Annotated in this window: 812 protein-coding genes, 20 tRNA genes, 3 rRNA genes, 1 other RNA gene, 2 pseudogenes and 1 riboswitch (2 of these 839 cut by a window edge); of the genes and pseudogenes, 417 read left to right on the plus strand and 421 right to left on the minus strand. The window is 64.8% G+C overall.

The genetic code is table 11. The features are described from left to right. Positions 1 to 168: the end of an N-acyl-D-amino-acid deacylase family protein gene (locus tag GAU_RS05915; protein WP_012682649.1), read on the plus strand. It extends 1,494 nt beyond the left edge of the window; only the last 168 of its 1,662 coding nucleotides appear in the window; its start codon lies off the left edge, out of view; it ends in the stop codon at positions 166 to 168. Positions 169 to 356: 188 nt separating this feature from the next. Then, a complete protein-coding gene (locus GAU_RS05920) occupies positions 357 to 2,414 on the plus strand; it encodes a S9 family peptidase (protein WP_012682650.1) in 2,058 nt (685 codons plus the stop codon). A gap of 119 nt (positions 2,415 to 2,533) precedes the next feature. Here GAU_RS05920 and GAU_RS05925 read toward each other — a convergent pair whose 3' ends face one another. Beyond that, positions 2,534 to 3,697 carry an FAD-dependent oxidoreductase gene (locus GAU_RS05925; protein WP_012682651.1) on the minus strand — a complete coding sequence of 388 codons (1,164 nt, stop codon included), beginning with the start codon at positions 3,695 to 3,697 and terminating at the stop codon, positions 2,534 to 2,536. A 116-nt stretch (positions 3,698 to 3,813) separates the two neighbouring features. Between GAU_RS05925 and GAU_RS05930 the strand changes: the two genes are divergently transcribed. From GAU_RS05930 to GAU_RS20520, 10 genes are all read left to right on the plus strand, one after another. Further along, positions 3,814 to 4,854: an AraC family transcriptional regulator gene (locus GAU_RS05930; protein WP_012682652.1), complete on the plus strand. Its 1,041-nt coding sequence runs from the start codon at positions 3,814 to 3,816 to the stop codon at positions 4,852 to 4,854. 139 nt (positions 4,855 to 4,993) lie between these two features. Further along, positions 4,994 to 6,550 carry a YifB family Mg chelatase-like AAA ATPase gene (locus GAU_RS05935; RefSeq protein ID WP_012682653.1) on the plus strand — a complete coding sequence of 519 codons (1,557 nt, stop codon included), beginning with the start codon at positions 4,994 to 4,996 and terminating at the stop codon, positions 6,548 to 6,550. 111 nt (positions 6,551 to 6,661) lie between these two features. Then, positions 6,662 to 7,561 carry a hypothetical protein gene (locus tag GAU_RS20515; protein ID WP_012682654.1) on the plus strand — a complete coding sequence of 300 codons (900 nt, stop codon included), beginning with the start codon at positions 6,662 to 6,664 and terminating at the stop codon, positions 7,559 to 7,561. Next, positions 7,558 to 8,931 (plus strand): sigma-54-dependent transcriptional regulator, encoded by a 1,374-nt coding sequence (locus GAU_RS05945; RefSeq protein ID WP_012682655.1) that lies wholly within the window; start codon positions 7,558 to 7,560, stop codon positions 8,929 to 8,931. Before GAU_RS20515 ends, GAU_RS05945 begins: the two co-directional genes overlap by 4 nt. Positions 8,932 to 8,953: 22 nt before the next feature. Next, positions 8,954 to 9,502: a hypothetical protein gene (locus GAU_RS05950; RefSeq protein ID WP_012682656.1), complete on the plus strand. Its 549-nt coding sequence runs from the start codon at positions 8,954 to 8,956 to the stop codon at positions 9,500 to 9,502. A gap of 148 nt (positions 9,503 to 9,650) precedes the next feature. Further along, entirely contained in the window at positions 9,651 to 11,135 is a 1,485-nt protein-coding gene (locus tag GAU_RS05955) for an aldehyde dehydrogenase family protein (RefSeq protein WP_012682657.1), read from the plus strand. Between the two features lie 2 nt (positions 11,136 to 11,137). After that, positions 11,138 to 11,899 (plus strand): signal peptidase I, encoded by a 762-nt coding sequence (gene lepB, locus GAU_RS05960; RefSeq protein WP_197526050.1) that lies wholly within the window; start codon positions 11,138 to 11,140, stop codon positions 11,897 to 11,899. A 229-nt stretch (positions 11,900 to 12,128) separates the two neighbouring features. Beyond that, a complete protein-coding gene (locus GAU_RS05965) occupies positions 12,129 to 12,989 on the plus strand; it encodes a sigma-70 family RNA polymerase sigma factor (protein WP_012682659.1) in 861 nt (286 codons plus the stop codon). Between the two features lie 9 nt (positions 12,990 to 12,998). Then, entirely contained in the window at positions 12,999 to 13,499 is a 501-nt protein-coding gene (locus GAU_RS05970; protein WP_012682660.1) for a YajQ family cyclic di-GMP-binding protein, read from the plus strand. 7 nt (positions 13,500 to 13,506) lie between these two features. Then, a complete protein-coding gene (locus tag GAU_RS20520; RefSeq protein WP_169307604.1) occupies positions 13,507 to 13,899 on the plus strand; it encodes a nuclear transport factor 2 family protein in 393 nt (130 codons plus the stop codon). A gap of 32 nt (positions 13,900 to 13,931) precedes the next feature. On the opposite strand, the gene GAU_RS05980 is transcribed toward GAU_RS20520, so the two are convergent. Next, on the minus strand, positions 13,932 to 14,522 hold the full coding sequence (locus GAU_RS05980; RefSeq protein ID WP_012682662.1) for a hypothetical protein: 591 nt from the start codon (positions 14,520 to 14,522) through the stop codon (positions 13,932 to 13,934). 151 nt (positions 14,523 to 14,673) lie between these two features. On the opposite strand from GAU_RS05980, the gene rimO reads away from it, so the two are divergent. The 8 genes from rimO (at position 14,674) to GAU_RS06020 (ending at position 25,368) form a co-directional block, all read left to right on the plus strand. Next, positions 14,674 to 16,095, plus strand: coding sequence for a 30S ribosomal protein S12 methylthiotransferase RimO (gene rimO / locus GAU_RS05985; RefSeq protein WP_012682663.1), 1,422 nt, complete (start codon positions 14,674 to 14,676; stop codon positions 16,093 to 16,095). 3 nt (positions 16,096 to 16,098) lie between these two features. Continuing rightward, on the plus strand, positions 16,099 to 17,406 hold the full coding sequence (gene hemL / locus GAU_RS05990; RefSeq protein ID WP_012682664.1) for a glutamate-1-semialdehyde 2,1-aminomutase: 1,308 nt from the start codon (positions 16,099 to 16,101) through the stop codon (positions 17,404 to 17,406). A 5-nt stretch (positions 17,407 to 17,411) separates the two neighbouring features. Beyond that, positions 17,412 to 18,782, plus strand: coding sequence for a SpoIID/LytB domain-containing protein (locus tag GAU_RS05995; protein WP_012682665.1), 1,371 nt, complete (start codon positions 17,412 to 17,414; stop codon positions 18,780 to 18,782). 69 nt (positions 18,783 to 18,851) lie between these two features. Further along, positions 18,852 to 19,856, plus strand: coding sequence for a Gfo/Idh/MocA family protein (locus tag GAU_RS06000; RefSeq protein WP_012682666.1), 1,005 nt, complete (start codon positions 18,852 to 18,854; stop codon positions 19,854 to 19,856). Beyond that, positions 19,856 to 21,163: a DUF4105 domain-containing protein gene (locus tag GAU_RS06005; RefSeq protein WP_012682667.1), complete on the plus strand. Its 1,308-nt coding sequence runs from the start codon at positions 19,856 to 19,858 to the stop codon at positions 21,161 to 21,163. The genes GAU_RS06000 and GAU_RS06005 overlap by 1 nt, the downstream gene beginning before the upstream one ends. A 10-nt stretch (positions 21,164 to 21,173) precedes the next feature. Beyond that, the gene (locus tag GAU_RS06010) at positions 21,174 to 23,105 is read left to right on the plus strand and encodes a hydantoinase/oxoprolinase family protein (protein ID WP_012682668.1); all 1,932 of its coding nucleotides are present in this window, start codon (positions 21,174 to 21,176) and stop codon (positions 23,103 to 23,105) included. Continuing rightward, on the plus strand, positions 23,102 to 23,782 hold the full coding sequence (locus tag GAU_RS20525) for a uracil-DNA glycosylase family protein (protein ID WP_012682669.1): 681 nt from the start codon (positions 23,102 to 23,104) through the stop codon (positions 23,780 to 23,782). Before GAU_RS06010 ends, GAU_RS20525 begins: the two co-directional genes overlap by 4 nt. Further along, positions 23,782 to 25,368 carry a hydantoinase B/oxoprolinase family protein gene (locus tag GAU_RS06020; RefSeq protein WP_012682670.1) on the plus strand — a complete coding sequence of 529 codons (1,587 nt, stop codon included), beginning with the start codon at positions 23,782 to 23,784 and terminating at the stop codon, positions 25,366 to 25,368. The genes GAU_RS20525 and GAU_RS06020 overlap by 1 nt, the downstream gene beginning before the upstream one ends. Here the strand turns inward: GAU_RS06020 and GAU_RS06025 are convergent. Both GAU_RS06025 and GAU_RS06030 read right to left on the minus strand, forming a co-directional pair. Further along, positions 25,365 to 26,255 (minus strand): MBL fold metallo-hydrolase, encoded by an 891-nt coding sequence (locus GAU_RS06025; protein WP_012682671.1) that lies wholly within the window; start codon positions 26,253 to 26,255, stop codon positions 25,365 to 25,367. The two genes, GAU_RS06020 and GAU_RS06025, sit on opposite strands and share 4 nt — an antisense overlap. 54 nt (positions 26,256 to 26,309) lie before the next feature. Continuing rightward, complete coding sequence (locus tag GAU_RS06030; RefSeq protein ID WP_041265308.1) at positions 26,310 to 27,014, minus strand: Crp/Fnr family transcriptional regulator; 705 nt, start codon at positions 27,012 to 27,014, stop codon at positions 26,310 to 26,312. Positions 27,015 to 27,191: 177 nt separating this feature from the next. Here GAU_RS06030 and prfA point away from each other — a divergent pair, with 177 nt between their 5' ends. The 6 genes from prfA to GAU_RS06060 all read left to right on the plus strand — a co-directional run bounded on the left by prfA (position 27,192) and on the right by GAU_RS06060 (position 33,815). Further along, complete coding sequence (prfA, locus tag GAU_RS06035) at positions 27,192 to 28,262, plus strand: peptide chain release factor 1 (protein ID WP_012682673.1); 1,071 nt, start codon at positions 27,192 to 27,194, stop codon at positions 28,260 to 28,262. Continuing rightward, positions 28,255 to 29,265, plus strand: a complete 1,011-nt coding sequence (prmC, locus tag GAU_RS06040; protein WP_041265309.1) for a peptide chain release factor N(5)-glutamine methyltransferase — start codon at positions 28,255 to 28,257, stop codon at positions 29,263 to 29,265. Before prfA ends, prmC begins: the two co-directional genes overlap by 8 nt. Before the next feature lie 71 nt (positions 29,266 to 29,336). After that, positions 29,337 to 29,687, plus strand: coding sequence for a YlbF family regulator (locus GAU_RS06045; protein ID WP_012682675.1), 351 nt, complete (start codon positions 29,337 to 29,339; stop codon positions 29,685 to 29,687). 9 nt (positions 29,688 to 29,696) lie between these two features. After that, the gene (gene tmk / locus GAU_RS06050) at positions 29,697 to 30,434 is read left to right on the plus strand and encodes a dTMP kinase (protein WP_052574268.1); all 738 of its coding nucleotides are present in this window, start codon (positions 29,697 to 29,699) and stop codon (positions 30,432 to 30,434) included. Between the two features lie 85 nt (positions 30,435 to 30,519). Next, positions 30,520 to 32,169, plus strand: a complete 1,650-nt coding sequence (locus tag GAU_RS20530) for a S41 family peptidase (protein WP_012682677.1) — start codon at positions 30,520 to 30,522, stop codon at positions 32,167 to 32,169. Between the two features lie 20 nt (positions 32,170 to 32,189). Next, positions 32,190 to 33,815 (plus strand): endonuclease/exonuclease/phosphatase family protein, encoded by a 1,626-nt coding sequence (locus tag GAU_RS06060; protein ID WP_231847959.1) that lies wholly within the window; start codon positions 32,190 to 32,192, stop codon positions 33,813 to 33,815. 81 nt (positions 33,816 to 33,896) lie between these two features. On the opposite strand, the gene GAU_RS20535 is transcribed toward GAU_RS06060, so the two are convergent. From GAU_RS20535 to GAU_RS06095, 7 genes are read right to left on the minus strand one after another with little or no spacing between them, the layout of a single operon-like run. Further along, positions 33,897 to 34,574 (minus strand): LolA family protein, encoded by a 678-nt coding sequence (locus GAU_RS20535; RefSeq protein ID WP_169307606.1) that lies wholly within the window; start codon positions 34,572 to 34,574, stop codon positions 33,897 to 33,899. Positions 34,575 to 34,621: 47 nt separating this feature from the next. Beyond that, complete coding sequence (gene aroF, locus GAU_RS06070; protein WP_012682680.1) at positions 34,622 to 35,650, minus strand: 3-deoxy-7-phosphoheptulonate synthase; 1,029 nt, start codon at positions 35,648 to 35,650, stop codon at positions 34,622 to 34,624. A 9-nt stretch (positions 35,651 to 35,659) separates the two neighbouring features. Beyond that, on the minus strand, positions 35,660 to 36,418 hold the full coding sequence (locus GAU_RS20540; RefSeq protein WP_012682681.1) for an MBL fold metallo-hydrolase: 759 nt from the start codon (positions 36,416 to 36,418) through the stop codon (positions 35,660 to 35,662). A gap of 19 nt (positions 36,419 to 36,437) precedes the next feature. Then, positions 36,438 to 37,502, minus strand: coding sequence for a hypothetical protein (locus GAU_RS22425; protein WP_012682682.1), 1,065 nt, complete (start codon positions 37,500 to 37,502; stop codon positions 36,438 to 36,440). Further along, positions 37,499 to 41,074, minus strand: coding sequence for a chromosome segregation protein SMC (gene smc, locus GAU_RS06085; protein WP_012682683.1), 3,576 nt, complete (start codon positions 41,072 to 41,074; stop codon positions 37,499 to 37,501). The genes GAU_RS22425 and smc overlap by 4 nt, the downstream gene beginning before the upstream one ends. Further along, on the minus strand, positions 41,074 to 42,459 hold the full coding sequence (locus GAU_RS06090) for an SPOR domain-containing protein (RefSeq protein ID WP_012682684.1): 1,386 nt from the start codon (positions 42,457 to 42,459) through the stop codon (positions 41,074 to 41,076). Before GAU_RS06090 ends, smc begins: the two co-directional genes overlap by 1 nt. Next, positions 42,456 to 43,967: an SPOR domain-containing protein gene (locus tag GAU_RS06095; RefSeq protein WP_041265311.1), complete on the minus strand. Its 1,512-nt coding sequence runs from the start codon at positions 43,965 to 43,967 to the stop codon at positions 42,456 to 42,458. The genes GAU_RS06090 and GAU_RS06095 overlap by 4 nt, the downstream gene beginning before the upstream one ends. Positions 43,968 to 44,071: 104 nt before the next feature. Here GAU_RS06095 and GAU_RS06100 point away from each other — a divergent pair, with 104 nt between their 5' ends. From GAU_RS06100 to GAU_RS06110, 3 genes are all read left to right on the plus strand, one after another. Continuing rightward, entirely contained in the window at positions 44,072 to 44,626 is a 555-nt protein-coding gene (locus tag GAU_RS06100) for an ECF-type sigma factor (protein WP_231847960.1), read from the plus strand. A 123-nt stretch (positions 44,627 to 44,749) separates the two neighbouring features. Further along, positions 44,750 to 47,404, plus strand: coding sequence for a serine/threonine-protein kinase (locus tag GAU_RS20545; protein WP_052574270.1), 2,655 nt, complete (start codon positions 44,750 to 44,752; stop codon positions 47,402 to 47,404). A gap of 119 nt (positions 47,405 to 47,523) precedes the next feature. After that, positions 47,524 to 48,351: a PEP-CTERM sorting domain-containing protein gene (locus GAU_RS06110; protein WP_012682688.1), complete on the plus strand. Its 828-nt coding sequence runs from the start codon at positions 47,524 to 47,526 to the stop codon at positions 48,349 to 48,351. A gap of 96 nt (positions 48,352 to 48,447) precedes the next feature. Here the strand turns inward: GAU_RS06110 and GAU_RS06115 are convergent, their stop codons facing one another. The 10 genes from GAU_RS06115 to GAU_RS06170 form a co-directional block, all read right to left on the minus strand. Next, entirely contained in the window at positions 48,448 to 49,050 is a 603-nt protein-coding gene (locus tag GAU_RS06115) for a BamA/TamA family outer membrane protein (protein WP_331429932.1), read from the minus strand. Positions 49,051 to 51,846: 2,796 nt separating this feature from the next. Further along, a complete protein-coding gene (rsfS, locus tag GAU_RS06130) occupies positions 51,847 to 52,230 on the minus strand; it encodes a ribosome silencing factor (protein ID WP_012682691.1) in 384 nt (127 codons plus the stop codon). Between the two features lie 208 nt (positions 52,231 to 52,438). Then, a complete protein-coding gene (gene rplI / locus GAU_RS06135; RefSeq protein ID WP_012682692.1) occupies positions 52,439 to 52,882 on the minus strand; it encodes a 50S ribosomal protein L9 in 444 nt (147 codons plus the stop codon). A gap of 59 nt (positions 52,883 to 52,941) precedes the next feature. Then, entirely contained in the window at positions 52,942 to 54,093 is a 1,152-nt protein-coding gene (locus GAU_RS20550) for a DUF2232 domain-containing protein (RefSeq protein WP_012682693.1), read from the minus strand. A gap of 2 nt (positions 54,094 to 54,095) precedes the next feature. Beyond that, on the minus strand, positions 54,096 to 54,317 hold the full coding sequence (gene rpsR, locus GAU_RS06145; RefSeq protein ID WP_012682694.1) for a 30S ribosomal protein S18: 222 nt from the start codon (positions 54,315 to 54,317) through the stop codon (positions 54,096 to 54,098). 2 nt (positions 54,318 to 54,319) lie between these two features. Then, positions 54,320 to 54,712 (minus strand): 30S ribosomal protein S6, encoded by a 393-nt coding sequence (gene rpsF, locus GAU_RS06150; protein ID WP_012682695.1) that lies wholly within the window; start codon positions 54,710 to 54,712, stop codon positions 54,320 to 54,322. A 190-nt stretch (positions 54,713 to 54,902) separates the two neighbouring features. Further along, positions 54,903 to 55,679: a DUF3108 domain-containing protein gene (locus GAU_RS06155; protein ID WP_083765493.1), complete on the minus strand. Its 777-nt coding sequence runs from the start codon at positions 55,677 to 55,679 to the stop codon at positions 54,903 to 54,905. A gap of 110 nt (positions 55,680 to 55,789) precedes the next feature. Further along, positions 55,790 to 56,890: a redox-regulated ATPase YchF gene (ychF, locus tag GAU_RS06160; protein WP_012682697.1), complete on the minus strand. Its 1,101-nt coding sequence runs from the start codon at positions 56,888 to 56,890 to the stop codon at positions 55,790 to 55,792. 107 nt (positions 56,891 to 56,997) lie between these two features. Further along, positions 56,998 to 58,725, minus strand: a complete 1,728-nt coding sequence (locus tag GAU_RS20555; RefSeq protein WP_012682698.1) for a M28 family peptidase — start codon at positions 58,723 to 58,725, stop codon at positions 56,998 to 57,000. Then, on the minus strand, positions 58,722 to 59,936 hold the full coding sequence (locus tag GAU_RS06170; RefSeq protein ID WP_052574271.1) for a sialidase family protein: 1,215 nt from the start codon (positions 59,934 to 59,936) through the stop codon (positions 58,722 to 58,724). The genes GAU_RS20555 and GAU_RS06170 overlap by 4 nt, the downstream gene beginning before the upstream one ends. 142 nt (positions 59,937 to 60,078) lie before the next feature. On the opposite strand from GAU_RS06170, the gene GAU_RS06175 reads away from it, so the two are divergent. Then, positions 60,079 to 61,737, plus strand: a complete 1,659-nt coding sequence (locus GAU_RS06175) for a M20/M25/M40 family metallo-hydrolase (protein WP_169307607.1) — start codon at positions 60,079 to 60,081, stop codon at positions 61,735 to 61,737. Positions 61,738 to 61,890: 153 nt separating this feature from the next. Continuing rightward, positions 61,891 to 63,288 (plus strand): carboxypeptidase-like regulatory domain-containing protein, encoded by a 1,398-nt coding sequence (locus GAU_RS06180; RefSeq protein ID WP_012682701.1) that lies wholly within the window; start codon positions 61,891 to 61,893, stop codon positions 63,286 to 63,288. Positions 63,289 to 63,316: 28 nt separating this feature from the next. Here GAU_RS06180 and GAU_RS06185 read toward each other — a convergent pair whose 3' ends face one another. The 9 genes from GAU_RS06185 to GAU_RS06225 form a co-directional block, all read right to left on the minus strand. Continuing rightward, positions 63,317 to 64,693, minus strand: coding sequence for a carboxypeptidase-like regulatory domain-containing protein (locus GAU_RS06185; RefSeq protein ID WP_012682702.1), 1,377 nt, complete (start codon positions 64,691 to 64,693; stop codon positions 63,317 to 63,319). A gap of 55 nt (positions 64,694 to 64,748) precedes the next feature. Next, a complete protein-coding gene (locus GAU_RS06190) occupies positions 64,749 to 66,698 on the minus strand; it encodes a sensor histidine kinase (protein WP_012682703.1) in 1,950 nt (649 codons plus the stop codon). Between the two features lie 3 nt (positions 66,699 to 66,701). Further along, the gene (locus GAU_RS06195; RefSeq protein WP_012682704.1) at positions 66,702 to 67,703 is read right to left on the minus strand and encodes an ABC transporter substrate-binding protein; all 1,002 of its coding nucleotides are present in this window, start codon (positions 67,701 to 67,703) and stop codon (positions 66,702 to 66,704) included. Positions 67,704 to 67,837: 134 nt separating this feature from the next. Further along, positions 67,838 to 69,871, minus strand: a complete 2,034-nt coding sequence (locus tag GAU_RS06200) for a sensor histidine kinase (protein WP_083765494.1) — start codon at positions 69,869 to 69,871, stop codon at positions 67,838 to 67,840. A gap of 90 nt (positions 69,872 to 69,961) precedes the next feature. Next, positions 69,962 to 70,585, minus strand: a complete 624-nt coding sequence (pth, locus tag GAU_RS06205; RefSeq protein ID WP_052574272.1) for an aminoacyl-tRNA hydrolase — start codon at positions 70,583 to 70,585, stop codon at positions 69,962 to 69,964. Between the two features lie 54 nt (positions 70,586 to 70,639). Then, positions 70,640 to 71,266 (minus strand): 50S ribosomal protein L25/general stress protein Ctc, encoded by a 627-nt coding sequence (locus tag GAU_RS06210; RefSeq protein WP_012682707.1) that lies wholly within the window; start codon positions 71,264 to 71,266, stop codon positions 70,640 to 70,642. A 147-nt stretch (positions 71,267 to 71,413) separates the two neighbouring features. Beyond that, positions 71,414 to 72,382 carry a ribose-phosphate diphosphokinase gene (locus tag GAU_RS06215; protein ID WP_012682708.1) on the minus strand — a complete coding sequence of 323 codons (969 nt, stop codon included), beginning with the start codon at positions 72,380 to 72,382 and terminating at the stop codon, positions 71,414 to 71,416. 236 nt (positions 72,383 to 72,618) lie between these two features. Beyond that, positions 72,619 to 72,689, minus strand: a tRNA-Gln gene (locus GAU_RS06220). A 57-nt stretch (positions 72,690 to 72,746) separates the two neighbouring features. Continuing rightward, positions 72,747 to 73,661, minus strand: a complete 915-nt coding sequence (locus GAU_RS06225; RefSeq protein WP_012682709.1) for an ROK family protein — start codon at positions 73,659 to 73,661, stop codon at positions 72,747 to 72,749. A 169-nt stretch (positions 73,662 to 73,830) separates the two neighbouring features. On the opposite strand from GAU_RS06225, the gene GAU_RS06230 reads away from it, so the two are divergent. Beyond that, on the plus strand, positions 73,831 to 75,249 hold the full coding sequence (locus GAU_RS06230) for a glycoside hydrolase family 10 protein (RefSeq protein WP_169307608.1): 1,419 nt from the start codon (positions 73,831 to 73,833) through the stop codon (positions 75,247 to 75,249). A gap of 209 nt (positions 75,250 to 75,458) precedes the next feature. On the opposite strand, the gene GAU_RS06235 is transcribed toward GAU_RS06230, so the two are convergent. Beyond that, positions 75,459 to 76,763, minus strand: coding sequence for an MFS transporter (locus tag GAU_RS06235; protein WP_012682711.1), 1,305 nt, complete (start codon positions 76,761 to 76,763; stop codon positions 75,459 to 75,461). Positions 76,764 to 76,780: 17 nt separating this feature from the next. Beyond that, positions 76,781 to 77,665, minus strand: a complete 885-nt coding sequence (locus tag GAU_RS06240) for a hypothetical protein (protein WP_041265318.1) — start codon at positions 77,663 to 77,665, stop codon at positions 76,781 to 76,783. An 80-nt stretch (positions 77,666 to 77,745) separates the two neighbouring features. On the opposite strand from GAU_RS06240, the gene GAU_RS06245 reads away from it, so the two are divergent. Next, positions 77,746 to 78,174 carry an acyl-CoA thioesterase gene (locus tag GAU_RS06245; RefSeq protein ID WP_012682713.1) on the plus strand — a complete coding sequence of 143 codons (429 nt, stop codon included), beginning with the start codon at positions 77,746 to 77,748 and terminating at the stop codon, positions 78,172 to 78,174. A 53-nt stretch (positions 78,175 to 78,227) separates the two neighbouring features. Here GAU_RS06245 and GAU_RS06250 read toward each other — a convergent pair whose 3' ends face one another. The 7 genes from GAU_RS06250 to GAU_RS20560 form a co-directional block, all read right to left on the minus strand. Then, on the minus strand, positions 78,228 to 80,210 hold the full coding sequence (locus GAU_RS06250; RefSeq protein WP_012682714.1) for a TonB-dependent receptor: 1,983 nt from the start codon (positions 80,208 to 80,210) through the stop codon (positions 78,228 to 78,230). 124 nt (positions 80,211 to 80,334) lie between these two features. Next, on the minus strand, positions 80,335 to 81,603 hold the full coding sequence (locus GAU_RS06255) for a pyridoxal phosphate-dependent aminotransferase (RefSeq protein WP_012682715.1): 1,269 nt from the start codon (positions 81,601 to 81,603) through the stop codon (positions 80,335 to 80,337). A 65-nt stretch (positions 81,604 to 81,668) separates the two neighbouring features. After that, positions 81,669 to 82,217 (minus strand): YdeI/OmpD-associated family protein, encoded by a 549-nt coding sequence (locus GAU_RS06260; protein WP_012682716.1) that lies wholly within the window; start codon positions 82,215 to 82,217, stop codon positions 81,669 to 81,671. Positions 82,218 to 82,272: 55 nt separating this feature from the next. Next, the gene (locus GAU_RS06265; RefSeq protein ID WP_012682717.1) at positions 82,273 to 84,987 is read right to left on the minus strand and encodes a S9 family peptidase; all 2,715 of its coding nucleotides are present in this window, start codon (positions 84,985 to 84,987) and stop codon (positions 82,273 to 82,275) included. 90 nt (positions 84,988 to 85,077) lie between these two features. Further along, on the minus strand, positions 85,078 to 86,664 hold the full coding sequence (locus tag GAU_RS06270) for an SDR family NAD(P)-dependent oxidoreductase (RefSeq protein WP_012682718.1): 1,587 nt from the start codon (positions 86,662 to 86,664) through the stop codon (positions 85,078 to 85,080). 267 nt (positions 86,665 to 86,931) lie between these two features. Further along, entirely contained in the window at positions 86,932 to 87,258 is a 327-nt protein-coding gene (locus GAU_RS06275; RefSeq protein WP_012682719.1) for a hypothetical protein, read from the minus strand. Then, positions 87,255 to 87,764: a hypothetical protein gene (locus GAU_RS20560; RefSeq protein WP_012682720.1), complete on the minus strand. Its 510-nt coding sequence runs from the start codon at positions 87,762 to 87,764 to the stop codon at positions 87,255 to 87,257. The genes GAU_RS06275 and GAU_RS20560 overlap by 4 nt, the downstream gene beginning before the upstream one ends. A 72-nt stretch (positions 87,765 to 87,836) precedes the next feature. On the opposite strand from GAU_RS20560, the gene GAU_RS06285 reads away from it, so the two are divergent. Together GAU_RS06285 and GAU_RS06290 are read left to right on the plus strand one after the other, a co-directional pair. Next, the gene (locus GAU_RS06285; RefSeq protein WP_041265319.1) at positions 87,837 to 88,697 is read left to right on the plus strand and encodes an acyl-CoA thioesterase; all 861 of its coding nucleotides are present in this window, start codon (positions 87,837 to 87,839) and stop codon (positions 88,695 to 88,697) included. 23 nt (positions 88,698 to 88,720) lie between these two features. Next, positions 88,721 to 89,335 carry a YdeI/OmpD-associated family protein gene (locus tag GAU_RS06290; protein ID WP_012682722.1) on the plus strand — a complete coding sequence of 205 codons (615 nt, stop codon included), beginning with the start codon at positions 88,721 to 88,723 and terminating at the stop codon, positions 89,333 to 89,335. Between the two features lie 25 nt (positions 89,336 to 89,360). On the opposite strand, the gene GAU_RS06295 is transcribed toward GAU_RS06290, so the two are convergent. The 14 genes from GAU_RS06295 to GAU_RS06360 form a co-directional block, all read right to left on the minus strand. Beyond that, on the minus strand, positions 89,361 to 91,376 hold the full coding sequence (locus tag GAU_RS06295; RefSeq protein WP_012682723.1) for a redoxin domain-containing protein: 2,016 nt from the start codon (positions 91,374 to 91,376) through the stop codon (positions 89,361 to 89,363). Position 91,377: 1 nt separating this feature from the next. Then, positions 91,378 to 93,747 carry a TonB-dependent receptor family protein gene (locus tag GAU_RS06300; RefSeq protein WP_012682724.1) on the minus strand — a complete coding sequence of 790 codons (2,370 nt, stop codon included), beginning with the start codon at positions 93,745 to 93,747 and terminating at the stop codon, positions 91,378 to 91,380. A 192-nt stretch (positions 93,748 to 93,939) separates the two neighbouring features. Next, entirely contained in the window at positions 93,940 to 94,395 is a 456-nt protein-coding gene (locus tag GAU_RS06305; protein WP_012682725.1) for a hypothetical protein, read from the minus strand. Positions 94,396 to 94,528: 133 nt separating this feature from the next. Further along, positions 94,529 to 95,557 (minus strand): alpha/beta hydrolase, encoded by a 1,029-nt coding sequence (locus GAU_RS06310; protein ID WP_012682726.1) that lies wholly within the window; start codon positions 95,555 to 95,557, stop codon positions 94,529 to 94,531. Between the two features lie 3 nt (positions 95,558 to 95,560). Further along, positions 95,561 to 96,973: a TldD/PmbA family protein gene (locus GAU_RS06315; protein WP_012682727.1), complete on the minus strand. Its 1,413-nt coding sequence runs from the start codon at positions 96,971 to 96,973 to the stop codon at positions 95,561 to 95,563. Further along, positions 96,970 to 98,616 (minus strand): TldD/PmbA family protein, encoded by a 1,647-nt coding sequence (locus tag GAU_RS06320; protein ID WP_041265320.1) that lies wholly within the window; start codon positions 98,614 to 98,616, stop codon positions 96,970 to 96,972. Before GAU_RS06320 ends, GAU_RS06315 begins: the two co-directional genes overlap by 4 nt. 6 nt (positions 98,617 to 98,622) lie before the next feature. Continuing rightward, positions 98,623 to 99,492, minus strand: coding sequence for a dienelactone hydrolase family protein (locus GAU_RS06325; protein ID WP_052574274.1), 870 nt, complete (start codon positions 99,490 to 99,492; stop codon positions 98,623 to 98,625). 2 nt (positions 99,493 to 99,494) lie between these two features. Beyond that, positions 99,495 to 100,364: an alpha/beta fold hydrolase gene (locus tag GAU_RS06330; RefSeq protein WP_012682730.1), complete on the minus strand. Its 870-nt coding sequence runs from the start codon at positions 100,362 to 100,364 to the stop codon at positions 99,495 to 99,497. Next, positions 100,364 to 101,356, minus strand: coding sequence for a threonine ammonia-lyase (locus tag GAU_RS06335; protein ID WP_012682731.1), 993 nt, complete (start codon positions 101,354 to 101,356; stop codon positions 100,364 to 100,366). Before GAU_RS06335 ends, GAU_RS06330 begins: the two co-directional genes overlap by 1 nt. Before the next feature lie 75 nt (positions 101,357 to 101,431). After that, the gene (locus tag GAU_RS06340) at positions 101,432 to 102,238 is read right to left on the minus strand and encodes a carboxypeptidase regulatory-like domain-containing protein (protein ID WP_012682732.1); all 807 of its coding nucleotides are present in this window, start codon (positions 102,236 to 102,238) and stop codon (positions 101,432 to 101,434) included. A gap of 56 nt (positions 102,239 to 102,294) precedes the next feature. Next, positions 102,295 to 103,182 (minus strand): 4-(cytidine 5'-diphospho)-2-C-methyl-D-erythritol kinase, encoded by an 888-nt coding sequence (locus tag GAU_RS06345; RefSeq protein ID WP_012682733.1) that lies wholly within the window; start codon positions 103,180 to 103,182, stop codon positions 102,295 to 102,297. Then, positions 103,179 to 104,195, minus strand: coding sequence for a lysylphosphatidylglycerol synthase transmembrane domain-containing protein (locus tag GAU_RS06350; RefSeq protein WP_012682734.1), 1,017 nt, complete (start codon positions 104,193 to 104,195; stop codon positions 103,179 to 103,181). Before GAU_RS06350 ends, GAU_RS06345 begins: the two co-directional genes overlap by 4 nt. A gap of 13 nt (positions 104,196 to 104,208) precedes the next feature. Further along, positions 104,209 to 105,222, minus strand: coding sequence for a hypothetical protein (locus GAU_RS06355; RefSeq protein ID WP_012682735.1), 1,014 nt, complete (start codon positions 105,220 to 105,222; stop codon positions 104,209 to 104,211). Positions 105,223 to 105,274: 52 nt separating this feature from the next. After that, complete coding sequence (locus tag GAU_RS06360; RefSeq protein ID WP_012682736.1) at positions 105,275 to 106,015, minus strand: pyridoxine 5'-phosphate synthase; 741 nt, start codon at positions 106,013 to 106,015, stop codon at positions 105,275 to 105,277. Positions 106,016 to 106,192: 177 nt separating this feature from the next. Here GAU_RS06360 and GAU_RS06365 point away from each other — a divergent pair, with 177 nt between their 5' ends. Beyond that, the gene (locus GAU_RS06365) at positions 106,193 to 106,705 is read left to right on the plus strand and encodes a hypothetical protein (RefSeq protein WP_012682737.1); all 513 of its coding nucleotides are present in this window, start codon (positions 106,193 to 106,195) and stop codon (positions 106,703 to 106,705) included. Between the two features lie 99 nt (positions 106,706 to 106,804). Here the strand turns inward: GAU_RS06365 and mce are convergent, their stop codons facing one another. After that, entirely contained in the window at positions 106,805 to 107,215 is a 411-nt protein-coding gene (mce, locus tag GAU_RS06370; protein WP_012682738.1) for a methylmalonyl-CoA epimerase, read from the minus strand. A gap of 53 nt (positions 107,216 to 107,268) precedes the next feature. Between mce and trxA the strand changes: the two genes are divergently transcribed. The 9 genes from trxA to GAU_RS20565 all read left to right on the plus strand — a co-directional run bounded on the left by trxA (position 107,269) and on the right by GAU_RS20565 (position 120,441). After that, positions 107,269 to 107,592 carry a thioredoxin gene (gene trxA, locus GAU_RS06375; protein ID WP_012682739.1) on the plus strand — a complete coding sequence of 108 codons (324 nt, stop codon included), beginning with the start codon at positions 107,269 to 107,271 and terminating at the stop codon, positions 107,590 to 107,592. 65 nt (positions 107,593 to 107,657) lie between these two features. After that, positions 107,658 to 108,503: a 16S rRNA (cytidine(1402)-2'-O)-methyltransferase gene (gene rsmI / locus GAU_RS06380; protein WP_012682740.1), complete on the plus strand. Its 846-nt coding sequence runs from the start codon at positions 107,658 to 107,660 to the stop codon at positions 108,501 to 108,503. A 17-nt stretch (positions 108,504 to 108,520) separates the two neighbouring features. Then, positions 108,521 to 109,234, plus strand: a complete 714-nt coding sequence (locus GAU_RS06385; RefSeq protein WP_012682741.1) for a DUF4159 domain-containing protein — start codon at positions 108,521 to 108,523, stop codon at positions 109,232 to 109,234. Positions 109,235 to 109,265: 31 nt separating this feature from the next. Then, on the plus strand, positions 109,266 to 112,973 hold the full coding sequence (locus tag GAU_RS06390; protein WP_012682742.1) for a hypothetical protein: 3,708 nt from the start codon (positions 109,266 to 109,268) through the stop codon (positions 112,971 to 112,973). Then, entirely contained in the window at positions 112,954 to 114,774 is a 1,821-nt protein-coding gene (locus GAU_RS06395) for a tetratricopeptide repeat protein (protein ID WP_012682743.1), read from the plus strand. Before GAU_RS06390 ends, GAU_RS06395 begins: the two co-directional genes overlap by 20 nt. After that, a complete protein-coding gene (locus tag GAU_RS06400; protein WP_197526053.1) occupies positions 114,771 to 116,087 on the plus strand; it encodes a hypothetical protein in 1,317 nt (438 codons plus the stop codon). The genes GAU_RS06395 and GAU_RS06400 overlap by 4 nt, the downstream gene beginning before the upstream one ends. A gap of 16 nt (positions 116,088 to 116,103) precedes the next feature. Continuing rightward, positions 116,104 to 118,620 carry a helicase C-terminal domain-containing protein gene (locus tag GAU_RS06405; protein WP_052574275.1) on the plus strand — a complete coding sequence of 839 codons (2,517 nt, stop codon included), beginning with the start codon at positions 116,104 to 116,106 and terminating at the stop codon, positions 118,618 to 118,620. 83 nt (positions 118,621 to 118,703) lie between these two features. Next, positions 118,704 to 119,318, plus strand: coding sequence for a fumarylacetoacetate hydrolase family protein (locus tag GAU_RS06410; protein ID WP_012682746.1), 615 nt, complete (start codon positions 118,704 to 118,706; stop codon positions 119,316 to 119,318). Between the two features lie 67 nt (positions 119,319 to 119,385). Continuing rightward, complete coding sequence (locus GAU_RS20565; protein WP_052574276.1) at positions 119,386 to 120,441, plus strand: hypothetical protein; 1,056 nt, start codon at positions 119,386 to 119,388, stop codon at positions 120,439 to 120,441. Between the two features lie 52 nt (positions 120,442 to 120,493). On the opposite strand, the gene gltX is transcribed toward GAU_RS20565, so the two are convergent. After that, positions 120,494 to 121,954 carry a glutamate--tRNA ligase gene (gltX, locus tag GAU_RS06420; protein WP_041265324.1) on the minus strand — a complete coding sequence of 487 codons (1,461 nt, stop codon included), beginning with the start codon at positions 121,952 to 121,954 and terminating at the stop codon, positions 120,494 to 120,496. A 612-nt stretch (positions 121,955 to 122,566) separates the two neighbouring features. Between gltX and GAU_RS06425 the strand changes: the two genes are divergently transcribed. Continuing rightward, on the plus strand, positions 122,567 to 122,803 hold the full coding sequence (locus tag GAU_RS06425) for a hypothetical protein (RefSeq protein WP_012682749.1): 237 nt from the start codon (positions 122,567 to 122,569) through the stop codon (positions 122,801 to 122,803). Positions 122,804 to 122,858: 55 nt separating this feature from the next. Here GAU_RS06425 and GAU_RS06430 read toward each other — a convergent pair. Next, positions 122,859 to 122,947, minus strand: a tRNA-Ser gene (locus tag GAU_RS06430). Between the two features lie 154 nt (positions 122,948 to 123,101). On the opposite strand from GAU_RS06430, the gene dps reads away from it, so the two are divergent. Further along, a complete protein-coding gene (gene dps, locus GAU_RS06435; RefSeq protein ID WP_012682750.1) occupies positions 123,102 to 123,608 on the plus strand; it encodes a DNA starvation/stationary phase protection protein Dps in 507 nt (168 codons plus the stop codon). A gap of 12 nt (positions 123,609 to 123,620) precedes the next feature. Here the strand turns inward: dps and GAU_RS06440 are convergent, their stop codons facing one another. The 9 genes from GAU_RS06440 to GAU_RS06480 all read right to left on the minus strand — a co-directional run bounded on the left by GAU_RS06440 (position 123,621) and on the right by GAU_RS06480 (position 131,448). Continuing rightward, entirely contained in the window at positions 123,621 to 125,357 is a 1,737-nt protein-coding gene (locus GAU_RS06440) for a M28 family peptidase (RefSeq protein ID WP_012682751.1), read from the minus strand. A 46-nt stretch (positions 125,358 to 125,403) separates the two neighbouring features. After that, positions 125,404 to 126,543, minus strand: a complete 1,140-nt coding sequence (locus GAU_RS06445; protein WP_052574278.1) for a WD40/YVTN/BNR-like repeat-containing protein — start codon at positions 126,541 to 126,543, stop codon at positions 125,404 to 125,406. A 76-nt stretch (positions 126,544 to 126,619) separates the two neighbouring features. Then, complete coding sequence (locus GAU_RS06450; RefSeq protein WP_041265326.1) at positions 126,620 to 128,116, minus strand: hypothetical protein; 1,497 nt, start codon at positions 128,114 to 128,116, stop codon at positions 126,620 to 126,622. Positions 128,117 to 128,274: 158 nt separating this feature from the next. Beyond that, positions 128,275 to 128,361, minus strand: a tRNA-Ser gene (locus tag GAU_RS06455). Positions 128,362 to 128,560: 199 nt separating this feature from the next. Next, positions 128,561 to 128,866: a DUF1330 domain-containing protein gene (locus tag GAU_RS06460; protein ID WP_012682754.1), complete on the minus strand. Its 306-nt coding sequence runs from the start codon at positions 128,864 to 128,866 to the stop codon at positions 128,561 to 128,563. A gap of 88 nt (positions 128,867 to 128,954) precedes the next feature. Then, positions 128,955 to 129,284, minus strand: coding sequence for an SMR family transporter (locus tag GAU_RS06465; protein WP_012682755.1), 330 nt, complete (start codon positions 129,282 to 129,284; stop codon positions 128,955 to 128,957). A gap of 147 nt (positions 129,285 to 129,431) precedes the next feature. Continuing rightward, positions 129,432 to 130,187, minus strand: coding sequence for a metallophosphoesterase family protein (locus GAU_RS06470; protein ID WP_012682756.1), 756 nt, complete (start codon positions 130,185 to 130,187; stop codon positions 129,432 to 129,434). 6 nt (positions 130,188 to 130,193) lie between these two features. Beyond that, positions 130,194 to 131,057 carry an arsenite methyltransferase gene (locus GAU_RS06475; protein WP_012682757.1) on the minus strand — a complete coding sequence of 288 codons (864 nt, stop codon included), beginning with the start codon at positions 131,055 to 131,057 and terminating at the stop codon, positions 130,194 to 130,196. A gap of 67 nt (positions 131,058 to 131,124) precedes the next feature. Then, on the minus strand, positions 131,125 to 131,448 hold the full coding sequence (locus GAU_RS06480; protein ID WP_012682758.1) for an ArsR/SmtB family transcription factor: 324 nt from the start codon (positions 131,446 to 131,448) through the stop codon (positions 131,125 to 131,127). Between the two features lie 230 nt (positions 131,449 to 131,678). On the opposite strand from GAU_RS06480, the gene GAU_RS06485 reads away from it, so the two are divergent. Then, positions 131,679 to 131,936, plus strand: a complete 258-nt coding sequence (locus GAU_RS06485; RefSeq protein ID WP_012682759.1) for a hypothetical protein — start codon at positions 131,679 to 131,681, stop codon at positions 131,934 to 131,936. Positions 131,937 to 132,108: 172 nt separating this feature from the next. Further along, positions 132,109 to 132,312 carry a hypothetical protein gene (locus GAU_RS22175; protein ID WP_012682760.1) on the plus strand — a complete coding sequence of 68 codons (204 nt, stop codon included), beginning with the start codon at positions 132,109 to 132,111 and terminating at the stop codon, positions 132,310 to 132,312. A 13-nt stretch (positions 132,313 to 132,325) separates the two neighbouring features. Here GAU_RS22175 and GAU_RS06490 read toward each other — a convergent pair whose 3' ends face one another. Then, positions 132,326 to 132,739 carry a PaaI family thioesterase gene (locus tag GAU_RS06490; RefSeq protein WP_012682761.1) on the minus strand — a complete coding sequence of 138 codons (414 nt, stop codon included), beginning with the start codon at positions 132,737 to 132,739 and terminating at the stop codon, positions 132,326 to 132,328. A 92-nt stretch (positions 132,740 to 132,831) separates the two neighbouring features. Between GAU_RS06490 and GAU_RS06495 the strand changes: the two genes are divergently transcribed. The 3 genes from GAU_RS06495 to GAU_RS06510 all read left to right on the plus strand — a co-directional run bounded on the left by GAU_RS06495 (position 132,832) and on the right by GAU_RS06510 (position 137,036). Continuing rightward, positions 132,832 to 133,839 (plus strand): DUF1611 domain-containing protein, encoded by a 1,008-nt coding sequence (locus tag GAU_RS06495; RefSeq protein WP_012682762.1) that lies wholly within the window; start codon positions 132,832 to 132,834, stop codon positions 133,837 to 133,839. Positions 133,840 to 133,892: 53 nt separating this feature from the next. Further along, entirely contained in the window at positions 133,893 to 134,645 is a 753-nt protein-coding gene (locus tag GAU_RS06500) for a Bax inhibitor-1/YccA family protein (RefSeq protein ID WP_012682763.1), read from the plus strand. A gap of 195 nt (positions 134,646 to 134,840) precedes the next feature. Beyond that, the gene (locus GAU_RS06510; protein WP_156798923.1) at positions 134,841 to 137,036 is read left to right on the plus strand and encodes a hypothetical protein; all 2,196 of its coding nucleotides are present in this window, start codon (positions 134,841 to 134,843) and stop codon (positions 137,034 to 137,036) included. A 60-nt stretch (positions 137,037 to 137,096) separates the two neighbouring features. On the opposite strand, the gene GAU_RS06515 is transcribed toward GAU_RS06510, so the two are convergent. Together GAU_RS06515 and GAU_RS06520 are read right to left on the minus strand one after the other, a co-directional pair. After that, complete coding sequence (locus GAU_RS06515) at positions 137,097 to 138,314, minus strand: amidohydrolase family protein (protein ID WP_012682765.1); 1,218 nt, start codon at positions 138,312 to 138,314, stop codon at positions 137,097 to 137,099. A gap of 42 nt (positions 138,315 to 138,356) precedes the next feature. Beyond that, positions 138,357 to 140,699 (minus strand): glycosyltransferase family 117 protein, encoded by a 2,343-nt coding sequence (locus GAU_RS06520; protein WP_012682766.1) that lies wholly within the window; start codon positions 140,697 to 140,699, stop codon positions 138,357 to 138,359. A 230-nt stretch (positions 140,700 to 140,929) separates the two neighbouring features. Here GAU_RS06520 and GAU_RS06525 point away from each other — a divergent pair, with 230 nt between their 5' ends. Continuing rightward, complete coding sequence (locus GAU_RS06525) at positions 140,930 to 142,123, plus strand: TolB family protein (RefSeq protein ID WP_041265329.1); 1,194 nt, start codon at positions 140,930 to 140,932, stop codon at positions 142,121 to 142,123. 70 nt (positions 142,124 to 142,193) lie between these two features. On the opposite strand, the gene purH is transcribed toward GAU_RS06525, so the two are convergent. The 6 genes from purH to GAU_RS06555 all read right to left on the minus strand — a co-directional run bounded on the left by purH (position 142,194) and on the right by GAU_RS06555 (position 150,042). After that, the gene (purH, locus tag GAU_RS06530; protein WP_012682768.1) at positions 142,194 to 143,723 is read right to left on the minus strand and encodes a bifunctional phosphoribosylaminoimidazolecarboxamide formyltransferase/IMP cyclohydrolase; all 1,530 of its coding nucleotides are present in this window, start codon (positions 143,721 to 143,723) and stop codon (positions 142,194 to 142,196) included. Between the two features lie 52 nt (positions 143,724 to 143,775). After that, a complete protein-coding gene (gene purN, locus GAU_RS06535; RefSeq protein ID WP_197526054.1) occupies positions 143,776 to 144,555 on the minus strand; it encodes a phosphoribosylglycinamide formyltransferase in 780 nt (259 codons plus the stop codon). A gap of 80 nt (positions 144,556 to 144,635) precedes the next feature. Further along, entirely contained in the window at positions 144,636 to 145,250 is a 615-nt protein-coding gene (locus GAU_RS06540; RefSeq protein WP_012682770.1) for a D-glycero-alpha-D-manno-heptose-1,7-bisphosphate 7-phosphatase, read from the minus strand. A gap of 7 nt (positions 145,251 to 145,257) precedes the next feature. After that, entirely contained in the window at positions 145,258 to 146,613 is a 1,356-nt protein-coding gene (locus tag GAU_RS06545) for an Ig-like domain-containing protein (protein WP_012682771.1), read from the minus strand. Then, the gene (locus GAU_RS06550) at positions 146,610 to 149,357 is read right to left on the minus strand and encodes a valine--tRNA ligase (protein ID WP_012682772.1); all 2,748 of its coding nucleotides are present in this window, start codon (positions 149,355 to 149,357) and stop codon (positions 146,610 to 146,612) included. The genes GAU_RS06545 and GAU_RS06550 overlap by 4 nt, the downstream gene beginning before the upstream one ends. 55 nt (positions 149,358 to 149,412) lie before the next feature. Then, positions 149,413 to 150,042 carry a BON domain-containing protein gene (locus GAU_RS06555; RefSeq protein ID WP_012682773.1) on the minus strand — a complete coding sequence of 210 codons (630 nt, stop codon included), beginning with the start codon at positions 150,040 to 150,042 and terminating at the stop codon, positions 149,413 to 149,415. 175 nt (positions 150,043 to 150,217) lie between these two features. On the opposite strand from GAU_RS06555, the gene thrS reads away from it, so the two are divergent. Both thrS and GAU_RS06565 read left to right on the plus strand, forming a co-directional pair. Further along, the gene (thrS, locus tag GAU_RS06560) at positions 150,218 to 152,224 is read left to right on the plus strand and encodes a threonine--tRNA ligase (RefSeq protein ID WP_052574282.1); all 2,007 of its coding nucleotides are present in this window, start codon (positions 150,218 to 150,220) and stop codon (positions 152,222 to 152,224) included. Further along, entirely contained in the window at positions 152,221 to 153,468 is a 1,248-nt protein-coding gene (locus GAU_RS06565; RefSeq protein ID WP_012682775.1) for a sensor domain-containing diguanylate cyclase, read from the plus strand. Before thrS ends, GAU_RS06565 begins: the two co-directional genes overlap by 4 nt. 78 nt (positions 153,469 to 153,546) lie before the next feature. Here the strand turns inward: GAU_RS06565 and GAU_RS06570 are convergent, their stop codons facing one another. After that, entirely contained in the window at positions 153,547 to 155,070 is a 1,524-nt protein-coding gene (locus GAU_RS06570; protein WP_169307609.1) for a carboxypeptidase-like regulatory domain-containing protein, read from the minus strand. Positions 155,071 to 155,467: 397 nt separating this feature from the next. On the opposite strand from GAU_RS06570, the gene GAU_RS06575 reads away from it, so the two are divergent. The 17 genes from GAU_RS06575 (at position 155,468) to GAU_RS06650 (ending at position 171,346) form a co-directional block, all read left to right on the plus strand. After that, positions 155,468 to 156,283: a creatininase family protein gene (locus GAU_RS06575; RefSeq protein ID WP_169307610.1), complete on the plus strand. Its 816-nt coding sequence runs from the start codon at positions 155,468 to 155,470 to the stop codon at positions 156,281 to 156,283. Positions 156,284 to 156,511: 228 nt separating this feature from the next. After that, entirely contained in the window at positions 156,512 to 157,723 is a 1,212-nt protein-coding gene (locus tag GAU_RS06580) for an acetyl-CoA C-acetyltransferase (protein WP_012682778.1), read from the plus strand. A 7-nt stretch (positions 157,724 to 157,730) separates the two neighbouring features. Next, positions 157,731 to 158,654 (plus strand): CPBP family intramembrane glutamic endopeptidase, encoded by a 924-nt coding sequence (locus GAU_RS20570; protein ID WP_169307611.1) that lies wholly within the window; start codon positions 157,731 to 157,733, stop codon positions 158,652 to 158,654. A 14-nt stretch (positions 158,655 to 158,668) separates the two neighbouring features. Further along, the gene (locus tag GAU_RS06590) at positions 158,669 to 159,547 is read left to right on the plus strand and encodes a 3-hydroxybutyryl-CoA dehydrogenase (protein WP_012682780.1); all 879 of its coding nucleotides are present in this window, start codon (positions 158,669 to 158,671) and stop codon (positions 159,545 to 159,547) included. Between the two features lie 7 nt (positions 159,548 to 159,554). Continuing rightward, on the plus strand, positions 159,555 to 160,739 hold the full coding sequence (locus GAU_RS06595; RefSeq protein ID WP_012682781.1) for an acyl-CoA dehydrogenase: 1,185 nt from the start codon (positions 159,555 to 159,557) through the stop codon (positions 160,737 to 160,739). 19 nt (positions 160,740 to 160,758) lie between these two features. Continuing rightward, positions 160,759 to 161,835, plus strand: a complete 1,077-nt coding sequence (locus GAU_RS06600; RefSeq protein ID WP_012682782.1) for a Glu/Leu/Phe/Val dehydrogenase dimerization domain-containing protein — start codon at positions 160,759 to 160,761, stop codon at positions 161,833 to 161,835. 16 nt (positions 161,836 to 161,851) lie between these two features. Then, on the plus strand, positions 161,852 to 162,343 hold the full coding sequence (gene rpiB, locus GAU_RS06605) for a ribose 5-phosphate isomerase B (protein WP_041265330.1): 492 nt from the start codon (positions 161,852 to 161,854) through the stop codon (positions 162,341 to 162,343). A 38-nt stretch (positions 162,344 to 162,381) separates the two neighbouring features. After that, entirely contained in the window at positions 162,382 to 163,638 is a 1,257-nt protein-coding gene (glyA, locus tag GAU_RS06610; RefSeq protein WP_041266139.1) for a serine hydroxymethyltransferase, read from the plus strand. A 110-nt stretch (positions 163,639 to 163,748) separates the two neighbouring features. Further along, complete coding sequence (locus tag GAU_RS06615) at positions 163,749 to 164,132, plus strand: Minf_1886 family protein (RefSeq protein ID WP_012682785.1); 384 nt, start codon at positions 163,749 to 163,751, stop codon at positions 164,130 to 164,132. Beyond that, positions 164,083 to 165,825 carry an NAD(P)H-hydrate dehydratase gene (locus tag GAU_RS06620; protein WP_169307612.1) on the plus strand — a complete coding sequence of 581 codons (1,743 nt, stop codon included), beginning with the start codon at positions 164,083 to 164,085 and terminating at the stop codon, positions 165,823 to 165,825. Before GAU_RS06615 ends, GAU_RS06620 begins: the two co-directional genes overlap by 50 nt. Positions 165,826 to 165,895: 70 nt before the next feature. Continuing rightward, positions 165,896 to 167,587, plus strand: a complete 1,692-nt coding sequence (locus GAU_RS06625; protein ID WP_041265332.1) for a hypothetical protein — start codon at positions 165,896 to 165,898, stop codon at positions 167,585 to 167,587. Continuing rightward, positions 167,584 to 168,555 (plus strand): thiamine-phosphate kinase, encoded by a 972-nt coding sequence (gene thiL / locus GAU_RS06630; RefSeq protein WP_012682788.1) that lies wholly within the window; start codon positions 167,584 to 167,586, stop codon positions 168,553 to 168,555. The genes GAU_RS06625 and thiL overlap by 4 nt, the downstream gene beginning before the upstream one ends. Before the next feature lie 67 nt (positions 168,556 to 168,622). After that, the gene (locus GAU_RS06635; RefSeq protein WP_052574284.1) at positions 168,623 to 169,417 is read left to right on the plus strand and encodes a lysophospholipid acyltransferase family protein; all 795 of its coding nucleotides are present in this window, start codon (positions 168,623 to 168,625) and stop codon (positions 169,415 to 169,417) included. 12 nt (positions 169,418 to 169,429) lie between these two features. Then, positions 169,430 to 170,710, plus strand: a complete 1,281-nt coding sequence (eno, locus tag GAU_RS06640; protein WP_012682790.1) for a phosphopyruvate hydratase — start codon at positions 169,430 to 169,432, stop codon at positions 170,708 to 170,710. Further along, positions 170,688 to 171,140, plus strand: a complete 453-nt coding sequence (locus GAU_RS21810) for an FtsB family cell division protein (RefSeq protein WP_169307613.1) — start codon at positions 170,688 to 170,690, stop codon at positions 171,138 to 171,140. Before eno ends, GAU_RS21810 begins: the two co-directional genes overlap by 23 nt. Further along, positions 171,118 to 171,191: transfer RNA gene (locus GAU_RS06645), tRNA-Met, on the plus strand. Before GAU_RS21810 ends, GAU_RS06645 begins: the two co-directional genes overlap by 23 nt. A gap of 81 nt (positions 171,192 to 171,272) precedes the next feature. After that, positions 171,273 to 171,346: transfer RNA gene (locus GAU_RS06650), tRNA-Met, on the plus strand. Positions 171,347 to 171,592: 246 nt separating this feature from the next. Here the strand turns inward: GAU_RS06650 and GAU_RS06655 are convergent. After that, a complete protein-coding gene (locus GAU_RS06655) occupies positions 171,593 to 172,309 on the minus strand; it encodes a sigma factor-like helix-turn-helix DNA-binding protein (RefSeq protein WP_012682792.1) in 717 nt (238 codons plus the stop codon). 81 nt (positions 172,310 to 172,390) lie between these two features. Beyond that, positions 172,391 to 173,779, minus strand: coding sequence for a DNA recombination protein RmuC (locus GAU_RS06660; protein ID WP_041265333.1), 1,389 nt, complete (start codon positions 173,777 to 173,779; stop codon positions 172,391 to 172,393). A 317-nt stretch (positions 173,780 to 174,096) separates the two neighbouring features. Here GAU_RS06660 and GAU_RS06665 point away from each other — a divergent pair, with 317 nt between their 5' ends. Both GAU_RS06665 and GAU_RS06670 read left to right on the plus strand, forming a co-directional pair. Beyond that, positions 174,097 to 174,375, plus strand: coding sequence for a winged helix-turn-helix domain-containing protein (locus tag GAU_RS06665; protein ID WP_012682794.1), 279 nt, complete (start codon positions 174,097 to 174,099; stop codon positions 174,373 to 174,375). 77 nt (positions 174,376 to 174,452) lie between these two features. After that, positions 174,453 to 174,995: a hypothetical protein gene (locus tag GAU_RS06670; protein WP_012682795.1), complete on the plus strand. Its 543-nt coding sequence runs from the start codon at positions 174,453 to 174,455 to the stop codon at positions 174,993 to 174,995. Positions 174,996 to 175,132: 137 nt separating this feature from the next. Here GAU_RS06670 and GAU_RS06675 read toward each other — a convergent pair whose 3' ends face one another. The 4 genes from GAU_RS06675 to GAU_RS06695 form a co-directional block, all read right to left on the minus strand. Continuing rightward, positions 175,133 to 177,463 carry a heavy metal translocating P-type ATPase gene (locus GAU_RS06675; RefSeq protein WP_231847962.1) on the minus strand — a complete coding sequence of 777 codons (2,331 nt, stop codon included), beginning with the start codon at positions 177,461 to 177,463 and terminating at the stop codon, positions 175,133 to 175,135. 178 nt (positions 177,464 to 177,641) lie between these two features. Beyond that, complete coding sequence (locus GAU_RS06680; RefSeq protein ID WP_012682797.1) at positions 177,642 to 180,908, minus strand: efflux RND transporter permease subunit; 3,267 nt, start codon at positions 180,906 to 180,908, stop codon at positions 177,642 to 177,644. A 4-nt stretch (positions 180,909 to 180,912) separates the two neighbouring features. Next, positions 180,913 to 182,211, minus strand: coding sequence for an efflux RND transporter periplasmic adaptor subunit (locus GAU_RS06685; protein WP_012682798.1), 1,299 nt, complete (start codon positions 182,209 to 182,211; stop codon positions 180,913 to 180,915). A 3-nt stretch (positions 182,212 to 182,214) separates the two neighbouring features. After that, positions 182,215 to 183,519: a TolC family protein gene (locus tag GAU_RS06695; RefSeq protein WP_169307614.1), complete on the minus strand. Its 1,305-nt coding sequence runs from the start codon at positions 183,517 to 183,519 to the stop codon at positions 182,215 to 182,217. An 846-nt stretch (positions 183,520 to 184,365) separates the two neighbouring features. On the opposite strand from GAU_RS06695, the gene GAU_RS06700 reads away from it, so the two are divergent. Both GAU_RS06700 and GAU_RS06705 read left to right on the plus strand, forming a co-directional pair. Then, positions 184,366 to 184,758, plus strand: a complete 393-nt coding sequence (locus GAU_RS06700) for an ArsR/SmtB family transcription factor (RefSeq protein WP_269446087.1) — start codon at positions 184,366 to 184,368, stop codon at positions 184,756 to 184,758. A 5-nt stretch (positions 184,759 to 184,763) separates the two neighbouring features. Beyond that, positions 184,764 to 185,630, plus strand: coding sequence for a cation transporter (locus GAU_RS06705; RefSeq protein ID WP_041265338.1), 867 nt, complete (start codon positions 184,764 to 184,766; stop codon positions 185,628 to 185,630). Positions 185,631 to 185,914: 284 nt separating this feature from the next. Here the strand turns inward: GAU_RS06705 and GAU_RS06715 are convergent, their stop codons facing one another. The 13 genes from GAU_RS06715 to GAU_RS06775 all read right to left on the minus strand — a co-directional run bounded on the left by GAU_RS06715 (position 185,915) and on the right by GAU_RS06775 (position 202,723). After that, positions 185,915 to 188,446, minus strand: coding sequence for a hypothetical protein (locus tag GAU_RS06715; RefSeq protein WP_012682802.1), 2,532 nt, complete (start codon positions 188,444 to 188,446; stop codon positions 185,915 to 185,917). A gap of 336 nt (positions 188,447 to 188,782) precedes the next feature. Beyond that, positions 188,783 to 192,025 (minus strand): efflux RND transporter permease subunit, encoded by a 3,243-nt coding sequence (locus tag GAU_RS06720; protein WP_012682803.1) that lies wholly within the window; start codon positions 192,023 to 192,025, stop codon positions 188,783 to 188,785. Between the two features lie 10 nt (positions 192,026 to 192,035). After that, entirely contained in the window at positions 192,036 to 193,421 is a 1,386-nt protein-coding gene (locus GAU_RS06725) for an efflux RND transporter periplasmic adaptor subunit (protein WP_083765505.1), read from the minus strand. Beyond that, on the minus strand, positions 193,418 to 194,845 hold the full coding sequence (locus GAU_RS06730; protein ID WP_012682805.1) for a TolC family protein: 1,428 nt from the start codon (positions 194,843 to 194,845) through the stop codon (positions 193,418 to 193,420). The genes GAU_RS06725 and GAU_RS06730 overlap by 4 nt, the downstream gene beginning before the upstream one ends. A 163-nt stretch (positions 194,846 to 195,008) precedes the next feature. After that, positions 195,009 to 195,512: a nuclear transport factor 2 family protein gene (locus GAU_RS06735; protein WP_012682806.1), complete on the minus strand. Its 504-nt coding sequence runs from the start codon at positions 195,510 to 195,512 to the stop codon at positions 195,009 to 195,011. 7 nt (positions 195,513 to 195,519) lie between these two features. Next, on the minus strand, positions 195,520 to 195,894 hold the full coding sequence (gene copC, locus GAU_RS06740; RefSeq protein ID WP_012682807.1) for a copper homeostasis periplasmic binding protein CopC: 375 nt from the start codon (positions 195,892 to 195,894) through the stop codon (positions 195,520 to 195,522). A gap of 104 nt (positions 195,895 to 195,998) precedes the next feature. Continuing rightward, positions 195,999 to 196,874, minus strand: a complete 876-nt coding sequence (locus tag GAU_RS06745; protein ID WP_041265340.1) for a DUF4198 domain-containing protein — start codon at positions 196,872 to 196,874, stop codon at positions 195,999 to 196,001. Then, complete coding sequence (locus tag GAU_RS06750) at positions 196,871 to 197,365, minus strand: YybH family protein (RefSeq protein WP_052574286.1); 495 nt, start codon at positions 197,363 to 197,365, stop codon at positions 196,871 to 196,873. The genes GAU_RS06745 and GAU_RS06750 overlap by 4 nt, the downstream gene beginning before the upstream one ends. 62 nt (positions 197,366 to 197,427) lie before the next feature. Then, positions 197,428 to 198,480: a M56 family metallopeptidase gene (locus GAU_RS20575; RefSeq protein ID WP_012682810.1), complete on the minus strand. Its 1,053-nt coding sequence runs from the start codon at positions 198,478 to 198,480 to the stop codon at positions 197,428 to 197,430. After that, positions 198,473 to 198,919, minus strand: coding sequence for a BlaI/MecI/CopY family transcriptional regulator (locus tag GAU_RS20580; protein ID WP_083765509.1), 447 nt, complete (start codon positions 198,917 to 198,919; stop codon positions 198,473 to 198,475). Before GAU_RS20580 ends, GAU_RS20575 begins: the two co-directional genes overlap by 8 nt. Further along, positions 198,916 to 200,283, minus strand: a complete 1,368-nt coding sequence (locus GAU_RS06765) for a copper oxidase (protein WP_012682812.1) — start codon at positions 200,281 to 200,283, stop codon at positions 198,916 to 198,918. The genes GAU_RS20580 and GAU_RS06765 overlap by 4 nt, the downstream gene beginning before the upstream one ends. A 14-nt stretch (positions 200,284 to 200,297) precedes the next feature. Continuing rightward, positions 200,298 to 201,554 (minus strand): TolC family protein, encoded by a 1,257-nt coding sequence (locus tag GAU_RS06770; protein ID WP_041265341.1) that lies wholly within the window; start codon positions 201,552 to 201,554, stop codon positions 200,298 to 200,300. Between the two features lie 197 nt (positions 201,555 to 201,751). Beyond that, positions 201,752 to 202,723, minus strand: a complete 972-nt coding sequence (locus GAU_RS06775) for a copper resistance D family protein (protein ID WP_012682814.1) — start codon at positions 202,721 to 202,723, stop codon at positions 201,752 to 201,754. Positions 202,724 to 202,872: 149 nt separating this feature from the next. Here GAU_RS06775 and GAU_RS06780 point away from each other — a divergent pair, with 149 nt between their 5' ends. Beyond that, a complete protein-coding gene (locus GAU_RS06780; RefSeq protein ID WP_012682815.1) occupies positions 202,873 to 204,981 on the plus strand; it encodes a heavy metal translocating P-type ATPase in 2,109 nt (702 codons plus the stop codon). A gap of 12 nt (positions 204,982 to 204,993) precedes the next feature. Here the strand turns inward: GAU_RS06780 and GAU_RS06785 are convergent, their stop codons facing one another. Beyond that, the gene (locus GAU_RS06785; RefSeq protein WP_052574288.1) at positions 204,994 to 205,602 is read right to left on the minus strand and encodes a hypothetical protein; all 609 of its coding nucleotides are present in this window, start codon (positions 205,600 to 205,602) and stop codon (positions 204,994 to 204,996) included. A gap of 485 nt (positions 205,603 to 206,087) precedes the next feature. Here GAU_RS06785 and GAU_RS06790 point away from each other — a divergent pair, with 485 nt between their 5' ends. After that, positions 206,088 to 206,501 (plus strand): sigma-70 region 4 domain-containing protein, encoded by a 414-nt coding sequence (locus GAU_RS06790; RefSeq protein WP_012682817.1) that lies wholly within the window; start codon positions 206,088 to 206,090, stop codon positions 206,499 to 206,501. Positions 206,502 to 206,560: 59 nt separating this feature from the next. Here the strand turns inward: GAU_RS06790 and GAU_RS06795 are convergent, their stop codons facing one another. Beyond that, positions 206,561 to 206,845: a hypothetical protein gene (locus tag GAU_RS06795; protein ID WP_012682818.1), complete on the minus strand. Its 285-nt coding sequence runs from the start codon at positions 206,843 to 206,845 to the stop codon at positions 206,561 to 206,563. A gap of 136 nt (positions 206,846 to 206,981) precedes the next feature. Then, the gene (locus GAU_RS06800) at positions 206,982 to 207,431 is read right to left on the minus strand and encodes a hypothetical protein (RefSeq protein ID WP_156798928.1); all 450 of its coding nucleotides are present in this window, start codon (positions 207,429 to 207,431) and stop codon (positions 206,982 to 206,984) included. A 424-nt stretch (positions 207,432 to 207,855) separates the two neighbouring features. On the opposite strand from GAU_RS06800, the gene GAU_RS06805 reads away from it, so the two are divergent. The 4 genes from GAU_RS06805 to GAU_RS06820 all read left to right on the plus strand — a co-directional run bounded on the left by GAU_RS06805 (position 207,856) and on the right by GAU_RS06820 (position 213,203). After that, positions 207,856 to 211,194, plus strand: a complete 3,339-nt coding sequence (locus tag GAU_RS06805; RefSeq protein ID WP_012682819.1) for a class I SAM-dependent DNA methyltransferase — start codon at positions 207,856 to 207,858, stop codon at positions 211,192 to 211,194. Positions 211,195 to 211,389: 195 nt separating this feature from the next. Then, complete coding sequence (locus GAU_RS06810; protein ID WP_012682820.1) at positions 211,390 to 212,118, plus strand: hypothetical protein; 729 nt, start codon at positions 211,390 to 211,392, stop codon at positions 212,116 to 212,118. A 94-nt stretch (positions 212,119 to 212,212) separates the two neighbouring features. Beyond that, positions 212,213 to 212,286, plus strand: a tRNA-Ser gene (locus tag GAU_RS06815). 275 nt (positions 212,287 to 212,561) lie between these two features. Further along, on the plus strand, positions 212,562 to 213,203 hold the full coding sequence (locus tag GAU_RS06820) for a helix-turn-helix domain-containing protein (RefSeq protein WP_012682821.1): 642 nt from the start codon (positions 212,562 to 212,564) through the stop codon (positions 213,201 to 213,203). Positions 213,204 to 213,383: 180 nt separating this feature from the next. On the opposite strand, the gene GAU_RS06825 is transcribed toward GAU_RS06820, so the two are convergent. Then, complete coding sequence (locus tag GAU_RS06825; RefSeq protein WP_052574289.1) at positions 213,384 to 214,931, minus strand: tyrosine-type recombinase/integrase; 1,548 nt, start codon at positions 214,929 to 214,931, stop codon at positions 213,384 to 213,386. An 866-nt stretch (positions 214,932 to 215,797) separates the two neighbouring features. On the opposite strand from GAU_RS06825, the gene GAU_RS06830 reads away from it, so the two are divergent. From GAU_RS06830 to GAU_RS06865, 8 genes are read left to right on the plus strand one after another with little or no spacing between them, the layout of a single operon-like run. Then, the gene (locus tag GAU_RS06830) at positions 215,798 to 216,298 is read left to right on the plus strand and encodes a chemotaxis protein CheW (protein WP_012682823.1); all 501 of its coding nucleotides are present in this window, start codon (positions 215,798 to 215,800) and stop codon (positions 216,296 to 216,298) included. Beyond that, the gene (locus GAU_RS06835) at positions 216,295 to 217,815 is read left to right on the plus strand and encodes a CheR family methyltransferase (protein ID WP_012682824.1); all 1,521 of its coding nucleotides are present in this window, start codon (positions 216,295 to 216,297) and stop codon (positions 217,813 to 217,815) included. The genes GAU_RS06830 and GAU_RS06835 overlap by 4 nt, the downstream gene beginning before the upstream one ends. After that, the gene (locus GAU_RS06840; protein WP_041265347.1) at positions 217,815 to 218,309 is read left to right on the plus strand and encodes a chemotaxis protein CheW; all 495 of its coding nucleotides are present in this window, start codon (positions 217,815 to 217,817) and stop codon (positions 218,307 to 218,309) included. The genes GAU_RS06835 and GAU_RS06840 overlap by 1 nt, the downstream gene beginning before the upstream one ends. Before the next feature lie 11 nt (positions 218,310 to 218,320). Then, positions 218,321 to 219,805: a HAMP domain-containing methyl-accepting chemotaxis protein gene (locus tag GAU_RS20585; RefSeq protein WP_197526056.1), complete on the plus strand. Its 1,485-nt coding sequence runs from the start codon at positions 218,321 to 218,323 to the stop codon at positions 219,803 to 219,805. After that, on the plus strand, positions 219,802 to 222,105 hold the full coding sequence (locus GAU_RS06850; protein WP_012682827.1) for a response regulator: 2,304 nt from the start codon (positions 219,802 to 219,804) through the stop codon (positions 222,103 to 222,105). Before GAU_RS20585 ends, GAU_RS06850 begins: the two co-directional genes overlap by 4 nt. Then, entirely contained in the window at positions 222,102 to 223,205 is a 1,104-nt protein-coding gene (cheB, locus tag GAU_RS06855) for a chemotaxis-specific protein-glutamate methyltransferase CheB (RefSeq protein WP_012682828.1), read from the plus strand. The genes GAU_RS06850 and cheB (GAU_RS06855) overlap by 4 nt, the downstream gene beginning before the upstream one ends. Next, positions 223,202 to 225,790 carry a response regulator gene (locus tag GAU_RS20590; protein WP_012682829.1) on the plus strand — a complete coding sequence of 863 codons (2,589 nt, stop codon included), beginning with the start codon at positions 223,202 to 223,204 and terminating at the stop codon, positions 225,788 to 225,790. The genes cheB (GAU_RS06855) and GAU_RS20590 overlap by 4 nt, the downstream gene beginning before the upstream one ends. 32 nt (positions 225,791 to 225,822) lie before the next feature. Further along, positions 225,823 to 226,272, plus strand: a complete 450-nt coding sequence (locus tag GAU_RS06865; protein ID WP_012682830.1) for a cbb3-type cytochrome c oxidase subunit I — start codon at positions 225,823 to 225,825, stop codon at positions 226,270 to 226,272. On the opposite strand, the gene GAU_RS06870 is transcribed toward GAU_RS06865, so the two are convergent. The 4 genes from GAU_RS06870 to GAU_RS06885 all read right to left on the minus strand — a co-directional run bounded on the left by GAU_RS06870 (position 226,269) and on the right by GAU_RS06885 (position 230,463). Next, a complete protein-coding gene (locus GAU_RS06870; protein ID WP_083765513.1) occupies positions 226,269 to 226,565 on the minus strand; it encodes a hypothetical protein in 297 nt (98 codons plus the stop codon). The two genes, GAU_RS06865 and GAU_RS06870, sit on opposite strands and share 4 nt — an antisense overlap. 317 nt (positions 226,566 to 226,882) lie before the next feature. Continuing rightward, the gene (locus GAU_RS20595) at positions 226,883 to 227,530 is read right to left on the minus strand and encodes a DUF2911 domain-containing protein (RefSeq protein WP_012682832.1); all 648 of its coding nucleotides are present in this window, start codon (positions 227,528 to 227,530) and stop codon (positions 226,883 to 226,885) included. A gap of 32 nt (positions 227,531 to 227,562) precedes the next feature. Next, positions 227,563 to 229,209: a S8 family serine peptidase gene (locus tag GAU_RS06880; RefSeq protein WP_041265348.1), complete on the minus strand. Its 1,647-nt coding sequence runs from the start codon at positions 229,207 to 229,209 to the stop codon at positions 227,563 to 227,565. A 99-nt stretch (positions 229,210 to 229,308) separates the two neighbouring features. Next, positions 229,309 to 230,463, minus strand: coding sequence for a carboxypeptidase-like regulatory domain-containing protein (locus GAU_RS06885; protein WP_169307615.1), 1,155 nt, complete (start codon positions 230,461 to 230,463; stop codon positions 229,309 to 229,311). A gap of 274 nt (positions 230,464 to 230,737) precedes the next feature. Here GAU_RS06885 and GAU_RS06890 point away from each other — a divergent pair, with 274 nt between their 5' ends. The 6 genes from GAU_RS06890 (at position 230,738) to GAU_RS06915 (ending at position 239,279) form a co-directional block, all read left to right on the plus strand. Continuing rightward, a complete protein-coding gene (locus tag GAU_RS06890; RefSeq protein WP_012682835.1) occupies positions 230,738 to 231,427 on the plus strand; it encodes an energy transducer TonB in 690 nt (229 codons plus the stop codon). Between the two features lie 110 nt (positions 231,428 to 231,537). Beyond that, entirely contained in the window at positions 231,538 to 233,373 is a 1,836-nt protein-coding gene (locus tag GAU_RS06895; protein ID WP_052574292.1) for an amidase, read from the plus strand. Positions 233,374 to 233,375: 2 nt separating this feature from the next. Next, on the plus strand, positions 233,376 to 234,035 hold the full coding sequence (locus GAU_RS06900; RefSeq protein WP_012682837.1) for a DUF1707 SHOCT-like domain-containing protein: 660 nt from the start codon (positions 233,376 to 233,378) through the stop codon (positions 234,033 to 234,035). Positions 234,036 to 234,072: 37 nt separating this feature from the next. Continuing rightward, positions 234,073 to 235,782: a dihydroxy-acid dehydratase gene (gene ilvD / locus GAU_RS06905; RefSeq protein ID WP_012682838.1), complete on the plus strand. Its 1,710-nt coding sequence runs from the start codon at positions 234,073 to 234,075 to the stop codon at positions 235,780 to 235,782. Between the two features lie 528 nt (positions 235,783 to 236,310). Next, entirely contained in the window at positions 236,311 to 237,012 is a 702-nt protein-coding gene (locus GAU_RS06910) for a DsbA family protein (RefSeq protein WP_156798929.1), read from the plus strand. Positions 237,013 to 237,638: 626 nt separating this feature from the next. Then, on the plus strand, positions 237,639 to 239,279 hold the full coding sequence (locus tag GAU_RS06915) for a carboxypeptidase-like regulatory domain-containing protein (RefSeq protein ID WP_169307617.1): 1,641 nt from the start codon (positions 237,639 to 237,641) through the stop codon (positions 239,277 to 239,279). A 40-nt stretch (positions 239,280 to 239,319) separates the two neighbouring features. On the opposite strand, the gene GAU_RS06920 is transcribed toward GAU_RS06915, so the two are convergent. Then, entirely contained in the window at positions 239,320 to 240,513 is a 1,194-nt protein-coding gene (locus GAU_RS06920) for an alpha/beta hydrolase (RefSeq protein WP_041265350.1), read from the minus strand. A gap of 280 nt (positions 240,514 to 240,793) precedes the next feature. Here GAU_RS06920 and GAU_RS06925 point away from each other — a divergent pair, with 280 nt between their 5' ends. The 3 genes from GAU_RS06925 to GAU_RS06935 all read left to right on the plus strand — a co-directional run bounded on the left by GAU_RS06925 (position 240,794) and on the right by GAU_RS06935 (position 245,852). Further along, the gene (locus GAU_RS06925) at positions 240,794 to 243,085 is read left to right on the plus strand and encodes a S9 family peptidase (RefSeq protein ID WP_169307620.1); all 2,292 of its coding nucleotides are present in this window, start codon (positions 240,794 to 240,796) and stop codon (positions 243,083 to 243,085) included. A 119-nt stretch (positions 243,086 to 243,204) separates the two neighbouring features. Next, positions 243,205 to 243,939: a carboxypeptidase-like regulatory domain-containing protein gene (locus tag GAU_RS06930; RefSeq protein WP_156798930.1), complete on the plus strand. Its 735-nt coding sequence runs from the start codon at positions 243,205 to 243,207 to the stop codon at positions 243,937 to 243,939. Then, positions 243,936 to 245,852 carry a carboxypeptidase-like regulatory domain-containing protein gene (locus GAU_RS06935; RefSeq protein WP_012682844.1) on the plus strand — a complete coding sequence of 639 codons (1,917 nt, stop codon included), beginning with the start codon at positions 243,936 to 243,938 and terminating at the stop codon, positions 245,850 to 245,852. The genes GAU_RS06930 and GAU_RS06935 overlap by 4 nt, the downstream gene beginning before the upstream one ends. Positions 245,853 to 245,912: 60 nt before the next feature. On the opposite strand, the gene GAU_RS06940 is transcribed toward GAU_RS06935, so the two are convergent. Beyond that, positions 245,913 to 246,326, minus strand: a complete 414-nt coding sequence (locus GAU_RS06940) for a hypothetical protein (protein WP_012682845.1) — start codon at positions 246,324 to 246,326, stop codon at positions 245,913 to 245,915. A 267-nt stretch (positions 246,327 to 246,593) separates the two neighbouring features. Here GAU_RS06940 and GAU_RS06945 point away from each other — a divergent pair, with 267 nt between their 5' ends. Continuing rightward, the gene (locus GAU_RS06945; RefSeq protein ID WP_012682846.1) at positions 246,594 to 247,535 is read left to right on the plus strand and encodes a hypothetical protein; all 942 of its coding nucleotides are present in this window, start codon (positions 246,594 to 246,596) and stop codon (positions 247,533 to 247,535) included. Here GAU_RS06945 and GAU_RS22180 read toward each other — a convergent pair. After that, positions 247,486 to 247,809 carry a hypothetical protein gene (locus GAU_RS22180; RefSeq protein WP_156798931.1) on the minus strand — a complete coding sequence of 108 codons (324 nt, stop codon included), beginning with the start codon at positions 247,807 to 247,809 and terminating at the stop codon, positions 247,486 to 247,488. The genes GAU_RS06945 and GAU_RS22180 overlap by 50 nt on opposite strands. 534 nt (positions 247,810 to 248,343) lie before the next feature. On the opposite strand from GAU_RS22180, the gene GAU_RS06950 reads away from it, so the two are divergent. From GAU_RS06950 to GAU_RS21630, 5 genes are all read left to right on the plus strand, one after another. Continuing rightward, positions 248,344 to 249,297: an ATP-grasp domain-containing protein gene (locus GAU_RS06950; protein WP_012682848.1), complete on the plus strand. Its 954-nt coding sequence runs from the start codon at positions 248,344 to 248,346 to the stop codon at positions 249,295 to 249,297. A 3-nt stretch (positions 249,298 to 249,300) separates the two neighbouring features. After that, positions 249,301 to 250,665, plus strand: coding sequence for a circularly permuted type 2 ATP-grasp protein (locus tag GAU_RS06955; protein ID WP_012682849.1), 1,365 nt, complete (start codon positions 249,301 to 249,303; stop codon positions 250,663 to 250,665). Further along, entirely contained in the window at positions 250,665 to 251,471 is an 807-nt protein-coding gene (locus GAU_RS06960) for a gamma-glutamyl-gamma-aminobutyrate hydrolase family protein (protein ID WP_012682850.1), read from the plus strand. Before GAU_RS06955 ends, GAU_RS06960 begins: the two co-directional genes overlap by 1 nt. After that, positions 251,472 to 252,686: a carboxylate-amine ligase gene (locus tag GAU_RS06965; protein WP_012682851.1), complete on the plus strand. Its 1,215-nt coding sequence runs from the start codon at positions 251,472 to 251,474 to the stop codon at positions 252,684 to 252,686. It begins immediately after the preceding gene. A gap of 159 nt (positions 252,687 to 252,845) precedes the next feature. Continuing rightward, on the plus strand, positions 252,846 to 253,394 hold the full coding sequence (locus GAU_RS21630) for a GxxExxY protein (protein WP_012682852.1): 549 nt from the start codon (positions 252,846 to 252,848) through the stop codon (positions 253,392 to 253,394). Positions 253,395 to 253,480: 86 nt separating this feature from the next. On the opposite strand, the gene GAU_RS06975 is transcribed toward GAU_RS21630, so the two are convergent. The 3 genes from GAU_RS06975 to glgP are packed head-to-tail and all read right to left on the minus strand — an operon-like array spanning position 253,481 to position 259,062. Further along, positions 253,481 to 255,313 (minus strand): DUF3536 domain-containing protein, encoded by a 1,833-nt coding sequence (locus tag GAU_RS06975; protein ID WP_012682853.1) that lies wholly within the window; start codon positions 255,311 to 255,313, stop codon positions 253,481 to 253,483. A gap of 8 nt (positions 255,314 to 255,321) precedes the next feature. Next, complete coding sequence (locus tag GAU_RS06980) at positions 255,322 to 256,848, minus strand: glycogen synthase (RefSeq protein WP_012682854.1); 1,527 nt, start codon at positions 256,846 to 256,848, stop codon at positions 255,322 to 255,324. Between the two features lie 33 nt (positions 256,849 to 256,881). After that, positions 256,882 to 259,062, minus strand: coding sequence for an alpha-glucan family phosphorylase (glgP, locus tag GAU_RS06985; protein WP_012682855.1), 2,181 nt, complete (start codon positions 259,060 to 259,062; stop codon positions 256,882 to 256,884). A 250-nt stretch (positions 259,063 to 259,312) separates the two neighbouring features. Here glgP and thrA point away from each other — a divergent pair, with 250 nt between their 5' ends. Genes thrA through GAU_RS07000 form a run of 3 tightly spaced genes read left to right on the plus strand, consistent with a single transcriptional unit; the run spans position 259,313 to position 263,994 of the window. Then, positions 259,313 to 261,865 (plus strand): bifunctional aspartate kinase/homoserine dehydrogenase I, encoded by a 2,553-nt coding sequence (thrA, locus tag GAU_RS06990; protein WP_012682856.1) that lies wholly within the window; start codon positions 259,313 to 259,315, stop codon positions 261,863 to 261,865. Continuing rightward, a complete protein-coding gene (gene thrC / locus GAU_RS06995; RefSeq protein ID WP_012682857.1) occupies positions 261,862 to 263,199 on the plus strand; it encodes a threonine synthase in 1,338 nt (445 codons plus the stop codon). Before thrA ends, thrC begins: the two co-directional genes overlap by 4 nt. Before the next feature lie 57 nt (positions 263,200 to 263,256). Then, a complete protein-coding gene (locus GAU_RS07000; protein ID WP_012682858.1) occupies positions 263,257 to 263,994 on the plus strand; it encodes an SDR family NAD(P)-dependent oxidoreductase in 738 nt (245 codons plus the stop codon). A gap of 28 nt (positions 263,995 to 264,022) precedes the next feature. Here the strand turns inward: GAU_RS07000 and GAU_RS07005 are convergent, their stop codons facing one another. Then, positions 264,023 to 264,682, minus strand: a complete 660-nt coding sequence (locus tag GAU_RS07005) for a hypothetical protein (protein WP_012682859.1) — start codon at positions 264,680 to 264,682, stop codon at positions 264,023 to 264,025. 27 nt (positions 264,683 to 264,709) lie between these two features. Between GAU_RS07005 and GAU_RS07010 the strand changes: the two genes are divergently transcribed. The 3 genes from GAU_RS07010 to GAU_RS07020 all read left to right on the plus strand — a co-directional run bounded on the left by GAU_RS07010 (position 264,710) and on the right by GAU_RS07020 (position 269,988). Then, entirely contained in the window at positions 264,710 to 266,119 is a 1,410-nt protein-coding gene (locus GAU_RS07010; RefSeq protein WP_012682860.1) for a DUF4403 family protein, read from the plus strand. A 125-nt stretch (positions 266,120 to 266,244) separates the two neighbouring features. After that, positions 266,245 to 267,183 carry a M20/M25/M40 family metallo-hydrolase gene (locus GAU_RS07015; protein WP_169307621.1) on the plus strand — a complete coding sequence of 313 codons (939 nt, stop codon included), beginning with the start codon at positions 266,245 to 266,247 and terminating at the stop codon, positions 267,181 to 267,183. Between the two features lie 546 nt (positions 267,184 to 267,729). Beyond that, the gene (locus tag GAU_RS07020) at positions 267,730 to 269,988 is read left to right on the plus strand and encodes a S9 family peptidase (RefSeq protein ID WP_041265354.1); all 2,259 of its coding nucleotides are present in this window, start codon (positions 267,730 to 267,732) and stop codon (positions 269,986 to 269,988) included. A gap of 74 nt (positions 269,989 to 270,062) precedes the next feature. On the opposite strand, the gene GAU_RS07025 is transcribed toward GAU_RS07020, so the two are convergent. Genes GAU_RS07025 through GAU_RS07040 form a run of 4 tightly spaced genes read right to left on the minus strand, consistent with a single transcriptional unit; the run spans position 270,063 to position 274,721 of the window. Continuing rightward, positions 270,063 to 270,725, minus strand: coding sequence for a hypothetical protein (locus GAU_RS07025; protein ID WP_041265355.1), 663 nt, complete (start codon positions 270,723 to 270,725; stop codon positions 270,063 to 270,065). Positions 270,726 to 270,744: 19 nt separating this feature from the next. After that, entirely contained in the window at positions 270,745 to 273,228 is a 2,484-nt protein-coding gene (locus tag GAU_RS07030) for a penicillin acylase family protein (protein WP_012682864.1), read from the minus strand. Positions 273,229 to 273,249: 21 nt separating this feature from the next. Continuing rightward, positions 273,250 to 274,260 carry an NAD(P)H-dependent flavin oxidoreductase gene (locus tag GAU_RS07035; RefSeq protein WP_197526058.1) on the minus strand — a complete coding sequence of 337 codons (1,011 nt, stop codon included), beginning with the start codon at positions 274,258 to 274,260 and terminating at the stop codon, positions 273,250 to 273,252. Then, positions 274,224 to 274,721: a hotdog fold domain-containing protein gene (locus tag GAU_RS07040; RefSeq protein WP_012682866.1), complete on the minus strand. Its 498-nt coding sequence runs from the start codon at positions 274,719 to 274,721 to the stop codon at positions 274,224 to 274,226. The genes GAU_RS07035 and GAU_RS07040 overlap by 37 nt, the downstream gene beginning before the upstream one ends. Before the next feature lie 96 nt (positions 274,722 to 274,817). Here GAU_RS07040 and GAU_RS07045 point away from each other — a divergent pair, with 96 nt between their 5' ends. Continuing rightward, positions 274,818 to 276,017: a glycosyltransferase gene (locus tag GAU_RS07045; protein WP_012682867.1), complete on the plus strand. Its 1,200-nt coding sequence runs from the start codon at positions 274,818 to 274,820 to the stop codon at positions 276,015 to 276,017. Between the two features lie 44 nt (positions 276,018 to 276,061). Here GAU_RS07045 and GAU_RS07050 read toward each other — a convergent pair whose 3' ends face one another. From GAU_RS07050 to nosZ, 7 genes are all read right to left on the minus strand, one after another. Then, entirely contained in the window at positions 276,062 to 276,544 is a 483-nt protein-coding gene (locus GAU_RS07050) for a plastocyanin/azurin family copper-binding protein (RefSeq protein ID WP_012682868.1), read from the minus strand. Between the two features lie 59 nt (positions 276,545 to 276,603). Continuing rightward, positions 276,604 to 277,407, minus strand: a complete 804-nt coding sequence (locus tag GAU_RS07055; RefSeq protein WP_156798934.1) for an ABC transporter permease — start codon at positions 277,405 to 277,407, stop codon at positions 276,604 to 276,606. Positions 277,408 to 277,457: 50 nt separating this feature from the next. Next, positions 277,458 to 278,219, minus strand: a complete 762-nt coding sequence (locus tag GAU_RS07060; RefSeq protein WP_012682870.1) for an ABC transporter ATP-binding protein — start codon at positions 278,217 to 278,219, stop codon at positions 277,458 to 277,460. After that, entirely contained in the window at positions 278,216 to 279,547 is a 1,332-nt protein-coding gene (locus GAU_RS07065; protein WP_012682871.1) for a nitrous oxide reductase family maturation protein NosD, read from the minus strand. The genes GAU_RS07060 and GAU_RS07065 overlap by 4 nt, the downstream gene beginning before the upstream one ends. Continuing rightward, on the minus strand, positions 279,531 to 280,034 hold the full coding sequence (locus GAU_RS07070; RefSeq protein ID WP_012682872.1) for a nitrous oxide reductase accessory protein NosL: 504 nt from the start codon (positions 280,032 to 280,034) through the stop codon (positions 279,531 to 279,533). Before GAU_RS07070 ends, GAU_RS07065 begins: the two co-directional genes overlap by 17 nt. Continuing rightward, positions 280,031 to 280,642: a hypothetical protein gene (locus GAU_RS07075; RefSeq protein ID WP_052574295.1), complete on the minus strand. Its 612-nt coding sequence runs from the start codon at positions 280,640 to 280,642 to the stop codon at positions 280,031 to 280,033. The genes GAU_RS07070 and GAU_RS07075 overlap by 4 nt, the downstream gene beginning before the upstream one ends. Positions 280,643 to 280,712: 70 nt before the next feature. Then, positions 280,713 to 282,794 (minus strand): Sec-dependent nitrous-oxide reductase, encoded by a 2,082-nt coding sequence (gene nosZ, locus GAU_RS07080; protein WP_156798935.1) that lies wholly within the window; start codon positions 282,792 to 282,794, stop codon positions 280,713 to 280,715. Positions 282,795 to 282,975: 181 nt separating this feature from the next. Between nosZ and GAU_RS07085 the strand changes: the two genes are divergently transcribed. Then, positions 282,976 to 283,434: an RrF2 family transcriptional regulator gene (locus tag GAU_RS07085; protein ID WP_012682875.1), complete on the plus strand. Its 459-nt coding sequence runs from the start codon at positions 282,976 to 282,978 to the stop codon at positions 283,432 to 283,434. Here the strand turns inward: GAU_RS07085 and GAU_RS07090 are convergent. After that, complete coding sequence (locus GAU_RS07090) at positions 283,385 to 284,737, minus strand: hypothetical protein (protein ID WP_041265357.1); 1,353 nt, start codon at positions 284,735 to 284,737, stop codon at positions 283,385 to 283,387. The genes GAU_RS07085 and GAU_RS07090 overlap by 50 nt on opposite strands. 110 nt (positions 284,738 to 284,847) lie before the next feature. Continuing rightward, positions 284,848 to 285,375 carry a type 1 glutamine amidotransferase domain-containing protein gene (locus GAU_RS07095; protein ID WP_012682877.1) on the minus strand — a complete coding sequence of 176 codons (528 nt, stop codon included), beginning with the start codon at positions 285,373 to 285,375 and terminating at the stop codon, positions 284,848 to 284,850. Between the two features lie 194 nt (positions 285,376 to 285,569). Between GAU_RS07095 and GAU_RS07100 the strand changes: the two genes are divergently transcribed. The 45 genes from GAU_RS07100 to GAU_RS07315 all read left to right on the plus strand — a co-directional run bounded on the left by GAU_RS07100 (position 285,570) and on the right by GAU_RS07315 (position 337,973). Then, a complete protein-coding gene (locus GAU_RS07100) occupies positions 285,570 to 285,980 on the plus strand; it encodes a P-II family nitrogen regulator (RefSeq protein ID WP_012682878.1) in 411 nt (136 codons plus the stop codon). Beyond that, a complete protein-coding gene (locus tag GAU_RS07105; protein WP_012682879.1) occupies positions 285,980 to 287,374 on the plus strand; it encodes an ammonium transporter in 1,395 nt (464 codons plus the stop codon). Before GAU_RS07100 ends, GAU_RS07105 begins: the two co-directional genes overlap by 1 nt. Positions 287,375 to 287,912: 538 nt before the next feature. Beyond that, positions 287,913 to 289,319: a tRNA lysidine(34) synthetase TilS gene (gene tilS / locus GAU_RS20600; RefSeq protein ID WP_012682880.1), complete on the plus strand. Its 1,407-nt coding sequence runs from the start codon at positions 287,913 to 287,915 to the stop codon at positions 289,317 to 289,319. Then, positions 289,312 to 289,872 (plus strand): hypoxanthine phosphoribosyltransferase, encoded by a 561-nt coding sequence (hpt, locus tag GAU_RS07115; protein ID WP_197526059.1) that lies wholly within the window; start codon positions 289,312 to 289,314, stop codon positions 289,870 to 289,872. Before tilS ends, hpt begins: the two co-directional genes overlap by 8 nt. A 12-nt stretch (positions 289,873 to 289,884) precedes the next feature. Next, the gene (ftsH, locus tag GAU_RS07120; RefSeq protein ID WP_156798936.1) at positions 289,885 to 291,873 is read left to right on the plus strand and encodes an ATP-dependent zinc metalloprotease FtsH; all 1,989 of its coding nucleotides are present in this window, start codon (positions 289,885 to 289,887) and stop codon (positions 291,871 to 291,873) included. A gap of 30 nt (positions 291,874 to 291,903) precedes the next feature. After that, positions 291,904 to 292,725, plus strand: a complete 822-nt coding sequence (cdaA, locus tag GAU_RS07125) for a diadenylate cyclase CdaA (protein WP_012682883.1) — start codon at positions 291,904 to 291,906, stop codon at positions 292,723 to 292,725. A 38-nt stretch (positions 292,726 to 292,763) separates the two neighbouring features. Then, positions 292,764 to 294,578 (plus strand): protein O-mannosyl-transferase family, encoded by a 1,815-nt coding sequence (locus GAU_RS07130; protein WP_156798937.1) that lies wholly within the window; start codon positions 292,764 to 292,766, stop codon positions 294,576 to 294,578. Between the two features lie 11 nt (positions 294,579 to 294,589). Further along, complete coding sequence (locus tag GAU_RS07135) at positions 294,590 to 295,294, plus strand: YggS family pyridoxal phosphate-dependent enzyme (protein ID WP_083765519.1); 705 nt, start codon at positions 294,590 to 294,592, stop codon at positions 295,292 to 295,294. Between the two features lie 11 nt (positions 295,295 to 295,305). Further along, entirely contained in the window at positions 295,306 to 295,917 is a 612-nt protein-coding gene (locus tag GAU_RS07140; RefSeq protein ID WP_012682886.1) for a DivIVA domain-containing protein, read from the plus strand. Between the two features lie 80 nt (positions 295,918 to 295,997). After that, on the plus strand, positions 295,998 to 296,816 hold the full coding sequence (locus tag GAU_RS07145; RefSeq protein WP_012682887.1) for a purine-nucleoside phosphorylase: 819 nt from the start codon (positions 295,998 to 296,000) through the stop codon (positions 296,814 to 296,816). A gap of 68 nt (positions 296,817 to 296,884) precedes the next feature. Further along, the gene (gene ileS / locus GAU_RS07150) at positions 296,885 to 300,178 is read left to right on the plus strand and encodes an isoleucine--tRNA ligase (protein WP_012682888.1); all 3,294 of its coding nucleotides are present in this window, start codon (positions 296,885 to 296,887) and stop codon (positions 300,176 to 300,178) included. Beyond that, the gene (locus GAU_RS07155) at positions 300,178 to 300,612 is read left to right on the plus strand and encodes a TraR/DksA family transcriptional regulator (RefSeq protein WP_041265360.1); all 435 of its coding nucleotides are present in this window, start codon (positions 300,178 to 300,180) and stop codon (positions 300,610 to 300,612) included. Before ileS ends, GAU_RS07155 begins: the two co-directional genes overlap by 1 nt. 1 nt (position 300,613) lies before the next feature. Continuing rightward, complete coding sequence (gene lspA, locus GAU_RS07160) at positions 300,614 to 301,150, plus strand: signal peptidase II (protein ID WP_052574297.1); 537 nt, start codon at positions 300,614 to 300,616, stop codon at positions 301,148 to 301,150. Between the two features lie 33 nt (positions 301,151 to 301,183). Then, positions 301,184 to 301,741, plus strand: a complete 558-nt coding sequence (lspA, locus tag GAU_RS07165) for a signal peptidase II (protein WP_052574298.1) — start codon at positions 301,184 to 301,186, stop codon at positions 301,739 to 301,741. Continuing rightward, positions 301,738 to 302,727, plus strand: coding sequence for an RluA family pseudouridine synthase (locus GAU_RS07170; protein WP_012682892.1), 990 nt, complete (start codon positions 301,738 to 301,740; stop codon positions 302,725 to 302,727). Before lspA (GAU_RS07165) ends, GAU_RS07170 begins: the two co-directional genes overlap by 4 nt. Next, complete coding sequence (locus tag GAU_RS07175) at positions 302,708 to 303,154, plus strand: chemotaxis protein CheW (RefSeq protein WP_083765522.1); 447 nt, start codon at positions 302,708 to 302,710, stop codon at positions 303,152 to 303,154. Before GAU_RS07170 ends, GAU_RS07175 begins: the two co-directional genes overlap by 20 nt. After that, entirely contained in the window at positions 303,151 to 303,516 is a 366-nt protein-coding gene (locus GAU_RS07180) for a response regulator (protein WP_012682894.1), read from the plus strand. The genes GAU_RS07175 and GAU_RS07180 overlap by 4 nt, the downstream gene beginning before the upstream one ends. Positions 303,517 to 303,550: 34 nt before the next feature. After that, the gene (locus tag GAU_RS07185; protein WP_012682895.1) at positions 303,551 to 305,530 is read left to right on the plus strand and encodes a chemotaxis protein CheA; all 1,980 of its coding nucleotides are present in this window, start codon (positions 303,551 to 303,553) and stop codon (positions 305,528 to 305,530) included. 58 nt (positions 305,531 to 305,588) lie between these two features. Next, on the plus strand, positions 305,589 to 306,209 hold the full coding sequence (locus GAU_RS07190) for a chemotaxis protein CheC (protein ID WP_012682896.1): 621 nt from the start codon (positions 305,589 to 305,591) through the stop codon (positions 306,207 to 306,209). Positions 306,210 to 306,226: 17 nt separating this feature from the next. Then, positions 306,227 to 308,983 (plus strand): tetratricopeptide repeat protein, encoded by a 2,757-nt coding sequence (locus GAU_RS07195; RefSeq protein WP_012682897.1) that lies wholly within the window; start codon positions 306,227 to 306,229, stop codon positions 308,981 to 308,983. A gap of 17 nt (positions 308,984 to 309,000) precedes the next feature. After that, complete coding sequence (locus GAU_RS07200; protein WP_012682898.1) at positions 309,001 to 310,029, plus strand: DUF4388 domain-containing protein; 1,029 nt, start codon at positions 309,001 to 309,003, stop codon at positions 310,027 to 310,029. Between the two features lie 53 nt (positions 310,030 to 310,082). Continuing rightward, a complete protein-coding gene (locus GAU_RS07205) occupies positions 310,083 to 310,772 on the plus strand; it encodes a GTP-binding protein (protein ID WP_012682899.1) in 690 nt (229 codons plus the stop codon). Then, positions 310,769 to 312,547 (plus strand): DnaA/Hda family protein, encoded by a 1,779-nt coding sequence (locus GAU_RS20605; protein ID WP_012682900.1) that lies wholly within the window; start codon positions 310,769 to 310,771, stop codon positions 312,545 to 312,547. Before GAU_RS07205 ends, GAU_RS20605 begins: the two co-directional genes overlap by 4 nt. Positions 312,548 to 312,561: 14 nt before the next feature. Continuing rightward, entirely contained in the window at positions 312,562 to 314,247 is a 1,686-nt protein-coding gene (locus tag GAU_RS07215) for a DUF4388 domain-containing protein (RefSeq protein ID WP_012682901.1), read from the plus strand. A gap of 67 nt (positions 314,248 to 314,314) precedes the next feature. Further along, positions 314,315 to 314,794, plus strand: coding sequence for a chemotaxis protein CheD (locus GAU_RS07220; RefSeq protein WP_052574299.1), 480 nt, complete (start codon positions 314,315 to 314,317; stop codon positions 314,792 to 314,794). Then, positions 314,784 to 315,944, plus strand: coding sequence for a chemotaxis-specific protein-glutamate methyltransferase CheB (gene cheB, locus GAU_RS07225; protein ID WP_197526061.1), 1,161 nt, complete (start codon positions 314,784 to 314,786; stop codon positions 315,942 to 315,944). The genes GAU_RS07220 and cheB (GAU_RS07225) overlap by 11 nt, the downstream gene beginning before the upstream one ends. Further along, on the plus strand, positions 315,941 to 316,447 hold the full coding sequence (locus GAU_RS07230) for a chemotaxis protein CheW (RefSeq protein WP_012682904.1): 507 nt from the start codon (positions 315,941 to 315,943) through the stop codon (positions 316,445 to 316,447). Before cheB (GAU_RS07225) ends, GAU_RS07230 begins: the two co-directional genes overlap by 4 nt. Further along, positions 316,444 to 317,334, plus strand: a complete 891-nt coding sequence (locus tag GAU_RS07235) for a tetratricopeptide repeat protein (protein ID WP_012682905.1) — start codon at positions 316,444 to 316,446, stop codon at positions 317,332 to 317,334. The genes GAU_RS07230 and GAU_RS07235 overlap by 4 nt, the downstream gene beginning before the upstream one ends. Before the next feature lie 29 nt (positions 317,335 to 317,363). Next, positions 317,364 to 318,518, plus strand: a complete 1,155-nt coding sequence (locus GAU_RS07240) for a peptidase MA family metallohydrolase (RefSeq protein WP_012682906.1) — start codon at positions 317,364 to 317,366, stop codon at positions 318,516 to 318,518. Further along, entirely contained in the window at positions 318,515 to 318,685 is a 171-nt protein-coding gene (locus GAU_RS22185) for a hypothetical protein (RefSeq protein WP_012682907.1), read from the plus strand. Before GAU_RS07240 ends, GAU_RS22185 begins: the two co-directional genes overlap by 4 nt. 147 nt (positions 318,686 to 318,832) lie before the next feature. Next, positions 318,833 to 318,906 (plus strand) — tRNA-Val (locus tag GAU_RS07245). 159 nt (positions 318,907 to 319,065) lie between these two features. Next, positions 319,066 to 320,766 (plus strand): tetratricopeptide repeat protein, encoded by a 1,701-nt coding sequence (locus GAU_RS07250; protein WP_041265362.1) that lies wholly within the window; start codon positions 319,066 to 319,068, stop codon positions 320,764 to 320,766. Between the two features lie 252 nt (positions 320,767 to 321,018). Continuing rightward, positions 321,019 to 321,966: a 16S rRNA (cytosine(1402)-N(4))-methyltransferase RsmH gene (gene rsmH, locus GAU_RS07255; protein ID WP_012682909.1), complete on the plus strand. Its 948-nt coding sequence runs from the start codon at positions 321,019 to 321,021 to the stop codon at positions 321,964 to 321,966. A gap of 25 nt (positions 321,967 to 321,991) precedes the next feature. Continuing rightward, entirely contained in the window at positions 321,992 to 322,327 is a 336-nt protein-coding gene (locus GAU_RS07260; RefSeq protein ID WP_156798938.1) for a hypothetical protein, read from the plus strand. After that, positions 322,324 to 324,843, plus strand: coding sequence for a penicillin-binding transpeptidase domain-containing protein (locus tag GAU_RS07265; RefSeq protein WP_012682911.1), 2,520 nt, complete (start codon positions 322,324 to 322,326; stop codon positions 324,841 to 324,843). The genes GAU_RS07260 and GAU_RS07265 overlap by 4 nt, the downstream gene beginning before the upstream one ends. Before the next feature lies 1 nt (position 324,844). Next, positions 324,845 to 326,437, plus strand: coding sequence for a UDP-N-acetylmuramoyl-L-alanyl-D-glutamate--2,6-diaminopimelate ligase (locus GAU_RS07270; protein WP_052574301.1), 1,593 nt, complete (start codon positions 324,845 to 324,847; stop codon positions 326,435 to 326,437). Beyond that, positions 326,434 to 327,858: a UDP-N-acetylmuramoyl-tripeptide--D-alanyl-D-alanine ligase gene (locus GAU_RS07275; protein WP_012682913.1), complete on the plus strand. Its 1,425-nt coding sequence runs from the start codon at positions 326,434 to 326,436 to the stop codon at positions 327,856 to 327,858. Before GAU_RS07270 ends, GAU_RS07275 begins: the two co-directional genes overlap by 4 nt. Next, complete coding sequence (gene mraY, locus GAU_RS07280) at positions 327,858 to 329,000, plus strand: phospho-N-acetylmuramoyl-pentapeptide-transferase (RefSeq protein WP_012682914.1); 1,143 nt, start codon at positions 327,858 to 327,860, stop codon at positions 328,998 to 329,000. Before GAU_RS07275 ends, mraY begins: the two co-directional genes overlap by 1 nt. A 6-nt stretch (positions 329,001 to 329,006) precedes the next feature. Further along, positions 329,007 to 330,491 (plus strand): UDP-N-acetylmuramoyl-L-alanine--D-glutamate ligase, encoded by a 1,485-nt coding sequence (gene murD, locus GAU_RS07285; RefSeq protein ID WP_156798939.1) that lies wholly within the window; start codon positions 329,007 to 329,009, stop codon positions 330,489 to 330,491. Further along, positions 330,488 to 331,684, plus strand: coding sequence for an FtsW/RodA/SpoVE family cell cycle protein (locus GAU_RS07290; RefSeq protein ID WP_012682916.1), 1,197 nt, complete (start codon positions 330,488 to 330,490; stop codon positions 331,682 to 331,684). Before murD ends, GAU_RS07290 begins: the two co-directional genes overlap by 4 nt. After that, the gene (locus GAU_RS07295; protein WP_041265365.1) at positions 331,671 to 332,831 is read left to right on the plus strand and encodes a UDP-N-acetylglucosamine--N-acetylmuramyl-(pentapeptide) pyrophosphoryl-undecaprenol N-acetylglucosamine transferase; all 1,161 of its coding nucleotides are present in this window, start codon (positions 331,671 to 331,673) and stop codon (positions 332,829 to 332,831) included. The genes GAU_RS07290 and GAU_RS07295 overlap by 14 nt, the downstream gene beginning before the upstream one ends. After that, on the plus strand, positions 332,828 to 334,333 hold the full coding sequence (murC, locus tag GAU_RS07300; protein ID WP_012682918.1) for a UDP-N-acetylmuramate--L-alanine ligase: 1,506 nt from the start codon (positions 332,828 to 332,830) through the stop codon (positions 334,331 to 334,333). The genes GAU_RS07295 and murC overlap by 4 nt, the downstream gene beginning before the upstream one ends. Next, the gene (locus GAU_RS07305) at positions 334,333 to 335,115 is read left to right on the plus strand and encodes a cell division protein FtsQ/DivIB (protein WP_012682919.1); all 783 of its coding nucleotides are present in this window, start codon (positions 334,333 to 334,335) and stop codon (positions 335,113 to 335,115) included. Before murC ends, GAU_RS07305 begins: the two co-directional genes overlap by 1 nt. Next, a complete protein-coding gene (gene ftsA, locus GAU_RS07310) occupies positions 335,112 to 336,368 on the plus strand; it encodes a cell division protein FtsA (RefSeq protein ID WP_012682920.1) in 1,257 nt (418 codons plus the stop codon). Before GAU_RS07305 ends, ftsA begins: the two co-directional genes overlap by 4 nt. Positions 336,369 to 336,506: 138 nt before the next feature. Then, a complete protein-coding gene (locus tag GAU_RS07315) occupies positions 336,507 to 337,973 on the plus strand; it encodes an amino acid permease (RefSeq protein WP_012682921.1) in 1,467 nt (488 codons plus the stop codon). Between the two features lie 15 nt (positions 337,974 to 337,988). On the opposite strand, the gene GAU_RS07320 is transcribed toward GAU_RS07315, so the two are convergent. Genes GAU_RS07320 through GAU_RS20610 form a run of 3 tightly spaced genes read right to left on the minus strand, consistent with a single transcriptional unit; the run spans position 337,989 to position 340,500 of the window. Further along, entirely contained in the window at positions 337,989 to 338,441 is a 453-nt protein-coding gene (locus GAU_RS07320; RefSeq protein ID WP_169307622.1) for a hypothetical protein, read from the minus strand. A 59-nt stretch (positions 338,442 to 338,500) separates the two neighbouring features. Beyond that, the gene (locus GAU_RS07325; RefSeq protein ID WP_012682923.1) at positions 338,501 to 339,238 is read right to left on the minus strand and encodes a response regulator transcription factor; all 738 of its coding nucleotides are present in this window, start codon (positions 339,236 to 339,238) and stop codon (positions 338,501 to 338,503) included. Next, the gene (locus GAU_RS20610) at positions 339,238 to 340,500 is read right to left on the minus strand and encodes a sensor histidine kinase (RefSeq protein WP_012682924.1); all 1,263 of its coding nucleotides are present in this window, start codon (positions 340,498 to 340,500) and stop codon (positions 339,238 to 339,240) included. The genes GAU_RS07325 and GAU_RS20610 overlap by 1 nt, the downstream gene beginning before the upstream one ends. 317 nt (positions 340,501 to 340,817) lie before the next feature. Here GAU_RS20610 and GAU_RS07335 point away from each other — a divergent pair, with 317 nt between their 5' ends. Further along, a complete protein-coding gene (locus GAU_RS07335) occupies positions 340,818 to 343,721 on the plus strand; it encodes a M14 family zinc carboxypeptidase (RefSeq protein WP_052574302.1) in 2,904 nt (967 codons plus the stop codon). A 270-nt stretch (positions 343,722 to 343,991) separates the two neighbouring features. Here the strand turns inward: GAU_RS07335 and GAU_RS20615 are convergent, their stop codons facing one another. Continuing rightward, positions 343,992 to 344,741 carry a PEP-CTERM sorting domain-containing protein gene (locus tag GAU_RS20615; protein WP_052574303.1) on the minus strand — a complete coding sequence of 250 codons (750 nt, stop codon included), beginning with the start codon at positions 344,739 to 344,741 and terminating at the stop codon, positions 343,992 to 343,994. Between the two features lie 118 nt (positions 344,742 to 344,859). On the opposite strand from GAU_RS20615, the gene GAU_RS07345 reads away from it, so the two are divergent. The 7 genes from GAU_RS07345 to GAU_RS20625 all read left to right on the plus strand — a co-directional run bounded on the left by GAU_RS07345 (position 344,860) and on the right by GAU_RS20625 (position 357,101). Further along, positions 344,860 to 346,608: a carboxypeptidase-like regulatory domain-containing protein gene (locus tag GAU_RS07345; protein ID WP_041265366.1), complete on the plus strand. Its 1,749-nt coding sequence runs from the start codon at positions 344,860 to 344,862 to the stop codon at positions 346,606 to 346,608. 530 nt (positions 346,609 to 347,138) lie between these two features. Further along, the gene (gene ftsZ, locus GAU_RS07350) at positions 347,139 to 348,389 is read left to right on the plus strand and encodes a cell division protein FtsZ (protein WP_012682928.1); all 1,251 of its coding nucleotides are present in this window, start codon (positions 347,139 to 347,141) and stop codon (positions 348,387 to 348,389) included. Next, positions 348,386 to 349,663: a M23 family metallopeptidase gene (locus GAU_RS20620; protein WP_012682929.1), complete on the plus strand. Its 1,278-nt coding sequence runs from the start codon at positions 348,386 to 348,388 to the stop codon at positions 349,661 to 349,663. The genes ftsZ and GAU_RS20620 overlap by 4 nt, the downstream gene beginning before the upstream one ends. A gap of 105 nt (positions 349,664 to 349,768) precedes the next feature. Beyond that, positions 349,769 to 351,667 carry a hypothetical protein gene (locus tag GAU_RS07360; RefSeq protein WP_012682930.1) on the plus strand — a complete coding sequence of 633 codons (1,899 nt, stop codon included), beginning with the start codon at positions 349,769 to 349,771 and terminating at the stop codon, positions 351,665 to 351,667. 32 nt (positions 351,668 to 351,699) lie between these two features. Then, positions 351,700 to 352,629 carry a signal recognition particle-docking protein FtsY gene (gene ftsY / locus GAU_RS07365; protein WP_012682931.1) on the plus strand — a complete coding sequence of 310 codons (930 nt, stop codon included), beginning with the start codon at positions 351,700 to 351,702 and terminating at the stop codon, positions 352,627 to 352,629. 38 nt (positions 352,630 to 352,667) lie between these two features. Then, a complete protein-coding gene (recG, locus tag GAU_RS07370; protein WP_012682932.1) occupies positions 352,668 to 354,788 on the plus strand; it encodes an ATP-dependent DNA helicase RecG in 2,121 nt (706 codons plus the stop codon). Between the two features lie 204 nt (positions 354,789 to 354,992). Continuing rightward, positions 354,993 to 357,101: a hybrid sensor histidine kinase/response regulator gene (locus GAU_RS20625; protein ID WP_012682933.1), complete on the plus strand. Its 2,109-nt coding sequence runs from the start codon at positions 354,993 to 354,995 to the stop codon at positions 357,099 to 357,101. 44 nt (positions 357,102 to 357,145) lie between these two features. Here GAU_RS20625 and GAU_RS07380 read toward each other — a convergent pair whose 3' ends face one another. Then, complete coding sequence (locus GAU_RS07380; RefSeq protein ID WP_197526062.1) at positions 357,146 to 357,565, minus strand: winged helix-turn-helix domain-containing protein; 420 nt, start codon at positions 357,563 to 357,565, stop codon at positions 357,146 to 357,148. A gap of 7 nt (positions 357,566 to 357,572) precedes the next feature. Beyond that, positions 357,573 to 358,160, minus strand: coding sequence for a hypothetical protein (locus tag GAU_RS07385; RefSeq protein ID WP_012682935.1), 588 nt, complete (start codon positions 358,158 to 358,160; stop codon positions 357,573 to 357,575). A 117-nt stretch (positions 358,161 to 358,277) separates the two neighbouring features. On the opposite strand from GAU_RS07385, the gene asnS reads away from it, so the two are divergent. Next, positions 358,278 to 359,579 (plus strand): asparagine--tRNA ligase, encoded by a 1,302-nt coding sequence (asnS, locus tag GAU_RS07390; protein WP_012682936.1) that lies wholly within the window; start codon positions 358,278 to 358,280, stop codon positions 359,577 to 359,579. A gap of 12 nt (positions 359,580 to 359,591) precedes the next feature. On the opposite strand, the gene mazG is transcribed toward asnS, so the two are convergent. After that, on the minus strand, positions 359,592 to 360,404 hold the full coding sequence (gene mazG, locus GAU_RS07395; protein ID WP_012682937.1) for a nucleoside triphosphate pyrophosphohydrolase: 813 nt from the start codon (positions 360,402 to 360,404) through the stop codon (positions 359,592 to 359,594). 180 nt (positions 360,405 to 360,584) lie between these two features. Here mazG and alr point away from each other — a divergent pair, with 180 nt between their 5' ends. The 9 genes from alr (at position 360,585) to GAU_RS07440 (ending at position 372,662) form a co-directional block, all read left to right on the plus strand. Then, positions 360,585 to 361,796 carry an alanine racemase gene (gene alr, locus GAU_RS07400; protein WP_012682938.1) on the plus strand — a complete coding sequence of 404 codons (1,212 nt, stop codon included), beginning with the start codon at positions 360,585 to 360,587 and terminating at the stop codon, positions 361,794 to 361,796. Beyond that, positions 361,793 to 362,968, plus strand: coding sequence for a phosphopentomutase (locus tag GAU_RS07405; protein ID WP_012682939.1), 1,176 nt, complete (start codon positions 361,793 to 361,795; stop codon positions 362,966 to 362,968). The genes alr and GAU_RS07405 overlap by 4 nt, the downstream gene beginning before the upstream one ends. After that, complete coding sequence (gene cdd / locus GAU_RS07410) at positions 362,965 to 363,408, plus strand: cytidine deaminase (RefSeq protein WP_197526063.1); 444 nt, start codon at positions 362,965 to 362,967, stop codon at positions 363,406 to 363,408. The genes GAU_RS07405 and cdd overlap by 4 nt, the downstream gene beginning before the upstream one ends. A gap of 37 nt (positions 363,409 to 363,445) precedes the next feature. Continuing rightward, the gene (locus GAU_RS07415; protein WP_012682941.1) at positions 363,446 to 364,696 is read left to right on the plus strand and encodes a hypothetical protein; all 1,251 of its coding nucleotides are present in this window, start codon (positions 363,446 to 363,448) and stop codon (positions 364,694 to 364,696) included. Next, a complete protein-coding gene (locus tag GAU_RS07420) occupies positions 364,693 to 365,886 on the plus strand; it encodes a hypothetical protein (RefSeq protein ID WP_156798941.1) in 1,194 nt (397 codons plus the stop codon). The genes GAU_RS07415 and GAU_RS07420 overlap by 4 nt, the downstream gene beginning before the upstream one ends. A gap of 37 nt (positions 365,887 to 365,923) precedes the next feature. Next, positions 365,924 to 367,279 (plus strand): tRNA (N6-isopentenyl adenosine(37)-C2)-methylthiotransferase MiaB, encoded by a 1,356-nt coding sequence (gene miaB, locus GAU_RS07425; RefSeq protein ID WP_012682943.1) that lies wholly within the window; start codon positions 365,924 to 365,926, stop codon positions 367,277 to 367,279. 112 nt (positions 367,280 to 367,391) lie between these two features. Continuing rightward, positions 367,392 to 369,722, plus strand: a complete 2,331-nt coding sequence (locus GAU_RS07430; RefSeq protein ID WP_012682944.1) for a DNA internalization-related competence protein ComEC/Rec2 — start codon at positions 367,392 to 367,394, stop codon at positions 369,720 to 369,722. 186 nt (positions 369,723 to 369,908) lie between these two features. Beyond that, on the plus strand, positions 369,909 to 370,991 hold the full coding sequence (gene fbp, locus GAU_RS07435; protein ID WP_012682945.1) for a class 1 fructose-bisphosphatase: 1,083 nt from the start codon (positions 369,909 to 369,911) through the stop codon (positions 370,989 to 370,991). 75 nt (positions 370,992 to 371,066) lie between these two features. Continuing rightward, complete coding sequence (locus tag GAU_RS07440; RefSeq protein WP_012682946.1) at positions 371,067 to 372,662, plus strand: acyl-CoA mutase large subunit family protein; 1,596 nt, start codon at positions 371,067 to 371,069, stop codon at positions 372,660 to 372,662. A gap of 121 nt (positions 372,663 to 372,783) precedes the next feature. On the opposite strand, the gene GAU_RS07445 is transcribed toward GAU_RS07440, so the two are convergent. Then, a complete protein-coding gene (locus GAU_RS07445; protein WP_169307623.1) occupies positions 372,784 to 374,826 on the minus strand; it encodes an Ig-like domain-containing protein in 2,043 nt (680 codons plus the stop codon). Positions 374,827 to 374,878: 52 nt separating this feature from the next. Between GAU_RS07445 and GAU_RS07450 the strand changes: the two genes are divergently transcribed. The 4 genes from GAU_RS07450 (at position 374,879) to GAU_RS07465 (ending at position 378,826) form a co-directional block, all read left to right on the plus strand. Continuing rightward, positions 374,879 to 376,207, plus strand: coding sequence for a YncE family protein (locus GAU_RS07450; protein WP_156798943.1), 1,329 nt, complete (start codon positions 374,879 to 374,881; stop codon positions 376,205 to 376,207). Between the two features lie 95 nt (positions 376,208 to 376,302). Further along, positions 376,303 to 377,415, plus strand: a complete 1,113-nt coding sequence (gene tyrA / locus GAU_RS07455) for a bifunctional chorismate mutase/prephenate dehydrogenase (RefSeq protein ID WP_012682949.1) — start codon at positions 376,303 to 376,305, stop codon at positions 377,413 to 377,415. 45 nt (positions 377,416 to 377,460) lie between these two features. After that, positions 377,461 to 377,892: a CHRD domain-containing protein gene (locus GAU_RS07460; protein ID WP_012682950.1), complete on the plus strand. Its 432-nt coding sequence runs from the start codon at positions 377,461 to 377,463 to the stop codon at positions 377,890 to 377,892. An 85-nt stretch (positions 377,893 to 377,977) separates the two neighbouring features. Continuing rightward, positions 377,978 to 378,826 carry a carboxypeptidase-like regulatory domain-containing protein gene (locus GAU_RS07465; protein WP_012682951.1) on the plus strand — a complete coding sequence of 283 codons (849 nt, stop codon included), beginning with the start codon at positions 377,978 to 377,980 and terminating at the stop codon, positions 378,824 to 378,826. 146 nt (positions 378,827 to 378,972) lie between these two features. Here the strand turns inward: GAU_RS07465 and GAU_RS07470 are convergent, their stop codons facing one another. Beyond that, positions 378,973 to 380,403, minus strand: a complete 1,431-nt coding sequence (locus tag GAU_RS07470; RefSeq protein WP_012682952.1) for a RagB/SusD family nutrient uptake outer membrane protein — start codon at positions 380,401 to 380,403, stop codon at positions 378,973 to 378,975. Positions 380,404 to 380,440: 37 nt separating this feature from the next. Then, positions 380,441 to 383,521: a SusC/RagA family TonB-linked outer membrane protein gene (locus GAU_RS07475; RefSeq protein WP_012682953.1), complete on the minus strand. Its 3,081-nt coding sequence runs from the start codon at positions 383,519 to 383,521 to the stop codon at positions 380,441 to 380,443. A gap of 498 nt (positions 383,522 to 384,019) precedes the next feature. Here GAU_RS07475 and GAU_RS07480 point away from each other — a divergent pair, with 498 nt between their 5' ends. The 32 genes from GAU_RS07480 (at position 384,020) to GAU_RS07640 (ending at position 414,520) form a co-directional block, all read left to right on the plus strand. Next, the gene (locus GAU_RS07480) at positions 384,020 to 385,471 is read left to right on the plus strand and encodes a Rieske (2Fe-2S) protein (RefSeq protein WP_169307624.1); all 1,452 of its coding nucleotides are present in this window, start codon (positions 384,020 to 384,022) and stop codon (positions 385,469 to 385,471) included. Between the two features lie 83 nt (positions 385,472 to 385,554). Further along, positions 385,555 to 385,902, plus strand: a complete 348-nt coding sequence (locus tag GAU_RS07485; protein WP_012682955.1) for an FmdB family zinc ribbon protein — start codon at positions 385,555 to 385,557, stop codon at positions 385,900 to 385,902. Positions 385,903 to 385,931: 29 nt separating this feature from the next. After that, on the plus strand, positions 385,932 to 387,584 hold the full coding sequence (gene argS / locus GAU_RS07490) for an arginine--tRNA ligase (RefSeq protein ID WP_041266199.1): 1,653 nt from the start codon (positions 385,932 to 385,934) through the stop codon (positions 387,582 to 387,584). Beyond that, positions 387,581 to 388,531, plus strand: a complete 951-nt coding sequence (locus GAU_RS07495) for a PfkB family carbohydrate kinase (protein WP_197526064.1) — start codon at positions 387,581 to 387,583, stop codon at positions 388,529 to 388,531. The genes argS and GAU_RS07495 overlap by 4 nt, the downstream gene beginning before the upstream one ends. Beyond that, positions 388,528 to 389,580, plus strand: coding sequence for a phosphoribosylformylglycinamidine cyclo-ligase (purM, locus tag GAU_RS07500; RefSeq protein WP_012682958.1), 1,053 nt, complete (start codon positions 388,528 to 388,530; stop codon positions 389,578 to 389,580). The genes GAU_RS07495 and purM overlap by 4 nt, the downstream gene beginning before the upstream one ends. After that, positions 389,577 to 390,599: a hypothetical protein gene (locus GAU_RS07505; RefSeq protein WP_156798944.1), complete on the plus strand. Its 1,023-nt coding sequence runs from the start codon at positions 389,577 to 389,579 to the stop codon at positions 390,597 to 390,599. The genes purM and GAU_RS07505 overlap by 4 nt, the downstream gene beginning before the upstream one ends. A 13-nt stretch (positions 390,600 to 390,612) precedes the next feature. Next, positions 390,613 to 391,767 carry a bifunctional diaminohydroxyphosphoribosylaminopyrimidine deaminase/5-amino-6-(5-phosphoribosylamino)uracil reductase RibD gene (gene ribD / locus GAU_RS07510; RefSeq protein WP_012682960.1) on the plus strand — a complete coding sequence of 385 codons (1,155 nt, stop codon included), beginning with the start codon at positions 390,613 to 390,615 and terminating at the stop codon, positions 391,765 to 391,767. Positions 391,768 to 391,774: 7 nt separating this feature from the next. After that, entirely contained in the window at positions 391,775 to 392,458 is a 684-nt protein-coding gene (locus GAU_RS07515; protein ID WP_012682961.1) for a riboflavin synthase, read from the plus strand. Further along, complete coding sequence (locus GAU_RS07520) at positions 392,458 to 393,720, plus strand: bifunctional 3,4-dihydroxy-2-butanone-4-phosphate synthase/GTP cyclohydrolase II (protein WP_012682962.1); 1,263 nt, start codon at positions 392,458 to 392,460, stop codon at positions 393,718 to 393,720. Before GAU_RS07515 ends, GAU_RS07520 begins: the two co-directional genes overlap by 1 nt. Positions 393,721 to 393,727: 7 nt before the next feature. Continuing rightward, complete coding sequence (gene ribH / locus GAU_RS07525) at positions 393,728 to 394,222, plus strand: 6,7-dimethyl-8-ribityllumazine synthase (RefSeq protein WP_012682963.1); 495 nt, start codon at positions 393,728 to 393,730, stop codon at positions 394,220 to 394,222. Further along, the gene (gene nusB / locus GAU_RS07530) at positions 394,222 to 394,734 is read left to right on the plus strand and encodes a transcription antitermination factor NusB (protein WP_156798945.1); all 513 of its coding nucleotides are present in this window, start codon (positions 394,222 to 394,224) and stop codon (positions 394,732 to 394,734) included. Before ribH ends, nusB begins: the two co-directional genes overlap by 1 nt. Beyond that, positions 394,731 to 395,879 (plus strand): glycosyltransferase family 4 protein, encoded by a 1,149-nt coding sequence (locus GAU_RS20630; protein ID WP_012682965.1) that lies wholly within the window; start codon positions 394,731 to 394,733, stop codon positions 395,877 to 395,879. Before nusB ends, GAU_RS20630 begins: the two co-directional genes overlap by 4 nt. Before the next feature lie 8 nt (positions 395,880 to 395,887). Continuing rightward, positions 395,888 to 396,211, plus strand: coding sequence for an HPF/RaiA family ribosome-associated protein (locus GAU_RS07545; protein ID WP_041265372.1), 324 nt, complete (start codon positions 395,888 to 395,890; stop codon positions 396,209 to 396,211). Then, positions 396,208 to 397,182 (plus strand): HPr(Ser) kinase/phosphatase, encoded by a 975-nt coding sequence (gene hprK / locus GAU_RS07550; protein ID WP_012682966.1) that lies wholly within the window; start codon positions 396,208 to 396,210, stop codon positions 397,180 to 397,182. Before GAU_RS07545 ends, hprK begins: the two co-directional genes overlap by 4 nt. 13 nt (positions 397,183 to 397,195) lie before the next feature. Beyond that, a complete protein-coding gene (locus GAU_RS20635) occupies positions 397,196 to 397,600 on the plus strand; it encodes a PTS sugar transporter subunit IIA (protein ID WP_169307625.1) in 405 nt (134 codons plus the stop codon). A 106-nt stretch (positions 397,601 to 397,706) separates the two neighbouring features. Continuing rightward, positions 397,707 to 398,201 (plus strand): PTS system mannose/fructose/N-acetylgalactosamine-transporter subunit IIB, encoded by a 495-nt coding sequence (locus GAU_RS07560; protein ID WP_012682968.1) that lies wholly within the window; start codon positions 397,707 to 397,709, stop codon positions 398,199 to 398,201. A gap of 8 nt (positions 398,202 to 398,209) precedes the next feature. After that, positions 398,210 to 398,926, plus strand: coding sequence for a PTS sugar transporter subunit IIC (locus GAU_RS20640; protein ID WP_156798946.1), 717 nt, complete (start codon positions 398,210 to 398,212; stop codon positions 398,924 to 398,926). Further along, positions 398,916 to 399,740 (plus strand): PTS system mannose/fructose/sorbose family transporter subunit IID, encoded by an 825-nt coding sequence (locus GAU_RS07570; protein WP_012682970.1) that lies wholly within the window; start codon positions 398,916 to 398,918, stop codon positions 399,738 to 399,740. The genes GAU_RS20640 and GAU_RS07570 overlap by 11 nt, the downstream gene beginning before the upstream one ends. Then, complete coding sequence (locus GAU_RS07575) at positions 399,733 to 399,999, plus strand: HPr family phosphocarrier protein (RefSeq protein ID WP_012682971.1); 267 nt, start codon at positions 399,733 to 399,735, stop codon at positions 399,997 to 399,999. The genes GAU_RS07570 and GAU_RS07575 overlap by 8 nt, the downstream gene beginning before the upstream one ends. Further along, positions 399,999 to 401,735, plus strand: coding sequence for a phosphoenolpyruvate--protein phosphotransferase (gene ptsP, locus GAU_RS07580; RefSeq protein WP_012682972.1), 1,737 nt, complete (start codon positions 399,999 to 400,001; stop codon positions 401,733 to 401,735). Before GAU_RS07575 ends, ptsP begins: the two co-directional genes overlap by 1 nt. A 68-nt stretch (positions 401,736 to 401,803) precedes the next feature. After that, positions 401,804 to 402,976, plus strand: coding sequence for a methionine adenosyltransferase (gene metK / locus GAU_RS07585; RefSeq protein ID WP_012682973.1), 1,173 nt, complete (start codon positions 401,804 to 401,806; stop codon positions 402,974 to 402,976). 96 nt (positions 402,977 to 403,072) lie between these two features. Further along, positions 403,073 to 403,603: a bifunctional nuclease family protein gene (locus tag GAU_RS07590; protein ID WP_052574308.1), complete on the plus strand. Its 531-nt coding sequence runs from the start codon at positions 403,073 to 403,075 to the stop codon at positions 403,601 to 403,603. A 26-nt stretch (positions 403,604 to 403,629) separates the two neighbouring features. Continuing rightward, positions 403,630 to 404,898: a hypothetical protein gene (locus tag GAU_RS07595; protein WP_156798947.1), complete on the plus strand. Its 1,269-nt coding sequence runs from the start codon at positions 403,630 to 403,632 to the stop codon at positions 404,896 to 404,898. A gap of 30 nt (positions 404,899 to 404,928) precedes the next feature. Further along, a complete protein-coding gene (locus GAU_RS07600; protein WP_012682976.1) occupies positions 404,929 to 405,855 on the plus strand; it encodes an ABC transporter substrate-binding protein in 927 nt (308 codons plus the stop codon). A gap of 4 nt (positions 405,856 to 405,859) precedes the next feature. Next, a complete protein-coding gene (locus GAU_RS07605) occupies positions 405,860 to 406,855 on the plus strand; it encodes a FecCD family ABC transporter permease (RefSeq protein WP_012682977.1) in 996 nt (331 codons plus the stop codon). Further along, positions 406,852 to 407,679 carry an ABC transporter ATP-binding protein gene (locus tag GAU_RS07610; RefSeq protein ID WP_012682978.1) on the plus strand — a complete coding sequence of 276 codons (828 nt, stop codon included), beginning with the start codon at positions 406,852 to 406,854 and terminating at the stop codon, positions 407,677 to 407,679. Before GAU_RS07605 ends, GAU_RS07610 begins: the two co-directional genes overlap by 4 nt. After that, positions 407,676 to 408,425: a DNA repair protein RecO gene (gene recO / locus GAU_RS20645; protein ID WP_012682979.1), complete on the plus strand. Its 750-nt coding sequence runs from the start codon at positions 407,676 to 407,678 to the stop codon at positions 408,423 to 408,425. Before GAU_RS07610 ends, recO begins: the two co-directional genes overlap by 4 nt. A gap of 222 nt (positions 408,426 to 408,647) precedes the next feature. Further along, positions 408,648 to 409,103 carry a hypothetical protein gene (locus GAU_RS07620; protein WP_012682980.1) on the plus strand — a complete coding sequence of 152 codons (456 nt, stop codon included), beginning with the start codon at positions 408,648 to 408,650 and terminating at the stop codon, positions 409,101 to 409,103. A gap of 195 nt (positions 409,104 to 409,298) precedes the next feature. Then, the gene (gene clpB / locus GAU_RS07625; protein WP_012682981.1) at positions 409,299 to 411,914 is read left to right on the plus strand and encodes an ATP-dependent chaperone ClpB; all 2,616 of its coding nucleotides are present in this window, start codon (positions 409,299 to 409,301) and stop codon (positions 411,912 to 411,914) included. A gap of 175 nt (positions 411,915 to 412,089) precedes the next feature. After that, positions 412,090 to 412,938, plus strand: coding sequence for a hypothetical protein (locus GAU_RS07630; protein ID WP_012682982.1), 849 nt, complete (start codon positions 412,090 to 412,092; stop codon positions 412,936 to 412,938). Between the two features lie 7 nt (positions 412,939 to 412,945). Continuing rightward, positions 412,946 to 413,419, plus strand: coding sequence for a nucleoside deaminase (locus GAU_RS07635; protein ID WP_052574309.1), 474 nt, complete (start codon positions 412,946 to 412,948; stop codon positions 413,417 to 413,419). A 117-nt stretch (positions 413,420 to 413,536) separates the two neighbouring features. After that, a complete protein-coding gene (locus GAU_RS07640; RefSeq protein WP_012682984.1) occupies positions 413,537 to 414,520 on the plus strand; it encodes a tetratricopeptide repeat protein in 984 nt (327 codons plus the stop codon). Between the two features lie 48 nt (positions 414,521 to 414,568). On the opposite strand, the gene GAU_RS07645 is transcribed toward GAU_RS07640, so the two are convergent. The 3 genes from GAU_RS07645 to GAU_RS07655 form a co-directional block, all read right to left on the minus strand. Beyond that, positions 414,569 to 415,531 (minus strand): D-2-hydroxyacid dehydrogenase, encoded by a 963-nt coding sequence (locus tag GAU_RS07645; RefSeq protein WP_012682985.1) that lies wholly within the window; start codon positions 415,529 to 415,531, stop codon positions 414,569 to 414,571. A gap of 113 nt (positions 415,532 to 415,644) precedes the next feature. After that, a complete protein-coding gene (locus GAU_RS07650) occupies positions 415,645 to 417,012 on the minus strand; it encodes a hypothetical protein (RefSeq protein ID WP_041265375.1) in 1,368 nt (455 codons plus the stop codon). 49 nt (positions 417,013 to 417,061) lie between these two features. Beyond that, positions 417,062 to 420,115: a SusC/RagA family TonB-linked outer membrane protein gene (locus GAU_RS07655; RefSeq protein WP_012682987.1), complete on the minus strand. Its 3,054-nt coding sequence runs from the start codon at positions 420,113 to 420,115 to the stop codon at positions 417,062 to 417,064. Between the two features lie 440 nt (positions 420,116 to 420,555). On the opposite strand from GAU_RS07655, the gene GAU_RS07660 reads away from it, so the two are divergent. The 5 genes from GAU_RS07660 (at position 420,556) to GAU_RS07680 (ending at position 425,177) form a co-directional block, all read left to right on the plus strand. Beyond that, positions 420,556 to 420,642: transfer RNA gene (locus tag GAU_RS07660), tRNA-Ser, on the plus strand. A 120-nt stretch (positions 420,643 to 420,762) separates the two neighbouring features. Continuing rightward, the gene (locus tag GAU_RS07665; RefSeq protein WP_041265377.1) at positions 420,763 to 421,992 is read left to right on the plus strand and encodes a hypothetical protein; all 1,230 of its coding nucleotides are present in this window, start codon (positions 420,763 to 420,765) and stop codon (positions 421,990 to 421,992) included. A 208-nt stretch (positions 421,993 to 422,200) separates the two neighbouring features. Further along, the gene (locus GAU_RS22430; protein ID WP_169307626.1) at positions 422,201 to 422,812 is read left to right on the plus strand and encodes a hypothetical protein; all 612 of its coding nucleotides are present in this window, start codon (positions 422,201 to 422,203) and stop codon (positions 422,810 to 422,812) included. Continuing rightward, positions 422,775 to 423,934 (plus strand): IS3-like element ISGau3 family transposase gene (locus GAU_RS07675; protein WP_156799192.1). Its coding sequence is split into 2 segments (ribosomal slippage): positions 422,775 to 423,030 and positions 423,030 to 423,934, totalling 1,161 coding nucleotides; the frame shifts between segments, so codons are not numbered across the junction. The genes GAU_RS22430 and GAU_RS07675 overlap by 38 nt, the downstream gene beginning before the upstream one ends. Before the next feature lie 232 nt (positions 423,935 to 424,166). After that, positions 424,167 to 425,177, plus strand: coding sequence for a hypothetical protein (locus GAU_RS07680; RefSeq protein WP_156798948.1), 1,011 nt, complete (start codon positions 424,167 to 424,169; stop codon positions 425,175 to 425,177). Between the two features lie 118 nt (positions 425,178 to 425,295). Here GAU_RS07680 and GAU_RS07685 read toward each other — a convergent pair. Together GAU_RS07685 and GAU_RS07695 are read right to left on the minus strand one after the other, a co-directional pair. After that, positions 425,296 to 426,427, minus strand: a protein-coding gene (locus GAU_RS07685) for an IS3-like element ISGau4 family transposase (protein WP_076611873.1) whose coding sequence is annotated in 2 segments (ribosomal slippage) — positions 425,296 to 426,168 and positions 426,170 to 426,427 — 1,131 coding nt in all. Because the reading frame shifts where the segments join, the coding sequence is not laid out codon by codon here. A 239-nt stretch (positions 426,428 to 426,666) separates the two neighbouring features. Beyond that, positions 426,667 to 427,731, minus strand: a complete 1,065-nt coding sequence (locus tag GAU_RS07695) for an SIR2 family protein (RefSeq protein WP_012682992.1) — start codon at positions 427,729 to 427,731, stop codon at positions 426,667 to 426,669. Positions 427,732 to 428,886: 1,155 nt separating this feature from the next. Here GAU_RS07695 and GAU_RS22190 point away from each other — a divergent pair. Further along, positions 428,887 to 428,998 (plus strand) — tRNA-OTHER (locus GAU_RS22190). 78 nt (positions 428,999 to 429,076) lie between these two features. After that, a tRNA-Ser gene (locus GAU_RS07700) sits at positions 429,077 to 429,163 on the plus strand. 316 nt (positions 429,164 to 429,479) lie between these two features. Here GAU_RS07700 and GAU_RS07705 read toward each other — a convergent pair. Then, positions 429,480 to 429,947, minus strand: a complete 468-nt coding sequence (locus GAU_RS07705) for a hypothetical protein (RefSeq protein ID WP_156798949.1) — start codon at positions 429,945 to 429,947, stop codon at positions 429,480 to 429,482. Between the two features lie 146 nt (positions 429,948 to 430,093). Then, positions 430,094 to 430,564 (minus strand): hypothetical protein, encoded by a 471-nt coding sequence (locus GAU_RS07710; protein WP_012682994.1) that lies wholly within the window; start codon positions 430,562 to 430,564, stop codon positions 430,094 to 430,096. A gap of 244 nt (positions 430,565 to 430,808) precedes the next feature. Between GAU_RS07710 and GAU_RS07715 the strand changes: the two genes are divergently transcribed. Then, positions 430,809 to 431,228, plus strand: coding sequence for a hypothetical protein (locus tag GAU_RS07715; protein ID WP_012682995.1), 420 nt, complete (start codon positions 430,809 to 430,811; stop codon positions 431,226 to 431,228). A 53-nt stretch (positions 431,229 to 431,281) separates the two neighbouring features. On the opposite strand, the gene GAU_RS07720 is transcribed toward GAU_RS07715, so the two are convergent. After that, positions 431,282 to 432,424, minus strand: coding sequence for an MFS transporter (locus tag GAU_RS07720; RefSeq protein WP_083765529.1), 1,143 nt, complete (start codon positions 432,422 to 432,424; stop codon positions 431,282 to 431,284). A gap of 44 nt (positions 432,425 to 432,468) precedes the next feature. After that, a complete protein-coding gene (locus GAU_RS07725) occupies positions 432,469 to 432,921 on the minus strand; it encodes a winged helix-turn-helix transcriptional regulator (RefSeq protein ID WP_012682997.1) in 453 nt (150 codons plus the stop codon). 82 nt (positions 432,922 to 433,003) lie between these two features. Between GAU_RS07725 and GAU_RS07730 the strand changes: the two genes are divergently transcribed. The 10 genes from GAU_RS07730 to GAU_RS07775 all read left to right on the plus strand — a co-directional run bounded on the left by GAU_RS07730 (position 433,004) and on the right by GAU_RS07775 (position 443,772). Next, positions 433,004 to 433,861 (plus strand): SDR family oxidoreductase, encoded by an 858-nt coding sequence (locus GAU_RS07730; RefSeq protein ID WP_012682998.1) that lies wholly within the window; start codon positions 433,004 to 433,006, stop codon positions 433,859 to 433,861. Between the two features lie 51 nt (positions 433,862 to 433,912). Next, positions 433,913 to 435,505, plus strand: coding sequence for a M28 family peptidase (locus GAU_RS07735; RefSeq protein ID WP_083765530.1), 1,593 nt, complete (start codon positions 433,913 to 433,915; stop codon positions 435,503 to 435,505). A 2-nt stretch (positions 435,506 to 435,507) separates the two neighbouring features. Next, positions 435,508 to 436,725, plus strand: a complete 1,218-nt coding sequence (locus tag GAU_RS07740) for an ATP-grasp domain-containing protein (RefSeq protein WP_012683000.1) — start codon at positions 435,508 to 435,510, stop codon at positions 436,723 to 436,725. 64 nt (positions 436,726 to 436,789) lie between these two features. Next, a complete protein-coding gene (locus GAU_RS07745; RefSeq protein ID WP_012683001.1) occupies positions 436,790 to 438,016 on the plus strand; it encodes an ATP-grasp domain-containing protein in 1,227 nt (408 codons plus the stop codon). A 247-nt stretch (positions 438,017 to 438,263) separates the two neighbouring features. Continuing rightward, on the plus strand, positions 438,264 to 438,740 hold the full coding sequence (locus GAU_RS07750) for a hypothetical protein (RefSeq protein ID WP_012683002.1): 477 nt from the start codon (positions 438,264 to 438,266) through the stop codon (positions 438,738 to 438,740). Between the two features lie 85 nt (positions 438,741 to 438,825). Then, on the plus strand, positions 438,826 to 439,377 hold the full coding sequence (gene pyrR / locus GAU_RS07755; RefSeq protein ID WP_012683003.1) for a bifunctional pyr operon transcriptional regulator/uracil phosphoribosyltransferase PyrR: 552 nt from the start codon (positions 438,826 to 438,828) through the stop codon (positions 439,375 to 439,377). 4 nt (positions 439,378 to 439,381) lie between these two features. Continuing rightward, on the plus strand, positions 439,382 to 440,341 hold the full coding sequence (locus GAU_RS07760; RefSeq protein WP_012683004.1) for an aspartate carbamoyltransferase catalytic subunit: 960 nt from the start codon (positions 439,382 to 439,384) through the stop codon (positions 440,339 to 440,341). Continuing rightward, complete coding sequence (locus tag GAU_RS07765) at positions 440,341 to 441,636, plus strand: dihydroorotase (protein ID WP_012683005.1); 1,296 nt, start codon at positions 440,341 to 440,343, stop codon at positions 441,634 to 441,636. The genes GAU_RS07760 and GAU_RS07765 overlap by 1 nt, the downstream gene beginning before the upstream one ends. A 19-nt stretch (positions 441,637 to 441,655) precedes the next feature. Next, positions 441,656 to 442,399: a class II aldolase/adducin family protein gene (locus GAU_RS07770; protein WP_012683006.1), complete on the plus strand. Its 744-nt coding sequence runs from the start codon at positions 441,656 to 441,658 to the stop codon at positions 442,397 to 442,399. Beyond that, positions 442,396 to 443,772, plus strand: coding sequence for a hypothetical protein (locus GAU_RS07775; protein WP_012683007.1), 1,377 nt, complete (start codon positions 442,396 to 442,398; stop codon positions 443,770 to 443,772). The genes GAU_RS07770 and GAU_RS07775 overlap by 4 nt, the downstream gene beginning before the upstream one ends. 80 nt (positions 443,773 to 443,852) lie before the next feature. Here the strand turns inward: GAU_RS07775 and rpsT are convergent, their stop codons facing one another. Further along, on the minus strand, positions 443,853 to 444,101 hold the full coding sequence (gene rpsT, locus GAU_RS07780; RefSeq protein ID WP_012683008.1) for a 30S ribosomal protein S20: 249 nt from the start codon (positions 444,099 to 444,101) through the stop codon (positions 443,853 to 443,855). Positions 444,102 to 444,339: 238 nt separating this feature from the next. On the opposite strand from rpsT, the gene GAU_RS07785 reads away from it, so the two are divergent. The 17 genes from GAU_RS07785 (at position 444,340) to groL (ending at position 463,388) form a co-directional block, all read left to right on the plus strand. Next, the gene (locus GAU_RS07785; RefSeq protein ID WP_012683009.1) at positions 444,340 to 445,023 is read left to right on the plus strand and encodes a site-2 protease family protein; all 684 of its coding nucleotides are present in this window, start codon (positions 444,340 to 444,342) and stop codon (positions 445,021 to 445,023) included. Positions 445,024 to 445,028: 5 nt separating this feature from the next. Then, the gene (locus GAU_RS07790) at positions 445,029 to 445,778 is read left to right on the plus strand and encodes a segregation and condensation protein A (protein ID WP_012683010.1); all 750 of its coding nucleotides are present in this window, start codon (positions 445,029 to 445,031) and stop codon (positions 445,776 to 445,778) included. Continuing rightward, positions 445,753 to 446,307, plus strand: a complete 555-nt coding sequence (gene scpB / locus GAU_RS07795; protein ID WP_012683011.1) for an SMC-Scp complex subunit ScpB — start codon at positions 445,753 to 445,755, stop codon at positions 446,305 to 446,307. The genes GAU_RS07790 and scpB overlap by 26 nt, the downstream gene beginning before the upstream one ends. A 407-nt stretch (positions 446,308 to 446,714) precedes the next feature. Beyond that, complete coding sequence (locus tag GAU_RS07800; RefSeq protein WP_012683012.1) at positions 446,715 to 447,428, plus strand: pseudouridine synthase; 714 nt, start codon at positions 446,715 to 446,717, stop codon at positions 447,426 to 447,428. A 131-nt stretch (positions 447,429 to 447,559) separates the two neighbouring features. Beyond that, on the plus strand, positions 447,560 to 448,534 hold the full coding sequence (locus tag GAU_RS07805) for an AAA family ATPase (protein ID WP_041266220.1): 975 nt from the start codon (positions 447,560 to 447,562) through the stop codon (positions 448,532 to 448,534). Beyond that, complete coding sequence (locus GAU_RS07810) at positions 448,531 to 449,514, plus strand: DUF58 domain-containing protein (protein WP_012683014.1); 984 nt, start codon at positions 448,531 to 448,533, stop codon at positions 449,512 to 449,514. Before GAU_RS07805 ends, GAU_RS07810 begins: the two co-directional genes overlap by 4 nt. Before the next feature lie 7 nt (positions 449,515 to 449,521). Further along, positions 449,522 to 450,607, plus strand: a complete 1,086-nt coding sequence (locus tag GAU_RS07815) for a hypothetical protein (protein ID WP_156798951.1) — start codon at positions 449,522 to 449,524, stop codon at positions 450,605 to 450,607. Beyond that, on the plus strand, positions 450,607 to 451,662 hold the full coding sequence (locus GAU_RS07820) for a VWA domain-containing protein (protein ID WP_052574311.1): 1,056 nt from the start codon (positions 450,607 to 450,609) through the stop codon (positions 451,660 to 451,662). Before GAU_RS07815 ends, GAU_RS07820 begins: the two co-directional genes overlap by 1 nt. Beyond that, a complete protein-coding gene (locus GAU_RS20650; protein WP_012683017.1) occupies positions 451,659 to 453,356 on the plus strand; it encodes a VWA domain-containing protein in 1,698 nt (565 codons plus the stop codon). The genes GAU_RS07820 and GAU_RS20650 overlap by 4 nt, the downstream gene beginning before the upstream one ends. A 20-nt stretch (positions 453,357 to 453,376) precedes the next feature. After that, a complete protein-coding gene (locus GAU_RS07830) occupies positions 453,377 to 455,602 on the plus strand; it encodes an SH3 domain-containing protein (protein WP_041265381.1) in 2,226 nt (741 codons plus the stop codon). An 8-nt stretch (positions 455,603 to 455,610) separates the two neighbouring features. After that, the gene (mutL, locus tag GAU_RS07835; RefSeq protein WP_012683019.1) at positions 455,611 to 457,434 is read left to right on the plus strand and encodes a DNA mismatch repair endonuclease MutL; all 1,824 of its coding nucleotides are present in this window, start codon (positions 455,611 to 455,613) and stop codon (positions 457,432 to 457,434) included. A 36-nt stretch (positions 457,435 to 457,470) separates the two neighbouring features. After that, complete coding sequence (gene miaA, locus GAU_RS07840) at positions 457,471 to 458,478, plus strand: tRNA (adenosine(37)-N6)-dimethylallyltransferase MiaA (protein WP_156798952.1); 1,008 nt, start codon at positions 457,471 to 457,473, stop codon at positions 458,476 to 458,478. Continuing rightward, complete coding sequence (gene bshA, locus GAU_RS07845; protein WP_012683021.1) at positions 458,475 to 459,605, plus strand: N-acetyl-alpha-D-glucosaminyl L-malate synthase BshA; 1,131 nt, start codon at positions 458,475 to 458,477, stop codon at positions 459,603 to 459,605. Before miaA ends, bshA begins: the two co-directional genes overlap by 4 nt. Next, entirely contained in the window at positions 459,602 to 460,405 is an 804-nt protein-coding gene (uppP, locus tag GAU_RS07850; RefSeq protein ID WP_012683022.1) for an undecaprenyl-diphosphatase UppP, read from the plus strand. The genes bshA and uppP overlap by 4 nt, the downstream gene beginning before the upstream one ends. 36 nt (positions 460,406 to 460,441) lie before the next feature. After that, positions 460,442 to 461,167: a biotin--[acetyl-CoA-carboxylase] ligase gene (locus GAU_RS20655; RefSeq protein ID WP_012683023.1), complete on the plus strand. Its 726-nt coding sequence runs from the start codon at positions 460,442 to 460,444 to the stop codon at positions 461,165 to 461,167. A gap of 268 nt (positions 461,168 to 461,435) precedes the next feature. After that, entirely contained in the window at positions 461,436 to 461,729 is a 294-nt protein-coding gene (locus GAU_RS07860) for a co-chaperone GroES (protein ID WP_012683024.1), read from the plus strand. A gap of 27 nt (positions 461,730 to 461,756) precedes the next feature. Beyond that, a complete protein-coding gene (gene groL / locus GAU_RS07865) occupies positions 461,757 to 463,388 on the plus strand; it encodes a chaperonin GroEL (RefSeq protein ID WP_012683025.1) in 1,632 nt (543 codons plus the stop codon). A 119-nt stretch (positions 463,389 to 463,507) separates the two neighbouring features. Here groL and GAU_RS07870 read toward each other — a convergent pair whose 3' ends face one another. From GAU_RS07870 to GAU_RS07890, 5 genes are read right to left on the minus strand one after another with little or no spacing between them, the layout of a single operon-like run. Further along, positions 463,508 to 464,428 carry an MBL fold metallo-hydrolase gene (locus GAU_RS07870; protein ID WP_156798953.1) on the minus strand — a complete coding sequence of 307 codons (921 nt, stop codon included), beginning with the start codon at positions 464,426 to 464,428 and terminating at the stop codon, positions 463,508 to 463,510. Beyond that, complete coding sequence (locus tag GAU_RS20660) at positions 464,374 to 465,585, minus strand: putative sugar nucleotidyl transferase (RefSeq protein WP_012683027.1); 1,212 nt, start codon at positions 465,583 to 465,585, stop codon at positions 464,374 to 464,376. Before GAU_RS20660 ends, GAU_RS07870 begins: the two co-directional genes overlap by 55 nt. Continuing rightward, on the minus strand, positions 465,582 to 466,631 hold the full coding sequence (locus GAU_RS07880) for a mannose-1-phosphate guanylyltransferase (protein ID WP_012683028.1): 1,050 nt from the start codon (positions 466,629 to 466,631) through the stop codon (positions 465,582 to 465,584). The genes GAU_RS20660 and GAU_RS07880 overlap by 4 nt, the downstream gene beginning before the upstream one ends. 7 nt (positions 466,632 to 466,638) lie before the next feature. Continuing rightward, positions 466,639 to 467,103 (minus strand): response regulator, encoded by a 465-nt coding sequence (locus GAU_RS07885; RefSeq protein ID WP_012683029.1) that lies wholly within the window; start codon positions 467,101 to 467,103, stop codon positions 466,639 to 466,641. 44 nt (positions 467,104 to 467,147) lie between these two features. Further along, a complete protein-coding gene (locus GAU_RS07890) occupies positions 467,148 to 467,501 on the minus strand; it encodes a roadblock/LC7 domain-containing protein (protein WP_012683030.1) in 354 nt (117 codons plus the stop codon). A gap of 106 nt (positions 467,502 to 467,607) precedes the next feature. Here GAU_RS07890 and GAU_RS07895 point away from each other — a divergent pair, with 106 nt between their 5' ends. Genes GAU_RS07895 through gatB form a run of 7 tightly spaced genes read left to right on the plus strand, consistent with a single transcriptional unit; the run spans position 467,608 to position 476,380 of the window. Next, positions 467,608 to 468,276 (plus strand): hypothetical protein, encoded by a 669-nt coding sequence (locus GAU_RS07895; RefSeq protein WP_169307628.1) that lies wholly within the window; start codon positions 467,608 to 467,610, stop codon positions 468,274 to 468,276. Positions 468,277 to 468,298: 22 nt separating this feature from the next. Continuing rightward, complete coding sequence (serS, locus tag GAU_RS07900) at positions 468,299 to 469,576, plus strand: serine--tRNA ligase (RefSeq protein WP_012683032.1); 1,278 nt, start codon at positions 468,299 to 468,301, stop codon at positions 469,574 to 469,576. Between the two features lie 40 nt (positions 469,577 to 469,616). Beyond that, positions 469,617 to 470,768, plus strand: coding sequence for a sensor histidine kinase (locus GAU_RS07905; RefSeq protein WP_012683033.1), 1,152 nt, complete (start codon positions 469,617 to 469,619; stop codon positions 470,766 to 470,768). Next, positions 470,765 to 473,227: an ATP-dependent helicase gene (locus GAU_RS07910; protein ID WP_012683034.1), complete on the plus strand. Its 2,463-nt coding sequence runs from the start codon at positions 470,765 to 470,767 to the stop codon at positions 473,225 to 473,227. Before GAU_RS07905 ends, GAU_RS07910 begins: the two co-directional genes overlap by 4 nt. After that, positions 473,227 to 473,550, plus strand: coding sequence for an Asp-tRNA(Asn)/Glu-tRNA(Gln) amidotransferase subunit GatC (gene gatC, locus GAU_RS07915; RefSeq protein ID WP_012683035.1), 324 nt, complete (start codon positions 473,227 to 473,229; stop codon positions 473,548 to 473,550). Before GAU_RS07910 ends, gatC begins: the two co-directional genes overlap by 1 nt. Further along, complete coding sequence (gene gatA / locus GAU_RS07920) at positions 473,547 to 474,944, plus strand: Asp-tRNA(Asn)/Glu-tRNA(Gln) amidotransferase subunit GatA (RefSeq protein ID WP_012683036.1); 1,398 nt, start codon at positions 473,547 to 473,549, stop codon at positions 474,942 to 474,944. The genes gatC and gatA overlap by 4 nt, the downstream gene beginning before the upstream one ends. After that, positions 474,941 to 476,380: an Asp-tRNA(Asn)/Glu-tRNA(Gln) amidotransferase subunit GatB gene (gatB, locus tag GAU_RS07925; protein ID WP_012683037.1), complete on the plus strand. Its 1,440-nt coding sequence runs from the start codon at positions 474,941 to 474,943 to the stop codon at positions 476,378 to 476,380. The genes gatA and gatB overlap by 4 nt, the downstream gene beginning before the upstream one ends. Here gatB and GAU_RS07930 read toward each other — a convergent pair. After that, positions 476,349 to 477,272, minus strand: a complete 924-nt coding sequence (locus tag GAU_RS07930; protein ID WP_169307630.1) for a zinc dependent phospholipase C family protein — start codon at positions 477,270 to 477,272, stop codon at positions 476,349 to 476,351. The two genes, gatB and GAU_RS07930, sit on opposite strands and share 32 nt — an antisense overlap. A 58-nt stretch (positions 477,273 to 477,330) precedes the next feature. Further along, positions 477,331 to 477,924, minus strand: coding sequence for a hypothetical protein (locus GAU_RS22435; protein ID WP_012683039.1), 594 nt, complete (start codon positions 477,922 to 477,924; stop codon positions 477,331 to 477,333). 159 nt (positions 477,925 to 478,083) lie between these two features. Here GAU_RS22435 and murA point away from each other — a divergent pair, with 159 nt between their 5' ends. From murA to GAU_RS08005, 14 genes are all read left to right on the plus strand, one after another. After that, positions 478,084 to 479,379: a UDP-N-acetylglucosamine 1-carboxyvinyltransferase gene (gene murA, locus GAU_RS07940; protein WP_012683040.1), complete on the plus strand. Its 1,296-nt coding sequence runs from the start codon at positions 478,084 to 478,086 to the stop codon at positions 479,377 to 479,379. Further along, complete coding sequence (locus GAU_RS07945; RefSeq protein WP_012683041.1) at positions 479,369 to 480,112, plus strand: polyphenol oxidase family protein; 744 nt, start codon at positions 479,369 to 479,371, stop codon at positions 480,110 to 480,112. Before murA ends, GAU_RS07945 begins: the two co-directional genes overlap by 11 nt. Positions 480,113 to 480,266: 154 nt before the next feature. Beyond that, positions 480,267 to 480,734 (plus strand): ribosome maturation factor RimP, encoded by a 468-nt coding sequence (gene rimP, locus GAU_RS07950; protein WP_012683042.1) that lies wholly within the window; start codon positions 480,267 to 480,269, stop codon positions 480,732 to 480,734. Between the two features lie 9 nt (positions 480,735 to 480,743). Then, a complete protein-coding gene (gene nusA / locus GAU_RS07955; protein ID WP_012683043.1) occupies positions 480,744 to 482,060 on the plus strand; it encodes a transcription termination factor NusA in 1,317 nt (438 codons plus the stop codon). After that, entirely contained in the window at positions 482,057 to 482,437 is a 381-nt protein-coding gene (locus GAU_RS07960; RefSeq protein ID WP_041265383.1) for a L7Ae/L30e/S12e/Gadd45 family ribosomal protein, read from the plus strand. Before nusA ends, GAU_RS07960 begins: the two co-directional genes overlap by 4 nt. A gap of 9 nt (positions 482,438 to 482,446) precedes the next feature. Next, on the plus strand, positions 482,447 to 485,548 hold the full coding sequence (infB, locus tag GAU_RS07965; RefSeq protein WP_012683045.1) for a translation initiation factor IF-2: 3,102 nt from the start codon (positions 482,447 to 482,449) through the stop codon (positions 485,546 to 485,548). Between the two features lie 9 nt (positions 485,549 to 485,557). Further along, positions 485,558 to 485,998 (plus strand): 30S ribosome-binding factor RbfA, encoded by a 441-nt coding sequence (rbfA, locus tag GAU_RS07970; protein ID WP_012683046.1) that lies wholly within the window; start codon positions 485,558 to 485,560, stop codon positions 485,996 to 485,998. Between the two features lie 21 nt (positions 485,999 to 486,019). Further along, positions 486,020 to 486,931, plus strand: coding sequence for a tRNA pseudouridine(55) synthase TruB (truB, locus tag GAU_RS07975; RefSeq protein ID WP_169307632.1), 912 nt, complete (start codon positions 486,020 to 486,022; stop codon positions 486,929 to 486,931). Continuing rightward, positions 486,931 to 487,911, plus strand: coding sequence for a bifunctional riboflavin kinase/FAD synthetase (locus GAU_RS07980; protein ID WP_012683048.1), 981 nt, complete (start codon positions 486,931 to 486,933; stop codon positions 487,909 to 487,911). Before truB ends, GAU_RS07980 begins: the two co-directional genes overlap by 1 nt. Before the next feature lie 92 nt (positions 487,912 to 488,003). Next, on the plus strand, positions 488,004 to 489,674 hold the full coding sequence (secD, locus tag GAU_RS07985; RefSeq protein WP_012683049.1) for a protein translocase subunit SecD: 1,671 nt from the start codon (positions 488,004 to 488,006) through the stop codon (positions 489,672 to 489,674). A 7-nt stretch (positions 489,675 to 489,681) separates the two neighbouring features. Continuing rightward, positions 489,682 to 490,686, plus strand: a complete 1,005-nt coding sequence (gene secF / locus GAU_RS07990; protein WP_012683050.1) for a protein translocase subunit SecF — start codon at positions 489,682 to 489,684, stop codon at positions 490,684 to 490,686. A 31-nt stretch (positions 490,687 to 490,717) separates the two neighbouring features. Next, a complete protein-coding gene (locus GAU_RS07995) occupies positions 490,718 to 491,548 on the plus strand; it encodes a TatD family hydrolase (protein ID WP_012683051.1) in 831 nt (276 codons plus the stop codon). Positions 491,549 to 491,562: 14 nt separating this feature from the next. Further along, a complete protein-coding gene (locus GAU_RS08000) occupies positions 491,563 to 491,955 on the plus strand; it encodes a RidA family protein (protein WP_012683052.1) in 393 nt (130 codons plus the stop codon). Then, positions 491,952 to 492,641 (plus strand): hypothetical protein, encoded by a 690-nt coding sequence (locus GAU_RS08005; protein ID WP_012683053.1) that lies wholly within the window; start codon positions 491,952 to 491,954, stop codon positions 492,639 to 492,641. The genes GAU_RS08000 and GAU_RS08005 overlap by 4 nt, the downstream gene beginning before the upstream one ends. Before the next feature lie 51 nt (positions 492,642 to 492,692). Here the strand turns inward: GAU_RS08005 and GAU_RS20665 are convergent, their stop codons facing one another. Beyond that, a complete protein-coding gene (locus GAU_RS20665) occupies positions 492,693 to 493,451 on the minus strand; it encodes a UDP-2,3-diacylglucosamine diphosphatase (protein ID WP_012683054.1) in 759 nt (252 codons plus the stop codon). 86 nt (positions 493,452 to 493,537) lie between these two features. Between GAU_RS20665 and GAU_RS08015 the strand changes: the two genes are divergently transcribed. The 52 genes and pseudogenes from GAU_RS08015 to GAU_RS20670 all read left to right on the plus strand — a co-directional run bounded on the left by GAU_RS08015 (position 493,538) and on the right by GAU_RS20670 (position 547,679). Next, on the plus strand, positions 493,538 to 494,011 hold the full coding sequence (locus GAU_RS08015) for an acyl-CoA thioesterase (protein ID WP_052574317.1): 474 nt from the start codon (positions 493,538 to 493,540) through the stop codon (positions 494,009 to 494,011). Beyond that, the gene (locus GAU_RS21825; RefSeq protein WP_083765542.1) at positions 494,001 to 495,821 is read left to right on the plus strand and encodes a peptidylprolyl isomerase; all 1,821 of its coding nucleotides are present in this window, start codon (positions 494,001 to 494,003) and stop codon (positions 495,819 to 495,821) included. Before GAU_RS08015 ends, GAU_RS21825 begins: the two co-directional genes overlap by 11 nt. 70 nt (positions 495,822 to 495,891) lie before the next feature. Further along, positions 495,892 to 496,566, plus strand: a complete 675-nt coding sequence (locus tag GAU_RS08025) for a hypothetical protein (RefSeq protein WP_012683057.1) — start codon at positions 495,892 to 495,894, stop codon at positions 496,564 to 496,566. A 37-nt stretch (positions 496,567 to 496,603) separates the two neighbouring features. Then, positions 496,604 to 497,095 (plus strand): LPS assembly lipoprotein LptE, encoded by a 492-nt coding sequence (gene lptE, locus GAU_RS08030; RefSeq protein ID WP_012683058.1) that lies wholly within the window; start codon positions 496,604 to 496,606, stop codon positions 497,093 to 497,095. Beyond that, the gene (gene rfaE2 / locus GAU_RS08035) at positions 497,089 to 497,577 is read left to right on the plus strand and encodes a D-glycero-beta-D-manno-heptose 1-phosphate adenylyltransferase (protein WP_012683059.1); all 489 of its coding nucleotides are present in this window, start codon (positions 497,089 to 497,091) and stop codon (positions 497,575 to 497,577) included. The genes lptE and rfaE2 overlap by 7 nt, the downstream gene beginning before the upstream one ends. Continuing rightward, the gene (gene rph, locus GAU_RS08040) at positions 497,570 to 498,313 is read left to right on the plus strand and encodes a ribonuclease PH (RefSeq protein ID WP_012683060.1); all 744 of its coding nucleotides are present in this window, start codon (positions 497,570 to 497,572) and stop codon (positions 498,311 to 498,313) included. The genes rfaE2 and rph overlap by 8 nt, the downstream gene beginning before the upstream one ends. After that, a complete protein-coding gene (locus tag GAU_RS08045) occupies positions 498,310 to 499,014 on the plus strand; it encodes a non-canonical purine NTP pyrophosphatase (RefSeq protein ID WP_012683061.1) in 705 nt (234 codons plus the stop codon). Before rph ends, GAU_RS08045 begins: the two co-directional genes overlap by 4 nt. 145 nt (positions 499,015 to 499,159) lie before the next feature. Continuing rightward, positions 499,160 to 499,233, plus strand: a tRNA-Pro gene (locus GAU_RS08050). 107 nt (positions 499,234 to 499,340) lie between these two features. Further along, a tRNA-Arg gene (locus GAU_RS08055) sits at positions 499,341 to 499,414 on the plus strand. A gap of 24 nt (positions 499,415 to 499,438) precedes the next feature. Further along, positions 499,439 to 499,510, plus strand: a tRNA-Lys gene (locus GAU_RS08060). Positions 499,511 to 500,394: 884 nt separating this feature from the next. Further along, positions 500,395 to 501,918, plus strand: a 16S ribosomal RNA gene (locus tag GAU_RS08065). A 319-nt stretch (positions 501,919 to 502,237) separates the two neighbouring features. After that, a 23S ribosomal RNA gene (locus GAU_RS08070) occupies positions 502,238 to 505,185 on the plus strand. A gap of 163 nt (positions 505,186 to 505,348) precedes the next feature. Next, a 5S ribosomal RNA gene (rrf, locus tag GAU_RS08075) occupies positions 505,349 to 505,465 on the plus strand. The 16S, 23S and 5S rRNA genes sit together here, the layout of an rRNA operon. Positions 505,466 to 505,636: 171 nt before the next feature. Next, positions 505,637 to 506,815 (plus strand): PorV/PorQ family protein, encoded by a 1,179-nt coding sequence (locus GAU_RS08080; protein ID WP_041265384.1) that lies wholly within the window; start codon positions 505,637 to 505,639, stop codon positions 506,813 to 506,815. A 59-nt stretch (positions 506,816 to 506,874) separates the two neighbouring features. Continuing rightward, the gene (locus GAU_RS08085; protein ID WP_169307636.1) at positions 506,875 to 507,846 is read left to right on the plus strand and encodes a hypothetical protein; all 972 of its coding nucleotides are present in this window, start codon (positions 506,875 to 506,877) and stop codon (positions 507,844 to 507,846) included. Between the two features lie 156 nt (positions 507,847 to 508,002). Further along, entirely contained in the window at positions 508,003 to 509,040 is a 1,038-nt protein-coding gene (locus GAU_RS08090) for a GGDEF domain-containing protein (RefSeq protein WP_012683065.1), read from the plus strand. A gap of 2 nt (positions 509,041 to 509,042) precedes the next feature. Beyond that, a pseudogene (locus tag GAU_RS22965) lies at positions 509,043 to 509,123 on the plus strand (zinc-ribbon domain-containing protein); the annotation flags it as partial. 423 nt (positions 509,124 to 509,546) lie between these two features. Next, on the plus strand, positions 509,547 to 509,954 hold the full coding sequence (locus tag GAU_RS22725; protein ID WP_231847963.1) for a hypothetical protein: 408 nt from the start codon (positions 509,547 to 509,549) through the stop codon (positions 509,952 to 509,954). Positions 509,955 to 510,115: 161 nt separating this feature from the next. Continuing rightward, a protein-coding gene (prfB, locus tag GAU_RS08100) for a peptide chain release factor 2 (RefSeq protein ID WP_331429933.1) occupies positions 510,116 to 511,241 on the plus strand; the annotation gives its coding sequence in 2 pieces (ribosomal slippage) (positions 510,116 to 510,178 and positions 510,180 to 511,241; 1,125 coding nt in all). A gap of 101 nt (positions 511,242 to 511,342) precedes the next feature. Continuing rightward, the gene (gene lysS, locus GAU_RS08105) at positions 511,343 to 512,809 is read left to right on the plus strand and encodes a lysine--tRNA ligase (RefSeq protein WP_052574590.1); all 1,467 of its coding nucleotides are present in this window, start codon (positions 511,343 to 511,345) and stop codon (positions 512,807 to 512,809) included. Positions 512,810 to 512,834: 25 nt separating this feature from the next. Next, entirely contained in the window at positions 512,835 to 514,085 is a 1,251-nt protein-coding gene (locus GAU_RS08110) for an ABC transporter permease (protein WP_012683069.1), read from the plus strand. Then, positions 514,078 to 514,830 (plus strand): ABC transporter ATP-binding protein, encoded by a 753-nt coding sequence (locus GAU_RS08115; RefSeq protein WP_012683070.1) that lies wholly within the window; start codon positions 514,078 to 514,080, stop codon positions 514,828 to 514,830. Before GAU_RS08110 ends, GAU_RS08115 begins: the two co-directional genes overlap by 8 nt. After that, a complete protein-coding gene (locus GAU_RS08120) occupies positions 514,830 to 515,315 on the plus strand; it encodes a UvrB/UvrC motif-containing protein (protein WP_012683071.1) in 486 nt (161 codons plus the stop codon). The genes GAU_RS08115 and GAU_RS08120 overlap by 1 nt, the downstream gene beginning before the upstream one ends. Further along, positions 515,312 to 516,412 (plus strand): protein arginine kinase, encoded by a 1,101-nt coding sequence (locus GAU_RS08125; protein ID WP_012683072.1) that lies wholly within the window; start codon positions 515,312 to 515,314, stop codon positions 516,410 to 516,412. Before GAU_RS08120 ends, GAU_RS08125 begins: the two co-directional genes overlap by 4 nt. 28 nt (positions 516,413 to 516,440) lie before the next feature. Continuing rightward, on the plus strand, positions 516,441 to 518,948 hold the full coding sequence (locus GAU_RS08130; protein WP_012683073.1) for an ATP-dependent Clp protease ATP-binding subunit: 2,508 nt from the start codon (positions 516,441 to 516,443) through the stop codon (positions 518,946 to 518,948). Positions 518,949 to 519,131: 183 nt separating this feature from the next. Continuing rightward, entirely contained in the window at positions 519,132 to 521,585 is a 2,454-nt protein-coding gene (bamA, locus tag GAU_RS08135; RefSeq protein WP_012683074.1) for an outer membrane protein assembly factor BamA, read from the plus strand. Between the two features lie 15 nt (positions 521,586 to 521,600). Next, the gene (locus tag GAU_RS08140) at positions 521,601 to 522,218 is read left to right on the plus strand and encodes an OmpH family outer membrane protein (protein ID WP_012683075.1); all 618 of its coding nucleotides are present in this window, start codon (positions 521,601 to 521,603) and stop codon (positions 522,216 to 522,218) included. A 5-nt stretch (positions 522,219 to 522,223) separates the two neighbouring features. Continuing rightward, positions 522,224 to 523,297 (plus strand): UDP-3-O-(3-hydroxymyristoyl)glucosamine N-acyltransferase, encoded by a 1,074-nt coding sequence (gene lpxD / locus GAU_RS08145; protein ID WP_070105055.1) that lies wholly within the window; start codon positions 522,224 to 522,226, stop codon positions 523,295 to 523,297. Next, positions 523,294 to 524,622 (plus strand): UDP-3-O-acyl-N-acetylglucosamine deacetylase, encoded by a 1,329-nt coding sequence (gene lpxC / locus GAU_RS08150; RefSeq protein ID WP_197526065.1) that lies wholly within the window; start codon positions 523,294 to 523,296, stop codon positions 524,620 to 524,622. Before lpxD ends, lpxC begins: the two co-directional genes overlap by 4 nt. Further along, entirely contained in the window at positions 524,619 to 525,407 is a 789-nt protein-coding gene (gene lpxA / locus GAU_RS08155) for an acyl-ACP--UDP-N-acetylglucosamine O-acyltransferase (protein ID WP_012683078.1), read from the plus strand. Before lpxC ends, lpxA begins: the two co-directional genes overlap by 4 nt. Positions 525,408 to 525,454: 47 nt before the next feature. Next, entirely contained in the window at positions 525,455 to 526,507 is a 1,053-nt protein-coding gene (locus GAU_RS08160; RefSeq protein WP_012683079.1) for a Gfo/Idh/MocA family oxidoreductase, read from the plus strand. Next, positions 526,500 to 527,627: a lipid-A-disaccharide synthase gene (gene lpxB / locus GAU_RS08165; RefSeq protein ID WP_012683080.1), complete on the plus strand. Its 1,128-nt coding sequence runs from the start codon at positions 526,500 to 526,502 to the stop codon at positions 527,625 to 527,627. The genes GAU_RS08160 and lpxB overlap by 8 nt, the downstream gene beginning before the upstream one ends. Next, on the plus strand, positions 527,617 to 528,351 hold the full coding sequence (locus tag GAU_RS08170) for a lysophospholipid acyltransferase family protein (RefSeq protein ID WP_012683081.1): 735 nt from the start codon (positions 527,617 to 527,619) through the stop codon (positions 528,349 to 528,351). Before lpxB ends, GAU_RS08170 begins: the two co-directional genes overlap by 11 nt. Continuing rightward, on the plus strand, positions 528,348 to 529,424 hold the full coding sequence (locus GAU_RS08175) for a tetraacyldisaccharide 4'-kinase (protein WP_012683082.1): 1,077 nt from the start codon (positions 528,348 to 528,350) through the stop codon (positions 529,422 to 529,424). The genes GAU_RS08170 and GAU_RS08175 overlap by 4 nt, the downstream gene beginning before the upstream one ends. 26 nt (positions 529,425 to 529,450) lie before the next feature. Further along, positions 529,451 to 530,632, plus strand: a complete 1,182-nt coding sequence (locus GAU_RS08180; protein ID WP_012683083.1) for a Glu/Leu/Phe/Val family dehydrogenase — start codon at positions 529,451 to 529,453, stop codon at positions 530,630 to 530,632. 27 nt (positions 530,633 to 530,659) lie between these two features. Continuing rightward, positions 530,660 to 531,124 carry a 23S rRNA (pseudouridine(1915)-N(3))-methyltransferase RlmH gene (locus GAU_RS08185; RefSeq protein WP_012683084.1) on the plus strand — a complete coding sequence of 155 codons (465 nt, stop codon included), beginning with the start codon at positions 530,660 to 530,662 and terminating at the stop codon, positions 531,122 to 531,124. A 25-nt stretch (positions 531,125 to 531,149) separates the two neighbouring features. Next, the gene (gene bshC, locus GAU_RS08190; RefSeq protein WP_012683085.1) at positions 531,150 to 532,763 is read left to right on the plus strand and encodes a bacillithiol biosynthesis protein BshC; all 1,614 of its coding nucleotides are present in this window, start codon (positions 531,150 to 531,152) and stop codon (positions 532,761 to 532,763) included. Beyond that, complete coding sequence (murJ, locus tag GAU_RS08195) at positions 532,760 to 534,334, plus strand: murein biosynthesis integral membrane protein MurJ (protein WP_012683086.1); 1,575 nt, start codon at positions 532,760 to 532,762, stop codon at positions 534,332 to 534,334. The genes bshC and murJ overlap by 4 nt, the downstream gene beginning before the upstream one ends. Next, positions 534,335 to 536,281 (plus strand): excinuclease ABC subunit UvrC, encoded by a 1,947-nt coding sequence (uvrC, locus tag GAU_RS08200; protein ID WP_052574320.1) that lies wholly within the window; start codon positions 534,335 to 534,337, stop codon positions 536,279 to 536,281. Next, positions 536,278 to 537,423, plus strand: a complete 1,146-nt coding sequence (locus GAU_RS08205; RefSeq protein ID WP_012683088.1) for a threonine synthase — start codon at positions 536,278 to 536,280, stop codon at positions 537,421 to 537,423. The genes uvrC and GAU_RS08205 overlap by 4 nt, the downstream gene beginning before the upstream one ends. Before the next feature lie 168 nt (positions 537,424 to 537,591). Beyond that, the gene (locus GAU_RS08210) at positions 537,592 to 538,899 is read left to right on the plus strand and encodes a DUF512 domain-containing protein (RefSeq protein ID WP_012683089.1); all 1,308 of its coding nucleotides are present in this window, start codon (positions 537,592 to 537,594) and stop codon (positions 538,897 to 538,899) included. 15 nt (positions 538,900 to 538,914) lie between these two features. Continuing rightward, a complete protein-coding gene (der, locus tag GAU_RS08215; RefSeq protein ID WP_012683090.1) occupies positions 538,915 to 540,225 on the plus strand; it encodes a ribosome biogenesis GTPase Der in 1,311 nt (436 codons plus the stop codon). A 14-nt stretch (positions 540,226 to 540,239) separates the two neighbouring features. Next, positions 540,240 to 540,857, plus strand: a complete 618-nt coding sequence (gene plsY / locus GAU_RS08220) for a glycerol-3-phosphate 1-O-acyltransferase PlsY (RefSeq protein WP_041266249.1) — start codon at positions 540,240 to 540,242, stop codon at positions 540,855 to 540,857. After that, positions 540,857 to 541,873: an NAD(P)H-dependent glycerol-3-phosphate dehydrogenase gene (locus GAU_RS08225; RefSeq protein WP_012683092.1), complete on the plus strand. Its 1,017-nt coding sequence runs from the start codon at positions 540,857 to 540,859 to the stop codon at positions 541,871 to 541,873. The genes plsY and GAU_RS08225 overlap by 1 nt, the downstream gene beginning before the upstream one ends. Before the next feature lies 1 nt (position 541,874). Next, positions 541,875 to 542,264: a MerR family transcriptional regulator gene (locus GAU_RS08230; RefSeq protein WP_012683093.1), complete on the plus strand. Its 390-nt coding sequence runs from the start codon at positions 541,875 to 541,877 to the stop codon at positions 542,262 to 542,264. Then, positions 542,264 to 543,022 (plus strand): 5'/3'-nucleotidase SurE, encoded by a 759-nt coding sequence (gene surE, locus GAU_RS08235; protein WP_012683094.1) that lies wholly within the window; start codon positions 542,264 to 542,266, stop codon positions 543,020 to 543,022. Before GAU_RS08230 ends, surE begins: the two co-directional genes overlap by 1 nt. Then, positions 543,004 to 543,663, plus strand: a complete 660-nt coding sequence (locus GAU_RS08240; protein WP_012683095.1) for a protein-L-isoaspartate(D-aspartate) O-methyltransferase — start codon at positions 543,004 to 543,006, stop codon at positions 543,661 to 543,663. Before surE ends, GAU_RS08240 begins: the two co-directional genes overlap by 19 nt. A gap of 137 nt (positions 543,664 to 543,800) precedes the next feature. Then, positions 543,801 to 544,916: a hypothetical protein gene (locus tag GAU_RS08245; protein ID WP_041265390.1), complete on the plus strand. Its 1,116-nt coding sequence runs from the start codon at positions 543,801 to 543,803 to the stop codon at positions 544,914 to 544,916. A 28-nt stretch (positions 544,917 to 544,944) separates the two neighbouring features. Next, on the plus strand, positions 544,945 to 545,481 hold the full coding sequence (locus GAU_RS08250; RefSeq protein ID WP_012683097.1) for an adenine phosphoribosyltransferase: 537 nt from the start codon (positions 544,945 to 544,947) through the stop codon (positions 545,479 to 545,481). 239 nt (positions 545,482 to 545,720) lie between these two features. After that, on the plus strand, positions 545,721 to 546,386 hold the full coding sequence (locus GAU_RS08255; protein WP_041265391.1) for a hypothetical protein: 666 nt from the start codon (positions 545,721 to 545,723) through the stop codon (positions 546,384 to 546,386). A gap of 401 nt (positions 546,387 to 546,787) precedes the next feature. Continuing rightward, positions 546,788 to 546,861: transfer RNA gene (locus GAU_RS08260), tRNA-Arg, on the plus strand. A 155-nt stretch (positions 546,862 to 547,016) separates the two neighbouring features. Beyond that, on the plus strand, positions 547,017 to 547,679 hold the full coding sequence (locus GAU_RS20670) for a CDC27 family protein (RefSeq protein WP_012683099.1): 663 nt from the start codon (positions 547,017 to 547,019) through the stop codon (positions 547,677 to 547,679). Between the two features lie 511 nt (positions 547,680 to 548,190). Here GAU_RS20670 and dapF read toward each other — a convergent pair. The 15 genes from dapF to kdsB form a co-directional block, all read right to left on the minus strand. Continuing rightward, a complete protein-coding gene (gene dapF, locus GAU_RS08270; protein WP_041265392.1) occupies positions 548,191 to 549,114 on the minus strand; it encodes a diaminopimelate epimerase in 924 nt (307 codons plus the stop codon). Then, positions 549,075 to 549,827 (minus strand): polyprenol monophosphomannose synthase, encoded by a 753-nt coding sequence (locus GAU_RS08275; RefSeq protein ID WP_012683101.1) that lies wholly within the window; start codon positions 549,825 to 549,827, stop codon positions 549,075 to 549,077. The genes dapF and GAU_RS08275 overlap by 40 nt, the downstream gene beginning before the upstream one ends. A 5-nt stretch (positions 549,828 to 549,832) precedes the next feature. Next, the gene (locus GAU_RS08280; RefSeq protein WP_012683102.1) at positions 549,833 to 552,229 is read right to left on the minus strand and encodes a YfhO family protein; all 2,397 of its coding nucleotides are present in this window, start codon (positions 552,227 to 552,229) and stop codon (positions 549,833 to 549,835) included. 22 nt (positions 552,230 to 552,251) lie between these two features. Continuing rightward, positions 552,252 to 553,217: a lysylphosphatidylglycerol synthase domain-containing protein gene (locus tag GAU_RS08285; RefSeq protein WP_012683103.1), complete on the minus strand. Its 966-nt coding sequence runs from the start codon at positions 553,215 to 553,217 to the stop codon at positions 552,252 to 552,254. Beyond that, positions 553,214 to 554,437, minus strand: a complete 1,224-nt coding sequence (locus GAU_RS08290; protein ID WP_012683104.1) for a glycosyltransferase — start codon at positions 554,435 to 554,437, stop codon at positions 553,214 to 553,216. Before GAU_RS08290 ends, GAU_RS08285 begins: the two co-directional genes overlap by 4 nt. A gap of 35 nt (positions 554,438 to 554,472) precedes the next feature. Continuing rightward, positions 554,473 to 555,507, minus strand: coding sequence for a glycosyltransferase family 2 protein (locus GAU_RS08295; RefSeq protein ID WP_041265393.1), 1,035 nt, complete (start codon positions 555,505 to 555,507; stop codon positions 554,473 to 554,475). A gap of 41 nt (positions 555,508 to 555,548) precedes the next feature. Next, on the minus strand, positions 555,549 to 557,042 hold the full coding sequence (rpoN, locus tag GAU_RS08300; RefSeq protein WP_012683106.1) for an RNA polymerase factor sigma-54: 1,494 nt from the start codon (positions 557,040 to 557,042) through the stop codon (positions 555,549 to 555,551). Next, positions 557,039 to 557,881 carry an LPS export ABC transporter ATP-binding protein gene (lptB, locus tag GAU_RS22905; protein ID WP_012683107.1) on the minus strand — a complete coding sequence of 281 codons (843 nt, stop codon included), beginning with the start codon at positions 557,879 to 557,881 and terminating at the stop codon, positions 557,039 to 557,041. Before lptB ends, rpoN begins: the two co-directional genes overlap by 4 nt. A 443-nt stretch (positions 557,882 to 558,324) precedes the next feature. After that, positions 558,325 to 560,106 carry a hypothetical protein gene (locus GAU_RS08310; RefSeq protein ID WP_012683108.1) on the minus strand — a complete coding sequence of 594 codons (1,782 nt, stop codon included), beginning with the start codon at positions 560,104 to 560,106 and terminating at the stop codon, positions 558,325 to 558,327. After that, the gene (gene lptC, locus GAU_RS08315; RefSeq protein ID WP_012683109.1) at positions 560,103 to 560,717 is read right to left on the minus strand and encodes an LPS export ABC transporter periplasmic protein LptC; all 615 of its coding nucleotides are present in this window, start codon (positions 560,715 to 560,717) and stop codon (positions 560,103 to 560,105) included. Before lptC ends, GAU_RS08310 begins: the two co-directional genes overlap by 4 nt. Beyond that, complete coding sequence (locus tag GAU_RS08320; protein ID WP_012683110.1) at positions 560,717 to 561,688, minus strand: KpsF/GutQ family sugar-phosphate isomerase; 972 nt, start codon at positions 561,686 to 561,688, stop codon at positions 560,717 to 560,719. Before GAU_RS08320 ends, lptC begins: the two co-directional genes overlap by 1 nt. Further along, positions 561,685 to 562,314, minus strand: a complete 630-nt coding sequence (locus GAU_RS08325) for a KdsC family phosphatase (protein WP_070105056.1) — start codon at positions 562,312 to 562,314, stop codon at positions 561,685 to 561,687. The genes GAU_RS08320 and GAU_RS08325 overlap by 4 nt, the downstream gene beginning before the upstream one ends. Before the next feature lie 2 nt (positions 562,315 to 562,316). After that, positions 562,317 to 563,153: a 3-deoxy-8-phosphooctulonate synthase gene (gene kdsA, locus GAU_RS08330; protein WP_012683112.1), complete on the minus strand. Its 837-nt coding sequence runs from the start codon at positions 563,151 to 563,153 to the stop codon at positions 562,317 to 562,319. Continuing rightward, positions 563,150 to 564,844: a CTP synthase gene (locus tag GAU_RS08335; RefSeq protein ID WP_012683113.1), complete on the minus strand. Its 1,695-nt coding sequence runs from the start codon at positions 564,842 to 564,844 to the stop codon at positions 563,150 to 563,152. The genes kdsA and GAU_RS08335 overlap by 4 nt, the downstream gene beginning before the upstream one ends. A 48-nt stretch (positions 564,845 to 564,892) precedes the next feature. Beyond that, positions 564,893 to 565,669, minus strand: a complete 777-nt coding sequence (gene kdsB, locus GAU_RS08340; protein ID WP_012683114.1) for a 3-deoxy-manno-octulosonate cytidylyltransferase — start codon at positions 565,667 to 565,669, stop codon at positions 564,893 to 564,895. Positions 565,670 to 565,800: 131 nt separating this feature from the next. Between kdsB and GAU_RS08345 the strand changes: the two genes are divergently transcribed. Beyond that, positions 565,801 to 566,736: a TerC family protein gene (locus GAU_RS08345; protein WP_012683115.1), complete on the plus strand. Its 936-nt coding sequence runs from the start codon at positions 565,801 to 565,803 to the stop codon at positions 566,734 to 566,736. Between the two features lie 14 nt (positions 566,737 to 566,750). Here the strand turns inward: GAU_RS08345 and GAU_RS08350 are convergent, their stop codons facing one another. The 37 genes from GAU_RS08350 to GAU_RS08525 all read right to left on the minus strand — a co-directional run bounded on the left by GAU_RS08350 (position 566,751) and on the right by GAU_RS08525 (position 602,229). Further along, a complete protein-coding gene (locus GAU_RS08350) occupies positions 566,751 to 567,317 on the minus strand; it encodes a hypothetical protein (RefSeq protein WP_012683116.1) in 567 nt (188 codons plus the stop codon). 94 nt (positions 567,318 to 567,411) lie between these two features. Beyond that, positions 567,412 to 568,008 (minus strand): anthranilate synthase component II, encoded by a 597-nt coding sequence (locus GAU_RS08355; RefSeq protein WP_012683117.1) that lies wholly within the window; start codon positions 568,006 to 568,008, stop codon positions 567,412 to 567,414. A 153-nt stretch (positions 568,009 to 568,161) separates the two neighbouring features. Next, positions 568,162 to 568,539 (minus strand): Ig-like domain-containing protein, encoded by a 378-nt coding sequence (locus GAU_RS22970; protein WP_156798955.1) that lies wholly within the window; start codon positions 568,537 to 568,539, stop codon positions 568,162 to 568,164. A 137-nt stretch (positions 568,540 to 568,676) separates the two neighbouring features. Next, complete coding sequence (gene xerD, locus GAU_RS08365; RefSeq protein WP_012683118.1) at positions 568,677 to 569,615, minus strand: site-specific tyrosine recombinase XerD; 939 nt, start codon at positions 569,613 to 569,615, stop codon at positions 568,677 to 568,679. Further along, on the minus strand, positions 569,608 to 570,231 hold the full coding sequence (locus tag GAU_RS20675) for a DedA family protein (RefSeq protein ID WP_012683119.1): 624 nt from the start codon (positions 570,229 to 570,231) through the stop codon (positions 569,608 to 569,610). The genes xerD and GAU_RS20675 overlap by 8 nt, the downstream gene beginning before the upstream one ends. A gap of 60 nt (positions 570,232 to 570,291) precedes the next feature. Further along, positions 570,292 to 570,792 carry a 2-C-methyl-D-erythritol 2,4-cyclodiphosphate synthase gene (ispF, locus tag GAU_RS08375; RefSeq protein ID WP_012683120.1) on the minus strand — a complete coding sequence of 167 codons (501 nt, stop codon included), beginning with the start codon at positions 570,790 to 570,792 and terminating at the stop codon, positions 570,292 to 570,294. A 4-nt stretch (positions 570,793 to 570,796) separates the two neighbouring features. Further along, positions 570,797 to 571,867 carry a cyclic dehypoxanthinyl futalosine synthase gene (mqnC, locus tag GAU_RS22200; RefSeq protein ID WP_012683121.1) on the minus strand — a complete coding sequence of 357 codons (1,071 nt, stop codon included), beginning with the start codon at positions 571,865 to 571,867 and terminating at the stop codon, positions 570,797 to 570,799. A 30-nt stretch (positions 571,868 to 571,897) separates the two neighbouring features. Next, positions 571,898 to 572,746 carry a menaquinone biosynthesis protein gene (locus GAU_RS22205; RefSeq protein ID WP_012683122.1) on the minus strand — a complete coding sequence of 283 codons (849 nt, stop codon included), beginning with the start codon at positions 572,744 to 572,746 and terminating at the stop codon, positions 571,898 to 571,900. A 2-nt stretch (positions 572,747 to 572,748) separates the two neighbouring features. Beyond that, positions 572,749 to 573,954: a CofH family radical SAM protein gene (locus GAU_RS08390; protein ID WP_012683123.1), complete on the minus strand. Its 1,206-nt coding sequence runs from the start codon at positions 573,952 to 573,954 to the stop codon at positions 572,749 to 572,751. Positions 573,955 to 574,032: 78 nt separating this feature from the next. Further along, positions 574,033 to 575,274: a beta-ketoacyl-ACP synthase II gene (fabF, locus tag GAU_RS08395; protein WP_012683124.1), complete on the minus strand. Its 1,242-nt coding sequence runs from the start codon at positions 575,272 to 575,274 to the stop codon at positions 574,033 to 574,035. Continuing rightward, positions 575,274 to 575,513, minus strand: coding sequence for an acyl carrier protein (locus GAU_RS08400; protein WP_012683125.1), 240 nt, complete (start codon positions 575,511 to 575,513; stop codon positions 575,274 to 575,276). The genes fabF and GAU_RS08400 overlap by 1 nt, the downstream gene beginning before the upstream one ends. Positions 575,514 to 575,618: 105 nt before the next feature. Continuing rightward, positions 575,619 to 576,377, minus strand: coding sequence for a 3-oxoacyl-[acyl-carrier-protein] reductase (fabG, locus tag GAU_RS08405; protein ID WP_012683126.1), 759 nt, complete (start codon positions 576,375 to 576,377; stop codon positions 575,619 to 575,621). Continuing rightward, entirely contained in the window at positions 576,377 to 577,330 is a 954-nt protein-coding gene (gene fabD / locus GAU_RS08410) for an ACP S-malonyltransferase (RefSeq protein ID WP_012683127.1), read from the minus strand. The genes fabG and fabD overlap by 1 nt, the downstream gene beginning before the upstream one ends. A 30-nt stretch (positions 577,331 to 577,360) precedes the next feature. Then, on the minus strand, positions 577,361 to 578,353 hold the full coding sequence (locus GAU_RS08415) for a beta-ketoacyl-ACP synthase III (RefSeq protein WP_012683128.1): 993 nt from the start codon (positions 578,351 to 578,353) through the stop codon (positions 577,361 to 577,363). Continuing rightward, complete coding sequence (gene plsX, locus GAU_RS08420; protein ID WP_012683129.1) at positions 578,350 to 579,390, minus strand: phosphate acyltransferase PlsX; 1,041 nt, start codon at positions 579,388 to 579,390, stop codon at positions 578,350 to 578,352. The genes GAU_RS08415 and plsX overlap by 4 nt, the downstream gene beginning before the upstream one ends. Positions 579,391 to 579,392: 2 nt before the next feature. Continuing rightward, positions 579,393 to 579,575 carry a 50S ribosomal protein L32 gene (rpmF, locus tag GAU_RS21840; RefSeq protein ID WP_012683130.1) on the minus strand — a complete coding sequence of 61 codons (183 nt, stop codon included), beginning with the start codon at positions 579,573 to 579,575 and terminating at the stop codon, positions 579,393 to 579,395. A 37-nt stretch (positions 579,576 to 579,612) separates the two neighbouring features. Continuing rightward, a complete protein-coding gene (locus tag GAU_RS20680) occupies positions 579,613 to 580,125 on the minus strand; it encodes a YceD family protein (protein WP_012683131.1) in 513 nt (170 codons plus the stop codon). A gap of 126 nt (positions 580,126 to 580,251) precedes the next feature. Then, the gene (ndk, locus tag GAU_RS08430) at positions 580,252 to 580,677 is read right to left on the minus strand and encodes a nucleoside-diphosphate kinase (protein WP_012683132.1); all 426 of its coding nucleotides are present in this window, start codon (positions 580,675 to 580,677) and stop codon (positions 580,252 to 580,254) included. 3 nt (positions 580,678 to 580,680) lie between these two features. Next, positions 580,681 to 581,574 (minus strand): CBS domain-containing protein, encoded by an 894-nt coding sequence (locus GAU_RS21845; protein WP_012683133.1) that lies wholly within the window; start codon positions 581,572 to 581,574, stop codon positions 580,681 to 580,683. Between the two features lie 76 nt (positions 581,575 to 581,650). After that, positions 581,651 to 582,523: a succinate--CoA ligase subunit alpha gene (sucD, locus tag GAU_RS08440; RefSeq protein WP_012683134.1), complete on the minus strand. Its 873-nt coding sequence runs from the start codon at positions 582,521 to 582,523 to the stop codon at positions 581,651 to 581,653. Then, positions 582,520 to 583,665 (minus strand): ADP-forming succinate--CoA ligase subunit beta, encoded by a 1,146-nt coding sequence (sucC, locus tag GAU_RS08445; RefSeq protein ID WP_012683135.1) that lies wholly within the window; start codon positions 583,663 to 583,665, stop codon positions 582,520 to 582,522. Before sucC ends, sucD begins: the two co-directional genes overlap by 4 nt. 133 nt (positions 583,666 to 583,798) lie before the next feature. Next, positions 583,799 to 586,381 (minus strand): UPF0182 family protein, encoded by a 2,583-nt coding sequence (locus tag GAU_RS08450; protein ID WP_012683136.1) that lies wholly within the window; start codon positions 586,379 to 586,381, stop codon positions 583,799 to 583,801. Positions 586,382 to 586,421: 40 nt separating this feature from the next. Continuing rightward, a complete protein-coding gene (locus GAU_RS08455) occupies positions 586,422 to 587,801 on the minus strand; it encodes a phosphomannomutase/phosphoglucomutase (RefSeq protein ID WP_012683137.1) in 1,380 nt (459 codons plus the stop codon). A gap of 57 nt (positions 587,802 to 587,858) precedes the next feature. Continuing rightward, the gene (locus GAU_RS08460; RefSeq protein ID WP_012683138.1) at positions 587,859 to 589,421 is read right to left on the minus strand and encodes an NADH-quinone oxidoreductase subunit N; all 1,563 of its coding nucleotides are present in this window, start codon (positions 589,419 to 589,421) and stop codon (positions 587,859 to 587,861) included. Positions 589,422 to 589,423: 2 nt separating this feature from the next. Next, entirely contained in the window at positions 589,424 to 591,001 is a 1,578-nt protein-coding gene (locus GAU_RS08465; RefSeq protein ID WP_052574323.1) for a complex I subunit 4 family protein, read from the minus strand. Next, positions 591,001 to 593,025, minus strand: a complete 2,025-nt coding sequence (gene nuoL, locus GAU_RS08470; protein ID WP_012683140.1) for an NADH-quinone oxidoreductase subunit L — start codon at positions 593,023 to 593,025, stop codon at positions 591,001 to 591,003. The genes GAU_RS08465 and nuoL overlap by 1 nt, the downstream gene beginning before the upstream one ends. Then, positions 593,022 to 593,315 (minus strand): NADH-quinone oxidoreductase subunit NuoK, encoded by a 294-nt coding sequence (gene nuoK / locus GAU_RS08475; RefSeq protein WP_012683141.1) that lies wholly within the window; start codon positions 593,313 to 593,315, stop codon positions 593,022 to 593,024. The genes nuoL and nuoK overlap by 4 nt, the downstream gene beginning before the upstream one ends. Next, positions 593,312 to 593,818: an NADH-quinone oxidoreductase subunit J family protein gene (locus GAU_RS08480; protein ID WP_012683142.1), complete on the minus strand. Its 507-nt coding sequence runs from the start codon at positions 593,816 to 593,818 to the stop codon at positions 593,312 to 593,314. The genes nuoK and GAU_RS08480 overlap by 4 nt, the downstream gene beginning before the upstream one ends. Continuing rightward, complete coding sequence (locus GAU_RS08485; RefSeq protein ID WP_197526067.1) at positions 593,815 to 594,312, minus strand: NuoI/complex I 23 kDa subunit family protein; 498 nt, start codon at positions 594,310 to 594,312, stop codon at positions 593,815 to 593,817. The genes GAU_RS08480 and GAU_RS08485 overlap by 4 nt, the downstream gene beginning before the upstream one ends. Then, on the minus strand, positions 594,312 to 595,673 hold the full coding sequence (nuoH, locus tag GAU_RS08490; protein WP_083765547.1) for an NADH-quinone oxidoreductase subunit NuoH: 1,362 nt from the start codon (positions 595,671 to 595,673) through the stop codon (positions 594,312 to 594,314). The genes GAU_RS08485 and nuoH overlap by 1 nt, the downstream gene beginning before the upstream one ends. Beyond that, the gene (locus tag GAU_RS08495) at positions 595,670 to 597,250 is read right to left on the minus strand and encodes a 2Fe-2S iron-sulfur cluster-binding protein (RefSeq protein WP_083765548.1); all 1,581 of its coding nucleotides are present in this window, start codon (positions 597,248 to 597,250) and stop codon (positions 595,670 to 595,672) included. The genes nuoH and GAU_RS08495 overlap by 4 nt, the downstream gene beginning before the upstream one ends. 7 nt (positions 597,251 to 597,257) lie before the next feature. After that, complete coding sequence (gene nuoF, locus GAU_RS08500; RefSeq protein ID WP_012683146.1) at positions 597,258 to 598,586, minus strand: NADH-quinone oxidoreductase subunit NuoF; 1,329 nt, start codon at positions 598,584 to 598,586, stop codon at positions 597,258 to 597,260. Further along, positions 598,586 to 599,137: a complex I 24 kDa subunit family protein gene (nuoE, locus tag GAU_RS08505; protein ID WP_052574324.1), complete on the minus strand. Its 552-nt coding sequence runs from the start codon at positions 599,135 to 599,137 to the stop codon at positions 598,586 to 598,588. Before nuoE ends, nuoF begins: the two co-directional genes overlap by 1 nt. Continuing rightward, positions 599,134 to 600,288 (minus strand): NADH dehydrogenase (quinone) subunit D, encoded by a 1,155-nt coding sequence (gene nuoD / locus GAU_RS08510; protein WP_041266268.1) that lies wholly within the window; start codon positions 600,286 to 600,288, stop codon positions 599,134 to 599,136. Before nuoD ends, nuoE begins: the two co-directional genes overlap by 4 nt. 149 nt (positions 600,289 to 600,437) lie before the next feature. After that, entirely contained in the window at positions 600,438 to 601,199 is a 762-nt protein-coding gene (locus tag GAU_RS22210; protein WP_052574325.1) for an NADH-quinone oxidoreductase subunit C, read from the minus strand. Next, positions 601,196 to 601,792, minus strand: coding sequence for an NADH-quinone oxidoreductase subunit NuoB (locus GAU_RS22880; protein ID WP_156799195.1), 597 nt, complete (start codon positions 601,790 to 601,792; stop codon positions 601,196 to 601,198). Before GAU_RS22880 ends, GAU_RS22210 begins: the two co-directional genes overlap by 4 nt. A gap of 32 nt (positions 601,793 to 601,824) precedes the next feature. After that, a complete protein-coding gene (locus GAU_RS08525) occupies positions 601,825 to 602,229 on the minus strand; it encodes an NADH-quinone oxidoreductase subunit A (RefSeq protein ID WP_012683151.1) in 405 nt (134 codons plus the stop codon). A 230-nt stretch (positions 602,230 to 602,459) separates the two neighbouring features. Here GAU_RS08525 and dcd point away from each other — a divergent pair, with 230 nt between their 5' ends. Together dcd and GAU_RS08535 are read left to right on the plus strand one after the other, a co-directional pair. Beyond that, on the plus strand, positions 602,460 to 603,014 hold the full coding sequence (gene dcd / locus GAU_RS08530; protein ID WP_012683152.1) for a dCTP deaminase: 555 nt from the start codon (positions 602,460 to 602,462) through the stop codon (positions 603,012 to 603,014). Between the two features lie 12 nt (positions 603,015 to 603,026). Beyond that, on the plus strand, positions 603,027 to 604,352 hold the full coding sequence (locus GAU_RS08535; RefSeq protein WP_012683153.1) for a DUF389 domain-containing protein: 1,326 nt from the start codon (positions 603,027 to 603,029) through the stop codon (positions 604,350 to 604,352). Positions 604,353 to 604,423: 71 nt separating this feature from the next. Here GAU_RS08535 and GAU_RS08540 read toward each other — a convergent pair whose 3' ends face one another. The 29 genes from GAU_RS08540 to GAU_RS08680 all read right to left on the minus strand — a co-directional run bounded on the left by GAU_RS08540 (position 604,424) and on the right by GAU_RS08680 (position 631,187). Further along, positions 604,424 to 605,071 (minus strand): twin-arginine translocation signal domain-containing protein, encoded by a 648-nt coding sequence (locus GAU_RS08540; RefSeq protein ID WP_012683154.1) that lies wholly within the window; start codon positions 605,069 to 605,071, stop codon positions 604,424 to 604,426. Then, positions 605,068 to 605,961 carry a c-type cytochrome gene (locus tag GAU_RS08545; protein WP_012683155.1) on the minus strand — a complete coding sequence of 298 codons (894 nt, stop codon included), beginning with the start codon at positions 605,959 to 605,961 and terminating at the stop codon, positions 605,068 to 605,070. The genes GAU_RS08540 and GAU_RS08545 overlap by 4 nt, the downstream gene beginning before the upstream one ends. A gap of 80 nt (positions 605,962 to 606,041) precedes the next feature. Next, on the minus strand, positions 606,042 to 606,815 hold the full coding sequence (locus GAU_RS08550) for a succinate dehydrogenase/fumarate reductase iron-sulfur subunit (RefSeq protein WP_012683156.1): 774 nt from the start codon (positions 606,813 to 606,815) through the stop codon (positions 606,042 to 606,044). Next, positions 606,815 to 608,728, minus strand: a complete 1,914-nt coding sequence (locus tag GAU_RS08555) for a fumarate reductase/succinate dehydrogenase flavoprotein subunit (protein WP_012683157.1) — start codon at positions 608,726 to 608,728, stop codon at positions 606,815 to 606,817. Before GAU_RS08555 ends, GAU_RS08550 begins: the two co-directional genes overlap by 1 nt. 1 nt (position 608,729) lies before the next feature. Beyond that, positions 608,730 to 609,428: a succinate dehydrogenase cytochrome b subunit gene (locus tag GAU_RS08560; protein ID WP_012683158.1), complete on the minus strand. Its 699-nt coding sequence runs from the start codon at positions 609,426 to 609,428 to the stop codon at positions 608,730 to 608,732. A 59-nt stretch (positions 609,429 to 609,487) separates the two neighbouring features. Then, positions 609,488 to 610,417, minus strand: coding sequence for a malate dehydrogenase (gene mdh, locus GAU_RS08565; RefSeq protein ID WP_012683159.1), 930 nt, complete (start codon positions 610,415 to 610,417; stop codon positions 609,488 to 609,490). Positions 610,418 to 610,588: 171 nt separating this feature from the next. Next, on the minus strand, positions 610,589 to 611,560 hold the full coding sequence (moaA, locus tag GAU_RS08570) for a GTP 3',8-cyclase MoaA (RefSeq protein ID WP_012683160.1): 972 nt from the start codon (positions 611,558 to 611,560) through the stop codon (positions 610,589 to 610,591). Continuing rightward, on the minus strand, positions 611,560 to 612,057 hold the full coding sequence (locus GAU_RS08575) for a molybdenum cofactor biosynthesis protein MoaE (protein WP_012683161.1): 498 nt from the start codon (positions 612,055 to 612,057) through the stop codon (positions 611,560 to 611,562). Before GAU_RS08575 ends, moaA begins: the two co-directional genes overlap by 1 nt. Before the next feature lie 3 nt (positions 612,058 to 612,060). Further along, on the minus strand, positions 612,061 to 612,303 hold the full coding sequence (locus GAU_RS08580; RefSeq protein WP_012683162.1) for a MoaD/ThiS family protein: 243 nt from the start codon (positions 612,301 to 612,303) through the stop codon (positions 612,061 to 612,063). Between the two features lie 93 nt (positions 612,304 to 612,396). After that, positions 612,397 to 612,729 carry an HU family DNA-binding protein gene (locus GAU_RS08585; RefSeq protein ID WP_012683163.1) on the minus strand — a complete coding sequence of 111 codons (333 nt, stop codon included), beginning with the start codon at positions 612,727 to 612,729 and terminating at the stop codon, positions 612,397 to 612,399. An 89-nt stretch (positions 612,730 to 612,818) separates the two neighbouring features. Next, positions 612,819 to 613,952, minus strand: a complete 1,134-nt coding sequence (gene carA / locus GAU_RS08590; RefSeq protein ID WP_012683164.1) for a glutamine-hydrolyzing carbamoyl-phosphate synthase small subunit — start codon at positions 613,950 to 613,952, stop codon at positions 612,819 to 612,821. Between the two features lie 7 nt (positions 613,953 to 613,959). After that, on the minus strand, positions 613,960 to 614,370 hold the full coding sequence (secG, locus tag GAU_RS08595; RefSeq protein ID WP_012683165.1) for a preprotein translocase subunit SecG: 411 nt from the start codon (positions 614,368 to 614,370) through the stop codon (positions 613,960 to 613,962). A gap of 141 nt (positions 614,371 to 614,511) precedes the next feature. Then, on the minus strand, positions 614,512 to 615,267 hold the full coding sequence (tpiA, locus tag GAU_RS08600) for a triose-phosphate isomerase (protein WP_012683166.1): 756 nt from the start codon (positions 615,265 to 615,267) through the stop codon (positions 614,512 to 614,514). Positions 615,268 to 615,302: 35 nt separating this feature from the next. Further along, entirely contained in the window at positions 615,303 to 616,499 is a 1,197-nt protein-coding gene (locus tag GAU_RS08605) for a phosphoglycerate kinase (RefSeq protein WP_012683167.1), read from the minus strand. A gap of 105 nt (positions 616,500 to 616,604) precedes the next feature. Next, on the minus strand, positions 616,605 to 617,618 hold the full coding sequence (gene gap, locus GAU_RS08610; RefSeq protein ID WP_012683168.1) for a type I glyceraldehyde-3-phosphate dehydrogenase: 1,014 nt from the start codon (positions 617,616 to 617,618) through the stop codon (positions 616,605 to 616,607). 5 nt (positions 617,619 to 617,623) lie between these two features. After that, on the minus strand, positions 617,624 to 618,481 hold the full coding sequence (locus GAU_RS20695) for a ComF family protein (RefSeq protein ID WP_012683169.1): 858 nt from the start codon (positions 618,479 to 618,481) through the stop codon (positions 617,624 to 617,626). 14 nt (positions 618,482 to 618,495) lie between these two features. Next, complete coding sequence (locus GAU_RS08620; protein ID WP_012683170.1) at positions 618,496 to 619,377, minus strand: shikimate dehydrogenase family protein; 882 nt, start codon at positions 619,375 to 619,377, stop codon at positions 618,496 to 618,498. A gap of 6 nt (positions 619,378 to 619,383) precedes the next feature. Next, complete coding sequence (locus GAU_RS08625) at positions 619,384 to 619,857, minus strand: low molecular weight protein arginine phosphatase (RefSeq protein WP_012683171.1); 474 nt, start codon at positions 619,855 to 619,857, stop codon at positions 619,384 to 619,386. Then, on the minus strand, positions 619,857 to 620,531 hold the full coding sequence (locus GAU_RS08630) for an L-threonylcarbamoyladenylate synthase (RefSeq protein WP_012683172.1): 675 nt from the start codon (positions 620,529 to 620,531) through the stop codon (positions 619,857 to 619,859). Before GAU_RS08630 ends, GAU_RS08625 begins: the two co-directional genes overlap by 1 nt. A gap of 31 nt (positions 620,532 to 620,562) precedes the next feature. Next, positions 620,563 to 621,336 (minus strand): 2-C-methyl-D-erythritol 4-phosphate cytidylyltransferase, encoded by a 774-nt coding sequence (gene ispD / locus GAU_RS08635; protein WP_012683173.1) that lies wholly within the window; start codon positions 621,334 to 621,336, stop codon positions 620,563 to 620,565. A 34-nt stretch (positions 621,337 to 621,370) separates the two neighbouring features. Beyond that, positions 621,371 to 622,768, minus strand: coding sequence for a DNA repair protein RadA (gene radA, locus GAU_RS08640; RefSeq protein WP_012683174.1), 1,398 nt, complete (start codon positions 622,766 to 622,768; stop codon positions 621,371 to 621,373). Then, positions 622,768 to 624,267: a replicative DNA helicase gene (gene dnaB, locus GAU_RS08645; protein ID WP_083765549.1), complete on the minus strand. Its 1,500-nt coding sequence runs from the start codon at positions 624,265 to 624,267 to the stop codon at positions 622,768 to 622,770. Before dnaB ends, radA begins: the two co-directional genes overlap by 1 nt. A gap of 12 nt (positions 624,268 to 624,279) precedes the next feature. Next, on the minus strand, positions 624,280 to 625,449 hold the full coding sequence (locus tag GAU_RS20700) for a uracil-DNA glycosylase (RefSeq protein WP_052574328.1): 1,170 nt from the start codon (positions 625,447 to 625,449) through the stop codon (positions 624,280 to 624,282). Between the two features lie 152 nt (positions 625,450 to 625,601). Next, a complete protein-coding gene (locus tag GAU_RS08655; RefSeq protein WP_012683177.1) occupies positions 625,602 to 625,808 on the minus strand; it encodes a DNA-directed RNA polymerase subunit omega in 207 nt (68 codons plus the stop codon). A gap of 3 nt (positions 625,809 to 625,811) precedes the next feature. Next, entirely contained in the window at positions 625,812 to 626,459 is a 648-nt protein-coding gene (gene gmk, locus GAU_RS08660; RefSeq protein ID WP_012683178.1) for a guanylate kinase, read from the minus strand. Then, positions 626,456 to 627,328, minus strand: a complete 873-nt coding sequence (locus GAU_RS08665; RefSeq protein ID WP_012683179.1) for a YicC/YloC family endoribonuclease — start codon at positions 627,326 to 627,328, stop codon at positions 626,456 to 626,458. Before GAU_RS08665 ends, gmk begins: the two co-directional genes overlap by 4 nt. A gap of 91 nt (positions 627,329 to 627,419) precedes the next feature. Then, a complete protein-coding gene (locus GAU_RS08670; protein ID WP_012683180.1) occupies positions 627,420 to 629,381 on the minus strand; it encodes a TonB-dependent receptor plug domain-containing protein in 1,962 nt (653 codons plus the stop codon). Between the two features lie 44 nt (positions 629,382 to 629,425). Continuing rightward, on the minus strand, positions 629,426 to 630,931 hold the full coding sequence (locus GAU_RS08675) for a leucyl aminopeptidase (protein ID WP_012683181.1): 1,506 nt from the start codon (positions 630,929 to 630,931) through the stop codon (positions 629,426 to 629,428). Between the two features lie 184 nt (positions 630,932 to 631,115). Further along, positions 631,116 to 631,187, minus strand: a tRNA-Asn gene (locus GAU_RS08680). Positions 631,188 to 631,322: 135 nt separating this feature from the next. Between GAU_RS08680 and GAU_RS08685 the strand changes: the two genes are divergently transcribed. Further along, positions 631,323 to 631,406 (plus strand) — tRNA-Leu (locus GAU_RS08685). Between the two features lie 79 nt (positions 631,407 to 631,485). On the opposite strand, the gene GAU_RS08690 is transcribed toward GAU_RS08685, so the two are convergent. From GAU_RS08690 to GAU_RS08700, 3 genes are read right to left on the minus strand one after another with little or no spacing between them, the layout of a single operon-like run. Then, entirely contained in the window at positions 631,486 to 632,088 is a 603-nt protein-coding gene (locus tag GAU_RS08690) for a Spy/CpxP family protein refolding chaperone (protein ID WP_012683182.1), read from the minus strand. Then, positions 632,085 to 632,795: a zf-HC2 domain-containing protein gene (locus GAU_RS08695; RefSeq protein ID WP_012683183.1), complete on the minus strand. Its 711-nt coding sequence runs from the start codon at positions 632,793 to 632,795 to the stop codon at positions 632,085 to 632,087. Before GAU_RS08695 ends, GAU_RS08690 begins: the two co-directional genes overlap by 4 nt. Further along, positions 632,788 to 633,309, minus strand: a complete 522-nt coding sequence (locus GAU_RS08700; RefSeq protein ID WP_169307638.1) for an RNA polymerase sigma factor — start codon at positions 633,307 to 633,309, stop codon at positions 632,788 to 632,790. The genes GAU_RS08695 and GAU_RS08700 overlap by 8 nt, the downstream gene beginning before the upstream one ends. Before the next feature lie 204 nt (positions 633,310 to 633,513). On the opposite strand from GAU_RS08700, the gene GAU_RS08705 reads away from it, so the two are divergent. After that, positions 633,514 to 634,230 (plus strand): glycerophosphodiester phosphodiesterase, encoded by a 717-nt coding sequence (locus GAU_RS08705; RefSeq protein WP_012683185.1) that lies wholly within the window; start codon positions 633,514 to 633,516, stop codon positions 634,228 to 634,230. A gap of 53 nt (positions 634,231 to 634,283) precedes the next feature. On the opposite strand, the gene GAU_RS08710 is transcribed toward GAU_RS08705, so the two are convergent. The 19 genes from GAU_RS08710 to aspS all read right to left on the minus strand — a co-directional run bounded on the left by GAU_RS08710 (position 634,284) and on the right by aspS (position 655,015). Beyond that, on the minus strand, positions 634,284 to 634,664 hold the full coding sequence (locus tag GAU_RS08710; protein ID WP_012683186.1) for a hypothetical protein: 381 nt from the start codon (positions 634,662 to 634,664) through the stop codon (positions 634,284 to 634,286). A 146-nt stretch (positions 634,665 to 634,810) separates the two neighbouring features. Next, positions 634,811 to 635,104, minus strand: coding sequence for a 50S ribosomal protein L27 (rpmA, locus tag GAU_RS08715; RefSeq protein WP_012683187.1), 294 nt, complete (start codon positions 635,102 to 635,104; stop codon positions 634,811 to 634,813). A 52-nt stretch (positions 635,105 to 635,156) separates the two neighbouring features. Beyond that, positions 635,157 to 635,474: a 50S ribosomal protein L21 gene (gene rplU / locus GAU_RS08720; RefSeq protein ID WP_012683188.1), complete on the minus strand. Its 318-nt coding sequence runs from the start codon at positions 635,472 to 635,474 to the stop codon at positions 635,157 to 635,159. A gap of 123 nt (positions 635,475 to 635,597) precedes the next feature. Beyond that, positions 635,598 to 637,244 carry an Rne/Rng family ribonuclease gene (locus GAU_RS08725; protein WP_156798957.1) on the minus strand — a complete coding sequence of 549 codons (1,647 nt, stop codon included), beginning with the start codon at positions 637,242 to 637,244 and terminating at the stop codon, positions 635,598 to 635,600. A 485-nt stretch (positions 637,245 to 637,729) separates the two neighbouring features. Further along, positions 637,730 to 638,947 (minus strand): acyl-CoA dehydrogenase, encoded by a 1,218-nt coding sequence (locus tag GAU_RS08730; protein ID WP_012683190.1) that lies wholly within the window; start codon positions 638,945 to 638,947, stop codon positions 637,730 to 637,732. Between the two features lie 36 nt (positions 638,948 to 638,983). After that, on the minus strand, positions 638,984 to 640,780 hold the full coding sequence (locus GAU_RS08735) for a RecQ family ATP-dependent DNA helicase (RefSeq protein WP_012683191.1): 1,797 nt from the start codon (positions 640,778 to 640,780) through the stop codon (positions 638,984 to 638,986). Positions 640,781 to 641,040: 260 nt separating this feature from the next. Next, positions 641,041 to 643,548 carry a U32 family peptidase gene (locus GAU_RS08740; RefSeq protein ID WP_012683192.1) on the minus strand — a complete coding sequence of 836 codons (2,508 nt, stop codon included), beginning with the start codon at positions 643,546 to 643,548 and terminating at the stop codon, positions 641,041 to 641,043. 71 nt (positions 643,549 to 643,619) lie between these two features. Next, positions 643,620 to 643,772, minus strand: coding sequence for a hypothetical protein (locus tag GAU_RS22215; RefSeq protein WP_012683193.1), 153 nt, complete (start codon positions 643,770 to 643,772; stop codon positions 643,620 to 643,622). Continuing rightward, complete coding sequence (locus tag GAU_RS08745) at positions 643,769 to 644,122, minus strand: AtuA-related protein (RefSeq protein ID WP_012683194.1); 354 nt, start codon at positions 644,120 to 644,122, stop codon at positions 643,769 to 643,771. The genes GAU_RS22215 and GAU_RS08745 overlap by 4 nt, the downstream gene beginning before the upstream one ends. Positions 644,123 to 644,126: 4 nt before the next feature. Further along, positions 644,127 to 645,503 carry an acyclic terpene utilization AtuA family protein gene (locus GAU_RS08750; RefSeq protein WP_012683195.1) on the minus strand — a complete coding sequence of 459 codons (1,377 nt, stop codon included), beginning with the start codon at positions 645,501 to 645,503 and terminating at the stop codon, positions 644,127 to 644,129. Then, a complete protein-coding gene (locus tag GAU_RS08755; RefSeq protein ID WP_012683196.1) occupies positions 645,503 to 647,119 on the minus strand; it encodes an acyl-CoA carboxylase subunit beta in 1,617 nt (538 codons plus the stop codon). The genes GAU_RS08750 and GAU_RS08755 overlap by 1 nt, the downstream gene beginning before the upstream one ends. Next, a complete protein-coding gene (locus GAU_RS08760) occupies positions 647,116 to 647,529 on the minus strand; it encodes a cobalamin B12-binding domain-containing protein (RefSeq protein WP_012683197.1) in 414 nt (137 codons plus the stop codon). Before GAU_RS08760 ends, GAU_RS08755 begins: the two co-directional genes overlap by 4 nt. Before the next feature lie 96 nt (positions 647,530 to 647,625). Continuing rightward, complete coding sequence (locus tag GAU_RS20705; protein WP_012683198.1) at positions 647,626 to 648,429, minus strand: class I SAM-dependent methyltransferase; 804 nt, start codon at positions 648,427 to 648,429, stop codon at positions 647,626 to 647,628. Between the two features lie 4 nt (positions 648,430 to 648,433). Beyond that, positions 648,434 to 649,495: a methylmalonyl Co-A mutase-associated GTPase MeaB gene (meaB, locus tag GAU_RS08770; protein WP_012683199.1), complete on the minus strand. Its 1,062-nt coding sequence runs from the start codon at positions 649,493 to 649,495 to the stop codon at positions 648,434 to 648,436. Further along, positions 649,470 to 650,435 (minus strand): CBS domain-containing protein, encoded by a 966-nt coding sequence (locus GAU_RS08775; RefSeq protein ID WP_041265396.1) that lies wholly within the window; start codon positions 650,433 to 650,435, stop codon positions 649,470 to 649,472. The genes meaB and GAU_RS08775 overlap by 26 nt, the downstream gene beginning before the upstream one ends. Then, positions 650,435 to 651,733 carry a hemolysin family protein gene (locus GAU_RS20710; protein WP_012683201.1) on the minus strand — a complete coding sequence of 433 codons (1,299 nt, stop codon included), beginning with the start codon at positions 651,731 to 651,733 and terminating at the stop codon, positions 650,435 to 650,437. The genes GAU_RS08775 and GAU_RS20710 overlap by 1 nt, the downstream gene beginning before the upstream one ends. Next, positions 651,730 to 652,233: an rRNA maturation RNase YbeY gene (ybeY, locus tag GAU_RS08785; RefSeq protein WP_012683202.1), complete on the minus strand. Its 504-nt coding sequence runs from the start codon at positions 652,231 to 652,233 to the stop codon at positions 651,730 to 651,732. The genes GAU_RS20710 and ybeY overlap by 4 nt, the downstream gene beginning before the upstream one ends. Then, positions 652,233 to 653,213, minus strand: coding sequence for a PhoH family protein (locus GAU_RS08790; RefSeq protein WP_012683203.1), 981 nt, complete (start codon positions 653,211 to 653,213; stop codon positions 652,233 to 652,235). Before GAU_RS08790 ends, ybeY begins: the two co-directional genes overlap by 1 nt. Continuing rightward, a complete protein-coding gene (aspS, locus tag GAU_RS08795) occupies positions 653,210 to 655,015 on the minus strand; it encodes an aspartate--tRNA ligase (RefSeq protein WP_052574330.1) in 1,806 nt (601 codons plus the stop codon). The genes GAU_RS08790 and aspS overlap by 4 nt, the downstream gene beginning before the upstream one ends. Before the next feature lie 138 nt (positions 655,016 to 655,153). On the opposite strand from aspS, the gene GAU_RS08800 reads away from it, so the two are divergent. Next, positions 655,154 to 656,050 carry a hypothetical protein gene (locus tag GAU_RS08800; RefSeq protein WP_012683205.1) on the plus strand — a complete coding sequence of 299 codons (897 nt, stop codon included), beginning with the start codon at positions 655,154 to 655,156 and terminating at the stop codon, positions 656,048 to 656,050. Then, on the plus strand, positions 656,047 to 657,129 hold the full coding sequence (gene rlmN / locus GAU_RS08805; protein ID WP_012683206.1) for a 23S rRNA (adenine(2503)-C(2))-methyltransferase RlmN: 1,083 nt from the start codon (positions 656,047 to 656,049) through the stop codon (positions 657,127 to 657,129). Before GAU_RS08800 ends, rlmN begins: the two co-directional genes overlap by 4 nt. Here rlmN and GAU_RS08810 read toward each other — a convergent pair. Genes GAU_RS08810 through GAU_RS08845 form a run of 8 tightly spaced genes read right to left on the minus strand, consistent with a single transcriptional unit; the run spans position 657,058 to position 664,748 of the window. Further along, complete coding sequence (locus tag GAU_RS08810) at positions 657,058 to 657,567, minus strand: LytR C-terminal domain-containing protein (RefSeq protein ID WP_012683207.1); 510 nt, start codon at positions 657,565 to 657,567, stop codon at positions 657,058 to 657,060. The two genes, rlmN and GAU_RS08810, sit on opposite strands and share 72 nt — an antisense overlap. A gap of 9 nt (positions 657,568 to 657,576) precedes the next feature. Beyond that, positions 657,577 to 658,140, minus strand: a complete 564-nt coding sequence (locus tag GAU_RS08815; protein ID WP_041265397.1) for a hypothetical protein — start codon at positions 658,138 to 658,140, stop codon at positions 657,577 to 657,579. After that, a complete protein-coding gene (trpA, locus tag GAU_RS08820; protein WP_012683209.1) occupies positions 658,130 to 658,945 on the minus strand; it encodes a tryptophan synthase subunit alpha in 816 nt (271 codons plus the stop codon). Before trpA ends, GAU_RS08815 begins: the two co-directional genes overlap by 11 nt. Next, positions 658,914 to 660,368 carry an HD-GYP domain-containing protein gene (locus GAU_RS08825; protein WP_012683210.1) on the minus strand — a complete coding sequence of 485 codons (1,455 nt, stop codon included), beginning with the start codon at positions 660,366 to 660,368 and terminating at the stop codon, positions 658,914 to 658,916. The genes trpA and GAU_RS08825 overlap by 32 nt, the downstream gene beginning before the upstream one ends. After that, on the minus strand, positions 660,368 to 662,065 hold the full coding sequence (locus GAU_RS08830; protein ID WP_041265398.1) for a HEAT repeat domain-containing protein: 1,698 nt from the start codon (positions 662,063 to 662,065) through the stop codon (positions 660,368 to 660,370). Before GAU_RS08830 ends, GAU_RS08825 begins: the two co-directional genes overlap by 1 nt. After that, positions 662,062 to 663,285: a tryptophan synthase subunit beta gene (gene trpB / locus GAU_RS08835; protein WP_012683212.1), complete on the minus strand. Its 1,224-nt coding sequence runs from the start codon at positions 663,283 to 663,285 to the stop codon at positions 662,062 to 662,064. The genes GAU_RS08830 and trpB overlap by 4 nt, the downstream gene beginning before the upstream one ends. Continuing rightward, positions 663,282 to 663,980 carry a phosphoribosylanthranilate isomerase gene (locus tag GAU_RS08840; RefSeq protein ID WP_012683213.1) on the minus strand — a complete coding sequence of 233 codons (699 nt, stop codon included), beginning with the start codon at positions 663,978 to 663,980 and terminating at the stop codon, positions 663,282 to 663,284. The genes trpB and GAU_RS08840 overlap by 4 nt, the downstream gene beginning before the upstream one ends. An 18-nt stretch (positions 663,981 to 663,998) precedes the next feature. Beyond that, positions 663,999 to 664,748: an indole-3-glycerol phosphate synthase TrpC gene (locus GAU_RS08845; RefSeq protein ID WP_052574592.1), complete on the minus strand. Its 750-nt coding sequence runs from the start codon at positions 664,746 to 664,748 to the stop codon at positions 663,999 to 664,001. A 183-nt stretch (positions 664,749 to 664,931) separates the two neighbouring features. Here GAU_RS08845 and lexA point away from each other — a divergent pair, with 183 nt between their 5' ends. Next, a complete protein-coding gene (gene lexA, locus GAU_RS08850; RefSeq protein ID WP_012683215.1) occupies positions 664,932 to 665,540 on the plus strand; it encodes a transcriptional repressor LexA in 609 nt (202 codons plus the stop codon). Positions 665,541 to 665,564: 24 nt separating this feature from the next. On the opposite strand, the gene trpD is transcribed toward lexA, so the two are convergent. Both trpD and GAU_RS08860 read right to left on the minus strand, forming a co-directional pair. Next, positions 665,565 to 666,602 (minus strand): anthranilate phosphoribosyltransferase, encoded by a 1,038-nt coding sequence (gene trpD / locus GAU_RS08855; protein ID WP_012683216.1) that lies wholly within the window; start codon positions 666,600 to 666,602, stop codon positions 665,565 to 665,567. Continuing rightward, positions 666,592 to 667,902: a GAF domain-containing protein gene (locus tag GAU_RS08860; RefSeq protein ID WP_041265399.1), complete on the minus strand. Its 1,311-nt coding sequence runs from the start codon at positions 667,900 to 667,902 to the stop codon at positions 666,592 to 666,594. The genes trpD and GAU_RS08860 overlap by 11 nt, the downstream gene beginning before the upstream one ends. Positions 667,903 to 668,008: 106 nt before the next feature. Between GAU_RS08860 and truA the strand changes: the two genes are divergently transcribed. Genes truA through GAU_RS08915 form a run of 11 tightly spaced genes read left to right on the plus strand, consistent with a single transcriptional unit; the run spans position 668,009 to position 679,498 of the window. Further along, positions 668,009 to 668,788 (plus strand): tRNA pseudouridine(38-40) synthase TruA, encoded by a 780-nt coding sequence (gene truA / locus GAU_RS08865; RefSeq protein ID WP_012683218.1) that lies wholly within the window; start codon positions 668,009 to 668,011, stop codon positions 668,786 to 668,788. A 1-nt stretch (position 668,789) separates the two neighbouring features. Beyond that, entirely contained in the window at positions 668,790 to 670,256 is a 1,467-nt protein-coding gene (locus tag GAU_RS08870; protein WP_052574331.1) for a trypsin-like peptidase domain-containing protein, read from the plus strand. After that, positions 670,253 to 671,710, plus strand: coding sequence for an adenylosuccinate lyase (gene purB / locus GAU_RS08875; RefSeq protein ID WP_012683220.1), 1,458 nt, complete (start codon positions 670,253 to 670,255; stop codon positions 671,708 to 671,710). The genes GAU_RS08870 and purB overlap by 4 nt, the downstream gene beginning before the upstream one ends. Further along, positions 671,707 to 672,651, plus strand: a complete 945-nt coding sequence (locus GAU_RS08880) for a phosphoribosylaminoimidazolesuccinocarboxamide synthase (protein ID WP_012683221.1) — start codon at positions 671,707 to 671,709, stop codon at positions 672,649 to 672,651. The genes purB and GAU_RS08880 overlap by 4 nt, the downstream gene beginning before the upstream one ends. Then, the gene (locus GAU_RS08885; RefSeq protein ID WP_012683222.1) at positions 672,651 to 673,301 is read left to right on the plus strand and encodes a phosphatidylserine decarboxylase family protein; all 651 of its coding nucleotides are present in this window, start codon (positions 672,651 to 672,653) and stop codon (positions 673,299 to 673,301) included. The genes GAU_RS08880 and GAU_RS08885 overlap by 1 nt, the downstream gene beginning before the upstream one ends. Before the next feature lies 1 nt (position 673,302). Next, positions 673,303 to 674,208: a CDP-diacylglycerol--serine O-phosphatidyltransferase gene (pssA, locus tag GAU_RS08890; protein ID WP_012683223.1), complete on the plus strand. Its 906-nt coding sequence runs from the start codon at positions 673,303 to 673,305 to the stop codon at positions 674,206 to 674,208. Beyond that, complete coding sequence (gene purS, locus GAU_RS08895; protein ID WP_012683224.1) at positions 674,205 to 674,462, plus strand: phosphoribosylformylglycinamidine synthase subunit PurS; 258 nt, start codon at positions 674,205 to 674,207, stop codon at positions 674,460 to 674,462. The genes pssA and purS overlap by 4 nt, the downstream gene beginning before the upstream one ends. Then, the gene (purQ, locus tag GAU_RS08900) at positions 674,459 to 675,163 is read left to right on the plus strand and encodes a phosphoribosylformylglycinamidine synthase subunit PurQ (protein ID WP_012683225.1); all 705 of its coding nucleotides are present in this window, start codon (positions 674,459 to 674,461) and stop codon (positions 675,161 to 675,163) included. Before purS ends, purQ begins: the two co-directional genes overlap by 4 nt. 20 nt (positions 675,164 to 675,183) lie before the next feature. Then, positions 675,184 to 677,499: a phosphoribosylformylglycinamidine synthase subunit PurL gene (gene purL / locus GAU_RS08905; RefSeq protein WP_012683226.1), complete on the plus strand. Its 2,316-nt coding sequence runs from the start codon at positions 675,184 to 675,186 to the stop codon at positions 677,497 to 677,499. Between the two features lie 14 nt (positions 677,500 to 677,513). Next, complete coding sequence (purF, locus tag GAU_RS08910) at positions 677,514 to 678,896, plus strand: amidophosphoribosyltransferase (RefSeq protein WP_012683227.1); 1,383 nt, start codon at positions 677,514 to 677,516, stop codon at positions 678,894 to 678,896. Then, positions 678,893 to 679,498 carry a hypothetical protein gene (locus GAU_RS08915; RefSeq protein ID WP_012683228.1) on the plus strand — a complete coding sequence of 202 codons (606 nt, stop codon included), beginning with the start codon at positions 678,893 to 678,895 and terminating at the stop codon, positions 679,496 to 679,498. The genes purF and GAU_RS08915 overlap by 4 nt, the downstream gene beginning before the upstream one ends. Before the next feature lie 62 nt (positions 679,499 to 679,560). Here GAU_RS08915 and ssrA read toward each other — a convergent pair. Together ssrA and dusB are read right to left on the minus strand one after the other, a co-directional pair. After that, positions 679,561 to 679,918, minus strand: a transfer-messenger RNA (tmRNA) gene (ssrA, locus tag GAU_RS21580). Positions 679,919 to 680,006: 88 nt separating this feature from the next. After that, a complete protein-coding gene (dusB, locus tag GAU_RS08920) occupies positions 680,007 to 681,056 on the minus strand; it encodes a tRNA dihydrouridine synthase DusB (protein ID WP_012683229.1) in 1,050 nt (349 codons plus the stop codon). Positions 681,057 to 681,139: 83 nt separating this feature from the next. Here dusB and GAU_RS08925 point away from each other — a divergent pair, with 83 nt between their 5' ends. Continuing rightward, positions 681,140 to 681,592, plus strand: coding sequence for a PTS sugar transporter subunit IIA (locus tag GAU_RS08925; protein WP_012683230.1), 453 nt, complete (start codon positions 681,140 to 681,142; stop codon positions 681,590 to 681,592). A 27-nt stretch (positions 681,593 to 681,619) separates the two neighbouring features. Here GAU_RS08925 and GAU_RS20715 read toward each other — a convergent pair whose 3' ends face one another. The 3 genes from GAU_RS20715 to GAU_RS08940 all read right to left on the minus strand — a co-directional run bounded on the left by GAU_RS20715 (position 681,620) and on the right by GAU_RS08940 (position 687,291). After that, positions 681,620 to 684,223: an ATP-binding protein gene (locus tag GAU_RS20715; protein WP_052574333.1), complete on the minus strand. Its 2,604-nt coding sequence runs from the start codon at positions 684,221 to 684,223 to the stop codon at positions 681,620 to 681,622. A gap of 110 nt (positions 684,224 to 684,333) precedes the next feature. Continuing rightward, entirely contained in the window at positions 684,334 to 685,695 is a 1,362-nt protein-coding gene (locus GAU_RS08935; protein WP_012683232.1) for an MATE family efflux transporter, read from the minus strand. A gap of 21 nt (positions 685,696 to 685,716) precedes the next feature. Further along, positions 685,717 to 687,291, minus strand: a complete 1,575-nt coding sequence (locus GAU_RS08940; protein WP_169307640.1) for an amidohydrolase family protein — start codon at positions 687,289 to 687,291, stop codon at positions 685,717 to 685,719. 125 nt (positions 687,292 to 687,416) lie between these two features. Between GAU_RS08940 and GAU_RS08945 the strand changes: the two genes are divergently transcribed. Continuing rightward, positions 687,417 to 688,154: a pentapeptide repeat-containing protein gene (locus GAU_RS08945; RefSeq protein WP_012683234.1), complete on the plus strand. Its 738-nt coding sequence runs from the start codon at positions 687,417 to 687,419 to the stop codon at positions 688,152 to 688,154. A gap of 10 nt (positions 688,155 to 688,164) precedes the next feature. On the opposite strand, the gene GAU_RS08950 is transcribed toward GAU_RS08945, so the two are convergent. The 20 genes from GAU_RS08950 to rpsO form a co-directional block, all read right to left on the minus strand. Beyond that, the gene (locus GAU_RS08950) at positions 688,165 to 689,100 is read right to left on the minus strand and encodes a pirin family protein (RefSeq protein ID WP_012683235.1); all 936 of its coding nucleotides are present in this window, start codon (positions 689,098 to 689,100) and stop codon (positions 688,165 to 688,167) included. Positions 689,101 to 689,113: 13 nt separating this feature from the next. Continuing rightward, complete coding sequence (gene coaA, locus GAU_RS08955) at positions 689,114 to 690,091, minus strand: type I pantothenate kinase (protein ID WP_012683236.1); 978 nt, start codon at positions 690,089 to 690,091, stop codon at positions 689,114 to 689,116. Between the two features lie 207 nt (positions 690,092 to 690,298). Next, positions 690,299 to 691,450, minus strand: coding sequence for a ribonucleotide-diphosphate reductase subunit beta (locus GAU_RS08960; protein WP_083765554.1), 1,152 nt, complete (start codon positions 691,448 to 691,450; stop codon positions 690,299 to 690,301). Next, the gene (locus GAU_RS08965) at positions 691,411 to 694,284 is read right to left on the minus strand and encodes a ribonucleoside-diphosphate reductase subunit alpha (RefSeq protein ID WP_012683238.1); all 2,874 of its coding nucleotides are present in this window, start codon (positions 694,282 to 694,284) and stop codon (positions 691,411 to 691,413) included. The genes GAU_RS08960 and GAU_RS08965 overlap by 40 nt, the downstream gene beginning before the upstream one ends. Positions 694,285 to 694,393: 109 nt before the next feature. After that, a riboswitch (cobalamin riboswitch) is annotated at positions 694,394 to 694,607 on the minus strand. 119 nt (positions 694,608 to 694,726) lie between these two features. Then, on the minus strand, positions 694,727 to 696,268 hold the full coding sequence (gene guaA / locus GAU_RS08970) for a glutamine-hydrolyzing GMP synthase (RefSeq protein WP_012683239.1): 1,542 nt from the start codon (positions 696,266 to 696,268) through the stop codon (positions 694,727 to 694,729). Then, on the minus strand, positions 696,268 to 696,780 hold the full coding sequence (locus tag GAU_RS08975) for a metallophosphoesterase family protein (RefSeq protein ID WP_012683240.1): 513 nt from the start codon (positions 696,778 to 696,780) through the stop codon (positions 696,268 to 696,270). The genes guaA and GAU_RS08975 overlap by 1 nt, the downstream gene beginning before the upstream one ends. Next, positions 696,780 to 698,051 carry a diaminopimelate decarboxylase gene (gene lysA, locus GAU_RS08980; RefSeq protein WP_012683241.1) on the minus strand — a complete coding sequence of 424 codons (1,272 nt, stop codon included), beginning with the start codon at positions 698,049 to 698,051 and terminating at the stop codon, positions 696,780 to 696,782. The genes GAU_RS08975 and lysA overlap by 1 nt, the downstream gene beginning before the upstream one ends. A 17-nt stretch (positions 698,052 to 698,068) precedes the next feature. Continuing rightward, positions 698,069 to 699,538, minus strand: coding sequence for a proline--tRNA ligase (gene proS / locus GAU_RS08985; protein WP_012683242.1), 1,470 nt, complete (start codon positions 699,536 to 699,538; stop codon positions 698,069 to 698,071). After that, positions 699,535 to 700,839, minus strand: a complete 1,305-nt coding sequence (gene hisS / locus GAU_RS08990) for a histidine--tRNA ligase (protein ID WP_012683243.1) — start codon at positions 700,837 to 700,839, stop codon at positions 699,535 to 699,537. Before hisS ends, proS begins: the two co-directional genes overlap by 4 nt. Positions 700,840 to 700,848: 9 nt before the next feature. Next, positions 700,849 to 702,162 carry a bifunctional folylpolyglutamate synthase/dihydrofolate synthase gene (locus GAU_RS08995; protein WP_052574335.1) on the minus strand — a complete coding sequence of 438 codons (1,314 nt, stop codon included), beginning with the start codon at positions 702,160 to 702,162 and terminating at the stop codon, positions 700,849 to 700,851. Positions 702,163 to 702,206: 44 nt separating this feature from the next. Further along, positions 702,207 to 703,076, minus strand: a complete 870-nt coding sequence (accD, locus tag GAU_RS09000) for an acetyl-CoA carboxylase, carboxyltransferase subunit beta (protein ID WP_012683245.1) — start codon at positions 703,074 to 703,076, stop codon at positions 702,207 to 702,209. 84 nt (positions 703,077 to 703,160) lie between these two features. Next, a complete protein-coding gene (gene rodA / locus GAU_RS09005; RefSeq protein ID WP_012683246.1) occupies positions 703,161 to 704,426 on the minus strand; it encodes a rod shape-determining protein RodA in 1,266 nt (421 codons plus the stop codon). A gap of 13 nt (positions 704,427 to 704,439) precedes the next feature. Then, positions 704,440 to 706,200 (minus strand): penicillin-binding protein 2, encoded by a 1,761-nt coding sequence (mrdA, locus tag GAU_RS09010; protein WP_012683247.1) that lies wholly within the window; start codon positions 706,198 to 706,200, stop codon positions 704,440 to 704,442. Between the two features lie 10 nt (positions 706,201 to 706,210). Continuing rightward, positions 706,211 to 706,723 (minus strand): rod shape-determining protein MreD, encoded by a 513-nt coding sequence (gene mreD, locus GAU_RS09015; protein ID WP_012683248.1) that lies wholly within the window; start codon positions 706,721 to 706,723, stop codon positions 706,211 to 706,213. Further along, positions 706,720 to 707,865, minus strand: a complete 1,146-nt coding sequence (mreC, locus tag GAU_RS09020; protein WP_012683249.1) for a rod shape-determining protein MreC — start codon at positions 707,863 to 707,865, stop codon at positions 706,720 to 706,722. The genes mreD and mreC overlap by 4 nt, the downstream gene beginning before the upstream one ends. Before the next feature lie 15 nt (positions 707,866 to 707,880). Next, the gene (locus tag GAU_RS09025) at positions 707,881 to 708,918 is read right to left on the minus strand and encodes a rod shape-determining protein (protein WP_012683250.1); all 1,038 of its coding nucleotides are present in this window, start codon (positions 708,916 to 708,918) and stop codon (positions 707,881 to 707,883) included. 204 nt (positions 708,919 to 709,122) lie between these two features. Further along, a complete protein-coding gene (ald, locus tag GAU_RS09030) occupies positions 709,123 to 710,238 on the minus strand; it encodes an alanine dehydrogenase (RefSeq protein ID WP_012683251.1) in 1,116 nt (371 codons plus the stop codon). A 41-nt stretch (positions 710,239 to 710,279) separates the two neighbouring features. Beyond that, entirely contained in the window at positions 710,280 to 711,620 is a 1,341-nt protein-coding gene (locus GAU_RS09035; protein WP_169307642.1) for a M16 family metallopeptidase, read from the minus strand. Further along, positions 711,544 to 713,742, minus strand: coding sequence for a polyribonucleotide nucleotidyltransferase (locus tag GAU_RS09040; protein ID WP_012683253.1), 2,199 nt, complete (start codon positions 713,740 to 713,742; stop codon positions 711,544 to 711,546). The genes GAU_RS09035 and GAU_RS09040 overlap by 77 nt, the downstream gene beginning before the upstream one ends. An 81-nt stretch (positions 713,743 to 713,823) precedes the next feature. Next, entirely contained in the window at positions 713,824 to 714,084 is a 261-nt protein-coding gene (gene rpsO, locus GAU_RS09045) for a 30S ribosomal protein S15 (protein WP_012683254.1), read from the minus strand. A gap of 111 nt (positions 714,085 to 714,195) precedes the next feature. Here rpsO and GAU_RS20720 point away from each other — a divergent pair, with 111 nt between their 5' ends. Beyond that, positions 714,196 to 715,800 carry a serine/threonine-protein kinase gene (locus GAU_RS20720; protein WP_012683255.1) on the plus strand — a complete coding sequence of 535 codons (1,605 nt, stop codon included), beginning with the start codon at positions 714,196 to 714,198 and terminating at the stop codon, positions 715,798 to 715,800. A 131-nt stretch (positions 715,801 to 715,931) separates the two neighbouring features. Further along, positions 715,932 to 718,166 carry a sigma-54-dependent Fis family transcriptional regulator gene (locus GAU_RS20725; RefSeq protein WP_012683256.1) on the plus strand — a complete coding sequence of 745 codons (2,235 nt, stop codon included), beginning with the start codon at positions 715,932 to 715,934 and terminating at the stop codon, positions 718,164 to 718,166. Between the two features lie 55 nt (positions 718,167 to 718,221). Here the strand turns inward: GAU_RS20725 and GAU_RS09060 are convergent, their stop codons facing one another. From GAU_RS09060 to rplM, 11 genes are all read right to left on the minus strand, one after another. After that, a complete protein-coding gene (locus tag GAU_RS09060; RefSeq protein WP_041265403.1) occupies positions 718,222 to 718,686 on the minus strand; it encodes a hypothetical protein in 465 nt (154 codons plus the stop codon). Beyond that, the gene (gene rseP / locus GAU_RS09065; RefSeq protein ID WP_012683258.1) at positions 718,683 to 719,876 is read right to left on the minus strand and encodes an RIP metalloprotease RseP; all 1,194 of its coding nucleotides are present in this window, start codon (positions 719,874 to 719,876) and stop codon (positions 718,683 to 718,685) included. Before rseP ends, GAU_RS09060 begins: the two co-directional genes overlap by 4 nt. A gap of 5 nt (positions 719,877 to 719,881) precedes the next feature. Next, on the minus strand, positions 719,882 to 721,024 hold the full coding sequence (gene dxr / locus GAU_RS09070; protein WP_041266314.1) for a 1-deoxy-D-xylulose-5-phosphate reductoisomerase: 1,143 nt from the start codon (positions 721,022 to 721,024) through the stop codon (positions 719,882 to 719,884). An 83-nt stretch (positions 721,025 to 721,107) separates the two neighbouring features. After that, the gene (locus GAU_RS09075) at positions 721,108 to 721,974 is read right to left on the minus strand and encodes a phosphatidate cytidylyltransferase (RefSeq protein ID WP_012683260.1); all 867 of its coding nucleotides are present in this window, start codon (positions 721,972 to 721,974) and stop codon (positions 721,108 to 721,110) included. A gap of 55 nt (positions 721,975 to 722,029) precedes the next feature. Continuing rightward, entirely contained in the window at positions 722,030 to 722,779 is a 750-nt protein-coding gene (locus tag GAU_RS09080; RefSeq protein ID WP_052574336.1) for an isoprenyl transferase, read from the minus strand. A gap of 51 nt (positions 722,780 to 722,830) precedes the next feature. Further along, the gene (gene frr, locus GAU_RS09085) at positions 722,831 to 723,385 is read right to left on the minus strand and encodes a ribosome recycling factor (RefSeq protein ID WP_012683262.1); all 555 of its coding nucleotides are present in this window, start codon (positions 723,383 to 723,385) and stop codon (positions 722,831 to 722,833) included. 7 nt (positions 723,386 to 723,392) lie between these two features. After that, positions 723,393 to 724,130 carry a UMP kinase gene (pyrH, locus tag GAU_RS09090; RefSeq protein WP_012683263.1) on the minus strand — a complete coding sequence of 246 codons (738 nt, stop codon included), beginning with the start codon at positions 724,128 to 724,130 and terminating at the stop codon, positions 723,393 to 723,395. A 5-nt stretch (positions 724,131 to 724,135) separates the two neighbouring features. Then, positions 724,136 to 725,023: a translation elongation factor Ts gene (tsf, locus tag GAU_RS09095; protein ID WP_012683264.1), complete on the minus strand. Its 888-nt coding sequence runs from the start codon at positions 725,021 to 725,023 to the stop codon at positions 724,136 to 724,138. A 180-nt stretch (positions 725,024 to 725,203) separates the two neighbouring features. After that, positions 725,204 to 726,166, minus strand: coding sequence for a 30S ribosomal protein S2 (gene rpsB, locus GAU_RS09100; RefSeq protein WP_012683265.1), 963 nt, complete (start codon positions 726,164 to 726,166; stop codon positions 725,204 to 725,206). Between the two features lie 147 nt (positions 726,167 to 726,313). Further along, positions 726,314 to 726,703 (minus strand): 30S ribosomal protein S9, encoded by a 390-nt coding sequence (rpsI, locus tag GAU_RS09105; RefSeq protein WP_012683266.1) that lies wholly within the window; start codon positions 726,701 to 726,703, stop codon positions 726,314 to 726,316. Then, positions 726,703 to 727,152, minus strand: coding sequence for a 50S ribosomal protein L13 (rplM, locus tag GAU_RS09110; RefSeq protein WP_012683267.1), 450 nt, complete (start codon positions 727,150 to 727,152; stop codon positions 726,703 to 726,705). Before rplM ends, rpsI begins: the two co-directional genes overlap by 1 nt. Before the next feature lie 421 nt (positions 727,153 to 727,573). Between rplM and mscL the strand changes: the two genes are divergently transcribed. Then, positions 727,574 to 727,930 (plus strand): large conductance mechanosensitive channel protein MscL, encoded by a 357-nt coding sequence (gene mscL / locus GAU_RS09115; RefSeq protein ID WP_012683268.1) that lies wholly within the window; start codon positions 727,574 to 727,576, stop codon positions 727,928 to 727,930. 104 nt (positions 727,931 to 728,034) lie between these two features. Here mscL and GAU_RS22605 read toward each other — a convergent pair whose 3' ends face one another. The 6 genes from GAU_RS22605 to GAU_RS09145 form a co-directional block, all read right to left on the minus strand. Beyond that, positions 728,035 to 728,547 (minus strand): acetyl-CoA carboxylase biotin carboxyl carrier protein subunit, encoded by a 513-nt coding sequence (locus tag GAU_RS22605; RefSeq protein WP_012683269.1) that lies wholly within the window; start codon positions 728,545 to 728,547, stop codon positions 728,035 to 728,037. Then, a complete protein-coding gene (gene rlmD / locus GAU_RS09125) occupies positions 728,544 to 729,950 on the minus strand; it encodes a 23S rRNA (uracil(1939)-C(5))-methyltransferase RlmD (RefSeq protein ID WP_012683270.1) in 1,407 nt (468 codons plus the stop codon). The genes GAU_RS22605 and rlmD overlap by 4 nt, the downstream gene beginning before the upstream one ends. Positions 729,951 to 729,952: 2 nt before the next feature. Further along, positions 729,953 to 731,488: an acetyl-CoA carboxylase biotin carboxylase subunit gene (gene accC / locus GAU_RS09130; RefSeq protein WP_012683271.1), complete on the minus strand. Its 1,536-nt coding sequence runs from the start codon at positions 731,486 to 731,488 to the stop codon at positions 729,953 to 729,955. Between the two features lie 8 nt (positions 731,489 to 731,496). Next, the gene (locus GAU_RS09135) at positions 731,497 to 733,035 is read right to left on the minus strand and encodes an acyl-CoA carboxylase subunit beta (protein ID WP_012683272.1); all 1,539 of its coding nucleotides are present in this window, start codon (positions 733,033 to 733,035) and stop codon (positions 731,497 to 731,499) included. A gap of 175 nt (positions 733,036 to 733,210) precedes the next feature. Continuing rightward, positions 733,211 to 734,578 carry a CotH kinase family protein gene (locus tag GAU_RS09140; protein ID WP_012683273.1) on the minus strand — a complete coding sequence of 456 codons (1,368 nt, stop codon included), beginning with the start codon at positions 734,576 to 734,578 and terminating at the stop codon, positions 733,211 to 733,213. Between the two features lie 125 nt (positions 734,579 to 734,703). Further along, positions 734,704 to 735,108 (minus strand): energy transducer TonB, encoded by a 405-nt coding sequence (locus tag GAU_RS09145; protein WP_012683274.1) that lies wholly within the window; start codon positions 735,106 to 735,108, stop codon positions 734,704 to 734,706. 311 nt (positions 735,109 to 735,419) lie between these two features. Between GAU_RS09145 and GAU_RS09150 the strand changes: the two genes are divergently transcribed. The 3 genes from GAU_RS09150 (at position 735,420) to GAU_RS09160 (ending at position 738,120) form a co-directional block, all read left to right on the plus strand. After that, positions 735,420 to 735,953, plus strand: a complete 534-nt coding sequence (locus GAU_RS09150) for a hypothetical protein (RefSeq protein ID WP_012683275.1) — start codon at positions 735,420 to 735,422, stop codon at positions 735,951 to 735,953. Between the two features lie 348 nt (positions 735,954 to 736,301). Beyond that, on the plus strand, positions 736,302 to 737,252 hold the full coding sequence (locus tag GAU_RS09155) for a PEP-CTERM sorting domain-containing protein (protein ID WP_012683276.1): 951 nt from the start codon (positions 736,302 to 736,304) through the stop codon (positions 737,250 to 737,252). A gap of 133 nt (positions 737,253 to 737,385) precedes the next feature. After that, positions 737,386 to 738,120, plus strand: a complete 735-nt coding sequence (locus tag GAU_RS09160; RefSeq protein ID WP_012683277.1) for a PEP-CTERM sorting domain-containing protein — start codon at positions 737,386 to 737,388, stop codon at positions 738,118 to 738,120. A 170-nt stretch (positions 738,121 to 738,290) separates the two neighbouring features. Here GAU_RS09160 and GAU_RS09165 read toward each other — a convergent pair whose 3' ends face one another. The 8 genes from GAU_RS09165 to GAU_RS09200 form a co-directional block, all read right to left on the minus strand. Continuing rightward, positions 738,291 to 740,105 (minus strand): 30S ribosomal protein S1, encoded by a 1,815-nt coding sequence (locus GAU_RS09165; protein WP_156798960.1) that lies wholly within the window; start codon positions 740,103 to 740,105, stop codon positions 738,291 to 738,293. A gap of 171 nt (positions 740,106 to 740,276) precedes the next feature. After that, positions 740,277 to 742,304, minus strand: coding sequence for a 3-phosphoshikimate 1-carboxyvinyltransferase (aroA, locus tag GAU_RS20730; protein WP_052574337.1), 2,028 nt, complete (start codon positions 742,302 to 742,304; stop codon positions 740,277 to 740,279). Beyond that, a complete protein-coding gene (locus GAU_RS09175; RefSeq protein WP_012683280.1) occupies positions 742,292 to 743,143 on the minus strand; it encodes a 2,3,4,5-tetrahydropyridine-2,6-dicarboxylate N-succinyltransferase in 852 nt (283 codons plus the stop codon). The genes aroA and GAU_RS09175 overlap by 13 nt, the downstream gene beginning before the upstream one ends. A gap of 40 nt (positions 743,144 to 743,183) precedes the next feature. Continuing rightward, positions 743,184 to 744,074, minus strand: coding sequence for a 4-hydroxy-tetrahydrodipicolinate synthase (dapA, locus tag GAU_RS09180; protein ID WP_012683281.1), 891 nt, complete (start codon positions 744,072 to 744,074; stop codon positions 743,184 to 743,186). Between the two features lie 7 nt (positions 744,075 to 744,081). Next, the gene (locus GAU_RS09185; protein WP_012683282.1) at positions 744,082 to 744,813 is read right to left on the minus strand and encodes a 4-hydroxy-tetrahydrodipicolinate reductase; all 732 of its coding nucleotides are present in this window, start codon (positions 744,811 to 744,813) and stop codon (positions 744,082 to 744,084) included. After that, positions 744,810 to 746,165 (minus strand): lysine-sensitive aspartokinase 3, encoded by a 1,356-nt coding sequence (gene lysC, locus GAU_RS09190; RefSeq protein ID WP_012683283.1) that lies wholly within the window; start codon positions 746,163 to 746,165, stop codon positions 744,810 to 744,812. The genes GAU_RS09185 and lysC overlap by 4 nt, the downstream gene beginning before the upstream one ends. Next, positions 746,162 to 747,238, minus strand: coding sequence for an aspartate-semialdehyde dehydrogenase (gene asd / locus GAU_RS09195; protein ID WP_012683284.1), 1,077 nt, complete (start codon positions 747,236 to 747,238; stop codon positions 746,162 to 746,164). Before asd ends, lysC begins: the two co-directional genes overlap by 4 nt. Beyond that, positions 747,235 to 748,227 (minus strand): M20/M25/M40 family metallo-hydrolase, encoded by a 993-nt coding sequence (locus tag GAU_RS09200; protein ID WP_012683285.1) that lies wholly within the window; start codon positions 748,225 to 748,227, stop codon positions 747,235 to 747,237. Before GAU_RS09200 ends, asd begins: the two co-directional genes overlap by 4 nt. Positions 748,228 to 748,862: 635 nt before the next feature. Here GAU_RS09200 and GAU_RS09205 point away from each other — a divergent pair. The 52 genes from GAU_RS09205 to GAU_RS09470 all read left to right on the plus strand — a co-directional run bounded on the left by GAU_RS09205 (position 748,863) and on the right by GAU_RS09470 (position 784,016). Then, positions 748,863 to 749,264, plus strand: coding sequence for a DUF7448 domain-containing protein (locus tag GAU_RS09205; protein ID WP_012683286.1), 402 nt, complete (start codon positions 748,863 to 748,865; stop codon positions 749,262 to 749,264). Continuing rightward, positions 749,261 to 749,593, plus strand: coding sequence for a hypothetical protein (locus GAU_RS09210; protein ID WP_041265406.1), 333 nt, complete (start codon positions 749,261 to 749,263; stop codon positions 749,591 to 749,593). Before GAU_RS09205 ends, GAU_RS09210 begins: the two co-directional genes overlap by 4 nt. A 2-nt stretch (positions 749,594 to 749,595) precedes the next feature. Further along, positions 749,596 to 749,865 carry a hypothetical protein gene (locus GAU_RS09215; protein WP_012683288.1) on the plus strand — a complete coding sequence of 90 codons (270 nt, stop codon included), beginning with the start codon at positions 749,596 to 749,598 and terminating at the stop codon, positions 749,863 to 749,865. Further along, positions 749,862 to 750,053, plus strand: a complete 192-nt coding sequence (locus GAU_RS09220) for a hypothetical protein (protein WP_041265407.1) — start codon at positions 749,862 to 749,864, stop codon at positions 750,051 to 750,053. The genes GAU_RS09215 and GAU_RS09220 overlap by 4 nt, the downstream gene beginning before the upstream one ends. Then, positions 750,046 to 750,375: a hypothetical protein gene (locus tag GAU_RS09225; protein ID WP_012683290.1), complete on the plus strand. Its 330-nt coding sequence runs from the start codon at positions 750,046 to 750,048 to the stop codon at positions 750,373 to 750,375. Before GAU_RS09220 ends, GAU_RS09225 begins: the two co-directional genes overlap by 8 nt. 220 nt (positions 750,376 to 750,595) lie before the next feature. Next, positions 750,596 to 750,910 (plus strand): hypothetical protein, encoded by a 315-nt coding sequence (locus tag GAU_RS09235; RefSeq protein WP_012683291.1) that lies wholly within the window; start codon positions 750,596 to 750,598, stop codon positions 750,908 to 750,910. A gap of 19 nt (positions 750,911 to 750,929) precedes the next feature. Further along, positions 750,930 to 751,622 carry a hypothetical protein gene (locus tag GAU_RS09240; RefSeq protein ID WP_012683292.1) on the plus strand — a complete coding sequence of 231 codons (693 nt, stop codon included), beginning with the start codon at positions 750,930 to 750,932 and terminating at the stop codon, positions 751,620 to 751,622. Next, positions 751,619 to 751,960, plus strand: a complete 342-nt coding sequence (locus GAU_RS09245; RefSeq protein ID WP_012683293.1) for a hypothetical protein — start codon at positions 751,619 to 751,621, stop codon at positions 751,958 to 751,960. Before GAU_RS09240 ends, GAU_RS09245 begins: the two co-directional genes overlap by 4 nt. Beyond that, positions 751,957 to 752,583 (plus strand): hypothetical protein, encoded by a 627-nt coding sequence (locus tag GAU_RS09250; RefSeq protein WP_012683294.1) that lies wholly within the window; start codon positions 751,957 to 751,959, stop codon positions 752,581 to 752,583. The genes GAU_RS09245 and GAU_RS09250 overlap by 4 nt, the downstream gene beginning before the upstream one ends. After that, the gene (locus GAU_RS09255; RefSeq protein WP_012683295.1) at positions 752,576 to 752,908 is read left to right on the plus strand and encodes a hypothetical protein; all 333 of its coding nucleotides are present in this window, start codon (positions 752,576 to 752,578) and stop codon (positions 752,906 to 752,908) included. Before GAU_RS09250 ends, GAU_RS09255 begins: the two co-directional genes overlap by 8 nt. Before the next feature lie 195 nt (positions 752,909 to 753,103). Then, positions 753,104 to 753,385: a DUF4031 domain-containing protein gene (locus GAU_RS09265; protein WP_012683296.1), complete on the plus strand. Its 282-nt coding sequence runs from the start codon at positions 753,104 to 753,106 to the stop codon at positions 753,383 to 753,385. Between the two features lie 40 nt (positions 753,386 to 753,425). Continuing rightward, complete coding sequence (locus tag GAU_RS09270) at positions 753,426 to 753,746, plus strand: hypothetical protein (RefSeq protein ID WP_156798961.1); 321 nt, start codon at positions 753,426 to 753,428, stop codon at positions 753,744 to 753,746. 2 nt (positions 753,747 to 753,748) lie between these two features. Next, on the plus strand, positions 753,749 to 754,006 hold the full coding sequence (locus GAU_RS09275; protein WP_012683298.1) for a hypothetical protein: 258 nt from the start codon (positions 753,749 to 753,751) through the stop codon (positions 754,004 to 754,006). Between the two features lie 339 nt (positions 754,007 to 754,345). Then, positions 754,346 to 754,693 (plus strand): hypothetical protein, encoded by a 348-nt coding sequence (locus GAU_RS09285; RefSeq protein WP_156798962.1) that lies wholly within the window; start codon positions 754,346 to 754,348, stop codon positions 754,691 to 754,693. Further along, positions 754,686 to 754,967 (plus strand): hypothetical protein, encoded by a 282-nt coding sequence (locus tag GAU_RS09290; RefSeq protein WP_012683300.1) that lies wholly within the window; start codon positions 754,686 to 754,688, stop codon positions 754,965 to 754,967. Before GAU_RS09285 ends, GAU_RS09290 begins: the two co-directional genes overlap by 8 nt. Next, entirely contained in the window at positions 754,967 to 756,310 is a 1,344-nt protein-coding gene (locus GAU_RS09295) for a DNA cytosine methyltransferase (protein WP_012683301.1), read from the plus strand. Before GAU_RS09290 ends, GAU_RS09295 begins: the two co-directional genes overlap by 1 nt. Then, complete coding sequence (locus GAU_RS22810) at positions 756,307 to 756,438, plus strand: hypothetical protein (RefSeq protein WP_269446082.1); 132 nt, start codon at positions 756,307 to 756,309, stop codon at positions 756,436 to 756,438. Before GAU_RS09295 ends, GAU_RS22810 begins: the two co-directional genes overlap by 4 nt. Further along, entirely contained in the window at positions 756,435 to 756,704 is a 270-nt protein-coding gene (locus GAU_RS09300) for a hypothetical protein (RefSeq protein WP_012683302.1), read from the plus strand. The genes GAU_RS22810 and GAU_RS09300 overlap by 4 nt, the downstream gene beginning before the upstream one ends. After that, positions 756,701 to 757,168, plus strand: coding sequence for a single-stranded DNA-binding protein (locus GAU_RS09305; protein ID WP_012683303.1), 468 nt, complete (start codon positions 756,701 to 756,703; stop codon positions 757,166 to 757,168). Before GAU_RS09300 ends, GAU_RS09305 begins: the two co-directional genes overlap by 4 nt. A gap of 2 nt (positions 757,169 to 757,170) precedes the next feature. Next, positions 757,171 to 757,380 carry a hypothetical protein gene (locus GAU_RS09310; protein WP_012683304.1) on the plus strand — a complete coding sequence of 70 codons (210 nt, stop codon included), beginning with the start codon at positions 757,171 to 757,173 and terminating at the stop codon, positions 757,378 to 757,380. Further along, a complete protein-coding gene (locus GAU_RS09315) occupies positions 757,316 to 758,569 on the plus strand; it encodes an AAA family ATPase (RefSeq protein WP_083765557.1) in 1,254 nt (417 codons plus the stop codon). Before GAU_RS09310 ends, GAU_RS09315 begins: the two co-directional genes overlap by 65 nt. Beyond that, positions 758,569 to 759,447: a hypothetical protein gene (locus tag GAU_RS20735; RefSeq protein ID WP_012683306.1), complete on the plus strand. Its 879-nt coding sequence runs from the start codon at positions 758,569 to 758,571 to the stop codon at positions 759,445 to 759,447. The genes GAU_RS09315 and GAU_RS20735 overlap by 1 nt, the downstream gene beginning before the upstream one ends. Next, complete coding sequence (locus GAU_RS09325; RefSeq protein ID WP_156798963.1) at positions 759,444 to 759,887, plus strand: hypothetical protein; 444 nt, start codon at positions 759,444 to 759,446, stop codon at positions 759,885 to 759,887. The genes GAU_RS20735 and GAU_RS09325 overlap by 4 nt, the downstream gene beginning before the upstream one ends. Further along, on the plus strand, positions 759,884 to 760,144 hold the full coding sequence (locus GAU_RS09330) for a hypothetical protein (RefSeq protein WP_012683308.1): 261 nt from the start codon (positions 759,884 to 759,886) through the stop codon (positions 760,142 to 760,144). Before GAU_RS09325 ends, GAU_RS09330 begins: the two co-directional genes overlap by 4 nt. Then, positions 760,141 to 760,485: a hypothetical protein gene (locus GAU_RS22225; RefSeq protein ID WP_156798964.1), complete on the plus strand. Its 345-nt coding sequence runs from the start codon at positions 760,141 to 760,143 to the stop codon at positions 760,483 to 760,485. Before GAU_RS09330 ends, GAU_RS22225 begins: the two co-directional genes overlap by 4 nt. 222 nt (positions 760,486 to 760,707) lie before the next feature. Beyond that, positions 760,708 to 761,013 carry a hypothetical protein gene (locus GAU_RS09340; protein WP_156798965.1) on the plus strand — a complete coding sequence of 102 codons (306 nt, stop codon included), beginning with the start codon at positions 760,708 to 760,710 and terminating at the stop codon, positions 761,011 to 761,013. Then, positions 761,010 to 762,713, plus strand: coding sequence for a hypothetical protein (locus GAU_RS09345; protein ID WP_041265413.1), 1,704 nt, complete (start codon positions 761,010 to 761,012; stop codon positions 762,711 to 762,713). Before GAU_RS09340 ends, GAU_RS09345 begins: the two co-directional genes overlap by 4 nt. Continuing rightward, entirely contained in the window at positions 762,706 to 762,957 is a 252-nt protein-coding gene (locus tag GAU_RS09350) for a hypothetical protein (protein ID WP_012683312.1), read from the plus strand. The genes GAU_RS09345 and GAU_RS09350 overlap by 8 nt, the downstream gene beginning before the upstream one ends. Before the next feature lie 8 nt (positions 762,958 to 762,965). Then, complete coding sequence (locus GAU_RS09355) at positions 762,966 to 763,331, plus strand: hypothetical protein (RefSeq protein WP_156798966.1); 366 nt, start codon at positions 762,966 to 762,968, stop codon at positions 763,329 to 763,331. Next, positions 763,328 to 765,727, plus strand: coding sequence for a hypothetical protein (locus tag GAU_RS09360; protein WP_012683314.1), 2,400 nt, complete (start codon positions 763,328 to 763,330; stop codon positions 765,725 to 765,727). The genes GAU_RS09355 and GAU_RS09360 overlap by 4 nt, the downstream gene beginning before the upstream one ends. A gap of 25 nt (positions 765,728 to 765,752) precedes the next feature. After that, positions 765,753 to 766,769 (plus strand): hypothetical protein, encoded by a 1,017-nt coding sequence (locus GAU_RS09365; RefSeq protein WP_012683315.1) that lies wholly within the window; start codon positions 765,753 to 765,755, stop codon positions 766,767 to 766,769. A gap of 93 nt (positions 766,770 to 766,862) precedes the next feature. Further along, a complete protein-coding gene (locus GAU_RS09370; protein WP_012683316.1) occupies positions 766,863 to 768,140 on the plus strand; it encodes a hypothetical protein in 1,278 nt (425 codons plus the stop codon). Next, complete coding sequence (locus GAU_RS20740) at positions 768,089 to 768,955, plus strand: hypothetical protein (protein WP_052574338.1); 867 nt, start codon at positions 768,089 to 768,091, stop codon at positions 768,953 to 768,955. The genes GAU_RS09370 and GAU_RS20740 overlap by 52 nt, the downstream gene beginning before the upstream one ends. A 7-nt stretch (positions 768,956 to 768,962) precedes the next feature. Continuing rightward, entirely contained in the window at positions 768,963 to 769,574 is a 612-nt protein-coding gene (locus GAU_RS09375) for a hypothetical protein (RefSeq protein WP_012683318.1), read from the plus strand. Then, positions 769,571 to 769,957 carry a hypothetical protein gene (locus GAU_RS09380; protein WP_012683319.1) on the plus strand — a complete coding sequence of 129 codons (387 nt, stop codon included), beginning with the start codon at positions 769,571 to 769,573 and terminating at the stop codon, positions 769,955 to 769,957. The genes GAU_RS09375 and GAU_RS09380 overlap by 4 nt, the downstream gene beginning before the upstream one ends. A gap of 1 nt (position 769,958) precedes the next feature. Next, positions 769,959 to 770,219 (plus strand): hypothetical protein, encoded by a 261-nt coding sequence (locus GAU_RS09385; protein ID WP_012683320.1) that lies wholly within the window; start codon positions 769,959 to 769,961, stop codon positions 770,217 to 770,219. Beyond that, a complete protein-coding gene (locus tag GAU_RS09390) occupies positions 770,219 to 770,590 on the plus strand; it encodes a hypothetical protein (protein ID WP_012683321.1) in 372 nt (123 codons plus the stop codon). Before GAU_RS09385 ends, GAU_RS09390 begins: the two co-directional genes overlap by 1 nt. Further along, positions 770,587 to 770,883 (plus strand): hypothetical protein, encoded by a 297-nt coding sequence (locus tag GAU_RS09395; RefSeq protein WP_012683322.1) that lies wholly within the window; start codon positions 770,587 to 770,589, stop codon positions 770,881 to 770,883. The genes GAU_RS09390 and GAU_RS09395 overlap by 4 nt, the downstream gene beginning before the upstream one ends. Beyond that, positions 770,880 to 771,374 (plus strand): N-acetylmuramoyl-L-alanine amidase, encoded by a 495-nt coding sequence (locus GAU_RS09400; protein ID WP_012683323.1) that lies wholly within the window; start codon positions 770,880 to 770,882, stop codon positions 771,372 to 771,374. The genes GAU_RS09395 and GAU_RS09400 overlap by 4 nt, the downstream gene beginning before the upstream one ends. Continuing rightward, the gene (locus tag GAU_RS09405; protein ID WP_012683324.1) at positions 771,371 to 771,931 is read left to right on the plus strand and encodes a hypothetical protein; all 561 of its coding nucleotides are present in this window, start codon (positions 771,371 to 771,373) and stop codon (positions 771,929 to 771,931) included. The genes GAU_RS09400 and GAU_RS09405 overlap by 4 nt, the downstream gene beginning before the upstream one ends. Further along, positions 771,928 to 773,670 carry a hypothetical protein gene (locus GAU_RS09410; protein WP_041265415.1) on the plus strand — a complete coding sequence of 581 codons (1,743 nt, stop codon included), beginning with the start codon at positions 771,928 to 771,930 and terminating at the stop codon, positions 773,668 to 773,670. Before GAU_RS09405 ends, GAU_RS09410 begins: the two co-directional genes overlap by 4 nt. Beyond that, positions 773,670 to 774,284 (plus strand): hypothetical protein, encoded by a 615-nt coding sequence (locus GAU_RS09415; protein WP_012683326.1) that lies wholly within the window; start codon positions 773,670 to 773,672, stop codon positions 774,282 to 774,284. The genes GAU_RS09410 and GAU_RS09415 overlap by 1 nt, the downstream gene beginning before the upstream one ends. Positions 774,285 to 774,286: 2 nt before the next feature. Next, positions 774,287 to 774,772: a hypothetical protein gene (locus GAU_RS09420; RefSeq protein WP_012683327.1), complete on the plus strand. Its 486-nt coding sequence runs from the start codon at positions 774,287 to 774,289 to the stop codon at positions 774,770 to 774,772. A gap of 121 nt (positions 774,773 to 774,893) precedes the next feature. Beyond that, positions 774,894 to 775,628 (plus strand): hypothetical protein, encoded by a 735-nt coding sequence (locus tag GAU_RS09425; RefSeq protein ID WP_012683328.1) that lies wholly within the window; start codon positions 774,894 to 774,896, stop codon positions 775,626 to 775,628. Then, on the plus strand, positions 775,628 to 777,229 hold the full coding sequence (locus GAU_RS09430; RefSeq protein ID WP_012683329.1) for a hypothetical protein: 1,602 nt from the start codon (positions 775,628 to 775,630) through the stop codon (positions 777,227 to 777,229). The genes GAU_RS09425 and GAU_RS09430 overlap by 1 nt, the downstream gene beginning before the upstream one ends. A 7-nt stretch (positions 777,230 to 777,236) precedes the next feature. Then, positions 777,237 to 778,016, plus strand: a complete 780-nt coding sequence (locus tag GAU_RS09435) for a hypothetical protein (RefSeq protein ID WP_012683330.1) — start codon at positions 777,237 to 777,239, stop codon at positions 778,014 to 778,016. Next, the gene (locus GAU_RS09440; protein ID WP_012683331.1) at positions 778,009 to 778,209 is read left to right on the plus strand and encodes a hypothetical protein; all 201 of its coding nucleotides are present in this window, start codon (positions 778,009 to 778,011) and stop codon (positions 778,207 to 778,209) included. Before GAU_RS09435 ends, GAU_RS09440 begins: the two co-directional genes overlap by 8 nt. After that, the gene (locus GAU_RS09445; RefSeq protein WP_012683332.1) at positions 778,199 to 778,570 is read left to right on the plus strand and encodes a hypothetical protein; all 372 of its coding nucleotides are present in this window, start codon (positions 778,199 to 778,201) and stop codon (positions 778,568 to 778,570) included. Before GAU_RS09440 ends, GAU_RS09445 begins: the two co-directional genes overlap by 11 nt. A 126-nt stretch (positions 778,571 to 778,696) precedes the next feature. Continuing rightward, on the plus strand, positions 778,697 to 779,176 hold the full coding sequence (locus GAU_RS09450) for a hypothetical protein (RefSeq protein WP_169307646.1): 480 nt from the start codon (positions 778,697 to 778,699) through the stop codon (positions 779,174 to 779,176). Continuing rightward, positions 779,173 to 780,870, plus strand: coding sequence for a hypothetical protein (locus GAU_RS09455; protein ID WP_012683334.1), 1,698 nt, complete (start codon positions 779,173 to 779,175; stop codon positions 780,868 to 780,870). The genes GAU_RS09450 and GAU_RS09455 overlap by 4 nt, the downstream gene beginning before the upstream one ends. 9 nt (positions 780,871 to 780,879) lie before the next feature. Beyond that, positions 780,880 to 781,965 carry a hypothetical protein gene (locus tag GAU_RS20745; protein ID WP_012683335.1) on the plus strand — a complete coding sequence of 362 codons (1,086 nt, stop codon included), beginning with the start codon at positions 780,880 to 780,882 and terminating at the stop codon, positions 781,963 to 781,965. Beyond that, the gene (locus tag GAU_RS09470) at positions 781,962 to 784,016 is read left to right on the plus strand and encodes a hypothetical protein (protein ID WP_012683336.1); all 2,055 of its coding nucleotides are present in this window, start codon (positions 781,962 to 781,964) and stop codon (positions 784,014 to 784,016) included. The genes GAU_RS20745 and GAU_RS09470 overlap by 4 nt, the downstream gene beginning before the upstream one ends. 132 nt (positions 784,017 to 784,148) lie before the next feature. Here the strand turns inward: GAU_RS09470 and GAU_RS09475 are convergent, their stop codons facing one another. The 3 genes from GAU_RS09475 to GAU_RS09485 all read right to left on the minus strand — a co-directional run bounded on the left by GAU_RS09475 (position 784,149) and on the right by GAU_RS09485 (position 785,684). Next, positions 784,149 to 784,592 carry an aspartyl protease family protein gene (locus tag GAU_RS09475; RefSeq protein ID WP_156798970.1) on the minus strand — a complete coding sequence of 148 codons (444 nt, stop codon included), beginning with the start codon at positions 784,590 to 784,592 and terminating at the stop codon, positions 784,149 to 784,151. Positions 784,593 to 784,595: 3 nt separating this feature from the next. Further along, positions 784,596 to 784,838: a hypothetical protein gene (locus GAU_RS09480; RefSeq protein ID WP_012683338.1), complete on the minus strand. Its 243-nt coding sequence runs from the start codon at positions 784,836 to 784,838 to the stop codon at positions 784,596 to 784,598. A gap of 405 nt (positions 784,839 to 785,243) precedes the next feature. Next, the gene (locus GAU_RS09485) at positions 785,244 to 785,684 is read right to left on the minus strand and encodes a hypothetical protein (protein ID WP_041265419.1); all 441 of its coding nucleotides are present in this window, start codon (positions 785,682 to 785,684) and stop codon (positions 785,244 to 785,246) included. 71 nt (positions 785,685 to 785,755) lie between these two features. On the opposite strand from GAU_RS09485, the gene GAU_RS09490 reads away from it, so the two are divergent. The 9 genes from GAU_RS09490 (at position 785,756) to GAU_RS09530 (ending at position 791,051) form a co-directional block, all read left to right on the plus strand. After that, on the plus strand, positions 785,756 to 785,980 hold the full coding sequence (locus GAU_RS09490; protein ID WP_012683339.1) for a hypothetical protein: 225 nt from the start codon (positions 785,756 to 785,758) through the stop codon (positions 785,978 to 785,980). A 159-nt stretch (positions 785,981 to 786,139) separates the two neighbouring features. Then, entirely contained in the window at positions 786,140 to 786,415 is a 276-nt protein-coding gene (locus tag GAU_RS09495; RefSeq protein WP_156798971.1) for a hypothetical protein, read from the plus strand. 91 nt (positions 786,416 to 786,506) lie between these two features. Further along, positions 786,507 to 786,698: a hypothetical protein gene (locus tag GAU_RS09500; protein WP_012683341.1), complete on the plus strand. Its 192-nt coding sequence runs from the start codon at positions 786,507 to 786,509 to the stop codon at positions 786,696 to 786,698. Further along, entirely contained in the window at positions 786,695 to 787,447 is a 753-nt protein-coding gene (locus GAU_RS22610; protein ID WP_012683342.1) for a hypothetical protein, read from the plus strand. The genes GAU_RS09500 and GAU_RS22610 overlap by 4 nt, the downstream gene beginning before the upstream one ends. After that, a complete protein-coding gene (locus GAU_RS09510; protein ID WP_012683343.1) occupies positions 787,444 to 787,710 on the plus strand; it encodes a hypothetical protein in 267 nt (88 codons plus the stop codon). The genes GAU_RS22610 and GAU_RS09510 overlap by 4 nt, the downstream gene beginning before the upstream one ends. Next, a complete protein-coding gene (locus tag GAU_RS09515; protein WP_012683344.1) occupies positions 787,707 to 788,678 on the plus strand; it encodes a YqaJ viral recombinase family protein in 972 nt (323 codons plus the stop codon). Before GAU_RS09510 ends, GAU_RS09515 begins: the two co-directional genes overlap by 4 nt. Then, positions 788,675 to 789,700 (plus strand): hypothetical protein, encoded by a 1,026-nt coding sequence (locus GAU_RS09520; RefSeq protein WP_012683345.1) that lies wholly within the window; start codon positions 788,675 to 788,677, stop codon positions 789,698 to 789,700. The genes GAU_RS09515 and GAU_RS09520 overlap by 4 nt, the downstream gene beginning before the upstream one ends. Continuing rightward, positions 789,697 to 789,918 (plus strand): hypothetical protein, encoded by a 222-nt coding sequence (locus GAU_RS09525; RefSeq protein WP_012683346.1) that lies wholly within the window; start codon positions 789,697 to 789,699, stop codon positions 789,916 to 789,918. The genes GAU_RS09520 and GAU_RS09525 overlap by 4 nt, the downstream gene beginning before the upstream one ends. After that, positions 789,915 to 791,051, plus strand: a complete 1,137-nt coding sequence (locus GAU_RS09530) for a tyrosine-type recombinase/integrase (protein ID WP_012683347.1) — start codon at positions 789,915 to 789,917, stop codon at positions 791,049 to 791,051. The genes GAU_RS09525 and GAU_RS09530 overlap by 4 nt, the downstream gene beginning before the upstream one ends. 7 nt (positions 791,052 to 791,058) lie before the next feature. Here the strand turns inward: GAU_RS09530 and GAU_RS09535 are convergent. From GAU_RS09535 to GAU_RS09560, 6 genes are all read right to left on the minus strand, one after another. Next, positions 791,059 to 791,141 (minus strand) — tRNA-Leu (locus GAU_RS09535). Positions 791,142 to 791,179: 38 nt separating this feature from the next. Next, entirely contained in the window at positions 791,180 to 792,223 is a 1,044-nt protein-coding gene (locus GAU_RS09540) for a response regulator (RefSeq protein ID WP_012683348.1), read from the minus strand. An 11-nt stretch (positions 792,224 to 792,234) separates the two neighbouring features. Next, positions 792,235 to 794,424, minus strand: coding sequence for an ATP-binding protein (locus tag GAU_RS09545; RefSeq protein WP_169307647.1), 2,190 nt, complete (start codon positions 794,422 to 794,424; stop codon positions 792,235 to 792,237). After that, entirely contained in the window at positions 794,417 to 795,139 is a 723-nt protein-coding gene (locus GAU_RS09550) for an MHYT domain-containing protein (protein WP_169307648.1), read from the minus strand. The genes GAU_RS09545 and GAU_RS09550 overlap by 8 nt, the downstream gene beginning before the upstream one ends. 390 nt (positions 795,140 to 795,529) lie before the next feature. Further along, a tRNA-Gly gene (locus GAU_RS09555) sits at positions 795,530 to 795,602 on the minus strand. A 133-nt stretch (positions 795,603 to 795,735) separates the two neighbouring features. Next, the gene (locus GAU_RS09560) at positions 795,736 to 797,529 is read right to left on the minus strand and encodes a hypothetical protein (protein WP_012683351.1); all 1,794 of its coding nucleotides are present in this window, start codon (positions 797,527 to 797,529) and stop codon (positions 795,736 to 795,738) included. Between the two features lie 176 nt (positions 797,530 to 797,705). Here GAU_RS09560 and GAU_RS09565 point away from each other — a divergent pair, with 176 nt between their 5' ends. Next, positions 797,706 to 799,349, plus strand: coding sequence for a hypothetical protein (locus GAU_RS09565; RefSeq protein ID WP_169307649.1), 1,644 nt, complete (start codon positions 797,706 to 797,708; stop codon positions 799,347 to 799,349). On the opposite strand, the gene recN is transcribed toward GAU_RS09565, so the two are convergent. The 17 genes from recN to GAU_RS20755 form a co-directional block, all read right to left on the minus strand. Continuing rightward, positions 799,325 to 801,094, minus strand: a complete 1,770-nt coding sequence (recN, locus tag GAU_RS09570; protein WP_012683353.1) for a DNA repair protein RecN — start codon at positions 801,092 to 801,094, stop codon at positions 799,325 to 799,327. The genes GAU_RS09565 and recN overlap by 25 nt on opposite strands. 84 nt (positions 801,095 to 801,178) lie before the next feature. Then, positions 801,179 to 802,048: an NAD(+)/NADH kinase gene (locus tag GAU_RS09575; RefSeq protein WP_012683354.1), complete on the minus strand. Its 870-nt coding sequence runs from the start codon at positions 802,046 to 802,048 to the stop codon at positions 801,179 to 801,181. Beyond that, positions 802,048 to 803,940, minus strand: a complete 1,893-nt coding sequence (dxs, locus tag GAU_RS09580; protein WP_012683355.1) for a 1-deoxy-D-xylulose-5-phosphate synthase — start codon at positions 803,938 to 803,940, stop codon at positions 802,048 to 802,050. The genes GAU_RS09575 and dxs overlap by 1 nt, the downstream gene beginning before the upstream one ends. A gap of 75 nt (positions 803,941 to 804,015) precedes the next feature. After that, complete coding sequence (locus tag GAU_RS09585) at positions 804,016 to 804,939, minus strand: polyprenyl synthetase family protein (RefSeq protein WP_012683356.1); 924 nt, start codon at positions 804,937 to 804,939, stop codon at positions 804,016 to 804,018. Continuing rightward, positions 804,932 to 805,156, minus strand: coding sequence for an exodeoxyribonuclease VII small subunit (gene xseB, locus GAU_RS09590; RefSeq protein ID WP_156798975.1), 225 nt, complete (start codon positions 805,154 to 805,156; stop codon positions 804,932 to 804,934). Before xseB ends, GAU_RS09585 begins: the two co-directional genes overlap by 8 nt. Further along, positions 805,153 to 806,400 (minus strand): exodeoxyribonuclease VII large subunit, encoded by a 1,248-nt coding sequence (xseA, locus tag GAU_RS09595; RefSeq protein ID WP_052574340.1) that lies wholly within the window; start codon positions 806,398 to 806,400, stop codon positions 805,153 to 805,155. The genes xseB and xseA overlap by 4 nt, the downstream gene beginning before the upstream one ends. A 3-nt stretch (positions 806,401 to 806,403) precedes the next feature. Beyond that, entirely contained in the window at positions 806,404 to 807,288 is an 885-nt protein-coding gene (folD, locus tag GAU_RS09600; RefSeq protein WP_012683359.1) for a bifunctional methylenetetrahydrofolate dehydrogenase/methenyltetrahydrofolate cyclohydrolase FolD, read from the minus strand. Then, positions 807,278 to 808,864: a ribonuclease Y gene (rny, locus tag GAU_RS09605; protein ID WP_012683360.1), complete on the minus strand. Its 1,587-nt coding sequence runs from the start codon at positions 808,862 to 808,864 to the stop codon at positions 807,278 to 807,280. Before rny ends, folD begins: the two co-directional genes overlap by 11 nt. Before the next feature lie 238 nt (positions 808,865 to 809,102). Continuing rightward, on the minus strand, positions 809,103 to 809,414 hold the full coding sequence (locus GAU_RS09610) for a cell division protein ZapA (RefSeq protein WP_083765559.1): 312 nt from the start codon (positions 809,412 to 809,414) through the stop codon (positions 809,103 to 809,105). Beyond that, positions 809,411 to 809,851 (minus strand): hypothetical protein, encoded by a 441-nt coding sequence (locus tag GAU_RS09615; protein ID WP_012683362.1) that lies wholly within the window; start codon positions 809,849 to 809,851, stop codon positions 809,411 to 809,413. Before GAU_RS09615 ends, GAU_RS09610 begins: the two co-directional genes overlap by 4 nt. Continuing rightward, a complete protein-coding gene (pheT, locus tag GAU_RS09620) occupies positions 809,841 to 812,279 on the minus strand; it encodes a phenylalanine--tRNA ligase subunit beta (protein ID WP_012683363.1) in 2,439 nt (812 codons plus the stop codon). The genes GAU_RS09615 and pheT overlap by 11 nt, the downstream gene beginning before the upstream one ends. Continuing rightward, a complete protein-coding gene (gene pheS, locus GAU_RS09625; RefSeq protein WP_012683364.1) occupies positions 812,276 to 813,286 on the minus strand; it encodes a phenylalanine--tRNA ligase subunit alpha in 1,011 nt (336 codons plus the stop codon). Before pheS ends, pheT begins: the two co-directional genes overlap by 4 nt. A 137-nt stretch (positions 813,287 to 813,423) precedes the next feature. After that, positions 813,424 to 813,798 (minus strand): 50S ribosomal protein L20, encoded by a 375-nt coding sequence (gene rplT / locus GAU_RS09630; RefSeq protein WP_012683365.1) that lies wholly within the window; start codon positions 813,796 to 813,798, stop codon positions 813,424 to 813,426. Between the two features lie 12 nt (positions 813,799 to 813,810). Next, the gene (gene rpmI, locus GAU_RS09635) at positions 813,811 to 814,008 is read right to left on the minus strand and encodes a 50S ribosomal protein L35 (RefSeq protein WP_012683366.1); all 198 of its coding nucleotides are present in this window, start codon (positions 814,006 to 814,008) and stop codon (positions 813,811 to 813,813) included. A gap of 87 nt (positions 814,009 to 814,095) precedes the next feature. Next, complete coding sequence (gene infC / locus GAU_RS09640; protein WP_331429935.1) at positions 814,096 to 814,707, minus strand: translation initiation factor IF-3; 612 nt, start codon at positions 814,705 to 814,707, stop codon at positions 814,096 to 814,098. A 195-nt stretch (positions 814,708 to 814,902) separates the two neighbouring features. Next, positions 814,903 to 815,784 (minus strand): MBL fold metallo-hydrolase, encoded by an 882-nt coding sequence (locus GAU_RS09645; RefSeq protein WP_012683368.1) that lies wholly within the window; start codon positions 815,782 to 815,784, stop codon positions 814,903 to 814,905. Then, positions 815,781 to 816,734, minus strand: coding sequence for a 3'-5' exonuclease (locus tag GAU_RS20755; RefSeq protein WP_052574341.1), 954 nt, complete (start codon positions 816,732 to 816,734; stop codon positions 815,781 to 815,783). Before GAU_RS20755 ends, GAU_RS09645 begins: the two co-directional genes overlap by 4 nt. A gap of 77 nt (positions 816,735 to 816,811) precedes the next feature. On the opposite strand from GAU_RS20755, the pseudogene GAU_RS09655 reads away from it, so the two are divergent. Beyond that, positions 816,812 to 817,462, plus strand: a pseudogene (locus tag GAU_RS09655) (redox-sensing transcriptional repressor Rex); the annotation flags it as partial. Here GAU_RS09655 and rsmA read toward each other — a convergent pair. The 24 genes from rsmA to GAU_RS09775 all read right to left on the minus strand — a co-directional run bounded on the left by rsmA (position 817,447) and on the right by GAU_RS09775 (position 841,587). Further along, a complete protein-coding gene (gene rsmA / locus GAU_RS09660) occupies positions 817,447 to 818,358 on the minus strand; it encodes a 16S rRNA (adenine(1518)-N(6)/adenine(1519)-N(6))-dimethyltransferase RsmA (RefSeq protein WP_012683371.1) in 912 nt (303 codons plus the stop codon). The pseudogene GAU_RS09655 and the gene rsmA overlap by 16 nt on opposite strands. A gap of 47 nt (positions 818,359 to 818,405) precedes the next feature. Further along, positions 818,406 to 820,109 (minus strand): PP2C family protein-serine/threonine phosphatase, encoded by a 1,704-nt coding sequence (locus GAU_RS09665; RefSeq protein WP_012683372.1) that lies wholly within the window; start codon positions 820,107 to 820,109, stop codon positions 818,406 to 818,408. Continuing rightward, positions 820,106 to 820,627: an ATP-binding protein gene (locus GAU_RS20760; RefSeq protein WP_052574342.1), complete on the minus strand. Its 522-nt coding sequence runs from the start codon at positions 820,625 to 820,627 to the stop codon at positions 820,106 to 820,108. Before GAU_RS20760 ends, GAU_RS09665 begins: the two co-directional genes overlap by 4 nt. A gap of 3 nt (positions 820,628 to 820,630) precedes the next feature. Continuing rightward, the gene (locus tag GAU_RS09675; RefSeq protein WP_012683374.1) at positions 820,631 to 820,963 is read right to left on the minus strand and encodes an STAS domain-containing protein; all 333 of its coding nucleotides are present in this window, start codon (positions 820,961 to 820,963) and stop codon (positions 820,631 to 820,633) included. 25 nt (positions 820,964 to 820,988) lie between these two features. Further along, positions 820,989 to 822,011: a phosphate acyltransferase gene (locus tag GAU_RS09680; protein WP_012683375.1), complete on the minus strand. Its 1,023-nt coding sequence runs from the start codon at positions 822,009 to 822,011 to the stop codon at positions 820,989 to 820,991. Then, a complete protein-coding gene (gene coaD / locus GAU_RS09685; RefSeq protein WP_041265426.1) occupies positions 822,008 to 822,535 on the minus strand; it encodes a pantetheine-phosphate adenylyltransferase in 528 nt (175 codons plus the stop codon). Before coaD ends, GAU_RS09680 begins: the two co-directional genes overlap by 4 nt. Before the next feature lie 35 nt (positions 822,536 to 822,570). Then, positions 822,571 to 823,092: a 16S rRNA (guanine(966)-N(2))-methyltransferase RsmD gene (rsmD, locus tag GAU_RS09690; protein WP_012683377.1), complete on the minus strand. Its 522-nt coding sequence runs from the start codon at positions 823,090 to 823,092 to the stop codon at positions 822,571 to 822,573. 2 nt (positions 823,093 to 823,094) lie between these two features. Beyond that, complete coding sequence (gene recJ, locus GAU_RS09695) at positions 823,095 to 824,888, minus strand: single-stranded-DNA-specific exonuclease RecJ (protein WP_070105064.1); 1,794 nt, start codon at positions 824,886 to 824,888, stop codon at positions 823,095 to 823,097. Positions 824,889 to 825,013: 125 nt separating this feature from the next. Further along, positions 825,014 to 825,733 carry a zinc ribbon domain-containing protein gene (locus tag GAU_RS09700; RefSeq protein WP_012683379.1) on the minus strand — a complete coding sequence of 240 codons (720 nt, stop codon included), beginning with the start codon at positions 825,731 to 825,733 and terminating at the stop codon, positions 825,014 to 825,016. 70 nt (positions 825,734 to 825,803) lie between these two features. After that, the gene (gene dnaG, locus GAU_RS09705; protein ID WP_052574343.1) at positions 825,804 to 827,765 is read right to left on the minus strand and encodes a DNA primase; all 1,962 of its coding nucleotides are present in this window, start codon (positions 827,763 to 827,765) and stop codon (positions 825,804 to 825,806) included. 60 nt (positions 827,766 to 827,825) lie between these two features. After that, a complete protein-coding gene (locus GAU_RS09710; protein WP_012683381.1) occupies positions 827,826 to 830,285 on the minus strand; it encodes an endonuclease MutS2 in 2,460 nt (819 codons plus the stop codon). Positions 830,286 to 830,375: 90 nt separating this feature from the next. Next, a complete protein-coding gene (locus tag GAU_RS09715; RefSeq protein WP_012683382.1) occupies positions 830,376 to 830,828 on the minus strand; it encodes a GatB/YqeY domain-containing protein in 453 nt (150 codons plus the stop codon). Positions 830,829 to 830,836: 8 nt separating this feature from the next. After that, on the minus strand, positions 830,837 to 831,025 hold the full coding sequence (gene rpsU / locus GAU_RS09720) for a 30S ribosomal protein S21 (RefSeq protein WP_012683383.1): 189 nt from the start codon (positions 831,023 to 831,025) through the stop codon (positions 830,837 to 830,839). Positions 831,026 to 831,153: 128 nt separating this feature from the next. Continuing rightward, positions 831,154 to 831,498, minus strand: a complete 345-nt coding sequence (locus GAU_RS09725; RefSeq protein WP_012683384.1) for a histidine triad nucleotide-binding protein — start codon at positions 831,496 to 831,498, stop codon at positions 831,154 to 831,156. Then, on the minus strand, positions 831,491 to 832,261 hold the full coding sequence (locus GAU_RS09730; RefSeq protein ID WP_041265428.1) for an RsmE family RNA methyltransferase: 771 nt from the start codon (positions 832,259 to 832,261) through the stop codon (positions 831,491 to 831,493). Before GAU_RS09730 ends, GAU_RS09725 begins: the two co-directional genes overlap by 8 nt. Continuing rightward, positions 832,234 to 833,082: a 50S ribosomal protein L11 methyltransferase gene (locus tag GAU_RS09735; RefSeq protein WP_012683386.1), complete on the minus strand. Its 849-nt coding sequence runs from the start codon at positions 833,080 to 833,082 to the stop codon at positions 832,234 to 832,236. Before GAU_RS09735 ends, GAU_RS09730 begins: the two co-directional genes overlap by 28 nt. After that, positions 833,075 to 834,208, minus strand: a complete 1,134-nt coding sequence (gene dnaJ, locus GAU_RS09740) for a molecular chaperone DnaJ (RefSeq protein ID WP_012683387.1) — start codon at positions 834,206 to 834,208, stop codon at positions 833,075 to 833,077. Before dnaJ ends, GAU_RS09735 begins: the two co-directional genes overlap by 8 nt. Before the next feature lie 129 nt (positions 834,209 to 834,337). Next, a complete protein-coding gene (hrcA, locus tag GAU_RS09745; protein ID WP_012683388.1) occupies positions 834,338 to 835,381 on the minus strand; it encodes a heat-inducible transcriptional repressor HrcA in 1,044 nt (347 codons plus the stop codon). 10 nt (positions 835,382 to 835,391) lie between these two features. Then, positions 835,392 to 836,594, minus strand: coding sequence for a radical SAM family heme chaperone HemW (gene hemW / locus GAU_RS09750; RefSeq protein WP_012683389.1), 1,203 nt, complete (start codon positions 836,592 to 836,594; stop codon positions 835,392 to 835,394). Further along, positions 836,591 to 837,637 (minus strand): DNA-processing protein DprA, encoded by a 1,047-nt coding sequence (dprA, locus tag GAU_RS09755; protein WP_012683390.1) that lies wholly within the window; start codon positions 837,635 to 837,637, stop codon positions 836,591 to 836,593. Before dprA ends, hemW begins: the two co-directional genes overlap by 4 nt. Beyond that, complete coding sequence (gene obgE, locus GAU_RS09760) at positions 837,618 to 838,640, minus strand: GTPase ObgE (protein ID WP_012683391.1); 1,023 nt, start codon at positions 838,638 to 838,640, stop codon at positions 837,618 to 837,620. The genes dprA and obgE overlap by 20 nt, the downstream gene beginning before the upstream one ends. A gap of 78 nt (positions 838,641 to 838,718) precedes the next feature. Continuing rightward, positions 838,719 to 839,351 carry a carboxymuconolactone decarboxylase family protein gene (locus tag GAU_RS09765; RefSeq protein ID WP_169307650.1) on the minus strand — a complete coding sequence of 211 codons (633 nt, stop codon included), beginning with the start codon at positions 839,349 to 839,351 and terminating at the stop codon, positions 838,719 to 838,721. Positions 839,352 to 839,424: 73 nt separating this feature from the next. Further along, positions 839,425 to 840,474, minus strand: coding sequence for an asparaginase (locus GAU_RS09770; protein ID WP_052574346.1), 1,050 nt, complete (start codon positions 840,472 to 840,474; stop codon positions 839,425 to 839,427). A 150-nt stretch (positions 840,475 to 840,624) separates the two neighbouring features. After that, entirely contained in the window at positions 840,625 to 841,587 is a 963-nt protein-coding gene (locus GAU_RS09775) for a DMT family transporter (RefSeq protein ID WP_012683394.1), read from the minus strand. 75 nt (positions 841,588 to 841,662) lie between these two features. On the opposite strand from GAU_RS09775, the gene GAU_RS09780 reads away from it, so the two are divergent. The 3 genes from GAU_RS09780 (at position 841,663) to GAU_RS09790 (ending at position 843,051) form a co-directional block, all read left to right on the plus strand. Further along, positions 841,663 to 842,664 carry a bifunctional heptose 7-phosphate kinase/heptose 1-phosphate adenyltransferase gene (locus GAU_RS09780; protein WP_052574348.1) on the plus strand — a complete coding sequence of 334 codons (1,002 nt, stop codon included), beginning with the start codon at positions 841,663 to 841,665 and terminating at the stop codon, positions 842,662 to 842,664. Between the two features lie 95 nt (positions 842,665 to 842,759). Next, a tRNA-Ile gene (locus GAU_RS09785) sits at positions 842,760 to 842,833 on the plus strand. A 144-nt stretch (positions 842,834 to 842,977) separates the two neighbouring features. Further along, positions 842,978 to 843,051 (plus strand) — tRNA-Val (locus GAU_RS09790). A gap of 87 nt (positions 843,052 to 843,138) precedes the next feature. Here the strand turns inward: GAU_RS09790 and hflX are convergent. The 22 genes from hflX to GAU_RS09900 all read right to left on the minus strand — a co-directional run bounded on the left by hflX (position 843,139) and on the right by GAU_RS09900 (position 869,691). Then, positions 843,139 to 844,467: a GTPase HflX gene (gene hflX, locus GAU_RS09795; RefSeq protein ID WP_070105002.1), complete on the minus strand. Its 1,329-nt coding sequence runs from the start codon at positions 844,465 to 844,467 to the stop codon at positions 843,139 to 843,141. Positions 844,468 to 844,531: 64 nt separating this feature from the next. Further along, entirely contained in the window at positions 844,532 to 845,035 is a 504-nt protein-coding gene (locus tag GAU_RS09800; RefSeq protein ID WP_012683397.1) for an LEA type 2 family protein, read from the minus strand. Further along, on the minus strand, positions 845,032 to 846,411 hold the full coding sequence (locus GAU_RS09805; RefSeq protein WP_012683398.1) for a replication-associated recombination protein A: 1,380 nt from the start codon (positions 846,409 to 846,411) through the stop codon (positions 845,032 to 845,034). The genes GAU_RS09800 and GAU_RS09805 overlap by 4 nt, the downstream gene beginning before the upstream one ends. Then, positions 846,408 to 846,938 (minus strand): hypothetical protein, encoded by a 531-nt coding sequence (locus GAU_RS09810; RefSeq protein WP_041265431.1) that lies wholly within the window; start codon positions 846,936 to 846,938, stop codon positions 846,408 to 846,410. The genes GAU_RS09805 and GAU_RS09810 overlap by 4 nt, the downstream gene beginning before the upstream one ends. Beyond that, positions 846,931 to 848,271, minus strand: a complete 1,341-nt coding sequence (locus GAU_RS09815) for a CCA tRNA nucleotidyltransferase (protein WP_012683400.1) — start codon at positions 848,269 to 848,271, stop codon at positions 846,931 to 846,933. Before GAU_RS09815 ends, GAU_RS09810 begins: the two co-directional genes overlap by 8 nt. Next, entirely contained in the window at positions 848,268 to 849,023 is a 756-nt protein-coding gene (locus GAU_RS09820) for an SDR family NAD(P)-dependent oxidoreductase (protein WP_012683401.1), read from the minus strand. The genes GAU_RS09815 and GAU_RS09820 overlap by 4 nt, the downstream gene beginning before the upstream one ends. Before the next feature lie 88 nt (positions 849,024 to 849,111). Further along, the gene (locus tag GAU_RS09825; protein WP_012683402.1) at positions 849,112 to 849,855 is read right to left on the minus strand and encodes a tyrosine-protein phosphatase; all 744 of its coding nucleotides are present in this window, start codon (positions 849,853 to 849,855) and stop codon (positions 849,112 to 849,114) included. A gap of 34 nt (positions 849,856 to 849,889) precedes the next feature. Then, the gene (locus GAU_RS09830) at positions 849,890 to 850,231 is read right to left on the minus strand and encodes a hypothetical protein (RefSeq protein WP_012683403.1); all 342 of its coding nucleotides are present in this window, start codon (positions 850,229 to 850,231) and stop codon (positions 849,890 to 849,892) included. Beyond that, positions 850,228 to 853,014, minus strand: coding sequence for an alanine--tRNA ligase (alaS, locus tag GAU_RS09835; protein WP_012683404.1), 2,787 nt, complete (start codon positions 853,012 to 853,014; stop codon positions 850,228 to 850,230). Before alaS ends, GAU_RS09830 begins: the two co-directional genes overlap by 4 nt. A gap of 103 nt (positions 853,015 to 853,117) precedes the next feature. Next, positions 853,118 to 853,774, minus strand: coding sequence for a regulatory protein RecX (locus tag GAU_RS09840; protein ID WP_041265432.1), 657 nt, complete (start codon positions 853,772 to 853,774; stop codon positions 853,118 to 853,120). A gap of 136 nt (positions 853,775 to 853,910) precedes the next feature. After that, complete coding sequence (recA, locus tag GAU_RS09845) at positions 853,911 to 854,948, minus strand: recombinase RecA (protein ID WP_041265433.1); 1,038 nt, start codon at positions 854,946 to 854,948, stop codon at positions 853,911 to 853,913. Positions 854,949 to 855,079: 131 nt separating this feature from the next. Then, positions 855,080 to 855,445 (minus strand): YraN family protein, encoded by a 366-nt coding sequence (locus GAU_RS09850; protein ID WP_012683407.1) that lies wholly within the window; start codon positions 855,443 to 855,445, stop codon positions 855,080 to 855,082. A 92-nt stretch (positions 855,446 to 855,537) separates the two neighbouring features. Continuing rightward, entirely contained in the window at positions 855,538 to 856,320 is a 783-nt protein-coding gene (locus GAU_RS09855; protein ID WP_052574349.1) for a glycerophosphodiester phosphodiesterase family protein, read from the minus strand. Between the two features lie 108 nt (positions 856,321 to 856,428). After that, positions 856,429 to 859,350 carry a TonB-dependent receptor gene (locus GAU_RS09860; protein WP_012683409.1) on the minus strand — a complete coding sequence of 974 codons (2,922 nt, stop codon included), beginning with the start codon at positions 859,348 to 859,350 and terminating at the stop codon, positions 856,429 to 856,431. A 188-nt stretch (positions 859,351 to 859,538) separates the two neighbouring features. Beyond that, a complete protein-coding gene (locus tag GAU_RS09865) occupies positions 859,539 to 861,950 on the minus strand; it encodes an FtsK/SpoIIIE family DNA translocase (RefSeq protein ID WP_052574350.1) in 2,412 nt (803 codons plus the stop codon). Between the two features lie 45 nt (positions 861,951 to 861,995). Continuing rightward, positions 861,996 to 862,742 (minus strand): 2-phosphosulfolactate phosphatase, encoded by a 747-nt coding sequence (locus GAU_RS09870; protein ID WP_012683411.1) that lies wholly within the window; start codon positions 862,740 to 862,742, stop codon positions 861,996 to 861,998. Next, positions 862,743 to 864,101 carry an acetyl-CoA carboxylase biotin carboxylase subunit gene (gene accC / locus GAU_RS09875; protein WP_012683412.1) on the minus strand — a complete coding sequence of 453 codons (1,359 nt, stop codon included), beginning with the start codon at positions 864,099 to 864,101 and terminating at the stop codon, positions 862,743 to 862,745. Positions 864,102 to 864,185: 84 nt separating this feature from the next. After that, positions 864,186 to 865,376, minus strand: a complete 1,191-nt coding sequence (locus GAU_RS09880; RefSeq protein ID WP_012683413.1) for a type IV pilus twitching motility protein PilT — start codon at positions 865,374 to 865,376, stop codon at positions 864,186 to 864,188. 11 nt (positions 865,377 to 865,387) lie between these two features. Next, positions 865,388 to 865,891, minus strand: coding sequence for an acetyl-CoA carboxylase biotin carboxyl carrier protein (accB, locus tag GAU_RS09885; protein ID WP_012683414.1), 504 nt, complete (start codon positions 865,889 to 865,891; stop codon positions 865,388 to 865,390). A gap of 49 nt (positions 865,892 to 865,940) precedes the next feature. Further along, a complete protein-coding gene (locus GAU_RS09890; RefSeq protein WP_012683415.1) occupies positions 865,941 to 867,029 on the minus strand; it encodes a M24 family metallopeptidase in 1,089 nt (362 codons plus the stop codon). Between the two features lie 20 nt (positions 867,030 to 867,049). Continuing rightward, positions 867,050 to 867,508, minus strand: a complete 459-nt coding sequence (gene aroQ, locus GAU_RS09895; protein ID WP_012683416.1) for a type II 3-dehydroquinate dehydratase — start codon at positions 867,506 to 867,508, stop codon at positions 867,050 to 867,052. After that, a complete protein-coding gene (locus tag GAU_RS09900; protein WP_012683417.1) occupies positions 867,505 to 869,691 on the minus strand; it encodes a tetratricopeptide repeat protein in 2,187 nt (728 codons plus the stop codon). Before GAU_RS09900 ends, aroQ begins: the two co-directional genes overlap by 4 nt. 292 nt (positions 869,692 to 869,983) lie before the next feature. Here GAU_RS09900 and GAU_RS09905 point away from each other — a divergent pair, with 292 nt between their 5' ends. Continuing rightward, on the plus strand, positions 869,984 to 871,816 hold the full coding sequence (locus tag GAU_RS09905; protein WP_012683418.1) for a peptidyl-prolyl cis-trans isomerase: 1,833 nt from the start codon (positions 869,984 to 869,986) through the stop codon (positions 871,814 to 871,816). A 128-nt stretch (positions 871,817 to 871,944) separates the two neighbouring features. On the opposite strand, the gene tatA is transcribed toward GAU_RS09905, so the two are convergent. The 24 genes from tatA to uvrB all read right to left on the minus strand — a co-directional run bounded on the left by tatA (position 871,945) and on the right by uvrB (position 900,147). Beyond that, positions 871,945 to 872,205 carry a twin-arginine translocase TatA/TatE family subunit gene (gene tatA / locus GAU_RS09910; protein WP_012683419.1) on the minus strand — a complete coding sequence of 87 codons (261 nt, stop codon included), beginning with the start codon at positions 872,203 to 872,205 and terminating at the stop codon, positions 871,945 to 871,947. 12 nt (positions 872,206 to 872,217) lie between these two features. After that, positions 872,218 to 872,499, minus strand: a complete 282-nt coding sequence (locus tag GAU_RS09915; RefSeq protein WP_012683420.1) for a DUF4321 domain-containing protein — start codon at positions 872,497 to 872,499, stop codon at positions 872,218 to 872,220. Next, positions 872,499 to 873,503: a polyprenyl synthetase family protein gene (locus GAU_RS09920; protein ID WP_012683421.1), complete on the minus strand. Its 1,005-nt coding sequence runs from the start codon at positions 873,501 to 873,503 to the stop codon at positions 872,499 to 872,501. Before GAU_RS09920 ends, GAU_RS09915 begins: the two co-directional genes overlap by 1 nt. Continuing rightward, complete coding sequence (locus GAU_RS09925; protein ID WP_012683422.1) at positions 873,500 to 876,826, minus strand: tetratricopeptide repeat protein; 3,327 nt, start codon at positions 876,824 to 876,826, stop codon at positions 873,500 to 873,502. Before GAU_RS09925 ends, GAU_RS09920 begins: the two co-directional genes overlap by 4 nt. A 166-nt stretch (positions 876,827 to 876,992) precedes the next feature. Continuing rightward, complete coding sequence (gene hutI, locus GAU_RS09930) at positions 876,993 to 878,282, minus strand: imidazolonepropionase (RefSeq protein ID WP_052574351.1); 1,290 nt, start codon at positions 878,280 to 878,282, stop codon at positions 876,993 to 876,995. Further along, entirely contained in the window at positions 878,279 to 879,286 is a 1,008-nt protein-coding gene (locus GAU_RS09935; RefSeq protein ID WP_012683424.1) for a radical SAM protein, read from the minus strand. Before GAU_RS09935 ends, hutI begins: the two co-directional genes overlap by 4 nt. Next, positions 879,286 to 880,974 (minus strand): urocanate hydratase, encoded by a 1,689-nt coding sequence (gene hutU / locus GAU_RS09940; protein ID WP_012683425.1) that lies wholly within the window; start codon positions 880,972 to 880,974, stop codon positions 879,286 to 879,288. The genes GAU_RS09935 and hutU overlap by 1 nt, the downstream gene beginning before the upstream one ends. Next, positions 880,971 to 882,488: a histidine ammonia-lyase gene (hutH, locus tag GAU_RS09945; protein ID WP_012683426.1), complete on the minus strand. Its 1,518-nt coding sequence runs from the start codon at positions 882,486 to 882,488 to the stop codon at positions 880,971 to 880,973. Before hutH ends, hutU begins: the two co-directional genes overlap by 4 nt. A gap of 100 nt (positions 882,489 to 882,588) precedes the next feature. Continuing rightward, a complete protein-coding gene (locus GAU_RS09950; protein WP_012683427.1) occupies positions 882,589 to 885,588 on the minus strand; it encodes a putative LPS assembly protein LptD in 3,000 nt (999 codons plus the stop codon). Beyond that, complete coding sequence (gene tatC, locus GAU_RS09955; RefSeq protein WP_012683428.1) at positions 885,585 to 886,349, minus strand: twin-arginine translocase subunit TatC; 765 nt, start codon at positions 886,347 to 886,349, stop codon at positions 885,585 to 885,587. The genes GAU_RS09950 and tatC overlap by 4 nt, the downstream gene beginning before the upstream one ends. Before the next feature lie 34 nt (positions 886,350 to 886,383). Next, the gene (ybgF, locus tag GAU_RS20765; RefSeq protein WP_012683429.1) at positions 886,384 to 887,241 is read right to left on the minus strand and encodes a tol-pal system protein YbgF; all 858 of its coding nucleotides are present in this window, start codon (positions 887,239 to 887,241) and stop codon (positions 886,384 to 886,386) included. 29 nt (positions 887,242 to 887,270) lie between these two features. Beyond that, entirely contained in the window at positions 887,271 to 887,831 is a 561-nt protein-coding gene (pal, locus tag GAU_RS09965; protein WP_052574354.1) for a peptidoglycan-associated lipoprotein Pal, read from the minus strand. A 37-nt stretch (positions 887,832 to 887,868) separates the two neighbouring features. Beyond that, entirely contained in the window at positions 887,869 to 889,197 is a 1,329-nt protein-coding gene (locus GAU_RS09970) for a PD40 domain-containing protein (RefSeq protein ID WP_083765569.1), read from the minus strand. Next, on the minus strand, positions 889,197 to 889,946 hold the full coding sequence (locus GAU_RS09975) for an energy transducer TonB (RefSeq protein WP_012683432.1): 750 nt from the start codon (positions 889,944 to 889,946) through the stop codon (positions 889,197 to 889,199). Before GAU_RS09975 ends, GAU_RS09970 begins: the two co-directional genes overlap by 1 nt. Further along, the gene (locus tag GAU_RS09980) at positions 889,943 to 890,356 is read right to left on the minus strand and encodes an ExbD/TolR family protein (protein WP_012683433.1); all 414 of its coding nucleotides are present in this window, start codon (positions 890,354 to 890,356) and stop codon (positions 889,943 to 889,945) included. The genes GAU_RS09975 and GAU_RS09980 overlap by 4 nt, the downstream gene beginning before the upstream one ends. Positions 890,357 to 890,359: 3 nt before the next feature. Next, positions 890,360 to 891,100, minus strand: a complete 741-nt coding sequence (locus GAU_RS09985) for a MotA/TolQ/ExbB proton channel family protein (protein WP_052574356.1) — start codon at positions 891,098 to 891,100, stop codon at positions 890,360 to 890,362. After that, a complete protein-coding gene (locus GAU_RS09990) occupies positions 891,100 to 892,068 on the minus strand; it encodes an NAD-dependent epimerase/dehydratase family protein (RefSeq protein WP_012683435.1) in 969 nt (322 codons plus the stop codon). The genes GAU_RS09985 and GAU_RS09990 overlap by 1 nt, the downstream gene beginning before the upstream one ends. Positions 892,069 to 892,223: 155 nt before the next feature. Next, a complete protein-coding gene (locus tag GAU_RS09995) occupies positions 892,224 to 893,765 on the minus strand; it encodes a LysM peptidoglycan-binding domain-containing protein (RefSeq protein WP_041265435.1) in 1,542 nt (513 codons plus the stop codon). A 205-nt stretch (positions 893,766 to 893,970) separates the two neighbouring features. Next, a complete protein-coding gene (locus GAU_RS10000; RefSeq protein ID WP_012683437.1) occupies positions 893,971 to 894,483 on the minus strand; it encodes a single-stranded DNA-binding protein in 513 nt (170 codons plus the stop codon). Positions 894,484 to 894,658: 175 nt separating this feature from the next. Beyond that, the gene (gene rimI, locus GAU_RS10005) at positions 894,659 to 895,117 is read right to left on the minus strand and encodes a ribosomal protein S18-alanine N-acetyltransferase (protein ID WP_012683438.1); all 459 of its coding nucleotides are present in this window, start codon (positions 895,115 to 895,117) and stop codon (positions 894,659 to 894,661) included. A gap of 76 nt (positions 895,118 to 895,193) precedes the next feature. Continuing rightward, complete coding sequence (gene tsaB / locus GAU_RS20770) at positions 895,194 to 895,952, minus strand: tRNA (adenosine(37)-N6)-threonylcarbamoyltransferase complex dimerization subunit type 1 TsaB (RefSeq protein ID WP_083765572.1); 759 nt, start codon at positions 895,950 to 895,952, stop codon at positions 895,194 to 895,196. 58 nt (positions 895,953 to 896,010) lie between these two features. Beyond that, positions 896,011 to 897,486: an HD-GYP domain-containing protein gene (locus GAU_RS10015; RefSeq protein WP_052574359.1), complete on the minus strand. Its 1,476-nt coding sequence runs from the start codon at positions 897,484 to 897,486 to the stop codon at positions 896,011 to 896,013. Between the two features lie 89 nt (positions 897,487 to 897,575). Next, on the minus strand, positions 897,576 to 898,055 hold the full coding sequence (gene tsaE, locus GAU_RS10020) for a tRNA (adenosine(37)-N6)-threonylcarbamoyltransferase complex ATPase subunit type 1 TsaE (protein ID WP_012683441.1): 480 nt from the start codon (positions 898,053 to 898,055) through the stop codon (positions 897,576 to 897,578). After that, positions 898,045 to 900,147, minus strand: a complete 2,103-nt coding sequence (gene uvrB, locus GAU_RS10025; RefSeq protein ID WP_012683442.1) for an excinuclease ABC subunit UvrB — start codon at positions 900,145 to 900,147, stop codon at positions 898,045 to 898,047. Before uvrB ends, tsaE begins: the two co-directional genes overlap by 11 nt. Before the next feature lie 204 nt (positions 900,148 to 900,351). Between uvrB and GAU_RS20775 the strand changes: the two genes are divergently transcribed. After that, positions 900,352 to 902,439, plus strand: a complete 2,088-nt coding sequence (locus GAU_RS20775) for a HAMP domain-containing methyl-accepting chemotaxis protein (RefSeq protein WP_012683443.1) — start codon at positions 900,352 to 900,354, stop codon at positions 902,437 to 902,439. 112 nt (positions 902,440 to 902,551) lie between these two features. Here GAU_RS20775 and GAU_RS10035 read toward each other — a convergent pair whose 3' ends face one another. Together GAU_RS10035 and radC are read right to left on the minus strand one after the other, a co-directional pair. After that, complete coding sequence (locus tag GAU_RS10035; protein ID WP_012683444.1) at positions 902,552 to 904,705, minus strand: RelA/SpoT family protein; 2,154 nt, start codon at positions 904,703 to 904,705, stop codon at positions 902,552 to 902,554. Positions 904,706 to 904,918: 213 nt separating this feature from the next. Continuing rightward, positions 904,919 to 905,653: a RadC family protein gene (gene radC / locus GAU_RS10040; RefSeq protein WP_012683445.1), complete on the minus strand. Its 735-nt coding sequence runs from the start codon at positions 905,651 to 905,653 to the stop codon at positions 904,919 to 904,921. A 171-nt stretch (positions 905,654 to 905,824) separates the two neighbouring features. Between radC and GAU_RS10045 the strand changes: the two genes are divergently transcribed. Further along, complete coding sequence (locus GAU_RS10045; RefSeq protein WP_012683446.1) at positions 905,825 to 907,330, plus strand: pyridoxal phosphate-dependent decarboxylase family protein; 1,506 nt, start codon at positions 905,825 to 905,827, stop codon at positions 907,328 to 907,330. A 38-nt stretch (positions 907,331 to 907,368) separates the two neighbouring features. On the opposite strand, the gene GAU_RS10050 is transcribed toward GAU_RS10045, so the two are convergent. Then, positions 907,369 to 908,712 carry a hypothetical protein gene (locus tag GAU_RS10050; protein WP_012683447.1) on the minus strand — a complete coding sequence of 448 codons (1,344 nt, stop codon included), beginning with the start codon at positions 908,710 to 908,712 and terminating at the stop codon, positions 907,369 to 907,371. 25 nt (positions 908,713 to 908,737) lie between these two features. Then, the gene (locus tag GAU_RS10055; RefSeq protein ID WP_041265436.1) at positions 908,738 to 909,472 is read right to left on the minus strand and encodes a hypothetical protein; all 735 of its coding nucleotides are present in this window, start codon (positions 909,470 to 909,472) and stop codon (positions 908,738 to 908,740) included. 245 nt (positions 909,473 to 909,717) lie between these two features. On the opposite strand from GAU_RS10055, the gene GAU_RS10060 reads away from it, so the two are divergent. Next, a complete protein-coding gene (locus GAU_RS10060) occupies positions 909,718 to 910,728 on the plus strand; it encodes a cation diffusion facilitator family transporter (protein ID WP_012683449.1) in 1,011 nt (336 codons plus the stop codon). Between the two features lie 70 nt (positions 910,729 to 910,798). Here GAU_RS10060 and secA read toward each other — a convergent pair whose 3' ends face one another. The 8 genes from secA to carB all read right to left on the minus strand — a co-directional run. Next, on the minus strand, positions 910,799 to 914,119 hold the full coding sequence (gene secA, locus GAU_RS10065; RefSeq protein WP_012683450.1) for a preprotein translocase subunit SecA: 3,321 nt from the start codon (positions 914,117 to 914,119) through the stop codon (positions 910,799 to 910,801). Positions 914,120 to 914,172: 53 nt separating this feature from the next. Then, the gene (gene nadD / locus GAU_RS21640) at positions 914,173 to 914,808 is read right to left on the minus strand and encodes a nicotinate (nicotinamide) nucleotide adenylyltransferase (RefSeq protein WP_012683451.1); all 636 of its coding nucleotides are present in this window, start codon (positions 914,806 to 914,808) and stop codon (positions 914,173 to 914,175) included. 6 nt (positions 914,809 to 914,814) lie between these two features. After that, the gene (locus GAU_RS10075) at positions 914,815 to 915,699 is read right to left on the minus strand and encodes an outer membrane protein assembly factor BamD (RefSeq protein ID WP_083765575.1); all 885 of its coding nucleotides are present in this window, start codon (positions 915,697 to 915,699) and stop codon (positions 914,815 to 914,817) included. Between the two features lie 52 nt (positions 915,700 to 915,751). Next, positions 915,752 to 917,110: a nucleotide sugar dehydrogenase gene (locus GAU_RS10080; protein ID WP_012683453.1), complete on the minus strand. Its 1,359-nt coding sequence runs from the start codon at positions 917,108 to 917,110 to the stop codon at positions 915,752 to 915,754. Between the two features lie 6 nt (positions 917,111 to 917,116). Further along, positions 917,117 to 918,229, minus strand: a complete 1,113-nt coding sequence (locus tag GAU_RS10085) for a DegT/DnrJ/EryC1/StrS family aminotransferase (protein ID WP_012683454.1) — start codon at positions 918,227 to 918,229, stop codon at positions 917,117 to 917,119. Between the two features lie 33 nt (positions 918,230 to 918,262). Next, positions 918,263 to 919,324: a Gfo/Idh/MocA family protein gene (locus tag GAU_RS10090; protein WP_012683455.1), complete on the minus strand. Its 1,062-nt coding sequence runs from the start codon at positions 919,322 to 919,324 to the stop codon at positions 918,263 to 918,265. Beyond that, positions 919,321 to 919,914: a DapH/DapD/GlmU-related protein gene (locus GAU_RS10095; RefSeq protein WP_041266375.1), complete on the minus strand. Its 594-nt coding sequence runs from the start codon at positions 919,912 to 919,914 to the stop codon at positions 919,321 to 919,323. The genes GAU_RS10090 and GAU_RS10095 overlap by 4 nt, the downstream gene beginning before the upstream one ends. Before the next feature lie 83 nt (positions 919,915 to 919,997). Continuing rightward, positions 919,998 to 922,746 carry the 3' portion of a carbamoyl-phosphate synthase large subunit gene (gene carB, locus GAU_RS10100; RefSeq protein ID WP_012683457.1) on the minus strand. It continues 536 nt past the right edge of the window, so 2,749 of the gene's 3,285 nt are visible here — the last part of the coding sequence; the start codon falls outside the window, past its right edge; the stop codon is at positions 919,998 to 920,000.

Genomic DNA, 922,746 nt, shown 5'->3' on the forward strand with positions numbered 1-922,746 from the left:
TTCGACGCCAGCACGGTGAAAGACCAGTCCACGTTCACGGAACCCCATCAGTATCCGGTGGGCATCGAAACGGTGATCGTGAACGGCACGGTGGCTGTTCGGGATGGCAAACCCACCGGCGTGCGCGCCGGACGGGTGGTGCGACACGGGGCCAAGGCCAATAATTGAGTGTGGCGGTCTGACGTCGACCTGTGACACACCCTGCCCGCTTGTTCCCCGCCGACCGCCCCCTCGTTCGGCGGGTCCGCATGATCGGAGCCACCCCGGTGCCTCCACGGCGGATTCTTTCCACCGAACGCGACGAAGGCCCCATGATCTCCTCCCCTCGATCTCGCTCCCGCTCGTTCCATCGGCTGATGTGGCCGACCGTCGCCGCGACCTTCCTCGCGCCGGCGTTGCTGACGGCGCAGGCCCGCGGCATGGACGATTCCGACGTCATGCGCCTCAAGGCGGTTGGCGGCGCGGCCATCTCGCCCGACGGTGCCCGTGTGCTGTACACGGTCACCGGTTGGGAGCACCCCGCCGCGAAGGGTGATACCGCCCTCGGTGATCGTCACGATCGCCGCTCGCATGTGTTCATGGTCCCCGCAGCGGGCGGCGCCACGCGCCAGCTCACGTACGGGGAGCGTGGGGAATCGCAGCCCACCTGGTCGCCCGATGGCAAGACGGTGGCCTTCGTGGCCTCCCGTGGCGCCGGCACGGGCGATGACGCGCCCCGTGCCCAGATTTGGCTCCTGCCTGCCGATGGCGGCGAGGCCCGTCAGTTGTCGTCGTTGCGTGACGGCGTGTCGGGGTATGTGTGGTCACCTGATGGTTCGAAGATCGCCGTGACATCACAGGACTCGATCTCCCGTGAGGACGACGCCAAGCGCCGCCGTCGTGACGATGCGCAGGTGTACGAAGGGCCCTCGCGTCTGAGCCACATCTGGGTGGTGGACGTGGCCACGGGTGCGGCGACGCGTATCACGACCGGCAACTTCACCGTGAATGGCGTGCCTAGCTGGTCGCCCGATGGTGCCCGCCTGGCATTCCAGGCCGGTCCCACCACGCTCATTCGCGATGAACGCCACGATGCCTACGTCGTGGATGTTGCGACGAAGCAGCTCGATCGCATCACGTCGAATGGTGAAGTCGAGACCACGCCGCAGTTCTCGCCCGACGGCAAGCTGCTGGCCTTCACGGTGGTGCCGCACGAATTTGCGGCGCACAAGGACGGCATCCCGCCGCGCACGCTGCGCAACGGCCGGGTGACCACGTTCGATCTGGCCACCCGCACGAGCACCAACCATGCGCGCCCCGATTTTGATGTGAGCGCTGGCGCCCTGCGCTGGTCGCCCGATGGCAAGGAGCTGTGGTTCACGGCCAGCGATCGGGTGTATCAGTCTGTCTATTCGTACGATTTTGCCAGCAAGCAGTACACCAAGCGCACCAAAGACCAGTTGGTGGCGGGGTTGTCGCACAATCGCGATGCGAGCCGTTTTGCCTTTGTGCTCAATACGGCGGCCTGGCCGTCGGAAGTGTACGTGCAGGACGGTTTCTCGGGCACACCGAAGCGCATCACGAACACCAATCCGTGGATTGCCGAGCGTTCGATCGGCGCGTCCCGCGTGATGACGTGGAAGAGCAAGGACGGCCGCGAAGTGGAAGGCGTGCTGCTCTTGCCGGTGGGCTATCAGGAAGGCAACAAGGTGCCGCTCGTGGTGTCGGCGCACGGTGGTCCGACTGGTGTGCACACCAACGGCTTCAAGCTCGGCAACGATCCAGGGCAGACCTGGGCCGCGCGCGGCTGGGCGGTGCTCTATCCCAACCCGCGTGGCTCGACGGGGTACGGCGAGTGGTGGATGCGCGCCAACACCGGTGACTGGGGCGGCGGCGACTATCGCGACATCATGACCGGCGTGGATGATCTCATCAAGCGTGGCATCGCCGACTCGACGCGCATGGCGTTCGAAGGCTGGAGCTACGGTGGCTACATGACGAGCTGGGTGGTGTCGCAGACGGGTCGCTTCAAGGCGGCCATGATGGGCGCCGGTTTGCCGTCGCTGTTGTCGATGGCGGGCACCACGGATATTCCGGGCTACATCAACACGTTCTTCGGCCAGCCGCAGTACGATGGTTCGATCGTGAACCCGAGCATCCGCAAGTTCCTCGAGCGTTCGGGCATTTCGTACAGCGATCGCATCACGACGCCGCTGCTCATCCTGCACGGCAGCAATGACGAGCGCGTACCGATCGGTCAGCCGATGGAGTTCTATCGCGCGCTCAAGGATCGCGGCAAGACCACGGAGCTGGTGTTTTATCCGCGCGAAGGCCACGGCTTCACCGAGTACTACCACCAGCTCGACCGCATGAAGCGTGAGTACGAGTGGATGGCGAAGTACACGCTCGGGACGCCGCAGAAGACGGCGATGTAGTTCACGAGGACCGCTGGACTGCACGTCAGAAAAGGGGGATCCGGGAAGCGGGGTGTGGAGCGATCACACGGCCTTCCGGGTCCCCCTTTTTCTTGATGAAGCTGTTGCTGTCTTGGGACTCACCCCCTGCCAATCGCGCGCAAGACGTCGGGGTCTTCCTGCATCACGCGCAGTAGCGCGTTGGGCGTCGTCATCGCGTCGATGACAGGGAACAGCACCCGGTCGCGGATTCCACGCGCCACGGGGCTGGTCCATTCACCGAGTTGGCCCAGCAACGACGCCGTGCGTGCGACGGCGCCGACCTTCGGCTTGCGACGCCGCGTGTAGGCCTCGAGACCGTCGGCCATGGTCTCGGCGCGACGCAGCTCGTCCAGCAGCACCGCCGCATCGACCAAGGCGCTGTTGGCGCCCTGCCCGAGGTTGGGGGCCATGGCATGAGCCGCATCGCCCAGCAGTACCAGCTTGTCATGCCACCAGCGTCGACAATGCACACCAATGACTTCGTGAAGGAGCAACGATTGCCACTGGTCGATCGCCTCGAGCAACGGCGCCGCAGCCGGATAGGCCTCACGCCAGGTGGCGCGCAGCACCTCCAGATCGCACCCACGCACCGCGGTGCGTAGACGTGGCGTGTTGCATGAGGCGTAGAGATACGTGCCGTCGTCCACGTCGAACGACCCAAAGATGCCCGCCGAGGTCCACGCTTCGGATTGCTGGCCCAATCCCGGTGGGAGGAGCGTGCGCAGGTAGTGGAGCCCGGTGCGTTCGATGCGCACACCGAAGTCGCCGCCGTCACGGACGCGCGAATGCACCCCGTCGGCGCCGATCACGAGGTCCGCTTCCAGGACCTCGTCGAGTGACCGGCCGTGGCGACGCATGGTGACCAGCCCGTCCGGGCGGGCGGCCACGAGCGAAGTGCCAAAGTGTGTCTCGATGAGCGGCTCTGCCGCCACCGCGTCGAGCAGGATGCCCTGCAGTGTTTCGCGTCGTACCATGTGCATCGATGGTGCCGGAGGGCGCGGTGTGAGCAGCGGCCGACCTGCCGCATCGGTGACCCGCCCGCCGACGACAGGAAGGGCCACCCGCAGTGCCGGCCCGAGTCCGATGGACTCGAGCACAGCCAATCCATTTTCTGCCAAGGCAATGCCGGCGCCAACAGCGCGCGGGTGAGGCACTCGCTCGATGAGCGAGACGCGGGCACCAGCGCGTGCGAACAGCAAGGCTGCCGCGCAGCCGCCGGTGGCGCCGCCAATGATGATGATTCGCAAGGAAGACAGTCGCATATGAAGGCAATCACTGGTGTGTTGTGGACACCGGATATTCGCCACCTCACATCCGTCCGTCTGTGGCCGATATCGCCACGCTTGTGACTCCCGCTGCCATCGCTGAACTTTGGGAGATGGCCGATCCTCTTCTCGATCACACGATGCTGGCCGCCATTCCTGGCGGCGTGGTGCGCGCGGCGCTCGAGCTGGGATGGCATCGCGAAACGCTGGCCCGCGACACCGGATTCGATCTGCAGCGCTTCGACGATCCCGATGCGCGGGTGCCCGTCACCGACAACCTGGCGTTGTGGGCGGTGCTCGCTCGCCGTCCCCTCGGACTCGAGATTGGTGAACGCCTCACCTTCGCCGAAACCGGTGCGGTGGGGTTTGCGATGATGCACGGCGGCACTGTGCGCGAAGCCCTCGACTGGTTACAGCGCTATCGGGCGGTCTTGCATCCGGCACTGGTTCCCATGGTCGACGTGCGCACCGATCCGGCGGGCGATCGTCTCGTGTTTTCCAAGCCCGTTGCACCACCGTTCCTGCAACTGCGCGAGCCGGTCTATGCGCAGGCGGCGGCTACGGTGGTTTCGCTGCGCGCACTCGCTGGACGGCCGCAACTCGGTGCCCGCTACGTGGCGTATCCCATGGCACGTCCCGACGATGCGGATCGTCAGGAACGGTGGTTCGGTTGTCCGGTGGCGTGGGGCAGTGCACAGTTGGAAATCGCTTTCGATGCGGCCGTGCTGGATTGGCCACTGCCGCTCGCCAATCCACAACTGTCCAGCTATCTCGCGCGTCGCGCCGACGAACTGCACTCGGCGTTGCCGGTGCCTACGGGCGATGCCGGGCGCGTACGTCTGGAGATCGCGGCGCTGCTGGCCTTTGGGGAACCGAACATCGGTGACGTTGCAAAACGGTTGGCGATGTCTGCCCGCACGTTGCACCGACGACTGCAAGCTGAATCCACAAGTTTTTCCGCCATCGTGGAATCGCTGCGACGAGAGCGGGCCGAACTGCTGCTTGCCGATTCCACGATGAGCGCCTCGCAGGTGGCCATGCTGCTCGGGTTTGCGGAACCGGCCACGTTTTTTCGCGCGTTTCGGCGGTGGACCGGCATGACACCATCGGCCTGGCGTGTGCGAGCGGCCAGCGATCGCCTGCCATCGGATTGATGGCGTCGGTTTTATGGCGTCGGACGGATGGCTTCTGATCGATGAATTCGGATTGAAGGCTGGTGACGATGCGGTGGTGAGATGATGTCGGCGTATTTTCGATGACACACACGGCATCGGTGCGCACTATCGTGACCCCATGCTGGCCGCCGCTCCTTCCGCCGCCGTACTCGGCATCGATGCCCTCGACGTACTCGTCGAGGTGCATGTAGCCAATGGGCTACCACAATGGACGCTCGTCGGATTGGCGGCGACGGCCGTGAAAGAAAGCCGCGACCGCGTTCATGCGGCGCTGGTGAATAGTGGGTTTGCTGCGCCCAGCAAGAGAATCACCATCTCTTTGACACCTGGGGACGTCCCGAAAAATGGGACCAGTTTCGATCTGCCCATCGCGCTCGCGGTACTCGCCGCCAGCGGGCAACTCCCGGCCGATGTCCTCACCGCCACCTGCGCGCTGGGTGAACTCGGTCTCGATGGACAACTCCGGCCGGTGCGTGGGGTGCTCGCCGTGGCGCGGCATGTCGCTGCGACCAGCGACGCCCTGCTCATCGTGCCACCAGACAATCTGCAGGAAGCACTCCGCGTTCCCGGCGCACGCGCCATGGCCCCGCGCACGCTCGCGGAGTTGGTGGCGGCCCTGCGTGACGGCACGGCCCGCAGTGACACCCGTCGACGCGCCCAACCGATGGCCACCAACGACATCCCCGACCTCGGCGATGTCGTTGGACAGGAGCTTGCCGTACGCGCCGTGGAGATCGCCGCCGCGGGCGCGCACAATCTCTTCTTGCAGGGGCCACCAGGTGCCGGCAAAACCATGCTGGCCCGACGTCTGCCCGGCGTGCTTCCGCCCCTGAGCGAGCAGGAAGCGCTCGAGGTGTTGGCCATTCACTCGGTGGCCGGACTGCTGGGGCCAGATCAGCACGCGCTTGCCGATCTCGCTCGCCCGTTTCGTGCACCACATCACTCGGTGAGTACCGCCGGATTGATTGGCGGTGGTGGATGGCCCCGTCCGGGCGAAGTCAGTCTTGCGCACCATGGTGTGCTCTTTCTCGATGAACTGTCCCTCTTCCCCCGCCACACACTCGAAGCCCTGCGCCAGCCGCTCGAAGATGGCGCCGTGGTGGTCGCACGAGCCGCGCGCGCTCTGCGATTCCCATCCCGCTTCTCACTCATCGCCGCCAGCAACCCATGCCCCTGTGGATACGCCGGCGCAGAGGATCGCGCCTGTCGTTGCTCGGTCGCCGAACTCGAGCGTCATCGGGCGCGCCTGTCCGGACCACTGGCCGACCGGATCGATCTGCACGTGCACGTGCATCGCGTGCCGCCGGAGGCGCTGGCACAGCACGCGTCCGCTGAACGGTCTGGCACCGTGCGCGCCCGCGTGACCGCCGCGCGGCATCGGCAGCGCGAGCGATATGCCCATGTCGCCACAATCGGAGCGGTGGGCCTGCCTCTGACAAACGCCAGCGCGCCGTCGCGCCTGATCGCTCCCGCCTCGCGACTGGAGCCCGACGCCCGTGCACTCCTGGTACGGGCCGCCGATCGTCTCACCCTGTCCGCGCGCGCCTATCACCGCGTACTGCGCGTGGCCCGCACCATTGCCGATCTCGACGACCTCGACACCGTCACCATCCAGCACATCGGCGAAGCCCTGCGCTATCGTCCTGTCGGGGAGGATCACAGCGTGGCCGCCTGAACTTTCGGCGCAAAGCTGCCCACACCCTGCCGCCCGCCGTCTGCGTGTCATAGCTTCCCGCACGACCCCAACCCCTCCGACGTGGGCTGTCTCACTCGAATCGGCTGTGCGGTGATCCTCGTGGCCGGGGGCGCCGTCGGATACTGGCTCTACGGCGACCGTTTGCCGGCAGTGCTCACCCGTGCGGCCTCTGGCGCCGCGAATCGTGTGACGGATGCCGCCGTGCGTGCCAGTGAGCGCTACGACAGCAATGACGGCCCGCGCATCGAGGCCGAAGAGGAAGGACGACGTCAGGAGGCGCGGTCCGCGCGCGACCGAAAGGTCGGCTGGGTGGGTGTGGCGTCACCTCTGCCAGCGACACAGGGATCCGCTGCCAGCAGCTCGGCGGCCAGTCGCGCGGCCGTGCTCAACCGCACGCTCGCCCCCCTCAGCGCCAAGAGTGGTCCCGCCTACCTCTCATTTTCCGCCCAACAGATCGCGGGGCTGCTCGCGCCATTGGTGCAGCAACTGCCGCCGTCCGCACAATCGGTGCAACTCGCCCTCGAGGGTGATCGGTTGCTGGTGCGTGCAGTGGTTTCACTGCGCGATTTTGCCGGAGCAGGAACCATTGGCACGGTTCTGGGCGGGGCACTCGATGGTACCGACACGTTGTATGTGGCCGGCCCCATTGAACCCGTCCAGCCTGGACTCGCCCAGTTCCGCGTGAAGGAACTGCGCCTCAAGGGCATCGAAGTGCCCGGCCGTGTCATCCCGCCACTGGTGCGCAATCTGCGGCAGTACGGAGAACGCCGGATACGCGAGCAACTCGCGGCCCATGCCCGAAGTGAACGCGCAGCCACCTCGGCGGGTAGCAGGGCAGATCGCACGGCCGATCTCTCGGCCCTGGCCGACGACGGCCTGCCGATTCCGCTGCCAGCCGCCGTCAGCGACGCCCGCGTCGTGAATGGCAAGCTGACGTTGTATCGCGCGACGCCCGCTTCCGGGGTCGCTCCCACTTCTCGGACACCATGACCCGACGCATCCTCGTCATCGACGACGAACCCGGCATCCGGCAGGCCCTCGGCCAGCTCCTCGAATACGAAGGGTTCGATGTTCGCACGGCGAGTGGTGGTGCCGAAGGCATCACGCTGTACGACAGCTTCCGCCCGCAGTTGGTCTTCCTCGATGTGAAGATGGCGGGGCTCGATGGCCTCGAAGTGCTCAAGCGTCTGCGGCAGGCCGACCCCAACGCCACCGTGGTGATGATCAGTGGCCACGCCACCATTCAGACGGCGGTGGAGGCCACCCAGCTCGGCGCATACGATATCCTCGAGAAGCCGCTCGATACCGATCGGGTGCTGGTGCTGCTGCGCAACGCATTCACGAATCGCCAGCTCACCGAAGAAAACGACCGGCTCCGCGAGACCATCGAGTCACGCTATGAAATCGTGGGTCGCTCTTTCGGCATCCGCTCGTTGCTCGAACGCATCGAACGTGTCACCGGCACACCGGCCCGTGTGCTGATCACCGGCGAAAACGGCACCGGCAAGGAACTCGTCGCGCGAGCCATTCACCGCGGATCGCAGCGCGCGCGCAAACCGTTCATCGAAGTGAACTGCGCCGCCATTCCGAGTGAACTCATCGAGAGTGAACTCTTTGGCCACATGAAGGGTTCGTTCACCGGCGCCATTGCCGATCGCGCCGGCAAGTTCGAGCAGGCCCATGGTGGAACCCTGTTCCTCGACGAAATCGGCGATATGTCGCAGAGCGCGCAGGCCAAGGTGCTGCGCGTATTGCAGGACGGTTTTGTCACACGCATCGGCGGCAGCAAGCCCGTGCAGGTGGACGTGCGTGTGCTGGCGGCCACCAACAAGGACCTCGAGGAAGAGATCGCCGCTGGCCGGTTCCGAGAAGATCTCTACTATCGCCTCAACGTCGTCCCCATCACCGTGCCCGCCCTGCGGGAGCGTCGGGAAGACATCCCGTTGCTGGTTCGCCATTTCCTGCAGCAATTCGCCGAGCGCGATGGACTGCCGGCGCGATCGATCAGCGACGAAGCGCTGCAGCGACTGTCCGAGCTCGACTGGCCCGGCAACGTGCGCGAATTGCGTAACACCATGGAACGGCTTGTCATCCTCGCCAGCGCCGCGTCGATTTCCGTTGCCGATATCGACCGCCTCGCCGGGCGCCGCACGGCAGAGCCGTCGGGCATCGGCAGTTTGCTCGACTGCAATACGTTCGAGGAGTTCAAGCAGGCAGCGGAACGGGCGTTCCTGCTCGCCAAGCTGCGGGCATTCGACTGGAATGTGTCGGAGACGGCCCGGGCGCTCGATATGCCCCGATCGAATCTCTACAAGAAGATCGAGCGTTATGCTTTGACCAGGGAAAGCCTGCCGGGCTGACCCACCCCTCACGCCGCACCACATGTCCAACAAGAACTGGGACGCCGAACTCGCGAAGATCGACAAGCAGCTCGCGTCCATCTCCGATGAGCAGTTGTTGGCGACTCCCGCCAATGCGCCAGCGCCGGGCGCTGCTCCCACACGCGGCGCGCCGACACGATCGCTGCCCGCCGGCAACGCCCCCGCGCCGGCTGCGACCGTCGCGGCTGGCCGCAGTTGGGTCTCCTGGGTGAAGGTGATCATCGCCGTGGCCGCCGCAGCCGGCATGATGTTCTGGCCATGGCCCGCGCGTTGTGGCGGACCATTGATGGGTTTCACGGCCGCGACGGGTGTGGTGGCGTTGCTCGGCGCGTGGAGTGCGATCGGGACATGGCGGCATCGACTGGGATTGGCGCATGTCGCCTCGCTGCTGGTGACGGTCTGGGGGTTGGCGCTGGGTGCCCGGGAAGTGCTCCCGCGGGTGGGATATGCTATTCCCACCGAAGCCCGTGCGGCCACCTGGTCCTGCGAAGGCTTGCCGCTGTTCGCGCCGCCGGCGGAAGCACCGGTTCCCACGGGCATCACGCCGTAGCGTCGGTGCCGGGTCTACGACGGGTTCGGGATCATCTCCCCGTCCTGTGCTGCGGGTCACGAGTCACGCGTGACCCATATCCCGTTGCCCGCACCCCGACCGTTCATCCCTGAACCCACCCCAGGCGACTCGCCACTATCTTTCCCTGATGACCACCTTCAAAAATTTCATCGGCGGCCAGTGGGTGGCGCCGTCGACCGATGCGTATTTCGACAATCGTAATCCTGCCAACCAGGACGATCTGATCGGGCGATTCCCGGCCAGTGGTGTGGCCGATGTGGAAGCGGCCGTGGCCAGCGCGTTGCGCGGCTTCGAGCGTTGGAAGCGCACGCCGGCCCCGGCACGTGGTGATGTGCTGCGTCGTGTGGGCGATCTGCTCGCCTCGCGCAAGGAAGAGCTGGCCGACATCATGACGCGCGAAATGGGCAAGCCGCTCGCGGAAACGCGCGGTGATGTCCAGGAAGGCATCGATACGGCGTACTACGCCGCCACTGAAGGGCGTCGTCTGTTCGGGCACACGGTGCCAAGTGAACTGGCCAACAAATGGGCGATGAGCATGCGTCGTCCGATCGGTGTGTGTGGACTCATCACGCCGTTCAACTTTCCGTTGGCGATTCCCACGTGGAAGGCGTTCCCGGCGCTGCTCTGCGGCAACTCGGTGATTCTCAAGCCCGCCGAGGACGTGCCGCATACCGCCACGGTGCTGGTGGAGATTCTGCTCGAAGCCGGTTTGCCGCCCGAAGTCATCCAGCTCGTGCACGGCATGGGCGAAGTGGTCGGCAAGGCGCTGGTCGAACATCCGCAGGTGCCGGTGATCTCATTCACGGGCAGCACGGAAACGGGTCGGTTCGTGGGCGAGACCTGTGGCCGGATGCACAAGCGTTTGTCCCTCGAGATGGGTGGCAAGAACGCACAGATCGTGCTCGACGATGCCGACCTCGATCTGGCCCTCGATGGCGTGCTGTGGGGAGCCTTTGGCACCACGGGTCAGCGGTGCACCGCCACCAGCCGATTGATCGTGCAGTCCGGCGTCCACGATGCGCTCGTTGCGCGACTGGCCGAACGGGCCAAGGCGTTGCGCTTGGGTGATGGCCGCGTCGCCGGAACGGATGTGGGGCCGCTGGTGAGCGAAGCCGCGCGGGAAAAGGTCGAACGGTACATCGGCATTGGCAAAGAGCAGGGCGCGACGCTGGTGTGTGGTGGTGAACGGGCCACCGGTGGTGCACTCGACAAGGGCTTCTTCTTTCAGCCCACCATCTTCTCCGGTGTCACGGCTGGCTCGCGGCTCGATCAGGAAGAGATCTTTGGGCCGGTGCTGTCGGTCATTCGGGTCGAATCGGTCGAAGAGGCCTTTGCCGTCAACAACGGCGTGCGCTACGGCCTCTCCAGTGCGGTGTACACGGGCAATGTGAACGTGGCCTTCCGTGCGCTGCAGGACCTCGACAACGGTATCACCTACATCAACGCGCCCACGATTGGTGCCGAAGCGCACATGCCGTTTGGCGGTGTGAAAGAAACCGGTAACGGACACCGCGAAGGTGGTTGGGAAGTGTACGAGTTCTACTCCGAGACCAAGGTCGGATACGTCGACTATTCGGGCGCGTTGCAGCGCGCACAGATCGACAATTACTAGGCGTGACGCCAGTAAATGTTGGCCGGCGGGCGGATGCGCTCCGCGCCGCCAATCGTTCGCGGCGGGGAACGGGTTGGCTTTCCCGGCTGGTGCGTCGGCGCAGCACGAATGCGCCGCCCATCAGGCCGTTCCGCCGCGAGCGCGGTAGCCTCTGGCGTGTGCTGCTGTTTGCGGTCCTACTGGCCGTAGCGATTCGCACGTTCGTGGTCGAGGCGTACCGCATCCCGAGCCGCAGCATGGAGCGTACCCTGCTGTCCGGCGATTTCCTGTTGGTCAACAAGCTGGCCTACGGCGCCGAGGTACCAGTGCTGAACCGGCGCGTGCCGGCCATGCGCGCGCCGCAGCGTGACGAGCTGGTCGTCTTCGACTGGCCGGTCGATCCGAGTGTCGCATTCGTGAAACGGCTTGTCGGTATGCCGGGCGATACGGTGGCCATGGCGGCCGGCGTTTTTGTCCGCAATGGCACACCGCAGAGTGAACAATGGGTGTTTCGTGGTGGTGATGCCGACCCCGGTCCACAGGACTTGCAAGAGGGGTCGGCGCGTCGCGATTGGGGGCCGCTTGTGGTGCCGCCGCGACACTATTTCGTGCTCGGTGACAATCGCGACAATTCGCTCGATAGCCGCGCCTGGGGATTTGTGCCGGACTCTCTGCTGCGGGGCGCACCGTTGTTCGTGTACTACAGCTTCGAGCCCGATTCCACCGTGCGCGCGCCATGGCTGACCCGGATTCGCTGGCACCGGCTCGGCGCTGCGGTGCACTAGGCTGCGTGCACGCAGATTTTCCGCGCATTTTTACGGGGATGCGTTGACGAACGAATCGAGCTAGTTCACCCTTAACGATGTCTTGATACCGGCGTGTCGGTCGGTGCGGATCGACTTCGGATTCCCCCGCTGCATTCGTGAGTTTTTCGCAGATGTAGCCGTTCAGGACCACCGCGTCTCCCCCAGCGCGGTGCTCGCACGATCTTCCAGCGCCTCGAGCCGATTCGCCATGGCGGTCACCCCCCCGAAGAAGAAGGCGTCGTACGATGAAGGGTCCCTCGATCAGTATTTGCGCGACATCAGCGCCTATCCGCTGATCTCGAGGGAAGAAGAAGCGGAACTCGCACGACGCATTCGTCAGGGGGATCAGGAGGCGCTCGACAAGTTGGTGCGCTCCAATCTGCGCTTCGTCGTTTCCGTCGCGAAGAAATACCAGAATCAGGGCGTGTCGCTGTCCGACCTGATCAATGAGGGCAACCTCGGCCTCATTCGCGCGGCCCGGAAGTTCGACGAAACGAAGGGCATCAAGTTCATCTCGTATGCCGTGTGGTGGATCCGTCAGGCCATCCTGCAGGCGCTCGCTGAGCAGTCGCGTATCGTACGCGTGCCGCTCAACCGGGCCGGCACCTTGCACCGGATCGGCAAGCGCGCGAATGCGCTGCTGCAGGAACTCGGTCGCGAAGCCACACACGCCGAGATCGCCCACGGGATGGACATCACGGAGGAGGAGGTGGCCAAGACCATGTCCATCTCCCAGGTGCACCTGTCGCTCGATGCGCCGCTCACACCCGGCGAAGACAACCGGCTGCTGGATTATTTGCCGGACACGGTGCACCCCACCCCCGAAGACCAGACCTTCGACAAGGCGCTCACCGAGGCCATCGAAGAGTCGCTGGGCGGACTCAAGGAGCGCGAGGCGAAAATCCTCCGACTCTACTTCGGCATCGACGGGGCCGACCCGATGACGCTCGAAGAAATCGGCTCGCAGCTCGGCATCACCCGCGAGCGTGTGCGACAGATCAAGGAAAAGGCGCTCTCGCGCCTGCGGCATGTCTCTCGTTCCAAGTCACTCGAAAGTTTTCTCGGATAACAGGCAGTCATGGCATCGACGTATTCGTTTGACGTCACCACTGAGTGTGACCTGCAGGAAGTCGACAACGCGGTGAATCAGGCGCAAAAAGAAGTGGCGCAGCGATTCGACTTCAAGGGCTCGGAAGTCCTCATCGACTTCAAGCGGGCCGAAAATGTCATCAAGCTGGAAGCCGAGGGCGAGATGCGCGCCGAGGCACTGCTCGATGTGCTGCGCGGCAAGCTGCTCAAGCGCGGTGTGCCGGTGAAGAACCTCGATATCACCGAGCTCAAGCCGGGTGGTGGCGAGATCATGCGTCGCGACATCAAGCTCAAGATGGCGCTCGACAGCGACACCGCGAAGAAGGTGAGCGCGGCCGTGAAGGACGCGAAGCTCAAGAAGGTGACGGCGAGCATTCAGGGCGAGCAGGTGCGTGTGTCGAGCCCCGACAAGGACGCGCTGCAGGATGCCATCGCCCTGCTGCGAAAGGGCGAATACGGCGTGGAACTGCAGTTCGGGAATTTCCGCTGAGCGGTTGTTGACACGCGACTACGCCGCCGACGTGCGTCTGCTGCGGCAACAATCGAACGAGGCCATTGCTGCACGTGACGCGGATCGGGTGGTGTCGTTCATGGATGCGTCTATCGAGGTGGCTGTCGCCGGTGGTCCTGCGCTGCGGGGCATTCCGGCCAACCGTGACGCGTTTGCGCAGCAGATGGCGGAGCCAGGGTTCGGTGGGTATGTGCGCACCCCCGAACAGGTGACGGTCCACGAGTCACCATTGCGGGCCGATGAACGTGGGATGTGGGTCGGTCGCTGGCGTGTGCAGGGGCGGGTGCATGAACAGCGCGGCGCCTATTCGGCGGAATGGCGCGTCACACCCGCCGGTTGGCGTATCGTGCGGGAAGTGTATCGCGAACTGCCCGACTGACCGCACGTCGTGCGCAGCGGCGTTATTCGCTCTCAGCGTGCGCCAAGCCGCAACGAGAGCAATATCGACAGGCTCTGATTGTAAGTCGGACCAGACAGGGACAGATAACGCACGGTGAGGCGCGGGCCGACACCGGTGATCGCCCCCGCCGAGGCTGACAGGCCAGCGCCCACGCGATCACCCGCGATGGTAGAGCGCGACAAGGTCGGCCCCACGAGCACACCCCAGTCGTTCGGGAGTTGTCCCGCCAGCCAGGACGCTGAGAGATCGGTGTTCACACCAGAGCCGGGACACCAGTCCGCACACCCGCCCAGATGAAACCCCACGGTGGCGCTGACATCGAAAAACACGCGTGGTGCAGCCCGCATTTCGAGTCCACCGCCGAGCAGGTAGATCCCCGCCGACGTCGGCCCGATACCAGCGGTGCGTGGGATCGCGGGGAATCGGCCCGTGCCCACATGGGCCAGCAACGCGAAGGGATCGCGGCGGCGGCCGTCGGCCTCATCGTGGTCCGCCGCGACACCTGCCGGGCGCTGAGCAGGGAGTGTGGTGGAGATCGCCAGCATGAGCGCGGCCACACGACAGAGGGCCAGGACGCTGCGGCTGCCCGAGGATGAAATCATGAACGAAACTCCCAAGAGGGGCAGACTCGACATACCGCCACCGATCCACGGAAAGCCCGGCAAAGGTAGGGGGTCGGATCACATTCCGCCGGGTTTCCGCAGGATACTCCATTTCTGTGCCCCGGGATCCCTGTTTCGCTATCTTACTTGAATGCTCAAGTTTGGCTTGGTCACCCTCGGGTGCGACAAAAATACGGTGGACTCCGAACGGTACCTTGCCGACCTCGTCGCGCATGGCGCCGAAGCGGTGCAGGATCTGCGCGACGCCGACGTGGTGGTGGTCAACACCTGTGGTTTCATCGATGCCGCGAAGGCCGAATCCATCGAAGCCATTGTCGATGCCGCACGGCTCAAGGACGAAGGCCGCTGCAAGGCCGTCTTTGCGATCGGCTGCATGGTGGAGCGTCACAAAGACGAGCTGCTCGAAGCGTTGCCCGAAGTCGATGTCTTCCTCGGCAACTCCGAGACCGACCGTCTGGTGCCCGAGCTGGTCGAACGTGGTCTGATCGGTGGCTCGCTCGTGGAGCATCCGGGGGTGCGCCTGTTTTCCGGCGACGCGGCCCATGTCCGCTACCTGAAGATCTCCGAAGGCTGCGATCACGGTTGCGCCTTTTGTGCGATTCCGCTCATGCGCGGCAAACACCGCTCGTTTGCCCTGGACGAACTCGTGCGGGAAGCGCAGTTGCTGGAAGTGCAGGGCGCGCGGGAGATCAATCTCGTCGCGCAGGATCTGGCGCACTACGGACGCGATCGTCGCGATGGTCACGGTCTTCCCGAGCTGCTCGAAGCACTGGTGCGCGAAACGAGCATCCCGTGGATCCGCAACATGTACCTCTACAGCACCGGCATCACGCCGCGACTGCTCGAGGTGATTGCGGCCCATCCGCGCATTGTGCGATACCTCGACACGCCCATGCAGCACGGCAGCGACGCCGTGCTCACGCGCATGCGTCGACCGGAACGCCAGAAGACCATTCGGGAGCGTCTCGCACGGTATCGGGACATCGTGCCCGATCTCGCGGTGCGCACCAGTGTCATCGTGGGTTTCCCCGGTGAAACGGAAGACGATTTCAACATCCTCTGCGATTTCCTGGAAGAGATGCAGTTCGATCGTGTCGGCGTGTTCACGTATTCGCCGCAGGAAGGCACGCGCGCGCATGCCATGGAAGACGACGTAGCCGACTCCATCAAGCAGGAACGCAAGGAGCGCATCGAGGAGTTGCAGCGCGCCATCACGGCCGAACGCTACGAGCGGTTTCTCGGTCGTGAAGCGCGGGTGCTGGTGGAGCGTCGCGGTGACTACCCCGATGTGTGGATGGCCCGCGCACCCTGGCAGGCCGATGACATCGATGGCCTCGTGCACGTGGATGTCCCGGAGTCGATGCGGAAAGTGCTCGTGTCTCCGGGCGCGTTCGTCGACGTGACCATCGATCATGTGGTCGACGACTACGATTTTGCCGCCACGTTGCAGCGGGTGGTGGATACACCGGCCGTTGCCGCTTCTGTCAAACCATCGCGGCAGCTCCCGCTCGTGGGACTGGGTGTGAGCTCTGCGGGCAGCTTTGGACGCTGAATCATGACTGAGATGGTCCCTCATGCGCGCTCCGCCGAAATCATGGCCCGGGCGCGCATGCGTTTTCCCGGCGGTGTGAATTCACCCGTTCGGGCGTTTCGTGGTGTCGGCGGTGAGCCTTTTGTCGCTGCCCGTGGCAAGGGCGCGCGTATCTGGGACGTCGACGGCAACGAATATTTCGACTACGTGCTGTCGTGGGGCCCGCTGGTGCTGGGTCACGCCCCCGATGTGGTGCTCCATGCGGTCAGTCAGGCCATGCTGGAGGGCACCAGCTTTGGTATGCCCACGGCGCGTGAGGTGGAGCTGGCCGATGCCATCGCCGGTCGTATGCCGCACCTCGAAATGGTGCGCTTCACGTCGAGTGGCACCGAAGCCACCATGAGCATTGCACGGCTGGCCCGTGCTGTCACAAAGCGCGAACACATCCTCAAGTTCGATGGGTGTTATCACGGCCACGGCGACAGCTTTCTGGTTCGCGCCGGCAGCGGCGTTGCCACATTGGGACTGCCCGATTCACCGGGAGTGCCGGAGGCGCTGGCCAAGCTGACACTCACCTGTGCCTTCAATGATCTCGACGCCGTGGAGCGCATTGCGCGCGATGTACCACTGGCGGCCATCATGCTCGAACCCATCGTGGGCAACAGTGGGTTCATCGAGCCGACACCGGGGTTCATCCAGGGGCTGCGGCGGATCGCTGACGAAACGGGGGCATTGCTCGTCTTCGATGAAGTTATGACCGGCTTCCGCATCGCCTTCGGGGGCGCCACCGAGTACTTCGGTGTGACGCCCGATCTGACCGCACTCGGCAAGGTGATCGGTGGCGGCTTGCCCGTGGCCGCCTACGGTGGCTCGCGCACGCTGATGGAACACATCGCCCCCACGGGACCTGTGTACCAGGCGGGCACGCTGTCAGGCAACCCGCTCGCGATGGCGGCAGGCATTGCCACGCTGGGCGCGCTCACCCGTTCGGTGCACGACGAGATCACCAACCAGACGGCGGCGCTGGTGGACGGCTTGCGTGGCATCGCGACGCGCCGCGGCGTGCCGCTCAGTGCCCGGCATGTGGGATCGATGTGGGGCTTCTTCTTCCGTGATGGCGACGTGCACAGCTTCGACGATGCCAAACAGTCGGACGTGGCGCTGTTCCGTCGGTTTTTTCACGCGGCGCGCACCCGGGGCGTCAGCCTCGCGCCGTCCGCGTTCGAGGCGGCGTTCATGTCGGCGGCGCATGGACCGGCGGAAGTTGGCGAAACGCTCTCCCGTCTCGATGACGCGCTGGGCGCCGCACTGACCGACACCGCAGGCCACTGACGCCGATGTCGAACACGCGCACGCAACGCCTCGCGAAGTGGCTGGCGCCATCGATGTTTGGTGGCGTCGTCATTGCCGCTGTGGTGGTTGCCTGCGCGCCGCTGCAACCGGGCATTGTGCCGCCGGTGCAGCCGCCAGCGCCGACGCCTGCCGAAGGGGGACGGGCACCGGTCGTGCGCGGCGAAGCCTCCGGACGGCTCGCGCCCGATCGCACGGTACTCATCGCCCTCGAAGGGCGTGCCGCGGCACCCATTGTGACGGCCACCGGTGCATGGCGCATCGACGAGCAGGGCGGGCGGGTCGCGTTGGTACGCGGCAGTGGCACCGAGCGCTGGCGCATTGAACAGCGCGGCGGGCTGCTGCGGGTGGCCGGTGATGGCAGTGATGCCACGCCCTGGCGCGAAGGGCCGTTCGTGGCCCGTCCGGCCAATGGGGAAAGTCATCTCCGGTTCGGCAATCGGCGGTACCGCGGAGAGCTGCTCTTCACTGCGACCGACAGTGGGGTGTTGGTGGTGAATCGGCTCCCGGTGGAAGACTACCTGCGCGGTGTGGTGCCCATCGAGATTGGCACGCGACAGGAAGGTGATCTGGCCGCCATCGAGGCGCAGACCATCGCGGCTCGCAGTTACACGTATATGCGCGTGCCGAGTGATGGGGCGCAGCAACCTGCGCGCGGTTGGCACATGACCGGCACCGTACAGTACCAGGTGTATGCGGGCATGGACGTGGAGCATCCGGTGATCAACGAGGCGGTCGATGCCACGGCCGGCCTTGTGCTGCGTTATGGCGGACTCATCGTGGATGCACCGTATTTTTCGTCGTGTGGTGGTCGCACGGCTGGGCCGCGCGAAGCCTGGCGCGGCGTGCGCGATGAACCCTACCTGCAACCGGTGGACGATATCGATCCACGCACCGGTCGTGCCTACTGTGACCTCTCGCCGCGCAATCATTGGCACGCGGAGTTCGACGAGGCCCGGCTCCGCGACGTTGTCCGGCGTGCACTGCAGGCCGGTGGCGCGCGCGACCCACGTCCGGCGGCGGTCCGGAAGCTCGAAATCGGGGCACGCACACCCTCCGGTCGAGCCGAAACGGTGGTGTTGCGCACCGAACGCGGAACAGTGACCGTGCCGGCGCGTGATATTCGCAGCGTTCTCGCCGATACGCGTGGCGCGATACTGGCCAGCACGTATTTTTCCGTGGACCGCGAATCACGTACACGGGGGCAGCTCACGGCTGTCACGTTGCGTGGTGCTGGCAACGGCCACGGAGTAGGGATGTGTCAGTGGGGAGCGATCGGGCGCGCACGCGCCGGCATCGATGCCCGCTCCATCTTGCGCCACTACTACCCGGGGACGGTCGTCGGTTTCGCGGACTGATTGTATGCCGGATCTCGGCAGCCGGTGTTCGGCACACGATCAGACGGATCGACATCCCTGGAGGCGTGAATGAAGGACGGCGTTCGCATCGCCGTGGTCGGCACAGGCGCTATCGCCCAACTGACGCACATCCCGGTTCTGTCCAAGCTGCGTGGCGCATCGCTGGTGGCGCTGTGCGACAATGACGGCGCCAAGGCGCGCGCGCTCGCCGACCGGTTCGGCGTTCCCGACGTGTTCACCGACTTCGAGGAACTGCTCGACAGCGACGAACTCGACGCCGTCGTCATCGCCACGCCCAATCACCTGCACGAGCCGCACGTGCTCAGCGCGCTGCGCCAGAAGCTGCACGTGTTGTGCGAGCGGCCGCTGGCCCTGTCACCGCGCGGCGTGGAACGCTGCCTTGCTGCGGCGCAACGGGCCGAACGGGTGTTGGCGGTGGGGCACAATCATCGGTTCCGGACCGATGTGCAGGCGCTGGATCAGTTCATTCGGAACTCGGAACTGGGGCAGGTGACATCCATCCGCGCCGGCTCGCTGCAGGTGCGTCGCAACGCGGACGGCTGGCGCAATCGTCGGGCCGAATCGGGTGGTGGCGTGTTTCTCGAGCAGGGGTTTCCGTTGCTCGACCTGGCTCTCTGGCTGGCGGACCAGCCGGCGCCGGTGCGCGTGAGTGCCAACATGCGCCGCGGTCGTGGCGCGGGCGCGGTGGAAGACACCATGCAGGTCTTTCTCGAATGCGAGAATGGTCTGGTGTTCATCATGGACCTGTCCTGGTCGCATGTCGGCGACGAAGATCGCTGGTGGTTCGAAGTGCACGCCACACGCGGTTCGGCGCGCCTGTCGCCATTGCGCGTCACGAAGGAGCTCAACGGCCGCGCCGTCGATGTGTCACCATCCGGTGCGGCGTCGCGCGAAAGCCCGTTCCTGCAGAGCTATCGCGCAGAAATTGCGCACTTCCTGGCGATGATCCGCGGGGAAGTGGCGTACGAGCCACCCGCCGAACAGGTGATGGTGCAGCGCATTGTCGATGCGGTGTACAAGGCGGCGGATGACGGAAAGGAGATTCGGTTCTGATGCGTCGTGGGATGTGGTGCGCCGCGTGGACGCTGCTGGCCGGACTCGTGGCCTGCAGCCCCACCGGTCCAGCGGACAATGTGCCCGTGACCCCGCCGCCCCCGGCGCCCGGTGTGTCGGCGGCATTGGACAGCACCCGCGCATCCCGCGGCGAATCGCTCGAAGTGGCGGTGTACACGTACGGACCCGGTACCGAGATCTTCGAACGTTTCGGTCACATCGCCCTGGCGGTGCATGATCGCACGACCGGTGAAGACGTGGCGTTCAACTGGGGGATGTTCGACTTCAACCAGCCGAATTTTCTCACCCGCTTTCTCACCGGCGACACGAAGTACTGGATGGTCGGCTATCGCACCGACCAGTTCAACGCCGCGTACCAGGGCGAAGATCGCACGATCCGCAAGCAGGTGGTGGCTTTGACACCGGTGCAGCGTGGCGCCTTGTACGATTTCCTGGCGTGGAATGCCCAGGAACAGAACAAGTACTATCGCTACGACTACTATCGTGACAACTGCTCCACCCGCGTACGGGATGCACTCGACTGGGCATTGGGTGGGGCGCTGAAGTCGGCATTCAGCACCACGCAGGGACATCACACTTGGCGGGATGAAACGGCGCGGATCACGGCCACTGATGTGCCGGTGTATGCCGGCATCCAGGTTGCCCTGGGGCGCAACGCCGATGCCCATCTCGACGCGTGGGGAGAGTCGTTTCTGCCGGAACGTCTGGCCGATCATCTGGCCACCACGCGCATCGGCAACAGCGCCATCGTGCAGAGCGATTCGGTGATCTTCACGGCGCAACGCACTCCACTGCCCGCGGCCGCCCCACAACGGTTGTGGATGGGGGCTGCACTGGGGTTGCTGCTGGCCGCGTTGGTGGTCGCGCTGTCGCGTGCGGCGCATGGCGGAATGCGTGTGGCTGGAACGGCTCTCACGCTGTTTGGTGTGCTGTGGTATCTGGTGGGCGGCTTGGTGGGCACGGCGTTGCTGCTGGCGGCGACGGTCACCAAACACGCGCCCTACATGGGGAGCAATCTCTCGCTGCTGCTCTTCCACCCGCTGCTGTTGCTCGTGGCGGTGTTGTGGGCCTGGCGAGCCGCCGCTGGACGCGCCGGGCGTGCGGTGCGCGCAATGGCGATCCTCTCGGCGGGGTTTGCGGTGGTTGCACTCGTCCTCATCCACATCCCCGGCTTTACGCAGGGCAGCATGATCGTGGTGTTTGCGGTGCTCCCGGTGCATGTCGCGTTGGCCTGGGCCGCGCGGAACGCCAAGATGAACGCAGCACCACGTTTGCCGCAGTCCTGAGCCGGACGCCGTGAACACCAAAGCCGGAGAGGGCACACGGGCTGGCACCGTGGCCGTGGGTATCGATGTGGGCGGGACATTCACCGACCTTGCGGCGGTGCATGACGATGGCGCGGTCTCCACCAGCAAGGTGCTGAGCGTGCCGGGTGATCGCGCACAGGGAGTGCTCGATGCGCTGCAAGCGGCCGGCGTGGCCGCGTCGGCGGTGAGTTCCATCGCCCATGGCACCACGGTGGTGACCAACCTGCTGCTCGAACGACGTGGCGCCCGCGTGGTGGCCTGTGCCACCCGGGGGTTCACCGATCTGCTGGAGCTCCGTCGACAGGAACGGGCGGCGCTGTATGACCTGTCGCAACAACATCCCGCGCCACTTGTTGCGCCGGACCAGGTGTTCGGTGTGCCCGAACGCATGGCACCCGAAGGAGTCGTCGAACCGCTCACCGACGCTGGCATGCATGCCGTGGTGCACGCCGTGCTCGATGCCGATCCGGAGACGATTGCCGTCACGCTGCTGCATGCGTATGCGCACCCGGCACACGAGCAGCAATTGGCTGAGGCGCTGCGCGCGGAGAGCGCACGTCGTGGCACGGCGGTTGATGTGATCACCAGCCATGACGTGTTGCCGGAGATCCGCGAGTATGAACGCATGGCCAGCACGGTGGCGGAAGCGTACGCACGTCCTGCCGTGCGCCGGTATCTCGATGGATTGAGTAGTCGCTTGTCGGCACGTGGCTATCCGGCGCCCCGCGTGATGACCTCATCGGGTGGCACCCTCACCGCAGCCGTCGCCGCGCAGCATGCGGCGGCCTTGGCGCTCTCCGGACCGGCCGGCGGCGTGACCGGTGCGGCCGCCGTTGCTCGCGCCCTTGGTGTAGCGCGCGCGTTGACCATCGATATCGGCGGCACCAGCGCTGATGTGGGATTGATCGAAGACGGTGAACCGCTGGTGGAACGTGGCGGCAATGTCGCCGGCGTGCCGATTGCCTTGCCACGGGTGTTGGTGGAAGCGGTCGCCGCCGGCGGTGGCAGTATCGCGTGGTTGGACGATGGTGGTGCGCTCCGTGCTGGTCCCGAGAGTGCGGGTGCCGCGCCTGGCCCGGCGGCCTATGCTCGTGGCGGGGAACGGGCGACCGTTACCGATGCGCACGTCGTGCTGGGCACGATTGCCGCCGGCGACTGGAGTGGTGGGGTGCGCATCGATCGCAATCGTGCGCGTGCGGCCCTTGCCGCGATCGCCGATCCCCTCGGTGTTTCCGTGGAGCGTGCCGCGACCGCCGTGATTGCCACGGCCGATGCGACGATGGCCCGTGCGCTGCGTCGTGTCTCGGTGGAGCGGGGGGTGGATCCACGCGGTATTCCCCTGATCGCGTTTGGTGGCGGTGGCCCACTGCACGCCTGTGGTCTCGCACAACTGCTGGGCATGCGGCAAGTCATCGTGCCGCCACATGCTGGCGTGTTGAGTGCGGTGGGCCTCGCGCTTGCGCCGGAACGCCGTGAATCACTCACGAGCTGCACACGCGCCCTCTCGCAATGGTCCGACGACGAGATGCGCGTTCTGCTGCACCAGGCCGCCCGGGTATTGGCCGCAGGGGAGATGTCGCTCGAAGCACGATGGTCGTTGCGTGCTCGTTATGTTGGCCAGGGCTATGAACTGGATATTCCCGTGACACTCGACGATAGCGTCTCGCAGGTGACCGACCGTTTTGTCGCGCGCCACGAACAACGCACCGGATTCACACTCGATCGCGAGGTGGAGTGCATCAGTGCGCGGACCACGTTGAGCGGTGTTGCCCGCACGGTGCGCTGGCATCGCACGCAGCGCGCTGACACCGTGCATGGTGCGGCGGTGGTGCCATTGCCCGACGCGACGTTGCTCGTCGCTGCTGGGTGGACCGCGCGTCCCCTCGATATCGGTGGATGGATGCTGGAGGCCGACGTATGACCGCGACCCCACCACCACGCAACGAGGCGCGCATCCGCGGGATTTCCGTACCGATGCTCGTGCCTGCTGATGGACCGGTGCATGTGTTGCTGGTGGGAGAAGCGCCGGGACCGCGGGGTGCCGACAAAAGTGGCTATCCGTTTTTTGGGGACGGCGCCGGGCAGCATCTCTATACCGCGCTTGGGCGTCTGGGGGCGATGTCATTGCCACCAGCGACGCGCACGATGCCGTGGGATGGCGCACGGTTTGCCGCGGCCGGGCTTCGGCCCGAGCCACACGGCGTGGCACTGGGCAATGCGCTCGATCGGTGTCCCACCGACAACGGCATGACGTTTCGCACGCCCACTCGGGCAGAGCTCGAGAACGATCTCAATCTCGCGCGCCTGCATGCCGAAATCGCGCGTCTGTTGCCACGCGACCTGCGTGGCATCGTAACCTTGGGCAAGGTTGCGGCACGCACTGTGGAAGCGTGCCTGACGCGGTATCCGGTGTTGGCGGCGAAGGTTGTCACGCGTGCGGTACCCCATCCGTCGGCGCAGGGGCTGCTGTCCATGGCGCCCAATCGTGGCAAGGGCGCACGATTGGCCGATCTGCAGGAAACGTGGATGCAGCAGTGTGTCGCCGCCGTGATCGAAGCGGGCTATCCCGCTCCCGACACCTCACCGGCATCACGCTGATGTCCACCCGTTTCGATGCACTCGAACTCACGGTCTTTTCGCAGGGTGTTGCGATGCTCGCTGAGGAGATGGGTTCGTTGCTCGAACGCAGCGCCATCTCGCCCAACATCCGCGAACGACGGGATGCCTCGTGTGCCCTGTTCGATGCCCGTGGACGTATGGTCGCACAGGCCGCGCACATCCCGGTGCACCTCGGCGCGATGCCGGAATCCGTCGCGGCGGTACGCGCCGCTGGTGCGCGGGCCGGCGAGGTGTTTCTGCTCAACGACCCGGCGCATGGTGGCTCGCATCTTCCGGATCTGACGATGGTGGAAGTGATCGCCGATGCGCGGGATGCCGCACGCATCATCGGCTACGCGGCCGTGCGTGCGCATCACGCAGACGTGGGCGGGATGAGTCCAGGAAGCATGCCGTTTGGTGCCACGGAGCTGTTCCAGGAAGGACTGATTGTGCCGCCGGTGCGCATCGAAACCGATGGAGCCGCCCACGTCGATGTGCTGCGCTTGGTGCTGGCCAATGTGCGCACCCCGGCCGAACGCGAGGGCGACCTGCGGGCGCAGCGCGCCGCGTGTGCGGCCGGCACGCGCGGGTGGCAGGCGCTGCACGCCCGCATGGGGGAGTCCATGCTCGATGCCGCCATCGATGCGCTGCTTGACTACACCGAGCGTCGTATTCGTGCGCGCCTCGCCATGCTCGAAGGCGCCAGTGGCGTGGCCCGTGATGTGCTCGAGAGCGACGGAGTGGACGATACGCCCATTCCCATCGTTGTGTCCGCGCACGTGCGTGCGGGCACCCTGCATCTCGATCTCACCGGTACGTCCGGAGCGGTACGTGGCAATGTGAACGCACCGCCCGCCGTGGCGCGTGCTGCGGCGGTGTTTGTGTTGCGTGTGTTGTGCGATGACGATGTGCCCGTGAACGACGGTGTGGCACGCGCGGTGGCGCTGATCATTCCCGATGATTGTGTCGCCAACGCCAGGCGTCCAAGCGCGGTGGCCGCCGGCAACGTGGAGCTGTCACAGCGCCTGACAGACGTGTGTTTTGCGGCGCTTGCTGCCGCCGCCGCGTCTATTGGTGCTCACGGGGTGATCATCCCGGCCGCAGGGCAGGGCACCATGAACAATGTCACCCTGGGGGCACCCGGCTGGACGTTCTACGAGACGCTGGGCGGAGGTCAGGGCGCGAGTCGTCGTGGTGACGGGCCGGATGCGGTGCACGTGGGCATGAGCAACACGCGCAATACGCCCATTGAATCACTCGAGCGCGCGTATCCGTTGCGGGTGGTGGAGTACGCCGTGCGTCGCGGGAGTGGTGGGGAAGGCACCTACCGCGGCGGCGATGGTGTCGTGCGGCGCTATCAGGCCATGGAACCATGCACGGCAACGTTGTTGACGGAGCGTCGTGCCGTGGCACCACCAGGAGCGGAAGGTGGCGCCGCCGGCACGGTTGGCCGCAACCTGCTGAATGGCGCCGTGCTTCCCGCCAAGACCCGCGTGGCGATGCGTGCCGGTGATGTCCTGACAATTGAAACACCAGGTGGAGGCGGCTGGGGCTCTTCGGCTACACCAGCGGCACCACTCGCCTAGACAGACAGCGACAGACCTTCCCACGCGGCCAGCACTCTGAGTGCGCTGCCGGCTTCGGCGCCCTGGCGACGTGCACTCTCCACGATGCGCTCTACTGCGTCGTCGTCGCGGTCGGGATGATGATGGAAAAGCGCGAGCGTGCCGACCCCACAGGCGATGGCCAGGCGCACGGCCTCGCTGGCCGAGGAATGTCCCCAGCCGACGTGCGTGACCAGTTCGTCGTCGGTGTACGTGGCATCGTGCACGAGCAGTGGCACGTCGCGCAGAAAATCGTACAACGACGCGAGCCATTCGAGATGCGCGGCATCGGAATTGGCATACGCCAACTCATTGTCCGGTGCGTAGGCCATCACCGGCCCGTTGGCATCGTCGATGCGAATGATGGCCGCTTCGCCCGGATGATTGGCACCGAATCGGTGCACCGTATACTCACCGACCGCAACACTCTTGCCCGGAGCCCACTCATGCGCCAACAGTTGGCCCACGAGGCCATCGACCTGCGGGAAGAGTGGCGGACTGACCAACGTGTTGAGGAAGGCTGGCAAGCTGTCCTCTCCACCATCACCACACCACACATGCATGGTGCGGGTTCTGGCATGCAGCGGCGCAAAATGCGGCAAGCCGATGACATGATCCGCGTGCCGATGCGTCAGGAACAGGTGAATGGCGGCGTCTGTCTCGGGAGAGCGCTGCAAATGCTGCCCGAGGCAACGGATACCGGTGCCCGCATCGAGCACGAGCGCAGGCCCACCGGAACCCCGCACTTCCACGCACGGGGTATTGCCCCCGTAACGCACGGTGCGAGGCCCCGGCGACGCGCAGGTGCCGCGGGTTCCCCAGAAGCGAACCCGCGCACGCGGTGACGGAGGTGTGGGAATGTCTGACATTGGACGCGACGTATGCCGGTAAGGGCGACGCGCTGAGAGTCGATTGGCTCTCGCTCAGGCCCGGGGACGAGCCCTGCTTTCCAATGCCCCACGATTGACGATCGTCACGACACGCCGCTGGACCATGATCATACCCTGATCCTGGAACTCCGACATGGCGCGCGAAACGGTTTCGCGACTCGCGCCGATCATTTGCGCGATCGTCTGGTGCGTGAGCTGCTTGACCAGCGATGCCGGTTCCCCGGGAGTCGCGTGTTCCAGTAACACCTTGGCCACACGTCCCGGCACATCGAGCAGCACCAGGCTGCCAATCGTGCCGTCGGCCTGACGCAGGCGACGCGACAGCTCCACCATGAGCTCCCAGGCCACCTTGGGGTTCTGCTCCACCTGCCGGCGGAATTCCGGCCGGCGCAGCACCAGCAGGCTGGACGCGTGTGTGGCCACGACGTGCGCTGAACGCGGACGCCCATCGATGAGCGCCAGCTCGCCGAAGTGGTCGCCAACGCCGAGCACCTGCAAAATCACCTCGCGACCGTCGTCACCGACGAGGACTACCTTTACCTCGCCGGATCGAACTACATAGAGGGCGTCACCGGCATCACCTTCGGAAACAATCAGCGCGCCCTTGGCGAACCGCTGTTCACGAGTGACTTCGGCGAAACCACGGACCGCCGAGCGCTCCAGCTCCCGGAAGAGTGGGACGGTGGAAAGAAAATCGGTGATGCGCTCGAGCGAGACGCTCATCGTGGGCGGCGTCATACGGAGTGGGGGAGAGCCAAAGGTCACCATATGTAATCACCTCGTTTCGTGTATCTTTCCGTGATACCCGCAGTCTGCAGACGGGTCCGCGACAGGGGCGCTTCGGTTGGCACCGACGTACCCTAACCGAAGGGGCCGTCGGTCCGCCGTGACCGATATCACGAATTTTATCCCAGTATGCTGAGTCACCTTCGCGACCGAATGGCCGAGGCGCTGCAACGCGCCATCGAAGTGGAGCAGCTCCTCGCCGATCCTGAGACGACGAAGGATGCGCCCCGTCTGGCCGAGCTCGGTCGTGAGCACCACCGGCTGGCCCAGGTTGTGGCCCGGGCCACACGCCTGCAGAAGGCCGAACAAGAGCTGAACGAAGCCCGGGAACTCGCCAACGGTGACGACCCCGACTTTGCCGCGGAAGCCCGTACCGAAATGGTCCGTCTCGAGGAAGAGACCGCGGTTCTCGAGAAGGAATTGCTGCCGTTGCTCATCCCGCGGGATCCTCTGGACGAGCGTCCGGCAATCGTGGAAATCCGGGCCGGTACGGGTGGCGATGAAGCCGGTTTGTTTGCCGGCGACCTGCTCCGCATGTACACGCGGTTTCTCGAACGGCGTGGCTGGCGCATCGAACCCATCTCCTATTCAGAAGGCACACTGGGTGGAGTGAAGGAATCCGTGTTCAAAGTGTCGGGTGACGGCGTTTTTGGTGTTTTGCGGTGGGAATCGGGTGTGCATCGGGTGCAACGTGTGCCCGCCACGGAATCCCAGGGGCGTATCCACACCTCGGCGGCCACGGTGGCCGTTCTGCCGGAAGCGGAGGAGCTGGACATGCGCATCGAGGACAAGGATCTGCGCATCGACGTTTTCCGCTCGTCAGGCCCCGGCGGCCAGAGCGTGAACACCACCGATTCGGCCGTGCGTATCACGCATATCCCCACCGGGATCGTGGTGTCCCAGCAGGACCAGAAGTCGCAACTGCAGAACAAGGCCAAGGCCATGGACGTGTTGCGCGCGCGTTTGCTCGACCTGCGTCTGTCCGAGCAGGAAGCGGAGCGGTCGCGCATGCGCAAGTCGCAGGTCTCCACAGGCGACCGGTCAGCCAAGATCCGGACCTACAACTTTCCGCAGGGCCGCGTCACCGATCATCGCGTGGGGCTGACACTGTATGACATCGACAGTGTGATGAACGGTGAGATCTCGTCGTTTCTCGATGCTCTCGCACTGGCGAATGCAGAAGAGAAGCTGAGTGCCTGAGGGCGACCGCGCCGCCGCGTTGATGCGCGACGTGTCGATTCACGAGGCGTCGATTCGCGAGGTGTCGATTGGCGAGGTGTCGATTCGCGACGTGCTGATGCGGGTGACGCAGGCGTTGTCGGAGCACGGCCTCGCGGAGGAATCCGAGGGCGCGTTGATCGATCCGTCGCAGGAAGCGCGCTGGCTGGTGGCGGCCGTACTCGATTGTTCGCCGGCCGAACTGACCCACCGCCGTGTGGCTGGCGAATCGCTCGATGCGGCCACCCTCGGGCGTATCGATGCGGCGCTCCACCGCCGCCTTGCCGGCGAGCCGCTGGCCTATGCGACAGGCAGCGCGGCGTTCCGGGAATTGGTGCTGCAGGTGGACCGCCGGGTGCTCATCCCGAGACCGGAAACGGAAGTGGTGGTGGGGGAGGCGCTGCGGGTGACGTCCATGCGTCCGGGTGGCATCGCCATCGACATCGGTACGGGGTCGGGGGCCATCGCGCTCAGTCTCGCGTGGGAAGGCCGGTTCGACCGCGTCGTAGCCACCGATCTCTCGCAGGATGCACTCGACGTGGCGAAGGCCAATGCCGAGCGTCTCGAGGCGATGGTGCATGGCTCACGGCACAGCCCACATGGCGTGGCGCCGGTCGAGTTCCGGCTCGGTGCGGATCTGGCCCCGGTGACCGAGCTGCGCGCCCGTGTGCTGGTATCAAACCCGCCGTACATTGCGTACGATGAAGCGCACGCGCTGCCGTCGAGTGTGCGTGACTGGGAACCCCCGGTGGCGCTTTTTGCGGCAGAGCAGGGTATGGCCCGGTATCAGGCAATCGTGTCTGGCGCGCGGGCGATTCTCGAGCCGGATGGTTGGATCGTGCTGGAGCTGGACGCCAGGCGTGCGCAGCAGACCGCTGCGCTGGCCCGGCAGGCGGGATTCGTGGACGTCCACGTCATCGCGGATCTTGCCGGCCGCGAGCGTGTGCTGGTGGCACGCAACGGCGACGGCGCCGCATCGCAGTAAGTACCACCTGCATCATCCGGCAGCACCCGACTACCGCCCACCTCGTTGTTCACGGCCAGGAGGCCGCATACATGCTGGAAGACAAGGCAAAGGAACTCGGCCGCATGATCGGCCAGAGTGACGAATACAAGGCCGTGAAGCGTTCGAGCGAAGGCCTCAACGCCGACCGTGAAGCCACGATGGTGCTGCAGCAGATGGAACAGATCCGTCAGCAGGCCCAGGCGATGTCCGAACGCGGGGAAGAGCCGACGGCCGAGATGGAGCATCAGCTCGAAGGGCTGTTCTCGCAGGTGCAGAGCAACAGCAACTATCAGCGCGCCATCTCGGCGCAGGACAATTTCGACAAGCTGATGTTGCGCGTGAACCAGTTGATCGCCGAAGGCATCCGCGCTGGTGCCACCAGCCAGATCATTCTGGGCTGACGCCACCGCATGCGCGCAGTGGAGGAAGACGTGATGCACCACGGGTCGGGTGGCGCCGTGGAGGCGGTGCCCGGTCTGTTTGTGGTGCTCGAAGGCGGAGAAGGTGTGGGCAAAACCACACAATGGAACCGCCTGGCGTCGGCGTTGCGCGCCGTTGGTCATGAAGTGGTGGCGGTGCGCGAACCCGGAGGCACCCAGGCGGGTGATGCCATTCGCACGCTGTTGCTCGACCCCACGTCTTCGTTGTCTCCTGGCACGGAAGCCCTGTTGTTTGCGGCCTCCCGCGCGCAACTCGTGGCCGACGTGGTCGAGCCGGCGCTCGCGCGTGGTGCTGTGGTCCTGGTCGATCGTTTTTTGCTGTCCACGTACGCCTATCAGGGCGCAGGACGTGGGCTGCCGCTCGACATGCTGTCGAGTGTGAACCGATTGGCGACCGGTGGACGGGCGCCCGATCTCACGTTGTTGTTGAACGTCCCGCTCGATCTGGCCATGGCGCGCGTGCAGGCGCGCGGTGCGGCCGATCGCATGGAGCTCGAAGACGCGGCGTTTCACGTACGGGTACAGGCGGCGTTTGTGGCCGCGCTTTCCTCGACGTGGCAGCAAGCGCATCCCGAAATCGGTCCGGTGATTGCCGTGCCGGCGCAGGGCGACATCGATACGGTCACGGTGCGATGCCTCGAGGCGCTCGTGCAGCGCTGGCCCGCGCGATTCACCGCCGCAGCGACGTCGCTGCTGCACGCGCGGTAAGGGGCACGCCAAGATGCTTACGCAGGTGATGTACACGCAGGTGCTGCAGGCACTGGTGCTGGTTCGTTTGCGCTTTCACTGACGCATGCCGGATATTCTTCCCGACACTCCCCGTACGCCGCCCCGACGCATCCGCGCGGTTGCCGCGGCCATCTTTTTCGTGGCGCTGCTTTCGCTCGGTGGCTGGTGGGCCGGACGTGAACTCACCGCTGGGGAGCAGCCCTCGCGCGCGCCACTGGGCGGCGCGCGCCTGTTCGATCAGGTGGTCGCCACCATCGCGCAGCGCTACGTCGATTCACTCGACGCGACGCAGGTGTACGACAAGGCCGTCGCCGGCATGTTGCGCGAACTGGGCGACCCCTACACCACGTATCTCGCTGAAGACCGCCTGCGTCGGCTGAATGAGCAGATCAGCGGGACTTATGCCGGTATCGGTCTGCAGATCGATATTCGCGAGAGCTGGCCGGTGGTGCTGGAGCCCATCAACGGGGGGCCGTCGGAACGCGCGGGCATTCTCGCCGGCGACCGGATCATCCAGATCGGCAAGGAGTCGACGCGCGGCTGGACGCGGGACGAAGTGTCGCGCGTGGTTCGTGGACCTCAGGGCACCGCGGTGAGTTTTGTCATCGAGCGTGGCGATCAGCACATCCCGCTGTCGATCGTGCGCGACAAGGTGCATCTCCGCGCCGTGCAACGTGTCGCGTTGCTGCCCAATGGGGTGGGCTACGTGGATGTGAACGTGTTCAGCGCACAAACCGCCGATGAGTTGCGGGCGGCCGTGGATTCGGTCGTGCGGATGGGTGCGCGCGCGTTGGTCATGGATCTGCGCGGCAATCCGGGGGGATTGCTGGAGCAGGGCGTTGCGGTGGCGGAGTTGTTCCTCGACCGCGGGCAGAACATCGTGCAACTGCGCGGACGGCCAGGCACACCAAGCCAGTCCTACACCGATTCGGTGCCGCAGCGCTGGCCCACCCTGCCGCTGGCCGTGCTGCTCGACCGCTCGAGCGCGAGTGCGTCCGAGATCGTGGCCGGTGCGCTGCAGGACCATGACCGCGCCATCGTGCTTGGCATGACCAGCTTCGGCAAAGGCAGCGCGCAGAACGTGTATCCGTTGTCCTCCGGCGGCGCGCTGCGTCTGACGATTGCGCGGTGGTACACGCCGCTGGGACGCGGCATCAATCGCGCGCCGGCGGTGGATGCCGATGGCGAACCAGAACTCGATACAGGACTCGTCACACTGCCCGATACCGTGAAGCCACGCTATCGCACGGATGCCGGGCGCACGGTGTTCGGCGGCGGTGGCATCACGCCGGACATTGTGGTCGGCGACACGGTGCTGCCCATTCCGGTGCAGGCGCTGGCGCGGGCGATGGGCAAGAATCTTGGCGCCTATCGCGACGCACTGGCGCGGGAAGCCCAGGCGCAGCGCCGCAATGTGAAGTCGCCCGGAGACCCGGTGACGATGGAGATGCTGAATGCGGTCTATCGGGAGCTGGAGCGCCGCAACGTGGCGCCGCCACGTGCGATCTTCGACGCGGCCACGCCATGGGTGTCACGTTCGCTCGGCTACGAAATGACCCGCGTGGCGTTTGGCAACGAGGCCGAGTTCCTGCGACGCACGCAGGACGATGCCACGCTGCAACGCGCGTCGTCGGTGCTGCAGGCATCCCGTACACCGCGCGATGTGTTTGGCAATATCGAGAAGCCCACGGTCACGGTGCCATTGCGTCCGTGATGGGTGGGCTGGACGAGGCAATGACTGACATGAACGGCGCGGGCACATTGGCGAAGCAAGAGAAATCGCGGGCCCACCGATGGCATGCCCGGGTAGTGACCATGGCGTCGCTCGCGGTGTGCGCCGTTTCGATGAGCTGCGCATCGCGCGTCCGTGCACCGGGCGATTGGTTCGATGCGCCGAATGTCGTGGAACCCATCACGCTCGATGGGGACTTTGGGGATTGGTACGGCATCACGCCGCTTCTGCAGCAGCGCGACGCATCTCCGATCGTGGCTGTGTCGGCGGTCGATAGCCCGCACTACCTGTATCTGTCATTGTCGTTCCGCGACAGCGTCAATCTGCAGGCCATGCCGGGCACCCTGCATCTGCTGTTTCGCACCGGCGCGGCAGGCGGAGCAGGGCATGCGGTCTATGGTGTGAACGACGTGGATTTTGCCGTGGACTTCTCGCGCCTCGACAAGGTGCAAGCGGGTCCGCGCGGTGCGGGGATGGCGGTGCGGGTCGCCACCGAACAGGGGCTCGGTGAGTTCCGGTCGCCCTACGATCTCGACGTGGCCGCGTTGCCAAGCTGGGAGGCGGATCGTTTCGAGGTCCGCATCGCGCGGGCGCCGCGGGGCTGGCTCGGTCACACGGAACACATCGTGCACATCACGCCAGTGTTCGTGACGACCGATTCGGTGGTGCACCGCTCACCCACTATGCCGTATCGCCTGCGCACGGTGACATCGACGGCGCCGCGTCCGCGCATCGATACCATCTTTGCGCCGTCGCCCGGGGCATTGCGTGTGGCGCAATGGAACGTGTCCGAAGGATCGTTCCGGAAACCGGAGATGCACGCCCGCCTTCTGGCAGCGGTCATGCCGGATGTGGTGATGCTCGACGAGGTCTATGAACAGGTCACGGCAGACTCCCTGCGTCGATTCTTCGATTTGCCGGCGCTGCGTGCTCTGGGGCCCTGGCAGTTTGTCCTCGGTGGAAGTGGTGGTCGGCAACGCACGGTGGTGGCCGCACGGCGGCGCGCGGTTCGGCCCGTGGAGAGCATGGCTGCCATGCGATACATCGACGGCTCACTCGACAGCCTGCGGCGCATCACACCACCAGCGGGACATCGCCTCATCGACATCGAAGAAGCCGCACAGATCTCGAGTGTCGGCGCTTGGGTGGATGTGCATGGCACCGAGACGATGTTCGTCCCACTGGATCTGCAGAGTGGGGGATACGCCGGCAGTGTGCACGACAATCTGCGGGTGCTGCAGGTAGAGGCCATTCGTCGATACATTCGCGCGGAGATCGCGCAGCGCGGCGATTTTCCACTGGTGGTTGGCGGTGACTTCAATGCGGTGGGCAGCTTTCGGTCCGTGCGGTCGCTGATCCCTGAGCCCACCGAACATCCGAGCCTCAGGCTGGCGCAGGTCCTGCGGCTTGCGGAACAGTCCATGGTCACCTGGCAGAGTGTGGAGGCCGCCCAATTCTCTCCGGGTCAGCTCGATCTCACGCTGTTCCGCGGGTTCAATCAGAACGGCGGGTTCGTGTTCACCACTGAAGACCTGAGTGATCGCCTGCTCGCCAAGCTGCGCATGACCCGCGAGACATCCGCCAGCGTCAGTGATCACCTCATCGTGGTGACCGATCTGGTGCGATAGGTGCCGGAAAACACGACGGGCCTGCTCTCGAGTGAGCAGGCCCGTCGTGCCTTCACATGGCATACATCAGGAAGGTATGCATCACATCTTGGATGCGACCTTCACGCCCTTGGGCACGTTGAAACGAAAAGCATCGGCAGGAAGCGTGGCCTCAGGCGACCAGGTCGTGAGCGTGATGGTGCGATCGACGCCCTGACCATCGACTACCTGTACCCGCAGTGGTCGTGGATCCTTTTCATCGAGCCAGAGCACGGCCTTCTGGAAAGGCGCCGTGCCCGCGGCCTTCGGGATCAACTGCACCCGTCGCGCCGCACGCCCATCGACCGGTGACGATTCACCACCACTGATGGTGAATGCCTTCTTCGGCGTGTCGAGCAACTGGCTCAACAGGTCGGCGACAATGGCGCCGTCGGCGTCGGCAGGCAGCTTGAGAACCTGACCGGGCGCACTGCTGGGCAGGTACACCCACAACCACTTGCCGTCACCCACGATACGATCGCCGGCTGGTTGCGTGAAGGTGATGGAGAGCTTGCCCGGGCGCTCCTGCAGGAACACACCCTTCGAATTCACCGTGCGCGCCAGCAGCGGGTTGGTGATTTTCTGTTCGAAGTCCGCCCGCAAGGTGTGTGTGCCGGCCCACGCCTTGGCGACACGCTCATACGACGCGTCGGCCGTTCCCTGCGCGCCAACACTCGTGGTCATGAGAGCCGCCACGCATGCAGCCGTGACGGCCATCACGACGGATGGTCTGGAAGTCATCGTCATTGTGATCATGACGAAAAATACCCCGACAGCCCGTACCGGGTTCAGGTGAGCGTGGGCACGGACCGGCCAATCGCCTGCGCGATCGTGCGCAGTTGTAGCACCAGCTCCGCAAACTGTTCCGGATAGAGCGATTGCGCGCCATCGGACAGTGCCTTGTCGGGCTGCGGATGCATTTCCACGAGAATGCCATCGGCACCAGCCGCCACCGCCGCGCGTGCCATCGGCGTAACCTTGTCGCGCAGGCCCGTGCCATGGCTCGGGTCGGCCACGATGGGCAGGTGCGAAAGCTTGTGCACCACCGGGATGGCCGTGAGATCGAACAGATTCCGCGTGGCGCTATCGAACGTGCGCACGCCACGTTCGCACAGGATCACGTTCGGATTGCCTTCCGCCAACACGTACTCGGCGCTCAGCAGCAGATCGTTGATGGTGGCCGCCATGCCGCGCTTCAGCATCACCGGCTTGCCCAACGTGCCCACGTATCGCAGCAACGAGTAGTTCTGCATGTTGCGCGCGCCGATCTGAATGCAGTCGGCATACTCGGCCACGAGATCGGCACCCCGTTCATCCATCGCTTCCGTCACGATGGCCAGCCCGGTCTCACGACGCGCGAGCGCCAACAGCTCGAGCCCCTGCTTGCCGAGTCCCTGAAAGGCATACGGCGACGAGCGCGGCTTGAAGGCACCACCACGCAGGGCGGTGCCTCCAGCGGCACGCACCAGACGCGCCGACGTGAGGATCTGCTCCTCCGACTCCACCGAGCACGGACCGGACACGATGGGTACTTCGTCGCCGCCAAAGCGCACGCCCGGCGCAATCTCCACGATCGTGTTGTCGCCCTTCCATTCACGCGACGCCTGGCGATACGGCTTCTGCACAATGAGCACGCTGGCGACGCCTGGAAGCCCCTCGATGTACGACCAATCCACCTTGGCATCATCACCAAGCAGACCGACCGCCGTGCGCACTTCGCCCGGCATGGGGAGGGGCTTGAAGCCCTGACGCGTGATCTCTTCGCATACCCGATCGATTTCGGACGAAGAGGCGTTGGGCTGCATCACGACCAGCATGTCACGTCCTCAGAAATGTGTAGACCAGCCGTCGGTGGCCACGATCGTGGGACCGGCGTATTGCTCCGCGACTTCGGCGTGGATATCCACGGCCTCGACGGGCGGATAGAAGTGCGTGAGCACGAGCTGACGAGTCTGCGCGCGGGCGGCCAAAGCCCCTACCTGGCGTGGTGTCAGGTGCTCGCCGATGGCCATGTCGTCCGGCAGCGAGCATTCCGCCAACAGCAGATCGCAATCCCGCGACCAGTCACCGAGTGCCTCGCTGACACCGGTGTCCCCGGTGTACACGAGCCGTCGATTTCCCTCACTGATTGAATATGCCACGCTCTCCGGGGTGTGTGGTACCGGATGGGAGCTCAGCTCCACCCCACCGGGCAGTCTCACGATCTCGTCGCTGCCAAGATCACGTACCGTCACGGGAAAGCCGGGGGCGAGCATCCAGCCGCCATGCACGGCCGCCATGCGCTCGATCAGTGCTCCGGTCCCGACCGGGCCATAGATCGTCACTGGAGTCGAACGTGGCGGCAGTTGCCCCCAGCGCCACCCCATGATCAGCAGGGGCAGATCCGCGATGTGGTCGGTGTGAAAGTGCGTGAGGGCCACATGCGTGATGTCCTGCCACGCGACACCGAGGTGCGCCATCCGGTGCACGGCCCCACTGCCACAATCGAGCAGCAGGCGAATGTCGCCCGCTTCGACGAGGTGGGCGGCGGAAACCCGTGACGGGTGCGGAGCAGCGGTGCCCGTGCCGATCGTAGTGAGCTTCATGACGAAAGGGAGTCGCTGGTCAGCGGCCGCGGAAGACGATGCGGCGAAACAAGGGCGCGCCCCGGTCAGCCTGGAAGCGGGCCAGGTACACCCCTGGCGCGACAGTCCGCCCATCGGAGGCCGTGCCGTTCCACACGAATCGGCCATCACAATTGCTGTTGCCACCGGCCACGCCCCGGCCATAACGGCCGGCTTCGAAGCGCGAGGTGCCGGACTCACCGGGTACGATGGCGCGCACGAGGTTACCCCGCAGGTCCAGGATATCGAGCTTGACGTTGGCGCCCGGCTCCTTCACATCGAACCAGAAGCAGGTGTCGAATGACGTCGCCGATGGGAAGGGATTGGGAAAATTCTGGAAGAGCAGCGTCGTCGTGGGAACCAACTGATCGGTGATCACGATGGAGCCGAGGTTCATCACCTTGTAGGACGCGCCATTCGGCAGCCATGCGCGCACGGACCAGCGATACGACGTATTGGCTTGAAGGTCGGTCGCCGGTCGAAAGGTCGTTTCCGTCAGGCCACTGACACCCAGCTTCGGTTCGTTTTCATTCTCCAGTACTTCGATGTCATAGCGCCATGGGCCAATGAGTGGCGTGACCTCGGGGCTGTGCCACTTGAACAACGGCCGACGGATGTCGAGCGGATTGCCGCTGGGCGAGTTGAGCGTGTCCAGTGTCACCCAGGCCGGAACGGCTTTCGGGCCAATCGGCGCCGATTCGAAGACGAGGCCGGCCAGTGCTCGCACGCGAGCACGCCAATACACCGCGGACACCGGCGGCAGGGGACGTGTCACCTGGATGGTGAACGACGTATCCATCGACGTGAACGTGCTGTCGAGCACCAGTCCGATGAAGTCCGACGATGTCGATACCTGAAACGTGATTTGCAGCGGACGTGCCGGTCCGAGCCCCACGGCCAGGAAGTTGATGGCCGGCGTGACCGTCGTGAGCAACGTTTCCCGCGGACCCTCCAGGAAGATCCCCTGCGCATCCAGCGCCCGTGGCGCCAACGCAGGAACGACAAGCCCCGCCACCAGAAGCAGCAGGGCCTTCGTCACACGCCGCAGCCACGCCGCCGCCGTCATGCCGGCAGGGGTTCCGGCTCCGATGAATCGCTGGCGTCCGGTACATCGTCCACCGAGTCTGCTGGTGCCTCCGCCGAGGTGGTGTTCGATGTCTTCTCGTCCACCGCCGGTCCGTTGCGCAGACGCACGCTGACGATGGAGGACACGCCAGGCTCCTGCATCGTGACACCGTACACCGAATCGGCCGCTTCGGAGGTGGTGCGCGGGTTGTGCGTGATCACGATGAACTGGGTTCGCGACTTGAAGTCGTTCAGCATCTTCACGAAACGCCCGATGTTCTGGTCGTCGAGCGGCGCGTCCACTTCGTCCATGAGGCAGAAGGGGCTCGGCTTGGTGAGGAAAATGCCGAACAGCAACGACAGCGCGACCAGTGCCCGTTCACCGCTCGAAAGCAGGTGAATACGCTGGGTCTTCTTGCCACGCGGCGAGGCATGTACTTCGATATCGCAATCGAGCGGCGCGTCGGGGTTCTCGAGGCGCAGGTCGCACTCGCCACCGCCGAACATCCGCAGGAAGATCTGTCGGAAATTCTCACGCACCTGCGAGAACGTCGCCAGGAACAACTCGCGCGCGGTGCTGTCGATTTCGCGGATGGCCTGGTGCAATGACTGCTTGGCCGCCACGAGATCGTTGCGCTGTGAGGTGAGGAACTCGAGACGACGCTGTTCTTCCTCGTGTTCTTCGATCGCCAGCGGATTCACGGGGCCCAGCTCGTCGAGCGCCGTGCGCAACTGCGTGGCTTCGACGCGCAGGTCGTCCGTGCTGAGATCCAGCTCTTCGAAGCCGGCCAGCAGATCATCGAGGGAACGCCGCCACTCGGTTTCGAGGCGCTGACGGATCGCTTCACGACGTCCCGACAACTCGGTGTGGCGCAACTGCGCACCGTGCAACTGTTCGCCCAGCGCGCTGGCGCGGCGACGGGCTTCGTCGAGTGCGGTTTCGCAGCCATCCAACGCGGCGTTGGCCGCGGCCACCGCGCGCTCGGCCTCCCCAAGCCGCCCATCGGCATCGGCCAGCGACTTCCGCTCGGTCTCGAGCTCGGCCCGCCAGGTGTCGAGCTGCGTCACGAGATGCTGGTCGGCATCCGACAACGTCGACAGCTCACGCGCCAACGATTCGAGACGAGCGGCGGCCGTGCTGTCTTCTTCCGACAAACGCTTTTCGCGATCGATGGCCACCGACAGACGCGCCTGCGCCTGGGCCTGCGCCACCTGCCAGGTGGCACGCGCTTCACGCGCCTGCTCCTGCTCACGCTCGGCAATCGACAAGGCCTCACGTGCCTGATCGATGTCGCTGTCGGCCTCTCCGGCCCGTGCATGCAGTACATCGGCCTGCTGCGCGAGCTGCTGCATGCGCTGCTCGAGTTCCTGCAAGCGCGAAACCAGTCGCTCGGCCAGTGCACTGCTTTGTGCGAGCTCCCGCTCGGCGCGTTCGCGACGCCGCTCCACTTCCTGCTGAACTTCGGTGGCGCGGCGTGCTTCCTGCTGCGCACGATTGTGGCCTTCGGTGGCCGCCTGCTGCGCCCGTTCGGCTTCGCCAAGGGCCAAACGCGCCGCTTCGGCGGTCAGTGCCGCTTCATCGCGCCGGGCATCGGCGGCGGCCAGGTCCGACTCGAGACGATTGAGTTCGGCGCGGCGCTGCAGTGGGCCGGGGCCCGTTGCCGTACCAGGCAGAAACACAGCGCCGTGTTCGTCCACGAACGCTTCGCCGCTGTCCACCGCGCGGACCTTGCCGAGCAACGCCCGCACCCAGCGCGACGTGGGGCCACTGGCCTGCACGCTGCCAGCGAGCGCGCCGTCATCGGCACCGAGTTCCGTGACCACATCGAGCGGCAGCAGCAGCAGGGGACCAGGCTGCGTTTCCGTGTGCCAGCGACGCACCGCCGCCGCCGCATCGGCATCACGCACCACGATCGCGTGCATGGTGGCGCCGAGATACCGCTCCACGAGACGCGCCGCGTCACCATCCGCGGTGACGAAGTCAGTGAGCGGCCCCAATACCGCGCCTTCCCCGAAGCGCTCACGTTCCTTGAGCAGCTTCGCGCTCGATGGCGCCAGACCCACACGCTCACGTTCGAGCGCGGCCAGCGCGTTCATGCGCGCTTCGAGCTCGGTGCGCAGCTCCACGGCGCTGGCGAGCGCACTGCGTGATTCCGCGTCGGCAATACGCGCCGTGGCGGCAGCCAGACGGGCGCCCTCGAGATCGTCGAGTGCCTCCTGTGCGGCCAAACGCGACGTTTCCACTTGATCGCGCGCGGCCAGCAGTTCGCGTTCGATGGTGTCCAACGTATCGGCCAGCGTCTGCCGTTCCAGTTCGAGCGCATCACGGCGCTGTTCTGTTTCGGTCTGCTCGCGCGCGGCACTGTCGCGGTCGAGTTCCAGGCGACGGGCCTGATCGCGATGCTCACGCACCTGGCGCTCGAGCTGGTCGAGCACCGAACGTTCCCGCTGCACACCCTCACGCGCCGTCTGTTCGGCGGTCAGACGTTCCTGCAGCGCTTCACCGGCATCGCGCAGATCCTGCTCGAGCGTCGTGCGATCGGTGGCCGCACGCTCACGGTCTTCGCGCAGGCGACGGCCAAACGCTTCGTTTTCCTTGCGTTCTTCTTCGGCCCGCTCGCGACGCATGGTCGTGCTGCGCTGCCGTTCTTCCGACACGGCCAGTTCGCGCTCGAGCTTTTGCGTGCGGTCGCGCTGTTCGCTCGCCAGACGCGCCAACTCCAGGCGGCTCGCTTCCGCGGTGGAACGTGCAACATGGGCTTCTTCGCGCTGCAGTTCGGCACCGGCAATGGCTTCTTCCGATCCCGGCACATCTTCGCGCAAGGTGATCAGGCGACCATCGAGCGCTTCGAGTTCGTCGCGCCAGGCGGCCATTTCGCGCGTGGCCAGCGAGATCTCCACCTGGAACCGGCGCGACGTGAGCTCGGCATGGCGCTCCGCACGACGACGCTGACGCGCCAGCGAACGCACCTGGCTCTGCACTTCCGCAATGAGATCGTCGAGACGCGCGAGATCGACCGTGGTCTCCTCGAGGCGACGTTCGGCGCTGCGGCGACGGTCCCGATACAAGCCTACGCCCGCTGCTTCTTCGAACAGCTCGCGACGATCATCCGGTCGATCGGAGAGCAGGGCATCGATCATCTTGCTTTCGATGACCACACCCGAGTCGGCACCGAGGCCGGTGCCACGCACCAGATCCTGAATGTCGCGCAGACGGCACGGCGCGCGGTTGAGCAGGTACTCGCTTTCGCCCGAACGCAGCAGGCGCCGCGTGATCACCACTTCCTTGAACGGGACGGGCAGCTCGCCTTCGGTGTTGTCGAAGTGCAGCGAGACTTCGGCCATGTTCACGGCCTTGCGCGCGGACGAGCCGTGGAAGATGACGTCTTCCATCTTTGCGCCACGCATCGCGCGCGCGCGCTGCTCGCCGAGCACCCACCGCACGGCATCGGACACGTTCGACTTGCCGGACCCATTGGGTCCGACGATGGCCGTCACACCTTTTTCGAACACAAACTCCAGGTGATCGGCAAAGGCTTTGAAGCCATGGACTTCGAGCTTCGTCAAACGCACTAGAACCCTCTCCCCGTTCGATATGCCAGCACAGGCGCCACGCCGACGGCGCGCAAGGAATCCGCAAGCGCCATAGCCTGCGTCGGTGATTCGAACGCGCCGGTGTACACCGACGCACTGCCGTCCGCCTGACGGAGTGCGTAGGCCATGATGCCCCGCGTGCTCAACGCCGCCAGACGTGCCGACACCAGCGCTGGTGTCACACGCGTCTCGAGGCGCAATGCAAACGGCACGGAGACGATGCTCCCCGCGCCAATGATCTTTTCACTGCGCAGGCGTGCCAGCAGCGCCTCCGCTTCGGGTCGGGACGCGGAGGCGCCAACGGTCACCCGGAACCACTGTTCGCCACTCTCCACCACCGGCGACAACGCCACGGCTTCCAGCGCCCGGACCTTGCTGTCGGGCATGGCGGCCGCGCGTGTATTCGCGGTGGCGAAGTAGATCGCATAGCGTGCCGCCACCGTACTGTCGGACAGATTGTCCACCGGCAGCGGCGGTGAGACCGGCGCCACGGACGAATCCAGTGGCACCACACCACTGTCCGATACGGGCGTCTGTCCCGGCGCGGTGGAATCGGGGCGCAACGCACTGTCCATCGGCGTCGGCGGCACCACGGTGGCAGCGCTGTCGGGTGCAACACGGCCCAGCAGAGCGCGTACGGGCGCCGGAAGCTGGGTCAACATCTGTGGCCACATGGCGCCAATGCCGATGGCCACGGCGCCCAGCACCAGCAGCAACGCGAGGATACGGTTGCGACGGCTGACCACGTCCACCTGCGCAGCTTCCCGTGCACGACGCGCGCTCTCGCGCTCAGGCGGCGGAGTGGGTTCCGGTTGCGGTGGTGGTGGAGCCGGCGGTGCCAGCAACGGGACACCAGGAGGCGTCGGAAACGCCGAATCTCCAGTGGGCATCAACGCGCCCATGAAGCCACAGAGCTCGGCAAACCCCGCGGTGGAAGGACGTGCCACCACGATCAGCAGTGCGCCGACCTGATGGAAACCGGCGGCCAGACGACGCCAGCGATCGTTGGCGTACACGGACTCATGATCCACCGGCTCGGTGCCGCTGGGCATGACGAACACGTTCTCCGCATCCCGCATCGGGCGCGCAATCTTGTTGAGCGACACCCCATACAAAAAACTGTCGGCGATACCGTGCGGATCATCGCCAGTGAGCAGCGCTTCCAGCGCCGGCGATTCACCCAGCAGATCCGCGATCGCCACACGCCGTCGCTGTCCCTGCGTGCGCGCCACACCGATCGCGACCTGCGTGGACACCGCCGGATCGTTGGCCGCAATCACCACCGCGCACACACTGTCCAGCAGCGGCGCGAGTCGGCGACCCTCCAATTCCCACTTCTCCGGAATCAACCCCGGACCACTCATGGTGCGCCCTCGAAGATCCAATAATTCTGTCCTGCCTGTTTGCCCACACGCTCGGCTTCGGCGCGTGTGGGGAACGGGCCGAGGACGACTCGATACACCGTGGTGCCATCACGATCAGTGGTCGTGATACGTGGCACGAGACCATCCACACGAATGCGCCCGGCCAACGCGCGTGCCTGGCGTTCATCGAGCAGTGCGGCAAATGACACCGTGAACGTGGACGCCACCGCCGGTGCGGTTGGCGCGGTCGAATCACCACGGGCGGCCCCTGTCGTGTCGGGAGCGGTGACTGCTCCTCCGGTCGCGGACACGCTGGTGTCCCGCGGCGCACTGTTGCGGAACTGCACGGGCTGATCGAGACCAGCCGCACGGGGACGCAGACCGTTCCAACGCAACGTGTGCCAGAACTGTTTGGCGCCGCCTTCGATGGTGCGCATATCGGCCAAGGAAGACGGATGCGCGAGCACGACATCATCGCCCCGCGTGATGGCAATCGATCCATCGGCCATCACGAGTGGCAGGTCGGCGCGCCATTCGCTGCGCACCACACCAATGACGGCATCACCGCCCAGGCTGACCACATACACGGAGTCACCCGCGCCACGCGCCAGCAACATGCGTCCCATCGGATCCATGCGCAGCGCGCTGGCCGGTGAGGGCAGGCGGATGCGACCGGTGACACCCTCCTCGAACCGATCGACGATACGCAGCACCGATTCATCTTCCAGCGCCACGAACAGACGGTCGCCACTCGGCGTGGCCGCGATCGCCATCACCGGATCGCCCATGTCCACGTTGAGCGCGATACCGAGGTCGCGCGTACGAATCGCGATCACGTGTTCATCGGCCGCGAAGTACACACGGTCGCCCACGGTCCCTGCGGTGGCGCTGATCGTACGCCGGATGGTTTCCACTTCTCCGGACGCCTTGATCGACACGCTGTCCGACACCGCCTGATTGGGAGGGCGTACCCGTCGCACCTGTACATCGTTGTCTTCCGCGCCGATCAGGATCACCGACCCATCGGGTTGCGAAAAGAGCGCGTCGACGGGATGGATGGGGCGATAACGCCAGTCGCTGCCACTCGGCGTATATCGCGTGACCTCACCACTGCGGGTCAAACCATAGATCGCCCCACCGTCCGCCGACACGAGAGACCGTACGGTGTCGGCACGCGACGTGGTGACCGTCCCCAGGCGCAAGTCGATGCGGACCGGACTGCCCCCGGTATCGATCGCGGCGAGATACCCGTCCTCCGCGCCAAACGCGATGACTTCGGTGAGGGGCGGGACGCGTGACGCCGAGCGCCAGATCGTCGTATCGAGGGCCGGGTAGCGGACAGCCGTCAGGATGCCGCCGTCTCTCGACAGCCGCAGCACCAGGGGGTCAGGGCCACCGGGGATAGTGGGGGCGGCGTCGGCTCCGGCAGGGCGGGACGAGCGATCGGCACAGCCGCCGGCAACACCGCACGCGAGGAGCACGAGCGCCGACGCGAGAAGCGTGCGCACGGGGGTAAAGTACCCGACCGGGGACGGTGGAGGGAGGGGCTGACGGTCAGGCATTCCGGTAGCATATTCGGCGACATATGCCCGCGCCCGCTTCGCCCCCCTCCTTGACCGAACTGCTGCGCGCGGCCCAGGCCGGCGATACCGGTGCGCGCGACCGGGCGGGAACCGTGGTCTACGAGGAGCTCTACAGCCTGGCGCGGGCCTACCTGAGCCGCGAACGGGGCGACCATACCCTCCAGCCCACCGCCCTGGTCCATGAGGCCTACCTGCGTCTGGTGGGCCAGATGGCGCCCTGGAAGAACCGGGGGCACTTCTTCGGTATCGCCGCGCAGATGATGCGCCGGGTGTTGGTCGATCACGCCCGGCGCGCCACGGCCGATCGTCGGGACCGGCAACGCTCCGTTCCCCTGGAGGCTGCGGAAACGGTGTCGCTGGATGACCTGGCCACGGGGGGCGCCGAGGACGTGCTGGCGGTGCATGATGCGCTCGAACAGCTCGAACGGCTCGATCCCCGGCAGGCCCGCATCGTGGAATTGCGATTCTTCGTTGGACTGTCGCTCGAAGAAATCGCCGAATTGCTCGACATCTCGCCTGCCACGGTGTCCCGCGACTGGGCCATGGCACGTGCCTGGCTACGGGTGCAGCTCCGGGACAGTTGATCTCACACGGTCGGCACTGGGCTTCAGCATGACCATGGTGATGTACGACACATCCTGGATGAGGAGTTCCGGCGCCGCGTCACGCGTGTGGTCCATGGAGCACATGCGCAGGAATGACTCGGCATGATCGACGACCGCGTGACACCAGCCGAATGGGCTGAGCTCAAGGTCTTGTGGGCCCAATCCGAATCGCTGGATGGGGCAGGGCAGGCGCACCTGCTCGCCACCGCGTCCTCAGCCCGTGTGCGGCGGGAACTCGCCAAGCTGCTGGCGGTCGCGGAGGAACAGGATGCGCTCGATCGTCCGGCCCATGAACTGCTGGGACTCGCGATGGACGGCGCGTTCAGCGCCACAGGTGAGCGGGACAGCGTGGAAGCGCTGGCCGCACCGAGTCTGGTGGGTCGACGCGTCGGGCCCTATCGGGTGCTTCGGCTCATTGGCCGCGGTGGCATGGGCGCCGTGTACCTCGCTGAACGCGCCGACAATGCGTTCCGTCAGCAGGTCGCGATCAAGACGCTCTGGCGCGGTGCGGACTCCGATGTGCTGCTTCAGCGTTTTCGGTCCGAGCGACAGATCCTCGCGCAGTTGCAGCACCCCAACATCGCGCAGTTGCTCGACGGTGGTGCCACGGACGATGGCATGCCATGGCTGGCCATGGAGTATGTGGATGGCACACCGATCGATGCCTGGTGCGACCAGCAGTCGCTGACGATCAATGCACGACTCGACCTGTTTCGTCAGGCCTGCGCGGCGGTACATCATGCGCATCAACGCCTCGTCATTCATCGCGATCTCAAGCCCAACAACATCCTCGTGACGCACGATGGTGTGGTGAAGCTGCTCGACTTCGGTGTGGCCAAGTTGATCGCCACCGAGGAGCACGAAAGCACACTGACCGGTGCTGGCCTGTCCCCGTTCACGATTGCTTACGCCGCACCCGAACAACTCACCGGCGACGTGGTGTCCACCGCCACCGACGTGTGCGCGTTGGGAGCGGTGCTCACCACGCTGATCAGTGGATCACCACCACTGGCGTTGCAGGGCATGAGCGCCACTGAACAACTGTTGGCCGTGCGCGAACGTGAACCGCGTGCGCCCAGTCTCATCGCCCTCGGCGCCCCACCGGAAGTGGCGCTCGCCCGCAGTCTGTCATCGTCTGCACGACTCGCGTCGGTATTGCGCGGCGAACTCGATGCCATTGCGCAGATGGCGCTGCGTCGTGATCCCGCACGCCGGTATCCCAGTGCGGTGGCGCTCAGTGATGATATCCTGCGGTATCTGCGACGGGACCGCGTGCTTGCCCGTCCGGACAGCACCGCCTATCGCATCCGCACTTTCGTACGTCGTCGTCGTGGGCTTACGGCAGCGGCGCTGTCGGCGCTCGTGATTGTGACCGGCGCTGGCGCCGTGGCATGGCGTCAGGCGTTGTTGGCGCGCGCTGAAGCCGCCCGCGCCGAGCGCGCTTCGTCATTCCTGTCCGGCATGGTCACCGGCACCAACGCCACGTCGTACGATCCCATCGTGCGGCTTTCCACCTCGGGTACCCTGGCCGAGTTGTTGGACAGCGCGCTGGTTCGTGTACCGCGCGAGTTCGCGGATGACGTACGTATCCGGGCCCGCCTGTACACGGCTATCGGCGCGAATGTCATGACCCAATCGCGCTTTGCACTGGCGCGGTCGGTGCTGGATTCGGCACGGATGCTCGCGGCAGAAGGGTTTGGCACCCATAGCCCTGAGTATGCCCGGGCATGTCTCGAGAGTGCCGTTCTGCGTCTGGATATGGACGGCCCCTACGCCGCAGACGCATTCATTGCGGCCGCCCGCGAAGCCGTCAAAGCGCTGCCGCCCGACGATGAACTGCATGCGCGCATCGCGCTGGTCGAAGCGTCGCGTGCGGTGTCGCTGGGACAGGTTCGTTATGCGGACTCGCTGGCGGCGGCGGTGGCACAACGTGAGCAACGACCTGACGGAGGTGGAGCCGGTGGTCGGGGCGGGCGCACCATTCTCTCGCTGCGGGCGCAGTCCATTCGGATGTTGACGTCCAGTTGGATTCACCGTGATCCACGGGAGTATCTGCGGCGAGCCCGCGCCGTGCTGGCACTCAGCGATTCGTTGGGACTCGCCAACACCAACGAACAGTTCAATGCCTGGGGGGCCGAATTCGAGGCACTGCTCGTGCTGGGACGGTCGGAAGAGGCATTGCCGATCCAGACCCGTTTCGTCGAAGCGGTGGAACGACTTCCGCGCGAGTCACCGGCCGTATCCGCCGTGCTGGCTCGCAATCGGGCCTTCTGGGCCACGGTGGCCGGTGATACGGTGCAGCGGCGGGTTCAGGCCCAGCGCGCCCTCGATCTTGCCGGTGATGGCACGGAGCTCCGAATCTCGGAGCGTCTTCTGGTGAACAACACCTTCGTGGAAGACGCACTGGCTCGCGGCGATACCGCCCAGGCTCGGCTGGTGGCACACCGCTCGGTGGTCGAGCTGGCGCGCTCCCGTTCCCCGATGGTGATGTCCTACGCCTATCTCTTCGACGGGCAGGCCGCATTGGCATCTCGCGACTTCCGTGGTGCCATCGCATCGCTCAATCGGGGACTGGACGAGGTGAACCAAGCACCCGAGCTCTGGAGCATGCGTCCGCGGCTTCGGCGGGTGCTGGCGTCGGCCTACGAGCGCATTGGCGATGCTGCACTGGCCGACAGCGTGCGGCGTCTTGATCCGCCCCGTGCCAACGTGCCGCCCTGCACGCCAGGTGGTGACTGGCGGGGGTGTGAGGACTGAAGCGCCGCCGGTGAGGCAGATGCCGGCCGGGATGATCGGCAATGAGTGAAAATCGACGCCGCCTGCGCGTGATAAGGTGGGCAGGGAAAACCTGCCATAGACCTCTTCCGGAGCAACGCATGAGACAACGGGCGGCGGCAGTGAAGCAGTGGGGCATGGTGCTGGCGGCGATCAGCCTACTGGGTGCAGGAGCCGCGCAGGCTCAGACCGTGACATTCGATGGCATCGAACTGCGAGTGAACGCCACTCCCGGTCCGTCCGGCAGCCCCACCATACAGGGCGGGGCACTCATCATGTCGAATGGTGAGTACGGCGCGGCGCGGAGTGCCCTTTCGACGGGAACGTACAATCTGCTGAACGCGAATTGGTTCACGTCCTTCACGATGTTTTTCACGTGCAACAACGTGCCCAATGCGCCGGGCGAGAACGCAAAGATCTGTCCAGGAGATGGCATCGCGTTTGTCGTGACCGGGGGGGCAGACACCCAGATCGGTGGATCCGGACAAGACATGGGGTATGCCGGCTCGTTCGAGAACAGTCTGGCGTTCGCGCTCCAGACGTTCTGGCGCGAATTGCTGCTCGGACAGAATGGGAGCCTGACGCAGGTGTACGACAAGCCTTTCGGAGATGACAATGAAAATTACCAACGGTTCTTCGACGTCTCGCTAGGCTACGACGCCGGCAGTCAGTCGTTGACCAGCCACATCACGGATGGGTTCACGTCGCTCAACCAGATCCACTCGGGGATCGCCTTGGGGTCGTGGGCCGAGGATGCCCGTATTGGCTTCACCGCCTCATCGGGTCTGGCGTCCGAGATATCCTCGGTCTCCAACTGGAAATTTGAATACACGCCAGCGACCACGACCGTGCCGGAACCGTCCACCGTTCTGCTGGTCGCCGCCGGATTGGTGGGAATCGTGGTGTCCCGTCGCCGCAAGACCAACTGATCCACGCGGCACCGGCACACACGTACGGACAAACAACGGGGGCGCGAGCATCATTGCTCGCGCCCCCGTTGTTTGTGTCCGGTGTGAACCGATGGCTCAATAACTCGCGCCGAAGAACCAGGTGCCAAAACCCTTGCCATTCGGGCGGCTGACCGGCTTGGCCCAGTCCCAGCGAATGATCGCGATGTTGAACAGGTTCATGCGCAGGCCGAACCCATAGCTGCGCAGCAGGGCGCGCTGCTTTGAGAAGTCGTAGTCGGTGGGCTGAGACAACGAGACCGTCTGGCCCTTCGACCACGCCACACCGGCGTCGTAGAAGAACAAGCCGTCGATCGGCGGCAAGCCGCCCAGCAACGACGTCCGCGCTCCGTACCGACGGATGATCGGGAAGCGCAGTTCCGCATTGGCGAACGCGACGCGGCTGCCGATCAGCTCTTCCGCGTTGCAGGAAGAGCCATCGTTCGACGGCAATCCGGAGCAGCTCACGTAGCCGATGTCTTCACGATTGTAGCCGCGCACAAAATCGGGACGGCCGATCCACTTCGGGAAACGCATCTCGTCGCGCCCCACGGCCATGCTGGTCGTCAGGCGGGTGGCGAACGTGATGTAGTTGAAGAGGATGGGGAGATAGGACCGCGCGTCGGCCGTGTACTCGGTGTACTTCCAGGAGCCCACGGTCGGCTCGACCTGCAGACGCACGCGCTTGCCGGAGATCGGTCCGGTAAAGCCGAACGGTGTACTTCCAGGAGCCCACGGTCGGCTCGACCTGCAGACGCACGCGCTTGCCGGAGATCGGTCCGGTAAAGCCGAACATGGAGTTGTCGGTCACCCAGGCCAGATACGGCGAGACCGTATTTGCCGACGCCACATTGCGTGTGGCTCCACGTTCCCAATACGTCGCGTAGCCGAAGTTGTAGTCGACCATGCGGGTGATGGGGACCGCTTGCTGGTCGATATTCTGGAAGCGCGCGCCGATCTCGAAGCGCGTGAATCGATTCAGCGGATAGAGACCCGCCGCAAACACCTGACGGAATACCAGACGCGCCATCTCCTGTGTCTGGTAGAACTGATTCTCCTGTTCCCCGGGTGTCTCGTAGAAATTGGAGATCAGGTACATCGGTTGTTGCAACACACCCGTGGTGTACTGCAGGCGCCGCCCAAGGCTGGTGTAGCCGGCAAAGACCTGTGCGTCGCCGAGCTGACCGTTGATCGAGCCGGACAGCGCCAGACGCCGGTCGCCGAGCAGATCACTCAGCACGATGGTCGTGCCGCCGTAAGTGCCCTGACCAAAACCGTTCTGCTGGTAGCCGATACTGGGCTGCGCGATGTACTCCGGCGTGAGTTTGGCGCGGTACCGCGCTTCCTTGAAGCGTGTGGTATCGGGCAGGTAGAAATCGAAGCTGTCCATCAGCGCTTCGACGCTCACCGTTTCGCTGATACGCGCCAGGGTGGACGCCGGCAGTTCGCTCGACACACGCGCCACGTTGCCCGTGCTGGGCCGGTAGTACGACTGACGGGCGGCGGCGCTGTCCTGCACCGTCGCACGACGCAGATGGGCCGTGGGATCGACCGGTGGTGCAGGCGGTGTGGCCGCCCCCGTGGGCCGGCCCGGCTGTGCAACAACCTGTGGACCACCCTGGGCCACCACGACGTTCTCGCGGAACGGCTCCTTTTTCAGGGCACGCGGGTTCTTGATCTTCCAGATCGCGTGGTCGGTCTTCTCGTAGTACACGAACGCCATGATGTCCGCTTCACGTGCCCACGAGATGGCGGGGGACTGTTCAGCGACGGCGGTGACCGCACCGGCCACATTCGTGAGCTGGTAGTGCTCCTTGGCGTCGAAATCGTACAGGAAGATGTTGGCAATACCGGTGCGATCGGTCACGTAGGCCAGCGACTTGCCGTCGGGCGCCCACTGCGGATTGATCGCCCGTCCACCCTGACCGGGCAGGATCGTCATCTGCTGCGTTTCGAGATCGAACGTGACCACCTTCCACGCACCGATCTTGAGAATATCGAGATCGGTGTCCGGACCACGGTCGCTGATGAAGGCAATGGTCTTGCCATCGGGCGACCACTGCGGCATCAGGTCCCCGTACTGGTCCTTCATGAGTTGCGTGTACCCGGGCGCGTCCAGCGACACCACATACAGATCGCTGCTGCCATGCCGCATGCCGCTGAACACCACCTTCCGCCCATCGGGCGAGAAGCTCGGGCTCAACACCTGGTCGAGCTCCAGGTCGATGCGCTTGACGATGTTCCGGGACTTTACGTCCATGATGTACAGCACGTCACGACCACCGCGCTGTCCCGTGAACGCCAACTGTTTGCCATCGAGCGAGAACGACGGCTGCGAATAGATGAAGCGCAGTTGTTCGAAGTCGGGATTGGTGGTCGTCTTCACCAGGCGCGTGATGCGCTTGCCCGTTTCGGCGTTGGCCAGATACATCTCGGGGAAGACCTCACCACGCAGCAGGCTGCCGTAGCCGATGTACGTGATGAACTTGCCGTCATTCGACAGCGCCGGCGCCACGAACATGTTGGCAATGCTGCCCGTGCGCTTCTGCGACAGCAACGGCTCGGCGAAGCTGCGTGGGCGATCGAGTGACGCCACCACCGGCAGGAACTTGGCCTGCATCGCCTGCTTCCATTCGTTGCTCACTTCGTCGAGCGACATGCCGAGTTCGCGGCGGAACGCCCGATCGATCCCCAGGCTCGGCACGGCGTTCATGATCTCGCCGATCACTTCATCGCCCCATCGGCCGCCCACGTACTGCCAGAATCCGAGACCGTAGCGGTACGGGAAATACTTGTCGGGGCGCTCCGTCATCTGCGAGATGGACGGCAACGCATTGTTCACCACCGCATCGCGTACCCAGGCGTCCGTCCACGGGTGCTTGGGGCCAATGGACAGGTATTCGGCCAGACCTTCCATGAACCACAGCGGTGGATTCACCATCGCCAGGTTCTGCAAGCCGGCGCCCGCCCGTCCGCGCGAGAAGATGTCGAACGTGAACACGTGCACCATTTCGTGCGTGAGCACGTGCTCGAAGCTCTGCCAGTCACCGGAGAAGAACTGCGCCATGCGCTGCCGCAGCGGGTCGGTCACACCGCCCGTGCCTTCGCCGAGATCGCCGAAGACATTGCTCTGCGCAAAGTCGCCTGACGAGCCGAAGATGAGGATGGGCTTCTTTTCGCGGAACTGGTGCGACGTGAGGCGCGAGAGGCGCGCATAGGCCCGTTCGGCCATGCGCGCGGCATCAGGCGCCACGTCGGCAATCTCGGGATAGTAGTGAACGAGGAAGTGCTCGGTCTCGATCACCCGCCAGCGCAGTCGATCGTACTGCACCTGGTTTTGTCCGAAGTATCCTTGGGCCTGCGCGGGGGTCGCCAACGTCGCGACGCCCAACGCGACGACAGCGGCCCTGACCGCGGCCACCGAAAGCTTTGCCACCTTCGCCTTCAACCGGGTCCACCGCTGCGCCAGCGTCATGATTACCGCACTCCCTGCGTGATTTCTTTGTCCAATTGAACCGGTGTTGCGTCTCCCCAGAGTCGTTCGAGCTGGTAGAACTGCCGCAACGTCGGATGGAAGACATGGATCACGCAGTGGGCATAGTCGAGCAATGCCCAACGGCCCTGCGTGAGACCTTCCGTCATGGTGGTAGACACCCCAGACGTCTTCAACCCTGCCTGCACGTATTCCGCTACGGCCCGGACATGGGTATCGGATGTCCCGGAAGCGATAACAAAAAAGTCCGTCATATCCGTCACTCCCCGGAGATCGAGGACCACGATATCGGTGGCCTTGAGCTCGCTCGCCAGTGCGGCGGCGCGCAGGGCGATGGGTTCTCCAGGACTTGGTGCGCGTTCAGCCATGTACTCAGTAGGGAAAGGCAATGGCGGGGCGACCCGGCACTTGCCGGGAGGCGTACCCAGACTGCGGTACCCGAGATCGGTACCCGCCGAGCTCCGTGAAGGTTGCGGTGCGGACCTGCCAACGGACAGGGGCGCGCGTGGGTCGGGACAAAAAACGAGGGGAGTCCAAGTGCTCGGACTCCCCTCGCATGGTTGTCGGTGATCGACGTTACTGCTTGATCACCCACACCTTGATCTCGGGGTGCACGTCGGCATGCAGCCGGACGCCCACCCGATAGACGCCGAGCGTCTTGATCGGCTCGTTCAGCTCGATCTGGCGCTTCTCGATCTTGAAGCCCTGCGCCTCGAGCTGGTGCGCGATGTCGGCCGTGGTCACCGAGCCAAACAGCTTGCCTTCTTCGCCCACACGGGCCGCGAAGGTCACCGAGACCTCGGCGAGCTTGTCGGCGATCGCCTGAGCGGCTGCGATCCGTTCGTTTTCGAGCGCTTCGAGGCGGCTCTTTTCGAACGCGATGCGCTTGCGGTTACCCTGAGTGGCCTCGTAGGCGAAGCCGCGCGGGATCAGGAAGTTGCGGGCGTAACCCGGCGACACGGAGACGATGTCACCAGGATGTCCGAGCTTGTCGACGGCGTTGCGGAGAATGACTTCCATGGGAACTCCGGGTCGAACCGGTGAAAGATTGAAACAGAAAGGCGGACGTCAGGACCAGCTCAGGAGGACCACGGTCGGCTGGACGGCGAACCCGCCCGGAAATCCCGCCATGTGTCCCCGAGCCCGAGGGTGAAGGTGACCGCGAGCAACGCGATCAGGACCCACACCGGCCCCAGAATCGGAACCAACAGCACCAAAGCCAACAGCGACCAGATGGCCGCCCGATCAGGGATCCACCATGTCAGCACGCCCGCACCACGAAGGGCGTACAGCGTTCCGAACAGGCAGACCAGATTCAGACCGGCCACGCGCCACTCTGCCAGCGTGGGCAGCAGCAGCAGCGTCGCACCAACCACCAAACCCCACACCCACTGATCGTTGAATCGCAGGTCCCGGAGTGCACCGATCGGCGGACCGATTCGCGCACGGGCGAGGCGATGATACGCCGCCCATCCCAGGGCCAGAGCCAACAACGACTCGAGGGCCAGCAGTGCCGGTACCAATCCCACGAGGGGACCGGGTCGGGCACCACCTACTGCATCGGACGCCGGCATCGGTGCCGCCAGCGCCACCAGGACTGCTTCCACCCGCGTGGTGCGTTCGACGGCCTCAGGGAAGCGCTGCGCAAAGCGACGCCAGGAATCCGAAGCCGAACGAGCTCGCCACAATTCGAGCGATTCACCCAGACGATGCTGATACTCGCGGGAGAACATCTGCCCCGCCGCGTCAAACGTGCCCGCCGGCCCGAATGAACGAGCCGAAAAACCGGTCAGCGTGATGACGCCTGCCAAGGCCACCGCACCAATCGCCCGGGTCAGGAGCGGACGGGCCGGTGAGGCCAGGCAGACCAGCCCAAAGGCGGCGCCCAACGCAACCGACCATCCTCGCAGGAAAGCCCCGTAACCGGAGAGGGGGAGCGGGACCCGCCACAAGACGTAGGCCGCCGCAGACACCCACAACACCGCCAGAAAGAGTCGCCCACCGGACCACCACCCCACCGTGGCACAGGCGGCGATAGCCACCAGCACCAGCAGAGCAAACTGTTCCATGGGCAACAACAGCCGGACGGCACCGGCAAACAGCGCCAGCGTCGGCGGCCAGGCCGGCGCTGCGGTCACGGCGACCATCAGCACCAGGCCCAGCACAAACCAACGCCACCCACGCTCCTGCGGAGCGGTCGCGGCGAGACCCGGCGCGACCGCTCCGTTCATACTCAGCCCGTCTGCCCCTTCACGTACGGGAGCAGCGCGAGATAACGCGCCTTCTTCACCGCCTTCGACAACTGACGCTGGTGGCGGGCATCCACGCCGCTCAGACGGCTCGGCAGGATCTTGCCGTAGTCCGTGATGAAGCGGGCGAGGAGACGATCATCCTTGTAATCCACGTAGCGGATCCCCGCTTCCGTGATCGGGCAGGGCTTCTTTGGGCGGCGCATGGTTATTCCTCGTCGTCGTCGTCGTCATCGCTCGCGCGACGGCGCGAAGCGAGCTCTTCATCGCTGAGCTTGGGCGCGCCGAGCTCATGCTCGTGCAGCGTCACCAGGTAGCGAACCACGGTCTCGTCGAGCTTGAGCGCACGCTCGAACTCGGGAAGCGTCGTGGGGACCGTCGTGAAGTGGCTGATGACGTAGTAGCCATTCTCGTGACGGCCAATCTTGTAGGCGAGCTGACGACGGCCCCAGTGCTCGATCTCGGCGGGTTCCGCGAGGTTGAGCAGGGACTGCAGCTTTTCCAGCTTCTCCACAATCACCGTGTCTTCGAGCGCGCTGTCGAAGATGTACACGGCTTCATAGCGCCGCGTCGGGTTGCGGCGGATTTTGAGCTTTGCCACTCGGCAATCCTCCCTATGGTCAGGACCAGTGGTCGGGTGCCACCCGCAGTGCCGAGCCGCGGGCGGAGGGTTGAGAACATCAACCAGCCCACCCGAAGCGCGAATCGCTCCGGGCGAGCCTTTAAGGCTACTCAGTCCAGTACCACCGGTAAAGGGGCGGGAGGCCCGTCAGGCTCCCGCAAGGCCCCGCTCAGGGCTCCCGGGTCCCCGCCGCCGAGCGCAGGTACAGGTTCAGCGAGCCAAAGCTCAGCTTGGACTTCATCTGCACCATCATGCGCCGGGCGTCGTCCGTGATCCACACCTCGGCCTTGCCGTTCTGGCTGAAGATGCCCTTGGTCTGGAAGGTGGGTTGCACCACCACCGTATTGAACGAGCCAGCGGGCACCGAGATCGTTTCCTTCCGCAACACCCGGATGCGCACCGGATTGCCCTGGGCCTTGAAGTACCGGGCATACTCGTACGTCCTGCCCACTTCGAGCGGGATGGTGCGCACGAAATACAGGAACGAGCCTTCGTCCAGCGGCGACGATACGGTCGGCTCTTCGTCCTTGTCCCCGTCCTTCATCATGCCGCGCTCGGGGAAAATCTCGTAACGACGCTTCCGCTCGTAGCTCCCCTCGTCCACGTCCTGGTGGTACCGCAGCGAGTTGAGGGTGACCACGTCGAACCACGACTCGTACACGTCGTTCACCCGGTAGAGCGGGATACCGCCCTTGATCTGAAAGACCGTGTGCCAGACCGGTTGGCCACGCACTTCGGTGATCTCGCGCACCTCCATGCTGCCGCCGCCCACTTTGAGCGATCCGAACTTGACGTCGTATTCGAGCTTCTCGCCCACCTGAAACGGCACGGCGGCGGCACCGGCCGGAACGGCGGCCTGTCCACTGAGGGGCTCACCCGAAAGCGGGGAGCAGATCAGCAGCGTCGCGAGCGCTGCCAGCATCGGCGCGAAAGCCATTCGCATCATGGAAGCAACATACCCAGCGTACGGAAAAAAGATCGGCGCAGAAGCCAAGCCTCTGCGCCGAAGCCTCGGTCAGCATGGCGAGGCACCCAGGTGCACCGCCATGCGCCCCATCACACGTTGAAGCGGAACAGCAGGACGTCTCCGTCCTGCACCACGTACTCCTTGCCTTCCGACCGCACCGCACCCTTTTCACGCGCCGGCTTCCATCCGCCCAGCGTCGAAAAGTCGTTGAAAGCCACGGTTTCGGCGCGGATAAACCCTTTCTCGAAGTCCGTGTGAATAACACCCGCCGCTACCGGCGCCGTGTCACCACGATGGATCGTCCAGGCCCGCACTTCCTGCTCGCCGGCCGTGAAATACGTCTCGAGGCCCAGCAGCGTGTAGCCGGCGCGGATCAGCCGGTCGAGGCCAGCCGTCTCGATCCCCAACGAGGCCAGGAACTCCACCCGCTCTTCGGTCGACAATTCGGCCAGCTCGGCTTCGATCTTGGCCGAAAACGGCACGACCTCGGCATGTTCGCCGCTCGCCGCCACCGCCGCCCGCAACGCCTTGAGGTACGGGCCTTCTTCGCCCGACAGCTCGGCATCGGTCACGTTGGCCGCGTACAACACCGGCTTGGCCGACAACAATTGCATGCCGGAGAGCTTGGCCAGCGCATCGGCATCGAGGCCGGCACGCCAGAGCGGCTTGCCCTCGGACAGGGCGGCGTTGGCCGCTTCGAGCGCCGGCAGTTCTGCCAGTGCCTCCTTGTCGGCCGCCTTGGCCGCCCGCTTCACCTTGTCGAGACGCTTTTCCACCGTGGCCAGGTCGGACAGCGCGAGCTCGAGTTCGATGATCTCCTTGTCACGCGCCGGGTCGGGCTGCCCCATGACGTGGGTGACATCGTCGTCGGCAAAACACCGGATGACATGCACAATGGCGTCGGTCTCGCGGATGTTCTGCAGGAACTTGTTGCCAAGGCCTTCACCCTGCGACGCGCCCTTCACGAGTCCGGCGATATCCACGAACTGCACCACCGCCGGCACCGTGCGCTTGGGCTGCACGATTTCCGCCAGGCGTGTCAGGCGCGCGTCCGGCACCTCCACCATGCCGACATTCGGTTCGACCGTGCAGAACGGATAGTTGGCCGCTTCCGCCTTGGCAGACGTGAGGGCGTTGAACAGGGTCGACTTGCCGACATTCGGGAGACCGACGATACCAAGGCGGAGCATCTGAGCTGGACGGAGGAACAGGCAAAAACGAACGAACCCGGAAATCTAGCGGGGCGGCCGAGGCGGATGAAATCAGGCGGCCCGGGAAGACCAGAGCCGCCTGATGCCTACTGTGTGCAGGTGCCGCGTGGGTCCAGGCGCGGGCCGTTCACCACTGGCCGCGTGGCGGTATTGCCCAATTCGAGCGCGATGCCCGCCACCAAGCGTGTCACACGCTGCAGGTGGGGATAGTCGATGTACTGCGGCTCGTCGGTAAGCTGGTGATACGCCGAGTGGCCACCGGTGGTGAAGAACGTCACCGGGATGCCCCACTTCGCGTATTCGTAGTGATCGCTGCGGCAGTAGATGTTCATCGGATGGCCGTTGGCGTCCATCGCGTAGTCGAACGTGAAGTTGTACTTGCCATCTTTGTTGACCCGCTCGACCAGGTCACCGAGGTCGCTCGACAGGCGACGCGATCCGACCAACTGCAGGTAATCCGGGCCACCGCGCAGCTCCTTGCCCTCCTTGCTCATGCCCGTGACATCGGTGGCCGCACCACGACCCACCATGTCCATGTTGAGCTGCGCGATGATGGAATCGCGCGGCACGGTGGGATGTTCGGTGAAATAGGCAGATCCCCACAGTCCCTTTTCTTCACCGGCGTGCCATACAAACACCGTGCTGCGCTTGGGCTTCGTCTTCAGCGACACGAGATACTCGGCCACTTCGAGCACCGCCACGGAACCGGATCCATCGTCGTCGGCGCCATTGAAGATGGAATCGCGGCGCGGCGCCTTGGTCTTGCGCAGCTCCACCAGTTCGGCGTTGATCTGCGTGAACTGATCCGGTGATCCCATGTTGCCTTCGTCTTCTGCACCACCCGGGCGCACGATGCGATTGAACACCAGAATCGAGTCGTGATCGAGTGCGCGCGGCGCGACGCCGACATGGTCACTGTGCGCACCTACGGCCACGTACTGATTCTTGAGCTTCGCGTCGCTGCCCGGCAGGATGGCCACGACATTCCGTGCCGGGAACGTGGCGGCCGATACGTCCACATGGGCCTTGATCGACAGCTTCGCGCCCACGGTGCCCGGCGTCAGTTGGCTGACCGGCGTGGGAAAAAGCTTGGCCGCGGCGGTCTCCGAGACGAACAGACGTCCTTCGAGTTGCGGCAGGGAGGGATCGATGAGCTGCGATCCACCGCGCAGAGCATAGCCCATCACACCCGCGGTGCGCGGCGGCAGCAGGAACACCACACCGGCCGCGCCCTCTGGCGTGATCGCCGCGCCTTCAAGGGACTTGAGCAGCGCCGCATTCGACGCTTCCGGCGCGTACGCCACGATGCGCCCCTTCACCTGATCGGCCGACAATGCCGCCGCCGTTTCTCCAAACGGCCCGGCATAGATCACTTCCACACCATCGAGATCGAGACTGGTGTTGCCGCCGATCGCCCAGTCGGTGCCAATCGCCAGTGATGCGCCGCCCGCGATGAAGGACGACATGCGATCCACACGGCGGGTCTTGAGCGGCAGCGTCTGGAAAAACGTGCCATTCTCACCGGCCGGCGTAAGGCCGAGTCGCTGCACTTCGCGCGCGAGATAGTCGGTGGCCTTCACATGGCCTTCCGTCCCGACATCACGACCCGAGAGAGAATCGTCGGCGAAGATGTACAGCCGCGTCATCAGGTCTTGCGAGGTGATCGCAGCCGACGTGGGCTTGGGCTCGTGCTTGAGCGGTAGCGGGGAACTGTTCACACCCGCCGACGCCGCCCCCTGCGCGGACAGCACCGGCGACACACCCACGAGGGCACACCCGAGCGCCAACGCAGCGCGGGAACGGGTCAGAATCATGGCTTCGAAGTCGGAGAAAGAGGAACACGCGCAACACGCACCGCAATCGACGGTGTCACGGTGGTATAGGCCGCAATGAGTGCATCACCATGACGGGCGATGCGCGGAAATCCACTCTGCCGCGCGCCACTCGTGCTGGCGATCACCTGAGGTACCCCAAGCGCTCCGTCGAGTCCCACGCGACGCACCAAGACCTCGGACTTCTCCGGTGAGCGCTGTTCCAGCCACACCACCACCGGACGTGTCTGATCATCGAGCAGCACGTCCACCCGTCCGATCGGGTCGCCATCATCCACCCGCACCGGCGCGGCAAATGTCGCACCGCCGTCCACCGAGCGCGCCACGTACACGCGAGCGGTATCGTGTGCCGCGGTATACCACGCCACGACAACGGTGTCACCGGTGGCGGCCACCTGCGGGCCATTCACCGGACAACCCGGATAGTGCCAGTCGTCGTTGTGCACCTTCTGCGGTTCCGTCCAGCCGCTCGCTGTCTGGCGCACCACCACGATGTCGCGAATCTCTTCGGCAGTGCGGTCGCGATAGGCAATCACACGGCCACTGCGGGCACCGGCTGTTCCGGTCTGGCAACAATCACAGGTACGCGCGTCGACCAGCGTTTCCCGCTCGAGCGAGCCATCAGGCGCGATGGCCGCCGTGCGCACGGTCATCTCTCGTGCGGAATCGGGCATCGCACTCTTGCGACCATCCAGCCACACGAGGCCGATGCGATCGGCGCCCTCGGCCCACATGGACACGAAGCCATGTTCGGCGGCCAGTCCGTCGGTGTGTGGCGTGACCGGCGCGCTCCAGGTACGGCCACTGTCTTTGGACCGCACGACACGCACGCCGTAGCTGTACTTGCCGTTGGCTTCCCGCTCCAGCCAGTGCGCGGCCAGGTCGCCGTTGCCGAGTGCCGTCATGACGGGAAAGTCGGCCCAGTTCACGAAGAAGTCGCGCTGGGCGGCGATCGTGCGTGTCGAATCCCACGCGCTGTCACGCCATTCAGCCATCTGGATGCTCACCGACGAATCGGCGGCCCGCTGCGTCCAGGAGAGGAACAGGCGATCGTCCGGCGTGACTTCCAGATAGGGCGTGTTGCCGCCACCCGGCGTGGGGCTCGCCAGTTCGGTCGGAGCGCCCAGGTCGAGTGACGTGGAGGCATTGGCGAGGTCGCTGCTGCCGGGCGCGCAGGCCGCGAAGGCAGACACGGACGCGCAGGCGAGGACGCCACGCAGTAGGATTCGAAAGCGGGGGGAATGGGCCATACACAAAGCTCCCCCCGCGGTCGCCAGTTCTCAACCCGCCACGTGCCGTGGCGTTTCCGTCCCCATGGACCTGACGCTCTCCTCCATGAATTCGCGCCTGTCCCTCGTCCCCCGTCCCTTGCTGGGCGCGCTGGCCCTCGGGCTTGCCGTCGGCACCCCGGCGGCACCGCGCCTCGAAGCGCAGACGCCGGCCACGTTTCCCACCAACGACGCCACGCTCAAGCGGATCTGGACGCTGGGCATGGACAGCTCCCACGTCGAGCGCCTTGCTCAGCAGTTGCTCGATTCCATCGGCCCGCGCCTGACTGGCACCGCGCGGCAGAAGGCGGCCAACGACTGGGTGCTCTCGCTCTACAAGCAGTGGGGTGTGGACGGCAAAAATGAGCAGACCGGCACCTGGCGTGGCTGGCGTCGTGGGCACTCGCACATCGATCTGCTCACGCCGCGTGTGCGGACGCTCGAAGGCACGATGCTGGCCTGGAGTCCGGGCACGAACAAGAAGGACCTGACCGCGTCCGTGATTGTGCTGCCGCGCTTTGCCGACAGCACCGAATTCGTGAAGTGGCTGCCGCAGGCCAAGGGCAAGTTTGTGCTGGTGTCTGCGCCGCAGCCCACCTGCCGGCCCACCGACAACTGGCAGCAGCACGCCACGCCTGCGTCCAAGGCGCGCATGGACAGCCTGCGTGCGGACGTCAATCGGGAGTGGGGTGGCATCAGCGTGCGCGGCACGGGCTACTCCAACGCGCTCGGCACCGGGAGCCTCGGCGTGCGTCTTGAAGAAGGCGGCGCGGCCGGTGTGATCTCGTCGCGCCCCAAAAACGCCTGGGGCACCATCGATGTATTCGAGAGCTACAACCTCAAGGCGCCGGCCATCGCACTCTCGTGCGAAGACTACGGTCTCGTGTTCCGTCTGGCCGAGAACAAGCAGTCGCCCACGGTGCGTCTCAATCTCGACGCCGACCTGCTCGGCGAGCAGCCGATCTTCAACACCATCGGCATGATCAAGGGCACGGAGAAGCCGAACGAGTACGTGGTGCTCTCAGCCCACTTCGATTCGTTCGATGGCGGCTCGGGTGCCACGGACAACGGCACCGGTTCGCTCACGATGCTCGAAGCCATGCGCATTCTGTCCACCGTGTATCCCAAGCCCAAGCGCACCATTCTGATTGGCCACTGGACGGCCGAGGAGCATGGCCTGGTGGGATCGCGGGCGTTCACTGAAGACCATCCGGAAGTGGTGCAGGGGTTGCAGGCGCTGTTCAACCAGGACGGTGGCACGGGTCGTGTGCAGAGTGTGGGTGCCGGTGGTCTGATCGATGCCGGGGTGCATCTGCGTCAGTGGCTGTCCGTGATGCCCACTGAGGTGTCGTCGGCAATCACGCCGCGCATTCCGGGCGCCCCCAGCGGTGGTGGCAGCGACGATGCGAGCTTCGCGTGCCATGGTGCACCGGCCTTTGGTCTCGGTGGCATTGGCTGGGACTACGGCAGCTACACCTGGCACACCAATCGCGACACATACGACAAGGTCGTGTTCGACGACCTGCGCTGGAACGCGACGGTGACCGCCATGTTGGCGTACCTGGCCGCCAACGATGCGACCACGATCACGCGCGAGCGCGCAACGGCCGAGCAGATCCGTCCGCAGGGCGGCGCGGGTGCAGCGGGAGCGGGAGGCAATGCCGGGGCGTTTGCCTGGCCGACCTGCCAGAAGGCGCCTCGCAAGACCAATCCACGTTTGCGCTGATCGCCAGACGGCGAGCATACTCGCCGGTTCAATGATCCATGCCTGACGGACGTCCTCCGCTGACCGTGCCGGTGCAGCGGAGGGCGTCTGCATTGGGCCCTGTATCGGGCGGTTGGTCCTTCCTCTTGCACGGACCAAACAGCATGATTGGGCATGTTCGGTCTGATTATTGGACTTTGGTGGGCGCAGTGGGCGGGCATCGGATTTGGCCCGACTCCTGATGGCTTCCGTGATGGCTCCCGTAGTGGGTCCGGGCCGCCGGTGCGCCCGGCGCCCGAGTGGCGACCACGGTTGCCGATCAGCGACACCGTGCGTGGCTTCGTGTACGACAGTCTGCTCGCGGAGCCCCTGACGGGCGCGCTCGTGACCGCGATGCCGGGTGGCGAGACCACGGTCTCCGATTCGGTGGGACACTTTGTACTGATCAGTGCACAGCCGGTGGAATTGGTGCAGGCGGTGCATGCGGAACTCGATCAGATCGGCTTGGGGGAGATGCGTGTGGCGCGCGTGCAAAATGCCGCCGCACGTGAACTTGTTCTCGCTACGCCGTCACGGCGCACCATCTGGCAGCGACTGTGTGGGCAGGTGCCGCCGAACGATGCCATGACGGGCATCGTCTTTGGTTCGGTGCGCGACGGCGATGGACGCACGCTGCTGGGGGGCGTGATCGTGGATCTGCAATGGGAATCGCTCCAGATGAGCGCTGACACGATGCCACGATATGAAACACGAACCACCCGCAGCGATACCTCGGGGCAGTTCCTGTTCTGTGGCGTGCAGGAGTTTGGTCAGGCGGGCATTGCCGCACGCGCTGACGCCCGACACAGCGGCAATGTGCTGCTCTATGCGGAAGTGCGACCGGTGCGGCGGGTGGATCTGGTGTTGGGAGCCATCAACGCCCCCGCCGTGCTGGTACGGGGGACCGTGCAGGATCCACATGGCGCACCGGTATACGATGCCACAGTGGAGATCGACGGAGGCGAACAGCCGGCCCGGACCGATTCCGCTGGCGGATTCACAGTGATTCGTGTGCCCCCTGGCTCACGCATGATGACGGTGCGCAAGGTGGGATTGCTGCCCACACTCCGGACAGTCGATGTCGTGGAGACCATGACCCCCATCACCATCACCATGGAACGGGGCATCTCACTCGACGGGGTCACGGTGACCGCACGTCGCACGGTGAGTCGCACGTTGCGTGACCTGATGGAGCGGCGGCGGGCGGGGATCGCCGGGTTTTTGGACTCGACACGGATCATGCAATTCCCGCGCACACAGAGTGTCCTGCGCATGATCCCTTCACTCACCGTGCACACCGTAGCCAATGGCGTCGACTTCACGCTGCACGGACGCCTCAACTGCGGTGCCTCCGTCTACATCGACGGCGTCAAGGTGGAAACAGAGGATCTGGCCGCACTGCCGATGGAGGACATTGCCACCATCGAGTCGTATGGGACCGACACATTTGCCCCACCGCAATATCGATCCTTCGTGGAGAAGCCCTGCGCGGTGATTCTCGTGTGGACCAAGCCGCGCCTCAAACGCCCTTGACGATTCGGTCGGGAAAGGACCCGGAAGACTATCGTCGAGCGTTGATGTGGGCTTTGGTCCATACCAGCACGACCGCGCAGGTGTTGCCCGGTGTCTGGAAGCGTGATGGGGCCATGTTCTCGCTCGGATAGATCTCCATCGCCGCGAGGGCGTCCTTGGGCAGCCGCGAGAGCATGCTGTCGAACTCATTGGGCTCGCGCACGCCGTTCACCCACAGCGTGGCCAGGCAATCGCTCCTTCCACGGAGCACGAAGTCGCTGGGCGCACGACCGACCTGTGGACGAATGCCGGGTGCTGCGGACAATGCCAAACGGGTGGAGGGGTATCCGAGGAAGTAGGTGGAATCCAGGAACCGTCCCTTGTTGGCGACTTTGCGCTCGTCCAGTTCGCGAGCATCCCGCGACAGCGGACGCGCATCGCGCGTCACCACCCGTTCAAGATTGGTCACGGCAGTGCGCTCGATGGCGATTTCGAGGTCGGTTGTTCCCTTCGCGGTGAGGTCGAGTATCACCGCATTCGTGAGGAAGCCGACGCGGCGGGCGGTGACCATGCGACTGCCCGTGGGTACGGCGGGCAGGGTGAAGCGACCATTGGGACCCGATGCGATATCGGCGACAAAGCCATCGATGCTGACCGTGGCTCCCGCCACGCTGGCTCCACTTTCGTCGACCACCCGCCCCTGGACCGCGGCAAATGCACCAACCCCTTCGGTCGGTCCGACCACCAGATCCCGCCGACGCACGGATGAAGGAGTGGCTTCCACGAGCACATTGCCACTGCGCCAACTGCTCGACGACGCGACCACCGCGGCCGGACCAAAGTCCTGCACGCCGCAGAACACGTAGTTCCCGAGCGAGTCGCTGCGCGTGGTGATGCTCTCCATGCGCTTGAGGGTGTCCGCCAGACTACGCACGGATTCCCACTGCAGCACGACGCCGAGTCCCGCCACACGCGTCGTGCCATCGGCGGCCAGGATGCTGCCGAAAACGATGCCGCCATTGCCACCGCCGGGCCGGCGCGCCGGTGCGCACAGGCGCGCCCAGATCGTATTGATGCCCGGGGTCGAAACGATGGGACGTGCCCAGGCATCGGGGCCCTCCGGGCGTGTCGCCACCAGTTCACCAAGCCCCAATCGGTCGGTGCGTTCATGAAAGGCCACCAATCGATCGACGCGGCGGCTGCTCACGATGAAGAAACGTCCGGCGGAGTCACTGACGGCCGACTCGCCACCGGGTTCGGCGGTGACCAGCGCACCGGCCAGTGGTTGCCAGGACAGGCTGTCGTACGCGAGACCGCGGACGGTGTCAGCGGCCGGCCCGGACTGGGCGTCGGCGCGCAACGCGCCGATGAGCATGAGGGCCGTGACGAACAGAAACGAACCCGGGACACAACGGAATGGACGCATCCCAAACGCTACTGCCGGAACGGCCCTCCAAGGAAGGGCTGAGATCCGCTGCGGCTCAATCCCGCTGTGCCGCTCCAGCGATCGCTTCGGTGACCCTTTCGGTGACCGCTTCAGGCGCCAGCAGGGGCAGCACCATGACAAAACGGGTCCCTTCACCGCGTTTCGATGAGACCGTGAGCGTCCCGGCTGCGTCGCGCAACATCGACGCGATCGAGGCCACGCCGATGCCCGTGCCTGAGCCGTTGGGCTTGGTCGTGAAAAAGATCGAGCCCAGCTTCTTCAATGTCTCAGCGTCCATGCCTTCTCCGGTGTCGCGTACCACAATCGACACGTAAGGCGGACGTCGCGATGGTGCGACGCCGATGATGTGTCCGCTGAGCTCCTGCACCGTAGCCGTTTCGATCGTGACGACGCCGGCATGGGGGCCGATGGCGTCGCGGGCATTGGCCAACAGATTGAACAGCGCCTGCACGAATTTGGTGTGATCGGCCTGCACGAGCAGTGGGTGGGGCGCGAGCGCCAGCTCCAGTGCCACACTGCCAGGCAACAACCGGCGCAGCAGACGCTGGTGTTCCTCGATGCAACGGTTGACATCGAGCGGGTCGAGTCGCTGTTCGCCATCGCGCGCCAGCGTCAGCAGACGTCGTGTGATTTCCCGCCCACGCTGCGCGGCCAGGACAATCTCCTGCAGGTCTTCCTGGATGATGTGGTCGGTGGGGATTTCGGTCGCTGCGGATTGTGCGGCAGTGGACGTAATCGCGACCACGTGGTTGAAGTCGTGTGCCACCGTGCCGGCCAGGTGGCCGATCGATTCGAGCCGGCGTGAGGCGGCCAGTGCTTCTTCCAGACGCCCGCGCTCGTCGAGCTCCACTTCGAGCTCTCGACGGCGGGCTTCCAGATTGGCGATCAGTTCTTCGATGGTGTTGGCCATGACGTTGACGTCGTGCCCGAGCTGGGAAACTTCGTCATGGTGGCTATCGGCCGGGACACGTGCGTGGCGGTCATTGTTGGCGATGCGACGTACGACCTGCGCCAACACCACGATGCGTTGCGCAAAGGTCTCGCCGATGAGCACGATCAACGTCCCGATCAGCACGAGTACGCCGGCGGAAAACATGAGCGCCGCGCGCGTTTCTCCGCGCACCAGATTCGCGACCTCACTTCGGTCCACCACGATGGCCACGTACCACGGCAACGTCTGCAGATCCACGGCCGTCTCGACCATGGTGTGGTCATTGTCTACGCCGACGAGCAGCCGATCCCGCACCTCCAGTCTCCACCGATTGCTGGGATCCACTTCGTCTGACTGCAATTGATGCCAGGGTGACACCTGCACATTGGCCCGCACATCCGCGATCGGCCAACCGATGATGAGTCGTCCATCTTCCCTGTGCTCACGCAACCGCAGCAGCGCATAGGCCGGTATGGATCCGGCCAATTGACTCAGGATCTGGCCAAGCGCCGTGACCCGCGTCTGCAGGGCGATCAGTCCGACTTGTGTACCGGCCGCATCACGCACGGCGGCGACAAACACGATCTCCACCGGTGTGCCGCTCGAGTCGGTCATGGTGCGGGCGGTGGGAAACGCCAGTGCGTTGTCGCCGGGACTCGGTCGCCAGGTGGTCAGAGGAGACGTGGAGAACTGGACGCGCCCGGCCGAGTCGACAATCGTCGCTGCGATATTGTGCAGCGGATCGTGCCGTACCAGCGTTTGCAGGGCAAAACGGGCGTCCTGAATGGAACTGACGTCGCCGCGGGCAACGGCCAGCACTCTGGGGTTGAGCGCGGTACTCCGCACCGCATCCAGGCGATCGGCCAACAGCGCATCCAGTTGAGTTCTCGCCGAGAGAATATTGGCAGCCAGACTGGCTGATACCTGCTCCTGCAACTGGCGCGAGAGGAACCGATGGTTGCGCCAGGTGACCACACCGAGCGTGGCCGCCACAAACGCCACCAGGGCGCACGCGACCAGGATCCGCAAACTGATTGGCCGGGACCGCGTCATACGCTACGGTGGAAGAAAGTCGGACGTCATGAGCACCCTGAAATCCGGCCGGGAACGCAATCCCCCGATTTCCGTCAGATAGCGAATGTGCGGTTCCGCGGACTGCTTCAGCGTCCCATCACCTCCTGCGCGCAACAACTGACGATTCTCCTGCGGTGTCAGCCATCGCATGCCGATCGCCGGCGGGAGTGCCGACACGGGGCGGCCCTGCGCACGCGCCGCGAGCGGACGCAAGGCATCGGCCGAATCGGCGTACGTCGTCGAGAGGGCGAGCAGACGAGACACCAGTTGACGGACGGTGTTCGCGCGGGTTTCGAGGATGTGCTTCCGCACCGCCAGGCATTGCAGGATCAGCCCGGGCGTCTGACTCGACGAATAGAGGATGTGATACGGCGGTTGGCGCACGGCATCGAGTGGTGGAGACCATGTGACGATGGCCTCCACGCTGTCCGATTGCAGCAGATGCACCGCATGGCTCGCTGTAGTCGTGATGATCTCGACGTCCTGCATATGCAGGCCTTCCCGCTCGAGCGCCTGGGCCAGCAGGACTTGCACGAACGTCCCGGGCGCAATCGCAATGCGCTTGCCACGCAATGCGCCAATGCTCGGAAAGGGCGCCGCCGCGATCAACGCGTCGGCGCCGTTCGATTCATCGGTGCACACCACGATCTTCAAATCACGCACGGATTGTTGAAGGCGCAGCAGGTCCGGCAACGACCCGGCAACGGCGTCGAACGAGCCGCCGGCAAAGTCGGCATAGAGATCCGATGGCGACGTGTGAATCGTGATCGTCGCGAGGCGCATCGCATCGGCCCCCGTCCCCAGAGCCCGCGTCGAGTCGGTGGTCTCGCTGGCGACATCGAGGGCGTAGTACCCGGCCCATAGTCCGTGCACGATACGAAGCGGCGGCGGCGGGGCAACCTCCCGACGACACGCCACTGACAGCATCAGTAGCACAACCAGCAACATCAACGGGATGTGGCCACGCCACAGCGCGACGTTCATGCGTAGTGTCGGAGGGAATCGACAGGGAACTCGGCGCAATCATAGCATGGCGGTCATGACATGCGCCATGTGCTCTAGCGGCCGTGCTCCATGGGCGGGCCCGTGCGCAGGCTCGGGCTGTTCCGCGTTGTCGTTCAGTCCAGACGCATGTCCGGATGCGGGTTCACCGATGGCGTCGCCGTGTTCGGATATTCGATCAGCGGGAGAATGAGGGAAAACTCCGTGCCTTGTCCCAGTGTGGATTGCACCGCCAAGGCCCCTCCGAATGCCCGCAGCATCGTGATGACGGACGCAATGCCGAGCCCGTTCCCCACCGTTGCGGCTTTGGTGGTGAAGAAGAGCTGCCCGAGTCGATCGATCGTTTCCGGTGTCATGCCGCTCCCGGAGTCCTGTACGCTGATGGCTACGTACGACCTTGAGCGTATAGGCGGTGCTCCTCCCACAAAATGCGGAGGCAACGTCGAGATGATGGTCGTGCTGAGACGGACGGCACCGGAGGCCGAGGCCATGGCATCACGCGCGTTGGACAACAGGTTGAAAATCGCCTGAAGCAGTTGCGTGCGATCCGTGCGGATGAGCAGGGACCGATCGTCTTGCACGAGTTCGAACTTGATCGACATCGGCAGCAATCGACGGAACAGCGACCGATGTTCGACCAGGCACGCATTGGCATCGAACACTTCCACTTCGTTGGTGCCGTGGCGTGCCACCGACAGCAGGCGTTTCGTGATTTCGCGACCACGTTGTGCCGCCAGCAGGATGACGCGCAGCTCTGCCTGCATCTCGTGTGATTCGGGCACGGCATCCGACGCACTCTCGGATGCCGTCGCCACGATCGACAACACATTGTTGAAATCGTGAGCGACGGTGCCGGCCAGATGGCCGAGCGAATCGAGTCGACGGGTCGCCGCCAACTGTTCTTCCAGTCGTGAACGATGGTCCAGCTCCTGCTCCAGTTCACGACCGCGGTTTTCCAGACGCGTGACCAATTGGTCGATGGTGTCGGCCATCGTGTTGATGTTCACGCCCAGATGCGTCAACTCGTCCTGCGTACCGGTGGTCGGCACCCGTGCACTCTGTGGATCGGCGGCGATCTTTTGCACCACCCCATCCAGCACCGTGATACGCCGCGTCACTCGGCGGCTGGCGACAAAAATGATGGCGCCCATGAATGCCAACATGAGCGCCGAAAACGTGAGCGTATTGCGGGTTTGAGCTCGGGTGGGGCCCACCAACACGTGCTCTGGTACGAGCATGCCGATGTACCACTGGTCGTCCCGCAGATTGACCGCCGATTCCCGAAGCCGGACACCCGTGTCCCGCATCTGGAGCAGGCGCTCACGCACACTGCGTCTCCATCGCTGGGCCCTGGATCCGGGCTGGTCACCGGTGGTCCAGGAGAGATTGTCCACGGGGATGGTCCTGACCGGCAACGGCCAGGCGGCAATGATCCGCCCGTTTTGCCAACGCACGCGCAAGGTGGTGCCCACTGGAGCGGTTCGGGCATACTCACCCAGGACATCCGACAGGAATCGTGTGTGCTCCCGCCAGGTCAACGCGCCGATGTGGTTACCCGCACTGTCCCGCACGGCAACGCGATAGGCGATCTCTCTGGTCACCCACATGGTGTCGGTGTGGGTGATGATCTGTGGTAGCACATCCGCCGGCATGGTGTCGAGCACCTGCGGAATCGGCGCACCGATCGCGATCGCGAGCCTGCGGGATCGGTCGGTGAGGGTGATGCCGATGAATTGTGCGGGATCCTGCTGACGCAGTGCCTCGAGCGCGATCCGGGCGTCGGGCAGGGCCTTTTCATCACCGGCCGCAACGGCCACCACGGCCACCACGGCCACCACGGCCGGGTTCAGCGCGGCGACCTGGACGTCATTGAGCCGCGCGGTGATGACCGCATCGACATTGCCGGCGATGGCGATCACATGCGCGGCCAGATCCGAAGAGATCCGGTCCTGCAGCAGCCCGGAAACCACTCCATGGCTGCGCCAGGTCACCACAACAAGCGAGAAGGCCGCGACGCTGAATAGCAGCGCGGTGGCTCGCGCGACCAGTTGTCGTCGCGGGGCGATGGATGACGCGGCCGTCATCGGCGGCGTGAAGAGACGGTAGGATTTGTTGGGGAGGATTTGCCGGTCCGAGAGACCAGAAATCATCCTGATTCCTGCAGGCGCCACAACAATACGATCACCAGGAGCCGCCCGCCAATCGTGACCACGGGGAGCGCTGGGACGACTGGTGCCGCTCTACCGTCCCATGGAGCTGACGGCCTTTTCGGTCCCCTCGGCGATCCACAGCTCGATCGCGTCGATCATGCGCGGCGTGATGTCGTCCACGAGGGCACGTTCATCGCGTGGCATGGTGTGGAGCACGAAGTCGGCGAGATCGCCGATCTGACGACGCTCGTCAACCGGCTTGATTCCAACCCGCAGGCGCGGATAGGTGGGGGACTTGAGATGGGCCTCGATGCTCTTGAGACCATTGTGCCCACCCGGACTGCCAGCCGCGCGCAGGCGATATTCGCCCACTGGCACGGCGACTTCATCGACCAGGACCATGAGGTCCTGCGCCGCGGTCCAGCCTTCCCGCTTGAGATAGGGGCGCAACACCGAGCCGCTGAGATTCATGTATGTCTGCGGCTTGACCAATTTCACCTTTTTCGTGCCCACCAGCCCCGTGGTCGACACGGCATCGCCGTCCTTGCGCCACGGTTCAAAGTGCCAGCGCTCTTTGAGCGTGTCGATGAGCCACCACCCCACATTGTGACGGGTGTTCTCATACTCCCGACCGGGATTGCCAAGTCCAACGATGACTTTCATACGCAGAGGAAGACGCGCGGGGCGCGGAATGCGCCAGCGTGGGGTGACCATGCTGAACGGACTCCGCGCCCCGCGGGACTGAAACGAAACAGAATGCCGAGCGACTTACTTGTCGTCGGGCTTCGGCTTGCGGATGAGCTCCGGCTCGGCCGCACCATCGGCCTTCTCTTCCTGCACCTTCGGCGGCTGGACCACGCACACCGTCGCGGTGGCGTCGTCGAGCACCTTGATACCGGCCGGCAACTTGAGGTCGGCCACGTGCAGCGACTTGCCCAGCTTCACACCCGAGATGTCCACGTCGATGTGGTTCGGGATGCTGGCCGGATCGACCTGGATATGCAGTTCGTGCATGATCTGGTCGAGGATGCCGCCTTCGAGGCGGACACCTTCCGGCGTGCCGATGTACACGATCGGGCACTTCACCGACACCGTCTCACCAGCCACCAGCTCCTGGAAGTCGATGTGCAGGATGGAGCGCTTGAACGGGTGGCGCTGGATTTCGCGGATGAGCGTGCGCGCCGTCTTGCCATCGATGTTGAGTTCGATGACGGTGCTGCTGACCGCGATGCTCTTGATCAGGCGCTCGGTCTCACGCGCGTTGGTCGTGAGCGACTGCGGCTCACGGCCATGGCCGTAGATGACCGAGGGGATGTTGCCGGCCTGGCGGATCTTGCGTGCGGCGCCCTTGCCGGTTTCGACGCGAGCGGTGGCGTCGAGCGTAACGTTTGCCATGTGACCATCTCTCCAAAAAGTGGTGCGGGAGTAACCGGATCTCGGTCGTCCCGTCCGTCGTGCAACTGCGACTGCGTTTCACCTGCACCTGCACCTGCACCTGCACCTGCACCTGCACCTGCACCTGCGTTGGTGTTGCGTACTGCGTTATTCGAACAGCACGCTGACGCTTTGATCCGCGTGCGTGAAGCGAATGGCCTTGGCCAGCAGATCACCCACCGACAGGATGCGCAGCGTGTCGAAGCGCCGCTCCTGGGGCAGATTGATCGAATCGGTGACCACGACTTCCTTGATGGGCGCGTTGGACAGGCGCTCCACGGCCGGGCCGCTGAACAGCGCATGCGTGGCACACACGTAGATGTCGTTGGCGCCGAGATTCTTGAGCGCGCGTGCAGCTTCGGATACCGTGCCCGCCGTATCGATCATATCGTCGGGAATCAGACAGTCGCGGCCTTCCACTTCGCCGACGACGTTCATGACTTCGGCCACGTTGGCTTTCGGGCGACGCTTGTCGATGATCGCGAACGTGGCATCGAGCCGCTTGGCAAAACCGCGCGCCATCTTGGCCGATCCCACATCCGGTGCGACGACCACCAGGTCCTTGAGCCCCTTCCGGCGGAAGTAGTTCGTGAACACCGGTGAGGCGTAGAGGTGATCGACGGGCACGTCGAAGAACCCCTGCAACTGGTGCGCATGAAAGTCGAGTCCGAGCACCCGATCGGCGCCGGCGGTCTCGATGAGATTGGCCATGAGCTTGGCGCCGATGGCCACACGCGGCTGATCCTTGCGGTCCTGACGGGCGTACCCGGTGTAGGGCAGCACCGCGGTGACACGCGCCGCAGAGGCTCGGCGCGCCGCGTCGACCAGCAGCAACAGCTCGAGCATGTTCTCGCCCGGCGGATTGGTGGGCTGCACCACGAACACATCCGCGCCGCGAATGTTTTCGTCGATGCGCACAAACACCTCACCGTCGGCGAAGCGCGAGCAGGTCACCTTGCACAACTCCGCGCCAAGCGAGCGCGCAATCTCTTCGGCCAGCGGCTGGTTGGCCGTGCCGGAGAGGATCTTGAAACCACGGGGCGAGGACGCGGCTGGAACGTCCGTGGCGGCGCTCATGAGGATCTCACGCAGGTTGAAGGTCGAAGCGGAGCACCAAAAACGGGGCGGAGTGTCACCGGTACCTTCTGGCAGGCGCGGTGTCTCCGTCCCAATTGTCGGCAGCCCTTGAAGATAAACGGGCCGCATCCGGTTTCCAACCAGACGGGCCCGACTATGAAAAAGTCTTGTAAGCCGTTGTGGGGAATTGTCTTACCCCAAATCAGTAACCCGAACCCCACAACTGCTGTTTTGAGTAGGCCCACTTGGAATCGAACCAAGATCTCCGGCTCCAAAGGCCGGGGTAATAGCCGTTATACGATAGGCCAGCAGTGCACACCGCCGTGATGACCGCGGTCGTGTGAATGCGAAGGGAATCCTAGCATCATGCGCCTGTTGCAGGCCAGAGCCACGCCGCACCTCGTACACCGCTCGAATCGCCATGGTGATGGCGCACGACCGGCGTCACGAGGCGATCGGAGAACACCCAGCGCGGCAATTCGCGCACAAGATCGACCACGACCCCTTCGGTATTCGACAGCCCGCCGCCCAGAACGATCACGTCCGGATCGAGCAGGTTGATGACCGTGGCGAGGCTGCGGGCCATCCGTCCGATCCAGCGCGTGCGTGTGGCGATGGCCTCGGCGTTGCCGTGCGCGGCGGCTTCCATGATGGACGCGGCATCGTGCCGTTGCCCGGTGGTGCGTGCATGGTCGGCGGCCACCCCCGGTCCTGACACCCAGCTCTCGATGCACCCCTGTCGTCCGCAATAGCAGGCGGGGCCCGGGACCTCGTCGGCGGTGGCCCACGGCAAGCCGTTGTGGCCCCACTCGCCACCAATGAGGTTGCGGCCGGCGTGCACACGACCGGCGTGCACGATGCCGCCGCCAACACCGGTGCCCATGATCACGCCGAACACCATGTCGGCGCCTCGCGCCGCACCGTCTGTGGCCTCGGACAAGGCAAAGCAGTTGGCATCGTTCTCGGTGCGCACAGCCCGCGCGAGCGCACGCTCGAGATCGCGCGCCAGGGGTTCACCGATGAGCCAGGTGGAGTTGGCGTTCTTGACGAGTCCGGTCTCAGGCACGATGACACCGGGAATACCCAGGCCTACGGTGCCGCGTGCGCCAACGTGTGCTTCCAACTGGTGGACAAGCGCGGTGATCGCAGCGACTGTTTCGACGTAACTCCGAGGTGTTGGCACACGCCGTCGTGCCAGTTCCGCGCCGTCTGTTGCCAGCGCGATCCCTTCGATCTTTGTCCCGCCCAGGTCGATGCCAATTCGTACGTCAGTCTGCATGCCGCGACATTGTCCCGTCGCACCCGTTGGAGCAAGTGCGCGTGGGCGCGTGCCGGTCGTGGCGTTGGTCGCGTTGACGCTGATGCTGTTCGCGGCGTGTGGGGGGTCACCGGCCGATCCCACCGGGCCTGTCGTGCCACCACCGGTGGTCCCGCCACCGGAGCCGCCGGTGACACCGTTCACCGTGCCGACCATTACGCGAGAGTTCCGCGGCATGTGGATCGCCACGGTGGCCAACATCGATTGGCCGTCCCGCACGGGACTCTCCATTCCGCAGCAGCAGGCAGAATTCGTGGCGCTGCTCGATGTCGCACAGCAGGCGGGGCTCAATGCCGTGATCCTGCACGTGCGCGCGGCGGGCGATGCGTTGTATCCCTCCACCCTCGAACCGTGGATGCGGTCGTTCAGCGGGACACAGGGCGTCGATCCCGGCTGGGATCCGCTGCAGTATGCCATCGAGCAGAGTCATGCCCGCGGCATCGAACTGCATGCCTGGTTCAATCCGTTCCGAGCGGGCAACGCGAGCGACACGGCGCGTCTCGCGGAAGCACACTTCGGACGTAAACGACCCGATATCCTGCGGCGCTATTGCTCGCAGCTCTGGTTCGATCCCGGTGAAGCCGCCACGCATGACCAGGCCATCGCGGTGGTGAGTGATGTGGTGCGGCGCTATGCGGTGGATGGGGTGCACATCGATGACTACTTCTACCCTTACCCAGAGACGGGGTGCACCACCGATTTCCCCGACAACACGGCGTTTGCCGCGTATCAGCGTCAGGGAGGCACCATGGCGCGGGCCGATTGGCGGCGTGACAATGTGAATCGGTTCGTGGAGCGGCTCTACGCGACGGTGCGCGGACTGTCACGCACGGCACGAGTCGGGATCAGCCCCTTTGGTATCTGGCGTCCCGGTAATCCTGCCGGCATCACGGGGCTCGATTCGTATGCGTCCATCTACGCCGATTCGCGTCTGTGGCTGCAGCGTGGCTGGGCGGACTACTTCGCACCACAACTCTATTGGTCCAGTACGTCGGTGGGGCAGAACTACAACGCCCTGCTGACGTGGTGGACACAACAGAACACCATGCGCCGTCACCTCTGGCCCGGCCTGGCGTCGTATCGCATCGCCGACGGCAGCTCGGCGCCATTTGCCGTCACGGAAATCTCCACGCAGATCGGCATCACACGCGCCCAATCGTCTGCCAGCGGCGGGCCAAGCGGTACGATCTTCTACAATGCCAGCAGCGTGAAGAACGACCGCGGTGGATTCGTCACCGCACTGAAGTCCGGGCTCTATGCCGATGGCGCGATACCACCGGCTACCACCTGGCTCGAAGCACCAGCTCCCGTGGCACCGACCATCGCGGCCACCCGAGGGGCCGTCAACGTGCAGTTGACCATCACGTCCGGCGGCGGTGAACCGCAGTGGTGGCTCGTGCGATGGCGCACCGCTGGTAGCTGGCGTCAGCGTGTGCTGCCATACACCACCCGCACATTGGATATCCCACAAGCCGGTATCGAAGGCATTGTCGTCACCACGATCAATCGCGTCGGCACAGCCAGCACAGATGCCGTGTGGCGCCCATAAGACAACACACTGCCAATGGGTGCCTCCCACTGTCATGCACACACCAAAGCCAGCCCCAACCTACCACTTATCACCTACGACGTAGTACCCGCTCCCTACCACCTGGCCATCGCGAGCGCGCGACAAAACGGTAAGGTCTTAGGTGGCGGGTACTAAGTGATAAGTGGTAGGTGATAGGTGATAGGTGATAGGTCAATGCGGCGGGGGGATTATTCAGACATATAACCAATCTTGCTGCTTTCTTTCATCGTGACATACACCACCAGCGACCCTGCAATGCAGGCGGTCACGTACCAGTAAAACCACTGTTCGTGCCCGATCGACTTGAACCACAAGGCGACATACTCCGCCGTACCGCCAAACAGCGACACCGTGATCGCATAGGGCAGTCCCACACCCAGGGCGCGAATGCTGGTGGGAAAGAGTTCAGCCTTCACCACGGCATTGATCGCGGTATAGCCGCTCACTGCGGTGAGGGCCAGCAGCAACAAGCCAATGGCACCGCCCACGCTGGTCGTGTGCTCGAGTGTCGTGAGCAAGGGCACGGTGCCCAGCGTGCCGAGTACGGCAAAGGTGGTGAGCACGGGCCGCCGACCGATGCGATCGGAGATGGCGCCGACAATGGGCTGCAGACACACGTACACGGCCAGGGTCACGGCATTGATGAACGTGGCTTGCTGGGCAGTGAAGCCCACGGTGTTCACCAGAAATTTCTGGGCGTATGTCGTGAAGGTGTAGAACGCCACGGTGCCACCCGCGGTGAGGCCCACGACGGTCAGTACGGCACGTGGATGCTGGAGCAGCCCCCGAATGCTGGCCGCCGCCGATGTCGCCGGCCGTGTGGCGGCGTCACGCTGATAGTCTTCTGTTTCTTCGAGCGAACGCCGCATCAGCACCGCGACCACCGCGCAGCAGGCACCGATCACGAACGGGATACGCCACCCCCACGCCAGCAATTGCTCGTGCGTGAGGATTCGCTGCAACAGCAGCAGCACCCCGAGTGCGATCAATTGCCCCGCAATCAGCGTGACATACTGAAAGCTCGACCAGAATCCGCGGTGGCGTTGTCCGGCCATCTCACTCAGATAGGTCGCACTCGCGCCATATTCGCCACCCACACTCAAGCCCTGCAGCAATCGCGCCAATACCAGCACCGTTGGCGCCAGCAATCCGATGCTCGCATAGCTCGGGGTGATGGCAATGAGCAACGAGCCCGCGCACATCAACAACACCGACAACGTCAGGGCGGCTTTGCGGCCATGGCGATCGGCATACCGACCCATCACCCAGCCGCCCAGCGGTCGCATGAAAAACCCCACCGCGAACACGGCGGCGGCGTTCAGTAGCTGCACCGTCTGGTTCGCCGGCGGAAAGAAACTCTTGGCGAAATACAGCGAGAACGCCGAATAGGCGTACCAATCGTACCACTCCACCAGATTGCCGATCGATCCACCGATGATCGATCGCAGGCGCGATGGGCGCCGGTCGCCCGCGCCGCTGGATTCAGTGTGCATACGGGCGGGCAACAGGATCAGAGAGAGGAAGTGGCGCGGGCAGGTGAGGCGTCGATCGTCCGCGCGAGATGGGCGAGGACATCGGCTTCGGTACGCAACAATGGTACGTCTTCCATCTCGATCACGTAGCCGTACCGCTCGGCGATGGCTTCGTACAGCGGCGTGCGGTGATCCAGGAGTTGCTCGAAGCCCCACACCGCGAAGTCATCGGGGTCGACCATCGCATCGTCACCGATACCCCGTTCCGTCTTGTACTCGCGCCATTTGGCATCGAGGAACCCGGGGTTGTAGTACATCGGCTTGGGATGCTTGCGGAACCGTTCCACCAGCATGCGCGCGTGGTCGGCGGTGCCACGGATGTACACCAGCATGGTGTGCTGCGAGAGGCATTGCAGCACCGCATCGTGGGGATCGTTCACATCCACCACTTCGCACAGGCTGCCGCCGGAATCGCTCACAAAGTGCGTGTAGCCGTAGATCTCGCGCGCCCGTTCGACAAACTCCGGGATATCCAGCAGGGCACTGATCTCCGCCTGGCGATGCTGCGCTTGTCGGCGGCAGTACTCGGCGTACGGAATGCCGCCCCGGGCTTCGTTACCCGGCTTGCCGAGGTAGGTGGACAGCGGGCTCAGGTTCTCGAAGGAGATGTTCGAGCGGATGTAGATGGAGTCCGAGCGCAGCAACTGGCGCAGGAACGGCACCTTCATCGCTTCACGCTTGAAGTTGTCGACGATGTGCTCGCCCATGTACCGCGTACCAATGCGGTAGTCCACCGAATACTGGAACCAGTCCTGCTTCTGCAGCAGACCGGCCAGGGTGGTCTTGCCCACTCCGGACATGCCGAAGAAGGTCACGGCATGTGCCGGCTGGTCCAGGAAGGCTTGGCCCGAGGAGAATCGCATCGTGCTAAGTTCCGCCAGCGCGTCGGAGTCCTCAACCCCCCGGCGCTCTCGCCCCACGATCCGTCTATCCCACACCCACGATGTCCTTCGCCAAGCACGGTCTCCAGGTCTTCGAGATTCCCATCACCGTGCAGCCGGAGGACATCGACGACAACGACCACGTCAACAATGTGGTTTACCTGCGGTGGATCTTCGACGTGGCGCTGGCGCACTGGAACGTGAGCGCCCCTCCCGAGATGAAGCAGCAGTATGGGTGGGTCGCTACGCGGCACGAAATCGACTATCGGCGGGAAGCCGTGCTGGGTGATGCCATCGTGGCCCACACGTGGATCGGTGGCGTCGATTCGCGGCGCTTCGAACGACACACCGAAATTGTCCGGGTGAGCGATGATCACGTGCTGGCCCGCGGCAAGTCGCTCTGGACACTGCTTTCTCGGGATACGGGGCGCATCACCCGCATCCCCCCGGAGATGATCGAACTGTTCAAGGCCTACATGCACCAGACCTGACCGGCGCACCACCGCGAGCCGGAGTGGCCGGTCTGCCGGGCGCGCGGCCGCGCTCAGAGATCTGCCGACAGTCGTACCACCAGTGTGCGACCGGCGGCGTGCGCAAACTCCTTGTATCGCGACATGAAGTCCTGGTATCGGGCGTCGAACAGGTTTCGGACACTGACATCGATGTGGACCAGGCCGCGCGGTGTCATCCGGCTGAAGCCCGTCGAGGCGTGCACGGCGGTCCAGGCCGCGGGTGCGAAGTCATCGCGGAACGTGCGCGTCTGTCGTGCATTCCATTCGGCCGTCAGCGACGCCGACCGACCGGGCCCCTGCTGATCCCAACGCACCGATGACGTGGCGCGAAAGGGGGGCACGAAGGGCAGGGCGCTGCCATCGGTGGTGTTGCTGGCGCGCACCACATCGGCTGTCGATTGCACCGTGATGCCGTGCCCCACCGCCACCGCCAGTGCGGCCTCCGCACCCACGAGACGTGCGTTGCCCTGACGCACCTGTAGTGAGTCGAGTGCACGCCCGGGCTCACCCACAGGGGCAAGGTAGATGTAGTCCCGGATACGATTCACGTAGCCGGTGAGCTCTCCCGATGCGACGCCTGATCGCAGACGGAGCCCCACGTCGGTATTGAGGCTGGACTCCACGCGCAGATCGGCGCGCCCGATTTCGAACGCGCGTGTGCCTTCGTGAAAGCCGTTGGCAAAGAGATCCGATGCACTGGGCGCCCGAAAGCCACGTGCCACGTTGATCGCCAGCGACAGTGGCGACTCTGCGCGATACACGGCACCCAGCGTCCCCGTCATCGCGTTGAACTGCCGTGAGGTGGCAGCCAGACCGAGCACCGCATTGCCTGGCGTGGACAACGAGCGCCAATCGTGTCGAGCGCCGGCCGAGAGCGACCATGCCCCGACGGTGGTCTGCTCGAGGGCATACACACCGAACGAACCCGTGCGGCTGTCCGGAATGAGCGTGTAGCGGCCGAAGGTATTGAACTGCGTCTGCTGCACCGCTGTGCCTACCACGCCGGTCAGACCACGCCAGGGCGCATGGTGCCAATGCGCAAACCCGGTGAGTGTGCGCGACGCCAAACCCAGCGTCACCTGTTGGGTGGTGGCATTGTCGAACTCGGCGCGACGGTTCTCTTCCCATCCGGCCTGCACCTGCAGCCGCTGTCCGCCGCCGCGCAGGTTGCTCTCCATGGTGAGACGATGCGTGCGAATACGCTGCCGTCCGTCATAGCCGGGAGCGGTGATCGGATCGTCGGCAATGCGAATGGTCTCGTCGCGCGTGGACGCCGTGACTTCCACATCACGTTGCTCACCATGCCACCCCGTGGTGCCTTCGAGATATCCGGTGAGGTTGCCCGTGTTGAGCACGGGACCGTTCGGGGTGCGCAGATCCCCAGCGCGTCGACCGGTACCACTGAGGCGCCACCCCAAGGCGCCACGGGCTCCTTCGCCGACGAGCGTTGCCGACGGCGCTTGATTGGCCGAGTTGTAGGCCATGGCGATGCGGCCACGCAAAACACCGATGTCTCCCTCACCACGCGGCAGTGCCCGGCGCACCACATTCACCACGCCCCCCAGTGCATCCGAGCCATACAGCACACTGGCCGGTCCCTTCACTACTTCCAGGCGTTCGGCATCCGCGCTTTCCACATTCGGTGAATGATCGTGACCCCACTGCTGGGTCTCGGTACGCTGGCCATTGGCGAGCGTGACCACGCGGTTGTTGGTGAGCCCGCGGATCACCGGCTTGCCGATGCCCGTGGTCATGGAGAGCGAGCGCACCCCGGGGATCTGTTCGAGTGTCTCGCCCAGCGAGGCTCCCTGGTTTCTCCGTAGGGCCGCTCCGGAGAGCTGCGCCGTGGGCTGCGCGATACGGCGGGCATCGGTGGCGACCGCCGTCGCGGTCACCTGCATGGTGGGCAGCGCGCGAGCGGACGAGTCGCGCTGCACCGAATCGCGGCGAGCGGATTGGGCCGCGAGTACGCCCGGGGTACAGGCCAGGAGAAATACAAGTTTGATGTGTTTCATGAATTTAAATTAGGCAAGACTAAATTTAAAACAAGGGCAAGCTCTCACGAGGGACACGGGGGTATCAACACAACGCCCCGGCGTGCCGAAGCAGGCCGGGGCGTTGGTGTCTCGAAGGCGGGGGCTAGCGTCCGACCATCTTCTGCAAGCGACCTACCGCTTCCCGCACACTGGCCTCGTCCGGTCCGAACGAGAAACGCAGGTATTGGCGGAACCGCGATGTATGGTCCGCCCGCCGCTTGCCGGGATTGATGTCGAAAAAGATGCCGGGCACGGTGATCACCCGTTCCCGCAGGGCGGCCTCGAAGAAGGCCTCGCCGTCGTTGAACGGGGCAGGCAGTGACGCCACACTGGCCCAGGCATAGAAGCCGCCTTCCGGTTCGTGCTCTACCGTGAGGCCGGCGGCGCGCAGTCCATCCACCAGAATGCGACGCTTGCGCGCGAAGGCCTGATGAATGGCAATCACTTCCTGGTGTGCGTGCTGTGGATCGACCAGCGCACACGCGGCTTCCTGCAGCGGACGGTTTCCACCACCGTCGAGGAAGCTGCCGGCACTGGTGGCGGCTTCGATCACATCAGCGGGGCCCACAATCCAGCTCAAACGCCAGCCGGGGCAGCGCCAGCCCTTGGTGAGTCCATCGAGGATCACCACCGGGTCGCGATTCACGTCTTCCACGAACTCCGCAGCACTCACGGTGGTGCCTTCCATCAGTCCTTCATCCCACAGGTAGTGGGAGTAGAACTCGTCGAAGATCAGCGTGCAGCGCAGATCACGCGCTTCCTGCACCCACGCGGCGAGCGAACGGCCACGCAAGACCCGACCGGTGGGATTTGCCGGATTGGACAGCAACAACGCGCCGAGCCCGCGGCCCGTGATTTCACGTCGCAGGTCGCGCGCCGAGAGGGCGTAGCCGGTTTCGGGTTCCAGCAGCAACGGGATCGCACTGAACGTGCCGAAGATCTCGAGCAGTTCTTCGTACGCCGTATAGTCGGGCAATACGTGGCCAAGATTCACGTTGCCCAACGATGCGACGACGCGGGTGAGCGACGAACGCCCGCCACCACAAATGCACACGTTCTCCGGGCCATACTGCGACGCCTTGCCCTGCCGATAGCGTGCATTGTACAGATCGGCGACGGCGCGCCGCAGCGCGTCGATGCCGCCCACGGGAGCGTATTCGTAGTCGTCGGCGGCGATACGCACGTCGAGCGGCCGCGACGGGGCACCAGGCAGCGGTCCGGTCTCAGGCTGGCCCTGCCCAAGATTGCACCAACCGTCGGTGCCGGCGCGATAGCCAAGTTCGCGCGCGCGATCCATCACGTAGATGACACCGGTGCGTGGCACCGGGCGGAAGCCGGGAATGGCAGACGGAGGTGTGGTAGCGTCGATCATGCCACAATGTAGTCAGTTCGGGGGCCACGCTGTCCGAACCACATCGTGCATGACAGCGCGGTGACCTAGGGCAGACGCTCACCGCGTGCCGAACAGTCCATCAGCATGGTGAAGCGTTTTTCCCGTGTGTCTTCCCGCTTGGCGCTGATCACCCACCACACGGCCACTTTGCGATAGCTCGGCGCCTGTGCTTCGAAGAACGCCAACGCCTTCTTCTTCCGCCGGAATCGTCCGGCATAGGGCTCCGGCAATTCGACAGTGACTTGTTCGAACGCATAGATGCCCACCTTGTTGCCGGTGCGCGCTTCGAACGCCCGGCGTCCGGCGTCGGTCATGCGACCCGCCGCTTCCAGCTCTTCGACGTGCTTCACGTTCACCGCGCTCCAGATACTGCCCACTCTTCGTGGTGTGAAGCGAATCGTGTAGCGCGTCTCGTCGACACGTTTGCGCACGCCATCGATCCAGCCAAAGCACAGCACCTCGCGGACCGACTCGGTCCACGTCATGCTGGGTATCCCACTGCCGATTTTGTGGAATCCCACCAGTAGCTCACTCGTCTCCGCGTGATGGCGTTCCAGCCATGCCCGAAACTCCGCAGCCGAGGCGAAATACATCGCCTCGGCTGCGGGGGAAACGCGTGCGGTCTTTTTCGCCGTCACGATGATGCGATCAGGGAACGATGGATGCTGCAGGTTTCGCGTTTTTGACGTAAATGTCCATCCACGCGACCCAGCGGGCCCACATGTCCAGATCGCTCGCATACGTGGAGACGGAGTGATCTTCGTACGGGTACATGTACAGGGCAGCGTTCTTGCCAAGTCCCTGCAGGGCTGCGTACATGCGCGTGGAGCTGATCGGGTCGGTGCCGGTGTTCTGATCTTCCAGGGCGTGATACAGCAGCAGCGCCCCCGAGATCTTGTCGGCCCGCAGGAACGGCGACATGTCGAGGTACGTGGACTGCGCCTGGTAGAAGTTGCGGCGTTCGCTCTGGAACCCGAACGGGGTCAGCGTGCGGTTGTACATACCGTCACCGGCAATGCCGGCCTTGAAGTTCGGCATCAGCGACATCGCATTCACGGTGCTGAACGCGCCGTAGCTGTGACCGCCCAGGCCCATGCGATCACGATCGACGAAGCCGGAATCGACCGCCGCGTTGATCACCGCATCGAGGTTTTCCTTGAGGTCGCGCGTGTAGTTGTCGTTCATGCGACCGGCATCGCCGTAGATGGGGATGTCTGGCTGAATGAACGCATACCCCTGCGACACGAACATCCACTGCGCCGACGCCGGACGCGCCGAGGGCACAGCCCGGAAGGCGTTGATGTTGGTGGTGTAGCGTGAGCGCTCGTAGTCCTGGAGATTCGAATACTCGCGCGGATAGAACCAGATGATGCCCGGCAGTTTCTGACCCGGCTTCCAGTCGCGCGGCAGCAGCACGTCCACCCAGTACTTCGTGCCGTCACGCGGGCGCGTGACCTGGAAACGCTTCGAGATCGCGCCGCTCACTTCGGGGCCCACATCGACGTTCTTCGTGAGCTGCTTGGCGTCGGTGCCACCAGCCGAACGCAGCCAGGCATCCTGAATCGTGGTGCGCGATTCACGGGTCACCACGAACTGCGATACGTCGTCATCGAGCGCGGCCACGAAGGACTCGTAGGTGTCCGCCGGGCTGTCCATGAGACGTGTGCGCGACCGTGAGGTGATGTCCATGCGATCGAGGAACGGACGCGGAGCCTGCTTGTACCAGTTGGCGCCCGGTGCGCGCGTGCCGGTGAGCGCCACCGACTTGCCGTCCTTGCCCAGCAGCACGTAGTTGACGCCGTGCACCCGACGCGCCACGAGCTGGCCCGCGGTGGAGTCGGTGTTCTGTGCCGCACCACCAAACCCGCCGCCACCAAAGGGGCCGCCGCCTGCGGCGGGCAGACGCACATTGCGACCGAGATTGAAACGCTGGGTCGGTTCCTTCACGCGCACGGCGATGACCGCGCCGCTGTCGGCCACGAACATCGTGGTGCTGTCGGTGCTGAACGCGACATTGGTGAGCTGCGGGCCACCCTGATAGAGCACCGTGGTGTCATTGGGGCCGTACGGCGCGCGCCACAACACGATCTGTCCCTTGGCGGCCTGCACACGAATCGGCGCACCGGCGCCCATGCCCTGGCCGCGCGTGACCGTGCTGTCACCTGCTGCGCCATTGGGGCCGCCACTCCGGCCACCGGCCGGCGCTGCGGGCGCCGCACCCGGCACATTCTTGAGATACAGGATGCCCGCCCCGATGGGGTACCACTGCAGGTTGCGCTTGGTCGTGTCGGACGCGGCCACCGCATCGCCGCCGCCAAACCCACCGCCGCCAGCCTGGGCTTCACGCAGTGGTGTGCGGGCGAGTGTCGACACCACCTTGCCGGTGCCGTCCCACAGTTCCTGCACCGTGCCGAAGTTGTTGACCGGTACCAGGTACGAGAACGGCTCCACCATCCGTGTCACGCGGACCCACGCGCCGTCGTGCGACGCGGAGAGATCCCGGACCATCGTAGGCGCGCCGATGTTGCGCACGGCCTTGCTCCGCACATCGATGAGGGCGACCTGACCCGTGGTGTAGTAGGTCAGTTGTGCCTTGTCGTGCGGGTCCTTGAGCAACGAGAAGTGCACGGGCTGCGGCACGGCGCGCGATTCGGTGAGGCGCACCTGCGGACCGTCTTCGATGTCGCCGGCACCATGGGTGGGCAGAGCGCCGCGTGCCGTAGGCACCAGCACCGTCACGACATGTTTGCCGTCGCCGGTGAATTCGAGGTCCGTGACAAATGTGGCAAGCAGCGGACGCTCGCTGAGGCGGGTCGACTTGCCCGTGTTCACATCGGCCACATACGCATAGCTGGCCGTGGGGAAGTTCGCGATGAAGGCCACGTGCGAACCGGTGGGTGACCAGACCGGGGCGCTGATCGAAGCCCCGGCCGGCACCTGCAGCGCCCGCGTGCTGCCCGTGCGCGGATCGACGAGTTCGATGCCGCTACGGTTGCTGGTGGTCACACTGCGGGCACGGTTGGCGCGGGTGTCCACCTGGAGGCCGCCGAGCCAGATGTGAGGCGCGCCGTACGCCTTGATGTCGCCGCGATCCGCGCCGGTGGGGCGCAGGAACCAGCGCCGGTCCGGGCTCTGGTTCTCGAAGGAAATGTCCACACGCGGCGTCATCACCATGCGCTCGATGTTCTCGGGCGGCTTGATGAAGGTCTCGGCGCGCAGGGCACGCTGGGGGTCCCAGCTACCATTGGTGGCCGGAGCGCTGGTGGCGGCGCCGGCGGCGTTCTGCGCCATGGCCACGGAGAATGGAGCGGCGGCCAGCAGCGCCAGCGGGGCGGCGAGACGCTTGGGGGAAAACACGGACATACGAGGGGGCTCCGAAAGGGAAGGAGACGGACACTGGAAAGTACGTCCGAGCCCGGGGCGGCGTTTAGGGGCCGCCCGCCCCCAATGTGGCTACCAATCCGTCGGCTTGTAGTCCTTGAGGAACTTGCCCCACATGTGCTCGCCGGTGTTGATGCCGTCGATGATGGGATCCACGATTCGGGCCGCGCCGTCCACGATGTCCAGGGGCGGGTGGAATCGGTGCTCCTCCACCTTCCGGGCGGCAATGTGGACGGGGTCCTCGTCGGTGACCCAGCCGGTGTCGGCGGCATTCATGTGGATGCCGTCGTTCACATAGTCGGCGGCCGAGGTACGCGTCATCATGTTGAGCGCGGCCTTGGCCATGTTGGTGTGCGGATGGCGGGTCGTCTTGAACTTGCGATAGAACTGCCCCTCGACCGCGCTGACATTCACGATGTGCTTGTCGCGCTCGGGCGTGCGCATCATGAGTGGCTTGAGCCGCGCGTTCAGCAGGAACGGGGCGATGGCGTTGACCAGTTGCACTTCGAGCAGCTCCACGCTCGGCACTTCGTGCATCAGCAAGCGCCACGAGTTGCGATCGCGCAGATCCACCTGCTGCAGATCCTGATCGAGTCGCCCTTCCGGAAAGAGATGGGACTGTTCGCGGTGTTCTTCCTCGAGCAGCGCGACCTGCGACAGTTCGGCGGCATGCGTGATACCAGCCACTTCGGCCAGCGCCCGCGGCAGTGTGGCCGGTGACAATGATTCGTCAGAAGCGGCACCCGCTTCGGGCAGCATGTGATAGCCGCGCACGCCCTCATACGCACCGAGCAACTTGCGGGCGTTGTCAGGCATGGCGCTCAGCGACGCGCGTTCGAGATCCATCATGTGCTTGTAGAAGTCGGGCGGACGCCGGACGGTCTGACAGGCATTGTTGACGATGAAGTCGAGCCGGTCGTGCGTGGTCATCATGTGATGACAGAACGCTTCCACGCTGGGCGTGTGACGCAGGTCGAGGCCGTAGATCTCGAGACGATGTCCCCACTGCGCAAAATCGGGTTCGGCGGCATAGCGCTGCGCCGAGTCACGCGGGAATCGTGTGGTCACCACCAGATGGGCGCCGGCTCGCAGCAGCTTGATGCCGGCCTGGTAGCCAATCTTCACGCGACCACCGGTGAGCAGCGCCACACGGCCGGAGAGGTCGGCGGACTCGGTACGCTTCCGGTAGTTGAATTCGGCGCAGGTGGGGCAGAGCTGATCGTAGAAGTGGTGGATGACCGAGTACTGCTGCTTGCACACGTAGCAGTGCTGCGGTTCCAGCGCTTCGCGGAACTCGTCCTCGTCAATCGTTTCCTGTGCGTCCGAGCCGGGGAGCAGATAGTTCGGCGTGGTGAACACCGTCTGCCGGCGCAGGCGACGGATACCGGTCTCCTGCAGTTGATTCTCGGCGTCCTGCAGCTTGGCTGTGCGCTCCACCTTCTTCTGCCGTTTGGTGGCCTTCACCATTTGCCGGCGCAGGATCGCGTCGGGGCGCGAGACTTCACCGGCGGCCTTGAGCAGCCGGCGCCGTTCGTCGTCCGGAATGTCCAACAGCCCCGCACGATCATTGGCGAGCTGTTCGAGCAGTTCGGTCGCCGCGGCTACGCGGGCGGCGAGTGTGGCGTCGGAGGATTCAGTGGGCAGCACGTTTTCGGCCATAGCCTTGAAATATAGCCGAGCCGGACGGTCAGTCAGAGCTGGCGGGAGGTCATATTTGTGACATGCGATGGGGGCTGGGTGGCGGCAGGCTGCCGGGTGGGGCGCCCCTTTGGGGCGCGATACCTGCAGGATCAACAGCCGGATAAAGGCAGAATCACGACGATGAAAACTCAACTATTGGATTTTTGATCCTGCTTTTATCCGGCTGTTGATCCTGCAGGTATCGCCGCCGCAGGCGGCCCGTCAACGCCCGCAAACCACCCAGACCTATTCGTCCAGAAAAGCCGATCCAGGGTGCACGGGCAGTCGCCAGTAGTACCACTGGGCCTCCGCGGTCCAGCCTTCGGCGGCCGCGTTCTCTTCCCCCCAGACGCAGGCGCCCGCCAAATAGCTCGCCTGCCGGAAGCGGGTATCGGCAGCGGTCAGCGTGGCGATCTGGTCGCTCGTGAGCTCTACTTCGTCGAGTGTGCGCCGGAGGTCGAGGTCATTGAGGTAGTCGTCGAACGTGAGCGGATAGCCGCGCTCCACGTCTTCCACCGTGCGACCCCATTGTGCGAGGCGTGCATCGGTCGCTGAGGCTGGGCCGGCGTTCATTGCGGACGTCTCGTGAGCTGGCGGCGGAAGTATCGCTCGCCGTCGTTGGGTTTGAAGAAGGTGCGGATGGTGCCATCGGCATCAAAGGCCAGGAATGCGCCGGAACTCCGCTGATAGCGTGAGACCACACCGTCCGCGGAGCGGGTGGCTTCGAGTATGTCCTCACCCACCGGCCCATCGCGCACGGCTTGCGCCAGCGCGAGATACGCGGCGGCACTCTGCACGCCGAACTCGTGGCCGTGTTTGTCGAAGTGTTCCTGCAGGCGCTCCCGATTGCGAAACCCGCGGCTGCCAAACCGCTCTGACGTTGGCGCGCCGACAGACGGTGTCGCGGCCGGAGCGGCCGGCGGTGCGACGGAGGGCGACACCTCGGAGGGCGATACCGCGGATGGGGGCGATGACGCCTCCACGGGAGCTGCCGTATCGGGCGAGCCGAACTGCGACCAGAGAAAGGCCGCCAGGCAGCCGAAGATCACCAGGACGAGACGCAGTTGCTTGGGGGACATTCGTGGACGCTACGGCCGGCGGGTGCGCACCACAACCACCCCGAAGCCACGCCGCCGCGTCATATTCCCCGCATGAGCGTTGTCGACGAACTCCTGACCCTGCTCGAGCTCGAAAAGCTCGAGGTGAACATCTATCGTGGTCGCAATCGCGATCTCGGTACCGGCCGTGTCTTTGGCGGCCAGGTCTTTGCGCAGGCCCTCGTGGCCGCCCGCCGCACCGTGGACGAAGCCCGCGAAGCCCATTCGGTGCACGGTTACTTCCTGCGCTCCGGCGATCTCAAGGCGCCGATCGTGTTTTTTGTCGACCGTCCCCGGGATGGCGGCACCTTCACGAGCCGGCGTGTGACCGCCATCCAGCACGGTGAGGCGATCTTTCATCTGTCCGCGTCCTTTCATGCGCCGGAGCAGGGGCTGGATCACCAGTCGACCATGCCCGATGTGCCGCCGCCCGAAAGCCTGCCCACGGAACTCGAGCAGATCCGCGACCATCTCGATGCCTTCCCACCCGAACTGCGTGCCGTTCTGACGCAGGAGCGGCCGCTGGATGTGCGCACCGACATGCCCTATGTGCCCGGGCGCGTGCACTCGAAGGTGCCACAACGGTTCTTCTGGTTTCGTGTCATCGAACGTTTGCCGGACGATCCCATCATGCATCAGGCCATCCTGGCGTATGCGTCCGACTACGGTTTCCTGCCCACCGCGCTCGCGCCACACGACATCCAGTATCGCGACCCGAAGCTGTTTCTCGCGTCGCTCGATCACACGCTCTGGATGCACCGTCCGTTTCGCGCCGACGATTGGCTGTTGTACGTGATGGACAGCCCAACGGCCGCCAACGCACGTGGATTCGTGCGGGGGCAGGTGTTCACGCGGGATGGCACCTTGGTGGCCTCCACCGCGCAGGAAGGCCTGCTGCGTATCAAGACACCCTGAACACCGTCAGCCACTCGCTACGTATGGGCACACGCGATCCTCGTTTCGACGTGTACATCGGCAAGTCTGCCGAATTCGCACAACCCATTCTCGCGCATATTCGCGAGGTGGTGCATGCCGCCTGTCCCGACGTGGAAGAAACGATCAAATGGGGCTTCCCGAACTTCAGCTACTCGGGCGGCATCCTGTGCTCCATGGCTTCGTTCAAGGCTCATTGCAGCTTTGGCTTCTGGCTCGCGCGCGAGGTGCTCGGCGACGACATGAGCGATGAAGCGATGGGGCAGTTCGGGCGTGTGTCCAGCATCAAGGAACTGCCGAGCAAAGCCGTCCTGACGCGCTACATCAAGAAGGCCATGAAGCTCAACGAGGCCGGTGTGAAGGCCTCACGCCCGGCGGCACAGGCCGGCGCCAAACGGGCGGCACTCGTGGTGCCTCCCGAACTCGCCAAAGCGTTGGCGCGTCAACCGGCTGTCAAGAAACAATTCGACGCCATGAGCCCTTCGCATCGACGCGAATACTGCGAGTGGATCGCCGATGCGAAGAAGCCTGAGACCCGGGAGCGGCGCCTGCTCAAGGCGATCGAGCAGATCGCCGAGGGCAAGTCGCAGAACTGGAAGTACGAAACGCGGTCGTCCTGATCGGGCGACCGCGTGCATGAGTCGATCAGCGCGCGAGCGCGACCGGCTTGACCAAGGCCTGCTCGATGGCGGTGCGTGCGCCATCGAGCGCGCCGTGAATGTTGCCCGCGGTCTTCCACAGCACGCGCCCGTTGCCGTCGATGAGATAGGTCTCCGGCACACCCACCACACTGTACGTGCGCTGTACGATGCCCTGCGGATCGTGTCCGATGGACATGGCGAGTTTTTCCTTCTCGGTGAAGCGCACCACCTTGCCCGGGTCACCCTGATCCACGCTCACGGCGACGACCCGCAGCCCCTGCGCACGATAGCGGGCGAAGAGCGCATCGAGATCGGCCATTTCTTCACGGCATGACGTGCACCACGTGGCCCACACGTTGAGCAGGGTCACGCGACCCGGCTCGACGATCTGCAGCGAATCACCACGCTGCGCGCCCGACACCAACCGCACACCGTAACTCGGCGCCTGATCGCCCGTCTGGAGCGGGCGGAAGGCATCATCCACGGTGGCCGCCTGTGCTGCCGGAACACCACCAAGCTTCGCACGGCGCACCATCACCTGGGTGTTGCCCACACGGGGGAGCGGCATGGAGGCATTGGGATCCTTCATGTTCGGCCGCGGCGCGGCGGCCGCCACGGTTTCGAGCGTTTGTTCGGCCCACGCAATCGTGAGTGCCGTGGCTGCCTGATCCACGGTGAGTACCGGGAAGGTGGCGGAACGACCCGGTGCACTGACCACGGTGGCCGAGTCGAACGTGGTGCCACCATTGCGGGAAACACGCAGCGTTACCTGCGGCACGCGCTTCGTGCCGTCGTCCCATGTGGCAAACACCGTGGAGGATGCGCCCGTGCCCGCGACCGCGAGCTGCACGTGTGCCGGCTGGGAGGCTTCGGCTACACCGAGCGAGGTGGCTGCAGCAAACGTGGCCCCACGATCGCTCGACTGCGTGTAGAACACACCCGCCGCGCCAGGTTTGCCGGTCCACCAGGCCACATGCAGACGTTTCGACGGATCGACGGCGAGCGATGGACCCGCGTGCGGGCAGCCGTCGAAGATCCAGTTGTCGGCATGCACGCGCACCGGTTCACTCCACGTGGCGCCATGGTCAGTGCTGCGTGCGACCACGATATCGCGGATGGTCTGCGGGGAAGCTGCGCCGTGCGCCGCGTGAGCGTCTGCGGCCCCACCGGTAGCCGGCGCCGCTGATGAAGCGGGCGCCGATGTATCGGCGATCACCGCACGCCACGACAGGTACACCGTGCCATCGGCATCGGCGGCAATGGCCGTACGGCAGCATGGGCAGGCTTCCGTGAGCGTCGACGTCATGGGCACCACGCGCACGTTGGCCGCCCACGTGGCGCCACCGTCGATGGAGTGCGTCATGTACACCGCCGACTTGCCCGCGCGTCCATCGAGCCACGCCACGTAGAATGTGCCATCCGGTGCGGCATGCAACGCATGGAAGTTGTGCGAACCAAAGTCCGCGCCGTTGGCGAGCCCCTTCGTGGTGTCATCGGTGACGGTGACCGGTGAGCTCCAGGTGGCGCCACCATCATCCGAACGCACGAACCGCAGGGCACTGGCCGGAAAACGACGACCCGGTACGAGCTTGCCCACCACGTAGAGCGCACCGAGGGTGGACGAACCACCAGCCCGTGTCGACCAAGCCAGTTTGGGCGGCGCTTCGCCGTGTGGCTCGATGGGGCCCAGGGGGTCCGTGAGCTCACGCAGCACCTGCGTCGTGTCACCATCGCGCGCAACGAGCACATGTAGACGACCGTCGGTGCCACCATCAGGGGCCGAGACCCATGCGGTGGCATGTCGGCCATCGGGTGCCAGCGCGAGAATGGGCGCTGCGCCAACCTGGGTCACAGCCGACAGGGTGTGCGCGCTGTCAAACGCGATGGTTGAGGCGGCAACGGTGGTGGTGTCATGGGGCACCGCATCACCGCCGCATGCGGCCATGGCCGCTGTCGCCACGAAGGTGGTCGCAGCGATCCACAAAAGACGGGGAGCAGGGAACGGCGTGAGCGACGACATGTCAGCGTCCTCCGGTGCTGAGGGTAACACCGGCGTTGAACGTGCGACCTGCGCCGGGGAAGTAGAAGCGACCATTGCCGGAGTTGGTGGCCAATGCCGCTGCATATCGCTTGTCGAGAATGTTCTCGACGTTCAGGAAGAACTCGGCGCGCGACGTGCCCGTACGCGTGCCGCGCACTTCTGGCAGGCGATACGAGATCGTGCCGTGGGCCAGTGCATAGCCCGGCACGGCGCTGAACGCCACCGGCACAATGCGCGGCGGTGCTCCGGTTTGCGTGACCTGCGTGTAGATCGTGCCACGTGAGGTGTTGGCATTGTCCACGTATGTCTTGCCCTGTACCTCACCCCAAACCGAGAGATTGATCGACGCCGTGGGACGTAGGCGCACTTCCGTCGCGCCGCGATGCTGCGGCACGCCCGGAATGAGCTTGCCGGCGTAGTCCACCGCCACCGACTGCCCCTGCGCATTGATCTCGGTGCCGCGGAACTCCTTCATGACGTAGTGCGCGTACGTGTACGATGTGACGATGTCCATCCAGGGCGCCACCAACGTGGTGGCACTGAGTTCGAGGCCGGTGCGCCGCGTGCGGCCCACGTTTTCGTAAATGGTGCGCGGGAAGGCCACGCCCGGAATCACCACCGTGCGCGAGAGGAACTCCCCCGTCACGTTCGTGCGATAGACCGCCGCATCGAACAGCACGCGACTGGCCACCAGTGCCTTGGCGCCCACTTCGTAGTTCACCAGCGACGACGGACGCAGGTCGGTATTGAGACCACGAATGGTGTCGGGGCTGGCCGTCAGCTCGCTGTTGGTGGGCACCTCAAAGCCACGGGCCACGCTGGTGTACACACTCACGCCCGGGCGCACGTCGTAGCGCAGCGCGACACGTGGCGAGACCTGATCGAACGACTGCGTGACGCTCAGATTGGGGCGGATGCGGTCGTCGATATCGAAGGTCACCTTGTCGTAGCGCGCTCCGGCGGTGAGCGTGAGCTTGCCGCGTGTGATGTCGGCCGAGGTGTACGTGCCAACACTGGGCAGTGTCACGTACTGATTGGTGCATTCCGTGCGCACGATGTTGGCCACACGATCGTTCACGCACGGCGTGGAGCGGCCCTGTTGACCGGCCACGTTCGTCCACTGGCGCGAATCGCCGTACCAACGATCGAGATCGAGTCCGGTATTCAAGCGCACCGCGACACCGTCGGTCGTTCCAAATCCGATGGCATGTCGCAGGCCGCCCTGCACCCGGTGCGTGCTCTGGTCCACCACGCGGAAGATCGGGTGCTGAATGGTGCGCGCGGTGCCAAACGCAAAGGCGTCGATGCTGCCGAAGCGTGTGCCCAACCCCTGCGAGGCGCGGGCGCCAAAGCGCCACCGCTGTTCCCGGCGACCGTAGGCGCCCGTCACGTTGAGCGGATCGGCAGCCCAGGGCTCACTTCGCCAACTCGCATCGGTGAGCGAACCGGGGATCTGCATATCGAGATCGCTGTACGAGGCATCGAGACCGATCCGCGTCGCCTTGGCAGCCGGTGCAGCCTGGCCATCCTGCTGGCGCGTCCAGTTGAGGCGCAGATTGGCCCGCTGCATGTCGTTCTTGTTCTGCACGCGCATGCCGGCGAGCGAGGTGTTGCTCGCCTGCAGGTACCCATCGAAGGCGCCTCGGGCACCACCCATGGACAGGTCCACCTTGCGGAGGTTCACCGAGTCGAAGCCAAACCCGCCGCCGGTGACACGCAGTGAAACACCCTGCAGTTCACGGCCACTGCGGGTGATCACATTCACCACACCACCGGACGCGGCGCCGCCGTACATCGCGCTGCCTGGACCGCGCACAATTTCAATGGATCGTGCAGCGCCCAGGTCGAGTTGGTCGAGACGGGTCTGGCCATCGGGTTCGGTGATGGGCACGCCATCGAGCAGCAGGCCCACGCCACGCACACCAAAGCCGCCGCGCGCTCCGCTGCCACGGATGGAGAGACGTACGTCATCACCACCAAAGAGATTGCCGGCAATGACACCCGGCACGGTGCGCAGGGCCTCGGTCAACGACACCGTGCTCGTGCGGTTGATGGTATTGGTGTCGATCACGGTCATCGAGACGGGCAGCTTGCGCAGCTCCCGCTGATCGCGCGTGGCCGTGGTGACGACGGGATTGAGGGCGCGGGCCTTGCGCGTGGAGTCCTGCGCGGCGCTGTCCGCCTTGGTGCGTTCCTGTGTGACGCGCTGAGCGTGCAGGGTGAGCGGCAGCGACACCGCGAGCAGTGCGGTCGCGATGGAGGGAAGCATGCGATACGCGGGGCAGGCGAGTGCGCGCAGTGAAGTGCGCGACAGCACCAGCCCTCGCGTCTGTATCGACGAAAGCAGCATGGGAGACAACCGATTGTATGGAGCAGACGCGCCGATCGGCCGCTGGAGGGCGGATCAGTGCGTCGCTGACGTATGAGGTGCAGCGCGCAGCAAACGGCGAGGCGCCGGTGAGCTGTCATGCTGCAGGAGGCCAATACGTGGAGGCGTTCCGGTGCCGCTACCCGGGGTGATCACGGGCAACGTGCAGGGGCCTCAGCCTACAATCGGTGGCGCAGTGGGGAAGGGAAGCACAAAGTCGACCCATGAGGCCATGACTTCGTGTGCCGCACGACCAGGCTGCGATGTCGCGATGCGTACCACCGAGGCGATGGGATACGTGTCAGCGGCATGCAGGGTTGGCACCACCGTCGCGCAGCAGTGGCCGATGCAATGGCACTCCTGGTCGCCACCTTCATGGTTGTCGTGCGACGATCCATGGTGTGATGCGACGTCGGGCGCCGGGTTGGCCGCCTGCGGTGTGCCATGTGCACTGTGGTCGATCACATCGTGCCCGGAGCGCTGCACCGGAGCGGTCAGCGCCGCCTCGTGTGCCGCGATCGCACTGTTGCCGGCCGAGCATGCATGGAAAAGCCCGGCGTCACTCTGCACGAGTGACAACCATGCTCCCACGAACAAAGCCAGCCAGCGGGCGATCGGTGACTTCCGCATCCCTTGGACGCTAATCGAACCGGGCCCAAGGTGCCATTGCCTTTCGTCCTGCATCGGACGCGGCGCGTCCCACCACTCGTCCACGGAATCGACGACGTCCTCCGGTCGGCCCACCGTGGACGGCCATCGCTGCTCAACGACGGCGCACAAAATCGACAATGCGGTCGCGGATCTGCTCTGTCTGATGCGGCGCCATGATGCGTCCGGCGATGACATGGGCATCGTCGTCGTCCACCGGCGTGACCGGCACCACCTCGAGGCGCGCACGATTCGTGTTTTGCACGCGCGCAATCCAGGCGGCGGTGCGGGCCGGGTCGACCACCGCATCGGCCTCACTGTAGAACACGAGCGTGGCCAGATCGTAGTGGTCGAGCGGTGACTCGCGCACATACTCCACCAGCGCCTGCATGGGGAAGAGCACGGTCGACGGATACCGCACGGTCCAGTAGCGACGCTGCGCATCGTTGCGTGGTGTCCACTCGCGATACGGAATGAATGGGGGCAACACGCGGTTGGCCCACGGCAACGTCAGCACCATTGCCGCCGGATCACGCGGCGCAAAATTGGGCGCCAGCAGGACCACTGCAGCCAGGCCTTCACGGTGTGCACGTGGCTGCTCCGCCAACCAGGCGGCCAGTGTGCCGCCGGTGGACGTGCCGATCACCAACACGGAATCGCCGAGTGCACGACCAATGGCCAGTGCCTCTTCGGTGTCGATGAGCCAATCGGTCGCCGTCACGTGGCGCAGGGAATCACCGGGCAGTCCGTGCCCACGCAGTCGGGTCTCGAACAGGTTGGCGCCGAGGGCACTCGCCACGTCTTCCGGCAACGGGGCTGTTTCCTGCCGGGTCGCCGAGAAACCGTGCAGGTACACCACACTCCACGGGGTACGGCGAGGCCGAGCATCTGGCCCCGAATCACTTCGCGCAAAAACAATGCGTTTGCTGACGCCGGTGTCCGTCACGCCCGCGGCGCGCTCGGCACGTTCCAGTTGTGCCACGAGGGTGGAGAGATCGTGCGCATCGGAAAACGACGAGACCGTCGCCCGAGACGGGGGCCATTGCACCGTGGTCACTGGACCCGCCACTACTACCAGCACGATCAACGCCGCGACCATCGCACCCGCCCACCACCAGCGTCGACGGGTGCGTGTTGTGGTCATGGCTTACACCGCGTCCGACAGGCTGCTGAAGTTGAAATCCCGCACCTTGATGGGCGGCATGACCACACCCGGGCCACCTTCGCCGCCCGCGGTGCGCACACTCTTGCCGATGCCTTCGAGGTTGTTGAGCATGAACAGCGGCGAGTCGTTGAAGCGGAAGTTCTTGACGGGGCGTGCGATCTTGCCGTTCTCGATGAGAAACGTGCCGTCACGTGTGAGCCCGGTGTACATCAGCGTACGCTGATCGAGCGGGCGCAGGTAGAAGAGTCGTGTCACAAGCACGCCACGGGTGGTGCTGGCGATCAATGACTCGAGGGACTCCGTGCCGTCGGCCATACGCAGACCACCTGTGCCGCCGGTGGGCGTCTTGCCCTGCTTGTTGGCCCAGAAGCGGTTGTACGCCAACTGGTTGAGCACACCATTCTTCACCCACGTCTGGCTGGACATAGGCAGTCCTTCGTTGTCGAACGGCGATCCCAGTACAAGCGGATCGGCGGGGTTCGACAACAGGGTCACCCGTTCATCCACGATCTTCTCGCCGAGCTTGGTGCCACCGGGCTTGGAGAAGGCCGAACGTCCTTCATCGGCCGCGCGGGCCTGGAACGCATTGCCCATGAGCCCCACAAGATTGGCTGCCGCTTCCGGTTCGAAGATCACCGTGTAGCGCCCCGGCTCGATGGCCACCGGGTTACGCGAGCGACGCGCCTTGTCGATGGCCCGGTTGGCCACATCCTGAAAGTCGATCCGCGACCAATCGTTGTCTTCCGCGCCGGCCCAACCGGAACCGGTGCCGTCGTTGGTGCGTGCCGTGAGCGTGTAGTTGGCCGTGGTCGCCCGGTGATAGGCGAACAGGCCCGCGTTGGTACCGATGGCGGTGGCGCCGGCGTTGCAGATGATGAAACCGGCCACCGTGAGCTCTTTGCCGGCCCGTGCCGGGGCGAGCGCCGACAGGGCCGCTTTGGCACGATCTTCCGCCGTGAGGTCTGCCGTGCGATCAAACCACGCATTCACCGGCTGGTACTGTTGCGCGGGCAATTCGCCGAGATACTCGGGATCTTCCGGCGCGAGCTTGGCCAGTGCTTCCGACTGTTGCACCGCACGCTGCAATCCTTCCGGGCTGCGATCGTTGGTCACCACGCTGGCCTTCCGCTTGCCGAACACACTTTGCACGCGAATGGTGGTGTTGGTGGTCGCGCCCGAGGTGGACAGTTGATTGTCGGCAAACCGCAGATTGGTCTCGCGATTGCTTTGCACGGACACGCGCACGGCGTCGGCCTTGGACAGCTTCACCGCGCGTTCAATGACCGCCTGCGCTTCATCGCGGGTGAGTACGCCCAGGGGGGCACGCTGTTCCGAATCGGTCGATGCAAACAGCGACTTGGGAGCGCCGTCACGTGATGTGATGATGTGGCTCATACCGCGCGTCCCGTGTTGATGATGTTGGCGTTGCGGAAGCGTGCTGGCGGGCACCCGTGGCTCACGGCGTTGGCCTGGCCGGGCTGGCCCTTGCCATCGTTGAACGTGCCGCCGTGCATATAGCTCTTCTTGCCGCCGAGCATGTCGAGGGTGTTCCAGAAGTCCGGCGTGCGCATCTGGTACGCGGCGTCCTTCACCTGGCCCACGATCTTGCCCTTCCGGATTTCGTAGCAGAGCTGCGCGCCGAACTGCGCGTTGTACCGCTGCTGATCGATGGAATACGACGCGCGACCGATCATCGCGATGCCCTTGTCGGTGGCGGCGATGAGATCGTCCCAGCCCAGGTCCTTGTCGCCGGGCTGCAGCGACACATTGGGCATGCGCTGGAAGGAGACGTCGGCCCAGCTCTGTGCGTAGGCGCAGCCGTGCGAGCGCACCGGCTTGCCGTTCTTTTCATACCATGCCCGCAGCCACGGCGCCTGTTCGCGCGTGGTCTGGTAGTCGACGAACACACCGTCCTTCACGATGTGGAAGTCTTCGGGCTGCACACCATCGTCGTCATAGCCGATGGTGGCCAGCGCGCCCACTTCACTGCGATTGCCCACCACGTTCATCATGGACGGGCCGAGGCGCAGGGAACCAAGCACCTTGTCGGGTGGCGAGATGAAGCTGGTGCCGGCGTAGTTCGCCTCGTAGCCCATTGCCCGATCGAGTTCGGTGGAGTGACCGATGGACTCGTGAATGGTGAGGAACAGTTGCGACGGGTGCAGGATGAGATCATAGCGCCCCGGCTCCACCGCCTTGGCCGTGAGCTTCTCTGCGGCTTCGGCAGCCCACACCTTGGCATTGGTCACGATGTCGGCTTCGAGCACGTACTCCCAGCCGCGACCGGCCGGCTGCACCACTTCGGGGCCGCGCACGGCGGTGCCGGAGCGATCAGGGGCTACGGCGGTGCAGCTCATGGTCACCCAGCTACGCACATAGTCCTGCGTGATGACGGAGCCTTCGGTGTTGGCGTAGTTGCGTTCCTCCTTCACGAACGAAAGCCCCGAGTTCACGAAGCGCACGTTGGCCACGGTGAGCGCTGCGGCATTGGCGCGCAGCAGCAGGTCGGCCTTCTCTTCCACGGCGATCGTGAACGGATCGGTCACATAACTCGAGCGCCAAGTGGCGTTCGGATGCGCGGGCGTGGGCGCCAGTTCGACACGACGATCACGCGCCACACGATTGGCTTTGGCAATGGCCACAGCCTCCTGTGCTGCGCCGCCCACTCCGGGCTTGGTGAGCTCCTGTGTGGCCGCGAACCCCCAGCAGCCATCCACCAGCACGCGCACACCGCAGCCCATGGTATCGGTATCCACGACATCGGTGACCTGCCGTTCACGGGTCTGGACGCTGTTGTTGCGGTTTCGCGAAATGCGCACATCCGCCCACGACGCGCCGGCGCGCTTGGCCGCGTCGAGCGCTTCCATCATCAACTCGCGGGTGGGCGCGTCGGTGGAGAGTGGGGGGAGTGGCGCCGGTGAGAGCAGGCCTGGGTATCCACCGAGTGGGGCTCCAGTCGCGGAGAGCAGCGACGGAGCCACGGCGAGGCCGCCCAAGGCGACCGAACCGTTGCGCAGGAAGTCACGACGAGTCGTCATGGGCCGTTACTTGAGGTTGGTCTTGAAGAAACCCAGCGTGCGCGACCACGCGTCGTCGGCCGTGGCCTTGTCGTACGCCTGGCCGGTGGGATTCGCGAAAGCATGACCGGCGTTCGGGTAGACCTGAATGGTCACCGAACGACCGGCCCTCTTCATCTGCGCTTCCATGGCACGCACACTGTCCACGGGAATGCCGGTGTCCTTTCCGCCGAAGAGGCCGAGTACCGGCGCCTTGAGCCGCGACAGCTCCGGTGCTGCGGTGATCGGCGCACCGTAGTACATCACCACCGCGTTCACATTGGCGCCACCAGCGAGTCCGGTGCGCAACGCCCAGTGTCCACCAAAGCAGTAGCCGACCGCCCCCACGGATGACGCACCGTTCTTGCGCAGATAGTCGACAGCCGACGCGACATTGCGCTCACCTTTGGCGATGTTGGCCATGCCGGCCTGATAGAGCTTCATGGCCGCGTCGGATGTGGTGGCCACCTGTCCGCCGAAGAGATCGACCGCGAGCACGGTGTACCCTTCGCCGGCATAGCGATCGGCCATGGCTTTGATGTTGTCGTTGATGCCCCACCATTCGTGCACCATGACGATGGCCGGTCCGGTCTTGGCGGCCGATTTGGGCTTGGCGAGATACCCGCGCACGGCGGCGCCATCGACCGTCCCGTATTGCACCATGTCACCCACCACCGCCATGCGCGGTGCGATGCCAGCGCCCAGGGATGCGGTGGGCACTTCGTGCGCGTGTTCCTTGTGCATCGCCGCAGCGTAGTCGGGCTGCGATTGTTGCTGCGGTTGCTGCTGTGATTCGGCGGCGCCGATGGGCGCTGCCACCAGCGCGAGGGTCGCGGTCAGTGTGCGAAGAGATCTCATGGTCACGATGGCGGTTGGAGAGCCGAAACAAGTGCTGCGGTGAATGCCGGTGCGGATTCTTCATGCGGCCAGTGTCCCACGCCATCGAAGGTGGTGACATCGGCGTGGGGGAAGGCCTGGCGCCACTGCGCGAGTACGGGCGGTGGGAAAGCCCGGTCGGCGAGTCCCCAGAGGATCGTCATGGGTACCTGATCGAGTGCCATCCGTCGCTGCCACAACCGGTCGAAAAACGCGCTGCTTTGCGTGAGTGCGCGGGCCAGCGCAAACAGCACCCGCTCCCGGCTGTCAGCGTCGGGGAACAGCGACTGGTAGTATCCGTGCACGGCGGGATCGAGCCGGGCGCGATGGCCATAGGCGCCCGGCATCAGGATGCGCAGTGACGCGTTGAGATGCCGGTACAACTGACGGACCAGCCACGAGTTGGCCAGGCGGGCCTGCTTCCACATGGCAACGTCGTGTTCGAAACTCCACATCCAGGTGTTCACGACCACGAGCCGCGCGAGACATGACGGATGGTCCAGCGCCCAGTCGAGCGCGATCGGTCCACCAAAATCGTGCACGACGAGCGTGAACGGTTCGGTCGGCGCGTGTGTGTCCATGAACGCGCGGAAACGCACCGCGTGGGCTTCCGGCGTGTAGCTGGCGTGAGCCGGACGCTCACTCTGTCCGAACCCCAGGTGATCGAGCGCGATGCAGCGATGGGTGTCCTGCAATGCGCGGATCTGATGACGCCACTCGTAACTGCTGGTTGGGGTGCCGTGCACGAAGCACACAGCCGGTCCCGCGCCGACGTCGATGTAGTGCAAGGCGCCATCGACGGTTTGATGGCGTTTTGCGGGCCACGGCCAATCGTTGGGCGCGAACACGTTCATCAGCCCGCTCCGACGGCCCGCGCGAGGATCTTGGGATCGATGTTGCCACCCGTCACCACCACCAGCGTTGTGCGACCGCGGGTGTCGAGCCGCCCGGAGAGCAGGGCGGCCAGTGCTGCGGCGCCACCCGGTTCGACCACCAGTTTGAGCTCACGTACGGCAAAGGCGATGGCGGCCAACACTTCATCTTCCGATACCCGCAGGCCTTCACCCACGCGCGGTTGATTGATCGAGAACGTGAACTCACCCGGAATATCGGTCACGATGGCATCGCAGATGGATCGATGACCCGGCTCGTTGGCCACGCGATATCCGAGCTCGAGCGAGCGGGCCGTGTCGTCGAAGTGCTCCGGTTCGCACGGATGCACCACCGTACCTGGTGACACGGCTTCCGCCGCGATAGCACACCCTGCTGTGAGCCCGCCGCCGCCACAGTTCACGTACAGGCGATCGGGCGTGGCACCGCGCGCGGTCGCCTGCTGCAGCGCTTCGAGTGCCAGCGTGCCCTGACCCGCCACCACATGCGGGTCTTCGAAGGGTGGCACGACCGTGGCATCGGTCTTTGCCGCGATGGCCCGCCCGATCGCCACACGATCTTCCGTGTACCGGTCATACAGCACCACCTCGGCACCGAACGCGCGCGTGCGTTCGATCTTGAGCGACGGCGCGTCTTTCGGCATCACGATGGTGGAGCGCATGCCGAGCAGGGTGGCGCTGTAGGCGACGGCCTGCGCGTGGTTACCCGACGAAAAAGCCACCACGCCGCGTGTGCGCTCTTCGGGAGAGAGTTGCAGCAGGCGATTGAGCGCGCCGCGCAATTTGAACGAACCGGTGTGTTGCAGCACCTCGGCCTTGAGCAATACACGACCGCCGGCCGCGGCGTCGAGTGCGGGAGATTCCAGCAGCGGGGTGACCGCGGCGTGTGGCGCAATGCGCGCCGCCGCGGCGCGGATGTCGTCGATGGACGGAGCGATCAGTGCGGAAGCGGTCATCCTTGGAATGTCTCGCCCGGGCAGGGGCGGGACAAGCCAACGCCGGCCAGTCTGCGCACGCGGACGGGTGGTGTGCTACTTGAGCCAGAGCACCACCGTGCCACAGGCCGCGCCACCGCTGGGTTCCAGCGCTCGCGCAGAGGGCGCTCCCGTCGCGTTGTATCGGGCGGGCGTGGTAGCCGGCGTGTAGAACTCGAAGCCGAGGATATCCGACGTGTTGAGCCAATCCAGTCTGATACTGGGTGCGTCCTCCCGCAAACCATTGACCCACATCACTGGCATGCAGGGGATGCCGGACCGTGTGATCAGCAGCCGATTGCCGCCGTCTGTTCCCGCCAACCCAACCCGCAAGGCACCGAACCGGCCGTGCAACAGTGAGGACACGCTGGTGTTCTTGTGCTTCTCGAAAAAACGCCAGTCCAGAAATCGCCCAATGCCCATGCTACGGGATTCCTCGAATTGACGCAGTCGCATGGCATACCGTTCCTCGAACTCCGCTTCCACGCGCACCGTACTGAGCGTCGGGGGGATGGGGGTGAGTACGACCTGCATGGAGAGCGAATCACGGGCCATGAACTGCGTCGTGACATGGACCGGCGAGTACCCGATGGCGCGCACCACGAGCTCCTGGTCGCCCGGCGGCACATTGGTCAGACGGAAGACGCCTTTGCCGTCGGCCATCGTCCATTGGCCAAGCTCTGCGACCCCGATGAGTGCTGCCCGCACCGGACGACCGGACACGGCATCCAGCACCTGGCCGCTCAGTTGCGCGGGAGGTTCGTTCGTGGTCGCCGATACTGGCGACTGCGCGGTTGCCTGGGCCGCGACCGGCAGTGCAAAGAGCATCAGGCCTGCGATCACACCTGCAACAATCGATCGCATGGGAAGAGGCCCTCACTCGCCAGGGTGTTTGTGCCGTCCGCTTCGACGCGCGGCGTTCAAAACGTCATGGTGGATACGAGCGTCGCGTCGGTTGATGTCGCCAATGTACCGTTCACATTCCCTGCACGCAGCAGGAAACACGTGGCGCCACTGCCACTCATCATCCCGATAGCGGGCCGTCCCTGCGAGCGCAGCACGGCGGCCTGATGTTGCACGATCGGCAGTGCCGTGGCCACGCCGCCATGCATAGCCGGCACCACCCGCTCGAAATCGTTCGCCGCAATACCCGCAATCGCATCCCAACTGTCGAGCGCGTGAGGTGCGAGTCGTGCGGCGGTGATGGGGGCCTGTGCTGCCTCGCGCCACGCCGCAAAGGCTCCGTAGGCGGAGCCGGTGTTCACACCCGATGCGAAAGTCACGAGCGTCACCGCCATCGGAGGCAGCGCCGGCAGGGCCAGCAGACGATCGCCCCGTCCCCAGGCCCAGGCGCGCGAATCACCGCTCACCAGGAATGGCACATCGGCTCCCAGCGCGCCGCCGATTTCGAGCAGTCGTGTGAGTCCGAGTGGTCGCGGGGCGAGGGCATCGAGTGCGCGCAGAACCGCTGCCGCGTCGGCGCTTCCTCCGCCCAGACCTCCACCCACGGGGATGTGCTTCTCGATGTCGATCTGCCAGCTACGCAGCCAGTCGGCTTCGTGTGCATAGGCCGCTGCCGCGCGCCAGGCGAGGTTGCTGGTGGCGTCCCCGAGACCTGCAGCGGGCATCGCCGGTCCGTCGCAGTGCAGCGACGAAGGGCCGTCGTTCACCTGCACATGCACCACGTCGTGCAACGCCAGTCGCTGAAACAGCGTTTCGATGCCGTGATACCCACTCGCTTCGCGCGCCAGGATGCGCAGCACGAGATTGATCTTCGCATGCGCCCGTTCGACATGCACGGCCGTCATGATTCGGCCGTGGCGCTCTGGGCGTGTCGGACGTTGCCGAAGCTGAGACCGAGGCGGGCGAAGTACACGGCGCCGAACACCGTAATGGGAATGAAGCTGAGCAGGTGGTAGCCGAGCGCCCAGCTCACCGCGAGCTCCTTGGGCACTCCATAGACACCCAGGCCGGCCACGGCCACCACTTCAAACACGCCGAAGAATCCAGGGGAACTGGGGATCGCCACACCGATGCCCAACACGCCCTGTAGAAACAGCGCCGCACTGAACGGCACGTCCACGCCCACGGCCATGAAACCGAGGTACAGCCCCAGTGCGTGCACTGCCCAATGCGCGATGGCCCATGCCATGACGGCAAGGAAACGTCGGGTATCGCGCAAGACGGCCAGTCCACCGATGCCCAATTCCACGAAACGCACCAGTGCATCGGCGTAGCGGGGCAGGAGGCGACGCGCCACGGCATCGGTCCAACCGATGATGCGCGCCGGCTGCAACACCACCGCATAACACACAGCCAGGAGCATCAGCAGCAGCACGATACCGCCGCGTGCGAGTTGCGGGATGGACTGTCCCGCAATGGTCGCGCCCACCGGGAATCGCGGATCGAGCATCGCGCCGAACATCATGCCGAATAGCACCAGCGCATCGAACACCCGATCGACGCCCAGCGAACTCAATGCGGTGGTGAGCGGCACGCGCGGTACTTCACGCGTGAGCGCAAAGGCGCGCCCGAACTCGCCGGCCCGCAGCGGGAAGACGTTGTTCATCATCATGCCGATGGCCGTGCTGCGCCACAGCGGTCCAAAGGGCAGGGTGCCCACGACCGGCTCGAGGATGGGCTGCCAGCGCCGCGCCCGGAGTGGGAAGATGCAGGTCGCCACGACGGTGCACGCGGCAAACAACACCGCATTCGAGGTCCGCAACACACGCCACACGTCCTGCACGTCCACACTGCGCAGCGTCCACCACAGCAACAGGGCGCTGAGCGCAAACCCGACCCACGTTTTCCAACTGCGCACTAGTGCCCCACGCTCACGTCGTCACCGCCAGGTCGAGCAGATCGCTGAGTTCATCGAACAGGGCGTGGGCTTCGGGCGCCGTGGTTGTGCCGCGCTGCCAATGCCGCGCGAGCTGGTCACGCACATCGCGGGCCCGGGTGATGGCGGAGTGACCGCGATAGAGCAGTGACTCGATCGGCACGACGGCGGGTTCCGGCGCCGGTGCACCGGCCCAGGTGACGGCCACCTGTTTCACTTGTTGCGCGAGCTGTTGGTCCGTCAGCTCACGATTCATGAGCAACTGCGCGAACGCCTGGACGCCGGCGCGTTCGGCACTGGTGGCCAGCGGCGCATGTGCCATACGTGTGGCCAGCCCACCGATACTGGTGGCGCCATAACTTTCGGCCACGTCGCCGAGGCCGCTGAGGGCCCGACGCACGCCGTCGGTGAGGGCCAATTGCGAAGGCCCCGGTTCGCTGCTGGCCAGGGCGGCGCCTTCGCGGGCCACGCCGCCGGCCGCCGCCGCGATATCACCGCGGAAACGCTGGGCCAGCGTGATGGGGGGATTGGGATTGCGCTGCACCACCGGAGGCGCGCCATCGTCCGGATAGAATCGCGCGATGGGCAGCACCCGGGCAGCCGGCGAATTGGCCGGGGCGCTGGTGGCGAGATAGCCGGCCGCCACCGCCGCCAGCGCCGCCGACTGCGTGCGGGCGCGTCGCTGTTCCACATCGCTCCAGAGTGCCGCCCGGGTCACCAGGGCCCGCAGCTCGGCCAGCGCGCCGCGCACGGCGAAGTGCAGGCGCTGGTCCCAGCGCAGCTCCTCATCGCGCAGTCCCGTGGCGATGCGCTCCACCGTGGACGTGAAGTCCGGCAGACCCTCGAGGCGCGTCATGGTGGCACTACCGCGCAAGGCGCGGGCGCTGGCCAGAAATGCCGTCGCATCGGGCGTCGCCTGTGTGGCATCGCTCATGAGCTGGTCGAGGCGATCGAGGTATTCGACCGCTTCCGTCTGGAAGAACTCGATGAGGGCCTGCGGTGCGCTCATGCGGAACCCACTTCCCGGGAGAGGCGTGCGAAAGGCGAGGAACGTCGGAACGTCAGAACAGGTCAGCGGCGCGTGCGTCGTCCATCATGGCGCGGATTTCGTGCACCGCCACTTCGAGTCCCACAAAGATGGCGCGTCCCACGATGGCATGCCCGATGTTGAGCTCCTCGATCTCGGGAATCGCCGCCACCGGCCCCACGTTGGCCACCGACAATCCGTGGCCGGCGTGCACGGCGATGCCGATCGCTGCCCCGTGCGCCGCCGCGTCACGCAGCGCACGCAATGTGGCCGGATCGCGCGGGGCATGGGCGTACTGTCCCGTATGGAGCTCCACGGCATCGGCGCCGATACGGCGACTCACGTCGACAGCCTCGCGTTCCGGGTCGATGAACAGGCTGGAGCGGATGCCCGCTGCCCGCAGACGGGCGATGGCGTCGCGCAGCACGACCTCGTGCCGCACCACATCGAGCCCCCCTTCGGTGGTAATCTCCTCCCGGCGCTCGGGAACCAGTGTCACCTGCGCGGGCCGAAGTGTTTCGGCAAGCGAGAGCATGTCGTCAGTGGTGGCACACTCGAGATTCAACAGCGTCGTCACCTGGGCCATCAGGCGATGGATGTCATCGTCCTGGATATGGCGTCGGTCTTCGCGCAGGTGGGCGGTGATGCCGTCGGCGCCAGCGCGTTCACACAGGAGCGCCGCGGCCACCGGGTCGGGTTCCTGGCCACGACGGGCCTGCCTGACCGTGGCCACATGATCGATGTTCACGTAAAGACGCTGGTAGCGAAGATCCATCTGCGGGGTAAGCCTCGGAATCCCGGTGGGGTGCCCAGTTGCGGTGGTACGAATAGGTTAGCAGCGTGAGCAGCACGCGGTAGTTCACGCCTCACATCAGGCAGAAAGGAGGCCCTGGTGCCCGGAACAATATCCAACGCTCGGCGCAACGCCGAGCGCAACGCAGGACACGGTGGCATGCGCGGCCACGCCTGGCCCAGTCGGGTGCGTGGTACCGTGGCGGCGATGGCCGTCGTCGTGCTGAGCGCTTGCGCCAAGCAGGTGGTGTCCTCGGGCACGACGTTGCCGGGTGCTTCGCCAGTCCCGTCGGTCACCACGGACGACCCGTCCACCTTCGGCAGCGCCACCGGCAAGGGCGCGATCGAAGGGTTCCTGAAGGCGGTGAACGCGCAGGATCTGCAGGGCATGTCGGCGCTCTGGGGCAATGCCAAGGGATTGGCACGCGATCAGTTCAAGCGCGAAGAACTCGAAAAGCGGCTCATCGTCATGCAGTGCCTCATTCAGCATGACAAGGCGGTTTTCCCCGAGGATCGTCCGCGCCTCGTGACCGGCGGCCGACAGGAGTTTCTGATCGAACTGACCAAGCAGGGCGCCTCCGCCCGCACCTCCATCACCACGGTGCAGGGCCCTGGTGGCCGCTGGCTCGTGGAAGACGTGGATGTGGCCAAGCTGCGCGACTTCTGTCGTTGATTGATCCCTGACCGATCGCGGATCGGTCAGGAATCCCCCATTGGGCAATGCCCGGATGCCAGCCCGAACGACCCGGGCTGGCTCCGCTGGACACGCCGACTAGTATTCGGATAGTTCGACGAGGACACCACCTGTCGCACTCGGATGGAGGAAGGCGATGCGCTTGCCCTCCGCCCCGATGCGTGGCGTTTCGTCGATGAGTCGGAGTCCGGCGTCACGGCACTTCTGCAAGGTGCCGTCGAGGTCGTCCACCGCAAAACAGACGTGATGAATGCCCGGGCCCCTTTTGGCGACGTACTTGCCGATGGGGGTGTCTTCGGACTTTGCCTCGAGCAGCTCCACGAGCGATTCACCGGCGGCCAGCCCCGCAATCGAGGCACCGTCGGCGTCGTCGAGGGGTACATCAGGCATGCCGAGCACATCTCGGTAGAAGGGGAGCAACTCGTCGAGAGCACGGACGGCAATGCCGATATGGGCGATGCGCGTGCCGCGGCGAACGGAATCGGTCATGGTCGGTCGAGGGATCGGGTGTGACAGGTGCCGTATTCTAAACGGAGCACACGATGGCGAACGCAGTGGAAGTGAAGGACGATACGTTTGCGACCGAAATCGAGCAGCATGAAGGGCTCGCCGTGGTCGATTTCTGGGCAACCTGGTGCGCGCCCTGCCGCATGATCGCACCGATCGTCGAGCAACTGGCGACGGACTACGCCGGTCAGGCCAAGGTGGCCAAGCTCGACGTCGACAACAACCAGCGGACGGCCGCGCGTTTCAACGTGCGCTCCATCCCGACCATCCTGTTCTTCAAGGACGGCAAGCTGGTCGACCAGGTGGTGGGCGCGGTGCCGCGTCCGGCCCTGGAAGCGAAGTTCAAGGAGCACGTCTGAGCGGTCCAGACACCGACGGGGCGGTTGGACAGGAGGCACGAGCCTCCGATCTGACCGCCCAGGCGGTGGCCCTGTGGCCGGAAGCCATCACCAAGGGGGCGCTGCACATTGTCAGCACCCCCATTGGTCATTTAGGGGATATCACCCTGCGCGCGCTCGCGGTCCTGCAGCAGGCGGCGCTCATCTGTTGCGAAGACACCCGCCACGCGCGGCCGTTGCTCGACCGCTATGGGATCGGCACGCCGACCCACGCGTTGCACGAGCACAATGAAGCCAGCGTCACACCGCGTCTGGTCGAACGGCTGCGGGCCGGCGATGCGGTGGCCCTCATCAGCGATGCCGGCACGCCGTTGGTCTCCGATCCGGGGGCCCGTCTGGTGGATGCCGTGACCGCCGCCGGATTGCGCGTCGTCCCTGTCCCTGGCGCTTCGGCCACGCTGGCCGCGCTTGTGGCGTCAGGGCTCGCGCCTCATCCCTTCACGATGCTCGGTTTCCTCGAGCGGAAGGGCAAGGAACGCGAGAATCAGCTCGCGCTCGCCACACGTCTGCCACACAGCGTCATTCTGTTTGAATCTCCGAATCGGTTGGTGGACACATTGCGTGCCATCGCGGAGATTACCGGTGGGCAGCGTCACGTGGCCGTCGCACGGGAACTGACCAAGCATTTCGAGGAAATTCGCCGCGGAACGCTCACGGAGGTCGCCGCGTATTACGAGGCGACTCCTCCACGCGGGGAAATCGTGTTGGTCCTGGCCGGTGCCGTTGCGGTGGAACCGTCGGAAGACGGGCTGCGCGCGGTGGCCGATGCCCTGCGTGAGCAAGGCCTCCGTTCCCGCGATATCGTGCGGACGCTGATGGACGAACACGGCGCCAGTCGTAATCTCGCCTACCGTCTCGCTCACGACACCTGATCCGCCTTCGGTCACCTATGCGGTTTTTGCAGCGTTTTGCCCGATGGTCCAGACAGCGGTCACGGCCGTGGGTCCTGCTTCTGATCTGCGCGTTGCCGCTCGCCACGATGGCATTCCGTGGTCCGGGTCGCCTTGCGATCGCGCGCCTGCAATACGAGGGCGGCGGCGACTGGTACGGCAATCCGTCCAGCCTGCCCAACCTCATCAAGGCCATCGCGGATCGCACCTCGCTCCCCATCGAGCGCACCGAAGCGAAGGTCAAGCTCACCGACTCCGCGTTGTTCGACTACCCGTTCCTGCACATGACGGGGCACGGCGAGGTGAAGTTCTCCGATACCGAAGTCCAGCGCCTGCGCGAGTACCTCACGCGCGGCGGCTTCTTGCATGCCGACGACAACTACGGACTCGATGACACGTTCCGCCGCGAGATGGCGCGCGTGTTTCCCGATCGCCCGTTGGTCGAGGTGCCGTATTCACACCCGATCTACCATCTCGTCTACGATTTCCAGAACGGGCCGCCGAAGGTGCACGAACATGACGGCAAGCCCGCCAAGGGGTATGGCATCTTCATCGGCAACCGCTTGGCGGTCTACTACACCTTCTCGGCGGATCTCGGGAACGGGTGGGAAGACGTCGGAACGTATGCCGATCCGCCAGTCCTGCATGAACAGGCCCTGCGCCTGGGTGTGAACCTCTTCACGTACGCGGCCACCAGCCGCGTGCTGCCATAGTCCTCCTCGAGCAGACGAGAGCAAGCCAGGCATGACCGCACCAGCGTTGCGCATGAATGGAGGGCTGCCAAACGGCGCCGCGGGATCGACGCTCGCTGCCCGGTTGTCGGGTGAGCAACGGGCGCTGCAATGGCGCGCGATGAGCGGCGTGTTCACGGTGACCGTGGCGGTGCTGTTGGCCGTACTGGCACTGCTCGTACTCGCATTGGGCGATGGTCGCTGGATGACCTGGCCGCGTGCCGTGCCGGTTCTCGGTTGGCTGGCTGCCCTCGGGGGCGCGGCCTTCGTGGCCCGCTGGCGTCGTCAACGCCACACTCACGCGCTCTCCGTGGCGGCACTGGCCGGTACGATCGAGCGGGAGCAGCAGTTGCGTTCGGGGTCGTTGCGCGGCGCGCTGGAAGTGGCATCCAGTGGTCCCCTCGGCGCACGGGCGGCGCAGGACGTGGCGGCACGATTGACCAACGGCCCTCTGGCCCCCAACGCGGCACGTGCCTTTTCGAAGCAGGCGCTGATTGGTGCGGGTTTGGCGGTTGGTGGATTGTTGATGGTCATCTCGGCGGCTCGGGTGTCGCCGGATGGTCTCGCGGCCGTGCAGCACCCGGTCCGTGCCTGGACCGGCACCCTGTTGCCGGCCATGGCGTTTGAACGCGTGCCCACCAGTGTGCCGCGTGGCATGCCGATCACGCTGAACATCGTGGCGTCTGGCCGGAGTGAAGTGGTGGTCTCTCGCCGTGCCGAAGGCGAAGCATGGCGCGATACCACCCTCACCGTGCCCGCGTCGGGTGTGGTGCCTTTTGCGCTGGGCCCCGTGCGTGCGCTCACCCTCGTTCGTGTGAACGATGGGCGGGCGCCGGAGCTTTCCGCACAGCTCGTGGTGGAAGACCGTGGTTGGATCGGTGACGTGGCGTTGCGCGCGCAGTATCCGGGTTACCTCGGCCGAGCCGACGAAACCTTGGAGCCGGTGCCGCCTCTGCGCGTGCCGCGCGGCACCCGTGTACATGTGCATGTCACGCTGCGTGGTGGTGCGCGTGAGGCATTCCTGACAAACGGCCGCGATACCATCGCGCTCGGTGCGTCGACCGCTACCGGGAAGGACGTGGTGCCGGCCACCGGAGCCATCGTCATCGATCGCGATGAGCAGTGGCGCTGGGGGGCCTCGGCCACGCCGCGTGCGGATGGCGCGGTGCTGCCACCCGAACTTCCCGATGCCCTGCCGTTCACCATCATCCCCGACATGCCACCCTCGGTGAGCATCGTGGCGCCGGTGACGGATACCGCGATCGGTCCGACGGGTTCAGTGCCGGTCATCGTGATGGCGGGCGACGATCATGGCGTGGGGCGCATTCATCTGCAGGTGTGGCGCGAAGCCGCGTCCGGATTGGGTACGGTGACACGCCAGCGCATCGATGTGGCGGCTCCGGGTTCACCGCTGTTCGAAGGTGGCACCACCCTCACGCTCGATGGGCGTTCCCTCGAACCGGGCGACAAGCTGCATGTCACCGCCGTGGCGACCGACGATTCGCCGTGGCATCAGCAGTCGCAGAGTGCAGAAGTCATTCTGCGGGTACCCACACTGGCCGAGCAGCGCGCGATTGCCCGCGCGATGGCCGACTCTCTGGCCGCGCAGGCCCAGCAGCTCGCACAGCAGGAACGTCGCCTGCAGCAGTCCACCAGCGACGCGTCGAAGAGCCGCGACCTGCAGTCCAACAGCAACGAGCAGTCGGGTGGCTCCAAGAGTGATGGGGCAAAGAGCCAATCGATGACGTTCTCGGCCGCCGAGAAGGCCAAGCAGTTGGCGCGCGAGCAGCAGCAGCTTGGTGCCAGAGTCGATTCGCTGCGTCAGAACGCCAAGGAGCTCGAGTCGCGTCTCAAGAATGCCAACGCCCTCGACACCTCGTTGGCGGGGCGCATGCGCGACATCCAGAAGATGTTGCGCGATGCCATGACACCCGAGATGCAGAAGCAGCTCGAGGCCCTGAACAAGAGCACCGATCGGTTGAGCGGTACGGAAGCGCAGCAGTCGATGCAGCAACTGTCGGAACAGCAGAAGCAGATGCGCGAGCAACTCGAGAAGAGTGCCGAGATGCTCAAGCGTGCCGCGCTCGAAGGGGCGATGCAAACGTTGCGGGATGATGCCCGCGATCTGGCGAAAGCGCAGCAGCAGTTGGCGAACCAGCTCGATGGCAAGCCTCGTCAGGGTCAGCAGCAAGCAGGCCAGCAACAAGCGGGCGAGCAGGGCACCCAACAGGGCAAGCCGCAGCAGGGCGCGTCGCAGGATCCGCGTTCGCTGGCCGAGCAGACCAAGCAGATCGAACGCGAAGTGGAGTCGTTGGCCAAGCGGTTGCAGGAGTCGGGCGCGCGCGAAGGCGCGACCAAGACGCGTGAAGCGCAGCCGATGGTGAATCAGGCCGCCGAGGCCATGCAGAAGGCGGCGCAGCAACAGGCGCAGCAGCGCGCACAGGAGCAGGCCCAGCAGCGCGAGCAGCAGATGGCGCAGCAAGGGCAGCAGGGCCAACAAGGGCAGCAACAGGCCGGGCAGCAGGGCAAGCCGCAGGGGCAACAGCAAGGCCAGCAAGGCCAGCAAGGCCAGCAGGGCCAGCAAGGCCAACAGGGCCAACAGGGCCAGCAAGGCGGCCAACAAGGTGGTCAGCAGGGCCAACAGGGACAGCAGGGCGGTCAGCAGGGCAATCCCGGGGATCAGGCCCGTCGCGCGGCCGACGCCATGGACAAGGCGGCTCAGCAGCTCGCCGCGGCGCGTGATGCCCAGGTCAGCGAATGGAAGGGTGAGCTGTCTGATCAGCTCGACCAGTCCATCAACGAGACCATGCAGTTGGCCCGTCAGCAGTCAGACCTCGAGCAGCGCATGCGACAGGGGCAGGGCGGTCAGGGTCAGCCCGGGCAGCAGGGACAGCAAGGCATGCAGGGTGAGCAGAGTGCCCTGCAACAGGGTGTGCAGCAGGCCGCCGAGCGTCTGGAGAAGGCGGGGCGCACGTCCTCGTTGTTGTCGCAGCGCTCGCAGAAGGCCATGGGCGATGCACAGCGCCGCGTGCAGCAGGCCACACAGGCGATGCAGCAACAGGGGCAGCCGGGCGGCAATGAGCAGGCCCAGAACGCCATGAAGGACGCGGCCGAGGCGCTCAATCAGGCGCTCAGTTCGCTGGTGCGCGATCGTGAAAAGGTGAACGGCGCGCAGTCCGCGTCGGGCTTCCAGGAGATGATGGAGCAGCTCAAGCAGCTCGCCCAGCAGCAGGGGCAGCTCAACAGCCAGATGCAGGGGCTGAACATGATGCCGGGCGGTGCCAAGGGGGATCAGGCGCAGCAGCAGGCGCGTGTGCTGGCGCGGCAGCAACGTTCGGTGGCGCGCGATCTGATGGATGTGGCCGACGCCGATCAAACGGGCCGCACCGATGCGCTCGCGCGCGAAGCGCAGACGTTGGCGCAGCAGATCGAGCGCAGTGGTATCGATCCCAACACGGCCGCGCGTCAGCAGCAGCTCTATCGTCGTTTGCTCGACGCCGGTCGCTTTCTCGAGCAGGACGAGCGTGATGACCAGGGGCCGCGTGAAGGGAAGGCGGCCAATGGCAACGGTTCCACCGGTCGTGTCGATGGCGCGCAGTCTGGTCGTGCGGCGAACAAGTTTGCACCGCCGACCTGGAACGAACTGCGCGGACTCGGCCCGGAAGAGCGACGCATCGTCATCGAGTACTTCCGCCGACTCAATGTCAGCGCGCCGCAATGAGCCAGCGCGTCGCCGTGGCCTAGCGCTCGGCGCATGTGTCGCGCTGGCGCTCGCGGCGGCGTGCGCGACACCGGTGTTGGCACAATCCGGAGGCACGGCCACCGCCACCTTCTCCGCCGCAGACACCACCGACGCCCTGTCCCGGGCGATGGATGCCGAGGACAAGGGCGAGTTCAAGCGAGCGGGGACGGCCTATCGCGAGGTGCTGCAAAAGGCACTCTCGGTGACGCAGATCGATGGGGATCGCATCGCGCTGGCCATGCTGGGATTCGAACGCGTGATGTCGGAGCAGGGGCAGCTCGATTCCATCGTTCCGCTGGCCGAACGCGTGTTGCAGTTCCGTCCAACGGATCCCACCGCACGCACGGTGCTGCTGCGCACGCTCACTTCGATGGCGCGCGACGACGACGCCCGTGCGGCCTTTCTGGGATGGCGCCGTGCCAGTCCAGGAGACGCGGCGCCCTACCGCGAGTACGCGCGTCTGTTGCTGCAGCGTGGTCGTACACTGGCCGCTGATTCGATACTTGGTGATGCGGCGCGATTGTTGGGGCGCAACGCCGCGCTCTCGGGAGAGACCGCGCAATTGAACGTGTCGCTCGGCCGATGGGAGGCGGCGGCGCGATCCTATCGGGACGCGCTGACCAATCAGCCGTGGCTGGAGACGGCCGGCGTGTATGGACTGCAACGCACACCGGTGGCCGCCCGCGATTCCGTGCGCGCCGTACTCGCCGCGGATCCGGCGTCGCTGCGTCCGCGGCGCTTGCTGGCGTCGCTCGAATCAGCCTGGGGCGAACCCCGGCGCGCCTGGGCGGCTCTGAGTGTCCTGCCGCCCGATGATTCCACGCTCGCCGCATGGCGCGAGTTTGGTGAACATGCCGAGCAGGCGTCGTCGTGGCTCGTGGCGCGCGATGCCTGGAGTGCGATCTTCGCGCGCAATGCCGGTTCCCTCGAAGCGCAACGCCGCGCCGCCGATGCGGCGTTGCGGGCCGGCGACGCCGCAGGGGCGCTCACCTTGCTGCGTGCTCCGTCCACGGCAGAAGAACGCGCCCGCAAACAGGCGCTGCTCGGTCTTGAAATCGCGGCCCTCGGCGAACTGGGGCGCATGGCCGATGCCCAGGCGTTGCTCGATCGCGAAGGCAAGGCGCTCGATCTGACGACCCGTGCGGCCATCGCGCGGCCACTGGTGATGGGGTGGCTGCGCGCCGGCGATCTGCCGCGAGCCCGAACCGCGATGGCGGGCACCGATCTCGAAGAAGATGACGAGATGGTGGGCTGGATCGCGCTCTACGACGGTGACCTTGCCACCGCACGCAAACGCCTGGTGCGTGCTGCATCACAGCGAACGGAACTGGTGGATGCGCTGGGCCTGTTGGCGCGCATTCGGCTGGATCGTTCGCCCACCCTTGGCGCCGCGTTTCTGGCCATCGCGCGGCGCGATTCGGCAAAGGCGGCGACGATGCTGGTGACGCTGGCCGATTCGGTCGGGCAGGCGGCACCGGCAGTGTTGGCACACGCGGCACGTCTGATGCCACCGAACAATGCGCCGAAGTTGTGGGACCGCATCGTGCGCGAGTATCCGAAGAGTCCGGAAGCACCGGAGTCGTTGCTGGCCTGGGCGCGCGTGCTGCGCGATGCCGGTGATCGTCCGGGGGCGATCGCCAAGCTGGAGCAGATGCTCGTGGAATACACCAACAGCGCGCTCGCTCCGCAGGGACGTCGCGAACTGGAACGTCTCAAAGGGCAGGTGCCACCGGCAGGTTCGGCCGGCAGCACGCTGGCGCCCGTGTCTAGATTCCCATGATGTCCATGATTCTCTCCCGATTCAGGTGGCGGCGCTGGCCGTCCGGGTCCACGCTGCTGCGGCACGCCTTCGCCGTGTTGTTCGTCGCTTTCTCGGCGCGGTCGGCGGCGGCGCAGCACTTGCTGCTGCCCATGGACGACGCACAGCGCAATCACCTCAAGGCCTACGGCGTCACCTACTCTGCGATCAAGGGTGGGCAGAAGGCGGAGTGGTTGCTGAACTATCGCGGCGGGGCCTTCCTGTTGCCCGATGTGCCCGATCTGCGCAAGCGCGCCGCGCTCGATGGGGTGTCGGTGGAAGCCATGACGGATGCCGATGTGGCGGCCGCACGGGCCGAGATCGCCGGTGGAAACATGGACGCGGTCGTGCTCGAGCGGGCGCCGCGCATTGCCATCTATCGCCCGGTGGATCAGCCACCCTGGGATGATGCGGTCACCCTGGCGCTGACGTATGCCGGCATCGAGTTCACGTCGGTGTGGGACGACGATGTGATGAAGGGCGATCTGTCGAAGTACGATTGGGTGCACCTGCATCACGAAGACTTCACAGGCCAGTACAACAAGTTGTATCTCGCCTATCGCGACGCCCCCTGGTTTGTCGCGCAGCGCGAACGTGACCTGGCCACGGGGCGCCGTTTCGGCAAGAACGACATCCCCGGTCTCAAGAAGGCCGTGGCCGACAACATTCGTGGCTTCGTGGATCGTGGGGGGTTCCTGTTTGCGATGTGCGGTGCCACGGAGTCGCTCGATCTGTCCATCGCCTCGTTGATGGTGGATATCGCCGGACCGTTTTCCGACGGCACACCACCAGCCCCTGATGCCGACGCGAAGCTCGACTGGACGCGGACGCTCGCCTTTGCCGGTGCGCATATCGAGCCGTCGCCGTATGTGAACGCACTCAGCGACATCGACGGGCATCAGGTGAACGTGCCGTCGCGCCGGCAGCCGCTGGGCACGTTCACGCTCTTCGGGTTCAGTGCCAAGCTCGATCCGGTGGCTACCATGCTCGTGCAGGATCATCGCACGGTCATCACCGACTTTTATGGCGTGACCACCAGCTTCAATCGTGCGGTGGTGAAGCCCGGCGTGACGGTGCTCGCGCAGGAAGAAGGCGCGCCGTGGACCAAGTATCTGCACGGCGACTACGGCAAGGGATCGTGGACGTTCCTGGGTGGACACGATCCGGAAGATCCGCAGCACGCGATCGGCAGTGCGCCCACGGATTTGTCGCTGCACCCGAATTCGCCGGGCTACCGTCTCATCCTGAACAACGTTCTCTTCCCGGCCGCCAAGAAGAAGCCGCGCAAGACGTGACCGACCAGTCGTGACCATGGGTGAAGCGCGGCTGGCCAAGGCGGCCGCCGCGGCGATACGCACGCAGATCACGTTGCATGGGGGCAATGAGGTCTGTTTTGTGTGCGCAGTGGATGCTGATGGTGTGCTGATCAGCGCACGCAAGGTGGCGGCGGGTGATGTGAGCAGTGTGCTCGCATTGCCTGGTGTGGCGGAGCGCGGCGAGATGTTGCTGCACAATCACCCGTCCGGTGATCTCACGCCCAGTGACGCCGATATGGAAGTGGCGTTTCGCCTGCACGGCAATGGCGTGGGCTTCGGCATCGTCAACAACCAGGCCACGCGGGTGTACGTCGTGTCCGAGGTGCCACGGGGCAAGCAACTGGTGCCCGTGGATCCGGACGTCGTCGATGTGACGCTCGGACCGTACGGCCTCGTCGCACAGGCCATGCGCGGCATGTATGGCATACGCGACTACGAGGACCGCCCCAGTCAGCGTGCCATGGCCACGGCCGTGACCACCACGTTCAACGAGGGTGGTGTCGCACTGCTCGAAGCGGGCACCGGCGTCGGCAAGTCGCTGGGCTATCTCGTGCCCGCCCTGCGCTGGGCCGCCGCCAATGGCGAGCGCACGGTGGTGTCGACCGCCACGATCACGCTGCAGGAGCAGCTCGTGGCGAAGGACCTGCCGTTCCTGCAGCGGGCGCTGTCCGACCAGCCCGTGCGTTTTGCGCTGCTCAAAGGGTGGCGCAACTATCTCTGCCTCAATCGGCTGGCCGCAGCGCAGGGCGCGGGCGCGGCGTTGTTCGATGACAATGTCAGCGACGACGTGGCCATGATCGCCGAATGGGCGTCGCGCACCAAGGACGGTTCACTGGCAGATCTGCCCACCGCACCCCGCGGTGAAGTGTGGGATGAGGTCTCGGCGGAGCCCGATTTGTGCGGGCGCATGAAGTGCGAGCACTACAACGACTGTTTTCTGTTCAAGGCGCGCAAGGAAGCTGCGGCCGCCGATGTGGTGGTGGTGAATCATCACCTGCTGCTGTCGGACGTTGCGGTGCGTCGTCAGGTGCAGAACTGGGAAGACTCGGCCGTGCTGCCGGCGTACAAACGCCTCGTGATCGATGAAGGGCATCATCTCGAAGAGGCCGCCGGCTCGCACCTGGGCAGCTCCATCACGCGCCGGGCGCTGTCGCGTCTGTTCAACCGGCTCGAGCGTCGTGGCAAGGGATTGTTGCCCACGCTCGCCGCCAAGTTGTCGGGCAAGAACGACCTGCTCAGCGTGGCCAGCATGGACCTGCTGCGCGAAGGACTGTTCTCCAGCGTGCTCACCGCGCGCGATCGCACACAACTGCTGTTTGAATTGCTCGCCGCCGTACTCGAGCAGCAGGGTGGGGGCGTGTTGCGGTTGACGGAGTCGTTCCAGGAGCATGATCTCTGGCGCAACGGCATCGGGGACACGCTGAAGGAATTGCTCAATGAGATCGACGCCATCGCCAAAGGACTCGCGATGGTGCAGACCAGACTGGAAAGCGATCAGTCGCGTCTCGAAGAGCTGTCGTCCACCGTCAACGAGATCCGTGGCGTCACGCGCCGGCTCCAGAATGCGGGTGATGCCCTGATGAAGGGACTCATGCCACCCGCTGATGGACCGGCTGTGGTGCGCTGGATGGAGTTTCAGGGCAAGCCCACACCACATGAGCGCAATCTCGCCGTGCACTGTGTGCCGCTCGACCTGGCCCCCGTGCTGCGCGACGATTTGTTCGGACGGGTCGAGACGGCGGTGGTCACCAGTGCGACACTCTCCACCGATGGTGGCTTCCAATTTCTCGAGCGTCGTCTGGGGCTCGCGGGAAGCACCAGCCCCGTTCGCGCGGCCATCTTTCCGTCGCCCTTCGACTATCCGCGGCAGGCGCTGCTGGTGGTGCCAACCGACTTGCCGGCGCCCAATGAACAAGCGCGTGAACACTTCGCCGGTGTCACACGCCACCTGCACGACCTGGCGCACGCCAGCGACGGCGGCCTGTTCGGACTGTTCACCAGTCACCGCGATGTGCGCGAGATGGCCGAATGGATGCGTGGGCAGGGGTTGAGCGGCCGATGGCCCCTGCTCGTGCATGGAGAAGAGCCACGCGATCAGTTGTTGCAGCGTTTCCGCGAATCGGGGCGGGCCATTCTGCTGGGCACGGCCACGTTCTGGGAAGGCATCGATGTGCCGGGTGACGCGTTGCGTGGATTACTCATCGCCAAGCTGCCCTTTCGTGTACCCACTGAACCCATTGTGGCTGCGCAGTGCGAAGCCATCGATGCCCGCGGCGGCAATGCCTTCGTGGAGTACATGCTGCCACACGCCTCGTTGCGTCTCAAACAGGGCTTCGGTCGACTCATTCGCACGGCCACCGATGCCGGTGTGGTGGTCTTGAGTGATCCCCGCGTGGTGACCAAGCGCTACGGTCGTGCCTTGCTCAATGGCCTACCGCCCGCACAACGCGTGATCGGCGCGTGGGGTGATGTCCGGGGACAGGTGTCAGCGTTCTACCGGAGCGCGCGGTAAGATTCGCAGGGTGCGGTGCGCACGTTGCATAGGCCACCACCCCGACAGTCGCCATCACCTCCCGACTCGAATCCGCCAGGAACATGACTGCTCCATCCAAGATCGTGTGCGTGGGCCGCAACTACGTCGAACATGCCCGCGAGATGGGGAACGACGTCCCCAAGCAGCCGCTGCTCTTTCTCAAGCCGTCGTCGGCGATCATCCGGGAGGGGCAACCCATTGTCCTGCATCCGGTGTCGGACCACATCGAGTTCGAAGGCGAGATCGCGGTGGTCCTGGGGGCGCGGTTGTCCAAGGCGGATTCGGAAGCGGAAGCACGGGCCGCCATCGGGGGCATCGTGGCGCTGAACGATGTGACGGCGCGTGACCTGCAGAAGAACGACGGACAGTGGGCGCGTGCCAAGGGTATGGACACGTTCTGTCCTGTTGGTGTGCCGGGCGCAGTGCCGGATGATCTCGATGGCATCGAGTTGATCACACGGGTGAACGGTGAAGTCGCGCAGCGAGCCACCGGTGCCGATATGGTCTTCAAGATCCCGTTTTTGCTGCAGTACATCTCGCAGTATCTGACCCTGGAAGCTGGTGATATCGTGGCCACCGGCACTCCGGCGGGGACCAAGCGCATCCACCCCGGCGACGTGGTCGAGGTGGAGCTCGTGGGTATCAGCCGCGTTTCCAATCCGGTGGTTGCCGGGTGACGCTCCATACGCCGGAAAAGCCGTCCCAAATCGGCACACCCCGGCGCTCAACGGGTATCTTTGATTGATGACTCCGCCCCTCCCGCCCTCGCCGTCCAACGACGGAACGGGTCCGACGCGCCAGCCAGTGCCGTCGGAAGGTGAGGGGCGTGCACCCACCCGGTCTCGCATCAGTGATCGTGCGCGAGCCGGTGGTGCGGCGCGTCGCGAGCGTCGGTCGTCCAAGCCGCTGCTCATCGCCGTTGGCGTGCACGTGGTGGTGGCTCTGGTGTTGGTGCAGTTGCTCACGCTGGGCTACGGCATCCCATCGTGGATGCCGTTCGGCGATGACAATACGCGGCGCGAAGAGCGACTGACGTACGTCGACACACCCGACGAACCCACCACGACCGTTGCCGAAACGCCGGTCCCGCCGCGTCCCAATACGCCGGCGCCGGTGGCCCCCACCCCAGCGCCCTCCGCCAGTCCTGCCGGTGGCCCTCCGGCTCCGGTTGTTCCGGCGGCGCCGCGTGACACCGGTCGAGGCGCGCCTCCGGGCAATGGCATCGGTGCGATCGACCCGAATGTGCGTGGTATCCGTCCGGGCTACGAAGACGAACGGGTCTGGCGCGGTTTTGGCGGCGGTGGCGGTGGTGGTGCAGGCGCCGGGAATGGTGTGCGCGGTGATCGGGCCGATGGCCTCGACAGCATCATGGCGGGCGCCATTTCGGCCGCGCGTGATTCGCTCGATTCACTCGCCCGTGCGCAGGGCCGCTATGGGCGCGCACCGGGTGACTGGACGAAGACCGACAAAAACGGCGAGAAGTGGGGCTGGGATCAGAAGGGCATTCGTCTGGGCAAGGTCATGATCCCCAATGCGCTGCTCTCACTGCTGCCGCTCAACGCGGCAACGGCCGCCAACATGTCGGGCAACATGTCGCGCATGGACGCGGAGCGCCGCCTCGCCACGTCACGCGAGGATATTCAGCGCATGTCGGAACGCACCATGGGTGAGTCCGAATTCCGCCGTGTGGTGCGCGAGATGGACAAGCGCCGTGACTCCGAGCGCCGCGAACGGTTGCGGGCGCCCAGTGCGAGTCTGGCGGCGCCGGTGAAGACGCCCGACAAGAGCAGCGACCGGTAACACTGGTGCCACGGCGGGTGCGCGACGGGAAGCCCCATCGCGCACCACACGATCATCCGTTGCGCAGGTAGCTCACCGCCGCCGCGATGCGGGCCAGCGAACGCTCGCGCCCCACGTACTGCAACGTCTCGAAAATGCCCGGGCTCACCGTGAGGCCCACCAGTGCCACGCGCAGCGGCTGGAAGATCTTGCCGCTCGAGATGCCACGCTCTTCGGCCAGAGCCCGCAGCGCATCTTCCATCACGGTCAGGTCCCAGGTGCTCAGTGACGTGAGGCGGGCGTGGGTTGCTTCGAGGATATCGGCCGTCGCCTCGGCATCGCGCCACTGCTTGCTGACCGCGTCGGGATCGTAATCCACCAGGTCCACAAAAAACGGCTTGGCCTGGTCGACGATCTCGGTGAGCCGACGGGCACGCACCCGCAGCAACTCGAGCACACCGCAGAACCACGCGTGTTTCTCACGCAGCTCGCTTTCGGTGGCCAGCCCCGCCTGTGCGATGAGCGGTGCAATCACCGTGGCCAGCTCGTCGATAGGCACGCGCACGAGGTGTTGGCCGTTCATCCATTCGAGCTTCTTCGTATCGAAGATCGACGCCTTCTTTTGCAGCCCCTCCAACCGGAACTTCTCCACCAGCTCATCCAGCGACATCACTTCGGTGTCGTCGCCCGTGGACCAGCCCAGCAGCGCCAGGAAGTTCAGCATGGCCTGCGGCAGCAATCCTTCATGCTGATAGTCACCCACCGCGGTGGCACCGTGGCGCTTCGACAGCTTCTTGCCGTCGGTGCCGTGAATCATGGGCACATGGCCAAACTGTGGCACGGTGGCGCCCAGCGCCTCGTACAGCAGGATCTGCTTGGGCGTGTTGGAGATGTGATCGTCACCGCGCAGCACCAGCGTGACCCGCATGGCGATATCGTCCGATACCACGGCGAGGTTGTAGACCGGCGTGCCGTTGGACCTCAGGATGATGAAGTCTTCGATGTCCTTGTTCGGAAACGCAATGCGATCGTGCACCAGATCATCCCACTCGGTGGTGCCGTCGGGCACACGGAACCGGATGGCGTAGGGTTCGTTGCGTGCGAGACGTTCAGCGGTTTCGGCTTCGCTCAGATCGGCGGTCGCACGATCGAAACGGAATGCTTCACCACGGGCTTCGGCTTCCGCGCGCAGTTGTTCGGTGACCGCCGGCGATGTGAAATCCCGATAGGCCGCGCCCGTCTCCAGCAAACGATGGGCATCGGCATAGTGCCGGTCCACATTGGCGCCCTGGTAGACCACGTCCTCATCCCACGAAAGACCGAGCCACTCGAGTCCTTCAAAGATCGCGCGTGTGCTTTCATCGGTGCTGCGCTGCCGATCGGTGTCTTCGATACGCAGCAGGAAGTCACCATCGAATTTCTTGGCGTACAGCCAGTTGAAGAGCGCGGTGCGCGCACCGCCAACATGGAGAAATCCGGTGGGCGATGGCGCAAAGCGCACACGCGGCCGCGGAGCAGAAGTCACTGTCGTCATGAAAGTCACCGACGGAAGTCGAACAAAGAGCCAAAACACATACGGGTCCACCGGTTTTCCGGCGGACCCGCAGAACGGAGATGCAAAGCGTGCCCGACTGATGGGCCACCTACAGCGACCGGAGAGATCCGCTCCCCGATCCGCCGCGCATTGTATCTCGCTGTCCTGATGGGAGATACGGAGGTAGACCGGAAAGATACACCGAATGGTCGAGGTAGCGAAACTCTTGGGCACCGCAGGCCAGACGTCGAGCGAAAGAAGCGTCGGTCACACTGGCTGATTGCAGAACGTGCGCCGTGAGGCGAATATTCTAGGACAGCCGCTCCCCAGACCCGGAATGGGTATCATGGCGCTCTTCACGTGGGGAGGCGCAGGAGTTTTCCTCTTTCTTGGCGCCGTAGTGGCCATCAGCCTTTTGTTGTTCCGCCGCGAACGCTGATGGCGTACGGCAGATTCCCCACCGCTCCCGCTGAGTGGTGGGGTTTTTGTTTGGGATCATCCGACGCTGGCTCGGGCGTACACAAAGATCCCTCCAAAGAGATATTGCCGCGCTCATTGCGATGATCAATCGTGAATGAACAACCCGTGCCACTTCTACTGGCGGAGGCTGTCGTGAGGCTCGAACGATCCACGAAGGAGTTACTGGCCAGTGATGCCGCGAATCATGCCGAGTTTTTGCATGATGTCTTTCATCCGGTCGGAGACTATCCGCTGGCGTTGGTGATCGATCAGCTCGCACAATACGGGCTGGATGCCACGGCGTATCAGCGGTTGTTGCGAGGCGGTTGGGACGATGTGCGGTTGGTGGGCGACGGCGGCGCGAAGCGGTCGTCGGCGCGCCTCAACTAGCGCCTGAAACGCACGAACCCCTCACTTGCGAGTCCTTGCAAGTGAGGGGTTCGAACGGAGAGAACGGGATTCGAACCCGTGATACAGATTACTCCGTATGCCGGTTTAGCAAACCGGTGCCTTCAGCCTCTCGGCCATCTCTCCAGACTGCTCCGGCGCTGTCCAACTCGTTGTTTTGCAACTCGTTAGGCTAACGACGCTGATTGGGGACCGTTTGTCGCGGAGCCCTGACAGGTCGGCAATGTAGTCATAGAGATGCCGCCGGGGCAATGGCGGTTCCCCCAAGAAGGAGTCCATCATGGCCAAGACTGCACCGAAGACGCCCTTTCCTACCCGGGTCGACCTGTCCGCCGACATTCGCATGGCCATGGGCGTCCTGCTCAACCAGCGCCTCGCGGATTTCCTCGATCTCGAGCGGCAGGCCAAACACGCCCACTGGAATGTGAAGGGCATCCACTTCGAACAGTTACACGAGCTGTTTGACGATGTGGCCGCACTCGCCGTGAAGTGGTCCGACGACCTCGCGGAGCGCGCGGTGCAGTTGGGCTGTGTGGCGGAAGGCTCCGTGCAAACGGTGGCCGAGCGCAGCAAACTGCCCGCATGCCCGATGAATGTCGAAACCCCCACGCAGTGGGTGATCGTGGTGGCCGATGCGCTGGCCGCCTGCGCCAACGCCGCCCGTGAGGATATCGATACGGCGGACGACGCTGGCGATGCGATCACGGCTGATCTGCTGACGCGCATCACGGGTGAAGCCGACAAACAACTCTGGTTTGTCGAAGCCCACCTCGAGAAACAGTCGTAACGCGTAGCGCGATCAGCGCGATCCGCGTGCGCGCAGCGAAGCGTCCCGCTGTGCCTTGAACTCGGATCCGGGCTTCCAGGTGGGCCAACTGGATCCCATCAGAATGCGGTAGCCGACATCGAGCATCACCCGGGTGTCGGCTACCGCACCGGCGAGATCCCAATCGGGTCTCACTTCGTCGCTGGGTTGGTGAAAGTCGCGCGAGGTGTATTCGTCGCGTTTCTGTCGACCGAATGCGGAATCCCGATCCACGAATTGCAGACCGTGGTGGGTGTACAGCACGGGGACACCACGCCGCGCCAGCTCGACATGTGAGGACCGATAGAAGAACCCCTTCTCCGGCTCTGGATCGGGAACGATGCCACGACCGGAAGCGGCCAACGCATCGTTGAGGACGTCTTCAAGCGTGGTGCTGCCATGACCAATGACCATCAGGTCCTTGGTACGTCCCCACGTATTGAAGCGGACGAGGTTGATGCCGGCCAGTACGTCCGAGAGTGGCACTGGGGGTTGTGCCGCAAAGTAGCGAGCACCCAACATGCCTTTTTCTTCACCGGTCAATGCCGCGAAGATCACCGACCGTTTGGGGCGGTTGGGCAGCGCCGTGAATCCCTTGGCAATGCTCAGCAACTGCGACACACCTGACGCGTTGTCACGCGCGCCATTGAAAATCTGATCGCCTGTGGCCGATGTATCACGCCCGAGATGATCCCAATGGGCCGTGTAGATCAGATACTCCTTGCGCAGCAGCGAGTCCGAACCTGGCAGCATGGCCACGACATTGCGGGATTGTACCGGGTAGCTCTCGCTGCGGACGCGAATGCGTGCGCGAGCACCCAGCGGCACCGGTTTGAAATCCTTCTGCCGCGCGGCCGCTTTCAAGGCCGCGAAGTTGAGGCCCGCCGCACTCAGCAGCTCCTCGGCGGGCCCCTGCCGCAGCCAGCCTTCGACAATCACGCGTGCCGCGCGCTGTTCTGGCGTATCGATGTCGAAGCTCTCTCGCGACCAGCCGTTGATCGCCACCGAAAACGGATAGCCCGCTGGTCCCGTCTCGTGAATGATGAGTGCCGCCGCGGCCCCCCTGGCCGCCGCCGTTTCGATCTTGTAGGTCCACCGCCCGTAGTAGGTCATGGCGTTGCCCCGGAACATGGTGCTGTCGAGCTTCGTGCTGTCACGCGGATCCGGTATTGCCGGATCGTTGATGAGCATCAGCACCACCTTGCCGCTGAGGTCCACGTTCTTGAAGTCGTCCCAACCGTACTCCGGCGCTTCCACGCCATATCCCACGAACACCATTTCGGCGTCGACATCCACGGTGGGTTGTCCTTGGCGCGAGACCACCACGTAGTCGTTGGGAAAGGCGAGAGGGAGCTGCCGCGAGCCGATGTGAAACGAGGCCTCGGGGTGCGGTGTGTAGGCACGCATGGTCACGTATTGCACGAACGACCCATCCGGCATGCCACCGGAAAGACCCATGGCGCGGAATTGCGATTCGAGATACCGGACGGTCTTCTCTTCGCCGATCGTGGTGGGCGCCCGCCCTTCCAGCGAATCCGCACTCAGCACCTGCACGTGTCTGAGCAGATCGTCAGCCGTGATGGCGTCATACGCCACGCCGAGTACCGGGTCGGATGGTGTGTGCGGATCGGCGAATACGCTGCTGTTGTCTCCAGCACACCCGACCAGCAGTGCCGCACCAACCAACATCGGCCGCACGGTCATTCGGAGTGGAGTGCGTCGTCTGGACATGATCGTGAAGAGGAAGGACATGAATTGATTCAGGTGATGCAATCGCTCAACGCCCTGCGGCGGTGAAGTCGAGGCGCCAGATGCGGCCCTTTTCTCCACCAATCCACACCGTGCGACCGAACGCGCTGACACCGGTGGTGACGACGTTGGTGATCGTCGTCCATGTCCGGCCCGCGGTGGACGAGTGGAACGCACCGCCATAGCTGACGGCGACCATCGCATCGGGACCAGCACCGGGCACCCAGGTCACACCGGACAGTGCGCCAGGCAAGGGGGGACGATTGCCCAGCGTCCAGGTGCGACCACCATCCGTGGTGACGCCGACCACGTTGGTGGATGTGTCGGTGCGTAGCCGGTTGATATCGGCCGCTACGGCAACGCCGCGGTTGCCGACAAAGGACAGCCCGGTGAGTCCGGCCACGGTGCCACGCACCAATGGTGTCTCGAGCACGGACCATGTGGCGCCGGCGTCTGAGCTCTTGAAGAGTCGGGCACCCGGCGCACCGGTGGCGATGTACGCGGTGCGTGCATCCGCGTGGGTCACGCAAAGACCACTCGCGGCAAACGCGCCCTCACTGGGCAATGGCGCCGGCACAGCGCGCTCCGGAAGCAGTGACCAGGTACCTCCACCGTTGGTGGTGCGCAAGATATGCGTGCGCCCCGCGGCGGCATCGCCGAACACGATGCCTTCGGCTGCGGTGCCAAACGACAGGCAGTCATAAAACGCCGCACTGTCGCGATTGATGAATTGCAGCGCCCAGGTGGAGCCACCATCGCTGGTGCGATAGATGCGCGATGCCGTGCCGTTGCCAATGGAGAGCACCCACGCGGTGTCGGCGTCCACGGCGTATACATCGCGGAACTGCAGCGAATCACCAGCGGGTGTCAGGCGCCGCTGCCAGGTGGTTCCGCCGTCTTGTGTGCGCAGCACCACCCCGCCAGGCCCCGAGGCCCAGACGACGTTGGCGCTGGTGGCGTGCACCGCCTGAATGAGTTGGGTGACGCCGCTCTGCTGCTCGGCGATTCGGGGGGCTGACACGCCCTGCGCTACGGCACCCCGCTGCGGAACAGTGGTCAGCACCGCGGCCAAGCCAAGGATGGCGGCACGCGTCACGGGCGATGCGACCGGGCGAGCCGAGGCCGCTGTGCGCATCGTGCGGAGGGACTGGAGCAGAAAGAGGATCATGCGCCAAACTATCTCCCGCCCGTGACACTCGGCAGAGTTTTTTCTGCGGAGCCGCCATTCTCTTGGCGAGATCAGTTCAGAACGTGATCCGCAGGGACGTGACGGGGCCAATGGACAGCGAGAATCGGCTGTCGCCTTCGTTCGACGATCGTGGCATCACGCCCCGCAGCGGCCCGGCATCAGCAGGCGGCGCAATGAGGTGGTCGGCCGCGAGCAGACCAAGCAGACCACCGCTGGCGGCCAATGCGGCCACGCCACGCTCTTCGAAATCCGCCATGGCGGCAAATCCGGCGCCTATGAGTGCCCCTGCGATCCCGCCCAGTTGGGTGAGTGCGCCATCGGCACTCGTGCGATCCTTGCGACGCACAAAGACCCGGTCTGCGAACAAGGCGCCGGCCAGCACACCGGCCGTGGCCGCGCCATACGCCGCGCGGTCATCGAGCCCGCCATTGGCGAGGGCCGTGAGCCCCACGCCGCCAAGCATCGCGCTGGTGAGCACAACGCCTGCATCACCACTGGTCACATTGTAGGCCGCCCGGCGGGCATACCGCGGGCCGAGCGCATAGCCAACGACGCCGGCAACGATACTGGCTCCAATGGCCACTTTGCCCGCGGGGCGAAGGCTGTTGTCGGTGTGTCGATAGGGGCGTACTAGGCTCTCGCCTGGCCCCACCTCGCGACCGTCGAAGGCGCCACTTGTGGCGGCGATACCGCCCGTGGTGAGCATCGCAAGGTCGGCAAACAGCCCCGCGCTGGCCGCTTCGCCATCACTGAGACCCCGTGCCTGCACGAAGCCGGCCGTGGTGCCTCCAATGGCACCAGCCAGCACCGACGAACCCCAGGCTGCGCCACCATTGGCTCCAGCGATGCCGGCGATCCCGAGGCCGATCAACGCACCCCGTGTGCCACCATGGGCTGAACGCAGCGCCTGTGCGCGGGTGACCGGTCGGTTCTTCACGATGCGGGCGGCGACAAAAAACGAAGCGCCAGCGCCGAGAAAATAGCCACCGCCAATGGCCGCGCCTCCCCCTTCACTGAACAAAGCTGCCGTCGCTGGTCCGTACGCGGCCAATCCGAGGAAGGTCTGGTTGCGGACGAAGGCATTGCCCGCGGGCTGTGAGAGTTCCACGCCCGTGCCGCCCGTCCCCGCGCCAACCAGTCGCTCACTGCTGCGACCCACTGCCACCAGTCCGGCCTCCACCGCGCGGGAGAGAGCCGTCACGGCCGATTCGTCGAGCGCGTAGCGCGCGATGCTGGCGTCGGTGCGTTGGACCACCAGCACGGCCGCACCCTGCTCGCCGCGATAGAGGCGTGCTTCACGAAACCCACCCGAGACCGGCCATGCGGGTGCGGTGAGGGAAAGTCTCGACGCGAGCGATGGCGTGATGGTGGTGATGCGGCCCGCCGAATCAAAGGGCAGCGCGGTTTCGATGACCGGCGCGACCTGCGCGGTGAGTGGCGCCACGATCGGACCGATCGATGCGGTCGCCATGAGTGCGGCGCTGAGCAGCGCCAACGGCAACGCACGGCGCAGGATCTGTCGCGCAGGAACGATCAGGAGGGAGGGAGGCATTGATCGCGGAGGGAATGGAGACATCGTGCGGGATGACCCTGGCATTGGGCGGGCCTGACACAAGATACGCGGGGGCGTGCAGTGGGTTCCCGTCGATGAGTCGATCGCCGGTACGACAATGCCCCCGATCCGCAGGGCGAATCAGGGGCATGTCACAGCGGGGAGGGTGGGATTCGAACCCACGGAACCGTTGCCGGCTCGCCGGTTTTCAAGACCGGAGCGATCGACCACTCTGCCACCTCCCCAAGAGGGCCATCAATGGCCTATTTCAACAACTGGGGAACGTAATGGCTGTCTCGTCACCACGCCATTTCGCGTCGCAGAAATTGTCCCGATCCACCGTCGATACGACCAGATCGCAACGCTGGCTACGTTGAGGCATGCAGCCCGGGGTGTGTTGGGCGAAGCTCGCAGCGATGCGCCCCATAGAGCAGGGATTGCGGTTCAAGCGGGTTGAGGCCCATCGTAGCCTTCGATCACGATGAGGTCCATGTGTGATACTGGCTGTCGGATTTTGATGGCTGCCTGATAGCCTTCTGAATGATAACAATCCAGTGCGGCTTGATAGCTTGGAAATTCGACAATGACGTTGCGTGATCGGCTGTTTCCTTCGGGATTGATGAACTGCCCGCCCCGAACCAACATGCGCCCACCATATGCTCCGATGGGTTCTGCGTTGGAAGCCACATAGCCCTTGTACGTTTCCACATCGTCGACGTCCACCCGCGCGATCCAGTACCCTTTTGCCATGGGTCATTCCGTGAAGAGTGTGAAGGAGTGACTCGTGCGTCTCTCGCGTGACCGTACCCGAAAACACGTGATCGAGTGCTTGGTGTCGTCAATGCGCCGATGACTTGGACAACGTATTCATGATCACCACGCCCGCCACGATCAGCGCCATGCCGACGATGGCCGGAGTGTCCAGGCGTTGTCCCTGGAACATCCATGCGACCAGCGAGATCAGCACAATGCCCGCGCCCGACCAGATGGCATAGGCGAGACCGGTGGGAATGGTCTTGAGTGTCAGCGACAGGAAATAGAAGGCGATCACATAGCCCAGAGCGGTGATCAGACTCCAGGAGAGCTTGCTGAATCCGTCCGACTGTTTCATCGCAGACGTCGCAATGACTTCCGCGACGATGGCAACACCGAGATAGAGGTACTTCATGGATAGAGGTACTTCATGGGATGCCCTTGAAGGAGTTCCCCAAAGTTACGTACAAGAGAAGAGTGGCTGGAAGAGCTGATGCCCTCCGCAATTGTACCGCGCTGCGACACCCGGATCCAACATCGTCAACACGGCGCATCTTCACGACTATCCAAGACCTCCTCCCGTTCGTAGAAATTCGGCGAACTCTTCGGGTAGCTCTGCCATGCGAAGTCCGGCAATCGTGGATTCGATGTCATAGGGGACGCGGACGAACTCGACCTGCGGGTCTGGCGATTCACCTAGCGTCAGCCGCACATACCCTGCCATCCAGTTTCCATCCTTGGGACGGCCGACACTGCCCGCATTGATGAAATGCTTACCTGCAACATGTCGATGCCATGGCTTGTGGGTATGCCCAAACGCCAGAACATCTCCCGGACGCATACGCACCTCCTCTGCCATCCTGAGACAGAATGCGTCAGGCCGCTCCTCGGTCCAGTAGAGGGTGTTGAGTGTCGGTGTACCGTGCACAAGGATCAACCGGGGACCGTTCGTGTGTCCTCCCAATGGCCGGAGGTCCATGGAGAATGGCAACGCACCCAGATACCGCCGGTGTTCCGCGTCGATGACAGATCGGGTGTACTCGAAGCTGATGTGCGCGAGTGTCTCCTGTCGCGGGCTTTCAGACTTGCAGCCACAGTGTTTGTACGCCGATGCGACCGTTGAGTCATAGTTGCCGGCGATGCCCGCTATCCCTCGTGTACGCAGTCGATCTATGACCGCATGAGGATTGCTGGCGTATCCCACCAGATCGCCCAGATGGTAAATGGCTTCTGCATCGCCTGCAGCATCGATGTCAGCGAGCACGGCATCCAGCGCCTCAATGTTGGCATGGATATCGGAGATGAGTGCAATGCGCACGGTGCTTCACGGACAGCAGTCAGGACCACAGCAGCTCTTCGGTTTGGTCGCACGCACAAAGGCGGCCATGATCTTGCCGTCCATCGCAGCGACATGTGCCGTGTCCAATCTGGACTCGGTGAGGAACTGCTGGGCATCTTCAACGCGATAGACACGTGTGGGTTCGATATCTGCATCCGTGAATCCCGCACCGGCGAGCAGTCGATAGAACTCAGCTTCCTCCAATGCACCAGCAACGCAGCCCACCCACAGCTCCATACTGCGGCGCACATCGTCGGGCATCGTGCCACGCACCACCACATCACTCACGGCAAACCGACCGCCGGGCCTGAGTACCCGGAATGCCTCGTTGATCACCATCTCCTTGTCGCCAGAGAGATTGATGACACAATTGGAGATGATCACGTCCACCGAGTTGTCTGGCAACGGAATCGCTTCGATGTGGCCTTTGAGAAATTGCACATTGGTGACGCCCGCTTCCTCCGCATTTTGCCGAGCGAGGGCGAGCATATCATCCGTCATATCCAGGCCAAACACCTTACCTGTTGCGCCGACGCGTCGGGCAGACAGAATGACGTCGATGCCACCTCCCGAGCCCAGATCCAGCACCGTCTCTCCCTCGGCCAGTTCGGCCAGCGCCGTGGGATTCCCGCAACCCAGAGAGGCCAGCACGGCATTGTCCGGCAGCTCACTGGTCTCGCCACTCACGTAGAGATTCGATGTGATCGGATCAACGCTGCCGTTGAAAGCCGTGCCGCCGCAGCACGAACTGGCAGGGCCACAGTTCGCCGAACCCTCCGATTGCAAGACTCTCCGTGCGGCCTCGCCGTACTTCTCCCGCACGATATTGGTCACCGCAGAATCGGTCATCAGAAACCCCATCAAAAAATGTTGATATGTTGAGTGCGGAACGACGCACGGGGCCGATCGATGCCATTCAACCGCAGCAGTTGGCGATTGGGGGCGATTTCCGCCGGGAAGGACGAAGGGTCACGATCAGCGTCTGCATTTCCATCAGCACCTCAGGAACGATCTGGTAGTATGACCAGCGCCCTTCTTTGCGATCGGTCACCAGCCCGGCATCACGCAACACCCGAAGGTGGAACGACAAACGGGACTGCGCCGCGTCGAGCTCATCCTGCAGGTCACACACACACCGTTCTCCATCCGTCAGCATATGGAGAATGCCCAGACGCGTCTCGTCGGAGAGTGCATGAAACAGTTGCGCCGATCGGGTCAGGTTGGGGGCGGTGGCTGGCATAGTTTAATTGTATCAATAAAAATTGATTTGACAAGACATCGCTGAATTGACAACCGCGGACTCGCAGGCACGATGGCCGGTCACCACGATGGGCCGAACGGTGTGAGTTGCATCAATGCAACGCGGCTCACATCGGAGCGATATCGCCCATTGTCCGCGATGATCCTGCTTCACTACGCTCGGGTATCACCCTGATCACCGCTTCAACACACATCGGGAGGATCCTGCCAATGGACCAGTTCTTCGAATGGGTGGAAGCGCGTACGGGATCGCCCAACCCCCACACCACGCGCAGTTTTGAATTCTCCGTGAGGAGACAGCAGGATGGTCAGTACAGTGTTGGCATTGGCGGGGTGCGTGAGACGCGGTATGTCGGAGCGGTCAGTCAGTTTCCGGAGTGGATGGTCCCGTGGCTCTTTCGGGCCACGTCGAAAGGCACCGGCATTCTGATCTCCGAGTACGGCCAATGGCGGGCGGTGTTGTCGTGACGCTCCCATACCCTGATGTCGGGCATCCCGTGGCCCGCCGTCGTGGGTACGGAAAGATCGCCCAAAAGTGAAATGGTCCTGGCCGGGAGAATTTCCGATGTTGGTGCATCGACAAACAGTGAGCCGGTGTGGCTCTTGATCCATATAAAGTGACGCGCATTCAGGAGCACCGATGAGAGAGAAGCCATCCCCCAAGCAAATCGCGGCCATGCTGGAAATCATGGCGGAGATCGGTCACCGGCAGAGCGTTGGCACCAAGCGCTCTATTGACACGCGCCACGGTGAACTCGGTATCCGCCTCGGCGTGGTGCAGAATCGGCACAAGCACAAGCCGGCGGTCCTGCTGAAGTTCCCCAATGTCCCCTGCGTGCAGTAAGAACCAACCGTATCTATCCGCGCGGATACAGGATCATCTGCGTGGCGCGGTAGTGCGCGATGACCTTGCCACTCTCCGCATGCGTGACGGTTGCATCCCACACCTGCGTCATGCGGCCCCCGTGCACCAGTCTCGCGACGCACAACACGGTGCCTTCCCGGGCCGTGGCGATGTGGTTGGTCTTGAGCTCAATGGTGGTGAAACTCTCGGCGCCTGCTGGCAGGTGTGCAACACAGCCGAATCCGGCCGCGGTGTCGGCCAGCGAGACCACGGTACCGGCGTGCAGGTAGCCGTTCACGGCCATCAAGTCTGCCCGCAGGGGCAACTCGGCATGGAGTTCTCCGTCGCTCATCTGCGTGATGCGGATGCCCAGCAGGCCGGGCAGGCCGCGGGCGACACGTGACTGGAGTTCGGCGAGTTCGATCATGCAACGGATACTACGATGCTGCGCAGAGGGCGGGAATCGAGGGCCTCGCGGCAGCCGGTGGCGTCATCGAGAACCGCTGCGTAGCGTTCGATATGCCTCAACTTCGCAAGCCATATCTGCTGTATCTGGGCGACGCGCAGCATCCCACCGATGCCAAGACGGCGTGTGGTCTCCGTGATTGGTGCCCTGCCGATGTCGTTGGCGAATGGAGTCTCCCGGCCGCGACGGTCAGCGTGGGACTCACCCGGCTTTCCCCTGCCGATGCGGCGGCGCGTGGCGCGGGCAGCCTGGTCATCGGCATTGCCTCGGTTGGGGGCAGGGTTCCCGACAGTTGGCTGCCTGATCTCGAAGCTGCGATTGTGTCCGGGCTTGATATCGTGAGCGGGATGCACACCCGGCTCACATCGTTTCCGTCGCTGGTGGCCGCCGCCGCCCGTCATGGCGTGTCGCTGCATGATGTACGGCACAGCACCACGACTTTTCCCGCGGGCACCGGCATCAAGCGCTCGGGACTGCGGGTGGCGACGGTGGGCACCGACTGCGCGCTCGGCAAAAAGTACACAGCCCTCGCCCTCACGAATGCGTTGCATGCCCGGGGACAGAAAGCGACGTTCCGCGCCACGGGACAGACGGGCATCATGATCGCCGGTCAGGGCATCGCCATCGATGCGGTGGTGGCCGATTTCATTGCTGGTGCGGCCGAGGTGCTGTCGCCTGCCAATGATTCGGACCATTGGGACGTGATCGAAGGGCAGGGGTCGCTGTTCCATCCGGCCTATGCCGGGGTGACCCTGGGGCTGCTGCATGGCTCGCAGCCCGATTTTCTGGTGCTGTGCCACGATCCGACCCGCAAGACCATCGAATACCGTCCCGGCTTCCCGATTCCGGCGCTTTCGGTCGCGGCCGAGCAGTACCTGGTGAACGCCCGGATCACGAATCGCCAGGTGCAATTGGCGGGGGTGAGCATCAATTCCTCGTCGCTGGGGGACGAGGAATGGGCTCGGTACCGGGAGCAGGTGGGCCAGGAACTGGGGGTGCCGGTCTGTGACCCCCTGCGCGGTGGCATGGATCCGATCGTTTCCCGGCTCATCGGTGTATGATTTCCCGGTGCGGCCTGCGGGTCGCGCTCAGTCCCGTCCCTTTCAACACGACCATGCGCTCCAGTAATCCGATGCTCGCGCGTTTCGCCGATGCGGCACGCGCCACTGTCAGTGGTTCCCGCTCCGAGACCATGACGGTCACGGGGACCGCCACCAAGGCCCTGATGCTGTTGGCGGTGCTCAGCTTTTCCGCCGCGCTCGTCTGGCAGAAGGTTGCCAGCGGCCGCACCGATCTGGTCATGCCGGCCATGCTGGTGGGTGGTATCGGTGGCTTCATCTTCGCGATGATCGCGATCTTCAAGCCGCAGACGGCACCGTGGACGGCCCCCATCTATGCGGCGTTGGAGGGCATCCTGCTGGGTGCCATTTCAGCGGTCTACAACGCGCAGTATGCCGGGTTGCCACAGCAGGCGGTGATGCTGACCATTGGTGTCGCGGCGGGCGTGTTCGCGCTGTATCACTTCCGCGTCATTCGTGCGACGGCTGGCTTCAAGCGCATGATGTTCAGCGCGATCGTCGGTATCGGCCTGTTCTACATCGGCTCGATGGTGTTGGGTCTGTTCGGCGTGAACATCGGCTACTTCGGTTCGACCAGCATGCTGAGCATCGGCATCAACGTGGTGATTGCCGGTGTGGCGGCACTCAGCTTGGTGCTCGACTTCGATCGCATTGAAGAAGGCGTGCGTATGGGCGCCCCGAAGTCGATGGAGTGGTTCAGTGCCTTCGGCCTGATGGTGACGCTGATCTGGTTGTATCTCGAACTCCTGCGTCTGCTCTCGCGTCTGCAGGGGCGTAGCGACGACTGACCCACGAAGTTGATGTCACGAAGTTGATGTGATGCAAAAGCGGCCCGGAGAGGATTTCTCCGGGCCGCATTGTTTTTCGGGTGGCGAACCTCTAGGGCTGGATGCACCATTGCCAATGGCGGCGTGGCGATGAATGCTCGCCGGGAATTGCTCAACGACCGATTGGAAGGCACGTCCATTTCCTGGAGGGGGTCCGTGTTCTCAAGCCACCGCTGGAGGCCCATCGCGCACTCGTTGCGTCCCAACGTGGCTCTGCTGCTGCTCGCTGCCGTTGTCTGCGGCGCCTGCGGTGGCTCGACCGGTGATGGCATCGTTACGCCACCACCACCTCCACCGCCGGATCCATCGGTGGCCAGCGTCATCGCCGTTTCGCAGCAGACGGTTCAATTGTCGGCGATCGGCCACACCGCCACGGTGACGGCCACGGTGCGGGATCAGCGTGGACGCGAGATGCCATCGGCTGATGTGCAGTGGACCATGCAGGACACGGCCGTGGCAACGGTTTCTTCGACCGGAGTGGTTGTCGCGCGGCGCAATGGCACGACACAAGCGCGGGTCGCTTCGGGGGCATTGTCCGCCGTGGTGGAGGTACAGGTCCGGCAACGTGTCTCAGCGCTATCCAGCGCATCCAGCAGCAGGCAGTTCGCGTCGCTCGGCGATACGAGCACGTTCCCGGTACTTGCGGTGGACGCCAACCGCGTGCCGGTGGCCGACGCGGTGTTGCAGTGGTCGAGCTCCAACGAACAGGTTGTGCGCGTGCTGGACGGCGGTCGGTTCGTGTCGGTGGGGAACGGTACGGCGACGGTGCACGCACAAGTCGACGCGGTTCGGTGGAGCGGAGAAGCCTCGGTGCGTCAACTTCCCGCCACACTCCAGCTACGCGGTCAGCTTTCCGATTCCATGGTGGTCAGTGATTCTGCACTGACCTCCGTCGTTGTCCGCGATCAGAACGGGCATGCGATCATGGATGTGCCCGTGGTCATCACGAGCAGCAACCCGCAGGTGGTTGCGATCGAGCGATCCTCGATGATCCGGGCGCTTCGGGCTGGAGATGCCACAATCACCGCCAGTGTCCCGAACGGTCCCACATCTCCACCGCATCGTGTGGTCGTCGGCACGCGAAGGCTCGAACCCATTCCTCCATTCCTGGCAACTCCTGCGGCGAACGCGTCGTGGGAGATCCCTGTGGTGATCATCAGGTATCTGCCAACGCTCGACGGTCGACGTGTGGACTCGGTGGAGGCGAGTATGCGGGGGACATTGGACGAAGTACGGTCCCGCATCACGGTGTTGGAGGAACGCGTCAAGTTCATGCTCGAGGAAGGCAGCCGCTTTCGAGGGTATCGCGATGCGACGGCGTTGCCATCGGTGGGATACCGCGTGCTTCACATTGTGACCGTGTATGAGCACTTCACCCGAGGGCAGGAAGTGCCCTGGAATCGTGGGCACTACTTTCCCGACTACCACAGAATCCTCGAGGCGGCCAATGCCCGAACTTGGGTGGAACAGCGGGGCGTGAAAGAATTCTGGGTGTGGGGATACCACTCGGAGAAGTTCGAACAGCCAGAATCGAACATGTCCAGCCCGGTCACCGGGGACATCTCGAACAGTGCACGATCTCAGGACGATCTTCCGGTCTTCAATCGCACGTACACGGTGTACGGCTACAATTTCGCGAGAACGCAGGCAGAGGCGGTGCACAATCACGGGCATCAGCTCGAAGCCATCCTCGGCCACATCGACCCGGGAATATTCTGGACGGAGTTCGTCGGTCGCAGTGCAGCAAACTCGTATACGATGGGCCGGGCCGGGTGGACGCACATGCCTCCGAATACGCTGACGGACTATGACTATCTGAACACCCGCCGTGTGGCGAGTGACATTGCAGATTGGCGGCCCGGTGGCGGAGCGACATCCGAGGTGTCACTCGAGACGTGGGCCACACTCCCCTATCGTTGGCCCACGGCGCTGGCGCCTGGCGAGCGGCAAATCGCGCAGCGTGATGAATCCCAGTGGTACATCTACTGGATGCAGAACATGCCGGGCCGTGGCAACCAAATCCCCGCCACCGGTGGGGGCATGACCAACTGGTGGCACTTCACGGGTGACTGGGATCAGGCCATGCGAAGTGATGTCGGGCTGACGACGTCCCGCAGTGTCCTCACCATTCGAAACGACTATCACGGCGACATCACGCTTTCACCTGGCGGCGTGCTGCGTCCAGGGCAGACGGCCACGCTGGCGACCTCCGCACCGCTCACGGTCAATGTGTGGACCTGTGGCACTGCTGGATGCCGGTGGTCGCCATTCTTCCTGCAACCCCGACAGACGTACAAAGTGGTGCTCCAGACCGGTGGGAACAACGAGCTGGTGATCGTAAGCACACCGTAACAGCAAAGCGGCCCGGATACGATTGCTCCGGGCCGCTTCTTGTTGTCGTACCGCGCTGGATTACTTCGGCCAGCCCGCCGTGGGAATCGCGGGCATGATGCGCAGTGCATTCTGGTAGTAGATCTTCTTCAGCACCACATCGGGCAGATCGATGCCGTAGAGCTTCCAGAAGGCGTGGTAGTCGCGGTAGTAGTCGAAGTAGTCGTCGCGCGTTTCGAACACGCGCCAGTAGTACGGATACTCTTCGGGCTGATAGCTGTCCTTGCCGAAGAGCAGCCGGTCCTGGTACTTCACGAAGAAGTCGTGCGCCGCGCGCGGCTGACGGCCGATGTCGTACAACACCGCACCCATTTCGGCGTTCAGGTTCGGCATTTCGTCGAACATCTTGCCGAGTCGACCGAGGTCGTGGGCGTGCCAGCCCAGGTGCGCGGTGACGAAGGTGGTCTTCGGGTTGGCGCGGAACAGGCTGTCGCGTTCGTTCATGAGCTGTTCAAAGCTCGGATAGCGATCCTGCGGATAGCGACGATCGGGGAACAGCGAGAGCTCGAGCCAGCGTTCGTTGGTGTTGTCGACTTCGCGGAAGAATTCCTGCGGGTCGGCCGTGTGCACGAACACCGGCAACTTGAGTCGCGCCGCCGCGTCCCACACCGGCTTGAGCGAAGGGTCGTTGAGCTTGAGGCGCGAGCCGTCGGCCTTCTTCTGCGACAGGCCGAAGCCCTTGCTGATTTCGCCGATGCCCACCGCGCCGGCCTTGGCATCGGCCTCGAGCTGCGCGACGGCCTTGGCCGCCCATTCAGGCGATCCGGCGCCATTGAAATTGATGCCGGTGAGGAAGCGCACACGATCCTTCATGGTGGTGGTGCCCTTCACGAGCTCCACACCCTTGGCGAGCTGATCTCCCGACACGTTGTTGGCCACGATCATCAGGCGCACGTTGAGCGAGTCGAGTGTCTTGCCCATGCGCTCGATCGCGTCCACGCTGCCAAGCTGCCCCGATGGATGACCGTGAAAATCCACCACCGGGAACTTGGCCTTCATGTTCATGGTGCCCGGCACCTTGAGTGTGGACTTGGGGCGATAGTCCACGATGCTGGGCGCCGGCTTTTCCGGTGCCATGCAGGTGCGCGGGCGAATCTCGGTCATGCCGGCCGGGCATTCTTCACCCGGCTTGATCTGCGTACCGCCGCGGAAGCCCTGCGCCTGCGCGAGGGCCGGGAACGCGGTGGCCACGGCGGCAACGGAACCAGCAGCCAACAAACGATTCACAAGACGATGCACGGAAGCTCCTCTGCTTTCGCGTAAGCGGGCGTTTCTGCGGACTTACTGCTTGTCGCCAGCCGGCGGCAACAGCAGTTGCTGCGCGGCGGTGTCGGCACCCGGTGTCACCGGGAGATTGGGCTGCCGATCGAATCCGAACAGGGCGGAGCGGCGCATCGCCGTGGCGATGCCCTTCGACTGCTGGTACACCGAATCGGAGCGCGCCGTCTGTCCCATCTGCGCCAGCGCTTCCGCCAGCGTGATGCCGCTGATGACGTACAGATCGGGGATGCCAACGGACGCGTCATCCACCCAACCGTTCCGCTTGGCCAGCGACTTGTTGGCCGTGAAGACGCTGTTCCAGAGTTCGTAGCTGCGCTTCACGTCCACGATGCCTTCACCCTGGACCATCATGACGTCCGGTGACGGCTCGATGGGCTTGTCCATCAGCTTCTTCGCCATGCCGTGCGTGATCACATAGCGCTCGAGGCCGAGCTCATACGGGTAGCCACCAGCGGTGCGGCTGAAGTAGATCGGGCGCTGCGGGAACGCGTCGCGGATCATGAAGTAGACGATCTGGTCGGCCTTCATGAGCTGCGGTGTGCGCGGCTGCGCGATGATCTCGCCCTTCACGAAGGCGGCGTTCTCCGGCGTCTGAATGGCCAGCGGGAGTGCGTCGGCTTCTTCGAACGTCATGTTGATGGGCGAACCCTTCGGCATGGTGGCGGCGGCACCCATGGCACGATAGAGCTCCGGTCCCTTGTCCGGTTCGTACGGCGACGGAGCACGGCGGATGAGCTGCCGCACGTACCAGTCCGTGTTGAGCAACGACGTGTTGGCCACGATGACATCCTTGCGGATGCCTTCGACTTCCTGCGCATACCAGAGCGGGAAAGTGTCGTTGTCGCCGACCGTGATGAGGATGCCGTAGGGCTCCACCGAATTGAGCAGGTCGTGCGCAAAGTCGCCGGTGTCGGTCTGGCCGGAACGTGAAGCCTGGGTCCAGTTGCCGATCAGCGGCACAAAAGCGATAGCGAGCAGCGGTGACGCCAGCGCAAAGCTGCGCGGACGCGGCTCGAGCACGGTGTCCTTGCCCAGCCGCACTTCATCGGCGCCAAACAGCGTGGCTACCGTTTCCCACAGATAGAACATGCCCAGCGCGGCCCACACGCTCAGCGCCGAAAAGCTCCACAGGTAGAAGTAGTCTCGGTCACGCACCTCGCGGGGGACCGAGTCTCCGAGCTCCGGGGCCTGCGAATGGCCGTACTTGAAATTGAGATAGAAAATCAGCCCCAGTGTCATGGTGAACACCAACGGCCCGAAGAACCAGAAACTTCGTCGGTCCTTCTTGTAGTGCATCCACCCGCCCAACAGGACGAGGATGAAGTAGAAGACGGCGAGGCCGTTCTGTGCGCCCGGATGTTCGTTGTAGGCGTCACGCAGCCACTGCCACTTGAAGTACAACCAGTACATCCCGAGCTGCGCCGTGAACGGCGCCTGGCGTTCGCCGAGTTCCGGCTTGCCGTACTGCCCGCGATTGAAGTTGTACATGAAGCGATCGTACGTGAGCTGACTGAACGTACAATCCACTGCGATCTCGGTGGCGCAGGCGGTGGGTTCGCCTTCGTTGATGGCCGGGAAGTGCGCCGCGCGAATGGGTTGCGTGGCAAACGGCGTCATGCCGAAGCCAACAGCCACGGCGCAGGCCACGAGCAGCTTCCAGCGGAGCAGCGTCTGCGGTCGGCGGATCAGGACGGCCAAGCCCACGGCAGGCACGGCCAGCATGCCGGCCATGTGGTTGGTGTAGCCCAGACCACACAGATATGCGACCAGCACCAGCAGGCGATCCGCCATCGGGCCTTCCGGATCATCGCACCAGCGCACCGTGAGCCAGCAGATGACCGCGAGTCCGACCAGAGAGACCGTGTAGACCTTCTCGTTCACGACCGACTGGTTCCACACCGTGAATGCGGTGGCGCCGATCAGGACGGCGAGCGAGCCGCCCATGATGCGCTGCCAGCGGCGGGGCATCCAGCCCACGAGCACCCGTTCGGTGACGAGGAACCAGAGCGACGCTGAGACGGCGCTCGACAGCGCGGCCAGCACATTGATGCGCATGGCCACGGTGGGCGCGATCGGCAGCACGCTGAAGACACGACCGATCAACACGAAGAACGGGTTGCCTGGTGGGTGCGGCAAGCCGAGCACGTAAGCGGCGGCGATGTACTCGCTGGTATCCCACATGGACGTCGTGGGGGCGAGGGTGACCAGATACAACAGGAAGGTCACCAGCCCCGCGATGGCGGCGGCCAGATAGGACGGGCGGTAGTCGAGTTCGGCGGCACCGGCGTATGAAACGCTGGCGGTGCGGGCCGTCGCCGCGGTGGCGGTGGCTGCGACAGTCATGAACCAGGACGGAGGGTGTGGCACCCGGGAGCCGTGGCGGCCCCGGGCTTTGGCAATCCTGAAAGGTCGCCGGGAGGGCGGGGGGGCACAACCGGCTGGTGATGTTCCGACACGCGCGAGACCGGGAACGTGCCCATGCCGGCCGTGACGATGTGATACACCGGTGGGTACGGCTGAGCAGAGACCGTAGCTCCCTCTGCACGCATAGATCCGGAATGCCGATGTTACCGATGATTCACCCGCGCCCCTCGTGGCGGCGCTTTCGTCTGCTCTCCACCGCGGCCTGCGCGGTGTTCTCCGCTGCCCTGTCCGCCTGCAGTGAACAGGCCGTGCTGACGGCCCCGGACAGTCCCGCCCGACCCTCGGCCGAAGACTCGCTGGCGACCCCCACACCGACGACGCCCGTCACACCCGCGCCGCCGGCGCGTGATGTCTACACCCTGTTGTTCGACCAGTGGGGGACCGACGCGGCGTCGTTCGAGCGGCCATGGCTGGCGCATACGACGACGCCCGTGGGCGGATTGCTGTCTGAGGACGTGCCCGCGGAAACACCTGCCGACACCGTGCGTCGCGTCATGGACTTCAGTGGTGTCTTCGACGCCAGTGTGTCCTCCGACGGGCGGCTGATGGTATTCACATGCACCACGGGGCATGGCACCACGCTGTGCAAGGCGACCCTCGACAGTGTGATGCGGGCCCAGATGCCCGGCGCCATTCTTTCCACCGCGTTTTCGGCACTGCTTGCCGATCAGGCGGCCATCAGCCCCGATGGCACGCAGGTGGCGTTTCGGGGATGGCAGCCCGGCGGTCCGGTGGGCCTCTTCAATCCGGGTGACATCTACGTGATGAACCTGGACGGCTCCAACCTCACGCGATTGACGGCCGCCGAGCGTGGACGCATGTCATACGCGTCACCGGCCTGGTCGCCGCGTCGCATCGACGGGGCGTACCGTCTCGCGTACGCCCGTGAACAGCGCGATGGCGACGGCTATGCAGTGTCACGCCTCGAGTCCATGCGCGCGGACGGAACGGCCATGTTGGCGCTCACCATCGACACCACGGGCTCGGACACGGAGCCGGCGTGGTCGCCCGATGGAGCGCGTGTGGCGTTCGTGCGGCGCGGTGCGGCGGCGCGTGGGGATCTCTGGGCGGTGCAGCTCGATGGGCATGCGCGTCCGGTCGCCGAACATGCGCTGCTCGAGAACGAGTTGGACGATGTGCAGCGTGCGCCATCCTGGTCACCCGATGGCAAGCGCCTCGCCTTCATTTCAGCGCACGAGATTCTCGGGGATTTCTACAATTGGCAGGTGTACAGCGTGGATGCGTCGGGCACCGACCTGCGCCGTCATACCAGCGTCGCACGCGAACATGCCAATCCGGTGTGGGTGTCGCGCACGAATATCAATTCCGGCGCGGCCCACTAGTTCTGCCGCGGGGCGACATGGGACCCACAAAACGGGCGCTCCTGCGGTGGAGCGCCCGTTGGTGTTGTGGCTAGTGACGGAACAGTCGCTCGCCGGTGAACACCATGGCGATGCCGTGTTCATTGGCTGCCGCGATCACTTCGGCGTCACGCACCGAACCACCGGGTTGCACGATGGCCGTCACGCCCGCTGCCGCAGCCTGATCGATGCCGTCGCGGAACGGGAAGAATGCATCCGATCCCAACGCGGAGCCGGTCGTTGCATGGCCGAGCGACGTGGCCTTGTGCACGGCCACGAAGCTGGCGTCCACGCGGCTCATCTGGCCAGCGCCGATGCCGATGGTGGCGCCGTCGCGCACGAGCACGATGGCGTTCGACTTCACACTCGCCACCGACTTCCACGCGAACAGTAGGTCGCGCTGCTCCTGCGACGTGGGCTGGCGTGATGACACCACCTGCCACTGCGCGGGCTCCGACGGCGCCGGGGCACGATCCTGCACCAGCAGGCCACCACGCACCCGCTTGAGATCCATCGTGCCGGCGGGCCACGATGCTTTCCCTTCGAGCACTCGCAGGTTCTTCTTGCGGACCAGAATCTCCACAGCCTCGTCGGCAAACTTCGGCGCCACGATGCATTCCACGAACAGACTGGAGATGGCTTCCGCGGCGGCCACGTCCACCGGCACCGAGAAGGCAATCACGCTGCCGAAGGCACTCACCGGATCACACGCCAACGCCTTCTTGTAGGCGTCGAGCGCGTTGGTACCCGTGGCGAGGCCACAGGGCGTGGTGTGTTTGATGATCGCGCACGCCGGCTGATCGCCAAACGGCTCGATGGCCAGCAGCGAGCCTTCGAGATCGAGCAGATTGTTGAACGACAGTTCCTTGCCACCGCGCTGTACGAGCGCGCCGAGGCCCGTGCCCGGCTTCTCCACGTAGAACGCCGCGCGCTGCTGCGGGTTCTCGCCGTAGCGCAGCGACTGCTGCTTCTCGAACGACAACGGATACCGATCGGGGAACGGCTCACCACGCTGCTGCGCGAACCACTGCGCGATGGCGGCGTCGTACCCGCTGGTGTGTGCATACACCTTCTCGGCCAGCAGCGTGCGCAGCGTCTGATCGTCGCTGTCGGCGTTGATCACGTCGAGCACCTTGGCGTAGTCCGACGGATCGACGATGACCCACACCGACGTGAAGTTCTTGGCTGCCGAACGCAGCATCGACGGGCCGCCGATATCGATGTTTTCGATCACTTCTTCCGCGTGCACGCCCGGCTTGGCGGCGGTCTCGCGGAACGGATACAGGTTCACGACCACCAGGTCGATCGTACCGATGTCGTGGGCCTTGATGGCGTCCATGTGTTCGGGCAGGTCACGGCGCGCGAGCAGGCCACCGTGTACCACCGGATGCAGCGTCTTCACACGTCCGTCGAGCATCTCGGGAAAGCCCGTGATCTCGCTGACGTCTTTGACTGCCAGACCGGCATCACGCAGCATGCGCGCCGTGCCGCCAGTGGATACCAGTTCGACGCCCTTGGCCACGAGGCCCTGGGCAAAAGGGAGCAGGCCCGACTTGTCGGACACGGAAAGCAACGCGCGCATGTAGGGATATCCGGTCGAAGAACGCTGGAATAGTCGAAACGAAAGAAGCCGATCAGCGCGGAAACAGTCGCGCGAGATCGGCTCCGAATGCCGATGCCGACAGCGGCTCGGTGTCATCCGGGGCAATGCTGAACCGCCAGTCGTGCGTGGCAATGCTCACTGGTGTGGGCAGGTGGCCATGCACTCGGTTGTCATCGCCCAGGACCACCGAGCCGGAGGCCACGGCGGCAACACAGAGCGGGAACAGGCGATGTTCGATGTGCAACACCCGGGCCCCAAGTGACTGCGGTGTGTCGGCAGGCAACACCGGCACGGGCCACTGCGCGATGATGGGGCCGCGATCGTAGTGCTCGTCCACGAAGTGCACCGTCACACCGGTGACGGTGGCACCATGTTCGAGCACCGCGATGTGGATGCGCTGACCGTACATGCCCGGACCACCGAAGGCTGGCAGCAGCGCGGGATGCACATTGATCAGGCGGCCGTGATAGGCCTGCACGACGGCGGCGGGAATCAGCTTGAGATAGCCCGCCAGGACCAGCAGCTCCGCGCCGGCGTTGGCCAACTGCTCGACGAGTGCATTGCCATCCTGCGGGACGGCCACCACGCCGGTGGCGATGCCCGCAGCCGCGGCACGGGTGAGTGCACCCGACGTGGCTTTGTCCGAGGCCACGAACACGATACGCCCGTAGGGCGCGCCTGCTGCGGCAAAGTGATCGATGAGCGCTTGCAGATTCGAACCACCGCCGGAGGCCAACACGGCGATACGCATTGGCGCAGCGCTCGCCGCCGCGTCAGCGGTCCGAGTGGACGGGGCAGGGTCGGCGATCATGTTCCCAAACTATCGGTTCGGGCCGCCTCGCTGCAGGGGCATGCACGGCAACGGGTGCTTCACAGGGGCGTCCGGTCCGGTCAGGCCGGCGCTCGGCCTCGCGTGATTTCGCCATGGTGGTGCGCCTGGCCCACGGTGGCCAGAGAAATGGTGACCGCCTCGAGTAACCGGTCAGCCAAAAAAACACGCGGCTCGGATGACGATCGGGCGGTTTCGACGTCGGCTGCCGGCGTCTCGATGCCGGGCACCAGCACACCCACACCGCCCGTGGCAATGGCGGGCTGCACGTCGCGCCAGCGATCCCCGATGTATCCGGAATGTGGCAACGACAGTTGGTGCTCCTGCGCCGCACGCTGGTAGAGACCAATGCCCGGCTTGCGGCAGTCGCACACGGGTGGCGTGCGCGCTTCGTGGGGGCAGTGGTACGTCGCCAGCACCTCAGCGCCCTGCGCCGCCAGCAACGCCACCGTGCGGTCGCGCACCGCATCGTACTGAGCCTCGGTGATGAGGCCCCGTGCGATGCCCGACTGATTCGTGATGATCACCACCGGCACGCCCGCTTCGTTGGCGCGGCGCACGGCGGCCACGGCATCGGGGAGCAGCACCACCCGCGAGGCATCGGCGAGATAGTGCGCGTCGGCGATGAGGGTGCCGTCGCGATCGATGAACAGCGCCGTGCGCGCACTGGTGGTCATCGGCGGCTCATCGGCGTTGCAAGGTGTCGGGGCGGGGCGCGGGTGCGCGACCCGCTGCGGTGGTATCGCGCCGGGCCAGCGAGTCACGACGCGCCGCCGCCGAGTCCACCCGGGGGGCACGTGGCGTGGCGAAATTGCGCGATGGCGATTTGACCGTACCTGACAGACTGCGCACGGCGATCGTTTGCAGGCGGTACTGCGTTTGCCAGGGCAGTGGCGCCGCCAGTGTCACGAAGATCTCGTTGTACACCCGCGGTCGCGACATCTTGGGCGGCGGTGTGGTGTCGACGGGCACGATACGGCCACCACGCGCACGCGCCGCCGCGCGCTGGCGTTCGAGTGCCGAACGCTGCGCCGCGGCGAGGCTGTCCTGCCTCCGCACCGTGAGCAGTGAATCGCGACGCAGCCGCGCCACGCGACTGGTATCCAGCTTGGCCTCGGCGGCGGCCGCAATGGAGTCCGTGCGCTGCTTCGCCAGTGTGGAATCCCTGATCGTCTTCTCCAGAGCGTTCTGTACACTCTGAACGGCCACCGGCGTCGAATCGGCACGCGTCACCACGATCATGTCGGTGGAGAACTGCAGATCGTTGGGGTACGGCTTGTCGAACACCACCTTGAGCACACGGTTGCTGTCCTGCACCGCGACTTCCGTGATGCGCAGTCCCACCGTGTCATGCCCAAATGCGTACAGTTCGGTGCGCGCTTCCTGTGTGAGCGTCACCGTGGTCTCATCCCACATCTCCAAGGGGTCGAGATCACGATTGCTGTTGCGATCGGCGTAAGCGCGCACCACGTACGGACCGGACGGCAGGTTGCGCAGCTCGAAACGACCGACAGAATCGGCTACCGCCTGATACACCGTGCTGTCGGATGCCACGGCTTCCACGACCGCACTCGCCAGCCCCTTGGCCGCAAACCAGTCGAAGGCCACGCCCCCGATACGGGTGTCGGGGATCTCGCCACCGGTCGAGAAGACGATGCGGATGATCGAGTCGATGCCGTTGTTGCGCAGATCCTGGATGCCCGGCTTGATCTGCACCGAATACACCGTGTTCGGCTTCCAGCCTCGCTCCGGTCGTATCGTGATGCGGCTGCGACTCCAGTTCACGCGCGCGTCACCACTCTTGGGGCTGATGAACACCAGCTCACTGAGATTGGTGGCACCACGCGGGATCTCGCTGATCACCTCGTCAAAACGCAGCTCCACCGACTTCGGCACCGCGCCCACGGAATTGATCTCCGGGGTGATTCGCACGATGACCGGCCCCGCCGTGTCCGGCGGGCCACCAGGCGGCAACGCCTGATTGGCGCAGGCCGTTCCTGCGACCAGCGCCACCGCCCACGCCACCAGCCGCCGGATCACGCGCCCAGCGCCTGGAGTTTGTCCCGCAACTGACCTGCACGCGCACGCCAGTCCGCCGCCTTGGCCCGCTCCGCCTCCACCACCGCGGGCGGAGCCTTGGCCACAAATCCTTCGTTGGCCAGGCGACCTTCGAGGGCCGTGAGCTGCTTCTCCAGTTGCGAGAGTTCTGTCTGCAAGCGCTGCTTCTCCTTGTCGAGGTCGATCATGCCGGCGAGCGGCACGACGAGCTCGATACCCCCGGACAGCAGCACCTGTGCCGCGGCCCCGCCAGGATTCTGTTCGGCGAGGGTGACCCGCGCCCGGGCCAGTCCCCCCACCGTCTCGATCACGGGCACGAGGGCTTCGCGCGCGGTGGCGGGTCCCACGATCACGGCATCGACCCATGCACCGGGCTGCACGTTGTTTTCGGCACGCACCTGACGGATGGCCTGTACCGCTTCCCGGACCTGCTCGAACACGGCACCGGAGCCACTGCGCTGGGTGCGCGCCACCGGCCACGCCGACTGCGCGATGAAGGCCTTGGCCGGCGTCTGTGGCAACTGCTGCCACAGCTCCTCGGTGATGAACGGCACCACCGGCTGCAGAAGACGCAGCGCGCCATCGAATGCGTGGGCCAGCACGGCGCGCGCCACTTCACGATCCGCGCCTTCCGTGGCCAGACGCGGCTTCACGCTTTCGAGATACCAGTCGGCCAGCTCGTTCCACACAAACCGTCGGGCCGCTTCTGCGTACTCCGAGAGGCGCAGACCACGATACCGTTCGGCCTCGCTCCACGTGGCCAGATTGGCCGGACGGGCCGGGCCAAGCGCCGCATCACAATCGGCGATGGCGGTATCGAGTCGCTCGAGAATCCAGTGATCGGCAGCCGTGAGTGACGCTGGGTCGATGCTGTCAATGGGTTGCACCGGTTCCGGCCCCACACGCGAGAGCAGGAACCGGCCGATGTTCCACAGCTTCGTGCAGAAATTGCGACCCGGCGCGAACGACTTCTCGAGATCGGTGGGGTCGAGCATGACATCCACACCAAGACCGAGACCGGCCACCATCGTCCAGCGCAGCGCATCGGCACCATAGAGACGCACCACGTCGAGCGGGTCGATGCCGTTGCCCAGTGACTTGGACATCTTGCGGTGCTGCATGTCGCGCACCGTGCCGTGCAGATACACCGTGTGAAACGGCGGCTTGTCGAGGAACCAGCAGCCGCTCATCACCATGCGCGCCACCCAGAAGAACAGAATCTCGGGCGCGGTGACGAGCACATCGCCCGGATAGAACGCGCGCAGGTCGGGGGTGTCGTCGGGCCAGCCCAGTGTGCTGAAGGGCCACAGCCAGCTCGAGAACCAGGTGTCGAGTACGTCTTCGTCCTGACGCACGGTGCCACCGCAACCGGGACAGCTCGTGACGTCCGTGCGCGACACGATGGGCGCATGACCGCAGGAGGCGTTGCAGTACCACACGGGTACCCGATGGCCCCACCAGATCTGCCGCGAGATGTTCCAGTCGCGGATGCCTTCGAGCCAGTTGACGTACACCGCTTCCCAGCGTTCCGGCAAAATGCGCAGCTCGCCCGTCCGCAGTGCGGCCAGCGCCTTGTCGGCCAGCGGCTGCATGCGCACGAACCACTGGTCCGACAGAAGCGGTTCCACCACCGTGTCGCAGCGATAACAATGCCGCACACTGTGCTGGTGGTTTTCGATCTTCACCAGCGCGCCGGCCGCTTCGAGCATCGCCACAATCGCCTTGCGGGCGGCAAAACGCTCGACGCCATTGAGTTCGGCCGGCACACGTCCCGCCGCGCCCTCCACTTCACGCACCACACCTTCGGCATCGATGATGACGGGCATGGACAGCGCATGACGCTTGCCCACTTCGAAGTCGTTCGCATCGTGCGCCGGCGTGATCTTCACCGCGCCCGAACCGAAGGTCGGATCGGTGTACGTGTCACCGATGATCGGGATGCGCACACCATTGAGCGGCAGGATCACCTCCTTGCCGATCATGGCCTGATAGCGCTCGTCCTCAGGATTCACCGCGACTGCCACGTCGCCCAGCATCGTTTCCGGACGCGTCGTGGCCACCGTGATGGACTGCGACGGATCGTCGGCCAACACATACCGCAGGTGATACAGCTTGCCGGTGGTGTCGGTGAACTCCGCCTCTTCGTCCGACAGCGATGTACCGCAGCGCGGACACCAGTGAATGACGCGGTGACCCTTGTAGACCAACCCATCTTCATGCAGGCGCACGAACGCCTCGCGCACTGAACGCGATAGCTCGGGCGAGAAGGTGTACGCCGTGCGGGTCCAATCGGCGCTGGCACCGATGGACTTGAGCTGGTTCAGGATCTCACCGCCGGTCTTGTCGACGAACTGCGCCACGCGCTCCACGAAGGCCTCACGGCCCACGTCGAAGCGCGAATGCCCTTCGGCGGCGAGTTGTTTCTCCACCACATTTTGCGTGGCGATGCCGGCGTGGTCGGTACCGGGCACCCAGAGTGCTTCGTCGCCCGCCATGCGGCGCCAGCGGATGAGCACGTCCTGCACGGTGTTGTTGAGACCGTGCCCCATGTGCAAAACCGCCGTCACGTTGGGCGGCGGGATGACGATCACGAATGGTTCGTGGGTCGCGGCCCGCGCCGGATCAGCGGTGAAGACACCGTGTTCAGTCCAGCGCGGGTACCAGGCGGCTTCCGTGGAGGCCGCGTCGTACGTGGAGGGCAACGAATTGGGATCGGGCGCAGTCATCCGGGGAAGATAACGACGCCCGACGTCATACGATCAATCGACCGTCAAACGCCAGTCAATCGACGGCGTCCGCGTTGGCGCTCAGGGAATTCAGCACGTACTCCACCCCCGGCACACCCCGGGCGATGGTCAGGGCGTAGTCGATTTCGGTGGCCGCCGCGACCCATCCCGTGAGCTCCACCTCGCCGGGCGAAACGGCCCCGATGTCGATGGAGCGGTGGGCAAGAATGGGGTCGTTCTGGAAGGCGTCCAGCACCCGCTCCTCCAACTCATCGAGGGACGCGGCGGGCTGGGCGGACGACGCGCGACCCGTGGACGGGTCCGCGGCCGGGCGGGTGGACTGCCCTCGACGAGAGGTCGTCTGCCGGTTTCCGGAGCGCCGGGTCTCAGCCAGCCGCGGGGCCTGATCGACAAAGTGTTCGGCCAGATGCAGGTGCGAAATGGCCTCCGGAGCCAGTTCCGAGTGGTCGTCCGGCAATTCGTCGAACGATTCCGAACGGTGCTGATCGGTTCGCCACCCGTTCTGCCGATGCCGCCGACGTGATGGTGAGCGCTTGAGCGCTTCGAGGCCGCCCATGCGGTCGGCCAGCAGCATGCCGATGGCCAGACCGGCTACGGCGCCGAGGGCCACGAGGACAATGCGTCCGGTCTTTGCTTGCCGCGCAGGGCGGCGTCGATTCTGCATGCTGGCACGATCTCCTAGGACGTGCGTCGCCCTGTGTGACGGTGGGCCGCGACGCACTCGATAACTTGGCGTAACTCGCTGTCGAAGGATAACTTCAGCGTCTTCGTGAAGGGAGCGCGCAGGGCGTCATGTCCTGCGCCGGTATGCTCACTGTCTCCATCTCCGCTGGTTCCCGATGATCGCCGGTCCGTCCTCCGCTGTGCCCGCCGACAACGCTTTGATTGTCCTGACACTCCCCGATGGTTCCACGCGCGAGGTACCCACCGGTACTTTGGCCCGGGACGTCGTGGGGTCGATTGGCACCCGTCTGCTCCAGGCCTCCGTGGCCGTGGCCGTCGACGGCGAGGTGCAGGACCTGATGACGCCACTCCGGAAGTCCGGGGCGTTTGTCGTGATCACGGACAAGGATCCCCGCGCGCTGGCCGTGCTGCGTCACTCGGGGGCGCACATTCTGGCCACGGCCGTGCGCCGGCTGCGTCCCGATGCCAAGATCGGCTTCGGTCCGGCCATCGACGACGGCTTCTACTACGATTTCGAAGTCGAGAAGCCGTTCACGCCCGAAGATCTGGCGGCGTTCGAAGCCGAGATGAAGAAGGTGGCGGCCGAGAAGTATCCGTTCGTGCGCGCCGAAGTGTCGGTGGAAGAGGCCAAGGGGCTGTTTGTCGACGATCCGCTCAAGCTCGAACGGCTCGCCGACTTCGAAGGCACCGACGAGGTGATCTCCACGTACACGGACGGTCCGTTCATCGACCTGTGTCGTGGGCCGCACGTGCCCGACACGTCGCACCTCAAGCACTTCAAGCTGCTGCACACGGCCGGCGCCTATTGGCGCGGTGATGTGAAGCGGCAGATGCTGCAGCGCATCTACGCCACGGCCTTCTTCAAGAAGGACGAACTCGAGCAGCACCTGCACAATCTCGAGGAGGCCAAGAAGCGCGATCACCGCGTACTGGGCAAGGCGCTCGGGCTCTTCCAGATCTTCCCGCAGGCGCCCGGCGCCGCGTTCTGGACGCCGAAGGGCACCACGTTGTACAACACGCTCGAAGGTTTTGTGCGTGAACGGCAGCAGGAGGCGTTCCAGGAGATCAAGACGCCGCTGCTGTACAACAAGAAGCTGTGGGAGCAGTCGGGGCACTGGGGCAAGTACAAGGAGAACATGTTCCTCGTGCTCGACAACGAGACGGGTGAGCACGACATGTCGCTCAAGCCCATGAACTGCCCGTCACACCATGTGCTGTTCGCGTCGGAGAAACACTCGTATCGGCAGATGCCGGTGCGCTTCGTGACGTTCGACGTGCTGCACCGCAACGAGCTGTCGGGGGCCTTGTCGGGGCTCACGCGGGTGCGGCAGTTCTCGCAGGACGATTGCCATGTGTACCTGCGCGAAGACCAGATCGAGAGCGAAGTGAAGTTCCTCATGGACTTCATTCTTTCGTACTACGACACGTTCGGCCTCAAGGCGAACCTCAAGTTCGCCACGCGTCCCGAGCAGCGTATCGGCAGCGATGAGCTGTGGGATCGTGCGGAAGCGGCTCTCAAGGCGGCGCTGGAAAGCACCGGCCGTTCGTACGAGATGAAAGAAGGTGACGGCGCGTTCTACGGCCCCAAGATCGATTTTGATGTCACCGACTCGATCGGCCGTGCCTGGCAGCTCGGCACCATCCAGCTCGACTACAACGCCCCCGAGCGCTTCGAACTCGCCTACACGGGCGAGGACAATGCGCCGCATCGCCCGGTGGTCATCCATCGTGCGGTGAGTGGATCGTTCGAGCGGTTCATCGCCATTCTCATCGAGCACTTTGCCGGGGCATTCCCGGTGTGGCTGGCGCCGGAGCAGGTGCGCGTCATTCCGATCGCGATCGACTTCAATGCGCATGGGCAGGCGCTGGTCGATCGCATGAAGGCGGCGGGCATTCGCGCCACGCTCGATGCGCGCAACGAAACGCTCAACTATCGCGTGCGGGAAGGCGAAGTGGAGAAGGTGCCGTACATGTGTGTGATCGGACGACGCGAGTCGGAGGAGAACACGGTGGCGCTACGCACCCGCGGGGCGGGCAAGAAGCAGGAGATCCTCTCGGCCGATGCCTTCCTCGCACGCCTACAGGACGAAGTGCGAAGCCGCGCCCTGGTGCCGGCTCCCGCATCGGCCCCGGCAGCCAGTGAGCCGGAGAGCGACGCGTGAGCCCGGAAGCGCTGCTGGATCTGTTCCTGCTTTCGCCGGTCGGCCTCGTCGAGGTGGACGAGGACGGCCGCGTGGAAGTGGCCAATCTGGCGGCGCGGCGCTTGCTCACCCCGTTCACGCGGGCCGGCTCACTCGAGGACCTGTTCACCGCGCTGAGCAACGTTGCCCCGGACCTGTCGGCGCGAGTGCGCAGCTTCGATGCCCCGCGTGGGGTCATCATCGAAAATCTCGAGTTGCTTGCGCCCGGCCAGCACATCGGGGTGTTCCTGTCGCTCGTCAAAGTGGCCACCGGTCGTATCGTCGCGGTGGCCACGGATGCATCCGGCCTGGCCGTGGCGCAGGGCACCGTGTCGCGTCTCGAGCAACGCCTGCGGGCCGTGGAAGAAGCGGTACGGGACTACGCGTTCTATTCGCTCGACCGCGAAGGCTGCATCGACAGTTGGAGTGTGGCAGCGGAACGGGTGCACCAGTGGTCTGCCTCGGCCATCATCGGCAAGAGCATGACCGCTCTCCTGCCGCAGGAACAGGCAGGAGGCAGCTATCTCACGGATACGTTGGCGTTGGCCGCGCACAATGGATGGTGTGAAGAAGAAGGCCATCGCGCACGGCAGGACGGCACGACCTTCTGGGCCAGCACCGTGGTCACGGCGTTGCGCGATGCGGCCGGCGAGACCACCGGATATTCCGTCATTTCGCACGACGTGTCGGAACGGCGGAAACTCGAAGAGCAGATCCGCGACGACGCATCGAGCAACACCGACTACCTCACCGGGGTGTTGGCGCGACGGGCCTACTTCGATGTGGCGCAGTCCGAAGTGGCGCGCGCGCGTCGATACAGTCAGCCACTCACCATGCTGCTCGTCGACCCGGATCACTTCCGCGATCACGTCGAGCAGCGTGGTGAAGCGTTTGCCAACGAATGGCTGCGCGCCATTGCGTGGGTGTGTCGTCAGGAATCGCGCAACACCGACGTGGTGGGTCGTGTGGGCGGCGAAGCGTTTGCGGTATTGCTACCCAGCACGGAGCTGAGCGGTGGGTTGGTTCTCGCCGAGCGTATCCGAGAGCGCATGCAGCGCCATGTATTTGGCGGCGACTTTCAAGGCGTGCGCGCTACGCTGTCCATTGGCGTGGCCGAAGTCACCGAGCCCATTACCAGTGTGGATGGGTTGCTGTCCACGGCTGGCACCGCGGTCGATCGGGCACGGCAGGCCGGCCGGAATCTCGTCGTCGGTTACGACGATTGATGGGGCGTTGATGGGCCGCGGACAGGCGCGTATGCGTCTGTCCGCGAAGCACGTCCAATACGTCCCGGCAGTTCTCGACTAGCGGCCCGGTGAGCGCGTCGGCGGTCGGCGTCCACCCGTCCAGATCACCACTGAGCCACAGCCGTTGCGGGTCTGGAACTCGATTGGGATGCTGCCGGTGCCGGTGTACACCTCGATCGCACGCACATCCGACTGGTTGACCACGTTGTCGATCACCCCGTCGGTGGACATGGTGTTCACGCCGTCCAGGAACAGGGCCGGAATGCACTTGCCGGTTCCACTGGTGCCACGCATGGTGACCTGATCGCGGCTGTTCTGCCCCGGATTGATGGAAACGCCGGGCGCCTGCCGCAGCACATCGGCGATGGTGCGGGCATTGCGCTGTTCGAGGAAACTCTCGTCGAAGAAGTGGCCGAAGCCCATCTTGCGCCGCGACTCGAAGCCAGCCATCTGCGCGCTCCATTTGTCGGCTTGCACGCGTACCGTATCCACCGTGGGGGCGACGGCCTCGAGGGAGATCTCGGTCATCGCGAGACCATTGTCCATCACGTCGACCGCCACACGGCGAGGCTGGAAGCCGACAGCCCGGGCCTCCAGCATCCAGGTGCCGCCAGGCAGACTGTCGAGTTGAAATTGTCCGCCGCCGGTCGCGGCCCCTTCAGCACCGTTGCCGGGCATCGACACCCGTGCACCCAGCAGTGGCCGGCCCGCCGTATCCCGCACGATGCCGCGCAGGCGTCCTTCGCCACGCAGGGTCGTGGTCGACCCGCTGGCGCCACGCGTCACGACCCGCTCGGCAGACCCGATATACATATCGCGGATCAGGATGCCGCTCGTTGGCACACGAAGCTCCACGACCCCGCTCGAATCCGTGCCCGCGTAGGCGCGGGTGGTGAGCAGCGCGTCGGGCGGCAGGCCACACAAGGTGAAGCTGCCTGTGGGGGACGCTTCTACGGTACGGAGTGGGCGGCGGCGCTCCATGGCGCCTGCATTGACCGTGGTTTCCGTGTATTGCACCCGCACGCGGGCCGGGCCGCCAAGCGACTGACCACGTGCGGATCGCACCATGCCCACGAACACGCCGGTAGGCGTCCCCGGTCCCTGGTCTCGGCATTTGGAGGTCCGGAACGTCTCTGGTGACGGCAAACCCAAGGGCAGCTCAACCTCACCCCCTTCGGCCACATTCACCGGCAGAGCGAAGCCGTCGAGCCCAAAACGATCCATCTGCCCATGCACCAATCCGACCAGGTAGATGCCCACCGGCAGGGAGTCGATCGCGTAGTGCCCCGAGGAGTCGGACCGTGCCGACCGTACCTTGGACGGATCCTTCGCCAGCACGAACTGGACGGTCGCCTCGGTCAGTGGCGCATAGGCCATGCTGTCGAATACGACACCGCTCACCCGTGCGAGTACCGGCTGGCCCCCAGGGGTCGCGACGGGTGCCGTCACGACCGGCTTGGGCGGGACGACCGGTGTGGTCTTGGGTGGAATGGCCGGCTTCTTCACCTGGGCGCCCAGTGACGCACCGGGAGCGAGGAGCAGGGCCGCCACCGCAACGCAGGGCAGAAATCGGGTCAGCATCGTCTGCATGATACGGGGGCAAAACGCTCGAAAGGCACTCGAAAAACTCTCGGCACAGGTAGCCGTGCCTGGACACCAGTGGATATCGCCAGTGCCTCCACGGGAGGTGGTCCCGTCGACGCATAGGGATACCGGATAGACACCGCCGGTGCCCCATACCCGAAGTCTATGCCGCGGGTCCCGTTCCAGACACCGTTTTCCCGGTCATGATCTGTCGGAGACTGGCGGAGATCTGCTCGGACAACGGTGACACCGCGGCCATGCGTAACCTCACAGATCGGCATCGCCGATCGATCCCGCCTCGCCCACCCAGGCGCACTGATCACTCATGCCACACTCGAACACGCGTCCATCGCGTAAGACGCCCGCACACGTCGTCCCCTTTTTCGCCGCGCTCGTGCTCAGCACTTTCGCGGTGGTGTCAGCGGGGCATGCCCAGCGTGCGCCGGCACGTGGCACGCCCAATGTGGAATTCGAAATGATGACGTGGCCCGAGGTGAAGCAGGCGCTCGCCGACGGCAAGACCACGGCACTGTTTTACACCGGTGGCACTGAACAGCGTGGTCCGCAGAATGTGAACGGCGGCCACAATCTGATGGGCCGCGCCACCGTGAAAGGCATCGCACTGGGACTGGGCAACGCCATTGCCATGCCCGTGTTGCCGTACACCCCCAACAACGCCAGCGCCACGCTGCCCGGCACCATCGGTCTCACACCCGAGCTGCTCGCCGCCATTCTCGAGCGGATCAGTGAGCAGGCGATCACCACCGGCTTTCGCAACGTGGTGCTGATGGGCGATCACGGTGGTGGGCAGCCCAACGTGTATGTCGAGGTCGCGAAGAAACTGACCGACAAGTATGCAGCGCAGGGCATCCGCGTCGTGTACTGCGATGATGTGTACAGCAAGGCCAACGACGACTTCAGCAAGTGGCTCGACGAGCAGAAGCTCTCGGGGGGCGGCCACGCCAGCATCATCGACACCTCGGAGATGCTCTACCTGGGCGGTGCGGAGTGGGTGCGACTCAAGGAGCTGCCCAACGCCGAAGGGGACCCGATTCTGCCACGGGGACAGCGTCCCGATCCGAGTGTGCCCCGGAAGAACAACGGCATCACCGGTGATGCCCGGAAGAGCACCAAGGCATTGGGGAAAAAGATCTTCGACCTGAAGGTCGACTATGCCGTGAAACAGATCCGCTCGTTGCTGGCCCCCTGAGCTGGCGGTGGTGATGGGACCAGAGGAACAGGGCGGCGGGTGACCGCCCTGTTTCAGTAAGGGCACGGTCGGGAGGGCACCGCAACAGCGTCAGGGGAGCGAAACGGCCACTGCCGGTGGTGGTGATTGGTTATTTTCCGAGGCTACCCCCCGTGGGCTCATCGGCGTCATGGGGGAGCAGCGCGCGGTCCGCTCTTCGGGCCGTGCACCTCTTCATACAGCCTCGACATGACCGACCTCTCCCGTCAGCCCGTGATCGTTGGTGCCGCGCGCACTCCGATCGGGCGGTACCTCGGAGGCCTCGCCTCTTTGTCCGCGCCGGACCTCGGCGCCATCGCGATCAAGGCCGCTCTGCAGCGCAGCGGCGTCAATGCCAACGATGTGCAGGAAGTGATCATGGGCCACGTGCTGCAGGGTGGCACGGGTCAGGCGCCGGGACGTCAGGCGATGCTCAAGGCCGGTGTGCCGGCCACGGCGTCGGCGCTCACCGTGAACAAGGTGTGCGGCTCGGGACTGAAGGCCGTGATGCTCGCGGCCCAGTCCATCAAGGCCGGTGACGCGCAGGTGGTCATCGCCGGTGGTCAGGAAAGCATGAGCAACGCGCCGCACTACGTGTATGGCATGCGCGGCGGTGTGAAGATCGGTGACCAGTCCATGGTGGACGGCATGATCAAGGACGGCCTGTGGTGTGGCACCTATCAGGTGCACATGGGGTCGCACGCCGAGTACACGGCCACGAAGGGGCAGGTCACGCGCGAAGAGCAGGACGCGTTTGCGGCCGATTCGCACGCCAAGGCCGCTGCGGCCCAGGCGGCGGGCAAGTTCAAGGTGGAAATCGTGCCGGTGGAGATTCCCGGCAAGAAGGGACCGACCATCATCGATACCGATGAAGGTCCGCGCGCCGACACCACGGCCGATTCGCTCTCCAAGCTGCGTCCCGCGTTCCCGAACAAGGGCGGCGACAACAGCACGTTGTCCGTCACGGCCGGCAATGCGTCGTCGCTGAACGACGGTGCGGCTGCGGTGGTGGTGACCAGCGAAGCGTACGCGCGTGAGCACAACCTCACGATCCTCGCCCGCATCACCGGGTATGCCACCGGCGCCGGCGATCCGCGCGACCTGTTTTTCGCACCCATCACGGCGGTGAAGAACCTGATGGCGAAGCAGGGCACGAGCATCAGCGACTACGATCTCATCGAAGCCAACGAAGCGTTTGCCAGCCAGGCGCTGGCCGATGGCAAGGGACTCGAGTGGGATGCGAGCCGCGTGAACGTGAACGGCGGCGCCATCGCACTTGGTCATCCGATCGGTGCCAGCGGCACGCGGGTGCTGGTGACGCTGCTGCATGCGTTGGCCGACCGGAATGCCCGCACGGGTCTCGCCACGCTGTGCCTCGGTGGTGGTGACGCGGTGGCCCTCTCGGTGGAACGCGTTTCCTGAGTTGTCCTTGCTGACATCGCGCCCCGCGCGCGTCCTCTGGCACCTCTTCGCATTTGCGGCGGGGTGGGTCCTGATACAAGGGGTCGTGGAGTCGGCGGCGGGGCCGGTGTTCGCATGGTTGTCTGGCGTGGTAGGTGAGCCGGTGCCGATGTACCCGTATGCCATGCTCGCTGGTGTGATCGGTGGAAGCTGGGTCGGGTTTCGGGCGTTCGAGTTGGCGCCCGAGCGTGGGGTGCCGTCGCGAACGCTGAGCGAGCGGCTCGGCGTGGACGGCGCACACTGGCGTCTCAGGCCACTGCTCACCGGGGTGTTGCTTGGCAGTGCTGCGATCGGCCTGACGGCTGGCGTGTTGTGGGCGACCGGGCTGTTGCGCTTCGAAACGGCGACGCCTCTCACCGACGTCATGGTGGGCGATAGTTGGGGCAATGTGGCACTGCGGTTGCTGGTGGTACTGGCGCCGGCCGCGCTGTGGGAAGAACTGGCGTTTCGTGGGTTTCTGTACGCGGTCGCGGAGGAAGCGGCCGGTCCCCTGGTGGCACGGTGGGCATCGAGCGTGGCGTTCGGGATGGGGCATGTGCTCAATCCCGGAGCCAGTGTGCAGACGACGCTCATCGTGATGTTGGCCGGCTGGTGTCTGGCGCGATTGCGGGAACAGGCTGGTGTGCCAGCCGCCTGGCTCGCGCACCTGGCCTGGAACTGGATCATGGCCGCGGTCCTGCATGTGGCGGTGAGCGGATTGCCGTTCGCGACGCCCGGCTATCGCGCCGTGCTGGTGGGGCCGGACTGGTTGTCGGGTGGAAGTTGGGGACCCGAGGGCGGCGTGATCGCGGCCCTCGTGCTGGGTGGAGGAGCGCTGCTGGCCCGGACACGTCCGGAGGGCGCAGCGCATGAGCTGGCTGAAGCGAAGGAATCACATCATCTGCGTTCGTGAGGAGCTGAATCAGCATGTCGGAGTCGACGGGTGGATCCCAGCAGGGCGCCGTGCAGCACGCGGCGGTGATCGGTGCGGGCCAGATGGGCAACGGTATCGCGCATGTGTTTGCCACGAGTGGCCATCAGGTCACGATGATCGATGTCAGTGCTGACGCCTTGGCGCGCGGCCGCGACAACATCGCGAAGAACCTCGATCGCCAGGTGAAAAAAGGCGCGCTCGAAGCCTCCCTGGCCGAAGCCGCATTGGGTCGGGTGTCGACGGCGACGTCGCTGGAAGCGGTGACCGGCGCGCAGATCGTGGTGGAAGCCGCCACCGAGCGCACCGACCTCAAGTTCCGCATCTTCGAGGATCTCGATCGCCTGGCCGACGCCGGCACCATCCTCGCCACCAACACCAGCTCCATCTCCATCACCGAGATCGCGGCGCGCACCAAGCGTCCCGAACTCGTCATCGGCATGCATTTCATGAATCCGGTGCCGGTGATGCAGCTCGTGGAAGTCATCCGCGGGTTGGCCACGAGCGACGACACCACGCAGCGCGTCATGGCCCTGTCGAAGGCACTCGGCAAGACCCCCGTGGAAGTGAACGACTTCCCGGGCTTCGTGGCCAATCGCATTCTCATGCCGATGATCAACGAAGCCATCTACTGTGTGATGGAAGGCGTGGGGACGCCGGAAGCCATCGACACGGTGATGAAGCTCGGCATGAACCACCCGATGGGTCCGCTGACGCTGGCCGACTTCATTGGCCTCGATACCTGCCTGGCCATTCTCGAAGTGTTGCACGAAGGGTTGGGTGACCCGAAGTACCGCCCGTGTCCGTTGCTCCGGAAGTATGTCGCTGCCGGGTGGTACGGCCGGAAGTCGGGCCGCGGTTTCTACCAGTACTGAGCCCATCATGTCGCTGATTCTTCTCAACGAAACGCAGCAGGAAATCCGTCGACTGGCGCGTGACTATGCGCAGCGCGAACTAGTGCCGATGGCGGCCGAGCGTGACCGCGAAGCGCGGTTCGATCGCAGCATGGTGCAGCAGATGGCGGAACTGGGCTTCTTTGGCATGCTCATCCCCGAGCAGTACGACGGACTCGGGCTCGATGCGCAGAGTTACCTGCTCGCGCTCGAAGAGATTGCCGTTGGCGACTCGTCGGCGGCGGTGCTGCTCAGTGTGCACAACTCACTGCCCACGCAGATGATCCTCAACTTCGGCAACGAGGAACAGCGCACGCGCTTTCTTCCGCCGATGGCCCGTGGTGAACTGCTGGGGGCGTTCTGTCTGTCGGAGCCCGAAGCGGGTTCCGATGCCGGCTCGCTGGCCACGCAGGCCGTGCGTGAGGGCGATGAATGGGTGCTGAACGGCACCAAGGCGTGGGTGTCACACGGGAACGAAGCTGGGGTGCTGCTCTGTATGGCGCGCACCGACGCGCCGGGCGCCCGCAAAGGTAGCAAGGGGATCTCCACCTTCATCCTCACGCCCGACCTGCCGGGTTTCCACCTCACGAAGAAGGAAAACAAGCTTGGGCTGCGCGCGTCCCCGACGCTGCAGATCGTGCTCGACAACTGTCGTGTGCCCGCCGACCGCCTCGTGGGTGAGGAAGGGCGCGGACTGACGTACGCGCTCGGGTCGCTCGATCATGGCCGCCTCGGCATTGCGTCGCAGGCCATCGGTATCGCGCGCGCCGCCCTCGAGGCCAGCGCGCGCTACGCGGGTGAGCGCAAGCAGTTCGGCAAGAGTATCGGCGAGTTCCAGGCCATCCAGTTCAAGCTGGCGGACATGGCCACTCGCATCACGGCTGCCCGTACGCTGTTGCACACGGCGGCGGCCGCCAAGGAGCGCGGTGAGAAGGTCACGCGCTACAGCAGCATGGCGAAGCTCTTCGCAACAGAGACCGCCATGTGGGTCACGACGCAAGCTGTCCAGATTTTTGGCGGCTACGGGTACGTGACTGACTATCCCGTCGAACGGTACATGCGTGATGCGAAGGTGACAGAGATCTACGAAGGCACTTCGGAGATCCAGCGCATCGTCATCGCGCGTGAAACCCTGGCGGCAGCTATCGCCAACGACGGATCACTTCCCGACTGATCCTCCGCAGGTGGGTCATATGCAACACTTTGAAGTCATCGCCGAGATGGGCCATGAGCAGGTGGTGTTCTGCCATGACAAGGCATCCGGTTACCGTGGCATCATCGCCATTCACGACACCACACTGGGTCCCGCGCTGGGTGGGACCCGGTTCTGGAATTACGCCACCGATGAGGACGCGTTCATCGACGCGCTCCGTCTCTCGCGTGGCATGACGTACAAGAACGCCGTCGCAGGCCTCAACCTGGGCGGTGGCAAGGCCGTGATCATCGGCGACAACAAGACGCCGCATCGCGAGATGCTGTTCCGCGCCCATGGGCGCTTCTGTGATTCGCTGGGCGGCCGGTATGTCACGGCCGAAGACGTGGGCACGACGGTTGAAGACATGGACTTCGTGCACATGGAAACCACGCACGTCGCGGGCATCGGCTCCAAGTCCGGTGATCCGTCCAGTGTGACGGCGCACGGCGTGTTCCGCGCTATCGAGGCCTCGGCGCATGCGCGTTGGGGGAGCAACTCCCTCGAAGGGCGCACCATCGCGTTGCAGGGGCTCGGGCACGTGGGCACGCATCTCGCGAAGGAACTGCACGCTGCCGGCGCACAGTTGGTCGTGACCGACATCGATGCTGGACGCATCGCGCATGTGGTGGACACCTGCGGCGCGCGCGCCGTGGCGCTGAACGAGATCTACGGAGTGAAGGCCGATATTTTCACGCCCTGCGCGTTGGGTGGTGTGATCAACGACGACACGATTCCGCAGTTGCAGGTGGAGATCGTGGCCGGCGCGGCCAACAATCAGTTGCTCGAAGATCGCCACGGCGATGAGCTCGAACGGCGTGGCATTCTGTACGCGCCCGACTACGTGGCCAATGCCGGCGGCGTGATCAACGTGTACAGCGAACTCACCGGCTGGAGCCGCGATCGTGCGCTCCGCAAGGCCGACGAGATCTACGAAACGGTGCTGAGCGTCTTCCGGATGGCCAAGAGCACCGGTATTCCCACGTACCAGGCTGCGGATCGTGTGGCAGAGCAGCGCATCAACGCGGTGCGCGGTATGATCAGGACGTGGCCGCAGTATCCCAATAAGGAAACCTGAGCCGAGAGTCGACACTATGGTGGACGTGGCACATCCGGGTGAACGCATTCCGATCGCTTCCGATCACGCCGGCTTCGAACTGAAGGAACGCTTGCGCACCGTGCTGTCGGAGATGGGGTACTCCGTCGATGACATCGGCACGCACAGCACGGCGAGCACCGACTACCCCGACTACGCGCACCCGCTCTCGCAGCAGGTGTCGGACGGCGCCGTGCAGCGTGGGGTGCTGCTGTGTGGCACGGGGTTGGGCATGTCGTACGTGGCGAATCGGTACCCGGGTGTGCGCGCGGCCGTCTCCTGGAGTCCGGAGATCGCCGCGCTCGCCCGCAAGCACAATGACGCGAACGTGCTGGTGTTGCCGGCGCGTTTTGTGTCCGATGAAGACGCCATTGCCATCCTGCGCACGTGGCTCGAGACGCCGTTCGAAGGAGGGCGTCATCAGGGCCGTGTGGCCAAGATCGAACAGACCAACGAACACGGGGATGACACCCCAGGGAGTGGTGCATGAGTGCAGGAGCCAGCGCCCACTGGTCGCAGTGGGATCGCCTGCCCCCAGGCGCGGCGCTGACCACCGCGGATCCGGACATCGCGCATCTGATCACGGAGGAAATCGAACGCCAGAATGACGGGCTCGAACTCATCGCCAGCGAGAACTTCGTGTCGCCGGCGGTGATGGAAGCCATGGGTTCGCCGCTGACGAACAAGTATGCCGAAGGTCTGCCGGGCAAGCGCTACTACGGTGGCTGCGAGGTGGTGGACAAGATCGAGCAACTGGCCATCGATCGTCTCAAGCAGCTCTTCGGTGCTGAGCATGCCAATGTGCAGGCGCACAGCGGCGCGTCGGCCAACGCCGCCGTATTCCTCGCGTTCATGAAGCCCGGTGACACCTTCCTCGGCATGGATCTGTCGCAGGGCGGGCACCTCACGCATGGATCGCCGGTGAATTTTTCGGGGCTGCTGTACAAGGCCGTGTCGTACGGCGTGACCGATGAAGGTCTGATCAACTACGAGCACATGCGGGCCATGGCGCGCGAGCACAAGCCGAAGATGATCATCGCCGGCTACAGCGCCTATTCGCGTGTGATCGACTGGCAGGCGTTTGCCGATATCGCCAAGGAAGTGGGCGCCATTTTCATGGTCGATATGGCGCACTTTGCCGGTCTTGCGGCAACCGGGCAGTACCCGTCGCCGGTGCCGTTTGCCGACGTGGTCACCAGCACCACGCACAAGACGCTGCGAGGGCCGCGTGGTGGCATCATCCTGTGCAAGGCGGAACATGCCAAGGCCATCGACAAGGCCACGTTCCCCGGCATGCAGGGCGGCCCGCTGGAACATGTAATCGCCGCCAAAGCGGTGGCCTTTGGGGAAGCGCTGCAGCCGGCGTTCACCGACTACTGCCGGCAGGTGATCCAGAACGCCCAGGTGCTCGCCCAGGCGCTGGTGGCGCGTGGATATCACATCGTGTCCGGCGGCACGGACAACCACCTCATGCTGGTCGACCTTCGCAGCAAGGGACTGACCGGCAAGGTGGCCGAAAAGGCGCTGGACGACGCGGGGATCACGGTGAACAAAAACACCGTCCCCCGCGAAACGCAGTCGCCGTTCGTCACCAGTGGAATCCGGATCGGCACCCCCGCGGTGACGACCCGCGGCATGACGGCCGATGCCATGCAGGAAATCGCCGCACTCATCGATCGTGTGCTGTCGGCACCGGAGGATGTTGCCACCATCGCGGCGGTGAAGCGGGACGTGAAGGCCTTGGCCGATCAGTATCCGTTGTACGGCGCGACGTCGCGCGTCTGATTGGTGCTGGGTGTGGGGGCGGTCGTGTCATGGAACGACCCTTATATGGCCGTCCGCCCCTGCCGATACTATTTTTTCAGATTGAACCCTATTCCCGGGAGCAGGACCGCGTGACCGAGTTGGCGTTCCGTGATGGCATCATGGACCAGATCCGCCTGCGTGAGCAGCGGTTCGATGAGCGCGCATATCTGTTTGTGCTCTCATCGCTCGAGCATTGCCAGGGCCGGCTCACGGAACGGCGTCACATCAGCGGTCCCGAGCTCGCCCACGCCTGCCGCGATCTTGCCTTGCAGCGCTTTGGTGTGATGGCTCGCCTCGTGCTGGAACATTGGGGTGTGCGCACGACCCGCGATATCGGTGACATTGTGTTCACACTGGTCGAGCTGGGATTGCTCATCAGCCAGGCGCAGGACTCCCGCGACGATTTCCTCGGCGTGTTCGACTTTGCGGAGTCGTTCGAGCGCGAGTATCCGTGGAGCACGGCGCACGTCTGAGCGTCGGGTAACCACATCCGCCCAGGCGGCGGCGTGTGACCAAGCGGCCATCGCCGCCGGGACGCCCTCGTTCGCGTTGATGCTGCAGGCTGGCACCGCGACGGCTTCACTCATCTTGCGGGACTATGCCGGGCATCTCACGCACGGCGTGGTGGTGTTGGCGGGCACCGGCAACAATGGCGGTGATGCCTATGTGGTCGCGGCGCAGCTCGCGCGTGCGGGCGTGCGGGTTCGGGTGCACGCCATCGACGCGCCGCGCACCGACGACGCCCGTCGGGCCGCGTCCCTGCTCACCACCACACTGAGTGCCGGCAACGGCCCTCGCCATGCGCCGTTGGTGGAGACGGTCGATGACTCTCATGCACTGCTCCCCGATCAGGCGCGGCTGGTGATCGACGGACTGCTGGGGACCGGACAACACGGGCCTTTGCGTGACGCGGTGCGACAGGCCTGCGATGTGATCCATCGCCTGCAGCAGCGAGGAGCGCTGGTGATGGCGCTGGATGTGCCCACGGGGCTCGATGCGTCCACCGGTGAACTGGCCGACGGCGCGGTGCGTGCCGAATGCACGGCATGTTATGGCACGCTCAAGCGCGGTCTGTTGATGCAGCGCGCCCATGCGGGTCGGGTGGTGCTGCTCGACATCGGCCTGGGGCTGCACGCCGAGGTGTCGTCGCAGGCCGATCCCGACACCTGGTGTTGGTATGACGCGACGGCGGTGGCGGCACAGGTTCCGGCTATCGCCTGGGATGCACACAAAGGGCGTCGGGGCCGTGTGTTGGTGGCGGGCGGTGAGATGGGTATGGCCGGCGCGGCGGTGTATGCCGCGCGCGCTGCATTGCTGGCGGGAGCGGGAGTCGTGCATGCCCTGGTCGATACGCAGAGCGTGCCGGCCGTGCAGGCGCTTTGTGCGGCCGCCCTCGCGCACCGCTGGCCGGCGTTGGATAACACGTCACCGCACACATCGGCGGCCCATGCGCTCACGCCCGTGGGTACCATGCGACCCGACATCGCCGTGGATGCCGTGGCAGTGGGCCCCGGGCTCGGTCGGTCGCGGCGGGCCGGTCAACTCCTGCAACACGTGGTGGCTCGGCATCGCACGGTACCGATGGTGCTGGACGCCGATGCGTTGTGGCATGCGGCCGATGCCGCGCAGACGCTGGGCATCGACGCCGCCACGGTGTTGTCGCACTGGACGCGCGACATGATGGGCGCGAGAGCGCAGGGCGACGCGGCCGTTGTCTGCACGCCACATCCAGGGGAATTCGCCCGTCTCACTGGTGCTCCGTTGCCCACATCGTGGCAGGCCCGCGCGGATCTGCTGCAGCAGTTTGCAACGCGGGCCGGAGTCACGATGTTGCTGAAGGGCACACCCACGCTGGTCGCGTCGCCGGGCGTGTCACACGTGAGTGTGGTGCCGCATGGTACGGCGCTGCTGGCCACCGGAGGCAGCGGCGATTGTCTCACGGGCATGATTGGCACGCTGCTCGCCCAAGGGCTGCCGGCGCACGAGGCGGCGGTCGTGGGCGCCACCGTACATGGACGGGCGGCGGAGTTGGCCACGGCGCGCGCTGGTGCAGTGCGTGGCACCACGCTCGAGGACCTCTTGGGCGCACTGCCTGAGGTGTGGCACACGATTGGCGCAGTACCGGTGCGCGCGCCCTACGTGCTTGCCGAATTGCCCGGTCTTTGACGTGAGGACTTTCCCGAGGTGGCCGAGCGTCCGGAATCATGGCCTTGCTGCTGGGACGCTGTTCGCGGCGATGCTTTCGCTCTGGACGAGCGGTTGTGTCAGCGCGGGCACCGCCGCTGGCGCAGCCGGAGAAGGTGCATACGGGCGACGCGAGGAGCGTGTACAGATCGGCAGCTTCGCGTCGGTGCCGGCAGTGGCGGTGTCTCGTCGTTTTGTCTATGCCGCGGGCACCGATGGCGTGGCGATCTACGATCGGGCGTTCAATCGCTGGTTGCCGCCGCTGTCCACGGGCGCGGGGCCCGATGCTGCCTTGTTTGCACAACCAATCGGATTTCTGGTTGGTGATCCGCTGGAAGATGCGCTGTGGATTGGTGTGCCTGGTGCGGTACTCACGTACCGGCCGGACACTGAGCAACTGCAACGCACGATGGTGGTGGGCACCCCCGATTTCCTGGTGTTCGATCGCAGCGGCAACGGTGATGCCTATGTCCGCAGTGCAGGGCAGTACACACGCATCTCCCGTGTGGGGATCACCTCACCGGTGATGTCGTTGCCGCCGTCGTCGGCGCTGCTCATTCCGCCCACACTCACGGACCTGTACCGACAGTTCCCCACACTGCGGAATCAGCCGCAACTCTTCCTGCGCACACAGGCACCACAACGCGCACTCCGACCGGCCACACTGCTGGCCGGCGCCGCATCTCCGGAACGGGCGAGCGAAGTGTGGCTCGGCACCGACAGTGAAGGCCTCTTCCGTTTCGATCCCACGTTTTTGCAGGCCACGCCGCTGCCCTATGGCTTGATGTCTCCTGGTGTCGGTGCGCTCGCGCTGGCGGCCGATGGTGTCTGGGCGGCGAGTCTGGGCGTCACGGGGATGTCGCCCGGTGTCTCGAGCGTGATGGCCTTCGGCGCGCCAGGCAGTCTGCGGGGCGGACTCAGTTTTGTGTCCAACAATCTGCAGCAGTTCCGATGGCTCGATGGCACCATTGCGGTGCCGTTGGCCGGCGTGCGCACCTATGTGATGGCCACGCGCGGCGCACGGGCCTGGATCGGAACGGAACGTGGTGTGGTGCGCATGAAACTTGATGGCGCCAACGAGACGTTGGCCTGGTCGGCGCTCGATGGGTTGCCCGATCCGCGTGTCCTCAGCATCGCGGCACGAGACGATGGCGCGTGGGTGGGCACGATGCGGGGACTGCGTTTTGTGCCGGACTCCGGCGATGGTCCCGGCAAACGACCAGTGATGGCCGTGTCTGGTGCGCGCGCGCTCGACAACATGGCGGTGTATGCCCTGCAGATGGTGGGCGACACACTCTGGGCGGGAACGGAAAGTGGGCTGCTCGCGATTGCCCAACCGATGCAGGAGGCCACGTTGCTGCGTCCGGAGAGTAGTGATCCGGCACTGCGCCGTCCGGTGCGCGCGTTGGCGTGGAGTGATACAGTGCTGCTCGCGGTCACCGACGACGCCGTGCTGCAGATCGCGCCACGCAGCGCACGTCCCGTGTCGCGTTTGGAGGCGCTGCGGGTGTCACAGGTAGGCCAGGCGATCCGTGCCGGTCTCGATGAACGCGCCGTCTGGATTGCCGGGCCGGAGGGCGTGTTGCTGCAGACGCGATCCGGTGGGGCCGTGCGATGGCTTCGTCGTGGGATCGAATTGGACGGGCCCGCGCTCGATATCGTCGCAAGTCGTGAATGGTTTTGGATTGGCACACCACGTGGCCTCTTGCGTTTGCGGCGCACCAGTGATGGACTGGTACCATGACCACGCCACACCACCCGCCATCTTCGCCGACACGTCCACACCAGGCCATGGGAGCAGGTGGAGAGTTCGACACCATCCGCATGCTCATGTCGCGATGGGGAGATCTCGCAGCCGATATCGGTGACGACGCCGCGGTGCTCTCGCCGATCACCTCGGGCGTCCGCGTGGTTTCCACCGACGCGTGCGTGGAAGGGGTGCACTTCCGGCGTGAGTGGATTGCCCCTTACGACGTGGGTGTGCGGGCGGCCGCGGCGGCCCTCAGCGATCTGGCGGCGATGGGAGCTGCTGCCGAGTACGTGTTGGTGGCCTTTGTGGTGCCTGACGGCTGGCGCACCGCACTGGGTGCGGTGGCCGACGGCATCGGCGCACAGGTGCGACGCGCCGGCGCACGGATTGTAGGCGGAAACCTGAGCCGAGGAGCCGCCTTTGGCATCACGCTCACCGTGATCGGCACCGCCGCGCGTGCCGTGTCGCGGGCCGGTGCGCAGGTGGGTGATGTCGTGGTGGTGACGGGCCTTCTGGGTGGCCCCGGGGCGGCGCTCGCGGCGTGGGAATCGGGTGTGGAGCCAACAGGGTGGGCCCACGAACGCTTTGTGCACCCGTCGCCACGTCTGGCCGAAGGCGCGCTGCTGGCCGCTGCCGGCGCCAGCGCCATGCTCGACATCTCCGATGGGCTGGCCGCGGATGCTCGGCATATCGCGGCGGCCAGTGGCGTCGATCTGGTGATCGACGACACACGTCTGCCCCTGGGCGAGGGGATCACCGCTCAGAACGCCCTGCGCAGCGGCGAGGAGTACGAATTGCTGGCGACCATGGCGCCTTCGGCGTATGAGGCACTGGCCTGCGCCTGGCCAGCCGGCGGTGTGTCACTCACGGTGATTGGTGTTGTGGGGCCAATTGGCGCCGCCCACCGATCCGGTCAGGGCGCCGTGTCACCGGGACACGATCATTTCCGTGAAAACTCCTGAGCCTGCCCGTGATCGGCCTTCGCGATCATCGTTGAATTGAGCGGGTCGCTGGGTGATTTTTCACGGAATGTTTCGGACTGCTCTCACGACGATCGCGCTGCTGCTGGGTACGCTCATCTTCGGGTCGATCGTGCTGATCTCCCAGTTGTTTGGCGTGCCGGAAGGGCCCAACAGCATCTACGAAAAGTGCCCGCGCTGGTGGGCCTGGTGGCTGCTGCGTGCTGCGGGCGTCAAGGTGGTGCTGCATCGTGCCGAAGGTGTGGTCGATGACTCCGTGCCGCGGGTGTACATCGCGAATCACGTGTCCTGGTTCGACATCCCGTCGCTGATCCACGTGCTGCCGCCGTACGGTTTTGTGGCCAAGCGGGAACTCGAGAAAATCCCGCTGTTCGGAGCCGCGGCCCGTGGTGTAGGCGTGATCTACATCGATCGCGAAAACCGGAAGGCGGCGTTTGGCGCGTACGAAGATGCCGCGCGCAAGATTCGTGAAGGGCAATCGGTGTTGGTCTATCCTGAGGGAACCCGCGGCGATTCGTATGCGGTGCGGCCTTTCAAGAAGGGTCCGTTTGTGCTCGCCATTGGATCGGGAGCGCCGATCGTGCCGATCGCGATCCATGGCACGATCGAAGTGAATCCGCGCGGGTCGTTCCGGGCCTCACCCGGCACCGTCCATGTGCACCTGCTCGAACCCATTCCCACCGAGGGCCTCACGTACGATGATCGTGAAGCCCTTGGGGAACGCGTGCGCGAGCGGGTCGCGGCGTGCCTGCGTGAGCAGTATGGCGTGAATCCCGCGCTTGTGTCCCGAGGTTCGCGGCCGGCCGCGACGCCTGTCGATTCGTTCCGTACCCAGAACTCCTAACTCCCAGATCACATGGCTTCTATCGTTGCCGTTTCCGCGCGTGAAATCCTCGACTCCCGTGGCAATCCCACGGTCGAAGTGGATGTTGTCCTCGAAACCGGCGCGGCCGGGCGTGCGGCGGTGCCGAGTGGCGCGAGCACGGGTGAGCGCGAAGCCGTAGAACTGCGCGATGGTGACCCGGCCCGCTACGGCGGCAAGGGTGTGCTGAATGCGGTGAACAACGTGAATACCGAGATCGCGGAAGCGCTCGAAGACATGGATGCCACCGACCAGATCGCCGTGGACCGTGCGCTGCTCGACCTCGATGGTACGGAGAACAAGGGGCGTCTGGGTGCCAACGCGATGCTCGGCGTATCGATGGCCGTTGCACGTGCAGCCGCGTTCGAGGTGGGGCTGCCGCTGTATCGGTACCTCGGTGGCCCGATGGCGCGTACGCTGCCCGTGCCGATGATGAACATCCTGAACGGCGGGGCACACGCCACGAACACGGTGGATTTTCAGGAGTTCATGATCATTCCGGTCGGCGCTGATTCGTTCGCCGATGGACTGCGCATGGGCACGCAGGTGTTTCATCAGCTCAAGAAGGTGTTGGTCAGCCGCAAGCTGTCCACCGGCGTAGGCGATGAAGGTGGTTTTGCGCCCAACTTGGCGAGCGACGAAGAAGCGCTGAAGGTCATCATCGAAGCCATCGAAGCGGCTGGCTTCCGTCCGGGGCAGGATATCGCGCTTGCACTCGATGTGGCGGCCAGCGAGTTGTTCCAGAACGGCCAGTATCACTTCAAGAAGAGCGGCGCCCCCTCGCGCAGCCCGAAGGATATGGCGGAGATGTATGCCGGTTGGCTCGAGCAGTATCCGATCGTGTCGATCGAAGACGGCATGTCCGAAAACGACTGGGACGGCTGGAAACTGTTGACGGAAAAGATCGGTGATCGTTGTCAGTTGGTGGGCGACGACTTGTTCTGCACGAACAGTGAGATCCTCGCCAAGGGCATCGAGAACGACGTGGCCAATGCCATCCTGATCAAGGTGAATCAGATTGGCACGCTGACCGAAACGTTCGAAGCGATCGAGCTCGCCCGGTCGGCCGGCTACAACTCCGTCATCTCGCATCGCAGTGGCGAAACGGAAGACACGTTCATCGCCGACCTCGCCGTGGCCACGCAGGCGGGGCAGATCAAGACGGGCGCGCCGTCGCGCAGCGATCGTGTCGCGAAGTACAACCAGCTCCTGCGCATCGAGGAGCAGTTGGAAGGCTACGCCGAGTATCCGGGTGGCGCGATCTTCGGCATCTAAGGGCGGCGCGTTCTCCGCGCTGCTGCAGACGGTCTGGGTCCGGCGCCTCTTGTGGGGCGCCGGCATTCTGGCTGTGCTGGCCTTTGCGGTGGAAGGTGGTGAGTACGGCTCTTCCGATCTTTTTTCGCAGCGTGACCAGCGGGCCGAGTTGGAGAACGATCTGCAGGACTTACGCGATTCGGTTGCGGCGCTCAGGGCCGATCTGAAAGCCGTGGCGACCGATCCGGCACGTCTGGAGCGTCTCGCGCGGGAAGAGTACGGGATGGTGCGCGGTGAGAAGGAGATTCTCTACCGGTTCAATGGTGCGCGGAGTGATTCGGCCGCGGTCAAGCTGGTGCCTGACGAGCGATCGGATGAGTCTTCCGGGGTTGACTCCGGGAGTTCGGTGGCTAATATCCCAAGACTGCCGCGGGGTGGAGCAGCCTGGTAGCTCGTCGGGCTCATAACCCGAAGGTCGCGGGTTCAAATCCCGCCCCCGCCATGTGCAAACGGTCGGTCCGAAAGGGCCGGCCGTTTGTGTCCCGGTACACCGCGTGTGCGACAGGCGTGGTGCAAGTGCTGGGGCTGGGTAGCTCAGCCGGTTAGAGCGCACGACTCATAATCGTGAGGTCGGGAGTTCGAGTCTCCCCCCAGCTATCGCCGTACCTCTCAGTTGAAACCATGAAAGCCGTTGACTCGTAACGAGTTAGCGGCTTTCATCGTTTCCGCCCCGGTCCATGCAACCGCTCCTGCGCGACGTGGAAATGTGGGTCCGTATGTGCTTGTGTGGCCCGGTTTGCGCATACGGTTGCACATACGGTACCGCATGCGGCAGGACGTCGCCACGGCGAGTACACTACCGCCTACGGCGGTACCCACCGCGGTGCTGATGCGCGGCCGTGACTAGGCGGCCGCGGCGTGCGCCGGCGTGGACGCCACCCCCGCCGCCTGCGCGGCGAGCCGCACCGCGATCTCGTGCGCGCGATCATCCGCGTGGCGGTGCAGACGCTTCGCCGCGAACAGGCTGAGCCCGAGGCGCTCCGCGACGTCCACCCACGACGCCGTCGGCTCTTGCATCGCCTTCAGCACTTCGCGTTCCTGCGGCGTGAGTTCCTGCAGCACGGCAGTCACGAGAGCGTCACGTTGCGCGCGCGGAATGGGCAACCGGTGCAGCGCCCATGAGGCCGATACCTGCGCGGCCCCTGATGGGGACGCAGGGGACGGCGGGTTCCTATCCGGGTCCTCGTCGATGGCATCGGCGATCTGACGCTCCAGCCAGCGCTCGAAGTCCACGACGCTGCGGCTGGCGCAGCGGGGTAGGGCCGCCATCACGCGCGCCGTCGCCTCCGCGACCATCCATTCGACATCGAACGGTGGCATCAGCAGATCGCCATCCGCGGTGTCGGCGCTCTCCCCGACCTGCGGCGAACCGAGTTGCTCAACGTACGCGCGAACGCGCTGCGCGATCAGCGCCGCGAGCCATTGCTTCGCCGCCAGCGCCTGCGAGTACGACGCGTCTCGCGACGCGAGGAACAAGGTGAAAACCCCGCATCCGGTCTCGACCAACAGACCGATGGCGGCGAACGCCGCACGACGACGATTGGTGTGCCTCTTGGCCATGTGAACCTCCGTGAGGTAGTGGTAGTCCCGGCCGTGGTGACCGGGACCCCAGCGTGTGTGCATGTGATCGGGGGCGCCGCGTCAGGCGGCGGCGGGCGTGTCGTCGGCAGCGACGGTCGTCCTGGCGGCGCCCGTTTGGGCGTTGAGCAGCGCGCCGCTGAGCCGTGGCCCCAACTCCCGTGGCACCGTGTCGATCTCGCCGATGTTCGGGATGGCCTCGCGCGTGCGAACGCCCAGTTCCTCCATCCGTCGAGCGATGGGGAGGAGTCGCGATTCCAGCGACCCAGTGAGCGCATTGTATGCCGTCACACAGTCGCTCAGCGCGCGCTGCACGTGGCACACATGCCCGAGCACAACGCCCAGGCGGCCCAGTAGATCGGCCCCGATCTTCTCGATCTCCGCCGCCCGCTGATCACGCCCGTCCTGTCGCCACAACTGCTCCACCGCACTCAGCACGATCAACAGCGAGGCCGGCGACACGAGATGCACTTGTTGGCTGGCCGCGTGCTGCAACAGCTTCGGATCGCGACGGAAGGCCGCGTCCAGCACCGCATCGGCCGGAACGAATAGCAGCACGCCGTCGAGCAGCACCCGATCCGGTACCACGGCGGACACTCGTGCGGGGTAGCTCTTGCTCGCGAGTTGATCGATGTGCAAGCGCAGCGCCTTGGCGTGGCGGTCGAGCAGCGCGGACTTCTCGCTCTGCGACGACGCGTGCTGGGCGTCCAACAAGTGCTGTAGCGGCGCCTTGCTGTCGACGACGATGGCCCGCCCCTGCGGCAGCAACAGCACCGCATCGGGCCGGAACAGTCCCTCCTCCCCGCGCAGGGCGGGCTGCATCACGTAGTGCACCCGCTCTTGGAGGCCGGCCGCCTCCAGCGCGCGCTGCAGCGTCCACTCCCCGTACCGTCCGCGTACCTGCGATACGCGCAACACGTCCTGCAGCTTGCGCGTCTCCTCTCGATGTGCACGGTGCTCGTCGTTGAGGCTCTGCACGAGTGTCACCAGGCGCGAGAACTCTGCCGCGCTGCGGGTGTCGGTGGCGACGGAGGTATCGGCCAGTCGCTGCAACGTCTCGTGTACCGGCTGCAGCTCGACGTGCAATCGTTCGTTCCGCTCCGCGGTCGCCGCCTCGTACGCGGCACGAATCGCCTCACTCTCAGAACTGGCGCGGCGTTCGAGCGCCGCGGTGGTCGCCTGGAATGCTGTCGCCTGTTGCTGCAGCAGGCGGTCCCCCAGTTCACTGGACAACTGCTGCAGGGCCGCCCGCTGGGCCTCGGCGGCCTCGCGCGTCGCGTGCAGGCTGGCTTCGAGCTGTGCGCGCTCGAGTATTGCGGCGTCCTCCCGGGCGCGAGCCTCGGCCAGTTCGGTCTCCATCCGCACACGCTCGGCGTCGCGATGGGCCGTGGCGGTCTTGGTGCGGTGCTTGAGCACTCTGACGGCGATGATGCCCACCACGGCGACGAGCACCGCGGTTAACCCGGTGATGATTCCTATAGGGGTATCGTTGAAGACAACTCCTTTGCATGGGTGATGCGTCGTAGGACCCGGTGTGGTCCCGCAAGAGAGCATAGCGGATTGAGGGCCCGCTGTAGCACGACGCGACGGCGAGGCCGAACGACAGCATGCGGGGCGATACTCGGGGGCGCCGCGTGCGGAGATTGCGCAACCGGAAACGATGACCGGGGAGGTATCGTCGTCGTGATCCGTCCCGCTGTGGTGCCGCCGTTGCTGTCCGTACATCGCGCGGGTGGCGGTCAGCAGGGCGGTGCGGGTACGCTCGGCCCATGACCGCTTTGCCTCCTCGCCGCCGCCGGGCCGCCGTCCTCCCACCGGGACGCCTGACGTTTCGCGAGATCGCCGCCCTCCTTGGCATCTCGGTGATCACCCTCCGCCGCCGCGTGCGTCCGGTTGGCGACCAGGCGACACGCCGGCTCTGGGCCCAGCGACTCGACCTCAAGCGTCGACAACGCGGGGACTCACTGCCGGTGTATCACGCCTGCCGCCGACGGGTCGAGGAGTGGGGGCCGGAGATCACCGGCACGGACCCACCGGTCACGGACTAGCCCGGGGCGTGTTGCGGGGAACGTGCCGGTACGTCATCTCTCTGTTCGGTATTCGCGAACAGTGAACCGAGGAGCCCATGACCGCCGACGCGCTGCACGCCTTGGATGTGGGGCGCGCCCTCCGGCTCGCCGAGAGCCCGGTGGCCGACTTTCGCACGTTCGCCGACGACCTGTCGTTGAGCGTCAGCACCGCGCATGCCGCCGTGAAGCGTCTCAAGCTGGCCGGACTCGTGCGCCCGTCCAGCGCGGGGATCGGCACGGTGAACCGGCACGCTCTCCTGGAGTTCCTAGAACATGACGTGCGGTACGCGTTTCCTGCGGCGGCCGGGGCGCCCACGCGGGGGGTGCCGACCGCGCATGCCGGGCCGGTGTTCGCGGAGGTGATGGACTCGGCCGAGGCTCTCGTGTGGAAAGACCCGCAGGGCACGGTGGAGGGCCGCGCGTTGTCGCCCTTGCTCCCGCGGGCTGGTCGGCTCGCGGAACGGGCACCGGGTACGTATGCCCTGCTGACAGCGGTCGATGCACTGCGAATTGGGCGGGCGCGAGAGCGGGATATCGCGCGGCGCTACATCCGGCGTGTGCTCAAGGTGCAGCCTGCACACCGATCCTCAGTCGCGTGACCGACCATCTCACGGCCACCCGCTTCACCGGGCGCAATACGCCGGCGCTCGGAGCGAACGCCACCGGACCGCGACGCGCTGTCCCGCGCCCCCGTGGGCATCGCGCCCCGACGCCAGCGTGATCCCTGCGGGGTTCTTTAACCTTTCGCCCGAAAGCGCAACAGCCGCAGCGCGTTGGCGATCACGACCAGTGTGCTCCCCTCGTGTGCAATCACGGCCGGTCCGATGCTCGCCATGCCGCTGACCGTTACCGCCACCAACGCGACAATCACGCCGAGCGACACAAAGAGATTCTGCCGAATGACTCGCTTGGCTTGGCGCGAGAGTGCAATCGCGAAAGGCAGGCGGCTGAGGTCATCGCCCATCAGCGCAACATCTGCGGTCTCCAGGGCCGCCGCCGTCCCGGCGCCGCCCATCGCAATCCCCACGGTCGCATGAGCGAGCGCTGGCGCGTCGTTCACCCCGTCCCCCACCATCGCCACCGGCCCTCTCGCGGCGAGTTCCTTGATCGACGACACCTTGTCTTCCGGGAGGAGTCCAGCGCGCACTTCGTCGACCCCGACGGCCGTGCCCACTTCGTTGCCGACACCCGCGTTGTCGCCAGTCAGCATGATGATGCGCTGGATGCCCGCGCCGCGCAGTGCGACCAGTGTCGCGCGGGCATTCGCCCGCGGTTCGTCGGCGAGCCCCAGCACGCCGAGGAATTCGGGCGTGTGCCCGACCCGGCGCACGATCATCGTGCTGCGTCCGGCGTTCTCGAGGCGTGTCACCGCATCACGCACGTCCTGAGGAACGACGACACCCGCATCCTCGAACAGCAGCGCGCGGCCGATCTCAACGACCGCGCCGTCGACGGGCGCGCGAACACCTCGGGCCGTAATCGACTGGAGTTCTCCCGCCTCCGGCACGGCGAGCTTCTGTTCAACGGCGCGGCGCACGACCGCCTTCGCCAGCGGGTGCTGCGAGCGCTGCTCGACGGACGCGGCGTTGATGAGCACCATGACATCCGCAACGCCCGTCATTGGCACGATGTCTGTGACGGACGGCTCGCCGACCGTGATCGTGCCGGTCTTGTCGAATGCCAGCGACCGAATTGATCCCAGGGCTTCGAGGTGCGCGCCGCCTTTGATCAACACCCCATTGCGCGCGGCCTGCGCGATGCCCGCGAGTACCGCCGCCGGCGTGCCGAGTGCCAATGCGCACGGCGACGCGGCAACCAGCACTGCCATGGCGCGGGCGAAGGATTCCGACCAAGACAGCAGGCCGAGCAGCGGTGGCACCACGATCAGCAGCACGTCGCCGATCAGCACCAGCGGCACAAAAACGCGGGCGAAACGCTCAGTGAACTGCTGCGTTGGCGCCTTCTGGGTCTGCGCCTCCGACACGAGCTTGATCACGCGGTCCAGCGTGCGATCACCGATGGCGACGGTGACGTCGATGAGGAGCGCCCCCTCCCCGTTTACGCTGCCGGCGAACATCGGATCGCCGGGCGCCTTGTCGACCGGGACGCTCTCGCCCGTGATCGGCGCCTGATTCACACCGGAGCGCCCCTCGCGCACCGTACCGTCCACTGGCACGCGCTCGGCCGGTTTCACGATCACCACATCGCCGGGTCGCACAAGATCGATGCCGACGACGACCTCCCGCTGCACGCCGTTCTCGGCGCGAAGCACCGTGGCGCGCGATGGCGCCAGCTCCGCGAGCGCCGTGATGGCACTCCTCGCCCGGCCGAGCGCGTAATGCTCGAGCGCATGACCGAGGCTGAACAGGACGAGCAGCAGTGCACCCTCAGCCCACTCGCCCAGCACGGCCGCCCCGGCGGCTGCCACGACCATCAGGAGATCGATGTTGAAGTGGAACTTGCCGCGCCGGAGATCGCCCAGGAAATGCCCGACGTTATCCCGCGCGCCAAAAACGTACGAGAGGACGTAGGTCGTGATGGGAATCCACCGCGGCTCGAACGCGTTCCGCTCCAGAAGCCAGCCTGCGAGCAACAGCGCGCCGGACATGAGGCTCCACGCGAGTTCGCGGTTGCGCGCGTACCAGCCCTGCGACGCTGCGACTGCGTCCTCAGCCTGCTTGGGCGCAGCGGATGCTGCGCGCACCGCCGCGTCGATCTGCTCGTCGGTCGCTACAGTGCGGTCGTATTCGACGCGCGCGACCTGCGCGGCGAGGTTGACCGATGCGGCCGTCACCCCCGGTACGGCGCGCAGCTCAGACTCGAGCCTCGTGCCGTCGTCTTCGGTCGCGACAAGCCGGATCGGCAGGAGTCGATGTGCATACTGCGCGCTGATCGAGGCCCCGGCACCGCGCGCCATGCCTTCCACCTCGCTCAGCGTGATCTGGTCCGGATCGTAGTGCAGGCACAGGACCGGCCTCGTCACGGGGGCCGCTCCGCCCGGTTCGAGGTCGCCGACGTCGAGCACGTGCGCCTGAGCCACGCCCGGTTGGCCTTCGAGCACGGTCACGAGACGGATGATGCATGCATCGCGGGTGTCAGGCGCGTCAGGGAGCAGCAGCGGAAGATCGAGCCGTGTAACCTGGGACATAGGGGTCATTTCACTCCCTCGCCATCCAGCTGCGGCCCTCGCTGTTCTGCGCCCTCACGACGTGCCGGCATCGCGTTGCCGTTCGTGACGTTGTCGTTCACGGGTCCAGGCCGGTGTGGGGGAGATTGCTCGTGGCTGTCTGGGCCTGCGCCGCCGCACGTCGGGCTTCTCGTCGTGCGCGCCACGATTCCCCAGCGGCGAACAGCGTGGGAAGTACGAACAGCGTGAGCAACGTCGAAGTGACCAAGCCCCCGATCACCACCGTTGCCAGGGGGCGTTGCACCTCAGCGCCCGTGCCATGCGACAGCGCGACAGGCACGAAGCCGAGGCTTGCCACCAACGCGGTCATCAGCACTGGCCGAAGCCGCTCGCGCGCGCCGCCGAGCGCCGCGTCGAGCGGCGTTGCGCCGCGCGCACGTGCGCGTTGCACGGTCGTCAGGAGCACAAGCCCATTGAGCACCGCCACACCGAACAAGGCGATGAAGCCGATGCTGGCCGATACGGAGAGGTGGAGCCCACGCGTCCAGAGGGCAAGCACGCCGCCCACCGCCGCGAACGGCAGGTTCACCAGCACGAGCCCGGCCAGCCACCACGAGCGGAGCGACGCCCACAGGAGGAGCGCGATCAGCAGGATCGACAGGGGCACGACGACCTGAAGGCGGGCCATCGCGCGCTGCTGATTCTCGAACGCGCCGCCGTAGGTGACGAAAACGGCGGGTGGGACCGTGACCCGCGACTCGATGGCGCGGCGTACGTCGGCCGCGAACCCTCCCAAGTCGCGGCCCGCCACGTTGGACTGCACGAGCGTGTAGCGCTGCGCACGTTCCCGACTGACCTGAACCGGGCCGTTCTCGAGGCGGATGTCTGCGATCTGTGAGAGCGCGATACGCGCGCCGCCGGACGCGCCGCCGACCGGGGCCGGCACCGTGATCGCGCCGATGGCTTCGGGCGACGTGCGCAATGCCTGCGGGTAGTAGACCGCCACGTCGACCGCGTAGCTGCCTTCGATGAGCTGCGAGACGGGCTTGCCGCCTACCGCGGTCTCGAGCGCTTCCTGCACCTCCGCCATCGGGATGCCAAAGCGCGCCATCGCGGCGCGGTCGAGCCGGACGTTCAGGTAGCCTTGGCCGGCGGTCTGCTCGATCTGCACTTCGTCCGCGCCGGGCACACTGCGCACTACGCCTGCGACCTGCTCTGCCACTTGGCGCGTAATGACCGGGTCATCGCCGAAGATTTTGATCGCCAAGTCGGCCCGGACGCCCGAGATGAGCTCATCGAGCCGCATCTGCATGGGCTGCGTCATGCTGATGGCGATCCCCGGGACGCGATCTTCGAGCCGCTCGGTGATCTCGCGTTCCATCGAGTCCTTGTCCACGCCGCGCCGCCACTGATCGCGCGGCTTGAGCATGACGAAGATGTCGGCCTGGTTGACGCCCATCGGGTCGCTACCGATCTCCGCGCGCCCCACGCGGCTCACGACGGTGGTCACCTCGGGCGACAGGCGCACCGTCCGTTCGAGTTCCTCCTGCATCGCCACGGAGCGCGTCAGCGAGATGGTCGGGTCCTTGGTCGCCGAGATAAGCAGCGACCCTTCGTCGAGTTGCGGCAGAAACTCGGTGCCGAGACGCGGGACAACGAACAGGGTGGCGAGCAGCAGGGTCAAGGCAACGAAGACCGTGACTCCTGGGCGTCCCATCACCGCGCCCAGTGCTCGCGCATAGCGCCGGTCGAGGGCGTGCTCCACGCGTTGGGCATTCTTGGACTCGCGGGCGCCGCGCCGGAACACCCACGTGCTCGCAGCGGGGATGAAGCAGAGTGCCAGCAAAAGGCTTCCGAACAGCGCAATGGCCACCGTGATGGCCATCGGGCGGAACATGCGCGCTTCGAGCCCCTGCAGGCTCAGGATGGGGACGTACACCAGCATGATGATCAGCACGCCGAAGGCAATCGGGCGCGCGACCTCATGCGCTGCGGCCAGCAACCTGGTCGCGATGCCCTTGTTCGTTGACGGCAACTCGCCACGCTCTTCGTCGCCATGCAGCGTGCGCACGAAGTGCTCGGTCATCACGACGGCGCCGTCGACAATCATGCCGAAGTCGATGGCACCGAGACTCAGGAGGTTGGCCGAGAGCCCAAGCCAGCGCATGCCGAGAAATGCGCACAGGAGTGAAAGCGGGATCGTGGCCGCCACCAGGAGTGCCGCGCGCACGTTGCCGAGGAACAGCAGCAACACGGCAATCACCAGGAGCCCGCCTTCGACCAAGTTCGTGCTCACCGTGCGAAGCGTGCCGCCGACAAGGTCCGTCTGGTCGTAGTAGGGGATCACCTTGACGCCCGGTGGCAGCGAGCGGTTGATGTCCGCGACGCGCTCACGCACGCGCGCCACGACTTCACGACTGTTCTCGCCGCGCAACATCATGACGATGCCGCTCACGACTTCCCCGAGGCCGTCGTGTGAGACCGCGCCTTGGCGGAGTTCCGCCCCGTATCGCACGTCGGCGACATCCCCGATCAGCACGGGCACGCCCGCCTTGCTCGCGCGGATCACGGTGTTGCGTAGGTCATCGAGCGTGGCCGCGGCGCCCAAGCCACGCAGGATGTATTGCTCGTCGCGGTGCTCGAGGTACCCGCCCGCTGCGACCGCGTTGTTCGACTCGACGGCTTCGACCACGTCATGCAGGGTGAGCCCGAAGCTCGCCAGCCGCTCAGGCCGGACGACAACCTGCGCCTGCCGAACCTCGCCACCGAAACTGTTGACCTCCGTCACGCCCGCCACGGTGCGGAGTTGCGGACGGATCACGCGGTCCTGCAGCGTGCGCAGCGCTCGGGTGTCCAACCGTTCGCCGGTGTTGGATGCCGAGTCCTGCAAAAGTTTATACATGAAGATCTCGCTCGACGCACTCGAGAGCGGGCCAAGCGAGGCGTCCGCCCCAGGCGGTAGCGCACTCCGGGCACCCTGCAGCCGTTCGCTCACCAGCGTGCGGGCGCGTTGGATGTCGACGTGGTCCTCGAAGACGACGGTCACCGCCGCGAACCCGTACTTCGATACGGACCGAACCAGGGTGACGTCGGGCAGTCCTTGAAGCGCGGTCTCGAGCGGAAAGGTGGTCAAGCGCTCGACTTCGACCGGCGACAGGCCGGGCGCCTCGATCAACACTTGCACCTGCACGTCGGTGAGGTCGGGGAACGCATCGACGCGAAGCGTCCGGAGTGCCCACAGGCCCGCGGCGGCGACAGCCAAGACCAGCACAAGCACCGTCAGACGCTGTCGGATCGACCACGCAACCAGCCGCTCGACGACGCCGTTCGTCGTCTCGCCCTCCATCGCATCAGCCGTGGACCGCGGAGTCTCAGGCGTGGCCATCGGGTTAGTGCTCATCGCTCAGCGACGCTTTCGCGAGCTCACTCTTCAGCGTGAAGGCGCCGCGCACGACGACGCGTTCACCGGCCCTGAGTCCGTCCTGCACCACCACCATCGCGGTGCGCTGCGTTGCCGAACCAGGCGGCGAGAGTGGCGTCGTCCGTACCTCGCGGCGCACGTAGGTGCGCGGGCCCGTCTCGACGAACACGAACCGACGCTCCCCGTCGGTGACGATGGCACTCTCGGGGATGGTGAGGGTGCTTCCGGTCACGCCGCTGTTCACCGCACCGTTCACCGGACGCGTGGCTGGCACGTCGAGCCGCACCGTGGCGAACATCCCGGGCCTGAGCCTGCGGCTGCCGTTGGGGACGTGAATGACGGCGCGGAGCGTCCGCGTCTCCGGGTTAAGGGCGTCGCGCAGGCGTTCGACGCGGCCCTCGAACCGCATGTCGGGGAAGGCGGCGATGCTGACCGTCGCGCGCTGTCCCGTCCGCACCTGCGGCAAGTTACGCTCGGGGACCTCGGCGATCACGTCGATCACCGAGAGGTCGGCCACGGTGAAAATGGGGGCGCCTGCCTCCACGGCGGCGCCTGGAAGGATATGCGACTCCATCACACTGCCGCCGATGGGTGACCGGAGGGACAGCGTGCTGGCCGGATCGCTGCCAGCGACCGCGCGGGAGATCTCCGCATCGCTCGCGCCGAGCAGCCGCAGGCGACGACGTGCGGCGTCGGCCAGCGCGCGTGCGCCCGTCTCGTCCGTGGTTCCGGTGAGCGTGGCAACGCGGCGCGTCGCCTGCGCCAGGTCGACTTGCGCCGTGAGATACTCGGGACTGAACAACGACCCGACGGATTGGCCGGCGACGACAGCATCGCCTTCGACGACGGAGAGGCGCTCGACGCGACCCGCGATACGTGAGGACACCAGGGCGACGCGGCGTGGGTCGATCTCGACCTGACCCGGCACCTCGAGGCCCTCCGCGCCGCCGAGAGCCGCGGCCATGGCGACCGCCTGGACTTCGATCTGCGCGGTGCGGAACGCGGCCTCGGACAACGCCACCTTGTCAGTCTCGGCGTGTTCGTCTGCATGCTCCGCTCCGCCTTCCGTGGCTACGGCTTCGCGCGCTGCGGTGTCGCTGGGCGCTTGTGCCTCAGCGCGCACGGTGGGAGTCGCTGGCTCGTCTCCGCATGCTGCGGTAAAGGCCAGGGTCATCATGAGCACACGCGTCAGCACACACTTCGCGAGTCCAGCGGCGAAGCGCATGGGCGATGTTCGCGTCGCTGCGATACGATGTGAGAGAGTCATTGGTCAGCGTCCGTTGGACGGAGAAGAGACGTGGGAGTCGCTGCGCTCATCAGCGCCGAGGAGGTCGGCCCACGCGTCGGCCGCGTCGACCAGAGCGCGAATACGTTCGATCTCGGCGCGCGACAGCGCGCGCTCGAAGTCGAGGAGTTCCAGCAAGGAAAGACTGCCCGTGCGATAGGCGGCGAGCGCACTTTCCCGCTCGTCGCGGGCGCCCCGCAGCAGCGCCGCGTCGAAGGCGTCGAGCCGCTCGCGCGCGGCGCTGTAGCGCTCGCGCGCCGCCTCGATCCGCGCTCGGGCTTCGGCGAGGGCAGCCTCGCGCGCGACACCAGCCGTGGAGATCCCTTGGGAAGCCGCGGCGAGGGCCAACTGGTTGCTGCGCGTCGCGGTAAAGGGCAACGAGACCGTCATGCCGAAGGACGGCCCGAGGGTCGGCCCGTTGTTCGCCTGACCGATGCGCTGGATTCCGGCGAACGCGCTGACCTGCGGGCGCTGCTCGGCGAGTACAAGAGCCCGCGCGGCGGCGGTCCGGGCGGCGTCGGTGCGCTGGAGCCTCGCCACGTCCGACCGCGCGAGCAAAGAGTCGAGTGACGGCAACGGGGGCAGGACGGCGCGCCAGGCGTCACCCAGTCCATCACCGGCGAGGGTGTCGATCAGGGCGTCCAGGGTGGACGCCGCGTCGGTTCCGGTGAGTACGGCCGTGAGGCTTGCCCGTGCACCACGGGCCTCGGCCATGCTGGCGCTCCGGTCGCTCTGGATCCGCAAGCGCTCGGTCCGCACGCGGAGCACATCGACATACCGAGCCTGTCCAACGCCGAACCGACCGCGGACCCCCTCTTCGGCACCAGCGAGGAGCTGATCCTCGGCCGCCAACCGCAGCGCGATCCGTCGAGCCCCGGCCGCGCGGACGGCGTCGCGGAGGACCACGCCCTCGAGACGCCGCTCTTCAAGCGAGACCGCGATGGTCGCCGCTTGGACCTCGACATCGGCCAGCGTGCGCTCGGCGCGCCGTCGTGGACCGGTCATGAAGTCGCGACCGACCTCGAGGCGAAGATTGCCTTGATCGAGGTTGCTCGCTGGGGCTTCTGAGAGGCCAGCCGAGAAGAAAGCGGGGGCAGTGGGGCCGGCAGCGGCGGCACGCGCGGTAGCGAGATCGACGTTCGCCCGGGCCGCACGCAGCATCGGACTTCCCGCGCGGGCAGCAGCACGCACGCGTTCGATGGCCCGGCTTACGCGCGTGCTATCGAGCGCGATGCGCACCCGAGCGGAGTCCGTCGGCAATTGTGCGCTGAGCGGCGCAAGCGCGGACACGCCGGCGAGTGCGGCGATGAGGCGGGCCATCCGTCGTAGCTTGGAAGGCAGCGCGGGCCGGGATGCTGCGCGGCAGGTGGTGCGGTGGAGATCAACGGCGCACGGGTGGCCGTTTGATTGTGCAGCGGTCATGGGGTCCTCGAGAGGGCGAAGCCGCAACCCGTGCGCGTGGGCACGGATGTGGACGGACGCGATGACGCGTTAGCCGCTCGCGAGAGGGGCGCACGGAATGCGCGGCGGGGCTGACGCGGCTAGGCGCTCTGCACCCGAGGGGGGCGTCTCTTCGGCTCCCCCACCACACTTGAAGGGAGACGGTCGGACTTTCCTGACACCGCCGTGGCGAGGGCGTCCAGGCGTCCCGGCAGGACATGCTGGGTCGTCAAGGTCCCGCCATGGGCGTGCGCGCAATGGCAGAGGTGCATCTCGTGCTGATCCGGTGCGCTCGTGGTGCCTGATCCCGGACCCGGATCTACGGCGGCAGCTGTCGCAGACGTGGGGGCCGGGCTCGTGCTGCCGATGGCAAGCGCAGCCTGCGGATCATCGCAGGGGTCAGCGATCAGCGGTTCCGCGACCGTCACCGACACACACAGCCCAAGCAGCACCGCCAGAAGGCGGCGCAGCGTTGGTGCGAGTGGCGAACGGCGAAGGGCGTGGAGCATCAGGAAACAGTTGCGGTGATTCGGCCGCGAGGTCAGCCCAGGCGCCCGAGTAGCATTGGGGCGTTGCGAGGGCTGCCAACGGGCAGTATTCTACCTGAACGAATGAACGACAGTTCAGTCGTTCAGGTAACGTAGGAGTCCGATGCGCATTCTGCAAGCTCGCCATCGCCCAAGGCCGTCCGTGGCCATGGGCGACCCCATACAGCCCGCGCCCGGCCCCTTGATGGCCGACGTGTGCGAGGTCGCGTGCGTGGATGCCGAGAAGGTGGCGCGAGTCAGGGCGGCCGGCCCGGCCCCCGCGACGTTGCTGGCGCTCGCCGAGACCTTCAAGGCACTGGGTGACCCCACGCGGCTCCGGATCGTGGCGGCCCTGGCGCAGGAAGAGCTCTGCGTCTGCGACCTCGCGACCCTCGTCGACGTGTCCGAGTCCGCAGTCTCTCACTCGCTCCGGACGCTCAGGCAGCTCCGCCTCGTGCAGTACCGCAAGGTGGGGAAAATCGCCTACTACTCGCTGGACGATGCGCACGTGGCGCGGCTGGTCGCGGAAGGTCTGGGCCACATCGACGAAGTCGGGCGCTGAGGGCCATGTCCCGCGCAGCGCCGGCTGGCGTGGTCACCGCTCGCTATCGCGTGACAGGCATGGACTGCGCGCACGACGCGGCGGACATCGCCGCAGCGGCACAACGCATCGTCGGGGTGTCCGCGGTCAAGGTGTCGGTCGCGTCGGGAATCATGACCGCGGAGGCGCCCGAGGCGGTCCTACCACAGGTCGAACAAGCCGTCCAGGCCGAGGGGTACCAGATTGACCGGATCGGCGCGGCAGACGGCGTAGCGGGGGTGACGGGGGCGGCACCGGTCGCGCGCGGGTACCGACGGGCGCTATGGATCGTGGTGCTTCTGAACATCGGGTATGGCGTAGTGGAAGCGGTCGGCGGGTTCTTGGCTGGCTCCCAGTCGCTCAAGGCAGACGCGTTGGACTTCCTCGGCGACGGACTGATCTCCTTGGTGGGGCTGATCGCGCTAGCGTGGCCGCTCGTGTGGCGCGCGCGCGTCGCGTTCGGGCAAGGAGTGTTTCTGGGGCTCCTGGGAGCCACGGTTCTTGCCGCGACCGCGTATCGGGTTGTCGTGCAGCAGCAGCCGGAGGCCGACCTCATGGGAGTGTTCGGTTTCCTCGCGCTGCTCGTGAACGTAGCGGCGGCGCTGGCCCTGATGCCGTACCGCAAGGGCGGCGACGCCGCAGCGAAAGCCATCTGGCTCTTCTCCCGCAACGACGCGCTGGCCAACCTTGCCGTCGTGATCGCCGCCGGTCTCGTCGCGTGGAGCGGCACACCCTGGCCGGACCTCGTCGTGGCTGTAATGATCGCGGCGTTATTTCTGCAGTCATCGTGGTCGATCATTCGTGACGCGCGCGCTGACATCGCCGATGCGCATGGCGGCGAGCAGCTCCCCTAGCGTTTCCCGGTGCAGCGGCGCGGGTGTTGCCGATGGTGCTTCGGCGAACGGTCGACACCCTTGGCCGTCCAGGTATAGAACCCCAGAGTTTGCCGAAGGCGACGTTGACGACGATTGCGGACGAGGGGAAGGCTTGCTTTCGGTAGGTATCCATCGGGAGGCGGTATGGCTGGGGACGGGAAAATGTACGCCGAGCGGGTCGTGGCGCTGCTCCAAGAACGGGCGGCGCGGGTCGCGGCGTTCAAGGAAGTCGGAACACCGGCGAAGCGCCGACGCGGGTGGCGTCACGCCGCCGATCTGTCTGCGTTCGGTAGCGAGTACGCCTCACGCCGCCGCCGCACACGTAGTGGCTCGCTCCTTCTCTGTCTGGCATGCTCCGAGAGGAACGCCTGCCGCATGCTCGCCGGCAACGGGAACGCCTTGTCGCGCCACCGGCTGACCCAGTCGATGGTCTCGCCCAGCCACCACGTGCAGTCCATCTCGCGGTGATAGGCGCTCGGGTGGTCGAAATGATCGACGGGGTGGCGTGCAGCCTCCACCATCACCGACTGGCACTTCACGTAGTGCTGTGCCAGCGTGGCGTCCACGTCTCCGGTCGCCCGTCGCGCGATCTGCTTCCCACAGGCGCGTTCCTCAGCGCCATGTCGCTGCATGCGGGTGGGGCCATTCGTGCCGCGGAGACCCCACCAGTACGTGGCCCACAAATGCCGCACCTTGTGCGGCCCGAACACCCACGGCCAACGCTTCCGCGCCTCGTCCATGGTCGCTGGCAAGTCGCTACGCCCCATCGCCTGCAATCCCTCGAGGAGCGCATCCGCCCATAGATCGTTCAATGCCTTGGAGAGAAACGCGCCAGCGACAGGCGGTGTGCGGCGTGAACGTGGTATTGGATTGATGAGCCAGGCAACCGTGCCCATTCTCACTGCCCCCTGCATCGTGGTGCCAGGTGCCACCAGCCCGAGCTTCTGGACCGCTGGCCACCAGATGTCCCGGAGATATCTCGCGGCCCACGTGTAGTCGATGATTGCAGGTGACCAGCGCCAGATCGCGCGTTCGGTGTCATTCTTGGTCTCCGTTTCCGAGACGTCCGACTCCTCGTGCGCTCGGAAGGTGGAGGACATGGACCTGATGTGCAGCAGGTTGCCGGCAGCATCCCATGCAGCGTTGATGTGCACCTCACGGCCCACGCGCGCATGCTGGGCGTTGCTGATGCGGACGGGATCCGCCGTGAGCGTGGCCTGTACCGCCCACCGTGTGAGGGCACGGCGATACGCCTTGCGAGCCTTCTTCGCCTCGCGGGCACACCGCGCCGAGGCCGAGGAGGTGAGGGCGGCCCGTTCCGCAGAGTTCATCGCGCGCTGGTGCTTCGGCAGATCGACTAGCGTTCGCCATGGCAGCACGCAACAGACCAGCTGCGGCAACGTGATTCGCTCGAAGAGCTCCGCAATCTGCTGACGCGAGTCCCGGCTCGCAGCCAAGGCAGCCTTCAGCATGTTTGACGTGGTTTCCCACGCCGTGCGGAACGCCTGTTCAGCCGCACTTCCATCGTTGTGAATACCGATCACGACACGCTCGGTAATGGCGGCAAGGGCATACAGCATCTGAATGGCCGCGGGCGGGAGCATGAACTCTCCGTGCTTCGCAGGTGATGCCGAGGCCTGTGCGCCGTGGGGGACGCCACCACCGATGATCCCATTGGCGACGGCGTGCTCCACGACCACCACGGCGAGCGGACGAGTGGCGTTCTTCTCGATGCCGGTTGACGACACCTGCATCGCACGTCGCATCGCCTCGAGCTCCGGTGAGGTAGCCAGATGTTCGGACTCGAAGGCGCGGGAGCGCGATGTCATGCACCACAGATCGATGAACCGTGGATCCTCCGGCATGGCGACGTCCGTGATCAACGCCCGACGACGCACCTCGAGATAGGCACGCGCCCACTGCAAGGCCTGGTACTGGTAGCGCATCTGGGTCTTGGCCCGGAGTGATGCATGCACTGTGGGGCTGCGACGGTACTTGGCCCGACGGCTGACCTGCTGGTTCGCCACGGACTTCCATACACGAAGCTCGCTCATGAAGCGCGGCATGACCGCCTCGAGTTCGACCAATGGCGCATCGTGATCGACTTCCCACGTCGGAAGCGCCGGGGTCAAGTCACCGCCTTCGGCCAGCTCCCGTGACACGCACCGCAGTACCCACACGTCGTGCGCCGTGTTCTTGCGTTCCCACGAGCGGAGGAGCTCGCGAAGGCCGTCCGGAGTGCCGGGCAGCGCGTAGGGGTCGATGACGCCATGGGCGGCCGCACAGCGCGCGAGGTTGCGCACGCCGGTCAGCACCATCTTGAGGGCGCGGCGGGCGAGGGCGGTCTGTTGATCGGCGATCCGTGCCTCGAGGAGTGCCTCCACGCGTTGCCAAGCGCTTGGCAGCTCGACGAGCGTTGCCGTCGTAGCCGGCTGGTGCTGGCCCAGAGCCTCAAGTAGGCGTCTCACACGGCTGGCCGCGTTGCCGGGGCGGCGCCCCCCGGCGGCCGCGGCGCGTAGCCTCGCCGCATGCGCGGTTCCGGACAGGAGGTCGCGCACGTCAATCGGCGCGGCCTCGTGACCAGCTGGTGGGTCGAGGAGATATCTGGCGTGTCGCTCGTCCTCGGCCACGCCCTGTTGCACCAGCTGCCACGCCAGTGCGGCGCGCAGGTCGCTGACGGCACCCGGGATGGTGGCAAGCGACAGGGTTGGGGTACCGCCGCGCTGCTGGAGGTCGTCTGCCTGCAGGCGCAGTACAGGAAAGGTGATGCGGGACTCGATGGTGGTGTGGGTCATAGGCTCCTCGGTGGGTTGGTGCTCTCGCGAGCGTACCGGGAGCGTGCGGCAGCCCGCACGGGGGGCGCCGATTCGGTGCAGAATCTTTGTGCACGGGCGCCGTCGCCGCGCTCTTCTCGTGCTCAATCGTGCGCTTACGCGCTCAGGTTGTGCGCAATCGACCCGATGATCGTCGTCGTGATGAGCAGGTCTCTTGCGCACAACGCGTCACGACGGCCGTGGGCTACTGTGCTCAAGTCGTGATCAGGTAACCACTTGGTAGTTCGGGGCGGTCCAACGACACCACGGACACTTTGCACAAAGTTGGTGTTGCCTCACCGTGCGATTCCTCGCCCCTCAATCCGGCGCGCGGTTTCGGCTACGCTCCTTCCACAACGAATACACCGCAGGTATCACGATCAGCGTCAGCAATGTGCTGCTGAGCATGCCGCCTACCATCGGCGCCGCGATGCGCTTCATCACACTGGCCCCGGTGCCGCTGCCCCAGAGAATCGGCAATAGGCCGATCATGGTGGACGCCACAGTCATCATCTTGGGGCGTACTCGCTCGACAGCGCCCTCCATGGTGGCGGCGAAAATATCGGCCGAGGACAGCACATTCCCATCCGCTCGACGCGCATCAAGCGCCGAGTTGAGGTACACGATCATGATCACCGCCGTCTCTGCGGCAACGCCGGCGAGGGCGAGAAAGCCAATCGTCACGGCCACCGACCACTCGTAGTTCAGTAGCCACAGAAACCACACACCGCCCACGAGCGTGAACGGGATAGACAACATCACGATCAGTGTATCGGCGACGCTGCGGAAGTTCAGGTAGAGCAGCAGCACGACCAGTGCCAGGGTCGCCGGCACCACGATCTGCATGCGGGCCTTCGCCCGCTCCATGTACTCGTATTGGCCGCTCCACTCGAGGCGGTACCCGGGCGGGAGTGTCATGGCCCCTGCGATCATCCGCTTGGCCTCGGTAACGTAGCTGCCGATGTCGCGGTCGCCGGGATCCACGTACACCCATGCCGTGGGCTGCGCATCTTCGGTGCGCACGACCATTGGACCCGCCACCTGCCTGATGGTCGCCACCTGACCCAGTGGAACCTGCGGCGTGCTACCCGTTGGCTGGCTCGAACCGTTCATACCGTCAGGCATCCCTCCTGCACCACCGCCGCCGCGCTCACCACCTCGAGCGCTTCCGCTGTGTGCCACCGGCACCAGAACCCCCGCGAGTCGTTCCGGCGTATCACGCAGTTCTTGAGGGTACCGCACGCGAACCCCGTAACGCTCACGTCCTTCGACCGTTTGGGTGATCGTCATCCCGCCAATCGCGGTCGCAATGACCGTCTGCACGTCTCCGACGTTGAGACCATGGCGTGCCGCCGCAGCGCGATCAATGTCGATGTCCAGGTAGTAGCCACTGACCGCCCGCTCGGCGAATACGCTGCGCGTGCCGCTCACCTCCTTCAGGCGCATCTCCACCTCCTTGCCGAGCCGCTCCAATTCCGCCAGGTCGGGGCCGTAGAGCTTCACACCCACGGGCGTACGGATGCCGGTGGCCAGCATGTCGATCCTTCCCTTGATGGGCATGGTCCACGCGTTCGTCACGCCTGGCATTTTCGTGGCGCTGTCCATCTGCGCGATGAGCTGCTCGTACGTGAGCCCCTCACGCCACGCATTCCTCGGCTTGAGCATGATGGTGGTCTCTGCCATGTCGAGGCCGGCAGGGTCGGTCGCCGTGTTGGCGCGTCCCGCCTTGCCCCACACGCTTGCCACCTCGGGAAAGCCGCGCAGAATGGCATCCTGCTGCCGTAGCAGTTCGCGCGCACGCGCAACACTGATGCCGGGCAAGGTGGTTGGCATGAAGAGCACCGAGCCCTCATCGAGCGGGGGCATGAATTCGCTGCCGATCCGCTGAAAGGGAATCCACGTGAGAATGAACATGACCGTCGAGCAGACGATCACCCCCCAACGATGCCTCAGCGCCCACGCGAGTACCGGCGTGTACACCCGGATCATCGCCCGTGAGAGCGGATTGTGCTGTTCGCGCGCGATTCGCCCGCGGATGAAGAGCCCCATGAGGACTGGAACGAGCGTGACACTGAGCAGGCTCGCTGCCGCCATCGCGAATGTTTTGGTAAGTGCGAGCGGCTTGAAGAGCCGCCCCTCTTGCCCCTCCAGCGTGAAGACGGGGATGAAGCTCACCGTGATGATGAGCAATGAGTAGAAGAGCGATGGCCCCACCTCTCGCGCCGAGTCGAGTACCACCTCCAAACGCTCGCGGCGGGAAAGCAACGCCGTATCCATGTGCGTGGCACCCGGAGCCGCGCGCCGCTCGAGGTGCTTGTGCATGTTCTCCACCATGACGATGGCGGCATCGATCATCTCGCCGATGGCGATGGCGATGCCGCCCAGCGACATGATGTCTGCCCCGATATCGAACGCCCGCAACCCGATGAAGGCGATGACCACGCTGATCGGCAGCGTGACCACGGCTACGAGCGCTGAGCGTGCATGCAGAAGGAAGACGATGCAGATAAGCGCAACAATGATCGCCTCTTCGATCAATGTCGAGCGCACCGTGCCAATGGCCTCCTTGATGAGCGTGCTGCGATCATACACCGGCCGCACCACCACGCCGGCCGGTAGACTGCCTTGTACCTCGACAAGCCGCGCCTTGACGCGGTCGATGGTTTCGAGGGCGTTCTCTCCGAACCGCATGACGACAATGCCACCCACTGCGTCGCCACGACCATCGAGGTCGGTGATGCCACGTCGGACAGCCGGGCCGATGGTCACCCGTCCGAGCTCCGCTACGCGCACCGGTGTGCCCGACGCGGTGGCTCCCACGACCACATTTTCGATGTCGGGGATCCCTTTCAGGTAGCCGAGACCGCGCACCATGTACTCGCGCTCCGACAGCTCCATCACCATCGCACCTACATCGCTGTTGGCATTCTGGATGGCGTTCATCACGCGCGTCACAGGAATGCCGAACGCGAGCAGCTTCGCCGGCTCGAGGTCCACTTGGTACTGTTTCTCGAAGCCGCCGACCGAGGCCACCTCGGCCACTCCCGGCACGGCGGTGAGGGCGTAGCGCAGCGACCAGTCTTGCAGGGTACGCAGCTCGGGCAGGGACAATCGACCGGTGGTGTCTTCCAGCGCGTACTGAAACACCCACCCGAGTCCGGTCGCGTCTGGGCCGAGGCTGGGGGCGACGCTCGCCGGCAGCTTGCCCCGTATCCCGTTGAGATACTCGAGCACGCGCGAGCGCGCCCAGTACAGGTCGGTGCCGTCCTCGAAGATCACATACACGAACGACACGCCGAAAAACGAGTATCCGCGCACTGTTCGCGCCCCGGGCACCTTCAGCATCTCGGTGGCGATGGGATACGTCACCTGATCTTCCACAATGCGCGGCGCCTGCTCATTGTAATCCGCCTGCACGATGACCTGCACGTCGGAGAGATCTGGCAGTGCGTCGAGCGGCGTCTGGCGCAGCGCGTATACGCCGCCGATGGCGAGGCACAACGTGAGCACGCCGACCACCAGGGCGTTCTGGACCGACCATTCAATCAGACGCTTCAGCATGGTCGTGGCCTCACGGCTTGATCTGGCCGTCGTGCGATGCCCGCGGCGGTGTCGCCGACTTTGCCTTCGGCGCGACATGCGCCGAGTGATCCATTCCGGGCATGTCTGCCATAGGGTCGCGCGTCGGCTTGGTCGGCCTTGGAGGCGGCGGGATGCGTGGCGTTGACGTCATCGGCAATGACGCCGGCGGAGTGCTCATCTCCATGCCCGGCATGTTTCCCATGCCACCCAACGCCTTGCCGAGGTTCGACTCCGCGTCCACGAGGAAGGTCGCCGACGCGACTACCGTGTCGCCGGCGGAGAGACCCCGCAGTACCTCCACGCGTGTGTCGTTGGTGAGCCCGAGAGCGACTTCGCGCGGCGCGAGTTGGCCGTTGCCTTCTCGTACGAACACCACGTGGCGTTCACCCGTAGAAAGGACGGCGCCGCGTGGGACGGTAAGCGCCTGTGTGCGGGCCCCACCCACGATGCGCAGCGTGGCGTACATCCCCGGCTTGAGCTGCAGATCAGCATTGGCGAGCACGACCCGTACCCGCACCGTTCGCGTTTCCGGGCTGATGGTGGGGTAGACGTAACCAATGCGCCCCATCCGGTGATCGCCGGGTAGTGCCTGAAAGTCGGCGTGCACCATTTGGCCTATCCGCACCTGCGCAAGGTCCTGCTCGAACACTTCGCCTTCCACCCACACGCGGCGCAGGTCGGCGACCTGGTATAGTGCTTCGCCGGCCATGATACGTTGACCGGCGACGACGTTCTTCTCCAATACGTAGCCGGCGGCCGGCGAGCGGAGTGTCAGTGTACGCCGCACGGTACCGGTCTCTTCGATGGCCGCGATTTCGGTGGCGGGGATGTCCCAGTAGGCGAGTCGTCGCCGCGACGACTCGAGCAGATCGGCGGCACTGCGTTGGGCGTCGGTGGATGCAGCAGCCACGTCTCGCGTGAGTCGCTTCGCAAGGAGAAGCTCCTCCTGGGCCTGCACGAGCATGGGCGAATAGATCGTGAGCAGCGCCTGACCCATCTCCACCGGCTGCCCCGTTGCGTTCACGAGGAGTCGCTCCACATAACCGTCGATCTTCGGCGTGATCACGTGCAGTCGCGTCTCATCGTATGTGATCTGGCCGACCGTTCGTACCTCGCGTTCCAGCGCTCCTACCGTGGCGACGGCATAGGTGACCCCGATGCGCTGCGCTTGCTCGGGGGGGAGCATCACGGGCGATGCGTTCTGCGCGCCGGCAGCGGCACCGTGATTGTGGTCAGCCGCCATGGGCGTCGGCGCTGATGCGTCGCGCGTGGCGAAGTACACGCCGCCTACGGTCGCAGCCACCACCGCGGAATAGATCGCCATCCGCCATGGGGCGATGCGTCGCGGTGTCCCATGGCCTTCCTCGCGATTCATGGCGCCTCCTTGGTCATGGGGACCAGCACACGGCCGGTCAACATTTCGAGCTCCGCCCACGCCTTCCCTTCGTCTGATTCCAGCGTGACCAGTTCTTCGCGATACCGGTTCACGGTCATCCGGCTATCGAGCAGCGTCATAAAATCGACGCTCCCCACGCGATACGCCGCGAGTGCTGACGCGACGGTGGCCTCCGCCTGTGGGAGGATCGTGGTGCGATAGAGCACGGCGAGCCGACGGGCCCGTCCAAGCGCGGCGAACGCCTCGCCGAGGCGTCCACGCGTGTCCGCACGCATAGCGAGCAGATCGGCGCGTGCCATGCGGCTCATGGCGCCCGCCTCTTCGCGCATGCGGAGTTGCCGTGAGCGCGCAAAAATGGGAACCGTGGCGCCGATCATGAGACTTCCCATGCGGTCTGTGGTGCGGCCCATCGGCTCGCCGGTTGTCGCCTCGGCCATCGAGCCGCCACGCTGCCCGTACTGCAGGCCTACCTGCAGATCCGGAAGCAGTTCGCGGTGTGCGAGCCGTTCGCTCGCTTCCGCCGCGCGGAGTTCGTCCTGCCCGGCCCGTATCATCGGGCGCTCGCGGTCCGCCAACGAGTCCAGCCATCGGCGCGGTGGTATCGAGTCTGGGAAGTCCGGGAGTAACGGGACATGCAAGGCGTCATCAACGTCACGATCCAGCAGGGCATTGAGGCGAGCTGTCATTGCCTCGCGCATCGCCTGCATGCGCACGGTGTCCTCGACCATGCGGGCGATCTCCACCTGCGCACGCAGTACATCCGTCTGCCGCCCCTCGCCCACGCGATACATGGCCTCCGCCGTTCGCGCGATGTCCTGTAAGAGGCGCAGGGTTTCGCGCGCGACCGCGAGCTGCTGATGCGCGGCGTAGAGGTCGTAGAAGACCATCGCCGTCTGGCTGCGGAGCTCCCACACCACGTTGCTTACACGCGCCTTCGCCGCGGCAGCTGACGCCGACGCCGCCTTCCCCGCGAAGCGCAGTTTGCCGCCCAGCGGAAGCATCTGCATGAGCTGCACCTGCGCCATCCCCAGTACGGGCATGGGCGCCAGTCCCGGCAGCGAGTAGTTCATGAATCCGAACTGTAGTTGCGGATCGGGAGGCCGAGTGACAGACGAAACCCTCGCAGCGGCCGCGCGCGCCTGCGCGTCGGCGGCAGCCACCCGAGGGTTCACTCTGGTGACCTCGGCGAGCACCTGCGCGAGTGACAGCTGTTCGGCGGGGGGCTGTGAAGCCTCACGCGCGGTGGCACGCACCATCTCGCGCACCGCGTCACCGGATCGCGACTGCCCCGCCACCGGAGCCGCCACTGACAGCACGAGCGCGACTGAGGGCGCGAGGATGCGTACCAGAATGAACGGGTAGTGGCAGTACGCTCGATGTTCCCGACGGAATGCGGATGGCATGGCAACTCCAGTGTTCATCGTGCACATGATGCAGGTCGTCACCGGCTCAGTACAATCAGCATTCATCAGTCCGAAATGTCAGGAAGCCCCTGACGCTGGTCACGAAAGAGAGCGGTCAGGGGCTTCCTGATGACACCACGCGCAACGCGTCCGCGCGCAGAGATCACTCCGGCATGGGCGGATCGTTCGGCCGACGCGCACGGGAGGCCGTGTGTGAGTGTCGCACGACCCAGCGCGCTTTGTCACCACTGCCGGCGCGCTCGAGGATGAACGTGCCGCGCCCGAAGTTGTCGATGGTGCGAGTGCCCTCCTTGGCTTGCAGGGCATACGCTACGGTCGCCCAGGCGAGCTTGCCTTCGACGCGCGTCACGATCTCGATGGGGCGGTACTTGAACCCCGTCATCTCCTTGAGCTCGGGGCCAAGATGATGATCGCGGTAGTCCTTCCAGCCGCGGTTGATCCCGGCGCTCTCGAAGACCGTAAGACTGTCACCGGCGTACAAAGTGTCCAGCGCCGCCAGGTCCGCTCGCTCCGCCGCCGCAAACACGGCTCGGATGACGGCCGTCGCCTGATCGACGGGACGGGTGGCAGCCTGCGCACTCAGCGTGCTCGACCAGGCCATCGCGCCCATGGCGATGACGGTCGTCGTCATGGATCCCTTGCGCATGGTCAGATCACTTCACGCTGAAGACGTACGACCCGCCCATCGGGTGGCCGTCGGGACCGGCAACGCGGTACTTCACTGTGTACGAACCGGCCGCGAGGGGCTTGGTCACCGGAATGACCACGGTCTCGGTCGCCTGCGAATCGGCCGCGACATCACCGAGTGCCGCCAGCTCTTCAGTGCCGCGGAGCAGTGTGATTTTCGCGATCTTGATCTCGATCTTCTCCGAGAACGTGAGGCGAAGCTCCTTCGGCGCAGCCACGGTGGTCCCGGCACTGGGCAGCGAACTCTTGAGCTTGGCGTGCGGCAGCACCGCAGCAATGGCAGCCACGGGCAGGGCCGCACCGAGGAGCAGCGACCGGATGAACGTGCGACGAAGCGACATGGGTTCTGATCGGGAATGAGGTGGAAACACGTACATCAACGTACCCACGATTTTACCCTGGGTAAAGGCTAGACATCGGTCGATCATACGACCGTGAAACGCACTCAGCGGGGGGCCGACCGGAACACGAGGGTCGCCCAGTGAACGTCCCAGTCGGCGCCCGAGCGAGGGGGCGCTGGGACGATCTGCAGCGTGCGCACGTTCCAGAGGCCGGGGGGCGTGATGACCACGGTGGCAACACCGGCACTGTCGGTACTGACGGCGACGTCGCGAATGGAGGCCCGACGCGCGGCTGACGTGTCGACGCGAGAAGACGGCCGCTCCGGCACCGACCCCGCGTGAAGCCGCGCGAATGCCGCCGGCTTACCAAGCAACAGCAGACGGAGACGAAGCGTGTCCCCGGCACGGAGCGCGGACGGGTCCGACAGTGGAATGAACTCCAGCGGATGGCCCGCCACGCGGTCGAATGCGCGGGCTCCCCGCCCGACCTCGACCAGCGTTTTAGCGTACTTTGCGTATCGGCGCGTGAGGCTGTCTCCTCCAACCACGGGCAGCAACCCATCACGCTCGTAGCGCTCGCGCGCCTCTGGTGCACCCTCGAGGTCGAGGTAGCGGCGGAAGCTGGCGGGGGACTCACGGACTGTCCGCGGCGCCAACTGGACGGCCACCATGTGCTGGCCGCCTACCGCCGGCGTATGCGCCAAGCGTAGCGAGGCCCCGTCGGTCGAAAGGGCGGTGATCCGATGGACCGCGCTCGCTGTGAGCACCGAGGCGTTCACGATTCGGTCCGGCGTAACAGCGGACAGGCTTGTCGGGAACAGACTCGAGGTCTGACCGCGAACGCCGATCCGCCCACCTGGCACGAGCGAGAATGCGTCGGGTACCAACCAGAAATCGTGCGCGCGCAGCGCGTTGACCGAGGTGAGCGCCATCGCGGCGGCGACGAGCGCGCAGCACCAGCGCGTAAATCGGGCGGTCACGAGCGGCGACTCCGCGACGACCAGTGAAATGCGCTGATACGCCACCCCATAGGGGTACGCGTAAGGATCGCGAGTTCGGCGCCTACGGAGTTCACGGGGCGTCCACGCGACTCACCCGTTGCCTCGCTGGTCGACGTCGCCCACGCCATGTCACCGCGTACGCGGACGTGGATGCTGCCACGCGTCTGCTTGACTGCCTTCGCGAAGCTGATGTCGCTGGCGAGGTGATGTGAGCGGTAATCCGCCAGCGTCTCGATGCCTCCGGCCTCCACGATCACGGCATCGGGTGTCAACAGCTTGAGTGCAGCAAGGCTGTCGCCCGCCGTGAGGGCCTCATGATAGGCGCGGATGGTGGCTGCGACGGATGCCGAGTCGCTCTGAGCACCGTTGACCATGGGGTCGGCGGGCGCGGCTATCTGCATAGGGAGCGAGGTGGATTCAAGCGCCGCGGCGAGCAAAAGGCTGACGAGGCCAACGAGTGAGAGTGACATGGTCGGGGGCGAAGGGGAGAGTGCAACGCCGCTCGAGCGAAATGCTGAGCGACCGGACGACGTCATGAACCGTGCGCGTGGGGACAGTCTGCTGCACCAGCTGGGAGGACAGGTCCGGCGACTCGCCAGCGGCAGAACAGATGACCGGCGGCGAACATGCCGTCGTGCTCGCAATGCTGATGCGAACCCGGGTGCTCGGGTGCATTCGGCAGATCATGAACGTCGACGATGCCCGAAAGCATGCTCACCGCGAGTACCATGCTGGCGACGACGACCGAGCCACCCGTGAGACGACCGCGAGGTTGGAAGTCTTCGCCCACGAGTCGACGGACACGCCGCTCCAGTAGGTCGGGGCGAAGGAACCCCACGACGGCCATGGACGCCCCCGGCGATTTCCAGGCGCCCAGCTTCACCAATGCGCTCGCCACCGTGAACGGACCCGTGACCTGACTCGCCGCATCGTCGGCCATGATCTCGGCCTCGTCCGCGATATCATCGGCGATGGCTCGAAGGGCAGGGATCCAGAACAGCGCGCGAGCGAGCATTCGCAGTAAGAGAAAGCGGATCGGATCGCGCCGTCGAACATGTGTCGCCTCGTGCGCCAGCACGGCGACCGCTTCGTCTGGGAGCAACGCGCGCTCACCCCCCAACAGTGCTTCCGCCACGAACACGCGCGGCCGCCACCACCCCGCGGTAAAGGCCGGCATGGGTAATCCAGCCACCACGCACACATCACCCACGGAAAGGCCGCTGCGTTCCGCGAACTCCACCTCGTGTGAGGCGAGACCGCGCACCGGCAAACCATTCAGGACGCGCCGCGTACGGAGCGTTTTCTGCGTAATCTCGAACAGCGCCCAGGCAAATCCGACCGCGACCAAGAGATGCAACAGATGGTGCGCCGGTGACAGCAACTCATGCAGCGCGATCAGGCACAACGCGCCGAGGTGATCGCTGCCTGACAGCGGACGTTCCGCCACGCCCAGCAGGTGGGTACCCACCACCGGCACAAGCGACAACATGAGGATGGCCGACAAGCCGATTACCAGCAGTCGCTGATAGCGCCGCTCACCGACCACGGTCCCGGGCCGGAGCCACGGACGATGCGAGTCAACCACGACGGCGGCGGGCCTCGTCTACGAGTCTGGCCAGTCGATCCAACTGGGCGGGGTCACGTTCCGCCAGCACGTCGACGAAGCACGCCGCCAGCCGCTCGGGCGCGAAATCGATCACGCCCTCCACCATGCGGCGTGATACAAAATCGTGGAAGTCGCCGGGCGCCATCGCCGCTTCGTAGTGCAGCAGTCCATGCAACTTTCGGCGCGTGAGGATCTGTTTCTCCACGAGCTTGTTCAGCACGGTCACCACCGTCAGCAGCGCCACCTCGTGCTCCACGATCACCATCTCGTGCACCGTGCGCGCGGTGACCGGCTCATCGAACTGCCACACGGCGGTCAGGAGCCGGGCCTCGAGATCCCCGAGGACCTTCGCCAGCCCGTCCGCAGAGAGGCGTACGGCGTCGCCCATTTTCGGTTGTGCGGGCTTACGCGGACTCATCGAAAGTCTCCGGGCGGATGATGATGCGCATGGCCAGCGGCCTTCGCCTTGAATGCTGGTAGCGTGATGCGGTCGTGCTGCAATTCCTCTGGTGTGGCTTCGCGCGCCTGCGTGCCTTCGGGCGCCTGCCACCACGAGGTCTCGTCGCCGGCGCGCAGGCGGTCGCGCACCTTCATCACGGTGAACATGCCACCCATGTCGATGTATCCATGCGGACCCTGCGCCCCCATCATGGGCAGGCTGTTCTTGGGAACGGGCATCCCCATCTCGCCCATGCCGCCCATGCCGTCATGGCCCATCGTCATGTACTCGGGAATGATCGGCTGTACGGCCTTGTCGATCACCTCAGCGTCGGCTCCAAGCATGCTGACGCCGCTATGACCCATCTGCGTCATGGTATGATGCGACATGTGGCAATGCAGCGCCCAGTCACCCGGATTATCTGCAACGAATTCCATCGTTCGCGTACAGCCCACCGGTACGAGCTGGGTCACTTCCGGCCACCGCGCCGAGCGCGGGATGTCACCGCCATCGGTCGCCACGAGGGTCCAGGTGTGTCCGTGAATGTGGATGGAGTGGTGGCTCATGGCGCTCAGATTGCCCAGACGGATCCGCACCAGCTCATTGCGCTCCACCATCAGCGGCGCGGTTCCCGGATACGCCTTGCCGTTGAATGTGAGCACGTTGAACTCGAGCATCTCATTCGGGTCGGGGCGACGGGCACCGGGAAGCACCTTCCACTCGCTCGACAGCAGGGCAAAGTCCCGATCCGGACGACGCTCCGGCGCCACGCGCGGATGAATGACGAACATGCCCATCATGCCCAGCGCCTGCTGCGTCATCTCGTCACGATGCGAGTGGTACATGTAGGTGCCATGCTGGCGCAACGTGAACTCGTATCGGAACGTGGAGCCCGAGGGGATCGGCGCCTGACTGAGGCCGGACACACCGTCCATACCCGAGGGCAGGATGATCCCATGCCAGTGGACGCTCGTCTCGGCCGGGAGGTGGTTCGTGACGTAGATGCGTACGCGGTCACCTTCCACCGCTTCGATGGTGGGGCCCGGGGTGCCCCCGTTGAAGCCCCAGCACTGGGCTTGCAGGCCGGGGGCGAACTCGTGCTCGACGGGCTCCGCGATCAGGTGAAAAACCTTCACCCCATCGACGATCTTGAACGGCAACGTGGACCCGTTCGGCGTGACCACCGGCGTGTAATCGCGGCCGGGACGCCCTGGTGCGTACACCGTCCCATTCGTATGTGATACGGTCGTGCGCGCGAGCGCCTGCGCGGCGCTGGGCAATCCCATCAGCGCGCCGCTCGCGACTGCACCGAGCCCGGACGTGATCAAACTGCGGCGGTTCATCTTCGAGGTCTCGCTCACGGCAGGCTCGTCCCCACGGCGCGCTCCAGTTGAATGCGGGCCTTCCAATAATCACTCATCGCGTCGATGTATCCTTGACCGGCGCTCAGTTCACCCTGCCGTGCCTGCAACAGGCCGAACACGCTCACCGCCATGGCGTTGTATTGCAGCTGCGTCTCCTCGGTCACCCGACGACGCAGGGGTACGACACGCGCCCGGTACTCCTCGAAACGGGCGCGGGCCGACGTGAGCAGGGCGTGTGCCGCGCGAACATCAGCGCGCACGGACAAGGCGAGCGCCTCCTGTCTGGCTACGGCCGCGCGTAATTCGCTTTGTGCGCGCAGCATGCGCGCCTGACCGCGGTCGAAGAAGGGCAACGGAATGGAGAAGCCGGGCCCACTCTTGAACGGGCCGCCGTCTTCACCTTCGCCGGCAAACGAGAGGGTTCCGTCGGGGAGCAACCGAAAGCGGTTCGTGAGCCCGAGCGCCTTGCCCGCGACGTTCACGTCCTGTAACGCCGCCGCCAGATCGAGCCGGCTGACCGCCGCGAGCGTCAGCAGCGAATCCACCGGCGGGTCGGTGACCGGCACGTCCGGCAGCCGCTCCGGAAGAATCAGCGACGCGCCAGTGGTGGATACACCAAGTGCTCTCACCAACTGCTCTCGGCTCGCCTGACTTTCCCCGCGGGCGTGAATGGCTCCTGCCTGAAACTCTGCAGCCGCCGCGCGTTCGCTCACGAGATCGAGCTCCTGCAGGTTGCCGGCAGCGTGGATGGCGGTTGCCGCCGCGGCCGATGCGGCGGCGGCCGCTCGCGCCCGTTCACTGATCTCGCTGTTCTGCGCGGCCGCGATAGCCTCCACCAGGCTGGCTCTCACCTGCGCGGTGTGCTGGAACACCTCGTCTGCAACGCGAAGCCGGACGCTCGCCAACTGCGCTTCCGCCACCCGTCGGCGCAGCGGCTGCGACAGGAGGTCGACAAATGATTGGGCGATTCCGAACTCCTGAAAGCGTCCCGCGGTGAAACGTTCGAGCGAGAAGACGGGATTCGCGATCAGCGCCGCCTGCACGACATCGGCCCGCGCAAGCCCCAACTCCGCGTAGGTCGCGCGGAGCGCGGGGTGCGAAATGAGGGCGATACGCACCGCCGCCTCGGCGGTGAGGGGCTGCGACAGCAGACGATGGACGGTGTCGGCGTCGACCACAATACCAACGCCGGAGCGCGTGGGGACCGCGCCGCTGACGCGGGGCCGCAGCAGGTCGTCGACGCTGGACACGTCGCGTTGCAGCGAACCGTGGGCACAGGCGCCCGAAAAGGCGACCGAGCCTACCGCCAGGGACCGGGCAACGAGACGCAGCGCTGGCCTTCTAAGGGAATGAACAGGAAATCGCACGATCTGAGGAAGAGGGGGCACACAACCGATGGGCGGAATTTATGCCGCATAAAGTGTAGTGGAACCCCATGGGGCCGTACTCAGGAGGCCGGCGTCTGCGAATCTGGGGTTGCGGTGGCGACGAGAATGGCCGTGATCAGCAACACAAGGGCGCCGAGGAGCACCTCGAGCGCGACTGCCACGCGCAGGTTACGAAGTCCGCGCAGATGGCCGGCCTGAGGCGCGAAGCGTCGCCAGTTCAGCGCGCCGACCGACACGATGACCGCGACGGCAACGAGCTTCACTAGCAGCCGGAGACCGTACGACGACGTGCCGAGAAGGCGCACGTCCTGCAGGTGAAGCCATGCGGCAAAGGCGCCCGTCGCGCCAACCACTGACGCACCCACCAGCGCCGTCGGGGCGAAGGCCTTGAGCAGGGCGGGCAGCAGGTGTTTGGGCACGACGGCCCCATTGAGGGTGATGGGCCGGGAGCGGAGCCCGACCAGGGCCACAACGGCCAGGCCGCCGAGCCAGAATCCGGCTCCGAGCACGTGCATGGTGTCAAGGAGAACGGCGAGCGCTGCCAGGCGCGGGTCCGCGGCGGCGTGGCCCGACAGGGAAGATGAGAGCGCCAGGGTGATGGTCCCTGCCAGCGCCACGCCCCAGCCACCCAGGATGCCCCCGAATCGTGCAATGCCTCGTCGCGCGGCATCCAGGCCAACGAGCACTGCTGCGACAGCGGCGATCTGAAGGAGCCATGCCCGACCCCACAGAGTCTGCGTCACGATCATCTGGACAAGCCCCGCATCGAAGGCTTCGCTAGGATCGTAGAAGGCCAGAGTCTGCGCGATGAGACGACAGAAGGCAGCGGCCGTGACCAGCAGTGCGGCGTAAAATCCCCAGCATGCCGCTTCCCGCTCGGCGGCACGCGCGACCTCTGGCTCGCCCGACTCCCTCCTGAGTACCGGTATCGCGACCGCGGCGAACGAGACCGAGCCCACGATCAGCATCATGCCGAGGTACAGCGCCCACCGGATGAAGACGTAGGCAGGAGATTCTGCGTCGAAGCTCATGGGGAGAGGAGGGAATTGGGACGGCGAGGGCAGCCTTGCGCAACTTCTCGCTTTATCCTACATAAAGCGAGGCATGGTTCAGCGCAACGCGCCGTAAGTGGCTTTTGAAGCCATGATGGCATCCAAACTGCCTTGGCGAGGGAGTCGGCATGACCAACCACGACCATCAGCACCACTCCATCGGCGCGGAATCCGGCCATTCCCAGCACTTGCAGGCAGCTGAGGCGGAACACGCGGCACGCGTCCCCGGCGGGATGGACGTTCACGCCCATGCGGCGCACGACAAGCACGCTGGCCACTCCGTCGCGATGTTCCGCGACAGGTTCTGGGGGACACTCGTGCTCACGCTGCCCACGCTCCTGTGGGGGCACATGCTGCAGTCGGCGCTCGGGTATACCGCGCCTTCGTTCGAGGGAGCGCACCTCATTCCCGCGCTGTTCGGAACCGCGGTGTTCGCATACGGCGGCATTCCATTTCTGCAGGGGGCCATTCGCGAGATCCGGGACCGGCTCCCTGGCATGATGACGCTCATCTCGCTCGCGATTACGGTGGCATTCGTTTTCAGCGCGGCCGTGTTCGTCGGCTTTCCCGGCATGCCCCTCTGGGAGGAACTGGCGACGCTCGTAACCATCATGCTGCTCGGCCATTGGATGGAGATGCGCTCCATCTCACAGGCGCAAGGCGCGCTCGGCGAACTCGCGAAGCTCCTTCCTGCCACCGCCGTCCGCGTTCACGGGCAGGGCGCCGAAGAGCGGCTCACGGAGGTATCGGTCGACCAGTTGGTGGTCGGGAACGTGGTGTTGGTGCGCCCCGGAGCGAACGTGCCCGCCGACGGGGTGGTGCGGGCAGGGCGGAGCAGCGTGAACGAGGCCCTGCTGACCGGAGAGTCGGCACCCGTTGCCAAGGCGGAGGGGGATCGTGTGATCGCCGGCGCGGTGAACGGCTCAGGGTCACTCCGCGTCGAGATCACCGGTACCGGCGAGCGCACCGCTCTGGCAGGCATCATGCGGCTCGTGGCTCAGGCACAGTCGTCCCGATCACGCGCACAGGCCCTGGCCGACCGCGCCGCCTTCTGGCTCACTTGGGTGGCGCTCGGCGCGGGGGCTATCACGTTCGCGGCGTGGATCGCCACGGGGGCGACGGCCGCGGTAGCGGTGGAGCGACTGGTTACGGTGCTCGTGATCGCGTGCCCACACGCGCTCGGACTCGCGGTGCCATTGGTGCTGGCCATCTCCACCACGCTCGGAGCGCACGGCGGCCTGCTGGTGCGCGACCGCCGCGGACTCGAAGAAGCGCGAAATCTCACCACCGTGGTCTTCGACAAGACGGGGACACTCACCCTCGGTGAACATCGGGTGGTGGCGATGCGCACTGTGCATGAGATGTCGGAAGATGATGCGCTGCGCCTGGCGGCGGCCGTCGAGCGCGACGCCGAACATCCGGTCGCGCGTGCGATTGTGTCGAGTGCGACCGAACGGGGATTGGTAATTCCTGCGGCAACCGGTTTCGAGCTGATGCCGGGGCTGGGGGTACGCGCCACGGTTGAGGGGCGTGCGATAGCCAACGGGGGACCGAATCTGCTTGCCAGCCGCAACGTGACGCTCCCGGCCGAACTGCAGCAATTCACTGACGAAGCGTCCGCGCGCGGCGAGGGCGTGGTCTATCTGATCGAGGATGTACAGGTGCAGGCGGCCTTCGCCGTCGCCGACGCCGTGCGCCCGGAGTCAGCCGAGGCCATTCGACGCTTGCACGAGGCCGGACTGGAAGTCGTGATGATGACCGGTGATGCGCGCGCCGTGGCCGACGCGGTAGGTCGGGAGTTGGGCATCGACACGGTGCTCGCGCAGGTGCTCCCGGAGGAGAAGGCCAAGCATATTCAGCGCCTCCAGCAACAAGGGAAACGCGTCGCGATGGTTGGTGATGGCGTGAACGATGCGCCGGCACTCGTCACCGCAGACGTTGGCGTAGCCATCGGTGCCGGCACCGATGTGGCCGTGGAGGCAGGCGACGTGGTGCTGGTCCGAAGTGATCCGCGCGACGTGCCGCGCATCATCAACCTGTCGCGAGCCAGCTACCGCAAGATGGTGCAAAACCTGTGGTGGGCCGCCGGCTACAACATCGTGGCCATTCCGCTGGCGGCGGGCGTCCTCGCGCCGTGGGGCATCGTGCTATCGCCAGCGGTGGGCGCGGTCCTGATGTCGCTCAGCACGATTATCGTCGCCGTGAACGCACAACTCCTGCGACGCGTCAAGCTGTAACCCACCCATGACTCAGGACAGTGTGCGCGCGGCCGCCGCGACCGGTGCCTTGTCCATCATGCGCCGCCGGAGCGGCGGCGACGTGAGAGCAAAGAGCACGAAGCCGGAGGCAACCGTTACCAGCCCGAGCACGGAGAACGCCCGAAGTGCGAGGTTGTTGAAGTTGTCGCGCCCCTCGTAGTCCATCGTGTGGAGCATCCACAGAAAGTCGAACAGGCGCCACCGATCATTGCGGATGCGGAGAACCTCCCCGAGTTCGGCCGGCACATAGGCCGTCGCGCCTTCCTCGTCACCGAAGCGCACGGCCCACGCGGGCAGCGGCTGCTCGCGGAACTCATGATGGGTGCCCACCGAGTCGGCAGTCAGAAGCGACACGTCGGTGACCGGTGCGCTACCGACATAGGCGGCTTTCGCCGTCGCGATGGCCTCGTCTCTGGTAAGCGGCGGACGCACTGCACCGGTGGCCGCGTCGACGAAGGCACGACGCCTGACCGTGTGGGCGCTCGCGTCGTGCGAGCCTGCACCAGGTGCGCCGAAAAAGCTCACGCGATACGTGGGGCGGTCCGCCACGCGCACCAGTTCGACCGCGGCAACCGAATCGACCCGCGTGCTCGCGCCCAAGGACTCGGCATCAAGCGTTCTTGCTCGTCGGGCGTCGCGCTCGATTCGGTCGCTGCCGACGGCGCGCCATGGTCCGTTTGGCCGCAGCGCAGGCGTCCGCGCATTCCCGGTCCAGTTTGGATGGTCCTGACACACATCTTCAGGTGGTCGTTCTGCAAATACACTTCTGCGCGCATATCGCAGGCAACGAGACGTTGCACCGAGGCCTCCAGACCGGCGCGGTGGCTCTGGCTGGCTTTCCCATGTGCACGATGGCACCACGAGTGCCCCGCCGACGGATGGCCCCTGTTCCTGCGCCGAGCGTGCAACCGAAGGACCCGAAGCGTTTTGCCCGAAGAAACCCCGATCTGTTCGCGGGGTATACGAGCTCAACAGCCGGGCGGTGGTAGGCGGCCGAAACGGTCGTCTGGCACATCGTGCGCTAGGCTGTCGGCGGGCCGAACACGCGGCCCTTACCGATCACGTGTTGAACGAAGGGAGAATTGATGGCACGTCCGAAAGGCACGCGGGCAGAACTGGAAGCGCGTCGAAATACGGCGCGCGAGATGCACCGCGCCGGTGATTCCATCGCGCAGATTGCCGCCAAGCTCGACTGCACGGAAACGGCCGTGCGCAACTGGATCGTCGGGCCGCCGCCGCCGCCGTTCCCGGTCGAGCAGATGCGAAATCGCGTCTTTGCCCGCCTGCAGGAAGAGCGCTCGGCGGCCGTGTCGACGGGCGGACGGTTCACGGTGTGGACCACGGAGGCCCTCCCGTACGCGTTCGGCCCGGGCTTCACGGATCATTTCAAGGACGAGGGCGTGGACGCGATCCCGTCCGACATCTTCACGAACACGCTCACCGAGTGGGGCTGCGTGCAGGACGAGAACGGCGTCTGGCGCGTGCCGCGCGCATCCTGATCACGACGATGTGGTACCCGGCCGCCGTTGACCGGCGGCCGGGTTCACGTGCCTTGCGGTTACCGATGGGCGTCGCGGTACCGAGCCGCACCCACGGCACGACGGTGCTCGTGGCGGAGCAGGTCCGCGAGCGTGGGGAACTCATTCGGGTCCCAAGGGAGCGCCCAACCCGTGCGGGCCAGTCCCTCGCAGATCTGTCGCGGGTTGTTCAGGTTCTCATACACGTACCCGCCGTTCGCCGGCGCGCCGAACTCGCGCCGGTGGAAGCTGCCGTCTTCGTACGTGTATTCGATGTTGCAGTAATGCGGAGTGGAGTGCTGAACGAACCGGATCTCGCTGTACATGTGTTGCTCCAGGGTATGCGTAGAGCGGGAGCTCGCCAGCGTGCGGAGGTGCACGCCGTGTCCCGCTCGAGCACAGCCTAGAGTCCCTAATTTTCGTCCACCGCGACCGGCCGTCCGAAACGGCTCCCGGCGAACGTCAGTCCGCAGAGGGCTTACTGGCGTGCGCCGCGAAACGGTGCACCGTCGCCATGAGACGGCGAAGAATGCCGCCGCAGATCGCTGCGACCCCAGCGCGGAACGCGCGGTGCATCGGATGCGCGGCCCTTGCACCGCTGGGGAGCCGAAGATCGGCCGACTGCCTGTTGACGCCGACTGGCGAACGCCACACGCGGCCCGTGGCGAGGACAGGTGCAGTGGCGCCCCCCGCCGGATCGTGCGTCTTTTCGCGCGCCACGGCGAACTCCCTTTCGAGTTGCCTCAACACCTCGCGGCGTAACCGGCTGAGACGGTCGCTGCCGCAGGCAATGCCGAGCCTCCGAACGGTCTCTGCATCGATGGGGAGACGGTTGCGCACGCGTTCGTGCAGGATGGAGCGCCAGAAGTCGTCCGAGACGCGTCGCCCATTGGTCTGACGATGAACCTGCATCGATACCCCTGGCTGGGCCCCGGCCACCACGGCCGGAGGTGAGACCAGTGTAGGCCGGCTGCGACGTGGCTCCCCGGGGGAGGCTGTCCGCCGCCTGATCGGGGCGGACGGCACCGAGCGAGGGCGCCATCCGGTTCATCCGGATGAACCGGAAGAACCGGATGTGGCGGAAAATCCGGATCGTCCGGGTATCCGGGATTCTTTGCAGCATCCGGATTCCGCGACTACAGGCGGAAGCATCCGGAAAATCCGGATTGTTCAGGCGGGATGGTCTATCGCGCGGCAGGGCAGGGGAGTCTACTGGGATGAAGCGCCGCCAACCCTCGCGCCCTGTCACGCCCGCGAGGTACCTTGCCCCCGGTTCGTGAACCCCGGGGCAGATCTGCCCTCCATCGGTACTGCTGCTAGAGGTGGTGTGTCCGGAATGTCGTCGTCGAATGCCGCTGTAACCCCCGCCGTCGCGCTTCGCGCCCTGCGCGAACGCTGGGCCGGGGTTCCCGCCGCTGAGCGGGCGAACGCCCAGAGCTACCTGCGCGACCTCTGTGAGGCGCTGGGGGTGCCGGCCCCGCTCCCCGCCGGCTCCGGGTACGAGTTCGAGCTCCCCGTCAAGCTGATCACTCGCGACGGCACCGAGACGACCGGGTTCGTCGACTGCTACAAGGTCGGCCACTTCATCCTCGAGGCGAAGGACGTGCAGGGCGGCGCCTCCGACGTGGCGCTCCGCCGTGCGTATGGCCAGGCGCGCCAGTATGCCGCCCACGACCCATCGGGCACGGCGCCCCCGTATCTCCTCGTGCTCGACGTGGCCAAGACCCTGCTCGTGTACCATCGCTGGGGCGGTGTGTATCAGGGGTTCGCCGCGGGCCATCGCATCGACCTACCAACGCTGGATCAGCGGCCGTCTGACATCGAGCTGCTGCGCGACATCTGGACGCAGCCCACCAAACGCGACCCTCGGCAACACGCGCAGGCCGTCACCCAGGAGATCGCGGCGAAGTTGGCGACGCTGGCCGCCACCCTCGAGGATCGGGGCTTTGGGCCTGAACGCGTCGCGCGCTTTCTCATGCGCGTGGTGTTCTCGTGCTTCGCCGAGGACGTCGATCTCCTCCCGCGCGAAGCATTCCGACAGACTGTGCAGAATGCCGGCGTGCAGGGTGATGCGGCCCTCTTTCAGCGTGCGCTCGGCAGTCTCTGGCAGACGATGGATTCGGGCGGCCTGTTCGGCTTCGAGAACATCCTGCAGTTCAACGGGCATTTTTTCAAAGACGCTGAGGTGCTGCCGCTCGAACGAGAGGAGATCGCCCTCGTACTCGAGGCGGCTCGTGCCGACTGGCGGGACGTTGAACCGACGATTTTTGGCACGCTGCTCACGCGTGCGCTCGACCCGGTCGAACGCCATCGCCTCGGCGCGGAGTACACACCCCGCGCGTTCATCGAGCGGTTGGTGCGCCCCACCGTGGAGGAGCCGGTGCGCGAGCGCTGGACCGCCGTGCAGGCCGAGGTGCTGCAACTGCGTGAATCGGGGAAGGCGAAGGACCGCGCGGCAGCCGAACAGCGGCTGCGCGAGTTCCTCGGCTGGTTGCAGGGACTTCGGGTACTCGACCCGGCCTGTGGCAGCGGCAACTTCCTCTACGTCACGATGCACGTGTTGAAGGACCTCGAGTATGAGGTGGTGCGTGAGCTCGAGGCGCTTACCGGACACGCCGAGCTCCGCATGCAGGAAATAGGGCCGAAGAATTTCCTCGGCATCGAGGTGAAGCCGTGGGCGCGTGAGATCGCCGAGCTCACGCTGTGGATCGGGTTCCACCAATATTGGAAGCGTCACCATCACGTGCAGCCGCCCGAGCCGGTGCTCATGGACACCGGTACCCTCGAGTTGCGAGACGCCGTGCTGGCATGGGATGCCGTGCGCCACGTGCCGGAGAAGGATCGCTTCGACCCCACACCTCGCATCACGCATACGGTCACGGGCGAGCTGGTGCCCGACCCCGCGGCGACGTTGCCGTACATGGAGCACGTGGGGGCACGGCAGGCGCCGTGGCCGGAGGCGGACTTCATCGTGGGGAATCCGCCATTCTTAGGACAGTTCCGACAGCGCGAATCCCTGGGTGACGGCTACGTCGAGGCGCTCCGGTCGGCTTACCCGGGCGTGCCTGATGCGGCCGATCTGGTGATGTACTGGATCTCCAAGGCCACACGCGCCGTCGAATCGGGACGCACGTTGCGAGCGGGGCTCATCACGACCCAGTCGATCACGCAGAAGCAGAACCGAAAGGTGCTTGAGGATGCAGCCGTGCGAGGGCTGCGTCCGGTTTGGGCCATTGCGGATCACTACTGGAACGATGGCAGCGACGACGCCCGCGTGCGTGTCGCAATGACAGTGTTCGCAAGAGAGCCTGCTGCAGCCACGCTGGTCACGGTCGATGGCGAAGCGAAAGTCGTGAACACAGTGCGTGTGCCGAGGTTGAACACCGACCTCACCGTGCATGCTGACGTACCATCAGCCGCTGCCGTTGCGCTTCAGGCGAACGCGTGGCTTTGCTCCAATGGCTATAAGCCTCACGGCACAGGATTCCTCCTCTCAGATGAAGAGGCACGGAGGCTGCTAAGCCTCGATCCCCGGAACGCGGAAGTGCTCCGTCCGTATCGGAACGGAATGGACCTCGCCACGCAGCCGCGCCGTGTTTGGATCATCGATTTCGGATTCGCAGACGAAAGCGAGGCACGGACCTACCCGCTGCTGTTCGACATAGTCCGTGATCGCGTGAAGCCCGAGCGCGATGCGAACGCGCGGGCGGTGTATCGGACTTATTGGTGGCGATTCGGAGAGGCGCGCCGAGATTGGCGCAGCTTCGTTGCGGGGCTTCCTCGTTACATCGCTACGGTGAAGACGGCGAAACACCGGTTCTTCACATTTCTTGAATCAACCGTAGCACCGGATGACAAGCTCACGTGCATTGCTTCGTCGGAAGGCTTCGTGCTCGGTGTGTTATCCTCATTGATCCACTCGACATGGGCGCTTGCGGCCGGGAGTAGGCTGGGGATCGACGGCACGCCGTCGTATGACAAGGGGACATGCTTTGACGCGTTCCCGTTCCCAGACTGTTCCGCCGATGTGCGCAATCGTATCGCGACAATTGCTGAGCGAATCGACGCACATCGAAAGTCCGCTATTGAGCGCAGTGCGAAGGTCGGTATGACCGTCATGTACAATGTCATCGACAAGCTCCGAGTCGGGGCTACGTTAACCTCGAAGGAGCGTGAGGTCCACGAAGTCGCTGCGTGCGGCGTTCTCCGCGATTTGCACGATGAGCTGGACGCCACGGTGGCGGAGGCGTACGGCTGGTCTTGGCCCGAGCCGCCGGCGTTGATCCTCGAGCGCCTCGTCGCCTTGCATGACCGCCGTGTGGAGGAGGAGGCGGGCGGCACGATCCGGTGGTTGCGTCCAGAGTATCAGCGTCCTCGGTTCGGCGGGGCCACGGACGGTGCCAATGTGGCCCCCACACTGGACCTGCCCGCGACGCCCACCACCCTCACCGGAGCTGGGACAGTCATCGCCTCTGCGCCGTGGCCAAGTGACGCCATCGGTCAAATCACGGTGTTGCGCTCGATGGCGGCGATGACGCCAGTCTCCATCGAGGAGGCCGTGCAACGCCTCGTGGGCGCCAAGCGCGACATCGTGCACCGCCATCTCGAGACCCTGGCCATGCTCGGCGAAGTTCGCGACGTCGGCGACGGGCGCTACGCCGTAACCGGGTCATAGGCGCCTACGGTCCTTACGGCACCAAGATATCCGCCTCAGATCTCGGCTTTTCGGCGCCGTAAGTGTTACGGCGTCGCTTTCAGCGCTGACAGGGGTTGCGCCGTAAGGCTCTCCCTAGCTAGGTTCATCGCACCTTTCCGTGGAGAACAGATGGCGGACGAGCGGCAGAAAAGGACCGTAGTTACGGCTCCGTACATGTCTTGGGCTACCTTCGTCGGGTTCATTGCCGAATTGAACAAGAAGGGGGCGCCCCCGCCGCGTGTAGACGCGTCCCTGCTTACGACCAAGGCCGGTTCGGTCCAGCGGCAAATCCGAGGTGCCCTCGAGTTCTTCGGCCTCACGAGCGGTGAGTCGTTCGAGGTAACTGAAAAGATGCGCTCGCTCATTGCCGCTTACGGCACGCCTAGCTGGAGCCAGCAGCTCGGATCGCTGCTCATGTCGTATGAGCCGCTTCTGGTCGGTTTGGACCTCAGCAGCGCGACGCACAAACAACTCGAAGAGGCGCTCGGCCGGAGCGGATTGACTGGGGCGTCGCCTCTTGATAAGGCGTCTCGGTTCTTCCTCGCGCTCGCGAAGGAGGCTGGACAACCGCTCTCGCCCCATTTCAAGTCGTTACGACCGGGGGCCGCGGGCCGGAAGGTGGGTGGCGGCGGGAAGCCGAAAAACGGTCGCGCGAAAACGACCTCGGCCGAATCGATGCCGACCGGCGGGCCAACGACGCCGCCGCCGGGCACCCAGCAAATTCGTCCGCTCCCTGATCTTGACTTCGTAGTGCACCTGCCGGAGTCGATCACGGAGGACGAGACCCTCTTCGCTATCGATCACCTCATCGGTTACCTGCGCCTGCGCCGGAAGTGGTTCTCCAACGTCAAGCTGCACCGTGACCCACAAAGCCAACGACCGCCGAATCCTGGGGAGGAATAGTCGGCGGTCGTTGGAGATCTTCACCTTTCGACTCGCGAGGAGCCGTATGCACAAAGTCAGAGCCTGACGCCCGAATGGGCGGCCCCGACCCCTCACCCCTGTAGCTCATTTGGATAGACCACCCGACTGCTAATCGGGAGGTAACCGGATCGTGCCCGGTCAGGGGTACGTTGCCATACCCCGGCGAGTCCGTCGAAGTTAGGACGACTCGCCGGGTTTGGCAATAACATCACGCTGCGAAGGCTCCAGTTCGGCACGTCGCCCGTCGTCGTGCCCTGGCCAGGATTGGGCTGTAGGTGATCAGGTGTCTGTAGATCCTGCCCACCGGGAGAGAGCCGTGCCGTAACGGCGATGCCGATGACGGCATGCGGAGCGCTGGCCCGGCGTCCTTGGAGCATGATCGTTGTCCGAGGCTGAAAAATTACGTGCGCTAGACCTTTCCCATGAAAGGTTCAACGCATGTCAGCGCCGTCGGCCCCGCCGCCGCCCCCGAGGTCGCCGCCAGCTCGGCCGCCCGGCCCACGCACCTCACCGTCGCCGAGCTCGCAGTGCGGTGGGGGATCTCCGCGTACACCATCCGCGAATGGGCGCGCACCGGACGGATCACCGACTGCCGCCTTGCCCACGGCGAGTGGGTGTTTCTGGAGAGCGCCCGCTTTCGGCTGACGCGGGCCGCCGCCGAGGGGCACCGGGGCGCCGAGACCTTGTTGGACTTCGCCGCCTACCCAGTCACGGTCGCGGAGCTCGCGACCCTCGTTCGCTGCAACCACGACACGATCCGGCGCCGGGCGCGGGCGGGCCAGTACACGCCGGCCGTACACACGCCCCTCGGCTGGCGATTCGGTGCGGGGGTGCTCGACCCTTCGTTCCCGGTCTCCGGGGCCGCCAGCTGCCCGTCAGGCGCCTCGGGCACGGCATCGGGGGACCGTGATGCCGATCCTCTCGCCGGGCTGCGGAACCTGAACTTCGATGTGCGCCGGCTTGGTGTGCCGCCTGTCGCGGTAGGGACGCATGCCTCGTCTGCAGCTGGCTCGGCCTCCCCCAGTCGGAAGCGGCGAGGGCCGCAGGCGATCTATCGCCGCTGACCAGGGGGCCCCTACGGGCCGGGCGCTCGTCGCGCGGCCCGCGTGTGCCGCGCCGAGAGCGCTGATGGGGGCGTCCGGTTCGCCGGAGGATGACCGCCAGCGTCTCCCGCGCAGAGACCACTTGGCACCGTAGTTCCGTGCGCCCTCACTGTCTGGGGCACACGGCACCGCCGGCGCTGCCTACACCATGCGCGCCACGGCGGCGGCGAATCGCCGGATGCGGGCCAGGGGGAGGCGACCCAGATCGCCACGCATGATCGACGTGACCTCGGCGGGCGTCGCCATGAGCCGCGTCATGAGCGCCGTCTCAGACAGTCCGTGCGACCGCACCGCCTCGCGGATGCTCCGCGCATAGCGGCGCCGCTCCTCCTGCTCCTCCGAGGTCAGGGGCGTACGCTGCACCGCGGCCTCGGTATCTCCCGCGGCGCGGCGCGCCTTCTCGATGGCGCGCCCCGCCCGGATGCGCTCGCCGTGATATGCCGACCGGCGCTGCCGTGCGGTCTGCGCATCGGGCAGGTCCTCGAACAGATCGAGCTCCACTTGCTCGACGCGCTCGCGGGTCACGTGGCCGTAGACGCGACGGATCAGCGTCTCGTCGGAGTGACCGATCTCTCCCACGATCAACTGCGCATCGACGGGCAACGTGGTCCCGGTGACCGAGAGATGGAGCATCTGCAACCGCGCCGACACATAACTGTGCCGGAGGATATGATGGTCCAGCGACTTGCGAATCCCCGCCCGCTTGGCCGCCGCGGTCAGCGTGCCCGTGATGTCCTGAATGGGCGCATTCTTCTGCGCCTGCGTCTTGAGGATGACACTGGGGAAGAGCAGGGCGTGGCCGGGGCGGTCGCCGATGTACGGCTTGAGGACCGCCGCCAGCTTCGTCCACAACGGGATCGAGCGCTCGGCGGCTTCGCTCTTCCCGTCGCGGAACGTGTTCGGCGCGACGCGGATCTGCTGCGTGTGGAAGTTGACGTCGCGCACGAGCAAGGCCATCGCTTCCTCGCGCCGCATGCCCGTGTACATCAGCGTCATGGCGAGTTCGATGGCATACGGCACCTGCGGCGACGGCAGCACGTGGTCCAGCAGCGCCTTGAGTTCGGCGCGGGTGAGATAGGCGTCGTCCTCAATGGCCGTCCGCTTGCTGATGCGGGGCAGGTAGCGGCTGTTGGGCAGCGGATTGACGGTGAGCACGCGTTCACTGACGGCAAACGTCAACATCGCGGAGAACTCAAGGGCGTACGACCGGACCGTGGCCGCGGAGAGCGGCTGGCCGTCGACCTTGCGGCGGGCGCTGAGCTCTCCGAGCATCGCGTCCACGTCCTGCGGTTCGAGCCGCGAGAGGTAGCGCACCCGCTGGAGGGTGGGCGTTTCGAGGCAATTGAGGATGCCCCGCTTCCGGCGGTCCAAGTCACGCTCGCGATGGACCGGTCGCCCATCGGTCTGGCGCTCGGCCGCGAGGGCGGCCAAGAACGAGACGGCGTAGTCGGCGAGCGTGGGCCCGCGCTGGTCGCTGACCACGGCCGGGAGTCCGGCCTGATGGCGGTCCAGCGCCTTTTCGTACGTTGCCCATCGCGCCTTGAACAGCGCGTGGGCGACCACGGGATCGGTGGTCGCAAACTCTTCGCCGGGCGGCACCAGCGGCTCCCGCTTGCCGCCCACGGCGGCGAACCGGCCAAAGTTGGCCCAGTACCTGTTCTTGTTCAAAAACGGCTTCGCTTCGCGCACAGTCCCCTCCTGGGGTGTTGGTGTGTGCGCGCAGGCTAGGTCGCGTAATTTTGGCGGCCGCGTCGGCCGCCCCGGGGGCGGGCCGAGGCGGCTCAACGGGGCGAAAGGGGCGGCGGCGCTGTGGGTGGGTTTGCGCATACGCGGGCGTGAACCGCGCGCATACGGGTGGTGTAACCCATTGTGATAGAGACAGTTAGTGTATCGTGATACGCTGTCTCATAATCGTGAGGTCGAGAGTTCGAGTCTCTCCCCAGCTATACGTGCAGATCACCCCGGTAAACGCTTTGCGTTTGCCGGGGCTTCTGTTTTGTGGCGAGTCGCATGTCGTCGCAGCATCGCGCCGGATTGTCATGGTGCCACAAGATGGTCGTGCGATTCCTTGGGCAGTGCGTTTGAATGCATCTGCGGATGATCGCGGTTGAACAAATCGCTGGATCCATTCTTCACGTGTTGGTGGTGTGGTGTTCTGATGTGCGGAGTGTGAAGAACATCTCTGCAACCACGTGTTCATCGACATGTCCGTAGCGCAGCGATCATTGCGGTGACATGGATCTTCCATGGGCAATTTTGTCTGAATCAGAATGACGCGAAGCACGTCGGCATGTGCTGTGTTCTGTGTGCAGTGTCCGTTGATCGGTCGAGCCTGCTGAGCACCGCACGAGCACGCCACATACCCACGCGTGAGCGACACGCCATGCAATCCATGACGCAGTACACGACGTAGCACAAAACAGGTCGTGATGTTCAACACACGAGTGTGGCAACGCACTCTGGCAAAAAGACTTGCGCAATGCGGACCCGACAGTCAGGTTTGCACCGCGCGCTGACGGTATTGAAGTCGTCCACCGCTTTCTCACCCGGCCGCCGTGCTTTTGCCAATCGCAGTGCAATCATTTTTGCTCATTGATGTCGGCGATGTGACGCTCGGCCTGGCCGCGTCATCGGTGCGTGAAGTCCTGCGTGCGGTCTTCATCACGCCGGTACCGTCCGAACATCCTCTCCTCGAAGGGGTCATCAATGTACGTGGCACGGTCGTGCCAGTACTCGACATCCGTGCACGACTGGGATTGCCGGCAACACCGGTCAGCGTGGATCAGTATCTCGTGATCGCCGATGCGGCGTCGAGACAGGTGGCCCTGCGTGTCGATCAGGTGCATGAACTCGTTGCTGTTCCGCGTGAGTCCGTCGTCACGCCGGACGCTTCGCTTGAAGCCGATGCGGTGACCGGCATCGCTCGCACCGCAGACGGTGTCCTGGTGGTCTACGATCTGGATGCGTTCCTCACGGCCGACGAAGGGCGGCAGCTCGATGCCGCGCTGCTCACGGAGCTCGACACAACCCGCGACACGGCACCAGACGCCTCGTGAAAACGGCCGACGTCCGTTCGAATGTGGTCGCCATGGAGGCGATCGCCAGGCTGCTGCGGGAACGCACCGGTCTGACATTTTCGGACGCGCGCTGGTCGTTGCTGGAGCAAGGAGTGCTCCATGTCATGACGACCATTCGAGAAGCGAACGTGGAGCGTTTGCTGGAGCGTCTGCCCAGTGACAGCGCGCTTCTCGATGCCCTCGTGGCGCGTATCACGATCGGCGAGACGTATTTCGCCCGCGATGCCGGTCAGCTCGATGTGATACGCACCGAGCTGTTGCCACGCCTGCGCGCGCTGCGCCCGCCGGGGCACCGATTGCGATTGTGGAGCGCGGGCTGCGCCACCGGTGAGGAGGCTTTCACGCTGGCGATGATGACCAGTGAGATGGGGATCATCCCGTCGCCATATCTCTTGGGCACGGACATCTCGCGGCCAGCGCTCGATCGGGCGATGAAGGCCCGGTTCAGTGAATGGGCACTACGCGCGCTCTCACCGGAGCAGATCGCGCGCCACTTCCGCAAGGTCGGAGCCGACTGGGTACTCGCGCCAGCGATCGCGGGAGCGGTCACGTTCGCTGCACTCAACCTCGCCGCCGACGACTATCCGTCCATGGCCGGCAATGCGTGGGGGATGGATGTCATCCTCTGCCGCAATGTGCTCATCTACTTCGATCAGGAGCAGGCGCAGCGCGCAATCGCACGTTTGCTCGATGCACTCGCCGACGATGGCTATCTCGTGCTCGGTGTGGCCGATCCGTTGCCATCACCATCGTTGCCATGCGAACCAGAGATCACGCCGGCCGGTGTGGTGCTGCGTCGCATAGCGCGTGGGACGGTGTGGTCCACCTCGCGGTTGGCGTCTGCGCAGACGCCGGTTTCGCATTCCACGCTGAACGTCACAGAGGCACCACGGATAGCCACCCGATCCGCCTCCACATCATCGGACACCGCGCGGCATGCACTGCCGTCGGCGATATCCGCGCTGCCACCGACACGTGATCATGTTGACACAGAAGCGGAACGGGTGGCCCAGCTTGAGGTGATGTACGACACGGCCGATTACGTCAACGCCGGTCATCGTGCGCGACAGTTGCTGCAACAGGGACCGCACGAGCGTGCGGCCGTGCTACTGGTGCGATCACTCGCCAATCAGGGACGGCTGGATGACGCCGCGCGATCGTGTGACGCCGAGCTGGTGCGGCATCCGGCGTGTGCCGAGCTGTATGTATTGCAGGCCATGCTGCGTTTGGAAGCGCGTCATCCACAGGACGCGGTGCGCGCCGCACGTGCCGCACTCTATCTCGACCGCACGCTGATCGTGGCCCATTTGCTGCTCGGACGAGCGTTGCTTGGTCTGCGGGAGTCTGAACGAGCCCGTCACGCGTTTCGTCACGCGGGTCGGCTCCTGGCAAGTCATCCCACCGATACACCGGTTGCAGCGGCGGATGGAGAGCCCGTCGAGACACTGATGCGGGTGGTGCGTGAGCATTTGTCACTGCTGAATGAGGCCGCGTGATGCCAACAACGCCGTCTGAGTTGGCCATCCTCCGCGCCCGTGCCGCGCACCTCGCCCAGCGTATCGAACCAGAGGTAGTCGCCAGTACGGACGTGCTGGTGTTCATGCTGGCCGGTGAACGTTATGCGGTGCCGGCGGCGACGCTGCGCGAAGTAGTCATGCTTACACAGCGCGTGCCGTTGCCGGGCGCCACCGTACCGGTGGTGGGACTCACGTTGTGGCGAGGCGCACTACTGCGACTCGTGGACATTCGCGCCATGCTGGGATTGCCCATGACATCCCTCAACGATCTGGCACGTGTGCTGGTTATGGAAAGTGCGACGAGCACCATCGGCTTGCTCGTCGATGAGGTGTTGGAGATGCGTGCGATCGATGTCAGCCAGTTGGAAGAACCGGCGCGAGGTACCGTGCGACACACGGATCTCATTGTCGGCGTGACGAAGGACGTCGTTGCCGTGCTTTCGGCCGAACGTCTGCTCGACCTGGACCCCTGATGGAGAATCCCATGAAATGGACGGTGAGTCGCAGAATCGCCGCCGGCTACGCGTTGCTGCTGGTGATGATGCTGATCGGAGGCGCGCTCGCGAGTTTTGCCTTGCGACGCAGTGCCGTGGTCAGCGAGCAGGCATTGGGCACCGTGCGTCATCGATTGGTACCCGCCACGGAGGCACAATCGGACTGGCGGCGGGCCCGGGTCGACTACTTGCGTCTACTGGTGCAATTCGAGCCCACGCTCATCCAGTCGGCTGACAGCCTGGTGGCTGCGGCGCGCACGCGTCTGGTCTCGTTGCGGGATTCTTCCACAGCGGAGCCACAGGAACAGGCCTTGTGGATCGAAATCATTCGTGATCTCGACGCCTGGCGTGTGAGCGCGCGGGAGATCGGCGAGTTGACGCGGGCCGGCCGACGCGACGATGCCGTTCGGCTGTTCAACACCACCATCGGTGCGGCGGCTGATACCATCGGCAGCAACATCATCAGCGGGATCGACATGGTGCAGCGTCGGACGGACCAGATTGCTGCCACCAGCGCCGCGATGACTCGTCGCATGCAACTGCTGATTGCCATCAGCAGCATCCTGTCGCTGGTGCTGGGTGTTGTCGCTGCCGTTCTGCTGAACAAGGCCGTGAACGGACCGCTGCGTGAGACGTCGGTGGTCCTCGCCTCCAGTGCTGCTGAAATCCTGGCGGCCACTACGCAGCAAGCATCGGGTTCCAATCAGTCGTCAGCCGCCGTGACCGAGACGGTCAGCACGGTGGAGGAAGTCACACAAACGGCTGAACAGGCGGCCGACCGTGCGCGGGCCGTGGCCGATTCCGCGCGCCGGACGGCGGAGATCGGGAAGTCGGGACTGCGCGCGATCGAAACGTCGGTGGAGGGCATGGCGGCGGTGCGGGAGCAGGTCGAAGCCACGGCGTCCAGCATCGTCACGTTGGCGGAGCAGGCGCAGGCTATCGGCGAAATCATCGCGTCGGTGAACGACATCGCCGAACAGACGAATCTGCTCGCCCTCAACGCGGCGGTGGAAGCGGCGCGCGCGGGTGAACATGGACGCGGGTTCGCCGTGGTCGCGGCAGAAGTGAAGAACCTGGCGCAGCAATCGAAGAAGGCCACGGTACAGGTGCGGCAGATCTTGGGAGAGATCCAGCGCGCGACCAATGCGGCAGTGATGGTCACTGAACAAGGCACCAAGCAGGTGGCGTCGATGGACCGGCAGGTACGTGAGGCCGGCGACACCATTCGTGCGCTGGCCGATTCCGTGGCGGATGCGTCGCAGGTGGCCGCGCAGATCGTGGCATCGGCGGGGCAGCAGGCGCTGGGCATGAGTCAGATTCGCGAAGCCATGGCCAACATTCATCAGGCCACGCAGCAGAATCTGGCCGCCACCAAACAGGCGGAACGTGCAGCGCAGGATCTCAATCAGTTCGGTGGGCGTCTGCTGGCATTGACCGGTGCGACCGTGCGCCCCCACACCAACGGACGCGCGTGACCGTGCCCGACGGCCTCTCTGCCCGTTTGCGAGCTACCTTCATCGGTGAGCTCGAGGAGCAGGTCGTTGCCATGAATACGGCGCTGCTCGCGCTGGAGCAGCAGCCGTCCGATTCGGAGCAGATCCGCGTGCTGTTCCGAGTCGCACACACGGTCAAGGGCGCGGCACGGGCGGCAGCCGTGACACCGGTGGAGTTGGCATGCCATGCACTGGAGACCTTTCTCGCGCGGGCGCGTGATGGCTCGGCCACCTTGGGCGCACCACAATTCGCCGCACTGTTCGCCGGGGCCGATGCCCTGGTCGACGCGGCCACCAAGCTGCGAGCCGGTCAGGAGCTGACACGCGGTATCCCGATCAACACCTGGTTCCTCGGCTTCGATGCCAACGTCGGGGAAATGACATCGCGCCCCAGGACCACCGCGCGGCCCTCGGCGTCTCGATCAATACCGGATGCCGGAGCACAGGCCTCATCATCCGCCGCTCCCAACGCGACACCACCTGCGGTGCTGCCCGAAGCATCACAGTCTGCCGCTCTGCCGGATGTGCCATTGGTGGCGCGAAAGAAGACCGCCGACCCGCTGCCCTCAGGGGAGGTGCCGGTACGGGTCGATGCCGGGCGGCTCGATGCCTTGATGGCCACGGCTGGGCAGTTGTTGGGCACGCGTCGTGATGCGTCCGAACAGGCCGATGATCTCGAGTCGCTGCGGCTGCTGGCCGCTCGTTCGACCGCCGAGTGGAAACACACCACGCGTCGGTTGCGGGTGGCGCTTGGCCAACTGGTCGACACACCCGAGGCGCAGCGCTCCCTGCAACGCACGGAAGAACAGTTGCGGGAGTTCGCGGTTCGCACAGAACGCCTGACGACCAGAACACAACGTCAGCTACGTGCGCTCGACACACTCACCGATGACGTGCTCGATCAGGTGCGGCACCTGCGCATGCGCCCCTTCGCCGACGCGTGCGCGGCGCTGCCTCGGGTGGTGCGTGATGTCGCTGGTGACACCAAACAGGTGCGGTTCGAGATCACCGGCGGTGATGTGGAGGCCGATCGTGCGGTGCTCGACGGCCTGCGGGAGGCTCTGCTGCATCTGGTGCGCAATGCGGTGGACCACGGGATCGAATCGCCGGAGCAGCGCATTGCTGCGGGCAAATCTCCCGAAGGAATCGTCGCGGTATCGGCTGCCATGCGTGGTGATCGTGTGATCGTCACCGTGAGCGACGATGGCGCCGGCATCGATGCCGCGGCAGTGCGCGGACGCATGGAGGGACGTGGGCTCCACGCCGCCGACGATGATGCGGTGGCGGCAGCACTGTTCACCGGCAATCTCTCGACTCGCGCCACGCCCACCAGTATCTCCGGGCGCGGCGTCGGCATGGACCTGGTCCGCGCGGCGCTGGAGCGGGTGCGTGGTACGGTCGCCCTCACGTGGACGGAGGGACGCGGCACCACCGTGACGATGACCTGCCCGCCATCGCTGGCCAGTATGCGCGCCGTGCTGATGACCTGTGGGCACCAGACGATTGCGATTCCCACCAGTGATGTGGAACGACTGCTGCGCATCTCCACAGCAGCGCTTCAACACATCGAAGGACGTCGCGTCGTGATGGTGGAAGATGTGGCGTTGCCACTGGCCGCTCTGGCGCACCTGCTGCCCCCTATCGTCGTACAACCGCTCGGCACCCACACGCTGATTGCATTGGTGGCCGTGGGGCCGCTGCGTGTGGGCCTGATCGTGGACGAACTGCTGTCGGAAGAGGAGATCCTGCTGCAGCCGTTGTCGGATGGTGAACGCCGTTCGCCGCTGCTGAGCGGAGCCGCCATTCTGGGCTCGGGTACGATTGCGCTGGTGCTGGATGCCGCCGCCGCGGCCGAGGCGGCACTGGAAAGCAGCGCGCAGTTGCCGGAATCGACGGAGACGACGGGGCGCGATCGTCGGTTCAAGGTTCTGGTCGTGGACGACTCCATCACCACCCGCGCCCTGGAGCAAGGTATTCTCGAAGCGGCTGGGTACGATGTTCGCACGGCGGTGGATGGGGCCGATGGATGGCGCTGCGTGCAGGAGTTCGTGCCCGATCTTGTCGTGAGCGACATCGAGATGCCGCGTATGGATGGCTTTGCGCTCTGTGAAACCATTCGGCACTCGGCGCGATTCCGTGATCTGCCAGTGGTGCTGGTGACAGCGCTGGAATCTCCCGAACACCGTGCCCGTGGGCTGGATGTGGGAGCCGATGCATATCTCGGCAAGTCGACGTTCGATCAGCGTGGTTTGCTGCATGTGATCGAGGAGCTGCTCACATGAGCATGCCGATGAGTGTCCCCACCCCAGTGCGCGTGCTGATCGCGGAAGATTCCGCCACGTTGCGCGACTTGTTGCGGAGCATCCTCGAAACGGACCCCGACATTGTCGTGGTCGGGGAAGCGCGCACGGGGGCCGAGGCCGTACACCTGGCTGTTGAACTGGAGCCAGACCTCATCATGATGGACGTGCACATGCCCGTGATGGACGGGCTCGAGGCAACGCGGGAGATCATGACGCGTCGCCCCACACCCATCATCATCGTGTCGTCGAGCAGCTCAGGTGACGATGTGAGTCTGCCGTTGCAAGCCGTGCTTGGTGGTGCGCTGATGTTGGTACGCAAGCCGGACGACCCGACGTCGAGTGACTTTGATACACGACAAAGTCATCTGCTCACGATGGTGAAGGCGCTGTCCCAGGTGAAGGTGGTGCGTCGCGCTGCGGGATTCGCGCGTGCCAGTGGTGTGCATCGCGTCATCCCTGGCCAGGCCGATGCAGCCACGACCGCGCGTGTCGCGTTGCATCGCGGCCCGGTACGGGTGGTCACGATCGCGGCCAGTACCGGTGGACCCGCCGCCATTGCCCGGGTGCTGCGCGCGTTGCCGGCAGACTACCCGGTTCCCATTCTGATCGTACAGCATATCGCCCTGGGATTCGGCGTGGGATTTGTCGATTGGTTGGCCACCATCTGTCCATTGGCGGTGCGCATCGCGCGTCACGGAGAACGGCCAGTGGGCGGCACGGTGTATGTCGCGCCGGATGACTCGCAGTTCGGTCTGCAGGTCGACGGCACGATTCACATCGATGCCTCACCCGCGGTAGGTGGCTTTCGCCCATCGGCTACGGTGTTGTTCGAATCGGCCGCCCGTGCCCACGGTGCCGCTGTCGTGTCGGTGATCCTCACCGGCATGGGCAGTGATGGCGTGGATGGACTGCGCGCCGTGCGAGCCGCGCGTGGACTGGTGATCGCGCAGGATGAAGCATCGTCGGTCGTATATGGAATGCCTCGTGAGGCGGTGGCGGCGGGCACGGTGGATCACGTGCTGCCACTCGACGAAATCGCCTCCATGCTCATGACGTTGAAGGGACCCCGTTTGCAATGAGTCATCATATCCTGGCAGTTGAAGACAGCCCCACACAGGCTGAAATCCTCCGACACTTGCTCGAATCGGCAGGACATGAGGTCGCAGTGGCATCGAACGGCACGGCCGCACTCGAACTGCTGGCGTCTACGCGACGCCGCTTCGATGTGGTCGTCAGTGACATCGTGATGCCTGGTGCGGTGGACGGGTACGAGTTGTGCCGTCGTATCAAGGCCAGCCCGCACTATCGCACACCGGTCGTGCTGTTGACGAGTCTCGCGGACCCCATGGATATCATCAAGGGACTCGAGTGTGGCGCGGACAACTTCTTCACGAAACCGTACGACGGCGAACATCTGCTCGAACGCATCACCTGGCTGCTGGATACGCGCCGGGTGCGCCAGGGCACCGGATTGCATGTGGGATTGCAGGTGTATTTCATGGGGCGGGAATTCACGATCAGCTCGGAGCGCGAGCAGATTCTGGATCTCCTCATCTCCACGTTCGAAGACGCGGTGCGGCAGAACCACAGCCTGCGTCAGCGTGAGGCGGAGCTGGAGTCAGCGCGGGCCGAACTGGCGCGCTACGCGGGCGTGCTGGAAACCGACATCGAACGATTCTTCGAGCTGTCCACGGATCTCATCTGTCTGGTCGGTGCCGACGGCCATTTCACGCGACTCAATCCGGCCTGGGAGCAACTCCTAGGCTGGACCGATGCCGAGTTGAAGGCTCGACCGTACATCGAGTTTGTGCATCCGGATGATCGGGACGACGGCGAAGATACGCTGTTTCATCCTGGTGCCGACCGACGTACCGCACAATTCGAGAACCGCTATCGATGCCGTGATGGCAGTTATCGCTGGCTCGAGTGGCGCGCGATTCCCTCGCCGGATGATGATGTCGTGTTTGCCATCGCCCGTGATGTGACGCAACGACGGGAAGCCGATCGCATACTCCGCGTGCGTTTTCAGCAGCAGGCTGCAGTGGCCGCGCTGGGGCAGGCGGCGGTGGAGATGTCGGACCTCGAGGCGTTGTTCGATGCGGCGGTCTTCATGGTGGCCGAAACATTGGATGTGCCGATGACCCAGTTGCTGGAGCTGACGGGTAACGGACGCCGTATCGAAGCGCGGGCCAGTGTGGGGTATACCCGCGACGTCACGGCGCTGTCGACGACCGGCGCCGGCCCCCATTCCCTGGCCGGCTACACTCTGCAGCAAAACGCGCCCGCCATTCTGGTGAACGCCTCCACCGAATCACGCTTCGAAATCGGTGCGTATGCCGAGGCCGCCGGGTTGGTGTCTGCGGCAGCCGTGATCGTGCCGCTGCATGGCCGTCCTTATGGCGTGTTGGAAGTGGGATCCACGGTCAACAGGGTCTTCGGACAGGACGATATCCACTTTCTGCAGTCGGTGGCGCACATCCTGGGGTCGGCCATCGATCGCCGTCGTTCCGATCACGCGCTGCAGCAGAGTCAGCGTATGGAGTCGGTGGGGCGCCTGGCTGGCGGCATCGCGCACGACTTCAACAACCTGCTCACCGTCATTCTCGCTCACAATCAGTTCGTGACGGCGGCCCTGCCGGATGACGACACGCTCAAACACGACGTGGCGCAAATCGCCAGCGCCGGCACGCGAGCCGCTGGCCTCACGCGGCAGTTGCTCGCCTTCAGCCGACGTCAGGTGCTTGCGCCCAAGGTGCTGAGCCTGAACGACACCGTCGTGGATATCGAACGCATGTTACGGCGTGTACTGGGCGACGATGTGACACTGCAGGTAGCGCTCGATGATCATCTGCATCCGGTGTTGGCGGACCCGGGACAGATCGAGCAGGTCGTGATGAATCTGGCCGTGAATGCTCGTGATGCGATGCCCTCTGGTGGAACCCTCACCATCCGTACGGGCAACGAAGAAGTTGATGCCACGTTCGCCGCGTTGCATGACGGCGCTTCGCTGGGCCCGCATGCGGTGATCTCGGTATCGGACACGGGCAGTGGCATGAGTCGTGAGACCCAGGCGAGAATCTTCGAACCGTTCTTCACGACGAAGGGGCCCGATCGTGGGACGGGTCTGGGGTTGGCGACGGTGTACGGTATCGTGACCCAAAGCCGCGGTACGATTGGCGTGTACAGTGAGTTGGGTCGCGGGTCCACGTTCAAGGTGTACCTGCCGCGCGCGCAGCGTGGCCAGGAAATGCATACGCCCAGTACCGCACATGAGGCCATATCGGCGGGCGGCACGGAGACCATCCTGCTGGCCGAGGACGAGGAAGGGGTGCGGCACATCGCCGCTCGTCTGCTGCGCAGCTTCGGCTATACCGTACTCGAAGCCAGCAATGGTGAGCAGGCACTCGCCATCGCCGACGCCTATACGGAGCACATCGACTTGCTGGTGAGTGATGTCACGATGCCGCGCATGGGTGGTGGCGTGTTGGCGCAGGAGCTGACCACACGGCGCCCGACACTGCGGGTGCTGCACCTATCCGGACATGTTGATCCGGTAGTGATCGAGTCCGGACTCTTCACGGGGAACACGGCATTTCTGCAGAAGCCCTTTTCCGCCGAGTCACTTTCGCGCAAGGTTCGGGAGGTACTCGACACGCCTCGATGAGGCGACGGTGAGGGCTCCTCACACCGGATGTTATGAACCCGCTTGTTCGCCGCTATCTCCGCACGGCCATTGCCTTTCTGGTGATCGGACTGGCACTTGGTGTCTGGATGATGTATGCCCGTGAGTTCGGTGCCTACCAGCCACCCCGTATTCGCAGCGCACACACCCACGCGCTGTTGGTGGGATTTGTGATGCTCATGATCACCGGCGTCGCGCTGTGGATGTTTCCGCGTCCGCGCGCCGATGATCAGGTCTTTCGTCCCGTGTTGGCGGAGATCGCCTGGTGGGCAATTGCACTGGGGACCTTGTCACGTGTGATGCTCGAAGTGCTGCTTCGCGCGAATGCGTCCGTTGGGTGGCGCAGTGTGTTGGTGGGAGCCGGTGTACTGCAAGCCGCCGGCATTGTGCTGTTCTTCGCCACCATGTGGACGCGAATCCGCTCGTCAGGGGCGAAGCTACCCGCCAGCGAGCGCGTGCCTTAGGCGACCGTATCGACGCTGGTGGGATGGCCCTGGTATCGCTGCATGATCTGCAGGGCGCCCTCGAGAAGGGCTTCCGCTTCGTCGTCCTTGCGCCACCGGGCCCCCTCGATCCCCGCCTTGGTCAGCGCGAAAAAATCAACACGCTCGGTCCGCATCGTCTGATCCAGCGCGTCCCAGTCTCCGTTGACCGGAATGGCGAGCGTCATGCTCACGAACGGCGTGCTTTCGTCGAGAGTCATACGGCCGGCGCGGATTTCACCATTCATCCAATCGCGCAGATCTTGCCTGGTCATACTGTGGAAATCCGTGCGCTCCACCCCAGCCGACGTTGAGTCTTTGGTTCTCGCGACGGCAAACGCCGAAGCGAACGTGGACTCGCCACGGGTCGTTGCCGGGGTGCTGGAACGACCTGCGTAGGGGAAATGACTTCCGGTCTGAATCTTCATCGACTCCTCAGGTGGATACACTGAATGGTTCGATGAGACAGAGTTGCAAGCTTCGCGCCAGCGCGGCCAGGCGGGCAGGGACCGCACCGCCTGGACATTCTTTCCTCTCTGCCGCACGACATGCCGGTGCGTGCGGCAGTTCATTCCGATTGGTTGCCGATGGCCTACCGCACGGACCATTCGGTTTGTGCCTGCACCGTGCCCCACGCCATCGTCAACACCCCTTTGGCCGCACCCGGTGTATTCGCTGGTACCAGCCAGATGAAAAAACTCTCCACAGGAGTCGACAACGTGCTCACGGTGAGCGGGATGCGGGCCACATCCTTGCTGGCGTCGTAGGCCGTGACGGCGACAGTTGCCGCGCCGGTGGTTTCACGCTGCAGAATCAACGTCCATGCGGAGCGGGCTGGGAGCACCTGCGCCACGTAACGACCACGCGGCACTGCCACACCGCCGATGGTAAGATCCACATCGCTCTGAAACACCGTGGCGCCGTTGGCACCCAGTCGCCACACCTTGTCAAAGGGTACCAGACTGTCCGTGTTGATCCGACGGCCGCGAAGATGCGGTTGTCCGTAGTCGATGCGGAGGAGGGCCGGTTTGCCCGCGGCGCGCTGCGCAGCGGTATCGGCGAGGGTCAGCGAAACTTCACTGATGGCGCGGGTGCTGGGCATGGCCACGTAGCCCGACACTTTGCCGGTCGTTTGTGCCAGCACGGGGGAGGCCAGCAGCAGGGACGCCGCGGTCACCGGCAGCCACCGGCTCGGACAGATGGCCGCGCGTGGGCGGAACGAAACGGAGAAGAGAGACATGGGTAGGCGGGGCGGGATGTGATGGGTGCGGACTACTGGATGCGCTGCAGCGCGAGCTTCACGGCCGCGTAGGCATCGACGATACCGCCGGTGGCGGAGAGTGCGTCAAAGGCGACGCGTCCTTCACCACCGGGCTTCTCCACCATCTGGTTGGGGAATTTGCGCACGGACTGCAGCAGGATCTCCTTCACTTGCGCCGCGGTCAGATTGGGGAAGTAGGCCATCAGCAGTGCGGCCACACCAGACACGACTGGTGCCGCCATGCTTGTACCGCTCTCCCGCTTGACGCCACCACCGGGCACGGTGGAGAGGATGTCATCTCCCGGGGCAAAGAGATCGACACGCGACTTCCCATAGTTGGAGAAGGTCGCCGCAAGCTTGTCTTTGCCTTTCCACGAGCTCGCCCCCACTTCGATCCAGGTCTCTACGCGAGCGCCCTCCACCGTCACGCTCGACGGAAAGGAAGGACTCACGTCGTTGTTTTCGGAGTCGTTACCGGCGGCGTGCACGAGTAGCACTCCCTTGCTGGCGGCATAACGCATCGCGCTGTCCACCACCGGCTTCTGAGGCGACCAGGCCTTGCCGAAGCTCATGTTGATGATCTGCGCGCCATTGTCCACGGCGTATCGCACGGCGCGCGCGATGTCCGGATCTCGCTCGTCCCCATCGGGCACTGCTCGCACACCCATCAGCCGGACATTGGGCGCAATGCCTTGCACCGGATTGGCTGCGTCACGCACCGCGCCGATGATGCCGGCCACGTGCGTGCCATGTTTGGCGTCGGGCCCCATGATGTCCCGCGCACCGGCCGTTGGTGCGGTCGCATGGGGCGCGAACAACGTATCGAGTCCATAGCGGGCCTGTGATTCGTAGGCTTCCTTGGCTTCGGCAATCGCGGCCGCATCCAGCCCATTGTCGGCCAACTGCAGCCAGATGCCACGCGCCTGATCCTGCATGGCATTGGTGGGCATGAAAGCCTGCACACGGGCCCGCGTGAGATTGCCTCCCGGAATGGCCTGTCGGAGAATCTCGTTCACCTGGGCCATCGTGCGGTCGATGTTTTGGATCTGCGTCAGTGTGCTGGTGACTTTCTCGCGCTGCTCGCGATACGCCGTGCGCACGGAATCGCAGCGTGCCGCGGCCGGCTTGCTCAAACCCGCACCAGCCGGCTGCCCGCCGCATGCGGCGTAGAGTCGGGTCACTTCGAAGGTGTCGTGATGCACCGACTCCCCGTTGGCCATGACCGAAAAATTCCAGCCGAACACGTCGTCGACAAACCCATTGTTGTCATCGTCACGCCCGTTGCCGGCCACTTCCCGCGGATTCTTCCAGAGCGTAGGCGCCAGGTAGCGATGCACGGTGTCGATCCCACCGTCGATGACGGCCACCACCACGCTGCGCTGTGGCGCGCGGCCGGCCAGCAGTTCGCGCAGGGCACGCTCGGAGCCGACGCCGATCACCCCATCCGTTTCCGCGTCGAGGCGATGCCAGTCGCCACGGGCCGAGTCTGCCGCGGCGGGTGGTGCCGGCGCTGGCGTGACGGTGACTGGCGGCTGTACGACCGGCTGGGTGGGTTGGCCACCCGGTGAGGGGCGTGGGCCGGTGGCGGTCGGGGCGGAGCGCGCACACGCGCTCAGGGACGCGCTGACGACCAGCGCGACGGCAATGGCACGGGACATCGAAGGCGGGGTCAGGGAATCGGTACAGCAGTACCCACGAGACGGCGTCATACTATCCGGTGGACGTTAGCCGATGACGTGGCCCGCCGCGACAGGCGGTCAGGATCCGTCGTCGGGAGGTACGCAGGAGAGTGCCGTGCGTGGTACACTCACACCTCGACGCCAGGGTGGCGTGGCACGCTGACCCTGAGGCAAGATATCCGGCGGTGGTGCCGAAAAGGCGTACACCAGCACCTGCTGCAGTTCCGCGGCATGTTGAGCGAGCGGCCCTCGGCCCTTGATCCAGTTTACCGCGCAGACGTTGTCGATGAGCGACACACCTGGTGCGATTTCGAGAAACTGCGTGGTCACCTGCACCGCGCGAATGGTGCGCAACGTCGAGGGGAGCCGGCCCGGTCGGCTCATTTCGAGTTCCATGCGACGCAACTGGGCGGTGGCGCTGTCGAGGAAAAACGCCCCGTGCACATCAGGTGAGGAGAGACGCTCCGACGCTCGCACGTCGAGACGGAACCATGTTTCATCGTCATGCGTGGAGGCGCCCGCGTAATGGAAACAATGGTTCCGCAAAAATGCGGCATCCGACAGATCGAGCAGCGTAGGCAGGTGCATCCTGTACTCGTCGCGTCCGCCGCTGCGATCACGCCTCACGACATTACCCGGTCGATATTGCACCGAGGACGCGCCGGACACGCGAATGCTATCCACGTGCTGGATGATCAAGCCCCGATCGATCAACTGACCGGTCGCGCGGGTTTGCACGTAGGCGAAGGGGTACTGCTTCACCAGCAGGCGATAGCGGTCGGCATTCTCCCGCAGCAGGCCCACGAGCTGGGCCACTTCGGGGAAGCGCGCGCTGTCGGGAAGTCCCGGTGAGCGGCAGGGCTCGGCCGACCGCACCAGCATCGAAGACAGGCGTACCGGCACCTGCGTCAGGCGCACGTCCAGCACGGTGGTTTGTGCGGTGGTGATGGTGACCGTTCTGCGGTCGGGGACAAACCCCAGGCGACGAATGACCACCTCGTGCGAACCCACCGGCACGTTGCCGAGCAGGAACGTGCCGTTCGGGCCGGAGAACCGTTCGATCGCCAAGGCCGGAATGGCGATCACGGCATAGGGCAGCGGCACATCGGTGACGGCCGCCCGCACGGTGCCTTGCAGCGTACCCACGGTCGGACTCGCACCAGACGTCTGCGCCATCGCGGTCGAGCTGACCAGCGGCAACCCGGCGAGCATCGTCAGGGTCAAAAGCCACATGGCGTGCCGAGCGCGATTGTGGCGCCACAGCCATTCGTAATACGTCATGAGGTAGATAGCTACTGTCTTTCCAGTAATTGCGCCAGACGGAATCGTGATTCAATTGTCGGGTGCGTATCGCGTATTCGCAATTTCTGGGACGGAAGGCGATGGTACTCTTGCAAATACTTCGGGGAAGGGCGGAGATAGGGAATGGATTGCGGAAAACCGTGGCAGGTGGTGACGTGATGGCTGCGACCGGTGTTCTTGTGGCACACTGTGACTTGGAGGCTTTATGCCCAAGCGTCGCGTGAGACTGACCATTTTCGAGTCAACGCGTCGTGTGATGCTGTGGTTGTTGACGCCGTGGCATCTGACGGGAGTGGGGTATATCACCACCGTGGTGGGTAGTGCGGTGGTGCTGACGGCGGTGCCGATCGAGACGCCCACACCAGGTCTCGACGCACTCGCGCGGTTCATTGCGCCGCCAAAGCGCAACGGCCCTGCGCCATCGGTCGAGCGACTGAGCTACATCGGGTTGGGTTCGCACACCCAGCGAACCGCCGGCGATTTCAAGGTACCGGAGCCCAATGGGACGGTGCCGGTGGCGGCCAATCGCGGTGGCGATCCTGGCGTCTACGAAGAACCGACACCCGAGGTCATCTCGGAGCGCCCGCTCACCGAGATCGAAGTGGACTCGGCCGCCGCCCTCGACCCCACGGCTGCTGGACCGGACTATCCCTCCCGTATGCTCGAAAAGAACATCGAGGGGATCGTGCTCGCACAGTTTGTGGTGGACAGCCTCGGACGTGCCGACGTTACGACCTTCAAGTTGCTCGAGCCCGCCGAACCGGACTTTGTACTCGCCGTGAAGGAAGCGTTGCCGCGCATGAAGTATCGTCCGGCGTCGCTGGGTGGACGGGCGGTGTCCCAGTTGGTCCAGCAACCATTCGGCTTCCGTATTCGCCCGCCGGGTTCCGGTTGATCAGCGGCCGCCAGAACAAGAACTGACACGTCTCACGCGAAGGCGTACGACGGGAGATATTGGGATCGCTTGGCGTTCCCGTCCGTCCTCTCTTCTGTTGGAGCTTTCGCGTGGATACCCCTCTCGATGTGTTGGCACAGGCCGAAGCCGAACTGGCGGCCATGGACTTTGACGAGACGGCATCGGGTCTCGATCGGCGCCAGTTCATGTTTCGTTCGCTCGTCGCAGCGGCGGCGAGTGCCTTTGGTGCGCCGGCCATGGCCGGTGCGCAGGGATTGCGCGCGCCGCTGATCGACATGAGTGGAGTGTGGAGCGAATTGCAGCCGCCGGCCCAGCAGCCAGCCGTGCCGCTCGGCAATGGAGAGGCGCCCGCCTTGCAGTTCATGCCGTACCCGGAAGGCACCGGCGCGCTGATGGAAAAGCTGGTGAGCCAACACGGCGCCAAGGCATTCACCCGTGCCACTTTCCCCGTGGAGAAGTGGAACGGCGCGGTGCCCACCGACCCTGAGGCCCTGGCGTTCCTGCCCGCCCATCGGATCTCCGCGCTGATCAAGGCGCGCCGCATCACATCACGGCAGATCACCGACATCTATCTCGAGCGACTCAAGCGGTTGAATCCGCAGCTCAATTGTGTGGTGACCCTGATGGAAACGTCGGCCCGTGCCGAAGCCGACGCCATGGATGCGGAACTCAAGGCTGGCAAGGACCGTGGTCCGTTGCACGGCGTGCCATACGGCATCAAGGATCTGTTTGCCACGAAGGGTGTGCCCACGTCGTGGGGGTCGCCGGACTTCAAGGATCAGGTGTTCGACTACGACGCCGAGATCGTCACTCGTCTGCGCAATGGTGGAGCGGTGTTGCTCGCGAAATTGTCCACCGGGCTCTACGCACAGAACGATTGGTGGTATGGCGGGCGCACGAACAATCCGTGGAATCTCAACATCGGTGCCAGCGGATCGTCGGCGGGCCCAGGGTCCGCCACGGCTGCCGGTTGTGTGGCGTTTGCGATCGGCACCGAAACGCAGGGGTCGATTGTCTCGCCGTCCATTCGCAACGGCATCAGTGCACTGCGTCCGACGTATGGCCGTGTGAGCCGTCATGGCGGCATGGTGTTGTCCTGGTCACAGGACCGCGTCGGGCCCATGTGCCGCACGGCGGAAGACTGCGCCATGGTGTTCAACGTGCTGCACGGCGTGGATCCCAAGGATTCATCGACCGTCACCACACCGTTCAATTTCGATCGCAACATCAAGTTGGCATCGTTGCGCATCGGCGTGGATGCCGCGGCGCCCAAGGAGCTGGTGGATCAACTCAAGGCGCTTGGCATGGCACCGCGTGAGATCAGTGCACGCCCAACCGTCGGTGGTATGCAGGGTGGTGGTCTCAACGTGGAATATGCCGCTGCGTTCGACTTTTTCGTGCAACGCAAGGCCAAGGAGTTTGGCCTCGATCTGAACAAGCTGCCCGAGCGCACCGGCAATGCGCCGTTTGGCAACACGCCGCCCGCGCGTCCGGCGGGTATTGCCGCCGATGCAACCAATCCGATGGCGGGCGCCGACTGGAATCCGCGCTTCGTGGGCGGCCGTGTCACGCCGGGCTGGGAGTTCGTGCAAAACCAGCGCCGTCGCCTGTTGCTCGTGCAGGCGTGGGGGAACTTCATGAAGGATCTCGACGGCTTCATCGCGGCACCGCAGGCCGACGTGGCGCCGAACGCGCAGACGGGACATCCGTGCGCGGTGCTGCCGTACAAGTTCGATGTGCCCACCTTTGGGGGTGGCGGTCCGGGTGGCGCGGCGAATGCGACCACACCAGCGCCCACCTACAAGGCGCAACCGATCTGTGCGGTCATCACGGGCAACCTGTACAACGACGACATCATTCTTTCGGTGGCGCACCAGTTCCAGAAGGCCACGGACTTCCACAGCCGTCGTCCGACGATCGGTTGACCATGAACGATTCCTACGCCCCCGTCGGTGTGCAGCCCGCCCACCGTGATCGGGTGGTGCAGTTGCTGTCGGTGGCGTTTGCCAACGACCGCCTGTCGATGGACCAACTCGATGATCGACTGGCCGCAGTGTATCGCGCGCAGTCGCTCGGCGAGTTGGAGATGTTGCTGGTCGATCCCACCGATCCGGCGCGGTCGTTGGCCATGGAAGCCGCTGTGACGCGCGTGGCGTCGCCTGCCGTCGTGCCGGAACGTGGCGTGGCCGCCGCCATCATGGGCGGTTTTCAGCGGGAGGGGCCGTGGATCGTGCCACGTCATCTCAAGGTCACGGCCATCATGGGCGGTGGTGAACTCGATTTGCGGGAAGCGCGGCTCGGGCCGGGTGTGACGGAGATCGAAATCTTCACCTTCTGGGGTGGAGTGGAGATCATCGTCCCGGACGGGGTGCGCGTAGACATCGTGGGTATGGCGTTCATGGGAGGCTTCACCGTCAAGGGTGGAAGTGCCACCGATGATCCGCATGCTCCGGTGCTGCGTGTCAGTGGTCTTGCCGTCATGGGTGGTGTGGACGTGCGACGGAAAGACCGGGGTCGTCAGGGTGAGAAGCGCTACAAACAAGCGCTCGACCGGGCGAAACGTGTCCGTGATCGCGACGGCTACTGACGCAGGCATTCGCCTTCCCTCCTCCTCTCCCTCCCCGATGTCCTTTCCTCAGCTTCCCAGCCGGCACGCGACGTCCGGCCCTGAACGTGCGCCCCATCGTGCCTTCTACTACGCGATGGGACTCACGGCGGAAGAGATTGCGCGCCCCATCGTGGGTGTGGTGTCGAGTTGGAACGAAGCGGCGCCCTGCAACATCGCGCTCAAGCGGCAGGCCGAAGTGGCCAAGCGTGGCGTGATTGCCGGTGGCGGCACGCCGCGGGAATTCACCACCATCACGGTCACCGATGGTATCGCGATGGGACATGCCGGCATGAAAGCGTCGCTGGTGAGTCGTGAAACCATCGCCGACTCGGTGGAACTCACGGTGCGCGGGCACTGCTATGATGCGCTGGTGGGTATCGCGGGCTGTGACAAGTCGCTGCCGGGGCTCATGCTGGCCATGGTGCGTCTCGATGTGCCATCGATCTTTCTGTTCGGCGGTTCCATCATGCCGGGGCGCTACAAGGACCGCGATGTCACCGTGCTCGATGTGTTCGAGGCGGTGGGATCGTATGCTGCAGGCGGCATCACGCTCGACGAACTCACCGCACTCGAAAAGGTTGCGTGCCCAGGAGCCGGAGCGTGCGGTGGACAGTACACGGCCAACAGCATGGCCTACGTGTCCGAAGCGATCGGACTCGCACTTCCAGGCTCGGCGAGCCCTCCGGCGACGTATGAGTCACGTGATGCCTTTGCCGAACGGTCGGGCCAGGTGGTGATGGATCTCGTGCGCAGTGGACTGCGTCCGCGTCAGATTGTCACGCGCAAGTCCCTCGAAAATGCCGCGGCGGTTGTCGCGGCCACGGGTGGTTCCACCAATGCCACGCTGCACTTGCCGGCGATCGCGCACGAAGCGGGCATTTCGTTCGACCTGTTCGATGTGGCCGAGGTGTTCAAGCGCACGCCGCTGATCGCCGATCTCAAGCCGGGTGGGAAATATCTGGCCAAGGATGTGCACGACATCGGTGGTGTGAGCATCGTGCTCAAGTCGCTGCTCGATGGTGGTTTCCTGCATGGCGACTGCATCACGGTGACCGGCAAGACGTTGGCCGAGAATCTGGCCGATGTGGTGATCCCGGAAAATCAGAAGGTGGTGATGCCGGTGTCGCAGGCCATCTCGCAGACGGGCGGTCTGGTGGGATTGCGTGGCAACCTGGCGCCCGATGGTGCCGTGGTGAAGGTGGCAGGACTCAAGCACCTCACACACAGTGGCCCGGCGCGGGTGTTCGATAGTGAAGACGACTGTTTTGCGGCCGTGATGGAACGGCGCTATACCGCCGGTGATGTGCTGGTGATTCGCTATGAAGGACCGGTGGGTGGTCCGGGTATGCGCGAGATGTTGTCCACCACCTCGGCGATCTACGGGCAGGGACTGGGTGAGACTGTGGCCCTCATCACCGATGGCCGGTTCTCGGGCGCGACCCGTGGCATGTGCATCGGTCACGTCGGACCCGAGGCCGCCATGGGCGGCGCCATCGGGTTGCTGCGCGATGGCGATATCATCGACATTGATGCCAGTGCCGGCACCTTGTCGGTACGACTCACCGACGAGGAACTGGTGGCGCGCCGCGCGGAGTGGACGCCGCGCAAGACCGACTTCCAGAGTGGGGCAATCTGGCGATACGCACAAACGGTTGGCCCGGCGCGCAATGGTGCGGTGGTGCACCCCGGTGGCAAAGCCGAAACGCACGTGTACGCGGACGCGTGAAGAAAGGCGGCCGCGGATGCCGGTATGGAGGAAATCTCCCTGCCGGCTTTCCGTGCCGGTTGGCTCACATGGCCTCGTTGACAAACGCGGGGGGGGGGGGTACGTTCGCGCTTCAATGATGTTCCCATCTAACTGCGCGAAGGAGGCCCGTTTATGAATGCGATGCGAAGGATGTTGTTGTTGGCTACGGCACTGATGGGTGCGAGCCTCACATGGGGAGCACCTGAGGCTGAGGCTTCAGCGCGTGCGATTTGCGGCCATGTCTGTGTCAGTAGTTGTGGTGTGGCCGAGTCAGAATGCGCCGCGATGGGCTGCCAGGTGCTGTGGTGCGGAGGTACCTCCGATACCTGCTTCGGACCCAACCAATGGGCGGGTTGCGGTCCGCTCTGAGCCTGTGCGGCCACGTGCTGGCTTTCCGACGGGTCGTCTGGCAGTCAGGCGACCCGTTGGGAATCAGGAATTCGGATTGTAATTCTCATTCGCCGTCACCGATCATGCCTTTGGTACGCGGTGGCGAAGGAGCAACATATGCACGCTGAGTCAAAGCCAGCGAACTGGCTGTCGAGAACAACAGATGCCGGTTTGATACTGTTGGTGATGCTTATGGCTGTATTGCTGTTGCGACGCGAGTTCGGAGAGAGGGGTGGACAGGCGACATCTTCAGACACTCGCAATACACCCACATATTCCGCGCTGGTCGACAGCAATACCACAACGGGCCACCTCTCAGGCAGCGTCGACGCTGTGGCAAAGTTTGTGGTCTTCAACGATCTGGAGTGTCCATTCTGCGCCGCCTTCCACAAGACTCTCGGGGAAGCACGGGCGAGGCACCGGGGATCCGTTTCCGTGAGATTCGTTCACTTTCCTCTCAATAGCCATCGGTTCGCCAAGCCCGCTGCGCTGGCCGTCGAGTGCGCTGGGAAGGTTGGCCGTTTCGATTCAATGGTCGATGTAGTTTTCAAGAAGCAGGACTCTCTTGGGTTGGCGAGCTGGCGATCTCTGGCTGCAGAGGCAAACGTGTCTCCTCTGGATGAATTTGAACGCTGCCTCGCGGCTGGTACTGGGCAGTTTCTTGACATCGAGGCGGGAGTGAGATTGGGCCGTTCTCTGAACGCTCCGGGAACACCGACAATCTATGTCAATGGTTGGAAGCTGCTTGCTCCACCCGATTCTTCTGAGATCGACGATATGATCTCGCGCATCCACAGTGGGAAATCGCCCGTTTCGTGACATTGTCAACGCTTGACCTGAGATCGGCGCAGCTGCGGATGCTGTTGGTGATGGCGTTCGCAAGTCTCGTTCCTCGACTTGCTGCCACGCAATCGGTGAGTGGCACGGTGGTCACGGAGAGCGACAGCAGTCCTGTGTCAGGCGCGGTCGTCTTGCTCGTTGCGCGAGAGAGCCAAAGGGTCTTGGCCAGTTCCCGTTCCTCCCAGTCCGGAGTATTCCGGTTGCCGGTGTCTGCCTCCGGCCTCTTCGTCATTCGGGTGCTCCGAATCGGAAATCGACCGTACGATTCCGAGCCCGTCGAGCTTTCGCTTGTTGCACAGCGAGTGATGCGCATTGTGGTGCCTTCGCAACCGGTGCAACTCGCGCGCTTCGATGTACGGGAGTCCGCACGGTGTCGACAGAACCCTGACACAGCGACACTGGCTGGCCAATTGTTGGTCGAAGCGCGAACAGCCTTTCTGTCGAGCGTCGCACGAGGAGCGGACGGCGAGCAGCGAGCACTCTATCGGTTTTTCCGATATGACAGGGATCGCCGAGGCGCGTCGGTGGGAGACACCGCATCCGATGTCCGTACGCGGCAAACGTCCCGCCCTTTCGCGAGCCTGTCCCCTGACTCCATCGATCGCGTGGGATATGTCATCGCCGATGGCGACAGTGTCGTCTATCGCGGGCCGGACGCGGACATTCTGCTATCGGAAGGGTTCGCGCGAGGGCACTGTTTTCATGTCGTGGAAGGCAATGGCGTGCGAGCCGGACTGCTGGGCGTCGGGTTTCGGCCGATCGATATGCCATCCGGCATCGTGGGTATTCGCGGTACCATCTGGATGGTCCCGGAAAGTCGCGAACTCCGTGACGTCGAATTCTCCTATCAGCCCATTTCGCGCGATGAATCGCAGGCCGGTGTCGGTGGTGAAGTGCGTTTTCTACGCCTGCCCGACGGGAGTTGGCTTGTCCGAAGCTGGGAGTTACGAATGCCGCGTGTGCAGATGCGCCGCATCGCCCCCGTGCTGACGGGGCGCCCCATGCCGGGGCGCACTATTCGCGAGGTGGTGGGCACGCAGGTTTTTGGCGGTGCGGTGATTCGACTTGAGGGCGCCGGGATCATGTTTGCGGACACGACGGAACTCGAACGTGCAGCGGCGGAGCGGGCTGCGCGCGCGACGGAGCGCGTGTTCACATTGCGGCACGATGTGTGCGGCCCCATCGCCGGTGGCGGCATCGATTTGAGCATCAAATCCGTCGGCGTGGCGGAAGGGCGACTTCGCGATTCGAGTGGAACGTCATTGGTGGACGTTCTGATCCGGGCCGACTGGCAATCGGATTTTCGCGTGGGTATCGACGAACGCGTGCGATTTCAGAATCGTGGACGCGAGACACGCACCGTGGAGGATGGGCGGTTCGTGCTCTGCGAACTGCCGTTCGATGTACCGATCTCCATTCGGGCATTGGTTGCCGACCGCGCGGTGGCTCAGCAGACGATACGCCTGAATACCGCCAAACCCGTCGATACACTCGCGCTGACAGGAACCACCAATCGGGTTGTGGCAGGCGGCGTGACTGCTGCAGAAACGCAAAGTGCCACTCTGCGCTTGCGAGTACTGGGAGAGCTTGGCGAGCCGCTGGCGGATGCCGAGGTCACCATAGTCGCTTCCGGCACCCCATCGGAAGCTGCCGTACGCCACCGTACGAACACCGACGGCCATGCCACTTTCGATGGCTTGAAGGCCGGCGCGGTGGAGATCGCGGTACGCCGCATCGGGCAGGCCATGCAGACCTTGCGTCTGGATATCGGCGAAGGGCGCAACGAGGCCACGATTCGCATGTCGCGTACGGCGGTGTCCCTCGATCCGGTGCGCACGATCGGCAACCGCGTGGTGAATGCGCGCTATGCAGAAGTCGATCGACGTATCAGGGCCGGTGTCGCAAATGCGGTCGTTGGACGTGTCGATTTCGAACGGGTGCGGCCGATCACGGTCACACAGATGTTGCGGCGTGTTCAGGGCATTCGGCTCGAAGATTCTTCGGGCACGACGATCATCACATCGGGAAGAGGTGATCGTATCACGCCGGGTGGCAGCAGACTGCCGTGTATTCTGCGGGTCATGGTCGATGGTGTGCTGTCCACGGCGAGCCAGGTCGAGCGCCTGGTGCCGACGGACATTCACGCCATCGAAGTGTTTCTCGGGCCGGCACGCATTCCGCTTGAGCTGGGGGCCCGTTCGAGCGGGTGGTGTGGGTTGTTGGCCGTCTGGACGCGAGTGGATTGAGGAACCGCACCAGACCAGCGCGCTGTCCATCACGCAGCCGCTATCGCGGAATACGCTCTGCCAGGGCTTTGCGCATGTCCGCCTGGAAACGCGCCTTCTGCGTTTCATCGAACCATGGCACCCGATTGGAGTGGCTGATGGCGCTTTCGATGGCCTTGCGTGCCTCGGCGTGGTTGCCGGCCGCGTCGTAGGCATCGATCAGCAACGTGTACCCGTGCATCACGTCAGGAAACCGGTTGAGGTACTCACGAGCACTGGCCACGGCACGTTCTCCATTGCGATGCCACAGCCACGCGCTCACCACACGGGCCTGTTCACCGGGTGTGGCGCCGAGGCTGGCGCCACGTTCGAGATGCAGCCGCTGATCACGCGTCGCCACGCCGCGTTCCAGAAGCGCGTCGGCGTCGCCGAGTCGCTTGGCAAGACTGTCGTCGATGGCGGCGGGGAGACGCCAAATGCTGTCGCTGAACACCGCCCATAGCCCCATCGGAATGGTGATGAGGGGAGTGCCGGTATGATCGAGGCCAGGGGCATCGACGCGGTGGATGCGCCACGACGCCGGTCGCACCGCGGTCAACGCCGTGAGCAACCGTTCGGAATTGGCGAGTGATCGTGGCTCCAGTGTGCCCGCCGAAACGACCAGCCAGCGAGGGGATGCCGATGAATCGGAGCGCACACACTGTGTGGTGACTGCGAGCGAGGAGTCCGACACCGACGGACTGATGGCCACCACGGCAGGGAACATGCGCCCCGCTCGGCACATGGCACCCAGGGCAAACCGACCTCCCAGCGAGTGCCCGATCAATGTGTGGAACGGCGCGGTGCGGAACTCCCTGTCGATCTTTGGCAGCAATTCATCGGTGAGGAAGCGCAGGAACGCGTCCTCGCGGCGAACAAGATCACCGGCACGGTCGCCCTGTTCGATCGCCACGACGATCTGCGGTGGCATCGCGATGGGGTGCTGGTCACCGGTGAGTTCGTAGCCGGCGGCGGCGACCGCGATGTCGTTGAAGGCCTTCACCTGCCCGTCGAGCAGCACCACCACCGGGTAGCGCCGCTTCGCCAGCCCGTATCCCTCTGGCAGGTGCAGGTGCACCACCCGCGTCTCGCCAAGCGCGGCCGAAGGCACCCGCAGCACGCGCGAGCTCTGGGCGTTCATGTGGGTCACCGGCGCCAAAGCGGCCAGAACCATGAATGCCCGAACCATGGACAGGAAGCGCGGGATGTGCGGCATACGATGGCGAGGGGCTGAAAGACGGAGAATCCGATGGTGCAAATGTGTCGTCTGGGGACGAACGGCGGGATAGCGCCACCGCGCCACCCAAAGACACTCCAACGCGAAACGGGGGCTGCCGCGTTTCCCACTGGGACCATGTGTATCCCACGGCGCCGCTGCAGAATCGCGTTTCGACTGGCGGCGCCACGGCATCCCGTCCATGATGTGCCGTGCAATCACTCCTCGAGGATCCTGCTGCGCAGGATCCGGACCGGAATCCCGTACCGGAGGCGACCTGATGACCCGTTCCCCCGTGTCCCGCGAAGCAACCTGGGGCACTCTCATGTGTGTGGCCGCACTGGCCAGTGCGACGACGGCGTCGGCGCAGGGGAAGCGTCCGATGTCCTGGCTCGACGCACAGTATGTGCGCAACGCCGGCGGCGCCGAAGTCTCGCCGGACGGCAAGCAGGTCCTCTACACGCTGTCCACGCCCGACTGGAAGGAAGCCACCAGCCAGAGTGACATCTATCTGGTGGATGTGGATCGTGGTCTGGCCAGCACGAAGCAGCTCACCTTCACCACGGCGAAGAATGAGACGCAGCCGCGGTGGGCCCCGGGTGGTGGTTGGTTCGTGTTCAGCTCGAACCGTGAATCGGCGGCGGGGCAGGCGAACCAGCAGCAACTGTTCCTCATGCGGGCCGATGGCGGTGAAGCCCGTCGCATCACCAACGCGCGCGACGGTGTTTCGACCTTCGAATTCACCCGTGATGGTCAGTCGCTGATCTATCGGAGCGGCAAGAGCAACGAAGAACAGCTCTACGCGCTGCCCGTGGCCTCGTTGGCCAAGGGCACACCGGTGGACTCCCTCTCCCCTGCGCAGCTCACCAAACACGCGACGGGTGTCGGCACGTGGCGCATCGCGCCCGATTCCCGCCGCATCTACTTCACCACGGCCGACAGTGTCGACGGGGACGAGAAGGCCCGCCGCGACAAGAAGTTCACCGTCGACGTGCGCAATGCCGAAACGCCCGTGGCGGCACTGTGGGCGTTCGATATCGCGTCGCGCTCGGAAACGCGTCTGACAAAAGATGCCACGCAGGCCGTGTCGGGGTTCACCATTTCCCCCGATGGTCGTTGGATCGGCTTCAACGCCACGCCCAACGACCGCTACAAGCGCAACGTCACGGAAGAAGGCATTTACGCCGACGTCTACCTGCTCGATACGCAGGACAACAGCGTCGAGCGGCTGACGAACAACGAGGAGAACTCCGAGAGCGCCCTCAGCTTCTCGCCCGATTCGAAAACGATCGCGTTTTCGGCGTCGGACGACATGACGCGCTTCAACATGAAGAACCGCCGCGTGTATCTGCGCGACGCGGCCGCCAAGGGACAGGCGTTCCGCAAGCTCGGTGACTATGACGGCGATCATTCGGTGAACTTCTGGGCCCCCGATGGCCGCACCATCTACTTCAGCACCGGCGCCAAGGCCACCACGCAGCTCTTCGCGCTCGACGTGGCATCGGGCAAGACCACGCAGCTCACCAATGTGGACGGTGTGCTCAGCGTCTCACAGGAAGAGGACAGCAAGCGGTACCTGATCAACTATCAGGATCCGACCACGCCGCCGGCCCTGTTCACGGTGTCGTCGCTGGACGCCGTCAAGAACCGCGCCTCATGGGTGCAGCTCACCGACGCCAATCCCTGGGTGCGCGAGCAGTTGTCGCTGGGGGAGACCAGTGAATTCACCTGGACCTCGAAGGACGGCAAGAAGGTAGGCGGGGTGCTCATCAAGCCGGTCGGCTATCAGGCCGGCAAGAAGTATCCGTTGCTGGTGGCCATTCACGGTGGACCGGCCGCGGCGGATCTGCTGAGCTTCAATGGCGGCTACGGCGCGCAGACCTATGCCGGCAAGGGCTGGGTGGTGCTCATGCCCAACTACCGCGGTTCGACCAACTACGGCGAGGCCCACAAGGTGGGCATCGTGGGCAACTACTTCCCGCCCGGCTACAACGACATCATGACCGGTGTCGACGCGCTGATCGGGCAGGGGCTCGTGGACAGCACCAAGATGGGCGTGCTGGGCTGGAGCGCCGGCGGTCACTGGAGCAACTGGATCGTCACGCACACCAACCGGTTCAAGGCGATCTCGAGTGGTGCCGGCACGTCGAACTGGATTTCGATGTACGCGCAGAGTGACATGCAGCGCAATCGGCAGCATTATTTGGGTGACAAGTTGCCGTATGACGATTTCGAGGCGTACTGGCGGCAGTCCCCGATCCGCTACATCCGTGCGGCCAAGACCCCCACGATGATTCACGTGGTGGAAGGGGATCCGCGAGTACCGAGTCCGCAGAGTGTGGAGCTCCATATGGGGCTCAAGCGGGTCGGCGTGCCCACGGAGTTGTTCATGTATCCAGGCGCCTCGCACGGCATTCCCGATGCGCGGAACCGGCTACTCAAGAGCACCGCGGAGATGGCATGGATGGACTATTGGGTCTTGGGCTCGGGCAAGAAGTTCTCCTGGCGCGATGTGCTCCAGACGCTCGAAGATCCGAAGGCCGACAAGAAGGTCGAGATCAAGGGGCCCTGAGTCGGGCTCTTCGCTGGTGCTCGAATCCCCGGGCGCGCGCGGCATCGCGTGTGCCCGGGCGTACGTCCTTCAATGGCCGATGGCGTTGGTGGTTCGGCGCCGTGTCAATGATGTGGAGCGTGGCCAGCGTCGAGGCGCAAGCCAGCGGCGCGGTCACCGCTCCTGCCGACAGTGCGCGTCTCACGGTCACGGTCCGCAATGAGGCAGACGGACGGGTACCGAATGCCGAGGTGATCGTGGTCCTTCAGGATCGCGAGGTACGCAAGCGGACAGATGCGACGGGCGTGGTGCGTTTCGCTCTTGTCCCTGACACCCTGGAGCTCCTGGTGCGTGGCATCGGGTATACCGAACAGACACACGCCTTGGCCATTGGATCTGGCGAGAGTGGCGCCACGGTGAAGCTTCAGCGGCAGAGTACCACACTCGGCGCCGTGCACACGGTCGCTGAGCGCTCGATGACCGCTCGGGAAATGGAGATCGACAACCGCATTCGTTCCGGTATTCCCACCGACCACATACGTCGGGAATACATCGACAAAGTCAATCCGATCTCCTTGCTGCAGATGATCCAGCGGATGCGGGGCGTGACGATCGGAACGACCGTCGAAGGTACGCGCGTGCCAATGACACTGCGCGGCGACCGCCCAAGCTTGTTGACCCCACGGCGCCCATGTTTTCTGCGCATCATGGTGGACAACATTCTGTTGCCCGAAAAAACCGATCTTGATGCGATACCGCCGGTTGACGTGTATGCCGTGGAGTTGTTCGCGCCCGCGCGTATTCCGCGGGAGTTCGCCGGCACGCGCAATGACCTGTGGTGCGGCCTGATTGCCGTGTGGACGAGAACGCAATGAACCGGTGGCATGGAGGCTGGCGCACGGCTCACCGTATCGCCTGCGGGTTGGGTGTGATGCTGTTCGCGTCACCTGCTGCTGCGCAACGGATCAGCGGTATCGTGGGCCGTGAGAGTGGGCCGCCTGTCTCAGGGGCCGTCGTCCTGTTGCTGGCTGAGACTCGGGACTCCGTCCTGGCCCGCGGTGTCACCTCAGCGAGTGGTCGATTCCTCCTGAGTGCGCCTGCTGGCGGTGTCTACCGTGTACAGGTACTGCGCATTGGCCAGCGACCGGTGGTGCAGGGGCCATGGCAGATCGGTGCCGATGAAACGCGAAACGTCGCGATCACGGTCGCCGAGGAGCCCGTGCGGTTGGCGCGTTTCGATGTGAAAGCTGATGGTGAATGCCGCAACAATCCGGCCGCGAACACACTCGTTGGCCAGTTGCTGACGGAGTCCCGGACGGCGTTCCTGGCCAGTGTGTCGGCGTTGCCTGAAGGCGCTGGGTACACGTCATATCGACTCTACGAACGCCCTGAAGATCTGAAGGGTGAGCCGCTGGCGCCGGAGATGGGGCTCATGGTGACGCGTGCCTCTGCCCGTCCCTTTGAGAGCCTACCGCCGGATTCGATCCGCAAGATCGGCTATGTGTCGATCGACGGAGACAGTGTGATCTATCGGGCACCGGATGCCGAAGTGCTGCTGTCCGACGGATTCCTCGCCACCCACTGCTTTCAGGTAGTGGAAGGTGTTGGGGGCAACACCGGCGCCATGGGCATCGCATTCCGTCCCACCGCACGCCGCCGTGGCGTGGTGGACATTCGCGGCACCATCTGGATGCGTCCAGACACCGCTCTGCCGCGTGTGGTGGAGTTTCAGTACGATCCGGTGAGCCGCGAAGAAGAGAGAGCGTCCATCGGGGGCATGGTGGAGTTCGCGACCACCACCGCCGGGACCTGGTTCGTGCGGTCTTTTGCGTTGCGCATGCCGCGCCTGCTTCTCCATCGAGTCAATGCGGTGTTGGGGCGACGACCCATCGGCGGGCGTGTGAGCCAGGCGTTGAATGGTATCATCGTTCGTGGCGGTGACGTGCTCGAAGTGCGGGTGGGGGAGCGCGCGCTCTTCGTCGACAGCGCTGCCCTGCGCTACGCCAGGTCCGAGTCCGATGTGGCGGCGGCGCGTGACAACGCCCTACAGCAGTACTACGCCGCCGACACCACACGCCGCCCCGCCCAGCGTGACTCGAGCGCGGCTCAACTCACGGTGCGTGTGCGAGGCGCCAACGACAGCCTCATCGCCGAGGCAGAGGTGGTGGTGGCATCGCGGAGCGGCGAAGTGGTCCGGCGCACGGACACCTTTGGCGCGGTGCGCTTCGAGGCGCTGCCGCCAGACACCATCGAACTGACGATCCGCCGTTTGGGGCTCGAGGCGGAAACGCATGTGTTGCTGTTGGCCACCGGCGAAAACGAACTGTCGCTGCAGATGCGCGCGACCGGCACGGTGCTGGACAAGGTGACCACAGTGGCCGATCGGCCAATGACGGTTCGCGAAGCCGAGATCGACAACCGCATTCGAGCAGGTATTCCCAGTGACTTTGTCCGGCGGGACTACATCGACAAGGTGAACCCGATTTCGCTGCCGCAGATGCTGCAGCGCCTGCGTGGTATCTCCATCACCACCATCCCAACCGGGGAGAAGGTTGCCGTCTCCAGTCGGCAAGACAGCCCCAGTCTGATCGCGCCAGGGAAGCCGTGCGTACTCCGGACGATGGTGGACAACATCATCATGCCCGAGAACTACAGTCTCGACAATGTCCCGCCCATGGAGGTGTACGCCATCGAATTGTTCCAGCCGTCGCGTATTCCGCCGCAGTTCTCGGGCACTCGCACGAATATCTGGTGCGGACTGATCGCCATCTGGACGCGAAGCCAGTAGGGCGCCCCAGGCGGATGATCGTGTTCCGGACGGCACATGGATGGGCCAAGCAGCCCATCCTCAGCCCGCCAACAACCCCGGCATCGGCGACGGAACGCTGAGCGCTTCCTGAACCGCCTGGATTACCGCCTCCGGCAACGGCTCGGCGTTGGCGCGTCGAGCCGCTTCCATGACGAGCGTGAGCGCGCGCGCCTGGGCCGCGTAGGCCGCCAGCAGGGCACCACCAGCCCCGGGCGTGGCGACGATGTCCCGCGCCAATTCTTCGAGTTGCCGCACCAGGGCGGGCGATCCGGACAAAGCCCCCGGCATCGAGCCCGAGGCACCGCGGGCATCGGCGCGGCTGATCGGGGCCTTCTCCTCGGACGGGCCAAAGCCCGGAAATCCGGCCGGGGCCAACGCTTCCTGCACTCTGTTGTTACTGGCGGCCAATACGGCCAACCGACGACGGGCCACCTGCGACGACTCGAATCCCACGCCTGACTCTCCGAAAAGGGACGTCTGCCGGCGCCTCTTCAGGGCTGCCCTCTTGACAGATGTCGACCTGTTACATAAATGCGACAGTGATCTGGATGCGGTGTGTCTGTGCTAACCGCAAGCTGTGGTGCTGCTTACTGCGTCTCCCCTTCGTCGGGGCTGCCGCACGAGTGGCGCGGCAGTGCGGGGAGTGCGGTTCTCCGCTTCTCGATGTTCAACGCACACTCCTGCGGGACCCCGTTCGAGCCCTCCACTGGAGATGGCTGGATGCACGTCCTCACTTCGGCTACTGATCGAGACCTTGCGGCGAGGGAGCTGGCCGAATTGGCCAGAACCACCCTCGACGAGCATTGGGCCGTCGCTGCTATCCCCGCGGATCGACGCGCGCTCCTGCTGGAGCGAGCCGACGCGGCGGCGCTGTTGCCCGGTGACGGACTCGGCGAACCGATCTCCGACGGCCTGGCCTTGCTGGGGACGGCGTACGAACTCGCCGCGCTCAGTCAGTTGGAAACGGCGCTGCAGCCGGTTCCCAGTGCCGGACGCGACCTCGCCCAAGCGGTCCTGACCCTCGGCGCGGCGCGGGCCTTCCGATGTGCCGCCGCCCTGCGTCCGCCCATCGACGAGGGCGAGTCGGCCGTCACCTGGGCCCTGCGCCTTGGGGCGCTGGCCCTGGTCTCCCGACAGACGGAGAGCTACGTACGCTGGTGGGATGCTCGCTACCACGTCAGCGAGGTGGTCAAGCGGACCGCCAGCCGTCTCGAGTCGGAGCCATGGGAACCGTACGCCCGCGGCACCCTCTGGGTGGCCTGGCTGGGCTTGCTCGGCGCTCCCGTGGCTGCCATTCCCGAGCACGCCGCAGATGAACTGCCCATGCTCACGGCCACCCGCAGTCGCCTCGCGGCGTTCCGTGAACGCCGAGCGGAGCATGACATGCCCGGCGACGGCCCCGTGCTGAACGCTGCGGCCCTGCGTGCCCGCATGGTCGAGTTCGCCATCCGCCATCTGGCGGACGCTACCGAACTGCTGACCGTGGCCGTTCTCAGGCGCACGCTCCCCGACGTGTCGGGCGAGTTCAAGCTCCACCTGAGTGCGGCTCGTTCCGCCATGGCTGGCGATCATGGGCAGGATATGCTGCTGGCGTGGTTGCAGGCTGCCGGCGTTACGCTGGCAGGCGGCGTGACCGCGCAGCTCGAACTCCCAGGATTCTAGTCCGACCAGCGCCATCGGCGCGGCCATTGGAGCGCCACACCCGGTAGGTCCGGCGACCCGTGCTGCCCACGGGGAACGCCACTCGGCTCCCACCCATCGGAATGATGTCGGCCAGGAGGGCCCCGAGGACGCGACGCGCCTCTTCGGCCGCAAGCTGATCACCGGCGTTGGCCATGGATTCCGCCTCGATCCGGAACCATTGCACGCCCGCTTCGCTCTCCGCACGCACGACGTACTCGTCCTCAGCCGTCCAGAACGCACTGAGTCGGCTCACCTGCCAATCCATGTGGATAGCAAGACTTGTGACAGGTGCGGATTCCATCGCGCCAGTTGGAGCGTCGCAGGCAACCACGTGCATAGCAATATTCCGTGAGGTTTCAGGAATGTGAGCCACTGAATTCGGAAAGGCGTTTGGCGAAACAGTGGGCGGGGATGTTATGACGATCGTCCTGCCGGCGCAATACGCGGTGAATGGCTAACTTATTGACATTGTTGTAGATATCTGTTGAAAGTCATGTTGATAACTTGCTAAGTGTCATATTGGAACCGGGCTGGGGCTGTGGGTGTTGTGGATAAATGGTTCCGTGATGGGGTGCATAAAGCCGAACTGGCACCCTTCGTTTTCCACAATGGCTGTGGTCACAAAAGTGCTCATTGCTTGCTTAAAAACACTGCTGAAGATGCTCAACGCGGCGACCTGAGCCGTGACAGCATTCGACGCCAAAATACTCCGCTGAGCCCATGGCGGAGTCCGCGAACACAACACACTATCCCGAATTCACGAGCCACTCACGCGAGGTAGAAAGACGTGTCCATCGAACCACGGATCGGTCTGCTGGTGGGGCGGGAATGGTCATTCCCCCCGGCCTTTCTCGATGCGGTCGCCAAGCGCCAATCCGGCGTCGAGGCTGAGTACGTCAAACTGGACGCCACACCCATGGCGCAGCCGGTCCCGTATTCGTTGATCATTGACCGTATCTCGCACGAGATCGGCTTCTACCGGACGTACCTGAAGCACGCGACCAGAATGGGGACCACGGTGGTCAACAACCCGTTCATGTGGTCGGCTGATGACAAGTTTTACGACGCCACGCTAGCCGTGCAGCACGGGGTGGCCCATCCCAAGACGATGGTGCTGCCCAACCGGGACTACATCCCAGGGATCTCGCATACGGAGTCGCTGCGGAACCTCGCCTATCCGCTCGACTGGCCGGGGGTGGCGGAGTACATCGGATTCCCCTGCATCCTGAAGGACGCGCACGGGGGCGGCTGGCGTGACGTGTACGTCTGCGACACCATGGATGAGCTGCTCCGCCACTACAACGAGAGTGGGCTGCTCACGATGGTGGTGCAGGAGTTCATCCACTGGGATGCCTACGTGCGTTGTATGGTGCTGGGTCGAGAGCATGTGCTCCCCATGCCGTACGATCCGCGGCAGCGCCGGTACATCCCCGACCCCGGGTATCTGGGGGCCGAACTCGAGGCCCGCTGTGTGCGCGACGCGCTCACGCTGTGCCGGGCTTTGGGGTACGACATGAACACGGTGGAGTTTGCCGTGAAGGATGGCGTTCCCTACGCCATCGATTTCATGAATCCGGCGCCCGACATGGATATCAACTCCCTGACGCCCAGCTATTTCGAGTGGGTGGTGGAGCATATGGCCGATCTGGCGATCAAGCTGGCGACGGCTCCGCGGGTGGCCGTACCGGAAGGCCCCATCATTACCTCGCCGCCGACCATCCGCTCCAAGTCCGGGAAGTAGCACATGTCTCCAACGGCTGTCCCGCACTTCGACACGTATCACAATCTTTTGCTCGCCGACGCGGCACTGGCCGAAGACTCGGCCGACGTGCTCGAACAGCAACTGCGTCAGGATGGACTGTTCTTTGGAGATCGGGCGCTGTGCAGCGTATTGCGTCCGCGCTTTCTCACGCTGGACGAGTACCGGTTGATCTCCCGAGCGTGCTGCCTGGTTGGCAGTGCCTTCGATAAGGTGCGGGTGGCAGCCATGGCGGACGCCGGGCTGCGATCACAATTCGGACTGACGTCGTGGGAAGAGCAGCTTATCCACGCGGACCCCGGATTCCCGGTGGCGAGTCCGACGTCGCGTCTCGATGCCTTTTTTGCCGCCGGCGAGGACGGGCTCAAGTTCACGGAATACAACGCCGAGACGCCGGCGGGTGCGGCGTACAACGATGCCCTGTCCTCGGCCTTTCTGGCGTTGCCGGTGATGCAGGCGTTCAACCGTTCGCATATCGCCCTGCCTATTCCGGCGGGCGCCGGCGTGGTGGACTCCCTGCTGCAGGCCTACCATGCCTGGCGGGGGCGGCGCGAAAAACCTTCGGTGGTCATTCTCGATTGGCGCGAGGTACCCACGTACAGCGAGTTCGTGCTGTTCGAGCGGGAGTTCCATGCTCGCGGGATCGATGCCTTCATTGGCGATCCGCGTGACGCGGAGTACGCCAACGGTCGGCTGACCGTGGCTGGTCGTCCGGTCACGATGATCTACAAGCGGGTGCTGATCGACGAACTGGTAACGCGGGAAGGGCTGGATTCTCCCGTGGTACGGGCCGTGAGAGATGGTGCGGTGTGCATGGTCAACCCATTTCGTTGCAAGCTTTTACATAAGAAAGCCTCACTTGCCGTGTTAAGTGACGAACGGCAGTCGGGGCTCTTCACGGCCGAGGAGCAGATGGCCGTTCGGCGCCATGTCCCATGGACTCGGGTGGTGGAAGAGCGCCACACGGAGCACACATCTGGGGCGGTGGATCTGGTACCATTCGTGGCAGCCAACCGTGAGCGGCTCGTGCTCAAGCCAAACGACGAATACGGCGGGAAGGGTATCGTGCTGGGCTGGACCGTGGACGATGCCACCTGGGAGGCTGCGATTCGGACGGCACTTGCAGAGCCGTATATCGTGCAGGAGCGGGTGGAGGTGCCAAGTGAGCCATGGCCGGCGATGGTGGACGGCGCGGTGCACATTGGTGACCGGATGCTGGACACGGCGCCGTTCCTGTCAAATGGATCGACCGTGGCCGGCTGTCTGACCCGTATCGCGACGGACCCGCTCCTCAACGTGACGGCAGGCGGCGGTTCGAACGTACCGACCTTTCTTGTTGAGGCACGTTGATGTCCCAGTCGTACCATGCGTATCGCCCGACCATCGGGCTGACGACCCAGACACTGCACTCGATCGACGGCATTCCGCCGGCGTTGCCTTCATCGTGGGTGATGAACCAGCGGTACTTCGTGGCTGCCACGATGGCGGGCGCTGTACCCTGGATGATTCCACTACTCGATGATGATCTGCCGACACTGCGCGAGATCTACGAGCGGTTGGACGGTTTGTTGATCCCCGGCGGTGTGGATATCAACCCGGCGGAATACGGCGAAGCGGTGCGCCCGGAGTGTGGAAATCTCGATCCGGCGCGTGATCGAGTGGAGCTGCAACTGGTGCGTTGGGCCATTGAAGATGGCAAGCCGGTCCTGGGTCTCTGCCGTGGTCTGCAGATCATCAACGTGGCGCAGGGCGGCACGATGTGGCAGGATCTGGCGTCACAAAACCCGTCTTTCCACAAGCACGATTTCTTCCCAACGGCCGGCTATGAGCGCGATCATTTCGCGCATGAAGTTGATGTCGTACCGGAAACGCGCTTGTCACAACTGCTCGAATCCACACGGTGCCCGGTGAACAGCATGCATCATCAGGGGGTCAAGGAACTCGGGCGTGACCTGGTGGTGTCGGCGCGGGCTGATGATGGACTGACGGAGGCGATCGAGGGAGTGAGCGACAGCTTTCTCGTTGGCGTGCAGTGGCATCCTGAAGTGTTCGAGATGGCGGACCCTCACACCCGGCATCTCTTTGCGGGCTTCATCCGGGCTGCCGTGGACTGGTCAACCGCCAACAACACGTCCCGCTCGGGCGTGGAGGGATGAATGCGAACGCCAAGCCTGACGGTCGGAATCGAGGAAGAGTATCAGATCATCGATCCGGTCACCCGTGACCTGACGCCCGGCTTCGATGCGCTGGTGACGTCGGAGGACGCCCAGTTGGCGGACGTCAAGGCGGAGCTCCACCAGTGTCAGGTGGAGATCGGCACCAAGGTCTGCAGTTCCATCAGTGAGCTGCGCACCGAGCTGGTGAAGTTGCGCGGGCTGGTGATCAAGGCGGCGGCGCAACACGGACTGACCATCGCGTCGGCTGGCACGCATCCGTTTTCGAACTGGATGAATCAGGAGATGACGCCCAAGGAGCGCTATCTGGGCGTGAAGGCGGAGCTGCAGGATCTGGCCCATCGCCTGCTGATTTTTGGCACGCATGTGCATGTCGGCATTGAAGATCCGGAGTTTCGCATCGACTGCCTCAACGCGTCCCGATACATCCTGCCTCACATTTTGTGCCTGTCCACATCTTCGCCGTTCTGGTTTGGTCGTAACACGGGGCTGCATTCCTATCGCAGCATCGTGTTCAAGAACTTTCCACGTACGGGCGTACCTCGCATCCTGAATGGCTGGGGCGACTACGCCGATCTGGTGGACACGCTACAGAAGACGCGCAGCATCCCCGACGGCTCGAAGGTGTGGTGGGATGTGCGTCCGCATCACCACTACCCGACGCTGGAGTTCCGCGTCTGCGATGTGAACACGCGCGTGGACGAGGCGGTGTGCATTGCGGCCATCCTGCAGGCGGTGGTGGCCAAGATGTGGAAGCTGCGGCGCGACAATCTGACGTTCCGTGTGTACGCCTCGGATCTCATCGAAGAGAACAAGTGGCGGGCGGTGCGTTGGGGGTTGGGCGGCAAGCTGATCGACTTCGGCAAGAAGGAAGAGCTGCCAGCGTCGGTGCTCATCCGCGAACTGGTCGAGTGGTTCCTGGATGACGTGCTCGACGAACTGGGCACGCGCAAGGAAGTGGAGTATGCCTACCGCATCCTGGAAGAAGGCTCGAGCGCGCAGCGGCAGTTGGCGACCTATGCTCGCACGGGCGATCTGCGGGCGGTCGTGGATCAATTGATCCGCGAAACGGCAGAGGGGGTCTGCGAACCCACACTCGGCCCGCCGCTCGAAGGGCACGCATCGCCGATTGGCGCGATGCCGCCGTCATCGCTGGTACCGCCGTCACCGGCGGCGCGGGGGCAGACGGTTCCCTGAGCCGATGGTGGGCTTGGCAGTGGAAGGTCGGGCGGTGGCGTCGACATGGCACCGCCCGCAATGATCTGATGATGCCGGTGGAGGCTGGCGGACGATATTGCCATTCGTCCTCGGGAGGAAACCCTGCCAGCCTTCATCCACGCTGCCCTCAGTGAAGCCGTGATCCGGTGCGCTTACGACGTGCGCCGGCAGTTGCGCCCGGGGCTCGCCGAAGTGCTCTACCGTCGAGCGCTGGTCCTCGAATTGGAGGAGCAGCGCCTTTCGGTCAAAACGGAGGTCCCGTATGCCGTGTGGTACCGCGGCCAGGTGATTGGGACTTACCGCGCCGATGTCGTGGTCGACGAACGCATCATCGTGGAAGTGAAGCACGTCGACCGGCTGGTACAGGCACACCGCGACCAGCTACACAACTACCTGCGCATTGCGGAACTCCGCGTCGGATTGCTCGTGAACTTCGGTGTGCGAAGCGAGGTCCGTCGCGTGGAGAACTGGCAGTTCGGCGATTCGGTGCCGCCGGCTCGGCTCATGCCGATGGAAGGGGAGGGAATTGGAAGGGAATTGGAATGGATTGAAGGGTTGCCTGCCGGGCGCCGCTGCGCGGCGCGAACACAGCATGAAGGCAAGGGAAAGCAGCAGGGAACTGCCAAAATCGGGCAAAAACAAAAAATAGAAATTGAAAACAACCAACGACCGGAAGGAAATCGGTGAGCCGTTTCCCTTGGCTCCCTTGAATTCCTGCTGTTTTCAGCCGCGCAGCGGCAAGCAGTAACCCTTCAGCCCCTTCCCATTCCCTTTCACTCCCCAGCCCGGTCAGTCGACAAAGGGTCGCCGAGCAACGCGTTGTCGTCGGCCGCATGCACGAGAAGGAGCGCGCGGGCCACCTGTTCCGGCAGATCGTGCACAAAGAGCTCGACCCAGCTGCCGGGGTCGGACCCACGAATCCCTGTTCGTACACGGAGCTCGGAGCCAGCGCCCGAGACAGCGCCAACCGCGAAGCTTCGGCGGGCTGTCCGACGATGAACGACCTCGACCTGCCACAGCGAATCCTGCGAGGTGACGCGTACGTCGAAAGCACCGATGGATGTGGCATGAAGACCCGCTGCGGTCAGGGCCATCGCTCCTGCCGCTGCTCGAAGTTCCGGCGCGACGTGGGGCATGACATCGCGCACGAACACATCCGCTGCCGAGATCGCGCCAGGTGATCCATTGGTGGCGAGAGACAGCCACCGCAGCAAGTCCGGTGTGATACGCGCTGCGGCGCCACTCAACTCGACGCAACGCGCCACGTAGCCGAGGACCTGTCGCACTTCGATGCGGTCCACCTCATCGAAAAACCACGCGCACGACGTGAAGGTGCGCAGCGATGCGCGTGAGAGCTCCAGCAGTTCTGCCGCACGCTGGCGCTCCTCTGTGCTCAGTCCACTGCGCACGTGCTGCGCAACGAACGCGCCCAGCTTTTCGCCGTCGAACGCCACTACCTCACCGTAGGCATCACGCACGGACCACGGGTCTGCGGCAAACAGCGTCGCCCCTTCGCGCTCGAACACCTCCTGGCATCGAACAGCCAACTGTTCCATCGCGTGGCGCAGTGGGCCACGCCATTGCTGCGCGGGAGGCTTTCCTCCATCGATGCGGCAACCGCAGTTGCTGCGCCATCGTTCGACACCATGCGAACAACTCCACGCCGACGGCGATACGATCGACACATCGGCGTGCGGCGCATGCTGCGCCACCAGTGCCCCGAGGTTCGTCAACCGTGAGTGCGTGCGCCGTGCCACCAGTGACAGCGCCTCGGCCAGGGTCGAATCACCACCGTGATGATGATGCCCAAACGTCTCCCCATCGGTGGCGAGCGTCGTGCAACGCGCCGACGTCAATTCCTGGCCGCGATACGGTGTGAGGCGCCCCGCCAGCGCTCCCGAGTCGCGAAGCAATCCACCAAACGCCACGTCGCCAGCCAGTGCACCGTCGTAGGGCACGATGATCAATTCACGTCCAGAGGCACCGCGCCACCGCACCGGCATACCGCTGCCATCGTGACCCTGCACCTGATACGGCGCGAGCACGGTGTAACGAATACCCTCCGCCGCTGCTGCTTCGAGTGTCTCTTCGTTGATCGCGCACTCGGGAAACCAGAAACCTTCCGGCGCGCGTCCGAAGCGACGTGTGAAGTCGCGGATGCCCCAGCGGATTTCGGTGATTCGGTCGCGTGGTGATGCGAGCGGAAGAATCACATGATGGTACGGGGCCGCAATGGCATTGCCATGTCCCCAGCGTGCCACACTCGCAGCGTCGCCGGCTTGCATGGCATGCAACACATGCGGGGCTTCGGAATCGAGCCACTCACACAGCGTGGCCCCTACATCGAAGGAACACCAGGCGTAGAGATTGATCAGGCGTGCCAGTCCGGCCTTCGCATCCGGTTCCCCCGGTGACGGGACCGCATCACGCCCCGTGAGCCGATAGGCGGCCGCTGACGCCAGACGGGTGTAACACTCGCGCGTGATGCGCGCATTCCAGTCGTGATCGGGCGCTGCCGATCGTTCGGTGTCGACCACCTCGAACCACGGATCCTCGCGTGGCGGTTGGTACAGGTGTTGATGGATGATGACGGAATGTGTGCCCATGGCTGGCCTCAGCTCTGCGAAGCGCCGCGCTGCTGCGCCCGCTCGGTCGCCCGCTGATACACGCTGGCATACCGTTCCGCGGCCCGCTCCCAGCCAAAGTCTCGCTTCATGGCCGCACGCATGCGGGCCGCCCAGGCCGCCGGATCCGAGAAACGGGCCAGGGCGCGTGAGATGCCCTGATCGAAGCTCGTTGGCGTGAATTCGTCGAACAAAAAGCCCGTCACATCGTCTTCGATGGTATCGGCGATGCCACCGACACGACGACCCACCGGCAGTGCCCCATAGCGCTGTGCACGCAACTGCGTGAGACCGCAGGGTTCGTACTGTGACGGCATCAGGAAGATGTCGACGCCAGCCATGAGACGATGCTCCATGCGGTCGGTGAAATCGAGCTGCACACCGACATGACGCGGGCGCGCCTGCGCGAGCGCCAGCAACGCCTGTTCGAATCGCGATTCACCAGCACCCAGGAAAACGAACTGCGCATCGAGTGTCCACACACGATGCGAGTTGAGCAGCAGATCGAGCCCCTTTTGCGCGACCAATCTTCCCGTGAATCCGAAGAGCGGCATCTTGCGACGCTGAGGCAAGCCAAACGAACGCTGCAACGCCGCCTTGCAGCGAGCCTTGTTGGCCGGATCGTCGATGGTGAATCGCGCCGTGATCTGATCGTCCTGCGACGGATCCCAGACCGACTGATCGATGCCGTTGGTAATGCCGGTGAAACGGGTACCGAGCCACTGAAACACTTCGTGCAACCCAAAACCGCCGCCGGCGGTGCGCAGCTCCTGCGCATGGGTCGGGCTGACCGTGACCACCATATCGGCGAATGTCAGTCCGCCCTTGAGCAGGTTCACACGACCGTACCACTCGAGATGCCGGAAATCGTACACTTCCGGCGGAATGCCACATTCGCTGAGCACCGACGACGGAAAGTGCCCCTGATACCCGGCGTTGTGCACCGACAACACCGTTGGCGTGGTGGCATACCGTTCGCGCAATTGCTCGTAGCTGCGCATGTACATCAGTGCGAGCGACGTGTGCCAGTCGTGAGCGTGCACGAGCACGGGGCCTGCAATCAGGCGCGGGATCGCATCGAGCACGGCGCGCGAAAACAGCGCGAATCGCCGTGCATTGTCGGTGTAGTCACGCCCGCCCTCGCCATACAACCCGCCGCGTGCGAACGCACTCGGGATATCGACGAACACGACCTTCGGTCCCTTCGGCGGATGGACCTCGCGGAAAAAACGCACTTCTTCGCTACGAAATCCGAGATCGACCACGATGGGCCGGCCGAGTGGTGCGAGATCGGGCGCATGATCCCGCACCGTGCGATACAGCGGGACAAACACCACCACATCCGCCCCACCACGCACCTGAAAATTGGCCAGTCCCATCACCGCCTCGGCCAATCCGCCGGTGCGAGCATACGGACTGTACTCGGCCGTCAGATGCACGATGGTGCGCGCCGTGCGGTCGTCGGAGGATCCCGGTGCGGATGATGACAGACTGAGTGCCGGCGTCGGCTTGCTCATCGATACGTGATGGAAGTCAGAGAGGACACGACCTCACGCCGTTGGCGGATCGTCAGGAAGTGCATCGCCGAGAATGGAGGGCGCGTAGTAGCCGCGGGCGTACTGCTCCACCATGCGGCGTGCCGTGAACTGCTGGCCGGCCACCCGCACCGCGTGCTTCATCATGAGCAGCCAACGGCGCGGCAGCTCGCTCTTGTCGCGGTCGTAATAGCGTGGTACGACTTCCTGTTCGAGCAGTTCGTACAAGCGGCGTGCCGTGCTGGAGCCTTCATCGCTGTCCACTTCGGGTTCGATGGACCAACCGTTGTTGCCTTCGTAGCCTTCTTCCCACCAGCCATCGATGGTGGAGAGTTGGGGCACGCCGTTGAGTGCGGCCTTCATACCGCTGGTGCCCGACGCTTCGAGTGGCACACGGGGCAGGTTGAGCCACAGATCCACGCCCTGCACCAGCAGGTGAGCGAGGTGCATGCCGTAGTCTTCGATGAACGCCACGCGTCCTTCGAAACGTGGATCACGCGTGAACTGATAGACGTTCTGCAGTACCTGCTTGCCCGGATTGTCGGCCGGATGTGCCTTGCCGGCGAAGACGATCTGCACGGGGCGCGACGAATTGGTCACGAGTGCGCGCAAACGCTCCACGTCACGGAAGATCAGATCGGCCCGCTTGTATGTGGCAAAACGGCGCGCAAAACCGATGGTGAGCACATGCGGATCGAGCAGCGTGCCGGCACCGACGAGCTGGGTCGCTTCGAGACCACCCTGCGCGAACGCGCGGCGGGCCTCTTCACGCACCCGGCGCATGAGGGTGTGCTTGAGACGCTGGTGGGTGAACCAGAGCTTCTCGTCGTCGAGCGTGAGAATCTGCTCCCACAATGCCGGGTCGTTGCTGTGTCCCCACGCCGTTCCGAGGTGCTCGTCGAGCAGCTTCATGATCGGGTTGGCCATCCAGGTGGCCAGATGCACGCCATTGGTGACATGTCCGATCGGCACCTGCTCGGCATCACGACCGTTCCACATCGAGCGGCTCATCTCCCGCGTGACGATACCATGGCGACGGGACACGGCATTCACCCGCCGCGAGAGGCGCATGGATGCCGATGTCATGTGGTACACACCCGAACCCGACTCGGGGTGATAGCCGATGCGGGCGAAATCTTCCTGCGCGATCCCCATGTCGGACCAGGTGGCCTCGCCTTCGGCACAGCGCAACACGTCGTTGGTGGCGAAGTGATCGTGGCCGGCCGGCACGGGGGTGTGCGTGGTGAACACACTGGCGTTGCGCACGCGCTTGACGGCATCGGCATAGGGCACGCCTTCCGCACACAGCTCGCGGACGCGCTCCACCATCATGAACGCCGCGTGGCCTTCGTTGGCGTGCCAGGCCGCCGGCGCGATGCCGAGCGCACGGAGCGCGCGCACGCCGCCCACCCCGAGCAGCCATTCCTGGCGGAGGCGCATGGCCGGACCACCCGAATACAGCTTCGAGAGCAGGGGCCGATCGTCCGGATGGTTCTCCTCGAGGTCGGAATCGAGCAGGTACACCGGCACACGACCGACCTGCATCTTCCACACGCGAATGTGAATGTCGCGGCCGAAGGTATTCACCGTGACGAGATGACGAGCCCCATCGCGTCCCGGGAGCGGCGCCAGGGGCACCGAGCGGAAATCGATGCGGGCGTCGGAGTCTTCCTGCCAGCCGTCTACCCGAATGTGCTGGTCGAAGTAGCCATTGCGGTACAGGATGCCCACCGCCACCAGCGGCACACCGAGATCGGAGGCCGTCTTGAGGTGGTCCCCGGCGAGCACGCCGAGTCCGCCCGAGTAGATCGGCACGGAGTTGTGAATGCCGAATTCGGCGCAGAAGTACGCCACCGGGCGTCCACGGAGCTCCGGGAAGGTGCGGGCATACCAGGTATGTTCGTCCGACCGTTCGGCGGCCAGCCACTGCATGGCGCGATCGTACCGGGCGCAGAACTGCGCGTCTTCGGCCAGTTCAGCCAATCGTTCGGCCGAGACGAGTTGCAGCAGGCGCAGCGGATTGTGACGCAACTGTTGCCACAGGGTGTCGTCGATCTCCTTGAAGAGCATCCGCGCATCGCGGTTCCAGCTCCACGCGAGGTTGTGCGCGAGCTGGGCAAGCCCCGTGAGGCGTGGCGGCAGCGTGGGGCGGACGGGGGACAGCGGATTCAGGGAGCCTTCAACGGACACGGTCATCTCGACGGAACGGGTGGTCAGCGGCCAGGTAGGGACTGTCATCGACGCCCCGTCCCACCGCACGCGTGCTGCGGCAGGTGGCCGCCGAAAGGTATGCAGCGGGCCGAGGGTGTGGACAGGTGAAGCGGCCCGGACTAGTCTCGGAATGGTATGGAGTGTGCCTTTTGGCACCCCCTTTCCCGGACGAGTGTCCTGCGGCCTGCGTCATGCGGCCGACAGCCCCCGCCGGCGACCCGTTTTCCAACTCATCATGCCTGCGCGTTCATCCACGCGGTCAGCCGGTCGTTCGTCGACCGGTCGATCGACCGCTGTCGAGGTCTTCAAGTTCGGCGGTGCCTCGCTCGCCGATGCGGCGGCCGTCCGTCATGCCATTGACCTGATTCTCGCGCCGCGTCCGACGCGGGTCGTGAATGTGGTGTCGGCCCTGGCCGGGGTGACCGACGCCTTGCTGGCGATCGCGACCGCAGCGCGGGAAGGCGATGTGAAGGCGGTGGATGTGGCCGTGGATCGGTTGCATGCGCGCCATGTCGCAGTGGGCAACGAGGTGCTGCCCAATATCCGCGCCCGCACGGCCTTGCAGCGGGAGCTGGACGAAGCCTTTGATGAGCTGCGGATGCTCGCGCACGGGGTGGCCAGCCTCAGGGAATTGACGCCCCGTACCCGTGATTTCCTGGTGGCCCGCGGTGAACAGCTATCGGCACGTATCGTCGTGGCTGGTCTCGTGTCGCGGAAAGCCAAAGCGCAGTACGTGGAGGCGGCCGAGATCATCCAGACCGATGGTGTGTTCGGCAACGCATTCCCCGACCTGGCGGCCACCGATCGTCTGGTGCGGGCGCGTTTGCGTCCGTTGGTACGACGCAAGGTCATTCCGGTTATTCCGGGCTTTGTGGGCGGTGGCGAAGGGGGGGCGCTGGTCACGCTGGGCCGCGGTGGCAGTGACCTTACGGCCACCGTGTTGGGTCGCTCGCTCAAGGCCGAGCGCATCACGCTCTGGAAAGACGTGCCCGGGCTGATGACCACCGATCCCCGTCTGGTGCCCACGGCGCGCATCGTGCCGCAGCTCAATGTGCGCGAAGCGGCCGAGTTGGCGTACTACGGGGCTAAGGTCCTACACCCGCGCGCACTGATTCCGCTCACGCGCGTGCGCGTGCCGGTGTTCGTGCGTCCCTTCGCGGACCCCGAGGCACCGGGCACCGAGATTTCGGTGCGTCACACACTGCAGCGTTATCCCGTGAAGGCGCTGAGCATCGTGCGCAGCCAGGCGCTGATCACCGTCACGGGCAACGGCATGCTGGGCGTGCCCGGCATCGCGGCACGAACGTTTGCGGCGCTGCAGCAGGCGGGGATTTCCGTCACGCTCATTTCGCAGGCGTCGTCCGAGCACTCCATCTGTCTGTGCGTGCCGTCGGAGCGCGGGCGTGATGCGAAGATCGCACTCGAGCGGGCCTTTGCGCTGGAGTTGTCGCGTCGTGAACTGGAAGGCATGGACGCGCAGACCGGCATGGCCACGCTCGCCGTTGTGGGTCTTGGCATGGCCGGGTCGCCCGGTATTGCATCGCGCATGTTCACATCGCTCTCACGTGCGGGTGTGAACATCGTGGCCATCGCCCAGGGCTCGTCGGAGCTCAATATCTCGGTGGTGATTGCCGAGCGTGACGCGGAAGCCGCAGCGCGGGCCGTGCACGACGAGTTCCAACTCGACAAGATCGGCGGTGGCGGCGTGCGGCGCGACGACCGTCTCGATGTGGTGCTGCTGGGCGTGGGACAGATCGGTCGGGAGTTGCTGCGCATGCTGCCACGCAGCCGCCGTCGGGTGCGTCCCACCGTGGTGGGGTTGATCGATCGCAGCGGATTTGTGTTCGAGCCCGATGGGCTGTCGCCGCGTCAGTTGGCCAGTGCGGTGGCGCTCAAGTCCGCGGGCAAGCCACTCGCCTCATTGGCGCATGCGCGCAAGGCGTCGGCGTCGGAAGCGGTGCAGTGGATTGCCACGCATGCGCTGGCTCGTCCGGTGCTGGTGGATGTGACGGCCGACGACACGCTGCCCGCCATCCGCAAGGCACTGGCCGCCGACATGGACATCGTGTTGGCCAACAAGAAGCCGTTGTCTGCGCCGCGTGCCGAGGTGGCCGCGTTGCGTGCGTTGGCCAAACAACACGGCGCACGCATTCTGCACGAAACCACCGTGGGTGCTGGTCTGCCGGTGATGGACAGCTACGCCAAGCTCGTGGAGACCGGCGACAAGGTGTTGCGTGTGGAAGGGTGCACGTCGGGCACCCTGGGCTTTCTGCTCACCGAGATCGGCAAGGGACGTCCCTTCAGCGACGCCCTGCGTGATGCGATGGCGCGTGGCTACACCGAACCCGATCCGCGCGACGACCTGTCGGGCATGGATGTGGCGCGCAAGGCGCTGATTCTCGCACGCCTGATCGGCTTCGACGGCGACCTGACCGACGTGACGGTGGAGTCACTCGTGCCGGAGGCGTATCGCCACATGCCAGTGGCGAAGTTCAAGGCCACACTCGCTGATCAGGACAAGCTGTGGGCCAGCCGACAGGCGGCTGCCGTGAAGCAGGGCCGGGCACTGCGCTATGTGTTGCGTGCCACACCGCGCAAAGTGGTGGTGGGTCTGCAGGCTGTTCCGCTCTCACATCCGTTGGCGGGATTGCGTGGCACGGACAACCAGATTGTGTTCACCACGAAGCGTTACAAGGAACACCCGCTGGTGATCACGGGTCCCGGAGCTGGTCCGGCCGTCACCGCCGCCGGTGTGCTCAACGACATTCTTCAGCTGACGCCCGCATGAGTGCCAACGACGCGATCTTTCTTTCGGCGCACGAGGCGCCCGGCGCACAGAGCATTCAGCGATGTGATGCCTGTGCCCACGAGCTGACCGCACTGGACGCGGCACCGGAGTGCCCGAAGTGTGGGGGACTGTTGGCCATCATCCATCGCGCGCCGGTCGATGTCATGGGTGCGCCGCTGGTGGGATCGGCGTTGGCACAGTGCCTGAGCCCCGCCACACCCGGCGTGCATGTTTCGGGCGTGTGGCGTTTTGAATCGCTCATCATGCCCGGCGCTGGTGAGGCCATCACGAGTCATCCGGAAGGCAACACCCCATTGATGGCGCGCACGCGGGTGAATGCGTTTGCCGGTTGTGATGGGCTGTTGCTCAAGCACGAAGGCTACAATCCCACGGGTTCGTTCAAGGACCGCGGCATGACGGTGGGCACCACCCAGGCGGTGCGCACGGGTGCCACAGCGGTGGCCTGTGCATCCACTGGCAACACGTCGGCGGCATTGGCGTCGTATGCGGCGCAGGCCGGTATTCCGGGGCTGGTGTTTGTGCCGGCCGGCAAGGTGGCCCTGGGCAAGATGGCGCAGACGCTGGCCTACGGCGCCACCACGCTGCTGGTGCGCGGGGATTTCGACGCTTGCCTCAAGCTGGTGCAGGAAGCGTCACGTGAGTTGGGCATCTATCTGCTCAACTCCATCAATCCGTGGCGCGTGGAAGGCCAGAAGACGATCGTCTTCGAAATGCTGCAGCAGCTCGAATGGAACGCGCCCGATTTCATCGTGTTGCCGGCCGGCAATCTTGGCAACACGGCCGCCTTCGGCAAAGCACTGCGTGAAGCGCAGGCGTTGGGGCTCATCACGCGCGTGCCACGCATCGTGTCGGTGCAGGCGGCGGGCGCGGCTCCATTTGCCCACGGCTTCCGCAACGGGTTCGCCACGCGTCAGGCGGTGCAGGCCGAAACGATTGCCACGGCCATTCGCATCGGCGATCCGGCCAGTTGGGATCGTGCGGTACGTGCCATTCGTGAGACCGATGGCCTGGTCATCACCGTGACGGACGATGAGATCATCGACGCCAAGGTGGTCATCGATGCCTCGGGCGTGGGCTGTGAGCCGGCCAGCGCGGCGAGCGTGGCCGGTGTGCGGCAGCTCGTGCAGTCTGGCGTGATCAAGGCGAGTGATCGCGTGGTCGCCGTGCTCACCGGTCACGTGCTCAAGGACCCGGGCATTCTTGTGGAACTGCACCAGGAGCGCGCAGACTTTGCGGCAGCCAATCGTCCGGTGGAGATCGAACCGACGGTGCAGGCCGTGGCTGATATCCTGCGTCGTTCCCGCGCGAACTGAACGGGCACACCGCTCCGCTTTGCATTCGCACCGGCATTCGCTTTCACGTCCCGATTCATGTCTGCTGCATCGCCGCGCCGCACGCTGATCACGGGAGCTTCGCGCCCGTTGGGTATCGAGCTGGTACGCCAGAGTCTCATTCGAGGCGACACGGTGTATGCGGCCTGCCGCAATCCGGCGCGCGTGCCGGTGTTGGCCGATCTGCGGGCGCAGTACGGCGGGCTCGAATTCCTGGCGCTCGATCCGGCAGATCCCTCGATGGTGGCCGATGCGGTGCCGGTGCTCGAAAGCCTCACCGAGACGCTGGACCTGCTGGTGATCGCGCCGGCCGAGGCGGGCCCGCATGATCGCGCGGCGCAGGTGGCGCGTGATGAAGAGCTGTCCACGCTCTCAGGGACTGGGCTCACCGAGCACTATCGACGGCACGCAGTGGCGCCCTTGCTGCTGGTGCGCACGCTGCTGCCGTGGCTCGCCCATGGTGATGGCGCGCGTGTGTTGCTGGTCAGCACGGCGCGTGGATCGCTGTCGGCCAAACGTGATGGCGGGGGCTACGCGACGGCGGCCAGCGCCGTAGGACTCCACATGCTCACCCGAGCCCTCGCCCACGACCTGCGCGACGAAGGCATCGTGCTCTGCCTCGGCAATCCGGGCCGGTACGCCGAGTCGCCCGACGATCATGACGCGCCGGTGCTCATGGAGGATGCCGCGCTCGGTCTGCTGGTTCAGGCCGAGCGATTGCCGCGTGATCGCAGTGGAGCCTTCATCGACTGGACGGGTGCCGAACGGGCGTGGTGAGAAGACCGCGTCCGGGCTCCCGTGAGCCTCAACCGCGGTTCTGCATCTTCTCGCGCTGCTTTTCCAACGCCGCGTTCTGGATAGAGTCGGCCCGGACCCGCTGCGTCTCATCGAGCTTGGTGCGCGCGCGGTCGCGATAGGCATCCTGGATATCTGCCAGACGTGAGAAGAGCGCACGCACGGCATCGGAGGCGAAGGGACCGGCGGCATCACGACCCGCGCTGTCCGAGGGCGGACGCCGACCGTCGCGTCCACCCATGCCACCGCCCATGCCGCCACGACCGCCGCCATTGGCTGCACCACCATTGGCCGGTTCTTCCGTGGACACCTTCTGCAGATCCTTGAACACCGGCGACTGCTTCTCCTCGAGCTCCTTGCGATAGACCTTGAACGTGTCTTGCTGGGCCTTGGTCAGCGCGAGTTCTTTCTTGTGATCGAGGAGGAACGCGAGCGGGTCCGTCTGCTTCATGCGATCCCTGGCCACATCGACCGGTGTGCGACTGCCGGGCCCACCAGGACGTCCACCGGGGCCGCCGCCCATTCCACCTCGGCCTCCCATGCCGCCGCCCATCCCGCCACCGCCCATACCACCCATCTGCGCGTGCAATACGGTGGGAGCGGACAGGACCATGAGCGCGGTCGTGGGTACCAGCAGGAGGGCGCGGATGCGCGAAACGAGGACAGACATGGGGGAACCGGTGAATCGAGGGGAATCGTGAGGTGGCCCTTCGCTGGACTCGCAGCGCCGGTGGCGTTGTTGATGTTGGCGAGTGTCAGTTGCTCGAACAACCCGTCAGCGGGTGCGCTCCCCACGCCAGGCGACACCTCTACCCCGGCATCTGCGAATGTGCCGCCGGCGCCCGGCGCGCTGGCCGTGATTCCCGTACGCGTCCCCTACGTGCTGTCGGCACTGCGTCCATCGCTCGACTCCCTGTTTCCCGAACGGGATTCGCTGTCCGAGGCGCGCTGCGCCAATGCCGCCGGGTTGGTGTGTCACCAGTACGTCTACCGGCGGGAAGGGCTCACACTCAATGCCGTCGATAGTCGGCTGCAGATCGATACGCGGCTCACCTATCGGGCCCGTGTGGGCACCTTCGGCAGTGCCCGCGTGGCGGGGTGTGGTTATGCCCCGGAGCCAATGCGCCGGGCCGATCTGCAGATGACCACCGCACTGTTCTGGCGGCGGGATTGGCGCATCGGGGCTCGTGACACCCGCCTGGCCGCCACCCTGCGCGATCCCTGTCTCGTCACGTCCCTCGGGGTGAACGCGACCAAGACACTGCAGAACGTGGTCGACAAGCAGCTCGCGGCCTTTGCCGCCCAAGCCGACAGCGCCATCCCCGTGGCCGGAGACTTCAAGCCACTCGCCGACTCACTCTGGCGCAGCTTTCTCGAGCCCACGTCATTGGATTCGCTGGGGGCCCTCTGGCTGATGCTGGATCCGCAGGCGGTGCGGGTCACGCCGTTTGTCGGAGCGGGGCGGAATATCACCACTACGCTGGTGCTGTACGCCCGGCCCCGTGTGGTGGCGGGGAGCAAGCCCAGGGTGGCCATGCGTCCACTGCCCGCGCTCGCGTTGGGAGAGGGCAGTGCCGACTTCCGGGTGCCGGTGTCGGTGGAGCTGCCGTACGGCGAGATGCAACGACGGGCCACCCAATTGCTGAAAGACGAGACCGCGCGGCAGAGCGTGAAGGTGGACAGTGTGCTGCTGCGCGGGGCGGGGGACAGCCTGTTCGTGGACCTCGGCGTTTCCGGCGCGCTCAACGGTCGACTGACACTGGTCTCCCGACCGACTTGGGATGCCGCCGCGCGTGAACTCCGTCTCGACGACCTCGACTGGACGCTGCAGAGTCGCGGGCGGCTCTCGCGCATCAAGGCCACCCTCGCGGCGCCACTGGTTTCCCGGGCCGTGCGACGGGCCACGTCCGGGGGGCGGGTCCCGCTGGGCGCTCAGCTCGATGCGATTCGCAGCGAACTGCTCCTCAAGCTCAATGGCACGCTGGCCCCGGGGGTGGTCATGGGCAGCAGCGTTCGCGACGTGCAGATTCTCTCCGTGCGTCCAACGGCCACGGCGATCGTCGTCCAGGCCTATCTGTCGGGCCAGAGCGGGGTCTGGGTTCAGTAGGTCACATTTGTTGCGTTTTTCGATGTTTCCACGTGAAACACTTTCCGGTGATGCTTGTGATATCTCCGTCTGAATCAAAGGTCCGCAGCACCAAGGGACCCGCCCGTTCCTTCGCGACCGCGTTGGTGTCAACCGCGTTGGTCACGGCGCTCACCATCGTATCCGGCGCCGGCGCCCAGCCGTTTCCTCCTCCATCCGATCCGGAAACCGCGAAGATGATGCGGCGCCTGTCCGCCCTCTCGGCGGACTCGATGGAAGGACGGCGAGCGGGATCTCCAGGTGCTGCCCGTGCCAGAAAGTGGATAATCGGAGAATTGAACGCCATTGGCGTGAAGCCAGCGGGCAGTGCCTTCGAATCGTCCGTCGCGCTGCGTCCGCGGGCCGGGAGCACTGATACCGTGGGGGCGAACGTGGCGGCGCGTATTCCGGGCACGAAGGGCAGTGGCCCGGTGATCGTCCTGAGCGCGCACTACGACCACTTGGGCGTACGGAACGGCGAGACCTTCAATGGCGCCGACGATGATGCCTCTGGCTGCGTGGCACTACTGACCATAGCCGAACGGTTGGTGAAGCAACCTCCCAAGCACGACGTGATCCTGGCGTTCTTTGATGCCGAGGAGAGTGGGATGGTCGGGTCGAAGGCTTTCGCCGCCGCGCCGCCGGTGCCGCTGGAGCGCATCGGGCTCAACATCAACCTGGACATGGTGGCTCGGCAGGATGCGGGCGCTCTCTGGGTGGCGGGCGTCTCACATACTGCGGCGCTCAAGCCGATCGCCGAGGCGGCGGCCAAGTCGGCGGCGGTCAGCATTCGCTTCGGGCACGATACGAAAGATCTCAAGCCGGGCGACGACTGGACCAACTCATCGGATCATGCGTCGTTCCACGCCAAGGGCATTCCGTTCTTCTATCTCGGCGTCGAGGACCATCCGGACTATCACAAACCCGGTGACGACGCGGACAAGATCGATCCCAAGTTCTACCGCGGCACGACCGACTTTGCGTACGCGCTGCTGCGGCAGGCGGACAAGGCATTGGAGCAGATCGCCGCGATGCGGCGCAAATGACATTCACTGCCATCGCGTCGTTGCCGTGACGCAGTGGAACTGACATTGGCGGAATGAGGAAGGGGGCGCACCACTCGCGTGGTGCACCCCCTTGCATTCCCTGCCGGCTCGGTAGGATCACCGACCCGGGAAACCCGTGAACTACCGGGCGTCGATCAGGAGATCTGTTGCCCGATAAGAGCCGGCAGTAGGACTGACGCTAGACAAAGAATCACCTCCTCGATGTAGGGTTGAACAACGGGCGCTGCAGCCGCTGGAACAGGTCTTGGGTCCCGCACCATCGGATCCATCCACGTCACTTGGGACTGTCACTCGGCTGGCTGCCGAGCTCGGCCTTACATGGCGGAATGCGGACGCTCCTCCGCATCAGGCATATGGTATGACGTTTCGCGCCCGCCTGCAAGCATCAAAAGCGTGATCTGTCACACGGTGGCCCATGTGGTACTTTTCCCAGATCCCGCCTCGCCCCTCGTCCCAACGCGCCGCGCGTTTTTCACGTAGCCCGGTTGCGACTCCCACCTGTTGCACCCTTTTCTGGATCTGCCCATGCACGTGTCCGCCCAATGGCGACGCGCCCCCTATGCGCTCGCCCTTCTGGCTTGTGCGGCTCCGGCCGCGCTGATCGCTCAACCGGGACGTGGAGGCGGCGGCGGAGCTGGTGGCGCTGGAGCGGCCGCCGGCGGCGCCAGCCCGAGCAACGCCCTCCCTGCGCTCCCCAAGGGACCGCGCGCCATGATGCTGCGCGACTGGTATCGCGTGGCCAATCTCAGCAACCCGGCCGTCTCACCCGATGGCAAGCGTATCGCGGTCACGGTGACCCGCGCGGTGGAAGCTGACAACCGACGCCACAGCGAGATCTGGGTGGTGAACGCGGCCGGCGGTGAGCCGCAGCGTTGGACCTCACCGAGCACGGAAAGCAGCAATCCGCGCTGGTCGGCCGACGGTAAGTACCTGTTCTTCACTTCGCAGCGTGCCGGCGGCACCGGAAACACCTGGGCCATTCGCCTCGATCAGCCCAGTGGTGAAGCCATTCAGGTGGGCGACTATCCCAACGGCTCCATGCCGTCGGACGGCTCGTTCGCCGTGTTCACTGATGCCGGTCGTCCGGCACCGACGGCGCCAAGCCCCGATCCGTTCGGGCAGATGCAGCCGATGGCGCGTCCGCCGTTCGAAGCCATTACCCGTCCCTCGGTGTCGGCGCGTTTCGACGGTCGCCATGTCGTGGACATGTCCTACAAGGTGAACGGTGTCGGTTTCGTGCCGGGCCGTCGTGTGGCCCGCACCTGGCGGCCCACGCAGATCGCGCGGCAGCCGATTGGGGATACGACCAAGAAGGTGATCACCAGCACTGCCTATTCGCATCGTGGGCCGGTGGTGTCGCCGGACGGCAAGTGGATCGCCTTCACGGCCGATTCGCGGCTGCGTCCCGATTCGGTGGTTGATCGTGAGCGTGATTCGCTCGCCACGCTGCCGTACAACAAGGTGCGTGATGAAGCCGAGCGGAACGACGCCGACATCTACATCATCGACGCCAATGGCGGCACGCCGCGCAAGTTGACGGATTGGATGGGCGCGGAATCGCAGATCACCTGGTCACCCGACGGCAAGCAGATCGCGTTCATCGGTCGTCCGGGACGCACGAAGAACTCGAACATCTATGTGGTGGACGCAGCCGGTGGCACGCCGCGCGCACTGCTGGGCAACTGGCAGTACGAGCCGGGCAACTTTGACTGGCTGCCGGGTGGCATTCAGTTCACGGCGGAAATCGGCGGACGTTCGGCGGTACTGCGTGCCGACATGAGCGGCAAGTCGTTGCCCACTGAGCTGGTGAGCGGCCGCCGTCAGTTGCGTGGCGCGAGCTACGACGAGTCGGGCAAGACGCTGGCGTATGTGGCGACGTCCATGAACAAGCCGACGGAGTTGTTTGTTGCCAGCGGTGACGGCACCGGTGAACGGCAGCTCACGAACTTCAACAAGGACGTCAACGCCGACGTGGTGTGGAGTGACGCCGAGCGCATCACCTACAAGAGCGTGGGCAACCTCGAGATCGAAGGCTGGCTGATGAAGCCGTATGGCTACGAAGCCGGCAAGAAGTATCCGATGGTCATCTACATTCACGGTGGTCCGCACTCGTCGTACGGCGAAGGCTGGTTCGACGAATTCCAGAACCTCGCGGCCCAGGGCATGTTCGTGCTGTTCACCAACCCGCGTGGTTCGAGCGGCTATGGTGCACCGTTCACGTACAGCACGCGCGGCCGTTGGGGCATGGAAGACTACCAGGACCTCATGAAGGCCGTGGATATCGTATCCGTGCGCGCCGATGTGGACAGCACGAAGATGGGTGCTACCGGTGGTTCGTACGGCGGTTTCATGACCACGTGGATGGCCACGAAGACCACGCGCTTCAAGGCCATCGAAACCGACCGCACGATCACGGACTGGACCTACTGGTATGGTTCCAGCGATGCGCAGGGACTCACGGAGTTCGAGTTCTACGGCAAGCCGTGGGACAACCAGAAGCTGTACGACGAGCTCTCGCCGATCCGCTATGTGAACAAGGTGAAGACGCCCATGCTCATCGTGCAGAGCGAAGAAGATCATCGCACGCCGATGGGCAGCGCTGAGATCTGGTTCATGTCACTCAAGAAGCAGGGCGTGCCGGTGGAGCTCATTCGGTACCCGCGCTCCAACCATGATCTGAGCCGTACCGGTGAACCGTGGCTGCTGGTCGATCGTCTCGGTCGTCTGCGGCAGTGGTTCGGCTATTGGCTCCAGGGTGTGCAGCCTGGTGCTGTGGCCAACTGATCGACGGCGTTGAAAGGAAAACGGGGCGCGCATCTCACGATGCGCGCCCCGTTTCCCTTTCTGCCCTCAGTGAATCAGACGGCGAAACAATAGAACAGCGCGTTGCCGCCGGTGGCCTTCAAGTTGTCCTGACCACAGCCACGCGATGCATGTGCATTGTTCCACGACGTGGGATTGGCACCGCCGCCCTGCCGATCGTGATGGCCGACCAGTGCAGCGCCGGTCGCCGCATTGCTCGTCCAGTTGTTGCACGTGGAATCACCGGCATCACCGGACACCCGTCCGTCGAGCGTGGAGCCCGTGAGAATGTCGTGCGTGTTCGGTGTGTCACCGCGGCCATTCACCAGCGCGCCCTTCTCCGTGATGCTGTTGTCCTTCGACAGCTTGTTGTTGTCGCTGTGCAGATCGTCCACACTGGTGGCCACGACGACACCCTTGGCGTTTTTCCACGGGCCCTTGCCGATGCGATCGCGGGCATTGATGGCCTGCTTGCCACCCACAGCCTGCTGACTCAGATACGCATGCCACGTCTTGCCACGCACACCGGCGGCTTCCGCCAGCGTGGCGCAGTGTTTGTCGGCGCCTTCCACGCCGCCGAGGTTGGCGCCATCACCTAGTCCAACGCTGGTGATGAAGAACGACATGTCCGCCTGCGGGGCAGGGGTGGCAGGCGTAGCCGGCGTTCCCGTGGACAGCATCATGCTGACAACGGCAATCGGAAGATGGAGCGGGACCATGAGGGGACCTCGGTGTTGTCTACTTCTGCGGAGAGAGAAGAACGACCTCGGCGGTGCGTGCCTTGATCGCGGCGGGACTGTAGGGAAGCGGCACAAAAGTACCGCGCGCCCACAGCGGAAAGAGATTGGCATAGAACGGGCTACGCGGATCACCGCTCTGGCCCGGTGAGTTGGTGACGCGTGCGGCGTCCCAATTGGCCAGATCGATCACCACACGCAGGCTAGCCCCATGCGTCTGATTGTCGGTGTTGCCCGTGGCGTGCAAAGTGTTGGCGTAGCCGCCACGCGGCAATGGACCCGGAGACAGCCTGGCCCGCACCGAATCGTGCACGAGTGGATCGAGCACGTGACTGATACGCGCGTGATGGAACTTTGGGTCCCCATAACGCCAGGTCGACATGTCCGCACCAAAGCGACGTGTGACATCAGCCACAGCGTCTTCGAAGGCGCGCTTCACAATGGAATCCCGCGTGGCCGCTGGGCGTGTGCCCAACAGTGAGTCCGGGTTGGTGAGCCATTCCACGGTGCGGGCCAGTGGTACGGTCCTGATCGTGGCGCGGGCGGCTCGTGGCACGACGACCTCGGCCGAGATGCTGGCCAGTCGTCGTTCCCACGCCGCGTACAATGCGGCGCCGCGGGACTCGGCATTCATGAAACGATTCCAACGGAGCACGGTATCGCGCGCCGAGGTCATGGCGGGCGTGCCGAAGGTGATGTTGGCGAGGAGCGGCACCAGCGCGCGGGCGGGCAGCGACGCCTCATCGAACTGCAGGGCCCCACTGCTGGCCACGGTGGCCTTGCGCGTGGTATCGAGCACTTCGAGCAGGCGATTGTGCCGGTATGGATCGGCCCATGTGCGGGCCAGCGCATCGAAGCGCGGATACGACTGTGGCACGTTGAACGCATTGGCGGTGCCTACATAGCCGCGCGCCGGAGACGATTCGTGCGGCAACTGCGGAATGGGCAGGAACCCATTCCATTCGAATCGCCCATCCCCTGGCACGGGCACGAGGCCGTCCCAGTTCGGGCGCACCGGTGCGATGGCGGCGGTTTGCCAGCCGATGGCGCCGCTGGTGTCGGCCCAGATCCAGTTGAGTGCCGGCATGTGCGCGAACGCGAGTGCCGCGCGAGCTTCAGCCCAGTTGCGCGCCTGATCGAGACGCAGGCTGGCGAGATACGGTGCCCCACCCGGTTCGAGCCAGGCGGCGCGTAAGGCGACAGCCTGATGCCGGGCGCTGTCCACGTACAGCACCGGCCCGTGTCGCGTGTAGGCGAGTGTCACCGGAACCGGTGCTGCGCCGCGTACCCGAATGGTGTCGGTGATGATCCGCATGCGCTCAACGCTGTTGCGATAGCGATAGGCGCGCGGATTGGAGCGATCGAGCTCGTACACATAGAGATCTTCCGCGTCGATGCCGAAGATCGTGAGTCCCCATGCCCCGTGCTGATTGTGCCCGATGGCCACCCCGGGAATCGCCGGTTCGCCACCACCGATCACATCCCACCCCGGCGCCTTGAGGTGCACCATGTATCGCAGCGACGGCACGGCGATCGTGCGGTGCGGATCATTGGCCACGATCGGCTTTCCACTGGCCGTGCGCGATCCGGCGATAACCCAGTTGTTGCTCTCCCAGCGTTCGATTTCCGTATCACGCGGTTCCACGGGTGCACTCGTGCGCCGCCACGCGGCCGCCACTTCCTCCAATCGAAAAGACGGGGTGGAGCGGGAGCCGTCGTACTCGGCAAAGATCTGCGCGTCATTGGCCGCGCCCACCAACTGTGCGACCGCAGAGTCGATGGCGAGGCGTGCGTTTTCAGGCTCAAAACGCTTCCGACGGCGCACCGCCGCTTCCCCAATGGCCCGCACGGCGCGGGCGTTGTTGGGTTCGTCTTTGGCGTTCGACGCGAGAGCATTGTGGCGCGAGATGACAATGGCCGGTGTCCATTTGCCGGGCGTGATACCCAGTGCCTTGAGATCGGGCGGCATCAGACTGGTGTCTTTCTGCACCCGATCCACATAGGCATTCACCCCATCGACAAACGCCTGAATGATGGACGCACCGCGTCGATGATAGTGCGCCAGTTCGGTGGTCATGGATCCGCGATAGCGCAGTAGCCGCGACGCGCGATCACGGGCCACCCAGCGCGGCCCCAATGCTTCGGCCATGGTGCCGGTGGCTTGCCGGCGCCACAGCTCCAACTGAAACAACCGGTCGCGCGCCGAGCTGTACCCCTGCGCGAAAAACAGATCGTGCTCATTCTTGGCTTCGATGTGCACGATGCCGGCGCTATCGCGCGTCAGTGTCACCGCCGCCTGCAGTCCGCGCACATCGAGACGCTGTCCGGAAGCCGGGCGTGGTGTTGCGGTACGGGGCGGTGCGGCGGTGGCCTGCGCTCCCAACGACGTGAGGGGCGCGAGCGAAGCGACGATGAACAGGGCGCCCGGAAGCAGTGACACGAAGCCACGGGGCAGGGAACGACGCCGCAGGAGGGGGATCGGCATCTGATGTGGCAGAAGGAGGGGTCAGGGTGCGGAGAATGCCGCCGCGAATGCATCAACGATTTCACCGGCCGGTCGAATGTCATGGATGGTCTCCACACTCCGTCCGGCTTGCCAATAGTCCTGCGAAACACCTTGCACACTGGAGCGTTTGAGCTGCCACAAGGACCGCAGCGCATACCAGGTACGAATCCAGTGCTTGGTCTTGCGTCCACGAAACAACATCCGTGACAACGGCCCGACGGTGGTACCCAGCTTCTCCACGTAGGGAGTGCGCAGCACGGCCACCGGCACCCCGGTGAGTCGTTCGGTCAACACCACGTCTGACGCCTTGGCGTCCACGATGGCCTGCTTGTACCGCGCATCGGAATTGCACTCGGTGGTGGCGATGAATCGTGTGCCCAGTTGGGCACCGGCATAGCCCATGTCGAGCAAGGCACGGAACTGCGCGGGCTCCCCAACGCCACCAGCGGCCACCACTGGCAGGCCCAGATCGGCGACTTCATCGAGCAAGGCGCGCGGATCCCGTGCGCCGGCGTGTCCTCCGGCCTGATTGTTCACGGCCACCAGTCCGTCCACACCGCCATCGCGGCCTTTCAGGGCCCACTTTCGCTCCGTGATGTCGTGGTACACCACACCACCGGCCGCATGGACCCGATCAGCCACCCAGCGCGGATTGCCAAGTGACGTGAGGAAAAAGCGCACCCCTTCTTCGAGGGCGATGTCCACCCACTGCACCATGCGGTTGTGATAGGTCTTGCTCGATGCTTCGATCAGGGCATTGAAGCCAATCGGTGCACCGCCGCTCAGTGCGTGGATCTTCCGCAGGCCTTCACGAAACTCCCATCCATGCACATAGGTGAGTGAGATCGGCTGCACCACACCGAGCCCGCCGGCCTTGCTCACGGCCGCCACCAATTCGGGGTTGCTGCACGGATACATCGGGCCACAAATGAGCGGTACGCGGATACCGGTGTGCCGCATGAGTGCGGTGTCGTTCATGCTGCCGCCGAAGACGGTGGCGACAGACGCCATTGCACCGTGCACCGCGCCACCTCATCACCTGCGGCATCGCGCACGATGGCATCCACCGCCTGTACCGTGTTGGCCTGCACATCGCGGGGGGATTCGGTGTGTGTTTCACACACCAGCGTGCCGCGTGCCTTCTTGGTGTAGCTGATCGACAGCCCGGTCACGATGCCGCGCACGCCCGGGGGCAGCGCCGTGAGCAATGCCACACCACTCGTCATCTCGGCGAGATTCACCAGCGCGACGGCATGCACCGACGCCAGATGGTTGCGCACCCGCCGGCGATCGCGCAGTTCCACACGCGCATATCCCGGACGCACATCGGTATAGAGGCCGCCGATCGTGCCGGTATAGGGAGCGGTCCGCCCCACGGCCCAACTGAACAGGCGTTTTCCAAATGGCAGACGATGCAAGCGTTCCCAATTGGCGAGCAGCGTCGCGCCGGCAGCAGGGTAGGTCGTGGACATGCAAGAGCCTACCCCCGGATCCGAAGGCACGCCACCTTCCGTACATCACGCCGGACGCCAACGCGCGGTTCTTCTGCCACCTTCACCGAGGAAGACATGATCGATGCAGTGCCGTGGTCGTCACTCGGTGTGGCGTCGTTCCTGGTCGGTCAGGCGCTGTGCCTGATGGTGTTGGTATCGCGCCTGGCGCCAGGCCGGTCCCGACGTCCGCCCGTGTCGCCGCGGCTTGCACCGCGCGATGACACCACCGTCTCGGTCATTGTGGCGACGCTGAACGAAGCCCACCGTATCGGCCCGTGTCTGGACGGCTTGCTGCAGCAGCCGGCGCCCCTGCTCGAGGTCTTGGTGGTGGACAGTCGTTCCCGTGACGGCACGCCGGAACTGGTCCAGACGTACGCGGATCGTGATCCCCGCATTCGCCTCATCACCGATGACCCGTTGCCGCCTGGATGGGTGGGCAAGGTGTGGGCGCTCCAGACCGGCCTGCAGGCGGCGCGCGGTGCCTGGGTGCTCGGCATCGATGCGGACACCGTTCCGGCCGCAGGTCTCGTGGGTGGCGTGATCGATGCCGCGGAACGGGACCGATTCGATGTGGTGAGTTTTTCACCACGGTTCGCCGGCCAGACCGCCGCTGAACGGTTGGTGCAACCGGCCATGCTGGTGACTCTCGTGTACCGCACCGGTGCCGCCGGCGCGGAGCAGCAGCCGGACCGCGTGCTGGCGAACGGGCAGTGTTTTCTCGCCCGACGCGCCGTGTTGGAGCAGCATGGCGGGTATGCGGTGGCGCGGGGGTCCTTCAGCGACGATGTGACGCTCGCCCGCCACCTGGCCATGCACGGGGCACGCGTGGGTTTTCTCGATGGCTCCCGCATCATCGAGGTACGCGCCTATGCCACGCTGCGCGAAATGTGGCGCGAATGGGGCCGGAGTTTCGACCTCAAGGACTCCGCATCACGCGTACAGGGGTGGCTGGATGTGGTGCTGGTGTGGCTGGTGCAGGCGTTGCCACTGCCGGTGCTGCTCGGTGGAGTGCTGCTCTGGTTCGGTGCACCGGCGGCGCTGTCCCCGTATCCGCAGTGGCTGCTCGTGGCCCTGATCGCGACGAACAGTTTCGCGGTGCTGCTGCGCATTCTGATGTTGTGGGTCCTGCGCACCAGCTACCACGAGCGTGGTGTCACGTACTGGTTGTCGTGGCTCAGTGATGCCGCCGCCGCGTGGCGCCTGACCATGAGCATGGCCCGCACACCGCGCTCATGGCGTGGGCGTCGATACGCGTCGGAGAGGGCGCCGGTCTAGCCGCCCTCTCCCGATGCGCGTGCACCAACCCATGCGCGTCGTGCTCAGGGCTCGACGGTCACGTGACCGACCATGCCGAGCAAGGCATGCGGATCGCACTGGAAGAAGTACGTGCCCGGGCCCATGGTCACCGGGACTTCGATCGCCTGGCCCGGCAACTGCGCGAAGCCCGACATGGGCGGCAGGTTGGCGGCGTTGGCATTCGAGTCGGGGAGGAAGTGCACGTTGTGCACGCCCGTCACCAACACGAACTTGAGCACGTCGCCCGGCTTCGCGGACACCGTCTTGGGCTTGAAGTAGTTGCCGCTGTCATCGGTGATCATCTCGATGGTGATGACATTGCCGGTGGGGGCGGGCGCCGCCGCCGGAGCTGCGGCTGGTGGCGCGGCATTCTCCGCACCCTGGTCGGCCGAACCGCCCCCGCACGCCGACAGCATCAGCGACGCGGCGAAGGGGAGGGCACCAAACAGTGTGGTCGCAGAGCGAAAGCGAACGAATGACGGCGAGTTGGAACGATATGCGCGCATGAGTGGATTCCTGTTGAGGGTAGGGCGGTGCAACCGTGGGACTGGCAATGCGTGATGGACTAGAAATCGCGTGTTTCGAAGGCGCGGCGAGCCAGCGATGCCGGCACAACAATCCAGACCAGGAGGCCGGCCGCGGACGCCGCGATGCCGAGTGTCGTGCCGAGGAAGCGATGCAGGACCGCGCCGGTGTAGCCCATCAGGGCCGCCGTGTCGCTGTGCATGACGATGATGGTGCGCGCGAGATCGACCGGATTGCCCAGCATGAGGGCCATCATGGGGCGCTCGAGCGCGTAGTCCGCGAAGGTGGTGGATACCATCAGCACGAGCGCGTCGTAGCCCACGCTGAGCAGCAGCCAGGTCATCAGCCCGGTCACGACACTGCGCAAGCGATCATCCACGCGAATCCCGATGAGCAGCGCGAGGCCGCCGAAGACGAAGGTCAGGGCCACGCCGCTGCCGATGGTGCTGAGCGCCAGTGGCCACACGGTACGATCCGGGATGCCGTGCCAGAGCAAGGGCGCGCACATGGCTGCAGCGAAGCCTCCTGCGAGCGGGAGGACCTGCGCGAGATAGAGCGCCAGAAAGAGTCGCGAACGACGCACCGGTTGCGTCAGCAACAGCTCGGTGAATTCCCGTGCTCCATGCCAACTGATGATGCCGAGCATCATGCTGACCAGCGGCACGATGAGCAGCACGAGGTTGAGCATGGCCACCAGGGCCCGCTCGGGCGATCCGGTGAGTCGCAGAATGCTCTCGACGCAGAGGAGCGTGCCGAGCGTGAACAGGAGGACGCCTCGATTGCGGCGCAGACCGCGCCATTCACGGGCCAGTACCGTGCGTACGACCGGGGCGGCAGGTGCCACAGGGCGATCCTCCGCGGAAACTGCGGGCATCGGCATCGTGAGTTCGGCGATCATGCGGAGACACTCCCGTGACCAGACAGCGTGCCATGCTGCATCAGGCAGGCAATGGCTTCTTCGAGCGTGGATGCGCCGGTGGCATCGAGCAGCGCCGGTACGGCGCCCTGCCAACCGATGCGTCCTTCGTGCAGGAACACGATGGTATCGGCGAGTTCCTGCAATTCGCTCAGGATGTGGGACGTAATGACCACGGCGCGGCCCGCATCCCGCACCCGACGAATGGCCCGTTTGAGGATGCCACTGGCTACCGGGTCGAGACCTGCCGTGGGTTCATCCAGCAGCAGGAGTTGCGGGGCAAAGAGAAATGCAGCGGCGGCGTTGATGCGTTGGCGTTGTCCGCCACTCAGCGCGCGCGCCGGCTGATCGAGAAAACGCTCCAGCTCGAAGGCCTCGATGAGCGATTCATCGCGCTCGGGTCCTTTGCCACGCAGCTCCGACAACAACGACAGCACATCGCGTCCGGTGAACGTCTCGGGGTACCGCGCGAGCTGGGGCATGTAGCCGATGCTGGCCCGATGATCGATGCGCCCCGCCGTATCGAGCCCATCGAACCGGATGGTGCCGGCATCGGGGCGCACCAATCCGAGGATGGCTTTGTTGAGCGTGGTCTTGCCTGCGCCGTTGGGGCCGATGATCGCCGTCACGGCGCCGCGATCGAGATCGAGCGACAGGTCGGAGAGCACCGGGCGTCCGGCAAAGCGTTTGCTGAGCCCGCGGACGGAGACGAGTGGTGTTGGCAAGGAGGGATGGGTCATGGCAGGGGCCTCGGTGCCCGCATCAGTGGAGCCTCATCGCGCAGGGCGGCGGGTGTGAGGGTCGGAACCACACGTTCCGCCACATCGAGCAGATCGACGAGCAGCGAACGCACCAGCACCAGGGCGGCCGGAGATTGCTCCACCAGTAGCGCGAACAATCGGACCGGTGCATGGCCCACATCACCGACGCCGTTCCGATCGAGATCGTAGCCGCGATAACGATCCCACCAGTTGTTGCGGAAGGTGCTGTAACTCCGGCGGCTGTTCGTGCCGACGTCGAACACATTGCCCTGAAAGCTGTTGCCCTCGATCATGTTGTCCTGGGCATCGGCCATCACGCGCATAGCCCAGCCGTTGCGGACAAAGTCGTTGTCGGCCACCTGGTTGCGGTTGGCCCCTTCCATGTGCAGGCCGATGGAGTTGTCGACAAAGACGTTGCGACGCACCTCGCTGTCGCTGATCTCCTTGAGCAACAAACCGTATGCGGCGCTGCCCCGATTGCGCACGAAGCGGTTGCCGGTGATGTGCACGGCCTTGGCATACATCACTGCGACCCCTGATTCGTTCTCGCGGAACTCGTTGTCCTCGTACCGACAGGAGTCGGAGAACATGAAGTGCAGGCCATACCGGCGACTGTGCGCGCTGACATTGCCACGAGCCACCCCACCGGTGGTGAACTCGAAATAAATGCCGTCGCGATGACCTTCCACCACGTTGTCTTCGAACACGACATGATGACTCGACCAACTGTGCAGGCCGTTGCCTGTCACGGTTTGTGAACCGGTCATGCCGCGCAGGTGATTGCGGCGCACCAGGCAATTGCTGGCGCGCTGCAGATAGATGCCAAAGAGGGTGGCCTCGAATCGATTGTTTTCGATGAGGCAGCCGGCCGCTTCCACCACGCGCAGCGCCGCACGATCGGTGGCCTGACTCGTGCCGGTGTTGCGAAGGGTCATTCCGCGCACCGTGACCGAATCGGCCGCGATGATGAGCAGTTCACGCTGGCCTTCGCCATCGAGGATGGCGCCGTCGGCGCCGATCAGTGTCAACGGCTGACGAATGACCACGGTCGGTTCGCGATACACACCCGCTTCCACGAGGACCACACCATGGCGCGCCACCTGCGCGACGGCGTCGGTCAGGCGCAGTGTGGTGCCACCTCTGGATGGTGCGGACACCACCACCGTGTCACGCGCCGTCTGCGCGCTGGCGTGTGGCGCCACCACGAACACCAGTCCAAGCGCCAGCATCACGAGAATCCCGATGCGCGCCGGCAATTGCGTGGTCCGTGACAGCAGTCGCCCCGTGGGCCTAGTGGGCGTGCGCATCGGGGCTCTCTGGCGTGTTGGGGCTGGACGCGATCGGCGCGGCGGCCATGGCTACGATTTCCTGCACCCGCAGCCAGGTGATGGCCGTGCCGCCGTGCGCACGCTGCAGCGCATCGGCATCCGCATCGGCGGCAAACGCCACCAGATCGCGCCCCATGGGGGAGCGCAGGCGGCTGCCTTGCAGATACACGGCTTTGGTGGCATCGACCCACTGCGACGGGTCGGCGAAGTTGGCAACCCAGATGGCCCTGGGCGCATGCGCTGCGTCCTGCGCGGCGAGCCAGCTCGCCGCGCATTCAATCGCATCGAACGTTTGCAGGCGACCACGATCTGTGAGCACCAACACGCCGAAGCGGACGTCATCGATGGTCATGCGACAGTACGCGCAGCTATCCTCACCGCGCACGAGCGCACGCGGTGCGGTGTTGCCGCAGCCGGCGACACACGCCAGCGCGAAGGACAGAAGCAGGTGACGGCGCGTCATCATACGGCCCCCGTGCCCCTGCGCGGAGCGTCCGGATGCCGCATGGTGGTCACGGCCGCCGCGATGGCGACACCTACAGCGAGGATGGCCAACACACCACCGGTGGCGGGCCAGGAGGTCGCCGTGAAGTTGAGCAACTTCTTGCTACCGATCAGGGGCGGCTGGTAGCTCATGCCCGGCACCTGAATGGGCGCGTTCTCGAGATCGAGATTGTGGCCGTAGTCGTACTCCCAGCGATAGAAGTCGGCGAGGCCGACCACCCCCGCGAGCAGGAGGGCCGCAACCCAGAGCATCAGGAACCGGCGCGTGCCCTTCCACGCGATGAGCAGACCGAGCACGCTCATGGCCACGATGCCCGGCGGCATGATGCGCAGCTCCGGAATGCTGTCGGGCACGATCGCCTTCATACCGATGTAGTGATTGAGCCCGTTGATATTCTGCAGGTCGTTCGGACCAATGCCGGCGACCGTATGCGCCCAGATCTGCATGCCCAGGCCTTCGGGGTACTGCGGCGCGACGAGCGAGATGCGCCACAGCGGAAAGGCCAGGGCGAGTGCCAGCATCAGCGAGGCCATCGCGAGCAACCAGCGGGCGCGAAGTGGGACTGTCATGATGAAGTTCCTCCGGGCAACCTGGAGCGTGGTGTCTGGAGCACACACGCTCCGGTTGTCCCGCGATGAATCAGCGCGGAGTGGGCGACGGTGCGGTGCCGTGCGCATGCGCGGCGCCCGTCACTGCGCCCGGCGGAGTTGGCAGCGTCACACCGCGTGCGGCAGCCCGTGCCGCCTGCCCCTGCGCCTTCAGCGTGTTGCCTACCAGCGGAACGTTCGAACCCACCGGGGAGACGCGCACGTAGCCGGACATTTCCTGGTGCAGCGCCGAGCAGAAGTCGGTGCAGTACATCGGATACACGCCGATCTGCTTCGGCACCCAGCGCAACGTGCGGGTTTCACCCGGCATCACCAGCAACTCCGAAGTGGTGGCACCCTGGATCGCAAAGCCATGCGGGATGTCCCAGTCCTGCTCGAGGTTGGTGACGTGGAAGAGCACCGTGTCACCCACCTGCACTCCTTCGATGTTGTCGGGGGCGAAGTGCGAACGGATGGCTGCCATGCGCACGTGCACCACCTTGCCGTTCCGGCTCACACCCGCTTCACGTTCGGCCTTCGTCACCTGCGGATGCCGGTTCTCGGCCAGCGTGAAGAACTTCTTCTGCAGCTTTTCGATCTTCGCGGCTTCGATCGCGTTGCCGTAGTGCGGTTCGCCCGTGGTCGGGAAGTCGAGCAGCAGCTTCATCTTGTCGCCCGAGATGTCGTAGAGCTGCGCCGACTGCGTGAGCTCCGGACCCGTGGGCAGGTACCGATCCTTCGTGATCTTGTTGAGCGCGACGACATACTTGCCCGCCGGCTTGGTGGTGGCGCCGCCGGGAATCATCAGGTGACCGATCGAGTAGTACGTCGGCACCCGATCGACGATCTCCCACGTACCCAGCTTCCACTTCACGATCTCGCTGGAGATGAACAGCGACGTGTAGGCGTAGCCCTTGCCATCGAACTCGGTGTGCAGGGGGCCGAGGCCAGGATCCTTCACTTCGCCGGCCAGGATGGCTTCGTACTTGAGCACCGGGATGCCTTCGATGGTCGTTTCGAACGCCTGATCCTTGATGGCCTGCTGCAGCTTCGTGAACGAATGCACCGGAATGACCGTGGCCAGTTTGCCACCGGCGACGATGTATTCACCCGACGGATCCACATCGGCGCCGTGCGGCGACTTCGGGGTCGGCAGGAAGTAGATCGAGTTGGGGCAGGTGGTGGGCGTGAGCACCTTCACCGACTGCTTGCGTTCCACCTGGGCGGTGCGCGTGAACTCGTCCATCACGTTGTGCATGTAGTCGGCCGGCCAGTTTTCGGCCTTGCCGTCCTTCGCACACGTTTCGAGGGTACGCCAGTTGATCGCCGCGATGAAATCCTTGTCGGCTTTCGACGCGTTCACTTCCAGCTTCTCGTACGCCTGCTCCGAGTTGTACGACGTGAAGAACACCCAGTCCTTCGACGGGCCCTTGCCCGCGCGGGCCAGGTCGTAGTTGTAGCCCGGCACGAGCAGTTGGAACGACACGTCCATCTTGCCCGGCTGGTCGGCCTTCACGAAGGAGATCGTGCCTTTGAACTTCTTGGCGAAATCGCTGATCGGTACATCGGCCTGCGGAATCGGTACCGAGAAACGCGTCGACGCCAGCACGTACTCGCTGTTCGACGTGATGTAGGGCGAACCGTGATTGCCACCCGAGTTCGGGATCTGCAGGATCTCCGATGTCTCGAACGTCGAGAGGTCCACACGGGCCACGCGCGGCGTGTTGTTGGCGTTCACGAACAACCAACGCCCGTCATCTTCGCCGTTGGTCTGCGAGAGAGCGGTGTGGTGGAGGTCGTCCCACGGGATGTTGCCGAAGGTGGTCTCCAGCATCGGCTTCGTTTCTTCCGAATAGCCGTAGCCGTTTTCGGCGAACTGGGAGAACACCGGGATGATCTTCAGCAGGCGACCGGAGGGCAGGCCGTACACACCGACCTGACCGTTGAAGCCGCCGGAGAGAAATGCGTAGAACTCGTCGTGAGCGCCTGGCGCGACGTACACCTTGCTGGCGGCATCACTCGCGCCAATGGCACCTGGCGACTTGGTGGCCGGTGTGCACGCATAGCCGTAAGCGAGTGTCGCGGCCACCGTGGCCGTCGCGATAAACCACCCGGTGCGGTGAGAAAGAGACATGGTTGCGGATCCCCGCCGGAATTGGAGGTGCATGAGGGAGCCAGATGTACCGTGATGATCATCCGGCCATGCACTATCGAATCTCGGATTTCACATACCAGATTGAAGTCGGCGATTTCCCGTACGTTTGAAGGGATCTCCTGACACGACGCCGGGGGGAATACCGGCCACTATCCGCGACATGCGACTCACACGATTCAGTGACAACGCGCTGCGCTGTCTCATGGTGCTCGGGCTCGAGCCCGACGCACTCATTCCGGTACACTCCATTGCCGTGCGCATGAACATGTCGCACGAGCATCTCGTGAAGATCGTGCAACGGCTTGCTGAACTCGGCTACGTCGAGACCGTGCGCGGCCGCAACGGGGGCGTGCGCCTCGTCAGATCACCGCAGCACATCACCCTCGGCGCGCTGGTACGCGAGACCGAGGACAATCTCGCGCTCGTCGAGTGTTTCGAGCCCGAGTCGAACACCTGTCCGATTGCACCGGCCTGCGTGCTGGCGCGCATGCTGGACGAAGCGCTGTCGGCGTTTCTGGCGGTGCTCGACGGTTACACGCTGGCCGATGCGCTCAAGCCGGGGCGGAAACTCACGACCCTGATGCGGGCGGTACCGGCGTTGTCGTCGGGAGGCAGTTGACGAACAAGCGGGTGTAGTTGAGCAGCGTGGCCAAGGTGCCCAGGCTCCACGTGGCGATGCCGATGTTGGTGATCAACGCCTGCTGCGCCCACACACCAGTGGCCAGCAGCACCCACCCGGCGGAGAACCCCGTCACGCCGGCATACAACAGGCCGGGATGCAGCAGCGCGGTGGGCGTGCCGAGCGCGCGCAAATGTGGTCGCTGTGGCGCGAGGCGCACGAACGTCACGTGGGGCAGGATTTTGCCCGTCACCCCCACCACCAATGTGGTGAGCCATCCAAAGAACAAGGCGACCAATAGCGCCGCCCAATGCTGCAGCGCATGGGCGTCGGTCACGAACACGACAACGGCCATGCCAACCGATGCGACCAATGCCGTTGACGCGGACGCCACGTACCACAGCGCCGGGTCCAGCGCGCGCTGGCGCCGGAAGAACCAACGGCCGAGCAGTGTGGCGGTGAGCGCGCCGCCCACGAGCAGTGCGATGGCACCGACACGCATCACCACCGTCTGCGTGAAGACCGCGCCGACCGCGAACAGAATCAATCCGGTCGTGGTGATCCACAGATGCGCCACCAGCCAGCGGCGATCGTCGCCTGGAGCCGCCAGAAACGTGGGGAGCATGCGACTGCCCACACCGATGGCCGAGAGGGTGCCAAAACCCACGGCCCCCATCACCGCATGCGCCGCCAGCAGATACAGGCGATCGACGTGCCACCAGCCCATCGTTTCTCCGATACGGGCCGCGGCGATGAAGAGCCCGACACCAAGGGCGGAGTGTGCGATGGTGACATAGGTGCCGACCATGCGCCCGTTCACACTGTGTCGACGCGCGCGCAGCGTGTTGCGTGAGTGCGCGCCAACGGCGGCAAACATGAAGAGCCACCCAATGCCTTGCAGCGATCCACGCCACCACCAGAATCCCGCCAGCAGCGCAGCCACCCCCACCTGCTGCAATACAAACCCCCAGTATCCCAGTCGCACGCTCCGCAGCGGCACGCCGAGTCCCGCGGGTACGAATTGCAGCAGAGTTCCGAAGATCGCGGTTCCCATGGTGCCCAGCATGATGGCATGCACCATCGCGAGGACCGCCGGATCAAAGACCAGCCCGCGGACGAGCGGCGCCATGGCGGCCGGCAGCAGTGCGGTCGCGACGGCCAACCACAACAGCGCGGCAGCAAAGTGCAGGGCGGGCAGTGCGAGCGGTGGTGCGGCCACGGGCCCCCCGGCCTGCGGGAGCGCCGAACGGTTCGCCATGCGCTCGGTGTTTTCAGGAGCTGGGGACTGCAGCACAACAGCCATCGTGTGATCCAGGCAGACGTCAATAAAGGTATCTAATACTCCATTTAATTTGCGTGGTGCGTCCTTTGACCGGTGTCGGAGTATCCCCGACACCGGGATGCGGAGTCGCCTCAGGTTGGTTGTGAGAGCGAGGCGAGTACGGCCTGCATGAAGGCCGGCAGGTCTTTCGGGACCCGGGCGCTGACGATGGGCCCGTCGATCACGGCCGGTGCATCGACCCAGATGGCTCCGGCATTGATCAGGTCGTCCTTGATGCCCAGCGACCCGGTGAGTCGACGACCGCGGACAATGCCGGCCGAGATCAGGATCCAGGGACCGTGACAGATGCTGGCGATCACACCACCCCCGTCGTGCACGGCCTTCACCAGCGCCAGCACGGCGGGGTCGCGACGCAGTTTGTCCGGAGCCCAGCCCCCCGGTGCCACCAAACCCGCGAGCGTTTCCGGGGCCAGGTCTTTCACATGGCCATCCACGGTGCAGGGGTAACCGTGTTTTCCACGATAGCTGGTTTCACCGGTGCCGATCAACGGCGCGGCGTATCCCGCCTCTTCGAGCCGGAGCTTCGGATACCAGACCTCGAGGTCTTCGTATTCAGGGCCAACGAGGACGGGCACGATCTGTTGTTGAGAAATAGTCACGATTCTGTCCCTGTTATTTTCGGTATATGAACGGTTGCAGCGCTTCAGATAGACTGCTGTTCTGCATCTGGCGCAAAAAGCGCACAAAAGTCACCAGAAAATCGCGATGAATGGTGCAAAAATGATCGAATGTCTGTCAGTTTGTGCTCGAAAGGCAGATATCGCAGGACGCACATCGATTCCCACGCGCTACCATGAAACTCATCGTCGCGGTGATACGCCCCGAGAAGTTGGCAGATGTCAAACGAGCCCTGTTCCAGGTCGGTGTGACCGGAATGACCCTCTCCCGTGTCAGCGGGCATGGTGGTGAGCGGGATGTGGTGCAGCACTACCGGGGAGAGTCGGTCGTACTCGAATTCCACGAAAAGGTGCGGATCGAAATGGCCTGCTCGGAGGAGTATGTCGAGCGCACCATTCAGGCGATCTGCGAAGGCGCCCGCACGGGAGATGTCGGTGACGGCAAGATCTTCGTCATGCCGCTCGAGCGCACGGTCCGCATTCGGACGGGGGAGCATGACAATGATGCCCTCACCGCCATCAATGCCGACGAGGTCATGCGCCAGACGCAGCTCGAGATGCGGGTCCCCAAGCTGGAGGCCCTCTGATGTCCTTTGCCTTGTCGACGTTGCTGGCGGCTCAGGAGGTCGTGGCGGCTGAGGTCGCGGCACCCGCCACCTTGGCACCTGCCATCTCGGCCGGCGATACCGCGTGGGTGCTGGTGAGCACCGCGCTGGTCGCGTTCATGGTGCCTGGGCTCGCCTTCTTCTATGGCGGCTTGGTGCGCAGCAAAAGTGCGCTGAACACCATGCTCATGAGTCTGGCCGCGCTTGGCGTGGTGACCGTGCAGTGGGTGTTGTTCGGGTACAGTCTGGCATTCGGACCGGGCTCCAACTGGATTGGTGGGCTCGATTGGGTCGGGCTGCGTGGTGTGACCGCGGTGCCCAATCCCACCTATGCCGCGGCCCTGCCGCAGCTCCTCTTCACCGCCTTTCAGGGCATGTTCGCGGGCATCACCGTGGCCCTCTTTTCGGGCGCGGTGATCGATCGGATGCGGTTCTCCAGTTACCTCGTATTCGGGGTCATCTGGACCACGTTCATCTACGATCCCCTCGCGCATTGGGTGTGGGGCGACGGCGGCTGGCTGCGATCGTTGGGGGCGCTCGATTTTGCCGGCGGCACCGTGGTGCATATCAGTGCCGGCGTGACGGCGGTGGTGCTGGCCGTGGTGCTGGGGCCGCGTCGTGACTTCAAGCGGGTGCCCACCGTGCCCCACAACGTGCCCTTTGCGCTCCTGGGGGCCGGCATGCTGTGGTTCGGCTGGTTCGGGTTCAATGCCGGTTCGGCGCTGGCGGCCGATGGCATTGCGGCCAATGCGCTCATGAGCACCCATGCGGCGGCCGCTGCCGCGCTCGTCACCTGGGTGACGCTCGAAATCGCGCGAGGCGGCAGAGCGACGGCCGTCGGCGGCGCTACCGGCGCCGTGGTCGGGTTGGTGGCGATCACCCCCGCGGCAGGTTTTGTGTCGCCATTGGCGGGCCTCGCCATCGGCGCGCTGGCCGCACCCTGCTCGTTCTTTGCGCTGCACTACCGTCCGAAAACCCGCCTCGACGACACCTTGGATGTGTTCGCGTGCCACGGTGTGGCTGGCATCATGGGCGCCGTACTCACGGGTGTGTTCGCGTCGAAGGAGGTCAACCCCAACGGCGCTGATGGCCTGCTTGCCGGCAATGCGGCCCTTGTGGGAATCCAACTGCTGGCGGTCGTGGCCACCATCGTGTTCGTGGGCGTGGCCAGCGTCGTGATCCTCAAGGTCCTGGCCATGCTGATGTCCTTGCGGGTGTCGGTCGAGTCGGAAGTGCAGGGGATCGACCTGAGCGAACACGGCGAGGAGGCCTACCACGGCAGTGACCTGAGCGACCTGACGGGCCGGCGTACCTCGCTCGGCGACAGTGTGGTCATCACGGCCAGTGAACTGGCGCGGATGCCACGTACCGCTTGATGCCCCAATGGCGGGTGAGGCCCACCTCACCCGCCGTTGGCCAGGACACCCCAAACACCGGCGCGACAACACAAAAAAACGGGCGCTCACCACGAAGGTGAGCGCCCGTTTGCACAACGCCAGACAATCGCCGGAGGCTTAGCGCTTCCGCGCGGCATCCTGCAACCAGGTCATCGGGATCATGAACAACGGCGTCAGGAACAGGCCGAGCAGGATGTTGATCCAGATCAGCGCCATCCAGTAGGCGGTCATGCCGAGGGATGCCCAAACAGATCCCAGCGTGCCGTGTGATTCCACGATCGTTCTCCGGTGACGTAAGGTGGGCGACCAGCGAGCGTGCGTTCGCCCGAGACGCTTCCGATGCGGTTCAAGAGTAGTCGACGCGCCGGTCCAAGGGAAGCACCGGACACGACACCCAATCCATCCTGGGCAGATCCGACGGATATCCGCGAAGATCCTGCGTATGCAGTTGACGAAGCGGACGCGCCAACGCATCAGTCCGGGAATGGCGCTTGTTCGAGAGGATCCCGATCCGGACATGCCGGCTGATGGAATTCCCGAGGGGATTCCGGCCGAAGATCTGTTGCGCGCGTCGATCGAGGTGGCCCTCGCCGCGGTGCGGGAACCGCTGGTGCTTGCGGTGTCCGGCGGGAGCGACTCCATGGCGCTCCTGTTTGCGATGGAGCGTTGGGCTCCCGACCGCATCGCGGCCGTCGCCACCTTCGATCATGGCACCGGCAGTTATGCGACGGATGCGGCCTCGCTGGTGGCCGCGCACGGCCGTCGACTGGGCCTCACCGTGATTCGTGAACGGGCCCGGCGGCCGGGCGTCAACGAGGCCGCCTGGCGCGATGCGCGCTGGAGTTTCCTGCAGCGTGTGGCGCGCGGTTTTCATGCCCGGGTGGCCACCGCACATACGCGCGATGATCAGGCCGAAACCGTGGTCATGCGCTTGCTGCGTGGCAGTGGTGCTCGTGGACTGGCCGCGTTGGCGGCGCCGTCGCCAGTGGTGCGACCGTGGTTGGGTGTGTCCCGGGAAGAGCTGACCCGCTGGCTGGCCAGCGAAGGGCTGCCGTTCCTGGAAGATCCCATGAACGCGTCGCGGTACTTCCTGCGTGCTCGGGTCCGCCATGAACTGCTCCCCGCCTGCGAGGCGGCGTCGCCGGGGTTTCGCGATGCGATGCTGCTGATCGGCGAACGGGCGGCGCGGTGGCGGCGTGAGGTGGAACAGTACCTCGATCAGGCCGGTCTGGTGGTGGAGCACGCGGGGCGTTCGGCCAGTCTGCCGGTGGAAGTGCTCGAGCAGACCACGCCGGAAGGGCAGGCGGTGCTCTGGGCCGCCCTGAGTGCCCGGGCCGGGGTCACCCTCGATGCGCACGGAACCCGCGCTGCCGTTCGGTTTACCAGCAGCCGACGTCGTGGTGCGTATATCACCGTTGCCGGTGGAGCCGCGATCATGCGGACGCGTCGCGCGGCCGAACAGGTGGCGAGTGACGTGGGGGCAGATCGGGGGATCAGGGCGCCGGCAGGCGTAGGAGAACGATTCGTCGTGCGGTCCCGTGCGGCGGCAAGCGAAGCGGTGGAGTGGAGCGGAGAGTCAACGACCTTGCCGAGGCGGCTGGGGCAGTGGCGATTCCGGCGACTCGCAGCAGCGCCTGCCGCCTTTGATGCATGGCACATGGGGTTGCCCGCAGGCACATCAGTCGTCGTCCGCCCGTGGAGGGAAGGCGACCGCATTCGGAGTGCCGGGGCAGCAGCAGGGCGACGTGTGACACGGTATTTTACGGAATCCCGGATTCCCGTACCCGATCGATCGCAGTGGCCGGTGGTGCTGGTCGACGATGAGGTGGCATGGGTTCCAGGAGTTTGCCGCGGTCTCGCGGCGCCGTCCCGGTCCGGTCGATCGGAGTTGATCTGGTATCGGTGTGAGCGCGAGTTTGACTGAACCGCAGGAGATCCAACCGGATCCCCGTCTCGATGGTCGGGCCATGAAGCGCGTCGTGTTTGATGCCGGCGCGATCGCGACGCGTGTGCAAGAGCTGGGCGCGGACATCACGGCGGCCTATCCCGACGGGGACCTGCTCGTACTCGGATTGCTCAAGGGCAGCTTCATCTTCCTGAGCGACCTGGTACGTCACGTCAACCGCCCCTTGCAGGTGGACTTCCTGGTCGCGTCGTCCTACGGCGATGCGATGGAGTCCTCAGGCGTGGTGCGGCTGTTGTACGATCCGGAAACGGAGTTGGAAGGGAAGCACATCCTGCTGGTGGAAGACATCGTCGACTCCGGTCGCACGCTCAACCGGCTGGTCGAGTTGTTGCGCGAACGCAATCCTCGCTCGTTGGAGATCTGTGCCCTGCTGCACAAGCACATCGCCCATGAGCTTCGTCATCCCACGCGGTTCGTCGGGTTCGACGCGCCGCATGAATTTCTGGTCGGCTACGGGCTCGATCATGCCGAGAATTTCCGGCATCTCCCGTATGTCGCCAGTCTGCAGTAAGGCGGACACTCCATGGCACCAAACATGACGCCCGCGCCGAAGAAGCCCAACAACTGGGGGCGGTGGTCCAAGACGCTCTCGTTCTGGATTCTCGTGATCCTGATTCCGGTGGCCTTCCTGTCGTACGGGAATGGCCGCGAGGCACAGGCTCCGGAGATCGGCTATTCCGATTACCGCCAGCAGCTCGAGGCGGGCAACATCAAGCAGGCCACGTTCCAGTCGGACAACGTGCTGATCGGCCAGTTCAACCAGCCCGTCCGCGTGCAGAACCAGGAAGCGAAGCGCTTCACGGTGCGCATGGTGGCGGGGTCGTTGGCGGACGAACAGGACCGGCTGTATGCACGTGGTGTGCGCACCGCATCGCAGGAGCCGCGTTTCAACGCCGGCAGCTTCCTGATCACGATGCTGCCGTATCTGCTGCTCATCGGCTTCTGGATTTTCCTGTTCCGTCAGATGCAGGCCGGCGGCAACAAGGCATTCTCGTTCGGCAAGAGCAAGGCGAAGCTGCTCAGCGGCGATACGCCCAAGCTGACGTTCGCCGATGTGGCGGGCGCTGACGAAGCCAAGATCGAACTGCAGGAAATCATCGAGTTCCTCAAGGACCCGCAGAAGTTCACCCGTCTCGGCGGTCGTCTGCCGAAGGGCGCGCTGTTGGTGGGCCCGCCGGGTACCGGCAAGACGCTGCTCGCCAAGGCTGTGGCCGGCGAAGCGGGCCGTCCGTTCTTCAGCATGTCGGGCTCGGATTTTGTCGAGATGTTCGTCGGCGTCGGCGCGTCACGCGTGCGCGACCTGTTCGAACAGGGCAAGGCCCATGCGCCGTGCATCATCTTCATCGACGAAATCGATGCCGTCGGCCGTCATCGTGGCGCCGGTCTTGGTGGTGGACACGATGAGCGCGAGCAGACGCTGAACCAGCTCCTCGTGGAGATGGACGGCTTCGAGTCGAACGACGGCGTGATCCTCATCGCGGCGACCAACCGTCCTGACGTGCTCGATCCCGCACTGCTGCGCCCGGGTCGTTTCGATCGTCAGATCGTGGTCGATGCGCCGGACCTGCGTGGCCGCGAAGGCATCCTCAAGGTGCACCTGCGCAACAAGCCGATCGCCGATGACGTGAGTGTCACCGCGCTCGCGCGTGGCACGCCGGGCATGTCGGGTGCCGATCTGGCCAACCTCGTGAACGAAGGCGCACTGCTCGCGGCGCGCAAGAATCACGAAAAGATCTTCATGAACGATCTGGAAGAAGCGAAGGATCGTGTCATGCTGGGCGCCGAGCGCAAGTCGCTGGTCATGAAGGACGAAGAGCGTCGCCTGACGGCATTCCACGAAGCGGGGCACGCGGTGTGTGCGATGATCGTCAAGGGCAACGATCCGCTGCACAAGGTGACCATCGTGCCGCGTGGTCGTGCTCTGGGCATCGCGTTCACGCTGCCCGAAGACGATCGCGTGTCTGTCACGCGTGAGCAGCTCGAGGCGCGGTTGGTGATGGCGTATGGTGGGCGTGCGGCCGAAGAGATCGTGTTTGGCCACAACCGCGTGACCACCGGTGCAGCCAGCGACATCCAGCAGGCCACGAGCATTGCGCGCCGTTATGTCACGCAGTGGGGATTGTCCGACACCATCGGTCCGATCCTGGTTGGTGACAACGAGCAGGAGCTCTTCCTCGGCCGCGAGATCCAGTCGCGCCGTGAAGTCTCCGAGCAGACGGCGCAGATGGTCGATGCGGAAGTGAAGCGGGTGGCGTTCGAAGCCCACGCCCGTGCCGTCTCCGTGTTGACCGAACACCGGGTGCTGCTCGACTCGGTGGCACACGCCCTGCTCGAACGCGAAACGCTGTCGCGCGACGACATCCTGATTCTCAAGGATGGCCGGAGCCTGCCGCCGCGCGCCGAAGAGCCCGTGTTGACCGCGCCGTCGGCGATCGCCGGCAGCACCGCCACCTCACCGGCGCGTCCTGTGTCGCCGCCGTTGCTTGGTGGTCCTGAGGTTGCCCCTGCGTAAGGCGGCCGTGGGACGCGCCACTGGAGTGGCGTGACGGACCCGCTGAGCTTTGCGCTCTCGGTCACCTGGCGCGACGGTCTCGAAATCGGGATCGTCGCGCTGGTGTTCTATCGGCTGCTCGCTTTCGTGGAAGGACGTCGCGCGCTGCAGGTGCTGGGCGGCGTGGTGGTACTGCTGACCGTGTATGGACTGGCCAACTGGCTGCGGCTCACCATGATCCGTGAGCTGCTCGGACTGTTGTTCACGTATGGCGTTTTTGCGCTGCTCATCATTTTTCAGCCAGAGCTGCGTGCGGCGTTGGCCCACATCGGGCAAGTGCCGGTGACCAAGCTGTTGCGACGCGAAGAGTCCCTGGGATCTCGCGAAGACGAGATTGCGGATGCGGTGGAACGCCTGTCCCGCAGTGGCGTGGGCGCCATCATTGCCATCGAGCGTGAGGTGTCGCTCGACGAATACCTGGAGAGCGGCTCGTCGCTCGAAGCGCGACTCACCACAGACCTGTTGGCTACCATTTTCACACCCTATTCGCCGCTGCATGATGGTGCCGTGATCGTGCGCGGCCATCAGATCGTGGGCGCCGGGTGCATCCTGCCGTTGTCGCAGGGCAGTGTGAGCTCGCGTTCGATGGGCACGCGTCATCGTGCCGCATTGGGGCTGGCCGAAGAAACCGATGCGCTGGTGATTGTGGTGTCGGAGGAGACGGCCACGATTTCGGTGGCAGAGGGTGGTGAATTGCGCTCCGGGCTGACTCCGATGCAGATCCGCGATCTGGTGTTGGGCAACCCGGTGCGTGTCTCCGAGCGTCTGGGTGATCGCACGGGCGAGTGGCGCATGCCCAAGGGGACTGGTTGAGCCCCACGGCGTCGCGGACACCGGTGCGTCGGCGCGGGGTGAAACTGCCTTCTGCGGTAGTGGCGGCCGGCGTCACGACGATGGTGCTCCTCACGGCGTACCTCGCCACGGCCGCACCGGACCTCACCTTCTGGGATGCCAGCGAACTGACTGCCGCTGCCCATACGCTGGGGATTCCGCATCCGCCCGGTACACCGCTCTGGGTACTGCTCGGCCGGGTGGCGGTGCTGGCGTTTCAGTCGGTGAATCCCGCGCGGGCGGTCACGTTGCTTTCGGTACTGGCCGCGGCGCTGACCGGCGGTGTCGGGGCCTGGATGGCCTCACGGTGGATCGGAGCCCGCGGCGCGGTCGTGTCGGCCGTCATTGCGGGCACGTTCTACACCGTGTGGAACAACGCCACCGAAACGGAGGTGTACGCCGTCTCGCTGCTCGCCAGTGTGTTGTTGCTGTGCGTCGGAGAGCGCGCGGGGCGTGGTGATATCGATGAACCGCAACGCGCCCGACTGCGTGGCTTGATGGCCTTCATCGTCGGACTGGCGGTGCCTCTTCACTTGAGCATGCTGGTCGCGCTGCCGGCCGCAGTGGCCTTTGCCTGGCGGGGGCCGCGCCCCAACGCACGCCAGGTTGTTGGGTGGGGGATGTTGGCGCTACTCGGGTTTTCCACCGTGGCCGTGCTGCCGTTGATGGCGGCTCAAGGGCCGGCGCTGAATTCCGGCAATCCGATCACATTCGACGCCCTGCTGGCAGTACTTCGGCGCGAGCAGTACGAGGTGCCAGGACTCTGGCCTCGCAATGCCCCACTGTGGCTCCAACTGGGCAATGTGCTGCAATGGGCAGACTGGCAGGTGGCGTTTGGGATCGAGCCCAGGCCGGTGCCCTCGTGGCCTCGCACCGCACTCACTTTGCTGTTCGTGTGGGTGGGACTGCTCGGATTGCGCGCGCTGTGGAAGCACGAAGCCCGGGTCGGACGCGCCATGCTGCTCCTGGTGCTTTCGGCGTCTTTCGGGGTGGCACTGTGGCTGAACATGCGCCTCGGGCCCACGTTTGGCGGATCGCTGGTGCCGGCGAACGCGCTCCATGAGGCCCGTGAACGCGACTATTTCTTCGCGCTGGGATTCTGGGCGTGGGGGATGCTGGCCGGGGCGGGTCTGACCGCAGTCAGCGCGACGCTGGCGCGTCGGTTGCCGCCACCGATTGCGGTGGTGCCGTATTTCGCGGCCGTTATTCCACTCGTCGTGAATCGTACGCTCGTCGACCGAACGCATGAACCGGCGGCGTCGCTGCCACGGGTGTACGCGCGTCTGCTGCTGGACGCGGTGCCCGAACGGGGGGTGCTGCTGGCTGGTGGTGACAACGACACCTTCCCACTGTGGTATCTGCAGCAGGTGGAAGGGGTACGTGAGGATGTCACCGTGGTGACCGTGCCCCTGCTGGGCGCAGAGTGGTACCGAGCCCGGTTGGTGCGGGAGGGGTTGTTGGCGGAGCAGGCGGTGGTGCGCTGGCCCGGTCTTGCCGGCGCCCTGCGGTCGGTGATGATCCACGCCGAACTGGCTCGGCGTCCCGTTCGGGTGAGCACGCTGCTGGGCCGCCACGAACGGGTCGAACTGGACGGTGCGGTGGGCTGGGCCCTCGAAGGGCTGGTCTATGCTCCGTCGCGCGCGCTGGCGGCCCGCAGTACCGGTCTCGATCTGTCGGCCATGCGGGAAAGCCGGGACCGCACCCCACCATCGGCACTGACGACGCTGCCGGTGGGAGCCGATCCGGCCCTTGGAACGGCTCAGGAACTGCTGCGCTGCAATACCATAGAGCGGCTGGCCGATCCGTTACTTGTGTCGTGGTGCGGCGGGTTCTAACCTTATGTGCTATGCCAATTTCGGGCCATATGCCGGTCGCGGTGGACCATGTGCGGGAAACGGTCTCGGAGGTGCGGTCACGCATCGCCGCCGCCCGCTCACGTGGTGGCCATGGACAGGAGGTCACGCTGGTGGCGGTGACCAAGACCCATGGGCCCGACGCGGTTGAGGCAGCCTATGCGGCCGGTGTGCTCGATGTGGGTGAGAACAAGGTGCAGGAAGCCGAGGGCAAGATGGCCCAGGTTGCCGTACCCGTCCGTTGGCACCTGATCGGACACCTGCAGCGCAACAAGGCCCGCAGCGCCCTGCGTTTCGACCTGGTGCACAGCATGGACAGTGAGCGGCTGGCTGCCGCCCTGCACGACGAGGCCGTCAAGGCGGCTCGCTCGCTCGATGTGCTCCTGCAGGTGAATGTCAGCGGCGAGGACAGCAAGGGGGGCGTGGCGCTCGCGGATGTACCTGCGTTGGCTGATCGCCTGCACGCGCTGGGGACGCTGCGAGTGCGTGGCGTGATGACCATGGCACCGTTCGAAGCGGCGGAAGCAACGCTGCGTACGGTGTTTGCGGGTGCGCGCACGGCGCGCGTGGCACTGCAACAGGCGGGACATCCGGCCGAGTGGCTGAGTATGGGGATGTCTGGCGACTATGAGATTGCGGTCGAGGAAGGGGCCACGCATGTGCGTCTGGGCACCGTCCTCTTCGGCAGTCGCACCTGACGGGATCCGGGATGACCGACGAGCACTTCCAGGGGTTTCACCTCACGGCAGTCGATGTGCGGCGCTACGACTTCGGCAACGCATTGCGGGGCTATGATCGTGCGCGTGTCGACCAGTTTCGCGAGCAGGTCGCCGAAGAACTCGAGCGCCTGACGCGCGCCAATCAGGAGCTCGACACGAAGGCTCGCAATTTCCACGAGCAGCTCAAGTCGTTCCGGGATCGCGACAAGGCCTTGAACGAAGCGCTGGTCAGTGCGCAGCAACTGCGTGGCGATATCCGCGAGCAGGCCGAGCGTGAAGCACAGCTCATTGTACGCGAGGCCCAGCAGGATGCGGAGCGGCAGTTGCAGACCGTGCGGGACGAGGTCCGTCGGGCCGAGGAAGAGTTGCAGGCGTTGTGGCGCACGCGCCGGAGCTATCTGGCGCAGTTGCGTCACCATCTCGAACGCCAGCTAACCGACCTCAACGCCGCAGAGTCGGAACCGGTGCCGGATTTTGCGACGCCGCGCGCCGGTGTGGCGCAGCGTGCGGAGCCGTCAGTGGCCCGCGATGTGCGTGAATTGCCGCCCCGTCCGGTGGCGCCGACGCCGTCGTGGCTGGATGCCGTGGAGGAAGGTTCGTGACGATGACACCGGGCGCACGCCCGCAGTTGCAATACACACAGGAACACACCGCGGTGTCGTTGTCGCATCCCGCGCTGGGGTTGCACGCCCGTGAACGGGTGGAAGCCTGTGCGCAGGCCGTGCGCAAACGTTTTCCGCGTACCGTCGATGCCGCGATCATCCTGGGCACGGGGCTCGGGGCGCTGGCCAATGAGATTCAGGTGGAGCAGGTCATCGACTATCACGACCTGCCGAACTTTCCGTTGTCCACGGTGGAGTCCCATCGCGGGCGCTTGTTGTGCGGTACACTGAGCGGAAAGACCGTCGTTGCGATGCAGGGCCGATTTCATCGCTACGAAGGGTATTCGTTGCAGCAGGTCACGTTCCCTGTGCGCGTGTTGCGTGCGCTGGGCGCGGAGACGTTGATCGTGAGCAATGCGTGCGGTGGCATGCACCCGCTGTGGGTGCCGGGCGATCTCATGCTCATTGCCGATCACATCAATCTGCTGGGCGACAATCCGCTGATCGGTCCGAACGATGACACCCTCGGCCCGCGCTTTCCGGACATGTCGGAGCCGTATGACGCGCGGTTGCGCACCCTGGCCCGTGAAGTCGCTCTCGCCAATGGGGTGACGTTGCGTGAAGGCGTGTATGTGGCGGTGCAGGGGCCCAATCTCGAAACGCGCGCCGAGTATCGCTTTCTGCGCGGCATCGGGGCCGACGTGGTGGGCATGTCCACCGTGCCGGAAGTCATCGTCGCGGTGCACGGCGGCATGCGGGTGCTTGGCCTGTCGATTATCACCGACAACTGCCTGCCGGACGCACTGCAGCCGGCGCACCTCGACGACATCATCGCCGTGGCGCGTGGTGCGGAGCCCAAACTGTCCGCCGTTGTTGCCGGGGTGCTGGGCAGGCTGTGAGTTGCCGCCTTCGAGCTCTCGTTCTGATTCCGTTGTGAAGTTCTGACCCCTTTCGATCGCCAGCGTACATGACCGTGCCGCAGGACGCCGTACTGTTCCCGTTGCTTCCCGAGACCAGCGCCGACGCGCTCGAAACCGAACTGCTCGCCACGTGGGAATCCGAGCAGCTCTTCGAGCAGACGCAGGATGCGCGCGCAAACGGGAAGCCGTTTGTGTTTTTCGAGGGACCGCCCACGGCCAACGGGCGTCCGGGTATTCACCACGTCTTTTCGCGGACGATCAAGGATCTGTTCTGCCGGCACCGGGCCATGCAGGGGCACTTCGTGCCGCGCAAAGCCGGCTGGGATACGCACGGGCTCCCCGTCGAAATCGAGGTGGAGAAGGAACTGCAGCGCGAAGAAGCGGCGCGGCAGGGCGTCGATCCTTCCGAGATCGCCAAGCTCGGCGGCAAGCAGCTCATTGAGCAGGTGGGCGTGGCGGAATTCAATCGCCGTTGCCGTGAGAGTGTGTGGAAGTACCGCGGCGAGTGGGAGAAGCTGTCGCAGCGCACCGCCTACTGGCTCGACTACGGCGATCCTTATGTCACGTACTCACACAATTTTGTGGAGAGTGCGTGGTGGGCGTTGCGCACGTTGCACGACAAGCAGTTGCTGACGCGCGGCCACAAGATCCTGCCGTATTGCGCACGCTGCGGCACCGCGCTGTCGAGTCACGAAGTCGCACAGGGGTACGAAGACGTCGAAGATCCGAGCGTGTACATCGCGCTGGATCTGCTGGATGAACACGGCAACGCGCCGGCGATGCGTCGCCGCGTGCTGGTGTGGACCACCACGCCCTGGACGCTCGTGTCCAACACGGCGCTGGCAGTGCATCCCGATCTGTCGTACGTGGAGTTGCGCAAGAAGACCGGCGCCGAGTGGACGATCATCCTCGCCGAAGCGCGTGCGGCGGGTGTGTTGGGTGCCGACTGGACGGACCGTTGGGACGTGGTCGGCACGATGACCGGTCGTGACTTGATGGGTCGTCGCTATCGTCGTCCGTTGGATTGGGTGCCGTTCCCCGATGAGGGTGAACACGAGATCATCGTGGGCGAAGACTTCGTGTCGGCCGACGATGGTTCGGGCGTGGTGCACATGGCGCCAGCGTTTGGCGCCGACGACTACGCCGCCGGCCAGCGCAACGGGCTCGCATTCCTGCAACCGGTAAATGCCCGCGGCGAGTTTGTCGACGGCGTGCCGGAAGTGGCCGGTGTGTTCGTGAAGAAGGCCGATGCCCGCATCCTCGAAGTGCTCAAGGAACGCGATGTGTTGTGGAAGGCGAGCACGTTCGTGCACTCGTATCCACACTGCTGGCGCTGCGGCACACCGTTGCTGTATTACGCGCGTGGCTCATGGTTCGTGCGCACCACGGCGGTGCGCGATCAGTTGCTGGCGCGCAACGGACGGGTGAACTGGAATCCCCCTGAAGTGGGATCGGGTCGGTTCGGTGAGTGGCTGTCGAACAATGTCGACTGGGCCATCTCGCGTGACCGCTACTGGGGCACGCCGTTGCCGGTGTGGATCAACGACGAAGATCCAACCGAAGTGGATGTGATCGGCAGCTATGCCGATCTCGCGCAGCGCATCGGGCGCGCACTGCCGGACGACTTCGATCCGCACAAGCCGCACATCGACCAGTACACATGGCCCGCGCCGAGTGGCAAGGGCACGATGCGTCGTGTACCGGAAGTGATCGACACCTGGTTCGACTCCGGGGCGATGCCGTTTGCGCAGTGGCACTATCCGTTCGAAAACGCCGACAAGGTCCAAGCGCAGTATCCGGCCGACTACATCTGCGAAGGTGTCGACCAGACGCGTGGCTGGTTCTACTCGCTGCTGGCCATTGCCACCACGCTGGGCGACGCCTTGCCGAACAACGGCGATGATATGGCGGCGCCGTATCGCAACGTGGTCGTGAACGACCTCGTGCTCGATGCGTCCGGACAGAAGATGTCGAAGAGCCGTGGCAATGTGGTCAACCCGTGGGAGGTGCTGGAACGTCACGGGGCGGACGCGGTGCGTCTCTTCCTGGTAGGCTCGAGTCAGGTGTGGGTGCCGCGGCGTTTCGATGAGAACGCCATCCGCGAAACGGCGGGTCGGTTCCTGCTCACGGTGCGCAATGTCTACAACGGCATCTTCGCGCAGTACGCCAACTTCGGGTGGACGCCCAGTGCTGCAGATCCGCAGATCGCGGACCGTCCGGCGCTCGATCGCTGGATTCTGTCGCGTTTGTCGCGGGTGGAGCAGGAGGCCAATCAGCATCTGAACAATTACGACGCCACGTTGGCCGCGCGTCGGGTCATGCAGTTCATGGACGACGATGTGTCGAAGTGGTACGTGCGGCAGTCACGGGCCCGCTTCTACGATGTGGAAGGCGCGGACAATCGCGCGGCCTTCGCCACACTGCACGAGGTGCTGACGGTGACCTGCCGGTTGCTGGCACCCTTTGCGCCGTTCATGACGGACGCGCTGCACCGGGCGCTGACGGGAACCTCTGTGCACCTCGCGAGTTACACGCGGGAGTCTCCCACGCCGGTGGACGAGACCCTCGAGGCGGCGATGCAGGATCTGCGGACGCTGACGGGGTTGGCGCATGCGGCGCGTGATGTGGCGGATGTGAAGGTGCGTCAACCACTTCCGTCGTTGCAGTGTGTCGTGCCGGGCGACGCCGATGCCGTGTCGGCGTTGGCCGGGTTGTTGGCGGCCGAGCTCAATGTGAAGCAGGTGGAATTCGTCACGTCCACGGATGCGCTCGTGTCCCTGGAGGCGAAGGCCAACTTCCGGACGTTGGGCAAGAAGTTCGGCAAGGAAACGCCGCTGGTCGCTGAGGCGGTGGGGACCATGCCGGCTGACCTGCTGCGGCAATTGGCGGCAGGCGAATCGGTATCCATCGACGTGGCCGGCGCGGCGCGCTTGATCGCTCCAGACGATGTGGCGATCATCCGGCGCGCGTCGGGCGATGCGGTGGTGCAGGAACATGCCGGCTATGGCGTGGCGCTGGATGCCACGATCACGCCGGCGCTTCGTGCGGAGGGGTTGGCGCGCGAGGTGGTGAGCCGGGTACAGCGTCTCCGGAAGGAAGCTCAACTGGCCGTCAGTGACCGGATCACGGTGGCGGTGGCTGGTGATGAAGAGTTGCAGGGGGCCGTGGCCGCACATCGCGATCACATCGCCCAGGAAGTGCTCGCCGTGCGGTTGTTGCTCGGCGACGAAGCTGGATCGCCGTTCCGCACGGATGGGAACGACAGCACGTGGACTGCATCGCTGACCGTGGATGTCGATGGACGTCCGGTCCGGTTGGCGCTCACCAAGGAAGGATCGTGATGGCTGAATCGAAGACGACGTCGACGAAGGACGTGAAGAAGCCCAAGCCGATGCCGAAGAAGCAGCTCCAGTACTTCGAGAAGCGTCTGCTCGATGAACGGAAGCGTGTCCTCAAGGAACTCGGCCATCACGGCGAAGCCTTTGGCCCGAATGCCGACGCCGAGAACGATGACTCGAGCGCCTATTCGTTCCATATGGCCGATCAGGGGACCGATGCCATGGAACGGGAAAAAGCGTTCCTCTTTGCGTCGAAGGAAGGTCGTTTCCTGTGGCACCTCGACCAGGCGCTGCGTCGCCTCTACAAGGCACCAGCCACGTTCGGCAAGTGTCACCAGTGTGGTGAAGACATCGCGTTCGAGCGTCTCGATGCGCTGCCGAATGCACGCTATTGCATCGCGTGCAAGCAGCGTGAGGAAGACGCCAAAAAGAGCTGACGTGAAGCTGCTCATCGCCGTCCCGGTTTTTCTGGTCGTCCTGATCCTGGACCTGATCACCAAAGCCGTCGCTGTGTCCGTGCTGGCACCGTCCGGCGCGCCAATCTCCGTCATTGGGGAGTGGTTCCGCTTTGCGCTGGTCTACAACCCCGGAGCGGCCTTCGGGCTGCATCTCGGCGAGTACTCGCGCTGGTTGTTCATGGTGCTCACGGGCGTGGCGTTGGTGGTGCTGTGGCGCCTGTTGCGGCAGTCGGCGGAGGGAGATGTCCGCCGCCTGCTCGCGATTGCGCTGGTGGCGGCGGGCGCCGTGGGCAATGTCATCGATCGTATTCGGTCCGAACTTGGTGTGGTGGATTTCATCGATATCGGCATCGGGCTGCATCGCTGGCCCACATTCAACGTGGCCGATATCGCGGTGAGCAGCGGAGCATTCCTGCTCGCCATCGTGTTGTGGCGTGAAGAACGGGATGAAGTGGCGCGAGCAGCGGCCGATCAGGCCACACTCGCAACATCGTCCCGTTCCGCCGACATCTCGTAAGGCCGTTCGCGGCTGTCCTTTGCGTAGTTGCCCATGAAGCCCAACCCTCGCGCGGCCGCTGCAACGGCCACGCTTTCCGACGCGCCCCCGGCTGCCGCCACGATGACGTTCTGGGTCATCGTGCTCGTGGTGGTGGTGATCGATTTCATCACCAAGTCACTGGCCGTCGAACACCTCACGCCCCGGCACATCCCCCATCGCATCATCGGGGACGTGGTACGCTTCACGCTCGCCTACAATCCCGGCGCGGCCTTTGGCATGCACCTGGGACCGGGATCGCGTTGGATCTTCGCCACGCTCGCGGTGGTCATCGTGTCGGTGCTGCTGAAGGCGACGGCCGAGCTCACGCGCCTCTCGAAACTGGCGGCGATCGGTGTGCCCATTGTGGTGGGTGGGGCGATCGGCAACCTGGTCGATCGTATCCGCATGCGCGAAGGTGTTGTCGATTTCATCGACATCGGTATCGGCAACACGCGGTTCTGGACGTTCAATGTGGCCGATTCTGCGGTCACGATTGGCGCGGTGTGCCTGATCCTCGCGCTGTGGGAGCAAGACAAGCTTCAGCAGGCCGCGGCGCGTGATGCGGCATGACGGGAGAATCGGCGTCGGTTTCTGAATTCACCGTCGGCTATACCGCGGGCGGCCGTCTCGATCTGCTGGTGGCCGATCATGCCTCGGTCTCGCGCACGCAGGCGGCCACGCTCATCGCCAACGGCAACGTGCTGGTGAATGGCGCGCGGGAAAAAGCGTCATACAAGGGCGAGACGGGTGATGTGGTCCGTGTGACCATCCCGCCACCACCGGGGCGCGATATCGTCGCTGAGCAGATCCCGCTGGATGTGGTGTACGAAGACGAGCACCTGCTCGTGGTGGACAAGGCCGCTGGCATGGTGGTGCATCCGGCGCCCGGCAACTGGACGGGCACGCTGGTGAATGCACTGCTCGGCCGCGGCGAGCCGTTGGCGGAAGGGGGCGGTGAAGATCGCGCCGGGCTGGTACACCGCCTCGACAAGGACACCTCGGGACTGTTGGTCGTGGCCAAGAGTGACGCGGCCCATCGCACCTTGAGCAGCGCACTCGCCGCCCGGCAGGTGACGCGGCGCTATGCGGCGGTGTGCTGGGGGCATCTGGCCGAGGAACGGATCACGGTGGAGAAGCCGATTGCCCGCGATCCGCGAGACCGGACCCGCATGGCGATCGTCCAATCCGGTAAGGCCTCGCGTACGGACTTCACCCGCCTGGCCCGTTTCGACTCGGTGGACCTGCTGCGGGCGCACCTGCACACCGGGCGCACCCATCAGATTCGTGTGCACCTCGCGTCGACGGGACATCCGGTGGTTGGTGACGACACCTATGGGGGCGGTGGCGGGCGCCGTCTGGCGCTGCTGCCACCCCGTCGTCATTTCCTGCACGCGGCCTGGCTTCGGTTCCGTCATCCGATCAGTGGTGACCTGATCGACCTGCGCTCCCCGCTGCCGGCGGACCTGCGCACGTCGCTGGCCGCCTTGGGGAGCATGCCGGAGTTGGCGACGCAACAGGACCCGCTCGAGACCTTCCATTTCTACGACACCGACTGAGCCCTCCCCGTTCGACGACGAGCCAGACGCCCAATGGCTCGTCGTACGTTCGGGTGGTGACATTCTGGGCATTCCCATCGCTCAGGTGCGTGAGGTGGTGCGCCCGGTCGGCCTGCGCCCGGTACCCGGTGCCCCCTCGATCCAGGCCGGGATCGTCAATGTCCGGGGGGCAATTGTCACCGTCCTGGACCTGCAGGCCCTCCGCACGGGAGTACGTGCCGTCACGCCCGGGTCAATCGTCCTGCTCTCGTACGGTACCCGAATGCTCGGGTTGGCCGTTGATGCGGTGCATGACGTGCGGGTGATGGACGACGAGGCCAAGGCTCCAGGAGCCGGGGCTGCGCTGGACCTTCCTGACGTGATGCCGCTGGACGCCGTGGCCCTGTGCGCGCGGCACATGCATTCAGTCGAGGAGAGGGAACGGTGAGCCAGACAGTACTGATCTGCGACGACGCGATCTTCATGCGCACGATGGTGGGGGACATCCTCACCCAGGCAGGATACGAAGTCGTCGGTGAAGCCGAAACCGGCATTCAGGCCGTGGAGAAGTACAAGCATTTGCGCCCCGACCTCGTGACGATGGACATCGTCATGCCGGACATGGGTGGTATCGATGCCGTTCGCGAAATCACGAAACACGATCCCACCGCGAAGATCCTGATGTGCAGCGCGATGGGACAGCAGGCCCTGGTCGTGGAGGCCATTCAGGCCGGTGCCAAAGATTTTGTGGTGAAGCCGTTCCAGCCGAGTCGTGTGCTGGAAGCGGTGAACCGCGTGCTCGCCGCCTGACGCGCGTCGTCCGGCGCGAGCGTCACCCGGCCCCATGATGGACGCGTCCGCGACGGGCGCGGCGCGCTATGCCGCGCTCTTTCAGTCGGAGTCGCGCGAACATCTCGATGAACTCGATGTCGCGTTACTTGCGTTGGAGCGCGCGCCTGCGTCACCCGATGTCAGCGCACATGTCGCCACGCTGTTTCGTGGCATGCACACCATCAAAGGCATGGCTGCCGCGATGGGTTATGCCGTCGTTGAACGGTTGGCGCATGCACTCGAGTCGCGATGTGAGCCGCTGCGCAGTGGCGCAGAGCCGGTCAGCGTCGATGCCATGACCCTGTTGTTCGATGGCACCAGCGCGTTGCGTGTCTCCATCGATCGCGCCGCCCTTGGCCGTGAGGATACCGGCGATGAAGAGCGTGTGACGGCACTGGTGGCGGCATTGCGTGCCACATCACCAGACGGGCTTCGCGCCTCGGTCTCCGGCGCGCCGGCACCGGTGACCGCGGCATCCGTCACCGCGACATCGGCCACGCCATCGCGCGGCCTCACCCCGTCGGTGGCCGCTCGCGTGGTGGAGATCCGCCTGAGCGACGACTGCCCGCTCAAGGGCGTCCGGGCCATGATCGTGGCCGCGAAGTTGGGTGCCCTCGGTCAGGTGGGACAGGCGACGCCGCCGCAGGAGCGCTGGCAGGACGATGCGTTCGACGGCGTCTTCAGTGTGCTGTTGACGAGCGACGCTGGCGATGACGCGCTGGTGGATGCGGCGCGCAGTGCGGGCGATGTGGCGCGGGTGCAGGTGCGTGCGCACGTGGCCGAGGTGGCAAGCACCGCGGCACCGGTGCGCACGGTGCGACTCGACGCTCGTCGTCTCGACACACTGCTCGATCTGGTTGGTGAACTGGTGATCTCTCGCGATCGCCTGCTCCGGGCCATCGAGGCGATGGAGCAACCGGATCGGCAGGTGATTGCCGCCGCCCGCGACGCGGCGCGGCTGGTCAGTGTTATGCAGGAAGAGGTGCTGCAAACGCGCCTGCAACCGGTGTCCCAGGTGTTCGATCGCTTCCCGCGTCTGGTGCGCGATGTCGCACACGAACTCGGCAAGGACGTGAATTTCCTGATGGAGGGCCGCGAGATCGAACTCGATCGTGCGTTGCTCGATGCCATCGGCGATCCGATTCTGCATCTGCTGCGCAACGCACTCGATCACGGCGTGGAGGATAGTGAAACACGTCGCGCTGCGGGCAAGGCGCCAGCGGGTGAACTCATTCTGCGTGCCGCCCGCGATCGGGGCACCATCGTGATCCAGGTGCAGGACGATGGACGGGGGATCGATCGACTGGCCGTGTTGCGCAGGGCGCAGCATCAGGGGCTGGTGTCCATGTCGGAAACCACGCTGACCGATGAAGCGCTCTTGCCGCTGGTTTCGCGGGCCGGGTTCTCCACCGCGCATGCGGTCACGAACCTCTCCGGTCGTGGCGTGGGCGTGGATGTGGTGAGCACCCGCGTGCGCGCTCTCGGCGGGCAAGTGGAGCTGGAAACGCTGGAAGGGGAGGGCACCGTGTTCACCCTGCGCCTGCCCGCCACGCTGGCCATCACACGTGCGCTGCTGGTGGAAGTGCAGGGTGAGACCTTCGCCATTCCCGCCGTCAATGTGGAGGAAGCCTTGGCGTATCACGACGCCCTGGAAGTGGCGCCGCATGCGTTGGCGGCGGCTGGCCACCGCAGTGCCGGAGCCCGGGCCATCACCGTGCGCGACGAGATCGTTCCACTGGTGGCGTTGGATGAGTACTTCGGGCTCGATCAGTCGTCCATTTCCCGGAGGGGCGAAGACCGGGAGCGGCACGTCGCGTTGGTCGAAGCCGGTGGTCGACGCGCGGCGCTTCTGGTCGATGCGTTGGTCGCACAGCAGGACATCGTGGTGAAGCCGCTCGACGTGGTGCAGGGGGCCGCGCCGTGGTTCAGCGGAGCCACGGTGCTGGGTGACGGCACGCCGGCGCTCATCGTCGATGTGGCGAGCATCGTATAGCCTCGCCGGGTACGCGGGTTCGGGCAGCTCAACGGAACGAAACAGCAGTGGGAGCAACATGAACGCCATCCGGTCACTGAAGACCATTCAGTTGGACGCGCTGCGTGAAACGGCCAATATCGGCGCGGGTCACGCGGCCACGGCGTTGTCGCAGATGACCGGCAGCACCATCATGATCAAGGTGCCTGCTATCAGCATTGCGAGCATCGAAGAGTTGCCCACCCAATTTGCGGCTGACGAAGAGCCGGTCGCCGCCGTGATGATGCACATGCTGGGTGATCTCTCCGGGCGCACCCTGCTGGTGTTCCCGAAGCCCACGGTGATGCGTCTCGCCGAATTGATGTTGCGACGCCCGGTCGGTTCGTCGGTGGCGTTCAGCGAACTCGAGACGTCGGCCATCAAGGAAGCCGGGAACATCCTGAGCGGTGCCTACATGAATGCGCTCAGTGATTTCCTGGGCATGCTGCTGCTGCCGTCGCCACCGACCATGGTCGTGGACATGGCTACGGCGGTGCTCACCAGCGCATTCAGTGAGTTCTCCGCGGATCCCGATGCCGTGTTGTGTGTGGAGAGCGAATTCCTGCTCAGGGAGATGCAGCAGACGTTGCGCGGCTTCTTCTTGCTGCTCCCGGATCCGGCATCATTGCAGGTGATGCTGCGCGCGCTGCGCCTCGCCTGAGGCGGCGGAGCCCGCCGATGACCCACACGGTCCCACACGGCACTGCGACGAACGCTTCTTCGCATCCCGTTGCCCGCCCACCGGCTGGGCGTGACGTGGAATTGCTGCGTGCGATGCTCGATCGCGTCGACCAGCAGGATCCCGGCGCGTTCAACAATCTGGGGGTGCTGTACCACACACGTGGTCTGCACGCCGAGGCCGTCGAGGCTTTCCTGCGTGCGCTCGCTCTCGATCCGCGTATGCGCACCGCGGCGCGCAATCTCGAACTGGCGGCTGCCAGTCCTGGCGCGTGCGATGATCGTCTGGCCGGTCTTCAGCAGCGGATCGCCGCCGACCCGGACGACCGCGAGGCGCTGCGCGAGCAGGCACACCTGACGCGGGTCATCGGACGCATCCCCGACGCCGTGCGCCAGCTCGACGCCCTCATCGCCGAAGATCCTGACGATGGCGAGGCACTCTTCGAGCGGGGGCTGATCGAACAACGGGCGGGTGATTTGCGTCGCGCCCAGCGCTGGTTTGAACGCGCGGTGAACGCCGGTGCGGTGTCCGATGCCCGGCTGCATCTGGCCGAGGTCCTGTATCAGCGCGGACAGAATGAGCAGGCACTGGAGCTGCTCGACCAACTGCTCGCGGACTCACCGCGACATGCCGACGCACATCTGCTGCGCGGGTTCCTGCTGGGCGATATGGGACATCACGAGCGCGCGATGCAAGCCACACGGCGGGCTGCGGAGCTCAACCCGGCACTGGAGACCGTGCAGAGTGATCTCTCCATCGACAGTGGGTCTACGGCCTTGCTGAACGCCTCATCGGTGATGGTGGTCGATCCCGATGGAGCGCTCGCACGGTACGGACTCGGGTTGGCGTTTCGGCAACGGGGATACTTCCGTGAGGCGCGCGCCGAGTTCGAGCGGGCGATCGTTCACGGCGAAGACGAGCGGCTGGTACAGCACGCGCTGGCTGAACTCGACCTGATCGATGGCAATTCTGCCGGTGCGCAGGCGCGCTATGAACACCTGCTTGCCGAGCAGGAGAGTGCCCGCTGGTGGAACGAGCATGGGGTGGCATTGCATCAGGGCGGAAATGTGGCCTCGGCGGCGGATAGCTACCGACGGGCGCTGCGCATCGATCCCCGCGATGCGCTGGCATACAACAACCTCGGCGTGGCCCTGGCCGATCGTGGCGACACCAATGCGGCACGAGAGGCGCTGACACGATCCGCGGAACTCGATCCGACGTTTGTGCGCGCACGTCGCAATCTGGCGTGTCTGCTGTCGTGGAACGGGGAAGGACTGGCGGCGCTCGATTTGCTTCGAGAGCTGGTGGAGTTTCATCCGCGTGATGCGGAGGCCTGGCACGCCATCGGCCTCGTGTTTGTCTCACTGGAGCGGTTGATCGACGCACGCGAAGCCTTTGTGAAGGCCATCGAGTTGCACGCACGCCATGCGGAAGCCCGCTTTGCGTTGGCCGATGTGCTCGATCGTCTTGGCGACCAGGACGGCGCGGCCCGTGAGACGGAACAGGCGCTGGTGATCTCCCCCGTGCGTGCCGATGCCCGGCTGACCGTGGGCATCGAGTTGCAGTGGGAATGCCCCGATGCCGTGGGTCGGGTGGACTTGCTGCGCTTGTCGGGTGGTGTACCGCTGGTCGGTGTGTCGGTGGACGAGATGCAGGTCAGCGGACTGTTGCCGGAGCAGCCGGCGCTTGCCGTCGCGCAGACGACACTGGAGCGCGCACGCACCGAGTGTGATACGGCCGACGCCTTTGCCGAACGCACGCTGCACGGGGAGGCCGTGGAACGCTATCAGCGCAGCCGCGAGTTGGTGCACGGTCTGGAAGACCGTGATGCCGCAGCGGTCTGGCGTCGGGCGGCAATCGGCGAGGCGCGCTCGCGGTGTCTGCTGCAGCGCGCGGCCACGGCGCGTCCACTACTGGACACACTGAGCACGCAGACTCCGGACGATTCCGAGGTGCTCGCGCTCACGGCGGCGAGTCTGGGCGATGGATCGGGCGAGACGGCCGATGCCGATCGGCACGCGTCCCGCCACACGCTGCTGCGGTTGCTCAAGCAGGACGTGATGAGCCCGGCGTTGCTGCATTTCGCCGGTGATGTGTCGTTGCAGATCGCCGATCGAACGCTGGCGCTGGGATTCTATCGTCGCGCACTCTCCCGCGACCCGATGCGTCCCACGCCACGGGTGGCGATCGCGCGTTTGCTGCGCGAGCAAGGCGATTTGCTCGCCGCGCGGTTGGAAATTGTGGCCGCTCTTGCCGTGGCGCCGGGCTGGCGGGAGGCCCGACTGGAACTGGCCCGTTTGCATCGGGACGCGGCACGTCTCGATGAGGCGCGTCTGGTGCTCGTGACATGCCTGGCCGACGTGCCCACCGATCTGATCGCCCTCGAACTACTCGCCGGTGTGCTCGTGGCGGAAGAACGGGACGACGATGCGCGCGTGGTGGTGGATCGCTTGCTCCGGCACGATCCATCGCGGAGTGCCGCATTGTGGTTCGATGGCGTGCTCCTGGCGCGACAGGCCCGCATGCGGGACGCGCTGGCCAGATGGACACGTGTGGCCAACGATGTCGAAGGCGGCGTATGGCGCGAACGGGCGCAGGCCGCTCTCGAACAGGCGCGCGGTTTTGCGTTGACGGAAGAAGCCCGTGCAACCACGGCGCTCCGTGCGCACACCGAGTCGCCTGCTGATGGTGTAGCACCTGACGCGCTCGCGGCGGACAGCAGCGCGCAGGCCGTGCTGACCTGGCAAGTGGCCTGACCGGGGCGAGTGCATCCATGGGAATCGAAGGACGCCTTCGCGATCTCGGACTGACCGACGTGTTGCAGTTGCTGTCCGGTGGTCGTAAGAGTGGCACACTGTACTGTGACGCCCCGCTGCTCGGCCGTCGGATCCGCCTCGGTTTTTTGCAGGGGCAGATCGTGGAGGCCGTCATCGATGACGCCACGACCGGAACCAGTCGGGCGGTGACAACGAACGACATCCGCGAAGTGGTGCATGAGGGGCTGCGTTGGCGCGACGGCAGTTTCCGGTTCGCCTCGGGCGAGGTGCCGAGCGCGCAATCGTCGATCCGGGTGGCCGTGGAGCCGCTGCTCATGGATAGTGCGCGGCAAGCCGAGGTCTGGTCCCGTATCGAGGGCCGCGTGTCGCATGCCCGCGTGGTGCCGACGTTCATCGACATCGAACCCGAGCAGTTGCCTCTGCTTCGCCTGTCCTCGCAGCAGTGGGAGATCCTGACCCACATCGATGGTGAGCGGGATCTGGTCGCCATCGCGGAGGTGATGGACCGGGAGTTGACGGAGACCGCGGAGCTGGTCCACGACCTCATCGTGGCGGGACTGCTGGTCTTGCGCGAGGCCGCACCGGTTCCGCGGCGCAATCCCACACCGCCGGTGAGCCCGGTCATAGCGGGCGCCAACGATCTGTGGATCCCCGGGGCCGACCCGGAGGACGCCGAAGCGCACTTTGGCGAGGACCAAGACGACACCGTGTTCGATCCGGTGCAGTGGGGGGTGTTCACGGACAATGGCTTGCCACGGCGATCCACACCCTGGCCGCCGCCGCGCGTTGCCCCACCGCTTCCTGAGCCGTCCTTGGATCAGAGAGAACTGGTCGGTGTGGCAGAAGGGCGGGACGGTCCTCTGTTGCAGCGGCTCGGGGACGACTGTGCCCGTCGGGGTGACCTGGCGTCCGCGATCTCGCATTGGGCCGATGCGCTCGATGCTACGGTGCCCGTGGCCGATGTGAATCGGGTGCGCGAAGTGATCTCACTCGCCACTCGACTGCACGCGCTGCTGCAGCCGTAGCGCGACCGTCGTCTCACGCGTCAGTCTCTCGCCACGCGAAGAGGAGCGGGCGCATGCCCATTGTCGATCACGCCACCCGGCTGATCACCTGCAAACTGGTCTACTACGGACCTGGTCGGTCCGGCAAGACGACCAATCTGACATACCTGCATTCGGCATTGCCGCATGAGCAGGTGGGCTCGCTCACGTCCCTCGCTACCCGTCGCGACCGCACGCTGTTCTTCGACTACCTCCCCGTCGACCTCGGCACCGTGGGGGCGTACCGCGTGCGGTTTCAGCTCTACACGGTACCCGGACAGCCATACTATCGGGCCATTCGTCAGTTGGTGCTGCAGGGCGCCGATGGCGTGGCGTTTGTGGCCGACAGCCAGAGCCATCGCTGGGAAGACAACATCGAGAGTCTGCAGGACATGCACGCGAATCTTGCCGAACATGGCGTGGATGCCCGCGCGCTCCCGATCGTGATGCAGTACAACAAGCAGGATCTGCCCTCGTCGCTGGCCGCCAGTGTGGCAGAGCTGTCGGTGGCACTCAATTTCCGCGCGGTGCCGGAGTTCGCCGCCGATGCCCTGACCGGTGTGGGTGTATTCGACACGCTGCGGTCGCTCGGCATGCGTGTGCTGCGACGCCTGGGAGCGGATGATGGCACGGCCGCAGGCCAGCGCGCCGCGGCGGCCATGCGCACGCCGCTGCATGTGCCGGCAATCAACGCGGTGGTGACGACCTCCGGAGCGGCGGCATGACGTCCGCCCTGGATCGGAAGTTGCGCTTCGACACGTTTGTGGTGGGGGGCTCCAATCGGCTCGCCGCATCGGCCGCGCGTGCGGTGGCCGATGCGCCCGGTCAGGCCTACAATCCGCTGTTCGTGTATGGCGAATCCGGGCGCGGGAAAACGCACCTCGTGGCGGCGATCGCCAATCGGGCACAGGAGAACCAGCCGGATTTGCGCGTGCTGTTCTCCTCCGGTGAAGAGGTGGCGGAACATCTGCATCAATCCATCGCGAGTGGACAGCCCCAGCGGTTTCTCGAGCACTATCAGCAGGCCGATCTGCTGATCCTCGACGATGTCCAGTTCCTCACAGGTCAGCGCGAGACGCAGAGTGAGTTGCTGCGATTGCTCAATGTGCTCATGCGCGCCGGTCAGCAGTTGGTGTTCACCAGCGACCGGCAGCCAGCCGACATTCCCGATGTCGATCAGCGCCTGTTGTCGCGCTTGTCCGGTGGATTGGTGGTGGACGTAGGCTCGCCGGACTTCGAGATGCGCCTAGCCATCCTGCGCAACGTCGCCGTGGAGCGACGCACGGATTTTGCGAGCGGTGTACTCGATGAAGTGGCCCGGCTGCCCTTCGCCAATGTGCGGGAATTGAAAGGGGCCCTGAACAAACTGTCGGCGTATCAGCAGCTCGAAGGGCAGCCCGTGAAGGCCGACGATGTGCGCGCCATCGTGGGCGAGCGGAGCACAGCGCCCGCCACCACCCCGGGGGGATCGCTGGCCGTGGGCACGCGCTCTTCGCCGTTGCCGGGGCGCATCGAGGCCATCATTCCTGCGGGCACCGATTACGAGGGGTTTCTCGCGGACGTGCTCAATGAGGTGGAATCGCGCGTCGAGCCGTGGCGGGTGAAGCTTGGCGACGCCATCGCGCACTGGCGTCAGATGGGCTACGTCGTGCGTGTGCTCGAGCGGGCCGTCGCGCTACCGACGGCGCCGGATGTCGACGGTCTGCTCAACGCCTATGGAGTGGCGGTGGAGCGACTGCGGCAACTCGAACATCACGCCGGCAGCCTCGATGCGTCGCTGCGTGGGCACGCCGCCTTTCGAAATCCCGAAGCGATTCCCGCCGCGCAGGCGCTGGTGCAGGAGGCCATCGCGGCCGCGTTGCCGCTGCCTGCGCCGTCGCCGGTCTTTACGCGTGAGTCGCTCCAGATCAGCACCGGTAACCAACTGGCGCTGCGTGCGGTGGACGCCGTGCTCGAAGAGCCCGGTCGCCGATACAATCCGTTGTTGCTGCATGGACCCAGTGGAAGTGGCAAGTCGCATACGGTGCATGCCATCGGCAATGCGATGAAACAGGCAGACGGCCGGCGCGCTGTCGCCTGTCTGTCTGCGGGCACGTTCGTGGAAGAGTTCGTGGCCGCCATGCAGGAAGGTGGTGTGGAGCGCTGGCGTGCGCGGTATCGCGCGGCCGATGTGTTCATCCTCGACGATATCCAGGAGTTGGTGGGCAAGGAGCGCACCCAGGACGAACTGTTCCATCTGTTCAATCATCTCGTCAACCGCGGCAGCCAGGTCGTGCTCACCAGCGATCGGATCCCGCGCGATCTCAATGGGTTTGCCGACCGTCTCCGTTCGCGCTTTGAAGGTGGACTGGTCGTGGCGCTGCCGGCGCGGGAGCGGGTGCGCGTGGAGCAACTGGTGGCGCGCGCGCCTGGTGAACTCGATCGGTTCTACGAGGATCGGGAGAAGACGATGTGGGAGTGGCCGGATTTGGGCAGCCGACTCATCGAGGAATACCGATGATGGAGACGCGCTGAATGGCCATCCGTGGCAACTTGAGCGAGGCGAGCCTCGCTGACGTGCTGCAATTGCTGGCGCTGGGTCAGAAGACCGGCTGCCTGAGTATTGCGCGCGAAGGCAGCTTCGGCACCATCCACTTCGCGAGTGGGCGTATTGTGCACGCATCGCTCGTGAATCGTCGCGACCGTCTCGGGGATCGTCTCGTGCGACTCGGTGTGCTCGCGGCGGACGACCTCACGCGGGTGCTCGCCACGGTGGCGTCCAACGACGATCGCGAACTCGCGCATGCGCTGCTGGCGCTGGGTACGATCGCGCGCGTGACCATTCTGGCCGAGTACCATACGCAGGTCGAAGAAGCCGTGTATCACCTGTTCGGGTGGACCCATGGCACTTTCACCTTCGAGCCCGACGATCATCCCATCGAAGAAACGCCGCTGTTTTCAGTCGGTGCCGACTCGTTGTTGCTGGAAGGCGCGCGGCGTGTGGACGAATGGGCGCTGATTCAAAAGAAGATTCCAAGCCTCGATCTGATCTTCGAGGTGGACGGACTGTTGGTGGCACAGCGCGAGGTGCCGTTGAGCGAAGCGCAGGAGCGTCTCCTGCCCCTGCTGAATGGCACCCATGATGTGTCCAGCCTCATCGAACGCTCGGGGCTTGGTGAGTTCGAGGTCGGGAAGGCGATCTACGGCTTGCTCACCGCCGGCTATGTCCAGCGCGTCGGTCGTAGCGCGGCGCGGCGTCAGCCACCACCGGAGAGCCGCGTCGCGGAATACCGGAATCTTGGCATCGCGTTCTATCGCACCGGCCTGTTGTTCGAAGCGGAGCGCGAATTCCGTCGCGTGCTGGAATTGCGTGACGCCGATGGCATCGCCCGTTTCCATCTGGGTCTCGTGCACACGCGGCGCGAAGAGTGGCGCGAGGCCGCGGAGGCCTTTGCGCGGGCTGCCGAACAGCCCGAGGCGCCGGCTGCGGTGTTTCACAATCTCGCTTTTTGCACCGCGCGGCTGGGCGATATCGGACAGGCGAAGCGTCATCTCGACGAAGCGACCCGCCGCGCGGGCGCTCAGCCGGATCCGCGTATTGCCCTGACCGCAGCGCAGTTTGCGCTTACCGATGGGGACATGGCCGAGGCCGAGGTGCAGTTGGCGCGTGCACGTGCACAGTGGGGAGCCCGACAGCCATCGGCCGCGTGGTTCCATCTGGCTGGCCTCGCCGCCGCCATCGGCGGAGAGAGTGCGCGCGCCCAGGCCCTGCTCGAAGAAGGGTTGACTGCGCATCCGCATGCCGCGCCGCTGCACAATAACCTCGCCGTCGTGCAGGAGCGTCGTGGGAGCTACGAAGCGGCCGCGCGCACGGCGGAGCATGCGCTGCTCGAAGACGCCAATTCCGCGCACTTGCACAAGAATCTCGGGGACTACCTGTATCGGGGCCAACGCTACGACGAAGCGTTCGACGCGCTGACACGTGTCGTGCGTCTGGCACCGAATCATGGCCCCGATGTGTACCTCAAGCTGGGGAATGTGCACTACCGGCGCGGTGCACTCGACGACGCTCGGGCTGCCTGGGAGCAGGCGCTCGCGCTCGATCCCGAGAACCGGATTGTCCATGCCAACCTGGCTGCACTGCCACCGCGTGCAGACGTGTTGGATGTAGATCGTGACGACATACTGGGCGACGTCGCTCAGGTCGGAGCTGCCGTCTGATGACGCCCGCCACGTGTGAACGTGGAACGGGGTGTCATGCGGTGGTCACCGTCCTGACGCGTCGCGCATGAGTCAGATTGCCGTGGGCTCTGCCGACTTTGCCATAGGCGTCGGCGATCTGACGCTGGTGACCGTGGGGCTCGGCTCCTGCGTCGCCATCGTGCTGCACGATGCCGAATCCCGCGTAGGGGCACTGGCGCACGTGCTGTTACCCCATGCGGCGCACACGAGTGGCGTGCACGCCGCTGGCAAGATCGCGTCGTCGGCGGTGCCGGCCATGTTGCAGCAGATGCGTGCGGAAGGGTCGACGGGAGAGGTGCAGGCGCGGCTGGTCGGCGGTGCGTCGATGTTCGCCCCCCTCTTGCGACAGGGCGCAATGAGTATCGGTGCGCGCAATGTGCAGGCGTGTCGGTTGGCCTGCGCCCATCACGGTATTCCGATCGTCGGAGAAGCCGTGGGCGGGGAACGTGGGCGCTCGGTGCGTTTCGAGGTGCGGACGGGTCGTCTGGCGATTCGCACCGTGCTGGGGCCTGACCTTGTCCTCTGACTCGCTTCCCGTGCGGCGCCGTGTGCTGGTGGTGGACGACAGCGCGTTCATGCGCCGATTGGTGTCGGATGTGGTGGTGTCGAGCGGAGAATTCGACGTCATCGGCACCGCGAAGGATGGACACGATGCGCTACGTCAGATCGCCACGCTCGATCCGGATCTTGTCACGCTCGATGTGGACATGCCCGGCCTCGATGGCCTCGCTGCGCTGGATGCCATCATGCAGGATATGCCACGGCCGGTGGTGATGCTGAGCGCCGGGGGCAGCGATGGCGGTGTGGAAGCCACGCTGCGTGCTCTCGAGCGGGGGGCGGTGGAGTTCGTGCGCAAGCCATCGGGGGCCATCAGTCTCGACCTCGAATTGGTGCGCGATCAATTGCTCGAGGCCCTGCGCGCTGCGGCGGTCGTGACGCATGCGCAACTGGTCTCCCGTACCTCCCACCGGCAGCGCGAATCCGTCGATGTGTTTCCCCGGGCTTCCACGTTGGGGGTGCGTGCAGCGGACGAACGATTGTCACATCCACCCACCGCTGTCGTAGTGATGGCTGCCTCCACCGGCGGGCCGGCGGCGCTGGCCGATGTCATTCCGCAGTTGCCGCCCTGGAGAGATGTCGCGGTGCTCGTGGTGCAACACATGCCTGCGGGATTCACGGCCAGTTTTGCCAAGCGTCTGAGTGCGCGTTCCCGATTGCCGGTGCATGAAGCGGTGGACGGTGAGCCGTTGCGCGCCGGGCAGGTGTATGTGGCGCCCGGTGGTCTGCATCTGCGTATCGTCGGCACACCCGCGGCGCCTCAGTTGCGCCTCGATGAAACGCCTCCGTTGTGGGGAGTCCGTCCTGCGGCCGACCATCTGTTCCTCAGTACCGCACACTGCTTTGGCGCCGCCAGCGTAGGGGTGGTGATGACGGGCATGGGACGTGATGCTGCCGAAGGTCTGCAGGCAATTCGCCTGGCTGGCGGACTGGGGCTGGTGCAGGACAGCACTACCTGTGTGGTCCCCGGTATGCCGGAGGCGGCGCGTCGGATGGCGGGAGCGGACGCTGTGGTGCCGTTGCACGAGCTCGCGGCCATGATCACCGCGCATGTCGCCACGCGGCGAAACCGTGGCGCCGCCGACCCGATACCGGCGCTGTCCGTGCCGCGCCCATGAGTAGCGCGCGTTTCCGGTCGGTGCGTGACATCGCCGGCAGCGGCGGTGCGTCGCGGCTGGCGCGGCGTCGGGCTCGACCGGCCGTGGAACGCAGCACCTTCGTGGTGATTTCTCTGGGCGGCGATCGCATGGCTATCGCGGTAGAATCCGTGGAACGTGTGGTGCGCCCCTTCAGCAGCCTTCCTGTGATGCTCTATGACGGTCGCCAACTGCCGTATGCCGATCTGGCCAAACCACTGGGACGCGCCGTGCGGTTCGGTGAAGGGGACCAGCGGCGGGTGCTGATCGTGCGCGACGGCGGGCGACGCTGGGCGGTCCCGGTCGACACGGTACACGAAGTACACGCCATCGAAACCGCGCACGTGCTGCCGATGGATGCCGAAGCCCGCGACGCCTCCGTGGAAGGTGTGCAGGCGCATTTTGAACGGCAGGGGCATGATGTGCTGGTGGTGGATGCCGTGCGCATCCTGTCGCGCACGGCAGCAGCACGGGCTCGCACATGAATGCCGGACATGCGCAGATCGCCGAGCGTCTCGACGCACTCGCGCAGGTGCTCCAGGCACTGCAGACGCCAGCCACGCCGGCACCCACGGTCGATGCCGCAGAGCGGGAGCGCCTCAAACAGGAGATCATCGGCCTGTTCCGGGATGCCGACACGGCGGTGAAAGAAGCGCAGGCGCTCAAGGATGCCGTGAAGGGGCTGGCCGAACAGTGGAAGGCCGTGGAGCGCCAGCACAGCGCATCGACGCCCGCACGATCCGCCGCTCCCACGGTCTCCGGGCGGATCGATCATCTGGGGGCGTCCACCTTCATCGAGAAGGGATGGTCGCGGCTGTCGCTGGGCGATCTCGACAACGCCGAAACCGCCTTGCGTCGTGCACTGGAGCTGGCGCCGGGCAGCAATGAAGCCGAGACGCTGCTGGGGTGGACGCAGATGCTGCAAGGCCATCTGGACGCGGCGCTGACGTCACTGCGGGCCGTGCTGGGGCGCGATGCGTCGCATGCCATGGCTCGCGCCAATCTGGGCTACGTGCGTTGGCGGCAGGGGCAGCACGCCGAAGCCATCGAGCAGCTCGCGACGGTCGTGCGGGCCGACAGCGACCGGAAGGCCACGCTGTATGCGCACCTCTATCTGGGCATGGTGTACTTCGATCGTGAGATGTACGACGATGCCGAGCGCTTTCACCGGGCGGCACTCGAACGCGGACCCAATCTGCTGCAGGGCTGGTACGAACTTGGGCGCACCTACTGGTTCAGTGATCGTCGCTCCGAAGCGATGGCTGCGTGGAAAAGTGGCGCCGAAGCGAACAAGTTCAGTCCATGGGGGAAGCGCTGCGCGGAGTTGCTGGCATCGATCACCGAGGGTGGAGCACCCGCACGCGAGCTCTGATCACGCGTGCCGCGCGGTGGTGCGCTGTAGTGGCGGCAACGCTGGGCGTGCTATCGACGGGTGCATCGGTATCGTCGGCACCGCTGTATGCGCAGGGGCCGTCTCGAAGTGCTTCCGCGCAGTCGGTACCCTCCACCGGCGTGCGGCTCGATGAAGGGCGGTTCACGGTGGTCTCCGAGCAGCGGGATGAGCGGCTCGCACGATCGCTGCTGGCCGCCGCGTTGGCACGGGACACCTTTCCCGGCCTGCCACGCCCGCGCGCTCATGTACTCATCGCAATCGCGCCCGACATCGCCCGGTTCCGCGCGTGGGTGGGGCCCTATGCGCCCGAATGGGGCGCTGCCATCGCTTTCCCTGACGAACAACGGCTGGTGATGCAGGGCAGTGCGGCCAGTACCGATGCCGGCGATCCACTGGTGGTGCTGCGCCATGAGCTGGCCCACCTGGCCCTGCATGAACACATGGACCGGCTGCCGTCACGTTGGTTCGATGAAGGGTATGCCAGCGTCGCGGCCGGCGAGTTCACACGAGAGCAGGTGTTCGAAACGTCGATGGGGATGGTGTGGCGCACGCTGCCGTCGCTGGAAGCGCTGGAAGACGGCTTTCGTCGGGGTGGTATGGAGGCGTCGTGGAGCTATGCGATGGCCCATCGCATCGTGAGCGAACTGACCACACTGGGTGGAGCCCGCGGTCTCGACAATTTTTTCGTCTACTGGAAGGCCACCGGGTCGTTCGAAAAGGCGGTGCGTGAGGCGTACGGCATCACGGGCGAGGCCTTCGAGAAACACTGGCAGCAGCAGACCCGGCGCCGGTATGGGGCGCTGGCGGTGGTCACCAACGTGTCGGCAGCGGTAGGGCTCTTCGCGGTGCTGCTGGTGCCGCTGTTCGTGAGCAAACGTCGACGGGACCGTCGACGTCTCGACGCCATGCGTCTGGCGGATGCCCAGCAGGAGGCTGCGGCACGTGCCAGTGCCCTGCAGGCCCTGATCGACGCGGCGGCCCTGGCCGAGGCGACACCCTGGGCGGAGCAGACGGCCGGAGGCGAAGTGGCCGGGGAAGAATACCCGGAAGCGGTCCACGGCGAGCTCGGCGAGGGACCAGACGAGATGGCGGGTGACCGTGCCCCCGATGATGCGGAGGCACCCTTGCCGCCCCACCCCGAAGCTCGGTATCCTGCGACATGACCGAGACACAAAATCCCCGATCCCGCGCCCTGCTGTTCTGGGGAGCGGCTGCGGCCGCGCTGCTGTTGGGCTATCTGGATCTGTGGCGTGGTGGTGAAACCATCGCCCCGCTGCTGCTGGTCCTGGGGTATGTGGTGCTTGTCCCGCTGGCCATCCTCAAGGGATAAAGCGCAGAAACCGGCGTTGGACGGACGCGACGGGGGACCATCCCCCGGCCGAACGTGACATTCCGGTTAATTTCTCGCACAAGCAGGAACGGCGCCTTCGGACCGTTGTACTTTGTTCAACGGACGGTTCGGACAGGGCGTAGCTGCGGGCGAATAGCTCAGCTGGTTAGAGCACCTGTCTTACACACAGGGGGTCGGGGGTTCGAATCCCTCTTCGCCCATCCCGTCCGGACCGTGGTCGCGTGCGTTGCTTGCCACCGCGGGTCGGATGTCGCAGTTTCGGTTTCCCCCCAGACCCCACGGCTTGCGCACGGCCTGCGGGTTGTCAAAGCCCGGGAGCCCCGGGTCCCACGGTTCACGGTGCGGAGGTTACGACATTGATGTCACGGCATTTCCAGGCGTTGGCAGGGATCAGTTTGGCCCTCGGTGGCTCGCTCGTGCCTTCGATGGCGTCGGCGCAGTACAATCGCGTCCCCGATCCGAACGCCAAGCGCGTGATGGTCGCGGTGTTCCGTTCCGGCGAGAAGGGCCTGGGGGTGCAGGCCGCGGACGCACTGCGCTCGCGCATGACCAGCGATTTCCCGTTCAAGCAGGTGTATGTCCTGCCGAAGCAGGACATCGTCGCCACCCTCGAAGCCTCGGGCTTCCCGGTGGCCGACGCGCTCGAGCCGCATGACCAGAAGGCACTGGCCACCATCCTCCGCGCCGATGAGTACCTCGCCGGCACCGTCACGAAGACGGCGACGGGTGTGAAGGTCGAAGGCCAGCTCGTCCTGTCGCGTGACAACTCGCTGGTGCAGCCGTTGGGCACGTACGAAGCGAAGAGCGTCGGCGACGCGACCAAGGAAATTTCCCGCGAGCTGAAGGAAGCCCGCAAGCAGCTCGAGTTCGAGCAGAAGTGCTCCAACCTCGGCCGCCAGGGTCAGTACGATCAGGCGATCGCTGCCGCCAAGGAAGGCATCGCGGCCTACCCGAAGGCGACGCTGGCCCGTACCTGCTGGGCGCAGGTGCTCATCTCGCAGAAGGCACCGCCGGCGCAGATGCTCGAGGTCTCCCGCGAGATCGTGAACATCGACCCGAAGAGCAAGCAGGGCCTCGCCATCCTCGCGCAGGCGTATCGTGATCTGAACCAGCAGGACTCGTCGGTGGTGACGCTGACCCGCCTGCTGGCCACGGACCCGAAGAACCCGCGCCTCCAGAAGGACGTGGTCGATGCACTCACGTCGATGGCCAACCCGGCCATTGCTCGTCCGATCATCGACGAAGCCGTTGCCAGCAACCCGGGCGACCCGGAGCTGCTCCGCGCCCGGTGGTTCATCCTGCTCGGCCAGCGTGACTTCAAGGAAGCGTTCACGCAGGGCGATGAGCTGGTGAAGCTCGATACGTCCTTCGCTGACACGACCTACTTCATCCGTACCGCGCGTGCCTATGCGGCGGACAGCCAGGCGCAGAAGGCGGCCGAGACGGCGGCGAAGGGCCTGCAGAAGTTCCCGAACCAGCCGGCGCTGATGTACGAGCAGATCTTCTCGCTGCGTGCTGCGGGGCAGTTGCAGCCGGCGCTTGAAGCGCTCGATCGTGCGATCGCCGCGAAGGTGCCGGTGGAGAACGCGTCGGTGTTCCGTATCCAGCTCCTCAAGGACCTTGGAAAGGCCGACGAAGTGCTGCCCGCCATCCGGACGGCCATCGCCGCTGGAGACACGGCCAGCAACCTGCGCGTGTTGCTCATGCAGTCGGCCAACGACAGCTATCGCAAGGCGGCTGCCAGCAAGACCCCGGAAGATTTCCAGGCGGCTGTCGACATCCTGAAGTACGCGGATGAAGCGACGACGGGAGCACTCAAGGGGCAGGCGCAGTTCCTCCTCGGTGCCACGTACGTGCAGTTCGGACAGGCCAAGCTCGGTGCTGCGCAGACCGAGAAGTCCTGCCAGCCGGCGAAGGACGCCAAGGACATGTTCGTCGAAGCGCAGATCCTGCTGCCGAAGGGCGGTGCGACGGCTCCGGATGCCGTTCGCCAACTGATGGGCGCGCTGATGCAGCTCGACCCGGCCGCCGACCAGATGGTCAAGGCGTTCTGCAAGTAATCGCACTGTTGGACTGAAACGGGCCCGCCGTCTTCTGACGGCGGGCCCGTTTTTCTTTCTGATGCTCCGGGTTTCGACGGGCGGATCACATCCGTTTCTGTATTCGGGTAGTGCACATTTTGCGTTCGAAGCCGTCGCTTGACGCTGCTCCATCGTTTCCGCTAACATGACCCCCCACCGACGCGCCCCTTTTGCGCGCGGTCCGTTGCATCTTTCGTCTATGTGGCGTCCCAACGTGTTTCCCGTCAGCGCGTGACCCCGGTTCGCTCAGCCCCCTCGGGCCGCACCGGCACGTATCATGTGCCCGTCCTGCTCAGCGAGATCGAGACGATGCTCGCGAATGCCACCACCGTGCTCGATTGCACGCTCGGCGGCGGTGGGCACACGGCCGCTTTCCTCGAGCGCGGTGTGCGCGTGACCGGTGTGGATCGTGATCCGCGGGCGCTGGCCGCCGCGCGTGAACGGCTCGGGGAGTACGAGCGATCCGGTCAGTTTCGGGCCGTGCTCGCCAACTACGCGGCACTCGAAGAAGCGGGCTTCTCCACCGACGATCGTTTCGATGGCATCCTGCTCGATCTCGGCGTGTCTTCACACCAGTTCGATGATGCGTCGCGCGGGTTCACGTTTCGCGAAGGCGCGCCACTCGACATGCGCATGGGCACAGACGCGGATCTGGATGCCGGCGAGTTGTTGAACACCATCGACGAGGTGGATCTCTCGGCGTTGCTGCGCGCGTACGCGGACGAGCCACGCGCAGCACGGATGGCGCGGGAGATCGTGCGTCGACGGGAACGGCGCCCATTCGCCACGGCCGATGACCTCGTCGATGCCATTCGCGCTGTGTTGGGACCGCGCAGTGGCGCGCCTGATTTTGCGCGCATCTTTCAGGCGGTGCGCATTGCGGTGAACGACGAACTCTCCGGTCTGGAGCGTGCGCTGCCGGCCCTTCGGGATCGTCTGACGCCGGGCGGCGTGTTGGCCATCATCTCGTATCACTCGGGCGAAGATCGGCTGGTGAAGAACGCCTTCCGCGACTGGAGTGCGAGTTGTGTGTGCCCGCCGCGCCAGTTTGTCTGCACCTGCCGCGGTCGTCCGCTCGGCGATACCATCACGCGCAAACCGGTGAGTGCCACCGAGCAGGAAATCGATCAGAACACCCGGGCCCGCAGTGCGCGGTTGCGCGCATGGCGATCGGCATGACGCGCTCGATCGGTCCGCTCCGGTGATGGCGCGCGCGCGTCGAACGAAGAGCACCCTCAAGGGGCGTTCGATCGTGGCGATCAGCCTGGGGCTTTTTGTCGCCGTGACGGCCATCGTAGTGTGGCGCCGCAGTGTGGGCGTTGGCACGGCGCGGGACATGCAGCGCATGGAGGCCGAGCGGCGCGCGTTGCGCTCTGAGCGCATCACGCTCGAGAACGAATTGCGTCGTGCCATGGGGCGCCGTCAGGTCGTGCAGGAGGCGGAACGGCGTCTCGGTATGCACGTGGCCACCGAAGCGCAAACCCGGTTCCTAGCGGAAGGTGCGCGGAGCGCCACGCCGACGGACTCCGGTACACCGTGACACACTATCCGCTCGACGCCGATCCACGAACGGCGGGCACCGCACAACCGGTGGGCGACCCCGTCACGGCGGAGCAGACGCCGCTGCCGGTGAGTCGGGGCCGTTCGGCATTTGTGCATGTGACCCTGGTGCTGTTCGCCGCCGCGATTGTCGCGCGCGCGGCGCAGATCCAGTTGGTGGAGCGGGAATCGTGGCAGCGTATTGCCGAGCGGCAGCATGTGAAGGATCTGGCCGTGGCGCCGCCGCGCGGTGCCATTCTGGAAGCGACCGGCAATGTGCTTGTCGAGACGCGCGAGCAGATGAAGCTCGTCATCGAGCCGCACAACCTGACGTCGGTCAAGCGGAAAGGAAAAGACGGCAAGACACGCACCGTGGATACCCGCGCGATTGTGCGACGCGGGTTGCGTGAGTTGCGGGTCTCTGACGCGAACATGCGTCGGGTGTTCAACAACCCCAAGGCCCGATGGGTGGAGTTGCCGTACCGGTTTCTCCCGGCCGATCTCGATCGATTCAAGGGATTGCCGGGTGTGAAAACGGTTTCCGTGCTCACGCGCGTGAATGCGACACCAGAAGGGCTGCGTGGGATCGTGGGGGCACTCAATCCAGACGGTGCGCCGGTTGGTGGCATCGAGATGGAGCTCGATCCGTTCCTGCGTGGTGAAGCCGGTCATACGCCCGTGGTTCTCGATGGACGCGGGGGACGCATTGGTTCGCCCATGCTCACGCCGGTGGAAGCGCGGCCCGGTCACACGGTCACGCTGACCATCAACCAGTCGTTGCAGGAGATTGCCGAACAGGCGCTCACGGATGCGCGCAAGCGCACCGGTGCATCGGGTGGTGATGTGGTCATCCTCGATCCACGCGACGGGGCCATTCTCGCGTTGGCCGGTGTGCGCGACGGCAAGGCGGCACTCACCAGCACGCCGCTGGCGGAGCCGTACGAACCGGGCTCAGTCATGAAGCCCTTCGTGGTATCGCGGCTGCTCGATGCTGGTCGGGCGCAACCCGACGAGATGCTCAACACCGAAAATGGCACCTGGTCGGTGGCTGGGCGCACGCTGAGCGATGAGCACAAGGCCGCCAGCATGTCGGTGCGCGACATCATTCGGTTTTCGAGCAACATCGGCACCGCCAAGCTGGCGATGCGCTTCAATGAGCAGCAGGAGTATCAGGCCCTTCGGGACTTTGGATTTGGCAACTACACGGGTGTGCCATATCCCGCTGAGTCGCGTGGGCGTCTGTCGCTGCCAAAAGAGTGGGGCAAGATGACACCGGCATCGGTGGCGATCGGCTATGAGATGATGGCCACGCCCGTGCAGATCGCCACCGCCTATGCTGCGTTGGCCAATGATGGAGAACTGCTGCAGCCGGTGCTGGTGCGTGAGGTGCGGGACAGCGAAGGCCGCGTGGTGTTTCAGCATCGCAAGCGCGCGATCCGGCAGGTGGTGACGCCGGCAACCGCCGCATTGATGCGCACGATGTTGAAGAGCGTGGTGGACAGCGGTACGGCACGCGCCGCGAACTTGGCCACCTTCGATGTGGCCGGCAAATCCGGCACCGCGCGTCGTCTGATACCGGGGCAGGGTTATGTGCCTGGCCGATACAACGCGAGTTTTGCCGGCATGTTCCCGGCCGAAGATCCGCAGTATGTGATCGTGGCGCGGCTGATCGACCCCGAAGGTACGTACTTCGGTGGCATTGTGTCGGGCGCCATGGCCAACATGATCCTGCAGAATGCACTCGCCACACGGGATGCGTCGCTCGATCGTGGGGCACTGGCCCGTGTGGCACGTCCGATTCCGGTGGCTCCGGTCAAGCCGTTGTCTCCCGAAGCGTTGCGTATTGCGGCGCGGGATTCGGCCCGACGGGATTCGCTCAAGGCTCCCCCACCGCCAAAGGCGGAACCCTTGCCGGGGCCAGCTCGCGTGGTGGTGGACTTGCCCTTCGATGCGCAGAGAGCGAACGCACGGCGCGTCAGCGACAACGCCGAATTGCAGCTCGTACCATCGGTGTATGGTCTCGACGCACGCGAGGCGGTGCGTGTGCTGTATGCTGCGGGGTTCCAGGTGAGTGTGACGAGTGGAGGTGATGCGCGCTATGGTGATGCGCGGGACACCGATGTGCGCACACGTCCTGCTACGGGCACCGCATTGCGGAGCGGCGCCACCGTGTTGCTCGAAGTACCGCGCTTCGCTGTGGCCGCCGCGCCGCGGGCCGCTACGTCGGCGCCCGCTGCCGGTGCAGAAGCTGGAAGCACGTCTGCCGCAAAACCATCGACCGCTGGGCCGACGTCTCGATCTGCTGCCAAGCCATCGACGAAGTCGCCCGCAAAATCGGCGGCGAAGCCGTCCAAGAAACCCTCCGCCAAGACGCCGGCAAAATCCTCTGGCAGGTCCTCGGCGCGGGGCGCCACGAAAGCCACGCGACAGAGCACCGCTGGCAAGGCCAAGCCACGTGCCGGGTCTTCCACGTCTCGCCCGTCGTCGCGCAGTGCCGGCGCAACGGATCGCCACTGATATGCACGCCACACCGACCTCTGAATCCGACCAGTCCACCGACGCGCCGGTGCCTGTCGCTCGCATCCTCGATGCGCTGCGCGACGCGGGGCAACTGCGTGCCGTGAATGGCGCACTTCCGGTATCGATCGTCGACCTGGTGGACGACAGCCGTCGTGTGACGAGTGGCAGTGCGTTCCTGGCCGTGAAAGGTGCGATGCAGGATGGCCATGCCTGGTTGCCCAAGGCCAAGGATGCCGGCGCGACGCTGGCGATTGTCGAAGATGAGGCGGCCGCGCGCGTGATCGACATGCCGGCCATCGTAGTGCACGATGGCCGGCGCAGTGCGGCACTTGCCGCCGCCGCGTTTCATCATTGGCCGGCGCGTGCCATACAATTTACCGCCGTCACCGGCACCAACGGCAAAACCACCACGGTGGGACTGCTGCGTCATCTGCTCGATGTGGCCGGTCAACGTGCGGCATCCATCGGTACGCTGGGGGTGCTGATCGGCAGTGCCGGTGAGGAGATGCCGGGTGGTGGAGGGCTCACCACCCCGGGGCCGGTGGAACTGCAACGTGTCCTGCGCGTCCTCGCGGACCGTGGTGTGACGCGCGTGGCCATGGAAACGAGCTCACACGCGCTGCATCAGCATCGAGTGGATGGTGTGCACTTCGCGGCCGCCGTGTTCACCAACCTCACCCGTGACCATCTCGACTATCATGGCACGATGGAGGCCTATCGTGATGCGAAGCTGGAGTTGTTGTCGCTGCTCGCACCCGATGGCGTGGCATGTTTCAATATCGACGACGTGACCTGGCAGCACACGGTCGCCGAGATGGACGTGTCCGGAAGCCAGGCCTCGGCACCACGTCGCACCACGTTCAGCGCTCTGCAGGATGCCGATGTCACGGCGCACGATGTCGTGTACGATGCCACCGGCAGTCGTTTCGAGCTGCGTGTGCGCACCGCGCAGGGGACGACGCAGCATCAGGTCACGCTGCCGTTGATCGGCGATTTCAATGTCGCCAACGCACTCGGGGCTGCCGCAGGCGCACTGGCGATGGGCATCACGCCGCAGGATGTCGCGGACGGATTGTCGCAGTCCCCCCAGGTGCCGGGGCGTCTGGAACGCCTGCGCACCGAACCCACGGTGTTGCGCGACTATGCCCACACGCCGGATGCGCTCGAACGCGCACTGCTGGCGGTGCGCCCATTCACCATGCGCCCTGATGGCGCGCCCAGTCGCCTGATCGTGGTGTTCGGATGTGGCGGTGATCGCGATCGTGGCAAGCGCCCGGTCATGGGGAGCATTGCCGAACGATTGGCCGACGTGACCATCGTCACGAGCGACAATCCCCGCACCGAAGATCCCGAGCGAATTCTCGATGACATTGAGGCGGGCATGACACGCCGCGATCATCAGCGCATCGTGGACCGACGGGATGCCATCGCGGCGGCGCTGCGCATGGCGTCGGCACACGATGTCGTGGTGTTGGCCGGCAAGGGACACGAGACCTATCAGATTCGTGGCACCACCTCCTATCCGTTCGATGAGCGGATCATCGTGCAGGAATTGTGGGATGCCATGACGCAGGGCGGAGACGATTCATGAGTGCATTCACGATGGCCGGGACCGCGTTTGCCGCGGTGCCGGCGATCGCGCCGGCGGAGGCGCACGCATACTGGACATTCGAACGGGTGGCGGCCGCGCTGGGCACCGGCCCGTCGATGCCACAGCCATTGGCTGGAATTTCCACCGACACGCGGCGCATTGCGCGCGGGGATGTGTTTGTGGCGCTCCGCGGAGATCGTTTTGATGCCCACGACTTTCTCGCCACGGCGAAAGACGCCGGCGCCGCCGCGTTTGTGGTCAGCGACGCCACGCGCGCGGTCGGACTTGGCGTCCCCACTTATGTGGTGCCCGATACGCTGATCGCGCTGGGGCAATTGGCGCACACGTGGCGTACCGTCTGGGGACGCCATGTGATCGCGGTGGCCGGCTCCAACGGCAAGACCAGCACCAAGGAGCTGCTCAAGGCCGCCCTGTCGGGCACGTTCGAGGTCCATGCGACCACGGGCAATCTCAACAATTTGATCGGCGTGCCGCTCACGTTGTTGGCGATTCCTCCTCATGCCGATATCGCTGTGGTGGAACTGGGAACCAATGCCCCCGGCGAAGTGGCCACATTGCGCGCGATGTCTGCTCCCGATGTGGCCGTGCTCACCAGCATCGGCGAAGAACATCTCGAAGGACTCGGCGATCTGGCCGGTGTGCTGCGGGAAGAGTGCGATGTGTTCCCTGGTGTTCGTCTTGCCATCATTCCGGTGGCGCATCCGGAAGTCTCCCCGATGGCCTCAGAGCGGGCCGAGGCCGTTGTGACGGCGGGCCTTACCGACGCCGATGTCGCGCCGGAGCAGTGGGGACTGGATGACGAAGGTCGCCCCTGGTTCGATGTTGACGGGGTGCATTTCACCCTGCCGTTGCGCGGCGCCCATCAGGCGGCCAACGCCATGCTGGCTGTGGCGGCCGCGCGGGCCTGCGGCGTACCTCTCGAGAGCGCCGCGGCGGGCATGGCGGCGATGCCCGTTCCCAATATGCGTGGGGTGTGGGAAACGATCGGCCAGACCACGGTCATCAACGACGCCTACAACGCCAACCCGCCGTCGATGCGCGCGGCCCTCGCGCTGCTCGATCGGGTAGGCGAAGGACGTCAGCGGGTAGCCTTTCTGGGCACGATGCGGGAGCTTGGTGCACAGGCCGACGTGCAGCACGATGACATCGCCCGGGCCGCGCTCGTTTCGTCGGCCGACGTGATTGTCGGCGTGGGCGCGTTCGGTGATGCGTTCCGTCGTGTGGCACCGGACGCGATCAATGCGGCCAGCGGTCGCGTGATTGTCGCCGATGAGCCCGAAAGTGCCTGGACTGCTGCTGCACCACGTGTGAACCGCAATGCTGTCATCCTGCTCAAGGCGTCGCGCGGCGTGCGCCTCGAGCGACTTCTCCCCCAGCTCACCACCTGGGCCACGACCTAGTGCTCTATTTTCTGTTGCAGCCGCTGGCGCGCGATGTGCGCCTGTTCAATCTCCTGAACTACATCACGTTTCGCGCTGCGGCCGCGTTCGTGACAGCGCTGCTGGTCAGTTTCATCCTCGGACCGGCCATCATCCGCCGCCTGCGTGCCATGGCCGTGCACCAGGTGGTGCGTGAAGGCACTCCCGACACGCATGCCGGCAAGGGCACCACGCCCACGATGGGCGGATTGATCATCCTCGCCGCCACGTTTGCGCCCGTGTTACTGTGGTCGCGATTGAGCAATCGGTATGTGCTGCTCGCGATGGCCGTCACGGCCTGGATGGGTGTCATCGGCTTTCTGGATGACTACCTCAAGCTCAAGCAGAAACGCGAAGGCAAGAAGAACGAAGGGCTGGTGGAGCGCTACAAGCTGGCTGGACAGGTCCTGTGTGGTCTGGGCCTCGGGGCCTACCTGCTGCTGTCGCCCATCTCCACGTTGCCGGGAGCGAGCACCACGCTCCCCTTCTTCAAGTATGTGCTGGTGGTGCCTGCCGTTGCGTGGGCGGCGTGGCTGTACATCCCGTGGGTGACGTTCATTCTCACCGGGGTGAGCAACGCGGTGAATCTCACCGACGGCCTCGATGGGCTGTCGTCGGGACTGGTTGCCATTGCCGTGCTGACACTGGGGCTCTTTGCGTACGTGTTGGGGCGTGTCGATACCAGCGCGTATCTGCAGGTGTTCTATCTCCGCGGCGCTGGTGAACTCACGGTGTTCTGCGCGGCAGTCGTTGGCGCCTGCATCGGGTTCCTGTGGTACAACGCGCACCCGGCTCAGGTGTTCATGGGCGATACGGGGTCACTGGCCCTCGGTGGGGCCGTGGGCGCCATTGCCATTCTGCTCAAGAGTGAGTTCCTGCTGCTGTTTGTCGGCGCGGTGTTTTTTGCTGAAACGGTGTCGGTCATTCTGCAGCGCACGGTTTTCAAGTATCGGCTTCGTCGGTATGGCCGAGAGTATGCGCAGAAACACCGAGTCTTCAGGCGAGCCCCTCTCCATCACCACTTCGAGATGATGGGCTGGCCGGAGACGCAGGTGGTGGTGCGGTTCTGGATCATCGGCATCCTGTGCGCGATCCTGGCGCTCAGCACCCTCAAGCTGCGCTGATTGTTCATGCATCCCTCGCAGGAGACGGCACACACGGAAACCCGTGGCGCGGCACAGCGCGCAGCGCAGCAGGTGGCCCAGCAAGTGGCGCAGGTGGTGGCGCGCCGACTGGCTGAAGCCCACGGGGAGTTTGCCGTGATCGGTCTGGGGCGCAGTGGTGCGGCGGCGGCGTTGCTGCTCCGTCGCGCCGGACTGGCCGTGTACGCATCGGATGTATCAAAGGGGGATGCGACGGAACGGGCTGCCGAAACCCTGCGGGCCGTTGGGGTGGCCGTCGATGTGGGGCATCACGATCTCGCCCGCATTGCCCGATCGCAGGTCGTGGTGGCCAGCCCCGGTGTACCGCCTTCGGCCCCGCCACTGCGTGCCGCCCACGAGGCCGGAGTGCCGGTGGTGGGTGAAGTCGAGATTGCGCTGCGCCTGCAGCCCGCGCTCCGCTACATCGCCGTCACCGGCACCAACGGCAAGACCACCACGACGGCGCTCATCGGCCATCTGCTGCGGGCACTGGGCGTTGATGCGGCTGACGTTGGAAATATCGGTACGCCGGTGTCGGCATTGGCATTGCAGGAGACACCACCCGCCTGGGCGGCCCTGGAGATGTCATCGTTTCAGTTGCATGACACACCGGGCATCTATCCGGACGTCGGGGTCCTCACGACGCTGAGCCCCGACCATCTCGATCGTTATACCAGTGTGGCCGAATACTACGGCGACAAGCAGCGGCTCTTTCTCAACGCGGTGTCACAGTCGCGCTGGGTGGCCACGGCCGACAGCGACGCCGTACGGGAGCTGGTGCAGGGTATCGAGGGGCAGTGGTACTGGTTCTCCACGAAGCAGACCGACGGCATGGACGCGTCGTACCACCACGAGTCCGGCATGTTGCACGTCCTGGGCGCGCCCTTGATGGCCCGCGATCGTGTGCCGCTCGCCGGTGATCACAACGTGGCCAACGTGCTGGCGGCCGTGTTGTCGGTGATGGTGGCCGACGCATCGTTCCGCACGGGCACGGCTCGTGCCGCGCTGGCCGATGCCGTGGCCACGTTCCGTGCGCCGCCGCACCGTCTTGAGACGGTGGTGCATCGGCATGACGTGGTGTGGATCAACGATTCGAAGGCCACCAATGTGGCGTCCACACTCGTGGCGCTCGCCGGCATGACACGCCCCACGGTTGTCCTGCTGGGTGGTCGACACAAAGGTGAGCCGTACACGGCCCTGTTGCCCGAACTGCGGCGCATCGCCAAGGTGGTGATTGCCTACGGGGAAGCGGCCGATACCATCGTGGCTGATCTCACGGCGCCGCTGGCCGGTGTCGTGCCCGTCGTGCAGGTGCATGAACGGTCGTTCGCCGCAGTGATGACACGTGCACACGCCGAAGCGAGCGCGGGGGATGCGGTGCTGTTGTCGCCCGCTTGTTCGAGCTACGACATGTTCAACAACTACGAGGAGCGGGGACGGGAATTCGCGCGCCTCGCGGAGCAGGACGCGTGACCGCACCAGCCATTCAGGCGGGCGTGCGTGAGCGCTGGCGCATGGGGCTCGAAGCCCGTGCGTTGTTGCTCGTCACCGCCATCCTCATGTCGTTCGGGTTGGCGGTGTTGTACAGCGCGAGTGCACTGCAGGCGCTGTCGGCCGGTAGTCCTGGGCATTTTTTTGTGTTGCGCCAGGCGACGGGCGTGGTGGCCGGTGTGGTGGCCTTTGCCATCTTTGCGAAGATGGACGCCGACGTATGGCGACAATACGCGTGGCCGATCATGGGCATCAGCATCCTGCTCATGCTGGTGATCATCTTGCCCGGCACCGAGAGTATTTCCACACGCGTGTACGGATCACGGCGGTACCTGTTTGGAGGCTCCATTCAGCCATCGGAGCTGGCCAAGTTCGCCATCCTGGTGTGGACGCCGATGTTGCTGGTGAAGAAGGGCGCCATGGTGCGACGATTGGGCAAAGGGTTGATGCCGTTTGCGCTGGTGATCGGCACGCTCAGTGTATTGGCCGCACTCGAGCCTGATCTGTCGGTGGCGATGATGTTCTGTCTGCTGATGGCGGTGCTGTTGTTTGTGGGCGGGGCGCGCGTCTCGCACTTCCTGCTGTTTGGTGTGGTCGGTCTGCTGCTGGTCGGGTACCAGGCATCGCAGAGTCCGTACGTGAAAGCCCGCGTCGATGCCTTCTTTGGGGAAGGCAATGCACCCGGCCGAGCGAATGCGTCGCCGGTCAACGATCAGCAGTATCAGTCGTTGGTCGCGGTTGGTGCGGGGGGATTGGTGGGCGTCGGTCTGGGCCAGGGCAATCAGCAGCGTGGTTGGTTGCCGCTCGCGTACAACGACTTCATCGGATCCATCGTCGGCGAAGAGTTTGGTTTCATTGGCATCGCCGGTCTGACACTGGCCTTTGCGCTCTATGGCTGGTTGGGTTTTCGCATCGCCCGACAAGCGCGATCTCCATACTGCACGCTGCTGGCCATCGGCCTCACCTTCACCACCGTCTTCACCGCATTCATCCACCTCGGCGTGGTGATTCGCCTGCTCCCCAACACCGGCCTCACGCTGCCCTTTGTCTCGTATGGCCGGTCGAATCTGGTGCTCACGCTGGCCATGACGGGCATTCTGGTGAACATCGGCAGCATGCGGGAACGGGTTTTCGGCACGACCGCCACGGATCCGTTGGTGAGTGTGCCGTCGTGACCGTGCGGTGGTGATGGTCCGCGAGCGCATCTTTTTTGCTGGTGGGGGAACGGGCGGACACCTCTATCCCGGCCTCGCCATCGCCCGTGCCGTCGTGCGCCTGGCCCCGCAGGTGGAGCCGTATTTCATCGGTGCGCGTCGGGGCATCGAACGCGACATACTGCCCGGCACCGAGTTTCCGCACACCTTGCTGGAACTGCATCCCCTGTATCGTCGCACGCCGTGGAACAACTGGCGTACCGTGGTTGGTGCCGTCAGTGCATGGCGCGCCATTTCGTCGCTTGCGCGTGAACGCGCGCCTCGGGCCGTGATTGGTACCGGCGGCTATGCGGCAGGGGTGGCTCTGGCCTGGGGTCGTATGCATGGCGTCCCGACCATGTTGCACGAACCGGATAGTCATCCGGGGCTGACCACACGCGCCTTTGCCGGTGGTGCCCGTGCGATCTATCTCGGTTTCCCGGAAGCGGCACAGCGGCTGAAGATCGGGAGCGGCGCTGCGGTGTTGCCACTGGGTTGTCCCATCGAACCACCGCCCGTTCCTCCTCCGGCACGGGGGGCGGCGCGTGCACAGTGGGGATTGCCCGAAGACGCGCTTGTCGTGCTCGTGACCGGAGGCAGTCAGGGAGCGCGCGCGGTCAACGAAACCGTCGCGGCGTGGATCGATCTCGGGTTGCCCGACAACGTCTGCCTGCTCTGGTCGACGGGACGTCAACAGGCCGCTGCCTGGGTGGACCGCGAGAGCGCGCGTGTGAAGGTGCGTCCGTATCTCGCCCCGATTGCCGACGCCTATGCCGCCGCAGACATCGCCGTGGCACGCGCCGGCGCCATGTCGATCGCCGAGTTGTGTGCGTGGGGCATTCCCGCACTGCTGGTGCCACTGCCAACGGCCGCACAGGATCATCAGACCTACAACGCCCGTGCCACGGCGGAATCGGGTGGTGCCATCCATCTGCCGCAGCGGGAACTGACAGCCGCGCGCCTGGATAGTGAGGTGCGTGCCTTGCTGGCCGATCCCACGCGCCTCGCGAAGATGCGCGCGGCCATGTATGCCCGCGCCCGTCCCGATGCGGCGCACGCCATTGCGCAGTCGATTCTGACACAGTTGAACATCGCCACCGCGGCCGATTCGCCATATTTCCCGTCATGACTGGCCACGAGACTGGACTCCCGAGTGAAACGACCGGTGCGACTGCGCCGGACGGCGATGCCCACGATATCGGCACCCCCGCGTCGCGCCGTGTCGTACTCGCCACCGACGACCCCCGGCCGGTGCATTTTGTCGGCATCGCCGGCGCCGGCATGAGTGCACTGGCGGAACTGCTCGTGCGACGGGGCGTGGCGGTGCAGGGTACCGATGCCAACCCTACCGGCGCCCCCGATCTCGACGCACTCGGCGTGACGGTTTCACCGCATGACGATACGCTGGTTTCGCGTGCCCGTGCCCTCGTGTACTCATCGGCCATTCCCGCTACACATCCGGAAATGGCGGCAGCACGCGCGGCAGGCATTCCCATCATCCGTCGCGCGGAAGCACTGGCCGATGCGGTGAGTGGTGGCACGCTCATTGGCGTGTCGGGCACGCACGGCAAGACGACCACCACGGTGATGACCACCGAGGCCCTGGCCAGTGCCGGTCGTCATCCCACTGGTGTGGTCGGTGGGCGTGTGGAGAGCTGGGAGGGCAATCTCCGGCTGGGTGGAGATACCTACGTGGTGGAAGCGGACGAGTATGATCGTTCGTTCCTCGCGCTCGATCCGACCGTGGCCGTGGTGCTGAATGTCGAAGCGGACCATCTCGACATCTATCGGGATCTGGACGACATCACCCGCACCTTCGAAGTCTACGTGTCGAAGGCCAAGACTCTGGTGCGCTGCGCCGATGACGAAGGCGCGATGTCACTCCGGGTGGCCAGCAGCCGCGAAATCATCGCGTATTCGGCCACCGTGCCCGGCACCCTTCCGGCACCACGTGCAGTCGATGCCCGTCTGCTGGCCGCCGATCTGGTGCTCGACGCCGCTGGATCGCGTTTCATGGTGGTATTCGACGGCGAACGTCTCGGGGAGATCTCGCTGGCGGTACCGGGGCTGCACAATGTGCGCAACGCGCTCGCGGCCATTGGCTCCGGACTCGCCCTCGGATGCACCGTGGCGCAGATGGCTCCGGGACTGGCCGGTTTCCGCGGTGTGCAGCGGCGCTTTCAGCGACTCGGCTCCGCCGCAGGTGTGGAAGTCGTCGATGACTACGCCCACCATCCGACCGAGGTGCGTGCCACATTGGCGGCGGCGCGTCATGCCTTCCCCGGCCGACGCATTGTGCTCGCGTTCCAGCCGCATCTGTACTCCCGCACGCGCGATCTGCAACAGGAGTTTGCCGATGCGCTTCGGGAAACCGATGTGCTCTATCTCTGCGACATCTATGGGGCGCGGGAAACACCGGAGCCTGGGGTGACGTCCTCGCTGGTTGCCGATCGCATCCCTGGTGATGTGGTACGGTGGCAAGGGCCGCGCACGGATGTGGTGCCGGCACTCCTGCAGGGTGTTGCCGAAGGGGATGTGGTGCTCACGATGGGCGCCGGCGACATCACCAAGGCCGGGCCGGCGCTGCTCGACGCGCTGCGGAGCACGGGACGGAGCAGCGAATCGCGCTGATGCCTGCTGCGGGCTCTGCTTCGTCGGATCGTTCATCCGATCGTTCTTCCGCCGACCGTTCTGCCGATCGGTCCGCCGAGCGCACTGCGGAGCGCCCGACGTGGCTGCGTTGGCTGCGCGCGCTGGCCCTGTTGTTGGCCGTGTCTGCCGTCGTCGGTTCGCCGTGGTGGGGGCCCCGTGCGTTGGCGCAGCTCGACTTTTTTCACGTGCGCCGCGTGGAATTCGAGGGGGTGCGCTACACACGGGCCGCCGAATTGATGGCCATCCTCGACGTGGATACGCTGCAATCGGTCTGGCAGCCACTCGAGCCACTGTCTCAGCGGGTCGCGACGCACGCCCTGGTGACGGCGGCCGAGGTCACCAGGCGTTTGCCGGCCACGCTCGTGGTGCGGGTGACCGAACGGGAACCGGTGGCCCTGGTGCAGGTGCGTGGACGATTGCAGCCCACGGACGGCAGCGGTCATGCCTTGCCCATCGATCCCGCACGTGTCGCACTCGATGTGCCCATCGCCAGCAGTGCCGACAGCACCCTGATGCACATTCTCGACGGTCTCCGCCAGTCGGAGCCGACGCTGTATGCCCGGGTGACGTCCGCAGCACGGGCAGGGCAGAGCGAACTCCAGTTTGTGTTGGGAGATATCACGGTTCGGACAACTCCCGACGTGACCGTAGCCCGCCTCAAGGACATATTACCTGTGGAGACGGATCTCGCGCGGAACGGCCTGCGCGCGGTGGAACTCGATCTGCGTTTCCGTGACCAGGTGATCGCCAGACAGCCATGATTTCCGAACCCGTCGTCGTTGCACTCGATATTGGCACCGCGTACACCACCGCCCTCGTGGCGGCGGTGCATGGCGATCTGCCGCGGGCTCCGCGCCTCAAGGTGCTGGGGCTCGGCCACACCCGCACGATGGGGCTGCGTCGCGGTGTGGTGTCCGACATCGAAGAGGCGACGCGTTCCATCCGCGCCGCCGTGGAAGAAGCCGTACGGGTGTCGGGTGTGGCCCCCGACGCGATGTATGTGGGCATTGCCGGCGAACATGTGCGCGCCGTGGGCTCCTCGGGGGTCGTCGCCATCAGTGGTGATGAAATCACACGGGCCGATGTCGATCGCGTGAACGACGTGGCACGCGCCATGGCCATCCCGCAGGATCGCGAACTGCTGCACGCCATCCCGCAGGAGTATCGTGTCGACAAGGCCGATGGCATTCGTGATCCCGTGGGCATGATCGGCACGCGTCTCGAAACCGAGATGTATCTGGTCACCATCGGCAGCTCACCGGCGATGAACCTGCGCAAGGCCATCGAACGCGCCGGCTACAAGACGCGGGAACTGGTGCTGGAGTCGCTGGCCAGCGCGCTCTCCGTGCTGACCGACGAAGAGAAAGAGCTCGGTGTGGTGCTCGTGGAACTCGGTGCCGGCACCACCGACCTGGCGATTTTTCACGAAGGCAAGATTCGTCATCTCGGCACCATCGCGTTTGGCGGGAACAACGTCACCAGCGATCTCGTGCAGGGGTTGGGCATCACGCAGAACGACGCCGAACAGCTCAAGGAAGTGTACGGCTGCGCCTACGAGCCGCTGGTCGATCCGGAGCAGGTGATCGCGATGCCCGCGTCAGGATCTCATGGTGAACGTCATCTCTCGCGCGAGCTGATGACGCACATCATTCACCAGCGCATGGACGAGATCTTCGACAAGGTGCAGCGGGAGATCCAGAACGCCGGTTTCAACGGCAAGCTGAATGGCGGACTGGTACTCACCGGTGGTGGTGCCTCCCTCGAGGGCATCAGTGAGCTGGCGGCCGATGTGTTCGGGCTCGGTGTGCGTGTCGGTGTGCCGGGCGTGAAGCTCGATGGCCTGTCGGAATCGGTGTCCGAGCCGCGCTTCGCCACCGTCACCGGCCTCGCGTTGTATGGCGCGCATCGTCTGGCGCAAAGCGGTGGCATCGTCACGCGGCGCACCGGATTGAGCGGCGGCGGTGTCGACAAGTTTGCCAACAAGGTGAAGACCTGGTTCCAGGATTTCTTCTGACCATTCCCTGATGTTGCGGCGGTGTCTCTGACAGGACACACACGCGATTTCGCTGTTCCCACGGGCGCTTTCTGCAAACCATGCAGGAGCGCCCGTGACGCATCGGTTCCGGGCACGCTCTCCCACCCGAGGCGTCTCGTGTCCCTCCTCCATCGGAAGTCCCTCGCCGAGCTCACCGCAGAGGCCGAGCGTGGCCTGTTGCGTCGCTCGCTCGGTCCGCTCGCACTCACGGCATTGGGCATTGGATCGGTGATTGGCACCGGCATCTTTGTGCTCACCGGTACAGCGGCATCGCAGCACGCCGGTCCGGCGCTGGTGCTCTCCATGATCCTGTCTGCGGTGGCCTGTGCGTTGGCCGGCCTGTGTTACGCCGAGTTTGCGGCCATGGTGCCAGTGGCGGGCAGCGCCTACACGTACGCGTACGCGACCGTGGGTGAGATCTTCGCCTGGGTGATCGGCTGGGATCTTGTGCTCGAGTATGCACTGGCCACAGCGACGGTGGCCGTGGGGTGGTCCGGCTATTTCGTGAGTCTCGCGCGCGATGTGGGCATCCCCTTTCCCGCCGCGTTGACGGCGCCACCCGGTACCATCGTGCCGGACGGTATGGGTGGTACCGCCGTAGCCTTGTTCAATGCGCCCGCGGCGCTGATCGTGGTGGCGGTCGCGGCGCTGCTCATTCGCGGTGTGCAGCAATCGGCGCGCGTGAACACCGCGCTCGTGTTGCTCAAGTGCACGGTGCTGGTGGTGTTCATCGGTGTCGGGATCGGCTACGTGCAGCGGGCCAACCTCACCCCGTTCATTCCGGCCAATACCGGGGCCTTTGGTGAATTTGGATGGAGCGGTGTGCTGCGTGGCGCGGGCGTGATGTTCTTCGCGTACATCGGATTCGACTCGGTGTCCACAGCGGCACAAGAGGCCAAGAATCCGCAGCGTGATATGCCACTTGGTATGCTGGGATCGCTCGCGATTTGTACGGTGCTGTACATCGGTGTGGCCATCGTGCTGACGGGCATCGTGCCGTACAGCAAGCTCAATGTGGCCGATCCACTCGCCGTAGGCATCGATGCCACGGGCGTGCGCTGGCTGAGTCCTTTCATCAAGATCAGTGCGCTGTTCGGCCTCTTCAGCACGATGCTGGTGAACATGCTGGGCCAAACGCGCATTTTTTACAGCATGAGCCGCGATGCGCTACTGCCATCACTGTTCGCCCGTGTGCATCCCACGTTTCGTACGCCGCACATCAGCACCTCACTCACCGCCTGTGTGGTGGCGCTGGTCGCCGGCCTCACGCCCATCAACAAACTCGGGGAACTCACCAGCATCGGCACGCTGCTGGCGTTCACCCTGGTGTCGCTCGGAGTGATCGTGCTGCGACGCACCGCACCCGATGTGCCGCGCCCGTTCCGTACGCCGTGGGTGCCCTGGGTACCACTCGGAGCCGCCGCGACCTGTGTGCTCCAGATGGTGAGCCTGCCGCTCGAGACGTGGGCTCGACTCTTTGCCTGGCTGGCCCTGGGGTTTGTGGTGTACTTCGCCTACAGTCGTCAACGCGCCGCAGGGGCGCGGCGGATGCAGCGCACGGAGGGGCCACCGCACAATCCGTGACGCGGCAAGAGGCCCTCAGCGCGTGACGAGGAAGGCGTCGCTCGTCCGCATCTCGAGTGGAAGCAGAACGCCCCGGCTGTCCCAGATGTTGAAACGCACCCGGTACACCCGGAGATCAAATCCCGGATTCACCAGAGCAACGTCCCACGTCCATTGACCGGGCAGCCTCTCGAGAAAGGCGCCCGGTCGGCACTGGAAGTTCGCTTTGAGGGTCACCCACCCGAAGCCTCGCAGCTCTTGCATGATGGGACACCCGTCGGCGACAATCGGCTCAAGACCCGGGTTGCCGATTGCCACCGTGAAGGCCGATGTGGTTTGCACCACCTCGATATCTCTGATGCGCACCGTCACCGGCAACGAGTTGGTGAACTCGGGCTCCGTCGTGCGGTCACAACTCGTCGTCAGGCCGATCACGGCCAGCAGCGCCAACTGCTGGACGCACCGTAGCGTCATCGGGAATCCGCGCACGACATGCTCCAGAGAGAGGCGGCGATGTCGCTCCGCGCCTCCACACCTCGTGGGAGCGGTCAGCTCATCGCCATCCGGTATCCGGTCTTTCTAACCGTGAGCAGCCAGCGTGGTTCCGAAGGATCCGTTTCCAGCTTGCGCCGCAACTCGGCCATATGCGTGTCCACCGTGCGACTCACCACCGAGTCATCGTAACCCCACACTTCACGCAACAGTTCTTCGCGCGATGCAATCGCACCGTCGCGGCGCACCAGGGCCACCAGCAGATCGTACTCGCGCGGGCGCAGCATCACGGCGGACCCTTCCAGGGTCACACTCCGTGTGCTCAGGTCGATCGCCACATTGCCAAAACGTCGCGTGTTATCGGCCTGCACCGTTGGCACGTCGTGGGCAGGCTTGGCGGTGCGACTCCGGCGCAGCAACGCTTGCACCCGCGCGAGAAACTCCATCAGGCCGAACGGCTTGGTGACATAGTCGTCTGCGCCAAACCGGAATCCGCGTACCTTGTCGGTCTCATCGCCCATCGCCGTCAGAATCAACACCGGCGTTTCCACGCCGTGCTCGCGCAACTCCCGCAGCACGCGAAACCCGTCGATGTCGGGCAGCATCAGATCGAGCACGATCAACGCGTGCGCGCGCGACTTCGCGAGACGCAGCCCCTCGCGACCCGTGGCCGCCACCGTCACCTGATACCCTTCGAATTCCAGATTGCTGCGCACGCCCGCGGCCAACAGGGCGTTGTCTTCCACGACCAGAATGGAGACGCCGAATGATGCCGATACGGATTCGGTGGTCATCACCCGGGCTCCTGGTGCAGCGCGGGCAAGCCCACAATGAACCGCGCTCCTGGACCAACCGGCCGCACCGGCTCACAGCGCACGTCACCGCCCATCGCTTCGGTCAGTGCGCGCACGATCATCAATCCCAGGCCTGCGCCGCCGGAACCGGCCGGCGTTCTGCCCTGATGATCCGCCGAGCCGCGCTCGAAGGCGTGCCAGATGCGGTCGCGATCGTCGGGGGCGATGCCGGGCCCCTCGTCTTCGACGATCAATCGGACTTGCGCCCCGTGTGCTTCCACGCGGGCCGTCACCCGCTGCGACGGCGGGCCGTGTTTGACGGCGTTGTCGAGGAGATTGAGCAGCACCTGCCGAACGGCGTCGGCATCGGCCAGCGCCACGGCGGCATCATCGGGCACCACCACGATGGACACCTGCGATGTCCGGGCCAGGGGCGCGAACTGGGCGGCCGTTTCAGCCACCAGGTCACTCACCCGCACGGGTTCCTGTCGCAGGTGGGGAGCACCCTGCTCGAGACGGGTGAAGCGCAGCACGTTGTCCACCAGACGCATCAGGCGACGCGTCTCCTGCACGATGGCCCCGAGGGCCAGCTCCCGATCACCCGTGGTACGTGCGCGGCCCAACTGCAGCGTTTCCGCGAACAACAGGATCTGGGCGAGCGGCGTGCGCAATTCGTGTGATACCGTCGACGCAAACGCCGATCGTTGATGCGCCGCGGCCTGTTCACGGAGCAGGCGCCACAGCAACACCCCGGTGAGAGCGGTGGTGACCGACAGCAGGGCCACCACCACGGCCAGCAGCACCGGCGGGATACGCGCATCGTTGCGGGCCCGCACGGTGATCAGGGCCGTGGATCCCTGCGCCTGCGTGCGGGTCTCCACGAGGGCCGGGGCCAACACGGGATGCGAGCGCACCAGATCGACGGCGAGCCCCGTACTGTCGGCCAGTCGTGCGAGATCGGGGGCGGCGGCGAGTACGTCGCGTAAGGCGACGCGCAGGCCTTCGGCGTCGACCACGCTGTCCAGCACTGCTTCAGGGGCACCGACGACATGGCGCGATGGCATGGCCTCGAGTTGCGCACTCACCTGGGTGGCGACCAGTTGTGCGACCTCGCGCTGCAGTCGCGCCGTCGCTTCCCGCTGCGCCCGGGCCACGCCGAAGCAGGCCAGCACCAGCCACACGAGCAGGCCCACCACGAGGGTGGCAAGCACGGTGAAATCGGCGGCCGGAGAGCGGGTGGGCTGGGTGCGAGGGACGAGCATGAATGCTCCGCGGGAAATGGCGCGGTTTGGCCGATGTGGCGTGCCGCGCTGTACGGGTTTCCATCAATTAGCACCGCACAAAGCGCATTCGGGGAGGCGGAATTGTCCGGAAACGGTCAAACGCGTCAGGCGATCCTCCATGGGCTGGCGCGCGGCCGCGAAGCCTCCACGGGGCCGGTCGCTGGCGGCACCTTGCCGAACGGCTCATCCCCATGCTGCGTATGCTTACTAGTTTGCCGTTTCCCTGGTTTTCGGCCCCGATCCTTCGGAGTTGCTCAGTGATGCACGTTGGTCCCCGGCTCTCTCATTGTCGTCCCATGCGACGAACCGCGCGACGCCTTCTGGCAACGCTCGCCTTCGCCCCGGTGTTGCTCCCGGGACAGTTGTCGGCGCAGCAGTCCTCCCTCGACACCCGCGACCCGAATCAGAAGCAGGATTCGACGTACGCGAAGAACTATCTCGAGTGGCTCGCCACCCCGAAGCATGGCAGCCCACTCGTTGACCACCTGCCGGTGGTGCCGGGCGTGCCCACCCCCCGCGATGTGTTGGGCTATCATGTCGGTGCGCCGCGCACACTGACGTACTACGCCGACCAGCTCAAGTACTACCGTGCCCTGGCAGCCGCGTCGCCGCGCGTGAAGATCGAAACCATCGGCAAGTCCGATGAAGGCCGTGAACTGGTCGTCATCTGGATCTCCTCCGAGGCGAACCTCGCCAAGCTCGATCAGAATCGGAAGAATCTCGCGAAGATCGCCGATCCGCGTGGCATGAACGAAGCGCAGGTCAAGACGCTGCTCTCACAGACCAAGCCGCACTACCACCTCATGGGTGGTCTGCACTCCGGCGAAACCGGTCCGTCGGAAACGCTGATGGAGCTGGCGTATCGCCTGGCCGTTGAAAGCTCGCCGATCCTCAATCAGGTCCGCGACCAGCTCTACGTGTCCATCACGCCGGCGGCCGATGCCGATGGGCGTGATCGCAACGTGGACTGGTTCTTCCGTGGCCTCGAAGCGCAGCAGGCCAACGCGGCCGTGCAGGCCCCCAGTGCATCCGCACCGAACGACACCACGCGTCGCCCGGCGGCTCCGCCCGCGCAGGGGCAGGGCGCCGGCGGTGCCGTGCCGTACTGGGGCAAGTACGTGTACCACGACAACAATCGCGACATCAACATCAAGCTGATGCAGATGCGCGCGATCATCGATTGGTACTTCACGGCCTATCCGCCGATCATGCACGATCTGCATGAAGCGATGCCGCTGATGTACACGTACACCGGTGGTCCGCCGCAGAACCCCAACCTCGATCCCATCCTCTTCGCCGAGCTGCCGTGGTTCGGCAACTGGGAAATGGCGCAGATGACGAAGTGGGGCATGCCGGGTGTGTACACCCACGCTTTCATGGACGGCTGGTCGCCGGGCTACCTCGGCTCGGTGGCGTACAACCACAACGGTCTCATGAAGATGTATGAGACGCAGTCGGGTCGTGACCTCGACAGCACGGCCATGGCCAAGGCGCGCGCCGGTCAGGACGTGAGCACGGCGACGCCGGGCGGTGGTTTTGGTGGGCGTCCGGCCACCATTCCCACGGGCCGTGGCGGCGGACAGGATCGTGAGTGGTATCGTGGCAATCCGATCGGCTTCAACGATCTCGCCACCTTCACGCGCCGCGCCAACGCGAACTACATGCAGTCGGGCGTGATCTCGGCGCTGCAGTTGGCCAGCATGTTCCCGCAGACGGTGCTCGAAAACTTCTACATCAAGACGAAGAACAGCATCGACGAGGGCAGCAACAAGGCGCCCTACGGCTTCATCTTGCCTCTGCAGAAGGACATGACGCGCGTGGCGGAAATGGTGAACCTGCTCCGCATCCAGCGCATCGAGATCGGACAGGCCACGCAGCCGGTGAAGGTTGGCAACGTCACGTATGCTGCCGGTTCGTACATCATCAAGCGCAACCAGCCGTACGGTCGTCTGGCGAAGAACCTGCTGGAAAAGCAGGACTACCCGGACGCGCGCCTGAACACGTACGACGACAGCGGTTGGTCGATGGGCTTTGCGATGGGCGTGGATGTGGTGTCGGTCGCCGAGAAGTCCATTCTCGATGCGCCGGTGACACCGGTGGAGAAGGTGGTGCTCAAGGGCACGGTGAAGGGCGCCTCGGGCTCCACGATTGCTGTGGCGCACCTTGGTTCCAACAACATGGTGTCGTTCCGCTACCTGGCGCGGAACGTGCCGATGAAGGTGGCCGAGCGCAGCTTTGCGGCGGGTGACACGACGTATCCGGCCGGTTCGTTCATCATCGATGCGAAGCATGCATCGACGGTGCGTCGTCTCGTGGACTCGCTTGGCTTGACGGCCACGATGCTGCCGAGCGCGCCGTCGGTGGCGACGCACGATGCGGATGTGCCGCGTATCGCCATCTACACGCAGTGGACGGGCACGCAGACGCTGGGCTGGTACCGTCTCACGTTCGACGAGTTCAAGATCCCGTTCGAGCTCATTTACAAGGAACGTGTGGTGCAGGGCAACCTGCGTCGTGATTTCGACGTGATCCTGGTGGCCGAGCAGAACCTGTCACGTCAGACGGTGATGCAGGCGCCGGCGGCACGGCCGGTGCCCTATCAGAACAGCGCCAAGTACAAGTTCCTCGGCGTGTACGGTTCCACGCCCGACATCACCGGCGGCTTCGGTCAGAAGGGTGTCGATGCCTTCGCGGCGTTCCTCGAAGCTGGCGGCACGCTGATCGCTGTTGGTGAATCGGCGCGTCTGCCGATCGAGTTCGGTTGGGCGGGTACGGTGGACAAGACGCCGGTGCCGGGGCTGACGGCGCAGCGTCCGCTGGTGGAAGCCGAAGTCACGCGCCCGGAGCACCCGGTCTTTTACGGTTTTGGCAAGACCACGATTCCGGTGAAGTATGTGGGTGGCACGCCGTTCAAGGTCGGTATCGCCGACGAGAGCAACGTGCTGGCCCGCTACGTGGGCGGTGAGAAGTCGGTGATCTCCGGCTTGATGACCGGTGCCGACTCGCTCAAGTCGCGCCCGTTTGCGGTGGACGTGCCCAACGCGCTCAAGGGCAAGGGCCGTGTGATCATGTTTGCGAACAATCCGATCTACCGTTGGCAGAACCACGGCGAGTTCGGCATGATCTTCAACAGCATCATCAACTGGAACGATGCTGGCGCACCGAAGGAACCGAAGCCGGCGCAGCCCATCGTGCCGTAAGCGGCGAATCCTCTGCTGAACACACAGCGCGCCCCGGACTGGTTCCGGGGCGCGCTTTGTATTGATATGGAAACTACGAACCGCTTTGCCGCGGATGACACGGAAACGCGCGGAAACACACGGGTCAAACAACAATCAAGAAATTGTTTGCACCGTTGTCAGAATACGCACTGGACTTGTCAGTATCCGTGTAGTTTCCGCGCGTTTCCGTGTCATCCGCGGCAAAGCTGTTAGCGGTCTCGCACCTACACAGAAAGCCCCCCAGCCTGTTCAAGCACGCCGACGCCGGAGCGCAAACACCGCGACAGCGCCGACCGCCATCAGCAGGAACGTGGAAGGCTCTGGCACCGTGCTCTGCACCGTGTAGGACGCGCGGTACGCCCCCTCGTTGTCATCATAGGCGCCCGGGTCTCCCCAGAACGAGAACCCATCGGCGATGCCGAGATAGAGTGTGGTGGCGCCATCGGGCACAAAGAACTGCTGTGTCACACTCGCCGCCGTCGAGCCGTCCCCAATGAAGAAGAGCTGTCCCAGCACTGGATTCAGGCTGAGAAACTCCGTGCCGATGGTATTGAAGTCGAGTGAAGCTGGCGCACTGGCGGGCAGGCCGGCACCGAGAAAGACGCCACCGAGAAATCCTGCCGTGCCTGCACTGATTCCGGAGATGGCTCCACTGCTGTTCAGTCCTGTGGAGATCAGTGGCGGCGCCGGGCCATCCGGGTTGGATGTGACACAGGTGTTGCCCGGGCAGAAAGACATCGTGCCAAGCACCGAGGAAAACGTGAGCACTCTTCCGGTGCCTGGCGTGAGCGCAATGCTCACCGGTGCAATGCCACCCCCGTCAGGTGGGACACATCCCGGAGCGCCGCAACCGGGCACGGCACTGTAGGCGTTGCCGCCGGCGAGATAGAGCGATTGTGTGGCGCCCACGGATACCGTGCCGCTCTGTGCGGCAGCGGACGCCGACAGTGCGACAGACGAGACCAGCAAGGCCGCGAACGAGCGAGTCAGACGTGTCATGGCAGAAGGGGTTGAGGTGTATGCAATGGGCAATGCTGCGGGTGTCGGCCATGACTGTGCAAGGAACCCCATGCATAGTGGATCACTATCGATGCAATGCCGAGGTATAATTTCCGACATGCGTACAATCTTGCGGGCCTCTCTGCTTGTCTGCGGTGTGTTGCTGGGTGTGGTAGGACTTCCGCGTGTCGCACACGCGCAGACATTGACGGGCGTGGTGATCAGCGCGGATGGTGGCACCCCGATCACTGCCGCGGTTCTGGTGGTACTCGACGCGCAACAGAAAGAGCGCGCACGTGTGGCCCTGTCATCGACGGGACGGTTTGTGCTGTCGGTGCCATCGGGTGTCTATCGATTGCGAGTGCTGCGCGTGGGCTACGCGCCATTCGATGGCGGCGAAGTGCGCGTCGACGGCACCACGCCACCAACGACCGTGCAATGGCGTGGCACACCCGTCGCGTTGCCGCAGGTGTTGGTGCGGGAGCGCCAACAGTGTGATCTGACCAAGGCGCAGGGCGCCACGTTGGCGGTGGTGTGGGAGCAGATCAGTGCAGCGCTCGGCGTGACCGATGCGAGCACCGATGCGCCCACGGCGACGACGCGGCAGTTCGATCGATATGGATTTGTGCGTCGCCTCGACGCGGAAGGCCGGCTCGTTCGCGGCATCACGCAACAGCGCACCCGTGGCGTGTCGCTCACCAGCTACCGGGCCTGGGATCCCGACAGTCTGGCCATGCAGGGCTATCTGCGTGAAGACGCCACCGGCAGCACGTTCTATGGACCCACGGCCAGCACGTTGGTGTCACCGGCGTTCTTGCGCACACATTGTTTTGAATTGATCGACCGACCGGATGGCAATCGCGAACGATTGATCGTGCGATTCGAGCCGGCAACGCCACGTGAGCGTGTCGTCGATATCGCCGGGAGCTTCTGGGTCGATCGTCGCACCGCCCGCTTGGACAGCGTGCAGTTTCGTTATACCGGACTGCCTGCGTTTGTCACGCCCGAGCAGGCGCGAGGCAGTGTGCAGTTCGCGCAACTGCCGGACGGGAGCTGGTTCGTGTCACAGTGGACGTTGCGCATGCCTCGGATCGGCGACCGCGCACGACGCAGCAGCGACAATCTGCGTCGCACGACGTTCGCGCTTGAAGAGCGGGCGGTCACTGAGATGCAGGAGGAGGGTGGGGTGGTACTCGCCGTGGAGGCCGGCCAGGTCCAGCACTATCGGGCCGCATTGCCAACGCTCCGTGTGCAGTTCGAACGACCGGCACCATGGATGGCGGCGGCAAGCGTCCGCGTGAGAGGGACAGACATCGCTGCGCCGATCGACAGTCTCGGGCGCGTCATGTTCTCCGTGCCGCAGGGCCGCTACGACCTCACGCTGCATTGGCCATTTGCCGCCGCCGGGGATACCGCTGCCTGGAACCTCGCCAGCGGCATCGCCACCCGGCACGACACCATGGCCGATAGTGTCCGCACGCCCACCGGCGACGCATTGCTCCGGCATCTCTGTGGCGCCGAGCCGCAACGAATGCGGCAGGCCGCGATCTGGGGCACGGTGACGGACTCCCTTGGCAAACCCCTCGTCGGGGCGACCGTCAAGGCAAAGTGGGTCGACGCCGTGCGATTGCCATCGACCGCATCGGGTGACCGTCTTTCTGCGTCGGCGCACGAACTGCAGTCGATCACCACGACCGGCGGCCATTTTCTGGTCTGTGGCGTGCCGCGCACCCAGTTCGTGGTGGAAGCGAGTGCCGGCGACCCGGGCGCCCCTCTGATGGGCCATACATCCGCCTATCTCACGGACGCCAGCCGCTTCGAACTGGTGAACACCCTCGTCGCCAAGCCCGTGGCGCCCGGAAAATGAGCATGCTGGCTGTCCTGCCCCCTGCAACCTCTCCAACTCCCTCCTGTCATCCTCTAGAAACCGATGAAGCCCGGCGGCGAGTCTTTCCGGCGACGCTCCCCCGCAGTCTCCACCGCGGCCAATTCCGGCTCCCCGGCGTCATCGGTTTCTAGAGGAATCAGGGGGGAGATGGAGAGGGCGCCGTGCAAGAGGACTGCAACTGCCCCCCTGCCAAGGCCTTCCGTCTGCTACCTCACATCCTGACGCATCGGCGCAAAAATGTGGATAACGTGACACCCATCTGATGGGCTCGGCTGTGTGTCACAAAGTTCCACAAGTGTAAAGAAATCCATGGGTTGCGCGATTTCTCCGGAAGTGTATTCTAGGGGAGTCACGGCATCAGTTCCGGTTTCGTCCACAATTTGTAATCGATCGGGCGCGCGGACCGCCAACGTCGGCGGTGCTCGCTGCAGCTCGATCGCCAGTGCCCCCCGCGGGGGTGCTGCGTCATTCACCCTGTGCCGCAAAAGCCCCGTATGGAGCTCCCCCGGATGACCTTCGAGTTCGAAGAGAGCGCTTCCCAGAACGCCCGCATGAAAGTGGTGGGCGTGGGTGGCGGCGGCGGCAACGCCGTGAACCGCATGATCGAGGAACACCTCGAGGGTGTCGAGTTCATCTCGGTGAACACCGACGCGCAGGCGCTCATGAACTCCAAGGCCGACGTCAAGATCCAGATCGGCAAGAAGCTGACGCGCGGGCTCGGCGCCGGTGCTCGCCCCGAGATCGGACGCCAGGCCATCGAAGAGAATCGCGAAGATACCAAGCGCGTGCTCGGCAACGCCGACCTCGTGTTCGTCACCTGCGGTATGGGCGGCGGCACGGGTACTGGTGCGGCGCCAGTGGTGTGCCAGTTGGCGCGTGAGGCCGGTGCGCTCACCGTGGGTATCGTCACCCGCCCGTTCCTCTTCGAAGGGCGCAAGCGGATGCGTCAGGCCGAAGAGGGCATCAACGAGATGCGCAAGAACGTCGACACGATGATCATCGTGCCGAACGAGCGCCTGCTCGCCGTCGTGGGCAAGGGCATCCCCTTCCACGAAGCCCTCAAGAAGGCCGACGAAGTGCTGCTGCATGCCACGCAGGGCATCTCGGTGCTGATCAGCGAAACCGGCATGGTGAATGTCGACTTTGCCGACGTGCGCACGGTCATGCAGAACGGCGGTTCGGCGCTCATGGGCACCGGCATCGGTCGCGGCGAAAACCGGGCCAGTGAAGCCGCCCAGCAGGCCATCGCCTCGCCGCTGCTCGACAACGTGTCCATCTCCGGAGCCACCGGCGTGCTGGTCAACATCACCGGCGGCGAAGACCTCACGTTGGGCGAAGTGCACCAGATCAATGACATCGTGCACGACGCGGTGGGCGATGACGCCGAAATCATCTTCGGCGCCGTCCACGAGCCGGCCATGATGGGGGAGATCCGGGTCACGGTCATTGCGACCGGATTCGATCGGTACGTGCAGGGAGGTCACACCGCGGGCCACACCTCGTCCCAAGGTGGTTTTGCCCCTTCCGCTGGTGTAACGCCGGCTGCATTTTCCCAAGCTGCGGCTGCTCCCAAGGCGCCGTCGGTGCTCCCGTTTCCGTCCCGCGAACGTCCTGCGGTCCGGCCCCCGGCGCCACCGGCGAGGCCAGCGTGGGAGGGGGCAGCTCCGCGTCCTCCCCGCGTCCAACCGCCGGCCTCGTCGTCGAGTGCTGAACTCGACGACATGGAAATTCCGACGTTCATACGGAGACAGATGGATTGACCGTCACGCGAACGCTGCTCGTTGCCGCTGGATGTCTGGGGATCGGAGCGGCGGTTATCGCGCTGGGTCGACCGGTCGAAGAGCGCCCTGCCGCCGAAGTCCTGACGGCCGGGCCTCGTGTGTCTTCCCGTTGGCGCACCACCGTGGACACGCTGCGAAAGGGCGAAGCGCTGTCGGTGGCGTTGCAGCGCGCGGGCGTGTCACCACTGGAAGCTGCTGACGCACTGCGGGCGGCTTCGGCAATTGATTCCCGTCGCATTCGCGCCGGAACCCAGATCACGGCGCGAGTCGAACCTGACTCTGGTACGTCGGAGATCATCTTCCAGCTCGCGATCGATCGGATTGTTCGCCTGACCCGGTCGAATGTCGGCACCAGCGACTGGACCGAAAAGGAAGAATTGCTCCCCTGGAGCACCGACACGGTGGTCGTGGGTGGGGTGGTCACGTCCACCCTCACGGGCGCCATTGCGGCCGGCGCTGATGCTTTCCCCGAGCGGGTGCGGACCGAGCTGGCCTATGCACTGGCCGATATCCTCGAGTATCGCGTCGATCTGAGCCGCGACCTGCAGAAGGGCGATTCCGTGCGGGTGCTCGTCGAACGGCAGGTCGCCCCCAATGGCATGGTGCGCCCGGGCAACATCATCGCCGCCCGCCTCACGGTGGACGGACGCTCGGTGGAAACCATGCGCTTCGCGCAGGGCACGCGCGCGTCGTACTACGATGGCGAGGGCAAGTCCATGCGCGCCGCGTTCCTGCGGGCCCCTTTGGCCTTCCGGCGCATCTCCAGTGTGTTCGGCCTTCGGCGTCATCCCATCCTCGGCGTCACACGTGCTCACCAGGGCACCGACTATGCCGCGGCGGCGGGCACGCCGGTGCGCGCGCTCGGTGATGGTCGTGTGATTTTTGCTGGCTGGAAGGGCGGGTATGGGCGTGTCATCGAGATCCGTCATACCAACGGGTACGTGACGCGCTATGGACACCTCAAGGGGTTTGCGAGCGGGATCAAGGCCGGCACATCGGTGGCGATCTCACGAACCATTGGGTTCGTTGGTGCGACCGGACTCGCGACGGCACCGCACCTGCATTTCGAAGTCCTGGTTGGTGGCAAACACCGTGACCCGCGCGTGGCACTGCGCAATGTCACCGGCGAGCCGTTGGCCGCTGCGCAGCGTGCCGAGTTTGTGGCACTCAAGGCGCGCCTGTTCGCCCAACTCGATGCCGGACAGCCCACGCTGGCCATGCGTGGTGAGGGAGTGCGCGGCACCGGCGACTGAACGTTGCCTGCTAGGGTACACGTACAAGCATGACGGGGCGGGAGCGCAGGTAGACTCCCGCCCCGTCCCCTTTTTTCTGACCGCTCTTCTCGTGAGCTTACCTGCGTGATTCGCTGGATCGTCGCCATCGCGTTGGGCCTACTGGCCGCCTGGCTCGCCTATGGGCGTGGACAGGCTGGGGTTTCGCCGCGCACCGGACGCTGGGGGCTTGCCGCGCTGCGTGCGCTTGCCGTGACCATCGTGGCCGCGTTACTCGTTGGCGCGCCATCCGGTCGTGCCAAGCCATTGCCGGCCCTGCTGGCTGTCGACGCTTCCGCCTCGTGGCGTCGTGCGGCGGGCGATGAAAGCACCGCCGTGCGGGCATGGCGCACGCGACTCATCGACAGTGTGTTGCCCGCCGTTGGTGCGGATGCGCCACTGGTGTTCATCGGTGACTCGCTGCGCGAGGGAACACGGGATGATCTGTCGCGCTGGTTTCCGTCTGACGTCGCCTCGCGCGCACGTTCGGCGGTCGATCGCGCGGCGTCGATGGGCCGGTCACTGGTGCTGGTGACCGATGGCGAACTCGATGACGCCGACGTGCTCGCGGAGTCGCCGGCCGGTTCGCGTGTGGTCACCATGAACAGCGGCGCGCCACGTCGCGATGTGGCCGTGGCCGATCTCACCGCGCCCTCCTCCGCAACGGCCGCCGATACCGTCCCCGTGGCGGCCACCTTGGTGGCTGGTGGGGTGGCCACGCCGGATGGCACGCTGGCCGTACTGCTGGACGGCACCGAGGTGGCGTCGATACCGGTGCCGGCGCTTGCACCGTTCGCCAGTACACGCGTGACCACGATGGTCGCGATGCCACGTGGTTCGCGCATTGCGTTGTTGCAATCGGTGGTGCGAGTGGCGGCCGATGCGGAGCCGCGCAATGACACACTCACGGTGGCCATCGATGTTGGTGATCGACCGACGGCGGTGTTTCTGTCCACCGCGCCGGATATCGACGTACGTGAAGCGCTGACGGTGCTGCGCGGATCGCTGGATGTTCCCACCCGTGCCTACCTGCGGGTGGCACCAAACGTGTGGCGTGTGGAAGGTTCGCTGGCGCCGATCAGTGAAGCGGAGGTGCGGGATCGTGCTTCGGCGGCTGGCATGTTGGTGCTGCACGGCGACACGAGCTGGCTGGGTGCCCGCGGCACGGCGGTGGCCCGCGCATTGTGGATTCCTGCACCGCCGACCGCCGTCGCACGAGCCGGTGAACTGACCCGCACGCCGGAGTGGTACGCTGCCTCGGCGCCGGCGTCACCGCTCATGTCGGCCCTGACAGCGCTGCCGTTTGATTCGCTGCCCCCCATCACACTGGCTGGACCTGCCGTGCCAACGGGGGCGACCACGTCCGCCGCCGTGCTGACGGCGCGACTGGGCAAGCGTGGCGACGCCGTGGCGGCCATCGCCGCGCGCGAAGAGCGTGGCACGCGGGCGGTGATCATTTCCGGTTCTGGGTACGCAGGCTGGTCACTGCGTGGTGGTCGTCCGCGTGAAGCCTTCACTGCGCTGTGGGGCGCGATCTTCGATTGGGTGTCGGCGGGTCGCGGTGATGTGCGTGCCGCGCGCCCGGTGGCAGGACTGACCCGCGCTGGTGAGCCGGTGCTGTGGCGTCGCGGTGGCGCGGACACGCTGGTGGCGGTCGCCATCACCCGGCGTGGAGCGGCCCAGGCGGCCAACACGCCCGCCGACTCACTCACGCTCACATTCCCGTCTCGCAGCTTCGATGTGACGTCGATCCCATTGCCGGCCGGGGTGTATGACGTGCGTACGGCCGGTGGCAGCAGCGTACTGGTGGTGAACGCGGCGCGTGAATGGGTGCCCCGTGCACCGACCGTGATGGCCGGCAATGCGACCCGCAGCGCGTCCAGCTCCACGGCGCCGCGATTGGTCGATGCCGGATGGCCCTTTCTGCTCGCGCTGCTGCTCCTGTGCGGCGAATGGCTGGGGCGCCGGGCTGCTGGCCAGCGATAGCGCCTCCCCGAATCTCACTACGGCTTCTCCGCATGTCGCGACTATTCAGACGAAAAGATGATGTTCCCAAGCGCTCGCTGTGGCAGCGCGTCAAGGACATCGTGCGCACCGACGTGTCGGTGCTGTTCAAGGGTGTTGATGAAGGTTCGCTCGAGGCGCTGGAAACACTGCTCATCGAGTCCGACTTTGGTGTGCCCACCTCGCTCGCGCTGGTGGCCGAAGTGGAGCGACGACACAAGCGCGGTGAGGTGAAGACCGAGGCGGAGTTCCGTCAGGCTCTCGCCGACGGCGTGGCCAATGCGTTGCGGACCGGCAATGCGGATCCGGCGATGGCCATGGCCGCATCGGGCCCGACGGTGCTGTTGGTGATCGGTGTGAACGGTGCAGGGAAAACCACGTTCATCGGCAAGCTGGCCGCGCAGTACCGTGCGCAGGGCAAGCGGGTGCTGGTTGGCGCGGCCGACACGTTCCGCGCCGGCGCCATCGATCAGTTGCGCGTATGGGCCGAGCGTTCGGGGGCGGAATTCGTGGGCGGGAAGCCGGGATCAGATCCCGCGTCGGTGGCCTACGACGCCGTGGACGCGGGGATTGCCCGCAACATGGATCTGATCATCGTGGACACGGCGGGGCGTCTGCATACGAGTGACGACCTGATGACGGAGCTGCGCAAGATGCATCGGGTCATCGGCAAGCGGATGCCGGAAGCCCCTCACGAAATCCTGCTGGTCCTCGACGGGACCATCGGGCAGAATGCGCTGTCGCAGGCACGCACGTTCTCCAGTGCCGTGCCCGTCACCGGCGTGGTGGTGACCAAGCTCGATGGCACCGCCAAGGGAGGTATCGTGGTGGCGGTGCATGAAGCCCTCAATGTCCCCATCAAGTACGTGGGGGTGGGGGAACAGGTCGGTGATCTCGAGCCGTTTGACGCCGACGTGTACGCGAAGGAACTGGTCGAGGCCTGACCACACTCCGGCACCTGCGGCACATACTCATCAGGTAGATGGCCGATCCGTTTGACCGTGACAGGGAACGCCGTGTGCCGTCGCGGCGTCCTCCGCGACTCACGTTCGACACGCCGGTCACCTATCTCAAGGGTGTGGGCCCTGCGCGGGCGCTCATGCTTGCTCGGCTCGGCATCACAGTGGCCGGCGATCTGCTGCGCCATGTGCCACACCGGTATGAAGACGCCTCCACGATCACGCCCATCAATGATGCGGCGATTGGGGCCGATGTCAGCGTCCTTGGGCAGGTCATCGCCAAGGGCGTGCTACCCACGCGCAAAGGCCTGCGGGTTTTTCAGGCAGTCATCCAGGACAGCTCCGGGCTGATCGAGATCGCCTGGCCGGGCCAGCCGTTCCTCGATCGCACGATCAACAAGGGAGATTGGCTGTTGTGCACCGGCCCCGTGCGCTTTTTCCACGGGAGACGGTTACAGCCGCGCGAGTACGTGAACCTCGGTCCCGATGAAGAGGGCACCGGTGGCGGACGTGTGCTGGCGATCTATCCGAGCACCGAAGGCCTCTCGGTGCGTATGCTGCGCTCGCTGGTGCAACAGCATCTCGATGCGCTGCTGCCACTGGTGCAGGAACCGCTTCCCGCAGATGTGCTGCAGGAAGCCGATGTCCCGGCGTTGCCGGAAGCCCTCCGCATGGTGCATCGACCCGCCTCGGTGGCCGAAGCCGAACGGGGACGGGCGCGCCTGGCCTTCGAAGAGTTGTTGTGTGTACAGGTGCTGCATCGCCGCGCGCACCAGGTGGCTCGTCAGGCGCGCCCCGGACGTGCGCTGCGCAGCCGGCGCACATTGACCACGCAGTTGCGTGAGCAGTTGCCCTATGCGCTCACGGCGGCGCAGGTGCGGGCCGTCCGTGAGATCGCCACCGACATGGGCAGCCCGTGGCGCATGCACCGCTTGTTGCAGGGAGATGTCGGCGCGGGCAAGACCGTGGTCGCGCTCTTCGCCGCGCTCATCGCCATGGAAAACGGGGCCCAGGTGGCCCTGATGGCCCCCACCGAATTGCTCGCCGAACAGCACGCGCGTGGCATGACCGCGCTGCTCGCGCCGCTTGGGATTGCACCGGTCTTGCTCACCGGACGCCTGTCAGCGGCCGATCGTCGCGCGGCGCTGGCTCGCATTGCCGACCCGGCCCCCGCGCTCGTGGTGGGCACGCATGCGTTGCTGCAATCGGACGTGGCATTCGCCAATCTTGGCCTCAGCATCATCGACGAGCAGCACCGCTTTGGTGTGGAACAGCGCGCCGTGCTCGGAGACAAAGGGACGGCCACCGACGTCCTGCTCATGACGGCCACCCCCATCCCACGTTCACTCGCGTTGACGCTGCACGGGGATCTCGATGTGAGTGTCCTCGACGAACGACCACCGGGGCGACAGCCGATCACGACCGTGGTGCGGCGGGAATCGGCACGGGACAAGGTCTTTGCATTTGCCGCCAGTGAGCTCGATGCGGGGCATCAGTTGTATGTCGTCTATCCGCTGATCGAGACCAGCGAAAAGATCGACCTCAAGAACGCCACGACGATGTTCGACACGCTGGTCGCCGGACCGCTGGCTGGCCGCCAGGTCGCCCTGCTGCATGGCCGTATTCCCGGCGAGGAACGTGATGCCATCATGCGGCGGTTCCGCGATGGGGAGATCGATGCGTTGGTATCCACGACGGTCATCGAAGTGGGGATCGATGTGCCCAACGCCAGCGTCATGATCATCGAACACCCCGAGCGCTTCGGACTCTCGCAGTTGCACCAGCTACGGGGCCGCGTGGGTCGCGGGCAGGCCCGGTCCTACTGCATCCTGCTGGGGGATGTGGGGGGGGAGGCGGCGGAACGGCTCGAGCTGTTTGCCGGCACCGAAGACGGCTTCGAGATCGCCCGGGCCGATCTGCGTCTGCGTGGCATGGGAGACCTGTTTGGCGCCCGCCAGCACGGGGATCCCGCGTTTCGGGTGGCGGACCTCCTGCGGGACGAGGCCCTGCACGATACGGCCCGTGAGGTGGCCGATCGCCTGCTGGCGCAGGACCCCGAATTGGCGCAGCCGGCGCATGCGGGCCTTCGGCACCTGCTGACGGTGGGCTATGCCCGTGCGCTCGATCTGTTCCGGGTCGGCTGAGGTAAGACCTTTTTTTCGGCCAATCGTCCTTGCTCTGAGTCCGCACATGGCGGACGGCTGAGGTGTGAGCGAGATTACCCGACTCGGATCGAGATCAGAAAATGCCCGGCGGATTGGCGTTCGGGGACGTTCTGGATACCGGTGGAGTCGTGCGACGTCGCTCGCTCTCGGAGTAGCAAGTAGGCGCATTGCGATCGAGGGGTTGTGCCGGGGCCGTCCAGATTACGCACGCGATCAATTGTTGCGGCGCTGCTGACCTTTGTCGGCGCGTTGCTCGTGGGCGTCGCTTTCGATCGGTGGTACGGCGAATCGCTCATGGAGCGCGAGCGCGAACGCGTGCGCGCGTATGTCGCGCCGTATGCCGGTGCCATTGAAGGTGTTTTCAATCGGCATGTCGGTCGGCTGGCCGGTCTGGTCGCCTTTGTCGATGCGCAGCCGTCGGTGTCGTCGATGCACGCGGCGTTTCCCACGATCGCGGAAGGATTGCGCGCCGCTGCGCCGGGCCTTCGCGCGCTGCAACTCAACCGCGCCGGACGAATCGTCGCCACGTTTCCCATGGCCGATTCGGCGCGCTTGCTCGGATACGACCTGTTGAGCGATCCGCGTCCCGAGATTCGTGGGGATGTGCGACGGGCGATGGATTCGGACCACATGGTGATCAGTGGGCCGTCCGCGCTGCTGCAGGGTGGTGTGGGACTCATCCTGCGGCAACGGGTCTCCAATGTGCGCGCCGGGTTTCCCGATCTCGTCACGATGGTGCTGGATCTCGATCCGCTGTTCGAAGAAGCGGATGGCGCCGCCGTACCCAAATCGGTGCGCACCGTGTTGCTCGACCGCCGAGGGCAGGCACTGCGCGGAGACTTGGGTGATGTGACCGAACCCACCATGACGCCCGTTCGCATCGGTGACGGGGATTGGACTGTCCTGGCGTCGCCGGTGGGAGGGTGGGGCGCTGCCGTCGCCGACGACCTGCGTCCGACACGGGCGGCGTCGGTGCTGATCACGCTGCTGCTCACCTCGCTCGCGTTTGGCGTGATCGGGCGGCAGGAAGTGCTGCGTGATGCCGTCGACGATCGCACGCACGATCTGGCGCGGGCCAACGACGAACTGCGCCGCAAGGGCGAAGAACGCCTGCAGCTCGAAGAACGGCTGCTGCATTCGCAGAAGATGGAAGCGGTGGGCACGTTGGCCGGTGGCATTGCGCACGACTTCAACAATCTGCTCACGGCCATCGTCGGGTTCACCCAGCTCTCCGAGCAGCAGGTGAGCGCACTGCAGAACGCCTTCGCTGGGTCGGCAGAGTCCGATCGACTGACCGAATTACGCCAGGATCTCACCGAGATTCTGAAGGCGGCCGATCGCGCCTCGTTGCTCACGGCGCAGTTGCTCACCTTCAGTCGCCGTCAGACGGTCACGCCGTCGCGCGTGAACATGAATGGCACCGTGCACGACATTCAGCGCATGCTGCGTCGACTCATCGGCGAGCAGGTTACGCTGGTCACCGAGGCCTGTGAACAGCCATTGCCTGTCATGGCGGACAGTGGTCAGTTGGCGCAGGTGGTGGTGAATCTGGTCGTCAATGCACGTGATGCGCTGCCCAACGGCGGTGTCATTCGGGTCACCACGCGAGCGCTCGACATCGAGACCAGCAGCGATGCCCCGTGGCCCGGTTTGCCCGTGGGGCAGTGGGTGCTGCTCTCGGTGCAGGACGACGGCATGGGTATGCCCCCAGATGTCGTGGCCCGCATGTGGGAACCGTTCTTCACGACCAAACAACTTGGCGATGGCACCGGCCTCGGACTGAGCACGGTGCATGGCATCGTGACGCAGGCTGGTGGGCATGTCTATTGTGACAGCGGCGTGGGGCGTGGCACGACCGTCACGATCGCCCTGCCGCGGTTGGCCCACACATTCGAGGCGGTCACCGAACCGGCACTCATCGCCGCGCGTGCCGATGGCGAAGTGATTCTGGTGGTGGAAGACGAAGCGGGGCTGCGTCGACTGGTCTCGGAAATCCTGCGCCGGAAGGGCTATCAGGTGCGTGTCGCGCAGGACGGCACGGATGCGCTGGAGCAACTCTCCGCGGGGCTGGCGCCGGCGCTCGTGCTCACCGACGTCGTCATGCCGCGCATGGGAGGCCGGGAATTGGCCGAAGCCATCACCGAGCGGGGATGGCAGTTGCCCGTGCTGTTCATGTCCGGCTATCAGGCGGGCGAAGAGTTGCCCGACGACGAAGAACATGCCTTCATCGGCAAACCGTTCACGCCCGAGGCGCTGGTCACCCGGGTGCGCAACGTGCTGGTGCGAAGCTGAGGCACGTGCTGGAGCGCGCTGGCGCGTGACTCAGCCCGCCCCACTCAGAGGCGGCGCATGGTGGTGACGAGTTGCTCGAGGTGGGCCAGGTAGCGGTCAAACGCCTGCCGCCCTTCGGCGGTGAGCCGATAGGAGGTACGCGGCGTACGTCCGGCAAATTCCTTGGTGCACACCAGATAGCCGGCATCCTCGAGCTTGCGCGCATGCACACTCAGATTGCCGTCGGTGAGCTGCAACAGATCACGGAGCTCGGTGTGCGTGCGTGACTCGCCGCTCGCCAATGCCGTGACGATCGCCAGACGCGCACGTTCGTGAATGAGCCCATCGAGGGCAGGGATCTGTCCTACCATCTCTCCATCGATCGCCTCCAGCGTCGGCGCGCGCTTTGGTTCCGGAGTGGAACGCGGCACGGACGCATCGACGTCGGACAGGCGGGCCAGCTTGCGATTGGCACGAGCGCCCATGTGCTCCTCAACCTCCGTACCGGCGACGCACGATCTCGCCGGTGATCAGGTGCCCTGCGCCAAAACCGATTGCCATCATCCCATCATGCCACGACTGCGGGAGGGCCGCGGCGATGGCCGAGCAGACCAGCAGCGACATGCCGAATCGCGGCACCACACGAGCGGTGGATACCGCTCCCGCCGCCAGGACACCAACGCCGTAACACCCGAGCCAGATCGGCACGAGCATGGACCAACTGTCAGCGCGCCACGCGGTGACCGTCAGCACCACGCCAAGTAGCAGGGGGGGCATCAACCCACGACTGAAGCGCCGGGCTGCCCCGCCATCGAGCGGCAGTCCGTGGCGCCGCGCTTTGCGCACCACGGTCAACGCGCCTACCGCACAAGCGGCCACGGCCGCTGCCACCCACGTCAGCAGCCATCGGTCGATCGTGCCCTGACCGTGGGCGAGCACCGCGGCCCCGATGGCCACCATGCCCATGCCAACGCCCCCCAGCCCCGGCACGGCCGAAAAATTTTCGGCTCGGTCGAGCACCTGCCGCACGTAGGCCAGGTCGTCGGCCGCCCGATTGCCGAGCGAGGAAACAGAGGACATGGAGACAATTTCGGTCTGGAAAGGTGTTGTGGCAAGTCCTTTGCTGCGTAAAGTCGTGTTGAACTGTCTCGGTGCCGTCCGTAGCTTGCCACCTCTTCGTCCTCCCACCCACGCCTCATGCGACTCGACTCCACCCGCATTGCCGACCTGCAGCACCATGTCGGCCAGACCGTCACTGTTCGCGCCTGGATCACGCACCTGCGATCCAAGGGCAAGCTGGGCTTCGCGGTGGTGCGCGACGGCACGGGCATCATGCAGGCGGTGGTGGTCAAGGCCGAAGTGCCTGAGGCGGCCTGGGAGGCGTTTGGTCACCTGACCCAGGAAAGCAGCGTGGCGCTGACCGGCGAAGTGCGGGCCGATGCGCGAGCCCCCGGGGGATTCGAGATGGGCGTTCAGCAACTCGAGCTCATTGGCGCGAGCCCGCTGGACTATCCCATCCAGCCCAAGGAACACGGTGTCGACTTCCTGCTCGACAACCGCACGTTCTGGCTGCGCAGTCCTCGGCAGGTGGCCATCATGCGCGTCCGGCATGAGCTCGAGCAGGCCGTGCACGACTTTTTCTACGCGCGGGATTTTGTGCGATGTGACACGCCCATTCTCACGGCGGCCATCGGCGAACGCGCGGGATTGTTCGGTACCGAGTACTTCGACGAAGGCACGGCGTACCTGGCGCAAACGGGCCAGCTCTATGGCGAAGCACTCGCCGCTGCCATGGGACGCATCTACACGTTCGGACCCACGTTCCGCGCCGAGAAGAGCAAGACGCGTCGTCATCTCACCGAGTTCTGGATGATCGAACCCGAGATGGCGTGGTACGATCAGGACGACAACATGGATCTCCAGGAGGAGTTTGTCCGCTACCTCGTGGAGCGCGTGCTGGAGCGTCGTCAGGAAGAGCTGAAGGTGCTCGAACGCGATACCAGCAAGCTGGATTGTGTGTCGCAGCCGTTTCTGCGTCTCGACTACACCGACGCGGTGGCCTTTGCCCAGAGCAAGGGCAGTGACATCAAATGGGGCGACGATCTCGGCGCACCCGACGAAGCGCTCATCGTGGACGAACACCAGCGTCCCGTCTTCGTGGTGAACTATCCGAAGGAAGCCAAGGCGTTCTACATGAAGGAGAACCCGGCCGATCCGCGCACGGTGCGTTGCGCGGATCTGTTGGCGCCGGAAGGCCGTGGTGAGATCATTGGCGGTTCACAGCGTGAAGACGACTACGAGAAGATTCTCGCCCGTCTCACGCACGAAGGACTGCCGGTCGAAGCCTATGGTTGGTACCTCGACCTGCGTCGCTACGGGACGTTCACGCACTCGGGCTTCGGACTTGGACTCGAGCGCACCATTGCGTGGATCTGCGGCATCGAACACATCCGCGAGTGCATTCCCTTCCCGCGCATGATGGGTCGTCTCACCCCCTGATGTTCTTCGGGGTCAGCCCGCGCGCTCTTCGGCCTTGACCGCGTCCCAGTAGTGGTCCTGCTCGTCGAGCGTGAGGGTACTGAGCGTCTTGCCATCGGCCTGGGCGAGGCGCTCCATGGTGGCGTAGCGACGCACGAACTTCGCATTGGTGCGATCGAGCGCCAGGGCTCCGTGCACGCCGGTTTTGCGGCACAGATTCACCACCGCGAAGAGCAGGTCACCCAGTTCCGCTTCCAGCGCGTCCTGGTTGGTCACCGCGCCCGTGGCCGGATCGATGAGGCTCGCGACTTCTTCGACCTCTTCGCGCACCTTGGCCAGCGGGCCGAGCGCGTCGGGCCAGTCGAAGCCCACCCCGGCAGCGCGATCCTGCAGCCGGTGCGCACGATGTAATGATGGCAATCCGGCCGGCAGTCCGTCTTCGAGGGTGGATCGTTTGGCTTTCGCGGCCTTCATCGATTCCCACGAACGCTTCACGCCGTCGCCATACAAGTGTGGGTGACGCGCGTGCATCTTGGCGATGAGCGCACCGGCCACATCCTGCATCCCGAACGCACCACGCTCTTCGGCGACGACGCTGTGAAAGAGCACCTGCAGGAACAGGTCACCCAATTCATCACGCAACACGGCATCGTCGCCTTGCGCGATCGCGTCGTCCACCTCGTGCGCTTCTTCGATGAGGTACGGCCGCAGTGACGCGTGGGTCTGTACCCGATCCCACTCGCAGCGTGCGCGCAGATCGCGCATCAGTGCCAGCGCGTCGTCGAGAGAACGGGGCGCCGGTGTGGCGGCCGTGGTGTCGGACGAAGAGGCGTGATCGTCGCTCACGGGAGTCGGAACAAGAGGGAAATGTGCACCCCATCGGGGCCGCGGATGCCGTACGTACACTAGCCGACCGCGCCGTCGTGCAGCAGTACCGCAGGTGGGCACCACCGTCGTGGCGCGGGCAGCGTGGCGCGGACGCCGCCCGAGAGTGGCCCCCCTCTGCCAGCCCGTTTACCATTGGGCATGACTCGTCAGGACCGAGCGTGGCTCGACGTGGATGGCAGCGCGCTGCGGCACAATCTGGCCGTGTTGCGTCAGCATGCCCGCGTGCCACTGCTGCCGATGGTGAAGGCGGACAGCTATGGTCTCGGGGCGATCGGTGTGTGTCGCGCGCTGGGGGTGCCCTTTGCCGAGGGCTCAGTTCATGCACCCACCTCCACGGGCACGGCTGGCGCTGACGCGCCATGGGGCGTGGGCATCGCCTCGCTCGACGAAGCGGAAGCACTGCGTGATGCCGGCTGTGAAGGCCGCATCCTGTGTGCGACTCCGCTCTTGGCGCGAGAACTGCCACGCGCCTTGGCCCTGTCCGTCCGCCCGGCGTTGCATCGCGCCGAGGACTTGGTCGCATGGCAAGCCCTGAGTGCAGCGCGTGGGGTCGCGCATGGGGTCGCGCATGGGGTCGCGTGTGATGCCGTGGCGCCGTATCACCTGTCCATCGATACCGGCATGGCGCGCGCGGGAGCACGTTGGGACACCGTGGCCCGCCTGCGCGACGCCGTGCTGGCCGTGCCGCCGGAAGGGGTCTTCACACACTTCCACTCGGCCGACGAGTCTCTGCCGTCCCGCGACGAGCAGGATGCCCGGTTTGCCGATGCGTTGACCGTGCTGCGTGACGTGCTGCCGGCCGGGATCCTCGAGCACCGCGACAACAGTGGTGGCATCGCCAGCCGTACAACCGGGTCTCCAGGACAACTGGCCCGGCCCGGGATCGCGCTCTACGCCGGCATGTTCTCGGCAGAACTCGGGCTTCGGCAGGTGGCCCATCTCCGGGCCCGGGTGGTCGACGTGCGGGATGTGCTCCCCGGTGAGTCGGTGAGTTACGGGGCCACCTGGACCGCCGAGGGAACCCATCGCATCGCCACGCTGTCTGCCGGATATGCCGATGGATATCGACGGCATCTTTCCAACGTCGGCGAGGTACTTATCCACGGCACACGCTGTCCCGTGGTGGGCCGGGTGACGATGGACATGACCATGGTGGACGTGTCGGCGGTCCGTTGTGCTCCCGGAGACGTGGCCACGATGCTGGGCGCGGACGGATCGCAGGTGCTGACCGCGGAAGCCGTGGCTGGGCGAGCCGGTGTGTCGCCGTACGAGCTACTGGTAGGCCTGTGTTTGCGTGTTCCAGCAATCCACCACGACATCTTGCATTCTGTAAACGGAGAGTCGAGTTGAACGCAGAACGACGTGCACTGGTGATTGTGCTCGACGGGGTGGGCTGTGGGGAGGCTCCGGATACGGCCGCCTACGGCGACCTCGGCAGTGACACACTCGGCAACGTCGCTCGTGTGGCCGGTGGTATGGAAACGCCGAACCTGCAACGACTTGGCATCGCCAACGCGACGGTCGTGCCGGGGCTGCCGCCGGTCGAGCATCCGATCGGTGGCCACGGCGTCATGCTGCCCCGGTCGGCCGGAAAGGACTCCACCACCGGGCACTGGGAGATCGCCGGGTTGCACCTGGCCGCCCCGTTTCCGACCTACCCCCAGGGATTCCCGCCCGCGGTCATCGAAGCCTTTGCCAAAGCCACCGGGCGTGGGGTCGTCGCCAATTCGGTGGCCAGCGGCACCGCGGTGATCGCCGACTATGCCGAGGAGCAGCGGCGGACCGGTGCGTGGATCGTGTATACGTCCGCCGACTCGGTGTTTCAGGTGGCCGCCCACGAGGACTGGATCCCGCTGGAGGAGCTGTATCGGGCGTGTGAGATTGCCCGCGCGCAGCTCGTGGCGCCGCACGATGTCTCCCGCGTGATTGCTCGTCCCTTCGTGGGAGAGCGTGGTCAGTGGCGGCGCACCCCCAATCGGCGGGATTTTTCGATCGCGCCACCGGGGGAGACACTGCTTGACGTGTTGCAGCACGCGGGCATTCCGCGCCACGGGATCGGCAAGGTTGACGATCTCTTCGCCGGGCGGGGTATCGCCGCGCAACACACCACCGACAACGCCGAAGGCATCCAGGCCATCCAATCGTGGCTGGAAACGGCGCCACGTGGGTTCTGCTTCGCCAATCTGGTAGATTTCGACCAGCTATTCGGCCATCGCAACGATGTGCCGGGTTTCCGGGGGGCGCTCGAGGCGTTCGATCGTGCGCTCCCTTCGTTGCTTGCTGCCCTGAAGGAGGACGACCTGCTGTTCATTACGGCTGACCACGGAAACGATCCCACGACACCGTCGACGGACCATGCGCGCGAGCGTGTGCCGTTGTTGGTGGCAGGGGCACGTGTGCGTGGTGGCTCTCTGGGCGTTCGCGACACGTTCTCCGATCTCGGTGCGTCGGTGGCGCACTGGTTCGGACTCGATTGGCGCGGACGGGGCACGTCGTTCCTGCCCGAACTGCTGCACGCGTGACGTCATTGTCGTCGACCCCTTCACACGACATGGTGTTGCCGCCCGCGCATGCGCATCTGCGGGCCGCTGCCGATGCGGCGCGCGCGCATGCCTGGGCACCATACTCCCGCTTCCCGGTGGGAGCGGCGCTCGAAACCGAAGACGGTCAGGTGTTTACGGGATGCAACGTGGAAAACGCCTCGTATCCGGCAGGCACCTGTGCTGAACGTGTGGCGCTTGGTACGGCCATCGCCTCCGGCGCGCGGCGGTTTGTGCGTGTCGTGATCACCTCGCAACAGCAGGATCCGACGCCGCCCTGCGGCATCTGTCGTCAGGCACTGGTGGAATTCGCCCCAGCGCTGGAAGTCTTTGCCGTCGCGCCCGATGGACGCACGGCTCGTTGGTCGCTGGCGGAGTTGTTGCCAGCACCGTTCACGCCTGCTTCGCTCGAGAATGTTTGAGGGCGGTCGTTGGAAGGCCCCGCGCTGGCGCGGCCCCATGTTGTTGCTCACCCTCTGCGCCGCGGTGTTGTCGGCGGCGGCGTGTGGTGAATCGCTCGACGGTGGTGCGGCCTGTCCGGCGCTGTGTCCGTCGCAATCTCAGCAGTTCCGCGACACGACCTTCGAGGCCGTGGTGTTGGATACGTCCGTCAGTGGATTCCCCACACTGGGGCTGTCCTCGCTGATGCTGCTGGCCAACCGTCCTGACACCGTCGTGACTCGCGGTGTGCTGCGCTTCGATGTGCTCGCGACTTCGTTCTATCCGAACGGCACGGGCACGCTCGATTCGGTCACTACGATCGATTCGGTCTACCTGACCCTGCCTCTGGACACCACCGGACGTCGCGGAACGGTGCCGGTCACGCTCGAAGTCTTCGATGTGGACACAACGGCCAGTGATTCGGTCACGGCAGTGGTGTCCTCATTGTTTCGCAGCGACCGGCGCATCGGTTCGATCACGGTGATCCCGAGTCTGACCAGCGACACGCTCCGGGTGCCGCTCAGCCGCACCCTGGTGCAGCAGAAGATCGCCGACAAGAAGCCGTTGCGTGTGGGACTGCGACTGTCGGGGGGAGCTGGCCAACTGCGGCTGGTGGCTTTCACGTTCAGCTCCGGTGCGCCGACGCTGCGGTACGACGCCGCCACCGACACGACCTACGCGCCGCTCATCGTTCCGACGGGCACGTCGCTGGCCAATGCGACCACCGACCAGAATCTGGCGTACCAGGTCTACACGATCGTCGACAAGGGCTCACCGGCCGCAGGGCCTGATGCGCTCGTCGTCGGCGGGTATCCGGCCTATCGGTCGTACCTGCGTTTTGCCGTACCGCCCCGCATCACCGATTCCAGCACCATCGTGCGCGCCGAATTGTTGCTGACCCAGCGGCGCAGCACGTTTGCCAACGCGTCCGATTCTGTGGCGATCGTGGCCATGGTGCCGACCACCACCAGTGGTGTGGTGGACATGCGGCGCATTCTCGATCTGTCGGCCGATGGCATTTTTGCCTCCATCGACACCACGCGTATGGTGCCGAGTGACAGCGGACTGAAGACCATCAACGTGCTCACGCTGGCCCGTACCTGGGGGGCGTTGCCCACCAACGTGCCGCGCGCGCTGGCGTTCCGGATCAATCGTGAGGGCGCGCAGCCTTCGGAATTGCGGTTCTTCAGCAGCGAGACCGCACAGGCGTCGCTGCGTCCCCGTCTTCGTATCACCTATCTCCCGCGTTCGGAGTTCGCCCTGCCATGAGGTCCTCATTCATGCATCGCGTACTCTCACACCGCGTGGGACGGATCGCCGGTACATCGCGAACGGCGATGGCGGTCGCCGGACTGCTCGTCGGGGCGTCCGCGCCGTTGGCGGCGCAGGGCTCGCTGGGCAGTCTCGGTTTTGGATATCCCGTGGGTGGTCTCAGCACGCGGGCGGCCGGAACGGCCGGCGCGTTTGGTGAATTCGACGCGCTCTCGCCGCTCAATCCCGGCGCCCTCGGTGGCTTGCCACGTCTGGTGCTCAGTGCGCAGACCGAGCCCGAGTATCGCAAACTCAGTTTGAATGGCGTGAACGAAAGCACGACCATTCAGCGGGTCCCGCTGATCGCCGTGCTCTTCCCGTTCCGCGGCGGCCTCGCGCTGGGGCTGAGCGCATCGAGCTTTCTCGATCGCTCCTACAGCATGATCACGACCGGTTCGGCGATGATCGAGGGCGTGTCGGTGCCGACCAACGATCGACTCGATATTCGTGGTGCCATCGGCGATATGCGGGCGGCCGTGGGGTGGCAGATCAACTCTCGCTTCAAGATCGGCGTGGGCGGCCATCTCATCACTGGTGAGAACGTGGCGGTGCGCGAACGGACGTTCGCCGATACGCTCACCTTCGGCAGTGTGGTCGATTCCTCGCGCGTGAACTACTTCGGCACCGCGTTGTCGGTGGGCGGCGAAGTGCGTCTCGTGAAGGGCTTGTCGGCCATCGGTTCGTATCGGACCGGCAACAGCCTCAAGTCCCGCATCCGGGATTCGGTGCGTACCACGGCCGAAGTGCCTGATCGCATCGGTGCGGCCCTTCGGTACGACGGCATCACCGGCGCCACGTTTGCGCTGGGGATCGAACAGGTGAAGTGGTCCAGCATGGCATCGTTGGGGTCGAACCTGACCACCGCTCAGGACGCCAACAACGTGCGCGCTGGTGTGGAAGTGCAGGGGCCGCAGTTCCGCGGTGCGCCGATCTTCCTGCGCGCCGGTTATGCGCGCAACGAGTTGCCGTTCAGCGTGTCGGCTGAACGGGTGAAGGAGACGCGGTATTCGACGGGGTTTGCCCTGCCGATCGCCCGTGACGCGGCCACGATTGACTTCTCGCTGCAGCGCGCCAATCGGGCGCTCGCCAACAGCGGTGCCAAGGAATCGGCATGGTTGCTGGGTTTTGGCGTGCAGATCCGTCCCTGAGGTGGTGATGTCCGAGGTCGAGCAGGCAGGAGGTGTAATGACGAAAAAACCCACGGTGTACATCGAGACGTACGGCTGCCAGATGAATGTGGCCGATTCGGAATTGATGTACGGCAAGCTGGTGGCTCATGGATACGAGCCTGTGGACGCTCCAGACGGCGCGGATGTCATCCTCGTCAATACCTGCGCGATTCGTGAAAACGCCGAGACGCGCGTGATCGGCCGTCTCGGCGAACTGCGTCGATACATGAAGCCCGACACCATCGTCGGTGTCACGGGCTGCATGGCGCAGCGCCTTGGACCGCGCGTGCTCGAGCAGGCCCGTCATGTCTCGTTGGTGGTGGGCCCCGATGGCTATCGCGCGTTGCCTGCGCTGCTCGATGGCGCGCGACGTGGCGAGAAGTTCACCGCCACCGACTTCGACCTCGAAGAGCACTACGAGGATGTGGTGGCGCGTCGGTTCGAAGGCGTGAAGGCCTGGATTCCCGTGCAGCGTGGCTGTGACTATCGCTGCACCTACTGCATCGTGCCGTTTACGCGGGGCCCCGAGCGCAGCCGCAAATTGGACGACGTGGTGCGCGAAGTGCAGCAGGTGGTGGAGCAGGGGCTCAGCGAAGTGGTGTTGCTGGGCCAGACGGTGAACTCCTACACCGACGGCACACACGATTTTGCCGACCTGCTGCGTGCGGTGGGCGCGGTCGATGGCATTCGTCGTGTGCGCTACACCAGCCCGCATCCGAATGACTTCAGCGACCGGGTGATCGACGCGATGGCGTCGGTGGCCACGGTGTGCGAGCACATTCACCTGCCGATGCAGAGTGGCTCCACCAGCATGCTCAAGCGCATGCTGCGTCGTTATTCGCGCGAGGAGTATCTCGACTGTGTGGCCCGCATGCGTGCCGCCATTCCCGGATTGTCGCTCACCACCGATATCATCGTGGGCTTTCCGGGGGAGACCGATGCGGAGTTCGAGGACACGCTGTCGCTGTGCCAGGAAGTGCGCTTCGACGATGCCTTCATGTTCAAGTTCTCGCCACGCGAAGGCACGCCGGCCACCCGCATGCCGGCCGATTGGACCATCCCGGATGATGTGATGGCGGCGCGATTTGATCGGCTCGTGAAGACGGTCCGTGGCATCTCGCGCGAGAACAATCTCAAGCGCCTGGGCGACACGGTGGAAGTGCTGATCGAGAAGCTCGCGCGCGATGGCGAACTGTGGCAGGCACGTTCGCGCGACTTCAAGACCGTGATGGTGCCAGCCGATGCGGGCAAGATTGGTGACTATCTCCGGGTGCAGTTGACCGGTACGACCGGCGCCACCTTCACCGGCACACCGGTCGCGGATGCGGCCGCCGGACGTCGTGAGCGCAAGCCGCTGCCGATGGCGGTGTAGTCCGGTCGGTCGAGCGTCATCGGCGCGCCGCCGTTGAGCCTGCGCGTTCTGATGGGTGCGGGGGCAAAGAATCGATGACAGAGGCATGATGACACCGCAGTAGGGTGTCGCCATGCCTTTGCTCATTCACGCCGTCTGGTGGTGGCTCGTTGGGCTCTACCTCGGCGCCAGCGGTGGTGTGCCGCTCTCCATGATGTGGTGGGTGGTGGTCGCAGTGGGTGTGGTTGCGACCTTGCTGCGTATCGGCGGAGGCTGGGCGGTGCCCCCCGCCGGTGCATCGCGATTCGCCGCCGTGGGCCTGGTACCGGCTGGACTGCTGGTCGCATCGTCGGCATTGCAGGAGCGGGAGGCCTGCAAGGCGCTGCTCTCGCGGCCGGGTGAGCGGTGGGTGTTGTTGCATGACACGCCCTCGCCACGCAGCACGGTACGCGGCGAAGTGCGTGAGCGGCGATCTGCGCCTCGATGTCGGGTCATTGGCTGGTTCCGTGGTACGGCCTCCAACGCCGATGCGGTGATTGCACGCGCTGGTTCCCTGACGTCCTTCACAGGAACCACCTTGCCAACGATGCGCGGCGTGCGGGTCGATCAGGCCGTGTTGGGGCCGCCCCTGCAGGTCGATCGTCTGGTCGCATGGCGCGCGGCGATCGGTGAGACCATCGACACCCTCTTTCGCTTGCGTGCGCCACTGGTGCGCGCGTTGCTGATCGCCGACCAGGATGGCATCGCGCCGGAGATTCGCGATCTGTATGCAGATGCGGGGTTGGTGCACATGCTGTCGGTGTCGGGCATGCATGTCGCGATCATCGCATCGGCGATTCTGGCGGTGGGAGGCCTGCTGCGCATTCCGCACACGATGCTGGCTCCCGCCTCGCTGGTGCTGGTCACGTGGTATGTGGCACTGCTCGGGTTTCCCGCACCAGCAGTACGCAGTGGCGTGATGCTCGGCGTGATGGCCATCGCCACACAGATGCAGCGTCCGGTGCATGAATGGACCGCGTTGGCTCTCGGGGCCGTCATCCCGACGCTGGATCCACTGGTGGTGGTGGACTTGGGTTGGCAATTGAGTGTCGGGGGCATGGCTGCGCTGGTGGCGGCGCGCGGTCTGCGACGACGATGGCGCGCCCATGCGCAACGGCATCGACACGCCGGTCCGGGGGCCGCCGCACTGATGTCCTGGCTGGGGACACGTCGGGGTGTCACCGGCTGGTTCGTGCAGGAGATCTTCACCGGCATCGTGGCCACGCTGGTCACCGCGCCCATCATCGCCTGGACATTCGGGCGCATCAGTCTCATCGCGCCGCTCTCCAACCTGCCCGGTGGTGCCATCATCACACTGCTGCAGCCGGCGCTGTTTCTCGCCCTGCTGGTGGCCCCCATTCCCGGTGCGGGCGCATTCGTGGCCGACGCCACGCAACCGCTGATGGCATTGCTCGACGCGCTGGCCGGTGCAGCCGCCAATGTGCCGGGTGCGGTGCTGCCAGTGGCTCCATCACTGCTCACGGTGTTGGGTAGTGGCGTGGCGGCGGCATGTGTGGTGCGCGGCGCGGCAGCAGCGCGTGGCATGCGATGGTGGATCGGCGCGGTCGCCGCGCTCGTGGTGGCATTCTGGACCTCGCTGCTGCGCGGTGGGTCCGGTGAGTTCGAGATGCACGTGCTGGACGTGGGGCAGGGCGACGCCGTGGCGTTGCGCACTCCACGTGGACGCTGGGTGCTGGTCGACGCCGGTCCGCGGTGGCAGGGTGGTGATGCGGGCCGGCGTGTTGTGGTGCCCTATGTGCGGCGGCGTGGTGGTGATGTGGCGTTGTTCGTGCTGTCGCATGCACACGATGACCATTCGGGTGGCGCCGCGACGGTTGTGCGCGCTCTCGCACCGCGTCTGTGGTGGGAACCCGCGTTCATCACCACCAGCCAGGGGTACCGCGACGCGCTGGCGGCCGTGGCCGATGTCGGTACCCGATGGCAACGTGCACGACCGGGAGAGACTCTCACGCTTGACGGTGTGCGATTCACGGTGCTCGCACCGGACTCGATGTGGACCACTCGCCAAACCGACGCCAACGAAACATCGGTGATGGTGCGGGTGGAGTATGGCCAACATCGATTCCTGCTCACCGGCGACGCCGAACAGGAAGAAGAAACGTGGGTGCGACAGCGGTGGGGAGATGCGGCCCTACGGGTCGATGTGCTCAAGGTGGGACATCACGGTAGTCGCACGAGTTCCACCCCGCATTTCCTCGAGGCGGTCTCACCACGACTGGCGGTGGTGTCGTTGGGCACCGGCAATCGATACGGGCATCCTGCACCGGAAACGGTGGAGTTGTTTCTGAAACACCGAATCCCGCTCATTCGAACCGACCTCGAGGGTTCGATCATCGTGCGATCAGACGGTCGCCGGCTGGAAGTGGAGAGTCGGGGAGAGCGGTGGCCCGTCGTGGGTCACTGAAGTCGGATACCGGAGACCGCTTTCCGATGCTCTTGGGTAGCACGGTTGCCGGCTGCTCTTGCCGGAGCTTGCTGCCTCGGGCCAGCTTACTGGCGTACCCTCCCGGTTGGCGACCGCCACTGCGCCGACCTGTTCGTCTCATGTGTGTGAGACGATCCCTCCGAGCATTCACCGTGGAGTTCTGCTGTGGTCAAGCACACCGCGACGTCGGTCGTCACCATCGAGCGATTCATCATCGAACAGGAGCGCATGTTCCCGGATGCCACGGGTGAGCTCTCCGGCATCCTCTACGACATGGCGCTCGTAGGCAAGATGATCGCCAACAAGGTGCGCAGCGCCGGACTCGCGGACATTCTTGGCGCCACCAGCGATACGAATGTGCAGGGCGAGGTGCAGCAGAAGCTCGACGTGATCGCCAACGAAATTGTCGTGAAGGCTTTTGATCACGGTGGTCGCCTGTGCGCGATGGCGTCCGAGGAAGAAGAGGACATCATCCACATCCCCGAAGGCTTCCGCCCCGGGAAGTACGTGTTGTTGTTCGACCCGCTCGATGGTTCCTCCAACATCGACGTGAACGTACCCGTGGGCACGATCTTCTCCGTGTTCCGCAAGATCACGAGGGGCTCGCACGGCGAGATGGAAGACTTGCTGCAGCCGGGTCGTCGCCAGGTGGCGGCAGGGTACATCCTGTACGGCTCGAGCACGATGATGGTGTACACCACGGGGCAGGGCGCGCACGGCTTCACACTCGATCCGTCGATCGGTGAGTTCCTGCTGTCGCACCCGAACATCCGCATCCCGGCACAGGCGCGTTACCTGTCGGTGAACGACGCCTATGAACAGGATTGGCCGGAACCCACGCGTGCGCTGATGCGTCGCTATCGCGGGCTCGATGGCGAGCGTAAGGCGCTCAATGTGCGCTACGTGGGTTCGCTCGTTGCCGACTTCCATCGCAACTTGCTTGGCGGTGGTGTCTTCTGTTATCCGGCCAACAACAAGTCACCCAATGGGAAGCTGCGTCTGTTGTACGAGGCCAACCCGTTGGCGTTCATCGCCGAACAGGCGGGCGGCGCGGCCTGTGACGGATACGGCAGCATCCTCGACGTCCAGCCCACCGAACTGCACCAGCGCACGCCGCTGTATCTCGGCAGCAAGGACGAGGTGGACCTGGTGAGCGAGTTCCCGCTGCCCAAGTTCGTGGCTCCTGGCATCCCCGAGCGGCGCAGTGCCCACCGTCCGGTTGCACCGGCGCCCGTTCCGACGGTCTGATTTCCCGCAGGTCTGCAACCGCCGCCTTGGCAACGAGGCGGCGGTTTTGCTTGCCTCCCCACTAGATTGGCACGCATGAGCGAGCGACTCTCACCCTCCGGAATTCCGGTGGCGGCTGTGGTACGCCCCACCGATGTGACCACCGACTACGCCCAGGATCTGGGCGATCCGGGCAAATTCCCGTTCACCCGCGGCGTGCAGCCCTCGATGTATCGCGGGCGCCTGTGGACCATGCGCCAGTATGCGGGCTTCGGCACCGCCAAGGCCACCAATGAGCGGTTCAAATTGCTGCTCGACGCTGGCCAGACAGGCCTGTCGGTGGCGTTCGACCTGCCCACGCAGATGGGCATCGATTCGAGCTCACCGCGTGCGTTGGGTGAGGTGGGCCGTGTGGGCGTGGCCATCGACACCGTCGAGGACATGCATGTGCTGCTCGATGGCATTCCGCTCGACAAGGTGTCGTCGAGTATGACCATCAACTCCACGGCATCCACGCTGCTGGCGATGTACATCGTGGTGGCCGAGGAGCGTGGAATTTCGCGTGACAAGGTGTCGGGCACGGTACAGAACGACATCCTCAAGGAATACATCGCGCGTGGTACCTACATCTATCCGCCCGCGCCTTCGCTCGCGCTGACGGCGGAGATGTTCCGGTTCTGCGCGGCCGAAGTGCCGCAGTGGAATCCGATCTCCATCAGTGGTTACCACATCCGCGAGGCGGGTGCGACGGCCGTACAGGAGGTGGCCTTCACGTTTGCCGATGCACTCGAGTATGTGCAGCAGGCCGTGAACGCCGGCCTGCCCGTCGACGTATTCGCGCCGCGCCTGTCGTTTTTCTTCGCGGCACACAACGACCTGTTCGAAGAAGTGGCCAAGTTCCGAGCCGCACGCCGTCTGTGGGCGCGTTTGCTGCGTGAGCGCTTTGGTGGCAACGATCAGAGCTGCCGCATGCGCTTCCACACACAGACGGGTGGCGTGACGCTGCAGGCACAGCAGCCGCTCAACAACATCGTACGTGTGACGGTGCAGGCTCTCGCTGCCACGCTGGGTGGCACGCAGTCGCTGCACACCAACGGTTACGACGAAGCACTGGCGCTGCCCACTGCCGAAGCGGCCACACTGGCGTTGCGCACGCAGCAGATCGTGGGCTACGAAAGTGGTGTGGCGCAGACGGTGGATCCGCTCGCCGGCAGTTGGTACGTGGAGCAGCTCACCGACGAAATCGAAAAGCGGGCCGTGGAATTGCTCGCCCGTGTGGACGAGATGGGCGGCGCCGCCGAGGCCATTCGTGCCGGATTCTTCCAGGAAGAGATCGGCCGCAGCGCCTATGAGTATCAACTGCGCGTGGAAGCGGGCGAGAATGTGGTGGTGGGCGTGAACAAGTTTGGCGACGGACAGGATCCGCCGATCATTCCCGCACCGGACTTCTCGGCCCTCGAGCGTGACCAGGTCTCGCGCCTCGCTGCCGTGCGCGCGCAGCGTGATGCCAACGCGGTGGAAACGGCATTGCAGCGCCTGGCTGAGGTGGCGCCGCAATACGACACCGGCCACAGCGGACCGCGTGCAGAGCTCATGCCGCTCATCATCGACGCGGTGCGGGCGCGTGCATCGGTGGGTGAAATCGCCGACACGCTCGAGAAGGTCTGGGGCCGATATCAGCCCAGCATGTAGCTTGTGGATGGGTGAGGCGAGGAGATGGAAGCGGGAGTCATCGAGCTCACCCGCCCGAGCCCCCCGGAAACAAAGCGCCCCGCATGCAATGCATGCGGGGCGCTTTGTTCATCCACCTTGATCAGGGAGTGACCGGATTCGTTTTGGGCTCCAGCTTTGCCGCCCACAAGCCGGAGTTGAAATCCGTGAAGAGCACGCGACCCTTCCACGGCATGGCGTTCATCACGAACGAGGCGTTGGCCGTGAAGGCCTTCGGATCCATCGGTTTGAACACCGCAATTTCGCGACGCTGGTCGGCGAGGTTCCCCATCAGTTCACCGCTCACGTCCACGATGCGCACGCCGCCATCGTAGTACGCCTGATAGAGCACGTCGTCCTCGACGATGATGTCATGAGCGCCGTAGTCTTCGAGGTGATAGCGACCCACCTTGCGCGGGTTCATCGGGTCTGTGGCGTCCACGATGTGCACGTACCCACCGGATGTCTGCGCCACACCACCCGGTGTGCCCAGCGTCGAACGGTAGTTGGTGCCTTCCCACACACGACCGGCACGATTCATCTCCTCGTCGCCGAGGAACAGGTACACACGGCCCGTCGACTTCTGGAAGTACGGGTAAATCTCGTGACCGGAATTGATCGCGAACACGTTGATCAGTTTCGGCTTCTCGATCGTCCCGCCCCACTTGCCGTTGCCCACGTCCACCATCACCGCGCCGGCTCCGCCCTGGGCCGAGTACGCGATGCCATCGTGCACCCACAGATCGTGGATACGGGCATTCGGGTGCTGGTATTCGCTCACGTATTTCGGCTTCGTAATGTCCTTCACATCGATGATGACATACTTCTGGCCACCGGAGATGGCGAAGAGGTAGTCATTCGTGGCGAACATGTTGTGCACGCCGCCCGTGAGTTCCTGATCGAAGGAGCTGGCGATCTTGGGATGCGCCGGGTTGGCCAGATCGAGAATGACCACCCCGTTCACGCGATTCGACGCACCTTCACGGGCCAGTACGCCGTAGCGGCCATCGGGTGACACGGTCACGTCGTTGATCGTGCGAGCGTCGATCTTGATGGAGTCGGTCTTGACGATGTTGTCCATGTTCGTGATGTCGAACACGAGCGCATAGCCATCGCCGCCCCAGGTACCCACGAGGCAATAGTCACGACCATCCTTGCCGGCGTACGGCCACAAGTCCGACGTGGCGGTAGTGTTCACTTCGCCGCGGCCGGTGACGGTGATGCGACGCACCACATCACGCGGCTTGGCTTCGAGCACCTTGCGCGCGGTGACATTGCCCGACGTGGCGAGCAGCGTGAAACGACCCGGGTAGTTCGGCGTGAAGCGACCCCAGTCGACGATGCCAGGACCACCCGGTGCCGCCGTGGTATCGTCCGGGATGTACGTGTAGCTCCACGTGATCGGTGCATCCTTCACCACCGCACCAGCGGCGTTGCGCGCCGTGGCATTGAGGTGCACGACCTGACCGGTCAGGATCACGTCTTCCTTGATGTCGAGCGCGATGCGCGTCACCGGGTTCGTGGCCACCGTGTAATTCTTCGTGGCCGTCACCCCCTCCGATTCGGCGGTGATGACCGCGGTACCGGCCTTGAGGCCCGTCACGGTGCCAAAACGATCCACCGATGCCACGGTCGGATTGCTGCTGCGCCACGTAGCCACCAGACCGTGCCGCGGGCTGCCGTCGGCGTGTGCGCCGGCCACTTTGTGCCCAATGGAAATGCCGGTGTAGAGGCGACCGGAATCTGCAGTGATGGTCAGCTTCGACAGCGCCGGCCAACTCACGATGACTGGAATGTCGAGCGTGATCGGACCGTTGGCGCCCATCGCCGTCGCGCTGGCCGTGTACGATCCGGCACGGAACGCGCGGATCTGCCCGTTGCTCACGGCAAATGCCTGACGCGGTCCCACCACACGCACCTGGCCGTCTGCAACGACGTTGCCGGCTGCATCGTATGCAGTGACAGTGAGCGCCTGTGACTCACCAGCGCGGATGGTCACCTTGGCGGGATTGGCGACCAGACGGGCCACGGCGGCACTCGCCGCTGCCTGCTGCTGAGCGCCAAGCAGGGTCGGCACCATTGCCGGCGCCGCGAGTACCACAGCGGTGGCCAGTGTGACGAACCGCAGGTTGCGCGCTAAGTTCATGCTGTTGTCTCCAGTGGGAAAGATCAGTCGAGCGTTGTCCCAGACTGCCATCATGCCTTCCGATATCTGCACCCGCAAGTTGCTTTCGCGTACACCTGGGTTAACGCGCTCCGCACGGGTCTTCGTTGCTGGTGTCGCGTGTTTTTCCACGATGGGTGTACTGGCCACCGACCTCGCGGCGCAGGCCCAGCCGGCTGCGGTGCGTGCTCCTGCGGCCCCGACGAAGAACTACTGGGTGTATGTCGGCGCCGAGTCGGCTGATCACATCTATCGCGTGCGGTTCGGTCCCACCGGTGCCGCCGTTGAGAAGGCAATTCCGATCGGGGAACTCGCAGCCGAAATGGAAGGACCACACGGTCTCCAGATCTCGGCAGACGGCAAGTACCTGTACATGACCACCGGTCATGGCACACCCGATGGCAAGTATTGGAAGTACGAACTCGGGCCCGATACACTCGTCGGCCCGGGTGTCTCGCTCGGCAACTTTCCGGCGTCCATCGACGTCACGCCCGATGGGTTGTATGCCCTCTCGGTGAATTTCAATCTGCACGGCGACATGATTCCGTCGAGTGTTTCGGTGGTGTACACGCCGAACGGCACGGAAGTCGCACGCATCGTCACCTGCACGATGCCACATGGCAGCCGCGTGTCGCTCGACGGAAATCACCAGTATTCCACCTGCATGATGGATGATCAGCTCGTGGAAGTGGACACACGTGCATTCGAAGTGTCGCGTCGTTTCAGTTTGGCGAAGGGCAAGGAAGGCCCGTTGCCACTCACGGCCGGCACGATGGCGGGCATGAATCACGGCGCCATGGACCACAGCGCGCATGCCGCAGGTGGTGCGGCGCCTGCGGTCAAGCCGGCCGGCCCGGTGATCGATCCGGCGCAGGTGGGACGTGCCGGCATGGGCATGGAAAAACACGACATGAGCACGCCCGCGTCGTGTTCGCCCACCTGGGCGCAGCCGTCGGCCAAAGGCGACAAGATCTTCGTGGCCTGCAACAAGGCCGATGAAATTCTCGAAGTCGACACGAAGGAGTGGACACTCACGCGTCGCATCAAGACCGGTCGTGGCGTCTACAATCTGGCCGTGACCGCGGATGGCGCACTGATGGTGGCCACGCTCAAGCAGGGCAACGCCGTCGAGATCTATGATCTCGCCACTGGCGCCAGCGTTGGGGTGGTGCCGACGTCCAATCGCCTGGCACACGGCGTCACGCTGTCACCCGATTCGCGCTATGCGTTCGTGAGCAGCGAAGGACAGGGCGCGCAGCCCGGCAAGGTCGACGTGATCGATCTCCAGGCCCGCGCCAAGGTCGGCACGGTGGATGTGGGTCAGCAGGCCAGCGGCATCACCTTCTGGAAGATGAGCAACTGAGTATCGCTCCCGACCACGACCCCGCGCGCGATTCATCCGCGTCGGGACACGAGCAGACAGCGAACGACAGCACGGCCGCGGCGCATCCGCGGCCGTTGCCTGTCGTACGGGCCATGATCGATGCCCTCGATCGTGACCTGCTGCAGATCATTGCCCGTCGCAAAGCGCTGGTGGCGGAAGTGGCGTCGTGGAAACGACAGCACGGCCTGCGCATTCGCGATCCGCAGCGCGAGCAGCAGGTGCTGCGCGATCGGCACGAGCACGCGGCCGAACTCGGCCTGCCCGCGGGGGAAGTGGAATCGATCTTCCGGCTGTTGCTGAGATCGAGCCGCGATCAGCAAGCCGCGCTGCGTGCCGAAGTGCCACTCGATCAGGCACCCCGTACCGTGGCGATCATCGGTGGGCACGGCAAGATCGGGCGGCTTGTCGCGCGACTCTTTGCCGATGTGGGCCATCAACTGCTGATCGTGGACACCGATACGGTATTGCGCGGCGCCGAGGCGGCCGCTGCCGCGGATGTCACGGTGATCAGTGTGCCCATCGAACTGACGGAGCGCGTGATTCGCGAGGTCGGCCCGCATGTGCGTGCCGAATCGTTGCTGATGGACGTGACGAGCATCAAGGAAGCGCCTATGCGGGCCATGCTCGAATCGACCACGGCGAGTGTGGTGGGCACGCATCCCATGTTCGGCCCCAGCGTGCACACGGTGCAGGGGCAGCGCGTGGTGGTGTGTCGCGGCCGCGGGGATACGTGGGCCGACTGGGTCTCACGTACGCTGGCCGCGCGGGGGCTCGTAGTGACCGAGACCACGCCGGAGCAGCACGACCGCGCGATGTCGGTGGTGCAGGTGCTCACCCACTTCCAGACGCAGGTGCTGGGGCTCACGCTGGCCCGCATCGGCGTGCCGCTGGCGGAGACCATGCCATTCACCTCACCGGCGTACCTGCTCGAGCTGTACGTGGCGGCGCGGCATTTTGCGCAGGACCCGGCGCTGTACGGCTCGATCGAGATGCGGAATCCGCGCACCGGTGATGTGACCGCGGCGTTTGGTGCGGCGGTGCAGGAGCTTGCCCGCGTGATCGCCGACGGTGACCAGGCCGCGTTCACGTCACTCTTTCAGGACGTGCGGGCATTCTTCGGCGATTTCACCTCGGAAGCGCTGGAGCAGTCGAGTTTCCTGATCGACCGGATCGTGGAACGGCAATAGATTTCCCATGTTGTTCTGCCTTTTTCCCGCCTAACCGGAGCCACCATGCGCTCTTCTTTTCGTCTCGCCGGACTGCTGGTCCCGGCCGTCTTTCTCACCAGTATCGCCGCGACCCGTGTGCCGGTCGCTGACTGGACCGCCAAGCTCGCCGGCAAGGATGGCCGCAAGGTGACCGGTTCGGCCACCGTGAAGCCCACCGCCGACGGCAAGGGGGTCGATGTGCAGGTCACCATCGACGGCGACACACCGGGGGCTACGCGTCCGTGGCATATCCACACCGGCAGTTGCGCCAAGAGCGGTGGGGTCTTTGGTGGCGGGCGGGCCTACTCGCCCATCATTGTCGACGCCAAGGGGCATGGTGAGGCAAAGGCCACGGTGGCCGCGACGCCGGCGGATACCACCACCTACTACGTGAATATTCACGATTCCGCAGCGGCCATGAGCATCATTGTGGCCTGTGGGGATCTGGCCAAGTAGGGTGGGCCCTGCGTGACGGGCTGAGAGGGGGCGAGGTCAGGCGAAACACCTGAAACCACGTCCCCTCATTCGTGTAGATTTCATCATGAAGATTTCTCTGTCCTCTCGGCGCCTCGCGGCCGCCGTCGGCGTGCTCCTGCCGTTGCTCGCTCCTGCCGTGGCGGGCGCCCAGTCCAAGACCACCATTCGCGACCGCGCCCGTCAGGAAGCGGTGAAGCAGGTGACGTCAGACGAGTCCCGCTTCTCCGTACTCGATGGCGTGGTGACCGACTCGTTGCTCCGGCCGCTCAACTCGGCGGATGTGACGGTGGTCGGCACCGGCGCACGGGTCGTGACCTCCGAGAATGGCCGCTTTCGCATGTTGCAGGTGCCACCAGGGCAGTACCTGCTCATTGTGCGTCGCATCGGCTTTGCGCCGACCTCCGGCATGATCGAGGTGCCGGCGCGCGATACGTTGCGCCTGAGCTATGTGCTCGAGCGTTCGAACAACATGCTCGACACCATGCGTATCCGTGGCACTCGGGTCACGATGCGTATGCGGGAGTTCGAGCAGCGGCGTCAGCAGGGGGTCGGACAGTTCGTGACCCAGGAAGAGATCGAGCGCCGCGGTTCGCTGGCCACCGCCGATTTCCTGCGCTACATGCGCGGCGTGGAAGTGTCTCAGGTGACCACGCAGCTCTGGGGTGGGACGCAAGTCTATTCCCGTCGTGAGGGGGCCGGCATGAGCGATGGCGTTGGCGCCAATTGCGCCATGCAGGTACTGCTGGACGGCATCATCCTGCCGAAGAACTTCAATCTCGATCTGCTGCCCCCGCCCAAGCAGATCGCTGGGATCGAGGTCTATTCCGGCGCGGCGACTATGCCGCCACAGTTCGGCGGACCCGATCGTCGCTGTGGTGCGGTCGCGTTCTGGACTCGCGACGGCTACAACTGAACCAACTGAACGACAGGCAGGGCGGGGCCACGAGCTGATCGATGTGCTGCGAACCTGCTACTCCGTCTCGATACGCACCGAACACAAACGCCCCCCGGATTTCTCCGGGGGGCGTTTGTGTATCCAACCTCAACTCGCTGCGGTGATCAGCAGCCCGGACCAGCCAAGGCTCCGGTCTTGCCGACGCGCTGCAGGCATTCGGTCTGCGGGATCGGCTGCACACGCGCCACGAAGTGCGCGTTCACACCCGTCGTGATGTCCAGCGGAAGCTGGTTCAGACGGCCGTAGCGGCGCATATCCACCCACCGGTGTCCCTCGTACAGCAGCGAATAGCGCTTCTGCAGCAGGATTTCGGTGAGGACGTCGGCATCCGACGACGAGGCCGTGAGCGTGGTTGGCGCGAGGCCGCCCGAGTTCACACGGATGTTGTTGATCATCGTGATCGCACCCGCCTTGTCACCCGTTGCCAGCAGGATTTCGGCACGAAGCAGGATCAACTCTTCGTTCCGAATCAGTGGAATGCTGGACGAGATGGTCGGGTACATGTTGAAACCAAGTGTCGACGGGATACCGAGTCCCTGCGGAGCAACACCCTGCGGACGGGTGCCGATCTTAGCGAGGAAACGGTTGTCCTTGGTACCGTCGGCCTTGAGGGGCGCGTCGGCATCGATCGACATGTGGGCGTACAGGGTGGTGTTGGTCGACACGTTGAACGGATTGTTCACGTCTGGCGCCGCCGCGTACGGATGGAACACACCCACATTGTACTGCGCCGCCGTCGTGGCCGACGTGTTGATGAACGAGGCATCCAGTGCTGTGCGAGCACGGGCCCACGCTGCTGCCCCACCGCCCGACGTGGCATAGTACGCCGCCGCTCGTGCCGCGAAGGCACGGTTGAAGCGGATGTACGTGGCCGGCGTGTTGAAACCGGCGTAACCACCGTGGAAGGTGAACGGGAACGCCGTCGTGCCGGCAGCCACGAGATCCGCCTGTGCTTCGTCCAGCTTGGCCAGAATGTACTTGTACGTGGAATCACGCGAGACGAACGGCGCGATTTCCGTCGCATTCTGGTTGATCTGGAGCACAGCGCCGAGTGTGTCGCGTGTCGCGATGACATACAACAACTCGATCCCTTCCATGGTCTTGGCAAAGCCAAGCGCGGCCCGCTTCTGGGGTTCCGTGAGCGACGAGGCGGCAACCGTGTTCTTGAAGTTGAACACGTCGCGCAGGTTGCCGTAGGGGCCCGCCCAGCTACCGATGGCAAAGCCAGCCGGATCGAGCTTGTTCTGGCCCGACAAGCCGATCAGGTAGGCCGACGTATTGCGGCCTTCTGCTGGCGTGTAGTTGTACGACTCACGTCCGAAACGACCCAGGTCGCCGATGTACGTGCCGGTGTTGCCGCGGTTCTGGCGCAGCAGGCCAGTCGCCTGCAACTGCAACGCCTGAGGATCGGCGCTGGCACCCGCCACCGTCGGGAAGTTCGGGTTGGTGATGTTGAGCGTGTCCTTGCTGCAGGCAGCCAGCGAGAGCGACGCGAGGGACAGCGCACCGATGGTGCGCGTGGTCTTCGAAGTCATCCGTGAGACGCCGGAATGGTTTGTTGTCGTCATGGAATCAGAACCCCAGGTCGACGCTGAAGAAGAACTGGCGGCTCGACGGGTACGGCGCGAGGTCGATGAACCGGTTGAAGTTCTGATTGCCGAAGTTGTTGAACTCCGGATCAAAGCCCCAGTAATCCGTGAACATGAACAGGTTACGGCCGCTGAGGTTCATACGCAGCGACTTGGCCTTCACCTTCTGCGCCCACGAATCCGGCGCCTGGTAGTTCAGCGTGATTTCACGAACCTTCACGTACGAACCGTTCTGGATGTACACGCGCGTGTCGCCAGCGTTGAACGTGGCGTAACGGCAGGCACCCAGCGTCTGGTTGCCGCACAGGCGTGAGCCCGGCACATAGCTCGCATCGCCCGGATTGCCCGAGCCACGCGGCGTGATGATCTGCGTCGGCGCGCCATCGTCGTAATCACGGGCGTTGCCACCTTCATCCCACAGGTTGTTCGTCATGTTCGACACATCACCACCCGCACGCCAGTCGAGCAGCACCGACATCGTGAGGCGCTTCCACGTGAAGTCGTTGTTGAACGTGGTGGTGTGGATCGGGTTCGCGTTGCCCGTGATGGTGTCAACCGCAACGTACGCCTGCGTGGCCTGGTTCCAACGGAGCGGCGCGTTCGACCAGATCAGCGTCGAGATCGTGTTCGCCGCGATGCGGTTACGGCCGTAGGCGGCACCGAACGAGTTCGGCGCGTTGAAGGCCGGCACCGGGATGTTGTTCGTGTACTGCTTGTTCGTGTTGTAGATGATACGGCTGGTCCATTCGAAGCTGCCGCGACGCAGCGGCACGAGCGAGAGGACACCTTCCGAACCCAGCACGGACAACTGACCACCGTTGATGATCTGGTTGCCCAGACCCGACGACGGCGGCAGCGGGAACGTGAGGAGCAGGTCGGTGATCTTACGCTGGTAGCGCGTCGCTTCGACGCCGATGCGTCCACCGAGCAGCGTCGCGTCCACACCGAATTCCAGTTCGTTCATGACTTCCGGCTTGATCGCTGCGTTGCCCAGCAGCGCGGCCGATACGAGCGAGCCCTGGCCAGCCATCGTACCACCGTTGGCGTAGATCACGTCACGATCGCCATAGCGCGGACGGTTGCCCGACTGACCCCAGGCGCCACGGAACTTGACTTCATCCAGCTTGTCCGTGAACGGCTTCACGAAGCGGTACGAGCCCGAGTACTTCGGGAACAGGTAGTACTTCTCGCGGTCACCATTCGCGCTCGAACGGTCGGCACGCACGCCGACGTTCAGGGCCAGCTTTTCGTCGAGGAACAACGCCTGTTCGTTGACGTACAGCGACTGGTCGCGGAACTCCGCGCGGTCGTCTACGATGGCCACGTCGGTCGCCGAGGCGGCCACACGCGATGCGGGCAGCAAGTTGCGGCCGCGGATGCGATACTGATCCACCTTCTGACGCTCATACGTACCGCCAACGGACGTGGTGAACGACGTGATCAGCGACGTGCCCGGCGTCCAGGTCCATACGGCGTTCACGCCCGCGTTGGTCTGGAGGCTGGAGATGTTGTTTTGCCCCGCCGTGCCGCGGAGACCGTCGGCCGGCTCGAACTGGAGGTAGTTCGGCGAGTACACGACGCCTTCCTGCTGGAAGCGATCGACACCGGCCAGCATGGAAAGCTGCACGCTGTGGCGGGCCGTGGCCACCGCGGCGTAACCGACGCGGAGGTTGCCGGCCTGACGGAACACCGTTTCGTCACCCTGCACGGCTTCCATGACTTCGAACGGGTTGGCCGTGTTGAAACCGCCGCCGTGGAACGGCATGAGCGGCAAACGGCCGTCGGCGCCACGCTTCTGCAGGTCGATGATGGCCGGCGTGTAGCCCAATTCGTACGTCGGGCTGGTGCCCGAGTTCGCGTTGTTGCCGATACCGCGCTGCAGGAAGTTGCGCGTCACGTCCACACCCATGCTGGCCGTGAGCTTGCTGCCGATCGTCTGATCGAGGTTGATGCGGCCACCGGTACGACGCGCGCCGGTGTTGATCATGATGCCCGATTCCTGACGGTCGTTGAGCGAGGCGAAGAAGCGGGTGTTACCCGAGCCGCCCGCCGCCGACAGCAGCGTTTCCCACGACGGGTCGGTGCGGCCGTAGAGCTGCCCCTGCCAGTCGTAGTTGGTGCACTGCGGGGTGCAAGCCGCGCGAGCCGCCGCTTCACCGATCGGGCCGCCGACGAACGGCAGCACGTGGTCGAGGTCGCGGTATTCACGCTGGCCGAGCGAACGCACCATCTGCTGGGTGCCGACGCGCTGCGTCAGGTTCCAGCGCGTGGCGCCGGCCTGGCCCTTCTTGGTCGTGATCACGACCACGCCGTTGGTGGCGCGCGAGCCGTAGATGGCCGTTGCCGCCGCCGACTTCAGGACTTCGATGCTCTCGATGTCGTTGGAGTTCAGGTCGGCGAGACGATTGACGACCTGGTCCTGGCTCGAGCCGGTCGTGCCTGAAGCACGGGACACGGAGCTGGCACCCGACGAGTAGCCAGCATTCGAGATGATGACGCCGTCGACGACGTAGAGCGGATCACCCTGCGCCAGCACCGACGTGGCGCCGCGGATCTGCACCTGGGCACCACCGCCCGGCGCGCCGCTGTTTTCGAACACGCGGGCACCGGCAACCTTACCAGCCAGGTTGCTTTCGACCGAGCGGGCCGGCACGCGATTGAGTTCCGTCGCGCTGACCGAAGCCACCGCGGTGGCAGCCACACGACGATCAACCGTCGTCGCGGCACCCGTAACCGTCACACCTTCGAGCTGCAGCACGTCCTTGTCGAGCTCGAAGTTGGCCGTGGTCGCCGTCGGGGCGACTCGGACCGTGGCGCGCTTGTAGCCCAGCGTACGCGCCATGAGTGATGCTTCACCGGCCGGCACCCGGATGCGGTATTCCCCGCGTTCGTTGGTGCGCACACCGACCTGCTGGCCGACGATGCTGACAGTGACATCTGGAAGGGGTTGGCCGGTGCCAATCATTGTCACCTTACCCGTGATATCACGGGTCTGCGCGTCCGCACGGAACGGCAGGAGGGCGACCATGGCAGCCGCGGCCACGAACTTGAAGAACCTACCCATAGGGTCTCCGATGGAGGGGAGTACTGCGGCGGATCGCTCGACGTTCTGTCGCAAGCAGATGGAATGTCCATCACAGGCGATGCGGGAGGTCCCTGTAACTGAACAGTGACAGACCCGTCGAGGATGACGCAAAGGTAAACGGGGAACAGCACAGGGACAGGTGGCGTCACGCGAATGGATGGGACGACCAGCGTCGATAGGGGACTACCCATGTTCGGGTCCTGTATGCCGTCCGAACTCCATCACGGCTCAATCGTGACAATCTCACTGCTGGTAACATTTCATCCCTAAATGTCACCGATTGGTTTTGCCGGCCTCGACCGGCCACTGACGCGCCAACCGCACCCAATGGGCGCTGCTGCATAACGCACCGCCGGCTCCGATTCATACGGATGGCATCCGTGATCTGGCCCACCATCGCGACCGGGCGAGAATCATTAGGATTGGGACGGAGCTCATCGCATGACCGTCGACCGTCCCTTCCTTCGCATCCGACCCATGCCGTCCGAGAGTACCTCCTGCGTCTCATGTGCGGCCTCTGCCGCCGGCTTCGACCGTCGACAGTTTCTTGCCTCCGCGTCGGTACTCTCGCTGGGGGCGCTGGTCACCACGGCCTGTGGCGACGGGGTGATCTCCGGTCCGTCGGTCATTCCTCCATTCCCCTCCACGCCATTCACCTTCGATCCACGCCCGGTGACCGCGCTGCAGCAGGTCGGCGGGCGGGTGGTGGTTTCGTCGGGGCCGTCTTCGCCCATTCTGGTGGAGCGCCTTTCCACCACGCAGTACCGGGCGCTGTCTCTCGTCTGCCCACACAAGGGCACCATTGTCGACGTCCGATCTGCCGAGTTCGTGTGCCCCAACCACGGCGCCCGTTTTGCGCTGGATGGGGAATGGACCGGTGGACAGGAAACCGCCAGCCTGGCTCCCGTTGCCGTCCGCACGAATGCCGATGGGACGCTCACTATAGGTGGCGTGCCCACCCCCCCGGCGCTGGCGCTCTCCTCCTCCTCGGCGGTCTTTGTCACCTCGATCAGTGGTGGCACGATGGCGCCTCAAACGATCGCGGTCCGCAATGACGGCGGCGGCTCGGTCAGCGGCCTGCAGGTGTCGCTGGCGTATGCACCCAACCAGCGCAGCGGGTGGCTCAATGTGGCGATCGACCAGGCCTCGACACCGGCCACGCTCACCCTGACCGCCGCGCGTGGCACCATCCCGGCCGGCACCTACTCCGCCACAGTCACGGTATCGGCGCCCAATGTCTCGACCGGCGCCCAAACGGTTGCGGTCACGATGCTGGTGCAGGACCCGTCTTCGCCCGCGTCGCTGCTCCTCTCCGCCAGCGCCCTCTCCTTCACCGTGGCCCAGGGCACCACACCCGCCGCGCAGACGGTGGAATGCAACAACGGCGGTGGCGGTTCGGTCCTCGGTATCACCACATCGGTGAACTACGCCCCGGGAGCCATTGGCTGGCTCACGACGTCGTTGAGTTCCACCACGGCGCCCGCCACGCTCACACTTCGCCCCATCATCACGGGGCTGGCCGTTGGCACGTATACCGCCACGGTCATTGTCGCGGCGTCCGGGCTGACCAACCGCACCATCACCGTCACGCTCACCGTGAACCCGCCCGGCCTGCAGGTGACCATCGCGGCGTGGCCGGCGCTGGCCAATGTCGGTGGGGTGGCGGGCAGTGTCGGCAACGTCGGCGGTGGACCGGTGGCCATTGTCCGGACCAGCGCCAACAGCTTCTCGGCTTTCTCCATGGTCTGCCCACATGCCGGCACCACGATCCTGGTGGTGAACGGCGCGAGCTTCCGCTGCCCGAATCACGGCGCGCTGTTTGACCGCGATGGGAACAACCTGCCCGACGGCTCGCAGCTCACGGATGATCTCAAGCGCTACACCGTCATCTATACGCCGGGGGCGGCGACGTTGGTGGTGACACTGTAGCCCCGTACCAATTGTACCCCCTCTGCAGCGCGGCTAACTTTTGGGGCTGTTCGACTTAGCTCCCTTTTGCCCCAGTTGTCGCCATGCCGACCTACGAGTTCCGTTGTCCGGACGGGACGATCATCGAGCGCATTTTCAAGATCTCCGAGGTCCCCGAAACGATTCCGTCGCCCAACGGCGATGGGGTGGCCACGCGGATCATTTCCGGTGGCGCCGGTCTCCTGTTCAAGGGGTCGGGGTTCTACATCACCGACTACGGCAAGGACGGCAAGAAGGACCAGCGTCCTGCCGGTGGCGATTCGAGTGCACCGAAGAGTGACTCGGCCCCGTCGGGCGGGAGTGCGTCAGGTGCATCGTCCGGTGGATCATCGGGTGGCGCATCCGGCGGCACATCGGGGAGCTCCTCGTCCTCCAGCAGCAAGTCCGAGTGAGCGCCGCCGCGAATGAGCAGTCAGAGCCCATGAGCCACGCTGACGCACTGCGCGCGGAACTCGTGCGTGCCGCGCGCTCCCTGGGCGCGCCCGACGATGTGGCGCCGGTGCTCGAACGTCCGCGCGATCCGTCGTTCGGCGACTGGGCCACGAACCTCGCCATGACCCTCGCCAAGCCGCTCGGCAAGAAGCCGCGCGATCTGGCGGAAGCGCTCATTGCGGCGCTCGATACGGCGCGTGTGGGCATCAGTGCGGCGGAAATCGCCGGCCCGGGCTTCATCAACTTCCGCCTCGATCCCGGATTCCAGGCCCGTGGTCTGCTGCAGATTCTGGCCGCGCCGGAACAGTGGGGACGCCACAACATCGGGCAGGGAGAGCGGGTGGTCGTGGAGTTTGTCTCCGCGAATCCGACTGGTCCGCTGCATGTCGGGCATGGTCGTCAAGCGGCGCTCGGCGATGCGATCAGCACGCTGCTCGAATGGACCGGCTGGAACGTCGATCGGGAGTTCTACTACAACGATGCCGGTGCGCAGATCGCGAACCTCGCCAAGAGCACGCAGGCGCGTGTGCGGGAGATCGGTGGCGCGGAGCTCGAGATTCCGGAAGGTGGTTACCACGGGGAGTACATCCGCGAGATCGCCGAGCGCTACGTCGCGCAGCACGCGGTCGACGCCGAGGGCAAGGATCTCGAGGCGATGCGCGAATTTGCCGTGGCCGCGTTGCGTCATGAACAGGACCTCGATCTGCAGGCATTCGGCGTCAAGTTCGACACGTACTATCTCGAGAGCTCGCTGTACACCGACGGTCGGGTCGACAAGACCGTCGAGGCGCTGAAGCAGTCCGGCTACACGTTCGAGGACAACGGCGCGTTGTTTCTCCGCACGACGGCCTTCGGCGACGACAAAGACCGTGTGATGAAGAAGAGCGAGGCGAAGGGAGGTGACTACACCTACTTCGTTCCCGATGTGGCGTACCACGTGACCAAGTGGGAACGCGGCTATCACCGTGCGATCAACGTGCAGGGTGCCGATCATCACAGCACCACCACACGTGTGCGGGCCGGATTGCAGGCATTGGGGATCGGCATCCCGCAGGGGTATCCCGACTACGTGCTGCATCAGATGGTCACGGTCATGAAGGGTGGCGAAGAGGTGAAGATCTCCAAGCGCGCCGGCTCATACGTGACCGTGCGTGACCTGATCGACGAAGTGGGGCGTGATGCGGTCCGCTACTTCTATCTGATGCGCAAGGGCGATTCCCAGCTCGTGTTCGACGTGGATCTCGCACGCAGTCAGTCGGAAGAGAACCCCGTGTACTACGTGCAGATGGCGCATGCGCGTATGTGCGGCATCTTCCGGGTCGGCGAAATCGATGCCACCGGTGTCACGGCCGAGGGCGTGGACCTCGGAGTCCTGAGTGAGCCGGCCGAGCAGGAGTTGATCAAGCAGTTGCTGGACTTCCCGGCCATCGTGAAGGGCGCCGCCGACAATCTCGAGCCACACCGCATTGCGGGCTGGTTGCTCGAGACGGCACGTGCCGCACACACCTGGTATCACAAACATCACGTCCTCGGAGAACCCGAGGCCATCACGCGCGCGCGTCTCGTGCTCGCGCGTGCCACGCAGCTCGGCATTGCCGCCGGTCTGCGCATCCTCGGACTGACGGCGCCGGAGCGCATGTGACTTCGTCTGTGAACTCGTCTTCCGCTGCCAACCCGGTGCTGGTCGTCGGATCGGTGGCACTCGATTCGGTGGAAACGCCGTTTGGCAAGGCCGATGAGGTGCTGGGTGGTTCCGGCACATTCTTCTCTTCGTCGGCGTCGCACTTTGCGCCCGTGCAGCTCGTCGGTGTGGTCGGTGACGACTATCCGGTGGAGAAGCTCGCACCGCTCGCCGAGCGTGGCGTCGACCTCGCCGGCCTCGAAAAGGTGGAAGGCACCAGCTTCCGTTGGCGTGGACGGTACCGTCACGACCTCAACTCGGCCGAAACGCTCGAGACACACCTCGGGGTGTTTTCGCACTTCCGCCCGAATATCCCGGAGCAGTTCCGCCGCGCGCCGTTCGTGTTTCTCGCCAACATCGATCCGCGTCTGCAGTTGCAGGTGCTGGAGCAGGTGGAGAAGCCGCGACTGGTGGCCTGCGACACGATGAATTTCTGGATCGAGTCGCGTCGCCCGGAGCTGATCGAATTGCTCAAGCATGTCGACCTGATCACGCTCAACGACGGCGAAGCGCGCCAGCTCACCGAGCACACGAACCTGGTGCAGGCTGCGCGTTGGATTCTCGACAAGGGACCGAAGCACGTGCTGATCAAGAAGGGTGAGCACGGTGCGTTCATGTTCAATCGCGAGAGCGTGTTCTTTGCGCCCGCCTATCCACTCGAGAGTGTGTTCGATCCTACGGGCGCCGGTGATTCGTTTGCCGGTGGTTTCATGGGCTATCTCGCGGCCACGGGTGACATCAGCGAGCGGGCGATGCGCCGCGCGGTGGTGGTCGGTTCGGCCATGGGATCGTTTGCAGTGGAGAAGTTCTCCAATACACGGCTGCTTGAAATCACGCGTGCAGATATCGACGCACGTGTTCAGGAATTCCGCCAACTCGTGGCCTTCGATTCGGAGCTCGATGCATGACGCCTTTCCGCAATAAGCCCCTCGACTACCGTTCCGCCGGCGTCGATATCGACGCGGCTGATGATGCCAAGAACCGGCTGGCCAAGCTCGTACAGTCCACCATGACCGCCGGATCGCGCGGAGCGTTTGGTGGTTTCGGCGGCATGTTCCGTGTGCCCGATCGCTATCGGGCCCCGCTGCTTGTCGCGAGTGCTGACGGCGTGGGCACGAAGATCAAGATCGCCATCGAGGCGGATCGGCACGACACCATCGGACATTGTCTGGTGAATCACTGCACCAACGACATCCTCGTGCAAGGGGCGGTGCCGCTGTACTTCCTCGACTACGTGGCGTTTGGCAAACTCGAGCCGGCCGTGGTGGAAGGAGTGGTGGCGGGTGTGGCGGCCGGTTGCCGGGAGAATCTGTGTGCGCTGATCGGTGGCGAGACCGCGGAAATGCCCGGGGTGTACACGCCGCCGGACTACGATCTCGCCGGTTTCATCACGGGGATCGTGGAAGAAGATCAGGTGCTCTCGAGCGTACGCGTGGAAGAAGGTGACGTGCTGGTGGCGCTGGCCAGTGATGGCCTGCACACCAATGGGTATTCGCTGGCGCGTCGCATCATCAGCGATCGCCTCAATCTCGGTGTGCACGACCTGTTCCCCGATGCCGACGGCGCGAGCGTGGCCGATGTCATGCTCAAGGTGCATCGTTCGTACCTGACGTGCCTCCAGCCTCTGCTGGGCTCCATTCACGCGATGGCGCACATCACGGGCGGCGGCTTGCCGGGCAACCTCAATCGTGCGCTGCCTCACACCCTCGATGCCGTGGTGGATACGTCCACGTGGACCATCCCCTCTGTCTTCCGGGTATTGGCCGAAGCGGGGCAGGTGAGTCCAATGGAGATGTTCCGCGCCTTCAACATGGGAGTGGGCATGGTGGTGATCACGGCCAGAGAGAATGTGTCGGCACTGATTTCGCGTGCCGCCGCGTGCAGCATCGACGCCTGGGAACTGGGCAGCGTCGAAAAGGGCAGCGGCGAAGTGCAGTTGCGCGGGTTGGGTGCGTGATGCGCCGCCGACAGGGGTTCCTCGCCGTCGCCACACTGCAGCTTGCCGCGGTAGGCATGTTGGCGTCGGAGGCCGGAGCGCAGACGACGACGGGCCAGTGCACCATGGCCACGTTCAATGGCTCGGCCGCGGACCCCTGTCAGAAGGGACGCGACCTGTTCGCGTTCATCGTGCCGCAGGTTGGTGTGGCACTGTCCGCGGGGAACCCCGTGCTCGGTGAAGGCGGCACGATGGGTGGCTGGGGCAAGCGTGCACTCAGTGTGCGCGTGTCGGCGGTGGAAGGGTATCTGCCCCGCAATTCCGTGCCGATTTCCACGGCCATTGGAGCACAACCCGGTGACTTCGGTGCCAAGCGCACGTACGTGCCGGTCCCCAGCGCCGATGTGGCCGTGGGGCTGTTCTCGGGCGTTCCGGCCGGACTCACCAACGTGGGCGGCATCGATGCGCTGCTTGGGGTGACGTTTGTGCCGGAGGCGTCCGAAGGCACGTTCCGCCTCAAGCCCACCGGATCGAACTTCGCCGTGTCCTACGGCGTTCGTGTGGGGGCACTGCAGGAGTCGTCGGTGGTGCCGGGGGTCAGCATCAGTTACATGCGCCGCAAGCTGCCGACCGAGAACATCGGCTACACGCCCGGCAACGACACGCTCAACGTGAAGAACATCGCCATCACGTCGAACACGTGGCGGCTGGTGGCCAGCAAGCGCATCGCGATCGTGGGCCTCGCGGCGGGTATCGGACGTGACGAAATCGACGGCACCTCCAGCATGGACGGTGTGGTCAACGAATCGGTGGGCTCGGCCACGCTGCGCAGTGCGGTCAACCTCAGCGATGTGCGCACGCGCTCGAAGCGCAACACGGCGTTTCTGAATGCCTCGTTTGGTATTTCAGCCGTGCGTGTCGTGGGCGAGTATGGCTGGTCCAGCGCGGGGACCATCGAACAGACGGTGAACCAATTTGGCGGTCGGCGTGCCAATGAAGCCTACCGGTATGCCTCGATGGGGCTGACGGTGCGATTCTGATGCGTCACACGCCATGAGCGCGTCGCCGCGCAATCACCGCGCCGGGGACGACCAGGAAGCGCACGCGTCGACACATACCGTCGATGACGTGCGCTTCATGCGTCGGGCCATCGCGTTGGCAGAGCGGGGCGCCGGTCAGGTGGCGCCCAACCCCAAGGTGGGCGCTGTCCTGGTGCGTGACGGGCAGGTGGTGGGCGAAGGGTGGCATCAGCAATACGGTGGGCCACACGCGGAGGTGCATGCCCTGGCGGCCGCACACGCGGTGGCCGCCAACGCGGCGCGCGGGGCAACGGCCTATGTGAGTCTCGAGCCGTGCAACCATCATGGCAAAACACCACCGTGCACCGAAGCCCTCATCGCGGCCGGAGTGGCGCGCGTGGTGTGCGCCACACGCGATCCCAACCCCAAGGCCGCGGGGGGCATTGAGCGGCTCGAGGCTGCCGGTATCCGTGTCACGGTCGGGGTGTGCGAGCACGAAGCGCTGGTGCAGAACGCGCCCTTTTTCCATGCCGCCCGGGGCACGGATCGCCCATTCGTGACCCTCAAGCTGGCTGTGTCCATCGACGGCGCCATTGTCGACGCCTCGCGTCAGCGCGGCTGGCTCACCGGGCCGGCTGCCCACGCCGCCGTGCACGCTCTCCGGGCTGACGCGGACGCGGTGGCCGTCGGCATCGGCACCGCCTTGGCCGACGATCCGGCCCTGACCGTCCGCCTCGTGGAGGCCCCGCGGGTGGCTCCGCGCCGGATCGTCTTCGATCGGCAGGGCCGCCTGCCTCTCGACAGTGCCCTGGTGCGCACGGCCGGAGAGATCCCGGTCAGCGTCATCACCCATGCGCCCCGGCCCGTGGCGGCCAATGCCCTGGCCGATGCCGGTGTGCAGGTGCTGGAGGCCGCCGGGCTGGCCGACGCCCTGCGGACGCTCTGGGCCGAAGGGGTGCGCCATCTGCTGGTGGAGGGGGGGGCTGAACTGGGTTCCGCCCTGTTGCACGCCGGACTCGTCCATCACCTGATTATCTTTCAGGCTCCGGTCATTCTGGGGGCAGGCGCCGTGTCGGCGTTTGCCACGTTTCCCGCTGCGGTGGCAGATACTGCGCCGCGCCTGCGGGTGCTCGAACGCCGCGTGTTCGGCGACGACCTGATGACCCGTTACGCTGTTTTCGGAGACTGAAGAACGGATGTTCACGGGGCTCGTGGATGACGTCGGGCTCATCGAGCACGTCGCCGACACACCGGCTGGACGGGAGTTGCGCATCCGCTGCGCCTACCCGGAACTGACCGATGGCGAAAGTGTCGCGGTGAATGGCGCGTGCCTAACCGTTCGCGAACATGGTGCCGATGATGCCCACGGGAGCTGGTTCACGGTGGCGGCCATCGAGACCACCCTGGGACGCACCGTCATTGGTGAGTGGACCGCAGGGCAACGCGTGAACCTCGAGCGCGCCATGCGCATGGGGGATCGTCTTGGCGGGCACATGGTGCTCGGCCACGTCGACGACCTGGGGCTCGTGTTGCGCACGGCCATGGCCGGCGACGCGTGGTTGGTCGACGTGGAGCTGCCGCCCGCGCTTCGTCCCCTCACTGTGGACAAAGGCTCCATCACGGTGAATGGGGTCAGTCTCACCGTGAACGAGATGCTCGAGACTGGCGTACAGCTATCGATCATCGAGTTCACCAAGCAGCACACCACGCTCGGCACCTTGCAGGCGGGGGACCGCGTGCATATCGAAGCCGATGTCCTGGCCAAGCACGTCGAACGACTGATGACGGCCTACACGGCCGCGCACGGCGCTGCGCATGCATCCGCGCATTCCGCTGCCCATATCTCTGCGCGCCTGGGCGCGCCCACTACAGAGTCCTGATGCCCAATTCAGAGCAGAACGCCGGAGTCCCGCGCGACGCGGAGCGGCCGGCTGTCGATCCCGTATTCGGGACGGTCGAGCAGGCGCTCGCCGATATCGCGGCTGGGAAGTTCATCGTCGTGGCTGACGACGAAGATCGCGAAAACGAGGGCGATCTCGTCTGCGCCGCGGAACTGGTCACGCCCGAGATGGTCAACTTCATGCTCGAAGCCAAAGGCATGATCTGTCTGGCCATGACCAACGAGTGGGCCAATCGACTCGGTCTCGAGATGCAGGTGGAGAAGAACACCGAGTCGATGGGCACGGCGTTCACGGTCTCCATCGATGCCGCGGCCAAGTATGGGGTGACCACCGGCATCAGTGCTGCTGATCGCGCCGCCACCATTCGTGTGGCCGCCGACCCCGACTCCACCCGCGCCGACCTGCGCGTGCCCGGGCACATTCATCCGCTGCGCGCCCGCGATGGCGGCGTGCTGCAGCGGGTGGGGCACACCGAGGCCGCAGTGGATCTGGCGCGCCTCGCAGGGTGTCGTCCCGCCGGTGTCATTTGTGAAGTGCTCAACAAGGATGGCACCACTTCGCGTCGTCCGCAGCTCGAGCAGTTCTGCAAGCAGCACGGTCTCACGTTCATCACGATCGCGCAGTTGGTGGCCTATCGCCTCAAGAACGAGCGCCTCGTGCATCGTGTCGCCGAAGCGCGCCTGCCCACCGAATACGGGGAGTGGCGCATCTACGGCTACAAGAACGATGTGGATCAGCGCGAGCACATCGCGATTGCCTACGGCGATGTCTCGCAGGGTGAAGGCGTGCTCGTGCGCATGCATTCGAAGTGCCTCACCGGTGATGTGTTCCACTCGCGCCGCTGCGATTGTGGCTGGCAGCTCGACACCGCCATGGCCATGATTCAGGCGGAAGGCCGTGGTGTGATTGTGTATCTCGATCAGGAAGGTCGTGGCATCGGCCTGATCAACAAGCTCAAAGCGTACGAACTGCAGGACCGTGGCGCCGACACCGTGGAAGCCAATGAGCAACTGGGCTTCAAGGCGGACCTGCGCAACTACGGCATCGGTGCGCAGATTCTGCTCGACTTGAGTGTGCGTTCCATTCGCGTTATGACCAACAACCCCCGCAAGCTCGTGGGGCTCGACGGCTACGGTCTCGTGCTCACCGATCGTGTCCGTATCGAAGCCCCGTCGACTGATGAGAACGCTTCCTATCTTGAAACCAAGCGCACCAAGCTTGGACACCTCTTCGCCATCTGAGATCGACGTGGCTGAGTTCAGTGGAGAACCGCGCGGTGAAGGTCGCCGCATCGTAGTCGTCGCCAGCCGCTTCAACGAAGGCGTGACGGTGCCGCTCGCCGAGGGCGCGGTATCGGCCCTCGTCGGAAAAGGTGTGGCATTCGACAACATCGACGTGTTGTGGGTGCCGGGCGCATGGGAACTGCCCGTGGCCGTACGCCGCGCCTTGAGCAGTGAGCGCTATGACGCGGCGGTCGCGGTGGGTGCGGTCATCCGTGGCGACACACCGCATTTCGACATCGTGGCCGGCGAAACGGCGCGGGGGCTCATGGAAGCGTCGCGGGACTTCGATGTGCCCGTGACGCTGGGATTGCTCACCACCGACACGCTGGAGCAGGCCGAAGCCCGCGCCGGTGGTGTACACGGCAACAAGGGCGCCGATGCGGCCCTGGCCGCGCTGGAAGTCCTGGATCTGTTCGATCGCGCACTACCGGCCAACGACTACGACGAGGATGGCGAGTGATGTCGAATCTTCGTGACGAGGCGTTCTGGGATGCGCCGATGCAGGAACCGCTCGCACCCAAGCAGGGGCGTCGCACACGTGGACGAAAAGTCACGCGTGAAGAGCGCATGGAAACACGCGGCCGGGCGCGCGCGCTGCAGGCACTGTACGCTGCCGACCTGCGCGATCTGACCCAGGTGAAGCGCATTGCCACCACGGTATTCGACGATCTCGCCATCGATCCGGCGGAGCGGTTGTTTGCATCACGCCTGATCGCCACGGTGGCGGATCGCGGTGCGGTGCTCGACGCGGCGCTCGTGGAAGTGACGGCCAACTGGCGCCTCGAACGGCTTGGCGCGATCGAACGCAGTGTCTTGCGTCTGGCGGCTGCGGAACTGGCCCGTGAAGAAACGCCCGTGAAAGTGGTCCTGCAGGAAGCGGTGCACCTGGCCGAGCGGTATGGCACGGAGCGCTCGGCACGCTTCGTGAACGGGGTGCTCGACGCCTACGCCCGTCGGCTCGGACGGTTGTGACCGCGCGAACAGAGCGGTCACCGCAGGCGGGCAACCGTCTGCGGATTGCAGTCGTGAACTGGCAATGCCGCGACAATCCGCAGGCCGGCGGCGCCGAGATCCATCTGCACGAGATCTTCGGGCGGCTGGCACAGGCGGGGCATGAGGTGGTGCTGCTCTGTGGCGGATGGCCCGGCTGTCCACCGCGCGCCACGCTGGACGGCATCGAAGTGCACCGGGTGGGGACGCGCCAATCCTTCCCGTTCCTGGCGCGTCGCTACTGGCACACCCAGTTGGAGCAGCGCGGTTTTGATGTGCTCGTCGAGGACATCAACAAGGTGCCCGTGTTCACACCCACCTGGCGTGCGCCCAAGCTGGTGGGGCTCGTACCCCATCTGTTCGGGGGCACCGCATTCCAGGAACTGGCCGCGCCATTGGCCACGGCGGTGTGGTTGGCCGAGAAACCGCTGCCCTGGTTTTATGCCGGCCATGCGTTCGAGGCCATCAGCGAGAGCACCAAGGACGATCTGGTGCGCCGCGGCATTCCGCGCGACAGTATACGGGTGATTTTCCCCGGCATCGACAGCCAGCATTACACGCCCGACCCCACCCAGCGTGCGGCTCATCCAACCTTTGCGTATCTCGGTCGTCTGAAGAAGTATAAGGGCGTGGATCTGGTGATCCGCGCCTTTGCGGCCTGTGAGGTGCCGAACGCCACACTCGACGTGGCGGGTGCCGGGGAATATCGGGCCGAATTGGAGCGGTTGGCAGGAACCCTTGGAGTAGGCTCGCGGGTACGGTTTTTAGGACGTATTGACGAGACTGATAAGTGCGCTCTGCTACGTCGGGCATGGGCCACCGTCTTCGCATCACCAAAGGAGGGCTGGGGCATCACGAATCTGGAGGCAGCAGCGAGCGGGACTCCGGTGATTGCATCGAATTCTCCGGGAATCCGCGAATCGGTCCGCGACGGTGAGACCGGTTTCCTTGTACCACACGGGGACGTGGCTGCCATGGCTGCATCCATGCGACGCCTCAGCGGCGAGCGAGCGCTCGTCGAACACCTGGGGGCCGCCGCGCGGCAATTCGCCGAAGGGTTCACCTGGGCGAATGCCGCCGATCAGACCGAAACCCACCTCAGAGAAGTCGTGGTGGGAAACGAGTGAGGTCGCTGATGGAGATCATCCTGCACGCGCATCACGCCGAAGTGTCCGATACCCTTCGCGCTCAGGCACAGGCCGCTGTGGAACGCATTGCCTCGCGATTGAAACGCGTGGCCAACGCGATCGTTCGATTCGTGGGTGACGGTCCAACCCGACGAGTCGAGATCGTCCTGCGCGCTGGCAGTCAGGGAGAGCTTTTTGCTCACGCCGACGCCCGCGCCTTCGCACCCGCCCTGTCCGCTGCCGTGCAGCGACTGGAAAGTCAGGTCTCCCGCGCCCGCCGAACCAGGCGAGCACCTCGCGTTGAACGCCGCTCCGGAGATCTCTCCGAGTGAATCGTCGTCTCACGGTCGGCACCCTGTTCGAGCGCATGAAGGACACCCTCGAGCTCGAACTGCTGGGCCCATCCACCGGTCTCGATCGTGAGATCACGAGCCCCGAGGCGTCCAGCCCGGGGCTCGTGCTTGCGGGGTACATCAATCGCTTCCCGTATCAGCGCATTCAGGTGCTCGGCGAAACCGAGATCACCTATTTGCAGTCGTTGGGCGAGGTGCAGCGCACTGCCAACCTCGAACAGTTCTTTGGTTTCCCGCTGCCCTGCGCCTTCATCACGAAGGGCCTCGAGCCGCCCACGCCGCTGATGCGTCTGGCCGAGGAAGCCGGTGTGACGGTGCTGCGCTCGCAGCTCAAGACGGCCGAGTTCTACCGTCTGATCAAGCCGTTTCTGTCGGACCAGTTTGCGCCCACGACCACGTTGCACGGTTCACTGGCCGACGTGTATGGCGTGGGCCTGTTCTTCACGGGCAAGAGCGGCATCGGCAAGTCTGAATGTGTGCTCGACCTCGTGGAGCGTGGACATCGGCTGGTGGCCGACGACCTGGTTTTCGTTTCACGACGCGGCAACGACGTGCTCATTGGTCGTGGACATGAGCTGCAACGGCACTTCATGGAGATTCGCGGAGTCGGGCTGCTCGACATTCCCGCCATCTTCGGCATTCACGCGGTGCGTCAGCAGAAGCGCCTCGAAGTGGTGGTCGTGCTCGAAGAGTGGGATGGCAATGCCCATGTCGACCGCACCGGACTGGACGTGCAGACCATCGACATCCTGGGCGTGGAGATCCCGAAAATCACGGTGCATCTCAATCCCGGCAAAAACATCACGGTGATCGCCGAGGTCATCGCGATGAACCATCTCCTGCGATATTATCGCGGATACGATACGGCGACGGCATTCAACGAACAGTTGATCGACCGCATGCGTCGCAAGTCGGATGTCCAGCGATACCTGCAGGAGGATGACGAGTAGTGAGCACATTTCGATGAGCACCGACGCTGCGCCTGCCGCGATGCCCATTCGTGCGGTGGTGGCCGGACACGGCACCTTCGCCACCGGCGTGATTTCCGCGATCGAACAGATCACGGGACGGGGAGCGGCGTTTCTGCCGATTTCCAACAGCGGGCTGTGTCTCGACGACATCCAGGGCGCGTTGGCTCAGGCCATCGATGACAGTGGTGCCAAGGTCGTATTTACAGACCTGCCGGCCGGCAGTTGTACCATGGCAGTCCGGCGCATGATTCGGGAACGTCCGGGCGTGCTGCTCGTGACCGGCGTGAATCTCTCGCTGCTGCTCGACTTTGCCATGCAGGACGACGCGGATACGGTCACGGCGGTGCAGGGTGCGCTCGATCGTGGCAAGGCGTCCATGGTGGTCTACGGCGCCTGAGGCGTGTCAGTACGGCATCGGCGCATGATCGGTGAGCGCGGATGGTAGTAGTTTGTTGTGCATCTCTCCCGCAGTCCCTCCGCTCGCTTTCAGTACGCTCGCCTGCATGCCCATCGCGCTTTACCGCATTGACGATCGCCTCATCCACGGGCAGGTGGTGGTGGGATGGGGACAACCCCTCGAACTGCGCTTCATCGTGCTGGTCGACGATGATGTCGCGGGCAGCGAGTGGGAGCAGGAGCTCTATCGCATGGGCGTCCCGCCCGAGATGACGGTGCACTTCGCCACCGTCGAGGACGCGACCGCGAAACTCGCACAGTTCGAGCAACACGCCGAGCCGGGCATTGTGCTCGTGGGGGATATCGGCACGATGCTGCGACTGGTCACGAGCGCCACCGGGCGCATTCGCACGGTCAATGTGGGTGGCGTGCATCATGTGCCTGGCCGTACCGGGCGCCTCCGGTACGTGTACCTCACGCCCTCCGAAGAGCAGGCGCTGCGTGATATCGCGGCGCAGGGTGTCGAAGTCACGGCGCAGGACGTGCCGTCGGCCCGCCCGGTTCCGCTGGAAGAACTGCTGCACTCCACGGTCGGCGTATAAGCGTGCTCATGCCCGGCGGACTTCCCGCGTCGTTTGCCGAATTGCTGCCCCTGGTGCTGCTGGCCGGAGTGGTGGGGCTCGACGTGGTGAGTTTTCCGCAGGCCATGATCTCGCGCCCGATTGTTGGCGCGACGCTGGGGGGGGCGTTTCTCGGGCAACCGTTGGCAGGCCTCACCTGTGGCGCGGCGCTCGAGTGCCTGGCACTGGAATCCCTGCCGGTGGGCGCATCACGTTATCCGGAGTGGGGCAGTGCCTCCGTGGTGGCGGGCGCGTTGGCGGCGAGTCATGTCACCCCCACGGGAATGCCCGCCGTGGGACCGTTCGCCATGGCCGTGCTGGTGGGCATCCTGGCTTCGTGGCTGGGCGGCATCAGCATGGTCAAGCATCGGCAACTCATCGCCCACGTGGCGCGCCCTCGCCTGCCGCAACTCGCCGCCGGGAGCCGCAGCACCGTCATCGGTCTGCAGGTGTTCGGAATGACGGCCGACCTGCTGCGCGGGGCCCTGGTGGGCCTGGTGATGTTGTTGGCAGCAGCACCGGTGGTCGACATCGTGCACGCTCGCTGGGCGCTGCGGGACGACCTTTCACGCGCCGTGGTCATCACCTGCGTGGCGGCCGTGGCCGCAGCGGCGGTGTGGAAGGACTTTCATGCCATCTCCGGTACGCGACGACTGTTTCTCCTCTCGCTGGCCGTGGGCACGCTGGTGGTGATCCTTGGCGCCTGACGGGTTTACCGATCCGGGTGCCAGTGGCGCCGCCACTGCGGTGGCGGATCCGCCGCCGCTCGATGTGCCGCTGCACATGTCGATGTACCTGCGTCTGCTCGCCATCCAGGGATCGTGGAACTACGAGCTGCTGGTCGGCAACGGGATGGGGTTCTGCATCGAACCGGCACTGCGGCGTTTGCCTGGCGGCATTGACGGCGAGGCGTACCGGGGAGCGCTCGCCCGGCAGTCCGTCTACTTCAACAGCCACCCCTATCTGGCGGGGCTCGCGGTCGGAGCACTCGCACGGGCGGAGCTTGAACAGACCCCGCCGGCCAAGATCGAACGCTTCCGCAGCGCACTGTGCGGTCCCCTCGGCAGTGTCGGCGATCGCCTCGTGTGGGCGGCGTGGCTACCCGCCTGCTCCCTGGTGGCCATCCTGCTGTTCGGCTTTGGCTGGTCCCCGCTTGGAGTGATGGCGGGATTCCTGATACTGTACAACCTGGGCCATTTCGGGTTGCGCGATTGGGCGCTGCGTGCCGGCTGGAAACACGGCCTGCGGGTGGCGTCGGCACTGGGGCACCCGGTGCTGCAGCACGGTCCGCGCTACATTGGTCGGGTGTCGGCAGTGTTGGGAGGATTGGCATTACCGTTGGCCGTGCATCGTGCCATCGGTGGCGAACCACCGCTGACCCCCATCCCGATGGGTGTCGCTGCGGCCACGCCGCTGCTTGCCGTGTTCCTCGTGCGTGTGCAGGGCCGCGCTGAAGGGTGGCGCGTCGTCTTGTGGCTGCTCGCGGCTTTTGTCCTCTACTCGGTGGTCATTGATGGCTGAACGCTCCGTCCAAATCGTCAACAAGCACGGGCTGCATGCCCGTCCCGCAGCAGAAGTGGTCAAGGCAGCCTCGCGCTTCAAGGCTGACATCACGATCTGCCGTGACGATCTCGAAGTGAACGGCAAGAGCATCATGGGCGTCATGATGCTCGCTGCGGAGTTCGGTGCCACGATCACGCTGCGCGCCACCGGCCCCGATGCCGACGACGCGCTCGAGGCGTTGACGACGCTGGTCGCCTCGCGGTTCGGAGAGGCCTAGTGGATTCCGTCCTCCGCGGCATTCCGGCGTCGCCGGGAATCGTCGTGGGTCCGGTGCACTTGCTGCGCTGGGAGGTGCCGGAAGTCCGCCATCGTCTGATCGATGACAGCGAGATCGAGGCCGAAATCGCGCGCTTGCACGAAGCGATCGAGCAGGCGCGCGAGCGTCTGCGTACGCTGCGCGCGCGCGCCGAAGTACAGGCCGGTCCAGAGGAGGCCGGCATTTTTGATGTGCAGCTCTCCATTCTCGATGACAAGGAGCTGATCAACAGCGCCATCGTGCTGGTGCGCCAGAACTTGGGGGCCGAGAAGGCGTTTGATCTCGTCCTGCTGGAGTGGCGGCAACACTTTGCACGCCACAGCGCACCCATGTTGCGCGAAAAGGTCGGCGACCTGGTGGATGTGCACATCCGCGTGCTGTCCATCCTGCTGCACCTGCCGGATCACGATCCCGTCGACGTGCCGCGTGGCGCCAATGCCATCCTCGTCACGCACGACCTGACGCCGTCACTCACGCTGCAGCTCGATCGCGAGTGCATCGCGGCGATTGCCACGGAAGCCGGCACCGCCACCGCGCATGTGGCCATCCTCGCACGGTCGTTGGGCCTGCCGGCGGTCGTCGGGCTGCGCAATGCGCTGGCCGCGCTGCAGGGCGGTGAAACGGCCATCCTCGATGGTACCGACGGCACGCTGGTCACCAAGCCCACCGACGTCGAAATCGAGGAGGCCCGGGCGCGTATCACAGCCGCCGAAGGGCAGGCCCCGGTGTTGCGCGAGCTGGCGCTCAGTGAGCCCATCACGCGAGACGACGTGCGTGTCGTGGTGCGGGCCAATGTCGACATTCCGGAAGAAGCCGAACTGGCGGCCGGCAGCGGCGCTGAAGGGGTGGGACTCATGCGTACCGAATTCCTCGTCGTGGGGCGTGCCAGCATGCCCGACGAGGAAGAACAGTACCGCAGCTACAAGCGCGTGTTGTTGGCATTCGGTAATCGGCCGGTCGTGATTCGCACGTTCGACATCGGCGGCGACAAATTGCCCGTCGGCGGCTTCCCGACCGAACCCAATCCGTTTCTCGGGTGGCGCGCCATCCGGATGTGCCTCGACGAGAGTGATCTCTTCAAGGTGCAGTTGCGGGCCTTGCTGCGCGCGGCCGTGCATGGTGATCTGCGTATCATGCTGCCGCTGGTGGTCACGGTCGACGAAGTGCGTGAGACGCGTCAGCTCATTGCCGAAGCGGTGGCCGAACTGTCTGCGCGGCGGGTGCCGTTCCGCGATGACGTGCCGCTTGGGGTGATGGTCGAAACGCCGGCGGCCGCTATCGCCTGTGACACACTGGTGCGAGACGTGGACTTCTTCAGCATCGGGTCCAACGATCTGGTGCAGTACACCCTCGCGGTCGACCGTGGCAATGCGAACCTGGCTCCACGGTTCACTCCCTTCCACCCAGCGGTCCTGCGGCTGATGGCGCAGGTCCAATCCACGGGCGAGGCCAATGGCATCGACGTGTGCGTGTGCGGGGAAATGGCGTCTCAGCCGCTGGCGGTCTTTGCCCTGATGGGGCTCGGCATCCGGCAGTTGAGTGTGGCCCCCCGGGCGGTGGCGGACGTCAAGCGGATCATCCGCGGCGTTCGGGCCGGAGCCGCCGAGGACGCTGCTCGGGCCGCTATGCAAGCCGGAACTGCGCGCGAAGCCGAGATCCTGCTGCGTCGTCGGTTGCGCGCTGAGCTTGAGCGCTAATACCGTTCCTGTTTGGCCGTCCGCCTGCAACGGATGGCCCTGTTTTCACTTTCACATCAGAGCGTCGCGTGGCCGATCGTCATCTCTTCACATCGGAGTCCGTCACCGAGGGGCACCCGGACAAGATCGCAGATCAGATCTCCGATGCCGTCCTGGATGCCCTCCTGACCGAGGACCAGAAGGCCCGTGTCGCCTGTGAGACGTTGGTCACCACGGGTCTCGCGGTGATTGCCGGAGAAATCACGACGACGGCCTACGTGCACCTGCCCGAGATCGTGCGCCGGACCATCGACGGGATCGGCTACAACGACGCGTCGTTCGGGTTCGACTCCAAGACGTGCGCGGTGATGAGCACGATCGACCGTCAGTCGCCCGATATTGCGCAGGGCGTGGATACCGGCGGCGCGGGTGACCAGGGCATGATGTTCGGCTACGCCACCGACGAAACGCCGGAGCTCATGCCGATGCCCATCCAGCTCGCGCATGCGCTCACGTATCGCCTGTCGGAACTGCGCAAGGACGGCACGCTGCCGTGGCTGCGCCCCGACGGCAAGGCGCAGGTGAGTGTGGTGTACGAGGACAACCTTCCGGTGGCCATCGACACGGTGGTGATCTCCACACAGCACGACGAGCGGGTGAGCAACACCAAGCTGCGTCGCGCCATCCTCGATGACGTGATCCACGCGGTGCTGCCGGAAGAGATGATCGGTCGCAAGCTCAAGACCCACATCAATCCCACGGGCCGCTTTGTCATCGGTGGTCCGCAGGGTGATGCGGGGCTCACTGGCCGCAAGATCATCGTGGATACCTACGGCGGCATGGGCCGGCATGGCGGCGGCGCGTTCAGCGGCAAGGATCCCTCCAAGGTCGACCGTTCGGCGTGTTACGCGGCGCGGTGGGTGGCCAAGAACATCGTGGCGGCCAAGCTGGCCAAGCGATGCGAAGTGCAGGTGGCCTACGCCATTGGCGTCGCCGAGCCGGTCTCGGTGTACGTACAGACGTTTGGCACTGGGGCGGTGCCCGATCGGGCGATCGAAGCGGCGGTGCAGGAGGTGTTCGACCTGACGCCGCGTGGCATCAGCACGGCGCTCGACCTGCGCAAGCCGATCTATCAGGCCACCGCCGCGTATGGTCACTTCGGCCGCAAGCCGGAAACCATCGGTCGTGGCCGCAGCGCGCGCACCACGTTCACGTGGGAACGCACCGATCGTGTGACGGCGCTGAAGAAGGCCATCCGATGATCCGGTACAGGGCATGAGGTACGGCGTGCACGTCGCGTCAGTACGCGGGGTGCACGCCGCCTGCTGCTCTCTTCTTTCCGCAACGCGGAGGCGTCCATGACGGAGCCCTCGATGGTGGAAGTCACCGTGGCTCGGCTGGGACTCGACAGCACCTCCAATGCGTATGTCGTCGTCCTGCGCGAGCAGGACGGTCAGCGCATGGTGCCCATCTGGATCGGGCGCCCCGAGGCCGAGTCCATCCTGATGCAGATGAATCATTTCACACATGAGCGGCCGCTCACGCATGATCTGTGCAAGGCACTGATCACGGGCATGGGTGGCACGCTCCGTCGTGTGAACATCACGCATGTGAAGGCCAGCACCTACTTCGCCGAGCTGCACATCGAGACACCGAGTGGGCTGGTGAAGATCGATGCCCGTCCGTCGGACAGCATCGCCGTGGCGTTGCGGTTGTCCTCACCGGTGTATGTCGCCGACACGTTACTGACCGAGGTCGACGAAGACGACGATGTCGACCTGCCGTCGTTCCCTGAGGCCCCACCGGTGCCGCAGGAGCTGACGGCAGACGCGCTCAAGGCCTATCTCGAGCGACTCCAGCCGGAAGACTTTGGCCGTTTCATGCCGTGATTGTCCCTGTTCTCTCTTCGTTCTCCATGCGTCCTGTCTCCCGCCTGACCACGTTTGTTGCCGTTGCGCTGTCGCTCACGGCGCCCTTGCACTCGGGAGGAGCCCAGGTCGCTCCGTCTGCCGCCAGGACAGGAACGCCTGCGTCCGCTGCTGCCCAGGCACCGCGCACCGTGGAAGGGCGGGTGCGACGCCCCATGGGCGAGCAAGGGGATTCGACGGGCATGGGGCCGGCAGCCAATGTCTGGGTCACGCTGCATCGTGTCGGCAGTGACACCGCTGGCGCGATCGACTCGACGCGCTCCGACGCGGCGGGCCGCTACCGGTTTCGCTATGTGCCACGTGGCGCAGGCGACGCGGTGTATTTCGCCTCCAGCACCTGGGACGGCATCGCCTACTTCACGGCGCCACTGCGCAGCGCGAACGCGCGCGACGATGCCGCCGAGATCACGGTGTTCGACACCACGTCACGCACCTTCCCGCTCACGGTGAAGGGACGGCATCTGATTGTGAGTCGTCCGGACAGCACGGATCGTCGCACGATCGTCGAAGTGTTCGAATTGTCCAACGACAGCCTCAAGGCGCTGGTGTCGGTGGATACCACGACACTGCGTCCGACATGGTCGGTGAGCATCCCCGCCACAGCGATGGATGTGCGCGTCAATGATGGCGACATCTCACCCAATGCGTTTGTAGCATCGAACGGCCGGGCGTCTGTGTACTCACCGATTGCACCGGGCATCAAGCAGGTGGCGTTCACCTACAAGTTGCCCAACAGCAGCTTTCCGCTGGCGCTGACCTCGGAAGATGGCGCGGTGGTGTTCGAGGTCCTGCTCGAAGAACCACAGGGCAGTGTGAGTGGCCAGGGCTTTACCGCCGTGGAGCCCGTGTCGCTCGAAGGACGCAACTTCAAGCGCTCGCTGGCGCAGGATCTCAAGCCGGATACCCGCATTGTCATCGAGCTGCCGTCGACCGGCACGCCGGGGCGCAATCTGTACATCGCAGCGCTGCTGGCCGCGATCGGTTTCATGATGCTGCTGGTGCTGTCGCGTTCGATGCAGCGTACGGCCAGCAAGCGTGCCGGTGCGGCGATCACGCCAAGTTTGCGGCCCCGCGAGTCCGAAGCACCGTTGGCGGATCGTCTCGCGCAGGAGATCGCGGCGCTCGACGCCACGTATGCGCGTCAGCAGGAGCCGTCGGCCAGTGTGCAGCAGGCGTACACCACGCGTCGTGCCGAGCTGCGCGCCGCCTTGGCCGCCGAGTTGGGGCAACCGTTCGACAGTAGCGAGTCGAAGTAGGCACTTTTGTCACTGAGGCAGGTCATCGTTATGCGGCATCCTCTCGTGGCCCTGCTGGCCGGCGCGCTGGCAATCATGGCGGCCTGCACGACCGCCGCAGACAAGCCGGCCGCCATCGATTCCAGTCACGCCGCCGCGCCTGCCGACACCGATGATTTTGGTGCACCGCTGCCCACCGATGCCCGCTTCGCGGCTCGTGTGGTGTCACTCAATCCGGCCGCGACCGAAATCATCTTCGCCATCGGTGCCGACAGTGCTCTGGTCGGACGCTCACGCTGGGATGAATTCCCCAAGGAAGTTGAGCGCATCATGCCGGTGGGGGATGGCATCCGGCCGAGCATCGAGACGGTCCTGTCGGTGCAACCCACGCTGGTCATCCTGTATGCAACCGCCGACAATCGATCGGCGGCGGAAGCGCTCACGCGCGCCGGGGTGAAGACCGTGGCGCTGCGGGCCGATCGTATCGCGGGTTTTTATGCCCTCACCCAACGGCTTGGTGTCATGCTGGGCGCCACGACGCGCGCCGACGTGGTGGTCGACAGTGTTCGCCGCACGATCGAACGGGTGCGCGCACTCACGGCCACCATACCGGAACGCCCCACCGTGGTGTGGCCGGTGTGGGAGTCTCCCCCGATGGTGATCGGCGGAGGCAGTTATCTCGACGAACTGCTCACCATCGCCGGGGCTCGCAACGTCTTTCATGACGACTCCACGGCGTCGCCGTCGGTGAGTATCGAGGAGATCGCGCGGCGTGCCCCTGCGTTGGTCATCACAGGGTCGACCCGCGTGGCCGCATTGAAAGAGGCGACGTCATGGCGCGCCGTTCCGGCGGTACGCGAAGGACACTTTGTGGTGGTCGATCAGGACGTGACCGGACGGCCGTCGGTGGTACTGGGCATGGCCGCTACACATCTGGCGCGACTGTTTCATCCGACGCTGGCCGATTCTCTTCGGTGACGCGGTGAACACACGCGCCTGGCACAACTCGTGGGTGTGGGGCGGCGGACTACTGGCCCTGGCCGTCGTCGCGGTGGTGGGCGTGATGGTGGGCGCTGTCCCACTTTCTACCGCTGATGTGTTCAACGCGGTGCAGGGGCAGGGACATCCGTCGACCGTGGCGATTGTGCGTGATCTGCGATTGCCCCGCGTCTTGCTGGCCGCGCTGGTCGGCGCGGGGCTCTCGATGAGTGGCGGTGCCTTGCAGGGCACACTGCGCAATCCACTGGCCGAGCCCTACCTGCTGGGTGTGTCGGGGGGAGCGGCCGTGGGGGCGGTGTTGGCCATGGCACTGGGGGTGGCAGCACCGCTGGTGGTCACGGCCTGTGCCTTCGCCGGCGCGGCCGCAGCCACGGTGCTGGTGGCAGGGCTGGCGCGTGTCGTGGGTGGCAGTGGCGACACCCGGTTGTTGCTGATGTCTGGTGTGGTGGTGGGAGCCTTTGCCAATGCCACCATTCTCGTGGCGCTGGCCGGCGCGCCGCCCGAACGGCTGCGCGGAGCTTTGTGGTGGATGATGGGTTCGGCGGCCGATGCGTCGTGGGGGGCTGTGGGCCGCAGCGTCGTCGCCATTGGGGCGTTGGGTGCTCTGTTGATATGGCGGGCCCGCGAACTCGATGTGCTGGCTCTCGGGGCCGAACCGGCCGCCGCGTTGGGGGTCAATGTGGAGCGCGCAGCCCGGCGCACATTCCTCGTGGCGTCGTGGCTGGCAGCCGCCACGGTGGCGGCGGCTGGGCTGATTGGTTTCATCGGGCTTGTGGTGCCCAACCTCGCCCGCGCACTCGGTGCGAGGCAGCATCGCACGATGTTGTTGCTGTCTGCGCTGTATGGGGCCGTCCTGCTCATCGTCGCCGATATCGCCGCGCGGACCCTGCGCGCACCGGTGGAGTTGCCACTGGGGGCGCTCACGGCGCTGATCGGTGTGCCGTTTTTCCTCATGCGTCTGCGCAAGGTGATGACGTGAGTGCCGCGTCCAGCGGGCATGTCGCATCGACGCTGCGATTTCATGACGTGCAGGTTCGGTATCCCGGTCGTGATCGGCAGGCCCTCGATGGTGTGTCGTTCGATGCCGAGCCTGGTCGCATCACCGCAGTGGTCGGCCCCAACGGGAGCGGCAAGAGCACACTCGTGCGGGCGCTGTTGCGTCGTGTGGTGCTGCAGGCGGGCCGCATCACGCTCGATGACACCGGCGTCGACGGACTCGATCCGCTCGCGCTGGCGCGTCGCGTGGCCGTCGTGCCACAGCGCGAAGAACCGGTGATGCCGCTCGAGGTGGAGGAGTTCGTGGGGCTGGGTCGGTTTCCGCATCGTGGCGCATTTGGGGCGCCCTCGGCCGAGGATCGGGAGGCCGTCGCCCGCGCCATGCAGCGGGCCGGCATCGACGAGTGCGCGGGACGTCGCACCGATTCGCTGTCGGGCGGAGAATGGCAACGGGCCCGCATTGCCCGCGCACTCGCCCAGGACACCGATATCCTCGTGCTCGATGAACCCACCACCTTCCTCGACATCGCGCACGAAATGGCGGTGTTCGAATTGGTGGATGCCCTGGCGCGTGAAGGGCGCACGGTGCTGCTGGTCAGTCACCAGCTCAATCTCGTGGCGCGTTTTGCCGAACACATCGTGTTGCTCGATCATGGTCGCGTGGCGGCCGCTGGCGATGCAGACGCGGTGATGCGGGGCGACGTGCTGGAGAGCGTCTACGAATGGCCGCTGGTGGTGACCCGTGATCCGGCCGTTGGAGCACCGGCTCTGTTGCCACTCCGGGGACGCCTCCGGTCGCGCCCATGAGCGTGCTCGCCACCGACGCGATTGTGCTGCATGTCGCGGACTACATGGAGTCGAGTCGGATTCTGCGACTCGTCACGCGCGAGAGCGGCGTGGTGTCGGTGCTGGCGCGCGGCGCACGTTCTTCACGCAAGCGATTTGGTGCGGCCGTCGATCTGTTTGCCGAAGGGCAGGCGCAACTGCAGACAAAACCCGGACGTGATCTGCACACGCTGGTGAGCTTCGATGTGACGCGTGCACGCGCCGGGCTCGCCCTCAGTCTGGTGCGTTTCTCGGCAGGCAGCGCGATCGCCGAGGTGGCGCTGCGCCTGATTCACGATGAGCCGGCACCCATGGTGTACGAGCTGTTGGCCGACGGTCTGGATCGTCTTGCGACGGCTGATGACGCGCACGCCACATCGACGGCGTTGGGTGTCCTCTGGATGCTGATCTCCGAAGTGGGGTTTCGCCCCTCGCTCGATGCATGCGCCGAGTGTCACACACCACTCGATCCGGCCGCATCGGCGCGGTTCCATCACCGTGCCGGCGGGACACTGTGTGATCGATGTGGCAGACTGTCGCCCGGCGGTCGCCTGTTACCACCGGAGGCAATTCACACGGTGCGTCTCTGGTTGGAGAATCAGGTGCCCACCATAGCGGACAACGATGCCCGAGCCCATCAGCGCCTTTTGCGGGAATTCCTCAGCCAACACCTCCCGGATAGGCGCCCGCTGCGGGCATATCACACATGGGAGGACGGATATTCCTGATATTGAACTTTAAGTGTGGTGCCGTAAGTCGTTGTTAATTAAACGAATAAGACAAAATTGTGATTTTTGAGGCAGATTTGGGACCCGTTCCGCTGGCAGGATTGTTGCTTGACGCATGTACTTGAGCGTCCTAGGTTCACCAAGGGGCCTGATGGGCAGGTCCTTTGAGAACTTCAACGGAGACTTCGACTCAAAACCTGATTCGTCGGTCGGAGAAGCAACATGAAACGTATGTGGGGAGCACTGGGACTCGTGCTCGCTCTCACCGTGTTCATGCCACGAGTCGCGGCAGCCCAGAAGCAAGACCCCAAGGCTCGCCGCAATGGAGCAACGCTCGGACAGAACTATCCGAATCCGTTCAATCCTGAGACTCGCATTCCGTTCAGTGTGGGAGATGATGCGCCCACCTGTTCCAATTCTTCTCGGCAGTATCGTGTGACCCTGAAGATCTACAACGTCATTTCAGGGTATGTCGCGACACCTGTCCTGCAGGGTGGATCCAACGGAGTGGCCGGTGGTCAACCGCTGGAAAATCTGTCCATTTCGTGCGGCCAGTATGTGGCGTACTGGGATGGCAAAATCCAAGCAACCAGACGGGAGGCTGCCTCAGGCGTGTATCTGTATCGCCTCGAGGTGGATGGCGTGCCGCTGGTAGGCAAGATGGTCAACATGAAGTGAGTTCGGGAATCTTCGAGCATCACGAGGCCCGCAAGACTTCGAGATGGCGCGCTGGGTGAGCGGACCCGGCGCGCCATTTTGTATTCCTGACACTGCAGAATTGTCGTACACGTACCATTCATGGTGCTGTATCCCTGCTTACCTCTGCACAATTGGCGCGTCGGCGCTGGCATCGACGTTGCCTGATCTCCGATCATGATCAATCCTGACCGTCTGACCGTGAAGAGCGCGGAAGCGCTCAACGAGGCTGTGGCCCTGGCCCGCAAGGCCGGCAACCCCCTCGTCTACGATCTGCATCTGCTCCTCGCGTTGCTGGCGCAGGACGAAGGCATCGTGGTTCCGGTGCTGCAACGCGTGGGCGTGAACGTCACCAGCGTACGTGCCGCGGCCGAACTGGAAGCCGGACGCTACGCCAAACAGTCCGACGCCCAGCCCACATTCAGTCGCGAGCTCACTCAGGTCGTCGACGCCGCTGAGCGCGAAGCGAAGACCTTGGGCGACGAATACGTGTCCACCGAGCATTTGCTGGTGGCGCTGTCCGATGCCAAGGGCACCGACAGTACGCGCGTGCTCACGGCCGCCGGTGCGCATCGCCAGGCACTGCTTGATGCCCTCAAGCTCGTGCGTGGTGCGCACAAGGTCACCGACCAGAGCCCTGAGCAGCAGTATCAGGCCCTGCAGAAGTTCACGCGCGATCTCACCGAGTCGGCGCGCAAAGGCAAACTCGATCCGGTCATCGGACGCGACGAAGAAATCCGTCGCGTCATCCAGGTGCTCTCGCGCCGCACCAAGAACAATCCGGTGCTTATCGGCGAACCGGGTGTGGGCAAGACCGCCATCGCCGAAGGGCTCGCCCAGCGCATCGTCAGCGGTGACGTCCCTGAAGGACTGCGCAACAAGAAGCTGGTCTCGCTCGACCTGGGCGCACTCATCGCCGGTGCCAAGTTCCGCGGTGAGTTCGAGGAACGGCTCAAGTCGGTGCTCAAGGAGATCATCAGCGCCGATGGGCTGTACATCGTCTTCATCGACGAATTGCACACACTGGTCGGAGCGGGGAAGGCCGAGGGCAGCATGGACGCGGGCAACATGCTCAAGCCCATGCTCGCGCGTGGCGAACTGCGTGTGGTAGGCGCCACCACGCTCGACGAATACCGTCTGCATGTCGAAAAGGACGCGGCCCTCGAGCGGCGTTTCCAGCCGGTGTTTGTGGGCGAACCCAGCGTCGAAAGCACCATCGCCATCCTGCGCGGTCTCAAGGAACGCTACGAGGCGCACCATGGCGTACGTATCACCGATGGCGCGGTGGTCGCGGCAGCCACGCTGTCCAATCGCTACATCGGTGATCGGTTCCTGCCCGACAAGGCCATCGATCTGATCGACGAAGCGGCTTCGCGGCTGCGTATCGAGATCGATTCGGTGCCGCAGGAAATCGATGAAGTGGAGCGGCGCATTGTGCAGCTCGAGATCGAAAAGGCGGCGCTGCAGAAAGAGAGTGATGCCGCATCCATCGATCGTCGGCAGACCCTCGAACGCGAACTGGCCGACCGGAAGGAGAAGGCCGCCGGTATGCGCGCGCAGTGGCAGCAGGAGAAGGACACGCTGGGCGCCGTTGGCCGTATCAAGCAGGAAATCGAGCAGACGCGATTCGAAGCCGAGCAGGCCACCCGGTCGGGTGACCTCAACAAGGCCGCCGAGATCACGTATGGGCGGGTGCCGCAGCTCGAGCGCGAGATGAAGGAGGCCGAAGCGCGCCTGGCCAGCAACGCCGGACGACCGCAGTTCCTCAAGGAAGAAGTGGGCGCCGACGATGTGGCCGAAGTGGTGGCGCGGTGGACGGGCATTCCCGTGACCCGGATGCTCGAATCGGAGCGCGAACGTCTCACCAAGCTCGAAGACGTACTGGCCACGCGAGTGGTGGGACAGCGCGAGGCGGTGCGCGCCGTGGCCAACGCGGTGCGTCGCTCACGCGCTGGGCTGCAGGATCCGAATCGCCCGATCGGCTCGTTCATCTTCCTCGGACCCACGGGTGTGGGCAAGACGGAAACGGCGCGCGCGCTGGCGGAGTTCCTGTTCGACGATGAACACGCGATGGTGCGGATCGACATGTCGGAGTACATGGAGAAACACGCCGTCGCACGACTCATCGGCGCACCACCGGGATACGTGGGCTACGAAGAAGGTGGGCAGCTCACGGAAGCCGTGCGTCGTCGGCCGTATTCGGTGATCCTGTTCGATGAAATCGAGAAGGCGCATCCGGATGTGTTCAACATCCTGCTCCAATTGCTCGATGATGGACGCCTCACCGATTCGCAGGGGCGCACCGTGGATTTCCGCAACGCCGTCATCATCATGACGTCGAATGTGGGCAGTCAGCTCATTCTCGAGCGTGGACAGACCGACGACGGCGCGTGGAGTCGGGTGGAACAGGAAGTCCTCGGCGCCCTGCGAGGCGTGTTCAAGCCGGAATTCCTGAATCGTATCGATGATGTGGTGGTGTTCCATCCACTTGGTCGCGGCGAGCTGGATCACATCGTGGACCTGCAACTGGCGCATCTGCGCAAGTTGCTGAGCGACCGAAAGCTGTCGCTGACCCTCACCGATGCGGCCAGGCAGTATCTGGCCGATGCTGGCTACGACCCGATCTTCGGCGCGCGTCCGCTCAAGCGGGCGGTGCAGCGTCTGTTGCAGAACCCGCTCGCACTGGCCGTGCTGGAAGGGCGATTCAAGGACGGCGATACCATCCATGCCGATCTGGTCGAAGGCGGGGAAGGGTTGAGCTTCTCGCACGCACCGGCTGGAGATCACGTGTGATGCCAGCGGGCATGTCGGCGTGATGGTGCGGCACCGCTGGACTGTTGGATTGACACTGAGCGCCGCCGCAGGCGTGTTGGCCTGTGGCGGCGCGTCGTCCGACAGGGTCACCAGTCCGACTGGCGGCGGGCCTGGGGGATCGGGCAGTACGGTCCCGTCGGGGCCAGTGGCGCCTATGGTCGTTGGCACGGCGCAGGTCGACCCCCTCGGGTACATCGAGTACACGCCTGGAGACGCTCCTGTGGTGATCATCGCGCCGCATGGAGGCACGCTGCGCCCCACGGGACTTCCCGATCGGAACTGTGCGGGCTGTGAGACGTCGAACGATCTCGAAACACAGGCGTTGGCGAGGCTCCTCGTCGAGCGCTTTCACGCGGCGACTGGCCGACGGCCACATCTGGTGGTGAATCGACTGCATCGCGTGAAGTTCGATGCCAATCGCGATATGGATGAAGCCACCGGAGGCTCGGGCACTTTACGCGCACCGTGGAATTGGCTGCATACCGCTGTCGATTCGGCGAAAGCCACGGTGCAGCGTCAGCACGGTCGAGGGCTGGTGATCGACCTGCATGGTCATGCACATGCCATTGCCCGTCTGGAACTGGGCTACCTGCTCGACGGGGCGGTGCTGCGAACATCGGACACGGACCTGACCACCAGCGTTGCCCTGCAGCAAAGCAGTCTCGCCCGCCTCGCGCGTGATACGCACATGGTGGCGGACCGCGGCGCCGCACTGCTGCGTGGGCCACGCAGTCTGGGCACACTGCTCGATGCGAAGGGGTTTGCTGCCGTGCCCTCGACCTCCGATCCGGCGCCACGCACCGGTGAGCCGTTCTTCGAGGGTGGCTACAACACCCGGCGGCACGGTTCTCTGAGTGGCGGTGCGCTCGATGCCATCCAGATCGAAGCGCCCAACGTGGGCGTTCGTGATACCGAAGCGAATCGGGTGCGCTTTGCTGAAGCGCTGGCGCAATCGCTCCGCACCTATCTGATCACACATTACGGGTGGCAGAGCCCCACGTGAGCCACTCATGAGCACAACGCCGGTGTCGCCTCCCGTGGAATTCGCCATGCGTCAGGCCTTGCAGGAGGCGGAGCAAGCAGCCGCAGCCGGCGAAGTGCCCGTCGGCGCGGTGGTGATGCGCACCGAGACTGGGGAGATCATCGTTCGCGCGCAGAACCGCATGCGCCGCGATGGTGACGCCACGGCGCACGCCGAGGTCCTCGCACTGCGTGAGGCCGCCCGTATCGCGGGTGATGCCCGACTGGGCGAGTTCACACTGGTGGTGACCCTCGAGCCGTGTGCGATGTGCGCCGGCGCGATTGTGCTGGCCCGCATTGGTGCGCTGGCCTTCGGCGCATGGGATGAGAAGGCTGGCATGTGTGGCAGCGTCGGTGACATCGTGCGCCATGCCCGTCTCAATCACCGCCCGGCGGTGCAGGGTGGGGTGCTGGAGTCCGAGAACAGAGCGTTGCTGCAGCAGTTTTTCGCCGAGCGACGCTGAACGGCACTATCCGCGCGTCGTGTGTGTTCCCGGACGGGCCGCTGTGAGGGTGGACAGCCGCAGTTCGGAGTGGTAACTGGAGAGGTAGCGATTTTCCCCCACCTTTCCGATCCCGCCATGTCCCGCTCTTCAGGTGTGTTGTCCGCGACGGCGCTGACCGCCGTGTTGGTCCTGTCGGCATGCGATCGCGCGGCCGCGCCGCCGCCAGCGCCCCAGGCTCCGCCATTCCAGGCCATTTCGCTCATTGGCGACACCCTGCGCACCCTGCCACTGTCGGCCGAAACGCGCACCAAGTACGAAGCCCAGTTGGCCGAAGCCCGCAAGGCGTATGAGCACACGCCCACCGACGTCGATTCGATCATCTGGTATGCCCGCCGTCTGGGGTACCTCGGTCAGTCACGTGAAGCCATCGAGGTGTACACGCGCGGCATCGAGCTCTATCCGGAAAACCCGTGGCTCTATCGGCATCGCGGCCATCGCTACATCTCGGTGCGCGACTTCGACGCGGCGGTGATGGATCTCGAAAAGGCCACCGCGCTGGTGGCGGGCAAGCCCGATGAAGTGGAGCCCGATGGCCAGCCCAATGCGCAGAACACGCCCATTGGCACGCTGCATTCGAACATCGGCTATCACCTCGCCCTCGCGTATTACCTGCAGGGCAAGTTCGACAAGGCGGCCGAAGTCGCGCAGCGTGAAGTCAACGCCGCCAACAACGACGATCGCAAGGTGTCCATGACGCACTGGCTGTACATGTCACTGCGTCGTGAAGGCAAAGACTCCGCGGCGGCGGCTGTCATTGCGCCCATGTCGCGTGACATGAACATCATCGAAAACCACGCCTATCATCGCTTGATGCTGCTGTACAAGGGTATCCTGCCGCCCGACTCGGTGCTCACGGTGGGTCCGCAGGGTGAACTGTCAGTCAGCGATGCCTCGGCTGCATACGGTGTGGCCAACTGGCATTGGTACAACGGACGCCAGGCCGAGGCGACGGCGCTGTGGCGTCGCATCGTGGGCGCCGGCCAGTGGGGCGCGTTCGGTTCGGTGGCTTCCGAAGCCGAACTCGCGCGTTTGCCCAAGGACACCACGACCGCCAAGTAAACGGCACTGCGAAGCACCAGCGCCGTTGAGTCGTTGCTGAGTCGCTGTTCAGTACCCTCGGGTTCGATCCACCACCCACTTCGGCATTTCACCGCGCGCCAGGGCTTCGGCACATTCGAGAAACCCCGCCACCGCACCCGCGGTGGTGGTGAGTCCCGAGATGTGTGGTGACACGATCACTCGCGGGTCGTTCCAGAGTGGTGAATCGGGAGGCAGCGGTTCACGGACAAAAACATCGAGCGCGGCGGCACGCAGCCAGCCGCGCTCGAGTGCTTCGGGGAGTGCCTGTTCTTCGATCACAGCACCACGTCCGGCGTTGAGCAGGCCGGCGCCGCGGCAGCGTGACAGCACATCACGCGAAATGATCCCGCGTGTGGTCGGTGTGTCCGGCAGGCTGCTGATGATCCAGTCGGCATCGGTCACCAGCTCCGGCAGCGCGTCGATGGTGCGCACCGCGTGAAAGGCCGGATGATCGGAAAGGCCGCTGCGCGAGAGACCGGTCACGTGGCAGCCCAAAGCGCGCAATGATGTGGCAATGGCTCGACCGATGTCTCCGGTGCCCAGCAGCAGTGCTCGCGTACCGGCCACCGGCGCGATGTCCCGCGGCGCCCATTCACGTTGCTGCTGCGCCACCGCCAGCGATGGCAATTGCTGCTGAATGGCGAACACGCGGGCGACGGTCCATTCGGCGATCATCGGCCCGAATGATTCCGCTGAGCGCGTGAGCAAAATGCTGTGGTCGAGCGCCGGAGAATTGAGCCAGGCATCCACACCCGCCCCGGTGCTGTGCACCCAGCGCACCTGGCCCATCGTATCGGCGCGCCGAGGTGGCCGGAATCCCACATAACATTCGGCCCACTCGAGGTCTTCGCTCGTCACCTCCGCCGGTGCTCGATTGCGCACATCGAGATCGGCACGTCGGGCGCGGATGGCATCGCTGATCGCGACATGGTCCTGACCGCTCACCAGAATGCGGTGGGCGGCAAAGGGCAGGGGCAGTGTCATGGCCATGGGGCGGCACGGGCGCGGAGGGTCTGACGAACGGAAACGCTGAATTTAGTCGACCGCCGACCGTCGTATGCCGGCCCCATGGAGGACCGGCATACGCAGGCACTGTCTGCGACTTACGGATTGCGATCCGCGCAGCCTGTGAAGGCCGTGTTGTTCCGCTCGGCAAACGACGGCGTGAGCGTGACGTCGGTGCCGTAGGTACCGCCCTTGAAGTAGGCACCGGTGGGCCACACGGCATTGGCCGCATAGCCGTACTGCCGCTGCAGACGCCGCAGGTCACCAACCCGCGTCGCCGTCAGATAGAACCAGAACGCCCGTTCGCGGAAGGTGAGTGCTACACGACTCGCCTCGGTTCCCGGATCGGTGAGCGGTGGCAGCACGTTGGCCGCCGTCGAGATGCCACGCAGGGTGCGCACCGCGGTGTTGGCCCGTGCTTCGTTCAAACGGCCAAGCCACGCCTCGATGTTGCCGCTGCGGAGTGCAGCTTCCGCCTCGATCATGCGTGCCGTCACACCACTCACCAGGGTGGTCGGAGCAGCGCCGTTGGCGTATCCCAGTATGGTGAAGACCTGCGTGGAACCGTCCTGCCCGAGGCGTGAGGTGGCAGAGATCTGCACGCGCGGATCACCCGCGCTGCGGTAGTCGAGACCGTTGCCGCCTTCCCGATCCGACGGACCGAAATTGCCGGTGTTCACCATCCAGTCGAAGATGGTATTCACCAGCGTGGTCTGCGAAAACTCCACCTGATACTGCCACTGCGTGGGAATCGCGATCGAACCGGCCCCGTCTCCTCCCGCGCCCACCGTCGCCGCGGCGGCTTCGAACTGGCCGAGATTGACCTGTGCCCGGGCCTTGGCGATGCGCGCGAGATAACGGAACGGCACATCCGCCTCGGCGGTGCCCAACACACGCAACGCGCTGTCGGCCTGGACCAACGCACGCTGGTACAGTTGCACGGTCGTGACCAGTGTCGCGGCTTCCGGCGCCGCATCATCGACGCTGGCGAGCGGCACGCCACTGCAGAACAACTCACCGCCGATGTTCAGCGTGATGGCCTGCAAGCCGTGCAGTTGCCCGACATTGCGACTCCGTGTGGCACCTTCGGGGATGTACGCATTGAGCGAACGGATGGCGCGGACTGTCTGAGTGTAGCTGTCCGAGAACTTGTTCCACGCCGCGGCGGGAAACGTGGTCTCGTTGAATGCCCGCTGATCGATGTGATCGGCGCCGGGACGGGCGTTGATCAGTTCATCGCTCAGCAAACCGACGTAGATGTTCACACCCACGTTGGTGGTGCCGCTGAAGAACTGCGCGAAATCGCGCAGCGCACCGGCGCGCACGGCGAGAGCCCCATTCGGACTCGCCGCATCTTCGGGGCGGATCTGGTCGGGGGTTTCAACGCCGAGCAGGCGTTCACGCTCGCAGCCCAGAGTGGCCGCCAGGAGCAGGCCGAGCGAAAGGCGCGAGCGAAGCCGCGGCATCAGCCAGCGCGTGCCACGGAGCGCAGAAAGAGTTGGTTGACGTCGCATGTCAGAAGCCCAGGTTGACGCGCAGCGTCCAGTAGCGGAGCAGCGGCGCTGAGAAGTAGTCGTTGTTGCCACCGCCGGTGTTGTTCACGGAGCCGTTGCTCTCCGGATCGATACCGGGGTAACGCGTCCACAGCAGACCGATGTTGCGTCCCACAACGGCCACGGTGGCGCGGGAACTCTTCAGGCGTCCGGCCCATGACGTGGGCAACGTGTACGACACCGAAAGTTCACGGAAACGAATGAAGTCGTTCTGCACGAAGTAGCCCCAGACGCTGTTGCCCAACAGCGCACTGGTCGTGGTCACGGCCGCCGCCTGATCGGCCAATGGTGCCGACGGATCGTTCACGGCACGGCAGTTGCCCGAGATGCATCGCTGATTCTCGAAGCCCCACTGGTTGTAGTGTCCACCGCGGTAGTCGAGCAGCGTGCTGACCTGCAATTGATTCTTGAGGAAGCCGAACGTGTTCGTCCAACCGGCTTCGCGCACGGGCAGCGTCGGGCCACGGTATTCGGCCGTGTCACCGAGGACAATTTCCCGTTCGGTTAGGATCCCGTCGCCGTTGGCGTCAGCGAAGCTGATGATCGGTCGTGCCCACAGACCGAAGGTGGGATAGCCCACCACATTGCGGCTGCCCTGCGTCACAGCCAACTGCGCGTTGCCCGCGTCCACGAGCTTGTTGCGGATCAGTGATCCGTTCAACTGAGCGTTCCAGGTCAGCCAGTCCCGGTTGAGCAGACGCACATCGAACGACAGTTCGGCGCCGGCGTTCTGCACGGCCGCGATGTTCTGCCACTGATTCGCACCCGCGCCGTAGCTCGGTGGCAACGGATTCTGGAAGAGCGCGTCGGTGGAGCGCTTCCGGAAGTAGGTGGCTTCCACATTGATGCGGTTGTTCAGCAGCGCCACATCAAAACCGGTTTCGATTTCGGTGGTCACTTCGGGACGCAGATCGGCGTTACCGATGGCGGCCAGGCGCAGCGCACCAACTTCTGTGCCGCCAAGCGGCACCGTGTTGGCACTCAGGAACTGCAGCGCGGCGATGGTGCCGGGTTGCACGCCGGCCCGTCCCCACGCGGCACGCAGGCGCAGGTTGTTGAGATGGGTGCTAGCCGGGAACCACGACTCGTCCGAGATCACGTAAGAGACGGCCGCACGGGGATAGGCGGTGTTGCCCGCGTTGCGTCCAAAGGCGCTGTTCTGGTCGGTGCGGACACTGCCCGTGAGGAACAGGCGCTCGTTCCACGCAAAGTCCTGCTGCACGTAGGCGCCGTAGGTGGCGTTTTCCGACGTGAACTCGCTGCTGGTGCGAATGGACGCCGAGTTCGGCGTCTGCGCGCCCGGCGGCAGCGTGTAGCCCTGCACGACGGTTTCATACTGCGTGTCCTTGAACCACTGCGCGCCCACGCTGGTCTTCGAACTGATCGACGGGCTCAGTGTGAAGCTTGCCGTGCTGCCCAGATCCACGGAGTACCGCGAGAAGACGCTGCGGGTGGCATCCTTGCCGCCCGTCTGTCCCGGCGGCCCCCATCCAGTGACCGTGCCTTCATTCGCGCGCGAGAAGCGGTAGGAATAGCCGCCCAGTTGATCGAGTCCGACCACGGCGCGATTGGCCAGCCAGGTGAATGGCTTCCACTCCAACTGCGAAGAGCCCGTGAAGCGCTGATCTCGGCGGAACTGCTCCACCGAAAGGATGTCCCCCATGAACTGGGCAGAGTTGCCGTTGTAGGCGGTGCGGAATCCCGGCGCGAAGAAGCTCTGGAACGAGAGGCCGGCAAAAAAGCCACCGTCGAAGGGGCTGAGCAGCGAGCGATCGCTGTAACCCGTCGACAAGCTGAGATCGGCCTTCTTGCCCAACGGGAAGGTGAAGTTGCCGCGCAGCGAGGTCTGGGTCAGTTGATTGGGTTCGATCTGCCGGCCCGTCGGGCGCGTACCACGCACGGTGGTGAGACGCGCGATTTCTGCGTCGGGCATGCGATACGGCCCCGTTTCTTCGACACGCTCCACACCGAAGAAGTAGCGGAGGTTCTCATTGCCACCCGAGGCGTTGATGCCGAGCTGCGCTCGCGGCTGCGTCGCAAACGGTGTCGTTTCGGGATTGGACAACGGATTGAACGTCGTGAGCGAGTCCTGCACGCAACGCCCCAGCGACTTGTCGGATACGCGGCACAGCACCGCCGCCGCAGCGGGCGTGCCGCCAACCAGATTCCGCCCCCAGGCCCGATAGTTGTCGAAGAACTCGGCCGGCTGGCTCACCTGACCCGTTTCGGCACTGATGTTCCAGCGCGTCGTGCCGGTGCGTCCCCGCTTGGTCTTGATCACGAGCACGCCGTTGGCTGCCGCGGTGCCGTACAGAGCCGAAGCCGACGGCCCCTTGAGCACATCGACCGACTCGATCTCCTCGGGGTTGATGCTGCTGAAGTTGTTGATGCGCTGGGTGGAGTAGTTGCCCGGCACCGGGGAGTTGTCGATGCGGACGCCATCGATGATGATGAGCGGCTCATTCGACAACGACAGGGAGCTCGTGCCGCGGATGCGGATGGACGACGAGGTGCCGGTCTGGCCAGCGCCCTGCAGGACCTGCACGCCGGCGATGCGTCCCTGCAGGAGTTCGTTCACATTGGTGGCCGCCGCCTTTTCGGCGAGCGAGTCGGCGCGCACGGTGGCTACGACGTTGCCGTACGAGCGGCGGGACTGTTCGCCGGTGGCGGTGGTGACCACGGCATCGAGTGCCTTGGCGGAAACCTCGAGGGCCACGTCCACCGTGGTTTCCGGGCCACTGAGCGTGACGGTGCGGGTCTGCGGCTGGTATCCCAGGCGGACGACCCGGACTTCGACGCTGGTGCCCCCCACCCCACGAATCACATAGCGTCCGTCACCATCCGTGAGGCTACCAAGCCGTGTGCCGGTGATGAGGACTTGTGCCGCCTGTAGGGGCCCCTGTGTGCCTGCATCGGTGACCCTCCCACGTACCACGCGGCCGTCCTGGGCTACGACGGGCGCGGGCAGCAGGCCCACCAATCCGAGTAGCAGTACGGCTCCAGCTCTGTGTCTCATCGGACATCCCTGACTCGAGGACGGTGATGCCTCGGACGTGCTGGGAGTCGGTGGATGCCAGGCATCCGACAAACAAAAACCGCCCCAGCAATGCCGAGGCGGATAGGACTTCCATGCCGATCAGTTGATCGGGACCTGGACGTCACGCACCCACAAACTCCGCATGCCTGTATTCGCTCGAAAGCAACTGGTAACACGCTCGTTTGGTCGACGGAAGGGCCGTGGACAAAACGCACTGGGTGGGGACGAACACGCACATGGAAGACATGAGTGGAAGCCATCATAGGCAAACGTGTTCATGCTGTCAATACGGAACTGAGGTGATGGCGTGACATGAGTCGGTACTTGATCCGATGGTGGCGTGCGGTTAGCTATCACGGCTCCCGGAGGATGACGCAACCATGACGCGCGACGGCGCGTTTTGGGGTTCGTTCTCTCGAGGACAGGTGGCCGAGTGGTTGAAGGCACCGGTCTCGAAAACCGGCATACCGGCAACGGTATCGTGAGTTCGAATCTCACCCTGTCCGTTACCTAACTTGTTGGCCGTCATTCAGTTGACGGGAGTTAGGAAATGAAGTCCCGCCCGTGCGTGGTGACAGCAATTCGTTGATCTGTCACCACTCGGGCGTGATATGTAAGGAGTACATATGGCTTCCCCTCGGATCTCTATTCGGGTTGGGATCGTACGCGGCATTGATTTTGGCCGCATTCAGGTGCGTACCGGGACCACTGATCCCGAAGAGCACGAACAGCTTCACGAGTTCTTCTGGCGGCGCATGACTGCCGGAGACGTGGACTTTCTCACCGCCGTTCGGGACCATGGGACGCGGGCGCTACGTCAGTTCTACGACGAAGCGATGTCCGGGAAACGCTCAGAGCTGCCCCTAGATCGGCCAGAGGGCTTGTCTGATGCTCTCTTGAGCTGGGTGAATGGTTTGCCCCGCGACAAGCACCGCAGGCCGTTGAAGCGCCGCACCGTCCGCACCTACAAGGAAGCTGTGAAAGCCCTGATCACGATTGGCGGGAAGGGAGCCACGGTCCACGCGATTCCCGATGTGCTGGCCGCGTACCTCGAACACTGCGAAAAGCACGGCAAGAACTTTCCCTACCGTCATGCCCGATCCGCGTTGGCTTGCTTCGCGCGCAATACCGGCAATGAGAGGCTGTCCGCGCAGATCAAAAAGTCCCCGTGCATGCACAACGACCGAAAGCGCGACCGGGTGACCATCGAGCCGAAAGAAGTACGGCGAATCATGAAGCGAATTGATGCTGCTGGATTCTCATTCCTCAGTCAGCACTTGTGGAACTTGGCGTGTCTGGCTATGCGTCCGTCTGAATACTGCCAAGAGAATCCGCAGACGCCCACTGAGTTGGTTTGGCGTGATGACTCAGTGCAGATCAAAGGGGGCAAGACGCGCAGTGCTCGCCGGTTCATTCCTCGATTGCCGGGAGTGCGTCCAGCTCAGAACGTGTTGTGTCTCGCTACGGGGCGCATTGGTCGTGTCTCGCCGGGCAAGGAAGGGCAGCAGCCGTACTACGCTTTGAACACGTTGCGCAAACAGTTCACGCTTGCATGCGGCGGGAAGTATCAGTTGTACGATCTCCGGGCATCCGGGATGAAGTGGCAAGAATGGGCCGGACTGTCAGAACGTCAGATTCAAGCGTTTGCGGGGCACCGTCCTTCTGTGTCGCGGGGTTACCGCACCAACGGCAACGACTATCGCGACTGGCAACGGGACATTGGTGTTGCACGAAAGAAGATGCGGGCTTGGTTCGAAACAGAAGGCGTTTTGAGAAGAAGTCCTAAAAACGAACTTGAAGAACTAAAGAAGCAAAAAGAGGCTTTAGAACAGCGAATTCAGAAACTTTCTGCCTGAAATCAAACCAATTCAAAAGGGGAAAGTTTGTATGGTCGTTTAGACCTGGGCCCCACTGGCGGAGCAACCCCGAGCACTACATCTATTCGGGTATCCGCGCATGGATGGCAGCTCAACATATCATTGGCTAGTGCACAATAGAGACAGCTCCTACGCTCGGAGTTCTGAGTGTAGGGGCTGTCTCTTTTCTTGAACTGGAGGTTTCACTGTGGATACACTCGCATGGCTTACAAGCTTTGATCTGAAGAACTTGAACAGTGGCCTATTCGGAGCACTGTTAGGATCTGCTGTGGGCGCAATCGGTTCCTATTGGGGGTCGTCGAAGTTGCAGGAAAGGGCTGACCAGCGACGGCGCGCAGATCAGCTGGAGCAAGAAAATAAGCGAAGGGAAGTGATACAGTCTGCGTTGGTGCTTGAGTTGCGAGTGCTCTATATGAACGCCTCTCAGAAGCGACATGTGATCAGTCAAGCGGAATCGTTTTCTATCAACTGGAGCAAAGAACCGTCACTGTGTAGGCGAATCACAGACTACGCGGATCTCTTTGCGCCGACGATTCTTCACGCAGTCGGTGAATTGGATATGCGCTTTCAGCAATTGCAGTCCGATATGAAGCAACGGGCTGGAGCAGGAGAGTATATCGGTGGTGATACCGGGGTAGATTTTCGACTGTTTTTGTTGTGCTCGTCATGTCATCGGTTGCTGTACGAACTCGACGCGCTGAAATGCCCCGGGTTCCGTGGACACCTACTTAAGGTGTTTACATTGGAAACGGAGGTGGCGCATGAAGCGGACACGACGGCGGTTTACCGCCGAGTTTAAGCACGAGGCGGTGCGGTTAGTGCGGGAGCGCGGCGTGTCGATCGCGCAGGCGGCGCGCGAGTTGGAGATTCACGAGAATTTGTTACGCACATGGTTGCGCGCGGTAGACGAGGATGCCGAGCATCCGTTCCCTGGCGTCGGGCAGCAAAGGCCCGAACAGGCGGAGATCGCACGGTTACGACGCGAAGTGGCGCGCTTGAAGGCGGAGCGCGACATCCTAAAAAAAGCCACCGCGTTCTTCGCGAGGGAATCGACGTGAAGTTCGGTTTCATTGCGAAACACCGAGGCACGTGGTCGGTCGAGCTTCTCTGCGACGCTCTCGGCGTGTCGCGCAGCGGATTCTACGCGTGGTGCACGCGTCCGCCGTCTATCCGCGAGCAAGTGGATGACACGCTGCTCATGGCAATGCGGCAGAGTTTTGCGGCAAGTGATCGCACGTATGGCGTGCGCCGGGTGTGGCGCGATGTGCGCGACGCGGGCCTCACGAGTGGCCGAGAGCGCATCGCGCGCCTGATGCGCTATGCCGGTCTGCGTGCGCAGCCGAAGCGCCGACAGCGGCCACGCGACGCGCGCACGGACGTCGTGCACACGCTCGCGCCGAATGTCCTCGATCGGCAATTCACCGCGACGGCCCCGAATCAGAAATGGGTCGCGGATTTCACATATGTCTGGACCGGCGAAGGGTGGCTCTTTGTCGCGGTTGTGCTCGATCTGTTTTCACGACGCGTCGTGGGGTGGTCGATGCAAGCCGCCATGACCGCGCAGCTCGTCGCGGATGCGCTCGTGATGGCCGTCTGGCGTCGCGGACGCACGACGGCGCTCGTCCACCACTCCGACCGCGGCTCGCAATACACGAGCGAACACTTCCAACGCTTGCTGCGCGATATCGGCGTCACGTGCAGCATGAGTCGCGCGGGCAATGTGTGGGACAACGCCGTCGCCGAAAGCTTCTTTGCGACCCTCAAAACCGAACGCGTGCATCGGCAGCACTATCGCACGCGGAACGACGCACGCGCCGACATCTTCCATTTCATTGAGCGGTTTTACAATCCTGCGCGGAGGCACTCCAAACTCGGTTATCTCAGTCCGCTCGACTTCGAGCGGCTACATGCAGTAGCTTAACTCACTGTCTACGAAAGCTGGGGCATTTCACGCTGCCGTCTTGCTTCAAACCTGAAACACGACTCACTGCTGGACCGACGGGTTATAAGATCGAAGACGCTCTATATGCCTTTCTGTGGTGTCAGGACGCTGGAGAGGCACCGCCAAACTTCGAGCCGGAAGAAATTTCTTTGCTCCGGGCTCCAGCATCATTCAAACCTTTTGGACGAGACCAATCTGGAGCCACCGAACAATGATGCCCTTTCCTGAAGTCTATGGTCCGCTACGTGACTGGTTTCCCACGTTTATGGATCACGTGGTTCCAGCAGCGATTGTGTATGTGGAGAGTGCCGAGAAGGAGGGATGGGATCTGAGTTCAATCGTTGCGGCAGTGGTTGGCCTGTCCAGCGCGATTATTGCTATCGTGAGCGCCTGTCTTTCCTACAAAGCCGTAATCGCTACTCGCAAGTCAGCGATCCTTGCATACAAGGCTACTAGAAAGGCCGCGGACATCAGCAGACGAGCGACCGAAGATGCTACTGTGTCCGCCAATGACAACGCTATCAAATTGTTCAATCGCGCGCAGAAACATTCACGAAAGCTACAGCTCATAGAATTCAAAGAACGCAAAGCCGAACGAGAACAGGCAGACAAAAGCAGTCTGGATCTACTCAAGCTGGATATCAACGAGCGGCGAGAGCAGGAACGGAGAGTGAGAGAAGCGCGCCGGACTGCCATTCTCGATGCGGTCAAGATCGAAGTACGGCGCATCCTGTTGACGGGTATCGAACATCAAACTTCGCTTTGGGACAAAACCCCTCTTCCGGCTGATCTGTCCTACACCATTCCATTGTGCCAACGAATCACTGATCATGCAGGTCTGTTGGAAGGGGAACTAATAACACAGATCAATGAGTTGGTTTGGTTCGTCGATGCGACTGGAAGGGCACTCCGAAATCGTGCAAAGGCGCTTGCATTTGAAGCGAAGAACAATCTCCCGTTTGAGCCTCCTCCGGTCGACAGGCAGACAAAGTATTGGATTCGCGGAACCACCTATCACGCATATCGACTACTTGAAGGGATGGATGATTTTGGGGAAGCTCACGAAACGATGTCTCTTTTCAGAGTGACGAGACTAACCATGTTCTCGCGCTTCTACGTCCCGCTCAGTCGGCGCGTGTTTCGTCTCTACAGTCGGGAGATGACAGAGCTGGAGAAGATAGAGGACAGGATAGAACAGGGCGAGGGACAGTCTGAAGAGTAGCAACACAAAGCCCCACACTCGATGGTCTGAGCGGTGGGGCTCTTTCGTTCTACCAATCCATACGCGGTGCACATGGTTTGCCCTTGAAATCAAATCCGTTGCCACGTAAGCTTCCCCGTCAAGCAGACAGTTGCAAACTGGACTCGGACGGTGTGGTTGGCCTCGGCAGAAAGATGAGCGGAGGGACCCCACCGAGGCTGTCATGGGGGCGCTCCGTGTTGTATGTCATGAGCCACGTTTCCGTCTCCGCGCGGACCTGCGCGAGCGAGGCGAAGATGTACGCATCGAGGACTTCGCGGCGATACGTGCGATTGAAACGCTCGATGTACGCGTTCTGATTGGGTTTGCCGGGTTGGATGTGCTGCAGCCGTACTCCGTGTTGTTCGCACCAAGTCGTGAGCGCATGAGAGATGAGCTCAGGCCCGTTGTCACAGCGGATGGTGCATGGCGCGCCATGGATCGCGAGCAGTTGCTCGAGCACGCTGACGACGCGCGTGCCGGGCAGCGACGTACTGACTTCTATAGCGAGGGCTTCGCGGTTGCCTTCATCCAGCACGTTCAACGTGCGGAAGCGCCGCCCGTCGTAGAGCATATCGTGCATGAAGTCGAGCGCCCGGGTGTGATTGAGCTGCGGTGGGGCGTCGAGCGGCTGCTGCACCCGCTGTGGAAGCCGGCGCTTCGTGCGCCGCGGCAGGTTGAGCCGCAGCGCGCAATACACGCGATGTACGCGCTTCCAGTTCCACCCGTGCCCATCGAGCCGCAGGCGATCGAAGCACTTCCAGAAGCCCCAGCGCGGGCGTGCTGCCGCGAGCGTCGTCAACGCGGCGATGACCTCCGCGTCGCGCTCCACCCGGTCCGACAGCGGCGTGTAGTATGCCGCCCGCGCGAGGCCGGCGATGCGGCATGCGCGCACGACCGAGAGGCCGTGTTGCGTGACCAGCGTCGTCGCGACCTGCCGCATCGCCGGCCTCGCGCGGGCGACCCTACAGTTTGCGCGAGAGGACATCCTTGATGGCCGTGTTCTCGAGTGCGAGCTCCGCATACATCCGCTTGAGTTGCGCATTCTCGGTCTCGAGTTCGCGCCGCCGCTTCAACTCCGCCACGGTCGACCCACCGTACTTTCGCTTCCAGGTGAAGAAGGTCGCCCGACTGATGCCGTGTTGGCGAAGCACCTCCGCCACCGGCAATCCGCTCTCCACCGCCTGCAGGATCTCGACGATTTGACTCTCACTGAACTTCGATCGGCGCATCGCTCCTCCTGAAATGCACCACCAAAGTCTAGCTCACACTGTCTGGGTTCGGGGGAAGCTTACGGTATGTGTTGGGTTGCGATTGTGGGTGCTGTCAGAGCCTATGCTAGATGCATACCTGATCGTCTACGGCACTACGGTCAATCTTGCTTCGCCTAGCTGGTTGACGCGCCTTTGGATTGAAAAGCGGTGGAGCTGGAGACGAGAGCCGGAACGCATTGTTGACTATGAAGAGGGCATCACTCGTTCAGTTGATTCAGAAACTCTTCAATCCAGTCGTTCCGAAGAAATGCGGTAAAGCCCCCACCTCTAGGCATGCGCGTGCGGTACTGAGACGGCTGAAATACGCGATAGCCGGTGATATTTTCAATAACGTCCTTCGAGTCGTCAACGGTCTTGCATATGACTGTCATAGGTGCGTCGGTCGATAGGTGCGAATGAATGGCATCCGTGATGTGACCGTCAGCCCCTCGCCATCCTATTGATAGGAGGTGCGTTGCTTCTTGAATTGCCGTTATGAATGCCTCCTTCTGTTCTGGTGGACACATGAAGGTCAGCTTCTGTCTTACTGGGACTGCGATGGCCGGAAGGTGGTAGAGCCCGTTGAAGTGCAAATGAGGATCCGGATCGAACGCGAGAACAGGAAATTGGCCTTCGACTAGTTCAGCTGCGTTCTCGATGTAGCGTTCTTCATTCGTATGATTTGTGGTGAAGGTTTCGTTGTGCAATGGGCTGTACCAATGCACCGATCCATGGACTTTCAACAGCTTCGGCCTCTTGGAAGACAGATAGTCATTCATGTGCCGATACTGAGGGATGCCAAAGGTTGATATGGCGTCCTCAATCAGGCGATCATAGTTGAGCGTCACAATCGTTAGGTCTTTAACAATGTCGATGTGGTCGGACAGACGATGTAGAAGAGTCATCCAGTTCGTATTGATTTGATCGGTGCGGCACCAACTGTTTTCCGTGTCTGCAATGACCTTACGGATGTAGAAGCGAGCTGACATGAGCTGTGCCGCACGATAGGGATTGTCTTTTACTCCCTCTTGCAGGCGCGACAGTACATCCTCAATGGTCGTGTCTCCCGTGAAACTCGCCAGTGGATCAATGATGGGCTTCATGCGCTTGTAGTCCTTCTGCAACGGCCTGAAGCGGGGATGAAAGAGATCATTGGCAAGCGGAATACGCTGACCCGCTCCGGGATCGGCTGTCGGTGGCATTGTCTGTGTAATGATTGGCGCACGCATCGGATCGCTGTCATACGACGCACCGGCACCGGCAATAATGAGAAGTTTGGGCATGCCCCAATTTACCGCGAACGGATCACGCTGGCTGATCGCCGCAACCCAGCGACATATCTACGAATCAGAGGAGGACGGGGCGGAGTTGGCGAACACAGTTCAACCAACAGCTTGGCATGGGCCTGAACTTGAGCTGAACGATTCCGAACCGACACAGAGCTAGGCGGTTGGATGACCAAAGCATTCCGCAGTTCCTCGATGCTCTGAAGTAGGTCCGTCAGAACTTCCACAATGTCTGAATCCAGTGCCCCCCGGTCCACCTCCAAGAGCTTGTCAATTCGCTCCAGCAACGTACCTGTTTGGCGAAGCATGTCTTCTGATGTAACCAAAGGTGCCACCATACGAGCGGCGTCACGTGCCAGCTCACGGCACTTTCGATGGGCAGCCTTCATGTCGGCTGGAAGTGCTTGAACGCGAAGCCCCCAGACCCAGTGAATAGCTCCAGCCCCAAACGTGATGATTGCGACAACGGCGGCGAGTTGTTCCAGCATGCAGCGTCCGTGGTTGGTCGGGTTGGAGCGCCCTGTCGTTACGAAGGGTGCTCAAGCACGATAGCGGTTCCTGTTGAAAGCGTAGGTCTGTCCTGCGCGTCGGGTTGGAATAACCCCTTCCCACCTCTCGCCTGAATTGCCCCCCAGCTCTCACCGCTTTTCTTTGCCGACCACAGTACACAGGCTGCTATCGCGTGAATGCGGAAACCCCCTCTTTCATAGGGAAACCGGCTACTATTCAGTGCCTGTTCGCTAGGCAGGCAAGGCAGCGTATGGCATGGCGCTACATGGCACGGCTGGCACGGCAAAGACCCCTCGGGCTGATTTCCGAGGGGTCTTTTCGTTGACACGGAGGACCGGCCGCTAACGGGTCGGTGATGGCCATCATCCTATTGTGCGCGGGTTGAGCACGATGGCTCTGGAACCGGTCCCGATATCAACAGAGCGACGGGGCACCGGGTCGGGTCTGTCTATAGAAGGGGCATCGGGCGATGGAGGGGACAGCCTGTAGGGTTGGTGCCCGCGACGGACTGTCATTTGTGCCCCAACCTGTTTATTCTGAGCGTCTGTCCGGGCGGGCGGTGTCACCAGCGCGACACCATATGCCCCTCTGAACAGGTAGCGCGTCAGTTTATGTCTTGCGGTTGTAGTGGCTGTATCTCGCGACAGGTTAACGAGTTACACCGCTAAGGGCAGCTTTCAGGGCCGGGCACGAATTTCCCTCGAAAACCGGCATACCGGCAACGGTATCGTGAGTTCGAATCTCACCCTGTCCGCTATAGGTACCGCAGGTATCTGACGCGCCGTCGTGGCAGAACCGCGGCGGCGCGTTGTTGTATGAAGGTGCAGTCCTGGGATGGGTGGCCGAGTGGTTTAAGGCGCACGCCTGGAAAGCGTGTGGGGTCGCAAGGCTCTCGCGAGTTCGAATCTCGCCTCATCCGTACAGCGGGCAACGACTTAGCATGGTCGTTGCCCGCTTTGTTTTTGATAGGGAGTGTCCGTTGCTACGGAATCACTGACCGGCCGCAAACTTCCCAACAGCCACGATAGAGGCACTTTGTGATGTGCTGCAGCAACACCAGAAGATCTGTTCGAGAGGGATCCGTATCGCCGAGGAAGCGCGCTCGAGTCAGGAAGGCGTAGGCCATTGCTGCATAGGCAAGCGCAATGGCTCGATCACCCTTAGGCTGTTTTGTCACACACCGGTGCTCGGCACGGAGCTCTTGACCAGGTGCACTTCGTAAACGCAGCTTAGTCTCACAGGTTCTTTCGTACGACGACGAAGGCCGAGTCGAGCGCGATGTATGTGAGAAACGAGTATTGGTTTAGCATCGGCATCGCCAGAATGAACCGGTTCGGTGTGATACGGAATAGCATCCCGCTATTGATCGCGGCGGCCTTGGCGCCCAACTCTGCACTCAGCGTTGCATAGAAGGTCTGCCAAGCGTTGATCGCCCGGCGACACATCACCGTATCTTGCACGATCACCACTTGGCTGTAGCTGATGCCAACAATGCCAATTTCACTACGCGTCGGTGCATAGCTCGTACCAATGAGTCCGGTGTCGGCCAGTACGCTGCGGAGAAAGCTCTGTGCACTGCGATCAAGGCCCTGACCCAATTCGCACGCGGTAGGAGTTGTCGCGGCGGCCGTCGAAGCGCGGTCCGAACCGAAAGCAGCGCCCAAACTCAGAGCGATGGTCGAAGCAAGTAGAGATGAGCGCATATTCTGGCGCCTACCTGACGAAAGTAGAGGGCTGGCTGCGTGGGATGGAGCAGAAGCTGCCGAGTATCGGCTGCGCTCGCTGTCACCCCCGCATATTGTCGCAGTCGGTGCTTGGGCGGATGACGCAAATGGATCAGCATGCGCAACTAGTACGCGTAATGTTTCGAGAGAAACTTGCCGGAAGGCGAGAAGACGTGATACAGCATCTGCCGCCCGGCCTGCGGATGTTGTGGATCGGCAGCGATGAGAACGCTGTCCAGTGAGAGGACCAGAATCGAACGACGCAAATGCAATGTGGCGTAGTTCGCATCTGCAGCGATCGCAATCGAATCCACGCGCCGCTTGAGATTCGCGCAGACGACCGAATCAGAAACAATCACCGGAAGCTGGGCTTTCAGCGGCAAATTGGTGGCTCGCCGATACGCAAGATTCCTGGTGCTCGACATGACACCTTCCCACCAACTCAGCGTGCCACGTACGCCCTCGTCCGTGGCCGTCAGGCACGGGGCGCCCAACACTTTCCGTGATTCAGCGAGCGACGGAGATTGGAGCCCGTTGGAAACGAATTGAGCGCTGATCGCGAGAATCCCGACGGCGGTGATGATACTGAACATCATGTGTGCCTCATCCGACAGAGGGCAGAACCTTCGCGGGTGTCACAGCGCAGTGTGGAGCTGTACAGTGGTTCCCGATCTGGTCCCTTTCAACCTTGGGTGGCCAACCGTTTCAAATGGACCAACCAGAATTACCCCTTTCGGACAATGGCACCACACCCCCGCCAAGAGTCGATTCCTTCCCGGCGACACGGCGCGGGGATGTCTCCCCTGAGCCGACGACTCGGGACGACGACGTGGAGGCGCGGTGCGACGGAAACAGACCCTCTCGCAGGTCCGGCTGCTGAAAGAACAGGCATTGCCCGCCGTCCAGGACTTCCTCGGGGCGCATCGACCGTCGCCCACGTATGTCATGCGTCTCCACGATGAACGGCCGGAAAATTCCATCCGCATTGGATTCCGGCCGAGTGGCTTGCCGGCCGATACGAACGCGAGTGGCACGTTGGTGATCGACGTCGCTCCGGAGACCCTGGTGTTTCATGCGCGATTCGACGGGGCGCCATGGCATCGGCCGTATTCGTACTTTCTGCCGCCCATCACACGCGCCAACGTCGAACACACGGCGATCATCGATCGCATTGCGTGTTTTGTGGAAGACGGGATCGACTACTTTCGCCTGCAACCGCCAGAATCAGACCTCGGCTCCATGTTCGGTCGGCCCATGTGATTGGTCCCCGCACGATGTGGCAACGGCCGCTCGTGCGGAGACAGGTCGAACATTCAGGCGGAAGCCGAAGCGTCAGCCCCGCGATCTCGAACGACCAGTAGTCCCACCACGGTGAGCGCCGCAAACAGAGCACCCGCCAGAAACGTGGCCTGGGGCCCATGCCGATCCCACAGCAGCCCGGCCAAGGCACTCGCCGCCAACAGCACCACGCCCGTGATCAGGTTGTATACGCCGAACGCGGTGCCTCGCAGCGACGCCGGTGCCGCGTCTGCGATAAGGGTGGAGAGCAGTCCCTGGGTGAATCCCATGTACAGCCCCCACAACACCAGACCGATACCCAAGGCCGTGAACGTGCTTGCAAATGCCAGCACCACGTCGGCCACGATCAGGAGCAGCAGCCCCACGATCAGCAACGTCGTGCGGTTCATGCGATCGGACAGCACCCCCACGGGATACGCCGACAACGAATAGGCGAGGCTCATCACCACCAGTACCATGGGAATGAGGGCAGTGGTCATGCCCAACGACTGCGCCCGCAGAATCAGAAATGCTTCGCTGAATCGCGCGAACGTGAACGCGGTGGCAATGAACACCACGCGCCAGTACGCGGCCCCGAGTTGCCGCATCTCCGCGCGCCGGAGCGGCATGCGTGCTGTGCGCTGCGCCGCCGAACGTGCGGGTTCGTGCACCGCCACGAGCAGCACCACCACTGCCACCACCGCCGGAATGACGGCTACCCAGAATACCGTGCGAAAGTGATTCGCCGTGGTCCACATCAGTCCGATAGCGAGCAACGGCCCGAGGAATGCACCGATCGTATCGAGGGACTGCCGCAAACCGAACGCGGCGCCACGCATCTCTGGTGGGGTGATATCCGCAACCAGTGCATCACGCGGCGCACCACGAATCCCTTTGCCCACACGATCGATGAATCGGGCAGCCACCAACCAGCTCAGCGACGATGCCAACGGGAAGATCGGCTTGGTCGCGGCAGCCAGGCCGTAGCCCAATACCGCGAGCAGCTTGCGTCGTCCGAGCCAGTCGCTGAGTGCCCCAGAGAACACTTTGGTGACGGCGGCGATCGCTTCTGCCGCGCCTTCAATGAGGCCAACCGCGACAGCCGATGTACCCAGCACGGTCACCATGTACACGGGCAGCAGCGCATGGATCATCTCCGAAGAGATGTCCATCAACATCGAGACAAAACCCAGCGCCCAAACCCCTCGCGGAATACGCGCGCTCACGCGAGCACCGCGTCTCTCGTGCTTTCCGCTGCCATATCCGTTGTGGCATCCGGTGTTGCATCCGCCGGCCAATGCGCCGAGATCTCCGGCAAGTGCACCTCGATCCAATCGGCCAATACACGCACATGCTCCGCAGCTTCCACCCCAAGCGGCGTGAGCGAATACTCGACGTGCGGCGGCACCACATCAAAGGCTTCGCGATGCACGATGCCGTCGTGCTCGAGCGCCTGCAGCGTCTGCGCCAGCATCCGTTCGCTCACCCCTCCCACTCGGCGACGCAATGCGCTGAACCGCATCGTCCCGTGCTGCAGCGCGATGAGCACCAACACGCCCCAGCGACTGGTCAGGTGCATGAGCACCGCTCTCGATGGACAGTTCGCGGCCAGCAAATCCCCGCGCCCGAGCTTCGCCGACAATGTCTCCGGCGTCACGATGGCATCCCCGTGCATGACACTTACCTCTGTGTGCGTACTTACGAAAAGTTCGTGCTGTGACAATCTATCGCCCTCACCTTGGAAACAGGAGTAGGGCATGTCCATCGCTATCACTGCTGCCACCGGCCAGCTTGGCCGCCTCATTGTCGGAAAGCTCGTCGCCCGTGGTCTTTCCACCGATATCGTCGCCGTGGTCCGGAATCCGGACAAGGCGGCCGACCTTGGCGTTCCCGTCCGGGTGGGCGACTACACCGACTCCGCGAGCCTGGAGAAGGCATTCCAGGGCATCGATACGCTGCTGCTTATCTCGTCGAACGAGATCGGCCAGCGGGCGACGCAGCATCAGAACGCCATCGATGCGGCCAAGCGGGCCGGGGTACGTCATATCGTATACACGAGCCTTCTGCACGCCGACCGGTCCACGATCAGCCTGGCCGAGGAACACCGTCAGACGGAGCAGGCACTCGCGGCCTCCGGTATCCCGTTCACGTTGCTGCGCAATGGCTGGTACACGGAGAACTACACGGGCTCTATCGGTGGAGCGCTGGCTGGCGGCGCGTTCATCGGTAGCGCGGGGCAGGGCAAGCTGTCGCTGGCTACGCGGGCCGATTTTGCCGACGCCGCGGTGGCCGTGCTCACGTCTACCGGACATGAAGGACGGGTCTACGAACTGGCTGGCGACAGCGCCGTGACGTTGACCGATCTCGCAGCGGAAGTAGCCAAGCAGACCGGACGCGATCTGCCGTACCGCGACCTGCCGAGCGCGGATTACGCCAAAGCGCTGGCCAGCTTTGGGGTGCCGGAAGGGTTTGCCCACGCCATCGCCGGGTGGGACGTGGAAGCCGCCAAGGGGGCGCTCTTCGACGACTCCCGTCAGCTCTCGGCCTTGATCGGCCGGCCGACGACCTCGTTGCCCGTTGCGGTAACGCACGCACTGGCTGCAACATCGGAGTGAACGCGGACGTGGTCCCATCGGGTACCCGTCCTGACATCCTCGCTCCGATCGATGATCACGACTTTTTCTCTGGGTACCTGCGGGACTGACGGCAGGCGTGGTGGTGTGGCGACGGCGCTGCTGGCGCTGGTGCTGGTCGCCGCACCGGCGGGGCTGGGCGCCCAGGCCACGTCGGCCGCGCGCGCTCGCGCTGGTGAGGTGCCGGCCGCCATGGCCCTCATTCGTCAGGCCGATCTCAAGCGCGATCTCTACACGCTGGCTGGCGACGGGATGCGTGGGCGCGAGGCCGGCACCCCCGACGAAATGCGGGCCTCGATGTGGATCGCCGATGAGATGCGGAAGATCGGCGTGAGGCCGATCGGCGATGATGGCAGCTACTTCCAGTGGTGGAACATGATCCGCACCCGTGTGTCGACGGTCTCGACGCACGCGTCACTTGGCGGACAGGCGTTGGAAGTCTGGAAGGACTTTCTCCCGCTGGGCAGCAGCAGCGCGGATGTGGACGGGCCGGTGCTGTGGCTCGCCAACAGTGCCGACAGCACCATCGATGTACGTGGCAAGGTGGTGGCCACCCCCATCGTGACGCCCAGCGCGTCGAGTGTGCGCACGACCACCAATTCGGCCGAAGTGCGCTACGCCAATGCGGCCATTCAGGCCACCACGCAGCGTCTGGCCCGGCGTGGTGCCTTGGCAGTGATCATGGTGGCCGATGCCACGACCGACCAGGCCTTCGACGGGCTGGCATCCATCCGCTCGCGTGGCAGCTACGAGGTGGACCGCGCTGCGCAGAGGTTTGCCACACAACCCACGCGTGCGCCGATGCCGGTGCCGGCCAGTCAGGCGGGCACGCCGTTGTTCCTCGTGCGCGGCGCCACCGGTGTGCGATTGCAGCAGGCGCCGGCGTTCGAGGCGCACGTGCGTCTCGAGCGGTTCGAAACGCCATCGGTGAATATCGTCGGCGTCATCCGGGGTTCCGATCCGGTGCTGCGCAACGAATACGTGTTGTATAGCTCCCATCAGGATCACGACGGGGTGCGTTACGACGTCGATGGTGATTCGGTGTGGGCCGGCGCGGACGACAATGGTTCGGTGAGCGTGGCTCTGCTGGCGTCGGCACGTGCGTTCGTGAAGCAACCGGGCAAGCGCTCCATCCTGTTCGTGTTTCACGGCGCCGAGGAGCGTGGTCTGCTGGGGTCACGGTATCATGCCGCCCATCCGGTGGTGCCACGCGAGCGCATCGTGGCGGTGCTCAATGGTGACATGATCGGACGCAACCACCCGGACACGGCCACGTTGCTCGGTGTGCAACCGCCGCACCGCAACTCCACCGATCTGGTGACCATGGCCCTTCGGGCCAATGTGCTCACGGGCAAGTTCATCCTTGATTCATTGTGGGATCGGCCATCGCATCCGGAAGGCTGGTATTTCCGCAGCGACCATGTGCCGTACGCCCGCCTCAATATTCCGGCGGTCATGTACAGCACCAACCTGCATCCCGACTACCACACGCCGCGTGACAAGCCGGAGCGCATCGACTACGCCAAGCTCACTCGCATGACGAAGTGGATGTATCTCACCGGTTGGTTCGTCGCGACGGCACCCAAGCGCCCTGCGATCGACCCAGGCTTCAAGCTCGAGCGCTGACCATGTTCGTGATTTTTGTGGCGCCCCTGTTCTCGCCGGCCGCAACACAGATGATCGCGGCGACGCTGAACATTCCGCATGTGGAATTGGCCGTCGTCAGCCAACAATCACTCGATCAGCTCGCGCCATCGTTGGCGCAACGGTTGGTGGGGCATTGGCGCATCGATGACATCACCGATGTCACACAACTCGAAGCGGCGGTGCGCGCCCTGGGTTCGCGGCATGGGGCCATCGCCCGTTGTTTCGGGGCGTACGAGCAGGCGCAGTTGCCACTGGCGCTGGTGCGCGAGCGGTTGGGCATTGCCGGTCTGCCCAGCCATGCGGCCCACCAGTTCCGCGACAAGGCCCGCATGAAGGATGTCTTGCGAGCGGCGGGCGTACCGGTGGCGCGACACGCGCTCATCACCTCGGCTCTCGATGCCAGACACTTCGTCGCGCAGGTGGGTTATCCCATCGTGGTGAAGCCACCAGCCGGCGCCGGTGCGCGATCCACCGAGCGGGTGCGCGATGACGCCGAGCTCGAATCGATGCTGGCCCGCTTTGCGCCCTCGGCCGCAGATCCGATGCTTGGTGAAGAGTTCCTGCAGGGTACCGAACACTCCCTCGAGACCGTGTCCATCGGTGGCCGGGCTGTCTGGCATTCACTCACCCGCTACACCCCCACGCCACTCGAGGTGCTGGAGAACCCGTGGATCCAGTGGACGGTGTTGCTGCCACGCGAAGTGGACGATGCCCAGTACGACGACATTCGGGCTGTGGGTGACGAGGCTCTCACGGCGTTGGGCATGACCACCGGTGTCTCGCACTGCGAGTGGTTTCGCCGCACCGACGGGACACTCGCCATCAGCGAGATCGCCGCGCGGCCGCCTGGCGCGAACATGACCACGATGATGTCTCGCGCCAACGATATGGACTTCGTGGGGGCATGGGTGCGGCTCATGGTGCATGGCACGTTCACCCCACCGGAGCGCCGCTATGCCGTCGGCGCCGCCTACCTGCGCGGACAGGGCGAAGGTCGCGTGGCGCACATTCACGGCCTCGAGACCATCCAGCATGAACTCGGGCATCTGATCTGCGACGTGCGATTGCCGTACCAGGGGCAGACGCCCACCGGCAGTTACGAAGGCGAAGGGTTCATCATCCTTCGGCATCCGGAGACGGCGGTGGTCGAGCAGGCGCTCGTCCGCATTGTCTCCACCATTCGCGTGCAACTCGCTTGATCGCGTGCGCATCGTCCACGACGAGGCGATGTGCGTGACCACTCTTCTTTCAACCCATCCAGCGATGTCCAAGACGGTCCTGATGCTGACGCCGGGCTATCCCGGTGAGATGCCGCACTTCACGCGCGGCTTGTCCGAACATGGGGCGACCGTGTTGGGGGTGGCCAACGGGCCTGCACATGAATTGCCGGAGATGGCCCGTCGGCATCTCAGCGACTATCTGCAGGCACCGGACCTCTTCACCAACACCGATGCCGCCATCGCCCAGATCAAGCGCTGGCTTGGCACGCGCACCCTCGATCGTGTCTGCTGTCTGTGGGAACCTGGGGTCGAAGTGGCGGCCCAGATCCGGGAAGCGCTCGGGGTGCCGGGACAGTCCTACGAGCAGGCGCTTCGCTTCCGCAACAAAGATCTGATGAAGCAGGCGCTGTCGGCGGGTGGCGTGCGTGTGCCGCACCACGCGGTGGCCAGCAATGCAGCCGAGGTGTGGGCCGCGGCGGAACAGGTGGGATATCCGCTCATCATCAAGCCCATCGCTGGTGCGGGCTCGCAGGACACGTTCCGGTGTGACGACGAAAAAGAAGTGGCTGCGGCGATCAAGCAGTTGGGGCACATCGAGGTGGTCGATGTGGAAGAGTTCATCGATGGCGAAGAGTTCACCTACGACACCATCTGCGCCGGTGGTGACATCAAGTACTTCCACGTGGGCTACTATCGCCCACGTCCGCTGATTGCGCGCACGAACGAGTGGATTTCCCCGCAGACGCTCAGCTTCCGTCACGTGGACGATCCCTGGGTGGCCGGTGGACTGGCGCTTGGTGAACAGGTCATCAAGGTGTTGGGGTACGACACCGGCTTCACACATATGGAGTGGTATCGCAAGGCCAACGGGGAAGTGGTGTTTGGTGAAATCGCGGCGCGTCCACCCGGTGCCCGCACGGTTGACCTGATGAACTTCGCGAGTGATGTGGACCTGTTTCATGGCTGGGCCGAGGCCGAGCTGCTGGGCACGTTTTCGCTCGAGATCGAGCGCAAGTACAACGCGGCGTGCATCACGAAGCGGGCACACGGGCAGGGACGCATTCATCGCATCGAGGGGCTGGATCGCATCAAGGCCCGCTGTGGTGATGCCATCTGCGCGATCGACCTGCTGCCGATCGGTTCCATGCGGCGCGATTGGAAGAGCACACTGTTGTCCGATGGGTACATCACGCTGCGTCACCCGGATTGGCAGACCACGCAGGACCTGGCGGACTTCGTGGGCACGGACCTGCATCTGTACGCCGGCTGATCGGCACCGATCGCAACGGATCGTGGAACGTTTGGCGGCCGCGACACCTTGGAACCATGTGGCGCGGCCGCCTCAGCGGTGGTAGGGCTCCCGCAACGACTGATCGCGTGGTGCGGGGGCCACGCGGTTTTTTCAGAGGGAAACGGGTGTCCGTGAAAGCGATCCAGTAGCGGCACGGGGCTTGCCTTTCGGTGTGGTGCGGATGGCCGGAGGGTGGTCCGCGCTGTTCTCTGACCCGTCAGGTGCCATGTCCAGGATTCTCGAAGAGCCGTCGGTTGATCCGATCCGCAGCTATTTCTCCCAGCTGTGTGTCATGCTCACCGGGATCGCCACCGGGGTCGTGCATCCCCCGGTCGAAGACGCGGCCTTGCCCGCGACATTCCACATGGGCCGCCGCGATGGCTATCACGTCGTCGTCGCCCATCTGGCCTCCAGCCGATCGCTGCGGGAAGCGGCCGACAAGTGCCTGGCGTTTGGGCGTGGCGTCGAGGAACGCGCCGAAAACCACCCCTACGGGCCGGAATGGTCGCAGGGCTTTGCCGCCGCCACACTGGGAGCGGCCGCCGATATCGCGATGTATGCCGCCAGTGGCATGGTCCCTCCGGTCGACCGCGCCCGTCTGCGCGCGGCTCGTACCGCCGCTCGGCACCTCTCGCCCTTGCACGGCCTGTTCACGCCCAAGCCCTCCGGCGCCGAGCCGCCGGCCAGCAACCGGGAGTGGTGAGCGGCTGACCGCACACCGCACCAGCACATCGGGTCCGCGAGTCATCGCGGGCCCTTTTTGTTTTCACGTCCCTATATTGCCAGCCATGCCAAAGAAGCCAGCCGTCGTGCTCGACGCGCGTGCACTCGACCGCACGCTGCGCCGCATGGCCGATCAGATCGTCGAACTCAATGCCGGAACGGACCACCTCGTACTGGTGGGAATCCAGCGTCGTGGAGTGCAACTCGCCGACCGCCTCGTGCGCATCATCCTGGCGCAGGAAGGGGTGGAAGTGGCCAGTGGGGCGCTCGACATCACGCTCTATCGTGATGACCTGCAGACCGTCGGCCCTCGGCCGGTCGTCGGCGCCACGAAGCTGCCGTGGACGCTCGACGGCAAACGGGTCGTGATTGTCGACGATGTCCTGTACACCGGTCGCACCGTGCGTGCGGCGCTCGACGAACTCGCCGACTTCGGACGCCCGGCGCGCATCGGGCTGGCGGTCCTGGTCGACCGCGGTGGACGGGAGCTGCCCATCCACGCCGATGTCGTGGGCCGCAAGGTGGAAGTCGCCCCGGATCAACGCGTCGACGTTTTTGTCACCGAACTCGATGGGCGCGATGAAGTGGTGATCGCGGCGCGCGAAGAGGAGGGCTGAACGGATGGCCGGTCCCCTTGGCAAGGACCTGCTGGGACTCGCGCCGCTGTCGGCCGAGCAGATCCGGTTGGTGCTCGACACTGCGATCCCGTTCCGTGAGATCTCCGAACGGGCCATCAAAAAGGTGCCCACGCTGCGTGGCGCCACGATCGTCAATCTGTTCTTCGAAGCGTCCACCCGCACGCGCATCTCGTTCGAGTTTGCCGAGAAGCGGCTGAGTGCCGATACGGTCAACGTTGCGGTCGCCGGTTCCAGTGTGTCGAAGGGCGAAACCCTGGTCGACACGGCGCGCAATCTCGAGGCGATGAAGATCGACATGGTGGTGATCCGCCACCCGGCATCGGGGGCGGCGCGCTTCCTGGCCGAACGCATCGAGTCGAACGTCATCAATGCGGGTGATGGCACCAACGAACATCCCACGCAGGGACTGCTCGACATGCTCACGCTGCGCGACCGGCTGGGTGACCTGGCCGGCAAGCGTATCTGCATCGTGGGTGACGTGCTGCATTCGCGGGTGGCCCGTTCGAATATCTGGGGGCTCAAGAAGCTGGGGGCGGAGGTCGCCGTGTGCGGTCCGCGCTCGCTGCTGCCCAACGCCATCGGCGAGATGGGTGTCACCGTGTTCGATCGTGTGGAAGCGGCCATCGAATGGGCCGATGCCCTCAACATTCTCCGGCTGCAGCTCGAACGCATGCAGGCCGGCTACATCCCGTCGTTGCGCGAATACAACCGCGTCTTCGGCGTCACCAGTGCGCGACTCGAACATGCGTCGCGTGATCTTCTCATCCTGCACCCTGGCCCGATGAATCGCGGCGTGGAAATCGACAGTGACGTGGCCGACGGCCCGCACTCGGTCATTCTCGATCAGGTCACCAACGGCGTGGCCGTTCGCATGGCCGTGCTCTATCTGCTTGCCGGCGGCAAGCCCGAACTTGCCGATGCGGCGCAGAAGGGGGTGGCGTGATGTCGAACGGAACACGTGATCTGTTGTTGCGTGGTGGTCGCATCGTCGACCCGTCGCAGAGCCTCGATGTCGTGGGTGATGTGCTGGTGCGCAATGGCGTGATCGAACACGCCGGCAGCACCATCGGTACGCCCGATGGCGCCGAGGTGGTGGACGTGAGCGGCCTCGTGGTCGCTCCGGGCCTCATCGATGTGCACATCCATTTGCGTGAGCCGGGCCGCGAAGATGTGGAAACCGTTGCCACAGGCGCACACAGCGCGGTGGCCGGCGGATTCACCGGTGTATGTGCGATGCCCAACACCAAGCCGGTGACCGACAACCAGGCCACGGTGGGTTTCGTGAAGCGGCAGGGCGAGGCCGCCGGGTTTGCGCGGGTCTATCCGTACGGCGCGATTTCGCTCGGTCAGAAGGGTGAGACCCTCGCGGAATTCGGCGAGATGGTGCAGGCCGGTGCGGTCGCGTTCAGCGACGATGGCCGTCCGGTGGAAAGCGCGCATCTCATGCGCACGGCGCTCGAATACGCGCGTGCGTTCAACGTGCCGGTGGCCGAGCACTGCGAAGACATGACGCTGGCGCGTGGTGGGTCGATGAACGAAGGGCTCATGAGCGCAAAGCTCGGCCTCAAGGGCATCCCCGCCGAAGCCGAAGAGATCTATGTCATTCGTGACATCCTGCTCGCCAAGCGCACTGGTGGTCATATCCACATGTGTCACCTGTCCACCAAGGGCTCGGTCGAACTGGTGCGCTGGGGCAAGGAGCGCGGGATCAACGTGACCGCCGAGGTGTGCTCGCACCACATCTCGCTCACCGAGGCGGCGGTGGATGGGTACAACACCAATGCCAAGATGAATCCGCCGCTGCGCACGCAGGAAGACATCGACGCACTGCAGGCAGGATTGGCCGACGGCACCATCGATCTGCTGGTGACCGATCACGCGCCGCACCACTACGACGAAAAGGAACGCGAGTTCGCCGATGCGCCGAACGGTATTGTCGGCCTCGAGACCGCACTCGGCGTCAATTGCACATACCTGCTGCATCCTGGCGTGATGACGCTGTCGCAGATGATCGACGCGATGAGCTGCAAGCCGGCCAAGGTGTTCCATCTGCCCGGTGGCACGCTCACGCGCGGCGCGGTGGGTGATGTGTCGGTCTTCGACCCCAACAAGAAGTGGACGGTCGATCCGAAGCAGTTCAAGTCGAAGGGACGCAACACGCCGTACGGTGGACATGAACTCACCGGCCAGGCGCTGCTCACGGTGGTGGGCGGCCGCGTGGTGTATCGGCTCGCGTGAACCAGATGATGCGCGCCCTGTGAGCACCGTCACGGGGCTGCTGGCAGAAATCGTCGAACAGGCCGAGGCTCTTGCCTTGGCCTGTCGTCGTCTGCATGCCGGCGGATTGCTGGCAGGTGCGGAGGGCAACCTCTCCGTGCGGCTGTCGGATAGCACGATACTCATCACGGCATCCGGCGTGGACAAGGCGCGCATCCATGCCGGTCAGGTGGTGCGGGTGCACGCCGATGGCGCGCCGCATCACGAGCCGGAGAGCATGGGCCGGATGTGTGACGGTACCGACACACCACGGGGTGACAGTCCGGTCCGCGCCTCGTCGGAGTTGGGGATGCATGTGGCGTGTTACGCCGCGCGACCGGATGTGCGCGGCATCGTGCACGCCCATCCACCGGTGGCCACGGGGTTTGCCGTGGCGGGTCTTTCGCTGCCCGCCGATGTACTACCGGAGGTGCCGGTGATTGTGGGACCGGTGGCCCTGGTACCGTACGGACGCCCGGGCACCCCCGCACTCGCCGCTGTTCTGGAACCGTTTTTTGCCGCGCATGAGGTGTTTCTGTTGGCCAATCATGGTGTGACCGCAGTGGGGCGCTCGCTCACCGACGCATTGCTGCGCATGGAGAGCGTGGAGCAGGCCGCACGTATCGTGGCAGTGGCCCGCCTGCTGGGAGGAGAGCAGCGGCTCCCGGCCGGTGAGGCCGCCGCGCTTGCCTCGCTTCGCCGTTCGCGTGAGCTTCCCTCTGAGCCTTCCTCCCGATCCCTATGACGGAGCAGAACGTCGTGTCCATCGAAGAAGTGCGTGTCCTCGTCGCCGAACGGCAGCGCTATGACGATTGGCTGGCGGCCCTCGAGGCGCGCCGCGCGGAAACGCCCCAGCGTGTATTCGAACGCGTGTTTGGTGACTACAGCGGCCGTCGCGCCGAGGTCATGAACCAGTTGCACACGCATGTCGATGGTCTGGCGAGCCTGAGCACGGAGCTCGACCATCGACTGTCGGAACTCGAAACCACTCTCGCATCGCTCGAGGATGAACGGGTCGAGGCCATGCTGCGCACCGCCGTTGGCGAGTTCGACGACACCCGCTGGGAAGAGGTGCGGGCGCAGGTCGAGGAGCGCATCGTGCAGTTGGGGCAGGAGCGGGATGGTCTGCTGACCGAAGTGGACGAAGTGCGGACACTGCTCGCCAGTGCACGCGTGGAGCCCGATCCGATGGTCGAGGCACCGGTCGTGCCGATCGCCGCCGACGCCGCTGCGGACCTCGCATCGAACACCGCACCAGGTGGCGATGTGGTCGACAACGCCGCTCCCACGCCAACGGGGCATGTGCCGACGCCTGCGGCGGCGGTCACGGCGGCGGTCACGGTGGCATTCGAGGCGGCACCCGAGGCAGCACCCGTTGTGCCCACACCGGCCAGCGTCACACCGGTTGCAGCGACACCAGTGACGGCGACACCGGCGGTGAACGAGTTCGTGTCGGTGTCTCTGGTCAGTGATCTGGCATCGGTGGCTACCGCCACGCCTCTTGGCAGTGACAGTGTGGTCACGGCGGAGACCGAGGCACGCGCCGCCGAACCCACACCGCTGCCCGTCGTGGCTTCACACGACGACGAAGCCGAAGACGTGACGGCGCTTTTCGAAGTCCGCGATGGGTTACCGTCACGGTCATTGCCGGAGTCCGTGATCAACCTGGTTTCGGAGATCCCGCCGCGGCCGTCGCCGAACCCCATCGGAGCTCCGCCGGTGGAATTCGACGACGCCATGGCGCTGTTCTCCGACCATGCGGCGCCTGCGGATCCGGGTTTCGTGAAGTCGCTGGACGGCATCGAAGTGGAGATCGATGTGCCCACGAAGGCCAAGGGACCGGCGCAGCCGGATGCGTTCACCGCGACCGCCACTCCGCCGTCGAATACCTCCGACCCGTTCGATGATCTGGCGTTCCTGCGCTCGGTGATCGACCCCGGTGGCGCGCCGCTGCCTCCCGCACCAAGCCATCAGGCGCCAAACCATCAGGCGTCAGGCAACCCGCGCGCGTCAGGGGGCGAGACTCCGAAGACCCTGCGTTGCACCGAGTGTGGCACGATGAACCTGCCCACCGAGTGGTACTGCGAGCGGTGCGGGGGAGAGCTGGCGGCGTTCTGACCCGCAGTGGTCGCCAGAAACACAGAAGGCCGGACTCGTAGTGAGTCCGGCCTTCTGTCTGTTCGGTCAGCCCAACAGGCTCAGGCAGCGCTGGCTGCGGCCTGCTTGGCGAGGCGGCTCTTCACACGGGCCGCGGCGTTGCGATGAATCAGGCCCTTGCGTGCCGCGCGATCGAGCAGCGAGACGGCAGTGAGATGATCGGCCGCCGCAGCAGTCGCCACGCGGGCCTTCTTCACGGCGGTACGAAGCGCCGAGCGCTGGGCGCGATTGCGGACGGCAGCCGCACGCGACCGACGAAGGTCCTTCTTGGCAGACTTGATATTCGGCACGAAAAGCTCCTGGTCCTGCTTCTTGAGTTACGCGGTACTGTGGGATGTGTGTCGGAACAGACCGAAGAAGATATCCAGCACAGGCTCGGGGGTCAAGCTGCGATTCCCGCACGCGCGTACGTTTTCCGCCACCAGCGACGGTTTTGACACCCCTCCGGCCACGGGCTACCTTCCGATCCGGATTTGCTTGCATTCGCGTCCCCGCCGCCCGCCGGCGGGACCCCCCTCTGGTGCCTCGGTGGATTTCGCCCAGCAACTCGCCCTCGTGTTTCCCGTGCTGCTCTTCTCGATGGTCGCCCACGAGTATGCACACGGGTACGCGGCGCTCAAACAGGGGGACATGACCGCCTATCAGCTCGGGCGGCTCACGTTCAACCCGATCAAGCACATCGACCCGTTCATGACCATCATCCTCCCGGTGATGCTCGCGTTTCTGGGGGGGCCGATCTTCGGCGGGGCCAAGCCCGTGCCGGTCAACCCGCGCAACTATCGCAACTACCGTCGTGGGGACATCATCGTGTCCCTCGCCGGTGTGATCACCAATGTCGGTATCGCGATCGCCTGTGTGCCGCTCGTCATACTCGTGGGCGTGCTCGGGCAGCAGATTCCGGGTCTGATCCGCCCGCTTGGGGTACTGCAGCAGATGCTCATCGCCGGGGTGTTCATCAATCTGATCCTGGCGGCGTTCAACCTGATCCCGATCCCGCCGCTCGACGGTTCCCACGTCTTCAAGTATCTCCTGCCGCCCAAGTGGTCGCTCCAGTATCAGCGCCTTGGTGCCGTGGGACTGCTGGTGCTCTTCGCTGTGCTTTCGTTTGGCCGCCCGCTGGTGGACGCCTGGCTCTCGCCGGCGTACTTCCTGCGCATTCTGGCCGAGCGGGTGTACTTTCCGTATCTGTTGCCCAACCCCTTCGCCACGTAATTCGCGTGATTGCTCCCAACTTCCGCACCGCCGAGGCCGAGGGGCCGTCGTTTGTCGTCGAGCTGAGCCAGTTCACCGGCCCGCTCGATCTGCTGCTGTCGCTGATTCGCGATGAGCAGGTCGACATCTACGACATCCCCATCGCCCGCATCGCCGAGCAGTTCCTGGCCCGGGTCGGCTCGCTCGGGCTCGACGAAGCAGCCGACTATCTCGAGATGGCTGCCCGCCTGCTGCGCATCAAGGCGCAGATGCTGTTGCCCCGCGCCGACGGAGAAGACGCGTGGGAAGATCCGCGCGCCGAACTCGTACGTCGCCTGCTCGAGTATCAGCAGATGCGCGAAATCGTCGATCTGCTCGAGCGTCGCGGCGAGGAGCGCCGTCATCAGTTCCCACGCCGGTTCGTGCCGGTGTCGGTGGACATCACGCCGCTCAATGCGCCCCTCGCGCTGGCACTCGGCGATCTGCTCGGTGCCGTGGATCGCGTGTTGCGCACGAGCAAGGAACCGACGCTGCACGAAGTCATCCCGCGCGCGCTCGACGTGGCCGGGGCCATGACGTCGATCCGTTCGGTCATTGCGATGCGTCGCCACTGCCGCTGGTCCGACCTCGTCGGTACCGACGCGGAGCCGTGGCAGATTTTGTCGGTCCTGCTGGCCCTGCTCGAAATGGCGAAGTTGGGCGAACTGCATCTTGCGCAGCATCAGCCTTTCGCCTCTGTGGAGATTCGTCGTGACGCCGTTAGCGAAGCTGCTTGAAGCCGCACTGTTTGCGGCGGCGCGGCCTCTTTCCCTCGAAGCCCTGTCAGCCCTCGATGCCGAAGCCAGTCCGGCGGCGGTGAGTGCGGCGGTCGACGAGTTGCGTGAGCACTACGACGTCGATGGGCATGGCGTCGAGCTGGTGGAACAGGGTGGTGGATGGCAGATCCTGACGCGGGCCGAATTCGCCGAGGCGATCGAGCGTGCGCAGGTGGCCGTGCGTCCGCAGAAGCTCTCCGCTGCCGCGCTCGAAACACTGGCGATCGTGGCGTATCGCCAGCCGATCGGCCGCGCGGAAATCGAAGAGATCCGTGGTGTGGCGGTGGGCTCGGTGCTCAAGTCCCTGCATGAACGAGGGCTCATCGACATCGTCGGACGCAGCGAGGGCATCGGTCGACCGTTGCTGTATGGCACCACGCCACAATTCCTCGAGCAGTTCGCCCTGCGGCATCTCGAGGAGCTGCCGCGTGCCGATGAACTCGCGATCGCCCTGCGCGGCGCGGGCAACTCCGCGGTCGTGCCCGAGTGACGCCGCCGCGTGGTCGCAGCGGCGGCGCGGCCGGACGGGGCGGGTCGTCAGCCAGAGGGGGGGCGGGCAAGGGCCCAGCCCGCGGACCGGCCAAGGGGCCGGCGCGAGGCCCCGCCAAAGGGGCGTCCAAGGGGCCGGCACGAGGAGGTCCTCCAGCCAAAGGCGCCTCTTCACGGGCCGGAGCGCCGAGGAGCAGCGCGCCCAAGAGCGACGGGCTGCAACGGAGTGCGCAGAAGCCTGGCGCACCGAAAGCCGGGGCACCGAAGGCCACCACTACAGGTGGCGCTCCGAAGGCGGGTGCCGGCAAGGGTGATCCCCGTCGAAAGGGACCGCGCAAGGGCCCCGGTCAGGCGCCGTCACCGTATTCACGGAGTGGCAGCACCGTCAAAGCACGTGAAGAAGGCCCGATGCGTGTGCAGCGCGCCTTGGCCCGTGTGGGCGCCGTCTCCCGACGCGAAGCCGACAAGGCGGTGGCCGAGGGCCGTGTGCAGGTGAACGGGACCACGGCGATTGTTGGGCAGTTGGTGGATCCAGCCCGTGATCGCATCACGCTCGATGGTACGCCGGTGGCCACTCAGGTCACGGCGCATCGCTGGATCGTGCTGCACAAGCCGGCTGCGGTCATGACCACCCGCAAGGACCCGGAAGGACGAGCCACGGTGTTCGATCTCGTGGACGACGCGCCGGGACTCGTGTACGTGGGACGTCTCGATTTCATGACCGAGGGAGTTCTGCTGCTCACCACCGACGGTACGGCGGCGCACGTACTGACCCACCCCAGCCATGAAGTGGAACGCACCTATGTGGCCACGGTACGCGGTGATGCCGTCACGGCGGCTCGTGAGGCACGGCGTGGTGTCAAGCTCGACGACGGCCTGGTCGTTCCTTCCGAAGTGACCGCCTATCCCCTCGGCGAGCGGCGTTGGGCCTTCGAACTGACGATCACAGAAGGGCGTACCCATGAAGTACGCCGCATCTGCGACGCGTTGGGGCTGGAGGTGGAGCGGTTGGTGCGCACACGCTTCGGTCCTGTGCGTCTTGGCGAACTGCCTTCCGGTGCGGCACGGGCATTGACCAGTGCGGAGCGCACCGTACTTGATGCGCTGACCGGTCAGGGGTAGCCACACAGGGTTGTCCCTCTCCGGGTTGTTTCCGGGGAGGGAGCACTCTGCTCGTCCCCGCCGTGGAGCAGACCGATCGCCCCGGGGTATCTGCCGCAAATGACAGCTTCTTTCAGACACGGGATCCAGCGTTGACTACGAGCGTCGCCGTATCGCAGGATGCGGTCCTGGTGCAGGGTGTGCTGCGTGAAGTGGCCCGCCGCATCGTGGGCCAGGAATACATGGTGGAGCGGCTCCTGATCAGCCTTCTCACGGGCGGCCATGTGCTGCTCGAAGGCGTACCGGGGCTCGCCAAGACGCTCACCGTGCGCACGCTCGCCGAAACGGTGCGCACGAGTTTTCAGCGTATCCAGTTCACTCCGGATCTGCTGCCCGCCGATGTCATCGGCACGCAGATCTTCGATCAGCCCAGTGGCGAGTTCCGTGTCAAACACGGGCCGATCTTCGCCAACATCATCCTCGCCGACGAAATCAATCGTGCACCGGCCAAGGTGCAGGCGGCGTTGCTCGAGGCCATGCAGGAAAAGCAGGTCACGATCGGCGGCACCACCTATCGGCTCACCGAGCCGTTTCTTGTGCTGGCCACGCAGAATCCGATCGAACAGGAAGGCACGTATCCGCTGCCTGAAGCGCAGGTCGATCGTTTCATGATGAAGCTGCGCGTGGGATATCCCACCCGGGCGGAAGAGAAGGAGATTCTGCGGCGCATGGCGGGCGGCGAGAACATTGCTGTGAACGCCGTGGCATCACCCGAAGAACTGATGGACGCCCGTCGGCGCATCTCCGAGTTGTACATGGATGAGCGCATTGTGGATTACATCGTGGAGCTGGTGCACGCCACCCGATTCCCGGCCGAAGTCGGCGCGCCGGATCTCAAGCCGCTCATCGAATTCGGAGCGTCCCCGCGTGCCACCATTGCGCTTGGTCAGGCGGCGCGTGCGCATGCTTTCCTGCGCGGCCGGGCCTTTGTCACGCCCGACGATGTGAAGAGCATTGCCCCGGACGTGTTGCGTCACCGCGTGCTCACGTCCTTCGAAGCCGATGCCGAAGGTGTCACCAGCGACACGATCGTGGAACGCCTGCTGACGGTGGTGAACGCGCCGTGAGCATCACGGCGATCGCACCCGCCGATGTCCTGCGCCAGGTGCGTCGCATCGAGGTGCGGACGCGCCGACTGGTGGACTCGCGATTTGCCGGCGAGTATCGCTCGCTGTTCAAGGGGCAGGGCATGGAGTTCGCGGAAGTGCGCGAATATCAGCCCGGCGATGAGGTGCGCGCCATCGACTGGAACGTCTCGGCGCGCATGGGTCGACCCTTCGTCAAGCGCTATGTGGAGGAGCGTGAGCTCACGGTCATGCTGGCCATCGACCTGTCGGGCTCTTCGCGGTTCGGGACGCGTGCGCGATTCAAGCACGATCTGGCCATCGAGATGGCCGGTGTGCTCTCACTGGCTGCGGTGCGCAACAATGATCGGGTGGGGCTCATGCTGTTCTCGGACCGTGTGGAGCATGCGCTCCCGGCGCGGAAGGGACGCAAGCATGCGCTGCGGCTCATTCGCGACTTGCTCACCGTGACGCCGGCCGGCCGTGGCACCTCGATGACCGCGATGGTCGATCGCATGATGCGGCTACTCCCCCATCGCTCGGTCATCTTCCTCGCGTCGGACTTTCTTGCCGACGATCTGGAGCGCCCGCTGGCTCGTCTCGCGCAGCGACACGATGTGATCGCAGTGACGTTGGAGGATCCGGCAGAGCGGGAGTTGCCCGACATCGGACCGGCGCGACTCGAAGATCCGGAATCCGGCGAGATCGTGGAAATCGACACGTCGCATCCGCAGGTCCGGCGCGCCTTTGCCACGCGCGTGGCGGCGGAAGACGAGTCGAGACGCAAGCTGTTTGGCCGACTGGGGCTCGACGAAATCGTGGTGCACACAGAGTTCGGTTATGTCGATGCCTTGCTCGCGTTCTTTCGGGCACGTTCGCGTCGACCACATGGTGCGGTCCGCACCGGTCCTCGTGGCACGTTGGGCGACGCGGCCTTGATGGAGCCTGGACCAGCGCAGGCGCGTCCTGCGCGTGTTCGGTGATCTGGTGATGTGCGCGCAACGGAGCGTGGTCGTGGTGGCATTGTTGGCTGCTGCACTCGGTGTGCGTGGGCGCACGGCGACGGCGCAACCGACCGTGCCGCCGTCTACGTTGGGCACGCCATCCGGATCACGCGTGCAGGCAGGAAAGCTGGTGCGCCCCGATACCGTGGAGATCGGTGATCCCTTCACATTGATCGTCACGGTGGTGGTGCCGACCGATGCACGCATCGAATGGCCCACCATCACGGACACCGCGGCCACCGTGGCGATGCGCGCGCCCGTGAAGGTCATCGATGAGGGTACGAATTTCGGCGGTCGACGCGAACGCGCCGAATACACCCTGAGCGCCTGGGACATCGGCACACTGCACATCGATTTGCCCGATGCGGTGGTGCGCTATGGCGATGTCACCATGCGCGTCCCGATGTCCGACGCGCGGGTGTTTGTGAAGAGCGTGTTGCCGGGCGACACCACATTGCATGTGCCGAAGCCGGCGCGAGATCTTTTTCCGCGCGTGCTTCCCTGGTGGCAGCGGTGGTGGCCGGCGCTGCTGGTCATTGCGGGGTTGGGTCTGCTGTGGTGGCTGTGGCGTCGTTTGCGTCGCCGCAAGTTAGCGGTCGCCGCAGCACCGCCGCTCGATCCGTATGCGCGCGCGATCCACGAGTTCGATCGACTCGACCGTCTGGCTTTGGCCGAAGCCGGTGAGAGTGGTCGCTACGTCGCGCTGGCGGTGGACATTCTGCGCCTGTTCGTCGCCGCACGCCTGCCTGATGTGGAGCTGTCCCAGACCAGCGCGGAGTTGTTGGTCGCCGCCATCGATGATCCACGGGTGCCGCGAGACCGACTGATCTCACTGCTGGCAGACGCTGATGGCATCAAGTTCGCTGCGCGTCGTGTGTCACCGCCGCGCGCACGGGAGATCGGCGGTGAAGCGCGGGCGATCGTGGAACACTTCGAACGCGTGGATCGCGAGCGTCGGGCCGCAGAGGCGGCAGCAACGGCAGCGGCGATCGCAGCGGAAGCGAATGCCCGTCAGGAACTCGAGGACCGCGCACGACGCGATTCTCGGCGTCCCAAGTCGGGGGCCCGCTGATGCAGGCGTGGCTCGAAGCCCTGCAGGCCGGGGAATGGTGGAGCGCGCGCTCCACCTTTGTGTCGCTCTTTGGCATGAGCTTCGCACATCCCGAAGTGCTGATCCTGCTGCTGGCCATTCCGCTCTGGCTGTGGTGGTGGTGGCGCCGCGAGGCGACGCAACGCACGATCACGTTTTCTCGTGCCGGCCTGCTCGCGAAGGGCCCGCGCCCACGCATCGCCTGGGTACGATGGCTACCATGGTTGCGTGCGCTGGCACTGGCCGCACTGATCGTGGCCGTGGCACAACCGCGTTCGGGGGCCCGCGCGGAACGTGTGTCCAGCGATGGCATCGATATCGCGCTCACCGTCGATATCTCGAGCTCGATGTTGGCCGAGGACTTCCAGCCGCAGAACCGCATGGAGGTGGCCAAGGACAAGGTCAAGCGCTTCGTGATGGGACGGAAGAGTGATCGGGTCGGGCTCGTGGCCTTCTCCGGTGAAGCGCTCACGCAGGTGCCACTGACCACCGACTATCCCGTGGTGTTGGCCGCTATCGACAATCTGCAGGTGGGTCAGCTCGAGGACGGCACGGCCATCGGCACGGCCATTGCCACGGCCGCCAACCGGCTGCGCAATTCGCCCGGTCGTTCCCGGGTGATGGTGCTGCTCACCGATGGCGAGAACAATCGTGGCGCGATCGATCCCCGCACTGCTGCGCAGGCCGCTGGCACGTTCGGTATTCGCATCTACACGATCGGTGTGGGCACCGATGGCATGGCGGCCGTGCCAGTAGGGCGTGGATTGTTCGGGCTGCGTTATGAAAATCGACCAGTGAAGATCGATGAGGCTCTGCTCACCGAGATCGCCAACAGCACCGGTGGTCGCTACTTCCGCGCCAAGGATGCGGCGGCGTTACAGAGCATCTACGAACAGATCGATCGACTCGAACGCTCTGCCGTGGAGGCCCGTGCCTATATCCGCTATACCGAACGATTCCGGTGGCCGCTGCTGATCGGGTTGGCAGCGCTGGTGTTTGAACTGGTGTTGCGGGCACGGCGAGGCATTCTGCCATGACGATCCCGCTGCCCAACCTGCCGCCGCTGATTTTCGATGCGCCGTGGTTGTTGTTGCTGGCGTTGTTGTTGCCGCTGCTGGTGTGGTGGTTGCGGCGTCAACGGCGTGATCAGCGCACCGCACGACTGGCGCGCTATGCCTCGCTGACCGCCCTGACGCGTCTGGTCGTTTCTCAGGACGCCGAGGCGTCCCGTCGCACGCTGCGGTTGATGTTGATTGCCGCGCTGCTGGGTCTTGCGTTGTCCGGTCCACGTTGGGGGCTCGCGCGCGGACCGATGAGTTCCCGTGGCATCGATATGGCCATCGCGATCGATGCGTCGCTGTCGATGTTGGCGCAGGACGAGCGTCCCTCGCGCCTGGAACGGGTGAAGCAGGAAGTGCGACGCTTGCGTGCCATGTCACCGGCAGATCGCGTGGCGTTGATCGCCTTCGCCGGTCGGAGCTACATCCTCACCCCGCTCACGGGTGACGATGGCGCGCTGGAACTGTTCCTCGACAACCTCGACCCCGGCGTGGTCGGTCAGGCCGGCAGCTCGTTGTCGCGCGCCATTCGCCAGGGCAGTGAGCTGTTGCTGGCCAGCGATGGCAGTGCCGATCGGGCGCTGGTGTTGCTCAGCGACGGAGAGTCGTTCGATTCCGCGGAAGACATCGAGTCGGCGGCCTCTGAAGCGGGCAGCAAGGGCATCAGCGTGGTGACGGTCGGCTTTGGTACGCGAGATGGAGCCACCATCCCCGTACGAGAAGGCACGATTGTGCAGCAGAAGCGCGATGATGCCGGCAATGTCGTGGTCACGCGCTACGCCCCCGAATTGCTCGAGCAGGCGGCCAAGTCTGCCAATGGCACCTTCATCGCCGCAGAAGCCTCGGACAAGGCGTCACGCATCCGTGCGGCACTGCGGTCGTTGCGCACAGCGCGTCGCTCGATTGATACGCGCGAAGATCACGTGCCACGGTTCCTCTGGTTCCTGGTGCCAGCATTGGCCTTGCTGGCCTGGGACTCGTGGCGTTTGGTACGCCGCGGTGGCGGTACGTCCCGTCGTCCGGAAATCGCCAACGCCAGCACCGTCGCGGCATTGGCCATGATGGTGGTGGTACCCGGGCTGCTGGGCTCCTGCGCGCAGAGTCCTGACCCCGCGGCCCTGTTTGCCGAAGGCAACGTGCCGGCTGCGCTGCGGGCCTACCGCGAGCTGATCGCGCGGGGCGACACGACGCTGGTCACCGCATACAACCTGGGCACGACACTCATCGCGGTCGACTCGCTCCCTGAAGCATCCGAACGACTCGAGATGGTGCGCCGCGCCGCCGATGGTGAGGTGCGGTTCCGCGCGCGGTTCAACGCCGGCCTGGCCGCGTTGATCATGGGGCGAGCGCCTGGCAATCCGGAGGGTGAGCGCCGACTGGCCGACGCGCGGTCTGCCTACCGTGCACTGCTCACCGATCGATCGGACTATCCGGACGGCAAGTGGAACTACGAGCTCGCACTCCGCCAGACACCACCGCAAGGTGGCGGAGGGGGTGGTGGCGGTGGTGGTGGCAACAACGATCAGAATGAGCAACCGCAGCCGCAGGGACAGGGTGGACTGGATCAGAAACAAGCCGAGGCCCTGCTGAACAGCGCGGCGCGTGAAGAACGCGATGTGCAGGGACGCAAGCAGCGGCAGAGTCGAACGCCGCCCGGCGGGAAGGACTGGTGACGCGGCGGGTGTTGTCTCTGATGCGCCGGATCAGCCGGCGCGCGGTGAGCGTGGCGGTGTGCACCGTTCTCTCGCTCGACGCGAGCGTTGCCGCCAATGCCCAACCGTCGCCGACGGCCATTGTCGATCGGGTACGGGTGAACAGTGCACGCGCCATCGACTTTCATGCGGCCGTGTTCCCGGAATCGGTGTACGTGGGGCAACAGGTCACCTATCAGGTGGCGGTGCTGCTCAGCGAAGACGCACGCAATCGTTTGCGTCGTGATCCGGAATTCCGTCCACCGGAATTGCGCGGCTTGCTGGCCTATGAGCTGGGCACCCCCAGACGAGTGCCTGCGCGCGAGTACTCCGGGCGACGTTATGAAGCCCATGTGTTCCAGCGGGCGCTGTTTGGGATTGCCCCCGGCGTGCTCACCGTACCATCTCCGCAACTCACGTATTTCCTGTCGCAGTCATCGAGCTACTTCAGTCGCGAAGAGCGCAGCGTGGTGCATGCGGAGAGTGCACAACTGGTCGTGATGCCGCTGCCGGAAGAAGGTCGCCCAGCGGATTTTTCGGGGGCGGTGGGTGTGCTCGAAGCGCGTACCAGCTTCGATGCCACCGCGGCGCGGGTCGGCGATCCCCTCATGCTCACCGTTCGACTGGAAGGTGAGGGCAACGTGAAGTTGCTGCCGCGCCCCATGGTGGAATTGCCATGGGCATCCGTGGTGCCGGGCAGCGAGCGCGTGCGCATCGACTCGTCCGGGGCGTTGGTGCGGGGCGTCAAAGAATTCGACTTCATTCTCACGCCCACGCGCCCCGGCGCCGTGGTGCTGCCCGTCATTCGCTACAGCTATTTCGATCCCTACCGCGCCACGTATGAGTGGGCGGAGTCCACACCGGCCGATGTGCAGGTGGCCGATGGGACATTGGCCGCAGGGACAGAGTCCGACGAAACGTCGCGCCTGCCATTGCGCAGTTGGCAAGTGGAGGAACGGCGCGCTGGTTATGACGTGCCGACGATCTGGCGACTGAGTCTGCTCGGGATATGGGGAGGCGCGGCGCTGCTTGCGTTCGGTGCTTGGTGGCGCCGTCGACATCGTGCGCGGCAGGCTGAAGCCCCAACCGAAAGTGTGGTTACACAGCGTCCGCTGTCGGAAGCCGATGGCTCGCCCGGCTCGATAGCGCGTGATCTCCGGCGTACGCTGTTGCAGCAACTGGCGGCCCGATTGCACGTACCGGCGGGGGCGTTGGTCGTACGGGCTGATGTCGAGCGGGTGTTGCGTCGCCGCGGCGTGACACGATCATCCACCCGCGAAGTGCTGACGGTGCTGGATGCATTGGCCGTGGAAGGATTTGGAGACGCGACACATCGCCGCGAACCAGGCCCTGATGACCTGCGGGCACAGGCTGCCCGTGTGGCGGAACTGGTGGCTGCGGAAGCGGTCGCGCAGGGACGCACGCGTCTCTGGCGTCGACGCGGGGCGCAACACGGTTCACGGCTTGGATTGATGCTGGTGGTGTTGGCCACGGGACTCGCGACTCCTGCCGAACGTACCGTCGCGCAGGGAGGCACCACCTCGGGGCCTGGTGATGTGCCATTGCTCGTGCGTGAAGCCAGCGCTGCGTATGAAGCCCGACGGTATGGTGCCGCCGCCGAACGGTTCGCCGAGGCGGTGAGTCAGCGTCCACGCGATGTGGATCTGCTGATGAATTGGGGAAATGCGGCGTGGTCGGCTGGTGACACCGTCAGTGCCGTGATTGCGTGGCAGCGTGCGGCGCGACTGGAGCCCATCACGGCCGATGTACAGGAGCGGCTCGCGCTGTTGCCACCGGGGGCGCGTGGTGGCATTGCTGAAGTGCCCATGGTGCCGGTCTATCCCCTGATGGTCGTGGCTACCGTGTGCTGGGTGCTGGGCACGATCGTGCTCATCGTCGCATGGTCTCGAACCGCGGTGGCCGATCGGGGAGTGCTGCGCGTGTCGGTGGGGGCCGCGTTGATGCTGGTGGGCGCCGGGGTGGCCGCGAGCGCGTGGTGGGGCACCTCGGCACTCGATCCGCACGGACTGGCTGTGGTACGCCGCCCCGAAGCGATGCGTGTGCAACCGGCCTTCGATGCCAACACCGCAGGCGGTCTGGCGACCGGCGATATCGTGCGGCTTGCCGCGGTGCAGGAGCAGTGGGCGCGTGTGGAACACGCGGATGGCCGCTTCGGATGGGTGCCTGCGGAACGCCTCTCCCTACTCGTCACCGACGCGGTTCGATAGCATTCAGGATGTCGCGAATCGCCATCCTGCCCAGCGCCGTTGCCGATCAGATTGCCGCCGGCGAAGTGGTCGAGCGGCCGGCGTCGGTCGTCAAGGAACTGGTGGAGAATGCGCTGGACGCCGGGGCGACCTCGGTGGACATCACCATCGAAGACGGCGGTCGCACGCTGATCCGCATCGCTGACAACGGCAGTGGTATGGATGGTGCCGACGCGGTGCTCGCGCTCTCCCGGCACGCCACGTCCAAGATCACCTCGGCCGAGCAGCTTGTGGGAGTGCGCAGTTTTGGCTTTCGCGGCGAAGCGCTACCGGCCATCGCCTCGGTGTCCGAACTGCAGATTGAAACGGCGTCAGAAGATGGGTCGGGCACTCTCGTGCGGGTGCAAGCGGGCACACTGACGGAAACCGGACAGGTGGCGCGTCGTCAGGGCACCACGGTGTCGGTGCATCGACTGTTCCACAACACCCCGGCGCGTCTCAAGTTCATGCGCAGCGCCCGCTCTGAATGGCGAGCCATTGTCGACGCCATGCAGGCCATTGGCGTCCTCCGTCGCGACGTGCATTTCACCGTGCGGCACGATGGCCGCGTGGCCCTCGATTGGCCGGCCGTTTCCACGTTGCGCGCACGTCTGGCGGCGCTGTGGGGCGCGGCTGATGTGGAACGCTTCGTCGATGTCGATGATGTGCAGGGCGTCGTGCACGTGTCGGGGCTCGCTGAGCGTCCGGCCGATGTGGGCACCGCTACACGACGGGTGTTGCTGATCGTGAATGGGCGCGTGGTCCGCGATCACGGACTCATTCGTGCCGCGGAAGCCGCGTATCGCTCCACCATCCCTGCTGGTATGCGTCCATCGCTGGTACTGCAGGTGCATGTGCCGGGCGGTGATGTCGATGTCAACGTGCATCCGGCGAAAGCGGAGGTGCGTTTTCGCGACCGGTGGCCACTGGAGCGGGCCGTGGAAGAAGCCGTGCGGCGCGCCCTCGGATTGTTCGACGCCTCCGCCGGCATCGGCTGGCGTACCTGGTCCGCTGCACCGGCCAGTCGCGAACCGGGGCACGCACTGGGCGGGATCCCGCTCGAACCGTCCGCACTGCGCGCGGCACCGGCACCGGAGGGGCTGTTTGCCACGCCCGCTGCCGCCGACGCGAATCTCGCGCAACACGCCATCGCGACGGCGACCGCGCCAACCGCAGACGACCTCACATCGGCGATGCAGGTCGATGCGATGCGAGCCGAAGCGGCGCGAGAGATGGAGACGCTGGTGGTGCCGCCGCTCATGCAGTTGCGGAAGACCTACCTGATGTTCGAACACGACGAAGGGGTGGTGCTCATCGACCAGCATTCCGCGCATGAACGGGTGCTCTATGAGCAGTTTCTCGGCGTGCTCGAACGTGGAGAAGCTCCTTCACAGCGTCTGCTGTTCCCGCTGACGCTGCATCTCGGGCCGCAAGAGGCGGATGCGTTCGAGGCGCATCGCGACGCGTTCGTTCGTCTCGGATTCGAGATCGATCATTTTGGTGGCACCTCACTGCTTGTGCAGGCGGTCCCCATGCCACATCCGCGTTTCGACGCGGAGCGGTGCCTGCGGGATACGCTGGCCGCCCTGATCGGCGATCGAGGGGCGAGCGCGGCGGCCAAACACGAACGATTGGCCGCCACCTTTGCCTGCAAGGCCGCCATCAAGGCCGGCGATCAGATGTCACCGGGCGAGATGCAGGCGCTGTATCGTGCGTTGGCGGCGACCGTGTTGCCGGCACACGACGTGCATGGACGATCGACCATCGTGCGGCTGTCGTGGGATGAACTCGATCGGCGCTTCGGTCGCAAGTAACGTGTGTGCCCCTACGATCTCCTGCGGCGCACGGCGATGAACCGTGACCTGCCAACGATGTGCATCGTGGGGCCAACGGCGGCCGGCAAATCGGCGTTGGCGCTGGCACTGGCCGAGCAGCGTGGCCTGGCTATCGTCAGCGCGGACTCGCGGCAGATCTACCGAGAGTTCGACATCGGTACGGCGAAACCTTCCGAGGCCGAGCTCGCGCGTGTGCCACACTACGGTGTGAGCATCATCGATCCGATCGAACGCTACTCGGCGCATCGGTGGGCCTCCGACGCGGCACACTGGTGTGACGCCGCCCTCGCGGCTGGCACCCCGCCGGTGATTGTGGGTGGCACCGGCCTGTATGTGCGCGCGCTGGTTGAACCGTTCGACGCCATCCCGTCACTCGATCCGCAACGGCGCCTGGCGCTGGCGCAGTGGCTGGAAACGCTCGATCGCGAAGAACTACGGCGTTGGTGCCAGCGACTCGATCCGGCGCGGGCCCATCTGGGCCGTACACAGTTGCTCCGGGCGATTGAAACCGCGCTGCTCTCTGGGCAGCGACTCAGTGCGCACTTCTCCGATGACGCGGGTTCGCAGAGTGGTGTCCCCGCAACCGCCGATGCGGAGCCGTGTTCGGTCCGCTATCTCGTGGTCGATCCCGGTCCGGAGCTGGCGGACAGAATAGCCGCGCGGGTGCACCAGATGGTGGCGCAGGGCTTCTTCGACGAAGTTGCCAGCCTGCGAGACCAGTTGCCCGCGGATGCGCCGGCGTGGAATGCCTGCGGGTATCGGGCCATGCGTGACGCGTTGGAAGGCACGATGTCGCGCGCCGCCGCCGTGGAGCGCACCATCATCGAGTCACGCCAGTACGCCAAGCGACAGCGCACGTGGTTCCGGCATCAGCTCCCGGTCGACGCGGTCACACACATCGACCCACGCAACCCGGACGCTCTGCAACGCACGCTCGACTGGTGGGATCGTGCACCGGCAAACGCACAGGCCGTGGAATTACACACCGGCGCTGCCACGCGCGCCCATGAGGAACAATCATGAAGATTGGCATTACCTGTTATCCGACTTACGGTGGATCCGGCGCGGTCGCCACCGAGCTTGGCATCGCGCTTGCCGCACGCGGCCATCACGTGCACTTCATCACGTACCAGCAGCCGTTTCGGCTTCCGAGTTTTTTGCCGCGGGTGTGGTTTCACGAAGTGGATGTGGGGCGATACCCGCTGTTCGAATATCCCCCATACGATCTCGCGCTGGCTGTGCGCATGCACGAAGTCGTGCGTGATCATCAACTCGACATCCTGCACTGTCACTACGCCATTCCGCACGCCACCAGCGCCTGGATCGCGCGCTCGATGCTGCGCGAAGAGGGGCGGGACGTGAAGGTCGTGACCACGCTGCATGGCACCGACATCACCATCGTGGGGCAGGAACGGTCGTTTTTCACGATCACCAAGTTCTCGATCGAAAAGTCACATGCCGTGACGGCCGTATCGCAGTACCTGCGCGAAGAGACGTATCGGGCCTTCGGTTGCACCGGTTGCAACGTGGGCGTGATTCCCAACTTCATCGACCCGGTGGAGTTCGATCGTTCGCGCCATGTGTTTCCGATCCCCGCCGATGTGATCGCCGGACGGAAGGTGATCATGCACATCTCCAATTTCCGCCCGGTGAAGCGTGTGCGGGATATCGTGCGGACCTTTGCGCTGATCACGCGCGAAGTGCCATCGGTGCTGGTGATGGTGGGTGATGGCCCGGAGCGGGTGGAGGCGGAAACCGAGGCGCGTGAGCTCGGGGTGGCCGATGCCGTACTCTTCCTCGGCAAGATCGATCCCATCGCACCATTGTTGGCTGGTGCGGATCTGTTTCTGCTCACCAGCGACAAGGAGTCGTTTGGCCTCAGCGCCCTCGAAGCGTTGGCGAGCGGAGTGCCGGTCATTGGGGCGCATGCGGGTGGACTGCCCGAAGTGGTGACCGATGGCGTGACGGGTTACCTCCGCCCGGTGGGTGACGTGGAGGGCATGGCGGCTGCCGGTGTGCAGTTGTTGTCCGATCCTGCGCGCTGGCAGGCGATGAGTGCGGCCGGTGCGGCCGATGCTCGTCGGCGATTCAGCGAAGATGCCATCGTGGCACAGTACGAATCCCTCTACGAGCGGACGCTCTCGACATGACCGTGTGGCAAGCCATCGTTCTGGGCATCGTGCAGGGGCTCACGGAGCCGCTGCCCGTTTCCAGCTCCGCGCACCTGGCGCTCACGCCCTATTTCCTGGGCTGGTCCGATCCGGGCCTCGCCTTCGATGTCGCGCTGCATTTCGGGACCCTGCTCGCGCTGATCTGGTATTTCCGGCGCGAATGGTTGGAGATGATCGCCAGCGCATGGCGCATCGCGAGGACCCGTCGTGTGGAAACGGTGCACGACCGACGGGTGTTGTACCTCATCGCAGCCACCATTCCGGGCGGCATCGGTGGACTGCTGCTCAATGATCTCGCCGAAACGACGTTCCGGTCCCCGGTGGTCATTGCCACGTCGCTGATCGTGATGGGCATCCTGTTGTGGGCCGTCGATCGGTGGAGTGCGCGGGCGCGAGTGCTCGAGGAAGTCACGCTGCGTGACGCCATCATTGTCGGGTGTGCGCAGGTCCTGGCGCTGGTACCGGGGGTGTCCCGCTCCGGCTCCACCATGACGGCCGGCCGTTTGCTCAAACTGGATCGCCCCAGTGTGGCCCGTTTCAGTTTTCTCATGAGCATGCCGATCACGCTGGCGGCGGTCATCGTGAAGATGCCCGATGCCGTGCGGGAACATGGCGCATCGCTGCCATTGCTGGCCGGCGTCGCGGCGGCCGCTGTGAGCAGTTGGTTTGCGATCTCGGTGCTGCTGCGTTACGTGGCGCGACACAGCTTCGGCGTGTTTGCCGTCTATCGGGTACTGCTGGGGATCGTGGTGTTCGCCACACTGGCTTCGCGCACATGATGGGGTGGCGTCTCCCTGCGCCAAGGGGCTGACCGCATGGCCACGCCTCCAGCAGCACACGTCATCGCGGCCGCGGGGCTGGTGGCGATCGACTATCACGAATCGGTGTCGTCCACCATGGATGTCGCCCACGCGCTCGCCGTATCGGGGGCGCCAAGTGGCACCGCCGTGCTGGCGTCGGAGCAGACGCAGGGCAGAGGCCGTGGTGGACACACCTGGCAGGCGGAGCCGGATGCCGGATTGTGGCTCACGCTCATCGAACGACCCACCGATGCTCGCGCACTGGATGTGCTGTCATTGCGCATCGGGCTCGCGCTCGCGGAGGCGCTCACGCCGTTGGTGGAAGGTGCGGTACAGCTCAAGTGGCCCAATGATCTGTATGTGGGCGCTCGCAAACTCGCCGGCATCCTGATCGAAGCACGCTGGCGGGATGGACGGCCCGAATGGGCGGCCATCGGCGTGGGGATCAATCGCCGCATTCCGGAGCATTTCCAGCAAGCAGCCCATGTGCGCCTCGACGTGTCCCGCGACGAACTGCTGATCGTCGCCGTACGGGCGATGCGTCTGGCGGCAGCGGGCACGGGCCCATTGTCCGCGCGTGAATGTGCGGCGTGGGATGCGCGCGATCTGGCGCGTGGCCGTCGGGTTGTGGCTCCGGTTGCCGGAGAGGTGACCGGTGTTTCGCCAACGGGCGCCGTGCGTATTCGCGACGACGCCGGCGTGGAGCACGCCGTGCACAGCGGCTCGCTGCAGTTCTTGTAGTCGCGCGGCGGCGGGGCATCGCCCGACCTGCCAAAAGTGCAGCGACCCCAACGGTCTGCCACAGACTTCGGTCAGGTCTGGCAGGAGTTCTGCCAGGGTGGCCGAGCTTAAGTCCTTGTTTGGTATGAACTTACGCGTATTGTGTCGGTCTTGACGTGCATCGTCGGCTGGCGTAGCTTATTCGTGCTGGCACTCACCATACGTGAGTGCTAACACCTCTCAGTGATTCTTTGTTGATCCCCTGACACATCGCAGGAGACCAGTAGCTATGGCCAACCAGAAGGTGGCGCCACTCGCTGATCGCGTTGTCGTGAAGCCGCTCGAAGAAGCGGAGCAGATGCGCGGTGGGCTGTACATCCCCGATACGGCGAAGGAAAAGCCCCAGCAGGGCACCGTGGTCGCCGTCGGCCCGGGCCGTTTCGAGAAGGAGACCCGCGTCCCGATGGACGTGAAGGTCGGCGACAAGATCCTGTACGGGAAGTACAGCGGCACCGAAGTCACGATCGAGGGTGAGGCGCTCCTCATCCTGCGTGAGTCCGATGTCCTCGCCGTGATCAACTGAACCGCCCCTTAACCGCAATCAGCTACCATGGCAGCCAAAGAACTGCATTTCAACGTTGACGCACGCGCGGCACTGAAGCGCGGCGTCGATCAGCTCGCCGAAGCGGTGAAGGTCACGCTCGGCCCCAAGGGACGCAACGTCGTCATCGACAAGAAGTTCGGCGCGCCCACGGTGACCAAGGACGGCGTGACCGTCGCCAAGGAAATCGAGCTCGCCGATCCGATCGAGAACATGGGCGCGCAGATGGTGAAGGAAGTCGCGACCAAGACGTCGGATCTTGCTGGCGACGGCACCACCACGGCCACCGTGCTGGCGCAGGCGATCTTCCGTGAAGGCCTCAAGAACGTCACCGCCGGCTCCAACCCGATGGCGCTCAAGCGCGGCATCGAGAAGGCCGTTGCCGGTATCGTCGAAGAGCTGAAGCGCATCTCCGTGCCCACCACGGGCAAGAAGGAAATCGCGCAGGTTGGCACCATCTCGGCGAACAACGATCCCGAGATCGGCAACCTCATCGCGGAAGCGATGGAAAAGGTCGGCAAGGACGGCGTCATCACCGTCGAAGAGGCCAAGGGCCTTGAGACGACGCTGGAGACGGTCGATGGTATGCAGTTCGACCGTGGCTACCTCTCGCCGTACTTCGTCACGGATCCGGAAAAGATGGAAGCCGTTCTCGAGAACGCGCTCATCCTGATCCACGACAAGAAGATCTCGGCCATGAAGGATCTGCTGCCGGCACTCGAAAAGGTCGCGCAGCTCGGCAAGCCCCTGCTCATCATCGCGGAAGACGTCGAAGGCGAAGCGCTGGCCACGCTGGTCGTGAACAAGCTCCGCGGCACGCTGCGCATCTGCGCCGTGAAGGCCCCGGGCTTCGGTGATCGCCGCAAGGCCATGCTGCAGGACATCGCGACGTTGACCAAGGGGCAGGTCATCTCCGACGAAGTCGGCTTCAAGCTCGAAAACGCGGTCCTCACCGACCTCGGCTCGGCCAAGCGCATCGTGATCGACAAGGACAACACGACCATCATCGACGGCGCTGGTGAACAGAAGGACATCGAAGGCCGCGTGCGTGAAATCCGTGGTGCGATCGACAAGAGCACGTCGGACTACGATCGTGAGAAGCTCCAGGAGCGCCTCGCGAAGCTCGCCGGTGGTGTGGCCGTCATCAATGTCGGCGCCGCGACCGAAGCCGAAATGAAGGAAAAGAAGGCCCGCGTCGAAGACGCGCTGCACGCCACGCGTGCCGCCGTCGAGGAAGGCATCGTCCCCGGTGGCGGTGTGGCCCTCATTCGCGCGCAGCACGTGCTGAAGGACGTGAAGGTCGCCGAGCGCGACGAGCAGATCGGTGTCGACATCGTGCGTCGCGCGATCGAAGAGCCGCTCCGCATGATCGTGCAGAATGCGGGGGGCGAAGGCTCCATCGTCGTCGAGAAGATCCGCACGGCGAAGGAAACCAGCTTCGGCTACAACGCGCTGACCGACGTGTACGAAGATCTCGTGCAGGCCGGCGTCATCGACCCGACCAAGGTCACGCGCACGGCGCTGCAGAACGCGGCCTCGATCGCGGGTCTCCTGCTGACGACCGAAGCACTGATCGTCGAGAAGAAGGAAGACAAGCCGGCCGCTCCGGCCGGTGGCCCGGGCATGGGCGGCATGTACTAAGAAGCAGTCGTGGGAGCGCGGTTCCGGGTTTTGGAGCCGCGCTTCTGTTGCTGTGCTGTGCCAAACAACGCGGGCGCTCCTTCATGGGGCGCCCGTTTTGCATTCTCTGCATTCGCGGCCTAAAACAGCGCGAGTTGTGTGGCGCGAGGGATGCCGTGCCACGCGGCGCTGGGGCCGTTGAGATCAACGGGCGTCATGGGGGCCCGCTGCGGACACGCCCAGAGGGCGTCGCTGTGCCAACCTGCACGGCGAAGGATATCGCGTGCGGTGGCGACGGCGATCTCCGGGGTGTTGTTCGTCTCCGAGAGGTGCGCCAGCAATACACCGCGCAAGCCTCGATGAGCACAGTCCGCCGCGAGTGTGGCGGAGGTGGTGTTGGACAGGTGTCCACTGCCGCCACGAATGCGGGCCTTGAGCGCGCGGGGATACGGACCGTTCGCGAGCATGGTGGTGTCGTGATTCGCCTCGATCACCAGCAAGTCGAGATGCGCCAGAAAGGCCGGCAGGGTATCGGGTACATGGCCGGCATCGAGCACCACACCGACACGTGCGCCACTGCGTGTGTCGGTGAGCACGAGCGCACGGCAATCGGCGGCATCGTGCGGCACGGCGTGATGTTCGACGGAAAACCCGGCCACCTGGGTGGGTGCATTGGCAGCCAGCGCCTGCGTGACCGCGGGCGCACCGCTGGCCATGTCGGCCAGTGCCGCCAGGGTGCCTTGTGACGCGACCACGGGCCACCCCCATCGCGAGCAGCTCGCCGTCGCGCCACTGGCGTGGTCGACATGCTCGTGGGTGAGCAACAACGCGTTGATCGACTCCGGTTGCCGTTCCACTGCCAGCAGGCGTTGGGCAATCGTGCGCGCGCTGAACCCCGCGTCGACCAGGACGCTGCCTTCACTGCCATCCACCAGAATCGCGTTACCGCGACTGCCACTGCCGAGAACGGTGATGCGCACCATGATCTCCACAGTGTATGCGCGATTCAGCTCCGCGGCCAGCGCTGGTCGGCGATACCGGTCGCGTGTAGTTGCTGCCACCAGGCGCGCGCGTCGGCCCCCAGATCGACATGGCGCCGGGCCATCATGCGGGACGCGGTGTCGAGAAACTTCTCCACCGCGAACGTCGTGTAGGGCGCACCTCCGCCCCAGGAGAACGGTGCCACGGCCTTGGGAGGCATCGCGTCGAACACATTCGCGCCCGCGCCGATCACGCAGCCGGTGGTGAGCCGCAAGCCAATGCCCGCTTTGGCGTGATCACCAAACAAGGTGCCCAGGAACTGCATCCCCGTATCGCGCACGCCAGATGGCGTCCACAGGGCGACCGGGCCGTAGGTGTTCTTGAGATTGCTGGTGATCGTGCCGGCGCCAAGGTTGGCCCAGCGGCCGAGAATCGAGTGGCCCACAAATCCGTCGTGCCCTTTGTTGGCATGACCGATGAGAATGGACGTCGACAACTCACCATGTACCCGGCACACATCGCCGATGGACGAAGCGGCCACACGATCGGTGGTCACCGTGCTGTCCACGCCGACGTAACAGGGACCCACCACTCGCGTGAACGCCTGCACGGTCGCGCCACGGCGCACCAGCACGGGACCGGCGCTGACATCGAACACCGACAACGGCTCGATCGTGGCGCCCGATTCCACGTAGATCGCATGCTGACCAAACACCACCGGCGCCGCTGTCTGCGGCAGCGCCTCGAGTGACCAACGCTGCGCGAGACGCGGGATGTCGCTGCCGAGTTGGTCGACCAGTGAACCGATCAGGTCCCAAACTTCGGCGAGCCATCGCCCTTCCACGGCAACAGGGGTGGTGCACGTGGTGAGTGACGCGAGGTCGGTTTGCCCGTCGCGCAATACGGAGAGCGGTACCGGTGCCGCAAGGCGCACCGCCGCCACACGATCGCCAATGAGCAGAGCGTCTCCCGTTGGCGCCGTATGAATGACGGGCAGGGCGCGTGTGTTGACGAGCCAACTGCCGGCGGGCACCTCATCGGTGATCACCGGTGGTGCATCGAACTCGGCAAATCCATCGAGATGGGAGGCCGATACGAAACCTGTCGACGACGCGCCAAGGACCAACTGCCAGCGCTCGCGCACCAGCAACGCACCAGCCCGCATCTCGCTGAGCGGTCGCGTGGTGGCAAAGGGCTCGAAACGCCGGGCCTGGGCGTCGTCGTAAAAAACGATCACGGTTCGCGCACCTCGGCCGGCATCGCGTCGAGCAGGGTCTTGAGATTGGCCGCGTGTTCGCGCGTGGTCACCATCACCAGTCCCTCACGGGCCACGACCACCAGGTCGTTCACACCATACAGCACCACCTGCGTGCCCTCGGCATGTACGACATTGCCGGATGCGGCCAGCGCGTAGGTTGGCCCCGACATGGCGTTGTCCTGCCCATCGTGCTGGCGCACACGATGCAGCGCCGCCCAGGTGCCCACATCGTCCCATCCAAACTGGCCGGCCAGCACCAGAACGCGTGCGCTGCGTTCCAGTACCCCGACATCGATGGCGATCGATTGTACGTCGGCAAAGAACCGCTCGAGATTGGTACCGGCCGCCACGAGTGCTGGCTGCACTTCGGGGGTGAGCGCGGCGATCTCTTCGAGCAGGTCGCCTACACGCCAGGCGAAGATGCCGGAGTTCCACAAAAAGCCGTCGGCGACCATCTGCGTCGCGCGTGCCTGATCAGGCTTCTCCACAAAGCGTGCGACGCGGCGAACCTCTCCGGCCGCGCCAGGCGCCGACTCGATCGCGGTGCCCGGCTGGATGTAACCAAAGCCCGTGTCCGGCCGGGAAGGCACGATCCCGACGGTCACGAGCGCATGTGTCGTGGCTGCTGTTTCGGCCGCCCGATCCAGCGTGTCGCGAAACTGCGGGACGTCGCCGATGGCCCAGTCGGCGTGCGTGCACACCATGACGGCTTCGGGGCCATCGCGTCGCGCGATCAGCGATGCGGCCCAGGCCAGTGCCGCGCAGGTGCCCGCAGGGCGGGGCTCGGCCACCACGTTTTCCGGCGGCAGGGTTGGTTCGAGCGCCAGAATGGCGTCCCGCAACTCCGCATTCGTGAGTACCAACGTGCGTTCCGGAGGCGCCGATGGCCGAAGGCGGTCGAGTGTGTCCCGCAACATCGGTGCATCCGTCACCAGGGGCAGCAACTGCTTGGGTCGGGCCGGAGTGGACAGCGGCCAGAACCGCGATCCAATACCACCAGCCAGCACCACGTTCCAGCGGATCATGTGTGCGTCAGGGAAGGGAAGGACGGGTGCCGGTCGTGACACCCGTTTCGGGTGATGCGCCGTCGGCCGTCGGTGACTCTCCTGCGGACGCCTCGTCCGCCGCGGCGTCACGGGCCGTATATCGGCGCACGCGGCCCAGGAGCCCGCGCGGGCTGAAAGGCTTGGACATGATTTCGGACGCGCCCAAGGCCTCGGCCTCGCGCAGTTGCGTGTCCTGACCCGCCGCCGTGAGCACGATGCAGGGGAGCGCGGCCCATCGCGTGTCATGACGCACAGTGCGCAACACGTCGATGCCCGACATGCCGGGCAGCATGAGGTCGAGCACGATCAGCGCCACATCGGGCTCGGCTTGCAGCATGGCCAGCGCTTCGGGGCCGTGTTCGGCCAGCAACACACGGAAACCGTCCTGCTCGAGGCGGGTCCGAATGATGCGACCGATGTGCGGCTCATCGTCCACCACCAGCACGGTCACGATTGACGGGCCGCCCCCGGAAGGACGTGATGGCAGCGCGGCGCTCAGACGAGCGCCGACAACTGGGCGCGATGTCGGCGCAGTTCGTACAACAGGGTTGCCAGGTTGGCCTCTGGTTGCAGCAGCACGAGCAGGAACGCGTCCGAGGAGAGCGATGTCACGATGACCGAACCCCGAGAGTATTCCAACACCATGAGTCCAAAATCGCCCCGCTGTGCCGCAAATCCCATCTCCACGGCGGCCAACGCCATCGGAGGGACGTGGGCCGCCAGCCCTTCGGCATCCAGCGCGTCGCTGGCGGTGCCATCGATCAGCAGTCCGTCCCGACCCAGCACGACGGCGGCGTCGACACCGTCGCGGCGGCGCAGCGTGTTCACGAGATCACGAATGGTGGCCATGTCCATACGCTGCGTACGGCGAGCGATGAAGTCAAGCGATTCCTCGCCCGACGGAGGGGTGTCAAGCGCTTGCCCCAGCATGAGTTGGGCGGTAACCTCCGACGTCGTGGTTCTGACGCAAATTCTGGTAACCGCCATGGGGAAGACCCTGTTTGCTCGTCTGTCCGGCGCGCCCCGCCTTGCTCGGCGCGCCCTGTCGTTTCCGGCCCTCTCGATGGCCGCTTTGGCCGCCACGGCGTTCGTAGCGGCCTGCGGCGACAACAACAGCTTCCTGTCGCCGGCTTCGATCGAAAACACGGTTCGCACGTACTCGGTGTACTCCTTGAGCGGCGCGGCGGGTACGTTGCCGGCCGCGTACAGCTACACCACCGAGTCTCTCGAGCGCCCGCAGATCCTGTCCAATGGCGCCACGAACTTTGACGTCGCCTTCGACCTGACCAGCGATGGCAAGGTCGCGATGTTGCCGGTGCGGGTGCTGGTCCCACTGCCACCAGCCGGTGCGCCAGGGGTGGGCTTGCAGCGGTCCACGGTCGCCTTTGCCGGCATCAGCCGCGCGCTCGATCGTGGGTATGTGAGTGATTCCACGCTCGTGGTGGCCGTCGGTGAGACGGTGCTCCTGCAACTCAGCGGATCCGGATGTGTGTACGGCGAACCGTACTACGCCAAGGTGGTCGTCGACAGCATCATTGCCGCCGAGCGTCGGATGGTCATTCGCTCGCTGGTGAACCGCAATTGTGGCTATCGGAACCTCACCGAAGGCCTCCCGGACAACTGATCTTCAGGATACCCGAACCACCATGCACGATATTCGCCTGTTGCGTGACCAGCTCGACGTGTTGCGCGAAGGGATGCGCCGTCGCGGCAAGCTGACCGAGTTGGGAGATGTGCTCGATCGGGCGGAATCGCTCGAGCAGGCGCGTCGCACAGCCATCACCGAACTCGAAGCCCAGCAGGCGCGTCGCAACAAGGTCACGCAGGAAGTGGCGCAGCGTCGCAAGGCCGGCGAAGACGCCACGGCACTCATCGCGGAAGGCCGCGCGATCGGTGAACAGATCACGGCGCTCGAACAGCGTCGCAATGAAGCCGACGCCGCGGTGCAGGCCATGTTGTACGAGTTGCCCAACATCCCATTGGCGGATGTACCAGAGGGCGATGAAACGGCCAATACGGTGGTGCGCACGTGGGGAACGCCCCGCACCCCCGACGCCTCCATCGTGCCGCACTGGGACAAGGGCGAGGCGCTGGGCATGCTCGACCTGGCCCGTGGCGCAAAAATCAGCGGTTCGGGCTTCATCGTGTATCGCAATCGCGGCGCCCGGCTGGTACGCGCCCTGATGAACATGATGCTCGACATTCACACCGAGGAGCACGGCTATGAGGAGACGTGGGTGCCTCTGGTGGTGAACCGCGCGTCGATGACGGGCACCGGCAACTTTCCGAAGTTCGAGGAAGATGCGTACGCCATCACGGAAGACGAGCTCTTTCTGATTCCCACGGCGGAAGTGCCCGTCACCAATCTCTATCGCGACGAGATCCTCGACGCGGAAGAATTGCCGAAGCGGTTTTGCGCCTTCAGTGCCTGTTTCCGTCGTGAAGCCGGGGCTGCCGGCAAGGACACGCGTGGATTGCTGCGCGTGCACGAGTTCGACAAGGTGGAATTGGTGCGCTACGCCAATCCCGAAACTTCGCTCGAAGAACTTGAACTGCTGACCAGTCAGGCCGAGACGATCCTCAAGCGTCTCGAGTTGCCATACCGTGTCCTCCTGCTGGCCGCCGGCGACACTGGTTTTTCCAGCGCGAAGACCTATGACCTGGAGGTGTTCGCGCCAGGAGTCGGCAAGTGGCTCGAAGTGTCGAGCTGCAGTCTCTTCACGGACTTTCAGGCGCGACGTGCCAACATTCGCTACCGTCCAGCGGCAGGCGAGAAGCCACGATTCGTGCATACGCTGAACGGTTCGGCGCTGGCTTTCTCGCGCATCATTGCGAGTCTCCTCGAGCACCATCAGCAACCGGACGGATCGGTCCGCATTCCCGAGGCGCTGCAGCCGTATTTCGGTCGGGCCGTTCTGGCCTGATCCGCCGTCACATCGGCGTCCCCGTTCGCCCCACCTGACCATGAAGCGTCGCCGCTGGCCTGTGATGATCATGGTCATTGGGGTATTGGTGTTGCTCGGGTGGTATATCGGGTACACCCGCCACGTCGTGTCGCAACTGCGTGGCGCCGCGGCCATGCAGGGCCGCATGTATGCACGCATCTACGAAGCCCTGCAGGACACCAGCGTCGATGCGGATCCCGCGGTGGTGTTGCTCGACCTCTCGCAGGAGATTCGCGAGTCCGGGCTGCCACTGGTGGTCACGGATCGCCTCGGTCGCGTCACCGGCACGGCCAACATTCCGCGTGACATCGAAAGGGACACAGCTCGCCTGCGCCAGTTCATCGTCGAATTGGACCAGAAGAATCCGCCTATTGCCGATCGAGCGATCGGGGCCGTGCACCTGGGGGACAATGGCATTGTCACCGGTCTGCAGGTCATTCCGCTGCTGCAGGCATTCGGCATCGTGTTGCTGGTTGGATTTGGTGTGTATGCGCTGATTGAGCGGGGGCGCGCGGAACGGGAGAAAGTCTGGGCCGGCATGGCCCGGGAAGCTGCCCATCAACTGGGGACCCCTCTGTCCGCCCTGGCCGGCTGGATCGAACTGCTCGGCGAGACTGTGAGCGGTGGCACCGCAACCCGCGCCGTGGATGCCATGGGGCAGGATCTGCAACGACTCGAGCGCGTTTCGCATCGTTTCGAACGCATCGGACGCCCCCCACGCGACGAAAAAGTCGACTGCAATGCGCTCGTCGACCGGTTGGCGTCGTACTTCGCCGCCCGCGCACCGACACTGGCGCGCACGGTGCGGATCCGCAGTGAGCATCCCACCGAACCGGTCGTCACTCACGGTGACCAGGTGCTGCTGGAGTGGGTGCTGGAGGTGCTCATCAAGAACGCCATCGATGCGTTGGGCGGACGCAATGGCGAGGTGGTGGTGTCGGCACGTCCCCTACCGGAAGGTGGTGTGCGCATCCGGGTGGAAGACGATGGCCCGGGTGTGCCGCGCAAGCTCCGCAAGCGGATCTTCGATGCGGGATTCTCCACCAAGGACCGAGGATGGGGCATCGGCCTGTCGTTGGCGCGACGGATCGTCGAGGAAAATCACGACGGCAAGCTCGTGCTGGCCGACACCGACCGTGGCGCGGCGTTCGACATTATCTTGCGTGGATGACGACGACGGGTTGGGCGGGTTCGCTGTTCGATGCAGTTCCTCAAAAGCCGGCACTGGATCTCGATGCCATTACGCGCGGGCTCAATCCGGGGCAAACTGAGGCGGTTTTCCACGACGATGGTCCGGCACTTGTGCTCGCCGGCGCGGGGTCAGGCAAGACACGCGTCCTGACCACGCGCATTGCCCGGCTGATCGGGACCATGAATGTGGCCCCGCACGAAATCCTCGCGGTGACCTTCACCAACAAGGCCGCCGGGGAGATGCGCGCCCGCATCGCGAAGTTCCTCGGGCATGAGCCGAAGGGCATGTGGTGCGGCACCTTCCATGCGCTCGGCGCGCGTATGCTGCGTGGAGTGGCGCCATTGGTCGGACGCGAACAGAACTTCACCATCTACGACGAAGACGACGCCATCGGTGCCGTCAAGCGCGTGATGGAACGGCGCAATCTGAGCCCCAAGGAGTTTGCGCCGAAGGCCATCCTCAGTGCGATCTCCAGCGCCAAGAACGCGCTGATCTCGCCGTCGGAGTTCGCCCGGAATGCACGGGACACGTTTGCCACCGCCGTGGCCGGTGTGTACACCGACCTGGAAGTTGCGCTGCAGCAGGCGAATGCCGTCACGTTCGATGATCTGCTGGTGTTGCCGGTACGCGCGCTCGAAACCGATGAAGCGCTGCGCGCGCACTACCAGCGGCGTTTTCGGTATCTGCTGGTCGATGAGTATCAGGACACCAATGCGGCCCAGTACCGGTTCGTGCAGCTCATGGGCGGGGGCTATCGCAACGTGATGGTGGTCGGTGACGACGATCAGTCCATCTACGGCTGGCGTGGTGCCGATATCCGCAACATCCTGGATTTCGAGCGCGACTTTCCCGGTGCGCGGATCGTGCGTCTCGAAGAGAACTATCGCTCTACCCCCAATGTGCTGGCGCTGGCGAATGCCGTGATCGCCGAGAACACCGAGCGGCGAGGCAAGACCCTGCGCGCCACGCGGCCAGCCGGCGAAGCGGTGACGCTCATCGAGGCACTCGATGAACGTGACGAGGCGGACTTCATCGCCGAAACGATTCTCACGCGCATGTCGCGCTCCGATCTCGCGCGTCGTGATTGTGCGATCCTGTATCGTACCAACGCCCAGTCGCGGGCCATCGAAGACGCGTTTCGGCGACGCAATATTCCCTATCGGCTCATTGGCGCCGTGCGCTTCTACGATCGCCGGGAAATCCGCGATCTGATGGCGTACCTCAAGCTCGTCGCCAATCCGGCGGATGATGAGGCTTTCCGCCGTGCCGTGAATGTGCCGAAGCGCGGCCTGGGTGATGCCACGATTGCCTTGCTGGCGGAGCAGGCGATCGCCGAAGGCAAGCCGATGCTGGAGATGGCCACGCGATTCGACGTGTTGAGTGGCATGCGGCCCGCAGCACGAGCGGCCCTCGAAGATTTTGGGAACCTGGTCCAGCGGTTGCGAACCATGGCCGTGGATGCGGCGGTGGACGAGTTGCTGCGTGAGCTGGTGCAGGTGATCAAGTATGCCGACCATCTGCGTGCTGAAGGCCCCGAAGGCCTGGAGCGCATCGAGAACGTGCGCGAAATGATCGCCGGTGCCGCGGAAGTGGTGGCCGATGAAGGCGGTGAAGTGGGTCTCACACCGCTTGATCACTTTCTGCAATCGTCCACGCTGGTGGCTGGTGTCGACAAGCTCGATCCCAACGCCGATGCCGTGACGTGCATGACTATGCACAACGCCAAGGGACTGGAATTCCCGCTCGTATTTGTGTGCGGACTCGAGGACGGCCTCTTCCCATTGGCGCGTGCCGCCGAAGATCCGGCGCAACTCGAAGAAGAGCGTCGGCTCTTTTACGTGGGCATCACGCGCGCCGAAGAGAAGCTCTATCTCACCTGCGCGGAGCAGCGGCGCCGGAATGGAGAGCTGATGTACTCCATGCCGTCACGTTTTCTCGAAGTCATCAAGCCCTCGCTGGCCGAACGGGGCAAGACGGCGCGCGCGAAGTCCGAAGGACGGAGTGGCTTCGGTGGCTACGGCAGCGGTTACGGCAGTCGTCGCGGCAACGACGACGGATGGGGACGCAGTGGCAACAGTGCTGGTGCTGGAACAGGCGGCGCCAAGCGGTCGGTGGGGCCGTATGGCTCGGCGGGCTATCGTCCCTCCGGCAGTGGCGTGGGCGCCAACAGTGGCGATATCCCGTTCGGCAAGGCGCCCGGTGGCTTCAGCACGCCGGCTCGTCGCGAGCGGGCGCCCGAACCAGAGGACGAATCGCAGGACGCGCCCATGTTCCGTCCCGGTGAACGGGTGAAACATGCCAAGTTCGGCACCGGCACGATCGCCGAACTGTCCGGCAGCGGTCGCGATACCAAAGTGCGTATCGATTTCGACGATGAGGAGATCGGGCGCAAGACGCTCGTTCTCGCACAGGCCAAGCTCGAACGAGGGTGGGAGTGATGTCGGTAACACCGGAAGACGTGCGGCACGTGGCCACGCTGGCTCGGTTGGGGCTGGCCGAGCCGCAGATCCCCGCGCTCGTGCAGGAACTGAACGGCATTCTCGCGCACATGGACGTCCTCCAGCAGGTGGACGTGTCTGGTGTGCCACTCACACCACCCGATCAGGCGGCGCCATTGCGGCCGGACGCGCGTCCCGCTGATGCGCTCGTGCGGAGCCGTGAGTCGTTCGCGCCTGCCATGCGCGATGGGTTTTTTCTCGTGCCGCGACTCACCACGCACGGTGCGCAGGGTGCGTCGGCCGATGAAGGAGACGCCGCATGAGCCGGAGCGACGTGACACAACGCCTGGCGACACATGGCGTGACCGAGGCCTGGGAGCGGTTTGATGCCGGGGACGTCGCCGGATTGAACGCGTTTCTCGCGGTCGATCGGGACGCCACGACCGCTGAAGGCGCGACGGGAGCACTGGTCGGGGTGCCCGTGGCCATCAAGGACAATCTGGCCACGCTGTCGTTGCCCACGACCTGCGCCTCACGGGTGCTCGAGGGATACGTCAGTCCGTTCGAGGCCACTGCGGTACGCAAACTGCGCGAGGCCGGTGCGGTGATCATTGGCAAGACCAACATGGACGAATTTGCCATGGGGTCTTCCACGGAAAACAGTGCCTACGGCCCGACACTCAATCCGCTGGATCGCACGCGTGTCCCCGGTGGTTCATCGGGCGGCTCCGCAGCGGCAGTGGCCTCCGGTGTCGTGCGTATTGCCCTCGGATCGGAAACCGGTGGGTCGGTGCGTCAGCCGGCGGCCTTCTGCGGCATCGTGGGCGTGAAACCCACGTACGGTCGTGTGAGTCGCTATGGGCTGGTGGCCTACGCGTCTTCACTCGACAACGTCGGGGTGTTCGGCAGCACCGTGGCGGAGGCGGCGCTCGGACTCGAGACGATCGCGGGACACGATCATTTCGATTCCACCAGTGCGGATCTTCCGGTGCCGTCGATGGTGCCGGTCCTCGAAGCCGGCAACGCGCGTCCGCTGGCCGGATTGGTGGTGGGCAAGCCGCGTGAGTATTTCCCGGCCAATCTCGATCCGCGTATCGCGGCCCACTGCGAGCGTGCCCTCGCGCAGCTTGTTGCGCTCGGGGCCGAAGTCCGTGACGTGTCGCTGCCCAGCACCGACCTGGCCGTTCCCGTGTATTACATCATCGCGCCGGCGGAAGCGTCGAGCAACCTCGCGCGTTACGACGGCGTGCGATACGGCGTGCGTGTCGATGCCGACAATCTGCGCAGCATGTACGAAGGCTCCCGTTCGCGCGGATTCGGCGCCGAAGTGACGCGCCGTATTCTGCTGGGTACCTATGTGCTCAGCGCCGGATACTACGACGCCTACTACAAGCGGGCGCAGGCCGTGCGCACGCTCATCACGCAGGAATTCGCCAACGTGTTCGCGAGTGGTGTGCATCTGCTGTTCACGCCCACCACACCCACACCCGCCTTTCGTCTGGGCGAGTTGAGCGACCCGTACGAGATGTACTTGAGCGACATCTTCACGGTGACCGCCAATCTCGCGGGCGTGCCCGCCATGTCGCAGCCGATTGGGCTGGTGGACGGATTGCCGGTGGGTGGTCAGTTCATGGCCCCGCATTTTGCCGAACCGACGATGTTTCACGCTGCCGCGGCGCTCGAATCCACACTGCGCCTCGAGGAAGCCACCGTATGAGCACGAACTGGGAATTGGTCATCGGGCTCGAGGTACACTGCCAGCTCAAGACCCGCAGCAAGATTTTCTGTGGGTGCGCGACGTCGTTTGGTGAGGCTCCCAACACCAACACCTGCCCGGTATGTCTGGGTTTGCCGGGAGCGTTGCCGGTACTGAACGCGGAAGCGGTGCACCTCGCCACACGCGCGTCACTGGCGCTTGGCTGCACGGTCCACGAAGCCTCGGTCTTCGCACGCAAGAATTACTTCTATCCCGACCTGCCCAAGGGATACCAGATCTCGCAATTCGATCGTCCTCTCGCCACGGAAGGCGCGGTCGTGATCGGTGTGCAGTCCGACGGCACACCTCGCGTCATTCGAGTGCATCGTGTGCACATGGAAGAAGACGCCGGGAAGTCGGTGCACGATCGATTCCGGGATGTGTCGGCCATCGATCTCAATCGCGCTGGCACGCCGCTCGTGGAGATCGTGTCGGAGCCGGACATTCGCACCGGCGCAGAAGCTGGCGCCTACGCTCGGCGCATGAAGCAGATCCTCGAATATGCCGACGTGTCCGATGCGAACATGGAAGAGGGTTCGCTGCGGGTCGACGTCAACATTTCCATTCGCCCGTCGAGCACCAGCCCGTTCGGCACCAAGACCGAGATCAAGAATCTCAATTCGTTCTCGGCCATTGAGCGCGCGGTGGAGATCGAATTCGCGCGGCAGGTACGTGTGCTCGAGAGTGGTGGGACGATCGAACAGCAGACGATGCTGTACGACGACAAGCGCAACGAAGTCCGTCCGGCACGCAGCAAGGAAGGCAGCCACGACTATCGCTACTTCCCCGAGCCGGACTTGCCGCCGCTGCGGCTGGCCAGCGCGTATGTGGAGAGCATTCGCGCGGCTCTGCCGGAGTTGCCGGAAGCCAAACGGCAGCGCTTCGCCGCCGAATACGGGTTGGGCGACGTGGATGTCGAGCAGCTCATCGTGGAGGCGTCGCTGGCCGACCACTTCGAGGTGGTGGCACGCGCGTCAGGTGATGCGCGTCGTGCGGCGAACTGGATGTTGGGCGCCGTGCTCGCATCGGTGAATGCATCGGGACGGTCATTGGCCGAGCATCCCGTGACCGCCGAACGCCTGGGTGCATTGATCAAGCTCGAGGCGGCGGGTGATGTATCCAACACGGCCGCTCGTCAGCTCTTTGCGCTCATGGAGCAGGAGTCCGGAGAGCCGCTCGAGTTGGCGAAACGCGAAGGACTCGTGCAGGTGCGCGATGACTCCGCACTCGTCGGTTGGATCGATGAAGTCTTCGCCGAAAACCCTGCCGAAGCCGCACGTTTTGCCGGCGGCGAAAAGAAGTTGCAGGGGGTGTTGGTTGGACTCGTGATGAAGAAGTCCAAGGGGGCCGCGGACCCCAAGAAGGTCAACCAGCTACTTGGCGCACGCGCGGGGTGAACAGCGGGGCGGGCAAGTCGGCGGCGTGATGGAGCGGCGTCGCCGGCATGCCGAACATGCGGTCTGCCTCGAGTGCCGCACGAATGTCACCACCCTGACGACGCGCCAGGCGACGAACCTTCTTGGCCTCACGCAATGGCTTGTCGCCGGACGGATCGAAACGAAACGGCTCGCTGCGATCCCACGCCTGAAACAGGTCGATGATGTAGTCGAACGAACGGGCCAGATAGCGACCCACCTCGGCGTCGCCCAGGTCCCACCGGCTTTTTTCCGATACCAACTGGAAGATGCGCTGCCAGGATTCGGTGTCGGTCACGTACACCATGCCGCGGAAGATGCGGCGATTGGTGGGGGTACCAAACAGGGTGGGGCTGAGGATCCGGTCGAGGTGCTGATCGGAGCGTCCGTGATCGATGGAGAGCAGCTCACGGGCACGGCGAGGCCAGGGGTCACCAATGTGGGTGTCGATGCGGCTTTCCCAATAGCTGTGTCCCAGTGCGGTGGTGCTCGAGGTCACAGCCAGTTGGCGCGGCACGAAAAAATTGTGTGCCACGACATCCGCGGCGAGATGCGCGAGATACCCCAGCGCAAATGCCTGCAGCGCTGGCGAATCGGCCTCGTCGTGAATCTCGAGACCGACATGCCAGGAATGGCAATGCCGTCCGACTTCGGCGTACTTCTTCGCGATGCTCGTATCGGCCGCGATGGAGCCGTACAGGAAATCAGCGGGATGCGCGGACAGCAGTGCGGCCAGTGAAGAGGGCAGCAATGAGAGGTTGCCGAGAACCGCGTCGCCGAGGAACACATGCGTGCCGGGCGTCCACGCCCAGGCGGTCGTCGGCGTGATCACGATCAGCAGAACCACCGCCAAGGTCACGCTGATCCACGGCACGTGTTGCCGTCCTGCTGTTCGCCCCGTAGCACCGGTGGAGGAGAGGACCCCCATTCGGTTACTCGTGGCCCAAATCAGGATCACGGTCGTCGGGACGCGCCCGGGGGCGGGGCGGGCGGGAATCGGCTTTGCGGCCTCCCGATGGGGCCAGCCGGGAAGCAACCTCACTGGCCCCGACCCGCACACCGCGGATGGTGGACACCGCCGAGATCGCGGTGTCTTCGAGCTCCGCCTGCAGCACATCCAGCACGGCGTTCACTTCATCGACGCGTCGTGCCGTGGTCTCCGCCGCGTTGAGCAGCTCGTCGGAAATGGCCGCTGCCGCCTCGGTGACCCGCTCCACGTCTTCACGCAGCATGGTCACGGTTTCACGGGCGTCTTCCACGAGCCCGGTGGCTTTCTCCACCAGTGGACGGGTGTCGTTGGCCAGGCGTTCCACGGTGCCGGTGACGCTCTTGATCGCATCACGTACGGTGAGCATCAGCGCGATGAAGACCCCGAGTGCCCCCACGGCCAGCAGGAGCACGACGAGCTGCAGCACCCCGTTGGTCCAGTCCAGGATCCCCCGGTCGGGAATCGTCCGGGCCACGATGGTATCCGGCAGCGTGATCGCCTGCAGGATGTACGGAGTCCAAGGGGTCGGCATCGACATAAACCGGGATCTAAGGGTTCACGAGCGGAGCGGGAAGGGGTTTGTGAGATTCACGACCCGATCTGTGCGGACGCCGGGGAGGCAAGGTGAAGCGCCGATGGCTATGCTTCCCGGGAGTATCCTCCGTATGCGACCCGCGCTTGCTTCAACCCCACTGGTATGGCTGCTGTTCAATTCATCGTCGAAGGTGGTCACCGGCTCGAGGGCAGCATTCGCCCTGCCGGTAACAAGAATGCGGCTCTGCCGATCGTTGCGGCCGCCCTGTTGACTGATCAGCCGGTGCAGTTGCTCAACGTGCCGCGTATCCGCGACATCGAGACGCTGGTGGAACTGGTGCGTACGACGGGCGCCGACTGCGAGTGGACCGGTGAGAACGCGCTGCGGATTCACGCACGCCAGATCGAAGCGGGCGATCTCGATCCCACGATGTGCGCGCGCATTCGGGCCTCCATCCTGCTGGCCGCTCCGCTGCTGGCCCGTTGCGGATCGGTCACGCTGTCACCACCAGGTGGTGACGTGATTGGCCGGCGGCGACTCGATACGCATTTCCATGTGCTGCAGGCGTTGGGCGCCTCGTACGAATTGGGGGAACGCTTTCGTTTCACCACCGATGGGCTGATTGGCGCCGATGTGTTTCTCGATGAGCCCAGTGTCACGGCCACCGAAAATGCGCTGATGGCGGCGGTGGCCGCGAAGGGACGCACCGTGCTGCGCAATGCGGCCAGTGAGCCGCACGTGCAGGATCTCGCGCAGTTCCTCGTGGCACTCGGTGCGCGTATCGAAGGCATCGGATCGAATGTGTACACCATCGAAGGTGGGCTGCCGCTCGGCGGTGCGACACACACGATCGGGCCGGATCACATCGAAGTCGGTTCGTTCATCGGACTGGCGGCTGTGACACGATCCACGCTGCGTATTGAGCAGGCGGGTGTCGAACATTTGCGTAGCACACTGATGGGGTTCGAGCGGCTCGGCATCCGCTGCGATGTTGAAGGGGATGACCTCATTGTGCCTGCGGATCAGGAGCGCCGTATCCAGAATGATCTGGGTGGACACGTGGCCAAGCTGGAAGACCAGCCGTGGCCGGCGTTTCCGGCGGATACCATGTCGATCGCCATCGTGGCCGCCACGCAGTGCGAGGGCATGATTCTCTTTCACGAGAAGATGTTCGAATCGCGGTTGTACTTCACGGACAAGTTGGTCGGTATGGGCGCTCGCATTGTGCTGTGTGACCCGCACCGCGCGATCGTCTCGGGGCCGACGCAGTTGCGGGGAGGGAAGGTGGAATCGCCCGATATCCGCGCGGGCATGGCGATGTTGCTGGCCGCGATGTGCGCACAAGGCACGAGCGTGATCAACAATGCCCAGCAGATCGAGCGCGGGTATGAGCGCATCGAGTCCCGGCTCGGTGCCCTCGGCGCCCGCATCCGTCGTGTGGAACTCAGTGCCCGCTGATTCCCCGGACCTGCTCGACCGTTGCTGGCCGGCTACTGGCCTGCCGCAGGGCGTGATGGGGTGGACCACCACGCGCGAGGTGGGCTCGTTTGGTTTGGGCAGCGACGAACCGGTGGGTGAGGTCATGGCCCGCTGGAGCGCCCTCCAGGATGCGTTGGCCCGACGCGGCGTTTCCCGGTTGGCGGCCGCGCATCAAGTCCACGGGGCGGCGGTGTCGCTGCATGGCGACGGCTGGCGCGGCTGGCTGCGTGAACGGGGCGTCGATGGACATGTCTCGGTCGTTCCGGGTACGGCCTTGGCGGTGACCATCGCCGACTGCACCCCCGTGCTGATCGGGCATCCCCGTGGCGCCGTCGCGGCGCTGCATGCAGGCTGGCGGGGCACGGCGGCGCGGATTCTCGACGTGGGGCTTGATCTTCTGGAGTCGTTGGGATTCCCGTCTCAGGAATGCGAGGTGTATCTCGGGCCAGCGATTTGCGGCGCCTGTTACGAGGTTGGTCCCGAGGTGCTGGAGGCGATCACCGGTCAGCCCGCATCAGCCAAAGGGCAGCTCGACGTGCGTGCCGTTCTGGCAGCGCAAGCGGCCGCACGCGGGGTCGTCAGGGTGACTTCGGACGCGGCCTGTACGCGCTGTGACCGGACGCGCTTTTTCAGCCACCGAGGGGGAGATGCGGGGCGACAGCTCGGCATTGTGGCATGGCGTCTCCTTGACCCAGTCTCGAGCGCTCAATAGGTTGCAAATCTCAAGATGTAACTTCTTCGTGACCGCACCCGCCCCGCGCGGGTGATGAAGTGTGGGGATGGCCCCCACACTTTTTTGTTCTCCAGACCTTCGGAAACCGGCCACGAAGCAGGATCCGTGGTATGGACGACTGGGAGGTCGGCATATGGGCGAGGCGATCGAACCCATTGTCACGCAGGAACTTGCCGGTCTCGGGTTTGACCTGGTCGAGTTGCGACGTGGGGGCTCGCGGGCCCGTCCGGTGCTGGAGATCCGGATCGACCGGCGGGATGAAGAGAAAGTGACCATCGACGACTGTGCGCGCGTTTCGCGGGCGTTGGAAGCCCGACTCGAGGCTGCCGCGCTGGTCGGAGAACAGTATGTGCTCGAAGTGTCTTCACCCGGTGCTGATCGACCGCTGCGTCATGCGGCCGACTGGCGCCGGTTTGTCGGACGCCGGGCAACGGTAACCAGTGGGTTGCTGGCGGGAGGCAAGCAGGAAGTCGAAATCGTCGCCGTGACGGGCGAAGGCGGCGCTGAGGTGGCGTTGGTGCGGGATCCGAAGGGCCGGGAAGTTTCCGTGCCACTTCGTGAGGTCTCGCAGGCGCGCTTGGCGTTCAACTGGAAACGATAGGGGAGACGGATGGCCGGATCGGCGGACATTCTCACGGCGCTGCGAGAGCTGTCGAATCTGAAGCAGATCACGCGCGAGGAACTGCACGGGCTTCTGCAGGACGGCATTCATGCCGCCCTGGCAAAGAAGCACGGCGCCAACGTCCAGGCAGAAGTCGAGATCGACGAAGCCCGGGGCGAGATCCGCATCGTGCTGCTCAAGACTGTCGTGGACGAAGTCACGGACGAGTCGCGTGAAGTGACGGTCGAAGAGGCCCGCTTCATGGACCCGGAGTTCCAGGTCGGCGACGTCATGGAAATTCCGGTCGACTTCATGGAGTTCGGCCGCACCGCGGTGCAGGCGGCAAAGCAGCGCATCATCCAGCGGGTGCGGGAAGGTGAGCGCACGCGCATTCGCGACGAGTTTGCCGGACGGGTCGGCGATCTCCTGTCGGGTGAAGTGCAGCAGATCGAACGCGGCAAGCTGGTGGTCATGCTCAACAAGTTCCGTGAAGCGGAGGCCATCATTCCCTACCGCGAACAGAACCATCGTGAGCACTACCATCAGGGCGAACCGGTGCGGGCCGTCCTCAAGCGGGTGGAAGACACCCCCAAGGGACCGCGGCTGATCCTGAGCCGCTCCGACGCGTTGTTTGTGCAGGCGCTCTTCAAGCTCGAAGTCCCGGAAATCCAGCAAGGCATCGTGGAGATCAAGGCGGCGGCGCGTGAAGTGGGCAGCCGCACCAAGATCGCGGTGACGTCGCGCGATGAAGCGGTCGATCCGGTGGGCGCATGCGTGGGGCTCAAGGGCGCCCGCGTGCAGGCGGTGGTCAACGAATTGGGCGGCGAACGCATCGATATCGTGCCTTGGTCGCCCGATCCGGAGCGGTTTGCCAAGCTCGCGCTCGCGCCGGCCCGGGTCGCGCGTGTGTTCAGTGATGCCGCCTCGCGCACCATTCAGGCGGTGGTGGATGAAGATCAACTGTCGCTCGCCATCGGCCGCAATGGACAGAACGTGCGCCTGGCGTCGGAGCTGACGGGATGGAAGATCGACCTCTATTCGAGCCGCGAGTGGCTGGAGAAGGGTGGCGAAGCGCCGCTCTTCGCGCCGCTTCCGGAGGAGACGGAAGAGGCCGATGTGCCGCTCAACGAGATCGAAGGATTGGAAACGGCCACCGTGGCCGTGCTGGCGGAGGCGGGTTATCGCACGCTGAACGACATTCTCGATCTGGATCGGGACGATCTGCTGCGACTGCCTGGCATTGCGCCGGAAGAAGCGGACCGGATCATGGCGATCATCGACGAGCTCACCACCGAGGATGACGGCGACGGAAGCCGCGGCGCGTGAGTGACGGCGTCGGCGAGCCTCTGCCTTTGGACGACGTCACGCGCCGCAAGGTGCTCGGACTCGTAGGGCTGGGTGCGCGCGGACGCTTGGTCGTGATCGGTGTTGAGCAGGTGCGGATCGCGGCACAGAAGGGCACGGTGCAGATGGCGTTGGTCGCGAGTGACGTATCCCGTCATTCGCTGGATAAGGTGGTGCCGGTCCTCAAAGCCCGGCGTGTAGAGATGGTGGAGTGGCCGAGTGCGGCCGAGCTGGGTGGCGCTGTCGGTCGAGAGACGACAGCGGCAATCGGGATCGTAGATCAGGCGCTGGCGCGCGGAATCCGTGGCGCCGTGGCCGGGGCAACCCCGGCGGGCGACGCGACGCGCGTTTCGCGGTAGGAGGACGGGTTGAGCAAGCTTCGTGTGCATGACATGGCGGGTGAGTTCGGTATCTCGGCTGACGAGGTCATCGCGCTGCTACGCCAGATGGACGTGCCGGTTCGCAGCCATTTGTCGCTGCTGACCGACGATCAGGTATCCCGTATCCGCGCCCGGTGGGAGCGTGAAAAGCGGGTGCGCGCTGAAAAGGCGCAGCCGGCACCCGCGGCTGCGCCGCGTCGTCGTCGCACCGGTGCTGCCGATGCCGCTCCCGCTCCGGAGGCCGAGGTGTCGGCCGCGCCGGCGCCCGTTGTGCGTCGCCGCCGCGCCGCCGACCTGCCCGATTCGCACGAAGGGCACGACGACACGCATGAAGTCGCCGCCGAGGCACCGGCAGCAGAAGCGCCGGTCGCTGAAAAGGTGGTCGAAGTCATTGCCGCTCCGGTGCCAACACCGGTCGCTGCCGAGCCGGCGCCGCGGGTGGAAGTCACGCCCGAGCCTGTCGCGGCTCCCAAGCCGGTTGTTGTTGAAGTCCCGCCTGCGGCGGCCCCGATCAGCGAAGCCAAGCCGGATGTGCCGGTGTCTGCGCCCAGCGCGGATCCGACGCCCGTGGCCAAGCCCGCCGACGTCGCACCGGCTGCCCCTGCGGTGGTCAGTGCGCCGGCTGCGCCCCGTCCAGCGGCCCCCCGTCCGGCGGCTCCGTCGCCGGTCAGGCCTCCGGTGACCCCCGCATCGGCTCCGGCGGCGCCTGCCGCCCCGGCCATTGCGGCTCAGGCACCGCAGTCGGTGCCACCCACGTCATCGCCGGCCACGGCCGCGCCGACCAGTGCGCCCGCTGTTGCGGCGCCCACGGCCGATGCGACGCCCGCGGCTGCCGCGCCGTCGCCCACGTCCTCACTGCCGCCTGATCGGCCGCGTCCGCGGCCGGTGGTGCCAGGCGCGCCGCGTCCGCGGTCCATGGGCGGCGGGTCGCCGAACTTCGGTTCGGCACGTCCGATCGCGTCGGCCGCGCCGGGTGGTGGTCTCAATCAGGGTCAGCGTCGCGACGATCGTCGCGGTCCCGGTGGCCCGGGTGGAGCACCGGGTGGTGGTCAAGCTGGTGCCGGAACGCAGGGTGGTGGCAACAACCAGCAGAGCAGCAGTCCCAGCCAGGCTGGCGGCCAGAACCAGCAGCGTCGTGGCAAGAAGGGCAAGCGAGGGGCGGTCGATCAGGAAGTCGTGTCGGCGAACATCACCAAGACGATGACCGCGTTGCGCGGCGCACCGCAGCGCGGTCGCGCGGGCCGTCGTTTTGGCGCAGAAATGCGCGCCGAGGCCGAAGAGCAGCGTCAGGCGGCAGCCGAGCGCGAACGGAAGACCGTGCGCGTCAACGAGTTCATCACCGTCTCCGAACTCGCGCAGATCCTCAGCATCTCCGCCACGCAGATCGTGGGCTTCGCGTTCAAGACGCTCGGCCTCATGGTCACCATCAATCAGCGACTCGACTTCGACCAGATCGAACTGATCGCGGGCGAGTTCGGGTTCCAGGCCGTCAAGGAAAGCGACTACGCCGCCGACCTGCCCGATACGGGTGGTGAGGACAACGCCGAAGATCTGCGGCCGCGTCCGCCGGTCGTGACCATCATGGGTCACGTTGACCACGGCAAGACGTCGTTGCTCGACTACATCCGCAAGGCCAACGTGGTCGCCGGCGAAGCCGGTGGTATCACGCAGCACATTGGTGCCTACCATGTCGAAGTGGCTGGGAGCCGCACCATCACGTTCCTCGATACGCCGGGCCACGAAGCGTTCACCGCGATGCGTGCCCGTGGTGCGCAGGTCACGGATATCGTCGTCATCGTCATCGCCGCTGATGACCAGGTGATGCCGCAGACGGTCGAAGCGATTTCGCACGCCAAGAGCGCCGGTGTGCCGATCATCATCGCCATCAACAAGGTCGATTTGCCGACGGCGAACATCCCGAAGGTGAAGCAGGACCTGCTGCAGCATGAAGTCGTGCTCGAAGAGTTCGGCGGCACCGTGCTGCACTCGGAGATTTCGGCCAAGAAGGGCACGGGCGTGAACGATCTGCTCGAGCAGATCCTGCTGCAGTCGGACATTCTCGAGCTCAAGGCCAACCCGAGCCGTCGGGCCATGGGTTCGGTGGTGGAAGCGCAGCTCGACCAGGGCAAGGGTCCGGTAGCCACCGTGCTCGTGCAGAATGGCACGCTCAAGGTCGGTGACGACTACATCTGCGGCATTCACTCTGGCCGCGTCCGCGCATTGCTGGACGAACGTGGCAAGCAGGTGAAGTCCGCCGGCCCGGCCATTCCGGTCCAGATCCTCGGCCTCACCGGTGTACCGATGGCCGGTGATCAGCTCCTGGTGGTGGAAGACGCCACGGCCGCGCGCGAAATCGCGCAGCGTCGTGAACGACTCGACCGCGAAGCCAAGAGCCGCCGCACCACGCGTGGTGTGGTGTCGCTCGAAGACTTCATGTCGCATGCGGCGGCCGGACAGAAGCGTCAGTTGCGTCTGGTCATCAAGGCCGACCAGGGTGGTCCGGCGGAAGCGCTCGCCGACGCACTCGGACAGTTGTCGAATCCGGAAGTGCAGGTGGACATCCTGCATCGTGGTGTGGGTGCCATCGCCGAAAGCGACATCCTGCTGGCCAAGGCGTCGGGCGCCATCATCATCGGCTTCCACGTGCGCCCCGACAACAACGCGCGTGCTGCGGCAGAGCGCGAAGGCGTCGAGATCAAGCTCTATCGCATCATCTACGAAGCGGTGGCGGATGTGAAGGCGGCGCTGGAAGGCATGCTGCGTCCCGAAGAGCGCGAAGTGGTCTTTGGTGAAGCCCAGGTGCGTGAGACCTTCAAGGTGCCGCGGATCGGCACCATTGCGGGTTGTATCGTCCGCTCGGGTATCATCAATCGTCGGGGCCGGGTGCGTGTCATCCGCGACGGCGTGGAGATGTACGATGGAGCGATTTCCTCGCTGCGTCGCTTCAAGGACGACGTCAACGAGGTCAAGGAAGGCTACGAGTGCGGTATCGGCATCGAGAACTTCAACGATCTCAAGATCGGCGACGTGTTCGAGTGCTACCGCACCGAGGAAATCGCGCGTACCCTCGACCAGGCTGCGAAGTCCTGAGGAGTTAGCATGGGCGAAGTGCGGCGTCCTGACCGCGTCGCCGAAGCGATCCGCGAAGAAGTCGCGACCTTCCTGTCGGAAGGCGCGAAGGATCCGCGGATCCGCGCGTTCGTCACCGTGACCGCGGTGGAAGTGACGCGCGACCTTCGGCACGCCACGGTGTTCGTCAGCCTCATGGGTGACGACGCCGACAAGAAGTCCACCACCGCGGGGCTGGCCAGTGTGGCCAGCCATCTGCGATCACAGTTGGGCAAGTCGCTGCGCTTGCGTTCGGCGCCGGAGATTCATTTCCGGACCGACGAAAGTGTCGCCCGCGCGTCGCGTATCGAGCATCTGTTGGCGAAGATTCGCGATGAACGGGAAGCGCAGGAGCCTGCACAGGACCCTGCACAGGACTCTTCGCAGGATGCCTCGGTCGAGGCGTCCGATGCCCCAGACAAGGCCGAGTGAATGCATACCGGAGCGCATGCCGTGATCGGCGCTCCGGCTCACTCGGGCGTGCTCTACGTCGACAAGCCGGCGGGCCGCTCTTCGCATGACATGGTCGGCGTCGTGCGTCGTGCGGCGCGCACGCGTCGGGTGGGACATGCCGGCACGCTCGATCCGTTCGCCACGGGATTGCTCGTCATCGCAGTGGGCACGGCCACGCGCCTGCTTCCCTACATCGTCGGGGAGCCCAAAGTGTACGACGCCACCATTCAGTTTGGCGCCGACACGAACACCGATGATGGCACGGGCATCGTTGTCCGCGAAGCCCCGGTGCCCGATGCCGCCGTGCTCGCCGATCCGGTACACGCCGTGCGCCTTGCCGCCGAGGCGATACTGACCGGACACATCACGCAGATCCCCCCGCAGTATTCGGCCAAACATGTCGATGGCGTGCGGGCCTATGATCTCGCGCGGCGCGGAGAGGTCGTCGATCTCGCGCCGGTGCCGGTGCATGTCCGCGGGTGGGAATGGCGTGGGGCCAGCGAGAGCACGCTCGATGTGCGGATCACCTGTGGCGGTGGCACCTACATCCGCGCCCTCGCCCGCGATCTCGGCCGCGCCCTGGGCAGTGCAGCGCATTGCTCGGTGTTGCGTCGTGTGCAGAGCGGCCCGGCCTCGGTGGATCATGCCGTGTCTTTCGACGCCCTCGCGCCGGGCAGCGTGATCGACGGCGAAGTGCCGTTGCGTTCGCCCCTCGAGTTGTTGGGTGACATGGCCACCCAGATCCTCGACGAGGAGGGGCTCGTGGCGCTGCGTTTTGGCCGGACGCTCGAGGCCACCGTGCCCGGTGCCCAGGTCGCGTTGCTTCACGAGGGCGCGATCGCGGCACTCGGTGTGCGCACAGCGGGCGATCGTTGGCAGCCGCGCGTGGTGTTGATCGGAGCCAACGGGTGATGACGTCGATCCTCGATCGTGGTCTTCCGCTGCCCGCCGGCGGTGCAGTGGTCACCGTGGGCACCTTCGACGGTGTGCATCTGGGACATCACGATGTCCTGGCCCGTCTCGTGGAGCACGCCAAAGTGCGTGGATTGCCCAGTGTGGTGGTGACATTTGATCCCCACCCACTGGAGGTGGTGAATCCTGCCGCCGCGCCGCCGCTGCTGACGCTGCACCACGAAAAACTCGAGCTCTTTGCGCTCTCGGGTGTGTCCTATGTGGTGGTGTTGCCGTTCACCACCACCTTGGCCGGGTTCGATGCCGCGTACTTCGTCGACCATGTGTTGCGCGATCAGTTCGCCGTGTCTGAACTGTTGGTCGGTCACGACCACGGCTTCGGTCGTGGGCGCATGGGCGATATCGGTATGCTGCGGACCCTGGGCCAGGAGCGGGGCTTCGATGTCACCGTGCTCGCGCCCGTGCACACGGCCGATGGGATGACGATCAGCTCCACGGTCATCCGGCAGGCGATCTCCGACGGGGATCTGAACCGGGCGGCGGCTGGACTGGGGCGCCGCTACAGCGTCTCGGGCGTCGTCGTGCGCGGCGACCAGCGCGGGCGCACCCTCGGTTTCCCGACGCTGAATCTTGGGCCGGTTTCGGAGCGAAAGCTCCTGCCGCCCGACGGCGTGTACGCCGTGCGCGTGCAACTCCCGCAGGGCACGTTTGGCGGCATGCTCAATCTGGGGCCGCGTCCCACCTTCGGTGATCACGGGCGGCGTATCGAGACGCACGTGTTCGACGCGTCCCACGACTGGTACGGGGCGCCGGTCCGGCTCGACTTCGTCCGCTACCTGCGTGGCACCCGTCCGTTTCCCGGCATCGAGGCACTACGGGCACAACTGGCGGATGACGAGCAGCAGGCCAGGGACGCCCTGCACGTGGCCGATGCCGAACTCGGCTCAGACTGGCTACCGCCGAGCGCCGAGCGCACCTAAGTTTAGGGGCTTGGCGTACTTTGTGTACGCTTGCCGTTTTTCCCGCGCCACGCTGTCCGGCGCGTTGACATTCCCTCTGGCCACCGGCATCGATGGCAAACCTGAAGTACCGCATCCTGCTCATTGCGGCGCTCTTCGCGGCGTCCGTGTTCGCGCTTTTCCCGCGCACGGTCGTTGAGCGTGTCAAGCGCGAAGGTGTGTTCGTGTACGACACCGTGCGCCGTGTTCCGCTCAAGCGCGGGCTCGATCTTCAGGGGGGCATGCACCTGACCCTCGAAGTCGATGAATCCAAGCAGACCGTCGCCGACAAGTCCGAGGCGCTCGATCGTGCCCTCAAAGTCGTGCGCCAGCGCATCGACGAGTTCGGCGTGGCCGAACCGGTGGTGCAGAAGGCCGGCAGTGAGCGGCTGATCGTCGAACTCCCCGGCATTGACGACGCGGAGCGCGCACAGGACGTCGTGCAGAAGTCCGCGTTCCTGGAATTCCAGATCACGGACAAGACGCAGGCTCTCGAAAAGGTCGTTCCGCGCTTCGATGAAATCGCGAAGACGCAGGGGATCACGGTGGCGAGCGGTACGGCCGCCGCGGCCGGCGATTCGGCCAAGTCGACGTCGGTGAATTCGCTGCTGACGCAGAATGCGGACAGCGCGAAGGATTCCACCGCAGCGGCCGGCACCACGGGCGCGGATACCACGATCAAGGCACCGGTCGTGACTGGTGGTTTGTTCAGCACGAACGTGCAGCCCGGTCAGATGCCTGGGCAGTATATCGTGCCCGAGTCGGCGTTCCCGGCCATCGAACGCGCACTCCAGCATCCGGCCATCCTCGCCGCCGTGCCCCCGGGCAAGGTGATTCGCTGGGGTGTTGATTCGCTTGTGTCTGGCGCCGCACGCTTCCGCGCACTCTACGTGCTCGATGCCCGCCCGATCATCACCGGCGAAGTGCTGACCGATGCCCGTCCGGCCACCGATCCGGTGGAAGGCAATGTCGTGCAGTTCACGTTGAACAACGAAGGCGCGCGCCGCTTCAAGACCGAAACGGGCAAGCACGTGCGCGACAACATGGCCATCGTACTCGACCAGCGTGTCGTTACGGCGCCCACGCTGAACAGCGCGATCGGCCGCAACGGGCAGATCACCCTGGGCGGTGGCACGCTGCAGTCGGCGCAGGATCTGGCGCTCGTGCTGCGCGCCGGTGCCCTGCCGGTGCCGCTCAAGGTGGCTGAAGTTCGGCAGATCGGTGCCAGCCTGGGTAGCGACTCGATCTCCAAGGGCGTGATGGCTCTTGGCGTGGCGCTCCTCCTCGTACTGGTCATCATGGTGGTCTACTACCGGTTCTCCGGTGTGCTCGCGGTGATTGCGCTGGTGCTGTATCTCGTCTACACCTTGGCCATCCTCGCCGGCTTCAACGCGGTCGTGACATTGCCTGGACTGGCCGGCTTCGTGCTTTCTATCGGTATGGCGGTCGACAACAACGTGCTGATCTTCGAGCGCATCCGCGAAGAGCTCGATCACGGCAAGTCCACCCGCCTGGCGATTGATGAAGGTTTCCGCCACGCACTCGGCGCCATCATCGATACTTCGGCGGCGACGATTCTCTCGGGTATGGTGCTCTATCAGTATGGCACGGGCCCGGTGCGCGGTTTTGCCGTCACCCTGATCGCCGGCCTCGTGGCTGCGCTCTTCACCACGATCTTCGTCACCAAGACTTTCTTCCTCGTCTGGCTCAACCGCTCGCGCGGTACGCAGACGTTGAGCATCTGAGGCCGCCATGCTGCGCATTTTTCACAACACGAAGTACGAGTTTGTGCGCTGGTGGCGCGTCGCCGCAGGGCTCACGTTGGCATTCATCGCGGCAGGGTTCGTCAGCTTCGCTGTCACCGGCGGGGTGAACTACAGCATCGAGTTCACCGGCGGCACGCTGATGCAGCTGCAATTCAAGACGCCGCCTGATGTGGCGGAGGTTCGCAGTGCACTCGATGCGGCCGGTATCCAGGGCGCCGAAATTCAACAGTTTGGCGCCAATACCGACTTCACCATTCGCGCCCGCGACGAGAAGCAGGTGGAAGCACAGGACGCTGGTGCCGAAGGTATTTCCCGGCAGATCACTGCGGCACTGGATGCGAAGTTCGGCGCCGGTACCGTGACCATCGTGCGCACCGAAGCCGTGGGCCCGAAGGTTGGTGCCGAACTGCGCACCGGTGCGGCCATGGCCATGCTCATCGCGTCCATCTTCACGCTGATCTATCTCGCCATCCGCTTCGACTGGCGCTTTGGTTTGGCGGCCGTGCTCTCCACGACGCACGACATCCTGATCACCCTCGCGTTCATCAAGATCTTCCACATCGAGGTCTCGCTGACCGTGGTGGCGGCCATCCTGACGCTCGTGGGTTACTCCGCCAACGACACGATCATCATCTTCGATCGTGTGCGTGAGAACCTGAAGAAGCCGCACAAGGGTGAGACGCTGTCGCACATTCTCGACCGTTCCATCAACGAGACGTTGCCGCGTTCCATCATGACGCACACCACCACGTTCTCTGCGACGTTGGCGCTGCTCCTGCTCGCGGGCGAAGTGATCCGCCCGTTTGCCTGGGTCATGGCGTTCGGCGTGGTGATGGCCACCTTCTCGTCCATCTACGTGGCTGGTCCATTGCTCCTGTGGATCGAAGGACGCTGGCCCCGCCTGGATGATGCGGCCACGGCCCGCGCGGTACGTGCGGGTGAAGCGGCCACCACGACCGCGCGCGGCACGGATCGGGTGTCGGCGCGCTAAGCGCCGGCACTCTGCCTGGAACAGGATCACGATGAGCGAGGTCGCATTCGCCGACAGTCATGTGCACCTCGCCGATGCCGCGTTCACGGACGATGTGGACGCGGTCATAGAGAGGGCCCGCGCAGCAGGAGCGCGGGCCCTTGTCTGTATCGGTGAGTCACCGGCCGCCGCTGTGCGCGCACAAGCCATCGCGGCGCGTTATCCGGGATTGGTGTTCCACACCTGCGGGGTGCATCCGCACGACGCCGTGTCCTGGGACGATCAGCGGGATGCCAACGCCGTGCGTGATGCCGTGGGAGTCGGTGCCGTCGCCGTTGGGGAATGTGGCCTCGACTACCACTACGATCATTCGCCGCGTGATGTGCAGCGGCGCACGCTCGATGCACAGCTCTCGCTCGCGGCAGAATTGGACCGCCCGATCGTCCTGCACACCCGTGAGGCAGAAGACGATACCCGCACCATGCTCCGTGATGCGGCCAGTGCCGGTATTCGCGGCGTGTTGCACTGTTTCACGGGCAGTGTCGGACTGGCCGAAGCCGGCCTGGAGGCGGGGTGGCATGTGTCTTTCAGCGGCATCGTCACGTTCCGTACCTGGACCGACATTGAGCTGCTGCGATTGGTGCCTGACGATCGCCTCCTCGTCGAGTCCGATGCACCCTATCTTGCTCCGGTCCCGAAGCGTGGGAAACGCAACGAGTCTTCGTGGGTACCGCTCACGGTGCAGCGAATCGCGGAAGCCCGTGGCACCACGCCAGAATCGTTGGCCGCGCTGACGCTGCACAACACCAGGAAGTTTTTCCGCCTGCCTGACGATCCGACTGTCGATCGTTCTACGGCCGGTTCTGTCGACGCCTCGCTCTGATTCGGACCCTGCCCATGACTACTGTCACGCCGTTGCACACCGACCTCGCCCCCAAAGCGATCGGCCCCTATGCGCAGGCGGTGCGCGCGAACGGATTTCTCTTCACGGCCGGGCAGATTCCGCTCGATCCTGTGACGATGGACCTGGTGACGGGAGAAGTGGGGGCGCAGACCGAACGGGTACTCGCCAATCTCTCGGCGGTTCTCGCCGAAGCAGGGTGCAACTGGAACTCCGTGGTGAAGACCACGGTGTTTCTTCGCACGATGGATGACTTCGCCGCGATGAATGAGGTATACGCCCGCGTCCTGGGCGAGGCCCGGCCTGCACGGTCGACGGTGGCTGTGGCCGGTCTCCCGAGAAACGTCAGCGTCGAGATCGAGCTGGTCGCCGTGCTGCCCCCGGCATGATCTCCGTGCGTCAACGCGTGGAAGGCTCCGTGGCGTTCCTGCGCACCCTGGTGGCGATCATGGTCGCTGTGGTCGCCTCGCCGCTGTGGAACACCGCTCAGGCGCAGCAGCGGCCCGACAGCGTTCGCGCGTCACAGCCGCCCGCAACGGTCGGAGCACCGGTACCGACCCCGGTCATTGCGCCCGCGTCTGGCGCTCAGCCTCCGGCCCGCAACGTGCCGGCCACCACGGGGCTGAGGAGCAAGGCGCCTTTGAGCTCGAAACGCGCCTTTCTCTACTCCGTGTTGTTGCCGGGGCTCGGACAATCGAGGCTCGATCGTGGCTCGTCAGGGGCGCTGTTCGCCAGCGTCGAGTTGGCAGCCATGGTGATGCTGCGTCGTACGGCCGCCGATGTGCGCGAAGCACGCCGATATCTCGTCGACACACTGCCAGACAACTTCGTGGTCCAGGTCACCGGCACGGATATCAAGTTCAACCCCCAGGGGGAAATCCCGGGGCCTTACACCGCCGATCTGGTGCGCGCCCGGCGTTTGCACGCCGAGGATTGGATTGCGCTCATTGCGTTCAACCACCTGTTCTCAGGGGCCGACGCGTTTGTTTCGGCGCAATTGTGGGATATGCCCGTGCAACTCTCGGCCACGCCCACGATGCAAGGTCCATTGGTGATGGTGTCGTTTCGCTTCTAGCGACGAACACGACGGGATCGGACGCTCGATCCCACACTCCAGCCGCGCAGGTTACGGCCTGGCGACTCGCTGCAGATCACGCGATGCGCCGTCCTCGGACCACTGGCACAAGGTGATGGCCTCATCGGTGATGCGAAGGAACTGCTGGTCGAGATACCACGCCCCCGCATTGCCGTAAACGCCTCGCCCAGCCGCGCAGACCGTCGGCACATGTGAATGGCCATGCAAGACGAGCTGCGGCCCCGCCGGTTGATTCAGCGCCTGCGTCCCCACCGCGAGCAACCCGGCCCCGCCATCGCGGGCGCGTGCTTTACGGCTGGTATGTGATGATTGCGCGGCAATCCAGGTGGCGAGATTCGGGTGCAGCCACGAAAACGCACTGATCGACCAGGGATGGCGCAGCACGGTGCGCAATCGCCGGTAGGGGGCATCCTCCACCTCCCGAAGGCCGTCGCCATGCTGCAGCAAGGCATCCCAGGCGCCGATATGCCCGCGCCAAGGCTCGAGGGTGTAGGTGGCGCCCGTCTCCTGTTCCAGCGCCTCACCGCCCCAGCAGTCGTGGTTGCCGCCGATCCACAGCACCGGTACGCCCGCATCGTGCAGGTCCGCGAGCGCGGCTAGAACCCGAAAGCCAATGCGGGGCATCGCGTGACGCCAGGCGAACCAGAAATCGAACAGGTCGCCCATGACCACCAGCGAGCGCGCCTCCTGCGGGACTGCGCGCAGCAGGCGCAGCAGTGCACGCTCTGCGTCCGGAGACGCAACGCCGAGATGCACATCGCCGACGACATGACAGGGGGTGGGAAGCACGAGGGGAGTGTAACCAGACCCCTCGCCCCGGACAAATCAGCGGGGGTTTGCTTGGCGGCGCCCCGGTGGGCAGGCATCTTCCCCGGATGGCACTCGAGACGATTTCCGAGCTTCGTGTCCGGTACGCTGAAACGGACCAGATGGGCGTTGTGTATCACGCCAACTATCTCGTCTGGTGCGAAATCGGCCGCACGGACTTCATCAGGGCGGCGGGCAAGTCGTATGCGGATCTCGAGCGAGAGGGCGTGCGTCTGGCCGTCTCCGAGGCAACGATGCGCTTTCATGCATCCGCCCGGTACGACGATCGCATCGTGGTCTACACCACACTCACATCGGTGGGATCGCGGGGCATGACATTCGCCTATCGTGTGGAACGAGCGGATCCGGACGGAGGCGCCGGTACCGTGCTGGTGCGCGCCACGACGTCGCTGGTGTGCACCAACGACCAGGGACGCCTGGCGACGCTGCCACGAGAAGTACGCGAGTGGCTGGAAGACGCATCGCGCCTCGATGACAGCGCCGCCCCGGTGCGCAACGGAGGATTGACCCATGCCAACTAGTGTGTTGCCCCACGAATCTCCCCTCACAACACCATCCGGCATGCGAGCACGCATGGGTGGACGTTCCGTTGCGGCGATGCTGAGCATGGCCGCGCTGTGGCTGCTCAGTGGCTGCGCCCGTGCCGGGAGCGGTCCCGTGATTTCCACCGCCGATGTACCGGTGAATGGTGAAAGCGCAGCCTTGCGGGAGGCGCGGCTCTTGTCGATGGTCGATCAACGGCAGGCCGATACGCTGCTGATCGACCAGTTGCTGCGCGATCCGGATGCGGCACGACGGGCGCGGGCTACGTTGGCGATTGGTCAGGTGCGTCTGCGTGCGCGTTTCCCGGTTTTGCGGCAACTGTTGGTGGACGGGGATACGAGTATTGCCGCCAACGCGGCGTTTGCGATGGGCATTGCGCGAGACACCGCCGGCGTTGTCGCACTCGCACGCGCCGTGGCGGGCGCACCATCGCCGGTGGCCCGTGAGGCGGCGTGGGCATTGGGGGAAATCGGCGAGCCGGCGCGTACCGTGCTCGCGGTGGCTCTCGGAGAAGGACAGGCGCGGCCGCTGCAGTCCAGCACCTCAGCACAACGCTCGGCCGATGTGCGGGCTGCCCTCGTGCTTGCCACGGTGAAGCTACGCCCGGCGCCTATTGCCCTGGTCTCGCCTTGGCTTGCCGATTCATCGGCTGAGGTGGTGCGTTCGGCGGCATATGTCATCGGACGCCTGCGAGCGCCTTCGGGTGCTCGTGCCGTGATGACCGTGCGTGCGCACCGGGACGAAGAGGTGCGGCAGCACGTGGCGCGTACGCTGAACAAGGCCACCGTCGGTGACTCACTGGCGACGCCGGCTCGGGAGGCGCTGCGCACACTGGTGAGCGATCCGAGCGAGCGGGTGCGTGTGAATGCGGTGCGCAGTCTGGCCACCTTTGGTCCGTCAATCGTCGATCAGGTCGAGCCGCTGCTTCGCGACTCGGCCCCCAATGTCCGCATGGCCGCGGCGGAAGTGATCGGCGAGGCCTTGGCCAAGGACGGTGCCCGATGGCAGCGCGCCTGGGATGCCGACACGGCATTGGCGGTGCGCCGTCTGCTGCTGGGGCAAGCGCGTCGCCTCGAGGTCAACGTGGCTCCCGGCATCGAAGCGACCTGGGCGGCCAATCCGGACTGGCAATATCGAGTGGCATCTGTTGCCATAGTGGATCGTGAATCACCCGCGGGACGTCGCGACACCGCAGTCGCCGTCCGCTTGCTGGAGGACCGCGATGCACGGGTGCAGCGCGCCGCGCGTGCCCGACTGGGACGGCGGGACAGTACCGCCGCCGCGCGGGCGCCGCGCAGCACCACGCCGCTTCCTCGGCCGCTCGCCGACTATGAAGCATTGGCACGACGATATGTGCTCTCGCGCACACCACCACGTGCGTACATCGACACCGATCACGGGACGATCACGCTCGAGTTGTTCGGTCGGGAAGCACCGCTCGTAGTGGAGGCGTTCATCAGGCTGGCGCAGAACGGCACGTACCGGAACACCACCTTCCACCGCGTGGTACCCAATTTTGTGGTGCAGGATGGTGACGCGAGTGGCGATGGATCGGGAGAGTCCGGTTTTACGCTCCGCGAGAGCTGGACCCGTCAACGACATGAGCGTGGCTGCCTCGGGCTGGCCACATCGGGTCCGGATACCGGTGGCAGTCAGTATTACATGTGCCACTCTACCCAGCCGCACCTCGATGGCGGTTACACCGTCTTCGGTCGTGTGATCGACGGATTTGCGGCCATGGATCGTGTGGTGCAAGGCGATCGCATGCTGCGTATTCGAGTCCCCTGACAGGATGCAGATGAGTCGGATGTTTCATTCTTGTTCCCGCGCGTGTGAACGCCGATCGGTGCGTACATCGATGCACGCCGCCACTCTGGGTGTGGCGCTCGTGCTGGGTCTCGCAGCCTGCGCGCCCAAAGCACGGCCGCTGACCGGTGCGCCCACGCGTGCGGCCCTTCCGACGTTTGCCGTCGATCCTCGCCCGCACGTGCTGGAGTTCACGTGGGAATACAAGGACGAGACCTTCGAAGCCGCCGGAGAAGGTGCGGTGCGCGTGCAGGGCCCCGATCGGGCGCGACTCGACTTCTTTCTGCGCAATGGCATGGCGGGGGGGTACGCCATTCTCATTGGCGACACGCTCAGCACCCCTGGTGGGGATCTCGTGAAGCGGCTGCTGCCGCCCGCCCCGTTGTTGTGGGCGTCGCTCGGCCGTCTTGCCTTGCCGGCCGCCCCGGACACGGCCGCACGGATGGATGGCGACACACTGCGGGCGGATCTCGGCGCCTTGCGGGGCAAGGATGCCTCAGGCGCCGACGGGCGTGCCTGGCGCATTGCCGTGGTTGGCAATGGTCTGCACCGAGTCGAGCGCATCGAGAATGGCAAGGTGATGGAGTGGGTGGAGCGCCGGCAGGAAGCCAATGGTCGCTGGCGCGTGCACTATGTTCATGAGCGGGGCAAACGTCGCCTGACGATTGCCCTCACTGATACCAGGTATGTCGAGGGATTCGATGCAGCCATCTGGCGCCGTTCGTAGCACCCACGACATTTCACGCCGGCGCGCCGTCGGTGTGATGTGTCGCGCTGCCCTTCTCGCCACAGCGGCGCTGGTGGTGCCGGCGTGTTACAGCTTCTCCGGCGGCGGCGGACTTCCCCGCAGCATCAAGACGGTGGCCATTCAGCCATTCGACAACCAGACCGCATCACCGGAACTGCAGCGCGAAGTCTTCGAGGAGTTGCGCAAGGTGCTGCGGGATCGGTTGAACCTGCGCGAAGCGCCCGAGGCACGCGCTGATCTGGTGGTGCGGGGCGTCATCGCCAAGTACGACGTGGATCTGCCAGCCGGTGCCAGTGCCGACGGACGGCAGACCACCACCAATCGCCGACGACTGCAACTCGCGCTCGATGTGGAGATCATCGAACAGGCCACCGGGCGCGAACTGTTGAAGAAGAGCGGCATGCAGCGTGAAGGGCAGTATGCGGAAGGATCCGAAAAGACCGGACGCCGCAATGCCCTCGAGAGCCTCATGAATGACATCGTCGAAGGGGTGCAGTCGCAATGGTGACACGCGACGGGCCCCGTCGACCGGAGAGCAAAGTGATGGGCTGGGATGCCGCAGCCGAGTGGCGCCAGCAGGTGCGCGGTGCGGTCGTATTCACCAACGGTGTGTTCGATTTGGTGCATCCGGGGCATGTCGAGGTGCTCGACATGGCGCGGCGCGAAGGCGCGGCGCTGATTGTTGGCGTGAACAGCGATGCCTCGGTGCAGAGGCTCAAAGGGCCTACGCGACCGGTGCGCACCGTGGCCGAGCGTGCCATGGTACTGGCCGCGCTCGAAGCGGTCGATGCGGTGGTGGTATTCGGGGAGGATACACCGCAGGCGCTGGTGGAATGCCTACAGCCTGATGTCATCGTCAAGGGCGGTGATTATGCTCCCGAGACCATCGTCGGGGCCGATGTTGTGACGGCTCGCGGTGGTCGTGTTGTCGTGGTTCCACTGGTGCCCGATCAATCCACCACCTCGATCATCGAGAAACTGCGTGTCTGAGATTTTCATCCCGCAATCCCGCACAGAACGATCCAACGAGGCGTTGCGCCCCGTATCCCTCGAACGAGGTGCGGTGCTCTATGCCGAAGGCTCGTGCCTGATCTCGTTCGGCAAGACGCGCGTCTTGTGCGCCGCATCGGTCGAGACGGGCGTGCCCGGATGGAAGAAGGGCAGTGGCGAAGGCTGGGTAACGGCCGAGTATGCGATGTTGCCGCGTGCCACACGTACGCGCTCGTCCCGCGAACGGCAACAGGTGGGCGGGCGTACGCAGGAGATTCAGCGTCTGATCGGGCGCAGTGTGCGGGCCATGCTCGATGACTACCGCTTCGGTGAGTTCACCATCAAAGTCGATTGTGATGTGCTCCAGGCGGATGGCGGGACACGTACGGCGGCGATTACCGGTGCGTGTGTGGCCGTGCAGGACGCATTCAACTGGATGGTGAGCACGGGACGCATCATCGCGTCGCCGGTGAAGCGTCGGGTGGCCGCGATCAGCGTCGGGATGGTCGACGGCGAGGTGCGCCTCGATCTCGACTACGAGGAGGATGTGCGCGCTGGTGTCGACATGAACGTCGTGATGAGCAGTGAAGGGCGTTTCGTGGAGGTGCAGGGCACCGGCGAACACGGCACCTTCTCGCGACAAGAGTTGGATGGACTGCTCGGCACGGCGGTGGCCGGGATCGAACAGCTTCTCGAAGCGCAGACCCGAGTGTTGGCAGGACCTGTTCGCGCGTGAACACGTCGAGTGTGCCGTCGTTGCGGCCCTTCACGCCGCAGCCGTTGTTGTTGGCGACACGGAGTGACGGGAAGCGGCGCGAGCTGGCCGCGTTGTTCCTGCAGGCTGGCATCGCCGTGGAGACATTGCGCGATGTCTTTCTGCCCGAAGCGCCGGAAGAAGCCTTGCTGGAAGTGCACGCCACGTTTGAAGACAACGCACTGGCCAAGGCGCAGTATTTCGCGACGCTTACACAGCGAGTGGTGGTGGCGGACGATTCCGGACTCTGCGTTGATGCGCTCGAGGGACGTCCTGGCGTGCATAGCAAGCGATGGAGTGGTCGCGATGACCTCGATGGCCCCGCGCTCGACGCGGTGAACAACGTGTTTCTGCAGGACGCCTTACGGAGTGCCGCCGAGCAGGGGCGAACGACACGAACGGCACACTACGTGTGCGCCGCGGCCGCTGTGTGGCCACGTGAGGCGCTGTACGAATGCACGGTGGCCACGGGAAGCACATCGGGGGTGATTCTCGATGTGCCGCGTGGCGCGGAGGGTTTTGGCTACGATCCGTACTTCGCATCCACGCCGTTGGGAGGTCGCACTTTCGCGGAGGTCACGCGCGATGAGAAGGCAGGTGTCAGTCATCGTGGCGCGGCGATTCGTGCGTTGCTCGAACGGTTGCGTGTGAAGGGCGCGTTCGATCTCTGCGAGAAAGTGTGATAGGCGCACAGGGGTGGAGATGCGCCATTGGAAACACGACGGGTCGGGGTTTGTGCAGGTGAATCTTCCGACGAAGTTTGTCGGAGAATGCGTGAGCCCGTTGACCTGCGGCAGTGTGCGGCATATACTGCGCCGCTCTGATGTACGGGGCGTAGCGTAGCCCGGTATCGCGCCTGCTTTGGGAGCAGGAGGTCGCCGGTTCGAATCCGGCCGCCCCGATCCGTTGTGTTGGTGCAGGCGTTGGGTAGTGCCGTCGCGAGGCGGAGTGGGGCCTGCTTCGGCAGGTGGTCAAGGTGCCCGGCAGGGTGACCAGTTGCGACGGGTAGGCGCCAGTAGCTCAGATGGATAGAGCGGCAGCCTTCTAAGCTGTTGGTCGGGGGTTCGAATCCCTCCTGGCGCGCTTTGACTGTTGGTGTTCGAGTCCGCACCCTTAGCTCAATGGTAGAGCAGCTGACTCTTAATCAGTAGGTTCTAGGTTCGAGTCCTAGAGGGTGCATGTGTGGTACGTCCGGTTGCCGGGCGGATCAAGAGAAGGTTCGGGGCAGCACTTGTGTTTCCGAGCAAGCTCGGTTAGATAGAAAGACTCAAGGCGAACGCGGTCACAACCGTGCAAGCGGTTGCGGCAAACCTTGATGGCATCGCGGCAGGTCTTTGGATTGGGTCGCGAACCGTTGGTGAAGTCAGTAAGGCTGTTGGTGTTGCTGGTCGTTGTCACGCAGTCCGATCTCGGTACTTGCTGGAACGGTTCCACAACTCTTCGAGGCTTTTACGGTTTTCTCTCGGTGCTGATCGGGTTCAACTCCCGATGATGCTTTCGGTGGCTTCGGCCACCAAACCGCGGCGGCTGGGTTTCCTGGCCGCCGTTGCTGTCTCCGGTGGTGAAGTGCTTTGGTGGCCCGTTGCAACACGGGTTGGGCGATCGGAAAGAAAGATCGCGACGGGGCTTGCGCTCTGAACATCGAAAGCATAACTTCGCCACCCCTTCGCAGGACGAGCCAGTGCGCGACACACGTTGCGCAGGCCGTTTTGAGAGGACCCAGAGCGTGTTGAGTGTGGCTGACGCCGCGACGAAAGACACTGCAAAAGGGGACTTGAAGAAAGAGAACAGCAGGTTATGGTTAAGGACTGCCGCCGAAACGGTGGCAACAGAGAACTTGGTAAGTGACGCAGCCGCAAGCGGTTGCGCGGATATAGCAGGAACGCTGTTTGACAATCGAAGTTGAGATCGAAGGATGTGCGGGGCGGTCTCTATGACCTGCGGCTTCTTCAGGGCTGCGGCGAGAGATCAATCTGTTGATTTTGTGATTCGCGTATCGATCAGCCGCTTCGGCGGTTGGATCATTGCGAAGAGCCTATCAAAAGGCTCCAAGAGCTTGAAAACTATTGGAGAGTTTGATCCTGGCTCAGGACGAACGCTGGCGGCGTGCTTAACACATGCAAGTCACGGGGGCCCGCAAGGGTAACCGGCGAACGGGTGCGTAACACGTGAACAATCTGCCTAGATGTGGGGGATAGCCGGCCCAACGGCCGGGTAATACCGCATACGCTCTTCGGGTGGCATCACTTGAAGAGGAAACCTCCGGGGCATCTAGAGGAGTTCGCGGCCTATCAGCTAGTTGGTGGGGTAACGGCCTACCAAGGCAATGACGGGTAGCTGGTCTGAGAGGATGGCCAGCCACATTGGGACTGAGATACGGCCCAGACTCCTACGGGAGGCAGCAGTGGGGAATATTGCGCAATGGCCGAAAGGCTGACGCAGCGACGCCGCGTGGGGGATGAAGCATTTCGGTGTGTAAACCCCTGTTGCCCGGGACGAACAAGCGATTTTGATCGCTCTGACGGTACCGGGTGAGGAAGCACCGGCTAACTCCGTGCCAGCAGCCGCGGTAATACGGAGGGTGCGAGCGTTGTCCGGAATCACTGGGCGTAAAGGGCGCGTAGGCGGTCTGCTAAGCGTGTGGTGAAAGCTCGGGGCTCAACCCCGAGTCTGCCATGCGAACTGGTGGACTAGAGCACTGTAGAGGCAGGTGGAATTCCGGGTGTAGCGGTGGAATGCGTAGAGATCCGGAAGAACACCAGTGGCGAAGGCGGCCTGCTGGGCAGTAGCTGACGCTGAGGCGCGATAGCGTGGGGAGCAAACAGGATTAGATACCCTGGTAGTCCACGCCGTAAACGATGGGGACTAGGTGCTTGGGGGAGCGACCCCTCGAGTGCCGGCGCTAACGCATTAAGTCCCCCGCCTGGGGAGTACGACCGCAAGGTTGAAACTCAAAGGAATTGACGGGGGCCCGCACAAGCGGTGGAGCATGTGGTTTAATTCGACGCAACGCGAAGAACCTTACCCAGGCTTGACATGTACGAGAAAGCCTCTGGAAACAGGGGCCCCTCTTCGGAGCTCGTGCACAGGTGCTGCATGGCTGTCGTCAGCTCGTGTCGTGAGATGTTGGGTTAAGTCCCGCAACGAGCGCAACCCTTGCCCTTAGTTACCAGCGAGTAAAGTCGGGGACTCTAGGGGGACTGCCGGTGCCAAACCGGAGGAAGGTGGGGACGACGTCAAGTCATCATGGTCCTTACGTCTGGGGCTACACACGTGCTACAATGGCCGGTACAGAGGGCTGCGAAAGAGCAATCTGGAGCCAATCCCTAAAGCCGGCCTCAGTTCGGATTGTCGTCTGCAACTCGACGGCATGAAGCTGGAATCGCTAGTAATCGCGGATCAGCGACGCCGCGGTGAATACGTTCCCGGGCCTTGTACACACCGCCCGTCACGCCATGGAAGCTGTGAGCGCCCGAAGTCGGTGCAGGAACCCGCAAGGGGCCAAGCCGCCTAAGGCGAGCGCAGTGACTGGGGCGAAGTCGTAACAAGGTAGCCGTAGGGGAACCTGCGGCTGGATCACCTCCTTTCCGGAGCGACGAGTAGCACGGCCCTTCGGGGTGTCGGTGCGAAAGTCCCGGAGTAAGTCGTCCGCTCTGCACATTCTCGATCTCAACTCGATTGTCGATACTTCTCGATCCCACGGGGTTTGAGGGGATCGTGCTGTTTGACAACGGATGTGGGTAGTGATCGTGGGTACTACAGCAACACTTGCGGCCATCGGCCGGGAGGGTTGCTGCTAGGACGAAGAACCTCAGTGAGACGTAGTACCGATTAAATGCGGAAACGCATTTTTCTGTAAAACGCTCACTCGTTCAAAGCGCGTGCTTTGCTTGAAAGTTGGGAAAGAGTCAAGCGAACGAAAGTATGTGGGGGATGCCTGGGCACATAGAGGCGATGAAGGCCGCGGTAAGCTGCGATAAGCTCGGGGGAGCGGCACACACGCATTGATCCCGAGATGGCCGAATGGGGAAACCCGGCGGGGCGCGAGTCCCGTCACCGCGCAAGCGGAGCGAACCAGGGGAACTGAAACATCTAAGTACCCTGAGGAAGAGAAATCAAACGAGATGCCCTGAGTAGTGGCGAGCGAAACGGGTACAGGCCAAACCGTTCTCCTTGTGGGAGCGGGGTTGTAGGACCTACGGACGCGGTCAGTGACGTCAGTCGAAGTCTCCTGGAACGGAGCGCCAAAGACGGTGATAGCCCGGTAGGCGAAGATTATGAACTGATCGTAGTAGAGTTCCTGAGTAACGCCCGACCCGAGTAATCGGGCGTGAAGCCGGGGGGACCACCCTCCAAGCCTAAAGACTCCTATGTGACCGATAGTGGACGAGTACCGTGAGGGACAGGTGAAAAGCACCCCTGTGCGGGGAGTGAAAGAGATCCTGAAACCACATACTTACAAGCGGTAGGAGGCTGGACCGGGCAACCGGTCACGGCTGACTGCGTGCCTTTTGCATTATGATCCGGCGAGTTACTCCTCAGATGCGAGGCTAAGGTGCTCAGCACCGGAGCCAGAGCGAAAGCGAGTCCTGTAACGAGGGCGCATGAGTATCTGGGGGTACGACCCGAAACCAGGGCGATCTACCCATGAGCAGGGTGAAGCTGAGGTAACACTTAGTGGAGGCCCGAACCGGTGTGGGTTGAAAACCATTCGGATGACTTGTGGGTAGGGGTGAAAGGCCAATCAAGCCTGGAGATAGCTGGTTCTCCCCGAAATCTATTGAGGTAGAGCCTCGAGGCGTGTTAGCAGGGGGTAGAGCGACTGGAAGGGCGCGGGGGGTCGTAGACCCTACCAACCCCTACCAAACTCCGAATACCTGACTAATGGACCTCGGGAGGCAGTCGCTGAGCGATAATGTCCAGCGGCGAGAGGGAAAGAACCCAGAACCACAGCTAAGGCCCCGAAGTGGCTGCTGAGTATAGCGAAGGATGTCGTCGTGCAGAGACAACTGGGAGGTTGGCTTAGAAGCAGCCATTCCTTGAAAGAGTGCGTAATAGCTCACCAGTCCAGCGTGATGGCGCCGAGAATGGTCGGGATTAAGCAGCCCGCCGAAGCTTGGTCTTGCAGCTTTGCTGCAGGGGTAGGGGAGCGTTCCCTGTGCGTTGAAGCGAGCGTGGAAACGATACTCGTGGAGCGAAGGGAAGTGAGGATGCCGGATTGAGTACGCGCAAATGCGGGTGAGAACCCCGCACACCGTAAGCCCAAGGATTCCTGCGCCATGGCAATCAGCGCAGGGTGAGGCGGACCCTAAGACGAGGCCCCAGAGGCGTAGTCGATGGACAGCAGGTCAAAATTCCTGCCCCGTCTTTTATCCGTTGAAGCAATCAGGGACCCTGGAACGAAGCGCGAGCGGCTTTGTGGATGGCCGTTCAAGGGCGTAGCGTAAGCGAGACCCGAGTACGAGGCAGCGGGGCAACCCAACGCCAAGTCGTGTGGAGTCGGCAGGCAAGAAAAGCTGATTGTGGAGGATAGGAGACGTCCGTACCGCAAACCGACACAGGTGGGCAAGGCGAGTAGCCTAAGGTGAACGAGTGAAACGTGGTCAAGGAACTCGGCATAATGATCCCGTAACTTCGGAAGAAGGGATGCCTTTTTTGGTAGTCAGACTTGCTCTGGCTGCTCGAGGAGGCCGCAGAGAATCGGCCCAAGCGACTGTTTAGCAAAAACACAGGTGCGTGCCAAGCCGCGTAAGGCGCCGTATACGCACTGACGCCTGCCCGGTGCCGGAAGGTTAAGGGGAGAGGTTAGGGGGTAACCCCGAAGCTTTGAGCCGAAGCCCCGGTAAACGGCGGCCGTAACTATAACGGTCCTAAGGTAGCGAAATTCCTTGTCGGGTAAGTTCCGACCTGCACGAATGGCGTAACGACTTGGGCACTGTCTCGACCACGCGCTCGGCGAAATAGCAGTCTCGGTGAGGATTCCGAGTCCCCGCGACAGGACAAAAAGACCCCATGCACCTTTACTGTAGCTTGTCATTGGCGTTTGCATAGGACTGTGTAGCATAGGTGGGAGCCGTTGAGACGGGGGCGCTAGCTCTCGAGGAGGCAACAGTGAAATACCACCCTGTGCTGTGTGAACGCCTCACCGCGGTAGGCAAACCCTATCCGGGACCGTGGCAGGTGGGCAGTTTGACTGGGGCGGTCGCCTCCGAAAGAGTAACGGAGGCGCGCGAAGGTTGGCTCAGCGCGGTCGGTAATCGCGCTTATAGAGTGTAACGGCAGAAGCCAGCCTGACGGCGAGACCGACGGGTCGAGCCGAGACGAAAGTCGGCCGTAGTGATCCGGTAGCCCGGTGTGGATCGGCTATCGCGCAACGGATAAAAGGTACGCTGGGGATAACAGGCTTATCGCGCCCGAGAGTTCATATCGACGGCGCGGTTTGGCACCTCGATGTCGGCTTGTCACATCCTGGGGCTGGAGAAGGTCCCAAGGGTCCGGCTGTTCGCCGGTTAAAGTGGCACATGAGCTGGGTTCAGAACGTCGTGAGACAGTTCGGTCTGTATCCGTCGTGGGCGTTGGAGAATTGAGGGGAGCGGACTTTAGTACGAGAGGACCGAGTCGGACGATCCGCTCGTGTCCCGGCTGTGGCGCCAGCTGCAACGCCGGGTAGCGATGATCGGTGGCGATAACCGCTGAAAGCATCTAAGTGGGAAGCGCCCCCCAAGATGAATTCTCCCTGGAGCCTTGAGCTCCCTGAAGGGCCGGAGGAGACTACTCCGTCGATAGGCAGCACGTGGAAGCGTTGTAAGACGTTCCGAGCGCAGCTGTCCTAATCGCCCGTGCGGCTTGACTCCCCCATGGTTTTTCCATGGTTAAGCAATCCCGCAGAGCACACGCACGTCATGCTTCGCATCGCCTCGCACGGCGACGAAGCCCCATGATCACACCCATCCGTTTGTCAGCTGCGCCGCAGGCCTAGGCCCGCAGAAGTACGCACAGCTTTCATAATCGATTTTCGCTGGCAACTAGAGCGTCAGGGCCATACCCGTTCCCATCCCGAACACGGTCGTCAAGCCTGATAGCGCCGATGGTACTCCGGGCGAGAGCTCGCGGGAGAGTAGGCCGTTGCCGGCACCTTTTGAAGCCCCCGTCACACTGGACACTGTCCGAGTGGCGGGGGCTTCGTGTTTTCCCTCGCCTGGCGGGCAACAACAATGAATGAGGCCTCCCTTATGACATATGCAATGGCGTCGTACATCACATCACCGTGAACGCCGAACGCATGGTGAATCAGATACCAATGCGATGTGCAGGGCATGTCACGCACCAGCGATCAAGGAGTTCCGCGAATGCCGTTCGTCGCTGTACATTCGTGCAGTCCTGCAGGTCGAACGAGACAGCCACAAGCGCATCGTGATCGGAGCACACGGACAGTACTTCAACAACCTTCGCTCTTCGGTTTTGCTGCGACGTCCTGAATCAGCGCGCGTGAGCCGGATCGTGTCGCGCGAGCAGAGGGCCGTCCTTGCGTTCCTTGTGGCATTCCTGCTGTCCATGACGCCCACCGCCATCCAGGCGCAACAGGGCGGCGAATTCTTGTTGATCCCACTCAGTGCGCGAGCCGTCGGTCAGGGCGATGCCGTCATCGCCGATACGACATTGGGCACGGCGGCGATGTGGTGGAATCCGGCCAGCCTTTCGCGCTTGTCCAAGCGAGAGATCGCGGTACATCACGGGCAGAACGTGATCTACCAGGCCAACATGGTGGCGCTCGCGGTGCCCTCGAAGGTGCTGGGAACGCTGTCGCTTTCCGGATTGATTGTCGACTACGGCCGATATCCATCCTTCGCCCCGGATGGGTCTCCCAATGGCGGTGAAATCGGCACCTACAACTATCAGTTGGCCGCATCGTACGCGTCGTCGATCGGTGATCGATTCAGCGCCGGTGTGACCTACAAGTTCCTGATGTTCCGCAATGCATGCTCCGGCTACTGCGGCCCGAATTTCACCAGCGCCTCGGGTTCATCGAATGCCGTGGACTTTGGTGCGCAGTATGTGGTGCCCATCAAACTGCCGTTGACCCTCGGTGCTGCGATTCGCAATCTCGGCCCATCGATGCCTGTGCGCGACGCCGCTCAGGCGGACCCGCTTCCACGGTTTATTCAGATTGGCGGACGGCTCCAGATTCCATCGGCCGCGCTCAAGAAGAACAATGCCTCGCTCGAAGTGTCCTCCGACCTGATGCACAGTGACGCCATCAGCGGCACCGCGATCGGTATGGGCGTCACGCTTGGCTATCGGGAGATGTTGTTCCTCCAGGGTGGCTACAAGGCCATGGCCGAGGATCAATCCGAAGGCGGTCCCTCCATCGGTGTGGGTTTCCGACGCGGTGGATTTGGTATCGATATTGCGCGGCGCTTCGATCGATTGTCTTCGCCGATCGGTGAGCCTCCCACGTTCGTGACGTTGCGGGCGCGGTTTTGAACGGCTTGCCGAACGGTCATCGCGGAGCGTGGTCCAGGCTTCCCCTGAGAGCCCTGTCGATGGCGGTCTCGGGGATGTTCCTGCAACTCCCGACCAGCGCCGCCGAGGCGCAGATCGCTCCTGCGGGCGCGGGTGTTCCTGCGAGCATTCATGCGGGGGTGCATCCGGTGGCGCTCACGGCTCAGGCGCACCACACCGGCCAGGTTGCTCGTGCTGAGCAGGCTCCGATAGAAGACGCCCAGGGCTCTGCACTTCGTTCACTGCTCACCGTCGCGCAGCCGCCGGCCAAACAAGCCCCGTGGTGGGCGCCCATCGCGTCCGGTGTCGTGCCGGGGGCTGGGCAGTTTGTACTCAAGCAGCAGCGTAGTGCGGCCTATGCCGTGGCGGAGGCGTATCTGCTCATTCAGTACCTGGGTTCGCGGCGCGACGGCAATCGGGAGCGTGACAACTATCGACAGCTCGCCGCGGATGTGGCGCGTCGTCAGTTCGGCGGCAGTCTGCCCGTAGGGCCGTGGAAGTACTACGAAACCATGGAGAGCTATCTCGAGAGCGGTGTGTACAATCGCACGCCGGGGCAGGCGCTCACGCCCGAGATGGACGAGACCACATACAATGGCAATCGCTGGCGCCTGGCGCGTGATACGTACTGGCGTGATCCGAATGTCGAGCCGGCGCGCTCGAGTGCCGAGTATCAGCGTGCGATCGAGTTCTACGAACAGAACGCGATTCACGACGCCTATCGCTGGAGCTGGCGTGACGCCCGCTTGGAGCAGGACACGTATCGCGAAGTCATCGACAACGCCAATCGGAGTTATCAGCGTGGGGTGAACTACGCGGGTGTCCTGGTGGCCAACCACCTTGCCTCACTGATCGACGCATACGTCAGCGTGCGTCTGCGCCGCTTCGGCGGGGCCGGCTTGGGAGGCGTGCAGATCCAGAAGATGGAGACACGCTACGAACCCCTTGGGGATCCGCTGCTCGGCCAGGGCCAGTGGCGCGCCGGGCTGCAACTCGGCCGCGCCCCGCGGTAGTACCGGGACCCACGGACCGGTCTGTGGGTCGGATGTGTGATGTGCGCCACGTCGTGCCGATTGGGCGAAGTGGATCGTCCATAGGTTAAGGCATTGTCTCCTCGCGCCGCTGCGGTCCTCTGGAGAAGACCGCGCTGGACCCCTGTGGACCCACGGATGATCACCACCACCATCGAGCAGAGCGGGATGCAACTATCCCCGGGGCATGACGACCCCGCGTGGCTGGCTGCATGGTGGGCGGAGTTTCCCGGGCGTCGGCTCAACACGCCGGAGCCCGATGTCATCATCCAGACGGCGCTCAAGGAGCGGCCACGCTTCATCGTGCTTGATGCACGACCCGTCAGTGGCCTCGAGCACTGGACCGCGACCGCCATCGGCGTGTGCGCCCGGCTCAAGCGTGACGCGTACACCGGCATCGTGCCCGTACTCCTGATCGTCCCCCCGTCGGCCTTTGTCGACGCCTTCAGCGCAGGGGCCGACGAAGTGCTGCGCGGTGATGTCGACGGCGCGGAAGCGGTTGCCCGTCTGTCGGCGATGCTGCGCCGAAGCGACCGAGACACCGATGTGCACCCGTCTACCCGTCTGCCGGGTGCCCGGGAGATCAGCGCGGAACTCGAGCGACGGGTGGCATCGGGTGAGAAGTTTGCCGCCTGTTATGCCGACCTGGATCACTTCAAGGAGTTCAACGATCGCTATGGTTATCACCACGGCGACGAAGTCATTCGTTTGCTCGCCCGCATTCTGCACGATGTGATCAAGGGCCTGTGCGGAGGAGAGGGATTTGTCGGCCATATCGGGGGCGATGACTTTCTCTGCACGATTCCGTTGGCCGCCGTCCCTCGCGTGTGCGATGAAATCGTGCATGTATTCGACGAACTCATTCCCTGGCAGTATTCCGAGCAGGATCGCCGTGTGGGATATTTCTTCGGGAAGGATCGCCGTGGCCAGCTGCACCGGGTTCCACTGATGACATTGTCAGTGGGCGTGGTGACCAATCAGCGACGCCACTTCACGCGGGCAATCGAGGTCAGCGAGCTGGCGACGGAAATGAAGAGTTATGCAAAGACACTTCCGGGTTCGGTCTGGGCAGTGGATCGTCGGCGCGACGAAGGCGCGCCGACCACGGCCGATGGATCGACAGAACATGAACGCCTTGTCCGTGAGTCGGCACGTATGTCTGGAGGCGCCTCGTGAACGTGACGTGCCCTGAGTGCCAATCGGTCTTTCGGGTCGATCCGGCCAAGGTGCCCGCCACCGGCGTGCGCGCACGGTGCTCCGTGTGCGGTGGAATCATCGCGATCGCTGGCGGCACGTTGCCCGTGTCGGTCACTCCCGCGAGAGCGTCCGCTGCCGCGGTACCCGGTGGGAAGCTTTCGGGGGGAATGGCCCCAAGTGGTGCGCCCTCCCGGCTCACGCCACCGATTCCGCCTCTGCCGCCGGTACAGCCAGTGGCTCCACCGGTCGCTCCACCGGCAGCTCCACCCACCGCTCCCATCTTGCGGGCGCCCACACCGTCGTCGTCCACACCCACGCCCATGGCACGGCCGACCCCCGCTCGTGGGGCGGCTGTGTTACCCGGTCTGCCTCGTGCGGACGGGGGAACCGGCCCCAGGCCGGTGACGCCGTTGTACGCGCCGTCCGTGAGTCCAACGCCTTCGCGGACGACCCCGCTGCGCAGCCCCGCGTTGACGCCGTCCAGCGTGCCCGCGACTCCGGTGGCGCCACGATCCCCGACCCCGCCGTTCGCCGCCTCGGTGGCCCCGGCCGGAACACCAGCCGGAACACCCGCCGGAACGCCAGCGGTGGGTCAGGCGTCGTTGGGCACTCCCGCCGAAGGCAAGCGTCCCATCAACCCCTTCCTGCGCACCGACCCCGCACAACGGGCCCGGCGGCTCGCGCGGGCCCTGGTTTCCGATCTGGTGGCGTACCATCCCCAGAAGCGGGACGATGGTTTGCGTGACGGCAATCTCCGGCAGCTCTTCCGCGAAGAGATCAAGAAGAGCTACGAAGAGTACGTGGAGCAGGTAGGACGGGAGACGGCGGAAAGTGCACCACATTTCCAGGACGCTCTCAACGACATCCTCTCTGGCGGGCGCCGCATTTTCTGAGTGCATTCCGGACACACGTTCCGTGCAATCACGCGTGTGACCGTACTGTTCCCACGTCCGGAGACCCGATAGGTTTCTCCTCTCGGATGATGGTGGCGCAGTGAGACTTGTGGGGCCGCTTTCCGGTGCGGAAAGCGGCTCTCGTCGTATGTGGAGGATGCATGCAGGACGGGGAACGCCTGAAGGTGCTGACGCGGTCGGAAGAACGGCTCGCGGACATGCGGAGGTATCTTTGACGTCGAGTCCAAGCGCTCGACGCTGAATTCGTACGAAGAAGAGATGGCCGATCCGGCCTTCTGGAATGACCAGGAGCACGCCCGGGAGATCGTCCAGCAGGTGAAGGTGCTCAAGGGATGGGTCGAGCCGTCCGATAGTCTGCAGTCGCGCATCGACAGCGCGCGCGAATTGGACGAGCTGTTGTCGCTCGAGCCGGACAAGGGCATGAATGCCGATCTCGATCAGGAGGTCCAGCGCATTCTCGCAGACCTCGATGCGTTCGAGCTCAAGTCGCTGCTGCGCGGCAACGACGACTACCGCGATGCCCAGTTGGAAATCTCTGCCGGCGCCGGTGGCACCGAGGCGCAGGACTGGGCGTCCATGTTGCTGCGTCTCTATACGCGCTGGGCGGAACGCAAGGGCTTCGATCTCGAAGTGCTGGACCTGAGCGATGGGGAAGAAGCCGGCATCAAGGGCGCCGTGCTCGAGATCAAGGGCCAGTATGCCTACGGGTTCCTGCGCCCCGAGTCCGGCGTGCATCGTCTGGTGCGCATCTCACCGTTCGATTCGCAGGCGCGGCGGCACACGAGCTTCGCGTCGGTGTTTGTCTATCCGGTGGTGAACGAGGAGATCAACATCGAGATCCGCGAAGAAGATCTGCGGATCGATGTGTATCGTGCGTCCGGCGCGGGTGGTCAGCACGTCAACAAGACCTCGTCCGCTGTGCGCATCACGCACATCCCCTCGGGCATTGTCTGTGCGTCGCAGCAAGAGCGCTCGCAGTTCAAGAACAAGGCCACGGCGATGAAGCAGCTCAAGAATCGCCTGTACCAGCTCGAGATCGAGAAGCAGGCTGCCGTGAAAGCGGCGTTCGATGCCAACAAGCAGGACGTGACCTTCGGCAGCCAGATTCGCAGCTACGTCTTTCAACCGTACACGATGGTCAACGACCACCGCAGCGAGCTCAAGATCGCCGATGTGCAGAAGGTGATGGACGGCGATATCGATCCCTTCATCCACGCCTACCTCAAGCAGGAGAGCTCGGCGGGTTCCGAAGGAGGCCAGTCGTGAGCCGCGAACCGCAGTCGCCCGACGAGGGCACGCCCAATTCGTCGGCGGGTGATTCATCGCTCGACGACGCTGGCGCCCAGAAGCAGGAGCTCAACTTCGTCATGAAGGCGCGGCGCGAGAAGCTCGACCGCTTGCGTGCCGCTGGCGTGGAGCCATTCGCGTATTCGTTCGATCGCTCACACAGCTCGGTCGCGGCTATCGCGGCGCTGGGGGATGCGCAGGAAGGGCCGGAGGTATCGGTCGCCGGTCGTCTCGTATCGTGGCGCGGGCAGGGCAAGACCGCGTTTGCGCACTTGGTCGATATGGACGGCCGTCTGCAGCTCTACTTCCGCCGAGACGACATGGGCGATGCGGTGTTCGCACAGCTCGCCGAATATGATCTCGGCGACTGGGTGGGCGTGCGCGGCACCATGATCCGCACGCGCACTGGCGAAGCCACGGTGAAGGTCACGCACGTCGAACTGTTGTCCAAGTCCCTGCGTCCGCTGCCCTTGGGCAAGGAGCAGATGGTGGACGGGCAACTCGTACGATACTCGGCGTTCTCCGATACCGAGCAGCGGGCGCGTCAGCGGTATGCCGATCTCGCGGTGCATCCGGAAGTGCGCGCCCTGTTCCGCGCGCGCTCGGTGCTCACGCGCGCCGTACGCAGTCACCTCGATGGCCTGGGGTATCTCGAAGTGGAGACGCCGGTGCTGCAGCCCCTGTACGGTGGCGCCGCGGCACGGCCCTTCGTGACGCATCACAATGCGCTCGATATGCCGCTCTATCTGCGCATTGCCGACGAGCTGTATCTCAAGCGGCTCATCGTGGGCGGTTTCGAGCGGGTGTACGAAATCGGCCACGACTTCCGCAACGAAGGCATCGACCGGACGCACAATCCGGAGTTCACGATGCTCGAGTTCTACGAGGCGTTTGCCGACTACACCACGATGATGTCGCGCGTGGAGTCGTTGATCATGGCCGCGGCCGATGCCATTCGTGGCATTCCGGGCGTTGGTGAGAAGATCCCGTCGTTTGTCACGCCGTTTCCGCGCATCGAGTGGGTGCCGTCGCTGTCGAAGGCGGCAGGCGTGGATGTCATGGCGGTGAGCGATGCCGAACTGCGTGCCCTGGCCGAGCGCATCGGTGTGCAGAAGGTGGCCACGTTGAGCCGCCCCAAGGTGCTCGACGAGATGTTTCAGGCGTTGGTGGAATCGAAGATCGATCAGCCCACGTTTGTGCTCGACTACCCGAAGGAGCTTTCACCGCTGGCCAAGCCCAAGCGGGGCGGCCCGGACGGGATCACCGAGCGGTTCGAGTTGTTTGCCAAGGGCAAGGAACTGGCCAACGCGTTTTCTGAACTGAACGATCCGATCGATCAGCGCGAGCGCTTCGAAGCGCAGGCGCGTCTGCGTGACGCGGGTGATGACGAAGCCAGTGGCGTCGACGATGACTACCTGCGTGCGATGGAGTACGGCATGCCGCCCACGGGTGGCGTGGGCATCGGCATCGATCGGTTGTTCATGTACCTGACGGATACGCAGAACATTCGCGACGTCATTCTCTTTCCCACGATGCGTCCGGAGTGACGGGCGCCCGCACCGGAGACGCTCGGTGACTCGGCTCGAGCTTTCGATTGCCTGGCGTTACCTGCGCAGTCGTCGTGGGTCGCGTTTGCTGTCGCTGATCAGCGTGATCGCCATTGGCGGCGTGCTGGTGGGCGTCAGTGCGCTCATCGTGATCATGGGCGTGATGACGGGTATGCAGACCGACATGCGCGAAAAGATCCTCGTGGGCAGTCCCGATGTGCGGGTGCTGCCGTACGGTGATGACATGCGCATGACCGGCTGGCAGCCACTGCTCGAGAAGGTGCGTGTTTTTCCCGGTGTGGTGAGTGCCGCGCCGTTTGTGTCCACGCAGGGGTTGGTGCGAAACCTGAGTGGGTACATGACCGGCACCGCCGTGGTGGGCCTGGTGGGTGCGAATGAACCGGGCGCTGATGTGACGAGCATCCGCAAGCACATCGTGCTGGGGGATTTTTCGCTGGCCCGGGAAGGTGTGTCGTTGCCCGGTGCCGCACTGGGCAAGTTTCTCGCGTCGAAACTGAACGCGTTTCCCGGCGACACCATCGTGTTGCTGGGGGCCGCGGGGCTCGACATGAATGCCGCCACCGGCGCCATTGTGCCGCGCGCGGACAGTGTGGTGGTGGCGGGTGTATTCGAAACCGGCATGTACGAATACGACGATGCCTATCTGTTTCTGCCCCTGGCCGCGGCGCAGCGCTTCGCGGGCCTGGGTGACGACGTGACGGGCATCGAAGCGCGTACGACCGACCGCTGGCAGACACCGGCCATCGCCGATTCCCTCGAAGTGTCCCTCAACGCGCCGGTGCGCGCGGTGGACTGGCAGGAAAACAATCGCTCGTTTTTCCAGGCGCTCAAGCTGGAAAAGCTGGGCATGGGTGTCATCCTGCTGCTCATCGTGCTGGTGGCGGCCTTCAACATCGTGAGCACGCTCACGATGGTGGTGGTGGACAAGACGAAGGAGATCGGCATCCTGCGCGCGATGGGCCTCAAGGCCGCCAGCGTGCGGCGCATCTTCCTGTTTCAGGGGATGGTGATCGGTGCCGTGGGTACGGGAGGCGGTTTGTTGATCGGCCTGATCGTGGCGGTGCTGCTCGAGAAGTACCGCCTGATCACCCTCGATCCGTCGGTGTATTTCATCGATCACCTGCCGGTGCGCATCGAATTTTTCGACGTGGCGATTGTGTTGGTGGCCAGCATGCTGGTGTCCACGCTGGCCACGCTGTATCCCGCCTCGCAGGCGGCCAAGTTGTACCCCGTCGAGGCCATCCGGCATGAGTGAGCACGCGCCCGCGACCGCACCTGTTCCGCCGCAGGAGCTGGTGGTGGAGGCCGAGGGACTCGTCAAGGAGTTCCGCGGTGGCGATGGCGGCATCATTCGGGTGCTGGGCGAAGTGCGTCTCGATGTCCGGCGTGGCGAAATGGTGGCCATTGTCGGGTCGAGTGGTTCGGGCAAGAGCACGCTGCTGCATGTGCTTGGCGCACTCGAACGGCCGTCGGCGGGTCGCATCCGCCTGGCGGGACAAGCCGTGGATGGACTCAGTGAGCCGGCTCTCGATACGCTGCGGAACCGCACGATCGGTTTCGTTTTTCAGTTCCACCACTTGCTGCGCGAGTTTTCTGCCATCGAGAACGTGATGATGCCCCAGTTGATCGCCGGAACGGCCGAAAAGCCGGCGCGTGAGCGGGCAGCGTATCTGCTCGATCGGGTGGGGCTGGGATCACGTTTGCAGCACCGTCCGGGTGCCCTGTCGGGTGGCGAGCAGCAGCGCACAGCGGTGGCGCGCGCGCTGGCGACCGGGCCGTCGTTGCTGCTGGCCGATGAGCCCAGCGGCAATCTCGACTGGCACAACGCGGAACGTCTGCATGACCTGTTCGCTGAGCTGGCCCGTGACCAATCGCTCGGCCTGGTGGTCGTGACGCACAATCAGTCGCTGGCCGCGCGTGCGGACCGGGCACTATTGTTGGAGGGAGGGCGACTGGTGACGCCGTCAGTCGACGCAGATGTCCAGGAAACGGAGAGCTGATGCTCTGCGATAGCTGTCAGGAACGGGATGCGGTGGTGCATCTCACGCGGATCGTGGACAATGCGGTGACGCAGCTCCACCTGTGTGAGAAGTGCGCGGCGGCCAAGGGCGTGGAGACCACGTTGTCAGTGCCCCAGCATCCGTTGGGAGAGATTTTGCAGGCCGTACAGCAGGGGGGCGCGTCGGCCGGTGAGGACTCGACGTCGTGCCGGTTCTGCGGCGCCACGGCGCGGGACTTCCGCGCGTCCGGTCGCCTGGGATGTCCGCACTGCTACGATGCCATGGAGCGCAGCCTGCGGGAGTTGCTGCGGCGCCTGCATGGCAGCTCGCGGCATGTGGGCAATCGTTACGAGCCACCGGCCGCGCACCTGCTGGAGAAGTCCGACTCGGTGCACGATTTGCGTGATCGGTTGCGGCGGGCCGTGGATGCCGAACAGTTCGAACTCGCGGCGGAATTGCGCGATCGCATCCGGGTGATCGAATGACCAGCTCGCGGCCACCCCTCGACCTGTCGCTGCTGCCGGATGGTGGCGTGCGCTGGCTGGATGCGTCCGGCCCGCATGGCGATATCGTGATTTCCACGCGCATGCGCCTGGCCCGCAATGTGTCGGGGTATGCGTTCACGGCCCGTGCCCGCGATGGGGAACGCTTGCGCATGCTGGCGCAGGTGCGGGATGCCTTGACGGAGGTGCCGTCGCTTCAGGGCAGTATCCTGTTGCCGCTGGAATCGATGCCGATCGTGGAGCGCCAGTTGCTGCATGAACGGCATCTGGTGAGCAAGGAACTGGCCGGCCTCGATCCGCAGCATCCGGTGCGCAGTGGGGCAGCGGTGATTCTGGGCGAGTCGGTGGGGCTGTTGGTGAACGAAGAGGACCATCTGCGCCTGCAGGCGCTGCGGTCGGGCTTCAACGTGCCGGACGCATTTGCGGCCGTGCAACAGCTCGACAGCGAGTTGGGATCCCAGGTTCCCTATGCGTTCCACCGCGAATTCGGTTTTCTCACGGCCTGTCCCACCAATACGGGCACGGGACTGCGTGCCTCGGTACTGATCCACCTGCCGGGACTGGTGCTGACCAAGGAGATCGGCAAGGTGCTGGCCGGCCTCCAGCAGATGGGCCTCACCTATCGCGGCCTCTATGGCGAGGGCAGTGAGGTGGTGGGGAACTTCTTCCAGCTCTCCAATCAGACCACCTTGGGACGGTCCGAGGAGGAGTTGCAGGATCTCCTCGTGCGCGTCGTTCGACATGTGATCGAGCGGGAGGAGGAGGCGCGTCGTGTACTGGTGCGCGATGCGGGGTATATTATCGAGGACAAGCTCTGGCGCGCCTACGGGACGTTGCGGTATGCCCGCAGCCTCACGTTTGACGAAGCCATGAACTACCTGAGCGGGGTACGCCTGGCGGTCGGTCTGAAACTGGTCTCCGGGCTCAGTGTATACACACTCAACAAGCTCCTGATCTTTGCCCAGTCGGCGCATCTCTCCCATCTGGAGGGGCGAGCACTGACGGACACCGAGACGAACCTGGCCCGCGCGAAGTACGTGCGGCAGGTACTCATGAGCGAAGGCGGCGGCGTCGAATGACCCGCATCTCAACGACCCTGAGGGGACGATGAACGGCTACAACTTCACCGAGCGGGTGCGGAAGGTCCTGGCCATGGCGCGCGAAGAAGCGGCGCGCCTGCACCACGAATACGTGGGCACCGAGCATATCCTGCTGGGCCTCATCCGCGAGGGTGAGGGGGTTGCGGCAGCAGTGCTGCAGAACCTCAACGTCGATCTCGACGACGTCACGCTGAAAATCGAGGAGACGGTCAAGAAGGGGAAGGCGGCGCAGGCCACCGGCCCCGATTTGCCGTACACATCCCGCGCCAAGAAGGTGCTCGAGCTGGCCATGGCCGAGGCGCGCGATCTCAATCACAGCTACGTCGGCACCGAACACCTGCTCCTGGGCCTGCTCCGTGAGGAGAAGGGCATTGCCGCGCAGGTGCTCACGGACGCCGGCGTGAATCTCGAGGCCGCGCGCGCGGAAACGCTGCGCCTGCTGGGCACCGAGATGCCGCAGACCGGGGAGAAGCCGCAGGCCGAGAAGGCTGGCACGGTTCCGCCGGCCGCTGCACCGGCCAAGGGCGACAAGAAGTCCAAGACGCCGGCGCTCGATCACTTCTGCCGCGACCTGACGCAACTGGCAGCCGAAGGCCAGCTCGATCCGACGATTGGCCGCGCCAAGGAAATCGAGCGCGTCATGGAAGTGCTGTCACGCCGCAAGAAGAACAACCCGGTGCTCATCGGCGAACCCGGTGTGGGCAAGACGGCCATCGTGGAAGGGCTGGCACAGCTCATCTCGGCCAACGACTGCCCGGATTCGCTGCGCGACCATCGGGTGCTTTCACTCGATATGGCTGCGGTGATTGCCGGTACCAAGTACCGCGGTCAGTTCGAAGAGCGTCTCAAGGCGGTGATGAACGAGATCGCGCAGAACAAGCAGATCATTCTGTTCATCGACGAATTGCACACGCTGGTCGGCGCTGGTGCGGCCGAAGGCGCGATCGATGCGAGCAACATGCTGAAGCCGGCGCTTGCGCGCGGTGAGCTGCAGTGTGTGGGCGCGTCGACGCTCAACGAATACCGCAAGTACATCGAGAAGGATGGCGCGCTCGAGCGTCGTTTCCAGACCGTCGTGGTGGAACCGCCTTCAATCGACGAGACCGTGCAGATCCTGCAGGGGCTCAAGAAGAAGTACGAAGACCATCACCGCGTGAACATCCCGGATGCGACGCTGCTGGCCGCTGCGAAGCTGTCCGAGCGGTACATCACGGACCGCTTCCTGCCGGACAAGGCGATCGACGTGATCGACGAGGCGGGAGCACGGGCACGTCTGGCGGCGCAGGTGCCGCCGGCCGAGGTGGCCGATCTCAAGGAACAGCTCGAGAAGATCAATACCGAGAAGGAAGCGGCGGTCCGCGATCAGAACTTCGAGCGCGCGGCGTCGCTGCGTGACAACGAACGCGAGTTGCAGGCCGAGATCCGGCGCAAGCAGGAAGAGTGGGAGCAGCGGCGCCAGTCGTTCCGGCCCACGCTCGGCGAAGAGGAAATCGCGTTCATCGTCAGCCGCTGGACCGGTATCCCGGTGACGCGCCTGCAGGAGGCGGAAACGTCACGCCTGCTGCGCATGGAGGACGAGTTGCACGGCACGGTGGTGGGGCAGGATGAGGCCATCAAGGCACTCGCCCGCTCCATTCGTCGAAGCCGCGCTGGGCTCAAGGATCCGCGCCGTCCGATCGGCTCGTTCATCTTCTCGGGGCCCACGGGTGTCGGCAAGACCGAGCTGGCCCGTGCACTGGCCAAGTTCCTGTTCGCCGACACGTCAGCGCTCATCCGCGTGGACATGAGCGAGTACATGGAGAAGTTCTCCGTCTCGCGACTCATCGGCGCGCCCCCGGGTTACGTGGGGTATGAAGACTCTGGCACGTTGACCAAGGCAGTGCGGCGCAAGCCGTACAGCGTGGTCCTGCTCGACGAAATCGAGAAGGCGCATCCGGATGTGTTCAACATCCTGCTGCAGGTGCTCGATGAAGGACATCTCACGGACAACTACGGCCGCGTGATCGACTTCAAGAACACCGTGGTCATCATGACCTCGAACGTCGGTGCCAAGGACATCACGAAGGGCAAGTCGCTGGGCTTCGCCACGAAGGATTCGCGCGGAGATTTCGAGCGGATTGCCGAAAAGGTGAAGGAGGAGATGGGCCGGGTCTTCAATCCGGAATTCCTGAACCGCCTGGACGACGTGATCGTGTTCCACCCGCTGGGCAAGGAGCACATCGGACAGATCGTGTCCATTCTGTTCGGCGACGTGCAGAAGCGCTTGGCTGAGGAGGAGCTCACGATCAAGCTGACGCCCGAGGCCACCGAGTTCCTGGTGGATCATGGGCACGACGAGCACTTCGGTGCCCGTCCGCTCAAGAGGGCGATCCAGCGGTATGTGGAAGACCCGCTGTCTGAAAAGATCCTGACGGGTGAGTATTCGCGTGGGGACGAAATCGAGGTGGGGGTGTCGACCACCGAGAAGGAAAAGCTGGAATTCCGCGTCCTGACGCCCACCCCGCAGGCATCCTGACCGGGCGCCTGGGCAGGGGGCTTCGGCTCAGTGCTCAGGCAACGGAGAAGGCGTGGGATGTGTCGAACGGCCGGACCCCATACGGGTTCGGCCGTTTGCCGTGGTGAAGTTGGAACGGGGAGGCGAACCACTGTCCCGGGGTGGGGTCGGACCTTCCCTCGGGCTCGTATATATTTCGAGGCTATGCTCAAACGCATTCCCCTAAAGCTGGTTTTTGCGGCTGCTGTGCTGGTGACCGGGCTCGCGCCGCGTGGTGTGCGCGCGCAGCAGGAATCAGCGAGTCGCTGCATGACGCCCGATTCGATCGCGGTGCGCGGCAACGTGCGCGTCGCCGAATCCCGGATCCGTACGGAGGCCGGTCTGCAGGCGGGCGCGCCGCTGAATTTTCCGGCCCTTCAGCGCGTGCTGAAGGCGTTGTATCAGTTGGGCGAATTCGATGATGCGCAGGTCGTCTGCGATCTTGAAACCGTGCCCGGCCGCGTGCTGTCCGTGCTTCAGGTGCGTGAGCGTGCGGTGCTCGGCGACCTCAAGGTGGTGGGGCCCGATGCCGTGTCCGAGCGCTCGGTGAAGGACAAGATCGACCTGCTGATTGGTCGTCCGATCGATCCGCTCCAGGTGGCGCGGGCGCGGGCGCGCATCGACTCGGTGTACGAGGCGGCCGGCTATTATCTCGCACAGATTGCCATCGATTCCACCACGATGGACGATGGACGCATCGCGATCACCTACACGATCGACGAAGGGCGCCGTCTTGCCATCTCCGGCATCGATGTGGAGAGCAAGGGCGAAGTGAGCGAGAAGCGCGTGGTTGGCGCGATGAAGACCAAGCCTGAAGGCTTCTGGTTCTGGCGCAAAGGTGAGTTCGACGAAAACAAGTTCGTCGGTGACCTCGGGGAGCGTATCCCCGATCTCTATTCGCGCCTCGGCTATGTCGACATGCGGATCATCAAGGACACGCTCCTGGTGGATCGCGATCGTGGTAAAGGGCTGGTGCAGATCGGTATCGAAGAAGGACCGCGTTTTCGTGTAGGGTCCTTCGAGATCGCCGGCAACCGCCGATTCCCGACCGATGAGCTGCGCCGTTTCTATCCGTTCGACGGGCAGGACCCGACGCTGACGCAGCGCGTGAAGGGGCTCATCAAGCGTGAAGCCGCGGCCCCCGAAGGCATCTTCGACCAGCACAAATGGGATGATGCCATCGAGAAGGTGAACAACGAGTACCGCAACAACGGCTACCTGTACGCGCAGATCCGTCCCGTGATGGATCGTCAGTTCGTCGGCGAAGATTCGGTGCCCACGGTGAATCTCCGCTGGGAAATCGACGAACGAAATCCGGCCATCGTGAACCGCATCGAGATCATCGGCAATGATTTCACGGCTGACGATTGCATTCGTCGACAGATCTTCCTGGTGCCCGGTGGCCCGTTCAATCAGGCCGCGCTGATTCGCAGCTATCAGAGCATCAGCAACATGAATTTCTTCGAGTCCCCGATGCCGTTCCCGGACTACCGTCCGATCAACGAGCAGGGCGACGTCGATATCGTGTTCCGCGTGAAGGAGAAGCGCACGGGCAGTGTGAACTTTGGCGCCTCGATGGGTCAGGGCGGCGTGGGCTTTGGTGGTTTCATCGGGCTCGAGCAGCCCAACCTGTTTGGTCTGTGCAAGTCGGGCCGACTGAACTGGCAGTATGGTCGCTACTTCAACGACTTCACGGCCACCTATACCGATCCGGCGTTGCGTGGCTCCCGCCTGTCTGGCGCGGTGAGTGCCTACCGCACGCAGTCGCGTTTCATCGTCGGTAACCTTGGCCAGAACATCCGCACGGGCGCGCAGTTCCGCCTGGGCATGCCGGTGCCGTGGTCGCTCTTCTCCACGTTTGCGATGTCGTACAACGGCGAGTCGGCGACGTTCACCTCGGGGCAGATTCAGAACGGTTGTACGCGCAATTGTTTCCGCTCCAACATGGGGCTGGAGTACACGTCGGACACCCGTATCGATCTGCCGTTTGCCACCCAGGGGTCGATGAAGACGGTCACGGCCGACTTCAGCGGCGGCCCGCTGGGCGGTACGGTGAATTTCCAGCGCGTGACCACCGAAATGCGCGCGTATTCGCTGCTCGGTCAGTTCGGCGGCAGCAATCCGGGTTCCCAGCCGCTCAAGCTGACGATGGGCCTCACGGCCCGCGCCGGTTCCCTGTTCGGCAACTCGGGACCGTTCTTTTTCCAGCAGCAGTTTGCGGTTGGCGGTGTGATGTTTGGCCAGATGGTGCGTGGCTATCCGGAGTTTTCCATCACGCCCAACGGGTTCGATCCCTCCACGGATCAGTACAGCTCGCAGCCAACGTCCTTCGGCAATGCCTTCATGACGGTGACCGGCGAAATTGGTCTCCGGGTGAATCAGATGTTCTACCTCAACGTGTTTTCCGACGCCGGAAACAATTGGGGCTCGGCGCGCCAGATCAACCCCACGCGCCTCTTCCGTTCTGCCGGATTCGGGGTATCTACCGTAACGCCGCTGGGACCACTGGGTCTGGATATGGCCTACGGCTTTGATCGCACCAAGATCGAGGTGTCCTCAGGACGCGTCGTGAAGGACCCGAAGTGGCAGTTCCATTTCCGGCTCGGCCAGCTCTTCTAACACAGGATGACACTCATGCGCCTTCGTACCGTTCTCGCCACCTGCGCCTTTGTGGCGGCCGCGCCCTCTGTGGCCTCGGCCCAGGCCGCGCAGAAGATCGCCTATGTGAATTCATCCATGCTGATGCAGAGCGCCCCGGGCCGTCAGGAAGCCGAGGCACTCTTCCAGAAGGAGATGGGGCCGGTCGAGGCCCAGATGAAGAAGTTGCAGGATTCCGTCACCGCGATGAACGAGGCGTACGCCAAGGAAGAGCCGACGTTGTCGGCGACGGCGAAGGAAGCCCGTTTGAAGACGCTGCGTGAACGGGAGACCGCAATCCAGATTCAGGCGGACAAGATCCGTGAGCAGGCGCAGGATCGCCAGGAAGCGCTCATGGCGCCGATCATGGAGTCGCTGCGCAAGGCGCTCGATGATGTGCGCATGGAAGGTGGTTATGCGTTCATCTTCGATGTGGCCGTGCAGATGTCGTACATCGTGTCGGCGGACAAGAACCTCGACGTGACCGATCGGGTGCTCGCGAAGCTGCGTCTGTCCGCGCCGAAGGCGTCAGCCGCGCCGGCCGCCAAGCCGCCCGCTGTTGGCCCGGCGTCGACTCCAGCCGGTGTGACAACCAAGAAGCCGCCCACCGAGTGAACTCGGTGGCAGCAGACTCCGCCGAGCAGCGAGCGGCGAACGGCGGTGACGGGCAAACGCCTGTCACCGCCGCTGACATAGCGGCACAGGTTGGCGGGCGCCTTGTCGGCGACGGCACTGTGTCGCTGTTTGGCGTTGCGCCGCTTGATCGCGCTCGTGAACAGGATCTCAGTTTTCTGACCCATGCCCGCTACACGGCGTGGTTCACGGATTCCCGTGCCGCGGCTGTCATCATGAGCCCGCAGTTCGAGCCCGTTGTCGGTCGACCAGCGGTGCGTATCATCGTGGACAAGCCGATGGATGCGATGGTTTCGGTGCTGGCGCGATTTCATCGCCGCGAGCCACGTGCGGTTGGCGTGCATGCGACGGCGGTGGTGTCGGCCAGCGCGTCCATCGGGGCAGGGGTCACCATCGATCCGTACGCTGTCATTGGCGACGACGTGGTGATCGGCGACGGTTGCTGGATCGGAGCCAATGCCGTGGTGGGCGCCGGCAGTGTGCTGGGGCGTGATGTGCGCCTGCACGCGCAGGCCACGGTGTATCCGTACACGGAGCTGGGCGACCGCGTGGTGTTGTGCAGTGGCGCGCGCGTGGGGCGTGAGGGGTTCGGTTTTGTGCCGCAGGCCAACGGCCCTGTGCGCATCCCCCACAGCGGACGCTGCATCCTGGAGCACGATGTGGAGATCGGTGCCAACAGTTGCGTCGATCGGGGCAGTGTCGATGACACGATCATCGGTGCTGGTACCAAGATCGACAACCTGGTGCAGATCGCACACAACGTTCGTGTGGGCCGCATGTGCTTTTTTGCGTCGCAGGCGGGCGTGGCGGGATCAACCCGTATCGAAGACGGTGTGCAAATCGGCGGACAGGTGGGGCTGGGCGGACACCTCACCATCGGTTCGCGGGCGACCGTGGCGGCGCAGGCCGGGGTGTTCGGTGATATCCCCGGGGGAGAATTGTGGTCCGGCTATCCGGCACGGCCTCACAAGGAGGCGCTCCGATCGCAGGCGGCACTCCATCGCTTGGCCAAGATCATCCGACCGATCGAGCAGTTGCTCAAGGGAGAATCCAACCCATGATCGCCCGAGCCGCAGAACCCTCCGGCCCTTCACGCGAATGCACGGCCTCCATGGGCGGTGAGCGGCGCACGATTGCCGGTGTGGCCTCGGTGCAGGGGATCGGGCTGCACCTGGGGCAACCGTGCACGTTGACCTTTCGTCCGGCACCGGCTTGTCACGGGATTGTGTTTCGCCGCATGGATCTGCCGGGAACGCCGACCATTCCGGCACGTATCGACGTGGCGGTGCAGGCCGAGCGACGCACCCAGTTGGGCACCGGTGAGGCCGCGCTGCACACCGTCGAACATGTCCTGGCGGCCGTTGGCGGATTGGCGATCGATGATTTGCTCATCGACATGGACGGCCCTGAGCCGCCCATCATGGATGGGAGCGCGAAGGCCTTTCTCGATGCGCTCACGGAGGCCGGGGTGGTCACACATCCCGGGCGCGTGGATTGGTTGGTTCTGCGGAAGTCCATTCGTGTGGTGGACGGCGAATCGGTGTACGAAGCGCATCCGGCGCTCGACTATTCGCTGGACGTGGATATCGACTTTCCGCACCCCCTCATCGGGCATCAGGCGGGCCACTACCGGGTCACCGCCGAAGGGTTTCGGCGTGACCTTGCCGATGCACGCACCTTCGGGTTCCTGCATGAGGTGGACGCGCTTCGCGCGAAGGGATTGATTCAGGGGGCATCGACCGCGAACGCAGTCGTGCTCGACGCCGCGGGGGTCGTGGACACGACACTCCGCTGGCCAGACGAATTCGTTCGGCACAAGGCGCTCGATTGTGTGGGCGACCTGGTGCTGGCCGGTGCACGCGTTCGCGCGCGCATCATTGCTCACAAGCCGAGTCATCGGGGCACAGTCGCCCTGGTTCGTGCGCTCGTGCAACACGCAGTCCGGGAGCCCGCCGTGTACACCATCGAAGACATCCTGCAGGTCCTGCCGCATCGTTATCCGTTCCTGCTCGTCGATCGCATCCTCGAACTCGAGGAAGGCAAGCGCATCGTGGGGCTCAAGAACGTGACGATCAACGAGCCGTTCTTTCAGGGACACTTCCCTGGGCATCCGATCATGCCGGGGGTGCTCATCATCGAAGCGATGGCCCAGGTGGGTGGCATGCTGCTGATGCGCACGGTGACCGACCCGAGCACGAAGGTCGTGTACTTCATGTCGCTCGACAATGTGAAGTTCCGTCGTCCGGTGAAGCCGGGAGATCAGTTGCGTTTCGAGATGGAAGTGCTGCAGATGCGTGGCACGATGTGCAAGATGCGTGGTGTCGCCTACGTGGACGGACAGGTGGTGACCGAAGCCGAAATGGCGGCGATGGTTCGCGATCGATGAACGCCGAGATCACTCCAGGTATTCACCCCACGGCGCTGATCGATCCGAGTGCCGAGATCGGCCGCGATGTGGAGATCGGGCCGTGGGTGATCATCGGCCCGCAGGTGACGGTTGGCGATGGCTCGCAGGTGTCGGCGCGCGCCACTCTCGAACGCAATGTGCGGATCGGGGAGCGTGTGCGCGTGGGCATTGGTGCCGTGCTCGGAGGCGACCCGCAGGATCTCAAGTATCGCGGTGAAGAGACGTGGGTGGACATTGGCGATGACACGGTGATCCGTGAATACGCCACCATCAACCGCGCCACCGCGCACTCGGTGACGACCAAGGTCGGCAAACACTGCTTCATCATGAGCTATGTGCACCTGGCGCATGATTGTCTGCTGGAGGATCACGTGATGATCTCCAACGGCACGCAGCTCGCCGGTCATGTCTTCGTGGAAGATCACGCCATCATCTCCGGGCTCTGCGCCATCCATCAGTTCGTGCGCATCGGCCGGCACTCCTTCATCGGGGGCGCTTCGCGCGTGCCTCAGGATGTGCCACCGTTCGTTCGGGCCGTGGGAAACCCACTCAAACTGTTCGGCCTCAACTCGGTCGGGCTGCAGCGTAGTGGATTCGACGAAGCGGTGCTGCGGGAGCTCAAGCGCGCGTATCGGTTCTGCTTCCGCTCGGATCTCAATCTGTCGCAAGGGGTGGAACAAGCGCGGGCCGAGGTGGAGTTGGTGCCGGAAGTGCAGCAGTTCCTGGAGTTCATCGAAGCGAGCCGACGGGGCGTCGGTTTCTGAGTCCTTGCCCGGTCAGTGATCGGGAGACCGTGAGGCGGAGCGGGATCATGCAGGCAGGTCAGCAGCGTGCGCAGTTTGTCGGACCGGACGCGCCCCGAATCGGGGTCGTTGGTGCGGGAGGACTGGGCATGCATCATGTGCGTATTCTCCGCGATCTCTGCGGTCCGAGATTCGTCGGCTTTGTCGACGAAAATCCGGGGCGGGCCACTGAAGTGGCTTCTCAGTACGGCGTGACCTCGTATGGCTCACTGGAGCGCCTGCTGGCCGATGTGGACGCCGTATCCATCGTGGTGCCCACCCGCTCGCATCATGCGGTTGCGGCCAGGGCGCTGGCGATGGGCAAACATGTCTTCGTGGAGAAGCCGTTCACGGTGACCCTCGAAGAAGCCGATGAACTGCTGGCCATGGCCGCGTCGGCCGGCGTGGTGTTGCAGGTGGGGCATGTGGAGCGATTCAATCGGGCCGTGCGCGCGGCGATGCCCTACGTGGATGGCCCACGATTCATCGAGAGTGATCGACTCGCGCCGTTCAGTCCGCGTGGGGCCGACGTCGCGGTTGTACTCGATCTCATGATTCACGATCTCGACCTCGTGCACACGCTGGTGGGAACCCGTGTGGCCGATGTGCAGGCGATGGGCATTCCGGTCTTGACGCCACAGGTCGATATCGCCAATGCGCGGCTCACGTTTGCCAACGGCGCGGTGGCCAACATCACGGCGAGTCGTGTATCGCGTGAACGCCTGCGGAAGTTGCGGCTTTTCCAGCGCAGCGGATATCTCTCGCTGGATCTGGCGGCCGGAACCGGAGAGTTCTTTCGCCTGCGTGGTGATTTTGATCCCATGCAACTCGCACGGGCACCGCGGGCCCTCGAGGACTTTGTGGAGCGGGTTCAGCTCGACGCCCCCGAAGGGGAGCCGCTGGTCATGGAGCTGTCGCAGTTTCTCGGCGCGGTGATGGGTCGCAATCCCATTGCCGTCACGGGGCAGGAGGGACGCGAAGCACTCGAAGCCGCGCTCCGTATCGTGGCTGCCATCGACGCCGCGCAGAATGTGATGGGACATCCCACGCTGCTATCGGCACACGGAGCCCCGCGTGCGTGAGGTGTTGTTCGTCGTCGGTGAAGCATCCGGCGATCTGCACGCAGGCAAAGTGGCGGAAGTGCTCCGTGCGCGTGCGCCGGAGCTACCGATGGTGGGCGTGGGTGGCGGGCATATGCGTGCCGCAGGCGTCACCTTGCTCGACGATGTGGAGCGTCTGGCGGTGATGGGTTTTGTGGAGGTGCTGCAGCACGTGCCCAAACATTGGGCACTTCTGCGTCGCCTGCGCGCGCGCATCGAGAGTGGGAGGGTCGGCCTGGTGGTCTTGCTCGACTATCCCGGATTCAACCTCCGCGTGGCAGAAGTGGCCCATCGCGCTGGTGTGCCCGTGCTCTACTACATCACGCCGCAGGTGTGGGCGTGGGGCGCTGATCGACTGCCGAAGTTGGCGCGTCTGGTGACGAAGGCGGCGTCCATCCTGCCTTTCGAGGAAGCGCTGCTGCGCGCCCATGGCATCGATGCCACGTTTGTCGGCCACCCGCTGCTCGATCGCGCGCAGTCGCTGCCGTCACAAGCGGAAGCGCGACAGCAACTGGGTTTGCCCGCCGATGCACCGGTGCTGGCGATGTTTCCCGGTAGTCGTCGGGCCGAGATTGCGCGCCATCTGGAACCGTTCACGCAGGCAGCCCTCGACGTGCAGCGTCGACGTCCCGATGTACACGTCGTGGTGAGTGTCGCGCCGACCGTGAAGATCTCGCCCAGCGATTGCCCGTTTCCGCTCGTGCATGGTGCGTCGTTCGTGGTGCAGCGGGCGGCAACGGCGGGGCTGCTCAAAAGCGGCACGAATACGTTGGAAGCCGCCGTGGCCGGGCTTCCCCATGTGATCGGCTATCGCACCAGTGCGATCACGTACGCCATCGCACGGCGGGTGGTGAAGATCCCACACATCGGGCTGGTGAATGTGGTGGCCGGTGAAGCGGTGTCTCCGGAGTTCGTGCAGGAGGCGTTCGTGCCGGCCAATGTGGCGGATGCCCTGATGCCACTGTTCGATGTCACCAGTGAAGCGCGACAGCAGGCCGAGGCGGGACTGGCGCGGGTGCGAGCGCAGTTGGGAACTCCGGGGGCGTCCGCACGTGTCGCGGAGATGATTCTCGCGATGCAGGGCGGAGCGCGTGTCGGCTGACCAGCAGCCGTCGGCGGCACAGCCAGCGGCACAATCGCCTTCGGAAACGCCAGCAGCGTCCAAGGGCGGCCCCGCGGCGCTCGGCTGGAAAGTGCGCGCGGCCATTCTGCTGGGTGGCACTCTGCTCAAAGTGCTCGGCTGGACATGGCGTCTCCGGATTGTGGGCCGCGATGCGCTCGCCGCACGCCCTGCCGGCACGGATCCCGTGGTCTTCACGTTGTGGCACGGGCAAATGCTCGCCTGCCTGTACGGCCACAAGATTCACACCGGTGTGCTCATCAGCGAACATCGTGACGGTGAGATCATCAGCCAGATCGTGGCGATGTTCGGTGCGTTCGGCATTCGTGGCTCGAGCTCGCGCGGGGGCACGCGTGCGTTGCTGGAGGCGGCACGCATCGCGCGCCAGGGCACCGATATCGCATTCACACCGGACGGACCACGTGGCCCGCGATACAGCTACGCCCCGGGGCCTCTGATTCTTGCGCATCGCGCCGGCGTTCCCATCGTCACGATCACTGCGCATGCCGATCGGTTGTGGCAGCTCAAGTCGTGGGATCGTTTTGAAATTCCCAAGCCCTTTGCGCGGGTGACGGTGCTGTATGGTGCGCCGCAGGTTCTCGAGGACGCCGATGTGCGCGACGCCGCCGCACGCGTCGACGAGTTCAGTGCCGACATGCAAGCAAAGGTGCGCGCCGTCGCAGACCTGGCTGCCGCACGCGCATGAGCACGAATGCCCGGTTGCGCGCATTGGCCGACTGGGTGTGGTACGCGGACAGCGCCGCGGCCGCTACGGCTCGTGGCGCGCTGACGCCTGCCGAATGGGTCTTCGCCGCTGGTGTTGCGCGACGCAATGCACGATTCGATCGTGCGCTCCTTGCCGATGCACCGGGCGGGCTGGCCTTGCCGCCGATGCCCCTTCCGGCGATGTCCATCGGCAACCTCACCGTGGGTGGCACCGGCAAGACACCGGTCGCGTCCTGGTTTGTATCGCGCCTCCTCGAGCGGGGCGCGCGTCCCGCGCTGGTATTACGCGGGTATGGGGATGATGAGTGGCGGGTGCACGAACGGCTGACGCCCGAGGCCTCGGTCATCGTGAATCCTGATCGGGTGGCGGGCGCGCAGGAGGCGTTGGTACGTGGCGCCGACTGCGTGGTGTTGGACGATGCCTTCCAGCATCGCCGTGCCCGGCGGATCAGCGATGTCGTGCTGCTCAGTGCTGACCAGTGGCAGCCGGCGGCGCGTATGCTCCCCGCCGGTCCCTACCGCGAGGGGTACCACGCGCTCGCGCGCGCCACGGCCGTTGTGGTGACCGTGAAGGCCGCTTCCGACGAGGCGGTGGCGGCGGTGGTGCACATGGCGACGCACCATGTGGCCCAGGCCCGTATCGCGGTCGTGCGTCTGGCTGCGGCGGGCCTGAGGCCTGCGGCGGGCGAGGCCGAAGCGCCCCCGATGGAAGGGCTGCGCATCGTCGCGGTATCGGCCATTGGGAATCCTTCGGCCTTCGAGCAGCAACTCCGGACGGCCGGTGCGGAGGTGAGGGGCCACCTGCGCTATCCGGACCATCATCAGTTCACCAGTGGTGAGGTTTCGGAGATGGTCCGCGTTGCGGAACGGGGGGATGGCGTCGTCTGTACACTGAAAGATGCCGTCAAGCTGGGTCCGCTATGGCCTCGCGTCGGGCCGGCGCTTTGGTATCTTTCACAGACTGTCGTGGTCATTCGAGGCGCCGAGGTCCTGGAGCAGGAGTGTGACCGGGTACTGGCGGCGCGGCGGGCCACGATTCCCACCGCCGGCTGAGTCCGGCCTTTCACATCTGAAGCCTCATGGCCATCGACCTCCTCCGACTGCCGACGGACAGCATTGTCCGCCCGGACAAGGATCGGTTCCTCAACGAAGAGAACCCCTTCGAAGCGATGATGTCACGCTTCGACCGCGCTGCCGAACTGCTCGATCTCGAGCCCGGCATCTACAAGATTCTTCGCAATCCCGAGAAGCAACTGACCGTTTCCGTTCCCGTGATGATGGACAACGGTGACGTGGAAGTGTTCACGGGATATCGCGTGCTGTACAACACGTCACGCGGACCCGCCAAGGGCGGTATCCGCTTCGACATGAATGTGACGCAGGAAGAAGTGAAGGCGCTCGCCGCCTGGATGACCTGGAAGTGCGCCGTGGTGAACCTGCCGTTTGGTGGCGCCAAGGGCGGCGTGATTTGCGACCCGCTGATGGACACGTACTCCATGCATGTCGGTCGCACCGAGAACGCCGTCGTGACCGGCAAGCCGGTGGAGATGGGCGGTTCGCTGGGTCGTCGTGAAGCCACGGGTCGTGGCTGCATGCTGGTCACCAAGGAAGCGTTGGAACACCTGGGCATGCCGATGAAGGGCGCGACGGTGGCCGTGCAGGGGTTCGGCAACGTGGGCTCGGTGGCCGCGAAGCTGTTGGCCGAGCAGGGATGCCGTATCGTGGGCATCAGTGATCGCTTCGGCGCGTTCCACAACAAGAACGGTATCGATGTGGATGCGGCGATCGCGCACGTGAAGCAGCATCGCTCGCTCGAAGGTTTCACCGGTGGTGATGCCATCGACGCCGACGACATCCTGACGCTCGAAGTGGATGTGCTGGTGCCGGCCGCGCTGGAGAACGTGATCACCACGAAGAATGCGCCGAAGATCCGCGCCAAGGTGATCTGCGAAGGAGCGAACGGCCCCACCACGGCGGCGGCGGATCCGATCCTCGATGAGAAGGGTATCTTCGTGATCCCGGACATTCTCGCCAATGCAGGCGGCGTGACGGTGTCCTACTTCGAATGGGTGCAGGATCGCATGGGCTATTTCTGGAGCGAAGCGGTCGTGAACGAGCGCCTCGGCGACATCATGACGCGGAGCTTCCAGGACGTGCTGCAGTTGTCGAAGCAGCATCGGGTGAACATGCGTACGGCTGCGTACATGGTGTCCATCAGCCGTGTGGCCACGGTGCACCGCCTGCGCGGCATCTATGCCTGATCAGGGATCGGCGCGAGCCGCCTCCTGATGCGTGTCGCACTGCTTGTCATCGGCCGGCCTCGCCATGCGGGGCTGGCCGATGCCATTCGGGACTATGAGGGACGCGCGGCGCACTACTGGCCGCTGGATGTCATCGAAGTCAAGGAAGAACCCGGGCGGAACCTGTCGGCCGATGTGGTCCGTGAGCGTGAGGCGGAGCGGCTGGTGGCGCGTCTGCCGGCGGACGCTGTGGTCGTGGCTTGTGACCCGGGTGGTGTAACCATGGACTCCGCGCAATTTGCGCGATGGCTGCAGGAGCAGCGGGAATCGGCGCGGAATGTGGCGTTCGTGATCGGCGGGGCGCATGGGCTTGGGCCGGCGGTTCGGGAACGGGCCAATCGTCGGCTCTCACTGGCGCCGTGGACGCTCCCACACGAGGTTGCACGGATGGTGATGGCCGAGCAGTTGTATCGGGCGGGGACCATCATCCGCGGCGAACCGTACCACAAGTGAAATTCAGCGAACACGCGTGAGCGACGTGGACCAGTCTGCAGCTCTGATCAGCACGACCGACGATGTCATCATCCGCACGGCCCCCTTGGGTGGGAGTGCGTTGTCGCGCGCGATACAGCAGGGCGCTGTCGGCGCCCAGTGGTATGCCCCCCGACCGACCAATGTGGCCGGATGGCGTGCACACGCGGCAGCGGTGCGCGCGTCCTTTGCGGGACGGGATTGGTTGTCCCCATTGATGCCAGCCATTGCCGCGTCCGGCGCCGCGACGGCGCGCCTCACGCGTGCCGCGCAGGACGGCGTGGTGGTGACCACCGGACAACAACCCGGTCTGTTCGGCGGCCCGACGTATACGTGGAGCAAGGCCATGGGCGCATTGGCCATGGCTGATGTGCTCGAGGCGGAGCTGGGAATTCCGGTGGCCCCCGTGTTCTGGGCCGCGACCGATGATGCCGATTGGATCGAAGCGGCGGTGACGTATCTGGCCACATCCACTGGTCTCGAGCGAGTGGCGTTGCCTGGTCCAGCCAGCGACGGCGTGGCGATGGCCGATGTGCTGATGGGTGACGTCGATGCCGCGATGGCCCAGTTGGTGCGCGCGTGTGGATCGGGGGCGCATGCGTCGGTACTCGACGTCATTCAGGCTGCCTATACGCCGCACGCGACCATCGGTGCGGCGTATGTCGTTTTGATGCGTGCCCTGCTCGAACCGCTTGGCATGGCGGTGCTCGACGCTGCACATCCGGCCACGCGAGCGGCGGCTGATGGGTTCCTGCGGACGGCATTGCGTTCGGCATCGGCGGTGCATCACGCGGTGCAGAGCCGCGCGATGGCGATCGAAGCCGCGGGGCATGTGCCTCAGGTGGAGATCATCGACGGATTGTCGCTGGTGTTTTTGACGGATGGCACGGGCGCGCGTACGCGTGTCCCCGTCGTTGGGGCAGGCGACGTGGCCCAGTCGGCACCGGTGGGTGCGCTGGGGGCCAACGTGCTCCTGCGGCCGGTGATGGAGCGCGCATTGATACCGACCGTGTGTTACATGGCCGGTCCCGGTGAATTCGCGTATTTCGCGCAGGTAGCGCCGGTGGCGGAGGCGTTGGGCGTGGCCTCACCGATCGTGGCCCCGCGCTGGGCTGCCGAGGTGCTCGAAGCCGATGCCCTCGAACGGCAAGCGCGTCTGGGATTGACCGACGAAGCGCTCCGCGACCCACACGCGGCGGAACAGATCATTGCCCGGGCGCAGCTCGACGAGTCGGTGGCCGATGCGGTGGAGCGCCTGCGAGTGACACTCGAGTCGCAACTGGCCTCGCTCGGTGAGGCGTTGCGTGTGCCGGACGATGAGGCAGAGTACGAAGCGCTGGTGGCCGCGTCGGTGGTGGAAGGGCTCGAGCGTGATATCACGCATCGTGTTGACCAGTTCGAACGTCGGCTGTTGTCTGCCGTCAAGCGACGCGAAACCGCCGCGATGCAAGACGTGGCTGCGACACGCGCCGCGCTGCGACCGTTGGGCCAGCCCCCCGAGCGCGTCCTCAATCTCGTGCCGCTGCTCGTGCGCTTTGGGCCGACATTGCTCGAACGTTTGCGCGATGCGGCCGTCGGGCATGCGCAACAGCTCGTGACGGGTGTATCGGGGCAGGCATGACTGACCGGGCAGGCGGACGCTCCGCGTTCGTCGTCGGGGCGGGGATCCTGATCAGCCGCCTTGTCGGTGTGCTGCGCAACACGGCGTTCGCGTACTACTTCGGATCGGGCGCGGCGTCCGACGCCTACAACGCCGCCTTCAAGATTCCCAACGCGGTACGCAATCTGTTGGGCGAGGGCACATTGTCCGCGTCTTTTGTGCCGGTGTACAGCCGCCTGCTCGAGCGCGGAGATCATGCCGGTGCGCGCGCCCTCGCGAATGCGTTGCTCGGTGTGTTGCTCGTTGCCGTTTCCGGCCTGACGTTGCTGGGGATCGCCACCGCACCGTGGCTCACCGCGGCGCTCGCGCCGGGGTTCGATGCGCCGACACAGGAACTCACCACCCGCCTCACACGCATTCTGTTTCCGATGACGGGCGTCATGGTGCTGAGCGGCTGGTGCCTTGGCATTCAGAATTCACATCGGCGCTTTTTCTGGTCGTATGCGAGTGCGGCGCTCTGGTCGATTGCTCAGATCGTGTTGCTGCTGGTCGGTGGGCCGCGCGCTGACGACACGACCATGTTGGCGACCTGGCTCGCTTGGGCGACCCTGGTCGGTGCGTTGCTGCAGGTTGGTGCGCAGATGCCCGAGGTGCTCCGTCTTGCCGGCCCGATCCGTCCACGACTGTCCCGAACGGTGGAGGGCCTCGCACAAACGCTGCGCAATGTCGTGCCGGTGGTGACGGCGTTGGGGGTGGTGCAGATCTCGTCGTTCATCGACCTGCAGATCGCCTCGTTTCTTCCGGAGGGGGCGGCCACCAACATGATGTATGCCAATACGCTGACCCTGTTGCCGGTTTCGTTGTTCGGCGTATCGGTGGCCGCAGCATCGCTTCCGGAGTTCTCCCGGGACTCGGGGGCGCAGGCCCTCGACGCGCTGCGTGAGCGTCTGCGCGGTGGCTGGCAGCGTATCCTGTTTTACATCGTGCCCAGCGCCGTCGTGTTCATTGCACTGGGCGACTACTGCGTGGGCATTCTCTATCGTGCGGGTCGGTTTGGTGTGACCGAGCAGCAGGTGGTGCATTGGGTGCTCGCGGCGTCGGCCGTTGGACTGATCAGTTTTGCGTCGGTGAAGCTGCTGGCCTCGGCGTACTACGCATTGCAGGACTACCGCACGCCATTGCGCGCGTCCATTGCCAGCATCCTGGTGTCGGCAGTGGCATCCATTGCCATAGCGGTGCCGTTGCGGCATTCGCCGGTCGCCACGGCGGGTATTGCGTTGGGGTCCGCGCTTGGATCTTACGTCAACCTGTCCATTCTCATTGGTGGACTTCGCCGGCGACTGGGCACGCTGTACACACCGGCGATGTGGCATGGCACGCGGCGCATCGTGATCGCCGCGGTGATCGCCGCCATGGCGGGAACCCTCGCACGGCTGCTGCATGTGCGTTGGATGCCCGGACTGCACCCACGTTTTGCCGGACCGCCGGTGCTCGCGGTCTTTGGGGCGACCTATCTGCTCGCGGCCTGGTGGATGGGATCGGCCGAAGCGGCGCGTTGGCTGCGGCTGCGTGTGCGCAGCACGGCGGACTGAGTGACGCAGTCCCCGTCAGGCCGCGCGTTCGACGAAGCCGGGTTGCCCATCGCCGACGATGAGTGGACGCAGCGGGCGCTTGCCAACGGCATGCCCGTGCCCGTCGCGCAGAAGCTGCCGCACCTCCCCGAGTCTCCAGGCGTGTATCTCTGGAAGGATGTGGAAGGGCAGGTGCTGTACGTCGGCAAGGCCAAGCGTCTGCGATCCCGGGTGCGCAGCTATTGGGCGCAGGAGCATGAGAGCAGCCCCAAGACACGCGCCATGGTGCGCAAGGTGCGCGATCTCGAGACCATCGTGGTGCCCAGTGAGGCCCATGCGCTGATCCTCGAAGCCACGCTGATCAAGGAGTATCACCCGCGCTTCAACATCGCACTGCGGGATGACAAGTCGTATCCTTACATCCGCGTGACCGTCAACGAGCCCTTCCCCCGGGTGATGGTGACACGGCGTCTGCTCGACGATGGAGCGCGGTACTTCGGACCGTACACGGACGTGGGGGCCATGCGGCGCGCGCTGAATGTGGTGAAGCGGATCTTCACCGTGCGTTCGTGTCACTACGCCTTGCCTGGTGAGGCGCCCGAACGGCCCTGTCTCGACTATTCCATCAAGCGATGCAAGGCCCCCTGTGTGGGCTACCAGTCGCGCGAGGACTATCGCGCGATGATCGACGAAGTGGTGTGGTTTCTCGACGGACGCACCAGTGATGTGATGCATCATGTGCGAGAGCGCATGCTGGATGCGTCCGAGCGACTCGACTTCGAGCGCGCGGCCGAGTTGCGCGATGCGCTGGCGCATCTCGAGAAGATGGAGTCCCCCAGTGTGGTGCTGGAGGTGGAAGGCGGCGACCGCGATGTGGTGGGGTATGCGCGTGACGGGGAAGACGCCTGTGTGGCCGTGATGCGCATTCGAGGTGGCAAGTTGCTGGCCCGCGATCATCGTCTGCTGGAACACGCCGAAGATGAAGAAGACGGCGCCGTGCTCGGTGCCTGTCTTGCGCAGTGGTATCGTACGGCCGAAGCGCGGGCTGGCGAACTGCTGGTGCCCTTCGATTTCGAAGATCGCGAGTCGCTCGAGGCATCACTGGACGGCACTCACATCCGTGTGCCGCAGCGTGGACCGCGTCGGGCGCTGGTGGATCTCGCCGACCAGAACGCTCGGCACCTGCTCGAGGAGTTCAAACTGGCGGCGCTCGAAGCCGACGAGCGAGCGGTCGATCCGGTGTATGAACTGCAACGCGAGTTGGGGTTGCCACGCTTGCCTCGATCCCTGGTGTGTTTTGATATCTCCCATGCGCAAGGCACCGACGTGGTGGCCAGCGCCGTGTTTTTCGAGAATGGGCGCCCCAAGCGGTCGGAGTACCGGAAGTTCAAGATCAAGGTGTTCGAAGGGAACGATGATTTCCGGTCGATGCACGAGGTGGTGACGCGCTACTTCCGACGGCGCCTCGACGAAGAGAAGCCGCTACCTGACCTCGCCGTCATCGACGGCGGAAAGGGACAGCTTGGCGCAGCCCGGGCGGCGCTCGATGAACTGGGGGCGCCGCAGATCGGCCTGATCAGCCTCGCCAAACGCGAAGAAGAGATCTTTCAATACGGGCGCCCGGATCCGGTACGGTTGCCGCGGCGATCGCCCGCGTTGCGCATGTTGCAGCAGGCCCGTGACGAAGCCCATCGCTTTGCCATCACGTTCCAGCGCCAGAAGCGCGCGGCGCGCACGATCACGTCCGAGTTGCTGAAGATTCCGGGGGTGGGCCCCACCAAACGTCGTGCACTCCTGCATACGTTCGGCAGCGTTCAGGGCGTGCGGGAAGCCAGCGTCGAACAGATTGCGGCCATTCCAGGTTTTGGTGCAGCTTCTGCGCGCCGATTGCTCGAAGCCCTTGGCGTCGCCGTTCCAGATGTGTCTGCTCCCACCATAGACTCTCCCTCCGACCCACCTCTGTCATGAGTGCTCCCACCTGGTCGCTGCAGTGTTCGGCGTGCGGTACATCGGCATCGGTCGAGAATGCCTCGGTGTGTCAGGCGTGCCATCAGCCGCTGTTCGCGACATACGATCCCGTGGCCGCTGGCACGCCACTGGGGAGCCGGTGGGATATGTGGCGCTATGCTCCGTTTCTGCCGCTGCTCGAAGGGGAAATCCCGGTGAGTCTGGGAGAGGGGCTTACGCCGCTCATCGAATCACCGACGTTGGCGGCGGCCGTCGGTGTCCGGCGCCTGTGGATCAAGGACGAAGCCCAGAATCCGACGGGCTCATTCAAGGCGCGCGGCATGAGTGCGGCCGTCACGCGTGCACGGGCCGCGCGGGTGCCCGGTCTCGTGGTGCCGACCGCGGGCAACGCCGGCGCGGCACTGGCGGCCTACGGTGCGGCCGCCGGTGTGCCGGTGCGCGTGTACGCGCCGGCCACCACACCGCGCCCGATTCTCGATACCATCGAAGTGATGGGCGCAGAGCTCATCCGGATCGACGGACACATCGGTGATGCTGGCAAGCTGGCGCTCGCGTTCGCGGCCGAATCGGGCTACGTGCCGATTTCCACACTCCGGGAGCCGTACCGCGTTGAAGGCATGAAGACGATGGGCTTCGAGCTGGTGGAGCAACTCGGCTGGCGTGTGCCGGATGTGGTGGTCTATCCAACCGGTGGTGGTGAAGGCACCGTCGGTATCTGGAAGGCGATCAACGAACTGGTGTCCAGCGGCTGGCTACCGGGCGAAACCCGGCAACCGCGCTACCTGGTGGCGCAGGCGGAAGGATGTGCGCCCATTGCCCGCGCTTTTGCCGCCGGCACGGAGAAGGCCGATCCGTGGGTGGATCCGGTGACTCATGCCGCAGGGCTGCGGGTGCCTTCGCCGTTGGGCGATCGGTTGCTGCTGCGGGTCATGCGAGAGACCGATGGTTTGGCGGGAACCGCATCCGAAGATGCCATTCGTGAGTGGACACGCACGTTGGCCGTGAAGACGGGCATCGATGCTGCGCCTGAGGGCGGGTGCGGGCTTTCCGTACTGCGCGATGCGGTGGCCAGCGGCGCGGTGCAGGGCGACGCCGAAGTGGTGCTGTTCAACACCGGCAGCGGGGCGTCGTACCGGGTCTGACCGGCGCGCTCAACCGCCTGGGTTGGCGTGACCGAAGTCCATGCCGTTCATTGACTTCGGTATCCGCGCCTCCTAAGTTGTCTCAAGTGAGCGGCGGCGCACGGCCGGCGCTCATTTGCATCCGGGGGAGGGTCGAGTCCGACCTCGTCCCCCGTTTTCGTCTCAGGTATGGTTCGCGTCACGCGGGTAGACCCCGGAAGCATTGCCGATGAACTGGGCATACTTCCGGACACCGAATTGCTCACCGTCAACGGACGGCCGCTGGATGACTTCCTCGATTGGGAGTTTCTGACGGCCGATGATGCGTTTGTGGTATCCGCACGGCTGCCCGATGGTGAGGCCGTGGAATACGACATCGAGCGCGTCGATGGCGAGCCGATGGGCGTTGAGCTGGCTCCGCCCACAGTGCGTCGCTGTGCCAACCGCTGTGAATTCTGCTTCATCGAAGGGTTGCCCAAAGGGCTCCGCAAAGGGCTCTACATTCGCGATGACGACTACCGGCTGTCGTTCGCGTACGGCAACTTCGCGACGTTGTCGAATGTGAAGGAACGTGATATCGCGCGCATTCTCGAGTATCGGTTGTCGCCATTGTACGTCTCCGTGCACGCGACGCCGTGGGAATCTCGCAAGCTGCTGCTCAACAACCCCCGGGTGCCCAACATCATCGAACAGCTCACGCGGCTGGCCGAGGGGGGCATTCAGTTTCATTGCCAGATGGTCATCGTGCCGGGGCTGAACGACGGGGATGTACTCGAGCAGTCACTGACCGATTTGTGGAATCTCGGCGATGCCGTGCTTTCCATCGCGCTGGTACCGGTAGGTGTGACGCAGTTTTCGCATCTGTATACGGGCAAGCCGATGGATCAGGCCAACGCCGCCAGGATTCTCGACGCGGTGCATCGGTGGGAGGATCGTGCGCTCGAGGAGCGTGACGATCGGTGGGTGTTTGGCTCAGACGAGTTGTATCTGCTGGCCGAGTCCCCGCTCCCCGATGTGGAGCACTACGGCGAGTTTGCGCAGATCGAGAACGGTGTCGGCGCCGTCACCACATTGCGGGCTCGGGTGACCGAGGGGCTTTCGCAGTTGCCGCGTCTCGACGGTCGCCGCATTGGCGTGGTGACTGGAGTGTCCATGCGGGCCCTCATGCCACCCTTGCTCGAACAGTTGACCGAAGCGACCGGGGCGCATTTCAAGCTGATCATCGCCGAGAATTCGCTGTTCGGTCCGACCACCACCACCGCCGGGTTGCTGGTGGGCGCCGACATCCGTCGGGCGCTCGAGGGGCAGGTCGATCTCGATCTGGCCCTGATCCCGGCCGAGTGCATCAACGACAACGGACTTTTCCTCGACGAAGAGTCGTTCATTGCCGTGCGGGAATCGCTCCCGATGCCTGTTTATCCATCTTACGATTTCATCGACGCGCTCGTCCCCGAAGGAGTTTCCGACGGGGATGCGGCGGTGCGATCCGCTGCCTGAGCATTCAGAGTTCCGATGAGTCTTCCAGTTGTTGCCGTGGTGGGACGCCCCAATGTTGGCAAGTCGCATCTGTTCAACCGTGTGATCGGTGAAGCCACGGCCATCGTCAGTGACGAGGCAGGTACGACGCGCGATCGCCATTTCGGTGAAGCCGAATGGGCGGGCCGTCAATTTTGGCTGGTCGATACCGGCGGTCTGGTGGAGGATTCCCACCTGCTCATGGACACGGCGATTCGCCGCCAGGTGATGCAGGCTATCGAAGAAGCGGACCTGATGCTGTTTGTGGTGGACGCCAAGGTGGGTGTGCATCCGAGTGACGCCCGCATTGTGGATATCCTGCGCAATTCGCAGAAACCGTGGATGCTGGTGGCCAACAAGGTCGATGATCCGGCCAGCACCGATTTCTATGAGTTCTTCCGATTGGGGGTCACCGACGTGTACCCGGTGTCGGCGCAGAACGGCAAAGGCTCCGGTGACTTGCTCGATGCCGTAGTTGCCAACATTCCAGAGGTCGAGGAAGAAGAACGTGATGCGGTTCGCGTGGCCGTTATTGGCCGCCCGAATGTGGGCAAGTCGTCGTTTGTGAATCGCCTGCTTGGTGAAGATCGACTGGTCGTGTCCGACGAGTCGGGCACCACGCGCGATGCCATCGACGCGCCCATGCGCTATCACGACACGGACCTCGTGTTCGTCGACACCGCTGGTCTGCGCCGGCAGTCGCGCATCGATGACGGTGTCGAGTTCTACTCGGCGCTGCGTACTCGGCGTGCCATTGATTCGTCGGATGTGTGCATCCTGATGATCGATGCCACCGAAGGGCTGCAGAATCAGGATCTCAAGATTGCGACGATGGCTTGGGAAGCGGGCCGCGGCCTGATCCTGGTCATCAACAAGTGGGACCTGTACGAGGACAAGACCGACAAGAGCGCGGACAAGTTCAAGAAGGAGGCTGTGGAAAAAGTCCCCTATCTCAAATTTGTGCCGTTCCTGTTCACGTCCGCGATTTCAGGGCAGCGGGTGACCAAGGTGCTGGACATCGTGCTGTCGGTGCAGGAGCAGCGCACGCGTCGTATCAGCACATCGGAAGTGAACGATGCGCTGGGTGATCTGCTGGCGCGCCTCCAGCCGCCGCAGGCCGCAGGTCGTGAAGTGAAGCTCAACTACGCCACGCAGGTGGAGATCGAGCCGCCGACCATCGCCGTGTTCGGCAATAACCCCGAGGCCATTCCAGAGCACTACGTGCGCTTTTTGCACAATGGCTTCCGTGAGCGCTGGGGATTCACCGGCGCGCCGCTTCGCATCATCCTGCGGAGAAAGAACTCGTGAGTTCGTCGCCGGCCATGATCGCGCTTGCCTTGGTGGTGGCGTACGTCGCCGGCTCATTTCCCACAGCCTACCTGGTTGGTCGAGCCAATGGTGTCGACCTCCGCACGGTTGGCTCTGGGAACCTCGGTGCCACCAACGTGCAGCGCACGTTGGGGTGGCGCTGGGGGTTGTTGGTGTATGTGGTGGACTTCCTGAAGGGCTGGTTGCCGACGCTGCTGCTGCCCGGAGCCTTGGGTATTGCAGGTGGGTGGCCGTGGGGTGTGGCCATTGGTGTGGCGGCCATTGCGGGGCATGTGAAGCCGGTGTTCCTGATGGGCAAAGGCGGCGGCAAGGGTGTCGCCACGGCGAGCGGCGTGTTCATGGCGCTCGCTCCCACCGCGACACTGGGCGCCATCGCGGCCTTCATCGTGATCGTGGCGATAACGCGCTATGTGTCACTGGGATCATTGGTTGGCGCACTGTGTCTCGCGTTGATTCTCCTCTTCCAGGCGAGAGCGGTCACGCCTCTCGTGGCGGTGGGATTCACCATCGCCGCATTCGTTTTCTGGACACATCGCGAGAATGTGAAGCGATTGATGCGCGGTGAAGAACGCCGCATCGGTCGCGCGTCAACGCCAAACGGAGCGACTTGATGTCGACGGAATCAGGGTCTCCCATTCGTTGTGCGGTGATCGGTGCCGGCGCATGGGGCACAGCCATCGCCGACCGTCTGGCCCGCAACGGCCATGCCGTGACGCTGTGGGCGCGCGAAGCGGACGTTGTCGAAAGTGTGAATACGCGCCACGAGAACGCGCGATTCCTCGCCGGTGCCACGCTGCACAGCAGATTGCGGGCGTCCTCCGATATGGCAGACGCCCTGCGAGGCGCCTCGTTGGTGGTGTACGCTGCGCCTTCGCATGTGCTGCGTCCGGTGGTCGCCAGCGGGGCCACGTATGTGGAAAACCATGCGGTGCTGTCGGTGGCCACCAAGGGCATCGAACGGGAAACGCTCGCGCTGATGACCGATGTCGTGGCCAGTGAAGCGCCCGGTCGTGCCGTCGTAGCCATCAGCGGGCCGAGCTTCGCGGTGGAAGTGGCAGCGCAACAACCCACTGCTGTCGTGGCCGCGTGTGACGATGTGAGCGCCGCGACCTTTGTGCAGTCTGCGATGAGCGCACCGGAGTTTCGTGTCTACACCAGCGATGATGTGATCGGTGTGGAACTTGGCGGCGCACTCAAAAACGTGATGGCCCTGGCCACGGGCATTCTTGATGGACTGGGTTTGGGGTACAATCCTCGCGCCGCGCTGATGACACGAGGCCTCGCCGAGATGACGCGACTTGGTGTGGCGATCGGTGCGCGGGCGGAGACCTTTGCCGGGCTGGCCGGCCTGGGTGATCTGGTACTGACGTGCACCGGCGCGTTGTCACGCAACCGCGCCGTTGGCGTGGCGATTGGTGAAGGGCAGACGCTCGATCAGGCGCTCGCCGGCAAGGAGAGTGTCGCCGAAGGCGTGCTGAACACACAAAGTGCGAAAGCGCTGGCCGATCGCGCCGGGGTGGAGCTGCCGATCATCGACGCGACGTATCGCATCCTGTTCGAAGGGCAGGCGCCGCGCGCCGCCGTGGCCGAACTGATGGCGCGCGAACTGCGCGCAGAGCGCGACTGAGATGGCTGGTCCGCAACGGGAACTGGTCCAGGAGTTCTACTCCATCGGTGATGTCTGCTCGCTCACAGAGCTCAAGCCCCATGTGCTGCGGTACTGGGAGAGCCAGTTCAAGCTGCTCAATCCGGCGAAAAATCGCAGCGGAAACCGCGTGTATTCCCGGCGTGAGGTGGAGCTGATCCTGCTGGTGAAGCATCTTCTGTATACCGAGAAGTACACGATCGATGGCGCGAGGCAGAAGCTCGACGAGCATCGTAAGGGCGGCACGCTGCGCCCCGCCGCGCGTGAAGCGCTGGAAGTGGAGGCTCTCGAAAGCCTCGAACGTGAACTTGCGGAACTGCAGGCGCTGCTGGACGATCCGGCGCCTCGACCGACTCGAAATTCTGAGGGATGATGCGCATTCTGCTGAGCAACGACGACGGCATTCTGGCCAAGGGGCTGGGCGTACTGGAACGTGCGGCCGAGTCGTTGGGGGAGCTGCATGTGGTGGCGCCGGATCGTGAACAAAGCGCCACCAGCCATTCGCTGACACTGCACCATCCGCTGCGCCCGGTGCGTCTGGGTGAACGCCGCTGGCAGGTGGACGGCACGCCCACTGACTGCGTGATGCTGGCCTGTGAGGCGTTGCTCGAGGCGCGTCCCGATTTTGTGCTGAGTGGCATCAACCATGGTCCCAACATGGGTGAGGACGTGCTGTACAGCGGCACCGTGGCTGCGGCGATGGAAGGGCTGGCGCTGGGCATTCCGGCCATCGCGCTGTCGTTCGCGGGCAATGTGCTCCGCGCCGATGCGTTGCTGGACACGCAGGTGGGGGCGATCCGCTCCTTGTTGCACCACCTCACCGGGCTGCCGGCGTTTCCGGCGGACACGTTGCTCAATGTGAATCTGCCTGCGGTTCCGGGCGACGAGATTCGTGGTATCCGACTGACTCGGCTTGGTCGCCGGGTGTTCAGTGATTCCATCGCCCGCATGAAGGATCCGTGGGGTCGTGATATCCTGTGGATTGGTGGTGGCTCCGTGGAATGGAGCGGCGCACCAGATTCCGACTTCCGGGCTGTGCACGACGGATACATCTCCGTCACCCCACTGCACCTCGATCTCACGCATCGAGACGTGCTCAATACATCGACCGAATGGTGGCAGGAGCCGTAGAGCCGGAATTCCGCGGGGCGCGTCGTCGTCTGGTGGAAGCCCTGCAGGACAAGGGGATCAAGGATCTCGCACTCCTGCGGGCGGTGGATGCGATCCCGCGTCACCTGTTCGTACCGCCCACGGTGCGGCATCGCGCGTACGAGGACTCGGCGCTGCCGATCGGGAACGGGCAGACCATCTCGCAGCCCTATGTGCATGCGCGATCGGTGGAGCAATTGCTGCTGACCGGCACCGAGCGGGTGCTCGAGATCGGGACCGGCTCCGGCTACCAGACGGCGTTGTTGTCCCATCTGGCGGCGCAGGTGTTTTCGGTGGAGCGATATCGCGAACTGCTCGATCGGGCGCGGCCAATTCTCCAGCAAGCCAACGTGCGTAACGCCTCGTTGTCTCTGGGCGACGGCACGCTGGGCTGGCGGGAGTATGCGCCGTACGATGGAATCGTCGTCAGCGCCGGTGCGCCGCATGTGCCTCCGGCGTTGGAGGAGCAGCTCGCCGAAGGGGGGCGATTGCTGATCCCCGTGGGCAGCAAGGAAGAGCAGATGCTGACCGTGTTCATCAAGCGCGGGGGCCGACTCGAGGGCCGTGACATCACGCCGGTCCGATTCGTCCCCTTGATTGGGGCCGGAGGCTGGCCGGGCTGACCCGGACGTCGCCGGCAGCCGTTTGCTCCCGTGGTTTGCACCACATGCGGTTGTCGGTCATTTTCGCCTATCCGTTGGCAGCGCGGTGAGCTGTGGCGGAGGCGTGCGCCCCACCTCGAGTCCACCCCGAGTTCGCTATGTCCAATCCCTCCACGACTCCGCTTTCCGAATCGGAAGCGCCGTTCCCGCCACGCACGGCGGTGCCGCCCTATGCCGCGCCCGCCTTGCGCGGGGCAGGGAACAATGGGTCGTCGGTACGCTTGGCGGCTCCGTATGTGCCCGCGGCTTGGCGCACGCATCCGCTGGTTGCTTCGGCCGTGTCCGTGCCGCCGACGCTGATCATGGAAGGGGCGTTCCCAACGCCAGCCGGTGTGGAGTCGCTTTTTGGAAGCGAGGCGTCCGCGACCACGATTGATTCGTTTGCGCGGCCTGAGCCGCTCGAGTCGTTGTCGCCGGAGCAGGGGACCTTGGACGATTCGTTGCCGTGGATTGATGCCTTTCTGTCCACCACACCGGTCGTGCCGATGGCCGCCATTGCGGCTGACGAGAACGACGCCGGTGATGTCGACGCCGTGGCACCATTCTATGAAGAGACGTTCGCCACCTCGGCATTCGAAGAAGCTGGCGACCTGGACGATGGAGCGGTGGATGGTGCGGACGTCGTGGCAGACCTCGCGGTGCCAGACCTCGCGGTGCCAGACCTCGCGGTGGAAGCGCCGGTTGTAGAGGTCGCCGAACCGGAGACTGCGTCGTCGGAGGTGATGACGTCAGAAGTGATGACGTCAGAGGTGATCGCGTCCGATGAGGACGTTGCAGCCGAGGTGATCGCGCGCCAGGCCGAGACGCAGGCAGAAGATTGGCCGCTGCAGCAGGCGGCCAGCGAGTTTGATGCCTTGGCGGAGCAACTCGAAGCACTGGCTCCACCTGTGCCCACGGAGCCCGCAGCGCTGTTCGCGGAGCCGGCGCAGCCCGAGCCGCTGCCTGCGTGGAGCGATGACGACATGGTCGACATCATGCCGGTGCGTCAGCCACTGTTCACACCACGCAGCCTGCCAGCCGAACCGGACCATTTGATCGGCGCACAGGCGGCGCATCGCGATGACAACGCCGAAGCTGCTGCGCTGGCTCTTGAACTTCTGGCCGGGCGGGTGCGGGCCGGAGACCTGCCGTTGGCCGGTTACGAACCCCGCATGGGTGACGCCGCGGCCCTCGTGGCGGCACTCGCGGCCTTGCTTGGCGTGAAGCTCCGCTAGCGCCCGTTCCGGTGCTACTTTTTCCCTCATGACACTGCAGCGTCGTCTCGAGGGGACCATTCGGGATGTGCCGGACTTTCCCACTCCGGGCATTCTGTTCAAGGACATCACGCCGGTGCTGGCGGATCCGGTACTGCTGGCCGATGTGATCGATGCGATGGCGGCCCCGTACGCCGGACGCGGCATCACGCACGTGGTGGGCGTCGAGAGCCGAGGCTTTCTGTTCGGAGTTCCGGTGGCGCTGGCGCTCGGCGTTCCGTTTGCTCCAGCCCGCAAGCCGAGCAAACTCCCTTGGCGGACCCAGCGGGAAGCCTACGCCCTCGAGTACCGCAAAGATGTGCTCGAGATGCACGTGGATGCGCTTGGCACGCCGGGTCAGGTGGCGGCTCGCGTCTTGGTGATCGACGACGTGCTGGCGACCGGCGGTACCGCGATGGCCACCTGCCGATTGGTGGAACGCCTGGGTGGGGAAGTCGCCGCGGTGGCCGTGGTCGTGGAACTGGGCTTTTTGAACGGGCGGGCCGCATTGGCCGGACGCGAGGTCCACGCGGTCGTGGGTTTCTAGTCGGCTTGCACGGGGCCGGAGCCATATAGAGGCCGTGACTCCCGGCCCCCACCGCGCATTGATTGTGCGTGGTTTGCCCCCAGGGGAAACATCCCGTTCAAAGCAGCGTAAGTGCCCGTAGGTCATGGGTCATGACTTTGCTTCTCATTCAGCAGAGCAGGCGTTAGGCCTCACTCGGAGGCTCGTCCCGCGTCACCGACGCCGCGTGTTGGATCGAGGTCTTGCCCGAGCCCACGGGGATGGCCAACGTTGTGCATCCAGTCCGTCCAGAGTTCGCCAAGAGGTATGCCGTGTCTCACCGCGCGCCGCCCGAGCCGAACAGCGAAACTCTGCCCGCCGAGGTTGCGGCGCGCCTTTTCGCCCGCGCCAGCGAGCTGGACGTGGCCTACGGCGACAACATCGCCGTGCCTGACCGCCGCGCCATGACCGACCTGCGCGTCGTGGCAGACCTCCGCGCGGCGGCCATAGAGGCGGGCATCTCCGCCCGTGCCTTCGATGCGGCGCTGGCCGAGCTGGCCGGGACCGCGCCTGAGCGCGTGCCCGAGGTTGGTGGAAAGCCGCGGCCCCGTCGGGTATGGGCGCTCGCCGCCGGGGTCATGGCGTTCATCGCGGTCGGTGTCGTCGCCGTCCAGCAGTCGCGGCCGTGGAAGCATTCGGTGCCGACGGTCGACGAAGCGTTCGTGCTTCGCTGCATGACCGCGGACGAGGCCGCCGGCCTGGTACTCCCGGTCCTCGGTGACCCCACCAACAGCCAATTGAAGGCCTCCGCCCAGACGCCTCGCGTGCTCACTGTGCGGACGACGCCGGCACAGATGCGGAACGTGCGCGCGGTGCTTGCAGAGCATGAACCCACCGGGTCGCAGGCTGTTTGCGCGCCACGGTCGGCGTCCAATGTGACCCCGTGAGGCGGCGTTGCAGGCGTTGCCGTTCGGTTGTCGAGCGCGCGGTAGCGGTTGATTGCTTCGACGGCTTTCCGCGAAATCTGCGGGCATAATGAGCAGATGTCTGCCATACGAGGCGCCCTTCCATGCCGGTCTGGGTTCGGGCAGGCCAAGTGTATTGCAGCACTCCGTCGAAGCGACTATCGGGAATGACAACGCGAGCCCATACGCCGTGAAGATTGGCCTCAAAAGGCCCTTCAGACTGACAGCGAGACACTGACAAACTATCTTATCAGGGAATGACGATCTTTCCGGGACAGAACAGAAGACGAAGGGTCGAGAATGAAGCCACAGACAGTACCACCGACGCCGATTCGCTGGGATGAGGATTTCCAGGTGAAAGCGTCTTGACGTAGAGCACGTAAGTCCTTGTAGCTCAGTTGGATAGAGCATCGGTTTCCTAAACCGGGGGTCGCAGGTTCGAATCCTGCCAAGGACGTTTTCAGATATTTCCTGAACTGTCGGCCGGAGGTTCGAATCCTCTCGGGGCACTTCGCTGCACACCATTTTCTGCTATCTTGTCTGACTACCCACGAACGCTTGAATATTCGGCTTCGTGGTCGTTCGAGTCCCTCTTACCGTTGGCATTCACGCATGGCCCAGGCGCCCCGTACCTCGACTACTCCGACTCACAGCGGCGACGACCCGATGGAGTCGGTCGCCAACTGGTTCCAGACGAACGCCAAGCCGATTGCGTACGTGGTCGGTGCCGCTGCTGTGGTGACGGCCGCGATTTTTGTCTATCGGAACATGGCGGAGTCCAAGCGTGAGAAGGCTTCGGCGGCGCTGTATGAGGCGCAGGCCCCCTTCGCACAGGGCAAGTTCGACGAGGCCCAGAAGGCACTGGAGAAGGTGACCAACCAGTATGCCAGCACGTCGTCGGGCCAGCAGGCGGCCGTGCTTCTGGCTCAGGTGCTGTACGAACAGAAGAAGTACGACGAGGGCATCAAGGCGCTCGAGAAGGCATTGGGGAGCTCGGGCACCGAGTTCAAGGCCAGCCTGGAATCGCTGATTGCGGGCGGTTACGAGATGAAGGGCGATTTGGCCAAGGCGGCCGAACACTACGCCAAGGCTGCGTCGGCCTCACCGTTCATGGCTGAAAAGCACGCGTACGAAGCCTCCCAGGCGCGGAGCCTGATGGCGGCCGGCAAGCTGGACGAAGCCCGGACTTTGTGGGAAGCGTTGGCGCAGTTGGATGGCGAGCCGGTTCAGCAGGAAGCGAACATTCGCCTCGGCGAGCTGGCGGTGAAGAAGTAAAACGCTTGGCTGTTGGCGCATTGCTGAAAGGGTGGTCCGGGGATTTCCGGATCACCCTTTTTTGTGCACATCAGCCAGTTCGCAGGGAGTGTCTCTTGAGCGCCAGTATACAGCCACTATAGGACAACTAGCGATCTGGATAAATGCGTATAATACATGTTATGTAAACTTTGTGTGGTGGATAACTGTGGGAAACATTGGCGTGGAAATCCACCCTGGTTGTGGATGACTTGTGTAAGTCGTTGCCGTAAATGCGTTTGAGGCGTGTGTGTTCATACGGTACGCATTCGTTCACTCACGAAAGACCATTCTGTCCACCTGTCCACATTTTTCTGGGTGATATTTCGAGTGCTGTGATAGTCTCAATTGCGCTGGCACAAAAAAGACGTGACCACGGTACTCCGCGATCACGTCCATCCAGCATCAATGGGCCTCCGAGGCCCTCCAAACCGCTCATCTGAACGGCACCCGCTGGACCCTCTCGGGCCCCCGGATCATGGCCTGGGGGCCCCTACAATCCCGCGATTTCGCCCCGAAAGACCACCCGACCCTCGCCGCGCAATGTGGGTCGAAAGCCCTCGAGTGAGCGTCCATCCGGAGCCGTCAGGGGCTCGAGGTCGACCTCCACATCCCGTCCGGAACTCGTGCGGATGGTGGTGGTGGCACCATCCGAAAGGCCCCAACTGCGCAGCAACACGGCGGTTGCCACCGCCCCCGTGCCGCAGGCCAAGGTCTCGCCTTCGACCCCACGTTCGAAGGTGCGGTAGCGCCAGGACCCGTCGGGGCGCGGCGATACCCAGTTCACATTGGCGCCGGCCGGTCCGGTAGCCTCGTGCCGACGAAGCGCCGGGCCTGCCCCCGCGACATCCACTGCATCGGCATCCTCACAGAGGATCACCAGGTGTGGAATGCCGGCCACCGCAAAGCCCACTCGGCGGCCCTGTGCGGTGGCTGGAGCGATGGGCATATCCGGCCGAATGTCCGTGATCGGCTGCAGCGCAATGGCTGGCAAGCCGTCGATGCGGCTATTGATGAGTCCGGCACCAGTGGCCAACCGCATGCCACTCGCCGATGTGATGCCCCATTGGGCGCTGATGGCAGTGGAACAGAGCGTCGCGTTACCGCACAGATCGGCGGCCGTTCCGTCGCTGTTGTAGTAGTGCACCCGCACATCCGCTTCTTCCTGCAACGGCTCCAAAACAACCAACCCGTCTGCGCCTATTCCGTTGTATCTATTGCAGATAGCCTTGATCGCTTCAGGTTGTGTCACAAGGTCGATCGGCGTGGTGCGTCCGTCAAAAAACACGAAGTCGTTGCCCGACCCGGTCATCTTCACAAACGACAATCCCCGCAGGCGATCGATCAGCCCGGGCGCCGAAACATCCGGTTGCGCGCTCACAGCCGCCCCGTGATCGCCCACCACCGAAGCCGCCATACCATCCAGATGGCTTCCCGCACGATGCCCTTGGACATTTTCGACTCGCCTTCTGTCCGGTCATGGAACACGATCGGGATCTCGGCGATCCGGAATCCCTTCTTCCAGGCGCGGAAACTCATCTCGATCTGAAACGCATATCCGTTCGACTTCACCTGGTCGAGCGGAATGCCCTGCAGCACTTCGCGGCGGAAACACTTGAAGCCACCGGTGCCGTCGCCCAGCCGCAATCCGGTGACCGCCCGCGCATAGATGTTGGCGCCGTACGACAGCATCAGGCGCGCCATGGGCCAATTCACCACGGTCACCTTACCGTCGCGATACCGCGATCCGAGCACCAGATCGGCGTCCCGCACGGCCGCCAGGAACTCCGGCAGGTGCGCCGGGTCGTGGGAAAAGTCGGCGTCCATCTCAAAGATGTAGGCGTAGTCGCGTGCCAGGGCCCACGCAAAACCTGCCAGATATGCACGACCCAACCCTTCCTTCCCCGGCCGGTGCAGCACATGCACACGCGGATTTTCGGCAGCGAGCTCATCAGCTAGCTGTCCGGTCCCATCCGGAGAGTTGTCATCGACGACCAGCACCTCCAACCGCGGATCCTGATCGAGAATGCGCGGCACGATACGGGTGATGTTCTCGCTTTCATTGTAGGTCGGCACAATGACCACCCCGCGCTCTTCACCCCGAAGGGCACCGCGGGCCGGCGTTTTCATACGCGTCATACACGTCCTCGCCGATCGAGCACTGCCCCGATGATCCACCACAGCACAGCGCCGCCAAGTGCAAACAGTGTCAACAGTTGTCCCGTGTGATATGGTGCGCTGTCGAAGCGGAGTTGCACCTTCTTCGCGCCAGCCGGGAGTTCCACGCCGATGAGGGTGAAGTCTGCCCGGTTGGTGGGGGTGGCCTTCCCGTCCACCGTGGCCTGCCAGCCCGGATAGAAGTTCTCGGACACCACCAGCGCGCTGCCTGCCGGCGCCGGCCCTTCGAGAGTGAGGTCGATCGCGCCGGCGTCGTACCGGTCCACCTGGACGCGGAACGTGACCGGTTCCGGCAGCGGCGAGTTCACGGGCTGCGACTCGATCGCGGCGGCGGTGTCGAAAATCGCCACGCGACGCACGTCGAAATTGGGATTGAGCAGCGTAGCCTTGGTGGTCGGGTCGTCGAGTTTGACCTTCATCGGCGTGACCCAGGCCGCCGGATGATCGCCCGGCAACTCATATAGATAGGTCATGGTGCCGGCGGCGTTTCGCACGGGGCCGGCCACGAGGCGCGAGCCCGGGAATGGCAGCCCTGGCGTATTTGTATAGAAGAACCGCGCGTTGGTCAGCGACCAGAAGTTCGGGTTGGCCACCGACTGGTAGCCTTCGTTCTTCGCGTACAGTTCCTGGAAACGGCCCAGCTCGTTGCCGTGGTAACCGAGCACACCACGCACCCCGTGGTGCATCAGCGCATCGCCCATGAGGAACGGGTCGTGCGGCGCCATGTTATCGCCGAGCGGCAGCGCGATCACCCGCCCCGGCTCGTCGAGCTTCTGCAGATAGCGGATGACGTCGTCTTCGGCATAGAGCTGGCTGGCCGGTGCCGAGAAACGCCAGTAGAGCCGCTCGATGCTCCAGAGGTCGAGGGCGACGATGCCCACGAGCAGCCAGCCACCCAGCGACGCGGTCAGTTTTCCACGCGAGAGTCCGAACAGCAGCGCCAGCGTGGCCACCACGGCGAGGGCGGAACGCCACGCGCCGATCACCACATCATTGGCGTTCGCCAGGATGGCGTCGCCGCGGGCTTCGCCCAACAGGGACATCGCAAAATTCGTCAGGCCCCCCGTGCTCGCCAACACGGCGACCAGCAGGGCGAAGACGCTCCAGCCGATCGCATAGCGCGTGGTGGCCTTACCAGCGAGCGCACGCTCCGCGCCAAACGCCGCCAGCACGGAAAACGCGAAGGCGCTCACGTAGAGAATGGTGCTCGGCGCGCGGAAGAACTTGGATCCCGGGACCACCGCGTACACCAGATGATAGAACGGTGTGTTGCCGCCCCAGGCCCACAACAGTGACACGATCAGCGTGCCCAGCCAGAACCAGGCATGGGCGCGATGCCGGTTGAGTACGCCTCCGCCAAAGGCCAGCAGCGCGAGGACCAGGACACTGGCGCCGACGTACTCACTGTGGAAATGGATGCCATTGCGTCCCCAGTAGTTGTCCAAGATACCGGAGAACTGGGGGAGGTACATGTTGATCGTTTCCTCGAGAGGGAACGAGAAGCTGGTGGCATAGTCGTACCCCTTGCCACCGGCGCGCGGTGACCAGGAGACGTACTCGCGAACCGGCAGGTACTGCACCGCACCCATGATGCCGCCCAGCACCACGGCACCGAGCGCCAACAGCAGTCGAGGAAAACGCGGGGCGGGATCGGCCACCGGGCCGCTGTCGGTGATGACGGCCTGAGGCTTGAGAGCCAGCCAGAGCGCGTACGCACCGCTGATCAGCAGCATGTACTGCAGCAACTGCGGGTGCGGCGACAGCACCGCCAGCCCCACCACGACGGCCAGTGCGCCCCACGCGGCGCGGCGACCGTCCCGCATACCAAGGGTGAGTGCCCAAAGGGCCGCCGGCAGGAGCGAGCTCACGAACAGCTTGCCGTCATGTCCCGGGGAGGCGTAGGACGCCATGGCCCCGCTGAGCAGGTAGGCTACCGCGCCGATGCAGGCTGCCTGGAACCGCACGCCGGCGGCACGCAGAAAGCCGAACGTGAACAGCCCGGCCAATACCATATGGACAATGAAGCCCCACGTCATGGCGACGTCGGTGGGCAGCACCATCCGAAGCAGGAAGGTCGGGTAAAAAATGTCGCCGTGCATGGCCGCGACGTAGGGCATGCCACCGAACTGGAACGGATTCCAGAGAGGGAAGCCGTTGCCCTCCCTCAGCGACCGGGCCGCAAACTCACGGAAGGAGTAGCCGGCGATGTACTGGTCGGAATTCGGATTGACCAGAAACGCCCCGCCAAGTGCAGGCCACGCCAGCAAGAATGTGGCAATGGCGCTGACCACCGCGGCAACCGCGAACGGATGGCGCGGCGAGTGGGTTGTGTCTGTGGCGTCGGTGCGAGCCATGTCTGCGATCGATGGGAACGGCTCAACCCGATCGACGGAGTCCTGTGCGCTGGGTGGGCGACAGGGCGATCAGGCTGACAATGCCGGGAAGCACTTCGAGGATGGTCAACCATACCCGCGAGGTCACGCTGAGGATCACGGCATCTCCGCGTCCCGCTGCGCCGAGCGCAACGAGGAGAGCGACCAGCGCGAACTCCCGGAATCCAAGCCCACCGGGTGAGAAAAGCACCAGGTAGCCTATGAGATAGGAAGCCGAGAAAACTGCGACGAACACCGCCGGATTGCTACTGACGGACGGTGTGACACCACGAGCGAATGCTGCGAATGCGATTCCGTATCCGACCCAGGAGAACAGGTTGATCGCGGTGGCAGTCCACAAGGTGACAGCACTGATGTGACGCCCCACGGGCGGCAATCCCCGCCATCGGGCCAATCGATCGAGCAGCGGTGGCAGTATCCACGGGAGCGCGATCACGCCGGCGATGAACAACCATGCCAGTGCCGTGGCCGCCGTGCTCATGCCCTGCCCCAGCGCATCGAGTCCTTGTGCGCCACTGATCACCACCACGGCAAATCCGGCGCCGATATTGAGGGCGGTGCCGAGGAGCGCGGCGCCGGCTGCGGCGGTGCCTGATACGCCGGCGTCGGCGGCGAGTACGCCGAGGGCTCCAACGCTCCAGACTTTGCCGGGGACCCAACGCCCGAGGTTGGCAATGGTCCAGATCCGCGCGGCGACCGGAAAGGACAGTGCTCCGCCCCACCCCGCCAGCAACATGCGCCAGCTCTGGATCAGCGCTGCGTAGGTGGCCAATACAATGACCGTGCCGAGCCCGATCCATGGCCAGTCGATGGACAGATCACGCGCTGCGGTGCGCATCTCCTGCCACTGGCCGGCGAACGCCCATCCGATGTACCCAAAGCTGATGGTCATCAGCATGAGCCGCACCATCGGATGCCGGAACCAGCGCATCACGTCGGTGGTGCTCATGAGTCGTGCTCACGGTGTGTGTCATGACCTCGTGCATCCTGGTAGTGCCGGAGGTAGCGCTGTGCGGCGGCCTCGGGTGAGAACCGGGCCAGCATGTCTTCCCGCGCGATGGCTCCGAGCTGTTCGGCGCGCTCCGCGTTTTCAAGCGTGAGCGCGATGGCCCGAGCCAACGCGTCGATGTCACCCACGGTGACGAGCGTACCGCCGCGGTCGGGATGGACCACATCGGGTAGGCCGCCATCGGCATAGGCCACAACGGGTGTGCCACACAACTGCGCTTCCACGGCGACGAGGCCGAGTCCTTCGGCGCGGGACGGCATGGCCACCACGCGGGCGGCCCGATACAGTGGCACGAGCTCCGATTGGGACAATACTCGGTGCCAGGTGATGCGATGCTCGAGACCCGCCGCTCTTGCGCGTGCTTCCAGTGCGGCGCGATCGGGACCATCACCTACCACGTGCAAGGGAACGCCAGCGAGTGCCGGACGCGCCATCGCGTCGAGCAGATCGGCAATGCCTTTCTGCGCGTTGAGTCGGCCAACAAAGAGCACACCTTCGCGGGGCGGAGGCGGCACCGGCTTCTCGCGGAACAACCGCATGTCCACCGGCATCGGCGATACCAGCACGGGCGCCGCGGGAGCGATGCGCTGCGCGGTGTCGGCGAGCCAGGACGATACGGCGGTGCGGATGGCCGCTTCCCCCAGCACGGCGCGCATGAGCGGGTGCGCCGGCGCCGTCCGTTCGGCGAGGCGCACATCGGACCCGTGCATTGTGATGACGAGTGGTGTCCCCACCGCCGTGCGCGCCCGCAGATGCCAGAGCGACAACGCCGCGGGAAACCACCAATGTGCGTGCACGATATCGTAGGGCATTCCGGCGCGGCGTGCGGCATCGAGTGTCCGCGCGGTCGTGCGCCGCATCGCAAGCATCAACTGCACCAGCGATCGCTTGCCCCGCCACGACGCGCGTACCAACTCGGCCATGTTGCCTTCATAGGCCAGCGTCATGTCCTGATCGTCGGCGTATCGCACCCGCGTGATCGATACCCCTTCGAGCTGCTCGTGGGGCGCGAGGCCGGCGGCACCGGGCGCCAGGATATCCACCTGCGCTCCCTGTTGCTGCAAGGCATGCGCGAGACGCAGCACAAAGGATCCGGCCGCATCGCCCACGTAGCGTGGCGCGTTGTGCGTGACGAAGAGGACGCGCGGCGAGCCGGACACCGCAGTCGTGGGTGGGATGGGAGACCTGGTGGCGATCAGTCGCGCGACGTGGCGTCGCGACGGTTGTCGAGGTGCCCGTTGAGATCCGAGCCGATATCGTCGAGTTCACGCCGCAGCTCGCGCACTTCGGCGCGCTGCTGGGCGATCTGTTCACCGAGCAATCCGGTGGCAAAAAAGACCGAGCCGAGAATGAGGCAGGTCTGGATGACGGTCCATACCCACCGCTGTCCCTGGCCAGTCATGGCGAGCCAGCCCAGCGCTCCAAGGCCCGACAGTACGCCGAGCGCGAAGAGGGCCACACCCAACATGCCAAATGCCAGCAGCGGCTTTTGACCGAAGCGCAGTTCGAACCACACCGCCACCATATCGAGCACACCAACCGGAATGCGCGACAAACCAAATTTGGAGCGACCCGAGTGACGGGCATACAGCGGAATGGGCACTTCGGTGACCGTGAAGCCCTGCGCAGCCGCCATCACGATCATGTAGCGATGAAAGTCCGGTCGCATGGGCAATGCGGCCATGATATCGCGTGTGTACGCCTTCACGTTGTTGAGATCGCGCACCGGGATATCGAAGAGCGAGCGGCTCAACCCATTGTAGATGCGTGACACGAAGGCCTTTTCGTACTTGCCCTGCTTGAAGCCGGTGACCATATCCGACTCCCCGGCGAGAATCGGGTTCACCAGGCTCGGAATATCTTCCGGCTTGAATTGCAGATCGGCCGGATAGAACACGAGCACCCGACCGGCCGCATGCAGATAGCCGCTGCGCAACGCTTCGGCGATGCCACGCTGCGCGCGATGACGCACGGGATGCAGAAAGTCGTAGCGGGCCCGGAGGTCCTGCAGCAGCGCCCAGCTTCCATCGGTGGAACCATCATCGACGACGATCACTTCATAGCGCGCCGTCTGCGTGCGGATCATCGCGTCACACAGCTCGACGAACAACGCCAGGTTGCCCGCTTCATCCTTGGCGGGCACCAGCACGCTGACATCAACCGGTGCACGGCCGACGCGGCGCACGAGACGTTCGGTATCGGGATGTTGGGGAGCGGTGCTGACGGCCATGTCGTGGGGAAGCGAACGCAGAGAGAGGGACGACGCGGTGCTCAGACGCGCTTGCGCATGCGCGCAGGCAGCACGCCGAGTTGGTCACGGTACTTGGCCACCGTGCGTCGCGCAATCTGCACACCGGTTTCCTGCAGAATCTCCACGATCGCCTGGTCGGTGAGCGGGTTCCGCGGATCTTCGCCGGACACCAGCTTTTCGATCTGGTCCTTGATCCCACGGGCCGACACGTCGTCGCCATCGGACGTGGAGAGACCACTCGAGAAGAAGAACTTGAGTGGCAGCACCCCACGCGGCGTCTGCACGAACTTCTCGTTGGTCACGCGGCTCACGGTGGATTCATGCATGCCCACCGCTTCGGCCACTTCGCGCAAGGTGAGCGGCCGCAGCCCCTGCACGCCGCGCTCGAAAAATTCGCGCTGCCGATCGACGATGTAGTGCATCACCTTGAGCATCGTCTGACGCCGCTGCTCGATGGCCTGGATCATCCAGTTGGCCGAGTTGAGCTTCGTGGCGATGAAATCCTTGCTCTCGGTATCGAAGCGCTTCTTGTCGCGCGCGATATCCGTATAGATGCGCGAGATCTTGAGCCGCGGGAGGTTGCCGTCGTTCAGGAAGATGTGGTAGTACCCATCGATCTTCTCGACGACGAGATCCGGGATGATGTAGTTGTCGCTGCCGGCGCTGAAGCGCAGCCCCGGCTTGGGATCCAGCTTCGCGATTTCATCGGCGGCGGCCTGCACGGCCTGCGGGCTGATGCCAAAACGCTTGGCCACTTCTCCCCATCGACGCGCGATCAACTCCTCGAATGCCTCGGCCACCAGACGACCGGCGAGCGAGTCCGCCTGACCATCGGCGCGCAGTTGCAGCAACAGGCATTCGCGCAGATTGCGCGCGCCGACGCCTGGCGGATCGAGTTCCTGAATGATCAGCAGCAGCGCTTCGATTTCTTCTTCGGAGAACTCCGGAACTTCGCCGTCGATGTCGCGCTCTTCCGCCTCACGCCGCAACACCTGGTTGGCGCCGTCGCGAATCTCCTCCAACGTGCACGCCAGATACCCGTCGTCGTTGATGTTGCCGACGAATTCTTCGGCCATGAAGGCCTGACGAGGCGACAGGGCCAGCAGTGAGAGCTGTTCCGTGAGATGGTCCGCGAGATCGCGACCCGCGACCGTCACCGGTTCGTGCCACTCCTGCTGCTCGTGCTCCTCGCGCTGACCGCCCGTCTCGAAGCCATCGAGCAGCACGGCTTCCCAGTCCACTTCATCATCGCCGGACTTTTCGGGTTCCGGCTCAGCGGGCGCTTCCGGTTCCGCCATGTCCTGCGGTTCGGGCACATCATCGGCGTCGGACGAGTCTTCTTCTTCGTCTTCGGGCTCGACCAATTCGAGGAACGGATTGGTCAGCAGCTCCTGCTTGAGGTGCTGCTGCAAATCGAGGAGGGGCATGTACAGCAGATCCATCGCCTGGTACAGGCGTGGATTGACCTTGAGCTCCTGACGGAGACCGGTCGTCTGCTGCAGGCCCGTCCTCATACGGTGAGCACCTCGTCCGGGTCTTCGACCTTCGGGGCTTCACTGCGCTCTTCACTCTCGATGAACCGGGACCGCAGGCGCGCCGAGAGTGTGGGGCCAAGGTAGTCCTTGGCGACGGCTTCGTCGAACACGAGTTCACGCACGGTGCCCGACACCTTCACCTGTCCCTCGAACATGATGTATGCGCGATCGACGATATCGAGCGTCTGTTCGACGTTGTGATCGGAGATCAGCACGCCGATGCCGCGTGTGCGCAGGTCGGCCACGATGGACTGGATGTCGTGCACCGCGATCGGGTCGACACCGGCGAAGGGTTCATCGAGCATCATGAACTTCGGCTCGGTGACCAGTGCGCGCGTGATCTCGAGACGCCGGCGTTCACCACCGGAGAGCTGATAGGCGCGACTCTTGCGCAGATGCTTGATCTTGAGCTCATCGAGCAGCGACTCCAGGCGCTTCGCCCGTTCTTCCTTCGACAGCGGGAGCGTTTCGAGGATCGCCAGAATGTTCTCTTCCACGGTGAGTTTGCGGAAGATCGACGGCTCTTGCGACAGGTACCCGATGCCCTGCCTCGCTCGCTGGTACATGGGCATCTTGGTGATGTCCTTGCCATCGAGATGGATGCGTCCGAGCTGCGGTTCGATGAGCCCCACCAGCATGTAGAACGTGGTGGTTTTGCCGGCGCCGTTGGGGCCCAGCAGGCCCACGATCTCGCCCTGGGCGACGCGGAGTGCCACGTCGTTCACGACCTTGCGACCGCGGTACACCTTCACGAGTCCCTGCGCGCTCAGGATCGACCCGTTTTCAATGGGACCTCGTCTGGTTGCCGACTCCGCCACCACGTCTTCCACTGTGGCCGCAGACGACGGCGGGGTCGCACTGGTCACGGTCGGGCGTCGATGCTCACCGGTCTGCCGGAGCTGGGCGGCCACCTCGCCGCGACGCGGTGCCAAGGCTTCCCACACGGCAGGGCGGATCCGGACATGCTGGTCCGGATCGGTGCCATGTTCCCACGGTTCAATGACCTGAGCGGCTGACAGCCGTGGCAGGACCGCCGCGACCAGGTGCTGCCGGACATCGTCTGGTGTCAGACGCTGGTCGTCCGCATGCCGCTCGATGAAGCGGGTGGCCACGTGATGCAGGGGCGTCGTGCCTGCTTCGGTGGCGCCGTCGACAATGGCGGCCAGCGCGATGGCGAGCGAGCGATCGCCAAGCACGGCACGCTCCACCAGCGACTGCACGTCGGATGGCGGGGCGAACGGTGATGGGGTGTCGGAATCGCTCATGGGTAGCGCTGGGGGGCAGTGAGACGTTGTGGAGGCAAGAAGGACAGGGAGAGGCCGGCGTGCGCGGGATCGCGCTTCCCGGGGGGGACGGCTGGGCGTCCGGGAGGCAGCTTCGCCGTGGTGTCGGGGGGCGCACCTGGTGGCTTCCCCTTGGCGGGAGGCTTCCGGGTGCTATCCGATAGACTATCGGCCTCCGGTTCGAGATACAGACCCGATGCAGCGGAATCTACTCGTACTGTACGGACGGCACCGGTATCGAAATTCACAAAAATCCGGGCACCCCGTACGTAGTTGATACCTGGCGGGGCTTCCCGCCCCCGGCTATTGGCCATGTGAAAGAGCGAACTGGCATTGCCCATGGCGCGGATCTCGTTGATCTGCGTCTTGCGGGCCGTGTCGGCGCCTACCCGCGGGGTGCTGTCGAAATAGGCGAACACCTTGTCGCCGCGCAGCACATCCTTCTCGGTGGTCTTGATGCGCAAGCTGTCGGGCGTGCCGATCGCCACGGCTCCCCCCACGGCGTGCACCTCGCGGACGCGCTTGTCTTCGAGGCGGATGCGCAGCGAATCGGCTTCCACATCCTGCTGCGGCGTATGGGCCTTCGCGCGGCCGGGGCCAAAGGCAAACGCCTCCTTCAGCAAGCGCGTTTCGAGGCGCAGATCAATACGCTCGGCGTCGAGCACCATGTCGTCGTTGGTGGCGGACGACTTGTGCAGGGCGACGACTCGATCGAGCTCGCGGTTCGTGCTGTACATGTCGATCGTATCACCGACGAGCGTGAAACGCTGTGCGGTATCCCGATTGGTGACACGAGCCCCACGCACCAGCCGGGCCTTTTCCTTGATCTTGTCGAAGGAGGCCGAGTCGGAGCGTCCGTTGAGCTGATCGCGGTCGATGACCACGTCGCCCCATGCCATGAGCAGCGAGTCGCCCGCGTCTTCGAAGCGGTTGGCCACGATCACGGTCGGCGGACTGTTGCGGCCGAGGCTGTCCTTCTCGATGACGCGCGCGGTGGACCGGGTCGGCGCAATCATGCGCGAGACCGGACGGTCCGGCATCGCGCGGTAGTACTCGATGGCAGGACCGGAAAAGCTGCTGCCCGTGCCGAGTTGTGTGGCGGTGACGTTGCCGTCCGCGTACAACCGGCCTTCACGCGTGAAGTAAGTGGCGTGCGAGGCAATGATCTGCACCTTGCCCGGCTCCTCGTACATCACGTTGCCGTAGAGATTCACGATCCCGGGCGCCTGAAACTGCTCTGCGCTATCGGCGCGAATGCGGTTGTTCTCACCCTGGCAATGGCCGACAAAACCGCCGCCGATGAACGTGTTCGAGATCGAATCGGTCACCCGGCTGTACAGCAGGCGGGTTTCCGGCGGTGAGTCGGCGAAGTCCATCACGCACGGACGACTGGCCGGCTTGGCTTTTTTCTTCGCTTCGGCGGCACGGGTCAGCGAATCGGCCCGGGCGGTGCTGTCGCGAATGAGTTTGATGCGTGCCGCTTCTTCAGCCGCCGCCGCGGTGGCGCGGGCAATGCTGTCGGCACGCGCCGCTGAATCGGGGCGAGCGGCGCTATCGCGGACGGGCGCCGGCGGACGTGCCGAATCGGCGGGCACCGGTGGAGTGACCGCCACACCGGATGGTGGTGTCTGGGTTGGCGCCGGCTTGGGCGTACCCCCACTGCCACGACTGAACACGCCACAGCCTGCACCGATGGTGAGCAGGGCGACCAGCGCCAGGCGGGTGCCGGCACGAAGCTGCGCCGACGCAATCTTGCTCACCGCGTGGGTACCTGCACCGGCGCTGCGCCCTTGCACTCCTTGAGGCAGCGGAAGTTGGTCAGGCGCGGATCGGACTCGAAGCCCATGCCTGTGAACACCTTGTTCGGTTCGTTCAACACAAACGCCGAATCCGTGAAGAACTGATTGCGAACCTGATCGAACACGAGCTGCTGGGAAGTGAGACGCTTGCCGTCCTCACGCACCACCACCACATCACCCCGCGCTTCGATGCGCGAGAGTCGCATGTTGTAGGTCCCGGCGCGCGAGGTCATGACACCGTCCTTCTGCCCCAGCGAATTGTAGAACGTGAGATTGATCCGCCGCAGTTCGAGACGGGTGCCATCGTCGTAGGTGAACGAGGTATCGGCGAGCAGCTCGCCTTTACTCACCCCTTTATCGGTCAGCACCACCCGAGCCCCGAAGGCAATCTGATCGGCCGAATCGGGCAACAGCGACTTGGCCGCCACCGGTGCCTTGGCTTTGGCCTTGCCTTTGCGCGGACAGGCCGCTCCCGCCAGCATCACCACACCGGCCATGACCATCATGGCGCGTCCTGTCAGGCGCTGCCAGGACGCGTCACGTACGCGTGCCGCAAAAGGCCCGATGTGCATCACACCGCTCCCGCGCGCATGAGATCGTGCAGGTGCACGACGCCGACCAGTCGCTCGTCGGCGTCAATCACCGGCATTGCCATGATGCCATGCGTTTCCATGCGATGCACTACAGCACTCCCCAGTTCATGATCCACCGCCAGTCGCGGTGTAGCTGACATCACCGACGCGACCGGCATCGACAGCACATCGGCCTGTCGCTCCAGCAGTCGTGTCAGGTCGCCTGCCGTGACGACCCCGGATACGCGTCCCTGTTCCACCACCACGGCGATACCGCGGCGTCCAGCCAGCAGGACGACCGCTTCCCGCATGGTCGCCTGCCGATCCAGCGTTGGGAGATTGGTTTGCTCCATCACATCTCGTACCCGCGTGAGCAACTTGCGGCCCAATGCGCCGCCCGGATGGAACCGGGCAAAGTCTTCGGCCCGGAAGCCTTTCTGCTGTAATACCGCCACTGCCAGCGCATCACCCAGCGCCATGGTGACGGTGGTGCTGGTCGTGGGCGCGAGGTCGTGCGGGCACGCCTCCTCCTTCACCAGCAAATCGAGCGTGACATCGGCGTGGCGGGCCAGACGTGATCCGGCCACCGCCGTCATCGCGATCATCCGCACCCCAAGGCGCGCCAAGGCTTCGATGAGTCCGAGCAGCTCGTCGCTTTCGCCACTCTTGGAGATGAGAATGGCCACATCGTCGGGGCCGACAATGCCCAGGTCACCGTGCACACTCTCCACGGGATGCAGGAACATGGCCGGTGTGCCCGTCGACGTGAACGTCGCCGCCATCTTGCGGGCCACGAGTCCCGACTTGCCCACACCGGCGACAATCACACGGCCGCGGCATTCGGTGAGTAACTGCACGGCGTGCACAAACTCATCGCCCAGTGCGGTCTCGGATGCACGCAGCGCTTCGGCCTCGAGCGCCAGCACACGACGGCCGCGCTCGAGAATGGTGGTCGTGTCCGACGCGGTCATGCGCTCGCCCCCACGTCGGCCGTGCCTTCGACCGGCACACTGCGGCTTTGCACATATCGCTCCACGGCGTCGATCCATTCGCCGCGCGCGTCGAGCAGGGCTTCGGTGAATTCACGTACCGCGCCATGGCCACCGTGTTTCTGCAGGTGCAGCTTTGCCGTGCGTCGCACTTCCGGAACGGCATTGCCGACCGCCACGGGAAGGCCGACCACGCGCATGACGGCGAGGTCGGGCAGATCATCGCCGACAAACGCCACCTGATCCAACGTGATGCCCCGCTGCGTGCACAGGGTCTGCAACGCCGGCAGCTTTCTGGCGTGGCGATCCTGGATACACGTTTCGATCTGCAGTTCACGGGCGCGCTGCGCGACGCTGTCGGAGACACGGCCGGTGATGATGGCCAGTTCGAGTCCACACGAGCGAAGCAACACGGTGCCCAGACCGTCCTGAATATCGTAGCGCTTCAGTTCGAACGGTGCGCGGGCTTCGTTGGTGCCGGCGCCGAGATAGATGCCACCATCGGTGAGCACACCATCCACGTCGAAACACACGAGGCGTATGCGTCGCGCCAGCGCAGGATCGATGCGCGGCGTGTCCACCACGAGCGGCGGCAACGAATCACGCATGTTCATCGGGTGACACGGTCCCAGATGTCGACGGCACGGGCCACGAGATCGCCGAGTTCGTGAAGCGGGATCATGTTGGGCCCATCGCTGGGCGCACGATCGGGGTCGGGGTGTGTCTCGAGGAACAGTCCCTGCGCGCCGGAGGCGATGGCGGCCAGCGTCAGCGACGGAATGAACTCGCGCGCGCCACCACTCGTGCCGCCGGCGCCCTGCCCTGGCCGCTGCACACTGTGGGTCGCATCAAAGATGGCCGGCACACCGCAGGCCTCACGCATGCGGGCAAAGCTGCGCATGTCGACGACTAGGTCTCCGTACCCGAAGAAGGTGCCGCGCTCGGTCACCGCCAACGCGCCGGCTTCACGGCCGGCCAGCACCGCACCGGCTTCCACCTTGCGAATCGCGCCGCGCATGCCTTCGGGGTGCATCCACTGCCCCTTCTTCACGTTCACCGCCTTGCCCGTCGCTCCAGCGGCCAGCAGCAAGTCGGTCTGACGGCAGAGGAACGCCGGGATCTGCAATACGTCCACGACCTGCCCCGCTGCCGCGCACTGCGAGGCTTCGTGCACATCGGTGAGGATGGGCAATCCGGTGGCAACACGCACACGATCGAGTGCGGCGAGTCCTTCCTGAAGCCCCGGTCCACGCACGCCATCCACGTTGGACCGGTTCGCCTTGTCGAAGCTGGCCTTGTAGATGATGCCACCCGGCACCTGTTCGGCGAGGCGAGCCAGCGTCTCGCCGACGCGCAGGTTGAGCGCATCATCTTCGAGCTGACAGGGGCCCGCAATCAGGAACAGTCGATCGGCCGGAAGCTGCGATGTCATACGATCGTCGCTCACTGCGCGACGTGTTCGAGCGGCGGCGACACGGCCTCCGTCGCGGACGCGGCGTCCTGTTCCCGGCGCCGACGTGCCGATGCGGCCACAAAGCCGGCGAACAGCGGATGCGGACGCAGTGGACGGGACTGCAGCTCCGGATGGAACTGGCACCCGATGAACCACGGATGGGTGGGCAGTTCGATCATCTCCACCAACGTCTCGTCGGGCGACAGTCCACTGAGACGCATGCCGTGTTCGATGAACCGCTCGCGATACCGGTTCGACACCTCGTAACGATGACGATGGCGTTCGCTGACTTCCGGCTGTCCGTAAATCTCGGCGGCGCGTGAGCCGCGCTGCAGACGGCACGGGTACGCACCCAGGCGCATGCTGCCGCCCTTGTCGGTGACTTCGCGCTGCGAGTCCATGAGCGACACGACCGGGTTGCTGCACTCCGGCGCAAACTCGCTGGAGTGACTGTCGTCGAGTCCGAGCACATTGCGCGAGAACTCGATGATGGCCACCTGCATGCCGAGGCAGATGCCGAAGAACGGCAACTGCATCTCGCGGGCCGCACGGATGGCTTCGATCATGCCTTCCACACCACGCACGCCAAATCCACCGGGCACCAGCAAACCATGGTACTGCGACAGGATTTCGCGCGCCTTTTCCGGCGAGGTGAAGTTGTCGCTGGAGGTCCACGCCAGGTCCACACCGACATCATTCGCGATGCCACCGTGGATCAGCGCTTCCTGCACGCTCTTGTAGCTGTCGATGTAGTCGGTGTACTTGCCCACCACGCAGATGCGCACACGCTCACGCGGATTGGTCACGCGCTGCACCATGCTGCGCCAGGCCGAAAGATCGGGCGTGGGTGCGGTGAGTCGCAGACGTTCCATGACCCGATCGGCAAAGCCCTGCTGCTCGAACGACAGCGGGATTTCGTAGATGGTCGGCACATCGGGGCTTTCGATGACAGCGCCGAAGTCGACGTTGCAGAACAAACCGATCTTGCGCTTCACATCGTCCTGCAGCGGCTTCTCGCTGCGGCAGATGAGGAAGTCGGGCTGGATACCGATTTCCATCAGCTCGCGCACGGAATGCTGCGTGGGCTTGGTCTTCACTTCACCGGCCGCCGCGATGTACGGCACCAGTGTGAGGTGCACAAACAGCGCGTTTTCCTTGCCCACTTCGCGACGGAACTGACGAATGGCTTCGAGGAACGGCAGCGATTCGATGTCGCCCACCGTGCCACCGATTTCCACGAGCACCACATCATTGCCCGGTGCGATGCGCTTGACGGCGTTCTTGATCTCGTCGGTGATGTGCGGAATGACCTGCACCGTGGAGCCGAGGTATTCGCCGCGGCGTTCCTTGGTGATCACGTTCGAGTAGATGCGCCCGGTGGTGATGTTGTTGGCCTGGGAGAGCGGCCGGTCGAGAAAGCGCTCGTAGTGACCGAGGTCGAGATCGGTTTCGGCGCCGTCATCGGTGACAAACACTTCGCCGTGCTGGAACGGTGACATGGTGCCCGGATCCACATTGAGATAGGGATCGAGCTTCATCATGGTCACGCGGAAGCCGCGCTCGACGAGCAGTCGGCCCAGCGATGCGGCGGCGATTCCCTTGCCCAGCGACGACACGACACCGCCGGTCACGAAGATGTACTTCGGGGCAGACGCCTGACCCGGAGGGGTGAGGATGGTGGACATCAGCGGGATCTCGCGAGAAAACGTGAACGTCGACGCATCAGTTCCGCATCATGCGGAACGATACGCCGACGAATTGGCAGCATGCAGGACGTCCCAATGCGTGTTGGCACGCACCAAGTCGTCTTCGGTATCGATGCCCCCTTCGGTGGCTGCGACGGTGGTGACACCGATCGACAAGCCGTGCGCGAGAGGACGGAGTTGTTCGAGCCGCTCGATCAGCTCGAGCGGGTGTGGAGGCCAACTGACCCATTGCTGCAGCGCCTGCCGCGCATAGGCATAGACCCCCACGTGTTGCCGGACGAGCGGTGCGAGCACCGCCGCATCGGAGGCGTCCCGCAGGAACGGAATCGCCGCCCGTGAAAAATAGAGGGCGCGCCGGTCGTCGGCGCATACCACCTTCACGACATCCGGTCGCTGCAATGTGTCCACAGACACCGGCACGGCGGCGGTCCCGATGGGTGCCAGCCCCGACGTCACGATTTCCACCGCGCCGGCGAGGGCTTCCCGGGAGACAAACGGCTCGTCTCCTTGCACATTGAGGAGGACGTCAAAACTGGAAAACTCCGGTTGGGCGGCGACCTCAGCGACCCGATCCGTGCCGCTGGGGTGGTCCGCCCGGGTCATGACCACCGGGATACCATGTCGGGCGCAGGCTTCCTGCACTTCGGGATGGTCGGTGGCGACGACACAGTGATCGGCGACGCCCAGCTGTACCACACGCTGGTAGACCCGGACCACGATGGGTTCACCTCCGAGGAGGCGAAGCGGCTTGCGGGGCAGCCTGGTCGCGCCAAGGCGCGCCGGAATCACCGCGAGAACTGGCATCAGATGGGGCACTCGCCGCGCTGGATGCCGATGGGTTGAGTCACTGTTGCAGCAAATTTCACGCCAAGTAAGATACGCCGTTCGGTCCGCGAAGGCAAACAGGATCGCGCGTCACCTCCCTTCCCGCAGGTATGCCGACAACGACGTGGTGGATTGGCTTCAACGCCCTGGTGCTGGTGCTCCTGGCCCTCGATCTCGGGGTGTTCAATCGCAAGGCGCACGCGGTGTCGGTCAAGGAGGCCCTCGGCTGGAGCGTGGTCTGGATCTCGCTTGCCATTTCGTTCGGGCTGTGGATTGGCCACGAAATGGGACGCCAGTCGATGCTGGAGTTTTATGCCGGCTATCTGGTGGAACAGGCGCTGTCGGTGGACAACCTGTTCGTGTTCATCCTGATCTTCGGCTACTTCCGGATTCCGGCCGAGTTGCAGCATCGCGTGCTGTTCTGGGGCATTCTCGGCGCGCTGCTGATGCGCGGGGCCATGATCGGGGCCGGCGCGGTGCTGATCGCGCAGTTCCACTGGGTCATCTACATCTTCGGGGCGTTCCTGGTCATCACCGGTATCCGGATGGCCATGGGGGGCAATGAAGAAATCGAGCCAGAGGCCAACCCGGTCATTCGGCTCGTCCGCCGAATCATTCCCATCACCACCCGCTTCCACGGCGAGCACTTCTTCGTGCGGGAGTCGCTCACACCGGGCGGCGCCGTTCGGTTGATGGCGACTCCGCTGTTCGTGGTGTTGGTGCTGGTGGAGACCACCGATGTGGTGTTCGCCGTGGATTCCATCCCGGCCATTTTTGGTGTGACCCGGAACCCGTTTCTGGTCTATACCTCGAACGTGTTCGCCATTCTGGGACTGCGTTCGATGTACTTCGTGCTCGCCAACGTGATCACCAAGTTCCACCTGCTCAAGTACGGGCTCTCGGTGGTGCTGGTGTTCGTGGGCGTGAAGATGCTGGTGTCGGAGATCCGGCCCATTGGCATCGGGGTGTCGCTTGGTGTGGTGGCGGCGGTGCTGATCGGCAGTGTGCTGCTGTCGCTGGTCATCCCGCCGAAAGCGCGGTCCTGAGTCGCTCGCAATCCTTACGGAACGAACCGCATCCCCACCCCGAATGCGGACATTCTCAGTGTCTGGCCGAGGTGGTCACCGAACCAGGCATGCGCAGCGGAGATCGTGAGTCCCACCTTGCTGCGCGGCGGGAAGATGATGTCGACCCGGGCCTGCGGCGCGTTCTTGGCGCCGCCCCATTCGCGGTGGTAGCGAGCTACACCGCCCTGCAGGCGTAGAATGATGGATTGGTCGTGATACGCCACGCCGGTGAGCAGCGCACCGCGTGGCGAGACGTCCATGTGGCCGACACAGCCGGTGTGCCCCTCCGCCATCATGCAGTCCAGATCTTCCCCACTGCCGGCCAATTTGCCGGCAATCTGTGCGCTGCCCACCCAGGACAGGCGTGTCCCGCGCACGATGGGAGTGCTCACACCCACGGCGCCGTGAAGCCATCTGCTGTTGATGTACCGGTCGTCCAGATTCGGCCAGAGAACGAGCAGTTCGGCCTCGATGCTCGGCCGCAGTTGCGCTTCGATCGAAGCCGGAGCGGTGGCCACCAGCGCCACCAACGTGAGGACGAGCGACAAGGTGCGGCGCATGGCAAGGACGGTTCGGGTAGGGTGAACGGCCGGTCTTTGGGTTTCGGGACGCGTGTCCCTGGGCCCGCGACGCGGCGGGTCATCGGCAAACCTGCTACACGCGTCCTGCGACCACTGTTCTCGCCATGGCCAGGAAATTCACCAGCAGCGTACGGCCGTGCTCGGTGAGAATCGACTCGGGGTGGAATTGCACACCCCACACCGGATGGGTGCGGTGCTGGAGTGCATGAATCTCCGTGGCGTCATCGGTGGCCACCGCGGTCACCAGCAGGTCGGCGGGCAGCGTCTCACGCTTCACCACGAGGGAGTGGTAGCGCATCACGCCAAAGGGCGACGGCACATTGGCGAAGAGGCCGGTGCCGTCGTGCACCAACTGCGACATCTTGCCGTGCATGACACGCGAGGCGCGTACCACATCGCCGCCGTAGGCCTCGCCGATGGCCTGGTGCCCCAGGCACACGCCCAGCAGCGGGATCTGGCCGCCGTAGCGCCGGATCACGTCCACCGAGATACCGGCCTCACGCGGGGAGCACGGTCCGGGCGACACCACGATCGCGTCGGGCTGCATGTCACCCACCTGGTCGACGGTGAGCGCGTCATTGCGGTGCACCTCGATCTGCTCGCCGAGCTCGCCGAAGTACTGGACCAGGTTGTACGTGAACGAGTCGTAGTTGTCGATGACGAGCAGCATGACGGCATGGGCTGGCGCGCCGGGCCGGTGGCTCAGGCGCGCGGGTGAAACTGGCGATGCACACGTCGAAGATACTCAGGATCTGTTCGCCAAGTCATCGACCAGGGCAGATCCGGAGATTCTGGTCCGGCACACGCCTGCGCCATCCCCGCGTCAGGGCGTTACCGTGATGGCGAGAAAGCCCATGGGGATGGCATTGCGCTCTGCGCGGATTGTGGCGTTTCCTAGGCCTGCAGCCCGGACCAGACCGGTCACGGAGTCGATTCTGGCGATCGTAGAATCGCTACTGCTGTATCGCCAGACGTAGTGGACTGGCCTAGTGCCCCCGCATGTGGTGGCGGAAGCGCTGGCCGTGGTCGTGTCTCCCACGCGTAGTGTTTGCCTGCTGCTCTCGACAACGACTGTAAGCTCTGCGGTACAAACGGAAATCGGAGTATCTCTGCAGGAGGCCAGTAGGAGGAACGGCATGCAGAGTGCGGTCACCCACCCCCGCTTGCATGACGTGCCGCTGATCAAGCTCGACGTGGACATGGATTCTCCGATTCGAACTCGGTACTCGTTGAATGACGCAGGAGTATCAGAGCACCAGCGTCCGCAAAAGTTCCCGACCGCATTTTGCGTCGACAACAAGCGACCCTCAGGGCTCCGCTTGTCTCGCGAGCATTGATTCAGGCGCGCGGGTGAAACTGGCGATGCACACTGCGCAGATACTCACGGTCCACGTGAGTGTAGATCTGCGTGGTGGCGATATCGGCATGCCCGAGCATCTCCTGCACCGCACGGAGGTCCGCGCCCCCTTCGAGCAGGTGCGTGGCAAAGGAGTGACGGAGCGTGTGTGGCGACACGGGCTTTTCGATCCCCGCCATCCCCACGTACTTACGGACGAGCTTCCAGGCACCCATGCGCGACAACGGTGCCCCGCGGCCATTGAGAAACAGAATGCCTTTGCCACCGCCTCGCTCGAGTACGGGCCGCAATTCGCGCAGGTACACCGCGACAGCGCCAATCGCGCTCCGACCAATGGGCACCAGACGTTCCTTGTTACCCTTGCCCAGGACCCGCACCAGACTGTCCTCGAGCATCACGTCCTTCACCGACATGCCGATCCACTCCGACACCCGCAGACCGGCGCCGTAGGCCAGCTCCAGCATGGCGCGATCACGAAACGCGAGACGCTCGTCGAGTCCGGGGGCTGCGAGCAGGCGGGTGACTTCGTCCACCGACAATACCTCGGGCAACGTACGCCACCGCTGCGGGCTATCGAGCCGCTCGGTGGGATCGGTGGTCACCAGTCCTTCTGCCACCATGATGCGGAACCAGGTGCGCAGCGCCGAGATGTTGCGACGGATGGAGCTGCCGGCGAGGCCCAGATCCTTGAGGTGGTACACGAACTCACGCAGTGCCGCCGGCGTGATGTCCTTGGCCTGGGTGATGCCCATGGCGCGCATTTGCGCGGCGCAGCGGATCACGTCGCGGCGATAGGCTTCGATCGTGCGTGGCGATGCGCCCTCTTCGATCTGCAACGCGTCTTCGAAGGCCTGCAGATGAAAGCCGCGACGCAGCGCGCGCTCTGCTTCCGATGGCGCGTCGGGCGCGGACTCACGCATCGGGCGCTTCGCTCCGACGACCACGCGTACGCCACCACCACACCAACGCCACCACCAGTGCGATGCCCACGGCGATCGCGCCGATCATGCGCTGCTGACCCGCAATGCGGATGAGCACCGCTTCGGCGTTGGCTCCCGCGCGAAACGCCAACAGACAGACCAGTCCGTACCAGGCGCCCGAAGCCAAGGACATGGCGATGCCGGCGCGCACCGCGCCAATACCCAACGCACCCGCCACCGGCGGAACCACGGCCCGAACGGCTGGCAGAAAACGACTCACCACCACGGCAAACATGCCCTGGGTGGCAAATCGATTGGCAAACCGCTCGCTCATATCGGGCGGCAACAGTGCGGGAAAACGGCGCGAAAGCCACGGCAGTCCGTACCGGTGACCAATCCAGTACATGAACATCGCCCCGCCGATATTGCCCACCATCGTCGCGCTCCACACACCCAGCGCCGTGCCATTGCCACGGGCAGCCACGAAGGCACCGAGCGCAATCACCGTGTCGGCCGGCAGTGGTGGAAACACGTTTTCGGCAAATGCCGCGAGCATGATCGCGCCATACATTAGCGGATCCGGCAGCGACGTCAGCCAGTCGAGCAATTCAAGCATGGGTACCGGGCTCCATCCAGGGTTGGTGCAGTGCCCGGGGTGCAGCGCCCCTGATCAACGTCAGAGGGTGCTGGAGCCGATGGCCAGAATCGTGGCTGTGGCAATGACGCCGAGGCCTTCTTCGCGACCGATCCACCCGAGTCCTTCGTTGGTCTTACCCTTCACGAAGACTTCTGTGCTGTTCACGCCCAGCACGGTGGCCAGTCGGTCGCGCATGGCCGCGCGGTGCGGGCCAATCTTGGGTTGTTGTGTGATGACCGTGATGTCCACGTTGCCCACGCGCCAGCCTGCCGCGTGCAGTCTTGACACCGCGGCTTCGAGCATGACCACGGAATCCTTGCCTTTGTTGGCCGCATCCGTATCGGGAAACATCTCTCCGATGTCGCCAAGCCCTGCGGCCCCGAGCAGCGCATCGGTCACCGCATGACAGATGGCATCTCCATCCGAATGGCCTGCACAATGCCGGTCGGACGGGATATCGATACCGCCCAATCGCATCGGGCCCCCTTCGCCAAACCGATGCGAGTCGTAGCCGATCCCCACACGCAACAAAAGACTCATCGACTCAGGCGGCCGCGGGAGCCGTGGGGGCGGCGGTCGCCGCCGACGCCGTCGCGCTGTCGTTGGTGAGCAACGAATAGTCTTGCCGACGCCGAGCCGGCGTGAAGCCCGCATCCACGATCAGGCGATCGAGTTCGTCGGTGGTGGTGCGATGTGTGGTATTGGCGGCCGACACCACGTTCTCTTCGATCATCAGCGAACCAAAGTCGTTGCACCCGAAACGCAGCGCCATCTGCCCCACCTTCATGCCCATCGTGACCCAGCTCGACTGCAGGTTGGGCACGTTGTCGAGCACGATGCGGGAAATGGCCACCGTGCGCAGGTAGGTGGTCGCGTCGGTCTTTGGCATGTGCGACATGGCCGGTGTGTTCTCCGGTTGCAACGGCCAGGTGATGAACGCGGTGAAGCCATTGGTGCGCGCCTGCAAATCCCGCACACGCTGCAGATGCTCGATGCGTTCAGCCAGCGTTTCACCGATACCGTACATCATGGTGACCGACGTCTTCATGCCTTCGTTGTGCGCGAGCTCCATGATCTCGAGCCAACGGTCAGCACCGGCCTTCTTGGGCGCGGCAATATCACGCACCCGCTGCACGAGAATCTCGCCACCACCACCCGGGATGGAATCGAGACCGGCCGCCTTGAGTTCGCGGATCACGTCCCGTGCATCCATGCGGAACCGTGTGGCGAAGAAGTCCACTTCGCTGGGCGAGAATCCGTGAATGTGAATCGGATGATGCCGCTTGATGTAGCGCATCAGGTCCAGATACCACTCGAACGGGATGTACGGATTGTGCCCGCCCTGAATGAGGATCTGCACGCCGCCGAGGGCCTTGGTTTCCTCGATCTTGTCGCCGATCTGCTCGTACGACAGCGTATACCCTTCCCCGTTCTTCGGACGGCGATAAAACGCACAGAAGCCGCAATCCGCCACACACACGTTGGTGTAGTTGATGTTGCGGTCGACGATGTACGTCACGATGCCGTGCGGATGTTTGGCCTCGCGGACACGGTCCGCTTCGAGGCCAAGTTCCAGCAAGGGCGCGTTCGTGTAGAAGTCGAGCAGGTCACGCATGGCGGCGACTCGTTTCGGGCAAAGATGCGGTCAGGCGGCCGGCAGGAAGGCCAACGTCCCATTGGGGACGCGACCAGCCAACACCAGCCGACGGAAAAACTCGGTCAACCCCGCGAGGTGCGGGTACGACAAGCGATAATCCAAACCGGCGAAATACTCGGCGCAGGTCTCCACCGGCACGCCGCTCGATTCGGAGGCCTGCTGTGACAGGATATCGAGATGCTCGAGTCCCCAGTCACGCGAGGCGATCAGTGAAGCATGGGCCGACAGCGCTTCGTGCACCGGCGTGGCGCGTCGCGCCACCCACACCGCAAATACGAAGGGCAGTCCGGTCCAGGCCTTCCACGCGGCACCCAGATCTTCGCGCCATGGATACCGCTCAGCCCAGGCGCCACCGCGCGTGCTTTCGTCGAACAGCTTGAGCGCCGCATCGCCGATCACCAGGCGCGCGTCGTGCGGTTCTTCTTCAAAGCGCGCGATGTCGGACATCTCGGCGTCACCCGGCACAAATTCCGGGCGACAGCGCCAGACATGTTCGAACAACAGCTCCAGCAGCGCCACCGATGTCATGCTGCTGCGACTCACCACGACGCGCTTTCCCCCGAGATCCTGTGGCGCGCGCTTGCTGAACAGCATCACACTGCGCACCGGGCCGTCGCTGGTGATGCCGATCTCGGGCAACAGCAGGAGTTTGGTCGCATCCCGGGCGTATTCCACGGCCGACACCACGCTGACATCGAGCTCACCGGCCGCCATCAGCCGATTGAGATCGGTGGGCACGCCGTTCACCAGCGTGCCCGCCAGCGGTACGATGCCACGATCAATGGCCCCGTACACCGGATAGCAGTTGATATACCGGATGCGACCGACGCGCAGCATGCTCAGGACGCCGCGGCTGTGATGAGATCCGACGCCGGCGCGTCAGGCGCGGCCTCTCCCGTCTCGTCCGGGCCAAACTCACGCAGGACGTGGTAGAACGAATCCCGTTCGGCCGGAACCTTCCCTGCTCCACGGATCAGTGTGAGCAGTTGCGGCAAGGTCATGCCCTGCGGCGTGTGGGCGCCCACCGCATGATAGATCTTCTCGCGCACCACCGTGCCTTCGATGTCATTCACGCCGAAGTGCAGCGACAACTGCGACACGGCTGACGTCACCATGATCCAGTGCGACTTGATGTGTTCGAAGTTGTCGAGGAACAACCGGCCGACGGCGAGATTGCGCAGGTCGTCGGCGCCCGTGGTGGACGTACCCTGACGGCCCAGTGTCTTGCCCAACTCGTTGTCATCGGGGTGGTACGCCAACGGGATGTAGGCGAGGAATCCGCCGGTTTCGTCCTGCAGGTCGCGCAGCATCTCGAGATGCTGCATGCGATCCTCGATGGTTTCCACATGCCCGTACAACATGGTGCAGTTGGAGCGAATGCCCAACTGATGCGCGGTGCGGTGCACGTCGATGTAATCGGTGCCGCCGAGCTTCTTGGTGGCGATCACGTCACGCACGGCGGCGCTGAACGTTTCCGCACCACCACCGGGCAGCGTGTCGAGTCCTGCTTCACGCAGCGCGATGAGCACGTCCGCGCGGCTCATCTTCTCGATGCGCGCGATGTGTGCGATTTCGACGGCGGTGAGCGCCTTGATGTGCACCTGCGGGTGCCGCTCCTTGAGCGCGCGGAACAGCGTCTGGTAATACTCGAGCCCCGCCTGCATATCGAGGCCACCGACGATGTGAAACTCGCGCGTGATGGTCCCGTCGGCGCGGTCGGACTCGACCAGGGCTTGTTCCAGCGTGTACCGATAGGCGCCCTCTTCCTTGGGCAGGCGCGCGTATCCGCAGAAGGCGCACGTGGTGCGCAACACGCAGATGTTGGTGGGATTGATGTGCTGGTTGGACGCGAACGTGACGCGATCCCCGTGACGGGCGCGATTCGCGGCATCCGCCATGGCTCCCACGCCGAGCAAGTCGGGGGAGCGAAAGAGCACCACACCATCCGCAACGGTGAGGCGCTCCCCGTCGATCAGCTTCTGGCCGATCGGGAGGAGCGCCGAATCGCGCAGCCTGGACAGATCAAACGGGACAGCGAGCGGCATCAGGATACATCCGACGTTGGCGCGACCACCCGTGCTTGCGGGCCGTCGCGCGTCACCTCGACCGATGTCCCGACGGTGCTATTCGGTAAACCGTCGGATTGCGATCGAGACGTTGTGACCACCGAAACCAGAGCTGTTCGACATGGCGATACGCACCGGACGCGCCTTGGGCGTGTTGGGCGTGACGTCCAGGTCGCACTCGGGATCGGGAGTCGCGTGATTGATCGTGGGGGGAATCATGCCGTCGCGCACAGCCAGCGCGCAGGCGATGAATTCCACACCCCCGGCAGCGCCGAGCAGGTGCCCGGTGGCCGACTTGGTGGAGCTGACGGACAGCGCCTTCGCATGCTCGCCAAACACCGACTTGATCGCCTTGATCTCGTTGGCGTCGTTGAGCGGCGTGGAGGTACCGTGCGCGTTGATGTAGTCGACTTCCGTAAGGTCGAACCCACCGTCCTTGATGGCCTTGCGCATGGCGCGCTGCAGGCCTTCGTGGGCGTCGGGCTGGCCTGTGAGGCTGTAGGCGTCACCGGTGGCGCCGTAGCCGATCACTTCGCCGTAAATGCGCGCTCCGCGGCGGCGGGCGTGTTCGAGTTCTTCGAGCACCACCACACCGGCGCCTTCGCCCAGTACAAACCCGTCACGCGTCGCATCGAACGGCCGCGAGGCGGTGGCCGGCGAATCGTTGCGCTCCGAGAGCGCGGTCATGTTGCCAAAACCACCGATGGCCATGGGCAACACCGACGCTTCCGAGCCGCCGGTGATCATGACATCGGCATCTCCGTACACGATGGTACGGAACGCCTCACCGATGGCGTGAGCACTGGTCGAGCACGCCGATACCGTGGCGTAGTTGGGCCCCTTGGCGCCGAAGCGCATGGAGACCACACCCGCGGCGATATCGACGATGTACATCGGCACGAAGAAGGGCGAAATGCGCCGGTTACCGGAATTGATCAGCACCGAGTGCTGCTCTTCCATGGTTGCCAGGCCGCCGATGCCACTGCCGATGATGACGCCGCAGTCTTCCGGCACAAAATCACCGGACGCGAGGCCGGCATCCTGCATCGCCTGCACGGACGCCGCCATCGCGTACTGTGTGTACAGGTCCGCACGCTTCGCTTCCTTGCGGTCCATGTACAACCCAACATCGAAGCCCTTCACCTCACAGGCGAAGTGCACCTTGAAGGCGCTGGCATCGAACTTCGTGATTGGTGCCCCGCCGGACACCCCAGCCAGCAGCGACTGCCAAGTCGTCGCCACGTCGTTTCCGACAGGCGTGACCGCCCCGAGCCCCGTGACGACGACCCGCCGCCGCATCAGCCGCCGACCTTCGCCTCGAGATAGGCGACCGCGTCACCCACCGTGCGGAGCTTCTCGGCGTCTTCGTCGGGGATGTCGATGTTGAATTCCTTTTCGAACTCCATCACCAGCTCGACGATGTCGAGCGAGTCGGCGCCGAGGTCCTCGATGAAGCTGGCTTCGGGGGTCAGCTTCTCGCGCTCCACGCCGAGTTCCTTTTCGATGATGTCCTTGATCTTCGACGCGTGATCCGCCATGGGAACGGTTCCTCTGGAGTTGTTTGAAAGTGAGAGTGGGAAGTTAGCCAGTGCGCTGCACCACAGGGAGGGCCTTCGATTTCCAGGCCCATCCTGACGGTCGCGTCACATTACGAGGCCACCATCTACCACGAAGACCTGGCCCGTCACATAGCTGGTCAGGTCGGAGGCGAGCACGAGTACCATGTTCGCCACATCATCCGGTGTGCCCAGGCGCTCGAGCGGAATGTTGGTGCTCAAGCTGGCTCGCGCTTCCGGTGTCATTGCGGCCGTCATGTCCGTCTCGATGAAGCCCGGAGCCACGACGTTGGCCAGGATGTTCCGCGATGCGAGTTCCTTGGCGATCGACTTGGTCATGCCGATCAGCCCGGCCTTGCTCGCCGCGTAGTTCACCTGCCCCTTGTTGCCCATGATGCCCACGACGCTGGCCATGTTGATGATCCGGCCCCAGCGGCGCTTCATCATGCCACGGGTGGCGGCGCGACAGGTCGCGAATGCGCCACGCAGGTTGGCATCGATCACCGCGTCCCAATCATCGTCCTTGAGACGCATCATGAGATTGTCGCGCGTGAGCCCTGCATTGTTCACGAGAATATCGAGCTGACCGAAGTCCTTTTCGACCGCTTCGATCAGCGCGGCCGCCTGCGCCGTGTCCGACACATCCGCCGCATACCCGCGGGCTTCCACACCGGTGGCCGCCGAAATCTCCTGCGCCGCCGCCGCTGCCTTCTCCGCGTCCCGACCCGTGACCGCGACACGAGCGCCGGCACGAGCCAGCGTTTCCGCGATGGCGCGGCCGATGCCGCGCGTAGAGCCCGTCACGAGCGCCACGCGCCCCGTCAGATCGATCGTCGGGTGTGCCATCAGCTCTCCTGCTGTGCGAGTTCGAGCAGCTTTTCCACTTCGGCCACCGTACCACAGGCCATGGTCTTCACGGAGGGCGCAATGCGGCGGGCCAAGCCGGTCAGCACGGCGCCGGTCCCGATCTCCACAAAGGTGGCGTCCGGGTGCAACTCGGCGAGGGTGCGCATCACACGCGTCCACTGCACCGGCGCGGTGAGCTGCTGCACGAGCAACGCGCGCGCCTCGACGGCGCTGGTGATCGCGGCAGCGTTCACATTGGCCACAACCGGGACACGTGGATCCTGCCACGATTCCGCATCGAGTGCTGCGGAAAGGCCCGCCGCGGCCGGCTCCATGAGCGGGGAGTGAAAGGCCCCACTCACTGGCAGTGGCAGGCAACGCTTGGCACCGGCTTCCTTGGCCAGCTCCATCGCGCGCTCCACGCCGGCCACTTCGCCGGAGATGACCACCTGCTCTTCGCTGTTGTAATTGGCCGGCACCACCAGACCCCGTTCGCTCGTGGCTTGCGCACACAGGTCATCGATGTTGGCCGTCAGCACGCCCAGAATGGCCGCCATGGCACCAGGACGCGCGACACCTTGCTCGTACATCAGGCTGCCGCGCTGGCGCACCATGCGCGCCGCGCCGGCGGCTTCCAGCGCTCCCGTGACGTGATAGGCCGAGAACTCGCCGAGCGAGTGGCCGGCCGCCGCGCGCACCCGTGCACCGATGGTGTCCTTCACAACCGCCCAAACGGCGGCGCTGTGCGCCAGCAGCGCGGGCTGCGCGTTGAGGGTGCGGGTCAGTTCATCGGCGGGGCCTTCGAAGGCCAGCGTGGACAGCGCACTGCCCACGGCATCATCGATGGCGTGAAAGGTCTCGCGTGCCGCAGGAAACGCGTCGTAGAGATCCTTCCCCATGCCCACTTTCTGCGACCCTTGACCGGGAAGCAGCAGCACAAAATCGGTAGCCATCTTCAGGAACCAGCGTTCAGCAGGTGAAGATCAGAAACGCACGACCAGAGAGCCCCACGTGAAGCCGGCGCCAAAGGCTGCGAAGAGCACCGTCATCCCTTCTTTCACGACGCCCTGCCTCACGGCATCGTCGAGTGCGATCGGGATGGAGGCGGCCGATGTGTTGCCGAATCGGTCGACGTTCACGAACACTTTTTCCATCGAGATGCCAGCATGTTTCGCAGTGGCGTCGATGATGCGGATGTTGGCCTGATGCGGAATGAGCAGGTCGACATCGGCGGCCGTCAGGCGGGCCGCGTCGAGGGCACGATCGGTGGCTTCGGCCATGGAGCGCACGGCGTGCTTGAACACTTCACGCCCTGACATCTGCACGTAGTGTTGACGCTTCTCGAAGGTTTCGGGCGAGAAGGGCAACACCCCACCACCGGCGGGACGCCACAACAATTCGGCGAGCGCACCATCTGAACGCATGAAGTGCGAGAGCACACCACGCTGGCCGGTTTCGGACCGCCGCATGACGGTGGCACCGGCCCCGTCGCCGAACACGATGCAGGTGTTGCGATCGGTCCAGTCCACGATGCCGCTCAGGCGTTCGGCACCAATCACGAGCACCGTGTTGGCCGAACCGTTGGCGATGAGTGCTTCCGCCACAATGGTGCTGTACAACCAGCCGGAGCAGGCCGCCGACAGATCGAACGCGGCCGCGCGCGCGCATCCCAGCGCCGTCTGCACTTCCACGGCGGTCGCCGGCAGCAGATGGTCCGGTGAGGCGGTGCCGAGGATGATGATATCCACTTCACCGGGCGTCACTCCCGCGCGATCCATGGCCTGACGTGCGGCCTCGGCGGCGATGGAGGTGAGCGTCTCGCCTTCACCCGCGATGTGTCGCTGGCGGATGCCCGTCCGCTCGATGATCCACTCGTCGTTCGTGTCGACGCCCATCGCCGCGATATCGGCGTTGGTGACGATGCGGCGAGGCACGGCGTGTCCCGTGCCCGCGATGTAGGCAACCGGGCGCTTCATGTGGCCGAACCGGTATCGGAGGCGTCGGGAACGGATTCGGCGAGACGGCGACCGATTTCGTCCGTCATGCCCGACTCCCAGGCGCGAATGGCGACCGCGATGGCATTCTTGATGGCCTTCGGGGAGCTCTTGCCGTGCGAGATGATCGACACGCCGCGCACACCCAGCAGCGGTGATCCACCATACTCGTCGACATCGAACTGCTTGAGGGAGCCCATCACCTGTCGGGGATCGAGCTGCGCGACCTTGGAGACCATGCCGATCAACATGGGGCCGATGCTCTCGTAGAACTTGAGCAGCACGTTGCCCGTGAAGCCGTCGCAGACGACCACGTCGATCGGGCCACGATCGCAGACGCCACGTGGCAGATCACGACCTTCCACATTGCCGATGAAGTTGAGCCCGGCGTTCAGCAACAACTGATGGGCGTCTTTCACGGCGAGATTGCCCTTCTCGGCTTCCTCGCCGACGGACAGCAGTCCGACGGCCGGATTCTCGCGTCCGAGCAGCGCCTTGGCGTACACCGTGCCGATGCGCGCGAACTGCACGAGTTCGGCAGGGGCACAATCGACATTGGCGCCCACATCCAGCACCAGCAGCGGTTGCTGCATGGAGGGGAAGATGGCGCCAATCGCCGGACGGGTCAGGCCCGGGTGCAGCTTGAGTAGCATGAACGACACGGCCATCTGCGCACCGGTGCTGCCGGCGGAGACAAAACCGTGTGCGACTCCGTCGGCGACGCGTTTGACGCCGACGACCATGGAGCTGTTGGGCTTTCGGCGGAGCGCAGCGGACGGCTTGTCCGACATCTCGATGACATCGGGAGCTTCAACGATCGTGATCCGATCACGGACGTGCGCCAACTCGGCGAGCTCGCCGCGCAAGAGCGCGTCGAGTTCGGACTCGATGACGGCCGTCTGGCCGACCAGCTCGATTTCGTGATGCGGGGGCAGCGCTCCGAGCGCATGGAGCGCACCCGCAATGGGGGCCCGGGGGGCAAAGTCACCCCCCATGGCATCCACGGCGATGCGCGCCAAACTTATGCTTCCTGCGCCGCTACCCGCTGCTCACCCGCGTAGTAACCGCATTCCGCACAGACACGATGCGGACGCTTCGCGGCGCTACACTGCGGGCACGACTGGATCACGATGGCGGGCGCTACCTTGTGCGTGTTGCGGGCGCGCTTCCGCCGCTTGGATGTGCGGCGCTTTGGTACGGCCATGGGACTCTGACCTGAACGTTCGAGACAAAAAAGGCCGTCAGGATTGCGGCTCGCGCGCGACGCGCAAACCATCCCAACGGGGATCCGAGGGTGGAGGACAGGTGCATGCCTCCGAATTGCGATCGGTACCGCACGACGGACAGAACCCCTGACAATCTTCCCGGCAGAGCGCAAACGCGGGAACGGCCATCAGCCACTCCTCACGCAACGCCGGACGTAGATCGAGATCCCGCTCACCGGCAGGAATCGGCACGACGTCATCTTCATCCGCCTCGTCGACTTCCGACTCGGCAAACAACAGATGCACCTCGTCCGACACCGGTACCGTGACTTCGCGCAGACACCGCCTGCACTCCGCCACCGCTGCACCCTCGAATCGGCCACTGAAATAAAACCGACCAGCACCCGCACCCGACAGGCGACCGACCACGTGCACCCCGGGTTCCACCGGACGCGCGTCGCTCTCCTGCCACACCGGATCACTCACCTCAAGTGTCCCATCGACACTCTCGGCACCGGCTTCCAAACTGCGGATGTCGAAGTACAGCATAGCCGTTGAAAATAGAGCGGCCGGCCAGCCTACACAAGGGTCCGGCCTGCTCAATTCTCTCTGCCGAGGGCCGCTCAAGTCTCGTGTCCATGCAGACTTAGCGCGCCGCCCCCGGCAGTTGGCCGATCAGCCTGCCAGGACGTCGGCTTCGGCGAAGAAGAAACGGGCTTCGCGCTCGGCATTCTCGTCGGAATCCGACGCGTGAATCGCGTTCCGTCCCTTCGATTCCGCGTACAGCTTGCGCACCGTGCCTTCGGCCGCTTCGGCCGGGTCGGTGGCGCCGATCACCGTGCGCAGCGTGGCCACGGCGTCATCGCGCTCGAGCACCAGCGGCATGCACGGGCCGCTCGTCATGAATTCCACCAGCTCCGGATAGAACCCACGTTCCTTGTGCACGGCATAGAACTCGCCGGCCTGCGCCTGCGTCAGGTGCATCACGCGCGACGCCTTGATCACAAAGCCCGACTTCTCGAGCAGCGCGATGATGAGCCCCGCCTTGCCATTGGCAAAGGCATCGGGCTTCACGATGGTAAGAGTGCGACGACCAGCCATGGGTCAGAATCCGATCAATTTGCGAACGATGTCCCCGCGAGTCAGGAAGCCGACCAAACGGTCGTTCTTCACCACGGGCACCCGGTCGACGTCCTTGTTGAGCATGAGAGACGCCACTTCGGCCAGCGGCTGATCGGGAGCGACACAGAGGACCTGACGGGTCATCAAGTCACTCACCGTTCGACGCGCCGTGGTGGGCGGCTGAGGAGTTGCGACGCCCCCAGCGCGGGGAAGATAACGGCTCACGAGGTCCCGCAGCAGCTCCCGTTCGCTCAACATGCCGACGACCCGGTTGTCTGCGTCCACCACCGGCAATCCGCCGAGGCCGGACCGCACCATTTCGAGGACGGCGCTCTTGAGCGGCGCATCGGGCCCGACGGTGCGTGGCTGGACGGTCATCAACTCCCGGACCGTGAGCTGTGGCGGGAGATCGGTGGCGGTCAGAAACGGCAGGCCCATCACCGCCCCCGGCGTATCGGCGGCCAGCAGGGCGTCCACGTGCGCCGGCTTCGAGAGTGCGCGGGCAAACGCACCCACCACCTGGAGATGCCTGGCTAACTGACGTGGTGGTGAGCACACCAGAATCACGATGCGGGCGCACTGTTTCTCCTCGTCATCGAGGACGCGGCACACCGGCTTCACCGCCCGACCGAGGGCCACCACGAGGTCTTTCACGGCCTCGGTGCGGTAGTGGACCACGAAGGCCCGGTCGGCCAGCCCCACCACGTCCTCGGGGCGCGCCTCCTCGATGCGTTCCTGCAGCAACTCGGGATGCGACAGGCTGCCCCCTTCTTCGAGGCAGCGCGCGAGTTCATGGGCCGCGTCGGCCAGAGTCGCCGCACTCATCGGCACACGCAGGCGTGCGGCGGAGAGCAGGTCTGCGAGGCGTGAAGGCATCAGGCAGTATGGGGGGAAACAGGAACGGGGTACAGGGCCATAGCCCTATACCCCGTTGCACTGTCCGAGAGTCGGATCAGGCCAGACGCGCCTTGATCAGCTCCACGAAGTCGATCGGACGCTGGGCCACGCCCATGCCCGCCGCCTTGAACGAATCGATCTTCTCGGCCGCCGTACCGGCCGAACCGGAGATGATCGCGCCCGCGTGACCCATGCGGCGTCCCGGCGGAGCGGTCTGACCGGCGATGAAGCCCACGACCGGCTTGGTCATGTGCTCCTTGATGAACGTCGCCGCTTCCTGCTCGTCCGTGCCACCGATTTCACCCATCATGGCCACGGCCTTCGTGTTCGGATCCTTCTCGAACGCCGCGAGGCAATCGATGAAGTTGGTGCCGTTGATCGGATCACCACCGATGCCGACGCACGTGCTCTGGCCGATGCCGGCCTTGGTGAGCGCGTTCACGACTTCGTAGGTGAGCGTGCCGGAGCGGCTGACGACGCCGACCGGGCCCGGCGCGCAGATGCGGCCCGGGATGATGCCGACCTTGCTCTCACCCGGCGTGATCAGACCCGGGCAATTCGGGCCGAGCAGGCGGGCGCCATGCTCCTTCACGTACGGATACACCTTGGTCATGTCGAGCACCGGCACGCCTTCGGTGATGCAGACGATGAACTTCACGCCCGCCGCCGCCGCTTCCATGATCGCATCGGCCGCGTACATCGGCGGCACGTAGATCACCGACGTGTTGGCGCCCGTTGCCTGCACGGCATCGTACACCGTATCGAAAATCGGCGCCGTGCCTTCGAACGTCTGACCGCCCTTACCGGGCGTGACGCCGGCCACGACCTTCGTGCCGTACTCGATCATCTGCTTGGCATGGAACGAGCCATCGCGGCCCGTGATGCCCTGCACCACCAGCTTGGTGCTGTTGTCGATGAAAATGCTCACGCGGCACCTCCCTTGGTGGCGAGTTCCACGGCACGCTGCACGGCCGAGTCCATGTCGCTCGACGCGGAGAAGCCATTCTCCTTCAGGATCTGCAACGCGAGCTCCTCGTTGGTGCCAGTGAGGCGGATGACGATGGGCACCTTGAGCGGATTCGCCTTCGTGGCCGTGACGATGCCGTTGGCTACGTCATCGGTGCGCGTGATGCCGCCGAAGATGTTGAACAGGATACACTTGACGTTCGGATCGGCGGTGATGATGCGCAGTGCATTCACGACCTTCTCCGGGTTCGACGAGCCGCCGATGTCGAGGAAGTTGGCCGGGTCGCCGCCGTAGTACTTCACGAGATCCATCGTGGCCATCGCGAGACCGGCGCCGTTCACCACGCAGCCGACGTTGCCATCGAGCTTGATGAACGTGAGGTTCGCGTTGCGCGCATCGACTTCACTCGGCGCTTCCGACGATTCGTCGCGCAGTGCGGCGATCTGCGGGAGGCGATCGAGTTCGTTGTCGTCGATGACCATCTTGCCGTCGACCGCGATGAGTTCATTCTGCGGCGTCACGACGAGCGGGTTGATCTCGGCGATCGAGCAGCCGGCGCTCATGAACGCCGTGTAGAGCTGCTGCATGATCTTCGCGGCCTGGCGCGCCAGCTTCACATCCTGATACAGGAAGAAGCCCATGCGCATGGCTTCGAACGGCAACAGGCCGTAGCGCGTGTCCACCGGGTGGTAGAGGATCTTTTCCGGCGTGGTGGCTGCCACCTCTTCGATGTCGATGCCACCAGCGGCGGAGACCATGAACACCGGCTTCTTCGTGGCACGATCCACGATGATGCCGACGTAGGCTTCCGACGCGATGTCAGCGGCCACCGTGACGAGGACCTTCTCGACGGTCAGGTCCTTGATGGTCATGCCGAGGATGGCCGTGGCCTTTTCCTTCGCCGCTTCGGGCGTCGGGCAGAACTTCACGCCACCGGCCTTGCCGCGACCGCCGGCATGGACCTGGGCCTTTACCATCACGGCGGTGCCAAGCTTTTTCGCAATGGCCTCCGCCTGCTCCGGCGTCGTGGCGATTTCACCTGGCGGGATCGGCACACCGGCCACCCGCAGCAGCTCCTTCGCCTGATACTCGTGTAGGTTCACGCGTTCTCCAAAGATCGAGGAATGTCGATGGTTCAATGCTAGAGGGTCGGGCCCGGCCGCAGCAACCGCTTGCGGCAGGCACGTTCCTCGCGGTCCGCCCGCCGGAACCGGCGACGGGTGGAGCCGGCCGCAGTCACTGCGGCGTACGTCCCAATACGCGCCCGAGGCTATCGAACGCTGTCCCGAATACGCCCCAATCGCCGCGACGGAGGGCCTGCCGCATGACATCGTACAGGCGGCCGGCATCTTCTTCGGGCGATGGGGTGAGCAGTGTGACCGGCGCTCCCACCATGGTACCGGCGCCGGACGTGGTTTCCCCGATGGCGGCCAGGGCCTGTGACAGCGTGGCCCCGATCCCCACCCGGTCTCCATCGGTGACGCCCACCCGCGCCACGACCAGGCTGCCGTCGCCCCGTGACCAGAGGACCGGCTGGACGACGAACAAGCCACTGGTGGTGGCCACCGCTTCGGCCCGGGCCAGCCGCAACCGATTGTCCCGCCGTGCACCGTCCGGGACCGCCGCGCGCGCACTATCCAGGGCCCCCGCCAAACGATCCAGCATGATGCGCCACCGTTTGCCGGGCGCCGTGATGCCGGTCCAATACGTCACGCGGGCCGCTCCTCCGGTCGCGGTGGCGGTGCCATCGATTTCATCGCCGGCATCAAGCAGTGGCACGGTCCAGCCGATGGTGGTGGTGGCGCCGATCTGCATGGCCAGGGCCGGCGGCGCACCGCCCACCAGCGCACTGTCCGGCAGATGCCGCAGGATCGAGCCCTCGAGACGGGAGCCGTATCGCGCGAAGGTGCGGATCTGCGCGGCGGCGCCGTCGGTGGCCGGTGGCAGTTGGCTGACCAAACTGGTGGGCAGTGCGGTCGCCGGAGCAAACAGTGACGGCAGCTTGGTCATCCACGTGCGGGCCAACGGGTCGGGTCGGTCGACGGGAATGAGGCGCACGCGGCCGGTGGTGGCATCCACCAGGGCCGTCGCCGACAGCTTGAAATACGAATACACGCCACCACCGATCTGCCATCGCTGACTCAACGGATAGCGGTCGGAGGCGCTGTAGAGGTGCAGCGCCCAGAAGAGGCGGTCACCATCGCGGACCGGGAACACCTGCTCGCCCTGCACGAAGATCGGCGCGAGCCGTTCCACGCGCTCCCGCACATCGCGGTGTGTCACGATGAGCAACGCCCGCGCATTGATCGTATCCGCCTGCAACAGGGTGGCGTCGCGGAGCGCCCAGGCATGCGCAATGCGTGACTGGGTGGTCCCCAGCGAGGCGCCAGGGACACCAGGCACCTCGGCGGCATCGATGAGCTGTGCCCCACTGACACCAGGGGCGACCAGCGGCCAGGCGCCATCGTGATCACGGGGACGGGCATCGAAGGGGTCGATGGCGCTATCCCGCACAGCAGGCCTGGTCGCATCGACCAGCGATACACGCCATGGCTCGCCGCCAGCCACCGGCCGGCGCACCAGCAAGGCGGCGATGCGTCCATCGGCCATGGTCCATCCCATCGGCGCGGCGTCGACCATGCGATGCAGCAGCCTGCTGCCGACACGATCCGCGCGCCGCCCCTCCCCATCGCTGTCGGGCTCGGCATCGAGATCGAGCACACCGGCGTCGCGCGACGGAGACAGACTCGCCCCCAGACCGCCGATCAGCGTGCGTTCATCCCAGAGGCTCGCGCGCAGGGGCAGAGAGGCCATGGGCAGTTCGAGCACGCCCTGTGCTGGTCGGATGCCATCCACATCGAATGCGCGACGACTGAACAAGGCCCTCGAGGCCACATAGTCCTGGTCGCGCCGCGCCGGCTCTCCAAAGGCGTCCGTGCGCGCCACAATGGTCGGCGCGATATGTCGGAGGCCGATCGCACTCACCAGCACCAGCGTCAGCGTGACGAAGGCGGTGCGCAGTTGGCCGGTCCAACCGGTACGCAACACGATCAGCGCCGCCAGACCACACATCGCACTGAGCAGCCAATCCACGCGCAGGGTGAATCGATGATCGATGTGCAGGAAGAGCCCCTCTGCGCCGCTGCCGTACTGCAGGAGATCGAAGGCGTCGAGGCGATAGCTCCAGGCCAGCAGCACGAGCACCAGCGCCCCCAGGGCGCTCAGGTGGCGGCGGACATGGGTGGAAGCCGCGATACGCCGTCCTTCGAGTCGCAGAGAGCGTGTGAGGGCATACAGCACCAGGACCATGGCCGTGAGCGATACGACACTGACCAGCGTCCACAGATACAGTGCCTCCTCGAACGGCAACCAGTACACATAGAAGCCGAGATCGCGATCGAGGATGCCTTCGATCTCTCCAAAGGCCAGACCGTGCCGCACGAGAGCGAGGTCGGTCCAATTGGTCATCGGCACGGCCAGCAGCGCCCCGACCACCATCGACAGGATGATGGTGGCGGACAGCAGCCGCTTGTGCGGCACCACCGAGGTGAACTCGAGATTGGCCACGCGCGATTGCATCGCGACGTCGGCAATGGTGCGACGTACGGCGTACAGGTTGGCAAATGCAAACGCGGACCCCAGCACCCAGGCCCCACCTTGCAGCACGACCGAATCGATCACCCGTTCCCAGAACAGGGCGGGCGCGTCCATGGCGACAAACCACGCATGGTCCACAACGAGCGCCGTGGCGGTGCGGCCAACGAGCAGCAGCACCGCTACCACGAGCAGTCCGATCAGGAACCAGCTACGTGCACGCATGGACCGAGCGTCAGCGATTCAGCGGTGCATCAACAGTTGGTCACAGCGTGACGCCCTGCTCACGCAACCAACCTTCCATCACCCCGCGAATCTCGGCCAGGCGCTCTTCGCTGCGGGCTTCGTACCGCGCCACGATCACGGGCTGCGTATTCGAGGCGCGCAGCAGACCCCATCCATCGCCGAACAACACACGCACCCCGTCCACATCGATCACATCGTAGGACGCGGTGAAGTGCGGCACGGCCTTCGCCATGATGGCGAACTTGGTGTCGTCGTCGGTATCGATGCGGATTTCCGGTGTCGATACAAAATGCGGCACATCGGCGAGCAGTTCGTCCACGCGCTTGCCGGAGTCGGCCACGATGCGCAGCAACCGGGCTGCCGCATACAGGGCGTCATCGTGTCCGTAAAAGCCTTCGGTGAAAAACATGTGGCCCGACATTTCGCCCGCGATCGGCGCATGCATCTCCTTCATCTTGTCCTTGATGAGGGAGTGACCGGTCTTCCACATCACCGGCGTGCCACCGGCCTGGCTGATGCCGTCGGTGAGCGCCTGTGAGCACTTCACATCGAAGATGATCGGCTGTCCTGCCCCGGTGCGCGCGAGCACGTCGCGTGCATACAGGATCAGGATGTGATCGCCCCAGATGATGCGACCGTTGCGATCCACCACACCAATGCGATCGGCATCACCATCGAAGGCGACGCCCAGTTCCGCGCCGGATGAGGCCACGGCCGCAATGCAGTCCTCGAGATTCTCGGGGACGGTAGGATCGGGATGGTGATTGGGAAACGAGCCGTCACTCTCGGTGAACAGGCCGATGCCCTGTACCCCCAGCGCCTCCATGAGCTGCGGAGCGACCAGCGCACCGGCGCCGTTGCCGCAGTCGTACACGACCTTGATGGGCGTGCCATCGGCATGGGTGAGCGGGCCGATGCGGGCGACGATGTCGGCAACGTAGCGGTCGATGACTTCGACGTGCCGCACCTGGCCGCTGCCCGACGGGAACTGCCCGCCGATGATCAACTGGTACAGTGTCTGGATATCGGCGCCGTGCAGCGACGCCGTACCGAGGCACATCTTGAAGCCGTTGTACTCGGGCGGGTTGTGTGAACCGGTGATCTGGATGCCGCCCACCACGGGTTCGTGGTGCAGCGACCAGTAGAGCAGCGGGGTGGGAACCACCCCCACGTCCACCACATCCACGCCACATTCGGTGAGGCCACGAACGAGGGCGTCTCGCAGGGCATCGCCGGTCGGGCGATTGTCGCGGCCAACCGCCACCGCGCCCTGAATCCCCCGTTGGGCGAGCAACGCGGCGTATCCCCGTCCCAGTCCATACGCAACTTCGATGGTCAGGTCCTGACCGACGATGCCGCGAATGTCGTACTGCCGAAAGATCGTTTGACTGATGGCCATGTGACTGGTGGGGCAAAGGCAGGAGCGGCGTGCGACCCTGAGGCCACACGCCGGAGATCAGCGCGGAACGCTTGCTGTCTGCAAACGTACCTCGCCGCGCGGTGCGGCGGGATTCGACGTTGGTGACGTGGTGGTGGTCGCACGTCGAGCCAATTCCATGATGGGCGTGGGATACAGCCCAAAGACCAGCAGTGCAACCGCTGCCGTCGCGATCAGCGACTGGTTCAGCGGTGTGGTGGACGGCACCGGCTGACCTTCTGGACGTGGGCGCATGAACATCGCCGACACGACCGCCAGATAGTACGCCGCCGACACCGCACTGGCGATCACCAGCACCACCGCCAGGATGGTTTGTGGCGCAGGGGCCTGCAGTGCGGCCTGCAGGATGTACCACTTCGCAAAGAAGCCCATGCCACCCAGGACCGGCATGCCCATGAACGCCAACAGGAACACGGTCATCGCGATCGCCAACCATGGACGCACCAGCCACAGGCCGGCGATATCGTCGAGCGTGGGAGCGCGGTCGCGGCCGCCGTTGATCGTGATGAGCACCCCAAAGGCCCCCATCGTCGCCAACGTGTAGGACACGACGTAGAAGATCAGGGCGCTGGTGCCAGCGGCGTCGCCCACGATGATGGACACCAACAGATATCCGGCGTGGGCGATGCTGGAGTACGCGAGCATGCGCACCAGGTTGCGCTGCGAGAGCGCAAACACATTGCCCACCACCATCGTCACCGCGGCCAACCACCACAGACCCATGTGCCAGCGCGGCGCGGCGACGGCCAGGCCTTCGATCATGATCCGGGCGAACACGGCGAACGCGGCCGTCTTCACCGTTGCCGACATGAAGGCGGTCACCGGGAGTGGCGCACCGTCGTACACATCAGGGGTCCAGAGATGGAACGGTGCCGCGGCGACCTTGAACGCGAGCCCCACCAGCAGCAGAGCCACACCAGACATGAACAACGGCGACAGCGTCGCCTGAGCGGCCGCCCATTCGGTGATGTCCTGGAGCCGCGTGCTGCCGGTGGCACCGAACAGCAACGCCATGCCGTACAGCAGGAACCCACTCGAGATGGCGCCGAGCAGGAAGTACTTCACGGCCGCTTCGGCACTGCGTGCGCTGCGACGATTCACGCCGGCCAGCACGTACACAGCGAGCGACATCAGTTCGACACCGAGGAACACGAACATCAGGTCCCGCGCGCCGGCGAGGACCATCATGCCGGTGGACGCGAGCAACATCAGTGACGGGACTTCCGGACCAAACGCCGCACTGCGCTGATGCTCGGCTTCGAGCAGCATGAGCGCCAGCGCGGTGCCGAGCAGGATCACGAGGTCAACGGCCCACCGGAACCCGTCACCGGCCACGCGGCCGTCGGGGGTGCCGGCTGCACCATCACCCCAGGCGATCACCACCGCCAGGCCCACCACGAGGCAGAGAATGACACCAAAGCGCGCGAGCACCGAGGTGCGTTCGGCACCTTCCGCGGCACCGGGCTGATTGCCTTGCGGCGTCCAGACCGATGCCAGCAGCAGCAGCATCGCGCCGCCGGAAAGCAGCATCTCGGGAAGAAGGGCGCGCAGGATCGCGCCGGCAGACATAGCGTCGGGCATCGTCAGCGACTCAGCGACACAGGCGGAAGCGTCGTCGGGGCATTGGGGCCGAACCGAACCGACTCGATCAGGGCCTGCGACGCGCGGTCGGCGCGCTGCAGGATGGCGTGAGGAGCCACGCCCAGATAGACCATGGCGGCCACCAGCGTCACCATGACAAAACGCTCACGACCGGACAGGTCGGGAAGCGCGCCATTGGCTTCGGTGTCCACCTTTTCAAACAGCAACTGCTGTACGGCGCGCAGGCCGTACACGGCCGCGAAGATCACACCCGATGTGGCGATGACGGCGAGCACCGGGAATTCCGCATAGGTGCCGATCAGCACCAGGAACTCGCCCACGAAGCCGATGGTCCCAGGCAAGGCCACGGTGGACAACATGGACACGATGAGTGCCACGCTGAACCACGGAAGCACCTTCGCCAGACCGCCAAATGCGGAGAAGGCGGTGGTGGCCCGTCGGTCTTCGAGCATGCCGGCCAACAGGAACAGCGCCGTGGTGGCGATGCCGCTGCTGACAATGCTCATCACCGCACCCTGCACACTCTGCGGGGTCAGCACGAAGCTGCCCAGCATGATGAGACCCAAGTGGCTGACGGAGCTGTACGAGATCACGCGCTTGAAGTCGCGCTGCGCCATGGCCACCAGTGCGCCATAGACCACCGCGATGACCGACAGCACCAGGATCGTGCTACGCACCGTGTAGTCCATGGCCGCCGCCGGAAAGAGCGGGATGGCAAAACGCAGAATCGCGTACGCACCAACCTTGAGACCCAGTGTCACCGCAGCCACGGTCGGAGCGGCGCTCTGGGCATCGGGCAACCACGTGTGGAACGGCACCAGCGCGGACTTCACCGCGAAGGCGGCAAAAAACGCGAGGAACATCCAGAGCTGTGCCCGCGGCGAAAGCGCCACCTGCAGCAAGTGGTCGATATGCAGCGACGTGCCACCGCCGGCGTTCCACAGCGCGATGATTGCGACCAGCATCAGCAGCGATCCCACCAGCGTGAAGAGCACGTAGCGCAGGCTGGCCCGCGAGGTGCCGGCGGCGCCCCACACACCCACCAACAGGTAGGTGGGAATGAGCATCAGTTCCCACGCCAGGTAGAACGCCAGCAGGTCGAGCGTGATGAACACGCCCACGAGTCCACTGGTGAGCAACAGCAGCAGGGCACCAAAGGCCGGTGTCCGCACGCGCACGTTGTTCCACGAACCCAACAGGGCGAGCGGCACCACGAACGCCGTGAGCACCACCATCGGCAGCGACAGGCCATCCACACCAAGGCTCAGCGTCGCGCCCAGATCGGCGAGCCAGGGGATGTCCACCCGTGCCTGCCAACCACGCCCGTCCACGTCGAACACGCCCCACACGGCAACGGCCAACAGCGCCTCGACAGCCAGCGCGGCCAACGTCAGCACACGGGCGTCCGGGCCGCCGCTCGGCGCTTCGTTGCCGGCATCGTCACGCGACACATCACGTCCACCAATGCGCACCAGCACCGCGGCCAGCACTGGCCACAGCAGCATCGCCGGCAACACCCAGCGATCGATTCCCAGGGAAAGCAGCATATCGCGCATCATCAGCTCAGCGTGAGGGCCGCAATCAACGCCAGGGCACCGACCGCGAGCAGCCACGCGTACTTGCCCACATCACCATCCTGCAACTTGCTCCCCATCAATGACGCCGTGCGGGACAGCAGCGAGCCGCCAAGCGAGAACCCCTGGTCGATGCCACGGTCGACGCCGCGGGCCAGCACGGTGTCGGCCACCGCACTCACCGGCTTCACGATGACCGTGTCGACGATGTCATCCACACCATAGGCGCGGGCGAGCAAGCTGTTGTCCACCGGCGCGTGTGCCTTGTCGGCCATCGGCTTGCGATACAACACCACGGCAATCACGATGCCCAGCAGGGCCACACCGGTGGCAATCCCCACCAGCACGATCTCGATGTCATGCGACAGGTGCCCTGCCCCGGCCAGTCGTGTGGCGCTGGCGGCGGTGACCGGCGAGAGCCAATGCTCGAGCACCCCTACGGGTCCAATCGGAATCAGCGCCGGCAGGTTGAGCCAGCCACCGGCGAGCGTGAGTACGCCGAGAATGAGCACCGGCGCGGTCATGATGAGTGGCGCCTCATGCAGCGCACTGCGTTCGGCTTCGCCAGTGCGATTCTCACCATAGAAGGCGAGCAGCAGCATGCGGGTCATGTAGATGGCCGTCAGCAACGCCGTCAGGATACCGATGCCATAGGCGGCATACAGCACCGTGCTGCCCGGAATGCCGAGCAGCGAGGCGTTGGCCAGCGGTGAGTCGTGCGCACGGGCAAAGACACCCGCGAGGATTTCGTCCTTGGAGAAGAAACCGGCGAGCGGCGGTACACCGGCAATGGCCAGCGTGGCCAGCGTCATCGCGCCCGCCGTGGCCGGCATGAAGCGCGCGAGGCCACCCATGTTACGAAGATCCTGTGGATCGTCGTGGCGGTGCGTGTGGTGATACGCGTGGTGCATCGCGTGGATCACCGAGCCGGCGCCGAGGAACAGGAGGGCCTTGAAGAAGGCGTGCGTGACCAGATGAAACACACCGGCGGTATACGCCCCGCTGCCCACGGCCACGAACATGTAGCCCAACTGGGACACGGTGGAGTACGCGAGCACCTTCTTGATGTCCCACTGCCGCAGCGCGATGGTCGCGGCAAACAGTGCCGTGAGCGCACCAATGGCGGTGATGACCAGCGACGCTTCGGGGGCTCCGGCAAAGATCGGCGCGGCCCGCGCGACCAGGTACACACCCGCCGTGACCATGGTGGCGGCGTGAATGAGCGCGGAGACCGGCGTCGGGCCGGCCATGGCGTCAGGCAACCAGATGTAGAGCGGCAACTGCGCGCTCTTGCCCGCGCAGCCAACAAACAGGAACAGCGCGATGGCCAACACCACCGGGGTGCCGCCCATGCCGCCCAACACGCTGTGCGCGCCCACAAAATCGAGGTGTTGCGTGGTGACCCAGATCAGGAACATCGCGACCAGGAAACCGAAGTCGCCGACGCGGTTCACCACGAACGCCTTCTTGCCGGCGTCCGCGTTGGCCTTGTCACTGAACCAGAAGCCGATGAGCAGATAGGAGGCCAAGCCCACACCTTCCCAGCCCACGAACATCACGGGGTAACTGCCGCCCAGCACCAGCACCAGCATGAACGCCACGAACAGGTTGAGGTATGCGAAGTACCGCGCATAGCCCGGGTCGTCCTGCATGTAGCCGATCGAAAACAGGTGGATCAACGAGCCGACGCCCGTGATGACCAGCACCATCAGCATCGACAACTGATCCAACTGGAAATTCCAGTCGATGACGAGATTGCCCACGGGCATCCACTGTCCCAGCGAGACGATCGCTGGGCCGGCCATGCCCACGCGCATGCGCATGAAGAGCGCCATGGCCACCGCAAAAGCTGCGATGATGACGCCGGGGCCCACGATCGACACGAGCGGATGACGCGCGGTGCTGCGCGCGCCGTCGGCTGCACTGGCCCGTGACAGCGCGACGGCGCCGTTCACCACGAAGCCGAGCAGCGGCAGCAGGATCAGGAACGGGAGCAGGGCGGCGATCATCCGCGGAGGGTGCGAAGGTTCGACAGGTCCACAGTTCCGAAGTGCCGGTAGATCGCGATGACGATGGCCAGGCCAAGCGCCGCCTCGGCCGCCGCCACGGTCATCACCATGATCACGAACACGTGACCGGTGACACCGTGGAGGCGCGAGAACGCGACAAAGCTCAGGTTCACGGCGTTGAGCATCAGCTCTGCGCACATGAACAGAATGATGGCGTTGCGGCGGGTCAGCACGCCGACAACCCCGATGGCGAATAGAATCGCCGAGACGATGAGTGCTTCGGTGATCATGACGTCACCCGCCGCTTGGCCAGCACGACGGCACCGATGACCGCCACGAGGAGCACGAGACTGGTCAGTTCGAAGGCCACCAGGTAATCCGTGAACAACGCGGCAGCGACCGGCTCCACCACGTTGTCCCTGGCCGCCGAGAACTCAGGTACTTCGATATGCTGCCGGAGAGCCAGCAGAAGATTGGCCAGCAAGGCCAGTCCCACGACCCCACTGCCCAGCCGCGTACCGAGCGACCGGATGTCGGACACTTCGGTCTTGCCAAGATTGAGCAGCATGACCACGAACACGAACGTCACCATGATCGCGCCCGCGTACACCAGCACCTGAATGGTGCCGACGAACGGGGCGTCGAGCATGACGTACAAACCGGCCAGCGCAAACATCACGTTCACCAACCACAGGGCGGCCGGGACCGGATTCTTGCGCGTGACGAACAGCAGCGCCGACGCGATGGCCAGCAGCGAGAAGAAGTAGAACTGAAACTGATAGAAGGCGTTCATTCGCCCTTCGGGTCAGCGGGGTCCCACAGTTCACTCACCGGGTGGGTCTGCGCGGTGAGACGCTCGAGGTCATAGACGAACGACGCCCGATCGTACTCGGCGTTTTCGTAGTGACGGCCGAGGTGAATCGCCTCTTCCGGGCACACTTCCTGGCAGTAGCCGCAGAAGATGCAGCGGAACTCGTCGATCTCGAATACGAGCGGATACCGATTGCCCTGCTCGTCTTCACCGGGCGTCAGCTTGATGCAGTTGGCCGGGCACACCGTGGGGCACAGGCCGCATGCGACGCACTTGGCCTTGCCGTCTTCCGTGGTGAGCATCCGGTGCGTCCCTCGCCAGCGCGGCGAGAGATCCCACTTCGTTTCCGGATACTCCATGGTGACCTTGTGCGGGTCGACCAGGTGCTTGAAGGTGGTGGCCATGCCCGCCAGCGTCGAGCGGATGTAGCTCACGCGCTCGAGTGGACGCTGCATGACCTTCACGCCGATCGCCATCAGTTGCCCCCTTCGGAAATCACACCGGCCGCGGTATTGGCCGCGTCAGGCAGTACACCCTGCGCCGCGAGCTTGCGGCGTGACAAGTCGAGACCACGCGCCCGCAGGCGCTCCAAATCTGTTGGTGCCACCCGGGCACTCGCGGGGCTGATCAGCTTGCCGCGGTCGAGCCACGTCAGCAAGATGGCAATCAGCACCACGTTCAGGCCGAGCAATGCCAGCGTGAACAAGGGTCCGCGGGTCACACCCAGCGCATCCAGGCCGAGCGAGGCAACCGCAATGATGACGATGTACGCCAGCGCCACCGGCAGCATGATGCTCCAGCCGAGCGACATGAGCTGGTCGTAGCGGAAGCGCGGCAGCGTCCAGCGCACCCACATGAAGACGAAGATGAAGAAGCCCGTCTTCAGCGCAAAGGCGATCAGTGTGACCAGCGTCTTGAGCACCGTGAATGGCGCGACGTTGTCCCACTGCGTGAACGGCAGATCCCAGCCACCGAAGAACATGGTCGCCGTGAGCGCGCTCACCGTGATCATGTTCGAATACTCGGCGATGAAGAACATCGAGAACTTCATGCCGCTGTATTCCGTGTGATAGCCGGCCACCAGCTCCGACTCGGCTTCGGGCAAGTCGAACGGCAGGCGGTTGGTCTCCGCAAATGCCGCGACGAGGAACGTGAACCACGCGATGGTCAGCGAGAACACATTCCAGCCCATGCCAGCCTGCTGCTGCACGATGGTGTTCAGCGAGACATTGCCGGCCAGGAGCAGCACCGGAATGGTCGACATGCCCATCGCGATTTCATACGACACCATCTGCGCGCTGGAGCGCAGGCCACCCAACAGCGCGTACTTGTTGTTGGACGACCAGCCGGCCAACACCATGCCGTACACACCAAGCGACGAGATCGCGAGCACGAAGAGGAAGCCCACCGGCACCGGCGCCACCGCCATGTCGATGAGACCCCACGGTGTTGGCAACGGTGCAGCCAGCGGGATCACGGCCCACGTGAGCATGGCCGGAATGAACGCGAGCGCCGGCGCAATGATGAAGAGCCACCGATCAGCAAACGGCGGATTGGTCTCTTCCTTCATGAAATTCTTGATACCGTCGGCGACGGGCTGCAGGATGCCGCCCGGGCCTGCGCGATTCGGACCACGACGATCCTGGAACCACGCCGCCAGCTTGCGCTCGACGAGCGTCAGCATGGCCACCGTGAGCATCCAGACACCGAACACCACCAGAATCTTGACCACACTGGCGGCGACAAACGTGCCGATCGCCTCGGGTGCCAACTGCGAATCGGCGCGAGGAAACCACGCCGCCAGATCGATGGCAGCCATCACGGGTCGGGCGATCATACCGCCACCTCGGCCGTGCTGGTTGCACCGGCGGGCGCCAACGGCAAGCCGCGCAGACCCAGCGCGTCGTAGTCGAGCCCCGCGAACGTGCTGTGCGTCGCGGCGAGTGCCGCGAACACTTCGGCCGGCAGGTAGAACCGGCCGTTGCCACCGATGGCGGTGAGCAGGTCGGCCAACACATACCAGGTCGGGCGCGCCACGCCGGGGGCGGTGCGGGCCTGCAGGTAACGCTGCACACGACCACGCAGGTTGGTGAGCGTACCTTCCTCTTCGAGCGTATTCGTCACCGGCAACACCGCCGAAACCGAGGCCGCGATGGCCGCCGGCAGCGCCGTGCCGATGTACACCACGCTGCTGGCCGCAGAGAGCTCCGATGCATTGATACCATCGAGCTGGTCACCCACGACAAACACGGCGTCACCGCTGCGGATGGCATCGGTGAACTGCGTGACTTCACTGAACCCCAGCGAGCGTGCGCCCGTGGCGTTGGCCGCGCGCTCAGCGCGCAGTGCCAGATCCTTGGCGCCCGGCAACACCGACTCGTTGCCACGCGACAGGCGGAACACACCAGTCCCGTTGCGCTCGGCGATCATGCGTTCGAGCAGGAACAGCGATTCGTTGGACAGGTTGGGTGAGGCGATGACCACCAGGCGACGCCCCTCGGTGACCTGCGCGGCCACCGTGATCGCGTCTTCCCAATCCGACACCTGCAACTGCCCGTTCACACGCACCAGTGGCTGGTCGGCCCGATCACGACGATTGAAATCGCGATAGCCCTGACGACCCACTTCGCACATGTAGTACTGGTTCACTTCGTCGTTCGGACGCGGCTTGAGGCGCACCACCACGTTGTCGCGCGTTTCCGCGACGGCGTTGCACCCCTGACTGCAGCCGGTGCACACGGTGGCCGCGCGATCGAGCTCCCACGCACGCGCCTTGTTCAGGAAGTCCTTCGACAACAGCGCGCCCACAGGGCACAGGTCGACGACATTGCCCGCCCACGGGTTCGTCAGGTCGTGTCCTTCGGCCTTGCCGATGAACGCACGATCGCCACGCTCGGACACATTGAGCACGGGTTCATGGACGACATCATCCATGAACCGCACGCAACGCGTGCAGAGAATGCAGCGGTTCTGCACATACAGCACATCGCCGCCGAAGTCCTCGACGGGATTGAAGCGCTTCGGCTCGCGATAGCGCGAATCGGCGCGCCCTTCGGCGAACGTGTAGTCCTGCAGCTCACACTCGCCGGCCTGATCGCAGATCGGGCAGTCGAGCGGATGATTGATGAGCAGGAACTCGAGCACACCCTTGCGCGCTTCGAGCGCCTTCGGGGAATGCACATGCACCACCTGTCCTTCGCCAACGGACGTGGCGCAGGCCGGTGCGAGCTTGGGGAACTTCTCCACTTCCACGAGGCACATGCGGCACACGCCAGCCACCGGAAGTCCCGGATGGTAGCAATAGTGCGGCACGAGCACGCCAGCGGACTTCGCCGCTTCCAGGATCGACGTGCCATCCGGTACCGTGACCGGACGCCCTTCGATCGTGAGCGACACCATCTTCACGTCAGCCATGATGTCCTCACGCCGCGGAGGCGCGCAGCGCCCCCGGCACGGTGACCTGCGAACGATTCGCCGCGATCTTGGCCTCGAACTCGTGACGGAACTTCTTGAGTCCCGACACCACCGGTGTAGCGCAGGAGTCACTCAGCACGCAGATCGTCTTGCCGCTCATGTTGTCGGCGATCGACAGCAGCGTATCGAGATCTTCCGCCGTGCCCTGCCCGTCACGGATGCGCTCCATGATGCGCGTGGTCCAGGCCGTGCCTTCGCGGCACTGCGAGCACTGCGCGCAGCTCTCATGCGCATAGAAACGCGTGAGGCGCGCGATCTGGCGCACCATGTCCTGCCGGTCGTCGAACACGATCACGCCGCCAGAGCCCATCATCGTGCCGACGGCGACCATGCCCTCATAGTCCATTAGCGCGCTTTCCGCTTCTTCGCGCGTGAGAATCGGCACCGATGATCCACCGGGGATCACGGCCTTGATTTCACGGCCCGGCAACGGACCACCACAGAGATCGTACAGGAACTCCTTGAACGGGAATCCCAGCGCGACTTCGTAGTTGCCCGGACGGCTGATGTTGCCACACACCGAAAACAGCTTGGTGCCAATGCTCTTCGGATTGTCGGCGCGCCCGAACTGCTTGTACCACTCGGCGCCGTTCTTCACGATGTACGGCACGGCGGTGAGCGTTTCCACGTTGTTGATCGTGGTCGGCTTGCCGAACAGTCCCGCCACCGCCGGAAACGGCGGCTTGATGCGCGGATTGCCGCGACGGCCTTCGAGCGAATTCATCAACGCGGTTTCTTCACCGCAGATGTATGCGCCGGCGCCACGGTGCACATGCACATCCACGCGCTTGCCCGAGCCCATCGCATTGGCGCCGAGAATGCCGGCCGCGTAGGCCTCTTCGACGGCCGCGCACACGCGCGCGTACGGTTCGGTGAACTCACCGCGGATGTAGATGTACGCCGTTTCGGCGTAGATGGCATGCGCCCCCAGCGCGACACCTTCCACGAGTCCGTGCGGCGTCCAGCGCATGATCTCGCGATCCTTGAACGTGCCAGGCTCCGATTCGTCGGCGTTGCAGCAGAGGTAGTGCGTCTTGCCGTCGGGCTTCATGAATGACCACTTCATGCCCGTCGGGAAACCCGCGCCGCCACGACCGCGCAGCCCCGATTCCTTGACGATGTTCTGGATCTCGACCGGATCAGTGGCGAGCGCCTTTTCGAGCGCCTCATAACCACCGCGGGCACGCCACCCAGCGAGTGTGCGTGCCTCGGGATCCCCGAAGTACTTCGACAGCACCGGCGTTTCGCGCGGGTGCGACGGATGCGGATAGCCCATTACTTCAGCTCCGACAGAATGCGTGGCACCGACTCAGGCGTCACGGACTCGACGTAGTCGTTGTTGATCTGCACCGGCGTGGCAAAGCCGCAGGCCCCGAGGCATTCCACCTCGATGACCGTGTACTTGCCGTCCGGGCTCGTGAGACCGAGGTCTTCGCAGCCCGTGTGTTCGAGGAACGCCTTCACCACGTCTTCCGCGCCACACACGTTGCACGGCGTGGTCGTGCAGACCTGAATGAAATACGTACCGACCGGATGCTGGTGGTACATGGTGTAAAACGTGACCACGCCCTTCACGTAGGCCGGGGTGATTTCGAGCGCGGCGGCCACTTCTTCCATGCCGGCTTCACTCACCCAGCCACGGGCGTCTTGCAGCATCCACAGCGCGGGCAGCAGCGCCGCCTGCTTGTGCGGATAACGCGCCAGGATCTTGTCGAGTTCCGCCCGGGCGGCTCCGACAAACACCGGCTCGTGCGGCTCATCCTGATGATGGCCGTGCGGTGGCGCGGCGACGATGGCGCCGCCGCTGGCAGATGGGCCGTGGCTCACCGGTCGATCTCTCCCATCACGATGTCGATGCTGGCGTTGATTGCGATCACGTCCGACAGCAAATGGCCTTCGACCATCTTCGGAATGGCGGACAGATTCACGAACGACGGCGGACGGATGCGCCAGCGCACCGGCTTCGATGTGCCATCGCTCACGAAGTAGTAGCCCTTCTCCCCCTTCGGGCTTTCCACCGGCACGTAACACTCACCAGCCGGTGGACGTGGGCCTTCCATCACGAGCTTGAAATGATGGATCATCGATTCCATCTCACTCGTCGCCTTGTGCTTCGGCGGCAGAATGAGACGCGGATCGTCGATGTTCACCGGCCCGTCGGGCAGGCGCTTGATGGCCTGCTCGATGATGCGCACGCTCTGCCGCATCTCTTCCACACGCACCAGGAACCGATCGTACACGTCACCCGTCGTACCGACCGGCACGTCGAAGTCGTACGTCTCGTAGTCGAGATACGGGAAGTCCTTGCGCACGTCGTATGCCACACCAGAGGCGCGCAGCATCGGACCCGACAGACCGGCATTGACGGCGTCGTGGGCACTCATCGCGCCCAGGCCCACCGTGCGGCCCGCCCAGATGGCGTTGGTCTCGAGCATGCGCACGGATTCTTCGAGGGTCTTCGTGAAACCCTTGAGGAATGCCTTGAGCCCGTCGAGCCACCCGTCGGGAATGTCGGCCGCCATACCACCCACGCGCGTGGCGGTGGTGGTCAGACGCGCTCCCACCCAGCCTTCGAGCAGGTTGTACACGTTCTCGCGTTCCTGGAACATCCACAGGAACGGCGTGAAGGCGCCGATGTCCACCGACGTGGTGCCCATCCACACGTTGTGCGAGATGATGCGCGACAACTCCATCAGGATGACGCGCAGCACTTTGCACCGCTCCGTCATCCCGACGCCAAACAACCGCTCGGCGCCGAGCGAAAACGCGACGTTGTTCCCGGGCGAGTTGAGGTAGTCCTCACGATCGGTCCACGGGATGATCTGGTTGTACTGGCGGTACTCACCGATCTTCTCGAAACCACAATGCAGATAGCCGATGTGCGGAATGCAGCGCACGACGGTTTCCCCATCGAGTTCGAGCACCAGCCGCAACACGCCATGCGTGGCCGGGTGCTGCGGTCCGATGTTGATGAGCATGTGATCCGACGCGAGGTCGGGTTCCGGCACCTGCGGCGATTCAACGGCGACCGCACGGCCACCCTGCGCCACGAGCGGCGCACGCAGCGGCTGCCCCTGGGCGTCGAGGCCACTGGTGCCGAGGGCGACTTCGATGGTACGACGGGTGCTCATTCGCCTTCTCCGAGCTCGCCGTGCGCGGCGCGATCCGCGATGCGGCGCTTCATGTCTTCCGGCAGCGACTCGAAGGCATCGGCGATGGACAACTCCTCCATCGAGTAACGTGCTTCCGGGTCGGCCGACAGCGCCTGCTTGAGCTGCTCCGAGCGCGAAAAACGGCCACGCAGCGGGAAGTCCTTTCGCAGCGGATAGCCTTCGCGATACTGCTCCCACAACAACAGGCGGCGCAGATCGGGGTGACCGGTGAACGTGATGCCGAACATGTCGTAGCACTCACGCTCGAGCCAATCGGCGCCGGTGTAGATGTCGTACACACTGGCCACGTCGAGCGGGCCGCGCTTGGGCAGCTCCACCTTGAGGCGCAGAAACTGGCGATGCTGCAACGCGCGCAGGTGCCACACCACTTCGATGGGGCGATCCGCGTCGCGGTACTCGACCGCGGTCACGTCGACCAGATAGTCGTAGCGCTCGGTGGGTTCGTCGTGCAACCAGCGCACGATGTCATGCAGGCGCGCCTTGGTGACGTACACGATGGTCTCGCCCCACACCACGTCGGTGCGCAGAATGTCTGCACCAAAGCGGGCCTTGAGTGTGGCGGCAGAGGGATTCGCCGGTGCGCCATGACGTGGCACGTTGACCGGCGTGATCGGCGCGCCGTTGGCATCGGCGGCCACGGCGGCGTGCACCACCGGCGTCGTGGGGACGTCAGCGCTGGTCGATGCCGCAGCGGCGGCAGGAACCGGCGCGGTCACGGGGCCGAGCGAGTCTGATGGACCGAGTTGCCGAACGGCTCCGACAGTTCGTCGATGCGCGACGGAGGGATGTACAGCTGACTCGTCGGATCCGGATCGATCTCGACGTGTCGGGTGCTGTCCTTGAGACGCTCCTGCATGACCTTCTTCTGGAGCATGATGATGGCGTGCATCAACGCTTCCGGGCGCGGCGGGCAGCCGGGCACGTAGACGTCGACGGGGATGATCGTGTCGATCCCCTGCACCACGGCGTAGTTGTCGAACATGCCACCGGTGGACGCGCAGGCGCCCATCGAGATGACCCACTTGGGCTGTGGCATCTGCTGGTAAATGCGTCGCAGCACCGGGGCCAGCTTGAGCGGCACCCGACCGGCGCACAGCAGCACGTCGGCCTGGCGCGGCGAATAACTCAGCCGCTCCATGCCAAACCGCGAGAGATCGAAGCGGCTGGCCGCTGTCGCCATGAACTCGATGGCGCAGCAGGCCGTGCCGAAGGGCATGGGCCAGAGTGAGCCGGCGCGGCCCCAGTTGACGAGGAAATCGAGGCGCGTGGTGATCCAGCCGTCGTGCCCACCGGCATCGACGTGCGTGATCGCGGATGCGCCGCGTCCCTCTGCAGACGGAATCAGTCCCACGTCAGCGCCCCCTTCTTCCAGACGTAGACGAAGCCCACCACGAGAATCGCCACAAAGACGAGCATCTCACCAAGGCCGAAGAACGACAGTTGTCCGGCGGGGCACACGCCATTGACCATGGGCACGGCGCACGAGAGTTGCCGGTAGTACACGCCCCAGGGGATCATGAACACCGTCTCGATATCGAAGACGATGAAGAGCATGGCCACCAGATAAAACTTGACCGAAAAGCGCTCACGCGCGTCGCCCAAGGGGGTGATGCCGGACTCGTACGGAATGGACTTTACCGGCGTGGGCTGCGCTTTGATCGTCATGTGCGAGATGCCGAGGATCAGCACCGCGTTCAGGACGACAAAACCGAGGAGCAGCAGGACCGGGAGAAAAGTGCGTAGCATCGCGTTGTGGTACTTCCTGGGTACTTCGTGAAAGAATTCACAAAGAGAGTGCCGGAAGCTACCAAAGGGACCGGAATCCCTCAACGGCATGTGGCACTCTCTTTTGTCTCGCTGCGGGGGCGCCGGCGCACGGCGGCCGTAGCACGGGCCCAGACGGCCCTCTAAGTTACCGACCGGTGCGCCGTCGGTTCACGGCCGAAATTCTCTCACCCTTTTGCCCGACCCGCCTCATGGGGCTCTGCTCTGACCGCTGGATCACGCGCATGTCGCGCGAACACGGCATGATCGAACCGTTCGAGGACCGTCAGGTCCGCCAGGGGGTCATCTCCTATGGCGTCAGCTCCTACGGCTATGACATGCGGGTGGCCCGCGAGTTCAAGATCTTCACCAACGTGCTGAGCTCGGTGGTGGACCCGAAGGCGTTCGATCCGAAGAGCTTCGTGGAGTTCGAGGGGGACGTTTGCATCGTGCCCCCCAACTCGTTTGCCCTGGCGCGCAGCGTGGAATATTTCCGTATTCCGCGCAATGTGCTCACGCTGACCGTCGGCAAGAGCACCTACGCCCGCTGCGGTATCATCACGAACGTGACCCCGTTCGAGCCCGAGTGGGAGGGGTACGTGACCCTCGAGATCTCCAATACCACCCCGCTCCCGGCCAAGATCTACGCCAACGAAGGGATCGCGCAGGTGGTGTTCTTCACGGGCGACGAGCCCCCTGAGGTCAGCTATGGGGACAAGAAAGGCAAGTACCAGGGGCAGCACGGCGTGACGCTGCCGCGGATCTAGGCGGCCACCAAGATGATCCCCGCGCTGCTTCGGTCTTTTGACCTGCGACGGGATCAGCGCGATCCGGAAGCCATCCACGAGGCGGTGGAAGCCGGGGTGCGTTCGGCCGGTACCAATCTGTGGGTGCTCATTTTTGCCATTTTCATCGCCTCGATCGGCCTGAACGTCAATTCGACGGCGGTCATCATCGGGGCGATGCTCATTTCGCCGCTCATGGGGCCCATCGTCGCGGTGGGCTATGGCGCTGGGGTGAGCGATTTCGCGCTCATCAAACGGGCGTTCCGCACGCTCGCGCTTTTCGGCCTGATCAGCCTCGCCACAGCGACGATCTACTTTCTCCTGACGCCGCTGGCGCAGGCCCAGTCGGAGCTGCTCGCCCGGACCACACCCACGCTCTGGGACGTGCTCATCGCGTTCTTTGGCGGTGCGGCCGGTATCGTCGCACTCACACGGCGGGAGACCTCCAATGTCGTGCCGGGGGTGGCCATCGCCACAGCCCTGATGCCGCCCATGTGTACCGCTGGCTACGGCCTGGCACAGGGAAAGCTGGAGTACTTCGGTGGGGCGTTGTATCTGTTTTCGATCAACGCCGTGTTCATCGCGTTTTCGACGCTGCTCATTGTGCGAGTGCTGCGGCTGCCGCAACGTCAGGCCGTTCATGACTCCGTGCGCCGGCGGGCTCGTCTGCTCATCGGGACCGCAGTGTTCGCTACCCTGCTGCCCAGTGCCTATCTCGCCTGGGACCTCGTGCGGCAGGAGTTCTTCCGTGAAGCGGCCGGCAAGTTGCTGACCGAGGCCGTGGCCGATCCGCGAATCCTCGTGCTGGCCAACACGGTGGATGCTCGGGCGCGGACGCTCACACTGACCCTGGCCGGTCCCCCGCTCGACTCGATCGTCGAACGGGAACTTCAAGCCCACCTGGCCGACATGTCCCGCGGAAAGGCACAGTTGGCATTCCGCTACAAGAGCGCTGGCCAGATCGATCTGTCTACGCTCAAGCAGGAGCTGAGACAGGATCTGGCGGCTGGGCTGCCCAACGACGCGCAGCAGCGTCGTCTGCAGGAGGCACAGATGGCGTTGGCGGGATTCACCAATGCCCAGCAGCGGCGGCGCGAAGTGCTGCGGGAACTGCAGGCAGAATTTCCTGAAGCAACGGAAATCACCGTGGCCGAAGGGGAGCAGCGGCTGGCCACCGACTCGGTGCCCCAGCCCACTCTGGTTGTCGGAATGCGACTCGCTCGGCGTACCGTCGCTCCAGATCCCAAGCGTCTCGAGGCGCGTCTACAGGCGCGATTTCCGGGCGAACGGGTTTCCTTGCTCATTTCGAATCTGCGCTGACGCTCGTTCGCCATCGTCTCACTGCGTGCTGGCCGCAATGCGCGTGAGCACCGCGCTGCCTCGGGTTTCCTTCAGCCCCCCGCGTAGATGTACCGGCAGCCGCGGTCCTGCGCTTGCTGCAACGTGACGATCATGGCCGGCACGATCTCCACCCCTGGCAGCAGATTGGCTATCACCTCGGACGCAAAGGCGTTGCGCGCCGCTGCATCACCCCGTTGTGCCTCCGGCAGGAACCGCGAACCGGAGGCCCGCAGCGAGTTGTTGCAGGCCAGCACAATCACACCGCGGGGGATGAGCGTGCCCACCAGGGCGGTGTGAGGGTTCTTGGTACCCGGTGCACCCATGACCTCACCGATGGTGGGATACTTGGTCCACATCGCGTCGTTGAACAGCCAGCCTACAGACCGGCCGTTGAGTCCGACCACCACGCTGCTGTCGCGATCGGTCAAGCCGTAGGTGCTTTTCTGGGTATCCAGAAAGGTCGACGCCCACCGAATGGCCAGTCCGTCCGTGGGCATGTGCGAATGGAAGACCACGCGGTGTTTGCCGGTGAGCTTGGCCACCCACGGGTCTTCGCCCGCCCCACGCTGCTCGAGAACAGAGGACGCCTCGGCCAACCGCGGCGACGCGAGGCCCAGCGCGGCACCCAAACCGGCCAGTCGGGTCAGGAAAGACCGACGGTCGCGCGAGGGCGTGGGTTCAGGAGAGGGGGTCGTCATTTGCTGAGCGAGTCCTGGGAGACACGACGGGGAAGCAGTTGGCGGGCCGGAGGCATCGGCTTCCCTGCTCGGCTGGCCGAATCGGTTGCATAAGCAACGTCCGCCGGCGGATCGCCGTTGGGCCAGTCGCGTTCCTTGCCGGGATGATCCTGCCGTGCCTGCGTGAGCACAAATGCCGCGATATCCGCCGACTGCTGGTCCGACAACACCGTGGCGCGGTCGTACGGCATGGCGTGGCGCACGAAGGTAGCCAGCGTAAACTGCCGAGCCATACCAGCGCCTACCGAATAGCTCTCTGGGCCCCACACGGCCGGTGCAAGCCCCTTCACGCCCTCCCCGTTGGCGCCATGGCACCGGGCACATTGGCCCGCGTATCCGTCGCGGCCCGACGCCACCTGCCCGACCAGCTTCACCTGCGGGTTGTCGGGCGGACGCGGCTGATTCCGCAACGATTCCATGTACGCGACCATGTCCTGCATGTCCCGTCCGGCCTCTGGAATCATCTTGCCGGCCAGGCTGCGCGCGATGCACTCGTTGATGCGGCGCTCCATGTTTTCCGAGTAACCAGGGCGAGCCCTGTACTGCGGATACTTGGTGGCGCTTCCCAACCACGGCAGTCCACGTGTGCCATTGTCCAGATGGCAGCTCGTGCAGCGGAGCGCATTGCCACTATGTGTTGGCAACGAATCGCGGAAGTTGTTCAGCAGCGCGAGACCCCGCTGCGCATTGCCACCGCCAGTGGACGCACTCGGCGTGGCCATCGAGTCGAGGGTTGGAACGGCCGCCCGACGGCGTGCTGCGGCGGTCGTCTGCGCGTTACGCAGCAGCGCGACGACAGCGATGATCACCACCACCAAGGCAGCGATGCGGACTGGAGTGCGAACAGACATGCTCGCAAGCTAGGGAAAAAACACAAACGGCGACAGCATCATGCGATACTGTCGCCGTTCGATGATTTGCCGCTGCGCGCTCAGCCCGAACCGGTGGCTGCCCGCGGTTCCTGACGACGGGCACTGGCCATCAGATAGTCACGGTTCATGCGCTTGATCACATCGATGTTGATCTCCTTCGGGCAGGCTTCCTGGCACTCACCAGTCAGCGTGCAATGGCCGAAGCCTTCGAGATCCATCTGCTCCACCATGGCCAGCGCACGCTTGTCGCGTTCCGGCTGTCCCTGAGGCAGCAGGCCGAGGTGGCTGATCTTGGCGCCGGTGAACAAGGACGCCGACGCGTTCGGACAGGCGGCCACACACGCGCCGCAGCCGATGCACGCCGCCGCATCCATCGATTCTTCGAGGATGTCCTTGCCGATCAGGATCTCATTGGCGTCACGGGCACCGCCCGTGTTCACCGAGACAAATCCGCCCGCCTGGATGATGCGGTCGAACGAGCCACGGTTCACCACGAGGTCCTTCACGAGCGGGAACGGCGACGCACGCCACGGTTCCACCGTGATGATGTCACCGTCCTTGAAGGCCCGCATGTGAAGCTGGCACGTCGCCGCGCCCTTCCACGGTCCGTGCGCCTGTCCGTTGATCATCATCGCGCACGAGCCGCAGATGCCTTCACGGCAATCATGCGCAAACGCGACCGGTTCCTTGCCCGCTTCGGTGAGCTGTTCGTTGAGCATGTCGAACATCTCGAGGAACGACATGTCCGCGCTCACACCGTCGAGCGTGTACGTCTCGAGCTTGCCGGCGGCCTGCGACGCGGGCTGCCGCCACACGTTCAGAGTGAGCTTCATTACTTGTAGCTCCGTGTGGAGAGATGCACGTTCTCGTACACCAGCGGTTCCTTGTTGAGAATGGACGCCTTGCCTTCCCCGGCGTATTCCCACGCGGCGACGTAGGCAAACTCGTCGTCATTGCGCTTGGCTTCGCCTTCCTCCTGATACTCGGAGCGGAAGTGTCCACCGCAGGACTCTTCGCGATGCAGGGCGTCACGGCACATGAGCTCACCGAGCTCGATGAAGTCCGCCACGCGGCCTGCGCGCTCGAGGGACTGGTTCAGCGATTCCGCACTGCCCGGCACGTTCAGGTTGCTCCAGAACTCTTCCTTGAGCGCGGGGATCAGTTCCAGCGCCTTCGAGAGGCCTTCGCGCGTACGCGCCATGCCGCAGTACTCCCACATGATCTTGCCGAGCTCCTTGTGGAAGGAGTCGACGGTGCGCTTGCCCTTCATGCCGAGGAACTTGTTCTGCTGCGCACGAATCGCTTCTTCTGCCGCACGGAACTCGGGGTGCGACGCGTCCACCTTGTCCAGCTTGTTGCTGGCGAGGTAGTCACCGATGGTGTACGGCAACACGAAGTACCCGTCGGCGAGGCCCTGCATGAGCGCCGAGGCACCCAGACGGTTGGCGCCGTGATCGGAGAAGTTCGCTTCACCGGCCACGTGCAGGCCGGGGATGGTGCTCATGAGGTTGTAGTCCACCCACAGGCCGCCCATCGTGTAGTGCACGGCCGGGTAGATGCGCATCGGCTGCTGGTACGGATTTTCATCCGTGATGCGCTGGTACATGTCGAACAGGTTGCCGTAGCGCTCCGCGATGGTCTGCTGGCCAAGTCGCTTGATGGCGTCACCGAAGTCGAGGTACACGCCGAGGCCACCGGGGCCCACACCGCGGCCATCGTCGCAGGCTTCCTTGGCCGCACGCGACGAGATGTCACGCGGCGCCAGGTTACCGAAGCTCGGATACTTGCGCTCGAGGTAGTAGTCGCGCTCGTGCTCCGGGATCGCCGACGGTGCGCGGTTGTCGCCCTGCTTCTTGGGCACCCACACGCGACCGTCGTTACGCAGCGACTCCGACATCAGCGTCAGCTTCGACTGATGTTCGCCGTGCACCGGGATGCACGTCGGGTGAATCTGCGTGTAACACGGGTTCGCAAACGCCGCGCCCTTCTTGTGCGCGCGCCACGAGGCCGTGACGTTCGAATACTTGGCGTTGGTGCTGAGGAAGAACACGTTGCCGTATCCACCCGTGGCCAGCACCACCGCATCGGCCACATGCGACTCGATCTTGCCGGTGAGCAGGTTGCGCGTGATGATGCCGCGTGCCTGACCGTTGATGACCACGACATCGAGCATTTCCTCGTGCGTGTGCATCTGCACCTTCTTGAGACCGATCTGGCGCTCGAGGGCCTGGTAGGCGCCGAGCAGCAACTGCTGACCGGTCTGGCCACGCGCGTAGAACGTGCGCGAAACCTGCGCGCCGCCAAACGAGCGATTGGCCAGGAGGCCGCCGTACTCACGCGCGAACGGTACGCCCTGCGCCACGCACTGGTCGATGATGTTCACCGACACCTGCGCGAGGCGATACACGTTGGCCTCGCGGGCGCGGAAGTCGCCGCCCTTGATCGTGTCGTAGAACAGACGGCGCACGGAGTCGCCGTCGTTCTGGTAGTTCTTGGCGGCGTTGATGCCACCCTGCGCCGCGATGGAGTGCGCGCGACGCGGCGAATCGTGGAACACGAAGCACGAGACGTTGTAGCCCAACTCGGCCATCGTCGCAGCGGCGGCACCACCGGCAAGGCCGGCGCCCACCACGATCACGTGGTGTTTCCGCTTATTGGCCGGGTTCACCAGCTTCATGTTGAAGCGGTGATTGTCCCACTTCTGTTCGAGCGGTCCGCTCGGAATCTTGGCGTTCAGTTCGAGCATGTCAGTGCGTCTCCGCCGCGGGCATCTCTTGCAGCGCCGGCGCTTCGGGGAAGAGGCCGGCCAGCGCGGCGATCGGGATGATCGCGAAGCCCAGCGCCACCGCAATCGCCAACACCACGGCGATACGGCGCTTGAGCGGCTGCTGGGACGGACGCGCCACGCCAAGCGTACGCGTCACGGCCCAGGTGCCGTGGAAGAGGTGCAACCCGAGCGCCGCCATGGCGACGATGTAGAAGCCGGCCACCAACGGATTGGCGAGGCCGATGCGCAGGTTGTTGTACGGATCGAGGTGCGTGAACTGCGGATGCACCGTGCCCAGCGTCATGTGCAGGATGTGATACACGATGAACACCAGCAGCAGGACACCACCCCACTTGATGGTCTTTGCCGCAAAGGTCGTAACCTGCGGCTTGCGCGTCGCATAGTCCTGCGGACGCGCGGCCTTCGAGATCATCGTGAGCTGATAGGCCGAAACAACGTGCAGCATGACCGCCACAAGCAATCCGATGCGAGCCGCCCACAGCAGGGGCATGCTCGTGCGGAGCAACAGCGCGTAGTCGTGCATCGCGCCCTGCCCCTTGAACATCAGAAAGTTGCCGGACATGTGGCCGATGACGAACAGGACCCCGATGATCCCCGTCACCGCCATCACGATCTTCTTGCCGATCGTGCTCTGCCAGAACCGCATGAGACCGTACATAGGCGAGGTAGGTGAAGAAACCGGCGCGGCCCCGTGAGGGTCGCGCCGGTTTCGTCAGATCAGAGGGAGAGCACCGACATCGGTTCACGCACCGCTTGCGCGGAGCGATCGAGTGCGGTGCGTTCGTCGGCCGTCAGTTCGATCTCGAGGATCTTCTCGAGGCCGTTCTTGCCGAGCTTACAGGGCACGCCGAGGAACAGTCCCGACATGCCGTATTCACCCTCGAGCCACGCGGCACACGGCAGGATGCGCTTGCGATCATGCACGATCGCATCGACCATCTCCACCGCGCCCGACGACGGCGCATAGTACGCCGAGCCGGTCTTGAGGTACTTCACGATTTCGGCACCGCCGTCACGGGCGCGCTGCACAATGGCGTCCAACTGTTCACGCGGCATGAGCTGCGTGATCGGGATACCGCTGATCGTGGTGTACGAGATGAGCGGCACCATCGTGTCGCCGTGGCCACCGAGCACCATGGCCTGGATGTCGCGCACCGACACGTCGAGTGCTTCGGCGATGAACGAACGGTAACGCGCCGTGTCGAGCACACCGGCCATGCCAATCACGCGCTCGCGCGGGAAACCCGTCACGTGCTTGGCGACGTGACACATCACGTCGAGCGGATTGGACACGACAATGACGATCGCGTTGGGCGACGTCGCCTTGATCTGCTCCGCCACCGACTTCACGATGCCGGCGTTCGTGTTCAGGAGGTCGTCACGCGACATGCCCGGCTTGCGCGCGATGCCCGCGGTGATGACGACGATGTCCGAACCCGCAGTCTCCTCGTATCCGTTGGAGCCGATGACACGCGTGTCGAATCCTTCGACCGGTGCCGACTCCCACTGATCAAGGCCCTTGCCTTGCGGGACGCCTTCCACGACGTCCACCATGACGACCGTGCGTCCGAGCGACTTCTCGGCGATACGCTGTGCCGTGGTGGCGCCGACATTGCCCGCGCCTACGACCGTGATCTTGTTGACCATGTTGTACCGGTTCTCCGTACGGCTGACGAAGCTGCAGAACGTGTACGTGAACTGGAGCGCCGCGGCAGGAGGGGCATGGCCACGTCAGGTCATACTCGACCGGGCGTCCAGATGAGTGCGTTTTCGCAACTTAGGGTGCCGTGGCCATGCGAGCAACTCACAACAGAGGGATCAGCCGCCGACCTCGCTCAAGGCGCGCAGTCCGCCCACGCGGAGCTGCAGCAACGCGTGCTCCTTGGGCTTCTCCGCCAAGGCCCGCACAAAAAGTGGGGCGAGCGGTTCACCCCGCCGGAGCGCATCACGCAACGGCACTTCGTGGTCACCGAACAGGCACGTGCGCAGGCGGCCATCTGCGGTCAGCCTAACCCGATTACATCGCTCGCAATACGTGTGGGTCATGGGCGTGATGACACCCACCGAGCCCGGTGCGCCGGCGTACCGATAGTAGACGGCCGGCCCATTGCCATGCACCGGTGCGGCATCGGGTTCGAGCGCCTGTACCGCGCTCAGGCGTGAGAGGATTTCATCGCTGGGCACGACATGGTCGGCGGTGAGACTTGCGAGTTCCCCCACCGGCATCAGTTCGATGAACCGCACATGCCAGGGATGGTCACGCGTCAACGCGGCAAAGTCCGCCACTTCATCGTCGTTGATGCCCCGCATCACGACCACGTTGATCTTGATGGGGCCGATGCCGGCTCGCTCCGCAGCCAGCGCCGCCGTCTTGAGGTCGAAGCCCAGGTCTCGGCGGGCGATAGCCACCACTCGATCAGGGCGCAGCGAATCGGCACTGATGTTCACCCGATGTAACCCAGCCTCGGCCAGCGCGTCCGACATCTGCGGCAGCTTCACCCCGTTCGTGGAGAGGGCGATGTCTTCGATGCCCGGGATGTCGCGCAGCATGCGAATCAGGCGCGGCAGCTCGGGGCGGATGGTCGGCTCACCACCGGTGATACGCAGCCGCTTGAGGCCCATCGGAGCGAGCTGGCCCACGATGTCGGCGATCTCTTCGTAGCGCAGGATATCGCCCTTCGGCAACCACGGCAGTCCTTCCACCGGCATGCAATACTGGCAGCGGAAGTTGCAGCGATCGGTCACCGAAATACGCAGGTACTCGATCTGGCGGCCGAATTGATCGCGCACTATTCGGAGCCCTGAGTGGTCGGGGGCAGCTCCGCCGGTTCTGCGGGATCGGCACCTGCCCCGTCGGCCTGCCCGCGAGTGGGATCGATCCAGACCCGATCACCATCCACGTAGTGTTCGCGCTTCCACACCGGCACGCGCTGCTTCAGCGCCTCGATGATGGCGCGTGAGCCATCGCAGGCCTGGGCGCGGTGGGCATGGGCGGCTACGATGGCCACACTGACCTCGCCGATGCCGAGGGTACCGATGCGGTGCTCCAGTGCGACCCGGAGTCCGGGGGTGGTGTCACAAACCTCCTCGGCCACCGCCGCCAGTTCCCGGGCCGCCATGCCCTCGTAGGCCTCGTAGTCGATACCGGTGACGGGCCGGCCGTCATTCAGATCCCGTACGGTGCCCAGAAACACCGACACCGCGCCCACGCCGGCGTCCTGCGCCCGCGCAATGAGCGCGGCGAGGTCGATGGGGCTTGTGACGATGGCGGAATGGAGCAGTGGCATCGTTCAGCCGCCGGCCACGGGAGGAATGAGCGCGACTTCGTCCCCGGCGTGCACGAACGCCGAAGCATCGGCCAGTCGCTGGTTGACGGCGACCAGCACCTTGGGCGGCAAGCGGTCACCGCCGGGCATGATCCGGAGCGCATCGATCAGGACGTGCACCTGACAGGGAGTCTCCACGGGCACCGGGAGTTCGCGGGTGCCGAAGGCGTCGGCATACGAAGCGAAGAGCAGGACAGGAACGCTCATGTGTCCACAAGATACCCCCGATCACGCCAGAACGCCCCGTCGAATGGCCGACGGGGCGTTCTGGGCTCTGAAGAGCGTTACGACGAAACGAACTCAGCTTTCGTCGTCGTCATCCTCGAGCAGGTGGGCATCGATCCCGGCCACCATGGCCCGCAGCTCCTTGCTGGGCTTGAACACCGGCACCGGCCGAGCGGACACTTCCACTGGCGAGCCCGTGCGCGGATTGCGCGCCATGCGCGTCTTGCGCTGGCGGATCTTGAACGTGCCGAAGCCACGCACTTCGATGTTCTTCTGCTCCTGCAACGCTTCCTTGATCGCATCGAGGAAGGCGTCGACGACGCGCGCGCAGTCCTTCTTGGAAATCGTCGGTCCGGCCGTTTGGGCGATACGAGCCGTGACGTTCTCGACGAGGTCGGCTTTGGTCATGGGGCGAACGATGGGTACGAAGCAGAAACGCGACGAGCACCAAGCAGTGGCTCGGTGCCCGCGCTGCGAACGTATGGCCTTAGTGCTTATCAGTCAAGCGTTTGGCCCTCGTCACCCCGACGTCGTCTCAGTGCCGACAGGAACTGATCGAACAGCGGCACGGCGTCATGCGGGCCCGGAGCGGCCTCCGGATGGTACTGCACAGCAAAGATCGGCAGGCTGCGGTGACGCAGGCCTTCGACCGTGCCGTCGTTCAGGTTGATGTGGGTGACGGCCAGATCGGGCGCTCCTTCCACCCCCTCCGGCGTCCCCGCCACGGCAAATCCGTGGTTCTGCGCCGTAATCAGCACCTGCCCTGTGGCGAGATCCTTGACCGGCTGATTTCCGCCTCGGTGGCCGTACGGCATCTTGACCGTGCGTCCGCCAAAGGTGAGCCCCAGCAACTGATGGCCCAGGCAAATGCCAAAAATCGGCACGTCGGCGTTGGCGATCGTGCGAATGTGGCCCGGTGCATACGTCACCGCGGCCGGGTCGCCCGGGCCGTTCGACAGAAACACGCCGTCCGGATTCATCGCCAGGACCTGATCGGCCGGCGTTTCCGACGGCACCACGGTCACGCGGCAGCCATGCGCGTCGAACAGGCGCAGGATGTTGCGCTTGATGCCGTAGTCGTAGGCCACCACATGGAACGGCGCCTGGGCATTGCCCCAGGCGTACTGCTCCTGCGTCGACACGACGGTGGCCAGGTCGAGTCCTTCCATGCTCGGGCAGGCGTCGAGCGCCGCCAGTGCTTCGGCGGTGGGGGTATCCCCGGCGCCGATGACGCCGCGCATGACACCCACACTGCGCAGATGTTTGGTGAGGCGACGGGTGTCGACCTCGGTCAGCACCGGCACGTCGGCGGCGCCCAGCCACTCCTGCAGGCCGCCGGTGGCGCGCCAACTGGAGTACGTGGGGGACAGCTCACGACAGATCACACCGGCGACCTGAGGACGCGCCGATTCGGGATCTTCGGTGTTGATGCCGTAGTTGCCGATCTGGGGCGAGGTCATCACCACGATCTGACCACGGAACGAGGGGTCGGTGAAGACCTCCTGGTATCCGGTCATGACCGTCGTAAAGACCACTTCTGCCACGGTGGGAATCGTCGGTCCCACCAGCCGGCCGAGAAAAAGGGTCCCGTCCTCGAGGAGGAGGAACCCTTTTGCTGGAAGCTCGTTCACTGCGGCTTTACGGCTTGGCGGGCGCCGCCGGCTGACCGGCGGGAGCCGAACCGGGAGCGGCCGGTGCCGCGTCCTGCGTCAGCGGAGCGGCCGGAGCCACGGTGTTGGCGTTGGACGGAGCGGTCGGAGCCGCCTGCGTCGCCGGCGCGGCCAACTGATCGAGCACCGACTTGGGCGCCGACGCCCGCGTGCTCATGATCTGCAGGATGAACGCGAGGCCGAGGAAAATGCCGCCACACCACCAGCTCGCCTTCGTGAGCAGGTTCCCCGCCTGACGGGAGCCGATGACGGAATCAGCCGACGAGCTGGCACCGCCGAAGCTGGCCGCCAGACCGCCACCCTTGCCCGACTGGAGAAGGATCGCCGCAGCCAGCACCACCGCGTCGAGGATGAGGAGAATCAGCAGGAACGTGTACATGGGCAGCAGAGGCGAGGCAATGTCCGGTGGCGCGGTTTTGGACCGCGCCTGAATGAGCCTAGTAAGATCGCGACATCTCGAGAGCGATACAAGGGATGTGATGCGGTTTTGGGTCGTATCTCCGACCCAAAACCGCTTTCCTTACGCCCGTACGATCCCCGCCCAGCCGTCGGCGTCCAGCGACGCGCCCCCGACCAGCAGGCCGTCCACATCCGACGCGGCCAGCAACTGCGACGCATTCCCGCGGTTCACCGAGCCGCCATACAGGATCGGGATGCCAGTCGCCACCTTGTCGCCCACGCGCGATGCCAGCGCCCGGCGCAGCACCCCGTGAATCTCGGCCGCGTCTTCCGGCGTGGCCGTACGGCCCGTTCCGATGGCCCACACCGGTTCGTAGGCCAGCATGATGGCGCCAATCTGCTGGTCGTCGAGCTCCTTGAGGCCAGCGGCGAGCTGCCGCTCCACGACGTCCGCCGTGTGTCCGGCTTCGCGCTCGGCCAACGTTTCCCCGACGCACAGCATGGCGGTGAGCCGGGCCTGGGCGATGAGCGCCATCTTCTTCGTGGTCGTCTCGTCGCTTTCACCAAACACATGGCGACGCTCAGAGTGCCCCACGAGCACCACCCGGGCGCCGGCGTCGCGTGCCATGAGCACCGAGTTTTCTCCCGTGAACGCACCCTGCGCTTCAGCGTGCACGTTCTGCACACCCACCCAGATCTCCGGGCGGTCGCGCAGACCTTCCGTGACCGTGGTGAGCGTGATGGCAGACGGGAAGAAGATCACCGTGCGGTCGTTGAGCTTGGGCACCTGCGCGAGAAACCGCTGCAGGAATGCCTTCGCGTCCGTCGGACCGTGATTGAGCTTCCAGTTGGCCGCAATAACCGGCTTGAGATGCATGGGAGGGGGTGCGGGGGGCAAACAGTGAGGAGGGGTCAGCGCTGATCGAGCGCGGACACGCCGGGGAGGTCCTTGCCTTCGAGAAACTCGAGCGAGGCACCACCGCCGGTGGAGACATGCGACATCTGCGATTCGAGACCCGCTTCGGCAACGGCCGCTGCGGAATCACCGCCGCCGATGATGGTCGTGGCGCCCTGCCCCGTGGCATGCGCCATCGCGTCAGCCACGCCGCGCGTACCGACGTCAAACGGCGGCTTTTCAAACACGCCCATCGGCCCATTCCAGAGCACGGTCTTCGCGCTTTCGATCAGGGCGCGATACTGCGTCACGCTGGCCGGTCCGATATCGAACATCGCCTGACCAGCAGGAATGGCGTCACGCGCGACGGCCGTGGCCTGCGCGCCCGCATCCATGGCTGGCGCAATCGTGGCGTCCACCGGCAGGACAAGCTTGTCGCCACCACGCGTGAGCAGGTCACGCGCCATCTCGAGACGATCGGGTTCGACCAGTGAGTTGCCGGTCTCGAATCCCATCGCCCGAAAGAACGTGCACGCCATGGCGCCACCGATCAGCAGGTGGTCCACCTTCGGCAGCAACGCTTCCACCACGTCGATTTTTCCGGAGATCTTCGAGCCACCCAGAATGGCCACGAACGGACGCTGCGGGTTGGCGAGGGCACCGCCGAGATAGGCGAGTTCTTTCTCCATCAGCAGTCCGGCGACGGCAGGGCGGCAATACTTCGCCACGCCGGCGGTGCTGGCGTGCGCGCGGTGGGCGGCACCAAACGCATCGTTCACGTACACATCGCCGAGCTGCGCGAGCTGCTGCGACAGGGCGTCATCGTTCTTCTCTTCGCCCGGCAGGAACCGGGTGTTTTCGAGCAGCAGCACTTCGCCGGCGGCCAAGGCCTTGGTGGCACTCACGGCGGCATCTCCCACGGTCTCGCCGAGGAAATGCACGGGACGCGGCAGCAACTCCTTGAGACGGGCGGCGACGGGGGCCAGTGAGTATTTCGCTTCGGGGGCGCCCTTCGGACGTCCAAAATGCGCCAGCAGGATCACACGGGCGCCGCCATCGAGCAGCGTGGTGATCGTCGGGAGGGCGGCCGTGATGCGGGTGTCGTCGGCAACCTGGCCGGCATCGTTGAGCGGCACGTTGAAGTCGACGCGTACGAGCGCGCGCTTGCCGTGCAGGTCGGCCGCAGTCAGGTCACGAATGGTCTTGGTGTTCATCACCGAATACGAGGCGGGAAATAGAACCGGGAAAACGACAGGGAGACCCGTCCGTGCGGTCTCCCTGTCGTCAGGCCTTTGGCAGGCCGATGTATCCGTGTGCGCTTAGAGGCGCGAGCCAACGAAACGCAGCAGGTCGACGCAGCGCGACGAATAACCCCACTCGTTGTCATACCAGCCCGAGATCTTCACCATCGTGCCGTTGATGACGATCGTGCTGAGCGCATCGAGCGTGCAGGAGTTCGGGTTGCCGACGTAGTCGATCGACACGAGCGGCACTTCGCTGTACCCGAGCACGCCTTCCAGTGCGCCCGCTTCCGACGCGGCCTTGAACGCGGCGTTGACTTCTTCCTTCGTCACCGCGCGTTCGACGATGCACGTCAGGTCGGTGAGCGACACGTCGGGCGTCGGCACGCGCACGGCGATACCGTCGATCTTGCCCTTCACTTCCGGAATCACGAGCGACGTGGCCTTGGCCGCGCCCGTCGTGGTCGGGATCATGGACACAGCGGCCGCGCGGGCGCGACGCAGGTCCTTGTGCGGCAGATCGAGGATGCTCTGGTCGTTGGTGTAGCTGTGGATCGTGACCATCGAGCCATGCACGAAGCCGAAGTTGTCGCGAATCACCTTGACCATCGGCACGAGGCAGTTGGTCGTGCACGACGCGTTCGAGATGATGTGATGCGACGCCGGATCGTACTTGTCGCTGTTCACGCCCATCACGACCGTGATGTCTTCGTTCGTGGCCGGGGCCGAGATGATGACCTTCTTCGCGCCGGCTTCCATGTGCTTGCGCGCATCGGCGGCGGCGGTGAAGCGACCCGTCGACTCGAGCACGATGTCGACGCCCAGTTCCTTCCAGGGCAGCTTGCCGGGCTCGCGCTCGGCGAGAATGCGAATGCGATCGCCGTCAATCGTGATGGCGTCGGCTTCATGACCGACCTGACCGTCAAACTTGCCGTGCACCGAATCGTACTGGAACAGGTGTGCCAGTGTTGCGGTGTCGGTGAGATCGTTGATCGCGACGAAATCGATGTCCGCCACGCCTTGCTGCTTCGCGGCGCGCAAAACCTGGCGCCCGATGCGGCCGAAGCCGTTGATGCCAACCCGAATGGCCATTCGTGTCAGTTCCTGAGTGAGTCGTCGTCGGGAACGGCACGGTCGCCGGTGTCCGGCGCCCGTCCGAAGGTGACACAGCTGATGATGCGCGCGCCGCCATCGAGCAAAGCCCGGGCGGCAGCGTTGAGCGTCGCGGCCGTGGTGACCACATCGTCCACCAGGATGATATGTTGGCCGCGCAACGTCGCACGCCGGGATTCCGGCACGGCGAACGCTCCGGAAACGTTGGTCGTACGCTCAGAGGGTGTCAACCGGACCTGCGATCGAGTGTGACGCGCCCGCAGGAGCACATCCGACCATAGTGGTATGCGCCAGTGCGGACTCAGGGCCCGGGCCAGCTTCTCTGCCTGGTTGTATCCGCGCTCCCGCAGGCGCTGTGCGGAGAGCGGCATCGGCACGACCGCCGCGCGCTCCTCCAGCACATCTTCCGGCCAACTGAGGCGGGCCATGCGACGCGCCATCGGCGTGGCCACGACGTGCCAGCCCTGATACTTGAGCGCGTGCACCAGCTCGCCACCGCTGCCTTGGTCCATTCGGCACACCGAGCGTACCGCCCGGATTTCCGGTGCGAGGCGTGCGCACCAGCGACACGGGCTCAGTTCCACGGTCGACGGCATGGCGGCCGCCTCACCGGGTGCTGGTCGCGCCGGCGGCAGGGCCAGCGTCAGCGACAGGCGCGGGTGCCCGCAGCGATAGCACTGGGGCAAGGTGAGTGGCACCACACGCGCCATGCAGGTGCCGCAGACAATGCCGTCCGGTGTGCTGTGCGGCGCGTGAGGCCGTCGACAGAGCACACAGGCACCCGGCATCAGAAAATCGAGCAGGCTGCGTCCGAACCCGGACCACGATGTCGGACTTGGCATGGTGCGGGAGACGGTCACGTGCCGCGCGGCCGATCTGGTGACGGTGGTGTCTCGCCCAGTGACTGCCACATCGCGTCGCGCGGAGCCTCCAGGCCGAACCAGCAGCGAAACGCGGCAGCCCCCTGCTCTACCAGCATGCGCAGCCCGTCTTCGGCGCAGAGTCCGCGTGCACGGGCAGCCTGTACCCACGCGGTGCCGATTGGCGCACCATCTGCCGCTTGTCCGCGATACACGAGATCGAACACCGCGGCATCGGACGACAGCATGCGGGGATCGACGGGATAGGCATCGCCGTCGTGCAGTCCGAGCGGCGTGCTGTTCACCACCAGATTGGCGTCTCCGAGCGCCATGACCGTCTCGGGGTCGTCCAGCGGCAGAACCCGCCCCATGACCCCCGTTCGGGCGAGCAGGGCCTGTGCCCGGTCGGGCGTGCGGGCCACCACGGCAATGTGTGCGACTCCAAGTTCTGTCAGCGCGAGCAGCACGGCGGCGGCCGACCCACCACTGCCCAGCACCACCGCCCGTTCTGGTACACGATGACCGGTCAATGCGCGCACCGTCGCTCGGACGCCGTCCACATCGGTGTTGTCACCGTGCAGAAGTCCCTGCTCGAACCAGAAGGTGTTCACCGCGCCCGCGCGACGGGCAACATCCGAAAGCCGATCGGCGCGTGAGGCCACGGCTTCCTTGTGCGGGATGGTCACGTTGCCGCCCGTTCTGCTCTGCTGACACTGTGCGAGCGTGTCGATCAGATCATCCGGGCGCACATCCAGTCGTTCGTACGACAGCGGTATGCCACATGCCGCCATCGCCGCGCCCTGGAATACGGGGGACAGGGAATGCGCCACCGGGTGGCCCAGAATCACCAGTCGGGATGGGCGAGCACCGGCCATCATCGTCGATCAGCCTTGTCGGCCGGCTCGATCCGCGCGATCGGCGACCACACGGTCGAGAATGGCGCCGATTTCCTGCTCCAGCTCTTCGTAGGTCGCGCGATACACATCGAGATTGCCGCCGAATGGATCGCTCACGGGACGCGCTTCGTGTCCTGTGTAGGCCGTGAGCATCCAGGAACGGCCGGCGCCACCCAGCGCTTCCACCCGATCGAGGTGATGCGGCCCCATCGTGAGGATCAGATCAGCGCCACCGACAATCTCCGGTGCGAGTGCACGCGCACGATGGCCACCCAACTCGACACCGTGTTCGAGCGCGACCAACAGCGCCCCATCGGACGCCGACGCCCCGGGCCAGGCACTGGTGCCCGCGCTGGACACGGTGAGGTCGGGGATACCACGCTGCGCCACCAGGTGACGCGCTATGGCCTCGGCCATCGGACTCCGGCAGGTGTTGCCCGTGCAGACGAAGAGCAGGTGCATCAGGTATCTCCAATGAGATCAGCGACACAGGTGCGCAACAGCGGCGCCGGCAAAGCCCCAGGACGAATCACGCGCGCGCGCCGCCCAGTGCAATCCACCACCGTGGACGAATCCGATGGGGCCAACCGTCCACCATCGAGCACCCGCAGGGTGCCACGATGAATCTCGGCGGGCCACTGCGTCACGATTTCCGACGCCGTCATCGCCGGGGGCACGCGCGGACGGTTGGCACTCGTGCTGGTAATGGGTTCGCCATACGCGGTCAGCAACCGTTGCAGACCCGGGTGCGGTGTCCATCGCACGGCGACGCCCCCCTCAGGTCCACGCGCACGTGCCGGCACACGTTGATCTCCGCCGCGCAGCACGAGGGTGAGTGGCCCTGGCCAGAAACGCGCGGCCAGTTGTGCGGCGTACGTGGGCAGGTGCAGATCGAGCCGCGCCACCTGTCCGGGATCGCCGATGAGCAGCAGGAAGGGCTTGCCTGGCGGCCGGCCTTTCATGCGCACGAGCGCCTCCACCGAGTCGTGATCGACGGCGGTGCCGAAGCCATACACGGTTTCGGTGGGATAGGCGAGCACACGTCCCGCGCCGAGATGCAGGATGGTGTCCCGCAGCGACGCTTCGATCTCGGCGGGGGACCAGAACGGGGTCGCCAGTTCAGCCGGATTGATCATGCGCGAACCGTGCCGCGCGGCGACGAGGGGCTCATTCGCGCAGGATGCTGAGCGCTTCCGCGCGCGCGAAGTCGCTTTCTTCGGTGATCTTCATGCCACGCTCGCTGCCGCGCACCACCACCACCGGATATCCCAGCCGTTCAAGCAACGCGGCATCGTCGGTGGCGCCAACGCGGTCACGCCGCGCGGCCACATGTGCTTCCTCGAGCAGGACGCGCGGAAATGCCTGTGGAGTCTGCGCCCGCCACAGGTTGGTGCGATCGACCGTGCGCACGATGCGCCCGTGTTCGTCCACTTCCTTGAGCGTGTCCACGACTGGCAGTGCCGCGATCGCGCCGTGGCCTTTGCGCGCCTCGGCGATCACGCGGTCGATCGTCTCATCGGTGACGAGCGGACGGGCCGCGTCATGCACCACGGCGACGGAGACCTCTTCCGGCAGGTCCTCGAGTCCATTCACGACGCTCTCATGTCGTTCACTGCCACCCACCGAAACCAGCAGACGGTCCACATCGCACTGAAACAACCACGGCGGCGGATCGGCGGCATGCGACTTGGGCAACACCACCACCACGACCGCCACATCGGGGCGTGCCATGAAGGCCTGCACGCTGTGCAGCAACGCTGGCTTTCCCGAGACCCAGCGGAACTGCTTGAGCTCCGCGCTGCCGGTGCGTGATCCGGAGCCACCGGCCACGATCACCACGCCCACATCGCGCACGATATCGCTGGCCGGTGCGGCCTCACCGCGTGACGCGATGGCAGGCGGCGGGATGATACGCCGCGGCAGTTGCAGAGCGTCGCTCATACGGAGTGCCGTGAATCAAACATGAATCGAGAGGTCATGAGGCGTCCTTGCCGACGGTGCGCTGCAGCACATCCACCAACGTGCGCACGCCGATGACGGTGATGTCGCCCGGCACACGTCGCGGAATCGCGCGATCGGACATGAAAGCCGTGGTCATGCCGAGCTTGGCGGCTTCTGCGAGACGCCGCTCGGCCTGCGACACCGGACGTACTTCGCCGCCCAGGCCGAGTTCTCCGAGGAAGACGGCATGTGACGGCAACGGCTTGTCCACGACGCTCGACGCGAGCGCCGCCACCACGGCCAGATCGACACTGGGTTCCTGCACGCGCATGCCGCCGACCACGTTGCAGAACACATCGAGCTGGGCGCACGAAAAACCGCCGCGCTTGTCGAGCACCGCGAGCAACAAAGCCAGTCGTCGCGCATCGATACCGTTGGCTACGCGCTGCGGTGTGCCAAAACCGGCTTTGGCCGCCAGCGCCTGTACTTCCACGAGCACGGGGCGCGTGCCTTCCATGAGCGCACACACGGCACTGCCACTGGCGACCTCGCGACGATCTCCCACAAAGAGCGCCGAGGGGTTGTCGACGGGAATGAGTCCGGTGCTCACCATGCGGAACACGCCGATTTCGTCGACACTGCCAAAGCGGTTCTTTGTCGCTCGCAGTACCCGGTGGTCGAGGGTGCTGTCACCCTCGAAGTACAGCACCGTGTCGACGATGTGTTCGAGCGTCTTGGGGCCGGCGATACCGCCGCCTTTTGTCACGTGGCCGATCACGAACACCGTGGTGCCGGAGTCCTTGGCGAACCGCATGAGTCGCGCCGCGCACTCCCGCACCTGCCCCACATTGCCGGGCGCGCCTTCCAGGAGTTCCGTATGCACGGTCTGGATGGAATCGACGATCAGCGCGCGAACAGGACGTCCGTCCCCGGTGGGTTGCGCGGCGGTGGCGAGAATGGTCTCGAGCGACGTTTCGGTCAGCAGACTCACCGCACTGGCGTCTTCTGCCAGGCGTTCGGCGCGCAGGCGCACCTGCAGCGCGCTTTCTTCGCCGGATACGTACAACGTGGCCTGCCCTGCCGCCTCGAGTCGTGCCGCCACCTGCAACAGCAGCGTGCTCTTGCCGATACCGGGCTCACCCCCGACCAGCACCATGCTGCCGGGCACGATTCCACCGCCCAGCACAAAATCGAATTCATCGAGCCCGGTGCGCCACCGGGGCGTGTCCGACGACGTGACCGATCCCAGCGTGACCGTGCGCCCCGCCACACCACCGGCCGCGCGCGCGGCTGTGCGCTTGCTGGTGGTGGTCGGCGCCACGACTTCTTCAACCAGCGTATTCCACGCGCTACAGCTCTCGCACCGTCCGGCCCATTTCGGGAATTCGGCGCCGCAGTCGGTGCAGCGATAGACGGTGCGGGTCTTCGCCATCAGAACGGAGTGCCGTTGAAGTCATCCGGTCCGCGCACGAGCTTCGGTCCGCCGAACGAGCCGCCGCCGTCTCCATACTCCGGTGGTGCCTGACGGGGCGAGAAGTTGTCGAAGCGCGTGTACTGCTTGTGGAAGAACAGCCGCGCACTGCCGATCGGGCCGTTACGCTGCTTGCCGATGATGATCTCGGCGCGTCCCTCCAGCGTCGGGTCCTTGAGTCGGCCGTTCTCATCACGCTCGGCGTACACTTCCTGCCGGAAGATGAACATGATGACGTCGGCGTCCTGCTCGATGGCGCCCGACTCTCGAAGGTCGGAGAGCTGTGGACGACCCTTGTCGTCGCCGGTCCGTTGCTCAGGGGCACGGGACAACTGCGAGAGCGCCACCACCGGCACGCCCAACTCCTTCGCGAGGGCCTTGAGGCCGCGCGAAATCTGCGAGACTTCCTGCTGACGGTTTTCCACGCCGGCCGGTCCCGTCATGAGCTGCAGGTAGTCCACGATGATGAGCCCGAGATTGTGCTCGGCCTTGAGACGCCGCGACTTGGCACGCATTTCGAGCAGCGTGATGCCGGGCGTATCGTCGATGAAGATCGGTGCATGGCTCAGGATACCAGCGGCCTTCGCCAAACGTGGCATCGATTCATCGAGCGCCCTACCACCTTTACGCAACGCCTGCGCATCGATCAGCGCTTCCGACGCCAGCATACGCTGCACCAGGGATTCCTTGCTCATTTCGAGCGAGAAAAACGCCACCGGCACCTTGGCCGTGATCGCCGAGTGCTGCGCGATGTTGAGCGTGAACGCCGTCTTGCCCATCGACGGACGCGCCGCGACGATGATGAGGTCGGCCGGCTGGAACCCCGACGTCATGTGATCGAGTTCGACGAAGCCGGTGGGCACCCCGGTGATGGCCTGATCGCGCTGAGAGAGCAGCTCGAGCTTTTCCATGGCCGGCCAGAGCAGCTCCTTGATGCGCGCAAAGCCGGTGCGCTCCTTGCTCTGCCCCAGGGAGAAAATCCGTGACTCGGCGCTGTCGAGCAGATCGGTGGCCGTGATGCGCCCTTCGAACGCTTCCTGCACCACCTCGGTGCTCACTTCGATCAGGCGACGCAGCAGCGCCTTCTCCTTCACGATGCGCGCGTGGTACTCCACATTCGCGACCGTGGGCACGGCATCGAGCAGGAACGCGAGATACTCACGTCCGCCGGCGTGTTCGAGCTCCCCACGACGCTCGAGTTCATCGGCCAGCGTGAGCGGATCGACCACGCCACCGCGCTCGGTGATCGCGATCATGGCCCGGTGCAGCCGACGATGACCCTCGCGGTAGAACATCGTGTCGTCAACATGCTCCGACGCGCGCATGATGGCGTCGGCATCGAGCAGCATGGCGCCCAGCACGGCCTGCTCGGCCTCTTCGGACCAGGGTGGACGACGCTCCTTGTAGGGGTCGCGCGCGGCGGGCACCTGGCCATTGCCAGCGGGAACGAGACTGGTCATGAGCACATCAGGTCAACGGGGCTCTGCCGACGCATGGCCTGCCCCACCGTCGGCGGCAACAGCAGCGTCGAGCACGCGGCGCGCCAGCTTCACGTCTTCCCACGTGGGACGCTTCCACGACTCGTTGCGCAGCAGCGCCGCGGGGTGGTAGGTGACGATGAGGGGTACGCCATGAAAACGATGAATACGACCCCGCAGCACGCCGATGGACGTGGTGGTCTGCAGCAGGGTCTGCGCGGCGAAACGCCCGAGGGCCAGAATCACCTTGGGGCGGACGAGTTCGATCTGCCTGAGGAGATACGGCTGACACGCCTGCACTTCGTCGGGCAGCGGATCCCGATTGCCCGGTGGCCGATGCTTGAGGACGTTGCAGATGTAGACCGACTCGCGTGAGAGCTGAATCGCGCCGAGGATCTTGGTGAGCAACTGTCCGGCATCGCCGACAAAGGGGCGGCCCTGCGCATCTTCGTTCGCGCCGGGGGCCTCACCGACGCACAGAAAATCGGCCTCGGGATTGCCTTCACCGGGCACGGGGTTTTTCGCGGAGGCATGCAGTGCGCATCGCTGACACCCCGCGACATGCTGCGCGAGCTGTTCGAGCGTTGGAAGCTGCGCGATGTCCGGCGCCACTGACGTAGGCTGTGGCGCGCCGGCTTCGAGCCCGGCCGGAATGCCCAGTGCTTCGAGCCATGCCGGTAGCTGGGCGACACTCTCCGCCACGCGTCCTGCAGCGGGAGCCGTGCGCTTGACCGGCGCGGCGTCACCGGCCGTTGCCGACAGGGGTTCGGGAACGGGTGTGCCGTCGTTCCCGCTCTCTGGCTTGCGCGAGGCCGATGGGTTGAGACCCCGCAAGGCCGTGCGCCAATCGGCGCTGGCCCCCTCGTCGTACCGCACTTCGGGGAGCGGAGGGGCAAACTCCTGGGCGGCCGGTGGCGGCGCTTCGGCCGCCGGCGAACGATCAGGCAGCACCTGATAGTCGGCTGGCGCTGCCGATGCCGGTCGGCGTGTGGTGCTGCTGCGCGCAGACCCGCTGTCCGTGTTGGCTTTTGGACCCGTCGCGGTCGATTTCGCCCCGACGATGTCGAGTACCGATTCCACCGACATCCCATCGAGCACGTACTCGGACTCACCGAGTTCGCGGCGTTGCTCGAGGTACCGCCTAAGTCTGTCCCTGGCGTCCATGGTTGGCCCGTGCCCTCAGATGAACTGCAAAGATGACGGACGACGGAGAGCGGACACGGAAGGTGCGAACCGGGTGGGACAGGGGCGGAAAAGGCGCCGCGCCGAATGCGGGTCGCTTCGGCACGGCGCCTTGTACAGCGGAGCGGGAGTGATCAGCCCTGACGACGGCGCTGGGTCACCTTGTATTCGATGTCGCCGTCCGTGAGCTCTTCGAGCGCACGCGTCGTCAGCTTCTTTTCGTTCAGCGAACGATCGCGCGGGAACTCGTTGACCACGCGCGCAAACTTCGCGGCGATCAGCACGCTCAGGTACTTGTTGGTCGAGTGCTTCGTAACGTCCGTCGGCGTGAAAACCTGCATGCGTCAGTCGCCCCTGCTGAATACGTGAATTTCCTGTTCGAGCTGCGCAATGAGCGCCTCGACCTGCGCCTCGACCGCGTGCACGCGATCATGGCGCAATCCTTCCGCATCGATGATGGCACTCACCTGATCCACGGCGCGATCGAGGTTGTCGTTCACCACCACGTAGTGGTAGCGCCCCACTTCCCCCAACTCGGACCGTGCATTCCGGAGACGAACGAGCAGCCGTTCGCGACTTTCGCTCTTCCGGGCCGACAGGCGGGTCTTGAGAACCTCCCCTGATGGCGGCAGGACGAAAATCAGCACCGTATCGGGGAACGCGGCATGAAACTGACGCGCGCCCTGAACGTCGATGTCCATCAGCACGTGCTGACCGCTGGCGAGCACACGCTCCACCTCCGATCGCAACGTCCCGTAGAAATTGCCGTGTACTTCGGCCCACTCGGCGAACTCGCCCGCATCACGTGCGGTCAGGAACGCATCGGAGGTCAAAAACCGGTAATCGCGCCCGTCGACTTCTCCATCCCGGGGCGCCCTCGTCGTGCAACTAACAGAATAACCCAAATCGCTCCGCCGCTCCAGCAACCGGCGGGCAATTGTGGTCTTTCCCCCGCCAGAGGGGGCAGACAGAATGACCGGAAAGGCGCTCACTCGAGGTTCTCGACCTGTTCTCTGATCCGTTCGAGCTCCTCCTTGAGCCCAACCACCTCATGGAGGATCGCGGCGTCCGCCGCCTTGCTGCCCGTGGTATTGGCCTCGCGGAGCATCTCCTGCAGGATGAAGCCCAACCGCTTGCCCACCGGCTCCCCGGATTCCGCCAATGCGCCCCGGAAGGCGGCCAGATGGGCGTGGAACCGATCGAGCTCCTCCGCCACATCCATGCGATCCGCCAGGATGGCGATTTCCTGTGCGAGACGGGTTTCGTCCACCGCCAGGCCATCGGTCAATTCCTTGACGGAGGCCCGCAGCCGGTCCCGGTGCGCGATGATGCGCTCGGGCGCCCGGGCGGCAATGCGGCCCAGGGTGGCCTCCACCTGATCGAGGCGCTGACGCAGGACCTCCGCGAGGCGGGCGCCCTCCTCTTCCCGTGATCGGGACAGCGCATCGAGCGCGAGGCTCACGATCGCCACCAGATCGGCCGCCGTGCCCGTTTCTTCGTCATCCCGTGGGGCCGACAGGACATCGGGCATGCGCAGCACACTGGCCAGATCCACCCCACCCGTCAGGCCATACTGCTCGGTGAGGGCCTTGAGCTGGGCCGCGACCGCCGCAAACCGCGGCTCGTCGATGGCAATCGCCGTGCTGGCATGACGCTCCGATCGCACGGTCAGCGTGACATGGCCGCGGCTCACCTTCTGCCGCATGGCTTCACGCACCTCGGTTTCCCAGCGCCCAAAACTGGTCGGCAGCTTGATACTGGGCGAGAAAAACCGGTGGTTCACGGTTCGCACGTCGACGACCACGTGCAACGTGCCCATCGCTCCTTCGGCCTGTCCGAAGCCCGTCATCGATCGAATCATGTGGCGCTCATGGCTTCGGCAATGAAATGCGCTCGGCGGCATGCGTCAATCGCGCGCACCACGTCGCCGGCCCAGATCGACCGCGCGTGCCTCAGTTCCAGAACTCCCACCGCATGCCGTACATCTGCACCGCGGGCGGCATCGTGATGCCGGGGATCTGCTCGTACTGGCCGCCGGACAGGTTGCGATACTGGTAGAACAGCGTGGCTTTCTGAATGCGGATTTCGAGATGGGCCGTGGCCACCTGCGCCTTCTCCGTGACCCGAATGTCCAGAGCCTCCTCCTCACCACGCACGCCGTAGAAGAACGGCACGCCGTCCCGCATTTCATAGCTGATGCGGGCGTTGATGCCAAACTCGCCCTTGGGGAAGCGGCGGCGCCATTCGCTGTTCACGCCCAACTCCGCACGCACCGACGAAGGCGGTCGCTGAAACTGCCCGGTGTTCCAGCGCAACGACTGCACGTCGAATCGCAGGTCTTTGTACAACCGGCCGCGCGCCCCGATCAGAATGCCCTGTGCGGCCGGGGCCTCGATCAGCAGCGAGGGCAGCGTGAGCAATTCGAGATTGGCAAACCGCACGGCATCGTCCCGCAACACGCCGCCTCTGAGCCAGAGGTCCTTGTAGCGAATCGCGGCTTCGGCGCGCATCGACGTGGACGCGATGCGGCCCGTGGAATCACCCGGGGTGCGCGAGGCATACGCGGCATTCACCACGAACCAACTGTTGGGCCGGAACTGGGCCACCGCCTCTGTCCGATCCGTGGAGTCCGGACCGGAGCGTTCCACCCAACCGCCCAGTGAAAACGCGCGCCACTGCGCTGAACCACGCGCCACCGGCGCATGCAGCGTGACGCCGTTCAACGGACGGATGCGGTCGGTCAGCGACACGGCCCAGCGATTGGTGCGGTATCCCACCGCGACAACCTGCTGCGTGCGCGCGGCGATGGTGTCAGGACGTGGCAGTGCCACACCGTTGGCGTCGAGCACGGCGACAAACGAGTCGGGTTCGATCTTCACGCGCAGTGACTGCACCATCGCCTGCGACCAGAACCCCTCGAGCGTGTCCCCATATCCGACACGCACATACCCTTCGCGGTGCGCGCCCTTGTACTTCGGCAGATTCGAAAAGACCGTCGTGTCACGCGCGATATGTCGGTCACGATCACGCGAGCCGCCCTGTCCATAGGCGTCGATGCTCCACTTGCCACGCGCCCAGCCCAGACGCGTGAGGAAGAGCTGCACGCTGCCGTCACTACGCAAACGGCCGCCCGTGTTGCCATCGATGACGGACACCCGGCCGGACTGTGTGGCGACCTGCTGGCCACCGGCCTGGAACATCAATCCGTTGCGCCACCGGCGCGCGACAAACCCGCGGAACGCGTTGGTGTTGAGGTCACCCGTGAAGACATCCACGCGCGAGTACGGCGTGGTCCGTGTGGCCGCGAGAGTGCGCATCCACACCCGGATTTCTCCGGCGCCGCGTTCGATCACCAGTTCATCGAGCGTCCAGAGCGGAACCGCCACCAGGTCGGTGGCTCCGCCCCCTCGTGGATCGACGCCGTCAATTTCGATGCCGTCGACGAAGTAGCGAATACGCCGCGCATCGCCGTTGTAGGTGGCCGCATGAATGCCGGCGAGCCACCCGCTGCGAAACGTCGTCACCCCCGGCACACGATCCAGCAGATCGGTCAGGTTCAGGGCGCTCGATGACAGAATCTGATTCCGATCGAAACGCAGCGTTTCCGAGATATCGAGGGACGCCGACGGCATCTCGAAGCGCGCCACCGGCGTTTTGATCGTGTCCGCGAGCATCAACTGCCGCATGCTGTCGCTGCGCGCCAGAATACGGGCCTGCATGACCGAGTCCGGCTCGGCGGCGGCCGAATCGCGCGGCGGGATCGGTAGCGCAAGCCGGACCGAATCGCGTCGCGCCGAATCCGGGCGCACCTGCGCCATCGCCATCTGCGCCGACCCGATCACCAGGGTCAGCGCACCGACGACAACACAGCCCCACCGACGCCATGCCGCAGTGGCAACGAGCTCGGACGACATGGTTGGGTCAGGCCGGCGTGGCCAGTGATGCACCGCGAGTGCGGTCACCGACGCGTGCGGGCTCGGACGATTTCGACGAAGGTGCCCACCGGCGTGCCCGTCGGCCCCTTCGGAATCCAGCCAAGGTCCGACTGCGAGTAGGCGGTTCCGGCGACATCGAGGTGCACCCACGGATAGCCGTCGACAAATTCCTGCAGGAAGAGCGCCGCCGTGATGGAACCGGCCGCGCGACCACCCGTGTTCTTGAGATCGGCCACGTCGGACTTGATCTGCTCTTTGTAGTCTTCCCACAGTGGCAGCGCCCAGCCCGGCTCGCCCGCCGCCTGTCCGGCGTTCAGCACTTCGTCGATGGCCGCCTGTTCGTTGCCGAAGACACCAACGGCATTGTGGCCCAGTCCGATGACGATCGCACCGGTGAGGGTCGCCGCGTCGATGGCGATGGCGGGATCGAAGCGCTTCGCAAACACCAGCAGATCGGCCAGCACCAATCGACCTTCTGCATCGGTGTTGATGATCTCGATGGTCTTGCCATTGGACGCACGCACCACGTCACCCGGCTTCACCGCTTCACCCGAAGGCATGTTGGTGGTGGAACCGATGATGCCCACCACGTTCACGGGCAGCTTGAGGCGGCCGATGGTTTCCATCGCGCCCATGACACCACCGGCGCCCGACATGTCGAACTTCATCCACTCCATCTCCGGTGCCGGCTTGATGGAGATGCCACCGGTATCGAAGCACAGTCCCTTGCCGATCAACACCACGGGCTTCTGATCGGCCGGGCCACCACGGTGTTCGAGCGCGACCAGCTTGGGGTCCTGGGAGGTGCCCTGCGCCACCGAGAGGAACGATCCCATGTTCGCCGCAGCCAGTTGCTCGCGGCCCCACACAGTGAGCTGCATCCCGTGACGCTCCGCAATCTCACGCCCCACTTCAGCGAACGTATCGGGCGTGCACACATTGCCGGGCATCTGGCCGAGACGCTTGGCGATGGCTTGGCCTTCCGCCATGGCCACGCCCACGGCAAAGCCGCTTGCCGACACATCACCTGCGGGCGCAATCACCGTGATCTCGGCGACACGGGCGCGGCGATCTTTTTCCGGTGGCTGCGTCTGCAGGTCGGGGTAGCTCCAGCTCCCCGCCGCGGCCCCGATCACCAGACCTTCGACGACACTGCCATCGGTGGTGGTGTCGTCGGGCAGCAGCAGCGTGATGGCGCCCGTGCCAAGCTTGGTGGCCTGTCGCGCCGCAATGGCCGCGGCCCGGCGGGCCGTGGTGCGCGTCAGTGGCGCACTGCCACGACCCACCAGCAGCAGGCGCTGCACACCCGTCTCCCCTCCGACCAGCAGCAGCGTTTCGTCGCGCCCGCCCCGGAAATCCCGTCGCGCCAGTGAGCGTCCGATCGCGCCATGTACAAGCGCATCGAGTCCGCCGAGCGCGTCGGCAAGTGCCGGAGTCTGCATCGAGGCATCCTGCGGCAGGATCACCGCCAGGAGCGGCGTATCAACGGACGCAGCGGCCGCGTGGGAAAGCTGGAACGAAAGCGACATGGAAGTCGGGAGAAAGAGAGCCAGATGGGTATGAGCGAAGCTACTTGCGGCCCTTCGCGGCTACAACGCTGCACGGCCCATCAACGGCTGGCGCGGGGTGACTGCAGGCACCACGACAGGGCTACAACGCACAACGCCCGGTGTTCCCTTGCGGGACACCGGGCGTCGTGAAAGGCCAGTGAAACTGGGGCGGGTGGACTCGAACCACCAACCGTCCGATTAACAGTCGGATGCTCTGCCATTGAGCTACACCCCATCAGCTACTGTCCAGCAGCAACGGCCGAACAATAATCACACGGCCACTCAACGCGGCAGTCCCCCCAAGCGTTGAGATGTGCCATAGCGATCGTGGCGGCACCTGAGTACACTTGGTGCTCGTGGTCTTCGGAACGCCCGGATGGCGGAATTGGCAGACGCAGGGGACTCAAAATCCCCCGACCGCAAGGTCTTGCGAGTTCGACCCTCGCTCTGGGCATTGGCTGGACAGTTGCAAAACGAACGGGGAGCATCGGCGATCAGCCAATGCTCCCCGTTTTGCGTGACCGGTGGCTCCGTCAGCGATCGCCTGGCTCGCGCTTGCGGGGCACTTCGGAATCCCGCGGCACCTTGGTCTTGCTCGAATCGTCCATACCCATCCGCCGGCGCTGCATCTCCTGCATGCCGCGGCGCAGCTCTTCCTGCAGCCCGAAGTAGCGCACCCGCTGGATCGGCGAAAGGAACTTGGCCAGCTCCTTCTGTTCCCGCTCCATGAGATCGAGTCGACGACGCTCCAGGCCGGGCATCTGGTCGAGCAGTTCACCGACCTTGGCCTCGCTGGCCTTGTCACCCGCCATGAGCTCGCGGCGCAAGGCGATCCGCACGGTCATCTCGTCGCGACGCAATTGACGGCGTGATTCTTCGGTGCGGCTCGCCACCTCGCGAAGTTTGGCGTGCATCTCGTCCGAGAGATTGAGCCGTTGTTTCACGACTTCGTCGAGCCGCTCCTGAAATCGCCGCTCGAGATGCTCGCGCTGCATCATCTCGTCGCGGCCTGGGCGCCCGCCCTTCCCTTGCTGGCCGCCTGATGGTGGGCCACCCTGCGCGGCAAGCGCAGAGGCCGACGACAGCATCGTCACCACGGACAACAGCACGGCCAGCGTGCGCAGGAGAGCGTTCATAGAGCGCCTCCACGGGTGGCCACCAACGGCACCCCCGGCATCGGATCCGTGCTCGTCGCCCCATCCCACTGATCGAGACGGTCAAGCATGCCTTGCAACTCCTCCTCGGTGTAGTCACCAAGGTCTCCATAGGACACCGGCACATCCGGCTGCGCCGCCAATGCCGCCCTCGTGTTCAGGCCGTTCATCGCCGACAGCGATTCTGCCAGCAGCGCCGGTGTTTGCAGACTCTCCCCGGCCGCGAGCTGCGTGATGGCGGCGGTGCTGCCAGACTCGCCCCCTCGCGCCACGAGCAAGGACGTCCCTCCGGCCACCATCACCGTGATGGTCGCCGCAACCCGCCACAACGTGGGGCCACTCAGCAGGCGACGGCGCGAGCGGGCCGCGACAGACGGCGGTACCGGCTGTGCGATCGTCTCCTCGGCCTTCGTGCGTACCAACATCGGCCGCGGCGGATGCTGGTGCTCGGATTCGTGGCTGCGTGGCGGTTTTGGCAATGCCGACACGATACGCGCCATATGTGCCGCATCCAGCGACACCGCATGCGGGCGCAGCGCCCGCACGGTGCGCAGGAGCGCCACATCACCAGCGCACGCCGAACACGTCGACAGATGCATATGCACCCGCGCGCGCGCTGCATCGCTCAGCGACTCCGTCACGTAGTCCGGGAGCAGATCCTGCAGCTCCTGTGCCTGGCACTCAGTCATCGAGAAACTCCTTCACCGCGCGTATCGCGTTGTGATAGTGCACCCGGGCCGACCCTTCCGTCGTGTCGAGAATCTCTGCGATCTCCCGGTAATTCCTGCCTTCCTGTACTCGCAGCAGAAACACTTCCCGCTGCATGCGTGTCAGCCGTGCCATCGCGTCCACCACCCGCTGTGAAGCCTCATCGGCCACCAGCGAGTCGAGCGCGTCGTATTCGGTTGCCACGTGTGCATCTTCCACGGCCACCTCGTGCCCCCGTCGTGCCTGCGCGCGCCGCCGGTCGATCACCAACCGCCGTTCGATCGTGAACAACCACGTCCGAAGCGAACTGTCCGACCGGAACGACTCCAAGGCACCAAACGCGCGAATGAACGTCTCCTGCACCAGCTCGTCGATATCCTCGGTCACGCCGAGGCGTACCGCGAACCGACTCAGCGCTTCCGCATGCCGCTCCACGATGGTCGTGGCCGCCCGCTCATCTCCCGACTTCCACTGCTCGATGAGCTGACTGTCCATCGAGGGATCGTCCCGGGGATCGGCATGGATCATACGCTACCCCCCGTTTGACGGGACGAAGCGCGGGCTGTTAAGGAAGCCGCAGGGATGGGACGGGATGCACTCGTCCCCGCCGTGTAGGGGGATCCGACCGGGACCACCGGTGACGACCGAAAAAGATTGACCCTGCCGCGCAGTGGGGGCAGGTTGCGGGGTATGACCGCCATGTCTCGTCGTCGAAATCGCGTTCCCGGCATCCCAGAGATCATCGCGCATCGCGGCGCGTCGCGCGAGTGCCGGGAGAACACCTTGCAGGCGTTTGCGCGGGCCTTGGCCCTCGGCGCGGACGGCATCGAGCTGGATGTGCATGGCACACAAGACGGTGTGCTGGTCGTGCACCACGATCACGTCATCCGTTCGGCGGATGGTGCCGTCTCGATGCCCATCGCCCAGCTCGAATCGTCGGCGATTGCCGGTCTCCGGCTCACTAGCGGCGATCCGGTGCCCACCCTCGACGAGGTGCTGGAACTCGTGGGTGACCAGGCCACGGTATACGTGGAGGTGAAGGCGCCGCGTGTCGAACCGCTGGTGTCGTCCGCCATCGCGCGACACCCGCATGTGGACGTGGCTGTCCATGCGTTCGACCACCGGATTCCGGTGGACGTGCGCGCGCTCAGTCCGGGGTTGTCCATTGGACTGCTCAGCGCCTCGTATCCGCTCGATGTGCGGGCCATGCTGCTGCCGGCTGCGGCAGAGGCGTACTGGCAGCACCAGGAGCTGATCGATGAAGCACTGGTGCATGATGTCCAGGCGGCCGGCGCACGACTGATCGCGTGGACCGAAAACAGCGCGCCCCATGCGCGCCAGTTGGCGGCATGGGGCGTGGATGCCTTGTGCACGGATATCCCGGGGGAGATCCGGAGCGCTCTCGAAGGGCAATAACAAACCCCGATTGCGTAACCGCCAATCGTGAGATAGCTGGCGGCCGAGCGGTCTTACTGCTGTGGTCCTGTGCTGCCGTTCTGCGGCTCCGTCGGCGGCGGTGGTGACGCCGGGGGGGCCTCAGGAGCAGCCGCGGCCGCGGGTTCCGGTGGCATGCCTGCCGCTGCCCGGGCGTTTGCCAGCTCGGTCTCCATCCGCCGCGCTTCCGCGTCCTTCGCGCGCAGCGAGTCCATCAACCGGCTGCGGGCATCGGCATCGAGATCGCCGCCCGCTTCGACGGCCCGAAAGACCGCGTATCCCAGCGCCTCGGCAGCCTTGTCCGCCTGTTCACGAGCCCGGTAGGCGTCGATGCGCAGCTTGCCTTCGTCGAAGACGTCCTGCGCGGCTTTGCCGGCCTTGTCGATCCCCTGCTTGACTTTGTCCCAGAGCGCCATGGCTCGAATCCTCGAATGTTCGCGATGAAGGAAGACCTGCCATCCCTACGGCAGCGAGGTCCGCAAAGTTGCGGCGGCGGGTCATCCAAACACAAAAGGCAGGCGCACCGGAGTGCCCTGCCTTCTGCATCATGAAACGGACGGGCTTACGCCTCGACCACTTCCTCGATCTCGACTTCCACGTACTCGACGGGGACGACGTTGACCTTGTAAGCCTTCTTGCTCTTGTGCGCGAACTGCACGACGCCGTCGACGAGCGAGTAGATCGTGTAGTCGGTGCCCATGCCCACGTTGGAGCCCGGGTGCCACTTGGTGCCGCACTGACGCAGGATGATGTTGCCAGCCGTCACGAACTCACCGCCATACTTCTTGATTCCCCGGTACTTCGGATTGGAATCGCGGCCGTTGCGTGAGGAGCCGACGCCCTTCTTATGTGCCATGACGAATAACTCCTAAAGAAGGCAGCGCGCCGGAGGGGCGCACCGCCGGCGCTCAGCCGAGGGTGATGTCCTTGATACGGACTTCCGTGAACTTCTGCCGGTGACCCTGCTTGCGGGCGTAGTTCTTCCGGCGCTTGAACTTGAAGACGATGATTTTGTCATCGAGGCCATGCTTCACGATCTCGGCGGTGACTTTTGCGCCGGAAAGCGTGGGCACGCCCAGGCGGACCTGCTTGCCGTCGGAGCCGAGGAGGACGTCGTTGAATTCGACGGCCGTGCCGGCTTCGCCCAACAACGAGGGGATCCGAAGGCTCTTGCCCGGCTCAGCGCGGAACTGCTTGCCACCGGTGCGGATGATCGCGTAGCTCATGGTTCTGTCCAAGTGATATCGTTCCAAACGTAGCCTAGAAGCTTATCCGAGCGCGGGTTGCGTGTCAACGGACAAACGGGCACTGCAGCAGCGGAAACGGCAGGAACCGTGTCCGTCGTTCAACTACGCCAGCGCGTATTGCTGGGTCACGTCCCGCTGGGCGCCGCGCATGACCAGCTTGATCTCGTCCGGCTTGAGCAGCGGGTCGTCCCGCAGCTCGAGCGTGAAGCCCGCCATCTTTTCCAGGCGCTTCATGAAATCGTGCTCCTGCTCGAGCACATGCAGGGCCACTTCGGGGTGCAGGCGCAGTACCACCGGCTCCTTCCGTCCCTCGGCCGCCATCCGGCGTACGGCGCGCTCGGTGCGGCGCACGATGGTTTCCGGAGTGAACACCCGCCCCGTGCCGCTGCAGGTCGGGCAGCCTTCGGTCATGCTGTGCCAGTGGCTCTGGCGTACCCGCTGGCGAGTCATCTCCACCAGGCCCAGGTCCGACACGGCAAACGCCTTGGTGCGCGCCCGGTCGCGGCCCAGATGGGTGCGCAGTTCGTGCAGCACCTTGTCGCGGTTCGACTGCGTCTCCATGTCGATGAAGTCGCAGACGATGATGCCGCCCACGTCGCGCAACCGGAGCTGGCGGGCGATCTCGCGCGCCGCTTCGGTATTGGTCTTGAGAATGGTCTTTTCGGGGTCCCGCTTGCCGGTGTACCGCCCCGAGTTCACGTCGATCGAGACCAGCGCCTCGGTGGGCTCAAAGATGAGGTACCCGCCACTGGGCAGGTCGCAGCGCCGCTTGAAGAGATCGCGGATTTCCGTTTCGATCCCCTCCTTGTCGAACAGCGGCACGTTCTCTTCGTAGAGCTTCACGCGCTCCACCAGCTCGGGTGCGATGCCCTGCAGGTATTCGGTGATCTCGTTGTAGACCTGCTTGGAGTCGACCTGGACCCGCTCCACCTTGGCGCTGAACAGATCGCGTACCAGACCGCGGGTGACGTTGGTTTCGCGGTGCACCAGCGAAGGGGCTCGCGTGAACTGCGTCTTCCGCTTGATGCGCTTCCAGTTGTTGATCAGCGTCTGGAGTTCGCGCTCGAAGGTTTCCTTGGTGGCGTCTTCCGAGACGGTCCGGACGATGACGCCGCCGGCGTCGTCGGGGAGCATCTCTCCCACCATGGCGCGCAGGCGCTGGCGTTCGGAGCGCTCGTCGATCTTGCGGCTCACGCCCACCTTGGACGCAAACGGCATGTAGACCAGGAACCGGCCAGCCAACGACACCTGCGCGGTGACGCGCGGTCCCTTGGTGGAGATGGGTTCCTTGGTGATCTGGACCAGGATCTCCTGGCCGCGCTTGAGGAGGTCCTGAATGGGGCGGACTTCGCGGCGGCCACGTCGGCCACCACCACCGCCCGACTCTTCACCGGACTCATCCTCGTCGTCGTCATCGTCGTCGGACACCTGGGCGTCCTCGACCACTACGTCGGCCGCGTGCAGAAACGCGGACTTTTCCGTACCGATGTTGACGAAGGCGGCCTGAATACCGGGCAGCACCGCTTCGACCTTCCCCAGGTAGACATCTCCCACCATACGGCGGGCGTCGGGGCGGTCGACCAGCAGTTCCACCAGTTGGCCGTCCTCGATGATGGCGACGCGCGTCTCACGCGGCGTCGCATTCACCAGGATCTCTCGCTTCATTAATTGCCTGTCGTACACCTCAGCGGCAGCGACTCTGGGCGCCAGGGTGACGATGAAAACAGGTGATCCAACAGGGTTGCCCACGCGCGCCAAATGGCCGCGCGATGGACGTCGTCACAGGCACCCCCGGGCATGACCGATCGATCGGGCGATCCGTGTCGGGGCCGCTGGCCATCCCGCGCTGTCAGAACGCTGCAGCGGCAGGAGGCGCGCACCCCGAAGTTCTCACGGTCACCCGCGATCGACGCGCGTACGAGCGCGCGAAAGCGCGGCCCCTACGGCGTGTCATACGGCGGAACGTGTGGCTGGGTCGGGCGGCGGCACGCTGGCCCCGGCCGGCCCACACCACCAACGCAAACAGTCCGCGAGTCGCACGGACCACCGGCGCCAGAAGCAACGGCTACGAAAACCTCATCTAAAGAGTACACATGGCCGAACGGGTCCCGCAATGCACGTCAGGCAACGAATGTTGCACGACGTCGCATTGCAGAACCCGTCTTGCACGATCGGACGACACGTAGATCCGGGCGGGCCCGCCGGCCGTCACGCCGCCGTCACGCCGTGGTCACTCAGGCCATCAGGTCCTTGAGCAGGTGGCGTGCGATCACCATGCGCTGGATCTCGCTCGTGCCTTCCCCGATCTCACAGATCTTGGCGTCGCGCATGTAGCGCTCCACGGGGTAGTCCTTGGTGTAGCCGTAGCCGCCGTGCACCTGAATGGCCTTGATGGTCGCCTTCATCGCCACTTCCGAACAGAAGAGCTTGGCCATCGCGGCTTCCTTGCTGAACGGGTGCCCGTTCTGCGACAGCCAGGCCGCGTGGTACATCAGATGGCGACCGGCTTCGATCTCCGTGGCCATGTCGGAGAGCTGGAACTGAATGCCCTGGAAGGACGAAATCGGCGAGCCGAACTGCTTGCGCACGCTGGCGTACTTGAGGGACTCCTCGAGCGCGCCCTGCGCGATGCCGATCGACAGCGCGGCAATGCCGATGCGGCCGGCATCGAGAGTCTTCATGAAGTTCGTGAAGCCAAGTCCTTCCGTACCAAGGAGATTCTCCGCCGGAACTTCCACGTTGTCGAACAGGAGTTCACGCGTATCGGAGGCCCGCCAGCCCATCTTGTCTTCTTTCTTGCCGGCCGTGAAACCCTTCATGTTCACGAGCGAGTCATCGTGACCGACGCCATGCACGCGGCAGGCTTCGAGGTCCACCGAGTCCTTGGTCAGGATGAAGGACGAAATGCCCTTCGTGCCCTTGGACGGGTCGGTCACCGCGGTGACCACAAAGATCTCCCCGACGCCGGCATGGGTGATGAAGCGCTTGCTGCCGTTCAGGATGTAGCGGTCGCCCTGCTTCACGGCCGTCGTGCGCGTGCCACCGGCGTCGCTGCCGGCCGCTTCTTCGGTCAGCCCGAAGCCGCCCAACACCTTGCCACTGGCCAGCAGCGGCACGTAGCGCTGGATCTGCTCCGGCGTGCCAAACTTGACGATCGGCGAGGTGCCCAGCGTGGTGTGCGCACTGATCGTGATGGAGTGCGAGGCACACACCTTCGCGAGCTCTTCGATGGAAATCATGAAGCTGAGCGTGTCGAAGCCGGCACCGCCGACCTCTTCGGACCAGGGCACACCCAACAGCCCCAGTTCGCCCATCTGCTTCACGTTCTCCCACGGGAACGTCGAAGCTTCGTCATGCGCCGCGGCAACAGGCGCGACGTGATCGCGCGCAAACGCGCGCACCATGTCACGAACAGCAAGGTGCTGCTCGGAGAAGTACAGACTGTCGTGCATTGCTGGACGGCGGGAGGGAGCGGAGGTCGGAAACGGTCACGCCGAACGACGGGACCGCGAACGGGTCGACGGAAGGTCTTCTGCCGTTGCCGGAGAGGCGGTGAGCCCGAGACAGCGATCACATGCATCACACTGCGATCGCACCCCGGGATCTCCAAAATAGCGCAGCACAAACGCTCGGCGGCACTGCCGCGTCTGCGCATAGCGTTGCACGGCTTCGAGCCGGTCCAAATCCGCTTGCCGACGACGCGCGATAGCGTTCCAGTCAACCGGAAGCCACGACGCGTCCCGACTACGTGGGTCCAGTCGAAATCCACCCCCTCTACGTGTCCAGGTGAGGAACTGCTGTGCTTCCAGTCGTTCGAGGATGGGGACGAGTCCCATCGTCCCACCGAATCTCTGGGGAAGGCCCTGCAGATCAACCGCCGCGCCCGTCTCCAGAGCGGCGCCGGCCACACGCCACAGGGCGCGCAAGACGTCGCGGTCGGTGGCGCGTGCTCCGGTGAGCTCCCGCGTGATACGGCCGGGTGAGGCGATGAGACGGACCCACACCTGATGCAACGAGGGCAGTTCCTCCGCACAGGCGCCGGCGCGGAGCAGCGCTCGCAACGCGGGGCCCGTCTTGCGTTCGCCGATCTTGCTGGGCAAGCAGGCAGCCAGGGCTTCGGGCGTGAGCGAGACAAATCCCTCGTGGTCGGCCTGGTCCCGTAGGGCACGCCAGACCAACTCCACGACCGGGCGCTCGGCGTGTGTGCTGTTGATGAAATACTCGTGCGTGAACCGATCGGGATAGCTGTGCAGCAGCACGCAGGTGCTGGCCTGGCCGTCGCGGCCGGCCCGACCGGCTTCCTGGTAGTACGACTCCAGTGTGCCGGGCATGGAGTGATGCACCACGAGCCGCACATCGGGTTTGTCGATGCCCATGCCGAAGGCGCTCGTGGCGACGATGACGCGCGAACGCTCCTCCATGAAAGCATCCTGGGCGCGCTGGCGTTGTCGATCATCGAGGCCTCCATGATAGGCCGTGGCCTTGATGCGACCCCGCAGGAGCACGGCCGTCACCCGCTCCACCGCTTTTCGGGTGGGCGTATACACCACGGCTGCACCTGGCGCGTCCCGCAGCCACTCGATGGCGGTCAGATCCTTGTCGCGTTGCGTGCGCGTGGGCACGACATGGTAGGTGAGATTGGTGCGGTCGAAGCCACCCACCACCACCTCGGGCTGGCGCAGCAGCAACTGGCGTGCGATGTCGCGGCGTACCTCAGGAGTCGCGGTGGCCGTGAGCGCCACGGTCTGTGGTGAACCGAGCTGCTCGCGAATGTATCCGATGCGTCGGTAGCTGGGCCGGAAGTCATGCCCCCATTCACTGATGCAATGGGCCTCGTCGACGGTCAGCAGCACCACGCCGATCGTGCGCAGTTGTTGCAGCATGCGTCCGGCTTCCATGCGTTCCGGCGCGAGATACAACAACCGCAAGGAGCCATCGCGGGCTCGTGCCATACGATCGGCCACTTCGCTGACCGAGAGCGTGCTGTTGATGTACGCAGCCTCGATACCACGCCGCGCGAGCGTCTCCACCTGATCCTTCATGAGGCTGATCAACGGTGAGATCACGATCGTCAGCCCATCCCGCACCAAGGCGGGCACCTGAAAACACAGCGACTTGCCACCGCCGGTGGGAAGAACAATCAGGGCATCACGGCCAGATAGCACCGCTTCCACGGCGCGAATCTGCGGCGGCCGGAAATCGGGATAGCCGAAGTACCGCAGCAGCGTGGCGCGTGCCTGTTCGAGCGTTCCAAAGTGCCCGCGGGGGGTGGGGGCGGTCGACATGCCACATCGTAGGGCCACTCCTGCGGCGATGTGGCATCATTTCATTGCGCGCGTGATCGTTTCGGTGCGACAAGGTCCGAACAACCTTGCCACGGATTACGCGGAAACCACACGGAAACGACACGGATACAAAAGCCTTTGTTGATTGGTGCTTCTCCAGCCGTGCATTGTCTTCAGTTTTTCATTTCTTTGATTTGCTGTTGCAGTACCCGTGTCGTTTCCGTGTGGTTTCCGCGCAATCCGTGGCAAAGCAGTTCCCGTTACACGGCGCGTGCGAAGTGACCCCGGGTAAAGGCACCATCGAGCAGCACGCGTGATGCACTGGCAGGGGTTGGCGCACCCTGTGCCAGCGCGTCGAGGATGTCACGGTAGCTGCGCACCAACTGCTGCACCGGATCCCCAGCCACATTGAACACCATCTGATAGCCACGGATACCCTGCGCCCACAGCGCCGGCAAATACTCGGACGCATCGATGGGACGCGAATGCAGCAGCCGGTTGCGACACGCGCTGTCGGTCGCCACACCGAAGGTGTATCCAGCCGGATCGGTGAGTGACACCTGCGTGTGTTTTTGCACGCAGAGATCACGACACGTCGTGGCCTCGCGATCGAAGGCGGCGCTCAACACGCAGTGTTCGATGGTCATGCCTTCCGGGCGTCCGTACACCAGCACGTCGAAGCCTGCCCCGCCCCACGGTGCCGTGAGGGCCTGCAGTTCCTCTACTGTGAGCTCGATGGATGCCACCAGTTGCGACGCACCCACTTCGAACATCATGGCGGCCGTGTGCTGGTTGAACACGTTGGTGGCATAGTCCGCGATCACGTCCCGATCGCCGCCGAACTCACGAATGAGTCCGAGGTGGCCGCTGAGCAGTGGCAATCCCAGCGCCAACCATGGCGCGATCGCCTTGCGCTCTTCGGGGCGCACGATGGTGGGCGTGCGCAGGCGCAGCCCCACACCCTGCGCGGTCAGTTCGTCGCGTAGCGTGATCACGCGGCTGCGCGGCGGTGCCGGGTGACGGAGAAACGGATCGAACACGACTTCGGTGGCACCACCGGCGGCCGCTTCACGCGCCGACTCGAGATCGTACACAATCACGCGCAATGCGGGCGCTGCGCTCTCCGACCTCGCCTGGCCGCTCACCGGCACGGCGGTCACCGCATCGGCGATGTGCGCGACACGCACCGCCTCGTCGCTGCTGCGTGCCCATCCCAACTGCTCTTCGAGTTGCTCGACCGCGTCCTGCCGAATGCGATTGAGTTCGCTGACCGGAAGGAAGAGGCCATCACCGAGTCCCGACGTGTCTATGCTGCCAAGCTTGAAGGCGGTGCCGCCGAGTCGACCCAGTTGCTCACGCAACTGCGTCATGTCGAGGGACCGCTTGCTGGCTGGTGCGAGCGTGACTTCACCACGCACCGACGACTCGAGTTCTCCGGCACGCCAGATCGTCTTGAGTGGTCCACCAGCATGACCGAAGCAGCGCACGTCCACGCGGATCGCCCCCACGCGCTCCGGCATCGGCACATTGGCATACGAGGCCTGCGCCTCACTCAGCAACTTGGCATCACTGGTGCGTACGACACGCCAACCGCTTGCCACGCGCGTGGTGCGCAATCCGCTGCGCACCGACACCACCTGTCGATGCAATCCATCACGCGTGCCCATCGCGCGCACACTTTGCACCGTGCCACCGATGTTGGCCGACGACGATGGATCGGGTGATTCGAAGCCCAGACCATCCCCCACCGTCAGTGGACGCGATACTTCAACAATGAGATCGTCGCCCTCCTGCCCCACCACCGTGCCCAGTGTCAGCCCACGATTGTCCGGCTGCGTGCGGGTGATGTACTCGCGACCCTGCCGACCACCGTACATGCCACCCGTGTTGCCGCGGCTGAAGATCTGCACCAGCGGTTCCACTTCGTCGATCGTCGGCGCACGTCCTTCTTCACCACGCGCGATGCCGTCGAGCCAGCCGCGATAGGCCTTCGTCACCGTCGCAACGTACTCGGGCTTCTTCTTGCGCCCTTCCACCTTGAGGCAGCCGACGCCGAGCTTGGCGATCTCTTCCAGGTGATCGTGTGCGGCCAGATCCTTGGTGCTGATCAGGTACCCCTGATCGAGCGTCGCACCGGTGCTGTCGTCGTTGAGCGTGTAGTCTTTGCGGCATGACTGCGCGCACGATCCACGATTGGCCGAGCGCTCGCTGATCATGCCGGACATGAAACACTGTCCGGAATACGAGATGCAGAGCGCGCCGTGCACGAACGTTTCGAGTCCGAGATCGGGCACCGCTTCGCGAATGAGGCGGATGTCCTCGAGCGTGTTTTCACGCGCCAGCACGACACGTTCGATACCCAATTCCTGCATGACCAGCGCGCCACCGGCATCGTGCACGGTCATTTGTGTGCTGCCGTGCACCTCGAGCTGGGGGTACACCTGCTGGATGAGGCGAACCACGCCCAAGTCCTGCACGATCGCGGCGTCGATACCGCGGTCGATGCACTCGCCGAGATACACCAGCGCTTCGTTCAGCTCGTGCGGCTTGATGAGCACATTGAACGTGAGGTAGACCCGCACGCCCCGGGCATGGGCAATGGCGCAGGCCTGTCCGAGCTCATCGAGCGAGAGCTGGGCGCCTTCATCACGCGCATTGTACATGGACGCCCCGAGATACACGGCGTTCGCCCCATTGGCGACAGCGGCGCGTACGGCATCGAGCGTGCCGGCGGGGGCGAGTAGTTCGGGAACGTGACGACGGGACATCCCTGATAATCTAGCGGGTCCCAGCCCATGATTGGACCGGGACCCGCTTGCTCCTCACCTGGACGCCCGAACTACGGCTGCCGAGGCTTGTAGAACCGCAACAACAAGGCGCTGGCCACCAACGCGATGCCGATCCAACGCACCCACTCGAGGCTGGTGCGCTGGGCGACCGTGAAGGCGATGACGCCAAACGCGATCAGGGCAACGCGGAGGCGTATGATCACGCGAATGCCGGCAGGCCCGCCGCCTTGGCTTCGGCGTCCGGCACTTCGATGACCAGGCGCAGCAAGGCCGTGGAAAACACCTTGCCCTGCGCGTCGGTCTTGAGTGACAGCGTGCCACCGCCATCGAGCGCGCCATGCAGCAGGAAATTCAGCGCCAACAGATTGGGCAGCTCGAAGCGCACCACGTCGCCGGTGATATGGCCCGTGAAATGCTTGGCCACCGCGGCCTTCGTGACGTACTTGTCGAGCACCGCATACCACTCGGGCTTGAGCGCGATGACACCCACGTTGGCCGTGTCGCCCTTGTCGCCGCTGCGGGCATGGGCAATATCGAGAAGTCGGACTTTCATGCGATTACTCCACGATGGCAACGGAGGTGGACACGGCGCGCTTGTCGAGCAGCGCGGGCCAGTAGGCCACGATCTCTTCAACCTTGGGGCGACCACCAGCGAAGCCGGTGACACTCGGCGGGCCGTTCAACACCAGCGGCACGATCTCGCGCGCAAAGCGCTCCACCGCCGCCTTGTCGCCACCACGCACACCGATGCGATACTGCACTTCCGGTGCACTGCGGCCATCGCCGGCCAGTGAACCGTGCGTGGATGTGGCACCCACGAACTCGCTCAGCACCTGGTCGAACTTGAGGCCCAGGCGATCGAGACGCTCACGCAGCACCCGGTCGGCCAGCTCGGCCTTCTCCATGGCGTCCGGCCAGCCGTACACCAGCGTGCCCACGGCCTTGTAGCCCGAGCGGTAGGCGATGGACACCTTGAGGAACGGGGTCGGCGCGCCGCCGGTGATGCCGTGCACGCGCACGCGGTTCTCACCGTCGGCCTGCAGGCGAATGCTGGTGAAGTCGGCCACCACGTCGGGCGTGATGTACGAATTCGGATCGCCCATTTCGTACACGAGCTGCTCGGTCACGCTGGGCACGTTCACACGGCCGCCCGTACCGGGATGCTTGGTGATCACGAACGAACCATCGGCGTTGGCTTCCGCAATCGGATAGCCGACGTTCGCGAGGTCGGGGATGTTGCGCCAGTCGTACAGGCAGTTGCCGCCCGAGCTCTGCGCACCACACTCGAGGATGTGTCCTGCCACGATACCGGACGCGAGCTTGTCCCAGTCATCGGCCGCCCAGCCGAACTCATGACGCAGGGGCGCCATGGTCAAGGCGGTGTCGGTGCTGCGGCCAGTCACGACCACATTCGCGCCACGCTGCAGCGCTTCGACGATGGGCGTCGAGCCGATGTAGGCGTTGGCCGAGAGCACACGATCGCGAATCGTCGAGAGCGGCTCGTCGGTGTCCATGTTGCGCAGTTCGTGGCCGGCAGCCATGAGCTCGTCGAGACGATCGAGCACATCGTCGCCCGTCACGACGCCGATGCGAATCTTGCCACGCACGCCATGCTTGCTGGCCGCTTCGAGCACAGCCTCTGCGCAGGCGTTGGGGTTCACACCACCGGCGTTGGCGATGACCTTCACGCCACGCTCGGCCACAGCCGGGAACACACTCTCCATCGCGCCCACGAAGTCACGCGCGTAGCCCATGCGGGGATCGCGTTCCTTCTGCTTCTGCACGATGGACATCGTGACTTCGGCGAGATAGTCGAGCATGAGGTAGTCGACCTGTCCGCCTTCCACCTGACGGCGCGGGGCTTCGAGCCAGTCGCCCCAGAAGCCTTGTCCGCTGGCCACGCGAACCACGCGGCCCTTCGATTCCTGCGACATCACTGCGCTCCGAATGTTGGCATCGGCGGCAGCACGAAAGCGCCGAGATGCGGTCCAGGGTTCTGCAACGCCGAGCGCAGGGCAAGCGCCAGCATGCTGCGAGTGTCTTCGGGATACACGATGGTGTCGACAAAGCCGCGCGCGGCGGCATAGCGAGCATCGAGCTGCGTCTCGTAGTCCGCCCGCATGCTGGCAGCAGCTTCGAGCACTTCAGGAGATGGCGGCGTGCCGGCCTTCTTGGCGGCATCGAGCGCCGGTCCGTGCACAGCCTGCACGGCGGCTTCTCCTTCCATGACCGCCATGCGTCCGGTGGGCCAGGAAAGGATGAAATCGGGATCGAAGCCCTGGCCGGCCATCGCGTAGTAGCCTGCGCCACTCGCGTGGTTCACGGTGAGCACGATCTTGGGGACGCGGGCACACGCCATCGCTTCGACAAAATGCGCGCCGGCGCGGATGATGCCTTCATGTTCCGCTTCGGGCCCGACCATGAAGCCGGACACGTCCTGCACGAAGATGATCGGGATGCCCTGCTTGTCGCAGCGCTCGATGAAGTAGGCGACCTTCTCCGCGCTTTCCGCGTAGATGATGCCACCGAAACGCGGCTTCTCACCCGGACGGCCTTTGATCAGTCCGCGCTGGTTGGCGATGATGCCCACGGGGATGCCTTCGATACGCGCATCACCGCAGATCATTTCCTTGGCGAGGTTGCCCTGGAATTCATCCAGCTTGCCTTCATCGAGCACGGCGCGCAGCAGCGCATGCATGTCGTACTGCATGCGATGATCGGCCGGCAGCAGGTCATACAGCGTGGAGGGCGGCTCGGCGGGTGGACGCCATGCGGCCTGCGGCGGCGTGTTCGGACGCGGCAGGCGCGCCACGAGTTCACGCAACTTGACCAGGCACGACGCATCATCGTCGAGCGCATAGTGCGCGACGCCGCTCACTTCGGTGTGCGTGAGCGCACCACCCAGCGTCTCGCCGTCGATGGACTGGCCCGTGGCGCCCTTCACGAGATTCGGACCACCCAGGCCCATGAACGACGTGCCCTTCACCATCAGGATCACGTCACTGAGCGCGGGGAGATAGGCACCGCCCGCCACACACTGCCCCATCACGGCCGCGAGCTGCGGAATCCGCAGGTAGCGACGCATGATCGAGTTGTAGTAGAAGATGCGCGCCGCGCCGTATTGTCCGGGGAACACACCACCCTGATAGGGGAGGTTCACACCGGCCGAGTCGACGAGGTAGATGATCGGGATGCGGCAGCGCATGGCCACTTCCTGCGCCCGCAGGATCTTGGTGATCGTTTCGGGCCACCACGAGCCGGCTTTCACCGTGGCATCGTTGGCGACGACGACCACTTCGCGTCCATCCACGATCGCAATGCCGGTGATCACGCCGGCGCCGGGCGCCTGGCCGTCGTACCGGTCGTGGGCGATCAGCAGACCGATTTCGAGAAACGGGGTGCCGGGATCGGCGAGCTGTTCGACGCGTTCACGCGCCGTGAGCTTTCCCTGCTTGTGCTGCTTTTCGATCTTGTCGGGCCCACCGCCTTGGCGGAGCTGGGCTTCCAGCGCGCGGAGTTCATCGGCGAGCCGGCGCAAACGGCCGCTCACGAGATCTGCTGCTCGCGGGCCGCAAACCAGGTGCGGATGTAGTCCACGAGGTCCTGCGTGCTGGTACCGGGGCCAAACAGGCGTGCAATACCCTGTGCGTTGAGCGCGTCCATGTCCTCTTTGGGAATAATGCCACCACCGGTGAGGAGGATGTCCTCACGCCCTGCTTCAAGGAGCAAGGCACGCACACGCGGGAACAGCGTCATGTGGGCGCCGGAAAGGATCGACAAACCCACGACGTCCACGTCTTCCTGGACAGCGGCCGTGGCGATCATCTCGGGAGTCTGGTGCAGGCCGGTGTAAATCACTTCCATGCCGGCATCGCGGAGTGCCGCGGCGACCACCTTGGCGCCGCGATCATGTCCATCGAGGCCTGGCTTGGCCACCAGCACACGGATCGGTCGAGTCATCGGTTGGCTTGCAGGGTGGGACCCGGAGACGGAATTTTTTGCTCCGGTCGAACGAAGGCCGCACCCCGGCAACCCGGGGACAGCCTTCCAACTTACTCAACCTTCCTTACGCGCCACCAGCAGCATTTCGCTCGAAGTGCGGCTGAGGGGGCGGTCGGCCCAACTGTCGAAGGCCTGTTCCACGACGAGACCTACGTCGCGCATCCGGCCCGCCAGTTCGGAGGCGGTGTACAGCCTGATACGGTGCGTCCGCTCTCCCTCACCACTCGGCCCACGCCACGTCGAGGTGATCTCGAGGAAGCCAGACAGCGGATCGAAGCTGCGTTCCTGCCCGAACATCGTGCCGTCGGCGGTGCTCCACCAATCTCGCGTGAGGAATTTGGCCATCACGCCATCACGAGCTCCGCCGTGCCAGATCAGCACGCCACCGGGCTTGAGCACCCGGGCAAACTGCTCGAGTACGCGCAGGTCGTCCTGCGGTGTGTCAAAAAAGCCGAACGAGGTGAACAGGTTGACCACGGCATCGAACCGTTCGGTCCACCGCGCAGGCAGCTTGCGCATGTCACCCTGTGTGTAGCGCAGCGTACGGCCGGTCCCCCGCTTCCGTGCGACTTCGAGCAGGGGTTCGGAATAGTCGAGACCATCCACATCGAACCCCGCCTCGGCCAGCAGATGCGCATGTCGCCCCTGCCCGCAGGGACAGTCGAGGATACGCGCACCGGACGGCAGGGCGAGCACCTCCATCAATCGCGCCACTTCGCGGCGATCCTGGACGAGGTCGAACAGCGGCTCGTATTCGTGCAGGTACTGGGCATCGAAGTGCGTCTGCCACCACGCTCCGCCTGGTTTCGCTTTTCCGGCAGCCTTGGGGGAAGCGGCGATCTTTCGGGGGCGCGTCATGGGATCACTGGTCCTGTGAGGAAGTCAGTGGAGTGAAACTGGGCTGCGTGAGCAGTGACGCGCTCTGCGCACGCAGCGTGTCGGCCACGGCAAAGGGCACCAGCGAACCATCTTCGAGACCATCGAGCTGTGCATCGATCCACTGCAACGTGGTCGCGTCATGCCAGAGTCTTTGGCGGATCTGCTGCTCGACGACTTCCATCACGCGTTCGCGCAAACGCAGGCGTCGTCGCAGGCGCAACTCGCCACTGGCTTCGAGATACTGTGCGTGGCGATCGAGGGCCGTGACGATGTCATCGATCCCCTGATTCTGCGCCGCGATGGTACTGAGCACTGGCGGCGTCCATGTGTCGCTGTCGCTCGCCAGAGCAGACGCCTTCACGGGACGCGCATGACCAGCCCGCAAGCCGAGCATGAGCTCGATGTCGTGACGTAGGCGATCGGCGCCCGGGCGGTCGGCCTTGTTCACCGTGAACACGTCGGCAATCTCCATCACACCCGCCTTGAGGGTCTGAATGGAATCACCGGACTCCGGCACCAGCACGACGAGCGTGGAATCGGCCGCACGCGCGACATCGAGTTCGCTCTGCCCCACCCCGACGGTTTCGAGCAGGATGACATCCATGCCAAATCCGTCGAACACATCGCACACTTCGCGCGTGGCCGTGGCCAGGCCACCCAGCGAACCGCGTGTCGCCATGGAGCGAATGAACACACCTTCGTCGAGCGCCACCTCTTCCATGCGGATGCGGTCACCGAGCAGCGCGCCACCGGTGAAGGGTGACGTGGGATCGACCGCTACGATGCCCACGCGCAGTCCGCGCTCGCGGTAGGCGCGGGTGAGCCGCGTGGTGATGGTGCTCTTCCCGGCGCCCGGTGGTCCGGTGATGCCAATGCGACGGGCACGCCCGACCAGCGCGTGCTGTGCGGCCAGGATCTGCTCGAATCCCGGCCGGTGATTCTCGACGATGCTGACGGCTCGCGCGAGGGCGGCCGGCTTGCCTGCGCGAAACTGCTCCAGCAAACGTGCGAGGGCCGACTCAGTCGGCGCTGTCGTCATGTTCATCCCGAATGTCTCCCACCAGCTCCTCGAGCAAGTCCTCGAGGGTGACCATGCCAATGGTGCGCGCACCCTCGGCATTGCCCTCCTGCACCACGGCGAGCTGACGACGGGCCCGCAGCAGTTCGAAAAGCAGTTCGTTGGCCGGGCGATCCGCGACAGTGCGGGTCACCGGCAGCATCGGCGGCAACGACTCACCGCGACGCTTGAAGATATCCATCACGTGCACCATGCCGATGATCTGATCCGGCTGCTCGCGATACACCGGCACACGGCTGTACCCGGATTGTGAAACCCGACGGGCCAGTTCATCGGCCGGCAGACCGTCCGGAATGGCGAAGAGCTCCGTCAATGGGCGCATCACATCACGCACTGTCTTGTCGCCGAACTGCATCACACCGGAAATGATGGCCATCTCCTCGGTGGTGCTCATGTCGTCGAAGGCCCCTTCGCGCAACAACTCTTCCAGTCCGTCGCGGGTCTCGTCGCCATCCGCCGCGTCGCGTGCCGGAGAAACCAACCGGCGCACGGCATACGCGATCGCATGGAAAGGCGCGAGGGCGAGATCGACCACACGCAGCACGGGCACCATCACGGGCACGAGGGTGGGCGCCCACCTTCTGCCGGCGGCACGTGGCAGCAACTGACCGAAGACCAGCAGCAGCACGAGGAACAGCGTCACGTCCGCCACGAACTTCCACGCGCGCAAGCCGTCGGCCATCGCAATCAGGGCGCCGGTGGTGAACACCACCAGCATGCCAGCGGTGCCCGCCGCGTGCACCAGACGAGTGGGGCGTTCGAGATAACGCGCCATGGCACCGGCGCCACCCGCACGATGTTCGATCCAGTGCCGGAGCCACAACCGGCTGACCGTACGTACGGCGGTCGCGCCAACCGTGAGCACGGCCATCACGCCGACCGCCAGAAAGATGAGCGCCACGATCATCAGTGCGCCTCCGATGCGGACAGCGCATCGTCGGTGGTGTCCGGCACACGTTCGAGAAAGACGCGCTCGATCTTGCGGCGCACCACCCGCTCGACGATCGCCCGGAACGGCCCAATCGTCAGCGATTCTCCCGCTTTGGGCACACGGCCCAGCAACTCCAGCACGAGACCACCAACGGTCGATACATCGTCGCGGGTGAAATCATGACTGAGCGCCTTGGACAGATCATCCAGCGTGAGTCGGCCGGACACCCAATACCGCGTCCCTTCTTCACTTTCGACGAGGCGTTCTTCATCGTCGTACTCATCACCGATCTCGCCGACCAGTTCCTCGAGCACATCTTCGATGGTCACCAGTCCGGCCGTGCCGCCGTATTCGTCGGCGACGATGGCGATGTGCCGTCGGGCCTGGCGAAACTCCCGCAGCAGGTCGGCGATGCGCTTCGATGTCGGAATGAACACCGGTGATCGCATCACCGAAGTCCAGCCCTCTGCCGGCTCCTCATCGGCCAATACGGCTGGCAGCACATCCTTGACGTACAGAATGCCAACAATCTCGTCGATCGATCCTTCGTACACCGGGATACGCGAGTGCTCGGCGCTGCGAATCCGGTCGAGCATTTCGGACCACGGCGTTTCGCGTTCCACCCCCGTGATATCCACGCGCGGGACCATAACTTCTTCGGCCGTGGTCTCACCGAAATCGAACACGCCGAGCAACAGCTCACGCTCATCGCGGGATACATCGGCTTCGGTCGTCACCACATCGCGGAATTGTGCGGCCGCTTCTTCGCGCCGTTCGTGCGTGGCATCCACTTCAGGCACGATCTCGGCAAACAGTCCATCCAGCCAATCACCCAGCAGCATGACCGGTCGCAGCACCGCTTCGATGATCCGGCCGACACTGACGAGACGCATCGATCCGCTGGCGCCGAGCCCGTCGCCCACCACGCGCGCAATACTCTCCGCCAGCAATACGGTGGTCAGTCCGAGCAGTACGACAGACAGCGCCGTGCCCAGCGTCGGCTGTTCGATCAGATCGAGTGCCACGGCGATGCCGCTGCCGGCCGCGAGGTGGCCGATGACCCGGGCAAAGGCGAGGGCACGGTGTGTGCGCTCGCGCATGGCGACACTGCGGGCGCCGTTCGGTGCGGTGGACGACGGCGCGTCCGTCCCATCAGGACGGTCACTCAGGTGCGCTGGGAGCGGCAGGTCAGAGAGCAAGGCTCCGTCTGCAATTGCGGCGAGTGCTGCCAGCGCAGCGCCCGCTCCTGCCAATCCCCACGCCACGATACTCATATACGCGGGGACGGAGGCATCCAGAAGCGCTCGATGAGCTGCTCCTGGCGTCGCCACATCGGCGACGTCGTACGTGAGTCGTCTTCCGGGTGCTCCCAGCCCGAGGCGTGCAACGTGCCGTGCACCACCAGGCGGGCCAGCTCTTCACGAATACCCACACCATGCTCGCGGGCCTGCCGTCGTGCGACATCGGGGCAGATGTAGATGTCGCCGATCACGGTGCCATCGGGTGCATTGCCCAAGGCAAAGGTGATGACATCCGTCGGCCCGGTGTGTCCGAGGTGCTGCCGATTGAGCGTGGCCATCGCGCGTGAGGTGACAAACGTGATGGACAACATCGCGCGCGCGACCTTGCCGGCACGCAACACCTGACGCGACAGCTCGGCCAGACGTGCCGCAGCCACGGGGATGCGTACACCATCACATTCCACAGCGACGGCACGCGGATCCGTTTTGGGCACGGACGGGCGCACGGTACGCACGGTACGAGCTGGTGTCATCAGCCCCCCGCCGCGTCTTCGTTGTACGCGCGGATGATGTCGCGCACGAGACGATGACGGACGACGTCGGCTTCTGTGAAGTAGTGGAACGAGATGCCGTCGATGCCATGCAGGATGCGCTCGATCTGCATCAATCCGGAGTCTTCGCGACGCGGCAGGTCGACCTGCGTCTTGTCACCCGTGATGACGATCTTCGAGTTCACGCCCAGACGCGTGAGGAACATCTTCATCTGCATGCCGGTGGCATTCTGCGCTTCGTCGAGAATGACAAACGAATCGCCGAGGGTGCGGCCACGCATGAAGGCGAGCGGCGCCACTTCGATGGTGCGCGCTTCGATGAGCTTCTGAATGCGCTCGACCGGAATGAGGTCGTCGAGCGCGTCGTACAGGGGGCGCAGATACGGATCGACCTTGGCCTGCATGTCGCCCGGCAGAAAGCCCAGGTTCTCACCGGCTTCCACGGCCGGACGCGCCAGCACGATGCGCCGTACACGCTTGCGCATGAGGGCATCCACCGCAGCGGCCACGGCCAGGTAGGTCTTGCCCGTGCCGGCGGGGCCGATGCCGATGACGATGTCATGTTCGGCGATCTTGGCGAGATACTCGGCCTGTCCGGGCGTCTTGGGCTGCACACCGCGCCGAGCGCCGGGTAATACCAAGGAGCCATTCGTGGCGCCCGGCGCATCAGCCGGGCGTTCGATGAGCGAGAGGCGCAGCACATCGTCGGCGCCCACCGACTTGCCTTCACGCACCATGGTGACCATGGCGGCCGCGACCCCTTCGGCACGAGCCACGGCCTCCGCGTCACCGGTCAGCGAGAGATGGTCACCGCGCAACGCGACCCGCACGCCAGTGGCGCGTCCCAGCTCGACGAGATTGCCATCGTTGACCCCGGCCAGGAGCTGCTGGTCCGCTCCCTCGACCGAGACCCGAGCGATGACGGCCGATTCGGCCGTCCGCTCGCCGCGTGGTTCCGTCATGACACTCCTTCGCCGCGCACGGCGATATGCAGCTCTCGGAGATCGTCCGCCGGGACGGCCACCGGAGCGCCTTCGAACAGGGAACGTGCCGCCGTGGTCTTCGGGAAGGCAATCACGTCACGCAACGAGGTGGCTCCCGACAGCAGCATGGCGATGCGATCGAAGCCAAACGCGATGCCACCGTGTGGTGGGGCGCCCGCGCGCAGGCCTTCGAGCAGGAAACCAAAACGACGTTCCTGCTCTTCCGTGCTGCCGATACCGAGCAGGCTGAACATGCGCGACTGCACGGCCGGGTCACTGGTGCGGATGCTGCCACCACCCAGTTCGGTACCGTTGAGCACCACATCGTACGCGAGCGCACGCCAGCGGGCCGGTTCGTCCGGGTAGGCCTGCATGTCTTCCGGGTGCGACGCCGTGAACGGATGGTGGACCGCTGCGAGTGCGCCGGTCACCGGATCCTTTTCGAACATCGGGAAGTCCATCACGATCAGGAACCGCTGCGCTTTGTCATCGACGATCTCGAGGCGACGCGCACATTCCTGCCGCACACGATCGAGCGCCGGGCTGCTGACGTGATCGGCCGCCGCGACAAACAGTGCCAGATCACCATCGGTGAGCGCAAACGCGGCCTTGGCATCGTCGGTGAGGAACTTGGCGAGCGGGCCATCGTAGGCCCCGTCGGCCATACGCAGGCGCAGCAGACCACCTGCACCGGCGCCCTTGGCCAGCGCTTCGAGTTCGTCGACTTGCTTGCGGCTCCACGCCGCGCCACCGGGAATCACCACACCGCGTACACGCGCGCCAGCGGCCAATGCCGCGTTGGTCACGGCAAAATCGAGACCGGCGAACACACTGCTGTAGTCGCGCAGCACGAGGCCATAACGCAGGTCGGGGCGATCACAGCCGTACTGTTCCATCGCATCGGCATAGCTCATGCGCTCGAACTGCGCCGGGATGTCATGCCCGGCTTCTTTCCACAGCGCGCCAATCAGCCCCTGCGCCATCGTGAGGATGTCTTCACGCTCGATGAACGAGGCTTCGATATCGATCTGCGTGAATTCCGGCTGACGGTCGGCACGCAGGTCTTCGTCGCGGAAGCAGCGCGCGATCTGGAAGTAGCGATCATAGCCGCAGCACATGAACAACTGCTTGTAGATCTGCGGTGACTGCGGCAACGCATAGAACTCGCCCGGATGCACCCGGCTGGGCACGAGGTAGTCGCGTGCACCTTCGGGCGTGGGCTTGGTGAGGATCGGCGTCTCGAGTTCGAGATACCCCCGATCGCTCAGGAAGCGGCGCGTCACCTGCATCAGGCGATGGCGCAGCACGAGATTGTCCTGCAGCTCGGGACGGCGCAGATCGAGATAGCGATGACGCAGGCGCAGTTCTTCCGCCGGCATCTTGTCACCGCGACCACGGGCCACCGGGAGAGCGGGCGTGACGGCGGGGCCGACGACACGAATGGACGTGACACGCACTTCCACTTCACCGGTGCCCATGTCGGGATTCACCCGATCGGCCTCACGCGCGACGACTTCCCCCTCGCACAGCACGACCGACTCCACACCGATGGCCGCCGCCGCATGCTGCACCTCGGCAGCGGTCCATGCGGGGCCGAAGGCGAGTTGCACCAGACCGGTGCGGTCGCGCAGGTCGATGAATACCAGCCCGCCGAGATCGCGGCTGCGATGAACCCACCCGCCGAGCCTCACGGTGCGTCCCACGTCTGCCCGACGGAGCAGGCCACAGGTGTCGGTGCGCAGTGACGTGGCCAACACGGACGGTTCGGACGAAAGCGACATCAGGGGTGAGACTCCAAAGGGGGCGGACCGAAGAAACGATGCAAACGTCGAAAGCTAAATGTGTTACGAGACTGGGGGTAGCATTTTGATCACAGTGGTTCGCTTGACCCGTCCTCCAGGCGCCGTTTAGTCTCCCGTATGCACCGCATCCTGATCTACGGGCTTGCCGCGTTCGGTTGGGCCAGTGGGCTCGGAGCGCAGGCGGTGCCTGCACGTGATTTGTGGGAGTTCCCGCTCGGCGCCATGTACGAGCCGCCTGCCCTGGCGTCCGAACCGGGGGCGGGACTGTGGAATCCGGCCACCATTGCACTGCGTTCCGGGGAGCGGTTTCGCTTCGGCGTGGCGTCGCTGGCCGCGGGTTCCGCCCAGGGGGTCGACGGGCAGCTCCTCAGCGCCGCCATGCGCCGGAGCTCCGGCACGACGTTCGGGCTGAGTGTCGCCCGTGCCGGCATCAGTGGTCTCGTGCGTACCGACACCGATCCGCTGGCGGTGGGCAACATCCCCTATGCCACCTGGCTGGTGAGCGTCAGCGGCGCACGGGAGTTGGTGCCCCACCTGACCGTCGGGGCGGCCGTCCGGTGGCGCCACGGGCGCGCCGATCAGGTCACCGGGGACGCACTGGCGGCCGATTTTGGTGCGGTGCTGCACGATCTGCCCTGGCGGAATGCCCGCGTGGCGCTGTCCAGCTTCCTGTGGCGTCCCGGCCGCGAGATCGAGGATCGGCCCGCCCTGCTGACGGCGGCCGATTTCCGGCTCGCGGGTACCATGGTGGAGCGTGAGGTGCGGGCGGGCGTGGCATATGCCAACGTCAATCGAGGGGCGCAGGAAGTGGGTCCCTTTGTGTCCGCACGTCGCGATCGGGTGGAAGCCCGTGTCGCGCACCTGCGCACGGAGGTCGCCGGTCAGTCGGTCGATCGTCTGCGTTTTGGCCTGGCGCTCTATTACGCGAGATTCTCCGTCGGCGTCGCACGCGAAGAAGGTGTCTCCGGCCTCGGGGCCGTTTATCAGTTCACGCTCAGCTCCATCATCAAGTGACCGTACTCCCTGACCTGCTCGACTTCGACCCCGACGCGGCCCTGGCGCTGCTCGGTGAGTGGATGGCCGCGCGCGGAGAGCCCGCCTATCGGGCCGCCCAGGTGTTCGGTCGCCTTTGGCAGCGTCCGGTGCGCTCGTTCGATGAGATGACCGAGTTGCCCAAGGCGCTGCGCGAGGGGCTGGCGGGTTCGTTCCGCATCACCGCCCTCGAGCTGACCACGCGGCAGAAGTCGATGGATGGGACGGAGAAGTTTCTGTTCCGCATGCACGACGGGCAGTTGATCGAAACGGTGGCCATTCCCGACGGTGATCGCCTGACCTTCTGCATTTCGTCGCAGGCCGGCTGTGCCCTGCAGTGCGCGTTCTGTGCCACCGGGGCGATGGGGTTCCAGCGCAACTTGCATCCCTCGGAGATTGCCGGTCAGGTGCGTGAACTGCGCATGCTCACGCCGTCCATCGTGCCCACCAACATCGTGTTCATGGGCATGGGGGAGCCGCTCATGAACTGGAAGGCGGTGAGTCCCACGCTGTCGCTGCTGAATGATCCGCGTGCCCTGGGCATTGGCGCGCGGCACATCACGATTTCCACGGTGGGTGTACTGCCCGGTATCGTGGCACTCGCGGCCCGTCCGGAACAGTTCCGGCTCGCGATCTCCATTCATGCCCCGTCGGATGCGCTGCGGCGCACCCTGATGCCGGTCAACACGAAGTATCCGCTGGCCGACGTCATCGCGGCGGCACGGGAGTTCGACCGTCGGGTGACGTTCGAATACGTCATGCTGGGCGGCGTGAACGATCAACCGGAACACGCGGCGCAGTTGGCACAGTTGGCCCGCGATTGCCGTGCCTTCGTGAATCTCATTCCGCTGCATCCGGGTGGCTCGATGGGTTTCTCCCCATCCACCACACCAACCATCAACGCCTTCGCCAAGGCGATTCGCGCGCGTGGGGTGGAAACGGCGGTGCGCCGCAGCCGCGGGCTCGATATCGCCGCGGCCTGTGGTCAGCTACGGACGGAGCGGCTCGGTCGGCGGCTGCCAGTCGCGGCCCAGGACCACGGTGAGGTCCACGTAGCGTGACGTGTCGGTGCTGGGCGTGATCTCTCCCACGCCCAGCGCCCGCTGCAGACGCTCGGCCCATGGGGCGTGACCCGTGTGCACGAGGATTTGCGTGACCGGACGCTTGGCGTCGCGCTCGGAGTCGTAGTCCACCACGTCGTAGCCAAAATCGCGCAGCACCAGCGTGGCCCGTCGTGCGAGCCCCCGTACCCCCGACGCATTCACCACGCGCACCATCACGCGCGTGTCAGCGGGCGGCCTCGCCGTGCTGTCCTGGACGGACACTGTTGACGACGGTGCTGCTGGTGCGGCATCTGCCGCCGGCTGCGCAAACTGCCACCAGGCGAACGCGGAGCCCGCTGCCACGACCACCAGCACAACGACGGCCAACAGCCATCCACGTCGCCCGCCACCGCGTGATTCGGGAGGTTCAGGCCAGGTTGGAAACCCGTGCGTCATTGCCGGCGGTCAGCGGATCTGGTTCCAGAGCGCCACCGTTTCGGGCGACAGTCCCTTGCCTTCGCGGATGGTCCACTCGAGGCGCAGACGCACAACTTGTCGAAAGACCGCGTCAAAATCGTCGGCAACCCGATCGGCCAGGAACGCCCGATCGGTCTGCATGAAGTTGCGCCCGGGTTCGAGGAAATCGGCCATGAAGAGCGCCCGTCCTGTTCGGTACCAGTCGAGCGATCCGACAGTGTGCCACCGAATGGCATCGAGCACCGACTGACGCTCTTCGCCTTCAGCAGCGAGTCGCAGCGCCGCAGCGGGGCCGTGCAACATGCCAAAGGGCCGTTGTTGGTCGCCGGTTGCGGCCCGCAATGTCGGTTCATCGGCATCGCGCAGGGCGTCGTGCCACCGCCCCGCATCCACCCACGCACGACGCTCTTCGGTCGATAGAGACAGCTCGTCGGCCCATCGTTCGAGCAACGCGACCACGCGCTGAATGTGCGCGCGGCGCTTCTCCGTCACGACCGCCCATTCCGGCAACACCACGGTGGTTGCCGATGGTGTGGTGTGATCAGCGCTCATCGAGGGCCGCGCGCAGCGAACGCGTCAGCGCGATGGCATCTTCGATGGAGCGGCCGGCCGCACGCACCAGCGCACTTCCCACCACCACGCCATCACCCAGGGCGGCAGCGGCCTTGGCATCAGCAGGCGTGGAAATGCCAAAACCGATGCACAGTGGCAGCGAGGTGGCGCTGCGTAGACGCTGCACGGTGACCGGGAGATCGTCAGGGAGCGAGTCACGCTCACCGGTCACGCCGAGTCGGCTGATGAGATACACAAAGCCCCCGCCGTGCCGGGCGATCTCCGCCATGCGCGGCGCCGGGGTGGTCGGCGCGACCAGACGCACAAAATCGAGACCGCTCGATCCGAACCAGGCTTCGCGCTCGGGGTCGGCACCAACCGGCAGGTCGGTAGCCAGCACACCATCAACCCCCGCCGCGCGGGCGCGACGCAACACATCGTCCCCACCGGCCAGGATGGGATTCAGGTAGCTGAACAACACCACGGGCACATCGAGGCCCGCTTCCTTCACGATGTCGAGCGTGCGGGACAGCGTGATACCGTGTTCGAGCGCGACCTGTGAGCTGTGCTGAATGACCGGACCATCGGCCATCGGATCGGAGAACGGGACGCCCACCTCGATGACATCCGCTCCCGCTTCGGCCAGCCCACGCAGCAATTGCACACTGGAGGCCGGGTCCGGATAACCGGCCGTGACATAGCAGACGAGTGCCTTTCGACCTTCGGCGGCCAGTGCGCGAAACCGCGCAGTGAGGCGCGACGGAGCGGAGACGTCAGGCGAAGTGGTCGCCGATGCTGATGCCATAACGGTGCGGATCCTCGGTGCGAATGATAGAGCGAACAAACTGGCCAGACGCATCGCGCGCCGTAAGGTCCATCAGTTGTGCGGTGTTCTGCACCGGGTTGCCACGCTCGTCCATCAGGATGCGAACCAGCGGACGCGACAATGCCGCCGCGTCGGGATTGGCGGCCATCACCAGCGCGATTTCGAAGGTATCGAGCACCACGACCGTGCCAACCGGGTAGATACCGGTCAGGTTGATGAACGCCTTCACCACCACCGGATCGAGCCCCAGGCGGGGATTGTCGCGCATCCCCCGCAGCACATCGGCCGGCGTCCAGGGCGCATCCTGATACACGCGGCTCGTCGTGGCGGCATCGAAGCCATCGGTGACAGCGATGATCTTCGAGAACATCGACAACGTGCGAGGCCGCACCAGCCGCGGATAACCAGAGAGATCGGTGCGCATGTGATGTTCGTAGGCGGCCGACATGGCCCGCCAGGGACGTGTGGCCACACCGGGAATGCCGAACAGCGCCAACACACCCTGCCAGGTGTGCGACTGCAGCAGCAACCGTTCGTCCTCATCCAGTTCGCCGCGCTTGTTCAGCAGTTCGAGCGGCACACGCGACTTGCCCAGGTCGTGCAGCAGCGCCGCGAGGCCGAGGTCGAGCAGTTGCAGCTTGGCCAACCCCAGCCGACGGCCGAGCGCGACCGACATGATGCACACGTTCACGCTGTGCACAAACGTGTATTCGTCGAAATCCCGGAGCGTGGTGAGCCCCATCAGCGAGGTCGAATCGGTGAGAATCGAATCGACAATGCCCTGCACGGCGCGCTTCACACGCTTGAGGCTGGGGCTCTTGCCCAACCGCGTGGACGTGATGATCTCGCGCGTGACGTCGAGCGAGCGCACATAGGTCTGCCGGGCGCGTTCCTTGGCATCGAGTTCGGCCTCTTCGCGCACGCCTTCTTCCAGCGGCGGTGAGAGTTCGAAGTCGGCCACGCGGGCCTGTTCGAGTCGCGCCGTGAGCTGCGCCAGACGCTCTTCTTCGGGATATTCGAGCGGCGGGGACTGGAGGAAAGACAGCAACACCACCCAGGCGCGCGGGTCGGGACGGCCGACCAGCACGATGCCCCCAATGCCCGCTTCCCGGAACAGCCCGAGCAACGACGCCACGGCCGCATAGTTGTCGAACGACAGTCGCAACCGCGTTTCGTTCACGAAAAGAAAGTCGCCAATTCTCCGCAGCGCACATTCGTCTTCGTCCTGCCGCACGCGTTCGGCGCTGTTCCCCAGTTCGGCGATGGCCCGCTGGACAGCGGCGTTTTCGATGGGGTACAGGCGTACCGCGCGCACGGCGCTGTTCATCGCCACGATGAATGCCCGTGCGTGTTTCTGTGCCGCTGCGCCGCTGCTCTGGTCGGCCATCGCGCCTGTGCCCATTACTGACCGCCTCGCATGGCGCGCGCCACGGCGTTGCGCACCACCAGATCTTTCGTGTCTGCGGCGCGCTGCAACGAACCCATGGCCATCGGGGTGCCGATCAGCCCCAGCGCCCGCGCGGCACAGGCCCGGATCTCGGCATTTTCCTTCGCGCCCAACAGTCCGCGTGCGTTCAGCAGTGTGTCGAGTTCATTCACGCCCGAGTTGCCACACAGACTGCCAAACGCCTCGAACAGCGCCATCTTTTCGCCCAGGTCTGCACTGCGGGTCTCCTTGCGCCGAATGGCATCGAGCAGGCGCGGCAAGGCGCCGCCATGTTTGCGGGTGCCGATGGCGCGATAGGTGGCGACGCGCACATCACGATCCGCATCGTCGATCGCGCGCTCGAGTGCCTGCAGGGCGCTGGGTGAGCCGATGTCAGCAAGCACCCCCACCGCTTCGGCGCGTATCTGGGCTTCGGCGACACGCAGCAGCCGGGCGAGACCGGGCACCGCTGCGGCCGTACCCAACTGAGCCACCAGGCGGAGCGCGCCTCGCACGACCGCTTCCTTGGGATGCTCGAGCAAACGATTCAGTTCGGCCGTGTGTGCCCCCGCCAATCGCAGCGACGCACGCTCGATGGACGCTCGGGCCGGCGACGCGCTCGCGCCACCGAGCCAGGACACCAACGGTTCCAGCGCTTCGGCACGCAGCTCGGTGAAGAGTCCTTCGAGCAAGGATGCCACCGGCGTGCGCCGGCTTTCATCGAGCGCGTGCAGCAACTGCGCCACGACCTGCGGTTCACTGAGGCGACCGGGGAGCGCTTCCAGCGACTGCACCAGCGCCGGTCCAAGTTGTGGCCGACGTGCGGTGGTCGCCGCCTCGCGCAGCACATAGGCGACCAGCTCATAGTCACCCAGCGTGAGGAACTCGATCACCAACTGATCGAGAATGCCCAGCACTTCGCGCTGTGCTTCCTCTTCGGGACGCGTCTCGAGAATGTCGAAAAGACTGGCCAGGACCAGCCGGCGTTGATCCTCGGTGTATTCGCGGCGCAGTTCGTCCTGCAGGTACGCCGTTTCGCGCTGGTCGAGGAAGTAGAGCGTGGTGTCGAAGTTCTCGACACGCACCATACCAGGCGGCCCCTCTCCCGGAGGCTGCGTCTCGGCGGGTGGTACGGCCAACGGCGCCTGCCCTGGCGCAAAGCTCGCCACACCGGGGCGGTCGCCCGACGACATGAGCATGGGCTCCGCCGCATTGCCGACATCCACGTACCGATACGTGACATGGCCCAGGTCGGCCACCCACAGCATGGTCACCAGATCATCGTCATCGTTCGCCGCCGCTCGTGCGCGCTGCAACAGCGACAGCAGCGCCTCGAGATCCTGCTGCTCACATCCTGGCTGAAACGCCATCGCGCGCAGTCCATCGCGATGCATCAACCAGGGCAGCGATTCGGTTCCGCGATCGGCGTCCTGAAACACGGTGCGCCCTTCCCACAGGAACGACGCTTCCTGCACCTGCAATTCGAGCACCGACTCGTGCGCCCAGATCTTCGCAAACGCGGTGCGCGCGAGTTCGAGACTCTGCCCGCGCGCGGGATTGTTCGGCAGGTAGAGCTGCACGGCACGAAACGCCTTGGACATCGCCCGAAGCGCGTCCTCGATCGCGGAAACTGCCTGCGGCGATGGCGTGGTGTCGTGAACAGCCATGGTCATACGTCAGGCAGCGTGTGCTGGCTGATGGTGCCCACGTCCTTGTCGCCGCGACCGCTCACGCACAGGAGGACGGGCTCGTCGGCCTGCCACCGACCAGCCGAACGCTCCACCCAGGCCACGGCATGTGCCGTCTCCAGCGCCGGAATGATGCCCTCGAGGCGGCTCAGCACGGCCACCCCACGCAGCGCCTCGGTGTCGGTGACCGAATCGTAGAGGGCGCGGCCACTGTCGTGCAGCCACGAATGTTCGGGGCCAACGCCGGGGTAGTCGAGGCCGGCCGAGATGGAGTGCGCGGGGTGCACCTGCCCGGCCTCGTCCTGCAGCAGGTAGCTGAGCGAGCCATGCAACACACCAGGCGTGCCCTTGGTGATGGAGGCGCTGTGACGATCGGTGTCGAGACCGTCGCCGGCGGCTTCCACGCCAACCAGTTCCACGTCGGCGTCCTGAACGAACCCCGAGAAGATCCCCATCGCGTTCGAGCCGCCACCAATGCACGCTACCACGGTCTTCGGCAGGCGACCCGCCCGTTCGAGCATCTGCGCGCGGGATTCGCGGCCAATCACCGACTGGAACTCGCGCACCATCCGCGGATACGGCGCCGGGCCGACTACCGAACCGATGATGTAATGGCTGTCATTCACAGTGGTGACCCAGTCGCGGATGGCTTCAGTGGTGGCGTCCTTGAGCGTACGCGTACCCGCTGTCACCGGCACGACCGTCGCACCGAGCAGACGCATGCGGAAGACATTCAGCGCTTGGCGCCGCATGTCTTCCTCACCCATGTATACGACGCACTCGAGGCCGAATCGGGCACAGATCGTTGCCGTGGCCACACCGTGCTGCCCGGCGCCGGTCTCGGCGATGATGCGGCGCTTGCCCATGCGACGGGCCAGCAGCGCCTGCCCCACCGTGTTGTTGATCTTGTGCGCGCCCGTGTGATTCAGGTCTTCGCGCTTGAGCCACACCGGGGCGCCAATCCGCTCGCTGAGTCGTGGGGCAAAGGTGAGCGCCGTGGGACGGCCCACGTACTCCCGCAGCAAACCATCCAGTTCGGCGCGAAAGGCGGGATCGGCGTTGGCTGCATCAAACGCGATATCGAGCGCGTCGAGGGCCGGGATCAGCGTCTCCGGCACGTACCGACCGCCGAACGGCCCGAAGCGATCGTTGGCCACCGTCCCGAGTGTCGAATTGCCCGCCATGTCGCTCTGCTCCACCGTCATGCCTGAGTCTCCACAGCGCCGCGCGCTGCCATCACAAACTGTTGCACGCGCTCCGGATCCTTCACACCAGGCGCCACTTCCACGCCGGAAGATACGTCTACCACCTGCGGCGACAGCAGTCCGATGGCGGCGGCCACGTTTTCGGGACGGAGACCGCCGGCCAGTACCAACTGCACCGGCGTGGCCTGCCGGAGCGCCATCACCGAGGCGCGCAGCCCGGACCAGTCGAGCGCGACCCCGGTGCCGCCGAGTTGTCCGACGACGTGGGCATCCAACACCAAAGCACCTGCGGTTTGGGCGAGCGCTGCGGCGTCCTTCGGCAGTTCCTGACCGGCCACGCGCAGCACCGGCCACACGGTGCGTCCCGTGGTGTCCCGGAGCCAAGCGACCATCTCGACGTATGAGCGACCGTTCGTCGAGGCATGCCCATGCAACTGCATGACATCGAGGTCGAGTGCGTCCGCGATCGAAACGATTTCTTCCGCCGACTGGTCACCGAACACGGCCACTCTTTGCACACCCTGACGACGTGGGCCAAGCACGGAACGGGCCGCGTCCACCGTCAGTAACCGAGGGCCTCCGGCCAGGATCACGCCCAGATAGGACGCGCCCTGCTGTTCGGCGTGTTCGGCATCCTGCGGGCGTGTCAGTCCGCAGATCTTGATACGGACCGGAGAGATGGGGGCGGAGGTCATCGGTGCGATCGTCGAGCGTCAGCGACGGGCGGTGGCATGACGGGCAATCGCGGCCAACGCACGCACCTGGGCTTCCGGATCGGTTGCCGTAGAGACCGCGCTGCCAACCAGTACGGCATCGGCGCCGGCATCGCGGGGCGCGTGCAGATCGTCCGGCTGCTGCATGCCACTCTCCGCCACGGCCACCCGATCGGAGGGGATGTGCGGAATGATGGCCGGCGCCGTGGCCGTATCGATGACCAGTGATTCGAGATTGCGATTGTTGACACCGATGACCGAAGCGCCAGCGGCCAGCGCCCGTTCGAGTTCGACGAGATCGCGAATCTCCACCAGTGGTTCGAGTCCGATCTCGCGTGCCGTGTCGATCAGCAGTGGCAGCAGCGAGGGGGCCAGTGATCGTACGATCAACAGCGCCGCCGAAGCACCGGCCGCGCGAGCCTCCCACAACTGGACGGGGTGCACGAGGAAGTCCTTGCGGATCACGGGCACCTGCACGGCAGCAGCGACCGCTTGGAGATCTTCGAGGGACCCACCAAACCGCGTTGGTTCGGTCAGTACCGAAATCGCCGCTGCCCCGCCCCGCACGTACGCCTCGGCCTGGCCCACGGCGTCCAGTCCGGGGGCGATCGTGCCCTTGGACGGCGACGCGCGCTTCACCTCCGCGATGACCCGGAGATGTGGCCCCGTGAGGGCCTGGTGGAAAGGCACGACGGGTCGGGCGTCCCGCGCCACCGCCTTCAGGGCTTCGAGGCGGTCGGCGACCGCCATCGCCCGGGCGTGTGCCTCGCGGGTGAGCTGTCCGAGGGTGCCTTCAGGTTCGGTCCAGACGGGTGTTTCGGGCGTCTTTGAAGAAAATCCTTGCACTTCGGCCTGTCTTCGGTTAGCGTGGCGGGTGATGCTCTTCGGCCTGTTTTCGGGCTCGGCCGGTACCCCCTCTCAAGTGGAGCTCCCATGCCGCTCACCAAGCGACAGCGCGAAATTCTCTCGTTCCTCTCCGAGTACAACGAGGTCAACGGCTATGCGCCCAGCTTCGAGGAGATCGCGTCGCAGTTCAACTATAACTCGCTTGCGACGGTGCATGAGCATCTGACCAACCTCGAGCGCAAGGGGTACATCAAGCGCTCGTACAACGAGAGCCGCGCCATCGAGATCCTGCCGTCGGAGATCTACCAGCGTTCGGTGGAGTTACCGCTCCTGGGTTCTGTGGCGGCCGGTGCACCCATCGAAGCGGTACACAGTGGCGAGACGATGGCCGTGCCCGACGGGTTCTTGCGCCGGAACGGGAGTCACTATGTCCTGCGGGTGCGTGGCGACTCGATGATCGAGGAGCATATCCGCGACGGCGACTTTGTCGTGATCAACGACAAGCAGGCAGCCGACAACGGCGAAATGGTCATCGCCCTGCTCGATGGCTCGGGGGCTACCGTGAAGCGTTACTATCGCGAGCGTGATGGGCGCATCCGTTTGCAGCCAGCCAACGAAACGATGCAGCCGCTGTTTGTCCACGAAGACGACGTCCGCATCCAGGGCATCGTGGTCGGGGTGTTGCGCCGCTATTGAATGAGTCGGCGCGCCTGAAACCGATCAGGCGCGCCAGCGCTGGGAAGCGGCTCGCAGGCGTTCCAGCGCGGTGTATCCGACGCCCGCCGCCAATGCAGAACGGGTCTGTGCCACGGCGTCGGCATACGTCAGGTCGTCTCGGCTGACATACAGGGCCGCGGCGGCATTCAGCAGTACCGCCGCTTGTGCTCCTGTTGAACCCGCGCCCTGCAACACGGCCTCAATGATCTCCGCGTTCTGCGCCGGATCACCACCGGCCAGCGACTCGGCGCTGACTGCACCCACGCCAAAGGCGGCGGGATCAATGGTCCAGCGGTGCACCGCGCCATCGCGCGCCTCGCGTACCTCGGTCAGGCCCAGCGGCGAGATTTCGTCCACCCCCGGAGCGCCGTGCACGACCATCGCGCGTACCGATCCGAGCTGCATGAGTGCGTTGGCGAGCAACTCGAGGCGTGCGATTTCCGCCACACCCACCACCTGACGGCCGGCACGGGCCGGATTGGCCAGCGGGCCCACGATGTTCATCACGGTGGGCACGGCCAGTTCACGGCGAATCGGGCCCACGTGACGCAGCGCCGGGTGCATGAGCGGTGCGAACATGAACACAATGCCCGCCTCCTCCAGCGTGGCAGCCATGGCGGCGGGCGTGGTTTCGATCACGACGCCCAGTGCCTCCAACACATCCGCGCTGCCCGATCGGGATGTGAAAGACCGGTTGCCATGTTTCGCGACCCGCACACCCATGCCTGCCGCCAACAGGGCGGAGGCCGTGGAGATGTTGAACGTCGTCAACGAGCCGCCGCCCGTGCCGCAGGTGTCCACCAATGCGTTCGGGTCCGCCGCCGGCAGCACCACCATGGCGTCGCGCAGCGCCCGCACCACGGCAGCCACTTCCGACGGCGTTTCCCCTTTCACTCGCAGGGCCATCAGCAACGCGGCCACCTGGGCCGGGGTGCCCTCGCCACGCATGATCACCTTGAAGGCCTGATGCAGCTCTTCGCCATCCAGCGGCTGATGCAGCGCGAGCCGCCGAATGGCAACGGCCAACGCCTCAGCGGGCATGCAGTGTCTCCAGCAGCGCCTGCGGCAACCCGTTGCGCGAGGCAATCAGCGAGATCACCAACCCGAGCAGACGCACACGCTCTACGTCTTCTTCGGTGTAAATCCCGCGTTGGGCCCGGTTGGTCAGGTTGAGCACACCCACCAGTTCGTCGTGATAGACGAGTGGGAAGCTGATGAAACTGCCGGTGGTGAAGTACTGATCACGCAGCAGCGGATGCTGCGAAGCTTCCCGTACATCCTGCACCAGCAGCGGCTCACGGGCTGCCGCCACCCGGCCGGCCACGCCTTCGCCGATCCGGATACGCATGCCTTCCACGATGTTGGGCGCGATCCCGCGGGCGGCCGCCAGGTAGAGATGATCCGGCTCCGGCGCACGCAGCATGAGCGAACAGCGCTGGGCCTGCATATCGTCGCCCACGAGGGCCAACAGCGCGTCCACCAGGGTACGCGCATCGGTGGTTTCGGCATCGAGTGACAACGCGCGATCCACCAGGTACAGCGTGCGGGTGCGCTGACGCAGGGCTTCGCTGCGCCGGTGCAGTTCGATGTGGGCCTGTTCGAGCTGGCCCACGGCCGACGCGAGTTGCTGATCGGCCAGCTCCGCCTTCCGACCCGCACGACGCATCTCCTCCTGCGCCCGCGCGGCATCGGCCTGCAGGGCGATGGCTTCGGCGGAGTGGAATGCGGTGACCTGGCGGGGCGTGTTGCGCACTTCGCGCAGTTCGGCTTCGAGCACCGAGAGCTTGCGCACGTATTCACCGTGCACGCGCTGGGTGACATCCTCGAGCGTCCGCACGGCTTCTTCGCGGGCATCCCGCTCGGAGATGCGGGCATAGGCCAGGTCGAACAGCGCAACGGCCGGCGCAATCCGCTCGGTGGTGCGGGTGCCGAAGATCTTGCGTGGCTCGTACAGCGCCAGCACGGCCCCGAGTTGTCCCTCCACCCGAAGGCCTCGCAACGCCAGCACTCCGCCGTCCAGCGCCGTGGCAAAACCGCACAGGCGCGCGTAGTCGGCCGATCGGTCGGTGACGTCGAGAAATGGACCACCCGCCAGAATCCGGGCCCGAACCGGCTCAGGGAGGTGATCGAACGTGGTCTCGATACTGGTCCGATGCACCTGTGCGCCCACGGGGGTGTAGCGGTCCCGGAGCATGTCCCGGCGCGCATCGTAGTGGATGAGCGCTACGGAGGCCCCGCGATCGAGTTCGGCGAGGCATTCGCCGAGGGCGACGAGCGCGCCATCGAGGTCGGGGGACGCCGTGAGGGCGTGCGCCAGTGATGCGAGGGAACGTGGGGGCATGACGAGTGAAAGAGACGTGGAGAAAACGTCAGCGACCATCACAATGCAATGGGCGGCGCTTCGTGAGTTGAAGCGGACGCCCCCCTCGCCTAGCTTCCCCGCGCTTATGGACCCGCGACCGATCCTCCTGGTAACCCAGTACGACGGGGGGCGATTCGCCGGCTGGCAGCGCCAGCCCGACGTGCGCACCGTCCAGGGTGACATGGAGCGGGTCCTGGGGCGTCTTTCCGGGGGGCTGTACGTGCCTGCCGTGGGCGCCGGCCGCACCGACGCCGGGGTGCACGCCCACGGTCAGGGCGTTGGCGTGCGAATGCCTCCTCAGTGGACCGCCCCGCGGCTCCGGCGTGCCATGAATGCCTTGCTGCCCGACGACATCTGGGTGGCCGCGGCGTACCAAATGGAGCCGGAATTCCATCCCCGGTACAGCGCAACGGCGCGGCGATATGGTTATCTTATCGGGACGGATGAATTGGCCTCGTCGCCGTTTCGCCGTCGCCACGAATGGGCACTCCATCGCCCCCTCGATGTCGAAGCGCTGCACGGCGAGGCTGCTGAACTGCTGGGAGAGCACACGTTCCGGGCGTTTGCCATAGCTCATACGGCGCCGGTCGACGATCACCACCGCTGCATCATTCATCATGCGGCGTGGGTGCCTCGCGAAGGCGGCTGGGTGTTCGAGGTGTCGGCAAACCGCTTTCTCCATCACATGGTGCGATTCCTGGTCGGGACGATGGTCGATGTGGCGCTGGGGCGCCGTCCGCGTGGTACGATCGCGCGGCTATTGGTCACACCCGACAACGCGGACACCTCCCCGCCAGCACCCGCGCACGGTCTGTCGCTGCGCGAAGTGACGTATCCCGCGGCGCTGTACGCACAGGAAGGCTGATATGACCGCGATGCTTGCTTCTCTCACCCACCGCCGCGCCACGATGCGCTCCCGTGTCACGCTGGTGGGGCTGGTGGCGCTCGCGCTCGTCGGCTGCGAGGGGTTCAATCCCTCCGACTCGGGCGCGCAGCAGTCACGCACCCTGCCCCCTCCGCAGCCAGCGGGTCCGGTTCCGGCGCAGTCCATCAATGCGTCACGGCGTTCGGCCATCACCACCGCCGTCGAACGGGTGGCGCCAACGGTCGTGACCGTGCAGACCGAAACCGTCGAACGGGTTCCCGTCGACATCTTCGACTACATGATGGGTGGCCGATCGGGCGAACGCCGCAATGCGGGCATCGGCTCCGGCTTTGTGGTGCGCAATGACGGGGTGATCGTCACCAATGCCCATGTCATCGCGGGTGCCACGTCGGTGTCGGTGGCCATGCGCGACGGCACGACGTATCGCGCCACGGTGGTGGGCGTCGACGAAACCAACGATCTCGCGGTCGTGCGCATCAGCGCCAAGGATCTGCCCACGGCGCAACTGGGTCGCTCCAGCGATCTGATCGTCGGCGAATGGACCATCGCCATCGGCAATCCGTTTGGCTTCGTGCTGGGCAACACGGAGCCCAGCGTGTCGGTGGGTGTGGTGAGCGCGGTGGGACGCAACCTTGCCGGTCGCACCGAAGGTGGTGGTGTCTACATCGACATGATCCAGACCGACGCGGCCATCAATCCCGGTAACTCCGGCGGCCCGCTGGTGAACGCCAACGGCGAAGTGATCGGTGTGAACAGCTCGATCTATTCGCCGAGTGGCGGATCGGTGGGGCTTGGGTTTGCCATCCCGATCGATCGTACGCGGCGCATCGTGGAAGACCTGCTCGAACATGGTGCCGTGCGGCATCCGTGGGTGGGCATCCGGTTGCAGACACCGCAGGTGCAGAGCGCACGGGAAGTGGCGTCGCTGGGCGCGGTGGTGGCGCGCGTGGCACCGGGATCACCCGCCGAGCGGGCCGGGGTGCGTGTAGGCGATCAGATCACGGCCGCGGCCGGGCGCCCGGTGCGCAATCCGTACGAATGGGAAGCGCGACTGCTCGATTTGCGCGTGGGCGAGTCGCTGGCCATCACACTGCGGCGTGCTGGGCGCGAGGTGCCCGCCAACATGCAGGTCGGTGATGCCCCGGAAGTGACCGCTCCCAAGGTCACCGTGCTGCGCGAATTGCAGCTCGTGACCGTGACCGATGCCATTCGCCAGGAACGTGGTATCGCATCCAACGCTGGTGCCCTCGTGTTCAAAGTGTCCGATCGCATTCGCGATGAGATCGGCCTGCAGGAAGGCGATGTGATCGCGCAAGTTGGACGCTCCCGTGTGGCATCGGCGCAGGAAGTGTCCGAAGCCATCGATCGGCAGGGCGCCCGCGGCGCCGTCGTGCTCGTGTTCGAGCGCAACCGACAGTATTTCCAGACGCAGTTCACCCTTCGTTGAGTTCCGTGACCGCTCCAGACCGTTCTCCGCACGCTACGTACCAGTCGCCGCTCGCTGATCGCTACGCCTCGAAGGCGATGCTCACGCTTTGGGGTGGACAGACCCGTTACGGACTCTGGCGCCGCCTCTGGCTCGCCCTGGCCGAATCGCAGCAGGCTCTGGGCATCGACATTCCCGATGCCGCCATCGCGGAGATGCGTGATCATCTCGACGATATCGATTTCACGGCCGTCGCGGCGTACGAAAAGTCGTTCCGCCACGATGTGATGGCGCATGTGCACGCGTTCGGTGATGTCGCGCCGGCGGCCCGCAAGTTCATCCATCTGGGTGCCACGAGCTGTTACGTCACGGACAACACGGAACTCGTGCTGATGCGCCGTGGCCTCTCGCTGCTGCGCGAGAAGTTGCTGGATGTGCTGGAAGCGCTGGGTGGGTTTGCCCGCGAGTGGAAGGACGTGCCGGCGCTGGGCTACACGCACCTCCAGCCCGCGCAGCTCACCACGGTGGGCAAGCGCGCCACGTTGTGGATGCAGGATATCCTGCTCGACTTGGAAGACCTCGAGTATCGCATTGCCTCGCTGCCTTTCCGTGGCGTGAAGGGCACCACGGGCACGCAGGCCAGTTTCCTCACACTGTTCGACGGCGATCACGCGAAGGTGCGCGAACTCGATCGCATGGTGTGCGAGCGCATGGGGTTCAAGACCTCCATCCCGGTCAGCGGCCAGACGTATTCCCGCAAGGTGGATGCGCAGGTGCTGGGTGTCGTGGCCGGCATCGCCTCCACGGCGTCGAAGTTCTCGGGCGATATCCGCATGTTGCAGGCGTTCGGTGAACTCGAGGAACCGTTCGAGAAGAACCAGATCGGTTCGTCGGCCATGGCGTACAAGCGCAACCCGATGCGCTCGGAGCGCATTGCGGCACTCGCCCGCTTTGTGCTGTCGCTCGAGCCGAATGCCAACCAGACGCACGCCGTGCAGTACTTCGAGCGTACGCTCGATGATTCGGCCAATCGTCGCCTCGCCATTCCCGAGTCGTTTCTGGCTACCGATGCCATTCTCGTGCTCATGCAGAACGTGACGCGTGGCCTGGAAGTGCATCCGGCTCGCATTCGTCGTCGGGTGGATGACGAATTGCCGTTCATGGCCACCGAAGAACTCATCGTGCGTTTTGTGCGCGCCGGTGGTGATCGTCAGGAAGCCCACGAGATCATTCGTGGGCACAGCATCGCGGCCGCACGCGCCGTGAAGGACGGTGCACCCCACAACGACATGCTCGAGCGGTTGGCGGCCGATCCGTCGTTTGGTGTGTCGCTGGAAGATCTCAAATCTGCGGCCGAGCCGTCCCGGTTTGTGGGACGTGCGCCGCAGCAGGTGGTGGAGTTCCTCGATGAGCACGTTGCGCCGTGGCTGGCCCGCGAGCGTACGGCCGTGGAACTCGAAGAGGTGCGTGTATGAGTGCGGCGGCGTTGACCCATACCAACCTGCCGTTGCCGTTGGTGCGCCGTGGCAAGGTGCGCGACGTGTACGCGGTGGATGATGATCGCTTGCTCATGGTCACCACTGATCGCATCAGTGCGTTCGACGTGGTGATGCACGAAGCCATTCCCTACAAGGGCGCGGTGCTCACGCAGGTCACCGCGTGGTGGCTGGCGCAGTTGGCCGGCATGGTGGATCACCATCTGATCACCGCCGAAACCGACGAGATCATCGCGGCGGTGCCATCACTGGCGCCGTATCGTGATGCGCTGGCCGGCCGCAGCATGCTCACCGTGCGGGCCGACGTGGTGCCCATCGAATGTGTGATTCGTGGCTACATCACCGGCTCGGCGTGGAAGGAGTATCGCGAGCACGGGACGCTGGCCGGTGAAGCGCTCAAGGCGGGACTGCAGGAAAGCGATCGCCTCGATCCGCCCATCTTCAGTCCGGCCACCAAAGCCGAGACCGGACACGACGAGAACATCACGGTCAGCAAGGTGATCTCGGAGGTGGGGGCGGACACGGCGGCTCAACTCGAATCGCTGGCGCGTCGCATTTACGAATACGGCCGTGCCACCGCCGAACCGCGTGGCATCATCGTGGCCGATACGAAGTTCGAGTTTGGTTGGCGCGACGGAAAGTTGTTGCTGATCGACGAAGTGCTCACGCCCGACAGTTCGCGGTTCTGGCCAGCCGACAGCTATGCACCGGGCCGCGGACAGCCAAGCTTTGACAAGCAGCCGTTGCGCGACTGGCTCGATGTGGAGCGCCACGCGGGACGCTGGAATGGTGAGGCGCCGCCGCCGACGCTCCCACCTGAAGTGATTCGCGCCACCAGTGTGCGCTACCGGGATGCGTTTGCCCGTCTCACCGGCGCACCGCTGGATCTGGCCCGCCTTGGACTTCCGGAGGATCGCTGATGTTTGCGCGCGAAGGGTACCCGTTCATGCTGGGCGCGCTGGCGCTCGCGGCGATGGCGTACGTGGGAGCGCTGCGTTTGCGCTCCTGGCCATTGTGGGTGGTGGCGTTCCTGCTCACCGTCATCGCGTTGTGGGTGGCGTGGTTTTTCCGCAATCCCGAACGCATCGGTGAGCGTGGCGACCGCGTGGTCGTGTCGCCGGCCGATGGCCGTGTAGTGCTCATCACGAACATCGATGAACCCACGTTCGTGGGCGGACCCACGACGCGCGTGTCGATCTTCATGAATGTCTTCGACGTACACGTGAACCGGTATCCGGTGAACGGTCGTGTGGCACATGTGGTACACAAGGCCGGCAAGTTCCTGAACGCGGTGACCGAGGCATCCAGCACCGACAATGAGCAGGCGTCGGTGGGTATCGTGAGCGGCCCGCATCGCATCCTGATGCGCCAGATCGCGGGGCTCATTGCCCGTCGCATCATCACCGATTCCGTCTCCGGTGACACGGCCACGCAGGGCGCGCGCATGGGCCTCATCCGGTTTGGTTCACGGGTCGACGTGTTTCTTCCGCCCACCTCGACACTGCGGGTCGCGGTGGGTCAACGCATGAAGGCTGGCGAGACCATTCTCGCCGACCTGCCGGCGACCTGACGTGAGTCAGTCTCCCGAGGCACGACCGGGCAGCGAGCCCGCCGAACGGGCCCGGCGGCCGCGCCCACGCGCGGTGGTCGCGCTGCCGAACGGCTTCACGTTGGCGAATCTCTTCTTCGGGATCTTCGCCATCGTGTCCGCGTCTCGTGGCGACTTCGATGCGGCCGCACGGTTCATCGTGTTCGGCGCCATCGCCGATACCCTCGATGGGCGTATCGCACGGGCCACCAAGTCGGGTTCACGTTTCGGCGAGGAACTCGACTCTCTCGTGGACGCGATCTCGTTTGGCACCGCGCCGGCGCTGATCATGTACTTCGCCGTGTTCCAGAGCAGCCGGTGGGAGTGGATCTTCTGCTTCTTCTTCACGGCCTGCGCCGTGATGCGGCTGGCGCGTTTCAATGTGGAATCGGCGGGGCGCAAGACCACGCACTTCAGTGGCCTGCCCAGCCCCGCGGCGGGCATGACGCTGGCCACGTATTACTGGTTCAGCCAGACTCCGCTCTATACCGAGACGATCATCGGGGACCTGCCATGGCATCAGATGCTGCGGTGGGTGATGCTCGGACTCGGCATGCTGATGATCAGCAACGTGCAGTATGCCAAGGTGCCGACGGTCAATTTCCGGACCATCAAAGGGCTGCTGGGCTTCCTGCTGGTGATCGGCACGTTTGTCGGCGTGATCTTCCTGCCGAAGAAGTTTTTCTTCCCCGCGCTGATGGCGTACGTGCTGTACGGCATCCTGCGCACCGTGTTCCTGGGATTGCTCGACCGTCTGCCGGGCCGCGACGACGCGGACGACGATGACGAGTTCGATGATGATCCCGGCACCAGGCGCCGTTCGCTGCGCCGTCGTTCCAAACAAAACCCATCCGGTTCCCACACCGGTCACGAGGAGTCTCCGGCATGACCCGTTTCCGTTGCGCCATCCACATCGTCCCGCGGCGCGGCATTCTCGATCCGCAGGGAAAGGCCGTCGCCGATGCTCTGCACTCCCTCGGCTTCGCCACGGTTGGTGAGGTGCGTGTCGGACGACATGTGGTCGTCGAGATCGAGGCGGCGTCGGAGGACGCGGCTCGCGACCAGGTGAAGGCCATGTGCGAAAAGCTGCTGGCCAATCCGGTCACGGAGGACTTCGAGATCGCCAGCCTGGGGCACGCGTGAAGGCCGGCATTGTTCGTTTTCCCGGCTCCAACTGTGACGAGGATGCGTTCCATGCGATCGCAGACATCCTCGGCCAGGAAGCCGTCTATCTGTGGCACAAGGATCACGACCTGCAGAATGTCGACCTGGTGATCCTGCCCGGCGGCTTCAGCTACGGGGACTATCTGCGCGCCGGTGCCATCGCGCGCTTCAGCCCGATCATGCAGGAAGTGGTTGCCCACGCGAAGCGTGGTGGCCTGGTCCTTGGTATCTGCAACGGCTTTCAGATTGCCTGTGAAGCCGGTCTGCTTCCCGGTGCCCTGCTCCGCAACGTGAGCCTGCGTTTCGTGAGCGCGCCGGTGGACCTGCGCGTGGAGAGCATCGCCACGCGCTTCACGTCGCAGTACCACGTGGGGCAAATCATCAACGTGCCCGTGGCGCACGGTGATGGCCGCTACACCGCCGACGCCGATACGCTGGCCCGTCTCGAAGCCGAAGGTCAGGTGGTGTTCCGCTACGTGAGTGCCAACGGTGATGCCTCGGATGCGGCCAATCCGAATGGCTCGCAGCGCAACATCGCCGGGATCGTCAACGCCGAGGGCAATGTGCTCGGCATGATGCCGCACCCCGAACGTGCGCTCGAAACCGCGCTCGGTTCAGTCGACGGCATTCCGCTTTTTCAGTCCATCCTCGAATCGCTGGCCGGGGGTGTCCGCGCATGAGTACGCCCGAAGGTTCTGCCATGACGTCATCGCACGTGCAGTCGCGCCCGGGTGATCCGGCCATCACGCCCGCCCTCGTTGCCGAACACGGCATCACCGAGTTCGAGTACGAGCGCCTGGTGAACATGCTGGGTCGCACCCCCACGTTCACCGAAATCGGTGTGGTCAGCGCGCTGTGGAGCGAACACTGCTCCTACAAGCACTCGCGCCCCATGCTCAAGACGCTGCCCACCAAAGCCCCGTGGGTGCTGCAGGGTCCTGGTGAAAATGCCGGCGTGATCTCGGTGGGTGATGGCTGGGCGGTCGCATTCAAGATCGAATCGCACAATCACCCGTCGGCCGTGGAGCCGTATCAGGGCGCCGCCACGGGTGTTGGTGGCATTCTGCGTGACGTGTTCACGATGGGCGCCCGTCCGATCGCGCTGCTCAACTCACTGCGCTTCGGCCCGCTCACCTCGCCGCGTGTGCGGTGGCTGTTCTCCGGTGTCGTGAAAGGCATCGGTGACTACGGCAACTGCGTGGGCGTGCCCACGGTGGGTGGTGAGGTCGTGTTCGATCCGTCGTACGAAGGCAACCCGCTCGTCAATGCGATGTGCGTGGGTCTCATGCGCGAAGACGAGTTGATGCGCGCCGTGGCGGAAGGTGTCGGCAACCCGATCATGGCGGTGGGTGCGCGCACGGGACGCGATGGTATTCATGGTGCGTCGTTCGCGTCGGAAGACCTGTCGGAGTCGAGCGAAGCCAAGCGCCCCATGGTGCAGGTCGGTGATCCGTTCACCGAGAAGCTGCTGCTGGAAGCGTCGCTCGAACTCATTCGCAGTGGTCATATCGTGGCCATTCAGGACATGGGGGCCGCCGGCCTCACGTCGTCGTCGGCGGAAATGGCTGAACGTGGTGACGTGGGTGTCACCATCGACGTGACCAAGGTGCCCGTGCGCGAACAGGGCATGACGCCGTATGAGATCCTGCTGTCGGAATCGCAGGAGCGCATGCTGGTGGTGGCCAAGCAGGGGCACGAGGATGACGTGCGCGCCATCCTGGCCAAGTGGGATCTGGAAGCGGCCGTGATCGGCGAAGTGATCGCCGAACCGGTGTATCGCGTGACCGAAGGCGACACGGTGGTGGCGGAGTTCCCCGGTTCACGTCTGGTGACCGAGTGCCCGCAGTACGTGCTGGAGCCAAAGGAAAGCGAAGCGCTGAAGGCGGCCCGTGCGCGGAACCCGCTCGATGTCACGCCGCTCGACGACGAGCGCGATCACGCGTGGACACTCGAGCGCCTGCTCGCGTCGCCCACCATCGCCAGCAAGCGTTGGGTGTGGCAGCAGTACGACTCCACGGTGCGCACGAGCACGGTGCGTGGTCCGGGCAGTGATGCGGCCGTGGTGCGCCTGCGTGGCACCGACAAGGCCATTGCCCTGTGCATCGATGGCAACGGTCGTCACGTGGCCCTCTCGCCCCGCAATGGCGGTCGGGCCGCCGTGTGTGAGGCGGCGCGCAATGTGGCCTGCTCCGGCGCGCGCCCCAAGGCGATCACGAACAACCTCAACTTCGGCAACCCCAAGAAGCCTGAGGTGTATTTCCAGCTCAGCGAGGCGATCGCGGGCATGGGTGAAGCGTGCACGGTCCTCGAATCACCGGTGACCGGTGGCAATGTGTCGCTCTACAACGAAAATCCGCAGGGTGCCATTCATCCCACGCCGACGATCGGTATGGTGGGGTTGATCGAATCGATGGCGCATGTGACGCCGTCGGCGTTTCAACAGGCGGGCGACGAGATCGTGCTCCTGGGTGATTGCACGGATGAACTGGGAGCGAGCGAGTATCTGCTGGCCATTCATGGACTCACCATCGGTGAACCACCGGTGTGTGATCCAACGCGCGAACGGGCGCTCATCGATGCGCTGCTCGAAGCCATTCAGGCTGGTGCCGTGCGTTCGGCGCACGATTGCAGCGACGGCGGTCTGGCTGTCACGTTGGCCGAATGTGCGATGCTCGATCGCGAGCGCTCATTCGGATTTGCGGTGGACCTTTCGACATGGGCGACGCTGCCACACCGCGCGTTGCTCTTCGGTGAGGCCCATGGTCGCGTGGTCGTCTCCACGGCGCAGAGTGGCGCCGTGCTGGAGATTGCGCGGCGTCATGGCGTTCCGGCGCAGGTCATCGGTACGGTGACCGAAGCGGCCGGTGGCGCCAGCTTCACCATTTCGGATGACACGTTCACCGCTCCGGTGATGTGGCTCGCGAAAGCGTTCCATGAGGCCATTCCGCAGGCAATGGACGGCGAAACGCCGGCCGAGCACGCGGTGGCTTCGTCGCACGCACCCACCAACGACTGACGGGATCTCTACCCATGTGTGGTATTTTCGGCGTCTACGGCCATCTGGAAGCGGCCGCACTGACGCAGTTGGGACTGTACTCGTTGCAGCATCGTGGTCAGGAGTCGGCCGGCATCGTGGCGGTCGATGACGATGGCCGCGCCCGGGTGAGCCGCGCGATGGGACTCGTCTCGGAAGGGTTCGAAGATGCCGAGATGGATGCCTTGCAGGGACCGATTGCCATCGGACACACGCGCTACAGCACGGCGGGTGCTTCGGCCATCGAAAACGCACAGCCCATCCTGGCCCGTGTGCGGCGCAGTCACATCGCGCTGGCACACAACGGCAATCTGACCAACGCGGTGGAATTGCGTCGCGATCTCGAAGAGGACGGCGCAATCTTCTCCAGCACGATGGACTCGGAAGCCATCGTGCATCGCATCGCTCGTGCGACCGGTGAGTCACCGGAAGCACGTGTCGCTGCGGCGCTGCAGGGTGTGGAGGGCGCCTACTGCCTACTCGTGGTACTCGATGAAACCGTCATCGTTGCCCGTGATCCGCATGGTTGGCGCCCGCTGGTGATGGGACGCATCGGCGAGAGCTACGTGTTTGCCTCCGAGACTTGTGCACTCGATATCGTCGGTGCCACGGTGGAACGCGAAATTCTGCCGGGGGAGATCGTGGCGGTGGATGCGCAGGGACTGCGCTCCATCAACGCGCTCGAGTCTGCGCCGATCAATCGGTGCGTGTTCGAACACGTGTATTTCGCCCGTCCCGACAGCAAGGTGTTCGGTGGCTCCGTGGATCGTTCGCGTCGTGCGCTCGGCCGCAAGTTGGCCATCGAGCAGCCCGCTCCCGGTGCCGAGGTGGTCTTCGCGGTGCCCGATTCATCCAACTCGGCGGCGCTCGGCTTCGCCGAAGAATCGGGCATCCCGTACGAACTGGCGCTCATTCGCAATCACTATGTGGGCCGTACGTTCATCCAGCCCACGCAGGCCGGTCGTGATGCGAAGGTGAAGGTAAAGTACAACCCGGTGCGGGAGTTGCTCGAAGGCAAGAGCGTGGTGATGGTCGACGACTCCATCGTGCGTGGTACGACCACACGCGGTCTGGTGTCGTTGGTGCGTGCGGCGGGCGCGCGCGAGGTGCACATGCGGGTGTCCAGCGCACCGATCATTTCGTCGTGTTATTACGGCATCGACACGCCCCATCGTGGTGAGCTCATTGCCGCGCAGATGTCACACGCGGAACTGGTGCGTCATCTCGGCGTGGATTCGCTGGGCTATCTGTCCATCGACGGCATGTTGTCGGCGATGCCGAGTGGGCCGGATGGTTATTGCCATGCCTGCTTCTCCGGTCGTTACCCCACGCCGATTCCGGCGGACCCTGAACTGCTTCGTGCAGGGAGCGCGGCATGATCGCTGGACTCTCGCTGATGGCTGCCACGCGGGTACGTCATGCGGTGACAGTGGCGGGCGTGCTGATCGCGTCATCGTTGGGAGCGGTGAACAATGTGAAGGCGCAGGCCCCTGCACCGGCCGCAGTGCCTGCGCAGGCATCTGTGCCGGCCAAGCCGGCCGACGTGGCATCCATGGACGCCATCCTCACCGCGTTGTACGACGTGATTTCCGGACCTGCCGGTCAGAAGCGCGATTGGGATCGGTTCCGGTCCCTGTTTGTGCCGGGCGCGCGTCTCATGCCCACCGCACAATCGGCGGGCCAGCCCGGTCAGGTCACGGTGCTCACGCCGGAAACGTTCATTCAGCGGACCAGTGCCGGATTCGAGCGTGATGGATTCTTCGAGCGCGAGATTGGCCGCAGCGTGGACACGTTCGGCAAGATCACCCAGGTGTTCAGCGCCTATGATTCCAAGCGCAAGCTCGACGATCCGAAGCCGTTTCAGCGTGGCATCAACAGCATTCAGTTGCTGAACGACGGCACGCGCTGGTGGGTGGTGTCGATCTATTGGGATGCGGAACGTCCGGACAATCCGATTCCCGCGCGATACCTGAAGAAGTAGCAGTATCGAACCGACAAAACACAAACGCCCCCGACCGCTGAGCAGTCGGGGGCGTTTGCGTTGAGTGGAGGTGAGGGGAATCGAACCCCTGTCCGAGACTAGATCCACCCCAGTTTCTACGTGCGTATCCCATTGATTGAGGTCTCCTTCAGCTGGCCAATGGGAAGCCCACGTCAGGACAAGCCTTCTAAAGTTTCGCCTCTGTGCCGAAGGCGCACACGGAGACTAGCCCAGATTTGCGATACTCACGTGCCGCCCCGGGCGGGCTGCCGCGTGAGCACTGCTACGTAACCCGGAGGTTAGGCAGCGAGCGCGAGGTTGTTGTTCGCGATTGGAATTTTCCCGAGTGTTTTACCAGGTGCTCGAGGACCTGGGCACGCTACCAGAGATTCACCAACCCCGTCGAAGCCAGTCACCCCCGGTTTCGAACGGTCCTGCGTTCCTGCCATGCTACACTACACGACCACCTGGGGTCCGGGCAACTGTACCGCGTTGCGCGGGCTCTCGGTCAGGCCGCCTCGCAGGTGAGTGACGAGACGTCCGGATCGGACGCGGCCAGCCCACGCGCTTTGTACTCCTCGTAGAACTCGAGGTAGTTGGTGAAGATGGTTTCCACCTCGGCAAAATCCCGCACCTGATGCAGCTTGGCGCGCAGTTCGGCCGAATTGGGAAGCCCCTTCACATACCAGCCGAGGTGCTTGCGGAACTCGAGCGCGGCACCGATGGCGTCGACTTCATAGCCCTGCACCATGCGCGCATGATCGAGGGCGATGGCAAAACGCTCCTGCACCCCGGGCGTTTCAGGCACCGGCGTACCATCGATCAGCGCGCGGGTCTGCTTGAACACCCACGGCTGTCCGTACGAGCCACGGCCAATCATGATGCCGTCGGCCTTCGTGTGGTCGAGCATACGCTTGGCATCGAGCGCGGTCTTGATGTCGCCGTTGCCCAGCACCGGGATGTCCAGCGCTTCGGCCACCCGCGCGATCTCATCCCAGTTGGCGCTGCCGGAATACATCTGCGTACGCGTACGGGCGTGCAGCGCAAACACCTTGGCTCCCGCGTCCTGCATGCGCAGCGCGATGCCCACCGGATCACGCATCTCCTCGTTCCAGCCACTGCGGGTCTTCACGGTGACTGGCAGTGGTGTGGCCTTCGACACGGCGCGGATGATCTCTTCGACCAGATCCAGGTCCTTGAGGCATCCTGACCCACCGTTCCGACGCACCACCTTCTTCACGGGGCAGCCGAAATTGATATCGACAAAGTCCGGCGAGAACATGTCCGTGACGAGCGCGGCCGCATCCGCCATGGCAGACGGTTCAGATCCGAAGATCTGTACGCCGATGGGTCGCTCTTCCGGGGCGAACCGCAACTTGCTGATGGTCGCCTCATTCTCGCGGCGAATGCCCTCGGCCGACAGGAATTCGGTCACGACCACATCCGCACCATGGGCGTGACAGAGCCGCCGGAACGGTGACTCCGACACACCGGCCATCGGTGCCAGGTACAATGGGACCGAATGCGGGACGGCAAAGGGAAACGTCTTGCGGGACATATACTTGAAAGCTAGCCGGCCCGGATCGGCGGGGCAACGCGCCCTGTTTGACAGGGACGGCCCTGCTGTTACGATTACGGGCTATGGAACTGCGAGAGTTTTTCTCCGAAGACGCCGTCGCACTCGAGCTTCAGGGCACGAGCAAAGACGAGATCCTGAAGGAACTGATCGGGCTGCTCAAGCTCGATGAAAAGTCCGAGGGCATGCTGTTCAAGATGCTCAAGCGGCGCGAGAATCTCGGTTCCACCGGCATCGGCCGCGGCATCGCGATTCCCCACTGTCGTTCGCTCGTCGTCAACCGTCTGCGTGTGGCTTTTGGCCGCAAGAAGGACGGCGTCGACTTCAAGGCGATCGACGACAAGCCGGTCAACTTCTTCTTCCTGATCGTGGCGCCACCGCTCGAGGTGTCCAATCAGTATCTGCCGGTGTTGGGCAAGATCGCGCAGTTCAGCAAGGAAGGTGACGTGCCCACGCGCCTGCTCGAACTCACGTCGCCGGCGCAGTTCATGGCGCTGCTGGAAGAAAAGCGGGTCTGACTGTAGGCTCGCCTCGGGAGAATGCCCTCAGGCGGACCGCACTTCATCCAGCAGTCGACGGACAGCGCCGAGCAATTGGCCGGCGCTGAATGGCTTGGCAACAAAATGCAGTGAGTTGCTGGCAATCCCTTGCATGACCGCGTCGTCATCGGCGTAGCCGCTCATGAACAGCACAGGGATGGTGGGATACTGCACTGCCACCCGCGCCGCGAACTCCGGTCCTGACACCTGCGGCATCACCACATCGCTGAGCACCATGTCCGGCGGCTCTGGCATGGCCTCGAGCAGTTCCCACGCCGCGAAGGCGCTGTCCGCTGCCGTCACCCGATACCCGGCCCGCGTGAGCAATGACGTGGTGGCCTTTCGCACGGCGCCATCATCCTCCACCAGCAGAATGTGCTCAGTGCCACCGGACGGATCACTGGCAACGGGATTCACTTCATGGGGAGTCTCCACGTCGGCAATGCCCGGGAACGTGATGACGATCTCCGTGCCCTGCCCCACATCCGACGTGACCACGATTTCACCACGCGCGGCCGTCACGATGCTGTACACCATCGCGAGGCCGAGGCCGGTGCCACGCTCACGGGTTTTGGTCGTGTAGAACGGTTCGAAGACCCGCGGCAGCACCTCAGGCGGAATGCCGGCACCGGAGTCACTCACCCGAAGACGCAAGTCACCAGCGGTGGTGCGCTCGGTGCTGATCGTGAGACAGCCACCGGCAGGCATGGCATCACGCGCATTGGCGGCAAGGTTCATCAACACCTGCTCGAGACGCCCATGATCGAACATCACGCGCGGCGCATCCGGCGCGACGGTGATGCGCACTTCGATCTGTTCGCCCACCAAGCGGGACAACAAGCGCCGCAACGCGTGGATGGCCGAGTTCACATCGAGGCGTTCATCGTGCACCACCTGTCGACGACTGAACACGAGAATCTGCCGCGTGAGGGCGGATGCCCGTTGGGCGGCCCCGAGAATCTCACTTGCTTCCAGTCGATGTGATGACAGCAGCGGCAATTCATCGCGCAGCAATTCCGCGTTGGTGGCGATTGCCGACAGATAGTTGTTGAAATCGTGCGCGATACCACCGGCGAATGCGCCGAGTGCCTCGAGTTTCTGCGCCTGCCGCAATTGTTCGCGTGACTGTTCCAGTTCGGCTTCGGCTCGACGACGCTCCGTCACATCGATCATGATGCCCACCGCCACCGTCTCGTGTTCTCGCTCGATGGCGCCCACGAACAACTCCACCTGACGGCGTCCTCCCCATCGATCGCGCAACGTCCACGTGCCAGCGCGCATCGTGGAGGCGACATCGGGCAGCGGCAGTTCGGCGAACGCGTCCCGCTCGTCTTCGACGATGAGATCGAGCACCCGCGTGTCGGCGCCTACTTCACTGGCGCCCACGAAGACCCCTGCGGCGTCATTGGCCTGTTCGATGCGGCCATCCGTGAGACGCCACGTCAGCATCGGCAGCGGACTCGTGGAGAACAGATGCCGGTATCGTGCCTCGCTGGCTTCGAGGGCCCGTTCGCGATCGCTGACCGTATCGGCCAGCCGATTGAGCGAATGGGCCAATGCCTCGATTTCATCACCACTGCGCACATTGGCGCGGCGATCCCGATCGCCCGCCGCCAGATCACCAGCCACCTCGGAGAGCGCCAGCAATGGGTCGGTGATGCGACGCGCGGTGAACAACGCAAATCCGATGAAGACCAGTGTGCCCATCAGGCCGATGAACAGATCCAGCAGAAACTGTCGTCGCGCGACTTCCAGCGTGGCCGACACCGGAATGCCGATATACAAAAGCCCATCGGTGGAGGCCAGCGGTGCGTGCGCGACCAGCCGATTGGTCCCGTCGAGCGATTTCACCTCCTGCACGGCGTCCGGGTGGGCAAAGTCCAGCGCCATCATCGACGAATCACCCGGGGACTGCTTGAGCCATGTATCCAGCTCGGCGCTGCGCAGAAGCACATCACCACCGCTCGTGAGCACGGTGAGCACGGATCCCTCGGGCAGATCCCGCACCAGGCGTATTGCAGCCAGCGAATCCACGGCGATCGAAGCACCGGCGATGCCCAGAGGCCTGGCGCTGTTCTCTGAAAGGATGGGCATGGTGAGAGGCAGCACCCATCCCGTGTCGGCCAGCACCACCGAGCGCCTGGCACGTCCCACCGCGTACCGACGCGTGCGCATTACCTCCTGGAATGGCTCGGTATTGGCCATGTTCGGCAGCGCCGGCCCCATTGCGGCCCGCCGCAGTGAGCCATGTATGTCGCCCAATGTGTCCGTGATGAACACGTTGGTGAGATTGATGCTCGTCTCATCGAACACATGGCGCAGCAGCGAATCATTGCGTTCCGGCGGGTCCTCGATCCTGAGCAGTCGGGACACGGACGCCAGAATCGTGTGCACGGCATTGACGTCGGCATCGAACAACTGCGCCGCCCGCCGAGCGGTGGCCAGGCTGCGCTCGGCCAACAGTTCCTGTTCACTCCGCCACCGTTCCACGGCCCGCACCAGCGAGATCAGCGCGATCGGCAACGTCAGCGACAGCGCCAGGAGGAACAGGCGCCGGCGGATACCCGCCCGGAAGGGCTTGGGGACGAAGCGGTTGGACGGGGAGGCCATCGCTGGTGACGCTAGTGGTGCCGCGCCGAGCTCGCCAGAGCACCAAGGACACATACCCGGTCCGATGGATCACATCTGACGACGGTACAGAGGCGGCCAAGAAATCTCACCTAGAGGTGAGTATCGATCACCACACGCCGGAGATCCCGGCGCATACGCCAGTATACCCGCAGACTCTGCAGAATGGCCGCTGCCGCCAGGCCGGCCACCAGCCCCACCCAGAAGCCCCGCTCACGCATGGGGGTGCGAAAGCCCAGGTAGGCGCCCAGCGGCACCCCGATCCCCCAGAAAGCGATCATGTGCAGCACGGCGGGCACCCGTGTGTCGCCGGTGCCGCGTAACACCCCGCTGGTGACCGCCTGCAGGCCATCAAAGACCTGGAACCAGCCCGCCAAGGGGATGAGAGCTACGGCCACCGCCACGGTGGCGGCCTCGGTGGTGTACAGCGTGGCCAGTTCGCGAGGAAAGAGGATGAACACCACCGCGCTCAGGCACATGAAGCCCACGCCGCACACAATGGCCGCGGCAGCGTCTCGGCGAGCCGTGGTCACGTCTCCGCGGCCGATGGCACGCCCCACCACGGCGGAGGCGGCACCGGAGATGCCCAGCGGCACCATGAACGTCATGGCGGCCATGTTGAGGGCGATTTCGTGACCGGCGAGTGAGGCCGTGCCCATCCAGCCCATGAAGAGCGCCGTCAGGCCAAACGCAAAGCTCTCGAAGAACCACTGGGTGCCGATGGGCACACCGATGCGCACCATCCGGGCGAAGGGGGTCCACTGCCAGCTTTCCGGGTACCAGGGGCGCACTTTGTCACGCAGCAGCGGCCAGGCCAGCCACAGCAACATGAACATCATCACCCATGTCGAAATGGCCGTGGCATAACCCGCACCCGCCACACCAAGCGCCGGAAATCCGAGGTTCCCAAAAATCAGCAGCCAGTTCACCGCCGCATTCACGAGATTGGCCACGAGCGCCGCGATGATGATCGGGCGCACCGGCCCCATCGCCTGCAGCGTCTGCCGAAAGACCGTGAACAGGAAAAATGGCAGCGCACCGATGGCGCGGCGGCGGGCATACACGGCGGTTTCGCCGATGACGTCCGGCGGCTGCTCCAGCGCACCCAACAACCACTCGCCCGGCATGAGCGCGAGGGTGACCACGACGGCCGCTGCGGTGGCCAGCAGCAGTCCGCGCTGCACACCGCGTGAGGCGGCGGCATGATCACCGGCACCGACCGCCTGTGCCACCACCGGGTCGATGGCGAACAGCAGCCCGATGCCGAAGACGCTGATGTTGAAGAAGTAAAAATTGCCCAGGGCCACGGCCGCGATGGCGGCGCCGCCGAGTTTGCCGACCATGATGGCGTCGACAACGCCCATGGCCTGGATACCCACATTGATCAGAACGATGGGCGCGGCAACCTGCGCCATCTCACGCAGGTCGCGCTGCCACCCGCGTGAGAGCTGCATCGGGAGTAAGGCGAAAAATGCTTAGCGCGAAGAGCCCCGCTTGGCGGTGCTCACGAGCTCACGAACTTCGCGCAACAGACGCTGCGCATCGTAGGGAATGCCATCTTTGATGGTCCAGGCCACACCACCTCCCGGACCGGCCGCCGCATCGGCACGCGGCGGATAAAACACCTTCAGGTCTTCGAGCGGATTGCCATTGAGCACGACGAGGTCGGCCAGGTATCCGGGACGCACACGGCCAAGGTTTTCCTGTTGCCCAAGGATCAACGCATTGTTGGCCGTGGCATGCTGCAGGACCTTCAAGGTAGGGAAACCGGCTTCCTGATGCAGTTCCAGCTCCCGGATCAGACCGAAGCCGTACACCTGATAGATGAAGCCCGCGTCTTCTCCTGCTCCGACTACCCCGCCAAGACGCTCGAAGTCACGCACGGCGCCAAACCAGATGCGGTAGTTCTCTTTCCAGAACGCTTCGTCGGTGCTGCTCCAGTTGGCGAAGTACGAGCCATGGTTGGAGAGATCGGGCTTGAAGTACTTCTCGAGGGTGGGGTGCAGGTACTGCGCATACCAGGGCTGCGTTTCCGCGCGCTGGAGATCGCGGCTCGCCTCGTAGATGTCGAGCGTCGGGTTCCAGGCCACGCCCCCTTTCACCATCGCTTTCAACACTTCCTGCAGGCGTGCCGGCTCGGCTTCACGCCAGAGTCGACCGGCGAGGCGGAAGCGCATGCCTTCATCGGCGTAGTTGAAGTTGGATGGGAACTGCTGCACCCCATCGGGGATGGCGGCGTCGGGCACCCCATACCAGTGCTCGAGACTCGTCAGACCATTGGCTGCCGCATCGAGCGCATTGGTCTCGTCCACGGCCATGTGGTGCGCCACGCGCAGCCCCTGCTTTTTGGCTTCGTCGAGTACGGGCCCATATACGTCCTTGTCCATGCCAAAGAGCTTGAGTCCATCCACACCCTGTGTCTTGAGGTCGCGCACGCGCTGGCGGGCCTCGACTTCGTTGCGCGGCACCGGCATGTAGGCATAGCGCGCATACACGTAGAAACGCGGCGCCATCACTTCGCCGGCGAGACTGCGCGCACGGAGCTGCAGGGTCTTGGGCGTTTCACTGGACACATCACGTACCGTGGTCACGCCCATGCCCAGCCACAGCTTGAACTGGTACTCGAGCGGCTGCGCCTGGCCGGCGCGCTCGTCCTGTACATGCCCATGCAGGTTGATCAGGCCTGGCACCACGTACTTGCCGCTGGCATCGATTTCCACATCGGCCGCGGGCCGACGCGCGGTGCCGTTGCGAATGGCCGCCGGATCGATACCGACAATCTGCGTGATGCGATTGCCTTCAATGATGATGTCCTTCGGGCCCTCGGCCGGCGTGCCGTTGCCTTCCACCACAATGGCGCCGCGAATGACCAGACGACGCGGCCGCACCCCGTGGGTCGGCGCGGTCTGCGCAGCCAGCACGTCCGCCGCCACGAGCAGGGCGCTCGTCGACACCATCGCCGACGCCACCACCGTGGCGAGGATCGCGCGGGGCACGCGACGCGGGGCACTGCGTGCAACGAAGCAGGACGTGGTCAGGGAGAACGCCATGATGCGTATCCGGAGGAAATGGAAGGGGCTCGCCGGCATGGGCGGCACGTCGCGAATCCCCGAGGATAACGCGAAATTGCAGAACACGTCAGTCCGTCACTGCAGCTCGCCGCTATCCTCTTGTCATGCCACTCGCACCCGAAAGCCGTCTTCATGGTGAGGACCTGTCGCAGGAACGCTTCGCCGATCTCGATCTCACGGGTTCCACATTCGAGGCGTGCACGTTTGTCGACGTGCGCTTCGCCGGCACCCGCTTCGAGGCGTCACGTTTCATGCGGTGTCGCTTTGTGCGGTGTCATTTTGCGAACGTGGAGTTCCGGGACAGTCACTTCGTCGAGTGTGACTTCACGGACGATGCCGGTCATACCGGTGCCCATTTTTCGCTCTCGCGTATGGAGCAGGCGCGATTCGAGCGCTGTGATCTGTCGTTCGTCCGGTTCGAGCGCTGCGATCTCTATTGCCTGCGGCTGACGAGCTGCAACTTGCGTGGCAGCGCGTTTGTGCGAGTCGAGTTCTCGCGCGGCTTTTCGCGCAAGATCGTGAAATGGGCGGGCTGGATGACCGACTGCAATTTTGAATTTGCAAACCTCAACGGCTTGCGACTGCGCGAAGGCGATTTGCGCGAAAGTCGGTTCCGCGAGGCGGTGCTGCATCAGGCGGATCTCGAGGACACGGATCTGCGCGATGCCGATCTCACACGGGCCGCCCTCGATGGCGCGAGACTCGCGCGCGCCGATGTGCGTGGGGCAACGATCGACGGGCTCAACCTGCAGTCACTGAGCAGTTTCGAGGGGCTGGTGATCACGGGGAGTCAACAGTTCCCACTCTTGTCAGCCATGGGGCTCGACGTGCACCCCGATTGAGGGATGTACCTTATTCCGGTAGCGGCATGAACTCGTCGCGATCGTCTGGTGGAAGGTCGAACAACCCCTGCCCCCACCGGGCACGCCGATAGTCCTCTTTGGCCGACTCGATCCGGTCGCGGCGCGAGGAGACGAAGTTCCACCAGATGTAGCGGGGACCGTTGAGGGTCGCGCCGCCGAGCAGCATGAGGCGTGCTCCACGCGGTCCGGCCGTGACGGCGAGTGCGTCGCCAGGGCGAAACACCATCATGCGCTGGGCCTCGAACGTCTGACCGGCGACCACCAGCGAACCTTCCACCACGTAGATGCCGCGATCCTCGTGGTCATCGGGCAACGGCAGCCGTGCATGCGGTTGCAGCACGACATCCGCGTAAAAGGCATCGGAGTACAAGTGCGCGGGTGCCTGCTGGCCATACGCGTGGCCGAGGATCAGGCGCACCGATGTGCCGGCATCTTCGATCACGGGCAATGCATCGACCCCATGATGCGAAAACGTGGGCAGCATGTCCTCGTCGCTTTCCGGTAGCGCCACCCAGGTCTGGATGCCGAAGAGTCGGTTGGGGTGCTGGCGATGCAACGCGGGCGTGCGTTCCGAGTGTGTGACGCCCTTGCCGGCCACCATCCAGTTCACGGCGCCGGGCGTGATCACCTGATTGGTGCCGATGCTGTCTTGGTGGTGGAACTCACCCTGGAAAAGGTACGTGACGGTACCCAGGCCGATGTGCGGATGGGGACGCACATCCACACCGTGCCCCGTCAACAGCTCCGCCGGACCGACCTGGTCGAAGAAGATGAAGGGACCAACCATCTGCCGGCTGGGGGCAGGCAAGGCACGGCGTACCTCGAATCGGCCGATGTCACGCGCCCGGGGCACGATCACCGTCTCGATCGCGTCCAGGTCACCGGGAGACGGACACCCGGGCTCCAGTGCAGGATTCCAACTCACAACGTGCCCTCGCTCAGGTCTGGCGTAGCCAGATCTCCTCGACCCGGTGATCACTCCCCTTTCGCATCACCACACGGGCGCGTCGGCGTGTCGGCTCGATATTCTCTTCCAGATTCGGAAGGTTGATCCGACGCCAGATATCGCGGGCCACCTTGGCCGCGGCCTCTGGTGTCAGGTCTTTGTAGTGATGGAAGTAGGAGGCTTCGCGTTGGAACACCGTGCGCTGCAGCTTCAGGAAGCGATCGACATACCACTCCTCGATCGTCGCGGTATCGGCATCCAGATAAATCGTGAAGTCAAAAAAGTCCGAAGCCACCGCCACCAGACTGTTCGCCGTCTGCAGGACATTCAGGCCTTCGAAGATCAGGATGTCCGGACGGTCGACGACCTGAAATTCCCCGGGCACCACGTCGTAGGCTTCATGCGAGTAAGTGGGAATCCGCAGTTGCGATTCGCCCGACTTCAACCCCTCCAGAAAGGCCAGCATCTTTCGCAGATCATAGCTTTCCGGAAACCCTTTGCGCTCCATGAGCCCATTCGCCTGCAGCACCTGGGTCGGCTGGAGAAAGCCATCCGTGGTAACGAGCTCGACGCGAGGACGATTCTGGCTTTGGCCCAGCACTGCTCGCAGGAGGCGTGCGAAGGTGCTTTTGCCCACGGCCACACTGCCGGCAATGGCGATCACGTACGGCGCCGTGGCGCGCCATTGTCCCACAAACGCCCCGTCCACCATGTGACGCAGGCTGCGGGCGGCGGCCATGTGGAGCTCAATCAAGCGCACCAGAGGCAGGAATACCTCGGTCACGTCGCTGAGTGACGTGGGATCGTTCACGCCAGCCAGCGCCAGCAGTTCGGCTTCCGACAGCGCCAACGGGGTCTCGGCGCGCAGGGTCGCCCAATGCTCGCGGTCGAAAATCACATACGGCGGCGCCAGACGCGGCAGTGAAGACGCCGGCGCGCCGGAGGTGCCCTGCGGCATCACGTCAAGCATCAAGCCGCGCGCCGTGCGCGGCCCGACCGCTCGGTTCTTTCGCTTCGACCATGTCCTGGACACCAGACGACTTCGTTGGTAGGCGCATCCGGGAAATGTTCGTGCAGGCTACCGGTGGCGCAACCCGCTCTCCTGAGGCAATTCCCGTCGTATCGGGCTACTCGTACCGCCTGCTGCACGACCGGCAACAGGCGGTACGGGAAACTCTCAGTCCCACTTGAGCGCCCCGCCGTTCTGATACTCGATCACGCGTGTCTCGAAGAAGTTCTTCTCCTTCTTGAGATCGATCGCCTCCGACATCCATGGGAATGGATTGTCCGTTTCAGGAAACACCGGAGCCAACCCAAGCTGCGCACACCGCCGGTTCGTGATGAAATGCATGTACGTCTCGCACAGCGCAGCATTGAGACCGAGGAAGCCCCGTGGCATGGTATCGCGGCCGTACGCCACTTCCAGCTCGCACGCTTCGGCCAGCATCTGCCGCACTTCTTCCTGGAAGGCGGCGCTCCACAGATGGGGATTTTCGACCTTGATCTGATTGATCACGTCGATGCCGAAATTCAGGTGGATGGATTCGTCGCGCAGGATGTACTGATACTGCTCCGCGATGCCCACCATCTTGTTGCGGCGGCCAAGCGACAGGATCTGCGCGAAGCCGGTATAGAACCACATGCCTTCGAACACCACGTAGAACGCCACCAGATCACGCAGGAAGGCCTGATCCGTCTCCGGCGTGCCCGTGCTGAACCCCGGGTCCGCCAGGTGCTGGGTGTACTTGAGCGCCCAGGCCGCCTTGGCCGTGATCGACGGCACTTCACGGTACATGTTGAAGAGTTCGCCCTCATCGAGGCCGAGACTCTCGCAGATGTACTGGAAGGTGTGCGTGTGAATCGCCTCTTCGAAGGCCTGACGCAGCAGGTACTGTCGGCACTCGGGGTTGGTGAGGTGGCGATAGATCGCCAGCACGATGTTGTTGGCCACCAGCGATTCGGATGCTGCAAAGAACCCGAGGTTGCGTTTGATGGCGCGACGTTCGTCGTCCGTGAGGCCGTCCCGTGAGCGCCAGATGGCCAGGTCGGCCTGCATGGACACTTCGGTGGGCATCCAGTGATTGTTGCAGCCACTGAGATACTTCTCCCAGGCCCACCGGTACTTGAGTGGCAGTAGCTGGTTCACGTCGGCGCGGCAATTGATCATCGCCTTGTCGTCGACGCGTACGCGTCCGCCGTGACGATCGATCTCGCCGAGCCCCGTGGCCAGGTCGGCCAGCGAGGCGTCATGTGTGGTGGAGTCCGTGGTGGAGTCCGTGGTGGCGTCGATCACTGGCAGGCCTCGCAATCCGGATTGTCGATGGAGCATGCGGGCGCCGTCACGGCTTCGATGGCGCTCACCGTCTGCGCCGCTGCCACGGCAACCGCATTGAGCTTGCCGTCGGTGCGCGTGAGCGTGCTCTTCTCCACGTGCGTGGCCGCCTGCGAGCGGAGATAGTAGGTGGTCTTGAGCCCACGACGCCACGCCAGCCGGTACAACGTGTCCAGTTGACGGCCGTTCGGCCGCGCCACGTACAGGTTGAGCGACTGCGCCTGATCGATCCACTTCTGGCGGCGTGCGGCGGCTTCGATGAGCCATGCACAATCCACTTCGAAGGCTGTCATGTACAGTTGCTTGAGATCTTCCGGCACACGATCGATCGGACCCAGGCTGCCATCGAAGTACTTGAGGTCACCGACCATCACCTCGTCCCACAGACCGCGGCTCTTGAGGTCCTGCACCAAGTATTCGTTCACCTCGGTGAACTCGCCGGACATGTTCGACTTCACGAACAGATTGCGATACGACGGCTCGATGGACTGCGACACACCGCAGATGTTGGAGATGGTCGCCGTCGGGGCAATGGCCAGCAGATTCGAATTGCGGATGCCCTGCGTCTGCACACGTTCCCGCAGGCTGCTCCAGTCGAGGCGCGACGAACGATCACACTCGAGCCGACCTTCGCGGGAGGCATCGAGCAGTGCCAGCGAATCGATCGGCAGGATGCCGCGCTGCCACAGCGAACCGTTGAACGAGCCGTAGCTGCCCCGCTCCACTGCGAGATCCGACGACGCCGCAATAGCCTCGTAGCTCAGGAACTCCATGCTCTCATCGGCAAAGCGGATGGCTGCTTCCGAGGCATAGGGCACGCGCAGCATGTGCAACGCGTCCTGGAAGCCCATGATCCCGAGACCGACGGGCCGATGCCGCAGGTTCGAACGACGTGCTTCCGGGATGGTGTAGAAGTTGATGTCGATGACATTGTCGAGCATGCGCACGGCGGTACGCACCGTGTTGGCCAGCCGCGCGCGATCGATGCCACCACCACTGATATGGTTGGCCAGATTCACCGAGCCGAGGTTGCACACCGCCACTTCGGAGTCCGAGGTGTTGAGTGTGATTTCGGTGCACAGGTTCGACGAGTGAATCACGCCCGTGTGCTGCTGCGGCGAGCGCAGGTTGCACGGATCCTTGAACGTGATCCACGGGTGACCGGTCTCGAACAACATGGTGAGCATCCGGCGCCACAGGTCCACTGCCTTCACGCGCTTGTGCACCGTCACCTCGCCACGCTCGGCACGGATTTCGTGCTGCACATAGCGTTCGGCAAACGCCCGGCCGTACAGGTCGTGCAGGTCCGGCACTTCATCGGGAGAGAACAGCGTCCAATCGCCGTCTTCTTCCACCCGCTGCATGAACAGGTCGGGAATCCAGTTCGCCGTGTTCATATCGTGGGTGCGACGCCGATCATCACCCGTGTTCTTGCGCAGGTCGAGGAAGTCCTCGATGTCGATGTGCCACGTCTCGAGGTAGGCACACACCGCACCCTTGCGCTTACCACCCTGATTGACGGCCACCGCGGTATCGTTGGCCACCTTGAGGAACGGCACCACACCCTGCGAGCGTCCATTGGTGCCCCGGATGTACGAGCCCAGGCCACGCACGCGGCTCCAGTCGTTGCCCAGACCGCCGGAGTACTTGGCCAGTAGCGCGTTGTCCTTCACACTCTTGAAGATGCCGTCCAGGTCGTCGGGCACCGTGGTGAGGAAACACGACGAGAGCTGCGCCCGCGGAGTGCCCGAGTTGAACAGGGTTGGCGTGGAGCACATGAAATCGAACGACGACAGCAGCTCGTAGAACTCGATCGCGCGCGCTTCGCGGTCCACTTCGCGCAGGGCCAGTCCCATGGCCACCCGCATGAAGAACGTCTGTGGCAACTCGAGGCGCACACCGTCGTTGTGCAGCAGGTAGCGATCGTACAGCGTCTGCAGGCCGAGGTATCGGAACGCGAGGTCTCGCTCGGGGCGCAACGCCGACGCGAGACGATGCAGGTCGAAGCGCGCGAGCTCCGGATCGAGCAGGCCCGTGTCGATGCCACGGGCCACGAACAACGGGAAGTAGTCGACATAGTGCCGCGTCATATCTGCCGGACGCGCTTCTACCTCTTGCCCATGAATGCCGCTCAACACCTCGGCGCGCAGGCGCTCGAGCAAGAGGCGCGCGCTCACGTAGGCGTAGTTCGGCTCTGTCTCCACGAGCGTGCGGGCAGCCAGAATGGGCGCCAGCGACAGCTCGTCGGCCGTGATGCCGTCGTAGATGTTGCGCAGCGTCTCGTCGAGCACCGACACGGCAGACACACCGTCGAGGCCATCACACGCATCGTCGATGACGAGACCGAGGTGGCCCTGGTCGATGGTGCGCAGTTCGCCGGTGGCCGTGCGGAACCGCACCGTGCTCGTGGCAACGCCGGGTGTGGTTTCTTCCGCGCCGGACTCACGCCGCAGCCGAGCGCGTTCTTCGCGATAGAGCACGTAGGCGCGAGCCACCTTGTGGTGACCACCGCGCATCAGGGCCAGTTCGACCTGGTCCTGGATCTCTTCGATGTGCAAGGCGCGCTGCGCATCGGCATGGCGGGTCAGTGCCTCCACCACGCTGACACACCGTCGTTCGACAATGTCGCGCACACGCGCCGAGGTTGCGGCGCTGGACCCTTCAACGGCCACGAAGGCCTTGGTCATGGCCACCGCGATCTTCGATGGATCGAAGGGCGACAGGGTGCGGTTGCGGCGGATGACCTGGAAGGTCAGGTCGGCAGGACGGGACCCATTGCCCGCGGAATACGCGCCGAAACGCGTCTCACTGACACCGTGCGAGATTGCCATCGAAACCCCCGTGAGTGCTGGACGAGGGGAGGCAGGGATCGGGTCAGGTACGAGCGGCACAGGGCGCGCATCGCGTGACCGACGATCACCCGGGGCACCCCGCCCGAGGACGTGAAATCGCGCGCTGGCAGGTCTCCTGGCTCGCGGGTCGACGCCCCTGTCTGGCCTTCCCGGCGTCCTATGCCAGTGACCGTGATCGACAGGTGCTCACCGCTTACAGTTGCGGGGGCAGCCCCGGAATAGGCACACAAATGCGCCGCACCGGATTCCCTTTTCACCCCGGATCGGAATAATCCGGGGAACCAAACGCTGGCTGATTATTGCGGCTCCGGTTCGCGAAAGCAAGCAGGTTTTTTACCGGATTGACGAGCGGCCCGAACCGTTACCGGCCCAGGCCGCTCAGCCATACCGCGTCCACGCGTTCAGCGAACCGCGACGGAGCCTACTCCCACTCGATCGTCGCCGGCGGCTTCGAGCTGATGTCATACACCACCCGATTCACACCATCGACTTCGTTGATGATGCGATTCGAAATGCGTCCGAGCACTTCATACGGGAACGGATACCAGTCCGCCGTCATGCCATCGGTGCTGGTCACCGCACGCAGTGCCACCACGTTTTCGTAGGTGCGCCCGTCGCCCATCACCCCCACGGACTTGACCGGCAGGAACACCGCAAACGCCTGCCAGATGTCGGGATACAAACCCGCTGCACGAATCTCTTCGAGATAGATCGCATCGGAGCGGCGCAGCACATCGAGCGCATGCGGCGTGACTTCACCCAGCACACGAATGGCGAGACCAGGCCCCGGGAACGGGTGGCGACCCACCATCTCTTCGGGCAGACCCAGCTCGCGGCCCACATTGCGCACTTCGTCCTTGAACAGTTCGCGCAGTGGTTCGATGAGCTTGAACTTCATGTCCGGCTTGAGGCCACCCACGTTGTGGTGCGTCTTGATGGTCGCCGACGGACCACCCTTGGCACTCACCGACTCGATCACGTCGGGATACAGTGTGCCCTGCACCAGGAACTCGGCGTTCTTCCCGGCCTCGGCCGATGCATCCTCGAACACGTCGATGAACGTGTGCCCGATGATTTTGCGCTTCTTCTCCGGGTCGCCTTCGCCAGCCAGCCCGTTCAGGAAGCGGTCCTCGGCGCGCACCGTGATGAGCTTGATGCCCAGGTGGGCACGCATCGTGCGTTCCACCTGCTCGCGTTCATGCAGGCGCAGCAGACCGGTGTCCACGAAGATGCAGGTGAGCTGATCACCGATGGCCTTGTGTACCAGTGCCGCTGCCACGCTCGAATCCACGCCGCCGGACAGGCCGCAGATCACCTGACGGTCACCGACCATCTCACGGATCTTGGCCACTTCGAGGTCGATGAAATGACCAGGTGTCCAATCGGGCGCGCAGTGACAGATATCGAACAGGAAGTTCTCGATGATCTCCGCGCCACGCGCCGAGTGATGTACCTCGGCGTGGAACTGCACGGCATGAATGGGCTTGGTCTTGTGACGGAACCCGGCGCAGGTGTTGCCGCTGTGTGCCGTAGCCACGTAGCCCGGCGGCACCTGCTCCACATGATCGCCGTGGCTCATCCACACCGTAGTCTTCTCACCCGCTGTGAAGCCGGCAAACATGCCCGACGCTTCATCCACCGTCACTTCGGCGCGGCCGTACTCACGACGACCACCACCCACCACCGAACCACCTTCGAGGTGCGCGATGAGCTGCATGCCGTAGCACACCCCCAGCACGGGTGCGACATCGAGCAGCGCCGGCGGAATGGTGGGCGCACCCTCATCGGTGACGGAACTCGGCCCGCCCGACAGGATGATGCCGGTGGGCTTCCAGGCCCGGATCCAGTCGAGTGACTTGGTGGGCGGATGGATTTCGGAGTACACACGCGCTTCGCGCACACGGCGGGCGATGAGCTGTGTGAACTGCGAACCACAATCGAGGATGAGGATACGGCTGTTCATCAGAACTTCCACTCCGGACCGGTGAGCTTGAGGAACTCGACGGCCTTGGTATCGAGATCGAGGATGGCGCCCGTCGGCGCCCCATGCAGCCAGCCACAGGCTTCGCCCGGGCTGACCAACAGTGAATCACCACGCGACTTCATTTCCGGCACGTGGGTGAAGCCGTGCACGATCACCTCATGTCCATCGATGGAACGCTGATGCACATCGGCGAGATCGTGAATGAGCAGCACCGACTTGCCGCCCAGGTCGAACGAGTGGGGGGACTCGAACAATTCGGCGGCACCAAAGCCGGAGTTCGCGGCCGCGACGAGCGCGTCGCGATCACCATCATTGCGGCCGAATACGCCAAGCAACGGCAGCGACAGGTCCTGGAACGGTTGCAGCACAAACGGGGAGCAGTAGTCGCCAGCGTGCATGACCAGCGAGACACCTCCCTGCACCATCTGCTCCAACAACGCGCGAACGGCCGGCACACGATCGTGGGTATCCGACAACAGGCCGATACGCATCAGGTGGTTCTCCACTGGAGGTGGGCACGCTCGAGTCGCACGAGATCCTCGTAGCGCTCGCGTTCCGTGATGATGGCAAAGCGGGAACCGTCGGCGAGCACTTCCACGGCACGCGGACGGGAATTGTAATTCGACGTCATGGTGTAGCCATACGCGCCGGTGGTGCGGATGGCGAGCAACTCGCCGGCCGACACATCGGGCAGTTCGCGATTCTTGGCGAAGAAGTCGCCTGATTCGCAAATGGGTCCAACCACATCGGCGGTGATCGTGCGGGTCGTATCCACCACCGCTTCGATGGCGTGATACGCCTGATACAGCGCCGGCCGGATGAGATCACTCATGCCGGCATCGGTGACAATGAAGTCCTTGCCGGCCGCGTGCTTGCGATACAACACCTGCGTCAGCAGCGTGCCTGCTTCGGCCACAATGTACCGGCCGGGTTCGAGCAACAAGGTCAATCCGGTTTCCGTGGCGGCAGCGCGCACGATCTGCGCGTAGTCCTCCACGTCGGCATCGCGTTCGTCGGGTTCGTATGGCACCGACAGTCCACCACCCACATCGAGGTAGCGCACGTCGTGTCCTTCGGCACGTGCCGCTTCCACGGCTACCAACAGACGTGGCAGCGCATCACGCAGCGGATCGGCGTTCCCGATCTGCGAGCCGAGGTGCATGCCCAGGCCGCGCAGCGCAATGTGCGGCAGTTCGCGGATGAGGGACACCAGACGCGTGATGTCGTCGCGCGGGATGCCAAACTTCTGCCCCTTCTCGCCGGTGCGGATGTAGGCGTGTGGTGTCTCCACCGTTACCTCGGGGTTCACCCGGATGGCAATCGGTGCCACCACACCCTTGCGGGCTGCCACGGCGTCGATGGTGACGAGCTCCGCCTCAGACTCCACGTTGATCAGCAACACCCGATCATCGAGCGCCTGCTCGATTTCCTGCACGGTCTTGCCAACGCCGCTGAACACCACATCGCGGCCCGTGAAGCCGGCCTCGCGCGCGCGATACAACTCGCCGCCTGAGACGATGTCCACGCCCGCACCGAGCTCCTGCAGCAGGCGCAGCACGGCGAGGTTGGAGTTGGCCTTCATCGCGAAGTGAATGCGATGCGGCACGCCCTCGAAGGCATGGGCGAGCCGCTCGTACCGCGCACGAATGGTGCCGGCGCAATACACATAGGCGGGCGTTCCCACAGCCGCCGCGATCGTCGGCAGTGGCACGCCTTCCGCGTGCAGCACGCCCTGCCGACGATCAAATCCGGAGTCTGACATCGCTTGGTGGTCGCCGGTCAGTACGAACGCGCCCAGATGACTTCGTACTTGGCGGGTTCACCCGTCACCATGCACGTCGTCGGCGCGTTCGGCGAGCGGAACTCCGCATCCGGAATACAGCGGATCGTCGCCTTCGTCTCTTCCTTCACCCGCTGCTCCACGGCCGGGTCACCGTTCCAGCCCGCGTACACGAATCCACCGGGGCCGTCCATGATCTCCTTGAATCGATCATAGGTGATGTCACCACGGTGGCTGTTGGCTTCGAGGCGCTCACGTGCCGCAGCCAGCATGTCCGCCTGGATGGTGTCGAGAATGACCGGCAGTTCGGTACGCAGCACATCGAACGCGATGGAGCGCTTCTCACGCGTGTCGCGGCGCACGAGCATGCCGCTCGACGACGCCAGATCACGCGGGCCGATCTCCATGCGCAGGGGCACACCGCGCAGTTCCCAGTGATAGTACTTGGCGCCCGGCTTGATGCCGACGCGCTCGTCCACATGCACACGAATGCGCTCGTGATCGGGGCGCTTGAAGCTGCCCAGGTCTTCGGCGATGCGCTTGGCGGCTTCGATGGTCGCGGCGCGCTCTTCATCCGTCTTCCAGATGGGCACGATGACCATCTGTGTGGGCGCAAGGCGCGGCGGCAGGCGCAAGCCCGCATCGTCGCTGTGCGTCATCACCAGGCCGCCGATCATGCGTGTGGACACGCCCCAGCTCGTGTTCCACGCGTGATCCTGCTGCCCTGCTTCGTTCTGGAACGTCAGGTCGAACGCCTTGGCGAAATTTTGGCCGAGGTTGTGTGACGTGCCCGCCTGCAACGCCTTGTTGTCCTGCATCATGGCTTCGGTGCAGTACGTGCGCAGCGCGCCGGCAAACTTCTCGGCGTCCGTCTTCTGGCCGGTGATCACGGGCATGGCCATGTACTCTTCCATGAACGTGCGATACACGCCCAGCATGCGACGTGTCTCTTCTTCGGCCTCGTCGTGCGTGGCATGGGCCGTGTGGCCTTCCTGCCAGAGGAATTCCATCGTGCGCAGGAACAACCGCGTGCGCATTTCCCAGCGCACCACGTTGGCCCACTGGTTGTACAGCAACGGCAGGTCGCGATAGCTCTGCACCCACTTGGCGAACATCGAGTAGATGATCGTTTCCGAGGTGGGGCGCACCACGAGTCGTTCTTCGAGCTGCTTGCCACCACCCATCGTCACCACCGCGCACTCGGGCGCAAAGCCCTCCACGTGCTCGGCTTCCTTCGACAGGAAGCTCTCCGGGATGAACAACGGGAAGTACGCGTTCACGTGGCCGGTGGCCTTGAACATGTCATCGAGCGCGCGCTGCATGCGCTCCCAGATGCCATAGCCCCACGGACGGATCACCATGCAGCCGCGCACTGGCGAGTAGTCGGCCAGTTCGGAACGCAGTACCAGTTCGTTGTACCAGTCGCTGAAGTTGTCAGCGCGGGTGGTCAGCTTCTTGTCGTCGCTCATGCGGGTGTTCCGGAATGCGAGGACGCCCAGGCCGTCAGGGCCTCGAGCGTGAAGAACGTCTGGTCGTCATGGCCGGCGCGGCGAATGCGCCACGGCGCATCGGCGCTCGACGGATCGACGATGACAAAGGCACCGGCGCCAGCCTTGCGCCCGGCCTCGAGTTGTTTGTCGAGCTTCTGGGACTTGAGGGCGTATTCCACGATGCACTCGGCGCTACGCAGCGCCGACGCCGTGCGCAGTGCAGCGGCCGGTGCATCCGGAGCGTCCGGTGACTGCGCCACCCAATACGCTGGCGGCGTCGCGGACACCTGCAGCAGGCCTCGTGAGCGCAGCAATTCGCCGATCACCACGTCACCCATGCCAAAGCCCAATGCCGGCAGATCGGTGCCCCCCAGCGACTTGAGCAGATTGTCGTACCGACCGCCGCCGCAGATGGCGCGAAACTCGCCAACGTTGTCGAACAGCTCGAACACGATGCCCGTGTAGTACGCGAGACCACGCACGATCGTGAGATCGAAGCGCATCCACGCGCCCACGCCCAGCGCATCACAATGCGCGAGATACTGCGCGAAGCGATCGAGATGCGGTTTCACCGCCGGCGCATCACCATAGCGTGCCTGCACCGTCGCAAAGTCGAGCGACGTGAAGCCGAGAATCACTTCAGCCGTATCGCCGGCAATGCCGGCCTCGGCGAGCTTCTCGGCCGACACCTCGCGCGGCTGTCGCTCGAGTTTGTCCAGCACCGCATACACGGCGGGCCACGTCGGTTCGGCGATCGCGAGATGCTCCAGCAGTCCGTTGAGCAACCGGCGATCGCTCACGCGCGCGCGCACATCGGTGTGCGTGAGCCCGAAGGCACGCATGATCTCGATGGCCACCGACACGAGTTCCGCATCGGTCATCACATCGGCTTCACCGACGATGTCGACGTTGAGCTGGAAGTGCTCACGCAGGCGACCCTTCTGCGTGCGCTCGTAGCGGAAGAGCTGCGGCAGCGAGAACCAACGCACCGGCTTGCGCAGCGCCTGCGCGCGTGCGCCAACCATGCGCGCGAACGTGGGTGTCATCTCGGGGCGCATGGCCACCGGACGCTCACCCTTGTCGACGAAGTTGTAGAGCTGCGTGACGATCTCGTCGCCACTCTTCTGCGTGTAGAGTTCGAGTGGCTCGAGCGGCGGCCCATCGTACTCCTGAAACGCATAGCGCCGCACGATGCGGCGCCAGGTGTCGAAGATGTGGGCTCGCTCGGCGAACTGGTCTGGGTAGAAGTCTCGGAAACCCGGGAGCGGCTTGTGTGACATCCAAGTAAGCTACCGAGCCAGCGGATCGACCTGCAACCGCTCCATCGCGTCGCCGACAGTGTGAAAGGAGCCGGTCACCAGCACGGTCGCCGCCCCCACCTGCGCCTCCGACAGCGCCCGGTCGAAATCGTCGTAGCGCTGGACCGGCAGCCCTTCGGCTTCGGCCCATGCCATGACGTCGTCGAGATTCCACGTTCGGTTGGCCGGTGCCGTGGGAGCCATGGTCACCAGGATGCGTTCGGCGGCTCGGGACACGGCCTGCAGGATGCCGCGCCAGTCCTTGTCGCGCAGCACGCACACCACGGCCGTGAGCGGATGTGGCACACCCACGGCGAGCAGATTGGCCACGACCGTCGCTGCGCCGTCCGGATTGTGCGCCACGTCGAACAGCCACGGTGGTGAACGGTGAAATCGCCCGGCGATCCGTACGTCGGCCAGATAGCGGCTGGCATTCCGCTCGATTTCCGCCCAAGGGCCGCCGGCGCTGCGCAGCAGGGCCAGCGCCACGGACGCATTGTGCGCCTGGAACTGCCCCACCAGCGGCGTCGTCAGGCGACGGGTGTGGTGGCCGGCGCCATCCGCCACGGCGAGGGTAAACGATGTGCCCTGTGCGTCGACCACGATGTCGTCCACCTGCCAGTCCCGGCCCGTTACCAACACCGGTCCGCTCCCCACCCCCTCGGCGCGGGCCTGCAGCATGTCCCGAATGGCTGGACGGGTGTCTCCCACCACCGCCGCCGCACCGGGCTTGAAGATCCCGGCCTTTTCCCCGGCAATCGCTTCCAGGGTGTCCCCCAGAAACTCGAGGTGATCGAAGCCGATCTGCGTGACCGCCGCGGCAATCGGCTCCACGATATTCGTGGCGTCGAGACGCCCGCCAAGGCCTACCTCGATGATGGCCACATCGACGGCCTCGTTCGCGAAGTGCGACAGGGCCATCGCCGTCGTGGCTTCGAAGAAGGTCGCGCCGAGCTCGGTCAGTAGCGGCTCGTGGGTGACGAGCCATTCGGTGATGGCGGCATGCGACATCGGCTCGCCATTCACCACCACCCGTTCCGCAAAATCGACCAGATGGGGCGACGTGTATCGCCCCACTTTGCGACCCGCGCCACGCAGCAGCGCGTCGAGGGTCGCTACCGTGCTGCCCTTGCCATTCGTGCCGGCAATGTGGAACACGGGGTAGCGTCGATGCGGATCGCCCAGCCGCGACAGCAGCTCGGCCACCCGCTCCAGGCCGAGGCGCCAGGCACCACCGGTCCGGGCAAAGAGCCGTTCAAGCGCTTCGTGATACGCCGAGTCCATCGCCTGTGGCGCCTCGGTCACCGGGACGCCCCGGATGGGGTTCAGCGGGTCCACTGCGGACAGTATCAGCCTTCCTGCTGGGTCTGGGCCTGTGCTGCCGGACGACCGGTCATATGGCGCAGCAGGCGCGAGAGCGTGGACTTCAGTTCCTTGCGGTGCACCACGCTGTCGACCATCCCCTTCTCGAGCAGGAACTCGGCGGTCTGGAAGCCTTCCGGCAAGTCCTGACCCAACGTCTGCTTGATGACCCGCGGGCCGGCAAAGCCGATGACCGCGCCGGGTTCGGCCAGGATGGCGTCACCGAGCATGGCATAACTCGCGCTCACGCCGCCCGTGGTGGGGTTGGTGAGCACGGAGATATACGGAATGCGCCGCTCCGCCAACTGCGACAACACCGCGGACGCCTTGGCCATCTGCATGAGGGAAAGAATGCCCTCCTGCATGCGGGCACCACCGGACGCCGAAAGGATCACGAGCGGATGCTTTTTCTCGAGCGAGCGCTGGCCAAGTCGGGCGATCTTCTCACCGACCACCGAGCCCATCGAACCGCCCATGAACGCAAAATCCATGATCGCGATGCCCACCGGCATGCCTTCCAGCAAACCGGTCACCGTGAGGATGGCGTCGGTGTCACCGGCATTGGTGAGCGCTTTCTTGAGTCGCGCCGGATAGTCCGGAAATCCGAGCGGATCGATCGAACGCAGTTCACCACCGACTTCGTTCAGCGAGCCGTCATCGATGAGGAACGAGGCAAATTCCCACGCTCGGACGCGGCGATGAAAGTCGCAGGACGGACAGACGTTGAGATTCCGCAGGAAGTTGTCGCGGATGTCTGTGTGCCCGCACGCTTCGCACTTCTCCCACGTATCAGGTGGGATTTCGAGGCGGACGCGTCGGGGCTGACGGGGCTTTTTTTCCTTCCGAAACCAGGCCATAGACCACGAAAGATTGGTGAGCGTCGGGGCGAAGGCTAGATCTTGCGCACAGACGGGGTCGCTGTACAGCGCGTGGGCAGACCGTCAGAGACCGATCGCGTCGGGTTGTCCCCGCCCTTCCGCCGAGATGCGCAGCAGCACGGCCACGGCAACCCAACTGACCAGCAGGAACGAGGGACCGTAGCTGAAGAACGGCAGCGGAATGCCCGTGACCGGCATCAGGTTGAGCGTCATGCCCACATTGACCATGACATGCACGAACCATGCGGCCACAAAACCGAACGCCACCAGGCTGGGGAACGCATCGTTGGCGCGGGAGGCCACACGGGTGCTGCGGAGAAAGAGCGCCAGAAAAAGGGCCAGTGCGATACTGACGCCGAGAAATCCGAGTTCCTCGCCCACCACCGAAAAGATGAAGTCGGTGTGTCGCTCCGGGAGAAACTGCAGACGCTTCTGACTGCCCTGCGTGAACCCCTGACCAAACAGGCCACCGGAGCCGATGGCCACTTTGCTCTGCGTGACATGGTACCCCGACCCGCGCATGTCGATGGTGGGGTCGAGGAACACCAGCAGTCGCTTCTGTTGGTACGGCTTGAGTTTGTCCCAGAGCAGCGGAGCCACCACGCCGGTCACCACATTGGCCACCACCACCACCACACCTTCGGCGAGGAATGGGCGGTACCAGAGTACGAGCGCCACCAGAATCAAAAACCACGCGCCCCAGACGCCGGTGCTGAATGCCAGCACGAGACTGATGCCGGGGCTGGCCAGCATGAGCAGCAACTGCCACTGCACGCCGGCCCAGAACAGCATGGCAAAACAGATGCCGATGAACACAATGCCGGTGCCCAAGTCGGGTTGCTTCATGACCAACAGCCACGGAATGCCGACCACCAGCAATGGTCGCCAGAGATCGATCAGGGAACGTGGTACTTCCCGTTGCGCGGCCAGCACCCGCGCCAGCATCAGCGTGGTGGCCAGCTTGGCCAGTTCGGCCGGTTGTCCGATGCGCACGCCACCGATACTGAGCCAGCCTTTCACACTGGCGGCGGTACCGGCACCAGTACCGATGAACAACACCAGCACCAGCAGCGCACAACTCAGCGCATACAGCGGCCAGGCACTCCACTCGATGAGGCGTACCGATCCACGGGTCACCACCCAGGTGGCCGCGAGGCAGAGACCGAACCACGACAGTTGTCGCTTCCACGCCCCTGCCGTGATGGTGGAGGGGGCGTCGATCTGGCCCGCCGAGAACACCATGGCGATGCCAAACGCGGTGAGCAGCAGCGCAATCAGCAGCAACGGAAAATCGATGCTCTGTCGGCGCAGCACGCTGGTGACGGGCATGGTGCGTTCGTCCTCAGTCGTTGGTGACGCTGGACATCGTGAGCTGCGTCTTGAGGTAGCGTTCCATCAACTTGGTCGCCACCCGTGCCGCCGCCGAACCGTGCAAACCTTCTTCGATGACGATGGCGAGCACGATCTTCGGATCGTCCGCCGGCGCATATCCCACGAACCAGGCAAAGTCCTGCAGCGGCGGTACCTGCGCCGTGCCGGTCTTGCCGGCAATGGTCAGCCCACGAATCTGGGCGCCGGCGGCGGTACCGCGTGACACCACATCGGCCAGCGCCATCTTCATGCCCGCCAACTGCTCGGCGGTCAGGTTGAGGATCTGTTTCCGCTCGGGTTCGCGCGCCACGATCTGCGGCGTGGCGGCGCTGCCATCGGTAGCCAGCGCGGTATAGAAGCGCGCCATGTTGAGTGGCGTCTGCGCGTTGTTGGCCTGGCCGATGGACAAGCTGAGCACCACCGAGCGATTCCACCCGCGTGCTCCATACTTGCGGTCGAAGTAGTCGGTATTCTCTGGCCAGGTCGGCGTGCGCTCGTTGGGCAGATCGATGCCGGTCTTTTCTCCGAACCCCAGCTTCACGCCGCCAGCCAGCAGGCGCGTGATACCGATCTTGAGCCCCAACTGGTAGAAGTACACGTCGCACGACTTGGCGATGGCTTGCGCCAGCGTCACGTCGCCGTGGCCTCTTTTGTCCCAGCACTTGAACACGCGGCCATAGTAGTAGCCACCGGTGCATGGCCGTTCCATGTGCGTGTCCATGGTGACCAGGCCGAGCTGCAGACCAATCGCGGCGGTGGCCAGTTTCCAGGTGGAGGCCGGTGGGTAGGTGCCCTGCAGCGCGCGATTGACGAGTGGCTTGTGCTCGTCATCGAGCAGCGACTGATAGAAAGCGCCCGACACACCGCCGATGAATCGATTGATGTCGTAGCTCGGCGCACTGTACAACGCGAGCACGCCACCGGTGGTGGGTTCCATGGCCACCACGGCGCCGCGCAGCGAATCACCGAAATAATCGTGCGCGTACTTCTGCAGGTCGAGATCGATGTTGGTGCGCAACGGCGCCGGGGCTTCCGGCTGCACATCGGCCCGTACGCCGGCGTCCCGCACGACACGATTGCGGGCGTCCACTTCCACGAAGCGACTCCCTTCCCGACCACGCAATTGCTCTTCGTATTCCAGCTCCACGCCGGCCTTGCCGATCTGCTGGCCGGCCTTGTACTCCACAAAACGTTCGCGCGTCAGTTCGTCTTCCGAGATTTCGCCCGTGTATCCCACCAGTGCGGCCATGGCCTCACCATCGGGATAGTAACGCTTGGGTGAACTCTGAATGATCAGGCCCGGGAACTCCACACGCCGCTCTTCGAGCACCGACACGACCTGGAACGACGCATCGTTGAAGATCACGGCGGGTCGTGTGGGAGCGCGGCGATAGCGTCGCAGGGCCAAGGCCTGCTGCGTCGAGTCGATCGTGATGACCTGCGACAAGGTGCGCAATGCCGATCGCAGCGAATCCTCGGTGGGACTGAGGATCGACACCGAATATCCGGGCAGGTTCTCGGCGATGATCTCGCCTTTGCGGTCGTAGATGATGCCGCGCGCACCGGGCAGCGGCACTTCACGCAGGCGATTGCTCTCCGCCTGCAGGGCATACGACGCGCTGTCCAGTACCTGCGCACGGAAGAACGCCGTGCCCAGCGCGAGGAACGAAACGAACAGCAGGCCGCGCGCCACGCGGGCGCGGCGCAACACCGAATTCGGGTGGTAGCTCACGCGCTACCTCTCAGATCGACTGTGGGCGATACAGCGGGCGGAACATCACCAGCAGCAGCATGGCCACGAGAGCAGTCAACGCCGCTGACAGCGGCGACCACACCAGCAGCGCAATCACCAGCGAGATGCCGGATGATACACCGGTCAGCAACGCGAGTGCGATATCGAACACCCACTTCCCAGCGAACACGAAGAGGCCCGTCAGGCCCACGTGATCGGCGAAGAACACCGCCTTGAGCCACGCTGCGCCATAGGCAATGAGCGTGAGCGCCAACGCGTGCGAACCGAAGGTCCCCGGCGCCATCGCATCGAGCGAAATGCCCACCAGGAAGCCCGTGATGGCGGCCAGACCGGGACGCATGCGCACGGCAGAAAACAGGATCGCGATCAGGGCGAAGTCCACCTCGACGCGCCCTGCCACGAGCGGGCGCACACCGAAGTGCGCCGCCATCAGGAGCGCGAAGCCGATCCACGCGCGAACCGTGCTCGCGATGCCCGGGCTGGATTGCGGGGTCGGCCTCACTCGCGCTCCTCGTTGGGCGGCGGACCGGCAGGACGGACACGGGCGATACTGTCTGCGCGTTGTTTTGCACGCACACTATCGGCCCGCTGCCGTGCGCGCACGCTGTCGGCTCGCAGGCTGTCCGCTCTGGTCATCACGCGCGGTGCGGGGCGCGTGCCCAATCCGCCGCCGATCGTATCGGCGGCGGCGAGGCTATCGGCCAGTTGCGCATCCAAGGCCGCACGACGCGCGGCCAGTTCGTCCAACGCGGCCTTGCGAGCCAACGAATCGCCGGCGGCGGCCACCGCCCGCGCCGCACTGTCGGCAGCCGTCACGGTGGTCCACACGCCATTCACGCCACGCTGCGCCCGCGCCGGCAACAGCACCAACACCGGACCAATGGCTTCCGGCAACACGGCGGGCTTCACGAGATAGGTGCGCGCCCATTTTTCGGGGGTGACGATCTCCCCGATCACCGTGCCCACGGGGATGCCCCGGGGATAGGTGGCGCCGAGCCCCGAACTGACGATGATCGTCCCGGAATCGAGCTTCGCACGGAATGGCACACCACGCATCTCGAGCAACCAGCGTTCCGCGCCTGCACCGAGATGCGGCTGTACGATCCCGAAAGCGCTCTGATCGACGCTCATCGCGCTCACCCGAAAGTCTGGATGTGCCCAGGTGATGGCAAAGCTCGTGACGTTGTCTACGCTTTCCACCATGCCGACCAGTCCATCGGCCGTCACGACGGGAAGAAATGGTTGCACGCCGGTGTTGCTGCCGGTGGTGAGCGTGATGGTGAACTCATCGCCCGCGCGTGACGGCAACAACTCGGCCGGCACAAATCCATCCTGCAGACGAGCCGACAATCCCAGCAGCCGGCGCAGGACCGCGTTTTCATCGGCCACGGCGCGCACATTCATCGTGTCGCGCACCGCGCGTCCACGTGTCTGCAGCAACGCGTCGCGGGACTCTACGGCCGCGCGCACACCGGCCGCGCGGCCTTCCAGGGCCACCAACGGCGCGAGCACCGTGGTGCGCATCGACATCGCGGTTTGTTCACGCGTGCGGCGCGACATGAGCATGGCCAGTGCCGCCAGTGCGACACAGACCAGCACCAACACTGTGTCGAGCCGCCCTTCTCCACGCACCGTGCGGGCCACGCGTTCAGCCCGCGATCAGGTGGTGAGAACCGACCAGTACTTCTCTTCGTCGTCGAGGATCTTGCCCGTGCCGCGCACCACGCACGTGAGCGGATCCTCATCCACGTGAATCGGCAGTCCGGTCTCCTGCGACAGCAACACATCGAGACCACGAATGAGGGCGCCACCACCGGTCATCACGATGCCACGATCGACGATGTCCGAGGCGAGTTCCGGCGGCGTGATCTCCAGCGCGCGACGCACGGCGTCGACGATCTGCTGAATGGGTTCCTGCACCGCTTCACGAATTTCGCTCGAGTGCACGCGCACCGTCTTCGGAATGCCCGACACGAGATCGCGACCCTTCACTTCCATCTCGCGCTCATCGCCCACCGGATACGCGGAACCGATCTGGATCTTGATCTGTTCGGCTGTGGGTTCACCGATCAGCAGATTGTAGTTCTTGCGCATGAACTGCACGATGCTGATATCGAGCTCGTCGCCGCCCGTGCGAATGGACGTGTCGCTCACGATGCCCGACAATGCGATGACGGCGATTTCCGTGGTGCCACCGCCGATGTCGATGACCATGTTGCCGGTCGGCGATTCCACGGGGAGCCCCACACCGATCGCGGCCGCCATCGGTTCGGTGACCATGAAGACTTCTTTCGCACCAGCACCCAGTGCGGAGTCACGCACGGCACGCTTCTCGACTTCGGTGATGCCTGAGGGCACACACACGATCACACGCGGCTTCACCTTGAAGACGTGTTTGTCGATGACCAGGGTGAGGAAATAGCGCAGCATCTTTTCCGTCACGTCGAAGTCGGCGATAACGCCGTCCTTCATGGGACGTACGGCCATGATGCCATCAGGGGTGCGCCCGAGCATGCGCTTCGCTTCGAGTCCCACGCCCTTGAGCTTCTTCGTCTCACGATCGAGCGCAACGACCGATGGCTCGTTCAGGACGATCCCCTCACCCTTCACATAGATCAGGGTGTTCGCTGTACCGAGGTCCACGGCGATGGCGTTCGCCGGGAAAAACGAATTGGACTTGCTGAAAGGCCAGAACATCCAGGGGGATCACGGGGCGGCGCCCCGATGAAAGGACGCCTTGATGAAGTGCGACAATGTCTCTCCCAGTAAAGTATCGGAGCACGCGAGAGCAGACAAGCTATTGTGTTATCGTGACCTAGCACACGAGGGCCACTGCCCGGAACGAACGAGCCGCAGGATCGACACCGGGTCGACCCTGCGGCTCTTCCCACGATGACGCAATCAGCCGACGAAGCTGGCCGGGTCGGTCATTTCGAGGCCGAACGACTCCGCCACACCACGATAGGTCACCTTGCCGGCCGACATGTTCAGGCCCTTGAGCAGCGCGCCGTTGTCCTTGAGCGCCTGCTTCCAGCCCTTGTTCGCCAACTGCAAGGTGTACGGCAGCGTCGCATTGGTCAGGGCCAGGGTGGACGTGCGCGGCACCGCGCCCGGCATGTTGGCCACACCGTAGTGGATGATGCCGTCCACCGTGTACGTGGGGTTCTCGTGCGTGGTGGGCTTGATCGTTTCCACGCAGCCGCCCTGATCCACGGCCACGTCCACGATGACCGCACCCGGGCGCATGCGCGCGAGGTCGGCACGACGCACCAGCTTCGGCGCCTTGGCACCCGGAATCAGCACACCACCGATGACCAGATCGCAGGTGCTGATCTGCTCGAGGATGTTGTGGCGGTTCGAGTGAATGAGCTGCACGTTGGCCGCCATCACGTCGGAGAGGTACCGCAGACGCTCCAGCGACAGGTCCAGCACCACCACCTTCGCTCCCAGACCAGCGGCCATCTTCGCGGCATTCACGCCCACGACGCCACCGCCCAGGATGACCACCTTGGCCGGCGCCACACCCGGCACGCCACCCAGCAGCACACCACGGCCGCCGTAGAGCTTCTCCAGGTACTTGGCGCCTTCCTGCACCGCCATGCGACCCGCCACTTCCGACATCGGCGTCAGCAACGGCAGCTCGCGGCTGGGCAGCTCCACCGTCTCGTACGCGATGCACGTGGCGCCGCTGGCAAGATGGGCCTTCGTGAGCTGCTCGTCGGCGGCGAAGTGGAAGTACGTGAACAGCGTCAGGTCCGAACGCAGGTACTGCCACTCGCTCGCGATGGGCTCCTTCACCTTGAGGAGCAGTTCCGCCTTGCCCCACGCGGTGGCCGCATCGGGCACGATCTGCGCACCCACGCCACGGTAATCGTCGTCCTCGAAGCCGCTGCCGATGCCGGCGCCAGACTCGATGAACACTTCATGCCCTGCAGCCGTCAGGGCCTCGGCTCCCGCAGGAACCAGGGCCACACGGTTTTCATTCGTCTTGATCTCTTTCGGTACGCCGATGCGCATAATCGAGGAAGGATGAAGAGGAGGGGATTATTGCTGAACCATCAGCGTACGGCCTTCGGGCCAAGGCTGACAAGAATGTGCCGATCGGGATCGAAAAAATCACGCGCTACGTCCCGCACTGTATCCTCGTCGATTGCATCGACAAGCGCCATCTGTTCGTCGACGGAACGGAACGGTTCGCCATAAAGAGCGGTCGTGGCCGCCCGGTACATCCTCGAGGACACCCCTTCCATCGAGAGCACCAGTTGACCCCGGAGCTGCCGCTTGCCGGCCAGCATATCGGCCTCAGGCAATCCCTCCGACGCGACTTCGCGCAGGACCTCCCGCACCGCGTCGAGCGCTTCCTGCGCGCTTTCCGGCGCCGTGGCCAGATACACGCCATGCACGCCCGTATCCGCGAAGGCGCTGCTGAACGTGTGCACGCTGTACGCCAGCCCCAGCTCTTCACGCACGCGCTGAAAGAGACGCGAGCTCATGCCACCGCCCAGCAGCATGTCGATCAGGGCAAACGCATACCGACGCGAGTCACCATGTGCGATACCCTGCCCACCCAACACGATGTGGGTCTGCGCGATGTCCTTGCGCTTCACATGCTCGGCATGCGGCCCGGCGGCTTCCACCGGATCGAGCGCGAACGGCGTCATGTCGCCACGTGCACGCGTCAACCAGCCGGCGCGATCGAGGACCTCGAGCAGTTGATCATGCTCCACGCGCCCCGATGCCGCGACCACGAGCCGGCCCGGATGATAGGCCCGCTCCTGCAGCGCACGGATGTGCGGGATGTCGAGTGACTTGACCGTGTCGCGGGTACCCAGAATGGCATACCCATGCGGATGATCACCCCACACCGCGCGATTGTGCACGTCGAAGATGATGTCGTCGGGCGTGTCTTCGACCATGCTGATTTCCTCGAGGATCACCTTACGCTCGAGCGCCAGGTCCTCCGGCTTCAGCAGCGGTTCGAAGATCAGCTCACCGATGACCGAGGCGGCCTCTCCGAGATGTTCGTCGAGCACACGCGCCTGATATGACGTGTGTTCCCGCTCGGTGTACGCATCGAGCGAGCCACCGAGTGTCTCGAGTGACAGCGCGATCTCCTGCGCCGAACGGGTGCGCGTGCCCTTGAACACCATGTGTTCGAGCAGATGCGAGACGCCCATTTCCTCCGGGCGTTCGTGCAGCGTGGCTGCACGCACCCACGCCCCAAAAGCAACCGACCGTGCTCCCGGAACTGCTTCCGAGAGCACGGTCAGCCCATTGGGCAGGTCCGTTCGGTGCAACTGGGGCGCCTCAGCGCCCTGTTTGTCAGCGCCGATCGCGACCACCGCCATTCCGTCCACCGCGTCCACCACGATCGCCACCCGAGCGCTCCCCGTCGTCACGACGCGGGCGTTCGCTTTGTGGCGGCTCATCGGGCATGCCTTCCGGCTTCGGCAGCAGCGCCTTCATGCTGAGGCGCAGGCGGCCACGCTCGTCGCGGTCGACCAGCTTCACCGTGACACGATCACCCTTCTTCACGACGTCTTCCGGCTTCTCGACGCGCTCCCAGCGCATCTCGGACACGTGCAGCAGGGCTTCGTTGCCAGGCATGATCTCGACGAAGGCGCCAAACGCCGTCACCGTCTTGACCGTGCCTTCGTACGTCTCGCCCACCACTGGCTCGGCCGTGATGGCCATGACCATCTGCTTGGCGCGCTCCATGCTGTCGCCACCCACGGCGGCGATGGTGACCGTGCCATCATCCTCGACGCTGAGCTCGGCGCCCGTCTCGTCCTGGATGCCGCGGATGTTCTTGCCCTTCGGTCCGATCAGTTCGCCGATCTTGTCGACCGGGATCTGCACCGTCACGATGCGCGGCGCGTACTTGGAGAGGTCTTCACGCGGCGCCGCGAGCGCCTTGTCCATCTCACCAAGGATGTGGAGACGGCCGGCCTTCGCCTGCGAAAGCGCCTCCTCCATGATCTTGATGTCGAGGCCTTCGATCTTGATGTCCATCTGGATGGACGTGATGCCATCCTTCGTGCCAGCGACCTTGAAATCCATGTCGCCGAGATGGTCTTCGGTGCCCAGGATGTCGGTGAGGATGGCATACCGCTCGCCTTCCTTGATCAGACCCATGGCGACACCAGCCACGGCGGCCTTGAGCGGCACACCGGCGTCGAACAGCGACAGCGAACCACCACACACCGAGGCCATCGACGACGAACCGTTCGACTCGAGCACGTCGGAGACGATGCGAATCGTGTACGGGAAGTCGGCGAAGTCGGGGAGCACGCCCTGCAGCGCGCGCTCGGCGAGGTTGCCGTGGCCGATTTCGCGGCGGCTGGTGCCACGCATCGGACGCACTTCACCGGTGGAGAACGGCGGGAAGTTGTAGTGCAGCATGAACGAGCGCGTGACTTCACCCGGCTCCTTGATGGAGTCGAGGCGCTGCGCGTCCTTGGCGGTACCGAGCGTCGCGGCGACGAGCGCCTGCGTCTGGCCACGCGTGAAGAGCGCCGAGCCGTGGGCACGCGGCAGTACGCTGGTGTCGATGCTGATGGCGCGCACTTCGTCCTTCTTGCGGCCGTCAACGCGGAGCTGGGTGTCGAGCACCTGCGAGCGCAGCTCGTGGTATTCGACGTCACCGAGCAGGTTGCCGATATCCTTGGCGTTGTCCGGGAACTCGACGAGCAGTCCTTCGGCCAATTCCTTCTTGGTGCGCTCGACCGCTTCGATGCGCGTGTGCTTGTCCTTCTGGTTCAGCGCTTCGCGGATGCGACCCGACGCGAGTTCCTTCACGCGCGTGGTGATGCCTTCCGGCGCTTCGGCCTTCACCCAGGACATCTTCGGCACGCGCACCTTGGCCAGCAGTTCTTCCTGCATGCCGATCAGTTCGCGGATGCCGTCGTGTGAGAGGCGCAGCGACTCGAGCACGTCCTCTTCGGACACCTCGAGCGAGCCGCCTTCGACCATCACGATGGAGTCCTTGGAGCCCGCGACGACCAGTTCCAGGTCGGAGAAGCCGAGCTGCTGGAAGGTCGGGTTGAGCACCCAATGTCCCTGCACACGACCCACACGCACGCCGGCGATGGGGCCGAGGAACGGGATCTTGGAGGCGTTCAGGGCGAACGATGCGGCGACCAGCGCCAGCACGTCCGCGTCATTCTCCTGGTCGGCGGAGATGACGTAGATGAACACCTGCACTTCGTTCTTGAAGCCTTCCGGGAACAGCGGACGGATCGAGCGATCGATGATGCGCGCCGCCAGGATCTCGTGATCGTGCGGGCGCCCTTCGCGCTTGATGAATCCGCCCGGGATCTTGCCGGCGGCGTAGGTCTTTTCCTTGTACTCGACCGTGAGCGGGAAGAACGGCAGCGGGCTCTGGTTCTCGCTCACCGTCACGGCGGCAAGGACCATCGTCTCTCCGAACTGGACCACGGCGGAGCCGGCGGCCTGCTTGGCCATCCGACCGGTCTCGATGACCAGGGGGCGTCCCGCGAAGGTCCGCTCAATTCTATGCATCATCTGCTTTTTAGCCTCATGAGAACGCAAATCGCGCGGGTAGCATGATTGCTCCCGCGCGATGCCCTGCCGCGATCCGGCTTAGTACCGGAGACCAAGGTCCTGCACGAGCGTGCGATACTGCTGCACGTCCGTACGCTTCAAATAGTCGAGGAGACGGCGGCGCTTGCCCACCATCTTGAGGAGACCACGGCGGCCGTGGTGATCCTTCGCATGCGTACGGAAATGACCCGTCAGGTAGTTGATCCGCTCCGTGAGGATCGCGATCTGTACGCGGGTCGATCCGGTATCCCCTTCGTGGGCCCGGAATTTGTCGATCGTGGTAGCCTTGTCGAACGCCATCGTCGTTGTATTCTCAGCCGTTCTCAGCGCATGTCATACGCAACGATTGCGCACAACTGCAGGTAGCAGGGTACCTTACTCCACTCCGCCCCGTCTGTAAAGGACCAACGCGTGCCTGACCGTTATCTGGGGCGATCTCTCGGCAAGTACCGTGTCACCAGGCTCCTGGGCACGGGCGCTTTTGCTTGGGTCTATGAAGCCGTCGACCAGGATCTCGAGATCCCGGTCGCGCTCAAGATCCTGCGCCCGGAATTTGCCGGCCAGGAGTCGGCGGAAAGCCGCTTTCGCCGAGAAGCCTCCACGGCGGCGCGCCTCAGGCACCCCAATATCGTCACCGTCCGCGACGTCGGGCAGATCGATGGCACGGCCTTCGTGGCCATGGACCTCTATCCGGTCACGCTGGGCCGTCGGCTCGCGCTCGTGGATCGGCTCCCCGAGCCGGAAGTGGTGCGCCTGGGGATCGGTATTGCGGCGGCGCTGTCGGTCGCCCACGCCAGTCAGGTCATTCACCGCGATATCAAGCCGGACAACATCCTGATCGACAGCGAGGGTGAGGCGGTCGTGGCCGATTTTGGCCTGGCCCGCGCCCTCACCGCGTCGAACTCGATGAGCGCCACCAATCAGGTGCTCGGCACGCCGCACTATTTCAGCCCCGAACAGGCCCGGGGCCAGGAACTCGACGGGCGCAGCGACCTCTACGCCCTCGGCATCACCCTCTATCGCACCGCCACCGGACAGATCCCCTTCGACGGGGATGACTGGTACGCCGTGGCTCGGCAGCACATCGAAGACACGCCCCCGTCGATGCGGTCGATCGTCCCCGAGCTCACGCCGGAGTTCGAGCAGGTGGTGATGCGGCTGCTGGCCAAAACGCCGGAAGAGCGCTTCCCGAACGCCCTGCAGGTGGTCGACGCGCTCGCGGCCTTGCCCAACGCGCCCGAGCGCAGTGCGGGAGCGCGCCGGATCGGGTCGCACACCATCGAGGCGTTCCGGCCACCGACCACCATCCGCCGCTGGTGGTGGGTGGGGGCGGCGGCCGTGATCGTGCTCGGCGGCGTCTGGGGCGTGCGGCACCCCTGGGACGGTGCTCCGGTGACTCCTGATGTCCGCCCCGACACCACACGGGTACCCGGCGATACCAGTGCGTCCACACCCGTGCGCGTGGATTCTGGGGCCACGCCGACCGTCGCGCCGCCCACCACCAGCGCCGCGACAGGCGCTCCGGTGATCAGGCGGCCCACGAGACCTGGCCCGGCACTGGCTCGCATCGAACTGACGGCACCCGATTCGGCAGAACTCTATGTCGACAACAAGCTGGTCGGATTCGGTCATTGGACCGGAGAGCATCCGGTGGTTCAGCGTGTCGAAGTGCGGGCGGTACTGCCTCACGCCTCGGTGAACTGTGAGACAGCCATGTTCGACACCGTGCTAACGGGGCTGCGGGCCGGCCAGCAGGCGGACGTCGAACTCGCCGTCCGCGATTGCGCCGTGGTGCGGTATGTGGTCAAGCCCCGGGATGCGCGGGTGTCCTTCACCCCACTCGATGGTGGCCGGATGCGCGAGTTGCGTGCTGACAGCGCGGCGGCCATGACCCTGCCCCAGGGGCGATACCTGCTGCGTATCTCCGCAAGGGGGTGCAGCACCTTTCAGGACACCGTACAGGTGACCCGGGTGTCCGGAGACGCCGCGATCTCCCGATCTCTCATCTGCTCCTGAGCGATCCGGACACCGATTCCGCGACGCGGCATCGGTGAGTTAGGGGGTGCGACAGGTGTCGCGTCTCTTGCGACGTCCGGGACCCCCTCCGATGCTTCCTGGGTAGCAGACTGCGACCAGGAGGGGTGGCCATGCGGGTGCAGGAGCTGTTGCCGGTCGAGGCGCGTGATCAGCGTTCGCTGAGTGATGCGTGGGAGCGCGTGGTGCGTGATGGTGCGGGAACGCTCCGTCGCGAGCCGCAGGTGCGCACCGCGGTGAAAGCGTCGTGGGAGCGTTCCCTGCACCGCGGCATCCTGCCCACGTTGCCGCGGGCGCCCATGCAGCTCGACGACGCGTCGCTCGCCGAACTGCGCGAGCAGGTCGACTGGCTCCCCCATGCCGAACTGGCCGTCCGTGCGCACGCGAGTGGTTCCGTGCTCGATGGTCACATCCTGGCGCTGTTCGACGACCGCGCGCGCATGTTGGTGGCCACCGGCGATCCCCGAGCGCTGGATGGGTTGGCGGATATCAACTTCCGTCCTGGGGCGTTGTGGAGCGAGGACGCGGTGGGCACCAATGGTCCTGGTACCGCGTTGGCGCTGGCGCGCGCCGTGCACATCGTGGGCGCCGAGCATTTCTGCGAGCGATGGCAGGGATGGCACTGCGCCGCGGCGCCGATCCGCGACCCGCTGACGCAGGATGTGCTCGGGGTGCTCGATCTCTCGGGGTTCCGCGAGAAGGCGCACCCGCACACGCTGTCGTTGGCCACCGCCATTGCCGTGGCGCTCGAGCAACGTCTGGCCGCGCGGGAGGCGGAGCGTCGGGTCACCCTGCTGCGTCAGTTCGGGTCACTGGTGGGGCGTTATCCCACCGATGCGATTCTTGTCGTTGATCGGGCCGGTGAGATCATTGCGTCATCGACCGCGGCCGAACGCATCGTACGTCGCCTGCAGGCCTCGGGGCACGAAGCCACCGATGTGCTGCGGGCCATGAGCACCAATGACGGACACACGGCCGGAGCCAACTGGCAGGCTCCCTCCCACACCATCATTCGCGATGCCTCGCACCCGATGCTGGGCGCCACCGCCGCGGTGCATGCCATGCACGATGGTCGCACGCCCATTGGGGCCTGTGTGGTGCTGCCACTGACTTCGGGGGCGCGCGATGCGCGCGTGCACACCACCGTGCCTGGTCATGCCGGTGCGCGCACGGCGGTGAGTACTGCCACGACAGCTCCGGCGCGTGGGAGTGATGGCGCGGTCCAGCGAGGTGCCGTGACAGGGGTGAGCGATCCTGGTCGTGACACCATCGCCCGCTCATCTTCCCGCTCGCCCTCGCGTGCGGGTTCGCCGCGACCTGCTGGCACACACATGGTGCGGTACACTCTCGATGCACTACGAGGCGCTGCCCCCGTGCTCGAGGAAGTGCGGCGTTTCGCCCGGGCCTGCGCCCGTACCGATCTGCCGGTGTTGCTGCTCGGTGAATCGGGCACCGGCAAAGAAGTCATCGCACAAGGCATCCATGCGGCCAGTCCGCGGGCCCATGCGCCGTTTGTGGCCGTGAACTGCGCCGCGCTCCCTCGGGAACTCGTGGAAAGCGAACTGTTCGGCCATGTCGCCGGTGCGTTCTCGGGCGCCCGTCGTGATGGAGCGATCGGCAAGTTCGAAGCGGCCGATGGCGGCACGCTGTTCCTCGACGAAATCGGTGAGCTGCCGCCCGCTGCACAGGCGGCCCTGTTGCGGGTGTTGCAGGAAGGGGAGATCACGCGACTGGGGGCAACATCCGGTCGGCATGTGGACGTGCGGATCATCGCCGCCACCAACCGCGACATCGCGAGTGCAATTGCCAGCGGGCAGTTGCGCGACGATCTGTATCACCGGCTCAATGTGCTCACGCATTCGTTGCCACCCCTGCGGGCACGCACCGGCGATGCGGTCCTGCTGGCGCGCCACTTTCTGGGCACCGTGAGCGGCACACTGGCCCAGGAATTTTCACCGGCGGTGCTGCATGCCTTCGAGCACTACCGCTGGCCCGGCAATGTCCGCGAGCTCGAGAATCTCGTGAAGCGTGTGGCCGCCTTGTCCGAAACGGCTATGATCACCGAGGATCTGCTGCCGGCGGCGCTACGTGATGTGGCCGCGCGGGCGCCGGCGAAACACTTCGAGGTCGGGTTTCAGACGACGACCGCCATCGACGATCTGGTGGCGGACCTGCCAGCCGGCGACGCGCTGCGTGAGCAGTTGCGCACGCGGTACGCGTCGCTCATTGCGTCACATGCCACCATGCGCGACGCCGCGAAGGCGATCGGGGTGACGCGCAGTACGCTCTACCGTCGACTGCAACGCATCGGACTCGCCCCCGGGCGTGGGGTGCGAGACACGGCCTGACGTCGTGGCGTACGGGCGCGCCAGGTGCTTCTGCTGGTGTCGCTGCTATGAGGCGTTAGCGGGCCACGACGGCCGTGCCGGCGCCCAGCAGGGCACCCAACCCGGCGCCTGACCAGAACGTGGGGCGCCGCCACCAGGGGCGTGCGGGCTCCACGATCAGCAGCACATGATCGCGTTTCACCAGGGACACCTGCGAGGTCACCTGCACGGTGGCGCGTGCGCCGTCGGAGGACACCACGCGCACGCGCGCCACGAGGGCATCACGCTGCCGTGGATCCACGGCGTAGCCCGAGAGGCCCGGCTGCAGCCACCGCGCTTCTTCCACGCGGAAGAGCGCGGTGCTGTCGGTGACGCTGTCGATTTCAAAGCGTGGCGCATTGCGGGGAATGCGCGCCATGGGCGCCTGGCTCGGCGTGGATTCCACGCGACCCCGGCCACAGCCCACGACCACCGCCGCCAGTGCGAGGCCGCGGAGCGTGACACCGCGGATCGACAGGCCATTCGTCGACATACGGCTCATCGGGTGAAGAAGGAGCGCACGTCGTTGAATGTCACCAGCAGAATGAGCGCCAGCACCGCCAACACTCCAACACGCGCCACCGCCTCACGCGTGCGCATGCTGAATTCACTGCCCTTCACCCGTTCGGCGAGCACCATGAGGATCTGCCCACCATCGAGCACGGGGATGGGCACGAGGTTCAAAATGGCGATGTTGAGGCTGAGGAACGCGATCAGCGACCACAGCGTCTCCGCGCCATTGCGCGCCGCTTGCACCGACGTGCGGGCAATCTGGATTGGCCCACCCAGATTTTTCGCCGACACTTCTCCCGACATGAGCCCGCCCAGCACCTGCACGACATTGCGGGCCATGGTCCAGGTGGCACGGGTGCCCGATGTGAGAGCGGCGCCCAGCGCCACGGGTTCTCGCACCACGGAATCACGGACCATGATGCCCACACGCCCCACCTTGCGCGGCGCCCCCGTCACCGGGTCGGTCGATTCGGCAATCTGCGGCGTGATCTCGCGGCGCAACGTGTCGGCACCACGCAGCACATCCAGCGATACCGAGCCGGAGGTGATCGGCGACACCCGGTCGAGGACCTGATCCCAACTGCGCACCTGTTCGCCGTTGATCGCGGTGATGCGATCACCCGATTGCAGCCCCGCCAATGCGGCCGGGGCACCGGGCACGACGGAATCGATCACTGCCGGCAGGTACGGATTGCCGTAGCGATAGTAGATCCCGCTCGACACCACGATCGTGAGCAGGATGTTCATGATCACGCCGGCCGCGAGGATGAACACCCGCGCGCTGGTGGACTTGCTCTCCACCCATCGATCGGCGGGCACGGCCTTCGGACCAAACGGCGCCATGCCGGCCGGATCCCACAAGGCCTCCGGCACCTCGGGGGGACGTTGTGACGCGACTCCCCCATCGAGCGATCCACGCTCGGCAGACGCACCTTCGATACCGGCGAGTGCTTCATCGTCACGGGAGGCCATGCGCACATAGCCGCCGATCGGGAAGATCGAGACCCGATAGTCGGTTTCGCCGCGCTTCCAGCCGAAGAACCGACGACCCCATCCCAGCGAAAACACGGGCGCATAGACGCCGGTGATCTTGGCCGCCATGAAATGCCCCAGCTCGTGCACAAACACCACGAGCCCGAACACGAGCAATGGAGCGATATAAACGGACAGTGACGCCATCGTTGTCAGGACCCCACCTTGGCATTGACGTAGTCACGCGCTGCCGCGTCAGCCGCGAGCAGCGCATCGAGCGTATCCCCCGGCATGGTGCCGAGTGCATCGACCGCGGCCGATACACACTGCACGATACCTGCGAATGGCAGACGCCCGTCAAGAAAATGTGCCACGGCCACCTCGTTGGCAGCATTGAAGACTGCCGGCGCCGCGCCACCCTGGCGCCCAGCGGCAATCCCCAATGCCAGCATCGGGAAATCGTCGTGACGTACCGCTTCGAACGTGAGTGAACCGAGCCCAACCAGATCGAACGGTGGTACGCCGGCGTCCGGCAGCCGTTCCGGCCAGGTCAGCGCGTACAGGATGGGGAGCTCCATGGAGGGAACACCCATCTGCGCCAACACACTACCATCGACGAACTCCACCAGCGAGTGCACGATGCTCTGTGGGTGCACCACCACGTCGATACGATCGTACGGGATGCCGAACAGGTGATGGGCTTCGATCACCTCGAGCGCCTTGTTGGCCAGCGTGGCACTGTCGATGGTGATCTTGCTGCCCATCTGCCACGTCGGATGCCGCAGGGCGTCCGACACGGTGGCCTGCGCAATGCGCTCGGAATTCCAGGTGCGAAACGGACCTCCCGATGCGGTAATGATCAACCGTCGCACGTCGGAGGGTTCTCGGCCGGCCAGGCATTGCAGGATCGCGGAGTGTTCACTGTCCACCGGCACGAGCGCTCCGCCATGACGGCGCGCGGTGTCGGTCACGATCTGCCCGGCCATGACCAGTGTTTCCTTGTTGGCCAATGCCACCCGCTTCCCGGCGGTCAGCGCCGCGAGCGTGGCCTCGAGCCCAGCGGCGCCCACCACCGCATTGATCACGATCTGCACATCGGGGCGCGTAGCGGCTTCGACGAGGCACGACCTGCCCTTCCCCCAGTCTTCGGGGAGTTCGTCCGTTGGCGGGGCCACCAGGCCCACGTACGCGGGCGAAAATTGTGCGACTTGCTCTTGCAGTGCGTCCTGATTGCTGTGCGCGGTCAACGCCACGGGCACAAAACGTTCGCGATGACGCTCCAGCACCCGAAGCGCACTGGTGCCGACCGAACCCGTGGCTCCCAGCAACGCCACGCCAACAGGTGGCGTGATCATAGACGACATGTCGGTGAGAGATCGTGTGGGCGCGTGCGCAGGAGTCTCGGCGTTTGCGCTCGCGATCACGTTCTCGGTGGCGATCATCGCAGTCCTGGCGCGGGAATCAACAGCCAGTCATACAGCACGTAGGCCGTGGGCAGCACAAAAAACAGCGAATCGAGTCGATCGAGCACGCCACCGTGACCAGGAAACAGCGTGCCGCTGTCCTTCACGCCCGCTTCCCGCTTGAGCAGTGACTCAGCCAGATCACCGATCTGGGCCGTCACGCTGATCAGCACACCAAATGTCACGACCCCGAGGGTGGTGAACGCGAGCTGGGCGTGCGGCACCAGCAACCACTGCATCAGGGCGTACGCCACGACCACCGTGGTGACGACGGCACCAATCGCACCTGCAATGGTTTTGCCGGGACTGACCGAGGGCATGAGCTTCCGGCCGCCAATCAGTCGTCCGCTGAAATAGGCGCCGGTATCACTGGCCCACGTGAGCACAACGGGCACGATCACCACCAACGCACCGGCCAGGTCTCCGACCGCGTAGTTGTGGTATCGCAGGGCATAGGCAAAGCTCAGCGTACCGCCGGTGTACAGCGCGCCGAACAAGGTGCTCGAAGTGGCTTCCAGCGGTTTGCCCTGTACACCACGCATCCAGATGCTGGCCGCAAGCAGGCCGATGGCCAGCATCGGCACGATCACCGCAATCGGCAGGTCTGCGACGCCGAGATACCGGGCATGGACGGCGAGTGGGATCAGCGCCGAGAGCGTGATGCCGATGGCTCCCATGGGCGTTCCGCCACCTTCACGGGCGATGCGATAGAACTCCCAGGCACCGATCGCCGCCATGGCGCTGAGCAACGTGGCGAGCGCCGCATCGCCAATCCAGATCAGGCCAATGGCGAGTGGTGCACCAATGAGGGCGACGATGACACGCCGCGCGAGTTCGTTCACGCGAAATCACCTGTGTGGAGGGGCGCCACCACCCGCAGTGCAGGCAGGCGCATCGTCACGTGCTCACACGGCCGAAACGCCGGTCACGGCGCTGGAAGTCACTGATCGCACCGTACAACGCGTGGCGATCGAAATCGGGCCAGTACAGGCTCGAGATGAACAGCTCGGCGTAGGCCACCTGCCACAGCAGGAAATTGGACAGTCGCTGCTCACCTGAGGTTCTGATCAGCAAATCGGGGTCAGGGCATCCGGCGGTATACAACCGCGCGCTGATCTCGTCTTCGGTGATCGCGTCCGCGGTCAGACGACCGGCGGCGACGTCGGCGGCCAATTGGCGTGTGGCGCGGACCAGCTCTGCCCGCCCGCCGTAGGAGATGAACAGATTGAGTCCGAGACGGTTTCCGGTGACCGTCTGCTCCATCACGCGGCGCACGGCGTTGGCGGCGGCTGGCGTGAGACGGCTCAGGTCACCATGCACGTACACTCGGACACCTTGCTGGGCGAGTTCGGCGGCTTCGCGCGCGATGTACTCCTCCAGCAATGACATCAGCGCTGAGACCTCCGTCTCGGGCCGCTGCCAGTTTTCCTGTGAGAAGGCAAAGAGCGAGAGCCATTCCACACCGGCTTCGAGCGCGCCTTCCACCACTTCCCGCACCGCTTTCATGCCGGAGCGATGCCCGAAGGCCCGCGGCATATGGCGCTCGCGCGCCCAGCGTCCATTGCCATCCATGATGATCGCAATGTGACGCGGCACCGCCCCATGCACACGAATGCGTGCCAGGAGTTCCGACGAAGATTCAGCCATGTCAGGTGAGGGCGGTGACGCGCACATCGACCATCCGTCCGCAGAGCGGACTCAAACCTCCATCAATTCGGCTTCCTTCGCCTTCACCAAGGCGTCGAGCTTGCCGATGAAGTCATCGTGGACCTTCTGCAGGTCCTTCTCCGTGTGCTTCTTGTCGTCTTCCGACACGCCATCGAGCTTCTTGAGCTTGTCGCGGCCATCCGTCCGGGCATGACGCACAGCGATGCGACCGTCTTCAGCCATCTTGTGCAGCACCTTCACCAGTTCCTTGCGACGCTGCTCGTTCATGCTCGGCAGCGGCACGCGGATCACACCACCCTGATGGGCGGGATCCAGGCCCAGTTCGGACTCACGGATGGCCTTTTCGATGACCTTGGCCTGCCCCTTGTCGAAGGGCGTGACCAGCAAGATGCGCGGCTCGGGAGCCGCGATCGACGCCACCTGATTGAGCGGCACGAACGAGCCGTAGGCCTCGACCTTGATGGTGTCCAACATGTTCGGGGACGCCTTGCCGGAACGCACGCTCGAAAACTCCTTCTTGGAGTTCTCGATGGCCTTTTCCATGCCGCTCTTGGCGTCCTTCAGGATCTGCGCGGTTGTGCTCATGGCGTATTCACGAAACCAGTGTCCCGACGCGCTCGCCGCGGACGGCGCGGACGATGGCTCCGGGGCTGTGGAGGTTGAGCACGATCAGTGGCAACTGATTCTCCTTGCTGAGCGTGATGGCCGTCTGGTCCATCACTCGCAGCTCTTCGAGCATCACGTCACGGTAGCTGATCGTTTCGTAGAACGTCGCGTTCGGGTCCTTCTTCGGATCGGCGGAATACACCCCGTCGACGCTGGTGGCCTTGATGATGACATCCGCCTTCATCTGGATGGCACGCAACACGGCCGCCGTGTCGGTCGAAAAATACGGATTGCCCGTGCCGGCGGCAAAGATCACCGTGCGTCCTTTCTCGAAATGCCGCAAGGCACGTCGACGAATGTACGGTTCCGCCAGCTCTTCCATCCGGATCGCGGTCATGACACGGGTGTCGAGCCCCTTCTTCTCGAGCACGTCCTGCAGCGCCATCGCATTGATGACGGTGCCGAGCATGCCCATGTAGTCGGCGCCCACTCGATCCATACCCATCTGGGAAAGCTGGGTGCCACGCACGATGTTGCCGCCGCCGATGACCAGGCCAAGCTGCACACCCATGCGGGCGACTTCCACGATCTGATCGGCAAAAAACCCGATCCGGTCGAAATCGAAGCCCACGCCGCGATCTCCGGCGAGGGCTTCGCCGGAGATCTTGAGCAGGATACGCGAGAAGCGCAGTGGCTTGCCCTCTGCCGCGTCTTGCGTGAGCACGTCGCTCACTCGGCGCCGAGCTGCAGGCGCGCGAAACGGTCGACCGTGATGGTGCCACCGGCCTTCTTCGCATAGTCGGCCACGAGCTGGCTGATCGTCAGCGCCGGGTCACGGACCCAGGGCTGGGGCAGCAGCGTCACGTCCTTCAGGAAGGCTTCGACCTTGCCCGTGGCGATCTTCTCGATCATCGCATCCGGCTTGCCGGCCTGACGGGCCTGCTCTTCGGCAATGCGACGTTCGCTGTCGATCTTGTCGGCCGGCACGCCACTGCGGTCCACCGCCACCGGCGCCGAGGCGGCGACGTGTTCAGCGATGTACTTGAGCAGTTCGCGCGTGGCTTCATGCGACGCCACGTCGGCCGACGAGGCCGTGATCTGCACGATGGTGGCGAGCTTGCCGTTGTGGTGGCGATACATGCCCACCTGGCCGTTCGCGCCGGCGTCGAAGCGCGCCGTGCGCTTGACGTTCACGGCTTCACCCGTGCGGGCGGAGGCGCCCTTCACGTACTCTTCCACCGTCTCGCTCGGGCTGGACGCCATCGGCTCACGCAGCATCGCTTCGATGTCCGCCGCCGTCGACTGCACACGGTGTGCGACGAGCGACGCCACCACCTTGCCGAAATCTTCATTGCGCGCGACGAAGTCGGTTTCACACGCCACTTCGAGGATCGCGCCCGACGTGCCGTCGTTGAAGATCTCGCCGCCGACGATGCCTTCGCTGGTCGAACGATCCGAGCGCTTTTCCGCCTTCGCGATGCCCTTCTTGCGAAGGTATTCCACGGCCGCGTCCATATCGCCGTTGGTCTCTTCGAGGGCCTTCTTGCAATCCATCATGCCGGCGCCGGTGCGCTGGCGCAGTTCAGCGACGGCCTTGGCCGTGATCGGGGTGCTCATCGTGGCGTCCTGTTGAAGCGGGTCTATTAAAAAGATCGATCTGCTGACTGGAAGGGGGTAGCCTGCACCCCAACTACACGAACGCCGCCGGGAGTTTCTCCGGCGGCGTCGTACTGCAACATCCTGAGGTGCGCCTGCGAATGAGGCGCACCCTGGGAAGGAACGACGTAACCGTCTGCGTTATTCCGCGCTCGGAGCGGGCGCGCTGTCGTCGCCGGCCGGGCTGTCGGAGCCGGGCTTGAGACGTGCAGCGATCGCTTCCGGCTTGGCCCGGCGACGGCGCGGACGACGGCCACCGCTGCGGTCATCACCACCACCGCTGTTGCCGCCACCACGGTTGTCACCACCACGATTGTCGCCGCCGCGGCCGCCACGGTCACCACGACCGGCGGGCTCGGTGCCACGATCGCTGCTGAACGTGTAGCTCTCCTGCTCTTCTTCGACGGCGCGCACGGGTGCTTCGCGGCGCGCTTCGTCGATCGTGTCGGCCACCACCTTCGCGATGAGCTCGACCGAACGGATGGCATCGTCGTTACCGGCGATGGGCACCGTGATCAGGTCGGGATCGGCGTTCGTATCCACGATGGCGACAATCGGCACACCGAGCTTGTTCGCTTCGGAGACGGCGATGCGTTCCTTCTTGGAGTCGATGATGAACAGCAGCCCCGGCAGGCGGTGCATCGACTTGATGCCCGACAGGTACTTGCTCAGCTTGTCGCGCTGGCGGCTCATGAGGAGCTGTTCTTTCTTCGTGTAGTTCGTGAAGCCGCCGCCTTCTTCGCTGCCGGCTTCGAGCTCCTTGAGCTTCTTGACCTGCTTCTTGACGGTCTGGTAGTTCGTCAGCATGCCGCCGAGCCAACGCTCGGTGACGAACATCGCGCCACAGCGTTCGGCTTCGTTACGCACGATGGCGGCGAGCTGGCGCTTCGTGCAGACGAACAGCACGTTTTCGCCACGCAGGACGACCTCACGGACCAGCTTCTGCGCCAGTTCGATCTGACGGAGGGTCTTCTGGAGGTCGATGATGTGAATGCCATTGCGCTCGGCAAAAATGAAGCGGCGCATTTTCGGGTTCCAACGACGGGTCTGGTGCCCGAAGTGAACGCCCGCGGCGAGCAACTGCTCGAGTGACGGAGTCGACATGATGATGGTACGTGAGGTTTGAATTCGTCCGTGATCGTCAACGTCCGTCGCGACCATCCCAAAGGGATTGGCACCCGCCACCGACTCGGACCACGTGTGAGATAGCTGGATGGTGTGGCCGGCACCGTAGTGCCGGCCATCCAGTTTTTAGCGCTTCGAGAACTGGAAGCGCTTACGGGCGCCAGCGCGGCCCGGCTTCTTACGCTCGACCTCACGCGCATCGCGCGTGAGCAGGCCGAACTCACGAAGCTTCTTGCGATTGGTCTCGTCGACCTGCACCAGTGCACGGGCCACCGCGAGGCGCACCGCACCGGCCTGACCCGACACACCACCACCGTCGATCGTGGCCTTCACGTCGAAACGGCCGAGCGTGTCGGTCAGCGTGAACGGCTGCTGGATGGCCGACACGAGCGTCGGACGCGGGAAGTAGTCACCGAGCGTGCGACCGTTCACCAACCACTTGCCGGAGCCCGGCGTGAGGTACAAACGGCACACCGCTTCCTTGCGACGACCAACGGACTGAATCTGCTCCGACATTACTTGGCCTCGGCCGAGGAGAAGGTGAGGGCAGCCGGGCTCTGCGCGATGTGCGGATGTTCCGCACCCGCGAATACGCGCAGCTTGCGACGGAGCACCTGACGTCCGAGTGCCGTCTTCGGCAGCATGCCGTAGACCGCCTTCTCGATCACCCGCTCCGGGTGCTTGGCCAGTACCGACGCAAAGGGCGTGTGCTTCTCATGGCCCATGTAGCCGGTGTGGCTGAAATACGTCTTCTGCTCCGCCTTGCGTCCCGTGACCTGTACCTTCGACGCATTGATCACGATGACGAAGTCACCCGTGTCCATGTGGGGCGTGTACATGGGCTTGTGCTTGCCGCGGATGATCTTCGCCACTTCTGACGCGAGCCGGCCCAGGACCATTCCTTCCGCGTCGACGACGTACCACCGACGGTCGATATCCTTCGGGGTCGCGCTGTAGGTCTTCATGCTAACGTGATCCGTGCTGGTAACCCGCCTAAACGCGGGCTACGCGCTTGCGAGGTACAGTGATGGGACTGATGGAGATCGCCGACATGCGCCGGATCTCCGACAGACTTATGAAAACTGACTTTGAACGGGATGCAAAACCGCATCGCTCCCAAACTACACAAAGCCACGACAAAATGCTCCCGCGGAAAACGGGACAGACCCTTAGCTTACTCAGACCTGAAGTGGCTGTCAATACAGGGCTTGAGTCGTGTGCCGGAGCCATGCGGTCCGCACCGCACTTGGTACGGAATTTCCCCCGCCGCGCCTTTCGCGACGCCCCCCACCCGCCCAATACTTAGGCCCTACGGCACGGCCCCATCCGTCCCTCTCCGGCCACCAGCCGGACGTGCCGTAGCCCCCCTCTCAGGAGCGATCAGCGATGTCGATGATGTCGGAGTTCAAGGAATTCGCCATGAAGGGCAGCGTCCTCGACCTGGCCGTTGGTGTGGTCATTGGTGGCGCGTTTCAGAAAATCGTCGACAGCCTGGTCACCGACATCATCATGCCGGTCGTCGGCGTGGCCACGGGCGGTATCGACTTCTCGAATCGCTTCATTGCCCTGAGCGGTGGCCCCTTCACCACCCTCGAAGAGGCCAAAAAGGCTGGTGTGGCGGCCATTGCCTACGGTCAGTTCATCAACCAGATCCTGACCTTCCTCATCGTGGCGTTCACCCTCTTCATGGTGATCAAGGGCGTGAACCGCATGCGCCGTACGGCGCCGCCGGCCAAGGTCTGACCTGACCGCCCGCCCGGATCGTCCCCTCAGGACATCCGGGCAGGCCCACGCCGCGGCCTCTGGCCACGGCCTTACGCCGCTGGCCTCCGCCGCTGGCCGACCGCCTATTCCGGCAGCGGCCCCAGATCCACCAGAATCGCGCCCTTCTCCACCGCCTGACCGGGTGCGACCCGGATACCGGTGACGACGCCGGCCGTGGTGGCCCGGAGCTCGTTCTCCATTTTCATCGCCTCGATCATCACGAGCCCCTGCCCGGCGCTCACGGTGTCACCCACCGCCACGGCGATGCGCACCACCAGCCCGGGCATCGGGGCGGTCACCGGGGCCGGCCCACTCGCCGCCGCCGACGCTGCCGTCAGATCCCGAATCGCCCGCATGCGCTCATCGAGGGCCTCGGCTTCCACCCGGGCGCCATCCACATCGAGCACCCAGCGGCCACGCTCACTGCCCCGGCGGGCCACCACCCGATGCACCTGCTCGCCCAACCGGACGAGCCGCACCGGCGTCCCCGCGATAGGCGTGAGCGCCACGTCGACGCGCTCCCCGTTGACGACTGCGTGCGCTCCGTCGAGCTCCACGGTGATTCGTTCGCCGTTCACATCCACGATGTACTTCACGCGGCCTCCCGCCCCTGCGATCGCTGCAACACACACACGGTCTCTACGTGTGCGGTCTGCGGAAACATGTCGAAACAGTGTACAGAAACGATGTCCCACGACGGCATGCGCGACAGATCGCGCGCCAGGGTCGCAGGGTCACAACTCACATAGACCACGCCCCGTGCCGGACGCATGATCTCATCTTCCAGCCAGGCCGTCACGCGCGCGTCCACACCGCGCCGCGGGGGATTCAGAACCACCACGTCGGGTGCCTGCACGTCGGTGGCAAGGCCCGGAATCGCCCGCTCCATCAAATCACACACCACCTGCGCACGACCAGCCACGGCCTCGCCGGCAGCGCGCAATCGCTCCTCGGTCCGGCGCGCACCCATGGCATCGGCTTCCACGGCGATCACCTCTCGACCCGCACGCGCCAGGCGCTCGGTCAGAAGGCCGGTGCCGGAATAGCCATCCACCACGCGTTGTGGGGCGAACTGGGTGACGGCGGCATACACATGCTCCCGCAGGGCATCGGCCACCCGCGCATTCACCTGCGCGAAGGCCAGCGCTTCGCTGGCTTCCGGGGCATCGCCCTCCTGCAGCGCCGCATCGCGGGTGCCGTCTTCCGCTTCCCACCACACGGCGCGCACCTGAGGCACTCGTCGCAGGACGGCGGCGCTCCACCGCTCGCGATCCGGCCACTGCGTGCCACCCTGCAGTACCACCGTCACCTTGAGGTCCGCGTCGGCAACCAGGGTGGCGTCGGTATCCAGCCGAAGTCCGAGCCGCAGGGAGTCCGCGTCCGGCATGGTCAGCGAACGATCCGTCAGCACGGCTCGGAGGGCATGCCATGTCTCGACCAGCAGGGGATGCGCGATCTCGCACTGTTGCAGGGCAAACACCCGACGGGCGTCGTCGTGTGGATGGAGTCCGCCGATCCATCCGCCACTGCGTCGTAGCAAAACGAGCGTGAGGCGTCCCCGGTAATGCCACTCCAGGTCGGACGTGATGGGCGGGAGTGCCACCTCGCGCCGACCGACACGCCGCAGCGTCTCCTGCACCATCTGCTGGCGAGCCTGACGCTGCGTGTCGGCATTGACGTGCTGCAACTGACAGGCGCCGCACCGATCCGTTTCGTAGTGCCCGCATCGGGCATCCACCCGGTGCGCCGAGCGCTCGAGCAACTGCAGCACACGTCCGCGTCCATGACGCGCATGCCGAGTATACGCGACCTGGGCCACATCGCCGGGCGCCGTGCGAGGCACAAACACCGCCATCCCATCCACACGCCCCACGCCCTCACCGCCGGCAGCGAAGCTGTCGATGGTGAGCACGGCGGTGTGCTCGGGAAGCGCCGCGCGCTCGCGACGCCCCCGCTGATGCTCTCGATGATGGTCCTGGCGACCGGGGCGACGACGCACCGTCAGCGCAGTCCTTCTTGGCGGGCCAGCGCGGCCCAGGCACTCGGCTTGGCTTCCGACGGCGCCACCGTGGCAGCGGACGCGCCGGTACCCGCCGGTGCTGATACCCGTCCGGCGGAACGTTCTTCATGCGCGACGAGCGCGGCCGCGATGGCGGCCAAGCGCAACGTTTCGGGATCGGTGTTCGGACCCGTCAGCGTCGCCAGACGCTGCTCGAGCCACTGGATGGTGATATCGCCACGCTGGAACTCGGCATCATCCATCACGCGCAGATGAAAGGCGCGCGACGATTCGATGCCGTCGATCGTGAGCTCGAGCAGCGCACGACGCATGCGCGAGATGGCGAGATCGCGCGTGGGCGCATGCACGATGAGCTTGGCCAGCATGGGGTCGTAATGCAGCCCGACCACACTGCCCGCTTCGATGCCACCGTCCCAACGCACGCCCGGGCCGCTTGGCAGATGCAGATATTCGATGCGACCGGTGCTGGGCAGAAACCCGTTGCTCGGATCTTCGCTCGTGATGCGGCACTCGATGGCCCACCCACGCGGCGTGAAATCCTTCTGCGCGAACGGCAGCGCTTCACCGGCCGCGATGCGGATCTGCCACTGCACCAGGTCGATCCCCATGACCAATTCCGTCACCGGGTGCTCCACCTGGATGCGCGTGTTCATCTCGAGGAAGTAGTACTGCCCATCCTTGTCGAGCAGGAACTCACACGTGCCCGCGTTCACGTAGCCAGCCGCCTTGGCAGCAGCCACCGCCGTCGCACCCATGCGGGCTCGCAGCTCCGGCGACACGGCCACACTGGGCGCTTCCTCGATCATCTTCTGATGGCGACGCTGCACCGAGCACTCACGCTCGCCGAGGTGCATGACATTGCCATGCGTGTCGGCGAGCACCTGGATCTCCACGTGGCGCGGGCCCTCGATGTACTTCTCGAGGTACACGGCATCATCACCAAAGGCGTTCTGCGCTTCACGACGCGCGGACGCGAGGGCATCGGCGATGTCCTCCTTCGCCCGCACCACGCGCATGCCCTTGCCACCGCCACCGGCGGCGGCCTTGAGCAGCACCGGAAAGCCGTACGATTCCGCGATGGCCAGCGCTTCGTCGGCGTCCTTCACGCCTTCCGCATTGCCGGGCACCACCGGCACACCGGCCGCGATGACCAATTGACGCGCGGCCGTCTTCGATCCCATCGCTTCGATGGCTTCCGCTGGTGGGCCAATGAACACCAAACCCGCTTCCCGCACGGCACGCGCAAACCACGCGCGCTCCGACAGAAATCCATAGCCCGGATGAATGGCCTGTGCGCCCGTGCGCAGCGCCACTTCGATCAAACGTTCCCCGACGAGATAGCTCTGGCTCGAGGGCGGCGGCCCCACCAGCACCGCTTCATCGGCTTCGCGCACATGCGGCGCCTCGGCGTCGGCCTCGGAGTAGACGGCGACGGTCTTGACGCCGAGCTCCTGGCAGGCGCGGATGACACGCAACGCAATTTCGCCGCGGTTGGCGACGAGCACCTTGGTGAACATGCCTGGCCTCAGAGCGGGAGATTGCCGTGCTTCTTCGCCGGATTGCGATCGCGCTTGCCCCGCAGTGACTCGAGTGCCTCGATGAGACGCGGACGCGTGTCACGCGGATCGATCACGTCATCGACATAGCCGCGAGCGGCTGCGATGTACGGGTTGGCGAACTTCTCCGTGTATTCTGCGACCCGGGCGTCCATGGCGGCCTGCGGGTCGGCCGCTTCGGCGATTTCCTTGCGATAGAGAATTTCCACCGCGCCCTTCGGACCCATCACGGCGATTTCGGCCGTCGGCCACGCCACGTTGAAGTCGCCGCGGATATGCTTGGAGCTCATGACGTCGTACGCGCCGCCGTACGCCTTGCGCGTGATGACGGTGAGCTTCGGCACCGTGGCTTCGCAGTAGGCGTACAGGAGCTTGGCGCCATGTTTGATGATGCCGTTGTGCTCCTGCGTCACACCCGGCAGGAATCCCGGTACATCTTCGAACGTGAGCAACGGGATGTTGAAGCAGTCGCAGAAACGCACGAAGCGCGCCGCCTTGAGTGACGCGTTGATATCGAGCACACCGGCCAGCACAGCGGGCTGGTTGGCCACGATGCCCACGCTCTGGCCACCGAGATGCGCAAAGCCCACGAGAATGTTGCCGGCAAAATCGGGCTGCACTTCGTAGAACGTGCCGTCGTCGACGATGCGTGTGATGACTTCCCGCATGTCATACGGCTTGTTCGGGTTCTCCGGTACGACGGAGAGCAGCGACTCTTCGCGGCGATCGCGCGGATCACGTCCGGTGCCACGTGGCGGATCATCCACGTTGTTGCTGGGCACGTAGCGGAACAGCTCGCGGATGTGCTGCAGGCACGCCAGCTCGGAATCACAGGCAAAGTGTGCGACGCCGCTTGTCCCGGCGTGTGTGTCGGCGCCACCCAACTGCTCCATGGTCACGTCTTCATGCGTGACGGTCTTCACCACGTTCGGGCCGGTCACGAACATGTAGCTCGTGCCACGCACCATGTAGATGAAGTCGGTGATGGCGGGCGAGTACACGGCACCACCGGCGCAGGGGCCGAGGATGGCCGAGATCTGCGGGATCACGCCGGAGGCCAGTGTGTTGCGCAGGAAGATGTCAGCGTAGCCACCCAGCGACACCACACCTTCCTGAATGCGCGCACCGCCCGAGTCATTGAGGCCGATCATCGGCGCGCCATTGCGCAGCGCGAGATCCATGACCTTGCAGATCTTGGCCGCGTGAGCCTCGGACAGTGATCCGCCAAAGACCGTGAAGTCCTGCGAGAACACATACACCAGTCGTCCTTCGATGCGGCCATGGCCGGTCACCACACCATCACCGTAGATCGGTGCCTCGCCTTCGGCGAGTGAACGGGCGGTGACAAAACGGTCCATTTCGACGAAGGAGCCTTCGTCGAGCAGGACATCAAGGCGCTCGCGGGCAGAGAGTTTGCCTTTGGCGTGCTGGGCAGCGATGCGGGCGGCACCGCCACCCTGTTCCGAAGCCTCGCGGGCGACGGCGAGTCGCTCGAGCTTGTCGCGCATGGAAGTCTGGGATGACTGGGTCATGGCGCGGGAAGCTAGCCCCCGTCCTGAGGCATTGGTAGCGATGGGCCAGGCCCCCCGCCTGCAATCGGCGCCTATTTCCCCTCGTCCCGCTCATGCCACGTCCCGGACGCGCCCTCTGGCCCCTATCAGGACCGCCTTCGAGGGTGACCCGTCAGGGGGCAAACGTCCGTGCCTGCTCATGGCGACTGTGCACATGGGCTCGCAGCGTCGCCAGCGCGCCGGTGAAGCTGGCTGCGTCAGACAGATAGGTCGCACCCGCCTGCTCCCCATTGGGGCCGATCGCATAGGGCGCGATGAGGGCGTGGTGGCGGTCCAGCAGGGCCTCCATGCGGCTGGGCGTGAACACCGTGGACTGGAAGACGGCCACGTGCTGCCGGTAAAGTGCGAAATACACCGGGTCGTCGGCGAGGAAACGCAGGAGCGGCCACTGCGTCCCGTTGACTTCGTTCATGGAGAGACTGAGCGCGAGGCTATTGGCGGTCAGTGCCTCGTTCATGTCCCACGGGATCCAGGTGAGCGCCTTGCCGGGCCTGTTGTAGAGATAGGCGTTTTGCGGCAGTGCACCGTACACATCCCAGTTCACCATGACGTTGTTGACGGCCAGGTACCGCAGAAAGTGGTCGACATCGAACGTGGCCTCGAGCGCTGTGCGCCATGCCAACGGATCGCTGCGTCGCGTGGTGTCGTGCAGCGCCGCGATGAAGGCCTGCACATCACGCCAGTCGTCGGCGTTTTGGTTGTTCTTCTTCTCGAGTTGATCGCGTTCGAACACGAGAAAGCGTGAGGTGGGTTTGTACACATTGCCCGTGTCGCTGCCGAACTGCGAGGCGAGCATGGTGTCCTCGATGATCTCCACCATGGTGTACACCCCCACGTATCGCGCGCCTTCACCGAAGTCGATATACACGCGATAGAACGCTGTGCGTGCTGCCGGCACGCCAGCGAGACGAAAGATGTCGGCCGCCGTCTTTTCGCGAATGAGTGACTGGTCACGAAAGTTCGGCGACATCGAGAGTTCCTTGAACCCATGGAATCGCTGATTGCGAATTTCTGGGTAGCGATCCTCGAAACGATCGAAGTTCAGCCGAAAGGGGAGCTTGTAGTTGCCGTTGAGCCATGCGGAGCCGAGCGAAGAATTGCCCTTCAGGCGAAAGCCCACATGAGACCAGGTGCGGCCATGCGAACGGAGGGTGACATCGATGTAGTCAGGGTCCTTGCGCGGAATGGCAAAGCCGGGACCTCTGGCGCCAAAATCGAATCCCCAGAGCGCGGTCATGTTGGCGCGCACGCTACTCCATTGCGCGGCCGTCATCTGTATGTCGAGGCGACGCACGACATCGTCTGCAAAGACCTCGGCGTAGTTCGGCGCTGCCGCAGATCCGTGCGAGGCCTCCGACCAGCCGTCATCCGTTTCCGGTGGCAGTGTGACGGTGGTGGTGGCGTCCGGACGGCATGACAGCAAGGCGCCGCACGTGAGGAGGCCGATGAGTTGCCGAGTGAACGACGGAAGAGCGCGCATACTCCACAATAGCAAAACGCGCGGGAGGCCGGATGACGGCGTCCCACGCGTTCGCAGTACTGCTGGGCCACCGAGCTATCGTGTCATGCCGTGGGCACGAAGGACAGCTCGGGAAAACACCCGTATCAGTTGGCCTTGTAGATGATCGGCAGCACGACCTTGGTCTTCACCGCCGCGCCATTCACCTTGCCGGGGTTGAAGTCGAGCTTGGCCACCACCTTCTTGGCCGCTTCGCCGAGTGCCGTCTGCGTGGCATCGACCACTTCCACCGAGGTCGGGTCCACCTTGCCCTTCGAATCCACGACAAACTGGAGTTCAACCATGCCACCCACACCACGGCTCTTGAGATCGGCCGGGTACGATTCCTGGATCAGTCGGGCGGCGTTCGTGGACGAGGCAAGCTTCGGCGGATTGGTCACTTCCGAGATCGGATAGACCTTGTCGTCCTGAGCTGCAGCGGTGCCAGCAAGGGGGCCGGCGAGCAATACGGCGGCAATGGCGGGGAACAGGGCAAGACGAAACGTCGACATAGGGATTTGATCCTCGAGATCACGACAGGACAATCTGATAGCCCAGCACTTCGGCGTCGAAGCCAGGGGGTTGCCGCGCTATCTCCTCAATGAGATAGACATGGCACGAGTAGGTCTATCGGCCGATGTCACGAAGAGCTAAAGTGTTTCTCACTTCAGTATTCACATTCGTCACATCCCCGGCACACCCACTGGTGTCGTTCAGGGCTGGCGGCCCATTCTGTTTCGCCGGGGGCGGTTGGAACGTCCTTTGCGTTATGACGGCTTGGAACCACGCCCGTCGATCGAACTCCCTCCCATTGCATCCCCATATGTCCGTGCTCCCCGATCTTCACGACGATCCGTCCCTCCGGCGGGTGCTGTTTACTGCGGCGATCCTCCTTCTTGTCGTGCCTGCGGTGCAGGTCGGCATTCAGGTGTGGCCGCTTCAGTTGAGCAACATCCAGTGGCGCTTCACGGCCGCGAACGTGCTCTCCGGCGGCATGCTCCTGCCCTCGTTCCTCGGCATGGTCCTTCTGTTGAGCCTCTCGCGTCGACTCGAGCAGAAAGGTGTGCAGCGTACGGTTGGCGTCCTGGCGATCATCTTTGTTCTGGGTCTCGGTGCGTCACTCGGATTGTTTGTCCTCGACGCGCTGCAGCTCAAGACCATTGTGAGCACACAGATGGAAGCGGCGTTCAAGAACACCGCGGTGCGGGTGGGGGCTGTGAGCTCGATGTTCTTCGTGGCGTTCGCGCTCGTGGCATGGGCCGCGTTCTCGGCACCCAAGTCCGCCAAGCAGGCAGCACGCAAGGCCGATCAGAAGGGCGGCGAAGATCGTGTGGGTCTGATCATCGGCCAGGAATAACCCCAGCGGGTAACCGCGCGGCGGGGCCAGTCCCCTCCGCTGTCACATTTTCGACATCCTACGCCTCCATGTGCCGTTCAACGGTGCGTGGAGGCGTTTGGCATTTCCGCGGACTCGTGCCGGCGGCGCTGCGAACTCTGCTGTAGCGACCATGAAACACATTGTCTACCGGACGCAACAGTGACGCCACTTTGATTGCAGATATTGGAACGGTAGTTTTTTGAAAGTCATTCCATTTACGGCAATTTAGAACGACTCGTTTGCCAGAGCTGTGACGGCACAATGTGTGCGTGAAATCACCGATTGAATGTCCCCCTCCCTCCACGTCTTCCCCACTCTGAGACGAGAATGAAGCACAGCTTTCTTGGGCTTGGTGCCCTCGCGGTATTGGCAACTGTTACAGCCCCGGCACAGGCGCAAAATCTGACCTGGTTTGGTACGACGGCCTGCTGGACGAATGTGCAAGCCACGTTGGGTGCCAATGTCGAACACTACGACACCCAGGCCCCCCAGACTGGCTGGCGCCAGAACTGCAACCTGAGCGGGACCTCGGTCTCGAACGTGTCGCCGACCACGCAGACCCGCATCCGCTGGGACTCGAATGACGGCAACGACAAGTCGGAGCTCAGTTTCCAGATCAACGAGTACAGCAACTCCGGCAACAACGATTGGCCCGGTGGTCCGGCGTCGAATGCGTCCACCAACCGTTCGCTGGGTTTTGCCAGCGCGGGCGACCTGCAGTCGTTGTACCTCGGTTACATGAACTTCGATGACCAGAGCGGCACGGGGCTTGAGTCCGCCACGCTGTCTCTGAACCTGTTCTTCGAAGGACTCGACAATCCGGTCTCGTACAACCTGTTTGGCGTGACCTATGGAGAAAACCAGGGCAGCTACGCCACGCAGGAGAAGGTCTGCCGGCGGGAGCGGGTGCGTGGGCAGTGGGTTGAGCTGTGTAGCTGGGAAACGCGGTATCACACCTACGACATCCTCACGTTGAACGAAGCCCAGTGGTTCGATTTCAATGTGGGCGACAACTCCTACAGCTTCCGCGTGGCGGGTTTTGACTCGCCCTGGGACGATCATTCGAAGAACTACTGCAAGGCGGGTCACTACGACGACCTTCCCGAGGTGTTGCCCGAGGGTGGCAAGAACGGGTCGACCAATGGGAAGCTCTGTGGAGAGATCCGCTGGAACGGCCTGAATTCGCCGAGCCAGGTGGTGCCGGAGCCGTCCACGTACGCGCTGTTGGCCGCTGGACTTGCGGGCATCTTTGGCCTGTCACGCCGCCGCCGCGCCTGATCGGAGGCGCAGTCGGCAGGAGCAGCCAGGTTTTTGGTGAGAATCTGAGAAAGAGTTTGAGCGGGCACAATTTGTGCTGTAAGTCACTTCGATAGCTCGTTGAGCCCGCTCCATTTTCTCTCAGACCTTTCCGATGTCCCGTTCTTTCTTCAAGGCGGCCCTGGCTGCCGGTTCGTTGGTTCTCGCTTCGACGGTGAACGCGCAGAGCTACAGCAGCAACGTCGGCACGGTGTCGAGTGTGTCGTCGGTCAATGACGCGATGCAGGTCAACCAGTTGACGGGTGTGACCCTGACGGCGTACTGGGGCCAGAATGGCACCAGCGGCCCGATCGCGTTTGGTCAGCAGTCTGGTCAGTGGGGCTTCTTCGGTTCGGGCTTTTCGTTTTTCACCGGCAATGGCAACGGCGACACGTTCTTCACGACCTGGGCGCTCGACAACGGCCAGTCGGGGCTGACGCGCCTGGTCTTTGAAGCGGCCGGCACCAACACGGCGTTCGATCGCGCGTTCGGCCTGCTGGGCTTGGCGGAAGGCACGCCGGGCTCCAGCATCGGCAACAGCCTCGATGCGTACCGCTGCGTGGTCATCGTGTGCTTTGATGCCTGGAACACACACGTGACCTACAACAACCAGGTTGGGCTCTTCCCGGATGCGCCGGTGGGTGACCTCTTCACGCAGATGGATGTGACCTTCGGCCGGGCGATCGGTGCGGGGCGTGGCATCGAAGCGCACTTCGCTTTTGATACCGATCTGGTCACCCCGTATGCGGGTGGTGGTGTGGTGACGCCGGAGCCGTCCACCTACGCGCTCATGGCCGCTGGTTTGGCCGGCATCTTCGGCGTGGCGCGTCGTCGTCGTCAGAACGGCTGATACATCGCACCCGTTGCATGAACGCTGGCGCTCTCACACGGGAGCGCCAGCGTTTTTCATTTGCGGCGCGGCGGGCGCCTCAAGACGCCTGAATCGCCGTGATCCCAACAAAAAAGAAGCGCCCGCAGCCATGAGCTGCGGGCGCTTCTTCATGCAACGGAACCGATCTCTTAGAGACCGAGTTCGTCTTCGGAGCTGTGCACCTTGCTCGGCTCGGCCGGCTTGGGCGGCTGCTCTTCCGGGATCGACGTCACGGCGAGCACGATGCGGCGGTGGATGGGATCCACTTCCAACACGCGCATCACGAAGTTCATCGCTTCGTACGTGAAGTCGGCCGGGTTGGTCACCGTGCCTTCCGGGTTCAACTGGCTGACGGGGACAAAGCCTTCGATGTCGTTGCCGAGATCGACGACCACGCCCTTGTCCATCAGGCGCACAACCTTGCCCGGGAGTTCGGTGCCCACCGGATACGTCTCACCGATGCGAAGCCACGGATCTTCCTCGGCCTGCTTGAGACCGAGCGAGATACGCTTGTTTTCGCTGTCGATGTTGAGGATGACCACGTCCACTGCGTCGCCCTTCTTCACGACTTCCGACGGATGCTGGACACGCTTCGTCCAGGACATATCGGAGATGTGAATCAGGCCGTCGATGCCCGGCTCGATTTCGACGAAGGCGCCGAACGAGGTCAGGTTGCGGACCTTGCCATTGATGCGCGTGCCGACCGGGTACTTGAGCGGCAGGATGACCCACGGATCCTGCTCGGTCTGCTTCATACCCAGCGAGATCTTCTCTTCCGTCTCGTCGACCTTGAGCACCACCGCTTCGATCGCTTCGCCAATGCTGACGATCTTCGACGGGTGGCGGACGTTGCGCGTCCAGCTCATCTCGGAGATGTGCACGAGGCCTTCGATGCCCGGCTCGAGCTCGATGAACGCGCCGTAGTTCGTGATGGAGACGACCTTACCCGAGACACGCGTGCCCACGGGGTACTTGGCCGCCACATCCTTCCACGGGTAGCTCTGGAGCTGCTTGAGGCCGAGCGAGATGCGCTCGCGCTCCCAATCGATGTCCAGCACCTTGATCTCGAGCTCCATGCCGATCTGCACCATCTCGCTCGGATGCGAGATGCGGCCCCACGACATGTCGGTGATGTGGAGCAGGCCGTCGACGCCACCGAGATCGATGAATGCACCGAAGTCGGTGATGTTCTTGACGACGCCCTTCCGCACCTGATCCTTCGCGAGCTCCTTCATGAGCTTCTCGCGCTTGCCCGCGCGTTCGGTCTCGAGGATCACGCGACGAGACACCACGATGTTGCGGCGACGCTTGTTGAGCTTGATGATCTTGAACTCGTACTTCTGGCCGAGGAGCTCGTCGATGTTGGGCACGCGACGCAGCGCGATCTGCGAGCCCGGGAGGAACGCGTCGACGCCCATGAGGTCGACGACCACGCCACCCTTGATCTTCTTGACGAGCGTGCCTTCGACCGGCTGATCGCTCTCGTAGGCCACACGGATGCGTTCCCACACCCGCATGAAGTCGGCCTTCTTCTTGGAGAGGACGACCGAGCCTTCCTGGTCTTCGAGGTGCTCAAGCAGGACTTCGACTTCATCGCCCGCCTTGAGGTCGGGCATGTCCTTGAATTCTTCGAGCGGGATCGTGCCTTCGGACTTGAATCCGATATCCAGCACGACGAGGTTCTCGCGGATTTCAAGCACGTGCGCCTTGACGATCTCACCTTCTTCGATCGACGCCAGGGTGCCGTTGTACAGCTCCAGCATCCGCTCGTACTCGTCGGACGTGAACTCGTCCTCTTCGTACAGTTCGGGGCGGCGATTCGCGAGGGGGCGGAGCTGACTCTTCTGCAGGTCGCGCTTTTCGCGCGCGGTCAGCTTGCCGTAGGCCGGCGCATCACCATTGTCCATGGCTTCTGCGGCTTCAGCGATTTCAGCGGCGAGCTCAGCGCTCAGTTCGATGCTCATACGGTGTGGGGTCTCCAGATTCGCGGTACTGCACTCGCCGCGCCGAGAAAGGGGTAAATGAGGCTCTCCTCGTGGTGAAGAAACCACGGGAACCCAATAACATAACGGGATGGAGAAAAGGGTTCAACGCCTTTCCCCACCCCGTTAGGACGACTTCCTGCCTGCAATGGCTCAGGTCGGCCGGACCATCCGCTCCCGGGTGGCCCGGGCCAGTGCCACGATGCGCTCCACCTGCTCCTCCTGGGTCACCGTCGTGGTGTCGATGGTGATGGCATCCCGGGCCGGTGCGCTCTGGGTCGCGTCCTTGGCATCGCGGGCGACGAGCTCTTCCGTTTCTTCGGCGATCTCGGCATCGGTCGGGCGACGCCGCAAACGCTGCACCAGCCGCCGACGGGCACGCTCCCACGAATCCGCCACCAGGAAGACCTTGAGCTGGGCGTCCGGAAACACCGTGGTCCCGATATCCCGGCCGTCCACCACCACATCCACCGCTGCCCCGGCGCTGCGGACCATCTGGTTCACCCACTCACGCACGGCCAGCATCTGGGCGACCCGCGATACCTGCCGAGTCACCGGCGCATCACGGAGCGCGGTGTCCTGGTCGATGTCGTCGATCAGGGGCAACACCGACCGTTCGGTCAGACGCCACGAGATGCGGGGGGCATTGGCCAGCACGTCGTCTGCCACCCAGGACTCCGGGTCGCCGCAGGTGGACAGCGCCAGATAGGTGATCGCCCGGTAGAACGCGCCCGAATCCACGTGACGCACCCCGAGCTTCTGGGCCACCCACTGGGCCGTGGAGCTCTTGCCCGACGCCGCCGGTCCATCGATGGCGATCGTCAGCGGCGTGCCAACGGCAGCCCCCGAAGCGGTGGTCTGACGAACGTCGACCCCGGCATCGCCCTGCCCCACGGCCGCGGCCAGATCCTGCCAGAACCGCGGATAGGACACATCCACACACGCCGGATCGTCGATGGTGATCTGGTTGCCGGGAATGGCGCCCAATACACCAAAGGCCATCGCCAGCCGATGATCGCCATGCGTGATGACATGACCACGCAGTGGCGTGCGGCTGCCGATGATGCGCATACCGTCCGGCAACTCCTCGGCGTCCACGCCCAACGTGCGCAGATTGTCGACCACGGCGCGAATACGGTCGCTCTCTTTCACGCGCAGTTCTGCGGCATCGGCAATACGCGTTTCGCCTGCGGCCTGGGATGCGAGGCACGCCAGCATGGGCAGCTCATCGATGCACCGTGGAATCTCTGCGCCTTCGATGGTGGTGCCGTTCAGTGCTTCCGGACGCACGACGATGGTGCCAATGAGCTCTCCGCCCACCAAACGCTGCTCTGACACATCGAGCGACACGCCCATGCGCTGCAGCACATCGAACGCGCCGGTCCGTGTGGGGTTGAGGCACACGTTTTCGAGTCGCAGCTCTCCCGAATCGGCCAGCGCGGCCAGCGCGGCAAAAAACGTTGCCGACGAAGGATCGGAGGGCACCACCACATCGGCGGCGGTCACCTGCTGTGCGGCCGGCAGACGCACGCTGCGCTCCGACACCTCGAGCGCCACACCACGCGCCAACAACATGCGCTCGCTGTGATCGCGTGAGCGGTACGGTTCTTCGACCACGACCTCCACACCGGACGCCAACCCCGCCAGCAGCAAGGCGCCTTTCACTTGGGCGCTGGCGTGTGCACTCACATAGTTGGTGCCGCGCAACTGCGCCCCGTGCACCCGCATGGGCAGACCATCGTGACCCGGTGCGCCTTCAAAATCGATGTGCGCGCCCATCGACGCGAGCGGTGACGCCACCCGACGCATCGGACGACGACTCAGGCTCGCGTCGCCTTCAAAGCGCGCACTGCGCCCGGGCAGGCCGGCCAGAAGCCCACACAACAGGCGCGTCGTGGTGCCGCTGTTGGCGCAGTCGAACGCGCGCGCGGGAGACGTGAGTGCTGCGATACCATGCCCACGCACGACAAAGTCGGTGCTCAGCTCGGGGATGGAGACCCCCATCGCACGCAATGCCGAAGCGGTGGCGTGCACATCGGCCGACGCGAGAATATCGCGCACGCGTGTCTCACCGTCTGCCAACGCGGCGAAGATGAGCGCCCGATGACTGATGGACTTGTCACCGGGCGCCCTGATGGTCCCCGCCACATGCAGCGGCGCGCGGCGTTTCAACGCAGCCACGCCTCCAGCGCGGTGGAGGCGTCCGTGCGATCGTCGCGATACTTCACGATAACGGGTGTCTGCAGCGACAGGCCCTGCGCTTCGCCGAACGGCGAGGACACACGACGCGCACCCGGTACCACGACGGCCCCTTCGGGAATAATGAGCGGCTGGTCGGCCGTCGCACGAAGCACGGTTTCATTCACGAGATCGTACACCGGCGTGCCGCGTGTGAGCACGACACCCGCCGCGAGTACGGCCTTCGTGCGCACCACGGTGCCTTCGTACACGCCGCAGTTGCCACCCACCACCACGTCGTCTTCGATGACCACGGGCGATGCGTTGATCGGCTCCAGCACCCCGCCGATCTGCGCGGCAGCGCTCAGGTGCACCCGCTCGCCGATCTGCGCGCAGCTACCCACCAGTGCGTGCGAATCGATCATCGTGCCACGACCCACGTACGCGCCGACATTCACATACATCGGCGGCATGCACACCACACCCGGCGCCAGATAGGCACCTCGGCGGATCGTCGAACCGCCCGGGACGATGCGCACCTGGTTTTCGACCCGGAACTCACGGGCCGGGAAAGTATGCTTGTCGAAAAAGTTGAAAGCGCCTGCACCGCCCATCTCCACCACGCGGCCGAGACGGAAGCCGAGCAGGATGGCGCGCTTCACCCACGGCACGGCATGCCAGGTGCCGTCGGCATCACGTGCTGCGGCGCGCACATCGCCGCGCTCGAGATGGGCCATGGTGGCGTCGAACAACTGTTGCGCGTCGGCGACGAGCGGCGCTCCGCTGTCGAGCAGCAGGGGGTCGTTACAGCGCGCTTCGAGATCGGCGATGGAGAAGGCCATGAATCAGGGCTCGGCCGGAGTGTCGGAGAAAAGGTGCTGGTCAGGACGCGAGCGCGCCGACCTGCAGAAGAATGTCGCGAACTCGCGGGCGATGCACGTCCGCCAGCGGGACGAGCGGCAGGCGCAGCGTCTCGGTCATGCGTCCCATCATGGACAGCATGGCCTTCGCGGGGATGGGATTGGACTCGACGAACGCCGCATCGATGAGTGGCGCGATACGGGTATCGAGCGCCCGCGCCGCCGCGAGGTCTCCGCGCTCCATGGCCTCGCAGAGCGCCACCATGATGCCCGGTGCCACGTTGGACACCACGGAGATCACGCCTTCGCCCCCATGTGCCATCACGGCCAGCGTGAGCCCATCATCGCCCGACAGCACGGCGAAGTGCTCAGGACGGTCACGGATGATGGCGGCGATCTGCGCCACGCTACCAGACGCTTCCTTCACCGCGACAAACCGGGGATCGGCGGCGAGTTCGAGGCAGGTGCGGGCCTCGAGATTCACGCCCGTGCGGCCCGGCACGTTGTAGATGACGATGGGCAGATCGCAGGCATCGGCAATGGCCCGGAAGTGCGCCACCAACGCGCGCTGCGGCGGCTTGTTGTACATCGGCGTGACATGCAGCAGATGGGTCGCGCCAATCGCCTGCATCTCGCGGGACAGCGTGATGGCCTTTTGCGTATCGTTCGAGCCGGCACCGGCGATCACCGGGATGCGTCCGTTCACCTGCTCCACCGTGATCTCCACCACGCGCCGATGTTCGGCCGCCGAGAGTGTGACGGCTTCACCGGTGGATCCGCAGGGGATCAGCATGTGCATGCCCTGCGCGATCTGCCAGTCGACGAGTGCACGGAGTGCGTCTTCATCCAGCACGCCACCAGTTGTGAACGGCGTGACCAGCGCGGTCCCACAACCACGAAGTCGGGAGGTCATGATCTATTCAGGGAGTGGGCGTGGCGCGCAGCACATCGCGCATGGTGTACAACGCGGGTGTGGTCTGACGGGCCAACCAGCGGGCGGCCGTCAACGCACCGTCCGCGAATACGCGACGATCGCGCGCTTCATGGACAAGGCGGATCTGCTCGAAGGGGGCATCGAGCAAAATTTCGTGTGTGCCGGGCACCGATCCCACACGCACACTGCTCACTGGCACGTCATGGCCCAGTCCAACCGCGAGCCGCTCGGCAATGGCAATGCCCGTGCCGGAGGGCGCGTCTTTTTTGGCCGTGTGATGGGTTTCCACGACGTGCGTGTCGAACCCCTCCACGTCACGCAGGCGACGCGCGGCATCCTCAGCGATCGCGAGAAACAGTTGCACACCCACCGAGAAGTTCGGCGCCCACAACGCGGGGGTGCCGGTGGTGCGCACCGCGTCTTCGAGCTGATCGAGCGCGGCGGTCCATCCCGTGGTGCCAACGACGACCGGACATCCGAGCGACAGCAGTGTGCGGGCGTTGGCGAGTGCGGCCTCTGGATGCGTGAATTCAATGGCGACTCGTGCTCCACCCAGTGTGCCCACGGTGGCCTGCGCCATCGCATCGGCCCCGAGGCGCGCCACGACATCACAACCACGCCCTGTGGCGAGGGCATCGATGGCGCGTCCCATCTTTCCCATGCCGACCAAGGCAATGGGCAGACCGGACGCGCCGTCCGTAGTTCGATCGACGGTCATGATGCGTCCTCGAAGAACGTGGCATGCAGGCGCTGCATGGCCGGCACGACCTGATCGTCGTCGATGACCAACGTGACATTGATGCCCGTGGCGCTCAGCGAGGCCATGTGCACCGGGATCGGCCCCAGCGCCGCGATGGCATCGGCAATCGCGCGGCTGCCATCGGCAATGCCCGCGCCCACGATGGCCACTACACCGGCGCGACGCTCCACGGCGACATCACCGAATGCGGCCAGATCCTGCAGAATGGCGCCCAGGTGCTTGGTGTCGTCGAGTGTGACCGACACGGAGACTTCCGAGGTGGTCACCACGTCGACCGAGGTGCGGTGATTTTCGAACACTTCGAACACCCGACGCAGGAAGCCGGGGGCCAACAGCATGCGCGACGAGCGCAACTTGACCAGCGTGGCGTTGCGCTTGCCGGCGATGGCTCGCACGGGAAGGCGCGGCGCATCGAAGGCGATCATGGTGCCTTTGCCGTCCGGCTTGCGCGAATTGAACACGTACACCGGAATCCCGCGCTGCACCGCAGGCGCGATGGTGGACGGGTGCAACACCTTCGCACCAAACGCTGCGAGTTCGGCGGCTTCGTCGAAGCTGATGTGCTCGATGAGCTGCGCGCTCGGAATCACGCGCGGGTCGGCTGTGAGCATGCCGTCCACATCGGTCCAGATCTCGATGGCGGTGGCGTCGACGGCCGCGCCAACGAGTGATGCGGAAAAATCCGAGCCGCCGCGGCCGAGCGTGGTGGTCACCCGTCCGGGCGCAGCACCGACAAAGCCGCCCATGACCGGGATCTTTCCCTGCTGCAGCAGCGGCACCAGACGTTCCTGCGACGCCGCGGCGATGCCGTCGATATCGGGCTCGGCGCGCGTGAAGTAGTCGTTGGTGCGCATGACATCACGCGCATCGACATACACGCCCGGATATCCCGCCGTACGAAAGGCGGCAGCCACGATCTGCGACGACAACAACTCCCCGAGCGCCGCGACGGTGTCGAGGGAGCGCGGTGTGAGATAGCCGAGTGTGCGAAACGCTTCGGCCAGATGTGCGAGCTCGTCGAATGCTGCGCCGATGTCGACGGCCAGATCGGCCGCCTCCGGCGAATCACCAAGCAACGCCGCGGTTTCGGTGAGGTGCCGATCGCGCAGTTGCTCCACGATCTGCAACGCGGTGAGCAGCTCACCGGCTGCGGCCTTGTGTGCCAGGTCGAGCAGGAGGTTCGTGGCGCCGCCGAGGGCGGACACCACGACGATGGGTTGCTGCGCCTGCTTGCTGGTGACGATTTCGATGACGCGACGAATGGCAGTCGCGTCAGCGACCGAGGTCCCTCCGAACTTGCAGACGATCACGGGGCACCGATCCCCGCGAGCTGCCCCGAGGCAGCGAGCAATTCGGCGTTGAGGATCGAGCCACCGGCGGCGCCACGCACGACGTTGTGCGACATGGCCACGAGGCGCAGGTCGAACAGGTGATCGGCGCGCACGCGACCAATCGTGGTCGCCATGCCGTTGCCGCGATCCACATCACGACGCGGCTGCGGGCGGTCGTTTTCGTCACGAATGATGAGCGCCGGTTCCGGTGCTGACGGCAGTCCCTTCACCGCCGCATGGCCGGTCCAGTTGCGCAGCACGTCGAGGGCCTGCTCCGGCGTGGGCTTGCGTTCGAACGCGACCGACAGGCACACGGTGTGGCCATGCTCCACCGGCACCCGGTTGGCGTGGGCGCTGGTGATGATGTCGGCATGCTTGATGCGCGTCCCATCGAACGTGCCGAGCAGTTTCACGAGCTCGGTTTCGATCTTGGGCTCTTCATCGCCGATGTACGGGATGACGTTGCCCAGGATGTCGAGTGATGCCACACCGGGATACCCGGCGCCGGACACGGCCTGCATGGTGGTGGCGAAGACCTTGGTGACACCAAAGGCCTGATGCAACGGCGCCAGCGCGGCCGCGATGACCGTGGTGGCGCAGTTGGCGTTCGTGACAATGGCCCCCGTCCATCCGCGCACCTGACGCTGATGGGCGAGCAACGCCAGATGGTCCCCGTTCACTTCGGGGATCACCAGTGGCACATCGTCGGCCATGCGGTAGTTCTTGGCGTTCGACAGCACGAGGCGACCAGCGCGTGCGAACGCGGCCTCCACATCACCCGCTACACCGGAATCGAGCGCCGAGAAGACGATCGGCGCCGTGACCTGCTCGGGGGTGCACAGCTTTACGGTGAGCCCCGCCACCGATGCCGGGAGCACACCCTCCAGCCATTTCGCCGCCTCTTGATACGATTTGCCCGCGCTGCGCTCGGAGGCAGCGACTTCGACGAGATCGAACCAGGGATGGCCTTCAAGCAGGCGGATGAACGCCTGCCCGACGGCACCGGTGGCGCCCAGAACGGCGACCGGCCAGCGAGTGGATGAGGGTGTCATGCGAGCAGAGTGCGGACGATTCTCACGTACGCGTCAACCGACGCGTCGAGTTCTGCCACATCGATGTATTCGATGGGCGTATGGGCCACGTGAATGGATCCGGGCCCAAAGAGGAGCGGCGTTCCCCAGCGATCAAGCAGTGGGATGTCGCTCGTGTAGGCAACGGGCTCCACCTCGAACCCGTTGATGACCTGGAAATGCTGCGCCGGAATGTGGGAGCCCCACACCAGTTCCACCCGGTCACCGGCCCATTCGGCGAAGAGCCGCTTGACCGGTTCGATGTCTCCCACGAGGCGGATCATGATCTCCGCCTCAGCGTGGCCGGGCACGATGTTGGCCTCGGTGCCGGCGCGCAGCACGCCGATGTTGTAGGTGGTCGGTCCGAGGATGGGATCGACCGGCAGCGGCAGGTCGCGCAGGCGCGGCAGCAGCTCCAGCAGTGGCTCGAGGGCGCTGCTGCCCAGATGGGCGTAGGCCGAGTGGGCCTCGCGGCCGCGTACGCGCACGATCACGCGCTGTGCTCCCTTGCAACCGGAGGCCAGCTTGCTCTCGGTGGGTTCGCCATTCACCAGCCACTTGCTGGTGGGTTCGAGGCGGTTCGCCGCGCGGGCGCCGGGCGACCCCTTCTCTTCCCCGACCACGAACAGCAGATCGACCCGTTCTTCACCGGCGTCAGCGAGGCGCTGGGCGGCGATCATCATGGCTGCCGCGATGCCCTTGGCGTCCGAAGATCCCCGGCCATAGAGGCGGCTGCCATCGAGCCGAGGCGGCACAAAGGGCGGCACCGTATCGAGGTGCGTGGACAGGGTCACCCCGCCACCGCGTCGCGATGCCCAGACGTTGGACCGCCCCGGCTCCACTTCCTGGAGGGTGACATTCCAACCGTGCTCGATGAGCCAGTTGGCAGTGAACTCCACCACGTCGCGTTCGCGACCGGTGGTGGAGTCGATGGAGAGCATCTCGGAGGCCAGCGCCACGACGTCGGACATGGGCACCAAGATACTCAGGAATGCCCATTTCTGAGATAGTGCCGCGCACCAAATTCGTCCGGCGGCATGTGGCCTGCCATACCCGGAGCGGGACTCGAACCCGCACGACCTTGCGATCAGGGGATTTTAAGTCCCCTACGGCTTCTCAGAAAATCAACGACTTAGGCCCGCTTCACTCTGTAGAGGTGTCGGTCGATGTCGGAGCATTTCGGGCAAATCAGCAGCCCGCTGCTACCCAAACTGCTACCCGCTCGCTCGCCCTCTATTGGATAGTGTTGGCCCTCCTCGCCGCCTGCCTCGCGCCGGTCCTGGGGTGGGAATGAGCGACACCAGCAATCTCCGGCTCCTCGGCTGGCTCTCCGTGCCGGCTGTCCTGTTCGTGCTATTCGTCTCCGGGTGGGCCATCGGATGCCGTAGCATCGGCGGGCGCATTGTCTCAGACGCCGCCGCCAACGTCTGGCGCTGCGAGAGGCCTGCGGAGGTGCGGCCATGATCGCCCGCCTCCTAACCCGCCTCCGCCGCTGGTGGTCCGGGTCCTGCCCGTCGTGCGGGTCCGTGATGACGGCGGCCGAGTGGGACGTCTGGGGCGTGTGCGAGACGTGCGCGTTCGCGACGCGATTGGGTGGGGGTGAGGGATGAGCTACGGCGACGCATGGAGCAACAGGTGCCCGTTCTCAACCCTGCTGGGCAAGACCGTCACCCACATCAGTGGCCTGGAAGCCGGGAGCGACCGTGTGGTGTTCGACTGCGCCGACGGGACGCAGTTCACGATGGCGCACCAGCAGGATTGCTGCGAGTCGGTGTCTATCGACGACGTGGTGGGGCATGCGGCCGATCTGATCGGTTCGCCCCTCACGATGGCGGACGAGGTGGACTACGACGGTCAGAGGCAGAGCCAGTACGACGAATCGTTTACCTGGACGTTCTACAAGCTCGCGACGATCAAGGGCTACGTGGACATCCGCTGGTACGGTACGTCGAACGGCTACTACAGCGAGTCGGTCGACTTCTGGCAGAGCGGTGGGGTGACCCCATGACCCCGCCCCTCGACGTGGCGGCGCTGCGGCGTCGCGAGCTGTGGGACAAGTACTTCCGCTCAGACACGGGCACGCTCGACGGCGACCGGATGCTGACGGATATGGCCGCCCTACTGGCCGAGCTGGAGGGGTTGCGGGCGCGTGACGCCGAATACTGCGAACTGGCGGATCTGCTGACTGAAGCGGCGAAAGACCTCGAATCCGAGATCGACACGCGGTACGGCTATCCAGACGTGCACCCGTCGCAGCGCAACAAGTACAACCGCGATAGCGAAACCGTGACCCGTTTGCAGAAAGCAGCGGACCGCGCGCGCGGGGAGGGGCGGTAGCGATGGCTGGCAAAGCATGGCGCGATGTGCTGCGCGTGATCCCGGCCCTCGAACCGCTGTCGCGCCACGACATCATGGAACGATCCGGCGTGAAGCCGGAGACGGTCGCTGCCTACCTGTCGTTGTTCACCTCGTATGGTCTGGTGACCAAGACCGGCACGGTTGGGCGGCACACGCAATACGTGCGGAACGTCGAGATCGCGCTGGTCCTCGAAGCGCCGTCGATGTGGTCGCTGCGGAATGCGCACCGTGACAGCGGGGTGTGGCCATGACCCCCACGCCCCCGGCCGCGCGCTGTGAATGCGGCCCCGAATTCGTCACTGGCGTGCAGATCGTCGGCGAGTACGACGGCGTGCTCTATCACGAGTGCATGCAGTGCCGCGTCCGATGGCACCGCTGGAAGGAAGGTACATGGCAGCATGGGAAGGCGAAGCGATTCGTGGAGCGCACCCATGCCTGAACTCATCCTGACCACGCTCCTCGCGGCGCTGGTGGTGTGGGCCCGTCGCCAGTGGAAGCGCGCGAAGTCCAACGAAGCGCTGGACGCCGAACTCGATGCGCGGTGGGAGCAGATCATGCAGCGTGCTGCGCGAATCGACGCGATGTCCGCTGCGATGGAGCGCGGGCGCACCGACGAACACCAGTGCGAGGTGTGCACGGCTGTGGTCCCGGTACGCGAGCTCGTGATGCTCCACGACGACGCGGCCCTGTGCTGTCTCACCTGCGCCGAGTGGTTGCGGCCGCAAAAGGCCGGCGTGCGCGTGGTCGAGGGGGAGGGGTGATGGTGACTCCCAAGAGAGGAAAGGCGTGGCTCCGCGTGCGCGCAAAACTGGTCGAGTTCGCCCGCCACTACGAAGCGACGCGCAAGGACACGCAGACGAAATCCGAGCATGAAGCCGAGGTGGATGCTTGGACACACGCATTTCTGGACGCAGCGATTGGCCTGAATAGCGCGACCGCCACCCCGGCGGGCCGCCCGAGCGAACCACGGAGGGAGGGAGAGTGAGCGAGAACGCACCGATAGTCCTGATCCCGAACACTGCAGGCGTACGCAAAGAAGACGTCGACCGCCTGACGCAGGCGGGTCTTCTCGTCGTGCGCGCCAAAGACCCGTCGGGGATCCGCGTGATGTCGACGGAGTCGGTGGTTGCAGACGGCCATATCGTCCGCGCCATGCTCGATATGCTGGAGCCGATGACCAGGAATCCGAATTCGTACGAATACAACCGGCATCACATGTCCGCTTTCACGGCTTCTGTTGTTCGCCTTATGCGGGCGCAGCTCGAAGCTCGGGAGGGAACCAAGAATGACAAGTAGCACCACACCCCCCGCCGGGATGCGGTTCCGGGAGGTGCCGTTTACCACCGCGTGGGGCGGCAACAATCACATCGCCCGGCATACGGGCCAGTGGGAACACGCGCACCATGAGCGCCGGGTGTTCAGCACCGTACCGAACTTCGCTGCGCTCGGCGTGAGTGCAGAGGACGAGGACGCGGTGTTCGCCCTCAAAGCCACCCCCCTCGAACCGGCCCCGCCCGAGCCGGTGGTGCGGGATGCGACGTGGGATCTGGTACACGACGTTCTCGACGATGCGTACGAAGCGGGACGCGGCACGCGCACCGTGAAGGGTTGGTTGGGTTTGCAAGACGCAACCGACGCCATCCTCCGCGCCGTGCGGGGGGAGAAGATCGTGCGCGTGCTGGACGGGTGGTACAACCTCGACGCTGACAAAGACGCCTTCTGGTACGCAACCGCTGAGCATTGCAAGGAGGTCGAGCATTGGCCGCGTCCTATCACTGATCGCGCCGTCCGCCTCGCCGTGCTCGCCGAGGGCGCGGAGGCCAAGTCCCCCGTCAGCGCGGAGGTTCCGATGAACTGCCGTCAGCGCCTGCAACACGAAGGCAAGCCGTATCCGCGCTCGCACTGCCAGTCCTGCGGCACGTTCGCGCCACGCCACAAAGAATGCACCGCCCTGCTCGCGCCGGGAGGACTGCTCGCGCCAGCCGAGACGAGGGGGGTGGAGAAGTGAGCACATTCCAGGAAGAAGTCACGAAGGCAGTTGAAGCCTCGGTGTTGAAGCAGATCCGCGAGGGCGGCGTTGTCTCGTTGCCGTACGAACAACGTCTCAAGATCGACGGGGCGTTGTTGCGTGAAGCATACGCGAACATCGACCGCGACGCGATCCGTGGGCGCATCACGCAGATCATCGAAGAGCGCATCGGCGATCTGATTTGGAATGCGCTCGCCACCGAGTTGACCAACGATGTGAAACAGATCCTGTCGAACAAGGAACTTCGCGAGGAGGTGCGCGGCGTTCTCCGTGAGCAGATCCGCAAGGCGGCGGACGCCGTGAAGGTGGCACCATGACCCACAACGAAACCACCCCGCCCGCCGCCGCGGAGGAGCCGAGCGCCATTGCAGTGCTCCGTGAGGCGGATGGCATGAATCTCTACGCCTCGATCGACAGAGGGGACGGCGGAGAGGAGAGCACCGGATACCTCTGTGCCGTCACCGACATTGTGTCGCTGTACGACACCCTCGCCGCGCGCGTGGCGGAGCTGGAGGCGGAGCGAGATCGCTACAAACGCCGTGGAGACCAACACTGGGAGACGTTGCGTAGCATCCGACACATCGCGCAGACCAGCGGTGATCTGAAGCGGATTGCGCAGTGGGTGACGGAGGCGGGGACCGGATACGTCGACACTGTGGAGGCGACCCTCGCGCAGATGACCGACCGTGCACTAGCCGCCGAGCAGCGCGTGGCGGCGGTGGAGCGCACTATCACCGCACTGCGCGAGCTTGATCAGCCAGTGTTCGTCGCCGCTTCGAAGGCCGCGTTTGAAGCCAGCACTGGCAAGGATGCGAGCACGGCCAACATGGATGAAGTAGACCAGTACGTCGAAGTCGCAGCAGCCGTGATCACAGCCGCCCTCGCCGCCGCCGCACCGGCTGCTACCCAACAGACCAACGGAGACCAGAGCAATGGCTGAAGTCACCATCTACGGCGCGAGCGACGACTTGGTCGAGATCGATGGCGCCATCAGCGAGGAGTGGAACGCGTCCGACGATGAGCGGAACTACCTCGCCTTCTCCGATGGCACGGTTCTGTCCATCGAATACGGCAGCAAGGGATGCTGGGAGATCCGACGCGAGAAGGAGGGCACGGCGGAGTACTCCCACACGCCCCACGACAACGATCAAACGACGTACACCGATCGCGTCACGCTCAAGGGTGACATCCAGTGGGTTGTGTGCGGCAAGATCGCGTTCGCACCGATCACCCCCACCCCGGGAGGGGCGCGCGATGGCGAGTGAGCGTACCAGCCTCAAGAGGCGGAACGAGAATGCACTGAAGTGCGCAAAGCACATCATGCACGTCAGTAAAATACAAGGCTTCAGCGAAAGCTGGTATGGCGGTGAGGCTAATCTTGCCGCCGCGTACCTCGACTTGCTCGCAGAAAACGAGCGGTTACGCCAAGCCACCGCGCCGGGCGCGTCGGAGGCACGCTGATGGCCGTCTACGTCGACAACTTCGCCGCGCAGTTCGGCCGCATGAAGATGTGCCACATGATGGCGGACACGCATGAGGAACTCGTGGCCATGGCCGATACCATCGGCGTGGATCGCAAGTGGATTCAGGACGCTGGTACACACCGAGAGCACTTCGACATCTGCAAGAGCAAGCGTGCAAAGGCGGTCGCGGCGGGCGCGCAGGAAGTGCGTATCACGGAGCTTGGCTCCATCATGCGCCGCAAGAAGGAAGCGGGCGCGCCGGAGGTGGGGAATGGGTAAGCGCTTACCTAGGGAGTCCACGCCGTTGTCTGTGGAGTCCGTGCCGCTATCTGGGGAGTCAGCTCCCTATACAAGCGCGCAGGTCGCCCTCCTGCTGCGCTGCGCGCAGGCTGCTGCGATTGCACACGAGCTGTACCAGCACCACCAGGGGGTCGCAGAAGCCGTGGAGATCGGCGACGCGGACTGGACCGACGATGATGTCGCGATTGCGCACGACCGGTACTACCACGCGATGGACGATCTGTCGGTCACGATTGCGGATCTCGCGAGTATCGTGTCCCCCACGCCGGTGGCGTCGGCGATGGATCGTGGGTTGCCGTTACCACGGATCACGCGCGATGAAGCGCCGGAGGTGGGGTGAGCATGGGAACCAAGACGATCCACATGTGCATGGACATCCGTGGCGCACTGCGGTGGGGCAAGAACAAGATGCGCGGAGTGTTCACAAACGAAGACGGCCGCACGCTCACGCCCGACGAAGCGCAATCGTTCCTGTTCGATTGTCTCGCGAAAGGATGGCGCGTCATTCCGCTCACACACGAGCCGTGCGAGGGATTCAGCTATGAGACTGGATGCCCAGGCCATGCCACCACGCGCGCCGGCGCGGGGGAGGGGGAGTGAGCGTCAACACCGTGCCGAGTTCTCCCGGTCAAACCGGGATACTCACCGCGTATATCGATCACTCTGGAGATTGGGCCGTCGGCATTGCCGAAGCTGTGAACCCCTTCGGCTGGGTCACGCGCGTCCGCACGCTCGGGTCAGTCGTGGAGATACCAGACGGGCAACTCCGATACATCGTGCGCCACGAGGATCTGAGTGTCCCTGCCGAGCAGGTGGCTCAAGATGTTGGCCGGTACACGTGGGAGACCGAGGCGCAACTACGTGCGGCGGTGCGCGAGTACGTCGCAGATAGCCCCTGGGTGCGGCTCCGGTACGAACAAGACGCACTGGAGGCGCCCCATGACGGCCGGGAGTGAGGGGGTGGTGTATCGCGTGACCTGCGTCTCCGGCTACGACAACGTGTTCCTCGATCGCGATATCGCGCAGAGCGAGGCGGACATGCTCGGCGTGTCGGTGCAGCGCCTCCCGCTCGCGACGCCGGAGCACACCGCATTGGTCGAAGCGGCCATGAAGTTCTATGGCTGCGTAGGACAGCAGTTGGCCGAACCGTTCCCGCTGTTCGAGTCCGCCACGTTCAGCGCAATGATGGACGTGATGCGACGCATTTATCACGGGCATCCTCTGCCAACTATCAAGGAATCCTTGACGGATGACGCGGCCCGCGCGGCGGGAGGGAAGGATGGGTGAGACGCGCAAGAAGATCGCCGCCGCAAAGCGTGCAGCGGTGGCGCTGGAGATCGCGGTGCGTGACGCGGAAAGGGCACGTGAAGCACTGGCCACCGCACTGGGTGCACTGCGTGGTGAGGTGCCCGTGCGCGCGGTCGCCAAGCGCGTCAGCCTGTCGGCCATGACCGTCAGCAACCTGTGGCGTGGTCACGTCTGTGCGACGCCGGAGAATATCGGGCTGTGCTTGGACGCAGCGCTCAAGGTGACAGAGCTGAGCGCGGCGGGAGGGGCGTGATGCTGCACGCACACGAACTCATCATCGACAGCTTCGCCGGCGGTGGCGGTGCCTCTCTCGGCATCGAACTCGCGCTCGGGCGTTCGCCTGACGTGGCCATCAATCACGACGCGGAGGCTATTGCCCTGCACCAGGCGAATCATCCGACGTCCAAGCACTACCGCGAAGACGTGTGGCAGGTCGACCCACTGGAAGCCACCGGCGGCCGACCAGTGGGGTTGATGTGGCTGTCGCCGGACTGCAAGCATTTCAGCAAGGCGAAAGGCGGCAAGCCGGTGAGCCCACGCGTGCGGGGCCTCGCGTGGGTCGCGATCCGCTGGGCAAACGCCGTCCGACCACGCGTGATCTGTCTCGAGAACGTCGAAGAGTTTCAGACGTGGGGGCCGCTCGTGCGGGCGACGCAGAAGCCCTGCCCTGCCCGCCGCGGCAAGCACTTCCGCGCCTTCGTGCGGAATCTGGAGCGTCTCGGCTACCGCGTGGAACATCGGCAGTTGCGCGGCTGTGACTACGGCTCCCCGACAATCCGAAAGCGGCTGTTCCTCATCGCCCGTTGCGATGGGCAGCCGATCGTGTGGCCCAGGCCGACGCACGGGAAAGGGTTGCCGAAGCCGTGGCGGGCGGCCGCCGAGTGCATCGACTGGTCACTCGAGTGCCGCAGCATATTCGGCCGCCCGCGCCCTCTCGCGGCGAACACGCAGAAGCGGATCGCGGCCGGCATGCAGCGGTATGTCCTCGGCACGCCGCGCCCATTCATCGTTCAGGTGCAGAACGCCAGCGCCAGCGACACGCCGATCAGTATCGATGCCCCGTTGCGTACGATCACGGCGTATCCGAAGGGCGGCGGGTTCGCGTTGGTCGTGGCGTTTCTGGCCAAGCATCAGAGCGAGCGCGATGCCAGGCAGGTGCAGGCGGCCTCACTGTTCGACCCGCTCCCAACGGTCAAGGCACGCGACAGCAACGCCTTAGTCGTCGCGCGCCTTGGCGCCGATCACAGTGATGACGTGCACGCGTTTCTGGTTGCGTACTACGGCAAAGAGACTGACGGCGGCGACCTGTTCTCCCCGATGCGCACCATCACGAGCAAGGAGCGTTTCGGTCTAGTCACTGTCGCCGGCCAGCTCCACGCTATTGCCGACATCGGCATGCGCATGCTGGCCCCGCGCGAGCTCTATCGTGCGCAGGGATTCCCCGACTCGTACAAAATCGACATCCCCTTCAACGGCAAGCCGATGTCCAAGACCGCGCAGGTCCGCATGTGCGGAAACAGCGTGTGCCCACCGGTCGCCGCCGCGATCGTGGCCGCCAACCTCGGACAGCGCCTGCCTGTCGCGGTGGCCGCATGACGCCCCGTCTCCCCACCCTCGCCCAGTTGCTCGCCAAAGCCGCCAAGCGTGGCATCGGCCTCCGTCTCAGCGCGGCCGACGTGCAGCGGTTGTGGCGGGCGTTGATGCGGAAGGAGAAGGCGAAATGAAAGACCGCCTCCTCCTCAAAGACGCGACCACGTATCGCGTCCGTACCCTCGACGGCAAAGAACACGTTGCCGACTGGGATGATGCACACCGGCAGTTTCTCAAGCCCTACGAGAAACGGCAGCGCGGCCCGGCGATCATCCCGTTCGACCTGATCGGCGCGGTCACCACCCACCGACGCGGACGGCCTCGCTGGTACCCGCTGGACGATTGCTATCGGGCGGCGACCGTCGCCCGCACACCCTCAACACGGAGTAACGCAGCATGAGCCGTTCAAAGAACCTCGCGATTTTGATTGGCAACGTGGGGCAGGATCCGGAAGTCCGCACGGTCGGCACCGGCGGCCGCGTCGCCCAGTTCTCGCTGGCCACGGGCAAGCAGTGGACCGACGCGCAGGGCAATAAGCAGGATGCTACACAGTGGCACCGGTGCGTCGCGTGGAACCAGGGCAAGTACACGCTCGCCGACATCGTCGAGAAGTACGTCCGCAAGGGTGAGAAGATCTACGTGGAAGGCGAGATCGAATACCGGCAGTGGCAGGACAAGGACGGGCAGACGCGGTACACCACGGAGATCCGGGTCAGGGAGTTGATGTTGTTGGGGGGGAAGTCGGAGGGTGGAGAAGTGAAGCAGGAGCGGCCGGCCAAGACTACGCGGCCCAATACGACAGAGCGCGCGGACGACTTTCCGGCGGCGCTGATGGATGACGACGATTCCTCTTTGCCTTTTTGACCATGCCGAAGATCACTTCCAAGTACGAGCTCCGCCGCGTGATCCAGCAAGGCGAGACGATGGCGGCCCTGCTCCGTCGTCCGGGTCACACCCAACGTTCGCTCGGGGAACGCGAGAAGTGCGCGGAACTCATCGAGTCGCTGTGTGATGTGGCGCGCCGCGCGTTTGATCCGGCCCACGAGCTGCCAGAACTCCCAGCCAAGGCGGGATGACGTGAAGGACCGCATCGACTGCCTCGATGTCGATATGGACGGGCGGGAGTTCACGCGCTGTGCGTACTGTGGCGAGCGTACGAACCGACTCCCGCCGGCAGGCTGGGATCGGCTGTCGGCGCTGTACTGCGAGGCGCACGAATCACTCAAGGGGCGCGACCCGCAGTTCGTGATCCCGCAGGCGATCGGTGACGCGGTGGCTGACCTGCGCCGCCCAGCATCCGAACTGATCGACTGGTCGCTCCCTGAAATCACGGACCTGGCTGGCTACCTGCTGCCTGGCACCGTGACGTATGCCTGCGCGTTCCCGAAGGGCGGCAAGACGACATTCCTCTCCAACCAGATGGCGCACTGGGACCGCACCGGGCGCCGCGTCTGGGCTATGCCGACCGAATCACGCCCCAAGGGGCTGGTCACACGCCTCGCGTGCTTTCGGGTCGGCGTCGCGCCGGATGAGGCGATGTCGCGCCGTCTGCGGGTGCGCGCGGACGCTGGGGACACCGACGCCGAGCAGCAACTGCGGGCGCTGTTCAGCGAGTTTGACCGCATGCTGGCGGGCGTGGAAGCGGACGGCTGCAACTACGCCATCGAGCCCTCTCCGCGCCTCACGCGCACCACGTTCCGTCGTTCGTGTCAGGCAGCGGCCGAGGGCGGATACGAGTTGGTGGTCGTCGACCACGTGGATCACATCGGCGGCGATCCGGGCACCGGCGAGTCGGGCTACGCAGCGAGCGAAGCGGTGCAGCACGACGCTCTGGAGTTCGCGGAAACGTTTGACATCGCCGTGCTCCTGATGTCGCAGTTCAACACGCGCATCGCCAAAGATCCGCTCGCGATGTTCAAGCGCCCGCAGACCGATTGGTTGTGGATGAAGGGCGTGAAAGATCAGGTCGCAACGACTATGTTTGGCCTCTACCGGCCGATGGCGCCGGATCTGGAAGATTCACTCGTCCAACGTGTGCGCACCGGGGACGAGGAGCCGTGGAAAATCGCATTGCCGAACACGATGGGGCTGGCGGATATGGCCTCGCGGTTCGGTGGCTCAAAGATCGGCCGCACCACCCACATCCAGTACGACCACGGGATCCTGCGCAGTTTGCCCGCCAGTGATGCGTTCACGATCGAGGCTGCGTACAACGGCATCCACACCGGCAGCCCGTCAGACCGACCCAGCCGGAGGATTCGGTAGTGGCACGGATTCGCACGATCAAGCCCGAGTTCTGGCAGGACGAAAAGCTCGTCGGCCTGCCGGATGTCACGCGCCTGCTGTTCCTGGGGCTCGTGTCGCTCGCCGATGACGCGGGGCGGTTGCTGGACAAGCCGGTAAAAATCGAGGCGGATCTATTCGACGGGGAGCAAGACCGGCGCCGCGAGGTCGTGGAATCTCTCGCGAATCTCTCGCGAATCGGGGTGATTCGACGCGGTTTCACGGCCTCCGGTCAGCGCATCATCGAAATCACGAATTGGAAACGGCACCAGCGTGTTGATCACCCAAACTACGCGGCGTCGTTCCCGGAAATCGTTACGCCGTATGAGGATACGCCAATTCGCGAGGCATTCGCGAATCATTCGCGAGAGATTCGCGAGGCGCTCGCGAGCCATACCAACGACCTACGACCAGTACCAACGACCAGTACCAGTACCAACGACCTGTTCTCCGGCGTCGCTGACGCGCCACCGGCGCCGCAGATCGTGCGGGCGCCTCGACCACGCAACGGCCCGCAGTTCCCGCACTTCTCCCGCGATCGGTGCGACGCCATGCACGCGACGTGGGTGTCCACCCGGGGTGCGGTGGAGTACGGCCGGTTCCGCAAAACGATCGGCCCGCTGTTCACGATTGCCGAAGCCGATCGACCACCGGAAGCGCCCACCGACGCGGAGCTGGCCGACGCGCTGCGCAGCTTCGCCGAGATGGCGGGCATCGGTGCCGAATCGCGCTTCGCGACGATCGACCGCGCGGCGCAATGCCTCGCCGAGATCGCCCGCACCCGCCGCCGCTTCGCCACCGACCCCATCGCGCGCTCGGACGCCGTCATGCGCATCATCCACGGGAAAGCCGCCGCATGAGATTTTCAACCAAGCACTATCGCAAGAAGCCGCCGGTTCTCGGGCCAGAATCGGGCCGTGGTGACACGATCCCCCTGCCCCGAGGGGTAGACCCGTCCTCGGCCGCCATGAACGCCACAGAGGCCAAATACGCGGCGTTTCTGGCCGGCGAGGTCGCAGGTGGCCGCGTCGCCGCGTGGTGGTACCAGCGCATGTCGTGGCGGCTCGGGCCGGGGACGCACTACCGGCCCGACTTTGTCGTGCTGCGGCCCGATGGCCTGTTGGAGCTCCACGAGGTCAAGGCGCGAGCGAAGTCTGGGTTCGGCGCGACCGAAGCGAGTTGGGCCAAGGTCAAGACGGCCGCCGGTGAAGCGCCGTTCCCGATCCGCGTCGTGTGGCCCAACAAAGGCGCATGGGAGCATCGCGCCATCACCCCCACCGCCGCGGAGCGGGCGGCATGAATCCTGACTACGAACACTCGGTGATCGTTTGCGGGCCTGATGCGTACCGCGAGTACCTCGCCCACGAGAAGCTTGGCGGCCGTCTCCCTTGGCCTGCTCCGTGGGAAGCGGTGCGTCTCCAGGCCGCCGAGATGCGGCATATCTTCGTGGGCCATCAGTTCGACGCGCCGCAGGTAGTGCAGATGAGCCATCGAGGGATGGTGGAGGCAAGGGAACGCTCGGAGGAAATAGCTGCTGCCCAGCGGAGATCCGCATGACCCCCTTCCCCCAGTTCTCCGCCGGCGTCCGCTGCCCTTGGTGCCGACGCCCACAGACAGCGGTCCGTCTCCGGACTGGCGACGTGGTGTTGGATTGCTGGCACCAGCGCTGTCAGCGGCTCGTGTGGGCGCTGCGTGTGGCTGAGGGTGTGCCGACCGTGGCGCAGGTCGAAACGCTGATTGGGGCACGGCTGGCGTCGTGGGCGGTGGCGAGCGGGCCGCTGGCGCCGGTGCTGTCGCTGCCTGTGCCGTCGCATCTGACGGCCGGCACACCACGGCTCGAGCTGGTCGCGGCGCTCACGGCCTACTGGACACCGGTGCCGAGGCGACTGGCGGCGTAGCGCCTGACGCCCACGATTTGACGCCACGGCCAACCGGTGGTAGGTTGGCAAGACAATTCATACCCCGCCGACGCGGCGTGCTCCCAGCAACTCTTGGGGGCCGCCGCGTTTTTGCGTTCAGCCCCGCGTATGGTCGATTCCGCTCCCAATCCGCCGCTCGTTCCGCAACCGCACGGTGGTGCGCTCTACCGTGGCGGGCGCAAAGGCAATCGTGGGAACCGCATGCGCGCCGTCGTCCAGAAACAGGCGATGCACTTCGTGGCCGAGCGGTTGCCACTGCTGGCCCACGCGGCGGACGGCGTGGTGGTGGAGTTCGGCGAAAAGGGCGAGCTCAAGCTGGCCAGTCCCACACAAGGCGAGCGCAACGCCGCAATGAAGTTGCTGTGGGAGATCGCCAATTCTCAACGCAAGATCAGCCTGACCGAGGTCCGGAAGCGTCTGGTGGCACAAGTTGCGGCGATCCGTGAGACGTTGCCGCCAGAGCAAGCCGACCTCGTGCTTGCGAAGCTGGCCGAGGTCTGGAAGTGACCACGCTGTTGGGCGACTCGCCCTCGTTCAGCGAGCTGTTCAAGGCCGCCGTGGTCGAGACGGCCACCGTCGCGCCGTCGCTCGTCATCGACCACAGCGCCTATCGCCACGACCCGCTGGGCTGGGCTGAAGTCGCCTTGGGTGTCTCTCGGGAGACGCTGCTGTGGTCGTTGTTCGACGCGTATGGCACGCACGAGTGGGACGGCACACCAGACCCGCTCGCGACCGTACTTGAAGCAATCGCGAAGAACCAGTGGGTCGCGGTGGCCAGCGGCACGGGCACGGGCAAGACGTTCCTCGAAGCGGTACTGTTGCTGTGGTGGATCGCAGTCGAGCCGGACTCGATTGCGACGACGGTGGCCACCAAGGCCGACCAGCAGGAGAAGGGTATCTGGCGCGAAGTCGCCCGCCACTGGCCGCGGTTCCAAGCCTGCTTCCCAGAAGCGGAGCTGACCACGCTGCGCATTCGCATGGAGCCATGGCGTGGCGATGCGTGGGGCGCGTGGGGCATCACGGCCGCCCCGAAGGCGGGCGAGGAATCGAGTTCCGCGGTGCAGGGGTTGCACGCGAAGCGGCTGTTGATCTTGGTCGACGAAACGCCTGGTGTGCCACAGCCCGTGATGACGGCGCTGGTGAATACGGCAACGGGCGAAGAGAACGTGATTGCGGCGTTCGGGAACCCCGACTATCAGGCCGATCCGCTCGGACAGTTCGCGGAAACGAAGCGTGTCACCGCCATTCGCATCAGCGCCCTCGACCACCCCAACGTGGTGCTCGGTGTGGAGCGCATCCCTGGTGCGGCAACCCGCCTGTCGATAGCGACCCGCGAAGACAAGTACGGCGTGGAGAGTGGCGTCTACCAGTCGCGCGTGCGTGGCATCGCGCCGGAGCAGTCCGCATCAGCGCTGATCCATCTCGCCTGGTGTGTCGCGGCAGCGGATCGCGCCGAATCGGTGCAGCATGCGGCGCTCGCGCTCGGGCCGAAGGCGCTCGGTGTGGACGTGGCGCAGTCTGAGAACGGCGACAAGGCGGCCGTGGCTATGGGCCAAGGGGCCCGCCTGCTCTCGGTCATCGCCAAGGCGTGCCCGAACGCCACGAAGCTCGGCGCCGAAGTGTGGCAGTTGATGCGCGACGAAGGGATCGTGCCAGAGTACGTCGGCGTGGACCCCATTGGCGTTGGTGCCGCCACGGTGAACCACCTGGACGGTGAGTGTGAGAAGGAGAACGCCGGTCGGTCGGTGGTGCGCTGCAGCGGTGGCGCAAAAGCCATGGAGGCGTCGTCGCGGGCGGCTGATGGCTCGGCGATGGAGTGGCTGGCCGACGCCAACAAGTTCAAGAACCTGCGAGCGCAGATGTGGTGGCAGCTCCGCGAAGACCTGCGTAACGGGTTGATCGCCCTGCCCCGTGACCGTGAACTGTTCCGCGAGTTGACCACCGTGCAGTTCGACGAGGACGGCGGGATCGTTACGCTCGAATCCAAGGACGACATCCGGAAGCGTTTGGGTCGCTCACCGGATCGCGCGGATGCCGTTGTGTACTGGAACTGGGTGCGCCCCCGGACGCGTGTGAATCAGCCGCCGCCGGAAGGGTTCGACGTGGCGCGCCCCATCCGCAATTATGCCCCGCGCCAGCAGACGCCGGCGCCGTTCACTACCCCGCAGGTCACGGGCTGGCGCCCGGGAGCGATGTCACATGGCTGAATTCGTGCAGCGTCCGATCACCGTCGATGCCGAGCAGTTCGTCGACGAAAAGAAGCTGCCCGATGGCGTACTCAGTGAGTCAACGCAGCGGTGGCTGTACTCCGTGGGTGGGCTGCGGCCGATCAACAAGGGCCAGTGGATCGTGCGTCATCCGGATCGGCTGCACGACATCCTCGACGATGCGGAGTTCCAGCGCTGCTACGCGACCACGCAGGCGAAGAGCGCCAGCAAGAAGAGCGAATAGTGCCTTTCGTGCCCGCCGCTGTCCTGCAGTCGTTGCTGGCTGCGACCACCCAGCAGGCCGACGCCACCCAGGCGTTAGCCGCGGCGTTGTCACGACAGGCAGAGGCCGACTTGGCCCGCGTCACGTTGGACCGTGAGCGCCTGCAGTGGGAACAGGGGCGCGAGAAGGCGGCTGCGGAGGCGGTGGAGCGCGAGCACGAACGATCACGGGGCGAAGATTTGCCGGACCTCGTGCAGCAGACGATTTCGAAGTTCGCGGGTGAGGATCCGATGCTGCGCTCGCAACTCGCCAGCTATGCCCGTACACGCGCGGCCCGCGGCATTCCGGAGCAGCAGATCGTGAAGGAGATCACGATGGGAGATCCGACGCGATGAGTGAAACGGAGACGGCCACAGCCGCAGAAAACGAGACGGACGACGGGCAAGACCTGCTCACGCTGCCGGAGAAGACTGCGGCCAAGCGATTGTCTGCGCTCTGGGACGCGTTGGAAGACCCGATGCGGCAGCGCGTCCCGAAGTGGGAGCGCAACCGGCTCTCGCGGCGCGGGATCCGTGGCGTGCGTGTGCTCGGCGCCGCGTCTGCGCGCGACGATTCGGATGGCGTGTGGGTACCGCCGGGCGCGACAGACCAGCCCCCAGTACCCAACAACGTCGACCAGCTCACGCGCAGGATCGTGGACACAATCACGTCCGATGAGCCCAAGATCGAAGCGGTGTCGCCGTCGCCGGATGACCTGGACATCGAGGCGGCGGAACAGGCCACGCGCATTCTGGAGCACGAAGACGCGGCGGCAGCGAGCAACCTGCGCAAGCTGGTGCAAAAGGCGCTCAACCGCGCCGGTACGTATTCGTCCTCGTTCAGCTTTCAGTACGTCGACCAGTACGGACTGCTCGAGCCGATCGAAGTGTTGGCGCATCCGCTGGCGACGGACCCTGAGAATCCGTTGGTGGACCCGCAGACGGGGATGCCCGCGGCAGGACCATTCGAAACGCGCTATGTCGTGGTGGGCGCAGACGGCCAGAAGCAGCTCTCGGCTTCTCGCAAAGGGGCGGAGCTCGGCTGGAAGCCCCTGATTCGGGAAGACTTACTGAACCCGCACTGCGTGCGGCTCTGGCCGGCGACGGCCGAGGGGATCGATACCGCGGAAGGCGTCTTCGTCGGCCGGGTGACGACGCTCGGCGCCATCAAGGCCAGCTTCCCGGATGTCGCGGAGTTGGACGCGGACGAGCTGCGGAAGCTGTGCGCCTGGCGACCAGCGACGGGCAAGAAATATTGGGCGCCCATTGCGTTGGCTGAAGCCGCCGACAAGAGCGCGCTCGCCATGCAGGACCGGAGCAAAGGCAGCGAACAGGCGCCGCCCGACGAAACCATCGTGTATTTCCGCTGCCTGTATCTGCGGAGCAGTCGGAAATACCCGATGGGCGCGTATTTCTGTCTCGGCGCGAATACTCAGCTGGTTGGCCGTGGAAAATGGTCGGCCACGGTGGGCGATGGCGAGGATGAGCGCGAAGAGCCGCTCGACTTGCCCGTTGCGCAGTGCCGGTTTTTCGAGGATCCGGCTGATCAGGATCCGTACGGGCTCTCGCCGGTCGAATGGCTGGCGCCGATGGATGAGGCGGTGGCCACGCAAACGATCGCGTGGCTGGAATATCTCTATCGGTTCAACCACCCGAACACCTTTTTGCCGCTGGGCTCCGTTATTCAGCCCGGGCAACTGAATATTCGGGACGGCACGCCCATCCGGTACAACGCGGCGGCGGGGAAATTGGAATATGAGTCGATCCCCACGTTCCCCAGTGAATCGACGGCCCTGATCGACAAGTACGAAGCGTGGATGCGCACACTCTCCGGGCTGGAGAACGCGGCGCGTGGCGTCGCAGATCCCTCGGTGAAATCCGGCATTCACGCCGAGCGGATTATTGAGCAGGCGTTGGTGGCGCTTACGCAGGTGGTCAGCAACGTCCAGGACTTCCTGCTGCGTCGTGGACGGATTCGGTTGCAGTTGATCGCGACGCACTACACGGCGCCGCGCTTGCTCCGCATCAATGGCGACGGCGGCCTGCCACAGGTCCGGGCGTTCCAAGGTGCCGACCTGCGGACGATTCGCGACGTGCGTCTGCAGCGCAACAGCATGACCATGCTGACGCGCTCGGCGAAAGTGTCGATGCTCCGTGATGAGCTGACGCTGGGTATGCAGGCGAACGACCCGAGCGCGTACCTGCGGTACCGCACACAGGCCGCCTCGCTCACCGACGCCATCGCGACACAGGACGACGATCCGCACATGCAGCGGGTGCAGCGTCAGGTGACGGAATGGCGCCGTGGGCCGAAGGAGGGGGCCGACCCGAATACGATTTGGGCCGTACTACCGGTGGACGACGACCCGACGGTCGCGCCGATGCGCGCCTATCGACTGGGCCGCGCGATCGCGTCAGACCGCTTCACGAAATTCCCGCCCGACTGGAATCAGCCGTTGGTCGCAGCGTATCAGGCCGCGCGTCAGGCGGCCGGAATGATGAACGCCGCTGAGCAAGCGCAGTCCCAGCAGCAAGCGACACAGGCGCAAGCACAAGCCGAAGCGCAGAGCACGGGTCAGCAGCAGCAGATGGACGCGCAGAACGAGCAGGCGAAGCAACAGCAGGCGCACGCCAACAAGCTCGAGGAAATCGTGGTGACGGAACAGGTGAAGACTGCGGCGCAGATGGAAGTCGACGCGCAGCGGGCGGCGGTGCATGCGATGCCTGTCGCGGGGATGGGCGAGGACTATTGACCACAACCACGGAGTATCACATACTATGACCAGCCCTCTGTTGGTGGACGACGCGTCGGAGCAGGAACCCGAAGTGCTCGACACCACGGCCCCCGATTCGACGACAGCAACGCTCCCCGCAGACGCGGCCGAGCCCATCGCTGCGGACGACGGCCAGCCGACGACGACAGAGCGAAGTGACGCGAGTGTTCCCGCGGCTGCTCCGGTTGTCCCCCCGTCGTCGGCCCCCACCCCCGAACCGTACACGCTTCGGGCCCATGGGAAATCGCTGACGCTCGACGGCGTACAGCATGTGCCAGGCGAAGGACTCCGCGTGCCGGAAGGGCCAGCGATGCAGCGCGTGCAAACGCTCATGTCGCGTGGGCTCGAGATGGAAACGTTCGGCCGTCCGCGCATTCGCCAACTGGAGCATGAGAACACCGCGCTGCAGGAAGAGCGTGGTCATGCCGAAGTCCATGCGAACGCGATCGTCGCCTGGTTCCAGGATGTCCGCAAGAACCCGGAGACGTTGCTCGCGGCGATCGAGAAGTTCGACCAGTTCGCGCCGACCTTCGACGCGCGGGTCGAGCGGTCGCAGTGGGAGCGCGACAAGACGGCATGGGAACGTCAGCAGCGCGTCAATGATCCGACGCCGGAAGAGCAGCACCAGCAGGTGATGGGCGCGGTGGTGCAGTCGGCGCAGCAGATGTTGCAGGACGAGCTGGGGCCCAAGTTCAAACTCTCGGCGGAAGACCATCAGGGAATCGCGCAGCGACTGCTGCGGCGTCCTGACCTCTATCTGACGCGAGTGAATGGCCAGCTGGCGTTCGACGATACGCGTTTCGCGGAGGATGTGGAGGCTGAAGCGCAGGAACGCACCAAGATGCGGACCTCGCTGTCAGCGGCCACCGATGCGGCCAGACAGAACGCCGCGGTGCGTGCGGGGACGGTCCCTGCCGTGACAGCGGCACCTGCAGCCAAGGCGACTCCCGCGCCACCGCGTGATGAGCAGGGGCGGTTCAAGACGAAAGAAGAGTGGGAAGAGGCGATGGCGCTGCGATAGCGCCGCCCTCCCCTGACAACTCAACTCGCGCGATGCGCGCGGCGACGCCCGAGAACGGCGTTGGCCGCGCGTTCGTGTTTCTAGGAGGTACGGATGTCCACAGCGGTGCAGTACACGACGGCAGCGATGATGGCGAAGACGCTGCGCAAGGTCGCTGCCGATGCACAGGAAGGATTCAACTTCACGTCCCCCGAAGTGGACGTGCTCAAGAAGGTGCCGGAAGCGGATGTGGACTACTCGCTCCGCGAAACGCTATTCCCGGCAGATCTGAACGAGACCGGCGGCGTCGCGTCGCTGGTCGACTTCGGCAAGCTGGCCAATCCGAGTGTGACCGGGCTCGAGGAAGGCATCGGGTATCTGGTGCACTTCAACAAGCGTTTCAATCGGTCGACGCTCACGCGCCTGGTGGCGAAGGGTAAGTCGAATCAGATCGAAGACCAGTTCAAGTACTCGATGGCGAAGAGCGTGAAGGCGCTCAACCGTCGCGTGTCGATCGGGTTCTGGGGCTCGTCCAGCGGCATTCTCGCCCTGACCGATACGGACCTCACGACGAGTCTGTCGCAGACGTTGACGATGCGCGCGGCGCACGGCGTCACGGGCCTCGACGATGCCGGCTACTTGGCCGATCTCTTCGTGCCGGGCGATGCGGCGGGCAATGACGGTGATGGCGTGGCCGTGCTCGAAGCGGGCGTGGTGAAGGGCGTCGGCAAGATCACCGCGAAGAGCCGGTCGGGCGGAACGATCACGATTGCCTTCGATGTGGCCCCGACGGCCAGCACCACAAACGGCTTGCAGATCGTGCTGTGCAACGCGATCGGCAGCACGCTGACGCAGACGGACTACAACAAGGCACTGGTCGGTTGGGCAGACGCGCTGACGGCCTCCGCGCTGCACTCCATCACGCACCCGGAATGGGCGCCGGCGGTCTATGACACGTCGAACGTGCGCTTCTCGCCCCTGCTCTACCAGCGTGGCCGCGATGAAATGGCGCTGCGTGGAGACGGCACCATTTCGCATGTGTTCTGGGACGCGGCGGTGAAGCGTGATGCGTGGGACAATCGCGCATCGCTCCAGCGGTTCAACGACACCGCCACGTTCACCCTGGACGCCGACATCAAGGCGAAGAACGCCACAAACGTGGTGTCGCGCTTCGTGCCGCCGGGTTGGGTGACGGCGTTCGATGTCTCCAAGGCGGTCAAGCGCGTCGACATCGTGCCGGCCCTCGACAACAGCTCGAGTGGCGGGTCGGAAGACGGCGGCAAGGAGTACATCGACGAAGCCGGTAAGGTGTACGAGTTGAACCGTATCATGGCCCTGCAGTGGCGGAACCGCCGCGCCACCTGCGGCTGGACGGGGAAGACGCGCTCGTGAGCACGGCGGCGCGCGTGCTGGGACGTGCGGTGCCGGAGGCGTTCGCCGCGCAGTTGGCGGCGGCGTTTCCGCGTCGTGACGGTCTCTCATGGCTCATGGCCCGATGGGAGCCCGGTGAAGACTGGGCGCCCGTCGAACGGTGGGTCATTTGGGAGATCACGCCCTGGCACGCGTTGCCGACGGCGGACGCGGCCTATCTCCGGATGACGTTGGAGGGGCCGAACCCGCGCGATACGGGGCACTACTGCGGTGCTGGGCGCTGCGCGTGCGCCCTCAAGCGCAATCGCTGGACCGGTGGCCGGTCGGAAGCGGTGGACTACTTCCGGCAATGGCAGGTCGCGCAGGAAATGCGCACGGCTGGCACGCCGGGATTCCCGCGCGTGATCTGGATTGTACAGGGTGACACCGGCGGACATCCGCCCGTGATGGATCCCATCAGCAAGCAGCTCGCGCAGGCGGCAGGCTTGCCACACGAATTCCCGTCGCCCGGCGATGGCCCATATGCGGATCTCGATCAGCGCGTGATCGAGGGGCTGCTCCACAAAGATCGGCTGCGCGACGCCGAAGGGCGGTTGCGCGATGTGTCGAGTGCGGAGCTGGCCGCAGAGGATCGCGACCGCGCACAACACGCCGCGGATCGCGTGCTCGACTTCATCCTCGAACGCATGAGCGGCAGCGTCGACGAAGCCGCGTGGTTGATCCGCAAGCACGACTCGGCGTTTATCGCGGCGCCGCACGGCACGCCGCTCGAATGGACGGACCCCGACACCTTCCGCCAGTCGTTCCGTGACGACTGCGCGCTCATTGCCTCCTGAGGACTCGATGTCACTGCGCGAACAGACCCAGCACGAAACCCGCCAGACGTACGTGTTCTACGACCAGCATCAGCGGCCGTACTTTGCGAACGTCGACACGCGCTGCCGGCCGCACTTGGCGCCGTGCACGCCATTGCAGCCGCAGGGGTGGACGGCGCCCATCATGCCGGACGGGGATTTGATCCGTCCAGACCCGGTCCGTCTCGGCTCGCTCATCATCGACTACGACAAGTGGGAAGAGCGGGCGCAGATCGGCGTGAACATCTATGCGCAGATGGAGCGCATGGTGGCCGAGAAGATGTTTGGCGATCAGGCGGCGGAGGCGATGGGCCGCCGTGATGCCCGGTTGCTGGCTGAGATCGGCCCGCCTCCGCCGGCCGTGGCATTTGTGCGTGCTGCACGCGCTGGCACCAACAAGTGGGTGCTTGGCCTTGACCCGGTGATGCCGAAGTGGGCGGAAGCGTTCAAGGACACGTTGCCGCAGTATCGCCCCCTGGCGTTGCTGCGCGATGAAGAAGGTCCGTCCGCGTTCCCGAACGCCGACGAGGAAGATGGCGAGCCGGTGCGGCGTGGCCCGGGACGTCCGCGCAAGGAACCGACTGAGTCGGTGGCCGCATGATCGGGCCGCGCATCTTTGCGACCACCGGCCAGTTCGTCCTGACCAACGTCGGCGAGAACGCCGCGGCCGCGCTCGTGATGCAATCCCGCCTCAAGTCCGGCACCGGTGTGACGTGGGGACTGCGGAAGCGGCTCACGGGCACGGGGGATGGCACCACTTACAATGGCGTGACGGTCGTTGATGCTTCCGCCGCGCCGCGGTCCGCGTTCACGAATATGGCGACCATGGCGGCGGTGTCCGAGTCGACGCCCGTCACGGCCACAGCTCTACCGCAGCTGCACTCGATCATCTGCGACGGCTGCGACGTCATTCTCGATGTGCTGAGCGTGACCGGGAACGGCGTGCTCGAAATCGAGATGGCGCCGATCACGGGTGGCACCTGAGGTGACGGACACCGCCGAGCATCGCGGGCGAACAATCACCGCGAACACGGGCATCAGTATCGCCCTGTTGGCGATCTGCGTGCCGGCTCTGCTCGGTGGCTCGTACGCCATGGGGCGGCAGTCGCTCCAGATCGAGTCGCAAGAAAAGCGACTGGAGAAGGCCGAAACGACAGTCGAAGCCTTCCGGCTGGAAATCAAAGACCTCACGGCGGCGATCATCTCGCTGCAAGGTGCCGTGCAGAATAGCGTGGGGAAGCACTGATGGCCTTCCGCCTCACCCTCCACGGCATCCCGGTTCGTGTCCAGACCAACGTCCGTCCGCTTGCGTGGATTGGCGTCGAGGGCATGACCTTCGCGCCGCTGATCCTGCTGGCGATGCCGGCGTATCGTGTCGATGCCGGCAATCTCGCACACGAGTTCCGGCATGTGCAGCAGGTCGCCGAGATGGATCCTGCGGGCAAAGTGCGCCTCTGGAACACGGTCAAGTTCGTGGCGGACTGGATCTGGCAGCGCATCTGGAAAGGCTACAAGTCGATCCCGGTGGAAGCGGATGCACACGCAAAAGACGATGTGCTTGCGCGCTCGGTACCAATCGTCAACGCGGTGGCACTGATTCGGCGGGGTGGGCGGTGATCCGTCGCAATCCCCTGTTCTTCCGGCAGGACGGCGCGATGGACTTGTCGCAGTTCTTCCTGCTCGTGATCGTCGTGTGGGTCTGTGTCGTGTTCGTGCTGGCGGGCCTTGAGGTGCTGCGCGTGACCACAGCCGCGTGGGCATTCCTCGGCAGCTTCACGACGCTGGCCTTCATCGCATGGGCCGCTCGTGATCGGGCCGAGTTGATCGCCAACAGCAAGACGCCGGGTGCGGTCGCGCAGGGCATCGCTACGGCGACACCGCTCGACATCGACGACGGGCGTGGGCTATGAGTCTCACGCACCCGTCCCCAAATCACTCGGCGCGCTCGCATCGCGTCGAAGCGTTGTGTGTGCACTGGACCGGCGGCAGCTACGCCAGCGCGCTGGACTGGACACGCCGCAAAGAGTCACAGGTCAGCTATCACGCGATCATCGCGCCGGACGGCGAGGTGGCGTTGTGTGTGCCCTGGGATCGCGCGTCGTGGAGCGTGGGCGCTTCCAGGCAGCCGGATGACCTGCGATTCACGTTCGGCAGCAAAGGGAACGGCGCGACGGAGAATATCGCGCTGGCCGGCGGACCTCCGACAAAGCCGACGCCCGCGCAGGTGCAAGTGTTGGTGCGACTACTCCGCGCCCGCATGATCGCGCATCAGTGGCCGCTCACGGAGACGTGGCGGATCGTGGGGCATGTCGACCTTGCGATGCCTCGCGGTCGGAAGACCGACCCCACGGGTGGCGCGTGGCTCGATCTGGGCGCAGTGCGTCAGGCGGTGTCCGCATGACCTTCCTGCCCCGCTTCCTCCGCGACGTCCCATTCCTCGCATGGATCGCGATGGGCGTAATGTCGGCCATCGTCGCGCTGATCTACTCGATCGGTGCGTATGGCGATGCACGCTACGCGGCTGGCAAGCGCGATGCGGCCAGCGGTGCGCGTCTCGACTCGGTGGTGATCGCGCCGTTCGTGGCAAAGCGAGAGGCGGCAGTGCAGCGCACCGACTCCGCTGTCAAGCGCGTTCGAAAGGCGACCGTGCAGGTGCGTGACGCCATTGCGGTGATGCCGGACAGCGTGCAGCGACTGCCGTCCGTCGCGCCCGTCGTCATCGCATGCACGACGCTGCAGGAACGCGTCGACTCGCTGCTAGTTCAGGTGGATACAGAACGGGCCGCCCACACCATGGAGCGCTCCGTGCTCGAAGCGCAGAACAAAGCCGCGCACGCCGTGATCGCGGTGCAAGCGGACTCGATCCGATCGCTGGAGAAGCGGCCGACGTGGATGCAGGCGGGCGGGCTCGCTATCGGGGGCGCGGTACTCGGCGTGATTGGAGGGCTGCTGCGGTGAGCCTCCTCCTCCTCGCGAAGAATGGCTTCGGGCGCAGCGTGCCTGTTCCGCCGGAACCGGATCCGCAGGTGCAAGCTGCCGACGTTTGGCGCTGGGACGGTGGCTCTGGTGCTGTGCGCGTAGCGAGCGGGTGGCCCTTGCGTCCTGGGGCATTGATGCCTGATGCCCTGAATACCGTGATCGTGCGCGACGACGCGAATCAGGAAGTGTTGCGTAGCGTGGTCGCGTTGCACGGGCGATTTCCGGACGGGTCATTGCGTGCTGTTGGTATCCAGTTTAACGCTGCGCTCGAGGACGGCGTAGCACGTCAGTTTTCGGTGTCGGTGGGCGCGGGTGTGTGCACCCAAGATTTGGGGGCGTGGGTGCCGATCGCGTACGACTCGGGCAGCGCAACGCTTCCGGGCGCGCAAAACCTGTGTGCGATCATCCCTGCGGACTCTGCCTATTGGTGTAGCACATTCAGCGCGTTGACACCGGTGCAACCGGAAGCGCTCGACGTGCCGGACGACATGGCGACGTTCTTCAAGACGACTGGTTCGACGGAGAACACCTTATCGCGGTGGGCAGATTATCTGCACACGACACAAGGCGACGCCGCAATCGGAGTGTCGACTTACGAGTTCGTACATGGGTTGCTCGTGGCCGCGATGCGCTCCAATGACGCCACGCGCCGGCGCTGGTTTTACCAGCGGTTCTACGCGTGCCTGCGCTTGCACTTGGGGACCTATGCGATCCCCAGCTACACCGCGGACACAGGATCGGGGACCGTGTGGAGTCGCGTCGGTCAAGGCGCGGACCCGTCGTTGCCACTGGGGACCGGCTCGGGCCTCCCACCCGAGTGGCATTCCGTCACGGCTATTGGCTTCGCCGCAGGATATCTCGCGACGGCGTGGGCGCAGCCGTGGCGCATTCTCGCGTACTACGGCAGCTCCACCTACGGGACCAATACCGAAGCCACGGCGATCACGAAGTATGTCGGCGCGAGCGGCACGTCGAGCCCTCGCGTGAACATGATGAATCAGATGTGGCGGATGGCGGCGTACGTTGTTGGAGCAACGATGCAGGTGAAGGCGCCGCCGTCAGGCTACGGCCCCGGCCGAGACAACGACGTCGCGAGTTGGAGCAACGATTTGCTGTGGAGTCTCAAGGGGTTGGAGTTGTACCAATACACCACGGCGAATTCCAGCGCGTACGTGGATGGCATCGTGGGTCAACGCTACTCTGTGGCGATTGGGCAGGTAGCTGGGTCGTTCCCGACGTTTCAGTTGTCCGTGGTGGTGCGCATGCTCCACTTCTACTACAACAACATCGCGGCGGATTCACGAATTCCGGGCTGGATCACGAGCATTGCCAACATGGTGATGACTCAGTTTCGTCAGGACGGAGCAGTCTACACGATGCCGTACTGGCACGTGGCTGACCCCGAGGACAACACGCCTGTGGCGCTCAATGGAGAACCCAACGACCTGAAATGGTACTACAGCTCGTTCTTCTCTGAACTATTCGGGCTTGCGTTCGGGTTCACTGCGAATCCCATCTATCGCACATGGGCGTTGCGGTGTGGAGCGACGAGCCAGTTGGCGGGTTTCATAAAGAGCTACAAAGCGCTCGGCGAGTACTTCAGCGGGCATCAACAGTCTGCGAAGTACTACGTCGATGGCGGTGCAGTGCGCGCGTTCGCAGGCGCCCATCCTAGCGCGATCACATCGCTACCAACGCTCTCTGGGCCGGGGCACTAGTGGCAAAGATCGGGAGTCTCTATCTGCCCTTCGGTGGCAGCGCGTTGGACCCTGCACTGCAGGCCACGTCCACTGCGCCTACGTCAGCGACAGAGGATGCCGGCAACCTCGTGATCGAGTCGCTGGCCGGGAACGTCAAGGCCGGCGTCGAATCAGTCGCGACGTTCGATTGGACAGAGTCTTCGATCACGGTGCACGTCCCGGTCGCGTCCGGCACGTCGCCGTCAGCCATGTACATCTTTGCGGCAACCTCCACGCTACTCGGCCCGTGTATCAACTATCAGGGTTCGCGGCCGAGTGCTGGAGCGATCAACGCGTCTACCGGCTCGTACGGCAACAGTGCGCTGGGTACTGCCGGACGCCCATGGGCTCGTATTGCACACGCGGCAGGAACACTGACCTGGTCGCAGTCTGCAGATGGTGTCACATGGAGTGTCTTCCACTCAGTGGCCGCGTCCGGTTTCGGCAGCCTCGCCGCGGTCAAGCTGCGCATCATGACTGAAAACGCCAGTGTGCTGACGTTCCGCATCGCGCAGATCGGACTCCCTCCGGCCGGACCGTCCACCGCGTCCACCGACTACTATCGCCGCCAGCTCGGCGGCCTCACGGAGTGACTATGAGTATCGTGATACCGAAGGGGACAACGGACCCGCTCCTCAAGACGGTCACGCAGTTTTTCGGGCAGGTTGCGGCACCACTCACGCCCCTGACCACGGGCGTTGCAGGACAGCCGGGCAAAATCCACTTCGGCGACGGTGTGTACGCCGATACGGACAATGACTGGGCGACAACCAGCGAAAGCGGATGGTACAAGCTGGAGTTGTCTGATGCAGAAGCGGACAACGCGCATTGCACCGGGCACCTCACGCACGCGATCGCGACAGCTGCACCATGGGGGCGCGATGTGTCCATCGGGCCTTCAACGACCTACACCGACACCCCGAGCGAATCCGACATCGCCGCCGCCGTCGTCGCCGCCGAGAAGGACGCGCTGGACGGGTTCTTGGCCGGGGAAGACTCGGTGACCATCGACGGGCAGGCGTATGCCGCCGTGCGCAACGACCCCGCGAAGTACCTCGAATCTCTCACCAAGACGCCCTGATGCTGCTCTTCCTGTGGGCCCTGGGCTTTTTCGACGGTACAGGGAACGATGGGCCGGGCCCGGATCCCGGCCCCATCTCCTTCCTCGAGCTACGCCGACGCCGGCGTCGCATCGTCGTCGCATGAGCGTGCCGATCGTCAACCCGCCGCTCTCGGCGACCCCCAGCCGGTACGATTCCGCCGACTTGCTCGCCATGTGCAAGTTCAACGCGGATCGACCGGCGGTGGACGCGCAGATGCTGGATGAGTCATGGTATCGCCTCCTCACCGAGGCGCAGGATGCGCTGTTGCCGGAAATTGCGAGCTATGCGCCGTCTGCGCTCAACCAGCAGTACGCCACGCTGAACAGCGTCGACGGTGGGCGGAGCTTCAATTTCGGGCTCGACGTCTATGGCGAGCCACTCATCCCCTTCGGGCACGTAGAAGTGTGGGCGCGCCAGGGGGGGCGCACATTGTACGCCGCGAACTACGGAGATCGTGACGGCGACTTCGTCATTGAGGGCGCATCGATTCGGATGCCTGGTGATGTGCAGGGCCGATTCGCGGATGGTCCGTATGCGCGCTGGACGGGCGTGCCCCCCGCGATCACCGCCACAGCGCAGCCGATCATTCAGCCGCGCCCAATGCGCATCCTGCTGGTGTACTACGCGGTGATGCTGTGGTCGCAGCGCGGCGGGAAGCGTGACCCCGGCCCGTGGCGTGAGGCGTTCGCGCGCGAATGGCAGGGGGATCCCGCGTTGGGCAAGCTGGGGTGGTGCGCCACGCTGCAGTTGCGCTACACGACCAGCATGGTGCCATCCAACGGCGGGCAGGATGTCGCGTGGTGGCAGAGCGCCGACTGGATGAGTGGCAGCTGATGCCCGTCCGTGAGCCCGCGCGCGTCTATCCGCATCGCATCATTCTGACCTCTGGCGGTCTACAGGCCCCATGGGTGGGGATGCGTGACGCGCGCGAAACGACGGCACAGCAAATCAACAAGGTGCTGGCGGCGATCAATTTCTATTTGGCGCCGGGTGGTGGAGGGCGCGCCTACGTCGGCCGCCCCGGCATCACGGTCATGGGGGAGGACGATCCTGCGACCGAAGTCCAAGCCATCACCACGTGGTATCGTCCGGATGGCACGGGCGTCACGTTTCGCATCGCTGACGGCGCCATCGATCGATTTGACTGGATCACGGATGCGTGGGTGCCGGCGCTGACCGCATCGCAGATCGGTGCGGCCAGTATCACGCTGGCCGCCAGTGGCCGCGTACAGATCGTGCCGTTCGCCTCAGGGCTGGTTATCAACGATCGCGTCAATCCGATGTTTTATTGGACGGGCGTGGACGGCACAGGGATGACCGAACTGACGAACGCTCCGATTGCGCGGTGGGTGTGGGTGAAAAGCGCCAAACTCGTCGCCATCAATGCCGCGAGCCCCATCGAGATTCAGTGGTCAGAAGAAAACCAGCCGAATTTGGGCTACGCGGCCGGTGGCTATAACAACGCATGGGAGCTGCGGCAGCTCGGGAATGCGCCGCTGGTGGCGGGGATCGGACGCAACGATGGGCAAATTCTGTTTCGTGAGCGGTCCTGTTTCTCTATTCTCGGAGAAATTGGCCCGGATTTTCGTGCCGCCTCGACGAATTCCGATATTTCGGAACGACTGGGGACGACGGCGCCTTGGAGTCTCTATAACGTCGAAGCGGGCGTGGTGTTTGTGGACGCGGATGCCCGCCCGCATCTGGCGACGTTCGGCACGGAGCCCGCGCCACTGTGGGCGGATTGTCTCGAGCAATTGTCCGCGACGCTGATCCCGCGCAACGCGGTCTATCGTGCGTGGACGCTGGAGGATCGGGCGTGCGGATTGCTGCTGATCGGATTGCCGGCGGTGGCCACGACGCAGCTGACGCGGTTCTTGGCGTTCGATATTCTGTCGCTGCAGTTCGTGGGTCTGTGGAACGGCATCCCGGCTGACGTGCTGGGCATGGTGCAGACCGATACGGGCGACCCCCGATGGGCGCATACTGTCGGCGGAACGACCTATATCCATGGCGGCCCGGGCGGCGGGCCGTGGGATGACTTGTTTGTGGAAGGGGCGCAGGCGATTCCGCATGCGCTGGAGCTACCGGCGCTGGGACGTGATCTCACCGAGACGTTGGAAGTCGACACCATCGAAGTGGGGCTCTCTGCGGCGCTCGCGTCGCGCCTCACGATCACCGGTGAAACGAGCAACGGCGCGATGCCAATGCTTGAGGTGCCTATCCCCGGTGGGGGCGGTGCTCGCATAGGCCAATTCGTGCTCGGGCAAGACCGTTTGGGCGCGGTGTCACGTGATCGCCGTGCGATGGTCGGCCAGATCGGCTCTGGTCGCTGGGTGCGCCCCATCATCCGGCATTCGATTCGTGGCGAGCCGATTTCTATCACTGACGTACGCGTGGTCGCATTCAAGACCGGCGCAGACCCTGACGTAGCCTGAGGCCATCATGGCACTGATTCCATCACTCAAGACGTGGGCGGATCTGGAGATCCTGACCGCCGCCGATCTGAATAGCAATTTCGACGCACTCCGCGTGGCGTTGAACAGCACGGGCGCGTTCACAGACGTGGCGCGGACGTGGAGTGCGACGCAGACGTTCAATGTTGCGGCATTCAGTGGTGTGGTGACGGCTGCGGTGGGCCTCACGGTCACTGCGGGCGGTGTCACGATCACCGCCGGCGGATTGACTATCGCCGCGGGCGGCGCCGACATCACCGGCCCAGTGCTGGTCGATGGTGACGTGACTGCTACCGGTGACATCGACGGCAACTTCATTGGCACGTTCAATGGCACGGTGCCTGCGACCAGCGTCACCAGCGGGCTATTCCCGGGGGCGTACAGTTTCGCCAGTACGGTCGCGATCACCGGGTTGCTGACGGTAGCCAACCAAGCGGGGGTCAGCGCGGGCATGTACACGGTGTACAGCAGCGCAGATGTCAGCGGCCCCATCACCTTGTTCGTCGCGACATTTGATGGCGCGCGCCGTCGGTTGGTGGGCAACACCACGATCACGCTGTCGGCACAAGGCGGTAGCGTGAGCAAGATCTTCCGTCTGGCGACGGCGCAGGATGGCACCGGTGGGCACACCCTGAACTTCGTCGGCGTGACGTGGGAGGGCGGTGTGATGCCGACGCCCACCGCTACCGCAGGGCGCACGGACTGGTGGGAGTTTTGGGATTCCCCGATGGGCATCCTGGGCCGCCGTGTCGGAGCCAACTATGTCTGACCTGTCGATCGACATCACCTCGGGCCAAGCGCAGCTCGTCGCGCGTGGTCTGCAAGCCGTCGCGATGGAACAGAAGAAGCTGGCCGTTTTGTTGGACATTCTGACCGCGGGGCGGCTGCCAGATGGCGCCACCCTGCAGTCCGTCGACTGCGACACCAATACGCTGCGGTATACGGTGCCTGATGGCGATTGAGCGGCTGGCGTGGCGGAACATCACCGCGTGGACGGCGCTGAACGTGTGGATGATGCGCGCGATCGATGTGCTGGTGGGCAGCGATCGGTGGGCCTTCCAGGCGTCGGTAGCGACGAGCGCGGTGGTGCTCACCTACCCGCGGACGGTGGTCACCGTGAATACCACGAGTGGCGCGGTCGTGCTCACCCTGCCCCGCGCGGCCGACGTGATCGGCTTCGAAGTGGCCGTGACGCGCACGGCGGGATCGAACAGCGTAACACTGGATGGCGCGGGCGCGGAAACGATTGATGGCAGCGCGACGTTGGTGAGCAACAAAGTCCGGATCGTCAGCAACGGTACCGGCTGGATCAGTATCAGTTAACTTGCACATTCACGAGCGTACGCGCTCAAGATGGGCCCGGCCCCGCCTGTGGAGGACGACAGGCGCCAGCCGTGGAGATGAACACCCTGCGCACGATGCGTGCGCACTCTCCACGGAGTGATGGCCATGGCCATCCCGATGTTGTTGCCATTCGCGGCGTCCGCAATCGGTGGTATCTCGTCCGCGATCAGCGGGAATCGCGAGCAAAAGAAGGCCAATCAGCTCGCCGAGAAGCAGCGCCAGTTCGAAGAGCAGCGCTGGAATGAGGGCGGGCAGTTCCGAAACGCCGGCGCGCAGATGCTCAATCGCCAGATCGATCCAGCGGCGATGACGCAGTTGTTTGCGGACCCGGGCAATCCGTACGCGAGCACGACGCAGTTTCAGCCGCTGTGGAAGGCCAGCGAGATGCAGGCGGCCCCACAGGCCAATCCCCAACAGCAGCAAGCCAACGATCTGCGTGTCGTGGCGGCGGGGGTGCGGAATCCGCGCATCCAACGGATGATGAACGACGCCGCACAGAAAATGACGGCGGCCAGCGCGCCGCAGGATCGGGCGCAGCTCGAGGCGTTTTCGCAGACGATGGTGCCGAGCGGAGGCCGTCGATGACCTCCTACCGTGCAGCGCCAACGGGATCAGCGGCGCGCCCAGCGCAAGCGACGGGCTGGAACCCGCAGGCGATGAACGGGTCGGGCATGGCGCAGATGGCGCAGGTACGTGGCGATACGCCTGCGCAGCCGACGACCTCGTCATGGGCGACGCCAGGCGCGAACCTCCAGAGTTACGGCACCGGGAATGATCTGCGGGGCACCGCGATCACGCCGACGGACTCCACGCGCACCCAAGCGGCGAGTGGGGCGGCCGATGGGGCCTACGGTGCCTATGCCGGCTACCAGCCACCGTCGTGGAACGCGCTGCCCACCTACTCGTCGCAGAACTCGATGAGCGGGATCCCGCGGCTGGCCACGTCGCCCGTTGCAGGACCGAGCTATGGGGCGGCCCAGGGCGCGATGAACGGCGCCCTGCCCCGCGCCAGTCAGTTCGGGGCGGACGCCGCCGCGAGCCTGAACGGGATCGGTGGTGCGCCTGGCGTGTCCTTCGATGGTTCGAAAGCGGCCGCCGAATTCGATGCGGCAAAGGACGCCACGGGCGGTGCGTTCAACTACGACACGAGCACGAACGCGGCGCGCGACATGACGCTGCAGCGGTTGTCGCAGATGCAAGCGCCCGATCGGGAGGCGCTGGCACTCAAGACGTACAAGGCACTGGAAGACGAGTCGGCTCCCGCGTTCGCACAGACACAGCGGCAAATCGGCCAGAATGCCGCGGCGCTTGGCCGCATCGGTTCTGGTGTAACGACGAACGAAATCGGTGACGCCTTCTTGGCGCGCGAGCGCTCACTCGGCAACCAGCGTTCCCTGCTGGCGGCAGAAGCAGCCGGGAAGACGTTGCAGGATGGCATCGACTACACCGGTGCCGCCAACGGCGTGTTCAACTCGTTCGCTGGCGCCGACCAGAGTGCGAAGGGGTTGGACTTACAGCGTGCGTCGGTCCTCACCGGTGTGGGGCAAGGACAGGCGGGATTGGCGCAGAGCGACATGCAGGCGCAGTCAGCCAACGCGTCGAACGCGCTACAGGGGCAAGGGCTACAGTTGCAGCGCTCGTCCCTGCTCCGTGGGCTCGGTCAGGACGAGTGGCAGCGTGGCACGGACGTGGCCGATCGTGAAACGGGCTGGGCGCGTGACCAGTACGGCGCCAATGTCGACAACGAAAACCGCCGCCTCGATGTGCAGCGCACGAACAACCAGCAGACAGCCGATGGCATCAAGTTCGCCGAAGACAACGACCGGTACGGCTACCAGTCGGGCGTGAACGAACGGAACAGCGGTTTTGACGCGGGCATTCAACGCGGGACGGCGCTCGGCCAGCAGGCCTCCACACTCGGGGCTCGCGAGGATCAGTTGCGGGGTGTGGACGCCGGCAATCGTAACGAGCTGCGCGGCGAACGCACGTACCAGAACAACATGGCCACCCAAGCGCAGCAGGATCGCATTCAGCAGCAGCAGTTCTACGAGTGGCTGCAGTCACAGAACATCAACAACGCCACGCAGCTCTTCGGTGCTGGGCAAGTGGGCAATCCCGGCAGCGTCTACGGCCAGCAATCTGCGGCGGCACAAGGACAGGCGAACGGCGCGTACGATGCCGTGGGTCAGGCCGCGCAGTACCTGCCCTACTTCGCCAACCGCCCGACGTCATCGATGTCGCCCGCCTATCAGATGGCGGGCGGCTCCACCCTCGCGTAAGGAGGCACCATGTCGTGGGGAATGGCCCTCTCGCGGGGGCTGACAGGGCTGGCAACCGGACTAGCGGGTGCGCAGGAACAGCGACGGCTGCAGCAGGAGCGCGCCGAACAGAAAGAGTTCAGCCGCATGATCGCCGACCGTGAATGGCAGCGGCAGTTGTCGCAGGATCGACAGCAGGCCGAGCAAACACGCCTCGCGCGTGAGCGGCAGGGCGCTCTCGATACGATGGGTGCGGTGGACGCGGGCTATCGACCGGTTGGATCTCCGATGGACGACGTGAATGCGGCACTCGGCCTGCCCGATCTGCCGACCGTCTCTATCGGTGGCCAGCAGATGCGCAAGAGCGCCAACAGCACCGACTGGACCGCGAAGCAAGCGGCGCAAGCGGCGCGTGGGCAGGAGCGCGCCGAAGACGCCGACCTACAGAAAACGCTGCTCAAGGCCCGGCAGATGTTCGAAGCAGGCGAATCGGCGAAAGATCGCTCGCAGAGGGAGCGGTTGGCGAATGTGGCGGCGGGAGCGAAGGCGCAGCCGAAGTTGCGCGCGATACCTGCCGGCACCATCAAGGATTATCAGGGCATCAACGCGAATATGCGCGAGATCGCGGATGCCCTGGAGACGGCGAACAAGGATCCCGAGGCATTTAAGGAAGCTTTGGGTTTCAAGAACATGCTTCCCGAGTGGATGGCCACACGCGGAATGTCAGAGGGCGCCATGGCGGTGCGTGGCAAGCTCTCGAATCTCGCGTCCGGCATCTTCCTCGAGCGATCGGGCGCAGCGGTCACGCCCAGCGAGGCGAAGCGGCTGGAAGGTTGGACCGCGAATATGACGGATACACCGGAGAAAGCGAAGAACGCCCTCGAAAACATCTTGGCTTTCTACCAGCAAAAGGCCGCTGACATGGGAGCCGCATACGACGAGGAAGCTGGATACCACGCGTTGGGCCGCACCGCTTCTGCGCAGACTCCAGCCAAGAGCGCAGATCCCCATGCGGTTCTACGAGAGCAAGCAATCAGCGCCATTCGCCAGGGGGCGAGCGCGGCCAAAGTCGCGCAGGTATTCAAGCAGCAGACCGGCCAGGATCTCGTACGATGACCAATCCGTTTCTGGGGCTCCAAGACGATGACAATCCGTTCGCGGCGCTGATTCCGAAGGGGCGGGGTCAACCGCGCGATGGGTTCGCGAGCGAGTCGACGAATACGCGAGCAACATCGCGCAACGCCACCCCGCAGCAGGTGGCGCAGAACCGCGCCACCGATCTGCGTGACGCGATCGGTATGGCGAGATCGATGCTCTCCGGTGCGACGGCAACCATGGCCCCGAAGGCCGAGGCGGCGCTGCGTGCAGGATTTGGGAAGAAGACCTATCGTGACGCGCTGCAGCAGATCGATTCCGAGCAGAACGAATTCAAGGAAGCCCACCCGGTCGCGAGCTTCGGCGCCGAGTTGGCCGGCGGACTGGCGAGCGGTGGTGCGCTGCTGAAAGGGGCGCAAGGCGCCGGCAAGGTCGCGCAGGCCATTCGTGCTTCGCAGTTGGTGCCGAAGGTCGAAGGAACGGCCGGCGCTGGTGCACGGGCGTGGGCGGCCGCGAAAGCCGGTGGCGTTGCTGGCGGATTGACGGCCGCGGGGAGTTCGCGGGCGGACGATGCTTTCGATCATGGGAAGGACGTCCTTACAGGCGCAACGATCGGTGCAGCCGGCGGCGCCACCTTGTCAGGCTTGACCGACGCCATCCGTCGCGCACGGCAGCTGGTCGCCTCCATGGGGCAGAAGGGCGAGGCGGGGCCCATCCGCAGTGTGCTCCAGGCGGGCGGCGCGTCACCGGAAATCGCTGGCGCGCAGCGCGTGCTGAACACCATCGGCAAGAGCGGCGCGACATTGGACGACATCGCAGCGGCTAGTGCATCGGCGCCGGAGGAGTCCGCATTCGCTGAACTGATCCCGAATCGTCAAGGCGTGCGGGGGCTTCGGATTGCTCGTAACGTTGGGCGGTCGCGTGACGCGATTGACCAATCGCTCGCTGAGCGAGCAGCAGAAGAACCGATGCGGTGGGCGCGGAGTCTGGAAAAGAGTAGTGGCCTTTCGGCACCGATCGATCCGGCGGCGTTCGCGCGTGGCGCGAAAGACGAAGTGCAGCCAGAGGTTGAGCGTCTGCTGATGCAGGCACGTGCGCGCCCTGATGTTGAAGCCGGGCCACTGATTCAAGTCGCGGAAGATCTGAACGGCCTGAAGCGCGGCAAGATGGCGCTTGAACGGGGCGGCGAATTGTCGCGCGGGTTCAACTATACGCAAGACATCGATCCGGCGAACCCTGTCATCTCGGTGGCGAACGCGCACAGCCTGCGGCAAGGTCTCGACTACGCGATTGAGCGCGCCGTGCAAGAACAGGATGATCAGATGATCGCCATCCTCCAGCGGCAGCGGGACGTCGTAGACCAGTTCGTGAAGGCCGCAGGCGGCGAGCCGATGCAGCAGGCGGACCAGTTGTTTTCGAATGCGATGGGTCGGGGAGAGTCTTTCCGCTTGGGTCAGCGGGTGGAGTCGGCGACGTCACCACAGCAGATCATGGAACTTGGGATGCAGGCGTCGGACCCACAGGCTTTCCAGATGGGGTCTGGTAGTCGGTCTCTGGAGCGCGCCCTGAACATCGCTGATGGTGAAGCCGGACGAATCGCGAACCCGACTCCTGGGGCCATGGCGAGCCAGACGCGGCGCGCTCGTACTGCGACGGGCACAACCTCGCAGGGTGCCTACGAGACTCTACGCGGTGATTCTGAGCAGATCGCCAAGCGCTTGCAAACGCGCAACGCCGTGTCTGGCAATTCAAGCACGGTCGCCAACGCTGCGGAGATTCAGGATGAGTTCGAAAACAATCCGGTTGCCGTTGCGAGCGCCGTGCTGAATCCGACGAGTATGCCGCGCATTCTCGCAGAACGTGCACTGCGGGCTGGCACACAGGGCAACAACGCGGCGCAAGCTGATGCGATGGGGCGCATTCTCGCAGCCGGATTGCCGCAGCAGATGGCCAGAGAGGAAGCCGTTCGCAAGCTGCAGGATCTGCTGCCCGGCATGATTACGATCTACCGCCGGAACGCCCTTACTCAGGGTCAGGCCGCTGGCGCTTTCGGAGGGCGCGGGCCTCAATAGTGACCGCGAAGAGGAGCCAGAGGATGCCGGTGGCCGCCCATGCCAAGGATGCAGTCGGTTCTTTGTAAAAACCGATGGACGACACAGCAAGCAATCCGCAGATCGCGGAGATGATCATGCAAAAGCCAGCCATCAGAACGCCAGCGTAAACAGTCCGATCGAACCGTTGTAAACCAGCACGCAGGTCGAAAGGATGTCCCGGCCGATCAGCGCCTTGATCCCCTGAGAGCTGAGCTGTGTCGCCATCACCGCGATCTGCGGGATGTAGAGCGGCGAATCGCCCTCTCTCCCCGGGATATTCAATGCGACATCGTACACGCCGACTTGATGCGGGACACCTGAGGTGGAAGGTGTGTGCATCTCCGTGCTTCCGGTCGGCGTCAGGTTCAGCGCCTCAAGCACACCCGGGTCTATACAGGTGCAAGAGGCGCCCGTGTCGACCAGGGCGTCTATGAACTGCAGCGGCGGTTCCGGGATCCCTAATTCCTGCAATGCGGCGAGGCGCGGCTCACTCGCTCCGACAACCATTCGAACGATGGGACCACCAGCAATAACAGGAAGAGAAAAATTCCCCATGCGTTAGCAGATCGCGGAGTTCGAGGTGAACAAACGAGTAACCATCTGCGCGACTTCATGTGCGTTGATGCGCTTCACCAAGAACGGCTTCACGCCAAACTCGTGATATCCCCGCTTCAAGGCGTCCACATAGCTTTCGAATGTGTCCACGACCGAATCCTCGTGGATAAGGACAAAGCGCCCTTCCTGCTCGCGCAGTTCTGGGAGCTTCGCGTTGTACGTCTTCAGTTCTCGTTCGAGTGCCATGGGTGCTCCGTTTAGGTCTCCTCTAATAAAATACGACGCCCCTGTGCAAGGGGTAACTGCGGATGTTCAGCTACCTTACCAGTGACGCATCTAGGCAGGCATCCCGATCCTTCTGATGGGTTTCCACACTCATCAACATGTTGCCTGCGGTCACAATTGCGGGACGGATTTGGTGACGGTAGCGTCATGGCAACCAAACAGAACCCGAAATGACAACATATCTGTACGACGTAGCCGTTGACATGATTCACCCGGTTCAGGCAAAGCCGGGTGACCGCCTTGTGGTCCGTCCAGGCCATGCCCGTCCGATCGTTGTCGTCAGAAAGATGAAAGGCCAGTGGGCTCCTGTTCGTATCGGTCCACCAAACTTTGGCGCTCTCATCCTTCAGGAGGACGACGGAGTCATCATTCTCCGTCAGCCCGCCTATGCGGATCTTGCGGCTGAGATTCAGCGTCTTCAGGCATAGGTAGGTCGGCTGCGTCGATTGAGGCTTTTTCGTCCGGTGAGACGGGGAGCCTCTTAATGTGCGAAACGACTTCTTCGAGGATCTCCTGCCCCTCGCGGAAGAGGTCAAGTGCTTTAGTGGCTTTCTGTTGTAACTCAGAGATGGGGACTTCGGCTCCCATCTCTTTTGCGTACCAGCGCCGATAGAGCGCCCAAGTCTGAGGTAGCGGCTTGCGGTCCTCGTTGTCCAAGAACTTCGACAGCGTGACCTGCAGGACCCCCATGTCTGCCGCGATGGTCGAGACCCTTGCTCCCATCTCCCTGCGGTGGCTGATGCGCGCACGCAGCCACACAAGCGACTCATCGTCGGGTTCGAGACCAAGTTTTTTGGGCGGTTCCATAATGTTCTTGACAAGGTTAATACGGTACGATACTGTAGTGGCGTACCGCACGACACGAGCATGACAACCCCATGACTATGACACCCAAGGTTCCACGTCGCCAGTCGAGGACGGCCCCTGTAATCACACAGGCGGAAGCGGCGCGCATCGTCGGCATCGCTCGCCAGAACGTGTTGGGAGCCGTTGCCCGTGGTGACCTCGTCGCCGCGCCGGGGACAGACCCGGTGATGATCACGCGGAAGTCTGCTGAGCGCTGGGCGGCCGAGCGTCATGCCGCCGAACAGTCGGCGGCTTAGTTGGTGGTGGCACTCCGTTCATGAATCGCATGAGCGGAGAGTAGCCGGGAGGTGAGAGCCCCGGCCCCCGCAGCCTGCGGGGTTTGTTGAACCGCGCGACGCCGCGCAATCCAAGGAGCGAGGGGGATGGGTGAGTTACAGCCGAGAACCGAATCCACCATGAGACATGCCGCTGTCCGGCGCGCATCCCGTGTGTGGCAGGAGTGCGCGGTGCATGTACGGGGCACGCTGCGCAACTACGGCGTGCAGGGCGAACTGCGGCGCCTCGATGAGTATGCGGCAGGCACACGCGGTGGTGGATGGGCCGCGTTCGTCGCGGACTTCGCGTTCTACTGCCGCTCACAGGGCATGTCGCGTGACGAGACAGCGATGCACGTCGCGACGACCGCAGAGCAAATCGTATTGGGCGCGTTCGACACGAGCGACGCAGCCTGAAAACACAAACGCCGCCCGTGAGAGGGGCGGCGCTGTGCGAAGCGAGGGCGGCGCAGTGCGCCGAACACACAATCTAACCGGAGTGAGGGCGATGGAACAGATCCGACCACGCGACACCGTACTCCCGATGTATCCGCTGGGCTCGAGGAAATTCGCCGGGGGCCGCATCGGCCCCACCCGCCAGACGAGCACCGGCACGACGTTGCGGTTGGTGGCCGTCGTCGGCACCGCCGCGCTCAAGATCACCACCGTGCAGCCGCCCGTGGGGCCGAGGGTGGCGTGAATCCTCTCATCAAACCCGAGCGCGCGGCGTTGCTGGAGACGGTGACGTTCGCCGTCGGTGGGCACGCGAGAGCGCAGGACGCGTACTGCGTGATGGAGGCGGTGGCGTACATCGCCGGCGAACCGTGGAGCGATCAGCCCCAGTGCGTGTCGCCCGTGATCGCGGCGTTCTGCCGCAACTGGAACGACAATCTGCCGGAGCCGCCGCGTACGGAACTGCTGCGTCCCTTGGTGCCGTTGCTTATGGGCACGCGCACGACAGAGGGTGACGAGCAGACACGCGCATGGATGGCGACGGATTGGCTTGCGCGTGTGCAGACGCCGGCGTGGTTGCGTCTCGCTGGGCTCACCGCCGAAGCGCAGGCGATCGAGGCGTGTGCGCGGATCGTGGACGCGACAACGGCGCGTGCGGCACAGCCGGCGCTTGATGATGCGCGCACGAAAGCGGCCGCTGCGAGGGCCGCTGCGAGGGCCGCTGCGTGGGACGCTGCGTGGGACGCTGCGAGGGCCGCTGCGGGGGCCGCTGCGGGGGCCGCTGCGAGGGCCGCTGCGTGGGACGCTGCGTGGGACGCTGCGGCGGCCGCTGCGAGGGACGCTGCGTGGGACGCTGCGAGGGCCGCTGCGGGGGCCGCTGCGGGGGCCGCTGCGAGGGACGCTGCGTGTCAGAAGCTCGCGCCGACCGTCACTGAATTGCAGGCCAGTGCGGTCGAGTTGATCCGTGCGATGTGCGAAGTCGGGAGGGCATCATGACCCCCTTCCCCGACCCGCCCGGCGAGGATCATCGGGAGACGCATCTGTCGATGCTGGCAGAGCAGCGCGAAGCGCGTGTTGAAAGAATCGCTAGCGATATGGTGGACGAGGCGCGGAGTCGCACCGCCACCGATCTATTGGCGCTGCGCTGGATCGCGAACGAGTTCGAGGACTCGCCGGAGCGGACCAGAGCGTTTGAGCTGCTGCTTGATCGCATTTTCACCGAGCGAAGAGCAGCGGAAGTGCTGAGGAATGCGGCATGAGTGAGCCGACGTATGGCACGAAAGAGTACGTCGACGACCGCCGCAACTATCTCGGCGCGTCCGATATGCCGATGGCGTGCGGCCGCAGCGAGTACGGTGGCCCGCTCGATCTCGTGCGGCTGAAACTCGGCCTCGACACGGTCGAAGAAACCCACGCGATGAAGCGGGGGCACATCTACGAACCGGCGATCATGGCGGAGTTCGCGGTGCTGCATCCGGACATCCAGTTGCAGGAGTGCGGCACGATGCGGCACCCCAAGGGTGACTGGCTGCGAGCGCGTCCGGACCGCATCGGCATCACTCCGTATGGCAAGGCCGTCGTCGAAGCCAAGCTCGTCACGCCGTATCTGATGGACCACTATGGCGAGAGCGGCAGCGACCAGGTGCCGGACGACAAGCTCATTCAGGTGCAAACGCAGTTGATGGTGACGGGGCTGTCCATCGGCTTCTGCGTCGTCAACTTCGGCTTCGAGACGCGTGAGTTCATCGTCGAACGCGACCGCGAAATGCAGGAGGCGATCTACGCCATCGGCCACGATCTCTGGCACGATCACGTCCTGAAGGGCGTGCTGCCGGACCCGATCCCGCTGGTCGATTCGATGCAGGCGATCCAGCGCACGTACACGCTGCACTCGGATCATCTAGTGGATGCGGACGAGCGCGTTGCCGAGATGATCCGCGAGTTCGGCGAACTGAAGTCGCTGGCGAAAGAAACCGAAGAACGCTCCGACGAACTGAAAGCCAATCTGGCCATGGCCATCGGTCGCAACTACGGCGTATCCCTGCCGGACGGCGAGCGCGTGATCTGGCCGGAGACGAAGGGGCGCGGCTCCGTGGACTACAAGGCGATCGTCGAATTCATGAACGTGCCCGACGAAGTGATCCAGCAACACACCTCGCGCGGTGCGCCCTATCGCACCATGCGCTACTACCCGGCGAAAGCCCCGAAGCAGAGGAAGGCGGCATGACCAGTGTGATGACGATCCCGGCGGGGCCGATGGACATTGTGCCGAACACCACGCACGAACCGTCGTTGCCTGCTCTCTCCGCGCAGGGCGAAACGGCGAGCACCGCCGCTGCCGTGCAGGCTAAGACGCAGGTCGAGGCGCGCTACATGATGGCGATGCACCGTCCGCGCTCGCTGATGCAGTTTCGTGCGAGACTGCTCGATGCGTGCAAGCGTCCGCGCTTCGCGGAGACGGCGCGCTATGCCAAGCCTGTGGGCGGCGGCAAAGTGGTGGGCTGGTCGATCCGCTTCGCCGAGGAGTGCGCGCGGTCACTCGGGAATCTGCTCGTCGAAAGCGCGGTGATCTACGACGACGCGGGCATCCGCATCCTGCGCGTGATGGTGACGGACCTCGAAACGAATCTCACCTACCCGACGGACGTGACAGTGGTGAAGACGGTGGAGCGGTCGAAACTCAAGGACGGGCAGGTCGCGATCAAGACGCGCACGAACAGCAACGGGCGCCCGACGTACCTGGTCGAGGCGAGTGAAGACGATCTGCTCAACAAGCAGAATGCGCTGATCTCGAAAGCGATCCGCACGGCGGTGCTGCGCGTGGTGCCGGGCGACATCCTCGAAGAAGCGCTGGAGCAGGTCGAGGACACTGTACGCAACGAAGACGCGAAGGACCCGGCCGAGAAGGCGAAGAAGATCGCCGATGCGTTCTACGGGCTCGGCGTGATGCCGGATCGCCTTGAAGCGCTGCTGGGGCACCCGTTGGCACAGGTGTCGCCGGCCGAAGTGACCAAGATGCGCACGTGGATCACCGCCATGAAGGACGGCGATGCGTCATGGGGCGACATCGAAGAAGCGTTCGGCGTGGAGACGCAGAAGCAGGAAGCCGCTGGGCAGCCGGTGAGTGCGAAGGCGTCGGCGCTCAAAGAGAAGCTGGCGCAGCGGCGTGCGGCGAAGCAGCCCACTGAGGCGGCTGCTGACGTGCCGAGCGAGGAAGCGCCGTCTCGTGAGCCCGGCGAGGAAGCGTGATGCCGCCGAGCGCGGGGGAGCTGCGGGCCACCGTCTCGAAAGCCACCTACACGATGGCGGAGGTCGCGGTGCTCTTTGGTGTCGCACGCCAGGACGTGTATGGCATGCCCGCGGTGATGGCGTGTCGTATCCGTCGGGTGGGCAAATCCCGCGTCCGCTACAGCAAGGCCAAGATCGACGCGTTGCTCGGGATTGAGCCGCTGCGAGCTGCCGCATGATGAGCCCGTGGCGGAAGCAGGGGCGCCCCGGGTTCGTGCTGCGCGTCTACGCGGGTGAGGCGCACAAGGTCTGCGGGTGCGGCACCACGCTGCAGACGGTCGCCGACGACGTGGCCGAGTGGGTGGAGAAGCTACAGCAGTCGCCGAACGCGCAGGCGGTGGCCGTGCTGCGCGCCATCGTGGGCGAGGAGATCACGCTGGCGAAAGCGTACGAGTTGGGCACTGAGGGGACGCTGGCCTATCTCGCCGCGCAAGCGGAGGCGGCCCAGGACATCGACCTCCTGCCCCACCTCACCGCGTGGCACGTCATCAAGGGCAAAGCCGCGCGGGGGGCCGCGTCGGCTGACCGGTATCTGATCCAGATTCAGGCGCTGTTTCCCGAGGCCCCGCTGCGCCGCTCTTTGCTCACGGCGCCGATCGTGGCCGCGCGACTGGACGAGCTGGACGTCCCGAGCGATGCCACCCGTAACCGGTACCGGGCCGCGCTGTCCACGTGGTGTCGGTGGCTGATGCGTCGAGGGATACTGGAGAGCAACCCCGCGCAGAGTGCTGGCGGCTACAGCGAGCCGCTCAAGGCGATCCGGTTCCGGTCGATGACGCAGGCACAGGCGGTGATCGAACGGCTGGCGGACCCGGAGGACCGGGCGCGCGAGGCGCTGATGGCCGGCACGGGCATGGACTGGTCGGATGTGGCCCGGCTGCGCCGGCAGGATATCGACCTGTCGGGCGACCTCCCCACGGTGCGATGTGATGGCAGCAAGACGCCGTGGCGCAACCGGGTCATTCACATCACGCAGCCGTGGGTACTCCCGTATTTCACGCCGTGGCTGCGCGGCAGGCTCCCGGGCGCCCTGCTGTTCTCGTGGGGCAATCGGGCCGCCCTGATGCGGCACTACGCGGCGTGCGATGCCGCCAAGGTGCCACGGTTCAAGATTCACGAGTGGCGGGACACGTATGCCGTGGCCGAACTGCAGGCCGGCGAACGTCCCGAGGTCGTGGCCCACCAGCTGGGGCATAAAGACGCCTCGCTCGTGTGGAAACGCTACGGCCGATACATCCCGCAGGCCCGCGATTACCGGGCCTCGCGCACTGCTACCCAAACTGCTACCCGGACCATACAGGAGGCGCGGTGAACGTGCATACCCGGAGCGGGACTCGAACCCGCACGACCTTGCGATCAGGGGATTTTAAGTCCCCCGCGTCTACCATTTCGCCATCCGGGTGCGTGCGGCCGCATGCATTGGCCGCGCGAATGCCGAATCTAAGCCGCTGCGGAACTGTCTGCGGGCACCAGCGTCTCGGCCGTCGCTTCCGTGTCGGCCCAGCAGGCGCGGATCTGAGAGATTTCGGGCAGACAGTGGCAGAACGCGTCCACCAACTCGGGATCGAAGTGCGAGCCCCGCTCTTGCTGCATGAACAGCAGCGCGGCCTCGACGGTCCAGGCCTCCTTGTACGGCCGGGCGCTGGTCAGGGCGTCAAACACATCCGCCACGGCCACCACGCGGGCGATGTGCGGAATGGCCTCGCCGGCCAGCCGGTCCGGATAGCCGGTACCGTCCCACTTTTCGTGATGGCTACGCGCAATGGTGGCCGCCATGCGCAGTAGTCCCGTGGCGTGTTCGCCGATGATGCGCGACCCGATCACGGTGTGCTGCTGCATGACGCGGCGCTCTTCATCGGTGAGCGGGCCGGCCTTCTGGAGAATGGCATCCGGCACACCGATCTTGCCGATATCGTGCATCGGCGCGGCATGAAAGAGCTCGTCCGCCATCTGCGAGCCGTACCCTGCGGCCGTGGCCAGCACCCGGGTGTAGTGGCTCATGCGGATCACATGCAGCCCGGTCTCGCTGTCCTTGAATTCGCCGGCGGCGCCAAGAGACTGCACGATCTGCAACCGCGTCAGACGCACTTCGTTCGCTTGCACCAGCGAGAGGTGCGTGCGTACGCGGGCTTTCACGATGTGCGGATTGAACGGCTTGCTGATGTAGTCGACCGCACCCAGATCCAGCCCCAATTGTTCGTTCGCGGCGTCGGCCAGCGCTGTCACGAAGATGATGGGGATGTGCTCGGTGAACGCATCCTGCTTGAGCGCGCGACAGACGTCGTAGCCGGACAGTCCTGGCATCATGATGTCCATCAGCACCAGGTCCGGTGGATCGGTGCGCGCGAGTTCGAGCGCCTTGTGTCCGTCGCGGGCAAACAACAGGCGATACTGATCCTGCAGCGTATGCCGCAAGACCTGGAGATTGGTCGACTCGTCATCGACGAGCAACAGGGTTGGACGGGCGTCCTTGGTGCTGATCATGATCGCGGCTGCTAGAAGATCATGCCGGCCGCATCGTCTGCGGCATCATCAGTCCAGGTATCCAGCACGGCCACTGCAGCTCCGAAATCGAAGGCATCGACCGCCTGACGCAGGCGTTGAGCGCGCTGCCGGTCACCGCCAGCTTCCCATCCGCCACAGACCGCATCCAACAATTCGTCATCGAGTTCGCTGCGGGTCAGCAGCGCGGACAGCGCCGACACGTGCGTTCCGAGTTCACGCGGCGGTGTGCTCTCCGACGTCGGGGGGGTGTCGGCATCTGATGCCAACTGACCACTGGCATCCAGCTCCTCACGGACGGCGCTGAGCGTGCTGCGCAGGGCTTCGAGATCGCGCCGGAAATGTTCGGTGTGCAGGACGTCGGCATTCAGACGAAGACGGGTCTCCATCTCACCAGCCTGTGAGGCCACAGAGGGCACCGCCAGGTTGGCCGCGGCACCACGCAGTGCGTGAAGATGGAAGCCGAGTGCGTCGGCTGTGGGCATCTCCGATTGCGCATCGGGCAACTGCGTTGGCGCGCCAGTGGTACGGAGGAACTGGTCCAGCGATTTGGCCAGGCGTTGTTTGTTTCCCCACACCGCCACGCCGCTGGTCCAGTCGATGAGGGAGGTATGACCGCCAACGGCCGATCGTGTCGCGGGCGTCAGCAATGCATCCGGTGCCTGCACCGGAATCGCCAGCACGCGGGCGATTTCGTCGAGCAGATTGGCGAGTTCCAGAGGCTTCACGGCAAATCCGCTCATACCGGCCTGGCGCGCCGCTCGGCGATCCTCGACCAATACACTGGCTGTGAGCGCGATGATCGGAGTCTGCGGAGCGCCGGTCGTGCGTTCATGCTGACGAATGAGACGTGTGGCTTCGAGGCCATCCGTGCCGGGCATGTGCACGTCCATCAGCACGACGTCAAAACGGGAGGCGTGAAAACGCGCCACCGCTTCCGCACCGTCACGGGCGGTTTCGAGCGTGTGCCCACCTTCCGTCAGGATGAGCGACAGCAGTTCGACATTTTGCGCCACGTCGTCGGCCACGAGAATGCGGAGCGGCGGCAGAACACGATTCGGCGCAACGTTCTCGCGTCCGGTGGGACACTTGCCCGGCGCCAACGGCAGGCGCACACGGAAACAACTGCCCTGCCCCAGCGCACTCTCCACTTCGATCTGGCCGTCCATCAGCTCGACCAATTGCCGGGAGATCGTCGTGCCCAGCCCGGTGCCGCCGAATCGCCGACTGATGGACGCATCTGCCTGTGTGAACGGCGTGAAGATGCTGGCCACCTGCTCCTGCGTCATGCCGATTCCGGTGTCGCGGACCATGATGATGACCTGTTCATCTTCGGAGCTGAACGAAAGCTCTACACCACCGCGTTCGGTGAACTTGATGGCGTTGCCCACCAGATTCGTCAGGACCTGCAGGATGCGCAGAGGATCACCGAGGAAGTACTCCGGGAGGTTGGCCGGATAGGACGTCGTCAACGACAATCCGCGCGCCTGAGCGCTCAACCGAAGCGACGACTCGATCTGCATCGAGATGCCTTTCAGCGAAAAGTCGATCATTTCCAACACCATGCCGCCCTTCTCGAGGCGAGTGGTGTCGAGAATGTCATTGATCAGACCAAGCAGGGAGCGCGACGATTGCCGAACGGTGCTGAGGTGATTGCGCTGGGTCGTGGTGAGGTCGCTTTGCAGGAGCAGTTCGGTGAAGCCGATGATGGCATTCATCGGCGTGCGAATTTCGTGGCTCATGTTGGCCAGGAACGTGCTCTTCGCGGCGGCGGCCCGTTCGGCCTGCGCGGCGGCTTCCCGGAGGGACGACTCCATGGCCCGCCGTTCGGAAATGTCACTCACGAATCCGACGTACAGCATTTCGTCGTGCAACTGCATGCGTCCCAAGGCGAGCCGGAGCGGCACCAGGCTGCCATCACGGCGACGCCCGAGAATCTCGCTACTCGAACCCACGTATTCCTGTGCCCGTGCAATCAACCCGTGTTGCTGTTCACGCAACTGCATGATCTGATCGCGCGACGGCATCACTTCCTTGATGTTCCGCCCCGTGATCTCCGCGCTGTCCCAACCGAACAGTCGCTCCGCCGCAGGGTTGAACCCGACAATCGTGCCGATCGCGTCGGTCGTGACGATGCCATCCACCGCCGTATCGAGCGTCGCGCGCAGTCGGGATTCACTCATCTCGGCGCGTCGATACAGCGCGCGCGCGAATGAGGTGATTCGATGCATACACCAGCAGCGTGAGCGTGATGGTGAGGGTGGCCAGCAGGATCGACGCCACGGGCGCATCGATCGGCAATTGCACGGTGGGGGTGGTGGCCACACCCGTCAGACGCACGGCCGCCATGCCGGTGTAGTGCATGCCGGCAATGGCGAAGCCCATCACGGCGCCGCTGATGTAGAAACCATGGCGGTTCGACAGGCGCGTATTGCGCAAACCGTATCGAATCCACAACGCCAGCATGGACAATCCGACAGCGACCGCGATGGACAGCAGAAACATAGTCGGCTCATACCGCACCAGCACCGGCGTATCCATGGCGGCCATGCCCGCATAGTGCATCGTGCCGATGCCTGCACCGGTCAGCGCACCACTCAGCAGCAGTTGCCGGAAGGTCACGTGGGCCCGCGCCAGAATGCGTAGCGCCAGCCATGACGCCCCGAGAGCGGGCAGTATGGACGCGGTGGTCAACCACAGTTCATAGCTGACGTGCGTCGGCAGCTTGAAGGCCAGCATGCCGATGAAGTGCGTGGCGCAGATGCCGCCGCCGAGTGCCGCGGCGCCTGACGCGATAGCGACATGCCGGGAAAGCGCGGTCTCCGCACGGCGCGCGACATGCGCCGACGCGAGCGCCATGCTGGCCGAGAACACGGAAATCCCGATGGAAAGCAGCACGAGGAGCGCGGAGTGTCGCCCCTCGAGAAACGGTACGGTGTCTGCTGAGTTTACGAAGAAGTGGTGCAATGCACCCATTCTTGGCTGACGTCTTGCCTTTGAGTCGGCAGTGATCTGCACTGCCGGACAACCGCCATCGCTCGCCATAGTCCTGCGCAGAGCATGGGTTGTCTTCACATGAAAGGCGAATTCCCCCCTACCAAGGTCACGAAGACACAGGGCCCGTATGCTCAATAGCCACAGGGAGTTGGCCCTTTGGCCTACATGCATTTTGAACGAATAATCCTTTGGGCCTACAATCGCTGCACAGGGACGAAAGGTCAGAAACGTCAAAGGGGCCCGCAGGCCCCTTTGATGCATCTGATTTTACGTATCATCCCGAAGCTACAGAGCGGGAAACGGGACTCGAACCCGCGACCCCAACCTTGGCAAGGTTGTGCTCTACCAACTGAGCTATTCCCGCAAAGGCGCCAGCGGCGCCGTTCTCAGATTGTAGCGACGCGCTGGCCTGCCGACAAGCCGCCCGAACGTTGGCCGGCAGTGTACCCGCGGTGGACCCGGTGTGGACCCGGTGCGGACCCGCAGTAGACCGGAACCTATCCCCGAATTCCCAGGGCATGAGCGGCGTACCAGACCGTATAGGCCAGCAGTCCGGCCAGCGCCGCGTCGCCGCCGTTCCGGGTCGCCCGTCCTTCCCCGTCCACGAACTGCGCCGCGAGGCCGTTGTCGAGCGCCGCGCGCCGCAACCAGCCAATGACGTCCTGCGCCTCGGGACCGAGCAGCCGGGCAAGCTGCGGAACGAGGGGCGCCTCCGTCCCCTCCGACTTGCCGACTGACCGTACGGTGCGGCGATACAGCGAGTCTTCGCGGTCGATGGCTTCATACAGCGGGAGCCAGAGCAACGAGCCGACGGGGTCGTCTTCGAGGGAGGCGCCACCGGCCAGATCGACCGCGGTGGCCAGTCGGGCCTTTTCCGCGCGATCGACGGCAAAATGTCGCCGAATGGCGCCCCGTACCGCTTCCGGATCTTCCACGGCGGCGGCGGCCTCTTCGTCCAGCGTGCGGCGGAAGACATCGAGTGCCATGGCCACGGCCGCGTTGCCGTGCAGCGTGAAAGGGTACGCGGCGGGTGCTCCCGATGGGGTCACCTCGGTGCTGAACAGCGGCACCCGCTCGTCACGTCGGGCAATGATGTCGTCCGAAGCCAGGTACAGGGTATCGGCGACCACGGGATCTTCGACGATCTGATCGTCTTCCGTGTCGCGAATATACCGATCGGTCGCAATCGCAAACGCGGCGGGGCCTTCGAGCGTGAACCCGGGCTGGAAGAGCGTGCCGTCGAAATAGTGCACCCCCTGTCCCGGCGCATACCCGTGCAATTCACAGGCGCGCACCAGCAGTTCACGGGCAAGCCCCGTGTCGGCCAGTTGCACGGCGGGAAGCGTCCACATGAGAGCCTCCCAGTCCCGGACCGTGCATCCCATCGCGTGCCAGGGGGTGCGTGAGCGCACGAGATAATAGTGCGCGTCGTCGAGACCACGTCCCACCGAATAGAAATAGGCGAACAACAGGTTGCGATTGATCAGACGATCAAGCCCGTCGTTCCCCGTGGTCTGTTCCAGCGACGTGAGTGCGGTGCGTGTGGCCGAAAGCAGCGTACGCCATCCACGACGGCGCAGCACGGCCACGGTGGCCTGCGCGCCGTCACGTTCCGGTCCGACGGCCAAGTAGAACGCGACCTGCGCCGCGCCCGCCGGTGCCACCGTGAACTCCCGGCGCATGCTGAAATGTCGTGGCGCCGCGGACGCCCCTTCGTCGGCTTCGATGTGCACCGGGCCATCCGCGCCCAGCGCGATCGCGACGAGTCCCGGAATGGCAGAGCCCTCGAGCAGGATCGTGTCGTCGCCGCCGCGGCTGACGACATGGGCATCATCGAACGGGCGTGGTGTGCGTACGCGTTGTTGACGATGGCCCAGGCTCCCTTCGAGAGACAGCTCGACGGTGACCGCCTGTGTGCCGCGGTTCTCGACGGTGAAGGTGTACACCGCACCCGCGATATCGGCATCACGACCGTAGGGTGCAAAGATCGTCCCCCGGACGATCAGCGAGCCCACGGTGCAGGTGAAGGTGGGCAACCATCCCACCGCACGTTCCCAGGCGATCCCTTCGGCGGCCAAGGTGCGCACTTCGCCGTTCACCCGTAACACTGGGCGGAGGAGTGGGGTATCGCGTCCGGAGACGAAGTCCGCACTTCCCGCGACCTCAATGGCCGCACGGGCTCCGCGGTGCAGCACCCCGAGCGCATGGATGGCGCCATCGGCGGGGTGAATGCACGGAATCGTCAGCCAGTGATTGCCGGTCAGTTGCCACGGCACGGAGGGGATTTGCACGGCGCACCCGCGAGGAAGTAACAGTGAGACGGCAAGGTGATACCCTCGATGTGGCGTCGTTGACGCCCTCTCCGCCCACAGCTAATCTAGCACCGGTGCCTTGGCTTTCTCTCTCTCAGCACCCTGCCCCGCTTATGCGTGCGCCTGTGTGTACACGTAGGCGTGCACGCACAGCGATGGCGGCAATGCTTACCTGGGCCGCGCTGTGCGCGCCCTCTCGCTCATTGACGGCCCAGGCTGTCTCTGGTGTTGGCGACGACGCGCTCCAGTTGCCACGCGGTGGGATGCGCTATGTCCTGGCCGGCCTGTGGAACGACTATGACCAGGTGTTCTCGCCCAATGCCTCGGGCGGTGGTTCGAAGCGCGGCCCGCTGTTTGGTGCGCTCTCCCTGGAAAACGCTGGGGTGAACCTGCTGCCGCGACTCGCGGAGACGCAGGTGCAGCTACGTACACTGACTGGGCAGAGCAGCTATCTGATGTCGCTCGGGCGGCTGGAGGCGGCTGGAGAAGTCCGGCAGAGCATTGCCCCCCTGGGTATCGAGTATGGCGTAACGCGGCGGGTGTCACTCCGCGTGTTGGTGCCGTACGCCGAGTCGCGCGATGTGACGCAGTTGCTGCTCAATCGCGTGGGCAGCGGGGCCAACGTGGGACTGAATCCGACCTATCAGAGTGGATCAGCGGGAGCCGACAACGCCAGGGTGGTGAACAATCTCAATCAGGCTCGTTCGGAACTGAGTGCGGAGATCACGCGCTGCGGCAATGCCATGGCCACCGGATGTGATGCCATCCGCGCGAACCCGGCGGAGGCACAGGCACTGGTGACGCGCACGCAGACCGTGGGCTCGGCCGTGACGGCGGTGTACGGTACGGCGGCGAATTCGGGTTCCCGGTTCATCCCGATCAGTGGATCGGGCGCTCAGACCAGCGTCGCACAAACCATCGGCACGCTCCGCACCGACTTCGCGCGTTACGGCATCACGTCGATTCCCGAGCAGTCCGCGCCCGCCGCGGCAACGACAGTGCTGGGGCCGGGCGGTATTCCGCTGCTCGCCAGCGACAGCAGCTACGGGGTTGGCTACCAACGGCTGGGCAACACCCGCCGCGCGGGTGTCGGAGATATCGACCTCACGGCGTCTGTGCTGCTGTACGACACGTTTGGCGCTGATCAGGTCAAACGCCTGACGACGGCCACTCGTGGCGTGCGGTCACAGCTCACCGGCGGCTGGCGCTTTGGCACCGCTGGTGCGGATCGCACCGAAGACGCGTTCGATGTCCCCATCGGTGAAGGTGCCAATGCTGTGTTGCTGCGCAGCACCACCGATCTGGTGTGGTCCCGCACGATGTGGCTCAGTGCGACCATTCGCGCCGCCAAGCCACTGGGTGACCGTATCGCCGTCGTCCTGCCCTATCGCACGACGGCGGATTTCCTGTCCGCACCGGTCACAGTGGACGACGCCGCGCGATCGTTGGGTATGCGCACCGACATCGAACTCGCACCGCGATTTTCGTTTGGCGATTTCTTCGGCGTGTCCGGTGCGTACATCATGCGTCGCTGGGGCGAAGACAAGTATGATGCGGAGAATCTCAATTCGAGCGTTCCGCTCATGTCCGAGATGACCGTGCCGTCGCGCACGATGCAGGCTGCCGCTGTTGGTGTCACGTTCTCCACGCTGGCCAGCTACGCGCGCCGTCGCTCGCGGTTTGCCGCCGAAGTGATGTACACACACACCGTGCCGATCTCGGCGTCCGGTGGTGTGGTGCCCGCCGTGGTGAGCGACCGATTGGAGCTGCGCGTTTACACCGGTTTTCCGCGGCGCTGAGCTCCATTGGGTGACGCAGCGGTTTTTGGTGCTTTGGAGCCGGCCTTTCTGGTCGGCTCTTCTGTTTTCTGGAGTTCCTGATCACCACGCGCCAGCAGTTCTCGTGCATGCGCGCGGCTGACCTCACGATCGGCATCACCGCCCAGCATGCGCGCGATCTCCATCACACGCGCGTCGCCGGTGGCGACATGGGTGTCCGCAGTGGTCACCGTGCCCACCGCTCCCTTTTGCACTACCACATGGTGCTGCGCGCGGGCAGCGATCTGCGCCAGATGAGAGATGGCGAGCACCTGATGATGTGCCGCCACGCGGCTCATCAGGGCTCCGACCTGCCAGGCGACCGCACCACCCACACCGGCATCGACTTCATCGAATACCAGCGTGGGTACCTGCTGGAGGCGTGCCAGCACGGTGCTCAACGCGAGCATCACCCGCGACAACTCGCCGCCTGACGCAATACGTCCGAGCGGGCGCACTTCCATGCCGGCATTGAGCGTGGCGGCAAACTGTACACTCTCGCCACCCTGCGGTCCGATGGCATCGAGCGGCGTGCATTGCACGTCCATTTTGCCATCGATCATGCCGAGTTCAGGGAACAGCGCCGATACGGCCGTGGCCAGTGTTCCGGCACCGGCGCGTCGCATGGCCGTCAGGTGATGTGCGGCCTCGTTCAACGCGAGTTCGGCGTTGCCAAGTTCTGTGTGCAACGCGGACAGCTCCGCCTCGTGCCCATCGATCAGCGCCAGTTCTTGCGCCGCTTCGTCGGCGGTGCGATGCACATCGGCGAGTGTGGGGCCATGTTTACGCAACACACCGAGCAAGGCATCACGTCGGCGCTCCAGCGTGCGCAGGCGAGAAGGGTCCGCTTCCAGCCCTTCTGCGTAGGTTTCCAGTTCGCGCGCAAGTTCTTCGAGTGCGTCGACGGCACCTTCGAAGCCCGCCGAGAGGCGCTCGAGTTCCGGGTCGATGCGGGTGAGGCTGCCCAGGGTACGCCGCACCGCAGTGAGCCGAGTCAGCGCTGCACGCTCGTCACCGGAAATCGCGGCTGCGGCCTGTGCGGTGAGCGCCTGCAGTTCTTCGGCATGAGACAGGCGTCGAATCTCCGCATCCAGTGATTCATCTTCACCGGGCTGCGGATCCACGTCGGAGATCTCCTGCAGAAGAAAGCGCAGGTAGTCGGCGCGGCGGATGGCCTGCTGGTGTCGGGTGGTGAGTTCGTGTTGCCGCACGCGCAATCGCATGAGTGCTTCATGGGCCGTCGCCACGTCCCGTCGTACGGCACCGGCCTGTACGTACGCATCGAGCAGATCGCGCTGGTGATCGGCGTCGACCAAGGCGCGTGATTCATGTTGCCCATGCACGCTCACCAACTGAGAGCCGATCTCCGACAGCGCGCCCGCTGTCACCGGTGAGCCATTGATCCACGCACGTGAGCGCCCGTTGGCACCCACTTCACGCTTGAGCACGAGCGTGTGTTCGTCCCCGACGTCGATGCCGCGCTCGTCGAGCAGCATGAACAGTGGGTGCGATGGTGGCAGCTCGAACACGCCTTCCACTGTGGCCCGGTCTGCGCCGGTACGAATGCGATCGCTCGTGGCCCGCTCGCCGAGCAGCATACCCAGCGCGCCGATGATCAGCGACTTGCCGGCGCCGGTTTCACCGGTGAGCACGTTGAGGCCTGCGGCAAGCGGCAATACCACCGTGTCGATGACCGCCACGTTCCGAATGCGCAGTTCAACGAGCATGAATAGGGAACGAAGTGAACGTGCCGGACCATCGTGAGCGACGAGGCGCGGAAGGCGGCGCCAGGCGATGGCACCGATGTGCCGTCACGTCGCTTCGCCGTCCCGACCGGAGAGACCACCCCATCCGAGCTTGTGCCGGAGCCTGGTGAAAAACGTGGCCCCCGGAAGCCGCACGATATGCACCGGTTCCGGTGCACGACGCACGATCAGGGTCTCACCACCCGTGAAGGTAGTACCAACCTGCCCGTCCACCGTTACCAGAAGTTCTTCCGGCCCATCATCTGCACGCACCGTGACTTCCACATCGGCCGGCAGCACCAGGGGGCGCATGGCCAGCGTGTGCGGTGACACGGGGGTGAGCACGATACTCTCGAACGTCGGCATCACGATGGGTCCGCCGGCCGACAGCGAATAGCCCGTGGAGCCCGTGGGAGTGCTGATGATGAGGCCATCGGCCGAGTACGAGCCGATGTGTTCTCCGTCCACCAACACCGAGAACTTCACCAGACGCGCGAACCCGCCTTTGTGCATGACGACGTCATTGAGCGCACGCCAGCGGCAGCGTTCGGAACGATCACCGTCGATGGCGCACGACTCCAGCACCATGCGCGGCTCGGACACAAAATCGCCGCGTGCGAGGCGCTGCACGCCGTCTTCCATTTCGTCGGCGCTACAGCTCGTGAGAAACCCCAACCGGCCGAAGTTCACACCGAGAATGGGAATCTTGCGGCCGTTCACGAGCCGGGCGCCACGCAACAAGGTCCCGTCGCCGCCCAGTGTGATCATGGCGTCGATGGGGGTGTCCTGCGTGAGCCGTTCGCCTTCCTCGGCCATATCCCACAGCTCTTCCTCGAAGGCGAGCGTGAAATTCAGCGCCGGCGCACTGTCGAGCAACGTGTTCAGCACCGCCGGCAATCCGACGTAGCCTCGATGACCGACGACGCCGACGCGCATCAGTCGGCCATCGCCTCGGAGGCGTGCAGCGCACGCACACGGGCCGCGATACCCGGTGCATCGAGCCCGAGCGAGGCGAGCTGCTTCTTGCGCGGCGCTGCGTACACGATCTGATCGGGCACACCATGCACCGCAGTGCGCACCGCCGGCGCGAGACGATGGATGATCGCGCTCATGTACGCCCCAAAGCCGTTCACCACCGTGCCTTCTTCCACCATGAGGACGTGCCCATGGTTGCTGAGAATGGCATTGAGCGTCACCGCATCGTATGGCTTGAGATAGCGGCAGTTCACCACCGTCACGTCGAGCCCTTCGGCGGCGAGATCATCTGCCGCCTTGAGCGCGGTATCGACCATCGTGCCCACGGCCAGTATGGCCACCTCGCGGCCGCGACGCAGCACTTCCCACGTGCCGTACGGCGTGGCCGGAATCTCGGACATGGCCGGTGGCACATCGGGCGACGCATCGCGTGGATAGCGCAGGCAGAACGGCCCGTCGAGGTGCTCCACACCCGCTCGCAGCAGTCCGAGCATCTCGGTGCCGTTGCGCGGTGCGGTCACGGTCATGTTGGGCACGGAGAGCATGTAGGCGATGTCGTACAAACCCATGTGCGTCTCACCATCTTCGCCCACCAATCCTGCACGGTCCATCGCAAACACGACCGGCAACTTCTGAAGCGCGGCATCGTGAATGATGTTGTCGTACCCGCGCTGCAGGAACGTGGAGTAGATCGTCACCACGGGGCGCACACCGCGCGTGGCCAAGCCGGAGGCGAACGTCACGCCATGGCCTTCGGCGATGCCCACGTCGAAGAACCGATTGGGATACGCCTTGCCAAACGCCGTGGTGCCCGTGCCGCCCGGCATCGCGGCCGTGATCACCGCCAAGTCCTGACGCTCCGCACCCAGCTCCGTGAGGCCCTTTCCATACACCGCGGTGTAGGCCGGATTGCCCGCCGAGACATTGAGCTGCTTGCCGGTGGCCGGGTCATGGCCCGGTGGAAGGGCGTGCCACTTCTCACCGTGTTCGCCGGCCGGAAAGCCACGTCCCTTCTGCGTGATGACATGCACGAGACGCGGGGTGTTCATGTCGCGCACGGCGTTGAAGGTCTCCACCAGCGCGTCGATATCGTGCCCGTCGATGGGACCGAAATAACGGAAGCCCAACTCCTCGAACAACACACCGGGCGTGAGGAACGACTTCACGCTTTCTTCCCACTTCCGCACCAGCGTGCTCACACCGGTGAACGGTGCCGGGGCGTTGTCCACCAATTCGCCGATGCGCGAACGCAGGCGGTTGTACAGCGGATTGCGCTGGATGCTCGTGAGATACTTGTGCATCGCGCCCACGTTCGGCGCGATCGACATCTCGTTGTCGTTCAACACGACGATGATGTCCCGATCCGAATGACCGGCGTTGTTCAGTCCTTCGTACGCGAGGCCCGATCCCAGTGATCCGTCACCGATGATCGCGACGGCTTTGAACGCCTCACCCAGCACATCACGTCCGGCGGCCATGCCGAGGGCCGCCGAGATGGCCGTGGCAGCGTGACCGGCGCCAAAGGTGTCGTACTCACTTTCGGTGCGCTTGAGGAAACCGGAGAGCCCGTCTTCCTGCCGCAGCGTTTCCATCCGGCTGTTGCGGCCGGTGAGCAGCTTGTGCGGGTACGCCTGATGGCCGACATCCCACACCAATTGATCGGTGGGGGTATCGAACACGGCGTGCAACGCGATCGTCAGCTCGACCACGCCAAGTCCGGCGCCGATGTGCCCACCGGTACGGGAGCAGACGTCGATCAGCCGGTCGCGGACGTCCTGCGCGAGCGTGCGGAGCTCGTCGCGCGAAAGGGCGCGGACGTCGGCGGGTGAGTTGATGGATTCGAGAATCGACATGGATGCGGACGGTGCGTGGTGAAGTGCACAGGTACACGATCACCAGGTATGACTACGTGGAGTCGTCGATCGCCGTTACGACCGGCGCTCCACGATGAAACGGGCAAGCTGTTCCAGCGGCGGTGTGAGCAAGCCTTCCGCCTGAAGCGCGGCACAGCCGTCCTCGACCAACGCCACGGCTCGCTGGATAGCGCCCTCTACCCCAAGAAGCGCCGGATAGGTGCTCTTCTGGAGATCGAGGTCGCGGCCGGCGGTCTTCCCGAGCTCGTCGGTGGTGGCCGTGACGTCAAGAACGTCATCTGCAATTTGAAACGCGAGCCCGATTGATGCACCATAGCGATCGAGCGCGTGACGGCGCGCCTCGGGTGCCAGGGCCGCACGGGCCCCCAGGGTGACACTGGCGCGGATCAGCGCACCGGTCTTGAGGCGATGGACCCGCTCCAGGGACTCCAGGCTGAGCGGGGCACCTTCGGCTTCGAGGTCGAGGAGCTGGCCCCCGATCATCCCGCCACCGCCCGACGCCTCCATGAGCTCCCGCACGATGTCACCGGCGACCACGTCCGACAGTCCCAGGGCTTTGGAGGCGTGCCACGCCGACCGGGCCGCCAGCGGGACCATGGCCAGTCCGGCCGCCGTTGCCACACCAACGCCATGCACCTTGTGCACCGTCGGGCGACCGCGCCGCATGTCATCGTCGTCCATGCACGGCAGGTCGTCGTGCACCAGGGAGTAGGCATGCACCACTTCGATGGACGCCGCGAGGTCGGCCGCATCGCCCGTGCCACCGCAGGCCCGGTACGCTTCGATGAGCAGGATGGCTCGCAAGCGCTTGCCTTCACCCAGCAGCGCGTAGCGCACGGCTTCCGCCGTGGCGGGCGCGAGGGCACTCAGCCAGCGACGACACACGCCGTCGAGCGCGTGCTGAATGGCCGCGCGTTCCGCGCTGAAGGAAACCGTGGAAGCAGGACCTCCGCTGCCCGCAGCAGCGAGTTCATTCACCGAAATCTTCTACGGAAAAGGACCCGTCCGCCGCTTCCACGAGTTGTTGCACTTGAGCGTCCACCGCCTGCAGCGCCGAACCGGCGGAGCGCAGGTGACCGATCCCCTCTTCGAAAAGTCGCAAGGCCTGTTCGAGCGGCATGTCCTGTCGCTCCAGGTCACGCACGATCTCCTCGAGACGATTCAACGACTGCTCAAAGGTCATCTCCGAGGTCACGCCAACTCCCTGTTCGTACGTTCCATCCGCTCATCGGGCAGCGCTTTGCTGGCCCCGGCCGTGGCTTCCACGATGCCATCCTGCAGCCACAGCTCGAAACTGGCGCCCGGGGCAAACTGCGCCCGCCTACTCAAGGTAGCGCCATCGGGCCCACGTGCCACGCCAAAGCCACGGGCCAGGGTGGCCAGGGGAGACAGCGCCTCCAACTGCCCGGCCAGCGTTTCGATACGTCCTCGGCGACGATCCACCAGCCGGGTGGCCGTCAGGGCCAGGCGTTTGCGGACCTGTACCAGCGATGCCACGGCGCGGTCCTGACGGCGTACCGCCGCCGATGCGAGGCGATTGCCCAGCGCATCGACCCGCGCCGCCAACTCGCGCCGCGACGGCACAGCAATTTCGGCGGCGGCAGACGGTGTGGCCGCACGCACATCGGCGACCAGATCGCAGAGGGAGATATCGACTTCGTGACCCACCGCTGAGATCGTCGGCACCGGACACGCGGCGAGCGCCCGGGCCAACCGCTCGTCGTTGAAGGCCCACAGATCTTCGCGTGAGCCACCGCCGCGGCCGATGATCACCAGATCGGCGCCGCCCCACCGGCCCACGCGTTCCAGTGCGTCGATGAGCGAATCGGCGGCGCCTTCGCCTTGGACCTTGGCCGGCACCACGACCAATTCCACGTCCGCACTGCGGGCACGGCTCACCGTGATGACGTCGCGCAGTGCGGCGCCATCAGGGCTGGTGATCACGGCAATGCGCCGCGGAAAGGCCGGCAAGCGCCGCTTCCGCTCGGCCGTCAGGAGACCATCGCGCTCGAGTCGCAGACGCGACTGCTCCAGCGCCTTGCGCCACAGCCCATCACCTTCCGCTTCCAACTGTCGCACGGAGAACTGCAGATCACCGCGCACGGGCCAGACGGTCATCTGTCCCAGCGCCAGCACCTGCATGCCCTCATCCGGCTGCGCGGGAATGCGACGGGTAGCCGAACTCCAGATGACACAATTCACCTGAGCGTTCGCATCACGCAGCGAGAAGTACCAATGCCCGTTCCGATGCGCCTTGAAGTTCGTGACTTCACCACGCACCCACAGCGGCGGGAAGGCACCCTCGATGAGATCCTTGGCCGCACTCGTCAGGTCGTGCACACTGATCGCGGCATCCGGCTCACTCCCCGGCGCGGCGGCCACGCGGCCACCATCGCCAAAGGACTCCGAGCCGGCGCCGCTGGTGCGACGGGAGGCCATGCGTCAGCCCAGCGTACGTTCGGCAGCGCGAACCGTATTGCGCAGCAGCATCGCAATGGTCATCGGACCCACACCACCCGGTACCGGCGTGATCTTGGACGCCACCTCGACCGCGCTCGCGAAGTGCACATCGCCACACAACCGACTGCCCTTGGCCTTCGTGGCATCGGGCACGCTGTTCATGCCCACATCGATGACCACGGCGCCAGGCTTGATCATGTCACCGGTGATCATTTCGGCGCGACCGATTGCGGCAATGAGGATGTCGGCGCGACGGGTATGCGCCGCGAGGTCTTTCGTGCGGCTATGGCACACGGTCACGGTGGCATCACCACCGGCGCGCCCCTGCACGAGCAGCGCGGCCATCGGTTTGCCGACGATGTTGCTGCGACCGATGATCACCGCTTCCGCGCCACGGGTATCGACACCGCTGCGCACCAGCAACTCGATCACACCCGCGGGTGTGCACGATACGAAGCCATCGGTATGACCAATCAGCAGCTTCCCGACGTTCTCCGGGTGAAAGCCGTCGACATCCTTGTCGGGACGGATATGCCGGATGACCGTATCGGGGTCGATGTGCTTGGGCAGCGGCATCTGCACCAGGATGCCATGCACGGCCGGATCGCCATTGAGGCGCTCCACCAACGCCAGCAACTCCTGCTGTGACGTGCTGGCCGGCAGGCGGATGGTGCCACCCTTCATGCCGGCTTCCACCGACGCTTTTTCCTTGGCGCCGACATACGTGGCGCTGGCCGCGTCGTCGCCCACCAGCACCACGGCGAGTCCGGGTACCACACCGCGCGCGGTCAGTGCAGCCACATCGCGGGCGATCTCGCCACGAATCGTCGCGGCGATGGCCTTTCCATCGATCAGTTCAGCGCGCAAAGTCCACCGCTCGGCTTTCTCGGATGACCACGACCTTGATCTGGCCGGGATACTGCAACTCGGATTCGATACGGCGCGCAATCTCTTCCGAGAGCGCCGCCATGCGCAGGTCGTCGACCTGCTCGGGGGTGACCACAACGCGCACTTCGCGGCCCGCCTGAATGGCAAACACGCGTTCCACGCCGCGATAGCTCGACGCAATGCGTTCGAGGCCTTCGAGACGCTTCACGTAGGTTTCGAATGCTTCGCGGCGCGCACCGGGACGTGAACCCGAAATGCCGTCGGCGGCCTGTACGAGCACCGAGACTTCGCTCTCGTGTGGTACATCGTCATGATGGGCGGCGATGCAGTTCACCACCAGCGGGTTTTCGCCGTACTTGGTGGCCATCTCCACGCCAAGCTGCACGTGGGTGCCCTCGTGTTCGTGCGTGAGCACCTTGCCGATGTCGTGCAACAGCGCACCACGCTTGGCGAGCGCCACGTCGAGCCCCAGCTCGGCGGCCATCATGCCGGCCAGCCAGGCCACTTCCTTGCTGTGCGCGAGGATATTCTGCCCGTAGCTGGTGCGCCACTTCATGCGGCCGATGAGCTTGATCAGCTCGGGATGCAGACCGGTGATGCCGACTTCGTACGCGGCCTGTTCACCGGTCTCCACGATGGCCACCTCCACCTCACGGCGGGCCTTGGCCACCACTTCTTCGATGCGTCCCGGATGGATGCGACCATCGCTCACCAGCTTTTCGAGTGCCAGGCGCGCCGTCTCACGACGCACCGGATCGAAGCAGGACACCACCACCGTATCCGGCGTATCGTCGATGATGACATCGACACCGGTGGCCAGTTCGAAGGCGCGAATGTTGCGCCCCTCTCGGCCGATGATACGGCCCTTCATCTCATCGTTCGGCAGCGCCACGGCCGACACTGTCGTTTCGGCGGTGGTTTCGGCGGCGACACGCTGCACGGCGAGCGCCACGATTTTCCGGGCTTCACGGTCTGCATTGCGCTTGGCCGATTCCCGAATCTCTCGCAACCGGCTGGCGGCATCGGCCAGCGCTTCGTCTTCGAGGCGCCGAACCAGTTCGGCCTTGGCCTGATCGGCACTCAGCCCGGCGATCTGTTCGAGACGGCGACGTTCGTCGGCAAAGAGGGTGTCGAGTTCCAGTGAACGCGCCGTGGCGGCGTCCTCCCGCTGGGTCAGCTCCTTGCCGCGCCGCTGCACCTCGAGCTCCCGTCCCTCGAGGCCTTCACGCACCCGATCCACCTGCGATTCGCGCTCCAGAATGCGCTTTTCTTCGCGCTCCACGTCGACCCGACGCTGACGGAACTCCTGCTCGTGCGTCTCCCGGAGCTGCAGCACCTCTTCCTTGCCGGAGACGATGGCACCCTTGCGAAGGGTGTCGGCTTCACGACGCGCCTCGTCGAGGATGCGTCCGGCCGTGTCTTCAGCGGTCGCCTTGGCACGCTGCTGTTCGCCGATCTCGGCCTGGCGGCCCGAGCGACGCCCAAACACAAAGGCGATCACGGCCGCGACCATACCCAGCGCGCCAGTCAGCGCGGCCAGGGAAAGTTCTCCCATGGGGATCTATGCTCCAACCACGCACGGGGCGCGGATCCAAAATCGTGGACAGACAGATCTATCGAAACGCCAGGAGACCAGCGGGACACGACAATGAGCCCCGACGGCACTTGGGCTGTGCTTGGGGGCTGCTGGCGCGTCCGCGGTCATCAACGGCTGATTTCAGAACGTACGAATCCACGGGGTGCACCGCAACGGTTCCCCGATGGGATTCGTCATGTCCCGTGTTCGGGAATCCCTACGCGGCGCCGACCTCATCGCCGCGCTTGGCGGGCGGCAGGAGCGGCCGAATGTCGGCAGCCAGTTGGCGGAGATCACCGGTGAGGGATTCGCAGGCGTTCCGCTCCTTGAACAGCTCGTCCGTGATCTGGAGTGCCGCCAAAATGGCGGCCTTCTGGGTCTCCATCGTGGAAGACCCAGAGAGAATCGCCCGGATCGTGCGATCGACGTGTTCGGCCACGGCCTTGGTGTGTTCGGCCGAGGCTTCGGTCCGGAGCGAATAGTCATCACCCAGGATGCGCACCTTCACCAGCGCACGTTGGTCCATCATCGCTCAACCCCCTGCCCGATCTGCTGCCGAAGAAACCGGACCCGTTCACCAAGTTGGGTCGTGCGGTCCCGGGCATCGGTAAGCCGAGAGCGCAGTTGTTCGTTTTCACGCGCCAGCTCCTGATCGAAACCCTCGGGTGTGGACCGGGCGGCGATCTCCTCGTACGCCAGCTTGACCCGGCCCAGCTCGCCACGGGCCGTCATGAGCTCGCGACCCAGCCGATCGGATTCCGCACGGGCTTCATCACGAGCCGTGCGCAGGCTTTCCGACTGCCCGCGCAACTCCTGTAGTGCACCGGCGCCCGCTGCCAGTTGCTGCTCGAGCTCCCGCATGCGCTGTTCGGACGACAGCGCACGACGGCGATACGAGGCCAGTTGTTCACTGAGATTGCGGACGAGCGTATCGAGCTCGCGAAAGGCGGCGACGTCAGGACGCACGTGGACGGATACCGAGTTCCTTGTCGAGGACTTCCAGCAGGCGGGCCCGGCGGCCCTCCAGTTCCTTGTCACGGAGCGTGCGTTCGGGATGACGCCACGTCAACCGCCACCCGAGGCTGCGTGTGCCGTCGGGCACACCCGGCCCGCGGAACTCGTCGAACAACGTCACCTGCTCGAGCAGTTCGCCTGCCGTCCGACGCAACACCTCTTGCACCGTGGCCGCTGTCACGGCATCGGGCACCAACAACGCCATATCAAACTCGGCCGCCGGTGTCGTGGGCAGCGGGGCGAAGCGCACGGCACGCGTGGCGCCGGACTCCCGTTCTGCCGGCGTATGGGCGTGCTGGTTGGCGCCGGCGACGTCGTCGGAGGAGACCACACCGAGTGTCACCTCCACGCCCCACGCCTCCGTGGCCCATAGCGGCCGGTCGAGCGGTACAGCGCTCACCTGCCCCACGGTGCCCACGTCGTCCACCACGATCGCCCACTCCAGTGCACCATCGGCCGGCTGCAGCGAGACCGCGCGCCCCGGAAAGGCTGCAGTCGCCACCCGTGCGCCCAGCTCCTTGGCATCCCAGGCATCGAACGCCGGCGGCTCGGGTTCACTGAAATGCGCCGGGCGACGTGCGCCCATCAACAACGCGCCGACGCGCGTTTCTTCGATCGGCAGTCGTCCATCACGTGGCGTGAAGACATTGCCGATCTCGAACAGCCGCAGATTGCCCTGCATGCGCGAGAGGTTGTATTCCGCGCGGCGGGCCAACGTGTCCAGCACCGAAGCACGCAGGAACGGCTCATCGTCGGCCAACGGATTGCGCACCCGTGGCGTGTGCTCGTCACCAGTGGACGTGAAGGGCATCGGGCGGGCCTCGGCCATGCCAATTCCCACCAACACATCACGCACACGTCGCGAGGCCAGATGCAACGGATGATCCGGTGCATTGCCCGGACGGAACGGGCGCAATTCATCGGGCAGTGCGTCAAAGCCCACCAGACGCGCCACCTCTTCGATGAGGTCCACTTCCAGCCCGAGGTCATGACGCCATCCCGGTGCCTGCACCAGCAGCGCGTCGCCCAAGGGCTGCACTACACACCCCAGCGACTCGAGACGACGCACGATCTCGGCGGTGGACACGTCAACACCCAACAGGCGCGCCAGGCGTGACGGACGCAGCGTCACCGCGCCACGCGCCGCAGGTGCCTCACCCACCACCAGCACTTCCGCGACCGTGCCACCAGCCACCTGCGTGATCAATGCGGCGGCACGGCGCGCCACGATTTCCGCGTCCTGCGCATCGACACCACGTTCGAAGCGATAGCTCGCATCGGTGGACAGGGCCACTGCACGACGCACCCGACGCACGAAGCGGGCATCGAACACAGCAAGCTCCAGCAGCACATCGGTCGTGCGCTCGGTGACTTCGGTGTCGAGACCACCCATCACACCGGCAAAACCGATCGGCCGTTCGCCGTCGCAGATCACCGTGGTACCGGCCGCCACGACGCGACTCACCCCATCGAGGGTGGTGAGCGACGTTTCATCGGCCCGCGTGGGACGCACGGTGATGGTGCGATCCTTGAGTGTGCCCAGATCGTAGGCATGCACCGGATGCCCAAGGCCATGCAGCACATAGTTGGTGGCATCCACGACATTGCTGATGCTGCGCAGCCCGATGCTCTCGAGTCGCTGCCGCAGCCATGCCGGGCTGGCCCCCACCTGCACGCCCTGAATCACCACGCCCACAAAACGCGGGCAGCTTTCGGCATCATCCACGATCACGCTGGCGAGCTGGCCACGCGCCGCGGTCTTGCCTTCCACCGCCGCGAGAGTGCTGACGGCCGTCGTGAGCTCCGCCGGAACAGTCGATAGCGGCGTGCCACTGATGGCCGACACTTCGCGCGCCACACCCACGTGCGACAGCAGGTCGGGGCGATTCGGCAACACATCGAGATCGAGGCGCGCATCACCGAGCTTGATGATCTCGAGCAGCGCGGTGCCAGGGGCGGCGTCGGTGTCGAGGGTCAGGATGCCATCGTGTTCCTCACCCAGCCCGAGTTCGCGCGCCGAGCACAACATGCCGTTGGAGGTCTCTCCACGAATCTTGCGCTTCTCGATCTTGAGACCACCGGGCATCACCGTGCCGGTGCGGGCAAACGGATACTTGTGTCCCGCCACGACGTTGGGCGCTCCGCAGACGACTTCCAGCAGTTCACCACTGCCGTCGTCCACCTTGGTGACCCACAGGCGCTCGGAGTTGGGATGACGTCCTGCTTCCACGACCTGCGCCACCACGAAGGCCGACAATTCCGCGCCGAGCGTGGTGATGCCATCGAGCGTGACGCAGTGCCGACTCAACGCTTCGCCAACCTGCTCTGCGCTCAGCGTGTGCGGAACGAACTGCTTGATCCACTCATGCGAAACAATCATCGCGCGAACTGCTCCAGGAAGCGGACGTCGGAATCGTAGAGAACACGAATGTCGTTGATACCGTAGCGCGACATGGCGATGCGCGCCGGGCCCATGCCGAAGGCCCACCCGGTGTACTTCTCGCTATCGAGTCCGGCGGCTTCGATCACGTTGGGATGCACCATGCCGCAGCCGAGGATCTCGACCCAGCGGAGGCCCTTGCCGTCGCCCAGGTCCACCTCGACATCCATCTGCGCGCCGGGTTCAACGAAGGGAAAGTACGATGGCCCGAAGCGCACGCGGCGTGTGGCGCCGTAGAAGCGACGCGCAAATTCGGCGAGCGTTGCCTTGAGGTCGACAAAGCTCACGCCTTCATCCACCGCCAAACCTTCGAGCTGCATGAAGGCTGGTGCGTGCGTCGCATCGAAAAAGTCGCGGCGATACACCTGTCCGGGTGCCAGCACACGGACGGGCGGCGCATAGCGCTGCAGGGTGCGCACCTGCACCGGGGAGGTGTGTGTGCGCAGCAAAGTGTCTTCGCCCAGGTAGAGCGTGTCGTGCAGCTCCATCGCCGGATGATCGGGCGGGAAGTTCAGTGCGCCGAAGTTGTACCACTCCGTTTCGGCTTCCGGTCCGAGCGCGATCGTGAAACCGAGCTCGCGGAAGATCTCGCTGATCTCGTCGATGACCAGCGTGACCGGGTGCAGCGAGCCGCGCCAAATGCCACGTGCGGGCATGGTGGCATCCACCTGCACCACACCGGACGCGGCGGACTGGCGCTGCCCGAACGCGTCGAGCGCAGCCTGGATGGATTGCTTCAGGGTGTTGAAGGCCCCACCCGCTGCGCGACGATCTTCGGCCGGCAGCATGCGCAGGGCGCTCTGCAGCGCGTTCAGGCGATCGTCCTTGAGCGCGTTGAGCTGTCCCTTGGCTACGTCGAGACGGGTAGCCACGTCGAGCCCGGCGAGGAGCGCATGGCATTCCGCTGCCAGTGCGTCAGCCTGTGCGAGATACTCGGAGAGGTTCACAGGAAATTCGGAGACGGGAGCACGAAGGGTCGGCATCCGCAGACGCCGACCCTCGCAACTTAACCACTCACCCACGGCGCCGCGTCTCGCAGCGCGTTACGCCAACACCGTGGTTATGCGTGTGTGTGACTCGTGACTCAGGCTGCAGCGACCTTGGCGTCGAGTGCCTTCTTCGCCTGTTCGGCGATGGCCGCGAACGCTTCGGGCTCACGCACCGCCAGATCGGCGAGGACCTTGCGGTCGACTTCGATGCCGGAGGCATGCAGGCCGTTGATGAACGCGTTGTACGACATGTCGTGCAGGCGGGCCGCGGCGTTGATACGCACGATCCAGAGGCGACGGAAGTCGCGCTTCTTGTTCTTGCGATCGCGGTAGGCATAACGCCAGCCACGCTCGACGGTTTCCTTGGCAGCCTTCCAGAGCTTCGAGCGGCCACCAAAGGCGCCCTTGGCATGCTTGAGAATCTGCTTCTTACGCTTCAGACGAACGACGTTGGATTTGACGCGAGGCATAGTGGATTATCCTCAGGCCACGAGAAGACGCTTGATACGCTTCGCTTCGCCGTTGGTCTCCACGATCGTGGGACGGCGCAGGTCGCGCTTCTTCTTGCCCGACATCTTGGTCAGGATGTGGCTCTTGTACGCCTTCAGGCGCCGCACCTTCCCCGAACCCGTCACGGAGAAGCGCTTCTTGGCGCCGCTGTGGGTCTTCATCTTCGGCATGATTCGCTCATGGCTCTGGTCAACCGCCCCGACGTGAGGCAGCCCTGCATCGGATCACGCGCCACCTCCTGAGTACCTACTCAGGAATCACTTCGGCGCGAGGATCATCGTCATCGATTTTCCTTCCATCGTGGGTGCGCTCTCGATCTTTGCCAGATCGGCCAGCTCCTGGGACACCCGCTCCACCACGATCTTTCCAAGCTCGGGGTGGGCGATCTGTCGGCCACGGAACATGAGCGTCACCTTCACCTTGTTGCCTTCTTCGAGGAACCGACGGGCATGCCGCGTCTTGGTCTCGAAGTCGTGATCGTCGATCCCCGGGCGGTACTTGACCTCCTTGAGATGGATCACGTGCTGCTTCTTCTTCGCGAGTCGCGCCTGCTTGGCCTGTTCGAACTTGAACTTGCCGTAGTCCATGATGCGAACCACGGGAGGCCGAGCCGCCGCCGCCACTTCCACGAGATCGAGGCCCAACTCCACCGCCATGGACAGTGCTGCGTCCACCTCGAGGATGCCTAGCTGACTGCCATCGGCGCCGATCACGCGAACGGGGCTGATCCGGATCTGCCGGTTTACCCGTGGCGGTCGCTTCGTCGAATCCTGAATAGTGCGTACTCCGGTAGAAGAAACAGAAAACGCGGACCCCATGAGTGGAATCCGCGTCGTGACGCACACTGCCACCCACCTGCATGGACGCATGGCGAGGGAGCGCGTTTCGATGGACTCCAGCAGCACACCTCGGAGGTGAACACCTCGTGAGGGCCGAAGGGTGGGAGAGGCGTCGCAGCCACTCCACTTCTCGATTGTCCCGGGCTCTGTGACCCGGATGCCGGACGGACCTGTAAAGAGCCGTATTCCAGCAACAGCAGTAACCTAGGCGATGTCCGCCCGAGGTCAACCCCGCTCGGCCAAGTGATACGACTTGCCGTCGTGCGCCAGTCGGCCAAAGCCCACATGGGCATCGTGCTCGAAGACCAGCAGCCAATCCTCCCGCAGCGCCTCGCCGAGCAGCGCCCGCTTGGATTCGAGCGTGACCAGCGGTTCCACGTCATACCCCATGATCCAGGGGAGGGCCAGATGGTGGCTGGTCGGCACCACGTCCCCCAGGAAACAGGCCGTCTCGCCGCCCGACCGCAGAATCACGCTCTGGTGATGCGGCGTGTGACCCGGCGTCGGCCGCACGGTGATGCCGGAGACGATTTCCCGCTCCCCTTCCACCACCTGGAAGCGGCCATTGGCCACGATGGGTGCCCAGTTGGGAGGGAAGTAGCTGGCCGCCGTGCGCTCGTTGGTGTGCTCCCCGTACGCCTTCTCGCCCGCCTGCACCAGGTAGGTGGCGTTGGCAAACGTCGGCAGCACTTCGCCGGTGGGCGCACGCCAGGTGTTGCCACCGGCATGGTCGAAGTGCAGGTGCGTATTGATCACCAGCTTCACATCGTCGGTCGTGAAGCCCGCCGCCCGGATCCCGTCCTCGAGGGCCGTCCGACCGTCTGCCCCGCTGTTCTCGATGCCGTAGATATCGTGGAACTTCTGGGTCTCTTTGTTGCCCGACCCGGTATCGAGCAGCACCAGGCCGTCATCGTGCTCGATGAGCAGGCAACGCATGCCCATCGGGATGCGATTCTTGTCATCGGCTTCGAGGCGACGCGACCACAGCGTCTTGGGCACGACGCCGAACATGGCGCCCCCGTCGAGTTGCTGGCCACCGGCCTGGATGGCATGAATGCGCCACCGTCCCAGGGTGCGGGTATCGAGCAACGGATGCGGAAAGCTCACGCGATATCGTCCTTGGTCACTGGAAGGGGGAATGCCCGTCGGCGGCGATCGGAGGCCGTACGCGGCCGTGTGCCCACCGGGCCATCCACGAACGCCTGCAACGCCGTCCACGATTCAACGCCGTGTTCCGACGCGATGTTGAGCATGCGGCAGAGCGCGTGTGCGGTGGCCAGTGCGTCCCCAGCCGCCCGATGTCGCGCAGCAATCTCGATACCGAAGTAGCGCGTGACGTGATCGAGCGAACGCCGCGAAAGCTGTGGCAACGCCGCCCGCGCAAACCGCACGGTGCACAGACGGGGCCCCGACAACTCCTGCCCGCTGCCCCGTCGCACTTCTTCGCTCACGAATCGCCAGTCGAATGGCGCGTTGTGTGCCACAAAAATCGAACCGCGCAGTCGATCGAGCACGTTGCTCGTGATCTCGCGGAAGGTCGGCTGGTCGCGCACCATGTCCCACGTGATGTGGGTCAGTGACGTGATGTACGGCGGGATCGGCCGCTCGGGATTCACGAGCTGCGAGTACACCTCACCCACCTGCCCGCCCTGCACCTGCACGATGGCGATTTCGGTGATGCGGTCCCCTCCGGCCGCGCGCGTGCCGGTGGTCTCGACGTCAACCACCGCAAACGGCAGATCGAGCAATCGGGGCGACTGGCCGGCCGATTCGGCGACCCTGGCCGAACCCGCGACGCGCGCAGTCGACGGCGCAGTCTGGTGTCCTGCCGGGTAGGCAACGGCCTGCAGTGTCCAATGACCGGTCGGCAACCGCAGAAACTCCGGATGACTACCCAGTAGTGCGGCCGCCATACGTTCGGCCGCATCCGCCTGCAGGCGCTCCACCTGGCAGACATCGCGCATGAGCGTAACGGCGTCGAGCGGCCCTTCGGCGAGGCGACGTGCGGCCCGGGCGGAGAGTGTCGTGGGCCGAGGCGAGACTGATGTACCGATCACGTCCGGAAGTTAGTGAGCCGCTGGTGAATTGCTGTGCGCGTGCCTAGCTTTGTGAAGATTTTCACAAGCACCAGAGCGCCGCCGTGAAACGTATCGCCGACTCCACTGTCCGACGCCTGTCGATGTACCTCCGCTATCTGGAGGACCTCGACACCCGCGGCCAGCAAACTGCCTCCAGTGATGAACTGGCCCATCTGTGCGGCACCACGCCGGCACAGGTCCGAAAGGATCTTTCCTTCTTCGGATCCTTTGGCAAACGCGGACTCGGCTACCCCGTCCATGAGCTGACGGCCCACTTGCGCGAGATTCTCGGACTGCAGCGCGAGTGGAAGGTCATTATTGTCGGGGCCGGCAAGATCGGTGCGGCGCTGGCAAACTATCGCGGGTTCCGCCAGCGTGGGTTCACCGTCGTGGGCGTGTACGACCACGATCCTGCCAAAGTTGGCAAGGCATGGGGCGACGCCACCATCCGGTCGATGGATACGCTGGCCCAGGATATCCAGCGTGAGGAAGCGCCCATCGCGGTGCTCGCCATCCCGGCCGAAAACGCCCAGGCCGTCGTGGATCAGATCGTCGCCGCCGGCATCCGCGCGATCCTGAACTTCGCGCCGACCCAGATCTCCGTGCCTCCGCACGTCTCGCTCAAGTCGGTGAACATGGCCATGGAACTGGAAGGCCTGTCATTCGCCCTGACCAACGCCGGCCTGCTCGATCAGGGCGCGGCCTGATCGGGATCCACGACGTCGGTCGCCGTCGGTTCTGACAGCCCCTCCGCCCGCAACGCCCGCACGAGTTTCGCGAACTCGGCGGGCGTCAGTGTTTCCGGACGTGCCTCCGGCGACAACCCACACGCCGCGATCACTGCCCCGGCGCGCTCGGCGTCAAACGAAGCGATGGTCCGCACCACCCGGATCAACTGTTTGCGCCGAAGACCAAAGGCGGCCAGCACGAAGCTGCGGAAACGGGCTTCGAGCTCCGGCTCCACGACGGCATCGGGCCGCGGCACGACCCGCACCACGGCGGAATCGACGGCGGGCGCCGGGTTGAACGCGCTGGGCGGCACTTTGCGAATCAGTTCCACGCCCACCACGGCCTGGAGATTCACACTCAGCGCGCCATAGATCTTGTCGCCCGGCGGCGCGGCCATGCGATCGGCCACTTCTTTCTGCACGAGATACACCGCCACATCGGGACGTGGCTGGACGAGCGCGTGAAAGATGATCGGCGTGGTGATGTAATACGGCACATTGCCCGCCAGCACATACGGCTCCCCAGCGAGTGCGGCGAGATTGGTTTGCAGCACGTCGGCTTCCACGATCTCGACATGGGGCCGGTCGGCATACCGTGCGCGCAAATGTGCGGCGAGATCGCGGTCGATCTCGATCGCGATCACGCGCCTGGCGCGCTCCACCAACAGATCGGTGAGTGCGCCGCGGCCCGGGCCGATCTCGATGACGGTGCGATCGCGTACATCACCCAGGGCGTCCGCGATGCTGCTGAGAACCCGGGTGTCCTTGAGGAAATGTTGACCGAAACGCTTGCGTGGTGCTGGCAAACGATCGCCGCGTGGTGGGCCGCCACGTCGAAAGCGGGATGCGCCTCCATTCCCATCTGGACGCGACACGCCTTCCCCTCCACGTGATGAGCCTCCACCCTGCCCGCGACCTGGTTTCATATCGATGACTCTCCGGGATTCACCGCGGACGGGACCATACGGTCGACGACGACCACCGTGCAGTCATCGCGAAGTGGTGCACGTCCGGTGTGGGCGTTGAGTCGCCCGTAGATGGCATCCAGAATGGTGTCCGGCGTATCCGTGGGGGAGGTGTGCGTGAGCCATTGCAGGACTTCCGCTTCCCCGATGCGGCGGCCGGCGGGATCACGGGCGTCAATCACGCCGTCGGTCAGGAAGACGAGACGGTCATCGGCGCGCCAGCTCATGACACACTCTTCGATCGGCGCGTCACTGAAGCCAATGGGCGGCGCCACGGCCCCAAGCCGTGTGGCGTGTCCATCGCTCGACAGCTTGAAGGCATGCGGATGTCCGGCGTTGGCAAACCGTAGCTCGTTGGCGCGGCTGTCGATCACGGCGTAACACATGCTGATCGACATTTCGGTGGACATGAGTTCTTCGCGCAGCGAGCGCTGCACCGCTTCGATGGCGATGGACGGATCGAACGCGGCCTGCACATGAATGGCGGCCGCGCTGAGGGCCAAGGCCATGACCAGCGCCGATTGATACCCGTGCCCGGACACATCGCCGATCAGCACACCGGTGCGATCCTGGTCCAGTCGGGCCAACAGATAGAAATCCCCACCTACACTTTCGGCCGGAACGACGCGCGCGGCTGCGCGTGCTTCCGGCTGCACCACCTGTGGGCTCGGCAACAACTTGAGCTGAAGTTCGTGAGCCAGTCGCATTTCGCGGGCCAACTGCTGACGCTCCACGGCAGCCCGCACCAACGAGGCGTTGTGCATGGCCACGCCGACCTGCGTCCCAATCGCCACGGCCAACTTGCGATCACCGCCGGAGAACGGCGCACCGCCCGGTCGTCCGGCCAGCACCAACACACCCAGCGGAACGGCAATGCCTTCTGCGCCGCGCCGCGTCGGGACCGGGAAGGTGCCCGTGATGCCCACGCCGGAACTGGGGCGCGTGATGGCAACGGCCATCAGCGGTGCGGCGCGGGCGGCCAGGATCGGGTCGGCCAGCGATGCCGCGTTCCCGTCCTCGGTGCAGGCGCTGCCCGCATGATAGGCACGCACGGCAATATGGGTCGCCTGCTCGAGCGACACGGGCTCGTAGGCATCGTCGGCGAGCCCCAGCGAAGCAATGGGCGCCAATGTCCCCTGTGCCCGGTTGGTCTGCAGAAACACGGCCCGCGTGGCGCCCAGTGTCGCCGCCAGCTCGGCCAGCAGCGTATCGGCCACGCTTTCCACCGAGGTCGTGCCTCCCAGCAGCTCCCCGATGGCATACAGGAGATTGATCTCCTCGTAACGCTCGGCGAGTTCGCGGGTGGCTCCATCGCGCTCACGCGTGATGCGACGGACCAGTGGCAGCAGGCGCCCCAGCAGTCGATCGACGTCGGCCGCAGGGCCTCCCACGGCGACAGGTTCCTGCACGGCCTCGCCGGCTTCGACGAACAGCCAGCCCACACTGTCGCCGGTGTTCACGAGCTGCGCGTGCAAGTGATGCGAACGGGCCCAGGATGCCACATCCCAAGCCTGCGCGCAGGAGGTAGTGCGTTCGGCAAAGACACTCGATGACGCGCCCAGCAACGTGGGCACGACCGAGCCTTCACGCCGTTCCCAGATGGCCGCCTGGCGCCCAGTGGCCTCGAGAAACGCGGCCAGAAGGGCGGCGACCTCGTTCATGCGCGATACAGCACGAGACGGAGACGATGACCACACTGGCCATCGCGGCGGGCGTTTTCGATGTGATCCATCAGACTCCGCATCAGAAACACACCGCGACCATGTTCACGCTCGAGCCAGTCGGCATCATCCGGCGACTGTTGCAACTGCTGCAAATCGAATCCGTTGCCTTCGTCGCACACATCGATCACGAGGCGCTGATCGTCGACCTCGACAGTGATCTCCACCTGGCGCGACGCGTCGCTCGCATTGCCCCGCAGGATGGCGTTGGCCACCGCTTCGGTGACGGCCACCGGGACATTCAACCCGCATTGTTTGGACGAAAACCCCGCGTCGCGGCAGAGGGTGACAATGTCCTCGACCACCGGCGGAATCACCGTCAGTTCGGACGACAGCACCCAACACCGCGACATGTGTTTCACCGGGTCGCAATCGGGATGAGCCGACACGAACGGCGTGAGCACTGGCGCACCGTCATCGGTGCGAAGGTGGACGGCCGGTGCAAGACGACTGGCCACCTATCAGCGCGATGCGAGGGCATCAGCACGCGACGCAAAAAGCGGGAACAGGGCGTCGAGGCGCGTGAGTTCGAACAGCGTGCGCAGGTCATCGTTGAGCCCGACCAGGCGCAAATCGCCATTCACATCCCGCAGACGGCGACTCAGCGAGACGAGCGCACCCAGCCCCGAGCTGTCGATGTAGCCGGTGTGCGTGAAATCGACGATGACGATTCGCACGCCCTGATCCGCGGCGTCCAGGATCGCCTGCTTGAACTCCTGGCGATTGGTCACGATCAGCTGGCCGTCGACCGCCACCGTCAGCACATCTTCTGCGCGGTCCAGTGTGAAGCTCATAATCGTGCTCGCGAACTGAGAGGGATCAGAGAGCAGCGCCAGCGGCCTGCAGGGCCGTGATCGCTGCAACATGGACAATGTCGTCTGCCGTGGCCCCCCGGGACAAGTCACTGCAGGGCTTCGCCAGCCCCTGCAGGATGGGTCCGATGGCGGTGCCACCGGCCAGCCGCTGGGTGAGCTTGTAGGCGATATTCCCGGCGTCGAGGCACGGGAACACCAGCACGTTGGCCACACCGCCCGCGGCCTCACCAGGCGCCTTGCGCCGGGCAATCTCCCCGATGAGCGCGGCGTCCACCTGCAGCTCGCCCGACACCACCAGCGACGGCGCCGCCTGCCGCACCAGCGCCACGGCTTCACGCACTTTGCTGACCGACGGCCCGTCCGCGCTGCCCATGGTGCTGTAGGACAGAAACGCCACCCGGGGTTCGTCGCCCACGATGCGTCGCCGATCGGCCGCCGCCGAGAGCGCGATATCGGCCAGTTGCCGGGCGCTCGGGTCGGGGATGACCGCGCAGTCGGTATAGGTCAGCACCTCCCCTTCCCCACTGCGAAACGGCGGCACGATGAGATAGAACGAGGACGACACATTCCGCACGCCACTGGCGGCGCCGATGGTCCAGAGCGCGGCACGGAGCACGTCGGCGGTGGTGTGCACCGCACCGGCCACACACCCGTCGGCCTCGCCCAACGCGACCAACGAATCGGCGAAATAGAGTGGGTCCCTCGCCAGACGCTCGGCGTCTTCCCGGGCCAACCCCTTGTCGCCGCGGCGTGCCAGCAGGTGGGCCACCACGCGTTCGTGACGCGGATCGGTGAGCGGATCGAGGACCACCCCTGCCGTGGGCGTGACACCGGTCGAGGCATCGCTGCGCCGCACGAGCACTGGCACCACCGACTTTCGCTTCTGCAGGGCGATGACCGCCTGCACCGTTCGAATGTCGGTGGCTTCGGGAAACAGGATGGTGCGGGGCTTGGCCGCGGCACGCTCGTGCAAGGACTGCAGAAACGCCGCGGCGGCATCCGACGCGCCCTGGCCGGCGGCGTTCATGCGTCACCCCGCTGCAGCGCGGCAAAACGTTCCCGCATCGCGTCGGCCACCAGCGGATGCACCAACCCGGTCACATCACCACCGAAGCGCGCGACCTCGCGCACCATGCTGGAGCTGATGTACGTGGTGTCGAGCGACGGCGTCATGAAGATCGTTTCCAGATCGGGGTACAGGTGGCGATTCATGAGCGCGATCTGGAATTCGTACTCGAAATCACTGACGGCCCGGAGTCCGCGCACATTGACCCGCGCACCGACTTCGCGGGCAAAATCCACGAGCAGCCCGCTGAACGAGCGGATTTCGATGCGTGGATCATCCGCCATCACTTCACGAATGAAGTGCATCCGCTCATCCACGGAAAAGAGCGGCTGCTTGTTGACGTTGTTGGCCACCGCGACGATCAGGCGATCGGCAAATGTCAGCGTGCGCTTGATGAGATCATCGTGCCCATGCGTGATCGGATCGAACGAACCGGCATACAGCGCCAGCAACGGTTCACGGCCTTCGGATGCCGAAGGGGGCATGGGGGCAGCAGATGGCAGTCGGGAAGCAGGCGACATCACGAAAGGGCACGAAAGAAGGTCAACGCCGTGGTTCCATACCGGCGTGTCTCACCGATGGCTGGCATCACCACAGTGGAAGAATGTTCCACTGCAAAGACCGAGGCAAACGGGACGGCGATCCACAACTCGGCGAGCTGCAGCGCTACATCGGATGCGTAGGGCGGATCGGCGAACGCCACGTCATAGCGCCCCGCCTCGAGACCGGCAACGAACCGCACCGCTTCGTCCCGATGCACCTGGGCGCCGGGATGACCGCCGACCAACGCGAGGTTCTCCTGCAACACGCGCAACACTTTGGGCGACTGCTCCACGAAGTCACACTCCGCCGCACCACGCGACAGGCTTTCCAGACCCAGTGCACCGCTGCCGGCACACAGGTCGAGCACGCGCGCGTCAGGCAGCAAGGGGTGCACGATACTCATCCACGCCTCGCGCACGCGATCGCCGGTAGGACGTACGGCGTCCCCCGGCGGAGCGCTGATGCGGCGTCCCTTCCAGCGACCGGCAATGATGCGCATCGTCATGCTCCCGTGGTATGAAACGTCGGCGCCTGGGCGTTCGCCGCGGTGTCACCGCCGACACGCACGTCGGTCAGCTTGAGCTGCAAACGGGATACGCCGCGGTACTCGTCACGTTCCAGGCGAAACGCCATGTCATAGGCCTGCGACACATCCAGGCGCGGCATGCGCGCTGCCAAACCCCAACCGATGCCTTCCAAGGTCCCGCCCGTAGTGTCCACACTGATGCGCAGGCCATCGGTCCCCACACGACGGGTCGGGGCAGCCAGGCGCACGCCATCGGCGCGAAAGGTCGGTGACGGATTGCCAATGCCAAAGGGCTCGAAGTGCCGCACCAGCTTTTCGAGCTCCTCGCCGACGGCATGAATCGAGACGTCGAGATCCACACGCAACTCCGGTACGAGGTCGTCGGCCGAGAGCTGTGCACGGGCCACGGCATCGAAGCGCTCCGCGAACGCCGGAAGTTGCGCAGCGTCCATGGTGAGACCGGCGGCGGCACGATGGCCACCATAGCGCTGGAAGAGATCCGCACAGGCCCCGAGACCGGCGTGCAGATCGAATGCACTGATGGAACGCCCGGACCCTTTGCCGACACCGTCCTCGACAGCCACGAGCACCGCCGGCCGTGCCGTATGCTCCACGATGCGCGAGGCCACGATGCCGATCACGCCGGCGTGCCACCCTTCCCGCGACAGCACAAATCCCACCTGGTCGCGCATCGCGGGCGACTCCACCTGACGCATCGCATCGTCGAGGACCGTGCGATCGAGCTCCTGGCGGGCCCGGTTGAGCTCCTCGAGCTCCCGCGCGATCACATTGGCTTCGTCCTCACGCTCGGCCAGCAACAACTGCAACCCCAGACGAGCATCGGCGATACGCCCCGCCGCATTCAGGCGCGGAGCCAGCACGAAGCCGACACGACCGGCCGTCAGCGGCTTGGCATCGAGTCCAGAGGAACGCATCAGTGCTCGCAGTCCAGGGTGCGTCGTCTCGGCCAAGAGCTTGAGCCCATACCGCACGAACACCCGGTTCTCACCGCGCAGCGGCGCCACATCGGCAATCGTGGCCAGGGCCACGAGATCGAGCTGCCGATGCGCGATGTTTGGTGACACCGCAAAGACTTCGCACAGCGCGAGGGCCAGTTTGTACGCCACTCCAACCGCCGCAAGATCCTTGTCGGCCGACTGGCAGGCCGGATGGCGCGGATTGCACACCGCAAACGCCGGAGGCATGCCGTGCCCCGGCAAATGGTGATCGGTGACGATCACGTCGATGCCGGCGGTCATGAGCTCTGCGACCGCGGCGTGCGCACTTGTGCCACAGTCGCAGGTGATCACCAGGCGTGCACCGGCGGCTTGTGCGGCACGGACGCCGGCCGGTCCGAGATCGTAGCCATCGGTGAGACGATTCGGGACGAACGGGACCACATGATGGGCACCCAGATCCCGCAGGACACGCGTCAACAGTGCGGTGGAGGACATCCCGTCCACGTCATAGTCACCGTGCACGAAGATGGTTTCTTGGGATCGCACCGCTTCGGCGATACGGGTCACGGCCCGTTCAGCATCGTGCAAGCGCCATGGGCTTTCGATGTGCTCGAGACGAGGCCGCAGGAATCGCTTGGCGGCATCCACATCGGCATATCCGCGATTGACCAGCAGTCGGCACACGGACTCGGGCAACAACAATGCGCTGCAGAGTTGCGCGACGGCCTCGTGTGCGGGCTGGGGTGCGGTCACCCACCGCGCATCGGGGCGGAGCGTCTGGCGTGGAGTGGGGCGGCTGCTGGTCGTCACAGCCACAATCTACGAACCACCGCTGGTCGACGGCACCCGAAACGCCGCAGTCATCACCTCCACAACGCAAGAATGGGCCCGCCGATGATCTGCGGACCCATTCGCTGGACGTACACGCGCGCCGATCAGGCTTCCGGCGCGGGGCGGTAGTACAGCAGCACGCCACACCCTTCGCACGGCTCGATGCATGTGCCGGTGGCCATGGCCAGTCGACGCTGCGTGGGAATGGCCGTGTCGCAAGCGCCGCACGAATAGTCACCACGCAGTGCATGCAGCACGGTCGTACGCCGTCGTGAACTGAGGCGGTCATACTGCGACAACAGATTCCGGCTCACCCCTTCTGCAGACACCATACGCCGAGCGCGCACGGTGTTCAGTTCGCCCTCGATGGCGGCTTTCTCCGCGCTGATGGACGCACGGACCACCTCGAGTTCTGCCGTGAGCCGTTCCACTTCGTCCCGATGGGCCAACACGGCCGTGCGCACATCGGAGACGCGCCTGGACGCGGTGAGCAGTTCACTCTCCTCCTCTGCCACGGCCTTCTTGGCGGCTTCCACCTGTGCCGCAGCCGCTGTGGCTTCCTTGAGCTTCTGCGCGCCATCGAGTACGGCGCTGTTCTTCTCCAACCGCGCCCGATGATCTGCGAGTTTTCCCTCGCAGTTCCGAAGGCGGAGGGTCTCGCGTTCGAGCCCGGTCTCATTTCGCGTGACCTCGGCCGCCGCTTGCCGACGCGACGCCTCGAGGGCGTTGTAGCGCGGCAGGAGTGCCTCCAGCCGTGCTTCAATCGCTCGAATCACCTCGTCGTCCTGCTGCACCGTGAGCAACGCCTGCAATTCCGGATTCACCGCGCCTCCAGCAGAGAGCTTCTTGGGGATGCGACGTCACGAGTGCAAGAGCTGCACCGCGTGCGCCACCCTACCTTCTCGGTTTAGTGCGTGGACTGCGGATCGGCAAGAGCCGCCGCAGTTCCGTTTCCAGCTCCAGCCGCTCTCGCATGAGCGTGTCCTTCTCGGTCCGATCATCCGTGCGACGCATCGCTTCGAGAATCGCATCGACACGATCTTCGAGAATGCGCGCGTCGAGCCTGCTCAGACTGAGTGTGATATCCGCCGCCTCCGCGTCGAAGGGGCTGCCTTCCGTGAGCTCACGCAGCACACGCAGTGCATCGGGTGAGAGATGTGATGCAATCTGCTCTATGTCACAGTCAAATGGTGCATCGAGCAGCACTCCGAAGAGTTCACTGCACGCATCGCTGCGAAAACTTTCCGGAGGATGACGCTCTGCGACGCGCTCCGCGACGCCGCGATCAAACAACATCGCGCGCACCAGAGCACGTTCCACCGGCTCGTCACTGCGCGGACGCGGAGGAATGGCGGTCACCTTCCACTCCGGCCCCTGTTTGCCACGACGACCCTTCCACGGTGTCCGGGCCGCCTTGTCAGAGGCCGGCTCAGGCAGCGCGACACCACCCTGCTCTTCACCTACATCAAACGGCGGGCCCTGTCCCTCGTGCGGAGGTGCGCCAAAATCCGTCGGCGGTCCGGCCTGCTGTGGAGATTGTCGCACCAACGCGGTGGAGCGCCGCCGTTCTGCTTCTGCCTGCGCCTCCGCTTCAGCCGCGATCGCCGCTTTGTCGAGGCGCGTGACGTCAGCCAACCGCGCCACGTAGAGATCGCGTGTGAGAGGATCGGCTGCGGCCCGAATGGTCGGCAGCAACTTGTCCACCGCACGACGGCTGCGACGCAGATCGCTGAACCAACCGCGACGCTCGAGCAACTGCACCTGTCGGTCGAAGACATCGATCGCCTGCGCGAGCTGCGTTTCCATGGCCGACCGGCCCTGGACACGCACGTACGAATCGGGATCCTCTCCATCAGGCAATGTCACCACACGAACAGCGGCTTTCTCCCGCAGCAGTTCCATGCCTGAACGAAAGGTAGCCTTCTGTCCGGCTTCGTCGCTGTCATAGAGCAGAAAAATTTCCGACGCGTAGCGCACGAGCAGCTTGGCCTGCTCTTCGGTCAGTGCCGTGCCGAGTGGCGCAACCACTTCTTCGATACCGGCCAGGGCCAGACGGATCGCATCGAGATACCCTTCCACCACGATGGCGCGCTCAGTGCGGCGCATGGCCTGCTTGGCGGTATGCAGCCCGTACAACGTCCGACGCTTCTGAAAGACCGGAGATTCGGGGCTGTTGAGGTACTTGGGTTGATCGTCACCCATTGCTCGGCCACCAAAGCCTACGGGGCGACCAAGTTCATCGTGGATGGGGAACATCACGCGTCCACGGAACCGGACCCGCGGCTCCGTGTCTCCGTCGCGCAAGCCGAGCAGCCCCGCCTCCAGCAGCCGGGCGTCGTCGTGTCCGAGCGAATGCAGGTACCGTCGCAAAGCCTGCGCATCACGCGGCGCGAAGCCGAGTCCGAAGCGTTGCCATGCCCCGCTGTCCAGTCCGCGCTGCGTCAGATACGCACGGGCATCGCGTCCGATCTGCTCGTCGGACAATTGCTGTTGGAACCACTCGGCGGCGGCGGCCAGCGCTTCATGGTTCGGCGCATTCGGATCCTGAACCTGGGCGCGTCGTGGGGTGTCGATCACCTCGATACCGACCTTCTCTCCCACGTACTTCACCGCCGCCGGCCAATCCAGTCCGAGTCGCTTGCGTACGAACGTGAACACATCACCGCTTTCATGGCACACGAAGCAGTGATAGCTGCCGTGCGAAGGCGAGACCGAAAAATTTGGGTTTTTGCCCTGATGAAAAGGGCACGGCCCGCGCCACGTGCCGCCCGAACGTCGCAGCGGCACGAACTCACTGACGATCTCCACGATATCCGCCGCCGATCGGACCTGCTCGACCAATTCGTCGGCAATCATGCGTGCGCGCACTCACGTGGATACCGCACGAAGGAGGACATTGAACGAATCAACGCTCCTTCAGGCCAGTTCGGCAACTGTGACGCCGGCGCCGCCCTCGTTCCATGCGCCCAGACGGAATCCGGTCACCCGCGTGTCCTTCTTCAGCATCTCGCTGACCCGCGAACGCAGCGCTCCAGTCCCCTTGCCGTGGATGATGCGCAGTTCCCGCAGATCATTGCGCACCGCCGCATCGAGGGCCTGGAGAACCTGGTCATCGACCTCGTCCACACGCAGCCCCCGCACATCCACCTCACGGACCGGTTCCACCTCGGGCACATCGCCCAGGATGGGCGTGCGATACATCGACACAGGCGCCGCGGCCGAGCGGGTGAGTGTGCGCAATGGCACGGTCACGGTGAGCGACCCCACGGCCACACGGGCATCCTGGCCTCGTACGGACACGATGCGTCCCTGTTTGCCGTCGAGCGTGCTCACGATCACGTGATCGCCTTCGCCAAGCGGCGCCACGGCCCCGCGTTCCGGACGCAGCGTGCGCCCCAGCGACGGATTGGCGGCTGCCGCGGCGGCGCCGCGTTTGGCGTCCACACGCGCACGATCACGCTCTCCGCGCAAGCCGACGTAGGCAACGGCCTCTCCTTGTTCGGCCGCCGCCTCTTCGATGGAGCGACGGGCTGCCCGTGCGGTCTCCTCGAAGGCCTCGCCTTCCACCTGCGCCTGTCGCTTCACATCGGCGATGGCTCGCTCGACCTGTCCACGGGCCTCGAGCAGAAAACGCCGAGCCTCCTGGCGTGCGGAACGCTCCGCCTCGCGCTCGCGTTCACGCACCTTGAGTTCACGATCACCCACTGTTGCCAGCCGTGCGCGCAGCTTCTCCTGATCGATCTCCATGAGCCGCTCACGATCGGCCAGCAGCGCTTCACGCGCTTCGACGTCGGCCAACAACACCGCCATATCGCGTTCGCCGCTGGGCAGCCGCTCTTCGGCGCGCTGAATGACCGCTTCGTCGATCTGCAGCCGGCGCGCGATGCTCAAACCGTAGCTGCGACCCGGTACGCCCTTGAGCAGCCGATACGTGGGCGCGAGTTGCACGGCGTCGAATTGCAGTGAGGCATTCACCACGCCCTCGACATCGGTGGCCAACAACTTGAGTTGCCCAAGGTGTGTGGTCGCCAGCGTGAGCGTACCACGTCGCGTCAGCGTTTCGAGAATGGCTCCACCCAGTGCCGCGCCTTCGGCCGGGTCCGTGCCCGATCCGAGTTCGTCGATCAGCACCAGTGATGACGTCGTGGCCGAACGGAGAATCTCTCCGAGATTCTTGAGGTGCGCACTGAAGGTGGACAGACTCGCTTCGATGCTCTGCTCGTCGCCGACATCGGCATAGAGATCGTCGAAGACGGCGAGCTGGCTGGTTTCCCCCAGGGGCGCTGGCACACCGCACTGCGCCATCATGCTGATCAACCCAATGGCTTTGAGCAGCACGGTTTTACCGCCGGTGTTCGGACCTGACACCAGCATCGTGCGTTCCCCCGCATGCAGGGTCAGGTCGAACGGCACCACCGCTCCACCGCTGGCGAGCAGCAGGGGATGACGGCCATCCACGATGCGGAAGCCCGCTGACGGTTCGCCGAACGTGACCGGCGCGCACTGCGCTTCGATCGCGTAACGCGCACGGGCATACAGTGAGTCGAGTGCCACCAGCGCGTCGTAGGCCCCGCCGATGGCATCGTGATACGGACGGATCTCATCGGTGAGCGCGCGCAGTACCCGCTCCACCTCGCGCTGCTCTTCGATCTCGAGTTCGCGCACGCGATTGCCGAACTCCACGGCCGCCGGTGGCTCCACGTAGATGGTGGCGCCGGTACCGGAGCTGTCGTGGACGATGCCGCCCACATACCCACGTGCTTCGCGGCGCATGGGCATCACCCATCGTCCGTTGCGCATGGTGACCGACAGGTCGCTGACCTGATGATGGGCCTCGAGCTTGCCCATCTCGCGCTCGAGCAATCGCACGAGTTGCCCTTCGGTCTCGCGCAGGTCACGTCGCACTTTGCGCAACGTCGGTGACGCATCGTCGCGCACGGTTCCATCGTCGCCAATGGCGCGTTCGATGGCCTGTTCGCGCGGCTCGAGGTCGACGAGGGCCTCGGCATATCGGACCAGGTACGCGAGCATGATGGCCGGCCGCCGCGGATCACGCAGCGTGGCACGGGTGCGGCGGGACGAACGCAGCAGTGTGGCGCCCTGCAGCAATTCGAGCGCGGTCCACGACAGCCCTTCGATGCGCAGGCGCCGCAGCGGTTCCCCAATGTCCGGGATCGGTTCGGTGGGCCACCCCAATTCCGAGGCGACCAGGGCACGCACGGCGCGTACGCGGGCGTGCTCGGCTTCGATCCACTCCCGATCGGTGCGTGGGGTCAGCGCGCGGACAGCGGCCGCGCCAGGGGCCGACGTGGCCCGTCCCGCCACATGTGCGAGGAGGCGGGAAAACTCGAGAATGCCGAGGGCGTGCGCGTTCATGAAGACCTGCCGAACTGCAGCACCGGGTGCTGCGAAGGGAGAGACACGGATATGGCGGTGGGCACCACGAGCGCCCGTGTCGCCAACCGGCTACTTCCCGGCGAGCTCCTCGCGCGCGATGGCATTGATCACGCCACCATCGACTCGGCCTTTGTAGGCGGGCATGACACGCCCCATCACGGCGCCAACGTTGTTGGCACCCGCCGCAATGGCGGCGACGACTGCGGCGCGAATCTCCGCCGGATCGACCTGCGGCGGCAGGTAGGCCTCGAGCATGGCCACCTCCTGCTGCTCCTTTTCGAGCAGGTCCGTTCGCCCGGCCTTGCTGTACATCTCGACGGATTCGCGGCGCTTCTTGATGCCCTTGCGAATGACCTCGACGACGTCGTCATCAGCAATAGGCCGCGACAATTCCAGCTCGCGATACTTGACCTCGGCGATCACCATGCCGAGGAGCAGGACGCGATCCTTCAGTTGTTCACGGCGAGCGGCCGCCTGATCACTTTGCAACCGCGCCAGCAGCGAGGCGCCGCTGGCGTCCACAGGACTGCTCACCCGTGGCGGGTGCGGCGATTCTTCCGAACGGCGGCGTTCATCTTGCGCTTGCGACGCTCCGACGGCTTCTCGTAGTGACGGTGCTTGCGCAGATCGGACAGGATACCGGCCTTCTCGCACTTCTTCTTGAAGCGCTTGAGTGCCCGCTCGAAATTCTCGTCCTCGTGGATGATGACTTCCGACAAACTGAACCTCGGTATGGCCTTCGGAGTGTGCCCGGAGCTTTGGTTCTCGTCAGATCGGGATGTGATCAGACGGCTCGTGGACAAAAAAGTGGGACAGCCCTGTATCCTAGGGGATCCAAGGCCTTGGGTCAACCCGGCGGCCAATGCATCTGCCGACCGCCAAGCACATGGAAATGCAGGTGTTGCACCGTCTGCCCGCCGTCGCCGCCGATATTGGTGACGACCCGGTATCCGGCTTCCGCCAGCCCTTCCGCACGGGCCACCTCGGCGGCCAGCGACAGGACCGCGCCAAGCTCAGCCGTGTTGTCGGCCGAGGCCAAAGAATCCACGTGCCGCACCGGGATCACCAACAGGTGAGACGGCGCCTGCGGGTGCAGGTCACGGAATGCCAGGGCATGCTCGTTCCGCGCGACCACCGTGGCGGGGATCTCCCCAGCCACGATGCGGCAGAAGATGCAGTTCGCGTCACTCATCGGATGCCTCACTCCCCCGCCCCAGGGCGGTTCGGGCGATCGCCAGTGCGGCAACCGCAGCCGTTTCAAATCGCAGGATGGTCGGTCCCAGCGATCGCCGCTGGAATCCCGCCTGCTCCAGGTCTGCTATCTCATCGGCCTCGAGGCCACCTTCCGGCCCGACGGCGATCACCACCGGAGCGGTCAATGGTGCCCCCAACGCGCCGGTGAGTGGCTCGCCGTCGGGATCGAGCACAATCCGACGGCCGGCAGGCGCCGCCAGCACGGCCCGCTCGAGATTGGCCTCCGGAAAGGGCTGCGGAAGCCATGCCCCCTCCGACTGGGCCAATGCCCCCTCCATACGGGCGCGCACCTTGGCCTGGAAATTCACGCCCTCTCCCCGCGGAGAGACGCTGCGTGAACGCCGCCACAACACCGGCCGCCAACTCGTGGCGCCCAACTCGGCGGCTTTCTCGGCGAGCCACAGCATGCGGTCCCGGTCGGCCACCGGTACCAGCAGATGCACGGCGGGAAGCGGCGAGACCGAGACCGCTTCCGTGATCTCGACATGGGCCTGCGTCTTGGAGAGGCGCACCAGTTGGCCTGCACCGATACTGCCCTGGCCGTTGCGCACACCGATCATGGCGCCGGCTTCGAGACGCAGCACACGAATGTGCCGTACCGCGCCCTCGTCGAGTGCCAATGTGGCCCCCACGGCAATGGCATCCGCCACCACGAATTGGGGGCGCCCGGCTGCTACGCCCGCGCGATCGACACCGACCACCAGATGTCCTCCGCGTCTTCTTCCAGGATGGTCCAGCCGTGCGCGGTCAACACTTCCACCATCATGCTGCGCTCTTCGTACAGAATTCCGCTCAGGATGGCCGAGCCGTCTTCGGACAATGCCATGCCGATGACCGGCAGCAATTCGGTCAGCACCGACGAAATGATGTTGGCGAGCACCAGATGCACTGGTGCCACGAGGGGCAGCAAGGAGCCGGCGTCCCCTTCGAACACATGCACCCGATCGGCCACACCGTTCCGCTCCACGTTGGCTTCGGCATCGGGAATGGCCTCACCATCGAGCTCAATGGCGTAGACGCGCGCAGCACCCAGTTTGGCGGCGGCGATGGCCAGCACGGCACTGCCCGCGCCGAGGTCGGCCACCGTACTGCCCGACCGCAGGCGACGCGGCATGAGCCGCACCACGCCCCGTGTCGTGGCGTGTTCGCCGGTGCCGAAGGCCATGCCCGGTTCGATGATGATCGTACGAGCCGGGTCTTGTCCTTCCGCCAGCCAAGGCGGGGTCACCATCAGATCGCCCAACTGATGCGACCCGATGCGCGACTTCCAGGCTTCGCTCCAGTCGATATCGGGCACCGGTGCAGTCTCGATGACGGCAAGGTCGTCGGCCTCGGTGATGGCCCGATGCACCGCTTCGAGATCCGTGCCCGGCGGAAAGTGCGTGACGAGCGCCGAGAGGTCTTCATGCACACCCTGCGCGCCGACGGCGAACAGCGCGGTCATGCAGGCCTCGCGAGCGCCCACCGAGTGCTGGTCCGGCGTGACGCGCACACTGATCCAACGCGCTTCAGACTCAGGCACGCAGCGCTTCCTTCATCTTCGACCAGAAGCCTTTCTCGCGTTGTGGCGGCGCCTGCCCTTGCAATGACGACAACCGTTCGATCGTGGACTTTTCGTCGCCGTCCACCGATTGCGGTGTCCAGAGCTGCACCTTCACATGCAGGTCACCCGTCCCGGAAGCATTGACCCGCGGCAAGCCACGACCACGCAGATGAAACACCGTGCCGCTCTGGGTGCCCGAGGGCACGCGCAGCGACAGATCGCCCGTCACGCCCGGCACACGGATATCCGCACCGAACACCAACTGCGGGTAGGTCACCAGCGCTTCGCAGAACAGGTCCTCACCGTCGCGATCGAAACGATCGTCGTCTTCCACTTCGAAGACCGCCAGCACATCGCCTCGGGTGCCGCCGCGCGGCCCCACGTTGCCAACGCCGCGCAACGTCATGTACTGCCCGGTGGCCACGCCTGCAGGGATCTGGATCTTGAGCGTGCGCTCGGCGCGCACCCGCCCCTCGCCACGACACTTCTTGCACGGGGCCGCCACCACCACGCCTTCACCGGCACAGGTCGGACACGGAGCCACCGAGACGAACTGGCCAAAGAACGAGCGCTGCGCCCGACGTACTTCGCCAGCGCCACCACATGTGCCGCAGGCCTGAGGCTTGGTGCCCGGTTCGGCGCCGGAGCCTTCGCACTTGTCGCACGAGTCCAGCACCTTCATCACGACCGTCTTCTCGACGCCCGTCGCGACTTCGGTGAGCGTCAGTGCGAGCGGCACCTTGATATCGGCGCCCGTGCGCGGGCCCGATCGACGACCGCCGCCAGCGGCACCGCCGAACAAGTCACCGAACCCGCCGAAATCGCGCATGAAGATGTTGAGCGCTTCCGACAGATCGACATGTTCATACGCCGACTGCGACCCACCGCGCAGGCCCGCTTCGCCATACCGATCGAATGCCGCACGTTTCTGCGGATCCCGCAGCACATCGTACGCCTCGGTGATCTCCTTGAACTTCTCTTCGGCCTCCTTGGCGCCCCCGTTGCGGTCGGGGTGCCACTGCATCGCCAGTCGGCGATAGGCCTTCTTGATATCGTCGTCAGAGGCGTCGCGCGGTACACCAAGTACCGCGTAAAAATCTGCCATGTGCGGAATCCCTGAGAAACACGAAATGCGCCGTCACAGAGGCCTACGACCATCGAGGCGTCCGCTGCGACATGCTCCAGCCCTGAAATATCGGCAATTTCTCCCCGTGGGAGGAGTGCCGGGCCGACCTTAGCAGAGCAGATCGGAGACCAGTCGGGAGGTGTGCTCCACCAGGGAGATCACCTTTTCGTAGGGCATGCGGGTGGGGCCGATGACCCCGATCACCCCGCTGAGCGACCCGGCCTGGTAGCCGGCCGTGACCACCGTGAAGGGTTCGAGCTTGGGATCCCCATGCTCGTTGCCGATGGTGATGGACAGGCCCTGACCGCCCGGTCGCTCCTCGAGCAACGTCGCGATGCGCTGACGGGTTTCGGTGAGCTCGATGAGCTGGCGCATCCGCTCGCCGGTGGCAAACTCCGGTTGATCCGCCAGCAGCGAGGCCTGCCCGAGCACCACCGGCTCGATCGGCGCCGCGGCTCGGCCGAACACCTGATCGCCTTCCTGCAGGAAGATGTTGAGCAGCTCCGCGGTCTCGGGCGTGGTTTGCACATCGCGCAACCTGGAGGCCAGCGACGTGCGCACCTGCGCCAAGGTGAGACCGGCCAGGCGTTCGTTCAGCACGATGGTGACCCCGATCAGGGCTTCATCGGCGATGACACCGGGTACCTCGACAAAGATCGTGCGTACGGCACCGCCGGTGAGGCTCAATACCATCAGCAGGCGATCCGACGACACCCGCACCAACTCGAGCTGACGCAGGGCCGCGCGCTCGAGACGAGGCCCGAGCGCGACACCCAATTCCTGCGTGAGAATGCCGAGCGATTGGGCGGCGCGACGGAGAATGGTTTCGATGGCCGACCCGCCGGCACTGATCTCCGCTTCAAGCTGCCGCTGCTCGGGCGCCGTCAGGGGGTCGATACGCATCAGCGAATCGACGTAGGTGCGATACGCCTTGTCGGTGGGAATACGCCCGGCCGACGTGTGCGGATGAAAGAGAAACCCCTTGTCTTCGAGGTCACTCATCGTGTTGCGAATGGTCGCGGGCGAAATCCCCAGCCCGAACTGCCGCGACAGCGTGCGCGATCCAGCCGGCTCCGCACTCGCGACGTAGCTCTGAATCACCGCCTCGAGGACCCGTCGCTCGCGTTCCGAAAGTTCCGCACCATGCGCCATGAGGAGAAGCCTACGAAGTGCCGCGAAACGCTGTCAAGTCGGCGGCCAGCGCATCGAGGCGCAGCCAACCCATCGGCGTACACGTGAGTCGTTGCGCGGCCTGCGCATAGGGTGCGTTCCCATCACCAACGTGTGGTGACGGATGGCTCGTCGCTTCCACGGACTGGATGGTGGCCCATCCCGCATCGATCCAGCGGGCAACATGCATGGTTTCGGCCACCGAGAGGGGAAGTCCATCGACAGTACGCAATCCGAGATACACCGATTCGGCGATGCGGTTCTCGTCGGTGAGGACTTCCGCGCCAGCGACCGGATCCCGTCCCTCGGTGACCTGCCGAAGCCACGCGGCATACGCGGGCTCGTTCCAGCGGCGTTGTGTCCCATCAAAACCATGCGCGGACGGACCGAGGCCGAGATAGGGCACGCCGCGCCAGTAGGCGCTGTTGTGCCGTGCACGGCGTCCGGGACGAGCGTAGTTGGACACTTCGTAGTGTTCGTACCCGGCGGCACCGAGCCGATGGTGCGCCTCGAGGAACTCCCGTTCGTAGCGTTCTTCTTCGGCCTCGGCCACCGCCCCGCGCGCATTCCAGCGCCCGAGCGGCGTATGCGGCTCCACTGTCAATCCGTACAGCGAGACATGATCGGCACCGAGCGCGATGGCCTGCTCGAGGTCGTCGGTCCAGGAACGGTGCACCCCATCGGGGGTGGCGAAGATCAGATCGATGGAGTGATCCACGATCCCGCCGTCGCGGGCGGCACCCACCGCACGTTTGGCGGCGTCGGCGTCATGGACTCGATGCATCCAGCGCAACACGTCATCATGAAAGCTCTGCACTCCGATGCTGAGTCGATTGATGCCCGCGATACGCCAGGCACGCACGCTGTCCACCGAAATGTCCTCGGGATTGGCTTCCAGCGTCACTTCGGCGCTTTCGTCCCACAAAAAATGCTCCCGCATCAGTGCGAGCAGGGCGCACACGCCATCGACACCAAGGCGGGACGGCGTGCCGCCACCGAAGTACAACGTGCGCAGCACCGGCTTCCCTGCTGGCCGTTGGAGCGCGAGTTCCGCGCGAATGCCGTTCACATACTCCTGCCACGGCACTTCGCGCCGGACGGCGATGGAAAAATCGCAGTAGCTGCACCGGCGTGCACAAAACGGCACGTGCACATACACGTGTTCGTAGACGACCGATTGCCCGGGAAGCGTCATGTGCCGAGCAATGTGGGGCGAATGCGTCCACTGGTGTCGAAGACGAGCAATCCGTCGATCTCGAGCAACGCCAGCACCGCGGTGGCATCACGAGTGGAGAGACCGGTGTGTTGCGCGACTTCGACGGGAGTGAGCGCACCCTGCTGCACGGCATGCCAGCACCGCGCGGACACACCGTCCAACGCCGGTCCCTGTGTCGGTGAAGGGGTCATGTCCAGCAGACGCAGTACATCGTCGGGCGACAGAATGGGCTCCGCGTGTGCTTTGAGCAGCGCGTTGCTGCCTCGTGCGGTCGCGACATCGATGGCATTGGGCACACAGGCAACTGTGCGTCCCAATTCCACGGCGTGATCGGCGGTGATGAGCGCCCCACTGCCCTCGCCGGCTTCCACCACCACGGTGACATCGGCCAACGCGGCGATGAGTCGATTGCGACGCGGGAAGGTGCCGGCGTGTCCGGCGTCGCCGGGTGTCTGCTCGGACAAGACGAGTCCTTCGTGGGCGATGCGCTCCTGCAGGAGGCGATGACTCTTGGGATAGGTGATATCGATACCGGTGCCAAGGACGGCCACGGTGCGTCCGCCGGCCGCGAGTGCGGCCTCGTGCGCGGCCCCATCGATGCCACGCGCCAATCCACTGACCACCGAGATACCCGCGCGCGCACATGCGGTGGCGATGGATCTTGCGACCCGCAGACCGTAGCCGCTGGCCGTACGCGTGCCAACGATCGCCACTGCCGGCGGCGCCGCAATGTCCACGGAGCCGCGCGCAAACAGCACAGCCGGTGCATCCCGCAGTTCACGGAGTCGTGCCGGATAGTGCTCGTCCGGCAGCGCCACGATGTGGGCTCCTGTGCGGGTGGCCAACTGCACACTGCTGGCCGCACTCTGCCGCGCCGCAGCGACCACCGCCGGAGGCAGGGACGCCAGCGCCGCGTTCGCGCTCCCGTGTGCTTCCACCAGGCCTCGCACGCTGACGTCACCCATCTTGGGCAGCGTCTGCAATGCGAGGCAGGCGAAGGCTTCAGGGGAGCAGTTGTGCATCCTTGAGCGGCTGTTCGGCAATGGCGCGCATGGCGAGCAACTGACGCCACCAGCCATCGAGCATGGTGTCGAGTCCCATGCGCCCGGCAGCGCTGATCGCGTAGAGCCCGAAGGCTGCGCCGGCATCGATCTCGGGGATGTAGTGTTCGCCCAGCAGGTCGAGTTTGGAGAACACCACGCAGTACGGCTTGGCCGCCAGCTCCTCGGAATACGAGGCGATCTCGTGGCGGAGTTGATCGAGTTCCGCCTGCCAGTCCATCGCGTCGATCGGAATCAGAAACGCGAGCAAACGGGTGCGTTCGATGTGCCGCAGGAACTGCAATCCGAGTCCCTTCCCTTCGTGCGCGCCTTCGATGATCCCGGGAATGTCGGCGACCACAAACGAACGATGATCGCTGAGTGGCACGACGCCCAGATTGGGCGACAGCGTGGTGAACGGGTAGTCCGCAATTTTCGGGCGCGCCGCCGAGATCACCGACAGCAGCGTGCTCTTGCCGGCGTTGGGCTGTCCGACGAACCCGACGTCGGCAATCAGCTTGAGCTCGAGCTCCAGCGTGCGCATCTCCCCTTCTTCACCGGGCTGCCACTCACGCGGCGACTGGTGCGTGGCGGTGACGAAGAACGCATTGCCCTTGCCGCCCCGCCCACCTTTGGCCACCAGCACGGTGTCGTCGTGTTCCATGACTTCACCCAGCAGCTCCTTGGTGCGCGAGTCGCGAATGATCGTGCCGGGCGGCACGGGCAGCACGACATCGTCGCCGGAGCGACCGGTGCGATTGGACCCTTCGCCGTGCTGGCCGCGTTCGGCCTTCCACGAATCGCGGTAGGTGTAGTCGAGCAGTGTGGTGAGGTTGCGATCGCCTCGCACGATGACGTCTCCGCCCCGCCCACCATCGCCCCCATCAGGGCCACCCATGGGAACGTACTTCTCTCGACGGAACGAGGTCTGACCTGACCCACCCGTACCGGCTTCGACTTTGACGAGGACGCGATCGACGAACATATGGCACTCTGCGGAATCTGGAGCGAATGATGGAGCGGACCACTGCGTGCCGGGTGATTGGCACCCGGATACTGCGAACTACTTGCCCTGTACCCGGGCCCACAGGCCGTGGTAGCGGCGGACATCGTCGGGCGCGAGAAACGGTCCGACGACATCCAGCGTGGCGGTGACCACATCGGCCGAAGCGCCCGCGTGCAGCGCGCCATGCAGATGCGAATGCAACTGACGATCCTGACGAGCGATGGCACACGATGCCACGATACACAGCTCCCGACGGGCCAAATCGAGGGGCGCCCGTGACAGCACTTTGCCATACCCTTCTTCGATCATCCACTGATCGAGTGCGGGGTGCAGCTCCCGGATGTTGACGCGCAACTGCTCGTAGAAGCGACCATACACCGTAGCACAGGTCACCTCCCCCTTCGCCAATCGTTCCGCCGCCGTGTCGATGGCATGCGTATCGATCGTGGGCGCTACCCGACCGGAGATGCGACGCCACTCACGCGCACCGTTCAGTGCGCGCGGAAAACCGGCGAACAGATACGTCTGCAGGATGACCTCGTCGACCCACGACGCACGAATCTGCTGATGCGCCCGCGTCAGCGCGACGCGGGTCTCCGACTCCGACCCTCCGGCGAGCATGGCAGCGAGGTACACCAGCGCCGCCGTCTCGTCATCGAGTGTCGTCAACGTAACGTCGGAAGGGACCATCGTTGTCATCGAATGCATGCACTCATAATGAAAATCGTGCACGCGGTGACGCCGGAGCGCGTCACCACGCGATTCACGAGAAACGCTGGCCCACCGGGACGCCGCTCACCGTGACCGCGCCCACCTGCTCGCCACGCGTGTTTCGCACAGGGCGCTGCAGAAAATCGGCCAGAGGGCTCGGCAACGTTCGCGGCAACGCGTCATACGCATCGAGCAGCGCCAGCACGGCCGGAAACTGCGCCCGCGGCGCCCCGTCTTCGACCTTGAGCGCAAATCCGATCCGACGATCGACGATGGCGAAGGTATGCACCCCTTCCGCGCCGATCTTGCAGATCACGTTGCCGCGGCACGCCTCCATCAACAGGGTGTCGAAGCGATCGGTGCCACCGACCAGGAACGGCTGCTCTGTCATCGCCGTCACCACACGCCGGCTTACGTCGTCGCCCACATGAGCCGCCTCGGCCAGACGCGCATACGCCAGCGCCATGTTGGCGAGTGGCAGCGCAAACACCGAGACGCCACACCCGTCGACACTGACGCCGAGGGCCTGCTCCGGGACGCCGGTCCATTCTGCCACGGCCTGACGGCAATCCCGCTGCACCGGATGATCTGCCCGTTCGTAGCCCGCGGTGGCGAGGCCACTTTGCCGCGCGCGTGCCAACATCGCCGCGTGTTTCCCGGAGCAGTTGTTGTGCAGACGGGACGGTCGCTGACCGGCGTCGCGCAGCAGGCGTCCCCCGCGTGCGGCCAAGGGATCATGGGGGCCGCAGGCGAGATCTCCTTCCTCCAGCCCCAACTGTTCCAGCATGCGAGCAGCGACCGCCACGTGCTCCGGTTCTCCACCATGGGAGGCACAGGCCAGCGCCAGCTCGTCCACTCCCCATTGCAGGGCGTCCAACCCACCACTGCGCAGGAGGGGCATGACCTGAAAGGGCTTGGCGCAGGAGCGCCACCAGGTCGAGAGCTGCGGGTCGCGGGCAGAGTCGAGCAACGCACCGTCGGCACTGACCACGGCCGCGTGAACCCGATGGGTGGACTCCACGAGATCGCCGCGGGTGACGGCCACATCGAGTGCGGCGCCGCCGCGCAGCCTCGCCCCCAAGGGCCGGCCGGCTGCTGTCACTCCGCCTGGGGCGGGCTCAATTCGCGAATCAGCGTTCGCGCGGGTCAGGACTTCAGGGATCCACACCGCAGAAAGGTAAACCGGTCAGCAGTCCCCTCCTACGCAGATCGCGATTCCGGCCCGAAGGCGAACCGTCGCCCTCGATTCCGCTCAGCGCCGGGCCGCCAGAATGGCGCCGGTGAGGACGAGAATGCCTCCCACGATGGTGGCCGGTCCGGGCACTTCGGCAATGCCGGGCAGCAGGGCTGCCAACAGTGTCGCGCCCACGGGCTCGCCCAGCACCGTGAGGTTGACCACGAATGCCGGCAGGTGCGCCAGCGCCCAGTTCATCCCCGTGTGCCCCAGCAGCATCGGACCCAGCGCCAGCCCGGCGAAGATGGCCAGCTCACGTGGAGGCTGGGGCGTGAGCGGCGCCTGCGTGACAAGGCACAGGATCAGACAGGCCACAAAGGCCGCGCCGTAGACCAGGCCGACGTAGGGCCACAAGGCCAGATGCTGCCGCAGTCTTCGTCCGATCAGGTAATAGCCCGCTGCGGTGACTGCGCCCAGCAGCGCCAGGCCATCACCCAGCAGGGCCCGTGATCCTTCGCCGGACCCAAGCAATGCGGGGCCGATCGCACGCAGGCCTCCGGGCACGTCGGCCAGCCCCACGATCAAGGCACCAATCACCGCCACCACGATCCAGAACCATTGCCGCCTGGTGGCGGGTTCACGCAACCAGAAGCCCGAGATGGCGGCGATGATGACCGGTTGCAGGTTCACCAGGGCCACGGACGCCGCCACGCTGGTGTAGCGGAGTGAGGTGTTCCATGTCCAGAAGTGCAGGGCGAGCAGAACCCCTGCTCCACCAGCGAGCAACAGATCCGCGCGGGCCAGTGTGCGCCAGGCGCGCCATCCTCCGCCGATCACCAAGGCGATCGCCACGATGATGAGGGAGAATCCCAAGCGCCAGGTCGCGATCACCAGCGGCGCCGCCTCTGACAGGCGAATCAGTGGTGCGGCGAACGAAATGCCGATGAGTGAGGCCGCGAGCACCAGGTACGGTGTGCGCGTCGTCGTGGACGGCGCGTGCGGCGATCGATTCGACACCGGTGATGCTGGGCCAGACGGCATGGGACTCCCGGAAGAAACAAAGCGGACGCGCCGAAGGTAATCCCGCGTCCGCCCGAGTGTGTGTACTTTCCCGTGATGTCTCCCACCATCGCGCGCGCGCGCCTGGAATCCCTGCTGTCGGCGGCACAACGGCAACATGTCGTCATCATCGGCGACGCCATGCTCGATGTCTATCTGCGTGGCGATGTCGATCGTATCTCCCCCGAAGCGCCCGTGCCGGTGGTGCGGGTTCGCGACCGGAAGCTCGCGCTGGGGGGCGCCGCCAACGTGGCGCAGAACGTCGCGGCGCTGGGTGCCGGATGTGATCTCGTGGCGGTGATCGGCAATGACGGCCCTGGGGCCCTGTTGCGCGAGCGGCTGCAGGCCGGTGCCATGCAGGACCGTTCGCTGGTGACGGTCGATCGGCCGACCACCACCAAGACCCGCGTCATGGCCCGGTCACAGCAGTTGGTGCGGTTCGACGAAGAAGACGACGCCGATCTGTCGGCCGACGACGTGCGACGTGTCCTCGACGCCATTGAACGTGCGCTCCCGCATGCCACGGCACTGGTGTTCGAGGACTACAACAAGGGCGTGCTGGTGCCGGCGGTCATCGAGGGGGCCATTGCGATGGCGCGTACGCGCGGTCTGCCGATCGTGGTCGATCCCAAGTTCCGCAACTTCTTCACGTATCGCGGGGCGACGGTGTTCAAGCCGAATCGCCGTGAACTCGAAGGCGCCTTGGGCGCAGCGGTCGATCTCGAACATCCCGGGGCGCTGCCGGCAACCTTTGCACGGTTGGGCGTCGAGCACCTGCTCCTCACGCTGGGTGAGCGCGGCATGGCGTTGATCTCCGCCGACGGCGTGGTCCATCGTGTCCCCACCACCGCGCGTGAGGTGTACGATGTGGTGGGAGCCGGCGATACCGTCACCGCGTATCTGGCCACCATGCTGGCGGCCGGAGCCACGGCGCTCGAAGCGGCGATCGTGGCGAACTATGCGGCGGGTGTCGAAGTGGGCAAACTTGGCGCAGCGACCGTTTCGCCGGACGAGGTGCTCCAGGCCTTCGACCAACATCAGGCCATGGATGCGGCCTGAGGCAACTTGACGGCGATTGATGTAACTTGGTGGAGCCAGATGCAGGTTGCAGCACACCTGTGGCGCGATCCATTGACCGCCTCATGGGATTCGTCGGTCCGGTAGCTTAGTCGGTCAAAGCGCTCGACTCATAATCGAAGGATCGTGGGTTCAAGTCCCACCCGGACCATGCACGCCCCGATGTTCGTCGTCGGGGCGTTTGCTTTGTCACCCATTGCGCGGATTTTGTTGTGGGGGCTTCCGTCGCCCAGTTCGGCCCGTTACGTTCTTGATCCGTCGTACATCGTTTCGACTTTGCACGATAGAGTGGTACGGGCGCGTAGCTCAGCTGGTTAGAGCGCTGCTTTCACACAGCAGAGGTCCGGGGTTCGAGTCCCTGCGCGCCCACTTGCCGTAACTCGGCACAAAAAGGCCGGTGATCTTCAAGATCACCGGCCTTTTGCGTTCGTGAACACGACACCCGCTGGTGGCGTGTTATGGGGTGTTGGCAAACGGACGCGCCGCCTGCGTGACCGTGACACTCACACCAGCCTGACGGAGCCGCCCGATCGCGCGTTCATCCAGACGGGCGCGAATGACAATGAGCTCCTCATCGGTGCGTTGTTCGAGGACTTCACCATCGCGATGGACCTCGGCGATCAATCGTCCGTTGGATGCCGGAATGCGCACTTCCAGTACGGGACGCGAACGCTTGAGACTTTCGCGCAACTCCGTTCGCAGGCCTTCCAGTCCGCCCGGCTCGAGTGCGGACACGAACAACGAATCCGGCATCAGATTGGCCACCCGCGCACGCACACCGGCGTCCAGCTCTTCCGGCACAGCGTCCATCTTGTTCATCACATAACGCATCGGCCGCCCGGACAGTCCCAGATCGGTCAGCACGCCGTCGACAACATCGCGGTGTTCTTCCCACGTGGGATGGCTCGCATCGATGACATGCAGCAGCAAGTCCGCCTCACGGGCTTCGGCCAGTGTGGCCCGAAACGATGCCACGAGATGGTGAGGCAATTTGCGGATGAAGCCCACGGTATCCGTGAGCAACACCGTGTACCCATCACCCACTTCCACTTCACGCGTGAGGGGATCGAGCGTGGCAAACAGCCGGTCCTCCACGAACACCTCACCATCGTTGGCGAGGGTACGCAGCACGGAAGACTTGCCGGCATTGGTGTAGCCCACGAGTGACACGCGGAATTGCGAGCGACGCCCCTGACGCTGGATCTCGCGCGCACGCTCCACATCCGCCAATCGTTCCTTCAGCACACGGATCCGATGCTGAATGAGTCGACGGTCGGTTTCGAGCTGCGTTTCACCGGGACCACGCATGCCGATACCACCACGCATCTTCTCGAGGTGGGTCCACATGCGCGTCAGGCGCGGCAACATGTACTCGAGCTGCGCGAGTTCGACCTGCATACGCGCTTCACTCGAGCGGGCACGCGTGGCGAAGATGTCGAGGATCAGTTCCGCGCGATCCATCACGCGCGTGTTCACGATCAACTCGATGTTCTTGCCCTGCGCCGGTGTGAGTTCATCGTCGAAAATGACGAGGGTCGCACCCAGTTCCTGGATGCGCAGCTTCAGTTCCTCGACTTTGCCGGTGCCGAGGTACGTGGCCGGATGCGGACGGTCGAGCTGCTGTGTGAGCGTGCCCACCACTTCCGCACCGGCCGTGTCGGCCAGTCGCGCGAGCTCTTCGAGGTGTTCATCGACGTAGTGCTTCGCGCCGCTGCGCTTGAATGGCGCACTGACCAGAATCGCCCGCTCGATGGGGGGCGTCAGGGAAATCGGTTCGCGACTGATGTGTGGCTACCTGCAGAAAGAATTGACCGCGCGGGTGGGCGGTCCGGTCTGAGCCGCAATGCGGCTACCGGTTGCCCGCCACCGAAGAATAGCGGCCGCGTTGATCGTACGGACGCGTGAAATTGCCGATCGGTGTGGCCACGGTGAAATCACCGCGCACACGATAGTTGATCGTGCCCGCGTTGAGCATGGAGCGGCCCGCCGCACCGAGACCGGCGTACGTGAAGCGAATCGGCAGACGCACGATGGCGGAGTCCTTCTCCGGCACCACAAACCGTCCGTCGAGTTCTCCGTCGCCCAGCTTGATGGAATCCACGTCGACCTGATAGGTCATCTTGAGCGCATCAAGCTTGTAGCCGTTGGGATTGTGCACCTGCAGCATCACGTCCACGCTGCCGCCGGTCAGGCCCAGTCCCGTGATCGTGAACTCCCGGAGCTGCACGCCGGGTTCCTTGAACGTCGCTCGACCGAGCGTGGAACAGGCAGCGGTCACGGCCACGCCGAGCCCGATCGTGATCATCATCACCGCGCGTGGCGTCCAGCGGCGGGTGCGTTGCTGCGTCTTCACGTCGACTCTCCTGACGGTTCACTCTGTGACGGTTCCGGGTCCGGCTGCTCCTCGGCGCGGGCGCGCAGGGAGGCCCACCAGGCCAGGCGCTTGGCGATGTCCTTCTCGAAGCCGAAGGTGCCAGGCTCATAAAAGATGCGCTCGCCGAGCTGTGTGGGAAGGTACGACTGTGGCAGGTACGCTTCCGGCACGCTGTGCGCATACTGGTACCCGGTCCCATAGCCGAGTTCCTTCATGAGCTTGGTGGGCGCATTGCGCAGGTGCATGGGCACTGGCGCGGCCGGCGTGTCGTGCGCGGCCTCCAGTGCGGCTTTCCACGCTTCGTACACCCGGGCCGACTTGGGCGCCGTCGCCAGATACACCGCGGCCTGCGCCAATGCCAGCTCACCTTCCGGGCTTCCGAGCCGCTCATAGGTCTGCGCGGCCGTCATGGCTACACTGAGCGCCTGCGGATCGGCCAGCCCGATGTCTTCGGTCGCCATGCGCACCATGCGACGCGCGATGTAGCGTGGATCTTCCCCGCCCTGAATCATGCGGGCCAACCAATACAACGCGCCGTGTGGATCACTGCCGCGCAGGGCTTTGTGCAGGGCGGAGATCAGGTTGTAGTGCTCTTCCCCCGACTTGTCATAGCGGGGCGGCCGATACTGCATGGCGGCTTCCACAGTCGCCCGCACAATGGCCCCGCCATCGTCGACCAGCGAAGCGGCCGCTTCGAGCACACCCAGCAACCGCCGCGCATCACCGTCGGACGATTCCGCCAGCAAATGCCGCGCATCGTCATCGATGGACAGGCCGCGCGCGCCGAGACCACGATCGCGGTCTTCGACGGCACGTTGCACCAATCCTTCCAGTGTCGACACCGGGATGGCTTCGAGCACCATCACGCGCACGCGCGACAGGAGTGCGCCAGTGAGGGCGAAGGACGGATTCTCCGTCGTCGCGCCGATCAGCACGACGGTGCCCGTTTCGACATGGGGCAGAAACGCATCCTGCTGCGCCCGATTGAAGCGATGGATCTCGTCGACAAACAGGATCGTGCCTCGTCCGCCGTCGCGTCGTCGTTCTGCTTCGGCGACGATTTCGCGCACACGGGCCACACCGTCACTGACGGCGGAAAAACTCACGAACGCCGCTTCCGTGGACTGTGCCAGCAGACGCGCCAGTGTGGTCTTGCCAACACCTGGTGGGCCCCAGAACACCATCGAATCCACCTTGCCTCGCGACAAGGCCTCACGCAGTGGCATCCCCACGGCCAGCAGGTGCTCCTGACCGAGGTACTCCTCGAGCGTGCGCGGGCGCATCCGTGCGGCCAGAGGCTCCGCGACACGTGAAGCGAACAGCGACGGTCCCGCCGGGCGCACGGGCTTGCTCATGACGGACCCTCGTGCAGCCTCAGACGACTGCCAATCGCCTCCAGCGCCTCACGCAGCGCCGGCGCGGGGCGAAGCGCCCCGTTGGCCAATCGCCAGGTCGGCGGCGGGATCACGTCACGAGCGATGAAGCCGATCTCTTCGAGTAGAAACGTCCAACGATCGGTGCGGGCGTAGATCACCAGCAACAGTTCGGGCGTGAGGGAGAGCTGATCATCACCGGTGAACAGCGAGAGCTCCACGCCACCATACGAAGCGAGGGGCAGACGCAATCGCCCTACTGCTTCACGGACCTCGGGGAGCGGCAGCAGATGGCCTTCCCACTGCCGCGCTGTGCGCTGATCCCGCATGACGATGTCCACCGCGGGATCGAGATGCAGACAGAGCGCGTGCATCGTATCGAGCACCCGTTCGGCATTGGTACCGATCACCACCCGATGGATCTCCTGCTCCACCACATGCACGAACCAGTCTTCGCCGGGATGAAACCGGCCGTGGCCAGACGGTCGGAGTTGAGACAGTTCACTCATGGCCCGATGCCCTCTCTGCGCCGCTGGTCGGGGCGGCGTCACCGCGCGCGATCCACTCGCCAGCCAGCGCGAGCAGGATCTCCCGTTGGTTGCGAGACGGGTCCTCGATCACCAGGTGGCGTAGATGCTGCAACACACGCCCCAACGCGGGGCCGGCGCGCAGTCCGTGCTGGCGCAGATCGTCGCCATCGATCGCCAGATCGGCGATCTCGATGGGATCATGGAACGCGATGTGGGTCAGGCGACGGAAGAGCTGACGCACGAGACGCGGGGCGATCCGAGTGTCACCGGCCCAGTGCGCGGCCCCGAGCCTGAGGAGCGCATTCACACGCAGACGCCCGACATCCGCGGCGATGCGCCGCAGTGCCGGATCACTGGGCAGGCTGCCGGCTACCAGGTGCGCCTCGAGCGCCGTGCCGAAGCGCTGCCAACCGTCGACCAGCGCTCCGACCACGCTGATTTCCTGATTCGAAGCGCGCAACGCCCGCAGCGCACGCGTCGCCTCCTTGCCTTCCAACGAGGAAAACAGCGTTGCCAACCGCAATGTCCGGCGCAGCGGCCGAGTGGGGGTAACGGCACGGGGCAAACGATCAATCGCCGCCAGTGTGCCGTCCGGCACCTGGGCAAGCGCCGGCACAACGGCCGCGAAGGCCCCCGCGTCACGCCAGCGGGCAAACGCCACCGAGGGCGCGTCAACCTGCTCCAGCGTCTTGTCGATCTCCTGCTTCACGCGCTCCGGAGACAGTCGCGTGAGGTGTGCCGCACTGGCCTCGATGGCGACCCACGTTTCCCGCTCGATCTCGAAGCCGAATCGGCTGGCGAAGCGGATCGCTCGCAACGCACGAAGGCGGTCTTCCCGCATTCGCTCTTCAGCCACGCCTACCGCCCGCACCACGCCGGCCAGCAGGTCCTCGCGCCCCCGAAACGGATCGTGCAGACGGCGCGCAATCGGGTCGAACGCGATCGCATTGATGGTGAAGTCCCGGCGGGCCAGATCCTCATCCAGTGATGCGCCAAACTCCACCACGGCGTGTCGACCATCGGTCTTCACATCATGGCGGAAGGTCGTGACCTCATGCATGCGGCCGTCGCGGTCGAGTACGCCAACCGTGCCGAACTCGATACCGACGGGAATGGTCCGGCGGAACAGCCGACGCACCTGCGCCGGGGTGGCCGCCGTGGCGAGATCAAAATCCAGCAACGCCCGGCCCAGCAGCGCATCACGAACGGCGCCCCCGACGCACCACGTGGGGAAGCCGGCGTCCTGCAGCGTGCGAGCCAGTTCGATGACCGCGCCCGGTACGCGCAGCCCGCGTTCGTCGAGTGTGCTCACCCGCAGAGCACGCTCCCGCCATTCACGTTCAGGATTTCCCCGGTGACGTGGCGCGCCAACGGGCTGGCCAGGAACAGGACCGGACCGGCGATATCCTCGGGAGCGGCCACTCTTCGCAGGGGGATGTTGGCTTCGATGCGGGCTCGGCCTTCATCCGCGAAGGGGATGGCAACCGCCTCGGTGTCGACCCATCCGGGCGCGACGCTGTTCACCGTGATGTCTCGTGGGCCGAGCTCCACGGCCAGAGACTTCACGAACGAGATCATGGCGCCCTTGCTTGCGGCATAGTCGGCATGGCCGGCTTCGCCGCGCTGTCCGGCGGTACTGGAGATGAAGATCATCCGCCCACCGGCTGGCAGATGCGGAATCACGGCCTGCGCACCGAAGTACATGCCGTCCACATTCGTGGCCATCGTCTGTCGCCAGCGCTCGGCCGGGACGGCCTCAATGGGCAGCGGATCCGGCGGCCAGACACCGGCATTCCCCACAAAGATGTCGATGTGCCCGAACCGGTCCAGCGCCGCCTGAACAAACCGTGCGTTCGCATCGGCCGTGGTCAGCTCGCCTTTGTACAGCAGCACCTCCCCGCCACGCGCGGTGACTTCGGCCGCCAGGCGCTCTGCCTCGGCATCACGGGTCCGATAGGCAATCGCCACCCGTGCGCCGGCCGACGACAACAACCGCACACAGGCGGCGCCGATGCCACGTGACCCGCCGGTAACGAGCGCCACCTTGCCTTGGAGAGAAATCACAGCGCGGTCATCCGTGAGAATATGGTTGAGGCATGCAAGCTCATCACGCTGTCAATAAATAACTTGCGCTGAGTATGCGAATGCGTGTTCAACGTCCGAACAATCGGCGCACCTTGCTGAAGAAGCCTCCACCCAGCGGTGGCACCGGCAACGTTTCTTCGTCGTCCAGCAACTGGCGCGCGTTCACACGCGTCAACAAATCGACCTGTTCTTCCCCACCACGCTCCATCAGCCAGCTATGCGCCGTCCCGAGTGAGCGGTGGTCGCCATGATTGTCGGAGGCGAGAATGTCGATCAGACCGAGGGCCAACATTTCACGCGCCAGCTCGGATGGCACGCCCCGTCCCATGAGCACCGAGGCGTCGGTTTGAATCACCACCCCGAAACTGCGCCACTCCCGGACCATATCGATGGTGCAGCCGAAGTAGCGCTCCGGATGAGCCAGCACCGGCGTGCGCCCCATTCGGGCGATTCGGCGCAGCTCGTTGGACGCCCCACGCGGCAACCCGCCTCGCGTGAATTCGACCAGCACGGCCCGCGAGGATCCGAGTGAAAGCTCAGGCGCGGTGAGGTCGATCTGCGGCGTATCGAGCATGATCTCCCAGCCGAGCTCCAGCGTCATGCCCTGCGGTGCCCGACGCTGGAGTTCCTGAAAGAGCGCGAGATGTGCTTCGTACGGCGCCTGCGCAGCCTGGCCGGCATTGAGATGCGGGGTGCAGACCACGGTCGTAACGCCTTCTCGCGCAAACCGTTCAAGGACGGGAACGGAGACTTCGAATGACGGGGATCCGTCGTCCACGCCCGGCAGCAAGTGCGAATGAATGTCGATCATGGCATCAGGTGCTCAGGTCTCCAGCGTTCGCCCATCACTCCCGGGTGCGCGCCGGCAACTCGGCGATCCGCGCCATCGCTGCCGCCGCACGACCTTCGATCTGGGACGGATTGTCGGCCGCCGCCTGAAAGGCGTAGGTCACCAGGGAGTCCACCGCCAACAGGTCGAGCGCATGGTCGCGCCCCGTTGCCGATGACGCCAACATGCGGTCGAGCAGTGCTACCCCGGTATCCATACAAACATCCGCCACCTCGGCGACCGGCCGGCTGGCACTGTGGGCCAGCAGGTCGGTCAGACGGGCGTGCAGCGCCGCCGGCGGGCGTGGATCCAGTCGGGCGATCCAGTCCGCCACGGTCACCGCACCGGACGTACTCACGCGCCGGTGGAGGCGAGGCGATTCACCACCGCTTCGGCGGCGGCCAGGGCCGCGTCGATCTGTCCAGGTTCGACACCGGCCTGCGCCATGTGCGGCTTGCCACCACCACGTCCGCCTACCGTCGCCGCCACATCGCGCACCACCGCATCGGCCCGCAGCCCACGATCACGGGCATCGTCCGTTGCCACGGCCAGGAGCGCCCCCTTCCCATCGGCCAGCGCGGCGCCCAGCACGGCCACGCCGCTGCCCAGCGCTTCACGCACGGCGTCACCAAGCGCCTGCAGTGCCTTCACGTCCGGCACATCGACCTTGGCCGCGATGAAGCGCGTGCCGCCGGCGTCGATGGCCTTGGCGATGAGCTGCTGGGCCAATCCACCGCCTGCCCCACCGCCACGCAGGGACTCTTCGAGGCGCTTTTCGAGTTGCTTCCGCTCGTCCATCAGCGCGTCGAGCTTGCGTTCAATCTGCTCGGCGCCCGATGTCATGCCCGACATCGGCACCTTGAGGCGCGAGGCCACCTGCAGCAGCGCCCGTTCACGATCGGCGAGGAACTGGAACGCCCGCGGGCCGCTCACGGCTTCGATGCGGCGCACACCGGCCGCCACACCGCTCTCGTTGATGACACGCACCAAGCCGATTTCCGCGGTATTCCGCACATGTGTGCCGCCGCAGAGTTCGACCGACAGCGACGGGATCTCCACCACGCGGACCACATCCCCGTACTTCTCACCGAACAACGCCATCGCGCCGTGCGCCACGGCGTCCACATAGGACTCCTCGCGCGTATTCACCGGCGCACTCTGCCACACACCGGCATTCACATCGGCTTCGATAGCCGCCAGTTGTTCGGCCGTCACGGGACCGTGATGCGTGAAGTCGAAGCGGAGACGGTCGGGGGTGACCAGAGAACCAGCCTGATGCACATGATCGCCCAGCACCTTACGTAGGGCGGCGTGCAAGAGGTGCGTTGCGGTGTGGTGACGCTCCGTGTCGCGACGACGATCCCGCGGTACCACAGCATGCGCCCGACCGAAGATGATCTCTCCGGTGGACGAGCCAATGGCAGCGATGCGGCCGTCGAGCTTGCGGACCTCGTTCACTTCAACGGTCCATCCTTCACCGGTGATCGTGCCGTGGTCGGAGACCTGCCCGCCCGACTCGGCATAAAACGGCGTCTCGCGCAGCATGACCGCCACCCGTCCATCGGGCAGTTGCCGCACGGCCGTGACGATGGTTTCGATCTCGGTGGTTTCGTAGCCGACGAAACGCCCCAATGCCGCCTGGTGCTGCTGATCGTGCGTCCAGTGGGTCGGATCGGCGAAGTCATCCGCGCTGACGGTGATCTGACGCGACTTACGATCTTCCTGCGACTGCTTCCGCTGCGCCTGCAACGAGCGTTCGAACCCGGCGATATCCACCAGATAGCCGCGTTCGCGGGCCATCAGGTCGGTCAGGTCGATCGGGAAGCCAAACGTGTCGTACAAACGGAACGCATCCTCACCCGACAGCGTGCCACGCATGGTGGTGCTGCCCTGTGTGCTGGCCGCTGGAGCCAGTTCTTCGAAGCGGGACATACCCGCGTCGATGGTGGTGAGGAAACGGTCTTCTTCGGCGCGTGTGGTCTCGAGGATGTGCTTTCGGCGCACATGCAGCTCGGGATACAGATCGCGCATGGTGTCGATCAGCACTTCCACCACATGCACCAGCGTGGGTTCGCGGCGACCGAGCAGCCAGGCGTGACGCACCGCGCGGCGCAGGATGCGGCGCAGCACGTACCCACGGCCTTCATTGCTGGGGAACACACCGTCGGCCAACAGGAAGCCCACCGCGCGCGCATGATCAGCCAGCACGCGGAACGACGCCGGATCGATCTCCTGGCCGTCCTTTGCATACGCCTTGCCCAGCCCAACGCCCGGACGGTACGGGTAGCCGATACCCACCACGTCCTCCACCTTCGCGATCAGCGGGCGGAAGAGGTCCGTGTGAAAGTTGTTGGTCACTCCCTGCATCACTGCCGCAATGCGCTCGAGCCCCGCGCCCGTGTCGACCGACGGCTTGGGCAACGGCACCAAGGTGCCATCCGCCTGCCGATCGAACTGCATGAACACGAGGTTCCAGATCTCCAGGAAACGCCCCGCTTCGGCGCCTTCCACAAAGGCGTCGAGCGAATAGTCCTCGATCTCGGTGTTGGTCCACTCACCCGTCGCATCAGCCGGAAACGCCCAGTCGGCGGCCAGCTTCGCCAGGTCCACGTAGATCTCCGTGCACGGGCCACACGGACCGGTGTCGGCCATCTGCCAGAAGTTGTCCTTGGCACCGAGCCCGTAGATACGATTCTCGGGGACGTCGGCCACGTCCTTCCACAACTGACGGGCTTCGTCGTCTTCATGGAAGACGGTGACGCGCAGATGCTCACGCGGAATCTTCAGATCTTCGGTGATGAACTCCCACGCGAACTTGATCGCATCGCGCTTGAAGTAGTCACCGAACGAGAAGTTGCCGAGCATCTCGAAGAACGTGTGGTGACGCGCCGTGTGACCGACCTGTTCGAGGTCGTTGTGCTTGCCACCTGCCCGCACGCACTTCTGCGAGGTGGTAGCTCGCCGCTTCCCGTCGGGTGCTTCCTCCATGCCGAGGAAGACCTTCTTGAACTGCACCATGCCTGCGTTGGTGAACAGCAGGGTGGGATCATCGGCCGGAACAAGCGAGGAGCTTGGGCGGATGGCGTGGCCGTTCTTTTCGAAGAAGGCCAGGAATCGGGAGCGGATCTCGGACGCGTTCATAGGCCCGGAAATATAGACATGTCGAGGCGCAACAGTGGGCGAGGGTGCCTCGAATACATGAAGATTGTGCAACCGCTTCCGGCGAACGCTTCCAAGGGTGTCGCTATTCCGTGCGTCGCAACACTTCCCGTGCGACGCGGCGTACGAGCGATCCCGCATACCCTCGTCGCAACAGGAAGGCCACCAGGCGTCGTTCGGCGACGGCAGGCTCCAATGACGCCAGCGAACGTACGCGCTTTTCTGCAATGGCCCGGCATGATGCGAGTTCATCGAACCCGGCTTCTCGGGCCTCTTCCAGTGCTTCCGCGACGGCGGCGGTCACTCGTGGGGCGGCCACACCCTTCTTTCGGAGCTGCTGACGCACCCGGGCCGGTGCGTCTCCGCGGCGGAGACGTGAGGCGGCTTCGGCGCGAGCCACGGCTTCGTCGGACAGCACCCCCGAGGCTTCGAGGCGATCGAGTGCGGTGCGGATCTGCAGCGGGGTGGCTTCGCGACGACGCAGCCGAACTTCGAGCTCACTGCGTGTACGCCGGCTGCGGGCGAGGGCATCGACCGCCCGGTCCATGAGCTCCGTGATCACGGACTCTTCGCGAAGCCGTTCTACGGCATCCGCTGTCAGCTCGGCGCCGATGCGGGTCGCTCCCACATCGGCCAACACGGCCACCCCGACCACAAAGGCCTGCCCGTCACTCAATTCGAGCAGGTAGCGCCCAGGACGCCGCGGCGATTCCCGCAGGGATTTGATACGCAAGGCTTCCACGATGGGTAGAGCGCGGGTGGGGGGAATGAAAAAAGCCGAGGGGCAACTCACGATGAGCCGTGGTGATCCGGGCACCACTTCCCACCGCAAGCAACCCCTCGGCCCTTCTCATGCGAACATCGGGTGACGCCCAGTCCTACTCTTCGGCCTCTTCTGCGCCGACGTCACCGTTCTTCACACCCAGCACCGTCTTCACCTTGTCCTCGACCTCCGCCATGAGGGCCGGGTTGTCCTTGAGGAACATCTTCGCGTTTTCTCGGCCCTGCCCTATGCGCTGCGTGCCATAGCTGTACCAGGCGCCCGCCTTGTCGATGATGCCCGACTCGACACCGATATCGACCAGCAGCGACGTGTGGCTGATGCCTTCCGCGTACATGATGTCGAACTCGGCCTGCTTGAACGGCGGCGCGACCTTGTTCTTCACGACCTTCACGCGCACGTGCGAACCGATGACGTCTTCCTTCTCCTTCACCGGGCCGATGCGACGAATGTCGAGACGGAGCGACGCGTAGAACTTGAGCGCCTTGCCACCCGTGGTGGTCTCCGGATTGCCGAACATCACGCCGATCTTTTCGCGCAACTGATTGATGAAGATGACCGACACCTTGGAACGGGCGATGGCACCGGTGAGCTTGCGCAGCGCCTGACTCATGAGGCGCGCCTGCAGGCCCACGTGCGAATCACCCATGTCGCCTTCGATTTCGGCCTTCGGGACCAGCGCGGCCACGGAGTCGATCACGATCACATCGACAGCTCCGGAGCGCACGAGGATCTCGCAGATCTCGAGCGCCTGTTCACCGGTGTCCGGCTGCGAGATCAGCATGTTCTCGACATCCACGCCCAGCTTCTTGGCGTATTCGGTGTCGAGGGCGTGCTCTGCGTCGATGAACGCCGCCACGCCGCCCTGCTTCTGCGCGTTGGCCACGACGTGCAAACACAGCGTGGTCTTACCGCTGGACTCCGGACCGTAGATCTCGGTGACGCGGCCGCGCGGGATACCACCCACACCGATGGCGGCGTCGAGATTGATGGCACCGGTCGGGATCGACTCCACCCGCACCTTCGCGTCGGTACCAAGCCGCATGATCGAACCCTTGCCGCAGCTCTTCTCGATCTGAGCGACTGCGAGCGCCAGGGCCTTGCGCTTGTCGTCGGTTATCACTGAGCCCGCCATAAGACCGCCGTCGTGAGGGGTGAAGCACCATGCCCTGGCCCGCGAGAATCTAGGGTGAACGCAGACTGGGCCAAGACCCGAATAAAGTACGAAGAAGTTGCGATGTGGACAACTCCCAAAACTGCCCGATTTCAGGACAATTGGAATGCTCCTTCGATGTGTCTGACACGGACATTTTGACCGTCTATCAGTATTCCGAGCACATCGAACCGGTATTCCAACCCTTCGGTGCCGTGCCGATCGACCCACACCTTGGCGGAACGGACCAGCTCCCGTCGCTTGCGAGCGTGCACGGCTTCGACCGGTGACCCGAAGGCCTCGCCGCGCCTGGCTTTCACCTCCACGAACGCCACTTCCTGCTCGCGCTGCATGATGAGGTCGATGTCGCGATGGCCATGGCGAAAGCGGTGTGCGACGAGCTGCCATCCTTCGCGTATGAGCCAGCGGGCGGCGATACGTTCGCCCAGCAATCCGAGTTCCTGTCTCGCTCGTGTCATGGCGGCAGTGTAGCACCGCTCGTGTCGCGCAGTGTCACCGAAACATCGCGCGCATCATCATGGCGATGCGGCTCTCGGTGTTCTCCCGTCTTCTAGCGAGCGGACCGCAGGCCGCGTACGGCGAGGATGGCACCAGGATCGTCGCTGATGATGCCGTTCACACCGTGCCGCCACAGCTTGAGCGCGTAGGCGGGATCATTCACGGTCCAGATATGCGTGACCACACCGTGGGGCTTCATGCTGCGCGCCAGGGACGCAATCGGCACCGGAATGCCGTGGTAAATGGGCGGAATGCACATCGCCTGAAAAGCCGGCGCGGCCAGTGGTCGTCGCAGGAGCGATGGGAGCAGGATGCTCACCATGTCGGGTGTACAGGCACCCATGGCAAATCCGGCGCCATGGAGCGGCCGGGTGCACGCCGCGTCGAACCCCGCCACGATGATGCGTGGCGCCAGGCCATGGCGCGCGATCGCCTCGCGCAGCAGCGGTGTGGCGTCCGGTGTCTTGATCTCGATGATGAGTGGCAGCGTGCGAGGCAGTGCGTCCACCACTTCATCGAACGTCGGGATTCCGGCGCCGCGTCCACGCCAGGGGAATGAACTCCCGTCACGGGTGAAGCGGGCACCGGCATCCACCGCGCGCAGCTCGGCCAGTGTCCGCGCCGCCACCGGCCCACTGGCGTCAGTGGTACGATCGAGCGTGGTGTCGTGCATGAGCACGAGCACACCGTCGCGCGTGACGTGCAGATCGAACTCCACGGCATCCACGCCGAGCGCCACCGCCTCCAGCAAGGAGGGGATGGTGTTCTCCGGGGCATGCGCCCGATTGCCTCGGTGTCCAATCACCGGGGTGGCCGACGGATCGAGAAGAATCATGACAGTCTCAACATGTCACGCGGGGCGATGCCAGTGGCACCGCCCCGCGGATTGGATCACACATGACGCCGAGTCGTGACGCGGTGGTGACCGGTCAGCGAGGGGGCATCAGAAGCTGTACTGCAGGCGCGTCATGACCATGCGGCCGATCTCGGGCATGCCCGGGAACGTGCGGACCTGGTTGTCGAACATGTTCTGCGCGTTGATGGTCCACAGCAGCTTCTGCTTGCCACCCAGATCGAAGCGCTTCGACACCTGCGCGTCGAACGTGACCGCTTCCGGCACACCGGCGTAGCAGTAGGCACCGGCGCCAACCGGCGAGCAGCGATTGGCCCCGATGGTCGGATTGGCCGCCGCACCGGGCCGGCCGGCCGCGATCGGAAACGCATAGTTTGTCGCGTGCACGCTGGAGTTCACCGGATACGCTTCGTTGTAGCGCGTGCGCAACTCGAAGCCCATGCCGTTGTTTTCGTTGCGATAGCGCATGCCCAACGCGCCACGCGAATTCGGCGAGTTGGACATGAGCGGCAGATTGTTGCCGCCGGCGATGTTGTTGAACACGTTGCGGCTCTGCCAACTGAAGGCCATGTCGAATGTCAGACGATCCGTCGCCACGACATCGGTGGCCATATCCAGGCCGCTCACCCAGATCTTGCCAGGCACCGTCAGGTAGGTGGCATAGATCGCGTTGGGCGCGGTGTTGCCGTTGGCGAAGGTCACCACGCCAAGCGGCAGGCCAGCTACGCTCGGGGTGAGCGAGGTCGCGAGCGCAGAGGCGATGCCGGGAATCTGCTGCGCTGGAACGCCAGCGCCAGCCAGATACGCGCCGATTTGCTGGCCGAGATAACCACCCAACTGCGTCGGGTTGCCAAAGAACACATTGGGCGTGGACAGCGCCGCCGTCGTGCCGACATCACCACGTTGCTGACCCCAGTAGGAGATATCCCAGCGGAACCGATCGCCGAGAATGCCCTTGTAGCCCACTTCAAAGGTGTTGTTGAACGACGCGGACAGCGGCTTGATGTCCTGCAGGTCATTGGCCGCCAGCGGCGTCGTCGCGCTGGAGATGTAGGAGACACGCGTCGCCAGATCGGCATTGGTGGGCGTGCGCGTACCGAGGTACTGCACGATACCGGAGGCTAACGCCTGTGCCTGCGCGGCGGGCATGCCACCTGCCTGGAGTCCGGCCGCAATGCCCGGCGTCAGTCGCGAGGACAGCGCCTGGACCGCGCCCGGGAACGCCGCCGCTGCGGACGTTCCCACGAACTGTCCCTGCGAGGCATACGCCGACTTCATGCAGTACGAACCAAACGCACTGCCCGTAGCGCAACTCCGGTTGAACTGGAATCCGTTCTTCGGCGGATTGCCACGCGCATACAGGTCAAAACCCGAGCCCCCGAGGTTCGGCGACTGGATCAGATCGAGGAAGAACGAGAAGTTGGCCGGCGTGGAGAAGGCGCGGTTGTAGGTGAAACGAATGTTCTGCGTCTCGGTCGGCTTGAAAATCAGCGCCGCGCGGGGCGAGAAGAACTGTCCCTCGATCACGTTGTTTGCGTCACCGCGGGCCGCCAACAGCAGCTCGAAGTACTTGTTGGGCTTGGTGGACGACTGGAGATAGCCACCGTATTCCGTGACGTTGTCTACGTCCTCATTGCCGCCATTGATCGTGTTGCCCGTTTCCGGGTTGGTGGCGATGTAGTCGACGCCGTACGTGAAGCTCTGCTTGGCGCCGAGATCGAAGCCGTGCTGGAGCTGCACCGCCCACACCTTGGACTTGTCCACGATGGGCTTGCCGGAGCGCAGCAGATAGGTGCCCTCATCCGACTGCGCATTGTCGTTGCCCGCGTTGCTCATGTTGACGAACGCCTGGGCGAACAACCGATTCCAGCGGAAGCGCTGCTGCAGGCTGGTGTAGGTCCAGCCCTTGATCTGCGCGGCCCCATTGGCACCCGTGTATTCGATCCCACTGCCGATGTTCGTGTGGCCGACCGTGGTGATCGCTTCGGTGTTCTCCGTAGGCCGGATATCCATGCGCGCTTCGCCTGTGAACCGCTCGAGGTCGAAGTTGCGATCATTCGCCTTGCCCCGCCGCGACGCCGGAACGTCCGTGGTCGACGGGAACACCGCCGGTTCGGACAGCTCCGTGAACTCCCAGTCCTTGCCGCGCATGTACTCACCGGAGAGCTTCACGGCGAACTTGTCGTTCAGCTTGGCGGCATGACGAACACCTGCCCGCATCACCGACCGCTCACCACCGTCCACGCTGATCGTCGTGCCTTGCGAGGCAAACGGCGACTTGGTGATGACATGCAACACACCATTGGAGCTGTTGGGACCATAGAGCGCCGACGCCGGTCCGAGCAGCACTTCCATGCGATCGATGTCTTCATTGGTCCCGGTGAACATGAAGGGCACGTTCACGCGCAGGGAAGGCACACCGGCGAAGCGGTAGTCCTGCAGCATCAGCATGGAACCGCTGAAGGCGTTGTTGAATCCACGCGCCACCACGTTCGACTGGGCGATACCACCGCGACTGATATCCACGCCCGGGGTGCTGCGCAGGTGATCGGTGACCGTCACCGCCGGCCGCTCTTCGATGCGCTCGCTCGAGACCACCGAGATCTGGGCCGGCGCATCGAGCGCCTTTTCCGGTCGGCTGCGGCTGGCCGTGACGACGGTCTGGTTCAGTTGCGTGGGACGTTCCGTCAGCGCGGCGTCGATGTTGGCGCCCGGCCGCTGCGCCGTAAACGTCCGCTGCTCGAACCCGAGCATGCGCACCGTGACGTTGTAGGTGCCATCGGGAAGATTGACCACGCGAAAGGCACCATCGGCGCCCGAGATGGCACCGTACGATTGTCCACCCACCAGCTGGGCCTGCACCTGGGCATTCTCGAGCGGTCGCCGCGTCGCCGCATCCGTCACCTTGCCGGTGATGGTACCGGACTGCGCGGCCAATCGACTGGCCGCCACGGGTAACACGCCCAACGCCAACACGGTGAGAGCCAACACACGTCGGAGGAGCAGGGACATCGCACACCTCAGTGGGAGGAAATGGACGACTAAGTCCGATGACCGACAGGAGGGAGAGTCGGTCATGGTGGGCCGGTGTGTGCGTTCGACGACACGACACGGCTCATCCGTTGCACGAATGTTTACTGGGACCTTTGACGCCGTCAATACACCACCGACCGGATTACGTAAAAAACTTGACGATACCGTCAAGATTCGCCGCAGATCCGGTCCAGGTCCTGTACCCCAACCAGCACGTCACGAGGGCGTGCGGCGCCCTCCGATGGCGTCAGCACACCGGCTGCTTCGAGCTGGTCGATGATGCGCGCCGCCCGTCCATAGCCGATCTTGAGGCGACGCTGCAACAGGGAGGTCGATCCCTGACGGTGCTGAATGACGACTTCCGCCGCTTCCCGGAAGCGTGCATCACGCTCGTTCGATGGGCCGTCGGCATCGTCTTCGTCTCCACCGTTGGCCTTCGCTTCGGCGGCGCGCACGGTCTCCAGGATGTCCGGCTCTCCCAGGGTCTCACCAGCCGCCGCGGCTTCACCCAGCGCACGCTCACGCGCTTGCTGATACCAATTGAGCAGGCGCTCCGTATCCTCACTGGAGAGATACGCGCCCTGCAACCGCGACGCTTCCGACTTGCCGGGAGGGATGAACAGCATGTCGCCGTTGCCCAACAGGGACTCCGCGCCTGCGCCATCGATGATCGTGCGACTGTCCACCTGCGACGCCACGCGAAATGCGATGCGGCAGGGAAAGTTGGCCTTGATCAACCCGGTGATCACGTTCACGCTGGGACGCTGCGTGGCCAGGATCAGGTGGATGCCAATGGCACGTGCCTTCTGGGCCAGCATCGCGATCGGTGTTTCCACCTCACCCTGCACCGTCATCATGAGGTCGGCCATTTCGTCGATGACCACCACGATGTATGGCAACACGCCACCGGTATAGACACGGTCCTCGAACGCCACATCGGGACTGCGTGGCTTGAGTACCGGCTGCCCTTCCCCGCTCTCCTGCTGCGCCACCCGCTTGTTGAACTCCTGCAGGTTGCGGCAGGCATTGGCTTCGAGCAAACGATAGCGGTCCTGCATCTCCATCACCGCCCACTTGAGCACTGCCGCAGCATCGCGGTTGTCGGTGATGACCTTGTGCCTGCGGTGTGGCAACGCGTTGTACACGCTGAGCTCGACCATCTTCGGGTCGACCATCAGGAAACGCAGCGTCGCCGGCGTGTGCCGGTACACCAGACTGGTGATGATGGTGTTCACGCACACCGACTTGCCGGAGCCGGTGGAACCGGCAATGAGCAGGTGCGGCATCTTCGCCAAGTCGGCCACGACGGGCCTTCCTTCGAGATCTTTGCCCAGCGCGATCGGCAGCGCCGCCCGCGCCTGACGAAACTCCGTGGACTCGAGCACCTCGCGCAGCACCACCATCTCCGGCGACGGATTGGGAACTTCCACACCCACCGCGCCGCGCCCCGGAATCGGCGCCACAATACGAATACTCGGCGCCCGCATGGCGAGCGCCAGATCATCGGCCAACGCGGCGATCTGACGAACCTTCACCCCTGCCGCCGGCTCGATCTCGAACTGCGTGACGGTGGGTCCACTGGTGCGCCCAGCCAGCGTGCCTTCCACCTTGAAGGTGCGCAGGGCGGCCATGAGTTTATCGCCCGCCAGATCCAGCTCACGTTTGCCGGCATCGGTGTTGCGCACTTCGGCAGGGCTCAACAAATCCGTCGGTGGCAGGTCGTCGCCGTACGACGCTTCGGCCTGCGAATCCAACGACGCCTCGAGCGCGGCCTCGAGCTGATCGCTCTGGGCCGTTTTGCCTTTCCCCTTGCTGCGCTCCCCTGTGGCGCGCACAGCAGCGGGTGGTTTTTCGTCCACCGGCGCACTCTTGGTCTCCGGAATGCGCAACGCGAGTTCGCGCCCCAGCACATCCCGTGCGAGTGCGGGATCGATCGCTGGCATCTCCTCGGGTTCAGGCGCCAGTGATTCGGCGAGCGAAGGCTTGCGGGTGTTGCCACGCCCCACGGCCAGTCCTGCGGCTGCAGGCAGCGCGTCGCCCTGATCGGTGCCGGCACCCTGCGGGCGCCCGGGCCCAATCAGCAGGCGGATGGGATTCCACCGCAACGTGAAGACGGTGAGCGCACTGGTGGCCAGCAGGAAGAAGATCCACGCGCCTGCCGGACCAATCCATTTCCGCAGATAGTGTGCGACCAGACTGCCCCACAACCCTGCGCCTTCGGACGGCGCCGGTTCCCCGCCAATCGCGAGACCGATGGCAATGGGCACCAGCGCCACCGTCCCGGCGAAGAGCACCGTCCAGTCGCTTGCGTCATCCGCGCGGCGAATGCGTCCAAAAAGCGCCAACGCCACCACGATGCACCCCACGGCCACCAGCACCATGCCGGGTATGCCCACGGCGGCCACCAGCACACAGCGCGTGATCGTACCGGTGGGGCCAAAGGGTCCGCCATAGGACCAGCAATCCCCAATGGCCGCGCCCTCCAGTGGCCGCTGGAAGACCAGTGCGCCAAGCAGGAACACGGCCAGCAGCACCAAGGCGACGGCACCCACTTCCCGCTTGAGGAGTTGTCGATCCACAGTCACTCTCCGCTCACGCGATATCGGCGCACCAGGCGGGAACGCTCAGCGAGCGGTCGCAACGCCGTGCCGCGACAACTGCCGGTCATGATAGCGCACTGCACAATCATACCGATCGAGCGTGAGGCACGCCGTGACATCGGCATCAAATCCCGCTGCCGAGAGCGATCGTCCATGGGAGGCCTCGTGGGCCACCGACGAGACACCGCCAACAAAGGGCCGCTCCACCAATTCCGCGACCCGTGCCCCGTCCCCACGCACCATCTGCTCCTGCCCCAACGCAATGCCGCGCACGAGGCGACCGGCACAGACGATGTCTTCGAGTGCCAGGCGACGCTCATGGCCGGCGCACAGGATCAACACGTTGGTGGTCTCGCTCAGCGCCGCGCGCACCGCGCGGATGGTCGCCGACACATTCACGAAGCCAGTGAAGAAACACAGACGGGCGCCATGCGAGGCAGCCAGCGTCTGGGTGCCGTTGGTCGTCGTGTACAGAATGGTTTTGCCATCCACGACGTCCGGCGTGACTTCGAGCGGCGAATTGCCGAGGTCGAAACCGTCGATGCGTACCATGCGGCGCTCACCCGCCAGCAGTACGTCGCTGCGCACCAGCCCTTTCGAACGACGCACGGCCTCTTCGACCGTCTCGAACGGAATCACGGCGCGGGCTCCATGGGCCAGCGCGGCGGCCACGGTTGTGGCCGCGCGCAGCACATCAATCACCACCACCACTCGATCGGCCACATCGGCGGGCACCACCGGTGCGTCGCCGAGCAGCACGTCGATGCGCACTTAGGACGGTTCCTTGAGCAGGTCCGCGCCTTCGAACTCCAGCCACTTCGTGTGCACCTTGCCCGCCTGGAACCCCGGATGCTGCATCACACGCGCCAGGAACGGCATGGTGGTCTTCACACCTTCCACCACAAAACTCTCCAGCGCGATCTGCATGCGCTTGAGCGCCTCTTCGCGCGTGTTGCCCTGCACGATGAGCTTGGCGATCATCGAGTCGTAGAACGGCGGCACCGTGTACCCCGCATACGCATGGGTATCGATACGCACACCGGGACCGCCGGGCTGATGGAACACCTCGAGCTTGCCGGGCGACGGCTGGAAATTGCGCGAGGGATCTTCGGCATTCACGCGGCACTCGATGACATGCCCACGGAATGGCGGCAAGACCGTGGATGTGAGCGGCAGGCCAGCCGCCACCCGGATCTGCTCCTTCACGAGGTCCACACCCGTGAGCATCTCCGTGACCGGGTGCTCCACCTGAATACGGGTGTTCATCTCCATGAAGTAAAACGAGCCGTCTTCATCGAGCAGCATTTCGATCGTGCCAGCGCCCACGTAGTTGATCGCCTTGGCACCACGCACCGCCGCTTCGCCCATCCGCTCGCGCAGTTCCGGTGTCATCACCGGGCACGGCGCTTCTTCGATGAGCTTCTGGTGGCGGCGCTGCACCGAGCAGTCACGCTCGCCAAGATGCATCACGTTGCCGTGTGTATCTCCGAGAATCTGGAACTCGACGTGACGTGGGCGCTCGAGAAATTTCTCCACGTACACATCGCCGTTGCCAAACGCCGACAGCGCTTCGGAACGGGCCAGTTGGAACGAGCGCAGGAAGTCGTCCGGATCACGCGCGACGCGCATGCCCTTGCCACCACCACCAGCGGCCGCCTTGATGATGACGGGGAAGCCGATCGTGCGCGCGAATTCCAGCGCCTCCTCGGGATCTTCCACCGGCCCCGGTGAGCCTGGCACGATGGGAACGCCCACGTCCTGCATGGCGCGACGGGCCGAGGCCTTGTCACCCATGGTGCGGATCTGATCGGGCGTCGGTCCGATGAACGTGATGCCCGACGCGCGGCAGGTCTCCGCGAACTCCGCATTCTCGGCCAGAAAGCCGTAACCCGGGTGGATGGCGTCGGCCCCCGTGATCTCGGCCGCCGCAATCAGGCGGGTGATCTTGAGGTAGGAGTCACGCCCGGACGCGGGACCGATGCACACGTCATCGTCGGCGTAACGCACGTGAAGCGACTCGCGGTCGGCCTCGGAGTAGACGGCGACCGTCTGAATGTCGAGCTCACGGCAGGCGCGAATGACGCGGAGTGCGATTTCCCCGCGATTGGCGATCAGGACCTTTTTGAACATCCGGTAATGGTGGCGAGGTCACTGCCCTGCCGCCAGTCCTTTACAGAGACGCCAGACCGGCGTCTCCGTCTCCCACGACGGCGTCTACGCGGCCGTGCTGCCCGGGCGGAAGCCGTCGAAGGCGGTGTCACTCGCACCATCGACACCCTGCACCCGCAGGGCGAACTCCGCCGGATTGGTGGCGTTGAACAGTGCGTCCTCGTACGAGATGATGCCGCGGGAGTACCAGTTCATGAGCGACTGATCGAAGCTCTGCATGCCATACGCCATGCTGCCTTCCTTGATCAGGTCGGGGATGTTCAGCGTGGCCGAGAGGTCACGGACCTGGTCGCGCACGGCTTCGGTATTGACCAGGATTTCACAGGCCGGCACACGGCCCGGCTGGTCAGCCCGTGGCACCAGGCGCAGGGACACCACGGCCGCCAGGGCATTGGCCAGTGCAAAGCGCACTTCGTTCTGCTGGTGCGGCGGATAGAACGACAGCACACGGTTGATGGTCAGCGTGGCGTCGGTGGTGTGCAGTGTGGAGAACACCAGGTGCCCCGTGCCGGCCGCCTTGAGCGCCACTTCGAGCGTCTCGAGATCGCGAATTTCGCCGATCATGATGACGTCGGGATCCTGACGGAGCACACGACGCAGCGACTGGGAGAACGACGCCGTGTCGGTGCCCACTTCGCGCTGGTTGATGTGACAGCGCACATCGCGATGCACGAACTCGATCGGGTCTTCGATCGTGATGATGTTCGCGCTGCGTCGTTCGTTGATGTGCTGAATCATGGCCGCCAGCGCGGTGCTCTTGCCCGAGCCCGTCACGCCGGTCACCAGCACCAAGCCACGCGGGCGCAGAGCGATCTGCTCGAGCACCGGTGGCAGATTCAGATCACGCATGCTGGACGCCGCATGGGCGATCGCGCGCATGGCAAAGGCGACCGTGCCCTTCTGCTGGTAGACGTTCACACGAAAACGTCCGATGCCCGGGACATTGATGGCGAAGTCGGCCTCGCGCGCTTCCACGAATTCGCGGAGCTGGGCGGGCGGAAGCAGATGTTCCGCGAGCGCCCGAAGTTCTTCCGGGCGCATCGCAGGCATGTCGAGTGGAACGAGGTCTCCGTGCAGGCGGAGCGTCGGAGGACGTCCCACCTTGAGGTGCAGATCCGACGCACCTTCACGCACCATTTTCTGCAGGGCGGCTTTGAGATCGAGTCCCGAAGCCGGCGCCGTACCGTTGGCGCTGCTGCCGTTCGTACTCGGAGCAACGCCGGAGACCATCGTCATGTCGTCATGTCTCAGCCGGTCGGATCGATGCGGAAGAGCACCTGGCCATATTCGACCGGATGCGCGTCGGTGACATTCACCTCACGCACCACGCCGTCGAATTCGGACTCGAGCTCGTTCATGATTTTCATCGCTTCGATGATGCAGACGATCTGTCCCTTGCTGACACGATCGCCCACCGAGATGTAGGGCTTCGCACCGGGCTCCGGTGCGGAGTAATACGTGCCCACCATCGGCGACTTGATCTCGAGGGCCGCGGACTTCGGCGCCTCGGCCTTCGGCGCAGACGTCCCCCCCTCCCCGTCAGGACGCGCCGCCGGCGCAGCAGGCAACACCGGTGCGGCAACGGCCACCGGCGCCGGAAGCGCGGCTGGAGCAACGGTCATGGCAGCGCGCTGTTGCGGGCTCTTCGAGATGCGGAGCTTCATCCCCTTGTCGGAGGAAATCTCGATGGAATCCACCGTGGAGCCGTCGAGCATTTCGATCAGCTTCTTCACGTAGCGCAGGTCGATCATGGAGGGGGAGGCTAAAGAGAATCGGCGACCGGCAACGAGCCGGCGCAAGTCAGTCGATTTCGAGCAGTGTACGGGGGAAACTCGTCAAAACACGTCCCCCCGACGCTGTGATGAGCACATCGTCCTCGATTCTCACCCCGCCCCAACCGGGACGATAGATCCCCGGTTCGATGGTCACGACCATGCCCGGAGCGAGGGGAGCCTCGACGGTGCGGGCGAGGCGCGGCGACTCGTGCACTTCCAGGCCGATCCCATGGCCCAGCGAATGTCCGAATGCCTCACCATACCCGCGGGCGTCAATGTACTCTCTCGCGACCGCATCTGCAGCCATCCCCGTCATTCCGGGCCGAACCGCACCCGAAGCGCGACGATTTGCTTCCAGCACGGTCTCATAGACCTCCTTCTGCTCCTCCGTCGCCCGTCCGAGCACCACGGTGCGCGTGATGTCCGAGCAATACCCCCGCGTGACGGCGCCGAAGTCGATCAGCACCAGATCTCCCGTTTCCAGGACGCGATGCCCGGCCCGGGCGTGAGGAAGCGCTGCCCGGCGCCCGGACGCCACAATCGACGCAAACGGATAGGCCTCACTGCCCGCCTCCCGCAGTTGCTGTTCCAGAATGCCAGCCACGGCCGTTTCCGTCAGTCCGGGGCGAAGCTGGGACAATGTGCCCTGCAACGCCCGCTGCGCCATCGCCACCGCGTCCTCGATGGCCGCAATCTCCGTCTCGTCTTTCCGCTCGCGCAGGGTTTCAACGAGGTCTTCCTGCGGGCGCCATTGCCAGCGAGCGCCCTGCTCCAGGAGACGTCCAAAATCGCGATGGAGCAGATGGGCCGACTCGAACCCGACGCGCTCCACGCCCACCATGGCTTGCAGTGCCGCCCACAGTCCCAACCACAGGCTTGCCGGTTCGATCCGCACGGTTGCCGCGTCGCCGACCTCTTCTTCCACCTGGGTCGCATAGCGGAAGTCGGTGAACAGCACACAATCCCGCGCGGTCACCAGCACCAGCGCATTGCTGCCTGAAAATCCGGTGAGGTACTGCACGTTCGGCAACGCCGAGACGAGCAGCCCGTCGAGATCCGCGCGCGCCAGCGCGTCGCGGAGGCCGGCGAGCCGCACAGCGCGATTGTCTGCCATGAATTGCCTGCGGAAGGAGGTCAGCCGGTGGCGGTCGACTGGCGTTTCAGTTCGAGCGCGCGGACGAGTCCTCGCAATCCAAACTCATAGCCGTCCGCACCGAGGCCACAGATCATACCGATGGACGCACTGGCCAGCATGGAATGGCGGCGCTCGGGTTCACGGGCATGGATGTTGGACAGATGCACTTCGATGAACGGGATGGCCGTCGCCGTGAAGGCGTCCCGCAGCGCCAGGCTGGTGTGGGTATAGGCACCGGCATTCACCACCACGCCATCCACGACGCCGCGCCAATCGTGCAGAATATCGATCAGCGCGCCTTCGCTATTGGACTGTGCCGTACGCAACTGCACCCCGAGTGCGCCGGCGACGCCCTCGAGGTGAGCCATGATATCGGCCAGCGTGGCCGTGCCGTAGACGGCCGGTTCACGCGTGCCCAGCAAGTTGAGATTGGGTCCGTTGAGTACGCCGATGATCACGCGTTGCCGAGTCCCTTGAGCCAGGCGGAGAACTGTGCCAAATCGTCAGTGGCGGCCGAAGGTGCCGCCGACCGTTCCGGGGCCGCATCGGCCGCGGCCTGCTGCGTAGCCGGATCGGGGAAGAAACGATCGAAAGAAAACGCCCCCGACGCGGATTCGGTTGATGCGGCGTCCTGCGTGTCACTGCCGTGGGCAACAGCCCCTTCCGCAACAGCACCGTAGGCCGGCGTGCCGCGGGCAGGCGTGCCGCGGGCAGGCGTGCGGGAGGAGACGTCCGAGGCAGCGAAGAAGCTGTCCGTGTCCGTTGCGTCTTCGATGGGGTGCGGCGAAAACGCATCGGCCAGGGCGCGTGCCGCCACATCGTCGGATTGACTCGTGCTGCTGCCGAACAACGAGGCCAGCCCATCGTCAGGCGCCGACACGGCCACCGAGGCGCGTGGTGTCCGCCGGGGCACGCGCCGCGCAGCAAGTGCCGCGAACCGCTCCCGTGCCGTGAAGACCGCCGTCGCGGCCATCACAGGCGGCGCAATCGCCACGTCGGTGGCAACGGCCGGTGGCGTTGGTACCTGCACCTGCTCGCGCAACTCCATCAACCGTGAGGAGAGCATCGGATCATAGGGACGGCGGCGCACCAGTTCTTCATACACACTGATGGCTCGCTCGATGAACCCCTGCGTGACCAGGAGCTCCCCCATCGTCTCGGTCACAAAAGCCTGCGAAGGCACTTCCTCTTCTTCCTCGGGCTCGAATCCCTCCTCGAGCGCGATGCCTTCGCCGCTGTAGTCGCCGTACGTCTCGAAATCGGTCAATGCCTCGGGCAATGCCTCTGACACCGTCTCTGGCAACGCCTCTGGCACAACCTCTGACAGCAATGCCTCTTCGTGTTCGAGTACGGCTGCGTCAACCGGCTCCACCACGTCGTCGGCCGGTGTTTCCGCCGGCAAGAGCCATGGCAGATCGGCATCCGAGCCTGCGTCTGCACCAAAATCCAGATCGGCGTCGATATCCGTTTCGATATCAGCGATCGCGGCATGCACGCCCGAGATTTTGGCGTTCACGACCGGCTCCACCAGCCCATCGGTCAGCCGCTCATCGCCGCCGAGCACCACAGTCGTCAGATCTTCATCCGCGATATCGGGTTCGGGCTCCGGCAAGGACAATTCCACCGGATCACTGGCTTCCCGACCAAAGGCGTGGACGGCTTCCACCGGGATGTCCACGAATGGCGGCGTGACGCTGCGTGGCGTGACCACGCGGGCCACCAACTCACTGGTATCCGGCCAATCGGGCGCGGCCAGTCCTTCTTCGAACGACATCTCGTCGAGCGCGGCATCGGCGTCGGCCGATCCATCCACCACGCTCTCCGTCGCCACGTCACCACGATTGATCTCGCCCGCGAACGCGAAGGGGTCCGAATCGTCCTCGGTGTCCGTCGATGCTGCCGGCGTGACGGTGCGCAGGAGGTCATCACCGGCCACTTCCATCGCATCCAGATCGAGCAGGTCATGCGTGGGAGCCGGCGCGGCCCCCGTTGGCGCGGTCACAACCGGCACCGGGGTAGCCGGTGTGCGCTGGGAAATCGAAGGGACCAGGGGTGTGCGCAGGCGCGCATTCACCTCATCAAAATCGATCGCCCGCAGTGCGGCATCCGGTGTTGGCACCACCATGCCGATCATGGGCACGGGGACGGAGGGGGTGAACGACACCGGTCGCATGTCCGGCAACGCGGCCTGGATCACCGGCATGGCCACACCAGGCGTCGGAATGCTCCGCATGGGGAACGCGGGAGTGGCCAACGCCGCCAACTGCGCGGCAATGTCATCGTTGCGCGGATCGGCGTCGAGCACCCGCTCATACCAGCGGCGGGCGGACAGCGGGTCACCCTGACGGCGTGCAATGTCACCCAGATGCCGGAGGGCGATCAGGTTCTCGGGGTCGAGGGCGAGCGCCTGCTCGAACACCGAGCGCGCATCGTCCAGCGCATCGCTCTCATAGAGCGCCTGCCCGAAGACGATGTACCCACTCATGTGCCCAGGCTGCTTGGGCAGATGCTCGCGACAGAGCGCGATCGCCTGCGTCAGGTCGCCGGCTTTACGGAGTTCGTTCGCGAGCGGCGCGAAATAACGACGCGGGTTCTCGTCGAACTTCTTCCGAAGCTCCTCGATCCGGGCGGCTGTGCTCATGCGTGCGGTACCCTCTGGTGGTGACCCGATCCGCCCAATACGTCAATCGCAGCGGTCATCCGGCGGCTTGGCAGCCCGGCGGTTACAGACGCTGAAGCTGGCGCTGAATTAGTTGCCATGGTCGGTCGGGTTGTCAATCGTAGACGATATCATGGGAAGTCGTGGCCTGTCTTGCCTTTAGCCGTTCTGGACCGCTAGGTTTCCGGACTCTTTCCGGCACACGCCCTTCCTTGGGGAGGTGCGTGTGCCCTTCCGTATCTGCCCGTTCTTTCGAGTCAAGGAGTCTCGCCCCGTGCTGCAATCGATGCGGAGCGCCGCGAAGTACATCTGGATTTTCATCATCGTGGCGTTTGTCGGCAGCTTCCTGCTGTATGAGACATCCGGACTTGCCGGTCGTGCTCCAGTGACGACGACCACGTCCATCGCTACTGTCAACGGGGAGGAAATACTCCTCACAACGTGGCAGAACGCGGTGAACAGCCTCGAGCAGCAACAGCAGCAGCAGTCGGGGCGTGGTGTCACGCTCGACGAGCGGCAGCAGCTCGAAGACCGGGCGTTTGATGAAATCGTGACCGAGATACTCCTCCAGCAGGAGTACAAGCGTCGCGGCATCACGGTTACTGACGAAGAAGTCGTCCAGGCGGCACGTGTTTCGCCGCCGCCCCAGGCCACCTCGTCTCCGGACCTGCAGACCGACGGCAAGTTCGACATGCAGAAGTATCTGCGTCTGCTCTCGAGCCCGATGGCGCGCCAGTCCGGCATGCTGGCCGGCCTCGAAGCGTTCTATCGGAACGAGATCCCGAAGCAGAAGCTCTTCGATCAGGTCGCGAGCGGCGCCTATGTCTCCGACGAGCGTCTCTGGCAGGTCTATCGTGATCGTCATGACAGCGCGGCGGTGAGCTTTGTCGTGCTGCGTACGGATGCCCTCACCGATACCTCGGTGACGGTGACGGACGCCGAGATCTCGCAGTTCTACGACCGCAACAAGAAGCGCTACGAGCGCCCGGGTCGTGCGATTGTGTCACTCCTCACCGTGCCGCGTACGGTGACGGCCGCGGATTCGGCGGCGGCCCACACGCGCATCGACCAGATCCGCGCGGAAATCGTCGGCGGCGCGAAGTTCGAAGACGTGGCCAAGCGGGAATCGACCGACTCACTGTCTGGTGCCCAGGGTGGCGCACTCGGCAAGGGTGGACGCAACCGCTTCACGCCCAAGTTCGAAGAGGCGGCCTACGCACTCAAGGTCGGTGAGCTGTCACAGCCGGTACTGACGCCGTTCGGCTGGCACATCATCCGGGTTGATGATCGCAAGGGCGATACGCTCGACCTGCGTCATATCCTCGTGACGGTGGGTCAGACCGATTCGAGCGCGACCCGCACGGACCGTCGCGCGGACTCCTTGGCGAACCTCGGGGCCAGCCAGGAAGACGCGAAGAAGTTCGATGACGCGGCCAAGGCGCTCGGCCTGACGGCGGCCCAGATGGTGGTGGTGGAAAAGGAACCCCTCTCGTTTGCCGGCCGCTATGTGCCGAGCGTGAGTGCGTGGTCCTTCTCGGGTGTGCGTCCGGGTGAATCGAGCGACCTGTTCGACTCGCCGGAGGCCTACTACATCGCCCGCCTCGACTCCCTGACCAAGGGTGGTCCGCAGTCGCTGGCCGAAGTGAAGGATGACATTCGTCGTCGTCTGGCGCGGGACAAGCGCATCGAGAAGCTTCGCCCGGATGGTGAAGCGCTCGTGGCGGCCGCCCGCAGCGGCACGCTCGAAGCAGCGGCCGCCGCCAAGGGTCTGACTGTCGAGAAGTCGGCCGGATTCAGCCGCGTGGACGCGGTGCCGGGGCTGGGCCAGTTCACCCAGGCGATCGGCGGCGCATTCATGGTGCCGGTTGGACAGGTCGGTGGACCGTTCCGTGCGCAGGACGGCATGGTGGTGCTCCGTATCGACAGCCGCAACGACGCGAAGCGCGATGCGTTCGAAGCCGAAAAGGCGAGCCAGCGCGGGCAGCTTCTGCAGTCGCTCCGCCAGCAGCGCATCGACGAGTACCTGAGCAACCTGCGTGAGAATACGAAGATCGATGATCGTCGTACCGAAGTGCTCTCGCAGTTGCGTCGTCAGGCTCCAACCTGATCGGATCGGGAGCGCGGCGTTTCCACGCCGCGCTCCACCAACAGGATGGAGTATGAAAAAGCCCCTGCGGTCATCGACCGCGGGGGCTTTTTCATGGAGTCCACGTCACACACACGGTGTGGTGCGCATCAGTTGAGCAGGCGCTTGGGCTCGGGGCGATCTTCATCGGCCGCGTTGCTCTGCTGCGCCGGCTGCCCTTCCGCGATGCGCTGCTCCGTACGCGGCTGCTCGGTGATCTGCCGCTGTGCATCACTGATGTTCCGCTTGAACTCGTTGATGCCCTTACCGAGGGATCCTGCGATCTCGGGAATGCGCTTCGCTCCGAAGAGCAGCAGCACGATCACGAGAATGATCAGGATCTCGCCAAAACCGAAATTTCCGAAATTCATGGGTCGTAGCTCCTAGAAGAGGGACCGCGCGATGAGGTAGGCGATCAATACTCCCAGAAGGCTCAGGAGCGAGACATCCAGGGCGACGGGTCCAACCGCAAACTTCAATATAATCAGGTCGATGGGCAGCGGCCCTACCGCCGGTGTGACGCCGGTCGTCAGGAACTCCTTGACCGCTCCCGGTGGCAGGAAACGGCGCGCGACCTGCGTCAGGAGCCCGCCGGCCACAAACCCGGAGGCGAGCACCAATACATGAAACAGCGGACGGTGCTTGGAAGGTCCACGGACGGCCATTACCAGCGGCGCTCCACGACGTATGCGATGGAATCCAGGAGGGCCGTCTTGGCTGGTCCCTCCGGCAAATCGGCCAAGGCTTCTTCGGCCTCGCGGGAAAACTGATCGGCGCGCTGACGCGCATACTCGAGACCGCCGTGATCCCGTACGATGGCCACGACTTCCGCAATGGCTTCGTCTTCGGGTTCCAGCGACGCAAACAGCGCTTCCACGCGCGCACGCGCCGAGGACGGCATTTCCCGCAACGCGGCGATAAGCGGCAGGGTGACCTTGTGCTCCTTGAGGTCGAGGCCGCTCGGCTTGCCCGTCATCTCCTGCTGCTCAGTGTAATCGAGCAGATCGTCCGCGACCTGGAACGCCATGCCGAGTCGTTCGCCGAAACGGGTGACCGCCTCGCGATAGCGCGGCGCTCCAGACAGGGCCCCCACGTCGCAGGCCGCCATGAACAGCGTCGCGGTCTTGGCACGAATGAGCGTCTCATAGTCCGACTCGCCAAACGCGAGCGCATCATAGGCGCTCAGTTGGCGAATCTCCCCGAGGGTCATTTCGTTGGACGCGTTGGTGATCGAACGCATGGCCTCGAGATCGCCAATGGTCACCAGCTCACGAAGCGCGCGCAGATACAGGAAATCGCCCATGATCACCGACACCTGGTGACTGAAGAGCGAATTCACGGTCGGCATGCCGCGACGGAGCGCGGAGTGATCCACCGCATCGTCATGCACCAGCGTCGCCAGATGCATCAGTTCGACAACGGCGGCAAAGGTGATGGCGCGTTTCGGCGAACGGCCCTCGATGGAACTGGACAGCAGAAGCAACGTGGGGCGGAAGAGTTTCCCCTTCATCCCCATCAGATGATCCTGCACCTCTCGCACCAGCGGCACATCCGCAGCGACGATACGCCAGAGCTCTCCCGATACCTGGGAGAGTTCTTCTTGTACCGGAGCCTGGATGTCACGTAACGCAGCCGCCAGCGCGGACGGGGTCCGCGTGGAAAGCGTCATCGTGTGGCTTGGTCGAGTGCCGCCAATCGGGCGGCTACGTCGCGGAAGTTGATGTCGGTCGCGTACACGCGCTGAAAATAACTACGGGCCTCGTCTGTTCGCTGCAGGGCCTCGCAGGAATATGCGAGGAGGTACAGCACCCCGACCCGCTGGTCATCGTCAATTCCAGGTTCGTGCAAAGCCCGGGACAGAACGGTCGCAGCAATTTGATGTCGGCCCTGCTCCACGAAACATTGCCCCAAGGCCTCGTACGCCGGTAGTCGGTGCGCACGACTTCTCAGCGCTTTCTGGAACTCCGAGATGGCGTCGTCGAGAAGTCCCATCTCCTTGTACGCCACGCCGAGGTCATAATGCCCCTCGAAGTCATTTTCGCCCAACGACCGGGCCACGCCATCCTTGAAGTGCTGCAGGAGGGCGTTGAAGTCGGCCTGTTCGTCACCGGAGATGACGGGTTCGCGCATGCGCATGCGCGTCGATGCGGGTCCGTCATCGTCCCGCAGCCAGTCTGCGAGATCCACAAACTGGTCGTCGGGCCGCGGCGGCGGGGGTGGCGGAGGGGCCGCCGCACCAAGTGCGGCACGAGCCCGGTCGTCGTAGGGATCGAGCTCGAGCACTCTGGCGTAGACCGCTCGCGCCCGTCCCTCCTCACCCATGCGCACCAGCGCATCCGCGAGGTCGAGATAGGTCAATTGCAGGCGATCCTGGGCCTGCAACCGGACCGCCAGCTCGACCCGCTTCTGGTGATACGGCACATGGTCCGGGGCCACGTGCACCAGCTCGTCGGCAATCTCCGCCGCCGCCTGGTACTCCCCGTCGTTGACCAATCCCTGCTGTGCGGTCTCCAACTCGTGCAGTGCGGCGTCGCGTTCGCCCGCCTCGAACAACGATTCGGCGAGACGCCGGCGCAGCAGCCAATGCAGCGGCATCCGTGCGACCGCCGCCCGCAGGGCATCGCGACGCGACGCGGCCACCACGGCCGCTTCCACCGCCACGGCAGCCGTCGGCAACGAAGGTGTGGGATGCACCACCTTGATCGCCCGCGGTTCCGATTCGGCAGTCTGCCGATCCGGTTCAGTGAGGCCTTCTGCCGCTTCGCCCGCGGCAGCGCCGGCGTTTGTGCCGGGATGATCCGATACTGCCTCCTGCAGCCCCGCAAAGGCCCCACCAACGACCGAATCGGCGGAGGGCCTGGTCTCGACCGTGCCAGGCGTCACTTCGTCGAGATCCACGTCGTCGAGATCGAGCAGGGCTCCATCCGCCGCCGGAGTGCCGGCTAGGCCGTTCCCCTCGGTGGGCACCAACAGCGAGGTGGCAGGCGTATCCGAAACGAGCCCGCCGACGTCGTCTGACGCATCATCGAGATCGAGCAGCGCTTCCGTGGGGAACGCCACTGGGGGAGTCACCGGCGCCACGGCCACAGGAGGTGTCGCGACCCGCGATACCACCGGCGCGAAGACGGAAGCCGAAACCTCGGTCGGTGCGGAAATGCTGGTCAGGCCCGCCGACGGGGTCGCCAGCGCCACCTGCAACCCGCGATCCACCTGGGCATCCGAGAGCAACAACGGCGGCAGTTCACCCGACTGCACAAAATCGTGTGGATCGATCCGATAGGACGCACGCGGGATGACCGAGTGGCGTCCGGTGCGATCCAGTGCCGAGATGTCGGGACCGCTCTTCGGCCGGTCGGCGGCGACAGCAGCGTGGCCGTGGGTATCGTCGATATCCGACTCGGGAACCGGCGCCACTTCCGCGGCTTCAGCCTGCGCGACCAGTTCGGCGCCTGCGGCAATGGCCGCATCGAGCTCCGGGACGCTCGTGACATCCAGTGGCTCGATCGGCGCCGCGTCTTCCGATGCATCCAGTTCGAATACGTCGAATTCGAACGAGGTGGCATCGAGGCCTTCCATCACGCCATGATCCGGCATCTTGCTGTCCGGAACGCCGGGTTCGTCCGAATCCAGGAACGGCAGATCGAACGACTCGAGCTCCAGCACGCTGGCATCCAGCGGTTCGAAATCGAGGAACTCGAGTTCCACCGACGCGCTCTCGATCGAATCGATGTCTTCCGCTGATTCGTCGGCCATGACCGGCCGGTCATCGTCACCGAACACCGCATCCGTGCCTTTGGGCGTGCCCGGAATGGCGGTAAGGCCTATCGGCGGGGTCTCCGTGAGGATCACCGCCTGAATGACCTGCTCACCCAGCGGATCGGTGATGTCTTCCACCAGGACATCATCGAGCGGCTGCACGGCCTCCTCGGCGTCCGGTGGCACCAGCCATGTCACGTCGGAGGGTGGTGTCACGACCTCGGGAACGTCGTCCGTTACGGCATCCGAAGTGAAGCCTTCGAGCAATTCCGCATCTGGTCCGCTTGCCCCAGACACGACTTCGAGGCCGTCCAGTGCCGACACGCTGGCTGTATCGATATCGGTGGACCGAATGACTGACGGCTCCGGCGCAACATGCACGTCGCGGACGTCGGCCACGGCGCCCCCCAGTTCGGCGGGCACATCGACCAGCCCCTCGATGCGCACCGGGACGTCGAGAAACGGCAGCGGCCCCGCGCTGTCGTCGCTTTCGCGGTCTGACGACGCGGAGTCAGCACGGGGAGGCTCAGCGGACGGGACCACGGAGGCAACGCCACGAGGGGTTGGCACGCGTCGCGCTCCCCTCGGCGTACGCGAGCGCGGGTCACCGTAGTCGACGTCGAGAAAGACCAGATCGTGGCTGCGCGCATCCCGAAACGAAGGGCTTTGGGCCTGCGCTTCGGACGGATCGGCCACGGCTTCGGCGGCGCGAATAGGTGTCCGACGGCGCGGCAATGCGATGCCGGCACGGGCCGCATGGTCTTCGACCAGCGCTTGCACCTCGGTGAGCTCCGGCATGAGGTCGGCCACTTCGGCCAGTGCCCGCATGCCCTCCTCCACCCGCCCTTCCTGCTGCATGCGCGTGGCATACTCGAGGAAATTGCGGGTCGCGTCACCACGCAGTCCTTTCCGGCCACAGATCCGGCCCAGCGTGAAGTACACGTTGGCCCGACCCGGCGCGTTGCGCAGGATCTTGTTGCAGAGCGCGATCGCGTTGTTGAACAGGCCGGAGGTCGCGTAGTGCTCGACGGCGCGTTCGTAGTACGTGATGGCGTCGGGCACGCGGCCCTGGCGCAGCGCCAGGTCCCCGACCTTGTTGAAGAGGGCGACATCGATGTCTTCGCCGGCCGCCTCGCTCTCTTCGATCGCCTTGACGTAGGACGCGATCGCCCGGTCGATCTGCTTGAGCTGCTCGAACTCGGCCGCCTTTTTCCTGTGCTTCGCGGCGTTGGACATGCGGTCGAGTCGGTCTCCCGGAGACGAAAGTAGCGCCCAATCACTGGCGCTGGCGATCAGCGACGCAGAATCTCGAACCGAGATGTCACCGGTATCACACGTCGTGTGTGACTATTACACCACCGGCACAATCAGCGGTCATCTGCCGAGTCACGGATCTTACGAATCAGCGCATAGGGTGACAAGCGCGACCGCGGGACCATGACCCAACGCAAAGACGCTCGCCGAACCAGTAAGGCAACGCGCGGAAGTCTTCCACGGCATGAATGGCGAGATCGGCGCGAAAGCCCGGTGACAACTGACCGGTCACACCGGCAAGCCCCAGTGCCGCCGCTCCGTTTACGGTGGACGCGATCCAGGCTTCGCTGGCCGACAGACGCAGCTCGCTGACCGCCAGCGTCATCACCAGCGGGAACGCCGTCAAAGGCGACGTGCCGGGGTTGAAATCGGTGGCCAAGGCCACGGCCGCACCGGCTTCGATCAACTGGCGAGCGGGCGCCTGGCGCCCCGTGCCGAGGAACAGCATGGTGGCCGGGAGCACGGTGGCCACCGTCTCGCTGGCCGCCAACGCCGCGATCCCTTCCGGTGAGATCGCCGCAAGGTGGTCCGCGCTGATGGCACCAAGCTCCGCGGCCAATCCTGCCGCGCCGCCATCATGCAGCTCGTCGGCATGCAACTTGGCGCGCAGCCCGAGGCGTTGTCCGTGCTGAAGCAGCACACGGGCCTCGTCGACCGTGAACACTCCCGGCTCGCAGAAGATGTCGGCAAACTGGGCCAGCGATTCTGCCGCGACCTGTGGGAACAGTTCTTCCGCCAGCAACGCCAGCCATTCCTGACGGCCACCATCCCGATCGCGAAACTCGAGCGGGACTTCGTGCGCCCCGAGGCAGGTGGCCACGATATCCAGTGGTTGCGACGTGGCCAGATCCCGGATCACCCGCAACGTGCGGAGTTCGTCGGCCACGGTGAGCCCGTACCCGGACTTGATCTCCACCGTGGTCACACCACCCGACGCCAGCCGGGCCAAACGCGGCACCGCCAAGGCGAAAAGTTCGTCATTGGTACGGGAACGCAGGTCACGCACCGAACTGTGAATGCCGCCGCCACGCCTGGCGATTTCGAGATAGGGCACCCCGGTGGCTCGCAGTTCCTGCTCGGCATATCGCGCCGCGCCAAAGACCGTATGCGTGTGCGAATCGACGAAACCCGGCGCGAGCAACCCGCGATCACAGTCGACTTCCGTGGCATCGGCAAACGCGCGTCGGAGCGCGTCATCGGTATCCACCATCACGATGCGTTCCCCCTGCACCGCCACCCCGACACCGGAACGAACATCCGCATCCCGCATCTCGTGGCCGCGTCGCGCACGCGCGGGGCCGGAAGCGGTCAGCGTTTGTGCGGCGTTGACGAACAGCATCGTCGGTGCACCGCCCGACGACATGTCATTGGGACTCATGCGACGTGTTCCTCGGCATCGGGGACGACGGTGGCCATCACATCACGCACGCGGGACATGAGGCGCAACGGTGCCTGCGCTTCACCGCGGCAGGCATAGAAGCAGGCATTGCAGTCGATGGGAGCATACCCCTTGTACGACTGCCACGGCCCGTCGGGCTTGAAATCAGGACAGCGTCGGACCTGACCATGCGGATCGATATGAATGGTCGTGCTGCCGCTCTGACACGGCTCGTTCATTTCCCCGCGAACGTACCGTGGGATCTGTTCGAGGTAGTAGTCGGAGTTGGTGATCACGCCGCGACGACGACGCTTGTACGCCAACAGTTCGTTGATCACCTGTTGCACCGCATCAGGGTCGATGTCCTGCAACTGGTGGGCGGTGTTGCCGTTCTTGAGCGCCGTGTACACCGAAAAATTGACGCCACCGCCCAAAGCGGCGGCCCGTTCGACAATCGGCAGGATCTGATCGAGATTGTCGTTCTTGATCACCGTATTGAATCGCACGCCGCCGATGCCAGCCGATCGCATACGTGGTACAAGGTCCAGGATCTTCGACGTGAGCCCGGGGATGCCACGCGCGTCATCATGCCGACCGTCGAGATAATCGAGCGAGATGTTGAACTGATCGACCCCGGCATCCCACAGCGACTGCGCCCGTTCGAGCGACAGCATGGCACCATGCGTGATGAGCTGCACGTAGGTGAACCGCACCGCCTCACGCACGGAGCGCACGATGTCTTCGAGATCGCGCCGCAGGGTGGGCTCGCCACCGGTGAACGTGACGAGCATGGGCGAAAAATGCCGCGCGATATCGGCGAAGCTCTTCAGCTCATGTGCCTTTTCGGATGCCGGCGTTTTCCAGTAGTCACAGAAGCCACAACGCGCGTTGCACCGCATCGTGACCTCGAAGTTCAGCAACACCGGACGACGGCGCGCCCGCAGCCACGCGTACTTGCCCAGGAAGATCGGCACATGCCACGGCCGATACCGACTGGACAGCATCAACCGCCCCGCATGGGGAGTTTGATGCCTTCGCGCGCGGCGGTCTCGATGGCAATGTCGTATCCCGCGTCGGCATGACGGGCTACACCGATCCCCGGATCGTTCGTGAGCACCCGTTCGAGGCGACGGCGCATGCGCTCGCTACCATCCGCTACAATCACCTGTCCGGCGTGCAGCGAATTGCCGATACCGACCCCGCCGCCATGATGGAACGACACCCAGCTCGACCCGCTCGCCACGTTCAGCAGCGCGTTGAGAATGGCCCAGTCGGCAATGGCATCACTGCCGTCTTTCATGGCTTCGGTTTCGCGGAACGGTGATGCCACACTGCCGGTATCGAGATGATCGCGGCCGATGACAATGGGTGCCGACACTTCACCACGCGCGACGAGATCGTTGAGCGCCAGCGCGAAGCGGGCACGATCGCCCTGCCCCAGCCAACAGATACGCGCCGGCAGTCCCTGAAACGCGATGCGCTCGCGCGCCAGCGTGATCCAGCGCTTGAGTTGCTGATCTTCCGGAAAGAGTTCGAGCACCAGTTCGTCGGTCCGTGCGATATCGGCCGGATCACCCGACAGCGCCACCCACCGGAACGGCCCCTTGCCTTCGCAGAACAACGGACGGATGTATTCGGGCACAAACCCGGGAATACGGAACGCATCGTCCACACCGGCGTCGAATGCGACCGTACGGATGTTGTTGCCGTAGTCGAATGCGATCGCGCCACGATCCTGCATGGTGCGCATGGCTCGCACATGTTCCACCACGCTGGCGGTCGCCCGCGCCATGTACTCCTGCGGCTGTGCAGTCCGCAACGCCGCTGCGTCCGCAAGACTCAGCCCCTGCGGCAGATATCCCACCAGCATGTCATGCGCGCTGGTTTGATCAGTGACGACGTCTGGCGTGATGCCGCGGCGCACCAGTTCCGGCAGGACATCGGCGGCATTGCCGAGCAACGCCACGGAGAGCCCGACCCGCTGGGCCTGCGCATCGCGCAACCATGCCAGGGCTTCGTCGAGGGAGGTGGTCTCCCGATCGCAGTAGCGGGTCTCGATGCGTTTGGCGATGCGCGTGGGATCGATCTCCACCCCCAACACCGCCGCGCCGTGCATGGCCGCCGCGAGTGGCTGCGCGCCACCCATACCACCGAGACCGGCCGTCACCACCAGTCGCCCTTCGAGGGTGCCTCCGAAGTGCTTGGCGGCCACCGCACCAAACGTTTCGTAAGTGCCCTGCACGATGCCCTGACTGCCGATGTAGATCCACGAACCGGCCGTCATCTGCCCGTACATGGTCAGGCCCAGCTTCTCGAGGCGACGAAACTCATCCCACGTCGCCCAACGTCCCACGAGATTCGAGTTGGCGATCAACACCCGTGGCGCGTCCGCATGCGTGCGAAACACCGCTGCCGGTTTGCCGCTCTGGACCAGCAGGGTTTCGTCGTCCGCCAACGTTTCCAGCGTGCGCACGATGGCATCGAACGCTTCCCATGAGCGCGCCGCTCGGCCGGTACCGCCGTACACGACCAGATCATCGGGACGTTCGGCAACCTCGGCATCGAGATTGTTCATCAACATGCGCAACGCGGCTTCCTGCTCCCATCCACGACAGCGCAGGGTGCTACCGCGGGGGGCACGCACCGGACGGGCACCGGCGGACGGCGAAGCAGCAGATGACAACGGGCTCATATCACAACCGAACTGGTAAGGTCATCGAAGGCGCCTGACGCGATGGCGTTCGCGAGGCGGGTGATGTCGGGACCGGGCGGGCGGTCGCCGTCGGAGCGTGCCACATGCTGGCGCACGAGGGCGTGGGCCTGTTCCACCGCGTCACTGCTGCGCAGCGGGCGCCGATGCTCCAGCCCTTCCGCCGCGCAGATCAGTTCGATGGCGAGCACGTGACGCAGATTGCGCACCGAACGGCGCAGACGGGTCGCCGCACCCATGGCCATCGGCACCACGTCTTCCTTGTTGCCGTCGGTGGGAATGGAGTCGACGCTGTGTGGATGAGCCAGGGCCTTGCACTCGCTGGCCAGTGCTGCGGCGCTCACCTGCGTCATCATGTGCCCGGATTCGAGCCCCGGTGATGCGGCAAGGAACGGCGGCAACCCCTGGTTGAAATCGGGGTGCACGAGGCGATCCGTGCGGCGCTCACTGATCACGGCCAGATTGGCGCAAATGATGGCCAGGAAGTCGCTCACCATGCCGACGGCCTGTCCATGAAAATTGCCACCGCTCAACAACTCCCCCGTGTCGAGCACGAGTGGATTGTCGGTCGCCGCATTGAGTTCACGGTCGATGATACCACGGGCAAAGCGCAGCGTATCCAGCGCCGGTCCATGCACCTGCGGCACACAGCGCAGCGCGTAGGCGTCCTGCACGCGGGGATCACCGTGGCGATGCGACTCCCGAATCTCACTGGGCATGAGCAACGTGCGCAGCAGCGCCGCCGACTCTGCCTGTCCGATCTGTCCGCGTGCGTTCTGGATGCGCACATCGAACGCGTCAGGGGTGCCGAGCAAAGCTTCGAGACTCATGGCCGTGGCGACATGCGCGACTCGCCACAACGACGTCAGCTCCGCCGCCGCCAATGAGGCCACGGCCGTGTGGGCCTGGGTGCCGTTGATGAGCGCCAAACCTTCCTTGGCCTCCAGCACCACCGGCTCCAGACCCACCACCTGCAGCAGTTCGGCCGACGGTCCTTCGCGATCACCCAGACGTGCGGGGCCTTCACCGATCAGCGCCAGGGCCAGGTGCGCGAGTGGGGCCAGATCACCGCTCGCGCCCACACTGCCCTGCTCCGGTACCACGGCCCAGACGCCGGCATTGAGCATGTCGAGCAACCGCTCCACCACGGACGCCCGCGCGCCCGCATAGCCCGTGGCGAGCACATTGGCCCGCAGCAGCATCATGGCGCGGACCTCCCGCTCGGGCAGTGCATCGCCGACTCCGGCTGCGTGGCTGCGCACCAGATTGCGCTGCAGCGCAGCAAGCTGCGGGGTCGCGATGGTCACTTCGGACAGTTTGCCGAAGCCCGTGTTGACGCCGTACACCGGCGCGCCGTGGTCGACCGCCGCCTGGACGACTCGGCGTGTGGCCTCCATGCGCGCACGCGCATCGGCCGCGAGGCCAACGGGCATCCGGTGATCTGCCACCGCCAGCACATCGGCGATGCGCAGGGAACGACCATCGAGTTGCAGCACCAGGTACTCCTGACAATCAGGGGGCGGGAACGTCAGGGACGCCGCGCAGGGACGTCCGGCAGGTGAGCGGCCGCCTGGGCGATCCGCTCACCTAAGATGCTCAAAAGTTGTTCGACCGATAAGTCTGGCGGTCGTAATTGAACTTGAGCTCGGGCTGCGCCTTCAGCGCGATGAAGAAATTGAAGGCGAAGGTCCCACTGGGGGTCTGCGAGAACGCGAACACGGCGTTCCAGTCATGCATCGCGCGCTGGAGCCCGATCTGCTGACTCGAGAAGCGCGAACGCACCACGTCGTACTGGGTGGTCCACTGTGCCGCCCAGTTCTGCGTGATGTTGAACGACATGGTCGCATTCACGTTCTGGGTGGGTGGCTGAATGAAGATCGGCGCACCGATGGCACTCTGCCCACTGTTGGCGCCGGTGGGGGGCGCACTCAGCGCGTTCTGAACGCACAGATCGTACGCCAACACACCTTGCAGTCGCTGAGCCTCACACAGCGATTCGGGATTGTTGATGATCTGTGTGCCGCCACGGGGGGGGCGCTGACGCGCGGCGTTGTACTGAATGTTCAGATTCCAACCCTGTCCGGTTGGAAGCGCCATCTGCATGCCACGCATGTTGCCACCACCGGCCGCATTCATATTGCGCGACTGCCGGTCGACGGTCTGGTCGTTGGTATTCTGCCGATTGGCTGCGGTCGTACTGTCGGTGTCGAGCGTCGCCTTGCGTCCGAACAGGCGTCCTACCAACGCCACCAGACCCGACTTCCCATCGAGCGAGAAGGTGACGCCGAAGTCGGTACGATACGGGTCGAAGGTCACCGTATCCGACTGCATGTCACCGAGAAACAGGTCATACGACGTACGGAAGTCGAAGCCCGGCAACAGGTCGGTGCGACCACCGATGGTGAACGTACGTTCCGCGATGCCATTGCCGAGGGTATCGGCGCGTACAAAGTCGTACGACAACGAGGAGAAGTTGAGCGAGAGCAACTTGATCTTGCGACCAGCCCCCTCGCCGGCATCCACCGAATCGGCGGGCGGGCGCAGCTTGGCTTCGAGGTTGGTGGCGAGGCTCAGACCGACCCGGTTCTGCTTGAGTGCGCCCACATACCCCACCCGCGAGCGACCCATCGCCTGCAGAAACTCATCGGACACCGAGGCTTGCGGGGAGTACGAATAGCTGATGCCAGGCGTGATGGAGTGACGCAGCCGGGCAATCGGTCCGAGGCCCGGCAACATGGCATACAGCGTCGGCGACGCCGACACCGTGTAGTTGAGGCGCTTGCTCTGCTGCACCCACTTGCCGCCGCTCCGCTCCGTCCGCATGAACATGCCGGCCCCGTTTTCCACGTTGGCCAGCGTCACGGAGGGAGAAACGTTCCACGAACCTTGGAAGAAACGCGGCAGGTTGAACGACGTCTGCCAATCAAAGTTCGTTTCGAAAGTCTTCGCGAAAATGCGGGTCACACGCTGTGACGTGTCCCGCACCCCGACGATTTCACGCTGCTCCGGGAAATCCCGGAACTGCTCGTTCATCGTGAACGAGTTCTGCCACTGAAAGTCCCACAGCTTGATCGGCGTATCGAACTGAAACTGCGTGTTGCGCCGGCTCGCGTTGAATCGCGTGCTGTCGATACCACCGTCGGACCGCGGATTGTACACGAAGGGGAACTGCAATCCCTGATCGATGCGACTCTGTCCCGAGATGGCCAGGCGCATGGACGGGGTCCAGGTGGCCGGTCCGGCTTCGAGCGAACCCGTCGTCACGTTGATGGATGGGAAGTCCATGTCCACCTGCGTGCGCCCGGGATACTGCACCCGTGAACCACCGACATTGATCTGCGCCGGCCCGATCTTGGTCTGGTAGTTGAGCTGCGAGCGGATCGTGGCATTGGCGGCGACCGGATTCACGGTGGTCGCGCGCTGGATCATCGTGTTCTGCACCCAGTTCAGACGGGCCGTCAGACGGGTGTCCCGCGAAAAGTCCTGGTTGTGATTCCACGTATAGGACGTGTTGGTCGTCCCGTTGCGGAGCCCCATGTAGCTCGACGCAAATTCACCGGTCACGAAGCGATCGAGCCACTTGTATCGCAACTCGGCGTTGCCGCGAATGAACCCCGGGTCGGTGTCTGAGCTGCGCGCTCCGCTGCGCCAATCGAACGACGTTTCGAAATTCATGAAGTCGTTGATGGCCAGGAAGTAGCCGATGTTCTGCACACTGCGTCGGTAGGACGGGCTGTTCCGGAACAGTTCGGCCATGCCGAAGTTCGGTGTCAACAGACCGCTGCGACGCCCGGAGCGAATGTCCTGGAAGAAGAACGGAATCCAGAACACCGGCACTTCACCGATATAGAGCACACCGGGACGGGCCACCATCACGTTCTGCGAAATGAACTTCATCTCGCCCGTCGTGAAGTGGAAATGGGGCTCGGTGTGATCGCAGTAGGTGAACGACCCGTTTTTGGCGAACACGATGTGCCGCCCGGCCACCACGGTGTCACTCACCAGGGCACTGCGCTGGGCGCTGAGATACAACCGCTGCCCTGATGTGACCGACGTGGAAAATGCGCCGGTGAAACCCTGCTTGGAATTCAGGTCGTACTCGATGCGGCCATTGGCGATGAAGTCATCGGCGTCGGCCTGCGTGGGATCGCGGAGCAGCACCGAATCGCCCAGCGCCACCACCTTCTTGGTGGAGTCGTTGTACGTGATCGAATCGCCGACCAGCATCGTTTCATCGCGCTGTACGCCGGACGGCTTGCCCTGCAGCGTGAGGATGCGGGTCTGGGCATTGAACTGCACGGTGTCACCCTGATACTGCACCTTCTTGTACCCCATCTTGTCGAGCAACTGGCGCATGATGGAGTCAGGCGTAGCCCACTCGAACACCTTACGATCCTTGCTCAGGCCGCGCAGGCTGTCGGCCACCGCGCTGTCGCGGCGCGTTCCTGGCTGGGCCGGACGCACCGGCGGCTGACCGGTCGGTCGCGGCTGGGCCACGGCGTCACCCAACGGCACACCCATCGTCACCGCCACCACGGCCGTCAGGCGTCGCAGCAGTACGGTCTGACGAGACGTCCAACCGGCCAATCCGATCACGCGACCTCGACCGCCAAGCGGCGCTCACGGCGGCGCGCGATGAAGCGCGAGACCGTGATGGAAGCTTCATACAACATGTACAGCGGAATCGTGAGCAACAGCAGCGACGTGGGGTCACTGCCTGGCGTGATGAGGGCAGCAGCGATCAGGCAGCCGACCACGGCATGGCGACGAAATCGCGACAGGTATTCCGGTTGCACGATCCCAAGGGCTGACAGCAGCGCGATGACCACCGGCAACTCGAAGATCGCTCCGAACGCCAGACACATCGCGGTGACAAACGACATATAGCCGTCCACCGTCTGCATCGTGTTCACCGATTCACTCTCGAAGCTCGCATAAAACGCCAGCGTGACCGGCAGCACGTACTCGAACGCGAGCGCCATACCGGCGAGAAACAGCAGTGCCGCCGCCACCAGCGCGGGGATCACCACCTTCTTCTCGTGCCCGTAGAGCGCTGGGGAAAGGAATCCCCACACCTGCCACACCACAACCGGCGATGCGGCAATCACCCCAAGGGTGATCGACGCGTTCATCACAATGTCAAACAGGTCACCCACGTGCGTGACCATCAGCGGCTGCCGCAAATACGGCTGAATCGGCTGGGCGAGGATACCGACGATGTCGATGCGCTTGGTATAGAGCAACGAGAACGCGCCTATCACGCCGATGGCGATGGCGACGGCGCACTTGAACAACCGCCAACGCAGTTCCTCGAGGTGCTCGAGAAACGGCATTTCCCCCGGTGTACTCCCTGCCATCGAATGCTCGTCCTGACGTGCTCGCCGCGTGAAGTCAGCGCAGCGTCTTGAGGGTCTCTTCCGCCAGCGCCGCTTCATTGCTGCGCGGGTACTTCGCGATGACCTGCTCGAACAACTGCTTCGCCTGGGTCGCATTGTTCTGGCGCAGCAACAACTGTGCGCGCTTGTACAATGCCGTCGGCGCCTTGGCCGACGTGGGATGGGCGCTTACCACCGCCGCGTAGGCCGCGTCCGCTGCTGCCAGGTTGTTCTCCTTGGCCAGCGATTCCGCGATCCAGTACTGCGCATCCGGCACGTAGTCCGACGTCGGATAGGTGGTGATCAACTCCTGAAACAGCGTACGCGCCGTAGACGTGCTCCCGCGGTTCAACTGATCCATGCCGTTCGTGAACAGTTGATTGGGGCCTGGGCCCGTCGGGGGCATCGCCGCGGTATCCACGGGGGCCGGCGTCGCGGCCGGGGGATTCCGTGGACTACCCGACGCGGTTGGCGGGCCACTTGGCTGACCGGTGGGGGGCAGCGCCGGGGCTGGAGCCGCGTTGTTGCGGGCCTCGAGCTCGGCGCGCAATCGACCGATGGTTGCCTGGCTTTGTCCCAACAGCGTCTGCACCTGCAGCAATTGCTCGCGGATGGCGCGCATTTCGCCGCGCACATCTCCCTGAATGCTCACCGTCCGGGCACCGACGCGGGACAGCGAGTCGCTGGCCACCTGCAGCAGACGCATCGTCTGCGTGAGCGACTCCTGGTGCTGTTGCTGCTGTCGGAGCATTTCACTGCGTAACGTCAGCACATCGTTCTGCACGATGCGCACATCGCCTCGCGTGGCAAAGCAGCCCCCCGTGGCCAATAAGGCCACGAGGGGAACCAGCCGCCACACACGGTGGGAACGCATGGTCAAACCTCCGGGTGTGGCGGTGAACATCACGGCGCGGGACGCAACTGGTCGCCGCCCGCGGCGATCTCGAATTCATCGCGACGGTTCTTCGACCACGACTCTTCCGACGTGCCCGACACCGCCGGACGCTCCCGCCCGAACGAAGACGTTTCGATGCGCGAGGCATCCACACCACGATCGGTCAGGTACCGCTTGGCCGCTTCGGACCGACGACGGCCGAGCGCAATGTTGTACTCGTCGCTGCCACGCTCGTCGCAATGACCGGCGATGCGGATACGCAGCCCCGGGTTCGCATTGAGGATGGCGAGCTTGGCGTCGAGCGATGCACGGGCTTCATCGCGCAACTCATCGGCATCGTACTCGAAGTAGATCGTCTCCAGCAGGCGCGCACGCGCTTCGGCGATCTTGGAGCGATACGCCTCCATCGTGTCGACCGGCGTCGGCGCGGGCGTCGTGCGCACCGGTGCCTCATTCGTGGGAACCGGAGCTGGGATGGGCGCCGGCGCGGGCGGCTGCTTCTTTTTGCACGCACCGAGTACGAGCGTCGTGGACACCAGGACCGTCAACACACGAGAGACACGCATCATGAATACTCCGAAGCGGGAGGGAAAATGAAGACCGCGCTTACTGCGCGAGCAGTCGGGGCGACCAGGCTGACAAACGAGTTTCCGGACCGAACGTGAGCTGTCGCGTGCGCCCGGTCTCCGTATCCACAATCCACAATTGACGCGTCCCGCTGCGTGTCGATGTGAATACCACATGCCGTGAATCCGGTGCCCATGATGGGTCATCGTTACGGCCATCGTTTGTCACCTGCTTCACCGACTGATCGCGCAGATTGATGGTCATGATCTGAAACGTGCCACCGTTGCGCGACTGGAAGGCTACGAGACGACCGTCGGGAGACCAATCCGGTCCCGCGCGATAGTCCCGATCACCGAATGCCGCCGCCGTCAGCAATTCAGTATTCGTGCCGTCCAGATCACTAATATACACTTCCGGATGCCCTGAGCGATCAGACATGAATGCCAAACGCTGACCATCTGGGCTGAAGCTCGCCTGCGCACTCGCGCGGCCACGCCCCACGGTGATGCGACGCGGTGTCCCACCGTCCATCGACTGCTGATACAAATCCGTTCCAGTATCCGAACCCCGTGCATACACCACGGTGCGTCCGTCAGGCGACACGATCGGCGTCGTGTGTTCCACACCCTGCGCACTCGCCAGCACACGCTGCGCGCCCGTGGACAAATCGGTGAGCATGATCGGATTCCGCACGCCATCGAGCACGCTGTACACGATGCCACGACCACTCGGCAACCACTGCGGCGACATGCCACTGGGCGTCACGGCGGTCACATTTGCGCCATCGCTGTCAATTGTCCACACCCGGCCGCCGCGTGTGAAGGCCACCCGCGTCTGCGCAATGCCGCGCGCACCGGTGATCCACTCCTCCACGCCATCCGACACCCCGTGCACCGCCAGACGCCACGTCGCGGACAGCGCCGGCGTGGGTAGTGGAAAATCACGGCTGTTCTTCACGTTCTTGAGGCCCACATCATGCAACGCCACCCGCACCCAGCCTGACGGCAGCAACGTGGCCTGCACGATCCCGTCCACGCCGAGCTTGGTGAACAGCGCATAGTTGATCGCTCCGTTCACGGCCGGCGCGCTGCTCGATGACACGATCGTGAACCGATCGCTGAAGTCGAGATCACGGCTCACCATGCGGGCGATGGAATCCCCATTGGCCCCGGCGATCGGCAACACGATCAACGTGGTCTTCTGTCCTGGACGGTATTGGATGGACAGACTCACCCCCTTCTCCTGCGCTGCCGCGACACGCGGCACGGCGGCCGCGGCAAGGGTCGCGATGGCGGCGAACATGCCCAGCGTTGCCCGGGCTGGAGCAGCGGGCCGCGCAAAAAGCAGGCGAAGAAGACGATGTGGCATCAGTTGGGGCGCAGAGCGTAGTCGAACGTGAAATACACAACCAGAACGTCATCGGACCATCCGGAGGGCAACGGCCCAAAACTGCGCGTCGACCCGACCGCCTCGACGGCGCCCATGCCGTCCAGGTCATACAGGCGATCACCGGAGGCTCGAACCACCTCGATTCCCGCGACCGAACCATCGCGACGAATCATGAACTTCACTTCCGTGATGAGTGCCGCTGACACGCGTCTGGGAGACCAGTTCAGCGTGATCTGTCGGACGATGTTGCTCAGGTACCCAGGAAACGGGAACGCGATCCCATCCGTGCGCACGTTGGCCACATCCGCCCCCTTGGTGCCTGTCGCACCGGCTCCGGCGCGCGGGGCACTGGTGCTCTTGGTGGCGGTGGGCGCGGCGGTCTTGGAACCAGCCTGCTTGGAACGCGTGGGAGACGGCGTGGCCTTGGGCGATGGCAGCACCTTCTTCGCCTTGCTCGGCGTGGGTACCACCTTCTCCTCCTTCACCCGTTCGGCACCGGCCACATCGGGCGCTTTGGCGGCCGGCGCTGCAGTCGGGGTCTCCACACCGGCCTGTCGTGGACCTGCCTGCCCGACCAGCTCCACCCGGTACACGGGAGGCCGCTGCGGTGCGGGTCTGGTACTCCACCAGGCTACCAGCGCCGCCATGGCCCCATGCACCACCACCGACGCCAACATCCCCCGCGTCAGCGACGTGGGTGCGTTCCCCGTCGCGCGCGCTGAAGTCACCGCGGATCCTCGGGTTCGGCCACCAGTCCGACGTCGGTGATGCCGTTCGCCCGCATGGCGGCCACAATCTGTACGACACGTCCGTAGGGCACCGCTTCATCTGCACGGAGATACACGCCACCACCGCCCTTCTTCTCGGACAGGGCCTTGATGCTGCCCGCGAACTCTTCGTAGCTCAGCCGCGTTTCGTCGACAAAAATCTGCCCGCGTTGATCGACCGTCACCACGAGCCCGTTTTTGGGCTCCAGGGGCCGTACATCGGCCGTGGGCAACGCGATGTCCACCCCGCCCTGCATGATGGGCGCCGTGATCATGAAGATCACCATGAGCAGCATCATCACGTCGATGAGCGAGACCACGTTGATCTCGCCGTTGACGCCCATCCGCTCACTCCGCCGGCCGCGTCGCATGGATCAGATCCGCCCTTCACGCACCATGAGCGCGATCAGCTCAGAGCCGAAACCTTCGAGCGAGTTGTCGAACCGATTGAGCCGCGAGGCAAACACGTTGTAGGCAAAGGCGGCCGGAATAGCGACCGCCAGCGCTGCCGCCGTCGCCAGCAGCGCCGTGGCGATACCAGGTGCGACCGCGCCGATATTGCCGGAGCCTTTCGTCGCGATGCCTTCGAACGCTTCGATGACACCCAGCACGGTGCCGAACAGGCCGATCAGCGGTGACACACTGCCCACCGTCGCCAGCCACGGAATGAAGCGGCCGAGTTCTTCGCGCTCCTTTCCACTCTCGGCATCAAGCACCAGGCGCAGTGCCTCGACCTGCGAGCCGGACAACCGCGCCGTACGGTCGGAGGTCGCCCCCAATGCCGGCTTGGTATCATGCAGAAATTGCACGGCGCGCGAAAACACGGCCGTGAATGCGCTCGACTTCACGCGCTGCGCCAGCAGCATCGCATCGTCGATACCACGCGCGCGTTCGAACTCGTGCACAAAACTGCGCCCATTCGCTTCGGCAGCGCTGAACGCCCGCCACTTCGCGAACATGATGCCCCATGAAGCCAGCGAGAGCACCGCCAGCAAGCCGAGCACGAACTTCGTGACCGGATCGCTGGTGATCACCAACGAGATGAGCGAGGACGAGCCCGGCGCTTCGCCACCCACGGTGGAAAGCTGCAACAACATCGGTTCCATCACACCCATCACGACGTGGCACTCCCACCACGTCGCGCCGCAAAAAAGGCGTACGTGTTTTCCAGCCCCTGGCGGACCGACACCGCAGGCTTCCAGCCCAGTACGGACTGTGCCTTCGCCGTATCGAGGGCAGAGCGCGCCAATTCACCGGGACGTGCCGGAGCGTACTCGATGGGCGCGGAGGCCTGCGAAACGGCTCGCAGCGTCTCAGCCAGGGTGTTCACCGATGTTTCCACACCGGTGCCGATGTTGAAGGCCCGCGCGTCGAGACGACCACGCGGAGGCAGCGCACCGGTGGCCGCCGCAAAGTTGGCCGCGGCCACGTCGCCGGCATACACGTAGTCACGCGTCTGCTCGCCGTCGCCGAATACCGTCAGAGGCCGCCCGTCGAGCAGCCGATTGCAGAAAATCGCGACCACACCCGCCTCACCATGAGGGTCCTGACGAGGGCCGTACACGTTGCCATAACGCAGCGCCACCGTGTCGAGCCCATGCACGCGACCGTAGTACGCGAGGTAGTACTCGACAGAGAGCTTGGCGATCCCATAGGGCGCTTCGGGATCCTTGGAGAACGTCTCTGCACTCGGCGGCGGATCGAAATCACCGTAGAGCGCGCCGCCGGTGGAGGAAAAGACCGTGCGGGTGGCATGGCCACTCGTGCGAATCGCTTCCATCAGGTTGAGCGTCCCGAGGATGTTGCGCGTGGCATCATAGGCGGGATCGAGCACCGAACGACGCACGTCGATCTGCGCCGCCAGATGGCACATCACATCGAATCGTCCGTCACGCACCAGCGTGGCCGCTTCGGGAGAGGTGATGTCGCCGCGCACAAACCGAGCGGCACTGGGGATGTTTTCTTCGCGGCCGCTCGAGAGATCGTCGAGGATCGTCACCGACCAACCTTCCGCCACAAAGCGGTCCGCCACATGGGAGCCGATAAAGCCGGCCCCACCCGTCACCAGCACCGTCTTGGACATGCCGTTCGCAGCCTCTGCAATTCAGGTTCTGAGGGAATCCACCAATGTACACACGCGCCGAGAGCCATGGGGCGCCCGGCGCGTGCGATATGTGATGCAGTGAGGCGCCGGCCCCCGTGGGCACCGGCGGGACTACCAGGGCATGCAGGACCCGGTCAGGGCACCTTGGCGAAACGCCGCGCGGTCATGCCCGTGGCGATCTGGTGCCCGTACTGCCGCAGGATGATGGCGGTGCTGGATTCACCCTCGACACGCACCAGGCGAACGGTCGCCGTCAGCGTCTCGGCCGGGCTTCCGGCCCCACGGTGATAGAGGGCGACCTCGTCACCGGCCTTGAGGCCCTTGGCACTGCCGGCATCGAGCAACAGGTAGCTCTGCAGGGTCGGCAACAACTCGTTCCGCTCGAGCCAGCGCACGCTGGTCACGACATCCGGTGTGTCGAGCTGTTGGGCGGCGCTGCGCGGGGCCGCTTCACCAAACGCGGGAAGCACACGCTGCCCACCTTCGATACGCCCGGACTGACGACGCACGACCGCCACAGCGGGCCGGCCGGCCTCCACCTCGGTCACTTCGAGCACGCCGGACGGGATGGCCACGACCGTCTTGCCATCCGCCGAGCGGGACTCTCCGAAAGCCACCAGGCGCTGACCGACCGAGAAGGGCGTGCTACCGGCCGCCCCAAGTTCCACTTCGTCCGTGCGAATCGCCCGCGTGGGATAGGCGTCGTGTCCCGTTGCTTCACTGGCACCACGCCGCCGTGCGATGGATCCGGAGGCGGCACGCTGCGCCTCCGAGAGCAGGAACGGCGCCGCATCGAACTCACCCTGACGCGGAACAGGCCGATTGGGCGGGATGATGGCCAGTGCGCGTCGTTCTGCTTCTGCGGCGTCCGGAATGTCCCGATGGAACACCGTCAGCGCTTCGCTCGTCTTGCGCGCCGCGACCTGTTCGCCCTGGGTCACGAGTCCCAGTCGGACCATGCCACGATCTTCACCCATGAGCGCACCGCGTGCGGGTGAAAGATTCAGGCGGCTGGTGTCCTGCGCCGCGGCTGCAGCCTGCGTGCTGGCGCTCACCGTGGCCGCTGCCCGAGTGCCTGCCACCGGGCGATTGTCGGCGGCTGGGGACTTGGCGGGTGGTGCGACCGGACGGGCCGCCCCGGCACTGGCCGCGACGGGTGCCGCATTGCCTTTGCCGGCCGTTTGCGCGGCCAGCGAGCCCGACGCGCTGGCGGCAGGCTTGGTCGCTGGTGGCGTGGGTAGTGTGCCTTCTCCCGCCTTGGCGAGAGCGACCTTGGGGACGCTGCTGTCGGCGGGTGCCGCGGCCACCTGGGCCGCCTTGCTGCCGCGAACGACCGTCTTGGACGGGACGGTGAGCTTCATGCCGACCCGCAATTCTGGCGCACCTTCAGTGCCCAGCTTGTTGGTTCGGGCAAGATCTCGCCACTGGTGGCCGTCGCCATAGTACCGTGCGGCGAGACTCCACAGCGTTTCACCCGCCTTCACCACATGGGTGGTGGTCTGCGCCGATACAGACGCCGAGGCTGACGCGGCGCCCTGCGCGTGCACCACCGTGGGCCGCCACACGACCAGCAGGGCCAAGGTGCCCACAATGGCAATCGCGACCTTGAACAACAGCCCCGACGCGTCTGTGCGGGTCAGGGTGGACGTCGAGGGCGCCTTCTTGGCAGCGCGCATCAGTGAATGTCCCAAGGTGAAAAGAAGTCGTCACGCCGGCTATCACACCGGAGACGCACGCCATCCATCCCCGTAACGCGCGCACCGTCACTCCGGTGGCGTCCACCATTTCAATTCCTGCATCCTCCCGAAGAAAGGCGTGGAGCCACCACCCAGTGGCACCCGTGAAGGCGCCGGCGATGGCCCCAGCCAACGGCAATCGCGATCAGAACGGCAGATCGTCGTCTTCGTCCTGCAACGCGCCCGGGAAGTCCGAGAAGTCGTCATTGGCCGCCGCGCCAGCGGCCGCCGCCTTGGGCCGAGCCGCAGCCGGCGCCGACCGGCGCGGCGCGGCCTCGTAGTCCTCACCCGCGGCGGCCCCACCCCCGGCCCGCCCGCCAAGCAGCATCAGCTCACGCACCCGGATCTCGGTGGTGTAGCGCGTCTGGCCGTCCTTGTCCTGCCACTGCCGGTATTCGATCTCGCCTTCCACGTAGATCTTCTCACCCTTGCGGACGTATTTCTCCACCACATCGGCAAGCCCCGATCCACGGGAGTTGTTCCAGACCACACACCGATGCCATTCGGTCTTTTCCTGCTTGGTGCCGCTCTGATCCGTCCAGTTGCGGCCGGTGGCCAGCGAGAACTGGGCGACGCGGCCGCCGGTGCCGACCGTGCGCACTTCGGGATCGCCCCCGACGTTGCCGATCAGAATGACCTTGTTCAGGCTGCGACTCACGATGCCTCCTCGCGCGCGACGCGCGATGCGATTGGAAAACGGGCTCAGCGACGACAATTGGCAAGCCCAGTGCGAGACCGGGACTTCCCTCGGCCTCGATGAGCGCAAGGTAGAAGTGTGTTGAAGAGGGTACATAACCCGTCCGACGCGGCCATGCTCCTTCCTACGCACCACGCTACCCCATCAAGCTCTCGGTATCCAGTGACGTGCGTGGGCGGTCGCGGCGCAGGACCAGCGCGTCCTCGTCGGGATGCTGGTAGTACCCGCGACGACGGCCAACCATCCGGAATCCGCGGGCGGCATACAGACGCCGAGCCGGCGTGTTGGACTCCCGAACCTCGAGGAACACGGCCGACGCCAGTGTCTCATCGGCCGACGCCAGTGCCTCATCCAGCAGCACGCCGGCCACACCTTTCCCACGTACCGACGGGTCCACGCAGATATTCGCCACCTCACGCTCGTCGAGCGCGATCAGCAACGCGCAGTAGCCTACCACGCTCCCCTGCGCATCCACCGCGACCCGCAGTCGCGCATGGGCCCGCCGCAGAAGCACGGTGAAGGCATTGGGTGGCCAGGGATCGCTGAACGAGCGCGCCTCGATGCCGGACACCACGTCCACGTCGTCTGGCGACATGGCCCGTATGTAGACGGCGATGGGAACACCCGTGCGAGCCTCGTCCCCGGTCGGATCCGGCGAGTCGGTCACACCATCATCCGGCGTTGAGCGGCAATGACAACAACGGCGGCAGCGCTCGCCCATGCGACGCTTCCCACTTCACCTGCGCCTCCGCCAATCGCCCATACTGGGGCTCCCACGACGCCAAGTCCACCGGCCGATCACGCCAGGGCCCATCAACCTGCGGTAACAGCGCAGCCCGTGGGACCACCGTCGCCACACCCGGGAGCTCTTCAGGCGAAGTCACCACCGCCACACGCTGCGACGCCTGCGTTTGTGCGAGCAATTCGCCGATGGGAATGCGGGCGGCAGGTCCCGCCGCTGCTACCCGCCCCGTCGGCCACCGATGCACGGGCAAGACGTACCGCTCCCCACGCAAGGCGTCGGCGTGCAGCACCAGATCGCCGGAGATCGACGGCGGCAGCGCCGCGGCGGCCAGCAACATGCTCGGAACACCATACAACGGCAGACCGGATCCATAGCCCAGCCCTTTCACCAGCGAGGCCGCGATCCGGAGCGACGTGAAGCTGCCAGGACCATCTCCGCACACCAGGGCGCTCAAAGCCGAGGGTTGGATTCCCCCCTCGCGCAGGACGTCCTGCACGGCCGGAAACAACCCATCACTCTGCCCTGCCCCCATCGCCACTTCACGTTCCGCCAGCACACGGTCCCCCTCCACCAGCGCCACGCTGCCGGCTGTCGTGGAGGCTTCCAGAATGAGCATGACACCACCCAGCGCCGACCCGGCGGGAACGGCGGCGGAACCGGCGGAAGAATCCAATGCGGAGGACATGCCGCAGTTTATCACCGGGTTCGCGCTCCGCGCGCGGCCCCCCGGGGGATGCCCGCGCTCAGGCGGCGCGAACCGTCCTCGCGGCTGGCGGCGGCGCGCCGTGGTGTTGCAGGGCTTCGAAGCCGTTCTCGGTCACTTCAGCCAACTCGGCCAGCACGCCACCTTCGGCCAGGGCAATGGCCGCATCCAGCACGTGTGGATCGAAGGCGGTCCCACGGTCACGGGACATGATGCCGACCACTGCTGGCACGGTGAGCCCTTCCCGATACGGACGATTGGCCGTCAGCGCTTCGTACACGTCGGAGACGGCCAGCACGCGCGCCATGGTCCCCACCTGCTCGCCGGAGAGGCGCCATGGATATCCACGACCGTCCAACCGCTCGTGATGCTGCGCGGCGGCATCGGCAAAATGTTCGAACGCCTGTACGTGGCGAAGAATTTCGAGGGTCCAGGTGGGGTGCTTGCGCACTTCCACGAATTCTTCGTCGGTCAGTTTCGCCGGTTTGTCGAGAATGCGATTGGACACACCGAGCTTGCCGATGTCGTGCAACAATCCCGCACGCAATACATCGCGACTGGTCTGTGCATCAGCGCCCAGCGCGCCCATGATACGGACCGCATACCGCGCCACATTGGTTGAATGCCGTGCGGTGTACGGCGTCTTGGCATCGATGACCGCCGCAAAGGCGAAGGCGATGCGATCGAGACGTTCTGGCGTGGCCACCATCGGGGTGAGACCAGGTTCGAGCGCGATCACCTGTTGCTCCAGATGCACGATGTCGGTCAGACGATCCCACCAGACCTGGTCGGACTTCCACGACAGCAGGCGATCGACGAGTGCGGGATCGAACCAGGTTCCTCGACGTGCCCGTGCCATCTCGGTGGCGCCACGCACACCGTGCTCGATCCAATACGCCTCGAAGGTCTGCGCGAGCAGCAGGATGCGGGAGAGCAGCGGAATGTCGTTCCCGGCCAGTCCCACCGGATGCCCCAATCCGCACCAGTGTTCGTCGACATGCAGGATCGCCTCACCCGTAGCGGTGGGGAACCCGAGCACATGCGCGATCTGTGCCCCGCGTTCGCACCGCGTCTGGATGATCTCCCGCGTCAGCGACGGTGTGCGCGCGACCTGCAGGAAATGTTTGATGCGCGAGAGCGGATCGAGACCGATACCGCAACTCTTGGCAGTACGCATGGCCAGACGCCAGCGATCATGCCAATCGACGAGTCGCATGCTGCGCTTGAGTGCCTGATCGTCACTGCCGAACAGTGCCGACATGCGTGCCGCATTGCTGGAGCAACCGGAGTCTTTCAGCAGCGAGGCGTAGTACAGGGCCGCACGCGATTCCGCATCGAGGCCGAGATCTTCGCTCAAGCGCAAGGCAATGAGCGTGGTGCGCAGGGTGTGACCGGGTCGCTGACCTTCGGTGAGGTCGAGGGCGTACGTGAGTGCCGAAATCACTTCGGCCAGACGCACGGTGGCGCCCTCACGACCAGGTGACGGGAACAGCGGCTGCACCACGGCGTCCGACATCGACCTGGCTATTCAGGGAAGCCCACACGGCTCCACGACGTGTGGGGCGCTCCCCCTAGGACGACGAGCACGGCCAACCGTTACCCAGCCTACCGCACGCCACCCCTCGGCGCATGCACCTTGAGGAGGCGTCGACCAGGGTGATCGGGGTCGTGTGCCAACGAGATGCCGATGGTGTCGGAGGGCAGCATCTTCGCTGCGCGATCGGGCCACTCCACCAGCAGGACCGGCGACTGATCGACCAGCTCATCCCATCCCAGTGCCTCGAGATCGGACGGCCCTTTCAGGCGATACAAATCGACGTGCACAATGGGCCCACGTGGTGCCGCATACTGTTGTACCAGGGAGAAGGTCGGACTGGTGACGGCATCGAGCGCCAATACGCCAAGCCCGGCGCACAGGGCACGGGCGAGCGTGGTCTTGCCGGTTCCCAGATCGCCCTCGAGCGTGATCACCGTTGGACGTGGCAACACGGCGCCGAGGGCCTTGCCCCAGGCGTCGAGCGAATCACGATCGGGATTGCGCGGTGCCCCACGCCCGAGGAGATGGGCCAGCGTTTCAGCGACCACGACGTCCTCCCCCAGCGCGTCGCTGGGGCGCACTGCCGGGCGGCCGCTTGGGAGCCTGTGCGTTGCCACGTGCTTCGGACGGGGCCTGGCCCAGTGCAGTACGCACTTCGAACAGTTGGTCACGCAGACGGGCCGCCGCCTCGAAGTCCAGCGCCACCGCCGCTTCCCGCATGGCGATCTCGAGTTCGCCGACCAGTGTCTCCAACTCTTCACGGCTGCGTGGTGCCGATTCGCTCGCCAGACGACGAGGCGCCGGTGCTTCGCCCTCACGCTCCACACGGGCATCCGCCACACGCGTGATGAAACGGACTTCATCAACGCTCTTGGTGACACCACGAGGCACGATGCCATGCGCCTCGTTGTGCTCCCGCTGAATCGTGCGCCGCCGCGTGGTTTCGTCGATGGCGCGTTGCATCGAACCGGTGATCCGATCTCCGTACAGAATGGCCATGCCATGCAGATTGCGCGCGGCACGCCCAATGGTCTGAATGAGTGAACGATCACTGCGCAAAAACCCTTCCTGGTCGGCGTCGAGAATCGCCACCAGCGACACCTCGGGCATGTCGAGCCCTTCGCGCAGCAGGTTGATACCCACCAACACATCGAATTCCCCGAGCCGCAGGCCGCGCACGATTTCCATGCGCTCGATGGCGTCGATATCGGAGTGCATGTAGCGCACCCGCACTCCCATCTGCTGCAGGTAGTCGGTGAGATCTTCCGACATGCGCTTGGTGAGCGTGGTGACCAGCACCCGCTCGCCGCGTCGCTCCCGTGCCCGGATCTCGTGCAACAGATCGTCCACCTGCCCCTTCACCGGGCGCACTTCGAGCACCGGATCGAGCAGCCCCGTGGGTCGAATCACCTGCTCCACCACCACGCCTTCGGACAACTGCAATTCCAGTTCGCCCGGAGTGGCCGATACGTTCACGAGGCGCGGCACCAACGACATGAATTCGTCGAACACCAACGGTCGGTTGTCCAACGCGCTGGGCAACCGAAATCCATAGTCCACCAGCGTGAGCTTTCGTGCCCGATCGCCGTTGTACATGGCGCGGATCTGCGGCAACGTGACGTGGGACTCGTCGACCACCACGAGATAGTCATCGGGGAAATAGTCGAGCAGACAGGCCGGGCGTTCACCCGCTTCGCGTCCACTGATATGTCGCGAATAGTTCTCGATGCCGGCACAGGTGCCGATTTCCATCAGCATCTCGAGATCGAATTGCGTGCGCTGCTCGAGACGCTGCGCCTCCAGCAACTTGCCGGCCATGCGCAGTTCGGCCAGCCGTGTCGCCAGCTCGTCGCGAATGGCCATCGACGCGCGCTCGATGGTGGGACGGTTCGTGATGAAGTGTTTGGCCGGGTAGATGGCCATGCGCTCCAGGGCCGCAATCGTCTCACCGGTGACCGGATCGATTTTCGAGATGCGCTCGATCTCATCGCCCCACAACTCGATACGCACTGCCTGCTCCTCGTAGGCCGGCAGGATCTCCACCGTGTCTCCACGCACCCGAAACGTGCCCCGCTCGAAAGCCACGTCGTTGCGCAGATACTGAATGCCGACCAGGGCCCGCAGGATGTCGTCCCGGGCGATCTGCTGTCCGCGCGACAGCGCCACCATGCGCTCGCGGTACTGCACCGGATCACCGAGACCGTAGATGGCCGACACCGTGGAAACGATCACGACATCGTCGCGCTCCATCAATGACGAGGTCGCGCGCAGTCGCAGCCGGTCGATGTCCTCGTTGATGCTGGCGTCCTTCTCGATGTACGTATCGCTCGAGGGGACATACGCCTCGGGCTGATAGTAGTCGTAGTACGAGATGAAGTACTCAACGGCGTTGTTCGGGAAAAACGACTTGAGTTCCCCGTACAACTGCGCGGCCAGCGTCTTGTTGTGCGACAGGACGAGCGTGGGACGCCCCCAGTCGGCGATGACATTCGCCATGGTCATTGTCTTGCCCGAACCCGTGACGCCGAGCAGCGTCTGAATCCGGTCGCCACGATGCAGGCCGGAGGAGAGTTCGGTGATCGCTCGCGGCTGGTCGCCAGCGGGGGCGAAGGGAGCATGCAGTCGAAACGGCGCAGTCATTCTTCCAATATAGCACAATGTCGGCATTTATTCGGGATACCAATTGCGACCAGAATCTTCCCGATCCGACTTTAGGCCTATCGCCCGCTGCCGATACTCGGGCCAAGAGCTCCCGCCTCGCAGTCGAAGGCCATTTGCAAGAATGTCACAGTTGATCACCGTTTTGTTACGGCTGGTCGACTTTCAACCGTACGAAGGGGTACGATGCGTGTGATTGTCCGATGGTTCACCCACCTTTCGCTTCGCGGCCAGCTTTGGCGCACACTCGGGCTCGGCATTGCCGCCGGCGCGGGGGCGACGCTGGTCTCGTTGTTCGCATTGAAGGGCGTCGCACGCGATGCCCGAGCCCTGGAATCGCAGGCCATCCTGCCGCTGGCCGCGTCGGGACATCTGCAGGGTGAAGTGCACCGTGTGCGCGCGGCCTATCGCGACCTCGCGTACGACACGACGCTGCGTACCGAAGCACGGGCCGAGCTCACGCGCGCCATCGTACGCGTCGATTCGCTCTACCGCACGGTAGCGGTCACCATGACGGCCTCGGAAGATCGTGCGGTGCTGGATGCCTTCTATCAGCGCTGGTCTGCCGCGCAGCCCTCGCTCGCCTCGATGATGGACCGCGTGGCACAGGGACAACAGACCGAGGCGCTGGCGGTGCTGCACGGGCCGCTCAAGCGAGCCATGCTCTCCGTCGACTCGTCGCTTGCCCGCGTCACCGATCGTCAGGCATATGCCGCGGTTGGGTTGGCGATCGCGGCCGATGCGCAGGTGACGCGCAGTCTCTGGTTGGCCCTGGCCACACTGCTGGTCGGCATCTGTGCCGCATCGATTCTTGCCAGCCTGGTCATCGGGCGCGTGAGCAATTCGTTGGCCCAGGTGCGTGATCGCCTCACCTCGCTGCAGCAGCACTGTATGGCGGGGCTGGAATCGGCCACGTCTGCCCTGGCGGTGGGCAATCTCGATGAACAAGTCGTGGCACGCACTACGCCCGTGGAGATCTCCGGCGGTGATGAGATTGCGGCCGTGGCGAGCGAGCTCAATGCCACGATTGCTCGCGCCCAAGCCGGTATCCAGTCGTATTCGCGAGCGGTGGTGACGATTCGTGCGATGCTGGCCGAGACGGGACGTGTCGTGGGTCGTGCGCGTCTGGGGGATACCGCGGCGCGCGCAGAGAGCGACCGCTTTGCCGGTGCGTTTGCACAACTGCTCACCGACTTCAATCAGGCGCAGGATGCCGCTCGCGAACCGGTCGTTGCCGCACTGGCCGTGTTGGAGCGTGTCGCCGAGCGTGATCTGTCGGTGCGGGTGAAGGGCGAATTCCCCGGTGATCATGCCCGCCTGGCGTCCGCGATCAATATCGCGGTGGTCAACGTCTCCGATGCGTTGTGCAAGGTGGAAGTGGCCGCCGAGCAGATTGCCAGCGCCTCGTATCAGGTCAACGGTGGTGGCCAGGAGATGGCCTACACGATGGCCAACCAGGCCGAGTCGATCGAAGGCATCACGCGCGCCATGCAGGAACAGACCGCCGCGACCGCTCGCACGACGGAGACACTCGGTCAGACGCGTGAGCTGTCGGTGGAGATGCGCGGCCGATTGCACGAGGGCACCAAGTCCATGCGCGAGTTGTCCGAGGCCATGGCCCGCATGCGTGGATCGGCCGAGCGTACGGCGCAGATCGTGAAGACCATCGACGAGATCTCCTTCCAGACCAACCTGCTGGCCCTGAATGCGGCCGTGGAAGCCGCGCGCGCCGGTGATGCTGGCCGTGGGTTCGCCGTGGTGGCGGGCGAAGTGCGGCAGTTGGCCATTCGTGCCGCATCGGCCGCGCGCGAAACTGCAACGCTCATCGAAGAAACCGTGACCACCACGCGCGAAAGCACGATGATCAGTGACCACGTACGGTCGCAGCTTGATGTCATCGACGCCGATGCGGATCGTGTTGCGACTCTGGTACAGGAAGTGGCGGACGATTGCCGCATCCAGCGCGATCAGATTGCCCAGGTCAATGAGGCGGTGGCGCGGGTCAGCGAACAGACGCAGACCGCGGCCGCATCGGCGGAAGAATCAGCGACCGCCGCCGACGAACTCGACGCACAGGCAGCGACCATGCGTGATCTGGTGCGTTGTTTCCTGGTGCAGGATTCGAAGGGGGGGGCACGCACGATGGCCCGTCGTATTCCGCATGAAGCGCCGAATCATCCGGTGCGCGAGCGCCGCGATGTGCCAGCGGTGCGAAAGGCCGCTCCCGCACGTGCGGCAGCGCAGCCACGCCGTCCTCACGCTGCGGTGGGTTGATCCACCGCGTCGATCGCGAACCGCGAATCACACACCGGCGGGCAGCCTCCGGACGACCCACATCGGCGCCGCTCTCTTCTCGAGGGTGGCGCCGATGTGTTTCCCGGTGCAGTCAGTCGTCGGCCGTGATCTTTTCGCGACGGCTGACCACCGCAATCCCCTTCACACGGCGCGCGGCTTTGATGATCCGCTCGAGGTGCGCGAGGTTCTCCACTTCGACCATGGCCGCGCCGGTCACGCGACCGTCGGTGGTCTTGAGTTCGAGGCTCTTGATATCGGTGCCGGTGGCGCTCACGGCGGCCGCGACATCGGCGTAGAGTCCGCGGCGGTCGGTGCCTTCCATCGCGAGGCGCACCACAAATCGCTCCCCCGCCATTTCCTGCCAGTCAATATCGAGGCGCCGTTCAGGTTCGTGCGCCAGTAACAGCAGATTCGGACAATCGCCGCGGTGAATGCTCACGCCGCGGCCACGCGTCACATATCCCACGACGCGGTCACCCGGCACCGGCTGACAACATTGAGAGTACCGCACCAGCAAGCCGTCCGCGCCTTGGATGCGGATCCCCTTGCCCGTACCACGGACCCGATCGACGATCCGCTCGAAGGTGCTGACCTTCTCGGTTTCTGGCGGTGTCGTGTCGAGATCGGGGTGCAGCGCCTTGAGCACCTGCAGCACATGCAGATCGCCCGCGCCCACCGAGGCGATGAGATGCGTGGCGTCCTTGAGCTTGAGCTGCTTCGCGATCGGCTGAAGCTTGTCATCGTCCACCTTGGGCAGCCGGCGGCGACGTAGCTCACGCTCGAGGATCTCCCGTCCAAGGCGCATCGCCGACGAACGCTCTTCGAGGCGCAGCAACTGGCGGATCTTGTGTCGCGCCTTGCCCGTGTGCACATGCGCCAGCCAATCTCGGCTGGGTTTCGCATTCGGATTGGTGAGAATCTCCACCGTTTCCGAATTCTTGAGTTCGCGCGAGAGTGGCGCGATGCGTCCGTTCACTTTGGCGCCGGCGCAGCGCGCGCCGACTTGCGAGTGCACGGCAAAGGCAAAATCCAACGGCGTCGCCCCCTTGGGCAACTGAATCACGTCGCCGGTGGGGGTGAACACAAAGATCTCGTCCTGATACAGGTCGAGCTTGAGGAACTCCAGGAACTCACCGGGCGTTTCCGCATCGAGCTGCAACTCGAGCACCTGCCGGAACCAGGCGAGATGGCGATCGAGTTCGTCGGAGTTCTTGGTGTTTTCCTTGTACAGCCAGTGCGCGGCGATACCGAAGTCCGCCGTGCGATGCATATCGCGTGTGCGAATCTGGATCTCGAACAATTGGCGTCCGGGTCCAAACACGGTGGTGTGCAGCGACTGGTATCCGTTCGACTTGGGCTGCGCGATGTAGTCCTTGATGCGCTCCTGCACCGGCGTCCAGCCGTCGTGAATCACTCCCAGGGCGTGATAACACTCCAGCACGTTGGGCACGATGACACGAATGGCCAGCAAGTCGTAGATGTCCTCGTAGGGACGATCGCGTTGCTGCATCTTCTTGTAGATCGACCACAGGTGCTTCGGTCGACCGGTTACTTCCACATCGGCGATGCCCGCATCGGTGAGGCGCTTCTCGAGCGGCTCGCGCATCTGGGCGATCAGCGCTTCGCGCTCCCCGCGTTTGGCCGCCACGAGCCGGGCCAACGTCTTGTAGGCATCGGGCTCGAGATGCTTGAATGCGAGATCCTCGAGCTCCCAGCGCACCTTCGCCATACCAAACCGATGCGCCAGGGGCGCGTACAGATCGCGCGTCTCCTGGGCGATACGGCGACGTTTTTCGGGCGCCAGCCAATCCAGCGTGCGCATGTTGTGCAGCCGGTCGGCGAGCTTGATCAGGATGACACGCGCATCCTTGGCAATGGACAACAAGAGCTTGCGGTAGTTCTCCACCTGCCGCTCTTCACGCGACGACATCGGCAGATTCGCAATCTTGGTCAACCCATCGACGATCTGCGCAATCTCGCTGCCGAACTCCCGTTCGATGTCCTCGACCGTGATGTCGGTGTCTTCCACGATGTCGTGCAGCAAACCCGAGGTGACGGTCGCCGTGTCGAGCTGCAGATCGGCCAGGATGCGGGCCACTTCGATGCAGTGAGACACGTACGGTTCGCCCGAATGCCTCACCTGTCCGGCATGCGCCGCGTCCGAATACTTGTACGCGCGCACGAGCAGGTCATGGTCGAGCCGATCATAGGCGCCCTCGGCGCCCGGCCCGAACCCAGGAATCATCTCGTGTAGCGCGATCGTCGTCACAACGCCTCTGTTTCCGCTGAAGACCAATGACGCCCGCGCCGTCCAGCGCCGCATCATTACCTGCCGTGTTTTCCACCCGTTCTCCGGAACATACGGGCTGGCAGGGCTTTCCTGCAGATCGTGCCCGCCGGGAGCAGGATGTACCCGATATACACCGTCCGCCCCGTCCCGGGTCGTGCGGCGGTCTCTTCAGAGCAGCCCCGCTTCCGCGAAACTGACGTATCGTCCCCGGCCCACGATGATGTGATCGTGCACCGGGATATCGAGCAGCCGGCCCGCCGCTACCAACTGCTCGGTGACCGCCCGGTCCTCGGCGCTGGGGGTGGGATCCCCGCTGGGGTGGTTGTGCACCAGAATGACGGCCGCGGCCCGTTCGGCAATGGCCTCCCGAAACACCTCGCGCGGGTGCACCAGCGAGGAGTTGAGGAGCCCACGCGTGATCAACACGTCCCGCTCGAGGCGGTGCTGGGCGTCGAGAATGGCGACATGGAATTCCTCCACCGGCGCATCCTGCAGGCGCGGTGCAAAGGCGGCCGCCACATCACGAGGCCCCCGCAGCGGCAACCCGGCTTCACGCGCCTCGCCGGCCATGCGTCGCCCCAGCTCGAGGGCCGCGTGTACCGCCGCGGCTCGCGCCACCCCCACGCCGCGAATGCGGGTGAGCGCCGCCAGGGGCATCGCTGCCAGCCGCCCCAGCGAGCCCCCACACTGCTCGAAGACCACCTGCGCGCAGGCGACGGCCGACGTGCCCTGCTGTCCAGATCCCAGGAGGGTCGCAATCAACTCGGTGGTGCTGAGCGCCTGAGAGCCCAGCGCACGCAAACGTTCGCGCGGCCGTTCACTCGCCGGCAGTTCCTTGATGCGAAGTCCGCCGATCGGCGTGGGTGTGCCTGGGGGCGTGGGCTCGGGCAACGGGTGAGACATGCAAATCTCCGGCGCAGGGGAATCGGTGTGGACTGGGATCGAGAGCGCCCCACTATGCCGGTGTGTCGGACAAATCCACGTACCATGCCATTGCGCCCGACCCCATTTCTTCGCCGTGGCGCCCGAGTGCCCGTCCCTTGTCGCTCTCGGCGCCGAAGCATTTGTTCAGTCATGTCCACTTCGCCTGCCACTACGCACGAATCGTTCGACCCTGCCACCGACGCGGACTGGGACGCGTTACGCGCCCTGGGGCATCGCATGCTCGACGAGTTGCTCGATGCACAACGGGCCCTGCCACATTCCCCCGCGTGGCGACCCCTGCCCGACGCCAAGCGCTCGCTGTTCGATGAGAGCGGTCCACGTACCGGCATGGGTGCCGATGCCGTGTACGAACGATTCCGCACGCATGTGCTGCCCTATGGCAATGGCAACTGGCATCCGCGCTTCTTCGGCTGGGTACAGGGAAACGGCACGCCATTGGCCATGCTGGCCGACATGCTTGCGGCCGGCATGAATCCGCATCTGGCGGGATTCAATCAGGCACCGGCGCTGGTCGAGCAGCAGGTGATCGGATGGTTCGCCGAGTGGATGGGCATGCCCGGTGCGAGTGGTCTGTTTGTCACAGGCGGAACGATGGCCAACGTGCACGGTTTGGCCGCGGCGCGATTCGCGGCGTCTCGTCAGCGCGATCACGATGTTCGGACGTCAGGAGTGCAGACCTGGCCGGGCGAGACGATGCGGGCGCCACTCGTGTTCTACGGATCGTCAGAGACCCATGGCTGGGCCTACAAGGCCGCGGAGTGGCTGGGACTGGGACGGCGCGCATTCCGCCAGGTGCCGGTCACCGAAGACTTCACGGTGCGCATCGATGCACTCGAACAGCTCATCGCCGAAGACCGCGCAGCGGGACTTGAACCATTTGCCATTGTCGGCACGGCGGGCACCGTGAACACGGGGGCTGTGGACGACTTGCAGGCGCTCGCGGATGTGGCCGCCCGTGAATCCCTGTGGTTTCACGTCGATGGCGCGTTCGGTGCGTTGCTCGCACTGGCGCCATCATTGCGCGATCGGTTGCGCGGCATGGAGCGCGCCGACTCCATCGGCTTCGACCTGCACAAGTGGGGATCGATGCCCTTCGAGTGCGCGTGTGTACTGGTGCGAAACGCGGATCTGCACGAAGCGGCCTTCCGGCAGCAGGCGGCCTATCTCGGTCCGATGGCGCGGGGCGTCAGCGCCGGCGGGCAGCGATTCAACGACCGCGGTCTGGACCTGACGCGTGGCTTCAAGGCGCTCAAGGTGTGGATGCAACTGCAGGCCGATGGCGTGGAGAAATTCGGCCGCATCATCGAGCAGAATGTGCGTCAGGTGCAGCGGTTGGTGGCGCTTATCGACAGCCACGCCGAGTTGGAGCGTCTCGCGCCCGCGCCGCTCAATGTGGTGTGTTTTCGCTATCGTCCAGCCGACCAGTCATCGAGTGACGCAGCTCTGGACGCACTGAACACCGAACTGCTGCAGCGCCTGCAAGAGCAAGGCATTGCCACCCCTTCGTCGACCATCATCAACGGACGGTTTGCCCTGCGTGTGGCCCATGTGAATCATCGCACCACGCTGCAGGATATCGATGATCTTGCGGAAGCCGTGGTGATGATCGGGCGGGAAACACACGCGGCGGCCTGATGGTTTCTCAGGAGCCGCCGCGTGGTGAATATCAGTTCTTAGAGCGTGCCGGGTGGGCGGGGCTTGGCGGTGCGTCCAGAACCGCCGCTGGAGCCGCCCGACGAACCGCCGCTGGATGAGCCAGCCGAGCTTCCGCCGGAACTACCGCTGGATCCACCGCTCGACATACCGGAGCGTGGTGCTGCGGATTCGCCGCCACCACCGCCAGTGCGGGTATAACCACGCCCCTTGATGGCGCGCCCCTGTGGCTGCGCGACACCCGGTGGGCCGACGACAATGACCGGACCACCGCCGTAGTAAATGCCACCACCCCACGGTCCGCCGCCCCATGGGCTCAAGCCCATGCCATACGGATAACCGAACCGGTTGGCGAAGCGCAGGCTGTTCATGCCGAACCACGGATTGAACGGATCCCATGCGCCGTAGCCATACTGCCAGCCCATGCCCCATGCACCGCTGCCGCCCGGGCCGTAACAGAAATCATCGTAAAAGCTGCAACGTGACATCCGGTTCGCCGACACCGTGGGTGGCGCTTCGACGATGGCATTGGCCGCGAGACCGCGCTGTGCCATCGCTTCGTTCGGGCGCACCGAAAAAGCCCGCGGATTGGAGACGGCGATCATCATATCGATGACGCGCGGCGGCATACCACGATCAGCCAGGCGCGTGAGTGCCTTGCCGTCGAGATCGAAGCCCGTGCCGAGTTCGGCCAACCAGACTTCGGTGAGCCCCGGCGGTGTCTGTGTGGCGACATCGAGCACCTGCTCGCCATTCACCGGTGCGCCCATGGCCAAACGCAACGACGAGTTGGAGCGGCTACCGGCGGTGAACGAAACGCCCGGTGGCAACGCCGCGCCTTCGTTGTAGCGGAATCGCACCGTGGTGGTGGCTTCATTGCCACCGACCTGCAGGTGCTGCAACTGCAGCCACTCCCCTTCCGGCGTGATGGTCATCATGCCGGTCTCGGTGCGCTGGAGATTCCGCGCGCAGGTGAGATCGGCGCGCATGATCAGGCGTGCGTTGTCGGAGGTCCACGTCGCTTTCTCGGTACCGCGACAATCGTCCACCACCTTTTCCGCCGACGTGCCGGCCGCTGGCAACGTGTTGCGGGAAAGCAGCGAGTCGCGAGAGAACAGCATCACGTCGACACTGCCTGCCACCTGCGTGGATGGCACGACACAGGCCTGCGTGGGCGCGGCCGATTGGGGCATGTCGGTATTGTCGATCGTGCGCCAGCAGCCGATCCATGGCTGAAAACGCGCGTCGACGGGCTGTGCCTGCTGCGCATGCGCCGAGGACATGGGCGAACCACCGAACAGCACCACCGCTGCCAGCAACAGTCCGCCGGACGCTCCACTCACGCGTTGTGTGTTGCGAATCATGGGAACCTCCCGAGTGTCACGAGAATCAGAAACGGAACTGCAGGCCGGCTGTTACGCCGACACCTGACAGGGAGATCGGATCGAACCCACCGAAGTCACCGCCGAGCGACGCGTTGCTGACATCGTATCGCAATTCGGTGATGAGACCGACGGAGCGGTTGACGTTGAACGTCGCTCCTGCCGCGCCGTAGCCCAGCGCGCCCCATCCCGAGGATGTGAGCTTGCTGCTGAACACATCGTTGGTCTCGAAATCGATGAAATCGCCCGACTGCCGGAACTGGTAGTACATGGTGCCGCCGCCGGCCGCCACGTACGGCACGATGCGCGATGGCACCCAGGCCAGCCGGCTGATCTGTCGGCCGGCCGGCAGCAGATTCCACTTGAGCCCGACGGCGAGCGGCACGCGCCGGAAGGTCGTTTGCTGTTCGATGGGCAGATCGTTGTTGTCTACAAAACCGCGGTATTCCGAATTGGCGCGCCGACCGCTGGTGCCACCGCTGAACTGCAGTTCGAGGCGCTGCGAAAGCGGCACCGAGATGTCGGCCATGAACGCCGCGCCAAGGAAGTCGCTGCGGCCCACGGTGAGGTCTTTCGACACGAAGTCGAAGACATCGCTGTTGGCGCTCGGTTGGCCAGCGCCGGCGCGAATGGAGAGAGTGGCCGATGGTCGACGGAAGAGGTACCCGTCTCCACCGCGAGACTGCGCAGACAGCGCTGCAGGAATCATTGCCGCACAGGCCAGAACGAGCCGCCATGTCATCGCCGGGATCTCCGAAGAGGATATGGAACAAATATACCCAAAGGTGCCGGACCAGATCCGCCTCCGGCGCGGTCCGTCCCAATTACCGCTCCGCTTGACCGCGCCGGAGTCCAGAGCTGGCTCGTTAGCCGCCAGCAACATGCCGTTCTCCGTCAGCCAACCGTCAGCGATCTGCGTCGCCGTAACACATTGAATGGAACCCGCCATTTCCCCCGTACCCCACGCCCACTCGATAATTTTCCAACATGGCGTCCCCCACTTCTTCCGGTGAGCCCGCAGCAGGCGCTGTCCACGACCACGCTCACGGGCATTCGCATGGGCACTCCCACGGCGCGCACGCCCACGGCGGGCATGGCCATCATCATGCGCCGGCCTCGTTCGGGCGGGCGTTTGCGATTGGTACCGCGCTCAATCTGGCGTATATCGCGCTCGAGGCGGGATACGGACTGCGTACGGGCTCCATGGCCCTGCTGGCGGATGCCGGCCACAACCTGAGTGATGTGCTCGGATTGCTGTTGGCCTGGGGCGGTGCCACCCTCGCCCAGCGGGCCGCCACCGCGCGCCGCACCTACGGCTTCCGCAGTTCGACCATCCTCGCCGCCCTGGGCAATGCGGTGGCGTTGCTGTTGGCCATCGGCGCCATCGGATGGGAGGCCATCGGGCGGTTCGCCAATCCCGAACCAGTGCCGGGCGGCGTGGTCGCCTGGGTCGCCGCCGTCGGTATCCTCGTGAACGGATTCACGGCGTGGCTCTTTGTCGGTGGACGTGACACGGACCTCAACGTGCGCGGTGCCTATCTGCACATGGTGGCCGATGCGGCCGTTTCCGCAGGTGTGGTGATTGCCGGCATCACGATCGCCTTCACCGGTTGGCAGTGGCTCGATCCCACGATCAGCCTCGTGGTAGTGCTCCTCATTGCGTACGGCACCTGGGGGCTGCTGCGCGAATCGGTGGATCTCGCATTGCAGGCCGTTCCGTCGCATGTCGATCCGACCGCCGTGCGCTCCTACCTGCTCGCACTCCCTGGAGTGACCGGCGTGCACGATCTGCATATCTGGGGCATGAGCACCACCGATACGGCGCTCACCGCACACCTCATTCGTCCCGGCCACGCCGACGATGCCGATGTGTTCCTCTCCGATGTGGCGCACGCCCTGGAAGAGCGATTTGGTATCCGGCACCCCACCATCCAGATCGAACGGGGCACGGGGGCACACCCGTGTCACCATTGCCCGGACGTCGTGGCGACCTCGTGATCCCCTGAAAAACTCAGCGGGTCGTCAGCTTTCGCTCACGACCCGCTGGCTCCGATGTGTCAGGCGCGCCTTACAGATTTGCGCCGTGGCACTTCTTGAATTTCTTGCCCGAACCGCATGGGCAACTGTTGTTGCGCGGCGTCGTTTCCCAGCCCGGTGGCAGTGCACCACCGCCGGCTTCCAGTGAACGAATGGAGCCTGCACCGACAATCGCCGGTGTGCCCCGAGCCAGCAGACGGGCTTCGCCAGCAGTGTCTCCCGCGTCCCCTTCGTCGTCCGCTTCTTCGGTGTCGTCGGACTCGATCGACTCCATCAGCTCTTCGGGCGGCACATCTTCGAGAATACCGAGCGCGTTGTAACGACGCGTGGGCCGCGCGCCTTCGACGCGAGCCACCTCGGTCGGCAGGGGCTCGAACGTCTCCACCGGTGTCTGTTCGAACACCAGTTGTGCCTTGAGGAACCGTTCCGTGAACGTGTGCGCCACATCGTGCATGAGCTCCACGAACATGGTGTACGCGTCCTGCTTGTACTCGACCAGCGGATCCTTCTGTCCCCACGAGCGATAGTGGATCGACGCGCGCAGTTGATCGAGATCATACAGGTGGTCCTTCCACTTCTCGTCGATCACACTGAGCGTCACCAGCGACAACAGGCGACCCGAGAAGCCCTGACCATTTTCATCGGTGACCTGGTCGAGGCTTTCGATCTTCTGGGCAAACGCCTCGTGCACGGCGGCCACGGCCTGCGCTTGTGCGTCTTCGAGCGAGGTGGGACGGTCGTGCTGCACGAACCCAGGCACCTGCAGCATGTAGTGCATCATCAGGTCCTGCTGCACGTACTCGAAATCCCATTCTTCGGGCTTGTCGAACGTCGCCAACGCCTGCTCCACGCGGCGTTGCACACCACGTTCGAGCATCTTCGTGGCTTCACCCTTGAGCTCTTCACCACCTTCGAGTGCAAACGCCCGCAGCGAGTAGATCACCTCACGCTGCTGGTTCATGACGTCATCGTACTCCAGCAGTCGCTTGCGGGACTGGAAGTTCTGGAGTTCGACGCGCTTCTGGGCCTGTTCGATGGAGCGCGTGATGAGCGGATGCGTGAGCACCTCCCCATCCTGCGCGCCCATGCGATCCATCAGGCGGGCGATGCGCTCCGAGCCGAAGAGTCGCATCAGGTCGTCTTCGAGCGACAGGAAGAACTGCGACGCACCCGGATCGCCCTGACGACCCGAGCGACCGCGCAACTGCCGGTCGATACGACGGGATTCATGGCGTTCGGAGCCGATGATGTGCAGACCACCGATCTCCGTGGTATCCACTTCCTTGCCATCGGCATCGTGCACCTTCGACGGACGCGCTTCCGTGGTGCCAGCGCCCAGCTTGATGTCGGTACCGCGGCCGGCCATGTTCGTCGCGATCGTGATACCGCCGCTGCGACCGGCTTCCGCCACGATCTCGGCTTCGCGCTGGTGGTACTTGGCGTTGAGCACGTTGTGCTTGAGCCCCGCACGCGCAAAGAGGCGGGCCAGCGTTTCGGATGCTTCCACGCTCGCCGTACCCACGAGCACCGGATAGCCCAGATCGTGCAGGCGCTTGGTCTCGTCGACGATGGCGTTGTACTTCTCACGCCGCGTCTTGAACACCAGATCCTGACGATCATCACGCTGGATCGGTCGATTGGTCGGAATCACCGACACTTCGAGACCATAGATCTGGTGAAACTCGCCTTCTTCCGTCTCGGCTGTGCCGGTCATGCCGGCCAGCTTCTCGTACATGCGGAAGTAGTTCTGAATGGTGATCGTGGCGAGGGTCTGCGTCTCGCCCTTCACCTGCACACGTTCCTTCGCTTCGACGGCCTGGTGCAGGCCTTCGCTCCACCGACGACCGGGCATCGTACGGCCGGTGAATTCGTCGACGATGAGCACCTGCCCTTCCTGCACCACGTAGTTGACGTCGCGCTCATACAACGCATGGGCACGCAGCAACTGGTGGATGATGTTCAGCCGCTCACTCTTCGTGGCGTACTCGCGCTCGACCAGGTTGCGCTGTTCGAGACGCTCCGCCGGGCTGAGCCCATGATCCTTGTCGATCTGGCCGATCAGCACCGAAATATCCGGCAAGACAAACGTGTCCGGATGATCGGGCGAGAGCCAATCGAGGCCCTGCTCGGTGAGGTGGACCGTGTGGCCCTTCTCGTCGAGCACGTACAGCAGATCGTCTTCGACGGTGCGGAACGCGCGCTTGGACACGGGCAGCTTGCGATCGGCAATCACGTCGAGTTCGACACGCTGCACGAGCTGCTTCACCCCGGATTCCTGCAGCACCTTCATGAGGCGCTTGTTCTTCGGGCCACCCAACTGCGCCTTGTAGAAGTGCAGCGCACCGCCCTGCTGATCACCCGCTTCGAACTGGCGCTCGCCTTCGGCCACCAGCGCATTCACCAGGTCCGACTGACGGCGCACGAGGCGTTCCACCGTCGTGTTGAACTCGGCATACTGCCCGTCACTCTCATTGCCCACCGGGCCCGAGATGATGAGCGGTGTACGGGCTTCGTCGATCAGGATGGAGTCCACTTCGTCGATGATCGCGAAGATGTGCGGACGCTGCACGCGCTGCTCGAGCGAGACCACCATGTTGTCGCGCAGGTAGTCGAAGCCGAACTCATTGTTCGTACCGTACGTGATATCCGACGCGTACACGGCACGACGCTCCCACGAGCCGGGCTCGGTGTCGTCGAGGCATCCGACGGTGAGGCCCAGCCATCCGTACAGGTGCGCCATCCACTGCGAGTCACGACGAGCCAGATAGTTGTTCACCGTGACCAGGTGCGCGCCGCGCCCAGGCAGCGCATTGAGGTACATCGGCAGCGTCGCGACCAGCGTCTTGCCTTCACCGGTGGCCATTTCGGCAATGCGGCCCAGGTGCAACTGAATGCCACCAATGAGCTGCACGTCGTACGGCACCATGTCCCAGGTGAGTTCGTGGCCCGTGACGATGACCTTCGAACCCTTGAGGCGGCGCGCCGCCTCACGCACGGTGGCAAACGCTTCGGGCAACAGCTCGTCGAGCACTTCGGCGATGGTGGAGCGCAGTTCCGCCTCCACACCACCACGTCCGTCGACGCCCTGCAGCTCACCATCGAGCCGTTCACGCTCGGCGCTGTCGGCCGTGTCGTGTTTGGCCGCCTTCAGCTCCGCAATACGGGCTTCAATCGGCCCGGTGCGCTCGGCGAGAATGCCGCGGAACTTCGCGGTCTGCCCCTGGATCTGTTCATCGGACAGCTTGGCGAGCTGTGCTTCGAACTCGTGGATCTCAGCGAGGATGGGTTGGACGCGCTTGCGCTCACGTTCATGGCGCGTTCCAAACACCTTTCCGATCAAGGACTTCAGCATACAGATCTTTACTCCTGGCAAGGGCACCGGACGGACGGGGCCCGCCGCGCCATTCAGGCGCGTTCGGAACGCTCCGTGTCCGCCGATCCCCGGGGATACTCGCGATACAACCCTGTGGATGCGATGTAGGTCGCCACGGCATCGGGGACGAACCCCCGAATGGAGCGTCCGTCCCGAACCCGCGACCGAATTTCGGTTGACGACATGTCCACCTGTCGAGTGGACAGCACCTCAGCGACCACACCGCTGTCGCTCTCCGCATCGATCAACAGCGGCCCTTCCTGCGGCGCTGCATCGCGTGTGAGCACCACCAACCGGACCATGGACAGCAGCCGATCGACGTCATGCCAACGCGGCAATGTGGGAACCACATCGCGACCAACGAGAAGATGGAGGTGCGCGTCCGGCCAGCGCCGGCGCACCGCCTCCACGGTGTCAACCATGAAAGATAACCCGCCCCGTTCAATTTCGACCGGGTCGACTTCTATCCCCTGCACTCCCTCAAAGCAGGCCCGTACCATAGCCAGCCGATGGTGGGCTGACGTTTGGTGTGCCCCCTTGAGCGGCTGTTGCGCCGCCGGGATGATGAGCAGGTGATCAAGCCGGAGCGCCTCGAGGGCGTCCTGTGCGACCAGCAAGTGACCCACGTGCGGCGGATCAAAGCTCCCGCCGAAGAGGCCCAGTCGCACAGCCGGTCAGCCGCGCCCGACTGGGGCGGGCCGGGCGTACACCACAGGGGTACTGGCCGCCAAGGGGGCCAGCGCGATGGTATCGCGGGGGGCCGGAGGGGCCGCGGCCGCCGGAACCGCCGTGGTATCGGCGGGCTGCACGCCGCAGGCCGACCGCACGTCGGCGTCCCCGGGATACGCCTTCCACATGGCCGTGCACGTCTCCGCGGCATCTTCTTTCCAGCGGATCTTCGTGTACAGCTCATTCAACCGCAGCCACGAAAGGCGCGCCGCCTTCGTGGTCGGATACGTCGTGACGACGTCCTTGAAGTAGATGATCGCCGGATCGATCGCCCGCCGCACGCGCACATAGTGCACGCCGGTCATGTAGTCCTTCTCGGCGAACCACTCTTCGAGGGTGGAGATCCGGGCCTTGGCGTCCTCGACTTCCTTGGCGTCCGGATAGGACGACAGCAACGCCCGCAGCACCGACACCGCCTTCTGCCCCTGCTCCGGGTCGAGTGACGGTCGCCGCCAGATACTCTGATACGACCGCCCACTGCCCAGCATGGCGGTGGGCGCGAGCGTGTCGTCGGGGAACCCATCGGTGACCCGTTCGAACGCCTGGGCCGCCAGCAGGAACTCGTGTTTCCGCTCGTGCGTCAGCGCCAGGTAGAAGTACGCCGGCGCGAGCAGCGGATCCCGCGACGAGAGGTCGTTGGTGAGCCGTTCGAATCCGAGTTGGGCGTTGTCCCACTTCTTGCGCTCGAACTCCTGCAACGACGCCTTGAAGAGCGCTTCCGGCGTCGCAAAGTCCTGAGGACGGAAACCGCGGGAACAGCCAGCCACCGCTGCGGCCACACTCAGCAGCAGCATCAGGCGCCATTCCATGCGGGATGGGACGTATCTCATACCCACAACATACCCTCGACGGTGTCCTCGTGGTTCAAACCGGCTCCAACGTTCACGCCACCCCTCCAAAAGACCGCAAGCCGGCCGCCAGCGGCACAATCTGCGCCCGGCCAGGTTGCAGCTTGGCCGTCACATTCCGGGTATCCACCAGCAACGTCGCCTGGTCCACCACCCGCTGGTAGTCCACCTGCTTGTGATCGGTGATGACCACGACGGCATCCGCCCACTGCAGCATCTCATCGCTGAGTTCGACACCCTTCCGGGTGTGTCCGTCTTCGCGGAATTCCTGCACGAACGGATCGTGGAACTCCACATGGGCGCCACGCTCTTCCAGCAGACGAATCACGTCCAGCGCCGGGCTCTCACGCACATCGTCGATGTCCCGCTTGTACGCCACGCCCAGGACCAACAACCGACTGCCACGCACCGCCTTCCGCACCTCATTGAGGGCGTCAGCGACCTTCTGCACGACCCACTCGGGCATGTGCGAATTGATCTCGCTGGCGAGGTCGATGAAACGCGTCTTGTAGTTCAGCGTGCGCATCTTCCAGGCGAGGTAGTGCGGGTCGAGCGGAATGCAGTGCCCCCCGATGCCAGGCCCCGGGGTGAACTTCATGAACCCAAACGGCTTGGTGGCCGCCGCGTCGATGACTTCCCAGACGTTCACGCCCAGTTTGTCACACATGATCGCGATTTCGTTCACCAGGCCGATGTTCACCGCCCGGAACGTGTTCTCGAGCAGCTTCACGAGCTCGGCCGCCTCTGGCGATGACACCGGTACCACGGTGTCGATGCAGCTCTCGTAGAGCGCCTGCGCCACTTCCACACAGGCCGGCGTCACGCCGCCCACGACCTTGGGGGTGTTCTTGGTCTGGTAGACCGGATTGCCGGGGTCTACGCGCTCGGGGCTGAACGCCACGAAGATGTCCTGACCCACGGTCAGGCCTTTGGCTTCGAGTCGCGGCTGCAACAGTTCCCGCGTCGTGCCCGGATACGTGGTGCTCTCCAGCACGACGCAGAGCCCCGGATGCGCCTGACGCGCGATCGCATCGGCGGCGCTCAGCACATACGCCATGTCCGGGTCACGCGTCTTGGACAATGGCGTGGGCACTGCGATCGAAATGGCATCACACTCGCCGAGCCGGTCTTCCAGCGTGGTGGCGACAAAGCTGCCGCTGGCCACCGCCGCCTGCACCTGCGCCGCCGGCACATCGTGGATGTGCGTCTGGCCGGCCATCAGCAGATCCACCACGCGCTCGCTGACGTCGTAGCCGATCACGCGGAAGCCGGCGTGCACAAACTCCATGGCCAGTGGCAGGCCGACGTAGCCCAGCCCGATCACGCCGATCACACCGGACCGATCCTTGATGCGGTTCAGCAACTGTTCTTTCATGGCACTCGCGTCACTCATCTGCGATCACCGACCGAAGAAGGCGCGGACTGCCTGGATCACTTCATCGAGCTGCGCCGTGGCCAGTTCGGGATAGATCGGCAAGGAGAGCACTTCGTGCGCGGCACGTTCCGATTCCGGACACTGTCCTTCCCGGTAGCCCAGGTAGGCAAAACACGGCTGCAGATGCAACGGCAGCGGATAGTAGACGTTCGAGCCAATCCCGTGCGCCTTGAGATGCTGCTGGAGCGCATCGCGCTGCGGGACACGGATGGTGTACTGGTTGTAGATCGACGTATTGGCGGGGTCGATATACGGCGTGGTGACATCCGCCACGTCGGCAAACGCGGCGTCATAGTACGCGGCGTTCCGACGACGGCCGGCGCTCCACCCTTCGAGATGGGGCAACTTGGCCCGCAGCACCGCGGCCTGCAGCGTATCGAGGCGGCTGTTGTAGCCGACAATCTCGTGGAAGTAGGTCTTCCGACCACCGTGCGTGCGCAGCTTCATGAGCAGGTCGAACAGTACGTCGTCCTGCGTGACGGCCATGCCGCCATCCCCATACCCGCCAAGATTCTTGGAGGGGAAGAAGCTGAACGTGCCGATCGCGGCCGCCTCACCAGCCATGACCCGCTTGCCGTCGATGATGCGGCTCGCACCAATGGTCTGGGCCGCATCTTCGATCACCGGGCATGCCCCAGCCGCAGCGATCACCTGCTCGATGGCCGCCATCTGTCCGAACAGGTCGACCGCAATCACGGCCTTCGTTTTGGCGCCCACCGCGGCACCCACCGCGGCCGGATCGATGTTGAACGTGCGCGGGTCGATGTCGACGAATACCGGACGGGCGCCGACGTTGTGCACGGCTCCCGCGGTGGCGAAGAAGGTGAACGGGGTGGTCACCACTTCGTCGCCGGGCGTCACGCCCAATGCCCGCAGCGCGAGCAGCAACGCGTCAGTGCCATTCGCGCACCCCACGGCATAGCGGGACTGCGACAGCGCTGCCACCTCGCGCTCCAGGTCACTGACCGGTTCGCCGAGGATGAACGCCTGTGAATCCACCACGGCCATCAGGGCAGCGACAACATCTTCCCGGATGGTCGCGTGCTGGGCCTTGAGATCAAGAAGAGGAACGGCCATGGCTGCAGGAATGAAAAGGTCGGACGATGATGTTCAGATGTTCACACGCAGCGGCAGCGGGACATCGCGTCCCGTCTTCGCTGACTCGTAGATCCCCAGAATCAGTTCGAGCGACTTGCGGCCGGCCCGTCCATCCGTGTCCGGACGAGCTTCGCCTCGCAGCACTGACACCACATTGCGGTAGTACCCTTCGTGACCAAATCCGTACACACTGGTCGGGTTGGTGTTCGACTGCTCGACGTACTTGTCGTCATCGTCGTAGTCGGAAAACTGCCAATGTTCGACCTTGTTCACGGCGGTCCCGCCGATCTTGACGGTGCCCTTCTCTCCCAGGATCGTGATCGAGCCTTCGAGATTCTTCGGGTACGTGAGCATCGTGACTTCAATGGTCCCGATCGCGCCGGAGCGGAACTTGAGCACCGCGACGCCGGAGTCTTCCGCTTCGATACGACGAGCCAGCGTGGCGGTCTTGGCCATCACACTCTCCACGGGGCCTACCAGCCATTGCACCAGGTCGACGTAGTGTGACGCCTGATTCATGAACGCGCCGCCATCGAACTCCCACGTCCCGCGCCACGGCGCCTGATCGTAGTAGTCCTGTGGACGGGTCCAACGCACGGTGCAGTTGGCCATGTAGATGCGCCCGAACCGGCCACTGTCGATCGCGCGCTTGAGCAGCACGATCGGCGGATTGAGGCGATTCTGCTTCACGACAAACAGATGCACATGGTGATCATCGCAGGCCTGCACCAGCGCATCGGCCGACGCGAGCGAGATGGCCATGGGCTTCTCACTGATCACGTGACGACCCGCCTTCGCCGCCAGAATCCCGTGCTGCGGATGCAGACCACTCGGTGTGGCCACCACCACCACGTCACTCGGCACGTCGGCCAGCATCTGCTCGAGGCTCTGGAACCACGGCACGCCCGCCGCCCGACCCGCCTGCTCCGCGCGTTCGGCCACCGTATCGGCCACCGCGACCAACTGGAGGTCGGGAATCTTGGCGATCGCATCGAAGTGATTGCGACTGATGCGTCCGCAGCCGACCAACGACACACGAATCGGCGTTCCCGCCGGCACGATCTGCTCCGTCACTGCTGCTCCTCCAGGCGCACGACCACGTCGCCCCGACGTTCGTACAGCGTTCCCGTCCCTTCGCAGCGCAGCGTCTCGACACCGTCCGCACCGGACGCCGCCGACACGGGCACCAGACGATGCCCGGCTTCCGACATCCAGCCGATGCGCTTCGCCGGCACGCCCGCCATGAGCGCGTAGTCAGACACGTCGCGGTTGATCACCGCACCGGCGCCAATGAACGCGTATCGGCCGATGGTGACCCCGCAGACGATGGTCGCGTTCGCGCCGATGCTGGCGCCACGACGAACCAGGGTGCGCCGGTACTCATCCTTGCGCGACACGGCACTGCGCGGGTTGTAGACGTTGGTGAATACCATGGAGGGACCACAAAACACGTCGGCCTCGAGCTCCACGCCTTCATACAACGACACGTTGTTCTGGATCTTCGCGTTGTCGCCGATGGTGACCTTGTTCATCACCACCACGTTCTGGCCGAGTGAGCAGCGCGCACCGACCACCGCTCCGCCGAGCACGTGCGCAAAATGCCACACGCGCGACCCGGCACCGATCACCGCACCGTCATCAACGTACGCGGATTCGTGTACCATGGCTCCTTCGCCCAGCACAACCGCCGCACCGACATGCCCTTCGCCGGCGCGTGCGATCATTCCGGGGATGATACCCGTGGCGCTCACGCGACTCCGGCCGGCTGGGTGGATCCAGCCGTCGCCGACTCCACGGCACCGGGCGCGCGAAGAATCTCGTGCCACTCCTGCAACGAGCGCACCACCGGCTCTCGTGTACGGCGGGCCGCAATGGCTTCGAAGGCCGCGCTGGCTGCCGTCAACGTGGTGGTGTAGGGCAAACGATTGGCGATGGCCGCCTGACGCAACTTCTCGTCGTCGACCTGCGCGTGTTTACCGAGAGGGGTATTCACGAGCAACTGCACTTCGCCGTTGAGGATCTTGTCCACGCCATGCGGGCGCCCTTCGTGCACTTTGAGCACGCTGGTGACCGGAATCCCCTGCTCGCGGAAGAACGCCGCCGTGCCGCTGGTCGCCATGATCGAAAAACCGATCGAATGGAACTTCCCGGCCAACGATGCTGCCGTGGGCTTGTCGCCATCGGACACAGTGAAAAACACCGTGCCCTCACGCGGCAAGGCATTGTCGGCGGCCAACTGCGATTTCATGAACGCCGCGCCAAAGTCGTCGTCGATGCCCATGACTTCACCCGTCGAGCGCATCTCCGGACCCAACACCGGATCGAACTCGCGGAACTTGTTGAACGGGAACACCGCTTCCTTCACGCTGATGTACGGCGGAATGATTTCCTGCGTGAATCCCACCTCGGCGAGCGTTTCGCCCAGCATCAAGCGTGCTGCCACTGAAGGCAACGACACGCCGATCGCCTTCGACACAAACGGTGCCGTGCGGGACGCACGTGGGTTCACCTCGATCACGTACACCTGGCCGTCCTTGTAGGCGTACTGCACGTTGATCAGCCCCACCACACCGAGCCGCTTCGCAAACGCGATCGTGTGTTCTTTCATCTGCGCCACGGCGGCCGCAGGAATGAGATACGGCGGCAGGATACACGCGGAATCACCGGAGTGAATGCCGGCGCTCTCGATATGTTCCATCACCGCACCGATCACCACATCCGTACCATCGGACAGTGCATCGACATCGGCTTCGAAGGCGTCTTCGAGGAACCGGTCCACCAGCACGGGCCGTTCTTCGCTGACCCGTGCGGCGCGCTCGAAGTAGTCGCGCAGCGACACCTCGTCGTGCACGATCTCCATGGCCCGACCGCCCAGCACATACGACGGCCGCACCAACACCGGAAACCCGATACGCTGCGCAATCGTCACGGCTTCGTCCACACTCGTGGCGGTGCCGTTGGCCGGCTGTTCGATGCCCAGCTCACGGGCAATCGCTTCGAAACGCCGGCGATCTTCAGCCGCATCGATGGCGTCCGGCGACGTGCCCAGGATCTTCACCCCGGCCGCTTCGAGTGGACGCGTGAGCTTGAGCGGCGTCTGGCCGCCCAGTTGCACGATCACCCCTTCCGGCTGTTCGCGATGCACGATCTCGAGGACGTCTTCGAGTGACAGCGGCTCGAAGTACAACTTGTCCGAGATATCAAAGTCGGTGGAGACCGTCTCGGGGTTGGAGTTCACCATGATGGTCTCGTACCCCTGCTCCCGCAGCGCCAACACAGCGCGCACGCAGCAGTAGTCGAACTCCACGCCCTGTCCAATGCGGTTCGGTCCCGATCCGAGGATCACGACCTTCTTGCGTCCCTCCGTGGCGGCTTCGCTTTCTTCGTCGTAGTTGCCGTACAGGTACGGCGTGCTCGACGGAAACTCGCCCGCGCAGGTGTCGATCATCTTGTACGATGGGCGCACACCCAGCGCCCACCGTTCGGCGCGCGCATCGCTCTCCGACTGGCCACGCAACGCACCCAACTGCCGATCCGAGAAGCCAAGCCGCTTCATGCGACGCATCGACACCGCGTCCACGCCGGTCAGCTTTTCATACCACTGCTCGGCGTCGATCAGTTCGCGCAACTGGTCGAGGAACCACGGATCGATGGCCGTGATCTCGTACAGCTCCTTGGTATCCATGCCCAGCAGCATGGCGCGCTTGAGCTGGAAGATGCGTTCCGGTGTGGGACGACGAAGCGCGCCACGCAGCTCTTCCTTCGAGCCCTCGGTCAGACGGTCATCTTGCAGACGCTCGGCAATCGTCCAGCCGGAGCGACCCGTTTCGAGGGCACGCAGCGCCTTCTGGAACGCCTCCTTGAACGTGCGCCCGATCGCCATCGACTCACCCACAGACTTCATCTGCGTGGTGAGACCGGGATCAGAGCTCACGAACTTCTCGAACGCAAAGCGCGGGCACTTCACGATGACGTAGTCGAGTACCGGCTCGAAGCTCGCCGGCGTCGTCTTCGTGATGTCGTTCGGTACTTCATCGAGCGTATAGCCCACCGCGAGCTTGGCGCCGATGCGGGCAATCGGGAAACCCGTAGCCTTCGACGCGAGCGCCGAAGAGCGCGAGACGCGCGGGTTCATCTCGATGACGATCAGTTCACCGTTGGTGGGGTTCACGGCAAACTGGATGTTGCAACCGCCGGCATCCACACCGATCTCACGAATGATCGCCACGGCCGCATCACGCATGACCTGATACTCCCGGTCCGTGAGCGTCATCGCCGGCGCCACCGTGATGGAATCGCCCGTGTGCACGCCCATCGGATCGAGGTTTTCGATCGAACAGACAATCACCACGTTGTCCGCACAGTCGCGCATCACTTCGAGTTCGTACTCCTTCCAGCCGAGCAGCGAACGTTCGATCAACACCGAGTGCACCGGCGACAGATCGAGCCCACGACGCACGATGGTTTCGAACTCTTCGCGGTTGTAGGCAATGCCA

This window comes from Gemmatimonas aurantiaca T-27, assembly GCF_000010305.1.
In the GTDB taxonomy this organism is placed as follows: domain Bacteria; phylum Gemmatimonadota; class Gemmatimonadetes; order Gemmatimonadales; family Gemmatimonadaceae; genus Gemmatimonas; species Gemmatimonas aurantiaca.

Coding starts and splice junctions, on each gene's coding strand:
- GAU_RS05920 (WP_012682650.1), top strand. CDS start 357: ATGTGGCCGACCGTCGCCGCGACCTTCCTCGCGCCGGCGTTGCTGACG.
- GAU_RS05925 (WP_012682651.1), bottom strand. CDS start 3,697: ATGCGACTGTCTTCCTTGCGAATCATCATCATTGGCGGCGCCACCGGC.
- GAU_RS05930 (WP_012682652.1), top strand. CDS start 3,814: ATGGCCGATCCTCTTCTCGATCACACGATGCTGGCCGCCATTCCTGGC.
- GAU_RS05935 (WP_012682653.1), top strand. CDS start 4,994: ATGCTGGCCGCCGCTCCTTCCGCCGCCGTACTCGGCATCGATGCCCTC.
- GAU_RS05945 (WP_012682655.1), top strand. CDS start 7,558: ATGACCCGACGCATCCTCGTCATCGACGACGAACCCGGCATCCGGCAG.
- GAU_RS05950 (WP_012682656.1), top strand. CDS start 8,954: ATGTCCAACAAGAACTGGGACGCCGAACTCGCGAAGATCGACAAGCAG.
- GAU_RS05955 (WP_012682657.1), top strand. CDS start 9,651: ATGACCACCTTCAAAAATTTCATCGGCGGCCAGTGGGTGGCGCCGTCG.
- GAU_RS05965 (WP_012682659.1), top strand. CDS start 12,129: ATGGCGGTCACCCCCCCGAAGAAGAAGGCGTCGTACGATGAAGGGTCC.
- GAU_RS05970 (WP_012682660.1), top strand. CDS start 12,999: ATGGCATCGACGTATTCGTTTGACGTCACCACTGAGTGTGACCTGCAG.
- GAU_RS05980 (WP_012682662.1), bottom strand. CDS start 14,522: ATGATTTCATCCTCGGGCAGCCGCAGCGTCCTGGCCCTCTGTCGTGTG.
- rimO (WP_012682663.1), top strand. CDS start 14,674: ATGCTCAAGTTTGGCTTGGTCACCCTCGGGTGCGACAAAAATACGGTG.
- hemL (WP_012682664.1), top strand. CDS start 16,099: ATGACTGAGATGGTCCCTCATGCGCGCTCCGCCGAAATCATGGCCCGG.
- GAU_RS05995 (WP_012682665.1), top strand. CDS start 17,412: ATGTCGAACACGCGCACGCAACGCCTCGCGAAGTGGCTGGCGCCATCG.
- GAU_RS06000 (WP_012682666.1), top strand. CDS start 18,852: ATGAAGGACGGCGTTCGCATCGCCGTGGTCGGCACAGGCGCTATCGCC.
- GAU_RS06005 (WP_012682667.1), top strand. CDS start 19,856: ATGCGTCGTGGGATGTGGTGCGCCGCGTGGACGCTGCTGGCCGGACTC.
- GAU_RS20525 (WP_012682669.1), top strand. CDS start 23,102: ATGACCGCGACCCCACCACCACGCAACGAGGCGCGCATCCGCGGGATT.
- GAU_RS06020 (WP_012682670.1), top strand. CDS start 23,782: ATGTCCACCCGTTTCGATGCACTCGAACTCACGGTCTTTTCGCAGGGT.
- GAU_RS06025 (WP_012682671.1), bottom strand. CDS start 26,255: ATGTCAGACATTCCCACACCTCCGTCACCGCGTGCGCGGGTTCGCTTC.
- GAU_RS06030 (WP_041265308.1), bottom strand. CDS start 27,014: ATGACGCCGCCCACGATGAGCGTCTCGCTCGAGCGCATCACCGATTTT.
- prfA (WP_012682673.1), top strand. CDS start 27,192: ATGCTGAGTCACCTTCGCGACCGAATGGCCGAGGCGCTGCAACGCGCC.
- GAU_RS06045 (WP_012682675.1), top strand. CDS start 29,337: ATGCTGGAAGACAAGGCAAAGGAACTCGGCCGCATGATCGGCCAGAGT.
- tmk (WP_052574268.1), top strand. CDS start 29,697: ATGCGCGCAGTGGAGGAAGACGTGATGCACCACGGGTCGGGTGGCGCC.
- GAU_RS20530 (WP_012682677.1), top strand. CDS start 30,520: ATGCCGGATATTCTTCCCGACACTCCCCGTACGCCGCCCCGACGCATC.
- GAU_RS06060 (WP_231847959.1), top strand. CDS start 32,190: ATGACTGACATGAACGGCGCGGGCACATTGGCGAAGCAAGAGAAATCG.
- GAU_RS20535 (WP_169307606.1), bottom strand. CDS start 34,574: ATGACTTCCAGACCATCCGTCGTGATGGCCGTCACGGCTGCATGCGTG.
- aroF (WP_012682680.1), bottom strand. CDS start 35,650: ATGCTGGTCGTGATGCAGCCCAACGCCTCTTCGTCCGAAATCGATCGG.
- GAU_RS20540 (WP_012682681.1), bottom strand. CDS start 36,418: ATGAAGCTCACTACGATCGGCACGGGCACCGCTGCTCCGCACCCGTCA.
- GAU_RS22425 (WP_012682682.1), bottom strand. CDS start 37,502: ATGACGGCGGCGGCGTGGCTGCGGCGTGTGACGAAGGCCCTGCTGCTT.
- GAU_RS06090 (WP_012682684.1), bottom strand. CDS start 42,459: ATGAGTGGTCCGGGGTTGATTCCGGAGAAGTGGGAATTGGAGGGTCGC.
- GAU_RS20545 (WP_052574270.1), top strand. CDS start 44,750: ATGATCGACGACCGCGTGACACCAGCCGAATGGGCTGAGCTCAAGGTC.
- GAU_RS06110 (WP_012682688.1), top strand. CDS start 47,524: ATGAGACAACGGGCGGCGGCAGTGAAGCAGTGGGGCATGGTGCTGGCG.
- rsfS (WP_012682691.1), bottom strand. CDS start 52,230: ATGGCTGAACGCGCACCAAGTCCTGGAGAACCCATCGCCCTGCGCGCC.
- rplI (WP_012682692.1), bottom strand. CDS start 52,882: ATGGAAGTCATTCTCCGCAACGCCGTCGACAAGCTCGGACATCCTGGT.
- GAU_RS20550 (WP_012682693.1), bottom strand. CDS start 54,093: ATGAACGGAGCGGTCGCGCCGGGTCTCGCCGCGACCGCTCCGCAGGAG.
- rpsR (WP_012682694.1), bottom strand. CDS start 54,317: ATGCGCCGCCCAAAGAAGCCCTGCCCGATCACGGAAGCGGGGATCCGC.
- GAU_RS06155 (WP_083765493.1), bottom strand. CDS start 55,679: ATGATGCGAATGGCTTTCGCGCCGATGCTGGCAGCGCTCGCGACGCTG.
- ychF (WP_012682697.1), bottom strand. CDS start 56,890: ATGCTCCGCCTTGGTATCGTCGGTCTCCCGAATGTCGGCAAGTCGACC.
- GAU_RS20555 (WP_012682698.1), bottom strand. CDS start 58,725: ATGATTCTGACCCGTTCCCGCGCTGCGTTGGCGCTCGGGTGTGCCCTC.
- GAU_RS06175 (WP_169307607.1), top strand. CDS start 60,079: ATGAATTCGCGCCTGTCCCTCGTCCCCCGTCCCTTGCTGGGCGCGCTG.
- GAU_RS06180 (WP_012682701.1), top strand. CDS start 61,891: ATGTTCGGTCTGATTATTGGACTTTGGTGGGCGCAGTGGGCGGGCATC.
- GAU_RS06185 (WP_012682702.1), bottom strand. CDS start 64,693: ATGCGTCCATTCCGTTGTGTCCCGGGTTCGTTTCTGTTCGTCACGGCC.
- GAU_RS06190 (WP_012682703.1), bottom strand. CDS start 66,698: ATGACGCGGTCCCGGCCAATCAGTTTGCGGATCCTGGTCGCGTGCGCC.
- GAU_RS06195 (WP_012682704.1), bottom strand. CDS start 67,703: ATGAACGTCGCGCTGTGGCGTGGCCACATCCCGTTGATGTTGCTGGTT.
- GAU_RS06200 (WP_083765494.1), bottom strand. CDS start 69,871: ATGATTTCTGGTCTCTCGGACCGGCAAATCCTCCCCAACAAATCCTAC.
- pth (WP_052574272.1), bottom strand. CDS start 70,585: ATGGTCACCCCACGCTGGCGCATTCCGCGCCCCGCGCGTCTTCCTCTG.
- GAU_RS06210 (WP_012682707.1), bottom strand. CDS start 71,266: ATGGCAAACGTTACGCTCGACGCCACCGCTCGCGTCGAAACCGGCAAG.
- GAU_RS06215 (WP_012682708.1), bottom strand. CDS start 72,382: ATGAGCGCCGCCACGGACGTTCCAGCCGCGTCCTCGCCCCGTGGTTTC.
- GAU_RS06225 (WP_012682709.1), bottom strand. CDS start 73,661: ATGCAGACTGACGTACGAATTGGCATCGACCTGGGCGGGACAAAGATC.
- GAU_RS06235 (WP_012682711.1), bottom strand. CDS start 76,763: ATGCACACTGAATCCAGCGGCGCGGGCGACCGGCGCCCATCGCGCCTG.
- GAU_RS06240 (WP_041265318.1), bottom strand. CDS start 77,665: ATGCGATTCTCCTCGGGCCAAGCCTTCCTGGACCAGCCGGCACATGCC.
- GAU_RS06245 (WP_012682713.1), top strand. CDS start 77,746: ATGTCCTTCGCCAAGCACGGTCTCCAGGTCTTCGAGATTCCCATCACC.
- GAU_RS06250 (WP_012682714.1), bottom strand. CDS start 80,210: ATGAAACACATCAAACTTGTATTTCTCCTGGCCTGTACCCCGGGCGTA.
- GAU_RS06255 (WP_012682715.1), bottom strand. CDS start 81,603: ATGATCGACGCTACCACACCTCCGTCTGCCATTCCCGGCTTCCGCCCG.
- GAU_RS06260 (WP_012682716.1), bottom strand. CDS start 82,217: ATGTATTTCGCCTCGGCTGCGGAGTTTCGGGCATGGCTGGAACGCCAT.
- GAU_RS06265 (WP_012682717.1), bottom strand. CDS start 84,987: ATGTCCGTGTTTTCCCCCAAGCGTCTCGCCGCCCCGCTGGCGCTGCTG.
- GAU_RS06270 (WP_012682718.1), bottom strand. CDS start 86,664: ATGGCCGAAAACGTGCTGCCCACTGAATCCTCCGACGCCACACTCGCC.
- GAU_RS06275 (WP_012682719.1), bottom strand. CDS start 87,258: ATGAACGCCGGCCCAGCCTCAGCGACCGATGCACGCCTCGCACAATGG.
- GAU_RS20560 (WP_012682720.1), bottom strand. CDS start 87,764: ATGTCCCCCAAGCAACTGCGTCTCGTCCTGGTGATCTTCGGCTGCCTG.
- GAU_RS06285 (WP_041265319.1), top strand. CDS start 87,837: ATGAGCGTTGTCGACGAACTCCTGACCCTGCTCGAGCTCGAAAAGCTC.
- GAU_RS06290 (WP_012682722.1), top strand. CDS start 88,721: ATGGGCACACGCGATCCTCGTTTCGACGTGTACATCGGCAAGTCTGCC.
- GAU_RS06295 (WP_012682723.1), bottom strand. CDS start 91,376: ATGTCGTCGCTCACGCCGTTCCCTGCTCCCCGTCTTTTGTGGATCGCT.
- GAU_RS06300 (WP_012682724.1), bottom strand. CDS start 93,747: ATGCTGCTTTCGTCGATACAGACGCGAGGGCTGGTGCTGTCGCGCACT.
- GAU_RS06305 (WP_012682725.1), bottom strand. CDS start 94,395: ATGCGGAAGTCACCGATCGCCCGCTGGCTGGCTTTGTTCGTGGGAGCA.
- GAU_RS06310 (WP_012682726.1), bottom strand. CDS start 95,557: ATGACCACAACACGCACCCGTCGACGCTGGTGGTGGGCGGGTGCGATG.
- GAU_RS06315 (WP_012682727.1), bottom strand. CDS start 96,973: ATGAGCCACATCATCACATCACGTGACGGCGCTCCCAAGTCGCTGTTT.
- GAU_RS06320 (WP_041265320.1), bottom strand. CDS start 98,616: ATGACGACTCGTCGTGACTTCCTGCGCAACGGTTCGGTCGCCTTGGGC.
- GAU_RS06325 (WP_052574274.1), bottom strand. CDS start 99,492: ATGAGATCTCTTCGCACACTGACCGCGACCCTCGCGCTGGTGGCAGCG.
- GAU_RS06330 (WP_012682730.1), bottom strand. CDS start 100,364: ATGAACGTGTTCGCGCCCAACGATTGGCCGTGGCCCGCAAAACGCCAT.
- GAU_RS06335 (WP_012682731.1), bottom strand. CDS start 101,356: ATGACCGCTTCCGCACTGATCGCTCCGTCCATCGACGACATCCGCGCC.
- GAU_RS06340 (WP_012682732.1), bottom strand. CDS start 102,238: ATGCGATCGATTGTTGCAGGTGTGATCGCAGGCCTGATGCTCTTTGCA.
- GAU_RS06345 (WP_012682733.1), bottom strand. CDS start 103,182: ATGACGGCCGTGCATGTCGAACGGGCGCATGCGAAGATCAATCTCGTG.
- GAU_RS06355 (WP_012682735.1), bottom strand. CDS start 105,222: ATGAGCGCACCGCAGGCCCTCATCGAGTTCTTCCAGACGGAAGCGGTC.
- GAU_RS06360 (WP_012682736.1), bottom strand. CDS start 106,015: ATGGATCTTCGCTACCAGCGTCTTTACGTGAACATCGATCATGTGGCC.
- GAU_RS06365 (WP_012682737.1), top strand. CDS start 106,193: ATGCGCGGCCACGCCTGGCCCAGTCGGGTGCGTGGTACCGTGGCGGCG.
- mce (WP_012682738.1), bottom strand. CDS start 107,215: ATGACCGATTCCGTTCGCCGCGGCACGCGCATCGCCCATATCGGCATT.
- trxA (WP_012682739.1), top strand. CDS start 107,269: ATGGCGAACGCAGTGGAAGTGAAGGACGATACGTTTGCGACCGAAATC.
- GAU_RS06385 (WP_012682741.1), top strand. CDS start 108,521: ATGCGGTTTTTGCAGCGTTTTGCCCGATGGTCCAGACAGCGGTCACGG.
- GAU_RS06390 (WP_012682742.1), top strand. CDS start 109,266: ATGACCGCACCAGCGTTGCGCATGAATGGAGGGCTGCCAAACGGCGCC.
- GAU_RS06395 (WP_012682743.1), top strand. CDS start 112,954: ATGTCAGCGCGCCGCAATGAGCCAGCGCGTCGCCGTGGCCTAGCGCTC.
- GAU_RS06400 (WP_197526053.1), top strand. CDS start 114,771: ATGATGTCCATGATTCTCTCCCGATTCAGGTGGCGGCGCTGGCCGTCC.
- GAU_RS06405 (WP_052574275.1), top strand. CDS start 116,104: ATGGGTGAAGCGCGGCTGGCCAAGGCGGCCGCCGCGGCGATACGCACG.
- GAU_RS06410 (WP_012682746.1), top strand. CDS start 118,704: ATGACTGCTCCATCCAAGATCGTGTGCGTGGGCCGCAACTACGTCGAA.
- GAU_RS20565 (WP_052574276.1), top strand. CDS start 119,386: ATGACTCCGCCCCTCCCGCCCTCGCCGTCCAACGACGGAACGGGTCCG.
- gltX (WP_041265324.1), bottom strand. CDS start 121,954: ATGACGACAGTGACTTCTGCTCCGCGGCCGCGTGTGCGCTTTGCGCCA.
- dps (WP_012682750.1), top strand. CDS start 123,102: ATGGCCAAGACTGCACCGAAGACGCCCTTTCCTACCCGGGTCGACCTG.
- GAU_RS06440 (WP_012682751.1), bottom strand. CDS start 125,357: ATGTCCAGACGACGCACTCCACTCCGAATGACCGTGCGGCCGATGTTG.
- GAU_RS06445 (WP_052574278.1), bottom strand. CDS start 126,543: ATGATCCTCTTTCTGCTCCAGTCCCTCCGCACGATGCGCACAGCGGCC.
- GAU_RS06450 (WP_041265326.1), bottom strand. CDS start 128,116: ATGCCTCCCTCCCTCCTGATCGTTCCTGCGCGACAGATCCTGCGCCGT.
- GAU_RS06460 (WP_012682754.1), bottom strand. CDS start 128,866: ATGGCAAAAGGGTACTGGATCGCGCGGGTGGACGTCGACGATGTGGAA.
- GAU_RS06465 (WP_012682755.1), bottom strand. CDS start 129,284: ATGAAGTACCTCTATCTCGGTGTTGCCATCGTCGCGGAAGTCATTGCG.
- GAU_RS06475 (WP_012682757.1), bottom strand. CDS start 131,057: ATGACCGATTCTGCGGTGACCAATATCGTGCGGGAGAAGTACGGCGAG.
- GAU_RS06480 (WP_012682758.1), bottom strand. CDS start 131,448: ATGCCAGCCACCGCCCCCAACCTGACCCGATCGGCGCAACTGTTTCAT.
- GAU_RS06485 (WP_012682759.1), top strand. CDS start 131,679: ATGGACCAGTTCTTCGAATGGGTGGAAGCGCGTACGGGATCGCCCAAC.
- GAU_RS22175 (WP_012682760.1), top strand. CDS start 132,109: ATGAGAGAGAAGCCATCCCCCAAGCAAATCGCGGCCATGCTGGAAATC.
- GAU_RS06490 (WP_012682761.1), bottom strand. CDS start 132,739: ATGATCGAACTCGCCGAACTCCAGTCACGTGTCGCCCGCGGCCTGCCC.
- GAU_RS06495 (WP_012682762.1), top strand. CDS start 132,832: ATGCCTCAACTTCGCAAGCCATATCTGCTGTATCTGGGCGACGCGCAG.
- GAU_RS06500 (WP_012682763.1), top strand. CDS start 133,893: ATGCGCTCCAGTAATCCGATGCTCGCGCGTTTCGCCGATGCGGCACGC.
- GAU_RS06520 (WP_012682766.1), bottom strand. CDS start 140,699: ATGACTGTCGCAGCCACCGCCACCGCGGCGACGGCCCGCACCGCCAGC.
- GAU_RS06525 (WP_041265329.1), top strand. CDS start 140,930: ATGATTCACCCGCGCCCCTCGTGGCGGCGCTTTCGTCTGCTCTCCACC.
- purH (WP_012682768.1), bottom strand. CDS start 143,723: ATGCGCGCGTTGCTTTCCGTGTCCGACAAGTCGGGCCTGCTCCCTTTT.
- purN (WP_197526054.1), bottom strand. CDS start 144,555: ATGATCGCCGACCCTGCCCCGTCCACTCGGACCGCTGACGCGGCGGCG.
- GAU_RS06540 (WP_012682770.1), bottom strand. CDS start 145,250: ATGACCACCAGTGCGCGCACGGCGCTGTTCATCGATCGCGACGGCACC.
- GAU_RS06550 (WP_012682772.1), bottom strand. CDS start 149,357: ATGACTGCGCCCGATCCCAATTCGTTGCCCTCCACGTACGACGCGGCC.
- GAU_RS06555 (WP_012682773.1), bottom strand. CDS start 150,042: ATGCAGAATCGACGCCGCCCTGCGCGGCAAGCAAAGACCGGACGCATT.
- thrS (WP_052574282.1), top strand. CDS start 150,218: ATGATCGCCGGTCCGTCCTCCGCTGTGCCCGCCGACAACGCTTTGATT.
- GAU_RS06570 (WP_169307609.1), bottom strand. CDS start 155,070: ATGCTGACCCGATTTCTGCCCTGCGTTGCGGTGGCGGCCCTGCTCCTC.
- GAU_RS06580 (WP_012682778.1), top strand. CDS start 156,512: ATGACCGACCTCTCCCGTCAGCCCGTGATCGTTGGTGCCGCGCGCACT.
- GAU_RS06590 (WP_012682780.1), top strand. CDS start 158,669: ATGTCGGAGTCGACGGGTGGATCCCAGCAGGGCGCCGTGCAGCACGCG.
- GAU_RS06595 (WP_012682781.1), top strand. CDS start 159,555: ATGTCGCTGATTCTTCTCAACGAAACGCAGCAGGAAATCCGTCGACTG.
- GAU_RS06600 (WP_012682782.1), top strand. CDS start 160,759: ATGCAACACTTTGAAGTCATCGCCGAGATGGGCCATGAGCAGGTGGTG.
- rpiB (WP_041265330.1), top strand. CDS start 161,852: ATGGTGGACGTGGCACATCCGGGTGAACGCATTCCGATCGCTTCCGAT.
- GAU_RS06625 (WP_041265332.1), top strand. CDS start 165,896: ATGCTTTCGCTCTGGACGAGCGGTTGTGTCAGCGCGGGCACCGCCGCT.
- thiL (WP_012682788.1), top strand. CDS start 167,584: ATGACCACGCCACACCACCCGCCATCTTCGCCGACACGTCCACACCAG.
- GAU_RS06635 (WP_052574284.1), top strand. CDS start 168,623: ATGTTTCGGACTGCTCTCACGACGATCGCGCTGCTGCTGGGTACGCTC.
- eno (WP_012682790.1), top strand. CDS start 169,430: ATGGCTTCTATCGTTGCCGTTTCCGCGCGTGAAATCCTCGACTCCCGT.
- GAU_RS06655 (WP_012682792.1), bottom strand. CDS start 172,309: ATGGCCAAGAGGCACACCAATCGTCGTCGTGCGGCGTTCGCCGCCATC.
- GAU_RS06665 (WP_012682794.1), top strand. CDS start 174,097: ATGACCGCTTTGCCTCCTCGCCGCCGCCGGGCCGCCGTCCTCCCACCG.
- GAU_RS06670 (WP_012682795.1), top strand. CDS start 174,453: ATGACCGCCGACGCGCTGCACGCCTTGGATGTGGGGCGCGCCCTCCGG.
- GAU_RS06680 (WP_012682797.1), bottom strand. CDS start 180,908: ATGGCCACGCCTGAGACTCCGCGGTCCACGGCTGATGCGATGGAGGGC.
- GAU_RS06685 (WP_012682798.1), bottom strand. CDS start 182,211: ATGACTCTCTCACATCGTATCGCAGCGACGCGAACATCGCCCATGCGC.
- GAU_RS06700 (WP_269446087.1), top strand. CDS start 184,366: ATGGGCGACCCCATACAGCCCGCGCCCGGCCCCTTGATGGCCGACGTG.
- GAU_RS06705 (WP_041265338.1), top strand. CDS start 184,764: ATGTCCCGCGCAGCGCCGGCTGGCGTGGTCACCGCTCGCTATCGCGTG.
- GAU_RS06715 (WP_012682802.1), bottom strand. CDS start 188,446: ATGACCCACACCACCATCGAGTCCCGCATCACCTTTCCTGTACTGCGC.
- GAU_RS06720 (WP_012682803.1), bottom strand. CDS start 192,025: ATGCTGAAGCGTCTGATTGAATGGTCGGTCCAGAACGCCCTGGTGGTC.
- GAU_RS06725 (WP_083765505.1), bottom strand. CDS start 193,421: ATGAATCGCGAGGAAGGCCATGGGACACCGCGACGCATCGCCCCATGG.
- GAU_RS06730 (WP_012682805.1), bottom strand. CDS start 194,845: ATGCCATCCGCATTCCGTCGGGAACATCGAGCGTACTGCCACTACCCG.
- GAU_RS06735 (WP_012682806.1), bottom strand. CDS start 195,512: ATGCGCAAGGGATCCATGACGACGACCGTCATCGCCATGGGCGCGATG.
- copC (WP_012682807.1), bottom strand. CDS start 195,894: ATGTCGCTTCGTCGCACGTTCATCCGGTCGCTGCTCCTCGGTGCGGCC.
- GAU_RS06750 (WP_052574286.1), bottom strand. CDS start 197,365: ATGTCACTCTCACTCGTTGGCCTCGTCAGCCTTTTGCTCGCCGCGGCG.
- GAU_RS20580 (WP_083765509.1), bottom strand. CDS start 198,919: ATGAGTCCGCGTAAGCCCGCACAACCGAAAATGGGCGACGCCGTACGC.
- GAU_RS06765 (WP_012682812.1), bottom strand. CDS start 200,283: ATGAACCGCCGCAGTTTGATCACGTCCGGGCTCGGTGCAGTCGCGAGC.
- GAU_RS06775 (WP_012682814.1), bottom strand. CDS start 202,723: ATGAGCTTCGACGCAGAATCTCCTGCCTACGTCTTCATCCGGTGGGCG.
- GAU_RS06780 (WP_012682815.1), top strand. CDS start 202,873: ATGACCAACCACGACCATCAGCACCACTCCATCGGCGCGGAATCCGGC.
- GAU_RS06790 (WP_012682817.1), top strand. CDS start 206,088: ATGGCACGTCCGAAAGGCACGCGGGCAGAACTGGAAGCGCGTCGAAAT.
- GAU_RS06795 (WP_012682818.1), bottom strand. CDS start 206,845: ATGTACAGCGAGATCCGGTTCGTTCAGCACTCCACTCCGCATTACTGC.
- GAU_RS06800 (WP_156798928.1), bottom strand. CDS start 207,431: ATGCAGGTTCATCGTCAGACCAATGGGCGACGCGTCTCGGACGACTTC.
- GAU_RS06805 (WP_012682819.1), top strand. CDS start 207,856: ATGTCGTCGTCGAATGCCGCTGTAACCCCCGCCGTCGCGCTTCGCGCC.
- GAU_RS06810 (WP_012682820.1), top strand. CDS start 211,390: ATGTCTTGGGCTACCTTCGTCGGGTTCATTGCCGAATTGAACAAGAAG.
- GAU_RS06820 (WP_012682821.1), top strand. CDS start 212,562: ATGAAAGGTTCAACGCATGTCAGCGCCGTCGGCCCCGCCGCCGCCCCC.
- GAU_RS06840 (WP_041265347.1), top strand. CDS start 217,815: ATGCCAACAACGCCGTCTGAGTTGGCCATCCTCCGCGCCCGTGCCGCG.
- GAU_RS20585 (WP_197526056.1), top strand. CDS start 218,321: ATGAAATGGACGGTGAGTCGCAGAATCGCCGCCGGCTACGCGTTGCTG.
- cheB (WP_012682828.1), top strand. CDS start 222,102: ATGAGCATGCCGATGAGTGTCCCCACCCCAGTGCGCGTGCTGATCGCG.
- GAU_RS20590 (WP_012682829.1), top strand. CDS start 223,202: ATGAGTCATCATATCCTGGCAGTTGAAGACAGCCCCACACAGGCTGAA.
- GAU_RS06865 (WP_012682830.1), top strand. CDS start 225,823: ATGAACCCGCTTGTTCGCCGCTATCTCCGCACGGCCATTGCCTTTCTG.
- GAU_RS06870 (WP_083765513.1), bottom strand. CDS start 226,565: ATGACCAGGCAAGATCTGCGCGATTGGATGAATGGTGAAATCCGCGCC.
- GAU_RS20595 (WP_012682832.1), bottom strand. CDS start 227,530: ATGTCTCTCTTCTCCGTTTCGTTCCGCCCACGCGCGGCCATCTGTCCG.
- GAU_RS06880 (WP_041265348.1), bottom strand. CDS start 229,209: ATGTCCCGTGCCATTGCCGTCGCGCTGGTCGTCAGCGCGTCCCTGAGC.
- GAU_RS06885 (WP_169307615.1), bottom strand. CDS start 230,463: ATGTGGCTTTTGACCCTGACGATGCTCGCCGGGTTGCCGCTGGTCAGC.
- GAU_RS06890 (WP_012682835.1), top strand. CDS start 230,738: ATGCCCAAGCGTCGCGTGAGACTGACCATTTTCGAGTCAACGCGTCGT.
- GAU_RS06900 (WP_012682837.1), top strand. CDS start 233,376: ATGAACGATTCCTACGCCCCCGTCGGTGTGCAGCCCGCCCACCGTGAT.
- ilvD (WP_012682838.1), top strand. CDS start 234,073: ATGTCCTTTCCTCAGCTTCCCAGCCGGCACGCGACGTCCGGCCCTGAA.
- GAU_RS06910 (WP_156798929.1), top strand. CDS start 236,311: ATGCACGCTGAGTCAAAGCCAGCGAACTGGCTGTCGAGAACAACAGAT.
- GAU_RS06920 (WP_041265350.1), bottom strand. CDS start 240,513: ATGCCGCACATCCCGCGCTTCCTGTCCATGGTTCGGGCATTCATGGTT.
- GAU_RS06925 (WP_169307620.1), top strand. CDS start 240,794: ATGACCCGTTCCCCCGTGTCCCGCGAAGCAACCTGGGGCACTCTCATG.
- GAU_RS06935 (WP_012682844.1), top strand. CDS start 243,936: ATGAACCGGTGGCATGGAGGCTGGCGCACGGCTCACCGTATCGCCTGC.
- GAU_RS06945 (WP_012682846.1), top strand. CDS start 246,594: ATGCACGTCCTCACTTCGGCTACTGATCGAGACCTTGCGGCGAGGGAG.
- GAU_RS06955 (WP_012682849.1), top strand. CDS start 249,301: ATGTCTCCAACGGCTGTCCCGCACTTCGACACGTATCACAATCTTTTG.
- GAU_RS06960 (WP_012682850.1), top strand. CDS start 250,665: ATGTCCCAGTCGTACCATGCGTATCGCCCGACCATCGGGCTGACGACC.
- GAU_RS06965 (WP_012682851.1), top strand. CDS start 251,472: ATGCGAACGCCAAGCCTGACGGTCGGAATCGAGGAAGAGTATCAGATC.
- GAU_RS06975 (WP_012682853.1), bottom strand. CDS start 255,313: ATGGGCACACATTCCGTCATCATCCATCAACACCTGTACCAACCGCCA.
- GAU_RS06980 (WP_012682854.1), bottom strand. CDS start 256,848: ATGAGCAAGCCGACGCCGGCACTCAGTCTGTCATCATCCGCACCGGGA.
- glgP (WP_012682855.1), bottom strand. CDS start 259,062: ATGACCGTGTCCGTTGAAGGCTCCCTGAATCCGCTGTCCCCCGTCCGC.
- thrA (WP_012682856.1), top strand. CDS start 259,313: ATGCCTGCGCGTTCATCCACGCGGTCAGCCGGTCGTTCGTCGACCGGT.
- thrC (WP_012682857.1), top strand. CDS start 261,862: ATGAGTGCCAACGACGCGATCTTTCTTTCGGCGCACGAGGCGCCCGGC.
- GAU_RS07000 (WP_012682858.1), top strand. CDS start 263,257: ATGTCTGCTGCATCGCCGCGCCGCACGCTGATCACGGGAGCTTCGCGC.
- GAU_RS07005 (WP_012682859.1), bottom strand. CDS start 264,682: ATGTCTGTCCTCGTTTCGCGCATCCGCGCCCTCCTGCTGGTACCCACG.
- GAU_RS07020 (WP_041265354.1), top strand. CDS start 267,730: ATGCACGTGTCCGCCCAATGGCGACGCGCCCCCTATGCGCTCGCCCTT.
- GAU_RS07025 (WP_041265355.1), bottom strand. CDS start 270,725: ATGGTCCCGCTCCATCTTCCGATTGCCGTTGTCAGCATGATGCTGTCC.
- GAU_RS07030 (WP_012682864.1), bottom strand. CDS start 273,228: ATGCCGATCCCCCTCCTGCGGCGTCGTTCCCTGCCCCGTGGCTTCGTG.
- GAU_RS07035 (WP_197526058.1), bottom strand. CDS start 274,260: ATGGCGTCTGTCGCCACCGTCTTCGGCGGCAGCATGAACGACACCGCA.
- GAU_RS07040 (WP_012682866.1), bottom strand. CDS start 274,721: ATGTCCACGACCTACCCTGCTGCCGGCGCGACGCTGCTCGCCAATTGG.
- GAU_RS07045 (WP_012682867.1), top strand. CDS start 274,818: ATGATCGATGCAGTGCCGTGGTCGTCACTCGGTGTGGCGTCGTTCCTG.
- GAU_RS07050 (WP_012682868.1), bottom strand. CDS start 276,544: ATGCGCGCATATCGTTCCAACTCGCCGTCATTCGTTCGCTTTCGCTCT.
- GAU_RS07060 (WP_012682870.1), bottom strand. CDS start 278,219: ATGACCCATCCCTCCTTGCCAACACCACTCGTCTCCGTCCGCGGGCTC.
- GAU_RS07065 (WP_012682871.1), bottom strand. CDS start 279,547: ATGCGCACGCCCACTAGGCCCACGGGGCGACTGCTGTCACGGACCACG.
- GAU_RS07070 (WP_012682872.1), bottom strand. CDS start 280,034: ATGATGACGCGCCGTCACCTGCTTCTGTCCTTCGCGCTGGCGTGTGTC.
- GAU_RS07075 (WP_052574295.1), bottom strand. CDS start 280,642: ATGACAGTCCCACTTCGCGCCCGCTGGTTGCTCGCGATGGCCTCGCTG.
- nosZ (WP_156798935.1), bottom strand. CDS start 282,794: ATGTCTCTTTCTCACCGCACCGGGTGGTTTATCGCGACGGCCACGGTG.
- GAU_RS07085 (WP_012682875.1), top strand. CDS start 282,976: ATGCGACTCACACGATTCAGTGACAACGCGCTGCGCTGTCTCATGGTG.
- GAU_RS07090 (WP_041265357.1), bottom strand. CDS start 284,737: ATGGCTGTTGTGCTGCAGTCCCCAGCTCCTGAAAACACCGAGCGCATG.
- GAU_RS07100 (WP_012682878.1), top strand. CDS start 285,570: ATGAAACTCATCGTCGCGGTGATACGCCCCGAGAAGTTGGCAGATGTC.
- GAU_RS07105 (WP_012682879.1), top strand. CDS start 285,980: ATGTCCTTTGCCTTGTCGACGTTGCTGGCGGCTCAGGAGGTCGTGGCG.
- tilS (WP_012682880.1), top strand. CDS start 287,913: ATGCCGGCTGATGGAATTCCCGAGGGGATTCCGGCCGAAGATCTGTTG.
- ftsH (WP_156798936.1), top strand. CDS start 289,885: ATGGCACCAAACATGACGCCCGCGCCGAAGAAGCCCAACAACTGGGGG.
- GAU_RS07135 (WP_083765519.1), top strand. CDS start 294,590: ATGCCAATTTCGGGCCATATGCCGGTCGCGGTGGACCATGTGCGGGAA.
- GAU_RS07140 (WP_012682886.1), top strand. CDS start 295,306: ATGACCGACGAGCACTTCCAGGGGTTTCACCTCACGGCAGTCGATGTG.
- ileS (WP_012682888.1), top strand. CDS start 296,885: ATGACCGTGCCGCAGGACGCCGTACTGTTCCCGTTGCTTCCCGAGACC.
- GAU_RS07155 (WP_041265360.1), top strand. CDS start 300,178: ATGGCTGAATCGAAGACGACGTCGACGAAGGACGTGAAGAAGCCCAAG.
- lspA (WP_052574298.1), top strand. CDS start 301,184: ATGAAGCCCAACCCTCGCGCGGCCGCTGCAACGGCCACGCTTTCCGAC.
- GAU_RS07170 (WP_012682892.1), top strand. CDS start 301,738: ATGACGGGAGAATCGGCGTCGGTTTCTGAATTCACCGTCGGCTATACC.
- GAU_RS07185 (WP_012682895.1), top strand. CDS start 303,551: ATGATGGACGCGTCCGCGACGGGCGCGGCGCGCTATGCCGCGCTCTTT.
- GAU_RS07190 (WP_012682896.1), top strand. CDS start 305,589: ATGAACGCCATCCGGTCACTGAAGACCATTCAGTTGGACGCGCTGCGT.
- GAU_RS07195 (WP_012682897.1), top strand. CDS start 306,227: ATGACCCACACGGTCCCACACGGCACTGCGACGAACGCTTCTTCGCAT.
- GAU_RS07200 (WP_012682898.1), top strand. CDS start 309,001: ATGGGAATCGAAGGACGCCTTCGCGATCTCGGACTGACCGACGTGTTG.
- GAU_RS07205 (WP_012682899.1), top strand. CDS start 310,083: ATGCCCATTGTCGATCACGCCACCCGGCTGATCACCTGCAAACTGGTC.
- GAU_RS20605 (WP_012682900.1), top strand. CDS start 310,769: ATGACGTCCGCCCTGGATCGGAAGTTGCGCTTCGACACGTTTGTGGTG.
- GAU_RS07215 (WP_012682901.1), top strand. CDS start 312,562: ATGGCCATCCGTGGCAACTTGAGCGAGGCGAGCCTCGCTGACGTGCTG.
- GAU_RS07220 (WP_052574299.1), top strand. CDS start 314,315: ATGAGTCAGATTGCCGTGGGCTCTGCCGACTTTGCCATAGGCGTCGGC.
- GAU_RS07230 (WP_012682904.1), top strand. CDS start 315,941: ATGAGTAGCGCGCGTTTCCGGTCGGTGCGTGACATCGCCGGCAGCGGC.
- GAU_RS07235 (WP_012682905.1), top strand. CDS start 316,444: ATGAATGCCGGACATGCGCAGATCGCCGAGCGTCTCGACGCACTCGCG.
- GAU_RS22185 (WP_012682907.1), top strand. CDS start 318,515: ATGACCGAGACACAAAATCCCCGATCCCGCGCCCTGCTGTTCTGGGGA.
- GAU_RS07250 (WP_041265362.1), top strand. CDS start 319,066: ATGTCACGGCATTTCCAGGCGTTGGCAGGGATCAGTTTGGCCCTCGGT.
- GAU_RS07260 (WP_156798938.1), top strand. CDS start 321,992: ATGGCGCGCGCGCGTCGAACGAAGAGCACCCTCAAGGGGCGTTCGATC.
- GAU_RS07270 (WP_052574301.1), top strand. CDS start 324,845: ATGCACGCCACACCGACCTCTGAATCCGACCAGTCCACCGACGCGCCG.
- GAU_RS07275 (WP_012682913.1), top strand. CDS start 326,434: ATGAGTGCATTCACGATGGCCGGGACCGCGTTTGCCGCGGTGCCGGCG.
- murD (WP_156798939.1), top strand. CDS start 329,007: ATGCATCCCTCGCAGGAGACGGCACACACGGAAACCCGTGGCGCGGCA.
- murC (WP_012682918.1), top strand. CDS start 332,828: ATGACTGGCCACGAGACTGGACTCCCGAGTGAAACGACCGGTGCGACT.
- GAU_RS07305 (WP_012682919.1), top strand. CDS start 334,333: ATGCCTGCTGCGGGCTCTGCTTCGTCGGATCGTTCATCCGATCGTTCT.
- ftsA (WP_012682920.1), top strand. CDS start 335,112: ATGATTTCCGAACCCGTCGTCGTTGCACTCGATATTGGCACCGCGTAC.
- GAU_RS07325 (WP_012682923.1), bottom strand. CDS start 339,238: ATGACCACCGAATCCGTATCGGCATCATTCGGCGTCTCCATTCTGGTC.
- GAU_RS20610 (WP_012682924.1), bottom strand. CDS start 340,500: ATGCTCGTCCCTCGCACCCAGCCCACCCGCTCTCCGGCCGCCGATTTC.
- GAU_RS07335 (WP_052574302.1), top strand. CDS start 340,818: ATGCGACGAACCGCGCGACGCCTTCTGGCAACGCTCGCCTTCGCCCCG.
- GAU_RS20615 (WP_052574303.1), bottom strand. CDS start 344,741: ATGACACGTCTGACTCGCTCGTTCGCGGCCTTGCTGGTCTCGTCTGTC.
- GAU_RS07345 (WP_041265366.1), top strand. CDS start 344,860: ATGCGTACAATCTTGCGGGCCTCTCTGCTTGTCTGCGGTGTGTTGCTG.
- ftsZ (WP_012682928.1), top strand. CDS start 347,139: ATGACCTTCGAGTTCGAAGAGAGCGCTTCCCAGAACGCCCGCATGAAA.
- ftsY (WP_012682931.1), top strand. CDS start 351,700: ATGTCGCGACTATTCAGACGAAAAGATGATGTTCCCAAGCGCTCGCTG.
- recG (WP_012682932.1), top strand. CDS start 352,668: ATGGCCGATCCGTTTGACCGTGACAGGGAACGCCGTGTGCCGTCGCGG.
- GAU_RS07380 (WP_197526062.1), bottom strand. CDS start 357,565: ATGGGCGCTCGTGCCAATCGCAAGCTGGCCCGCCTGTCCGACGTCGAT.
- GAU_RS07385 (WP_012682935.1), bottom strand. CDS start 358,160: ATGTCCTCTGTTTCCTCGCTCGGCAATCGGGCGGCCGACGACCTGGCC.
- asnS (WP_012682936.1), top strand. CDS start 358,278: ATGCGACTCGACTCCACCCGCATTGCCGACCTGCAGCACCATGTCGGC.
- alr (WP_012682938.1), top strand. CDS start 360,585: ATGACTCGTCAGGACCGAGCGTGGCTCGACGTGGATGGCAGCGCGCTG.
- GAU_RS07415 (WP_012682941.1), top strand. CDS start 363,446: ATGTTGTTGCTCACCCTCTGCGCCGCGGTGTTGTCGGCGGCGGCGTGT.
- GAU_RS07420 (WP_156798941.1), top strand. CDS start 364,693: ATGAGGTCCTCATTCATGCATCGCGTACTCTCACACCGCGTGGGACGG.
- miaB (WP_012682943.1), top strand. CDS start 365,924: ATGACGAAAAAACCCACGGTGTACATCGAGACGTACGGCTGCCAGATG.
- GAU_RS07430 (WP_012682944.1), top strand. CDS start 367,392: ATGCCTTTGCTCATTCACGCCGTCTGGTGGTGGCTCGTTGGGCTCTAC.
- GAU_RS07440 (WP_012682946.1), top strand. CDS start 371,067: ATGAGCGAGCGACTCTCACCCTCCGGAATTCCGGTGGCGGCTGTGGTA.
- GAU_RS07445 (WP_169307623.1), bottom strand. CDS start 374,826: ATGAACTTAGCGCGCAACCTGCGGTTCGTCACACTGGCCACCGCTGTG.
- GAU_RS07450 (WP_156798943.1), top strand. CDS start 374,879: ATGCCTTCCGATATCTGCACCCGCAAGTTGCTTTCGCGTACACCTGGG.
- GAU_RS07460 (WP_012682950.1), top strand. CDS start 377,461: ATGCGCTCTTCTTTTCGTCTCGCCGGACTGCTGGTCCCGGCCGTCTTT.
- GAU_RS07465 (WP_012682951.1), top strand. CDS start 377,978: ATGAAGATTTCTCTGTCCTCTCGGCGCCTCGCGGCCGCCGTCGGCGTG.
- GAU_RS07470 (WP_012682952.1), bottom strand. CDS start 380,403: ATGACTTCGAAGACCACGCGCACCATCGGTGCGCTGTCCCTCGCGTCG.
- GAU_RS07475 (WP_012682953.1), bottom strand. CDS start 383,521: ATGGGTAGGTTCTTCAAGTTCGTGGCCGCGGCTGCCATGGTCGCCCTC.
- GAU_RS07480 (WP_169307624.1), top strand. CDS start 384,020: ATGCCGTCCGAGAGTACCTCCTGCGTCTCATGTGCGGCCTCTGCCGCC.
- GAU_RS07485 (WP_012682955.1), top strand. CDS start 385,555: ATGCCGACCTACGAGTTCCGTTGTCCGGACGGGACGATCATCGAGCGC.
- argS (WP_041266199.1), top strand. CDS start 385,932: ATGAGCCACGCTGACGCACTGCGCGCGGAACTCGTGCGTGCCGCGCGC.
- purM (WP_012682958.1), top strand. CDS start 388,528: ATGACGCCTTTCCGCAATAAGCCCCTCGACTACCGTTCCGCCGGCGTC.
- ribD (WP_012682960.1), top strand. CDS start 390,613: ATGAGCGCGTCGCCGCGCAATCACCGCGCCGGGGACGACCAGGAAGCG.
- GAU_RS07515 (WP_012682961.1), top strand. CDS start 391,775: ATGTTCACGGGGCTCGTGGATGACGTCGGGCTCATCGAGCACGTCGCC.
- GAU_RS07520 (WP_012682962.1), top strand. CDS start 392,458: ATGCCCAATTCAGAGCAGAACGCCGGAGTCCCGCGCGACGCGGAGCGG.
- nusB (WP_156798945.1), top strand. CDS start 394,222: ATGTCGAATCTTCGTGACGAGGCGTTCTGGGATGCGCCGATGCAGGAA.
- GAU_RS07545 (WP_041265372.1), top strand. CDS start 395,888: ATGGAGATCATCCTGCACGCGCATCACGCCGAAGTGTCCGATACCCTT.
- GAU_RS20635 (WP_169307625.1), top strand. CDS start 397,196: ATGAGCACCGACGCTGCGCCTGCCGCGATGCCCATTCGTGCGGTGGTG.
- GAU_RS07560 (WP_012682968.1), top strand. CDS start 397,707: ATGCCCATCGCGCTTTACCGCATTGACGATCGCCTCATCCACGGGCAG.
- GAU_RS20640 (WP_156798946.1), top strand. CDS start 398,210: ATGCCCGGCGGACTTCCCGCGTCGTTTGCCGAATTGCTGCCCCTGGTG.
- GAU_RS07575 (WP_012682971.1), top strand. CDS start 399,733: ATGGCTGAACGCTCCGTCCAAATCGTCAACAAGCACGGGCTGCATGCC.
- GAU_RS07590 (WP_052574308.1), top strand. CDS start 403,073: ATGACGGAGCCCTCGATGGTGGAAGTCACCGTGGCTCGGCTGGGACTC.
- GAU_RS07595 (WP_156798947.1), top strand. CDS start 403,630: ATGCGTCCTGTCTCCCGCCTGACCACGTTTGTTGCCGTTGCGCTGTCG.
- GAU_RS07600 (WP_012682976.1), top strand. CDS start 404,929: ATGCGGCATCCTCTCGTGGCCCTGCTGGCCGGCGCGCTGGCAATCATG.
- recO (WP_012682979.1), top strand. CDS start 407,676: ATGAGCGTGCTCGCCACCGACGCGATTGTGCTGCATGTCGCGGACTAC.
- GAU_RS07620 (WP_012682980.1), top strand. CDS start 408,648: ATGAAACGTATGTGGGGAGCACTGGGACTCGTGCTCGCTCTCACCGTG.
- clpB (WP_012682981.1), top strand. CDS start 409,299: ATGATCAATCCTGACCGTCTGACCGTGAAGAGCGCGGAAGCGCTCAAC.
- GAU_RS07630 (WP_012682982.1), top strand. CDS start 412,090: ATGGTCGTTGGCACGGCGCAGGTCGACCCCCTCGGGTACATCGAGTAC.
- GAU_RS07635 (WP_052574309.1), top strand. CDS start 412,946: ATGAGCACAACGCCGGTGTCGCCTCCCGTGGAATTCGCCATGCGTCAG.
- GAU_RS07640 (WP_012682984.1), top strand. CDS start 413,537: ATGTCCCGCTCTTCAGGTGTGTTGTCCGCGACGGCGCTGACCGCCGTG.
- GAU_RS07645 (WP_012682985.1), bottom strand. CDS start 415,531: ATGGCCATGACACTGCCCCTGCCCTTTGCCGCCCACCGCATTCTGGTG.
- GAU_RS07650 (WP_041265375.1), bottom strand. CDS start 417,012: ATGCCGCGGCTTCGCTCGCGCCTTTCGCTCGGCCTGCTCCTGGCGGCC.
- GAU_RS07655 (WP_012682987.1), bottom strand. CDS start 420,115: ATGAGACACAGAGCTGGAGCCGTACTGCTACTCGGATTGGTGGGCCTG.
- GAU_RS07665 (WP_041265377.1), top strand. CDS start 420,763: ATGGCTTCCCCTCGGATCTCTATTCGGGTTGGGATCGTACGCGGCATT.
- GAU_RS07680 (WP_156798948.1), top strand. CDS start 424,167: ATGATGCCCTTTCCTGAAGTCTATGGTCCGCTACGTGACTGGTTTCCC.
- GAU_RS07695 (WP_012682992.1), bottom strand. CDS start 427,731: ATGCCCAAACTTCTCATTATTGCCGGTGCCGGTGCGTCGTATGACAGC.
- GAU_RS07705 (WP_156798949.1), bottom strand. CDS start 429,947: ATGCGCTCATCTCTACTTGCTTCGACCATCGCTCTGAGTTTGGGCGCT.
- GAU_RS07710 (WP_012682994.1), bottom strand. CDS start 430,564: ATGATGTTCAGTATCATCACCGCCGTCGGGATTCTCGCGATCAGCGCT.
- GAU_RS07720 (WP_083765529.1), bottom strand. CDS start 432,424: ATGTTGATGGACATCTCTTCGGAGATGATCCATGCGCTGCTGCCCGTG.
- GAU_RS07725 (WP_012682997.1), bottom strand. CDS start 432,921: ATGCACGGGGATGCCATCGTGACGCCGGAGACATTGTCGGCGAAGCTC.
- GAU_RS07730 (WP_012682998.1), top strand. CDS start 433,004: ATGTCCATCGCTATCACTGCTGCCACCGGCCAGCTTGGCCGCCTCATT.
- GAU_RS07735 (WP_083765530.1), top strand. CDS start 433,913: ATGATCACGACTTTTTCTCTGGGTACCTGCGGGACTGACGGCAGGCGT.
- GAU_RS07740 (WP_012683000.1), top strand. CDS start 435,508: ATGTTCGTGATTTTTGTGGCGCCCCTGTTCTCGCCGGCCGCAACACAG.
- GAU_RS07745 (WP_012683001.1), top strand. CDS start 436,790: ATGTCCAAGACGGTCCTGATGCTGACGCCGGGCTATCCCGGTGAGATG.
- GAU_RS07750 (WP_012683002.1), top strand. CDS start 438,264: ATGTCCAGGATTCTCGAAGAGCCGTCGGTTGATCCGATCCGCAGCTAT.
- pyrR (WP_012683003.1), top strand. CDS start 438,826: ATGCCAAAGAAGCCAGCCGTCGTGCTCGACGCGCGTGCACTCGACCGC.
- GAU_RS07760 (WP_012683004.1), top strand. CDS start 439,382: ATGGCCGGTCCCCTTGGCAAGGACCTGCTGGGACTCGCGCCGCTGTCG.
- GAU_RS07765 (WP_012683005.1), top strand. CDS start 440,341: ATGTCGAACGGAACACGTGATCTGTTGTTGCGTGGTGGTCGCATCGTC.
- GAU_RS07775 (WP_012683007.1), top strand. CDS start 442,396: ATGACGGAGCAGAACGTCGTGTCCATCGAAGAAGTGCGTGTCCTCGTC.
- GAU_RS07800 (WP_012683012.1), top strand. CDS start 446,715: ATGCGTGTGCAGCGCGCCTTGGCCCGTGTGGGCGCCGTCTCCCGACGC.
- GAU_RS07815 (WP_156798951.1), top strand. CDS start 449,522: ATGTGCGCGCAACGGAGCGTGGTCGTGGTGGCATTGTTGGCTGCTGCA.
- GAU_RS07820 (WP_052574311.1), top strand. CDS start 450,607: ATGCAGGCGTGGCTCGAAGCCCTGCAGGCCGGGGAATGGTGGAGCGCG.
- GAU_RS20650 (WP_012683017.1), top strand. CDS start 451,659: ATGACGATCCCGCTGCCCAACCTGCCGCCGCTGATTTTCGATGCGCCG.
- GAU_RS07830 (WP_041265381.1), top strand. CDS start 453,377: ATGCGCCGGATCAGCCGGCGCGCGGTGAGCGTGGCGGTGTGCACCGTT.
- mutL (WP_012683019.1), top strand. CDS start 455,611: ATGTCGCGAATCGCCATCCTGCCCAGCGCCGTTGCCGATCAGATTGCC.
- miaA (WP_156798952.1), top strand. CDS start 457,471: ATGAACCGTGACCTGCCAACGATGTGCATCGTGGGGCCAACGGCGGCC.
- bshA (WP_012683021.1), top strand. CDS start 458,475: ATGAAGATTGGCATTACCTGTTATCCGACTTACGGTGGATCCGGCGCG.
- uppP (WP_012683022.1), top strand. CDS start 459,602: ATGACCGTGTGGCAAGCCATCGTTCTGGGCATCGTGCAGGGGCTCACG.
- GAU_RS20655 (WP_012683023.1), top strand. CDS start 460,442: ATGGCCACGCCTCCAGCAGCACACGTCATCGCGGCCGCGGGGCTGGTG.
- GAU_RS07860 (WP_012683024.1), top strand. CDS start 461,436: ATGGCCAACCAGAAGGTGGCGCCACTCGCTGATCGCGTTGTCGTGAAG.
- groL (WP_012683025.1), top strand. CDS start 461,757: ATGGCAGCCAAAGAACTGCATTTCAACGTTGACGCACGCGCGGCACTG.
- GAU_RS07880 (WP_012683028.1), bottom strand. CDS start 466,631: ATGATCCGCTGGAACGTGGTGCTGGCTGGTGGTATTGGATCGCGGTTC.
- GAU_RS07890 (WP_012683030.1), bottom strand. CDS start 467,501: ATGGCCACCATTCGTGATCTCGTGAACACGCTGCGCCGCCGCGACGGT.
- serS (WP_012683032.1), top strand. CDS start 468,299: ATGCACGATATTCGCCTGTTGCGTGACCAGCTCGACGTGTTGCGCGAA.
- GAU_RS07905 (WP_012683033.1), top strand. CDS start 469,617: ATGAAGCGTCGCCGCTGGCCTGTGATGATCATGGTCATTGGGGTATTG.
- GAU_RS07910 (WP_012683034.1), top strand. CDS start 470,765: ATGACGACGACGGGTTGGGCGGGTTCGCTGTTCGATGCAGTTCCTCAA.
- gatC (WP_012683035.1), top strand. CDS start 473,227: ATGTCGGTAACACCGGAAGACGTGCGGCACGTGGCCACGCTGGCTCGG.
- gatA (WP_012683036.1), top strand. CDS start 473,547: ATGAGCCGGAGCGACGTGACACAACGCCTGGCGACACATGGCGTGACC.
- gatB (WP_012683037.1), top strand. CDS start 474,941: ATGAGCACGAACTGGGAATTGGTCATCGGGCTCGAGGTACACTGCCAG.
- GAU_RS22435 (WP_012683039.1), bottom strand. CDS start 477,924: ATGTCGATGCCGACCCCTTGGACTCCGTACATCCTGCAGGCGATCACG.
- murA (WP_012683040.1), top strand. CDS start 478,084: ATGGCTGCTGTTCAATTCATCGTCGAAGGTGGTCACCGGCTCGAGGGC.
- rimP (WP_012683042.1), top strand. CDS start 480,267: ATGGGCGAGGCGATCGAACCCATTGTCACGCAGGAACTTGCCGGTCTC.
- nusA (WP_012683043.1), top strand. CDS start 480,744: ATGGCCGGATCGGCGGACATTCTCACGGCGCTGCGAGAGCTGTCGAAT.
- rbfA (WP_012683046.1), top strand. CDS start 485,558: ATGGGCGAAGTGCGGCGTCCTGACCGCGTCGCCGAAGCGATCCGCGAA.
- GAU_RS07980 (WP_012683048.1), top strand. CDS start 486,931: ATGACGTCGATCCTCGATCGTGGTCTTCCGCTGCCCGCCGGCGGTGCA.
- secD (WP_012683049.1), top strand. CDS start 488,004: ATGGCAAACCTGAAGTACCGCATCCTGCTCATTGCGGCGCTCTTCGCG.
- secF (WP_012683050.1), top strand. CDS start 489,682: ATGCTGCGCATTTTTCACAACACGAAGTACGAGTTTGTGCGCTGGTGG.
- GAU_RS07995 (WP_012683051.1), top strand. CDS start 490,718: ATGAGCGAGGTCGCATTCGCCGACAGTCATGTGCACCTCGCCGATGCC.
- GAU_RS08000 (WP_012683052.1), top strand. CDS start 491,563: ATGACTACTGTCACGCCGTTGCACACCGACCTCGCCCCCAAAGCGATC.
- GAU_RS08005 (WP_012683053.1), top strand. CDS start 491,952: ATGATCTCCGTGCGTCAACGCGTGGAAGGCTCCGTGGCGTTCCTGCGC.
- GAU_RS08015 (WP_052574317.1), top strand. CDS start 493,538: ATGGCACTCGAGACGATTTCCGAGCTTCGTGTCCGGTACGCTGAAACG.
- GAU_RS21825 (WP_083765542.1), top strand. CDS start 494,001: ATGCCAACTAGTGTGTTGCCCCACGAATCTCCCCTCACAACACCATCC.
- GAU_RS08025 (WP_012683057.1), top strand. CDS start 495,892: ATGCACGCCGCCACTCTGGGTGTGGCGCTCGTGCTGGGTCTCGCAGCC.
- lptE (WP_012683058.1), top strand. CDS start 496,604: ATGTGTCGCGCTGCCCTTCTCGCCACAGCGGCGCTGGTGGTGCCGGCG.
- rfaE2 (WP_012683059.1), top strand. CDS start 497,089: ATGGTGACACGCGACGGGCCCCGTCGACCGGAGAGCAAAGTGATGGGC.
- GAU_RS08080 (WP_041265384.1), top strand. CDS start 505,637: ATGTGCAGGGCATGTCACGCACCAGCGATCAAGGAGTTCCGCGAATGC.
- GAU_RS08085 (WP_169307636.1), top strand. CDS start 506,875: ATGGCGGTCTCGGGGATGTTCCTGCAACTCCCGACCAGCGCCGCCGAG.
- GAU_RS08090 (WP_012683065.1), top strand. CDS start 508,003: ATGATCACCACCACCATCGAGCAGAGCGGGATGCAACTATCCCCGGGG.
- lysS (WP_052574590.1), top strand. CDS start 511,343: ATGAAGGCGCGGCGCGAGAAGCTCGACCGCTTGCGTGCCGCTGGCGTG.
- GAU_RS08115 (WP_012683070.1), top strand. CDS start 514,078: ATGAGTGAGCACGCGCCCGCGACCGCACCTGTTCCGCCGCAGGAGCTG.
- GAU_RS08120 (WP_012683071.1), top strand. CDS start 514,830: ATGCTCTGCGATAGCTGTCAGGAACGGGATGCGGTGGTGCATCTCACG.
- GAU_RS08125 (WP_012683072.1), top strand. CDS start 515,312: ATGACCAGCTCGCGGCCACCCCTCGACCTGTCGCTGCTGCCGGATGGT.
- GAU_RS08130 (WP_012683073.1), top strand. CDS start 516,441: ATGAACGGCTACAACTTCACCGAGCGGGTGCGGAAGGTCCTGGCCATG.
- bamA (WP_012683074.1), top strand. CDS start 519,132: ATGCTCAAACGCATTCCCCTAAAGCTGGTTTTTGCGGCTGCTGTGCTG.
- GAU_RS08140 (WP_012683075.1), top strand. CDS start 521,601: ATGCGCCTTCGTACCGTTCTCGCCACCTGCGCCTTTGTGGCGGCCGCG.
- lpxC (WP_197526065.1), top strand. CDS start 523,294: ATGATCGCCCGAGCCGCAGAACCCTCCGGCCCTTCACGCGAATGCACG.
- lpxA (WP_012683078.1), top strand. CDS start 524,619: ATGAACGCCGAGATCACTCCAGGTATTCACCCCACGGCGCTGATCGAT.
- GAU_RS08160 (WP_012683079.1), top strand. CDS start 525,455: ATGCAGGCAGGTCAGCAGCGTGCGCAGTTTGTCGGACCGGACGCGCCC.
- GAU_RS08175 (WP_012683082.1), top strand. CDS start 528,348: ATGAGCACGAATGCCCGGTTGCGCGCATTGGCCGACTGGGTGTGGTAC.
- GAU_RS08180 (WP_012683083.1), top strand. CDS start 529,451: ATGGCCATCGACCTCCTCCGACTGCCGACGGACAGCATTGTCCGCCCG.
- GAU_RS08185 (WP_012683084.1), top strand. CDS start 530,660: ATGCGTGTCGCACTGCTTGTCATCGGCCGGCCTCGCCATGCGGGGCTG.
- murJ (WP_012683086.1), top strand. CDS start 532,760: ATGACTGACCGGGCAGGCGGACGCTCCGCGTTCGTCGTCGGGGCGGGG.
- GAU_RS08205 (WP_012683088.1), top strand. CDS start 536,278: ATGAGTGCTCCCACCTGGTCGCTGCAGTGTTCGGCGTGCGGTACATCG.
- GAU_RS08210 (WP_012683089.1), top strand. CDS start 537,592: ATGGTTCGCGTCACGCGGGTAGACCCCGGAAGCATTGCCGATGAACTG.
- der (WP_012683090.1), top strand. CDS start 538,915: ATGAGTCTTCCAGTTGTTGCCGTGGTGGGACGCCCCAATGTTGGCAAG.
- plsY (WP_041266249.1), top strand. CDS start 540,240: ATGATCGCGCTTGCCTTGGTGGTGGCGTACGTCGCCGGCTCATTTCCC.
- GAU_RS08225 (WP_012683092.1), top strand. CDS start 540,857: ATGTCGACGGAATCAGGGTCTCCCATTCGTTGTGCGGTGATCGGTGCC.
- GAU_RS08230 (WP_012683093.1), top strand. CDS start 541,875: ATGGCTGGTCCGCAACGGGAACTGGTCCAGGAGTTCTACTCCATCGGT.
- surE (WP_012683094.1), top strand. CDS start 542,264: ATGCGCATTCTGCTGAGCAACGACGACGGCATTCTGGCCAAGGGGCTG.
- GAU_RS08240 (WP_012683095.1), top strand. CDS start 543,004: ATGGTGGCAGGAGCCGTAGAGCCGGAATTCCGCGGGGCGCGTCGTCGT.
- GAU_RS08245 (WP_041265390.1), top strand. CDS start 543,801: ATGTCCAATCCCTCCACGACTCCGCTTTCCGAATCGGAAGCGCCGTTC.
- GAU_RS08250 (WP_012683097.1), top strand. CDS start 544,945: ATGACACTGCAGCGTCGTCTCGAGGGGACCATTCGGGATGTGCCGGAC.
- GAU_RS08255 (WP_041265391.1), top strand. CDS start 545,721: ATGGCCAACGTTGTGCATCCAGTCCGTCCAGAGTTCGCCAAGAGGTAT.
- GAU_RS20670 (WP_012683099.1), top strand. CDS start 547,017: ATGGCCCAGGCGCCCCGTACCTCGACTACTCCGACTCACAGCGGCGAC.
- dapF (WP_041265392.1), bottom strand. CDS start 549,114: ATGGCGGCTTCGGTGGTGGGCGATCACGGGGCGGCTGTGAGCGCGCAA.
- GAU_RS08275 (WP_012683101.1), bottom strand. CDS start 549,827: ATGAAAACGCCGGCCCGCGGTGCCCTTCGGGGTGAAGAGCGCGGGGTG.
- GAU_RS08280 (WP_012683102.1), bottom strand. CDS start 552,229: ATGGCTCGCACCGACGCCACAGACACAACCCACTCGCCGCGCCATCCG.
- GAU_RS08285 (WP_012683103.1), bottom strand. CDS start 553,217: ATGAGCACCACCGACGTGATGCGCTGGTTCCGGCATCCGATGGTGCGG.
- GAU_RS08295 (WP_041265393.1), bottom strand. CDS start 555,507: ATGGCCGTCAGCACCGCTCCCCAACATCCCGATACCGAACGTCTCGTG.
- rpoN (WP_012683106.1), bottom strand. CDS start 557,042: ATGAGGACGGGCCTGCAGCAGACGACCGGTCTCCGTCAGGAGCTCAAG.
- lptC (WP_012683109.1), bottom strand. CDS start 560,717: ATGCACATCGGGCCTTTTGCGGCACGCGTACGTGACGCGTCCTGGCAG.
- GAU_RS08320 (WP_012683110.1), bottom strand. CDS start 561,688: ATGACCGCGTCGGACACGACCACCATTCTCGAGCGCGGCCGTCGTGTG.
- GAU_RS08325 (WP_070105056.1), bottom strand. CDS start 562,314: ATGCGTGATTCGTTGCCGCCGCTCGTGGTGGACACGCCGCGCATCGAT.
- GAU_RS08335 (WP_012683113.1), bottom strand. CDS start 564,844: ATGTCCACCATCCTCACCCCTCCGGGTCAGGCGTCTGCCCCGAAGTAC.
- kdsB (WP_012683114.1), bottom strand. CDS start 565,669: ATGCCAGTTCTCGCGGTGATTCCGGCGCGCCTTGGCGCGACCAGGCTG.
- GAU_RS08345 (WP_012683115.1), top strand. CDS start 565,801: ATGCCGACAACGACGTGGTGGATTGGCTTCAACGCCCTGGTGCTGGTG.
- GAU_RS08350 (WP_012683116.1), bottom strand. CDS start 567,317: ATGCGCCGCACCTTGTCGCTCGTCCTCACGTTGGTGGCGCTGGTGGCC.
- GAU_RS08355 (WP_012683117.1), bottom strand. CDS start 568,008: ATGCTGCTCGTCATCGACAACTACGACTCGTTCACGTACAACCTGGTC.
- GAU_RS22970 (WP_156798955.1), bottom strand. CDS start 568,539: ATGTCCACGTCGAGCTTGATCAGCGGCACGTCATGCAAGCGGGGGTGG.
- xerD (WP_012683118.1), bottom strand. CDS start 569,615: ATGCGTGAGTCCGCGCCCGACGCGCCATCGGAAGCAGAGCGCGCGCTG.
- GAU_RS20675 (WP_012683119.1), bottom strand. CDS start 570,231: ATGCTTGAATTGCTCGACTGGCTGACGTCGCTGCCGGATCCGCTAATG.
- ispF (WP_012683120.1), bottom strand. CDS start 570,792: ATGAGTCTTTTGTTGCGTGTGGGGATCGGCTACGACTCGCATCGGTTT.
- mqnC (WP_012683121.1), bottom strand. CDS start 571,867: ATGCGTGACCTGCTCGACTTCTACACGAACGCGCCCTTGCTGGAACTT.
- GAU_RS22205 (WP_012683122.1), bottom strand. CDS start 572,746: ATGCTGCGCGTCGGTCGCATCCGGTATATCAACTGCTATCCGGTGTAC.
- GAU_RS08390 (WP_012683123.1), bottom strand. CDS start 573,954: ATGCCGCTCGCTGTCCCGTTTGATCTGTCCAGGCTGCGCGATTCGGCG.
- fabF (WP_012683124.1), bottom strand. CDS start 575,274: ATGCGGCGGCGGGTCGTCGTCACGGGGCTCGGGGCGGTCACGCCTGTC.
- GAU_RS08400 (WP_012683125.1), bottom strand. CDS start 575,513: ATGGCGGATCACGCGTCGAAGATCAAGGACATCATCGAAAAGGAACTC.
- fabG (WP_012683126.1), bottom strand. CDS start 576,377: ATGGCACACCCGACGATCGATCTGACGGGGCGCGTGGCGCTCGTGACG.
- fabD (WP_012683127.1), bottom strand. CDS start 577,330: ATGGCTACCGATTTTGTGCTGCTGCTTCCCGGTCAAGGGTCGCAGAAA.
- GAU_RS08415 (WP_012683128.1), bottom strand. CDS start 578,353: ATGAAGCGCCCGGTTGCCTACATCGCGGGCACGGGACACGCCGTGCCT.
- rpmF (WP_012683130.1), bottom strand. CDS start 579,575: ATGGCCGTACCAAAGCGCCGCACATCCAAGCGGCGGAAGCGCGCCCGC.
- GAU_RS20680 (WP_012683131.1), bottom strand. CDS start 580,125: ATGCTGTACTTCGACATCCGCAGTTTGGAAGCCGGTGCCGAGAGTGTC.
- ndk (WP_012683132.1), bottom strand. CDS start 580,677: ATGGCTGGTCGTCGCACTCTTACCATCGTGAAGCCCGATGCCTTTGCC.
- GAU_RS21845 (WP_012683133.1), bottom strand. CDS start 581,574: ATGCCTTCACGCCTCGCAGACCTGCTCTCCGCCGCACGCCTGCGTGTG.
- GAU_RS08450 (WP_012683136.1), bottom strand. CDS start 586,381: ATGCGTGCACGTAGCTGGTTCCTGATCGGACTGCTCGTGGTAGCGGTG.
- GAU_RS08455 (WP_012683137.1), bottom strand. CDS start 587,801: ATGGCCATCAGTCAAACGATCTTTCGGCAGTACGACATTCGCGGCATC.
- GAU_RS08460 (WP_012683138.1), bottom strand. CDS start 589,421: ATGCCCGACGCTATGTCTGCCGGCGCGATCCTGCGCGCCCTTCTTCCC.
- GAU_RS08465 (WP_052574323.1), bottom strand. CDS start 591,001: ATGATGCGCGATATGCTGCTTTCCCTGGGAATCGATCGCTGGGTGTTG.
- nuoL (WP_012683140.1), bottom strand. CDS start 593,025: ATGATCGCCGCCCTGCTCCCGTTCCTGATCCTGCTGCCGCTGCTCGGC.
- nuoK (WP_012683141.1), bottom strand. CDS start 593,315: ATGATCACCGAAGCACTCATCGTCTCGGCGATTCTATTCGCCATCGGG.
- GAU_RS08480 (WP_012683142.1), bottom strand. CDS start 593,818: ATGAACGCCTTCTATCAGTTTCAGTTCTACTTCTTCTCGCTGCTGGCC.
- GAU_RS08485 (WP_197526067.1), bottom strand. CDS start 594,312: ATGGCGATCGGCGTGAAGGTCATGCAGCGTCCACTCGAGCGCGTGAGC.
- nuoH (WP_083765547.1), bottom strand. CDS start 595,673: ATGATCGCCCGACCCGTGATGGCTGCCATCGATCTGGCGGCGTGGTTT.
- GAU_RS08495 (WP_083765548.1), bottom strand. CDS start 597,250: ATGGCTGACGTGAAGATGGTGTCGCTCACGATCGAAGGGCGTCCGGTC.
- nuoF (WP_012683146.1), bottom strand. CDS start 598,586: ATGGGCTATCCGCATCCGTCGCACCCGCGCGAAACGCCGGTGCTGTCG.
- nuoD (WP_041266268.1), bottom strand. CDS start 600,288: ATGCTCATCAACATCGGACCGCAGCACCCGGCCACGCATGGCGTGTTG.
- GAU_RS08525 (WP_012683151.1), bottom strand. CDS start 602,229: ATGCTACGCACTTTTCTCCCGGTCCTGCTGCTCCTCGGTTTTGTCGTC.
- dcd (WP_012683152.1), top strand. CDS start 602,460: ATGGGGCTCTGCTCTGACCGCTGGATCACGCGCATGTCGCGCGAACAC.
- GAU_RS08535 (WP_012683153.1), top strand. CDS start 603,027: ATGATCCCCGCGCTGCTTCGGTCTTTTGACCTGCGACGGGATCAGCGC.
- GAU_RS08540 (WP_012683154.1), bottom strand. CDS start 605,071: ATGACGACCCCCTCTCCTGAACCCACGCCCTCGCGCGACCGTCGGTCT.
- GAU_RS08545 (WP_012683155.1), bottom strand. CDS start 605,961: ATGTCTGTTCGCACTCCAGTCCGCATCGCTGCCTTGGTGGTGGTGATC.
- GAU_RS08550 (WP_012683156.1), bottom strand. CDS start 606,815: ATGAAGCTCACTCTGAACGTGTGGCGGCAGCCCGCGTCGCAGGCCGCC.
- GAU_RS08555 (WP_012683157.1), bottom strand. CDS start 608,728: ATGCTCGAACTGAACGCCAAGATTCCGAGCGGACCGCTCGAACAGAAG.
- GAU_RS08560 (WP_012683158.1), bottom strand. CDS start 609,428: ATGTACGGTCTCATGCGGTTCTGGCAGAGCACGATCGGCAAGAAGATC.
- mdh (WP_012683159.1), bottom strand. CDS start 610,417: ATGGTCAACAAGATCACGGTCGTAGGCGCGGGCAATGTCGGCGCCACC.
- GAU_RS08575 (WP_012683161.1), bottom strand. CDS start 612,057: ATGCCACTGCTCCATTCCGCCATCGTCACAAGCCCCATCGACCTCGCC.
- GAU_RS08580 (WP_012683162.1), bottom strand. CDS start 612,303: ATGAGCGTTCCTGTCCTGCTCTTCGCTTCGTATGCCGACGCCTTCGGC.
- GAU_RS08585 (WP_012683163.1), bottom strand. CDS start 612,729: ATGACCAAAGCCGACCTCGTCGAGAACGTCACGGCTCGTATCGCCCAA.
- secG (WP_012683165.1), bottom strand. CDS start 614,370: ATGTACACGTTCCTGCTGATTCTCCTCATCCTCGACGCGGTGGTGCTG.
- tpiA (WP_012683166.1), bottom strand. CDS start 615,267: ATGCATCTCAAGCCGGTTATTGCGGCCAACTGGAAGCTCAATCACGGT.
- GAU_RS08605 (WP_012683167.1), bottom strand. CDS start 616,499: ATGAACACCAAGACCATTCGTGACCTGACTGCGGCCGACCTGCACGGC.
- gap (WP_012683168.1), bottom strand. CDS start 617,618: ATGGCCATTCGGGTTGGCATCAACGGCTTCGGCCGCATCGGGCGCCAG.
- GAU_RS20695 (WP_012683169.1), bottom strand. CDS start 618,481: ATGCCAAGTCCGACATCGTGGTCCGGGTTCGGACGCAGCCTGCTCGAT.
- GAU_RS08620 (WP_012683170.1), bottom strand. CDS start 619,377: ATGATGGCCGGTGCTCGCCCATCCCGACTGGTGATTCTGGGCCACCCG.
- GAU_RS08625 (WP_012683171.1), bottom strand. CDS start 619,857: ATGCACCTGCTCTTCGTCTGCACGGGCAACACCTGCCGGAGTCCGATG.
- GAU_RS08630 (WP_012683172.1), bottom strand. CDS start 620,531: ATGATCAATCCGGCTGAACTGGCGACCCCGTTCTGGTCCCCCGCCGAG.
- ispD (WP_012683173.1), bottom strand. CDS start 621,336: ATGAGCGACGCTCTGCAACTGCCGCGGCGTATCATCCCGCCGCCTGCC.
- radA (WP_012683174.1), bottom strand. CDS start 622,768: ATGGCGAAGACCCGCACCGTCTATCGCTGCACCGACTGCGGCGCCGAA.
- dnaB (WP_083765549.1), bottom strand. CDS start 624,267: ATGACCAGTCTCGTTCCCGCTGGCAATGGCCAGGTGCCCGCCGCGCGC.
- GAU_RS20700 (WP_052574328.1), bottom strand. CDS start 625,449: ATGGACGCCAGGGACAGACTTAGGCGGTACCTCGAGCAACGCCGCGAA.
- GAU_RS08655 (WP_012683177.1), bottom strand. CDS start 625,808: ATGCAGGTTTTCACGCCGACGGACGTTACGAAGCACTCGACCAACAAG.
- GAU_RS08665 (WP_012683179.1), bottom strand. CDS start 627,328: ATGATTCGATCGATGACGGGCTTCGGACAGGCCGAAGGAGCGATGGGC.
- GAU_RS08670 (WP_012683180.1), bottom strand. CDS start 629,381: ATGTCGTCCGAGCTCGTTGCCACTGCGGCATGGCGTCGGTGGGGCTGT.
- GAU_RS08675 (WP_012683181.1), bottom strand. CDS start 630,931: ATGTCGCTTTCGTTCCAGCTTTCCCACGCGGCCGCTGCGTCCGTTGAT.
- GAU_RS08690 (WP_012683182.1), bottom strand. CDS start 632,088: ATGAACGCTCTCCTGCGCACGCTGGCCGTGCTGTTGTCCGTGGTGACG.
- GAU_RS08695 (WP_012683183.1), bottom strand. CDS start 632,795: ATGACTGAGTGCCAGGCACAGGAGCTGCAGGATCTGCTCCCGGACTAC.
- GAU_RS08700 (WP_169307638.1), bottom strand. CDS start 633,309: ATGGACAGTCAGCTCATCGAGCAGTGGAAGTCGGGAGATGAGCGGGCG.
- GAU_RS08705 (WP_012683185.1), top strand. CDS start 633,514: ATGTCTCGTCGTCGAAATCGCGTTCCCGGCATCCCAGAGATCATCGCG.
- GAU_RS08710 (WP_012683186.1), bottom strand. CDS start 634,664: ATGGCGCTCTGGGACAAAGTCAAGCAGGGGATCGACAAGGCCGGCAAA.
- rpmA (WP_012683187.1), bottom strand. CDS start 635,104: ATGGCACATAAGAAGGGCGTCGGCTCCTCACGCAACGGCCGCGATTCC.
- rplU (WP_012683188.1), bottom strand. CDS start 635,474: ATGAGCTACGCGATCATCCGCACCGGTGGCAAGCAGTTCCGCGCTGAG.
- GAU_RS08730 (WP_012683190.1), bottom strand. CDS start 638,947: ATGCACGACAGTCTGTACTTCTCCGAGCAGCACCTTGCTGTTCGTGAC.
- GAU_RS08735 (WP_012683191.1), bottom strand. CDS start 640,780: ATGTCGACCGCCCCCACCCCCCGCGGGCACTTTGGAACGCTCGAACAG.
- GAU_RS08740 (WP_012683192.1), bottom strand. CDS start 643,548: ATGTCCCGTCGTCACGTTCCCGAACTACTCGCCCCCGCCGGCACGCTC.
- GAU_RS08745 (WP_012683194.1), bottom strand. CDS start 644,122: ATGAAAGTCCGACTTCTCGATATTGCCCATGCCCGCAGCGGCGACAAG.
- GAU_RS08750 (WP_012683195.1), bottom strand. CDS start 645,503: ATGTCGCAGGAATCGAAGGGCCGCGTGGTTCGCGTGGCCAGCGGACAA.
- GAU_RS08760 (WP_012683197.1), bottom strand. CDS start 647,529: ATGACTCGACCGATCCGTGTGCTGGTGGCCAAGCCAGGCCTCGATGGA.
- GAU_RS20705 (WP_012683198.1), bottom strand. CDS start 648,429: ATGACGCGCCCCCGAAAGATCGCCGCTTCCCCCAAGGCTGCCGGAAAA.
- meaB (WP_012683199.1), bottom strand. CDS start 649,495: ATGAACATGACGACAGCGCCGACTGAGTCGGCCCTCGCACGTTTGCTG.
- GAU_RS08775 (WP_041265396.1), bottom strand. CDS start 650,435: ATGATCGTGGCGCTCATCTTTCTGGCGGTCGGCGTGATGGCCGTGCTC.
- GAU_RS20710 (WP_012683201.1), bottom strand. CDS start 651,733: ATGAGTATCGTGGCGTGGGGATTGGCAGGAGCGGGCGCTGCGCTGGCA.
- ybeY (WP_012683202.1), bottom strand. CDS start 652,233: ATGACACCAGCTCGTACCGTGCGTACCGTGCGCCCGTCCGTGCCCAAA.
- GAU_RS08790 (WP_012683203.1), bottom strand. CDS start 653,213: ATGACGGAACCACGCGGCGAGCGGACGGCCGAATCGGCCGTCATCGCT.
- aspS (WP_052574330.1), bottom strand. CDS start 655,015: ATGTCGCTTTCGTCCGAACCGTCCGTGTTGGCCACGTCACTGCGCACC.
- GAU_RS08800 (WP_012683205.1), top strand. CDS start 655,154: ATGCACCGCATCCTGATCTACGGGCTTGCCGCGTTCGGTTGGGCCAGT.
- GAU_RS08810 (WP_012683207.1), bottom strand. CDS start 657,567: ATGACGCACGGGTTTCCAACCTGGCCTGAACCTCCCGAATCACGCGGT.
- GAU_RS08815 (WP_041265397.1), bottom strand. CDS start 658,140: ATGAGCGCTGATCACACCACACCATCGGCAACCACCGTGGTGTTGCCG.
- trpA (WP_012683209.1), bottom strand. CDS start 658,945: ATGGCATCAGCATCGGCGACCACTTCGCCTGACGTCTCCGCTCCGTCG.
- GAU_RS08825 (WP_012683210.1), bottom strand. CDS start 660,368: ATGGGCACAGGCGCGATGGCCGACCAGAGCAGCGGCGCAGCGGCACAG.
- GAU_RS08830 (WP_041265398.1), bottom strand. CDS start 662,065: ATGACCATGGCTGTTCACGACACCACGCCATCGCCGCAGGCAGTTTCC.
- trpB (WP_012683212.1), bottom strand. CDS start 663,285: ATGACGGTGGAGCAGAGCGACATGGCGGGCAATTCGACACTCGGGACG.
- GAU_RS08840 (WP_012683213.1), bottom strand. CDS start 663,980: ATGACCTCCGCCCCCATCTCTCCGGTCCGTATCAAGATCTGCGGACTG.
- GAU_RS08845 (WP_052574592.1), bottom strand. CDS start 664,748: ATGGCGGTCGCCGACCGCCTCGAAGCCCTGAAGGCGGTGGCGCGGGAC.
- lexA (WP_012683215.1), top strand. CDS start 664,932: ATGCCGCTCACCAAGCGACAGCGCGAAATTCTCTCGTTCCTCTCCGAG.
- trpD (WP_012683216.1), bottom strand. CDS start 666,602: ATGCCCGCTGAGGCGTTGGCCGTTGCCATTCGGCGGCTCGCGCTGCAT.
- GAU_RS08860 (WP_041265399.1), bottom strand. CDS start 667,902: ATGCCCCCACGTTCCCTCGCATCACTGGCGCACGCCCTCACGGCGTCC.
- truA (WP_012683218.1), top strand. CDS start 668,009: ATGGACCCGCGACCGATCCTCCTGGTAACCCAGTACGACGGGGGGCGA.
- GAU_RS08870 (WP_052574331.1), top strand. CDS start 668,790: ATGACCGCGATGCTTGCTTCTCTCACCCACCGCCGCGCCACGATGCGC.
- GAU_RS08880 (WP_012683221.1), top strand. CDS start 671,707: ATGAGTGCGGCGGCGTTGACCCATACCAACCTGCCGTTGCCGTTGGTG.
- GAU_RS08885 (WP_012683222.1), top strand. CDS start 672,651: ATGTTTGCGCGCGAAGGGTACCCGTTCATGCTGGGCGCGCTGGCGCTC.
- purS (WP_012683224.1), top strand. CDS start 674,205: ATGACCCGTTTCCGTTGCGCCATCCACATCGTCCCGCGGCGCGGCATT.
- purL (WP_012683226.1), top strand. CDS start 675,184: ATGACGTCATCGCACGTGCAGTCGCGCCCGGGTGATCCGGCCATCACG.
- purF (WP_012683227.1), top strand. CDS start 677,514: ATGTGTGGTATTTTCGGCGTCTACGGCCATCTGGAAGCGGCCGCACTG.
- GAU_RS08915 (WP_012683228.1), top strand. CDS start 678,893: ATGATCGCTGGACTCTCGCTGATGGCTGCCACGCGGGTACGTCATGCG.
- dusB (WP_012683229.1), bottom strand. CDS start 681,056: ATGTCCCGCAAGACGTTTCCCTTTGCCGTCCCGCATTCGGTCCCATTG.
- GAU_RS08925 (WP_012683230.1), top strand. CDS start 681,140: ATGGAACTGCGAGAGTTTTTCTCCGAAGACGCCGTCGCACTCGAGCTT.
- GAU_RS20715 (WP_052574333.1), bottom strand. CDS start 684,223: ATGGCCTCCCCGTCCAACCGCTTCGTCCCCAAGCCCTTCCGGGCGGGT.
- GAU_RS08935 (WP_012683232.1), bottom strand. CDS start 685,695: ATGCAGCTCTCACGCGGGTGGCAGCGCGACCTGCGTGAGATGGCGCAG.
- GAU_RS08940 (WP_169307640.1), bottom strand. CDS start 687,291: ATGGCGTTCTCCCTGACCACGTCCTGCTTCGTTGCACGCAGTGCCCCG.
- GAU_RS08945 (WP_012683234.1), top strand. CDS start 687,417: ATGCCACTCGCACCCGAAAGCCGTCTTCATGGTGAGGACCTGTCGCAG.
- coaA (WP_012683236.1), bottom strand. CDS start 690,091: ATGCTTGACGTGATGCCGCAGGGCACCTCCGGCGCGCCGGCGTCTTCA.
- GAU_RS08960 (WP_083765554.1), bottom strand. CDS start 691,450: ATGCTCCATCGACAATCCGGATTGCGAGGCCTGCCAGTGATCGACGCC.
- GAU_RS08965 (WP_012683238.1), bottom strand. CDS start 694,284: ATGGCAATCTCGCACGGTGTCAGTGAGACGCGTTTCGGCGCGTATTCC.
- guaA (WP_012683239.1), bottom strand. CDS start 696,268: ATGAACAGCCGTATCCTCATCCTCGATTGTGGTTCGCAGTTCACACAG.
- GAU_RS08975 (WP_012683240.1), bottom strand. CDS start 696,780: ATGCGTATCGGCCTGTTGTCGGATACCCACGATCGTGTGCCGGCCGTT.
- lysA (WP_012683241.1), bottom strand. CDS start 698,051: ATGTCAGACTCCGGATTTGATCGTCGGCAGGGCGTGCTGCACGCGGAA.
- proS (WP_012683242.1), bottom strand. CDS start 699,538: ATGAGCGACGACAAGAAGCTGACCACCCGCGCTGACAACTTCAGCGAC.
- hisS (WP_012683243.1), bottom strand. CDS start 700,839: ATGTCACACAAGCCGCTCCCGGGTTTCCGAGACTTCTACCCAGACCAG.
- accD (WP_012683245.1), bottom strand. CDS start 703,076: ATGGCCTGGTTTCGGAAGGAAAAAAAGCCCCGTCAGCCCCGACGCGTC.
- rodA (WP_012683246.1), bottom strand. CDS start 704,426: ATGCCCGTCACCAGCGTGCTGCGCCGACAGAGCATCGATTTTCCGTTG.
- GAU_RS09025 (WP_012683250.1), bottom strand. CDS start 708,918: ATGTTCTGGCCTTTCAGCAAGTCCAATTCGTTTTTCCCGGCGAACGCC.
- ald (WP_012683251.1), bottom strand. CDS start 710,238: ATGCGCATCGGCGTACCGAAAGAGATCAAGACGAATGAAAACCGTGTG.
- GAU_RS09040 (WP_012683253.1), bottom strand. CDS start 713,742: ATGCATAGAATTGAGCGGACCTTCGCGGGACGCCCCCTGGTCATCGAG.
- rpsO (WP_012683254.1), bottom strand. CDS start 714,084: ATGGCGTTCGACAAGGCTACCACGATCGACAAATTCCGGGCCCACGAA.
- GAU_RS20725 (WP_012683256.1), top strand. CDS start 715,932: ATGCGGGTGCAGGAGCTGTTGCCGGTCGAGGCGCGTGATCAGCGTTCG.
- GAU_RS09060 (WP_041265403.1), bottom strand. CDS start 718,686: ATGAGCCGTATGTCGACGAATGGCCTGTCGATCCGCGGTGTCACGCTC.
- rseP (WP_012683258.1), bottom strand. CDS start 719,876: ATGGCGTCACTGTCCGTTTATATCGCTCCATTGCTCGTGTTCGGGCTC.
- dxr (WP_041266314.1), bottom strand. CDS start 721,024: ATGATCACGCCACCTGTTGGCGTGGCGTTGCTGGGAGCCACGGGTTCG.
- GAU_RS09080 (WP_052574336.1), bottom strand. CDS start 722,779: ATGGCTGAATCTTCGTCGGAACTCCTGGCACGCATTCGTGTGCATGGG.
- frr (WP_012683262.1), bottom strand. CDS start 723,385: ATGAGCACAACCGCGCAGATCCTGAAGGACGCCAAGAGCGGCATGGAA.
- tsf (WP_012683264.1), bottom strand. CDS start 725,023: ATGAGCACCCCGATCACGGCCAAGGCCGTCGCTGAACTGCGCCAGCGC.
- rpsB (WP_012683265.1), bottom strand. CDS start 726,166: ATGTCGACTCCGTCACTCGAGCAGTTGCTCGCCGCGGGCGTTCACTTC.
- rpsI (WP_012683266.1), bottom strand. CDS start 726,703: ATGTCGGAGCAGATTCAGTCCGTTGGTCGTCGCAAGGAAGCGGTGTGC.
- rplM (WP_012683267.1), bottom strand. CDS start 727,152: ATGAAGACCTACAGCGCGACCCCGAAGGATATCGACCGTCGGTGGTAC.
- mscL (WP_012683268.1), top strand. CDS start 727,574: ATGTCGATGATGTCGGAGTTCAAGGAATTCGCCATGAAGGGCAGCGTC.
- accC (WP_012683271.1), bottom strand. CDS start 731,488: ATGTTCACCAAGGTGCTCGTCGCCAACCGCGGCGAAATTGCGTTGCGT.
- GAU_RS09135 (WP_012683272.1), bottom strand. CDS start 733,035: ATGCGCGACAAGCTCGAGCGACTCGCCGTCGCCCGCGAGGCTTCGGAA.
- GAU_RS09140 (WP_012683273.1), bottom strand. CDS start 734,578: ATGCGCGCTCTTCCGTCGTTCACTCGGCAACTCATCGGCCTCCTCACG.
- GAU_RS09145 (WP_012683274.1), bottom strand. CDS start 735,108: ATGTCGACGTTTCGTCTTGCCCTGTTCCCCGCCATTGCCGCCGTATTG.
- GAU_RS09150 (WP_012683275.1), top strand. CDS start 735,420: ATGTCCGTGCTCCCCGATCTTCACGACGATCCGTCCCTCCGGCGGGTG.
- GAU_RS09155 (WP_012683276.1), top strand. CDS start 736,302: ATGAAGCACAGCTTTCTTGGGCTTGGTGCCCTCGCGGTATTGGCAACT.
- GAU_RS09160 (WP_012683277.1), top strand. CDS start 737,386: ATGTCCCGTTCTTTCTTCAAGGCGGCCCTGGCTGCCGGTTCGTTGGTT.
- GAU_RS09165 (WP_156798960.1), bottom strand. CDS start 740,105: ATGAGCATCGAACTGAGCGCTGAGCTCGCCGCTGAAATCGCTGAAGCC.
- GAU_RS09175 (WP_012683280.1), bottom strand. CDS start 743,143: ATGGCCTTCTCCATCGCCGATCTCGAAGCGCGCTGTAACGACCCCCTG.
- dapA (WP_012683281.1), bottom strand. CDS start 744,074: ATGACCTCCCGACTTCGTGGTTGTGGGACCGCGCTGGTCACGCCGTTC.
- GAU_RS09185 (WP_012683282.1), bottom strand. CDS start 744,813: ATGACCGTCGATCGAACTACGGACGGCGCGTCCGGTCTGCCCATTGCC.
- asd (WP_012683284.1), bottom strand. CDS start 747,238: ATGACACCCTCATCCACTCGCTGGCCGGTCGCCGTTCTGGGCGCCACC.
- GAU_RS09200 (WP_012683285.1), bottom strand. CDS start 748,227: ATGTCCGACGTCGTGGCGCTGGCCTCCGAGATGCTCTCCATCGACTCC.
- GAU_RS09205 (WP_012683286.1), top strand. CDS start 748,863: ATGAGCTACGGCGACGCATGGAGCAACAGGTGCCCGTTCTCAACCCTG.
- GAU_RS09210 (WP_041265406.1), top strand. CDS start 749,261: ATGACCCCGCCCCTCGACGTGGCGGCGCTGCGGCGTCGCGAGCTGTGG.
- GAU_RS09215 (WP_012683288.1), top strand. CDS start 749,596: ATGGCTGGCAAAGCATGGCGCGATGTGCTGCGCGTGATCCCGGCCCTC.
- GAU_RS09220 (WP_041265407.1), top strand. CDS start 749,862: ATGACCCCCACGCCCCCGGCCGCGCGCTGTGAATGCGGCCCCGAATTC.
- GAU_RS09225 (WP_012683290.1), top strand. CDS start 750,046: ATGCCTGAACTCATCCTGACCACGCTCCTCGCGGCGCTGGTGGTGTGG.
- GAU_RS09240 (WP_012683292.1), top strand. CDS start 750,930: ATGCGGTTCCGGGAGGTGCCGTTTACCACCGCGTGGGGCGGCAACAAT.
- GAU_RS09250 (WP_012683294.1), top strand. CDS start 751,957: ATGACCCACAACGAAACCACCCCGCCCGCCGCCGCGGAGGAGCCGAGC.
- GAU_RS09255 (WP_012683295.1), top strand. CDS start 752,576: ATGGCTGAAGTCACCATCTACGGCGCGAGCGACGACTTGGTCGAGATC.
- GAU_RS09265 (WP_012683296.1), top strand. CDS start 753,104: ATGGCCGTCTACGTCGACAACTTCGCCGCGCAGTTCGGCCGCATGAAG.
- GAU_RS09275 (WP_012683298.1), top strand. CDS start 753,749: ATGGGAACCAAGACGATCCACATGTGCATGGACATCCGTGGCGCACTG.
- GAU_RS09285 (WP_156798962.1), top strand. CDS start 754,346: ATGACGGCCGGGAGTGAGGGGGTGGTGTATCGCGTGACCTGCGTCTCC.
- GAU_RS09290 (WP_012683300.1), top strand. CDS start 754,686: ATGGGTGAGACGCGCAAGAAGATCGCCGCCGCAAAGCGTGCAGCGGTG.
- GAU_RS09295 (WP_012683301.1), top strand. CDS start 754,967: ATGCTGCACGCACACGAACTCATCATCGACAGCTTCGCCGGCGGTGGC.
- GAU_RS22810 (WP_269446082.1), top strand. CDS start 756,307: ATGACGCCCCGTCTCCCCACCCTCGCCCAGTTGCTCGCCAAAGCCGCC.
- GAU_RS09300 (WP_012683302.1), top strand. CDS start 756,435: ATGAAAGACCGCCTCCTCCTCAAAGACGCGACCACGTATCGCGTCCGT.
- GAU_RS09305 (WP_012683303.1), top strand. CDS start 756,701: ATGAGCCGTTCAAAGAACCTCGCGATTTTGATTGGCAACGTGGGGCAG.
- GAU_RS09310 (WP_012683304.1), top strand. CDS start 757,171: ATGCCGAAGATCACTTCCAAGTACGAGCTCCGCCGCGTGATCCAGCAA.
- GAU_RS09315 (WP_083765557.1), top strand. CDS start 757,316: ATGTGGCGCGCCGCGCGTTTGATCCGGCCCACGAGCTGCCAGAACTCC.
- GAU_RS09325 (WP_156798963.1), top strand. CDS start 759,444: ATGAGATTTTCAACCAAGCACTATCGCAAGAAGCCGCCGGTTCTCGGG.
- GAU_RS09330 (WP_012683308.1), top strand. CDS start 759,884: ATGAATCCTGACTACGAACACTCGGTGATCGTTTGCGGGCCTGATGCG.
- GAU_RS22225 (WP_156798964.1), top strand. CDS start 760,141: ATGACCCCCTTCCCCCAGTTCTCCGCCGGCGTCCGCTGCCCTTGGTGC.
- GAU_RS09340 (WP_156798965.1), top strand. CDS start 760,708: ATGCGCGCCGTCGTCCAGAAACAGGCGATGCACTTCGTGGCCGAGCGG.
- GAU_RS09350 (WP_012683312.1), top strand. CDS start 762,706: ATGGCTGAATTCGTGCAGCGTCCGATCACCGTCGATGCCGAGCAGTTC.
- GAU_RS09360 (WP_012683314.1), top strand. CDS start 763,328: ATGAGTGAAACGGAGACGGCCACAGCCGCAGAAAACGAGACGGACGAC.
- GAU_RS09365 (WP_012683315.1), top strand. CDS start 765,753: ATGACCAGCCCTCTGTTGGTGGACGACGCGTCGGAGCAGGAACCCGAA.
- GAU_RS09370 (WP_012683316.1), top strand. CDS start 766,863: ATGTCCACAGCGGTGCAGTACACGACGGCAGCGATGATGGCGAAGACG.
- GAU_RS09375 (WP_012683318.1), top strand. CDS start 768,963: ATGTCACTGCGCGAACAGACCCAGCACGAAACCCGCCAGACGTACGTG.
- GAU_RS09380 (WP_012683319.1), top strand. CDS start 769,571: ATGATCGGGCCGCGCATCTTTGCGACCACCGGCCAGTTCGTCCTGACC.
- GAU_RS09390 (WP_012683321.1), top strand. CDS start 770,219: ATGGCCTTCCGCCTCACCCTCCACGGCATCCCGGTTCGTGTCCAGACC.
- GAU_RS09400 (WP_012683323.1), top strand. CDS start 770,880: ATGAGTCTCACGCACCCGTCCCCAAATCACTCGGCGCGCTCGCATCGC.
- GAU_RS09405 (WP_012683324.1), top strand. CDS start 771,371: ATGACCTTCCTGCCCCGCTTCCTCCGCGACGTCCCATTCCTCGCATGG.
- GAU_RS09420 (WP_012683327.1), top strand. CDS start 774,287: ATGAGTATCGTGATACCGAAGGGGACAACGGACCCGCTCCTCAAGACG.
- GAU_RS09425 (WP_012683328.1), top strand. CDS start 774,894: ATGAGCGTGCCGATCGTCAACCCGCCGCTCTCGGCGACCCCCAGCCGG.
- GAU_RS09430 (WP_012683329.1), top strand. CDS start 775,628: ATGCCCGTCCGTGAGCCCGCGCGCGTCTATCCGCATCGCATCATTCTG.
- GAU_RS09435 (WP_012683330.1), top strand. CDS start 777,237: ATGGCACTGATTCCATCACTCAAGACGTGGGCGGATCTGGAGATCCTG.
- GAU_RS09440 (WP_012683331.1), top strand. CDS start 778,009: ATGTCTGACCTGTCGATCGACATCACCTCGGGCCAAGCGCAGCTCGTC.
- GAU_RS09445 (WP_012683332.1), top strand. CDS start 778,199: ATGGCGATTGAGCGGCTGGCGTGGCGGAACATCACCGCGTGGACGGCG.
- GAU_RS09450 (WP_169307646.1), top strand. CDS start 778,697: ATGGCCATCCCGATGTTGTTGCCATTCGCGGCGTCCGCAATCGGTGGT.
- GAU_RS09455 (WP_012683334.1), top strand. CDS start 779,173: ATGACCTCCTACCGTGCAGCGCCAACGGGATCAGCGGCGCGCCCAGCG.
- GAU_RS20745 (WP_012683335.1), top strand. CDS start 780,880: ATGTCGTGGGGAATGGCCCTCTCGCGGGGGCTGACAGGGCTGGCAACC.
- GAU_RS09470 (WP_012683336.1), top strand. CDS start 781,962: ATGACCAATCCGTTTCTGGGGCTCCAAGACGATGACAATCCGTTCGCG.
- GAU_RS09475 (WP_156798970.1), bottom strand. CDS start 784,592: ATGGGGAATTTTTCTCTTCCTGTTATTGCTGGTGGTCCCATCGTTCGA.
- GAU_RS09480 (WP_012683338.1), bottom strand. CDS start 784,838: ATGGCACTCGAACGAGAACTGAAGACGTACAACGCGAAGCTCCCAGAA.
- GAU_RS09485 (WP_041265419.1), bottom strand. CDS start 785,684: ATGGAACCGCCCAAAAAACTTGGTCTCGAACCCGACGATGAGTCGCTT.
- GAU_RS09490 (WP_012683339.1), top strand. CDS start 785,756: ATGACTATGACACCCAAGGTTCCACGTCGCCAGTCGAGGACGGCCCCT.
- GAU_RS09495 (WP_156798971.1), top strand. CDS start 786,140: ATGAGACATGCCGCTGTCCGGCGCGCATCCCGTGTGTGGCAGGAGTGC.
- GAU_RS09500 (WP_012683341.1), top strand. CDS start 786,507: ATGGAACAGATCCGACCACGCGACACCGTACTCCCGATGTATCCGCTG.
- GAU_RS09510 (WP_012683343.1), top strand. CDS start 787,444: ATGACCCCCTTCCCCGACCCGCCCGGCGAGGATCATCGGGAGACGCAT.
- GAU_RS09515 (WP_012683344.1), top strand. CDS start 787,707: ATGAGTGAGCCGACGTATGGCACGAAAGAGTACGTCGACGACCGCCGC.
- GAU_RS09520 (WP_012683345.1), top strand. CDS start 788,675: ATGACCAGTGTGATGACGATCCCGGCGGGGCCGATGGACATTGTGCCG.
- GAU_RS09530 (WP_012683347.1), top strand. CDS start 789,915: ATGATGAGCCCGTGGCGGAAGCAGGGGCGCCCCGGGTTCGTGCTGCGC.
- GAU_RS09540 (WP_012683348.1), bottom strand. CDS start 792,223: ATGATCAGCACCAAGGACGCCCGTCCAACCCTGTTGCTCGTCGATGAC.
- GAU_RS09545 (WP_169307647.1), bottom strand. CDS start 794,424: ATGAGTGAATCCCGACTGCGCGCGACGCTCGATACGGCGGTGGATGGC.
- GAU_RS09565 (WP_169307649.1), top strand. CDS start 797,706: ATGGCGGCAATGCTTACCTGGGCCGCGCTGTGCGCGCCCTCTCGCTCA.
- recN (WP_012683353.1), bottom strand. CDS start 801,094: ATGCTCGTTGAACTGCGCATTCGGAACGTGGCGGTCATCGACACGGTG.
- GAU_RS09575 (WP_012683354.1), bottom strand. CDS start 802,048: ATGCGCGTCGGCGTCGTCGGTCATCGAGGCTACGTCGGATTGCCGGCG.
- dxs (WP_012683355.1), bottom strand. CDS start 803,940: ATGTCGATTCTCGAATCCATCAACTCACCCGCCGACGTCCGCGCCCTT.
- xseA (WP_052574340.1), bottom strand. CDS start 806,400: ATGGCCTCCCGTCGCACCAGCGGCGCCGGCTCGGAGTCCTTTGGCGAT.
- rny (WP_012683360.1), bottom strand. CDS start 808,864: ATGGGAGAACTTTCCCTGGCCGCGCTGACTGGCGCGCTGGGTATGGTC.
- GAU_RS09610 (WP_083765559.1), bottom strand. CDS start 809,414: ATGATGGACCAACGTGCGCTGGTGAAGGTGCGCATCCTGGGTGATGAC.
- pheT (WP_012683363.1), bottom strand. CDS start 812,279: ATGATTGTTTCGCATGAGTGGATCAAGCAGTTCGTTCCGCACACGCTG.
- rplT (WP_012683365.1), bottom strand. CDS start 813,798: ATGCCTCGCGTCAAATCCAACGTCGTTCGTCTGAAGCGTAAGAAGCAG.
- rpmI (WP_012683366.1), bottom strand. CDS start 814,008: ATGCCGAAGATGAAGACCCACAGCGGCGCCAAGAAGCGCTTCTCCGTG.
- infC (WP_331429935.1), bottom strand. CDS start 814,707: ATGCGTCCATGCAGGTGGGTGGCAGTGTGCGTCACGACGCGGATTCCA.
- GAU_RS09665 (WP_012683372.1), bottom strand. CDS start 820,109: ATGAACGAGGTCGCCGCCCTTCTGGCCGCGTTTCTCGAGGCCACTGGG.
- GAU_RS09675 (WP_012683374.1), bottom strand. CDS start 820,963: ATGAGCTTCACACTGGACCGCGCAGAAGATGTGCTGACGGTGGCGGTC.
- GAU_RS09680 (WP_012683375.1), bottom strand. CDS start 822,011: ATGAACGCCGCCGGCCAGGGCGCGTCGGATGCCGCCGCGGCGTTTCTG.
- coaD (WP_041265426.1), bottom strand. CDS start 822,535: ATGCCCCCTTCGGCATCCGAAGGCCGTGAACCGTTGCTGGCGCTGTAT.
- rsmD (WP_012683377.1), bottom strand. CDS start 823,092: ATGCGCATCATTGCCGGTCGCTGGAAGGGACGCCGCATCAGCGCTCCG.
- dnaG (WP_052574343.1), bottom strand. CDS start 827,765: ATGATTGCCGACGAATTGGTCGAGCAGGTCCGATCGGCGGCGGATATC.
- GAU_RS09710 (WP_012683381.1), bottom strand. CDS start 830,285: ATGAACGCGCACGCCCTCGGCATTCTCGAGTTTTCCCGCCTCCTCGCA.
- GAU_RS09725 (WP_012683384.1), bottom strand. CDS start 831,498: ATGAGTGACGCGAACTGCATCTTCTGCCGCATCGTGGCTGGGGAGATC.
- dnaJ (WP_012683387.1), bottom strand. CDS start 834,208: ATGGCAGATTTTTACGCGGTACTTGGTGTACCGCGCGACGCCTCTGAC.
- hrcA (WP_012683388.1), bottom strand. CDS start 835,381: ATGGCGCATGGTGCGGAACTTTCGGAACGCGAGCGACGGGTCCTCGAG.
- hemW (WP_012683389.1), bottom strand. CDS start 836,594: ATGACGCTTCCCGGGCAATCGGTCGTCTACGAACACGTGTATGTGCAC.
- dprA (WP_012683390.1), bottom strand. CDS start 837,637: ATGCACAACTGCTCCCCTGAAGCCTTCGCCTGCCTCGCATTGCAGACG.
- obgE (WP_012683391.1), bottom strand. CDS start 838,640: ATGTTCGTCGATCGCGTCCTCGTCAAAGTCGAAGCCGGTACGGGTGGG.
- GAU_RS09765 (WP_169307650.1), bottom strand. CDS start 839,351: ATGGTCCCTTCCGACGTTACGTTGACGACACTCGATGACGAGACGGCG.
- GAU_RS09775 (WP_012683394.1), bottom strand. CDS start 841,587: ATGCCGTCTGGCCCAGCATCACCGGTGTCGAATCGATCGCCGCACGCG.
- GAU_RS09780 (WP_052574348.1), top strand. CDS start 841,663: ATGTCTCCCACCATCGCGCGCGCGCGCCTGGAATCCCTGCTGTCGGCG.
- GAU_RS09805 (WP_012683398.1), bottom strand. CDS start 846,411: ATGAGCAAGCCCGTGCGCCCGGCGGGACCGTCGCTGTTCGCTTCACGT.
- GAU_RS09810 (WP_041265431.1), bottom strand. CDS start 846,938: ATGAGTGAACTGTCTCAACTCCGACCGTCTGGCCACGGCCGGTTTCAT.
- GAU_RS09825 (WP_012683402.1), bottom strand. CDS start 849,855: ATGATCGACATTCATTCGCACTTGCTGCCGGGCGTGGACGACGGATCC.
- alaS (WP_012683404.1), bottom strand. CDS start 853,014: ATGAACGCGTCCGAGATCCGCTCCCGATTCCTGGCCTTCTTCGAAAAG.
- recA (WP_041265433.1), bottom strand. CDS start 854,948: ATGGCGGGCTCAGTGATAACCGACGACAAGCGCAAGGCCCTGGCGCTC.
- GAU_RS09850 (WP_012683407.1), bottom strand. CDS start 855,445: ATGACACGAGCGAGACAGGAACTCGGATTGCTGGGCGAACGTATCGCC.
- GAU_RS09855 (WP_052574349.1), bottom strand. CDS start 856,320: ATGATTCTTCTCGATCCGTCGGCCACCCCGGTGATTGGACACCGAGGC.
- GAU_RS09860 (WP_012683409.1), bottom strand. CDS start 859,350: ATGTCCCTGCTCCTCCGACGTGTGTTGGCTCTCACCGTGTTGGCGTTG.
- accC (WP_012683412.1), bottom strand. CDS start 864,101: ATGTTCAAAAAGGTCCTGATCGCCAATCGCGGGGAAATCGCACTCCGC.
- GAU_RS09880 (WP_012683413.1), bottom strand. CDS start 865,376: ATGACGATGGTCTCCGGCGTTGCTCCGAGTACGAACGGCAGCAGCGCC.
- accB (WP_012683414.1), bottom strand. CDS start 865,891: ATGATCGACCTGCGCTACGTGAAGAAGCTGATCGAAATGCTCGACGGC.
- GAU_RS09890 (WP_012683415.1), bottom strand. CDS start 867,029: ATGGCAGACAATCGCGCTGTGCGGCTCGCCGGCCTCCGCGACGCGCTG.
- GAU_RS09900 (WP_012683417.1), bottom strand. CDS start 869,691: ATGAGCACAGCCGCCCGGATCGAGGAGCTTCGGAAGAAGTTCGACGAG.
- tatA (WP_012683419.1), bottom strand. CDS start 872,205: ATGAATTTCGGAAATTTCGGTTTTGGCGAGATCCTGATCATTCTCGTG.
- GAU_RS09915 (WP_012683420.1), bottom strand. CDS start 872,499: ATGGCCGTCCGTGGACCTTCCAAGCACCGTCCGCTGTTTCATGTATTG.
- GAU_RS09920 (WP_012683421.1), bottom strand. CDS start 873,503: ATGACGCTTTCCACGCGGACCCCGTCCGCGCTGGCGGCTGCGTTACGT.
- GAU_RS09925 (WP_012683422.1), bottom strand. CDS start 876,826: ATGTCCAACGCCGCGAAGCACAGGAAAAAGGCGGCCGAGTTCGAGCAG.
- hutI (WP_052574351.1), bottom strand. CDS start 878,282: ATGAGTCCCAATGACATGTCGTCGGGCGGTGCACCGACGATGCTGTTC.
- GAU_RS09935 (WP_012683424.1), bottom strand. CDS start 879,286: ATGCTGTCCAGTCGGTATCGGCCGTGGCATGTGCCGATCTTCCTGGGC.
- hutU (WP_012683425.1), bottom strand. CDS start 880,974: ATGAGCCCGTTGTCATCTGCTGCTTCGCCGTCCGCCGGTGCCCGTCCG.
- tatC (WP_012683428.1), bottom strand. CDS start 886,349: ATGGCAGGGAGTACACCGGGGGAAATGCCGTTTCTCGAGCACCTCGAG.
- ybgF (WP_012683429.1), bottom strand. CDS start 887,241: ATGCGTTCCCACCGTGTGTGGCGGCTGGTTCCCCTCGTGGCCTTATTG.
- pal (WP_052574354.1), bottom strand. CDS start 887,831: ATGATGCGTGTCTCTCGTGTGTTGACGGTCCTGGTGTCCACGACGCTC.
- GAU_RS09970 (WP_083765569.1), bottom strand. CDS start 889,197: ATGCCACATCGTCTTCTTCGCCTGCTTTTTGCGCGGCCCGCTGCTCCA.
- GAU_RS09980 (WP_012683433.1), bottom strand. CDS start 890,356: ATGCGACGCGGCCGGCGGAGTGAGCGGATGGGCGTCAACGGCGAGATC.
- GAU_RS09985 (WP_052574356.1), bottom strand. CDS start 891,100: ATGGGTGTGATGGAACCGATGTTGTTGCAGCTTTCCACCGTGGGTGGC.
- GAU_RS09990 (WP_012683435.1), bottom strand. CDS start 892,068: ATGTCCAAGACGGTGCTGGTGACGGGTGGGGCCGGCTTTATCGGCTCC.
- GAU_RS09995 (WP_041265435.1), bottom strand. CDS start 893,765: ATGCGCGCTGCCAAGAAGGCGCCCTCGACGTCCACCCTGACCCGCACA.
- rimI (WP_012683438.1), bottom strand. CDS start 895,117: ATGTCGCCAGACGACGTGGACGTGGTGTCCGGCATCGAGGCGCGCTCG.
- tsaB (WP_083765572.1), bottom strand. CDS start 895,952: ATGTCCTCCGCATTGGATTCTTCCGCCGGTTCCGCCGCCGTTCCCGCC.
- GAU_RS10015 (WP_052574359.1), bottom strand. CDS start 897,486: ATGTCGGACGCCGTGGTGCAGCCGCTGTTCCCGTCACCTGGTCGTGAG.
- uvrB (WP_012683442.1), bottom strand. CDS start 900,147: ATGACTGCGCCGTTTCGACTGCATGCTCCCTTCGCCCCCGCTGGCGAC.
- GAU_RS20775 (WP_012683443.1), top strand. CDS start 900,352: ATGCGTGTGATTGTCCGATGGTTCACCCACCTTTCGCTTCGCGGCCAG.
- GAU_RS10035 (WP_012683444.1), bottom strand. CDS start 904,705: ATGATTCCTGGGTTCGGGCCGGGCGCCGAGGGCGCCTATGATCGGCTC.
- radC (WP_012683445.1), bottom strand. CDS start 905,653: ATGTCTCACCCGTTGCCCGAGCCCACGCCCCCAGGCACACCCACGCCG.
- GAU_RS10045 (WP_012683446.1), top strand. CDS start 905,825: ATGTCCACTTCGCCTGCCACTACGCACGAATCGTTCGACCCTGCCACC.
- GAU_RS10050 (WP_012683447.1), bottom strand. CDS start 908,712: ATGATTCGCAACACACAACGCGTGAGTGGAGCGTCCGGCGGACTGTTG.
- GAU_RS10055 (WP_041265436.1), bottom strand. CDS start 909,472: ATGACATGGCGGCTCGTTCTGGCCTGTGCGGCAATGATTCCTGCAGCG.
- GAU_RS10060 (WP_012683449.1), top strand. CDS start 909,718: ATGGCGTCCCCCACTTCTTCCGGTGAGCCCGCAGCAGGCGCTGTCCAC.
- secA (WP_012683450.1), bottom strand. CDS start 914,119: ATGCTGAAGTCCTTGATCGGAAAGGTGTTTGGAACGCGCCATGAACGT.
- GAU_RS10075 (WP_083765575.1), bottom strand. CDS start 915,699: ATGAGATACGTCCCATCCCGCATGGAATGGCGCCTGATGCTGCTGCTG.
- GAU_RS10080 (WP_012683453.1), bottom strand. CDS start 917,110: ATGAGTGACGCGAGTGCCATGAAAGAACAGTTGCTGAACCGCATCAAG.
- GAU_RS10085 (WP_012683454.1), bottom strand. CDS start 918,229: ATGGCCGTTCCTCTTCTTGATCTCAAGGCCCAGCACGCGACCATCCGG.
- GAU_RS10095 (WP_041266375.1), bottom strand. CDS start 919,914: ATGGTACACGAATCCGCGTACGTTGATGACGGTGCGGTGATCGGTGCC.